The sequence below is a fragment of the Acidithiobacillus thiooxidans ATCC 19377 genome, assembly GCF_009662475.1.
Classification (GTDB): Bacteria; Pseudomonadota; Gammaproteobacteria; order Acidithiobacillales; family Acidithiobacillaceae; genus Acidithiobacillus; species Acidithiobacillus thiooxidans.
The window spans coordinates 771,682-1,694,427 of the sequence record NZ_CP045571.1 but is presented as its reverse complement, the minus strand read 5'-3'; the positions used below and the strand labels follow the sequence as shown (position 1 = coordinate 1,694,427).

The 922,746-nt window shown below is 52.3% G+C and carries 918 protein-coding genes, 36 tRNA genes, 2 other RNA genes, 17 pseudogenes and 1 riboswitch (2 of these 974 cut by a window edge); of the genes and pseudogenes, 440 read left to right on the top strand and 533 right to left on the bottom strand.

Going from position 1 to position 922,746, the window contains the following annotated elements:
- The 3 genes in view from GCD22_RS08940 to GCD22_RS08930 are tightly spaced (at most 9 nt apart) and all read right to left on the bottom strand, a layout consistent with a single transcriptional unit that may run on beyond the window.
- Positions 1-826 carry the 5' portion of a TrbI/VirB10 family protein gene (locus GCD22_RS08940; protein ID WP_153940714.1) on the bottom strand. Its footprint begins 581 nt before the window's first position, so the window shows 826 of its 1,407 coding nt (coding positions 1-826); it begins with the start codon at positions 824-826; its stop codon lies off the left edge, out of view.
- A 9-nt stretch (positions 827-835) separates the two neighbouring features.
- A complete protein-coding gene (locus GCD22_RS08935; RefSeq protein ID WP_153940713.1) occupies positions 836-1,684 on the bottom strand; it encodes a TrbG/VirB9 family P-type conjugative transfer protein in 849 nt (282 codons plus the stop codon).
- 9 nt (positions 1,685-1,693) lie between these two features.
- Positions 1,694-2,377, bottom strand: coding sequence for a VirB8 family type IV secretion system protein (locus tag GCD22_RS08930; protein WP_142086204.1), 684 nt, complete (start codon positions 2,375-2,377; stop codon positions 1,694-1,696).
- 388 nt (positions 2,378-2,765) lie between these two features.
- Here GCD22_RS08930 and GCD22_RS08925 point away from each other — a divergent pair, with 388 nt between their 5' ends.
- On the top strand, positions 2,766-3,161 hold the full coding sequence (locus GCD22_RS08925; protein WP_153940712.1) for a hypothetical protein: 396 nt from the start codon (positions 2,766-2,768) through the stop codon (positions 3,159-3,161).
- A gap of 227 nt (positions 3,162-3,388) precedes the next feature.
- Here the strand turns inward: GCD22_RS08925 and GCD22_RS08920 are convergent, their stop codons facing one another.
- Positions 3,389-3,895 (bottom strand): hypothetical protein, encoded by a 507-nt coding sequence (locus tag GCD22_RS08920; RefSeq protein WP_031572289.1) that lies wholly within the window; start codon positions 3,893-3,895, stop codon positions 3,389-3,391.
- Between the two features lie 249 nt (positions 3,896-4,144).
- Between GCD22_RS08920 and GCD22_RS08915 the strand changes: the two genes are divergently transcribed.
- Positions 4,145-4,648: a hypothetical protein gene (locus GCD22_RS08915; RefSeq protein WP_031572290.1), complete on the top strand. Its 504-nt coding sequence runs from the start codon at positions 4,145-4,147 to the stop codon at positions 4,646-4,648.
- Positions 4,649-4,973: 325 nt separating this feature from the next.
- Here the strand turns inward: GCD22_RS08915 and GCD22_RS08910 are convergent, their stop codons facing one another.
- From GCD22_RS08910 to GCD22_RS08890, 5 genes are read right to left on the bottom strand one after another with little or no spacing between them, the layout of a single operon-like run.
- On the bottom strand, positions 4,974-6,146 hold the full coding sequence (locus GCD22_RS08910; protein ID WP_153940711.1) for a type IV secretion system protein: 1,173 nt from the start codon (positions 6,144-6,146) through the stop codon (positions 4,974-4,976).
- Positions 6,147-6,159: 13 nt separating this feature from the next.
- The gene (locus GCD22_RS08905; protein WP_031572293.1) at positions 6,160-7,065 is read right to left on the bottom strand and encodes a hypothetical protein; all 906 of its coding nucleotides are present in this window, start codon (positions 7,063-7,065) and stop codon (positions 6,160-6,162) included.
- The gene (locus tag GCD22_RS08900; RefSeq protein WP_031572294.1) at positions 7,037-9,541 is read right to left on the bottom strand and encodes a VirB4 family type IV secretion system protein; all 2,505 of its coding nucleotides are present in this window, start codon (positions 9,539-9,541) and stop codon (positions 7,037-7,039) included. Before GCD22_RS08900 ends, GCD22_RS08905 begins: the two co-directional genes overlap by 29 nt.
- The gene (locus GCD22_RS08895) at positions 9,535-9,870 is read right to left on the bottom strand and encodes a VirB3 family type IV secretion system protein (protein WP_031572295.1); all 336 of its coding nucleotides are present in this window, start codon (positions 9,868-9,870) and stop codon (positions 9,535-9,537) included. The genes GCD22_RS08900 and GCD22_RS08895 overlap by 7 nt, the downstream gene beginning before the upstream one ends.
- A gap of 3 nt (positions 9,871-9,873) precedes the next feature.
- On the bottom strand, positions 9,874-10,920 hold the full coding sequence (locus GCD22_RS08890) for a M48 family metalloprotease (protein WP_080707810.1): 1,047 nt from the start codon (positions 10,918-10,920) through the stop codon (positions 9,874-9,876).
- A gap of 51 nt (positions 10,921-10,971) precedes the next feature.
- Between GCD22_RS08890 and GCD22_RS08885 the strand changes: the two genes are divergently transcribed.
- On the top strand, positions 10,972-11,142 hold the full coding sequence (locus GCD22_RS08885) for a hypothetical protein (protein ID WP_153940710.1): 171 nt from the start codon (positions 10,972-10,974) through the stop codon (positions 11,140-11,142).
- Between the two features lie 455 nt (positions 11,143-11,597).
- Here the strand turns inward: GCD22_RS08885 and GCD22_RS08880 are convergent, their stop codons facing one another.
- Positions 11,598-12,653, bottom strand: coding sequence for a TadA family conjugal transfer-associated ATPase (locus GCD22_RS08880; RefSeq protein ID WP_170286726.1), 1,056 nt, complete (start codon positions 12,651-12,653; stop codon positions 11,598-11,600).
- A 322-nt stretch (positions 12,654-12,975) separates the two neighbouring features.
- Here GCD22_RS08880 and GCD22_RS08875 point away from each other — a divergent pair, with 322 nt between their 5' ends.
- From GCD22_RS08875 to GCD22_RS08860, 4 genes are all read left to right on the top strand, one after another.
- Positions 12,976-13,695, top strand: a complete 720-nt coding sequence (locus tag GCD22_RS08875) for a hypothetical protein (protein ID WP_081576732.1) — start codon at positions 12,976-12,978, stop codon at positions 13,693-13,695.
- A complete protein-coding gene (locus GCD22_RS08870) occupies positions 13,682-13,990 on the top strand; it encodes a helicase associated domain-containing protein (RefSeq protein WP_031572299.1) in 309 nt (102 codons plus the stop codon). Before GCD22_RS08875 ends, GCD22_RS08870 begins: the two co-directional genes overlap by 14 nt.
- A gap of 424 nt (positions 13,991-14,414) precedes the next feature.
- Complete coding sequence (locus GCD22_RS08865; RefSeq protein WP_170286725.1) at positions 14,415-15,131, top strand: MT-A70 family methyltransferase; 717 nt, start codon at positions 14,415-14,417, stop codon at positions 15,129-15,131.
- A gap of 12 nt (positions 15,132-15,143) precedes the next feature.
- Positions 15,144-16,028 (top strand): hypothetical protein, encoded by an 885-nt coding sequence (locus tag GCD22_RS08860; protein WP_031570763.1) that lies wholly within the window; start codon positions 15,144-15,146, stop codon positions 16,026-16,028.
- A gap of 165 nt (positions 16,029-16,193) precedes the next feature.
- On the opposite strand, the gene GCD22_RS08855 is transcribed toward GCD22_RS08860, so the two are convergent.
- The 5 genes from GCD22_RS08855 to mobH all read right to left on the bottom strand — a co-directional run bounded on the left by GCD22_RS08855 (position 16,194) and on the right by mobH (position 23,179).
- Positions 16,194-17,009 (bottom strand): hypothetical protein, encoded by an 816-nt coding sequence (locus tag GCD22_RS08855; RefSeq protein ID WP_153940709.1) that lies wholly within the window; start codon positions 17,007-17,009, stop codon positions 16,194-16,196.
- A 797-nt stretch (positions 17,010-17,806) separates the two neighbouring features.
- Positions 17,807-18,442 (bottom strand): IncC plasmid conjugative DNA transfer DtrJ family protein, encoded by a 636-nt coding sequence (locus GCD22_RS08850; RefSeq protein ID WP_031570760.1) that lies wholly within the window; start codon positions 18,440-18,442, stop codon positions 17,807-17,809.
- On the bottom strand, positions 18,443-18,925 hold the full coding sequence (locus GCD22_RS08845; protein ID WP_031570759.1) for a hypothetical protein: 483 nt from the start codon (positions 18,923-18,925) through the stop codon (positions 18,443-18,445). It abuts the gene before it with no gap.
- A 10-nt stretch (positions 18,926-18,935) separates the two neighbouring features.
- A complete protein-coding gene (traD, locus tag GCD22_RS08840; protein WP_081576730.1) occupies positions 18,936-20,810 on the bottom strand; it encodes a conjugative transfer system coupling protein TraD in 1,875 nt (624 codons plus the stop codon).
- A gap of 14 nt (positions 20,811-20,824) precedes the next feature.
- Positions 20,825-23,179 (bottom strand): MobH family relaxase, encoded by a 2,355-nt coding sequence (gene mobH / locus GCD22_RS08835; protein ID WP_153940708.1) that lies wholly within the window; start codon positions 23,177-23,179, stop codon positions 20,825-20,827.
- 189 nt (positions 23,180-23,368) lie between these two features.
- Between mobH and GCD22_RS08830 the strand changes: the two genes are divergently transcribed.
- Together GCD22_RS08830 and GCD22_RS08825 are read left to right on the top strand one after the other, a co-directional pair.
- Positions 23,369-24,385: a ParM/StbA family protein gene (locus tag GCD22_RS08830; RefSeq protein WP_142086185.1), complete on the top strand. Its 1,017-nt coding sequence runs from the start codon at positions 23,369-23,371 to the stop codon at positions 24,383-24,385.
- Positions 24,378-24,755 (top strand): hypothetical protein, encoded by a 378-nt coding sequence (locus tag GCD22_RS08825; protein ID WP_142086184.1) that lies wholly within the window; start codon positions 24,378-24,380, stop codon positions 24,753-24,755. The genes GCD22_RS08830 and GCD22_RS08825 overlap by 8 nt, the downstream gene beginning before the upstream one ends.
- Before the next feature lie 80 nt (positions 24,756-24,835).
- Here the strand turns inward: GCD22_RS08825 and GCD22_RS08820 are convergent, their stop codons facing one another.
- The 4 genes from GCD22_RS08820 to GCD22_RS08805 all read right to left on the bottom strand — a co-directional run bounded on the left by GCD22_RS08820 (position 24,836) and on the right by GCD22_RS08805 (position 27,674).
- The gene (locus GCD22_RS08820; RefSeq protein ID WP_142086183.1) at positions 24,836-26,002 is read right to left on the bottom strand and encodes a hypothetical protein; all 1,167 of its coding nucleotides are present in this window, start codon (positions 26,000-26,002) and stop codon (positions 24,836-24,838) included.
- A gap of 361 nt (positions 26,003-26,363) precedes the next feature.
- Complete coding sequence (locus tag GCD22_RS08815; protein WP_153940707.1) at positions 26,364-26,645, bottom strand: integration host factor subunit alpha; 282 nt, start codon at positions 26,643-26,645, stop codon at positions 26,364-26,366.
- Positions 26,642-27,310 carry a hypothetical protein gene (locus GCD22_RS08810; RefSeq protein ID WP_153940706.1) on the bottom strand — a complete coding sequence of 223 codons (669 nt, stop codon included), beginning with the start codon at positions 27,308-27,310 and terminating at the stop codon, positions 26,642-26,644. The genes GCD22_RS08815 and GCD22_RS08810 overlap by 4 nt, the downstream gene beginning before the upstream one ends.
- Positions 27,311-27,446: 136 nt before the next feature.
- Entirely contained in the window at positions 27,447-27,674 is a 228-nt protein-coding gene (locus GCD22_RS08805) for a hypothetical protein (protein WP_081576723.1), read from the bottom strand.
- Between the two features lie 250 nt (positions 27,675-27,924).
- Between GCD22_RS08805 and parS the strand changes: the two genes are divergently transcribed.
- Together parS and GCD22_RS08795 are read left to right on the top strand one after the other, a co-directional pair.
- The gene (gene parS, locus GCD22_RS08800) at positions 27,925-28,359 is read left to right on the top strand and encodes an Xre family toxin-antitoxin system antitoxin (RefSeq protein WP_081576721.1); all 435 of its coding nucleotides are present in this window, start codon (positions 27,925-27,927) and stop codon (positions 28,357-28,359) included.
- A complete protein-coding gene (locus tag GCD22_RS08795) occupies positions 28,359-28,823 on the top strand; it encodes an RES family NAD+ phosphorylase (protein WP_153940705.1) in 465 nt (154 codons plus the stop codon). The genes parS and GCD22_RS08795 overlap by 1 nt, the downstream gene beginning before the upstream one ends.
- A 44-nt stretch (positions 28,824-28,867) precedes the next feature.
- Here GCD22_RS08795 and GCD22_RS08790 read toward each other — a convergent pair whose 3' ends face one another.
- On the bottom strand, positions 28,868-29,299 hold the full coding sequence (locus GCD22_RS08790; protein WP_081576719.1) for a hypothetical protein: 432 nt from the start codon (positions 29,297-29,299) through the stop codon (positions 28,868-28,870).
- Between the two features lie 451 nt (positions 29,300-29,750).
- On the opposite strand from GCD22_RS08790, the gene GCD22_RS08785 reads away from it, so the two are divergent.
- From GCD22_RS08785 to GCD22_RS08750, 9 genes are all read left to right on the top strand, one after another.
- The gene (locus GCD22_RS08785) at positions 29,751-30,281 is read left to right on the top strand and encodes a DedA family protein (protein WP_031573513.1); all 531 of its coding nucleotides are present in this window, start codon (positions 29,751-29,753) and stop codon (positions 30,279-30,281) included.
- A gap of 198 nt (positions 30,282-30,479) precedes the next feature.
- Complete coding sequence (locus GCD22_RS08780) at positions 30,480-30,857, top strand: type II toxin-antitoxin system TacA family antitoxin (RefSeq protein WP_080707845.1); 378 nt, start codon at positions 30,480-30,482, stop codon at positions 30,855-30,857.
- A gap of 109 nt (positions 30,858-30,966) precedes the next feature.
- The gene (locus GCD22_RS08775; RefSeq protein ID WP_031573509.1) at positions 30,967-32,181 is read left to right on the top strand and encodes an ISAzo13 family transposase; all 1,215 of its coding nucleotides are present in this window, start codon (positions 30,967-30,969) and stop codon (positions 32,179-32,181) included.
- Between the two features lie 208 nt (positions 32,182-32,389).
- The gene (locus tag GCD22_RS08770) at positions 32,390-32,650 is read left to right on the top strand and encodes a helix-turn-helix domain-containing protein (RefSeq protein ID WP_031573506.1); all 261 of its coding nucleotides are present in this window, start codon (positions 32,390-32,392) and stop codon (positions 32,648-32,650) included.
- 258 nt (positions 32,651-32,908) lie between these two features.
- Positions 32,909-33,172 (top strand): type II toxin-antitoxin system prevent-host-death family antitoxin, encoded by a 264-nt coding sequence (locus GCD22_RS08765; protein ID WP_031573503.1) that lies wholly within the window; start codon positions 32,909-32,911, stop codon positions 33,170-33,172.
- Between the two features lie 86 nt (positions 33,173-33,258).
- Positions 33,259-33,609 (top strand): hypothetical protein, encoded by a 351-nt coding sequence (locus GCD22_RS08760; protein WP_211371708.1) that lies wholly within the window; start codon positions 33,259-33,261, stop codon positions 33,607-33,609.
- A gap of 352 nt (positions 33,610-33,961) precedes the next feature.
- Positions 33,962-34,165, top strand: a complete 204-nt coding sequence (locus GCD22_RS17970) for a hypothetical protein (RefSeq protein ID WP_158627749.1) — start codon at positions 33,962-33,964, stop codon at positions 34,163-34,165.
- Positions 34,128-34,508: a hypothetical protein gene (locus GCD22_RS08755; RefSeq protein WP_051690679.1), complete on the top strand. Its 381-nt coding sequence runs from the start codon at positions 34,128-34,130 to the stop codon at positions 34,506-34,508. The genes GCD22_RS17970 and GCD22_RS08755 overlap by 38 nt, the downstream gene beginning before the upstream one ends.
- A 135-nt stretch (positions 34,509-34,643) precedes the next feature.
- A complete protein-coding gene (locus GCD22_RS08750) occupies positions 34,644-35,246 on the top strand; it encodes a YajG family lipoprotein (RefSeq protein WP_153940704.1) in 603 nt (200 codons plus the stop codon).
- Positions 35,247-35,339: 93 nt separating this feature from the next.
- Here GCD22_RS08750 and GCD22_RS08745 read toward each other — a convergent pair whose 3' ends face one another.
- Positions 35,340-36,917, bottom strand: a complete 1,578-nt coding sequence (locus GCD22_RS08745) for a hypothetical protein (protein ID WP_153940703.1) — start codon at positions 36,915-36,917, stop codon at positions 35,340-35,342.
- A 286-nt stretch (positions 36,918-37,203) separates the two neighbouring features.
- On the opposite strand from GCD22_RS08745, the gene GCD22_RS08740 reads away from it, so the two are divergent.
- Genes GCD22_RS08740 through GCD22_RS08730 form a run of 3 tightly spaced genes read left to right on the top strand, consistent with a single transcriptional unit; the run spans position 37,204 to position 40,208 of the window.
- Positions 37,204-37,983, top strand: a complete 780-nt coding sequence (locus GCD22_RS08740) for a restriction endonuclease subunit S (protein WP_031573489.1) — start codon at positions 37,204-37,206, stop codon at positions 37,981-37,983.
- Complete coding sequence (locus GCD22_RS08735; protein ID WP_153940702.1) at positions 37,973-39,892, top strand: type I restriction-modification system subunit M; 1,920 nt, start codon at positions 37,973-37,975, stop codon at positions 39,890-39,892. The genes GCD22_RS08740 and GCD22_RS08735 overlap by 11 nt, the downstream gene beginning before the upstream one ends.
- Positions 39,893-39,911: 19 nt before the next feature.
- Positions 39,912-40,208: a hypothetical protein gene (locus GCD22_RS08730; RefSeq protein ID WP_153940701.1), complete on the top strand. Its 297-nt coding sequence runs from the start codon at positions 39,912-39,914 to the stop codon at positions 40,206-40,208.
- A gap of 494 nt (positions 40,209-40,702) precedes the next feature.
- Here the strand turns inward: GCD22_RS08730 and GCD22_RS08725 are convergent, their stop codons facing one another.
- Positions 40,703-41,479, bottom strand: coding sequence for a hypothetical protein (locus GCD22_RS08725; RefSeq protein WP_153940700.1), 777 nt, complete (start codon positions 41,477-41,479; stop codon positions 40,703-40,705).
- Positions 41,480-41,840: 361 nt separating this feature from the next.
- On the opposite strand from GCD22_RS08725, the gene GCD22_RS08720 reads away from it, so the two are divergent.
- A complete protein-coding gene (locus tag GCD22_RS08720) occupies positions 41,841-42,317 on the top strand; it encodes a hypothetical protein (RefSeq protein ID WP_153940699.1) in 477 nt (158 codons plus the stop codon).
- A gap of 145 nt (positions 42,318-42,462) precedes the next feature.
- On the opposite strand, the gene GCD22_RS18955 is transcribed toward GCD22_RS08720, so the two are convergent.
- The 4 genes from GCD22_RS18955 to GCD22_RS18170 form a co-directional block, all read right to left on the bottom strand.
- Positions 42,463-42,855: a hypothetical protein gene (locus GCD22_RS18955; protein ID WP_368233151.1), complete on the bottom strand. Its 393-nt coding sequence runs from the start codon at positions 42,853-42,855 to the stop codon at positions 42,463-42,465.
- 43 nt (positions 42,856-42,898) lie between these two features.
- Positions 42,899-44,218: an ISAs1 family transposase gene (locus GCD22_RS08710; RefSeq protein ID WP_153940698.1), complete on the bottom strand. Its 1,320-nt coding sequence runs from the start codon at positions 44,216-44,218 to the stop codon at positions 42,899-42,901.
- 159 nt (positions 44,219-44,377) lie between these two features.
- Positions 44,378-45,130 carry an ISAs1 family transposase gene (locus tag GCD22_RS18175; protein ID WP_280527722.1) on the bottom strand — a complete coding sequence of 251 codons (753 nt, stop codon included), beginning with the start codon at positions 45,128-45,130 and terminating at the stop codon, positions 44,378-44,380.
- Complete coding sequence (locus GCD22_RS18170) at positions 45,109-46,188, bottom strand: Druantia anti-phage system protein DruA (protein WP_153940696.1); 1,080 nt, start codon at positions 46,186-46,188, stop codon at positions 45,109-45,111. Before GCD22_RS18170 ends, GCD22_RS18175 begins: the two co-directional genes overlap by 22 nt.
- 780 nt (positions 46,189-46,968) lie before the next feature.
- Between GCD22_RS18170 and GCD22_RS08695 the strand changes: the two genes are divergently transcribed.
- The 5 genes from GCD22_RS08695 (at position 46,969) to GCD22_RS08675 (ending at position 51,356) form a co-directional block, all read left to right on the top strand.
- Entirely contained in the window at positions 46,969-47,460 is a 492-nt protein-coding gene (locus GCD22_RS08695; protein ID WP_153940695.1) for a hypothetical protein, read from the top strand.
- The gene (locus tag GCD22_RS08690; protein ID WP_153940694.1) at positions 47,460-48,776 is read left to right on the top strand and encodes an ImmA/IrrE family metallo-endopeptidase; all 1,317 of its coding nucleotides are present in this window, start codon (positions 47,460-47,462) and stop codon (positions 48,774-48,776) included. Before GCD22_RS08695 ends, GCD22_RS08690 begins: the two co-directional genes overlap by 1 nt.
- A 275-nt stretch (positions 48,777-49,051) precedes the next feature.
- Positions 49,052-50,350: a DUF2863 family protein gene (locus GCD22_RS08685; RefSeq protein ID WP_153940693.1), complete on the top strand. Its 1,299-nt coding sequence runs from the start codon at positions 49,052-49,054 to the stop codon at positions 50,348-50,350.
- A 149-nt stretch (positions 50,351-50,499) separates the two neighbouring features.
- Positions 50,500-50,940 carry a Panacea domain-containing protein gene (locus GCD22_RS08680; protein WP_153940692.1) on the top strand — a complete coding sequence of 147 codons (441 nt, stop codon included), beginning with the start codon at positions 50,500-50,502 and terminating at the stop codon, positions 50,938-50,940.
- Between the two features lie 2 nt (positions 50,941-50,942).
- A complete protein-coding gene (locus tag GCD22_RS08675; RefSeq protein WP_153940691.1) occupies positions 50,943-51,356 on the top strand; it encodes a hypothetical protein in 414 nt (137 codons plus the stop codon).
- A 300-nt stretch (positions 51,357-51,656) separates the two neighbouring features.
- On the opposite strand, the gene GCD22_RS08670 is transcribed toward GCD22_RS08675, so the two are convergent.
- The gene (locus tag GCD22_RS08670; protein ID WP_153940690.1) at positions 51,657-52,865 is read right to left on the bottom strand and encodes an RNA-guided endonuclease InsQ/TnpB family protein; all 1,209 of its coding nucleotides are present in this window, start codon (positions 52,863-52,865) and stop codon (positions 51,657-51,659) included.
- Between the two features lie 23 nt (positions 52,866-52,888).
- On the bottom strand, positions 52,889-53,239 hold the full coding sequence (locus GCD22_RS08665; RefSeq protein ID WP_153940689.1) for a hypothetical protein: 351 nt from the start codon (positions 53,237-53,239) through the stop codon (positions 52,889-52,891).
- A gap of 379 nt (positions 53,240-53,618) precedes the next feature.
- Between GCD22_RS08665 and GCD22_RS08660 the strand changes: the two genes are divergently transcribed.
- The 12 genes from GCD22_RS08660 to GCD22_RS08605 all read left to right on the top strand — a co-directional run bounded on the left by GCD22_RS08660 (position 53,619) and on the right by GCD22_RS08605 (position 62,353).
- A complete protein-coding gene (locus GCD22_RS08660) occupies positions 53,619-55,811 on the top strand; it encodes an LvrA C-terminal domain-related protein (protein ID WP_153940688.1) in 2,193 nt (730 codons plus the stop codon).
- 122 nt (positions 55,812-55,933) lie between these two features.
- Complete coding sequence (locus GCD22_RS08655; protein ID WP_081576936.1) at positions 55,934-56,659, top strand: DUF6475 domain-containing protein; 726 nt, start codon at positions 55,934-55,936, stop codon at positions 56,657-56,659.
- Positions 56,646-57,365 (top strand): hypothetical protein, encoded by a 720-nt coding sequence (locus tag GCD22_RS08650; protein WP_153940687.1) that lies wholly within the window; start codon positions 56,646-56,648, stop codon positions 57,363-57,365. Before GCD22_RS08655 ends, GCD22_RS08650 begins: the two co-directional genes overlap by 14 nt.
- A complete protein-coding gene (locus tag GCD22_RS08645) occupies positions 57,358-57,783 on the top strand; it encodes a hypothetical protein (protein WP_153940686.1) in 426 nt (141 codons plus the stop codon). The genes GCD22_RS08650 and GCD22_RS08645 overlap by 8 nt, the downstream gene beginning before the upstream one ends.
- A 149-nt stretch (positions 57,784-57,932) precedes the next feature.
- Positions 57,933-58,454, top strand: a complete 522-nt coding sequence (locus tag GCD22_RS08640) for a metal-dependent hydrolase (protein WP_153940685.1) — start codon at positions 57,933-57,935, stop codon at positions 58,452-58,454.
- 142 nt (positions 58,455-58,596) lie between these two features.
- Complete coding sequence (locus tag GCD22_RS08635; protein WP_153940684.1) at positions 58,597-59,382, top strand: hypothetical protein; 786 nt, start codon at positions 58,597-58,599, stop codon at positions 59,380-59,382.
- Positions 59,383-59,548: 166 nt separating this feature from the next.
- Positions 59,549-59,923: a hypothetical protein gene (locus GCD22_RS08630; protein ID WP_153940683.1), complete on the top strand. Its 375-nt coding sequence runs from the start codon at positions 59,549-59,551 to the stop codon at positions 59,921-59,923.
- A gap of 287 nt (positions 59,924-60,210) precedes the next feature.
- Positions 60,211-60,534, top strand: coding sequence for an antA/AntB antirepressor family protein (locus tag GCD22_RS08625; protein WP_211371707.1), 324 nt, complete (start codon positions 60,211-60,213; stop codon positions 60,532-60,534).
- A 24-nt stretch (positions 60,535-60,558) separates the two neighbouring features.
- Positions 60,559-61,074 carry a hypothetical protein gene (locus GCD22_RS08620; protein ID WP_153940682.1) on the top strand — a complete coding sequence of 172 codons (516 nt, stop codon included), beginning with the start codon at positions 60,559-60,561 and terminating at the stop codon, positions 61,072-61,074.
- Positions 61,075-61,283: 209 nt separating this feature from the next.
- Complete coding sequence (locus GCD22_RS08615; RefSeq protein ID WP_153940681.1) at positions 61,284-61,829, top strand: hypothetical protein; 546 nt, start codon at positions 61,284-61,286, stop codon at positions 61,827-61,829.
- Between the two features lie 9 nt (positions 61,830-61,838).
- Positions 61,839-62,024, top strand: a complete 186-nt coding sequence (locus tag GCD22_RS08610) for a hypothetical protein (RefSeq protein ID WP_031573425.1) — start codon at positions 61,839-61,841, stop codon at positions 62,022-62,024.
- Between the two features lie 14 nt (positions 62,025-62,038).
- Entirely contained in the window at positions 62,039-62,353 is a 315-nt protein-coding gene (locus tag GCD22_RS08605; protein WP_153940680.1) for a phospholipase D-like domain-containing protein, read from the top strand.
- Positions 62,354-62,646: 293 nt separating this feature from the next.
- On the opposite strand, the gene GCD22_RS08600 is transcribed toward GCD22_RS08605, so the two are convergent.
- The 19 genes from GCD22_RS08600 to GCD22_RS08510 all read right to left on the bottom strand — a co-directional run bounded on the left by GCD22_RS08600 (position 62,647) and on the right by GCD22_RS08510 (position 78,784).
- Positions 62,647-64,056 carry an APC family permease gene (locus GCD22_RS08600; protein ID WP_153940679.1) on the bottom strand — a complete coding sequence of 470 codons (1,410 nt, stop codon included), beginning with the start codon at positions 64,054-64,056 and terminating at the stop codon, positions 62,647-62,649.
- Between the two features lie 26 nt (positions 64,057-64,082).
- Positions 64,083-64,985 (bottom strand): hydrogenase nickel incorporation protein HypB, encoded by a 903-nt coding sequence (gene hypB / locus GCD22_RS08595; RefSeq protein WP_170286722.1) that lies wholly within the window; start codon positions 64,983-64,985, stop codon positions 64,083-64,085.
- Positions 64,985-65,314, bottom strand: a complete 330-nt coding sequence (locus GCD22_RS08590) for a hydrogenase maturation nickel metallochaperone HypA/HybF (RefSeq protein WP_153940678.1) — start codon at positions 65,312-65,314, stop codon at positions 64,985-64,987. The genes hypB and GCD22_RS08590 overlap by 1 nt, the downstream gene beginning before the upstream one ends.
- 13 nt (positions 65,315-65,327) lie before the next feature.
- On the bottom strand, positions 65,328-66,386 hold the full coding sequence (hypE, locus tag GCD22_RS08585) for a hydrogenase expression/formation protein HypE (RefSeq protein ID WP_153940677.1): 1,059 nt from the start codon (positions 66,384-66,386) through the stop codon (positions 65,328-65,330).
- Positions 66,386-67,531 carry a hydrogenase formation protein HypD gene (gene hypD, locus GCD22_RS08580; protein WP_153940676.1) on the bottom strand — a complete coding sequence of 382 codons (1,146 nt, stop codon included), beginning with the start codon at positions 67,529-67,531 and terminating at the stop codon, positions 66,386-66,388. Before hypD ends, hypE begins: the two co-directional genes overlap by 1 nt.
- On the bottom strand, positions 67,515-68,213 hold the full coding sequence (locus tag GCD22_RS08575) for a D-sedoheptulose-7-phosphate isomerase (protein WP_153940675.1): 699 nt from the start codon (positions 68,211-68,213) through the stop codon (positions 67,515-67,517). The genes hypD and GCD22_RS08575 overlap by 17 nt, the downstream gene beginning before the upstream one ends.
- Before the next feature lie 15 nt (positions 68,214-68,228).
- Positions 68,229-68,522 (bottom strand): HypC/HybG/HupF family hydrogenase formation chaperone, encoded by a 294-nt coding sequence (locus GCD22_RS08570; RefSeq protein WP_081577133.1) that lies wholly within the window; start codon positions 68,520-68,522, stop codon positions 68,229-68,231.
- The gene (hypF, locus tag GCD22_RS08565) at positions 68,513-70,924 is read right to left on the bottom strand and encodes a carbamoyltransferase HypF (RefSeq protein WP_153940674.1); all 2,412 of its coding nucleotides are present in this window, start codon (positions 70,922-70,924) and stop codon (positions 68,513-68,515) included. Before hypF ends, GCD22_RS08570 begins: the two co-directional genes overlap by 10 nt.
- Positions 70,921-72,117: an NHL repeat-containing protein gene (locus GCD22_RS08560; RefSeq protein ID WP_153940673.1), complete on the bottom strand. Its 1,197-nt coding sequence runs from the start codon at positions 72,115-72,117 to the stop codon at positions 70,921-70,923. Before GCD22_RS08560 ends, hypF begins: the two co-directional genes overlap by 4 nt.
- Entirely contained in the window at positions 72,110-73,000 is an 891-nt protein-coding gene (locus GCD22_RS08555; protein ID WP_244947613.1) for a NifU family protein, read from the bottom strand. The genes GCD22_RS08560 and GCD22_RS08555 overlap by 8 nt, the downstream gene beginning before the upstream one ends.
- A 16-nt stretch (positions 73,001-73,016) precedes the next feature.
- Positions 73,017-73,241: a hypothetical protein gene (locus GCD22_RS08550; RefSeq protein ID WP_081577129.1), complete on the bottom strand. Its 225-nt coding sequence runs from the start codon at positions 73,239-73,241 to the stop codon at positions 73,017-73,019.
- 30 nt (positions 73,242-73,271) lie between these two features.
- Positions 73,272-73,499 (bottom strand): hypothetical protein, encoded by a 228-nt coding sequence (locus GCD22_RS08545; RefSeq protein ID WP_153940671.1) that lies wholly within the window; start codon positions 73,497-73,499, stop codon positions 73,272-73,274.
- 24 nt (positions 73,500-73,523) lie between these two features.
- Positions 73,524-74,504 (bottom strand): tetratricopeptide repeat protein, encoded by a 981-nt coding sequence (locus GCD22_RS08540; RefSeq protein ID WP_153940670.1) that lies wholly within the window; start codon positions 74,502-74,504, stop codon positions 73,524-73,526.
- A gap of 111 nt (positions 74,505-74,615) precedes the next feature.
- Positions 74,616-74,933 carry a hypothetical protein gene (locus GCD22_RS08535; protein WP_153940669.1) on the bottom strand — a complete coding sequence of 106 codons (318 nt, stop codon included), beginning with the start codon at positions 74,931-74,933 and terminating at the stop codon, positions 74,616-74,618.
- A complete protein-coding gene (locus tag GCD22_RS08530; protein ID WP_153940668.1) occupies positions 74,930-75,403 on the bottom strand; it encodes a hydrogenase maturation protease in 474 nt (157 codons plus the stop codon). The genes GCD22_RS08535 and GCD22_RS08530 overlap by 4 nt, the downstream gene beginning before the upstream one ends.
- 2 nt (positions 75,404-75,405) lie before the next feature.
- Complete coding sequence (locus tag GCD22_RS08525; protein ID WP_153940667.1) at positions 75,406-75,738, bottom strand: hypothetical protein; 333 nt, start codon at positions 75,736-75,738, stop codon at positions 75,406-75,408.
- 15 nt (positions 75,739-75,753) lie between these two features.
- Positions 75,754-76,080, bottom strand: coding sequence for a hypothetical protein (locus GCD22_RS08520; protein WP_153940666.1), 327 nt, complete (start codon positions 76,078-76,080; stop codon positions 75,754-75,756).
- A 91-nt stretch (positions 76,081-76,171) separates the two neighbouring features.
- Positions 76,172-77,770, bottom strand: a complete 1,599-nt coding sequence (locus GCD22_RS08515) for a nickel-dependent hydrogenase large subunit (protein ID WP_153940665.1) — start codon at positions 77,768-77,770, stop codon at positions 76,172-76,174.
- 51 nt (positions 77,771-77,821) lie between these two features.
- Positions 77,822-78,784, bottom strand: a complete 963-nt coding sequence (locus GCD22_RS08510; RefSeq protein ID WP_126605065.1) for an NADH-quinone oxidoreductase subunit B family protein — start codon at positions 78,782-78,784, stop codon at positions 77,822-77,824.
- A gap of 184 nt (positions 78,785-78,968) precedes the next feature.
- Here GCD22_RS08510 and GCD22_RS08505 point away from each other — a divergent pair, with 184 nt between their 5' ends.
- Entirely contained in the window at positions 78,969-80,420 is a 1,452-nt protein-coding gene (locus GCD22_RS08505) for a sigma-54-dependent transcriptional regulator (protein ID WP_153940664.1), read from the top strand.
- Positions 80,421-80,654: 234 nt separating this feature from the next.
- Here GCD22_RS08505 and GCD22_RS08500 read toward each other — a convergent pair whose 3' ends face one another.
- From GCD22_RS08500 to GCD22_RS08485, 4 genes are read right to left on the bottom strand one after another with little or no spacing between them, the layout of a single operon-like run.
- Complete coding sequence (locus GCD22_RS08500) at positions 80,655-81,167, bottom strand: hypothetical protein (RefSeq protein ID WP_193354170.1); 513 nt, start codon at positions 81,165-81,167, stop codon at positions 80,655-80,657.
- A gap of 2 nt (positions 81,168-81,169) precedes the next feature.
- A complete protein-coding gene (locus GCD22_RS08495) occupies positions 81,170-83,086 on the bottom strand; it encodes a site-specific integrase (RefSeq protein ID WP_211371706.1) in 1,917 nt (638 codons plus the stop codon).
- Positions 83,087-84,703: a tyrosine-type recombinase/integrase gene (locus GCD22_RS08490; RefSeq protein WP_211371705.1), complete on the bottom strand. Its 1,617-nt coding sequence runs from the start codon at positions 84,701-84,703 to the stop codon at positions 83,087-83,089. It abuts the gene before it with no gap.
- 22 nt (positions 84,704-84,725) lie between these two features.
- Positions 84,726-85,856: a tyrosine-type recombinase/integrase gene (locus GCD22_RS08485; protein ID WP_153940662.1), complete on the bottom strand. Its 1,131-nt coding sequence runs from the start codon at positions 85,854-85,856 to the stop codon at positions 84,726-84,728.
- 211 nt (positions 85,857-86,067) lie between these two features.
- On the opposite strand from GCD22_RS08485, the gene GCD22_RS08480 reads away from it, so the two are divergent.
- The 11 genes from GCD22_RS08480 to GCD22_RS18165 all read left to right on the top strand — a co-directional run bounded on the left by GCD22_RS08480 (position 86,068) and on the right by GCD22_RS18165 (position 95,980).
- Positions 86,068-86,643: a phospholipase D-like domain-containing protein gene (locus GCD22_RS08480; protein WP_342353877.1), complete on the top strand. Its 576-nt coding sequence runs from the start codon at positions 86,068-86,070 to the stop codon at positions 86,641-86,643.
- 20 nt (positions 86,644-86,663) lie between these two features.
- The gene (locus tag GCD22_RS08475) at positions 86,664-86,852 is read left to right on the top strand and encodes a hypothetical protein (protein WP_153940660.1); all 189 of its coding nucleotides are present in this window, start codon (positions 86,664-86,666) and stop codon (positions 86,850-86,852) included.
- Between the two features lie 63 nt (positions 86,853-86,915).
- Positions 86,916-87,497, top strand: a complete 582-nt coding sequence (locus tag GCD22_RS08470) for a nucleoside 2-deoxyribosyltransferase (RefSeq protein ID WP_051690672.1) — start codon at positions 86,916-86,918, stop codon at positions 87,495-87,497.
- A 32-nt stretch (positions 87,498-87,529) separates the two neighbouring features.
- Positions 87,530-88,108: a hypothetical protein gene (locus GCD22_RS08465; RefSeq protein WP_153940659.1), complete on the top strand. Its 579-nt coding sequence runs from the start codon at positions 87,530-87,532 to the stop codon at positions 88,106-88,108.
- 21 nt (positions 88,109-88,129) lie between these two features.
- Positions 88,130-90,226, top strand: a complete 2,097-nt coding sequence (locus GCD22_RS08460; RefSeq protein WP_153940658.1) for an ATP-dependent helicase — start codon at positions 88,130-88,132, stop codon at positions 90,224-90,226.
- 222 nt (positions 90,227-90,448) lie between these two features.
- Positions 90,449-91,609 (top strand): site-specific DNA-methyltransferase, encoded by a 1,161-nt coding sequence (locus tag GCD22_RS08455; protein ID WP_153940657.1) that lies wholly within the window; start codon positions 90,449-90,451, stop codon positions 91,607-91,609.
- Positions 91,609-92,349, top strand: a complete 741-nt coding sequence (locus GCD22_RS08450) for a hypothetical protein (protein ID WP_153940656.1) — start codon at positions 91,609-91,611, stop codon at positions 92,347-92,349. The genes GCD22_RS08455 and GCD22_RS08450 overlap by 1 nt, the downstream gene beginning before the upstream one ends.
- A 3-nt stretch (positions 92,350-92,352) precedes the next feature.
- On the top strand, positions 92,353-93,684 hold the full coding sequence (locus tag GCD22_RS08445; protein ID WP_153940655.1) for an ISL3 family transposase: 1,332 nt from the start codon (positions 92,353-92,355) through the stop codon (positions 93,682-93,684).
- 13 nt (positions 93,685-93,697) lie between these two features.
- Positions 93,698-94,435 (top strand): hypothetical protein, encoded by a 738-nt coding sequence (locus GCD22_RS08440; RefSeq protein WP_153940654.1) that lies wholly within the window; start codon positions 93,698-93,700, stop codon positions 94,433-94,435.
- A 228-nt stretch (positions 94,436-94,663) separates the two neighbouring features.
- Positions 94,664-95,035 (top strand): type IV secretion system DNA-binding domain-containing protein, encoded by a 372-nt coding sequence (locus tag GCD22_RS08435; protein WP_170286721.1) that lies wholly within the window; start codon positions 94,664-94,666, stop codon positions 95,033-95,035.
- A 408-nt stretch (positions 95,036-95,443) separates the two neighbouring features.
- Positions 95,444-95,980 (top strand): endonuclease domain-containing protein, encoded by a 537-nt coding sequence (locus GCD22_RS18165; RefSeq protein WP_153940652.1) that lies wholly within the window; start codon positions 95,444-95,446, stop codon positions 95,978-95,980.
- A 262-nt stretch (positions 95,981-96,242) separates the two neighbouring features.
- Here GCD22_RS18165 and GCD22_RS08425 read toward each other — a convergent pair whose 3' ends face one another.
- The 8 genes and pseudogenes from GCD22_RS08425 to GCD22_RS18500 all read right to left on the bottom strand — a co-directional run.
- Positions 96,243-99,290, bottom strand: coding sequence for an Eco57I restriction-modification methylase domain-containing protein (locus GCD22_RS08425; RefSeq protein ID WP_153940651.1), 3,048 nt, complete (start codon positions 99,288-99,290; stop codon positions 96,243-96,245).
- A gap of 70 nt (positions 99,291-99,360) precedes the next feature.
- Complete coding sequence (locus GCD22_RS08420) at positions 99,361-100,689, bottom strand: RNA-guided endonuclease InsQ/TnpB family protein (RefSeq protein ID WP_153940650.1); 1,329 nt, start codon at positions 100,687-100,689, stop codon at positions 99,361-99,363.
- A gap of 229 nt (positions 100,690-100,918) precedes the next feature.
- On the bottom strand, positions 100,919-103,342 hold the full coding sequence (locus tag GCD22_RS08415; RefSeq protein ID WP_170286718.1) for a DEAD/DEAH box helicase: 2,424 nt from the start codon (positions 103,340-103,342) through the stop codon (positions 100,919-100,921).
- 436 nt (positions 103,343-103,778) lie between these two features.
- Positions 103,779-103,973 carry a helix-turn-helix domain-containing protein gene (locus tag GCD22_RS08410; RefSeq protein ID WP_280527717.1) on the bottom strand — a complete coding sequence of 65 codons (195 nt, stop codon included), beginning with the start codon at positions 103,971-103,973 and terminating at the stop codon, positions 103,779-103,781.
- 286 nt (positions 103,974-104,259) lie between these two features.
- Entirely contained in the window at positions 104,260-105,144 is an 885-nt protein-coding gene (locus tag GCD22_RS08405; protein WP_153940648.1) for a LysR family transcriptional regulator, read from the bottom strand.
- Between the two features lie 151 nt (positions 105,145-105,295).
- Positions 105,296-105,578 (bottom strand): annotated as a pseudogene (locus GCD22_RS08400) (integrase core domain-containing protein); the annotation flags it as partial.
- Positions 105,559-105,705 (bottom strand): hypothetical protein, encoded by a 147-nt coding sequence (locus GCD22_RS18950; RefSeq protein WP_425321090.1) that lies wholly within the window; start codon positions 105,703-105,705, stop codon positions 105,559-105,561. The pseudogene GCD22_RS08400 and the gene GCD22_RS18950, both read right to left, overlap by 20 nt.
- A 283-nt stretch (positions 105,706-105,988) precedes the next feature.
- Positions 105,989-106,152 (bottom strand): annotated as a pseudogene (locus GCD22_RS18500) (ISL3 family transposase); the annotation flags it as partial.
- 254 nt (positions 106,153-106,406) lie between these two features.
- Here GCD22_RS18500 and GCD22_RS08395 point away from each other — a divergent pair.
- The 5 genes from GCD22_RS08395 to GCD22_RS08375 all read left to right on the top strand — a co-directional run bounded on the left by GCD22_RS08395 (position 106,407) and on the right by GCD22_RS08375 (position 111,896).
- Positions 106,407-107,840 (top strand): bifunctional 2-methylcitrate dehydratase/aconitate hydratase, encoded by a 1,434-nt coding sequence (locus GCD22_RS08395; protein ID WP_153940647.1) that lies wholly within the window; start codon positions 106,407-106,409, stop codon positions 107,838-107,840.
- A 41-nt stretch (positions 107,841-107,881) separates the two neighbouring features.
- Positions 107,882-108,694 carry a hypothetical protein gene (locus GCD22_RS08390; protein ID WP_211371704.1) on the top strand — a complete coding sequence of 271 codons (813 nt, stop codon included), beginning with the start codon at positions 107,882-107,884 and terminating at the stop codon, positions 108,692-108,694.
- Complete coding sequence (locus tag GCD22_RS08385) at positions 108,678-110,060, top strand: MFS transporter (protein WP_153940646.1); 1,383 nt, start codon at positions 108,678-108,680, stop codon at positions 110,058-110,060. The genes GCD22_RS08390 and GCD22_RS08385 overlap by 17 nt, the downstream gene beginning before the upstream one ends.
- A gap of 307 nt (positions 110,061-110,367) precedes the next feature.
- Complete coding sequence (locus GCD22_RS08380) at positions 110,368-111,087, top strand: hypothetical protein (protein WP_153940645.1); 720 nt, start codon at positions 110,368-110,370, stop codon at positions 111,085-111,087.
- The gene (locus GCD22_RS08375; protein WP_153940644.1) at positions 111,084-111,896 is read left to right on the top strand and encodes a hypothetical protein; all 813 of its coding nucleotides are present in this window, start codon (positions 111,084-111,086) and stop codon (positions 111,894-111,896) included. Before GCD22_RS08380 ends, GCD22_RS08375 begins: the two co-directional genes overlap by 4 nt.
- A 21-nt stretch (positions 111,897-111,917) precedes the next feature.
- Here the strand turns inward: GCD22_RS08375 and GCD22_RS08370 are convergent, their stop codons facing one another.
- The 6 genes from GCD22_RS08370 to GCD22_RS08345 all read right to left on the bottom strand — a co-directional run bounded on the left by GCD22_RS08370 (position 111,918) and on the right by GCD22_RS08345 (position 116,566).
- Complete coding sequence (locus GCD22_RS08370; RefSeq protein ID WP_153940643.1) at positions 111,918-112,493, bottom strand: hypothetical protein; 576 nt, start codon at positions 112,491-112,493, stop codon at positions 111,918-111,920.
- Positions 112,494-112,496: 3 nt separating this feature from the next.
- Positions 112,497-112,676, bottom strand: coding sequence for a hypothetical protein (locus tag GCD22_RS08365; RefSeq protein ID WP_153940642.1), 180 nt, complete (start codon positions 112,674-112,676; stop codon positions 112,497-112,499).
- 281 nt (positions 112,677-112,957) lie between these two features.
- A complete protein-coding gene (locus GCD22_RS08360) occupies positions 112,958-113,227 on the bottom strand; it encodes a GIY-YIG nuclease family protein (protein WP_153940641.1) in 270 nt (89 codons plus the stop codon).
- Positions 113,214-115,022 carry a site-specific integrase gene (locus tag GCD22_RS08355; protein WP_153940640.1) on the bottom strand — a complete coding sequence of 603 codons (1,809 nt, stop codon included), beginning with the start codon at positions 115,020-115,022 and terminating at the stop codon, positions 113,214-113,216. Before GCD22_RS08355 ends, GCD22_RS08360 begins: the two co-directional genes overlap by 14 nt.
- 9 nt (positions 115,023-115,031) lie before the next feature.
- Entirely contained in the window at positions 115,032-115,469 is a 438-nt protein-coding gene (locus tag GCD22_RS08350; protein WP_153940639.1) for a helix-turn-helix domain-containing protein, read from the bottom strand.
- A complete protein-coding gene (locus GCD22_RS08345; protein ID WP_153940638.1) occupies positions 115,466-116,566 on the bottom strand; it encodes a tyrosine-type recombinase/integrase in 1,101 nt (366 codons plus the stop codon). The genes GCD22_RS08350 and GCD22_RS08345 overlap by 4 nt, the downstream gene beginning before the upstream one ends.
- Positions 116,567-116,614: 48 nt before the next feature.
- On the opposite strand from GCD22_RS08345, the gene GCD22_RS08340 reads away from it, so the two are divergent.
- The 4 genes from GCD22_RS08340 (at position 116,615) to GCD22_RS08325 (ending at position 120,123) form a co-directional block, all read left to right on the top strand.
- Positions 116,615-117,934: an ISAs1 family transposase gene (locus GCD22_RS08340; RefSeq protein WP_153940637.1), complete on the top strand. Its 1,320-nt coding sequence runs from the start codon at positions 116,615-116,617 to the stop codon at positions 117,932-117,934.
- Positions 117,915-118,370, top strand: coding sequence for an ISAs1 family transposase (locus tag GCD22_RS18945; RefSeq protein ID WP_140391020.1), 456 nt, complete (start codon positions 117,915-117,917; stop codon positions 118,368-118,370). Before GCD22_RS08340 ends, GCD22_RS18945 begins: the two co-directional genes overlap by 20 nt.
- 645 nt (positions 118,371-119,015) lie before the next feature.
- Entirely contained in the window at positions 119,016-119,300 is a 285-nt protein-coding gene (locus tag GCD22_RS08330; protein ID WP_153940636.1) for a hypothetical protein, read from the top strand.
- A gap of 43 nt (positions 119,301-119,343) precedes the next feature.
- Positions 119,344-120,123, top strand: coding sequence for a GNAT family N-acetyltransferase (locus tag GCD22_RS08325; protein WP_153940635.1), 780 nt, complete (start codon positions 119,344-119,346; stop codon positions 120,121-120,123).
- 253 nt (positions 120,124-120,376) lie between these two features.
- Here the strand turns inward: GCD22_RS08325 and istB are convergent, their stop codons facing one another.
- From istB to istA, 3 genes are read right to left on the bottom strand one after another with little or no spacing between them, the layout of a single operon-like run.
- Positions 120,377-121,111 (bottom strand): IS21-like element helper ATPase IstB, encoded by a 735-nt coding sequence (gene istB / locus GCD22_RS08320; RefSeq protein WP_024893614.1) that lies wholly within the window; start codon positions 121,109-121,111, stop codon positions 120,377-120,379.
- Positions 121,101-121,847, bottom strand: a complete 747-nt coding sequence (locus GCD22_RS18160; RefSeq protein WP_211371703.1) for a Mu transposase domain-containing protein — start codon at positions 121,845-121,847, stop codon at positions 121,101-121,103. Before GCD22_RS18160 ends, istB begins: the two co-directional genes overlap by 11 nt.
- On the bottom strand, positions 121,802-122,608 hold the full coding sequence (istA, locus tag GCD22_RS18155; RefSeq protein ID WP_211371702.1) for an IS21 family transposase: 807 nt from the start codon (positions 122,606-122,608) through the stop codon (positions 121,802-121,804). Before istA ends, GCD22_RS18160 begins: the two co-directional genes overlap by 46 nt.
- A 261-nt stretch (positions 122,609-122,869) precedes the next feature.
- Between istA and GCD22_RS08310 the strand changes: the two genes are divergently transcribed.
- The 14 genes from GCD22_RS08310 to GCD22_RS08245 all read left to right on the top strand — a co-directional run bounded on the left by GCD22_RS08310 (position 122,870) and on the right by GCD22_RS08245 (position 133,197).
- Positions 122,870-123,685, top strand: a complete 816-nt coding sequence (locus tag GCD22_RS08310; RefSeq protein ID WP_153940634.1) for a hypothetical protein — start codon at positions 122,870-122,872, stop codon at positions 123,683-123,685.
- A 75-nt stretch (positions 123,686-123,760) separates the two neighbouring features.
- On the top strand, positions 123,761-124,228 hold the full coding sequence (locus tag GCD22_RS08305; protein ID WP_153940633.1) for a hypothetical protein: 468 nt from the start codon (positions 123,761-123,763) through the stop codon (positions 124,226-124,228).
- Positions 124,221-124,448, top strand: coding sequence for a hypothetical protein (locus GCD22_RS08300; RefSeq protein WP_081576925.1), 228 nt, complete (start codon positions 124,221-124,223; stop codon positions 124,446-124,448). The genes GCD22_RS08305 and GCD22_RS08300 overlap by 8 nt, the downstream gene beginning before the upstream one ends.
- Positions 124,449-124,471: 23 nt before the next feature.
- Positions 124,472-125,314 (top strand): thioredoxin fold domain-containing protein, encoded by an 843-nt coding sequence (locus GCD22_RS08295; protein ID WP_153940632.1) that lies wholly within the window; start codon positions 124,472-124,474, stop codon positions 125,312-125,314.
- 3 nt (positions 125,315-125,317) lie between these two features.
- Entirely contained in the window at positions 125,318-125,506 is a 189-nt protein-coding gene (locus GCD22_RS08290) for a hypothetical protein (protein WP_153940631.1), read from the top strand.
- A gap of 179 nt (positions 125,507-125,685) precedes the next feature.
- Positions 125,686-126,282 carry a 5' nucleotidase, NT5C type gene (locus GCD22_RS08285; protein ID WP_153940630.1) on the top strand — a complete coding sequence of 199 codons (597 nt, stop codon included), beginning with the start codon at positions 125,686-125,688 and terminating at the stop codon, positions 126,280-126,282.
- Positions 126,279-126,428: a hypothetical protein gene (locus GCD22_RS08280; RefSeq protein ID WP_153940629.1), complete on the top strand. Its 150-nt coding sequence runs from the start codon at positions 126,279-126,281 to the stop codon at positions 126,426-126,428. Before GCD22_RS08285 ends, GCD22_RS08280 begins: the two co-directional genes overlap by 4 nt.
- 1 nt (position 126,429) lies before the next feature.
- Entirely contained in the window at positions 126,430-126,717 is a 288-nt protein-coding gene (locus tag GCD22_RS08275; protein ID WP_153940628.1) for a hypothetical protein, read from the top strand.
- 39 nt (positions 126,718-126,756) lie between these two features.
- Entirely contained in the window at positions 126,757-126,921 is a 165-nt protein-coding gene (locus tag GCD22_RS08270; RefSeq protein WP_153940627.1) for a hypothetical protein, read from the top strand.
- A gap of 9 nt (positions 126,922-126,930) precedes the next feature.
- On the top strand, positions 126,931-127,185 hold the full coding sequence (locus GCD22_RS08265) for a hypothetical protein (protein ID WP_153940626.1): 255 nt from the start codon (positions 126,931-126,933) through the stop codon (positions 127,183-127,185).
- Positions 127,186-127,352: 167 nt separating this feature from the next.
- Positions 127,353-128,585, top strand: coding sequence for a tyrosine-type recombinase/integrase (locus GCD22_RS08260; RefSeq protein WP_153940625.1), 1,233 nt, complete (start codon positions 127,353-127,355; stop codon positions 128,583-128,585).
- Positions 128,586-128,589: 4 nt separating this feature from the next.
- Positions 128,590-130,575, top strand: a complete 1,986-nt coding sequence (locus tag GCD22_RS08255) for a site-specific integrase (RefSeq protein WP_153940624.1) — start codon at positions 128,590-128,592, stop codon at positions 130,573-130,575.
- Positions 130,575-132,737: a hypothetical protein gene (locus tag GCD22_RS08250; RefSeq protein WP_153940623.1), complete on the top strand. Its 2,163-nt coding sequence runs from the start codon at positions 130,575-130,577 to the stop codon at positions 132,735-132,737. The genes GCD22_RS08255 and GCD22_RS08250 overlap by 1 nt, the downstream gene beginning before the upstream one ends.
- Positions 132,724-133,197, top strand: a complete 474-nt coding sequence (locus tag GCD22_RS08245; protein WP_153940622.1) for a hypothetical protein — start codon at positions 132,724-132,726, stop codon at positions 133,195-133,197. Before GCD22_RS08250 ends, GCD22_RS08245 begins: the two co-directional genes overlap by 14 nt.
- A gap of 567 nt (positions 133,198-133,764) precedes the next feature.
- On the opposite strand, the gene GCD22_RS18490 is transcribed toward GCD22_RS08245, so the two are convergent.
- Genes GCD22_RS18490 through GCD22_RS18840 form a run of 3 tightly spaced genes read right to left on the bottom strand, consistent with a single transcriptional unit; the run spans position 133,765 to position 135,620 of the window.
- The gene (locus tag GCD22_RS18490) at positions 133,765-134,301 is read right to left on the bottom strand and encodes an apolipoprotein N-acyltransferase (RefSeq protein WP_244947611.1); all 537 of its coding nucleotides are present in this window, start codon (positions 134,299-134,301) and stop codon (positions 133,765-133,767) included.
- Positions 134,301-135,263, bottom strand: a complete 963-nt coding sequence (gene lnt, locus GCD22_RS18485) for an apolipoprotein N-acyltransferase (protein WP_244947610.1) — start codon at positions 135,261-135,263, stop codon at positions 134,301-134,303. Before lnt (GCD22_RS18485) ends, GCD22_RS18490 begins: the two co-directional genes overlap by 1 nt.
- A gap of 6 nt (positions 135,264-135,269) precedes the next feature.
- A complete protein-coding gene (locus GCD22_RS18840; protein ID WP_342353875.1) occupies positions 135,270-135,620 on the bottom strand; it encodes a hypothetical protein in 351 nt (116 codons plus the stop codon).
- A 398-nt stretch (positions 135,621-136,018) separates the two neighbouring features.
- Between GCD22_RS18840 and GCD22_RS08230 the strand changes: the two genes are divergently transcribed.
- Positions 136,019-137,275: a DDE-type integrase/transposase/recombinase gene (locus GCD22_RS08230; protein WP_153940621.1), complete on the top strand. Its 1,257-nt coding sequence runs from the start codon at positions 136,019-136,021 to the stop codon at positions 137,273-137,275.
- A 92-nt stretch (positions 137,276-137,367) separates the two neighbouring features.
- Here GCD22_RS08230 and GCD22_RS08225 read toward each other — a convergent pair whose 3' ends face one another.
- The 16 genes from GCD22_RS08225 to GCD22_RS08150 all read right to left on the bottom strand — a co-directional run bounded on the left by GCD22_RS08225 (position 137,368) and on the right by GCD22_RS08150 (position 148,753).
- Positions 137,368-138,153, bottom strand: coding sequence for an HvfC/BufC N-terminal domain-containing protein (locus tag GCD22_RS08225; RefSeq protein WP_170286714.1), 786 nt, complete (start codon positions 138,151-138,153; stop codon positions 137,368-137,370).
- Positions 138,154-138,167: 14 nt separating this feature from the next.
- Positions 138,168-138,992 carry an MbnB/TglH/ChrH family RiPP precursor modification enzyme gene (locus tag GCD22_RS08220; protein ID WP_153940497.1) on the bottom strand — a complete coding sequence of 275 codons (825 nt, stop codon included), beginning with the start codon at positions 138,990-138,992 and terminating at the stop codon, positions 138,168-138,170.
- Positions 138,993-139,048: 56 nt separating this feature from the next.
- Positions 139,049-139,315: a hypothetical protein gene (locus GCD22_RS08215; protein ID WP_153940619.1), complete on the bottom strand. Its 267-nt coding sequence runs from the start codon at positions 139,313-139,315 to the stop codon at positions 139,049-139,051.
- 66 nt (positions 139,316-139,381) lie between these two features.
- Positions 139,382-139,999 (bottom strand): thioredoxin fold domain-containing protein, encoded by a 618-nt coding sequence (locus tag GCD22_RS08210; protein ID WP_153940499.1) that lies wholly within the window; start codon positions 139,997-139,999, stop codon positions 139,382-139,384.
- Positions 140,000-140,024: 25 nt separating this feature from the next.
- Complete coding sequence (locus tag GCD22_RS08205) at positions 140,025-140,561, bottom strand: thioredoxin fold domain-containing protein (RefSeq protein WP_153940618.1); 537 nt, start codon at positions 140,559-140,561, stop codon at positions 140,025-140,027.
- Between the two features lie 110 nt (positions 140,562-140,671).
- Positions 140,672-142,516 (bottom strand): protein-disulfide reductase DsbD, encoded by a 1,845-nt coding sequence (gene dsbD, locus GCD22_RS08200; RefSeq protein ID WP_153940617.1) that lies wholly within the window; start codon positions 142,514-142,516, stop codon positions 140,672-140,674.
- Between the two features lie 210 nt (positions 142,517-142,726).
- A complete protein-coding gene (locus GCD22_RS08195) occupies positions 142,727-143,290 on the bottom strand; it encodes an OsmC family protein (RefSeq protein ID WP_153940502.1) in 564 nt (187 codons plus the stop codon).
- A gap of 74 nt (positions 143,291-143,364) precedes the next feature.
- Positions 143,365-143,703 carry a DsrE family protein gene (locus GCD22_RS08190; RefSeq protein WP_153940503.1) on the bottom strand — a complete coding sequence of 113 codons (339 nt, stop codon included), beginning with the start codon at positions 143,701-143,703 and terminating at the stop codon, positions 143,365-143,367.
- Positions 143,704-143,718: 15 nt separating this feature from the next.
- Positions 143,719-144,990, bottom strand: coding sequence for an MFS transporter (locus GCD22_RS08185; protein WP_153940504.1), 1,272 nt, complete (start codon positions 144,988-144,990; stop codon positions 143,719-143,721).
- Positions 144,987-145,346, bottom strand: coding sequence for an ArsR/SmtB family transcription factor (locus GCD22_RS08180; RefSeq protein ID WP_153940505.1), 360 nt, complete (start codon positions 145,344-145,346; stop codon positions 144,987-144,989). Before GCD22_RS08180 ends, GCD22_RS08185 begins: the two co-directional genes overlap by 4 nt.
- Entirely contained in the window at positions 145,343-146,080 is a 738-nt protein-coding gene (locus GCD22_RS08175) for an MBL fold metallo-hydrolase (protein ID WP_153940506.1), read from the bottom strand. The genes GCD22_RS08180 and GCD22_RS08175 overlap by 4 nt, the downstream gene beginning before the upstream one ends.
- A 244-nt stretch (positions 146,081-146,324) precedes the next feature.
- Positions 146,325-146,858 (bottom strand): TlpA disulfide reductase family protein, encoded by a 534-nt coding sequence (locus GCD22_RS08170; protein WP_170286700.1) that lies wholly within the window; start codon positions 146,856-146,858, stop codon positions 146,325-146,327.
- Positions 146,859-146,966: 108 nt separating this feature from the next.
- Positions 146,967-147,458: a cyclic nucleotide-binding domain-containing protein gene (locus GCD22_RS08165; protein WP_226832889.1), complete on the bottom strand. Its 492-nt coding sequence runs from the start codon at positions 147,456-147,458 to the stop codon at positions 146,967-146,969.
- A 68-nt stretch (positions 147,459-147,526) separates the two neighbouring features.
- On the bottom strand, positions 147,527-148,015 hold the full coding sequence (locus tag GCD22_RS08160; protein ID WP_244947621.1) for a class I SAM-dependent methyltransferase: 489 nt from the start codon (positions 148,013-148,015) through the stop codon (positions 147,527-147,529).
- Positions 148,016-148,148: 133 nt separating this feature from the next.
- On the bottom strand, positions 148,149-148,370 hold the full coding sequence (locus tag GCD22_RS08155; RefSeq protein ID WP_004872732.1) for an SHOCT domain-containing protein: 222 nt from the start codon (positions 148,368-148,370) through the stop codon (positions 148,149-148,151).
- 17 nt (positions 148,371-148,387) lie between these two features.
- The gene (locus GCD22_RS08150) at positions 148,388-148,753 is read right to left on the bottom strand and encodes an ArsR/SmtB family transcription factor (RefSeq protein WP_226832890.1); all 366 of its coding nucleotides are present in this window, start codon (positions 148,751-148,753) and stop codon (positions 148,388-148,390) included.
- A gap of 112 nt (positions 148,754-148,865) precedes the next feature.
- Between GCD22_RS08150 and GCD22_RS08145 the strand changes: the two genes are divergently transcribed.
- The 3 genes from GCD22_RS08145 (at position 148,866) to GCD22_RS08135 (ending at position 151,009) form a co-directional block, all read left to right on the top strand.
- On the top strand, positions 148,866-149,531 hold the full coding sequence (locus tag GCD22_RS08145) for a glutathione S-transferase (RefSeq protein WP_153940616.1): 666 nt from the start codon (positions 148,866-148,868) through the stop codon (positions 149,529-149,531).
- A 126-nt stretch (positions 149,532-149,657) separates the two neighbouring features.
- The gene (locus tag GCD22_RS08140; RefSeq protein ID WP_153940615.1) at positions 149,658-150,032 is read left to right on the top strand and encodes an ArsR/SmtB family transcription factor; all 375 of its coding nucleotides are present in this window, start codon (positions 149,658-149,660) and stop codon (positions 150,030-150,032) included.
- Between the two features lie 23 nt (positions 150,033-150,055).
- Positions 150,056-151,009, top strand: a complete 954-nt coding sequence (locus tag GCD22_RS08135) for a permease (protein ID WP_153940614.1) — start codon at positions 150,056-150,058, stop codon at positions 151,007-151,009.
- Positions 151,010-151,087: 78 nt separating this feature from the next.
- On the opposite strand, the gene GCD22_RS08130 is transcribed toward GCD22_RS08135, so the two are convergent.
- A complete protein-coding gene (locus GCD22_RS08130; protein WP_077273497.1) occupies positions 151,088-152,401 on the bottom strand; it encodes an IS701 family transposase in 1,314 nt (437 codons plus the stop codon).
- Between the two features lie 476 nt (positions 152,402-152,877).
- Between GCD22_RS08130 and recJ the strand changes: the two genes are divergently transcribed.
- The 17 genes from recJ (at position 152,878) to GCD22_RS08045 (ending at position 167,914) form a co-directional block, all read left to right on the top strand.
- Positions 152,878-154,440: a single-stranded-DNA-specific exonuclease RecJ gene (gene recJ / locus GCD22_RS08125; protein ID WP_153940613.1), complete on the top strand. Its 1,563-nt coding sequence runs from the start codon at positions 152,878-152,880 to the stop codon at positions 154,438-154,440.
- A 406-nt stretch (positions 154,441-154,846) separates the two neighbouring features.
- Positions 154,847-155,530 carry a type II secretion system protein gene (locus GCD22_RS08120; protein WP_153940612.1) on the top strand — a complete coding sequence of 228 codons (684 nt, stop codon included), beginning with the start codon at positions 154,847-154,849 and terminating at the stop codon, positions 155,528-155,530.
- 14 nt (positions 155,531-155,544) lie between these two features.
- Positions 155,545-156,228 (top strand): type II secretion system protein, encoded by a 684-nt coding sequence (locus GCD22_RS08115; RefSeq protein WP_211371701.1) that lies wholly within the window; start codon positions 155,545-155,547, stop codon positions 156,226-156,228.
- Complete coding sequence (locus GCD22_RS08110; RefSeq protein ID WP_153940610.1) at positions 156,218-157,231, top strand: hypothetical protein; 1,014 nt, start codon at positions 156,218-156,220, stop codon at positions 157,229-157,231. The genes GCD22_RS08115 and GCD22_RS08110 overlap by 11 nt, the downstream gene beginning before the upstream one ends.
- A gap of 13 nt (positions 157,232-157,244) precedes the next feature.
- Complete coding sequence (locus GCD22_RS08105) at positions 157,245-158,339, top strand: type IV pilus twitching motility protein PilT (protein WP_081576921.1); 1,095 nt, start codon at positions 157,245-157,247, stop codon at positions 158,337-158,339.
- Positions 158,340-158,534: 195 nt separating this feature from the next.
- On the top strand, positions 158,535-159,746 hold the full coding sequence (locus tag GCD22_RS08100) for a type II secretion system protein (protein ID WP_170286712.1): 1,212 nt from the start codon (positions 158,535-158,537) through the stop codon (positions 159,744-159,746).
- A 9-nt stretch (positions 159,747-159,755) separates the two neighbouring features.
- Positions 159,756-160,871, top strand: a complete 1,116-nt coding sequence (locus tag GCD22_RS08095) for a hypothetical protein (protein ID WP_153940608.1) — start codon at positions 159,756-159,758, stop codon at positions 160,869-160,871.
- Positions 160,872-160,886: 15 nt separating this feature from the next.
- Entirely contained in the window at positions 160,887-162,119 is a 1,233-nt protein-coding gene (locus GCD22_RS08090) for a hypothetical protein (RefSeq protein ID WP_081576918.1), read from the top strand.
- Positions 162,116-163,084 (top strand): lytic transglycosylase domain-containing protein, encoded by a 969-nt coding sequence (locus GCD22_RS08085; protein ID WP_081576917.1) that lies wholly within the window; start codon positions 162,116-162,118, stop codon positions 163,082-163,084. The genes GCD22_RS08090 and GCD22_RS08085 overlap by 4 nt, the downstream gene beginning before the upstream one ends.
- On the top strand, positions 163,084-163,392 hold the full coding sequence (locus GCD22_RS08080) for a hypothetical protein (RefSeq protein ID WP_226842604.1): 309 nt from the start codon (positions 163,084-163,086) through the stop codon (positions 163,390-163,392). Before GCD22_RS08085 ends, GCD22_RS08080 begins: the two co-directional genes overlap by 1 nt.
- Positions 163,371-164,138, top strand: a complete 768-nt coding sequence (locus GCD22_RS08075) for a hypothetical protein (RefSeq protein ID WP_140390952.1) — start codon at positions 163,371-163,373, stop codon at positions 164,136-164,138. The genes GCD22_RS08080 and GCD22_RS08075 overlap by 22 nt, the downstream gene beginning before the upstream one ends.
- Positions 164,139-164,152: 14 nt before the next feature.
- The gene (locus tag GCD22_RS08070) at positions 164,153-164,449 is read left to right on the top strand and encodes a membrane lipoprotein lipid attachment site-containing protein (RefSeq protein ID WP_142086132.1); all 297 of its coding nucleotides are present in this window, start codon (positions 164,153-164,155) and stop codon (positions 164,447-164,449) included.
- A 34-nt stretch (positions 164,450-164,483) separates the two neighbouring features.
- Entirely contained in the window at positions 164,484-165,155 is a 672-nt protein-coding gene (locus GCD22_RS08065) for an EAL domain-containing protein (RefSeq protein WP_211371700.1), read from the top strand.
- 68 nt (positions 165,156-165,223) lie between these two features.
- A complete protein-coding gene (locus GCD22_RS08060) occupies positions 165,224-165,469 on the top strand; it encodes a hypothetical protein (protein WP_153940606.1) in 246 nt (81 codons plus the stop codon).
- Between the two features lie 2 nt (positions 165,470-165,471).
- On the top strand, positions 165,472-166,716 hold the full coding sequence (locus tag GCD22_RS08055) for a type IV pilus assembly protein FimV (RefSeq protein WP_153940605.1): 1,245 nt from the start codon (positions 165,472-165,474) through the stop codon (positions 166,714-166,716).
- Position 166,717: 1 nt separating this feature from the next.
- On the top strand, positions 166,718-167,392 hold the full coding sequence (locus GCD22_RS08050) for a hypothetical protein (RefSeq protein WP_035211301.1): 675 nt from the start codon (positions 166,718-166,720) through the stop codon (positions 167,390-167,392).
- A 102-nt stretch (positions 167,393-167,494) separates the two neighbouring features.
- The gene (locus GCD22_RS08045; RefSeq protein ID WP_031574854.1) at positions 167,495-167,914 is read left to right on the top strand and encodes a ClpXP protease specificity-enhancing factor; all 420 of its coding nucleotides are present in this window, start codon (positions 167,495-167,497) and stop codon (positions 167,912-167,914) included.
- A gap of 15 nt (positions 167,915-167,929) precedes the next feature.
- Here GCD22_RS08045 and GCD22_RS08040 read toward each other — a convergent pair whose 3' ends face one another.
- The gene (locus GCD22_RS08040) at positions 167,930-168,190 is read right to left on the bottom strand and encodes a hypothetical protein (protein ID WP_031574851.1); all 261 of its coding nucleotides are present in this window, start codon (positions 168,188-168,190) and stop codon (positions 167,930-167,932) included.
- 630 nt (positions 168,191-168,820) lie between these two features.
- Between GCD22_RS08040 and GCD22_RS08035 the strand changes: the two genes are divergently transcribed.
- From GCD22_RS08035 to GCD22_RS08000, 7 genes are all read left to right on the top strand, one after another.
- Positions 168,821-169,558, top strand: a complete 738-nt coding sequence (locus GCD22_RS08035; protein ID WP_153940604.1) for an AAA family ATPase — start codon at positions 168,821-168,823, stop codon at positions 169,556-169,558.
- Between the two features lie 312 nt (positions 169,559-169,870).
- Positions 169,871-171,238 (top strand): PcfJ domain-containing protein, encoded by a 1,368-nt coding sequence (locus GCD22_RS08030; RefSeq protein ID WP_142086127.1) that lies wholly within the window; start codon positions 169,871-169,873, stop codon positions 171,236-171,238.
- Between the two features lie 404 nt (positions 171,239-171,642).
- On the top strand, positions 171,643-172,494 hold the full coding sequence (locus GCD22_RS08025) for a L,D-transpeptidase family protein (RefSeq protein ID WP_140390944.1): 852 nt from the start codon (positions 171,643-171,645) through the stop codon (positions 172,492-172,494).
- 70 nt (positions 172,495-172,564) lie between these two features.
- Positions 172,565-173,128 (top strand): transglycosylase SLT domain-containing protein, encoded by a 564-nt coding sequence (locus GCD22_RS08020; RefSeq protein ID WP_140390942.1) that lies wholly within the window; start codon positions 172,565-172,567, stop codon positions 173,126-173,128.
- On the top strand, positions 173,125-173,622 hold the full coding sequence (locus GCD22_RS08015; protein ID WP_051690729.1) for a 1-acyl-sn-glycerol-3-phosphate acyltransferase: 498 nt from the start codon (positions 173,125-173,127) through the stop codon (positions 173,620-173,622). The genes GCD22_RS08020 and GCD22_RS08015 overlap by 4 nt, the downstream gene beginning before the upstream one ends.
- Positions 173,619-174,629 carry a hypothetical protein gene (locus GCD22_RS18475; protein WP_051690728.1) on the top strand — a complete coding sequence of 337 codons (1,011 nt, stop codon included), beginning with the start codon at positions 173,619-173,621 and terminating at the stop codon, positions 174,627-174,629. The genes GCD22_RS08015 and GCD22_RS18475 overlap by 4 nt, the downstream gene beginning before the upstream one ends.
- A 71-nt stretch (positions 174,630-174,700) precedes the next feature.
- Positions 174,701-175,018: an acyl carrier protein gene (locus GCD22_RS08000; RefSeq protein ID WP_031574832.1), complete on the top strand. Its 318-nt coding sequence runs from the start codon at positions 174,701-174,703 to the stop codon at positions 175,016-175,018.
- 73 nt (positions 175,019-175,091) lie between these two features.
- Here GCD22_RS08000 and GCD22_RS07995 read toward each other — a convergent pair whose 3' ends face one another.
- Genes GCD22_RS07995 through GCD22_RS18730 form a run of 9 tightly spaced genes read right to left on the bottom strand, consistent with a single transcriptional unit; the run spans position 175,092 to position 184,635 of the window.
- A complete protein-coding gene (locus tag GCD22_RS07995; RefSeq protein WP_170286711.1) occupies positions 175,092-178,679 on the bottom strand; it encodes a pilus assembly protein in 3,588 nt (1,195 codons plus the stop codon).
- Between the two features lie 49 nt (positions 178,680-178,728).
- Entirely contained in the window at positions 178,729-179,322 is a 594-nt protein-coding gene (locus GCD22_RS07990) for a pilus assembly PilX family protein (RefSeq protein WP_031574822.1), read from the bottom strand.
- Between the two features lie 13 nt (positions 179,323-179,335).
- Positions 179,336-180,436, bottom strand: coding sequence for a PilW family protein (locus GCD22_RS07985; protein WP_031574820.1), 1,101 nt, complete (start codon positions 180,434-180,436; stop codon positions 179,336-179,338).
- The gene (locus GCD22_RS07980; RefSeq protein ID WP_081576906.1) at positions 180,423-180,908 is read right to left on the bottom strand and encodes a type IV pilus modification PilV family protein; all 486 of its coding nucleotides are present in this window, start codon (positions 180,906-180,908) and stop codon (positions 180,423-180,425) included. Before GCD22_RS07980 ends, GCD22_RS07985 begins: the two co-directional genes overlap by 14 nt.
- A gap of 6 nt (positions 180,909-180,914) precedes the next feature.
- On the bottom strand, positions 180,915-181,214 hold the full coding sequence (locus GCD22_RS07975; RefSeq protein WP_031574815.1) for a hypothetical protein: 300 nt from the start codon (positions 181,212-181,214) through the stop codon (positions 180,915-180,917).
- Complete coding sequence (locus GCD22_RS07970; protein WP_153940603.1) at positions 181,207-182,127, bottom strand: hypothetical protein; 921 nt, start codon at positions 182,125-182,127, stop codon at positions 181,207-181,209. The genes GCD22_RS07975 and GCD22_RS07970 overlap by 8 nt, the downstream gene beginning before the upstream one ends.
- Positions 182,127-183,401: a type II secretion system F family protein gene (locus GCD22_RS07965; RefSeq protein ID WP_153940602.1), complete on the bottom strand. Its 1,275-nt coding sequence runs from the start codon at positions 183,399-183,401 to the stop codon at positions 182,127-182,129. Before GCD22_RS07965 ends, GCD22_RS07970 begins: the two co-directional genes overlap by 1 nt.
- Before the next feature lie 16 nt (positions 183,402-183,417).
- Positions 183,418-184,068 carry a hypothetical protein gene (locus tag GCD22_RS07960; RefSeq protein ID WP_031574805.1) on the bottom strand — a complete coding sequence of 217 codons (651 nt, stop codon included), beginning with the start codon at positions 184,066-184,068 and terminating at the stop codon, positions 183,418-183,420.
- 9 nt (positions 184,069-184,077) lie between these two features.
- Positions 184,078-184,635 (bottom strand): prepilin-type N-terminal cleavage/methylation domain-containing protein, encoded by a 558-nt coding sequence (locus GCD22_RS18730; RefSeq protein WP_081576904.1) that lies wholly within the window; start codon positions 184,633-184,635, stop codon positions 184,078-184,080.
- Positions 184,636-184,959: 324 nt separating this feature from the next.
- Here GCD22_RS18730 and GCD22_RS07950 point away from each other — a divergent pair, with 324 nt between their 5' ends.
- The 11 genes from GCD22_RS07950 to pilB all read left to right on the top strand — a co-directional run bounded on the left by GCD22_RS07950 (position 184,960) and on the right by pilB (position 194,806).
- Complete coding sequence (locus GCD22_RS07950; protein WP_153940601.1) at positions 184,960-185,634, top strand: hypothetical protein; 675 nt, start codon at positions 184,960-184,962, stop codon at positions 185,632-185,634.
- A gap of 117 nt (positions 185,635-185,751) precedes the next feature.
- Positions 185,752-186,105, top strand: coding sequence for a hypothetical protein (locus tag GCD22_RS07945; protein WP_153940600.1), 354 nt, complete (start codon positions 185,752-185,754; stop codon positions 186,103-186,105).
- 357 nt (positions 186,106-186,462) lie between these two features.
- The gene (locus tag GCD22_RS07940; RefSeq protein WP_211371699.1) at positions 186,463-186,678 is read left to right on the top strand and encodes an antitoxin MazE family protein; all 216 of its coding nucleotides are present in this window, start codon (positions 186,463-186,465) and stop codon (positions 186,676-186,678) included.
- A complete protein-coding gene (locus GCD22_RS07935) occupies positions 186,669-186,998 on the top strand; it encodes a type II toxin-antitoxin system PemK/MazF family toxin (RefSeq protein WP_244947609.1) in 330 nt (109 codons plus the stop codon). The genes GCD22_RS07940 and GCD22_RS07935 overlap by 10 nt, the downstream gene beginning before the upstream one ends.
- Positions 186,999-187,193: 195 nt before the next feature.
- Positions 187,194-187,838, top strand: a complete 645-nt coding sequence (locus tag GCD22_RS07930) for a hypothetical protein (RefSeq protein ID WP_153940598.1) — start codon at positions 187,194-187,196, stop codon at positions 187,836-187,838.
- The gene (pilM, locus tag GCD22_RS07925) at positions 187,835-188,950 is read left to right on the top strand and encodes a type IV pilus assembly protein PilM (protein ID WP_244947608.1); all 1,116 of its coding nucleotides are present in this window, start codon (positions 187,835-187,837) and stop codon (positions 188,948-188,950) included. Before GCD22_RS07930 ends, pilM begins: the two co-directional genes overlap by 4 nt.
- Positions 188,943-189,518 carry a PilN domain-containing protein gene (locus GCD22_RS07920; RefSeq protein WP_244947607.1) on the top strand — a complete coding sequence of 192 codons (576 nt, stop codon included), beginning with the start codon at positions 188,943-188,945 and terminating at the stop codon, positions 189,516-189,518. The genes pilM and GCD22_RS07920 overlap by 8 nt, the downstream gene beginning before the upstream one ends.
- A 3-nt stretch (positions 189,519-189,521) precedes the next feature.
- Positions 189,522-190,154: a type IV pilus inner membrane component PilO gene (locus tag GCD22_RS07915; protein ID WP_153940596.1), complete on the top strand. Its 633-nt coding sequence runs from the start codon at positions 189,522-189,524 to the stop codon at positions 190,152-190,154.
- Positions 190,147-190,737, top strand: coding sequence for a pilus assembly protein PilP (locus GCD22_RS07910; RefSeq protein ID WP_153940595.1), 591 nt, complete (start codon positions 190,147-190,149; stop codon positions 190,735-190,737). Before GCD22_RS07915 ends, GCD22_RS07910 begins: the two co-directional genes overlap by 8 nt.
- 33 nt (positions 190,738-190,770) lie before the next feature.
- Complete coding sequence (locus tag GCD22_RS07905) at positions 190,771-193,083, top strand: type IV pilus secretin PilQ (protein ID WP_153940594.1); 2,313 nt, start codon at positions 190,771-190,773, stop codon at positions 193,081-193,083.
- Positions 193,076-194,806, top strand: a complete 1,731-nt coding sequence (gene pilB, locus GCD22_RS07900) for a type IV-A pilus assembly ATPase PilB (protein WP_153940593.1) — start codon at positions 193,076-193,078, stop codon at positions 194,804-194,806. Before GCD22_RS07905 ends, pilB begins: the two co-directional genes overlap by 8 nt.
- 38 nt (positions 194,807-194,844) lie before the next feature.
- On the opposite strand, the gene GCD22_RS07895 is transcribed toward pilB, so the two are convergent.
- Positions 194,845-195,051: a cold-shock protein gene (locus GCD22_RS07895; protein WP_081576899.1), complete on the bottom strand. Its 207-nt coding sequence runs from the start codon at positions 195,049-195,051 to the stop codon at positions 194,845-194,847.
- A gap of 245 nt (positions 195,052-195,296) precedes the next feature.
- Here GCD22_RS07895 and GCD22_RS07890 point away from each other — a divergent pair, with 245 nt between their 5' ends.
- The 5 genes from GCD22_RS07890 to GCD22_RS07870 all read left to right on the top strand — a co-directional run bounded on the left by GCD22_RS07890 (position 195,297) and on the right by GCD22_RS07870 (position 197,675).
- A complete protein-coding gene (locus tag GCD22_RS07890; RefSeq protein ID WP_153940592.1) occupies positions 195,297-196,238 on the top strand; it encodes a sigma-70 family RNA polymerase sigma factor in 942 nt (313 codons plus the stop codon).
- Between the two features lie 173 nt (positions 196,239-196,411).
- Positions 196,412-196,687, top strand: a complete 276-nt coding sequence (locus tag GCD22_RS07885; protein ID WP_065975308.1) for an XkdD/Y8K6 family phage-associated protein — start codon at positions 196,412-196,414, stop codon at positions 196,685-196,687.
- A 46-nt stretch (positions 196,688-196,733) separates the two neighbouring features.
- Positions 196,734-196,961, top strand: coding sequence for a hypothetical protein (locus GCD22_RS07880; protein WP_065975310.1), 228 nt, complete (start codon positions 196,734-196,736; stop codon positions 196,959-196,961).
- Positions 196,958-197,167 (top strand): hypothetical protein, encoded by a 210-nt coding sequence (locus GCD22_RS07875; RefSeq protein ID WP_065975312.1) that lies wholly within the window; start codon positions 196,958-196,960, stop codon positions 197,165-197,167. Before GCD22_RS07880 ends, GCD22_RS07875 begins: the two co-directional genes overlap by 4 nt.
- Before the next feature lie 109 nt (positions 197,168-197,276).
- Positions 197,277-197,675 carry a hypothetical protein gene (locus GCD22_RS07870; protein ID WP_065975313.1) on the top strand — a complete coding sequence of 133 codons (399 nt, stop codon included), beginning with the start codon at positions 197,277-197,279 and terminating at the stop codon, positions 197,673-197,675.
- A gap of 251 nt (positions 197,676-197,926) precedes the next feature.
- On the opposite strand, the gene GCD22_RS07865 is transcribed toward GCD22_RS07870, so the two are convergent.
- Positions 197,927-198,940, bottom strand: coding sequence for an IS30-like element ISCARN114 family transposase (locus GCD22_RS07865; RefSeq protein WP_153940591.1), 1,014 nt, complete (start codon positions 198,938-198,940; stop codon positions 197,927-197,929).
- Between the two features lie 238 nt (positions 198,941-199,178).
- On the opposite strand from GCD22_RS07865, the gene GCD22_RS07860 reads away from it, so the two are divergent.
- The 15 genes and pseudogenes from GCD22_RS07860 (at position 199,179) to GCD22_RS07790 (ending at position 207,623) form a co-directional block, all read left to right on the top strand.
- Positions 199,179-199,400: a hypothetical protein gene (locus tag GCD22_RS07860; RefSeq protein WP_065975316.1), complete on the top strand. Its 222-nt coding sequence runs from the start codon at positions 199,179-199,181 to the stop codon at positions 199,398-199,400.
- The gene (locus GCD22_RS07855; RefSeq protein ID WP_153940590.1) at positions 199,397-200,626 is read left to right on the top strand and encodes a site-specific DNA-methyltransferase; all 1,230 of its coding nucleotides are present in this window, start codon (positions 199,397-199,399) and stop codon (positions 200,624-200,626) included. Before GCD22_RS07860 ends, GCD22_RS07855 begins: the two co-directional genes overlap by 4 nt.
- A 47-nt stretch (positions 200,627-200,673) precedes the next feature.
- On the top strand, positions 200,674-201,762 hold the full coding sequence (locus GCD22_RS07850) for a DUF5131 family protein (protein ID WP_065980294.1): 1,089 nt from the start codon (positions 200,674-200,676) through the stop codon (positions 201,760-201,762).
- 18 nt (positions 201,763-201,780) lie between these two features.
- On the top strand, positions 201,781-201,975 hold the full coding sequence (locus tag GCD22_RS18940) for a DUF1828 domain-containing protein (RefSeq protein WP_153940589.1): 195 nt from the start codon (positions 201,781-201,783) through the stop codon (positions 201,973-201,975).
- A 47-nt stretch (positions 201,976-202,022) separates the two neighbouring features.
- Positions 202,023-203,237 carry an ISL3-like element ISAtc1 family transposase gene (locus tag GCD22_RS07840; RefSeq protein ID WP_012387019.1) on the top strand — a complete coding sequence of 405 codons (1,215 nt, stop codon included), beginning with the start codon at positions 202,023-202,025 and terminating at the stop codon, positions 203,235-203,237.
- A gap of 39 nt (positions 203,238-203,276) precedes the next feature.
- Positions 203,277-203,426: pseudogene (locus tag GCD22_RS18935) on the top strand (hypothetical protein); the annotation flags it as partial.
- Positions 203,427-203,522: 96 nt separating this feature from the next.
- A complete protein-coding gene (locus GCD22_RS07830; RefSeq protein ID WP_065974891.1) occupies positions 203,523-203,873 on the top strand; it encodes a hypothetical protein in 351 nt (116 codons plus the stop codon).
- Between the two features lie 22 nt (positions 203,874-203,895).
- The gene (locus GCD22_RS07825; RefSeq protein WP_065974890.1) at positions 203,896-204,138 is read left to right on the top strand and encodes a hypothetical protein; all 243 of its coding nucleotides are present in this window, start codon (positions 203,896-203,898) and stop codon (positions 204,136-204,138) included.
- Positions 204,128-204,289 (top strand): hypothetical protein, encoded by a 162-nt coding sequence (locus tag GCD22_RS07820; protein WP_153940587.1) that lies wholly within the window; start codon positions 204,128-204,130, stop codon positions 204,287-204,289. The genes GCD22_RS07825 and GCD22_RS07820 overlap by 11 nt, the downstream gene beginning before the upstream one ends.
- Entirely contained in the window at positions 204,267-205,037 is a 771-nt protein-coding gene (locus tag GCD22_RS07815; protein ID WP_139112115.1) for a hypothetical protein, read from the top strand. The genes GCD22_RS07820 and GCD22_RS07815 overlap by 23 nt, the downstream gene beginning before the upstream one ends.
- Complete coding sequence (locus tag GCD22_RS07810; RefSeq protein WP_065974888.1) at positions 204,989-205,336, top strand: hypothetical protein; 348 nt, start codon at positions 204,989-204,991, stop codon at positions 205,334-205,336. Before GCD22_RS07815 ends, GCD22_RS07810 begins: the two co-directional genes overlap by 49 nt.
- A gap of 19 nt (positions 205,337-205,355) precedes the next feature.
- Positions 205,356-205,640 carry a hypothetical protein gene (locus GCD22_RS07805; RefSeq protein ID WP_153940586.1) on the top strand — a complete coding sequence of 95 codons (285 nt, stop codon included), beginning with the start codon at positions 205,356-205,358 and terminating at the stop codon, positions 205,638-205,640.
- The gene (locus tag GCD22_RS07800; protein WP_170286708.1) at positions 205,637-206,170 is read left to right on the top strand and encodes a YgjV family protein; all 534 of its coding nucleotides are present in this window, start codon (positions 205,637-205,639) and stop codon (positions 206,168-206,170) included. The genes GCD22_RS07805 and GCD22_RS07800 overlap by 4 nt, the downstream gene beginning before the upstream one ends.
- A 138-nt stretch (positions 206,171-206,308) precedes the next feature.
- Positions 206,309-206,689 (top strand): hypothetical protein, encoded by a 381-nt coding sequence (locus GCD22_RS07795; RefSeq protein ID WP_153940584.1) that lies wholly within the window; start codon positions 206,309-206,311, stop codon positions 206,687-206,689.
- A gap of 64 nt (positions 206,690-206,753) precedes the next feature.
- The gene (locus tag GCD22_RS07790; protein WP_153940583.1) at positions 206,754-207,623 is read left to right on the top strand and encodes a metallophosphoesterase; all 870 of its coding nucleotides are present in this window, start codon (positions 206,754-206,756) and stop codon (positions 207,621-207,623) included.
- Between the two features lie 451 nt (positions 207,624-208,074).
- Here the strand turns inward: GCD22_RS07790 and GCD22_RS07785 are convergent, their stop codons facing one another.
- From GCD22_RS07785 to GCD22_RS07775, 3 genes are read right to left on the bottom strand one after another with little or no spacing between them, the layout of a single operon-like run.
- Positions 208,075-208,449, bottom strand: a complete 375-nt coding sequence (locus GCD22_RS07785) for a hypothetical protein (RefSeq protein ID WP_031574444.1) — start codon at positions 208,447-208,449, stop codon at positions 208,075-208,077.
- A gap of 11 nt (positions 208,450-208,460) precedes the next feature.
- Positions 208,461-210,362: a BRCT domain-containing protein gene (locus tag GCD22_RS07780; RefSeq protein WP_170286707.1), complete on the bottom strand. Its 1,902-nt coding sequence runs from the start codon at positions 210,360-210,362 to the stop codon at positions 208,461-208,463.
- Positions 210,363-210,372: 10 nt separating this feature from the next.
- On the bottom strand, positions 210,373-210,708 hold the full coding sequence (locus GCD22_RS07775; protein WP_031574438.1) for a hypothetical protein: 336 nt from the start codon (positions 210,706-210,708) through the stop codon (positions 210,373-210,375).
- Positions 210,709-211,526: 818 nt separating this feature from the next.
- Here GCD22_RS07775 and GCD22_RS07770 point away from each other — a divergent pair.
- From GCD22_RS07770 to GCD22_RS07740, 7 genes are all read left to right on the top strand, one after another.
- A complete protein-coding gene (locus tag GCD22_RS07770) occupies positions 211,527-211,805 on the top strand; it encodes a hypothetical protein (protein ID WP_031574436.1) in 279 nt (92 codons plus the stop codon).
- Positions 211,806-211,856: 51 nt separating this feature from the next.
- On the top strand, positions 211,857-212,054 hold the full coding sequence (locus GCD22_RS07765) for a helix-turn-helix transcriptional regulator (RefSeq protein ID WP_031574433.1): 198 nt from the start codon (positions 211,857-211,859) through the stop codon (positions 212,052-212,054).
- Positions 212,055-212,306: 252 nt separating this feature from the next.
- Positions 212,307-214,724 carry a helicase-related protein gene (locus GCD22_RS07760; RefSeq protein ID WP_065974883.1) on the top strand — a complete coding sequence of 806 codons (2,418 nt, stop codon included), beginning with the start codon at positions 212,307-212,309 and terminating at the stop codon, positions 214,722-214,724.
- 166 nt (positions 214,725-214,890) lie between these two features.
- Entirely contained in the window at positions 214,891-215,358 is a 468-nt protein-coding gene (locus GCD22_RS07755) for a hypothetical protein (protein ID WP_139112117.1), read from the top strand.
- The gene (locus GCD22_RS07750; RefSeq protein ID WP_031574406.1) at positions 215,351-215,965 is read left to right on the top strand and encodes a uracil-DNA glycosylase; all 615 of its coding nucleotides are present in this window, start codon (positions 215,351-215,353) and stop codon (positions 215,963-215,965) included. Before GCD22_RS07755 ends, GCD22_RS07750 begins: the two co-directional genes overlap by 8 nt.
- 223 nt (positions 215,966-216,188) lie before the next feature.
- The gene (locus tag GCD22_RS07745) at positions 216,189-217,073 is read left to right on the top strand and encodes an ATP-binding protein (protein WP_031574404.1); all 885 of its coding nucleotides are present in this window, start codon (positions 216,189-216,191) and stop codon (positions 217,071-217,073) included.
- Positions 217,048-217,356 (top strand): STAS-like domain-containing protein, encoded by a 309-nt coding sequence (locus GCD22_RS07740; protein ID WP_031574401.1) that lies wholly within the window; start codon positions 217,048-217,050, stop codon positions 217,354-217,356. The genes GCD22_RS07745 and GCD22_RS07740 overlap by 26 nt, the downstream gene beginning before the upstream one ends.
- Positions 217,357-217,417: 61 nt before the next feature.
- On the opposite strand, the gene GCD22_RS07735 is transcribed toward GCD22_RS07740, so the two are convergent.
- A complete protein-coding gene (locus tag GCD22_RS07735) occupies positions 217,418-217,648 on the bottom strand; it encodes a hypothetical protein (RefSeq protein WP_031574398.1) in 231 nt (76 codons plus the stop codon).
- A 177-nt stretch (positions 217,649-217,825) separates the two neighbouring features.
- Here GCD22_RS07735 and GCD22_RS07730 point away from each other — a divergent pair, with 177 nt between their 5' ends.
- The 4 genes from GCD22_RS07730 to GCD22_RS07715 all read left to right on the top strand — a co-directional run bounded on the left by GCD22_RS07730 (position 217,826) and on the right by GCD22_RS07715 (position 219,586).
- Positions 217,826-218,227, top strand: a complete 402-nt coding sequence (locus GCD22_RS07730; RefSeq protein WP_031574395.1) for an MbcA/ParS/Xre antitoxin family protein — start codon at positions 217,826-217,828, stop codon at positions 218,225-218,227.
- 2 nt (positions 218,228-218,229) lie between these two features.
- Complete coding sequence (locus GCD22_RS07725; RefSeq protein ID WP_237747501.1) at positions 218,230-218,970, top strand: RES family NAD+ phosphorylase; 741 nt, start codon at positions 218,230-218,232, stop codon at positions 218,968-218,970.
- A gap of 91 nt (positions 218,971-219,061) precedes the next feature.
- The gene (locus GCD22_RS07720) at positions 219,062-219,337 is read left to right on the top strand and encodes a hypothetical protein (RefSeq protein WP_031574390.1); all 276 of its coding nucleotides are present in this window, start codon (positions 219,062-219,064) and stop codon (positions 219,335-219,337) included.
- A gap of 57 nt (positions 219,338-219,394) precedes the next feature.
- A complete protein-coding gene (locus tag GCD22_RS07715; protein WP_031574387.1) occupies positions 219,395-219,586 on the top strand; it encodes a hypothetical protein in 192 nt (63 codons plus the stop codon).
- A gap of 320 nt (positions 219,587-219,906) precedes the next feature.
- On the opposite strand, the pseudogene GCD22_RS07705 reads toward GCD22_RS07715, so the two are convergent.
- Positions 219,907-220,895: pseudogene (locus tag GCD22_RS07705) on the bottom strand (adenine-specific methyltransferase EcoRI family protein).
- 314 nt (positions 220,896-221,209) lie between these two features.
- Between GCD22_RS07705 and GCD22_RS07700 the strand changes: the two are divergent.
- The 11 genes from GCD22_RS07700 to GCD22_RS07645 all read left to right on the top strand — a co-directional run bounded on the left by GCD22_RS07700 (position 221,210) and on the right by GCD22_RS07645 (position 230,096).
- Positions 221,210-221,626, top strand: coding sequence for a hypothetical protein (locus GCD22_RS07700; protein WP_065973870.1), 417 nt, complete (start codon positions 221,210-221,212; stop codon positions 221,624-221,626).
- Entirely contained in the window at positions 221,553-221,918 is a 366-nt protein-coding gene (locus tag GCD22_RS18725; RefSeq protein ID WP_337588884.1) for a DUF1289 domain-containing protein, read from the top strand. Before GCD22_RS07700 ends, GCD22_RS18725 begins: the two co-directional genes overlap by 74 nt.
- Positions 221,919-222,143: 225 nt before the next feature.
- Positions 222,144-222,986 (top strand): DUF4326 domain-containing protein, encoded by an 843-nt coding sequence (locus GCD22_RS07690; protein ID WP_244947625.1) that lies wholly within the window; start codon positions 222,144-222,146, stop codon positions 222,984-222,986.
- Positions 222,980-223,552, top strand: a complete 573-nt coding sequence (locus GCD22_RS07685; RefSeq protein WP_153940580.1) for a hypothetical protein — start codon at positions 222,980-222,982, stop codon at positions 223,550-223,552. Before GCD22_RS07690 ends, GCD22_RS07685 begins: the two co-directional genes overlap by 7 nt.
- Positions 223,553-223,653: 101 nt before the next feature.
- Positions 223,654-223,836: a hypothetical protein gene (locus GCD22_RS07680; protein ID WP_153940579.1), complete on the top strand. Its 183-nt coding sequence runs from the start codon at positions 223,654-223,656 to the stop codon at positions 223,834-223,836.
- 51 nt (positions 223,837-223,887) lie between these two features.
- Entirely contained in the window at positions 223,888-224,334 is a 447-nt protein-coding gene (locus GCD22_RS07675) for a 5' nucleotidase, NT5C type (protein WP_051690708.1), read from the top strand.
- Positions 224,335-224,362: 28 nt separating this feature from the next.
- Positions 224,363-224,710, top strand: coding sequence for a hypothetical protein (locus tag GCD22_RS07670; protein WP_153940578.1), 348 nt, complete (start codon positions 224,363-224,365; stop codon positions 224,708-224,710).
- Complete coding sequence (locus GCD22_RS07665) at positions 224,710-225,480, top strand: hypothetical protein (protein WP_153940577.1); 771 nt, start codon at positions 224,710-224,712, stop codon at positions 225,478-225,480. The genes GCD22_RS07670 and GCD22_RS07665 overlap by 1 nt, the downstream gene beginning before the upstream one ends.
- Before the next feature lie 396 nt (positions 225,481-225,876).
- The gene (locus tag GCD22_RS07655; protein WP_153940575.1) at positions 225,877-227,583 is read left to right on the top strand and encodes an IS200/IS605 family accessory protein TnpB-related protein; all 1,707 of its coding nucleotides are present in this window, start codon (positions 225,877-225,879) and stop codon (positions 227,581-227,583) included.
- A 115-nt stretch (positions 227,584-227,698) separates the two neighbouring features.
- A complete protein-coding gene (locus tag GCD22_RS07650) occupies positions 227,699-228,073 on the top strand; it encodes a P-loop NTPase family protein (RefSeq protein WP_139112156.1) in 375 nt (124 codons plus the stop codon).
- Between the two features lie 43 nt (positions 228,074-228,116).
- Positions 228,117-230,096 (top strand): DNA topoisomerase IV subunit B, encoded by a 1,980-nt coding sequence (locus tag GCD22_RS07645; protein WP_065974094.1) that lies wholly within the window; start codon positions 228,117-228,119, stop codon positions 230,094-230,096.
- On the opposite strand, the gene GCD22_RS07640 is transcribed toward GCD22_RS07645, so the two are convergent.
- Positions 230,093-230,476, bottom strand: coding sequence for a hypothetical protein (locus GCD22_RS07640; protein ID WP_139112155.1), 384 nt, complete (start codon positions 230,474-230,476; stop codon positions 230,093-230,095). The two genes, GCD22_RS07645 and GCD22_RS07640, sit on opposite strands and share 4 nt — an antisense overlap.
- A gap of 448 nt (positions 230,477-230,924) precedes the next feature.
- Here GCD22_RS07640 and GCD22_RS07635 point away from each other — a divergent pair, with 448 nt between their 5' ends.
- On the top strand, positions 230,925-232,382 hold the full coding sequence (locus tag GCD22_RS07635; protein WP_244947624.1) for a putative porin: 1,458 nt from the start codon (positions 230,925-230,927) through the stop codon (positions 232,380-232,382).
- 580 nt (positions 232,383-232,962) lie between these two features.
- Here the strand turns inward: GCD22_RS07635 and GCD22_RS18455 are convergent.
- From GCD22_RS18455 to GCD22_RS07625, 3 genes are all read right to left on the bottom strand, one after another.
- Positions 232,963-233,646, bottom strand: coding sequence for an RNA-guided endonuclease InsQ/TnpB family protein (locus tag GCD22_RS18455; RefSeq protein WP_280527720.1), 684 nt, complete (start codon positions 233,644-233,646; stop codon positions 232,963-232,965).
- A gap of 9 nt (positions 233,647-233,655) precedes the next feature.
- The gene (locus GCD22_RS18450) at positions 233,656-234,171 is read right to left on the bottom strand and encodes an RNA-guided endonuclease InsQ/TnpB family protein (RefSeq protein ID WP_244947605.1); all 516 of its coding nucleotides are present in this window, start codon (positions 234,169-234,171) and stop codon (positions 233,656-233,658) included.
- Between the two features lie 250 nt (positions 234,172-234,421).
- Positions 234,422-234,697: a hypothetical protein gene (locus tag GCD22_RS07625; RefSeq protein WP_081576759.1), complete on the bottom strand. Its 276-nt coding sequence runs from the start codon at positions 234,695-234,697 to the stop codon at positions 234,422-234,424.
- 592 nt (positions 234,698-235,289) lie between these two features.
- Between GCD22_RS07625 and GCD22_RS07620 the strand changes: the two genes are divergently transcribed.
- Positions 235,290-236,504 carry an ISAzo13 family transposase gene (locus tag GCD22_RS07620; RefSeq protein WP_065973799.1) on the top strand — a complete coding sequence of 405 codons (1,215 nt, stop codon included), beginning with the start codon at positions 235,290-235,292 and terminating at the stop codon, positions 236,502-236,504.
- A gap of 96 nt (positions 236,505-236,600) precedes the next feature.
- On the opposite strand, the gene pgi is transcribed toward GCD22_RS07620, so the two are convergent.
- The 3 genes from pgi to GCD22_RS07605 form a co-directional block, all read right to left on the bottom strand.
- Positions 236,601-238,220: a glucose-6-phosphate isomerase gene (gene pgi, locus GCD22_RS07615; protein WP_153940574.1), complete on the bottom strand. Its 1,620-nt coding sequence runs from the start codon at positions 238,218-238,220 to the stop codon at positions 236,601-236,603.
- A 263-nt stretch (positions 238,221-238,483) separates the two neighbouring features.
- Positions 238,484-239,698, bottom strand: coding sequence for an ISL3-like element ISAtc1 family transposase (locus GCD22_RS07610; protein ID WP_012387019.1), 1,215 nt, complete (start codon positions 239,696-239,698; stop codon positions 238,484-238,486).
- Positions 239,699-239,918: 220 nt separating this feature from the next.
- The gene (locus tag GCD22_RS07605) at positions 239,919-240,815 is read right to left on the bottom strand and encodes a LysR family transcriptional regulator (protein WP_153940573.1); all 897 of its coding nucleotides are present in this window, start codon (positions 240,813-240,815) and stop codon (positions 239,919-239,921) included.
- 306 nt (positions 240,816-241,121) lie between these two features.
- Between GCD22_RS07605 and GCD22_RS07600 the strand changes: the two genes are divergently transcribed.
- The 3 genes from GCD22_RS07600 to GCD22_RS07590 all read left to right on the top strand — a co-directional run bounded on the left by GCD22_RS07600 (position 241,122) and on the right by GCD22_RS07590 (position 243,530).
- The gene (locus tag GCD22_RS07600; RefSeq protein ID WP_153940572.1) at positions 241,122-241,982 is read left to right on the top strand and encodes a sigma-70 family RNA polymerase sigma factor; all 861 of its coding nucleotides are present in this window, start codon (positions 241,122-241,124) and stop codon (positions 241,980-241,982) included.
- Positions 241,983-242,025: 43 nt separating this feature from the next.
- Entirely contained in the window at positions 242,026-243,099 is a 1,074-nt protein-coding gene (locus GCD22_RS07595) for a tellurite resistance/C4-dicarboxylate transporter family protein (RefSeq protein WP_153940571.1), read from the top strand.
- Between the two features lie 155 nt (positions 243,100-243,254).
- The gene (locus GCD22_RS07590; RefSeq protein ID WP_153940570.1) at positions 243,255-243,530 is read left to right on the top strand and encodes a hypothetical protein; all 276 of its coding nucleotides are present in this window, start codon (positions 243,255-243,257) and stop codon (positions 243,528-243,530) included.
- 19 nt (positions 243,531-243,549) lie between these two features.
- On the opposite strand, the gene GCD22_RS07585 is transcribed toward GCD22_RS07590, so the two are convergent.
- The 3 genes and pseudogenes from GCD22_RS07585 to GCD22_RS07580 form a co-directional block, all read right to left on the bottom strand.
- Positions 243,550-243,963 (bottom strand): IS66 family transposase, encoded by a 414-nt coding sequence (locus GCD22_RS07585; RefSeq protein WP_244947623.1) that lies wholly within the window; start codon positions 243,961-243,963, stop codon positions 243,550-243,552.
- Positions 243,964-244,043: 80 nt separating this feature from the next.
- A pseudogene (locus GCD22_RS18445) lies at positions 244,044-244,298 on the bottom strand (hypothetical protein); the annotation flags it as partial.
- A 585-nt stretch (positions 244,299-244,883) separates the two neighbouring features.
- Positions 244,884-245,915: an IS110 family RNA-guided transposase gene (locus GCD22_RS07580; protein WP_153940568.1), complete on the bottom strand. Its 1,032-nt coding sequence runs from the start codon at positions 245,913-245,915 to the stop codon at positions 244,884-244,886.
- Between the two features lie 121 nt (positions 245,916-246,036).
- Here GCD22_RS07580 and GCD22_RS07575 point away from each other — a divergent pair, with 121 nt between their 5' ends.
- The 4 genes from GCD22_RS07575 to GCD22_RS07560 are packed head-to-tail and all read left to right on the top strand — an operon-like array spanning position 246,037 to position 247,838.
- Entirely contained in the window at positions 246,037-246,198 is a 162-nt protein-coding gene (locus GCD22_RS07575; RefSeq protein ID WP_153940567.1) for a hypothetical protein, read from the top strand.
- Positions 246,195-246,815 carry a ferredoxin FdxA gene (gene fdxA / locus GCD22_RS18925; protein ID WP_153940566.1) on the top strand — a complete coding sequence of 207 codons (621 nt, stop codon included), beginning with the start codon at positions 246,195-246,197 and terminating at the stop codon, positions 246,813-246,815. Before GCD22_RS07575 ends, fdxA (GCD22_RS18925) begins: the two co-directional genes overlap by 4 nt.
- Positions 246,816-246,824: 9 nt before the next feature.
- On the top strand, positions 246,825-247,064 hold the full coding sequence (locus GCD22_RS07565) for a hypervirulence associated TUDOR domain-containing protein (protein ID WP_153940565.1): 240 nt from the start codon (positions 246,825-246,827) through the stop codon (positions 247,062-247,064).
- A 45-nt stretch (positions 247,065-247,109) separates the two neighbouring features.
- Positions 247,110-247,838 carry a hypothetical protein gene (locus GCD22_RS07560; protein WP_153940564.1) on the top strand — a complete coding sequence of 243 codons (729 nt, stop codon included), beginning with the start codon at positions 247,110-247,112 and terminating at the stop codon, positions 247,836-247,838.
- Here the strand turns inward: GCD22_RS07560 and GCD22_RS07555 are convergent.
- The 8 genes from GCD22_RS07555 to GCD22_RS17940 all read right to left on the bottom strand — a co-directional run bounded on the left by GCD22_RS07555 (position 247,820) and on the right by GCD22_RS17940 (position 255,090).
- A complete protein-coding gene (locus tag GCD22_RS07555) occupies positions 247,820-248,788 on the bottom strand; it encodes a DNA-3-methyladenine glycosylase family protein (RefSeq protein WP_153940563.1) in 969 nt (322 codons plus the stop codon). The genes GCD22_RS07560 and GCD22_RS07555 overlap by 19 nt on opposite strands.
- Positions 248,789-249,250, bottom strand: coding sequence for a carboxymuconolactone decarboxylase family protein (locus tag GCD22_RS07550; RefSeq protein ID WP_198926000.1), 462 nt, complete (start codon positions 249,248-249,250; stop codon positions 248,789-248,791).
- Positions 249,247-249,867 carry a DUF488 domain-containing protein gene (locus tag GCD22_RS07545; RefSeq protein ID WP_211371697.1) on the bottom strand — a complete coding sequence of 207 codons (621 nt, stop codon included), beginning with the start codon at positions 249,865-249,867 and terminating at the stop codon, positions 249,247-249,249. The genes GCD22_RS07550 and GCD22_RS07545 overlap by 4 nt, the downstream gene beginning before the upstream one ends.
- Before the next feature lie 125 nt (positions 249,868-249,992).
- Positions 249,993-251,333 carry a heterodisulfide reductase-related iron-sulfur binding cluster gene (locus GCD22_RS07540; RefSeq protein ID WP_139110701.1) on the bottom strand — a complete coding sequence of 447 codons (1,341 nt, stop codon included), beginning with the start codon at positions 251,331-251,333 and terminating at the stop codon, positions 249,993-249,995.
- Positions 251,334-251,649: 316 nt separating this feature from the next.
- Positions 251,650-251,997 carry a DUF2934 domain-containing protein gene (locus GCD22_RS07535; protein WP_244947604.1) on the bottom strand — a complete coding sequence of 116 codons (348 nt, stop codon included), beginning with the start codon at positions 251,995-251,997 and terminating at the stop codon, positions 251,650-251,652.
- Between the two features lie 308 nt (positions 251,998-252,305).
- Positions 252,306-253,085, bottom strand: coding sequence for a 2OG-Fe(II) oxygenase (locus GCD22_RS07525; RefSeq protein ID WP_065980278.1), 780 nt, complete (start codon positions 253,083-253,085; stop codon positions 252,306-252,308).
- 21 nt (positions 253,086-253,106) lie between these two features.
- Positions 253,107-254,063, bottom strand: coding sequence for a sigma-70 family RNA polymerase sigma factor (locus GCD22_RS07520; RefSeq protein WP_065973930.1), 957 nt, complete (start codon positions 254,061-254,063; stop codon positions 253,107-253,109).
- 760 nt (positions 254,064-254,823) lie between these two features.
- Positions 254,824-255,090 carry a hypothetical protein gene (locus tag GCD22_RS17940; RefSeq protein WP_065973928.1) on the bottom strand — a complete coding sequence of 89 codons (267 nt, stop codon included), beginning with the start codon at positions 255,088-255,090 and terminating at the stop codon, positions 254,824-254,826.
- Between the two features lie 198 nt (positions 255,091-255,288).
- On the opposite strand from GCD22_RS17940, the gene GCD22_RS07510 reads away from it, so the two are divergent.
- The 4 genes and pseudogenes from GCD22_RS07510 to GCD22_RS07490 all read left to right on the top strand — a co-directional run.
- On the top strand, positions 255,289-255,621 hold the full coding sequence (locus tag GCD22_RS07510) for a DUF302 domain-containing protein (protein ID WP_153940562.1): 333 nt from the start codon (positions 255,289-255,291) through the stop codon (positions 255,619-255,621).
- A gap of 291 nt (positions 255,622-255,912) precedes the next feature.
- Positions 255,913-256,167, top strand: a complete 255-nt coding sequence (locus tag GCD22_RS18430) for an MFS transporter (protein WP_065973927.1) — start codon at positions 255,913-255,915, stop codon at positions 256,165-256,167.
- A 110-nt stretch (positions 256,168-256,277) separates the two neighbouring features.
- Positions 256,278-256,835, top strand: a pseudogene (locus tag GCD22_RS07500) (IS630 family transposase); the annotation flags it as partial.
- Positions 256,836-257,000: 165 nt separating this feature from the next.
- Positions 257,001-257,135: pseudogene (locus GCD22_RS07490) on the top strand (ATP-binding protein); the annotation flags it as partial.
- A 98-nt stretch (positions 257,136-257,233) separates the two neighbouring features.
- Here GCD22_RS07490 and GCD22_RS07485 read toward each other — a convergent pair.
- The 31 genes and pseudogenes from GCD22_RS07485 to GCD22_RS07340 form a co-directional block, all read right to left on the bottom strand.
- The gene (locus GCD22_RS07485; RefSeq protein ID WP_153940561.1) at positions 257,234-257,617 is read right to left on the bottom strand and encodes a DUF488 domain-containing protein; all 384 of its coding nucleotides are present in this window, start codon (positions 257,615-257,617) and stop codon (positions 257,234-257,236) included.
- Positions 257,614-258,540: a DNA-3-methyladenine glycosylase 2 gene (locus GCD22_RS07480; RefSeq protein WP_153940560.1), complete on the bottom strand. Its 927-nt coding sequence runs from the start codon at positions 258,538-258,540 to the stop codon at positions 257,614-257,616. Before GCD22_RS07480 ends, GCD22_RS07485 begins: the two co-directional genes overlap by 4 nt.
- A gap of 3 nt (positions 258,541-258,543) precedes the next feature.
- A complete protein-coding gene (locus GCD22_RS07475; protein ID WP_153940559.1) occupies positions 258,544-258,990 on the bottom strand; it encodes a biotin/lipoyl attachment domain-containing protein in 447 nt (148 codons plus the stop codon).
- Positions 258,987-259,445 (bottom strand): hemerythrin domain-containing protein, encoded by a 459-nt coding sequence (locus GCD22_RS07470; RefSeq protein WP_153940558.1) that lies wholly within the window; start codon positions 259,443-259,445, stop codon positions 258,987-258,989. The genes GCD22_RS07475 and GCD22_RS07470 overlap by 4 nt, the downstream gene beginning before the upstream one ends.
- A gap of 85 nt (positions 259,446-259,530) precedes the next feature.
- Positions 259,531-259,776 (bottom strand): thioredoxin family protein, encoded by a 246-nt coding sequence (locus tag GCD22_RS07465; protein WP_142087284.1) that lies wholly within the window; start codon positions 259,774-259,776, stop codon positions 259,531-259,533.
- A gap of 20 nt (positions 259,777-259,796) precedes the next feature.
- Entirely contained in the window at positions 259,797-260,777 is a 981-nt protein-coding gene (locus GCD22_RS07460) for a 2Fe-2S iron-sulfur cluster-binding protein (protein ID WP_153940557.1), read from the bottom strand.
- 59 nt (positions 260,778-260,836) lie between these two features.
- Positions 260,837-261,298: a globin domain-containing protein gene (locus tag GCD22_RS07455; protein WP_010642122.1), complete on the bottom strand. Its 462-nt coding sequence runs from the start codon at positions 261,296-261,298 to the stop codon at positions 260,837-260,839.
- A 161-nt stretch (positions 261,299-261,459) separates the two neighbouring features.
- The gene (locus GCD22_RS07450) at positions 261,460-261,978 is read right to left on the bottom strand and encodes a hemerythrin domain-containing protein (protein WP_065973792.1); all 519 of its coding nucleotides are present in this window, start codon (positions 261,976-261,978) and stop codon (positions 261,460-261,462) included.
- 129 nt (positions 261,979-262,107) lie between these two features.
- Positions 262,108-262,665, bottom strand: a complete 558-nt coding sequence (locus GCD22_RS07445) for a DsrE family protein (RefSeq protein WP_077273039.1) — start codon at positions 262,663-262,665, stop codon at positions 262,108-262,110.
- A gap of 186 nt (positions 262,666-262,851) precedes the next feature.
- Positions 262,852-264,159, bottom strand: coding sequence for an MFS transporter (locus GCD22_RS07440; RefSeq protein ID WP_153940556.1), 1,308 nt, complete (start codon positions 264,157-264,159; stop codon positions 262,852-262,854).
- Positions 264,160-264,236: 77 nt separating this feature from the next.
- Complete coding sequence (gene narI, locus GCD22_RS07435; RefSeq protein WP_024895362.1) at positions 264,237-264,935, bottom strand: respiratory nitrate reductase subunit gamma; 699 nt, start codon at positions 264,933-264,935, stop codon at positions 264,237-264,239.
- Positions 264,932-265,483, bottom strand: coding sequence for a nitrate reductase molybdenum cofactor assembly chaperone (narJ, locus tag GCD22_RS07430; protein ID WP_035219302.1), 552 nt, complete (start codon positions 265,481-265,483; stop codon positions 264,932-264,934). Before narJ ends, narI begins: the two co-directional genes overlap by 4 nt.
- Positions 265,480-267,042: a nitrate reductase subunit beta gene (gene narH, locus GCD22_RS07425; RefSeq protein WP_153940555.1), complete on the bottom strand. Its 1,563-nt coding sequence runs from the start codon at positions 267,040-267,042 to the stop codon at positions 265,480-265,482. The genes narJ and narH overlap by 4 nt, the downstream gene beginning before the upstream one ends.
- Positions 267,039-270,794 (bottom strand): nitrate reductase subunit alpha, encoded by a 3,756-nt coding sequence (locus GCD22_RS07420; RefSeq protein WP_153940554.1) that lies wholly within the window; start codon positions 270,792-270,794, stop codon positions 267,039-267,041. The genes narH and GCD22_RS07420 overlap by 4 nt, the downstream gene beginning before the upstream one ends.
- A 667-nt stretch (positions 270,795-271,461) precedes the next feature.
- The gene (locus GCD22_RS07415) at positions 271,462-272,547 is read right to left on the bottom strand and encodes an IS630 family transposase (protein ID WP_065972780.1); all 1,086 of its coding nucleotides are present in this window, start codon (positions 272,545-272,547) and stop codon (positions 271,462-271,464) included.
- Between the two features lie 81 nt (positions 272,548-272,628).
- Positions 272,629-273,174 (bottom strand): annotated as a pseudogene (locus tag GCD22_RS07410) (IS630 family transposase); the annotation flags it as partial.
- A gap of 30 nt (positions 273,175-273,204) precedes the next feature.
- Positions 273,205-274,173 carry an IS110 family RNA-guided transposase gene (locus tag GCD22_RS07405; protein WP_211371696.1) on the bottom strand — a complete coding sequence of 323 codons (969 nt, stop codon included), beginning with the start codon at positions 274,171-274,173 and terminating at the stop codon, positions 273,205-273,207.
- A gap of 277 nt (positions 274,174-274,450) precedes the next feature.
- Positions 274,451-275,308, bottom strand: a complete 858-nt coding sequence (locus tag GCD22_RS07400; protein WP_153940553.1) for a sigma-70 family RNA polymerase sigma factor — start codon at positions 275,306-275,308, stop codon at positions 274,451-274,453.
- 777 nt (positions 275,309-276,085) lie between these two features.
- A complete protein-coding gene (locus GCD22_RS07395) occupies positions 276,086-277,678 on the bottom strand; it encodes a Tn7-like element transposition protein TnsE (RefSeq protein ID WP_153940552.1) in 1,593 nt (530 codons plus the stop codon).
- Positions 277,653-278,738 (bottom strand): TnsD family Tn7-like transposition protein, encoded by a 1,086-nt coding sequence (locus GCD22_RS07390; protein WP_244947603.1) that lies wholly within the window; start codon positions 278,736-278,738, stop codon positions 277,653-277,655. Before GCD22_RS07390 ends, GCD22_RS07395 begins: the two co-directional genes overlap by 26 nt.
- A 9-nt stretch (positions 278,739-278,747) precedes the next feature.
- Positions 278,748-278,930, bottom strand: a pseudogene (locus GCD22_RS18920) (TniQ family protein); the annotation flags it as partial.
- 69 nt (positions 278,931-278,999) lie between these two features.
- Entirely contained in the window at positions 279,000-280,232 is a 1,233-nt protein-coding gene (locus GCD22_RS07385) for an IS256 family transposase (RefSeq protein WP_425321089.1), read from the bottom strand.
- Between the two features lie 89 nt (positions 280,233-280,321).
- Positions 280,322-280,624, bottom strand: a complete 303-nt coding sequence (locus GCD22_RS07380; RefSeq protein ID WP_211371695.1) for a TniQ family protein — start codon at positions 280,622-280,624, stop codon at positions 280,322-280,324.
- A gap of 5 nt (positions 280,625-280,629) precedes the next feature.
- Positions 280,630-282,285, bottom strand: coding sequence for an AAA family ATPase (locus GCD22_RS07375; protein ID WP_153940549.1), 1,656 nt, complete (start codon positions 282,283-282,285; stop codon positions 280,630-280,632).
- Positions 282,282-284,357: a TnsB C-terminal domain-containing protein gene (locus tag GCD22_RS07370; protein WP_153940548.1), complete on the bottom strand. Its 2,076-nt coding sequence runs from the start codon at positions 284,355-284,357 to the stop codon at positions 282,282-282,284. Before GCD22_RS07370 ends, GCD22_RS07375 begins: the two co-directional genes overlap by 4 nt.
- Positions 284,341-285,159, bottom strand: a complete 819-nt coding sequence (locus GCD22_RS07365; RefSeq protein WP_153940547.1) for a TnsA endonuclease N-terminal domain-containing protein — start codon at positions 285,157-285,159, stop codon at positions 284,341-284,343. Before GCD22_RS07365 ends, GCD22_RS07370 begins: the two co-directional genes overlap by 17 nt.
- Positions 285,160-285,271: 112 nt before the next feature.
- Positions 285,272-285,826: an HNH endonuclease gene (locus tag GCD22_RS07360; RefSeq protein WP_024894871.1), complete on the bottom strand. Its 555-nt coding sequence runs from the start codon at positions 285,824-285,826 to the stop codon at positions 285,272-285,274.
- Positions 285,827-285,917: 91 nt separating this feature from the next.
- Positions 285,918-285,994, bottom strand: a tRNA-Arg gene (locus GCD22_RS07355).
- 4 nt (positions 285,995-285,998) lie between these two features.
- Positions 285,999-286,075 (bottom strand) — tRNA-Arg (locus tag GCD22_RS07350).
- 1 nt (position 286,076) lies between these two features.
- Positions 286,077-286,153: transfer RNA gene (locus tag GCD22_RS07345), tRNA-Arg, on the bottom strand.
- A gap of 289 nt (positions 286,154-286,442) precedes the next feature.
- A tRNA-Arg gene (locus GCD22_RS07340) sits at positions 286,443-286,512 on the bottom strand.
- A gap of 1 nt (position 286,513) precedes the next feature.
- Between GCD22_RS07340 and GCD22_RS07335 the strand changes: the two genes are divergently transcribed.
- Both GCD22_RS07335 and GCD22_RS07330 read left to right on the top strand, forming a co-directional pair.
- The gene (locus GCD22_RS07335) at positions 286,514-286,852 is read left to right on the top strand and encodes a hypothetical protein (protein ID WP_024894872.1); all 339 of its coding nucleotides are present in this window, start codon (positions 286,514-286,516) and stop codon (positions 286,850-286,852) included.
- Positions 286,842-287,063 (top strand): hypothetical protein, encoded by a 222-nt coding sequence (locus tag GCD22_RS07330; RefSeq protein ID WP_024894873.1) that lies wholly within the window; start codon positions 286,842-286,844, stop codon positions 287,061-287,063. The genes GCD22_RS07335 and GCD22_RS07330 overlap by 11 nt, the downstream gene beginning before the upstream one ends.
- A gap of 124 nt (positions 287,064-287,187) precedes the next feature.
- Here the strand turns inward: GCD22_RS07330 and GCD22_RS07325 are convergent.
- From GCD22_RS07325 to GCD22_RS07230, 20 genes are all read right to left on the bottom strand, one after another.
- Positions 287,188-287,263: transfer RNA gene (locus tag GCD22_RS07325), tRNA-Phe, on the bottom strand.
- 6 nt (positions 287,264-287,269) lie between these two features.
- A tRNA-Leu gene (locus GCD22_RS07320) sits at positions 287,270-287,353 on the bottom strand.
- Positions 287,354-287,365: 12 nt separating this feature from the next.
- Positions 287,366-287,442: transfer RNA gene (locus GCD22_RS07315), tRNA-Glu, on the bottom strand.
- Positions 287,443-287,448: 6 nt separating this feature from the next.
- Positions 287,449-287,523 (bottom strand) — tRNA-Glu (locus GCD22_RS07310).
- A gap of 4 nt (positions 287,524-287,527) precedes the next feature.
- Positions 287,528-287,604, bottom strand: a tRNA-Arg gene (locus tag GCD22_RS07305).
- A gap of 1 nt (position 287,605) precedes the next feature.
- Positions 287,606-287,680, bottom strand: a tRNA-Gly gene (locus GCD22_RS07300).
- Between the two features lie 5 nt (positions 287,681-287,685).
- A tRNA-Val gene (locus GCD22_RS07295) sits at positions 287,686-287,760 on the bottom strand.
- Between the two features lie 2 nt (positions 287,761-287,762).
- Positions 287,763-287,835 (bottom strand) — tRNA-Met (locus GCD22_RS07290).
- A 1-nt stretch (position 287,836) separates the two neighbouring features.
- A tRNA-Ile gene (locus tag GCD22_RS07285) sits at positions 287,837-287,911 on the bottom strand.
- Between the two features lie 34 nt (positions 287,912-287,945).
- Positions 287,946-288,021, bottom strand: a tRNA-Ile gene (locus GCD22_RS07280).
- Positions 288,022-288,025: 4 nt separating this feature from the next.
- Positions 288,026-288,100 (bottom strand) — tRNA-Phe (locus GCD22_RS07275).
- 6 nt (positions 288,101-288,106) lie between these two features.
- Positions 288,107-288,196 (bottom strand) — tRNA-Ser (locus GCD22_RS07270).
- 15 nt (positions 288,197-288,211) lie between these two features.
- A tRNA-Gln gene (locus GCD22_RS07265) sits at positions 288,212-288,285 on the bottom strand.
- 25 nt (positions 288,286-288,310) lie between these two features.
- A tRNA-Thr gene (locus GCD22_RS07260) sits at positions 288,311-288,386 on the bottom strand.
- 233 nt (positions 288,387-288,619) lie between these two features.
- Positions 288,620-288,708 (bottom strand) — tRNA-Leu (locus GCD22_RS07255).
- 1 nt (position 288,709) lies between these two features.
- Positions 288,710-288,785: transfer RNA gene (locus GCD22_RS07250), tRNA-Thr, on the bottom strand.
- A gap of 4 nt (positions 288,786-288,789) precedes the next feature.
- A tRNA-Asp gene (locus GCD22_RS07245) sits at positions 288,790-288,866 on the bottom strand.
- A gap of 17 nt (positions 288,867-288,883) precedes the next feature.
- Positions 288,884-288,959 (bottom strand) — tRNA-His (locus GCD22_RS07240).
- A 21-nt stretch (positions 288,960-288,980) separates the two neighbouring features.
- A tRNA-Gly gene (locus GCD22_RS07235) sits at positions 288,981-289,054 on the bottom strand.
- Between the two features lie 186 nt (positions 289,055-289,240).
- Positions 289,241-289,333: transfer RNA gene (locus GCD22_RS07230), tRNA-Pro, on the bottom strand.
- 192 nt (positions 289,334-289,525) lie between these two features.
- Between GCD22_RS07230 and GCD22_RS07225 the strand changes: the two genes are divergently transcribed.
- Positions 289,526-290,734 carry an RNA-guided endonuclease InsQ/TnpB family protein gene (locus GCD22_RS07225; RefSeq protein WP_153940546.1) on the top strand — a complete coding sequence of 403 codons (1,209 nt, stop codon included), beginning with the start codon at positions 289,526-289,528 and terminating at the stop codon, positions 290,732-290,734.
- Between the two features lie 117 nt (positions 290,735-290,851).
- Here the strand turns inward: GCD22_RS07225 and GCD22_RS07220 are convergent.
- From GCD22_RS07220 to GCD22_RS07205, 4 genes are all read right to left on the bottom strand, one after another.
- Positions 290,852-290,941 (bottom strand) — tRNA-Ser (locus tag GCD22_RS07220).
- Between the two features lie 6 nt (positions 290,942-290,947).
- Positions 290,948-291,024: transfer RNA gene (locus GCD22_RS07215), tRNA-Pro, on the bottom strand.
- 158 nt (positions 291,025-291,182) lie between these two features.
- Positions 291,183-291,257: transfer RNA gene (locus tag GCD22_RS07210), tRNA-Asn, on the bottom strand.
- A gap of 265 nt (positions 291,258-291,522) precedes the next feature.
- Positions 291,523-291,598, bottom strand: a tRNA-Trp gene (locus GCD22_RS07205).
- 587 nt (positions 291,599-292,185) lie between these two features.
- Here GCD22_RS07205 and GCD22_RS07200 point away from each other — a divergent pair.
- From GCD22_RS07200 to GCD22_RS07170, 7 genes are all read left to right on the top strand, one after another.
- Positions 292,186-292,461, top strand: coding sequence for a DUF6900 domain-containing protein (locus GCD22_RS07200; protein ID WP_153940545.1), 276 nt, complete (start codon positions 292,186-292,188; stop codon positions 292,459-292,461).
- Positions 292,445-292,681, top strand: coding sequence for a hypothetical protein (locus GCD22_RS07195; protein WP_153940544.1), 237 nt, complete (start codon positions 292,445-292,447; stop codon positions 292,679-292,681). The genes GCD22_RS07200 and GCD22_RS07195 overlap by 17 nt, the downstream gene beginning before the upstream one ends.
- A 25-nt stretch (positions 292,682-292,706) precedes the next feature.
- Positions 292,707-294,011 (top strand): YeaH/YhbH family protein, encoded by a 1,305-nt coding sequence (locus GCD22_RS07190; protein ID WP_153940543.1) that lies wholly within the window; start codon positions 292,707-292,709, stop codon positions 294,009-294,011.
- Between the two features lie 85 nt (positions 294,012-294,096).
- Positions 294,097-294,333 carry an AbrB/MazE/SpoVT family DNA-binding domain-containing protein gene (locus GCD22_RS07185; protein ID WP_153940542.1) on the top strand — a complete coding sequence of 79 codons (237 nt, stop codon included), beginning with the start codon at positions 294,097-294,099 and terminating at the stop codon, positions 294,331-294,333.
- The gene (locus GCD22_RS07180) at positions 294,327-294,635 is read left to right on the top strand and encodes a type II toxin-antitoxin system PemK/MazF family toxin (RefSeq protein WP_153940541.1); all 309 of its coding nucleotides are present in this window, start codon (positions 294,327-294,329) and stop codon (positions 294,633-294,635) included. Before GCD22_RS07185 ends, GCD22_RS07180 begins: the two co-directional genes overlap by 7 nt.
- A 109-nt stretch (positions 294,636-294,744) precedes the next feature.
- Positions 294,745-295,386 (top strand): hypothetical protein, encoded by a 642-nt coding sequence (locus GCD22_RS07175; RefSeq protein ID WP_153940540.1) that lies wholly within the window; start codon positions 294,745-294,747, stop codon positions 295,384-295,386.
- Positions 295,387-295,499: 113 nt separating this feature from the next.
- On the top strand, positions 295,500-295,796 hold the full coding sequence (locus GCD22_RS07170) for a hypothetical protein (protein ID WP_153940539.1): 297 nt from the start codon (positions 295,500-295,502) through the stop codon (positions 295,794-295,796).
- A gap of 71 nt (positions 295,797-295,867) precedes the next feature.
- On the opposite strand, the gene GCD22_RS07165 is transcribed toward GCD22_RS07170, so the two are convergent.
- Positions 295,868-296,221: a hypothetical protein gene (locus tag GCD22_RS07165; RefSeq protein WP_153940538.1), complete on the bottom strand. Its 354-nt coding sequence runs from the start codon at positions 296,219-296,221 to the stop codon at positions 295,868-295,870.
- Between the two features lie 223 nt (positions 296,222-296,444).
- Between GCD22_RS07165 and GCD22_RS07160 the strand changes: the two genes are divergently transcribed.
- Positions 296,445-296,798, top strand: coding sequence for a hypothetical protein (locus GCD22_RS07160; protein ID WP_153940537.1), 354 nt, complete (start codon positions 296,445-296,447; stop codon positions 296,796-296,798).
- Between the two features lie 325 nt (positions 296,799-297,123).
- Here the strand turns inward: GCD22_RS07160 and GCD22_RS07155 are convergent, their stop codons facing one another.
- A complete protein-coding gene (locus GCD22_RS07155) occupies positions 297,124-298,407 on the bottom strand; it encodes a porin (protein WP_244947601.1) in 1,284 nt (427 codons plus the stop codon).
- A 492-nt stretch (positions 298,408-298,899) separates the two neighbouring features.
- Here GCD22_RS07155 and GCD22_RS07150 point away from each other — a divergent pair, with 492 nt between their 5' ends.
- The 14 genes from GCD22_RS07150 (at position 298,900) to GCD22_RS07085 (ending at position 310,386) form a co-directional block, all read left to right on the top strand.
- Positions 298,900-299,208 carry a hypothetical protein gene (locus GCD22_RS07150; protein WP_153940536.1) on the top strand — a complete coding sequence of 103 codons (309 nt, stop codon included), beginning with the start codon at positions 298,900-298,902 and terminating at the stop codon, positions 299,206-299,208.
- A gap of 83 nt (positions 299,209-299,291) precedes the next feature.
- Positions 299,292-299,558 carry a hypothetical protein gene (locus GCD22_RS07145; protein ID WP_153940535.1) on the top strand — a complete coding sequence of 89 codons (267 nt, stop codon included), beginning with the start codon at positions 299,292-299,294 and terminating at the stop codon, positions 299,556-299,558.
- A gap of 344 nt (positions 299,559-299,902) precedes the next feature.
- Complete coding sequence (locus GCD22_RS07140) at positions 299,903-300,220, top strand: DUF202 domain-containing protein (RefSeq protein ID WP_153940534.1); 318 nt, start codon at positions 299,903-299,905, stop codon at positions 300,218-300,220.
- A 94-nt stretch (positions 300,221-300,314) separates the two neighbouring features.
- Positions 300,315-303,188 (top strand): molybdopterin oxidoreductase family protein, encoded by a 2,874-nt coding sequence (locus tag GCD22_RS07135; protein ID WP_244947600.1) that lies wholly within the window; start codon positions 300,315-300,317, stop codon positions 303,186-303,188.
- Positions 303,189-303,199: 11 nt separating this feature from the next.
- Positions 303,200-303,892, top strand: coding sequence for a 4Fe-4S dicluster domain-containing protein (locus GCD22_RS07130; protein WP_024894887.1), 693 nt, complete (start codon positions 303,200-303,202; stop codon positions 303,890-303,892).
- 12 nt (positions 303,893-303,904) lie between these two features.
- On the top strand, positions 303,905-304,846 hold the full coding sequence (locus GCD22_RS07125; protein ID WP_031573011.1) for a dimethyl sulfoxide reductase anchor subunit family protein: 942 nt from the start codon (positions 303,905-303,907) through the stop codon (positions 304,844-304,846).
- Between the two features lie 14 nt (positions 304,847-304,860).
- Entirely contained in the window at positions 304,861-305,562 is a 702-nt protein-coding gene (locus GCD22_RS07120) for an NAD-dependent epimerase/dehydratase family protein (RefSeq protein WP_031573013.1), read from the top strand.
- A gap of 9 nt (positions 305,563-305,571) precedes the next feature.
- On the top strand, positions 305,572-305,886 hold the full coding sequence (locus GCD22_RS07115) for a hypothetical protein (protein ID WP_031573015.1): 315 nt from the start codon (positions 305,572-305,574) through the stop codon (positions 305,884-305,886).
- Positions 305,879-306,265 (top strand): DUF202 domain-containing protein, encoded by a 387-nt coding sequence (locus tag GCD22_RS07110; protein WP_080707830.1) that lies wholly within the window; start codon positions 305,879-305,881, stop codon positions 306,263-306,265. Before GCD22_RS07115 ends, GCD22_RS07110 begins: the two co-directional genes overlap by 8 nt.
- A gap of 36 nt (positions 306,266-306,301) precedes the next feature.
- Positions 306,302-306,646 (top strand): hypothetical protein, encoded by a 345-nt coding sequence (locus tag GCD22_RS07105; protein ID WP_031573020.1) that lies wholly within the window; start codon positions 306,302-306,304, stop codon positions 306,644-306,646.
- Between the two features lie 151 nt (positions 306,647-306,797).
- Positions 306,798-307,805, top strand: a complete 1,008-nt coding sequence (moaA, locus tag GCD22_RS07100; RefSeq protein ID WP_031573023.1) for a GTP 3',8-cyclase MoaA — start codon at positions 306,798-306,800, stop codon at positions 307,803-307,805.
- Between the two features lie 27 nt (positions 307,806-307,832).
- Entirely contained in the window at positions 307,833-308,723 is an 891-nt protein-coding gene (locus GCD22_RS07095) for a LysR family transcriptional regulator (protein WP_153940533.1), read from the top strand.
- Between the two features lie 137 nt (positions 308,724-308,860).
- On the top strand, positions 308,861-309,439 hold the full coding sequence (locus GCD22_RS07090; RefSeq protein WP_081576664.1) for an acyloxyacyl hydrolase: 579 nt from the start codon (positions 308,861-308,863) through the stop codon (positions 309,437-309,439).
- Between the two features lie 29 nt (positions 309,440-309,468).
- Positions 309,469-310,386, top strand: coding sequence for a LysR substrate-binding domain-containing protein (locus GCD22_RS07085; protein ID WP_081576663.1), 918 nt, complete (start codon positions 309,469-309,471; stop codon positions 310,384-310,386).
- A 245-nt stretch (positions 310,387-310,631) separates the two neighbouring features.
- On the opposite strand, the gene GCD22_RS07080 is transcribed toward GCD22_RS07085, so the two are convergent.
- Both GCD22_RS07080 and GCD22_RS07075 read right to left on the bottom strand, forming a co-directional pair.
- Complete coding sequence (locus tag GCD22_RS07080) at positions 310,632-311,414, bottom strand: sulfite exporter TauE/SafE family protein (protein WP_065980270.1); 783 nt, start codon at positions 311,412-311,414, stop codon at positions 310,632-310,634.
- A gap of 520 nt (positions 311,415-311,934) precedes the next feature.
- Positions 311,935-312,444, bottom strand: coding sequence for a rhodanese-like domain-containing protein (locus tag GCD22_RS07075; protein ID WP_153940532.1), 510 nt, complete (start codon positions 312,442-312,444; stop codon positions 311,935-311,937).
- Positions 312,445-312,517: 73 nt separating this feature from the next.
- Between GCD22_RS07075 and GCD22_RS07070 the strand changes: the two genes are divergently transcribed.
- Both GCD22_RS07070 and GCD22_RS07065 read left to right on the top strand, forming a co-directional pair.
- A complete protein-coding gene (locus GCD22_RS07070) occupies positions 312,518-313,078 on the top strand; it encodes an HdeD family acid-resistance protein (RefSeq protein WP_153940531.1) in 561 nt (186 codons plus the stop codon).
- Between the two features lie 31 nt (positions 313,079-313,109).
- On the top strand, positions 313,110-314,831 hold the full coding sequence (locus tag GCD22_RS07065) for a chloride channel protein (protein ID WP_153940530.1): 1,722 nt from the start codon (positions 313,110-313,112) through the stop codon (positions 314,829-314,831).
- Between the two features lie 193 nt (positions 314,832-315,024).
- On the opposite strand, the gene GCD22_RS07060 is transcribed toward GCD22_RS07065, so the two are convergent.
- The 12 genes and pseudogenes from GCD22_RS07060 to GCD22_RS07000 all read right to left on the bottom strand — a co-directional run bounded on the left by GCD22_RS07060 (position 315,025) and on the right by GCD22_RS07000 (position 325,771).
- Positions 315,025-315,471, bottom strand: coding sequence for a biotin/lipoyl attachment domain-containing protein (locus GCD22_RS07060; RefSeq protein ID WP_031571045.1), 447 nt, complete (start codon positions 315,469-315,471; stop codon positions 315,025-315,027).
- Positions 315,468-315,926, bottom strand: a complete 459-nt coding sequence (locus GCD22_RS07055) for a hemerythrin domain-containing protein (RefSeq protein ID WP_153940529.1) — start codon at positions 315,924-315,926, stop codon at positions 315,468-315,470. Before GCD22_RS07055 ends, GCD22_RS07060 begins: the two co-directional genes overlap by 4 nt.
- Before the next feature lie 85 nt (positions 315,927-316,011).
- Positions 316,012-316,257 (bottom strand): thioredoxin family protein, encoded by a 246-nt coding sequence (locus GCD22_RS07050; protein ID WP_142087284.1) that lies wholly within the window; start codon positions 316,255-316,257, stop codon positions 316,012-316,014.
- 241 nt (positions 316,258-316,498) lie between these two features.
- A complete protein-coding gene (locus GCD22_RS07040) occupies positions 316,499-316,801 on the bottom strand; it encodes a hypothetical protein (RefSeq protein ID WP_065973832.1) in 303 nt (100 codons plus the stop codon).
- Positions 316,802-316,884: 83 nt separating this feature from the next.
- Positions 316,885-317,970 (bottom strand): cytochrome d ubiquinol oxidase subunit II, encoded by a 1,086-nt coding sequence (locus tag GCD22_RS07035; RefSeq protein WP_153940528.1) that lies wholly within the window; start codon positions 317,968-317,970, stop codon positions 316,885-316,887.
- Positions 317,971-317,991: 21 nt separating this feature from the next.
- Positions 317,992-319,395, bottom strand: coding sequence for a cytochrome ubiquinol oxidase subunit I (locus GCD22_RS07030; protein ID WP_153940527.1), 1,404 nt, complete (start codon positions 319,393-319,395; stop codon positions 317,992-317,994).
- 15 nt (positions 319,396-319,410) lie between these two features.
- On the bottom strand, positions 319,411-320,625 hold the full coding sequence (locus GCD22_RS07025) for an ISL3-like element ISAtc1 family transposase (protein ID WP_012387019.1): 1,215 nt from the start codon (positions 320,623-320,625) through the stop codon (positions 319,411-319,413).
- Positions 320,626-321,114: 489 nt separating this feature from the next.
- Positions 321,115-321,344, bottom strand: a pseudogene (locus GCD22_RS07020) (integrase core domain-containing protein); the annotation flags it as partial.
- 318 nt (positions 321,345-321,662) lie between these two features.
- Complete coding sequence (locus GCD22_RS07015; protein WP_153940526.1) at positions 321,663-323,162, bottom strand: MFS transporter; 1,500 nt, start codon at positions 323,160-323,162, stop codon at positions 321,663-321,665.
- Positions 323,159-323,737, bottom strand: a complete 579-nt coding sequence (locus GCD22_RS07010; RefSeq protein ID WP_065974448.1) for a PqiC family protein — start codon at positions 323,735-323,737, stop codon at positions 323,159-323,161. The genes GCD22_RS07015 and GCD22_RS07010 overlap by 4 nt, the downstream gene beginning before the upstream one ends.
- Positions 323,734-325,395 (bottom strand): PqiB family protein, encoded by a 1,662-nt coding sequence (locus tag GCD22_RS07005; RefSeq protein ID WP_153940525.1) that lies wholly within the window; start codon positions 325,393-325,395, stop codon positions 323,734-323,736. The genes GCD22_RS07010 and GCD22_RS07005 overlap by 4 nt, the downstream gene beginning before the upstream one ends.
- On the bottom strand, positions 325,388-325,771 hold the full coding sequence (locus GCD22_RS07000; RefSeq protein ID WP_280527719.1) for a paraquat-inducible protein A: 384 nt from the start codon (positions 325,769-325,771) through the stop codon (positions 325,388-325,390). The genes GCD22_RS07005 and GCD22_RS07000 overlap by 8 nt, the downstream gene beginning before the upstream one ends.
- Positions 325,772-325,844: 73 nt before the next feature.
- On the opposite strand from GCD22_RS07000, the gene GCD22_RS06995 reads away from it, so the two are divergent.
- Positions 325,845-326,744, top strand: coding sequence for an IS1595 family transposase (locus GCD22_RS06995; protein WP_153940908.1), 900 nt, complete (start codon positions 325,845-325,847; stop codon positions 326,742-326,744).
- Positions 326,745-326,776: 32 nt separating this feature from the next.
- On the opposite strand, the gene GCD22_RS06990 is transcribed toward GCD22_RS06995, so the two are convergent.
- The 6 genes from GCD22_RS06990 to GCD22_RS06965 all read right to left on the bottom strand — a co-directional run bounded on the left by GCD22_RS06990 (position 326,777) and on the right by GCD22_RS06965 (position 332,981).
- The gene (locus GCD22_RS06990) at positions 326,777-327,640 is read right to left on the bottom strand and encodes a paraquat-inducible protein A (RefSeq protein ID WP_244947597.1); all 864 of its coding nucleotides are present in this window, start codon (positions 327,638-327,640) and stop codon (positions 326,777-326,779) included.
- A 63-nt stretch (positions 327,641-327,703) separates the two neighbouring features.
- Complete coding sequence (locus tag GCD22_RS06985; RefSeq protein WP_081577569.1) at positions 327,704-328,339, bottom strand: ABC transporter substrate-binding protein; 636 nt, start codon at positions 328,337-328,339, stop codon at positions 327,704-327,706.
- 356 nt (positions 328,340-328,695) lie between these two features.
- Positions 328,696-330,048, bottom strand: a complete 1,353-nt coding sequence (locus tag GCD22_RS06980) for an IS1182 family transposase (protein WP_153940524.1) — start codon at positions 330,046-330,048, stop codon at positions 328,696-328,698.
- A gap of 172 nt (positions 330,049-330,220) precedes the next feature.
- Positions 330,221-330,502 carry a superinfection immunity protein gene (locus GCD22_RS06975; RefSeq protein ID WP_153940523.1) on the bottom strand — a complete coding sequence of 94 codons (282 nt, stop codon included), beginning with the start codon at positions 330,500-330,502 and terminating at the stop codon, positions 330,221-330,223.
- A gap of 167 nt (positions 330,503-330,669) precedes the next feature.
- The gene (locus GCD22_RS06970) at positions 330,670-332,394 is read right to left on the bottom strand and encodes an IS200/IS605 family accessory protein TnpB-related protein (RefSeq protein ID WP_081577567.1); all 1,725 of its coding nucleotides are present in this window, start codon (positions 332,392-332,394) and stop codon (positions 330,670-330,672) included.
- Positions 332,391-332,981 carry an IS607 family transposase gene (locus GCD22_RS06965; protein ID WP_081577566.1) on the bottom strand — a complete coding sequence of 197 codons (591 nt, stop codon included), beginning with the start codon at positions 332,979-332,981 and terminating at the stop codon, positions 332,391-332,393. Before GCD22_RS06965 ends, GCD22_RS06970 begins: the two co-directional genes overlap by 4 nt.
- A gap of 541 nt (positions 332,982-333,522) precedes the next feature.
- Between GCD22_RS06965 and GCD22_RS06960 the strand changes: the two genes are divergently transcribed.
- The 12 genes from GCD22_RS06960 (at position 333,523) to GCD22_RS06905 (ending at position 341,527) form a co-directional block, all read left to right on the top strand.
- On the top strand, positions 333,523-334,830 hold the full coding sequence (locus GCD22_RS06960; RefSeq protein WP_153940522.1) for an RNA-guided endonuclease InsQ/TnpB family protein: 1,308 nt from the start codon (positions 333,523-333,525) through the stop codon (positions 334,828-334,830).
- Between the two features lie 1,240 nt (positions 334,831-336,070).
- A complete protein-coding gene (locus tag GCD22_RS06955; RefSeq protein ID WP_153940521.1) occupies positions 336,071-337,111 on the top strand; it encodes a ParB N-terminal domain-containing protein in 1,041 nt (346 codons plus the stop codon).
- A gap of 2 nt (positions 337,112-337,113) precedes the next feature.
- Positions 337,114-337,473: a flagellar transcriptional regulator FlhD gene (locus GCD22_RS06950; RefSeq protein ID WP_153940520.1), complete on the top strand. Its 360-nt coding sequence runs from the start codon at positions 337,114-337,116 to the stop codon at positions 337,471-337,473.
- Entirely contained in the window at positions 337,470-338,045 is a 576-nt protein-coding gene (locus GCD22_RS06945) for a FlhC family transcriptional regulator (RefSeq protein WP_024895299.1), read from the top strand. Before GCD22_RS06950 ends, GCD22_RS06945 begins: the two co-directional genes overlap by 4 nt.
- Positions 338,046-338,077: 32 nt before the next feature.
- Entirely contained in the window at positions 338,078-338,266 is a 189-nt protein-coding gene (locus GCD22_RS06940) for a hypothetical protein (RefSeq protein WP_024895300.1), read from the top strand.
- Positions 338,267-338,282: 16 nt separating this feature from the next.
- Positions 338,283-338,633 (top strand): hypothetical protein, encoded by a 351-nt coding sequence (locus GCD22_RS06935; protein ID WP_153940519.1) that lies wholly within the window; start codon positions 338,283-338,285, stop codon positions 338,631-338,633.
- Positions 338,634-338,637: 4 nt separating this feature from the next.
- Complete coding sequence (locus GCD22_RS06930; RefSeq protein WP_153940518.1) at positions 338,638-339,495, top strand: HlyD family secretion protein; 858 nt, start codon at positions 338,638-338,640, stop codon at positions 339,493-339,495.
- Positions 339,496-339,506: 11 nt separating this feature from the next.
- Entirely contained in the window at positions 339,507-340,160 is a 654-nt protein-coding gene (locus GCD22_RS06925; protein ID WP_153940517.1) for a hypothetical protein, read from the top strand.
- A 36-nt stretch (positions 340,161-340,196) separates the two neighbouring features.
- Positions 340,197-340,412, top strand: a complete 216-nt coding sequence (locus GCD22_RS06920) for a helix-turn-helix domain-containing protein (RefSeq protein WP_153940516.1) — start codon at positions 340,197-340,199, stop codon at positions 340,410-340,412.
- 1 nt (position 340,413) lies between these two features.
- On the top strand, positions 340,414-340,755 hold the full coding sequence (locus GCD22_RS06915) for a YbjQ family protein (RefSeq protein ID WP_153940515.1): 342 nt from the start codon (positions 340,414-340,416) through the stop codon (positions 340,753-340,755).
- Between the two features lie 95 nt (positions 340,756-340,850).
- Complete coding sequence (locus GCD22_RS06910; RefSeq protein ID WP_153940514.1) at positions 340,851-341,051, top strand: hypothetical protein; 201 nt, start codon at positions 340,851-340,853, stop codon at positions 341,049-341,051.
- A gap of 8 nt (positions 341,052-341,059) precedes the next feature.
- Positions 341,060-341,527, top strand: coding sequence for an isochorismatase family protein (locus tag GCD22_RS06905; RefSeq protein ID WP_153940513.1), 468 nt, complete (start codon positions 341,060-341,062; stop codon positions 341,525-341,527).
- A 202-nt stretch (positions 341,528-341,729) separates the two neighbouring features.
- On the opposite strand, the gene GCD22_RS06900 is transcribed toward GCD22_RS06905, so the two are convergent.
- The 3 genes from GCD22_RS06900 to GCD22_RS06890 form a co-directional block, all read right to left on the bottom strand.
- On the bottom strand, positions 341,730-342,683 hold the full coding sequence (locus GCD22_RS06900) for a permease (RefSeq protein WP_153940512.1): 954 nt from the start codon (positions 342,681-342,683) through the stop codon (positions 341,730-341,732).
- A gap of 8 nt (positions 342,684-342,691) precedes the next feature.
- Positions 342,692-343,081, bottom strand: a complete 390-nt coding sequence (locus tag GCD22_RS06895; RefSeq protein WP_153940511.1) for an ArsR/SmtB family transcription factor — start codon at positions 343,079-343,081, stop codon at positions 342,692-342,694.
- A gap of 126 nt (positions 343,082-343,207) precedes the next feature.
- Complete coding sequence (locus GCD22_RS06890) at positions 343,208-343,873, bottom strand: glutathione S-transferase (protein ID WP_153940510.1); 666 nt, start codon at positions 343,871-343,873, stop codon at positions 343,208-343,210.
- 112 nt (positions 343,874-343,985) lie between these two features.
- Between GCD22_RS06890 and GCD22_RS06885 the strand changes: the two genes are divergently transcribed.
- The 18 genes from GCD22_RS06885 to lnt (GCD22_RS06800) all read left to right on the top strand — a co-directional run bounded on the left by GCD22_RS06885 (position 343,986) and on the right by lnt (GCD22_RS06800) (position 357,552).
- Positions 343,986-344,351 (top strand): ArsR/SmtB family transcription factor, encoded by a 366-nt coding sequence (locus GCD22_RS06885; RefSeq protein WP_226832890.1) that lies wholly within the window; start codon positions 343,986-343,988, stop codon positions 344,349-344,351.
- 17 nt (positions 344,352-344,368) lie between these two features.
- Positions 344,369-344,590 (top strand): SHOCT domain-containing protein, encoded by a 222-nt coding sequence (locus GCD22_RS06880; protein WP_004872732.1) that lies wholly within the window; start codon positions 344,369-344,371, stop codon positions 344,588-344,590.
- A complete protein-coding gene (locus tag GCD22_RS06875; protein WP_342353876.1) occupies positions 344,529-345,212 on the top strand; it encodes a class I SAM-dependent methyltransferase in 684 nt (227 codons plus the stop codon). Before GCD22_RS06880 ends, GCD22_RS06875 begins: the two co-directional genes overlap by 62 nt.
- Positions 345,213-345,280: 68 nt before the next feature.
- A complete protein-coding gene (locus GCD22_RS06870) occupies positions 345,281-345,766 on the top strand; it encodes a cyclic nucleotide-binding domain-containing protein (protein ID WP_244947596.1) in 486 nt (161 codons plus the stop codon).
- A gap of 108 nt (positions 345,767-345,874) precedes the next feature.
- A complete protein-coding gene (locus GCD22_RS06865) occupies positions 345,875-346,408 on the top strand; it encodes a TlpA disulfide reductase family protein (protein ID WP_170286700.1) in 534 nt (177 codons plus the stop codon).
- A 244-nt stretch (positions 346,409-346,652) separates the two neighbouring features.
- Positions 346,653-347,390: an MBL fold metallo-hydrolase gene (locus tag GCD22_RS06860; RefSeq protein ID WP_153940506.1), complete on the top strand. Its 738-nt coding sequence runs from the start codon at positions 346,653-346,655 to the stop codon at positions 347,388-347,390.
- A complete protein-coding gene (locus GCD22_RS06855) occupies positions 347,387-347,746 on the top strand; it encodes an ArsR/SmtB family transcription factor (RefSeq protein WP_153940505.1) in 360 nt (119 codons plus the stop codon). Before GCD22_RS06860 ends, GCD22_RS06855 begins: the two co-directional genes overlap by 4 nt.
- Positions 347,743-349,014: an MFS transporter gene (locus tag GCD22_RS06850; RefSeq protein ID WP_153940504.1), complete on the top strand. Its 1,272-nt coding sequence runs from the start codon at positions 347,743-347,745 to the stop codon at positions 349,012-349,014. The genes GCD22_RS06855 and GCD22_RS06850 overlap by 4 nt, the downstream gene beginning before the upstream one ends.
- 15 nt (positions 349,015-349,029) lie before the next feature.
- Positions 349,030-349,368, top strand: a complete 339-nt coding sequence (locus GCD22_RS06845; RefSeq protein WP_153940503.1) for a DsrE family protein — start codon at positions 349,030-349,032, stop codon at positions 349,366-349,368.
- A 74-nt stretch (positions 349,369-349,442) separates the two neighbouring features.
- On the top strand, positions 349,443-350,006 hold the full coding sequence (locus tag GCD22_RS06840; RefSeq protein ID WP_153940502.1) for an OsmC family protein: 564 nt from the start codon (positions 349,443-349,445) through the stop codon (positions 350,004-350,006).
- A gap of 210 nt (positions 350,007-350,216) precedes the next feature.
- A complete protein-coding gene (gene dsbD, locus GCD22_RS06835) occupies positions 350,217-352,061 on the top strand; it encodes a protein-disulfide reductase DsbD (RefSeq protein WP_153940501.1) in 1,845 nt (614 codons plus the stop codon).
- Positions 352,062-352,171: 110 nt separating this feature from the next.
- Positions 352,172-352,708, top strand: a complete 537-nt coding sequence (locus GCD22_RS06830) for a thioredoxin fold domain-containing protein (protein WP_153940500.1) — start codon at positions 352,172-352,174, stop codon at positions 352,706-352,708.
- A 25-nt stretch (positions 352,709-352,733) separates the two neighbouring features.
- Positions 352,734-353,351: a thioredoxin fold domain-containing protein gene (locus GCD22_RS06825; protein ID WP_153940499.1), complete on the top strand. Its 618-nt coding sequence runs from the start codon at positions 352,734-352,736 to the stop codon at positions 353,349-353,351.
- 66 nt (positions 353,352-353,417) lie between these two features.
- Entirely contained in the window at positions 353,418-353,684 is a 267-nt protein-coding gene (locus GCD22_RS06820) for a hypothetical protein (protein ID WP_153940498.1), read from the top strand.
- A gap of 56 nt (positions 353,685-353,740) precedes the next feature.
- The gene (locus GCD22_RS06815; RefSeq protein WP_153940497.1) at positions 353,741-354,565 is read left to right on the top strand and encodes an MbnB/TglH/ChrH family RiPP precursor modification enzyme; all 825 of its coding nucleotides are present in this window, start codon (positions 353,741-353,743) and stop codon (positions 354,563-354,565) included.
- 14 nt (positions 354,566-354,579) lie between these two features.
- Complete coding sequence (locus GCD22_RS06810; RefSeq protein ID WP_170286699.1) at positions 354,580-355,365, top strand: HvfC/BufC N-terminal domain-containing protein; 786 nt, start codon at positions 354,580-354,582, stop codon at positions 355,363-355,365.
- A 327-nt stretch (positions 355,366-355,692) separates the two neighbouring features.
- Positions 355,693-356,043 carry a hypothetical protein gene (locus GCD22_RS18835; RefSeq protein WP_342353875.1) on the top strand — a complete coding sequence of 117 codons (351 nt, stop codon included), beginning with the start codon at positions 355,693-355,695 and terminating at the stop codon, positions 356,041-356,043.
- Positions 356,044-356,067: 24 nt separating this feature from the next.
- The gene (gene lnt, locus GCD22_RS06800) at positions 356,068-357,552 is read left to right on the top strand and encodes an apolipoprotein N-acyltransferase (protein WP_244947620.1); all 1,485 of its coding nucleotides are present in this window, start codon (positions 356,068-356,070) and stop codon (positions 357,550-357,552) included.
- Between the two features lie 539 nt (positions 357,553-358,091).
- On the opposite strand, the gene GCD22_RS06795 is transcribed toward lnt (GCD22_RS06800), so the two are convergent.
- From GCD22_RS06795 to GCD22_RS06745, 11 genes are all read right to left on the bottom strand, one after another.
- Positions 358,092-359,405 carry a tyrosine-type recombinase/integrase gene (locus GCD22_RS06795; RefSeq protein WP_170286698.1) on the bottom strand — a complete coding sequence of 438 codons (1,314 nt, stop codon included), beginning with the start codon at positions 359,403-359,405 and terminating at the stop codon, positions 358,092-358,094.
- 248 nt (positions 359,406-359,653) lie between these two features.
- Positions 359,654-360,079: a Fur family transcriptional regulator gene (locus GCD22_RS06790; RefSeq protein ID WP_010639029.1), complete on the bottom strand. Its 426-nt coding sequence runs from the start codon at positions 360,077-360,079 to the stop codon at positions 359,654-359,656.
- A gap of 69 nt (positions 360,080-360,148) precedes the next feature.
- Positions 360,149-361,240 (bottom strand): NAD(P)/FAD-dependent oxidoreductase, encoded by a 1,092-nt coding sequence (locus tag GCD22_RS06785; RefSeq protein WP_031572815.1) that lies wholly within the window; start codon positions 361,238-361,240, stop codon positions 360,149-360,151.
- Positions 361,241-361,260: 20 nt separating this feature from the next.
- Positions 361,261-364,812, bottom strand: a complete 3,552-nt coding sequence (locus tag GCD22_RS06780) for a translocation/assembly module TamB domain-containing protein (protein ID WP_153940906.1) — start codon at positions 364,810-364,812, stop codon at positions 361,261-361,263.
- Complete coding sequence (locus tag GCD22_RS06775; RefSeq protein WP_031572821.1) at positions 364,812-366,464, bottom strand: autotransporter assembly complex protein TamA; 1,653 nt, start codon at positions 366,462-366,464, stop codon at positions 364,812-364,814. The genes GCD22_RS06780 and GCD22_RS06775 overlap by 1 nt, the downstream gene beginning before the upstream one ends.
- Positions 366,465-366,724: 260 nt before the next feature.
- Positions 366,725-366,985: a hypothetical protein gene (locus GCD22_RS06770; RefSeq protein ID WP_024895310.1), complete on the bottom strand. Its 261-nt coding sequence runs from the start codon at positions 366,983-366,985 to the stop codon at positions 366,725-366,727.
- A 101-nt stretch (positions 366,986-367,086) separates the two neighbouring features.
- Positions 367,087-367,434: a DUF3293 domain-containing protein gene (locus tag GCD22_RS17930; protein ID WP_031572830.1), complete on the bottom strand. Its 348-nt coding sequence runs from the start codon at positions 367,432-367,434 to the stop codon at positions 367,087-367,089.
- A gap of 16 nt (positions 367,435-367,450) precedes the next feature.
- Positions 367,451-368,929 carry a D-alanyl-D-alanine carboxypeptidase/D-alanyl-D-alanine endopeptidase gene (gene dacB / locus GCD22_RS06760; RefSeq protein WP_158006045.1) on the bottom strand — a complete coding sequence of 493 codons (1,479 nt, stop codon included), beginning with the start codon at positions 368,927-368,929 and terminating at the stop codon, positions 367,451-367,453.
- 72 nt (positions 368,930-369,001) lie between these two features.
- Positions 369,002-370,213: an MFS transporter gene (locus GCD22_RS06755; protein ID WP_235180042.1), complete on the bottom strand. Its 1,212-nt coding sequence runs from the start codon at positions 370,211-370,213 to the stop codon at positions 369,002-369,004.
- 58 nt (positions 370,214-370,271) lie between these two features.
- Positions 370,272-370,826 carry a c-type cytochrome gene (locus GCD22_RS18420; protein ID WP_010642850.1) on the bottom strand — a complete coding sequence of 185 codons (555 nt, stop codon included), beginning with the start codon at positions 370,824-370,826 and terminating at the stop codon, positions 370,272-370,274.
- A gap of 47 nt (positions 370,827-370,873) precedes the next feature.
- Positions 370,874-371,164 carry a hypothetical protein gene (locus tag GCD22_RS06745; RefSeq protein ID WP_010642852.1) on the bottom strand — a complete coding sequence of 97 codons (291 nt, stop codon included), beginning with the start codon at positions 371,162-371,164 and terminating at the stop codon, positions 370,874-370,876.
- A 233-nt stretch (positions 371,165-371,397) separates the two neighbouring features.
- Between GCD22_RS06745 and GCD22_RS06740 the strand changes: the two genes are divergently transcribed.
- On the top strand, positions 371,398-372,510 hold the full coding sequence (locus GCD22_RS06740) for a fatty acid desaturase (protein ID WP_024893768.1): 1,113 nt from the start codon (positions 371,398-371,400) through the stop codon (positions 372,508-372,510).
- Here the strand turns inward: GCD22_RS06740 and GCD22_RS06735 are convergent, their stop codons facing one another.
- From GCD22_RS06735 to rfaD, 3 genes are read right to left on the bottom strand one after another with little or no spacing between them, the layout of a single operon-like run.
- A complete protein-coding gene (locus GCD22_RS06735; RefSeq protein ID WP_024893767.1) occupies positions 372,511-372,924 on the bottom strand; it encodes a hypothetical protein in 414 nt (137 codons plus the stop codon). It abuts the gene before it with no gap.
- Positions 372,914-373,924, bottom strand: a complete 1,011-nt coding sequence (locus GCD22_RS06730) for an NAD-dependent epimerase (RefSeq protein ID WP_024893766.1) — start codon at positions 373,922-373,924, stop codon at positions 372,914-372,916. Before GCD22_RS06730 ends, GCD22_RS06735 begins: the two co-directional genes overlap by 11 nt.
- Positions 373,924-374,913, bottom strand: coding sequence for an ADP-glyceromanno-heptose 6-epimerase (gene rfaD, locus GCD22_RS06725; protein ID WP_024893765.1), 990 nt, complete (start codon positions 374,911-374,913; stop codon positions 373,924-373,926). The genes GCD22_RS06730 and rfaD overlap by 1 nt, the downstream gene beginning before the upstream one ends.
- A 157-nt stretch (positions 374,914-375,070) precedes the next feature.
- On the opposite strand from rfaD, the gene GCD22_RS06720 reads away from it, so the two are divergent.
- Positions 375,071-377,059: a monovalent cation:proton antiporter family protein gene (locus tag GCD22_RS06720; protein WP_024893764.1), complete on the top strand. Its 1,989-nt coding sequence runs from the start codon at positions 375,071-375,073 to the stop codon at positions 377,057-377,059.
- Positions 377,060-377,165: 106 nt separating this feature from the next.
- Entirely contained in the window at positions 377,166-379,136 is a 1,971-nt protein-coding gene (gene acs / locus GCD22_RS06715; RefSeq protein WP_024893763.1) for an acetate--CoA ligase, read from the top strand.
- A gap of 215 nt (positions 379,137-379,351) precedes the next feature.
- Here the strand turns inward: acs and clpB are convergent, their stop codons facing one another.
- The 7 genes from clpB to xseB are packed head-to-tail and all read right to left on the bottom strand — an operon-like array spanning position 379,352 to position 388,121.
- Complete coding sequence (gene clpB / locus GCD22_RS06710; protein ID WP_024893762.1) at positions 379,352-381,949, bottom strand: ATP-dependent chaperone ClpB; 2,598 nt, start codon at positions 381,947-381,949, stop codon at positions 379,352-379,354.
- A gap of 40 nt (positions 381,950-381,989) precedes the next feature.
- Positions 381,990-383,156: an MFS transporter gene (locus tag GCD22_RS06705; RefSeq protein WP_024893761.1), complete on the bottom strand. Its 1,167-nt coding sequence runs from the start codon at positions 383,154-383,156 to the stop codon at positions 381,990-381,992.
- A gap of 3 nt (positions 383,157-383,159) precedes the next feature.
- Complete coding sequence (gene aroC, locus GCD22_RS06700; protein ID WP_024893760.1) at positions 383,160-384,251, bottom strand: chorismate synthase; 1,092 nt, start codon at positions 384,249-384,251, stop codon at positions 383,160-383,162.
- Positions 384,252-384,254: 3 nt separating this feature from the next.
- Complete coding sequence (folE2, locus tag GCD22_RS06695; RefSeq protein WP_024893759.1) at positions 384,255-385,049, bottom strand: GTP cyclohydrolase FolE2; 795 nt, start codon at positions 385,047-385,049, stop codon at positions 384,255-384,257.
- Positions 385,050-385,089: 40 nt separating this feature from the next.
- The gene (gene dxs, locus GCD22_RS06690) at positions 385,090-386,964 is read right to left on the bottom strand and encodes a 1-deoxy-D-xylulose-5-phosphate synthase (RefSeq protein ID WP_031572838.1); all 1,875 of its coding nucleotides are present in this window, start codon (positions 386,962-386,964) and stop codon (positions 385,090-385,092) included.
- Positions 386,961-387,881, bottom strand: coding sequence for a polyprenyl synthetase family protein (locus GCD22_RS06685; RefSeq protein ID WP_010639049.1), 921 nt, complete (start codon positions 387,879-387,881; stop codon positions 386,961-386,963). Before GCD22_RS06685 ends, dxs begins: the two co-directional genes overlap by 4 nt.
- Before the next feature lie 3 nt (positions 387,882-387,884).
- Positions 387,885-388,121: an exodeoxyribonuclease VII small subunit gene (gene xseB, locus GCD22_RS06680; protein WP_024893757.1), complete on the bottom strand. Its 237-nt coding sequence runs from the start codon at positions 388,119-388,121 to the stop codon at positions 387,885-387,887.
- A 138-nt stretch (positions 388,122-388,259) separates the two neighbouring features.
- On the opposite strand from xseB, the gene GCD22_RS06675 reads away from it, so the two are divergent.
- The 4 genes from GCD22_RS06675 (at position 388,260) to GCD22_RS06665 (ending at position 391,037) form a co-directional block, all read left to right on the top strand.
- Positions 388,260-389,480 carry an MFS transporter gene (locus GCD22_RS06675; RefSeq protein WP_010639052.1) on the top strand — a complete coding sequence of 407 codons (1,221 nt, stop codon included), beginning with the start codon at positions 388,260-388,262 and terminating at the stop codon, positions 389,478-389,480.
- Positions 389,481-389,548: 68 nt separating this feature from the next.
- Entirely contained in the window at positions 389,549-390,415 is an 867-nt protein-coding gene (locus tag GCD22_RS06670; protein WP_226852523.1) for an energy transducer TonB family protein, read from the top strand.
- A 21-nt stretch (positions 390,416-390,436) separates the two neighbouring features.
- The gene (locus GCD22_RS17925; RefSeq protein WP_010639056.1) at positions 390,437-390,610 is read left to right on the top strand and encodes a hypothetical protein; all 174 of its coding nucleotides are present in this window, start codon (positions 390,437-390,439) and stop codon (positions 390,608-390,610) included.
- Positions 390,603-391,037, top strand: a complete 435-nt coding sequence (locus GCD22_RS06665; protein WP_175438512.1) for a DUF3429 domain-containing protein — start codon at positions 390,603-390,605, stop codon at positions 391,035-391,037. The genes GCD22_RS17925 and GCD22_RS06665 overlap by 8 nt, the downstream gene beginning before the upstream one ends.
- 15 nt (positions 391,038-391,052) lie before the next feature.
- Here GCD22_RS06665 and trxA read toward each other — a convergent pair whose 3' ends face one another.
- Positions 391,053-391,430, bottom strand: coding sequence for a thioredoxin (gene trxA / locus GCD22_RS06660; RefSeq protein ID WP_010639060.1), 378 nt, complete (start codon positions 391,428-391,430; stop codon positions 391,053-391,055).
- A 130-nt stretch (positions 391,431-391,560) separates the two neighbouring features.
- On the opposite strand from trxA, the gene xseA reads away from it, so the two are divergent.
- The 7 genes from xseA to GCD22_RS06625 all read left to right on the top strand — a co-directional run bounded on the left by xseA (position 391,561) and on the right by GCD22_RS06625 (position 398,734).
- Complete coding sequence (gene xseA / locus GCD22_RS06655) at positions 391,561-392,910, top strand: exodeoxyribonuclease VII large subunit (RefSeq protein ID WP_024893753.1); 1,350 nt, start codon at positions 391,561-391,563, stop codon at positions 392,908-392,910.
- Positions 392,911-393,043: 133 nt separating this feature from the next.
- Complete coding sequence (locus GCD22_RS06650) at positions 393,044-393,556, top strand: peptidylprolyl isomerase (RefSeq protein WP_024893752.1); 513 nt, start codon at positions 393,044-393,046, stop codon at positions 393,554-393,556.
- An 81-nt stretch (positions 393,557-393,637) separates the two neighbouring features.
- Positions 393,638-394,333: a UDP-2,3-diacylglucosamine diphosphatase gene (locus tag GCD22_RS06645; RefSeq protein WP_244947619.1), complete on the top strand. Its 696-nt coding sequence runs from the start codon at positions 393,638-393,640 to the stop codon at positions 394,331-394,333.
- Between the two features lie 33 nt (positions 394,334-394,366).
- The gene (locus tag GCD22_RS06640; protein ID WP_024893750.1) at positions 394,367-396,826 is read left to right on the top strand and encodes a cation-translocating P-type ATPase; all 2,460 of its coding nucleotides are present in this window, start codon (positions 394,367-394,369) and stop codon (positions 396,824-396,826) included.
- 65 nt (positions 396,827-396,891) lie between these two features.
- Complete coding sequence (locus tag GCD22_RS06635) at positions 396,892-397,110, top strand: hypothetical protein (RefSeq protein WP_024893749.1); 219 nt, start codon at positions 396,892-396,894, stop codon at positions 397,108-397,110.
- A complete protein-coding gene (locus tag GCD22_RS06630) occupies positions 397,094-397,927 on the top strand; it encodes a hypothetical protein (RefSeq protein ID WP_010639075.1) in 834 nt (277 codons plus the stop codon). The genes GCD22_RS06635 and GCD22_RS06630 overlap by 17 nt, the downstream gene beginning before the upstream one ends.
- Before the next feature lie 33 nt (positions 397,928-397,960).
- Complete coding sequence (locus GCD22_RS06625; protein ID WP_031572846.1) at positions 397,961-398,734, top strand: sulfite exporter TauE/SafE family protein; 774 nt, start codon at positions 397,961-397,963, stop codon at positions 398,732-398,734.
- Between the two features lie 26 nt (positions 398,735-398,760).
- Here the strand turns inward: GCD22_RS06625 and GCD22_RS06620 are convergent, their stop codons facing one another.
- Entirely contained in the window at positions 398,761-400,461 is a 1,701-nt protein-coding gene (locus GCD22_RS06620; protein ID WP_024893747.1) for a 2-isopropylmalate synthase, read from the bottom strand.
- Positions 400,462-400,602: 141 nt separating this feature from the next.
- On the opposite strand from GCD22_RS06620, the gene GCD22_RS06615 reads away from it, so the two are divergent.
- Complete coding sequence (locus GCD22_RS06615; protein ID WP_010639082.1) at positions 400,603-401,088, top strand: Lrp/AsnC family transcriptional regulator; 486 nt, start codon at positions 400,603-400,605, stop codon at positions 401,086-401,088.
- Here GCD22_RS06615 and GCD22_RS06610 read toward each other — a convergent pair.
- Genes GCD22_RS06610 through GCD22_RS06595 form a run of 4 tightly spaced genes read right to left on the bottom strand, consistent with a single transcriptional unit; the run spans position 401,082 to position 406,579 of the window.
- On the bottom strand, positions 401,082-401,957 hold the full coding sequence (locus GCD22_RS06610) for an HAD-IIB family hydrolase (protein ID WP_024893746.1): 876 nt from the start codon (positions 401,955-401,957) through the stop codon (positions 401,082-401,084). The two genes, GCD22_RS06615 and GCD22_RS06610, sit on opposite strands and share 7 nt — an antisense overlap.
- A gap of 44 nt (positions 401,958-402,001) precedes the next feature.
- A complete protein-coding gene (locus tag GCD22_RS06605) occupies positions 402,002-404,146 on the bottom strand; it encodes an HAD family hydrolase (RefSeq protein WP_031572849.1) in 2,145 nt (714 codons plus the stop codon).
- A 37-nt stretch (positions 404,147-404,183) separates the two neighbouring features.
- Complete coding sequence (locus tag GCD22_RS06600) at positions 404,184-405,617, bottom strand: glycoside hydrolase 100 family protein (protein WP_024893745.1); 1,434 nt, start codon at positions 405,615-405,617, stop codon at positions 404,184-404,186.
- Positions 405,618-405,655: 38 nt separating this feature from the next.
- A complete protein-coding gene (locus GCD22_RS06595; RefSeq protein ID WP_031572853.1) occupies positions 405,656-406,579 on the bottom strand; it encodes a PfkB family carbohydrate kinase in 924 nt (307 codons plus the stop codon).
- A gap of 353 nt (positions 406,580-406,932) precedes the next feature.
- Between GCD22_RS06595 and GCD22_RS06590 the strand changes: the two genes are divergently transcribed.
- Positions 406,933-408,360 (top strand): MFS transporter, encoded by a 1,428-nt coding sequence (locus GCD22_RS06590; protein ID WP_024893743.1) that lies wholly within the window; start codon positions 406,933-406,935, stop codon positions 408,358-408,360.
- 67 nt (positions 408,361-408,427) lie between these two features.
- Here GCD22_RS06590 and GCD22_RS06585 read toward each other — a convergent pair whose 3' ends face one another.
- Positions 408,428-408,985 (bottom strand): mechanosensitive ion channel domain-containing protein, encoded by a 558-nt coding sequence (locus tag GCD22_RS06585; RefSeq protein ID WP_031569502.1) that lies wholly within the window; start codon positions 408,983-408,985, stop codon positions 408,428-408,430.
- Between the two features lie 82 nt (positions 408,986-409,067).
- Here GCD22_RS06585 and GCD22_RS06580 point away from each other — a divergent pair, with 82 nt between their 5' ends.
- Positions 409,068-409,928 (top strand): fumarylacetoacetate hydrolase family protein, encoded by an 861-nt coding sequence (locus GCD22_RS06580; protein ID WP_153940493.1) that lies wholly within the window; start codon positions 409,068-409,070, stop codon positions 409,926-409,928.
- A 13-nt stretch (positions 409,929-409,941) separates the two neighbouring features.
- On the opposite strand, the gene GCD22_RS06575 is transcribed toward GCD22_RS06580, so the two are convergent.
- The 6 genes from GCD22_RS06575 to GCD22_RS06550 form a co-directional block, all read right to left on the bottom strand.
- Positions 409,942-410,166, bottom strand: coding sequence for a globin domain-containing protein (locus tag GCD22_RS06575; RefSeq protein ID WP_244947594.1), 225 nt, complete (start codon positions 410,164-410,166; stop codon positions 409,942-409,944).
- Between the two features lie 23 nt (positions 410,167-410,189).
- Positions 410,190-411,404: an ISL3 family transposase gene (locus GCD22_RS06570; protein ID WP_065973572.1), complete on the bottom strand. Its 1,215-nt coding sequence runs from the start codon at positions 411,402-411,404 to the stop codon at positions 410,190-410,192.
- Positions 411,405-411,407: 3 nt separating this feature from the next.
- A complete protein-coding gene (locus GCD22_RS06565; RefSeq protein WP_244947593.1) occupies positions 411,408-411,644 on the bottom strand; it encodes a globin domain-containing protein in 237 nt (78 codons plus the stop codon).
- Positions 411,645-411,647: 3 nt separating this feature from the next.
- Positions 411,648-413,534: a biosynthetic arginine decarboxylase gene (speA, locus tag GCD22_RS06560; RefSeq protein WP_081577561.1), complete on the bottom strand. Its 1,887-nt coding sequence runs from the start codon at positions 413,532-413,534 to the stop codon at positions 411,648-411,650.
- 66 nt (positions 413,535-413,600) lie between these two features.
- On the bottom strand, positions 413,601-415,010 hold the full coding sequence (locus GCD22_RS06555; RefSeq protein ID WP_031569481.1) for a PhoH family protein: 1,410 nt from the start codon (positions 415,008-415,010) through the stop codon (positions 413,601-413,603).
- Complete coding sequence (locus GCD22_RS06550; protein WP_031569480.1) at positions 415,007-415,486, bottom strand: peroxiredoxin; 480 nt, start codon at positions 415,484-415,486, stop codon at positions 415,007-415,009. Before GCD22_RS06550 ends, GCD22_RS06555 begins: the two co-directional genes overlap by 4 nt.
- 117 nt (positions 415,487-415,603) lie before the next feature.
- On the opposite strand from GCD22_RS06550, the gene GCD22_RS06545 reads away from it, so the two are divergent.
- From GCD22_RS06545 to GCD22_RS06535, 3 genes are all read left to right on the top strand, one after another.
- Entirely contained in the window at positions 415,604-416,074 is a 471-nt protein-coding gene (locus GCD22_RS06545; RefSeq protein WP_024893737.1) for a Fur family transcriptional regulator, read from the top strand.
- A 144-nt stretch (positions 416,075-416,218) separates the two neighbouring features.
- Positions 416,219-416,416, top strand: a complete 198-nt coding sequence (locus tag GCD22_RS06540; protein WP_081577560.1) for a type II toxin-antitoxin system HicA family toxin — start codon at positions 416,219-416,221, stop codon at positions 416,414-416,416.
- Positions 416,413-416,820, top strand: a complete 408-nt coding sequence (locus GCD22_RS06535) for a type II toxin-antitoxin system HicB family antitoxin (RefSeq protein WP_010639110.1) — start codon at positions 416,413-416,415, stop codon at positions 416,818-416,820. The genes GCD22_RS06540 and GCD22_RS06535 overlap by 4 nt, the downstream gene beginning before the upstream one ends.
- A 102-nt stretch (positions 416,821-416,922) precedes the next feature.
- Here the strand turns inward: GCD22_RS06535 and GCD22_RS06530 are convergent, their stop codons facing one another.
- A complete protein-coding gene (locus GCD22_RS06530; protein ID WP_080707738.1) occupies positions 416,923-418,830 on the bottom strand; it encodes a penicillin-binding transpeptidase domain-containing protein in 1,908 nt (635 codons plus the stop codon).
- Positions 418,831-419,032: 202 nt separating this feature from the next.
- On the opposite strand from GCD22_RS06530, the gene GCD22_RS06525 reads away from it, so the two are divergent.
- Positions 419,033-420,724, top strand: coding sequence for an ArnT family glycosyltransferase (locus GCD22_RS06525; protein ID WP_051690456.1), 1,692 nt, complete (start codon positions 419,033-419,035; stop codon positions 420,722-420,724).
- On the opposite strand, the gene GCD22_RS06520 is transcribed toward GCD22_RS06525, so the two are convergent.
- Genes GCD22_RS06520 through ligA form a run of 4 tightly spaced genes read right to left on the bottom strand, consistent with a single transcriptional unit; the run spans position 420,675 to position 425,470 of the window.
- Positions 420,675-422,072 carry an MFS transporter gene (locus GCD22_RS06520; protein ID WP_051690455.1) on the bottom strand — a complete coding sequence of 466 codons (1,398 nt, stop codon included), beginning with the start codon at positions 422,070-422,072 and terminating at the stop codon, positions 420,675-420,677. The two genes, GCD22_RS06525 and GCD22_RS06520, sit on opposite strands and share 50 nt — an antisense overlap.
- Positions 422,073-422,105: 33 nt before the next feature.
- Positions 422,106-422,732, bottom strand: coding sequence for a DUF2459 domain-containing protein (locus GCD22_RS06515; RefSeq protein ID WP_010639115.1), 627 nt, complete (start codon positions 422,730-422,732; stop codon positions 422,106-422,108).
- 52 nt (positions 422,733-422,784) lie between these two features.
- Positions 422,785-423,384, bottom strand: a complete 600-nt coding sequence (locus GCD22_RS06510) for an OmpA family protein (protein WP_031569471.1) — start codon at positions 423,382-423,384, stop codon at positions 422,785-422,787.
- A gap of 52 nt (positions 423,385-423,436) precedes the next feature.
- Positions 423,437-425,470 carry an NAD-dependent DNA ligase LigA gene (gene ligA, locus GCD22_RS06505; protein ID WP_031569469.1) on the bottom strand — a complete coding sequence of 678 codons (2,034 nt, stop codon included), beginning with the start codon at positions 425,468-425,470 and terminating at the stop codon, positions 423,437-423,439.
- 113 nt (positions 425,471-425,583) lie between these two features.
- Between ligA and GCD22_RS06500 the strand changes: the two genes are divergently transcribed.
- From GCD22_RS06500 to GCD22_RS06485, 4 genes are all read left to right on the top strand, one after another.
- On the top strand, positions 425,584-426,258 hold the full coding sequence (locus GCD22_RS06500) for a histidinol-phosphatase (protein WP_031569468.1): 675 nt from the start codon (positions 425,584-425,586) through the stop codon (positions 426,256-426,258).
- A 169-nt stretch (positions 426,259-426,427) separates the two neighbouring features.
- Entirely contained in the window at positions 426,428-427,150 is a 723-nt protein-coding gene (locus GCD22_RS06495; RefSeq protein WP_010639124.1) for an ABC transporter ATP-binding protein, read from the top strand.
- Positions 427,150-429,375, top strand: coding sequence for a CPBP family intramembrane glutamic endopeptidase (locus tag GCD22_RS06490; RefSeq protein WP_031569466.1), 2,226 nt, complete (start codon positions 427,150-427,152; stop codon positions 429,373-429,375). Before GCD22_RS06495 ends, GCD22_RS06490 begins: the two co-directional genes overlap by 1 nt.
- A 15-nt stretch (positions 429,376-429,390) precedes the next feature.
- The gene (locus tag GCD22_RS06485; protein ID WP_153940491.1) at positions 429,391-430,227 is read left to right on the top strand and encodes a hypothetical protein; all 837 of its coding nucleotides are present in this window, start codon (positions 429,391-429,393) and stop codon (positions 430,225-430,227) included.
- 234 nt (positions 430,228-430,461) lie between these two features.
- Here the strand turns inward: GCD22_RS06485 and smc are convergent, their stop codons facing one another.
- Complete coding sequence (smc, locus tag GCD22_RS06480) at positions 430,462-433,917, bottom strand: chromosome segregation protein SMC (protein WP_031569462.1); 3,456 nt, start codon at positions 433,915-433,917, stop codon at positions 430,462-430,464.
- A gap of 60 nt (positions 433,918-433,977) precedes the next feature.
- On the opposite strand from smc, the gene queF reads away from it, so the two are divergent.
- The gene (gene queF / locus GCD22_RS06475) at positions 433,978-434,403 is read left to right on the top strand and encodes a preQ(1) synthase (protein WP_031569460.1); all 426 of its coding nucleotides are present in this window, start codon (positions 433,978-433,980) and stop codon (positions 434,401-434,403) included.
- 12 nt (positions 434,404-434,415) lie between these two features.
- A complete protein-coding gene (locus GCD22_RS06470; protein ID WP_081577559.1) occupies positions 434,416-435,822 on the top strand; it encodes an FGGY-family carbohydrate kinase in 1,407 nt (468 codons plus the stop codon).
- Here GCD22_RS06470 and GCD22_RS06465 read toward each other — a convergent pair.
- Together GCD22_RS06465 and GCD22_RS06460 are read right to left on the bottom strand one after the other, a co-directional pair.
- Positions 435,819-436,592, bottom strand: coding sequence for a DUF481 domain-containing protein (locus GCD22_RS06465; RefSeq protein ID WP_031569454.1), 774 nt, complete (start codon positions 436,590-436,592; stop codon positions 435,819-435,821). The two genes, GCD22_RS06470 and GCD22_RS06465, sit on opposite strands and share 4 nt — an antisense overlap.
- A gap of 25 nt (positions 436,593-436,617) precedes the next feature.
- Entirely contained in the window at positions 436,618-436,905 is a 288-nt protein-coding gene (locus tag GCD22_RS06460) for a tetratricopeptide repeat protein (RefSeq protein WP_051690453.1), read from the bottom strand.
- Between the two features lie 257 nt (positions 436,906-437,162).
- Here GCD22_RS06460 and GCD22_RS06455 point away from each other — a divergent pair, with 257 nt between their 5' ends.
- On the top strand, positions 437,163-438,143 hold the full coding sequence (locus GCD22_RS06455; protein WP_081577573.1) for a cation diffusion facilitator family transporter: 981 nt from the start codon (positions 437,163-437,165) through the stop codon (positions 438,141-438,143).
- A 10-nt stretch (positions 438,144-438,153) separates the two neighbouring features.
- Here GCD22_RS06455 and GCD22_RS06450 read toward each other — a convergent pair whose 3' ends face one another.
- Together GCD22_RS06450 and GCD22_RS06445 are read right to left on the bottom strand one after the other, a co-directional pair.
- Positions 438,154-438,702 carry an AAA family ATPase gene (locus GCD22_RS06450; RefSeq protein WP_010639133.1) on the bottom strand — a complete coding sequence of 183 codons (549 nt, stop codon included), beginning with the start codon at positions 438,700-438,702 and terminating at the stop codon, positions 438,154-438,156.
- A gap of 52 nt (positions 438,703-438,754) precedes the next feature.
- Complete coding sequence (locus GCD22_RS06445) at positions 438,755-439,021, bottom strand: superinfection immunity protein (protein ID WP_031569449.1); 267 nt, start codon at positions 439,019-439,021, stop codon at positions 438,755-438,757.
- A 493-nt stretch (positions 439,022-439,514) separates the two neighbouring features.
- On the opposite strand from GCD22_RS06445, the gene GCD22_RS06440 reads away from it, so the two are divergent.
- The 7 genes from GCD22_RS06440 to GCD22_RS06410 all read left to right on the top strand — a co-directional run bounded on the left by GCD22_RS06440 (position 439,515) and on the right by GCD22_RS06410 (position 451,758).
- The gene (locus tag GCD22_RS06440) at positions 439,515-442,385 is read left to right on the top strand and encodes an alkaline phosphatase family protein (RefSeq protein WP_031569445.1); all 2,871 of its coding nucleotides are present in this window, start codon (positions 439,515-439,517) and stop codon (positions 442,383-442,385) included.
- A 597-nt stretch (positions 442,386-442,982) separates the two neighbouring features.
- Positions 442,983-443,666 carry a MotA/TolQ/ExbB proton channel family protein gene (locus GCD22_RS06435; protein WP_010639137.1) on the top strand — a complete coding sequence of 228 codons (684 nt, stop codon included), beginning with the start codon at positions 442,983-442,985 and terminating at the stop codon, positions 443,664-443,666.
- Entirely contained in the window at positions 443,666-444,064 is a 399-nt protein-coding gene (locus GCD22_RS06430) for an ExbD/TolR family protein (RefSeq protein WP_031569616.1), read from the top strand. The genes GCD22_RS06435 and GCD22_RS06430 overlap by 1 nt, the downstream gene beginning before the upstream one ends.
- A 216-nt stretch (positions 444,065-444,280) precedes the next feature.
- Entirely contained in the window at positions 444,281-446,434 is a 2,154-nt protein-coding gene (locus GCD22_RS06425) for a TonB-dependent receptor (protein ID WP_244947592.1), read from the top strand.
- A 26-nt stretch (positions 446,435-446,460) separates the two neighbouring features.
- A complete protein-coding gene (locus GCD22_RS06420; protein WP_139112191.1) occupies positions 446,461-447,264 on the top strand; it encodes a tetratricopeptide repeat protein in 804 nt (267 codons plus the stop codon).
- Entirely contained in the window at positions 447,257-449,326 is a 2,070-nt protein-coding gene (locus GCD22_RS06415) for a phosphocholine-specific phospholipase C (RefSeq protein WP_065974414.1), read from the top strand. The genes GCD22_RS06420 and GCD22_RS06415 overlap by 8 nt, the downstream gene beginning before the upstream one ends.
- Positions 449,327-449,418: 92 nt before the next feature.
- Positions 449,419-451,758, top strand: a complete 2,340-nt coding sequence (locus tag GCD22_RS06410; RefSeq protein ID WP_031569622.1) for a TonB-dependent receptor — start codon at positions 449,419-449,421, stop codon at positions 451,756-451,758.
- Between the two features lie 68 nt (positions 451,759-451,826).
- On the opposite strand, the gene GCD22_RS06405 is transcribed toward GCD22_RS06410, so the two are convergent.
- Positions 451,827-453,041, bottom strand: coding sequence for an ISL3 family transposase (locus tag GCD22_RS06405; RefSeq protein WP_065973572.1), 1,215 nt, complete (start codon positions 453,039-453,041; stop codon positions 451,827-451,829).
- 136 nt (positions 453,042-453,177) lie between these two features.
- Between GCD22_RS06405 and GCD22_RS06400 the strand changes: the two genes are divergently transcribed.
- Genes GCD22_RS06400 through GCD22_RS06350 form a run of 11 tightly spaced genes read left to right on the top strand, consistent with a single transcriptional unit; the run spans position 453,178 to position 462,180 of the window.
- A complete protein-coding gene (locus GCD22_RS06400) occupies positions 453,178-454,566 on the top strand; it encodes an MFS transporter (protein ID WP_024894987.1) in 1,389 nt (462 codons plus the stop codon).
- A 55-nt stretch (positions 454,567-454,621) separates the two neighbouring features.
- Positions 454,622-455,098, top strand: coding sequence for a phosphonate C-P lyase system protein PhnG (phnG, locus tag GCD22_RS06395; RefSeq protein ID WP_024894988.1), 477 nt, complete (start codon positions 454,622-454,624; stop codon positions 455,096-455,098).
- Positions 455,095-455,667 (top strand): phosphonate C-P lyase system protein PhnH, encoded by a 573-nt coding sequence (gene phnH, locus GCD22_RS06390; protein ID WP_031569626.1) that lies wholly within the window; start codon positions 455,095-455,097, stop codon positions 455,665-455,667. The genes phnG and phnH overlap by 4 nt, the downstream gene beginning before the upstream one ends.
- Positions 455,668-455,670: 3 nt before the next feature.
- The gene (locus GCD22_RS06385) at positions 455,671-456,777 is read left to right on the top strand and encodes a carbon-phosphorus lyase complex subunit (RefSeq protein WP_031569629.1); all 1,107 of its coding nucleotides are present in this window, start codon (positions 455,671-455,673) and stop codon (positions 456,775-456,777) included.
- Entirely contained in the window at positions 456,764-457,591 is an 828-nt protein-coding gene (locus GCD22_RS06380; protein ID WP_031569631.1) for an alpha-D-ribose 1-methylphosphonate 5-phosphate C-P-lyase PhnJ, read from the top strand. The genes GCD22_RS06385 and GCD22_RS06380 overlap by 14 nt, the downstream gene beginning before the upstream one ends.
- Positions 457,582-458,364: an ATP-binding cassette domain-containing protein gene (locus GCD22_RS06375; RefSeq protein ID WP_031569634.1), complete on the top strand. Its 783-nt coding sequence runs from the start codon at positions 457,582-457,584 to the stop codon at positions 458,362-458,364. The genes GCD22_RS06380 and GCD22_RS06375 overlap by 10 nt, the downstream gene beginning before the upstream one ends.
- Positions 458,361-459,059, top strand: coding sequence for a phosphonate C-P lyase system protein PhnL (phnL, locus tag GCD22_RS06370; protein ID WP_031569636.1), 699 nt, complete (start codon positions 458,361-458,363; stop codon positions 459,057-459,059). The genes GCD22_RS06375 and phnL overlap by 4 nt, the downstream gene beginning before the upstream one ends.
- Positions 459,056-460,195: an alpha-D-ribose 1-methylphosphonate 5-triphosphate diphosphatase gene (locus tag GCD22_RS06365; protein ID WP_031569638.1), complete on the top strand. Its 1,140-nt coding sequence runs from the start codon at positions 459,056-459,058 to the stop codon at positions 460,193-460,195. The genes phnL and GCD22_RS06365 overlap by 4 nt, the downstream gene beginning before the upstream one ends.
- Complete coding sequence (locus GCD22_RS06360; protein ID WP_237747382.1) at positions 460,179-460,886, top strand: DUF1045 domain-containing protein; 708 nt, start codon at positions 460,179-460,181, stop codon at positions 460,884-460,886. Before GCD22_RS06365 ends, GCD22_RS06360 begins: the two co-directional genes overlap by 17 nt.
- A complete protein-coding gene (locus GCD22_RS06355; protein ID WP_010639151.1) occupies positions 460,883-461,431 on the top strand; it encodes a ribose 1,5-bisphosphate phosphokinase PhnN in 549 nt (182 codons plus the stop codon). Before GCD22_RS06360 ends, GCD22_RS06355 begins: the two co-directional genes overlap by 4 nt.
- Positions 461,428-462,180: a GntR family transcriptional regulator gene (locus GCD22_RS06350; protein ID WP_010639152.1), complete on the top strand. Its 753-nt coding sequence runs from the start codon at positions 461,428-461,430 to the stop codon at positions 462,178-462,180. Before GCD22_RS06355 ends, GCD22_RS06350 begins: the two co-directional genes overlap by 4 nt.
- Here GCD22_RS06350 and GCD22_RS06345 read toward each other — a convergent pair.
- Together GCD22_RS06345 and hda are read right to left on the bottom strand one after the other, a co-directional pair.
- Positions 462,134-463,066: a YihY/virulence factor BrkB family protein gene (locus tag GCD22_RS06345; RefSeq protein WP_081577556.1), complete on the bottom strand. Its 933-nt coding sequence runs from the start codon at positions 463,064-463,066 to the stop codon at positions 462,134-462,136. The genes GCD22_RS06350 and GCD22_RS06345 overlap by 47 nt on opposite strands.
- A complete protein-coding gene (gene hda, locus GCD22_RS06340) occupies positions 463,063-463,782 on the bottom strand; it encodes a DnaA regulatory inactivator Hda (RefSeq protein WP_031569647.1) in 720 nt (239 codons plus the stop codon). Before hda ends, GCD22_RS06345 begins: the two co-directional genes overlap by 4 nt.
- Before the next feature lie 256 nt (positions 463,783-464,038).
- On the opposite strand from hda, the gene GCD22_RS06335 reads away from it, so the two are divergent.
- The 3 genes from GCD22_RS06335 (at position 464,039) to purN (ending at position 466,477) form a co-directional block, all read left to right on the top strand.
- Positions 464,039-464,656 (top strand): superoxide dismutase, encoded by a 618-nt coding sequence (locus GCD22_RS06335; protein WP_031569650.1) that lies wholly within the window; start codon positions 464,039-464,041, stop codon positions 464,654-464,656.
- Between the two features lie 131 nt (positions 464,657-464,787).
- Entirely contained in the window at positions 464,788-465,825 is a 1,038-nt protein-coding gene (gene purM / locus GCD22_RS06330) for a phosphoribosylformylglycinamidine cyclo-ligase (protein ID WP_031569652.1), read from the top strand.
- A complete protein-coding gene (gene purN / locus GCD22_RS06325; protein WP_031569654.1) occupies positions 465,818-466,477 on the top strand; it encodes a phosphoribosylglycinamide formyltransferase in 660 nt (219 codons plus the stop codon). Before purM ends, purN begins: the two co-directional genes overlap by 8 nt.
- 19 nt (positions 466,478-466,496) lie before the next feature.
- Here purN and GCD22_RS06320 read toward each other — a convergent pair whose 3' ends face one another.
- Both GCD22_RS06320 and GCD22_RS06315 read right to left on the bottom strand, forming a co-directional pair.
- Entirely contained in the window at positions 466,497-467,153 is a 657-nt protein-coding gene (locus GCD22_RS06320) for an SIMPL domain-containing protein (RefSeq protein ID WP_162175873.1), read from the bottom strand.
- 69 nt (positions 467,154-467,222) lie between these two features.
- Positions 467,223-467,825, bottom strand: a complete 603-nt coding sequence (locus GCD22_RS06315) for a cytochrome b/b6 domain-containing protein (RefSeq protein ID WP_031569658.1) — start codon at positions 467,823-467,825, stop codon at positions 467,223-467,225.
- Positions 467,826-468,014: 189 nt separating this feature from the next.
- Between GCD22_RS06315 and ppsA the strand changes: the two genes are divergently transcribed.
- From ppsA to GCD22_RS06300, 3 genes are read left to right on the top strand one after another with little or no spacing between them, the layout of a single operon-like run.
- Complete coding sequence (ppsA, locus tag GCD22_RS06310; RefSeq protein ID WP_031569660.1) at positions 468,015-470,420, top strand: phosphoenolpyruvate synthase; 2,406 nt, start codon at positions 468,015-468,017, stop codon at positions 470,418-470,420.
- Positions 470,417-471,940 (top strand): 2,3-bisphosphoglycerate-independent phosphoglycerate mutase, encoded by a 1,524-nt coding sequence (gene gpmI, locus GCD22_RS06305; RefSeq protein ID WP_031569662.1) that lies wholly within the window; start codon positions 470,417-470,419, stop codon positions 471,938-471,940. Before ppsA ends, gpmI begins: the two co-directional genes overlap by 4 nt.
- Complete coding sequence (locus tag GCD22_RS06300; RefSeq protein ID WP_031569665.1) at positions 471,937-473,478, top strand: MFS transporter; 1,542 nt, start codon at positions 471,937-471,939, stop codon at positions 473,476-473,478. Before gpmI ends, GCD22_RS06300 begins: the two co-directional genes overlap by 4 nt.
- A gap of 75 nt (positions 473,479-473,553) precedes the next feature.
- Here the strand turns inward: GCD22_RS06300 and GCD22_RS06295 are convergent, their stop codons facing one another.
- Together GCD22_RS06295 and GCD22_RS06290 are read right to left on the bottom strand one after the other, a co-directional pair.
- Positions 473,554-473,943 carry a hypothetical protein gene (locus GCD22_RS06295; RefSeq protein WP_031569667.1) on the bottom strand — a complete coding sequence of 130 codons (390 nt, stop codon included), beginning with the start codon at positions 473,941-473,943 and terminating at the stop codon, positions 473,554-473,556.
- Positions 473,944-473,946: 3 nt separating this feature from the next.
- Complete coding sequence (locus GCD22_RS06290; RefSeq protein ID WP_031569668.1) at positions 473,947-474,369, bottom strand: DUF423 domain-containing protein; 423 nt, start codon at positions 474,367-474,369, stop codon at positions 473,947-473,949.
- 177 nt (positions 474,370-474,546) lie between these two features.
- Here GCD22_RS06290 and GCD22_RS06285 point away from each other — a divergent pair, with 177 nt between their 5' ends.
- Positions 474,547-475,590, top strand: a complete 1,044-nt coding sequence (locus GCD22_RS06285; protein WP_031569671.1) for a complex I NDUFA9 subunit family protein — start codon at positions 474,547-474,549, stop codon at positions 475,588-475,590.
- A gap of 126 nt (positions 475,591-475,716) precedes the next feature.
- Here GCD22_RS06285 and GCD22_RS06280 read toward each other — a convergent pair whose 3' ends face one another.
- The 4 genes from GCD22_RS06280 to GCD22_RS06265 are packed head-to-tail and all read right to left on the bottom strand — an operon-like array spanning position 475,717 to position 480,163.
- Positions 475,717-476,136 carry a tetratricopeptide repeat protein gene (locus tag GCD22_RS06280; protein WP_024894278.1) on the bottom strand — a complete coding sequence of 140 codons (420 nt, stop codon included), beginning with the start codon at positions 476,134-476,136 and terminating at the stop codon, positions 475,717-475,719.
- Between the two features lie 4 nt (positions 476,137-476,140).
- Positions 476,141-478,225: a glucans biosynthesis glucosyltransferase MdoH gene (gene mdoH / locus GCD22_RS06275; RefSeq protein WP_035209658.1), complete on the bottom strand. Its 2,085-nt coding sequence runs from the start codon at positions 478,223-478,225 to the stop codon at positions 476,141-476,143.
- Position 478,226: 1 nt separating this feature from the next.
- Entirely contained in the window at positions 478,227-478,730 is a 504-nt protein-coding gene (locus GCD22_RS06270) for a hypothetical protein (RefSeq protein WP_031569675.1), read from the bottom strand.
- A 5-nt stretch (positions 478,731-478,735) separates the two neighbouring features.
- Positions 478,736-480,163 (bottom strand): OpgD/OpgG family glucan biosynthesis protein, encoded by a 1,428-nt coding sequence (locus GCD22_RS06265; protein ID WP_237747383.1) that lies wholly within the window; start codon positions 480,161-480,163, stop codon positions 478,736-478,738.
- A 464-nt stretch (positions 480,164-480,627) separates the two neighbouring features.
- On the opposite strand from GCD22_RS06265, the gene GCD22_RS06260 reads away from it, so the two are divergent.
- Positions 480,628-482,055, top strand: coding sequence for a dihydrolipoyl dehydrogenase family protein (locus tag GCD22_RS06260; protein WP_010639170.1), 1,428 nt, complete (start codon positions 480,628-480,630; stop codon positions 482,053-482,055).
- A gap of 20 nt (positions 482,056-482,075) precedes the next feature.
- Here GCD22_RS06260 and GCD22_RS06255 read toward each other — a convergent pair whose 3' ends face one another.
- From GCD22_RS06255 to GCD22_RS06245, 3 genes are read right to left on the bottom strand one after another with little or no spacing between them, the layout of a single operon-like run.
- Positions 482,076-482,552 (bottom strand): CopD family protein, encoded by a 477-nt coding sequence (locus tag GCD22_RS06255; protein WP_010639171.1) that lies wholly within the window; start codon positions 482,550-482,552, stop codon positions 482,076-482,078.
- Positions 482,549-483,232: an alpha/beta hydrolase gene (locus GCD22_RS06250; protein ID WP_010639173.1), complete on the bottom strand. Its 684-nt coding sequence runs from the start codon at positions 483,230-483,232 to the stop codon at positions 482,549-482,551. Before GCD22_RS06250 ends, GCD22_RS06255 begins: the two co-directional genes overlap by 4 nt.
- The gene (locus tag GCD22_RS06245; RefSeq protein WP_081577554.1) at positions 483,219-484,550 is read right to left on the bottom strand and encodes a sigma-54 interaction domain-containing protein; all 1,332 of its coding nucleotides are present in this window, start codon (positions 484,548-484,550) and stop codon (positions 483,219-483,221) included. Before GCD22_RS06245 ends, GCD22_RS06250 begins: the two co-directional genes overlap by 14 nt.
- 254 nt (positions 484,551-484,804) lie before the next feature.
- On the opposite strand from GCD22_RS06245, the gene GCD22_RS17920 reads away from it, so the two are divergent.
- The 4 genes from GCD22_RS17920 to GCD22_RS06225 are packed head-to-tail and all read left to right on the top strand — an operon-like array spanning position 484,805 to position 488,540.
- Positions 484,805-485,530 carry an MBL fold metallo-hydrolase gene (locus GCD22_RS17920; RefSeq protein ID WP_031569680.1) on the top strand — a complete coding sequence of 242 codons (726 nt, stop codon included), beginning with the start codon at positions 484,805-484,807 and terminating at the stop codon, positions 485,528-485,530.
- Between the two features lie 10 nt (positions 485,531-485,540).
- Positions 485,541-487,175 (top strand): cytochrome ubiquinol oxidase subunit I, encoded by a 1,635-nt coding sequence (locus tag GCD22_RS06235; RefSeq protein ID WP_010639179.1) that lies wholly within the window; start codon positions 485,541-485,543, stop codon positions 487,173-487,175.
- Positions 487,176-487,187: 12 nt separating this feature from the next.
- On the top strand, positions 487,188-488,321 hold the full coding sequence (gene cydB / locus GCD22_RS06230; protein WP_031569682.1) for a cytochrome d ubiquinol oxidase subunit II: 1,134 nt from the start codon (positions 487,188-487,190) through the stop codon (positions 488,319-488,321).
- 15 nt (positions 488,322-488,336) lie between these two features.
- Positions 488,337-488,540, top strand: a complete 204-nt coding sequence (locus tag GCD22_RS06225) for a cytochrome bd oxidase small subunit, CydX/CbdX family (RefSeq protein WP_010639184.1) — start codon at positions 488,337-488,339, stop codon at positions 488,538-488,540.
- Between the two features lie 386 nt (positions 488,541-488,926).
- On the opposite strand, the gene thiC is transcribed toward GCD22_RS06225, so the two are convergent.
- Complete coding sequence (thiC, locus tag GCD22_RS06220) at positions 488,927-490,813, bottom strand: phosphomethylpyrimidine synthase ThiC (RefSeq protein ID WP_031569689.1); 1,887 nt, start codon at positions 490,811-490,813, stop codon at positions 488,927-488,929.
- Positions 490,814-490,880: 67 nt separating this feature from the next.
- Positions 490,881-490,977, bottom strand: a riboswitch (TPP riboswitch).
- A gap of 56 nt (positions 490,978-491,033) precedes the next feature.
- Between thiC and GCD22_RS06210 the strand changes: the two genes are divergently transcribed.
- The gene (locus GCD22_RS06210; RefSeq protein ID WP_226859343.1) at positions 491,034-492,737 is read left to right on the top strand and encodes an ABC-F family ATPase; all 1,704 of its coding nucleotides are present in this window, start codon (positions 491,034-491,036) and stop codon (positions 492,735-492,737) included.
- On the opposite strand, the gene GCD22_RS06205 is transcribed toward GCD22_RS06210, so the two are convergent.
- A complete protein-coding gene (locus GCD22_RS06205; RefSeq protein WP_024894268.1) occupies positions 492,700-492,999 on the bottom strand; it encodes a hypothetical protein in 300 nt (99 codons plus the stop codon). The two genes, GCD22_RS06210 and GCD22_RS06205, sit on opposite strands and share 38 nt — an antisense overlap.
- Complete coding sequence (locus GCD22_RS06200) at positions 492,983-494,434, bottom strand: phosphomannomutase (RefSeq protein ID WP_031569693.1); 1,452 nt, start codon at positions 494,432-494,434, stop codon at positions 492,983-492,985. The genes GCD22_RS06205 and GCD22_RS06200 overlap by 17 nt, the downstream gene beginning before the upstream one ends.
- A 156-nt stretch (positions 494,435-494,590) precedes the next feature.
- Between GCD22_RS06200 and GCD22_RS06195 the strand changes: the two genes are divergently transcribed.
- The 5 genes from GCD22_RS06195 to GCD22_RS06175 all read left to right on the top strand — a co-directional run bounded on the left by GCD22_RS06195 (position 494,591) and on the right by GCD22_RS06175 (position 501,541).
- The gene (locus GCD22_RS06195) at positions 494,591-497,926 is read left to right on the top strand and encodes a DEAD/DEAH box helicase (protein ID WP_081577553.1); all 3,336 of its coding nucleotides are present in this window, start codon (positions 494,591-494,593) and stop codon (positions 497,924-497,926) included.
- Positions 497,927-498,053: 127 nt separating this feature from the next.
- Entirely contained in the window at positions 498,054-498,425 is a 372-nt protein-coding gene (locus tag GCD22_RS06190; RefSeq protein WP_024894265.1) for a hypothetical protein, read from the top strand.
- Positions 498,422-499,690, top strand: a complete 1,269-nt coding sequence (locus GCD22_RS06185) for an outer membrane protein assembly factor BamD (RefSeq protein WP_211371693.1) — start codon at positions 498,422-498,424, stop codon at positions 499,688-499,690. The genes GCD22_RS06190 and GCD22_RS06185 overlap by 4 nt, the downstream gene beginning before the upstream one ends.
- Before the next feature lie 76 nt (positions 499,691-499,766).
- Complete coding sequence (locus tag GCD22_RS06180; protein ID WP_065972780.1) at positions 499,767-500,852, top strand: IS630 family transposase; 1,086 nt, start codon at positions 499,767-499,769, stop codon at positions 500,850-500,852.
- A 17-nt stretch (positions 500,853-500,869) separates the two neighbouring features.
- Entirely contained in the window at positions 500,870-501,541 is a 672-nt protein-coding gene (locus GCD22_RS06175) for a lytic transglycosylase domain-containing protein (protein ID WP_244947591.1), read from the top strand.
- 9 nt (positions 501,542-501,550) lie between these two features.
- Here the strand turns inward: GCD22_RS06175 and GCD22_RS06170 are convergent, their stop codons facing one another.
- Positions 501,551-503,965 (bottom strand): putative bifunctional diguanylate cyclase/phosphodiesterase, encoded by a 2,415-nt coding sequence (locus tag GCD22_RS06170; RefSeq protein ID WP_244947590.1) that lies wholly within the window; start codon positions 503,963-503,965, stop codon positions 501,551-501,553.
- A gap of 278 nt (positions 503,966-504,243) precedes the next feature.
- Here GCD22_RS06170 and GCD22_RS06165 point away from each other — a divergent pair, with 278 nt between their 5' ends.
- Positions 504,244-505,458, top strand: a complete 1,215-nt coding sequence (locus GCD22_RS06165; protein WP_065973572.1) for an ISL3 family transposase — start codon at positions 504,244-504,246, stop codon at positions 505,456-505,458.
- A gap of 219 nt (positions 505,459-505,677) precedes the next feature.
- On the opposite strand, the gene GCD22_RS06160 is transcribed toward GCD22_RS06165, so the two are convergent.
- From GCD22_RS06160 to GCD22_RS06150, 3 genes are all read right to left on the bottom strand, one after another.
- Entirely contained in the window at positions 505,678-506,292 is a 615-nt protein-coding gene (locus GCD22_RS06160) for a ferritin-like domain-containing protein (RefSeq protein WP_010639208.1), read from the bottom strand.
- A gap of 94 nt (positions 506,293-506,386) precedes the next feature.
- Positions 506,387-507,088 carry an anti-sigma factor gene (locus GCD22_RS06155; protein WP_024894451.1) on the bottom strand — a complete coding sequence of 234 codons (702 nt, stop codon included), beginning with the start codon at positions 507,086-507,088 and terminating at the stop codon, positions 506,387-506,389.
- Positions 507,075-507,626, bottom strand: a complete 552-nt coding sequence (locus GCD22_RS06150) for a sigma-70 family RNA polymerase sigma factor (RefSeq protein ID WP_024894450.1) — start codon at positions 507,624-507,626, stop codon at positions 507,075-507,077. The genes GCD22_RS06155 and GCD22_RS06150 overlap by 14 nt, the downstream gene beginning before the upstream one ends.
- 161 nt (positions 507,627-507,787) lie before the next feature.
- Between GCD22_RS06150 and GCD22_RS06145 the strand changes: the two genes are divergently transcribed.
- A complete protein-coding gene (locus tag GCD22_RS06145; protein WP_031569702.1) occupies positions 507,788-508,444 on the top strand; it encodes a hypothetical protein in 657 nt (218 codons plus the stop codon).
- Here the strand turns inward: GCD22_RS06145 and alaS are convergent.
- The 6 genes from alaS to thiL form a co-directional block, all read right to left on the bottom strand.
- The gene (gene alaS, locus GCD22_RS06140; RefSeq protein ID WP_153940490.1) at positions 508,441-511,074 is read right to left on the bottom strand and encodes an alanine--tRNA ligase; all 2,634 of its coding nucleotides are present in this window, start codon (positions 511,072-511,074) and stop codon (positions 508,441-508,443) included. The genes GCD22_RS06145 and alaS overlap by 4 nt on opposite strands.
- 25 nt (positions 511,075-511,099) lie before the next feature.
- On the bottom strand, positions 511,100-511,546 hold the full coding sequence (locus GCD22_RS06135; RefSeq protein WP_031569706.1) for a regulatory protein RecX: 447 nt from the start codon (positions 511,544-511,546) through the stop codon (positions 511,100-511,102).
- A gap of 27 nt (positions 511,547-511,573) precedes the next feature.
- Positions 511,574-512,611 (bottom strand): recombinase RecA, encoded by a 1,038-nt coding sequence (gene recA / locus GCD22_RS06130; RefSeq protein WP_010639879.1) that lies wholly within the window; start codon positions 512,609-512,611, stop codon positions 511,574-511,576.
- Between the two features lie 169 nt (positions 512,612-512,780).
- Positions 512,781-513,626, bottom strand: a complete 846-nt coding sequence (locus GCD22_RS06125; RefSeq protein WP_031569709.1) for a CinA family protein — start codon at positions 513,624-513,626, stop codon at positions 512,781-512,783.
- A complete protein-coding gene (locus tag GCD22_RS06120; protein ID WP_010639881.1) occupies positions 513,623-514,111 on the bottom strand; it encodes a phosphatidylglycerophosphatase A family protein in 489 nt (162 codons plus the stop codon). Before GCD22_RS06120 ends, GCD22_RS06125 begins: the two co-directional genes overlap by 4 nt.
- The gene (gene thiL / locus GCD22_RS06115) at positions 514,101-515,123 is read right to left on the bottom strand and encodes a thiamine-phosphate kinase (RefSeq protein WP_031569711.1); all 1,023 of its coding nucleotides are present in this window, start codon (positions 515,121-515,123) and stop codon (positions 514,101-514,103) included. Before thiL ends, GCD22_RS06120 begins: the two co-directional genes overlap by 11 nt.
- Positions 515,124-515,253: 130 nt before the next feature.
- Here thiL and gluQRS point away from each other — a divergent pair, with 130 nt between their 5' ends.
- The 5 genes from gluQRS to hflD all read left to right on the top strand — a co-directional run bounded on the left by gluQRS (position 515,254) and on the right by hflD (position 521,109).
- Positions 515,254-516,204 (top strand): tRNA glutamyl-Q(34) synthetase GluQRS, encoded by a 951-nt coding sequence (gluQRS, locus tag GCD22_RS06110; protein ID WP_031569713.1) that lies wholly within the window; start codon positions 515,254-515,256, stop codon positions 516,202-516,204.
- A 76-nt stretch (positions 516,205-516,280) separates the two neighbouring features.
- A complete protein-coding gene (sfsA, locus tag GCD22_RS06105; RefSeq protein ID WP_153940904.1) occupies positions 516,281-516,979 on the top strand; it encodes a DNA/RNA nuclease SfsA in 699 nt (232 codons plus the stop codon).
- Positions 516,980-517,007: 28 nt separating this feature from the next.
- Positions 517,008-517,817, top strand: a complete 810-nt coding sequence (gene map / locus GCD22_RS06100) for a type I methionyl aminopeptidase (protein ID WP_010639892.1) — start codon at positions 517,008-517,010, stop codon at positions 517,815-517,817.
- A gap of 2 nt (positions 517,818-517,819) precedes the next feature.
- Entirely contained in the window at positions 517,820-520,417 is a 2,598-nt protein-coding gene (gene glnD / locus GCD22_RS06095; RefSeq protein ID WP_031569717.1) for a [protein-PII] uridylyltransferase, read from the top strand.
- A 32-nt stretch (positions 520,418-520,449) separates the two neighbouring features.
- Positions 520,450-521,109, top strand: coding sequence for a high frequency lysogenization protein HflD (gene hflD, locus GCD22_RS06090; protein ID WP_031569719.1), 660 nt, complete (start codon positions 520,450-520,452; stop codon positions 521,107-521,109).
- 11 nt (positions 521,110-521,120) lie between these two features.
- Here hflD and GCD22_RS06085 read toward each other — a convergent pair whose 3' ends face one another.
- The 7 genes from GCD22_RS06085 to GCD22_RS06055 all read right to left on the bottom strand — a co-directional run bounded on the left by GCD22_RS06085 (position 521,121) and on the right by GCD22_RS06055 (position 529,567).
- Positions 521,121-523,250: an acyltransferase family protein gene (locus GCD22_RS06085; RefSeq protein WP_031569721.1), complete on the bottom strand. Its 2,130-nt coding sequence runs from the start codon at positions 523,248-523,250 to the stop codon at positions 521,121-521,123.
- A 26-nt stretch (positions 523,251-523,276) separates the two neighbouring features.
- Positions 523,277-524,077: an SGNH/GDSL hydrolase family protein gene (locus GCD22_RS06080; protein WP_031569723.1), complete on the bottom strand. Its 801-nt coding sequence runs from the start codon at positions 524,075-524,077 to the stop codon at positions 523,277-523,279.
- 53 nt (positions 524,078-524,130) lie between these two features.
- On the bottom strand, positions 524,131-524,388 hold the full coding sequence (locus GCD22_RS06075; protein WP_010639902.1) for an EscU/YscU/HrcU family type III secretion system export apparatus switch protein: 258 nt from the start codon (positions 524,386-524,388) through the stop codon (positions 524,131-524,133).
- On the bottom strand, positions 524,381-525,529 hold the full coding sequence (fliK, locus tag GCD22_RS06070; RefSeq protein ID WP_031569725.1) for a flagellar hook-length control protein FliK: 1,149 nt from the start codon (positions 525,527-525,529) through the stop codon (positions 524,381-524,383). Before fliK ends, GCD22_RS06075 begins: the two co-directional genes overlap by 8 nt.
- Before the next feature lie 28 nt (positions 525,530-525,557).
- On the bottom strand, positions 525,558-526,352 hold the full coding sequence (locus tag GCD22_RS06065; RefSeq protein WP_031569727.1) for a flagellar brake protein: 795 nt from the start codon (positions 526,350-526,352) through the stop codon (positions 525,558-525,560).
- A gap of 69 nt (positions 526,353-526,421) precedes the next feature.
- Positions 526,422-529,229 (bottom strand): putative bifunctional diguanylate cyclase/phosphodiesterase, encoded by a 2,808-nt coding sequence (locus tag GCD22_RS06060; RefSeq protein ID WP_031569729.1) that lies wholly within the window; start codon positions 529,227-529,229, stop codon positions 526,422-526,424.
- Complete coding sequence (locus GCD22_RS06055) at positions 529,229-529,567, bottom strand: chemotaxis protein CheB (protein WP_051690459.1); 339 nt, start codon at positions 529,565-529,567, stop codon at positions 529,229-529,231. Before GCD22_RS06055 ends, GCD22_RS06060 begins: the two co-directional genes overlap by 1 nt.
- Before the next feature lie 275 nt (positions 529,568-529,842).
- Between GCD22_RS06055 and GCD22_RS06050 the strand changes: the two genes are divergently transcribed.
- Positions 529,843-531,099 (top strand): EAL and HDOD domain-containing protein, encoded by a 1,257-nt coding sequence (locus tag GCD22_RS06050; RefSeq protein WP_031569733.1) that lies wholly within the window; start codon positions 529,843-529,845, stop codon positions 531,097-531,099.
- 90 nt (positions 531,100-531,189) lie between these two features.
- On the opposite strand, the gene GCD22_RS06045 is transcribed toward GCD22_RS06050, so the two are convergent.
- On the bottom strand, positions 531,190-532,404 hold the full coding sequence (locus tag GCD22_RS06045) for an ISL3 family transposase (protein ID WP_065973572.1): 1,215 nt from the start codon (positions 532,402-532,404) through the stop codon (positions 531,190-531,192).
- A 95-nt stretch (positions 532,405-532,499) separates the two neighbouring features.
- On the opposite strand from GCD22_RS06045, the pseudogene GCD22_RS18720 reads away from it, so the two are divergent.
- Both GCD22_RS18720 and GCD22_RS18715 read left to right on the top strand, forming a co-directional pair.
- A pseudogene (locus GCD22_RS18720) lies at positions 532,500-533,042 on the top strand (HDOD domain-containing protein); the annotation flags it as partial.
- Entirely contained in the window at positions 533,034-534,320 is a 1,287-nt protein-coding gene (locus tag GCD22_RS18715; RefSeq protein ID WP_342353879.1) for a GGDEF domain-containing protein, read from the top strand. The pseudogene GCD22_RS18720 and the gene GCD22_RS18715, both read left to right, overlap by 9 nt.
- Positions 534,321-534,419: 99 nt before the next feature.
- Here the strand turns inward: GCD22_RS18715 and motB are convergent, their stop codons facing one another.
- Genes motB through GCD22_RS06020 form a run of 4 tightly spaced genes read right to left on the bottom strand, consistent with a single transcriptional unit; the run spans position 534,420 to position 537,297 of the window.
- A complete protein-coding gene (gene motB, locus GCD22_RS06035) occupies positions 534,420-535,433 on the bottom strand; it encodes a flagellar motor protein MotB (RefSeq protein WP_010639913.1) in 1,014 nt (337 codons plus the stop codon).
- Between the two features lie 6 nt (positions 535,434-535,439).
- The gene (motA, locus tag GCD22_RS06030; protein ID WP_024892718.1) at positions 535,440-536,300 is read right to left on the bottom strand and encodes a flagellar motor stator protein MotA; all 861 of its coding nucleotides are present in this window, start codon (positions 536,298-536,300) and stop codon (positions 535,440-535,442) included.
- Between the two features lie 13 nt (positions 536,301-536,313).
- Entirely contained in the window at positions 536,314-536,823 is a 510-nt protein-coding gene (locus GCD22_RS06025) for a flagellar basal body-associated FliL family protein (protein ID WP_031569740.1), read from the bottom strand.
- A 39-nt stretch (positions 536,824-536,862) separates the two neighbouring features.
- Entirely contained in the window at positions 536,863-537,297 is a 435-nt protein-coding gene (locus GCD22_RS06020; protein WP_010639921.1) for a flagellar protein FliS, read from the bottom strand.
- A gap of 143 nt (positions 537,298-537,440) precedes the next feature.
- On the opposite strand from GCD22_RS06020, the gene GCD22_RS06015 reads away from it, so the two are divergent.
- Both GCD22_RS06015 and GCD22_RS06010 read left to right on the top strand, forming a co-directional pair.
- Complete coding sequence (locus GCD22_RS06015) at positions 537,441-538,322, top strand: GGDEF domain-containing protein (protein WP_051690460.1); 882 nt, start codon at positions 537,441-537,443, stop codon at positions 538,320-538,322.
- A 69-nt stretch (positions 538,323-538,391) separates the two neighbouring features.
- A complete protein-coding gene (locus GCD22_RS06010; RefSeq protein WP_024892715.1) occupies positions 538,392-539,954 on the top strand; it encodes a GGDEF domain-containing protein in 1,563 nt (520 codons plus the stop codon).
- On the opposite strand, the gene GCD22_RS06005 is transcribed toward GCD22_RS06010, so the two are convergent.
- The 32 genes from GCD22_RS06005 to GCD22_RS05850 all read right to left on the bottom strand — a co-directional run bounded on the left by GCD22_RS06005 (position 539,933) and on the right by GCD22_RS05850 (position 570,539).
- The gene (locus GCD22_RS06005; protein ID WP_153940488.1) at positions 539,933-540,088 is read right to left on the bottom strand and encodes a hypothetical protein; all 156 of its coding nucleotides are present in this window, start codon (positions 540,086-540,088) and stop codon (positions 539,933-539,935) included. The two genes, GCD22_RS06010 and GCD22_RS06005, sit on opposite strands and share 22 nt — an antisense overlap.
- Before the next feature lie 11 nt (positions 540,089-540,099).
- On the bottom strand, positions 540,100-540,843 hold the full coding sequence (locus GCD22_RS06000) for a flagellar motor protein (protein WP_010639927.1): 744 nt from the start codon (positions 540,841-540,843) through the stop codon (positions 540,100-540,102).
- A gap of 12 nt (positions 540,844-540,855) precedes the next feature.
- Positions 540,856-541,545 carry an RNA polymerase sigma factor FliA gene (fliA, locus tag GCD22_RS05995; protein WP_031569746.1) on the bottom strand — a complete coding sequence of 230 codons (690 nt, stop codon included), beginning with the start codon at positions 541,543-541,545 and terminating at the stop codon, positions 540,856-540,858.
- A 35-nt stretch (positions 541,546-541,580) separates the two neighbouring features.
- Positions 541,581-542,459, bottom strand: coding sequence for a MinD/ParA family protein (locus GCD22_RS05990; RefSeq protein ID WP_031569748.1), 879 nt, complete (start codon positions 542,457-542,459; stop codon positions 541,581-541,583).
- Positions 542,460-542,479: 20 nt separating this feature from the next.
- A complete protein-coding gene (flhF, locus tag GCD22_RS05985) occupies positions 542,480-543,667 on the bottom strand; it encodes a flagellar biosynthesis GTPase FlhF (RefSeq protein WP_051690461.1) in 1,188 nt (395 codons plus the stop codon).
- Between the two features lie 43 nt (positions 543,668-543,710).
- A complete protein-coding gene (gene flhA / locus GCD22_RS05980; protein ID WP_024892711.1) occupies positions 543,711-545,765 on the bottom strand; it encodes a flagellar biosynthesis protein FlhA in 2,055 nt (684 codons plus the stop codon).
- Positions 545,766-545,768: 3 nt separating this feature from the next.
- On the bottom strand, positions 545,769-546,896 hold the full coding sequence (gene flhB / locus GCD22_RS05975; RefSeq protein WP_024892710.1) for a flagellar biosynthesis protein FlhB: 1,128 nt from the start codon (positions 546,894-546,896) through the stop codon (positions 545,769-545,771).
- A 34-nt stretch (positions 546,897-546,930) separates the two neighbouring features.
- Complete coding sequence (locus tag GCD22_RS05970; RefSeq protein WP_244947589.1) at positions 546,931-547,161, bottom strand: flagellar biosynthetic protein FliR; 231 nt, start codon at positions 547,159-547,161, stop codon at positions 546,931-546,933.
- A gap of 63 nt (positions 547,162-547,224) precedes the next feature.
- A complete protein-coding gene (locus GCD22_RS05965; protein ID WP_077273497.1) occupies positions 547,225-548,538 on the bottom strand; it encodes an IS701 family transposase in 1,314 nt (437 codons plus the stop codon).
- The gene (locus GCD22_RS05960; RefSeq protein WP_244947588.1) at positions 548,424-549,275 is read right to left on the bottom strand and encodes a flagellar biosynthetic protein FliR; all 852 of its coding nucleotides are present in this window, start codon (positions 549,273-549,275) and stop codon (positions 548,424-548,426) included. The genes GCD22_RS05965 and GCD22_RS05960 overlap by 115 nt, the downstream gene beginning before the upstream one ends.
- On the bottom strand, positions 549,272-549,544 hold the full coding sequence (gene fliQ / locus GCD22_RS05955; protein WP_031569752.1) for a flagellar biosynthesis protein FliQ: 273 nt from the start codon (positions 549,542-549,544) through the stop codon (positions 549,272-549,274). Before fliQ ends, GCD22_RS05960 begins: the two co-directional genes overlap by 4 nt.
- Positions 549,545-549,556: 12 nt before the next feature.
- The gene (gene fliP, locus GCD22_RS05950) at positions 549,557-550,267 is read right to left on the bottom strand and encodes a flagellar type III secretion system pore protein FliP (protein ID WP_010639944.1); all 711 of its coding nucleotides are present in this window, start codon (positions 550,265-550,267) and stop codon (positions 549,557-549,559) included.
- Positions 550,267-550,794 carry a flagellar biosynthetic protein FliO gene (gene fliO / locus GCD22_RS05945; RefSeq protein ID WP_051488019.1) on the bottom strand — a complete coding sequence of 176 codons (528 nt, stop codon included), beginning with the start codon at positions 550,792-550,794 and terminating at the stop codon, positions 550,267-550,269. Before fliO ends, fliP begins: the two co-directional genes overlap by 1 nt.
- Positions 550,791-551,315 carry a flagellar motor switch protein FliN gene (gene fliN, locus GCD22_RS18830; RefSeq protein WP_024892707.1) on the bottom strand — a complete coding sequence of 175 codons (525 nt, stop codon included), beginning with the start codon at positions 551,313-551,315 and terminating at the stop codon, positions 550,791-550,793. Before fliN ends, fliO begins: the two co-directional genes overlap by 4 nt.
- Before the next feature lie 3 nt (positions 551,316-551,318).
- A complete protein-coding gene (fliM, locus tag GCD22_RS05935; RefSeq protein WP_024892706.1) occupies positions 551,319-552,332 on the bottom strand; it encodes a flagellar motor switch protein FliM in 1,014 nt (337 codons plus the stop codon).
- Between the two features lie 38 nt (positions 552,333-552,370).
- The gene (locus tag GCD22_RS05930; protein ID WP_024892705.1) at positions 552,371-553,684 is read right to left on the bottom strand and encodes a flagellar hook-length control protein FliK; all 1,314 of its coding nucleotides are present in this window, start codon (positions 553,682-553,684) and stop codon (positions 552,371-552,373) included.
- A 58-nt stretch (positions 553,685-553,742) separates the two neighbouring features.
- Positions 553,743-554,183 (bottom strand): flagellar export protein FliJ, encoded by a 441-nt coding sequence (gene fliJ / locus GCD22_RS05925; RefSeq protein ID WP_031569757.1) that lies wholly within the window; start codon positions 554,181-554,183, stop codon positions 553,743-553,745.
- A 6-nt stretch (positions 554,184-554,189) separates the two neighbouring features.
- Positions 554,190-555,557 carry a flagellar protein export ATPase FliI gene (gene fliI / locus GCD22_RS05920; RefSeq protein ID WP_024892703.1) on the bottom strand — a complete coding sequence of 456 codons (1,368 nt, stop codon included), beginning with the start codon at positions 555,555-555,557 and terminating at the stop codon, positions 554,190-554,192.
- Positions 555,554-556,306: a flagellar assembly protein FliH gene (locus GCD22_RS05915; RefSeq protein WP_024892702.1), complete on the bottom strand. Its 753-nt coding sequence runs from the start codon at positions 556,304-556,306 to the stop codon at positions 555,554-555,556. The genes fliI and GCD22_RS05915 overlap by 4 nt, the downstream gene beginning before the upstream one ends.
- A gap of 13 nt (positions 556,307-556,319) precedes the next feature.
- Positions 556,320-557,330 carry a flagellar motor switch protein FliG gene (gene fliG / locus GCD22_RS05910; protein ID WP_024892701.1) on the bottom strand — a complete coding sequence of 337 codons (1,011 nt, stop codon included), beginning with the start codon at positions 557,328-557,330 and terminating at the stop codon, positions 556,320-556,322.
- Positions 557,317-559,023 (bottom strand): flagellar basal-body MS-ring/collar protein FliF, encoded by a 1,707-nt coding sequence (gene fliF / locus GCD22_RS05905; RefSeq protein WP_031569759.1) that lies wholly within the window; start codon positions 559,021-559,023, stop codon positions 557,317-557,319. Before fliF ends, fliG begins: the two co-directional genes overlap by 14 nt.
- 36 nt (positions 559,024-559,059) lie before the next feature.
- Positions 559,060-559,383 carry a flagellar hook-basal body complex protein FliE gene (gene fliE / locus GCD22_RS05900; RefSeq protein WP_024892699.1) on the bottom strand — a complete coding sequence of 108 codons (324 nt, stop codon included), beginning with the start codon at positions 559,381-559,383 and terminating at the stop codon, positions 559,060-559,062.
- A 55-nt stretch (positions 559,384-559,438) separates the two neighbouring features.
- Complete coding sequence (locus GCD22_RS05895; RefSeq protein WP_024892698.1) at positions 559,439-560,803, bottom strand: sigma-54-dependent transcriptional regulator; 1,365 nt, start codon at positions 560,801-560,803, stop codon at positions 559,439-559,441.
- Positions 560,804-560,808: 5 nt separating this feature from the next.
- Positions 560,809-562,014, bottom strand: a complete 1,206-nt coding sequence (locus GCD22_RS05890; protein WP_024892697.1) for a sensor histidine kinase — start codon at positions 562,012-562,014, stop codon at positions 560,809-560,811.
- Positions 562,014-563,084, bottom strand: a complete 1,071-nt coding sequence (locus tag GCD22_RS05885) for a sigma-54 interaction domain-containing protein (RefSeq protein ID WP_024892696.1) — start codon at positions 563,082-563,084, stop codon at positions 562,014-562,016. Before GCD22_RS05885 ends, GCD22_RS05890 begins: the two co-directional genes overlap by 1 nt.
- A 12-nt stretch (positions 563,085-563,096) precedes the next feature.
- Complete coding sequence (locus tag GCD22_RS05880; RefSeq protein WP_051690464.1) at positions 563,097-563,657, bottom strand: PilZ domain-containing protein; 561 nt, start codon at positions 563,655-563,657, stop codon at positions 563,097-563,099.
- Positions 563,658-563,689: 32 nt separating this feature from the next.
- Entirely contained in the window at positions 563,690-564,070 is a 381-nt protein-coding gene (gene fliS, locus GCD22_RS05875) for a flagellar export chaperone FliS (protein ID WP_024892694.1), read from the bottom strand.
- A 15-nt stretch (positions 564,071-564,085) separates the two neighbouring features.
- Positions 564,086-566,041: a flagellar filament capping protein FliD gene (fliD, locus tag GCD22_RS05870; protein WP_024892693.1), complete on the bottom strand. Its 1,956-nt coding sequence runs from the start codon at positions 566,039-566,041 to the stop codon at positions 564,086-564,088.
- 33 nt (positions 566,042-566,074) lie between these two features.
- Positions 566,075-566,482, bottom strand: a complete 408-nt coding sequence (locus GCD22_RS18410; RefSeq protein WP_024892692.1) for a hypothetical protein — start codon at positions 566,480-566,482, stop codon at positions 566,075-566,077.
- A gap of 71 nt (positions 566,483-566,553) precedes the next feature.
- Positions 566,554-568,137 (bottom strand): flagellin N-terminal helical domain-containing protein, encoded by a 1,584-nt coding sequence (locus GCD22_RS05860; RefSeq protein ID WP_031569765.1) that lies wholly within the window; start codon positions 568,135-568,137, stop codon positions 566,554-566,556.
- A 143-nt stretch (positions 568,138-568,280) separates the two neighbouring features.
- Positions 568,281-568,688 carry a flagellin gene (locus GCD22_RS05855; RefSeq protein ID WP_035209673.1) on the bottom strand — a complete coding sequence of 136 codons (408 nt, stop codon included), beginning with the start codon at positions 568,686-568,688 and terminating at the stop codon, positions 568,281-568,283.
- Positions 568,689-568,715: 27 nt separating this feature from the next.
- Positions 568,716-570,539 carry a flagellin N-terminal helical domain-containing protein gene (locus GCD22_RS05850; RefSeq protein ID WP_051690465.1) on the bottom strand — a complete coding sequence of 608 codons (1,824 nt, stop codon included), beginning with the start codon at positions 570,537-570,539 and terminating at the stop codon, positions 568,716-568,718.
- Between the two features lie 268 nt (positions 570,540-570,807).
- Between GCD22_RS05850 and GCD22_RS05845 the strand changes: the two genes are divergently transcribed.
- Positions 570,808-571,371, top strand: a complete 564-nt coding sequence (locus GCD22_RS05845) for a Uma2 family endonuclease (RefSeq protein ID WP_024892689.1) — start codon at positions 570,808-570,810, stop codon at positions 571,369-571,371.
- Positions 571,372-571,374: 3 nt separating this feature from the next.
- Here GCD22_RS05845 and GCD22_RS05840 read toward each other — a convergent pair whose 3' ends face one another.
- The 13 genes from GCD22_RS05840 to flgB all read right to left on the bottom strand — a co-directional run bounded on the left by GCD22_RS05840 (position 571,375) and on the right by flgB (position 586,742).
- Positions 571,375-575,514, bottom strand: coding sequence for a rhamnan synthesis F family protein (locus tag GCD22_RS05840; RefSeq protein WP_244947618.1), 4,140 nt, complete (start codon positions 575,512-575,514; stop codon positions 571,375-571,377).
- A gap of 218 nt (positions 575,515-575,732) precedes the next feature.
- Positions 575,733-577,058 carry a flagellar hook-associated protein FlgL gene (gene flgL, locus GCD22_RS05835; protein ID WP_024892687.1) on the bottom strand — a complete coding sequence of 442 codons (1,326 nt, stop codon included), beginning with the start codon at positions 577,056-577,058 and terminating at the stop codon, positions 575,733-575,735.
- A gap of 10 nt (positions 577,059-577,068) precedes the next feature.
- Positions 577,069-579,093 (bottom strand): flagellar hook-associated protein FlgK, encoded by a 2,025-nt coding sequence (gene flgK / locus GCD22_RS05830; protein ID WP_031569769.1) that lies wholly within the window; start codon positions 579,091-579,093, stop codon positions 577,069-577,071.
- A gap of 2 nt (positions 579,094-579,095) precedes the next feature.
- Positions 579,096-579,452: a hypothetical protein gene (locus tag GCD22_RS05825; protein ID WP_031569772.1), complete on the bottom strand. Its 357-nt coding sequence runs from the start codon at positions 579,450-579,452 to the stop codon at positions 579,096-579,098.
- Between the two features lie 60 nt (positions 579,453-579,512).
- Entirely contained in the window at positions 579,513-580,475 is a 963-nt protein-coding gene (gene flgJ / locus GCD22_RS05820) for a flagellar assembly peptidoglycan hydrolase FlgJ (RefSeq protein ID WP_031569775.1), read from the bottom strand.
- Positions 580,472-581,599 (bottom strand): flagellar basal body P-ring protein FlgI, encoded by a 1,128-nt coding sequence (locus GCD22_RS05815; RefSeq protein ID WP_024892683.1) that lies wholly within the window; start codon positions 581,597-581,599, stop codon positions 580,472-580,474. The genes flgJ and GCD22_RS05815 overlap by 4 nt, the downstream gene beginning before the upstream one ends.
- Positions 581,600-581,610: 11 nt before the next feature.
- Positions 581,611-582,372, bottom strand: a complete 762-nt coding sequence (locus GCD22_RS05810; protein ID WP_175438569.1) for a flagellar basal body L-ring protein FlgH — start codon at positions 582,370-582,372, stop codon at positions 581,611-581,613.
- 10 nt (positions 582,373-582,382) lie between these two features.
- Positions 582,383-583,168, bottom strand: a complete 786-nt coding sequence (gene flgG, locus GCD22_RS05805; RefSeq protein WP_024892681.1) for a flagellar basal-body rod protein FlgG — start codon at positions 583,166-583,168, stop codon at positions 582,383-582,385.
- A 20-nt stretch (positions 583,169-583,188) separates the two neighbouring features.
- On the bottom strand, positions 583,189-583,929 hold the full coding sequence (gene flgF, locus GCD22_RS05800; protein ID WP_031569779.1) for a flagellar basal-body rod protein FlgF: 741 nt from the start codon (positions 583,927-583,929) through the stop codon (positions 583,189-583,191).
- Positions 583,930-583,940: 11 nt separating this feature from the next.
- Positions 583,941-585,182: a flagellar hook protein FlgE gene (gene flgE / locus GCD22_RS05795; RefSeq protein WP_010640015.1), complete on the bottom strand. Its 1,242-nt coding sequence runs from the start codon at positions 585,180-585,182 to the stop codon at positions 583,941-583,943.
- 12 nt (positions 585,183-585,194) lie between these two features.
- Positions 585,195-585,890, bottom strand: a complete 696-nt coding sequence (locus GCD22_RS05790; RefSeq protein WP_010640017.1) for a flagellar hook assembly protein FlgD — start codon at positions 585,888-585,890, stop codon at positions 585,195-585,197.
- Positions 585,891-585,892: 2 nt separating this feature from the next.
- On the bottom strand, positions 585,893-586,309 hold the full coding sequence (flgC, locus tag GCD22_RS05785) for a flagellar basal body rod protein FlgC (RefSeq protein ID WP_010640019.1): 417 nt from the start codon (positions 586,307-586,309) through the stop codon (positions 585,893-585,895).
- 19 nt (positions 586,310-586,328) lie between these two features.
- On the bottom strand, positions 586,329-586,742 hold the full coding sequence (gene flgB / locus GCD22_RS05780) for a flagellar basal body rod protein FlgB (RefSeq protein WP_031569781.1): 414 nt from the start codon (positions 586,740-586,742) through the stop codon (positions 586,329-586,331).
- Between the two features lie 307 nt (positions 586,743-587,049).
- Between flgB and flgA the strand changes: the two genes are divergently transcribed.
- The 5 genes from flgA to fliW all read left to right on the top strand — a co-directional run bounded on the left by flgA (position 587,050) and on the right by fliW (position 589,318).
- Positions 587,050-587,739, top strand: a complete 690-nt coding sequence (gene flgA / locus GCD22_RS05775; protein WP_035209695.1) for a flagellar basal body P-ring formation chaperone FlgA — start codon at positions 587,050-587,052, stop codon at positions 587,737-587,739.
- A 97-nt stretch (positions 587,740-587,836) separates the two neighbouring features.
- Complete coding sequence (gene flgM / locus GCD22_RS05770; protein WP_024892677.1) at positions 587,837-588,181, top strand: flagellar biosynthesis anti-sigma factor FlgM; 345 nt, start codon at positions 587,837-587,839, stop codon at positions 588,179-588,181.
- Between the two features lie 7 nt (positions 588,182-588,188).
- Positions 588,189-588,578, top strand: coding sequence for a flagellar protein FlgN (locus GCD22_RS05765; protein ID WP_031569786.1), 390 nt, complete (start codon positions 588,189-588,191; stop codon positions 588,576-588,578).
- A 3-nt stretch (positions 588,579-588,581) separates the two neighbouring features.
- The gene (locus tag GCD22_RS05760; protein WP_010640030.1) at positions 588,582-588,845 is read left to right on the top strand and encodes a carbon storage regulator; all 264 of its coding nucleotides are present in this window, start codon (positions 588,582-588,584) and stop codon (positions 588,843-588,845) included.
- Positions 588,845-589,318: a flagellar assembly protein FliW gene (gene fliW / locus GCD22_RS05755; RefSeq protein WP_024892675.1), complete on the top strand. Its 474-nt coding sequence runs from the start codon at positions 588,845-588,847 to the stop codon at positions 589,316-589,318. The genes GCD22_RS05760 and fliW overlap by 1 nt, the downstream gene beginning before the upstream one ends.
- Here the strand turns inward: fliW and GCD22_RS05750 are convergent.
- Positions 589,298-590,041: a flagellar brake protein gene (locus GCD22_RS05750; RefSeq protein WP_024892674.1), complete on the bottom strand. Its 744-nt coding sequence runs from the start codon at positions 590,039-590,041 to the stop codon at positions 589,298-589,300. The genes fliW and GCD22_RS05750 overlap by 21 nt on opposite strands.
- 211 nt (positions 590,042-590,252) lie before the next feature.
- Between GCD22_RS05750 and motD the strand changes: the two genes are divergently transcribed.
- The 12 genes and pseudogenes from motD to GCD22_RS05700 all read left to right on the top strand — a co-directional run bounded on the left by motD (position 590,253) and on the right by GCD22_RS05700 (position 599,352).
- The gene (motD, locus tag GCD22_RS05745) at positions 590,253-591,098 is read left to right on the top strand and encodes a flagellar motor protein MotD (protein ID WP_031569790.1); all 846 of its coding nucleotides are present in this window, start codon (positions 590,253-590,255) and stop codon (positions 591,096-591,098) included.
- Between the two features lie 372 nt (positions 591,099-591,470).
- Entirely contained in the window at positions 591,471-591,887 is a 417-nt protein-coding gene (cheY, locus tag GCD22_RS05740) for a chemotaxis response regulator CheY (RefSeq protein ID WP_010640349.1), read from the top strand.
- Complete coding sequence (locus GCD22_RS05735) at positions 591,887-592,378, top strand: protein phosphatase CheZ (RefSeq protein ID WP_031569802.1); 492 nt, start codon at positions 591,887-591,889, stop codon at positions 592,376-592,378. The genes cheY and GCD22_RS05735 overlap by 1 nt, the downstream gene beginning before the upstream one ends.
- Positions 592,379-592,383: 5 nt before the next feature.
- Positions 592,384-594,480, top strand: a complete 2,097-nt coding sequence (locus GCD22_RS05730) for a chemotaxis protein CheA (protein ID WP_081577548.1) — start codon at positions 592,384-592,386, stop codon at positions 594,478-594,480.
- Positions 594,480-595,100, top strand: a complete 621-nt coding sequence (locus GCD22_RS05725) for a hypothetical protein (protein ID WP_031569810.1) — start codon at positions 594,480-594,482, stop codon at positions 595,098-595,100. The genes GCD22_RS05730 and GCD22_RS05725 overlap by 1 nt, the downstream gene beginning before the upstream one ends.
- Positions 595,078-595,596 (top strand): oxygen-binding di-iron domain-containing protein, encoded by a 519-nt coding sequence (locus GCD22_RS05720; RefSeq protein ID WP_244947587.1) that lies wholly within the window; start codon positions 595,078-595,080, stop codon positions 595,594-595,596. Before GCD22_RS05725 ends, GCD22_RS05720 begins: the two co-directional genes overlap by 23 nt.
- Positions 595,597-595,667: 71 nt before the next feature.
- Complete coding sequence (locus tag GCD22_RS18405; RefSeq protein WP_244947586.1) at positions 595,668-595,826, top strand: oxygen-binding di-iron domain-containing protein; 159 nt, start codon at positions 595,668-595,670, stop codon at positions 595,824-595,826.
- A 22-nt stretch (positions 595,827-595,848) separates the two neighbouring features.
- Positions 595,849-596,271 (top strand): annotated as a pseudogene (locus GCD22_RS18915) (methyl-accepting chemotaxis protein); the annotation flags it as partial.
- Between the two features lie 12 nt (positions 596,272-596,283).
- Positions 596,284-596,697, top strand: coding sequence for a CZB domain-containing protein (locus GCD22_RS18910; RefSeq protein ID WP_404812155.1), 414 nt, complete (start codon positions 596,284-596,286; stop codon positions 596,695-596,697).
- 10 nt (positions 596,698-596,707) lie between these two features.
- Positions 596,708-597,664: a chemotaxis protein gene (locus GCD22_RS05710; RefSeq protein WP_010640337.1), complete on the top strand. Its 957-nt coding sequence runs from the start codon at positions 596,708-596,710 to the stop codon at positions 597,662-597,664.
- A 25-nt stretch (positions 597,665-597,689) separates the two neighbouring features.
- Positions 597,690-599,033 carry a methyl-accepting chemotaxis protein gene (locus tag GCD22_RS18705; protein WP_031569817.1) on the top strand — a complete coding sequence of 448 codons (1,344 nt, stop codon included), beginning with the start codon at positions 597,690-597,692 and terminating at the stop codon, positions 599,031-599,033.
- Between the two features lie 19 nt (positions 599,034-599,052).
- The gene (locus GCD22_RS05700) at positions 599,053-599,352 is read left to right on the top strand and encodes a hypothetical protein (protein ID WP_031569819.1); all 300 of its coding nucleotides are present in this window, start codon (positions 599,053-599,055) and stop codon (positions 599,350-599,352) included.
- A gap of 265 nt (positions 599,353-599,617) precedes the next feature.
- On the opposite strand, the gene rluB is transcribed toward GCD22_RS05700, so the two are convergent.
- The 7 genes from rluB to GCD22_RS05665 all read right to left on the bottom strand — a co-directional run bounded on the left by rluB (position 599,618) and on the right by GCD22_RS05665 (position 605,934).
- Positions 599,618-600,469 (bottom strand): 23S rRNA pseudouridine(2605) synthase RluB, encoded by an 852-nt coding sequence (rluB, locus tag GCD22_RS05695; protein WP_031569821.1) that lies wholly within the window; start codon positions 600,467-600,469, stop codon positions 599,618-599,620.
- 91 nt (positions 600,470-600,560) lie between these two features.
- Complete coding sequence (locus tag GCD22_RS05690) at positions 600,561-601,868, bottom strand: sulfide:quinone oxidoreductase (RefSeq protein ID WP_031569823.1); 1,308 nt, start codon at positions 601,866-601,868, stop codon at positions 600,561-600,563.
- A gap of 150 nt (positions 601,869-602,018) precedes the next feature.
- Positions 602,019-602,516 carry an SMC-Scp complex subunit ScpB gene (gene scpB, locus GCD22_RS05685; protein WP_031569825.1) on the bottom strand — a complete coding sequence of 166 codons (498 nt, stop codon included), beginning with the start codon at positions 602,514-602,516 and terminating at the stop codon, positions 602,019-602,021.
- Entirely contained in the window at positions 602,509-603,336 is an 828-nt protein-coding gene (locus GCD22_RS05680) for a segregation and condensation protein A (protein ID WP_139112107.1), read from the bottom strand. Before GCD22_RS05680 ends, scpB begins: the two co-directional genes overlap by 8 nt.
- A complete protein-coding gene (locus GCD22_RS05675; protein ID WP_010640321.1) occupies positions 603,333-604,544 on the bottom strand; it encodes a tryptophan--tRNA ligase in 1,212 nt (403 codons plus the stop codon). The genes GCD22_RS05680 and GCD22_RS05675 overlap by 4 nt, the downstream gene beginning before the upstream one ends.
- A complete protein-coding gene (locus GCD22_RS05670) occupies positions 604,544-605,203 on the bottom strand; it encodes a site-2 protease family protein (protein ID WP_024892661.1) in 660 nt (219 codons plus the stop codon). Before GCD22_RS05670 ends, GCD22_RS05675 begins: the two co-directional genes overlap by 1 nt.
- Positions 605,204-605,289: 86 nt before the next feature.
- Complete coding sequence (locus tag GCD22_RS05665; protein WP_244947585.1) at positions 605,290-605,934, bottom strand: L-threonylcarbamoyladenylate synthase; 645 nt, start codon at positions 605,932-605,934, stop codon at positions 605,290-605,292.
- On the opposite strand from GCD22_RS05665, the gene GCD22_RS05660 reads away from it, so the two are divergent.
- Together GCD22_RS05660 and GCD22_RS05655 are read left to right on the top strand one after the other, a co-directional pair.
- A complete protein-coding gene (locus GCD22_RS05660) occupies positions 605,933-606,631 on the top strand; it encodes a 7-cyano-7-deazaguanine synthase (protein WP_158006057.1) in 699 nt (232 codons plus the stop codon). The genes GCD22_RS05665 and GCD22_RS05660 overlap by 2 nt on opposite strands.
- Before the next feature lie 37 nt (positions 606,632-606,668).
- Positions 606,669-607,505: a ferritin-like domain-containing protein gene (locus tag GCD22_RS05655; RefSeq protein WP_024892658.1), complete on the top strand. Its 837-nt coding sequence runs from the start codon at positions 606,669-606,671 to the stop codon at positions 607,503-607,505.
- Here GCD22_RS05655 and GCD22_RS05650 read toward each other — a convergent pair.
- Positions 607,502-607,750: a hypothetical protein gene (locus GCD22_RS05650; protein WP_051690468.1), complete on the bottom strand. Its 249-nt coding sequence runs from the start codon at positions 607,748-607,750 to the stop codon at positions 607,502-607,504. The genes GCD22_RS05655 and GCD22_RS05650 overlap by 4 nt on opposite strands.
- Positions 607,751-608,328: 578 nt before the next feature.
- Between GCD22_RS05650 and GCD22_RS05645 the strand changes: the two genes are divergently transcribed.
- Positions 608,329-610,494, top strand: a complete 2,166-nt coding sequence (locus tag GCD22_RS05645) for a mechanosensitive ion channel family protein (protein WP_226831511.1) — start codon at positions 608,329-608,331, stop codon at positions 610,492-610,494.
- Here the strand turns inward: GCD22_RS05645 and proB are convergent.
- The 3 genes from proB to guaB form a co-directional block, all read right to left on the bottom strand.
- On the bottom strand, positions 610,488-611,648 hold the full coding sequence (gene proB / locus GCD22_RS05640; RefSeq protein ID WP_024892656.1) for a glutamate 5-kinase: 1,161 nt from the start codon (positions 611,646-611,648) through the stop codon (positions 610,488-610,490). The two genes, GCD22_RS05645 and proB, sit on opposite strands and share 7 nt — an antisense overlap.
- Positions 611,649-611,961: 313 nt before the next feature.
- Positions 611,962-613,506 carry a glutamine-hydrolyzing GMP synthase gene (gene guaA / locus GCD22_RS05635; RefSeq protein WP_031569833.1) on the bottom strand — a complete coding sequence of 515 codons (1,545 nt, stop codon included), beginning with the start codon at positions 613,504-613,506 and terminating at the stop codon, positions 611,962-611,964.
- Between the two features lie 3 nt (positions 613,507-613,509).
- Positions 613,510-614,970: an IMP dehydrogenase gene (guaB, locus tag GCD22_RS05630; protein WP_024892654.1), complete on the bottom strand. Its 1,461-nt coding sequence runs from the start codon at positions 614,968-614,970 to the stop codon at positions 613,510-613,512.
- A gap of 195 nt (positions 614,971-615,165) precedes the next feature.
- Between guaB and GCD22_RS05625 the strand changes: the two genes are divergently transcribed.
- The 13 genes from GCD22_RS05625 (at position 615,166) to GCD22_RS05565 (ending at position 629,772) form a co-directional block, all read left to right on the top strand.
- Entirely contained in the window at positions 615,166-616,113 is a 948-nt protein-coding gene (locus GCD22_RS05625; protein ID WP_024892653.1) for a glycosyltransferase family 2 protein, read from the top strand.
- A complete protein-coding gene (locus GCD22_RS05620; RefSeq protein ID WP_153940484.1) occupies positions 616,106-616,786 on the top strand; it encodes a hypothetical protein in 681 nt (226 codons plus the stop codon). The genes GCD22_RS05625 and GCD22_RS05620 overlap by 8 nt, the downstream gene beginning before the upstream one ends.
- Positions 616,787-616,823: 37 nt before the next feature.
- On the top strand, positions 616,824-617,873 hold the full coding sequence (locus tag GCD22_RS05615; protein ID WP_153940414.1) for an IS5-like element ISCARN8 family transposase: 1,050 nt from the start codon (positions 616,824-616,826) through the stop codon (positions 617,871-617,873).
- A 194-nt stretch (positions 617,874-618,067) separates the two neighbouring features.
- The gene (locus GCD22_RS05610) at positions 618,068-619,057 is read left to right on the top strand and encodes a hypothetical protein (RefSeq protein WP_153940483.1); all 990 of its coding nucleotides are present in this window, start codon (positions 618,068-618,070) and stop codon (positions 619,055-619,057) included.
- Between the two features lie 262 nt (positions 619,058-619,319).
- A complete protein-coding gene (gene pcnB / locus GCD22_RS05605) occupies positions 619,320-620,804 on the top strand; it encodes a polynucleotide adenylyltransferase PcnB (protein WP_031575037.1) in 1,485 nt (494 codons plus the stop codon).
- Positions 620,805-620,828: 24 nt separating this feature from the next.
- Positions 620,829-622,133: a CCA tRNA nucleotidyltransferase gene (locus GCD22_RS05600; protein ID WP_065974667.1), complete on the top strand. Its 1,305-nt coding sequence runs from the start codon at positions 620,829-620,831 to the stop codon at positions 622,131-622,133.
- Positions 622,091-622,660: a 2-amino-4-hydroxy-6-hydroxymethyldihydropteridine diphosphokinase gene (gene folK, locus GCD22_RS05595; protein WP_051690739.1), complete on the top strand. Its 570-nt coding sequence runs from the start codon at positions 622,091-622,093 to the stop codon at positions 622,658-622,660. Before GCD22_RS05600 ends, folK begins: the two co-directional genes overlap by 43 nt.
- Positions 622,657-623,256 carry a deoxynucleoside kinase gene (locus GCD22_RS05590; RefSeq protein ID WP_031575029.1) on the top strand — a complete coding sequence of 200 codons (600 nt, stop codon included), beginning with the start codon at positions 622,657-622,659 and terminating at the stop codon, positions 623,254-623,256. Before folK ends, GCD22_RS05590 begins: the two co-directional genes overlap by 4 nt.
- Positions 623,257-623,264: 8 nt before the next feature.
- Positions 623,265-624,050 carry a 3-methyl-2-oxobutanoate hydroxymethyltransferase gene (gene panB, locus GCD22_RS05585; protein WP_031575026.1) on the top strand — a complete coding sequence of 262 codons (786 nt, stop codon included), beginning with the start codon at positions 623,265-623,267 and terminating at the stop codon, positions 624,048-624,050.
- Between the two features lies 1 nt (position 624,051).
- On the top strand, positions 624,052-624,891 hold the full coding sequence (panC, locus tag GCD22_RS05580) for a pantoate--beta-alanine ligase (RefSeq protein WP_031575022.1): 840 nt from the start codon (positions 624,052-624,054) through the stop codon (positions 624,889-624,891).
- Positions 624,888-628,721 (top strand): DUF3683 domain-containing protein, encoded by a 3,834-nt coding sequence (locus GCD22_RS05575; RefSeq protein ID WP_031575020.1) that lies wholly within the window; start codon positions 624,888-624,890, stop codon positions 628,719-628,721. The genes panC and GCD22_RS05575 overlap by 4 nt, the downstream gene beginning before the upstream one ends.
- A complete protein-coding gene (locus GCD22_RS05570; protein ID WP_031575017.1) occupies positions 628,718-629,125 on the top strand; it encodes a Smr/MutS family protein in 408 nt (135 codons plus the stop codon). The genes GCD22_RS05575 and GCD22_RS05570 overlap by 4 nt, the downstream gene beginning before the upstream one ends.
- A 5-nt stretch (positions 629,126-629,130) precedes the next feature.
- Positions 629,131-629,772, top strand: a complete 642-nt coding sequence (locus GCD22_RS05565; protein WP_031575014.1) for a class II aldolase/adducin family protein — start codon at positions 629,131-629,133, stop codon at positions 629,770-629,772.
- Here the strand turns inward: GCD22_RS05565 and GCD22_RS05560 are convergent.
- Positions 629,745-630,407, bottom strand: a complete 663-nt coding sequence (locus GCD22_RS05560; protein WP_024892642.1) for a putative quorum-sensing-regulated virulence factor — start codon at positions 630,405-630,407, stop codon at positions 629,745-629,747. The genes GCD22_RS05565 and GCD22_RS05560 overlap by 28 nt on opposite strands.
- A gap of 222 nt (positions 630,408-630,629) precedes the next feature.
- On the opposite strand from GCD22_RS05560, the gene GCD22_RS05555 reads away from it, so the two are divergent.
- Positions 630,630-631,325 carry a Bax inhibitor-1/YccA family protein gene (locus tag GCD22_RS05555; RefSeq protein ID WP_010640069.1) on the top strand — a complete coding sequence of 232 codons (696 nt, stop codon included), beginning with the start codon at positions 630,630-630,632 and terminating at the stop codon, positions 631,323-631,325.
- A gap of 157 nt (positions 631,326-631,482) precedes the next feature.
- Positions 631,483-634,008, top strand: a complete 2,526-nt coding sequence (gene mutS / locus GCD22_RS05550; RefSeq protein ID WP_226859272.1) for a DNA mismatch repair protein MutS — start codon at positions 631,483-631,485, stop codon at positions 634,006-634,008.
- A gap of 106 nt (positions 634,009-634,114) precedes the next feature.
- Here the strand turns inward: mutS and GCD22_RS18905 are convergent.
- A pseudogene (locus tag GCD22_RS18905) lies at positions 634,115-634,288 on the bottom strand (type II toxin-antitoxin system RelE/ParE family toxin); the annotation flags it as partial.
- A gap of 328 nt (positions 634,289-634,616) precedes the next feature.
- On the opposite strand from GCD22_RS18905, the gene GCD22_RS05540 reads away from it, so the two are divergent.
- From GCD22_RS05540 to pyrC, 4 genes are read left to right on the top strand one after another with little or no spacing between them, the layout of a single operon-like run.
- Positions 634,617-635,231, top strand: a complete 615-nt coding sequence (locus tag GCD22_RS05540) for a hypothetical protein (protein WP_051690738.1) — start codon at positions 634,617-634,619, stop codon at positions 635,229-635,231.
- A gap of 12 nt (positions 635,232-635,243) precedes the next feature.
- Positions 635,244-635,858: a nucleotide-binding protein gene (locus GCD22_RS05535; protein WP_031575006.1), complete on the top strand. Its 615-nt coding sequence runs from the start codon at positions 635,244-635,246 to the stop codon at positions 635,856-635,858.
- A gap of 34 nt (positions 635,859-635,892) precedes the next feature.
- Entirely contained in the window at positions 635,893-636,588 is a 696-nt protein-coding gene (locus tag GCD22_RS05530) for a tetratricopeptide repeat protein (RefSeq protein ID WP_077218245.1), read from the top strand.
- A gap of 59 nt (positions 636,589-636,647) precedes the next feature.
- On the top strand, positions 636,648-637,682 hold the full coding sequence (gene pyrC, locus GCD22_RS05525; protein WP_065974709.1) for a dihydroorotase: 1,035 nt from the start codon (positions 636,648-636,650) through the stop codon (positions 637,680-637,682).
- Positions 637,683-637,716: 34 nt separating this feature from the next.
- On the opposite strand, the gene GCD22_RS05520 is transcribed toward pyrC, so the two are convergent.
- The gene (locus tag GCD22_RS05520) at positions 637,717-638,802 is read right to left on the bottom strand and encodes an alkene reductase (protein ID WP_031574998.1); all 1,086 of its coding nucleotides are present in this window, start codon (positions 638,800-638,802) and stop codon (positions 637,717-637,719) included.
- 374 nt (positions 638,803-639,176) lie between these two features.
- On the opposite strand from GCD22_RS05520, the gene GCD22_RS05515 reads away from it, so the two are divergent.
- Positions 639,177-639,261 (top strand) — tRNA-Leu (locus GCD22_RS05515).
- A gap of 255 nt (positions 639,262-639,516) precedes the next feature.
- Here GCD22_RS05515 and GCD22_RS18380 read toward each other — a convergent pair.
- Entirely contained in the window at positions 639,517-639,705 is a 189-nt protein-coding gene (locus GCD22_RS18380) for a hypothetical protein (protein ID WP_244947584.1), read from the bottom strand.
- Positions 639,706-639,758: 53 nt separating this feature from the next.
- Here GCD22_RS18380 and GCD22_RS18375 point away from each other — a divergent pair, with 53 nt between their 5' ends.
- Positions 639,759-640,034 carry a hypothetical protein gene (locus GCD22_RS18375; protein ID WP_244947583.1) on the top strand — a complete coding sequence of 92 codons (276 nt, stop codon included), beginning with the start codon at positions 639,759-639,761 and terminating at the stop codon, positions 640,032-640,034.
- A 13-nt stretch (positions 640,035-640,047) separates the two neighbouring features.
- On the opposite strand, the gene pstA is transcribed toward GCD22_RS18375, so the two are convergent.
- The 30 genes from pstA to ffs all read right to left on the bottom strand — a co-directional run bounded on the left by pstA (position 640,048) and on the right by ffs (position 668,416).
- On the bottom strand, positions 640,048-640,875 hold the full coding sequence (gene pstA, locus GCD22_RS05505) for a phosphate ABC transporter permease PstA (RefSeq protein WP_226856022.1): 828 nt from the start codon (positions 640,873-640,875) through the stop codon (positions 640,048-640,050).
- Positions 640,876-640,958: 83 nt separating this feature from the next.
- Positions 640,959-641,915, bottom strand: coding sequence for a phosphate ABC transporter permease subunit PstC (gene pstC / locus GCD22_RS05500; protein ID WP_031574990.1), 957 nt, complete (start codon positions 641,913-641,915; stop codon positions 640,959-640,961).
- Between the two features lie 103 nt (positions 641,916-642,018).
- Positions 642,019-643,104 (bottom strand): phosphate ABC transporter substrate-binding protein PstS, encoded by a 1,086-nt coding sequence (gene pstS, locus GCD22_RS05495; RefSeq protein WP_031574987.1) that lies wholly within the window; start codon positions 643,102-643,104, stop codon positions 642,019-642,021.
- A 207-nt stretch (positions 643,105-643,311) separates the two neighbouring features.
- On the bottom strand, positions 643,312-643,683 hold the full coding sequence (locus GCD22_RS05490) for a DsrE family protein (protein WP_010640087.1): 372 nt from the start codon (positions 643,681-643,683) through the stop codon (positions 643,312-643,314).
- A 78-nt stretch (positions 643,684-643,761) separates the two neighbouring features.
- Complete coding sequence (locus tag GCD22_RS05485) at positions 643,762-644,253, bottom strand: SixA phosphatase family protein (protein ID WP_031574983.1); 492 nt, start codon at positions 644,251-644,253, stop codon at positions 643,762-643,764.
- Positions 644,225-644,641 carry a hypothetical protein gene (locus tag GCD22_RS05480; RefSeq protein WP_024892630.1) on the bottom strand — a complete coding sequence of 139 codons (417 nt, stop codon included), beginning with the start codon at positions 644,639-644,641 and terminating at the stop codon, positions 644,225-644,227. The genes GCD22_RS05485 and GCD22_RS05480 overlap by 29 nt, the downstream gene beginning before the upstream one ends.
- Positions 644,642-645,979: a ribosome biogenesis GTPase Der gene (der, locus tag GCD22_RS05475; protein ID WP_031574980.1), complete on the bottom strand. Its 1,338-nt coding sequence runs from the start codon at positions 645,977-645,979 to the stop codon at positions 644,642-644,644. It lies immediately after the preceding gene.
- Between the two features lie 9 nt (positions 645,980-645,988).
- A complete protein-coding gene (gene bamB / locus GCD22_RS05470; RefSeq protein ID WP_024892628.1) occupies positions 645,989-647,173 on the bottom strand; it encodes an outer membrane protein assembly factor BamB in 1,185 nt (394 codons plus the stop codon).
- Positions 647,173-647,784, bottom strand: a complete 612-nt coding sequence (locus GCD22_RS05465; protein WP_031574977.1) for a YfgM family protein — start codon at positions 647,782-647,784, stop codon at positions 647,173-647,175. Before GCD22_RS05465 ends, bamB begins: the two co-directional genes overlap by 1 nt.
- Complete coding sequence (gene hisS / locus GCD22_RS05460; RefSeq protein WP_031574974.1) at positions 647,781-649,100, bottom strand: histidine--tRNA ligase; 1,320 nt, start codon at positions 649,098-649,100, stop codon at positions 647,781-647,783. Before hisS ends, GCD22_RS05465 begins: the two co-directional genes overlap by 4 nt.
- A 41-nt stretch (positions 649,101-649,141) precedes the next feature.
- Complete coding sequence (gene ispG / locus GCD22_RS05455; protein ID WP_031574972.1) at positions 649,142-650,242, bottom strand: flavodoxin-dependent (E)-4-hydroxy-3-methylbut-2-enyl-diphosphate synthase; 1,101 nt, start codon at positions 650,240-650,242, stop codon at positions 649,142-649,144.
- Positions 650,232-651,251 carry a RodZ domain-containing protein gene (locus GCD22_RS05450; RefSeq protein ID WP_035211339.1) on the bottom strand — a complete coding sequence of 340 codons (1,020 nt, stop codon included), beginning with the start codon at positions 651,249-651,251 and terminating at the stop codon, positions 650,232-650,234. The genes ispG and GCD22_RS05450 overlap by 11 nt, the downstream gene beginning before the upstream one ends.
- A 16-nt stretch (positions 651,252-651,267) precedes the next feature.
- Positions 651,268-652,137 (bottom strand): type IV pilus biogenesis/stability protein PilW, encoded by an 870-nt coding sequence (gene pilW / locus GCD22_RS05445; RefSeq protein ID WP_010640106.1) that lies wholly within the window; start codon positions 652,135-652,137, stop codon positions 651,268-651,270.
- Entirely contained in the window at positions 652,134-653,225 is a 1,092-nt protein-coding gene (gene rlmN, locus GCD22_RS05440; RefSeq protein WP_031574967.1) for a dual-specificity RNA methyltransferase RlmN, read from the bottom strand. Before rlmN ends, pilW begins: the two co-directional genes overlap by 4 nt.
- Entirely contained in the window at positions 653,226-653,651 is a 426-nt protein-coding gene (gene ndk, locus GCD22_RS05435) for a nucleoside-diphosphate kinase (protein ID WP_031574965.1), read from the bottom strand.
- Positions 653,652-653,775: 124 nt separating this feature from the next.
- Positions 653,776-654,642 carry an efflux RND transporter periplasmic adaptor subunit gene (locus tag GCD22_RS05430; RefSeq protein WP_031574963.1) on the bottom strand — a complete coding sequence of 289 codons (867 nt, stop codon included), beginning with the start codon at positions 654,640-654,642 and terminating at the stop codon, positions 653,776-653,778.
- Positions 654,639-654,839 (bottom strand): DUF1656 domain-containing protein, encoded by a 201-nt coding sequence (locus tag GCD22_RS05425; RefSeq protein WP_031574962.1) that lies wholly within the window; start codon positions 654,837-654,839, stop codon positions 654,639-654,641. The genes GCD22_RS05430 and GCD22_RS05425 overlap by 4 nt, the downstream gene beginning before the upstream one ends.
- The gene (locus GCD22_RS05420; protein ID WP_031574958.1) at positions 654,829-657,012 is read right to left on the bottom strand and encodes an FUSC family protein; all 2,184 of its coding nucleotides are present in this window, start codon (positions 657,010-657,012) and stop codon (positions 654,829-654,831) included. Before GCD22_RS05420 ends, GCD22_RS05425 begins: the two co-directional genes overlap by 11 nt.
- The gene (locus GCD22_RS05415) at positions 657,009-658,454 is read right to left on the bottom strand and encodes an efflux transporter outer membrane subunit (protein WP_031574955.1); all 1,446 of its coding nucleotides are present in this window, start codon (positions 658,452-658,454) and stop codon (positions 657,009-657,011) included. Before GCD22_RS05415 ends, GCD22_RS05420 begins: the two co-directional genes overlap by 4 nt.
- An 83-nt stretch (positions 658,455-658,537) precedes the next feature.
- The gene (miaA, locus tag GCD22_RS05410) at positions 658,538-659,452 is read right to left on the bottom strand and encodes a tRNA (adenosine(37)-N6)-dimethylallyltransferase MiaA (RefSeq protein ID WP_035211331.1); all 915 of its coding nucleotides are present in this window, start codon (positions 659,450-659,452) and stop codon (positions 658,538-658,540) included.
- Positions 659,449-661,296, bottom strand: a complete 1,848-nt coding sequence (gene mutL / locus GCD22_RS05405) for a DNA mismatch repair endonuclease MutL (RefSeq protein ID WP_051690736.1) — start codon at positions 661,294-661,296, stop codon at positions 659,449-659,451. The genes miaA and mutL overlap by 4 nt, the downstream gene beginning before the upstream one ends.
- The gene (gene tsaE / locus GCD22_RS05400) at positions 661,293-661,766 is read right to left on the bottom strand and encodes a tRNA (adenosine(37)-N6)-threonylcarbamoyltransferase complex ATPase subunit type 1 TsaE (protein ID WP_031574943.1); all 474 of its coding nucleotides are present in this window, start codon (positions 661,764-661,766) and stop codon (positions 661,293-661,295) included. Before tsaE ends, mutL begins: the two co-directional genes overlap by 4 nt.
- An 8-nt stretch (positions 661,767-661,774) precedes the next feature.
- Positions 661,775-662,230, bottom strand: coding sequence for a CBS domain-containing protein (locus tag GCD22_RS05395; RefSeq protein WP_010640137.1), 456 nt, complete (start codon positions 662,228-662,230; stop codon positions 661,775-661,777).
- Positions 662,227-663,579 (bottom strand): adenosylmethionine--8-amino-7-oxononanoate transaminase, encoded by a 1,353-nt coding sequence (gene bioA, locus GCD22_RS05390; protein ID WP_031574940.1) that lies wholly within the window; start codon positions 663,577-663,579, stop codon positions 662,227-662,229. The genes GCD22_RS05395 and bioA overlap by 4 nt, the downstream gene beginning before the upstream one ends.
- Entirely contained in the window at positions 663,572-664,417 is an 846-nt protein-coding gene (locus GCD22_RS05385) for an NAD(P)H-hydrate dehydratase (protein ID WP_031574937.1), read from the bottom strand. Before GCD22_RS05385 ends, bioA begins: the two co-directional genes overlap by 8 nt.
- Before the next feature lie 2 nt (positions 664,418-664,419).
- Positions 664,420-665,637 carry an ammonium transporter gene (locus tag GCD22_RS05380; protein WP_010640142.1) on the bottom strand — a complete coding sequence of 406 codons (1,218 nt, stop codon included), beginning with the start codon at positions 665,635-665,637 and terminating at the stop codon, positions 664,420-664,422.
- A 34-nt stretch (positions 665,638-665,671) separates the two neighbouring features.
- On the bottom strand, positions 665,672-666,271 hold the full coding sequence (recR, locus tag GCD22_RS05375) for a recombination mediator RecR (protein WP_031574935.1): 600 nt from the start codon (positions 666,269-666,271) through the stop codon (positions 665,672-665,674).
- 1 nt (position 666,272) lies between these two features.
- Positions 666,273-666,599 carry a YbaB/EbfC family nucleoid-associated protein gene (locus tag GCD22_RS05370; protein ID WP_010640145.1) on the bottom strand — a complete coding sequence of 109 codons (327 nt, stop codon included), beginning with the start codon at positions 666,597-666,599 and terminating at the stop codon, positions 666,273-666,275.
- The gene (dnaX, locus tag GCD22_RS05365; protein WP_010640147.1) at positions 666,596-668,293 is read right to left on the bottom strand and encodes a DNA polymerase III subunit gamma/tau; all 1,698 of its coding nucleotides are present in this window, start codon (positions 668,291-668,293) and stop codon (positions 666,596-666,598) included. Before dnaX ends, GCD22_RS05370 begins: the two co-directional genes overlap by 4 nt.
- A 26-nt stretch (positions 668,294-668,319) precedes the next feature.
- Positions 668,320-668,416: signal recognition particle sRNA small type (gene ffs, locus GCD22_RS05360), an RNA gene on the bottom strand.
- Positions 668,417-669,171: 755 nt separating this feature from the next.
- Between ffs and GCD22_RS05355 the strand changes: the two genes are divergently transcribed.
- Together GCD22_RS05355 and GCD22_RS05350 are read left to right on the top strand one after the other, a co-directional pair.
- Positions 669,172-670,386, top strand: coding sequence for an ISL3 family transposase (locus GCD22_RS05355; protein WP_065973572.1), 1,215 nt, complete (start codon positions 669,172-669,174; stop codon positions 670,384-670,386).
- A gap of 107 nt (positions 670,387-670,493) precedes the next feature.
- Positions 670,494-671,714: a DHA2 family efflux MFS transporter permease subunit gene (locus GCD22_RS05350; RefSeq protein WP_244947582.1), complete on the top strand. Its 1,221-nt coding sequence runs from the start codon at positions 670,494-670,496 to the stop codon at positions 671,712-671,714.
- Between the two features lie 134 nt (positions 671,715-671,848).
- Here GCD22_RS05350 and GCD22_RS18370 read toward each other — a convergent pair whose 3' ends face one another.
- On the bottom strand, positions 671,849-672,067 hold the full coding sequence (locus GCD22_RS18370; protein ID WP_244947581.1) for a hypothetical protein: 219 nt from the start codon (positions 672,065-672,067) through the stop codon (positions 671,849-671,851).
- On the opposite strand from GCD22_RS18370, the gene GCD22_RS05345 reads away from it, so the two are divergent.
- The 4 genes from GCD22_RS05345 (at position 672,037) to GCD22_RS05330 (ending at position 676,076) form a co-directional block, all read left to right on the top strand.
- Positions 672,037-673,470, top strand: coding sequence for an efflux transporter outer membrane subunit (locus GCD22_RS05345; RefSeq protein WP_153940482.1), 1,434 nt, complete (start codon positions 672,037-672,039; stop codon positions 673,468-673,470). The genes GCD22_RS18370 and GCD22_RS05345 overlap by 31 nt on opposite strands.
- Positions 673,467-674,639 carry an HlyD family secretion protein gene (locus GCD22_RS05340; protein ID WP_153940481.1) on the top strand — a complete coding sequence of 391 codons (1,173 nt, stop codon included), beginning with the start codon at positions 673,467-673,469 and terminating at the stop codon, positions 674,637-674,639. The genes GCD22_RS05345 and GCD22_RS05340 overlap by 4 nt, the downstream gene beginning before the upstream one ends.
- A 447-nt stretch (positions 674,640-675,086) precedes the next feature.
- Positions 675,087-675,293, top strand: a complete 207-nt coding sequence (locus GCD22_RS05335; RefSeq protein ID WP_051690548.1) for a hypothetical protein — start codon at positions 675,087-675,089, stop codon at positions 675,291-675,293.
- The gene (locus GCD22_RS05330) at positions 675,294-676,076 is read left to right on the top strand and encodes a tyrosine-type recombinase/integrase (RefSeq protein ID WP_404813590.1); all 783 of its coding nucleotides are present in this window, start codon (positions 675,294-675,296) and stop codon (positions 676,074-676,076) included.
- 38 nt (positions 676,077-676,114) lie between these two features.
- Here GCD22_RS05330 and GCD22_RS18900 read toward each other — a convergent pair whose 3' ends face one another.
- Positions 676,115-676,345, bottom strand: coding sequence for an AlpA family phage regulatory protein (locus tag GCD22_RS18900; RefSeq protein ID WP_226856029.1), 231 nt, complete (start codon positions 676,343-676,345; stop codon positions 676,115-676,117).
- A 708-nt stretch (positions 676,346-677,053) separates the two neighbouring features.
- On the opposite strand from GCD22_RS18900, the gene GCD22_RS18365 reads away from it, so the two are divergent.
- On the top strand, positions 677,054-677,275 hold the full coding sequence (locus GCD22_RS18365; protein ID WP_010640157.1) for a hypothetical protein: 222 nt from the start codon (positions 677,054-677,056) through the stop codon (positions 677,273-677,275).
- 755 nt (positions 677,276-678,030) lie between these two features.
- Here the strand turns inward: GCD22_RS18365 and GCD22_RS05315 are convergent.
- Positions 678,031-678,168, bottom strand: a complete 138-nt coding sequence (locus GCD22_RS05315) for a hypothetical protein (RefSeq protein WP_153940480.1) — start codon at positions 678,166-678,168, stop codon at positions 678,031-678,033.
- A 440-nt stretch (positions 678,169-678,608) separates the two neighbouring features.
- Positions 678,609-679,178: pseudogene (locus GCD22_RS05310) on the bottom strand (IS630 family transposase); the annotation flags it as partial.
- A 187-nt stretch (positions 679,179-679,365) separates the two neighbouring features.
- On the opposite strand from GCD22_RS05310, the gene GCD22_RS05305 reads away from it, so the two are divergent.
- The 8 genes from GCD22_RS05305 (at position 679,366) to GCD22_RS05270 (ending at position 686,483) form a co-directional block, all read left to right on the top strand.
- On the top strand, positions 679,366-680,451 hold the full coding sequence (locus tag GCD22_RS05305) for an IS630 family transposase (RefSeq protein WP_153940443.1): 1,086 nt from the start codon (positions 679,366-679,368) through the stop codon (positions 680,449-680,451).
- 455 nt (positions 680,452-680,906) lie between these two features.
- Positions 680,907-682,454: an OpgD/OpgG family glucan biosynthesis protein gene (locus tag GCD22_RS05300; protein ID WP_031573962.1), complete on the top strand. Its 1,548-nt coding sequence runs from the start codon at positions 680,907-680,909 to the stop codon at positions 682,452-682,454.
- Entirely contained in the window at positions 682,454-683,122 is a 669-nt protein-coding gene (locus GCD22_RS05295) for a hypothetical protein (protein WP_031573965.1), read from the top strand. Before GCD22_RS05300 ends, GCD22_RS05295 begins: the two co-directional genes overlap by 1 nt.
- Entirely contained in the window at positions 683,119-683,385 is a 267-nt protein-coding gene (locus tag GCD22_RS05290; RefSeq protein ID WP_051690691.1) for a hypothetical protein, read from the top strand. Before GCD22_RS05295 ends, GCD22_RS05290 begins: the two co-directional genes overlap by 4 nt.
- Before the next feature lie 81 nt (positions 683,386-683,466).
- Positions 683,467-684,066 (top strand): hypothetical protein, encoded by a 600-nt coding sequence (locus tag GCD22_RS05285; protein ID WP_010636694.1) that lies wholly within the window; start codon positions 683,467-683,469, stop codon positions 684,064-684,066.
- A 37-nt stretch (positions 684,067-684,103) separates the two neighbouring features.
- Positions 684,104-684,694 carry a cytochrome b gene (locus GCD22_RS05280; protein ID WP_031573973.1) on the top strand — a complete coding sequence of 197 codons (591 nt, stop codon included), beginning with the start codon at positions 684,104-684,106 and terminating at the stop codon, positions 684,692-684,694.
- Positions 684,694-685,221, top strand: a complete 528-nt coding sequence (locus GCD22_RS05275) for a DedA family protein (protein ID WP_010636697.1) — start codon at positions 684,694-684,696, stop codon at positions 685,219-685,221. Before GCD22_RS05280 ends, GCD22_RS05275 begins: the two co-directional genes overlap by 1 nt.
- A gap of 155 nt (positions 685,222-685,376) precedes the next feature.
- Positions 685,377-686,483 (top strand): hypothetical protein, encoded by a 1,107-nt coding sequence (locus GCD22_RS05270; RefSeq protein ID WP_031573976.1) that lies wholly within the window; start codon positions 685,377-685,379, stop codon positions 686,481-686,483.
- 171 nt (positions 686,484-686,654) lie between these two features.
- On the opposite strand, the gene tnpA is transcribed toward GCD22_RS05270, so the two are convergent.
- The gene (gene tnpA / locus GCD22_RS05265) at positions 686,655-687,086 is read right to left on the bottom strand and encodes an IS200/IS605 family transposase (protein WP_153940479.1); all 432 of its coding nucleotides are present in this window, start codon (positions 687,084-687,086) and stop codon (positions 686,655-686,657) included.
- 484 nt (positions 687,087-687,570) lie between these two features.
- Positions 687,571-687,816 (bottom strand): hypothetical protein, encoded by a 246-nt coding sequence (locus tag GCD22_RS18145; RefSeq protein ID WP_029315939.1) that lies wholly within the window; start codon positions 687,814-687,816, stop codon positions 687,571-687,573.
- A gap of 529 nt (positions 687,817-688,345) precedes the next feature.
- Between GCD22_RS18145 and GCD22_RS05255 the strand changes: the two genes are divergently transcribed.
- Positions 688,346-688,594 (top strand): YMGG-like glycine zipper-containing protein, encoded by a 249-nt coding sequence (locus GCD22_RS05255; protein WP_010636705.1) that lies wholly within the window; start codon positions 688,346-688,348, stop codon positions 688,592-688,594.
- A gap of 115 nt (positions 688,595-688,709) precedes the next feature.
- On the opposite strand, the gene GCD22_RS05250 is transcribed toward GCD22_RS05255, so the two are convergent.
- The gene (locus GCD22_RS05250; protein ID WP_077218551.1) at positions 688,710-688,958 is read right to left on the bottom strand and encodes a hypothetical protein; all 249 of its coding nucleotides are present in this window, start codon (positions 688,956-688,958) and stop codon (positions 688,710-688,712) included.
- 536 nt (positions 688,959-689,494) lie between these two features.
- Here GCD22_RS05250 and GCD22_RS05245 point away from each other — a divergent pair.
- Together GCD22_RS05245 and GCD22_RS05240 are read left to right on the top strand one after the other, a co-directional pair.
- Positions 689,495-690,166: a hypothetical protein gene (locus tag GCD22_RS05245; RefSeq protein WP_153940478.1), complete on the top strand. Its 672-nt coding sequence runs from the start codon at positions 689,495-689,497 to the stop codon at positions 690,164-690,166.
- Positions 690,167-690,458: 292 nt separating this feature from the next.
- Entirely contained in the window at positions 690,459-690,689 is a 231-nt protein-coding gene (locus GCD22_RS05240) for a hypothetical protein (protein WP_153940477.1), read from the top strand.
- 53 nt (positions 690,690-690,742) lie between these two features.
- On the opposite strand, the gene GCD22_RS05235 is transcribed toward GCD22_RS05240, so the two are convergent.
- The 3 genes from GCD22_RS05235 to GCD22_RS05225 form a co-directional block, all read right to left on the bottom strand.
- Entirely contained in the window at positions 690,743-692,005 is a 1,263-nt protein-coding gene (locus tag GCD22_RS05235; RefSeq protein ID WP_226856210.1) for a cellulase family glycosylhydrolase, read from the bottom strand.
- Positions 692,002-692,928: an IS630 family transposase gene (locus GCD22_RS05230; RefSeq protein WP_244947580.1), complete on the bottom strand. Its 927-nt coding sequence runs from the start codon at positions 692,926-692,928 to the stop codon at positions 692,002-692,004. The genes GCD22_RS05235 and GCD22_RS05230 overlap by 4 nt, the downstream gene beginning before the upstream one ends.
- A 92-nt stretch (positions 692,929-693,020) precedes the next feature.
- Positions 693,021-693,389, bottom strand: a complete 369-nt coding sequence (locus tag GCD22_RS05225; protein WP_226856174.1) for a 2OG-Fe(II) oxygenase — start codon at positions 693,387-693,389, stop codon at positions 693,021-693,023.
- Positions 693,390-693,628: 239 nt separating this feature from the next.
- Between GCD22_RS05225 and GCD22_RS05220 the strand changes: the two genes are divergently transcribed.
- The 4 genes from GCD22_RS05220 (at position 693,629) to GCD22_RS18825 (ending at position 696,219) form a co-directional block, all read left to right on the top strand.
- Positions 693,629-694,195, top strand: a complete 567-nt coding sequence (locus GCD22_RS05220) for a hypothetical protein (RefSeq protein ID WP_051690717.1) — start codon at positions 693,629-693,631, stop codon at positions 694,193-694,195.
- A 175-nt stretch (positions 694,196-694,370) separates the two neighbouring features.
- The gene (locus tag GCD22_RS05215; protein ID WP_080707857.1) at positions 694,371-694,784 is read left to right on the top strand and encodes a tetratricopeptide repeat protein; all 414 of its coding nucleotides are present in this window, start codon (positions 694,371-694,373) and stop codon (positions 694,782-694,784) included.
- A gap of 627 nt (positions 694,785-695,411) precedes the next feature.
- Entirely contained in the window at positions 695,412-695,858 is a 447-nt protein-coding gene (locus tag GCD22_RS05210; protein WP_024894748.1) for an Hsp20/alpha crystallin family protein, read from the top strand.
- 226 nt (positions 695,859-696,084) lie between these two features.
- Complete coding sequence (locus tag GCD22_RS18825) at positions 696,085-696,219, top strand: helix-hairpin-helix domain-containing protein (protein WP_337588886.1); 135 nt, start codon at positions 696,085-696,087, stop codon at positions 696,217-696,219.
- A gap of 224 nt (positions 696,220-696,443) precedes the next feature.
- Here the strand turns inward: GCD22_RS18825 and GCD22_RS05195 are convergent, their stop codons facing one another.
- The 3 genes from GCD22_RS05195 to GCD22_RS05185 all read right to left on the bottom strand — a co-directional run bounded on the left by GCD22_RS05195 (position 696,444) and on the right by GCD22_RS05185 (position 699,041).
- Positions 696,444-697,493: a phospholipase D-like domain-containing protein gene (locus GCD22_RS05195; RefSeq protein WP_226859382.1), complete on the bottom strand. Its 1,050-nt coding sequence runs from the start codon at positions 697,491-697,493 to the stop codon at positions 696,444-696,446.
- A 125-nt stretch (positions 697,494-697,618) separates the two neighbouring features.
- Positions 697,619-698,704, bottom strand: a complete 1,086-nt coding sequence (locus tag GCD22_RS05190) for an IS630 family transposase (protein WP_153940443.1) — start codon at positions 698,702-698,704, stop codon at positions 697,619-697,621.
- A gap of 76 nt (positions 698,705-698,780) precedes the next feature.
- Positions 698,781-699,041 (bottom strand): PLDc N-terminal domain-containing protein, encoded by a 261-nt coding sequence (locus GCD22_RS05185; protein WP_031572307.1) that lies wholly within the window; start codon positions 699,039-699,041, stop codon positions 698,781-698,783.
- Positions 699,042-699,884: 843 nt separating this feature from the next.
- On the opposite strand from GCD22_RS05185, the pseudogene GCD22_RS05180 reads away from it, so the two are divergent.
- A pseudogene (locus GCD22_RS05180) lies at positions 699,885-700,124 on the top strand (transposase); the annotation flags it as partial.
- Positions 700,125-700,248: 124 nt separating this feature from the next.
- Positions 700,249-700,430 (top strand): annotated as a pseudogene (locus GCD22_RS18360) (hypothetical protein); the annotation flags it as partial.
- Positions 700,431-700,501: 71 nt separating this feature from the next.
- Here GCD22_RS18360 and GCD22_RS05175 read toward each other — a convergent pair.
- From GCD22_RS05175 to rpoE, 35 genes are all read right to left on the bottom strand, one after another.
- Positions 700,502-700,592 (bottom strand) — tRNA-Ser (locus tag GCD22_RS05175).
- Between the two features lie 104 nt (positions 700,593-700,696).
- Positions 700,697-701,059 carry a PilZ domain-containing protein gene (locus tag GCD22_RS05170; protein ID WP_081577520.1) on the bottom strand — a complete coding sequence of 121 codons (363 nt, stop codon included), beginning with the start codon at positions 701,057-701,059 and terminating at the stop codon, positions 700,697-700,699.
- Positions 701,043-702,044: a DNA polymerase III subunit delta' gene (locus GCD22_RS05165; RefSeq protein ID WP_031572309.1), complete on the bottom strand. Its 1,002-nt coding sequence runs from the start codon at positions 702,042-702,044 to the stop codon at positions 701,043-701,045. Before GCD22_RS05165 ends, GCD22_RS05170 begins: the two co-directional genes overlap by 17 nt.
- Entirely contained in the window at positions 702,041-702,691 is a 651-nt protein-coding gene (gene tmk, locus GCD22_RS05160) for a dTMP kinase (RefSeq protein WP_031572310.1), read from the bottom strand. Before tmk ends, GCD22_RS05165 begins: the two co-directional genes overlap by 4 nt.
- Positions 702,688-703,695, bottom strand: coding sequence for an endolytic transglycosylase MltG (gene mltG / locus GCD22_RS05155; RefSeq protein ID WP_031572311.1), 1,008 nt, complete (start codon positions 703,693-703,695; stop codon positions 702,688-702,690). The genes tmk and mltG overlap by 4 nt, the downstream gene beginning before the upstream one ends.
- Complete coding sequence (pabC, locus tag GCD22_RS05150) at positions 703,695-704,528, bottom strand: aminodeoxychorismate lyase (RefSeq protein ID WP_226825869.1); 834 nt, start codon at positions 704,526-704,528, stop codon at positions 703,695-703,697. The genes mltG and pabC overlap by 1 nt, the downstream gene beginning before the upstream one ends.
- Before the next feature lie 26 nt (positions 704,529-704,554).
- Positions 704,555-705,796, bottom strand: a complete 1,242-nt coding sequence (fabF, locus tag GCD22_RS05145; protein ID WP_031572313.1) for a beta-ketoacyl-ACP synthase II — start codon at positions 705,794-705,796, stop codon at positions 704,555-704,557.
- 38 nt (positions 705,797-705,834) lie between these two features.
- Entirely contained in the window at positions 705,835-706,083 is a 249-nt protein-coding gene (gene acpP, locus GCD22_RS05140; RefSeq protein ID WP_031572314.1) for an acyl carrier protein, read from the bottom strand.
- An 84-nt stretch (positions 706,084-706,167) separates the two neighbouring features.
- The gene (gene fabG / locus GCD22_RS05135) at positions 706,168-706,917 is read right to left on the bottom strand and encodes a 3-oxoacyl-ACP reductase FabG (protein WP_031572315.1); all 750 of its coding nucleotides are present in this window, start codon (positions 706,915-706,917) and stop codon (positions 706,168-706,170) included.
- Entirely contained in the window at positions 706,917-707,852 is a 936-nt protein-coding gene (gene fabD / locus GCD22_RS05130; protein WP_031572316.1) for an ACP S-malonyltransferase, read from the bottom strand. Before fabD ends, fabG begins: the two co-directional genes overlap by 1 nt.
- A 54-nt stretch (positions 707,853-707,906) precedes the next feature.
- Positions 707,907-708,851, bottom strand: a complete 945-nt coding sequence (locus GCD22_RS05125) for a beta-ketoacyl-ACP synthase III (protein ID WP_031572317.1) — start codon at positions 708,849-708,851, stop codon at positions 707,907-707,909.
- Positions 708,848-709,873: a phosphate acyltransferase PlsX gene (gene plsX / locus GCD22_RS05120; protein ID WP_010639782.1), complete on the bottom strand. Its 1,026-nt coding sequence runs from the start codon at positions 709,871-709,873 to the stop codon at positions 708,848-708,850. The genes GCD22_RS05125 and plsX overlap by 4 nt, the downstream gene beginning before the upstream one ends.
- 37 nt (positions 709,874-709,910) lie before the next feature.
- On the bottom strand, positions 709,911-710,096 hold the full coding sequence (gene rpmF, locus GCD22_RS05115) for a 50S ribosomal protein L32 (RefSeq protein WP_010639780.1): 186 nt from the start codon (positions 710,094-710,096) through the stop codon (positions 709,911-709,913).
- 14 nt (positions 710,097-710,110) lie between these two features.
- Positions 710,111-710,572, bottom strand: a complete 462-nt coding sequence (locus GCD22_RS05110) for a YceD family protein (protein ID WP_031572318.1) — start codon at positions 710,570-710,572, stop codon at positions 710,111-710,113.
- A gap of 84 nt (positions 710,573-710,656) precedes the next feature.
- Positions 710,657-710,893, bottom strand: coding sequence for a hypothetical protein (locus GCD22_RS18140; protein WP_202806226.1), 237 nt, complete (start codon positions 710,891-710,893; stop codon positions 710,657-710,659).
- Positions 710,894-710,916: 23 nt separating this feature from the next.
- A complete protein-coding gene (locus tag GCD22_RS18135; protein WP_202806227.1) occupies positions 710,917-711,216 on the bottom strand; it encodes a HipA N-terminal domain-containing protein in 300 nt (99 codons plus the stop codon).
- Positions 711,206-711,466: a helix-turn-helix transcriptional regulator gene (locus GCD22_RS05100; protein ID WP_031572319.1), complete on the bottom strand. Its 261-nt coding sequence runs from the start codon at positions 711,464-711,466 to the stop codon at positions 711,206-711,208. Before GCD22_RS05100 ends, GCD22_RS18135 begins: the two co-directional genes overlap by 11 nt.
- Before the next feature lie 212 nt (positions 711,467-711,678).
- The gene (locus GCD22_RS05095; RefSeq protein ID WP_031572320.1) at positions 711,679-711,915 is read right to left on the bottom strand and encodes a hypothetical protein; all 237 of its coding nucleotides are present in this window, start codon (positions 711,913-711,915) and stop codon (positions 711,679-711,681) included.
- Between the two features lie 183 nt (positions 711,916-712,098).
- On the bottom strand, positions 712,099-713,247 hold the full coding sequence (locus GCD22_RS05090; RefSeq protein WP_031572321.1) for a Fic family protein: 1,149 nt from the start codon (positions 713,245-713,247) through the stop codon (positions 712,099-712,101).
- Positions 713,248-713,395: 148 nt separating this feature from the next.
- Positions 713,396-713,759: a transfer-messenger RNA gene (ssrA, locus tag GCD22_RS05085) on the bottom strand.
- 128 nt (positions 713,760-713,887) lie between these two features.
- The gene (hslO, locus tag GCD22_RS05080) at positions 713,888-714,730 is read right to left on the bottom strand and encodes an Hsp33 family molecular chaperone HslO (protein ID WP_010640244.1); all 843 of its coding nucleotides are present in this window, start codon (positions 714,728-714,730) and stop codon (positions 713,888-713,890) included.
- The gene (locus GCD22_RS05075; RefSeq protein ID WP_024893890.1) at positions 714,723-715,508 is read right to left on the bottom strand and encodes a PP-loop family protein; all 786 of its coding nucleotides are present in this window, start codon (positions 715,506-715,508) and stop codon (positions 714,723-714,725) included. The genes hslO and GCD22_RS05075 overlap by 8 nt, the downstream gene beginning before the upstream one ends.
- Positions 715,505-716,446, bottom strand: coding sequence for a D-glycero-beta-D-manno-heptose-7-phosphate kinase (gene rfaE1, locus GCD22_RS05070; protein ID WP_031572322.1), 942 nt, complete (start codon positions 716,444-716,446; stop codon positions 715,505-715,507). The genes GCD22_RS05075 and rfaE1 overlap by 4 nt, the downstream gene beginning before the upstream one ends.
- Before the next feature lies 1 nt (position 716,447).
- Positions 716,448-717,770: a UDP-glucose dehydrogenase family protein gene (locus tag GCD22_RS05065; protein ID WP_031572323.1), complete on the bottom strand. Its 1,323-nt coding sequence runs from the start codon at positions 717,768-717,770 to the stop codon at positions 716,448-716,450.
- 3 nt (positions 717,771-717,773) lie between these two features.
- Entirely contained in the window at positions 717,774-718,163 is a 390-nt protein-coding gene (acpS, locus tag GCD22_RS05060) for a holo-ACP synthase (RefSeq protein WP_031572324.1), read from the bottom strand.
- On the bottom strand, positions 718,160-718,885 hold the full coding sequence (gene pdxJ, locus GCD22_RS05055) for a pyridoxine 5'-phosphate synthase (protein WP_024893893.1): 726 nt from the start codon (positions 718,883-718,885) through the stop codon (positions 718,160-718,162). The genes acpS and pdxJ overlap by 4 nt, the downstream gene beginning before the upstream one ends.
- 19 nt (positions 718,886-718,904) lie before the next feature.
- Complete coding sequence (gene recO / locus GCD22_RS05050) at positions 718,905-719,645, bottom strand: DNA repair protein RecO (RefSeq protein WP_010640233.1); 741 nt, start codon at positions 719,643-719,645, stop codon at positions 718,905-718,907.
- Positions 719,635-720,549 carry a GTPase Era gene (gene era, locus GCD22_RS05045; protein ID WP_024893895.1) on the bottom strand — a complete coding sequence of 305 codons (915 nt, stop codon included), beginning with the start codon at positions 720,547-720,549 and terminating at the stop codon, positions 719,635-719,637. Before era ends, recO begins: the two co-directional genes overlap by 11 nt.
- Positions 720,542-721,222 carry a ribonuclease III gene (gene rnc / locus GCD22_RS05040; RefSeq protein WP_010640229.1) on the bottom strand — a complete coding sequence of 227 codons (681 nt, stop codon included), beginning with the start codon at positions 721,220-721,222 and terminating at the stop codon, positions 720,542-720,544. Before rnc ends, era begins: the two co-directional genes overlap by 8 nt.
- Before the next feature lie 327 nt (positions 721,223-721,549).
- Positions 721,550-721,966 carry a DUF4845 domain-containing protein gene (locus GCD22_RS05035; RefSeq protein ID WP_031572325.1) on the bottom strand — a complete coding sequence of 139 codons (417 nt, stop codon included), beginning with the start codon at positions 721,964-721,966 and terminating at the stop codon, positions 721,550-721,552.
- 85 nt (positions 721,967-722,051) lie between these two features.
- Positions 722,052-722,843 (bottom strand): signal peptidase I, encoded by a 792-nt coding sequence (gene lepB / locus GCD22_RS05030; RefSeq protein ID WP_024893897.1) that lies wholly within the window; start codon positions 722,841-722,843, stop codon positions 722,052-722,054.
- Between the two features lie 19 nt (positions 722,844-722,862).
- Complete coding sequence (gene lepA / locus GCD22_RS05025; protein ID WP_031572326.1) at positions 722,863-724,665, bottom strand: translation elongation factor 4; 1,803 nt, start codon at positions 724,663-724,665, stop codon at positions 722,863-722,865.
- Positions 724,666-724,768: 103 nt separating this feature from the next.
- Entirely contained in the window at positions 724,769-726,223 is a 1,455-nt protein-coding gene (locus tag GCD22_RS05020) for a DegQ family serine endoprotease (protein WP_051690612.1), read from the bottom strand.
- Between the two features lie 130 nt (positions 726,224-726,353).
- The gene (locus GCD22_RS05015; RefSeq protein ID WP_031572328.1) at positions 726,354-727,016 is read right to left on the bottom strand and encodes a sigma-E factor negative regulatory protein; all 663 of its coding nucleotides are present in this window, start codon (positions 727,014-727,016) and stop codon (positions 726,354-726,356) included.
- Entirely contained in the window at positions 727,013-727,639 is a 627-nt protein-coding gene (gene rpoE, locus GCD22_RS05010) for an RNA polymerase sigma factor RpoE (RefSeq protein WP_010636733.1), read from the bottom strand. The genes GCD22_RS05015 and rpoE overlap by 4 nt, the downstream gene beginning before the upstream one ends.
- A gap of 113 nt (positions 727,640-727,752) precedes the next feature.
- Here rpoE and nadB point away from each other — a divergent pair, with 113 nt between their 5' ends.
- Positions 727,753-729,378 (top strand): L-aspartate oxidase, encoded by a 1,626-nt coding sequence (gene nadB, locus GCD22_RS05005; protein ID WP_031572329.1) that lies wholly within the window; start codon positions 727,753-727,755, stop codon positions 729,376-729,378.
- Here nadB and GCD22_RS05000 read toward each other — a convergent pair.
- Complete coding sequence (locus GCD22_RS05000) at positions 729,293-729,823, bottom strand: hypothetical protein (protein WP_153940475.1); 531 nt, start codon at positions 729,821-729,823, stop codon at positions 729,293-729,295. The genes nadB and GCD22_RS05000 overlap by 86 nt on opposite strands.
- Between GCD22_RS05000 and ygfZ the strand changes: the two genes are divergently transcribed.
- Positions 729,807-730,775, top strand: coding sequence for a CAF17-like 4Fe-4S cluster assembly/insertion protein YgfZ (ygfZ, locus tag GCD22_RS04995; RefSeq protein ID WP_031572331.1), 969 nt, complete (start codon positions 729,807-729,809; stop codon positions 730,773-730,775). The two genes, GCD22_RS05000 and ygfZ, sit on opposite strands and share 17 nt — an antisense overlap.
- A 2-nt stretch (positions 730,776-730,777) precedes the next feature.
- The gene (locus GCD22_RS04990; RefSeq protein ID WP_010636741.1) at positions 730,778-731,125 is read left to right on the top strand and encodes a hypothetical protein; all 348 of its coding nucleotides are present in this window, start codon (positions 730,778-730,780) and stop codon (positions 731,123-731,125) included.
- A 21-nt stretch (positions 731,126-731,146) separates the two neighbouring features.
- Here GCD22_RS04990 and cydC read toward each other — a convergent pair whose 3' ends face one another.
- The 11 genes from cydC to GCD22_RS04935 form a co-directional block, all read right to left on the bottom strand.
- Entirely contained in the window at positions 731,147-732,898 is a 1,752-nt protein-coding gene (gene cydC, locus GCD22_RS04985; RefSeq protein WP_031572332.1) for a thiol reductant ABC exporter subunit CydC, read from the bottom strand.
- Positions 732,891-734,645 carry a thiol reductant ABC exporter subunit CydD gene (cydD, locus tag GCD22_RS04980; protein ID WP_024893905.1) on the bottom strand — a complete coding sequence of 585 codons (1,755 nt, stop codon included), beginning with the start codon at positions 734,643-734,645 and terminating at the stop codon, positions 732,891-732,893. The genes cydC and cydD overlap by 8 nt, the downstream gene beginning before the upstream one ends.
- Before the next feature lie 76 nt (positions 734,646-734,721).
- Positions 734,722-735,849, bottom strand: a complete 1,128-nt coding sequence (locus GCD22_RS04975; protein WP_024893906.1) for an FIST signal transduction protein — start codon at positions 735,847-735,849, stop codon at positions 734,722-734,724.
- 74 nt (positions 735,850-735,923) lie between these two features.
- Positions 735,924-735,999 (bottom strand) — tRNA-Ala (locus GCD22_RS04970).
- 46 nt (positions 736,000-736,045) lie between these two features.
- Positions 736,046-736,816, bottom strand: a complete 771-nt coding sequence (locus GCD22_RS04965) for an MBL fold metallo-hydrolase (RefSeq protein WP_024893907.1) — start codon at positions 736,814-736,816, stop codon at positions 736,046-736,048.
- Positions 736,813-737,586 (bottom strand): TatD family hydrolase, encoded by a 774-nt coding sequence (locus tag GCD22_RS04960; RefSeq protein ID WP_031572333.1) that lies wholly within the window; start codon positions 737,584-737,586, stop codon positions 736,813-736,815. Before GCD22_RS04960 ends, GCD22_RS04965 begins: the two co-directional genes overlap by 4 nt.
- 140 nt (positions 737,587-737,726) lie before the next feature.
- Positions 737,727-738,476: a 23S rRNA (guanosine(2251)-2'-O)-methyltransferase RlmB gene (gene rlmB, locus GCD22_RS04955; RefSeq protein ID WP_031572334.1), complete on the bottom strand. Its 750-nt coding sequence runs from the start codon at positions 738,474-738,476 to the stop codon at positions 737,727-737,729.
- A gap of 3 nt (positions 738,477-738,479) precedes the next feature.
- Positions 738,480-738,941: a hypothetical protein gene (locus GCD22_RS04950; RefSeq protein WP_237747449.1), complete on the bottom strand. Its 462-nt coding sequence runs from the start codon at positions 738,939-738,941 to the stop codon at positions 738,480-738,482.
- A 7-nt stretch (positions 738,942-738,948) separates the two neighbouring features.
- On the bottom strand, positions 738,949-739,368 hold the full coding sequence (locus GCD22_RS04945) for a hypothetical protein (protein WP_031572335.1): 420 nt from the start codon (positions 739,366-739,368) through the stop codon (positions 738,949-738,951).
- A gap of 92 nt (positions 739,369-739,460) precedes the next feature.
- Entirely contained in the window at positions 739,461-740,498 is a 1,038-nt protein-coding gene (locus GCD22_RS04940; protein ID WP_010640204.1) for an AI-2E family transporter, read from the bottom strand.
- A gap of 34 nt (positions 740,499-740,532) precedes the next feature.
- Positions 740,533-741,393 carry a PHP domain-containing protein gene (locus GCD22_RS04935; protein WP_024893911.1) on the bottom strand — a complete coding sequence of 287 codons (861 nt, stop codon included), beginning with the start codon at positions 741,391-741,393 and terminating at the stop codon, positions 740,533-740,535.
- Positions 741,394-741,496: 103 nt separating this feature from the next.
- On the opposite strand from GCD22_RS04935, the gene GCD22_RS04930 reads away from it, so the two are divergent.
- Positions 741,497-742,222 carry a hypothetical protein gene (locus GCD22_RS04930; RefSeq protein WP_024893912.1) on the top strand — a complete coding sequence of 242 codons (726 nt, stop codon included), beginning with the start codon at positions 741,497-741,499 and terminating at the stop codon, positions 742,220-742,222.
- Positions 742,223-742,484: 262 nt separating this feature from the next.
- On the opposite strand, the gene GCD22_RS04925 is transcribed toward GCD22_RS04930, so the two are convergent.
- A complete protein-coding gene (locus tag GCD22_RS04925; RefSeq protein ID WP_010639765.1) occupies positions 742,485-743,087 on the bottom strand; it encodes a peroxiredoxin in 603 nt (200 codons plus the stop codon).
- A gap of 200 nt (positions 743,088-743,287) precedes the next feature.
- Between GCD22_RS04925 and fdxA (GCD22_RS04920) the strand changes: the two genes are divergently transcribed.
- Positions 743,288-743,611: a ferredoxin FdxA gene (gene fdxA, locus GCD22_RS04920; RefSeq protein WP_010639763.1), complete on the top strand. Its 324-nt coding sequence runs from the start codon at positions 743,288-743,290 to the stop codon at positions 743,609-743,611.
- Positions 743,608-745,272 carry an ABC transporter ATP-binding protein gene (locus GCD22_RS04915; protein WP_031572336.1) on the top strand — a complete coding sequence of 555 codons (1,665 nt, stop codon included), beginning with the start codon at positions 743,608-743,610 and terminating at the stop codon, positions 745,270-745,272. The genes fdxA (GCD22_RS04920) and GCD22_RS04915 overlap by 4 nt, the downstream gene beginning before the upstream one ends.
- Before the next feature lie 218 nt (positions 745,273-745,490).
- Here GCD22_RS04915 and GCD22_RS04910 read toward each other — a convergent pair whose 3' ends face one another.
- Genes GCD22_RS04910 through GCD22_RS04865 form a run of 10 tightly spaced genes read right to left on the bottom strand, consistent with a single transcriptional unit; the run spans position 745,491 to position 755,057 of the window.
- Positions 745,491-747,545 carry a transglutaminase TgpA family protein gene (locus GCD22_RS04910; protein WP_244947579.1) on the bottom strand — a complete coding sequence of 685 codons (2,055 nt, stop codon included), beginning with the start codon at positions 747,543-747,545 and terminating at the stop codon, positions 745,491-745,493.
- Positions 747,546-747,559: 14 nt separating this feature from the next.
- Positions 747,560-748,525 (bottom strand): hypothetical protein, encoded by a 966-nt coding sequence (locus tag GCD22_RS04905; RefSeq protein ID WP_031572338.1) that lies wholly within the window; start codon positions 748,523-748,525, stop codon positions 747,560-747,562.
- 7 nt (positions 748,526-748,532) lie between these two features.
- Positions 748,533-749,477 carry an AAA family ATPase gene (locus GCD22_RS04900; protein ID WP_051488084.1) on the bottom strand — a complete coding sequence of 315 codons (945 nt, stop codon included), beginning with the start codon at positions 749,475-749,477 and terminating at the stop codon, positions 748,533-748,535.
- Positions 749,474-750,931 carry an aminomethyl-transferring glycine dehydrogenase subunit GcvPB gene (gene gcvPB, locus GCD22_RS04895; RefSeq protein ID WP_202806228.1) on the bottom strand — a complete coding sequence of 486 codons (1,458 nt, stop codon included), beginning with the start codon at positions 750,929-750,931 and terminating at the stop codon, positions 749,474-749,476. Before gcvPB ends, GCD22_RS04900 begins: the two co-directional genes overlap by 4 nt.
- Positions 750,928-752,271, bottom strand: coding sequence for an aminomethyl-transferring glycine dehydrogenase subunit GcvPA (gcvPA, locus tag GCD22_RS04890; protein ID WP_031572341.1), 1,344 nt, complete (start codon positions 752,269-752,271; stop codon positions 750,928-750,930). The genes gcvPB and gcvPA overlap by 4 nt, the downstream gene beginning before the upstream one ends.
- 6 nt (positions 752,272-752,277) lie before the next feature.
- Complete coding sequence (gene gcvH, locus GCD22_RS04885) at positions 752,278-752,661, bottom strand: glycine cleavage system protein GcvH (RefSeq protein WP_010639751.1); 384 nt, start codon at positions 752,659-752,661, stop codon at positions 752,278-752,280.
- A 4-nt stretch (positions 752,662-752,665) separates the two neighbouring features.
- On the bottom strand, positions 752,666-753,775 hold the full coding sequence (gene gcvT / locus GCD22_RS04880) for a glycine cleavage system aminomethyltransferase GcvT (RefSeq protein WP_031572342.1): 1,110 nt from the start codon (positions 753,773-753,775) through the stop codon (positions 752,666-752,668).
- Between the two features lie 18 nt (positions 753,776-753,793).
- The gene (locus GCD22_RS04875) at positions 753,794-754,279 is read right to left on the bottom strand and encodes a YajQ family cyclic di-GMP-binding protein (protein WP_031572343.1); all 486 of its coding nucleotides are present in this window, start codon (positions 754,277-754,279) and stop codon (positions 753,794-753,796) included.
- A 37-nt stretch (positions 754,280-754,316) separates the two neighbouring features.
- Entirely contained in the window at positions 754,317-754,811 is a 495-nt protein-coding gene (locus GCD22_RS04870) for a molybdenum cofactor biosynthesis protein MoaE (RefSeq protein ID WP_031572344.1), read from the bottom strand.
- Positions 754,812-754,814: 3 nt separating this feature from the next.
- Positions 754,815-755,057, bottom strand: a complete 243-nt coding sequence (locus tag GCD22_RS04865) for a MoaD/ThiS family protein (protein WP_031572345.1) — start codon at positions 755,055-755,057, stop codon at positions 754,815-754,817.
- Between the two features lie 126 nt (positions 755,058-755,183).
- On the opposite strand from GCD22_RS04865, the gene sohB reads away from it, so the two are divergent.
- The 8 genes from sohB to GCD22_RS04825 all read left to right on the top strand — a co-directional run bounded on the left by sohB (position 755,184) and on the right by GCD22_RS04825 (position 767,213).
- Positions 755,184-756,167 (top strand): protease SohB, encoded by a 984-nt coding sequence (gene sohB, locus GCD22_RS04860; protein ID WP_031572346.1) that lies wholly within the window; start codon positions 755,184-755,186, stop codon positions 756,165-756,167.
- Between the two features lie 81 nt (positions 756,168-756,248).
- On the top strand, positions 756,249-758,144 hold the full coding sequence (locus tag GCD22_RS04855) for a putative bifunctional diguanylate cyclase/phosphodiesterase (protein ID WP_153940474.1): 1,896 nt from the start codon (positions 756,249-756,251) through the stop codon (positions 758,142-758,144).
- Between the two features lie 46 nt (positions 758,145-758,190).
- The gene (locus GCD22_RS04850) at positions 758,191-758,355 is read left to right on the top strand and encodes a hypothetical protein (RefSeq protein ID WP_153940473.1); all 165 of its coding nucleotides are present in this window, start codon (positions 758,191-758,193) and stop codon (positions 758,353-758,355) included.
- Positions 758,352-762,068: an EAL domain-containing protein gene (locus GCD22_RS04845; protein WP_051690607.1), complete on the top strand. Its 3,717-nt coding sequence runs from the start codon at positions 758,352-758,354 to the stop codon at positions 762,066-762,068. The genes GCD22_RS04850 and GCD22_RS04845 overlap by 4 nt, the downstream gene beginning before the upstream one ends.
- Positions 762,069-762,195: 127 nt before the next feature.
- Positions 762,196-763,464 (top strand): paraquat-inducible protein A, encoded by a 1,269-nt coding sequence (locus GCD22_RS04840; RefSeq protein ID WP_010636768.1) that lies wholly within the window; start codon positions 762,196-762,198, stop codon positions 763,462-763,464.
- A complete protein-coding gene (locus GCD22_RS04835; protein WP_031572349.1) occupies positions 763,457-765,118 on the top strand; it encodes a PqiB family protein in 1,662 nt (553 codons plus the stop codon). The genes GCD22_RS04840 and GCD22_RS04835 overlap by 8 nt, the downstream gene beginning before the upstream one ends.
- Positions 765,115-765,693 carry a PqiC family protein gene (locus GCD22_RS04830; protein ID WP_031572350.1) on the top strand — a complete coding sequence of 193 codons (579 nt, stop codon included), beginning with the start codon at positions 765,115-765,117 and terminating at the stop codon, positions 765,691-765,693. The genes GCD22_RS04835 and GCD22_RS04830 overlap by 4 nt, the downstream gene beginning before the upstream one ends.
- Positions 765,690-767,213: an MFS transporter gene (locus GCD22_RS04825; protein ID WP_153940472.1), complete on the top strand. Its 1,524-nt coding sequence runs from the start codon at positions 765,690-765,692 to the stop codon at positions 767,211-767,213. The genes GCD22_RS04830 and GCD22_RS04825 overlap by 4 nt, the downstream gene beginning before the upstream one ends.
- Positions 767,214-767,365: 152 nt before the next feature.
- Here the strand turns inward: GCD22_RS04825 and rnr are convergent, their stop codons facing one another.
- A complete protein-coding gene (gene rnr / locus GCD22_RS04820; RefSeq protein WP_031572352.1) occupies positions 767,366-769,609 on the bottom strand; it encodes a ribonuclease R in 2,244 nt (747 codons plus the stop codon).
- 37 nt (positions 769,610-769,646) lie between these two features.
- Between rnr and GCD22_RS04815 the strand changes: the two genes are divergently transcribed.
- Positions 769,647-769,733: transfer RNA gene (locus GCD22_RS04815), tRNA-Leu, on the top strand.
- Between the two features lie 47 nt (positions 769,734-769,780).
- Here the strand turns inward: GCD22_RS04815 and GCD22_RS04810 are convergent.
- From GCD22_RS04810 to hfq, 6 genes are read right to left on the bottom strand one after another with little or no spacing between them, the layout of a single operon-like run.
- Positions 769,781-771,076, bottom strand: coding sequence for an adenylosuccinate synthase (locus GCD22_RS04810; protein ID WP_031572353.1), 1,296 nt, complete (start codon positions 771,074-771,076; stop codon positions 769,781-769,783).
- 32 nt (positions 771,077-771,108) lie between these two features.
- Positions 771,109-772,311, bottom strand: a complete 1,203-nt coding sequence (locus GCD22_RS04805) for an ATP phosphoribosyltransferase regulatory subunit (RefSeq protein WP_031572354.1) — start codon at positions 772,309-772,311, stop codon at positions 771,109-771,111.
- Positions 772,311-773,183 carry a protease modulator HflC gene (hflC, locus tag GCD22_RS04800; RefSeq protein WP_010636780.1) on the bottom strand — a complete coding sequence of 291 codons (873 nt, stop codon included), beginning with the start codon at positions 773,181-773,183 and terminating at the stop codon, positions 772,311-772,313. The genes GCD22_RS04805 and hflC overlap by 1 nt, the downstream gene beginning before the upstream one ends.
- Positions 773,180-774,385 (bottom strand): FtsH protease activity modulator HflK, encoded by a 1,206-nt coding sequence (gene hflK / locus GCD22_RS04795; RefSeq protein WP_031572355.1) that lies wholly within the window; start codon positions 774,383-774,385, stop codon positions 773,180-773,182. Before hflK ends, hflC begins: the two co-directional genes overlap by 4 nt.
- Positions 774,372-775,718 (bottom strand): ribosome rescue GTPase HflX, encoded by a 1,347-nt coding sequence (gene hflX / locus GCD22_RS04790; protein ID WP_051690609.1) that lies wholly within the window; start codon positions 775,716-775,718, stop codon positions 774,372-774,374. The genes hflK and hflX overlap by 14 nt, the downstream gene beginning before the upstream one ends.
- A 2-nt stretch (positions 775,719-775,720) precedes the next feature.
- Positions 775,721-775,990 (bottom strand): RNA chaperone Hfq, encoded by a 270-nt coding sequence (gene hfq / locus GCD22_RS04785; RefSeq protein WP_010636787.1) that lies wholly within the window; start codon positions 775,988-775,990, stop codon positions 775,721-775,723.
- Positions 775,991-776,278: 288 nt separating this feature from the next.
- Here hfq and ppc point away from each other — a divergent pair, with 288 nt between their 5' ends.
- Complete coding sequence (ppc, locus tag GCD22_RS04780; RefSeq protein ID WP_031572357.1) at positions 776,279-779,068, top strand: phosphoenolpyruvate carboxylase; 2,790 nt, start codon at positions 776,279-776,281, stop codon at positions 779,066-779,068.
- 11 nt (positions 779,069-779,079) lie between these two features.
- Positions 779,080-779,658 (top strand): Maf family protein, encoded by a 579-nt coding sequence (locus GCD22_RS04775; protein ID WP_031572358.1) that lies wholly within the window; start codon positions 779,080-779,082, stop codon positions 779,656-779,658.
- 110 nt (positions 779,659-779,768) lie between these two features.
- Here the strand turns inward: GCD22_RS04775 and GCD22_RS04770 are convergent, their stop codons facing one another.
- Positions 779,769-780,575 carry a tetratricopeptide repeat protein gene (locus tag GCD22_RS04770; protein WP_031572359.1) on the bottom strand — a complete coding sequence of 269 codons (807 nt, stop codon included), beginning with the start codon at positions 780,573-780,575 and terminating at the stop codon, positions 779,769-779,771.
- A 245-nt stretch (positions 780,576-780,820) separates the two neighbouring features.
- On the opposite strand from GCD22_RS04770, the gene GCD22_RS04765 reads away from it, so the two are divergent.
- The 7 genes from GCD22_RS04765 (at position 780,821) to GCD22_RS04735 (ending at position 791,830) form a co-directional block, all read left to right on the top strand.
- Positions 780,821-782,320 (top strand): efflux transporter outer membrane subunit, encoded by a 1,500-nt coding sequence (locus GCD22_RS04765; protein ID WP_010636795.1) that lies wholly within the window; start codon positions 780,821-780,823, stop codon positions 782,318-782,320.
- A gap of 42 nt (positions 782,321-782,362) precedes the next feature.
- Positions 782,363-783,448, top strand: coding sequence for an efflux RND transporter periplasmic adaptor subunit (locus tag GCD22_RS04760; protein WP_024893791.1), 1,086 nt, complete (start codon positions 782,363-782,365; stop codon positions 783,446-783,448).
- A 9-nt stretch (positions 783,449-783,457) separates the two neighbouring features.
- Positions 783,458-786,544 carry an efflux RND transporter permease subunit gene (locus tag GCD22_RS04755; RefSeq protein WP_024893790.1) on the top strand — a complete coding sequence of 1,029 codons (3,087 nt, stop codon included), beginning with the start codon at positions 783,458-783,460 and terminating at the stop codon, positions 786,542-786,544.
- Positions 786,545-786,758: 214 nt separating this feature from the next.
- Positions 786,759-787,625 carry a bifunctional methylenetetrahydrofolate dehydrogenase/methenyltetrahydrofolate cyclohydrolase FolD gene (gene folD, locus GCD22_RS04750; RefSeq protein ID WP_031572360.1) on the top strand — a complete coding sequence of 289 codons (867 nt, stop codon included), beginning with the start codon at positions 786,759-786,761 and terminating at the stop codon, positions 787,623-787,625.
- On the top strand, positions 787,618-789,723 hold the full coding sequence (ppk1, locus tag GCD22_RS04745; protein WP_031572361.1) for a polyphosphate kinase 1: 2,106 nt from the start codon (positions 787,618-787,620) through the stop codon (positions 789,721-789,723). Before folD ends, ppk1 begins: the two co-directional genes overlap by 8 nt.
- 15 nt (positions 789,724-789,738) lie before the next feature.
- Positions 789,739-790,377 (top strand): nucleotide-binding protein, encoded by a 639-nt coding sequence (locus tag GCD22_RS04740; protein WP_010636811.1) that lies wholly within the window; start codon positions 789,739-789,741, stop codon positions 790,375-790,377.
- A complete protein-coding gene (locus tag GCD22_RS04735) occupies positions 790,355-791,830 on the top strand; it encodes a CYTH and CHAD domain-containing protein (protein WP_176212044.1) in 1,476 nt (491 codons plus the stop codon). Before GCD22_RS04740 ends, GCD22_RS04735 begins: the two co-directional genes overlap by 23 nt.
- Before the next feature lie 31 nt (positions 791,831-791,861).
- On the opposite strand, the gene GCD22_RS04730 is transcribed toward GCD22_RS04735, so the two are convergent.
- From GCD22_RS04730 to rpsU, 10 genes are all read right to left on the bottom strand, one after another.
- Positions 791,862-792,725, bottom strand: a complete 864-nt coding sequence (locus GCD22_RS04730) for a hypothetical protein (protein ID WP_051690610.1) — start codon at positions 792,723-792,725, stop codon at positions 791,862-791,864.
- A 165-nt stretch (positions 792,726-792,890) separates the two neighbouring features.
- Positions 792,891-795,530, bottom strand: a complete 2,640-nt coding sequence (gene pepN, locus GCD22_RS04725) for an aminopeptidase N (RefSeq protein ID WP_031572364.1) — start codon at positions 795,528-795,530, stop codon at positions 792,891-792,893.
- Entirely contained in the window at positions 795,530-796,387 is an 858-nt protein-coding gene (gene dsbG, locus GCD22_RS04720; protein ID WP_024893785.1) for a thiol:disulfide interchange protein DsbG, read from the bottom strand. The genes pepN and dsbG overlap by 1 nt, the downstream gene beginning before the upstream one ends.
- 166 nt (positions 796,388-796,553) lie before the next feature.
- Positions 796,554-797,174 (bottom strand): transcriptional repressor LexA, encoded by a 621-nt coding sequence (gene lexA, locus GCD22_RS04715; RefSeq protein WP_031572365.1) that lies wholly within the window; start codon positions 797,172-797,174, stop codon positions 796,554-796,556.
- Between the two features lie 245 nt (positions 797,175-797,419).
- A tRNA-Ile gene (locus GCD22_RS04710) sits at positions 797,420-797,496 on the bottom strand.
- A gap of 54 nt (positions 797,497-797,550) precedes the next feature.
- Complete coding sequence (gene rpoD / locus GCD22_RS04705) at positions 797,551-799,443, bottom strand: RNA polymerase sigma factor RpoD (RefSeq protein WP_031572366.1); 1,893 nt, start codon at positions 799,441-799,443, stop codon at positions 797,551-797,553.
- 105 nt (positions 799,444-799,548) lie between these two features.
- On the bottom strand, positions 799,549-801,309 hold the full coding sequence (gene dnaG, locus GCD22_RS04700) for a DNA primase (protein ID WP_031572367.1): 1,761 nt from the start codon (positions 801,307-801,309) through the stop codon (positions 799,549-799,551).
- A 3-nt stretch (positions 801,310-801,312) separates the two neighbouring features.
- Entirely contained in the window at positions 801,313-803,643 is a 2,331-nt protein-coding gene (locus GCD22_RS04695) for an endonuclease MutS2 (protein WP_031572368.1), read from the bottom strand.
- Positions 803,640-804,089, bottom strand: coding sequence for a GatB/YqeY domain-containing protein (locus tag GCD22_RS04690; protein WP_031572369.1), 450 nt, complete (start codon positions 804,087-804,089; stop codon positions 803,640-803,642). The genes GCD22_RS04695 and GCD22_RS04690 overlap by 4 nt, the downstream gene beginning before the upstream one ends.
- A 3-nt stretch (positions 804,090-804,092) precedes the next feature.
- On the bottom strand, positions 804,093-804,308 hold the full coding sequence (rpsU, locus tag GCD22_RS04685) for a 30S ribosomal protein S21 (RefSeq protein ID WP_010636820.1): 216 nt from the start codon (positions 804,306-804,308) through the stop codon (positions 804,093-804,095).
- A gap of 250 nt (positions 804,309-804,558) precedes the next feature.
- Between rpsU and GCD22_RS04680 the strand changes: the two genes are divergently transcribed.
- Positions 804,559-805,416, top strand: a complete 858-nt coding sequence (locus GCD22_RS04680; protein WP_031572370.1) for a sigma-70 family RNA polymerase sigma factor — start codon at positions 804,559-804,561, stop codon at positions 805,414-805,416.
- Here the strand turns inward: GCD22_RS04680 and rdgB are convergent.
- Positions 805,383-806,006, bottom strand: coding sequence for an RdgB/HAM1 family non-canonical purine NTP pyrophosphatase (gene rdgB / locus GCD22_RS04675; RefSeq protein WP_031572371.1), 624 nt, complete (start codon positions 806,004-806,006; stop codon positions 805,383-805,385). The genes GCD22_RS04680 and rdgB overlap by 34 nt on opposite strands.
- Complete coding sequence (rph, locus tag GCD22_RS04670; RefSeq protein ID WP_031572372.1) at positions 806,003-806,731, bottom strand: ribonuclease PH; 729 nt, start codon at positions 806,729-806,731, stop codon at positions 806,003-806,005. Before rph ends, rdgB begins: the two co-directional genes overlap by 4 nt.
- A 105-nt stretch (positions 806,732-806,836) precedes the next feature.
- On the opposite strand from rph, the gene GCD22_RS04665 reads away from it, so the two are divergent.
- A complete protein-coding gene (locus GCD22_RS04665) occupies positions 806,837-807,331 on the top strand; it encodes a Crp/Fnr family transcriptional regulator (RefSeq protein WP_024894218.1) in 495 nt (164 codons plus the stop codon).
- Here GCD22_RS04665 and GCD22_RS04660 read toward each other — a convergent pair.
- Positions 807,328-807,885, bottom strand: coding sequence for an LON peptidase substrate-binding domain-containing protein (locus GCD22_RS04660; protein ID WP_031572373.1), 558 nt, complete (start codon positions 807,883-807,885; stop codon positions 807,328-807,330). The genes GCD22_RS04665 and GCD22_RS04660 overlap by 4 nt on opposite strands.
- A gap of 25 nt (positions 807,886-807,910) precedes the next feature.
- Here GCD22_RS04660 and hemW point away from each other — a divergent pair, with 25 nt between their 5' ends.
- The gene (gene hemW, locus GCD22_RS04655; RefSeq protein WP_031572374.1) at positions 807,911-809,068 is read left to right on the top strand and encodes a radical SAM family heme chaperone HemW; all 1,158 of its coding nucleotides are present in this window, start codon (positions 807,911-807,913) and stop codon (positions 809,066-809,068) included.
- Positions 809,069-809,078: 10 nt separating this feature from the next.
- On the opposite strand, the gene GCD22_RS04650 is transcribed toward hemW, so the two are convergent.
- The gene (locus GCD22_RS04650; RefSeq protein ID WP_010642997.1) at positions 809,079-809,390 is read right to left on the bottom strand and encodes an encapsulin-associated ferritin-like protein; all 312 of its coding nucleotides are present in this window, start codon (positions 809,388-809,390) and stop codon (positions 809,079-809,081) included.
- Positions 809,391-809,407: 17 nt separating this feature from the next.
- On the opposite strand from GCD22_RS04650, the gene GCD22_RS04645 reads away from it, so the two are divergent.
- The 3 genes from GCD22_RS04645 (at position 809,408) to GCD22_RS04640 (ending at position 812,163) form a co-directional block, all read left to right on the top strand.
- Complete coding sequence (locus GCD22_RS04645) at positions 809,408-810,178, top strand: pseudouridine synthase (RefSeq protein WP_031572375.1); 771 nt, start codon at positions 809,408-809,410, stop codon at positions 810,176-810,178.
- Positions 810,179-810,265: 87 nt separating this feature from the next.
- The gene (locus tag GCD22_RS17910) at positions 810,266-810,418 is read left to right on the top strand and encodes a hypothetical protein (RefSeq protein ID WP_010643000.1); all 153 of its coding nucleotides are present in this window, start codon (positions 810,266-810,268) and stop codon (positions 810,416-810,418) included.
- 212 nt (positions 810,419-810,630) lie between these two features.
- Entirely contained in the window at positions 810,631-812,163 is a 1,533-nt protein-coding gene (locus tag GCD22_RS04640) for a DHA2 family efflux MFS transporter permease subunit (protein WP_031572376.1), read from the top strand.
- A gap of 193 nt (positions 812,164-812,356) precedes the next feature.
- Here the strand turns inward: GCD22_RS04640 and GCD22_RS04635 are convergent, their stop codons facing one another.
- Positions 812,357-813,304: a D-alanyl-D-alanine carboxypeptidase family protein gene (locus GCD22_RS04635; RefSeq protein WP_031572377.1), complete on the bottom strand. Its 948-nt coding sequence runs from the start codon at positions 813,302-813,304 to the stop codon at positions 812,357-812,359.
- Positions 813,305-813,467: 163 nt separating this feature from the next.
- Here GCD22_RS04635 and GCD22_RS04630 point away from each other — a divergent pair, with 163 nt between their 5' ends.
- From GCD22_RS04630 to GCD22_RS18895, 5 genes are all read left to right on the top strand, one after another.
- Positions 813,468-814,229, top strand: coding sequence for a sulfite exporter TauE/SafE family protein (locus tag GCD22_RS04630; RefSeq protein ID WP_031572378.1), 762 nt, complete (start codon positions 813,468-813,470; stop codon positions 814,227-814,229).
- 24 nt (positions 814,230-814,253) lie between these two features.
- Positions 814,254-815,261 carry a class I SAM-dependent methyltransferase gene (locus GCD22_RS04625; RefSeq protein WP_031572379.1) on the top strand — a complete coding sequence of 336 codons (1,008 nt, stop codon included), beginning with the start codon at positions 814,254-814,256 and terminating at the stop codon, positions 815,259-815,261.
- Between the two features lie 82 nt (positions 815,262-815,343).
- Positions 815,344-815,419 (top strand) — tRNA-Ala (locus tag GCD22_RS04620).
- A 174-nt stretch (positions 815,420-815,593) separates the two neighbouring features.
- The gene (locus GCD22_RS04615) at positions 815,594-816,787 is read left to right on the top strand and encodes a tyrosine-type recombinase/integrase (protein ID WP_142089655.1); all 1,194 of its coding nucleotides are present in this window, start codon (positions 815,594-815,596) and stop codon (positions 816,785-816,787) included.
- Positions 816,788-816,866: 79 nt separating this feature from the next.
- Entirely contained in the window at positions 816,867-817,094 is a 228-nt protein-coding gene (locus tag GCD22_RS18895; protein ID WP_081577528.1) for an AlpA family phage regulatory protein, read from the top strand.
- Between the two features lie 244 nt (positions 817,095-817,338).
- On the opposite strand, the pseudogene GCD22_RS04605 reads toward GCD22_RS18895, so the two are convergent.
- The 4 genes and pseudogenes from GCD22_RS04605 to GCD22_RS04590 all read right to left on the bottom strand — a co-directional run bounded on the left by GCD22_RS04605 (position 817,339) and on the right by GCD22_RS04590 (position 820,078).
- A pseudogene (locus GCD22_RS04605) lies at positions 817,339-818,423 on the bottom strand (IS630 family transposase).
- Positions 818,424-818,560: 137 nt separating this feature from the next.
- Positions 818,561-818,866, bottom strand: coding sequence for a helix-turn-helix domain-containing protein (locus tag GCD22_RS04600; RefSeq protein WP_226831495.1), 306 nt, complete (start codon positions 818,864-818,866; stop codon positions 818,561-818,563).
- Positions 818,859-818,993, bottom strand: a complete 135-nt coding sequence (locus GCD22_RS18700; protein WP_254892772.1) for a hypothetical protein — start codon at positions 818,991-818,993, stop codon at positions 818,859-818,861. Before GCD22_RS18700 ends, GCD22_RS04600 begins: the two co-directional genes overlap by 8 nt.
- A 173-nt stretch (positions 818,994-819,166) precedes the next feature.
- The gene (locus tag GCD22_RS04590; RefSeq protein ID WP_081577529.1) at positions 819,167-820,078 is read right to left on the bottom strand and encodes a hypothetical protein; all 912 of its coding nucleotides are present in this window, start codon (positions 820,076-820,078) and stop codon (positions 819,167-819,169) included.
- Between the two features lie 182 nt (positions 820,079-820,260).
- On the opposite strand from GCD22_RS04590, the gene GCD22_RS04585 reads away from it, so the two are divergent.
- On the top strand, positions 820,261-821,310 hold the full coding sequence (locus GCD22_RS04585) for a Fic family protein (protein ID WP_031574719.1): 1,050 nt from the start codon (positions 820,261-820,263) through the stop codon (positions 821,308-821,310).
- A gap of 168 nt (positions 821,311-821,478) precedes the next feature.
- Positions 821,479-821,790 carry a hypothetical protein gene (locus tag GCD22_RS04580; protein WP_081577530.1) on the top strand — a complete coding sequence of 104 codons (312 nt, stop codon included), beginning with the start codon at positions 821,479-821,481 and terminating at the stop codon, positions 821,788-821,790.
- A 108-nt stretch (positions 821,791-821,898) separates the two neighbouring features.
- Here the strand turns inward: GCD22_RS04580 and GCD22_RS04575 are convergent, their stop codons facing one another.
- The 5 genes from GCD22_RS04575 to GCD22_RS04555 form a co-directional block, all read right to left on the bottom strand.
- Positions 821,899-823,251 (bottom strand): IS1182 family transposase, encoded by a 1,353-nt coding sequence (locus tag GCD22_RS04575; RefSeq protein ID WP_153940471.1) that lies wholly within the window; start codon positions 823,249-823,251, stop codon positions 821,899-821,901.
- Positions 823,252-823,537: 286 nt separating this feature from the next.
- Positions 823,538-824,707, bottom strand: coding sequence for a GIY-YIG nuclease family protein (locus GCD22_RS04570; protein ID WP_081577531.1), 1,170 nt, complete (start codon positions 824,705-824,707; stop codon positions 823,538-823,540).
- Positions 824,700-826,784, bottom strand: a complete 2,085-nt coding sequence (locus GCD22_RS04565) for a DEAD/DEAH box helicase (protein WP_081577532.1) — start codon at positions 826,782-826,784, stop codon at positions 824,700-824,702. Before GCD22_RS04565 ends, GCD22_RS04570 begins: the two co-directional genes overlap by 8 nt.
- Positions 826,781-827,557, bottom strand: a complete 777-nt coding sequence (locus GCD22_RS04560; RefSeq protein ID WP_081577533.1) for a hypothetical protein — start codon at positions 827,555-827,557, stop codon at positions 826,781-826,783. The genes GCD22_RS04565 and GCD22_RS04560 overlap by 4 nt, the downstream gene beginning before the upstream one ends.
- Positions 827,554-830,328, bottom strand: coding sequence for a class I SAM-dependent DNA methyltransferase (locus GCD22_RS04555; RefSeq protein WP_081577534.1), 2,775 nt, complete (start codon positions 830,326-830,328; stop codon positions 827,554-827,556). The genes GCD22_RS04560 and GCD22_RS04555 overlap by 4 nt, the downstream gene beginning before the upstream one ends.
- Positions 830,329-830,646: 318 nt before the next feature.
- Here GCD22_RS04555 and GCD22_RS04550 point away from each other — a divergent pair, with 318 nt between their 5' ends.
- On the top strand, positions 830,647-832,392 hold the full coding sequence (locus tag GCD22_RS04550; protein ID WP_081577535.1) for a DNA primase family protein: 1,746 nt from the start codon (positions 830,647-830,649) through the stop codon (positions 832,390-832,392).
- A gap of 774 nt (positions 832,393-833,166) precedes the next feature.
- Here GCD22_RS04550 and GCD22_RS04545 read toward each other — a convergent pair.
- From GCD22_RS04545 to GCD22_RS04530, 4 genes are all read right to left on the bottom strand, one after another.
- Positions 833,167-833,427, bottom strand: a complete 261-nt coding sequence (locus tag GCD22_RS04545) for a Txe/YoeB family addiction module toxin (protein ID WP_065974078.1) — start codon at positions 833,425-833,427, stop codon at positions 833,167-833,169.
- Positions 833,420-833,674 (bottom strand): type II toxin-antitoxin system Phd/YefM family antitoxin, encoded by a 255-nt coding sequence (locus GCD22_RS04540; RefSeq protein WP_065974079.1) that lies wholly within the window; start codon positions 833,672-833,674, stop codon positions 833,420-833,422. Before GCD22_RS04540 ends, GCD22_RS04545 begins: the two co-directional genes overlap by 8 nt.
- Before the next feature lie 128 nt (positions 833,675-833,802).
- Entirely contained in the window at positions 833,803-834,039 is a 237-nt protein-coding gene (locus tag GCD22_RS04535; RefSeq protein ID WP_153940470.1) for a DprA-like winged helix domain-containing protein, read from the bottom strand.
- Positions 834,040-835,516: 1,477 nt separating this feature from the next.
- Positions 835,517-835,762 (bottom strand): hypothetical protein, encoded by a 246-nt coding sequence (locus GCD22_RS04530; RefSeq protein ID WP_065974022.1) that lies wholly within the window; start codon positions 835,760-835,762, stop codon positions 835,517-835,519.
- Here GCD22_RS04530 and GCD22_RS04525 point away from each other — a divergent pair.
- Both GCD22_RS04525 and GCD22_RS04520 read left to right on the top strand, forming a co-directional pair.
- A complete protein-coding gene (locus GCD22_RS04525) occupies positions 835,751-836,359 on the top strand; it encodes a DUF4124 domain-containing protein (protein WP_081577537.1) in 609 nt (202 codons plus the stop codon). The genes GCD22_RS04530 and GCD22_RS04525 overlap by 12 nt on opposite strands.
- A gap of 21 nt (positions 836,360-836,380) precedes the next feature.
- Positions 836,381-836,746: a surface-adhesin E family protein gene (locus tag GCD22_RS04520; protein ID WP_139112093.1), complete on the top strand. Its 366-nt coding sequence runs from the start codon at positions 836,381-836,383 to the stop codon at positions 836,744-836,746.
- 96 nt (positions 836,747-836,842) lie between these two features.
- On the opposite strand, the gene GCD22_RS04515 is transcribed toward GCD22_RS04520, so the two are convergent.
- Positions 836,843-837,061 carry a hypothetical protein gene (locus GCD22_RS04515; RefSeq protein ID WP_065974025.1) on the bottom strand — a complete coding sequence of 73 codons (219 nt, stop codon included), beginning with the start codon at positions 837,059-837,061 and terminating at the stop codon, positions 836,843-836,845.
- A gap of 799 nt (positions 837,062-837,860) precedes the next feature.
- On the opposite strand from GCD22_RS04515, the gene GCD22_RS18130 reads away from it, so the two are divergent.
- The gene (locus tag GCD22_RS18130; RefSeq protein ID WP_211371692.1) at positions 837,861-838,325 is read left to right on the top strand and encodes a hypothetical protein; all 465 of its coding nucleotides are present in this window, start codon (positions 837,861-837,863) and stop codon (positions 838,323-838,325) included.
- A 216-nt stretch (positions 838,326-838,541) separates the two neighbouring features.
- Here the strand turns inward: GCD22_RS18130 and GCD22_RS04505 are convergent, their stop codons facing one another.
- On the bottom strand, positions 838,542-839,276 hold the full coding sequence (locus GCD22_RS04505) for a glycoside hydrolase family 16 protein (RefSeq protein ID WP_153940469.1): 735 nt from the start codon (positions 839,274-839,276) through the stop codon (positions 838,542-838,544).
- A gap of 192 nt (positions 839,277-839,468) precedes the next feature.
- On the opposite strand from GCD22_RS04505, the gene GCD22_RS04500 reads away from it, so the two are divergent.
- Entirely contained in the window at positions 839,469-840,701 is a 1,233-nt protein-coding gene (locus GCD22_RS04500; RefSeq protein ID WP_306670500.1) for an IS256 family transposase, read from the top strand.
- Between the two features lie 17 nt (positions 840,702-840,718).
- Here GCD22_RS04500 and GCD22_RS04495 read toward each other — a convergent pair whose 3' ends face one another.
- A complete protein-coding gene (locus GCD22_RS04495) occupies positions 840,719-842,134 on the bottom strand; it encodes a glycosyltransferase family 25 protein (RefSeq protein WP_244947617.1) in 1,416 nt (471 codons plus the stop codon).
- Positions 842,135-842,165: 31 nt separating this feature from the next.
- Positions 842,166-843,005, bottom strand: a complete 840-nt coding sequence (locus GCD22_RS04490; RefSeq protein ID WP_081577540.1) for a glycosyltransferase family 32 protein — start codon at positions 843,003-843,005, stop codon at positions 842,166-842,168.
- 412 nt (positions 843,006-843,417) lie between these two features.
- Here GCD22_RS04490 and GCD22_RS04485 point away from each other — a divergent pair, with 412 nt between their 5' ends.
- Together GCD22_RS04485 and GCD22_RS04480 are read left to right on the top strand one after the other, a co-directional pair.
- Positions 843,418-844,650, top strand: coding sequence for an IS256 family transposase (locus GCD22_RS04485; protein WP_425321088.1), 1,233 nt, complete (start codon positions 843,418-843,420; stop codon positions 844,648-844,650).
- 436 nt (positions 844,651-845,086) lie between these two features.
- Positions 845,087-845,815, top strand: coding sequence for a hypothetical protein (locus tag GCD22_RS04480; protein ID WP_065975078.1), 729 nt, complete (start codon positions 845,087-845,089; stop codon positions 845,813-845,815).
- Positions 845,816-845,931: 116 nt separating this feature from the next.
- On the opposite strand, the gene GCD22_RS04475 is transcribed toward GCD22_RS04480, so the two are convergent.
- Positions 845,932-846,474, bottom strand: coding sequence for a hypothetical protein (locus GCD22_RS04475; protein ID WP_065975079.1), 543 nt, complete (start codon positions 846,472-846,474; stop codon positions 845,932-845,934).
- A 279-nt stretch (positions 846,475-846,753) separates the two neighbouring features.
- Between GCD22_RS04475 and GCD22_RS04470 the strand changes: the two genes are divergently transcribed.
- Positions 846,754-848,436 (top strand): recombinase family protein, encoded by a 1,683-nt coding sequence (locus tag GCD22_RS04470; protein WP_170286693.1) that lies wholly within the window; start codon positions 846,754-846,756, stop codon positions 848,434-848,436.
- 89 nt (positions 848,437-848,525) lie between these two features.
- Here the strand turns inward: GCD22_RS04470 and GCD22_RS04465 are convergent, their stop codons facing one another.
- Complete coding sequence (locus tag GCD22_RS04465) at positions 848,526-848,957, bottom strand: hypothetical protein (RefSeq protein ID WP_153940465.1); 432 nt, start codon at positions 848,955-848,957, stop codon at positions 848,526-848,528.
- A gap of 59 nt (positions 848,958-849,016) precedes the next feature.
- On the bottom strand, positions 849,017-850,249 hold the full coding sequence (locus tag GCD22_RS04460) for an IS256 family transposase (RefSeq protein WP_425321085.1): 1,233 nt from the start codon (positions 850,247-850,249) through the stop codon (positions 849,017-849,019).
- Between the two features lie 599 nt (positions 850,250-850,848).
- Here GCD22_RS04460 and GCD22_RS04455 point away from each other — a divergent pair.
- Positions 850,849-852,582, top strand: a complete 1,734-nt coding sequence (locus GCD22_RS04455; RefSeq protein ID WP_153940464.1) for a recombinase family protein — start codon at positions 850,849-850,851, stop codon at positions 852,580-852,582.
- A 225-nt stretch (positions 852,583-852,807) separates the two neighbouring features.
- Entirely contained in the window at positions 852,808-853,047 is a 240-nt protein-coding gene (locus GCD22_RS04450; RefSeq protein WP_153940463.1) for a DUF4113 domain-containing protein, read from the top strand.
- 222 nt (positions 853,048-853,269) lie between these two features.
- Here the strand turns inward: GCD22_RS04450 and GCD22_RS04445 are convergent, their stop codons facing one another.
- Positions 853,270-854,526, bottom strand: a complete 1,257-nt coding sequence (locus GCD22_RS04445) for a DDE-type integrase/transposase/recombinase (RefSeq protein WP_153940462.1) — start codon at positions 854,524-854,526, stop codon at positions 853,270-853,272.
- Between the two features lie 331 nt (positions 854,527-854,857).
- On the opposite strand from GCD22_RS04445, the gene GCD22_RS04440 reads away from it, so the two are divergent.
- The 12 genes from GCD22_RS04440 to GCD22_RS04385 all read left to right on the top strand — a co-directional run bounded on the left by GCD22_RS04440 (position 854,858) and on the right by GCD22_RS04385 (position 872,869).
- Positions 854,858-856,954: a hypothetical protein gene (locus GCD22_RS04440; protein ID WP_081577140.1), complete on the top strand. Its 2,097-nt coding sequence runs from the start codon at positions 854,858-854,860 to the stop codon at positions 856,952-856,954.
- Between the two features lie 163 nt (positions 856,955-857,117).
- A complete protein-coding gene (locus GCD22_RS04435) occupies positions 857,118-858,350 on the top strand; it encodes an IS256 family transposase (protein ID WP_425321087.1) in 1,233 nt (410 codons plus the stop codon).
- A 1,588-nt stretch (positions 858,351-859,938) separates the two neighbouring features.
- Positions 859,939-861,171 carry an IS256 family transposase gene (locus GCD22_RS04430; RefSeq protein ID WP_425321085.1) on the top strand — a complete coding sequence of 411 codons (1,233 nt, stop codon included), beginning with the start codon at positions 859,939-859,941 and terminating at the stop codon, positions 861,169-861,171.
- Between the two features lie 370 nt (positions 861,172-861,541).
- Positions 861,542-861,778, top strand: a complete 237-nt coding sequence (locus tag GCD22_RS04425; protein ID WP_010636975.1) for an AbrB/MazE/SpoVT family DNA-binding domain-containing protein — start codon at positions 861,542-861,544, stop codon at positions 861,776-861,778.
- A gap of 3 nt (positions 861,779-861,781) precedes the next feature.
- Positions 861,782-862,213, top strand: a complete 432-nt coding sequence (locus tag GCD22_RS04420; RefSeq protein ID WP_031572906.1) for a type II toxin-antitoxin system VapC family toxin — start codon at positions 861,782-861,784, stop codon at positions 862,211-862,213.
- Between the two features lie 42 nt (positions 862,214-862,255).
- On the top strand, positions 862,256-863,719 hold the full coding sequence (locus GCD22_RS04415; protein WP_031572908.1) for a DUF3375 domain-containing protein: 1,464 nt from the start codon (positions 862,256-862,258) through the stop codon (positions 863,717-863,719).
- Positions 863,720-863,753: 34 nt separating this feature from the next.
- Complete coding sequence (locus GCD22_RS04410; protein WP_244947578.1) at positions 863,754-864,410, top strand: DUF4194 domain-containing protein; 657 nt, start codon at positions 863,754-863,756, stop codon at positions 864,408-864,410.
- Entirely contained in the window at positions 864,403-867,795 is a 3,393-nt protein-coding gene (locus tag GCD22_RS04405) for an ATP-binding protein (RefSeq protein WP_031572913.1), read from the top strand. The genes GCD22_RS04410 and GCD22_RS04405 overlap by 8 nt, the downstream gene beginning before the upstream one ends.
- Positions 867,792-869,009: a DUF3322 domain-containing protein gene (locus tag GCD22_RS04400; RefSeq protein WP_031572916.1), complete on the top strand. Its 1,218-nt coding sequence runs from the start codon at positions 867,792-867,794 to the stop codon at positions 869,007-869,009. The genes GCD22_RS04405 and GCD22_RS04400 overlap by 4 nt, the downstream gene beginning before the upstream one ends.
- Positions 869,010-869,074: 65 nt before the next feature.
- Entirely contained in the window at positions 869,075-869,644 is a 570-nt protein-coding gene (locus tag GCD22_RS04395) for a phosphoribosyltransferase family protein (RefSeq protein ID WP_031572919.1), read from the top strand.
- A 10-nt stretch (positions 869,645-869,654) separates the two neighbouring features.
- Positions 869,655-871,310 (top strand): sulfate adenylyltransferase, encoded by a 1,656-nt coding sequence (gene sat, locus GCD22_RS04390; protein WP_031572922.1) that lies wholly within the window; start codon positions 869,655-869,657, stop codon positions 871,308-871,310.
- 11 nt (positions 871,311-871,321) lie between these two features.
- A complete protein-coding gene (locus GCD22_RS04385) occupies positions 871,322-872,869 on the top strand; it encodes an NFACT RNA binding domain-containing protein (RefSeq protein ID WP_031572923.1) in 1,548 nt (515 codons plus the stop codon).
- A gap of 230 nt (positions 872,870-873,099) precedes the next feature.
- Here GCD22_RS04385 and GCD22_RS04380 read toward each other — a convergent pair whose 3' ends face one another.
- The 18 genes from GCD22_RS04380 to GCD22_RS04295 form a co-directional block, all read right to left on the bottom strand.
- Positions 873,100-873,525 (bottom strand): RrF2 family transcriptional regulator, encoded by a 426-nt coding sequence (locus GCD22_RS04380; RefSeq protein WP_010636822.1) that lies wholly within the window; start codon positions 873,523-873,525, stop codon positions 873,100-873,102.
- Between the two features lie 118 nt (positions 873,526-873,643).
- The gene (locus GCD22_RS04375; protein WP_010636824.1) at positions 873,644-874,261 is read right to left on the bottom strand and encodes a hypothetical protein; all 618 of its coding nucleotides are present in this window, start codon (positions 874,259-874,261) and stop codon (positions 873,644-873,646) included.
- A gap of 294 nt (positions 874,262-874,555) precedes the next feature.
- Positions 874,556-875,737: a c-type cytochrome biogenesis protein CcsB gene (gene ccsB, locus GCD22_RS04370; protein WP_024895119.1), complete on the bottom strand. Its 1,182-nt coding sequence runs from the start codon at positions 875,735-875,737 to the stop codon at positions 874,556-874,558.
- Positions 875,738-875,805: 68 nt separating this feature from the next.
- Complete coding sequence (gene soxA, locus GCD22_RS04365) at positions 875,806-876,669, bottom strand: sulfur oxidation c-type cytochrome SoxA (protein WP_031569886.1); 864 nt, start codon at positions 876,667-876,669, stop codon at positions 875,806-875,808.
- Between the two features lie 28 nt (positions 876,670-876,697).
- A complete protein-coding gene (gene soxX, locus GCD22_RS04360) occupies positions 876,698-877,081 on the bottom strand; it encodes a sulfur oxidation c-type cytochrome SoxX (protein WP_010636830.1) in 384 nt (127 codons plus the stop codon).
- A 47-nt stretch (positions 877,082-877,128) separates the two neighbouring features.
- Positions 877,129-878,871, bottom strand: a complete 1,743-nt coding sequence (locus GCD22_RS04355; RefSeq protein WP_244947616.1) for a cytochrome c biogenesis protein ResB — start codon at positions 878,869-878,871, stop codon at positions 877,129-877,131.
- An 82-nt stretch (positions 878,872-878,953) separates the two neighbouring features.
- Complete coding sequence (locus tag GCD22_RS04350; RefSeq protein ID WP_024895115.1) at positions 878,954-879,685, bottom strand: Aq_1264-related membrane protein; 732 nt, start codon at positions 879,683-879,685, stop codon at positions 878,954-878,956.
- Positions 879,686-879,727: 42 nt separating this feature from the next.
- Positions 879,728-881,461, bottom strand: coding sequence for a thiosulfohydrolase SoxB (soxB, locus tag GCD22_RS04345; RefSeq protein WP_024895114.1), 1,734 nt, complete (start codon positions 881,459-881,461; stop codon positions 879,728-879,730).
- Positions 881,462-881,502: 41 nt separating this feature from the next.
- A complete protein-coding gene (soxZ, locus tag GCD22_RS04340) occupies positions 881,503-881,832 on the bottom strand; it encodes a thiosulfate oxidation carrier complex protein SoxZ (RefSeq protein WP_010636837.1) in 330 nt (109 codons plus the stop codon).
- 46 nt (positions 881,833-881,878) lie between these two features.
- Positions 881,879-882,382, bottom strand: a complete 504-nt coding sequence (soxY, locus tag GCD22_RS04335; protein WP_010636838.1) for a thiosulfate oxidation carrier protein SoxY — start codon at positions 882,380-882,382, stop codon at positions 881,879-881,881.
- A 35-nt stretch (positions 882,383-882,417) separates the two neighbouring features.
- On the bottom strand, positions 882,418-882,828 hold the full coding sequence (locus GCD22_RS04330) for a DUF302 domain-containing protein (protein WP_241781385.1): 411 nt from the start codon (positions 882,826-882,828) through the stop codon (positions 882,418-882,420).
- A 492-nt stretch (positions 882,829-883,320) separates the two neighbouring features.
- On the bottom strand, positions 883,321-883,746 hold the full coding sequence (locus tag GCD22_RS04325) for an RrF2 family transcriptional regulator (protein WP_010636841.1): 426 nt from the start codon (positions 883,744-883,746) through the stop codon (positions 883,321-883,323).
- Between the two features lie 14 nt (positions 883,747-883,760).
- Entirely contained in the window at positions 883,761-884,729 is a 969-nt protein-coding gene (locus GCD22_RS04320; protein ID WP_153940460.1) for a heme o synthase, read from the bottom strand.
- 21 nt (positions 884,730-884,750) lie between these two features.
- A complete protein-coding gene (locus tag GCD22_RS04315) occupies positions 884,751-885,686 on the bottom strand; it encodes a cytochrome C oxidase assembly protein (RefSeq protein WP_153940459.1) in 936 nt (311 codons plus the stop codon).
- A 26-nt stretch (positions 885,687-885,712) separates the two neighbouring features.
- Positions 885,713-886,078: a cytochrome o ubiquinol oxidase subunit IV gene (locus GCD22_RS04310; RefSeq protein WP_010643010.1), complete on the bottom strand. Its 366-nt coding sequence runs from the start codon at positions 886,076-886,078 to the stop codon at positions 885,713-885,715.
- Positions 886,075-886,713, bottom strand: coding sequence for a cytochrome c oxidase subunit 3 (locus tag GCD22_RS04305; RefSeq protein ID WP_010643012.1), 639 nt, complete (start codon positions 886,711-886,713; stop codon positions 886,075-886,077). The genes GCD22_RS04310 and GCD22_RS04305 overlap by 4 nt, the downstream gene beginning before the upstream one ends.
- 69 nt (positions 886,714-886,782) lie before the next feature.
- On the bottom strand, positions 886,783-888,933 hold the full coding sequence (locus GCD22_RS04300) for a cbb3-type cytochrome c oxidase subunit I (RefSeq protein ID WP_031569195.1): 2,151 nt from the start codon (positions 888,931-888,933) through the stop codon (positions 886,783-886,785).
- A 29-nt stretch (positions 888,934-888,962) separates the two neighbouring features.
- A complete protein-coding gene (locus GCD22_RS04295) occupies positions 888,963-889,931 on the bottom strand; it encodes a ubiquinol oxidase subunit II (RefSeq protein ID WP_031569193.1) in 969 nt (322 codons plus the stop codon).
- A gap of 405 nt (positions 889,932-890,336) precedes the next feature.
- On the opposite strand from GCD22_RS04295, the gene GCD22_RS04290 reads away from it, so the two are divergent.
- Positions 890,337-890,999 (top strand): PilZ domain-containing protein, encoded by a 663-nt coding sequence (locus GCD22_RS04290; RefSeq protein ID WP_139110705.1) that lies wholly within the window; start codon positions 890,337-890,339, stop codon positions 890,997-890,999.
- 51 nt (positions 891,000-891,050) lie between these two features.
- On the top strand, positions 891,051-891,539 hold the full coding sequence (locus tag GCD22_RS04285) for a glutathione peroxidase (RefSeq protein ID WP_024894156.1): 489 nt from the start codon (positions 891,051-891,053) through the stop codon (positions 891,537-891,539).
- Between the two features lie 20 nt (positions 891,540-891,559).
- Here GCD22_RS04285 and GCD22_RS04280 read toward each other — a convergent pair.
- Positions 891,560-891,649 (bottom strand) — tRNA-Ser (locus tag GCD22_RS04280).
- Positions 891,650-891,869: 220 nt separating this feature from the next.
- Here GCD22_RS04280 and GCD22_RS04275 point away from each other — a divergent pair.
- Positions 891,870-892,427 (top strand): SCP2 sterol-binding domain-containing protein, encoded by a 558-nt coding sequence (locus GCD22_RS04275; protein ID WP_226825926.1) that lies wholly within the window; start codon positions 891,870-891,872, stop codon positions 892,425-892,427.
- 96 nt (positions 892,428-892,523) lie between these two features.
- On the opposite strand, the gene gatB is transcribed toward GCD22_RS04275, so the two are convergent.
- The 22 genes from gatB to secB all read right to left on the bottom strand — a co-directional run bounded on the left by gatB (position 892,524) and on the right by secB (position 916,427).
- Positions 892,524-893,963 carry an Asp-tRNA(Asn)/Glu-tRNA(Gln) amidotransferase subunit GatB gene (gatB, locus tag GCD22_RS04270; RefSeq protein ID WP_244947577.1) on the bottom strand — a complete coding sequence of 480 codons (1,440 nt, stop codon included), beginning with the start codon at positions 893,961-893,963 and terminating at the stop codon, positions 892,524-892,526.
- The gene (gatA, locus tag GCD22_RS04265) at positions 893,960-895,432 is read right to left on the bottom strand and encodes an Asp-tRNA(Asn)/Glu-tRNA(Gln) amidotransferase subunit GatA (RefSeq protein ID WP_024894153.1); all 1,473 of its coding nucleotides are present in this window, start codon (positions 895,430-895,432) and stop codon (positions 893,960-893,962) included. Before gatA ends, gatB begins: the two co-directional genes overlap by 4 nt.
- 12 nt (positions 895,433-895,444) lie before the next feature.
- Positions 895,445-895,732 carry an Asp-tRNA(Asn)/Glu-tRNA(Gln) amidotransferase subunit GatC gene (gene gatC / locus GCD22_RS04260; protein WP_010636853.1) on the bottom strand — a complete coding sequence of 96 codons (288 nt, stop codon included), beginning with the start codon at positions 895,730-895,732 and terminating at the stop codon, positions 895,445-895,447.
- A 1-nt stretch (position 895,733) separates the two neighbouring features.
- Entirely contained in the window at positions 895,734-896,537 is an 804-nt protein-coding gene (locus GCD22_RS04255) for an MlaA family lipoprotein (protein WP_024894151.1), read from the bottom strand.
- A complete protein-coding gene (locus tag GCD22_RS04250; protein ID WP_153940458.1) occupies positions 896,537-897,190 on the bottom strand; it encodes an ABC transporter substrate-binding protein in 654 nt (217 codons plus the stop codon). The genes GCD22_RS04255 and GCD22_RS04250 overlap by 1 nt, the downstream gene beginning before the upstream one ends.
- Before the next feature lie 41 nt (positions 897,191-897,231).
- The gene (gene hpnH / locus GCD22_RS04245; RefSeq protein WP_010636860.1) at positions 897,232-898,335 is read right to left on the bottom strand and encodes an adenosyl-hopene transferase HpnH; all 1,104 of its coding nucleotides are present in this window, start codon (positions 898,333-898,335) and stop codon (positions 897,232-897,234) included.
- Between the two features lie 107 nt (positions 898,336-898,442).
- Positions 898,443-899,285 (bottom strand): ferritin-like domain-containing protein, encoded by an 843-nt coding sequence (locus tag GCD22_RS04240; RefSeq protein ID WP_010636861.1) that lies wholly within the window; start codon positions 899,283-899,285, stop codon positions 898,443-898,445.
- On the bottom strand, positions 899,282-900,295 hold the full coding sequence (locus GCD22_RS04235; protein WP_140391009.1) for a lysylphosphatidylglycerol synthase domain-containing protein: 1,014 nt from the start codon (positions 900,293-900,295) through the stop codon (positions 899,282-899,284). The genes GCD22_RS04240 and GCD22_RS04235 overlap by 4 nt, the downstream gene beginning before the upstream one ends.
- Before the next feature lie 3 nt (positions 900,296-900,298).
- Positions 900,299-903,004 carry an MMPL family transporter gene (locus GCD22_RS04230; protein WP_081577142.1) on the bottom strand — a complete coding sequence of 902 codons (2,706 nt, stop codon included), beginning with the start codon at positions 903,002-903,004 and terminating at the stop codon, positions 900,299-900,301.
- Positions 902,985-903,899, bottom strand: a complete 915-nt coding sequence (gene hpnK, locus GCD22_RS04225) for a hopanoid biosynthesis-associated protein HpnK (protein WP_244947576.1) — start codon at positions 903,897-903,899, stop codon at positions 902,985-902,987. The genes GCD22_RS04230 and hpnK overlap by 20 nt, the downstream gene beginning before the upstream one ends.
- The gene (hpnJ, locus tag GCD22_RS04220; RefSeq protein WP_029315945.1) at positions 903,862-905,292 is read right to left on the bottom strand and encodes a hopanoid biosynthesis associated radical SAM protein HpnJ; all 1,431 of its coding nucleotides are present in this window, start codon (positions 905,290-905,292) and stop codon (positions 903,862-903,864) included. Before hpnJ ends, hpnK begins: the two co-directional genes overlap by 38 nt.
- Positions 905,292-906,467, bottom strand: coding sequence for a bacteriohopanetetrol glucosamine biosynthesis glycosyltransferase HpnI (hpnI, locus tag GCD22_RS04215; RefSeq protein ID WP_031569181.1), 1,176 nt, complete (start codon positions 906,465-906,467; stop codon positions 905,292-905,294). Before hpnI ends, hpnJ begins: the two co-directional genes overlap by 1 nt.
- A gap of 38 nt (positions 906,468-906,505) precedes the next feature.
- Positions 906,506-907,495: a hopanoid-associated sugar epimerase gene (gene hpnA / locus GCD22_RS04210; RefSeq protein ID WP_081577144.1), complete on the bottom strand. Its 990-nt coding sequence runs from the start codon at positions 907,493-907,495 to the stop codon at positions 906,506-906,508.
- Positions 907,492-908,214 (bottom strand): phosphorylase family protein, encoded by a 723-nt coding sequence (locus GCD22_RS04205; protein ID WP_081577145.1) that lies wholly within the window; start codon positions 908,212-908,214, stop codon positions 907,492-907,494. The genes hpnA and GCD22_RS04205 overlap by 4 nt, the downstream gene beginning before the upstream one ends.
- A complete protein-coding gene (shc, locus tag GCD22_RS04200) occupies positions 908,196-910,163 on the bottom strand; it encodes a squalene--hopene cyclase (RefSeq protein ID WP_153940457.1) in 1,968 nt (655 codons plus the stop codon). The genes GCD22_RS04205 and shc overlap by 19 nt, the downstream gene beginning before the upstream one ends.
- A complete protein-coding gene (locus tag GCD22_RS04195; RefSeq protein ID WP_170286692.1) occupies positions 910,160-911,200 on the bottom strand; it encodes a phytoene/squalene synthase family protein in 1,041 nt (346 codons plus the stop codon). Before GCD22_RS04195 ends, shc begins: the two co-directional genes overlap by 4 nt.
- A gap of 151 nt (positions 911,201-911,351) precedes the next feature.
- Positions 911,352-911,765 carry a type II toxin-antitoxin system VapC family toxin gene (locus GCD22_RS04190; protein WP_081577147.1) on the bottom strand — a complete coding sequence of 138 codons (414 nt, stop codon included), beginning with the start codon at positions 911,763-911,765 and terminating at the stop codon, positions 911,352-911,354.
- Positions 911,765-912,007: a type II toxin-antitoxin system Phd/YefM family antitoxin gene (locus tag GCD22_RS04185; RefSeq protein WP_081577148.1), complete on the bottom strand. Its 243-nt coding sequence runs from the start codon at positions 912,005-912,007 to the stop codon at positions 911,765-911,767. The genes GCD22_RS04190 and GCD22_RS04185 overlap by 1 nt, the downstream gene beginning before the upstream one ends.
- 57 nt (positions 912,008-912,064) lie before the next feature.
- A complete protein-coding gene (locus GCD22_RS04180) occupies positions 912,065-913,471 on the bottom strand; it encodes a sigma-54-dependent transcriptional regulator (protein WP_081577149.1) in 1,407 nt (468 codons plus the stop codon).
- Positions 913,472-913,477: 6 nt separating this feature from the next.
- Entirely contained in the window at positions 913,478-914,929 is a 1,452-nt protein-coding gene (locus tag GCD22_RS04175; protein ID WP_081577150.1) for a sensor histidine kinase, read from the bottom strand.
- A gap of 4 nt (positions 914,930-914,933) precedes the next feature.
- Positions 914,934-915,974, bottom strand: coding sequence for an NAD(P)H-dependent glycerol-3-phosphate dehydrogenase (locus GCD22_RS04170; RefSeq protein WP_081577151.1), 1,041 nt, complete (start codon positions 915,972-915,974; stop codon positions 914,934-914,936).
- A gap of 3 nt (positions 915,975-915,977) precedes the next feature.
- A complete protein-coding gene (gene secB / locus GCD22_RS04165; RefSeq protein ID WP_081577152.1) occupies positions 915,978-916,427 on the bottom strand; it encodes a protein-export chaperone SecB in 450 nt (149 codons plus the stop codon).
- A gap of 141 nt (positions 916,428-916,568) precedes the next feature.
- Between secB and GCD22_RS04160 the strand changes: the two genes are divergently transcribed.
- The 8 genes from GCD22_RS04160 to GCD22_RS04125 form a co-directional block, all read left to right on the top strand.
- Positions 916,569-916,644, top strand: a tRNA-Glu gene (locus GCD22_RS04160).
- A gap of 598 nt (positions 916,645-917,242) precedes the next feature.
- A complete protein-coding gene (locus GCD22_RS04155) occupies positions 917,243-917,563 on the top strand; it encodes a BrnT family toxin (protein ID WP_211371691.1) in 321 nt (106 codons plus the stop codon).
- Entirely contained in the window at positions 917,532-917,804 is a 273-nt protein-coding gene (locus tag GCD22_RS04150) for a BrnA antitoxin family protein (protein ID WP_081577155.1), read from the top strand. The genes GCD22_RS04155 and GCD22_RS04150 overlap by 32 nt, the downstream gene beginning before the upstream one ends.
- Before the next feature lie 250 nt (positions 917,805-918,054).
- Positions 918,055-918,216: an AbrB/MazE/SpoVT family DNA-binding domain-containing protein gene (locus tag GCD22_RS04145; RefSeq protein ID WP_211371690.1), complete on the top strand. Its 162-nt coding sequence runs from the start codon at positions 918,055-918,057 to the stop codon at positions 918,214-918,216.
- Positions 918,217-918,278: 62 nt separating this feature from the next.
- On the top strand, positions 918,279-919,067 hold the full coding sequence (locus tag GCD22_RS04140; RefSeq protein WP_081577156.1) for an ABC transporter permease: 789 nt from the start codon (positions 918,279-918,281) through the stop codon (positions 919,065-919,067).
- Positions 919,067-919,813, top strand: a complete 747-nt coding sequence (locus GCD22_RS04135) for an ABC transporter ATP-binding protein (RefSeq protein WP_081577157.1) — start codon at positions 919,067-919,069, stop codon at positions 919,811-919,813. The genes GCD22_RS04140 and GCD22_RS04135 overlap by 1 nt, the downstream gene beginning before the upstream one ends.
- Before the next feature lie 64 nt (positions 919,814-919,877).
- Positions 919,878-921,455 (top strand): class I SAM-dependent methyltransferase, encoded by a 1,578-nt coding sequence (locus GCD22_RS04130; protein WP_153940456.1) that lies wholly within the window; start codon positions 919,878-919,880, stop codon positions 921,453-921,455.
- On the top strand, positions 921,455-922,746 hold the 5' end (the start) of the coding sequence (locus tag GCD22_RS04125) for a glycosyltransferase (RefSeq protein ID WP_153940455.1). Its footprint extends 2,455 nt past the window's final position; the window shows 1,292 of its 3,747 coding nt (coding positions 1-1,292); it begins with the start codon at positions 921,455-921,457; the stop codon falls past the right edge of the window. Before GCD22_RS04130 ends, GCD22_RS04125 begins: the two co-directional genes overlap by 1 nt.

The window sequence follows — 922,746 nt, the reverse complement described above, 5'->3', positions numbered from 1 at the left end:
GCAGCGTCGGGATGACTGAGCCATATCCGGCGCTTCCCGCATTTTGTTTTTCCCAGTCCGTGTCGGTTCCAGAATCGCTTTGTGCGGCTGAGGCCTGTCCATGCAATCCCGCAGCATCCATGGCCAGCTTTTCCATTTTGGTAATGCCCAGATTGTTATCGGATAAGCTTTTGTAGGCCGCCTGTTTTTCGGCCTGCAGTTGCTGGATCTTTTTTTCTATGGCTTCAGGCGAATTGGGCGCGTAACCAGAGGTACTTGAACGAGTTTGGGGCGGAGGAATCGTGCCGCGCAGGGAAACGAGTGGACTGTCGGCAATTTCTACGGCTTTCACTTGGGCGGCTGCCGCATTGGCATTGGTCGCATTGCCCGGAATACCCGGCCCTAAGGTGGGGCCTGCAGGTTGTTGCGCATGCGTATGATGGGTATGGTGCGGCTGTGCCGTTGACGGTTTTTCCTCCTGTTCTTCTCGCAACATTCTTTTAATGCTGTTGATTTCATTTTGTTGCTCATGCGCATAAGACAGCCGTTTCTGCTTCGCTGCCTGGGAGGAGGGACTTTGTATGGCCTGATGAATACCGGCGCTGACCATGCCTTTGACGATAAAGAGCATGAAAATAATCGCTATCACCAGAAAAAGCAGGATGAAAGGCAGGCGCTTGTACAGGCGGCGATGGGTACTTTCGCCGCCTGTAGCCGGCTTGCCCGCAATCTTTCGTGAAGCCGGCCCTTTTTGGGATGGTGCTCCCCCGGTGTTCGCGCTGCCGGAGGATCCCGAATCCGGCGTTTCCGGACCCAGGCTTAAGATGTCGTCATTATTGTCCGCCATGATTGCTCCTTACTGCCGGGTGATGGTGACAACGCGGTCGCCAATGCGTAGCTTGGCTTTATGGAAAAGCTGCTGCACGATGAGATAGCGGCCTTTTACGGTGTAATTGGTAATCACGTATTCGCCATGTTCCCGCACAAATACAACCGGCATGGCCCCGTTCCCTCTATCGGGGATTTTGATCCAGGTGAAGGTCCCGTTGTCGAAAACTTCACTGGGCCGGAAACTGGCGTGGCCGGAAATGCGGTAATCGAAATGCAGATTACTGACCGCCTTGATGCTGGCTGACTGTCCAGGATGCACAGCAGGCTTTGGGGTGGGGAGGTGCGGTAGTGTAGGGATTTTCTGTAGATCAGTCAGGGCCGCCATATTGCTGACTGCATGATTCTGTAAGGCAATCATGGTTCCGGTGTTCCAGGAGACTTGTTGATACCAGTTCTGGTTATTGGAAGACGTAATGAGCAGTTGGTAGGTACGCAGATTGGTGACCAGGGTACCGGATGTCGTCAGCCCGGGTTGGGTGGGTTTCAGAAAAACATTCCCCGGTGCATCGGCGGAAATCCATTGTTTGGTATTTCCCAGGATAAGCATTTCCATGACCTCACCAGGGCTCAGCCGCAAGTCGGTGACCATGTGCGGTTGTGTTTTGATATGGAACACATCCTGCGGACTGTAATCGAAATGCACGACATGGCGGCTGTCGGGTGAAAAGATAGGAATAGCCCCTTGTGCGTAGGCGATGGGTATGGTGCCCAGTGACAGCGCTGTCAGTACCAGTAAACGGGTACCGATTCTGCTCGGTTTCCGCGCGGCGGCAGGGGTTTTGCGAGAAGCGAAAAGAGAATGGCGCATAATCATGTTTTCCTCTTACGACGGGTTTTGAAGGCTGCGGGTGCAGACAAATTCATCGACATAAAAGCCGATAGGATCCTGATAGGCTTGCGAAACCGTAGTTGGCGGAATCAGCGTGTAGGAAAGGGTGCAATTCCAGAGTCGTACCGTATTATTGCCGCTGTGGTGATGGAGGTTTTGCTGGACACGAATAAACAGGTTGCCGTTACCCATGAAGCTGGTACTGAGAATGGAGGCCGTCGCGTAGAATCCGGGATGGGCTTCCATGCGGGCGATGGGCTGATGGACATGCTCCCATTGTTTGATTTCTTTAGTGCCATCGTGCGTGGTTTGCAAATAATCATGGGTGATGTATTTCATGGTCAGGGCAGGGTTGATGGTAAAAAGATCCCGCAACCATTTCGCCGCGAAATACTGAATCTGCAGTTGGGATGGGGTGTAGGCTCGGGTAATTTCAATCGGGCGGCTGATGGGTTCGCCGGTTTTGGGATTGACAGGCACTGTCCAGGGCACATCCACATGTCGGGGAATCAGTAAGATGATGGTCCAACTGAGGGAGATAAAAGCCAGCAGAATCAGTAAAAAGAGCACGAACATGCGATTTCTTTCTACGATGGGTTTGCCATAGGCTTCATACCATAAGCCTTTAACCGCTTCGGTGCGGTGTGTCGCTGGGATGTTCTCCGGTTCTTTCGCCAAAATCGGCCCCTGTATTGGATGAAAATTGCTGATGAGCCAATATAGGGGGATGTCCAGTCAAATGGTGTGTAATAAAGCGGGTATTTTTCGCGTTATTTCTGATGCAGTAGGGTATTTGCAGTGAATAGCCGCGTTTTGCGGGATCAATTTGATCTCTTGATCGGTTTTTTGTATATAACCGATATCGTTTTGTCCATGCTGGTGACGGCGTGAATGCAGAGTGTGCTCTGGGCGCGCTTTGTTTGCTACAGATCCAGGAGCCAACAAGAGGTCGTTTCTAAGCATGGTAGAATGATCGCATAATGACCAGCCAAAGCAGAGAAGTTATTGTCATGTACGGCTATTGTTTGGGGTTCATCAAGGCACGAAACAAGGAGATTGAATCAACATGAATGTGAAAATTGCTCATATCGCCGCCATCTTTACGGTTCTGGCTCTTGCCGGATGTGCCAACAACGGACCGTACGGCGGGCACAGTGAAAAATGGTACGAGAAGCATACAGCGGACATGCGCGCAGAAAACAAATGGTGTGCAGGCCAATCCCTTGACACCCAAATGCATAGTAAGTCTTGTACGCAAGCTGAAAGGGCAGCATCCAATATCATTAGCCAAAAAGAACATCAATCATATCTGAATACAATCAAATCCATAGATAAAGGAATGGCAGCCTTGCCGAAAGAGGCACAGCAAGGCGAAGCACAGATGCGTGCATATAATAATTGCCTTGAAAATGGTGGTAATTTTGCTAGCTGCGATAAAACTGGAGATAAAAAATCAGGATAATTCCCTATTGCTCAAAGGCTATCCACTAATGCTGCGTTTGGATGTGATAAAGCGCAATGGACCTGTGCTTTTTGACGTTAACAAAATGCTGTGTGAAGACTGCTTGCTGCTTGAAGAATGCGGCTGCATGCGAGGGCGGATTGGTAATCGCGGGATCAATTTGATCTCTTGATCGTTTTTGCGGGACAAAAAAAAGGGGCCGAAGCCCCTTTCCCTCATACAACTGCTTAGTGCAGCGTATGGCGAGAATCGCGTTGTTCTGCGAGGTTGATGACCTTACCAGCGCGCATAAATGCGGGGGTTTCGGTCATGGTTTTTTCCTGTTCAGGCGTCAACACATTGCCGCCAGAGGCAGGGGTTTCGGCAGGCTGCACAGGGGCTTTCGCCGCTGCTTTGGCCTTTTTCCATTCGCTCACTTGAACGATGGTTGCTTTGGCTCCCTTGACGGAGGCCTTGCTAACGACTGCAGTCCCAGCAACGATGCGTGGAGCAGTCCAGGCGGCAGCCTTACCTACTGCTTTCGCAGCGGTGGCAGCCTTTGACGGACCTACCTTGGGAGCAGGGGCTGGTGCGGCCGGCTGAACTACGCCGGCTTGTTCCGCCTTGAGGCGAGCGATTTCCGCCTGCGCCTTGGCGATAGTGGCCTCATGGCCGGTTTTGCGGGACACAATGGCCGTTCTAATGGCCCAAATAACAGCTGCCCAGAAAAATAACGAAATAAACAACAGTTCCATGGTTTCTCTCCTACGTAGGAGGGGATCATGGCCTTGAGGGCACATGACCCCCAAGGGACAAAAGGCAAACAGGAGCGACCTGTCTGCGGAAATTTCCAGTGTAACGCCCTGGACGGTCGCCCTCGAAGAAAGTCGAGAGAGCTTGGAGTGCATAGCTTGGCACGGGTCAACGCTCTTTTTGGTTTTATTAAGTGCCTTTTTTCCGTGTTATTCTGTATGCGTGAATGTTAGAGCAGAGGAGTACTATTTATGGCACTGACTTGCCCTGGATGCGGCACAGAGGATATTCGCAAGGTGTCGTTAATTTATGAAAATGGCGTACAGAAAACGCGGAGTAAAACACTTTTTGGTGGAGGGCTGCTGGGGTTATTGGGTCCCATGCTGGGCTTAGGCGCTGCAGTCACGCGCGGAACCAATAAAACTTTGACGGCAGAGCGTCTTGGCCCGCCACAAAAGATGCGCCCTGTACTTTCTGCGGTTATCGTGTTTTTGGGGATGTTGTTTTTTGCCTTCCCTGTGGTCATATTGATTGGTGCATCTATTAGCAGGGCTGTTGAAGGTATATTTGGCATGATATTTACGGTTACGCTTTTTGGGTTGCCTATATGGATCTTCATTCATGGAGTGCATTACAACAGTCAATATCCAGAGCTCCTAGAAAAATGGAATGGACTATTTATGTGCGAAAGATGCGGCGACATATTCAGTAGGGATGAAGCCATAAAAGCTGAAAAAGCGTCGGTTAAAAAATAGCCCGGATGAGATACAGAATCGGTACAGACAAGAACACGAAACCGCAGACAATAAATGCATTAGGGTAGTCTTGAATTAAAGTTCCCGTATTCCACAGAATGATACCTATCCATGTTTTCCCGGCATCCTGGTCCATAGCCATGGATAACCTTTCTGGATAGGGTTCATAAACTCTTCTTTTGAGGACGGAAAGAACCGCCCGCACATCGGCACGTTCCTCTAATAATCGTATTATCTTTATCAATCTGTTCTCCTGTGAACAATACCACCCAAGCCTCACGGATATGGGTGGAGTGCTACGGACATTCTGATAGGAGCATTATGATTAACCTCCTTTTATGGCTCCTGTACCCATCTTGACGAGAGCGCTACCCGCATTCATCCCGCCGATACTCACACTACCACCAATGGCATGGGCGAACTCATGGGATTTCAGTAATGCCAAAATGCCTACAATTTCGAAGATCACTAATTCCAAATAAGCACCATAGTTAATCATAACACCACTTGTTGAAGGACCCATTTGAGCCGTAATACTCACTAAAGCGGTGCCTACCAGACCAACGATGACGGTGCTGGTCATTAAATAGATACCGCCCATAATCAGCATTTTCATCCATCCTTCAAAAAGACCTCGAGTAACCGGTAATATCAGGAATGGAATAAAAACAGGGCCTACCGCAATAGCAACCGCAATGACCATTTGATAGGTGAGGTAAAGGGCAATGAATAACACGAACAAAATCAATGAGATTAAAGATGTGACACCGATCGCCATCGTATCAATGAAAAAATTAAAAATATTACTAAAAAATTCGCCAGCCATACTCCATAAAGATCCGGAAAAATGGCCTTCGTTAATAGTTTTTGTTAATATATGAATCATCAGGAAAAAATTGCTTTGAAATTTATCAATTGTTTCCACTATAACACTTTTTGATGAGTTTCCGCCAATAAGTACTTTTGCAGTAAAAATGAATCCATCCACCACGGAAGAGGTGAAAAAATTATATTTCCACAATAAAAAGTAAGTAAAACCTGTGACAAAGATTAAGGAAAAGAGGGGACGTAATCCCATGTGCCATATATCGGCTTGAGAAAGCATAATCATGATGCCGAGCCAGACGAAGGCAATCCCTGCTAAAAGTCCGGCAATTCCTTCCGCATATTTGATGAAATGCGAGGCCATCCCATCTGCAGTAACCATCACAGTGGTGACAATGCCTATCAGTTTCCCGCCGTGTATTTTTGTCGCAACTCCACCTAAGACGTCTTGTATTTTTTGGCTGACCGAATTGTTTTTCTGATACTCATGATTTAACGCGGCCCATGCGATCTTGCAGGAGTGTGAATAATCATTATTCGCGCAGGAAGGATCGTACTGCTGCATCTTTTCACCATCTGTCGGAGCCGCTGTTGGGGGTGTTCCACCAAAAGCTGTGATGCTGAATAAACCAAGAAACATAACCATCAGAATATATGCCATCGTTTTTAACATGAATTATTGCTCCTCATTGTTTATTCTTACTGGCGCAATAGAGATAAGTTTCACCATTGGCTACGCAATCCATGAATGTTGTTTCTGCATCGGCAAAACCCTTGGCGGTTGATTCTGAATCTTTTATCTCTTTTTTCGTGTTTTTTACGGCTTCTTCATTAGATTTTTGGAGCGCTTGGAGGGAAGCTGTTGAGTTCATCGTGCTATATTCGACTTCTCTGGTTGCGCGCCGTTTGCTGGCCGCCATCTGCGCACTATTAATATCCTGCAACAAAATCTGATTTTGCTGCTCGATGGTATTCAGCTCCTTCGCCATTTCCATCTGCCCGCTGGTGTTCCCGTCAATTCTGCTGGCCATGTGAGATTGCGCCTCAATCTCTGGCGCGAGTTTATCCACAGCCCGCATGGAGTTGGCGGCTTCCTGAAGCGTCGCACGGGTTTGCGCCGCTGTGTTGGTTTGTGCGGTTTCCACCGTGTTCAGATAGTCTTCCGGTGTGAGGGAAGAGTTCAGTATATCTAGATTCTGCTGCTCGACGGTTTGCTGGATATTGGCGAGGTTCCCATAGAGATCTTCGTATTCATTTTTGAGTCCCATCACCTCATCATAATTGTATTCCATTTGCTGGATAGGCGTGGTTATTTTGGAGATCTCCCGAGACGGTAATGTGGCCAGATTCTGCAAATCGGTCATGTATCCGTTGAGCGTATTGATCTGCGTTTGCACCGAAGATAAGGCGGTAGTGACATCCTTGGCATAGGTCTGCAATTGGGTCACTTCCTGGACGATCTGTTCCGGAAGGGTTGCGCCGATGATGGATGTCGCATTCGCTGTGCCCGGGATCAAATTGATCCCAACAAACCCAGCCGCCCATAAGGCCCGACGTAGTGATTTAGCCAAGACGTTGCGCTTCTTGAACATATCGTGCTCTCCACTCCGGGTCTCCGGATTTTTGCCACCGTTTAAAAATATCCCTGGCCGCCGAATCTGAACGCAAATAAGCCAGTGTTTCCCGATCGAAAGTAGATTGTATCACCTTGGGAATACCGTTTTGGATGACATAATAGTCCCTTTTTGGCGTTAATTTCTGAAGCTCTTCTACCTGGTAAGGGTCAATCTGAAAATTCTTCCGATAAAAGTCCTTGAACGCAGAAGCTTTGGGATGTGGTAAGAGAATCAGCGTCGGAACATTATCAATAATGGACGAAAAAGAAGCGCTGTCCTGGCTCTCGAATGCAGACTGTGTAGCCATGACGACAATAACGTTTTTCTTTGCCAATCGTTTCAGCCACTGTTTTAAGCGGTCTGAGAAAACAGGGTCTTCAAAAGCAAACCAGGCTTCCTCCAAATATATCAGCGTGGGGCTGCCATCCAGTGACTTTTCGATGCGGTGAAACATATAGCTCAAAAAAGCCCGCGCGGGCGCTTTGAGCTCCATATTCGTGACCTCATCCATCGCAATGGTCGTGTATCGGGAAAGCTGGAATTTGTCCTCTTTCGCGGAAAAGAACTTGGCCCATATCCCCGTTGTCCAGATAGCCAGTCGGTTGCGCAGGGCAGGGGCCTGGGGGCCGGTAAAGTGTTCCCCCAATACGCTCAAGCGTCGGAATTCTTCGGGTACGGCCATCATGCGTTGTACGCAGGCCGCCAGTTCAATACTTTCCTCACTGTTGAGGGGTTCTTTGGTGGACAGTAATTGCTCCAGCCATTGGCCCAACCATTCTACATCGCTGGCGGTTTCGAGATTCTGGATGGGGTTAAGGGGCATCCCGTCCTCGCTGGCATAATCCATGTACACCCCACCATTTTTCAGGCAGGTGATCAGGTTGCTTTGATCTTTGTCAAAGACAAAAACCCGGGACCGTGGGTAACGCATCCACTGACTAATCAGGAAATTGACGAAGGCAGATTTACCGGAGCGGCTGGGTCCGGCGACTAAGGTATGCCCCAGATCCGCGACATGGAAATTAAAATCAAAGGTGGCTTGTTCTTTGGTTTCAAATTTGGCCAGTGCCGGGATTGGGGTGTTGAGTTGCTCGCTAAGATAATCGTTTTGCGGGCGCCCGGTATAAATGCCGTGGACAGGAATCAAATCGGCGATGGGGCTGCCGGTCAAAAATATCCAGCGTACCGGAAGCGCCCATTGCCCGGGGAGGGTTCCGGCCCAGGCCGAAAGGGCGTGGATGTGTTCGCGTAAGGGCGTGAATTCCTTCTCGGTGAGGGCCTTGTAGACCTCATCCACCTGTTCGTTGAGCGGAGACGTTTTATCGCCGTACACCAAAATGGAGATATTGGTATAGGCAGCAAGGGCGTTGCCGGTGGCAAAGCTCTTAATGGCCTGACTGGTTTGCCCGGAGCGCACATCCGCATCGTCGTTAATATTCTCCGTCTCTTGTTCGGTGATGGCCTCACCGGCAGCAGAGAGAATGTTTTTTCGGGTGTTGTTGTAAAAACTGCGGAATTTTTTCATGTAATTTTTCGCCGCATTGACGTCCGTCATACGCAAGGCAAAACTGAGTGTCCATTCTGCATCCACCTGATATAGCACATCCAGCATGCCCGGCTGGGTATGTTCCGGGTAAGCCTCGGGTTCGCCCTTAATGGAGAACACCGCTACATCCTTGGTCTGTGTCGGGCCGGAAAAATGCAGGGCATCTTCCGTGACCTGTAAGGTATCCATCCCCAAATAACTATCCAGCAAGGCATATCGAGGTAAAGCGATAGGGCGGGGATCGGGTTCTGTGGGCGTGACCATCTGATTGAGAAAACCCCACAAGTCCTTTTCCTGCAAGCGTTTGAAGCTTCCCATAGCGGTGACGCTGTTCTCAATGAGATGCACGATTTTTTCCAGTTGCATGGACTGGTTTTCCAAATGCTCACCCAAAGCGGCATCCATCGCTTTAAAACCCAGGCTGGTCTTGAAGGTGGTGGCCATGCTGGCGATGACGCTGGGATGCTTTTGATAGGCCGCTTTAAAGGTTTCCACAAATTTTCCCGGACCAGAGGGTGGCAGGACCAGAACCGACAGAAAATGGCGATGACGGTAATGATTTTTGCTTGTGAAATGTTCGTAGTAGCTATGAGCAATAGCATCGGCCACAGTCTCTCCGGTTTCTGGAACCGGGATGCTTTCTTTGCGTCGGGTGTGAGTAAACCAAAGATAAATATCATCGCGCCGGAGCTTCATGAGCATGCGCTCCATGGCCTCCGCATTGACATTGACCTCTTCAGGTGAAATGCCGTCGTAGTCCTTGGGGAAATACTCCACAACCGCGAGCAACCCCCGATCTTTGCACAGCACCGTTTGATGGTCCCACGGGGCCAGCCAGGGGATAATCTCTGCCAGTGAATGAGCATGCTCGATTTCTTTGCGGGCATTATCGACGGCAATTACCATGCTTTTCCATGTCCTATAAGGTCTTTAGGGCGCTGATCCTGAAAGCTGGCATGCGGCCAGGGTTCGTAACGCTCATGTTGGCGGATATACCGGAAATACACCTCGACAAAATAAGGTTCGTCTTTGTAGATGTACCGCAAGCCGGCGAACAAAATAAAAGGCAGCAACGCAAGGGGCCATTGTTGCGTGACCCACGCGAAGGAAAAACTGCCAGAAAAGAGCATGACCGTGTAATTGAAAGGCACGCCCATCACGCGCTTTTTACCAATGACGGCACGATGCACGGGGCTTTTTCGCAGTCGTTCTGCGCGACTTTCTCCGGTTTGCATGGGTTATTCCCGGTTAACGGCGACTGCCGCTGTGTGCGTTTTGCCGTAGCCCAATCTCAACAATCGTTTTTGGCGCAAAGCAGAACGGTCCTGGCCGTGCTCCGCCATCCAGAGAGAGCCTTCAATGGCCTCCTGGGTACTGTTGACGGCTACTGCATAGCGATCCGCCTGATATTCCCGGCGGTTTGGGAACCAGAGCAGGGCGCTTTTGGGTACCAGCAAAGCGAGCAGAATAAAGGCCGCGATGGTTTTGGTTTCCGGGACGGTACTGTCCAGAAACACGCCCATGGCGGTCAGGAACAGGACCGAAGTGACGGGATACATATAGTTCAGCGCCGTATGCCCGAAGCGGATATGTCCGAGCTCATGCCCGAGTACATACCGGCGCACGGAAGGCGGGGCATCCTTGGCCAGTTTTCCGGAAATGAGGATATACCGCATGTAACTCCAGGCCCCATAACCCTGCCAGGGCCACCAAGCGGGGAGCATCATCAATTTGGGGTGGATGTGCCGAAAAACCCGACGCCAGCCTTTCAGTTCCGTCAGGGACACATCGGAACGGACCATTTTGTCCAGGTCGTTTTTCCATTCGGCAAATGTAGCCTGGTTTTCGGTGGAGTGGCTTGAGGTCAGGGCAAACCGCATGGCCCGACTGCCTACCCCAAACATATACACAATGCCGCCAACGACGAAAGCAATGCCGCCGACAACAATGACGACATAATCTTCCAGGTCCTTAAAAATCTCATCCAAGATCCCATCCCATGGCATGCCATTACCAGAAGAAGAGGGGATTGGCGCGCTCAATCCGGAACTGCTGGTGTAGTCGGACATTCCTGTTACACCGGATAGGGAGACCTGCCGACCAGAAGCGATATAAGCGATAATATCGACCGCGAATGCGCCAATACAAAAACCCATAATCAATTTGGCGAAAAACGAGAAATGGCCTTTGATTTCACATCGGCTATCCACCATCGCGGTGAAGAGATACACCAGAGCGAGTAGCGGTAACACGATCATTTGTGTAGATGGGCTAAATAGTTCCATGATGGCCTTCCTGAACAGTAAGTATGGATTGCTGATTCAGGAGAATAATGGGTGCAGCGTGATTATGGTGTGGCATTAAACGGCTTTTTTCTGGTTTTTTCTGAAAGTAGAAATTCCAAAACCGATCAAGAGATCAAATTGATCCCCGTTCTTGCGGGAACGCATGCGTTTTTTGGGTATCTAAATGTTGTGCTGGATATATCCACGCGGCACGCGCCTTAAAAGTTTAGATTCGTGGTTGACGCCCGTATCTGTAGCACTGGCGACAGATCAGCTACTTGATGCGCGCTACCGATTTGTGGTTACCGTTTTATGGTTTTCATATGTCACTATATGCGAGACGGACGATTGACATCTTTTATTTAAGGTTTTGAGTTCATACACAGAACCAGCGATAAAGCCGCTAAAAATTGCCACTATGATGAGCATCATTATTAATGCTATCTTCATTGAATTTCTCCTTGTTGGAATCATCATTACGCAAATTTTCCTAGAAAAGTGAAGGGTCCGATTCAGGAGAATAGGGGGTAAATCCGGCGGTCTGTTCGTCAATAACGGGTTTTTTTTCTGGCTTTTCCTGAAAGTAGTACGTCGAAAAACGATCAAGAGATCAAATTGATCCCCGCTTGCGCAACGAAACGCCAATCCCTGGAGACACGTTTTGGCCCGCAAATCCTTCAGGCTTCGGGAATGGCAATGCTTTGATATCGGTAGGTCTGGCTTTGCGGATCCATGCCCTGAATTTCCATAATGGCGCTGATGGCTCTTTTGCCCTCGGCGTTCAGACGCATTTGGATGACGTAATGAATGGCTTGGGAAACCGTTTGCCGGATAGCGCTGTGTGGCCAGGGAACGCCGGAGCGCAAGACCAGCGTTTCCAGCCGTTCCAATGCCTCGATGGGGCTGTTGGCATGAATGGAGGTCATGGAGCCATCGTGTCCGGTATTGCAGGCGTCCAGCATATCAAGGGCTTCGGCTCCACGCACTTCACCGACCACGATACGGTCAGGTCGGTAGCGCAGACATTGCTTAATGAGCATCTTGGCATCAATGCCGAGTGATTCACTGGTTATGAAGCGCACACAGTTATCGGTGGTGGGTTCCAGTTCTGGGGAATCTTCAATGGTGATTAACCGTTCATGCGGCGGAATACAGGAAAGGAGGGCATTCAGGAACGTGGTTTTTCCGCTGGAGGTACCGCCGGCCACCAAAATGGTTTTGCGTTGTTCAACAATGGTACGCAGAAACTGGAGGAGTTCCGCTCGCGTTCGCGGAGCCGGGATAACCAGTTCCTCTCTGGGGCTGGCCGATTGGGCATATTCCTCCAGAGGCACATGGATGCGCACCTTGCGGCGGATGGACAGACTGATGCCCTTCATGGACGTGGGCGGCAGTGTGGCGGCAATGCGCAGGCCCCAGTGATACACGGTTAAAATAGCCCCTTCACCACCGATGTTACGGGCCATGGCCGCGAGACGTACCGTGAGGTTTTCGAGTTTTTCCGGTGGAGTGATCCGCAGGTCCAAGCGTTGCATTTTCCCATACTGTTCCATCCAGATATCGTCCGGTGTGTTAATCATGATTTCTGCTACACCATCGACGGGGGGTTCCCCGTGCAATCCGGGTAATCCCAGGTAGGGTAATAGCTCGCCTAAATAGATGCGCAAAAGTGCCTCGCGGTCTTCTGCTTCGCTTTGTGATGCTGAACTGCTGGAAAAGGGCGTGAGACTCAAAAATCTATCCTCGCTGCATGGCATTTATAAAGCATGCGCCCGATCTAGGGTGTTTAGGTAAGAAAAAAACCGGCTTTTTGGCGTTTTGTTGGGAAGTTATCGGTCCGGTGTCCTGCCCGCTGAGCGATGATGAGGACGATCCACTTTTCGAATAAACGCTAAAAAAGCGGTTTATTGTGCGCAAAAACCGATCATCCATGTGCCAGTCTATTGCGCAGAGAGTTCAGGCCAGAGGATTTACGACGGAATATGACCAAAAAATTTTGTGTCAAAAAGGGCGTGGTAATCTGTTTATAAGGTCATTGGAACAAGGAATCGAACCATGTTAACCGGAAGATCAATACAACGCTGGATATGCGCCGCGTTAAAGTTCGAGGGAGCACCGACCACCGTCGAACGATTAAGCCGGCTCATTCCTGCCCACCCAGAACCCCATCATGTTTCACAGCAGGTTTATGTGCTCAAGCGTAGAGGAATTGTCGAAAAGTTAGGAACAGGTGCACGTGGAAAACCGGTTTGGAAGCTGGTGGACCATGCTTTTGTCGCTTCAGATGATTTGTTGGCAATGGTTCAGCAGATTGAACATACCGCGCGTGAACCGGTTGCGCTTTATTCCGATCGGGATGCGGTGCGTACGGAAATCCTGGCGTGTTTAAAGCCACCCGTTTTTGAGACGGATACCAAACCTGTACGCAGTAAGCAGGATATTTTGCGAGCCTGCCCCAGTGCCCGTTCTGAACATGAGGTGTCGCAAATCCTTGCGGAAATGGTCGCCCATGGCCGTGTGATTGGAGAGGGTAGTGGACGAAAGCGCCGCTACTGGATAGGCAAGGAAACGCAAATGGACCTCTTTCACTTGTGTGAGGACGTGTCCCAGGCGGAAATCGAGCAGACCGAAAAAATGTTGCGCATTGTTTTTCGCAAAGGCGTGGTCGCCAAACGCCGGCAGGCTTTTAACGGAGCAGTTCTGGCGAATTACGATCATCGCGGTGGTTTTTTGGAGTTGATTGTCAATAAGGAGGCGTTAAATGTCACGGCATAACCTGCGGTTTGAAGAACGACTGGAACAGGTGAAACAGTACTGTGCGGAGAATGGTACAGGCTGGATTCCGGTGCGTTATGACACGGAACCCAGAACCCGTATGGGATATTGGGCGAATGATGTGCGCTACAAATACAAAAAAGGCGAACTAGCCAAAAACCACGAAGAACAGCTGCGTGCGGTGGGCTTTCGCTTTGAGCGTGCCGGGATGGGTTTTTCCGTGCGGGTCAAAAATCTGAAAACGATTCGGAAATCGCAGGGCGGCAATACTTCTGCGGGTGACGCCGCCCGGTAATGTGCGGCTGCGCTATTTGGTCTTGTTAAAGGATTGGTTATTAAAAATGATGTCAACGGAAGAATGCTCAAGTGGGGTGGATAAGAGGGCACCAAGCCTACCTAAAAAAAACCAAAAAAGATCCTATATCCGGTTTGAAAAACGGTTGGATCAAATTCGGCGATTTTGTGTGGAAAACGGGCATGGCTGGATTCCTGCCCGATATGACACTGAACCAAAAACTGGATTGGGGCATTGGGCGAATTTGATGCGGCACCAAATCAAGCAAGGGAAGTGTGACGCGGAAAGGGATGCCCTGATAGTGGCTGGTTTCTTGTTGGAGCCCCCTCCAGGGGCACCTATTCGCAGCAAAAAACTGGTGAAATTGCGTGAAAAGCCACGAAACAGTTCTGGCAACAACGCCGGCCTATCCAAGCAGTCGTCAATGGATGCGGTGCATACATCGGTACCCGCCGTCTATGGCGGCGAATCAACAGCCGATGGGCTGGTTTTAGTGCCGACGGCTTATGGTGAGGAATTGGCTCAAAGTATTCGCCCTCCTGCAGTGCGACCCGAAGGCTATCCTATAGCTACGGATAGTCTGGATACCCTCATAAAGAATGAATGCCGATTCGGCGCTATTCTGGCAGATCCGCCGTGGAGATACAGCAATACCGTTTCCAACGGGGCTGCAGATCGTCATTACCCCACCATGAGCATGGATGAATTGCGGGGCTTGCCGGTTCCGCAACTGGCTTTGCCCGATGCCTACCTGTTTTTATGGGCCACGGCTCCGCTCTTGCGGGAAGCGTTGGATTTGATGCAGGCATGGGGTTTTGATTACAAGACGCATATGGTCTGGAACAAACCGCGCTTCGGCATGGGCAATTACTGGCGTTCGGCGCATGAACTCTTGTGTCTTGGGATTCGCGGTAAACCTGCGGGCTGGTGTCGCCATGATATTAGTAGCTGGGCGGTCTTTCCGGCTACACGGCACTCTGCCAAGCCGTCTTATTTCCGCGAGATGATTGCTTCCGTAGTCGATGGACCCTATCTGGAAATGTTCGGGCGGGAACAGAACAGTGGTTGGACGACTTTTGGGAATCAGGTACAGCCAACGCTGTTTGCCTGCTTTAACGAAGAGAACACGCACGTTTATTAAAAGGGGGCGAGCATGTCCGAAAAACCCCATCAAATGGCTGGCTTGTCTTACTGGTTCTTTCTGTATTTGATATTGATCGGTATTGAGAATGCCTGGAATGCATCCTGGGTGGCCGATCTGTTTTTAGCTGCCTTATTCGCCCTGTTTTTTATCGAAAAATTTAATCGATTCTGGACCGAGTTTTGGGATCATGCACTTTCTGCATTACTGGCACCCATATGGGATTCTGCCTTGTTGGACCCTGTCCTGGGCAAGGCTGTGCCAGACGAAGCGTTCTGGGCCGTAACCGCCAGAAAATATTGGCAGGCGCATTATATGGTCCGCGAAGACCGCAGGAATAGGTTGTGGGCTATCTGGTTGTGCGCTCTGATTATTGGGCCGTTGCTGATTTTTTCCATTCTTGCGGGAAATATTCCCCTCACACAGATAGCCATAATATCTTACATGCTGAGCGTTTTTGCGGGATGGCTTTTGATGCACACCAAGAGCCTACCCAACCAGGCACAAGCCCTCAGCAATGCGTCCGGTCGTTCATCAGCGGCATTCCGCGCCATCATGACGTCTGCAAACCTATCGCCTGTTTTGCCCATACCCGATTTTGTGCATCCCAAACGACGCGGAAAATTTTTCCTGGAGTTTGTGTATTTTATCGGCGCTTCGGTGCCTGTTGTTTTCTTGTTTTTTTGGCTGGTGGAAGACGTTCCGGTCAGTTGGAACATCGGCTCCATCGCCTTGTTAGTTCTCCAATTTGTCGGGTGCTTATTACTGATTTTTTCCTGGTTAGTCGTTATTATCCGTATGGGATTGCCGTTGGCGAGGTACCAACGAGGCATTGACAGTCCCGAACATCCCTGTGTTTTGGTGTGGCTTGCCGATATGCAAGACGCTATCCACTGAGAGGATAAAAGCAGTAGTGGTCTCAGACTAAAATCAGCGCGCCTGGTTATCCTTTCTGCAGCCTGTGACGTTAGGCGTGCATTCGTTTCTTTATCATGGCGGATTATCCAAAGAAAAGCCCCTGCATCCGTAGATCAGGGGCTTTCGAATTTTAGCAGCGATAGTTTAAGCCGCCTGTTGAGACATATCCGATGTTCCTATTTCAGATGACTGAAAAGACATCTTTCTGAGTTTGCTAAGAATACTGTTATCATCTCGAACAGGACGGAACACATTTTTTTTGCCTACACGCACCAAAGTAAACAGTGCGTGATGTGTCCATTCATGACTTACGGGTTTACCAACATCAGATGCAAGCCAAGCATCTAAGGTGCGAGGAGCGGCCACTACAACTTGTGATTGTTCCTGAAAATATTGAGATCGAAAAAGCCCAAAGTTTGTTTTGCTTAATTGATCGGTATAAGCCACCTCAATTTGAGTAGCGTCCGATTTTTCAGGATCAACGCCCATGATAAGCATTGGCCTTTTTAGAACGAATATAGGCAGTAACCGAATCGCTTGCGTTTGTAATGCCCAAAGCCACGCCAGATGTATCATGGGGTATCTGGCAGACATGGTAATTACAATAATGGATTTATCGGCGCCATTTGCGTGAATTCCTAGAGTGATACCAGCATCGAAAGTGACCCCTGGGTCTGTGTTCTTCCAAGGCCACGATGACTTGCCGATAGTGCTCATTCCTGGGCAGGTGTTATGAGTAATCCCCAAAAGTTCTTCTCGTGAGAAACCGGCCAAAGGATCCATACGATCAGAAGCAAATTCGGGGAACTCTGTGATCGCTTTGCGATGATAACGATGCAGCAATAGTGCAGTTTCCATGTCGATTCGCTCTTCTTCTTCCTGGAAGATGAAGGTACGAAGAGCCGGAAGAGTCGCTGGATTTTTCGTCAATCGCTCCATACAACCGGGGCCGTCACTCATCACCCACCCCAATGGTGCTCTAGATGTATCCGGATTACCCACGACGAAACCCTCTCTGGTTAATTTCATAGTCCACTTCTGAGAAAAACACGCTTGCTACAGTCAAGTAATCACAGGGCGAGTAACTTACGCATGTTTCACAGAAATGACGATGGCAGCCTCCATAAGTTTCCCTATGGTAATCATCATGCGCCGTATCGTAACCTAAAAAACGATTTGTTTTGCGATTGTCACATGCGCCATAAAGAATAAGTGACAACGCATATTTTGTTACAATACCCTCGTCTTCAGCATCCACACACGCCACAATACGTCCCTCAGGATTTCTTTTGTGTGTCGATTTCTTAGCCGAATAAATGCGTTGGCATACCGCAAGTTGCAAACCAGATTCGCATCGGCACCCATCAGTACCCATTAAAACCCCATTCGATCAATCTCAAAGGTAATATGCTATAAGTATAGTCACGGTGACTTGCCTAGGCAATTCCGCTTTCCCAGCCATAGTTTAGTGTTTCGTTTGGTTATGGCGGTCATACGGGCATCACAGCGGATTGCAGACCGCCGGTTTCGCTGCCTCGATGCCCCGCATGGCATAGTCGCCGATCAGCACCTGCCCAGGAATAGCCCCATAAAATCAGGTGAGTGAGGGAAATTAGGCCGATACAGGCCACCTGGTCAGGGCAATGGCCAACCATCGCTGTTGGCGCAGTTCCTGGAAAATGGTCACCGCGCTTCCCCTGAGTAGCGATGTTGGTCCGCCAGTCTGGAAAGGGCGGGGATCAATTTGATCCCGCCGTTCATATCCGCTTCGGCATGTTGCGCATCCAAAGATAACTGAACAGGCCTAGAAAAACGGCCCAGAAAATAATCGCGATGGGTGGAATGGGGATAGGCAGGAAAAATATCAGCAATAACCCATAGGTGATGATTTTACTGGCCCGGTTGCCGATGAAATGTTTTTGCCCACTCTGATACACAAACCGGAACTGGGCCACTTTGCGTTGCACCCAACCATCGTAAGCAGCGGCGATAACCAGCGGGATCAGGGCAATGGCCCAGGTGAAAAAGACCAGCACCCGAAAAATGGCAATATAAAAAATCGCCAGTATGGTGAGTATCCGGCCCCGAGCGGCCCAGGACAGTTTTTCAGTCAGGCTGAGGTCCGCGACCTGATGCGTTGGCGGCGGCGCGGGTGTCATGGCATGGGCCAGTCCGGTTTGAATGAAAACCATGGAGTAAAGGTGGCTGGTCAAGTGAAGTAGGGTTTGCAGCGCGGCTATCCCCATCTCCTGGCGCACCAACAGTTGCTGCAAGTTCTGATAGTAAGCAATGGGTAAACCGGTGCCAAAAATCAGGGCCATAGCAAATTCAAAGCCGATGATGGCAATCATGAATTTGACCGCAGAACGTTCTTCGCTGATAAAGCTCGACATTTATGGATACCCGGGTTGCTGCATGAGGAGTTGCTGGATGAAGGCATGTATCTGTGCAGATCCTTGGTCCGCATTCTTCTCTGTCGTGTCGGGTCCGCGAAGAAAACCGCCAGGACAGGTCCCTCGCCATTCCGGAAAAGGGGTGTGCATCCAATCCCAAATGTTATCGCGGGATGCGGCACAAATGATGGGCTGTTGTTGCAGCCTTCTGGCGGTGTCCTCTATTTCGGACAGAACCGCTTCACGTAACTGTCCATTCCCCAGTCGTGTCCCATGCTCAGAGCAGCGTTCCAGCAGGCAGTAAATTTCCTCTGTTTGCGGGTGCTCCGCATGCAGGCAAGGTAAACCTTCCAGCCGGTTTTGCAGGCGCATGAACCACCACCAGGTATCCGGCCAGACCGCCAGCAGAAATCGGAAGCTCTCCCGATGCGGTAATTTCCGGATGTTTTTGTGCAGGGCCGTAGCGGTACTGGTATGTAGCATGGGTGTTGACTCAATCGGTGACAATGGGAATCCGTCCTTTGATAATGGCGCCGCCCGAAAAATGGGCCATATATTGCAAAGCGGGCAGGCTGGCAAATTCACTTGGCGGGAAAACCTCGGTATCGGTGACCGTCAATCCTTCACTATAACTGCCATTATTCATGTCCATGGGATGGGGACTGATGCCACTACCCATGGTGCTGGTCATGCGCTCCATAGGGATTTTCCCCATTCTTTTCGAGACTTCTTCCTTGGTGTTTTGATCAATAATGCGCAGCACTATGATGTTGTTGGTGTTACCGATGACCATGTTGGCCCGGTCCTTGGAACCATTGAGGCGGGTGGCGATATCGGAAATGGTTTGCGTGGCGAGGAACACACGGAACAAGGCCCCGCCCCCTTTGTTGAGGATCTGGATAACCGGCTGGTTAAGCACTTCGGCCCCTTCATCAATGAATATATTGACGGGTTTGGGGTCCTGATAGTTGTAAATATCCCCTGCAGTCGAAGCCAAATCCGCCAGAATAATGGACCCGATGGCCTGACCTACAGCGGTATCCGAGAGGGTGTCCAATCCAATATACAGAGCCAGCTTCTGGTCTATGGCGCGCTGTGCGGTGAGGATGCGCCCATGGAAGTTCTTGGGATCCGGCGAGAGCAGGGTATCCAGGGGACGGCTGGTGAGCATCGCCAATAACGGGGTGAGCGACAAAATCATCTTACTGAAATGCTCTTTGTCGTGCTCCTGATCCGCAATCAATCCTTCCAGTTCCGGTGATGGGGCCGTCTTGGCGAGCACTTCCCGATAAAACTTTTTGTAGGCCGTCAACTGGCCGGGAATATCCTCAGCTACCTTGCCGGTTTTGCCGGTGAGGTAGGAATGCAGAATTTCCGGTTTGACATTGTTCTGCTGGACGTATTCTTTCAGTACAAGCAGGACAAATTCCGTCGGGTCGGATTCTACCAGAGTGCGCAAAGCTTTAATGGAGGGTCTTTTCCCCAGGATGAGCAGGCCATGAACGAAGTTGTTTATGACGCGCCAACCGAAGCTGATAAAAGGGTCAGAATTGGAGTCCCCTCCGGCAGAGATTAACGCCGCAATGCGAGAGGCGAGACCCGTAGCCCGATTCCAGGACCCCATCACATCTATGGCACAAGAGTCTTCTGGATGGGCGGGATGGAAATAGGCAAAACGTTCTGGCGCGCCAATGCGTTCACAGGCTTTTTGCGCGTTTTCCTTGAGTTCTTTGTCTCCTTTGGGATCGATGATAATGACGGGCTCATCCCGTTCGATGGCCTGACTGATGAGCAGATCGTAAAGACGGGTTTTGCCGGCGCGCGTGGTACCGAGAATCAGGGTTTGACCTTTCAAGGCATCCAGAGGCAGAAAGATGTCTCTTTCCTGACCCAGCGCGTGTATCCAGGCTTTCCCCAGAAATTCGCCTTGATCGTCGGTCTCATAGGCTTTGAGCGGTTCAATCAGCGGGGCGCCGGGTCCCAATAAGTAATACATGCTTTCGGCGGCTTTTTTATTCCAGCGAAAACCGCGCCCGTACCAGACCGCTTGATGCTCGCGGGCGTACTGATAGACCGTATTGGCGCTTTCACGGTCCATGAACCAGAGACCGCCGTTTTGCCGGATATTGAGCAGTTTTTGACGATAGACCTGACCGATTTTATAGCGATTCCAGGAGAAATAACCGGCAACGCCCGCGCTGATGAATAGGGGCGATAAAGGAATCCCTGTCAGCAAACCCAGGGATAGACCACTCAGGCCGGCCGCCGCCCAGGCCGCCGACGCATGCAGTTCATAGGCCGGACGGAAAGGGATTTCGTAAGGAGCGACCTTGGATTGATATTGGGTTTTGCGCTGCAGTAGGGCCATGACAGAATCTCCTTTTAGCTGGGTAAGTCGCTATCCAGCCGCAACAACAGACCGCCGCCCTCAGAGCCGCCCGGTCCAATGGTGCATTCCCGCAAAAACCGCTCTGGACAGGGATCATCCGGGAATTGTCTGGACAGGGTTTCCACGACCCATTCCAGGGGGATAAACCAGTAGCCTTTTTGGGTGTCCTTGTTGGCGGAAAACTGGGCGGCTGAATAGTCCCGGGCCTGTTCGATCAGGTAGCGATGGTAGGTCCTGCGCTGTTCTTTCGGGAAAAGACTCAACGGCATTTTCAGGCAAGGCAATTTTTTCAGGGCCGTGGGAGAGAGCACTACCACTGTCCGTTCCTTGCTTTGGCCGGGCAGGGTCTTTTTTTGCGTGAGTTTTTCCGGGCTGTCAGGTGAGGGTATCAACAGGTGTTCATCGTTCAGGATGCCGAGCATTTCAATGGGTTTCATACCCATATCCCGAAATGCCTCTGGAAACTGGAGATAGGCGGCTTCCTCTCCGCCGGGAATAAGGATCGCGGCATCCCGGCGCTGTATCAGAATTTCCCGAATGATGGTACGCAGTATGCGTAAGCCCAGACTGATTTGACGGTCATCCCGTGCAGAGGGGGGTGCCGTGCGGTCGGCGGTGTGTACATCCTGTACGGCCTTGTCCGCTTGGCGGCCCGCTTCTGGAGAGGCGGTTGCGGCTTGCGTGTGTGGGGTGGACGTCTTCGCTGTCGTCTGGGGTTCTGCCACGGGAGGCGGTGCTACGGGGTGACTGGCCGTTTTCCGTTGTGGTTGTGGCGAAGCGGGCACAGGCTGAGAAGCGGTCGGGGTCACAGAGGCTGATGACCGTGCGGTCGTATTTTTTTCTGCGGGTCTGGCGGCGGGTGTGACAGTTGCAGAAGATGCAGAAGGGGCAGGAGATGCGGGAGAGACGGATGTGGCTGCCGGGGCATCGGCCTTGCGGACGCTGTACAGACTGCGTGCAGAAAGGGGGGGGACAATATCGAGCAGGTATTCGGGATGGCGCAGTACCAGGACGCGTTGCCCGAGTGTTTCCCGGTTTCCTGTGCCATCCTGGTTTTCCGGAGAAAGAAACCAGAAAGGAATCCGCTGCTGACCGTCGCTTTCATCCCGACTGGGTACGGCCAACTCCCGGTCGAGCAGCATATCCGCGATGACTTGCGGATCCTTGGGTATCCCGGGCGTACCCTGTTGATGGAGCCAGCCGGCCACATCGGTAGCGGCTTTCGGCCAGACCAGTGCGATAACCGGTGTTTCAGCGGCAATTTCCCGTTCTACCTCTTCTTTGGGGATACGCGTCGTCCACAGTACGGCGCCACTTTCATTGACTTTCCATATCTGTTCCCGCACCAGGGTACGCATGGCATCCAGCAGATAGCGTTCCACCGGAATCCCGATATCATTTCCTTCACCGCCCTGATTTTTGAGGTCATAACGGACGGATTCACGATCGCCATAGGTGGCAAAGTCGCGGACTTTGTTGATACCCATTTCATCACCGGAAATGGCGCGTAAAACCGTTTCCACCCAATAGGCGTCCACATCCGTCAAGAACGCGAGAATGTCCCGGGTCATGAGATGCGGAGCAGTGGCCATCCCCAGATTTTTATGGCGGTCCATACGCCCCGAACGCCAGCGCAGGTTGTAGAACTGCACATGGGTCTCTTGCCCCCACCGATAGAGGGAAGGATATAGGGCCGGGTTCCAGATGTGGCCCTGTTGCTGGTCGTACACCTGCATATCGACCATGGGCTTGCCAATATCATGAAACAGGGCGGCGCAAAATGTGGCCAGGCGCAGGGCGTCTTCGTGCCGACGCCGTTCCGTGGGGTGCAGCAGATGGGCGGATTTTTCAAGGCTGTCCTGACCATCGGTGAGCCGCACGGCATACAGGCAGGCCTCTAACCCATGACGAAAAAGCCCGCCTGCACCGCGATGGTGATTGCCTTCACTGGCCGGCAATAAATGGACATAGTGGGCATAGTTGTGAATGGCAGGCAGATAAATCCGTTTCCAGAATTCCGGAGTAACCCCTACGGCAGCATACACTTCCCGAATGAGCCGTGCCTGTGACTGGATAATATCGGTCACAGGCAGCAGGGGCAGCCCCTGCCGGAAAGGGGGATAAACGGGCACATCGGTGAGTACCTGTTGTTTCCAGTCTTCGGGGATGGGGGAGGCTTTGGCGGGTTTGGGTGCTTTTCGACCCGGCGGGGTAGAAGCCTGCCCCGCGTCTGCCGCGTGGGCGTCAGGGGCACCCCATGGGAAGCGACGATGACCTGTCCACCGATCCCATTGTGCGGCGAATTTTTCCGAGATGCGTTCTGACCAGAGTTTTTCCATGTCGGTCATGGTGGCGCATTCGGGCGGCTTTTAGCGCGGGATAAAGCGGCTAAATTTGCGTTTTTTCGTACCATCCTTTTCTTCGGGCGGAAGAATCGTGCATGAAAAAAGGCTTTTTTGGCGGTTTTATGAAAATTTTGTCAAAAATGGGTGCGGTATAATGCCCTTAATGGCAAATAGATCGGTTAGGAGATACGCATGGCTTTTGTGACAGGTATGGATATTGGGTACGGCAATCTGAAAATTGCCTTTGGGGAAGCACTGGACCCTGCGCCAGTCTGCGAAATTTATCCGGCCTGTGCGGTGCCCGCCGAATTGGTGGCGACTTCCCTGTTTGGGGCCGATACGGAAAACGAAACCGGCATCCGTGTCCAGGTGCACGGAAAATCATGGATGGCGGGTGTGCCCGGGGATGCGGTACAGCGCCATGCGCCGCGACAACTCCATGAGGGCTATGTCGGGAGTGATGCGTGGACTGCGCTGGCCTATGCGGGGATTTTGATGACCGGCCAGACGGTCATCGATAGGCTGGTTGTCGGACTGCCGGTTCAGCATTATGAAGACCCCGAACGCCGTCAGGCGCTCAAAGAGGTTCTGCAGGGGGTGCATGCGGTCCTGCCCAAAAGAAGTATTGAAGTCCGGCAGGTTCAGGTGGTTCCGCAGCCTGTCGGCGCCTATGTGGATGCCATCAATGGCAGCTGGTGCCCAGAGCCGGTGCAGGATCGGTTGGCAGAAGAAACCAGTCTGGTGGTGGACCCGGGATTTTTCTCGCTGGATTGGACGTTGGTTCGGGCCGGTGGTCGGTATGCCGCTCTGGCGTCTGGCAGCAGTCTGTTTGCCGTTTCCCAAGTGTTGAGTGAAGCACGGAAGATCATTGCAGACACCTATGGCAAGGCCCCGACGGTCGCGCAATTGGAAAACTGTCTGCAAAACGGACGGGAACACTTGTACATTTTCAATCAGGATGTCGTGTTGCCGCCGGTTTTTGAGCAGGCGGCCCAGATGGTCGGGCGGGAGGCGCTGAGCGAAATGCGCGGCATGCTCCGGCAGGTGGACGACCCCATCAACTTTATCATTCTTGCAGGTGGCGGCGCGCGTCTATATACCCCCATGGCTCAGGAGGTATATCCGGACAGTCAAATTTTAATGGCAGATCATCCAGAACTGGCGAATGCGCAAGGCTTCTGGCATTTGGGAGCACAAAGCTTTGTCTGATTTTGTACGGATAGATGTGACTATCAGTACCAGGCAACCGGAATTACTGAAAGATATACAGGCTGTTTCCGAACCCCGGTTGCGTCCTGAGCGTTTGCGGTTTTTGGCGCAACTGGGTTTGCTGGTCTTGCAGGGGCGCGGTTCCCTGGCGGCGGTTCAGGCCAGCAACCTGGATGCCGAAAACGGTCATGAAAAGCCGGACGCGGGCGAAGCAGGGGCTACATCTGTTGCCGCCCATGGCGCTGCCGAGACGGGTGCTTCCCATGACCCAAAGCGGGCGCTGAGTCCGGCGCGACGAAAGGCTATGGCGCAGTTGGGGCAGTCTTTGGGTGAGCCTTCGCAAAAAACGCAAAAAACGCACAAAAGCTGAAAAACGATCAAGAGATCAATTTGATCCCACGGATATTCGAGAATTGCAGGTTGCCAAGACTTCCGTTGTCTTGGCGTGCATCACCCCCCGTACATCCGGCGAATGGTGTCAGCAAAATAGCGAAACACCCAGATATTGGCAGGGAATTGCTGAATATTGACCTGACGGTACAGGGAAATTTTATGTAGCAGAAAAAAGAAAAAGGCGGCAATCAGACTCATAGCAGCGGCACCCAATGGCAAAGCCACGGACCATCGTCCGGTTATCATCGGTACCAGATTGGCAGCCCATGTGGCTAAGGGCAAAAAAAGAAAAATAGTCGTGATAATCGGAGGAAGCCGAAACAGGCTGGAAATTCTGGCGGCGGCATCCCCGTTTTCCCGAACTTTTTCCAAAAAGGCATAAGGGCCACCAAATGGTTGGGTGAGTAACAGGATCAAGCGTTTTTGGAGGATGCGCTGCGAAATCCAAAAAAGGGGCGTTTTGTAGCAACCCAGCATTCGGGCGCGCATGTTGGTAGCCAGCGTTTGAATCCAGATCCAGCGTAAGATTTGGGCTACAGTGGCAACCAATATGCCAATGGGAAGCCAGCGCCAGGGAGTGGTGCCCAACCAAAATAGGGACAGGTTCGCCGCAGAGGCCAACAGTAGCATGCGAATCAGCCAGACATCCGCTTGCTGTACATGCCGCGCCAGATTGGGCGGCAGAATTTCCGTGCCGCTGTATATTCTGTGGAACAACAGCGAAGTGGCCAGCATATCATTCAGGTATTTTGGGTAGGGCAGCTCTTTCCAGGTCATTAGTGTGTTCGGTATTAAGGAAGATTGCGCGAGATCCAGCTCGGATTGTATCGAAAAGTGGGATAGCCAGGCCTCATCGGAAACCCATAGATGTGGTGCCGACTCTAGCGATGTGGAACCTTGCTTGGCACCGCCTTCTTCCCAGGTTGCGAGCGATTCATTTACGGCTAAAACGATATCCATGAGCGCTTTTAGCAGCAAGTATACCCCTTTCGTCAACTGGTACAGGCCCATGGGAAGATTCGTTACGCTGGCTATCAGAATAACCAAGGTGCCTTGGACGAAACTCCCCGCATGCTGGGCGGCGAAATGGTAGCAGTAGATCAGAGAGGCAAATGCCACGCCAGATAACAGTAAACGGAAAAGGCCCTCGAACAGCCACACGGATGCGTCCACGCTGATGATGGATGCATGGGGTTTCCCGTTTGGTATGGTCGCTGTCGGCATGCTGGTCATCACTCCTTTGCTTTTTCGCAGAAGGGAGGGGTCGCCCTATGGACCGCCAGAACGTTTCTGGCTCGGCGCTACAATGGGCGCCGCCCTAAAACGAATGGTACCAGTAGTGCGACCGTGATCTTGTGTGCATAAAACGGACAAAAAGGCTTTTATTCTTTACGGTGAAGTTTGAGTGGTGATGTTATGGGGTTGCCTCGTATGGGCCGGGGCTGGCTGATGATGGTTGCTTCGAAAAATCAGATTAGATGGTAGGTGCTGCAAGGTGCGGGATCAAATTGATCCCGCGATGGCATGGTTAATCCTGGCGGGAAGTCGCTGGCTGGACGGGCTAGCGAAGCCTTTGCGTTACAAATTAGTTGTCTATTTTTTTCCGCAAAATCAGGCTGGGCTTGAATGTCACCACCCGCCGAGCCTTAATCTCGCAGGATACACCCGTCTTGGGATTCCGGCCGGGTCTGGCTACCTTGTCCCGCAGGGTGAAATTTCCGAAGCTGGATAATTTGACGTTCTCACCAGACGCCAGCGTTTCCCGTATCGTATCAAACAGGCTATTCACCAGATCCAGGCTTTCTCTGTGCGTAAAGCCCATTGCATCGGTCAATGCATGGGCTATTTCTGCTTTTGTAACGGTCATAGTTCTTTCATCACCTTATTCAATGCGCGTTGTGTTGTTTTCAGTGTTTTCATCAGGTGTTGGTGGGCGTCCAAACGTGCGCGGCCATCCTGAATCGTCTCCCGGTACGCATCCCGAAAGTCCATCATCATGGTTTTGCGCTGATCCTTCTTGGTCTGAATAAATCGCGCATCATAATAGTCCAGAAGGCCCACTGCAAAACGACTAACAACGAGCATGGCGGTGTTGGTGGCATATTCCGCTATCAGGTCCGGGCCGAAACTATCTGAAGAAAGAATGAACGCATCCTCTGGCAGCATATCGTCCAGCTTGCGAATCAGCTTTTGCGTGGCCTTGGCTTGTTGAATCAGTTCGTCGATGGATTCCTGGTCCCTCCGTTTCGGGTGTTCCCGTGCTGCATAGATCAGCACATTGGTCGCGTCTATCAGGGCATCCATTCCGTGGATGGTCCGGAGAAACTGGGCGCCGGGCGAATCCTCAAGTGCTTCCTGGATTGGAGAGAGATATAGGCTGCCTGCCTGGATAATGTGGTCGAGCACGTCTACGGCGTGGCCGTCGATGTTGGGTAATAACAGAGCCGGACCATAGGCGGTCAGGCGTTTGCGTTTTTTGCGGATAGGGTTAGCTGATTGGCCGCCTGTAGGGAATGGATGCACGTTGTTCATGGCGGAAATCTAGCACGATGGAGCGCTTTGGAGAATATGGGGCCTCATTTTAGACAGGATGACCTACAGCAGCAGCGCTCCGCCCATAATCTGAGGTGAGGAGGCGGAGCGTGTAGGCTTTTGTGAGGTTGCGGATTCAGGCAGTAGGATTGGTCACGTCAATCGGGCATTCGGCGATGGATCTGGCAGCCAATAACTGCAGGTGCATGTTTCGCAACCAACATTTAAATTCGTCGTAGTCAATTTCCTTGTTTTCCAACCATTCCGCGAAAACATCCTGGTGTTCCTCAATGAATGCTGCAGCGATGATCGGTGCATGTGTCGTAGTAAAATCATGATGCTTGCGTACTTCGTTTGCTTCCATTTTAACCTCCAAATTACGAATGTGCGTCAAGAAGATTACGCCGGAGCATTCAGGTGTTGTTGAACATAAACGCGCTATTTTCGCTTTATTCTCTTTTGTTGAGCGTCAATGTCGTTTGCCGGGATCAAATTGATCCCGGGGTAAAAGGTTTTTTTGCTGATTACGTGGGCATGGTGCGCTTGACCGAAAAACATTTGAGTGCCATTTTTACTCTGTATCGTGCCATGTGGCATGATTTGGAGAGGGCGTTATGACGGAATGCATTTCGATAGGTCAGCTGCTGGGCGGCAATGAAGTGCTGCTCGTTTTACCAGAGAGCCCCTTGCAGTGGGTTGATGTGATTCGCCATGGAATTTCTTCTGCGTCCCTGGTTTCTCTCTCCAGTACCTTGCACATTTCGCAGGCGGAATTGGCGGCGGTATTGGGTATTTCCTACCGCACCTTGGCCAGGCGCAAGCGGGAAGCGATGCTGAACAGTGAGGAATCGGCCAAAGTGATTCGTTTGGCGAGAATTATAGAACGGGCGGAGAATGTCTTTGATAGCTTGGATAAGGCTATTGACTGGTTGAAAAATCGGAATGCGTCTTTATCTGGCTTAACCCCGCTTTCTCTGGTCGATACGGATGTGGGTGCCGAAAGCGTGTTGGATACTCTCGGGCGGATAGAGCATGGCGTATTTGCCTAATGTACACCGTTTGGCGGATGGTGATGGATCGGTTTGCCGAGACGGCTTTTAGCGGTGATGGTGCCCGCCGCTATAGCGGCCGATGGAATAGGAAAGGCGTACCGGTTGTCTATACGGCAGAAAGCCAATCGCTAGCCATGCTGGAAATGCTGGTCCAGGATGACCCATTGCGGGCGCGTTATGTGGTGATTCCGGCAGTGTTGCCAGATCATCTCAAGATGGAGACGATTTCGGTTGAACAGCTACCGGCTGACTGGCGTAATGCACAACCTAATCGAGCATTGCGGGAGATGGGCATGAGATGGCTGGAGGAACGCCGGAGTGCTGTGCTTATCGTACCCAGTGCCGTTATTCCTGCAGAACAGAATTATCTTTTAAACCCAATGCACCCAGAGTTTTCAAGCATCACTATCGGGGAGCCATTAAAAATCGATACCGATAGCCGACTCATCCCGGCGAAATAGCTCTTAAAAGCAAAGCGTTATTATGCGTTTTCGGGATGCCATGACTACATCACATCGCTTAGCTGGTGCAGGAAGAATTGGCCGGATTGCCAGAAAGATTGTTTCCAATCTGTGCTATACACTTCAGCCCTTATATCATTCGGCCCCGCCGACCAGGTATTTACTGTTATCGTTTTGTCGAAAAATGGCCGACTATCCTTGCCGTTCTGCCTATACTTTGCCTCTACAAGATAGTTTCTTTTGTCTTTGAAAGCATAAGCAATAATGGTTTTACCCTTTATGGTTGACGTGAAGAAACCGCCATCTACGGGCATTTCTCCGTTAATCATCCAACGGGCGTTTTGCTGATGGCCTGCTTTGATGATCAAAAAGTTGCCAAAGTAATGGAGATTGATTGCCTCTACTGTGATGGCTGTAGCAACCATCATGGAAAGACTTAGCGCACCGACTTTCAACACATTTGATAGTTTTGACATGGGTTTTCCTTTTGCTTTCTATGCACGTTTACCCGCCCAAAGAGGCGTCACGAGAGGATGGTACCCGAAAGAAACGCGGCTTATCGCACTCATAAGGCGGCTGTTTTGGCGTTTTTTGTGCGTTCGCGTCCAGGGTGCGGGATCAATTTGATCCCGGCCCGATGTGAAAATCGTTTTTTGACGGTTTATTTTTGCGTAGCCCTGGAAATGGCAAACTAGCAGCGTTTTCGGCTTCTGCTGGAAGATATTTCTGGTGGATTCCTGCCGTGCCATAAGTCCTCTTCCAATGGTGGATCTACTCAAGACCCTGGAATGCATATCGGACTTTGCTGTGCATTGCAGTACAATAGCTGAATCGGGGTCGAAGTGACCGTGCCTGACCGTTTCTCTATCACTTCGCCGTCCTTGTTTTTAAGGGGTGACGACGCAGTCATTCTTAGGAACTCCGCTAATGCTACATTGGTTTCTTTCCACGCTGGTCGTTTTGATTCATACCGCAAGCCCAATCCTCAAGACCTATGGAATGCTGGCGTTATTTGTCCTGCTTTTCATTGAGAGTGCAGGGGTGATATTTGCACCCGGTGAGGCAACCATCGTGGCTGCCGGATTCCTCTCTGCAAAAGGGATGTTTTCGATATGGGCTGTTCTGCCCGTAGCAATGATTGCAGCCACCTTGGGCGGTTATTTGGCTTATTGGTTAGGTGACCGGTTCGGTCACAGGGTCTTATTGCGCTATGGTCGCTATGTGGGCATTAAACCGATCATGGTGGGCAAGGCGCATAGGTTCTTCTTGCGCTTTGGTGCGCCTGTCGTCCTCGGCGGGCGTTTTATTGTGCCCTTGCGCCAATTACAGGGTTATATAGCGGGCACATCGGAAATGGGTTTTTTTGCCTTTGCCCTTTGGAGTGCCATAGGAGCCATATTGTGGGTAACCGTCTGGGGCGGCGGAGCGTACCTGCTGTCTGGAATGATAAGTGGTTAGAGATGCGAAACTGACGCTGCCGGTTCTTCCGTGACTTGAAGTGTCAGACAATATCGACGTGCATAACGATGACGTGACCCGCTTGCGTTGTTGCTCGCTCCAGACGCATTTCATATTGGACAAGGCTCGGACTTGCCGGTGATGTGATGTTGTGACAATGTAAGAACTCCTTACAAACTTTAATCGGCAGGATTTTTTATGCTGGCGAAACTTACTTCCAAGAATCAGTTGACGCTTCCCAAATCTGTGGTGGATTCAGTTTCTAAGCCTGAATACTTTGATGTTCAGGTCCGCGCCGGCCAGATTGTCTTGACCCCCGTTCGCGTGCAGAGAGGCGATGCGGTTCGTTCCAAGCTGGCGGAACTCGGGATTGATGATTCTGATGTTGCGGAAGCCGTTAGCTGGGCAAGAAAACCTGAATCCACTCTGGCTGCTGAGGATGCCTTACACGAGCAAACTGTCATCTATGCTAGCCAGGAAGCATATGCAGAATTTCTAGCCATACTGGAACGGCCTGCTGCTCCAAGTGTGCGTTTGCAAAAAACCATGCGGGCAACTGCTCCCTGGCGGTCATAGAATCACTTTCTGCTCCGGTTCTATAGAGGGGCAGCACGATGCTTCAATAGACTAAGTATTCATAAATAAATAACTTGTACTCACTATATAGCGGGTATAGTCTTGCGGCATGGAAGCAGACGCACTGATAGCCGCTCGACACCAAGCGCTCGAAGGGATACTGGATGAGCGGCAGAGACGGCTATATGCGGCAGTAGAAGCGAAGGTGCTGGGTCATGGCGGTGTCAAGCGGGTGAGTGAGGCTACCGGAGTCGCGCGGGGGTCCATCATGGCGGGTCTCAAAGAGCTCAAGGATCCGGAGAACAGGCTCCCGCAAGGCAGAGTTCGTCGATCGGGTGGCGGGAGAAAAAGGCTGGTGGATCGCGATCCGGACTTGCTGGTGGCCTTGGAGGGTTTGGTAGATCCTGCGGCACGCGGTGATCCCCAGTCACCGCTGCGCTGGACTTGCAAGAGCCTCAAGCAATTGGCACGGGAACTGGGCGAACAGGGGCACCGCATCAGCCATGTTTCTGTGGGCATTCTGCTCAAGGAATTAGGGTACAGCTTGCAAGGCAATCGCAAGACCTTGGAAGGCACCGATCACCCAGACCGAGATGCCCAATTCCGGTATATACAGGAGAAGACGCAGCAGGCACTGGACGCAGTGCAGCCCGTCATTTCGGTGGACACCAAGAAAAAAGAATTGGTTGGCAACTACAAAAATGCGGGTCAGGAGTGGCGGCCGCAGGGCGAACCGGAAGTCGTCCAGGTGCATGACTTTGTGGATAAGGAACTGGGGCGGGCCAACCCCTATGGGGTTTACGATCTCGCCCAAAACGCGGGGTGGGTGAGCGTGGGCACGGATCATGATACCGCCAGCTTTGCGGTGGCCACTATCCGGCGCTGGTGGTTAGGCATGGGTCAGCCCCTTTATCCCGACGCCAAGGAGTTGATGATCACGGCCGATGGGGGCGGGAGCAATGGTTCTCGGGTGCGCCTCTGGAAGCTGGAATTACAAGGGCTTGCCGATGAACTCAATCTGCCGATTCGGGTGTGCCACTTTCCTCCGGGCACCAGCAAATGGAACAAAATCGAGCACCGTCTGTTTTCCTATATCAGCATGAATTGGCGGGGGCGACCTTTGGTGAGTCACGAAGTCATTGTCAATTTGATCGCGGCTACAACCACCAGCAAAGGCTTGAAAGTGTACGCCGCCATTGATCCTACACCCTACCCCAGGGGTATCAAAGTCACTGACGCTGAATTCGCTACCATCCAAATTGATCGCGATAACTTCCATGGGGAATGGAATTACGTCATCTCACCAAACAAAAAGTCCATGTAGTTTATTTATGATTCCTAAAGATGTAATATTTCTGCGATAACAAACCGAAAGAGTACCTACATACGGAACTCGATTTAGTTGCAGACCACTCCAGACTCATTTTACCTTGGACAAGGCCCAATATTGCGCACTCCTGATTACGAGTATATGCTACATACTCGTAATTTGTAGTATTTGTTGTGTACTCTTCTTTGCGAGTGCTCTGCCCATGGATACACCCATTTCGACAATTGCTGATTTCTCGTCTGTGTTAAAGCGCTTACGGCTGGAGCGCGGCTTCACGCAAAAGAGGCTTGGCGAGAAGTTGGGCCTGTCTCAAAAGCGCATTTCCGCCATCGAGGCTCATCCAGAGCAGGTCTCCTTGGATCAGATTTTGACCGTGCTCATGGCGCTAGGAGCCAAGCTCCATGTGCACACCCTGGACGCAGAATGGGACGCCATCGTGGACACAGGAGAGGCTTCATGGTGAATCCGTGCCGCCCATCCAAAACCAAAGTTCTCGACCTATGGGTCAAGTAGCCCCCAAGTAATCCTCCGATCTGACGGAATCTACCGTACGCTTCGGAGGGTTAGTTGCTGCGCCACACGCTACGCTGCAAACGCCACTTTCATCCTCCGGGAGACCTGCCTAACTGATGCTGTTTTTGGACCAGGGCAGGCCTGTTGCCCTTGCAAGAAAGTACAAATTATACATACAATATGCGTTGTACTTATTGGAGATACTATCATGCGTGTAACTACTGCTGACTTTATAAGGCGCTATGGGACATTGGCTGATCAGGCTCTGTCAGAGCCGCTAACCATTACGAAAAATGGCCGTGATCGTTTGGTATTGGTATCCGCTGAGGAATTTTTTCGGCTGAAAAGTCGAGAGCGACGGGCCATTTTGCCGGAGCATCTGAGTAATGCTGAACTGGATCTCATAGCTCAATCTGAAGTGCCCGTGGAACATGAAGTGCTGGATGCCGAGATGGAAGGATACGCTCTTTGAGCCATTGGCCAGACCCTGCTCCAGGTCTGGTCATCCGTTACAGCTATTTGTGGCGACGCGAAGCAGATCAAGGCAGGGAGGAGGGCGTGAAAGACCGTTCGTGCGCCATTGTTGCCGCCGCCAGAAACGAATCTGGCGGGCAGGCAGTGTATGTGTTGCCCATAACACATTCCTCTCCTATCGACCATTCAGAGGCTGTTGAGTTACCGCAGCAAACCATCTTACGCCTTGGCTTGGATGGGTTATGCTCGTGGGTGGTTATTAGTGAGGCCAACCGGTTTTCATGGCCGGGGCCTGATCTGCGTCCGCTTTCCGGTATGTGGCTGGACAGCGCAGCATACGGTTTTCTGCCGCCACGATTTTTCAAAATAATTCGCGATAAATTTGTCGAGAAAGGCCGTCATGGTGAACTTGGATTTGTGACCCGTACTGAGTAATGTGCAATCCAAGGCAGCGGAGATGTTTTGTGTGAGTCGTGCAGCGTTCATTAGCGCGGCAGGGCAAAGGGGCATACCGATTAATCGGAGAAGCGCTACGGAGGCACTGGAGGAAAGGTGTCGTGAATGAACCTCTACCTGGCGGACTCTAATCCAAGCGAAGTGACGAAATCTACAACCCGAAGGCCGTGCGGATGTGGTCGGCAAGCTAGGACGTGTATCGGCTGGTCGTTACACCGTAACGAGCCATCCATCAGATTTTGAGTAAGTCGAGGTGGTTTGTAGGCAGGTCACAGATGAACTAAACTGGCTGTGAATAGCTGTTTTCCATAGCATGAAAGGAGAGAATGCCATGAAAACATTTAGTTACTTCGTAGAAGGCGCTGGTCGCGTACTCGTTTTGGATACTGGAACATCTTACCGCAAGCCTGATCGTCATGAGCTATCTCGTGACAGACGCGCGCTGCGTGGGGACGTTGTTCATGTGTCTAAAGACATGCACAAATCTGTGGAGCGTTATGAGCACAAAACAAACAGCCGCGCGCTTAAAACATAAGGAAGGAGAACTTTCTGTTGCACAAAATGTGACAGATACTCCGTTCCTTCCTGTAGATGATTTTGAACGATTAAATGCTTTCAAACCTGAAGCTATTGACTGGGTACTTAAAGAAACATCGTCAGAAGCTGATCATAGAAGAAGAGAAACTCATAGGATTAATACTCTTGTGTTCATTGAACGTATTATCGGGCAAATATTCGCCTTTCTGATCGGGGTATCGGGTGTAGTCGGCGGAGCCTGGGTTGCAACTCGCGGTCAGCCATGGGCTGGTGTTTCTATATCTACGGCAGCGCTAACCGGATTGGCTGTTGTGTTCATTAAAGGTCACTCAAGCAAATAGTAACAATGGTCACTTGCGTCTGGCCTTGGTCAATGTGTTCAAGATGCAAGATGCATCAGCCTGGGTAGCGAAATAACTAGCACCACACCCATGATACAATAACCCCATGATGACCAACTAAGGAGAGATTTCATCATGAATACGAACATCAAAACCGCCGCCAAGCTCGCCGCATTCGCCGGAGCCTTCGCGCTGACTGGGTGCGCCTTTGTGCCGGATACCGTGCATCCTACCTACACGCCGCCGGCCAATGTCACTAAGGTGCCCGGTGCCGATAAGGTGGTGGTGGATGTGATTGTTAAGAATGAGAAGAAGCATAAGGATGGTCAAGTAAGCTGGATTAAAAATGGCTATGACATGGATGCTGCAGGTGTCTATATGCATGTCTCAAAGAATTTTAAAGATGCCTTTGACAAAGCACTATCAGCGCATGGCTTCAGAATTGGGACTAACGGAGATAGGACTGTTGATGTTGTGGTCCACAAGTTTTTTATCAAAGAAACAAACGATTTTTCAGGAATGTTCTATTCTGGAGAATCGGTAATATCAATAGTGGTAAAAAATAAAGAATCAAATCCTTTGTTCATGAAAAAATTTGTTGTTGATATGAAAAAAATAAAATTGGGATCGAGTTGGTCATTCTCTGGGCATCACCGTGAAGCTGCCACAATATTTTTAGATGATGTTGTGAACAGGATAACTTCGGATAACACCATGATTAAAAGTCTTATTGGCTAATAATCATGGGTAATCGGTAACTATAAAACGTGTTTACGTTTTTGTTGTATACTGAACGGTAAAGTTAGCCAATTATGTTTGGCTTGGTATGTTTTATCCAGGCGATCCACTTGGTAGCCCTGAGATATTACTCTGCCCGAAGTTGTAGTAGCCGCTACTGTTTTTTGTGCCCTGACTGCCAAGCTGCTCCAGGGTTTCGCCCTTGGCGGCTTCGTCGGGCTTGATAGTGTCTTCGCTATATCCCTGACCAAATCCGCCTTGTACTGTGCCAGGGGATTGCTCAATTTCCTGGGAAGATTGTGGAACATAGTCCCACTGGCCGGTTTGCTGTGTGGGGTTTGTGTCCTGATTGACATAGCCCTCCTGCATCCCGTCAAATGCTTGCGCTGCCGTATAAGCGGCGTTCATTGTGGTGGGCGCGCCGCTGATGCAAGCATGGTTATGCGCGCCGCAGTTTCCGCCGATGAGGTGCTCCTGAATGGTGGTGAAACCGAGTGTGCCTTGGCTAGCGACATCGTAAAGCATGCCGGTGACGAAGCCTGCAGCGGCACCTACGGCTGCAGAAGCGCTAGCCCCTAACCCAGCTAATTCCGGTCCTAATACCCCACTGGTAACCGCCGTAACCGCTGCCATAATCAAATCAAAAACAATCCCATTGATACCCGTCTTGCTGGTGGAGTGAAAGAACGATTGGAAAGCGCCAACGGGTAGGGTGGAGCCTTGACCAGCAGGGACATACACGTAACCGCCGCTGACACCCAACTGACCGACATAGCCATCATTCATTTGTGCCACGGCACTCGTGACCTGTCCGACATTATGGGCGTCATCCTGCGCCCCGACTTCCAGCGAAGCCACGGCGGCCTGCGGGGATCCTTCCAGCGTGCTCGGCACCGGCAGGAGATAACCGGCCTGTTCGCCTGGCGCCGCGCCTTCCGGTAAAACCGCTGTCCATACCGGCTTCGTATGGGCCGTTTCCTTGTGGGTGACGGTGCTGGTGAAAAAGTCGCTGGAGGAGGATGTGCTCATGTGGGAGGTGGTATCCGCCGCCGCAATCCAGCCGATGCCGCTTTGGGCATGCTGCATGACCAGGCCGACCGCCGTGTTGAAAGCGGCGGGGGTGATGGACACAAAGGAACCGGCATTCGGGCCAGCGCCATTTCCATTCTGCCCGGGAATGAACTGCCAGAAAGGATTCGTTCCCTCAAAATCCGCCTTGTAGATATTGCCCATGGCCGGTGTGAATTGCGCCATTTCAATGAGGCCCTGGCCACTCGGTAAGCGAATGAGGCGTACCACAAAGATGGTGCCGGTATAGCTCTGCGGGTCATAATTGGCGAACACGACCGGGCTGTTCCAGCTCATGTCAAAGGCATCCCCGCCTTTCTGTAACATAGCGACCTGTTTAGCGCTCAGTTTAATCAGGGCCACGGCGCCGCCGAGATTGTTATTGACGTAGATCTTGTCGGCATCCAGGGATTTATACAATTCATGGACGGGTTCGGAGAGCTTGAATGAACCATTATTAACCGTCTGCCAATTCATGCCCGCAGAGGTTATGCCCACAGAGGCGGCATAGGCCTGTTCCATGGGTAACAGCGCGCCCATACCGATGAGAATGGCGCTGGCAATGGCGGTGCGGAGCTTGTTTTTGCGGTGATGGTAGAGCATGGCGGGCATCCTTTGTGAAAGCGTATTTAGAAAGGCTACCGGAATGCAAAGGGCATCAGGCAATAATTAACGGGCTTTTTTCGCGTTTTTTCAAGATTTGCCAGGTTTGTGCGTCTGAATAAGATCGCTTTCTTGGGATCAAATTGATCCCGGTGGTGTTGGTGCCTGATGATTTTCGCGCGGTTCATTGCATTGAGCGATTCGGTGCTTTGTTGATACACTTTGTGCAAAGCATTTCAAAAAAATAGAAACAGGTTGATTAAAAACTAAAAAGGAGAAAAATTTGATGGATACTATGCATAAATTCGACATCGCAGGCCAAGATCTGTCAGTGATGTCGGATCATGCTGGATTGATAAGGCTTCTAACAACGCCTCCTGGTTGGGGAGTATCGGTGCATGATATTGCAACACAGCCGGGAAAGCGTATGGATGCAGAGCACTATGATCCTGTGGTGATGGGAAACAATATGCGGTTGAAAGCCCTTGGCGTTACGCTCGTACCACTCTCCGACCTGGCCGATGTTCATCTACCCGGCATTTTCACACGCATATGGGCGCAAGATACTGAGTATGGGGTGCCGTACATCAATGCCACGGATCTGATGAGTTATTTTGTTTTCGGTGTACCGGCCCAAGAGCGCTATCTTTCGCGGGCATCCAATGTGAAAATGAATTCACTCATTATCAGAAAGGAAATGATTCTGATCACATGCTCAGGCACCATTGGCAGAGTGTTTGATGTGCCAACCGCCTTGGATGGTTGGGCTGGTACGCATGATATGGTGCGCATTATACCACACCAACCTGAACTAAAGGGCTTTTTGCGCGCGTATCTTGCTTCAGATTTTGCGCAAGTGCAGATATTGAGTCATACCCATGGTGGTCAAATCGACCACGTTACTGGTGACCAAGTGGCATCCTGTCTTGTGCCACAGTTCGATGCAGAGAGCATTTTGCGAATCTCGAAATTGGCAGACCAAGCTGATCAAATGCGCAGCGGCAGTGTGTTGTTTATGAATGATGCCTTGTCTGAGTTATCGGAGATAATTGATCATGGTGGTTGAAAAACATCCGCTTCTACACCCTGAAGGACGCGATTTTTCGCGTAAGTTGGAAAAAATTGTACCGTTAATTCCGCCAGGGAAAATCTTGTGTTTTATTACGGGCGTTTTAAGGCCAGATACACCCGAAGAAAATGTACGCCAGAGATGGGCGCGGGCGTTGGTTGATGACTATGGATATCCTAAATCTGATATCGGTGTGGAAACCCGCATCAAGATGGGTAGGGCTACCAAGTCCTGCGATCTTACAGTCTATCGGCGGGGGAAAGACCATAAACAGGAAAATATTGCAATATGCATTGAAGTAAAAAGAGACGACGTTAAACCGTCTGATGCCAAAGACGGTGATGGCCAGCTTATTAGTTACTTAGCGGCTTGCCCAGCAAAATTTGGTCTTTGGGTTGGCCAAGAAATGAGAGGATATCAGAAAAATGAGGACGCATCCGTTGAACGGGTGGCTGATATTCCTAGAGCCGGTGATGACGCACCACGTAGGCCACTTCGTGCAGATTTGCGGGTTGTGCATGAGCTCACGTCCGTGTTTAGGCGGTGTCACAACTATATTCACACAAATACTGGCTTGCAAAAAGCAGAGGCATTTCACGAAATGCTAAAGCTCATTTTTTGTAAGAGCTATGACGAACAAGATGGCGGACTCGAATTAGACTTCTCGGTATCTCCTGCAGAGCAGAAATCAATAGGCGGTCAGCGTAAATTGGTAGAGGATCGTCTGAAACCGTTATTTGAACAGGTAAAGAAAGCTTATCCGTTTATTTTTCTAGAAGACGAAACTATCAAGTTAGAGCCGTCTGTTGCAGCCTATGTGGTAGGAGAGTTGCAATTCATATCGATACTAAATAGTGCAACTGACGTAAAAGGAGAGGCTTACGAAACGCTGGTTGGCGCAAACTTACGCGGTGACAGGGGAGAATATTTCACGCCAAGAAATGTCTGCGATATGACGGTACAGATGATTATGAAGCACTTTAAGGATACTGCATTGAGTACCATCAAGGTGATGGATTGTTGCTGCGGAACAGGTGGGTTTCTCGTTTCCTGGATCGATAACTTGCGCAGTAAACTGACTGAACAGGAGTGTGCACGCGGAAATTCTGAACCTGCGGCCCGGGTACGTGAACGCATTAAACAGATCTGCGGACAGAACTTATACGGATTGGACATTAATCCGTTTCTAGTGCGAACAGCTCAGATGAACCTAGTTATGCATGGTGACGGATCGACGAACGTCTACCGTGCGAATACGCTGTTGAGGCCAGGTGAGTGGCCCGAAAAGGCTAGGCAAAACGTACCTTTTGGCTCTATGGATGTGGTGATTACTAATCCTCCATTTGGTGATGAGGTAAAAGTGGATGATGCGCATGTTCTTTCTCAATATCAAATCGCTGAATGGGGATCCGAAAGTAGACGTTCTATGATGCCTGCGGAACAGATATTTGTAGAAACGGGCATGAATTTTCTGAAGCCTGGTGGTTTGTTAGGTATTGTGATTCCCGATAGCATATTAAACAATCCTGGGTTACTTTTTCTTCGGGGATGGTTGCTTCGTCGATCAAATATTGTGGCTTCTATAGCGCTTCCGAAAGAGACATTTGGCCGCAATAAAGGAGTTAACAATCCAAGCGTACTTATTGTGCAAAAGTTTTCCCATCAGGAATATTTAGATGCTGAAAAAAACATCATTGACACGCGTCGAGAGGTGTTTATGTGTGCTCCCGCTACATCAGGTATCGACAAAAGAGGAAACACTATTTTTCTGCGTCATCCAAATGGTGAGTATATTCTTGATCAAGATGGTGCACGTGTTCCTGATGACCAGATATCGATGGTTCCCGCAGCTTACCAAAACTGGTTAATGTCGAACGAGTCCATCATTCGTCCTGATTGTGGATGATGCTTTGGAGAAAGAGGATATGACATCGCCAGAAATTATGAACATTTTTGAAAAAACAGGTCTACACGAAGAAGAGTTACAGTCTGCGATGCGGATTTTTAAAGACGTTTTGAATCAACGTGGAATTCGTTCTTATCAGCTGAATATCACTTCGTCAGATGACGATGAGCTACCGCCACTGGTTTATGACATGATTTGTTCTGCGGACGTGAGTGTTGTGCGGGATGCGCAGAAAGCATGTCTACAAGCGCTTGCTCGCGGAGCTTCTGATGCTGTGCTGGGTACAATAATGTTTCGGGTTTCACCGATCGGTTAAAAAAATTATGGCGGTTCACGAGGATTTTTCATCGCTTGGCTAAGCTGTACTTGATTTTTAACCGATATGCATTTCTCTTAGGGGTGAAAACATGGACCATAGACGACTCATGGAAGCGTTAGAAACCAGCATTAAAGCCTCTGAACCATCCTGCGAAGCACTACGTTTGGCTGTATTGTCCATCGCCAAAGAACTCACGCAACGCGATTCACTGTTAAACCAAAAGAGAGAGAGGGCTCTGAAGCAATTGAAGCTTGGGGCCTGGGTTTGCAAGACAAGAGGACGTCACCAGTTTCTTGGTCCTGGCTCAGGATGGCGTTCTCCAGCATAGTGATTCCTAATGGATAGGTTTGGCGATGCGCAGATCAAGGACATGTCAGGCTGTCATGCTTCCTTCTGCGGTTAATTTCGATGACATTTTGATGACCAATTTTTTTGAGGAAACACGCTGAATACGGGGCGTTGTGAGGTGCGGGATCAAATTGATCCCGGCCTTAGGGTTTGCAGGTAGCGCTGTTTTCTCTTGAGTCGAGTGCCAGATTTATCTTCACGAGCTTGCTCTGCTTCTCGAGCATCCGGATATCCCGCAAAAAAACAGACACTGGGTAGGCCATCAATTCTTGCCGTTTTTGGTTCCATCCGCCGAAGGCAGTGAGTACGCCGTGAAATACGACCGGCACAAAGTAGAGGCAAAACGCCAAAAATAAGGTCTCCCCAAATCGAGAAGCGGTGTGTGCAACATATAATGAAGAGAGCGCAATGGCGGCATAGGCATACAAAAACGGCTTTCCAACCTCAAAGGCGGCATAGTCCGGGTGGATGGGGAAGGCCCAGGTAGTTGGCGTATCGGATGCGTTGGGATATTGGTTCCGTAATCCATCGGCCACGTCCGCCGCTCGGTCCAGATTGCCAAAGATCCTGCGGACAGCCCCGAGTCGCCGCTGGCTGATGGTTTTCTGCCATTTCCCAAAAACCATCACGCCAATAGGCAGAAAGACGCCGATAAGCATGCCCAATGCCATCATATCGAGCCAATACGGCGAGAGAGCGGCTGGCGCGAAGTAGAGTGAACAGAGCCCATTGGCCAGAAATATGAAAGCCGCCAAACAACCGAGTATCCCGAAGCCCGCCAGTAGGCGGTTCACCCATGGCAAATAGATTCCCGAGCCATACACTTCAGCCAGGTAGCGCAAAGCACGCTCTTCGGCACTGTCCGGACGCCTTACCACGCCCATGCTGAACCAGTAACGCGCAGCACGAAAAAAATCCATGGTCTTTCGCTTCCTGAACATGGACAGGTAAACCGCGTACATCAATACAATGAATACAAAAAATCCAACCTTGTCCATCCGCCAACCCCAATGAATTCGTGGATAGGCCTACTGTATCTGGGGAAGCGCGTTTTTTGGTCGTCATAAAGTGGGGCAATTGGGCTTTATTCCAATCGCCGGCGGGATCAATTTGATCTCTTGATCGTTTTTCGAGAGACCTAACCGAATGCGGGGTGTCCGGTTACAGCGTCGGTCACAGATCGAAAAACGCTCAAAATCCCCCGGTTATGCACCACCAAAATCGGTCTTTTCCGCGTAGTACTCTGTATTAGGTGTAGCGCTTGGAGGAGAGGACATGAGGATGGAAACGGAAAATCATCGCCTATTTCCCATCGCGACCAGTCCGGATGTCTGGATGTACGCGACGGAAGCAGCCCTGCGTGGGCTGTTGGCGGGCATTGCCTGGATTTCTTTGATCTACTGCTATCGGTATGGATTCCATCATCAGTCCAGCTTTCAGGGGCCGTTGGCGATACTGATTGCCAGTTTGACCAATTTGCCTTTTGCTGTGTACCAGACGGGGAAGGGAATATATTTGATTTTTCGGTCACTACAGACCGTTTTGCGGAGCCAAACCTGTTCGGCCCAGGGGCGCCTCAGCGCTTTGCAGGCCGCGCCGCAATGGTTTTTGGCGGATGCAGACTGGATGGAACATTTCTCCGGCCAGGTGAGTGTGGTCACCCAAATTGATGGTTCTCTGGTCAACATCTATGAGGGGCAGACGGCCAGGGCCCCGTCAAGCTCGTCAGATATAGTGGCAGAGGCTTCCTGCCACTGACTTTAGTGGTGGCTTGAGGGAATCGTGTTGGTGGAAATGCGGCATTTTCAGGCGATTTTGGGTGCAGAATCGTGAATGGGGTGGCTGGCGGACGCAGCTCGCCCTCCGGAGCTATTCTCGGATAGGTAAACCCCGTGGTGGCGCCTCAGTATCCGAGTTGGCGGAGCGTTTTGTGCGCGCTGGCGGCGAAATCCCGACACGCTTTGGCGATATTCTTGACGCCAGTGAGACGCATAATGCTCATGGCCAGTTCGCGCAAGGTCGCCATCATATGGGGACCGTTCTGGGTACGGACTTGGGAGAGGTCCTCGTGGAAAGTCACATCGCGGACATGATGGTTCCGGTTTTCAATTTCCCAGTGACCACGGGCCAAGCCCAACAGATTTTCGGGCGTGGCACGATCCGGGGTCAGGCTGGTGAGTCCGAAGGCATAATCATCCCGAATCGTGCCCTCTTTGCTGTTGATAGTGGAGCGTTGGATCAGGAAAGCTTGTCCGACATGCGGAAAATGGAGGCCGGTTGCCCGGGTGGCGACAATGATTTTGCGGTATTCAAAGCGGCCATGCCCGACCTCTGTGGTTTCAGCGTTGAGGGGGAAAATCGCCCCAAGGGAGGCACGTCAGACGGTCGCGGAGTTTTCGTTGATTGCCTTTGACGGCGGTGAAGAGATAATCGGCTTTCTTGTCTTCGACGAGGAAGCGGGCGGTCTCCCGCTGGGTATGCAGGGCATCGGCGGTGACGACCTTGCCCGCGATGTTGACGTCCTGGAGCAGGTTGCGCAGTTCTGGAATTTCGTTGGTTTTCCGGGCGATTTGTTTTTGCGCGATGGGGACCCCCTGTCCATGCAGGAACGCGCTGAGCAGATGTACCTGAGCGCCCTCTGCGCGTACGGCCCCTTTGAGGACTTTGCCATCGACGGCCACCGCTTCAAAGCCCGCCGTACCCAGTAGCCAGGCGCCGATCGCCGCATCCAGCGCCTCCACATCGGCCCCTTGCAAGACGCGCCGGATGGTCGGTTCGGAGGGGGCGACGTAGCGTTTGGTTTTGGGATCGAATCGGGCGCGGATGCGCTTCAGTTGGGCCTGGGTCAGCCGACCGGCCCACTCGGCGATGGCGGCATAACTTTCGGCCTGCGTCAGGACGGCGGCCACGGCCACCGTCAGGATGGCCGGGAGGGGATGCTGCTTGCCCAGTTTGCTGCGGGTATCGGGAAGGCGGAAAAAGATTTGGCGCAAGCCTTCCATTTGCGCGTCGCTCAACGTCACGGTTTGCATGGGGGTATGGGTCCATTCGAGTTGGGGCTGCGGCTGGGCCAACCAGGCCCGCGCCTGTGGATGGAGAGGAAAGAGCAGAAGACGTTTGGGTTGGCCGTGGTGGACATAGCCACCACCGGGACGGCGGGCGAAGCCCTTGGTTCCGCCGACATCCACCCAGTTGGCGGCCCGGTAGCAGGCACCGGTAAAACGGGGGGATTCCACAAAGGTCTCGGCCAGCACGATGGGATGCCCATAGACGGATTGCCAGTCCGCAGAGAGCCTGTGCAGGTTCAGCGCCAGAATACGGGACGCCAGATTCGGGAAGGATTCTCCGGACAGGATCAGAAAACGGGCATTATTGGCGATGAGATGCAAGCGCTGGCGGCGCAAGATCCAGGACCAGCCGATCCACCGATCCCGCGCCTGGCATTGAAAAGCGGCGGCATGCCAGCCCAGTAACGCCACCCAGCGACCATCGAGCGTAGCCACATAGCGCAGGTTACGGCCCGCCAAGGTGCGAAAGCCCCGGTAGTGATACGTTTGCATCAGCGTATTCCAGCGTTCCCGCTCCGTGGGCAGGATGGGTCGCACCTGAACACGGTGCAGGCTGGCTTGCTGCTTTTCGGTGAGAGTTGGGACTTCCATGCGGCAAAAGTTACCGCATTCATCCTGAGAAGTCCAGAAAAACCCTTTGTGCTACTTCATCAGTAGCTTAGATGGAAGGTTGACAGGGCCCTGAACTGCTTCCCGTGCGTGTTAATCAAAGTCATTTGTTAGCCATCTGTCAGCACGGTAAATTTGTTCTCAGCCAGCCCCGGGTATTGCAGGTGCTGAGTTTTTTGTCATGCGCAGATAATCGAAGACGAGACGGGTGCGGAAGCAGAGGGTGCGCATCATTTCTGCGATAGACTGAGAGGGTTTCTGGAAGGATTTTAGGATGCCGATGGCGAAGCGGCGCAGCCGAGTGAGATTTTCCGGGCCGAAGCCGGTGCGGACACGACTGCGGTCCTCGTTGAAGTTCCAGTCAATGAGATAATGCACGCTCTCTATGGCCCAGTGTCCACGGTTCACTTCCAGCAGACGCTGCGGTGAAGCCTCCTGCGGAGTACGACTGGTGATCCCCAATGCCACTTCCAGAGAGCGCTTGCCGGTTTTCTTCTGGATACATTCCCGCTCTATCCGGAAAGTCTGGCCGACATGGGGGAAGTCGACGTAGTCATTGAGGGTTGTACTGCACCAGATCCGGCGGGTTTCAATGCGACCGTGATCGGCTGGCGAGACCTCCACGAAGTCAGGGGCCCCACAATGGGCAAACTGTGCCGCGATATCCTGTTCCAGGGTCGGCTGATTTCCCTTCACGGTAAAGTGGTAATGGGCCTGCTGTTCTATCAGGTAGGTAGCCAGCGCCCGTTGGGTCAGCAGGGCATCTGCCGTCACATCTTTGCCCGCGATATCGCAGTCTTCCAGTACGGGAATCGCCATCCCGATCTCATTGGTGCGTTTGACCGCATCGCTATGGGCTACGGGTAAGGTGCCTACTTTTTTTGAGCGTAACAGGTGCGCGACGTATGGCCCACCGCACTGAGGATATGGGTCTGGGCACCGTTGGCGTCGACGGCGTTTTTCATGGTTTTGCCATCCATGGCCAAGGCGCTGTCCGCCGTCTGTCCCCAAGACTGATTCCAGAGACTGAGTGCCCGATCCAAGGTTCCCGGTTCCACCCGCACCAGGCAATCGCGGATCACAAATTCACTGGGAACGACATAACGTTTGTTCTCGCGCCGGCAGCCGAAACGCTCTCGGGCGGCTTGCCCCAGTCCTTGGGCCCAGTCCGCCATGGACTTGTAACCGGACATGCCGCAGAGCGTGGCTCCCGCCGCGATCCCCAGCACGACCGATAAACGATGCCGTCTCCCTTGTGGCCGACGGGGGTCTTTGATATCCGAGAAGCAGAGCGGTAACGCGCGCATTTCTTCAGCATTGAGCATGCGATTGGGGTCTCCAGTGAGTTGCAGGTGGGTGTAGTCCGGATGGGTCAGGCGGGCTTGAGGGTCGCGTACCAGGGGCCGGATAAAGACCCATTTGGGGGACACAGCAGTGGCGCTGTAGCCGCTTGGGGTGCGTCGATAGCCTTGGGTCAATCCTAACTCTATCCAGTTGGCGGCGCGATACACGCCTCCGTAAAAGCGCTCTGGATCAACGAAGGTTTCCAGGAGGAACAAGGGATGTCTGAAGCGGGCCTGCCAATCACCCGCAATACGCCGCTCGAGCAGCGACAGTACGCGCGATCCGACATTGGGGCGATGCCAGTCCGGCAAAATCAGAAAGCGACTGTTATTGGCGATGAGCCGGAGGCGCCCATACTGGGAACGAAAGTCCCAGCCAATCCAGCGATCGCGCACACCGCATTTTAGTGCGGCCCCGGACATGCTGATCTGCGCCACCCACTGATCCTGCCACATGGCGACGTACAACAGCGTCTCGCCGATCTTGGGCAACGCACCCAGATAATGATGCTCCGTCATCAGGGCCTGATAGCGCGCTTCCTCGCCGCGTTCGATCGGGCGAACCCGGATATCTGCGAGTATTTGATTGAAGGATTTTGTCGATTCCATACCGCCCGTTATACCGAAAATCCGGGCCGGAGTCCAGTATCGCGGGTTACGGGCTTGGTTTATATCCAGGTTTTAGGGAGGACAAATCTACCGTGCATCTGTCAGCAGTAGGCTTTGCCCCATATTGCAGAATATGAAATATTGGCTCATTGAATGTTTTGTGTGTTAAAAAATGCTGATGTTTTCAAGAAGGTGGCCAATCCAGACGGCATCTTATTTCTGCTGAATATCGGACAATCACCACCGCTCTTCGACCCCTATAAATCACAAGATAGTGAGGCTAATGGTCAGAAACTTAAAATTTACATTTTCTCATTGGATCCTGTCAATGGACTGTATTATGTAACCTTAAGTGGCGATAATGGTGCCGGATAACCCGTGCAAAATAATTATAACATGCTGATTAATATTTATTAATGTATATTGAAGCAGATCAATGCTGACTATAGTATATGCCCTCCGAAGCTCCTGTTTTTCTGGGATGACAAAACCTCGACTTATTTTTTCGTGGACATTCCACAATATCCCGCGAATGTGTGGGCTTTCCGTTATTTTTCTGATGTGATTCGTCGTCTATATGCGGATTAGACGCTTGGGTGCGTCTGGTTTTTTCTGATAGAACGCATACTACAGGTCGCGCCATGGGCAGGATACGACGAGATGCGGCCGGCGTTTGCAGCGGCCTGGATGCTGGAAAATTTTGGGAGATTCCCGGACTAGGCTGGGCGGACTCTTCGCTTATCCTTACTGCGGGACAAAAATGTTCCCCGAGAGGAATGGTTGATTGACTTTAAATGTACGCCTATTGATAATTTCGCGATGATACGCAGAAGAATGCATAGTGGATCAAGGGTAAAGGTTCGCAAGGCGGCGCCTGATGAAATCCTCGGCGTTTTTGCAAAAGAACCTGGTTATGTGGGCAATCCTGTGCATAAGCGTTATCCAGAGGATGACAACCTGAAACCACCGGTGTGTCCTCGCCAGGATAAAACGCTTTGCGATTTGGATCCACGAGACCCGATAAAGAGCACCAGGAGGCTACCCAAAACAGCAGCTTTGCGGCTTTTCAAGGATGGCGTTCGGAGGGGCTTGTACAGCGATACATCAGAAAATGGATTCCCCAGAAGAATTTGGGCCGTGGATGGAGAAGGCATAGTGTTTGAGGCAAAACTGGATAACCCAGATCAGGGTACTTATCACGGTTATCCCCTCGCCTCGAAACAGCGGAATTTGATTGACCGTATTAGCTATCTGTGGGGGGACGACGACTAATGGAAGAACTGTTCGGGGTGTCCTGGATAGATGCGCGTGGTCTTGCAGAGTATGAGGGAGGGCCTTGTGAAGCCACATCAGCCGACTTCACCATTCAAGGTAACGGGGTTTGCCTGACCCGTAATGATGTTCTTGAAGCGGACGGTCACTGGCAATTTCGTGAGCATGCTCGACTCTGCCTACACCCTCTTGCCCTTTGGCTCGCCTGGAATTTTTATCGTCTCTCTTACGAGCCTATCCCGGAAACGCGAAGCCGTTCATTACCTCTGGAGTGGGCGTTAGCCCATGACATGGCCAACGTGGGTGATGGGTATATTTGGCCCCCCTTGACGATCTACTCAGATGGCGCGAGGTCTGTTTTTCGACCGGGTATTACGGAAGTAGAAAGTCTTGATCCTGTTCGTTATACGAGTACGGTGCCGCTCGTTTTGCCGGTCACCGACTTGCAAGAAGCCATTTTGCGGTTTTTAAGATTATGCCAATCTCGGCTGAGCGAGCAGGGTATAAGTGACGCCCCTTTCCAACAGGTTTATGCGGAACTACAGGAAGAGCTTCAGGACGATAGAGCACGTCTTTGGAGAAAAACGGAGGCCATGCTGGGGTTTGACCCTGACGGGGCGCCGCAAGGTTTTCAGGATGTATTCCCGGCCCTTATGGATTACCTGGGAGAAGAAAACGTCTCGGAACTCGCAGCGAATGGAGAGCGCACCTTTGTATCCGCAACAGATTTCAAATCCTGGATGCATGCACAGGGCATTGCTAGACAACCGCAAGCACTCGGTCTGGATCCCGTCGATCTGAAAGTGAACAGTCCTGCATGGATGACGGCAATGGAGTCCGCCCAAAGTTTGCGTCGCCATTTGGGGATACAGGGACAGGTTACGGATCGGCGCCTTGCGGAAATTTGCGGAGTGAAACCAGAGGCTATCCTGCATGATGGGTTGCCTGGGTCATTGGACCAATTGACCGTATACAGCGCAGACGAAAAACGCCTTGTCTTAGGTGCAGGTCGGCGGCCAGAGAGTCGTCGCTTTGCACTGGCAAGACTTCTTGGTGAAGAATTATTGGAGAAAAAAGACAAACAGTTTAGTTTGATCACGCGTAGCAAAACGTATCGACAAAAGTTTCAACGGGCCTTTGCTGCGGAATTTCTTTGTCCAAGAGAGGAAGTCCAGAATCGGCTGGACTGTGACAGCGCTGATGAAGAAGTCATCGCTGACATTGCCGAATCTTTTCGTGTATCGACTTACGTTGTCGAGCATGCGCTGGAAAATGGTAGTCGGATAAAGGATCCGTTAGACATCTCGGCTGCATAGGCGGGTCCAAAATGTTCCCGCGATCATTTTCGTTTTTTGGGTTGATTTTCAGCGCTACGGACGGATAACCGCCAATCGTCCGTCCTCAAGTACGTGATTTGCGGTGGAACGATTGCCGGTGTTGTTGAATTTTCTGGCTGGGCGCGCCATCCTTTCTGCGGGTCAAAAATGTTCCCCGCGATCATTTTTAATCCCGGTTAGTTGCTCTCGCAGCGAACGGCCCATCTTAAAATGCTGCGTTATCATGGGTACGGGTATTTTTTAGGAGGAGCATCATGAGTAAAAAGCGTCACTTGGCCAACAAACGGCGCAAGCGTTCGAAAACCGCTACCAGTTGGACCCATCGTATTTTTGTTGCAGCGCGGTTGGCCGACAAAACATCGGGGCAGGATGAGGATGCCCATATAGCCGCTGAAGCACGTTTGTCGGACCTGGTTGCCGATGCCCTGGATGCCGGCGCCGAAAAACAGGTGCTTCGTGCCATTGAGGATCTGGATGAGGCGGGTCTCGAAGAAGCGGCTGGAAACGTGGCTTTTCATGCCGACAATGCGGCGTCCTGCATGCCGGTTATTTTTGAGGGTAAGGACGGTGCGGTTTTTGGGGAAGTCGAGCTTTTGCTGGTGCCGATGTTTTTAATTTCCGAACCGGGACAGCCACTCCCGGACAAGATACCGGGTGCCATGGATGACGCTCAATCCGTGCTCAGTGACTTGGCGGCCAGTTTGCACCAGCATGACCTTATCGGACCGGCAACCTCCGTTTTCCTGTGTCCGTGGCTGTATGCCTATGCGGATTTACCGGACACTCTATCCGGGCAACGTGCGGTGGTGCGGCAAATGGCGGATGGATTTCAGAGCCAGGAAAACCGCATGGTGCGCCCAGCCCATACCTCAGAAACCGTTCTGGGCGAAGACGAAGTGACCACGGCGATACGCTTTGCTATGGTCGGTGTTTTCTCCCCGTTTGGCAGCGATATTCGCGAAAGCCCGTTGCTGAGTGGGTTTTTTGGGGAGGATGATTTTGATGATGACGACAGCGATGCGCTGGTATTGTCGGAAGTCCATCCTTCATTGTTGGCCTGGCAGGAAGAAGTGGAGCACATCCTGACGCAGCATTTGCCCGGGGTGATGGCCGCCCGCATAGGCAAGCCTGACTGGTGGCAGGAAGCGATTCATGCGGGCTTTGACCTGCGCAACATGACCGGGTTGATAATGACCGTCGTGGCAGACCATACGCCAGAGAATATACGGGAGAAATTGTTGGCGACTCAGGCCTCTGTGGGGTGTTATCTGGTGGATGGCGTTTCTGAATTGCGCATTGGCATCGTCCAGGACGGCGAATTTGTGGATGGCTTTGTATGGAATAACCGCCAGGATATCGATATGGAAATACAAACAGTGCGGGATGTTTTGCTGCAAATAGGCGTGCCGCCAGATCAGATCCGCATCTCTGAAATGCTATTGGGTGATGAGCAGTGCTCGGACTGTGGGGAGCCATATTTCCCGAACCTTTTTGAGGAGGATGAGGGCCTGGCGCATACCCACAATGGTTCTGGTGGTCAGCCCTTACACTGAAGGTTTGTTTTGCGCGAGCGAGTCAGGGCAACATGCGGCACCACCAGTAGAGGCTTGTGATTTACAGTCAAAGTACGGCCCTGTACTATCCGTCTATTAGTCAGGCCCTAATGATGGCTATAGTATCTTGAATAAGCGGAGGTTTTGTAATGACACCAGTGCTTGAGGTTGCCAAGTATTTCCTCTCTCTCGATGATGAGGAAGCGGGAGATACCATGTCAAATCTGAAGCTGCAAAAGCTTCTGTATTATGCACAGGGATTCCATCTGGCTGTTTTCGGGGTGCCCTTATTCGAGGATGAAATTGAGGCTTGGACGCATGGACCTGTGGTGCCAAACGTCTATCATGAATTCAAAAACTATGGGGGAAGCGCTATTCCTGGTCAATCAGGATTTGATCCTACTGACTTCTCTGAAGAAACGCGGGACTTTTTGAACGAGGTTTATAATGTCTATGGCCAATTTTCTGCGTGGAAGCTTCGCAATATGACGCACGAGGAGGATCCTTGGAAAAATGCCTATGACTCTACACCTGGGACTACTATCTCCAACGATTCCTTGAAGACATACTTTTCCACACGCATATCGTAACCATGCAAAAACGCATCAAACGCCCTCAGAGTAACGAGGGGGACAGAATCAGAGCGCCAAGATCCTCAAAGGGCTCAAGACAGTCTCTTCATCCCAAATCTTCTTTTGAAAAGATGTCATCATCCCATAGCGTGTTTGAATGCGAGACCGAAGAGAAGGCAGCACTTGCGGATACGCTTTATAAGCTTGGACAAATGACATGGGCACAAATAATGCAGACAGATCGGCATAAATCCGGGTGCGAAACAATCAGCTTAGAGGAAATCAAGGCGCCCGGAAAAGACGCAATCACGCCTGACAGTAAGGTATTGGCTTTCCGTTTTTCCGGAATGAAACCAATGATTGGTTACCGGCTTGATGAAACATTCTATGTTGTGTGGCTTGACCGTGCGTTTAAAATCTATGGTCACTCATAACCGGATCTTCCTGTTGATAAAGCCGATGCCTGGCACGTACGCACAATGATTCTGGTGGCCACATCCTGCATTAGGGCTGGTTGACAAAAAAAAGGGTTTAATCGGATTTGGTTGCTCGGCAGCTTTGGCAACCAAAAGGCTCAGAAAAAAAGCCGATGAATGGTCATCGGCTTGGCTTGTTTCTTGTCTCAGATTATTTTACCAAACCCAGCGATTGGTAGATATTTGACTTCCTCCTCGTCCTGAAGGACGAGGATTCCTTCCTGCCAGCAGCGGCCCTACCTCAGCCGCTTCTCTCCGCTACTTTGGAGAACAGGCTACCCCGGCGTGCCCCGCCGTTGACTGCAACCCTCTTGCGAGGATGTTCTGTGCCGCATTCACGTCGGCATGTGCTTCATGCCCACAGTGCAGGCAATGGAATACCGCCTGATGGGGGCGATTCCCGGCATCCACCACCCCGCAAACCGAACAGGTTTGCGAGGTGTAAGCCGGATTCACCAAAAATAGCATGCCACCGGCCCATTGGAGCTTGTAGTCCAGTATCCGTTTGAGTAGGCCCCATCCCTGATCAAGGATGGATTTGTTCAATCCTGATTTCTGCCGGATATTGCGTCCGGGTTTATCCACGGTACCCTTTGCGGATGCCGTCATGTTCCGCACTTTCAGGTCTTCCAGCACCACGACCGCGTGGTTTTTGCTGATGGTGGTGCTGACCTGATGGAGCACGTTTTTCCGTATTTCCGCGATACGCTGGTGCAAGCGCGTGATTTTGGCCTTCTGTTTCTTCCAGTTGGCCGAAAACTTCACTTTGTGCGCGAGCTTTCTTTGCTCCCGCGCTAGTTTCTTCTCCAAATCCCGATAGGCGGTTACTGGCAGAAACATGGTGCCATCGGACAATGTAAGCAGGTTTGCTACTCCCCGGTCGCCACCGACCGCTGTAGTGGAGGGATGCACGGGGTCCGGCACTTCTTTTTCGGTCTGTATGGCGACATACCAGTGACCACCAGCCCTGCTGACGGTGACATTGCGGATTTCGCCGCCAATGATGCAGGATTTGCGAAATTTCACCCAGCCAATACGCGGCAGGAAGATTTTGGGGAGCACCTTGCGGCCATCCCGATCAACGGGATTCAGATCAAAGTGAATATGGCCCGGTTCCGGGTAGCGCATGCTGTCGTGGACGAACTTCTTTTTGAAATTTGGGAAGTTTTTAGCTGAGTTCTTATTGAATGCCTCTTTCAACGCCTGCGTCAGATATCTGAGCGTCTGCTGTTGCGGCATCGACGGGGATTCTGCGAGAAACCCAAAGGCTTCCGAATTGCGCCAAGACGTGAGTAGTTCGCACAGGCCGGCATAATTCAGGGTGCCGCAATGATGATCGAGATAGCTCTTCTGCACGGCCAGCGCCCGGTTCCAGACGAAGCGCACGCAGCCGACCGCACGGGCCATAAGATTTTCCTGCTCCGGAGTGGTTTCGAGACGGTAGCGCACGGCTTTGCGAATCAGCATGGTGTATAATTATACAGCTTCAGTCATTGGCTGGCAAAATTTATCGCTAGGCAGACGGCTTCGACGGCGTTAAGCCGTCTCGCCGCCGCGCTATCCATCCCCGGCCTGAACGCCGGGGCTTTTCGCGCTTTTTGGTAAATCCAGAATTGCTGGATTTTCAATTTCGCGTTCAGCTTGGTTTCCAGATTTTTAAACCCAGCGTCCATCTTGGTTTCCAAGAGCGTTACGCGTGTGTCAACGGTACCAATTATGGTTTTCACATCGTTGATATCGTCGTGTGTGGCGACACTCTGGTGAAGAGCTACGCCCACCGCTTTAGCAATGGCTTTAGCCTGGGTTTCAGTCACATTTACTTCGGAACGTAAGGTATCCATGCTCTCTGTAGTTTCCTCCGCGCACATCCACGTCCGGGATGGCGCAATGCCAGATGCCCGGTACGGGGGTTGGGAGCGGCGATGGTTCCAGGTAGCCCCTGGTGGCAATCGCAACTGGCTGACAGCTTAAGAAAGAAACGATTTGTAGGCAACATTGCAAAGACTCAGCCGCTGTGTGGTCGATGTTTTCCTTCCAAAGCCTCCAACTTCTGAATGGCGAGATTGGTCCGCTCCCCCACAAAGCGGCCGTCTACCACCCTGGCGAAAAATCCACTTTTTAAATAAACGCGAAATTAGATCGTTTATGACGACAAACGCATCCTGAAAAAATGGCAGTGTATTCTATTCTTAGCCCGAAATTTTTTCAGGAGAGTATTTTATGCCTATTGTCAAAAGCAAACCCGCCCTGACGGGAGATTGCGGGGAGCCTTTGCTCCCCGATACGGTAGACTTACGCAGTCTGTGCTGGATGAAGCTGGACATGTGCCGACTTCAAGGCAGTGACTTTCGCCATTTGGCGGATAATGAAGAGTTTGGTGCAGCCGTGAAGTTATGGATGGCTTCCATGCAACAGGTGCCAGCCGGCAGCTTGCCCAACAATGACCGGATTATTGCTTCTCTGGCAGGCTATGCCAATGTACCGCGCCGCTGGAACAAGGTGCGGGACATGGCCTTGTATGGCTGGATACCCTGCAATAATGATCGCCTGTATCACCCGGTCATTTCGGAAATGGTGCTGGAAGTGCAGGGGAGTAAAGGGGGTGTCCAACATGCCCTCCGGGACGGGAAAGAGGATGCCGCCGCCGAGCGGCGCCGGAAGAATCGTGAACGGGTCAAGCGCTGGCGCAAGGCCCGGGCGGAAGCCGCCGAGCAAGCGACAGCCTCTGGGCAGGCGGCGGGGGTAGATGCCCAATCCAAGCAATCTGTCCCTGCAGTACGGCCCACGGTAACACCTGGAGTAAGGTCAGATGTAATGCGTGTAATGCCTGATGTAACGCCCGATGTAACGCGTTACAGCGTTACAAATGGCGTTACCGTAATGCGTTACAGTAATGCTGTAATATCAGATAAGATACAGATAAAGATAGAGAGAGAGAATATATATAACCAAGCTGTAACGCCTAAAGGCGTTACAGCGTTACAGCGTAATGCCGCTGTAACGCGTGATGTAATGCGTAACGAAGCACCGGATGTAACGCGTTACACCGATACGGCAGATACCCCAAACTTACCAGGGGATGCGGTACAGTCTTCAACAAAGGTGCCTGAAAACAAGCCCTTGCCGCCTGAAACGGATTTGCCTTTCCAGGATGGCTACGCTCAGGATGGTGCCATTACCGACTGTGAACCCGTCTCGGAAATCCCATGGAATGAAACCGAGTCCTGCACGGCATTGATGCCACCCGAATCGGTTTTGGAAAATCATCATGACGCGGTTGGTGAACCATCCGTGCAGGTTGATGAAAAAAACTTTTTTCAAAGTGAAAAATTTTTTGAAAATTCGGCGCGCGAATCTGCGCAAGAAGTCGTGCAGGAAACAGTGCCCGAAAATCTCCCAGAGCCGATGGGTGACACAGGGTTACCATCCAGTGATGTTGAGCCTTCCGACGAACAGGACTCCCTGTGGGATCTTTTTATAAAGGATGGGCAGACTGTTGCGCTCGATGATGGTGCTGTTGCCTTGGCCGGTTCGAGCGACCATGAACCGCTTGAGGGTGCCGCCACTGATTCCATTCCTGCTGCAGAGGATGCGGTAGCCCCGAATGATCCGGTGCCCCCTTTGGATGGTGATGCCCAGGAATCATATGAGGCGCCCTGGGGAAGGGAAGATAATGAAGAGATGTCCCCTGGAGACGAAGAAGCGGCGCGGGCTTTATTCGAGTCCATGAAAAGGGCGGGTCTGTCGATAGACCAGGATGAGGTCGATGACGCCGCTGCTGAAGTACCGGTGGACGTGCAGGACCCCGAAACCGATGCCGCACCCACCCCGAATACTCGCCTGGAGCGTGCTGTGCACGAAGCGCTGGGGGATGGGACGGAGAAAAAAGTCTTGGCGCAGGAGACGGTTCCAGAAGCCTCCACGTCTGGCGAGGCGGCTGCCGATGCCGACCAGTCTGCTTTACCGGCGCGGGCTGCCAAAAATGGCGCTCGTTTTGCGGAGTTCTGGGCAGCCTATCCCAAAAGGGTTGCTAGAAAGGTCTGTGAAAAAAAGTGGAAGGCGCGGAAGCTGGACGAGAAAGCAGATGTGATATTGGCCGATATTGCGGAACGTCTCAAAAAAGATTATCGGTGGTTAGATGGCTATATCCCCAACCCGGAAACCTATCTGAACGGGAACCGATGGGAGGACGATATTCTTCCCGAGTCCGAAAGGCCGGGCCATAAAAATGGCTCTTCAAGTGCCTCAATTGATGCACAGCGTCAGAAAGAAGACGCGGCGTTAAGGCAGATATATGGTAAGGATGCAGATCCCGCGTTCTTGAATGGTCTGAGTAAAGTCAGCAGGCGAAACGCGGTCAACATGGTGGAATGGATGCGATCCAAAGGCGCAAAAACCCCTGTTGATGGCTGATGCGGATTTTTAACATCGACACGCTTTCCCCGGGGTTTTTCCACAGGAAGATAATGTGCGGTCTGGCCACACAACCGGGATGGTAAAATAGCTATTATTGGATATGGAAAAGGAGAGGCCTTATGGAACCCTCTGAAGAAATCGGGTACGAAGAAAATTTTGCGCAATTTACCAAAATGCTGATGGCCTTGGGTGAATATTATCATCGAGGCATCAGCCCCATGGTGGTGGATTTTTACTGGCAAGCCTTACGGGGCTATCCACTGAGTGAAATTAAAAGGGTCATCGGTGTGCATTTGACACATACGGAGTCCGGGGTTTATTTACCGAAAGTGGCAGATTTTATCCGGCTGCTGGACGGTGGTCATAAGGATAATGCGGCTTTGGCCTGGACCAAACTGGAAGAGGCCTTGAAGCATGTGGGGACCTATCAGGATATTGTGTTTGACGACCCCTATCTGCATGCCGTGATTCGGGATATGGGGGGATGGATTCACTTTGGGGAAATCACGCTGGATAAATGGCCATTCGTGGGGAATGATTTTCGGGCGCGATATACCGCTTATCGCTCACGCGGCCTCACGGGGTTGTATCCGGCCAGCTTGCGCGGGCGCTCCAATGGAGAGAACTGGAGCGCCAGTTTTCCACTGGATCCGCCGGTACTTTGGGGGGACCGCGCACTGTGCCTGCAGGTGATTACACATGGGGAAAAAGCGGAGCAGGTTTTTGCGCTGTTGAATGCTCAGAGTGTGCCCTCGGTCACCCAAAAGAAGGTGGATAAAATAGCCTGGATGGATTCTAACGAAAAATCGCAGAAGGAAAAGGAGGACGAATATGTTGTCTCGTGATTTTAATGTACGCAGTTTGTATGCGCCCTTTGCGCTGATTGGGCGCTGCAGCCCCTGTTTTTTGCTGATGACCCTGACCTTATTGGCCGTCACTTTTTTACCGGGGATAGCGCTCTTTGGGATTTTGTTTCTATGGATTCCCGCGTTATGGGTGCTGTATGCCAAGGTGTATTTTCACTGGTCGTTTGCGGAAACCTGGGGACGGGTCCGGCGTCATGTGCGCCCCATACTCATTCTCTTGGCCTTTTATTCTGCTCCGGTCATCCTGCTAACAGGACTAATTCAAATGGACAGTCTGCAGAGCTATCAGGCCTGGATGTATCCTGGGGCGGGTGCAGTACATAGTCTATGGTTACGGTTTTGCGATAATTTCCCTCTGGTATTGGGGCTGATTATTGTGGGCTTTTTCCTGTTCTGGCCGGCCATATCCGCGATTATGTTTTCGGCTCAAAAGATTGCCGTCATGGATATGATTCTGTGGACTTCGGAGATGCTGGAACGGCTGACTTTTCGCGTGTGGTTGTCAATAGGGATCATTGTAGGGGGAGGGTATTGGTTTTGGGTCAGTGATATGCCGAGCCTTTTTAAGTCCTGGGAATCACTGGCTATGATCGTTGTATTGGCAATATTGACCGTGCTATCTTCTGGATGGGCCTTTGTTTATGGACTGACTTTGGATAAGGATATGGGTGTTTCGGATGAGTAAGATTAACAAATGGCATTTTTATAAGCATGAATCCACTGCCCAAAAACCGTCATACCAGGGGAAGCCTTTGGTGATTTCCGGGGCTGGATTTCATTCGGGCAATAAACTCATTAATGAAATGATCTATGCTGCGCACAAGTCCTGGCGTTATCAAAAGGCACCTGAGAAGGAGTCTATCAATGCAGTGGTTATTGTGACGATTCCGCGCAATGATGAAGAAGCGCTGGTGTCTGTGCTGTTCAATCCAAAAATAGAATTCAACGAAAACAGCCATCCGGCTCTGGAAATGGATGCTTATGTGAAGGCGGTCGAATACGTGAAAGCGGTGTCAGCCAACAAAATGCACAGTAATGTCCTTTCCAAACAGGCCGTCAACTACATTGCCCAGGAAAAAGCCAAAGAAATCACCTGGAATTAGACAACAGACGCCTGACCTTCCCTTGCTCAAGGCGTCTCGCCCAAAGATGTTCCAATCGATGGGCTTTTAAAAAATCCTACAAATAACCGCTTTTACAAAAAAATAACGCCAAAAAGTGCGTGGTAATCTGGATATGGAGGTATTTCGCCATGTCCAAAATCGATCATCAAATTGTAGGTATTTCTGTAGGGCTCTTGATATTTCTCTATCTGGAGAGCCTGGGTTACGGTGTTTTTTCCAGAGTAGGTGCGGCCTTTTTAGCCTTTTGGGGCGCGACCGCTCCAGACTGGCTGGAAATTGCCCATGCCGAAAAAGGGTATAACGGCAAATGGCAGCGGGTCTCGGTCATTCCGCATCGAACCTTTACCCATTGGTTACCCCTCTGGACGCTTCCGGCTATAGCGGTTTTGTATTTTCTTCCCGTCCATGGGCAAATTTTCTTGCATCCCTATCGGGCAGACGCCTTGGCCTTGTTACTCGGCTTTTTGACCGGCGGTTTGTCCCATCTGATTTGCGATATTCCCAATCCAACCGGGGTTCCTGTCCTTTTGCCCACGGCCAAACATCGTATCAGTTTGCGTTTGTGGAAGTCCGGTTCGGGGTTTGAATGGCTGGAGATTCTCTTGTTTTGGGGGGTGACGGCGGGGGCCTGGTTGTTACTCCCGGGGTAGAGCGCGGGATCAATTTGATCCCGGGCCTAGCTCATACCAGAAAGATTCGCTTGTGGTTGGATATTGGAGGAAAAGCATCATGCGACCCACATATTGGCATCAGTTTAAAGCGCACGGCAAACTGCATATCCTGGAATTTGTTTTGTCCACCGTGCTTTTTGGGTTCTTCGGGGAACTGGTTACCCTGTTTCAGTACAGCACGATTACGCTTCCATTTGCTGTGGTAGCTGGATGTATTACCGTTCTGTTCTTTGTTTTTCAAGAATACGAACGTAGCAGCCGAATTTTTGATTATGAGCAGGGCCGTAGAACGGGATGGTCACAAATTTTACGGGTAGACGGGAAAAGTTACGGTTCCTACACCGCTACTCAGATCAAGCAAACTGAATTGGCTGTGCTCACGGACTACGGCTATGTGATTCATCTGTTTTTTGCGAAAATGTGGTGGACGCTGACCAAGCTGTTTCGGTTTCTCGGCGTGATCGCCATCGTTATGTTGGTTATGGCCGCATACACCTGGCAAGTCTATCCCGCCTTGGTGCATAGCGATATAACCACTTGGTTGCATACGGGCGATGCGTACCCTATGGATATTCTTCTCCGCCAGTGGGCTGCTGACGGCCTCATACCCGCATATATCCTGCTTTGGCCGACCACGTTTTCTCCTTCCTTGGAACCGCTCGGGGAATCACTTATGCGCAAGGAAGTCGCCGAGCGATTACAAGGAGAGCGGTGTTACAAGGTGCGCAACATGGTTGACCATGAAAAGCTGAATATCAAAATTCGGTACATGCCGGAGACGTTTAGCGCGTGGGACCTGCAACACCTTTCTGACCAGACCGCCGCCGAACTCGAAAAGTGGCATCCAGGGATCAGGCAAAAACTGCTGGCGCAAAGGGCCACGGCAAGCCACGAATCCCCGTATTAAAAAGAAAATACACACGCTGCTTTGTGCAGGTCGCGGGCGGTTTAGGTTTTTGCCAATTTTTGCAAGTGGGAAAAATCAAGAGCTTAGCGGTATGCAGCTGCGGGATCAATTTGATCCCCGCGCCATTCCTTAACAGATATCTGGAACTATGCCAGGAGCGTTTTTTATGCGTTATCATCACAGACATCACCATAGTTATGTCAGCGCCAGAAGTTATGCCTGGGCCAACAATGCTCAGACGCGGAAAGGTGTGACAGAGGCTTATTTCGCTCGCAGAGAAGCCGAAGCGGAAAAAGGGCGGGCTATTTGCCGGAATCTTCATGTGGGGGATTGTGTAGAATATTGCCACGAGGATGGATTTGATCTACATCTTACCATAGTGGAAATTACGCCATTGAAGATTGTTACGCGTGAAAGGATGCATCCTGAACGCCAGTGGATTTTTGGCGGACCCGAATCTTTGTATCCTGCCAAATTTGGGTCGTGCCATGTAACCTGGCCGGCCATGCTCACTTTGGAGGATCCTGGAGATGCAACATAGTGGGTTAGTGGGGTTTTTGCCCATTTTGGCGAAAACCTGGGGATCAAATTGTTGTGGAATGGCCTTAATACGCGTTGCCTGAGAGGGGCAAGGATTTTTCGAACGGGATCAAGGGCCGCAAACAAGTAAGATTTTATTGAAAACGTAGACTATGTTCCCCATTTGCCAATTTGGGCAAGTGGGAAATCAATAAGTTACGGTATATAGGTGTGGGGATCAATTTGATCCCGGCACCATTCAGTAACAGATATCTGTGGCCATTACACGTTGCATAAGAGGATTTTTTAATGAACGAGATGATGGAAATGCAAACCAGCAGTAACTTGCCATTGGCTACCATGCAAATGGATGGGGACCACGTACAGACCGTCAATGCCCGCGACCTGCACACCTTTCTGAAAGTGGGTAAGGACTTCTCCAACTGGATCAAAGACCGTATCAATAAGTACCATTTTATTGAAAATCAGGACTTTTTAGTTTTCGCCAATTTTGGCGAAAACCCTCAAGGCGGTCGCCATGGCGGTCGTCCAAGCAAGGAATATCATCTGACTCTGGACATGGCGAAAGAGTTATCCATGGTCGAGCGGAATGCCCAAGGCAAAATAGCCTGACAATATTTCATCCAGTGCGAAAAAATGGCAAAAGAGGCGGCTCATGCCGCGCCTGGGATCATAGAGTGGGATAACCCACTTCAGGTTGCTGGTATTTTGCAGCAGGCCATGCAGCGTGTGATTAGCCTGCAGGACCAACTGGACAATAGTACCCCCAGACTAGATGCTTCATATTTTCCGGATGGGCAGCGCCCGCCCATGATGACAACGGAAGAAAGAGTAATTTTGCTGTACCAAGAAATCCAGAGGGTCGAACAAGAAATTGTGACGCGCGGCTATCAGGGGAGGCTCAGGGACGTTGTTTCCAGTGAACTGGGGAAATCCGCAGGAAGCATCCAAAGAGCAAGACGCTTTGGGGAAGCGTTTTTTCGACTGCACAAAATCGATCCAGAAGCTGCAGGCAAGATTTTGATAGGGCACTTGCGCGGGGCGATAGGTTCATTGCATCAAATTAATGGCATGAAAAATTCCGATGCCAAAAAAATTGGGAAGAAGATCCTTTTTGCTGATAAGTCCACACTGATTTCCGAACTCTTTTAATTTCGATGACAATTTTTATGGCACGTAAATGCCTGGAATATGATGCGTAATAGGGACGTTGCAGGTGCGGGATCAAATTGATCCCGCAACCTTGGCCCTCTGTGGAAAAATCACCTTACAAAAAAAACCGGATTTTGGGCCTTTATTGCGCCACTAAAGCCTCCAATGCTTCCGTATCATGGCCTCAATGGTTATTGGTTGAGGGTTTTATGGGACTTATGGATACAACAGCATCGGCACGGCCTTTGGGCGTGGACATGGCACATCGGGGTGAGTACAAGCCTCCGAAGGTTCTCAGACGGGGAGATATCCCTCCGCCCAAAGAAACCGTGCGTGACCTGTTAATCAAGGCGCTGAAAACCGGCAACCAAGATTGGGAGAGTTTATGCCAGGCGGCCAAGGCCTATCCACATAAACAGGTTTCAGCCGTATTGACCCAACTCTTGAAAGAAGAACTGGCCGCTTTGACGCCAGAGGGGAAATTTGTCTTTGCGCCGCCCGTTGCCCAGACAAAAACACCGGCTGCCCAGGCGGAAAAGGCACAGCATGATACAATAACGACCAGACAGAAAGTGGCGAGCAAAAGCGCTCTGGATGGGTTAAAGCTTTTGATTATGGTGTTGGCTAACCGATCTTTTGAAGCAGAAGAACGGTATCAACGCCTTTTGCAAGACACGCATTCTGAACTCCAAGCGGAGCGGCAGGCGCGATTGATTTTGCAAAATAAAATACTCGCCACGTTCGAAAGTAAATAGGAGGTTATTTTGGGACAAAAAAAGAACTTGTTGCGCGAGTTGATGAATGGAGCCATTCCCTGTGATGGCTGCGCGCATCGTGCCCGTTGCCAGACGGAAAGCCTTTCTTGTGCGGATTTTAGCTATTGGGTGAACACAGGGAAAATTCACGTGAGTGAAAAGCGCGTGCCCAAGAAAATACGGAATATTGCTTAACAAAGGAGAATATTTTGCACGTTTATACCGAACCCTACGCAGGCACTGCCCCGATTGTCCAGTTGATTCAATCGGCCCGAAAGGAAGTCAATCTTGAGGTTTACTTTTTGAGTGATCGGAAAATTCTCAATGCGCTCAAAGCCGCCAATGAGCGGGGCGTAAAAGTCCGTATCATTCTGGAGAAAAAACCCTATAAGATGCCCGCCTGGAAAATCTCTCGGGAAATGCGGGAAGCACAGGCCACGGGTGCGGCCGTACAATGGGCGCCGTATCGTTTTACTTCCCATGGTTCTTACTGGGCCTTCGACCATGCATTATGTCATCTTTAGATCGCGTTGCGTACGATTAGTGTTGTTATAAAACAATCATATAAAATCTCTAGCAACAGATTCAGTGTAGCGCCCGTGGTCTCATCATGCAAGATTCAGCCTGTTAAACAGCGCTGGTCATAAGTCAGTTTTCAGCAAAAATCAGCGTTTGGATTGTTGGCCTTTGAGAACCTCAGTGTTTCGCTAATGCGCATAATATTTCAACGGACTAATGATTCATATTCCGCGATATGGGGTGGTAAACACCTGGTGCTGACAGATGGCAAACGAATGACGCTGATTTACATTCCTGGTCAATCTTCCTGCGACTCCAACCCATCGAAGACGTAAATGCCTTGCCCCGCCTTCCGCCAGCGCAGCCAAAGCACATAAAAGATACCCAACAGCAAAAACACTCCAACAGTCTGATCAATACCGGCCGCAATATATTTCGGGCCATAGATGAAGAACAGCACCTCCACAGCAGAAAGACTAATGATCACGACCAACGATCCGAGCAGGAGACCGGCGTGGTGATGCGTCTTATAATGGTGCCGGACAGAGTGGTGCTGAATCAATAAAAAACGCATCATGTTGATCCCATCCAGTAAGAATTCCGCAACCAGAAAGAACCCCGCTGCGCTCAGTGCCAGGTTGAAGAGGTTCCGCATATTGGGGAAGAAAACCTGCATGAGGACGACCGCCATCGCCAGCAGGATAGGCAGGATGATGGACCAGTGCGGTACGTGCCCACGATTCAGTCGACCCAGCCACCCTGGCATCACCTTATCCCGAGACATGGCGAAAAGGGCACGAGACAGGATGAAGGTGGTGAGCCAGAGGCTACCGGCGGTTGACGCAACAATCGCCACGCGCATCCATGGGAGGAATTGCGGGGAAACCGTTGCCGCCCAGAGACTCAGGGTATCACTGGTGTTTTGCAACCGTTCGAGCGGCACTTGATGTAGGAGCAAGGGCCAGATCAGCAGGTAGTAAAGCACCACGCTCACGGCTCCGATAATTCCTCCCCATCCCGGGGTGATACGCGGTTTTCTGGATTCTTCTGAGGCGTAAGAGTCGATTTCCCATCCGTCCACGATGGTGGCGGCCACTACCATGCAGACAATGACGCCGGCCCAGTGAATATGGCTGAGGGAAAATGAGCCAGCCCCCACTGCGGGCGGTCCCCAATGGGAATACCCAACAATCGCCATGAAGGCGACGGATACGATTTCGATGTACAGAAATATCTGCGTAACCCTGGCGGTGATGTGCGCCCCGAATAACAAAACTCCCGCCGCAAACAATGCCCAGAACGTGGCCCCAACAATTTGCAGTCCGGTGCCGGGGTGCGGTACTCCCAGTGCGCCCAGCGTGAACTGCGCTGCCGGAATCAGTATTGGTGGGATCGACCAGAAATAGGCCATGATCACGATCCATGCCTGAAAATTCGAGTAATCGATGCCCATTATCTGCCGGGACCAGTGATAGGAGGCTCCGGCATTGGGAAAATGTTGATTCAGCGACAGGAATATCCAGGAACACAGAATGAAGGGTATGGCAATCAGCACGATCGCCAAAGGCACCTCTGCGCCTGCTGCCTGGACCATGGCCGACCCCGCCGCCGCCACGCTGAAGATAGGGGCCACGCTGGAGATGGACAGACTGGACAAATCAACAAACTGAAATGTCTTGTGTAGCGTCTGACGGGCATCCGCAGGCATGACAGCCTCCTTAGACACAAGGCAGATCAGGAACCCGACAACAGTTTTCCTGCCTCCGACAAAGCCTGGTTTCGGCGCGCACGCAACCAGGCAAACCATGGTTCCAGCCCTGTTCCCGTGGTGGCGGAAATCTGCAGCACCTCGGCATGATGCGCTACTTCGTGCAAGTAACCGAGGCAACGTTCCAGGTCGAAGGAGAGATAGGGCAATAGATCGATCTTATTGATCAGAATTAAGTCCGCGCCGTGAAACATGTGGGGGTATTTTGCTGGTTTGTCTTCGCCCTCGGTGACCGCCAGAATGACCACCCGTGCGGCTTCACCGAGATCAAAGAGAGCCGGACACACCAAGTTTCCGACGTTTTCGATGAAGACGACGGAACCGGTAGCCGGGTCAATCTCCCGCAGTCCCTGCGCTACCATATCCGCTTCCAGATGACAGCCTTGGCCGGTATTGATCTGCACCACATTGCAACCCGCCTGGCGTATGCGTTCTGCATCGTGGGTGGTTTCCTGATCGCCCTCCACGACCGCCAAGAGAAACTCGTCCGCCAGCTCTGCCAAGGTTTTTTCCAGCAGGGTCGTCTTCCCGGCGCCAGGTGAACTCATGAGATTCAGGGAAAACACGCCCCGTCCTGCCAGCCAGCCACGATTGCGTTCCGCAAGGCGATCATTTTTGTCCAGAATACGGGCCTCCAGAGATACCAGGTGGCCATCCTCGTCCTTCGGTACATGGGGATGAGAGTGAGAGTGGGAGCCTGTACTACCGTGGGTATGCGCATGCTCCATTTCATCATCATGCCGGTGCTCTTGGATATATCCGGGCATATCACCCGATGATTCCAGAGTATCCGGATCCGCCCGCCCCGCAACATCCAGGCGCGTTATCCGCGTTTGCGCTCCATCGGAGCAACCACAGGTTTTACACATCACTGCACCTCCATATCCTTGATGTTGAGTTCCTTGCCGGCCACACAGATCAGGTCGCCTGCACCACACGAACAACGTCCAAATACTTGCCGCAGAGGGACACGTTTGCCACAGGACCGGCATTCGCCCTCACCGGGAATCTCCAGCACTTCAAGATCCGCCCCCTCCAGCGCTGTGCCCTGACTGCACACATCGAAGCAAAAGCGGATGGACTCCGGCACTACCCCCGATAACAACCCCACTTCCAGCCGTACCCGGATCACCTTGCGACCACGGGCCTGCTCGCTGCAGATGGAGACAATGTTGCGGGTGATCCCAAGTTCGTGCATCTCGGTTCCTCATCTAACAGATTCGTGGCAACTGTTCGCCCACCAACATGTCAACGATGCGCTCACCGCCGAAATGGCTGCTCAGCACGACCCTTCCGGGGGGCCCCGCGAGCACCTCGCCGATCACTCCGGCGTAGGTGCCTTCCGGGCAGGAGCGTAGCGCATCCAGAGCAGCCCCGGCCTCTTCCTTTGGCACGACTGCAAGGAGTTTGCCTTCGTTGGCCAGATAGAGTGGGTCCAGGCCGAGCACTTCGCAGATACCTCTGACCACAGGGCGGACGGGAATGCTATCCTCCACAATGCGCATGCCTACGCCAGCCCCCGCAGCAAATTCGTTGAGCACTGTGGCCAAGCCACCGCGAGTTACGTCGCGGATGCAGCGGGTGCCTGGTGCTGCCATCAGCAGCGCGGCGATGATCCCATTCAGAGGCTGGCAATCGCTTTCCACATCGGCGTCCAGGGACAGATCGCCGCGCGCCTTCAAAATGGCAGCGCCATGATCCCCCAGGTGACCATTCAACAGCAGTTGGTCACCCGGTCGGATCCGTGCGATCTCCAGATGAACACCTGTTGGAATGATTCCAATGCCAGCGGTATTAATAAACATCTTGTCCGCGCTGCCCCGGGGCACCACTTTGGTGTCCCCTGTGACAATCCTGACCCGCGCTGCCTGTGCTGCCTGTGCCATGCTGCACATCATTTTCTCCAGAATAGTGAAGGGCAGCCCCTCTTCGAGAATCAACGAGCAACTCAACACAATGGGCCGTGCGCCGCCCACCGCCAGATCGTTTACGGTACCATTGACGGCCAGCGTGCCGATGTCGCCGCCCGGAAAGCTGAGGGGATCGACAACATATGAATCCGTGGTGAAAGCGATCTGGCCACCTGTTCCAAGGGTTTCCAGCACATCAATGCGGGCTTGATCCTCCAGAGGCGTGGCACTGGAGGCACCCAGGGCGGGCAAAATCAATCCTTCGATCAGATCTCGCATGGCCTTGCCACCACTGCCATGGGAAAGGTTGACTACATTACCATGAGGTCTTTTGACGCGTGGTTGCAGATTTGCAGCCATCAGGACACCTCCTCTGACTTAGTGTGAATATTTCCCGGCATCTTTCCATAATTGAAGTAGGCGGCACATGCTCCTTCCGAGGAAACCATCAAGGAGCCCAGTGGCGTTTCCGGGGTGCATGCGGCACCAAAGACCTTGCATTCCCAAGGTTTTATGACCCCTTTGAGCACCTCTCCGCATTGACACGCCTTAGGATCGGCAATGGACAGATTGGGTACGGTAAAGCCGCGCTCGGCGTCAAAGGCGGCAAAGCGATCGCGGATTCTTACCCCGGAATGGTCGATGGAGCCGAGTCCCCGCCACTCGAAGTATTCGCGAATTTCGAACACTTGCTGGATGGCGTCGAGAGCCTGGGTGTTGCCCGCTTCGGGTACGATCCGTGCGTACTGGTTTTCCACTACACAGCGCCCCTCGGCCAATTGTTTCAGCAGCATCCATAGGGACTGCAGGATGTCCAGAGGCTCGAATCCTGCGATCACCACGGGTTTGTGATAATGCCCGGCGATAAAGTGATAGGGATGGGTGCCAATCACCATGCTGACATGACCAGGGCCGAGGAAACCGTCCAGCTCCATATCGGATGAGTCAAGAATAGCTTTGATGGTGGGCAACGTCGTAATGTGATTGCAGAATACGGAAAAATTGGATACCTGCTGGCGTTCTGCGGCAAGAATAGTCAGCGCCGTCGCCGGCATGGTCGTTTCAAAACCGAGACCAAAGAATACCACTTCCCGGTCCGGGTTATCTCTGGCGAGGGCCAGCGCATCCAGCGGCGAATAGACCATCCGCACATCCGCACCCGTGGCCTTGGCCTGCAACAGGCTCTTGCGCGAGCCGGGAACCCGCATGGCGTCACCAAAGGTAGTGAATATCACTTCTGGACACTCGGCAATCGCCACGCAATCGTCCACCCGGCCCATGGGTAGCACGCAAACCGGACAACCTGGCCCATGCACCAGTTCCACCGAGGACGGCAGCATCTGCTCAATACCGTATTTGAAAATGGTATGGGTGTGGCCACCGCAAAACTCCATAAGTTGTAAGGGTCGGTTCGCGGTAGCCGGGATCAACGCTGCCAGCCTTTGAATATCCTTGACCAAATAGCGGGCCTTTTCAGGATCCCGGAACTCATCCACGTAACGCATCTTCGGTTACCTCCGCCTGTAAGTCTCCGCGCCGGTCTGCCAGGATGGTATGCACCAGATCCCAGAGTATGTGAAAGGCCGTGACGTGGCATTCCTGGATACGGTGGATACTGTCCGTCTCCACCACCAAGAGGTAGTCCACCAGGCCGCTTGTCTGCATCTCACCTCCCTGCATGCCAGCAAGGCCGAAAGTTACCATGCCGATTTCCCGGGCCTTGCGGTAGGCGGCCATGAGATTGGTGGAGTTGCCACTGGTCGAAAAGCCGAACAGCGCATCCCCCTGCCTGGCCAAGGCTGTCAATTGCCGTAAAAACACATGCTGAAAACCCACGTCATTACCGACGGCGGTCAGCATGGCCCGGTCACTCACCAGACTGTGCGCAGCCAAAGCCGGACGGCCCGTGGTAACAGGGTGCATGAACTCGACCGCCAAGTGGTCCGCATCACAGGAAGAGCCACCGTTCCCCATGGTGTAGAGTACGCCGCCAATCTGATAAACCGCTGCCAGGGCTGCCGCCATGGAAACCAGTGCCTCTGCGTGCACCGCAAAAAACTGTGCCTTGACGTTCCGGCTTTCGGCGGATTTCTGCCGCACAGACTCCAGCAGCGTCATTTTTTCCCGCTGCGAATTTTTGGCTTGGCCATGCAGAAAAGGATAGAGCTCCTGTAGAGGATCCATCATTGCACCTCCTGGCGATTACGCCATGGGACCTGTTGACGCGGACTCCCGCATACGATCCATTTCCAGTTGGGCTTCGCCCAGTTGCGTCAACACATCCAGCGTCAGGGCTGCTTCTTCTGCGCTGATGCGACTCATGGCAAAACCCACATGTACCAGCACCCAGTCACCGACACAGGACTCTGGGGAGTGCTCCGCATCGGTAATGCAGGCGATATTGACCTCCCGTCGTACCCCATTGATGGCTACCTCCGCCCGCCGTTCTCGCGCGCTGATGACTCTGGTGATCTGACCTGGAATACCTAGACACATGGCTCATGCCCTCCTGCAATATGATGTTGACCAGTAACGATTTGCGCGGCCGCCACCACAGCCTGCCCAAAAGCGAGGCCGCCGTCGTTGGCGGGGATCAGATGCGGAACCAGAACCTCCAGCCCCAAGGATTCCAGAGCCTCCCGGGTTGCCCGCAGCAGGGTCAGATTCTGAAAAACGCCCCCTGACAAAGCGACGGTAGTGGTCCAGGGGGTGGCACCCAAGGTCCTCCTGATTAATTGCACCAGGCTGGCGGCGAGGCCTTTGTGGAAGCGCGCAGCAATCGTTTCTACCGGAATTCCGCCCTGGAGGTCGTCCAGCAACGGCGACCACAAGGTTCGCGGATCCATCTGAATGAAGTGTTTTTCGCTTTCAGCGATCTCGAAAGGATAGCCAGGTTCCGAGGCATTTCCCATGACAGACAGATCGACGCTGGCCTCCAGCAGCATGGCCGCCTGCCCTTCATAGCTCACCCGGTCCATACACAGGCCACAGACTGCGCTGACGGCGTCGAAAAGCCGTCCGGCAGAGCTACAGAGCGGTGTGCAGACGTTTCTGTCCCGCATATGTAACAACTGCTCCACCGGCTTTTTGCCAAGGTATTCCATGATGGACAGATTAGTGAATCGTTGGCGTGCAACAGGCCAACCGAAGGCATCCGCAAACTGCACAAGGGCGTTACGCCACGGTTCACGCATCGCGAGATTGCCCCCCGGTAAAGCGGACGGGCGCAACCCACCCAGGTGACGAATTTCGCAGTAACTCACCTGCAAACACTCACAACCCCACAAAGCGCCCGCATCGCCCAGACCCATACCGTCCAGCGCTAAGGCGATGATCGGCGGATGGTCCAGCGGCAGGCGGTGTTCTGCCATGACGGCCGCAATATGGGCGTGATGGTGTTGTACGGAAATCAGGGGGAGGTCGCTTTTTTCCGATATCTCCACTCCCCACTTGCGCGACAGATATTCGGGGTGACGGTCCACTACGACGGCTTTGGGTACATGCTGAAAAATCCGGGCGTAGAGGGCATGATTCCGGACAGTGTCATCCCAGACCGCTGCCTGTTCAAGATCGCCCATGTGCTGGGAAAGGATTGCTTGCCCGTCCTTGATCAGGCAGAAAGTGTTCTTGAGCTCCCCACCTAACGCCAGCAAGTCCGGAGACGCATCGAACCCCTCGGGCAGCGGCAATGACTCCGGCGCGTAGCCACGCCCCCGGCGCAGCATCATGGTGTCGTCTCCCGCCATCTGTATCACAGAATCATCGACGCGGTTGATGATTGCCCGATCATGGGTCAGCATCCAGTCGGTCACTCCCCGCAGTGCCCGGACGGCAGCCGCATCGTCAACAACCTGCGGAGCATCCGAGAGATTTCCACTTGTCAGTACAATCGGTCGGTCCATCCGGCGCATCAGGAGATGGTGCAGGGGGGTATAGGGCAGCATAAACCCGAGCCGCTGCATCCCCGGCGCAATATCGAACGCCAGGGAGTCGGTGTTCAAACGGTTCAGCAGCACGATGGGCGCCTGATGAGACTGCAGCAAATTCTCTTCTGCGTGGCTCACGTGCGCATAGCGACGCACGATCTCCAGATCCCTGGCCATTAACGCCAAAGGCTTATGGGGACGGTGTTTGCGCAGGCGCAAAGCGGACACTGCATGGTCATTCGTGGCATCGCAGGCGAGATGAAAACCGCCAAGCCCTTTGATGAGGACGATTTCCCCGCGTTTGAGAAGATTGGTCGCCGCGTCCACCGCGTCCAGTTGGGTATACCGGTCGGCACTGACCGCGTGGCCATCGAGCCGGACGAGCCGGGCCTTCGGGCCGCAGGCATGGCAGGCCACCGGTTGCGCGTGGAAGCGCCGGTCTTCCGGATTTTCGTACTCCGCACGGCAATCCTTGCAGAGGGGAAAGATGTTCATGGAAGTATGGGCGCGGTCATAAGGAATGTCTTCGAGGATCGAAAAACGCGGACCACAGTGCGTACAATTGGTGAAAGGATAACGATAACGCCGATTGAAGGGATCGAAAATCTCCTGTAGGCAGGCAGGACAGGTAGCGGCATCGGGCACCGCCCCCGTATGTACCTCTCCAGAGCGGCTGGTACTGATGCTGAAAGTTCCCTCAGGCGGATCTTCGCACAAATATCCGCGCACCACCTCGTCAATGCGTGCGAGGGGAGGTGGTTCGTCGCGCAGCCGGATCAGAAATCGATCCCGCTCTGATGCAGGCCCCCAGATCCGGATCAGCACGCCTTTCCCATCGTTGCATACATCGCCAGAGAGTCCACAGTCGCGGGCAAGGCGCCAAACCGCAGGACGGAACCCAACGCCCTGAACCAGTCCGCGCACCCGGACTTCCTCGCCCAGGGTTGCGGTCTGGTCTGGGGAGAAACTCATGACCGTCTGTCCCAAAGCAGGACACGGTTGTTACCCGAGTCGGCGATGATCACGCTCTTTCCCGCAGGAGAAATCCCATAGGGCCAGCACAGCGTATTGCGCCCCACCACGCCCCAGCGGTTATCCCCCTTGTGCTGAAAACCATCCTGACCGGCAAGGGTACGTGCTGGAGCATCCGTCAACAGATCGTCCGCCTGCCAACCCAACAGCCGGCTGTTGGCCGTATCCGCCACAATTAGCCAGTTTTCCGTGGCGGTCACCCCATAGGGCATATTGAAGCAGGCCGCATTGGGAAAATAACTACCACGATTGTGGGCGTTCTGAGTAAAATCGGGCTGCCCGAGGACCATATCGGCCATCTGACCATGATGTTGTGGTGCCCCACGCCAGAGTAACACCCGGTTGTTCCCCGCATCTCCAATAACCAGCCAATCCTTGAAACGGGTTACCGCATGGGGCCAGCGCATACTCATGGCGTCCGCTTCATGACCACCGTTCTCGTCCCGGCAATGAAAATCTGCTTGGCCCAGGACGCCGTCCGCAGGTTGTCCATTTCCCGTGGGAATCCCTTCCCACCAGAGAACGCGACGGTTGCCCGAATCCGCGACATAAAGCCTGACCCCGTCCCAAAAGACCCCATAGGGCCAGTACAGGGTAGACGCGGATGGTTGCGACGCACCGCAATTGATTTCCATCGACACAAAATCGGTTTGGCCGAGAACCAGATCCGCCGGAGTATGGCTTTCATTCGGTACTTTATGCCAGATCAACACCCGGTGGTTCCAGACATCTGCCACCGCCATCCCGTCGCCAACCGGACAGATTCCGGTGGGAACATTCAGCGATGCCGCGCCCACAGGGCCGTGAGCATTGCGTCCCCCGTCCCGCTTGAAGTCCGGCTGACCAATGAGCCAAGTGGCAGGCTGACCATCCGCTTCGGGTAACATCGGCCACCCCAGCAAGCGATGATGGCCGGTATCCGCCACCCAAAAAGATCCGTCAGTCATGAGACTGGCCCCGCGAGGACCGAAAAGCGTCTGCGAGGAAGGAGCCACAGGAACGACGACCCCCTTGGGCTGTACCTGCTCCCCCAGGATGACCCGTGCTCCGGTCTCTACCAGTAACTGCTCTGAAGGGCTGGCGGCTGGCCGGTTCCGGTTGGTGGCACTCAGGGGAAGGGTATATTCAGTCATGATTCCTCCTCACCTGGATCTCGCCATCGACCATCCGCACCGCCCAGGGCTCCAACTGGATTTCGGGTATCGTCAGACATTCTCCGCTCTCCAACGCAAACTGGAATCCGTGATGCGGACAAGTCAGAACACCAGCTGGATCTATCTCTCCCTCATCAAGAGGCATACCCAGATGGGCGCAGGCATTACGGTAACAGTGCACATCCCCATCCGGACCGCGCCAAAACAGCAAGGCATCGGAAAGAACATCCCGGGCGAGCAGGCTGTTTCGCGGCAGATCCTCCAGCCGCAGTGCCGGCAGCCAGGGATGACGCCCGCCAATAGCAAAGGGGCTGATACGCTGTTCAGTCCCTTCACCGTTCGGCACGGTGGCTGCATGTTGACGACCTACCGTTTCAATATGGCATATTTCCGGGCAGGCCTCGCGGATTGCTTTCTCCACCCCTTCCGACAGGGTCAGTGAGGAAGATGGGCAACCGTGACAAGACCCCAGCAAGCGCAAAACTACCGTATCGGGCGGACGCAATTCGACCAGTTCGACATTGCCGCCATGGCCTTCCAGACCTGGGCGCACACTATCCAGTGCCGCTTCGATGCGTTCCTGCAGGGAGGGCCGAACCAGACCCAGGGTCCGCAGCACCGCATAGACATACGGATCTGCTGCAGCTTCCCGCAAGCCGGTGGCCCCCTGTGGAGCATTCTGCACGGTACGAATAAGACGCCGCAAACATTCCCTGTAAATCGCCTCCCAGCCATTGCGCAGTGCCAGCACCGTTCTTAGCTGTGTTTCATCCCATCCCTGTATGATTTTTTCGAGGCTGCCCAACCGGGCAATATCTTCTGTCAGGGTATCAGCTTCCCTGCTTTCAATGTCCTCAGGCACGGGTGACGTCGCCATGTCATGCGTACTTCAAATTCAGAAAAAGGATGGGTTGCAGGGCGCCACACAGGAGGCCAGCAACCAGACAATCCACCAGATACGGAATGCCGGCTAAATGTCCGGCAACGACGACCACAGCAGCCAAGATGATGTTGGCCGCCAGCAGCATCAGAACCAGCCGGGTATCTTTGAACAGCTTTCCGCGCAGGAATAATCCTGCCGAGTTCCATATCATGTCCCACATATTATCCTCCTCCTTTGGGTATCCTCGACTTCAGATCAGTACAAGGATAATCGTACCCAAGACCACGCCGGGAATGACGGGCATCGCCGCATACATGCCCCCCATCATTGCCGCCAGTTTGTAATCACCCAGATTTTTGCCGCCGATCAGCATCCCCGACACGGCACCCGCCAACACCCCAACCAATCCACCCAGCAAAATCCATAGAATGACGATCGCCTGTATCTGTTGACCGTCGAACGCGTTCAGTGCCGACATAGGTGCTCTCCAATATTTTCCCGGTTAATGTACAGATCCATGTTCGCTTAACAGTGCCAGGGTTTCGTCCAGAGCTACGCGGACTAACCTTGACTTATCCATTTCCCCCATTTCCATGAAGATCTTTTCTGCGGTCTCATATAGCCTGGCTGCTTCACCCAGATTACGAATATTGCCGAGTTCCGGGTTCTCTGGGTCGTCAGGCAGGTTCCTCAGCGCGTTGGCCATATTGCTGATGGTGTTTGCATATTCCTCCGGTCGCTCTTTGGGGGTTCGTACCCGCAAGGCCTCCCGATAGGCTTCCAGGGCGCGCAGGTTATTTTCGACCGGATGCGCACTGCTGCTGTACTGCAGGGCATTACCGAGGTTGTTTTGCAGCATGGCGTATTCCGTCGGATGAGCGTCAAGGGTGACAGCACGCAATGCAGACTCATAGGATTGGACGGCCAGTGCCTCGCGCATTTTGGAAGCCTCATCACCCATGGTCATGGACAGATAGGCGGTAGCCAGATTGTTATGGATGATCGCATATTCGCGCGGGAATTTATCCGCAGTAAAAATGCGTAAGGCGCTGTGATACTTCGTTACGGCGTCTGGAAACGACACCTTCCCCGCCACAGCGAGTCCTTGTAGGGCCAGTCCCTCGTTCATCTCGGTTTCGGCAACCTCTTCGGCGCTCCCCAAGGTCTGCAGTACTGGTAACGCACTACGCAGACAAGCAACAGCTTCTTCAAGCACCCGCGTATCGCCAGGCGTTGCCAGCAAGGCAGTTGCCTGTCCAGCCAATAGCCGTGCCCGTAGCAAGACGTCCCCATCCGGACAAACCTGTAAACCTTCTTTATATAGGTTGTTGACCTGCTCGAGATCCTCTGGTCGGCGCGGGTGCCGCTGTAGACCCAGCGCGATCTCCATGAGCATTTCCGCACGCTCTCCAGCCGGAATACTGTCATCCCGAGCGGTTCTCAAGGCGACCTGATATTCCGTTTCTGCCAAAGTACTGGACATGAAAGACCTCCGAGTGGAACACGGTTTGTAATGTTTATTTACAAACTTAGTATAGCGCAGAAAGCAGTGCTGTCAAGTACAATTACATATATGATAAGTTTCTTATCAATATCACTCTGGACACAGCTGACTCGTCTGCCACGCTCCCTGTTCTGGTATCCACAGAAAGGAAAGAACCCCCTCGTAGTTCTCCTGCAGTTCATGCTCCCTCAGGAAGATGCGGAGATCGATCACCCGATCGCCAGCAAGATTGCGACGCTTCAGCAAAAAGCCACCAACACTACCAGGATGTAAGGGGATCAAATGCAAACATGCCGATCGCCAGAGCACGGCAACCGCCCGGAGATCGGCCATGGCATCGCGATAGACGGACGCGGGAATAAAAAGGTACCCGTCCTTCAACAGAAGATTAACAACATTCTCAGTCATGATACCGTTTCCAGCTCGACCAGCGCTGCTTTCACCTGGGCTAATACTGCGGGGATCGCTCTCTCCACGGGTGGTGTGAGCCCGTCGCCAAAACCGAAATCAGTACCCTCTACCAAAAAGACGGTTACCCGCTCGGGAAATCGCTCCCCAAACATGCGCTTTCCGGCATAAAGCGCATGTTCCCAGCGAAAGTCGTGCAATGTGAGGGTTGGGGTATGAGGCAATTCCAGTTCGCTGCCAGGCAACCTGAACACCGCTCCCGGTTCACTGCCCGTCCGGCACGCATCCACAATGATAAGTTGTCGACAATCGCGGGCCCTGAAAATCACATCCATGCCGGAGGTGCCCGCATCATGGAGAGCGATATCTGCGGGCAAAGGATCCATCGCGCCTCGCAGCCGCTGAATAACCGTGACTCCCACTCCGTCATCGCGTCGGTACAAGTTACCGCATCCCAGCACCACACGCATGACTAAATTCGCCACAACCGACAGGACCATTCGGGCCTGACCGGTAACATCAATTCAGGAAGCGCACAGAACTGCCGGTGCGATAGGAAATACATGCACGTTTCGCACGCTTCCTCAATCCCCTCAGCTGCATAAGGATGCAGCGTGAATCCGGCTATCCCGATACGTTCAGCGATCTCTTCCGCCGGCACCTTTTGCAAACGCGTCAGCACCGATTGTTGCATCTCCAGGTCGTACGCACGCGGCTCCGCTTCGGTACGCAACCCAGTACGCAGCAATTTTTCCAGCCGCGCGCGTATTGGCGCGTCCTCCGGGAATTCTTCCATGTCCTGCATATCCAGATACCCCCTCTATATACGCCACAGGCGGCACCACCAGTCCGGCTCTACCGGGACGTCCAGCTCCGGCAGATCACACCAGCGGCGGTGGTTGAGATAATACATGCACTCCTGACAGCGCTGCTGGTCTTCCCCCATGGGATAGTCCGTAAAGCCGCCAATCACCAGTTTCTTTTCCAGATCCGATCCCGCTTCTTCGCGGATACGCTGCAATAGTTGCGCGAAAGCATTGCTGTCTTCGGGAAACGGAGTGATTTCTGTCTTCAGTCCCGCTTTAAGCATGCTGGCAATTTGTGCCCGTAATGCGTCCTCTTCATGTTCATGTGCCATGTGATTCATGATGCCCCTGCCTTTCTCGATTCAAGTGGCTGAATTTTTGGGGCCGGACCCTGCACTCCGGTATCCGCCCCCTTTTTTTAGATTATACGACTCAGGCAGTGCGGAAACGGGCGAGCTCCTTTCCGGACTTGGCATCATGGGCATGCACCGTACAAACCAGACAGGAATCGAACGAACGGGCCACATGCCCGACTTCCACCGGGTCCGCTGGATTCGCGATAGGGGTTCCAATCAACGCCTCCTCGATGGGACCACGGCCACCCTGCGCGTCGTGGGGACCTACATTCCAGGTGGTAGGTGCAATGATCTGGTAATTACTGATCTTGCCACCCTTTACTTCAATCCAGTGTGCCAGTGCGCCACGTATGGCCTCCGTGGCACCCCACCCTTGCCCATCCCGTTCGCGGGGCTTGATGTAGAATGGTTCGTTCAGGCGGAACTCACGCAGGCAATGTTCGGCCTGGCGATAAAGCTTCACCGCCTCATGCATCCGCGCAAAATGCCGCAACCATAGACTGGGGCCCATTTTCTTGTAGACGTCCAGAATGAAGGGGTCGGAATGCTGCCAGGATTCGCCATGGTCGCCGCCGGCGATCAATTGCCGGGATAAGGGACCGGCTTCCATGCGCCCCAACTGCTCATGGGCAACTTCGGTACACCAAGTGTAGGCCCCATTGAAGTCTCGATCATTGGATTGCATCGGCCTCGTGTTCCGGTTGAAGGGATGGACAGGGCTGTTTCCTTCGTCATACCAGCCGTGGGTCGTCGATTCTCGGGTGAAGGACTGATCCATGGGATGAAACTTGTCGGCCTTCGCATCGTAAACCCCGCCCTTCATGAAGACTGACTGTTGCCGTGTGTCAATGGTCGGATGCTGGTAACGGTCCTCATGGGGAAGATAGCCCCACGAAACGTACTTGCCCAACCCCTCACCAAACTTCATCAGCCCAATATCCTCGCCGATCCGATAATACATTCCCAGGTCGGAATTAGCGTGTTCCGGGCGCTCGTCTAGCCACGCCATGAAATCATCATAGGACTTAATTTGCTCATAACGCTCCATCGAACACCCCAACCATACCCGTTCCAGCCAGTTGGTACGGTAATACTCCAGTATGGACCAGGAACGGGTAACATCAGCCAAGGTGGGTGCGCACATAACGCCGCCGGGAACCATGTAGCTGGAATGCGGCCACTGCCCCCCGAAGAGCGCATAGATTTCTACGGGCTTGCCGGATATCGTCACGCCGATTTCGTAATTGGTACCCGTAAACGGGGCGTACCGCCTGACCGCCTCGTCATAGAATTTGCCATGCCGATAGTTCTCATTCACCATATCAATCATGAACAATCCATAATGATGACGCGGCAAGCTTTGCAGACTTTCCGCAAGCTGACCGATATTTCTGGCCAGGATGGCGTTGCGTGGCACTTCCGTCTGCCATGCCGTGTCCAGTGCCCAAGCGGCACAGGTCAGGTGCGAGGCGCCGCAAATACCACAGGCACGCGGTGTTACCACCAACCCCGCCTGCGGGTCCTTATCTCTTAAAATGACCTCGAAGCCACGGAACAATTCAGCCTGCGTGTAGGCTTCGACTACCACGCCGTCCCGAATGTCCACGCGTACATCCAGATCCCCCTCCACTCGGCCAACTGGACTGATATCCAGTGTCTGTACGGATGTTGCCATGTCAATATCTCCTCCAAAATGCAATAAAAAGTAAAAGCGTCGCTCCGCGTCTCAAACTACAAAGATGTCTTTTTCAGCCCAGGCTGGCGAAGCACTCTTGGCGGCTGACGTAAGCTTGATATAAGCGGACTTGTCCACACCCTCTGGCAGGTCTTTCGGCACCCCCATCACAGTCTGGGTTTTGAATACACTGCCTGGTGCCAGATCGAAGAAAGGGAACTCCGGCTCGGTACAACCCAAGCAGGGCATCCCCGCACGGGTCTTCGAGGACTGCCGGTTCCACAGAATGCGGTTACAGGGTGAATGCGTCATCGGGCCACGGCAGCCCAGGTCATAAAAGAGACAGCCTTTTCTCTGCCCAAATTCCGTGGCGGAAACCTTGTAAGCAAAGTGCATGTTGCGGGTACATCCCGTCTGGGTGAAACTTTTGAAAAACGTCTTTGGACGCTGCAGATCATCCAGCTCCAGTTCTCCGGCGCGCCCTGTCGCCACTGCCACCAGTACCTGGGTGATCCAGTCCGGATGGGCAGGACAACCGGGGATATTGATGACAGGAAGCCCAGCTTTGCTTTTGAAGCCCGCCCCCAGGAAACCGCCGTGCTGCTTTTTGAGGAACTGAAGCCCCTGAGAATCACTGGGGTTCGGGGCCGTTGCCGGGATGCCTCCCCATGTCGCACAATCTCCCAACGCCACTACGTACTGGGCAGCACCTGTTAACTCCTTCACCCAGTCTTTCATCGGACGACCGGCAAAACGATTCCAGGTCCCAGTACCATTGGGGGCGTTAACCACGGTACCCTCGAAAACGAATATATCCAGGGGAATTGCCCCAGACACACAATCCCGAAGTAACTTCTGAACATTGTCCCCCAGTTCCACTCCGAGAGAGGGCTGCCAGAGCACCTTGATGCCAAAATCCGTCACCAGATCGCAAGCACTCGGCTCCTCTGCATTAAGAAAAGACATGGTATTTCCAGAACAGGCTCCTCCTTGGAGCCAAAGCACGTTCGCCATCGTCGTAACCTCCTCATAATAAAATAGTCAATGGATACTACGAGAATCGCGAAGCAAAAGAGGTGCCAAACAATAACATTGCTGTTAAACAATAAGATATATAAAAACCTACCCAAACAACTTGCATAATTGCAAAGAAAGTTAATATACTGCGTGCATACTTTCTTTTCATTCTGAGGTACAGATGACGGCAAATCAGCGCGCGGTCCCCGCTACTATTTTGTTAGTCCTAACGGATGAGCAGGAAGCCCGCAACCTGAGCTGGGCGTTGTCCACACAGTATGAATGCATCATCGTCTCCAGCGCCGCAGAGGCGCTGGCCCTCGTCGGCACACATCCTGTGGATGTCATCATCTGCGACGCAAGACTGGAGGATATGTCAGGCACCCAGTGCCTCTTTGACTTCCGCACCCGACAACCATATGCGATAAGATTTCTATGTGGCCTGGGTACGGACTCCAGCGAGTTTGCCGACGCCCTGCATGTCGCCGCCGTTTACGAATATCTGCGGAAACCTCTATTTCCGGAACTGGTGACCCTGAGCCTGAAACGGGCGCTGGAATACCGTGAAATTTCCCGCGAACATCGCCAACTTACCCATGATTTATCCAGACATCAGAAATCCAAGGCAGTCGCTGCCGCTTCGAATCCAAATCAACCGTCACTCCAATTCGATGGATTATTCTTCTGTAGTCAGGCCATGCATAAAATATGCGAACTGGCAAAACGTGCCGCAACCACGGATTTACCCATACTAATTTATGGAGAGACAGGCACCGGGAAGGAATTGCTTGCACGCGGCATCCATTACCACAGCCATCGCCGTGAACAGATATTTCTCGCGCAAAACTGTGGCGGCGTTCCTGCAGAATTACTCCAGTCGGAACTGTTTGGCCATCATCGCGGGGCTTATACTGGGGCGCTGAGCGATCGTCTCGGCCTGTTCTCTGCGGCGGATGGTGGCACGGTCCTGTTGGACGAAATAGAAGACATGTCCGTCTCTTTGCAGGCCAACTTGCTCCGTTTCCTGCAATCCGGCGAAGTGAAACCACTCGGCAGCGATAAAACGCATTATTCCGATGTGCGGATCATCGCCGTCACCAATGTGCCGCTCGACCAACTGGTGGAGCAGGGCAACTTTCGGCAGGATTTGTATTATCGTTTGAAGGGACTCGAAATCAGCATTCCACCACTGCGAGACCGGCCGGAAGACATCCAATTACTTGCGGAACATTTTGCCAAACAATTCTCCACGAGTCTGGGTAAATCCTATGCCGGCATCGGTCATGAGGCATTGAACATCTTGCAACAGTATCCTTTCCCAGGAAACGTTCGGGAACTGGAAAATGAAATTCGCCGGACCGTGGCACTCGCCCCATCCGGGCAACCGATCACTGCGGATCGCCTTTCCGATACGATCATTAACTACCGGATCAAAGAGCCTAAACAGCCCATTCCGACGGGAGAAAGCGGTACATTGAAGGAACTGACGGAAAATCTGGAACGTAGCATGGTCATCTCTGCGCTGAAACGTTGCCACGGCAATCAAAGTCGCGCCGCCGAAGCACTTGGCCTTTCCAGGGTGGGACTGGCCAACAAAATTAAGCGGTACGCCATCGATATAGAGATATCATGATGCAACTAACGCAGTCCTCCGCGTTGGATTGTGTCAGCGGGTTGATCAGATTAAAAATAAAGGCCCTCCCGTTTCCTAAGAAAACCCGTAATCAGTTAAAAGTCTCTTGGCTGGTGAGCGACTGGGGCGAACTATTGTTGCACTTGAGTAAAGAAAAGTGGATATACCTGTAGAAAATATCGCGCATCATCTTGTACGCATTTTGGGAATTGGCCATTCTCCGGCGCAAAACCGTCAGGATAGAGTCTCTCCATCCCCGGCATTGGGTAAGGTGACCACTTTCTGTAAGGTTGCGGGCGCTCGCATCTGTTTCTGATAGTCCGCGATACGGGCATCACGAACCTGCAGTTGCGTTTCCAGTTCATGAATACGGAGATCCAGTCGGTAATTGATTCGGGCCAGGGCGGCGACTTCCGCTTGCGCTTCTTCTACCAGTTTCCGATATTCCTTGAGTTTCGCTTCGGCCTCTGCCAATTCGGAACGATGGGCCTTGAGTTGTGTACGAGGGGCCGTGTCGTTGATTTTACGAATCTGTACCAGGATCGGTTCATGAAAACGGTATAGCGTCGCCCGATCCACGTCTGCTTCTACAGCCACGGCGGCGGCCGTGATTTTGCTCCCTTTTTTCACCCGGCGCGGATTACCATGCACCAAACGGCTCAGTGCCGCTTCCAGCTTGCGGCGGGTCGCCTTGAGCGAGTTTTGACCGTGCTGCGTCAAGGCTGCGAGGCTTTTGTCCGAACCCATGATTATTGATCCTTTGATGCTTCAAGTCTGCGTAGAACGGTTTCGGCTTTGTCCAGGATCAGCTGCGCCCGGGCGCGACCCGATTCTCCCATATCATCCAAAGCCAACGCCTCCTTTTGTTGGTCACGAATACCCTCCCAGACCGGCCGATGTTCAGGACCAATAATGCCATACTGGCAATCCACACACATTTGCGCTTCGAAAATGCACAAGCCCCCACATCCCGTTCCCCGGGCGTTTCCCACGCACCAGGAATGACCGGTTCCATTCAGGGTGATGGATCCTGAATACTCCGCAATCAGCTTTTCTTTGTTTTCCGCCGTGCGGACTGAGGATCGCCAGGCTTTCAGCCATTCACCACCCTTGGCCAAAGGGGCCTCTGAATCCAACAACCCAGTCATAATCTCGGATTGCCGGGTTTGCTTTTCCTGCGTGACCATAGCCATCAATTCGATGTCCGATTCATACTCATCTGCACCCCCATCCGCATAATAAGTGGTCATATCCAGGCTCCAATGACCGAAATGTTCGCGCAGTGCCAGTAAATCACCCAATTCCGAGCGGGCGATGAATCGCGCATACGTTCGTCGAAACTGATGAGGATGTAGATGAAATGGGCTTTCAGAGCTACCAGAACTCAATAATTGCTCACAGAAATGCTGTATATTATGATTTATGGTTGAACCATTTATTACGGATATAGATTTACCATATTTCCTATTCAAAGCAATAAATAGCTTATTTTTTTGTTTTTTTATAGTATTAATTCTTTTGTTGTGTTCGATATTTATTATTCCTTGGTTTTCAATTGATTGATCTTTTATATATTTCTCTTCCTGTTCGAATATGTAACGCAATGGCTCCGATAAACGAGTCAAAACATCAATTGCTGTTTCTACAATAGGCGGTACCTGCCATAACTTTTGACGCAGACCAGTTTTATAAATCATTCCTTTTATCCAGATCGTATCTACTAGTCCATCTTTGCTTGGTCTATGAATCACACAATCAGTTTCAAGAGATTTTATTTCAGAATCGCGTATTCCTGAAAACATTGCAATGATGATATAACAAGCAGTGCGCAATAATATTTTTTCTTTATTGAGAATGGTTTTAGTGCTTATAATGTATGGCTCGGATATATTTGCTGTTAATGACTCCAACTGGTCTGACGGGCTGATTTTCCCGTAAGGATCAAAGAATTCTTCTATTTTCAATATATAATCAGATTTATTGACAACATAATCAATCGCTTTTTGAGCAATTAGAGCGGCAAAATCGTCGGGAATAAACTCTGTCGAAGGTATTCGGTAGTTTTTTGATGATTGAAGTATGCCGGATAAAGAATAAGTCGTTTCCAATGGCCATGGATGAGCTCTTATCGCATCACTCAGTTTATCTTGTTGTTTATATAAATCTTCAACAACACCCAAATACATTAGCAGAGTTCCCGGCTTCAGTGGTTTATTGTTTTTGTTCTTCAGATAATTACAATATTCAATGCTGCGGCCAGTCAACTCTGAGAATGAACGAATCTTATTTTTCGTCATCCAGTACAATAAATGCCTTAAATAAGCGTGCTTGTGAATTATTGTAAGCAATGAAGGACGCTTTTTCCCTTCTACCGGTTCAGCATAAAGTGACCATATAAACTCCTTGGAGGCCATTAGTAGTGATAAAAATTCAGCATCAGTCAACCTTTTCCCATCCGGCAAGGCTACATCCCATAATATTCTCTTTACGGATTCGCTTAAATTATCTTGTGGAATTAACGGATAAAAGTCCCATATAATATCGCCAAATCGGCTGACCACTACTGAAGAACCGTCTCGAGCGACATCCATAGAGACAGGTATTTTCATCTTTTCAATCAGGCTCAATGCGCGAAATTCACGAAACGATAAATTTCCTGCTGCCATCTAAGCGCTCCGCCAGGTAGGGTGTGGATCTTTTTGGGCTTTTTCCTTCGCTAAGGCGACGACAGAACTGGAGAAGTTTGGAAGAATATCTATATCTATGCGTCGAATAATGGGCGCATAGGTTTTGGCCCAATGGTTGGGGTTGATTTTGCTACGTTCAGCTAAAAGCCTATAGTAAAAGCTTAATAGTCGCCAAAGATCATCCTCAAAAACACACATATTGGGGCAACGAAAACAAGTGAGAAACTTCTTGCACACCGATTCGTTTTCGCGAAACGGATTTTGACACCGCGCTATCCCTGTATTGTATCCACCACTCATTAGATTTTTTATATTCTCCAGTGGCACGGAACCATCTGCTGCCAGCATGACTTTACCCTCTACCTCCGTCTTTGAGAACTGATTCACCATGCTATTAATTATAAAAGCATAATCTCTTTCTGATTCTAAGGGTTGTGTGACGTAGTATCGAAGCGTGGTATCGGCCTGCGCATGCCCTAGCGCCATCTGCACACGACGCACGTCTCGTGTACGCCGGTATAGATCCGTGGCCATAGTGGGTCGCAGGCGCGATATATTGAGTTTCAGTAATTTTCCTTCGTCGTCCAGAAGTCGGTGTCGCTTTGAAAACGTTTTCACGAATCTCCCTACGGACGAATCTTGCAACTTGATGAGCAACCCTTTTCTTTCGTCACGCGCTATACGCCAAAGGAATAAATATCCCTGTAATCCTTCTGGAGCATCGCCATAGGTGGATCTGCTCCAATTTCGAAAGAAGTTGAAGTGCTCACTAATATTTGAAGGAATTGTATCCATATTTTTTTGTTCATTTTTCACATATTTTTTACTCAGAGATGTTGCCAATGTTGTATAACCTCGACGTTTTTTAGTTATCAGGACGTCGCGGCCATCCATTGGATGTGATCGCATGCTATCGTGCCGTAAATCCAATAAACAGCTAAGGTTTCTTCCAGTTGCAAGCCCTAATATCAGCAAGTGGACGGCTATTATTTGGGAATCTGATATTTTTTTAGCGTCTTCACTATGGATTATTTTTAGATCTGCATTAAGTGCATTGATAATCTGTTTTTGTTCATTTTGTGAATAGGGTTTACGGTGCAATGCACTACGATTAGAGTTTGGAAAAGGATTTGCAGGAAATGTTAACTTCTTATTCGCGACATTAAAATCTAATTTCTTGCAGTTAAGTAATATATTTTTAACAAAATAAAATGTTTTTTGTTGGGAATTTATAGGAAAACTATTTCCTTTGTTCTTTCCCTTTGTAGATATTTTATGACCTAACCATACCAAGAAATCATCAACGACCTGGCGATCAATTTGGCTAAAATTTGTAATGTAATTTTGTTCGTAATCATCTAAAAAAAGCCAAAAGCGTCTTAAGCCAATATTTTCATATGTCTGAATGCTTTTTGCAGACAAGGAATGGCGCAGCATCCAGAAAACATCCCGTATTTGTTCAGCAAGCTCTTCCCTCCCATTCGTCCGATAACGGTTAAAATCCAGATGGACTTCGCCCATATGGGGACACTGGATTGTGAAAGCCCAACCGGGTGGCAGATCAATCAGCTCGCCGTCCTTTTCTGTCAGGGACACCTTCCGGTCTAATTTCGTCCGCCTAATGGCCATGGCTCAACGACCTGCAGACATCGGCTATGTAACCGTCAATATCATCATGCTGAATCAGATCGGCAGCATGAATGTATTGTTCAGTTGTGGTAATGGAACTGTGCCCCATACGATCCTTGACCCAAAGCAATGCCTGACTTTCTCCCTTGGTTCGGAGCATGCGCAAAAGTTCATAGGTCCCATAGGTATGCCGCAGGAGATGTGGATGACAGGGTATACCTGTTTTCATACTGACTTTGGCAAAAGCATTATTGACGCCCTTAATGGAGAGCGGATCCCCCTTTCTGGATAGAAAAAAACGCGTGGTTTCAGTTTTGTATTTTTTTCTATGAAGGGCCAACAGCTTGGGCCATACGAATGTAAAATATTCATGGAGGGCGACTGCGAGATCATAAGGCAACATCACGGTTCGCGTTTTGTTGCCTTTCGTCGGTGTCATGCTCGCATCCAGGACCATCGGGATCTGTTTTCCTGGATCCCGCCCTGCGGGATTGGGGACTACCCGATAGTCCAGAGCGGTGACTTCTTCCCGTCTCATCCCCGTCAACAGCATGAGATAGCCCATCAATTGCAGCCGTCGTGGGCGGGTCTCTTCCAGAAAACGGATGGCCTTTTCCAATAATAGAAATTGGGGTCTACAATCGTAGGTCTTGAGGGTTAGTGCGTTTACCTCAAGACGGCCCCCTTTGGCGTCCACATGGGCCAGAAATCCTCGCGGTTTGGCCACCCAAATATCCTGTTTGGAAAAGGGTACTACCGTGGCTGTTCCCGATTTGACGGACCAGTCATAAAAAGCGTGCACACTCCGCAATCTTTGATTGACTGTGCTCCGTGCACACCCCCTTTCCAGCATGGCATCCCTCCATGCTGCGATTTGTCCCTGACTGACAGCATTCCAGTCCAGTCCGTTTGCTTCCAGAAAGGCAAAATATTCCAGCAGGTTCGACCCGTAAGTTTGCCAGGTTTTCGCCGACCGCGTTCTGCCTCTGACTGTCGCTATGTAGCGCAGATAATGATTGGGTGGACTCACCAACTCCATCTGGGCATCGCACAGAAAAGGAATATTGGGGCGCTCAACACCCTCAATGCTACATGTAGAATCGGTAAAGAAAAGTTTCATGCAATGTGCCCAACAAAGATAATCTCCTTACCTTGGCTCTCTTTCCAAGGGGTTTTTCTAACTGGATGCCAACCTACGTCTACACCTGAATTGGGTCTTGCCCAATCCTCTCTCTAAGGGTTACTATTTCATATTTGTAATTTATTGTAAATATTTTATCTTTGTTGTCAACAAATATAGGGTGACATACCATGCCAAGTTTGAATGCGACTTGCATGCGTGTGAAATCGGGTCGGCGAATTATGGATGGGATGATTTTCACCGGAACCGGGATTATCTCGTCACCACCAAAAACCCTCGCATAGTCTCTGCCGCCAATGCCGTTTTTAACGCCGACTGGCATAATCGGCATGCACCCGCCTATGCGCATCAGGTCCTGGTGTTGTCTCCAGGCACTTCCGCTGCGCAATTATTGAAAGTGATTAACCAGCCTGGACCGATTGATATCGAAAGCGAAGAAATGGGGCCTTACCGTCCCACTTTGGATGCCATTGCCGCAAAAGGGCATTTAGCGCGAGTAATTCTTCCGGCAAGCATCAGCTGGGAAGATAAAAAGGATGTAGACTATTTGCGTCGGCATGGGGTGCAGGTGCGCTTAATGCCCGTGCGTCCTACATACATCCACGCCAAGATGCTCTGTGGATCGCAATTAGGCTTTGTGGGCTCCGAAAATTTTTCCCAGACCAGCCTTGAGAACAATCGGGAAATGGGCCTGATGATACGCAATGCGGCTAATTTGCAAAAATTGCGAGCGCAATTTAATCGGGACTGGCAAGCGGCTGGATAGCCATGCGTTTAGAGCTAGTCATGCTGCACCGCTTGCTGCGCATGATGGCATGCATGACTATCGTCAGCCTGAGCCTTGGAGTTGGGGTTAGTGATGCCATTCATGGCAACATGGTCCTATTTGACGTGTGTTTGATTTATGTAGCCTTTGCTTTTTTTGTGCTGCGATATGATCACCATCGGATGATTTTGGACTTGGAAACCGAGTAGTTTTTGCGGCGATTGCCCGTCGATTTGGCGGGCTTTTTTATTTTTTGATGGGATGAGGGAAATATGACTCAGAAAAAACCGAACAATGTTTCAAAGAGAAAGCAAATATACATTGCTGGACCCGACGTATTCCGCCTGGATTGGCCGGACTTTGCCCGGCGAGTCTCTGCTGCTTGTGAACGCTTGAATTTCGAACCGCTTTTCCCGATTCCACCTGAACAGAATCTGGACCAAATGGATATGCCCGGCAGTACCCGCATGGGATCTCTCAGCGATGCTGATAAGATCTATCGCCAATGCGTCGCACAGATCAAAAAGTCCGATGCGGTAGTGGCCAATATCACCCCATTTCGTGGGTTAGAACCGGACGCTGGCACCGTTTTTGAAATTGCGTTGGCGGTCGCTCATGGGAAACCGGTTGTAGCTTATTCCCGCGATGTGAAAGCGCCCAGCGAGCGGCTGGCGGAAAAAGCCACCCGCACAGAAAATGGCGCACTATTGTGTGCAGATGGATTCATCATTGAGCGTTTCAACTTGCCCTGCAATCTCATGATCGCGCAAGCTTGCATGTATAATATGCAAGGTGAGGATGTGGAAAAGGCCCTCGAAACCGTGCAGCAAATTTTTGATGGGCTTTTTTTATAACCGTTTTCTTGTCAGCTTTAGGAGAACCTATTTTGGGGAACGTCCAAAAAATCCATAACGGTAATATCCGTCAGGTCTTTCATCAGGCGGGCCTGATTCCATGCATTATTCCTCGCGCTGATGTGGAGTCAGGGGACATTCAACCGGCATGGCAATTCCTGAAAAAGATCAATCAGAAAAAACATCTTTGGACCAACCGGGATGCGCTGGTTTTGTATTTCGCTGGATACGAAGAAGACACGCGGGCTTACTTCCAGATACCGGAATTTGTGCGTTATTTTCGTAATTTGTCTCAGTCGTGGATTTACTGGCTGTGGTTTTTGAATGCGAAGAATCCGGAAAACATTCGTATGGTGTTAAGTTGCCATCTCCCAAATCACCTGCTTTCTGATGCGGCCCAGACGCCGGAAGACCAATACGCGGTGCCTGTTCAGGATGATCTCTCTAATCAGGTTTCCAGCATTATGAATCGACTCTGTGCGGATACCGAAACCCTGCTCTGTAAGGCTGGGCGTGATCCTAAAATAGCCCATAAGCTCACACTAAACCGCCTGGATCTCTGGTTGCCGATTTTGGGCTTGTCTTTGCCTGCAAAAGAGCGGACCTCTTGAGGGACGCAAAGGAGTATTTTAATGCCGGATAATCCAGGCGCTCAGGCCACCTTCTACGAAGAACCTGCGTGGCTGGCACATTTAAATCCCGCTCAACGCGAAGCGGTTACTTTGCCTATGGACAGTCACGGAGCCATTCTTGCAGGTGCGGGCACTGGAAAAACCAACGTGTTGACACATCGAATTGCTTATGCGATTCGCGGCGGAATGGAACCGTATGCGATTGTAGCCGTGACGTTTACCAACAAAGCCGCTAAGGAAATCAAAGAGCGCATTGCCCGCCTGGTCGGTGAGGAAGCCGCCGGGAAAATTCGGTTGGGGACATTTCATAGCCTGGGCCTCAAGTTCCTGCGGAAATTCGGGCATCACATAGGTCTGGAACGTTGCGAAACAGCGGCCCCCATGGATGAAGACGAGGCCGTGGCTTTGCTGCGCCGCGTGATGAAAGACCGGTTTCCAGATACCGATTTAAAAGTCGAGAAGCCCAAAGATCATTACTTTGTGATTTCGCAATGGAAAGAACAGGGTCTGTACGTCAACGATGTTCCTGTCCAAAAAACAGCAAGCGCCAATTTTACCCGGATGCTATATGCCGCGTATGAAGCGGAAAAGAAACGCAGCCAGGCGCTGGATTTTGCGGATTTGGTTTTGCAAAGCAATTTTGTGTTGCGCCATCATCCCGAAGTGGCCGCAGTGTTTCACCAGCATTTACGCATGGTCCTGGTCGATGAATTTCAGGATACCAACCCTATCCAGGTGGAGTTTATCGGGCATCTAACCGGTACCGGGCATTCTGTCCCGACGTTTGTGGTCGGGGACGATGACCAGAGCATCTACGGCTGGCGTGGCGCGGATGCGGGCATTATGCAAAGCTTTTTGAAAAGGTACACGCCCAACCACCTGGTTCGGCTCGAACAGAATTATCGGTGTACGTCCACGATTTTAGATGCCGCTAACGCCGTGATTGCGAATAATCCCAATCGTATCGGTAAGCGGCTTTGGACCGAGCGCCAGGATGTCGGGTCGTTTCAGTTGGATATTTTTGCCGATGCAGAAGCCGAAGCCGGCGCCATTGCCGATCGGATCCGCAATCTCCTGGCTGATGGGATTCCTCCGGCGGATATCGTCGTGCTCTATCGAAAAAACATGCTTTCTCGCGGTATCGAAAAAGCCCTGGTGTTCCGGGATATTCCTTACCGGATCTATGGCGGCCTGAATTTCTTCCAGCGACGCGAGATAAAAGATGCCCTGGCGTGGTTGCGACTGGTGCAAAACCCGCTGGATGAAATGGCGCTTTTCCGAGCCATCGCCGCCCCACGGCGCGGCGTAGGCGCCAAGACCATAGAGCAATGGAAAACGATGGCACAAAAGCAGGGGGTCGCGCTGTGGGATGTTTTGCACTCGGATAAAAAGGCATCTATTCAGTCATTTGTGCAAATAGTCCATCGCCTCCGCCAGGTTTACGAGGCGGAGGGTCTGGTGGTTCTGGTCAAAAAAATGTTGGCGCTCACGAAACTCGAACAATATTACATTACGGCTGCGAAAGAACGCGGCGAAGAATGCGCGGAAAACCTTCAAGAACTGGTCATTGCGGCGGGTGTGTTTCATCACGAAATGCGCGCGACGGGATTGCATATGGAAAGCCTGGCCAGAACGCCGGGGGATTTGTTGAGCGAGTTTCTGGCAGATGCCGTACTGAATTCGGATCAGGGCGGTCAAAAGAAAAAAGAGGGCGAAACGGTCAGTCTGATGACCGTGCATAAAGCCAAGGGCCTAGAGTTTCCGTATGTTTTTTTGTTGGGGTTAGAAGATGGGGAATTCCCAAAAATCACGCAAAGCGGATTTTGCAATCTGGAGGAAGAACGGCGGCTGTTTTATGTGGCTGTGACGCGTTCCAAGTTTTCTTTATTTTTGTCGTGCGTAAGAAACCGCCAGAGCTTCGGGTACACGCAAGATGCCGGGGATGACGAGGCCGAAGATGGTCTGGATAGCCATTTTGTTTCCCGGTTTGTGCAGGAAATCCCGGCGCATTTGTTGGGGGATGCTGCACGATTGGTGCAGGCGTCAAGTCGCAAGCTGGTTGGGTCAGAGACGGGAAGTGATGGCGATTGGTGGTAACGGAGTTGGACCATAGGATCGAACAATGATACACAATGCTCTCGGATATTTACCATTACTGATATTTTTGCTTTGGATTTTTTGGGTCAGTAAATTTCGTGATGGATCTGCTCGCCATAGACCCACCCGGCACAGTGGTTAAAAATTAAGATTCGTGGTTGACAGCCCGCCTTGTGTAGTCTACCTTAAAATTCAGTTTCGTGATGGATTGAGGCGACCGTAATGCGTAACGACAACAAGCTCTACCTTGGCGACAACCTGCAAGTCATACGCAACCACATAGCAGATCGAAGTATCGACCTGATCTATCTGGACCCGCCATTTGCCTCTGATGCCGACTATAGCTATGTGTCCGCTGATTCAATTCCTGGCCGGGCATGCAATAGCGTCACTGCGTTCGTGGACACCTGGGAGTGGACCAGTGAGTCCAAGCGAATACTGGATGATCTCAGGACTCGTAATGCAACCTTGGCAGATCTACTCGGTGCATTGGCCAACGGGCTGCGCAACAATGGCCTAGCGGCATACCTGGTCATGATGGGTGTGCGACTGCTGGAGCTCCGTCGTGTGTTGAAGACCAGCGGGAGCTTGTACTTACACTGTGATGCTTCCGCTAGTAGTTATCTGAGAGTCATTATGGATGCTATTTTGGGCGCCGAGAATTTTCGTAACGAAATTGTATGGAAGCGCACCAGCAGCCATAACGACAGCAAGAAGTGGGCACACATCCATGACACATTACTGTTCTACGCAGGCCGTGGTTTTACGTGGAATCCCGTATATTTGGCGCACGACCCAGAATATGTGCGCAAGTTTTACCGGTTTGAGGATGCCCGTGGGCGCTATCGGCTCCATGAAATCATCCGAACCGCGTCCATGGGGCCACGCCCGAACTTGGCGTATGAATATAAAGGATACCGCCCGGAATGGGGTTGGCGAATGGTCCGCGATAAGGTTGAGAGACTGGACGCTGAAGATCGGCTTACCTGGAGCTCTACGGGGCGGCCTTATCTAAAGCGTTATCTCCACGAGCAGAAAGGTACCCCGTGTCCAGGACTTTGGTTGGATATTCCACCGCTATGCCATACCGCAGCAGAACGCCTTGGCTATCCAACACAGAAGCCATTAGCGCTCCTGGAGCGCATTATCGCCGCCAGCAGTCGGATGGGTGATGTGGTGCTGGATCCGTTCGCAGGATGTGGCACGTCCACACATGCTGCGCAAAAGATGGGGCGAAAGTGGATTGCCATTGATCAGTCTGCTCTTGCCGTGGGTCTTTTACGAAAACGTCTTGAGGCCCATTTCCCGGACTGTTCGTATGAAATCAACATCAAAAGCACTCCTGTTCGAAGCAATAAGCAACCCGTTCTGGCGATTGCTTAATGAAGTTCAGCGATCCCAATTGGGGGTGTACGGGACGACCAAAATACGTTGTCGTCAAAGTGGATTTTGATGCAGACGACATCAATGCGGCTCAGGCTATTGCTGATAGCAAGATGCACTACATCAATATTCATAGCCCCGGCGGGGTAAAACGATCACCAGAGATAATCAGAAACCGTATAATTGCCGGAAAGCTAGCCGATGCAGCAGTATTCCAGTTGATCCAAAGGGCGATAAGGAAATACAAGTTATCCTCACGTTACACTGTTCATGAATACGATAGCGACCGAACAGATGGATTCCAGCATCCTGATCCGTATGATTTAACGCTCGAAACCGCGTCAGGCATAGAAGAAATAGAAGTACGCTCTTCATTTTCCTATAGATTAGGGAAACCAAATAAGATCATCCAGAAAATGTCGATTTATGGGTGGTATGTTTCCGCTAATAAACCAGCCGAAACTCCCCGCGACTGGTATTGGCAGGTCATGTACCATTTGCGTCCCAAAGACTTGGCCCGTGAAGACAATTGGCCAGATGTCGCCGTGTTTGAAAATCAGTTAGATGTCAACGAGGTTGCCGGATATATTGTCGGCGGATCTAGCCGCGAAGCTCTGCAACACAATGGGAGCATCCGCAGCGATCAAGACGGCGCATTGTATCAGGCTATCACGCCCATTTGCGGGGGAATGGATGCTTGGGAAATGATAAGTACTATGTTGGACATCCCAAAGCCATAATCCATGCTCCCCAACATCCTGAACCTTCCCGAATACCGCGTCCTGCAAGTCGATGATTCCGGTCCGGACTACCACATCCGGGCGGAAACCATCGCGCCTCCCGCCGCCTGCATACACTGCTGCGGCGCAGATATGGTCCGGTACGGCCACCGTGAGCAACTGATCCATGACCTGCCTATTCACGGTAAACGTGTGGGCATCAGTATCGACACGCGCCGTTACCGCTGCAAGGACTGCCGCAAGACGTTCTACGAGCCCTTGCCCGCCGTGGATGAAAAGCGGCGCATGACCACCCGCCTGGTGAACTGGCTGGGCGAGCATTCCGCCCGCAAGACGTTTGCCCAACTCGCCGAAGAAACCGGGGTCAGCAACATGACGGTCAAGGCCGTCTTTAATGACCATTCAGCGAAACTGGGTGCGGCCCTGAAGATCGAGACGCCGCAGTTCATGGGCATTGACGAAATCCACCTCATCCGCAGGCCACGAGCGGTATTTACTAATACAAAAGGCTGCTTGGTCATCGAGATGCTGGATAACCGCGACAAGAAAAGCGTCGTCCGGTATCTCTCTGGTCTGCCGGACCGTGAGCGCATCCGGTGTGTCACGATAGACATGTGGCGGCCGTACCGGGACGCCGTGCGTGAAGTGCTACCGGATGCCGGTGTCGTCGTGGATAAGTTCCACGTCCTCAAAATGGCGAATGCCGCGCTGGACCAGATGCGGAAAAGTCTCGGGGCGGCCATGACCGCCAGGCAGCGCCGCACCCTGATGAAAGACCGCAAGCTGCTGCTCATGCGCCCAAAAGACCTGAGACCTGAAGCCGCTCTCATGCTGTCCGGTTGGCTCAGGAATCTGCCGGAATTGGAAGCGGCCTACAACATCAAGGAAGCCTTCTATGCCCTCTATGACGCAGGAAGCAAGGAAGAGGCACTGCATCTTCAGGGGCAATGGGAAAATAGCCTGGCGCCGGAGACGAAAACCGCGTACCAGCCGCTGATCACTGCATTCCACAACTGGCGGGATGAGATTCTGGCCTACTTCGATTGGGGATTGACCAACGCCTGTGCGGAGTCAGCCAATAATCTGATCCGCGTCGCCAACCGCATGGGCCGGGGCTACAGCTTCGAGGTGCTGCGGTCGCGGATATTCCTGACCAATCATGCCGGGCACAAGAAGAAGAGACTTTATGCCCGTCCGAAGCCTGTGGAGATGGATAACCGCTACTCGCTTGCAGTGTGCGAACCGTCCAGATCAACGGAAGAGGCTGTCGGCGAAATCAGCGTAGGCGTGGACATATCCACTTTGCTGAGGCTGGCTGAGGACGGGCTGCTGTGATGGCAGATCCATCATGGAATTTACTTACCCGATTTTTTGGAGACGCGGATTTGCGAATATCGGCGTAACAGACGTTTTGGCCTACTGGATACAGCACAGAGATTCTCAGGACATGCGTGGGCAACGTGTTTTGCGTTATTTGCGTGAGGTCTACGGCTCTGGACTGTACTTGCCGTGGCTGGACACGCTGATCCTGATCGTTGGGGTATGCGGCAATTTGTTGGCAGGGATCATCGTTCTAACCGCTGCTTGGTTTGGTGCGCATGGAGAGCGGATTCCGATAAGTCTTAATGGGTATATTTTGCCGGCAGTTATGGGTAGCTTGTTTCCGCTGTTGGTCTTGTATTTGGGGAAATGGCGATCTCTATTGGCTCGCCGAAGATCGGCAGCCATAGAACGCCTCTTTGGCGACAAGGCCCAGGCCGCAGCCTATGGCAGTGCATTGTCTGCATCACTTAGGAAACGTGGTAGTCCTTCATTGTGGGCATTCCCCATGGGATCGGACGGTTTTCTGACACGATTCGATAGTGAGTCACGCTGGGCCATATTTGCGGCATTCCTGTTAATCTTCTATCAGGGTAATAATGTTCCAGAGCTTTTGATGGGCGCAATCATACTCGTTGTCATTTTTTTCTTGTCCTTCAATATCATCGGTATTTACATGGCCTTCGGGCCGTGGAAAACGGCGCCAAATATGACCTATCCGGTATCGGTTTTTTTAGAAGATATGCGGTCATTTGGCTTCCGTTAACTTCCTCCCGCCCTGAACGCCGGGGTTTTCCGCACATTCAGGTAAGTGCAGCTGCGTCATGGCACAAAGGCGCGGGCCGCATCACTACTTGGAAAAAAACGAGAAAAGAAGCGGTTATTTCAAACCATTCCTCCTTTGTTGTGTGTGAATCTGTACAGGCTTCCGTGGACTGCTGATTTATCCGGTCCTGACTGCCCAATGACGTATGCACACTGCACAGGAGTTTTTATGGAGAACATCAATCAATCCACACAACATCATGCTGAGAGCTTGGCACGGCAACTCATTCCAAACAATGGCGAAGATCCATTTTGGGTGATTGGGGCGCGCCGATTAACGGCAGCGATCATTTCTGACATGGACAAAAAACAGGGCGAAACTTGGGGATTTCCGCAACTGCAAGAACGTGCGAATGCGGTACTTGCAGATGCGGATACACTGAAACGCATTGTCCAATCAGAGGATCCGGAGGCTATCACATTGATTTCTGGATATCCGGATTCATTAACGGCAAAAAGCATTTGCGTTACCATGCTTGCGCATCTCAATCGGCGCTTCAATTCCGTAGGTTACCGTGGGACAGCCCGACACGCTGATTAAAAATTAAGGTGTGTGATGGATGGCGTTTCCGTAATGCCTGTTAGCAACTGACTGGGTAGGCCATGATATATTGAATATATTGATCCAGTTAGTTGACCAAAAATGTTAATTTCCTATTGGAGGTGAGTTATGGATGATGTTTCGGACACGTCTACATCTGGTAAAAGTGGTGACTTGCGTTTCTTCTTGTCATGCTGCCTGTCATTCTTGCGTGGATCGGTGCTATTGCTTTTGGTATTTTCGCGTTCTATTACATTTTTCCTGCATCCCATGCGGCAAAGCACTCTGTATCTTCACCGGTCGCTACTTCCCGGATGTATTCGCCATCTCCCCAAGTTGATAATGCTATTCTGGCCAAGGCGCTCATGGGGCATCGTCCGAAGTAGACATTAACACGCAGTCTGTCCCGTGGGTTGTTTAAAAAGAATTCTAAAAAAACACGAAAAAAGGCGGTTATTCTTCACCGACTGCGTTAAAGCGCATGCCATATTAAGCTCAATTCACATTGGAAAATGGATACGCATGCTCAGAGTCCGCAGTCCCCGGCAGTTACCAACATCATGTCAACGCGCTATCAATGCACAATCTATACAGCCTCCGCGCCGTGCGCGAGCATCGAAAAAATCTTGTTCAGTAGAATGTTCCCCGATTGAAGCCATTCTGTGGCCGGTGATTTATCGACGATGGCCCAATGCTCGCCGGGAGTACAAGCCACTGGCAAATCGCAAGTTTCTCATCGACATTGCTTTTCCATCTCATCTTTTGGGGATTGAAGCAGACGGCTGGCAGTATCACGGTAAGTTTTTGCGGGATCACCAGAGCGATAGAGAACGGCGTAATCTGCTGGTTCTGAACGGTTGGCGTATCCTGCACTACACGGCGAAAGATATCCGCAAAGATATGGACAAAATTATCGAGCAGATTGAGCAGGCGCTGCAGATGTAGAATGGGGTCAACTACCCCGCCCTGAAGGGCGGAGCTTGCAAGGCAGTACGCAGGCTCGGTTGACCAGGGAAAGCGGTAATCAACCCGCTACGTTTGTAACAGGTCTTGAAAAACGCCCATGTTTTTAATGGATAACCGCATCATAATCCTAAAAAGGCATAAAAAGAGAATCGTCGCATCGCAAAATCGGCTACATCAAACGGTAGAGCGCATTATAACACGCTGTTTATTAAAGGCAATTATATTTTCGGTCAGGAACAATCTAATTATTGATTAGATCAATGTCAGACTGAGTCAGTTTGTAGTAATTGTAAACGGCCTCTTGAATTTTGGCATCCGTCTGGTCGATGATTTGTTGATACCGGTCACGATGAGAATCCAGGACTTCGATATGCCGCTTCTGGGACGCCTGCAAAATCAGATCAACAAGCCTGGCAATACGCTGCTGCTCTGCACTTGTCGGCGCGACGAGTGGAATAGCAAGTAGTGGCTCCTTATCCACTTGAAATTGTTTGCCTTGCATCTTCCCCTTGTGCTGCAACCAATATCGTACCACTTTGGAGTTTAGTAACGCCGCTAAATACTTTTGGTTGATTCGGGCGGTTTTGATGACATTAAAGGTTTGAGAAACGTAGCAATCACCATCCGTGTATGTGAATGTTGGTTGAGCGCACTTACGGGCAGAGATGATTTTTTCGCCTTTGAAAAACCTTTCGTCGCGTGCGCGATGCAGGCCATACGGCTTGTTATCGGATGTGATAATTTTCCTGAACTGATCCAGGTGCGCCTTAAGATTGGGGTACGACTTCAGAGATGCAGGGTTTTTGAACGATGAATCCGTATAAATAATCCATAATTGATTTTCAGGATCTTCCCAATATCGACCGAGTTCTCGTGTTGTGTAAAACGGCTTGATTAATCGCTTTTCCTCCGCTGAAAGCATCAGCGCGTCCACTTCGCTTTGAGTGAGATTAAAAATGCCCTGTCCAACTGAAAATTTAGAGCCCAACACGGCTTGCGACTTTTTATTCACAAAGTCTTGAGGCGACACTATTCCCTGAGCGACTTCATCATCGCCGTTTAATGTAAAATTTGAACAATGTGCTATTTTCAATAAGAGTTTTTCGGTTGCGGCGTCAGAAAAAGTGTACGTTGAGTCGCCAAGCCTAGCGCGATTGAATTCCGGCGATAGGTAGGTGACATTGGCAATATCCGATTTCTCCAATAAGCCCTGTGCGTCTGCCAAAGTGCGTTTCTCGCCGCCCAAAATTCGGTAATCAAAACCATAAGAATCGGGCTTGCTCGACCGCTTGGCGATCAGAATCATGGTCTGGATCCCTGCTTCCTTGAAAACCTTAAAGTCTCCAAAATCAATTAGCTGTTCAATACGTGCATCCTTGCTTACTTTTCCACGCAACCGTTTCGCGCCGAAATTGGTCGTCCAGTTGTTGGTCGCAATAAATGCCAAAGTGCCGGTTTCTGGCTTCAGAATATCCAGCGCGCGGCAGGCAAACATGTACCAAATGTCCATCTTACCCTGGTAATAGGGCGAGTTGCGGATGTTGTCAAAGGCTTCGCGGTTAGTGTATTCCTTGATGTACGGAGGGTTTCCGATAACGAGATCGAATCCGCCATCACGCTGCATGACCTGTGGAAAAGTTCTATGGATATCAATAGCCTTGAGTGTGTCATAGAGATCGATGGTGGACAGGTCATCATCAATGGGTGAAATCAATGCGTTGCCAACGATGATGTTTTGATTGAGCGACGGCAGCAGTGCGGCTGCCAATTCCAACTGCTGGGTCTGTGCGCTGTCGGTTGTCTCGTCTTCCAATAGCTTGAGATATAGCGACAACTGGGTCACTTCTATCGCCTGCGCGTCAATGTCAATCCCGAATATGCACTTGATCAGAATTTCACGTTTTTTGTGGATTGAGAGATGCACGATGCCATCGCGCATAACAATATCGTTCTTTTTGGCCCGCCTGGGGTTGTCCGCATAAGTGCGGGCAAGCTCTGTCAATATGTATCCATAGGCCCCAATAAGAAATGACCCGCTTCCACATGACGTATCAATAACCCTGATGGAAAGAATCTCCTCGGGAGATTTGCCTTTAACTTTGGGGCCGATGGACTGATCCACCATGTGAGCAACGATGTAATCAGGCGTGTAAAAGACACCCCCAGCTTTGCGGACGTCTGGTTTTTCCTCCACCCTTACTCGCTTGGCGGTGGCGACAATGATCTTGCCCAGAAAACGTTCGTAAATTCTTCCGAGAATTTCAACCGGGATGGCATTGAAGTCATAGGGAGATGCGGGGTCTGTTAGATCGTCGCAGATTCCCAAGAATGCGGCATCATCAACAACCAATTTCGGTGAATCGAGAATTGCATGGTGCTTGTAAACGACTCCGTTGTACTGCTTGTCCAGCCTGTCGCATTCACTGATGAACTGTTTCCATGCCGATTTCTTGGTGCCAAGTTGACTGATGATTGGATTCGGCTCAATGAGCTTATCTTCAAGAAATCGAGTGAATACCAAACGATCCAAGAGGCGCTGGACTACTTCGGTTAACTGTTCGCTGTCTAATTGAGGATTGTGCCGCTTGAATGATCGAGCAAGTTCCTCGCGGTATTGGTCAAGCTGTTCCAAAAAGGCATCGTCGATGTTTTGGTATCCACCAGAGAACAAACCCAATTGCTTGTTAGTAGATGTTGTTTTTTCGAGCGTATCTCCATACTTTCTGATCGCATCCCCAAGAGCTGCCTCTCTTGAGAACAGCCAATAAATCTTGGCAAACACTTCCGGATCGCGGTATTCGCGGTAGCTGTATACCGCCAACTTTCGGAGCAATGCCGTTTTGATGTCGGGGCGATACCGACTGTCAATGATGTGGAAGCTATGGAAGTCGGTCAAAACCACCAGCGGTAATTGATGGCTCCAGCTATAACGAATGGACTGGAAGTAGTTGTCTGGCGTCGCAATATCCTGTTGTGGCCGCTTGGCCTCAACAAAAAATCGGGGACGATTGGTGAATTGAGGAGGCAAAGAAAAAGAGTAATCGGCTCTGCGTTTCGCAGAGCCAGTTGTTACGCTCTTTTCAATCTTGACCTCTTGTTCATAGGGATTGGTCTGTGTCTCATGATTGACATCCCAACCAAGCGCCATGAAAAACTTGTCCAGGAAATCTTTTCTGACTTCCTGTTCATTGTAGTTTGAGCTTAAATAGTGTTGCAGGTTTTTTTCAAACTGCTCGACGAGGCCGATGACGGCAGCGTGGGCACCCTGGAAGTTATTGTGGACGGACATGAAGTAAGCCTATCTGTTAAAATTCGCTTATGAAACTTCTGCAAAACCACAACCCGTCAACAGATCCGACCTAAAGGACGGAACTTGCACTCAGGCTCCACCTCAGTTCCGCATACCTTTGCAGGTCTGCAGCTTTGGTTTCGTTGCCCGATGCTTCAGGGACGGCTGACAATCGCCCCGTCCTTGCCCAGACCTGCCGGACAAGAAGCGTTCTCATATTGATATTCCTGCTTGCCACTAAATCGGCATGAAGTGTATGACCACATTTTGCACAGATAAAGAGTAAGCCGTTATTTGGCCTATTCTCTCGTCCAATATGTCCGCATATTGGACATGTCTGACTCGTGTAATCTGCATCGACCCAAATCGGTACGCCACCCGACAAACGGGTTTTGTACGCGGTTTTGGCCTGCACCTCCGCAAAACTCCAACTGCTGACTCTGCGGTTGGCCTTACGCCGTTTCACCGAAGTCTTCTTTGAGTGACGACGCTCGGTACGATCACGGATGTCTTTCAACCACTCCAAACCGACCATCGCGTGTGGCTCAGCGATGGCCTTACTGACGTAGTGCGCTGTATCTGCATTCAGCCGTCTTTCTCGCAGGGCCAGTTTCCTCAAAACCGCATTGGCTCCGCGAGTGCCCTTCGTTTGCAACGCACTCCGTGTGCTGGCGGCACGTTCGGCCAGATGCCTCTGGTGCCCACCAGGATAAAAACGACATTTTCCCCGTGTGCTGGATTCGACTGCGATGTTTCGACGGTTCAAATCCACACCCTTGACGGTGGTGATACTATCCATAGCTTTACTGTCCAGCGCCTTTTCTACGGAAACCAGCAGGTACCATGCTTTGGTTCCGGGATCTTGCCAGAGCTTGGCGGCACCTAGAGTGATTCCGTGGGCCAGCGTGTATTCCAACCACTCCAGGTGACGGCTCCATCCTTCGTATCGGCACCGGATGCGGCCCTGCAAAGTACCGATGCTGACCGTTTGTTCTTTCCCCAAAGCCCAATCCCGGCGATGGTTCAAGGTCACGGTCATGGCGGTGAACTTCGGGGCCTTGTCGAGCCCTTTGTAGCGCCGTTTTGTACCGCCTTTTGTCTTATTGGCAGCATTGGATTTGGCACGCTCCCAGAGGGTTTTGTACGCCGCTGCTACCTGCCTGGGCGCGTTACAGGCCATTTGAGAAGGCAGTCCGAATTTCTCCCGCAAATCTTGGTACACCAGCGTCTGCAGTTTCATACCCTGCGACATTTTGCCGTTGGCAAAAGCCACGACGGATGCGTGATTCAGGGCAGCACGGTAAGCCAACGCCGTGCTGCGCACCACTTCCGCTTGCTCTTTAGTTAACAGCAATTTCAGCTTGCAGGTTAGTGCCTGGGTAATTGGTAATTCATCCATATTCACAATGATACAGAACCATTGATCAGTTGTGAATATTCGTCCGATGTTTTGTCAATGCTGCAGGGTTGATTCTGCAATATTTCGTGAGGATAAACCAGCGTGAAGAATCCCAGCACAGCCGATCTCTATCGGGACATTTCACTGAACCTTTGGGTCCCGGGTCAACCAATAAATTGGGCACCAATACACCGGCGCTCGCCAAAGACAAAGCGCCATCCAATAGCTATTAGGCTTGGGTAGCGTTGTTCACGGATGCACGGATTTGCGCGACTTTCAAAAATAAACGGGCGTCTCTGGGCAGACGGAACAGGCGCGCGGCATTCCCGGATTGGGCCTGGCCGGCACTTCCGAAACCGCGTTCGAGAAAATCCTGAATAGCCAGATGCTCATCATTCTCTTCGCGGGCAATTTTTTCGAGCCGTTGCATGGCGTCACGATCTCGTGCAGAACCCAAAAAGAAACAGTAACCCGGTTCTCCGTGGCGGCCTACGCGCCCACGAATTTGCACGAGACTGGCGACCCCCATGCGGTCAGCATCGGCCACCACCACGGTTTCCGCGCCGGGCACGTCGATACCGACCTCGACAATATTGCTTGCAATCAGCAGGGGCGTTTGGCCTGAGCGAAACCCTTCCAGGGCGGCGGCCTTTTCACTATCCGTCATTTGTCCATGCAGAAAAGCCGTTTTTCCAGGGAATTTCTGTTCCCAAAAGGTTCGGGAAGATTCCAGGCTTTTCCCCTGCAGCAACTGCGCCCCGCGTAAAACCGGCATGGCGGGCAAGGCCTCTTGCTGGCAGGCCGATAGAATGGCTTTGGTACTGAGCGCACCATTTTTGCCTTTGCGTAACCAGCTGATGGGTGCGAGGAAGAAACGGTCGGGCTGGTCTTTGTCGTAGAGCAGGAGGTCTTGTTCTATCAGTTCCAGTTGGTCCGCACCCTCGAGAATTTTCTTGGCGGAAAAGGTTTTGTTCAGCCGGTAAAACCGCTCGATAACCTGCGGGTTTTGGCGCGCCAAGTTTTCACTATAGGGCAGTAATACCCGGGCCAGCTTACCCGTTTCGATGGGTTGCTGTGGGTCGAGATCCGGATGGATGTGACGGGCTTCAATGCGAATCGCCTGATCGCCCGGTAGTTGCGGATGCAGAAAGTAAAACTGTTCCGGCAGGGTGAGACTTTCCCGCTCCTGGACGGCCGCATACACCACGATGGCCTTCCGCTGGCGCAGCAGGGTTTTCTGGACCTGTTCCATCGCTGCCTGTGGCGCATTGCGGGGTAAGACCGTACTGTGTACGGATCTTTGATGATGGTCATTGCGGATGCGGAACAGTTGCATGGCACCGAAGCGTTGTTGCGCCAGAGTGTTCGGGATAGGAGTTGCGGACATGAGGATACGATGCACATGCGCGGGCAGATTTTTGATTTCCTTGCCAAAGCGGTGCTCTTCGTCCATGACCACGAGCCCTATGTCATCCCAGTTGTTCACCGTCGTGAGTAACCCATGAGTACCGACCCATAGGCGGGTATGAGTAAGGGTATCGGATGCATACTTGTCCCGACCATAGAGCCCCACGCCCAATCCGAGTGTGGCGGCGATACCAAGCAGATTTTCATAAAGTTGGCTGGCGAGAATGACCGTTGGCGCAATCAACAGTACCTGGTTCGGTCCGGTAGCTGCGGTAGCCTGAGCCAGGGCAGCCAGAAAAGCCAGCGCACTTTTCCCCGAGCCGACGCCGCCCAGAATGAGCAGGTCCTGGGCGCGGGGCTGGCTGAGGCATTGCTGTATACCTGCCCAAGCTTTTTGTTGGGAAGCGGAAAGCGGGAAGGGCAACGCTTCTAGCAGGCGTTGTTGCTGGGCTTGGGAAAATTGCAGGACCGGACGGATAGCCGTGACCCGACTGGCGGGGTGCTGCGTCATGGTTTCCATATGCCAGAGCATTTCTGCGACTTTCAGACTGTTATGGGCCAGATAGGCGCTTTCCAGGTCGCTCGGCCAGTGGGTGTCACGCAGCGCCGTTTCCAGAGCCGGGAGATCCAGCAACTGCAGTACCTGATTCAAATACGCCGGAAACAGTGCGGGAATAAATGTCGCACTTTCCTTAATCAGGAGACGAATCCGTTTTTTGACCTGTTCCGAATGTTCTTTGCCTTCCTTGCGGTAGATAGGTTGAATACTGCCCATATCGGCGGCAGACAGCACTTCCGGATTGAATAAGGTCCACAAGGCGTTTTTCCTTTTGGGCTTTCCCGCAAAGATATGCTGATTGCCGGTTTGCAGGATTTTTTCCTGATAGGCGCGAAAATTAAACCAGAGGATTTGAAACTCGTGCCCCAGTGTGTCTTTGAGACGGACATCCAGAAACGGACCCTTTTTGCTGTGGACCGTCCGCTTACTGATGACCGTTCCTTTGACATAGACTTTGGTGTCTTCTTCAAATTCCGGGATGTTCCAGAGCGTGCGGCGGTCCGCGTAACGCATGGGTAAGGTAAACACGGCCCGCAATAAACTGTCACGCCATTGATCATTGCGCTTTTGCAGCGGGTGGTCCGATACCGCCAAGCCGTTTACAGAATAAGAGGTGGTTCCCGCTTGGAATAAACCGGAAAATGACCCGTTTATCGGAATCTTTTGTACCTGCTTTTCAGATAGCATGTTACCCCGTCCTGTGGAACTTTCCTTTATCATATGATCTGTTACGGGATAAGACAATTATTTTGCGGGTTATTTCCATGCAACGTGATGATTATTTTTTTCTTTAATGCGCCGTTATGGGATGGATGTTATGTGGATATCGAAAAAAAGGGTAGCTATTCTCCTCGTCGGTATACTTGTCGGAGGCTTTTCTTTCCCTTCCATGGCTTCCGTGTCCGGCGATTTTGTAACACCCCAAAGCATGGAACTGGTCAGTGAGACCGGTTTTTCGTGGTGGCAAAAATGGTCGAGAGAGCGATATGCTGGTCAAAATACTGGGAAATTACAATATTGGGCGGAATCTTCCAATATTACCTCCGGGGGCAGAGGGGCAAACAGGACAAAAACACAGAAGGAGATTGGGGTGCTTGTAGTTGCGCAGTGTCACAGGTCGGAATCACAGAAGACCCAGCATAGAGGCTTGGAGAACTGCTGCGGTTTTGTTGTTCACCTGCAGCTTGGTGATGGCTTTGCTGGTATGAAAATTTACCGTGCGCTCTGAGATTTGCAGGATGTTGGCGATCTCGCCGGAGGTTTTACCGTCACCGGTCCAGCGCAGCACCTCGGGGGGAAGATAAAAAACGTGGGTCACAGTTGCGGAGTCGCCACCATATGAGACATCGTCTGTGGACCGATTACGCCAACCAGAGAATGCGACTGGGAGCGGTGTGTGAGCGAGTCCCCCATCATGAGAGAATAGGGGGTTCATGATGCGAATGGAAGAGATAATTTCTTCGAACTCGCTAACCGCAAAGCTAAACTGCTGGTATATGCATCCCTCCCAGATACTTCTAGACTACGACTATTTTTCATGCTCATGATCAGTTCATAAGGTTCCTCGGTTGATGAATGGAGTAACTGAGCCGCTTTTATTGCAATCAATATCCTATGTGTGTCAGCCGTTTATCCTGAAAAATAGATACGATCAGTTTGCGAAGCTTCGGGACGTCTAGATATGGGAGATTTTTACGATACAGAAGCTCGATCTGGAATTTGCTAAATCTGCCATGAAGATTATGGATCTTGATTTGGTCATGCGTCGCTCGGCTGATAGAGCAGCGTAGGACCAAGGAAACACCTTTCCCTGAGGCAATATTGGAAAAAAGTATGGGGTATGATCCACACTCGACAATTTGCCTAGGCGCGATCCCCGTTTCTTCAAATAAAATGTTAAAATTCCTCAACGACGCTGCTTTCCTGCTGCTTATTAAAAATATTCTTTTATCAAGATCACAAAATTCATCAATCGGTTGAGCTGATTTTTCGGTTACGACGACAAGGTCGTCAGAGAACAGTGGTACTCGACAACCATGATCTGTATGTGAAAAACCAGAACCAACAATAACCATATCTAATTCATTCTTGTTATACGCTTCAAGTAGGTTGATCGTATTGCCGACAGAGATGTCTATCCGGTGACCATAAGTGTATATTAGGTCTATAAGGGAATTGACGATGTATGGTGGAAGACACTCAATTAGACCAAGCCTAATACTTTCGTAATCTCTTTGGGAAATGATTTTGTTCTGGCAGTCCTGCACAAGGTTCAATATCTGTATTGCATAGTCATATAAAACTTTTCCTTGTGCCGTTGGGATAATTCCATCTATCTGTCGATCCAAAAGGCTAACGCCAAGGCTGTTTTCTAAGTTCTTTATCCTATGAGAGATGCTCGATTGAACCCGATTTAGACGAATCGCCGCCTGGGTTATGCTCCGAGTTTCTACGACCGCTATAAATGCCTTGATTTCATTTATGTTCATCCCAGTCCTCTCGCATCTACTAACTGTCCGTTCCCTTGGGGAAGTGCTGACGCAGCGGCCACAACGCTCCGGCAAAGCCCATAATAACTCATTGATTCACCGTATGACCAACTGAACCGCCCCCTATATCGTGGAAGGTGTTTTTTGTTCCTCAAGCCGCCTTGGTGGCTTGCTGCAGCAACTGCGCCTGATAGTTTGCCTCAGCTTCTGCGGGAGGGGTATACCCTAATGGTCCGAGGAGACGATGGTGATTGTACCAATGCACCCATTCCAGAGTGGCCATCTCCACGGCCGCACGACTTTTCCAAGGCCCCAGATGATGGATCACTTCCACTTTGTAGAGCCCGTTGATGGTCTGCCAGGGCATTGTCGTAGCTGTCCCCGGCGCTTCCGACAGAGGCAGCAATGCCCGCATCAGCCAGTCGTTCCATATGCAACCGATAAGCCAGGGACGTACTTGCCAGGCGGCCTGTTTGTCTCGGAGGGCGCCCCCGCCAGCAATACACGCCAGCGGAAGAAACTCCCCGTGCTCACCTGCTCGCGCCGGCAAAACTCAGCCACGCACAGCCCGCTCGCCGCCTGCCGCCAAACCACCTCGCTCAGTCCATCCCATTGCTTACCCTACGCTTCCTGCCCGTTTCCGCTGCCATGTCTCGCCCCCAGATCAGAATCTGTAAGCGTTTCACCCCCGCCCGCCCGACCCGGAAAAATACTCCGCTCAGTTAGCGGTTACTTCCGTATAGCGAATGCTCAGATATTGCGAATGCTCAGATATTGCGAACCACGGCCCGAATGGTGAATTAGAGTGTGTGTAGGCTGGCGGGCATGGAGCGCACTTGCTCCAGATGGGACACTCCTGACCGCAGACGGAGCAAGGGAACCGGTTGCCGCGAGAAAAAAGTCGACGTGCAGGTCCAGCCGCTTTCACTGCACCGAAAAAGTCACTCGGTCTACCAGCCACGGTGGCACAAACCCCAGGGCAAGAGAGAGCAAATGTTCTTGGTTCATCTCAGTCTCTTGTCAACACATCGTCATGACCACAGTTCTACCTTTTAGCTACTCAAAATAGCGAGGAACCTACAAAACCCCTTCTGCCATCGATTATTTCGATGATCATGCCAACATTATTCGTTAGCACTATGCTGTGCCACAGTATAGAGTTTAATCTTACTCATTGATCACAACCATTAGCGTGAGGTCGGCCTCCGTTTTTTTTATTTCTGAACTTTTCAAACTGTGGCTTTGATTTATCAAGGATTAGCATGACGGATACAAAATTTGATGAAGTTATGGGCGCATTAATTGATTACGCTTATAGCCAGTCAAGCTTTAATGAAGATACTCTTGGCATGGCGCGCTTCTGTCTAATGGACTCAATTGGCTGTGCGATCGCCGCATCAGAGGATCGTGACTGTATGAAGCTACTTGGTAGCGCGCAGTTAAGCAAAAACGACCAAGGAGTTCCAGTCATAGGTACATCGATCCAACTAGGCCCAATAGAAGCCTCTTTCCACATAGGTTCCATGGTCCGCTGGCTGGAGTTCAATGATACTTGGCTCGCTCAAGAATGGGGTCACCCATCAGATAACTTGGGTGCGATCCTAGCCGCTGCCGCTTGGCAGAATCTCCAAAGGGATGATGTCAACCCGATCAACATGGCCGATGTACTGAATATGATTGTGCGAGCTTATGAGATTCATGGAATCCTGTGCTTAGAAAACTGTTTCAATGCACTTGGAATCGATCATGTTGTTCTGGTGAAGATTGCATCGACAATTGCGGCATCGAAACTCCTGAATCTTCCGAAGGAGCAAGCGCTAAGCGCACTTTCTAATGCTGTCATAGATGGCCATCCCCTCCGAACGTATCGCCATGCACCCAATGCCGGTACCCGCAAGTCTTGGGCAGCGGGGGACGCAACGGCACGAGGCATTCAACTGGCGCTATTCGCGCAAACAGGCGAAATGGGCTATCCGACAGCGCTGACCACGAAACGCTGGGGGTTTAACGATGCAGTTCTTAGGGGCAACGCACTTACTCTCCCGCGTGATCTGTCAGATTTTGTTATCAGGAACATCCTTTTCAAGGTACCAAACCCTGCAGAGTACCATGCACAGACGGCAGTAGAAGCGGCAATACGGCTTCGAGAGAGGATAGAAGCTGTCGGCTCATCGATAGCGCAAATCGAATATATCCGCGTTGAAACGACGCGCCCAGCAATTCAGATCATTGACAAGTCGGGCACGCTTAACAATTCAGCTGATCGTGATCATTGCCTTCAGTATATGATTGCTGTTGCTCTCTGCACAGGCGATTTAACCATTAACGATTTTCATGAACCTATGGCTTCTGACCCTCAGATTCACTCTCTGCGTGACAAAATTAACTGTATCGAGCGGATCAGCTTCACTGAGAGTTATTACGACCCTGAGAAACGAGCGATTCCGAACGCCCTTCACTTGAAGTGTACGGGAATGGCGGAAGAGATTTCTGAGGTTATCGAATACCCACTCGGACACGTCAGGCGGCGTAATGACTGCTTTCCAGCCCTAATCAAAAAGTTCCGCAAGAATGTTTCAGGAAGTTCGGTTAATGTCAAATCTGATGAGTTGGTGGATATAATGACCACAGCGACAAAACTCGACGATATGTCAATCATTGACTTTCTTCATCTGTTCTCCATCAGAAATATCTAATATATATAGCAGGATTCGTTTTTCTATCTAGGATTAATTATATGAAAACAGCAATTCTTGTTGGTTGTGGTGCTGAGATAGGGTCCAACCTTCTCATAGACAACATCCCAGAAAAGGATGGCTTCGAAATTACTGCTGTTATTACCAATGCGCCTCCGACCGATAAACATTATGCTAGCCTACGTCCGATTGATGGCATCGTCGCACGACTGGCTATAGCACGTCCCGGCATACAATCCCAGATCGAGGTCATGAATGACAACATGTTGAGAATTCAAGGTCGGGGCATCCGTTTTTATTTTTATGACCTCCGAATGGACAATCCGGATATATCAGAACATTTCGATATCGCTTTTCTAGCAACCAACAAGACCGATATTGCAGAGAAAAGCCCCGTTGCGCTCAAGTTGAATGGGTTGGCGGGCACCATTTTAGGGGTTGCTGAGGCAAATGATTTGCCGAGCATCTACGGTTGTCTGGCTGATCTTTCAGAGAATGACATCCCTACAATTAATCGCAAAGTTGTTGGCGTAGGCACATACTGCCTTGGTTCTTGCCAAACGACTGGAATGCACGCCTCTCTGCGCGTGATAATCGAAGCTCTTCAGTCCATTGATCTCAACGCCAAAAATATTGTGTCGATAGAAACGGACATCGTGCATCCTGACACGCCCAACGGAGTACTCGGCACCCGCTCTTTCGAAGGCCGCATGCAAGATGTCCGGGATAACCTACGCCCGAGTTTTTCCCAAATCACTCAGAGCCAACACAAGGTGATGCCTTGGGCGCCGTTGGTAAATACCGTATCTCTTACAGACATTACAACGGAATCACAATATGTCGTTAAATGCTGATTCAGATGAACTTGGTTTTGAACTTCCTCGGCGTTATTTTGCAGCGACGGCTGTTTTGATAGGCGTATTGATGTCGGCTATAGATAGCTCTATTGTCAATATCGCTTTGCCATCCATTTCTCATGCATTGCAGGTGGATCCCGCATCCATAATTTGGGTTGCTAACGGGTATCTAGTGGCTAGCGCAGCAACAATGCTGATTAGTGCGTCACTAGGGTCGAGGGTAGGGGAACGACGTTTCTATACAGTAGGAATGGTCTTGTTTACTCTCTCATCGCTAGGCTGCGGCCTATCGTCAACTTTCACCATGCTAGTCGCCATGAGGGTCATTCAGGGGATCAGCTATGCGGTGATGATAAGTGTCGGTCTTGGTATGTATCGCGTGATATTTCCACCCAGTTCGTTAGGAACCATATTCGGGCTCAATGCTTTGGCGTTCGCTGTTGGCACGGCTATTGGGCCAGCATTGGGCGGCTTGATCATTTCATATCTCTCCTGGCCGTGGCTATTCTACATCAATATCCCTCTTGGGGTGGTTGCCATTACCTTGTCATTTACAGCCTTGGGAACTGACTCACGGACTGAAAAGGGCTTTGACTGGCTAGGCGCCATCACCTCTGCGACTGCATTTGGTTTGATGGTGGTTACTGTCGATCGAATAGGTCGGTGGAACAGTAGTATCGTCCTATTATCATTGATCACCTCTGTTGTGCTGCTGGGCGCGTTCGTTTTCATACAGGTAAAGACAAAAAATCCACTTCTGCCTCTGGACATCTTCTGGTCCCGCCGATATTCATTTGCAGTTATCTCATCTGTCACGATGTTCGTATCTCAAGGGATAGCCCTGGTTGCCCTGCCGTTTGTATTGCAACACACATACTCGTATAGCGTCCTGAAGTCAGCTTTCATTATTACGCCGTGGCCTATTGCTGTAGCCATATGTGCCCCAATAGCTGGAAGGCTTTCTAATCGGTTTAACCCAACGAAAATATCTACAGCAGGTATAGTAGTCTTCTGTCTGGCGCTAGGATCATTTGTTTTGCTTCCAAAGAATGCCGAAGTCGGAAACTTTCTTTGGCGCATAACGGCTTGTGGGATTGGGTACGGCTTTTTTCTTCCGCCAAACAACAAAGAAATGTTCTTGAATGTAACGAAGAATCGAGCAGTCACAGCTTCTGGCGTTCTATCGACCGCCAGAACTGCTGGACAGTCTATTGGTGCCGCGATAGTCGCTATGGTTATTGTTCTTTTAAACGGTCGCCTAGCCGATAGTTCGGGTATGCATTTCATTATCTATGTGTTTGGTCTTGCCTGCGCCATATCTGCAATCTCATCCTTCGCAAGTATGCTCCGTCTTCACCGATAGACAGAGTGGCATCTATGTCTGGGATACTCATTGGCTTTATAATTCTACAAAATCCTCTGGCGGGCGGGTCTAGTAGACTGGGAAACTCTCTTGGCATGCGGGCGCTTTAGGTGTGGCCTAGTTGGTAGAGATGGTAGAGATGGTAGAGATGGTAGAGATGGTAGAGATGGATATGTTTCCAGTAGCAGAATTAGTGCCGGAATTCAGTGTCGTATCGCGGTACTGCTGCTCGGCGGTTTAGTTTGTTGGCGGTTATATTCACGCATAAGCAAAGTACGGGATTGGAGGTGTGGGGCAAGATGCCGTGATGGAAACATATAAAATTCGCCGTATCTCCAGTACCCGCAAATCGGGTATTACCGCGCCGGCCCTCTGTACCCTGGGCGCCACTCTTAAATTCGACGGAGAAGAAGCCCCACACTGCGTCTACAACGAGTATGTGGCCTTGCGGCTGGCTCAGACGCTGCATGTGCCGGTGGCCGATGGCGTGCTCACCAGCACCGGCGACGGTCCCACCTACGCGAGCCTGATGCTGCACTCGCCCGGCATCAATCTGCCCGATGTGCTGGAAAACCAGCTGGATTCTGTGGCGCAACGCTATCCTCAGCGGGTAGCGGCCCTGCTGGCCTACGACCTCTTCATTGGTAATGGCGACCGCGCCCGCAATCTGAAGGCGGCCCTGGTCACTCCTCATGTGCGGTTCTTCGCCGCTTTCGATCACAGCCATGCCCTGCTTGGGGTCGAAAGCAATCCGACGAATAGCATCCGTAAATTGGCCGAGGGGGAACTCATCGTGCGTCGCCATCCCTTTTATGGGCGTGTCCAGGCTGTTTTCCTGGAAGGCTGGATCAGCCGCATCGTGGCATTGCCTGATGGCTATATCCGGGAGTGCTGCGGGATGGGTAAACCCTTCCGTGCTGTGTCCGAAGAGTTGCAACAATTCCTCGCTGACGCAATGATTAAGCGGAAAGCAGCACTTCCCGCCATCGTGCAGGGGTATGCCAGTTTCATCAGGAGTCGCCCATGATCGTGGAATACCGCCTCTTGCAGTATCGAGAGCATCCAGAGCGCCAGGAGGGCCGCAACTTCGCGCTGTTGGCTAGGGCCGCGGGCCAGACCCATGTGCGCGCCATCGGAATGAAGCGGAATGGTTTCATTGATCTGAATTATTATCGGGCGATCGCGCCTCGCCAGATTCAGGAGCACTGGGTGTTCGGGGAGTGGTTGCAGTGGTTACAAGACCTCGCCACCTGGGACGGCGCCTGGAGCTCCGAAAGCCCCCTCGTTGATACGTTGTTTGCCAGCCTTGCTGCACAGGAACGACAAATTGTGGCAACCGCACCGCGCACCGAGGAATGGCCGGAATTCCACGATGTGAAGATTATGCTGGATAGCCTTGAAGATCGACTGATCGGCACGATGACTAAGCCGCCAGAGAAACCCTTCTCTGAATGGATTGAGGATGCCTTACTCACGTCGGAACTGGTGTATCGCAAGGGCTTCTCCCGAGAGGTTGAAGTGTCCTTTGATTTGCCAGGGGCCAAGCCGTTTATCACTACCTTTCCGTACGCCATCACGGAAGAACCGCGCATGGGATTCAAAACCATTGCGTTTCATGGAGCGAAGAAAGACATCCAGCAAAAGGTCAATGATGCCCTGCTCAGTTTCCAGCGGGCCGTAGAGTCTGGGTTTCTGGTAAAAGAACGATGTATCGTATTCACCCAGACCATCCCCAAGGTCAATAAAATCTATGCTGAGGAGTTGGAGGAGTTGGCGCAATTGGTGAACATCACATCCAGCGGCGCCTCGCAGAAGTTACGGGAACTCGCTGCCTAGCTGTTGTAGCCTGAGCGGTTGTCACTCGGTCAAACTGCCTATAATGGCTTCGAACTTATCGGACATCAGGTGCCTGATATGCTGCGCTGGCATTTTGAGCTTCAGCGCAATTCCATATTCATCTATATGCCCGTTTAAAAGGTCATTTTTTAACTTTAGTCGATTTTCTTCTGGGCAAAAGCAAGCAATTGCCATCCAGACTGCCTTTATTTCGGAGAGATAAATGGGGGAGCGTTCCTCTAACGAAGACGGCGAGGAAAATGAATCTAATAGCGGTTCAAAAACTACGCTTGTTGTTTTCTCTTCTTCCTTATCAAAGAAATGCATCAGTTCCTTGATAAAAATAAAGCGCTCCCAGCAATAATTTAATCCTCTGGCGAGGACTATGTAAGGCACCCCGGAATTTTCAACGTAGGGATGCCCTGATTTCGGCCCTAAAAACGCGCCCCTCATTATAGCTGTATTCATGGTGGTTATTATTACACGAACGCTTCTTTGATCGCAAATATCTAACACCTTGTTTTTTATGTCGTTACGCCGTATATCTGGCGTTAGTTCTTGGCAGAATTCGTACAGCTTTTTATAGTCCGAAGGCATGAGTTACTCCAAATGCATTTCCTCAAAGTCTTCCGCATCTATCTGAGATAACATCTTGTTAATCTCCTCTGCGAATTTGTCCGGGGTTACATCACGACTTGTCCCAGGATAAATCTTGAAATTCGATAGGTCTAAAGCGCTGTGGTCGAAAAGTCTCCTTTTTGCTAATTCAATGTTCGTCATGATATATATACCTCTCCTAAATAGAAAAACGACTAGTCGATGAGTTAAATTAACTGCCAATAACCCAACATAAACAGAGGACAGTATAACACAAAAAACAATTAAGATCAATACAGTATACCGCCCAAAATTTCCCTTGGAGAATATATCGTTTTTTTGGCAGTAATTTTGTAATCCTAACACGCATTGCGACTCATGCTGCATAGGGAAAGAAAGCTGATGCAGCATTGCTGACAGAGATTACGGGGCTCGCTGTCTAATTCTGATTTGCCCAATAGAGGTCATCCGTGATTGTGCAAGGCGATGGCCAATTGTCTTTTTTCCAGCGGTGCTAACTGCTTGATTTGCCGTTCTGCTTGCGCCGCACTCCGATGGTCAGGATAGGCTCGGCGGGCGAGCAGTCGTACCGGTGGATTCATGCGCGTATATCTGGCCCCCTTGCCGGTCACATGCTGCTGATAGCGTTTTTCGACATCCAGCGCGATGCCGGTGTATATGCCGCCACCCCGGCACTCGATCAGATACAGCCACCACGTCCTATCGGCTGGCAACTCTGGCCTCCACCTCGGCAGTCAGACGCGGATCAATCATCTCCAGATATTTAACGGCCGTGTAGTCGGTGATCCCAAATGCCTTGACCAACACCTTGGGGTGGCGCAGCCCGCCGAGATAGGCGTAGTAGATGGCGGTCGTAAAGAGACTATCCGCCGTCACCCCCTGTTTTTTGAGGTAATAGCTGACAATGGCTTCATGCAGGTGGCCACCATGCCGACGTCCCGGAAAGAGCCAGTCGGTGGCATCGGTCTCTTCCATGGTCGCCAGCGCGCGACGCCGCTCCAAATAGCGGGCCAGGAGATGGCCCACGCGCGGGTCCAGGGTAATCTCGGTGTGCCCGAAAATCACCCGATACATCCCATCCGTGGCACCCTGCGCAAGATCGGTTAAGCGCAACCGGACGAGACGTTTGGCGGGTTGTGCATACAGCAGCATGAGCGTGCTGATCAAGGAGGCCTTGAGTACATCGTCTGCGGGGTTGAACCAGGTGCGGAGCAGGCTGGCATAGCGATCCCGATCCAGAATGAGGCCTTTGGGCAGATTGCGTTGCACCGACTCGATCTTGAGTTTGCGGAAGAGTTTTTCCTTGCGATTCAGAAAACGCACGAAGGCGCGGATATTATCCCGATAACCGGGGTGCTCCACCAAAAAACGGTCCAGTTGCATCTGCTGAATCTGTTGTACCCCCGCCGCCGGGCCGACCTCCAGAAAATCCAGAAATATTTTCGCCGCCCGTAGCGCAGTGGTCACAGTGCGCGGTACAAAACGCTGTTGCTTGCCTTGCCACCCCCGGGTCCGGTAGCGGGCGTTGATTTCTGCAAGGTGCGCGTGAAAACGCCGTAGCAACCCCGAATACCACTGACCTTCGGATGCAGTCAGTAATGCGATCTGCGCGGCTTCGGCGCTGGCCGCCTGCAGGGTTTCATCGCTAAAGGCGGGTACGATGCCATGGCGTATCAGATAACTCTGTGGCACCGCGTAACGGCGCAATCCTTCCCGCCCCAGAGCCATAATGAGCTTTTCGGCGGTGATGTCGCCGGGGGCGGTGAACAGTGTATCGAGCTTCGCGAAGTACAAAAAATACTTTTCCAGGCGTATAGCCGCTGGCTGGGCACCGACGCGTTCCCGCAATTCCAGCGTAAACCCTGAGAAGGCTTCTTTGGCCCAGGGACGGGACAAGAGTGCTACGATACTATGCATGCGCTTGTCGACGGCATCTTTCCAGTAGCACGCCTCGCAGCGGGTTTTGCTGTGGGCACGACCTTCGTGACCGCATTGCGGGCAGATGAAGGGGCCTGCGCGTTCCAGGCATTGCTTGCAGACAATGCGCCCCTGTCCATCCGGCCCGACCGGACGCCGATGTTTGCCACAGGAAGGACAGGTAATATAACTTTTGCACCGACAATGGTTGCAGACGGGCTCCGTGAACCCCTCCTGAAAATCCCGAGAGAGCCGCAGGCTTTTCTGTCCACAGACCGCGCAAGGCTGGGGTTCTTTGTAATAACGTACACACGAGGGGCACACCACCCCTTCCTCTACTGTTAGGCCGGCGCGGGGCACGGGTTTACCACAACGGACACAGTGCCGATCCTGGGCCTTGCAGGAACGACAGGTCGCCGGTGTTTTACCGCCCAGCGAACGCATGGTTTTTCCGCACTTGGCGCAAGGCACTTTTTTGAACTCGCGGGCATAGCAGGTCGCGCAATAGGCCACGCCGTCCGTTACGGCGACGGCCTTGGCCATCGACCGACCACAACAGCCGCAGGTTTTATGCGCTTTGCCGGGAGTCATGGTTGGTGCTCAACGTTTGGGCCGCTCAGGGATGGGGAGGGCCGTGACTTTTGGTCCTGTGACATTCGCGCTTATCGGTTCCCGCGTCCGGCGTATCCCTCGTTTGGGCGATGAATCCGGTGTCGCGTCGTCGGTGGAGCGCGCGTTGGAAACGGTGTCAGAAGGGTGACGGTCATCAGCGTCCTGTTCCGTGGGCGGTGGACGGCGCCGGGCTACCCGTATCAGATCGCCGATATCACAACGCAAAACCGTCGTCAGTCCCGCCAGGACTTCCGAGCTGAGGCGGGTCGGAAGGGCATCCACTATCCGACTGAGTTGTGTCGTGGAAATCTCGACCCCCACCTCCTCCAATTGCTTGCGCAGTTCGGTAATGGTTTTGATGTGGCGTTCGGCCATCATCACGCGCACGCGCCATTCCAGTGCATTGAGTGTCGCCAATCTACTCATTCCTTATCCTTATCCTTGCCCAGTAAAGCGTCCAGTTGTGAGCCTATCGCTCGGGTGATTTCCTCGTTTACGAATTCATCGGGGTGGTGCATATATCCCTGGGTTGTCGCCTGATAGGTGTGCCCGTGCTTGCGGCGTACCATTTCCCCACTGAAGCGCAGATCCTCATGCGTGACCGAAGAGTGCCGGAGGCAATGCGGCGTAAACCCCCGATCCTCCAGTCCGGCCAGGGCGATTCCATGCTGAAAACGCGCCTCAAAGGTCGATAAGGCGATGCGGCGGCCACGCTCCGAGAAAAAAAGCGCCTGGTCATTGGCATCTGACATGTCCATAAACAGCGGGCGTATTTCCTGAATGTACCACGCCAGCAAGGCAGAAACGGGTAAATGTGTGACCGGTACCATCCGATGCTTCGGGCCACTGCCCCGGCTGCCCTTACCCCAGGCAGAAATAAACCCGTATTCCCCTAATTCGGGGATGTTCGGATTGGGCTGGAAGGAAGAGACATTCAACCCGATGATTTCGGAAGCCCGCAGCCCCGCCGCATAGGTCAGATAAAACATCGCCTTGTCCCGCTGCAGGGGGCGCAGGTCCTTAGTCTTAAAGCGGGCGGCTTCCGTAATGGCAGTATCATAAGCGTTAAAAAACTGGTTGATCTCCGCATGGGTTAGTGCCGGCCGTTCGCGGGTCAGTTCCCGCTCGGAAATATGGGGGATGCAGTTCTCTGGATGGCAGATCTGCACCAGATCGACGCCGTATTCCCGGCGTACGACATTGCGGAATTTGACGTTCTCTATAAGGTAGGCGAGAAAACCCCGGATTGCACCCTGGTAGTGCCGCTGGGAACTCACGGCCAGGGTGCGTACCACGCCGATCTCATAACTCCACTTTTCAAAGCCTTCTTCGGTCCAGTACCACGGCGCCTTGCCACTGAACTGAAGGAACTCCAGGATGATGCGGGTATCTCGATCCACGCTCTTGTGCTGATGCCGCAGCGCACCCCGGCGTCTGGTGACGTAGGCTTCCAGCATTTCCCGAAACAGCACCTCGTCCAGGGCCCTGTCAACCTTCCATCTAAGCTGCTGATGAAGTAGCACAAAGGGTTTTTCTGGACTTCTCAGGATGAATGCGGTAGCTTTTGCCGCATGGAAGTCCCAACTCTCACCGAAAAGCAGCAAGCCAGCCTGCACCGTGTTCAGGTGCGACCCATCCTGCCCACGGAGCGGGAACGCTGGAATACGCTGATGCAAACGTATCACTACCGGGGCTTTCGCACGTTGGCGGGCCGTAACCTGCGCTATGTGGCTACGCTCGATGGTCGCTGGGTGGCGTTACTGGGCTGGCATGCCGCCGCTTTTCAATGCCAGGCGCGGGATCGGTGGATCGGCTGGTCCTGGATCTTGCGCCGCCAGCGCTTGCATCTCATCGCCAACAATGCCCGTTTTCTGATCCTGCCCGGAGAATCCTTCCCGAATCTGGCGTCCCGTATTATGGCGCTGAACCTGCACAGGCTCTCTGCGGACTGGCAATCCGTCTATGGGCATCCCATCGTGCTGGCCGAGACCTTTGTGGAATCCCCCCGTTTTACCGGTGCCTGCTACCGGGCCGCCAACTGGGTGGATGTCGGCGGAACCAAGGGCTTCGCCCGCCGTCCCGGTGGTGGCTATGTCCACCACGGCCAACCTAAACGTCTTCTGCTCTTTCCTCTCCATCCACAGGCGCGGGCCTGGTTGGCCCAGCCGCAGCCCCAACTCGAATGGACCCATACCCCCATGCAAACCGTGACGTTGAGCGACGCGCAAATGGAAGGCTTGCGCCAAATCTTTTTCCGCCTTCCCGATACCCGCAGCAAACTGGGCAAGCAGCATCCCCTCCCGGCCATCCTGACGGTGGCCGTGGCCTCCGTCCTGACGCAGGCCGAAAGTTATGCCGCCATCGCCGAGTGGGCCGGTCGGCTGACCCAGGCCCAACTGAAGCGCATCCGCGCCCGATTCGATCCCAAAACCAAACGCTACGTCGCCCCCTCCGAACCGACCATCCGGCGCGTCTTGCAAGGGGCCGATGTGGAGGCGCTGGATGCGGCGATCGGCGCCTGGCTACTGGGTACGGCTGGCTTTGAAGCGGTGGCCGTCGATGGCAAAGTCCTCAAAGGGGCCGTACGCGCAGAGGGCGCTCAAGTGCATCTGCTCAGCGCCTTCCTGCATGGACAGGGGGTCACCATCGCGCAAAAACAAACCGCCCGGAAAACCAACGAAATTCCAGAACTGCGCAACCTGCTCCAGGACGTCAACATCGCGGGCAAGGTCGTCACCGCCGATGCCCTGCATACCCAGCGGGAGACCGCCCGCTTCCTCGTCGAAGACAAGAAAGCCGATTATCTCTTCACCGCCGTCAAAGGCAATCAACGCAAACTCCGCGACCGTCTGACGTGCCTCCCTTGGGGCGATTTTCCCCCTCAACGCTGAAACCACAGAGGTCGGGCATGGCCGCTTTGAATACCGCAAAATCATTGTCGCCACCCGGGCAACCGGCCTCCATTTTCCGCATGTCGGACAAGCTTTCCTGATCCAACGCTCCACCATCAACAGCAAAGAGGGCACGATTCGGGATGATTATGCCTTCGGACTCACCAGCCTGACCCCGGATCGTGCCACGCCCGAAAATCTGTTGGGCTTGGCCCGTGGTCACTGGGAAATTGAAAACCGGAACCATCATGTCCGCGATGTGACTTTCCACGAGGACCTCTCCCAAGTCCGTACCCAGAACGGTCCCCATATGATGGCGACCTTGCGCGAACTGGCCATGAGCATTATGCGTCTCACTGGCGTCAAGAATATCGCCAAAGCGTGCCGGGATTTCGCCGCCAGCGCGCACAAAACGCTCCGCCAACTCGGATACTGAGGCGCCACCACGGGGTTTACCTATCCGAGAATAGCTCCGGAGGGCGAGCTGCGTCCGCCAGCCACCCCATTCACGATTCTGCACCCAAAATCGCCTGAAAATGCCGCATTTCCACCAACTATAGTCCCTTCAAACCACCATTAAAATCAGTGGCGAAAACCTCTGCTACTATATCTGGCGAGCTTGACGGAGCCCTGGCACCTCGTCCTTGTCGGGCAGACGAAAGACTGGCGGTACCGCAGTCGCGCCCTGGTGCGACTCGGGGATGGATCTCAGCTTGCGGGTGACCATGATGCGTTTGCAATCTCCGGAAAGTGGAAATGCCCATATCGATACTGTACACCATGAAGATATGTTTCGTAAAGAGAGTGTAAACATCATTAAATGAAAAAAACATGCACAAAGCCATCAAATCAACCTGTAAACATGAGAATCTTCCAACTCCTTGAACCTATGGGTGATACTCGGATTGGTGAGAATTTCCAATATGGGAATGACGAACGCGGGAAACCTGCATTTGATGCAGGAAACGCAAAAGGTTGAACGCTATTTTATTTTTATAAACAAGATGTTGAAAATGTATCGCCAGATATTGTAAAAATTATTGGCAATATTGTAAGGAAATCCGCTGCGCATTGTATGGGGATGCACGCCGCCCAAAGTGCGGCCTGCTGGTCTGCGCTGGCCAATACGGTCCGGATATATGCTGATGATGCAGAACGGGATGGCGCAGAACCTTATGCCTGCCAAAGTGTGGCCCGTTCCATGAAAATCTACTGGTTAATTTTGGCGCAATTAGCAGAGAAAGCCGGGCAAGAGCAGGGCGCAACCGCTTTCGTGAAATCGCAAGTGTTGGCAGTGCGCAAAGATTTACGTCGCACGCGAAACGCATTGCGGGAGATGGCAGATACGGGGGGTTGCCCAGGCTGAAAAGCGGGTGATTGGGTGCTTATGTTGTATAGGGGTTGGTGATATGTCTAGTGAAGAATCTGTTACCGATGCGTTTGCGGTTATTCGGCCTTTTTTCTCGATTCCGCCAGAGAAGCGTTGGCAATCCTATATTCACTGTGGGGAGGAATGTCCCTCTGCATCACAGCTGAGAGCTTTTGCCGGGCGCTCTACATGGGAAAAGTTTCGGCAATCAGTTTTTCAGGATCATCAGACCTTGGGGAAAAGCCACAAAAAATATGCGCATCTCCTGACGGAAACCTGGTCGGTTATTAATCAAAAGAAGGCCCCTGGTGGCTGGTCTGCCGTACAAAAGCCGGATGTTTATCGTGAAGATGATGATGTGGTTGGCATTTTTGATGAATGCATGGTGGTGCGTGAGGGCGGCATAAACGGGCAAATTGTGGGCTTTGTGGATTACTGGCTGGCTATTCGTTTCCATGATTTTTACGCGGAAAAGAAAAAGGACCGTTGTCCCGCTTTTGATGGTTCGCTGAGGGTGACCATCGATCTTATCTATGTTTTACCGAGCTATCGGGGAAAAGGATTCGGGGCGGCATTGGGTGTGCGTGTATTCCATCGGTTGACATCCCTGCTCAAACACTTGCTGGTTACCCGAATGGATGGGCGGGGCGTTTGTTTGTCATCCATTTGTGTGGATGGGGATTGCGATTCTGAGGAAGGCTGTTATTGGCTGGGTTATTTGACTTCAGAACTCAAGAATTGGCACGAATGCGAACGCCGTGATGGACCGCATGCTGCCGCCTTGAAGCGCACTCAAGTCATCGGAGATTATGGATTCTGATCGTTTTCTAAAAAAGGCTGCCCGTGCCTAACGGCATTTTTGGAGATGGCATCATTTTTAGCGGAAATCAGTCATCCACGAAAAAGATAGCGCTTCCATAAGCGACAAAGACAAATATATACATACGGGATAATTAGTTACAAAAATAGATCGTTTTTTTGTAGTTTGGACAGAACCGTGCTATCGCCATTGGCTTGTCATGTCAAACAGCGTTTAAAAATGACCAGGTAACAGCGTCTATTTTTGACCAGTTTTAGAGGGGGTGGCTGCGACGTTTTTTGAACCGGTAAGAATCGTTTCCGGTCTCCAGAATATCGCAGTGGTGGGTCAGTCGATCGAGAAGCGCCGTGGTCATTTTGGCGTCTCCGAAGATCTTCACCCATTCTCCGAAGGAGAGGTTGGTGGTGATAATCAGCGCGGTCTGTTCGTAGAGTTTGCTGATCAGATGGAAGAGCAAGGCGCCTCCCGACTCCGAGAAGGGCAAGTAGCCCAATTCGTCGAGGATGACGAGGTCCAGGCTCTGCAGGGTTCTGACGAGGCGGCCGCCCTGGCCACGGGTTTTCTCCTGTTCCAGAGAGTTGACGAGATCGACTACGTTATACCAGCGTACCCGCTTGCTCTGGTCGATGGCGGCATGACCTAACGCCAGGGCCAGATGGGTTTTCCCGGTCCCTGTACCACCCACAAGAATGAGATTATGGGCAGACTCCAGGTATCCCCCTTGGGCCAGCGTGCGCAGGTGTTCTTCGGCCAAGGGGCTTTCCGTGAAGTCAAACTCATCCAGACTGCGCTGCAGGGGGAACCGGGCTATACGTCTTTGGTAACGCAGACTGCGGTAATGGCGGTCCTGTTTTTCGGCATCAATCAGGCTGGTCAGCCAGGAAACCGGCTCTGTGACCGGCCCGGGTTGCGCGACCCATTCCTGGTAGGCGGTCGCCATGCCATACAGATGCAGATCCTTGAGAGAGAGGGTCAGTTCAGTGGACATAAGGCTTCCCCCGCAAGGTATCGTAGCGACTGCAATCCGCCGTTGGCTCTTCTTTGAGATGCAGGGCTTCTGGAGTCTGCTGCGGGGATGGTGGCAGCGGGTGCGTCAGACGGTGTACCAGATTGAGGATTACCGTGACGGTAACGGTTTTCTGCTCCAGGGCCATGGCGCAGGCAGTCTCCAGTATGTCCATGCCATGGTCTCTGGCCGCCAGTAAGACTTCCACAAAGGCCTTATCTCCACCGGCTTTAGCCTGGAGATGCTCCTGCACCAGGGTGATGGCACGCGGTAGCTTCTGGAAGGGCAAGCCATTACGTAAAGCCCCCGGCTTACGCTCCAGAACCTGCAGGTAGTGCTGCGGGTCCGTGATGGTCTTGTCCCGCCCCATGCGCCGTGCATGGGTGGCAATCACCGCACTTTCCATCAATACCACGATACGATCCACATAGCGCCGTGCCCGCACCCATTCTCCTGCCCATTCTGCGGGTACGCTGTAGTGATTACGGTCCACCGATATCAGGCAGGTCGATTTGACCCGCACCCGGTCCTCCACATAGCCATCGAAGGTGGCTTGAAAGGGGCGCAGCAGCGCTTTCTCTTCCTGGAAGACCGCCCAGATCGTCCGCGTCTTCTGCTCGGGGTGTGCATGATTCTGTGCCCGCTCCTGACAGCGTTCCCAGAGCCAGGCGTTCAGCTGATCCAGTGTTTCAAAGCGCGGAAGCGGGGTAAAAACCATTCGCGGATATTGCCGACCTGATTCTCGACCTGTCCCTTCTCCCATCCGGCAGCGACCGTGCAGGCGGTGGGCCGAATCAGATAATGGTTCATGAGGGCCAGGAAGCGCCGATTGAAATCCCGTTCCTGACCTTTGTGGGAACGATGATAAACCACGTCCACAATGGTCTTGGGGTTATCGTAAATACCCCGCTCAGGGACCCCTTCAAAGGCCAGAAAAGCTTCCTGATGGGCGGCGAAGACCATCTCCTGGGTTTCTCTGGGATAGGCCCGGACAAAGGACATCCGGCTGTAAGTCAGGCGAAAGTGGGCGACCTTGATCGCCATGGCCACCCCATCCAGAATCACCGTCTCGCTGCTCCAGTCAAACTGATACGCTTCACCGGGACGGAAACTCAGGGGAACAAAGGCTTGGTGCAGACCAGGGCGAACGTTCGCCTTCCATGCCTTCACCCAGCGTTGAATGCTGTCATAGGCCCCCTGGTATCCTGCCTTCTGCAAACCCTCGAACAGTCTGCGTGCGGTCCGCTTCTGCTTGCGCGGTAAGTGCGCATCCGTCTCCAGCCATTGCTGCAGGATCGCCTCAAAAGCTCCCAATTGCGGCCGTGGTCGGGATTTCCGCTGGGGGTACTTCGGTTCATCTCCGACATGATCCAGATACTTGCGCACCGTAGCACGCGATAAATTCATTTTTCGAGAAATATGACTGACCGTCTCTTTGTCCAGATGATACAGACGGCGCACTTTGGCTATGGTTTCCATGCAAATCACTCCAGGTTCCTCCCGGCAAATCCGGCAGGTTATCAGGTGGTCAAATTAAACGCTGTTTTCCACCCAATTCTGGCAACTTTTGCACGCTGTTTAACAGCTTGTCAGAATAAACGCGAAAAAAGCCACTTTTCAAAAATAATAACGCGCAAAAATCGTGTGATAATCTGAAAGCTCATCTACGATAAACACGAGGATTTGAAGATGTCGATCAAAAAAAACAGGTTAAGTTTACCCATAGCAACAGCAGCATTCTTGGCCATTTCGTTGTCTGGGGTCGCCGTAGCCGATGCCGGCGTTTGGGGACTCAATAAGCATCCGGCACCGTCCATGGGTTCGCATTCATCGATTTTTGCGCTCAATAACAGTGTTTCCATCGCAGCGGATGGCACGCTGATGAACTACCAGGAACACATCAATCCGGGTCCTTCGGATACTGAGTCCGGTTGGATGCCGGGGTTCAAGGTGGCCGGTAGTTATATGGACCACCAGAATATCTACCTGCATTTGGGCTATGCCTACAATTCCGGTGGTATTCATTATGACGGGGCCAATCTGGAAACGGGCGCCCCTGCTTATACGACCGACCGGGCCACGACGCAGCGTTTGTTGGGCAAGATTGGTTACGGATTCTGGTTATCTCCCCACATGGCCATCACCCCGTATGTCGCAGCGGGTTTCCAGTCGTGGCATCGCAATCTGCTGATTACGGGCGGACAGGAAATCGAAGATTACAGCTCGCCCTTGGCGGGTGTCGGTGCCTTGTTCCAGTACCAGATGACGCCACGCATGGTGTTGTCTGCGGATGCGGAAGTGCTGGCGGTTACCGGGGGTGGCATGACGCCGCATATTACCGGCATTTCGGCACCCAGCGCGAAGTTTGGAACCAGTGGTGAAGAAAAGCTGGGGCTGTCTGCCAATTATCGCATTGATGGTCCGTTTAGTGTCTTTGGTGGTTTGAGCTTCACCCACTTTACCTATACCGGCGGGGCAATGGGTAAATACTTCATGGAACCTGCGAGCTCCACCAACCGTTTCGGTATGGATGCGGGTATCCGTTACAACTTTTAAGCGTCGTACCGCCTATAAACCGATCACCGGTGGTGGTGGTCGGCTATTTCCTGCCGAGTATAGAGGAGGTATTAGATGGGGCATTGGAATCGTTTAACCCCTTTAACGCCAGAATTGGCTAAAACCATCGGAAAGGATCCGGTGCTTATTTTCATAGATACCTTGGGTGTGATAGAGGCCTGTTTACGCCAAAGTTCGGATTATCCGGAAGATGGCGAATGGATTTGGTTTGGTAGCATGAATATCGAGCACTGGCCTTTTGATATGGCCTCGTACTGGATGCCACTACCGGCTCAACCACACAAAACATCCTCACAAGAGCGTCCAAAGGACCAGGAAACGGTCCTGATATGGGTCAAAAATCTTTATGGTAAATTCCCCGCGCCAGAATTCGGCTGGCTGCAGGCCCGGTATCATGCCGAAGATTGCAGTTGGCGCGCTGCCAATGCTTCGGATACCTACTGGATTCATGATTCTGAAGTGATGGGTTGGATACCCTTCCCGGAAAAAAAGCGGAATCCAACAGGGTTCATGCATGGCTGATATCAGCACGGATAATCAGCAATTCATCGACGCTACCGAAGCGAGGGGTGAAGAAACGTTTATGTACAAGGACCCGAGAAGTGGGGAATTCTTGCTGGTCTCAGGGAGTCCAGAAAGCATTCGGCTGCTCGTCGATATTATCGATGACTACGAGTTAGTCAGTGAAGTGGCGGCGGATATCGCCACAGAATTGGAGCGTCTGCATCTGGATGTTAAATAATCGGTTAAATTGTGAGGTACATAATGTCACATAAAGAAATTCGTAAAGCTTTTTTGGGCGCATTATCTACGGCGTTGGTTATGGGCGGTGTAGTGGCTGTTTCTGCACAGGCGGCCGTGCCTGATTATGGTCCGCTCATCCAAAAGCTGTCCCATCAGCGATTGCATTTGGTCAAAACCCTGCCGACGGGTGTCCATGGGTTGACGGCAATCCTGGCAGAAACAGCTACCGGGCAGAAAAGTTTAGCTTTTGGCCTGGATGGAAAATACTTGATACCCGGGCCGGTGATTGCCGCCAACGGGAAAATGCTGAATACCGAAATGGCAGAAAAGCTCGGTTTGGTGCCCAAGCCTTTACCCGTTGCGCAAGTGTTAAATCAGGCCGTCGCCGCACCGGGCTTTGTGTTGGGTCATGGTGGTCCCATGGTGGCTGCTTTCATGGATCCGAATTGCATTTTTTGCCACAAGTTCTATGAAGCAGTTTTGCCGGAATTGAAAGCGGGCAAGCTCCGTATCAAAGTCGTACCGGTAGCCTTTTTGAAGCCGTCCAGTCTGCTCAAAGCCGTTGCTATTCTATCGGCCAAGGACCCGGCCAAGGCCTGGGCATTTGATGAAGCACATTTTAATGTCCATACGGAAGAAGGCGGTATCACGCCGGCGAAGAACCTGAAAGTACCGGCAACGGCACGCATAGAAGCCAATACCCATCTTTTGGCGCGAACGGGTGAAATCGCCACGCCGACGGTGATGGTTTGTCGGAAAGATGGAAAACCCGTCTTGTGGCATGGGGTCGCGCCAGACCACCTGAAGCAGATTCAGGATGGATCTATCGGCGATTTGTTGCCGACGGGAAGCTGCCGGGGGTAAATCATGCGCTTTGAAAGACACGATGGTGAAAAAAACTACGGATTTGTCTGCGTCAAAGATAGCCAAACCGTGACCTTAAAGGGCGAGTTTGATATCGAATTTGATGTGAATATGCAGACCTTGCTTCAGAACTATCGTCCGATTTTGGAAGAGGGAGAACTCTGGCCGGAAGATCTTCCGCGTGTGGATTAATCCAAAACAAACTCCGCTTTGACATCTCCATATTCAGGGGTGATTGGACTTGGGAGAGGCTTCAGCTCTTCCAGGCCGTTTCGCTCGGGGGATGTCGGGTGCGGATTGAAATATCAGGCATAAGAACTGGATTTAAGCGCCAGATTTTCTTAAGAATGTAAAAACAAGGATGGTTAGCCATGATAATTTCGCGGCAACATAAGCCGCCGGTTGTGTTAGATGTGGACGGGGTTCTGCTCAACTTCGAGCAAGCCTGGAAACAGTGTGCCGAAGAAACGCTGCAACATGCGGTGATCCGAAAGAAAAATACCTGGGATTTAGCTACACGATTTGGCTTGTCGCCGGAGAATGTTCGGCAGGTCTGGGACGCCTTTCATGCCGATGGCTGGTTTGGACGGGTTGACCCGTATCCCAACGCCTGGGAGTTGGTGGGTACCCTAAAAGCGATGGGTTGCGAGGTCTTTGCCATTACCAATGTGGACCCCGCCTTTTTTCGGGAACGGGCATTGACCCTGGGGGACCTGATTCCTGAAAAGAATCTGCGATTGCTCGGGGCGAAAGCCTCACCAGAGCAGCGCTTGTCGGTACTGCGCGCACTCGGGGCGCGGGCCTTTCTTGATGATCGTGTCGGCAATGTCAATCTGGCGGCTTTCCATGTTCCGGTGAGTGCCTGGCTCTGCCAGGGCTATCAGGATGCGGATGCGCCCGCCGATGGGGTGACCGTGCTGGATGCCGCTTTGGATTTTCCCTTGTTATTGGAATCCATGTTGCCATGATCTGGTTCATTTTGCTGCTGTTGATGGGCATGACCTTGCTCGTGGCCAGCTATATTTCCTTGTCCATCTTTGTGCTCAGCGAAGCTTATCGCATCGAACAGGAAGAAATGCAGGGCGTTTGGGAAACAGAAAAAAAGGAGGACTGAATTGGCGGATATCCAAAAAATCGCCGAACGAATTTTTGCGCATGTGGAAAATGGGGATTTGCCCTCGGGCTATGCAGTCGCCATGGGCGCGCTGATTGAGATTTACGCCCACGATGAGCAGGTGCATGCGTGGGTATTGGCGGCGTTGCCTGCCGCTGTCGATAAGTTGCTGGCCTGCATGGTTCGGCATGGTCCATTGCTAAATGATCACTGGATACATGCCTATCTGCGACAGAGCGAAGAAGAAAGCGCCGTAGATGCTTCACTCGGGGAGCCTATTGGGCTGTGATAACATGATTATTATCAATCACACAAGGAATAATGCATCATGGAAAAAGACAACAGGACCCAACAACCACTCTCTTTCGAAGCGGCTAAAAAAGACCGCGACGCAGAGTTCGCCTTACTCGAAAAATTATTAGGTGAGGAATATGTCCGCGCGCTTCAGCCGGCCCGCTCAGAAAAACCGGCGCCCGTCATTCCTTTACGCTAATCACCGAAAATGCCCATTATTCAGTATCGGCGTCCGGATGCAGAGGCCGTTCAGCGGCTGATACAATCCGGTATCCACCCCGTTATTGCCCGCATACTGGCGGGTCGCGGGGTGGCTGAACCGGAATCGGTGGCCCTTTTGCTGCGTGCCTTGGAACAACCGGGGAGCATGCGCGATTTGGAAAAAGCCGCCCATCTGGTCGCGGAATGTGTTCTGAAACAAAAAACCCTCTTTGTGATAGGCGATTACGACGTCGCAATATGAACATTCAAAACTGACCTGGCCTGCTCGTCCAGACGGGTAATCTTCATCCGCGTAGAATGAAGGGAACGGACGCAGAAATGCGTTCACTTTATAATAATAATATGATTGATATTAGTGTGTTATTGGCGTATAAAGATGTACTGACCAAATAAATTGGGGCTTGGATAATGAACGGTGGCGTGGCGGTTCACATCACTCGGGACTTCGGAGGCCTGAAGGTGGGGCAGCCGAGTTTGTTCTGGGAGCCAGAACAACTACTGTTCGAGGAAGCGACCGCGTTCCTTAACGACGAGTACTGCCAATCGGGATCCCGGTCGTCGCCGCGAACCTGGAAAAATGTTGCTAGCGCATTGATGTTTTGGTTTAACTGGTGTTTGGAGGCTAACGTTGATTGGCGGACTGCATCTCAGGATGATTTGATTGATTTCCGAGATGGCTTGTCCACGGCTATCAGTCCCGTGACGGGCGACACCTACAGCAGCGGGACGATCATCGCTTACATGCAGCCGGTTATTGCTTTCTACGATTACGCCCGGCGGCACAAAGCGTACTTCGGGGATATTTGCAGCGCTGATGGGTTGAAATCAAAATCAGCCTCGGAAGAATCGCTCGGTACTCTATCGGACGCCTCGCGGTTGGTGCCCTCTCGACGCGCTAAGAAAAATGCAATCCGACCGTTCCAGACCGGAGAACTAAGGAAGTTCCTGGCGGTGCTTGGTCCCTCTGCAACGGAGCGGGAAGTAGGGGACCTGCGCCCAAGCAGAGACAGACTTATGGCGGATTGGGGTTGGGCGGTTGGCCTCCGCCTTTCGGAGATCATGACCCTCAATCCGTATCAGTTCCTTGCGATGCATCCTGATGGGGAATCCCCCTTCTCCCAGCAAGCCGTTGAAGTGATTGGCAAAGGCAATGTGGCGCGAAATGTCGCCGTGCCGAACTGGTTGATCGCAGATACGCTCCAATACATGCAAGGAGAGCGGGCACGAACGCTGGAACTGGGGCGCAAGAAAGGAAGGCGGGCGCCCAAAGTCCTATTTCTGGCAGGTACGCGTTCACCAGATCCAGGATCACCTTTCACCCCGCGGCGGTTCGAGACGATCGTCGGAGATGCCTGCATTTTCGCAGGCTTGATGCGGTTGAAGCAACGCATTGATCCAGACACCGGCATAACGACGCAGGTTTCGGTTGCCAATCACTGCGTGCACGATCTCCGGCACACCTATGCCGTTTACACCTATTGGATCGAGGTGGGGAATGGGAATTCGGAACCATGGAAGGTGATCCAGGCGCAACTTGGTCATGAGCAGATGGAAACGACTATTCGGACTTACCTGAAGTTTGTCCAGTTGTTTGGCCCTCGTGGCCAACAGGACATTAGATCTCTTGTAGGCTTGGAATAGGGCAATGGCCAAGAATAAGAAGCGATCCCCTGCAAGCACTGTTGCCAAAGCCTCGATGCTAGCAAAGTCAGCCACCATCGCACACGACGACCGACCAGGATCTAATGCCACTCTTCCGCGACGCGCAGAGGTCAAGCGTAAGCCAACTTCGGCTGCTTCTGTCGCTGCTCAGATCCGTAGGAAGTCGGAAGAGACCGCGAACGTTGTAGATCTAGGGGCGGCTCGTCTAAAGCAAACCAAACTCCATTTCAGTAATGACTTTCACGATATCCGCGTTGAGTTTCCGGGTCCTGATCGTGAGCCCTACGTTTTAGACCTTTCGTTTCTGGGACTGGCACCCCACCTAGCCAAGCCGCTAGCTGAGGGTTTCCGGATTTATGGTGTTGGTAAGCGCCAGAAGACGATCATAGGGCGTAGATCCGAGCTTCAGGTTGGATTTTTAGTCTTCTTGCAGGAAAACGATCTGTTACACATCACTCTCGAAGAAATGGATCGTCCTTTATGGAATCAGTTCAAGCAGTGGCTTGACACGAAGATTGATCAGAGACATGGAAAGGCTATTCATCCGAAAACCAGGGCGACGACCTTCGGGGCATTGGTTGTTGTGATGGAAGCATTGAAGTCGGTTCCAGAATTCAGTCGATTGGCACGAGTTGCCTTTGATGCAAGACCGAACGTCACTTGGGATAATGTTGAAACGCGAACCACACCACGAGAAAGATTGTCGTATGAAGCATTGCAGGCAATCGATAACGCGGTGGCCAAGGATGTTGATGCGCTTCGCGCAAGAATAGAGAAGTCAGAGCAGTTGTTGCGGGAGGGGCGCGCAAGGCTTGCTGCAGAGGATTTCGATCTTTTCGATCTGGCCACGTGCGCGGCTTATATCGCTCAGAATTACCCCGAAGGCCTCCCGTCTTTGAGCGTATTGAAAGAACGTAATCCAGATTTGTATCGCTACTTTCACTGTAGCAGGAAAGCGCATAGGATCGTGCAGCTTAAGGAAATCCTCTATCCAGATGCCCGCGACCTCGTGCCACTGGTTGTTTTCCTAGCTATCGAGTCCGCTATGAATCCGACGACATTGTTTGAGTTGGAGTGGTCAGATATCAATCCTGGAGACCTGCTCGGTCAGCCAGTGATTCGATTGAGTGGGACCAAGTGGCGAGCAAGCGAAGATCCGCTGGTCCCGATTCCGGCGGCTCGCATTGAGCCGGTCTTAGATCTTCTTAAACGCTTAACGAAGCTGGTGCGCACGACTGTCAGCCATTCCCTGAAGGACCGGGTGTTCCTTTTTAACCGGTTTCATGGAACCAATACTGCGGGCCGGGGATTTGGTGGGAATGACAGAGGAATATCTTACTCCGATTGCATGTGGCGACGCGGTCTGGTGGAGTTCTGCGAGGATTATGGACTCCCGCCGTTTAAGCTCAGCCAGATCAGGGCAACAATCGGCGACGAAGTTGCCTTCCGTAAGGGCATCGTGGTGTCAAGTCAGGTTCTTGGACACAAGGATGTTCGGACTACGGATATGCATTATGTTAGTAATGGAACACGGTGGCGGGAAGCCGAGTGGCTTGGGCACGCCATGCTCTTCATGGAACGATGGTTCAGATCGGACGGGAAGATCGATCCGCGTCGACGCCGGCTCACACCGCGCATGGATCGTGGCGCTGCCACACCGGGGTTCCATTGTTTCGATCCCTACGATTCGCCATGGCCGATGCAGCGCAAGAATCGGTTGTGCGCTGCTTACGGTCAATGCCCCTCCTGTCCATTGGCGGCAGCTGACATCCATGATCCCGGAGCTGTCGCGTTGTACCTGTCTTTGCGGACGGCGATTTTTGATGCACAAGGTCGGATCGCCGGTGAGGCTTGGGTAGAGCGTTACGTCCGTGTGCTCGTTGATCTCGATGCACTACTGAAGCATGTACCAGCCGACGTCATGGACTCGGCCAAGCGCTTCCATGTGATTCTGCCGGCGGTGGAGTGATGAATATGTTGACTGCAGAAATCATTCGTACAAGCTCGAGTGCTCCGTTCCACCTCCGCCCGGAAGTTGAACTGGATGGGGTCTGGGTGTCCTCGAGGAGTTGCTGGAGGGATCCGATCTGGTGGCTGGATAATCCGAGCATCGGCCAGCGCCCCTTGGCAGCTAAAGTGACTTGGGATATGGAGTTGCCAGATGGGCGAAACCTCCTTAACTCGGAGCATTCTCAATTACTTGGATGGCTACGAAGATTTGTCTGGAGTCTGTTTGTTGATCCCCGAGACAAGGCAAAGGCATATAAAACTGGGAATGGCGGTCTGTTGACGCAGGGTCTTCGGGTAGTCGTGCCGTGGATGGTCGAACGTGGGCAGATTTGGCCAAAAAATGTGGACAAGGAGTTCGTTGCCGCGTTCATAGATGATCTGCCGTCGATTATCGCCGTAAACGTAGATGACGAAGAGGTTATCGGGGAAGGAGCAGCCTATAGGCCTCTGAAAATCATTGACCTGCTCTGGCGGCAGCGCCAAGCTCTGGAAGAAGCGGGCATTTCACCGATGCCGGAACGGCCTTGGATTGACGAGAAAGGTGCCAACTCGATTGTCAGGCGGATCATCACCGAGGCGCGGGGTTGGATCCGGCCTTTGCCAGACGAAGTGGCCATTCCACTGGTGAACAAGGCGGCATGGTTTCTTGGAGCCCCTGCTGAAGTTGTCTTGGAGGCGCGTGAAAAAATCGAGGAGGCCTACCACCGAATCGGAACCCACCCTAAAGGACCTGGGCAGTCTCAGGGTACTCACCTAATGCGCATTAACGCTGCTCTACATGACTATGAATTATCTGTCCTTGATGGTGAGTCTGGGGCGTGGTATGCCCCTTTGAGCAAATGCAAGATTAAAAAAAATAGAGAGTCGGGTGCGATATTACGGGTCCGACAGTTGGTTGTTGCTATTACGGGGGCTGCGTGTATCACAATCCAATCCTCAACTGGCATGCGTGCAAGCGAGATATGTGCTTTGCGCGCAGGCGTTGATCCGGAAACCGGTCTACCGCATGGGGTCCGTATCGTCGAGACATCGTCGGGGCTCAATGAAGCATTCGTGCTTCGATCCGAGCTGAGCAAGGAGGAAGAGGTTCCGCGTGATGTAGACTGGTTGCTCGGAATGCGGCCGAAAGGCGGCGACGAAATCCCCCTTCCGGTCCGTGCCATGCTCGTGCTTGACAGGCTGTACGCACATGAACGCAAACTTGCCGAAATAGATCGACTGTTGATCACCATCAATTCCGGGATGTCCTTTGCCTGGAAGAAAACGGGAGTCACCCTCTTCAACACCGCCCGGCTGAACGCTTTTGTCAAGAAGTTCATTGAGCGGTGGGTAGATCTGTCCGGCTTGCCGGACGAATCTGCACACCGAATTTCCGAGAATGACCTCATACCTTGGCGCGAGTCGAAGGGTCGCATCATCCGGCCACACCAGTTTCGCAAGACCTATGCGCAGTTCGCGTTGTCCATTGATCCGCGTCTGCTGCCGGCCGTTCAGCGCCAATACCACCACGTGGCCATGGCTATCACGGAAGGTGGCTACTGGGGGAGCAATCGAATCCAGATCGAACCGATCAATGCCATGGCATCCCAACTTACGGCCATGCAAATGTATGAAATGGCGACCGGCCGGACAAAGGTCGCCGGAAAGATGGGCGCCCAACTTGAGGAAGGGATCGATGAGGTGCGCAAGTTGGTCGAGGGTGCGGGTTTGGAAGTAGGTTGGCGGCGCGTGATGCGCTTCGTTCGGGATAACAGCTTGCACATGTGGTTTGCCCCGCCTGGTAATTGCTTCCCGATGAACCCGGAGAAGATGGGTTGCCATAAGGCAGCGGGGACACACCCAATTGGACTACCCATCCCTAACTTCACTACGCGAGAACCGTCACTCTGTGCGGGTTGCGACTGCTTCATTCTGGACTTGCGCCACGTTGGGTTCTGGCAGGAACGGTATGTCACTAATGCCGTGGCACATCAGCAAGCCGAGGCGCGAGGGCAGGGCAGCATGTTCCGCGTGGCGGCTATGCGGGCTTCAGTGGCAAAAAAGCTCCTGGAGCGCCTGGGGATCAATACCGCTTCGTTGGATCTGCGCGTGGAACAGGAACTCGTCGATGTCAGGCACTAGAAAACGGCCTCCCAAGGCAGTCATCGAAAAGGATTTTGACGATGCGATCGACCGTCTGGAAAAGAAGAAACCAAAGGACCCTCTGCTGAAGCGACTTGCTGCAGAGGGGCGCCTGCAAATCAACTTTTCGACGGTTGCCAAAGAGGCTAAACACTCGCGGACTTTGATCGCACACGCAAAGTGTCAATATCAGTCACAAAGGGTCAGAGTGTTGCAGTTGATGCGCCCTGGTGAGGTTGCTGCGCCAAGGACCGCGAGTGAGGTGATCTCTCGTCTTCGGGAAGACGTGGCGGACCTGAAGATCAAGCTGCATGCTGCTCTGAGTGGTCAGGCAGCTCATTTTCTGGCACGTCAACGAGCAGAACGTGAGGCGGAGCGATGGCGAAAGGAAGCTCAGCGGCGAGAGAATCTGCTGAAGGAGCGCGATAAGTTGCACATGGTCAACCAGGATAGCGAGTGATGAGGTACCCTGATTATTGTGGACACTCCCGATTGGATATAATGGATTGGGGACGATTTTATGGGGAAAAGTTCAGAGCTATACGGCAGAGTTTCGGGCCTAAGCCGTCAAATTGGTTTTGGCGCAGGGGATCACGTTGCAGGAAGCTTCACAGCGGATTTCGGTGCCCAAAGGCACCTTGCGGGTGCTCCTGGAGCGCGTGCTGTGGCAGAGATGGAAGTAGAGAATAAACGGCTATTTGCAAAATCTAGTTGGGAGCACCTGGTCTCCTAGGATGCGAAAGCTCGATTGATCGGGTAGCCCTTGGTTGAAAAGTGGGCACAACGTTCCTGAAATGTAGGTGCGGGCTGGTTGGACTGGGATAATTCCACAACTTGCGGATCCCTTCTTCTACCAACTGCGCTAAGACTGGTATAGACTGAAAGCGGACGTTGAATTTAACTCGAATTTTGCATTACTCTTAATCCTGCGAAGGTTGCCTGTTCCCCCAATCGCGCCTAAAAGAATCCGGTCCCCAGTCAACATACATGGTGGTAGTCTATCCGCTGGCTCATCTGTTGTGTGAGTTTATTGCACGTCATTCTCCACGCCTGTCCGCTGGATCGGACGAAAGGCCTGAATAATCAGAGCAAAAAGGCAGATAATTAAGAATGGCAAGTCACCTAACATTCCAAATGGTGTTTTTCCTTTTCTCGGGTTTATTTTCCCATTCAAGGCTCCGCTAACAAACTCCGGAAGCTTCGCTTGCACTCTCCCGTTTGGCGAAATGATTGCAGTCACTCCGGTATTTGTAGCGCGAATATCCGGTTTCTCCTCTTCCCGTGCTTGCATGGCAGCCATTTGAAGACTCTGCGGTAACGCAGTGCTATGCCCAAACCAGGAGTAATCACTAATATTCGTTAGAAATGTTGCCCCTTCCACTACTCCTTTCCGGACATCTCGTGAAAAGGATTCCTCATAGCAAATCGTCATACCATCCCGCAGACCATCCACATGCAATGTAGAGGACCCATTTCCAGGTGTAAAACTACCCAAGCCAGGGAGAAAATGATGTACCAAAGGACCTAGCAAGTGCGGAAAGGGGATATATTCACCAAAAGGCACTAAATGCTGTTTGCGATACCACTAGGAGACGTACCATCAATGTCCAAAGCCGCGTTGTAATAGCGCCGACGCGCATATTGAACGATACCCAGAATAATCTGCGTATGATGATGCGCAGACCACACCTGTAAGCCATGAAGTAAATCCGGGATCTGCGTTTGAAAAACGGGAAACGCCGTCTCCGGCAAGACATCCAGCATGGTACCTCTCGGTGTGGCGAGAATGAGTTTCACATACCGATTCAGCACGGCATCAAGTTGATGGGTATTCCATTTTTCCGTGACTGGAATATCCCCTTGAATTAGCCGAACCGAAAGAGGATGGGGCATGGGCCGGGTCCATTGAATCTCCGCACTGACGGCACCCCCCGCGTACAGAAGCGTTATTGCACCGACCGTACTCATGACCATGCGGCGCTCGGACCGATGGCGGTAGAGCAATAGGATCAGAGAGGCTACGCAGGCCGTAGCCAGTCCGACACCATACTGACCTAGTAACGGAGCCCACCCCCCTAGAATACTCCAGGTCTGGCTATACCCGGTGGCCAACCAGGGAAATCCCGTAAAAAGATGTGCGCGTAGCCATTCGGAAAGCACCCAGACAAATGGAAGTGCAAACAGACCCTTTCGTGGCCACCATTTCCTCGCAATCCATAGAGCGAGCGCTGGATATAATGCGCAATAAAACGCCAGCAATAAGACTGCTGTGCCGGATAGTACCCAGTCCATATGGGCAAAATTGTGCAGCGGAATTGCGAGCCAATATATGCCCACAGCAAAGGCAGATAAGCCGAAGGTGAATCCTGTCCACGCAGCAAGGCGCGGTGATGCGCGATCCGCTATCGCAAATAAACCCACCAGTAAAATGATCGCCAGATACGATTGGTCAAAGGGGGCAAATGCCAGTGGCCAACAGGCACCAAGAACCAAACCGGCAATCCACACCAATCGGGAGAACGCCATACCCACTCAGGAAATCGTCGCCATGATTTCCTGGAGACCATGGGGCCCCAAACCATGCTGGATGACCCACTGTTTCTGTCTGGTCCGATACAGCAGTGTGGGGGTAGCCTCTTCTCCCGTGCGAATCAGCAATTGGGTGTTGCGGTGTACCGCCCGACGAATGGACACTGGGGCGTTGACTGCGGGATGTATTCCGCCTTCTTCAGTGATCACATTAAAATGAGACTCATCAAAAGCCATGGCTTGCGTTGGGTGTTTTGCCATGAGGACTGCTTCTGCCTTAGCCGCACTGCTGGGCTTCAGGAAACCCACTAACACCACGCGCAAATGGAGTTTTCCAGTATGAATCAGCGGCAATGCCTTTTCATAGAACCTATGGCACCAGATACAATTGGGGTCCATAAAGGCGATCAATTCTGGACCGTGGTGTCCAATCCAAAACGTATCCGCGCGTTTCAGGGCGATCGCGATAGCACTTGGAGACCATGGTCTAGGTAATTTCCTAAATGCCCGGACACTGTGTGTGAATGCCGCTCGGGTCTGCGCCGGGGCATGTGCAGCAGAGTTTATTGCTGCCATGGACGGCACTGGCAAGGCTGCAAGGAGGAGCATGCAAAGCATACCAAGAAAATTCTGTTTCCGCATTTTATAGCCTTGTCCAATATGAAATGAGTCTGAAGGGTGGAACGTGTTTCTAACATGAAATGCGTCTGGAGTGAGCTGCAACGGAATTGGGTTCCGTTCATGATGGAGGGATGAAAGCCATCATGAAACTTGAAGAGTTAAAAACGATTGAACAACTCGAGACCTTTCTGTCCGGTACCCAGGCGGTGGCCTTTTCGGTCATGGGCGACAAGGACACTTGCTACCGCTGGATTCAGGGGGAACTGGTCAAGTTCCGGTATGTGACGTTGCCCCGCCCCGCCAGAGGGGTGGTGATCCGCTATCTGATGAAGGTCAGTGGTTACTCCCGTCAGCAGATCACCCGGCTGATTGCCCAGTATCGCCAACACGGTCGGTTACAGCGCCGCCAGCGCACGGTGGCTGGTTTCCAGCACCAGTACACCGCCGAGGATATCCGCCTGCTGGCGGCGATGGATGAGCGCCACGACACGCCCTGCGGTCAGGCCATCAAGAAGCTGTGTGAACGGGCCTGCACGGTCTTCGGTCAGGCCGAGTACGAGCGGCTGGCCGCGATCTCCGTGAGCCACCTGTATAACCTGAGAAAATCCACCACCTATACCCGCCAGCGCTGCCACTTTGCAAAGACCCGACCCAAAGCATCAACCATCGGCGAGCGGCGCAAACCCCAGCCCAACGGCCAGCCCGGCTATATCCGCATCGATACGGTCCATCAAGGCGACCTGGACAAACAGAAAGGCGTTTATCACATCAACGCGGTGGATGAACACACCCAGTTCGAGATCGTCGTGAGCGTCGAGAAAATTAGCGAGCACCACCTTATTCCGGCTCTGGAGCAGCTGTTGGACAGTTTCCCGTTTACCTTGCTCGGCTTCCACTCCGACAACGGCTCGGAATACATCAACAGACGGGTCGCTGGGCTGCTGGAGAAACTGCGCATCGAGTTCACTAAGTCCCGCTCACGTCATTCCAATGACAACGCCCTGGCCGAAAGCAAAAACGGCACTGTGGTGAGAAAGCTGTTCGGGTACAGCCATATTCCTCAACGCTGGGCGGCACTGATCAACGCCTTCAACCAACAGCACCTCAATCCCTATATCAACTTCCACCGTCCCTGCTTCTTCCCGGAAACCCACACTGATGCCAAAGGCAAACAACGTAAACTCTACCCCTATGAGAACATGATGACGCCCTATGACAAGCTCAAATCATTGCCCCAGGCAGAAAGCTATTTGAAACCCGGCGTAACCTTTGAAATACTCGACCAGCTCGCTTACCAGATCAGCGACAATCAGGCGGCGGACCAGCTCCAGAAGGCCCGTCAAAGACTATTCAAAACGATCCATGGACGGCCCCCAAAAACCGGTTGACAGGGCATTCTCTACAACCACTTCCCAGACTCATTTATGGATTGGAAAATACTTTTATCTCCTTTTAAAAAGCGTGGGTAAAGAATCAGAGCTTATTCAGATGGCCGGATACTCAGGATTCCTCCGTTTTGAAAGCCCTGAAGGATGAGATTAAATCTTCCATCTGGCTGGCTATACAGCCCCCACAACAGCGCATCTTCCAGCGAATTGCCAACACGCGTGAGCAGTCGAATGAACGCATATTCACCTGCCGACAGGGCCAAGAAACGGGGCCATCCAGGATGGTTCACCGCACAAATTCCAAATATAGTGGGTGCGTCATTGGCATCCTCACCCAGAGATTCTAACTCCACATCATGATGTAAGATCACAGACATTATGATTGGTTTGCTTGTACGTAACAGCGGGGGTTGTTGATCCAGATAGAGGGTTTTCCCTGACAGGTTCCCTAGAGGAATAGGCGCACCAGATTCATACAGATCAAAAGGATGCTCATAGACAAAGGCGCTCATATGGAAAAACCACTCCAGGCGCGCGAGACCTGCAAAGTCATGCTGGATTCTGTCGTAGTGGACTCCGCCCTGGACGGTCAGAAAGGATGCCAAGTGCTCACCATACCGCATGAGATCCGGATCAGTGGGTAGATCTGCGGCGATAAAGGTACTGACCAGTTCAGCGAATAACTCCTCACCCATCGCTGTGAGCAGGGCGGGATAAATAAACGCCAGAGATTCGGTAAGACGCTGTTGAATATTGTTTTGATAGATGCGAAAAGCTGACTGATGTTGGGCCATCAAGGAGTCTTCAGGCAGCGCTCCAACCGACGGGCCCACCTTCTGTAGTCGCGCTATCCATTGACGCTGCCATTGACGCAGCATGAGGCTATCGTCCTTCATTGGATCATACCGGAGACACAGCATTGGGCTGTCGCTAACAAGATCGGTAATGCCGGCAGGTCAGCATCCCACTCCAATATGCGGAGCGCGTTGGGAAAGCGATCACTGGCTTGGCGGAACAGGCTCTGGGTCGCAGGGCTGGGTTCGCGGCTGTGCGTGTCGACATGTACAGTGGATCCATTCAGAGTAACCTGTTCGCCGCCGGCCAAATGAATTTCTGTCACGGCATTCCGGGGTAAACTTTCGATAAAGGTAGCTGGATCCCCACCATGATTCAGAACATTGATGGATAGGTTCTCAACATCCAGCAGCAGCTCGCACCCCGCTTGTTCTACCAACTCGATCAGAAAATCCGTTTCCGAATATTCGTCCGCCCAATCAGGTTTCAGATAGGTGGCAATATTTTCCAATAAAATTGGTCGTCTCAGAAAATCCTGGACCTTATGCACACGCGATACCAGATGTCTTAAAACAAAGCGCCGCCGTGGAACGGGATACTGATCACTGAAATAGCGATTATTCAGGGAACACCAAGCGAGATGATCCGATACTCGTAATGGCTCATATCGATCGATCAGGGCGCGCAGCCTGCGCAGATAATTCATATTCAGGCTGTCTGCAGAAGCAATGGACAGACCAACGCCATGAAGACTTAGGGGATAAGCAGAGCGAATGTGATCCAGCGCATTAAGCCAGGAAACTCCCGCACTCATGTAATCTTCGCTATACACCTCACATGCCCCGATATCCGGTTTGGTATCGAGGACTTCATCCACGTGCGGGGCACGTAGACCAATCCCCATGGGGAGGTTCGCGGTCATGTCTTTTCTACCCGGGAGGTACCGGATCTCTTCTAGAGACCCGGAGGACCGATTGGTTACATGCCGGACTTGTGCGTTTGGGTCTTGCTACTACACCCATGACCCATCATGGAGTCCTTTTTCTTTTGTGTATGGCTTTTGCCACTGCAGCCATTACGCATCATTCCTCCACCGGCTTTGGCATTGGACTGGGTTTTCGCCGCGGGTGGGTTCATCATGGTCTCTGCATGAGCGACTGTTACCATGGTGCCGCCGGCCAGACAACTGGCCAGAAAGGCTCCAGCAATAGTTTTTGCTACGTTACGCTGATCTTGGTTATACATCTTCAATCTCCTTGTCATCAGACATGATATAACGACTTCTTTGCATGGCGATCAGCCACGCAAATTTTATTGCAAATGCGGCAACAATTCGGTGAGCTGCTTTTCTGAAATCATTCCTGGAATGCGACCCAGTTGCCCGTTTTTAACCCGATAAAGGATGGCTGGAGTCCCCTCAAAGCCCAGAGCACTCATCATGTCGAGGTTCTGTTTTAATTCTGCTGTCGTTTTGGCCGTGGGGGTGGCCTTGGGCAGCTGGCGGTAGCTACCACTGCGAAGTGCAGGACCCACAATAGTCTCGAAGTGTTTTAACGCCCTCAAGGGATGGGGTGACTGGAGCCAGGCGGCCGCTTCTGCGGGACTCTGGGGTGTCAGGAACGCAACGGGAACATAGCGCACTGTGAGCTTTCCCGCTTTGATCAGGGGTGCTTCATGCTCATACATGACATGACAGTAGGGGCAATTGGGGTCTTGAAAATCATAGATCACGGGACCGCTATGCCCTTCTTGAATGTAGGTGATGTGATGGGCCAGAATTTGGTTCCAGAGAATGGCTGCCGTCATTTTCTTGGGTGGTGCGGTCGGAGTCTGCGCAATGGCGAAAGGCATACCAGATAGCAACAAGCTACAACCCAGTATTCCGGTAAATAGCCATTTCTGGGCTTTTGTTCTGAAGCGGTTTTTCATGCCTACGGATTCTCCTGTACGTCGTTCATTTCAGATTCGGGAGCATAGTCAGCAGTTCCCCATGGGAGACCATGCCCGGAATTAATCCTGTGCTGCCATTTTTGTGCTCATACAGTATGGCTGGTACGCCCATGGAATGGGTGGTCTGCAGTATAGCCATATTGGTCTTCAGAGCCTGAATCGTGGGGGCTGTTGCTTTGGCCTGAGGTAAGCCAACCGGGCCGCTGGCCGTCATCGGTGCTGCGAAACTTTTTCCCGCCAGCGCTTCAAAATGCTGCAGTGTGGCGACGCGATCCGAAGACTGCAGTAGAGCAGCGGCCTCGGGCGTGCTGCTGGGCATCAGGTAAGCGACTGGAACATACCTTACGGTAAGTTGGCCTGCCTTGATCAGTGACTGCTCTTCGTCATACATGCTGTGACAATAGGGACAATTTGGATCAAAAAAATCATAAATGACAGGACCTTTGTGTCCCTCCTGGATATAGGTCAGGCGCTGACCTATATCCTTCCAATAACTGTTTTGAGACATTTTGGGTAAAGGCGGAAGTGCAGTCGTTGCCATGGCCGCTCCTGCCCACAGGACACCGACTAAAATACCGAATACCTTTGTTCGTTTTACAATGTGGTGCATAGGAATTTCCTCATCAGGTTCTTAGGGATAATGATCCGTCATCAATTGACCAGCTTTTGTTGCAGATGCTGTAGCAACGTTTCTGGTCCTTCATAACCTTCATATTGCGCAACCATGCGCCCATCTGGATTGACCAGCAAAACGGCCGGCGGTCCGAAAAGCTGAAAATGATGCAACAGTTCTCTGGACGCAGCATTACTGGCGGTGACATCCACCCGAATCAGGGTTAGAGGCTGCAAGGCGTGCTCAACGCGTGGATTATCGTAGGTTTCGACGTCCATACGCTGGCACTCAACGCACCACTTTGCCCAAAAGTCCACCAACACCGGATGCCCTTTTGCAGCGGTCAGTGCGGCTTGTAATTGAGACAGGCTGCGAACCATTGTGAAGTGGGGGGTTGCGTTCTGCGGAGTGGTTGCTGTCACGTCCCGATCGACAAAAGGCGCCAAAGGTTCAAGCACCAGAGTACCGCCAGCCAATGCCCCTATGCCCAGTGCGATGCCATACGCAAAGACCAGCAATCCGAATCCCTGCGCAAAGTGTTTCCAGCCGCCATGCTCACGGTTTTGCGCGTTGGAAGCAGAATGGAATGCCCCCATGTACACACTGGAAATGATAGCCAGAGCTGCCCACAATGCGAGCGTAAGCGGACCGGGTAGGATTCGGGATAGAAACCAGATGGCCACCCCAAGCAAGACGACCCCAAAAATGGCTTTAACGCCATTCATCCAGGCACCGGCCTTCGGTAGAAAATGTCCGGCCGAGGTGCCAATAACCAGTAACGGAACGCCCATCCCCAGTGCCAGAAGGAACAAGGCTATCCCGCCCAGGAGCAGGTTGCCGGTGTGGGCAATGAATAGCAAAGCGCCGGCCAGCGGTGCTGCCACGCAGGGGCCAACAATCAGGGCAGACAGGATGCCCATAATAAAGGCGCTGGAAAAGTGTCCCCCTTTCCCATACCGGGAGAGGCGCGATTGTATGGCCGTTGGCATCTGCAATTCATAAAAGCCAAACATGGAAAGTGCCAGCAGCACAAACAGCGCACTGAATCCGCTCAACACCCAGGGATTTTGGAAAAATGCCTGCAGGTAGGAGCCTGTTACGGCAGCGGCCACGCCGGCCACCGCATAGGTGAGTGCCATACCGAGCACATAGGCCAATGAAATCCAGAATGCGTGCCTACGCGATTGTCGAGTCGTCATCTGTGCGTCCCCATGACCAACCACGAGCGACGACAAAATTGGAATCATCGGGAAAATGCAGGGTGTGAAGGCCAAGCCCAATCCGGCGATAAAAAACAACAAGAGCGTGAGGGGAATCTCTGAACCATTTAATCCAGCAGCGAACTGGCTGTATTGACCGGATGCGCGTGCCGGATGGATTTGCATCGCTGGCGATGCGGTTGGGTGTGGAGGCGTACTGGATGTCGTGGCCATTGTGGCCGTGTTGCGAGTGACGGCTGTCGGTATGAGCGTATAGGCCTTGGTCTCCAATGGGTAACACACTCCGGCATTGGCACAACCCTGAAAACTGCTGGTCACCTGGATATGTTTTGGCGGACTGCCGGTGAAATGCACGGGTACCCGAATGGTGGTGGTGTCTCCTTCATACACAGCCAGTGTGCCCACTCCTGGAATGTGCATGGGTTTGCCCGGTGGCAAGGTATAAGGTCCTAGCTGCGCGGATGACGGTGTAAGGTGTACCGTGATGCGGTTACGGTAGAGGTGGTACTTCGGCGCCGCGATCCATTGAAGAACCACAATATTGTTGGGCGCCATGTGCGCTTTGAAGCGAAAGGCCTTGGCCGGCGCCAGAAACGGTGAAGCACTCGCCATCGGGGACAAAAAAGGCGCATTGGCCCATGCCGGCTGAGATGGGAGCAACATAGCGGCCAGTAACGGCCAGAACCATAAAAGAAGGGGGAGGGATCGCTGTCTGGTTTTCCGCATACGCTGCGGTCGTTTCTGAAAAGGACCACCTAAAAACTCAAGCAACATCTGCACTCCAAATCACCACAGTAAATTTATCAAACCGCCCACTGCGGCTTGAATTCTCATTGTAAAGGCAGAAAACATGCCAGAAGGTGCGACACGCGTTCAGATTTCGCGCACAAACTTCACATGCACGGGCGTGGGATGACGCACCATGTCCGTGACCGGCGATGTTTTTTGAACGTGGTCGAGCAGATCTGCGATGGCTGAATCCGATGCGTCGCTTTTCATGTGACAGGCAATGTTGATGTCGTGGCATCCCGCTCGAATCGTTTCCGACAGACCCAAAAAGCCGTGCAAGTCGATGTCACCGGTGACATCCAGCCTCATCGCTTCGATGGCAATACCCCGTGCGGCAGCATTGTAGGCGATCCCCACCGAAAGGCAGGCTGTTAGACCAGCGAGTAATAATTCAACCGCATTGGCCCCCTGATTACTGCCGAGCAATACGGGCGGCTCATCACCTTCCAACACAAAGGGCTGTTGTCGCGATTGATCTTCCTGTTTGACACCGTGGAAGCTCTGAATATGAGTTTGTACATGGGCTCCAGAGTGCCATTCTGTGCGGGCACGGAACTGAAATGCGGCCAAGGCAGGATCATTTTTTACGGCCTCAATGGTGGCCACGAGCTTCTGTACGTCCACTCCGTTGGGATGCTGTTGCGTCATGATCGTTCCTCCAGATTTTGTTGGTTTAGGAAGTTGTTAATTTTTGGAGTTAGAAATCCTTGAATGGTTCCCCGTCAGAAACACACGATTTCGTCTGCCGCGCTGATCCAGGTAGAGAGACCTTTCATGGAGCTTTTGTGGACTCCAGGCGGCAATGTTTCCATGGCTTGCGCTTTTAAAGAGCTTCCGCAGCACTGGACCTCCAGGCCCAATTCCAGCAATTCCCCCAGCAACGCGCGGGTGCTGTCGTTGGCCATAGGACTGGGTCGCAGAAGTTGTACCCCTTGTCCCGCAAGAAACAATCGGACGTCCTTATTGTCTGCCAACATGGCCCCGGCGAGTCGTACCGCCGTATCGGCGCGGGGGTTTTCCAAGTCTGGACCCGCATGCAGGATAATTAAAGCTTGGGTCATGAGTATGCTCCCATTCTAGAGGCTGCGAGGGTGGGTTTCCTGGACGGCAAAAGCAATCCATATACCCGATATGGCAACAATGGCTGCTGTCAGCCAGATTGCCGGCAGAATTTTATCGCTCCACTGGGCGACCAGACCGAGAATCAGTCCGCCAATGGCGTAGCCCGTATCGCGCCAGTACCGATAGGTGCCAAGGATCCGGCCGCGTTCCAGAGGGGGTGCCACATCGGACATGGCGGCGATCAGGTTGGGATAGAGAAGGGCCATGCCCAGGCCCATGACCGCCGCCGTAGCAATCCACGCGGTGAAGTGGCCGACCAGCGCAGTGCCTGCAAGCCCCGCAGCCAGCAGGGCGAAGCCTGCCAGGATGGGCGGTCTGCGACCGATGCGATCCGCTAGATGTCCGGTCCCAAATTGACCGAGCCCCCAGACCATCGCATAGATACCGGTGATCCAGCCGATTTGCACGACGCTCAAGCCGTGAAAACGGAAAAAGACCGGGAAGAGGACCCAAACTAGGGTATCGGCAATCTTGTTGGCGACCCCACCCTGGCAGAGGGCCCGATAGGTGGCGTCCCGAAAAGAAACGTGCAGGAAAGTCGCCCAGGTGCTGGCCTGAGAAGCCGTCTTTGAGGTTTCGGTCGATGGCTGACGCTGTGCATGCTCTGCGCGAACCCAATGGATAGTATCCTGGATCCCCAATAGCAGGAGTAGCGCAAGCGCAATGACCACGAGTCCGAAAGCCAACAGTGTCCAACGGGGACCGTAGACGACGGCAAGATAGCCCGTTGCGAGGCCCGCCAAACCTACCGCGATATACCCCACTGCCTCATTGATGCCGACCGCAAGGCCGCGCTGGTGGTTATCGGCTAGATCGATTTGGCTCGTGACGGTCATGGTCCAGGTAAAGGCCTGGTTTACCCCCAAAAAGACATTGGCGGCGATGATCCACCACCAGTTGGGAGCAAAAAAGATCATTAGCGGAATAGGAATCCCCGCCAACCAGCCCAGGAATAACACCCGCCTGCGACCGATTCGATCGGATAGCCCGCCGGCGACAAAGTTTAGAGCCCCTTTTACCAGGCCAAAGGAAATCACAAAGGAGGCGAGAAAAAGGAAGGCGTGGCTATCTACGCCAAAACGGTGACTCATGGCGGGAAGGACATTTCTCTCCATGCCGATGATCAAGCCTACGAAAAAGACCTGAACCGTTTGCAGGAGGAACTGACCTCGATTGACGCCAATTCCTCGAGTATAGGTCGCGGTCTCCTGAGACCCGGAGTTCATCCCTGATGCTCCTTGCGTAGAGGCACCACCGTCGCTAATGCCTCTTGAAGCTGGGTAGTGGTCTGCATTTGGTCCAGGATGAGATCGCGGACGATCTCGCACGTTTCCAAAACCTTGGGGCTGGTTAGACGATAGTGACAGAAGGTCCCGCACTTTTCGCAATGCACCAAGCCCCGAGCTTTCAGTACGCTCAGGTGCTGGGAAAGGTTGGCTTTGGAGAGGCTGATGAGTTCTGCCAATTCACCGGCATTTTTCTGTCCCTCGCCCAGATAATGGATGATTTCCAGGCGTTTTGGGTGCGCCAGGGCGGCAAATACCTCAGAAAATAGCGCATACCGAACCGTATCGTTCTTCATGCTGCTTTCCCCAGATTGATGGCAACCATGCGCGCCATATCGGCGGGCTTTTCGGGAATGTCCGCGGTAAGCGAACGAACGAAAGCCTCGCGCTTCATGGTGAGGTAAGGGTCCCAACGTTTTTCAAAACCCAGAGTCGAAGAGGGCTTCCCGGACAGGCCCGCACCGCAGACGCTCCCGGCCGCGTGCCCCGGGAAAATCTCCAAGTCATCGGGCAGGGTGAGCAGTTTTTGGTGAAGGCTGTCGAAGAGTTTTCCCGCCATTTCCTCCGGCGTTCCACCCAGATCGGGGCGTCCCACTCCGCCAACAAAGAGCGTGTCACCGGTTAGGGCAAACCAGGGGTCGGCACTTCTCCGCCGATCGCTGACCAGAAGACAGAGGCTGTCCAGGGTATGGCCGGGGGTGTAGAGCACTTGCGTTACGACATTTCCAGTTTTCAGGACTTCGCCGTCGTGAAGGCCGCGAATCGCAAACTGCACCAAGTCTACATCGCTTTCGTGCATGCAGTACGGTGCGCCAACCCGTTCCGCCAAGGCCCGCCCGCCAGATAGGTGATCCGCGTGAATGTGGGTGTCGATGACGAAGCTAATGGCAACTGCAGCCTTCTGTGCCTCTTCGAGGAACCAGTCCTCGTCGCCCGCTACCACATCCACGGCTACTGCGAAGCCCTTGCCTCCACATCCGTAGAAGTAGGACAAGGTACCGTCGGCGCTTGCGCGTTGTTTGAAGAACATGGTTCACCTCCAGCATTCAGAAGTTAAGAAATATTGCAACTAAAAGGTAGATAAGAACTTCTCCCCTGTCAAGATCGCGCCCTATGCTGCCAGTGGTGCTATAGGTGGCCGCCGATATCCAAACAGAGATGGAGCGCTGTCCCGGTGAGGACTACAGGGCAGCGAACGGTAGAGTGCAATCGACAATGCCGTCGCGCCAGACATCCCTATCAGGAACATGCGCACGTTGCTTGATGGATACTCTCTAAACCCAAGTCCACAACAACTTCCAAACAATCACGGGTAGCGCTATGGCCCCGACATAGCGTCCCACGATTCGCCCCTTCCCATTGACGAGTATACTGGTGGGAGTCAGGACCACGCCGCCTAGCGCCTGGCTGACACCCTGGCCGGCGGCCAGATACTCTGGATAGTTGATGCCCAACTCGCGCATCCTCGCACGTACGGCTTTCGCTGTACTTCCATTTACGCCAATTCCAATAATGCTAAAGGACTTCCCGCCGAACCACTGCTGCAGTTGCACCAACGCTGGGGTCTCGGCCAGGCAAGCCGGACAGTCTGGTGCCCAGAAGTTGATAAGGATCATTCTCTTCGGCACCGCTGGCAGTTCAATAGGCCGACCACTCAGGCTTCGGACAATTAAACTCGGTAGTTGTTGGGGGGCTTTTACCGCCATAGGGCTGCCTCGCCACTGCGTAAACGCATAGACTCCAATCAGCAGCCCGATCCAGATAACAAACTCTATCCAAAACTTTCTTTTTTTCAGTAAAGAAAGCATGGTGGATATCCTCGCCAAGAGGCGCCTGGGCAAATATCAAGAGTCAGTACCCATTTCCCCGGGATATCCACCAAGTAGTTGAACCGACACATACGTCCACCTGAGAAATCAAGATGCCCTGACACTCTCCGCTTTGAGATGGATCTTTCCCTGGTTTTGTAGGCGAGCCAGTAATACCGTCACACTTGCCGAACTCAGGGAAAGCATCCCCGCCAGGGCGTCTGGATCCTGGCTACCGGCTTGTTCAATCCGATGGAGAACTTCATCCTCTCGGGCCGCGAGCCATTCTTCAAAAAGTTGGTGCAGCTCCGGCTGGGCATAGGCCGCGAGCGCGGTGGTGCGCTGCATGGTTTCCAGCATTTCCGAGCACATCGCCATGCACGATCCCATCATTTGTTGCATGGGATTGCCACCTTCCGCGCCTTCCCCGTGCTGGTTCATCATCTTCTGCATCATCGCCATGGGACTCCCACCGCCTTGTCCCATCATTTTTTTCATCATTCCCATGCCCATCTCCATGGGGTTTCCACTCCCGGACTTTGCAGAATCGCCTTTTTCCTTGCCACTTTTTTCCGGTTCATCGGGTTTTGATGATTCCATGACCACTCTCCTAAATTACTCAGATTTGTCACTGCCAACAGAATTCCTGGGCAGTTCCGGTTTCTCCGTTATCCACGAAGTCGAAAAAGGCTACCGTAGTGATAGGGGGGCAACGTAATCACGTCTACCTGTCGGAAGCCAGCGGGTTCTACCACAGTTCGCACCTGCTCCGGCGTCATGCGCAGTTCCGTGCGCGGTCCGCGTGCCTGTCCCAGCACCGGTGTTTCTTCCCGCGGGCGGGCATGCCAGTTGACGACGGCGAAAAGACCACCTGGTTTCAGGACGCGGGCGATCTCCCGGGCCAGGGCCGTCTGCTCGGGCACGCCGTGAAAGGTATTGGCCATGAGGCAATAATCTACCGGCTTCGGGAGCAGTTGATGCAGATCCATGGCGTCGCCTTGCAAAAAAGAACAGTTCCGCAACCCGGCGCACGCCGATTCCGCGGCAGCAAGCATTTGCTCGTCGAGATCAAGACCGAAGACTTCACCGTTTTCCACCTGTTTGGCGAGGGCAGCAGTGAAATAACCATCGCCGCAGCAAAGGTCCAAGACCGACATTCCTGTTGTTACGCCAAGATCCTGAACGACCCTCAAGGGATCGGGCCACAGCGCTTGCCACCAGTCTGGGTCAGGCATGATTGTCGCTGGGAATAAAGCCTCTTGCTTATCAACGTTCATGTAATCTTCCTCCTTACCCTTCCAGATCCTTGCGCATTTGCTGGTACTCTTCTCGAGTGATCTCCCCCCGGGCATAGCGCCGGTCCAGGGTTTCTCGCGGCGTTTCTGCGGATCCGGACGTTTTGTGGGAACCACCGCACATGGGGCCGCCGCCCATGCCACCGCGCATCATGAAAACCATAAAAACCACCATCAGCACCAAAAAAATCAGCGGAAAGATCCACCCCCATGGCATCCAGCCCCACCCTCCATTCATCCACATGACCTTGTCCTCCGGTCTAATGGGGAAGTACTGCCGTCAACATCCTCATCGGGGCTGAGCAACGGAGTATGAGCCCCTACCCAAGCCTGCAACGACTCCAGAATCCCTAACAATTCTGGGTCGGGAAGGCAGTAGTATACGAAGCTCCCGCGCCGTTCGGCGCGCACCAGTCCAGCCTCCCGTAGAATGCGCAAGTGGAAGGAGACATTGGTTTGGGGTAGCTCGGTGGCACGGATGATGTCGGTGACTGGTCGGCATTCCGTCCCCAACGCACAAAGGATGGACAGCCGGTTCGGTTCGGCCAGGACTTTGAAAATCGGGCTGAGCAATCGAGCGGGGCAGGACGCTTCCGGCATAACATTCTCCTTGATATGAGCACGCTCATACATGTATAGTTGCTTATATTGATGATAACGCATGCGGTTGTCAATAGGTTCGACTTTCGTGCTGCCATCTGGGAGGATTTTCATGCTGACGCTCATTCATTTTGACTTCTGCCCTTTCTGCCAGCGGGTGCGTTTGGCACTGGGTTACAAGGGAATCGTTTTTAATGAGCAGCCAGCACGCTTTTATGGTCCAGAGCACTTCCAATCGATTAGCGGTTTTGATCGACTACCTGTTGTCGAGTACCCCGATGGAAGTCGCCAGGGCGAATCTCTGGAGATCATCGCAGAACTGGATCGCCGTTTTCCGGAGACACCGCCGCTCTGGCGCGGAGCCATTAGCGACAAGGAGTGGGAAGGGGTGCAGGCATGGCGCGCGCGCATCAGTGGCCTGCTATTTCGACTGATCGCGCCCACATTGCCGCAATATGCCAGTCTCGGACAGGATTCCCGCGCAATGACTTATTACCGGGACCGTATGGAGAGTTGGCTGGGAGATACGCTGGAGGGGCTGCAGGAGCGTCGTAAGGAGTGGTATGCCGGAATGGAGGCCGATCTCCAGGAAGTTACCGAGCGCGTCGCCCACCATGGCTTCTATAATCCCGTGTTTTCTGTGGCCGACACGCTCATTACCGGGGATTTGACCGGCTTACGTCTTCTGGAGGATATCCAGTTGCCTCCGGAACTGACTGCTTATTTCGCACGCGTAGAAGCGGCTGCCCATATCTCGCTTCTGCCCACCGGGGGATAGCAACGGCGCCCCTGGCTTTGTTCGTGAATCATCGGCAGTCGTTGAAACAGCCCGCGGGCGCCCTGTAAGTACGAGGGTGCCATCCTCATCTTGACAAGCGATCTAGTCATTACTACATTAGATCAAATGAACTCCAAAGATAATGATCCGCGTTGTCTCATCCGCTGCTTCGAGCCGGCCAAAGTCGCAGCCGTGCGCATGCGTCTGGAACAAGACGAATCCGATATCAAAGCCGTTGTGCGCATTTTTGATGTCCTGGGAAATCGAACGCGTCTACGCATCCTGCTCGCTTTGGCTTCCGAAGAACTTTGCGTCTGTGACATTGCGCACGTGCTTAACCTCAGTATCAGCGCAGCTTCCCATCAATTACGTGCGTTACACGACCGGGAATGGTTGCACATGCGCAACGATGGAAAGATGGTCTATTACCGCACTGATCCTCAGAAAATAAAACATCTGCTCAGCGTTACAAATGCCTTTCTGGAGGAGCGTATCGCTTAATAGAGGGCAGGCTAGGGGGTTGCATGGATTGGCTACGTACAGCGCTCAATTATTCCAAAGAATTCGCCGAAGTCGCGGTTTTTGGCTTTTTGTTCGCAGGGTTTTTGCAGGCCGTGGTGAGACCTACGGTGGTGGCCAGGTATTTGTCGGGATATTCTGTGTGGCGCGCCAACGCAATCGGCGCTACGGTTGGATTTTTTACCCCCTTGTGCTGTTGTACCGCGATTCCTACTGCACTGGCACTTTGGCGTGGAGGTAGTCGCCCCGGGCCTGCCTGCGCCTTCTTAATTGCGACCCCTTGGTTCAATTGGTACGGACTGGTCGCGCTATGGATATTTCTGGGATGGCAAATGGCATTAGTCGTCGCTGGATCGGGAGTGTTCATCGCTTTTCTCACGGGAATGATCATCGATTGGCAGTCTCCCAATGAGCGTGCTCCTCGACCCTTGCCAACAGATGTGCCAGAAACGGTCTGTACGACAACATCCTGTTCCGTCAAAAGTGGTTCCGCCTGTTGTTCTACGGTGGATACTGATGGGAGTGGGGAGTTCTTCGATTTCTCTCACCTGTGGCAAAAACTACAGATGGCCGGGACTAACGCCTGGGCCTTGGCACGGGAGCTTTTACCCTGGATTGCTGCGGGAATATTAATTGGTGCTACGGTCAAGACCTGGCTTCCCACTGCGTGGATCAGCGCCCTGGAGATCCGTGGCTGGCTGACCCCCGTGCTGGCTCTGGTGCTCGCAACGCTCCTCTATGCAGATAGCCTGGGATCGTTACCGCTGGTCAACGCGCTGTTGCAAAAAGGATTGGGGCCTGGGAATGGTATGATTCTGCTCATTGCCGGCGTGGGCTCAAACATCGCCACGCTCGGCCCCATTTATCGCGAAATGGGGACCCGTGTTGCCATTCTATACGCCTGCTGTGTCATGACCCTGGCGCTTCTATTGGGGATATTGTGGAATCTCTTTCTGTAGCTGAAGTTTAGACATTCCGCTTCCTCGCCTGTCCCAGTGGGTGGCGATATGATGCAGTAAATTTGGGGTAGAAGCGTGTCAGGCAGCCTTTTTGCGGGGTGGGTCATCGGTATCGGCCCAAAAGTCGGAATTGGGGCACTGGAATTTCCCGGACTTTGGGTCATAGCCCCTCCAGAAAGGAACCCGCAGAAAATGCAGATGGAGCCATTGAGCCATGAGTCCTGCAGTGACGGGTGTAGCGATACGCCAAGGCGCTACGGCGGTCATGGGAAAGTCCTCGGTGACTGTTTCCGCGAGGAGCTGCACCATGGACCAGGCAATGCAACGAATTTGCATCCAGCGTTCGAGAACCGCGCGCCTTTGCTGCCAGAGGTTATTAATGCCCCACCAGCGTTTCAGGTTATGGAAGAGGGGTTCGATCTGCCAACGGTTGCCATAGAGGGTGACGATTTCAGAGGCGGTCAGATCGGTTTCGGAAGCGAGATAAAGGCGTGTGGGCGACCATCGATGGTGTTTTGCATCGTAGATAGCGCTCCAGACTGCCCGGACGGGATGGCCGTTGAGGAAGCGTGCCTGGGCGACGATGGATTGAAGACGGACCTTCTGCCATTTCCCATAGACAAACAGGGTGAGGATCTCTGTGGGGAGTGAGGTCAGGGCTTCCGGGGTCAGTTTGTCCCCATATTTCCGGGGCCGACCCCGTTGCGCTTTGGCGGGTTTGGGCGGGGGCTGCCGATACAGTGCGGTATCCTGGCGCACCTGGCCGATGAACTGGCCACGCTGACGCAGCAGGGGCAAGAGCAGGCGGCGACGCATGAACCAGGCATCGGTGAGCAAGCGGACGGGTACGGGGATGTGGGGTATAAAGGCCCGCAGTAATGCCCCGGCGATTTTCAGCTTGTGGGTATTACCGGTGCGGGGCACGAGGCGCAAGCGAATGGGAAAGGAAAGGGCTTTGCCGGAGCGGCTCCGCAGGGTCAACGCCAGCCCTACCCAGTTCTGGGCGAGGACATAACGGGGGCGGTTGTGTTTATGGCTGTGATCGAAGTGGATGGTCGCGCCTGGGGCCTTGGTAGAGTGTCGCAGGACCAGCGTATCGTCGATGATCAACTCGACGATCGGCAGCGGCGGCAAAATGGATAGGAGCCATCGGACTTGGGCAATGGCCAGAACCTGGGTCCGCAAGGATTCACGCTCCAGGAGTTTGTAATAAGTGGTCCAATGGCAGCGCAGCGAAATATGGCTGAGGGCACGGGTGACCCAGCCATCAGGAGAGATCAGGCACCCGCACAGCAGTTCGATGAAGCTGCGCCGCGAGCGCGGCGGCACGGCGGCGAGAAAGTAGGAAATCCACTCTGAAAGGCGGAGGGTAACGAGACGCTGAAAGGACATGGCAGTGATTCCGAGAAGCCTAAAACGCTTCTCATTGGCCGACCCTTTTTTCCAAAGGGTCGGCCGCACGGCACTATCTCCGTGTCAAGCACTTTCGTAGCAAAAATAGAAAATAAAAACCCGGCGGAGCCGGGCTGAATGTCTAAACTAGAGTTTCTGTAGTTTAAAAGCGAATAAATAAAGGACACTCTGATTTAGCTTCCTGATATAATGTAAGTACTCCTGAGTCGATAATGTGGATCTCGTGAACGACTGCTTTCGCTGCCCTGCCGCTGTTAGGGTCTGTGGGCTGCAGAAGGCTGATGGAAGAACCTGCAGCGATATTTCGTCATGCTTGACCAGACGATGAATGCTTGTGCTTTATGGGAGGCTCGATTCGCTTACTTCATATTAGTGTTCATAAACACGTGTTATAACCTATATTAACGTATCACTATGATTTAATTATTATAAATAAAATATTGTGAACAAAACAAATACATATTGACGTCGATGGCGGAACGGCAACGGCGTTGCTGATAGACTTTCTGACCCAATGCGGTGCGCGTGTGGATTTTCTGATTCCCAATCGGGTGACCGAAGGCTATGGCCTTTCCCCCGCGTTAGTGGAACGGGCTGCGGCGCATCAGGCGGATTGCCTGATTACGGTCGATAACGGCATCAGTGCCTTTGCGGGCGTTGAAGCGGCCAAGGCGCGGGGCATGACGGTGGTTGTGACTGACCATCATTTGCCCGGACATGGAATTCCGCCTGCCGACGCCGTGGTAAATCCCAATCAGCCCGGTTGCCGGTTCCCCTGGAAAAGCACCTGTGGCGTAGGCGTGGCTTTTTATCTGGCCGCTGCCATCAAAAAAGTGCTCATAGCCGCCGGGCATCCTCCGGTGCATGGCTTGGATCTGGGGCAATTCCTGGATTTGGTGGCCTTGGGTACCGTGGCCGATGTGGTGCCTCTGGAAAAAAATAATCGCATTTTCATTCGTGCTGGGCTCAAGCGCTTACGCCAGGGCACTGCGCGTACCGGCTTGCGGGCTTTGATGCGGGTGTCGGGCATCTCTCCAGCCACGGTGCAGGCGGAAGATCTGGGTTTTCGGTTGGGTCCCAGAATTAACGCTGCCGGTCGTCTGGAGGATATGCGGGTAGGGGTGCGGTTATTGCTGACCCGTGATGCAGAGGAAGCCGATACCCTGGCGAAAAAACTGCACAGTCTGAATGGGGAAAGGCAACAGATCGAAGCGGAAATGCTGGAACAGGCTTTGGAGCGGGCGCAGCAGTTATTGCCGGAATCCCCAGAAGCCATTCCACTGACCGATGAAGACACCCAGGCGGTGCAGGCTCCCCGTATCTTGTGTTTGCAGGATCCGCAGGGGCATGAGGGTGTAGTTGGTCTGGTAGCGGGCCGCATCAAGGAACGTACCGGATTGCCGACGCTGGTTTTTGCGCCGGGCGCTGATACGGGCGTACTCAAAGGTTCGGCACGGTCCATTCCCAATGTGCATATTCGGGATTTTCTGGCCGAAATGGATGCGCAGCACCCGGGCCTGATTCTCGGGTTTGGTGGGCATGCCATGGCGGCAGGGCTAACCGTGCGCACCCAGGACTTTGACCGTTTTGCGCAAATTGCCCAGGCGCTGGCCTTACAACGGATTCCTTTCGATGCCTTGGCCCATCGCGTCTGGGTCGATGGCGAAATTGAACCGGATTATTGTACGCTGGATTTGGCGCAGGAAATTGAAGCCTTTGGCCCGTATGGTAATCAATTCCCCGCTCCGTTGTTCATTGGCACGTTTCGGCTGCTGAAAAGCCAGCGTATCGGCAAGGATGGGCAAACCCTCAAGATGTCCGTGGCGCTTGATGGGGCAGGGCGCACAGGTCAGCCGCTACAGGCCATTCAGTTTAAGCGCGGAGAGGTACCCGACCCGGAACCCGGTGATATCTGCCGGTTTTTGTATACCTTATCGGTCAACCGCTTTCGCGGGGAAGAATCCCTGCAGTGTATTGTGCAACAGGTGATGGAGCCGATCAGTGCGGCTGTGGTTTAAAAAAAGCCAAAACTAACCGTTTAATTTTTAAAAACCGCAAAATCCGTCGGATATACTGGAACCAGTGCAGTACACAAAGATCACGAAACAAGGTCCCCCGCCGGCGGTGGGGAAAAAACACCGGCAGCCAAGACACGTGAACGGGCCTGAGAGGTCCTTATCAGCGCCTCTCAAAACTCCGGGCCGACAGCACAGTGGGCGAGGTCGCAATCAGGTCGAGCGTTATCGGCCTATTTTTTTGTCTGGCGTGTGGTGGATTTCGGGGATCAATTTGATCCCTTGATCGTTTTTAACGTACCGCTTTTTAAAAAAACCAGAAAAAAGCCGTTTATTAATCACCTGGACGCCTTCTTGACGCATTAATCTCCTGAATCGGATCCTTTACTTTTTTCAGGAAAATTTCATCATGATGATTTCAAAGTGTTCTCGTTTGATTGATCGTGCGCGTAATGCTTTACAGCGCATCCCCTTTTTCGCTGCCAGTGCAGCATCAACCGAAGTAAAAAATAACCCGGATGAATCTGGTTTCAGTTTGATCGGTATTCTGGCCGCCGGGTTGATTATGACCATTCTTGGGGTCGCCACGTATGGCTTTCTAAGTCTGAGCGGCTCCAAAAGCAAGGCGCTATTTGCCACCTTTACGTCCGTGGCTGCTGCGGCTGAGCATTACAACATGAGTGTGGGGGCCTACCCGACCGTATACGGGGCCATGGTGGATACCAATTTTGAAAATGACAACTCCACCAATACCAATGTTTCGACCACCTGGAATGGTCCGTATGCCAAGGATAAGGACATGAATACCAGTGGCGTGTTGCTGCTGAACAGTATTGCTACGGGTGCGACGCTCACTTTTGAGCCATTGACGTCAGATTCTACCGGGGCCTTACCGAATGGCCTGCCGTATCAGTATGCGTTGGTCGCTAACAATATCCCTGCCAGTATCGCCCATAAAACGACCAATATCTGCAATGGTGCGCACGGTAACAGTAGCGGTGCCGATGGCGGTCAGTGTGTGTTGATTGAAGGGACAGGCGGGCTAGATCAAGTCTATTACATCTTCGCCCAGAACCAGTACGGCGCTTACTAAGGTCTGTTTGTCAGATGGGACAGTCTGCGTGTAGCGATGGGGTTGCGGCTTTCGGGTTATTCCGCAAGAACCGTTCTCCCTATACTGCACGCCCTTTATTTTTGCGGTCGCGATGGCCTGTTTCAGCGGCTGCTGAGTCCGGATTTTCACTCATAGGCATGCTTGCGGCTCTGGTGATTGCGGTCATTGTAACGGCGGCTGCCGTGTATTACCTGAATCTTTCCAATACACGGGGTGAGGCTATTTATCAAACGATGAACTCTATCGTGCGGGCGAGCCAGAACTTTGCTCAGGATACGGGTTGTTATCCCGCCAATGTGGCGGCTCTGGGAACACCGGGGGCCAATGGACAGGCGGCAGGTCTTAATGACTGTACGCCGAATGACCAGCAATGGGATGGGCCTTATCTTACCCAAACCAATATTTTTCCAGGAGGCAATCTGACTATTCCGGATTCGGATAGCGGGATGCCGGGGACCACGGTGACCTTAACGACGGGTGATTGGCTCAGTCAAAACCCGGAGATGGCGGGGCGCGGAAAGGTAGAGGTCGCCGTCCTGATAGGGCCTGTATCCGCTTCTACACAGGCGGAGTTCTGCAAGCGTTGCAATGGATGCGCTGAACAGGGTAACAACCTCCCCAGCACCTGTTTTATCACGGGTGACGCCGTGGGAAAGGTGTTTGCCAGTGTGGATTAAACAGCAGCTATCCAAAAGGCTTGCAGCCGGCAGGCGTGCAGCCGGGTCCTGCGGACGGCAGCCCTGCAGATGGCAAGACGGATTTGCAGGAAAGGGGTTCGTACCTTGCGAAGGTGCTGGCGTCCTGCATGGTTTCCGCTCCCCGCAAGGGGGTGCGCCCCTGCAAGAGGTTGCGCCCCAGCCAGGGGCAGAGGCGGGCGTCGCGGCGATTCTGTATGTCCTGGTCCTGATGATTTTCCTTGCCGCCGTCGTTTCGGTTATTTCGGCACGGTTGGATGATTTCAGCCATCAACGGCTTAAACAGACGCAGACGATATGGCTCGACCATGCTCAACAACAATTGCAGGGGTGGTACGCCCAAAACGCGGCCTGGCTGGATGCCGGTGGGAATGGTTCGGCGCCCCCCATCAGCGCGTCCGGAATACTCAGCGCGGCGGGAGTGCAACCTCTGTGGAATGCGCAGTTGTTTGTTTCTGATGCCACCTGCCAGTCTGCTGCACAGGGGAGTTTGTGTTATCGCTCCCTTTGGCTGGCGATACCGTCTATGGCGGGTACCGCACCTACCTTACAGAACGGCGTATTTGTTCCCAATGGCGCCCGCTATGTTTCGGTTTCCGGCCAGGCCATCGAAACCCGCTTGTACAACGCGGCACTGCATCAGGTGAAGCGCATGGGTACGTTGCTGGAATCGGGCTTTGCCGCATCGGAATCGTCGGGTGCGTTGCATAACGATGACCTGGACTGGTTTGCCCCTGAAGGGTGTACGAACGGGAACGGGGACGGCCCGTTTGCCTGCAGTAATGGGGGATGGATTTCCTGGGCTGATTATACGCAAGGCAGCGGATTGGCGGGTACGCAAAACAAAAATCCGTGGGGATACGCGGTCGAGGTCAATAATTCTGGCGGTGAGGCTAGTGATACCGCGACCCCGTATTCCGTAGAACTCTCCAGTCCCTTGCCATGGGGCGGGGCCATAACTTCTTTGGTAGCACAACCTTTTTAATGAGGAGCAAACGATGACAGCTTTTGTGGAATGGTTTGAAAAGGGTAAAGCGGATTTGGCCGGTAACTGGTCGGACCTTTTTCTGAAAGAGGGACGTATTCCGAAATTCGCGGATGCTTCTGGGCACGTCGTTCCTATCCCGGGTGCCCCTGTGGTGGAACGCGCCGATTTTGAGCAGATTCTGGCCGCACAAACGCGCAAGGATTTCCGCTTTGTCATGGAGGATATGCATGGTTCGGAAGGCCCGCGCGAACTGGATTATGCGGCCAGTCTTTTCGGACTACGTTTTCGCTGCAATCAGTTCCATTACTCGGGCGGCGTGAATGCACTGGTGATGCGCAAGCTGAATGAGCAGATACCCGAGTTTTCGACGCTGGGTTTACCTATGGAAGTCGCACTGCCGTTTTTCTCCCGGTCTGCCGGAATCATCATTTTTGCCGGCGCAACCGGCTCTGGAAAGAGCACCAGTCAGGCTTCCGGATTGATCGCACAGCTGCATCGTCCCATTCATATTCTCACCATTGAGGATCCCGTCGAATATCTCATCCCGGTTGACCAGAATGCGGAGGTGACGCAGCGCGAAGTCGGCGTCGATAGCCTGTCTTTCAGTATGGCGATTCGCGCCGCCCTGCGCGAAAAACCGAACATTATTATGGTCGGCGAATTGCGGGATGCGGAAACCATTGAGGCGGCTACCATCGCCGCCAACTCGGGTCACCTGGTTCTGGCTACCACCCATGCTTCTACGGCTTCAGAGGCCATTCGCCGGATTCTGGAAAGTGTTCCCTCGGAAAACCGGGCGGGATTACAAAACATTCTGGCGGATTCTCTGGTAGCGGTCATTGCACAGAAGTTACTCCCCCGCGCTGACCGACCGGGAAAAGTGCTGGCCTATGAAATCATGACCGCGACCAGCGCCGTGCGGGCCGATATTGTGACGGGCCGCTACGCCAATTTGCCGACACAAATTCAACAGGGGCGCGAGGAGGGCATGAACTTGATGGAAGAGTGCATCAAGGACCTGTATCGGGCCTCCAGAATCACGGAAGAAACGGCTTATGCATTTGCGCCGAGTCCCGACCGGTTACGGAAAATCATGGAGTATTGATTAATGACGGCGCCAGACAGACACCTGCAGCACCGCCCTATGTGGTTATCCATAGGGGCTCTTTGCTCAAAAGCAGACCCCTTGGCAGGGTGCAAGCCCTTTGCAGGGTGCGAGCCTTGCAGGCGGCAGCCCTTCGCAGGGCGCAGCGCAAAACGGATGGAGTCCGGTGCGTCGGTACGTCTGGTAGCGTCTCAAATGGACAGACGAGCGCAGGGCTTTACGCTCATCGAGATGCTCTTTGCCATCTTTATTTTTACGCTATTGCTGGGTGTCCTGGCTCCCGTATTTATGCAGGCGCTCCATGCGTCCCAGGAAACCGCCACAGAAGCCCGCATGCAGGAGCTCGCCAAAGGTACCAAGACCGCCTATGCCAAGGATGCCATGGTGGTGGATACCACCGGTGCCAATGGTGCCCTGGTGTTTACCGCTGGTCACTCCCAGTGGATTGGGAATGGCCTCAATGGGATTAATACCGATGTTTTGACGGATGGTACGGAGACTGTCACGCCTGCCCGGGCTTTTACACCTGGGCAGCCGCAGAGTATTCAACCGGGTTTTTATGCCATAGCCGGCGCTGCAGGTAATTCTCCCCTGCATCTGGCTACAGACGGTTTTGGTCAGCCGGTATGGGTGTATGTCAGCCCGGAGATGGAAGCCCAGTATGATGGGTACCCCCTGTACTTCCATGATGTCGGTTTTCTTTCTACCAATGGATTACCTGCCGGCATCACCCCACAAAGCCAAGGGGTGACGTATACCTGCACGGTAGATCCAGCCAATGATCAGTATGGCTGCGCTTTTGATTTGGGGACCCAAAAAGGCGCACAGCATGATTTGGTAACCCAGGTCTCGGGTTATGCCATTGAAGCGCATCTCTACAAAGTGACCCTGCAGCGCATGCATAAAGTGGCACAGGCCTATAGCAGTTATTTTACGACGCAATATCTGGCGAACCCAGGACGTAATGCGGATATTGATTATTTTGCTTCTGCCGACCCCAATGATGGGACCAATGCCAGTTATTGGGATACCGCATCGGTAATTACGAATTCGGGGAATGGTAACGGCCCTGGATGGGCATTTCCCGGTCAAAATCCAGATGGCTCGACCGTCAGTTATTACTACGGTTCAGGCGCGCTCTGCGATGTTCAACCGGCTACCTGGAATAACAATGATTTTGTGACGTCATTGGGTTTATCCGATGCGTCGGTGACCTCTGCCTGGGGTTTTCTGTTCGGCGTGGGGAATGGGCCGAACTCCGGTTCAGCGGCGGGGACCTGTAATGGAAATGACAGGGATCCCTCTTCAAGTAACGGTAATCTGCAATCTCCCCCTTATACCGCTTTTATCTATGCCTGGGCACCTTCTGGTGTGCTTCTGGCGGACCCTGTTATTGGTAACTACTGAGGATTGAATATGAAAAATTCACGAATGATACATAGTCTTTTATGGGGTGCGGTGGTTTCCGCCATGACGGTTCTGCCCGCTTATGCCAATACGGCGGGGGTGAACGCCATTCTGGAAGCGGCGGCCGGTAAAGCGACGGTGCCTGCACCTGCCATCCCCTCCGCCAAGACCCCCGTGTCCAAGGAATCGGTTCCATCCACGCCGACTCCCGCAGCCAAGGCACAGCAGCATGTGTTGATAGGCCCCGTTCATGTGGCGCCATCGGCGCATCACCCCGCCGTGACGGTTCCGGCAAAGCCGATCACCCCTCATCCCACTACGGTAAAACCCACGGTGCCTGCGCCGCATCCGGTTTCCCCCGCTGCCGTGCAAGCCCCATCGCATCCAGTAACGCCGTTGACCATGCCCACGCCATCGCGCCGCATGTCCGCGCCAGAAATGCCGCAGGCTGCCAGTCATGCCGTGACCGCCGGTTATATCAATCCGTTTATGGGCACGCCGGGGACTGTGCAAAAACTGTCCAATAAACTGAGTATTCTGCAGCTCCAGACCAAAATCGCCAAAGCCCGGGCCAGCTATGCCAAGTACGATAGCGAGGCGAGTTCCATGGCGCTGGACCATTCTCCGCAGTTGCGGTCACTGGAACAAGCCGTGGCTGAACTGCGCGGCAAAATGCAGGCTTTGACTGCGGCTTCCGCCCGGGCACAACAGGTGGCCCATCAGGTGCAGAAAGCGACCCAGGCCAAGCGGGCACATCTCGCCGTGGTCGCCATTATGGACGATCAGGGGCAGCGCGGTGCCGTGATTCAGGTAGGGAAAAACACCTATACGGTGAAGGCCGGAAGCACGCTGGATGGGCATTTGGTGCAGGCCGTGGACCCGCATCAGGTGATACTGGGCGATGGCACGATCCTGAAGCTCTCGTCGCAAATCGGACATTATCAGTCCACCAGCTGGAAAGGCCATCAAAATAGTGGTCAGATTGATTCTCCACAGCAGTCCAATATCCTCACGCGCCTGGCCAGTGAGGCGAAAAAGGACGGGATCCGTTTTAATGCGCCCCCATCCGGCGGCGTCAGTCCCGACGGTATGCCGATTTTGCGCCCGGGCATGGTACCGGGTTAAACGGTGGGCGATACAATGTCTTCCAGTTCTGTGAAGACGGCGCCCCATATCGTGCAGCAGCGTCCAAAAACCGGTATGGGGTTTGCCTTTGATGCGGTGGATTTTCCGGTTTCTGCCAATTTCGCTATTTTCCTCGATAGCGTGACCCAGGGCGGTGTGTATCACGATGTAGAGCGGGATTGGGGCGATCAGGTCACGGAACACATGTCGCCGTCCTTGAGAAAGGCGGATATGGCGGCCTTTCGGCAGACCGTACAACGGGCAGCGGATAAGGCTTTTCTGACGCCCTTGGGCAGGAATCTGGTGTTGCGCGCCTATCATGTGCTGGCCGCATTGATGGCGGGAAACCGGGATTTTATGGCGGACCTGCAAGGCCGGAATCGTTTTATCTTTGTGGTGAGTGCCCCACGGCATGGCGGCAGTTACCTGACCAAAGAATTACTGCGGGCATTGGGCAAGGATTATCGGGACTATCCCGCCTGGTTTATGCATGACGGATTCCCGGATATCCGGCAGGCCTGGTTGAGTCATGATGGCATGGAATGGCTGCCCATGACCCGCAGAGCGATGCAGCAGACTGCCGAGTGGATAGTCATGGCGGACTGGTTCTTTCGGGATGACCCACAGCGGACCGATCGGGATGCCGACGCGGTGGATGGTGTGGTGGACTCTCCGCGTCCCGCCTTGCGGACCATTCCGAAAAAGGCTACGAAGGCCATCTACGAAGCGCGGTTCTTTCGGGATGTTTTCGGGATGCATGCTGAATATGTGGTCCCGGTTCGGCATCCCGCCGCCGCTTGTCTTTCCTTGGTAGAAAAAGCCGGCGGTATGCCCGAAAACGGTCTCTTTCCCCAGTATCCGCGCAGCGCGATTGAAGGATGGGTATTGGAAACCTGGGCGCAGGAAGGGGTGGTAGCTGAAGCTGTGGCGAAAATGCCCTATTTTACGGCCTACCTGCACTACTGGTTGCGGTATCACGAGATCATGGCGACCAATGGATTGTTCCTGAACAATCGCAAACTAACCATACTGCCGTACACCCGAACCGCCTTTGAAGGGTATCTGCAGCGCCAGCATGACCGTTTCCGCTCGGGTTGCCGGGTGGAACCCATGCACATTCACAGCAAGGTGACGGCTCAGTACCCGCAGTGGTTGCGCCAGAGCGAAAGCACCCTGGATTACATGGAGTCGGTGTGGGCCAGTTTTGGGGTGCGGTTTCCGCGCGATGCCGTGGCTGAGGCCCTATGATGATACCACCCTGTCTGGAAGCGGCCGCCCAACACTGGCAGGTGCGCCGTGCGGCGCTGGTGAGCCAATATGATGCGCAGGCAGGCCGTTCGCACGCGGGCGTGGGCGTGATGGGCATTCCGGCGGTATGGCTGCCGATACTGGAGAAAAATGGGTTTAGCCTTCGGCGACTCAAAACCGATGCCTGCACCAACATCGCGGCGGCGGCCTTGATTCTGGCGGTTGAACAGGTGCAGAAAAACCATGCCAAAGTCACCGCTCAGCCCGTACCGGCCTGTTTGCGTCAGGCGGCCCAGACTTATGCCGTTTCCTGGCCTGTGGTGCAGCGCTACTACACCGCACAGCAAAATGTTTCCGTGAGCGCGCGTCGCTATGGTCCCATACACATCCCTGCTGGATGGTTGCCACTGTTGCGCTATGCCGGGTTCCCGGAATGGCGCGTTAAGCATGATTCCTGCTGGAATATGGCCGCTGGTGTCTGGATTCTCGCTGCAGAGCATGCCGGGGACAGGGTTCCAGGCACAGGCTGGAAAGGCACGCCCATAAACGGGATACCCGCTATCCCTGCCCGTATTGTTCAGGATGCGACCTATGCCAGTGCCCAGACAGGGGTGCCGAAGGCCCTCCTGATGGCCGTGGCCTGGCAGGAATCCGGATTCAATCCGCAGGCGGTCTCTTCTGCCGGGGCGCAGGGGTTGATGCAGTTTATTCCGTCCACATGGGCGCGATATGGGCAAGGGAGCCCTTTTAATCCCCGCAACGCCATGCTGGCCGGTGCCCGCTATTTGCGGCATCTCGCCTTGGAATTTCACTCCTGGCCTCTGGCGTTGGCAGGGTATAACGCCGGAGGCCAAGCGGTCGTCGAAGCGGGCGACCATATTCCGGATTTTACGCAAACCCAGCATTACGTGCCGGCGGTATTGGGGCGCTATCGGGTGCTGGCCAGCCAGTCGGGGACGCCGTGATGGCCGCTGAAAAATCGCCTTCAACCGCTTGGTACAAAAGCCGTGTGCCCCTTTGGGTGTGGGCCGGCCGGGCTGGCAGCACTTTTACGATTGGTGCCGCCTTGATTCTGGCCCTCTTTCATGATCCTTCCATGCGTGGGCTTTTTGTCGCGTGGACCCTCTCCAATGCCTTGTGGCTGTGGTACGGCCTCAAAATAAATTCGGGTTCGCTGGTGTCGGCGCAGGTGGTTTTTTTGGTGATTGATGTCGTCGGGATAACGCATTACTGGATTTTGGGGAACAGCGTATGGCTCAAACTCTTTGGATAACCCACAACAAGATGCTGGAACAGTTATTTACAGCACTGGATCGCCGGATTGGCGGATTGCATGGCGCGTCTTATCAAAGCGGTTTTTGGCGATCCGGATTAACGGGCAGCCTGATACCCGATGTGACGGAAGCGGCGCTGAAGGTCCGTTCCAGGGGCTTTTGGAAAGCCAGCGCCGCCTTCGCATCGCCGGCTGCGTCCAACGAACCGGAAAAGCAGGTATCCCATCGTGTGGATCTGCTGGCCCTGGTCTTGGGGGGAAATGTCCGTGTGGGTCTGTATTTGCCCGATAGTCTGCTCGAAGCCGGCATACGCGATATGGTGTCCCGCCTTTACGATGGGAAGCCTGCCCCAATAGAGCGCCGAATTGGTGGAGACACCTTTTTTGACTGGATTTTTACCGGGGATCCTTTTTCTGCCGCATGGATGCTGCGTTGTACGCAAGACCAGATGGCGTACGACATTCTGGAAAATCACTTTTTATGGGTGGTCATTCATATTTGGGAAGGGCTGTCCCGAACGCTGATGACCAATCATGGTGTGGTGTTTCCCATCGTTGCAGACCACTTTCTGTCGCCGGAGCTCGCGGAAAATCTGGGTCTGGCGATTGTGGAACACATGGAACGCCCCAGGGAAGGCGGCGGGACCGAGAAAGTGACCTTGGTGACTTCGGATACGGGTTACCCCGATGACGCTATCCAGGAAGCATTGCGGGCAGTGATACCACACTGTCGGTTTTTTTATTAGCGAGGGCTTTTATCATGAAAAAAATTATTCAGGCTATTGCGCTAGGTCTTGTTTTGGGCCTGGCAGGATGTGCTGCGCAAGCCCATGACGGACCGTACGGCGGCCACACGAGTAAATGCTATGCAAACCATCCGAAACAAGATGCGGCTGAGGCCAAGTGGTGCGATGCAGGCAGTACGCATAGAGAAGACACCAAGACCTACAATGCTGCGTATCAAGGCATCAATGAACAGTTAACTCACGCATTTTATGGATCCAAGTCTAGCAATAAGCGCCAATCCACGTCGGACATAGTCCACTTTACAGCATGAAACCCATTCCACTGCCATGAAGAGAATCAATCAAATGAATACCACAGAAACAGACCGCCACGTATTGGACTTTCATTACCGCCTGGAACCGTTGCTGCGTTTGTCTGATCATAGCGTTATCGGTCATGAGTTATTGGCGGGCGCTAACGCTTGTCCCGCTTTCAATAGCCCGGATTGGTATCGCTTTTATGCTTTTATGGTGCAGGAAATTCCGCGTATATTGGCGCAATATCCGGGGTTACTGTTCATCAATATAAGCGGCGAGCAGTTCATCGATCCGGTTATTTTTGACCTGTTGCGCCAGTATCCCGCTGATTCTGGTCGTCTGGTTTTGGAATGGACCGAGCAGAGTTTCCATCATGCGCAGATGCCGGATGTTCTGGCCGCCATTGCGAAAGCCAAGCGGTTAGGCTACCAGATTGCGGTTGATGATATTGGGGCAGGCGTGGATGGCATGGGGCGCGCCATTGCCTGTAATCCACACTTCGGGAAAATCGACGGACAGATTCTGATACATGCCCGTGAACAAGCCGAAAATCCCCATCTTTTCATGCGCGGTATGGCCGATTCCTTGCGCGCTCATGGCATTACCGTGATAGCAGAATTTATCGAAACCGAAGCAGACCGGCATATTGCTGTAGCTGCGGGTGTGGATATTGGGCAGGGCTATTTATGGACACAATCAAAAGTCACCGTCGGCGTCTGATAAAATCAGTAAAGGGCTGCCGAAAGCAAGGCTTGCGCACTGCAAGGGACTGCCGCCTGCAAGAAGGCATGCATCCTGTCAAAGGTTTGCGGTCAGCAGGCTTTTCGCCAGAAGCAGCAGCGCAACAGCAGGCCGCTTTGCGGGAAACCGTGGCGGCGCTGGAGGAGGTGATGGCCTTGTATGGCCGGTTGCGGTTAGTGCCATATCCTTATGAGCACATGGTCTGGAGAACGGCGAGAAAGGCCTTGCTCGAAGGAAAGAAAGCGCTGGTCGTAGCCAAAAAGCCTGATAACCCTTTTGGAAAACGGAGGTAATCATGCGTCAATCTACGTTCATCCAGGTGTCAATCGCCAGTGTTCTAGGCCTATTGCCTTCGACCGCTTTGGCCCTGGGACTGGGGAACATGCAGGTTCTTTCGGAACCTGGTCATCCATTTAAGGCGATTATTCCCGTCCAGTCCGTCACCCATGCTGAGGGGGGTTCCCTCTTGGCAGGTTTCCCCGAACATCAAGACACTTACACTTTGGCGGGTATACAAGCCCCCGCCCCGGGCTGGAAAGCGGTACTGGTCCGCAAGCCGACCTGGCACCTTCTGGTCACGGCGCCTACGCCGGTCACCCAAGCCACGTCTTTGCTGGTGCAGGCGCAGTGGTCCGGCGGGCAGGTGATGCGGGAATATGCGTTACCCAGAGGGGCGGCGGCATCGGCTGTTGAGGCCCCTGTGCATCCTCCTGTTTCGCCGGTGAAGGCTGTTGCCGAAAAGCACATCGCCCAGCAAGCGCCATCATCAACCCCTTTGCAGGGCGCAAGCCTTGCAGGCGGCAGCCCTTCGCAGGGTGCAACCCCTTCGCAGGGTGCAGCCCCTCTGTATCATGGCTGGTCGCGGATGGCGCAATATCGGGTGCGTGCCGGGCAATGCTTGTCCGAGATTGCGGTGGCTTTGCGCGGTAATGAGACCGTAACGCCGGACCAGATCATGGCGGCGCTGGTGCGCGCGAATCCTGCCGCTTTTGTGGCGGGCGATCCGAATCAATTGCGGTCTGGGGTTGTGTTGACTCTGCCCAATATGCGGCAGGTGCAGGCAATGACGCCTACACAGGCGTTTGCCTGGATGCGTGGTCAGGCGCATTCGGCACCGTCGGTAGCGTCGCTCTTGCGAAAAAAATCACCCGCAGCGACTCCCCCAAAAACGGCTCCTGCCACAAAACTGATTTTAACCAGCGCCCCATCCACCATCCACCCCGTCGTGAAAAAGGTCGTATCGCCTGCGGAGCGTCTTGAGGAGCATCGTCTGCTGATGTCCGATCAGGTCTTGCAAAAGAAGATGCAGAGCATGGATGCACTGACCAACACCATGCAAGACGATTTGGTCAAAGAGAATGGCGTTATCCAGAACTTACGTCATACCACTCCAGGCGATTTGCAGCAGATGCTTCCCTGGGCGTCTATCGGCGGCAATGTCCTGTTGCTGATGCTGTTTGTCTGGATGTGGCGGCGGCAGGAAAAAATGGCGGGCGGAAGTGCCGAATATCCAGAAGCTGAGGCTGAGAATGGCGCTTGATATGCAAAAGGCAACGCAGGAGGCTTTGCAGGAGCTGGAACAGGAGATCAGTAATTGGACGCATTACTGGCTGCGCAAATCGGTTTCGCGGTTTGCTGATTTTTTGTTGCCCGCGACGGCCAAGCCGAAAACGGATCTGGTGGAGCCGGCCTGGTTGCACACGTTGCCGGATCCCCTGGGCGCGCTCATCAGTTTTTTGGTGCCGACTCAGGATGGTGTGCTGATTATTTCGATGATCAATAACCTTTGCCAGCACGGGGCCTGGTTGGCTTCATGGCCGGTCAAGCCCAATGGGGAAGCCCATGGAGAACATCGTGGGCTGTGGCAACCGATGTTTTTGCGGATTCTTGTGGATCTGGAAAATCGGACGATCATTATGCAACAGGAGTGGAAAAATCCGCATTTTATCAGTAATTTTTTGATTGGCGTTTGGGCTGAGGATGCGCCGGAATGGCAGTTGGTTTTGAATACTATCCAGCGAAATGGTCGCTTTACAGTGATGGTGCCAGCGCTCAAAGCCAGCTACGCTCAATTGAAGAACATACCGTCTGCAGCGACCAGGTTGGACAAAGATATGCTCGTGGCTTCGGTGATCTGGAAGGTGAATTTTGTTGGAGTGAAGAAGGCGCCAGCCATGGACGACACGGTGGATGCTGCACCTAGAGTTTTGCACTAATGCCTAAAGTTTCTTTTGGCGTAAGTTTAAAATTCGGCTATAAAGAGCGGCATGTTGTCTGGAGGATGATTGTCCAGACCCGGAGTGAAAGGAGAATGCAACGTGTTGCCTGAAAGTGCCAAGCCTTATTTGCTGAATGGCATCCATCAATGGTGTGTTGACCAGGGCTATACACCGCATATTCTGGTGCTGGTTGATTATCCTGGGGTGGCCGTCCCCAGCGGTTATGAGAAAGATGGGCGCATGACGCTGAATATTTCCCCGAATGCGTGCCGCAACCTGAACATGGCCGATGGTTGGATCCGCTTTAATGCCCGCTTTAGTGGCGTAGCGCGGACAGTGGACGTTCCTATGGCCGCCGTGATAGCTATTTATGCGGCAGAAACACAGGAGGGTATGGGCTTTGCGGAGCCGGTGCTGCCTGATGCGCCGCCGCCGGCTTCTGGCCCTGCAGAACGCTCAGGGCGCAGCGCTGTTTCTCAGGAAAAGCCGGAGAGACCCTCTTTGCGGGTCATCAAATGAAAATTCAGGCGGGCATCATGCGGCGTTTTGTGTCTGTCGGTTCCTGATGTATTCCGCCAACCACGCCTCACTCCGCCAGGCGCATTCCCGCACCATGACGCTCAGCATTTTGTGTACCCTGCTGGGCGGAACGCTTTTGATCCATCGACGAAACTGGGCGTTTTTTGCGTAAAACCTGACGATGGTACTAATACCAATCGCATAGGCTGGGCTTAAGATATGCATATCTACATGATGTAACACGTTTTTAGCAATGACATGAATGTCTGTCTTCATGACGTTCCTCCAAAATATCCATTAGATTACGCCAAATAAACGTGCGCCTTATCCATAAGTAGGCGCGACTCTCACACCAAATGCGATGATGTTTTGTGTCCGGTATTCGGCTGTAGGCGCTCCAAAAAGCGTCAAGATAACCCCTCGCCAGAAGGCGAGATGCACAGCCGGTTACTGGGTATAAAGATATATAGCACAGCCCTTTGTTCCTTGCAAGATTCTGATTAAATACCTCAAAAGGCCTTATGCCTGGTTCCGCCAATGGTCGCGCTTTCTCTACGCAGGGGGTTATCCCTGTAGGACGCAGGAGCCAGCGGCCTGCAGGTTCGCAGAAGAGGCCTGTCGCGGGATCAAATTGATCCCGTCCCAGGGCTTATTGCCCCCCACAAATAGCGGCCCTACTAAAAAACGACTTTTAGAATAAAGCCGAATTTCGCCATTTTTTAACGACCAAAATATCGCTTATCCTCGATACAGTTTGCCTATCCCCCATGGGTCCGTAAGGTTTTTGGAATTCGGTTCATTCTTATGCCGCACACCCGCATCCCTTCCGGATTGAATTTTTTTAAAAAGGGCCTTGATGCATGGGGCGTATAATTGGAGTCATTATCCATTTGAGGCGGAGGCAATATGGCACTCATTAGAGCGCGCGATATGATAAGGGCTCCCAGGCATTGGGCGCTGATTGGACCTCGGCTTGTCGGAAAGAGCACGTTTCTCACGGCCATGGCCAAGACGATTCTTGTGGTGGACACAGAAGGTCGTGGACGTGAAATCGATGGGGTGAATAACTGCGAAGTGTTTCTGCCGGACGTGTTGGACCGTCAGGACCCGCTCGCCATTTCGCAAGCACTGCGCCGTGATGCACGGGATATTCAGGAAGCAGGCATCCAGTTAATCGCCATTGATTCACTCACGCCCATCTATAAGCGTATGGCGGCTGAAGCCCTTGCGAAGAACGAGCGCAGGCTGAACAAAAACAAATCTTCTGCATTCGTTGACAAGGCCAACGCCATTCGTCTTTTCCAGGACGCGGCGGTTTCTCTGGGCACCGATGTGGCGATGATCTGGCACTACGAAACCGGACGTGATGGAAACGGCAAGGAAATTCGGAACCAGACCATTTCCGAGATGGAACGGCAGAAGCTGGCCCGGTCTCTGAATGGCATGATCGAACTGAAACGGGAGAAAAATCGACGCGTTGCGCGGATTGTCTGGTCCCGGGCCGGCGGCAGGGCTTTGCAGGGAGTGGAAATTGTCGATGAGCAAGGCTTCTGGAAGGGGGTGCCCGAGCAGATTGACGCCCTATTCGCGGAGGCGGGCAAACGTCGCCAGGAACGGATTCCCGCCGAAGCGCAAGCCTCATAGTGAATGGTACGGATGGTCTAACCGCAGGTTCTTGGTAGGCCAAATCGTTTGTGTTGTGGGGAGTTCGTAGTGGCCACAGAATCCTATCTCATCGCGCAGCAGGTTGTTCACAGGGTCAAAGAACGCTGCCCGCGTCTTATCGTTCCTGAGGATACTCAGAACGGGCAGCATTGTTTCACCTTTTTTCCAAATACTGCCCAGGCAAGGTGCTTGGACCTCAAACGCACGCTAGATCACGGCGGGACTTATTGGGCGCACTTGGACCGCGAACTGACTTTGCGGAAATGGCATGATCCTGTCAATGAAAAGTGGATGGCTCAAACCTGTAGAAGCCTTTTGCTGGATGAAATCTACACGGCGATGGGAATCCCAAATCGGGGGGATCCGCAAGACGCCCTGGTGCATGAGGATGATGAGACGGTTGGCATCATCGAGAAGGCTTTGCGTGTGGCCAAGCTGCATCTGTGGGGCATTCCGGTCAATCTGCTGACTGAGATGCCGTTTTTCCATTTTATGCTGACTGGTTATGCGAAAAAGGCCGTTCAGGAACCAGCCTGGAAACTCGCCTGCAGAAACGCCGGTAATATCTACAACGTGAACGACACGGTGCTGGCGGATGCCGTCCATGAGCGGGAGGCTTACCAATCTCTTTACGCTATTCATCCTTTGTTGGGGCGTGCTTGGGTACCATGGATTCGGACGTTCGTAGAAAACACCCTCCAGAGTGATGCACAGTCTGCGCATTATGCACAGCAATTCAAGGCGGCCATGCAGGCGCAAGGGGTGAGCCGCGCAGGGATGAGAACATTACATCGCCTTGCTGAGTTGAGCCCTAACACCTTCAGACGCGTTATGTATTATCTCATCCGACATAAAGGGGAGGATCGGGTGGCGCTTGTGGGGATGCTGCATTTTCTGAATGGCAAAAAACCCCCATCAGGGGCCACTTTCGGGCAGCTTGTGGGCAAAGTGCTGGATCCTTATGCGTCACCTGACAGACTCCCCAACGAACTGGATTTGGTACTCAAAATAAGCCGATGGCTCGATGCTGACCCGCGCTTCGACCGGGATTTGGTGTATGACTGGTTGCACTTCATGGTCAATCAGCGCCCTGGCGCATTGTCACGTGGTTACCAAAACATTCTCCGGCAACTCCCTGTAGCCAACAAACGAAAAGAGGCGGTACTTGAATGGGCCAATCGTGCTCAAGAACAATGGCACAGACATTTACCCCGAGTGGGTTGGATTTGTACTGAGACAGAGGCCCCGTTCAATTTTTGTTGGGAACCGCTTCTGTCCAGTTTGGGCATTCAGCGCAATGCGCAGGGCCAGTTCGCTTATACCTTGCCGCCGGGGGATTGGCTGTTCGTGGAACTGGTGTGTACTAAGGACCTGTGGGAAGAGGGGGAGATTATGGATCATTGCGTGGACCAGTACGACGAGGATTGCCGTTCTGGCCGCTCGCGTCTGTTTTCTGTGCGCAACCACCAAGGTGCGCGCGTCTCCACTTTGGAACTTCGCCCCGGTCGGGGTTCTTTTGTGCGTGTAAATGGTGAGAAAAAGCCAAAATTCTCACATTACTGGATTGCCCAGCATCGCGGATTTCGTAATACGAAGGTGTCTGAGCCTTGCCAAAAAGCGGCGGAACAATTTTTGACCGTGATTAATGCCAAGCATTAATCCCTGCCATATCCTGAAGCGCGAGGCCCTTCGCGTCATTGAATAAAACGCCAAAATAGCCGGTTATTAACAAAGTATTCCAGAAAACAATCCTTATCATGGAGTTTGGTAGGTTTTCCGGGAAAGGGGCTATGCGGCGTTTAAAAACTGTTCAGTTGCTTAATCGATCGAATCATCCAAGGCCCTTAAAATGGCTGTTTTTGCCGCTGGCGATACTCTTATCCGGGTGTAACCTGCATCATCCACATCCTCCACATAGCCAAGCAAAACCGCTAGCACCCGTCGTCAATACCTCTGTTTTGGCTTACCATCGCGCCGTAGCCCGCATCAATAGGTCCATTGCGGCTACAGCCCCTGGTCACAAGCAGCAGCCTCACGACCAAAACGCGTCTTTTCAGAAGGTGGTGACCCGTTTGCAGGTTTTGGGTTATCTCCCTTTAACCCATGCTTTTATCCATGGTCAGGATGGTGCACGGATTCGCCACGATGCCTTTTTGTGGCGCGTGCCGCGTCCCCTGCAACGGGCCGTCGATGCATACGCCTGGAACAAACACAATCCGTTCATTCGGGGCGCGGTCATCCAGTTCGAAAGACAGAACGGGATTCTTGGACCGGGCGGGGTATCCGAAGGTCATCTACACAAAGCGGTTATTCGTGCCCTTTTTTCCAAGGATGCGAAAAAGAATGCCTGGGATTACGAGTGGGTCTATGTGACAAAAGCCGATGGCACACCGATTCCTGAATCCCTGCATGTCTGGGAGCGCGGTGTGCATTTTGTGCCGGCATCATGGTGCGATGAGCTTAAGGGTTTCGCCGTACGCAATGGCTGGATCTGGGGCACTGTCGTGAATACCGGCGTTCTAGGCTCCACCCCAAACGGGACCTGGCCGATTTATCAACGTTTACCAAAGACCACCATGCGCGGGGCTTTTCCCGTACCTATTTCCTGGGCCGCCTATCGGACCCTGGCAGGAAAACAGGTGCCGCAATGGGCAGGCTCATCGCTTATGCAGTCTGCACGAGGCGTGGTCAATGGTCACCCGGTACGCTGGCAGCCTTATGATGACCCAGGCATTTTGTGGGTCAATTATTTCGATGCTGGACGCGGGATCCACTATTATCCCAGAGCGTCTTATGGCTTCCCGCAAAGTGCCGGTTGTGTGGAGCAGCCTTATAACAGCGCGCCCATTACTTACAAAATTTTGCACTACGGCGTGCCTGTTACCATTAGTAGACAATCCTTCCATTTTAATTGACTGAACGGAGAAAAGCGGTTGCGTTTGCAGCCATAAAAAATCGAATGAGTCTCGGCTGAAAGGTAAAAAAATGATACGAACACTTTCTCTGGCCGCAGTTATAGCGTCCATGTTTAGCTTTCCGGGTGCATCTCCTGCAGTGGACTTCGCCAAACACGCGCAACAGGCCATCCCGATCAAAACGGTAACGTCCAAAAAGAATCGGAATTCCGCACTGTTATTGAAAAGGCGTGTAAAGAAACTCGCTGGCCCCTATGCGGCGTTGGTCCGTCATGCGGCAAAGAATGCGCATATTTCGCCGGTGCTGGTCGCCGCCGTTGTCTATGTGGAAAACGGCGGCAATTTCCAGGGTTCGGCAACCCGTGTATCCAGCGCCGGAGCCATTGGCGTCATGCAGCTGGAGCCGGTTACGGCCTGGGATGTCTTGCGGGTCAATCCCTGGCAGGCACCATCCAATATTGAGGGTGGCGCCCGTTTTCTTTCCATGCTGATACAACGCTTCGATGGTAATCGACGTTTGGCGCTCATGGCCTACAACGCAGGGCCGACCCTGATTGCGAATGGTGGCAGACCCGCTATGGCCGTTCGGTATGCGAACGAAGTTCTACAGCTTACGCGAGAGGTTTCTTTATGAACCAGATTCCGTCCAATATCGCTGCTGTTTACTCCCAAACGGGAACGCTCTTTGTTGTGCGGCCGCACACGTCTTATCTGGATGGCCCGGCGGTGGCCCGTTGGCTCACCAAAAGTCGCGGCATTCGCCATGCGGTTTTTGCCGTGGATCCGGATTTTGCGCGGCATCCTTTCTGGCGCATGGCCCTCAATGTGTATGGGCGACTGGTCGGCGGTCATCGCATGATTGCGTTGGATGCCAGCCGACCTTTTGGGATTCGCGCTTTGATTGCCACACTCAAAGCAGGCGGGACTGTGGTGATTTTTCCCCAGGGGACCGGGATCCGTTCGGGTCCCAAACGTCCAGACCAGTCCGGTTTCCAGTGGCTGATGGCAAAAACGAGCGCGCATCTGGTCCACTGCCATATCTGGCACAACAAGAAATGGCCGGTGGTTGGGATTCCGAAGTATGTGGGGGATGCGCAGCGGCTCAAAGCCAAGACGGATGCTGGATGACTGCGGAAAACCGCTCCGCGCCCGTGCCCATTGATCGCGGTGTCCTGCCTCTGGTGGTGGCCCTGAACGCCAATGGACGCTTCAGGACTATCGCGTCCTGCCAAGGGCATCTGCGCCGTTCGCAGCCGCCGTATGTCATGTTCGCCGGTAGTCTGGATGCGGCGCGGGACCTGGAGGACGTGTTGCGTCAGGCGTGGGCGATGGGGGTTTTGCATTATGAATGGGAAGTGGCGGGCAGCTTTGACGGTTTTCATCGACTGGTATTTTTCCTCCAGCTTTTTGCCCTGCAGAGCGACACATATCGACCCAGGCTTTCTTCGCACAAGATTCAGGCGGACTTGCAATCACTCGTAGGGGTGGTGAAGCGTGTTCCAGAACGCGCCGATGGCACCGTGCCGCAGGTTCCACCACAAGAAAACCAGTCCGCCGACCCCAAAGGCGAGGCCAACCAGGATTCGGAGAAGGCGTTTGCGTCTTTGGCGGAAATGCTCGCGAACGGCCCCAGGACCTGGGGTGTGCCCACAATAAGGACACACCTTAGCCGTCTCCGAAATTGGCTTCTTGCATTCGACACACGCTACAAGCCCCATGGGATTCCCTATTCTTTGCAAGCGACAATCCGCTCCGAAGATTTGATCGCTCTGTCTGCCTGGTGTCAATCCATTCAAACGCATGATCCGCTGGGAATGCGTGAAAACGTCAGCGCACTGACTTGTCTGGGTTATGCCGGAGCCGATGGATGGCCTCCGCTATGTTCCGTATATCAGCGTTGGTTTCTTTTTCGTAGTACCCCTCTTGCCATGGTTCAAGTCGCAGCGAATGTGCGCCGCCTGATGTGGGCCGAGCCTTCGCCGCTTCTGGGCAGTTGGGACGCCTCTCTGCGCTTCGACGCGAGTCTTCGGGAGATCTTGGTTATCTGGGGTCATTCGCCGTGGGATGCGGAAACCCCCGATGCGCTGGATAGGGACACGGTGCTGGTAGCGAAAGCGGAAAAGTCTTCTGGATGAAATGCCGCGCAAATTTCAGTCACTTTGCCCATGTTATTCTTTTATCTATATGGTTTTGCTAAGGAAAACGTATGTCTTACCCAAAAACATCTAAACTGCCCGTCGTACCGAAAGCCGGAAACAGTATTCGGCGCCGAATCGGACACATGCTGGCCGGCTTTGGCTTTCAAGATGCTCCTGACTGGCCGGAAGCCCATCCTGTTGACCTGGAGGCTTTGCAGCTGGTCGAGTTGTCTCTGAACATTGAGGCGGAGTTTGACGTGGACTTTAGGGACGACCTGATTCCACCACATCCCAATCTGGGGGATTTTGTGGATATGGTGGAGGCGGCGTTACGGCAAACTACCGTGGACCGGCAGGATAAGCGGCGAGATATGCGCAGTTATTAGTTTCTGAATATGGCTTGTGCTCGCTGCCCAATATATCCCAGGCTGCACGGTTTTGATTTTAGCGCGCAAAGTTTCAAAGCAGACTCCTCCACCCAAACGGTGCCACGGACGGGCTGGGCAAGCTCAGGCTTTTAATACGACCATTTCCTAAAGGAACCAACAAGTGATTCCCCGTTTGTGTCGGTGACCCCGCATATTGATGGCCCAGAGAGGCGCCCATGGCGTTTTTGCCGTTACTGGTGAGAGGATCGGTAAAGTGGCTTCCGGCATAAAATTGTGGCTGACCAAATGACCTCCCCTGCAAGTAATTCAGTATCATGAGATAGCTCTGACCCGAACCCCCGCAAGTGGCGACATTGGGCGCGTATATCGAAAAAATCAACCGGTTGAGATTCAGATCAAGATGCGTGATGACCCGCAATCCCACGGGTAATCCACTGCCTGTCAATGGCATGTACCATCCATCTTGATCCGCCCAGTCGATATCGGTTGCCTGATTACTGGAGGCCACGATGATGTTCTGTCCAGAAGCGGTTGTGGCCCCCATGATTCCGCGTTTCTGTAATTGGCTTTGGGTGATCGTCTTGCCCGTTCCGGTATCCAGAATGCCATAAACGGATTGCACATTGGTGTTGGTCAGATTTTGTGTAGTGAGTAATTCCCCTGTCCCGAAAAAGACCATATTCCCGGCGGGCGCGCCCGATGGTGCGGGAGTCACCAGGGGTTGCGTCGTGATCGGTGCGGGAACTACCGTGCCGCTGCTGTTGGTCGTCGTGGCGTGGTACAGCACGGAAACCGTGGGCGGGGTACCCGTTCCACTATCGGAAGCGGGGTTGGTACCCTGCGAAGGGTTCAAAAGTTGTTGCAGATTGATGCGCCACAAATTCCCCTGCAGATCGCCGACATAGACGGTACTGGCGATCAATCCGGAGCCATTGGTGGCGAGGGCGGGTGTAGAAAGTCCGTCTGGATAGCGTGTATTGCAATCCTGCGCCGCTTCATCGGCAGGGATACTGGCACATAAGTTCACGGATTGAATGAGGTCGCCCGTTGCCGCATTGACAATGAATAAGTAAGGATACCCGGCGGGACTGTTATATCCCGACCCAAAAAGGGCGACCCAGGTGGGGGTGCCGTTGACATCCACTTCAGTGATCTGTGGCTGGCTGTATGTGTCACCCAAATCGGGGCTGGTAAAGTTCCACAACACATCGCTGGCCGTGAAGGCCGTCGGGTTGGTGACATTGAGGGCATAAATGCTCTGTCCGCCGCTATCCAACCCGCCCGCCAGCACGCTTTCCCATTGTCCGCTACTGGTCTGGATGCTGGCTTCACTGGGACTGCCATTGACATAAAATTGATGGGTATAACCGATTTGTGGCAGGGCCGAGAGCCGCGCATAAATGCCGCCACTCGGTACAAAACTGAATACCGGCGTACCCGTATCCGCGTTAAAGCCGTAGAGCATCCCACCATTCGCACCCACATACACCATTGGGGTACGACCCGCATGATCGGTGGCAAAAGCCTGGTAAGAAGGGGATAAGTTGCCTGAATCGGGCGCACCGACATACAAGGGCGTGCTATTGACAATATCCGCTAACAGACTGGCCGGACTGCGAAAAATTCCACCGCTGGTATTGCCATTCAGCATCCATTGCATAATCGCCTGTCCATAGGCTGCGGAGCTCCCAAAAACTTGCTGCTGCGCCTCGGGAAGCGCAGTGTAACCGGTTTCCAGTTCGTTTTGTTGCGTCGGGGATAAATCCGCCCAGACGAAGGGCTCCCCTAGCCCATTACCGTTACTGGTTCCCGTGCTGGAAGCGCTGGGATTCCAGGTGAAGACGTTCGGCGTAGCCCCATTCTGTAAGCTGTTTGCCGTTAACGTGCCGGCAGGCAGACTACCGGAGGCCTGCCATTGAACCGTCGGTGAGGCTGATCCGCTCAAAATACTGCTGAGGCTTTCTGCCTTGAGGTTGCCTGTCCATAATTTGGTGATATAACTGGCTTGATAGACCAGATTGGCTCCGGTTTCACTGGATGAATTCAACGATACGCCGGTAGTGCTTTGCTGTGCTTCAATGGCTTGCAGAATGGTGGTTAAAGCCTGCGACAAGGCGGCTGGTGTCTTGGCTGGAATGTAATCCTGTGTGCCGCCCGCTACGGCCATGGCTTTCAAGGTGGCGGCTGCGGCGGGATCCTTGCTGGGGTCAACGCCTGCCCCCAGACCTACCACGTAGGTTTTTATGCCCTGATTGGCCAGATCGGTGATGGCCGTGATCGTGTCCGTCAACGCATGGTCATTGGTGGATTTGACCGAGCCATTCTTATGGAAAGTCGCCGTGACGCCATATCCTGCTGCCGCTGCACTGCCTAAAGGCGGCCATAAGGTCCCATTGATGCCCACGGTGGGGAGTCCGTCGGTGACCAGGATGACATATTTTTTCCCATTACAGCTGCTGACGGGCAATGTGGGGTAGCGGTTGCCGTTCGAGCCTAGGGAGACGCCGGTCAAATAATCATAGGCACTTTGCAAGGTGCCCGCCATGGTCGCATTCACGGCATCCGCTTTGATTTCCCCCGAAGCGGGATTATTGGTTTCTGGTGCCAGTGCGGTCGCAAAATCGCTGGCATCGGCATTTGAGGTCGCTATGGGCACGACCAGATGGCCCGCATTGGTGACATTGTTGTCGTACCCGAATCCTCTTTCGGAGTACCACACCTGCGGGGAATAGGGGACATAACCGGCATTGGTCGGACTGGTGGAGAAACCACCGTAACCGCTGGTACTGCTGCTGTAACTCTCGGAAATGTTCCCGTTATTGTAATCCTGCAGGTTATAGCTCGTGTAGGGATCGGCTGGAGAGGGTCCGTTATAGGTGATGAAATTGGTAGATAGTCCACCAGACGCATACAACACATCATTGATGTCGGGCGCATCGCTACTCGCCTGAATATACAGGTAGGGATCGGAAAAGCTGCCACTGACCCCCTGATTTTCAAAAAACGTGTGAATTTGGCCGCACGCGTTGGTGCTTTGGGTGTTAGCGTAATAGCAGGGATTCGGCAAGGCCTCCAGGCCATTGGGTGCGGTGCTGCTGTCGCCAAACGTAAACCCATCGGGTCCGCTCATGTCATAGACCCAAGTGGTATAAAGGCTGGGCGTGCCTTGCACCCCATAATCCATGAGCCCGAAGTCCATGACCCCGTTCCATTGGCGATATGCCTGTTCAATGGCGGCCTTTGCCACATTCAAACGACTGGGTGAGTTATCCACCAGAGTGCCATTGCTATCGGATGTGTACGGTTCACGGGTTCCGGGAGATCCGCCTGTGACCGGCGGTACAAAGCCACTGGGTACCGTAAAATCGGAAGGACTGGAGGTGTGTGCATTGACGGATTTTGTGGTGGTATTTTGGCATCCCCACCAGCCGTCGGGTTCTGTGCAGACAGAAGTGCTCACGGTACCCGAACCCGTCATGATGGCCCCCGCCAGATTCCCGTCCATGGATTGGGAATTGTCCAGCACAAACAGAATTTGCGGTGCGCCATACTGCACACTGATGAGCGGGATGGTGGCGAGGGGGAGCGTAGGGAAAGGGGAAGTGGATGCGCTGGCCCAGGTGGCGCTCAGGAGCCATAATACAGTCCCTAGCATCATTATCAGCACGTTTCTTTGACTGGACAGGCATTGCATAGGACGCTCCGGACTATCTCGGTTGAGGAATCTTGAAAAGGGTTTGTGTAACCGCAGAAATGCCCGCATTGGGATGGTTGGGGTCATTGGTGGCCAGTGCGGTTATCCGGTAATAGTAACAACGGCAAATATTGGTCGGCGCCTTATCGCTGGAGCATCCGGATACCGTACATAAACCGCTGCCATAGTATTCCATGATCCACTTGACGGTAGCGCCCGGTAAGCTGGAGGCCAGCGGCGTGACTACCTGACTACTCACGGTGGCTGCGGTGTCCCAGATAGGAGACGACGCAGCAACTTGACTGGCCGAAAACGGCGTCGAACAGTCGATCCCTCCGTTACTGCAGGATTGATTGTAAAAGTAGCTCGGTTTTGTGGCGGGTATGCCCGGGGGAAAGGTAATGTGGGTATTCCCCCACTGAATCGCGTCCTGCACGGCTAATGAGCTCAGCTGGTTGGCGGTATCCCGCGCGGATTGTTGGAAGGTCATGCGCGCAGAGCTTCCCCCATACGCTATCGCCAAATAGCCCAAAAAAGACAGAATGAGCAGGACAATGATGGTCATCAAAAGGACTTGACCAGATTCGTTCGGGGAATGGACACGCATGCTGGTTCTCCTGTTACCAAATCTGATTCATGACGGGCACCGTGGCGCGCATGACATTTATCGGCTGATGGGTCGTGCCTGCCGGTGGACGGTAATACAGGGCCGGTAACGCGTGACCGGTGATGCTTTCGTCAGCTGGTATCGCGGGGAAAAGCGGAATCTTCGTGGGCGCTACAATGCTGGCGATTTTTATCCGGCTGCTGGCGACCAGTGCAATGCTGGCGGTGCGAATATCCTGGGCGTACTGCGGCGCGTAATACCCATACCGGGTGACGGTTTTGCCGCCAGAGGGGTTATAGCCAAACAGGATTTGCATATCATCAATATGGTGCGCGAATAGGGATGGCTGACCGCTATTGGTGCTGATTTGCAGGGTTCCCGGTTGCGCAGCCGTTCTCGCCGTGACGGAAAAAGTGGTGGTGGTCAAGGCAGGTTTACCCATGACATAAACAGCGGCATCTTCCATCTCCGCCGACGTCAGGTTCGGCAGTAAGGTCGATAAGGTGCCGCCCCCGTTTTTGCCCGTACTATAGGGTACCGTGCAGGACCCTTGACCGTTCAGGACGGGCGCGCTGGTGGCCGTGATCAGGGCGCATTGATTTTGCGGAAAAGCCGCAATCAGGGTATTGCCGCCCTGAATCATGCTGGGACAGGTTGCCTGATTGCCCGAAGTATTGGCGCTGATATGGAAGGATGCGCTTGCCGGTTGGGGGCCTTGCACCATTTGTCCGACCGGTATGCCGGCATAATCCGAACGGCTCCGGATGATGGTCAGTGAAACGGGTGGTGGTGTACTGCTGGTGGGGGTACCGCTGGGTGATACGGTAATGGCAGAAACTGCGCGGACAGACCCTTGTTCATAGGCGCTTAAGTTTTGACAACCAATATCGCTGAAACCGTAGCCCGCATTAGTCAGATAACTGGAGATCACCTGCAAGGCATAGCGATCACTGTTCACGATATTGTCCGTTGTCTGGTCCTGTAAAAAGTTCCATTCCCCGAAAATAAACCCTTCGGAAACAGCCAGGGCAATGATGGATGCAATCGCTAAAGTCACGAGCAACTCAATCAGGGTTAATCCCTGTTCCTGCGAATTCTGGTCACGGTTCAACAAGGTATTCACTGCCTGTATGAGTTTGTGTGCCGGAAATGCTGGACCATGTGACCGTCACCGTTGCCGTGCAAGGGAGTTGGGTGCAAGCATTCCCGGCTGCATTACGGATCTCAACGGAGCCTTTACCGTCAGGCAGCGTTTTTTGTAATTGATTGGCCCAGCGAGACACGTCCAGAGCGGGGATACCCGATGTGGGCCATGTGGAAGGGGTGGATGTCTTAACCGCGTTGAATTCGCGGACACTCTGGTTTCCAGCGCCCCAAAGTTCTGCCAGCATAGCACTGGTAATCAATGCTGCACGGCTATTGATGGCGGATTGACGCACATATTGGGCCGCATTGATTTGCATATAGCCGATTGCCAGAAATCCTATCGACAGAATCACCATCGCAATCAGCACTTCGATTAGGGTCATGCCGCTTTCCGGGTAAATCGGCTCTTTGGGATGGGTGGACATAATTGGCATATGCATAGGGCGTCACTCCGCCATCTGTAGGTGACGAAAAGCGGCATAAGCCAGCGCGGATGATCCGATGAATGCGACCATCATCCATAACACTGCTAAGGGGTTCATCACCCCTTTTCCGCCATGCAAGACGTGCTGTAGCAAAAACGGAATGGGAAACATCGCTGTAGCCGCCCAGGCAGAAACAGCGCAGGACAGAGAAAACATGGCATCCCAGAGGGATTCCGTGAGGCGGTGTCGCCACAAAAATATCCCGCTCAGGACCAGGAGCGCTCCGGTGATTTCGATGATCTGTATCAGGCTGTCAGTCATAGCAGCGAACCCTTTGCAGGGTGCCAGCCCTTTGCAGGGAGCAAACCCCTTGCAGGGCGCCAACCATGGACGCAACCGTTAAAGGAGCGTCTTCTTTTACGGTGCTGGACGATTTGAGGGTAGCGGGCGCATTTTCTGTCGTGCCCTCAAACATCTCCCGACTCCATAAATAATCGACCGTGATAAGGACCTGCAGCAGGCCAATGGTCAGGATTTCCAGCAAAATGCCAGTCATGGTGTGTCCCAACAGGGGTAAAAGCACCAGCGATAAGCTGCCCACCAATGGGCCAATCAGAATATTGAGACATAACAGGGCGATGGTGATTTTTCGGTTGAGAAAAGCGCCCTGAAAGGCGGTGTATAGATGCATGCGTAGTGCGTGGCCCAGCAGCAAGGTCAGGAACAGAAGTGGGCCACTGACCGGACTGGCCAGCAGACTGGCCCAACCGACACCGGAGAAGAGGGCATTGCCCAACCAGGGCAACAGGTTTTGGGTCAATTGCTGTAGCGGCGATAAAACGGCAGCGGTATGCGCAACGTTTGCGCCAGCGTGGACCACATCGCTACTCAGAAACAGGAGCAGTACGATGAAAAACAGAAAAACAAAAGCGTCGCGGGTCAGATACGCAATGTCTTTGAGATTACCCTGGAATAAGGTCCAGATCGTTGCCCAATCTCCCCGGCCACCCTGGTCCAGCGCCCGCAACTCCACAAAAAACAGGGCAGACAGGGGGATTTCCAGGAGCAGAGGAACCCCTAAAATGCGCCGCGGTACCAGCGCCGACACCCCAAAAATCACGAGGGCATTGAGCAGGAGCAGCCCGGGACGGCGTTGCCATAGATCGCGACCATTCCGCGTCCAACGCCGCAGGCATCCAGGCTCTATTTTTCTGGGACGCAATATGCCCGCCATCAGGACACCCCCGAACCGTGCAGGATGGCCTTCCCCATATCCAGCATGGGCAGAAACATGGCGATGACCAGGGTACCGACAATGCCCCCGAGCATGATCATGATAAAGGGTTCTAAAAGGGTGGACATACGCGCCACCATTTCTTCCACTTCTCTGGCGTAATGTTCTCCGGTTTTCCTCGCCATGAGTTCCACATTGCCGGAAGACTCGCCGATGGAGAGCATACGGACGGAAAGATCCGGTAAATAGGTTTCTTTCAGTCCATCCGCAATCCGACCGCCAGCGAGTACACTTTCGCGCGCTTTGGCGACCCCGGCATCAATGACCGTGTTACCAGAAACTTTCGCCAGGGTGTTCATGGACTCCTGGATAGGGACTCCGGCGGAATACAGTAAGGCCAGGGTCTGCATGAAGCGGGCCGTGGCGCCGTACAACAGCAGTTTGCCAATCACCGGTATATGCAGGGTGATGCGGTCTACCTGCCAGCGGACCTTGTACGAACGCCGGTAGGCCCAGATGAGCGCGGCAATCAATAACGCCGGAACAAATATGAGGAAAACGACATGATCCTTCAGCCAGTAGGAGAGATTGACGACGATTTGGGTGAGGGCGGGTAATTGGGCATTGAAGCTGTGAAACAGTTTGGCGAAGACCGGAATGACCTTCACCATCAGGATGATGACGACCACAATCATGACCGCCACCGTAATGCCTGGATACATTAATGCGGAACGGATTTTTTTCTTGAGGCTGTAATCTTTTTCCCGGTACTCGGCGATGTTCCGTAATACCGTATCCAATACACCGCCTTGTTCGCCGGCGCGTACCAAGGCGACGCTGGTTGCATCAAAGAATTTTGGGAACAGGGCCAGGGCATCGGAAAGCTGGTTGCCTTCCTGCAGATTGCGCATCATTTTTTGAATCATGCTGCGCATGGCCGTTTTTTTGGCGGTCAAGCGGAGCATTTGCATAGATTCTACAAGGCTGACGCCGGCATTTTGCAAAGTGGATAATTGTTGGAGAAACCCTACGATATCGGCAGATTTGATACCGCCGAGCAGGGATTCTTTCTGCTTGGTGAGGGTGAGGTAGCGGTCTCTGAACCCGCGTTGGCGTAAAGCCACCTTGGCAGTCGTCACCGAAACCGCTTCAATTTCACCACTCTGCACCGCCCCTTTTTTCTCGGGGTCTTTATAGGTCCAAAGGAACACGGATTTTTTGGGTGCTTTGCCAATTTGGGGGTCATTGTCCTTGGATGATCTGACGGTAGCCATGCCATGTCCTTATGGGTCAAAGTGCAGAATGCGGTTCTTCGGGGTTGGTCTCTCTCTGGGGCTCCGAAGAAAACAGGCCTTCCCGCCGTCCTAATGCGCCCAATCCTTTTAACAACACAGCGAGGGTTAACGCGGTGATAGGCCCGATAAACAGCCCGTCATGGAATCCGGCACCGCCCACGCCAAACCAGTAAGTGCCTGCCCAGTGCCCCTGCTGGCCCGCTGCAAACACGTCATCGATCAGCATGCCAAAAAAGGTCAGGGGATAGGTCAGCAGGACCGGAAACTCGCCATCGAGCAGGGCCAGCATGGGCCAGAAAATGAGACCGGCATCAAAAAAATGGTATCCGATCTGGGTCCAATAACCGCTGTAATGGCCGATAACCACGCAGGTCAGGAAAAATCCACTGAGGATAGGCAGATTCAGGGATATGGGGGATGACTGTCTTGTGGTCCGGTATATCCAGAGCCACTTCGGTAGATATGTCCACACTCTTTGCTGGAATCTCTCGGCGCCCGAAAAAATCCACCAAAGAATGAGCAGGCTCACCGCAAAGGGAATGCCTGCCCCGTAAAGGCCTGGACCGTCGAGATACACGACCAATGGCTGTTCCTGAAAGACCAGCCATAGATAATGCACCGTACTCCAGAAGGCCCAGGGGTTCATTGGGAGAAATTAGCTGCCGCTAGTGGTGCTGGTACTGGTGCTGCTCGATGCGCTGCTGCCGTTGTAGGACACTGAACCATTGGCCGTTATCTTGGCTGTACCTGCACCGCCCGTGAATCCGGTCGTGCCGGTCTGGGAGTTCAGCATGCTGTCCAAGTCTTTCTGGACGCCGGTGGATTTCGGTGCCCCCAGTGTTACGGTCACATCACCCGTACTGGATGAAATGGTTGTGGCCGAAACCTTCAGCGTCGCTCCGTCCGTGCCCGGCAAGGTCGTTGCCGTTGTGCTGTAATTTGGTAGGGTGGCACTGACACCCGTCTGGGCCTGCGCCTGGGCAGAGGCTACTGAAGTCACCGCTTGATGGAAGTCCGTGGCTGCCGTAGTGGCTTCTGCCGTGCGGACATACGCGGCATATTGCGGAATCGCAATGGCCGCCAGAATGCCGATAATGGCAATGACAATCATCAGTTCGATGAGGGTGAAACCTTGCTCGACGAGGCCTTTTTCAGCCGTCGAATCCTGGTCCATAGAGGCGCTGGCCAGCGCCTGATTATTCAATATATCCATTTTGGAATCCTCGAGGATAGATAAAACGAGGGAATAGATTGCGGCTTTTGCGCAGGAGTTAGGTCTGGAATAAACGGGTTTTTTCGCGTTTATTTATTTTTGATGGGGTTCATGGAGGGCAAAACCGATCAAGAGATCAAATTGATCCCGGCCGGATGCAGACGTTTCATGCATCCAGTCACGCGATAGTGCGGAGAAGAACGCACTAGGCTGCGGGATATTTGCTCTGCCTTTTAGAAAGAACGCGAAAAAAGCCGTTTTATCCAGCCGTTTCCGGATCAAAAAAGAAATAGCCTACCCATATTCTTGGACTGAGGGTATGACGTGGACAAAACCGATCCTTTTTTGCGTGCATTCTTCTGGGTGCCTGTTTTGCTGGCATCGTTTTTTTACTCCGGGGAAGCCCTTGCGGGACCGGATACTGCATCACCAGCTTCGGTGTCTGTTTTTGCCACTTATGGCGAAAAAGCCGATTTGCCTTTCCGCGCGGGCTTTGGATTGGCTGCTGCCTATCACTTCAGCCGACGCGCCGTGTTATCCGCCAGTTATCATTACCAGTCTGGTTACGGAAAACGAACCGGTTATGCCTACCTGGATAACCTTCCCGTCTTGCAAAATGTCCTCAATGTCCGTGCAGGATATACGGTGTACCGCAATGGTTGGATGGCTGTGACGCCTTTTGCGGCCTACAACTACCTGGCCTATGGGGATCTGCACAACAACGCGGCCGGGATCGGTTTTAACGTCCTGCTTAAGCCTTGTTCCTGGTTAAGACTCAAAGGCCAGGCGGAGGCCTTGGCCGGGTTTGACGGGAATATTGCCGGGCGCAATTTAACGAGGCCCGCCAATCTCTACCAGTTCAAAGGGACAGCTGAGGTGCCGGTTGGTTGGAAAACCGATGTGTTTTCTGCGGTGGAATTTTCACGCTACATCGGTGAAAGCAACACCCTGACCGGTTACACCGCTTATTTCGGGGTAACCCGGCATTTTGCGTTTTGAAAACGCGCGAAATCTCTGTGTTAAATTAGATAGAGCAATTTTGTCAGTCACAATATCCCCTACGCGAGCAGGGGTGAATGTTGGTTTTGTTAATTTTAACCAGCCATTGGAGGCGTTATGGAACGTAATAGTCGTGTTTCGACTTCCATCAAGATTTTTTTAATTTTTGTGGCAGCTTATCTCGCGCTTACAGCTTGGTTTATTATTCATCTAAATGAACAGGATCACATGGATGAACAACGGGCCGCCCAAGCAAAAGCCTATCTCGCCAAAGATCCGATTTTCCCGTCATTGAGCGCCTTGTCACATTTTGTGAAAACACATTTTGGAGAAGACTCAAACCGCGCCAGTCACTTCATCTACCGACTCAATATCTACGGGAAAACGGAGTGCGTACAAGCCATCTGGCATACGGGATTTTTATCGGTGGATCATTATGCGTATCGGTTGTTTTCTTGTGGTGGAAATTAAAATGACTATTTTTGATGACATCTTTGTTTGCCCTGTGCGAGCAGGGATGTCTCTCTTTGACCCAGTTTGCATTAACCATTCCAGAACCTCATACAAGGCGTAACCCTGATACAGGCAGTCGTGTCAGTCGGTACTTTTGTTATTCAAAACTTCTGGGGTAACCATGTAGAATGCAGGGCAGGGCGCATTGATGGTGGTTAGTGCCATCCAAACATTCTTGACGGCCATGGCAAAAATCCTCAGCAGAGGTTATTCCAGCGATGGTCCTGCAACATCAGGAATCACCACCGCCTGGCTATTGAAGGGGATATGATTATTTCCTATAATGTTTCATGTAACCTAGAAAGGAGGCGGTTTGTGACCACTGTACATGCGAATACGCGCGTTAAAAAGCATCGGGACGCCTTACGTGCCGCAGGTTTACGGCCTATTCAAATTTGGGTACCAGATACCCGCCGTCCAGGATTTGTAGAAGAATGTCGTCGTCAGTGCCTGGTCTTGCGAAATGACCCGCAGGAAAAGGAGATCATGAATTGGCTTGAAGCAGCAGCGGATACGGATGGGTGGGTGTGAAAAGAGGTGCGGTAGTCGTTGTTGCTTTGCATGGCGACTATGGTAAGCCCCGCCCCGCGCTCGTTGTCCAATCCGAAGCCTTTTCAGCATTGTCTTCCGTGACGGTTCTCCCGATTACCAGTGACCTCAGAGACGCGCCACTTTACCGCATTAATGTTGAGGCATCTCCTGAAACCGGTTTGCACAAGCCCTCACAAATCATGGTGGATAAGTCGCAAACGGTCCCTCGTGAAAAAATAGGCCAGGTAGTTGGATATCTGGATTACAGGAAAATGGTTGCGGTGAATCGGGCGATGGCGCTGTTTCTTGGTTTTGCCTAAATTTAAGAATAGATATCCGACTTGCGTAGCAATCATCCTGAAGAGCGCGGGATCAATTTGATCTCTTGATCGTTTTTATCCCTTCAGTAGCATCCTCAAAATTAAATAAACGCGAATTTTCGGCCTTTTTAAAAAAATACGGCCCAACCCGGCAGCCTATCATGGGGCTTATTTCGATTTTTAGGGCAGCCTCCCATGATCTCTATCCAAAAGCGGTTTGTTGCGACCCTCGCGTTCTCACTCCTGCTGGCGCCCTGGTGTGCTGAGGCAGCCCCATCCCCATTTTCTTTGTTCGGCGGGGTAGGGACTACTGGGGTTTATGTCGGTGGACAGTACCGGGAATCGCCGGATTTCACTACCCAGGCACAGATGAGTGGGCTCATGCTGGATCCGGGATTTTCGTCGGGCGGTGAACGGTACCATTTGGGCGTGCGTCTGTTAAATGGCCTGATTTCCCAGCAATGGTATCCGTGGCAGCAGGGCATTTATCTCTCCGCAGGGATTTTTCTCAACGGCAACCGTCTGTCTTTACAGCCATCCTCTGCCAACGGCGGTCACTACACGCTCGCCACGCCTGCCAAGGTTACTTTTCGTCCCATTTCTCCCTACCTGGGGGTGGGCTATTCACAGCGATTTTCCCGTCATTCGCATTGGTCTTTTAACGTGTCTGCGGGCGCGGCTTATCAAGGATCTCCAACTATTCGTGTGACCCACGGTATAGGGCCACATCCACAATGGGAACAACATGCGTATGCTTCAGAGGTGTCCAATCTGCGCCAATCCTTGGGCGGCTTCCGCTGGTATCCCGTTGTAGAAATAAACGTGAGGTATCGCTGGTGATACTAAAACCCCCATTACTCGGTCTGGATATGCGCGCGGATGCGGTCAGCATGGTTTCCCTGTCAAAACGCAAGCAGCAATTTTGCCTGGACTATGTGGACCGGGAAGTTTTGCCGTCTCGCGCCGAATCCGAGAATGCCCCTGCACCGGAAGCAGAGACCTTATCCGAAGCGATTCGTACCATGCTGGCCCGGTCCAAAATGCGCAGCAAGTCTGTAGCGACCGCATTGCCCGCTGAAAAAACCATAGTCAAAGTCATTACCCTGCCAGAGAGCATGAGCACGCAGGAAATTGACGAACAGATTCATTTTCAGGGCAATCAGTATATTCCTTTCAGTATGGATGCCGTGCATTTTGATTTTTCCATTCTGCCGGGTGCCGCACGTCCCGGATATCAGGATGTTTTGCTGGTGGCGTGCAAAAAAGAATCTCTGGAAGAGCACGTAGCCATCCTGGAAGAGGCGGGGTTGAAACCCAAAATTGTCGATACCCGTACCTTTGCCCTCTGGTTTTTATACACGCATCTCAAGAACCGGCATCTTCTGGGAAATGCGATAGCGGAAGAGAAGGATAAGGGGGTGGTCCTTATCGAAACAGGCTATGCGAACTTCCATCTGTATGTATTCGAGAATGGCCGTCCGGTCTATGAAAAAGAGCACCGCTTTGGGTATCGGGAACTGTTAAAGACCCTCCAGTCACATTATGCACTCGGCCCGGATGATGTCTTGCGCATGGCGCGGTTCGGCGGATTGCCGTCCGAATATGAACCGGAAATCCTCGCCCCATTCACGCAAAAAGCCAGCGCCGAAATGCCTTTTGCACTGGATTTTTTTCAGAACAGCATGCCCGATGTACCCATCACGTTGGTCTGCCTGTTTGGAGAATGGATTGGTTTGCCGCCGGAAGCGGCGCGGCAACCCGAAGCCTCCCCCCGATCCGGACTGGCGGATTTGAGCCGCGTTCTGCAACAAAAGCTTGCTTTTCCGGTTTTGGCACCCGATCCCTTTGCCGGCATGGATATCTCCTCGCATGTCCACACCCGTTTTCTGGATGCCGACCGCTCGGCGTTTGCCGTGGCCTGTGGCCTGGCTTTACGGAGATTCTATGCATGACCTGATCCGCATTAATTTATTGCCCTACCGGGAAGCCTTGCGCGCGGAGAAAAATCGTCAGGCGGTCGTGGTCCTGGTCGGTATCCTGCTGATAGCCGCCATGATTTATTATGGCATTTTCCAGATTTTCAGTGCGCAAGTAGCCGCCAAAGATCAGCAGATCCAATATCTGCAGACGGTCAGCCGGCAATTAAAAGCGGAAATGACCACTATTGTGGACCTGCGCAAAAAACGTGCGGCACTCATTGCCCGTGAGGGTTTGATTGCGCATCTGCAGGACCAGCGCAATCAGGCCGTCCAGGTGTTCAATGAAATGGTCCAACTGACCCCGCCCGGCGTTTTCCTGACCACGCTACGGACTTCCCAACAAGGCCTTACGGTGAATGGCTATGCCGAAGGCAATGCCGATGTGGCGGCATTCATGCGTCATATACAGAAATCCGCTGTTTTCTCTCATCCCGTTTTAAACATCATCAGTCGGTTCCAGTTAGGGCATGAACCGGTCAACCGTTTCACCCTGCATATGCGCTGGCGAAGCCCCTCTATTACCGGAAAAAAAGGACTATAAGCCATGACCCTAGACGATATCCGGCATCTTCAATGGGAAGATATTCTCCAGTGGCCTATCCAAACCAAGGCGATAGCCCTGGCTGTACTGATTGCGGTAATGGGTGTGGTGTTTTGGCTGGAATTTGTCCTGCCCGAAATGCACCAGATACATGACCTGACGGTCCAGACGCAGCACCTGAAAACCCAAATTCGTCAGGAACAGCGTGTGGCGCTGGTGTTGCCCGCCTATCAGGCGCAAATAAAGGTCATGGATCACCGTTTTCAACGGTTTCTGACACAGCTTCCCGATCGGACACAAATCCCCTCGCTGTTAGACAACATCACTTTGGCGGGACGCAGCCGGGGTCTGAATTTTGAGTTGTTTCAGCCGCTTCACCGCATCAATCAGCGTTTCTACCAGGAAATTCCGGTCAAGCTCACCGTAACCGGCACCTATGGACAGTTGGGCCGCTTTGTGGCGGCGGTAAACGCCCTGTCACGCATCGTCGTTTTCCATGACCTGGACATTACGCGGGTTCCCTATACGGGAAAATCCCTGGCGGCGCGGGCGTTATCCAAACAAAAGCTGACCATGCAATGCACTGCAACGACTTATCGGTATTTGAAGCACAAAGGGAACACGAAAAATGGATAAACGGGGCACCGCTGTTTATGTATGGATACCTACCGCGCTGGTATGGGCGAGTGTGTGTCTCTTGTCGGGTTGTTCCCAGCAAACGGAAACCATGCAGTCCCTGCATCAATTTGTGCAGCATGTGCCGAAAACCACCGTGTCGATTCCACCTTTGCCAAAGACACCCCTCTGGAAACCCTTGGCGTATCAAAATCCGGCGCATCTGGATCCGTTTACCAGTTTTTCCGAAGCGTTGCTCCGGGCAGAAGCGGAGCAGAAGGGGGTTCATCCCGCGCCCATGCAGCATGGCCCTGTTCAGCCCCTGGAAAAGTACCCCCTGTCCAGTCTGCATCTCACCGGCATGGTGCGTACCCTTAGCAGGGTGCAACCCGCCCAGGGCCACTTGTGGGCGATTTTGCAAACTCCTAAACATCGGGTCTATCGCGCCACATTGGGCAGTGCGGTAGGGACCCACGATGGCCGGATAACGGCTATGCATCATCAAAACGGCCATTCCATCATCACGGTCACGCAATATGTGCGCAATATTTTCGGGAAGTACCAGCGCCGGGTCACGGTTCTGCGCATGCAGGGCGGTGGATAAGTGCGGATGGCGCCTTATAAGGAGTTTTTGAGCATGATTAATCCAGTATCCCGTTCTGTTCTACCCAACTCGTGCTGTCTATCTGGTCGCCGTCTCTCTGTCGCTGTGTTGGGCGCTTTGTTGTGCTTCGGTACCGGTTCCGCCTGGGCGCAGACCGATCTGCGCAGCGTGACGCCCACGCATGATGCACAGGGTACGGCTTTCCTGATTCACGGAAATGCCCGGCCTGCCTACAATGTGCAGGTCCTGAATGGCGGGTATCTCGTGAAAATCGATTTTAAGGACGCGCATTTTTCGCCTTCCCTGGGTACAGTCATGGGGCATGGCGTCGTCGAAAATGTGCTGGCCGAAAATCATGGCCACAATGCCCGTCTGGACCTGCTGTTAAAATCCCCGGAACCGATTAGGGTGGAACCGGTGATGGGCGGGTATCGGTTGGCGTTTGTCGGTCATACCACACCGCCAGCGGCTCCTGCCCCAATGGCCAGTTCAGGGCCAACGACAGTATCCACTCCTGCGGTTACTACAGGTCCTGTCGCAGCGCCTGCTCCGGTCACGGCTGTCGGGACAGCAATTAATAACCTGCATTTCCATCGCGGCAAACAGGGCGGCGGCATTCTGGCCTTATCCCTTTCCGGTCCCCAGCCGGCGATGAATGTCACCCGGGAAGCTGGTCATCTCATTGTGATCCTCAAGCATACGGCCGTGCCTGCCAGCTACCGGCATCTTTTTGGTGTCACCCAATTCGGCACCCCCGTACAATCGGTGGAAGTCTATCCGCTGGGTCGGAACACCCGTCTGGTCTTCACCGTGCATGGACCCTATACCTACTCGGCCTATCAGTTGGGGCACCAGACCCGTATTGTCGTGCGACACAAAACCGCAGAATCTGTCCAAAACCCCGAAGACAGCCCGCGCCTGAGCATGGATTTTCAGGATATTAGCGTGCGCGATGTGCTGCAGGTCATTGCCGATTTCACCCATCAGAATATCGTGGTTTCCAATAATGTTACCGGCAACCTGACCATCCGCCTGAAAAACGAACCCTGGAAAGAGGCTTTTAAGGTCATTCTTGAGTCGCAGGGATTGGCCGTCAAACCTATCGGCAATATTCTTTGGGTGGCGCCAGCCAATCAGATTGCCAGCCAGGAAGAAGCGACGCTCAAAACCGAAGCCAGCGAACGCAAAATGGAGCCCCTGGAAACCGAACTGATTCAAATCAAGTATGCCAAAGCGGCCAGCATTGCCGCCTTGCTGAAAGGCTTTGACCAGAATAGTTCTTCTGGACGCACTGGCCAGCCCATGAATCCTTATCAGCAACAGTCTTTAGCGAGCGCCCTGGGCTTGCCTAAATCCAGCATTATCGGCAATTCGCTGTTAGGTCCACGCGGATCCGTAGCTGTGGTTACCCGTACCAACAGTCTGCTGGTGCGGGATACGCCGCAGGACATTGAAAACATCAAAAAACTGATTGCCAAAATCGACAAGCCCGTGCCCCAGGTGCTGATTAAAGCGCGTATTGTCCAGATTACCACCAGTGCGGCCCATTCTCTGGGCGTGAACTGGGGCGGGACATACACTTCGAATGGCGCCGGTGGCATTATCAATCTTTCCGGAACCGGCGCTACGGGTGTCACAGAAACCCAGGGTGGCGCGTACCCCATACAGGGCGGCGGTAGCGCCACATCGGGTACTGGTTTTACCGTTCCCGCGCTCGCCAATCTGAGTGCCTCTGATGCCGGTACGGCCCTGGCCAGTGCTACGCCCGCGTCTTTAGGTTTCGCTTTAGGCACGGCGACGGGTAATCGGATCCTTGATCTGCAACTGCAGGCCTTGCAGGTGGATAATAGGGCAAAAATCATTTCCAGCCCCAAGGTGTTGACTGAAGACAACGAAAAAGCGGTTATTTCCCAGGGGCAGGAAATTCCTTACCAGCAATCTACCAGCAGCGGGGCCACTTCGGTCTCCTTCAAAAAAGCCGAACTGAGCCTGGACGTCACGCCCCACATTGCGCCCAATGGCAAAATCACCCTGAAGGTGGATGCCCAAAATAACCAGCCGGATTATGCCGACGCACTGCCGTCCGGGATTCCCATCACGACCCAGGAAGTCCAAAGCAAATTGCTGGTCAATAACGGTCAGACCGTTGTTATCGGTGGCATCTACACCGATACTTCCACGCATAACCAGTCTGGGGTTCCGGTTTTGAAAAACATCCCCTTGCTGGGATGGCTGTTCAAGAGCGAAGTGCATAGTGTTGCCAAAACCGAATTACTGGTGTTCATCACGCCGGAAGTGATTGGCGGGGTTTCGAACGCAGCAAAGGATGATGTTCTGAGTGGCTGATGCTGCGGTCACGCCGATCAGGAGCCATCCTGTTCTGCGCGGGCTTTCGCAGGATGGGCTATGCGCGCTCGACGAAAATCAGTGGATGGCGGTTGAGCAGGAAGCCCGACTGGCGCATGTGCCGGTATTGTTCCATGCCATCAAGAAAGATCTGATAACTGCGGCCCGTCTGATGGCCTATCTGTCCCGGCGTTACCGGATGCCCATGCTGGATCTGGATGCGGTGCAGCTGGATACGGTTTTGATGGATCGCATCGATAAAAAAATGATGCGCAGTTATCTCGTTCTGCCCTTGTCCAAACGCGGTGAGACGCTGTATCTGGCGATGGCCGACCCGACTGACTTCAAAGCGGTGGAAGATATCAAGTTCAATACCGGTTGGCAGGTGGTGCCGATACTCGTGGAAGCCGACAAGCTGATGCGCGCGGTTCAGCTTATTACAGATGCCGGAACGGGGATTGATGATGTCTTTTTGGAAAAAGCCCCTGATGGGGAAGCCGATGCAGAGGATGAACAGAAGACCTTTGACTTGTCCGTGGGTGACAAAACAGAGGCTGAGGATGCACCCGTTGTGCGTTTTGTCCAGCAACTGCTTTTGGATGCTATTCACAAAGGCGTGTCGGATATCCATTTGGAACCCTACGAAAAGGATTTCCGGGTGCGGTATCGGCTGGATGGTGTTTTAAGTAATGCAGCCAATCCCTCGAAGGATCTCCAGGATGGCGTAACGTCCCGATTGAAAATCATGTGCGGACTGGATGTTTCCGAGCGACGTTTGCCCCAGGATGGGCGTTTGCGGGTGCGGGTGCCGCCGGCTCGGGTCATTGATTTTCGGGTGTCTTTCCTGCCGACCAGTTTCGGGGAAACCATCGTCCTGCGGTTGCTGGATCCGGCCAGTTCCAGGGTACCCATCGAGCAACTGGGTTTTTTCCCGGAACAACGCAAAGCTTTTGAAGAGGCGATCCACCGTCCCTATGGCATGATTCTGGTGACTGGGCCGACCGGCTCCGGTAAAACCACGACACTCTATACCGCATTGAACATGCTCAATACCGGCGACTGTAATATCAGCACGGCGGAGGACCCGGTAGAAATTCCGGTGTATGGAATCAACCAGGTGAATATCAATGAGCGGATTGGCTTGAATTTTGCGGCTGCGCTGCGTTCCTTTTTGCGGCAGGACCCCGATATTATTATGGTCGGTGAGGTCCGCGATCTGGAAACCGCAGAAACGGCTATCAAGGCCGCCCAGACCGGACATTTGGTGCTGGCCACCTTGCACACCAATGATGCACCTCAGAGCTTGACCCGTCTGGAGAACATGGGGATTCCGACCTACAACATTGCCGGCGGGGTGCATCTGGTCCTGGCCCAACGGCTGGCCCGCAAACTGTGCGCACACTGCAAAGAGCCAGTAAAAATTCCCGACCAGGCGTTAGTAGAAGCCGGATTCGCTGTGGAAGCTCTGCCAGGCTGGCACCCCATGGGTCCTGTCGGTTGCGATGAATGCAATAAAACGGGCTATAAAGGGCGCATCGGGCTCTATCAGGTCATGCCCGTCAGCGAAGCGATGCGGGAACTCATCATGCAGGGCGGCACCGCCATCGACCTGGCGCGCCAAGCGGCCCGCGAGGGGGTGCTCACCATGCGACAGACGGGCTTGCGTCGTGTCAAAGAGGGCGTTACCAGTCTGGATGAAGTGTTACGCGTGACGAATTTGTGAGTGATTTGTGCCGCGTTGCCGACTATCGCTTGGTGAGCTTAGCTTATGCTGCGGACATCCTCTGCCTGCAGTCCTTTCGGCCCGCGAACCACAGAGTAAGTAACGCGCTCCCCTTCAGCGAGGGATTTGAAACCCATCCCCTGGATGGCCGAATGATGCACAAATACATCATCCTTCCCGTCATCCTGCACAATGAAACCGAAACCTTTGCTGTCGTTAAACCACTTTACCGTACCTGTTGCCATGATATTGCCTTTGTTTTTTCAATAATAACGCGGAATTAATATTAGTCGATTTCGGAAAAGTTGCAAAGTGTATGCCGGAAAGCGGTTTGTGATTCCCGGGATCAAATTGATCCCGCTGTGTTGGATGATAACGATCTTTTTAAGGGCGCTTTCCAAATAACCGCGTATTTTGGCGCTTTATTTCCCAAAAACAACCACCATCATCGGGTACCCTGAGCCTTTAACGCGATGGTTGGAAATGTTTCATGTTGGATGCTGTGATTGATTATGATTTGGAAGAGGAAATGGCCTGGAGTGTGCCCCCGGCGCAGGGCTTGCACCCCGCAAGAAGGTTGTCCCGTGCAACGGACGTCAGCCCACTGCCACTTACGGGTTTAGAGGCCGAAGAAACGGCACTGGCGCCTGAATCCCCTCCGGCCAATGACCCTGCCCTATGTCCTGATAACCCAACACGACGTATGGGGCTGAGCGAAGAACGCGACCTGATACAACGCATGCTGGACGGTGATGCAAAGGCCCGGGATAGGCTGGTGCAGAAAAATATGTGGTTAGTACATTACTTGTCGAATAACTATCAAAGCGCGTTCATCACGCGGGAAGATGTTATCCAGGAAGGGTATTTGGGCCTGCTGCATGCAGCAGATCGCTTTCGCCTGGATGCCGGTTGCCGTTTTGCCTCTTACGCCAGCTTCTGGGTGCGCAGCTATATGCAAAAGGCACTTTTTCATGCCCACCTGATTCGTCTGCCGGATTATCTGAGTAAAGCGATTCGTGGTTGCGAAAGTCGTGGTGAGCAGATTGGCGACACACGTGTCTTGCGCGAGCAAACAAAGCAGGCCATTGAGACCTTTAATCCCTACATGCTTTCGACCCATGCGCCGGATGCGGACGAAAGTCCGGCGGCGTGTTTTGAACCCGTTGAAGATACGCTGTATGCACCGGAAAACGTATCGCATCAGCACCACATGAAAAAGGTATTGGCGCAGCATTTAAATGCGCTTCCACTCAAACAGCGGCAGGTCCTGTTCCTGCGTTTTGGTTTTGGGGAAAGGCCTGCCATGGGGCTGGAAGAGGTCGGCGGCTTTATGGGTATTTGCCGCGAAGCGGTACGTCAGCTGCAGAATCGCGGTTTGGCGACCTTGAATGCGTGTTTGGAAGCCGAAAACCTGAGTTTTGATGATTGTTAGTGTGATGATTTTAAAAAGGTGCATGAAAGGGCATGTTATTCTGTGACTAAAGGATGTTTTTGGCAGTTTGAAGTGTTGTAGAGCGGTTGTTTTGCGGCTATTGCCCGTCCGATGGGCGGGCTTTTTTGATGGAATGGATGGCGATGGACGACTTATTTAAGAACTCTTGCTGCATGAACATCACAAAAGGCCCCTGGCAGGCCAAAAAGCTATGTTTTGCAGAGCACGATGCCTGGGTGATTCTCTGGCCGGATAAGGGCGGTAGTCACATGCGGCGGCTGGATGACAAGGGGCAGTTTACAGCATCAGATGCCGCCCTGATTGCTGCGGCCCCTGAACTCTTGGTGGCGGCCATAAAGGTCAGTGCGCTCAGTATCCAAACCGAGGCGCATAAGGAATTGCGTAAAGCGATTCACAAAGCGATGGATAAGAATCAAAGCAATACATAAAAAGAAAGCTGCTTTATGGGCCATTAAGCTTTTAGAGGAAACACGCGTGCAAAAAAACAAAGTATATAAGGTGGTTGCTCGTAAATTTGAATTATCGGCTGCTGCGGTAAAGCGTGATGTAATTGTTATAAAAGGTGCAGAATGGTTATCAGCACGAGATGAAATGATGATAAAAACGTACCGTCCTCAATATGCTGCGGAGAATGGACGCAGTGGAAGCCTGTGTCGTCAGTTGGACAAGCATTTACGAAATATTATACAGGAGGATTTATGATCTGGTTACTCGGTGTTATTGGCATCCCGATTCTGGTAGTGGCTTTGCTGTTCTTCTCTGCAGCGGAGGATTTTATGCAGATTATTCGGCTGCAAATCGACTTCTCCCGGCTGTTTGGGGATCTCGTGCATGTGCTGGTCATTCTGGCTTTGGGCACGCTCGCGGAGTTGATCTTTTTGTACCAGCTTGTCGTGCATGTTTTGTAATGGTGATTGAAACGCTTCATCGACAATTCATGCTGAGGTGGATCTTCATGAGGAAGATTGTTGTATATCTGAGTAATGTCGGAACAGGTCCGATACGAAGGTTAGCTGAATGATTGCAAACGAAACACCATCTGATCCTGTACAAAAACTGTTCGAAGCGAGTGATACAGGTAGCTTTTACGTCATGAGCCGTGCGTGGCAAGAATTTAAGAAAGATTGTGACAGAGGAATCAAGAAGCAGGCCTTTTCCAAGACACTAAAAGCCGTGTTCCATGCGTCTGGCATCTATGTCATTTTTTCGTTTTTATTCTGTGTTGCATTTGCCATTCTCTTGTTGCACTTTCACCTGACGGTGTTGGAATCTGGTTTGTTTTCATTGATTTTTTCGTCTGTGTTAACGCCAGTGCTGTTGTTGGATGCGTTCATGGATGCTTGGAGCGATATGCTTCTCTTGTTGGCTGTCGAAAGGTTTAACGAGATAAAAGGCAATGCGCATGGCACAAGTTAAAACCAATTTGCAACAAAGGATCATTGATGTGCTATCACGTCATGGTGGAACATTGGAATACGAGGGGTTGCTGTATTTTGTTTTTCCGCCTGCGCAATATCCTCGCGCCTATCGACATAGCTCTAGAGGCGGCCCGCCTGGATGCGCCATGGCGCTAGGTCGAGCCCTACGTGTTATGCATGATAAGGGGATGATACGCGATGTGTTGCATGAGACGGGTCGAACAATTCATATCGGGAAACAGGGCGGTTTCAAGTTTGAAGTGCAACACCGCTGTTTAACTGCCTGATTTGCTGTGCCATCACTTCGGCTGGAGTTCGGAATCCCAAGGATTTCCTGGGCCGATTATTGAGTTCCTCCGCTACCTGAGTCAAACGCCGTTGTGAATATTCGGATAAGTCCGTGCCCTTGGGGAAATACTGACGCAGTAGGCCATTCGTATTTTCATTGGTCGGACGCTGCCAGGGGCTATGTGGGTCAGCGAAATAAACACGTATGCCCGTATTTCGCTCCAGTTCCTGATGCCGAGCCATTTCGCGGCCCTGATCATAGGTGAGCGTTTGCCGGAAGCTCTTGGGCAGCGTACGCAAACGCCGCGTAAAGCTTTCCAGGATCGCCTCTGCCGTAGAATCCTCCACCCGCGCAAGGATGACGAAGCGACTGCTACGATCCACTAACGTGCCAATAGCACTGGCATTGAATGCCCCCTTGATCAGGTCGCCTTCCCAGTGACCGGGTACTTCGCGAGCTTGTGCTTCCTCCGGGCGCTCACGGATCGAGCGCATGTTCGTGATCCCGCCACGACGGTCTTTACCTCGTGTGCGGGGCTTGCGTTTGCTGTGCCCTCTGCGCAGCCCTGCAATCAATGCCTTGCGCAGTTCACCCGCCGGGTGAGCATAGATAAACTGGTAAATAGTCTCATGAGAGACGTGCCACTGTTTGTCTTCGGGATAGTCCATCCGCAACCTCCCCGCTATCTGCTCCGGTGACCACTTCCTTTGCAGAATAGCGTGCGTCACCGCGAGGGTTAAAGGCGAACCTTCAGTCAACTTCCTGACTCCCTTGCGTCGGCGCCTCTGCGCTTCTTCACGACCGCATACGGCGTCATAGGTCTCTTCCACACGACCTCGCTGAATCTCCCGACTGATCGTGCTAGGGCTTCGGCCCAACTGCCTGGCAATGCCACGAATACTCAGCCCCTGATTCAATCCACGCTGTATCTGGTTTCGCTGATCGGGCATCAATTGCCTGTACTTTCTGGCCATCTCTCACCTCCGTCTGCCTTCGACCAGAGGTGTTGCACTTTATTTTAGAGCGCGCCCAGGTTCATTAACGTGGCCTTCGCTTGATGAAAACTAGCGGTGCCCTGATAGCTTCTGTCGTGATGGGAGAATGTTAGCGCCAGCGTGTAAAAATTCCAAACAATTCATGATTAATGCTGTGTTATGCTGATTACATATCGCGTTGTTATTCCTTTATTTTCAAAACCAGGATATATTCATCATGGACCACATCATTGCCATTTTTCGTCATTTAGACCTTGTTCCGGTTATTTGTGCGGTTCTGGCCTTGTTGCTCTTTTGGTTTTTTCTCAGAAAACTTTTAGTGCTTTTGGTTGTTATTCTGGTGGCCTTTGTGATTCTTTCATTGGTGGACCCTACGATCACGTCTGAGTTGCAATCCATGGTGCAACCCATACTGCCGTCCTGGTTGAGGGTCGAATGAACACACCCCTTCGACAAATCAACCTGTTTGCTGATATTGCCAATGCCTACGCGGAAGCTCCGGGAGGCGTCCTGGACAATGCTTCGCTGTACGCGGTCGTGGCGGAAGGCATGGGCACGACAAAAGAAGCCTTGGACGCCAGGATCCCTATTGGCCGCGCCGGCGTCCCACGCTCCACCATCAAGCGCAAAATCCGCTGGTACCAGCAAACGCTTAAACAATTGGGAATTCTTGAGCATGTGCCCGGTGCGCGGGGTGTCTGGCAGTTGTCTGAAAAAGCCGGAAAGGATTTACACAGGGCCGCCACTGGCGTCACGCTGGTGGCCTTCAACACTGACCTGGGCGTCGCCATTTGGGGCGCACATCAAGATGTCTTCAGACGCTTCGACGAACCGATAGCCCTGTGCATCAGTTCGCCGCCCTATCCGCTCCGGAAAGCGCGTGATTATGGGGGGCCAAATGAACGGCGATATGTGGATTTTATCTGTGCAGCGTTAGAGCCCATCGTCCGCAGCCTCCTCCCTGGCGGGAGCATCGTGCTCAATTTAAGCGGGGATATTTTTGAGTCCAAGAAACCGAGCCGGTCACTCTATCTGGAGCGTCTGGTCTTGGCCCTGAACGATCGGTTAGGCCTTGCGCTGATGGACCGTATTCCCTGGGTCAATTACAGCAAACCGCCAGCGCCGACCTATTGGGCCTGCGTGAATCGGGTGCAGCTCGCCACGGCTTATGAACCGCTGTATTGGTTCACCAATGATCCAGACCATGTGCGGGCGGATAATCGCCGGGTTCTGGAGGCGCATTCAGCCCAACATCAACGGCTCATGGCGTTGGGCGGCGAAGGGCGGTCTGTCACTTATGGCAATGGCGCCTATCGCATTCGCCCGGATAGTTTCGGACGGGTAACGGCGGGACGGATTCCGCGCAATGTGTTGGAACGTGGGCATGCCTGCAGCGACACCAAAGCCTATCGGCGGCAGGCCCAAGCACTAGGCTTGCCGAAGCATGGCGCCATTCAGCCGACCAGTATTCCGGATTTCTTTATTCGGTTTCTCACCGAGCCCGGAGAACTCGTGGTGGATCCGTTCGGCGGTACGGTGAAAACCGGATTGGCGGCGGAACGATTGGGGCGGCGGTGGTTGGTGACCGAATGGATGTATGAGTATTTACGCGGGGCTGCTGAAATGTTCACGCATTTTGCGGGATTTCAATCGGCGTTCGGTTAACCATTGGGCAGTATAATGGAGACTGATGCTTAAAAAGGAGAAATGGCATGGCTGACAAAACCGGCATTGCCTGGACAAACGCCACCTGGAACCCTGTCACCGGCTGTGCCAAGGTTTCACAAGGCTGCAAGCACTGCTACGCGGAACGGGAGTGGGCACGGCTTTCGGCCAACCCCAAAGCCGTGAGCTACTACGGCAGAGCCTTTACGGACGTGGCCTGTCATGAAGATCGTCTGGACCAGCCCTTGCGCTGGAAAAAGCCCCGGATGATCTTTGTGAACTCCATGTCGGACCTCTTCCACGAGGCCGTGCCGGACGACTTCATCGACAGGGTATTCGCAGTCATGGCCATGGCAGAACAGCATGTTTTCCAGGTGTTGACCAAGCGACCGGAGCGCATGATGGAATGGTTTGCGGCGGGCTACGACAACCGAGAGCATGCGGTTGGGCAAGCCATGCGTGAAATAGCCGCTGCGCGTGGTCTTGATATTGCCGGCATACCGGAATGGCCGCTTCCAAATGTCTGGCTGGGCGTATCCGCCGAAGATCAGGAAACCGCCGATGCGCGGATACCGCTGTTGTTGCAGACTCCCGCTGCATTGCGATGGGTCAGTGCAGAACCACTTCTTGGTCCCATAGATTTCGAGGCAGTGCCGGTAGGCATGTTCGGTCCATTGCGTCCCTATCAGGCTTCCGTAACCACATTTAACCAGCGCATTAAATGGGTCGTCGCCGGCGGGGAGTCTGGGTTTGGATCGAACGTAAGACCCATGCACCCCGATTGGGTAGCGTCCATTCAGGAACAATGCGAGCAGGCTAAAGTCCCATTTTTCTTCAAGCAATGGGGTGAGTGGCTTCCGCTGAATCAGATGACACCGGAATATGCCGCCCGTCTCTACCGCTCCAACCGGCCCGCTAAAGACGGTGAGGACCAAAATGAGCTAGATGACGAATATGGTACACACTGCATTGTCCCGCAAAAAGTCATTATCCATAACGGGCAGGTTTTCTCTGTGGAGGATCCCCGTTCCTTCGAGCAGGATTTTTTCGGCACTCGATCTATTTTTCGCGTAGGCAAGAAAGCGGCTGGATGCCTTTTAAATGGTCGGGAATGGCAGACATGGCCTACTGTTTGAAAAAAGGAGTCTGTTCTCATGGATGTAAAGATATTTGCCCATAATGGGCGGATGCTCATTAAATCCTCATTTTCTTTTGCAGACGGGGATCCCTTGCTACTGTACGTGGAAAAATGCCCGGGCGGTATGGTGCGATTGACGGACGCTGGCCAAACGAGGATGCACTTGCGGGATGAACCCGATTCATGGCTCTTCGTCAGATTGAGTGGGTAGGGGGTAGAATGCTGTGGAGCGGTCGTGCCCTGAATAGGAGTTAGCTGATGGTCCCTGAAGAGCTGTTTTCTCTCGCGTTAGGATTGGTTCCGCCGTGGTTGGTGGATCATGTGACTTTCACGGTGGAGGAGAAACGCCTGGATCTGCACATCAACTTTCCCAAAGGTAGTCGCTTTGCTTGCTCCGTCTGTGGTGAGGAGTGTCCGGTACATGATACCCGTGACCATACCTGGCGGCACATGGATTTCTTCCAGCATGAAGCCTATCTCCATGCCCGTGTACCTCGTGTGAAGTGCCAGGAGCATGGAGTGCATCAGATATCTGTTCCCTGGGCGCGGGAAGGCTCGCGTTTCACCCTGCTCTTTGAAGCGCTGATCATGACCCTGGTGCGGGAGATGCCGGTATTGACGGCAGCTCGCATGGTCGGTGAGACCGACAAGCTCCTGTGGCGAGTGATTGACCATTATGTGCCCGAAGCTCGTGCTGCGGTGGATATGGCCAATGTCCATGCCGTCGGCGTCGATGAAACCAGCAGTCGGCATGGACATGACTACATCACGCTCTTCGTGGATCTGAATGCCCGGCGACTCTTGTTCGCTACTCCCGGCAAGGATGCCAAGACCTTTGAGAAATTCTCCGCAGATCTACAGGCCCATGGTGGTAGCGCGGAAGCGATCACCGATGTGAGCATGGACCTCTCGCCGGCCTTCCAGAAAGGGGCTGCCGAGCACCTGCCCAATGCGGAGATCACTTTCGATCGTTTTCACCTCATGAAGCTCGTCAACGAGGCCGTAGACGACGTGCGCAAGGGGGAAGTCCTCACCCAGCCAAATCTCAAAAAGACCCGCTGGCTTTGGCTCAAGAACGATTGCAACCTCAAAATGAAGCAGAAAGAAAAGCTGCAGGAATTGCTCAAAGACCAGAACCTCAAGACGGCGCAGGCCTACCAGTTCCGCCTGACCTTTCAGGACATCTTCACGATCAAGAATCGCCACCAGGGGGCTACCCTCTTGAAAGCCTGGTTGGAAAACGCCAGAACCAGCGATCTGCCGCCTATCGTCAGGGTCGCCTACACCATCATGAATCACTGGGATGGCGTGCTCCGATGGTTCGAGAGCCAGATCACCAATGGAATTCTGGAAGGTTTCAACAGCCTCATTCAATCCGCCAAGGCCAAGGCTCGGGGTTACCGCACGCACAAGAACTTTATCAACATGGCCTACCTGATCCTGGGCAAGCTGGATCTCAGGCTACCCACTTGAAATGACGAGGAACCCGATTCATTTTGTGCGGGTGAACGTGAGAAGCTATTCCGGCAGATGATGGCAAAGGCGGGCGTAGAAGAAAATGACGGCCAGATTTTTTTAGATACCCCCAAGGATCAAATCCGTGCTGCGGTTTTGCAGCTTTCTGAAGCTATTAGGCTTTTGGTAGAGTCCCTGGAACCGTAATGTGATTTCTTTGCGGCTCGTTCGCTTTCGAGTTGATATAATGGCTTTGAAAAAAGTTCGCGTATAGGCCAAAGGCTGATATCTGATGAGGTTTCTATGACTGTTATCACGGATGATGAGTACAAAAAATTGTTGGCTGACCATCAGGATTATCTCGCTCGTAGTGAAAAACGTGCAGCAAGAATACGCAAGCCCGTCGTTGAAGTGTCCTACGAAGACATGTGGAATTACAAATTTCAGGCAAAACGCTATGTAAATGATCGGGTAGTCGAGATAATAGCCAGTAATTCACTGACGAATCTTAAAAATGGCGTCAAAGATAGAGGATGGAACATAGGGTGGCTTACCACGACGCGAGGATGTTTTAGCTTTGGTCAAGATGTAGTGGATGAGTACCCATATTGTCCAAAATATAGATACCTGAAAAGCAGAAGACGAACGGGTTAAAAAGACTACGACAGAGAGAGCGATGGAAAAACAGGATTTTGTAGTGCGTTGGCGGATTGGCGGCATGAAAGGCTTGATCGAACAGTGGAGCCGTTGGCATGCGGCAAGTGGGGATGGGATAAAAACCGAGTGTGGACTAATAGTGCCCGTGATAGCGCATGGACAGCTACCAGAAGCCTACGAACTGGATGACTACAAGAACAAAATCACCTGCAAAAAGTGTCAAAAAGTTATTCCTGCCAAGGAAGGAATAAATGCCCGCTGACCTTTCGTTTCTCGCCTGGCTCTGGCTGGTCATTCCTACTGCAATAGGATTGCTGTTGGTGTGGGTGGTCGCGTTGGAAGTGCAACAGGTGTATTGCAATTTTCTTGTTTGGATTCGGGGATTAAAAGATGAAAATAAAAATAAAATCTGATTTCAGAGATTACTACGACCACGCTTTTTGCGGGTCGTATGAAACGCCCGATGCCGTTTTTCAACGACAAAGCACAGGCGGAATGTTACGCTCTGCCATGTTTACTGCCTTTGAGCTTGCCGGATTATTGACGCCCCGGCATGGGCTGGTGCGCGACCTGGTGCCCGTATTAAGGGCTGAGTATGTCAATTATCCGGAAGAACTCTGGCAAATGATGCAGGTGGTGGTGCATATTGATGGACAGGCGCATGCCGGAGAAGGCAAGCTGGCGCTGTCTTATGCAGAAGCTCTAGCCGAATATCCGAAACAGTTTGTTGTTGAATTCCTGCCGACTGCCAATATAGGGTCTGTTTCCTATCGGTACTTGCGAATCGGTTTGCGGACCTTTTTTCTGCGCTCCAATAGCCTGGATGACTGGCGCTCGAACTGTGGAGACACACGAATCGAATACCTGGGCAGCACCGGAAGCATCAACCCGGAAACCACGCTATTCTTTGACCTTTCGCCCATGATCGCCATAGATTATGTGCAGTTGGGCAAGACATTCTTGGCCCTGGACCTGAATATCGCACCGGGCCTGGAAGGAACAGGGGTCGATAAGGCGATGCCGCCTGTCGCCATTTTTGAAACCGTCGCTGAGTGGTTCAGTGTTAAACGGCCCAGTTTCAGCAATCTTTCATCCGAAAAAAGGAGTGTGTCATGCAACAAAACGAACAAAACGAACAAAACGAATTGGATACCATCGTAAAGGCTGGCAGCATTCTTTTGAACAAGCTGATCAATAACCTCAAGACTGAAGCGGAAATTGCCAAAGACGCCATTTTTGGTGGCCCGGTGAATGACGCGGCGAACCGCGCCGCCGACGCCGCCGACAAAGCCGAAGCCAGTCCTGCGCGCCAGTCCGTTATTTTCCAGAAGTTTGTCAATGAACTCATGAGAACCTTGTTGAAAAATCAGAGCACACTGATGGCGATGCCGGATCAGAAAGGAGCCGCCATGATCAACGAGATTTTGCAGTTAATCAAAAAATATGAGGGAGAAGCATGAATGATGAACCGTTTAGAACATGGCCGAAAAGAGAACTGCCGTCCACGATAACGCGCCGGTTGAAGGCATGCCCTTTCTGATATTCCCGCGATGTTGCCTGATCGACCTGTGCGCCTGGGAAGTGCAATGCAAGACCTGTTTAGCCGAATGGCCGAAAGAAGCGAGTATGGATGCCGCCATAGCCGCCTGGAATGTTCGGACAGAGGGTGGTTACTGGATCGCCCGTTATTTTCAGGTGAAAAAGCATGACCAGAAATTTTTACAGGATTCGCCCAAGCCCAAAGCGTTGCATCCTGCCCCGTGATTCCAGCATTTTGGCTGTCTCAAGCATTTGGCGGGCTGGCGCTGGTTTTAGACGTTGTTAAGTTCACGCGAACAAAACGCAGCGCCCTCATTCTTTGGGGGATTCCTGCAGGATGGTCCATGGTCGCTTCACAATATTTCCTCGGGCAAGATCAAGGTGCAGTGTTTCAGGCGATGGCGAGTCTGGAAAGTTTGTTACAAAGCCTTACCGGAAAGGATAACCGGGAGCACCGGCTAAGACGCATGGGTATTGCACTGGTTTTTGGAGGGATGGGGTTCTGGATTTACGCGCCGACCGCGATCTGGTGGACATGGCTTCCGGTCGGGACGTATATTTTCGCCAGTTTAGGGAAACTCTTTTATCGACCCTGGCTGATACGGTTGGTCTGGCTGGCAAGTTCCAGTTTCATTATGACTTATTCGATAATTTGCGGGAACTGGGCCATTGTCTTGCAACAATTTGTGGTTATGAATTTGACGCTATTATTTCTATGGAAAGCTTATCAGAACTATCGGACAACAAGGCTTTAGTTTGGCGTTATACATTACTTCGTCATGCTGACATAACCAATTCTCTTTCATACCTGTGCTCTGCCCCTTTCCTCTTGTTCTGATGGGTGTGTTACGCTATCCATTGAAGAAATAGATGTTGCTTAAAAAGGAGCTATTATGAATGTCGAACAAATCAATACCGAATTTGACAGTCTGAAATCCTGCAATGCCGCCTTCGCACAGCAGTTGCATGATTTTGCTGTCAAGCTGCACGATGCGGCACAAAGTGGAGATGCGCAACTTGTTGGACTGTATAACGACCTGAAAAGCATTTCCCAGAGCTATCGAGCCGAACAGCAGCAAATCCTGGTTCTCTTGCAAACGATTCACGAAGGCATCCAACGCCATTCCCCTGACACAGATCATCCGCATGGGAATCCATCGGGTGGTAATTATCAAAATTTCGCGCATTCCCTCCATCATTCTGGTTTTGGCCAAGCTATTGTTCGGGGCATCGGTTTTGGAATCGGTGATGATCTGATTCGCCATATTCTTTAAGCGTTGTGCTGCAAGTGGTGGTCGCCTTGTTTGTTACTATGGCCAGATAGCTGATGGAGGGCTGATGCGGTTTCTTGAAAATAATCCGGCCATATCCCGGCATTCAGCCAATCCTGTCGGACGTGATTTTATTGTAGGTGATCTCCATGGTTGCCGGGCCATGCTGGATGACGCACTGGCACAGGTGTCTTTTGAACCGGGAAATGACCGCCTGTTCAGTGTCGGCGATCTGGTGGACCGTGGCCCGGATTCAGCAGGATGCCTGGCCCTCCTGGAAGAACCCTGGTTTTATCCGGTTCTTGGCAACCATGACGCCATGCTGATGGCGTGGATTGACGGAAAAACTAAAGACCGTCGGCAACGGGATTACGCATATGCTTTTACTTGCATTAAGGGTTGGCAATGGGTCAAGCGATTTAACCGGGTAGCGCAATATATGCCTTTATTGGAGCGGGTGCCTTTGGTGCGGGTTGTCGGGAGCGTAAAAGGTCGGTTCCATGTTGCCCATGCGGAACTCACCAATGCACTTTCGAATGATTCCTGGACAGATGCTTTGCTGGATGCGGGAGAATCCGCGATTTGGGACCTGAAACATTTTATCGTCGGCTTTGACGATATGGGGACATGGAAGGATCATGTTTTGTGGGGTCGAAGTTTGATCGTGGATTTCAGGAATCGTGTGCGGAAAAGCCAGCTTTTGCCGTCGAGGCATCAAGAATCACTCTCCCGGACCTATGTCGGCCACACCATCATTCCGCCTGTATCCGGCCAAGGCCCGCTGGAAATACGCAGTCATGTTTTTCTGGATAGTGGGGCTTATCAGGCGGTTTCCAAAGAACGGGATGATATGGGGCTGACACTCTGGAATCACACGGAAAATTGCGGGGTTTTTATGGACGCTAAAGGATATGTCAGCCATTTTTCGAGTGAATAGGCGTCACGTAATCCGCACAAAAATTTCCACTCCGTCAGAAACATATGGCATCAAATCTGGTCAAAGTTATTTGTTGGGGAAGCTGATGCTCACAAACTTTTGCGGGATTAATTGATTGTTTATTTAACCGCCAAAAATAGATCGGTGTCGATTCGTGCGTTTTTTAGGCTCTCCAAAGGCCGGCAGGCGGTGTCTTTGGAGACTGGCTATAGCCAGAAAATAACACCTGCAGTTTGCCACGGTTCTCCTATATCTCCGCCGGGGACAAGCAGGCCGACCTTTTTCTGGGTCGGCTTTTTATTTTTGTGCGGTAGCATAAAAACGATCAAGAGATCAAATTGATCCCGGCCATGTTTTTTTTGAGAAACCAATTAATGGTCCGTGATGCACTCCCGCAGTCTTCCCGCAGATTCCGGACAAAAAAAGAGGGGCGTGAGCCCCTCCGTATGGATTAGTTTGACAGGAGATATTCCCCGCAAATGCTGCAAGGAACTTGCTGCATTGTCGTGGGACCAAAGGTTTCATGCCCTTTATGACACTGTAACCAACGTGTTACTTTCCCTGTCGGGAATCTCTGCGACCCGTGTTCAGCGTGAGAGCGATCCGGATTGGCCTTTTCCAATTCGGCCGTCAAAGTGTCATAGTAGAGGTCCTGTAGTTCCGGAGCCAAGTCGCTCGGGCTATCGTCCCCAGGCATACCCGCTGTCAATTCAATGCGCGCGGCAATGACCAGAATTTTGTCAATATGTCTTTGCGCTTTTTGGCGATCCATTTCTCCCTTTTTGAGCATGCGAAGAAAGGCATTCGCTTCCTTAAAATAGGACATATCAATCCTCCTTAAAAAAGGGACTCTGGAGCGGACTTATGGATTGCAGGTTTGCTGGTGAGAGGTACGCTTTTTATCCAATCCAGATAGGTCCCTTCGTCCATGGTCTGAATGCCAAGGGATTCTGCAGCCGTGGTTTTCTTGGCACCGGGTTTGTCGCCGATGACCAGCAACGTCGTCCCGGCATTAACGCCAGATTGCACCGTGGCCCCCAGATCCTCCGCTGTTTTTTCCAAAGTTTTCCGGTCCGCCGATTGAAATGTTCCGGTAAACACCATCTTTTCTCCCTGCAGTGGCTTTTGGCCGGCATCATCCATGCTGTGGACGATGTGCAGATGCCTAACTACCCGATGGATTTCATCCTGGTTTGATTGGAGGTCTCCGGCAATTTGGCCGGAGGTGATTGGCCCAAAGCCTTCTATGCCACGAATGAACTCCGTCGTAATGCCGTTCAAGCCGTCTATCCGGATGTGCCGCAGCAGATTTTTCGCGTCGCCACGACCCAGATTGCGGATACCGAAGGCCGCCAAAACGCGCCAATCATCGATAGGCGTTTTCTTGCGGTTATCGACCACTTTGGCGAGGTTTTTGGCCACCCCAGGGCTGATGCCCAGGGCGATGCATTCCTCCAGTCCCAATGTGAAAACATCGCTGAAGTACCGGATGCCATTTTCTGCGACCAGTTTTTCAACGATCTTGGGTCCGAAGCCCTCAATTTCCAGGGTCTGGCAGAAGTGTTCCATCGCGCCTTCTACCTGGTCTTGGCACAATACACCTGCCGAGCAGATCAAATTTTCTCCTTCCCACTGTAACGGTCCGCTACAACATGGGCACAGGTCTGGAATTTTCACTTGTCCGGAAGGCTTGATGATCGTATCCATGGTGGGAATCACTTCACCCGCCCGAATGAGGCGGATAATTGTGCATGGTGCGATGCCTTTGGCTTTTACCGTGGCAGCGTTATGGGCCGTTACCCGTTGTATGACGGCCCCAGAGAGTTCCACCGGGTCTAGTTCTATGACCGGCGTGATGCGCCCTGTGCGTCCCACTTGCCAGGTGACTTCCCTGACCATGACATCCGCCGTTTCTCCCTTGGTCTTATAGGCAATCTGCCAACGGTGGTAACTATCGGTCGCGCCTAAAAAAGCCTTGATTTGCGGATCCTCCGCTTCAATGACGATGCCGTCAGTTCGATAGGCGCAGTCATTTCTCAATGTGCGTGAAATTTCTTCCAGGTTTTCCAGCAGGGATAGGCTGTCACCCGTTACCTGGTTAATCTCCGTATAAGGGACGAATCGGGCGGCTTGGGCGGCGACCGCCAGACGGTGGTGTTCCCCCAGAGTGTCCGCACCAATGAATCCCACCATGAAATTGCGTGGGTGCTTCAGTGGACGGCCATTGAACGTTTTGCCATATAGGTGTTCCTGGAAAAATTGCTCGTCTACCACAATTTCCCCATCTCCGGGGTTCCCAGTGCCGTCGATAATAAGTCCCTTGGCCAGGGCGTTAGAAATGTCCTGGCCTTCCGTACCGTTGCCGCGTGTGTAGAGATGTCCGGCACCGTCGTAGCGACCCGATAGGCCGTCTAATTTGGGTGTCGCTCTAAACCGCACATCATCGAGCGGAATACCCAACGCCTGGGCGGCCTGTAAGACGCTTCGGATGAATGTGTCTATTTCTTCCGCGCTGTAGGCTTTCTTGGTAGAGAGCATGGGGGTTTTATGGCGTACCTTTTCACCGGAAAAAACGCCTTCCGGTTCTGGTTCCACCTGATTCAGAAAAGGATGCGCCGGATATATTTTCCGTAGCTTTTCCACCTTCTGGTCGTATTCATGATCCGTAATGCGGGGATTGCCGGCCCGATAAGCCCGATTGTCTTCTGCCAGCTCGGCAGCTAGTGCTTCGATGTTCATAAGTGCTCCTTCAGAATCCATCATTGCATTCAATAGTTGGCGTGATGACACGTATGCAGGCATACGTTTTTTTATCTGCCAAATTTTCAGAAATCATTGTTGACTTTGCCACCAGATCGCCAGCGAAACGCGCATTGATCATGCTGATCAATTCCTCGTAATATTCATCAGGCCACCACCAGGCTTCTTCAAAACAGCGATTCTCCACGATATCGATTACCGCCTCGTGGAAATTTTCCGCTGTCATGTGTGGCTTCAACGGGATGGCGATTACCGGTTTCAAGCTGCCTGGAAAATCATCCTCTGTGCAGACTGCCACGAGTTCCAGATTGTCTATATGTTTCATGGACTATTCCTTGATGTGCTTCATTATTGGTGCTCCTTGAATAATGGGCATGCTGCCCGTAAAAGAGGGACATCATCGGCACAGGCGCGCCGGATGTTCTGAAAAAAGACAACAGATTTTTCTGGACCCTTCCAGAATGGCAGGGCCAGTAGGTTGTGCGCCTATATGAAACGGCTCTTGCGCAAGACACAAACCCCGAGCCAGAAAAGGGGGTCGTGCGTTTGGAGTTCGGGGTGTCGCCCGTACCTATAAACGGCACCATTCTACCGCGAGATAGGGGCACACGCGGCTGCATTAACGGGCTTTTTTCGCGTTTTTTCATGGATGTTTCAGAATAATAGTTAAGCGATTTTTCGCGTTAGCCCGCACGGCATCAGCGCGCTAAGTTGCGCCAACCAGAAACATCCTGCGTTATCTGTGGTCCAAAAATGTGGCCTGAATATCTGGCGCACCAACATCTTTTTCTGGTTTATTCGATCGCTTATTCAAATTGCCCATTTAGGCAAGCGTTGTTTTTCATGGACCCCAATGACCAGCAGGCGGTGTCTTTGGGGCCTGGCTCAGCCTAAGCATTCTCCTCATTTCTAAGCCAGGGGCTTGCGCGGCAGGTTGGGTCAGAATATAACACCTGCAGTTTGCCACGGGTTTCTTCCTTTATCGGGGGCAAGCAGGCCGCCTTTTTTGGGCGGCTTTTTTGTTTTTGCACGGTGGCAAAAGAGATCAAATTGATCCCAGGCCCGCTATTTTATTATCGAAATAAACGCGAAAAATCACTTGGTATAATACTACATATACCACTTGATACAGGGAGTTACCACATGAACGACGATTATCTGGACTTTCAACATTGCGCCCAAAGGAAAGCGCTCCTAATAGCTTTACATCATGGGGCCACTATCAGCCGGTCCCGGAATGTCAAAGATGCGCCCTTCATTGTGCGGGTTAAAAACGAACAGGGCATTGTGCCGGCGGGACTTGTACATGAGCTATCCCAAGAGGGGGTTTTGCGAAAACAAGATTATCCGCATCAATTCTTTTACACGCTGTCCGCTCGTGGCGCGCAGGTTGCGCGAGAGGCGAATAGCGTTATGGCGTAGTTATAGAAAGTTGATTGTATTTCACCTTCCTTGTTATCACATGAGGTTTTTATGAAAGAAATTGAAAAACTCTTGACGATTGATGATCTTGCGGAAATTCTAAGTGTGAAGCGCAGCACCATCATCTGGCATGTTTCGCACTCACCAAAATGCCGCCTGCCGCGCGTCACGCGCTTACCTGGCACTCGAGGCCCGCGTTGGCGGAGAGCAGATGTGCAGGCGTGGATTGATCAACACGTCGAACATTGATTTTGTTTCTATTCTGAGGACCTGATTTGACTAAAAAACATCCAGAAGGAATGCGTCATAAACCCCGTTTCTGGTACCCGCGCGATTTGAATATTCCTGATTATACACATGGAGAACAGGCTATCTACCAAGAACGGGATGATAATATCAAGGTAGATTCCGAAACCGAACGGAGACAGCGACGAAAAAGGCGTTACCCAGGTTAGCATTATATGCTGAATGCTAATTGCCTCGAGAATTAGGAGCATTTTTATGGGCAGCAAATCCCGTCGTCGTAAGCAACGCGGTCAACCTAAGCAAGGGCCGACAACATCATGGAATGGTGCCATTTCCATTGCACTTGCCCAATTGGGCTTTGCAGCGCAGTCCGGCGATGCAAAGCGTGTCGCTGATGCGCTCATTCAGCGCGGCATTCTGGCAGCGGAAGGGCCATTCCTGGAGAAGAACATCCCTCTTTGCGATCTGATTCATACCGCTTGGGATATGCGACTGCGAAACAACTCACATGGACCGTGCCAGCAATATCGAATGTTGTTGTCTCATCATCCGCAAAGCGATCTAGCTCTGGAATGGATAGCTTCACTGGCAGAGCAAATTTTAAATGAGGAATCGGTCGTCGAACAGATCGCGGAAGATGTGATTAATTGGGCGGTGGATGAGGAATACGATCTTTCGCGCTATGGCACATTAGGCGAGTTTATGAATGAGCCCGTGTCTGATTCCATCGAAGAATTGGCTTCCATCGAAGAATCGGCGCGACATATTGTTTATGACGCATTGCGGTCTGCGGCAGAAAGAGCCGTGGTTGATGCGCCCAATGCGTGTCCTGAATGCCGTGATTTTTTCAAATTGGCCGTAGGGAACGCGGAGGCTTACGATGAGTTTATCATGGATGCGGGATACGAGCCCTTATCCCGGCGGGATTGTGACCAGATGGATATTATGCGGACGGTAGCATATCTGGATTTTCGCAGAACCTTGGCACAGTACCGTCCTGACGCTCTGGAAAGGTTGCGTCGTGATGGCCTCAACCGGATAGACACGGAAGCTCTATTGCAGGAAGCCTCTATGCCCAGTGCCCCATTGTCCTGCAAACCACCGTATCCGCCTATTGTTGGTCAACAAGCGTTCGCGCCCATACTGAATATCGCTGCTGGCCGCCATTGGGACCACCTTTTCCCGAATCCGCAACTGGGTGCCCGACAACTGGAAGCCTATTTGGGGCCAACCAATTCCGGTAAAACCTACCAGGCGTTGCAAGCCCTGAAAGCTCTCAAACCCGGCGAGCATGGCGTCTACCTCGCACCGTTGCGTCTGCTGGCCATCGAAGTTTGCGAAGAACTGCGCAGCCAAGGGGTGGCGGTTTCTTTGGTGACCGGAGAAGAGCGCGATCTGGACCCGCAGGCCCGGGTGGTTTGTTCCACGATTGAGATGTTGGACAGTGACCAGCATTACGCCGTGGCAGTCATTGACGAAATGCAGATGGTCGCGGATGAGCAACGGGGATGGGCCTGGACGCAAGCGCTGTTCGAATTGTCTGCTGACCGTCTTTTTGTACTCGGCAGTCCGGCCGTGGAACCGCTGCTGACGGCGTTTGCGAAAATCACCGGTGATACGCTGACCGTTCATCACACCAAGCGTTTCACGCAACTGGCGATGACGCCGCAGGCCATCTCACCCAAGGCCTTAAAGCCCGGCAGTATTTTTGTGGTGTTCTCCCGCAATTCGGTCATTCGCTGGGGCGAATATTTCCGTCAAAGCGGGCATTCGGTCGCGCAGATTTACGGGGCTATGCCGCCGGAAGTCCGCCGTGAAGAAGCCCGTCGCTTCCGTGCGGGGGAGGCCGCTATCCTGGTCGCTACGGATGCTGTGGCTATGGGCCTGAATTTGCCGGCGCATACGGTCGTTATTGGCGAAGGCGAAAAGTACAATGGCCGCATCAGCGCCGCCGTACCCAAGCCGTTAATTCGGCAGATTGCTGGACGGGCAGGGCGGTACGGGCATCACGATGTGGGTCATGCCGCTGGCGCTGATGCCGCCATTCACCGGCAAATCCAGAAAGCGCTCAACAAAACGGATAGCGCCATTAACTTTCCCACCATTTTTGCCGCGCCCACCCGGACCTGGATCGACCGCGCCATGGATGCGGCGCCCGACATTGGCGTGCATGACTTGCTGGTTGCCTGGCAGAAAACGCTTAAAGGTTCTGACTGGTTCACCTGCATGGATCTCACTGAAACGTTGGATAAAGCCCATATTCTGGACACGCTGGCTGGTTCTCATCGCTTGTCCATGGCGGAGCGTCTGCAAATCCTGACGGCACCCGTCGATGTGCGGGCCGGCCAGATGCAACATTTCCGGAGGATGGTTGCCGCCATTCTGGAACAGCGGCCCCATCATTCTCCTGCATGCAGTGGAACGCGGGCGCAGACGGAAGAACTGGAATCTGACTACAAGCATCTCTCGCTGTATTGCTGGTTTCACTATCGTTATCCGCAATTTTTTCCCGAAATACACCGGGCTACGGCGGAAAGGGAACGTTGCGTCCAGCAGCTGATTGTCCAGATCCGCCAGGGTCTGAAACGTCACTGCAGAAGTTGCGGAAAGGCGCTTCCCGCCCAAAGTGCTTACGGAATTTGCGAAAGATGTTACCGATCGCAGCGGGAATGATGACGGTGGCTAACAAGACGCAGTTTTGGAAAATCTGGTGTGATGCAGTGCGAGCGCGCCGGGAACGTGCAAAAACCAATGCGCCGTCTGCAGCTGGTTGCGCCACAAAAAACGCTTTCATGTTACGATGCGGAATCCTTGGATCTATGAATTCGGTAGCCACTTTATGCCCATTCCTACATTAAAAAAGCGTCCTCTTTCCGAAGAGGTCCTTTCACAACACCCTCTGGTCATCATCCCCATTGGGGTCACGGCTTCCGGGAAAAGCACCTGGGCTCAGCAGATGCAAAAGAAGTACAGCACACTGAATATGGCGATTATTCCTACACCTGAAGCGTCCGTCCGGAATCAGGCGGAATGGCTCAGCGCCCTGAAAGCCGCCAGACATCACGCCGTCATGATACTGGACGGCAAAAACCTGGAGGATGCCCAGCTCCGCGAGGACCTCCAGACACTCAAAGGCTTGGGTATTCTGGATGTGGTCATCCAATACTTTCCCCCTGAAAGCCTGTTTGTGCTGCTTACCAGAAATAAGGGAATAGGTGGCGAACAAATCCGCCATGAACTGCAGATGATCCATAGTCAGGCGCATTATCTGGACCTGCTGGAAAGCGCGGGATATGCGGATGCCTGAAAGATCCACCCATTGCCAAAAATGCCCGGCGCTTTGTCAGTCCCGTACCCAGATAGTGGCGCCGGATTTGCCGGAGTTTGGACGGCCTTGTCGTGTTCTGGTGGTCGGTGAGGCCCCAGGCGCCGACGAAGACGCCCAAGGGAAAGGCTTTGTGGGGCGCGCTGGGCGGACATTGCACACGCTCCTGGAAGCGCATGGTTTGCGTCGTGGGCTGGACTACGGTTGCGCGAATATCGTTCGTTGCCGACCGCCGGAAAATCGCAAGCCCACAACGATAGAAATCGGGCATTGCCTGCCTTATCTGGCGGAGACTATGGAACGGGCACAACCGCAAGCTGTGCTGACCGTGGGCGAAACCGCCACCCGGGCGATTACCGGAATTCGGGGTTTGTCGGAGAATATGCGGTTTCTGGCGGAATATGGGCAGGACCCGAAGCTGGCGGAGATGCTCTATCCACTGGAAATTCGCCGCGTATGGCCGGAGGGCACGCGGTTGTTTCCCATGCCGCACACCTCGCCTTTAGCCTGGAACCGCAACGCCCCGGATGGGCGCAAATGGGCGGCAGTCGGTGTCGAACAGGTGCAGCGCATGGTGGATGTGCTTTAGAATCTTTTGGGTACCTCTTTAGACGGATTGCCGCACCGACCAATCCATCGGAAGTGTCTTGGGGCAACTCTTCGGGCCACTGGTAAACGGCTTGGCGACCGATCCCAAGCGCATCGCCAACGGCTTTCATAGTGCAGCCGAAGATTGCTTCCTGTTTGGTTAGGATGGTGCTCATGATGAACAGTAAAGCAATCTTCACCATTTTTGTTAAGGATACCTTTCCATGGAAACCACGAGCATTAGCGAACTCATTTCATGGCATCGCCAAACAGATGATCTGATCAGACAAGGCAGTTGCACAAATCCTGCCTTCATCAAGCCTTATCATTTGGCCGTTCTGGCAGCAAAGATGAACGCTGCCACAGACCGGACCGTTCATATGCCAAAGGGAGATTTGGAGCATTATGCGGCACGGATGCATCTTTGGCAGGTTCTGGGACAGGAACCCCCGGTTCTTATGAATGAGTATCGAGAAACGGGTCGTTTCCAGCCTTTGACATCCATTCAGTCAGACGATGACGTGTCTCAAATTGCTGACCAAATTATTGAGTTGTTCCAGCCTATTTGTACTGACGACGTGACCAAGTACAGCATCTACAGTCTAGTGGTGGAGATTTTAGGTAACTGTGTTGCTCATGCTGGAGGAATGGAGTCCGAGCCATATGGTTTTGTCTGTGGACAAGTATGGAAGCGGGCTCGGCGTGCGCAGATCGCGGTCATCGACAGTGGAATAGGTATTCGTCAGACACTAGAGTGCTGTGGACAATATGGGGATCGCCTGGCTACGGAAAACGCCTGTACTCTGGCAACGGAATATAGTGTGACCAGCAAAGCGGGTAATGGGCATTCAGGCTACGGGCTCACCCTCGCCCGGGATCTTATGATGCAAAATGGCGGGGCTTTGCATATACTTTCCGTGGACGAATGGTTCTCCAGTAGCGGGGTGGGTGGGCTCCACGCAGGCACAATCGCAGATCTCAACTTGTATGGTACACTGATTGTACTGGAATGGGACACCAGCAGGCCGCTAAATAGTGGGGCGGTATACGCGCGGTGGCCCAATGAACAGAAGGAGGATGAGGATGACGACTTCAACTGGGATTTTTAGGGTCAGGATGCGCTCTCAGTTTCCGATGGCGACTCGGCTAAACGGAATGGACGCCCGTGAGTATCTGCTCTCCATGTTGCGGGAGCACGATGTGGTGGTGTTGGACTTTGAAAATTCTGCGCCAACCCCCTCTTTTGCGGATGAATGCGTGGGCCGGTTGGCTCAAACTCTAGGATTTGGGAGTTTCAAATCCAGGATTCGTATGGCCAATGTGCCGAGTCCCGCCAAGCCATTGATCAAACATGTGGTAATGCGGCGCACCAGAGAAGTGGCCGTGCCATAACTTAGGACTGGGCACCTCGAAAAATCCCAATTTCACGATATGCGCGTCTGTAACTCGTTGTTTATATGCTCTGGAATTTGGAGCGCAGGGACATGGGCTTGAAGACGTTCTGTTCGGCGATGCCCACCAAGCTGTAGAGATTGATATCGGATTCCTTGTTGTTGTTCTGGACCGTAGATTCGTTGTCGCCGCCGGACTGGAGGCGGAATACGAGCTTTTTGCCCAGCACGTTCAGCTGTGAGTATGCCCGTACTGCGTAAGGGCTGGAATATGCCGAAACGTCTGGCATCATCCAAATACGGTCCCGGAACGCCCGGACTGGCTGGTGGCGTTCGCTGTTACGCACGGTTTAACGTTATAAGAGCTTACTGCACTGCTGTAGCTGACGTGTGGGCCTCCTAAGAAGACCAAGGTGGTTGCAGATGCACCATTATTTGTTATAGTTGTTTCATGATGTAGGAGGCCACTCATGACGCAAACTGCAGTCATCTCAGACAGGGAAAACAAAATCCACGATCGCATAGTCTTGGCAAAGATGCTCATGAAGGCCTTTGAGCTCTGGATGGTGGACAATGAAGGGCAACTTGCCTTACTGGGCTTGGCGGCCGAGAACCGCGCAGCCCTCAGTCGGTATCGCAAAGGGGAACCCTTAGGCGCAAATAGGGATCTGCTTGAACGTGCGGGCCATTTACTTGCTATCCATAAAAATCTGCGATTACTGTTTCCACATGACCGGGATTTGGCTTATCAGTGGATGACCACCCGTAACCGTGCGTTCGATTATCGGACTCCCGTAGAAGTGGTCCGCGAGTGGGGATTTACCGGATTGTTGATGGTGCGAGCCTATCTGGATCATGCCAGGGGCGAATGATTGTGGCGGAGTCATTTTATGACGGTCTTACCCTGTCGGACACGCACCAAACCTTGATTCGCAATATCATCAGTTTGCGGGTATCGGAAGACCTGTTTAACGATCTGTCGGTTAGCCCAGAAGACTGGACTGTGGCACAGCGGCACGAAGCCGCTGCCAAGCCGCCCCACTATACTTCCCAGACACCGGCCATTAACCGACCCTTCGAGGAAGCGGAATGGTTCGCTGCTATCTGGTTTCCATTTAAAAACTGGACGGTGAGCCGATACAGCGATGGTTCCTTTGGCGTTTGGTATGGTGCGGATACGGTGGAAACCTCCGTCTACGAAACGGTACACCACTGGAGGTCACGGCTGTTGCGCGATGCAGGCTTTGAGCAGATGGTGATTTCTGGTGGTCGGGAAAGCATTACCGTGGATCGTTTATTATATGGGGTCCGTTGTGACGCTGCTTTGGTGGACCTGCGCCCACGTGTCGCAGAGTATCCCGCGCTGGTAGATGCAGAGAGCTACCATTTTTCGCAGCCGATAGGAATCCGATTGAAGACTGAGGGACACCCGGGGTTGGTTACCATCTCCGCACGATGTATTGGGGACGTGTATGCTGTGCTGAATCCGGACGTGTTATCTCATCCCAAAATTCAGTCCTATCTGACGTATCGACTGACTCAACATGGGGTGCAGGTGAATCAGGAAGCTGGCAATTCGAAAGGGGCGGATGCGGCGTGGATGTGTGTTCCCTAGCGAGATCACGAAAATCGCAAAAAATGTTACAACGCGGCAAGATGTCTTACCCTCCAAAACCTATTCGCTGCCGGCTGTAAGGACTTAAATTATGCAACTGTTTCTGACCAAAGAAGAACTCCGCAAAACCGGCAAAGTCTTTTGTGAGGACTGCCAGCATTTTGAACCTGGCTCTACCCCGAGTGGTCTGGGTTTTTGCGCGCACACCAAAAACCGGCAGGTGAGGGTGGAAGAAACGGGCAAAACCGTCCCCGACCGCCAGGGCTTGCCGCCGGATACCAACCCGGATCATGGCTATGCGGCGTGCTTTCCTATGGCACCCAGAGTGTGCGGCAAATTTCAGGAAAAGCCGGCTGCCATCACGTGATAAGGTATGAACATGGGTTGGAATGGTTCTGTCCACTATTTGATAAGGAGGTAAAAAATGCTGAACGCAATGGATACAGAAAGGCTCGTGAAGGCTTCCCAATCGGCTAATTTGTTTGTACAGGACCTGCAGGAACTGGGAAAGGCGGATAACTTTCTGCTGGCGAATATTGGGGAGGAATTGCTCAAAAAGGCGGCTCAGCTTGAGCAAAGATTGCTTCGGATTGAGCGCGTCACCCATACAGAGTGAGATTCGGTGTAAACCATCGAATAGGATGATCGTTACCTGTTTTCTACTCGACCATATCCAAGCCTTGCTATTTGTTTTTTGGTTATCGTTCAATTTGGTTATCCGCATTGGCCGACCAATAGATGACGTTCAACGGGAACCCTTTGCGTACCGTATCAATGACCGCGTTACGCTGTTTGTCTTTATAGATAAACTCGCGCTGCTAGGGTGGACGGATGTTTAGTTTACCGGAGAAGCCAAAGACGCCATTTTCGCCACGGTCGGCGTAGTCTTTGGTGATTTCACGGACTTTGATTAGTTTGAGTTCGATTTGCATGCGATTAACTCCTTTGTTTTGTTTTTATCAAAATTCTTGCATAAACTATCAAGAATTTTGAATCTGCATTGTCAGCGGTATAATAAGTCCCAGACGGTGTTCTATAAATAAGTATGGTTGATCGTGTGTTTGCTTTACTTCCGTTCGATGTTGACCCGTTTGCGTTGTGTTGAACTGGATTTTTATATCTTTTTGATGGTCTGCATTCAAATTCATCTCGTCCTGCCGTTATACCAAGAATTTCAAACTGATCAGGACAACATTTTTCCAGAAAAGTAATAGGTACACCCATAGCACCATCATAATCACAAGGTATATCTTTGACCTTGCTCACTTCAATGGCATCATAGTTATCATACCTTGGATAATTTTCTTCGTGACCACGATAGGTATGGTAAAGCTCAATGGGTTGATTACGTTTTGAATGGGTAATGTTTGTAAACCAGCAGGTATTACCCAATACCGTACAACGCTTTCCATCAATAATTTTATCCGTGGATTTTTCTGGTGCATTTTTTGGCAAAATAAAGGCTCGCGCACCAGTCGTCACTCCAAGCCATAATGCGTTGTGTTTGATTAATGGGAAGATTTCTTTATAGGATATGGCGTTCATACTGCCTATTACCAACAAATCTTTCTTGTACTCCATCAACTGCGCAATGTATTCACGAAACAAAGAAAATGGCGGATTCGTGACTACAATATCGGATTCCAACAAAATACTGATGGCTTCATCACTACGGAAATCGCCATTACAGCGCAATGGTGTGATTTTTGCGTAGAGATCAGCTTTTTCAGGCCGAAGTGGTTAAAATTCAGGCTGAAAAACGCCCAGAAGTTGCTCCAACCGGGATCGTCGCAATTGCAAAAAACCATTTTTCCTTTGAACTGATCCTTATAGTGTTTAAGTTCTTTCTCAATGTCCGTCAACTGAGTATAAAACTCGTCGTTCTTTTCGCTTTTTGCTTTGTGAAGATTGCCGTTTTTCACCATCGATCATTTCTCGTGCTTGTGTATTACAATCACGAGTAGGATGTGGTTTTTGTCTGCTTATAATGTCTTTATAAAGCGGCTTTTTTCGCGCTTTTTCTAACGATGATGGACATCACGGGTGAACACTGATACAACGCACGCGTCTTGCGTTTTTACTATGCTGCAGGAAGTGGACCAAACACGATTCCTTGATATGATAAGGAGGAAGTGTCGTTTTGTTATCTGTTAAAATAAACCTTTCAGCCCCAGAAAGGAGAAATTCTGCATGAACAGACCCGACTTATCATGTCAAAAACCTGAAAATCTTTCGTGGCATGGAAGGCCAAGGATTCAACGCTACGCTCTATTTGGGCAAACAGCGTTTGGGTACCGTAATAGATGACGCCAGCGGTGGTCCTGTAATGTTCAATCTCTCTCCTGAAGACCGCAGCGCGTTGGATGAATATGTTCAGTCCTTGCCAGATATTACCTGCACTTTCAATGACCCCGACACAGGCAAGCCGGCCACCTTGAAGCCATCGGCGGATTGGTTTGTGAGTAACCTGGTCAATCGAACGGACAAGCTCAAACAGATTAAAAAGATTCTTAAGAAACCTACCATGCTGGTCGTGCTGGAAAAGGGAGAGGTTTTCAAAATCGAATACACGCGGGAAGTGGATGCGAAGACGCTCACCGATTACCAGAAAACTTATCCCGATCATTTTGTTTTCAATGGGCTTACTGATGATTAAATTATTGACGCTCTCGAATCTCATGGTCTCTGCTAAAGGTTCTGCGGATTGCTTTACCGCCCAAGGGGAGAATGGCCTACAGCCGGACTCTCCATGTTTGGGTTATTGCACTACCGCGTTGGGGGATGACGTGTGTAAGGCTTGTGGGAGAACTTTTGAAGAAGTGAGCAGATGGATTGTCATGACCCCTGAAGAAAAGGCGGCAGTTTGGTTGCGGCTTAATCAGAACGGTTTTTGGGAAAAACAGCGTATCCGCTTGCAAAAAACTGACCGCGAGGAGGATTTGTCATGAGCGAGCCCACTTGCTGCTATCGTTGCGCTGAGTCTTGGAAAGATGCGCATTGCGATAAGGAGACGCCGTTTTTTCGCTTAACGATGACCAGAATGTTTGTCTGCCCGACCTGCGGAAACAAACGCTGCCCGAAAGCCACGGATCACCACCTGGATTGCACAGGCAGTAATGCGCCGGGACAAAAAGGCTCGCGGTATGCCTAGGATGCCGCATGCCATTTTGAACGTGGAAACGCACGATTGTCGGCAGGCCTTCTATGTGGGTCGGTCCTCTTCTGGCCGCCTATCCCCCCTGGGCAATCCGTATGCCATCGGTCCTGATGGCGAGCGGGAAGCGGTCATTGAGCGGTACCGTGCTTGGCTTGCCGCCCGCATTGCCGAGCGTGATCCGGTGGTTGCTACGGCCCTGCTGAGTATTCAGCCCGGCCAGGCGCTTGCCTGTCATTGTGCGCCCGCTCCCTGCCATGCAGAAGTGATAGCCGCCGCACTGGATGCCGGTGTGCAGGCGCAGCTTCGCCATCGGACCGCGAGGACCTTGCGTTACGCAGGAATTGGTTCCCGCCATACGCCGAAACACGTGTTGGCCCAAATGCAGAAAATCGCACACCGGCTTTCCGAATTGGGATATACGCTGCTTTCCGGCGGAGCAGAAGGGGCCGATTCCGCGTTTGAGCAGGGATGCTTCGGTAGAAAGGAAATCTATCTCCCCTGGCCGGGATTCCGCCAGTTGCAAGGTCGCCATTGTGTGACCTTGCCGAGCAGTGAGGCTTTTCGCGTGGCAGAAGTCGGGCATCCGGCCTGGGGTAAACTCAAAGCCTCCGCGCAATCCCTGATGGCGCGGAATAGCCATCAAGTGCTGGGTGCCGATTTGCGTTCTCCGGTGGATTTTGTGGTGTGCTGGACGCCTGATGGTTGCGAAAATGCAGCGACCCGTTCACGCGCTACCGGCGGTACCGGACAAGCGATTGCGTTGGCGGACCTTTGGGGCATCCCTGTTATCAATTTGGCCCATGCGAAAAAGGCTATGGCGAAATTAGCAGAACAGGTATCGCGGGAGGTCATATGCTGACCACGACCACCAAGCGCCTCAACGGACTTCTCGGGCGCCGTTCCACTTTGATGATTCTTTTGCTGGAAGGCCTAAACAAAAAGAAGCTGGATAGCGAGCCGTTACCTTTTGCCACCATTCTCGAAATTTTGGGGCTGGATGATACACTTTTTTGTTGCCGGGCCGAACCACGATATGAGCGGGAATGGCGGCTCTTTGCCGTCTGGTCGGCCCGGCGTGTGTTACAGGATCCGGAATATCTCGAACTGCTGGATGTTGCCGAGTGGAACGCCTGTGGACAGATCTCCCTAAAAGCCCTTAGGCAGGCTTATCAGACGGCATTGCGTCTTCGTGATGAAAAGGACCAGGGCGACAGCACCCTTATTTTTCCTGCAGATATTGCTATTCGGGCGTTATTGGATTATGGCGCTGAAGCGGCATTTTGGACGTCCCGTGCGGTTATAGAATATCTAACCGTACAGGCCACATTGAGGGGTGAACCATTGAACAGATTTGTGTACGAGGCAGAAAGGCGTGTCCAAGTAAGGCAGTTCCGACGCGTGGTTACGGGTGTTTATCCGCCGTGAACTAAGGCTTTCTGGCGTAAAAGGTGTGCGCCGATAGTGATGTGGTGGTCATGTTAATATGAGTCTGTTAATACGCCGAATGCTGATAAAGAGGAATTATCATGGTTAACTTAAAAGAGCCGTTATGGTCTATAGAAACGCATCAGCGGGTAACTTATGTGGGAAGGACATTCAGCGGTGCTTTGGTCGTGAAGATGGTCGATGACCCGAATGATCTTTGTGTTTTGTGTCGGGAAGAGGATCTGGAAAACATTCCATCTGACCGGCCTGTTCTGGCAGATTAGCGCCCGGTTTTTTATCGGCGCCATGGCGGTTGATGTCCTGAAGGAGGGTGTATGGCTCGACGTGTTTTTGTGGATATGGATGGGGTGATTGTCGATTTTGCGGCCTATATGCAGTCCTCCGGTTTGACGGCGGCAGAAATTAAACGCCAGCCTGGGGCCTATCTGGCTATGCCGCCTATCGATGGGGCTCTGGAAGCCGTGCGGAGTGTCATCGACCTGGGTTTTGAGGTCTGGATTGCCACCAAGCCACCTACCGGCATTGCGTTTGCCTATGCCGACAAAGCGGCATGGATTTTTCAGCATCTTCCTGAATTGGAACGCCGCCTCATCATTACGCATGATAAAGGCCTACTTGGCGATGCAGGAGATTATTTGTGCGACGACCGACCGCACAGAGCAAATTGCGCAAATTTTCCGGGGACGTTGCTCGCTTTTGTCGATGGTTTTCATTGGCCCCAGGCCCTCGCCGTCTTGCGTGGCGTGAAACAGGCAGAATAGGTAAATAAAACAGGTAATTATACAGAATATGCAGAAAATCGTTCAGATTATTGAATCCTTGCGCCTGGATCTTTCGGATGAAAAACGGCTGCAAAGCGATCTCGAAACCGCGCTCCGGAAGGCCGGGTTGTCCTTTGCCCGTGAGCAGGCATTGTCTGCCCGGGATATCCCCGACTTTTTGCTGCAGGACGGGATAGTGATTGAGTGCAAATTGCGGCCAGCGCAAAAGATGGCGGTGTTTCGGCAGCTTGACCGTTATGCCCATCATCCGGAAGTGCGCGGCATTGTACTGGCCACCAACCTCTCCATGACGTTGCCGGAAACTATACGGGAGAAACCAGCTGTCATGGCTTCGCTGGGCAAAGGCTGGCTCTAATGGCTGAGGCCTCCCGGACCTATGGCGTTTGCCGGTATGTTTCTGATGGGACACGGCATCAGTGGTCCCTGGAAGGGATAGAACCCCATGTCGCCATTCGTCTGAAGCAGCTCTTTCCCAAAATCCCTAAACAGTCCGCTGGTCCCTTTCTGCTACCTGCCGACCTGATAACCGCTGCGGACCTCGATTGGTTCATGTCCCGTTATCCGCTGCGTATCAGCGCGGCCGACAGGCGCCGGCTTGAGGTCGATAAGACAGGCTTTGTGGAACGCCAGGACCATTTGGAAAGCATTCTGCTGCCCACGTTCAAAGCCGGCGCCATTACCGGATTGCGCGATGGCCAACAGTTGCGCAACTATCAGGCCCAGGCCGTGGAAGTGCTCCGCTACCGAAAATCCCTGTTGCTGGGCGATGAAGGGGGGCTGGGCAAAACCTTCGTGGCGGCCGCCTTCCTCTGTTCAGTGCCCGGGACGTTGCCGGCTGCCGTGGTCTGTGATGCGCATATGCAAATCCAGTGGCTCGAAAAGGTTACCGGCTTCACCCATTTGCGCGTGCATTGCATCAAAAAGACCAGTCCTTACGCGCTGCCGCCCGCCGATGTGTATGTCTTCCGTATTTCCCAAATCATGGGGTGGGCCGATATTTTTGCGACCGACTTTTTCAGGACGGTGGTGTATGACGAACCGCAATCCCTGCGCACCGGTGCCAGCACGGCCATGTCGCTGCCGCGAAGGTGCTTACGCAACATACCGAGTACCATCTCGGGCTGACAGCTACGCCTATCTACAACTACGGCGTGGAAATGTGGAATGTGATGCGTTTCATTGACGAGACCGTCTTGGGAGAATACGACGACTTCATGCGCGAATGGGCCGATAGCTACGGACGCATCGCCCATCCCAAGGCGCTGGGTTAACAACTGTTGCCGATAATACGGAACTTTATGTATAAATATACAGTCACATATGAAATATGAAATTAAGCGCATGGGCAAAAAGTTAGGGGGTGTCTTATCGCACCGCATGGGAGTGGTTCAAAACCGGGACCTGGTCCGTGCCAGCCCGTCAGTCGGCGACAGGCACTATTTTGTATGGGCGGCGCTCTGCAAAACATCGGGCAGAAAAGGCGATGGCAGCGGGCGGCATAGCCCCCGTAATGAGGGCTGAATGATTACGCTGCACACCCGTATCCGAAACCTTACCCCGGAGCAGGATGCCGCCTTATCCACCTATGCAGAACACTTCAATCACGTCGCCCATCATCTTGTGACGGATATGGTCCACGAAAAACGGACCGGTGCATCATTCAAAAAGGACTATCTACGCCGTTTTGCTTTGACCGCCAGACAATTCAATGCGATATGTCTGTCTGTGGAGGGTCTCGCTAGTAACCGCCTGGAGAACTTGAAAAACCAGGAAAATATGCTGAGTGATAAAATCCTCGCACTCCAAAAACTGTTGCCCAAGATAGTGTTGCAAATACAAAAAGCCGTGATGGAACAACAGCCGGTTGCGGTCATACAGCGGCTGAAAAATCGTTTGCACCAAAAGAAGCGAAAGCTCGCAAACCTGTTGGAAAGACAATCTCAGGTCATTAATGAACAGAAACGGCCGCTCGGATCCGGACTCTGCTTCGGCGGGAGGAAACTGTTTCATGCACAACATCATTTGCAGGAAAATGGTTACCAAAACCACGCGGAATGGCTGGCGGACTGGAAATTGGCGCGGTCTCGCCAGTTTTTCGTGCTGGGATCCAATGATGAAGCGGCAGGATGTCAGGGCTGTGTCGCCCGAATACAGAGCGACGGGACTTTCCTGCTGGACCTGCGGCTGCCGGGAACAGGAGAAAAGCGGGTGACAATCGGGCCGCTCCAGTTCCCCTACGAAGCAGAAAAACTCCGTAATGTCGTAGCGCTGCATGCCCAATTATCCAAAGAGAACCTGCCACGAATCACAAACCGGTCCAAGGCCGGTAAACCGTATTCCCGTATTGTGTATCCCGAAGCACTCAGCGCGTTGTCCTGGCGTTTTCAGCGGGACAAGGATCAAAAAGGCTGGCGGGTGATGGTGAGTTTTCATCAACCCGCTGCTGCCGTTCAAACCCATGTTCAGGCCGGAGCCATTGGCGTTGACCTGAATGCGGACCATTTGGCCTGGGCGGAACTGGACCGTTTTGGTAATCCCATGGAAACAGGGAACATTCCTTGTGTGACTTATGGGAAAACCGCAACGCAGGCAGAAGCGCTCATTGAGGCGTCGGCCATCGCGCTCACCCAACGGGCCAAACAGACGGGTAAACCACTGGTTCTGGAAAAGCTGGATTTCTCCCAAAAGAAAACGCAACTTAGTGAAGTGGACGGCCCGCGTTACGCACGCATGTTATCCAGTCTGTCTTATCGAAAGATTCATGATGCCATTGCTGCACGTGCCGCCAAAGACGGGGTGGAAGTAAAAACCGTCAGCCCGAAATTCACTTCTGTGTTGGGACGCATCAACTATGCGGCGCGTTATGGACTGACCGTGCATCAGGGCGCAGCGGTGGTCATTGGGCGCAGGGCTTTCGGCCGGTTTGCGAAGAACCCGCATACCGGGAAAAATTTCAAGGAATTCGGACTTCGGGAAATGCCGATAGGCCGAACAGGGCGTGATGGCCGCAAGACCATCACCGCACCGGATGGACGTGGTGCGCAGGTCACCTTCTCTTATCCCGCGTGGAATGAGCAGAAGCATGTGTGGACTCTGTTGGGCAAAGTTTCCCGGAAGATGAAAGCGGCGCTTGCAGCGCAGCGTGTGGCGGGGCAATCCGACCCTCCGGAACGTATGGTGAAGTCCGCAAGGAGGAAGCCAGAGGTTCTGGTTGTGGCGGCGGTTTAGGCCGCCCTATACGCTTACCGGTGGGAGTCCGGTACGTGAGCCGACAATATCGTTCGGTCGGCGGGATTTCGGTCCTTTGGGTCCGTGGAATATTTTTCTATGGATTGAGCAACGGTTGCAACATCGCTGCTCCGTCGTGGTGTTCGGGGAACTGGACTGGTCGTCAGGCACGCATCAGCAAGTGATTTGGCGCGTGGACCGGGAAGGGCAGCAATCCCCAGTTACGGTCTTTTTCCTGGTCGTGGAAGATGGCTCCGATGGGCCGATTATGGAGATTCTGGGCCTCAAAGCCAGTGAAGCGCATCAGATTGTGGATCCGTTCACCGGGCCAGAAAGGACGGACCGCGATATGGCCCGTTTCCAGGCTTTGGTGCAACGCTATTTGACGCGTGCCTCTGGCGCTCAAAAAAACGTGCAGAAAAAAGCAGGTGTTGCACCGCATGTCACGAAACCGGAACAACAGGATTTGCGGAAACTGCTGGACGGATAAGGGCTGATGCCCGAACATCCTGCATCTCGAAACAAGGAGCGATATGGCATCCAAAAATTACAGCGCTGATCAATTTACCGTTCTTAAAGGCCTGGAGCCCGTGCGATTGCGCCCGGGCATGTACACGCGTACCACTTGTCCCACCCATATCGTGCAGGAACTGATAGATAATTCTGCGGATGAAGCCCTGGCTGGACAGGCTACCCAGATTGATGTGACGGTTTGCCCGGATGGCTCGGTCATAGTGGAAGATAACGGGCGGGGTATTCCCGTTGGCATCCCGCCCGGTGAGTCCCGTCCGGCTGCAGAACTCGCTTTCACAACACTGCATGCCGGTGGCAAATTCGATAAGACAGACCAAGCTTCCGCGTATCGTTTTTCGGGCGGATTGCACGGCGTCGGTGTCGCTGTTACGAACGCCCTGTCAAAGCGGGTTGTGGTGGATATTCACACCCGAGATCCGGAAGGTTCAGGCTATGGCCATTACCGCCTGGGCTTCGCTGACAGCGCCATTGAAGCGCCTCTGGTGCGCATTGAAAACAGCACTTCCCGCAAACACGGTACGCGGGTTCAGGTCTGGCCGGATGCCCGCTATTTTGATTCAAATCGGGTCAATATTCGTGAACTCACCCATCTTCTCCGTTCAAAGGCGATTCTTTTGCCCGGGTTGCGGGTCACGCTCTCCCTGCCCGAACAGGAGCCCATCCTCTGGCAATACGATGCTGGACTTTCCGGCTATCTGGAAGAACTGCTGGCTGATACCGAAACCATCACCCCTATTTTCACGCAGTCCGTTTACCAGAATGATGACAGCCATGGCTTTGCTGAGGGGGAGGGGGCGAATTGGGCCATCTGCTGGGCGGCGCAGGGCTGTCCGAAACCCGAAACCTACGTGAATCTTATCCCTACCCTGGATGGGGGAACCCATGAGTCGGGGTTCCGCGCCGGCGTTTTTGAAGCTGTGCGCAGCTTTATGGAACATCACAGTCTGATGCCGGCCAAGGTGAAGCTGGTACAGGAGGACGTCACCGGCAAAATGGCCTTGGTGCTTTCCGCACGGATTCTTGACCCTCAGTTTCAGGGGCAGACCAAGGATAAACTCACCAGTCGTGAGGCTTACAAGCTCATGGTGCAGACCATTCGTGACCCTCTGGAACTGTGGCTGAACAGTCATCCCGAGGCGGGCAGGGCCATTGTCGAACAGGCCATTCAGAGCGCACAGCTACGCAGTCGTGCGGCGAAAAAAGTGGAACGCAAAAAGGGGTCGGGGCTGGCGACCTTACCGGGTAAGCTGACCGATTGCGAAAGCACAGATATTCAGCGTAATGAATTGTTTCTGGTAGAAGGGGATTCGGCGGGCGGCTCCGCCAAGGCGGCGCGTGATAAAGAATATCAGGCGCTTTTACCGCTGCGGGGCAAGGTGCTGAATACCTGGGAGGTGGATGCCGATCTGATTTTCAAAAATCAGGAAGTCCACAATATGGCGGTGGCCCTGGGGATAGAGCCGCATGGCGTTGATGCCGATCCCGAACAGGTGCTGGCGGGATTGCGCTACGGCAAAATCATGATTCTTTCGGATGCCGATGTGGATGGTAGCCATATTCAGGTGCTAATTCTAACGCTGTTTCTGCGCCATTTTCCGGCACTCCTCCGGCGTGGGCATGTATTTGTGGTGAAGCCGCCCCTGTATCGGGTAGATACTACCTGGCGTGGCAAAGCCCGCAAAATCTATTGTGAAGCCGAAACAGAGCGGGATGCGGCCATAGAGCGTCTTCGCGCTGAAGGCGTCAAGGAATCCGCTATTTCGGTTCAGCGTTTCAAGGGCCTGGGCGAGATGAATCCAGATCAACTCTGGGAAACGGCTTTGTGTCCAGATACCCGGTCATTGGTCCCCCTCACCATGACACTTACCGAACAAGCCTTTTTGCAGGAACGCTTCAATCTGCTCATGGGCAAACAGTCGGCGGGTGAGCGCCGGGCATGGATGGAAAGGGATGGCTGGACGGCCGATCTGGATGTTTAGGTGGAAGCTGACGACGCCATAATGTCGGCGGCCATCAATTTCATGAAAGGGAATGCGGCCTGGTTAAGCCGTTCTTCCTTGCTCTGTACCTCCATCAGCGCCTGCTCCAGTTGCTGTACGCGCGTTTCCACAAACTCCACCGCTTTGGCGATCTGTTGCAGGGCCTGTAATTCTTCTTCCGTCTGCGCTTCGAAACGCTGGAGTTGCTGGTCCATGACGGTCATGATTCTGTCCACCCAGCTTTCCGCATCCCGACGCGTTTCCATCACGAAGTCTCGTGTGCGCATCGCCACGGTCAGAAACATTTTGCGGACCACCGCACCTTGCGTGTTCACGGCAATTTCCATGGTCTTTCCGAAACGCTCATAGGTTTCCGCCATTGCCAGCAGCTCCGCTCTTCGCGGCATCATCGCGTAAGGCACCGTTTTGAGATCCTGCAGGGCATATTGCGCCTGCAACTGCTGACGGACAAAATAATGTCACCTCAGGACAATAAAGTATCATCCTGGAGTACAGCAAAAACGTGATAGAAAGTGTGTGTCGGACAAAGAAACAACGAGTTAAGTTACTATAAGGATGTCACTTTATTGTTCTGCGCCCCTGTCAGTGGCGTGTTTGATGGGCAACTCAGGATGATTCTTATTCCAATAGACTAACAAAAACGGCGACGCATAATCAATAAGTTGCGTGCCAATCAGGATGATACTTTTTCGTCACTGAACAGCAACGCCTGATATTCCGCAGCGAAACACTCCGATTCATTGTGTATTGTAAGTACAGGTCTTTGTGCTTTTTTGACCGCTTAAGCAGTCCAGATCCAACAAATTGATGGATTTTATTTTTGGCATGTATTTTGCTTTATTCTATTTTCAAGTACAGGTTAGTCACGCACCATCGGGCTGGCTCACACTTGTTTTAAAAAGTATTAATATTCTGCCAAAATATCACGAGGTGATGAACATGTATCACGATTATAAAATTTCCAAAAATACGCTTATTGTTACAGCAGCCATGCTTGGTTTGTCGCCACTGGCTCATGCTGCTAACTGGTTTAAGTTGCAGGGAGTTTCTCCGGCGAAGGCTCCGATGTTTAGCGTTTCTGGTTTTATTGAGCCGAGTATTTATGCACAACCCGGTAATGAAGACAACCTTGAAAAGAATCATATCCCGAACACCGATCTTATAGCGCCCGGGCTTTCGCAAAGTACTACCGCCAATATCCTGAGGGCGAGAATCGAGTTGCGTGGAAATCTGAACCCTAATATTTCTTACTTTTTTGGCGGTGAGTTTGGAGATAATGGTTTCACGCATGTGTGCAGGAGATACCAGCCGGGTCTCATTGATGGGCATTTTACCTTCAGTTATATTCCGGGCGCCAGAATTGAGGCAGGCCTCATTCGTGCACCCAGCGCCGAAGGAGCCATGCAGGGATTCATGAGCAACAACTTCGTGTTGCCATCGACAGTTATTGGGCAGTTGATGCAACAACCGATGTATAACTCTAACGACCCCTACAAAATCAATCAACAGACAAACGCATACCTGATAAATGGCCAACAATCTTTGGGAGATAACGCTTTCCGCTATCCAGGCATCATGGCCTTTGACTGGTTCCGTAACGGTCATTGGGAATTTACCTATGGTACCATGATCGGAATGTTTGGAACTGTTGCAGCCGGTAACCAATCTAGCAGTCCCATTTATGCTGCGCGTCTACAGGAAGCTTATATATTCGGAGGGAAAGGACCCTTCCGTAGCGATGTGCAGGCGGGTATCTGGTATCAGCATGCCAGTCCTGAATTGAATGACACCAGTTACAGTATGAATCGCTACGGCGTGGATGTGCAGTACTTGCAAGGCTATATGCACCAATGGGGCAGGCAATTCCGCTTCCAGTACATGCGTGGTACCGGCTGGATATCGGCAGCTTCGGCATTCAGCAGCGCCCCTGGTCTGCCTGCAACGCTGACCAACACCCAACTTTACCCCGGCAGTCAGAACACGGCCAATGGTTACATGCTGGAAGGCGGCTTGTTTTTGACCAAGCATATTGAAGCGAATTTACGTTATGACTATTACGACCGTTTGCCGAATGATCCAGCACAGCAACGCATATTCAGAACCTGGGCTATAGGTCTGCAGTATCACTTCACGCCACTGACCAAAATCATGGCCGGTTACTACTTCCGGACACTGGATGTACCGCATCAGCCTAATCCTGTTGCGAATAGTATTTCTGATGCCGTGGATAATGAGTTTGCCATGCAGGCGATGATTGCCTTTTGATGAAAATAGCGGAAAAATAGTTAGTTAATTGATGAGTTTTTTGAAATTCACGAGCGTTACCGCAACTAAAAGTGCCACGGCTGCGGCGACGTCTGCAGCTGCAAAGGCAGCATTGAAGGCTGGTTGATGGAAGTACTTCGTTTCCCGGTGTTGGATGACCGCCGACTGCATGCGCTCGCAGACTAACGTGCAGTGCTGTCGTTCGGGAAGCGCAATCTAATCGACAGGCTGGAAAAGTCAGAGTACTTAGCGGCCCCAGAGCGCAAAGCGGAACGACCAGGCAGAGCGTTTCGCTTTTGTTTGATCCTGAAAATAGCAATTACCCCTGCTGAAATGAGATTATCCATTTGATATTATTGTGTTTTCCATGTGTATGGAGGCTCACCCAATGGGTGAAGAAGAATATCCGCAAAAGGCCATTCCGGAGGCGGTAAAGACCATGATCGTCGACACCTTGGGGGGGGTAGGTGTCCTGTGACAAGGAAGCCGCAGCTACGCCCTTTGGTTGACTTCCTCCTCGTCCTGAAGGACGAGGATTCCTTCCTGCCAGCAGCGGCCCTACATCAGCCGCTTCTCTCCGCTACTTTGGAGAACAGGCTACCCCGGCGTGCCCCGCCGTTGACTGCAATCCTCTTGCGAGGATGTTCTGTGCCGCATTCACGTCGGCATGTGCTTCATGCCCACAGTGCAGGCAGCGAAACACCGCCTGATTGGGGCGATTCCCGGCATCCACCACACCGCAAACCGAACAGGTCTGCGAGGTATAGGCCGGATTCACCCAAAATAGCATGCCACCGGCCCACTGGAGCTTATAGTCCAGTATCCGTTTGAGCAGTCCCCATCCCTGATCGAGGATGGATTTGTTCAATCCTGATTTCTGCCGGATATTGCGTCCGGGTTTATCCACGGTACCCTTTGCGGATGCCGTCATGTTCCGCACTTTCAGGTCTTCCAGCACCACGACCGCGTGGTTTTTGCTGATGGTGGTGCGGACCTGATGAAGCACGTTTTTCCGTATTTCCGCGATACGCTGGTGCAATCGCGTGATTTTGGCCTTCTGTTTCTTCCAGTTGGCCGAAAACTTCACTTTGTGCGCGAGCTTTCTTTGCTCCCGCGCTAGTTTCTTCTGCAAATCCCGATAGGCGGTTACTGGCAGAAACATGGTGCCATCGGACAATGTAAGCAGGTTTGCTACTCCCCGGTCGCCACCGACCGCTGTAGTGGAGGGATGCACGGGGTCCGGCACTTCTTTTTCGGTCTGTATGGCGACATACTAGTGACCACCAGCCCTGCTGACGGTGACATTGCGGATTTCGCCGCCAATGATGCAGGATTTGCGAAATTTCACCCAGCCAATACATGGCAGGAAGATTTTGGGGAGCACCTTGCGGCCATCCCGATCAACGGGATTCAGATCAAAGTGAATATGGCCCGGTTCCGGGTAGCGCATGCTGTCGTGGACGAACTTCTTTTTGAAATTTGGGAAGTTTTTAGCTGAGTTCTTATTGAATGCCTCTTTCAACGCCTGCGTCAGATATCTGAGCGTCTGCTGTTGCGGCATCGACGGGGATTCTGCGAGAAACCCAAAGGCTTCCGAATTGCGCCAAGACGTGAGTAGTTCGCACAGGCCGGCATAATTCAGGGTGCCGCAATGATGATCGAGATAGCTCTTCTGCACGGCCAGCGCTCGGTTCCAGACGAAGCGCACGCAGCCGACCGCACGGGCCAGAAGATTTTCCTGCTCCGGAGTGGTTTCGAGACGGTAGCGCACGGCCATGCGAATCAGCATGGTGTATAATTATACAGTTAAAGGCATTGGCTGGCAAAATTTATCGCTAGGCAGACGGCTTCGACGGCGTTGAGCCGTCTCGCCGCCGCGCTATCCATCCCCGGCCTGAACGCCTGGGCTTTTCGCGCTTTTTGGTAAAATCGAGAATCAGAATTAAGGTGACGGTTGAAAGCGGTGTCTGTTTTCGTCCAATTCCAGGGCAGGTGCCTCAATGGGACCCAACCATCTGGTGATCAAGCGGTAAACCGGCTTAGCATCGGGGATGCCCTTCAAGGCGTATTCGTTTATGCGGACCCGTGACCCCATTGCTCTGTTTTTTCATTCTGTTGGACTGGGGTTGATGGTGCTGAAATACGACCCGTCGGGCGATGCCTCTTCTCGGGGGAGGGTGCACGACACTGCTCAGTCGAAACAGCAGGCGTGTATTCGTGACGAGGGCGTGCTTCCAGAATGCGTAACTATAAAACCCTCCGTCGGCGGTCACCAGCATGCTGGAATCCGCATGCGCCATGACCGAGAAGGCCATGGCTCACTCCCCTTGGTCCGTAAGTGCCGGGTTCTGTATAGCACAAGGTGGGTCCCACATTCGGCCATAGCGATATATCGGAGCTTGGGAAAATCCGACGCACCTCTAGGACAAAATAAATCAGGACGTCTTGGGACAATTGTAGGATACAAATAAAGATGGTAACTTTTATCTGGCCTAAGCCAGTAAAATTGGCACATCGAAATTTTCAAAAATAAATAAAGTTGGTAACTTTATGTCTGATCGAGCCCAAGACCCGCTAAATTTTGTGCAAATAAAGTTGGTAACCTACACCACGCCCAACAGAACCCTCCTCAACCTCGCGGGTCATCCGTTCGCAATCCTTTGACTACAGTATGCCAATCCAAAGGCGTTTTGGGTCTCTCCAGCATTCATGATGTCAAACAGCGCCAGTGATTGGCCAGTTTTCAGCAGAAATTAGCGTCTGGATTGTTCACCATTGAAAATATCAGTATTTTATAATATAAAGAATATTTTAATGCACTAATCATTTATATTTCGCAATATGAGGTGGTAAGTGTTCATAAATAAATAACTTGTACTTACTATGTAGCGGGTATAGTCTTGCGGCATGGAAGCAGACGCACTGATAGCCGCTCGACACCAAGCGCTCGAAGGGATACTGGATGAGCGGCAGAGACGGCTATATGCGGCAGTAGAAGCGAAGGTGCTGGGTCATGGCGGTGTCAAGCGGGTGAGTGAGGCTACCGGAGTCGCGCGGGGGTCCATCATGGCGGGTCTCAAAGAGCTCAAGGATCCGGAGAACAGGCTCCCGCAAGGCAGAGTTCGTCGATCGGGTGGCGGGAGAAAAAGGCTGGTGGATCGCGATCCGGACTTGCTGGTGGCCTTGGAGGGTTTGGTAGATCCTGCGGCACGCGGTGATCCCCAGTCACCGCTGCGCTGGACTTGCAAGAGCCTCAAGCAATTGGCACGGGAACTGAGCGAACAGGGGCACCGCATCAGCCATGTTTCTGTGGGCATTCTGCTCAAGGAATTAGGGTACAGCTTGCAAGGCAATCGCAAGACCTTGGAAGGCACTGATCACCCAGACCGAGATGCCCAATTCCGGTATATACAGGAGAAGACGCAGCAGGCACTGGACGCAGTGCAGCCCGTCATTTCGGTGGACACCAAGAAAAAAGAGTTGGTTGGCAACTACAAAAATGCGGGTCAGGAGTGGCGGCCGCAGGGTGAACCGGAAGTCGTCCAGGTGCATGACTTTGTGGATAAGGAACTGGGGCGGGCCAACCCCTATGGGGTTTACGATCTCGCCCAAAACGCGGGTTGGGTGAGTGTGGGCACGGATCATGATACCGCCAGCTTTGCGGTAGCCACTATCCGGCGCTGGTGGTTAGGCATGGGTCAGCCTCTTTATCCCGACGCCAAGGAGTTGATGATCACGGCCGATGGGGGCGGGAGCAATGGGTCTCGGGTGCGCCTCTGGAAGCTGGAATTACAAGGGCTTGCCGATGAATTCAATCTGCCGATTCGGGTGTGCCACTTTCCTCCGGGCACCAGCAAATGGAACAAAATCGAGCACCGTCTGTTTTCCTATATCAGCATGAATTGGCGGGGGCGACCTTTGGTGAGTCACGAAGTCATTGTCAATTTGATCGCGGCTACAACCACCAGCAAAGGCTTGAAAGTGTACGCCGCCATTGATCCTACACCCTACCCCAAGGGTATCAAAGTCACTAACGCTGAATTCGCTACCATCCAAATTGACCGCGATAACTTCCATGGGGAATGGAATTACGTCATCTCACCAAACAAAAAGTTCATGTAGTTTATTTATGATTCCTAAAAACCTGATGCTGAAAGATGGTTAATGAATGACGCTGATTAACATCCATTCAACCACAGGTAAACCGCAATACAAAAATCAGTGCCCACGTCGCCGCAAATAGCGTTCCAGCAGGGTCGATGTGGACCCATCATGGGGGTGTTGGGTTTTACCCTGCATATCAGAAACAATGCGCTGAGCCAGCACCTTACCCAATTCCACGCCCCACTGATCAAAAGAGTCAATGCCCCAGATGAGTCCCTGGGTGAATACGCTGTGCTCATACAGAGCAACCAGTGTACCCAGACTGTGCGGACTCAGGGCATCCACGAGAAGCACGCTACTCGGACGGTTTCCGGCAAACGTGCGGAAGGGAACTTGCGCTTCGGAAACACCCTCAGCACGCAATTCCTCCGCCGTTTTGCCAAAAGCCAAAGCCTCTGCCTGGGCAATCAGATTCGCCATCAACAATTCATGCGGTTCTGCTGAAGCACTGAGGGGATGACAAAAGCCAATGAAATCGCAGGGAATCAATCGCGTACCCTGATGAATCAGCTGATAAAAAGAATGTTGTCCATCGGTTCCCGGCTCGCCCCAGATAATGGGACCACTATCTACGGACAGCAGTTGCCCGGCTTCATCGACACTTTTACCATTACTTTCCATTTGTAGCTGCTGTAAATAGGCCGGGAAACGCGCCAGATCATAAGCATAGGGTAAAATGGCCTGGGTTTGCGCTCCCCAGAAATTGTTGTACCAGATGGACATCAAACCCAGCAGCACCGGCAGATTCTGTTCCAGCGGCGCGTTCTGGAAATGCATATCCATGGCATGAAAACCGGCGAGCATTTCCTGAAAATGCTGCACCCCCACGCCGAGCATGGTGGACAAGCCAATAGCCGAATCCATGGAATAGCGCCCCCCCACCCAGTCCCGGAAACCGAACATATGTTCAGTATCCATACCAAAGGCCTTGACGGCTTCAGCATTGGTAGAAACCGCCACAAAATGCCGGGAGACTGCGTCTTCGCCCAAAGCAGAGGTAATCCAGTGCCGGGCGGCATGGGCATTGGTCATGGTTTCCAGCGTAGTAAACGTCTTGGATGAAATAATGAACAGGGTTTCTGCAGGATCCAGATTCGCCGTCACATCGCTGAGCGTCGCGCCATCCACGTTAGCCACAAAATGCAGATGAACATCAGTATGACGGTAGGCACGCAGGGCTTTCCAGGCCATTTCCGGACCCAGGTAAGAACCGCCAATACCAATATTCACAATCTGCCGAATCGGCTGACCGGTGGCACCCCGCCAGGACTGTTCATGAATGGACTGGGTAAAACGGGCCATATGTTCCAGCACCTGATGCACTTCAGGGACAACGTCCACCCCCCCGGTGCGCATAACCATACCCCTGGGCGCTCGCAAAGCCGCATGAAATGCGGCCCTACCCTCGGTATGGTTGATTTTTTCCCCGGCAAACATGGCGTCGCGGCGCGCTTCCAGATCACGACTGTGGGCAAGATCAAAAAGCAGATTCAGGGTTTCCCGACGCAGCAAATGCTTGGAGTAATCCAGATAAATCCCGCAGGCTTCTGCCGAAAAATGCCCGGCGCGATGGGGGTCTTCCTGAAAAAGCTGACGCAGAGTGACATGTTCCAAAGACTGGCGATGCTCTTGTAAGCGTCGCCAGGCAGGTAGATTACAGAGTACAGCCGACATGGACAACCTCTTGAAAGTAACAATTAAACAATGAACAATTTAATTGTAGTACAGTTTGCCGAAGGCACATGATAAATAAATAGATCATGAAGTTATGGCATTGCACAATGCTCGCAAGCTGTAGCTGGCTCAGAAAACCCAAGGCTATTTACGTGCTAACTATGTCAGTGTGAAATGATTGTGTGAGTTATAATATTTTCCGGAGGGACGTATTTGTCCAAATATAAAGCCGTAAAAATAGTAAAAAAAGGTTCCTCGTCATTTCAAGTGGGTAGCCTGAGATCCAGCTTGCCCAGGATCAGGTAGGCCATGTTGATAAAGTTCTTGTGCGTGCGGTAACCCCGAGCCTTGGCCTTGGCGGATTGAATGAGGCTGTTGAAACCTTCCAGAATTCCATTGGTGATCTGGCTCTCGAACCATCGGAGCACGCCATCCCAGTGATTCATGATGGTGTAGGCGACCCTGACGATAGGCGGCAGATCGCTGGTTCTGGCGTTTTCCAACCAGGCTTTCAAGAGGGTAGCCCCCTGGTGGCGATTCTTGATCGTGAAGATGTCCTGAAAGGTCAGGCGGAACTGGTAGGCCTGCGCCGTCTTGAGGTTCTGGTCTTTGAGCAATTCCTGCAGCTTTTCTTTCTGCTTCATTTTGAGGTTGCAATCGTTCTTGAGCCAAAGCCAGCGGGTCTTTTTGAGATTTGGCTGGGTGAGGACTTCCCCCTTGCGCACGTCGTCTACGGCCTCGTTGACGAGCTTCATGAGGTGAAAACGATCGAAAGTGATCTCCGCATTGGGCAGGTGCTCGGCAGCCCCTTTCTGGAAGGCCGGCGAGAGGTCCATGCTCACATCGGTGATCGCTTCCGCGCTACCACCATGGGCCTGTAGATCTGCGGAGAATTTCTCAAAGGTCTTGGCATCCTTGCCGGGAGTAGCGAACAAGAGTCGCCGGGCATTCAGATCCACGAAGAGCGTGATGTAGTCATGTCCATGCCGACTGCTGGTTTCATCGACGCCGACGGCATGGACATTGGCCATATCCACCGCAGCACGAGCTTCGGGCACATAATGGTCAATCACTCGCCACAGGAGCTTGTCGGTCTCACCGACCATGCGAGCTGCCGTCAATACCGGCATCTCCCGCACCAGGGTCATGATCAGCGCTTCAAAGAGCAGGGTGAAACGCGAGCCTTCCCGCGCCCAGGGAACAGATATCTGATGCACTCCATGCTCCTGGCACTTCACACGAGGTACACGGGCATGGAGATAGGCTTCATGCTGGAAGAAATCCATGTGCCGCCAGGTATGGTCACGGGTATCATGTACCGGACACTCCTCACCACAGACGGAGCAAGCAAAGCGACTACCTTTGGGAAAGTTGATGTGCAGATCCAGGCGTTTCTCCTCCACCGTGAAAGTCACATGATCCACCAACCACGGCGGAACCAATCCTAACGCGAGAGAAAACAGCTCTTCAGGGACCATCAGCTAACTCCTATTCAGGGCACGACCGCTCCACAGCATTCTACCCCCTACCCACTCAATCTGACGAAGAGCCTAAAAAAAACTGTTTTTTGCTATCAGTAAGCAAAAAATCCCACACAAATACTAAATTCATTTAACAAAAAAATATCTAATCGGTAAAATCAAACTGACAAGAGCACATGAAGAAATGTCAACTACAAGATGAAGGGCACGAGCAGATTCAGGTTGTTTTTGCTGGATCTTGAATCCATTCCAGGAACTTATCCAGAACCCTCGAACGTCTACCGGGTGATGGTGCAGCCATAAAATTGAGACAAATCATCTCGTGAGTTTCCAGCGTGGCCGTGGATACTTTCCAATCTGAGCGTAGCGTCAGTACTTTTTTACTCATGAAACCCACACCCAGATTGGCACTAACCAAAGAACCGACTGACTCAATATCAGCAACTTCAATATATCGCTCTAAAATGATATTACGTTTCTTGAACTCCTTTTCCACAGCATTACGAACGCCAGAGCCAGGTTCTCGCCAGATAATAGAGTAGTCTTTTATTTCTTCAAATGTGAGATCCGTTCTTTGCGCTAAAGAATGGTTCAGAGGAGTAACCAGAACTATTTCATTATCCTGCCAGGGAATGCTATCAAAATAATCAGGCAATTCCGGAATATCGCTATTTCCTTCATAAAAAAATAAATCCACATCACCAGCTGCAACATCATGCATATATCTTTCACCACTTTTTATATGCAAATTAATGTGTGGATATTCAAGTCGAAACCGTGAGAGGTAAGGAATCAAAAAATAATTGGTGATAAGGCTGGTCGAAACAATATTAAGATTGCCTTCAGCAAGCGTTTTGCGACGTTTGATGACACTATCGATGTCACGCAAAACTCTGCGGAGCCTTTCAATATCAGGGATCAAGCTAGCACCCGCCGGGGTTAACTTTACTCCATTGACTTCGCGGGTATATAACGGCTCGCCGACCTGATCCGTCAATTTTCGAAGACGCTCCGAAATGGCGGACTGCCCACGGTTGAGGTGTTCAGCAGCAGCACTGATGCTTCCGTACTGTGCGACCGCCAAGAGAGAAAGTAGCTGTTCATCGTCTACCATTATCGATTTCTCCGGTAAGGATCACAAAAAAACACGTTTGCTGACATGCCGACAATATCAGTAAAGTCGAAAGTAATCCACAGCTACTCCGTTTGAGAAGGAAAAAACAGATGCTGTATTGAAAACGGCTTCACATATGGTATCTCTTAACAACAAAGGACTTCCCGCAAATGAAAGACAAAAAATAAAATCATACATATAATCAAAACACTATTCACATCAACCTGCAAAAATTAGGAATATCATGATGTGGCTCGAAAGAAGGAGTCTCCTTGCAATCAACTGGAGTTCAAAACGGTGAACGAAATGAATATCGATACAACTCCAGAAGTGACAAAAACCAGGCGGAACAATGTAAATCCAGAAAATAAGTTGGAAGCTTTTGTGTCTCAAAGTTCGATACAAACTTATCTCAAGGAAATATCTTGCCATGTTCTTTTAACTAAAACGCAAGAAATTCAGCTAGGCCGGCTTATCCAACAAGGAGCACATGAGGCATGGAAGCAGCTTGTCGAGTCGAATTTACGCTTGGTCGTGCAGATAGCACGCAGATATGGGCAAAAGAACAGTTTGACTCTGTCAGATTTGATCGAGGAAGGGAATCTAGGATTAATGCACGCAGCTGAAAAGTTCGATCCAGACTTGGGTTACCGATTTTCAACGTATGCGACTATATGGATACGTGAATACATAGAGCGCGCAATCATGAATCAGTCGCGCATGATACGTCTGCCCATTCCTGTCATTAAAAAGCTACGAGCCACTCTAAATTCAAGTAGTGATTCAGAGCAAACAAAGAACGAAGCCCAGAATCATCTTAATGAACGGATCCTTTCTTTAAATAACGCAAAGGATGCGGACGACAAGACAAATCTTGGGGATGTGATAGCTGATCAGGGAGCCATATCCATTGAAGATCAATATGAATGTAAAGAGTTTGAAAATATAGTCCATAAATGGGTAAATGATTTACCGTCACCTCAACGGGAGATTGTGGAGCTTTTCTATGGAATTAATCCCTTAGGGCCACTGAATAATATGCAAATTGGAACAATTTTTGGTTTTAGTGCGCAGCGTGCAAGCAATATCAGGCTAACGGCAATGGATGAATTAAGACAAATGGCATCACAACTTGATAATTCCTATTTAAACGATGTTTCCGTTTGATTCTAAGCATTATTTTCAGCATGCCCTTGGAAAAGAAGCATAAATGAAGCCAGCTACAGAAAATACATTAAATCACTGGTTGAATCGTACTACTCAGAATCTTGCGCCAGGCTCGTTCGCTGTTGTCATGGCAACAGGGGCTATCGCTTTGTCTGCAAAAATATTGGGGTTTATTCCACTGTCCAACGTATTGCTCTGGGTCAATATTGTAATTTATATTTTTTTATGGATAGTGCTTATCATGCGTGCCTATAAATTCCCACGAAATTTGAGTGATGATTTCAGAGATCTTGGGCGCGGCACGGGATTTCTGACCATCGTCGCTGGTTCTGCAATACTGGGCAGTCAATTTGTTCTTCTTGATCATCAGGCTATTATTGGAATAATTTTTCTGGGTGTTTCCGGAATACTGTGGTTGCTATTAAACTACGGATTATTTTTTTCTTTCATCACCAAAATTAACAAGTCTTCTTTTGAAACTGAAATAAGTGGGACGTGGCTACTCATTACAGTTGCTATTCAGTCTATCTCTGCATTACTCTCTGTTCTACAAGCACAAAATATTCTACCATATTGCTCTTGTTTTAATTTCATAAGCTTTTCATTATGGCTTTTGGGTGATGTATTTTATATCGTGATTATATTGCTCATTCTCTACCGAATGATTTTCTTTAAACTATCAGCACAGGATCTCATGCCACCCTATTGGATTAATATGGGTGCGGCATCTATCTCAACCCTTGCCGGAGCGTTGCTTGTGTCTTGCACCAAGGATTCTCTCTTTTTACATGATCTGATTCCCTTTATAAAAGGCTTTACATTATTATTCTGGACCACGGCGACCTGGTGGATTCCTCTACTATTTATTTTGGGCTGGTGGCGCTTTATTGTGCATAAAATCAATTTTTCTTACGATTCATCCTATTGGGGCATGGTTTTCCCTCTTGGCATGTATTCCCTTTGTACGTTACATTTAGAAAAATCGTTTAGCCTGTCATTTTTGTTTCTTTTGGCCTATATCTTCTTTTTTATTGCATTAACTGCATGGACGGTTACCATGTTAGCTTTTCTCCACAAAACATATGTTAATTTTCTTCAAATTGAATATATAGGATGAAGAACGCGAATTCATGCTTTATGGTTCTCATTAAATATGTTGTGATAAGGATAGTTTTGCTGATTTTATTCATCTTGTGATTTTACAACACTACTTCAGATTTACTGATTTACCAAGATCGTCATAGTTCATCCATCCTACTTACTGGAGATTGTATGCTAGCCTCTATTTTGTCAAAGAAAGCACGTTTAATCTTTGCTTGCACACTTGTTTTTTTGTTTGGTAATAGTGCTGCATGGGCGGACAAAATAAGTGCGCCAGAAATGGTTATTATCCATCTTAATAATGCACTCATTGCCACAATGAAACTAGGTCCGCATAGCAGCTTTCAACAACGCTACAGAAAACTATATGGGACCGTTAGTAAAAGTTTTAATTTTACTGAAATTGCACGTTATAGTCTTGGTCGTTCCTGGTATAAATTATCGTAACTGTTCACCAGGGGTACAGTTACCCCATGGCGGGCTGCGGGGTTTCCCCCTGAAAAGACTGAACCAACGCGTGCAGCAGATCGACGCCCTGCTTGCGTAAGGTTTCCAGATAGGATCGGATTGTGCAGAAGGCGGCTGCCCCATCAAAGGTCCGGAAACAGCCGGAGATCTTCTGTTTAACCTTGGGCATCCGCACTGCCTGTTCTGCGATGTTGTTGGTGAAGGGCACCTCCGGATCCGAGAGGAAACGCAGGACATCCTCACGATATTCACGCAGTCGTCGCAACAGATTGGTCGGATAGGATTGCTTCCGATGCGCGGAGCCATCCTTGCGCCTCTTGATCGGGTGGATCGTGTCGCCTTTGGCCAGTATCGTGGTGTAGTCCGCGTTGATTTGAGCCATCCGGTCATCGCTGAGCGGTCCATCGGCCACATCCCGATGAGCGGCAACGAGCAGGTCGATCCGTACCAGCGTCGTGGTGCTATGCAAGAAGGCAAACGGGAACAGGTTTGCCCGCAGCTGGAGCAAAAGTAACGGGGAATCGGCACCGGATTCTCCTGCCCGGACGTCGTCCGGTCAGCTTTGCGGGTGTAGTGACCATGATGCCAGGGATGGCTCCGGCCACAGTTTGCACAACAGGCGGGCCGATAGCGCTCAGGATCTCGGGCCAGGGTGACACGGTGATGCTTCAGGGTATAAATACCCGCTACAATACGATGCAAGGGCGGACCTCCTATGGGTTTGGTTATCGTGAAAGTCTGATTCACTTCCCACGATAGCAAAGGAGATTCCGCCCTTTCTATGTTCTTTTATACCCTCTGCGTCCCACCCTCTACGAGAAGCCGTTCTCCAAATCCTTCTGAATGACCATGGGATAAATCGCCAGCCCCCTACTCAAATAACGAAAGACGTAACACCCGTGGGTACTTTTATGGCAGCTTCACACGCTAGCATTACTGCTTGTGCGCATGTGCCATACGGGCACTGGTGGACGAACACCAGGTTCTCTTTTTCAAGAGAGAACAGTCTAAAAAAATAACTTACGCGACTTCACGTCGCACTGCCTCCATGTTCGCAAGATGATTTTGATGTCTGGCATATTGAGGTCGGGTTGCTGTCTTATATCCGGCCTTTGATGCAGGATAATAAGCCTGTCTTATATCCGGCCTTTGATGCAGGATAATAAGCCTGCTGGCCCCGATGGAATCCGCCAGAAAAGTCCTTATCTATCACACGTCCTCGAAGGACAAGTAACCACCAGGTTCTCTCTTCCGTGGTCTGACCTGTTTTGCCATCAATCGTTTATCAGCCTGCGCAACGCCTTTTGTTGAACTTCAACAATTCTGTAACCATTACGATATAGAAGCCGCATTTATTGTGTGACTTGCCACATATTCTGTATTTTTCACCAGTAGTGCCCAGATAGTTCGGGCCATCTTGTTGGCCTGTGCCACGACAACCACGTTGTGGGGCCGTCGGCAGAGTAGCTTGTCGATCCAGAGATTCCGGTTCTTGATCTGGCAATTCACGACTGCCCGCGCTCCGTGGGTGAGCAGCTTTCGCAGATAGCTGTCTCCGCGTTTACTGATGCCCAGCAACCGGACCTTACCGCCGGTTCCACTCTGGCGGGGAACCAGCCCCAGAAACGCCGCAAACTCCCGCCCTGACCGAAAGGATTTTATATCGCCCACGGTGGCGATGATGGCGGTAGCTGTCAGTAACCCCACGCCAGGAATCGCCATCAATCGCGTCACCGCTTCCTGATCTTTCTTCCACAGCGCCAAACACTTTTCGATATCCGCAATATCCTTGTCCATCTGTTCAAGCCGTTTTAATTGCTGGCGAACGGTGTCCAGGAACATGGGCGATAGAGATTCTTCCAGATCGGCCAAAGCATCCGGCACTTCTTTCAGGCCCTTCTGGCGACCTTGCGGCAGATCAGCACCAAATTCATAGAGCAAGCCCCGGATCTGGTTCACCTGCATCGTCCGGACCTTGATGAGTTGCTCCCGGATACGGTGGAGCGACAGGACGGATTGCTGCTCTTCACTCTTGACCGCCACAAAGCGCATATCGGGCCGCTGTACGGTTTCCCAGATGGCTGCTGCATCCGCTGCATCGTTTTTGTTGGTCTTCACGAAAGGCCGCACAAATTGCGCCGCCACCAGACGGACCTCATGACCGAGTTTGCGTAATTCCCGGCCCCAATAATGCGCACTCCCACAGGCTTCCATGGCCACGATGCCCGGTTGCCGATTGGCAAAGAACTCCAGAAGTGCCCGACGCTTCATCTGTTTGCGATGAATCTCACCGGTCTCCATGTCTACCCAGTGCAGCTGCATAACCTTTTTTGCCAAATCCAGTCCATAAGTTGTAATCTGCATGACGAGTCCTCCTTGTCCTTACCGTGGATAAATTTCCACCTTGGCACCTTGATGCCGTCCGGATCAAGCGGGGACTCCTTTCTGAAGCACCCCGCTGCCGGTCCTGTAGGGGGAGGCATCCATGCCATCTATAACGCGGGCGAGTCGCGGGACAGATAAAGTCTATCTGTTTATCGACATGATGATCAGTTTTGATGGATTTTCGGAAATGGGGCGAGCGCAATCCCGCAGATCTGGTGTTGAGGGCATTTTCGGGGCATACGTTAAGGGGAATATTCAATGACTCATGTGGTTACAGAAGCCTGTATTCGCTGCAAGTATACCGATTGCGTCACAGTATGCCCAGTGGATTGCTTCCACGAAGGCCCTAACTTTTTGGCCATCGATCCGGACGAATGCATCGATTGCACCCTCTGTGTGCCCGAGTGTCCGGTAGACGCCATCTTCCGCGACGTGGATTTGCCGGACGGCATGGAAAAATATCCGGAACTCAACGCGCGCCTGGCACGCCGCTGGCCCGTCATCATTCAAAAAAAGCCAGCCCTACCCGATGCCGAGCAGTGGCGGCATATGCGGGATAAACGCCAATATCTGGACACCGGGGAAGATGGGGCGGAATTGCCCCTGCCCGAGCCGCCCGTGCCCTTGATGGAATACCAGCGCACACCGGAGTTCACCGACGACGACGCCCCCGCCGGCCTGCTCCATGATCATCGCACCAAAGCCGGGGTCTGGGGGCGCATCGTGCTCCTGGAAGGGAACTTGCGATATTGCCTGGAAGACGGCAGCGCCCGCGCCTGGATCCTGAGTCCGGCACGGCCAGCCTGGATACCGCCCGATCTGCCGCACCGGGTGGAGTTCCTGGGCCCAGCACGTTTCTACGTAAGCTTTTGGCGCTGAGGAGGCCTCATGAAAAAGCCGCCGACACCACGCTTTGCCGTGGGCGATCACGTTACCTGGAATTCGGAGGCAGGCAGGGTGACGGGACGGATCGTTGCCATCCACGACCAGGATTTTCCGGTCCACGGCTATATCCACCATGCGAGCCCGGAAGACCCGCAATATGCCATTCAAAGCGACAAAAGCCGCCATGTGGCCTACCACAGGGGCAGCGTCCTGCGTCTCGCTGAGGAAGGATCGCGGGACTGATCATCTAGGCCTTGCGGAGGAGGCAGCCGTCATCATGGAGGGGTAATGGTGCACACGAAACGCCTGCTCAATTTGGAATGGGATGCCATCGCAGGCGTTATCGCGGCGGTCGCGGCCATCGTCATGGAACTCTTGCACCTAATTCAGGGTGAGGTATTGCTTACCCTGACTGTTGCGCTCATCGCTCTGCTCTTTCTACGCGATATGCGCCGGGAAAGGGCCATGGAGCGTTTGGAGGGCCGACTTGCGGCCGTCCAGGTAAGCCTGCGTGAAATCGAAGTGGGCCTCCTGCCTCCCGATGCCGTACTCATCGGGCCGAACCGGATCCGCAAGGTCAGCACGGAGTTCTTGGCCCACGCCAGCGGCGAAATGATCTGGTTCAATGTCTGCCTTTCCATGTACAAGCCCCCGGCATTGTTTGATGCCTTGCTCCGGCCGGCCCTGGAGAATCCACGCATAACGACCATGCGCTTCATTCTGGACAAAGATCAGCGCCGTCTGTGGGAAGAAATCCTGCCCACTATCCGCGCCTGCCCAGGCGCGGATAAAGTTCAGGAACCCACCTGGATCGATAATCAGGAAAGCATCTCCCTGATCGTGGCGGATTCGGCGGCGACGGGGCGGACGGAGGCTCTCCTGAGCTTTTGGGGAGAGCCCTTCATGGCTCGCAGTACGGAACGGAGTGTGCCGCGTTATATCTTCCACATTCAGGGGCATTCGGAGCTGATCAGCCGCTTTCTGGAAATCCTGCGCAATTACCGCCTGTCCGCCTGATCCGCTTGGGACAGCGGCAGTTCATCGCTGGGGTTCCACATACGTCCCTCTCCTTCCAGTCGCCGCATCAACAATAGAAAATATACCATGCCGGCGTAGGGCTGCCATGGCCGGAGCCGATGGGCGACCTGGGCATAATCCAAGCTGCTGTTTTTCTCCAGCCAGCGGGCCAGGGCCTTGCGCGCCCCCACGTCGTCACCGGGAAAAACGTCCAGACGCCCCAGGGCGCGCAGCAGGACGTACTCTGCCGACCAGCGGCCGATGCCGCGCAAACGCAGCAGACGCTGTAAGGCTGCGGCGTTGGGCAGGCCCTGCCAGTCTTCACGCTCTAGTCCGCCGGCCGCCGCTTCTTCCGCCAGGGCGCGCAAGGCGGTCACCTTCTGGCGGCTGAAACCTAGATCACGCAGGGCCGTCACCTCCTGTCGCAGCAGAGAGCGGGGATCCGGGAAAGGATACACCCAGTCCATTTCTCCCACCCCCTCCCTGCAGAGCTCCGAGAGGCGATTGAGGAGGGTGATACCCAGATGCAGACTCAGTTGCTGGCAGGCGACGGCATTGACCAGTCCTTCGAAGAGGGAGGGGAAACGAGGTGGCCGGAGACCCCGGTAGCGCGCCGCCAGGGACGCAAGACGAGGATCGGCAGCGGCCACCGCGTAAAAGGGGCCGAGATCCCGATCCAGGCTCAGCATCCAGGTGAGTTGCGCACGGACCCAAGAGACAGTCCGCTCGTCCTGGGGGCCTTCGTAGATTTCTCCTTCCAGAAACGGATCGGGATCGCCCTGCGTCTGCCAGAGCCGGACTTTCAGCCATCCGTCCCCATAGCGCCAGACCCGCCGATAGGTTTCGCTCTCCCAGCCATCCATCCGGTTGTGGGCTTGACGGCGCAGCGCCCAGACCGTGAGGTCCAGGCGAAAGGGCGGTCGCGGGCTGAGGCGGAAGTAGTATCCCATCTATCGGTCCAGATCCGGCCGATAACTGCCGGCGGGGGTGCGGAAGGCAATGGCCAGGCGGTTCCAGGCGTTGATGGCCACGACGGCCAGGGTCAAATCCACCAGTTCCTTCTCCTCGAAATAACGGCGGACGTTTGCATAGAGCGCGTCCGAGACGCCTTCGTCGATGCGGGTGATGGCGTCGGTCCAGGCCAGCACCGCGCATTTGCGCTCGCTGAAAAAGGGCGTTTCCCGCCAAGCGGCGAGGCCATAAAGACGCTGCTCCATCTCGCCCCGAGCGCGGGCTTCCTTACTGTGCATGTCAATGCAAAAGGCGCAGCCGTTGAGGATGGATGCGCGCAGCTTCACCAGTTCCAGCAGCGCTGGTTTCAAGTCGCTTCCATGGAGATAAGTCTCCAGATCCCGCAGGCTGCGGATGCCGTTGGGGGATACCAAGCCATAGTCGAGGCGTATTTCCATCATGGACTCCTGTGGGAACCTTCTTGGAGCGGAAGGGGATCAGGGGCCGGATACCAGATCCCGCCATCGGGACGCCGCCGCGCCCAAGGGCTCAAACAATGCCTCTGGTCATGCCCTGGCGTCAGCAGGTGATCCACGGTAAAACCCTGGGCGGTAAGGACGTCAGCAATGAGAAAGCGATGACAGCGCCACGGGAGGGTCTCGGCGCACAGGAGGACCGTCCTGCGCCTACGCGCCAAGGTCTCCAAGGCCTCCAATCCTTTCTGGAAAGGCGCCGTCTGCATATAATCGGCATAGGCGCGGAAACTCGCATTGCGCCAGGCGCCGTTGGGGGAATCGACACACCCCCGGCGCAACCCGCCCAGGGCCTCCGCATGGCGATAACCGATCCCCAAGGGCGCAAGGGCCGTCGGCAGGGTGTCGCCATTGAACTGGGGATTGTGTCGGGAGCGCGGCATCTTGCGCACATCCACCAATTCCTGCACGCCGTCGGCCCGGAGCATGTCGATAAATTCTTCCAGGGAACGCGCGCCGTGGCCGATGGTCCAGATTCGCGGCGCCGGCCCTTCAGCCGGAACAGCGCCAACATTGCACATCACGGCCAAATACCCTGGCGACATTGGCCTCCCCAGACTCCCATGACCCCAACCCCTCGAACCGCCCGGTGCGAACTCGCATACTGGGTGGTGTGGCAGGGTGCGGCTTATGCCGTCCCCTATGCCGATCTAAACTGCACCAAGAAACATCAATCGGCATTCATGTTGATGTGCTGATCAATGGCGAGCTCGGGGTTGTAGAGGTATTCCACATTCCCCTGCTCGACCTGTTTGAGGTATTCCTGGAAGTCGGCTTTGGCCTTGTCCCAGCTGATGCCCATTTTTTCCACCAGATCTTCACAGGGCGAAGCATGCCACTGGAGCTGGACGATCTTGAAAGGATCAGCGCCACAGGCCAGGGCAGCCAGTTGCACGTCAGCTATGACGGGTACACTATAGTTCATATCGTGCGCCTTGCCGATCCACTGGTTCTTGTCCATAGTGGTGACACAGCCCGTATCGTGAGTAATCAACACGTCAGCCTTAGCTTCCTCTTTTACTACCTTTATCTTTCGGTTCATAGTAAAACTACGAGTGAATTCACGCTCCGATATGATATGACGGAAGCCGAAACCGCAGCAGTCATACCAGGTGGAATAATCTATCACCTGCGCACCCAAGGCCATGGCTACTGATGTAGTAACAGCGACCCGGTTACCACCAAGAATTTCAGGATCGTAGATTGCATCCTCTGGCACCATCTTATAGACGTGGCAGGCAGGATGTACAGCAACCCGAATGTGCGAAACGTCTATGGTTTGTAATTCGCTGGCAATTCGCTGGCGCATGACGTGCAGCCATTCGCTGTAGTGGACCACCTCCTCAGGGATAACGATCTTACCATCCACCAAGCGTCCCAGCTTGCCGAGAATCTTTTTAACTTTCTCCCGTAGCTCAGCGGACTCAATGAGATATTTGCGGACCTCTTTATAGTTGCCGAAGGAGGTGCCGCAGTGCACTAAGGGATAGAAGTAGCCATTCTCGAAGCCGTGCTGCTTGCCGGAGACGTAGGCCTGATGGAAGTTACGCAGGAAGACAGCAGCCAAAGACTCCACGTTGCCGATACCAGAGCCGTGGTAGTTCCAGGCAGTGCAGGAAGTCTGGTCGGTCTCATCAAGGTAGTCGATGCCCAGCTTGTTCATGAACCACATGAGGCTGGTGGGATAGCCGGGGATGTTGCCACACTGTCCGCAGCTCTTGTGGTGCCAGAGACGATTGGTGGGGATCTTCTTGTCCCAACCATAGAGGGTTTTTACCACTTTCGCTTGGTGTCCGGGATTGATGCGGTGGACGATGATCTCACCTTCCTTCTCCAGTTCCCACATGTGATCACGTATATCATCCATCCGCTCGCCCAGGTCCATGGTGCGCCGGTCAACGTGGCTGCGTACCCATGCCGTGGCCGCTTCCGCCTCGTTGGCCGATAAGTTCGTGTCCTGGAAAAAAGCTCCGTGCCCTGCTAACCCTTGTTGCGTGCTATTGTCGTTCATGTGAAAGCTCCTTGGCCTAGTGGCCGACGATGAGAAAATGCGATCAACCAACAGCCTCTATTATAGTCGGTGATTCAGGTCAACAATCTTTGCCAAACCGTATAAACAAATAAATATTGTCCGGATGATCAATGTGCTATGTACGCAGGTTCTGTATAGGTAGCCACGAAGCTCGGACCCAAATCCCAGTGACTTTTTGTTAATCAGCGTCATTCATTAACCATCTTTCAGCATCAGGTTTTTACCACCTCATATTGCGAAATATAAATCATTAGTGCATTGAAATATTTTGTATATTAGAAGAATGCTGATGCTTTCAAGGGCGAACGATCCAGACGCCAATTTTTGCTGAAAACTGGCCAATCACTGGCGCTGTTTGACACTCATCTACTTTTTTGACCTTCCTCTTCCATCCGGAAATTTGCTTATCCCATTCCTTGAGTTGTGTTTCGAGATGATCCTCAAAGATTTCTTTTGCGGTTTTTTCCTTGGTCGGAATGGGGGTACGACATAGCATGGCATCTACCTCTTTTTCTGCCTCTACCCAGTCCGCAATCGGGTCGCTCTCCTGGAAACCGCGACGTTCGGCATGATAGTAGGCCGCCTCTGCAATCATTAAATGACGCTGCTCAGGGGAAACCGCCTTGCTGTCAGGGTTGGTCATGGTAATACTCCTTTTTAAATGGAATCTCGGAACTATTCTTAGCCTTTGCTGCGAACACAATTTTCATTGTCCTTACCATCACTGTAGTCATCCAGCCGGAGTCTGGTTGTAGCCGTCATCATCGACCGCACCGACGAGATTGAAAGCGCCGGCACCCACGCTCAAATAGGGGACCCCGCTGGACATCAGGGTAACCGCCCAGGTCGAAGGTGCCATGAAAACAAGAGGACCAATCCGAATAACCGTAACCATTGTTGAGTTAAAAATGGGGAGCGCATGAACCTTCTCCTTTTGCCATATATCTGTTATTAGCGTTCATTGAAACTTGGTTTTTCTTGAACACCACCAGACAGACGGTAGCCATCGGCGTCTTTGCCCCGTATGCGCCGCCAGATGACCTGCGGGGTGAGGCGGTTGGCGACCACAATAAAAACCTTGCGGAAATGGCCGGGCGGACACTGCACGGCTTTGACGGCGTGCCAGGAATGATCAGTTTGCGCAAAGAGAAAACTGCGATTCCCCAGTACCTCTGAAGCCCCGGCCTCGCGCAAATCGCTGTAGTCCGGCGCCGAATGACGTGACCATTTGTCACCATCATCCAGAACCAGCGTCTGTCCGCCCCAGGCTTCTTCCCAGTCTTCGGGCGTATTGAAATAGAAAATATGCGAACCTATTTTGCGCCGGGCATCCGTATGGGGTGAAATGGAGGCGCCGGATGGCGCATAACGCCAGTGCATGGTCAGAATAACCGGTGTCCTAGATGTTAACCCGAGCATCTTGCGCCAGAAATTCTTGTAAGCATCGCTGTGTAATTCGTGAATAAAATTCCTCCAGCTGGGCGTCAGGACTTTCTCCAGCGCTGGTCGATACTGTAGTGCAAGACGATCATGGCTTGCTTGCCCAAGCGCCCTTTTATAGTCGATTTGCAATCCAAAAAGCGCGGGATCAGGAAGATCCTTGCAAAGTTGCTCAAACTTTTCTGGATACAGAAAATCCGTAATGCGGATCCATGGGTAAGGCCGGGTATGCTGAAACTCTTGGGCCTGGGCACTCAGCCTGTCCAGGGCAGACACATCAATGATTTCCATATAAAAGGGCTCCTGAATGATTTATTGCAACGCTTCATGCTGACGCAGCAGATTGAATGCCTCCTCCTGTAGTTGTCTGATCCGTTCGCGGCTGACGCCCAACTCTTTGCCGATGGCGGTTAATGTTTCTGCTTCCTGACCATCCAGACCAAAGCGTCGGATCAGAACAGTACGATGCCGTATATCCAGACTTAGGAGGATTCTAGAAATCTGCCTCAGAATCTCCTGTTCCTCCAGAGAGGCCTCCAGACTCGACGGTTCAGTATCTGCCAGAGACTGAGCCAAAGAGGGGCCATCCGCTTCCTGATAGACGGGGGCATCCAGACTGACTGCATGACGGTCCTGCTGCAGACAATCTTTTACATAGGCGACGGACTTGCCCATAGCCTGCGCTACTTCTTCTATGCGCGGTTTACCCTGTAGGGTTTGTGTAAGTTCCCGGATACTGCGCAGCACCGCACTGAGATTTTTGATGACATGGATCGGCAACCGCACCTCCCGCGCCTGGTTCATAATGCCCCGGTCTATGCTTTGACGGATCCACCAGGTGGCGTAGGTAGAAAACCGAATTCTCCGTCCCGGATCAAACAATTCCGCCGCACGAATCAATCCGAGATTCCCCTCTTCGATGAGATCAAGAAGTGGCAGGGTGTGATGCTGCCGCGAATGGCGGCGCGCGATGTTCACGACGAGCCGGAGATTGCATTCCACCAGACGATTGCGTGCCGAGAGATCGCCCTGCTGTACCCGGAGTCCCAGGGCGACTTCTTCTTGCGCGGTAAGGAGCGGGTTGCGGCTGATTTCCTGTAAATAAAGCGTGGTAGCATCAACGGGTTCATCTGACTCAGCTTCCCAAACAGGCTCGGCGATAGATTCAGGTTCCGAGGTTTCCGACCAGAGGCAGGCCGCTTCTGCTCCAACTTCGTGTAATGCTTCAGGGGAACCGGAGACATCCCTGTCGGCATCCCCGGTTAACATGCGTCAGTCTCTGGCCGTCCCGTTGGGGATGATACCGTGATATGCGCCATATTCTGACCACGTTCCAGACCGAGTTTGTCATGGGCCATAATGTTCACATAGCGTTCGATACATGGATGTGAAAGGGTATCCACTTCTCTACAGCGCGCGGCAAACCAGCATCCCGCCTTATAGGCATTACCCAATCGTATACAGAACGCATCAAAAAGGGACCGAGGCACGTGGAGCATCAGATGAGATCCAGCATGGGTAGTGAAATTCAGCGTGACGCCTTCTGGGGGTGTGACAGCGGTAGAAAGCGTTCTCTGATTCACCTCGGGAAGCGTATAATCAAGCTGATGCGGTGGAATAACCGTGGAATCCATGACACTTCCTTATTAATGCAATAAGTCCCTGTTAGATAGCCTAGTTCCTAAGCCCTAGCTAGCCAAGAACCACCCGAGTGAGTACGGATTAGTTATCGCACTCCGGTGTTCGCACAACTTTGACACGGACTACTGCTTGAAGTAAATCTGTCCATTATTACCAATACGCCTCATCATAGATCAGCGCTTTTCAGATGAATGTTAATCAGCGGCATCTTTTTGCCATATGTCAGCATCATGCATTTACCATGCAACGTTGTTAAAAATGAGTATTTAACCACTTGATAGATTGAGATATTCTGCGGAATACGTGTCAGGCCAAGGACAAACCATTTCGACGCTTTTTTCCGCTAAAAACTGATAAATCTCAGGCGCTGTTTAACAGGCGGTGGATGTTATGAGAACGGATGGTAAGGGGGTAGCCATACAAATTGAAGGCAAGTTGTACTAGGTACCCTTGATGAGATCAGATAGCGGATTTCCATCCTTCTGGCAGGACGGGACGAAGTCAAATACTGGAACTTGATCAGTTTTCCCTGAATCCAACGATAGCAGGCATCCTTGACATCTATGACCGAAAAGGCCACCACATGGATGCGGGACAGAAAAGTGTCCAGTTGATCAATCGTCTTTAACCCTTCAAGTTTCATGATGGTTTTCATCCCTCCATCATGAGCGGAATCCGATTGTGTTGCAGTTCACTCCAGACCCATTTCATATTGGATAAAGCTTGGCTTGCGTGGACTCTTTTTTATCTATAACCTTCATTAATCAATATACTATGTCAGTGCAATAGCATTGATGTCTCTGGTAGGTGCAAGGTGGACGCTGCAGACGGGCTTTTCCCAAGGAGGAAACGGTTGGATAACTCATTGCTGGCAGGTCTTTTCCATTGGTACTCGCCTTACGACGTAGCCCAAACAGCACGGCAATTGGAAGACGCTCTCAAGGTTCAAGGCTTTACCATCTTCACTCATTTCGATCATAGCCGCGCGGCACAAGAGGTCGGGTATCAGATGCTACCGACGGTAGTCCTAGTTTTTGGCAACCCCAAAGGCGGCACGCCGCTAATGCTTGCCGCTCCCACGCTAGCCATTGACCTCCCCAGCAAAATTCTGATCCGCCAGGATAAGAACCTCACTGTTGAGGTTTTTTTAATACTATGGCGTATCTCAAGGAGCGGCACCACTTGATCAATATGGATAAGGAGGTGATCGACTTTGATCAAAAGGTAAGGGAGATCATCCGTTCATCCCTAAGACCGCATCATCGGTGCGTTTAATTCACCAGCATATAAGCGATTTCCTGTTCATGGCTTTTTCACATAATGCTTCGGCAGTTTCTCCACTCAGCACCGGCATGGTACTGCTGTTGAATCTGGTGATCGGGCTCGGATATTTTCTGGTATTATTAAACACCGGTGCCTATCTGCCCATGATACCCCATGTTGCCGGGAGTCTGGGCGTCAACCCGGACTTTGCGATTTGGACCCAGTCAGACTTTTTCTCGCCATGGCCCTGGCCTTTCCGACTTCTCCCTGGTTTTTGCAGCGCTGGGGGGAAATGCGGGTTTTGGCAGGGGCTTTTATCGTATTCGCCCTGGCTTCAGCCATCTGTGCCCAATCGAATGATTATGACATCTTTCTGATTGCCCGTATTGTTCAGGGGTTCCCGAGTGGATTGACCATTCCGGGATCTTTGCAGATTATCCTGCGCCACTATCCAAGTACATCGCCGTAACATCGGTCTGAGCTTGTGGGGGATCGCTGCGCTCACGCCCTTTACCCTGGGTCCATTTATCGGTGGCTGGATCACCGACAGCACCGGTTGGCGCTGGCCGTTTTATGTGTCTCCCCCTCAAAAAGGGCCGCGCAGAAACGATGACCCACGACTACAAACGTAATGGCACTACGACCTTGTTTGCCGCACTCAACGTGCTGGATGGTCAGGTCATCGGACAGTGTCAACAGCGCCATACCCATGTGGAATGGCTGAAGTTCCTGAAGAAAATTGATCGGCAGACGCCCAAGGACAAGGCTCTGCATCTGATTGCCGACAACTATGCGACCCATAAACACCCGGTAGTACAGGCGTGGCTCGACAAGCACCCGCGTATTCACATGCACTTTACGCCCACTTCAGCATCCTGGCTCAACATGGTCGAGCGTTTCTTTCGGGATATCACGACCCAGCGGTTACGTCGTGGGGTGTTCACCAGTGTGCCTGAACTCATCCAGGCCATTGAGGGGTACATCGACCACCACAACACCCATCCCAAACCCTTCATCTGGACCAAAACCGCCCGCGACATCCTGCAAAAGGTCATTCGCGCCAACAGCCACTTAAGCAGCAAAAAGGATGCAACACTACACAACCGGAACACCCCTTGCGTCCGGGGCTTTCCATGATTGCAGAATTGCACTGGAAACCCGGACAAAAACATTCGGCACTCCAGCCCCTGACCACCACTCCGACCCAAGGTTATGAAAGCACGGTATAAGCCTGTCTGCCGCTGACCGGTTGCTTCTACCATCAACGCCTCTCTCTTTCTCAGATAACGAAAGACGTAACACTTGCTCTTCCATCTGATCAGCAAACTCTACGAACAGACCGCGCTGATTATCACCACCAACCCCTCCTTCGGAGAACTAGTGAAGATCTTCGGAGATGCCAAAATGACCACGACGCTTCTCGATCAACTGACTCATTCACTCAGATGCTCATGCGTATGGTAGCGTAACATTCAGTGATCAGTAACTCATGAAAATCGGTGAAACTTCAGAAGGGTTCAGAGGCATGTAACGGGCTAGCAGGACTGTGATAGCAAAAACTCCCGAAGTACCACGGCACCATTATGGATTTTATCGTGGGCGGCATAGAGCAGAATGACCGGCCGACCTTCCGCATTATCCAGTAAACGACAGGCTTCTTCCTGGTGTTCGGCGAGTTCGTTCAGATAACGCTCACGAAACTCGGTCCAGCGATCTTCTACATGCCCGAACCACTGACGCAAAGCGGTGCTGGGTGTGAGTTCCTTGGGCCAGTTGTCCAGGGGAAGATCCTCCTTGCGCACCCCGCGCGGCCAGAGACGTTCAGCGAGCACGTGGTAGCCTGCTGGCAGAGGGCGCTCATAGACGCGCCAGGTAATGATCTCAGGGGGCTGAGATCGTAACGGCGAATGGGATGTCATGATATATGTCCCTCTTTCTCCAGGCGGTTTAAGAGCAGAAGAAAATACAGCATGCCGGCATAGGGCTGCCAAGACTGCAACCTTTTGGCTACCTGCATATAGTCCGGAGCAGACTTTTCTTCCAGCCACTGATACAAGGCCTTGCGGGCGCCTACATCATCACCTGGGAACACGTCCAGACGCCCCAGCCCGCGCAGCAACACATATTCTGTAGACCAACGGCCGATACCGCGCAACTGATGCAGGCGCTGTGCGGCTTCAGAATTGCTCAGGTCTTGCCAGTTTTCACGCGCCAACTGACCTGCTGCAGCGCTTTCTGCAATTCCAAGCAAAAACTTGGCCTTCTGGATGCTGAACCCCAGGCTGCGCAGGCTGGCTGCTTCCTGCTGCAGTAAGGCGGCAGGGTTCGGGAAAGGCACAAGCAGGTCCGTTACTTCGGGATCGTTACCGCACAGCCTTGCCATGCGGTTGAGCAGGAGAATGCCGACATGCAGGCTCAATTGCTGGCAGGCAATGGCATTACTCAGCGCTTCGAAAAGGGAGGAAAAACGCGGCGGCCTGAATCCCTGAAAGCGATCCGCCAGAGCTGCCAGCCGCAAGTCGCTGGCGGCCATCGCGTAGAAGGGGCGAAGATCCTGGTCCAGACCCAGCATCCACGAAAGTTGCCTGCTGACCCAGGCAACGCTTGACGCATCAACGCAGTTCCCCTGGACTTCTCCTTCCAGCAGTGGCGTCCTGCCTGCCTGACTTTGCCAAAGCCGGACCTCCAGTCTGTTTCCTGCATATTGCCAGGCCCGCCGGTAGATTTCGCCATCCCAGGCATCGATCTGATTATGGGCCTGACGACGGAGCACCCAGACGGTCAGGTCCAGGCGAAAGGGCGCGGGCGGGCTGAGCGTAAAACGGCTTGCGGCCTGTTTCATGGATCATTCCGAACAGCGCATACACTGCACCCCATAGCGTTTGATCCAGGCCTCCAGTGCTTCAATAGCCTCACTGCCGGTTTTCACGTTGTCCAGGGCATGTTGGGGATCATCCGGTTTGACGCGGGCAATCCAGGCGTCCTTGTAAGGATCAATATTGATCAGGTGCGGGTCTTCCAACAATTGCTCGTTGCGGGCAATGACTTCACCGGCAAAGGGCACGGGTACGCCGCCTGCCCACTTGCCACTTTCCAGCGTAGCCACATGCCGTCCGGCCTCCAGATGTGTGCCGGTTTTTTTAATGCGGGCTTTTTGCAGGCGGCCCGACATGGTCTGCGCAGGGTCTGTGACGCCAATTGTCAGCGTACCGTCTTCTTCCGGGCGCACCCAGACATAATCGAGATCATAAAACAGGTCTTCAGGCAGTTCACAACCATTATATTCACTCATGATGTGGCCTCCGCCTCAAAGTCGAGAATACGTTTTCCCGCAGCTTCACCCTGATCCGCCAACGCGCTAGCCAGATAGGGATAAAGTTCGGTTTCTTCCTTGGCATCGTGTTGTTTGAGAATGGTTTGGACGGTACTCAGCAGATCGTCAAAGGTCTCGGCGTCTTGGTCTGCAATGGCCTCCGCCATTTCTTCAAAAAACACCCGCAGATCCTGATGCCCCTTGCGGAGTAGCGCAGTCAGAGGATGATCTTCGCTACCTTCCTGTAGCTCGAAGGCAGGGAATAAGGTGCCTTCTTCCACGACCATATGACCATCAACAATGCCGTGGCGTAAGGCTTCCAGGAACTGCGCAGCTTCCTGCCATGCGCCTTGGCGGACAGCCTGGGCACTTTGCTCCAAAAGTTGATCCAGGCGTTCATGGTCCTGTTGCATGATCTGATCTATGGGTGTCATGGCATTCTCCAAAAAGGTTGTGGTGTGTTTCTACGGGACATGAACGTGGCCGAAGCTTTGTTCAGGCGCATTCAGGAGCTTGTATTCATTGGGCGCCGAGCATTTTCAGCACTTCGCCCAGAGGCTGTGCGCCTACTGTCTTCAGGGCACCGTCCACGACAATGGCCGGGACCGTTTTAATGCGCAGATTGCTGACGATTTCGCGCCCTTCGCGATCCGCCACATCCAGTACCTGCAGTTCCATCGGCACCTTTTCCGCAGCTTGTTTCCATACTGCTTCAGCCTGCGGGCAAACCGGGCACCATTTCGAGACCAGAATTTGTACTTTCATCTTCATCTCCTCCAATCGCGCTAACCGTTGGGCGCAAAAGAGTCAAAGTGTATGTGCGCATGAGGCACGTCATGAGAACGCAGGAGATCGATGGCCGCTTCTATCATGCCGGGTCCGCCACACAGATACACTTCATGATCCTGCCAGTGGCCGTTGGCTGCCACCGTGGGCAGAAGACGGCGGGCACCTTTCCACTGCGTATCTTCGCCATCGGAAATGGTGGGTGTAAAAGTGAAATGGGCATACTGTCCGGCCCATTGCTGCAGTGTTTCCAGATGATAAAAATCCCGCTTTTTTTTGGCGCCGTAAAAAAGATGAATCGGGCGGGTTTGCCCTGTGTGCATACTTTCCTGAATGATGGCTTCAATGGGTGCCAATCCCGTTCCTGCGGCAATACAAAGCAGGGGCCGCGTATTATCCTGGAGGGCGAAGTCTCCTTGTGGCGGTCCGAGCGTGATTACTTCGCCGGGCTGTGCCCGGTAAAAAAGCCAGCGACTGAACAGACCACCCGGAAGTTCACGAATATGAAAAACCAACTCGCCCCAGTCCTGCGGAGGGGTGGCCATGGAGTAGGAACGCCATTGATTTTCCTGTCCCGGCACGGCCATCCGTGCATATTGCCCGCTTCGGTATGGATAGGGTTTTTCCGGCCGTAACCGCAGTTCCAGCACATTCCAGGCCAGTTTGCTCAACCCCACAATTTCAGTATTCCAGATGTCCCCGGAAATCACTTCAGCTTGCAGCCGCAGATTACTGCGCGGATATAGCTTGCACAAAATGGCCATGCCCGCAGCGCGCTCGGTTGGCAATAAAAGCAGGGGCATGAAGGGTCCTTGCTCACTTTCTCCGGACAGGATGGTGCCCTTGCAATCTCCGCAGGAACCGCTGGCGCATCCATGTTTAATGGCCACATGATGGGCTTTTGCCGCTTCGACAATATTCTGGTTTTCATCCGCCTTGAAGCGGACACCGGAGGGCTCCAGACAAATTTCGTATTCCATGGCGTCACCTCATCAGCGTGGCGCAGCGGAAATATCCTTGCGCCACCGGTATGCTCGAATCACACAGCAGGCGGAACGTCGTCGATGGTGACCGGGACAAAACGGGAAGGGGCCATTGCCTCATAGGCGGCCTCAATACATACCGTGGAAGCGAGGTTATAGGCCTCAATCCAGGATTCTGCCATTTCCTGAGTCCAGGCAGCTCCCAGAAAATGTTTCAGGGTATTGAGCAGGCTTTTACCGACGATGGGATAATGTTCCGGACGCGTATCATATTTGATGTGTGAAATGCCCAGTTCTTTCAGATAGGGGACCAACACTTCCAGATTGTCGATAGTGGTCGCAATCAGAATGACCGAATTAAAAAGCCGAATACGTTGTTCGGTCATGTCTCCCGGAAACATTTTCCGGACTTCCGGAAAATGCGTAAACATATAATTATAAAAGTGCTCGGCAACCTGAACACCCAGGTCTTTCACAGCTGCACCACTGGACTGGATCAGTTGAATATTAATGCTCATTTATTGGTTACTCCTTCTATATGAAACAAATGAAGACAGATGCCTACTTGTGTGCTACGGCCCCAGTGTAACGAACTATCATTGGACATTCCTTGACTTTGGTCAAGTTCGCATTCCTTACCTTGTTGTGTTGATAGAGATGATTTCTCGTTAAACATGGATTATGTGAGTGGCCCGACATGACGTGCTCGCATGGCCGCACCAATTTCGACCAGGGTATCCCTCGACAACAATTGTAGGGCTACGGGAAAGATTTCATTGTTTTCGAGGATAATGTGGGCGCGATTCATAGCGATGAAAGCGGTTGGAGAAAGATGAACTTCTTTCCCGGCCACTATCGCTTCCAGATCTTGAGAAAGTTTTGACCATGCTTTTTCTAGATCACGATGCTGTAGGCTCAGATTGTGTAAGGGGGCGCGTAGGTTTTCTGGAAAATCGGGGTAAGCAGTGAGTAAAGGGAAAAGATTTTGTTCTTCATCGTCATGATGAAGGCGTTCAGCCTGACAGAAATATTTGAGGACACGCCCAGCAGCCTGCCTGGCTTCCTCATCTGGTCCGTGACTGACCAGATGTGCAGGCAACTGTTCCAGTGTTTCGCAATGGCTCAAAATTTTGTTATGACAGGCCAGCAGTAGACCAATAGGATCATCAAAGTCAGGAGCAGTAACAAAAAGTGACATGATAAAGGTACTCCTTTGCGTCGGGAAAGAAGGAAGACGTCTGTGTTTCTCCCTGCGTCACGATTCTTAATCGTGCTAGCGGCAGGGGGGTGGTGATTACGTAGGTTTTGGGAACATTGCAACCAGGCTCTACATTTTGACTTCGGCCCAACCTTCATTATGACGTTTCATCAGCTCTGCCATGCCTCCAGCCACTACATTCACTCCGGGAGCTAATTGACGCGCCGTAATATGCAGCCGACGCATGGATGTTTGACAGGCTACGAAACGAACTCCACGCATCTGTAAAATGGTAATTTCCATGGCATCCGGAGCATTCTTTAAGAGCATTTGCAGGCCAGGCCCCCAGGCCAACACTTCCAACCGGGCAGGTGGAATGCCGACCTTGTGGACGATGTGAGTGACTGCACCAAGAGTCATCGTCCACGCTGATGGTTTTGCTGAGTCGACTTCAAAGAGCATTCGGTAAGGTCCGTGGCCCCAAGCAGGCTCATTGGCGGCCCACGCCACCCCATAACTGAGCAATAGTGAATAACAAAGCAGAATGGTTATAAGCCATTTCGTAGGCTTTTCTTTTGCGGCTTTGATTGTCGTTGCAGATCTGCTTCTACGTGTGAACGCTTGATTCAATACCTCAAAAGTACAAACTCTGTGCAGGCTGTTTAGTAAGTAATTATTCCATATCATCTTAAGGCTCCATTGTTAATGGGCAGTTTCGGTAAGAGATTAATCAAATACATCAATAGTAAGCGTCGTTTTGGCTCTTCTGTACCAGGAAACCCATGGCTCAACGAGAGAGAAAATTTTCATTTTGTTCTTTAGCGGTAGTGGGCAGACAGAATGATAGCAAAGAATACTCAATCACGAGAAATATCAGCGACTGAGATGTGCCGTGAGATTTGCTCTGGTTCTATACAGCAACCAAACCAATAACAAACATAAGATGGATAATATAATATATATACCGAAACCTAAGGCGTAGCCGTTGATACCCACTAATGCAACGATATCTCCTAGTATCGGAGGAATTGCGAAACCACCAAGACACCCCAATCCTCCGACCCAACCCGCAGTACCACCTACAGCATCTGGCACGTAATGTGGAACCAGTTTAAACACCGCAGCATTATTCACCCCCATACCCGCACCAACCAATATTTCCCCAATGATGGTTAACCATAACAAGCTGGAAAAAGTCATAATTACAGATCCAACTAGCAATACAATCAGCGAAATAACTGCGGTCTTTTCGCCACCCATCTCGTCAGACAATTTTCCACCATAAACACGAATAAATGCTGCAATTAATGAAAATACCGCAGTAAGCACTACGGAATGAAATGCACCCACATGAAAATACGTTTGCCAGAAAATAGGCAACCATGCAGTTAATGCAAGAAATCCGCCAAAATTTGTAAAATACAGAATAACTAGAGGCCAGGTCCGCCAATGCTTTGCCGATAAAAGGAGCGTATGCCAGGTTCCGCCAGTAGGAAAAAGCTCTTGACCGTACTTTTTGGCTTCCTCAGTAGCACGAGCAGTATCATGGTTTCGTTTATAGAATTGGTAATATGGTGCATTCAATCCCATGAGGTAATAAATTATTATTCCAACGATAATAATTGCCAAGGAAAATAAATACCCACCCCAAAGGCCGACGGTCATAATAACAGCCGGCAATATCAAGACAACAAATCCTGGTGATGAATCACCGAGTCCACCAAAAACGGCGAGCGCCCATCCTTGCTTCTTTTTTGAGTACCAATACGATACCTGTCCAATACCAACAGAGAATGTGGCAATTCCACACCCTGCTAGTGCACCAAAGGTTAATAGCATCGGATAGTATTTTTCCGTAAGATGATTCGGATATAGCGTCAGAAGCATCCAATAAAGCCCGGCAATACCAATAACGGATGCAATTAGCAATACAAGAAAGGGTAATCGACCACCATTCCTGTCAACAGATGCACCAAAGGGTATGCGCAGCAGGGATCCAGTGAGCATAGGCATAGCTACCAATAGTCCCACTTGTTGGGGAGACAGGTGCATAGCTTTCAGAAAGATGTGTGCGGTTGGCCCAAACAGGGAAACAGACCCTGCACCAATAAAAAATCCTATGGTTGCGCCAATTAATGCGCGGTTGGCCGATCCGGTTACTGTGGGTTGGGTGGCTCCCACGTTACCTCCATTCTATAATAATGATTAATCGAATTTTCCCAAACGATTCCGCTTTAATAGAAGATGTATTCTCTCTATTAAACGACGGAACGAATCTTTGAGCGTACCAACTGATAAGGCCTGACAACATAATTTAATGGTACGGTCCATATATGCACAAGCCTACTGAAAGGAAAAAGGAGAAATACAGTAAATCCACAAAACATGTGCACCTTATAGATCAATGGAATGTTTATAATGAGTTGCGGATTGGCTTGAAACTCGGCAATACTTCGAACATAATGAATAAGTATTTCCATATTTTGGACATGATCATGAATCACTTCGGGCACACTGATGAATTGGGTGCTCAAACCAAAGCAAAGTGTGATCAATAACCATACTAATATAATAATATCCATAGGGCGACTAGCGTAACGTACTTTTGGATCAAGCACTCTGCGTAATAAAAGCATAACTCCACCAACCATTGCCACCACTCCGGCTGTGATACCTGCGCTAGCAGCAAGCCATTGATGCTCGACAGGATCTAAACCTAGCCATTCCAGGATGTCGGTCAGAAATCCCGTAAAATGTCCGAGAAAAAGCGTCAGTATGCCTATATGCCAGAGATTACTCGCCCACATCATATAGCGTTTCGATGCTAAAATCTGGCTGGAATAGCTAGTCCAGCCAGCTTGCTCACGTTCATAGCGAATAATTGAACCCAACAAGAATATTGTTCCGGCTATGTAAGGATAGATGCCAAACAAGAAGGTATTCCAAGACCAGATCATACAGAAACTCCTGATGAAATAGGTGAAAGAAAATGACTGCGATACAGTACTGGTTCTAATAAACGGGCATAGGGACTCTGTATTTCTGAAAGATTGTTTCGCAATATCTGAATACTTTCGTCTGCGCTGCTCAGAAAGATGTAAGACTCCTCTATCTCTAAGGTTGCCGCGAAATCCAAAACAACAGGTAGGAAGTCTGGCAACGCCCGAGCACCTGGAGCCCATCCATAAGTAGAGTAGTATTCAAGAAGTCGGACGAGAACGTCGCCTCGGCCACGATCATCCTCAGGAAGGATGTGATTACTCAGATGCAGGTCGCAACTGGGATTCCAGTCAAATGTATTCACATATAAAGCTTCTAATTGCAAAGGGGCCAGACTTTGCATCCACTTTATATGATCGTGCAACATAATAACTTCTTTCTTGTGCGCATTGTCTAGTGATTCTAGTGCGAAGGCGATCTCTGGTAGGTTCTGTAGGAGTTCGTCGTCTGGATAATCCAGTAGCAGTGCCACAACGTGCAAAATGGGTTGATGAAAGATACTCATACGTTTCCCCGGTGCCGAACGAAATGGAGCGGCTGCACGTTCGCCGCTGGTGTTTCTTTGCGACGCCTTGGGAATAGCTCTCCAGCGCTGATACCCACACTACTTTCGTTACCAAACACAAAGCCATTTTGTCCTTGAAAATCGTATGGATCATCCATCATGGTTTCCTGATGGCTGGTAGGGATCACAAACCGATCTTCATAATTGGCTATGGCCAGATACCGATACATATCCTGAGCGGTGGCCTCGTCCAAATCGGCTCCGTCTAAAACCTCTGTATTAGGCACGCCTTGAACATGTAGACTGCGCTGATAGGCTCGCAAAGCAATGAGTTTTTTCAACGATGCGATTACTGGCTTATGGTTCCCCGCCGTAAAAAGACTGGCTAGATAGTCGATTGGTATACGCAATGATTCCAAGCGTGGAATTATGTCCTCTGCCTTACTGGGAATATTTCGTGGTGATATTTCGCGCCCCATAGGTGATAAAGGTGGGATATACCAGACCATGGGGAGGGTTCGGAATTCAGGATGCAAAGGTAGTGCTATTTTCCAGTCCATCGCCATTTTGTAAATAGGCGAGCGCTGTGCTGCATCAATCCATGAATCAGGAACGTCATCGAGGCGTGCTTGTGCGATTACCTCTGGATCGTGCGGGTTAAGAAAAATGTTCATTTGTGCTTCATAAAGATCCTGTTCTTCAGTCGTGCCGGCCAGTTCAGCAATGCGGTCCGCATCGTACAACATAATGCCATTGTAACGGATACGCCCCACACAGGTGTCTGAGCAGATAGTTGGCAATCCTGATTCAACTCGGGGATAGCAAGCAATACATTTTTCCGATTTACCGGAGTCCCAATTGAAATATACCTTTTTATATGGGCACGCAGAGATACACATACGCCAACCGCGACAGCGATCCTGATCAATGAGAACAATGCCATCCTCTTCTCGTTTATAAATGGCCCCAGAAGGGCACGCAGCAACGCAGGCCGGATTTAAGCAATGGTTACACATGCGTGGTAAATAAAAAAGAAAGGTTTTCTCGAATTCCCCCAAAAGGTCTTTGCCTGGGACATCTCTAAGATTGTAATCGACAGATCGCGTTTGATAAGTACCACCCAATTGATCTTCCCAGTTCGCACTCCATTCAATTTTTTCCATAACCTGACCGCTCACCAGTGAAACTGGGCGTGCGACCGGTGCTGTTTCTGATAATTGTGCATTGAGGAGATGTGCATAGTCGTACGTAAAAGGTTCGTAGTAGTCCAAAATCTCGGGTAAATGTGGATTGGCAAAAATAGTCATCAGCTCCCAGAAACGACCACCTTGTTTTAAGGATAACTTACCATTCTTCAATATCCACCCGCCATGCCATTGGTCCTGATTTTCCCAGTTTTTGGGATAACCTATTCCTGGTTTGGTTTCGACATTATTGAACCAGATATATTCCGTTCCTCGACGGTTGGTCCAGGTATTTTTGCAGGTCACCGAGCATGTATGACAACCGATGCACTTATCTAGATTAAAAACGAGAGCAAATTGTGCACGTACTTTCATTGACTTTCCTCCACTGCTTGACGCAGTTCTGTCTCTAGATCCGGGCCTAACTGCTTTTCCATCCACGAGATTTGCGCATCGTCTACCTTGCGAATCAGTACTTCAGCATCGCGCTGACTTCCGACAGGTCCATAATAATTCAGTGTCCAGGCAAGTTGTGCATAGCCACCGATCATATGGGTCGGTTTGACAATCACCCGAGTAGCACTGTTATTGATGCCACCACGTTTACCTGTGCTTGGCGCACCTGGAACATTCAGTGTTTTTTCCTGTTGGTGATACATGATGGCCACCCCTTCTGGAATGCGTTGGCTCACCACCGCACGTGCCATAAGGGCACCATTTTCATTAACTGCTTCTAACCAGTCGTTATCAGATATTTTAAGCTGATCGGCATCTTTCTCGCTGAGCCAGATATGTGGACCCCCTCGGGAAAGGTGCATCATGCGCAAATCGTCATGATAGGTGCTATGAATACCCCATTTGTCGTGTGGCGTAAGAAACCGTAATACGATGCCACCCTGTTGGGCGATGGCCTCAGGCAAGCCTGCGACGGCGTGTGTGGTTAAAGGCGGGCGATAGGTACAAAGACCTTCACCAAAATCCAACATCCATTCATGATCCAGATAAAACTGACCACGTCCGGTGAGTGTTCTATAGGGCGTGGCATAGTGCACATTTACATATCCAGCATTGTAACTGACTTCTTCCGACATCAGACCACTCCATGAAGGAGATGAAATCACCTTTCGGGGTTGTACTTGCAAGTCATGAAAGCTAAATTTCTCACCCCGGCGATCGTTGGCAAGTTTGGTTAGAGAAAGTCCAGTTTTGGTGCTCAACGACAGCCATCCTTTATGCGCCACTTCTCCGTTAGTCTCCGGGGAGAGATGAAGAACCATATTGCATGCGTTGATATCACTCTCAAGGGAGGGACGAGCGTCTTCTTTACCCTTTCCTGAAGAAGGGAATGTTCCGTTAATCGCCAGCAATTCCGAAATTTCTTGCCCGGTCTCCCAATGCTCGCCCTTTGCACCATTGCCGTGAGTGGCCAGCAGCGGTCCAATGCTGCTGTACTGTTCATAAATATGCGGATAATCACGTTCCACAATTTCAAAATTTGGACAAGTACGTCCAGGCTCTGGAATTTTTCCTTCACGTTTCCAATCGCTGACTCCCACAGCTTGTCCCAGCTCATTAGGGGTATCGTGAAGTAGTGAAATAGCAAGCAAATCCTTTCTTTTCCCGAGATGTTTTTCAGCAAGTGTTGAAAAGCTTTTGGCTAAATGCCGAAAAATCTGCCAATCGCTGCGACTTTCCCAACCTGGATCCACTGCAGCACCAAGAGGGTGGATGAAGGGATGCATGTCTGTGGTGTTCAGGTCGTCCTTTTCGTACCATGTAGCCGTTGGCAGGATAATATCCGCATAGGCCCCAGTGCTATTTAACCTAAAGTTGATATCTATCATTAAGTCCAGCTTGCCAACGGGGGCTTTCTCGTGCCACTGGATTTCTTGCGAAGCTCTGCCCGAGCCATCTTCTCCCAGCACGGCATTTTCGGCCCCGAGAAGATGCTTGAGAAAGTATTCATGACCTTTCGCGTTGGTACCGATCAGGTTACTGCGCCAGACGAACAGATTGCGCGGCCAATTCTCTTGGTGGTCAATATCTTCACTGGCAAAAGTGAGGTGTCCGTTATGAAGTTCATGAGCAACATAATCCGCAACACCTTTTGAATCCTGGCTGGCGGCTTCGGCGATATCTAATGGGTTACTTTGAAAGTGGGGTGCGGCGGGAAGCCATCCCAAACGCTCGGCCACAATATTGTAATCTGCCAATGTGTGGCCTTTGTAGCTGGCTTTTGCGGCAGGATGCATGAGGCTATCAGCGGTGACGCGCTCATAGCGCCATTGGTCCGTATGTAAATACCAGTAACTAGTCCCCGCTGCTTGGCGCGAGTGTAGATGCCAGTCGCCAGCAAAAGCCAAAGGTAACCACCCAGCCTGGGGTCGAAGTGCTTCCTGACCAACATAATGTGCCCAGCCTCCGCCACTTTGACCAACACATCCACAAAGATGCACAAGATTAATAATTGACCGATAATTCATATCGTTATGGTACCAATGATTGGTTCCGGCACCGACAATCACCATGGACTTCCCTTGTGTAAGCACGGCGTTTTCCGCAAACTCTTGCGCGATTCTTATGCAATTCTCTTGTGGAATACCGGTAATGCCTTGCTGCCAAGCTGGAGTGAAAAGCTGATTGCTATCTGTATAGTTTGCATCGGTCGTGCCTTCGATTTCGGCACGGTTGACGCCATATTGTGCAAGCAACAGATCAAAGACGGAACAAACAAATTGTTCACCATGCGTAGTTTGTAAACGGCGCGCCGGGATCTTGCGTTCAACCAGCTTTGCTTGGCCGTCACTATTGCCATAATCAGGAAAAACCACTTGGAGCACGATATCTTGTAAACCTAAGCAGGATAATTCTGCCTCAATGTATTCGTTCGTTGTCGCATCTTCTTGTAGCAGGTTCCAGTTACCCTCAGTTTGACTCCACCGAAAACCTATGGATCCTTTGGGGCATCGATAACTCTCGCTTTTCGTATCATAAACGATAGTTTTCCATTCGGGATTTTCATTTTGACCCAGCTGATTATCAAAATCAGAGGCCCGTAAAAAACGATCGCTGGTGTATCGGGTATCATCCAACGGTCTTAATAGTATTTGCATCGGCAGGTCAGTGAATTGTCTTGCATAATCTTGAAAATAGGATGTCCTTTTTTGCAAAAAGAATTCCTGTAATACCACATGACCCATTGCTAGAAATAACGCAGCATCGGTGCCCGCTCGTACAGGTAACCACTCATCGGCAAATTTTACGTATTCCGCATAATCTGGGGCTATCGCGACGACTTTGGTACCTTTATATCTGACCTCAGAATAAAAATGGGCATCAGGGGTACGTGTCGCCGGAATATTGGTTCCAGCTACGATGATATAGGTAGAATTATACCAATCGGCTGATTCTGGTACGTCGGTCTGCTCTCCCCAGACTTGAGGTGAAGATGGTGGGAGGTCGCAATACCAATCATAGAAACTCAGTGGTACGCCCCCAATCAATGAAAGATACCGTGTTCCAGCAGCGTAGCTGATCATCGACATTGCAGGAATGACAGAGAATCCAGCGATACGATCAGGTCCGTAACGTAATATGGTATAAATATTCGCAGCCGCAATGATTTCGTTGATTTCATCCCAGCCACTGCGGACGAAACCACCCAATCCACGCACTGCGATGTAACTACTGCGTTTTTTTGGGTCTTCCTGAATGGCTCTCCAAGCTTCTACTGGATCTTTCCCCGTGGCTCTTTCATGGCGATATAGTTCCAGCAACCGTCCACGGATCATGGGGTATTTGATACGATGAGGACTATATAAATACCAGGAAAAACTGGCACCTCGTTGACAACCGCGAGGTTCGTGGTTGGGTAGGTCTGGGCGCGTTTGCGGGTAATCATGCGCCTGCATCTCAAAAACAACCAGCCCGTTTTTGACATGGACATTCCAACTGCAACCGCCTGTACAGTTTACACCATGAGTCGTGCGTACTACCTTGTCATACCGCCAGCGATGCCGATATGCGTCTTCCCAGAGGCGATCATCCTGCAATTTGACACCATGTCCATCCGAGAAGGATTCGTGGTAACGAACTAAGTACTTCAGGCGATCCAGCAAATGACTCATAAAGAACTCCTTCGATAATGTTTCAGCCGCCTCAGCCTGTAGGATAGGCTTATAAACTTAATTCATGCGCACAACATGCTTTCTGACCACGTCTGAGTCTGCTTTGAATGTTTTTTATTCTTTTCGGTAGTCGAAACCTGTTCCTTAGATAATTTTCCTGTAGACACCAACTGAGCATGTAGCATTGATTCTCCCTCGCAATAACGCAGAGTTACAGACCGCCAGCATGAGAGCAGCCCAAAGAATGAGCATGTTGCGCATTCAGACCAATGCAGAGGCTGAATACACAAAGTCTCTACTTGAATTTGAGTTAATTCTGGTAAAGAAACCGCTTCGGCGCCACAGGCGCAGCATATTGCTTTGATAATCATAGACCTTATATCTTTAGGTGGACGTCAAAAACCACTAAACACCCCAGATTATAGCAAAGTTTTGTTATGGTGTGGGGTTTAGAGATTGAGTTTGCCCGGCGCGGAGTTGAAGATTGGGCCGAAATCCGCTCCTTTACTTCGATGCCGACAACGTTTCTGCCACGATCATTGAAGCCTCCAGTTCAGGCATGAAGGACCCGACGCCAGAACAAAAACTTCATCGGGGTCCCAAAAAAGTTACCATCTAGCTCATCTTCTGGTAGTTATGTGATCGTCAAATATGAGCTTCCGGCCATCTAGTGTAGTGTTGCATTCTGTTTGCTGCTTAAATGGCTGTTGGCGCGAATGACTTTTTGCAGGATGTCGCGGGCGGTTTTGGTCCAGATGAAAGGTTTGGGATGGGTGTTGTGGTGGTCGATGTACCCCTCAATGGCCTGGATGAGTTCAGGCACACTGGTGAACACCCCACGACGTAACCGCTGGGTCGTGATATCCCGAAAGAAACGCTCGACCATGTTGAGCCAGGATGCCGAAGTGGGCGTGAAGTGCATGTGAATACGCGGGTGCTTGTCGAGCCACGCCTGTACTACCGGGTGTTTATGGGTCGCATAGTTGTCGGCAATCAGATGCAGAGCCTTGTCCCTGGGCGTCTGCCGATCAATTTTCTTCAGGAACTTCAGCCATTCCACATGGGTATGGCGCTGTTGACACTGTCCGATGACCTGACCATCCAGCACGTTGAGGGCGGCAAACAAGGTCGTAGTGCCATTACGTTTGTAGTCGTGGGTCATCGTTTCTGCGCGGCCCTTTTTGAGGGGGAGTCCCGGTTGGGTCCGGTCCAGGGCCTGTACCTGACTTTTTTCATCCACGCAGAGCACCAAGGCATGCTCCGGGGGAGACATATACAACCCCACAATATCTTCCAGCTTTTCCACAAAATGCGGGTCACGTGACACCTTGAAACCACGCAGCAGATGAGGCTTGAGGCCATGCTTGCGCCAATGCCGTGACACACTGGCGGCACTGACACCCAGTTCTGCCGCCATCCTACGCGTACTCCAATGCGTCATCGCTTCCGGCTTACTCTGCGTGGTCAATTCTACCAGACGGGCCACATCCACTTTCACCGGAGGGGCGCCGCGCGGTAAATCGCGTTCAATGCCCGACAAGCGGTGTTCCAGATAACGCTTGCGCCAACGTGCGACTTGCAGGCGATCCACCCCCAGGCGCTCCGCAATTTCTTTGTTCTGCAAGCCCTCTGCCGCCAGCAATATCATCCGTGCCCGTAATGACAAGCGGACACTGCTTAATCGGGAGGCGACTATACGGGACAACTCGGACCGCTCTTCGCTGGTTAAAGTGACTGTGGGCGCAACTCGCAAGGCTCGACTCCATTCATACCCTCAACATGGAGCTATTTTATCATCATTAACCTTAAGGTTCACCAAGAATGCAACACTACACTAGTGTAGTGTTGCATTCTGTTTGCTGCTTAAGTGGCTGTTGGCGCGAATGACCTTTTGCAGGATGTCGCGGGCGGTTTTGGTCCAGATGAAGGGTTTGGGATGGGTGTTGTGGTGGTCGATGTACCCCTCAATGGCCTGGATGAGTTCAGGCACACTGGTGAACACCCCACGACGTAACCGCTGGGTCGTGATATCCCGAAAGAAACGCTCGACCATATTGAGCCAGGATGCCGAAGTGGGCGTGAAGTGCATGTGAATACGCGGGTGCTTGTCGAGCCACGCCTGTACTACTGGGTGTTTATGAGTCGCATAGTTGTCGGCGATCAGATGCAGAGCCTTGTCCCTGGGCGTCTGCCGATCAATTTTCTTCAGGAACTTCAGCCATTCCACATGGGTATGGCGCTGTTGACACTGCCCGATGACCTGACCATCCAGCACGTTGAGGGCGGCAAACAAGGTCGTAGTGCCATTACGTTTGTAGTCGTGGGTCATCGTTTCTGCGCGGCCCTTTTTGAGGGGAAGTCCCGGTTGGGTCCGGTCCAGGGTGTTAAACAGATACCGTCTTGATGACGTCTATGCAAGAGCTTTTTCAGGGTCGAACGGCTGACCGGATTTGAGGACGCCATAGGCGATATGCAGGAGCTTGCGCATGGCGGCAATGATCACCTGCATAGGGCATTTACCCCGTGACAGTAACCGATCGCAAAAGGCGGCGATCGCTGGATTGTAACGCTTGGCCACTACGGCTGGCAGGTACAGCGCTTTGCGTAGAAGAACATTGCCTGCCTTGGCAATATGGCTTTTACCGGCCCACTGGCCCGACTCACGAATACGCGGGTTGAGTCCCGCATAGGCGACGACCTGTTTGGCGGAATGAAAGCGCGTGAGTGGACTGAGGAAAGCCAGCAGCATAGCTGCGGTAGCCTCGCCGATGCCGGGAATACTCAGCAGGAGCGCCTTTTGGGATTTCAGGTCCGGGTGATCATCCATATGATCCTGGATTTGTCGGCGGACGACGTCAATTTGCTGATGGATGGTAAGCAAAAGGGCTTCAATGGACGCGCGAGCGGCAGGCTCTGCCATTTCGAGGCGATTGTTTTCCATATTCTGCATACCCAGAAGGTCATCCAGACGCTGTACCAAAGCCTGGAGAGTCACAATGGCTTCTGCCGGTGGCACCCAAGGGGCAGGTTGGTGCATCTGGCAATAGCGGGCAATGAGCCGGGCATCCGCTTTGTCTGTTTTAGCCCGGGAAAGCTCGGTTTTACCAAAGGCGTGAATCAAGGCAGGATTCATCACACTGATCAGTAACTGTTGTTGCGCCAGAAAGCGCGCCAGGCTTCGGCCATAGGCGCCAGTGGTTTCCATGCAGAGGTGAGCCTTGAGGGCCTCCTGCTTTTCCAACCAATCCAGGAATTGCCGGAACCCCTCAGGATTATTGGAAAAGACCTTGCTGCGATATTTACCATCGGGTTTCAGCAGGGCAACATCGAATTTGGCTTTCGCTACGTCAATACCAACACAGGAAACTGGATTCATCATAAACCTCCTTGACTAGCATCATGGCGATCTACGGACCATGCCGGTTCATCCTTATCTGTGCAGGCTCATGCGCAATGCAGGCCTCGGATACCGTCCGAACTGGGTGGCAAAGTTGAGGCAGTCGATTAATCTGTTTAACGGAGTCATGCCCCAAGCGTGTAAACAATCTGATCTGCCTCACTCCGGGGATCAGCCGAAGGGTACCAGTACATACTGACTGGCTCCAAGACATAAGATACCGTTGTTCAAGCCTAGGGGATTCTGCATCTCCCAAAACTCATTCGAACAGCATCTCTGTAGTCAGCCCCTCCGCTTTGATGCGGACTCGTAATATTTCCAAAGCTTCTGATTGGATCTGGCGAACGCGATCTCGCGAAACGCCCATGCGGTCCCCAATTTCTTGGAGGCTGTTTTCGTCTGTCCCATCAAGACCAAAACGCCAGAAAATCACTTGCCGATGCTTTTCTGGCATGAGACCGACCCATTGATGAACGTGTGATGACAAATCACGCGCAGTTAAAGCCACTTCTGTACTGCTACTAGGGTCAGGGATGATGTCGGCCAGAGAACTGCCCCTGTCGTCATGACTAATCGGCGTATCGAGGGACGTCACTAGCACGTCTTTTTTGAGGTACTCGTGAATTTCACTTACCGGCCATTTTATAGATTCTGCTATTTCTTCAGGCGTAGGTGTACGCTGTAAAATAGTCTCTAATTCCCGAGTAGTGCGTAAGATCGCGCTGATTTTTTTCATAACGTGAACAGGGATACGGATCGTGCGTGCCTGATCCATTATGGCTCTCTCGATACTCTGACGAATCCACCAGGTAGCGTAGGTCGAGAAACGAAAGCCTTTTTCGGGATCAAATTTTTCAACCGCACGCATCAGCCCCAGATTGCCTTCTTCAATCAAATCCAGAAGAGGGAGATCATGGCGGAGATAACGCTTGGCCAAATTGATCACCAGACGGAGATTACTGACGATCATCGTGTTTCTTGCGTCCATGTCTCCGGCCTGGACCTGCCGGCCAAGAGCAACCTCTTCTTCTGCAGTCATTAACCCTTGCTGACGGATTTCTCTCAGGTAGCAGTGGATTGAATCTGTATTGGATGATTCTTCGATATATTCTTTCATCTTTCCTGTTGAGTTCACAGATAGTTTTTCTTTGTCACTACTTTCTGATTTCCTTCCAGATCCAGAAGAGGCTAACTTATTGCTTATCGCTATACATCAAATTGTTGAGCATCACGCGCAAATAACTTCTTTGTGCTTCACGACTTAAAGTGCACACTTCTTGCAATCGAGACTCTATCCAGGCGAATGCCTTCGTTTTGTTACCCCTATGATCAATGAGATTCTTCCAGTCTGTTTCGCTGATCCCAAAGTCGAGCAACACCTGACTACTTTGAAGCGATGGCTCAACGTATGTTGAAAAGGACCTACCGGTTGTTTTGTGACTTTGCAAATTCACGGGTGTCCTCCTCGTGGTGGCAATCAAAAACCCTAGTGCTGTATGTGATTGTAATGTTACTGCCTGCAAAGACATAACGATAGTTATTGATAGGGCAATCTATTACGTTGAGGTTACCGACGGATTGCAAAGGCACTCAAAAAAGGTCAATCCGAAGGGCAGGTCCGCTCGGACATGACTCCCGAAGATATTGCACTTTATCTTGTCGCTTCCATTGAGGGTTGTGTCGGACTGGGAAAAAATACCCAATCAGTCGACGCTTACCAACGCTGCCTACGGCAACTGCAAGTATATATTCAATCTTTGGCTGTCTGACCCTGAAACACTTTCTCTTCCCACAAAAATAGCGGGGCAACAAGTCTTTTCTATAAACTGAATATTATCATAATTTTTTACTCATACAGACTTTTACCCCGGAAAAACGGCATTGAGACTTCAGATTATTCCATATCCAAGTAAACTCTCTCTGCCCAACGCAGTATGGCGTCTTGATCCAAAAGCGATTTGTTTTCAGCCGAGGATATTGGATGAGTAACGCGCTTTCCTCCATTACCAAAGATTTTTTTTATAAATTTGCTTGGCCAGACTAAAGAACCCTTTATTAATCGTATTTCTAATTCTCGAATAGTCCGCTCCCAGTCAAACTGCATATCCTGCTGCCTCAAGAGCAGCGTTGATAAACTGTTTTTATTATCGGAAGTATCAACCTCCATCAATGCGTACACCTGGTCATCTTTTCTGATTATATGGAAGGTAAGATAACGCGGATTACCATCCGCAAGCATGTGTTTCGAGTATCCGTCAATAGCGGGAAGTTTTCTGGTCTCCCTATGGATATGGTGGCAATTTGACTTACTAACCAGTTGCAATATCATTGTATTAAAGGCTTTAAACTTGCCTACGTAGAAACCCGTGTCATCGCTCCTATCCCTGAGACCATCATAGTCTGCTGACGGTAGAATACCTTGTGTACTGGCTTCGTCAGTGCTCACCTGTAATCTCTTATTTTCTGGAAAGGCTGACTGAGTTCCTCCTTGTCCTCGGCCAGTGGCCTGACCTTTACCCTTGGCTATACGCGTGGTCTGAATGGGATTAACAAACTCAAATGTAACAGCGGGTGTTTCAATCCGGAATTCAGTTTTATCCGTTTTGGGTTCTTGTTCGTCATCGATTTCCAATTCCGGGCCTGATTGTAGGCCGGATAGAACAGCTCGGCCCTGGCCTGGTCGCTTCACGGCAAATCGGGGATCAACAAAATCGACGCTGGCGGGGCAATGACAAGTTAAATTGGAAACACCATGAATTTCATACACAAAAAAAGATTCCAGTTCCTGACGGTAGTGACCTCGAAGTGTCAGTGCAACACCGGCGAGTGGCGGCGGTTCAAACTGAAATTTCCACAGACGATACTTGTCTGTATCGTATCCGTTCTGCAGTTGGTAACGGGCAATACTTTCAAATGATTGCCGTGCATCATCATCCAGCAATATCCAGGCTAACGCCCGCCTTAACTCATGGTCTCCTCTGACATACAGTGGCAGAGTGCAGTTTGGCAAAATATTGATAAGCGCTCTGCTCAAGTTATCGATGCGCTGAACATCGAACTCATGCGAGAGTCCGCCGGGAATTAATGCTAAACGTGTTATATAGGCATGATGAAAAAACAATGCTCGCGCCAATTCAAGCTGGGGAAGATAATACCGTGTTCCGCCAAATTCAAAATTAAAACACCATTGCCGCCCATCCCCCTGCCGACTCACCACGGGAATCGGACAGGCATCGATAGGTTCCGTAAGCCAAAGGCGCGTATTTTCTATCACTACACGTTTCAGGAATCCGGCAGGCAGTGGTTGTTCGGTTGCATTCACCACTCTGCGTCTAGCTAAAGTCGGAATTTGAGAAACACCCACATGTTGTTTCTTCTGCCCAGGCTCCAGTTTAACATTGATATGCCAACCAGAATCGTCATGACGGCGGAATAAAGAACCAATCTCCCGAATAACGCTATTATTTTCTACCCCTTTTAACTTCATATTCTGTACTCCGACACACTAAAACTTCCAAATATTGTCTGGCAGGTCCTGTCATTCGTTCTTCACTTAATCCCGCGTTTCGCAGCAATCGCCACCTCGGTGGTGACTCAAACAGATTTCGCAACTCCGCATAGGCATTTTGCAAACGTCGGATCTGGTACTGCGAGATGCTTTCCGAATTAACTGCCAGAAACGCCGAAGTACGTGGCATTTGATGAAGGTTCTTTTCAAGAGTCGAAAAATTGCCGAGAAGCCGAAGATAGCAGGTTTTTGAGCGTCTGGGCCCTTGTTCGTTTGCCTTCAAAAAGGTAGCCAGTTGTCGAAGTGCTTGCAGATATTCCCGGTCCCGTTTGTCCCAATCGATGCGTGGTACGTTAGTATTTGTCTTACCTTCTGCATGACGATAATTTATGTCCAATAGCCAGTCACGATGATTTCGATAAAGCCGGGCATACAGGGCTGATGCAGTTTTTCTGGCTTTCTGGGGTGGATGGGAGGACAACAATTCGCGCCAGACCTCCTGATCTGGCGTTTGGCTGCTGGACTTTTGTATAGCCACCTGAACTTGCGAGGACTTTTCGCAGATTGGCGTCCTGCTTACCTCATTGAGCACGTCATCTATCCGCCAGTGACGACCCAACAGCGCCTGGTGAACCACAATATGCTGAAGATAATTGAAACTTTTCCGATGCTTGCGGAAGATTGCTTTCAGCCAGTCTGATTCATCGGCAAACGAAGAACGTGGCATCAGACGATTTCTGGTTAACCAAGTAGCGGGCCAAGCCATTAGTACCCTATCTCTTATCGACGCGTGGTCAATTTGCGCTTTTCCTCGGGAGAGGCACAGACGGCAAGCAAGGTTACGGTAGTACGCTGCCCATTGCTCTAAACTTGGGGACACTTGGGTAGGTCGGGCCAACAACTGACGCACCTGAGTTGCTACCCAGTCAGAATTCCTCATTCCCTTTTGCTGTTTAATAAAATGACAATATTCAGGTGCGGCAGCGATAAAACGATGCCTTTCAATCAGTGGGCGAGCTATCTGCGTATCCTTCAACATGCCATGTTCGGGGCACGATTCCACACCGGCGACCTGCCATTCTCTCAGCCAAAAATACTCACCATATTGTTCACGCTGAGCGGTTACGCAACCTGGACAGTATCGGATAAAACGTGGTGACTTAATGCGAGAGGCAACAACCCCCAATACCAGATGTACGGCTCCCTGAGTTCCTTGATGCAACCTCCTCATGCACTGACGCCGTCGATCCTCTGAAAGAGCTATAGTCAAATCTGGTGTATAAGCATTTTCTGACATAGATCAGGCGGCGGTCTGTTGATCATCCGGCAGGGTTAGGTTAGCCGGTATGCCATCGATAAATTTCACCCCTGCAAAAAGCTGCAGGACTTTCTCTGGAGCATAAATCCCAATCCAGCGTTTTTCAGCCTGCTGCAGCATCTTGAAACCCAATCCCAGAAAGCTGCTGCGTGATACACAGTTCTTCGTCCGGGTAGTCCGGTGGCGTACCGTAGCGAAGGTGGACTCAATGGCATTGGTGGTCCGGATATGCCGCCAGTGTTCGGCCGGAAAATCATAGAAAGCGAGTAATTCAGCCCGATCTTTTTCCAGTTTAGCCACAGCCTTGGGATACTTTGCCTGGTAATTGCGCACAAACACGTCCAGTGCTTTTTCCGCAGCCTGGCGATTGGCGGCCATCCAGATTTCCTGCAACGCTGCCTTGGCTTTGCTCTGTTGGGCTTTGGGAAGTTCGTTGAGAATGTTGGCGGTCTTATGCACCCAGCAGCGTTGCTGACCCGTTTCGGGATAGGCTTCATCCAGTGCGGCCCAAAACCCCATGGCACCATCCCCAATGGCGAGCAAAGGGGCCGTCTCCAGACCGCGCGCCTGCAGGTCACGCAGGATCTCCAGCCAGGAAGCTTTGGATTCGCGCAGGCCGTCACTGACACTGACCAGCTCTTTCTTGCCCTCTGCCGTCACGCCGATAATCACCAGCAGGCAGATACGCGGATCCTCCTCCGCACGGAGGTTCGTATAAATACCGTCTACCCACCAGTAAGCATAGCGCTTTCCCTGTAGGGAGCGGTGTTGCCAATGGGCATACTCTTGCGCCCACTCCGCCTTGAGACGTCCCAACACCGCAGGTGAAAGTCCCTTGGCCTCATCACCCAGCAAAATGGAAAGGGCTTCCTGCATGTGGCCGGAAGACACCCCATGCAGATAGAGCCAAGGTACTGTAGCGGCTACCGTTCGTGATTTGCGTACATACGGAGGCGCCAGTACCGAATTGAATTTGATCCCCGATCCTGAGCGGTCCCGCACCTTGGGTACTTTGACGGGTACCGGACCCAGAGCGGTCATGATCTCGCGCTCCGGCAGATGCCCATTACGCACGACCGCCTGACGCCCATCAACCATCCGCACCGTCGCAAATTCTTCCAGCAATACCGCCACCTCTGCCTCTATGGCCTGCTCAATCAGAGCGCGTGCCGCGCGTCGAAGTATCCCTTCAATGCCCAGACCCAACTCTCCCATCCCACCTGCTATTACGGTATTCTTTTCCACGGCGTACTCCTTATGTTGCTCTTTGAGTCGGAAACCCTTTGTAGCAACAGTACGCCACCTCATTCAAGCCAGTTGTAATGCGCCCGTACACCACTTTCGAGCATAGCTCCCTCTGAAATAAAAGGGGCATAAAGCGGAAATAAGGTATGGCTATAGATGAGTTTCTCAGGCGTATATTCACCAGGAAGCCAGCGTGAGACCGTTGCGAGATGGCTCGGTAAGTCTATCGTTGCAATAACACTACGAGATTCGAAGACTTCATCCAACAGTTGCTTGGGGCTAGTATGACCTAGCCGAACACCCGCTCTTGCGACGGTGCTATACAGCAATTCCTCTGCATAAGGTATAGGAAAATTCAACACAACCATCACCCAAAGGAATTGATCCAGTTCTCGGCATCGAAAAGCAAACCTTCGCGACTCAGTGATTCTAGGAAGGCTTCCTCATTGGCGGACTGCGAAAATAAAAAACGCAAATCGTTTGAGTCCAGGGTATGCCAATCAGCTTTTTTCATCGCCTTCATTTTCGGCTTTGATGATGCTGTCTTTTCTATCTCTGCGCTCTGATACCAAGAGAGAATCAGCGGCATAAGATCCTTCATCACAAGTCCCGGGTGATTTTCAAAAGCCCTATTGATCAGAGGTTCAAGCAACTCAGAGACATACCCCATATCGACCAGCATATTGTGTAATCGAATGGCTTGTTCATTTCCCCCATACTTGACGGCAGTATCAATGCGTTCCTGATTGGAACGCAGCAGATGGCCCAGTTCGAGTATTTTTCTATCCACGTCGGGAATGGTCAGGTCGGAGTAACGGGCTATTTTTGTGACATCACCGGACCGCAATGCATCAATCATAGGATGGATGGGCTTTAGCTCATCCTGATAAACTTTTCTCATCAAGCTCTGGGTAATGCGTTCAACGCCTGTGACAACAGCCCGGATTTGTGACAGAACAAATAGCTTGATGACGACATCCATAATGCCTTGAGAAAGATCATACCAGGTATCACGAATTTCATCGGTCACATCGGGTGATGCTTTGGTCAGCCACTGATATTTCCACAAACGGTTGGTGAAGGCTCCCCATTCGGTCCGTGATATTACCTGATCGCCTGAAGGCTTGCTCAATGGCTCCCACAGAATTGCACCAAAACCTGCACCGCGACGCGCGGATCGCAGGTCCAGCTCAAAGACAGATCTGGCTTTTGGTGTCCCCACCATGACAACCGGGACTGAAATTTCATTCACCAGAGTGACGAAAAAATTGAGCATACGCTCTGCACCACCGGAATGCTTAACACTCAAATGCTGGATTTCATCAATCACCAACAGGCCAATCGCGTGCGTATTAGCAATATGCGCCATTACCGCAATCAGGGTTTCCACACTGTGCCGTTTTTCTACATAGCGGCGTACGTAATTGGTGGCGAGCACCGCGTCGATTTCACGAAAAAAATTATGACAAAGGCTTTTCAGGGAACCGTCATGCGGGCAGTCAATTTTGAGGAAAACAATCTGAGTGAAGTTGTACGTTTCGTGATAGATCAATTGCGGATAGGTGGCCAAAATACGATTCAACGAACTTGTCTTGCCTGACCCGGAACAGCCAATGAAAGCCAGGCTCTTAGCCGTGGACTCCACATGCTCGAACCGGAAAACGGCTAAATCACCCTGCATGACACGCTCATAACCATTCTGGATGTGAGCATTCAGCTCGCCAGTCGCCAGATTTCTGCCAACATACCCTTGCCGAAGCATGACCGATAATTTCGACTCCAGCTCGATGTGACGGGATAGCGGCTGGAAAAAATTATCGAGTAATTGGGAGATAACATGAATGCGGGTCGGACCATCAAGATAAATATCCGTTGGTCGAAACGCAATTTGGCCTGATAACCCCTCCTTTAACTGACGCCTGTCCAAGATCGGCGGCAGCGCTTCAATGAGTGGATTTCCTTGGTATTGACTGATCCCGGTATCCTTGTAAATCGCCTGAACCATACCTTTGGGTAGTGTCATATATCATCTCCAAACAGATCATCCAGAAAATCTGGGAAAGCAACATTTTCGGGTTGTTCAGTCAAATACCTGACCTCTGCTTTGGGTTTCGGCTTTGTTGATTGGCTATCCACACGTCGTTGCTGGCGTTCCTGCTCACGGGCATCCCGGCGGTTTTGGTTGATGCCAGCCAAAGTTTCTGTTTTCGATTCGCCAAAGGAAGAAGGACGTAATTTTTCCGCTCGTTGGATCGTTTCCTGAATCACGTTTTCCAGCACTCTTTTACTTTCTGCCTCCTCTAATTTAGCTGTCGCTGTTGATTTTCGTTGTTGCTGCTGACTATCCCAGAGCTCCCACATCGTTCGCCCCCTGAATTCCCTTGAGCGATCGGTGAGCGAGCATTCCCAATAATCCGATTTGGATACATCAGGGAAGACATAAATGATATCGGCTACTGAAGGATCGTAAGCGGCCACAAATGAGCCGGGCCGCTGTCGCCCGCTTCTATGTAACCAACCGGATGCCAGCAACTCATTACAGGTGTAATAGGCACCAAAGCACCGAATACCAAAATCGGAAAGCGTCGCCTTTTGACGCGGCAGCATTGCCAGCCTCAACGCCGCCTCAGACGTGTTACGCAGTCGTCCACTGCGATTTTGAATACCCCAGCGCCAGATATTGAGGGGCACCGGAGCGAGGGTGTCGGGCATATCCGGATCGCGATCATATTTGACCAATACCGAACTCTGGTTGCGATGCAGAATGGAGCCGATAATGATTTTAGTGAAATCTGCCAAGGTGAGTGTTGCGTCCAATCGATAATCTTTCCCGCCCCGCTTCTTAATGATGGTGCCCGCAACTACTCCTGGCGCAAATGGTTTGAAGTCCGCTTGAATGGTCCGGAAGTGCCGTTCAACGATACCCTTCGCATCCCCACGATACGGCGGCGTATTCTCAATTCGGACTCCAAAGGACTGCTCCAGGTATTCAATCTGATGACCAAGCAGTTCTCCACGATCTGCCAAAATGGCGTCCGGTAGCCCCATGGATGGCCAATCTTCTGGTTCTATGTCATAGCCGAAAGAATGGCATAGCTGAGACTTATCAGTCATGGCCGTCACCAGTGCCAACATGGCGGTAACATAAGAGGGATTTTCAAGCCCCACATAAAAACCGGCGATCAATCTGCTGTAAACATCGACAACTACATACAAGGTTGGTCGGCCAATGATCTTTTGTCGGTCAGCGGAGAGCAGATAAATATCTGCAATAGTAGCGTCGATTTCGTATCGCGCACCAGGACCGTGAACTTCGGCTGTAGCTGTTCCCTGTAACGGCCTGATGTCCTTCTGATACTCGATCTTATTGACCCTCAGACGGATACGTTCAGGCTGGACATATTCACGTTCATAGAAATATCGCAGTTGGGCGACGGTCGGGAAATTCTCTTTCGATATATCCGGGTGAGCTGTTTCGAACATATCCTCGAAGCGCCGATGAGCATAAGGCAGAGAATGGCTTTTTTCAGTCAGATAATGCCGATCAAGCACAATGCGAAACATGCGTTCAATGCTGTCATCTATTATTGCCCCCGTACCGTGCGCTATACGTCTCGGACGCCCTAATTTTTTCTTCGTGGCTGTTCTTTTTTTTCCGCGCCCACCTGACTTATAATAATCTGGCAAGAGTGCGTTTGGTATGCAACCTCGCTGCCAATATTGGCGAAGATAGGCATATATTGTTTTTTTAGCCGTCCCGGAGTCATTTGCGATCTGCTGAACCAGTGCGCCTCGGCCACTTCGAAAACAGATGTCCGGCTGATGTATTAAAGGCTCGATAATCGCGAAACGTTTGTCGCGGGTTTGCTGTGCTCCCGAGCCATGCTCCGGAAGCTGAACTGCAAGATGCGAAAAGGGATCGTCAATTTTTTTTAGTGCCTCAGCATGGATAAGCTCATCTACTTCCGCCAGTGAAATCCGTTCCGGCAAAGACTTATCGGAGTCGATCTTAATCCAAGTGTATCGAATTTTCGATACATCAAGAATGCGATACCGGGTTCCTTCGAATGTTACGACATCATTGATTCGCAACATAAGAGTTCCTCAGTGAATCGAGATCTGAAGATGCTTGTAGATCTCCAACAGCCAGCTTTGACCAAGGTTTTCTGAGGTCGAACAAGAAAACTCTCAGAGCTAAAAGCGAGCGGATCCTTTGCAAGGACTCTCCTGGAGACAGTGCATAAGCTTGATCAAGCATCATTGCAGCCTGAGAAATCTGTAACATCGGATGCTTTGTAAAGAAGCCTAAATAAATTGGTGTCATATTCAGAGTATTTTCGATCTCATCCAGAACCAGTTGGGCGGGATACAGCCAGGCAATGTTCTTGGTGACGGTCTTGGGTATTTGTTTTTCCGTCAGCAGATACCACGGAACTCCCTTTAATTCCCAATATTGTCGTTCAAGTTCCAGTTTTTCTATGGTTCTAGGGTTGCAAAGATCTGAAGAGGTTTTTACCTGAATAGCCATTCTTGGAAGTTCTGGTTTATTGGTATCCACTAGAAAATCCGTGGACATGATCTGAACTTGTCCTCGTACTTCCGGATGGCGAATCTGTGCTTGCGTGGCAAGCTCACTGGTATCCTCTAAGCGGAGAGGATATTGCTCGCGGATATCAGCGACAGATGGATTCCAGTCAAATAGAAAAAAAGCCGCCAGTTCGAGATCCGACAGCAGATGGTGGGTCCGTTGAGTCTGGACTCCCCAGATTCTATGAGACCGTCCTGCAGAAGGCAGGTCTCTGACAGTCAACCAGGGTTGGTAATCTTTTCCTGAGCCCCTTCCCCGACCTTGTTTAATCCATTTCTGCGAACGGTGGTCAAGGGGTAAGCAGGTCAAGATCCGTACCTCCAACTCTGAACATAAGTATACGGAGGAAAGTTACCATCTTTATTTGTAAGTTACCAACTTTATTTCGTTGTTACCAACTTTATTTGCATCCTACACTTTTTTAAGCCTGCAGCTTGTTGAATCCAGACCGTAAAAAATCCATTTGATCGGCCAGAATGTTTCGACCTGTCAGATACAGATATTCGTACGGATTGGGCGTGTAGGGCACTGCCAGCAACTTCATCCCGGCCTGCTCGGGAGTTCTGGCTCCCTTGTGATTGTTGCAACGCTTGCAGGCGGATACGACATTGGTCCAGGTGTCCTTGCCCCCTCTGGACGATGGGATAACGTGGTCACGGGTCAGGTGATGGTCGCTGAAAGGTTTGCCGCAGTACAGGCACAGGTGCCCATCGCGCCGGAACAGGGACGGATTGGTGAGCGATGGGGCTCGCCACTGATTGCGTGTGGCATGCTGTACGCCATGAATAGCAATGACGGGATGGATATCCATGTACGAAAGCAACCCAGTGAGGCGGTTGCGGCCACCATGCAAAATTCGGAATGGTTCACCGATGGTCCAGGCCACCATGCCCTTGGCGTAATAACAGGCCGCTTCTTCGTGGTGAATCCAATGCAGAGGGTTACCAGCGCTGTCCAATCGAAGTATGGCTGCCACGTTTCACCTCCTTAGCAAGAGGGGATGCCGTCGTGACAGGCGGGCATCCCGTTGTGTAATTCCTTTGAGTAACCTGATGAAAAATGAAAATTGGTGCCCTTGGCCGGAGTCGAACCGACAACCCTTCGCATAGGAGGCGAACGCTCTATCCCGTTGAGCTACAGGGGCGAATTGGCGCGGTGGGCAGGACTCGAACCTGCGACACTTCGCTTAGAAGGCGAATGCTCTATCCAGCTGAGCTACAACCGCATGGTGCCTCTTGGAAGGTTCGAACTCCCGACCATCCGGTTCGAAGCCGGATGCTCTGGTCCACTGAGCTAAAGGGGCAAGGGGAGATTGATGTGTCATTTGCAAGCATTTTAGATTTAAATGGTTTAATAAACAATCGATTACCTAGCATTGGCCCCTAAAGCCCCGTTTTGGGGCATTATTTTCTGTAATTCATATCGCAATCAACGTGTTGCATGTTGGCCCCTCGCGGTATTTCAGTATGATGGAGCAGGACGTGCGAGTCGAACGCTGATCGGGCTTATGCGCCATCACCCAACACCTCTCCCGAGCTTTCACGCCCGGACGCTTTCCGTAAGCTATTCCTGCAAAACTGGTCAATGATGGGGACCCGCAGCCGGACTCGAACCAGCAACTGCTTACGCAAACATCGTGTCTTCCCATTCCACCATGCGGGTCATGAAAAAATTCAAAACGGATTCGCACACAACCAAGATGCGGACAATGGCATTGGGCCTCAACCGGTCAGAACGCCATTCAGGTTTTGTGGTCTACATCAATGTGTATTCGATTCTGGAGGTTCTGATGAAATTGGAAAAACAGTCCAACGGTGGTTTTCGGCTCATTATGAGCAAATCTGAGGCTGATAAGGTTTCAGATGTCTTACTCAAAAAAGCGGGGGAGTTGAATCGCTCCACACTGGATTTAGCCTATCTCACTGCGGAAGCGGTGCTTTCCATGGAGAATACATTCCGCCAACCGAAGTCCTTTTATCAAGGAGCATCCCATGCAGGTTAACGTCAAAGATCAAACCGTTGTGGCGACGATGACGGAACGGGAAGCTGGAAAAATCATCGAATCACTCTCCAGTATTGCCTCCCTGCCGAAAGAACTTGCACCACTTAAAGACCTGTTTGATGGCATTTCTGTACCGGCTGCACGTCGTGGTGAACTGCGGCATGAGTGGGGTGATCCCCTGGACATGGATCCCGATATTGGTCCTGCATGATTGGGTTGGGCCGTGGACTTGAACCATCCTGGCCCAGGCCTGGGTCTTGCGGCTTCGCACGCGGCGACACCCAAGGCCGCCAGCAACTCCCACGGGCTTTCATGGAGTACGCATAGAAAAAAATTGGCGCAGCGAGCAAGAATCGAACTTGCGACACCCGGCTCTTCAGACCGGTGCTCTACCAACTGAGCTATCGCTGCATGATTTGGTACCCTGGGCCGGATTTGAACCGGCACACCTTTCGGCATCTGGTTCTGAACCAGGTGTGTCTGCCATTCCACCATCAGGGCTATATACAGAATTGGTGCTCCCAGCGGGATTTGAACCCGCGTTTCCGGCTTGAAAGGCCGGCCGCCTAGACCGCTAGCTGGATGAGAGCATGGTTTGGTGCTCCCAGCGGGAGTCGAACCCGCCTCACAAGGTTGAGAACCTTGGGGCCTGACCGATAGCCGATAGAAGCGTGTTGGTGCCCATAGCAGGAGTCGAACCCGCGACCTCACAGTTCGTAGCCGTGCGCTCTGTCCAACTGAGCTATATGGGCGTGGAGCGGGAAACGAGGCTCGAACTCGCGACCCCAACCTTGGCAAGGTTGTGCTCTACCACTGAGCTATTCCCGCAAAAATGGTGCGTTCTGTAGGGATCGAACCTACGACATTCGCCGTGTAAAGACGACGCTCTACCGCTGAGCTAAGAACGCGGAGGACAATGCCAGAATCGAACTGGCGACCTGCGGATTATGACCCCGCCGCTCTCCCAACTGAGCTAATTGTCCTTGGTGCATCGGGGTGGAATCGAACCACCGACCTTTCGATTATCGGTCGAATGCTCTACCGCTGAGCTAACGATGCGTTAAAAATGGCCTTATTATCGTTACCTAAATTATGGTGGAACCGGAAGGACTCGAACCTTCGACCACCTGGTTATGAGCCAGACGCTCTACACTCTGAGCTACAGTTCCAAAATGGAGCACGATGCCGGAATCGAACCGACCTAAGCAGGTTTTTAACCTACCACCTCACCACATCAGACTATCGTGCAAAAATTGGCGGAAAAGGTGAGATTCGAACTCACGGACCGTTAAGACGACCTTCCGGGTTCAGGCCGGACGCATTAAACCACTCTGCCACTTTTCCGAAGCCTTTCAAAATTGGTTCAGGGTCGTGGACTCGAACCACGGTTCGCGGCGTCAAAGGCCGCTGTCCTACCATTAGACGAACCCTGAATAATCAAAAAAATCTCTCAAATTTTGGTGCCGGATCGCAGAATCGAACTGCGGACCTGACGCTTACGGGGCGTCTGCTCTTCCGTCTGAGCTAATCCGGCCTTGACTACAAAAGCGACTCGGAAAAAGATCCGCAAAATTCTTTCCGTGTCGCTCTCCAGTATGGGTTTCACGACCGCGATGTTTCACCTTGCGCGTGTACTTCGTGCGGTCCCGCTGCGCGTAGGTCGGCATTACCCCTATTCGCCGCTTGTGCTTTTCCGGTCGAATGACCAGCGTTTCCTTTTTCATGGTGAATCTCCTTGAGTGCTTGCTGATTGTGCATCAACTGAAATGGTCCCCCTCATAGGGCTCGAACCTATATGCCAATTATGCGGCGCCTGGTTCTTAACCAGGTGTGTCTACCACTTCCACCAGTGGGGGTTGGAGCCGATTGTCGGAGTCGAACCGACGACCCTCCGCTTACAAAGCGGACGCTCTGACCTCTGAGCTAAACCGGCAAATTGGCGATCCATGCCGGGCTTGAACCGGCGACCTCCCGCGTGACAGGCGGGAGGTCTGATCAACTGAGCTCATGGACCTGAAATTAAAAAGGCTTTGGGGTGGCTGACGAGGCTCGAACTCGCGACAACTGGAATCACAATCCAGGGCTCTGCCAACTGAGCTACAACCACCACAAAACATTCTTTTTTAAGTGGAGCGGAATACGAGAATCGAACTCGTTTGGCTGGCTTGGGAAGCCAGTGCGCAACCAATGTGCCAATCCCGCGTAGTGGTCAATTATCGATGAAGCTGTTTGTCCCATTGTTTCAATATGGGTTCAGCTACGCTTCTCGCCTGGCGAATCAATGCTCGCATGGCGCTTAAAGTCTCGCGCAATTCTTGATCTGTATAGGAACGGGACGGAAAAACACGGTTGATCTTCACGATAATCTCCTCTCAAGAAAAGTGAAATTGGTCGGGACGGCGGGATTTGAACCCTTGCAGTGCGCAACCCGCGACAACTCGGTTCCGAACCGAGTACGCTACCAGGCTGCGCTACGCCCCTTAAATGGTGGAGTTGGCAAGGATTTGAACCTGCGTGTTCCAGAGGAAATCCGATTTACCAAAAAGCGCGAAAAGCCCCGGCGTTCAGGCCGGGGATGGATAGCGCGGCGGCGAGACGGCTCAACGCCGTTGAAGCCGTCTGCCTACCGATAAATTTTGCCAGTCAATGACTATCACTGTATAATTATACACCATGCTGATTCGCAAAGCCGTGCGCTACCGTCTCGAAACCACTCCGGAGCAGGAAAATCTTCTGGCCCGTGCGGTCGGCTGCGTGCGCTTCGTCTGGAACCGAGCGCTGGCCGTGCAGAAGAGCTATCTCGATCATCATTGCGGCACCCTGAATTATGCCGGCCTGTGCGAACTACTCACGTCTTGGCGCAATTCGGAAGCCTTTGGGTTTCTCGCAGAATCCCCGTCGATGCCGCAACAGCAGACGCTCAGATATCTGACGCAGGCGTTGAAAGAGGCATTCAATAAGAACTCAGCTAAAAACTTCCCAAATTTCAAAAAGAAGTTCGTCCACGACAGCATGCGCTACCCGGAACCGGGCCATATTCACTTTGATCTGAATCCCGTTGATCGGGATGGCCGCAAGGTGCTCCCCAAAATCTTCCTGCCATGTATTGGCTGGGTGAAATTTCGCAAATCCTGCATCATTGGCGGCGAAATCCGCAATGTCACCGTCAGCAGGGCTGGTGGTCACTGGTATGTCGCCATACAGACCGAGAAAGAAGTGCCGGACCCCGTGCATCCCTCCACTACAGCGGTCGGTGGCGACCGGGGAGTAGCAAACCTGCTTACATTGTCCGATGGCACCATGTTTCTGCCAGTAACCGCCTATCGGGATTTGCAGAAGAAACTAGCGCGGGAGCAAAGAAAGCTCGCGCACAAAGTGAAGTATTCGGCCAACTGGAAGAAACAGAAGGCCAAAATCACGCGATTGCACCAGCGTATCGCGGAAATGCGGAAAAACGTGCTCCATCAGGTCAGCACCACCATCAGCAAAAACCACGCGGTCGTGGTGCTGGAAGACCTGAAAGTGCGGAACATGACGGCATCCGCAAAGGGTACCGTGGATAAACCCGGACGCAATATCCGGCAGAAATCAGGATTGAACAAATCCATCCTTGATCAGGGATGGGGCCTACTCAAACGGATACTGGACTACAAGCTCCAATGGGCCGGTGGCATGCTATTTTTGGTGAATCCGGCCTATACCTCGCAAACCTGTTCGGTTTGCGGGGTGGTGGATGCCGGGAATCGCCCCCATCAGGCGGTATTCCATTGCCTGCACTGTGGGCATGAAGCACATGCCGACGTAAATGCGGCACAGAACATCCTCGCAAGAGGATTGCAGTCAACGGCGGGGCACGCCGGGGTAGCCTGTTCTCCAAAGTAGCGGAGAGAAGCGGCTGATGTAGGGCCGCTGCTGGCAGGAAGGAATCCTCGTCCTTCAGGGCGAGGAGGAAGTCAAAGTCGGATGGTTTCGGCCACTCACCCACAACTCCATAGAAAATGGCGGAAGATGCAGGACTCGAACCTGCAAAACCCCTTTCGGGATCGCCGGATTAGCAGTCCGGTTCCTTACCAATTCGGTCAATCTTCCAAAAAATGGTCGGAATAGCAGGATTCGAACCTGCGATCTCATGGCCCCAAACCAAGCGCCTTACCAGACTAGGCTATATTCCGAAGTGCCGGTTTTTCGGGCGAAACCGGCAAAACGCAAGGTTTAAGCGCGGGCGGTACTCCCCCAAAGACCTTCCTCCCGCATGTCTCTGGTTTGGCTGAGGGGTTCGGCGGGACTGGCCGAAATGAACCCATCTACCCTGATGGCAACCTCAAGCGATTGGCTGGGGCAGCAGGGCTCGAACCTGCGACGAACCGATTAACAGTCGGTCATTCTACCGCTGAATTACACCCCAAAATGCCCGGTAGGTGTTTTCCATGAAAAACACCACGGCGGGACCACCGATATTCGAATACCGCCCGGCAATATGGTCCGTTCGCGTGTATCCAGAATGGGCGCCGTTGCAGAATTCCGTGGATGGACGATTTTTTAGAAGGCCCTACCAGTCGGGGCAACGGCATTGAATGGGTAGCGGAATTCCGGCTCGAACGGCGTCTCCTGGCGTATGAAGCCAAGCTAAGCGTAAGACCAGTCTATTTTCCCGCTCAAAAATAAAAAAATGGCACCGGCACAGGGATTTGAACCCCGATATCTGGTTTTGGAGACCAGCGCTCTACCAGATTGAGCTATACCGGCAAAGTGTATCGCACACAAAAATCTGTGCGATATCTGCACACCATAGCCCTGCAGGTTCTCTCCACAGGGTTATGGTGTGCATCCGCCTGAACACAGACGGACACACAAGTATGTCTTCAATTTTCAAAGAGCGTGGCTGACTTAAAACAAAACCGGCAGCCTGTTTTCCACGAGGCTGCCGGTTCTTGTTGCTTCCGGTGGAGCCCCTTTGTTCGTGGGACTCCGTTATGAGGTCCCGGTTATCTGTTAAAGCCTGATTGCATGGTGGATGGATTTTTCGATGTCACAGACAATAGCCAATAGCCTGCACAGCTTTCCACGCAGTATCCCGTATGGCTGCATGTCTGCTGGCTGCAAGCCTGCCGGCTGCAAGCCTGTTGTCCTGCTATGAAACCGCTTTGCTGTCCGTTCATCGAAAAACCTCAAAAAAGTGATGCTCCGTAGTCTAAGAATGCTTTTTCATCCTGTCAATGGTTTTTGCGCCTGTTTTTTACTGAACCTTAACGAGCGCATTTAAACGTGTCGGATTTTGCGTATGGTATCCTCATAGAGTGTGTATTTTCTCATGTTCTTTTCAGGATGGACTTATGGAACAGATTGCCGAAAAAGTGATTACACAGATCAAAAAGCATCCGCAGATTGAACCTCTGCTGACCACCATTGCCCAAAAATATCTGCGGGTCGAAACCTTGCAAACGCAGCATTCCGATAGTGCTGATTTCCATAACGTGTCGGTGTGGGAGCTTCGGGCAGCGCTGGAGGCGGCTTTCCAGGCAGGTACCCAACTCGGGGCCTCCGTTACCGCACACATGGATAATTTTGTCGCCACTGAAACAGATCGATTAAATGCGCATTCAGATTAATCACTGTTATCTGTTGGCCCATACCCTGCATCCCGATAATCGGGATTATGACCGAAAAGTGATCGTTACTGGCCTTGACCGAAAATCGGTGTTTTTTGACCAAAAAGATGGGCCAGATATGCCAACGATTGGCGCGTTTATGTTGTCGCGGGCGAGTTTTCGCAGGCTGGCGACTGAATGCAATCCGCCGACACCTGAAGTAATCAAACCATCTCCATGAGGCTTCATTCACAGGGAGGTTTATCATGAGCACCATTATCGACCGTAGCAGCGCCGGAACCCGGTCCACCGCGAATCAGGAGCGCCTCAAAAGAAGAGTGCGTGCCCGTCTGAAAGAAACCGTGGAAAATATGGCGCGCTCCGGCTCCATAGAAGACCTGGCCAAAGGCCAGCATACCATTCCTGTGCCGACCCGCGATTTGCAGGAACACAGCTTCCGTCCGGATATGACTAACACCTCCTGGGAAAGAGTCTTGCCGGGTAACAAGGAATATCAGCGCGGAGACGCTATCCAGAAGCCACAAAGCGGACAGGGTGAGGGCGGGCGCGAAGGTTCTCCCGATGGTCTGGGCAATGACGAAATCGCCGTCGTCCTGTCCGCCGATGAGTTCCTGGACGTGCTTTTTGACGGATTGGCCTTGCCGCGCTTGCGCAAAACCGCCCAGGGCGATGTCCAGGCGGAACAATGGCGGCGCGCCGGATTCATCAAGGACGGCAGCCCCTCTCGCATGCATGTCGGCCGCACCATGCGTGCTGCCCGAGCCCGCCGTCTGGCGCTACGGGCCGGCAAACGCCGCGAGCTTCAAGAGCTTGAAGAAGCCCGCAGCCAACTGCAGGCGGAAATCAGCACACGCATTGCCCGCAAGAAAGGCGTTTCACGGGAACAGGAACGTCTAAAAAAACTGGAGGAACAGATTTCCATCCTGGCGCGCAAAATCAAGGCCGTCCCCTTTATTGATGAAACCGACCTGCGCTTTGCCCATATCGATCAGCAACCCCATCCTATCACCCAGGCGGTCATGTTTTGTGTCATGGATGTTTCGGGCAGCATGGGCGAAACGGAAAAAGACTTGGCCAAGCGGTTTTTCCTGCTGCTCTACCTTTTTCTGCAGCGCCATTATCAGGCCGTACACATCGTGTTCATCAAACATCACAGCATCGCTACAGAATGTACGGAAGAAGCTTTTTTTGGGGCAGGGGAGGGCGGCGGTACCCTGGTTTCTCCGGCAATTATTCTGGTGGAAGATATCATCCAGCAACGTTTTCCGCCCGACCGTTGGAATGTCTACGTCGCCCAGGCCTCAGACGGGGATAATTACTACGCGGATAACGCGGTAGTGGCGGAACACCTGCACCAGCTACTCCCGCGTCTGCGCCGTTTCTTTTATCTGGAGGTGAACCGCGAATACGAAACCCATCTTTTCCAGGCCTACAAAGATATTGCGGAAAATCATCCCGAGATGGTTGCCGCCAAGGCCCGGGTACGGGAAGATATTTATCCGCTGTTCCGCGCTCTGTTTTCTCAAGAAATGGTGTCCGCTCAGGCTTAATCGGTGGTGCTGGCAACGATTACACTTGCCCCATCACAATACCTTGTTATAACATTGTTGCAATACTTCATTAGGAGTAAAACACATGCGAACCAGTATTCGGAAAATTGGTAATTCACGAGGTATCCTCATTCCATCTGTGTTTCTAACCGACAGCGGAATTGGCGATCAAGTTGACATTCTGATGGAGGGCAACGCCCTGCTCATAAGACCAGTGCAAGATCTGCGTGCTGGATGGTTTGAGGGTTATGATTCGAGCGTGGAAGTGGATCCATTGGGCGACTTGCCCGTGGATGACGACGCCCAAGACTGGACATGGTAAAGCGTGGCGAGGTGTATTGGGTGAACCTTGATCCCACTGTCGGCACGGAAATTAAAAAGACACGCCCGGCGCTCATTGTCTCACCAGACGATCTCAACGCCGCTTTGCCTCGTGTTATTGTTGCGCCCCTCACCAGTGGTGGGCTGCGGTTGGGATGTCGCCCAGAGTTGGAATTTGCGGGCAAGCAGGCCAGGGTATTGCTGGATCAGATCAGGACGGTCGATAAGCGTCGGCTATCCGGAAAAATCGGGGAAATACCGATGGCAGTGTGGCACCCCATTCTTATCGAAATGCTCACTTAAGCAAGCAAGCAAAAAGATCTGATCATATCAGAGACCATCGAAAATCTCTTCATGGAAGTATTCTGGCGGTTCGCTCGGATCAGGTTGCGACGTTAGGCGAGAGGGTGAAATGTTGGAACAGGCGGAAGAATTTAATGATTTGGCTTGGCTAAAGTTGGGGATATTGTGGCGCTCGACTGATTTTGCTGTACGCCATTATCTCTCTCCGCAGCACCCCAAGTTTTTTGGTAATACGGGGGCACTATGCCGTGCCGTAAGGCGGGAAAGCCAGAACGGTTCACGTTCAGAGCGACAGAAAAGAACCAAGGAACTGCAGGATGTTGAACAAAATTACTCCATAACTCAGGACACACAAACCCCCAAAATCATTCTTTCCGGGGAACGTCGCTTCCTGAACGCTTTGTGTGAACTGGAAGAATCAAAGCTCGCTTCCCTATTACTGGACATGGGCGGTTGCGTTTGTCGTGATTTGGGTGAGGAATACGATTTCTGGTTAAAGGAACACGGATTTCAGAAAAACCCTCAATTCACCGAAGAAAATGATGAGCCGTTATTTTTGCCCGTGAACTTGTCGGAGGTTCTCAGCGAGTTGATCCAAGGCAAAGCCAGACATGCTACTGCAGAAAGCTGGGCTTCAGATGCCTGGGCATTGTTTTTTCCAGAAGAACCGTTGTCTGGTTACTCACAGGTGTGTTTGCACTATGCGGACCTTGCCGAGAGAATAGTGATGTTCTCTGGAAATGCTTTTTAACAGGACCACTAATTTTGTTACAGTCTTTGTTTAGATTGGGTTTATCGTTGACGTACCCCTGAACAAAATGGCAGCCTTGTATGGCTACAAATGCAAACATCAAGGAGAGTTCTATGTCGAATACCAGCAATATTGTTCTTACTTTTGCTTTTGCTTCTCTCGCTTTTTGTGCCATAAGCGTACCCGCGATGGCGGATACAAGTGTGCCGACACCGGCCAAGGTGGTGACAAAAGCGCATACGCATGTATCGACGAAGGCACCAACGGCTGCGCCTACACATCCAAAATTAGCAAAACCCACTCTCGGTGAAACCATGAGCCAGTACGCACCTTCCTGCGTGAATAATCAGTACTCGCAAAAATGCAAAGCGGCCTGGGCTGCCCTGCATGCTGAAGCTCAAAAAAGTTAGTCCGCAAGTAGTTAAGCTATCCACACAAAAAAGCGCCTATAAACAGAAAGGCGCTTTTCCTATTTTTCCTATTACCTCTTCGCCTTTCTCGGACGCCGCCCAGGCCGACCCTTGCCATGTTCTTCCAATAAAACCTCACCGCGTTTTTTCAACCCTTCAGCATCTTCATGCAAAGCCTTTTCTAGGGCCGCTATATAATGCCGTACATCCCAATCCGGTGCCATCACCGCTGCAGCCCGTTTGAAGCGCTTTTCTCTTTCCAAGGCCTCTTTATGGCTCGCCGGCGACTGCAACAGCCTTTTCTTTGCCTCCTCTATCTTTGCTATTGCCGTCCGTTGACGCTCCAGGATCTCCGCCTGCTTCTTTTCAAGATCTGCCAGACGTTGTTCAGCAGTACGACGAATACGCTTTTTGACTTCGGCCATGTTTTTATGCCTCCTGAAATTGTGAAATACCTCAAATAATTTGGCCTTCTTTGCCTCTTTGGAAACCTCTTTGCAAAAAAAAGCATTGCCCACGTTTATCTAAAAAACGCTCATGGGCAATGTACAGGATACTCCGGAAATAATGCAAGAACGATCGACTATTGGACGCACTCGAAACAGCGGGTAGTATCAGATGGATAGGGCCTATTATTGGATAGAGCTTATGACTCGGGTTGAGGTTGTTCACGGAGAAATGATGTTTTTTGGGGTTTTATTTTTGACATTCCTGTTCAGTACAATGGCCGGACTCTCTTTGTTTCTTCTCGATGGACATCGTCATAGTCTCGCTGCATGGCTACTGGTTGTGGCACTTATCCTCATGGCAGCGCAGCAATGGTCACAGGTGTTTTCGGTTACCGCGATAAAAGCGATGAGTCACTCAGGTATCTGGCTTTCATACTGGCCCGGCCTCCTGGGCGTTGCATCGGCAGCTATTCTGGATATCCGCTGGTGGGCGCGATGGCTATTCATGAGTGTAGGGTTGTTGGGAATTGCCTTGGCCCTTCTTAGGGTATGAAAGCCACGAAAAAACCCTTGCGCTGCAAAGCGGAGAAGTCTATCCATGACTTCCGAACCGGGAATGTGGCACCGATTACCTATCTCGGCTTCATGAAAGTCCACTTGCGGCCCCGCTGGGGGAACATAACCAGGTATGATATGTATTTCCTGAAGCCCCTAAAAATAGTAAAAAACTATTCACCATGATGGGCTGAAAAAAAGCTCTATATAAAATAGAGCTAAGCCCTCATGGACGAGGAGGAGAAAGTCACCAGAAATTATCAGCCAATAGCATTAATGAGACCGGCGCACAGGCCGGCCTCTACATCCTTTTGCGGAGGAGATCAGAAACCCGCCTGGAACTGCAACATTAAGGTGTTGTAGGCCGCACCGTTGATGGGCGCGTCATTTGCTCCAAACACGCCGCCCATGGTTCCGGCACCAAAATTGCCCTGACGAGCCGTAGGAATGATGTAGTTCAACTGCACCTCTGCAGCGTGTGGATTGTTGGGATTGACAAAGTAGTTCAGGCCCACTGTCGTGTTATCGATCTTGACGTCATAACCGTTGTGGTCGTTGATACTGAAAGAGTCGAAACGTACCGCAGGCTCAATGTCCAACCAGGAAGGCGTCAAGGTCATCTGATGCAGATTGACGCCTAAGCCCACGTTCCAGTCAGTAGCCAGCATGCCCTTATTGCTGTAACCGCCCACGCCAAAGCTACGTCCAGAGGTCATGTTAGTGTAGGAGGCTGCATAGTGAACTCCCATCAGTCCGCCATGTATCCCGGCATTCCAGGTGTATACAGCAGTTTTGGAAAGCCCTGCAGACGGTACAGCGCCCAGACTCATTCGGGATCCGCTCACTTCAGCCTTGAGCAGGGGTCCCATGAAGTCGTACCCCAGACGAGCAAAGGCTATGTAGTTGCCGCTGCCGTTAAGGAACCCACCCTGACCACCTCCGGTGTAATATGCGGCATTATTGCCGGAGTAATAGGCATTGTAAGGGTCCAGGGAAGTGTCATCGGCAAAACCTACGGCATAACTCGCTCCCGTTCCCATCACGTCATCGGCATGAATCATTGCGCCCAAAGAACGGCCTGGAAGCAGGGACTGAGCCATGCTTCGGAAGACAAAAGGCAACGTGTTGCCAGCCTTACTCACATACTCATTACCCACCGGTAACTTGAACTTGCCAACCTTCAGCTGAGCAAAAGGCACAGGTGCATAGTTCATCCAGGCATTAATGATGGAAGCGTTTCCGTTATTGCCAAGGCCGTTGTTCAACAGATTTCCCTTGGGCGTGGACGGATTTCCACTGATACCACTGAGTGCAGCATTGTCCCAACCTGCCTCAATGTTGTACGTGACACCTGGAACAGCCTGGCCCTTGACACCCAGGCGAATACGGTTGGCACCAACAATCCAACCATTGGGGCCTGTAGGCGATCCATTGGTCGATGTTCCCCACTGCTGGCCGCCGGTGATTTGGGCATATCCGTATAAGATGGGGCCACTGTCGTTTTTATTGTTTGCCGGTGCGAACACGTTGTTCGTAGACGCGAACGCCGCACCGGGAAGAATAAAAGCCGCCGCAACTGCCAGCATGATTACATTTTTTCTCATCATTTCGTACTCCTCCGCACCAAGATCATGAACAGGATTCAACGAACACCACGGCGCTTTTGGTAACAAAACACTGCCATAGAATAGACCGCACCATATGCGTCAAATGGAAAATATCGCATATATATCTTCATGATGTTTCCGCTCGTTGTGTCGTGAGTAAAACCTATTTATTACGCACAACGGATAATAAAAACCTGTAAAGACGAACGCCAATTCTATTATCTAATCAGCTTATTCATGGGAAGAATATTTTGTCTGCTCTCGTAGATCTCAGGGTAACCTATTCTTCTTTGTAGCCTGTTTTCACCCAAACGATCCGACTGCATCTTTTACGTTACTGATGCCGGTATTATTGGCGTTGATCGATGCGCACACAAAATCGTGATACCGCATTATTCTTGATGTGAATAACAGGATTCGATCTTATCATTGGCCCGTTGCGCTGACAGGGCTTATAAACGTACGAAGTAAAGGGAGATGTGAGGAAACGCAATGTGTGCCGGACAAAAACCACATAAAACCATTCAGGGGGCGCGGGAAGAATCGGTATCGGTGCAGCGCGATATGTCTCATGCCGGATGGCGTGGGTTTTTATGTTGGTGTGTCTGGTATCATGTGCTTTTCATCTTATTGATTCTGGGTATATTGGGTGCATTGGTTTTGCGGTATGCCCATTCCTGGGTCTGGATTGGTCTACATTTCTACGCGGCACCCATTGCCGGTGTAGGCGTCGTTCTCATAGGCCTGTTTGTTGTTGCGGTTATTGGCGTGTTAACCCACGCTCTGACGCAGAATATTTAGTTTGTAAATGGTTGTATAAGCGTCTGTTGGACGTGAAAGTCAGATGTGCGGCGCTTGTTATGTCGACGATGAGGGAGTTAATCATGAAAAAAAGTTCGGTAGCGTTAGCTGTTATTACTATTCTTTTTGGTAATTTCTCGTACGCAGATATTATTACCCATACGGGTGTTCCTTTTCCGACTGCTTATCAAAAGCAGAATGACTGCGGGTATTGTCAACCGGTTCAGCCATACAAAAAGGGCAGATCGATTGAAAAGAAATCGGTGACTCCGAAAGATGCGGGCTCAAAAGCATCGAAATCTTCAAAGGAGAGCGATACAACAATAAATCCGCACCACAAAGCGTCTTGATATGTTCACTGAGTGCGGCCATTCCGAGGCGGACTGCGAAGCGCTTTGAAATATCTGGAAGCCGTTATGTGAGGTACCTATCGAGAGATGGCCAAAGAATAGAACGTCTTTGTGATATTCTATAAGCGAATAATGACATCTAAAATCTGCATGGGTAAAGGCTGATGGGTTTGTCTACAATGAGTTATTGGTATTCCGACGTTTCCAATGGGCAGTAAAATTATCCGGACGGACGGGAATAAGTGCTCCAACGCTTAAAATCGACTGGATACTTTGACAGGCTTAATTGGGCGGGCTTAGATGGCTTGCGCATGATTGGATAGGATTCGGCAAAAGGAGAAGCATTGTTACCTTATGAGAAATTTTTATCGCGGGATTTCATTCTACGGGACTGGCTTGCCGTGGATCGGACGATTCTGGCGAATGAACGGACTCTTTTGTCCTACACCCGCACGGCTTTGACGCTGATTCTGGCGGGTCTGACCTTTATCCGCTTTTTTGGACCGCAACTGTGGGCGGCACTGGGATACGTCAGCCTGGCCACCGGTTTGATAATTTGGGGAATCGGATTGCAACGCTATCTGGGCAAGCTTCAGCATTATCAGGCTTATGTGCATGAAGAACGCGGCGAGCGCTCGGAACAGAAGGTGCAAACGCACTGATATTCTCTGCATGAATATCAATATCCAAAACCTGCATTGGTAAAGGCGGCAGGATTCTTTTATGGTGAACTTCAATGATGGCGAGAGGTAAAGGATGATGACGGATCAAGTGACGGTCTTTGAAGACCATAAAAATCAGCGGATCGAGTATTCTACCTGCTATATGTGTGCCTGTCGTTGTGGCATTAAAGTGACCGTTGAAAATGACAACGTCCGCTTCATTCAGGGGAATCGTAATCATCCCACCAATCAGGGGGTGCTCTGTGCCAAGGGTTCCGCCGGCATCATGAAGCAGAATTCCCCGGCGAAACTTCGTCAGCCGTTGCTGCGCAAGCCGGGAACGGCCCGGGGCGCGGGGGAGTTCGTCCCCATCTCCTGGGAAAAAGCCTTGGATATGTTGACGGCGCGTCTTCAGAATATCCGCTCCACCAATCCGGACAAGTTGGCTTTTTTTACCGGTCGCGATCAAATGCAGGCGCTGACAGGCATGTGGGCGCAGCAGTTTGGCACGTTGAACTGGGCTGCGCATGGTGGGTTTTGTTCAGTCAATATGGCCGCCGGCGGGCTTTACATGATGCCCTTCGCCTTTTGGGAGTTTGGCGATCCCGACTGGGATCGTACCAAGTATTTCATGCTCTGGGGTGTCGCCGAGGATCATGCATCCAATCCCATTAAAATTGCATTGGAGAAGCTGAAACGCAGAGGGGCCAAGTTTGTGGCTATCAATCCCGCACGCACGGGCTATCAGGCGATTGCCGACGAGTGGGTAGCCATCAAACCGGGAACCGATGGACTATTGGCCTTATCCATGGTGCATGTCCTGCTGGAAAGAGAACTCTTCGACTGGGATTTTCTGATCCGCTACACCAATGCGCCTTTTCTGATTATTGATGCACCGGGAAGTAGTGATCATGGCCTGTTTTGGCGCAATGCCGCCGGTCATCCACAAGTGTGGGATATGTGTACCCAGAATTTCGCGGATGGCATGGAAGCAGGCTCCAATCCTTCCCTATTGTTGCTGGATAAACAGGTCACCCCGGCCGGACGTACCGTTCGTACCGTGATGTCTTTGCTGATCGAAAAATATCTGGATGAGGCCTATGCTCCGGAACAGGTGAGCAAAATCACCGGTGTGCCGGCGGAAACCATTGAACGTCTCGCCCTGGAGATGGCCCAGGTGGCTTTTGAAGAAACCATTGAAATAGACTGTGAATGGACGGATTGGACGGGGCGGAAACACGACAAGTTCATCGGCCGTCCGGTCTCCATGTATGCAATGCGCGGAGTTTCTGCGCATTCCAACGGGTTTCAGTCGGCCCGTGCCATTCATCTGCTGCAAATTCTGCTCGGCACCATTGATTGTCCCGGCGGTTTTTGCGCGAAGCCGCCCTATCCGAAGCCGGTGCCACCGCCCGTCAAGCCGGCGCAACACAGCGCGCCCAACCAGCCGCTTTCCTCATCTCCCCTGGGCTACCCGACCGGTCCTGAAGATCTGGTGATTGATGAGCAAGGGAATCCCAAACGGATTGACAAGGCATTCTCCTGGGAAACGCCCCTTTCCATTCAGGGCTTGCTGCATATGGTGATTACCAATGCCCACAACTATGATCCTTACCGCATTGATACGCTGATTTTGTTTATGGCCAATATGGCCTGGAACAGCAGCATGAACACTGCAGAAATTCAGAAGATGTTAGTGGCAAAGGATTCAGAGGATGGCGAGTATCGCATCCCGTTTATCGTGGTGTCGGACGCCTATCATTCGGAAATGGTCAATTTTGCCGATCTGATTTTGCCCGATACCACCTATCTGGAGCGTTACGATACCTTGTCCATGCTGGATCGTCCGATTTCTGAGACAGATGCCGTATGCGATTCGATTCGCCACCCCATCCTCAAAACGAATCGTGATGTGCGCGCCTGGCAGGAAGTGCTGGTGGATCTTGCGGGAAGACTCCAGTTTCCCGCCTTTGTGCACGAAAACGGCGATAAGCGCTACCAGGATTACAAGGATTTCATTGTCAATTACCAGAAAGAGCCCGGCATAGGCTTTCTTTCCGGCTGGCGGGGCAAAAATGGGGATCAGCATCTGCGCGGTGAACCCAACCCGCGTCAGTGGGAAGCTTACATCGATCACCAAAGCTTTTTTCAACACCATCTGCCCCTGAATATCCGGTATTTCCGGTTCGTCAATCAGGCCTACCTGGATTTTGCGGTGGAAGCGGCCTACATTCCGAAGGCCGAGCCGATGTTTATCGAGATTTATTCGGAACCCTTGCAACGTTTCCGCCTGGCCGGAGAAGGGGTCTATGACGGGCCTCGGCCCTCACAGCCCGCAGACCGGGAGCGGCTGGCCAAATATTTTGATCCGCTGCCTTTCTGGTACGAACCCCTGGAACAACAACGGGTCAGTGCGGAAGAATATCCCTTCTTCGCGGTCAATCAACGGCCCATGATGATGTACCATTCCTGGGATAGCCAGAATGCCTGGTTGCGGCAAATCATTGCGCAGAATTTTCTGTATATGAATCGCCAGCGTGGCGAGCATCTCGGCATTGCCGATCAGAGTTGGGTATGGGTGGAGAGCCATAATGGTAAAATTCGGGTTCAGGTCAAACTGATCGAAGGCTGTCAGGAAGACACGGTGTGGACCTGGAATGCCATTGGCAAACAGTCCGGGGCCTGGGCACTCTCGCCCGATGCCCCGGAAGCCACGCGCGGATTTTTGATGAACCATCTGATCTCAGAGCTCTTGCCGGAGAAGACGGGTGAAAGGCGTTTGACCAACTCCGATCCGATCACCGGTCAGGCGGCCTGGTATGATTTACGGGTGCGCATTTATCCGGCCGCCCCTGGTGAAGAAGGCACCTGGCCGACCTTCCCCACCATCAAGCCGTTAGCGGATGAACCGCGACCGGTGGATCGCTTGCGCTATCACACGCACCCGCCCGTCAACCTGAAATCTTAAGGAGGCCTCGGATGAGACTAGGATTGGTTATCGATTTGGACACATGCGTAGGTTGCCATGCCTGCGCGGTTGCCTGTAAGGAATGGAACACCAGTGGGACCACGGGCGCTTTGACCGACTATCACCCCTATGGCGCGGAACCTTCCGGGGTGTGGTTCAACCGCATACGGCATTTTGAGCTGGGGGATTATCCGCACAACAAAACCATCAATTTTCCCATGTCCTGCATGCATTGTGAAAATGCGGAGTGTGTGACGGTTTGTCCGACCGGCGCCTCCTATAAAAGAGCGGAAGACGGGATTGTCCTGGTGGATCAAAATAAATGCATGGGCTGCAATTACTGTTCCTGGGCCTGTCCTTACGGAGCCCGGGAACTGGATAGGGCCTCTGGAACCATGAAGAAATGCACGCTTTGCGTGGATCGCATCTATGACATGGAAATTCCGGAAGAAGAGCGACAACCGGCCTGTGTTTTGACCTGTCCGGCCCACGCACGCATGTTTGGTGATTTTGATGATCCGGAGAGCCCGGTCAGTCGCGCTGTCCGGGAAAGAGGCGGGTATGAGCTGATGCCGGAGCTGAATTATCAGCCGAGTAACAAGTATCTGCCGCCCCGTCCAACCCGGCCCATTCCCATAGAAAATCTCAAAAAACGGGGAATCCGTCAGGTCAAAGACTGGATTCATCAGGCCGTTACCCGGTAAAGGAGAAGCCATATGCATCCCGCATTAGCAGTGATATTTCTGACCCTTTTTTCAGGGGGTGGTTTTGGCCTCATGGCCTTGACGGCGCTGGTCAATGATTTCCAGATTGACGGTGGACTCAATCCACTGCAGACCATGATAGCGCTGATTATTTCCATGGCCTTTGTTTCCATCGGGCTGCTGTCATCCACCGCCCATCTGGCGAATCCGAAAAATGCCTGGAGAGCGTTTACCCGATGGAGAACCTCGTGGCTGGCGCGCGAGGGCGTTTTCGCGGTGATGTACTATCCCTTTGCTTTTTTATACCTGGTCTGGGTCTTCTTCACGGGCGGTACCCACGACGCCATCGGATTGATTCTCGCCAACCTGGCGGCGCTTATCGGTTTGATCACGATTTTCTGTCAGGGCATGATTTATGCGGTGCTCAGGACGATGCGGCAATGGAATACGCCACTGGTTCCCGCTAACTTTTACGCGATGGGACTGGCCATAGGGGCCACCTGGTTAGCCGCGATTCAGCAGATCACGACGGGCCAGCCGGACCCCGTGCTGATCGGTATTGCGGCGGCCCTACTCGTGGCTACGGGCGTGCTCAAGGGGATTTATTACTTCTGGATCAGTCGCCCTGGCGGACCGACCATTCGCACGGCTACCGGGTTCAATCGTTTTTCCGTGCGGATTCTGGATCAGGGACACACTTTTGGTACCTTCCTGACGGAAGAATTTGGACATCGGCTGCCGCCCGCCAAAGCCAAAAGCATCAAGATACTGATGTATCTCATTGCCATCATCCTGCCGCTGGCTTTGCTGGCCATCGCGCTCTGGGGGCAGGTGGCCACCCTCGCGGTACTGGCGGCTTTATTGGTACTGACCGGATTTGGTGTCGAGCGCTGGCTGTTCTTTATTGAGGCGCAGCATGTGGTGAACCTCTATCACGGTCGGCAGCAATGTTGAAGGAGCTTACGCAGATGACACAGGAAGTGAGACCCTACGATGTGCTGGTCATGGGCGGGAGCGGTTTTCTCGGGCAAAAGCTGGTCCAGCAGCTGGCAAAAAAAGAACGCCGGGTACTGGTGAGTACGCGGAAAGCCGGGGCACTGAAACCCGCATTTGCGGCACTCAACGATGTCCATGTCCATCAGATCAGGGAATATGATGCCAACACGCTGGACACCCTGCTGTCGCAGGCGGATGCGGTCATCAACCTGGTGAGCATTCATCATGAGGAGCGACGCAGCCGCATCGATCTGCCCCCCGCCAGGCGGGGGGACTTTGAGGAAGTGCATATTGAAATCCCCCGGCGCATGATCCACAGCGCGGTGAAAATCGGCGGGTGCCGAATCGTTCACGTCAGTTGTTATGGAGCCAGTCCCTTGTCCTCCGATGCGCGTCTGCGCAGCAAAGGCCTGGGGGAAATCATTGTCCGCGAAGCCAGCGAGGACAGTGCCGCTCAGGGCTACTTCACTTATCTCAATGGCCCCAAGTTTGGATGGGGTTCCAGGCTCGCATCGACCGTTCTTCGGCTGCCCAAGCTGCGCAGTGCCGATCTGGATCACTGGGCACGAATTATCATCGAAACGCTGGACGATCACGAGAGTATCGGCAAGATTCAGGAGGCCTGGACGGACAAGGCGCGGGTCACCATCTATCCCGGCAAGATCTACGCGTAAGGGGGCATTTTGCGGCAACTCCCCTATGATGATTATTCCCGAAAAGAAATGATTCTTCGGGATTGGTTGGCGATGGACCGAACCCTTTTTGCCGGGTCACGCACCTTCATGGACTACATAAAGACTTTCATGACGCTGGTGATTGCGACGATTGTCTTTCTGGCGGTTTTCAGAGGGCGTGTTTGGGACACGCTGCTCTATTTGGGTTTTATGGTAGCGTTTGTCCTGTTGGTAACGGGGGTGCTGCAGTTCATGCGCATCCGCCAGCATCGTCGGGATTTGGATCACATAGAACGCTGTGCCAAATGGGATGCGCATGATTAAAGGGCAGCCCCGTGCCACCTCTGCAAAGCGCTGGCATTTCCGGTTTCTGGATGCGCATCGTCATCATTTTCATCGCTATCCGAAAAGTAAGCTGGTGTTGAGGGATTGGCTCGCGTTGGACCGGACAGCGGCAGCGAATCGCCGGACTTTCTATTCTTTTTTACGGACGACGCTGGATTTTAATATTTCGGGACTGGTGTTGATTCGGTTCTTTGGGTATTCATGGGTCATCGCTATTGGTGCCCTGTTTATCCTGATTTCCGGGTTCACCGGTGGCTATGCGCTGTATCGGTTCATGTCGGTCCGACAACATTACCGGCAGTTTCTGTTGGCCTCGGAAAATTTCAAACCTTCGGCGCTGACGCGGGTCGAGAGATAGTCTGGATGGGATATATCTTGAACAGGAGAAGACACTATGAAGAAAATTGATCATCAGCAAGCCATACAACGGGCCTTGGCGTTGCGTTTACACAGCGCCTTGGATGCGGCTTTCCTGGCGGTGTCAGAGCAGCTGTGCGGATGCGATTCCGTTACTCTGGATGACGCAGTAAAAGTCATTGATAACGATCAGGTATTGGATTATGCCGCCTTTTTATACCAAAGCCAGACCCGGCAAAATTTATCAGGCTCCTGCGCAGAGCATCCTGTGTCGCTGGAGAGTGAACGCGAATGGGAATTGACGGAATCCGAAGCGTGTCTGGCCCGTAGCATTGCCCAGGTGGCTGCGGAAGTGGATGCGCAAATGCATCCCCGTTCGTAAAATGACGGTGGTAGCCGCATAGTGAAAGGATTAAAAGAACCTGCCAGTTATCTGTGCACGGGAGCGTGGATCACGACAAGGCCAGCTGTTGGTATGCAGTCCATTTCTGAAAAAGTGCCTGCAGATGCGGGATATCGGGAGGGGCTAAACCATGCAGGATAAGCCCCAGACACTGGAGGATTCCTGGCAACGAAGCATTCGCTATGTGCGTATTTCGGTGACCGACCACTGTAATTTCCGATGCCAGTATTGTACGCCGGAAAGCGGTGCACCCTGGTTTCCGAAACCGGAACAGCTGACGGCAAATGAATATAAACGGCTCATCCGTATTTTTGCCGGGTTGGGTGTTTCCCATATCCGATTTACCGGGGGAGAACCCTTGTTGTTTCCGGCGTTGCCGGAGCTCATTGCCGAAGCCAAAGCGGCGGGTGTGGCGAAAAGAAGTGTCAGCACCAATGGCGTTCTCCTGGCCCGGAAGGGTGCATCCTTGCTGCGTGCAGGACTCAGTAAAGTGAATATCAGCCTGGACTCCCTCAACAAGGAACGCTTCTCAGCCATTACCCGGGGTGGGGATTTGGACGCCGTGCTGGAAGGGATCGAGGTGGCCAGACAAATAGGCGTGCCGCAAATCGCGCTCAATGTCGTCCTGCATCAATCTAGCACCCGCGAAGATTTGCTGCGTCTTGCAGAGTTTGCCCTGGTCGGGAATCTCGACATCCGTTTCATTGAGTTGATGCCCCTGGGTTCTGCTGGAAGCACGCTTTATCAGCGTGATTTTTATTCCGCCCAAAAGGCGAAGGCGCTGATAGAAACCGTATTTGGTCCGCTACAGCCCGAGCAGGATTCCCCCACGGACGGTCCGGCGAGTCTCTATCGCGTACCGGGCTTTGCATCGCGGGTCGGATTCATTACGCCCTGGAGTCACAATTTTTGCGCGGCCTGCAATCGGGTGCGCGTGAACGCTGCGGGACGATTACTCTATTGTCTTGGGCAGGAAGCCGGGCTCGAACTGCGTGAGGCATTACGGGAAGGCCTTGCGGACCGTCACATTGCGCAGAAGATTCAGCAGGGTGTCTGGCATGACAAGCCGGAACGCCATTATTTTGAGGACGTGCCCGACCGCTCCGCACCGGTTTTTATGATGCGGGTGGGGGGATAACGTCTCAGTGCGTGGTTATACCGTTTTATGCAAAAAATAGAGCCATCGTTGTTGCTGGTTTGGGCGCGTGTAGCGCAGCTGAGAAATCTGCAGGCCGCAGGCAAGAGCCTGTTTTTGAGTCAGCCGGCCATCTCCCACCAGCTCAAACGGCTGCAAGACTGGTTGGGAGAACCCCTGTACCACCGGACGGCCCGGGGTATTGAACCCACCGAGATAGGCCGGATTCTCCAGAGAACAGGGGAGAATATGGAAGCGGTCCTGCAGGAAGCCCAGGCCGTACGTGACAAAACCAAAGATTTGTTGCGCGGGACCTTACGCTTATCTGCCAGTCACACGAATGCCGAGTATCTGTTACCCCTCTTGGTGGGCGAATACTGCCGGAAGTATCCCGCAGTCAATGTGCGAACCGCGACCATGAACAGTCAACAGGCCTGGCTCCACCGCGATGAGGTGGATCTGATATTGATTGAAAGCGCAGAAGACCTGGTGCGGGAGCCGGTTGAGTGGACACGGACGACCTTGATAGAAACCGAGATTTCGGCACTGGTTCCGGTCTCCCATCCGCTGGCGGCGTTGACCGCCATCCCCCTTGAAGATCTGGCATCGGAAAAGTTGATCTGGCGTGAGGAGGGTTCCGGCATCCGGGAGGATGTGATCCACGCCTTTCGACAAGCGGGAATCTATCCGTATATCCATTATGAATTCAGCGGATTGGCGGCGGTGCGCAGCGCTGTCAGAAACGGGATTGGTATCGGTTTCTCCTCGACATTACTGTCGCCCGAGCAGCTGGTCGGTGTGCGCCTCATTCCGGTGGTTCCCAGTATTCCCCATACATTAAGTGTGTTGCATCGCACGCATTACGGGCATCTGGTGGCGTCCTTTCTGGAAGTTATCCGGTTATCGGTATTTGAGCATTGAAAGGACCCGGATTCCGACGGATGCTCCTGTAGGACCCGTTTCTTCAAGCAACAAGCGCGCTCATGCACAGGCCTGTGGAGAGGGTTTATCCGTCAGGGCACGATGTCGGTGGCAACTAAGATTACGAAGGAGTATTCATGAAAGATTGGCAAGGTGTTTGTAAAGGAATGGTAACGGGCATGGTGCTGGGCGGGTTCATCGCACTGCCTGCTCAGGCCCAGGCTGAGGATGCGGGGATACGGGTTATTCAGGGTGGCCCTGCGTACTTCAATATGGGGCTCGGTGCGTTTAATGCGGCAGGGGTCAGTCCCGGTGTCGGCAAAAATAACGCGACGCTTCCGGAAATGGATCTGGAATACCAATCCGGCGCCAAGTTATTTGGGATAGGATCTGTTTACGGGATAGTTGCCAACACCGATGGCGGTTTCATGGGTTATACCGGGTTTTACACGGATATTGCCTGGCATCACTGGATACTGACCCCGGTACTGGCAATGGGGGGATACCATCAGGGGCGTGGGAAGCAGTTGTATGGGACCTTCCAGTTTCGCCTGGAGCTCAGCCTGGACTATCAGTTTGCCAATCAATCCCGTTTCGGCCTGAAAATTGCGCATATTTCCAACGCCTTTATCAAAAAACAGGACCCGGGTGAGGATGAAATCCTCCTGAATTACTCCATGCCGATTTCTTGGGGAGAACACCAGCAGGGGGGTTGATTGCTCCTGGTGCGTAGGAGGAACGGGTGATGTTGCATGAACGATTGGATCCCGCGTTATTACTGGTCTGGGCGCAGGCTGCGCGCCACAAGAATCTGCATGCGGCAGCGCAAGCGCTCTTCATGACCCAGCCTGCCGTTTCCCAGCGACTCCGGCAATTACAGGACGTTGTTGGCGAGCCGCTCTATCAACGCAATCCGCAGGGCATTACGCCGACCAGCACTGGCATGGCTTTATTGCGTATCTCCGAGCAAATTGAAAGCGCGCTGGAAAGTGCTCGCGTCCTTTGCCAGGACAGAAAAGACCTGCTGCGGGGTTCTTTGTCGATTCTTGCCAGTCATAGCAACGCTGAAACGCTCCTCCCGCAGGTGATCGCGCGATTCCGGCAGCGTTATCCGGGTGTATTCCTGCGTCTGGTGGCGACCAATAGCCGGGCGGCCCGGGAAATGCGCGATCAGGCTGATCTGGTGTTCGTGGAAGATAGCCCGGCATTGTCCACAGGTTCCGGATGGAAAGAAGAAATGCTGGTGGACAGCACTATTATCCTGCTGGCTCCCGAAACGCCACGCTGGCTTCAGTTAGCCCCAAAACTCGTGCCTCTGCTGTCATTAGAAACAGAGGTGTTGGTGTGGCGGGAAGAAGGTTCAGGCATTCGTGAACAGGCTTTACAGGCCTTGAAAGCGGCGGGCGTTCACCCGGAAATTCGTTATGAGCTCAGCGGTCTTGCGGCTATCCGGGCTGCCGTGCGTTGCGGATTAGGGGTCAGTTTTGTTTCTGCGCTCAGTGATGGTGGTGATCTGCGGCCAGGTCTGGTGACTTTGAAAACGGTGCCCCGAATTCCACACCACCTCTCTGTTTTGTATCGCAAGGAAAGCAGTCACAGTACCCGGGCACTCCTGGATGTACTTCGGCAATCTTTGGGGAAGTCTAATAAAGAATCAGGGTAGCAATGGAGCAGTCAGCCGACTTAGGAATCATAAATGTTAACCAGCGTTATTGGTTAACCACCCGTCAGCGTCAGGATTTTACCGCACTATGTCGTGAAAGGCTGCTCTATAACTCTTCGAATAATAACAAGAAATGCCAGAATATTGATCTGGTCTTGGATGAACAATATTGACGCTGATCCCTGCTGAAAACTGACCAATCGCAAGCGCCAATTGACATCGAGATGCCCGTTGATTAATAAGCCTCATTGAAAATATCCTATTTCTTTATATAACATATAAATAGCGACCAAAACTATGACCCCAATAAAAATATCATTCAACGCAGCTTTACGCCGTCCCAGTTTGTTGGCACTCAGTGCCCCCAACCATCCTCCCAAGATTCCACCAGCTATGTATTCTGCAGCAATACGCCAGTCTACGAGGCCGTTCAGCGAATAACTGATGGCAGTCGCTGTACCAAGGGCCCCCACAGCTAACAATGATGAAGCGACGGCATTCAAAATAGGCAACCGCCCAGAACGCATCAGTGCAGGAACAATAAGGAAACCACCGCCAATGCCAAAAAATCCAGACAAAATGCCAGTACCACCACCGTAAAAATAAACACAAGCATGCCGCTCGCATGTTTTATGCGCAACAGGCTGCTTATCTCGTGTTCGATACATAGTTAAGGCAATCCAAAGCATGAGCAGCGCAAAGAGAATCAATAGATATTTTCCATTGATAGCCTTCCCTAGTTCAGCACCGGCAAAAGCTCCAATAACACCCGCGATAGTAAAACGAATAGCGATTGCCCAGCGAACATTACCAGCACGCGCATGTGGAATCAGATTGATGAAAGCATTGATACCCACAGCCAGTGCCGTGGTACCGATAACCAGATGAGGATTGTGTACACCGACCCAATAGAGCAACAACGGAACCGCCAGAATGGAGCCACCGCCACCTATCAGTCCCAAGGAAAACCCTACGATCACACCAGCCAGGATGCAATCAAGATTTTGGCCTAATGTCAATGCAATCATAAAGTTTCACCATGGTTAACAATTGAATAACTTTTTTTTCTAATAGAAAGTAGAGCTCCCTCGTCATCTTAGGCGATGGATCTGAGAATAAGCTTGAGCAGAATCAGGTAAGCCATACATAGTGGAGCGTTGACCATGTCTCCCATATATTTGAAGTTTATGGTTTTAATTACCGCATGTCCATGCTTCCTAATCATCTGTCTAACCCCAATCAATCAGCGGCTGCAATTCACAATTGCTGATCCCTAGCCGTGCAAAATCAAAAACATTTCCCGACTACGCCTCAATAGCAAACTCTTTAAGAATCATATAATCGTTATTATTCTTCAATATCATGCCTGTCAAACAGCGGCTATGGTTGGTCCCAATTCCGTAGAAGCCAGCATCAGAACTCTCCACCTTTGACTGCATCAATAATATTGTCTTTTTAATCTACCAGTAATTTAAATTTCTTTATTCCACGACATGGTGTAGCAGAACTGAAGCTGATAGTTGGCTTATAATTCATCAATTAAAATAATCATCTCCTTTTAACGCTAAAAATATCAGTCTGGATTTTATTTAGGTTATATCCGTCTGCCACCCAAAGAGGAATCCCTCCCTTTAAATAGCTGACATCGACAAATTCCATTTCTTTGAGCGCCAACGCTGCCAATGAAGATCTACCTGCAGATGGACAGTCACAGATGCAACCGATTTTCATCTGCCGTGCAGATGCAAGCAATTTGTGGTGACCTCTGAATTTTAGATCAGCGGCCATCTCTAGGATACCTCGGGGAATTGCTATAGCACCCGGAATACTCCCATGAGATAGTTCATCCGCTTCTCTGACATCTACCACGATTATGGCGTTGCAGCGGATCAGGTGATGCAGCTCGTTGGGCATCATCCCATGGATTGCTTCATGTGCCTCGTATATAAGGCTTTTCATCGTAGACATATCATCACATAGGTAGTAGGATTCATTTGTAAATAGTACAGGAAATAGAAAAATTTTTCGAGATGGTTGAATATCAAATTTAAGCATCATAATTTCGGTTGCTTACATACACTAGTTGCTCCTTATTTAGGAATTGTTCATTAATTTAGAAAAGGATGGCATCATGAACACAACACCACCAGATTTAACGACGATTATCAAGTCAGAACAACATTATCTCGGAAAATATACTTTAGTGGTAGGTTTAATCTTGATTGTAATCGGCATTTTCGGCTTGCTCAGTCCCGTGATTCTTTCCGCAGCAACTGATGGCATCCTGGCGGGGATTCTTATTCTTGGTGGCGCAGTATGGATAGCTCATAGCTACCAACTGCATGCGCATGGGCTTGGGGATTGGCTCAGGCCGCTTCTTTTGCTGATAACCGGAGCTATTATGGTAGCCCTTCCGGCCGCTGGCATCGCCAGCATTGGCTTGCTTTTTATTCTGTATTTCTTTATTGACGCTTACCGTAATTTTACGCGGCCCAAGGTGTTGAGTGGAGTCGGACGTGGCTGGTTTTTTTTCAGCGGTATTATCGATGTGTTGATTGCGTTGCTTTTTATCGTCACCTGGCCGCAAGGTTCACTGATACTGGTCGGTATTTTTGTCGGGGTGAACCTTATTTTTGATGGAATAATCTTGATAATAGTGCGCAATGGTATCATCGGACTAACGAAGTCCTGAAGAATAACCAACCATTGTTGCATCTGGGCCAATGAATAAACTTGTTCGTATGTTGCGGCAACTTTTTTATCCGCACGTTCACACCCTCGATTCAACCGGCCTTAGTTTCAGTCCAAAATTTTGGCTGCTTATTGTTTTTACCGGTATCGGTGCTGGGTTGGGTGCGGATTTTTTGATGTTCCTACTCTCCACGGTTCAACATCTCAGCTACCACTACGCACATGGATATTTTCAGGTGGCGGCAGAGCATGTCTCCGGCTTACATCGCTTGGGCGTATTAATTTCTGCCGGAGTATTAGCTACCTTTGCAGTCTGGCTGTTACGCAGATTGTCGCATGGGGCCAATAGCGATGTAGTTCACGCTATATGGTTTCAATCTGGAAGCGTGAATTTTTGGCATACCATCGCTCAGGCGATACTTTCTATGACCATCGTCGGCATGGGCGCTTCCCTGGGGAGGGAAGGAGCACCCAAACAGGTAGGAATGGCAATCGCTAGCCTGCTTTCACGGTGGGGAAGGCTCTCATCGACAGAGACGCGTTTCCTCGCCGCCTGTGGAGCCGGCGCAGGGATGGGAGCGGTTTATAATGTTCCACTCGGTGGCGCGCTTTTTGCGCTGGAAGTCCTGCTGGGTTCAGTGACTTTACCTCTTCTGTTGCCCGCCATTACCACGGCATTGATTGCTACTGCAGTATCCTGGATCACTCTTCCTGACCAGCCCACGTACACACTTCCAATTTATACGTTTCATATCGGAGAACTGTGCTGGTCGCTCCTATTTGGACCATTAGCCGGCGTTATGTCTGTTTTGTTTGTTCGTCTCATCATATGGGTGGATATCCATAAGCCTCAGTCGGGATGGTCTATGTGGGCGCCCCTGCTTATGTTTACCCTGCTTGGGATATTAGCCATTCCTTATCCACAACTTTTAGGAAATGGAAAGGATGTCACTGAGTTTGCTTTTAATAGTCAACTTCCTTTACTTCTAATGCTTACTCTTGTTGTGTTAAAACCCTTGGTGACGGCAGGGTGTCTTGGAAGTGGTGCCCCGGGTGGCCTTTTCACACCCAGTATTACCTATGGAGCGGTGTTAGGAGGATCAATGGGTGATTTGTGGTCTTTGATCTGGCCTGGAGCGGCTATTGGAAGTTACGCCGTAATTGGCGCAGGTGCTTTACTCGCTGCCACGATGCAAGCGCCTCTGGCCGCCATAGTTTTGCTGCTGGAGCTCACGCACAATACTATGGGCATTATGATTCCTGTTCTGTTAGCCATAGTATCCGCTGTTTTCACTGCTCGCCTGTTAGATAAGCGGTCTATTTATTCTGGCCCTGCCGGTATTGAGCCATTCATTGAGCAAGTCTCTACGCACCCAGTACATACTGCATTTGATGACCTGATCACGCCGTCATTTCAGAATATCGTGCCGATCTCTGCCAGCTACAGCCACCTTGTAAAGTTGATGGGTACTGACGATCCCCCGCACAATTTCTATGTGGTGGATCACAGCGGTCAACTCGCCGGTATGATTTTTTCGAAAAATCTAAGAACTGCGGACTTGCTAACGCGTACCTTGAATGTTGCAGCGGCCGATGATTTGAAAACACCAATTACCGCTATTCGATCCGATCAAAGCCGTAAAGAGGTCATCGATCTTATTGATCAACCTTATTTTTCCGAGATGCCAGTGATTGATTGTGTCAGCAAACGATATATAGGTGTTGTCAGGTCATCTTCGGTAATCTGTAAATAGCTATTCATCGTAATCCATCTGGCCGGCCGCACCGGAGTGAACGTCAGTCAGTTTGTAGCGCGAGGAGATTCGACCGCTATCATCATTCGCGACTACGTCTGCATACACATCCCACCACCTGAGCGCCCCAGTCAATCAGGTCCAGTCCAGAAGGACGCAGGCGGGCTGAGCATAAAGCGGCCTGATTCATGGCTCATTCCGAACAGCGCATACACTGCACCCCATACCGTTTGATCCAGGCCTCCAGTGCTTCAATAGCTTCACTACCGGTTTTGACGTTGTCCAGGGCATGTTGGGGATCATCCGGTTTGATGCGGGCAATCCAGGCGTCCTTGTAAGGATCAATATTGATCAGGTGCGGGTCTTCCAACAATTGCTCGTTGCGGGCAATGACTTCACCGGCAAAGGGCACGGGTACGCCGCCCGCCCATTTGCCACTTTCCAGCGTAGCCACATGCCGTCCGGCCTCCAGATGTGTACCGATCTTTTTAATACGGGCTTTTTGCAGGCGGCCCGACATGGTCTGCGCAGGGTCTGTGACGCCAATCGTCAGCGTACCGTCTTCTTCCGGACGCACCCAGACATAATCAAGATCATAAAACAGGTCTTCAGGCAGTTCACAACCATTATATTCACTCATGATGTGGCCTCCGCCTCAAAGTCGAGAATACGCTTTCCCGCAGCTTCACCCTGATCCGCCAATGCGGCAGCCAGATAGGGATAAAGTTCAGTTTCTTCCTTGGCATCGTGTTGCTTGAGTATGGTTTGGACGGTACTCAGCAGATCGTCAAAGGTCTCGGCATCCTGATCCGCAATGGCTTCCGCCATTTCTTCAAAAAACACCCGCAGATCCTGATGCCCCTTGCGAAGTAGCGCGGTCAGAGGATGATCTTCGCCACCTTCCTGTAGCTCGAAGGCAGGGAATAGGGTGCTTTCCTCCACGACCATATGACCATCGACAATCCCATGGCGAAAGGCTTCCAGGAACTGCGCAGCCTCCTGCCACGCATCTTTGCCGACAGCCTGGGCACTCTGCTCCAAAAGTTGATCCAGGCGTTCATGGTCCTGTTGCATGATCTGATCTATGGGTGTCATGACATTCTCCAAAAAGGTTGCGGTGTGTTTCTACGGGACCTGAACGTGGCCGAAGCTTTATTCAAGCGTATTCAGGAGTTTGTGTTCATTGGGCGCCGAGCATTTTCAGCACTTCGCCCAGGGGCTGTGCGCCCACTGTCTTCAGGGCACCGTCCACGACAATGGCCGGGACCGTTTTAATGCGCAGATTGCTGACGATTTCGCGCCCTTCGCGATCCGCCACATCCAGTACCTGCAGTTCCATCGGCACCTTTTCCGCAGCTTGTTTCCATACTGCTTCAGCCTGCGGGCAAACCGGGCACCATTTCGAGACCAGAATTTGTACTTTCATCTTTATCTCCTCCAATCGCGCTAACCGTTGGGTGCAAAAGAATCAAAATGTATGTGCGCATGAGGCACGCCGTGAGAACGCAGGAGGTCAATGGCCGCTTCTATCATGCCGGGTCCGCCACACTCATGAGGTAGGTCTCGTCTATTTGCATCCAATCAAAGTCGGTGTGTTTATTATATGTTGCATAAACATAGATCCCAAGACCCTGTTGTGATTAGCGGCCTTGAAGATCGCTTATTCATCAACAAGCCACAGTGGCATAGCCTGCATTTTTGCTATGCTTTAGGCTCTGACGGAGAATCTGAAAAAAGCGTTGATAGCGTGACAGCTCCTGCTCCATAAGCAGACCCTGATCAGCCATTCGCTTCTGATTGGTATCATTGGGGGGCCGTTCTTCATTGAGCGACTCAATCTCGACTCTCAGTGCATGCCATTGTTCATTAACTAGATCGTGACGCAATTCCAATACATTCAGAATATCCAAAATTGTCTGATCGTCGAACATAGGTTCCTCTTTAACCGATAATACCTGTTTGGGTTTCATATGTACCTCCGTGACCTTTTGTCTAGTGACATCTTTCCGGGATAGTTGGGAATGCTTTTAAAAAAACATCCCCAACTGTTGAATCAATGACCGCTATAAGCAGCCATTTTTGTGGTACGACCACGGAATACCCAGATTTGGTATGCGTTGTAACCTATCATGATAGGGAAGAAACCCGTCATGAACAAAGTAAACACGGCGATAGAGTCGGTCGGATTTGCCGCCTGCGCTATCGTCCATGTTTCCGGTACGATGTAGGGGAACATCGTTGCCCACATGGCAAACCACATCAGGGCGACTACACCTTCACCCCAGAGCAACGCCGCGAAATCCTGACGACTGGAATGCGCCATCATGGACTTATAAGCGAAGAACAAGATGAATAAAATCCAGATGAGCCACACCCACCAGTAGGGACCCGTCCACTTGGCACTTACCCAAGGGAAGATGGCATATGACCATATCAAGGTGATGACAATGGCCCCCAACGCGAGCAAAGAAAACAGATTGGTCCATTTTACGGCGCGTTTATAAATGGGATCCTCATGATCAAAGCGCGCGCAAAGATAGAGCCCGCCAGCTAAACCTCCAGCAATGACTGCTCCAATGCCTGTCCAGATACTGAATGGGCTGAGAAAACTGAAAGGACCTCCGGAAAAGTGCGGTATGGCATCAAAAGCCGACGCATGCGCAGCAGCAACCCCCTCAAGCGCAATACCATGTTGCATGGGAAAGCCTTGCAAAGTCGCTCCCAATGCGACACCTGCCCCAAAAGGTGCTAATAGACTGCCCAACGCGAATGCCAAACCCCAGGATTTTTTAGAGCGGGTAGCATGCCCATGAAACTCAAAGGCGATAGCGCGAGATATAATACCCCATAGGGCGAAAGCCAAGGGAATCAAAAGATAATTGAACGTTGACCCGTAAACCAGGGGAAAGGCTCCAAAGATCACGCCACCAGCTACCACCAGCCAGGTTTCGTTGGCGTCCCAAACACCCGCCATAGAGGCCATGATTGCGGCCCTTTCCTGTTCATCTTTAGCAAACAAGGCAAACACGCCAGCACCAAGATCTGCACCATCAAGACCTATATAAAACAAGAAAGACAAACAGAGGAGCAGCCACCACCAAGTAGACAGTGTGGTGGCGATTCTTGCAAGATCAAACATTGATTTTCTCCTTTAGCGGGCTCATACGTTTTTGTCTAACGTAGGTTTGGCAAAAGTCGGTTTAACAAGACCTCCGCCGGCTTTTTCTCCACCGTCTTTTCCGCCTGTGTCTTGATGGAAAAGCGTATCTGAATGCGGGATACCGTCGGTGCCTTTGGCGATGACGCGACTGAAGAAATACCAAGAGCCGCTCCAAACGGTCAGTTCAAAAATGATATAGCCGACCCACCAGAAAACCTCCTGACCAACCGTCATATGACTGACGCCTTGGTATGTGCGCATGAGACCGTTCACCAACCATGGCTGCCGTCCCACTTCACGCGTCCACCAGCCGCACCAGACGGCCAGATAGGGTAGAAACGCGGAAAACACAACCGTTCTCAGGAACCAGGGGCGTTTACGCAGATCTGTTGCATTGAGCTTACCGGTCAAACGTAACCAGTTCCCCCACAGCGCCACAAAGAAGAGGAAGAAACCAATAGTTACCATGATCCGGAAAGAGTAAAATGGAACCCATACGTCCGGTCGATCCTTGGCTGGAAACTGGTCCATACCAGGAACGACGCCGTTCATAGTGTGGGTTTCGAGCATACTCAAAACATGTGGAATAGTAATGGCGAACACGTTGCCCGTATTCTGAGCATTCGGGAAGGCGATGATATGCCATCCAGTATCTACCTTCCCGTCAGGCAGGTAAGTCCGATAATGTCCTTCCATAGCTGCCAAAGAAGTTGGTTGTGTTTGGGCTACAGTTCTTCCCAATCCGTCTCCCAACCAGATTTGCGCGGGAGTAACAATCAAAAGCGCCAATAAAGCAGGCCTGAGAATCTTCGTAAAAAGATCGGCATTACGGTTTTTGAGGATGAACCAGGCGCTAGCGCCTACAGTAACAAATAATGCCAACTCAATCGTGGCTACCCACATATGGGGAAATCCCCAGATGCAGTTCTCGTTGAAAATGGCACTCCACCAATTCTTCACCTCAAATAGCCCATGTTTCAGAAAGATGCCGTCTGGCGTTTGCATCCACGAATTGGCCACCAAAATCCAGAAAGCGGAAAGAGTTGATGAAAGTCCAACATTAAAAGTGGAAAAGAGATGCATACCTTTCCCGATCTTGCCCCAGCCAAAGATCATAAGGCCGATGAATCCGGCTTCATACATAAAGGCGGTGATGGTTTCAAAACCCAGGATATTGCCGAAGAATGGACCGACGGCTTGGGAGAAAGGACCGTAAAGAATGCCGAAAGCCATTTCCATGGTGACGCCGGTAGCGACGCCGGCACCGAAATTGATGATAAAGATTTTTTCGAAGAAACGTTCCAGACGATACCAACGCTCGTTGCCCGTTCGTAGCCACGCTACCTCAAGAGCGAAGAGTATCCAGGCCATTCCGATCGTAAGAGGCGTGTAGAGTATATGCAGGGGTTCCTCGTCATTTCAAGTGGGTAGCCTGAGATCCAGCTTGCCCAGGATCAGGTAGGCCATGTTGATAAAGTTCTTGTGCGTGCGGTAACCCCGAGCCTTGGCCTTGGCGGATTGAATGAGGCTGTTGAAACCTTCCAGAATTCCATTGGTGATCTGGCTCTCGAACCATCGGAGCACGCCATCCCAGTGATTCATGATGGTGTAGGCGACCCTGACGATAGGCGGCAGATCGCTGGTTCTGGCGTTTTCCAACCAGGCTTTCAAGAGGGTAGCCCCCTGGTGGCGATTCTTGATCGTGAAGATGTCCTGAAAGGTCAGGCGGAACTGGTAGGCCTGCGCCGTCTTGAGGTTCTGGTCTTTGAGCAATTCCTGCAGCTTTTCTTTCTGCTTCATTTTGAGGTTGCAATCGTTCTTGAGCCAAAGCCAGCGGGTCTTTTTGAGATTTGGCTGGGTGAGGACTTCCCCCTTGCGCACGTCGTCTACGGCCTCGTTGACGAGCTTCATGAGGTGAAAACGATCGAAAGTGATCTCCGCATTGGGCAGGTGCTCGGCAGCCCCTTTCTGGAAGGCCGGCGAGAGGTCCATGCTCACATCGGTGATCGCTTCCGCGCTACCACCATGGGCCTGTAGATCTGCGGAGAATTTCTCAAAGGTCTTGGCATCCTTGCCGGGAGTAGCGAACAAGAGTCGCCGGGCATTCAGATCCACGAAGAGCGTGATGTAGTCATGTCCATGCCGACTGCTGGTTTCATCGACGCCGACGGCATGGACATTGGCCATATCCACCGCAGCACGAGCTTCGGGCACATAATGGTCAATCACTCGCCACAGGAGCTTGTCGGTCTCACCGACCATGCGAGCTGCCGTCAATACCGGCATCTCCCGCACCAGGGTCATGATCAGCGCTTCAAAGAGCAGGGTGAAACGCGAGCCTTCCCGCGCCCAGGGAACAGATATCTGATGCACTCCATGCTCCTGGCACTTCACACGAGGTACACGGGCATGGAGATAGGCTTCATGCTGGAAGAAATCCATGTGCCGCCAGGTATGGTCACGGGTATCATGTACCGGACACTCCTCACCACAGACGGAGCAAGCAAAGCGACTACCTTTGGGAAAGTTGATGTGCAGATCCAGGCGTTTCTCCTCCACCGTGAAAGTCACATGATCCACCAACCACGGCGGAACCAATCCTAACGCGAGAGAAAACAGCTCTTCAGGGACCATCAGCTAACTCCTATTCAGGGCACGACCGCTCCACAGCATTCTACCCCCTACCCACTCAATCTGACGAAGAGCCTATGCAGGGACGTGATCCATGCAAAATCCAAACGACTCAAAAGCACCGGCCAAGTGTTTTCCAGTAGCATAATGAAATCTCCATGATAGTTGATTTGCTAACATCGAATCTATGCAGATTCTGGTTAACTATAGACAATAATCATGCCTCAATAGGTTAATATATTAACCTATTGATCTAAAAATGCTTTTCTTCAGTGGGTTTTTACGATTTAAAGAAAATGGTTTATATAAACCGCAATGGCTGGTTTATATAAACCATAGCGGTTGATATGAACCATTTTGTTGCTGGTAGGTTTGACGGTTATGATGGACCCATGAATCAAGATAAAAAGCGCGGGAGTTTAAGGTTTAAGGTAGTCTGGTTTCTAACATTGCAGCAGGATGGCGCTGCCCCAAATCGTCCCTGAGTAATGGTTATGCTGCAACCTTCGGATAGCGGTCCACAATGCAGGCGCCGCCCCCTTGCCCTGTCAGGTATACCTGATCTGGTGTCAGATAGCCGAGAGACTGATGAGGCGGCAACTATTGTAAAATTCAAAGTAGGCAGCCAGCTCAACCATCAGTTCCGGTACATGGCCATAACCCCGCAGGTAAATATCCTGGTACTTCACACTGCGCCAAAGCTGCTCCACGAAGATGTTATGTGTGCTTTGCGAAGGCACGATTATTCCGTCGGAATTTAATCCGACCCGGCAACTCTCGGTCCAGTCGGAAGCACATGGGGCGGTCCAGGAGATAATAAATGGGCTGAAGCACTCTGAGAAAAGGCCTCTCCAGGAGGTCGGTGGACGCTGCGAGCCGCAATGTGAGTGAATACCGGGCAGACCTGAAAATATCATTGCAGAAGTCGACTCGCCATTATAACGGGGAAGGTCGTGGTTCTTTGGGAAGCGAGCGAGATACGCACCAAGGGTCGAGAGTTGTCTTTGCCTGGCCGGCCAGCGGATGGAGTCAAAAGATTCTCAGGAATTCTCTGATGTTTTCCGTGCCTGTTGAGAAAACAGCGCGGTTGCCACATCGCGTGGATAGGTGAAAACGGCAGAAAGCATGAGAATAGTGGCCACCAATAGCAAAATCGTGAAAATTCCAAAAGTAATGCGCAGGCCATAGCCATTTCCACAATGTTGGAGTTGGCAATGGCTTTCAGAAAAGTGGGTGGATACCCAACCAAAGGCAAAGGGTGCGGCGGCTTCAAGAATATACCGCAAGGATATTCGAATCCCTTCTGCACGCCCCCAGAGCCGTGAGTGCATAATATCCAGTCGCGCGGCATCCAGCGTGGGATTGGTGGCACCCAGTGCTGCAGACCCCCCAAACAACCAGATAAATTCGAGAACCTGATGGTTGGTATTCAGGGCCAGCAGAAAAAACGGAATGGTGAGCAGGAAGGCTATTCCAGTAACCCATACTCTTGCAGTAATCAGTCCTTTGCGTAGTAACCAGTCAGCTATCCAACCGCTGGCGATCACCCCGCCAATGCCGCCTAAACCCGCACCGACAAAAAGACTGCTGGCTGCCATGGTATTAATGTGAAAGCGTTGGGTGAGATAAAGAATGCCGAAAGCCAGCAGTCCGGTAAAATAAAAATACCCGGCGGAGGACGCGGAAATCAGTATCACATTGCTGGGAATGCTGAGAATGGTTTTTGCGGCCCGAAACCAGTGCCATTGGGTGGGGTCTTCCGGCAATATCCTTTTGCTGAACGGTTGAATCGATTTTTTGCGAATATCTTCGAGCAAATAGCGCCTGTTCTTTTGGGGTGTTTCTTGGGTCAGTTCTAAAGCGAGTTTATCCATATTGTTGCGTTGGGGTTCGCGCATGCCTTTCCATAATAAATAGGCAAGGAGGATCGCCATAATGGCCAGTACAAAAAATACCGTGCGCCAGTTGCTGAGTGTGTTGACGGTGCCAGCCAGAATCATGCCGATACCTGCTCCCAATAATTCACCGCCGACAATCAACCCGAAGGCTCGTCCACGCCATGAGGGTGGAAATAAATCCCCCGAAAGAGAAGCAATGACGGGACCAACGGAAACTCCGGCCGCTCCAGCCAGCATTTGCGTCAGCAGGAACCAGTTATAGCCGGGACTGATCCCACTCAGGAGCATGGCTATTGCCCATAAAACAATCAGTTTTATGAGTAATGGAACACGGCGTTGGCGGTCACCGAGAATACCCACGGGCAGAGCTGCTGCAGCGCCGGTGAGTATGGAAGCGGTAGATAGCAGACCATAATCAATGTTGCCGATATGCATGCTGCTTTCCAATGCCGGCGCCACTGTACCCAGAGCGGCCAGATTGAGACTGGCGAGGCCCTGAGTAAGCGCCAGCAAAATGATGGCCCGCAGTCTGGGTATGGCATTCAGCCAGCTTTTTTCCTGTTGAAGCAGTGCTTCAACAAGTTTAAGGGGATTTAAATATGTATGCTGGGTGAAAGTATGCCCGTTTTTGTGGATGTTCATCCCAAATGATGCGCCAATTCCCCAGAGAGCCTTTCCAGTAACTGGCTCATGGCAGCAGCTTGCGCGGTGGGGCTGGAAGGGATATTGCCCCGATAAAAATGACTGCGTCCCTGAGTTTGGAGATGACCATCGGGCATGCGGCTGATAAACCAGTCGGCCTGCAAAAAGACCTTGCCATCATTACTGGGGATGAAACTCTGGACGTTGATTTTGACCAGAAGATAAGGGCCATTCGGTATGGGATCCCCGGGCATGAGCACGGTTTTATCCGGCAATTCGCTGGCCAGATCCTGGGCCAGTACTTTTTGCGCCATACCGCCCAGAGGCGCCGCCCAGCGGACATGACCGGCAACGTCCAGGCGATGTTTACCCTGGAGCGTGGTGAGGTAAAGACGGTCAATATCTGCGGGCATCTGCACATGCGCAACGACTATGGGCAGTCCTTGGCCCTGCAAGGATTGTCTGGCCGGAACAGGAGATGGGGAGGATAGGGTCAGGTACTGGGTGGGTACGGAAGCGCAGCCAGCGAGTGCCGCCGCCATTCCCAACAAGAAAAGTTTTCTGTGCAATGTCATGGTCTTTTTCCAAAAATCAGGGCATTGGGGTGACTGTTCAAATAATCGGTCAATTCCCGCAATGACTGGGCGGTTCGTGATAATTCATACAAAGCGCGTGGGAGGGTCGTGGATTCTGGCGCATTGGCGGCGCTTCCCTGGCTATGGAGCAGGGCATTGCCTGCCTGCAAGGCGGCATGCGCCTCCTGGCTGGCCCCTTTCAGTGATTTCAGGATGGCCGGTAATTGCTGGTTGGCCGTGCGCGTCAACGTATCCAGATGGGCCATGATCTGTTGCACATGTTGCAAGGTCTCGCGGGTTTGTGGAGAGCTGCTTAAGGTCGCCAGATTCTGGCTGAGTTGATCCAGATTGGCGGCAATTTTCTGGAGAGGAAGCGCATGGATTTTGGTCAGTATGCCATTCAGCTGACGAACACTGTTTTGAATGCCTGCTTCGTGGACCATGGGAATGATGGGCGGCTGACCCGGCAACAAACGGGCAGCTTTTGCACCTGGAACCAGACTGAGATCTATGACCCTGGAACCCAGCATCGGAACAGTGCTCCCCAGTTGCGCCCGTAAGCCCTGGGCAATCAGGTGGCGAAGAATCCCGTTCATTTGTGCGGAAGGCTGGGCCATGTCCCATGGCTGTCCATGACGAAGGGGAATCGCCTCGGGATTGATCTGGATGTGGATGTCCGTCAAGAGCACCTGCCGCTGAGTATCAAAAAACATGTGTACGGCCGTGACGCTACCCACACGGGTCCCTTCCAGCATGACGGCGGCACCGGATTTCAATCCCTGTGGACCACCAGGCATTTGCATTTGATAGGCCACAGCATTTTCGAGAGGAGCATTTTTTGCCGCAGCAGCATTGCCATAAAGGCGAAAATGCTCATTATTAACCACGGGGTTGCCAGTTTTGGGGGTGGAAAAACTGATGGCGCCGCTTAATAGTGCAGAAATAGCGGGTATATGAACGCCAGGGTGCTCACCAAACAGGCTGACAGCGATATTGCCTGAACTCCAGAAACGACTATGCTTATTGACCAAGTGTAAGCTTTTTTCGGGAATGAAAGCGTAAATTTCGAAGCCATCGCCATTTTTTTGCAAGGTTTCCCCACGTATTTCACCGACTTGTTCACCTCTGTAGAGAATGGGTGCACCGCGTGAAATATTCCCTTTCTCCGGAGCGTGCAAAATCAGGGTAATGCCTTGGGATTCACTTTTCAGAACGGGTTCTTCATTCAGTCCGATGACATGATGGAGTGTGGGGCCACTATGCGGATCAATGCCTATGTAGGGGCCGGCAATAATGGATTTGAGGGAGCTGAGGTCGGAAAAACTGACTTTTTCACCGGCAACCCAGTAGCGTGTACCTTTGCCCAGATGATGCGCCATGTAATTATCAAAACGCATGGAAACTGAAATTTCTCCAAGGGATTTCGACAGCTTGACAGCGGTGACGTGACCAACGGTAACACCACGATATTTCACTACCGTATGGTCGGCTTTGATGCCGCCCATAGTCGCAAATTGCACGGTTACAGAAGGTCCCTGGTCCATGTAGGTGCGTAAGGCCAACCAGGCCACAATGGCGAGGGCCGCGACAGGCACGGCCCAGATCAAACCGGGCCAGCGGGAGCGTCGAATTTTTGCAGTTGGCAAAGGATTATTCATGAGGTTCCATTAGATAAGCGGCCCAGAGTGCGCGGGGATCAAAGATTTCTGTCGCGATCATAGTCAGCACGACGACTGCGAGAAATGCGGGAAGTGCATCGCCCACATAAACCGCCAGTAATCCGGATAAGTGCATCAAAGGCAGAAAGACAGTAACGGTAAATACATCTACATGTGACCAGCGGCCAATGGTTTTTATTAAGCGATAGGTTTCTGTTTTTAATTTTAGTCGCTTAACAGAGTGGAAGTGCACGGATATAAAAAACCAGCTCAAGGAAAAAAGCTTCAAAAGCGGAATTAAAATGCTGGCGACGAAAATAATGGCGGCAAATAGTAAAAAATGCGCATCAATCAGTTTCATGACCCCGGTCATAATGGAGCATGCCTCTGAACCTTTCTCATCATTAATTGCCTAATTCCATATAAGTCATATGGTTGGAGGTGCATAGATGAAAGCAGAAGCCATGAATTTGCTGCAATGGCAGGCGCGGTTTGGTACGGAAGAGAAATGTGCCGAAGCGCTGAAACAACAGCGCTGGCCCAATGGCTTTCAATGCCCACATTGTGGGCACGATCAAGGCCACTGGGTAGTGTCTCGCAAGGTCTGCCAGTGCAATCATTGCCGACGCCAGACCTCTGTAACGGCTGGCACCCTCTTTCATTCCACCAATCTGCCCTTGGTGCAGTGGTTTCTGGCCATCTATCTGATGGTCTGCGACAAAGGTGGCTTGTCGGCCCTGCGCCTCTCCAAGCAGATCGGGGTCTCCTGGATTACTGCGCACCGGATGCTGCGCAAGATGCGCCACGCCATGGCGGACCGGGACAGTATCTACCGCCTGGGTGGATTGGTTGAGTTGGATGATGCTTTCGTGGGCGGACGTCGATCCGGAGGCAAAAGCGGACGCGGTGCAGAAGGGAAAACACCGATCCTGGTAGCTATTGAAAGCCGGGATAAGAAGGCGGGTTTCATGGCTATGGAAACCATCCCTTCGGTATCTGCTGGAAATATCCGACAGTTCGTTCAGCGTCATTTGCTCCCCTGGCAGACTACCCGCACGGATGGCTTGATGGCATTGCGCGTTCTGGGAGAAACCCAGCACCATGAAGGCCGTGTTACACCGCCAGAACAGGTAGATGAATGGCTGCCCTGGGTACACATCGCTATTGGCAACCTTAAAGCGTTCTTGCTGGGAACTTACCATGGAGTCACCGGCAAATATCTGCAGGAATACCTGGATGAGTTCGTCTATCGCTTCAACCGACGCTTTTGGGAGCCTGAGTTGCCATTGCGCCTGCTCAATGCCTGTATGGACCATATCCCTGTCCGATTGGTAGCTGAAAAAGGTTAAGAGGCATGTAATGGAGTAACCTTCCATTTTCCCTATCTGATAGTTATATTCCATAGGGTAAGCATACGCGAAGGGATAACAAAAAAACCCGCCAAGGTAAAGGCCAGGGTACGCATGGTCGATTGTGGTTTATAGCGCCAGACTTTTGCCGCGCAACGTGGGCAGGCTTGCCCTTCCTGATGGGTGGCGACGGGCATGCCGCAATGACTACAACCCATATATTCCTGGTCCGGATCCAGAGATTCCACATTAGGACCAATGCGCCGCCATATTTCCCGTCTTTCCAGAGTCGCCCGCGTGAGCATGCTGAGAAAGGCCAGCCCCACCACGCACCAGCCTCCGGTACCTACTTCGATGGGTAAAAAGGGCGCGACCCGTTCATAGCCGATGCCAAAACCAATCAGAAAAACATCCAGCATGGCCCATTGGTCCAGCCATTCAGACCAGCGAAACATCCTGCCCAGCCAGCTCGGGTAGTGCCCGGTATCCAGTTGGAGCAATACCACGGCCAGGGTGCTGAAGCGTAAAAAGGGGAGGATGAGCAATTCCAGGGCCAGAATCACCGCCACCACGGGCCAACCTTGGGCAGCCACTCCCCAGATGCCTGACGCAAGTACACTTTGATGATGCACGCCAAATATATCAACGGACAGCAATGGTAGAAAATTGGCTGGGATCAGCAGGAACAGGGCCGATAAGGTCATGGCCATGGCCGCGTTAATACTGCGACCGGAGGTGCGTTCCAGAATATGACCACAGCGCGGGCAGACGAGCTTGCCCCGGCCTTGTAGAGGCTGCAAACGCTGAATCAGTCCACAATCCGGACAGACCTCCACCCCGTGAGGCGGGTCCAGAGTGGCATCAGGTGCCCCAATCAGGGTAGTAGTCCACTTCATATCATTAAGATGTCCATTAGATAATCTCAATAGAGTCAAATAATGCGGCTAAAATTCAAGCGGTTAATGCGTCTTATGTGAAGCGTTTACAGAGTAAGAGCTTAGCTTATCTAAAAGTGCTTTAAAACCTTCCCGTTTTAAGAGGGCGGTCAATTCAGCCTTTTGCATCGCCAGGGTACTCACTCCATCCGTAACCACATTAACAATCTGCCAATGTCCATTGCTGTGACGTAGAAGATACGAAAAAGAGTTTTTCTGTCCAGAAGCAGGTGATAATAAGATCGTCTTAACGATGGCCTGATGATTAGTCGTACTGCTGGCAGTGGGTAGGGTAAACCGTTGTCCAGCATAATGATCGAAATGAACAGCATAATTCGCAACTGTATAATCTTTCAACGTGTGTAAAAATTGATGCCGTTCTTGTGTGGATAGTTTATACCATGAGCTGCCAAGACTATAGCGTGCAATCTCGGTAAAATTAAAACTTTTACTAATGGTCCCATATAGCTCTCTATGGCGTTTTTGAAAACTGCTATCAGGGCCGAGCTTCATTGTGGCAAGGAGTGTATTATTAAAATGAATAATAACCCTTTCTGGCGCACTGATTTTATCGGCCCATGCAGTACCATCACCAGACAGAAAAATGAAGGCGCAAGCTACCGTTAAACGGGTTTTGCTCACAAAAATAGAAGGAAACATAAAAAACCTCCAGCAAACAAGGTGGATGAACCATGATGATCATGGTGAGTTGGAATACTCGTTGTTGCGTTATAAAATAAGAAAGGGCACACATGGGCATTTGTTTCCAGCTTTAATTCGGCTGCAATGCGAAAAGAAATGGTTTGCGATGAGTACTCTGATACCATAGCGAACATCTCCTTAGATAAACACGGTTGGGGTTTTTTGCAAGTTTCAGCGGGTTGATACTAGCAGCCCGTCGGTTTTAACTTCGGACTACTGCCAAATTTCGCCCCGATTTTTTTGAAATCGCTCGTTTTGAGTCTTTTTTGGTCATTATTGCCCTTTTTTTTGCGGTTTATCTGCATTTTCCTGTCCTACAGACGCAATACGGCCATGCGTTTTATGTTCCACGCCAGGCAGACCAGACTCCATTCTCCTTGAACCTGACGCAGGCCGCGCAAGGAGAACTGCCGGAATCCCATCACGGATTTGATAATCCCGAAGACCGGTTCTACCGTTTGTTTGCGCAGACGGTAAACGCTTCGGCCTGCCTGCGTCTTCAGACGATGTATCATCGCCTGCATGCGGGTTGCATTTTCAGGGAGGTCTTCCGGTTCTGTATGCCGTTGTCGCCAGTCGGGATGGTGTTCTTCTCGGGCCACGGCAATGAATGGGGTAATCCCCAGCGCTTCGCAGGCCTCCACATTCTTTTCGCTGCAGTAACCCGTATCGGCCACCAGCGCTTCTATAGGTCCCAGTTGTGCCGTTTGTGCCTGGAGGATCTCCAGCATGGGGATGACCTGTTCCTTGTCATTGGGGGCCTGACTGACTCCGGTGGCTACCACCAGCATTGTCTGGTCATCCACGGCGGCCTGGGCATTATAGGTTTGTTCAAAGCCACCGCCTGAGACCGGCATGATGCGGGATTCTTCATCGGTGAGATTGATCTGGTCCTGCGCTTTAGGCGCAGGGTCCGGTGCCTGGGGGGCTTTGCCTCGGGGCTTTTGTCCCAGGGCTTCCCGTTCTGCACGGCGTGCCATTTGCGTGTCGTACTGCGCTTTCTCTTTGGCATAACGGGCCTGTGCCCGCTCGGCAATCTTCGCTTTGGCCGCTGCCATCACGGCCAGCCGGTCTGTGCGGCGCTGGATCTCTTCGGGCAGATTCACGCCTTCGGGAATCCCGGACTGATCCGCCTGTTCTGCCAGTGCAAAGAGTTCCTGTACTTCGGCCTGGAGATGACGCTCCATCTGTTCGATATGCCCATGGGACAGGGCTTGATGTTTGGAAGCGTTGGCGTGGATCTTGGTGCCATCCAGACACACCCGGCCGATCTTCAGCAGTTTCATCTCCTGCGCCAGTTCCAATACCTGCACAAACAATCCTTGCAGTTCGCCCAGAAAACGGCGACGGAAGGTGGCCAGGGTATCGTGATCCGGATGGCTGCCGGCCGCGAGGTAACGGAAAGCCACGGAATCATAGGTGGCTTGTTCCAGTTTGCGGCTGGAAAAGACCCCGTTGGCATAGCCGTAGACCAGAATCGCCAGGAGGGTGGCCGGGTGATAGGCCTTATGGCCACGCCCCGCATATTGTTGGACCAGCAGCGAGAGATCGAGCTGATCAATGACTTCCACAATAAAACGGGCCAGGTGCCCTTCCGGGAGCCAGTCGTCCATGGAGGGGGGCAGAAGATAATCGGTCTTGCGGTTAGCATCGAGGAAGCGGGCCATGAAATCACTCATCACATTGAATTATAAGTAATTATATGATAATTTTAGGCAAAATGAAAGTCCGACAAGCTGCTAGGGTCAGATTTTCATCACACGGGCAAGGGGATCCTGAATAATGATGAATTACGCCGAAATCATGGTTTGCACCGGATACGCGGCCAGCAACAGAAAACTAGAACCGGGAATGCGAATGCCGGTCTGCATTTACTGCGTCATCAGCTTCTTCATCAAAAGCCACATCTCTGCCCGACGCCATCGCCCATACCAACGCCGCTATCCAGCCAATGACCGTCCAGCCGAGCAGTAAACACAGCAAGGTTATTCCTAAAAAGTAAGGACTCCCCAGGCTCCAGGCCAGTAACACCGGTAGAGCATAAATCGCCAAACCGACGAGAATACCTGCAACCAGCAAAAACACAAAACCTGTCGGCGTCCCAAAAAGCCAATGCAACATTGCGCCTGTTCTCCGTTGTGAATGGAACCGCTTACATCCTGTCCCTATATTACCGTTGCTCAATCCATAGAAAAATATTCCACGGACCCAAAGGACCGAAATCCCGCCGACCGAACGATGTTGTCGGCTCACGTACCGGACTCCCACCGGTAAGCGTATAGGGCGGCCTAAACCGCCGCCGCAACCGGGACCTCTGGCTTCCTCCTTGCGGACTTCACCATACGTTCCGGATGGTCGGATTGCCCCGCCACACGCTGCGCTGCAAGCGCCGCTTTCATCTTCCGGGAAACTTTGCCTAACAGGGTCCACACATGCTTCTGCTCATTCCACGCGGGATAAGAGAAGGTGACCTGCGCACCACGTCCATCCGGTGCGGTGATGGTCTTGCGGCCATCACGCCCTGTTCGACCTATCGGCATTTCCCGAAGTCCGAATTCCTTGAAATTTTTCCCGGTATGCGGGTTCTTCGCAAACCGGTCGAAAGCCCTGCGCCCGATGACCACGGCTGCGCCCTGATGCACGGTCAGTCCATAACGCGCCGCATAGTTGATGCGTCCCAACACAGAAGTGAATTTGGGATTGACGGTTTTTATTTCCACCCCGTCTTTGGCGGCACGTGCAGCAATGGCATCATGAATCTTTCGATAAGACAGACTGGACAGCATGCGTGCGTAACGCGGGCCGTCCACTTCACTGAGTTGCGTTTTCTTTTGGGAGAAGTCCAGCTTTTCCAAAACCAGCTGCTTGCCTGTCTGTTTGGCCCGTTGGGTGAGCGCGATGGCCGCCGCCTCAATGAGCGCTTCTGCCTGCGTTGCGGTTTTCCCATAAGTCACACAAGGGATATTGCCTGTTTCCAGGGGGTTACCAAAACGGTCCAGTTCCGCCCAGGCCAAATGGTCCGCATTCAGGTCAACACCAATGGCTCCGGCCTGAATATGGGTTTGAACGGCAGCAGCGGGGTTCGCACCCTGCAAGGGTTGTTGAAAACTCACCATCACCCGCCAGCCTTTTTGATCCTTGCCCCGCTGAAAACGCCAGGACAACGCGCTGAGTGCTTCGGGATACACAATACGGGAATACGGTTTACCGGCCTTGGACTGTTTCGTGATTCGAGGCAGGTTCTCTTTGGATAATTGGGCATGTAGCGCTACGACATTACGGAGTTTTTCTGCTTCGTAGGGGAACTGGAGCGGCCCGATGGTCACCCGCTTTTCTTCTGTTCCCGGCAGCCGCAGGTCCAGCAGAAAAGTCCCGTCGCTCTGTATTCGGGCGACACATCCCTGACATCCTGCCGTTTCATCATTGGATCCCAGCACGAAAAACTGGCGAGACCGCGCCAATTTCCAGTCCGCCAGCCATTCCGCGTGGTTTTGGTAACCATTTTCCTGCAAATGATGTTGTGCATGAAACAGCTTCCTCCCGCCGAAGCAGAGCCCGGATCCGAGTGGCCGTTGCTGTTCATGAATGACCTGAGATTGTCTCTCCAACAGATTTACGAGCTTTCGTTTCTTTTGGTGCAAACGATTTTTCAGCCGCTGTATGACCGTATCCGGCTTTTGTTCCGCTCCGGCTTTTTGTATTTGCAACACTATCTTGGGCAAGAGTTTTTGGAGCGCAAGGATTTTATCACTCAGCATATTTTCCTGGTTTTTCAAGTTTTCCAGGCGGTTACTAGCGAGACCCTCCACAGACAGACATATCGCATTGAATTGGCGGGCGGTCAACGTAAAACGGCGTAGATACGCCTTTTTGAACGATGCACCGGTACGTTTTTCCTTGGCCATATCCGTCGCAAGATGATGGGCTACGCGATTGAAGCGTTCTGCATAGGTGGATAAGGCCGCATCCTGCTCCGGCGTGAGGTTGCGAATACGGGTGTGCAGCGTAATCATTCAGCCCTCATTACTGGGGCTATGCCGCCCGCTGCCATCACTGCCATCGCCTTTTCCGCCCGATGTTTTGCGGAGCGCCGCCCATACAATCGGGCACAGAAAGAGGTCTGGACGGAAATCATATCCTGAACCAGATCGTCTTTGAGTTCTGATGCCTCCACGACCAGCAAGGTTCCGCCTCGTGCAGCCAGGGCCGCTTCTACATATTCCGCGCCAAAGCGCATCAGTCGGTCACGGTGTTCCACGACAATGCGCTCCACGGTCTGATCTCCGAGCAAACGCAACAACTTTTTTCGGTGCCCATTCATGCCGGACCCTACTTCGGTGATGGTTTCGCTCACAGAGAACCCGCGCGCGTTTGCAAAGGTCACACAGCGTGCCACCTGCCCATCCAGTTGCGGTTTCTGGTCATGACTGGAAACCCGCGCATACACGACGGTCTTGCCTATGGATACTTCTGACACGTCCACCAGAATAGTCCCTGTCGCCAACTGGCGGGCAGGTACGGGCAATGCCCCGTTTTTGAACCACTCACATGCGGTGCGATACGACACACCCTGACTTTTTGCCCATGCGCTTAATTTCATACCACAATATGACTGTATATTTATTCATAAAGTTCCGTATTATCGGCAACAGTTGTTAACCCCATCACTGAAGGTTGCTGTAAGCCCAAGCACATCCTGAAGGCTTGCTCCCAGCATGGGTTACTCCCGGCATGGGTTGCTCCCGGCATGGGTTGCTCCCGGCATGGGCGATTCCAAACCTTTTCATCAGGGCAAGAGCCACTTGCTTTCAGGAATGCCCCATATTTGCCCTGCACGTCATTTTGTTGCTCTGTTGGTGCTTGGGTAGCTCTCTTCATCAATTTGCCTTCTGTAGCCTCTCTATGCCGTCCTGTATGCGATGTTCAGCATGGACATTGCCTCTGTTTCTTGCAGATGCCTTTTTATGCCCCATGTTTGCCCTGTAACCGCCTTAGATACCTGAAGTGCATGGTTGCATCACCTCAGCCCTTGGTTCAACCATTTTGCGCGGGAATCCCCGCCGTTCAGGGCGGGGAGGGATAGCGCCGCCGCGTAGCGGCTATGCTTCACAAATAGCAAGTGATAGCGTATTGATGTGAATATGGATAAATTGCCAACCACCCAGGCACTGACGTGCAAGTTAAAACTGCTGCTGACCAAAGAACAGGCAGAAGCGGTGCATAGCACGGCGTTGGCTTACCGTAATGCTTTGAACCATGCATCCGCCGTGGCTTTTGCCAATGGAAAGATGTCGCAAGGCATGAAACTGCAGACGTTGGTGTACCAGGATTTGCGAGAGAAATTCGGACTGCCTTCTCAAATGGCCTGCAACGCGCCACGGCAGGTGGCGGCGGCGTACAAAACCCTCTGGGAGCGTGACAAATCCAATGCCGCACACAAGGCGAAAGGCTGGACGAAGCGGCGCTACAAAGGGCTCGACAAGGCCCCGAAGTTCACCGCCATGACCGTGACCTTGAACCATCGCCGGGATTGGGCTTTGGGGAAAGAACAAACGGTCAGCATCGGTACTTTGCAGGGCCGCATCCGGTGCCGATACGAAGGATGGAATCGCCATTTGGAATGGCTAGAACACACACTGGATCATGGGATCACTTTGGGTGCCGCCAAACTCTGGCAGGACCCGGTATCCAAAGCATGGTATCTGCTGGTTTCTGTCGAAAAAGCGTTGAACACCAAAGCGACGGATAACATTACCACCGTCAAGGGTGTAGATTTGAACCGTAGGAATATCGCAGTTGAATCTAACACGTTAGGCAAATGTCGTTTTTATCATGGTGGGCATCAAAGGCATTTAGCCGAACGTGCCGCCAGTACACGGAGTGCGCTGCAAGCAAAGGGCACTCGCGGAGCCAAAGCCGTTTTAAGAAAACTGGCCCTGCGAGAAAGACGGCTAAATGCAGATACAGCACACTGCGTCGGTAAGGCCATCGCGGAGCCACACGCGATGGTCGGTTTGGAGTGGTTAAAAGACATCCGTGATCGTACCGAGCGTCGTCACTCAAAGAAGGCTTCGGTGAAACGGCGTAAGGCCAACCGCAAAGTCAGCAGTTGGAGTTTTGCGGAGGTGCAGGCCAAAACCGCGTACAAAACCCGTTTGTCGGGTGGCGTACCGATTTGGGTCGATGCAGATTACACGAGTAAGACATGCCCAATATGTGGACATATTGGACGAGAGAATAGGCCAAATAACGGCTTACTCTTTGTCTGTGCAAAATGTGGTCATACACTTCATGCCGATTTAGTGGCAAGCAGGAATATCAGTATGAGAACGCTTCTTGTCCGGCAGGTCTGGGCAAGGACGGGGCGATTGTCAGCCGTCCCTGAAACATCAGGCAACGAAGCCAAAGCTGCACGCTTGCAAAAGTATGCAGAGTTGCGGTGGAGCTAGATGCAAGCTCCGTCCTTTATTAGGGCGGAGTTGTTGACTGCTAGAACCCCATTACCCGTCTGCTGATGATGTTCCACAGCGTGCTTGTTGTCCCTATTCCCTATCCCTGTTCGTGACATGGCCTTCGACAGGTTTCTCTGCATGAGCCTCTGGGCTTGGCTGTATTTCTCGCCTTTCCTTGCCCTATGTGCCCACCTTTGGCGTAGCTTCGTCGCGGTTTTTTACCTCGATGGCAAGAATCGCAATTGTGGCTCTACATATAGTATTTAGAGATCAAAACAGGTTTTGTTCTCTAATAGATCACATTCGCGTTTTTTGTCCCTTTATATATACATAGTATTTAGAGATCACAGGTGCGATGTTAGAACAGATCGTTTTGGGGTGTCGCGCCGTCTAATGGCTTGAAAATCCAGCCGGACACCAAAATGCAGAGCGCCGTTTGCTTAAGCAAAAAAGGAGCGGGTAACCACGTGAAGATGCGCATGGGATGGGGAACATTCTGGGTGAGTAACCAGGTTTTGATGACCGCAGGATAGGGGTCGGAGAGGGAGAATGCCGACAACCCCGATTCCAGAGAAATCTAAACGTCTGAAGGGCGGATTTCGCCGATAACCATAAAATGCGGGGAAAAGCGGGTGCCTACGCTGGGGAAAGGCGGTCTTGCCCTATTTGTCTGCAGCAATTTTTTATCCGTGCGGATAAACGAGGAATAAAAGAGGAATAAACGAGGTATCACTAAGGGTTATGAAGCGTTAGCTATAGCTTGTGCGCGAATACGAGGGATAAACGAGGAATAAAAGAGGTATCACTAATGTTTATGCTGCAATAGCTGCAGCTTGTGCCAGAATACGAGGAATAAAAGAGGTATCCACGTTTTCTATCTTGGTTTTGGTTATGTTTGTGGAAAAAGCAGGGTAGAGAAGCGGTGGAACGGTTTAAAAGGAGTCTTGCTGTGATCCATTTTGGCTATCGCGTCCAAAAAACAGATGGAACTCTCAGGGTGGATGGTACGACACCGCTTAGTCGATCGTTTTATGCAAAGTGTCAATAAAAGTTATTTCGTAACAGAATAGATTGAAGATATATATAACCGTTTTTATAATAGATATCATCGTTTTTACGATTATTTATAATCGTTTTCATGCTTAAATTAACCGTAATTAAACGCATTAAAAAAATAGTTTGACAAGACATAAAAGCGCATATAGTTTTTCAGGCATGATTCGCTCATGGAGAAAGCTTGATGGATTCGACGGGCCTGATCATCTTGCCGGAAATAGAAGATCTGCTGTATCCCCTCAAACCAGAAGAACTCGCCAACCTGGAAGCCAGCATCCTTAATGAAGGGGTTCGTGATGCGCTGATGGTATGGGAAAGAGAGCATGAAAAAATACTCGTTGATGGTCACCATAGATATGCCATTACCCAAAAACATCATCTGGAATTCAAAACGATCAGTAGGCATTTTGATAGTCTGGATGCCGTATTAGATTGGGTCGATAAAAACCAGTTAGGACGACGTAACCTGACGGATGAAGAAAGAGCTTTAACACTAGGACGCATTTATCAACGCGTTCGTGACCATAGATCATCCATCAGGGCCAACTCAGAAAATACAGAAGAAAAGGAGCAAGGAAGAACAGCAGATAAAGTGGCAGAAGAATGGAATCTCAGTTCTGGTACGGTCAAACGGTCCAGTGATTTTGCCTCAGCCATAGCGCTCCTGAAGACCTGCGGCGAATCGGGGGAAGTGGCCGCGACACGGGTTCTGAAAGGAGAGATTAAGGATGCCATGACCGAGCTTCCGGCGGTATATAAATCGCACCCAGAAAACTTCCAGGCATTGGCTGATGGGTTGGCGGATGGTGCTAGAAAAGTGCGTGAAGTGTTCCCGAAGCCCAAACCCAAAATACACACCATCACTCCTTCTGTGGGCGTAGAATCGGTGAATAATCAACCCACTGAATCCACAGAGGAGATGTCTGCTTACCGGCAGGTCATGGCCGGGACCGGGATTGGCGGGGAATACGATGATGCGTTTTTCGACTCCGTAGAAAAAGCAGCGGCGGCTACCCAGGAACTGCGCAATTCAGAACCCTCTCCGATTGAGATTCAGTCCAATATCTTGCAATGCTTTGTGTGCTTCGACCTGCTGAAAAATGTCGAACCGGACACCCTTTGGGAAACTTTGCCGAAATATATCAAGGAGCAGGTTCAGCCATCCATTACAGAGGCGGCAGAATGGTTTGCCAAGCTCTCCCATCATATCAACGGAGCGTAACCATGGCCCGCGCACAGGATATAGATGCCAAGCCGGTAACATTGCCGCCCTCCATCAAACATATTCGCAGAAACCTGAACAACCTGAATCTCGGTTATCTGATGCTCCTAAAAAGTGTTGGCGAGGTCGATATGAATATGGCTATGGGCATGTTCAAACTGCCGCGACCGGTCATTGAAAAAATAGCAGCAGCGCCCTATCAAACTCTCGCAGAAATAGCCAAGGTGCTGACCGTTATGCCCGTACTTAGATCGGACATGCCGGATACCGCCTGGACACTGATGGAAGGGGTTATCTCCGGTGAAATTCAGGCGGAAGAATTGGGCAGCTATGTCATCAGCATCGCAGGTGGTAGTCGATGAAAACCCGGATGCAGCTAACAGAATTGCCATTGGGTATTAAATGCCTGGAAGGTAGCCGCTTACATGGATGGCAAATAGCGCATTTCCTCATTGCCGGAGGGGTTCGTCCTATCAATGTGGAAGCGGTAACGCGGATTAACCGCGCCCAACTCAACGCACTTTGGAAAAATGTACATGGTTTCCCCGCCAAGGGCCAGACGCCTATTTATTCCTCTGTGTATTTGCGGTCCCACCGGGCGGTCAGAGAAGGTATCGCTTTTGTCAAAATCCTCCAGATGTACGAATTGAGCGAGGATATTAAGAGCCCTGAGATTTTCCTGATGGCGTACCAACGATTCAGAGAGTTGGTGCCCTGGGTGGAAGATCTGCAAATGGAAAAAGCTTTTTACCTGTGGCGGGATTATCACCGCAAATTGGTCGTCTTGAATCACTGTAGCCAGTGTAAAGGGAGTTATCTTTATACGATGCAGCCGGACGCCAGCGACACGATGCGCAACTGTACTTTTTGCCGATTACTTAAACAGTCCAGCACTTTTGCGAAAAAAAATGCGAAAACCTCACTGATACAATAAAAGTCTCCAGGATAAATAGTGAGGAAATGAAGATGAAGGATTATGTAGGGGATAGTAAGAAGCGGTTATTAAATGCTTGCCACGAGGCTGTGGAAGCTGAGTTACGCAATGATATCGGTAGTTTTTGGGTGACGAATTATCGGCGCCTGATGCGCGGTAATTTTCGGATGGTTGGGTTATCTGTGAGGGGATGGTTTGGTCAACGGTTTAAACGTGGATAAACAAGGGGTGTGCAATATGAAAAAAGCGATGTGTGTATCGGCAGTCATGGCGGTGATGTTTGCGATGGCGCCTGCCAGTTGGGCAGGCACGGTTCCCTTTCAAGTGGTGAAAGTCAACAGTGGTGGTACGGCGGTGACATTCAAAGGGAAGATCGCGCAAGCCGACGTTGTGGATGTGGGAAACCATTATCACGCGAAGCTTTTGGGGGATCGTACCGTGTTGATACTGCATACCGGCCATAATCTGTATAAAAAAGCGGTGTTGTATGTGCTTAAAAAGGGCGCATCCCATCCAGACGTCATGCTGTTGAAACCCGTGCGTGGTTCCGTACCTCATGTCTATGATGGGCTCAAAAAAGGTGCATGAGAGCATGTTGACCGAACATTTACCGGGAAGGCCCATAACGCCATCCCCTGCAAAAAATGAAAGGTCACCATCAGCCCCAGAATCCAGGCAAGGCCATTCCGGGGCTCGCTCCTGGCGAGGGCGCGCCGTGGTGGTTCTAGGCGTGGTGTCTATGATGGGCTGCATGGTGCTGGCCTATGAGTACCTCGTTTGGCAGGGGCCGATCTGGTTTGCTTCGCAAGGGGTACACCGAAGCAGTGGGAAGACCGATTCAGCAGCACTGGCAAAAAAGGAGAGGGCGTCGGTGCAGCAACTGCCCAAATGGATGGAATTGGGCATAGTGCATACCACAAAGCAATTGGCGTCGTCCCAGAGCCAGTTGGAACAGGTGCGTAAAAAACTGGCATCTGCCCAGGCCTCTATCACCAGCCTGGATAAGGGGAGGGCGCGGCTTCAAAAAACCGTGGGGAATCTGACAGCGGAAAACATGCAACTGAAAGTGCAGATCCGTCAGGCGGAACAATCTGCGGCCGATGCAAGACTGGCGCTGCGTGAACGTGCCGTGCCAGCACCTGTACAGAGTGGTTTAGCCGCAATGAAGGCCACTTCGGCAACGGGACCCAACGGAATTGTAGCCCTGGCGAGAAAGGCCGTTCCGCCATCGAAAGGCAAGGAAGTTACCCCGCCCGCGCCCGCCGTTACGGCAAAAGGCTGGCTCACGATTGCGGTACATGGAACCCATGCCGTCGTACAAACGCCAGCAGGGCAGGTGGCCTTGGTGCATGTCGGCAGTCGATTGGATGGCGCCCTGATTACACGGATTGATGCCCGTAACAAGGCGGTGGTTCTGAATCATCAGCATTGGGTGTATCCCCCGAAATAAAGGAGAGGAATATGGCAGCGGTCATGGATTTTGAGCAAACAGAGGTGTCAATGGATACCGGCAATATGTTGGATAAACTCATTCTCGAGCAGGAACAGCAACTTGAAAATGCCCAACATCGGTTAGTCGTGGAACTGGCGCAGAACCGATTGAATATATTGCGTGAAATGCAAAGAAGAATTTTGGTGGACCACAGCTTGATGCGCTGCATTCCATCAGATGCGGCGCGGGTGGCGGTGGATGACGTGTTCCATGATTTTGAGGTCCGTGTGCAGGGTATTTTTAGTGGGATGGACGAACTGACACAAAAACTCATCGCGGCGCATGCGGACCGTGAAGACTATGAGGAAGCTTACGATCACGCCGTGCATCTGGGCATGGAATTAGAGCGTAAATGGTTTTCCGGAAAAAAGGCGGTGGAACAGTACAAGGCGGCCGCTGAGGCAGCAAGAGGGATGGCGGAGTCAGCGGATCGGGTGTTGCAGTTGCGTAAGGATCTACGTGCCAAAGAGCAGGCATTAAAACAGGGGCAGCAAAAGATTCTGGGATTGATCGAGGAGTTTATCGACCGGTACCAGGAAAAGCCGACGAAAACCCTGTCTGGTCCTGGTGAGGAGCAACCGCACTCCGTGGAAACGGAACCGCATGTGGCTACTACTTCATAAGATAAGCGATTCAGTGAATGTAAGTGAGGTGAGGCGATGAGCGAAGCGTACCAGACGGATGGATGGCCGGTATTTATGCGACCTAAGACGGCCGCTAAATACCTGGGAATTTCAGAAGCGACTTTATATCGATGGGTGAAAGAAGGAAAGTTGGCGAAGCCCATGCAGGTCTCTGCAGGCATTCGTGGCTGGACGCAGCCGGAGTTGAAACGCTTTGCGGATCGATATTTTGTGAGACAACAGGAGGTGTGACATGCACATTTTTACGACAGATAGTGTTGAAGGGATGACCATTGAGAAAAACTTCGGGACGGTGTTTGGTACGGTTATTCGCTCACGTAACATGATTGGACGCAGCCTGGGTAATATCGCGTCGGCTTTTGGCGGCAAGCAGCGGGGCGATACGAACATGGCGAATCAGACCCGGGAAGATGCCCTGCAGGAACTGGGAAATAATGCCGAAGCCTTGAGTGCAAATGCTGTCCTGGCTATGCGGTTTGATTCTGGCGAGTTTGACTCGGGCAATGGGAATATCATGCAAGAAGTGGTCGCGTATGGAACGGCGGTGTATTTAGTGAAGAAAGGCGAAGGGTAACGATCATGTCCTCTGTGCAAAGAAATCCTGTGGAGCCATATCAATCATTGAATCAGCCTGGCCAGCGAAAAGAAGTTGGAGGTATGGTCACTTCCATGCCCGTTATTGGATTGCATTGGAATCAGGATTCTGATTATGAGCAGGAACCTGATTTAAAGATGCTCATGGATTACTGGCGTTCTTTGCTCGACCCGCAACTCCGCACGTTACCGCCCCCATTTTTGGCGAACCAGTTAGAGGAAGTGCAGGTGGCCTTGCGGGATGCGCTGTATTATCTGAAGCGTTACCAGTCATAGGGTATAAAATGCATGAATTCAAATATGGAGTTGATTCTTCTGTACTACTCCTAATTGTGGATGTGCAGCAAGCATTTATCTCTTTTGAAACACAACATATATTGCCAAAAATACAGGAGTTGCTACCTGGTTATGCGCACGTTGCGGCCACTCAGTTTTTCAATCCAACTACATCAAATTACCGCAAGCTTCTCCATTGGAAAGATTGCGGAAAGCATGAGCCTGGTTTTTCGCTGGCTCTAGACTTGCCAGATAGGAGCATGATTTTCCAAAAGTCTAGCTACAGTTGTTTGACCCCTGGGCTTAAGAAAACTTTTTTAGATTTGAAAATTCAGGATGTCCATTTCTGCGGCTTGGACACGGATGCATGCGTTCTGATGTTAACGGTCAATAGAGTATCATCTTGGATCAGCCGTATCCCATTGATTCTACGTTTTGAACAATTTCCACGTTTCACGAAGTATCATCCTGAGTAGCCCCACCGCCTTTGCCGACCCGGTGATGGTGGACAATAAAGTTTCATCCTGGCGCCTACTGACATCACTTGTGTTTGCGCTACACCCAATGACACATAAGCAGCGAAAGCAGTCGTTCACGAGATCCACATTATCGACTCAGGAGTACTTACATTATATCAGGAAGCTAAATCAGAGTGTCCTTTATTTATTCGCTTTTAAACTACAGAAAGAGATTCCACAATATCCCCAATAGAAGCGCCAGGGTCATGACACAGCAGGCGTATAGAATGGCAACACGGGTCCCCATTTCGCGATAAATGGGGCCGAGCGTGGCGATGTTTGAGCCCACGCCGGCAATGAGCAGAATCATACCATTCCCAGGCCCCAATCCTTTTTGCAACAGCGCGTTGACCAGCGGTAACGATCCCAGGCTATCTGCATAGAGGAGCGTTGCGAGCACCAGAGCCAGCACGGGGGTCAGCCAGCCACGGATCTCCAGGGCGCTGATCCACGCAGTGGGAAGCCAGGTCTTGACCGTAGCACCAATTAATATTCCCGCAGCAATCCAGGGTAAAAGCTCCCGTGCCAAGGCCCAGGCGTTAGTCCCGGCCATCTGTAGTTTTTGCCACAGGTGAGAGAAATCGAAGAACTCCCCACTCCCATCAGTATCCACCGTAGAACAACAGGCGGAACCACTTTTGACGGAACAGGATGTTGTCGTACAGACCGTTTCTGGCACATCTGTTGGCAAGGGTCGAGGAGCACGCTCATTGGGAGACTGCCAATCGATGATCATTCCCGTGAGAAAAGCGATGAACACTCCCGATCCAGCGACGACTAATGCCATTTGCCATCCCAGAAATATCCATAGCGCGACCAGTCCGTACCAATTGAACCAAGGGGTCGCAATTAAGAAGGCGCAGGCAGGCCCGGGGCGACTACCTCCACGCCAAAGTGCCAGTGCGGTAGGAATCGCCGTGCAACAACACAAGGGGGTAAAAAATCCAACCGTAGCGCCGATCGCATTGGCGCGCCACAAAGAGTATCCCGATAGGTACCTGGCCACCACCGTAGGTCTTGCCACAGCCTGCAAAAAACCTGCAAACAAGAATCCAAAAACCGCGACTTCTCCGAACTCTTTGGAATAATCGAGTACTGTACCCAACCAATCCATGCAGCCCCCTATCCTGCTTTCTGCTGCGCAATCCGGGCTTCCAGGAAGGCGTTTGTCATGCTGAGCAGTTGTTTTACTTTCTGAGGATCGGTGCGGTAGTAGACCATCTTTCCATCATTACGCATGCGCAACCAGTCCCGGTCGTGTAATGCACGTAATTGATGAGAAGCTGCACTGATACTGAGGTTGAGCACGTGCGCAATGTCACAGACACAAAGCTCTTCGGACGCCAAAGCAAGCAGGATGCGCAGACGCGTTCGATTTCCCAGCACATCAAATATGCGCACAACGGCTTTGATATCGGATTCATCTTGTTCCAGACGCATGCGCACGGCAGCGACTTTGGCTGGTTCGAAGCAGCTGACGAGACAACGCGGATCATTATCTTCTATGTTCATTTGAAGCAATGTAGTAATGATAGGATCACTTGTCAACCTGCGGGCAGCACCCCCTTACTTACCGGGCGCCTGAGGTCCGTTTTGACGACTACCGATGATTCACGAACAAAGCCAGGGCGGTCGTTGCTATCCCCCGGTGGGCAGAAGCGTGGTCTGGGCAGCCGCTTCCACGCGTGCGAAGTATGTGGTGAGTTCCGGTGGCAACAGGATGTCCTCCAATAGGCGTAAGCCGGTCAAATCCCCGGTAATGAGCGTGTCGGCCACAGAAAACACGGGATTATAGAAGCCATGGTGGGCGACGCGCTCGGTAACTTCCTGGAGATCGGCCTCCATTCCGGCATACCACTCCTTACGACGCTCCTGCAGCCCCTCCAGCGTATCTCCCAGCCAACTCTCCATACGGTCCCGGTAATAGGTCATTGCGCGGGAATCCTGTCCGAGACTGGCATATTGCGGCAATGTGGGCGCGATCAGTCGAAATAGCAGGCCACTGATGCGCGCGCGCCATGCCTGCACCCCTTCCCACTCCTTGTCGCTAATGGCTCCGCGCCAGAGCGGCGGTGTCTCCGGAAAACGGCGATCCAGTTCTGCGATGATCTCCAGAGATTCGCCCTGGCGACTTCCATCGGGGTACTCGACAACAGGTAGTCGATCAAAACCGCTAATCGATTGGAAGTGCTCTGGACCATAAAAGCGTGCTGGCTGCTCATTAAAAACGATTCCCTTGTAACCCAGTGCCAAACGCACCCGCTGGCAGAAAGGGCAGAAGTCAAAATGAATGAGCGTCAGCATGAAAATCCTCCCAGATGGCAGCACGAAAGTCGAACCTATTGACAACCGCATGCGTTATCATCAATATAAGCAACTATACATGTATGAGCGTGCTCATATCAAGGAGAATGTTATGCCGGAAGCGTCCTGCCCCGCTCGATTGCTCAGCCCGATTTTCAAAGTCCTGGCCGAACCGAACCGGCTGTCCATCCTTTGTGCGTTGGGGACGGAATGCCGACCAGTCACCGACATCATCCGTGCCACCGAGCTACCCCAAACCAATGTCTCCTTCCACTTGCGCATTCTACGGGAGGCTGGACTGGTGCGCGCCGAACGGCGCGGGAGCTTCGTATACTACTGCCTTCCCGACCCAGAATTGTTAGGGATTCTGGAGTCGTTGCAGGCTTGGGTAGGGGCTCATACTCCGTTGCTCAGCCCCGATGAGGATGTTGACGGCAGTACTTCCCCATTAGACCGGAGGACAAGGTCATGTGGATGAATGGAGGGTGGGGCTGGATGCCATGGGGGTGGATCTTTCCGCTGATTTTTTTGGTGCTGATGGTGGTTTTTATGGTTTTCATGATGCGCGGTGGCATGGGCGGCGGCCCCATGTGCGGTGGTTCCCACAAAACGTCCGGATCCGCAGAAACGCCGCGAGAAACCCTGGACCGGCGCTATGCCCGGGGGGAGATCACTCGAGAAGAGTACCAGCAAATGCGCAAGGATCTGGAAGGGTAAGGAGGAAGATTACATGAACGTTGATAAGCAAGAGGCTTTATTCCCAGCGACAATCATGCCTGACCCAGACTGGTGGCAAGCGCTGTGGCCCGATCCCTTGAGGGTCGTTCAGGATCTTGGCGTAACAACAGGAATGTCGGTCTTGGACCTTTGCTGCGGCGATGGTTATTTCACTGCTGCCCTCGCCAAACAGGTGGAAAACGGTGAAGTCTTCGGTCTTGATCTCGACGAGCAAATGCTTGCTGCCGCGGAATCGGCGTGCGCCGGGTTGCGGAACTGTTCTTTTTTGCAAGGCGACGCCATGGATCTGCATCAACTGCTCCCGAAGCCGGTAGATTATTGCCTCATGGCCAATACCTTTCACGGCGTGCCCGAGCAGACGGCCCTGGCCCGGGAGATCGCCCGCGTCCTGAAACCAGGTGGTCTTTTCGCCGTCGTCAACTGGCATGCCCGCCCGCGGGAAGAAACACCGGTGCTGGGACAGGCACGCGGACCGCGCACGGAACTGCGCATGACGCCGGAGCAGGTGCGAACTGTGGTAGAACCCGCTGGCTTCCGACAGGTAGACGTGATTACGTTGCCCCCCTATCACTACGGTAGCCTTTTTCGACTTCGTGGATAACGGAGAAACCGGAACTGCCCAGGAATTCTGTTGGCAGTGACAAATCTGAGTAATTTAGGAGAGTAATCATGGAATCAGCAAAACCCGATGAACCGGAAAAAAGTGGCAACGAAAAAGGCGATTCTGCAAAGTCCAGGGGTGGAAACTCCATGGGTATGGGAATGATGAAAAAAATGATGGGACAAGGCGGTGGGAGTCCCATGGCGATGATGCAGAAGATGATGAACCAGCACGGGGAAGGCGCGGAAGGTGGCAATCCCATGCAACAAATGATGGGATCGTGCATGGCGATGTGCTCGGAAATGCTGGAAACCATGCAGCGCACCACCGCGCTCGCGGCCTATGCCCAGCCGGAGCTGCACCAACTTTTTGAAGAATGGCTCGCGGCCCGAGAGGATGAAGTTCTCCATCGGATTGAACAAGCCGGTAGCCAGGATCCAGACGCCCTGGCGGGGATGCTTTCCCTGAGTTCGGCAAGTGTGACGGTATTACTGGCTCGCCTACAAAACCAGGGAAAGATCCATCTCAAAGCGGAGAGTGTCAGGGCATCTTGATTTCTCAGGTGGACGTATGTGTCGGTTCAACTACTTGGTGGATATCCCGGGGAAATGGGTACTGACTCTTGATATTTGCCCAGGCGCCTCTTGGCGAGGATATCCACCATGCTTTCTTTACTGAAAAAAAGAAAGTTTTGGATAGAGTTTGTTATCTGGATCGGGCTGCTGATTGGAGTCTATGCGTTTACGCAGTGGCGAGGCAGCCCTATGGCGGTAAAAGCCCCCCAACAACTACCGAGTTTAATTGTCCGAAGCCTGAGTGGTCGGCCTATTGAACTGCCAGCGGTGCCGAAGAGAATGATCCTTATCAACTTCTGGGCACCAGACTGTCCGGCTTGCCTGGCCGAGACCCCAGCGTTGGTGCAACTGCAGCAGTGGTTCGGCGGGAAGTCCTTTAGCATTATTGGAATTGGCGTAAATGGAAGTACAGCGAAAGCCGTACGTGCGAGGATGCGCGAGTTGGGCATCAACTATCCAGAGTATCTGGCCGCCGGCCAGGGTGTCAGCCAGGCGCTAGGCGGCGTGGTCCTGACTCCCACCAGTATACTCGTCAATGGGAAGGGGCGAATCGTGGGACGCTATGTCGGGGCCATAGCGCTACCCGTGATTGTTTGGAAGTTGTTGTGGACTTGGGTTTAGAGAGTATCCATCAAGCAACGTGCGCATGTTCCTGATAGGGATGTCTGGCGCGACGGCATTGTCGATTGCACTCTACCGTTCGCTGCCCTGTAGTCCTCACCGGGACAGCGCTCCATCTCTGTTTGGATATCGGCGGCCACCTATAGCACCACTGGCAGCATAGGGCGCGATCTTGACAGGGGAGAAGTTCTTATCTACCTTTTAGTTGCAATATTTCTTAACTTCTGAATGCTGGAGGTGAACCATGTTCTTCAAACAACGCGCAAGCGCCGACGGTACCTTGTCCTACTTCTACGGATGTGGAGGCAAGGGCTTCGCAGTAGCCGTGGATGTGGTAGCGGGCGACGAGGACTGGTTCCTCGAAGAGGCACAGAAGGCTGCAGTTGCCATTAGCTTCGTCATCGACACCCACATTCACGCGGATCACCTATCTGGCGGGCGGGCCTTGGCGGAACGGGTTGGCGCACCGTACTGCATGCACGAAAGCGATGTAGACTTGGTGCAGTTTGCGATTCGCGGCCTTCACGACGGCGAAGTCCTGAAAACTGGAAATGTCGTAACGCAAGTGCTCTACACCCCCGGCCATACCCTGGACAGCCTCTGTCTTCTGGTCAGCGATCGGCGGAGAAGTGCCGACCCCTGGTTTGCCCTAACCGGTGACACGCTCTTTGTTGGCGGAGTGGGACGCCCCGATCTGGGTGGAACGCCGGAGGAAATGGCGGGAAAACTCTTCGACAGCCTTCACCAAAAACTGCTCACCCTGCCCGATGACTTGGAGATTTTCCCGGGGCACGCGGCCGGGAGCGTCTGCGGTGCGGGCCTGTCCGGGAAGCCCTCTTCGACTCTGGGTTTTGAAAAACGTTGGGACCCTTACCTCACCATGAAGCGCGAGGCTTTCGTTCGTTCGCTTACCGCGGACATTCCCGAAAAGCCCGCCGATATGGCGCGCATGGTTGCCATCAATCTGGGGAAAGCAGCATGAAGAACGATACGGTTCGGTATGCGCTATTTTCTGAGGTATTTGCCGCCCTGGCGCACCCAAAACGCCTGGAAATCATCCATTATCTGGGCGAGGGACAGAAAAATGCCGGTGAATTGGCAGAACTCATCAGCCTCTCCAAAGCCAACCTTTCCCAGCACCTGAGCGTACTGAAAGCTCGGGGCTTGGTGCATTGCGAAAAGTGCGGGACCTTCTGTCACTATCGTCTAACCAGCCCCAAGGTTTTGGAAACGTGCGAGATCGTCCGCGATCTCATCCTGGACCAAATGCAGACCACTACCCAGCTTCAAGAGGCATTAGCGACGGTGGTGCCTCTACGCAAGGAGCATCAGGGATGAACTCCGGGTCTCAGGAGACCGCGACCTATACTCGAGGAATTGGCGTCAATCGAGGTCAGTTCCTCCTGCAAACGGTTCAGGTCTTTTTCGTAGGCTTGATCATCGGCATGGAGAGAAATGTCCTTCCCGCCATGAGTCACCGTTTTGGCGTAGATAGCCACGCCTTCCTTTTTCTCGCCTCCTTTGTGATTTCCTTTGGCCTGGTAAAAGGGGCTCTAAACTTTGTCGCCGGCGGGCTATCCGATCGAATCGGTCGCAGGCGGGTGTTATTCCTGGGCTGGTTGGCGGGGATTCCTATTCCGCTAATGATCTTTTTTGCTCCCAACTGGTGGTGGATCATCGCCGCCAATGTCTTTTTGGGGGTAAACCAGGCCTTTACCTGGACCATGACCGTCACGAGCCAAATCGATCTAGCCGATAACCACCAGCGCGGCCTTGCGGTCGGCATCAATGAGGCAGTGGGGTATATCGCGGTAGGTTTGGCGGGCCTCGCAACGGGCTATCTTGCCGTCGTCTACGGTCCCCGTTGGACACTGTTGGCTTTCGGACTCGTGGTCATTGCGCTTGCGCTACTCCTGCTATTGGGGATCCAGGATACTATCCATTGGGTTCGCGCAGAGCATGCACAGCGTCAGCCATCGACCGAAACCTCAAAGACGGCTTCTCAGGCCAGCACCTGGGCGACTTTCCTGCACGTTTCTTTTCGGGACGCCACCTATCGGGCCCTCTGCCAGGGTGGGGTCGCCAACAAGATTGCCGATACCCTAGTTTGGGTCCTCTTCCCGGTCTTTTTCCGTTTTCACGGCTTGAGCGTCGTGCAAATCGGCTGGATCACCGGTATCTATGCGATGGTCTGGGGGCTCGGTCAATTTGGGACCGGACATCTAGCGGATCGCATCGGTCGCAGACCGCCCATCCTGGCAGGCTTCGCCCTGCTGGCTGCGGGGCTTGCAGGCACTGCGCTGGTCGGCCACTTCACCGCGTGGATTGCTACGGCGGCGGTCATGGGCCTGGGCATGGCCCTTCTCTATCCCAACCTGATCGCCGCCATGTCCGATGTGGCACCCCCTCTGGAACGCGGCCGGATCCTTGGCACCTATCGGTACTGGCGCGATACGGGCTACGCCATTGGCGGACTGATTCTCGGTCTGGTCGCCCAGTGGAGCGATAAAATTCTGCCGGCAATCTGGCTGACAGCAGCCATTGTTGCCATATCGGGTATATGGATTGCTTTTGCCGTCCAGGAAACCCACCCTCGCAGCCTCTAGAATGGGAGCATACTCATGACCCAAGCTTTAATTATCCTGCATGCGGGTCCAGACTTGGAAAACCCCCGCGCCGATACGGCGGTACGACTCGCCGGGGCCATGTTGGCAGACAATAAGGACGTCCGATTGTTTCTTGCGGGACAAGGGGTACAACTTCTGCGACCCAGTCCTATGGCCAACGACAGCACCCGCGCGTTGCTGGGGGAATTGCTGGAATTGGGCCTGGAGGTCCAGTGCTGCGGAAGCTCTTTAAAAGCGCAAGCCATGGAAACATTGCCGCCTGGAGTCCACAAAAGCTCCATGAAAGGTCTCTCTACCTGGATCAGCGCGGCAGACGAAATCGTGTGTTTCTGACGGGGAACCATTCAAGGATTTCTAACTCCAAAAATTAACAACTTCCTAAACCAACAAAATCTGGAGGAACGATCATGACGCAACAGCATCCCAACGGAGTGGACGTACAGAAGCTCGTGGCCACCATTGAGGCCGTAAAAAATGATCCTGCCTTGGCCGCATTTCAGTTCCGTGCCCGCACAGAATGGCACTCTGGAGCCCATGTACAAACTCATATTCAGAGCTTCCACGGTGTCAAACAGGAAGATCAATCGCGACAACAGCCCTTTGTGTTGGAAGGTGATGAGCCGCCCGTATTGCTCGGCAGTAATCAGGGGGCCAATGCGGTTGAATTATTACTCGCTGGTCTAACAGCCTGCCTTTCGGTGGGGATCGCCTACAATGCTGCCGCACGGGGTATTGCCATCGAAGCGATGAGGCTGGATGTCACCGGTGACATCGACTTGCACGGCTTTTTGGGTCTGTCGGAAACGATTCGAGCGGGATGCCACGACATCAACATTGCCTGTCACATGAAAAGCGACGCATCGGATTCAGCCATCGCAGATCTGCTCGACCACGTTCAAAAAACATCGCCGGTCACGGACATGGTGCGTCATCCCACGCCCGTGCATGTGAAGTTTGTGCGCGAAATCTGAACGCGTGTCGCACCTTCTGGCATGTTTTCTGCCTTTACAATGAGAATTCAAGCCGCAGTGGGCGGTTTGATAAATTTACTGTGGTGATTTGGAGTGCAGATGTTGCTTGAGTTTTTAGGTGGTCCTTTTCAGAAACGACCGCAGCGTATGCGGAAAACCAGACAGCGATCCCTCCCCCTTCTTTTATGGTTCTGGCCGTTACTGGCCGCTATGTTGCTCCCATCTCAGCCGGCATGGGCCAATGCGCCTTTTTTGTCCCCGATGGCGAGTGCTTCACCGTTTCTGGCGCCGGCCAAGGCCTTTCGCTTCAAAGCGCACATGGCGCCCAACAATATTGTGGTTCTTCAATGGATCGCGGCGCCGAAGTACCACCTCTACCGTAACCGCATCACGGTACACCTTACACCGTCATCCGCGCAGCTAGGACCTTATACCTTGCCACCGGGCAAACCCATGCACATTCCAGGAGTGGGCACACTGGCTGTGTATGAAGGAGACACCACCACCATTCGGGTACCCGTGCATTTCACCGGCAGTCCGCCAAAACATATCCAGGTGACCAGCAGTTTTCAGGGTTGTGCCAATGCCGGAGTGTGTTACCCATTGGAGACCAAGGCCTATACGCTCATACCGACAGCCGTCACTCGCAACACGGCCACAATGGCCACGACATCCAGTACGCCTCCACACCCAACCGCATCGCCAGCGATGCAAATCCATCCGGCACGCGCATCCGGTCAATACAGCCAGTTCGCTGCTGGATTAAATGGTTCAGAGATTCCCCTCACGCTCTTGTTGTTTTTTATCGCCGGATTGGGCTTGGCCTTCACACCCTGCATTTTCCCGATGATTCCAATTTTGTCGTCGCTCGTGGTTGGTCATGGGGACGCACAGATGACGACTCGACAATCGCGTAGGCACGCATTCTGGATTTCATTGGCCTATGTGCTCGGTATGGCACTCACCTATGCGGTGGCCGGCGTGGCCGCTGCCGTAACAGGCTCCTACCTGCAGGCATTTTTCCAAAATCCCTGGGTGTTGAGCGGATTCAGTGCGCTGTTTGTGCTGCTGGCACTTTCCATGTTTGGCTTTTATGAATTGCAGATGCCAACGGCCATACAATCGCGCCTCTCCCGGTATGGGAAAGGGGGACACTTTTCCAGCGCCTTTATTATGGGCATCCTGTCTGCCCTGATTGTTGGCCCCTGCGTGGCAGCACCGCTGGCCGGCGCTTTGCTATTCATTGCCCACACCGGCAACCTGCTCCTGGGCGGGATAGCCTTGTTCCTTCTGGCACTGGGGATGGGCGTTCCTTTACTGGTTATTGGCACCTCTGCCGGACATTTTCTACCGAAGGCCGGTTCCTGGATGAATGGCGTTAAGGCCATTTTTGGGGTCGTCTTGCTTGGGGTGGCCATCTGGTTTCTATCCCGAATCCTACCCGGTCCGCTTACGCTCGCATTGTGGGCAGCTCTGGCTATCATTTCCAGTGTGTACATGGGGGCATTCCATTCTGCTTCCAACGCGCAAAACCGTGAGCATGGCGGCTGGAAACACTTTGCGCAGGGATTCGGATTGCTGGTCTTTGCGTATGGCATCGCACTGGGCATAGGGGCATTGGCTGGCGGTACTCTGGTGCTTGAACCTTTGGCGCCTTTTGTCGATCGGGACGTGACAGCAACCACTCCGCAGAACGCAACCCCCCACTTCACAATGGTTCGCAGCCTGCCTCAATTACAAGCCGCACTGACCGCTGCAAAAGGGCATCCGGTGTTGGTGGACTTTTGGGCAAAGTGGTGCGTTGAGTGCCAGCGTATGGACGTCGAAACCTACGATAATCCACGCGTTGAGCACGCCTTGCAGCCTCTAACCCTGATTCGGGTGGATGTCACCGCCAGTAATGCTGCGTCCAGAGAACTGTTGCATCATTTTCAGCTTTTCGGACCGCCGGCCGTTTTGCTGGTCAATCCAGATGGGCGCATGGTTGCGCAATATGAAGGTTATGAAGGACCAGAAACGTTGCTACAGCATCTGCAACAAAAGCTGGTCAATTGATGACGGATCATTATCCCTAAGAACCTGATGAGGAAATTCCTATGCACCACATTGTAAAACGAACAAAGGTATTCGGTATTTTAGTCGGTGTCCTGTGGGCAGGAGCGGCCATGGCAACGACTGCACTTCCGCCTTTACCCAAAATGTCTCAAAACAGTTATTGGAAGGATATAGGTCAGCGCCTGACCTATATCCAGGAGGGACACAAAGGTCCTGTCATTTATGATTTTTTTGATCCAAATTGTCCCTATTGTCACAGCATGTATGACGAAGAGCAGTCACTGATCAAGGCAGGCCAACTTACCGTAAGGTATGTTCCAGTCGCTTACCTGATGCCCAGCAGCACGCCCGAGGCCGCTGCTCTAATGCAGTCTTCGGATCGCGTCGCCACACTGCAGCATTTTGAAGCGCTGGCGGGAAAAAGTTTCGCAGCACCGATGACGGCCAGCGGCCCGGTTGGCTTACCTCAGGCCAAAGCAACAGCCCCCACGATTCAGGCTCTGAAGACCAATATGGCTATACTGCAGACCACCCATTCCATGGGCGTACCAGCCATACTGTATGAGCACAAAAATGGCAGCACAGGATTAATTCCGGGCATGGTCTCCCATGGGGAACTGCTGACTATGCTCCCGAATCTGAAATGAACGACGTACAGGAGAATCCGTAGGCATGAAAAACCGCTTCAGAACAAAAGCCCAGAAATGGCTATTTACCGGAATACTGGGTTGTAGCTTGTTGCTATCTGGTATGCCTTTCGCCATTGCGCAGACTCCGACCGCACCACCCAAGAAAATGACGGCAGCCATTCTCTGGAACCAAATTCTGGCCCATCACATCACCTACATTCAAGAAGGGCATAGCGGTCCCGTGATCTATGATTTTCAAGACCCCAATTGCCCCTACTGTCATGTCATGTATGAGCATGAAGCACCCCTGATCAAAGCGGGAAAGCTCACAGTGCGCTATGTTCCCGTTGCGTTCCTGACACCCCAGAGTCCCGCAGAAGCGGCCGCCTGGCTCCAGTCACCCCATCCCTTGAGGGCGTTAAAACACTTCGAGACTATTGTGGGTCCTGCACTTCGCAGTGGTAGCTACCGCCAGCTGCCCAAGGCCACCCCCACGGCCAAAACGACAGCAGAATTAAAACAGAACCTCGACATGATGAGTGCTCTGGGCTTTGAGGGGACTCCAGCCATCCTTTATCGGGTTAAAAACGGGCAACTGGGTCGCATTCCAGGAATGATTTCAGAAAAGCAGCTCACCGAATTGTTGCCGCATTTGCAATAAAATTTGCGTGGCTGATCGCCATGCAAAGAAGTCGTTATATCATGTCTGATGACAAGGAGATTGAAGATGTATAACCAAGATCAGCGTAACGTAGCAAAAGCTATTGCTGGAGCCTTTCTGGCCAGTTGTCTGGCCGGCGGCACCATGATAACAGTCGCTCATGCAGAGACCATGATGAACCCACCCGCGGCGAAAACCCAGTCCAATGCCAAAGCCGGTGGAGGAATGATGCGTCATGGCTGCAGTGGCAAAAGCCATACACAAAAGAAAAAGGACTCCATGATGGGTCATGGGTGTAGTAGCAAGACCCAAACGCACAAGTCCGGCATGTAACCAATCGGTCCTCCGGGTCTCTAGAAGAGATCCGGTACCTCCCGGGTAGAAAAGACATGACCGCGAACCTCCCCATGGGGATTGGTCTACGTGCCCCGCACGTGGATGAAGTCCTCGATACCAAACCGGATATCGGGGCATGTGAGGTGTATAGCGAAGATTACATGAGTGCGGGAGTTTCCTGGCTTAATGCGCTGGATCACATTCGCTCTGCTTATCCCCTAAGTCTTCATGGCGTTGGTCTGTCCATTGCTTCTGCGGACAGCCTGAATATGAATTATCTGCGCAGGCTGCGCGCCCTGATCGATCGATATGAGCCATTACGAGTATCGGATCATCTCGCTTGGTGTTCCCTGAATAATCGCTATTTCAGTGATCAGTATCCCGTTCCACGGCGGCGCTTTGTTTTAAGACATCTGGTATCGCGTGTGCATAAGGTCCAGGATTTTCTGAGACGACCAATTTTATTGGAAAATATTGCCACCTATCTGAAACCTGATTGGGCGGACGAATATTCGGAAACGGATTTTCTGATCGAGTTGGTAGAACAAGCGGGGTGCGAGCTGCTGCTGGATGTTGAGAACCTATCCATCAATGTTCTGAATCATGGTGGGGATCCAGCTACCTTTATCGAAAGTTTACCCCGGAATGCCGTGACAGAAATTCATTTGGCCGGCGGCGAACAGGTTACTCTGAATGGATCCACTGTACATGTCGACACGCACAGCCGCGAACCCAGCCCTGCGACCCAGAGCCTGTTCCGCCAAGCCAGTGATCGCTTTCCCAACGCGCTCCGCATATTGGAGTGGGATGCTGACCTGCCGGCATTACCGATCTTGTTAGCGACAGCCCAATGCTGTGTCTCCGGTATGATCCAATGAAGGACGATAGCCTCATGCTGCGTCAATGGCAGCGTCAATGGATAGCGCGACTACAGAAGGTGGGCCCGTCGGTTGGAGCGCTGCCTGAAGACTCCTTGATGGCCCAACATCAGTCAGCTTTTCGCATCTATCAAAACAATATTCAACAGCATCTTACCGAATCTCTGGCGTTTATTTATCCCGCCCTGCTCACAGCGATGGGTGAGGAGTTATTCGCTGAACTGGTCAGTACCTTTATCGCCGCAGATCTACCCACTGATCCGGATCTCATGCGGTATGGTGAGCACTTGGCATCCTTTCTGACCGTCCAGGGCGGAGTCCACTACGACAGAATCCAGCATGACTTTGCAGGTCTCGCGCGCCTGGAGTGGTTTTTCCATATGAGCGCCTTTGTCTATGAGCATCCTTTTGATCTGTATGAATCTGGTGCGCCTATTCCTCTAGGGAACCTGTCAGGGAAAACCCTCTATCTGGATCAACAACCCCCGCTGTTACGTACAAGCAAACCAATCATAATGTCTGTGATCTTACATCATGATGTGGAGTTAGAATCTCTGGGTGAGGATGCCAATGACGCACCCACTATATTTGGAATTTGTGCGGTGAACCATCCTGGATGGCCCCGTTTCTTGGCCCTGTCGGCAGGTGAATATGCGTTCATTCGACTGCTCACGCGTGTTGGCAATTCGCTGGAAGATGCGCTGTTGTGGGGGCTGTATAGCCAGCCAGATGGAAGATTTAATCTCATCCTTCAGGGCTTTCAAAACGGAGGAATCCTGAGTATCCGGCCATCTGAATAAGCTCTGATTCTTTACCCACGCTTTTTAAAAGGAGATAAAATGCGGAAACAGAATTTTCTTGGTATGCTTTGCATGCTCCTCCTTGCAGCCTTGCCAGTGCCGTCCATGGCAGCAATAAACTCTGCTGCACATGCCCCGGCGCAGACCCGAGCGGCATTCACACACAGTGTCCGGGCATTTAGGAAATTACCTAGACCATGGTCTCCAAGTGCTATCGCGATCGCCCTGAAACGCGCGGATACGTTTTGGATTGGATACCACGGTCCAGAATTGATCGCCTTTATGGACCCCAATTGTATCTGGTGCCATAGGTTCTATGAAAAGGCATTGCCGCTGATTCATACTGGAAAACTCCATTTGCGCGTGGTGTTAGTGGGTTTCCTGAAGCCCAGCAGTGCGGCTAAGGCAGAAGCAGTCCTCATGGCAAAACACCCAACGCAAGCCATGGCTTTTGATGAGTCTCATTTTAATGTGATCACTGAAGAAGGCGGAATACATCCCGCAGTCAACGCCCCAGTGTCCATTCGTCGGGCGGTACACCGCAACACCCAATTGCTGATTCGCACGGGAGAAGAGGCTACCCCCACACTGCTGTATCGGACCAGACAGAAACAGTGGGTCATCCAGCATGGTTTGGGGCCCCATGGTCTCCAGGAAATCATGGCGACGATTTCCTGAGTGGGTATGGCGTTCTCCCGATTGGTGTGGATTGCCGGTTTGGTTCTTGGTGCCTGTTGGCCACTGGCATTTGCCCCCTTTGACCAATCGTATCTGGCGATCATTTTACTGGTGGGTTTATTTGCGATAGCGGATCGCGCATCACCGCGCCTTGCTGCGTGGACAGGATTCACCTTCGGCTTATCTGCCTTTGCTGTGGGCATATATTGGCTCGCAATTCCGCTGCACAATTTTGCCCATATGGACTGGGTACTATCCGGCACAGCAGTCTTATTGCTGGCGTTTTATTGCGCATTATATCCAGCGCTCGCTCTATGGATTGCGAGGAAATGGTGGCCACGAAAGGGTCTATTTGCACTTCCATTTGTCTGGGTGCTTTCCGAATGGCTACGCGCACATCTTTTTACGGGATTTCCCTGGCTGGCCACCGGGTATAGCCAGACCTGGAGTATTCTAGGGGGGTGGGCTCCGTTACTAGGTCAGTATGGTGTCGGACTGGCTACGGCCTGCGTAGCCTCTCTGATCCTATTGCTCTACCGCCATCGGTCCGAGCGCCGCATGGTCATGAGTACGGTCGGTGCAATAATGCTTCTTTACGCAGGAGCTGCCGTCAGTGCGGAGATTAACTGGACCCAGCCCATTCGCCATCTGCTTTCGGTACGACTTATTCAGGGGGATATTCCCGTCACAGAAAAATGGAATACCCATCAACTGGATTCTGTGCTGAATCGTTATGTGAAACTCATTCTTGCCACCCCCAAGGGTACCATGCTGGATGTTTTGCCGGAGACGGCTTTTCCTGTTTTTCAAACCCAGATTCCAGAGTTACTTCAGGGTTTACGAGTGTGGTCCGCACATCATCACACGCAAATTATTTTGGGTATCGTTCAATATGCACATCAGCACTATTATAATGCGGCTTTGGATATTGATGGTACATCTCCCCGGCAGTGGTATCGCAAACAACATTTAGTCCCTTTTGGTGAATACATCCCCTTTCCGCACTTATTAGGTCCTTTAGTACATCATTTTCTCCCGGGCTTGGGTAGCTTCACACCTGGGGATGGGTCATCGACCCTGCAAGTGGATGGGCTGCGAGATGGCATGACGATTTGCTATGAGGAATCTTTTTCCCGAGATGTCAGGAAAGGAGTAGTGGAAGGGGCAACATTTCTAACGAATATTAGTGATTACTCCTGGTTTGGGCATAGCACTGCGTTACCGCAGAGTCTTCAAATGGCTGCCATGCAAGCACGGGAAGAGGAGAAACCGGATATTCGCGCTACAAATACCGGAGTGACTGCAATCATTTCGCCAAACGGGAGAGTGCAAGCGAAGCTTCCGGAGTTTGTTAGCGGAGCCTTGAATGGGAAAATAAACCCGAGAAAAGGAAAAACACCATTTGGAATGTTAGGTGACTTGCCATTCTTAATTATCTGCCTTTTTGCTCTGATTATTCAGGCCTTTCGTCCGATCCAGCGGACAGGCGTGGAGAATGACGTGCAATAAGCTCACACAGCAGATGAGCCAGCGGATAGACTACCACCATGTATGTTGACTGGGGACCGGATTCTTTTAGGCGCGATTGGGGGAACAGGCAACCTTCGCAGGATTAAGATTAATGCAAAATTCGAGTTAAATTCAACGTCCGCTTTCAGTCTTTACCAGCCATCAGATCATAGAGAATACTATGGCAACCAGTCGTCCGTTAGCAATGGCTTCGCCGAGTACCGCCACCCCAGATCATGCCTGCATTATTCGCGGTAGAGTCGGGTCGACGCCTGTCAAGCAGATCCAGCCCCCCTAATTCAGGGCGACGCTACGATGAAACTTTATTGTCCGTGAACATCTGAGTACAGCCATGGAAATTTTTGACGCCAATCTCAGGCCGGTGGTGATTTCATCGGCCTGTGACAGTTTAGGTAGTATTACGCAGCATAATAATGCCATTACGATACTAAAGAGAAACATAGGCGCAAAACAGGTGCTTTGATTGCCGCCGTGATTTTCATTTTACCAGAGAAATAGGTCCCGATTTTGCGTATACATCAGGCCTGTTTGTTGTGGTAAGGTTCCATGAGTTCCAAAAGGTATTTTTCCCACTTTTCCAAGGCTTCTCTTTTTTCGTCAATACGGTCGTAGCGGTCGTAGTGACGATCCTGGATTCCGCCGAGTCCGTGAGAGAGGAGATGGGCACGAAGATCTTTGGAAAAACCAAGGCGGGCCATTTCGGTTTCAACGGTGCGACGGATGTCGCGCATTTCGAATGGTTCCAAGCCAAAAGTTTTTTGAATGCGCTTGCATTGATGAGACAGGCTCGTAGACTCCATCACTGTGTCGCCATCTACACTGAACCAGATGGGGTTTTTCAACAAGGATCCTGGCATATGCCATTGCGCTATAAGCTGAGTGGCGAAATTTCCCAAGGGTAAGTAATGTAATCGGGGTTTACTGCGTTTTCCTTTGGGGTCCTTAATAAGCAGGATACTTTCGTTTTTGGAATAATCTTCCTCTCGGATTCTGGAGACTTGCGTTGGTCGTTGCCCACCGGCAAAAAGGGACAAGGCAAGACAGTAATAAGTGATACCAGTACCAGCTAGGACAGCAGACGCATATTGACCTAATTCCGCTTGTGTCAGTACGTGTTCGCGTGGCTCTGTATGGATGGCCGGAATAGCCAATACTGGGTTGGATTTTACATTGAACCCTAGCAAGTTTTTTGGAATAGCCGGATGGTAGGGAGCCTGCAGTGCGGTTTGAAATGCGGCGGAGAGTATACTGCGTAATTTCCCTGTCGTGCGCAATTTGCCCCTTTCGTGGATAGGGCGGAGTAGGGCGGCAATATCCTCTGAGGTGCATTCGCTGGCAGGCTTAATAGCGAGGTCCGGGGCGTTTTCCTTAAGGTAGAGGCGAGTGTTGTTGCGCACATCATGGGCATACGCAGGCTTGCCGCTTTCTTCCTTCCACTGTGCATAGGCCAGCATAAGATCAATAAGCCTATGGGTTGGTTCAGGAAAACCATCTGCATTCGCAGCTTCGGCTTGCCTGGGGGATGGAGAATTATTCAGTGGTGCAGCATGCTTCACGACCTTGGTTTTGATTTCATCGGCCGGATCTTGCCCTATTGAAAGAAACTTGCGGGCATCTTGGGCACGTAAACGAGCCTCCCGTAGAGAGCATACAGCGTAATCGCCGAAGGTTAGGACTCGGCGTTTCCCAGAGAACGTATATCGGAATTGCCAGACTTTTTTACCAGAAGGAAGGACGCGCAACTCCAGACCGTCGCCATCACGCAAGTAAATATCTTTTTTGGAAGAGTCAGGCCGGGCTGCTTCAATAGCGCGAGTGGTTAGTTTTTGCATGGGCGCTCCTGAAAGTACGTTTACTTTTACGTTTACTATTGAGGTTGCGCTTGCATGATGCCTCATGATAGAGCATGAGAGCAAATCCTATATTTTTCAGCAGACAAAGAATTTAATGAGAGAACATAAAAGGCTATGATTGAGATTTTATGTGATTAAGAGTCAGCTGCTCTACCAACTGAGCTAACAACCCAAGGAAAACGCATTATAAGGATTTAGAAAAGGAAGGCAAGAGGCGGCTAATCAATCTAATGGGCCACGCGTTGACGGAGACGGATGACGACCTCGACATTTTCCACTTCGGTTTCAGCGGGTATATCAGGAAGCTTACTGATTTGCAAGGAGCTTGCAGGAATATCCTGTAATTGGCCGGTATCCACATGATAGAAGTGGTGGTGCATGGACACATTGGGATCGTAGAAGACCTTACCTGGTTCTACAATGACTTCACGAACCAAGGAGTGGTCTGCAAATAAACCTAATGTATTGTATACTGTAGCCTTGGAGACCACGGGATAATCTGCGTTGACCCGCTGCATGATTTCTTCAGCAGAAAGATGGGCACAAGAAGAGAAGAGGGCATAGCCAATCTCCACACGCTGGCTGGTGGGATTAACACCTGCATCTCGTAACGTTTCCAAAACACGCTGCTTATTCCAATCCTGATTATCCATGTATGGTCCCTCTATAATTCTAAACTGGGTATAATTGTAGCTTTATCTAGTTACCAGGGGAAGACCTGATCAAGTCCCTTTCTGATAATGTGTTGCTGGAGCATAAGGGGTGGCATCAATGGGAGGGGCCTTGTCGGTGAGCAGGCAAGTAAGTATTTCTGCTGTTGCCGGTGCATTGGTGAGGCCATAACGAAAATGACCCGCAGCAACATACAGGCCGTTCCAGCCGGGTAGGGGGCCTATATAGGGAACACTCTCAGGGCTGCCGGGTCGCAGTCCCGACCATTGTCTGATGATGCTGGAACTAGTTAGGCCAGAAAGCTGGTCACGCGCAAAATTCCACAAGGTTTGCCGTGCTAGCGGCGTAACAGACTTGTCAAATTGCACGTTCTCACTGGTGCTGCCAGCCAGAATGAGACCATCCTGTCTTTGTACCAGGTAGTGATTATCTTGCATCAACATGGAATCAAGCATGCCTGGAGACCCCTGCAGCAACAGCATTTGGCCACGTACCGGATAAATTTGCAGATGAATATCAATTTGTTCAAGTAATTTTCCGGTCCATGCTCCAGCTGTCACTATAGCCTTGTCTGAAGCGATAAATCCCTGATTGCTTTCCACGCCGAGTAGTTGTTCATTTTTGCGTTTAAAGCCCGTAATTTCAGTTTGTTCAATGAGTTGGATATCAAGCTGTCGACAGCGTTCAGCCAGGGCAGATAGCAGGCGAGGATTCCGAACCTGTGCCACCTCAGGGCACCAGAGGTTTTTTTTGGTTGTAGCTTTGCCGCCAGAGACTTGCCAGTTCAGGCCCCAATTTTGTCCCCAGTGGCTGACATCATCTCGAAAAACTTCATTTTCTCCCTCAATAATGCGTAACCCGGACAAGGCCCACTGCGGATCAATATTGGTGAAAGAAGCCAACTCCGAAGAAAGAGCACGATGAAGTGACATACTATAAAATGACAGTCGAAGAAGTTCCGGGGGATAATGCCAAGGATAAAGAGGACTGAGAATGCCACCGCCAGCCCAGGATGCCTCCCTGCCAGTTTGTCCCTGATCCACAATGGTTATGGCAAAACCTTCCTCAGCAAGCCGAACGGCGGCAAGCATGCCAATGACTCCAGCCCCGATCAGGACGATGCTTTCTCGTTTTTTCAGCACCAAAAAGGCTCCATGGTGAGTTAAAAATCTATCCGATAAAATATGTTTGCACCATTCTGGGTGCCATTTTCAGTTTGTAACTCTATATGCTTACTTACACGATAACGCAACCTGGCAACTGTTCCGTTTCCCATCACCGATTGTCCTACGCTCAAATATAAATCTGGCGTCAAATAATGGCCCAAGGTAACCATGGCTCCAGACAAACCTTGTTGTCCATTAGAGGTTACGCCAACATCAATACCAGTATTACTCAGACTATTTCCGAAAAGCGCCGCACGACTGGCAGAAAAGAGAGTGCCTGCCGCAGCCGAAAGTAATTCATCCTGATTACCCAGACCACTTGAAGGCGTGCCGAGAAGTAGATAAGACAAAATATCGGCCTGAGACATGGATGGATTGGAATAGAGATTCACTTGTGGTACCTGCAAAGTCCCCGTTACCTGAACACCAGCTTTTACCGGCGTATTATCCACGGCAAAGCTGTCAGAGTTTTTGATGGTGCGTACTACGAGTACATCGAGATTAGCCTGACTGGCGGCCCCATGAAAGTTGATTGAGCCTCTTTCAAAATCAAGGCTATGGCCATAAATATCATAATGACCATTGACCATACGCAATATTCCTTTTACAGCAGGACTATGTCCATCCTGCATCCTGACATCCAGGGCCCCAACCAAATCGGCACGTAAGCCACTAATGAAGACTTTGGCATCGTTACCCAGAGTGACCTGCAAATTCACACTTAGAGCAGGACCTGCATTATTTTTCTTGATATTTTTAACAAAAACAACATCACTGGACGGTTTTGGTCCGTTAAAATCTGTGCCGAGAATACGCAGGCGATTCGTATGAATGGCACCCCCAATATTTATTTTTTGTAAGGTGCCATCAATATGAAGATCGGGACTGACGGCCGCCTGTACTTGAGGAAGATTCAAAGCCGTAAATGCATGGCCAGCTATGTGTAGGGCAAAATGTGTTTCGGGTCGCAGGTAGATGGTACCGTTTCCGGAAATACGACCTGTTCCCGAAGTTGCGTGCATGTCACTGATTTGCAACTCTTGACCATTGCCTAGCAGTTTGGCCCCGACATCTTGTAAATCGAGCCCGGCTTGAGGAACATACAAACCAAGACCTTGTAACTCAGCAGTGCCGTGCCATTTGGGATCTGCCCAGGTTCCGGTGATATCTCCTTCTATATTACCACCACCTTGGGCTCGCATTTTCAGGGCTCCGATAGGCAAAGCCGCAAAAAGAGGAGCCCCCAGTTTTGCCTGAACAGTCGCTTGAATTGCTGCTTGCTCATTCCATCGCCAGGGCAGGGCGAGGGTAACTGGACTATGCAGGTGTATTTGCGCAGAGCCCCAATTTTTTGGCAATTCCAGATATGACGTTAAGTTTAGATTTTTGGGTTGCCAACGCACCTGGCCGCTGAACTTCTGCAAATCAATGGATTGAGATACGTTATCAGATAACCAATGCAACTGGGTTTTCTCAAAATTCCAATTACCATCAGCATGACAAATACCATCACATTGTGCCTGTAAATGGGTATTTAAATATCCATCAAGAGATATATCATTATTTTTTTGTTTAAAATCAAGAGGAAGAGATAAAATATTCAAATTTAAACTGGCCAGGTTTTGCGCCGGGTTATAAAACCCTTGAGCGCCGATCTTTGATCCATGAGAATCATTGAATACGAGTGGAGTGATTCGAATGACACCGGAATTCCAGGATAATGTCGAAGGATGCTCCAGTTGCCAAAATCCGAGGCGCTTGCTTTGAAAATGGCTTTGATTTAATAAGAGATTCCAAGTTGAATGAGAATGTTGGACTAAACTATGCAGAGTAAATTGATTACCCGTTGATTGTGCTTCAACATCCATTCCAAAGTGCCCCAGAGTACCATGAGCTTGTGATTGTAGGTTGATCAGATACTGTTTGTATTCTGCGCCTTCGATATGCAGATTGGCTAGCAGCTTATTGTTAGTAAGAAGAGAGGCCTGGGCATCAAGTTTTCGGATTGCAATGCCTGCATAGAGCACTTTATGGGCATGTGCTTTTATACTACCCACCCAGTTCTGATTGGCCTGCGCAATCCAGCCATGAGCACTTGTTGAACCACGGGCATCAGGAGTCAACATTTGCCAATTGTCAACATTCAAAGAAAATGACAAATGTTTCTGCAAGTTACCAGAAGCAGTGACGGTTAACCCTGACCCACGAATATTCGCCTCTTGCAAATCCCACTGATTTCCAGAGAATTTCAGATCAGCATTACCCACCAGATTGGTTTTATATATTTGACTAGGTAACACCTGCAATTGGATACGCCCATTGATGTTTTTTGCTGCTTGCGCAGCATTTATGATCATATTACAGGACAACTGGCCGGGAACAGTAGAAAAAAAACGTTGATTTTGTAAACCTCTAAGCCGCAATTCACCCTGTACATTCATCAACGGTTGCCAATCTATTTTTAACTTTGCAGGTAGCAGTTTGGCACCGAGCATATTTCCCGTATAATCATATTGTAGGCCGGTACTGCTTCCTTCAATATTCCCTTGAATGCCACCAAAACCTGGCGATCCATTCATCGCAAATGCACCAATATAATGATTAAAATTCCCATGCAGGTGCAATTTAAATGATAAAGGACCGGCCGGTACAGACTTCGGGATATCTTTAACAACGATGTTGTTCAGTTTTCCATATATGGTGAAGTCACCAGCGCTATTCTCTGGAAGGTCTATTTTCCAGAATCCGGTGGTGGTTGTACTGAGAGATGGATTTTTTAACTCCATAGAATTCAATAAAATTTGGTGCGGAGCTATCCGAATCAGGCTGCTGATGCTACTCAGTGAATTTTTCTGATTAAATAGTAGCTTAATTGGCCCACCAAATGTATTGTCGCTTAAACCATGCCACGCCGCACTCCAACGGAGGCTAGTATGCGCAGGAGAGGACTCAATCCAGTCCCCCGTGGTGGTGAGACTTCGTTTTTCCATTTGGACTTGCGCAGAAAATTTCAACTGGCCAGTGGAAAGATCTGATAAAAGTTCGTTAATATGGATATTCCCATGATTCCATGAGATATTTTTAAGAGTGCCACTCCTTAATCTAAACGCATTTTTCTGTCCTTGCCACACCTGTAATTTTTCAATAGTAGTTGGCCCAACATGTATTGAGATGAATCGTGACCACAGCGGTACAGCTGGCCAAGCAAGATTCAGGTTATTTGGTTTTGAGGAGGATTTTGGTAAATATAGTTGACCATTAATAATTTTAAGGTCTACAACGTCAAGCTCTCCCCATAATAAATGACTAGGATGCAATACCCATTGCAAGTTCTGAGCAGTAAAGCGGGAAGATCTACTGGACCAGTTCAACTCTGATATTTTTAAACCATCCATTAAAGTTCCACTGATTTTTTTTGCACTTAAATGCGGAACTTGGGCCAATGCCCAGCGTGCACCGTTGTTGGTATTCAATAACCAAAATAGTCCAGAAAAAATAATCCCTAAAGTACAGATAAAAATCAAAATAGCCAGGTTTCTGAAGCGCATCACAGGCTAAATCCCACTGAAAAAGCAATTCGTACAGCCGGAGCCTTAGGATTCACTAAAGGATGTGCCAAATCAAAACGAATAGGCCCGACTGGAGAATACCAGCGGAACCCAATTCCTACATCCTGAAGTACGTGCACATTCGAGAAGCTGTTAAAAGCATTACCCGCATCATAAAAAGCAACAACTGCCCAATTTTTACTGACAAAGCGTTGAATATTGAAGCCAGCGACAGCCAGTAATCTGCCACCTTCCACTGCTCCATCGCTATCTACCGGACCCTGTGACTGAAAGGCGTAACCAGGAAGACTGTTTTGTCCACCTGCAAAAAAACGCAAGTTGGGCGGTAAATCACTAATGGGGCCATTCAACCACATCGCACCCACTTTGGCTCTTGTACCTATGACCCATTGCCGATTAATTCGTACATTCCAGCTGCCACGGGCACTGAATCTTACAAAATTAGCGGTGCTCCCCCATACTTTACTGGCGCCCTCGGCGCGAGCCGTCAGCGAGTAACCGGATATAGGCCGTAATATATTGCGGAAATCCTGGATCGTATATTGTAGGGAAGGGTAAATATAAAAACTGTTATTCACTTCATCTGCGACCGTATAATTAGCTTGCTCAAAATTAACCAGAGCTTCCAGGGAGGTGGTTTTATTGCGGCTATTATCATCGCGCAATGACCACTGTCGCCCAACACTTGCCAGCATCTCATTACTATCGTAAGCAGTGAGCGTTTGATTCTGATAACTGGCTTGTGCCATATATTCGGATCCTATATTTTTTCCGATAGGCCACTTATAAAGTATGCTGACGTTTCGGTTAAGCTGCGCCGCCAAAATAGAGACACGCACATGCTGAGCTTCATCAAAAGCATTGTAATTATCATAAATCAATGCTGCATTAGGGCCAATATCTGTACTATAACCAGCACCAACCTTAATATGTTGTGCTGGCATACTTTTCAAATTAATGCTGACAGGAACGAGATCATTTTTTTCTGCGTTCAAGTCACCCTGAACTGAGATATCTGAAAAACGATCCGCGTTACGCAAATTACTTTGAGTAACCGCCAAGGCTGCCGGTGCGTACCAGTCCCCTTCTTTGAAAGAAACATAACGCTCAACAAACCATCGAGGATAATGCTCTGCACCATGGACAGTGATAGAACCAAAACGAAAACGAGGTCCGGTATTTAACCATAAATAAATATCCGACCAAAATTCTTTTTTATCGATTAATATTTCATGGCGAGTATATTCTGCCTTGGCGTAGCCTTGTCTATTTAACGCTTCCAGTGCTTTACCTTTCCACTCCTCATAATCGACTTGATTAAGCACAGCCCCATCTTTTATTGGAAAAGCTTTGTAAAGATGGATTATGGATGGGATATTACTGCCTGTTCCGGATTTTTGGAGGTCAATTTTACGAACAATAATTGGCTTACCCAGTGAAATTGAGAATTGCAACAGATAATTTTTTGGACTGATAATTTTTTTACTGATTTTCCATGTTGCGTCGTAGTATCCATAGGCCTGTAATGCATCTTTGAGCCGAAGGTTGGCAGACATTTCTGTTTCTTCAAGACGGTCCGCCTTGTCGTCAATGGTCACGGTGGGTAAGGCTTTGTTCAGCTTTTCTGCCATGGAAGTAGGAACATCCTCAAAGCCAAAATGAACCACGTCCGCCAGAGCCGGGAACGAAAAAAATCCCAGCAACAAGACAATTGCCCCCCTGGATCTTGACGAGGCACGATTTTTAGCTTTTGAATAACGCTTTGTTCTTGAATTTGTTTTTTTCAGAAGCCCCCCTGCATCTCCATGTGCTGAACTTACCTTGTCGATCTTAATGATTCTAACATGATTTTCGGCAAATGCAGGGGAGCGCGAACAAGCTTTGAAGGAAACTATTTCTCTCTATCGAAAGGAGAGGTATTTTGGTGGATTTCCCGATACTGGGTGACCACAATGTCCTGATTGGTGCTTTTGCGCATTTTCCGTCTTTGCCACCAGAGGAAAATCATGCCGCTTGCACCTAAGATCGCCACCGCAATAAATGCGAAAATGGCGAAAAAAAACAAACCAATCAATAAGACCATACCGACCATGGCGGTCAGCAAACGCACCCACCAAGGTGCCCGATTGCCGGAAAAAGAGTAGTGTGTCATCGCGCTCCCTCTGAAATTACTGTGTTACTTTGTGTGACCATGATCCCCGTTTGAAGTTCATTTCATTATTTAACATAATAAACATTATGCGAACCAAACTATCAGACATACACCAGCCATACACGTCTTCCATCCAGATAGACAAAAGCCTTTTGTCCAAATTGACGAGCAAGCTTGACTGCCGCTGACTCATTCATAGTAAACACCATCAGACTTTCCTCCCACCACGCATCAACACCGCAACAGGATCGTAAAAATCGATAGCCGTTTGCATCCAACAACCTGACCAAACGACGTTGTCTTATTCTGTTTTGCCATGGACTCAATGGCTCTGACTGGGGATTCCAGGCCGTAATAATTGCGGCACGCACTCCATAAGCCGGGCCACCGATATGGAGGTTAAGCTGACCGGGAATCAGATAATGACTGTTTCGGTAGACCGAATCCAAAGCATCTGCGGCGAGTTTATGAGTCTCTTGAAGGCGATAATTGGCTTTTCCCCAGAATGATGTCCCGCACGACTTGGTCCACCCGGGCTCTGGCCTCAGCGTCCGTGCCCTGGAAATGATCGACCATAATCGCAAAGACATAAGCTTCCCCTGACTTATTGCGGAGTAATCCGGCGAGCGTGACTGCATTGCGTAAAGTTCCTGTCTTGGCTCTTATGGTGCCTTTTGGCAGATCAAGAAAACGATGCCTTAAGGTGCCATCTACTGCCGCAACGGGCAAAGAATCACGCCAGATCTTGCCCCAGGATTGCTGATAAGAATACGCCAATGCTGACACTAACTCTTTGGCACTAAGGCGATCTAGCCGCGATAAACCGGAACCATCCACGAGTTGAGAAGACCCATTGTTCAGTATGCCTGATTGTAGTAACCAGTTATGTAATCCCTGCATGGCAGAGGCACGACTGCCATCACCTCCTCGACGCAAATCCGCATCTCTCAGTAAAACCTCTACATGCGTATTTTCACTGACTTTGTTGGCTACTGTTATCTCTTCTGCAAGGGATGGTGACACTCTTTCGGCAAGAACCGTAGTGCTTGGATATCTGCTACGCCAAGCACCTGGAGACCTTGGGCGACGATCAACGCTGATTGTCGGTCCAACCACTATCCCCTCCTCTTCTGCAGCTTGCCGCAGGGCTAAAGCTGCAAAATAAGGTGGATCGGGTTGAGCCAACAATGCAGAAAAATTTCCAGTGTTGGCACGTACGCTACCAATAAGCTGATATTGGTTTCCGGATTGAATGAGCTGGACAGGTCGTTCTTCTCCGTGTTGACCAACGGTTTGCACCTTGTTAATGATGACATTCAGTGGATCAGGCGTAATTTTTACGGTGGCGAGTCTACCCGCCCGGCGTGCGGGAAGCAGCTCAACACTGACCATGGCGTCGTTGAACATCAATGCGCTGACCGGTGCTCCAAACCAGAAACGCTGATCATCTGCTGTCCAACCTGGTATATGGTGATCTTCTGGAAACTTTCCAGCATCCACGACCATACCGTCGGGAGCATAACGAACGCCCCGTGCGTAGAGACTTTTGGCGATGCTCCGCATCGGCAGCATAGGATCACCGCGCTCGGTTTTTTTGACAAACGGAAAATGACGACTGGAAATGTCAGGATCTCCATCACCCAGCACAATCAGTGGTCCAATTACTGTGCCGGTCGATTCAACTGTTCCTAAAACCAGAGTATGTTGTCTGGCCTCCGCCCCTAATACCTGCAAAATATAGGCTGTGGTCAACAACTTGGCCGTCGATGCAGGCAATTGACTATGCGTAGCTTCCTGATTCAGCAAAAGGTGGGCATCATGAATGCTGCGCAGTGCAATACTCCAATGCTCGCCATTGGCGCTGGACTCATTATTTCCATTAGTTTCCGCCTGACTGACTCCGCACAGTCCCAGCATCCCCAAAAATAAACCCAAACTAATCATGTCTAACAACCAGTCTGATGTTTTTTCCTTCAACCCATTAAGCAACATGTCTAACGCTTCTTTTTGATTATTTTATATTGGGGATTTCTTGTCCTGATAGAGCTTGTCCGGCATCCCTATTGCCAGTAAAAGGCTGGGGATCGCGGCCACAAATGCCAAAAGAAAAAATTCGACGAATCCAACTTTTGCTGCAAGAAAACCACTAAAACCTCCTACTACGGTGGCCGCCACAGACATCAAAGCCGAACCGATGGCAAAATGGGTGGCTTGATAATTTTCCTGACAGCGTTGCATTAAAAAAACCATAAGTACAGCCGTACCCAATCCGGCTGAACCTTGTTCAAAGGCAATGGTGACGCCCACCCACCAGATAGATGGATCTGCCCAGGCCAGCCAGGCATAGGCTGGTATGGCCAGAGACTGAATTAAGGTAAGCGGAAAAAGGGCCCTTTTTAAACCCCAACGCGAAATAATGAGACCACCCAGTAATGCCCCTCCAATACCAGTCACCGTACCGACACTGCCAGTGAGAATTCCGCGCGCAATTAATCCGTAACCCAGATGGTTCAGGAAAGGGGTAACCATGGCGAACATCATGGCATCCCCGGCTCTAAACAAGAGAATGAAGGCCAAAGCCCAAACAATGCCAGGCTGCGCCAAATAGGTTTGAAAAGCTTCACGTACTGCTGCCCAACGATGACCTTGATGTTGCGTATTGGCGGGAGGCGGCTCTGGCAGTATCCATTTATGAAAAGCAGCCAGTCCCCACATCATGAATGCAGCAGTCAAAAAACAGACTGTCCATGATATCCATCCCGCTAAAATGACGAGTGCGCCATTTCCTACGAGCATCGCCACCCGATAAGCGGCCACCCTAAGCCCGGAAAAACCTGCCTGATCAGCCGTATCAAGGGTCTGAATATAATAACCATCGACGGACATATCATGTGTTGCTGACATAAAAGCCATCAGAATAAAAATTTTTGCGGCCAGATCCAGATTAAGATGCTGTGCGGGCCATATCAGCAAGGCGGCTACAGCCCCTAAAATCAACTCCATGACTACCAGCCAGCGTTTTTTATTCCCGAATAAATCAATGACCGGACTCCAGAATAGTTTCAGATTCCAGGGCAGTCCAAAAAATGAGAGCAAGCCAATAACCTGAAGACTGGCACCAGCATAAGTAAAAAACTGCACAGAAACCTGTTGCACCAAAGAATAGGGCAGTCCTTCGGCATAGTAAGTACTGGCAATCCAGGATAGTTTTTTAAATTTTATAGCCACAGCATTTTCCATATAAAAAACCCCCGCTGGGCGGGGGTTTTAACGGGCCTGAAAAATGTCAGGCTGATTTCGGCGGAGCAATAGGCTTTTGCGCCAGTACCCAGGCAGCCAACTCTTTAGCCTGAGCCGGTGTCACGCTTTGTGCTGGCATCGGCATTCCACCCCATACACCCGATACACCGTGTTCAATGGCATGACTCAGGGTGTCAACCGCCTTGGGATTACCCTTGTATTTATAGGCAACCCAAGCAAAAGCCGGCCCAACAACCTTGGCTTCCACCTGATGACAGGCAAAACAGCCCTTGGCTTCTGCCAAGGATTTTGCTTTAGCCATCTGATCCGTATTCATAGTAGCCGCTGATGCAGCCACTTTCACAAAGTGCCCGCTCCCTCCCTGCACATCAAAACTGGATGGCGAGGTGGTAGATCCAGTGCTGTCATCACTTTGGGTAGATCCAGAACCCTGGTCACTACTCATGGCCGAACTGGTAGCAGAGCTATCACTGGGCGCGGTGGTGGACTCTTCCTTCTTGGCACAGGCAGCAGCGAGAGTTACCACGCTGGCGAGTACCAGAAGACGCATGACTGGGTTGATATTACGTACGTTCATCATAAATACGCCTCCTCCATTTTCTGGTTATGGACTACCCTTGTAACAACTTAGTCTGTAGAGGCTCCGGAGCTGTCGCTGGCAGCCGTATCCGAAGAATCGGCACTGCTGGTGTCAGCCGCAGCACTGCTGTCGGGCGCAGCTGATTCCATAGGCGCAGCGGCAGCACTGGTGTCAGTGCTGGTCGTGCTTGCCGGAGCAGCAGATTCCGTCGTGGTGGTCGCACTACTATCCGCTGCAGCAGTGGTGTCTTCTTTCTTGGCGCAGGCAGATGCCAGAGCAATGGCGCCAGCAACCAGAACAATACGGGCAATAGGTTTGATCTTAGCGATATCCAACATTTCTTTCACTCTCCTAATAGTTAATACAGGATGACAGCTTCAGTTACACATCATTTATAGCGCAAATGACCGCACCATGTTAGCACTAATTTTTCCCATGCCAAATACCGGTACCGCCCGCTGGGCGGGTAGCGAGATCCAAGACTGGCTCGCCCGGATACTCAAAAACACTTGGTGATCGCGGTTTATTATGTATAATGATGTACTATTATATTTATATAGGAGCGACTCCAATGGAAGCAGATCCGAAAAAGCTATATGATGCATTGAAATCGCTGAAAATTCAGACAGTTCGTCAAGCTATTCGGCCGGAATGCTATCAGCGTGATATCAGTAAGGCTTTGTTCAGTTATGCTTTTGACGCTGTGCTTTATCTAGCGGCGATTACCGGCATATTGCTGATTCATCATTGGTGGGCTCAGTTGCTGCTCGGTCTGGTGGCGGGATCTGCGGTTGCCTTCATGTTTGTCTGGGCCCACGATGCCGCACATGGCGCCTTGTTCGAAAATCGGCACCTGGCCGAAGTCTTGGGCACGCTGTTCATGTTGCCTTCCTTCAACATGTATCGCCTATGGGCTTTTGGACATAATCGCGTGCATCATGGGTTTACCAGTCTGAGCCCCATTGACTGGATCTGGAAACCATTAACCCCCCAGGAATATCGCCAAAAAAGCATCTTTCAAAAATGGATATATCGTCTGGAGCGGAGCCCCTATACCTGTGCCTTGCATTATCTGCTGCGCGTATGGTGGCCCGGAATGGTGCGTTTCAAGGCAGACCAGAAAAACAGACGCGCTTTTACCTTAAGTAAAATCATTACTGCACTGTTTTTCCTGGCATTTTCGGCATTCTCCTGGTGGGCGGCAGGTCCGCTGGGTTTTATCGCAGCGGTGCTGCTCCCCTTTCTGGTTTTCAATTACTACATTGCCCTTTTTGTTTATCTGCATCACACGCATCCTGACATTCCTTTTTTTATGGAAAAAGAAGAATGGAGTCAGAGTATTGGGCAACTATATTGCAGTACGGTCGTGCGTTGTTCAAAAATCAGCGAGATGCTTATTCATAACATCCTGATTCATGCGCCGCATCATGTAGATCCGCGTATCCCCTATTATCATCTTGAAGCAGCTTATGAAGACCTGCGCTCGGCCTATGGTATCTACCTACATGAAATGCGTTTTAGTTTTAGATCCGTGCGCCGGATATTCAGCACCTGCAAACTCTATGATTATGACGCAAAGCAATGGATGAGCTTCCGTTCCGGACGCAGCTGGATTGAACAAAAAGCCACTGAGAGGAGTGTTTCGAGAGATGCCAGCGTTTACCCCGGAAAAACGGCTTATTGATTATTCGTCATCTGCATAGACGTTCTGCTTTGCATGCAAATTATCCGAAGCGGTGTTCAGAGCCTGAAGATGTAAAATCTTCAGGAGCCGCATGACGATCGGGTAAAGAAGAACAGCAGATACCGCCAGATAGACAATGCCCGAGTACAAAGCGAAGGCGCTTGCAAAAAGCTTGGCGACAGTCCCATGCAGACTGGACACCGGCCCCATGCCACTGAGAATCATGCTGGCATTGAGCAGGCTGTTGATCCAATTGATTTTCCCCAGAAAATGGTAACCCAGGATACCGACCCCCAAAGAGATGGTCATAAAACCCAAACCAATGGCGGTGTAGCGGAGCTGGTGCCAAATAAACTCCGTTCGACTGCGCAGACGGATGCTTTGCAGATGAAGTGGTTTATACCTATTGGGCATTGCCATAATACCGACGGTACCAGTCCACAAATTGCTGCAATCCTGCACGCAAGGGCGTGTCCGGAGCGAAAGCGACGGCCTCCTGAAGAGCAGAGACATCCGCGTAAGTAGCCACCACATCGCCATCCTGCATGGGCAGCCATTCGATTTCTGCTTTTTTATCCAGACACTCTTCCAGCGTTTGAATAAAGTCCGTCAGGGCTACTGGTGTATGATTACCGATATTGTGTATCTGAAAAGGCGCGGCACTTGATGCCGGATCCGCAGGCCAGTTTGCCTGTGGACCGGGGATTTTCGGAACAAGACGGGTGATCCCTTCTATAATATCGTCAATATACGTAAAATCCCGCTGCATTTTTCCATGATTGAATACCGGAATTTTTTCACCGGCAAGAATTTTGCGGGTGAAGCTGAAATACGCCATATCCGGCCTTCCCCAGGGACCATAAACGGTAAAAAAACGCAGACCCGTACAGGGAATGCCATACAGGTGCGCATAACTGTGAGCCATCAACTCCCCTGCCCGCTTGGTGGCCGCATAGAGGCTGACTGGATGATCCACCGGATCGTGAACACTGTAAGGGAGTTGACTATTGGCTCCATATACAGAGCTGGAAGACGCAAAAAGCAGATGCCCGACTTTTTGTGCCCGACATCCCTCAAGGATGTGCAAGAAACCGGTCACATTACTGTCCACATAACTGTGTGGAGCCTGCAATGAATAACGCACACCAGCCTGAGCGGCCAGATGGATTACCACATCAAAATGCGATCCCGCAAAAAGTGTTTCCATAGCGGAGCGATCTGCCAGATCGATTTTTTTAAACTGAAAAGCTGGATGACCTTCCAGTTGCGCGAGACGATCTTTTTTGAGGTTAGGATCATAATAGTCGTTAAGATTATCAATCCCCTGCACAATCCATCCATCGGCCAGCAAACGCCGCGCCAGGTGAAACCCAATGAATCCGGCAACGCCGGTGATAAGTACCCGCGTTTCCATCATTGGTCCCGTTCAGCCAGCCAGTCGATGTATCGTTCCACTCCCTGTTCTACAGAGAGAAAGGTTTTGCTATAACCGGCAGCGCGTAATTGGCGAATATCTGCCTGTGTGAAACTTTGATATTTACCATGCAGTGCTTCTGGCATGCTGATATAGCGAATGGTTTGAGATTTTTGCAGGCCGGGTAAATCGTGAGTTTCCTCACCGGCCATGCGCCGCATACTGTTGACTACGGTGACAGCCACATCATTGAAGCTTTGAGCCTGCCCTGTACCCACGTTATAAATACCGCTGCGTGGATGATCCAGAAAGTGCATATTGACGGACACCACGTCATCTACGTGAATAAAATCTCGCCGTTGCTCACCATCCGCATAACCGGCACTACCTGCGAACAGGTGCACGTGCCCATCCAGCCGATATTGCCTGTAAAAATGCATAGCCACAGAAGCCATACGGCCCTTATGAAACTCCCGGGGACCATAGACATTGAAGTAGCGAAATCCATGTACCGGGGCTTTCAACTCATTCCACATACGCCGTAAATACTGGTCAAACTGAAACTTGCTGAAACCATAAATATTCAGGGGGGATTCGGCCTGGCGTTCTTCCGTAAAACTCCCGGTCATACCGTAAACAGAAGCACTGGATGCATACAGAAAAGGAATATTGTGCCGTTGACACCAATGCAATAATGCTTTGCTGAAAGCATAATTGTTTTCCATGACATAACGACCATCCGTGGCCATGGTATCGGAACAGGCGCCTTCATGGAAAACGGCTTCAACGCCTTGCAGCTGATCATTCTGAATCAACTCCAGAAGACGCTCAGCTTCCATGTAGTCGGCAATTTCCAGATCGGTGAGGTTAAGAAACTTGTCAGCGCGAGTCAGGTGGTCGACCACGAGAATGTCTGAAATACCCTGTTGATTCAGTGAATGAACAATATTGGCGCCGATGAATCCAGCTCCACCCGTGACAATATACATGCGCGATTCTCCTTTTCCGGTTATGATAACAGAAAGTGGGCAGCTGCCGAACATAAGCCCATATCCCTTTCGGGGAGTGAAAATACTCAGTCGACCCTACCTATGAAAACCACGCAAGCGCCATGACCAGAATCTGGCGTGTTTGCTGAGGAGACCTATGCACGATCAGGGACTGCTAATCATCATCTTGCTACTCGCTACAGGCGTGATCCTGGTGGGGGTGCTGCGCTTTTTGCAGTTGCCCGCAGTATTTGCTTATCTGCTGACCGGAGTCATTCTCGGGCCGCATGCCCTTGCTGTCGTGCCCGATCTGGCCAGCACCCGTCAACTGGCAGCATTTGGTGTGGTGTTTCTGATGTTCAGCATTGGGCTGGAATTCAGTCTTTCACAATTCATGAGCATGCGACGACTGATTTTTGGTATGGGCGCTGCCCAGGTTTTGCTTACCAGTGTTATTTTTGTGGGTATTGCTCTGATTATTCCGCTTTCCTGGAAAACCGGCGTGATTCTCGGGGGCATTCTGGCCATGTCATCTACGGCCATGGTAATCCGTGCCCTGGCCGAGAAAATGGAAATGCAGTCCCGTCATGGCCGCATAGCGGTCAGTGTGTTGCTGTTTCAGGATTTGGCCGTGGTTCCCCTGCTGATTCTGATTCCGGCACTGGCAGGGTCCGCCAAAGAGCTTCCTCATGATCTTGCCATGGCTGGTCTTAAAGCGGTGGTGGTGTTATTGGTGTTGCTGGTCATTGGCCGGCCGATAATGCGGCCCTGGTTCCAGTTGATTGCCAACCGCAAATCTACTGAGTTGTTCATGCTCAATGTGTTACTGGTGACCCTGGCACTGGCGTGGATTACGGAACAAGCCGGGCTTTCTTTGGCTTTGGGCGCATTTGTAGCGGGCATGCTGATTTCCGAAACCGCCTATCGCTATCAGGTGGAAGCTGATATTGCGCCCTTTCGCGATATTCTCCTGGGGCTGTTTTTTGTCACCATCGGGATGTTGGTGGATTTGCCCGCCTGGTGGGCGAATATTGCCTGGGTGCTCATCGTTTTATTGCTGATTGTGTTTCTAAAAGGCTTTCTGGTGTGGGGGCTGAGCCGGTTATTCGGTTATGAACCCGGAGTGGCATTACGCTCTGCCATTGTCCTTGCACAAGCGGGAGAATTTGGTTTTGTATTGCTGGCACTGGCCAATCAATACCAATTGTTACCCGCGCATGTGTTGCAGCCGGTGTTGGGCGGTATGTTGTTATCCATGATCTTGGCACCCATTCTGGTAGAACGTAATGGCTGGATTGCGCGCAAATTGGTGGGAAGTTACCGCAATCATCGCGATCAGCAACTCACTGAAATACGCGCCGCTGATCTCAAGGCCCACGTGGTGCTTTGTGGATATGGCCGGGTTGGTCAAAGTGTAGGCCGGGTACTTGAAGAAGAAGCTATTCCTTTTATTGCCCTGGATCTGGATCCGGTGCGGGTCCGTCAAGCGCAGTCTGCAGGAGAGTCCATATTTTATGGGGATGCCAGTCGACGTGACGTTTTGCAGGCGGCGGGGATTTTCTCGGCGCGGGCGGTGGTGATCACCTATGCCAATGTGGCGTCGAGTCAGCGGGTTCTTTCCATAATCAAAGAGCTAAGACCAGAATTACCGGTGGTGGTCCGTGCTCATGACGACAGCCAACTGGAAAAATTGGAAGCCGCCGGAGCCGATGAAGTAGTGCCGGAGGTAAACGAAGGAGCATTGATGCTCGCTTCTCAGACCTTATTACTCATCGGTTTCCCTATCAGCACCGTATTACGTCGGGTCCGACGTTTTCGTCAGGAGCGCTACCAGTTCTTCCGGGGTGCGTTCTGGGGCGGTTCTGAACCCGGCGAAGATCAGGCTTCGGCGCGACTGGCTTCTATCCCTTTGGGTGAAACCGCTTTTGGCTTGCGCCTTAGCCTTCGCGAGCTGAATTTGACCAGTTTTGGCGTGTCTGTGGTGGCCGTGCGGCGGCACGGTATTCGCGGGCGTGATCCAGCTCCGGATACCGTATTGAAATCTGGAGATGTACTGGTTTTATTTGGTAGCCCCGCAGCACTGACCAAAGCCGAACTATATGTTCTTGAGGGTAACACTGCACAGGAAACTGCAGTCAGCGCATAAGTTTTCAAGCTGGCCAGTAGCCGAATAGTCCAAGAACGCTTTTCTCTATGCTATGTTAAAGTATTATCTGAATATGCGGACCACACAAAAAATTTGAGAGTGATTTATGAATAATGCCATTGATTCCAGTCTGACCGAAAACCGCCTTTTCGCAGTACCCGCAGATTTTGCTGCCCAGGCAAACCTGACCGCAAATGAGTTTGCAGAACTCCAGCAAAAAGCAGCACACGATCCTCAACAATTTTGGGCTGATCTGGCGCACCAGCATCTGGACTGGGACACGGAGTTCAAAACGGTACTGGACTCAAGTGACGCGCCGTTTTATCGCTGGTTCAGCGACGGCAAGCTCAATGTGACCCATAACTGCCTGGATCGTCATCTGCATGACGCACAGCGCCATAAGGCTGCTCTGATTTGGGAAGGCGAAGCCGGAGAAGTCCGCACCCTCACCTACGCGCAATTGCACCGGGAAGTCAGCATTTTTGCCAATGCGCTCATCCATCAGGGTGTCAAAAAAGGCGATCGGGTCGCCATTTACATGCCCATGGTCTCGGAGGCCGTTGTGGCCATGCTAGCCTGCGCCCGTCTTGGTGCCATTCATACGGTAGTATTTGGCGGTTTTTCTGCCGAGGCGCTTAAAGATCGCCTTGAAGATACGTCTGCTGTGATGCTCATTACTGCGGACGGAGCTTGGCGTGGCGGCAAAAAAGTGCCTCTCAAGCAGCACGCCGATCAGGCATTACTGCGTGAACACGAACATTCCGTGAAACGGGTCATTGTCCTGCGCCGAACCGGTGCGGATATCGACATGCAGGAAGGGCGCGACATCTGGTGGGAGGAAGCTGTTTCCGGACAAAGCGCCGTCTGCCCCGCCCCGCCCATGGCTGCAGAAGACCCGCTATTTATTCTCTATACCTCCGGCAGTACCGGCAAACCCAAGGGCGTGTTTCACAGCAGCGCCGGTTATTTGCTCTGGACTATGCTGACCACCCGCTGGGCTTTTGATCTGAAGCCTGAAGATGTGTACTGGTGCACGGCAGATGTCGGCTGGATTACCGGACACAGTTATGTGGTGTATGGCCCTCTCGCTAATGGTGCAACCATTTTCATGTACGAAGGCGCGCCCATGTATCCCCAGCCCGACCGTTTCTGGGAAATGATAGCCCGCCATGGAATCAGCGTCCTTTACACGGCGCCTACGGCTGTCCGGGCTTTCATGAAAATGGGCGATGAATGGCCGGCCAGACATGATTTGTCGAGCTTGCGCCTGCTGGGTACCGTCGGCGAACCGATGAACCCTGAAGCGTGGATGTGGTACTTCCAGCAAATTGGGGGGGGACGCTGCCCCATTGTGGATACCTGGTGGCAAACCGAAACCGGTGGCCACATGATCGCGCCACTTCCTGGCGTCACCGCCAGCAAACCCGGCTCCTGCGCCCTCCCCTTACCCGGTATCAGTGCCCGGATTGTGGATGACCAGGGAGATCCTGTTGGCGCTCCCGACGCTGGGGGTTATCTGGTGATTGAGCAGCCCTGGCCGGGCATGTTGCGTGGGGTCTGGGGGAATCCGGAGCGTTACATTGAAAGTTATTGGGCCAAATTCAATAACCGCTACTATGTAGCCGGTGACAGCGCCCGTAGGGATCAGGACGGTTATTATTGGGTCATGGGCCGCATTGACGATGTGCTCAATGTTTCTGGACATCGCCTGGGCACGGCCGAAATAGAATCGGCCCTGGTCGCCCATCCGGCGGTAGCAGAAGCTGCTGTGGTAGGGATTCCCCATGAAATCAAGGGAGAAGCTGTTTGTGCTTTTGTTATACTGAAGCATCAACATCAAGGGGATGATCGGGATGAACTCGGTGCAGCATTACGGGTGCAGGTCACTGAACTGATTGGCGCCATAGCCCGGCCGGATGATATTCGTTTTACAGACGCCCTGCCCAAGACCCGCTCGGGCAAAATCATGCGCCGCTTGTTACGCTCTATCGCCCGGGGCGAGGATGTAACGCAGGACATCAGCACCCTGGAAGATGCCGGTACCCTGCAGCAACTGGGTGCTCAGGACAAACGCTGAGTTCTGCGTAAGCCTGAACACGTCGGATGGCTTGGAAGCTTTTTGCTCCAACGTCCCTTGCCTGTTGTTCTAAGGCTCATCCTGCTGTCAGGAGAGAACTCGCCCTTTGGGCTCAAACAGCTCTCCTGACGGGCGCAGGATTTCACCAAGAACAACAACGGCGCGGGCCAAAGTCGCGGCAAAGCTTCCAAGCCATCCGCCGTATTCAGAATAAATCAGTGCAGACGACGCGGGGTGAAGGTAAAATTGTCACCTTCAAGCATCACTTCAATGATTTCACCCGGACTGAAATCCCCGCGCAGTAAACGCTGGGCAAGCGGGTTTTCAATTTCCCGCTGAATGACCCGTTTCAGGGGACGTGCTCCATAAACCGGGTCATATCCCACTTCAGCAAGACGGTCCAATGCCCCCTCACTTAACAACAAATCCATATCCCGCTCTTTCAGGCGCGCCCGCAATCCGCCCATCTGGAGACTGGTGATTTCCCGCAGTTGCACGGCTGTCAGCGGATGGAAAATGACCATCTCATCAATACGATTCAGGAATTCCGGACGGAAATGATCCTGAACCACGTCCATGACGGCGACGCGCATAGCGTCATAATTGCCGCTACGGCTGAACTCCTGAATCCGGTCCGAACCGAGATTGGAAGTCATGACAATGACCGTATTCCGAAAATCTACTGTGCGACCCTGCCCATCCGTCAAGCGACCATCATCGAGCACCTGCAAAAGGACGTTGAACACATCGGCATGGGCTTTTTCCACTTCATCCAGCAGAACAACAGAGTAGGGTTTACGCCGCACCGCTTCGGTCAAATAGCCGCCTTCTTCATAGCCGACATATCCGGGCGGGGCACCAATCAAGCGCGCTACCGAGTGCTTCTCCATAAATTCACTCATATCAATGCGGACCAGTAGGTCTTCACTGTCGAACAGGAATTCTGCCAATGCCTTGGTCAATTCGGTTTTACCCACCCCAGTAGGCCCAAGAAATAAAAATGAGCCATTGGGTCGACGTGGATCAGAAAGTCCTGCACGAGAACGGCGAATGGCATTGGCAACTGCAGCCACTGCCTCGCTTTGTCCCACTACCCGCGCCTGCAGGCGTTCTTCCATTTTCAACAACTTTTCTTTTTCGCCTTCAAGCATTTTCGAAACGGGAATACCTGTCCAGCGGGCCACGACCTCGGCGATTTCTTCTTCACCGACTTCAGTGCGCAGCAGAGTCAGTTTTGTCTGCTTTGTGCCTTCGCCTTGAGTTTCAGCCGTTTTGATCTGGGCTTCGAGGGCAGGAATGACGCTGTATTGTAATTCTGCCATGCGTTCCAGATCATTGGCGCGACGCGCTGTATCCAGATCCACGCGTTTGCGGTCCAGTTCTTTCTGAATTTGCGAAGTGCCTTCAATGGTCAGTTTTTCACCTTTCCAGACTTCTTCCAGATCCTGATATTTTTTATCCAGATCTTTGATTTGCGACTGTAAAACATCCAGTCGCTTCAGACTTGCTTCATCTTTTTCTTTTTCCAGCGCGACCCGCTCAATATTCAACTGGATGATTCGGCGTTCCAGTTCATCCAGTTCCTGAGGTTTGGAATCAATTTCCATTTTGATACGCGATGCTGCTTCATCCATCAGATCAATAGCTTTATCGGGAAGGTTTCGATCTGGAATATAGCGGTGCGATAACTGGGCAGCCGCCACCAACGCCGGATCGGTAATGCGTACCCCATGATGGGCCTCATAACGCTCCTTGAGGCCCCGCAAAATGGCAATACTGTCTTCGACACTGGGCTCATCCACCAGCACCCGCTGGAAGCGGCGTTCCAGCGCCGCATCTTTTTCGATGTATTTGCGATATTCATCCAGGGTAGTGGCGCCAATACAGTGCAGTTCACCCCGCGCCAACGCCGGTTTGAGCATATTGCCCGCATCCATGGAACCTTCCGCCTTACCAGCCCCTACCAGAGTATGAATTTCATCAATGAAAAGAATGATTTTCCCTTCACTTTTTTCAAGATCTGTTAAAAGGGCCTTCAGACGTTCTTCAAATTCACCCCGAAACTTGGCGCCGGCAATCAAGGCTCCCAGATCCAGGCCCAAAAGGCGCTTGTCGCGCAGGGATTCCGGTACTTCGCCATTGACCATACGCAAAGCCAGACCCTCAACAATGGCTGTTTTGCCGACGCCCGGCTCACCAATCAACACCGGATTATTCTTGCTGCGTCGCAACAATACCTGAATGGTGCGGCGGATTTCATCGTCGCGCCCAATGACCGGATCCAGCTTGCCCTGTCTAGCTCTTTCGGTGTAATCAGTGGTGTATTTTTCCAGCGCCTGACGTTGTTCTTCAGCATTGGCATCGTTGATTTTTTCGCCACCATGAAGATCATGGACGGCCTGTTCAAGATCCTTGCTGGTGGCTCCTGCAGCTTTGAGCAAGCGTCCGGCCTCGCCCTTGTCGTCCAGCAGGGCGAGCAGAAAATGCTCGGTAGAAATGAAGCTGTCTCCGCGTTTCTGACTGATTTTATCGGCCAGATTGAACATATTGTTCAAGTCACGACTCACCTGTACTTCGCCGGGCTGACCATGTACTTTGGGCATGCCTTCCAATGCGCGACTCAGCTGATTGCGCAGGGCATCCACCTGCACACCAGCTTTGGCAAGTACCGGACGGGCAATTCCCCCCTCCTGATCCAGAAAAGCGATCAAAAAATGAATGGGTTCAATTTGTTGATGATCCTGAGCGAGAGCAAGGCTTTGGGCATCCTGAAAGGCCTGTTGAAATTTGGTGGTCAATTTATCGGTGCGCATGGTAAATCTCCATGGAATAAACGTTGACCATCACATGGGATCAGCTGGTCTTTTTTTCAAGGGTAGGGGATCCCCGCAATCCTTTAATCAGAAAAACACTGGCCAGCAAGGCCACCAGACCGGCCCCGGCAAAAGTCAGCTGCCCACCCCATTGGGCCCAGGACCAGCCTGCGGCAAGGGCACCCAAGCCGCCGCCCAGTCCATAAACCATACTGGCATAAAGCGCCATGCCCCGGGCCCGCAAGGCTCCGGGAAAACGCTCAGATACCCAGTGTACAGCGGCCAGATGAAAAGCTGCATAACTGGCTGCATGCAGACTCTGGACAAGCACTATCCAGAGTAAGCCCGGCCACCAGGCAATTACTCCCCAGCGCAGCGCAGTCAGAAAAAAGGAGGCGGTAAAAACCAGTGGCACACCAAAGCGACGGATAAAACGATCTCCCCACCAGAAAAAGGCTACTTCGCAAAGCACGGCAAAACTCCAGAGCATGCCGACACTACTACTGCTAAGCCCATGCGCCTCGGCATAAATCGAATAAAATGCATAATATACGCCGTGACTGGCCTGTTCGAGCAGGCCCGCCAACAAAAAAAACCAGAGCCCGGCATCCTGCAAGACCGGACTCATACGCGGACGCAGCTGATGTGACGGATGGGTCGGGATTCCGTAGGGCAAATGACGGCTTACCCACCAGGCAAGCACTAAAAACACGAGGATACCGGGTAAAAATGCGCGCATTCCCCAGTTGCTGATGAACACCCCCATTCCCAGGGACAGGGCAATAAAGCCTAATGAACCCCACAAGCGGATGCGACCATAAGCGGCCGAGCGACGCTGCGCCCAGTCCATCGTGGCCGCATCCACCAATGGCAACGTTGCGGCCCAGAAAAAAGAAAATGCCAGGGTGATAAGCAGAATGACCAGGAAGTGACCGTCGCTGAATTCCAGTGCCAGAAACCCGGCAGCGGTGAGCAGAGTCCCCAGCATCACAATCCGGCGGCTCCCCCAGAAGTGGGATAACCACCCCCAGAGATTAGGCGCCAGAACTTTACTGAATTGCACGGCAGCAGTGAGGATGCCAATGGCCAGCGGCGTTTGGCCCTGCGCATGCAACCAGGGTCCCCAGTAGGGCATGAACGCACCCAAGGCGCAGAAATAAACAAAATAGAAGGCGGCCAGCCAGCCCCCTTCCCGTTCAATGCCCATTATTTATGCAGAAATAGGGGGAAGTGGAGACTGTACGTCTCCATTCTGGGCGCGCTGGCGCATCCAGTGATCCATCAAAGTCAAAGCCAGCATGGCTTCAACAATGGGTACCGCACGAATACCTACACAGGGGTCATGGCGACCGGTGGTTACCACTTCCTGTGGCAGACCATGAATATCAATACTTTGACGAGGAATACGAATACTGGAGGTAGGTTTGATGGCCACCGAAAGCGTCAGATTCTGACCGGAAGATATTCCGCCCAGCACTCCGCCGGCATGATTACTCAGAAAACCGTCCGGGGTCAGCGCATCGCCGTGCTGACTGCCGCGCTGCTCGACTACATCAAAACCATCCCCCATGGCCACGGCCTTCACCGCGTTAATGCTCATCATGGCCTTGGCAATATCAGCTTCCAGGCGATCAAAAACAGGTTCTCCCAGTCCTGTCGGCATACCTGTAACCCGGGCATCGACGCGGGCACCGATGGAATCACCTTCCTTGCGCAACGCATCCAGAAATTCTGCCATTTGTTCTGCAGCGCTGGCATCTGGACAAAAAAAGTCATTTTTGGAAATTTCAGCAGCATCAAACGACTGGGCCTTCACAGTTCCCATCTGCGCCATCCAGGCAAGGATTTCCATGCCCAGTCGATCTTTGAGAAATTTACGGGCGACGGCACCCGCAGCAACGCGCGTCGCGGTTTCGCGAGCCGATGAGCGCCCCCCGCCCCGATAATCCCGTAATCCGTATTTTTGCAAATACGTATAATCTGCATGACCCGGGCGAAACAGATCCTTGATTTTACTGTAATCTTGGGAGCGTTGGTCGGTATTGCGAATCAGCAGGCCGATGGGTGTTCCCGTGGTCACTCCTTCGAATACGCCCGAGAGAATTTCTACCTGATCTTTTTCCTGACGTTGAGTGGTATGGCGCGATTGCCCCGGACGGCGCCGATCCAGATCACCCTGGATATCTTCCGGTGCCAGGGGCATTCCCGGCGGGCAACCATCAATAATACAGCCAATGGCCGGTCCATGACTTTCGCCAAAGGTGCTCACCCGGAAACACTCCCCAAAACTGCTGCCAGCCATGAATTATTTTTCCATTTCGATCATGGCGTAAGCCGAATGGTTATGAATGGATTCAAAGTTTTCCGATGACACCGAAAACCAGCGCACTCGCGGATCTTCCTGCAGACGCAGAGCCACATCCCGAACCATATCTTCGACGAATTTGGGATGATCATAAGCATATTCCGTCACATGCTTTTCATCGGGACGCTTCAGTAAACCATACAATTCACACGAAGCTTCAGCCTCAATTAAATCAATAAGATCCCGAACCCAGATAGTCTCCTGGCTGCGGACATGCACCCAAACATGGGCACGCTGGTTGTGCGCCCCGTATTCTGAAATGCTTTTTGAACAGGGACAGAGGCTGGTTACCGGCACCATGACTCCCAAGGTTAATTGATAGCCTTTCGGGGTAATTTCGCCAATCAATTCCACCTCGTAATCCAGCATGCTTTTGACACCGGAAACGGGTGCCGCTTTTTGCACGAAAAATGGCAGACGCATTTCGAGTCGTGCCGAATCCGCTTCGAGGCGTGTGCACATTTGCTCAACAATGCCCCGAAAAGCTTCGACACTGATCGGCGCTTCCTGGTTATTGAGTATTTCCATGAAACGCGACATGTGGGTACCCTTGAGATGAGCAGGCAGACTGACATACATGTTACACAAGGCAACACTGGGTTGGACTGCTGCATCTCTGTCCGCAATCTGCAGAGGGTGCCTGACGGCACGAATACCTACCTGCTGAATGGGAATGGCACGGGGATCTACCCGACCCTGAACATCTTCAAGAATCTCTGTAGCGCAATTCCTCACGCGCACCTCACTTTGAATAGTGGACCAATTTAGTCAGATATTACGCGTGACCCGGCTTCCGGGCAAGAGAATCCAGCAAAGTACGACCTGCTGCTGTGATTCCAGAAGCATCCAGCCCCAGTTCAGCAAGCCACTGATTGGCATCTCCCTGCTCAATAAACTGGTCGGGAAGCCCGAGAATGCGCATGGGAACAATTTGCCCCTGGTTCAACAGGTATTCCGCCACAGCAGAACCCGCGCCACCGGCAATCACTCCCTCCTCTACGGTGAGCAAAGCCTGATGGGTCTGAGTCAACTCCTGGAGCAACTCTTGATCTAATGGTTTGACGAAGCGCATGTTAATAACTGTGGCATCTAACGCTTCTCCAGCCTGCAAAGCTGCTGCAGCCCGTGTACCAAATGCCAATATGGCCAGTTTGTTTCCGGAGCGGATTACCTCAGCCTTGCCTAGTGCTACGGTCCGCTCCAGATTTTTATCCAGTTCCAGCCCTACGCCAGTCCCACGCGGATAGCGAACCAACGCCGGACCGGGATAAGCAAACCCGGTATTGAGCATGTCGCGCAGTTCCTGCTCATCCTTGGGTGCCATGACCACCAGATTGGGAATGCAGCGTGCATAGGCCATATCAAAGGCACCCTGATGGGTAGCCCCATCGGCGCCCACCAAACCGGCCCGATCAATGGCAAACAATACGGGCAGATTCTGAATGGCGACATCATGCAACAATTGATCATAGGCGCGCTGCAAAAAGGTCGAATAAATGGCCACGACCGGATGGATGCCATCACAAGCCATGCCTGCAGCAAAAGTCACGGCATGCTGTTCGGCTATGCCTACATCATAGTAACGTTCCGGATAAAGCTGCTCAAAACGCACCAAGCCCGAACCTTCGCGCATGGCCGGAGTAATGGCGACCAGACTGGATTCTGCAGCCCCTTTGTCACAGAGCCAATCGCCAAAAACTTTGGTGTAGCTGGGCGGGCCACCCGCCTTTTTGGCCATTTGCCCGTCACTCTGATTGAAAGGGGTGACACCATGATAGCCGCAGGGATCCTCTTCGGCTGGTCCGTAGCCTTTGCCTTTTTTGGTCATCACATGCAAAAGACGTGGCCCTTCAATTTTTTTAAGATTTTCCAGGGTAGGAATGAGGGCGTCCAGATCATGACCGTCTATAGGTCCAAAATAATTGAAGCCCATTTCCTCAAAAAGAGTTCCCGGAGTAACCAACCCCTTGACACCTTCCTCAGCTTTTTTGGCCAGCTCGCGCAGCGGTGGCAACAGACTTAGTGCCTGCCCGGCACCATCACGCACGGTATTGTACAAACGCCCGGAAAGGATACGGGTGAGATACTGGGAAACCGCACCGACGTTGGGAGAAATGGACATTTCATTATCATTCAGGACCACCAGCAGGTTGGCGTCCAGTACGCCCCCATTATTGAGGGCTTCATAAGCCATTCCGGCGGTCATAGCACCATCGCCGATAATAGCAACCACTTCGCGATCATTTTTTTTCAGTTTCGCGGCTACCGCCATGCCCAGTCCGGCGCTGATTGAGGTACTGGAATGACCAGCCCCAAAACTGTCGTAAGGGCTTTCATCACGTTTAAGAAACCCGGAAAGCCCGTTTTTCATGCGCAGTTGGCCAAAGCGGGGTCCCCGCCCGGTCAGAATTTTATGGGGATAGGCTTGATGACCTACGTCCCAGACCAAGCGATCATCGGGTGTGTTGAAAACCGTATGCAAGGCAACCGCCAGCTCTACTGTACCCAGACAGGAAGACAAATGCCCGCCGGTCTGACTCACGGTTTCCAGGAGAAATTGGCGCAACGTCTTGGCGACACCCTTTAACTCAGTGCGAGACATTCTCCGCAATTCTTCGGGCATGGGAATGCCCTTCAACAAGTCCGTCATTTATTCCGCTCTACAATAAGGCGCGCCAGTGCGCGCAGATGATCCGCCTCATGCTGCCAGGACTGCAAGGCAGCAAGAGCCTCTTCCAGAAGCCGTTGGGCGTAATTCTGGGCTTCTTTCAAGCCCAGCAAGGTGATAAAACTGGGTTTGTTACGACTACGATCTGCGCCTTGCTGGGCTTTGCCGGTTTGTTGCAGATCACCGATTTCATCCAGAATGTCGTCCTGAACCTGAAAGGCCAGCCCAACCCGATCCGCATATTGTAGCAGCATGCCGCCCTGCTCCGAATTTTCTTCAACGCCTGCGGCACAAAGAGCCAGTTGAATAGCGCAACGAATCAGCATTCCTGTTTTATGCAGATGCATTTGCTCAAGAGCTGGCAAAGCCAGCTCATGGCCAACCGCCGCAAGATCAATGGCCTGACCGCCAACCATACCCCGAGAACCGGCTGCCAGGGCCAATGCCGCCAGCATGCGAACTTGCCATTGAGGATCAACGCCCCAATCCGGCTCGGACAGGGCGACAAAAGCCTGGGCCTGCAAACCATCACCCACCAAAATGGCCGTGGCTTCATCATAAGCTTTGTGGCAGGTCGGTAACCCCCGCCGCAAATCATCATTGTCCATGGCCGGGAGATCATCATGGACCAGCGAATAGGCATGAATCATTTCCAGGGCGGCAGCAGGGCGATCGAGTTTTTCCGGGGCAAGGTCCAGACACAGTCCGGTAGCATATACCAGAAGCGGCCGTATGCGCTTGCCGCCACCCAAGGTGCTGTAACGCATAGCGCCGTGCAGACGGGCTGGTAAAATATGTTCGTCGGGCAGCAAGCTTTGTAAAACAGCTTCTATGCGTCGCACAGCATGCTGACGAAATAACGCAAAATTCTGAGTGGTCTCCAGGGCTTCCAGGGTCATTGATTATTCATCCTGAGTCATTGGGGTGGCGTTCTCTCCCAGCAGTATTTCCACGGTCTGGCGCGCCTGCAGTAGTTGTGATTCAGCACGTTTGGCAAGATCCATACCCTGCTTGAACAGAGCTACCGAATCTTCAAGGCCCAGCTGACCACCTTCCAGACGGCGAACCGTAGCTTCGAGGGCATCAAGGGTGCTGGCGAAATCTGCGGGCGTGTCTGCAGAAGAGGGTTCGTTATTCATGTCTTTTTCCATGTTTGCCAATTAAACACTAGGCCCCATCCTCGGGGCAAGCGCAAAAATTTAATTTCATACTGGACGGTCGGTTAATTGGACACTAATATTTCGTCTGGTTTTCCATTCCGAAAGGCTCTTCTCTCCATGTCCATACAAAAGACAGCGCAGATAAACACCCTGTCAAAGCAGGAAGGCACCCGCTTTGACGTGCTTGGTGCCATCAGCGTGTCACATTTCCTCAATGATAGCATTCAATCGTTGATGTTGGCGGTATACCCATTATTCAAAAGCAATTTCGACTTGAGTTTTGCCCAGATCGGGTTGATTACCCTGGCTTACCAGCTGACGGCCTCCATTATTCAACCACTGGTCGGGCGTTATACAGATGGACATCCTCTGCCTTTTTCGTTGCCTATTGGAATGGTATCCACCTTTGCGGGTTTATTGTTACTCTCCATTGCACCCAATTATCTGATACTCCTGCTTGCAGCCGCACTGGTGGGTCTGGGTTCGTCGGTGTTTCACCCGGAATCCTCGCGGGTGGCGCGAATGGCTTCGGGTGGTCGTCATGGCCTCGCCCAGTCCATTTTTCAGGTGGGGGGTAATGTTGGCACCGCCGTTGGTCCGCTGTTAGCGGCATTTATTGTCATGCCCAATGGCCAGCACAGCTTGTCCTGGTTTTCCCTGGCCGCCCTGTTGGCCATTGTGATTCTGACTTTTGTGGGGCGTTGGTACCAACATCAGCATCGCCATCCGAAAAAGCACAGTACCGAAGTGCGCGAAGCGCTGCTTACGGCAAAACTGGTCAAACGCAGCATTATCATTCTGGTTGCTCTGATGTTTTCCAAATTTCTTTACCTGACCAGTATCAGCAGCTATCTGATTTTTTATCTGATGCAGCGTTTTCACATTGCCACCCAGGAAGCCCAGTTGCATTTATTTATTTTTCTGGCGGCGGTTGCCGCTGGAACCTTGATGGGTGGACCTATTGGTGACCGCATTGGTCGCAAGAAGGTCATCTGGGTTTCCCTTTTGGGAATCGCGCCTTTTACCCTGGCCCTGCCCTACGTCGGCCTCACCATGAGTGCACTATTAACAGTGGTCATTGGTTTTCTGCTGGCTTCGGCCTTTCCGGCCATGGTGGTTTACGCCCAGGAGCTGGTTCCCGGTAAGGTTGGTACCATTTCAGGATTGTTTTTTGGCCTGGCTTTCGGTCTGGGTGGGGTGGGTGCTGCGGTTCTGGGTGAGCTCGCGGATGTCTGGGGTATCCAGGTGGTTTACCAGATTTGTGCGTTCCTGCCGCTGCTGGGCTTGCTTGCAGCATTGCTTCCGCATATTCCAGCACCGCACAAAAGCGCGCATTAACCGGCTTTACTCGTGGCGGTTGATAGGACAAGCTAAGTACTGCCGCCCGCCTTGCGCGGGCATATTTCATGAGCGGCACTGCCGCGAGGTTAGGACGATTGGCCTTCGCTGAACAAAAGTTTTACTTTTTGATTCCTGATGAAAAACCCCATTGGAGTGAAAGTCTGGCTCCGTGGTTGGTGGTTTCAGCAATCTTGGTGGCCCTCGCCCTGTTTTTACTGATTCATGTCCAGAAGCCCAAAATGCAGGCATTGCACAACCAGACTGAAGTCAATAAAACTTTTCATATTATGCCGTTACCCAATAAGGCCGTGACACCCAGTCCGGTAAAACCGCAGGTAATACCTCATCCCCGGCCGGTGGTGAAACCACACCCGGTAAAGCCGCAGCTGCGACCAGTACCAGTACCCCGACCGGTGCCACGCCCCGTACCACACCCGGTATTTCATCCTCGTGCGCTGCCGCAAAAACCGCAACCTGCTGTTTCTCAGGCGCCATCCACCCTGCAAAGCATCCAGCCCTCAGGTCCACCCCATATCAATTTGGGAAGGCTGCAGGAACAAATGGACCAAGCCGCGCGTGAAGCTACCGCCAGCCCGCCTTTACCCAAATTCGAGAACCCCAAAGGACCGGTAGCCGATTTTTACATCGCCGGCTGGATTCAGAAGCTGGAACGCATTGGCGATCTCAATTATCCCGGCTCTATGGTGGGTCAGTTGAAAGTTAAGGTGGTGCTCAACCCCCAGGGCGGACTGGAGCGCATCATCATGGTCGATCCTTCCGGCAACAAGGAACTGGATGCAGCGGCTGAGCGCATTATTCGACTTTCATTTCCCTATATGCCTTTTTCCAAGCAACTGGCAGCCCAAACCCGGAAAATTGAAATTCCGCTGAATATGCATTTCATGGGTGTGCGCCGGGTCAATGCCTGGTGATTTACTGATGAGGAGAATTCTTTGAAAAAACGTAAAGTGGGTCCACTGTTGTTCGCGCTGTTTCTGGTGCTCTGGGCAGCTGCCATGATTGCGCTTGTAGTCATTGGTTTTACCAATATTCAGCCGAAGGGTATTGGTAGCGCAGCTTCTGCTCCCAACGCCTCATCTGCACTCAAGGACGGTCATCATGGATAGCATGCGTATGGCGAAAATACTCGGTTGGGCAGGAATTATTCCCCTTATTCTTGCCAATCTGGGATTCTGGAAAGGTTACGGTGTGGTGGCTTTGACTTTGGGTAATATGTACGCCGCTATTATTCTCAGTTTTCTTGGTGCCATTCACTGGGGCCTGGCCATGAACCGTGAACACAGCGATGACGCACCCATGTTGATGATGTGGAGTGTTATTCCGGCATTATGGGGGTTTTTTGCTTTATGGTGGTCAGCACCCGTAGCGCTGGCCCTGCTGATTCTGGGCTTTATCGCACAGTGGTTCGCCGATTATCGTATAAATAAGCGCTTGAACTTGCCAAATTGGTTTTTGCCGTTGCGCAGCGGCTTGACTGCGGCAGTTATTAGCCTGCTGGGATTACTGCTACTGCAGTTATACGCCGGTTTTTAGGCCGGCGTGAACGTCTCAATGACTGGTATTTTCGCCCTGTTGACTGGCGATTTCCTCACGGACTTTATCCATATCAAGTGCGAGTGCCTGCTGGATAACTTCTTCCAGCGCGCTGGCAGGTAGCGAACCAGCCTGGGAAAAAATACCAATCTGCTGACGAAAAATGGTCAATGTGGGAATGGAACGAATCTGGAAGGAAGCACCCAGTTCCTGTTCCACATCCGTATTTACCTTGCCAAAAACAATATCCGGGTATTTTTCGGCTGCAGCCTCAAAAGTTGGGGCAAAAGCCTTGCAAGGCGCACACCAAGGGGCCCAGAAATCGACAATAACCATGTCATTTCCGGTAACTATTTGTTCAAAGTTTTCCTGGGTAAGTTCCACTACAGCCATGCTATGTCCTCTCGTAAACAGGATTGCGCAGAATCGCGCGCGGCAGACGGGACCATCCCGAATGACAGTAAAGTGTTATATGCTGACCTTAAAGCGCAGGGCAGATGGGGTCAAGGGATGAGGTCAAGACATGCGTATTTCTGAAGAATCTATGCCGGTACTGTCAGTCAGTGCACTGAACAGTACGGCCCGGGAAATTATTGAAGGCAATTTTCCGCTGTTACGCGTCGAGGGTGAAATTTCCAATTTCAGTGCGCCGGGCTCTGGCCATTGGTATTTTTCTCTCAAGGACAGTCGCGCCCAGGTACGTTGCGCCATGTTTCGGCAACGAAATTTATATAGCCGGGTGCAACCACGAAACGGCTTGCAAATTCAGGTGCTGGCACAACCTACGCTCTATGAGGGTCGGGGTGAATTTCAGCTGATTATTGAGCAATTGCAAGAATCCGGCGAAGGTGACTTGCAGGCGCGTTTTCTGGCATTAAAAGAAAAACTTGCAGCCGAAGGGCTTTTTGAAGCACATCTAAAGCGTCCACTGCCCACATGGCCACAACGGGTGGCCGTGATCACTTCGGCAACCGGTGCAGCCCTGCACGATATCCGGGCAACCCTGGCCAGACGCTGGCCATTACTCAGCGTACTGGTTTATCCGGTACTGGTTCAGGGGGATCAGGCTGCCGGCCAGATTGTCGAAGCCTTGGGGCGCGCCAATGCGCGCAGCACCGAAGATGTGCTGATTCTTGCCCGTGGTGGTGGCAGCACGGAAGATCTCTGGTGCTTCAATGAAGAAATGGTGGCCCGTGCCATTCGCGCCTCGCGCATTCCGGTAGTCACCGGAATTGGTCACGAAATTGATTTTACCATTGCGGACTTTGCCAGTGATCTGCGCGCGGCCACTCCCACCGCCGCTGCCGAAGCAGTCAGCCCTGATCGGAACGAGTGGTTGCCCAAAGTACAGGCGCAACATTATCAACTTGAAAAGCTCATGCTCAGAAAGATGCAGGATGAATCCCAGCGCCTCGATTTTTTGCAAATACGCCTGCGCCATCCTGGAGAAGGTTTGGATGCGGCCCAGCGACGCCTGCAACTCGCTCGTGAGAACTTGACTCGAGCCATGGCCTTGCAACTGTCATCCCAGGCGCAGCAACTAGCCTATCTCCAGGAGCGACGGGCGCGTCAGGATCCAGGACAACGCCTGCAAATTCTGGAAAAGCAACTGCGCCAAAGCCAGAAAAATCTGGGAACAGTCATGCTGAATATTTTGCAGCGTGCGGACCTGCGCCAGCAACAATCTACGTCTGCACTGCGCTTGCTGGATCCTCTGGCAGTATTGCAAAGAGGCTTTGCGGTAATACGGGATACATCCGGAAGAGTTATTTTCGAAAGTCAGAGCACCCATCCCGGTGAACAACTGGTAGCTACTTTAGCTAGAGGCCGCATTCACTGTGAAGTGACCCGTTCTGACCCGGAGAATCCATGAATACCCTGCGTCAGGATGCTTGCGCCTATCGACAAAAGCTAGGCTGACGCTTTACTCTTCCCACTCGCTGCCGCTGACCCAGTGGTGAATTTATTCTGAACAGGGTGGATCCCTGCAATTCCGAGGAGTCTTCATGACCAATCCACAAGTCGTACTGCATAGCAACAAGGGCGATATTGTCATCGAACTGGATGCCGAAAAGGCCCCCAACACGGTCGAAAACTTTTTGAGCTATGTTGATGAAGGTTTTTTTGATGAAACCATTTTTCATCGGGTCATTCCCGGTTTCATGGTTCAGGGCGGCGGTTTTACGGCAGATATGCAGCAGAAAAAAACCCATGCGCCCATCCAAAATGAGGCGGAAAACGGTCTGAAAAATCTGCGCGGAACCTTGGCCATGGCCCGCACCAATGATCCACATTCAGCCACTGCCCAGTTTTTCATCAATCTGACTGATAATGATTTCCTGAACTTCAAAGCCGCTTCTGGCACAGGTTGGGGTTACGCGGTCTTTGGAAAAGTCGTCAGCGGCATGGAAGTAGTGGACGAAATCGCCAAAGTGCCTACCGGCAATAAAGGCATGCACCAGGATGTGCCCAAAGATACCGTCACCATTGAAAAGGGCGAGCGTATCGCTACGGCCTGACATGCCCTATCTGGATGTGGATTTTGAAGACGGACCGATCTGGTTCATTTCTGATCTGCACCTGAGCCCCCGCAGCCTGCCCTGACCCGGCTTTTTCAGCAGTTTTGCGAAACCCGGGCTAAAGAAGGGCAGGCTGTTTTTATTCTCGGGGACTTGTTTGATTACTGGGTCCATGTCGATCAATCCCGGGAAAGCGCCTACGCCGAAGTGTTTGCGCACCTGCAGCAATTGGTTGCAGCAGGTATTCGGGTCTATGTGATGGTTGGCAACCGGGATTTTGCCTTGAGCAAAAACTTGCTCGCGTCCTTTGGCCTTATTCCTATTCCCGACCCGATGGCCTTGCGCCTGGGTACCCAGAATATCCTGCTCACCCATGGTGATCTGCTTTGTACGGATGACCGTCGTTATCAGATTTTTCGGCGGGTGATTCGTCATCCCTTGATTCGCCTCAGCGTCGGTAATCTCTCCTACTCCTGCTTGCAAAAATTGGCGACCGGTCTGCGGCGCGGAAGCACCCTCGCAGTCCAGAAAAAATCCCTGAATATTACCGACGCTCATCCTCTGGCCATTCAGACGGCACTGCGGTTCGGAATTGCTGGTCAGCACCTGGAGCAGGGTTTTGATGTGCTCGTACATGGGCATACGCATCGTCCCGTCTGGGAACACCGGGACGGCGGCTGGCGAATGGTGCTGGGTGCCTGGAGCCCGGATGCAGCCTGCATTGGACGTTGGGCGGCTGGTCAGTGGTCGCTGGAAAAAATAACGCGCATCCCTTAGGCTTCAGTAACACTGGATGAGAGCAGAAATGCCATGGAAAAACGCGGACTCAGTACTGAAGAAGCGGTTTTACTGCAGCAGCAGTTTGGTCTCAATCAATTACCTGCTCCAAGCCCAACGCCCTGGTGGCGAAGACTTCTACAACAATTTAACAACTCTCTGATTTTCATACTCAGCATTGCCGCTATTTTTTCAGCAGCCCTTGGTCACTGGGTGGATAGTGGCATCATCGTCGCTGTGATTCTGATCAATACTATGCTGGGCTTTATTCAGGAAAACCGCGCAGAGCAGGCTGTTGCTGCCCTGCAGTCGTACCTGATGGAATATTCGCTGGTACTTCGCGATGGTCATTGGCAAAAACTGCCCTCCGCAAATCTGCTGCCTGGCGATTGGGTACGGATTGAAAACGGAGAGAGAATAGCGGCAGACCTGCATATTCGTGAAGCACATCAGCTTCAGGTCGATGAATCCTTGCTGACAGGCGAATCGGTTCCTGTGGATAAACAGCCGATCAACGACAATGAACTAGGTGTGTTGCATGCCGGAACCATGGTCTCGCGGGGTTCCGGTGTGGGTGAAGTCTTTGCAATTGGTGGCGCAACGTCCATCGGTCATATTCAGAAGTTGCTGGCGCAAACCAAGGCTGGTAAATCGCCATTACTGATAGGCATCAATCAGTTATCCCGATGGCTGGGGCTGGGCGTATTCCTCCTGGCTATTATCGCTTCCCTTATCGCCTGGACGCATGGTGACAGTCTCGAATTTGCAATCCTTGCGGCCATCAGTCTGGCTGTGGCTATTATTCCGGAAGGTCTTCCCGCAGTTATCAGTATCAGTCTGGCCCTCGGTGTCCAGCGTATGGCGCAAAGGGGCTCCATCATCCGCCAATTACCCGCAGTAGAAACTCTCGGAGCCGTGACGGTCATTTGTACGGATAAAACCGGCACTCTGACCGAAAACCGCATGGCCGTAGAGGACTTGCGCCTGACCCAGAATGATCCCGAGAGCTTGCACAGGGCGCTGGAAAACATGCTGCTCTGTAATGACGCAGAAATATCTGACGTCGGACAGGGTAGCGGCGACCCGTTGGAACAGGCGCTTATACGCTATGCACACGGCGAGGATGGCGCATTAATCCATTATCAAAAACGCAATCCCCGCCTGGATACACGTCCTTTTGACCATGAAAGCCCTTACATGGCGACCTTGCATGCTGATCGCATCGCCATCAAGGGTGCACCGGAATTCGTGTTGCAGCACTGCTTTCAAGAGTTGGATCAGACGGTCGGTTTCTGGGAGGGGGTTATTTCGGAGATGGCGAATCTGGGCCTGCGTACTATTGCTCTTGCCGAAGCGGATATATCTCGCTGGTCTTCTCTGGATCAGGGGGGCTGGCGCTGGTTGGGCGTCGTTGCTCTGCTCGATCCACCGCGACAGGCAGTACCGGCGGCAATTGCAGCCTGTCGGGGAGCCGGTATCCGGGTGATTATGGTTACTGGTGATCATCCCCGCACCGCAGCGACTATTGCCCGCCAGATAGGTCTTGTGGATGCTGGTTCTGTTCGGGTAGTTGATCATGGGCAATGGTTGGCCGCTTCGCCTGCAGAACGTCAACAATTGGCGCGTGAGGTGAATGTATTTGCCAGGGTACAGCCCACTGACAAGCTGGAGCTGGTAAAAACGTTGCAAGACGAAGGGGAAATCGTCGCGATGACGGGAGATGGCGTTAATGATGCTCCGGCATTGCGTCGTGCCCAGATTGGGGTGGCCATGGGGCTTTCAGGTAGTACCGTTGCTCGCGAAGCCGCCGCCATGATTCTTGCCGATGATGATTTTGCGCATATTGCCTGCGCTGTGGCAGAAGGCCGTCATATTTATAACAACATCCAGCATACCGCACTGTTCATGCTGCCCACCAATTTTGCCCAGGGCATGGTGATTTTTCTGGCGGTTATTTTCAGAATGATTTTACCCATTACGCCCTTGCAAATTTTGTGGATCAATACGGTGACTGCCATTACTTTGGCGCTTGTTTTTGCTTTCATGGGCGCTGATAAGGCCTTGATGCAGCAATTGCCAAGACCCATTGCTCAGCCCCTGCTTCCTGGAACTCTCTGGATCCGCATTACGTTAATGACCCTTTTTTTGGTGATGATGGTATTTGCGATTTTTAAAACAGGCATTGCTTTTTATGATGTTGTGCATGCCCGCACATTGGCCGTGAATGGATTAATGGCCATGGAAGGGGCTGTACTTCTGGCGATGTATGGATCCTGGCGGAATGATCGCGGTGACTGGATATTGATTATCAGCCTCGTAGTCATGATCCTGCTCCAGGCTCTATTTTCGCAGTTACCATTTTTACAGCTTGTTTTTCAGACTACATCCCTGTCGTTAAACGATATCGGTATTATTTTTCTCACAGCCCTGCTGGCCTGGCTGGCAGCACGCCTGATCTTGCACCCGCTGCAAACTTTCACTTTGAAAAGCTGAAATCTTCATCCATGCCCGGATCATGCTAGACTAGGTCCAGTTTCTGGAGAATTCAGGAGATATTGATGAAAATAGAAAAAATACATGGCCAGGCCAAACGGCCAAAACCGCGTCTGGGTGTTCACCCTACCCGTATCGAGAAAGACCAGACGGTTTACAACCGCAAGGTCAAACATCGTGGCAATAATGGTCATCAGGGAGAGGGGCATACCGTGACGATGCGTCATCGTCAGCGTATGCCCCTTTCTGCTTCCACACTATGGAATAATGGCTGCATCGCTTAAACCACAGCCCGTTGAATCCGGCTGGCTGCTGCGCTGGTGGCGGGATTCCCTGATTCTGCTGCGTGCTTCGCCCCGGTCTTTTGCGCTGCTTTATCTGGTGCTGTTGCTACTGAATATAGCCTGGCAACCACTTGTACTAAGTATTCCCATCTCCTGCATTGTCATGGCAATTATATTTGCCGTCGCCATGGCGATTCATCAGGGCAGTACACAGTTGACCGACGTAGGCCGCAGCATTCGCGACGTACCCTGGTGGCCCCTCTTGCGGCTCATCCTGGAAATAGCCCTGCTGGTTGCGGCATTGCTGATGCTGATGCTGATATTCCGGCATTATCTGCAGGGTATATTCAGTCAGGATCATATTTCCTCAGCGGCGACTTTGCACAATCTGAAATCTGCCGACTGGCAAAAGCTGCCGGACTGGTTGCGTTCGCTCATCACCAATGCCCTTGGTACCGCACAGACCATGCTGGGTAATGCATTTTTGCTGCTGTCTGTTGGCGTCATTGTCACGGGTATCACCCAGAGAGGTTATCTGGCCCTGCTGGCAGGATTCCAGGCTGTGCTGGCCAATGTGCGGGTATGGCTGGCTTTCTTGCTGGCAAGCCTGCTGCTACAGGGGGTCATCACCTTCATTTCGGCGCGCCTGCATACTTATGCTGCGGCACTGCTGGTATCCCTGGTTGGGGTTGCCTTATTGATACTGGTTGGGCTGTACGGCTGGTGTTTTGTGCGCGAGACTTTCGGTCTGCCTGGCGCTCAGGTAGCCAAACAGGCAACAGCCCTCGCCCGAAAAAATGCGGCAGCGCATGCCTGAAATTTTTTTGCTGATCCTATAAAAATCATCCCCATGATGTTTCTGAACTTTGCCGATATGGGCCTTGGACTAGCCGCAGGACTTGCAGGCTTTGTCGATGCCGTTGTGGGTGGAGGTGGACTGATCCTGCTGCCCGCTCTTTTTGCAAGCTTTCCGCAAGCTGCACCGGCAACACTGCTCGGTACCAACAAGGCGGGCGCCATCTGGGGTACTGGGGCCGCCTTCTTGTCTTATGTCCGGCGCGTGCGCATCCCCTGGAAAACCGTTATCCCGACTGCGCTGGCGTCTTTGACAGGTTCATTGATCGGGGCGGATATGGTCACTCGTATCAATGGCGACGACTTTCGCCGCGCCCTGCCCTTTGTGCTTGCTGGCGTATTGATATACACCCTAATGAACCGACAGCTGGGTCAGGTGCATGAACCCCGCTTTACCCAAAAGACCGCCACCTTTCTGGGCATAGCTGGTGGATTGCTCATCGGCTTTTATGACGGCTTTCTGGGTCCTGGAACCGGTAATTTTCTGGTTTTTGTATTTATTCTCGTATTTGGTTTTGATTTTTTACATGCCAGCGCCAGTGCCAAAATGGTCAATTTCTCGTCAAATTTTGCGGCACTGGTTCTGTTTGCCAGCAAAAATCATGTGCTCTGGCATCTCGCCCTGTTTCTGGCTATGTGCAACATGCTGGGCAGTCTCATGGGTACCCGCATGGCAATGACGCATGGAACTACTTTTGTACGCCGCCTGTTCATTGTTGTCGTGCTGCTCCTGATTGCGAGAACGGCCTGGGAGGCCTTTGGCGGATAGTAGATCCATTTAGCCTCCCTCCTTGCTCATCCCCGTTTCTGCGCATCGTTCTGATGAAGACGAACCACCGCTCCCGCCTTACCAATGGCACTCAGCACAGACTGCAAGGCGGCTTCGGTGGTGTCTTCACCAAAAGATACTGCTGAAGCGGTTCCAGCGGATTCCACACTGACCCGGGCGCAGGCCATGGCGCGGGCACCAGTCCCGGCTCCCAGGGCGTGCTGATCAAATTGCTCCACTTCGGCGTAAATCCCAGCACCCTGAATCAAGGCATCTACCAGCGCCCCTACGGCCCCACTCCCCTTCCCTTGCAAAATGCGGGGATGCGCCTCTGTGCCCATGACCACCGAGGCAATGACCTTTTCACCTTCACGCTGCAAGCGGTAGCGTTGCATCTGCCAGTCGCCATTGCGCTTCACAAAATGACTTTCAAACAAGGCATATATTTGCTTCGCCGTGATCTCGCCGGATTGCTCTTCAGTCGCTTTCTGGACAACGGCACTGAATTCCTGAGCCAACCAGCGCGGCAGGGAAATACCATAATCCCTTTCCAATACATGGCTGACTCCGCCTTTGCCGGATTGACTGTTGATGCGCACCACCGCTTCATAGTTGCGGCCCAAATCGGCAGGGTCGATGGGCAGATAAGGCACCTCCCAAACAGCCGCATCCTGTCCCTGGCGGTGATTGATGCCCTTGCGAATGGCATCCTGATGGCTGCCGGAAAATGCGGTATACACCAGTTCACCAAACCACGGATGGCGGGGAGAAACCGCCATTCCCGTGCAACGGGTGTAAATTTCGCTGATGGCCTCCCCCATGGACAGGTCCAGCTTCGGATCAAGCCCTTGAGAATACAAATTCATGGCCATGGTAAGAATGTCCATATTCCCGGTACGTTCACCATTCCCGAAGAGGGTTCCCTCAACCCGGTCAGCACCCGCCAACACCGCCAATTCTGCGGCAGCCACCGCACAACCCCGATCATTGTGGGTATGCACACTGATTTTAACGTGCTCCCGTCCCCGCAAATGGTCGCAAAACCATTCAATCTGATCTGCAAACACGTTGGGCATGGCGGATTCTACTGTAGCCGGCAAATTCAAAATAACCGGCTGACCCTCTTCAGGATGCCAGACGGACATCACGGCTTCGCAGATTTCAACGGCATAGTCCAATTCCGTATTGCTGAAACTTTCGGGGGAATACTGAAATGTCCACCGGGTCTCCGGGAAACGGGCCGCTCCGGCTTTTACCCACTCGGCACCGCGCACGGCAATAGCCTTGACGCCCTCTTTATCCAGACCAAACACCTGTTCACGCTGCGCCGGACTGGTCGAGTTGTATACATGCACAATGGCGCGCTGCACACCTTGCAGGGCCGCATAACTCCGCTCAACCAGATTTTCTCGGGCCTGGGTCAAAACCTGGATGGTCACATCCTCAGGAATCCGTTTTTCCTCAATGATTTTGCGGACAAAGTCAAAGTCGGGCTGCGAGGCGGCGGGAAAACCCACTTCGATTTCCTTGAACCCCATCCGTACCAGCAAATCGAACATTTCCATTTTCTGGGCCACACTCATGGGCGACACCAAGGCCTGATTGCCATCGCGCAAATCCACGCTGGTCCAGGTGGGTGCATGATGCATGCGCCGGTTGGGCCAGCGCCGATCCGGCTTGTGAACCGCCGGGAAAGCCCGATAACGACGATGATTAAAGCTGTTCATGATGATTCTCCTGCCTGCTCAAGACGATGGGAGAACTATACGTGGCATTATCCGGCAGGTGCTTGCGAATTTTGACTTTACTGCGGCTGTTCACGCATTATTATTGCTATAATAGTCTTTTTTTAGATTGGATATTGCGCCATGAAAAATGGAGAACCCAAAATGCCCCTGGACCGGTATGATCGCCGCATCCTTGAAGCCTTACAAAAGGATTCCAGCCTGAGCAATCAGCGCCTCGCTGAAAAAATTGGCCTCTCCCCTTCCCCCTGCCTGCGTCGGGTGCAGGCACTGGAAGAAGCAGGCATCATTCGCAAACAGGTGGCCTTGTTACAGCCGGAAAAAATCGGGCTGGAACTCATGGTGCTGATGCACATCAGCATGGACCGCCATACCCCCGAACGCTTTGAGCATTTTGAAGCAGAGATTAAAAAATCCGACGAAGTTCTGGAATGTCATCTGATCACCGGGCACGATGCCGATTATCAGTTGAAAGTGGTCCTGCGCGACATGGCCCACTTTCAGGATTTCTTACTGAATCGCCTGACCAGAATCGAAGGCGTGACGGGCGTACATTCCAGCTTTGTGTTGCGGAAAATGATCGATAAAACCGAATTTCCGGTTTATTGAGAAGCAGGCAACTTCATCCACGCCGCCGTTTCGGGCAGATAATGCGCGAGTCCCTCCAATACGCCGGCGCTGTAGTTCCCGTTCATGCCCAGAAATCCTCCATGGGCCATATAAAGGGTGTCCGCCAGATCCGACGCTGCAGCCATACGTATGGCCTCTTTCTGGACCTCCTGATGGGCGTTGGCTACCAGCACGGAGTGAATATGGCTGCCTAACACCTCCAGATCGTTACCCGAATCACCGGCAAAAACCGTGCGCTCCTGGGGATACGCGCACTGTTGACCGAGAAATTCTATAGCATGGAGCTTGCTGGCGCTGCTGGGCAGAATATCCAGCAAACCCGTATCGGTCATTTCATCGAAAGACAAGACCAATCGCGCATTAACCCCGATGCCCCAAAGGCGGCGGAGCAGTTCGGCCTCGAGGATGTCGCGATTAATACCCATATCCACCTGGTAACTGACCTTGAATATTCCCTGCTGTTCAGCTGGCTGCAAGGTGATGGCGGAAATATCGGCAAGCTCCGTAGTAATGTCGTGATGCGTCATTCCTCCCCAGTCAGGGCCAATTTCTGCTGACCAATGATCCCAATGACGCCAATGTCCTTCTTCGCGGGTGTAAATGCTTGTACCGACATCACCGATGATAAAGTTGGGAACAGGTAGTTGCCATTGCTCAATGGCTGCGGTAACCAGTTGCAGATGGCGGCCGCTAACCAACGCCAGGTGTACAGCAGGATGGGCGCAAAGCTCCCGAAACAAAGGACGGGCCTGTGCGGATTCAGGCTGACTGCCGTTTGGTATCAGGGTTCGATCCAGATCACAGCAGAGTAATACTGTCGGAATGTTTGCCTCTGTTGCGTTCATCATGCTTGTCTCCTGCTTCCTTTAAGACAGATCACCATTTCCCTTGCTTAGATCGCTGCATTATTGCTCAGGAAATCATAATGCGTGATAGCCTCCATCGCTCCTGGTAGCCCACTTGCCTGAGATTGATAAATATCCTCATGTTGCTGCAGATCTTTTTCTCCGCCCACCTGGGCAGCCAGAATATTCCCTCCCAGCAAATCCAGATCCGCATAAGCGCTGCCAATGACCAGTATGTGATTGAGGGCGATGTCATGGCGATCCGCCACATAACGAATGGCAAAACCAAAGGAGGCGCGCTGAGGGACCACCAGAAATTCCTGCGGATTGAGCGCTATCAGGCGGCCGGGTATATCGTTATTGCGGAGTTGATCATTCAGCGCTGCCAATCCCGCAAATTCGGCGTTGTCATGGATGAAACCATGCACGGCATAAAAACCCTGGCCGCTGCGGCCTACAATCTGCACGCCAGGGGTTTCGGCAAGCAGGTCGTATACCCGATCGCCTTGCCAATCTACCCCAATGTGGCGGCTCCAACCCTGATCGCGAGAGAGACTGGCACCATAATGAATCTGGGTCCCTCCACGGGTTATGAGGATATCAGGAACATTCATGCGGCGCTGCTTAAGCAGGGTTAACAATTCATGGAGAGGACGAAAACTGACCAAACCAAAGGCCATTTTTCGCCGCTGGCGATGCAGCAGAGCGACCAATTCTTCCTGTTGCTCAGGAATGGGTGCTGGATCAAGCAAACGGGCACCAAGAAATAACAGCCGATCGGCAGTAATACGTTTGCCCGTTGGGATGCTTTCTTGTTGCTGAGGAACGGCGTGGGGCAATTCATCCAGAGCGGTCAGGTAATGGTCAACGTGGGTCTGCCAGGAATAATAGCGACGTACCCCAGCAATACCGTTCTTGGCATAACTTTGCCAGATAGTCTTATCGCTCAGCATGCTGAGCAGCTTCTCGCCAATTTCTTCAGTACTCAGAGGATCAATCAACACGCCGTTTTGGCAATTGGCAATAATATCTTTGGGCCCACCGTTTTCAGTCGCCAGAATCGGTAAGCCACAAGCCGCCGCCTCAATGAGTGTCAGACCAAATGGCTCGGTCAGGGCCGGATTGATGAAAACACCCCCCAGGCCTGCCGCCCAGCGATAAAGATCAGGAACGTCCTCGGGACGATGGTGGCGGGGATAGGCGGCTCTTCCGTAAAGATCATAACGATCAATCAACAGCAGAATTTCCGTCAATACCCGCCGTGGACCGGCAGTCATGTCACGAATGTCTTCGCGTGTTCCGGCCACAATCACCAGATTGGCGCGCGCCTGCAAATCTGGATTTTGGCCGTAGGCATGAATCAGACCGGCAATATTTTTTCGTTCGTCGGGACGGGACAGGGCAAGAATAGGTGGCTTTTGTGGTGCTCGTAAAAAACGGCGCAATTCTGTGCTGATGGGCGGCGAGGGTTGAGGGCCGGGTTCAAAACGGGAAACATTAACCCCTGGCGGAATCACCCGCATCCGCTCAGCATTAGCCCAATCATACATCCCGTATTGTCTATCGATCTCGTCCTGGGTACTGGTGATGATCAGGGAGGCAGTAGCCAGAATTTCTTCCTCAACACGGATACGCTGGGACAGGCGATATTTTTTTTCCAGGGTGCGCTCTGACTCTCCAGAGGCCAAAAGACTCTGGCGTTTGCTGCGTCCGAGGGAATGTCCGGTATGCACCAGAGGCACACCGAGCTGTAAGGCCAGGCGCATGCCCACATAGCCTGCGTCGGCGTAGTGAGAATGGATAAGACTCGGAGATTGCTGGCGCAGATACTCCATGGCGTGATCACTAAAGCCATCCAGATAAGGCCACAGGGCTTCTTTGGGCAGGTATTCGTCAGGTCCAGCCGGAAAACGAATAATATGCGCCTTCGGCAAGTCAGGCAGAGTCTCGTCTTGCCGGGCGTAATCATCAGCCACGTTAGAATCGTGAATCCTCCGGGTGAGCAGATCGACCCTCCCGACCCGAGGATCTGCGGCAAGCGCGCGCAGCAATTCGACGACATAAAGAATCTGACCGCCCGTATCCGCATCGCGGCCCAGTTCCAGATTCTGGCCGCGAATCAGTCCGTGAAGGCTGATAAGAACCAGATGGAGCTGGGCTGAGTCCGGCTTGTTTTCCGGGCGATTGTCCATTATCTAACCCTCACTGTATGCTCCCGAAACATATTACCTACTCCTCTGCACTCTCCGTGGCTTCGTCCAGTGTTTCATCGAACCCCAGCCGCTCCAGAAGACCCGGCTCATCCAGGAAATAGCGCGCAAGTAATAGTCCTGCAGCGCTCCACACCTGTCCGATATTGGCCCGACGACCTACCAGACGTCCAAGACGGCCGTCGTAATATTCTGGCCAACGGTCTGCAAACAGGCGTGGCTCAACCATTTGCCAGGCCCGCTCTGCCAGATCCATGCGTCCCGCCTTGATAGTTGCCGCCACCAGGGGCCAAATCATGACCGGCCAATTGCCACCATTGTGGTAAGACCAGGGGATATTTTTAGGGTCGGACCCCGTGATCAGCCGCCATTCATCCCCCTCAACGGCGGGATAAACGAGTTTCATGGGGACTCGTCCAAGCAGGTCGTTCCAGCGCTGCTCAATCAAGCTGGTCAACGCCTGTGCCTGAGCAGTCGTGGCCATGCCCGTAGCCAGCATCAACAGATTTCCCTGGGCAAAAAAGCGAAAATCCATCCGCCCTGGACCCAGATTTCCTACGAAAAAGCCGGCCCCGTCGGGAAGCCAGTCCTGGACCCAAAGAGGAATGGATTCGGGGTGGATATTGAATAGATTTTCAATATTGACTCCGAGCATTTCCGTTTCAAAGCGATAAATCCGGTTAAGGACGTCCATATCCAGCCAGTAATACTGCTGTACATAAGAACGCAATACATTTCTGCGGCGCTGTGCCAAATCTACCAACCATTGACTGCCCTGCTCTGGAAGCAAAAGGGAAGCGCAGCGCAGGGTAGCATTGAACAGCGCCTGAATTTCGATGGGATGACCATTGACGCCCATACGTCGATCAATCATGAAGGAGGCATCAGGAACCAGCAGGGTCGGAAAAACCTCAAAGCGACTCTGCAAACACAGGCTCAGAATCATCCGCAACATGCGCTGGATTTCTGGGCTGCGGGCAAAATCCAGGTCCCCTGTATACAGCACGTAGGCATGCAGGAGCATGGACCACCACATCATCGAGTCCACCGGGGCTACCCGGCCAATGGCCCGGTCGCCAAAGTCCGCCAGCACCTCCTCTTCTCCATGGTCATTGCGCTGCACGCGAAACGAGGCAGGCATAACCCCGGGAGCAATCTGCTGCCCTTCAAGTTCTTCCTGCTGTCCTCTGAGCTGCATAATCAGATGCAGGAAGGAGCGGACGACGTCAGCCCGATTTTCCAGCAGCAGAATCAATCCGACGGGGAAAAAATCCCGTACGAAGCAATCCGCATAATTTTCTGCAGGGGCCTTGGGGTCGACGCTGGCTGCCGTACCCACCAGTTGCCCTCCATAGAAGACACCAGCAGCCTCAATCAGTCGATAGGCATCATCCAGAGCTGGACTAACGCCATGGTACCGGGGTTTATTGAAACAAGGTTCATTCTCGGCCAAAGGCTTTTCTCCTCACAGCTGATGCTGGGCTAGCGCCTTCACATTGGTTTAGACAGACTTTTGCCTTGGGTCCAGCGACTCATGAACGATTCATAAAAATCCAGGGAATCCGGCGTCGCACCTTGCAGAGCGCAAACTGCAGCCGCCAATTCCCCGCCCCGGCGCAGGCGTAATTCCGGGCTTTCCCCCCGCAGCAGACTCCATAACCAGGCGGCAGAAAAGGCATCACCCGCTCCTACCGTATTCACCAGATTATTTACTGGTTCAGCAGCGGCTTCATAAAAGTCGTTATGATCCCAGTAGGCAGAGCCTTCCGGTCCACAAGTCAGCAACATCGACTCCAATGAAAAACGGTCTGCAAAAACCCGCATCTTATCGCGTAACACAGGCCCGGAACGTAGCGAAAAAACGGCCAGCAAAGTTTCTAATTCATCAACGTTACATTTCAGTATAGATGAATCGGTCAGTAACGGGGCAAGCCTATCAGGCGTCCACCAGGGTGCCCGTAAATTGATATCCAGAAATCGCTTGTTACTGATGGAAGCTAATTTCTGCAAGGTTTGCCGGGATGTACCGATTTCCCGCAAGGCAAGAGAACCGTGATAAAGCCAGGAAACAGGTTCAGGTAATTTTTCAGGGAATGGAATGTAGTCATAAGCCTGATGGGGTAGAATTTCGAAGCGATGACCTTCTACCGGGTCAGGTAGCACCTCCACACGCCCGGTTGGCAAAGTCTTGCTGACTGCCACCCCTGACAAGGGCATCTGCCATTGCCGCATATGATCCAGGATATTCCTGCCATTGATGTCATCGCCCACCTGGCTGATAAAAATGGCGGGCACTCCCAAGCCGTTTAAATGACGCGCCACATTAAAGGGCGCGCCCCCAAGGCGCTGGCTGTCGCCGAAGTCATCGACCAGACATTCGCCGAAAATCACTCCAAAACGCTTAAAATCATGCATGCATCTCACCATATCGAAAGCATAGGTCACTGACAAGCAATCCCATTTTTTGGCGACATTGAACCTAAAAACGGCAGGTGCCGTGGGTGCTTTGCCGCGACTTTTGTTTCGAGCCGTTGTTGTTCTTGGCGAAATCCTGCGTCCGTCAGGAGAGCTGTTTGAGCCCGCAGGGCGAGTTCTCTCCTGACAGCAGGATGAGCCCTAGAACAACAGGCGAGGAACAACGGAGCAAAAAACACCCACGGCAACTGCCGTTTTTAGGTTGAACTATTTACCCAGATAGTCATCAATATTTTATATACCCATGATTTTTACGCCAATGCAATTTATCACTCAACGTGAGGGGTCTTGCCATGCCTGTAAAAACAACAGCCGAACAGCATCAACCCGGAAACCCGATATTTTCCAAGGAGCGCAGACGTCTGGCCCATGCACGCTTCGCCACTGTGCTGAAAATTCTGAATGAACCAAGGCGCTGGATATCGGTCTGGTTTCTGTCCTACGCGCTTCTCGGCGCCATTTCATCTGGCCTCCTCCCCATCCTGTTACCGTTGATGATTGTTGGTTTAACCCATCATCTCAGTTGGGTCGCCTATGTAATGGGGGGATTTAATTTAGGACTTCTGAGTTCACCCCTCTGGGGCTTTCTGGCAGACAGCAAACAATGGCATCGACCGGTCTTTTTTACCGGGTTTTTGATGCTGATCATCGCCCTTGCGCTCATGCCTTTTCTTCCGGGGCTTTTGCCCTGGAGTCTGCTGGCACTACTGGCAGGGGCTGGTACCTCGGCCGTGGCAACCGTGGCCAGCTTATTCATTGTCGAATTTGATCCCAAAGACCACTGGGAGTCTCGTCTTGGCTGGTTGCAGACTTTTAATGGCGCCGGACAGGTGGTCGGCCTACTGGTTGCCAGTGCTTTTGTGGCCAATTTCAAGATGGGTTTAATCTGCTCGGCCCTGGTATTAATTCCAGCCATATGGCTGGGCGCCAAAGGTCTGCCCGCTGCTGCAAAACGTTTTGACTGGTCTGCAGAAATTGGCAACCAGATGCGTCGAGAAATAGATTGGCGACTGCTGGCCAATTTTGGGCGTCCCGAACTGTTGGGAGGTGGGGTAATGCGCTTTTCCCATCATTTATCTCTGCGGGGTGGCAAACGCTTTAAGGAAGTCTTGTCCACCCGTTTCGGACGTTTTTTGTTCTCCTGGTTTGCCGTGGCTTTCGGCGTTGCCGCCTTTTTTGCCTATTTCCCCGTAGCCATGCAAAAAGCCTACAGCGTGGCCCCCGCCTTGACTTCCAGTGTCTATGCAGTGACGGCTGCCGTTGCCCTGATTCTCTATTCTGTGGGTGGACAACTCTCTGGAAAATTCGGCGCCGGTCGGGTATATCGCTGGTCGCTCATCGGACGACTGCTCGGCTTTGCCGTGCTGTTGGCTGTCTTTTTTACGCCCATTCCCAAAACCTTCGTGGCCCTGTTGGGTTTTGCCCTGATTATTGCCGTATGGCCTTTACAAAGTATCTCGGGCACCACCCTCACAGCCCGTCTGACGCCGTTCAGCCAGGGTGCCGCCATGGGTTTATTTAATGCCAGTGGCGCTGTAGCTACCGTGCTGGGTACTTTTCTGGGCGGACCGCTGGTGCAGTTCATCGGTTACCCCGCACTATCTGCCATGGCCATTGTGGGGATTATTCTCGGTTGGTTAAGCGGACATAATCTGCAGGCAGAAAATGTGCCACTCGCAACAGAGGCGTCAGCCAACGCAACTGCGGGATCTACCATATAAAAATGGAAGACTGTTACAAGAAGTCTGACTGAACATCTAAACGAAAAATATGCAATTCCGGAGAAAATTATTCACTTTCTTTCTTGTCGCCCACATCCGGTAAACGGCGGATCACACGCTGAAAGAAAAAATTATTGGGGATGACGACCACCGCGCCATCGTCCTGTTTGAGCTCGGTAAACATCAGGTTTTCTTCAACCACTTCACCGATGAGTGCTTCAGGGAAAATTTCGATACGCTGACCTAAACGTAAGGGCTGCCAGAACCAGATAAAAAACCGCGCGGTAATATTGCTGACCATCGCCCACAAAGCCAGCATACCCACACCGATTACCGCCAGCAGACTGACAAAAGTCGTACATATGGCAGTCACATCCACCGCCCAGACGCGCAACACCACTACCCAAACCAGAAGCCATAAAAACCAGGTAGTTATGCGTTTAAAAACGATGCCATAACCATGGGAAATGGTGCGCCGTGATCCCAGAAAAGACAGCAGGTGATTGATGGCTTTACCGTACCAATGCAAAATGACATAGCTGCCCAGTATAATCAGTACCGTATAAATCGCTCTATGCAATAGCCATTCGGGATCTACATCAATCCCGTATACTGTCATTACCATGTCCTATCCTTGCCGGGTATTTTATAGGCGCACCTTAGCCGAGGTGCTAGTATATGGCAACAAACAAGGCAAGGAGTAAGCATTGAAACTCAGTAAAATCAGTAGTAACAGCACCATCGAATTGGCGCTCTGGCGCGGTTGCGACTTGCTGTCCCTGCGGAATATCGCCCCGCGATTGACCCTGATGGATTTGCTCGGCGCGAGTGCCAGCCTGCGCAATGATCTGGAACAACGACTTAATCGTGCGCATGCCCAGGACCTGCTTGATCCCACGCAACTGAATTTTCTGCCTCCCTTACCCGAAAACTGCAAAATCCTCTGCGCAGGGCTGAATTATCAAAGTCATGCCACGGAAGTCTCTGCTCCACCAGCGGAATATCCCAACTTTTTTATGCGTTACGAAGATACTCTGGTGGGACACGGTCAAGCCCTGCGTATCCCTTCCAGCTCCCGGGAACTGGATTACGAAGGAGAACTCGCTGTGGTTATTGGCAAGCCCTGCTTCGGGTCCATGAACGATGCACAAGCACTGGATTGTGTGTCAGGTTACACCATTTTCAACGATGCCAGCGTCAGGGATTTCCAGTTTCGCGCCAGTCAGTGGACCCTGGGCAAAAACTTTCCTGCTACGGGCGGATGTGGGCCTGTGGTAGTCAGTGCCGATGAACTTCCCATGGGAGCCAAAGGCCTGGCCTTGCAGACGTTGATTGATGGTACGGTCATGCAGACCGGCAATACGGCCGACTTGATTTTCGACGTTGCGGCGCTAATTCGTGCCCTGGCGGCAGTCACGCCCCTGCGTAGTGGAGACCTGATCATTACCGGAACACCGGCTGGTGTAGGATTCACCCGCAATCCGCCGCGTTTTTTACAGGCCGGTGAACACTGCGAAGTTCGTATTGAAGGCATCGGGTCGCTCATCAATCCGGTCTCGGCAAATTAACCAGGCATGCAGCCTAACGATTGCGCATAAAATCCGCCGTGCGCTGCAAGGCGGTCTGTAAATGCGTATACACTTCGGGTGGCATGTCCTGTTCCTGCATGGAGCGCAACATGCAGGCCATCCACTGATCCCGCGCCTGATCATCTACCGGAAAGCTGGCATGGCGCGCCCGCAGGCGGGGATGTCCAAACTTTTCGACGTACAAATCCGGTCCACCCAGCCAGCCTGAAAGAAACAAAAACAGTTTGGTTCCTCGTCATTTCAAGTGGGTAGCCTGAGATCCAGCTTACCCAAGATCAGGTAGGCCATATTGATAAAGTTCTTGTGGGTACGGTAACCCCGAGCTTTCGCCTTGGCGGATTGAATGAGGCTGTTAAAACCTTCCAGAATTCCATTGGTGATCTGGCTCTCAAACCAGTGGAGCACACCATCCCAATGATTCATGATGGTGTAGGCAACCTTGACGATAGGCGGCAGATCGCTGGTCTTGGCGTTTTCCAACCAGGCTTTCAAGAGGGTAGCACCCTGATGGCGATTCTTGATCGTGAAGATGTCCTGAAAGGTCAGGCGGAATTGGTAGGCCTGCGCCGTCTTGAGGTTCTGGTCTTTGAGTAATGCCTGCAGCTTTTCTTTCTGCTTCACCTTGAGTTTCCGTTCATTCTTGAGCCAGAGCCAGCGGGTCTTTTTGAGGTCTGGCTGGGTAAATGCTTCGCTCCTGCGTACCGCGTCCACGGCCTCGTTGACGAGCTTCATGAGGTGGAAACGATCAAAGGTCACCTGGGCGTTGGGAAGATGCTCTTTAGCCCCTTTCTGGAAGGCGGGAGACAAGTCCATGCTGACGTCCGTGACAGCTTCTGCGCTGCCCCCATGGGCTTCAAGGTCTGTGGCAAATCGCGCAAAAGTGGAGACGTCCTTACCGGGGGTGGCAAACAGCAGTCGCCTAGCTTCCAGATCTACGAAGAGCGTGATGTAGTCATGGCCGCGCCGACTGCTGGTTTCATCGACGCCGACGGCATGGACATGGGCCATATCCACTCTGGTACGGGCTTCGGGCACATAGTGGTCAATCACCCGCCACAGGAGCGTGTCGGTCTCGCCGATCAGGCGGGCTACTGTCAATACCGGCATCTCCCGCACCAGGGTCATGATCAGCGCTTCAAAGAGCAGGGTGAAACGCGAGCCTTCCCGCGCCCAGGGAACAGGGATCTGATGCACCCCATGTTCCGGGCACATCACACGGGGTACGCGGGCGTGGAGATAGGCTTCATGCTGAAAGAAATCCATGTGCCGCCAAGTATGTTCACGGGTGTCATGTACCGGACACTCCTCACCACAGACGGGGCAAGCAAAGCGACTGCCCTTGGGAAAGTTGATGTGCAGATCCAGGCGCTTCTCCTCCACTTGGAAGGTCACATCGTCCACCAACCACGGCGGTACCAACCCTAACGCGAGAGAAAACAGCTCTTCTGGGACCATCAGCTAACTCCTATTCGGGACACAACTGCTCCGCTGCATTGTAAACCCTACCCACTCGATCTGACGAAGAGCCAACAGTTTCTCCTTGGATTCGCTCAAGTCGGCCGGATGCATTTCCCGCAAAGGACTGCGCCATTGGGCTTCACTGTCCATCAAGTCATAAAAACGATTGACCAATGCCCGGATCGCGCTTTCGCCGCCCAACAGAATATAAGGAGAAGTTTCAGGTTCAAGAATCACAAATCACTCCAAATAAGTATAACCATGCAGACCATCGGCAAATTGTTGCAGGAAAATGTGCCGTTGCTCAGGGTTGAGATGGGTACAATGATCGACTTTTTTCTGGTAACGCGCCAGTAAATCCGGAGCAGAAAACTGCACGTAATTCAATACCGATTCTACGGTATCCCCGGCCACAGGCTGCTCCAGAAGAACCTGACCCTGCGCATTACAAAGCACATTCACCGAATCCGTATCGCCGAAAAGATTGTGCATATCACCAAGAATTTCCTGATAGGCACCCACCATAAATATACCCAATATATAGGGCTTGTCATTTTGCACGGCATGCACCGGCAAGGCCGGTGTCAGGCCTTCTGCGGTCACATAGGCGTCAATCCGACCATCGGAATCACAGGTAATATCTTCAATCCGGGCGCGACGTTTTGGTTCTTCATTTAAGCGCTGAATGGGCATAATGGGGAAAATCTGATCTATCGCCCAGACATCCGGCAAGGATTGAAATAATGAAAAATTCACGAAATATTTATCGACAATTTTTTCATCCAGTTCATCCAGAATATCCCGATGCGCCCGATTATGGGGGTCCAGAAAGCGACGCACCTGCCAGATAACGCGCGCGTAAATTTCTTCCGCCTGCGCTCTTTGTTCAATATGCAGCAGACCAAGATTAAATTGTTGATGTACTTCACCCAGCAGGTAAATGGCTTCCTGATAAACCTCCAGGGCATCTGATGACTGGGCATTCTCCAGGCGTTGGAGCAGACGTTGCCATTCCTCGGTGATTCCCTGCGCGGCGGTTGGAGACAAGGGCAGCTCTCCTGCTGCCATTTCCACATCTGTCACATTCGTCAACAAAATGGCATGGTGAGCGGTCAGAGCCCGGCCCGATTCCGAAACCACATGGGGCTCCGGCAAATTTTCCTGGCGGGACACCTCAGCCAGGGCACTGACAATGGCATGTGCATAATCGCTGACATGATAGTTGGTCGAGCAATAGGCACGCGAATGGGTTCCTTCGTAATCCACCCCCAGACCGCCGCCTACATCCACGACTTCCAGGGCCGCGCCCAGACGCCGCAACTCGGCATACAGTCGCGCGCACTCGCGCATACCACCTTTAATAAACTGAATATTGGGAATTTGCGAACCCAGATGAAAATGCAGTAACTGCAGACTTTGCAGAGCGTTCTCCCGGCGTAGATGTTCAAGCAAATCGAGAATATGCGCGGTGGACAAACCAAACTTGGATTTTTCCCCACCCGTGTTTTGCCATTTACCCGCCCCTGCCGAAGCCAGCCGGGCACGAACGCCAATGCGGGGTTGCACACCAATATCCCGGGATTCACTGAGGATGAGCGGTAATTCCGATATTTTTTCCACCACCAGGTAAACCCGCAAGCCCAGCTTTTCGCCGCTCAAGGCCAAACGAATATACTCGCGATCCTTATAGCCATTGCAAATGACGGTACCGCCCGCTGGCATAAGGCCCAGCACGGCCAGCAATTCCGGCTTGCTGCCCGCTTCAAGGCCCACATTGCCTGAGCCCGCCCGCAGAATTTCTTCCACAACCCGACGTTGCTGATTGACCTTGATAGGATAAACCGGGGTATAGCCCCCCTGATAGTGCGTATCCTGCATGGCGGCCGTAAAGGCGCCACGCAGTTTTTCTACCCGGTGACCGAGAATTTGTGGAAAACGCAGCAGACAGGGCAGCCCCAGGGAGTGTTCTCCCAATTCGCTGGCCACATCAGCCAGTCCAATCGCCGGACTGTCCGCACGCGCATCTGGCCGCACCAGCATTTGCCCGTCTTCGGCGATGTCAAAATAACCTTCGCCCCATTGCTGCAGATTGTACAGATGACGACTATCGGCCACAGTCCAGGTCATGCCCGCTCTCCCCCCCTCAAAAGCCCAGCGCAGTCTAAGGGTTCTGCAGGCCACCCGACAAGTCATCTATAGAGCTTCGTTGGCAAAATCCGCCAGTCTTGAGCGTTCGCCACGGCGCAGGGTAATGTGGCCGCTATGTGCCCAATTCTTGAAACGATCCACCACATAGGTCAGACCCGAAGTGGTCTCCGTCAGATAGGGCGTATCAATCTGGGCAATATTGCCCAGGCAGACAATTTTGGTGCCGGGGCCTGCCCGGGTAATCAGGGTTTTCATTTCCTTGGAGGTGAGATTCTGGGCCTCGTCGATAATGACAAATTTCTCCAGAAAAGTGCGCCCCCGCATGAAACTCATGGATTTCACGCGAATGCGTTTGTTTAGCAAGTCCTGGGTCGCACTGCGCCCCCAACTCCCGGCTTCATCGCTGCTGCGCGCCAGAATTTCCAGATTGTCTTCCAGCGCACCCATCCATGGCTGCATTTTTTCTTCTTCAGTCCCCGGCAAAAAACCAATTTCTTCGCCTACTGGTACCGTTGCCCGGGTAATAATGACTTCCGAATAGCGTTTATGTTCAAAAACCTGATCCAGAGCGGCCGCCAGGGTCAGCAGGGTTTTTCCGGTGCCGGCATGACCCAGCAGGGTGACAAAATCAATGTCCGGATCCATCAGCAGATTCAAGGCAAAATTCTGCTCAGGATTACGGGCGACAATTCCCCAAACGGCATGACGATCATGACGATAATCCGTGATTCGCTCGATGATGGCATGTTCAGGATGCACTTCGCGGACAATAGCCGCGAATTCATCGGCATCCGCCTCCCCCTGATGCAGGGCAATAAACTCATTGGCATGCCAGTGCTGAATGGCAGGACCACTGATTTTATAGAAACTGCGCCCGCTTTCCTGCCAGGCATCCAGATCGCGACTGTGCTGATCCCAGAAATTTGCACTGAGAATTTCCGAGCCAGTGTACAATAAGTCCGCATCTTCCAGGGCACGGTCATTTTCGTAGTCTTCCACGCGGATACCCAGGGTCCGGCCCTTGATGCGCAGATTGATGTCCTTGCTGACCAGAATGACATCTTTTTCAGGGTGGCGATTTTGCAAGGCCAAAGTGACCGCAAGAATTTCATTATCAGCCTTACCACCCGCCAGATCTTCCGGCAAAGCCTGCTGGTAGGCCGCCGTCTGAAAAAACAGCCGTCCCTGGGCGTAGGGTAAAGGCAGGCCCTGATCCAGATCCGCCGTATCCGTCAGCAGTTCGTCGAGCCTGCGGCTGACCTGTCGGACGTTACGGGCCTGCTCGCTGAGTCCTTTTTTATGCTGATCCAGCTCTTCCAGAACAATCATGGGAAGCAGAATGTCGTGTTCCTGAAAGCGGAACAGCGACGCTGGATCGTGCATCAGGACATTGGTGTCGAGAATATAAAGCCGTGGTTTTTGGGGATCGTTGGCAACAGCTTTGCCGGCACTCATGGGAGTTTTTTGACAATATCAAGTATCGCCGCCGCATGACCTGCCGCTTTGACCTTGCGCTCCACATAGGCAATTTTACCTTGCCGGTCAATAACAAAGGTGCTGCGCTCTACACCAATACTGACTTTGCCGTACATGTTTTTTTCCTTGAGCACATCAAAAGCGGTGCAGAGGGCTTCGTCCGTATCTGCCAGAAGCGGAAAAGGGAAATTGAACTTGCAGGCGAATTTTTCATGGCTGGCCAGACTGTCGCGGGAAACGCCCAAAACTTCTGCGCCAGCCGCCTGAAAATCAGGATAAAGGGCAGTAAATTCCTGGCCTTCTGTGGTGCAGCCGGGAGTATCATCCTTGGGATAAAAATAAAGGACGACAATTTTGCCGTGGAGATCGCGCAAACGGATTTCTGAATCCTTGCCATAAGCAGCAGCGTGAAATTGCGGGGCATCTTGACCAACGGCGATTTTTTCTGAGGACATGGAAGACTCCTGAGTGAACCTGTTGAAAATCTAGCGCGGCTGATGCCCAGATGTCCAGCCATTCCCCGGATCACGGTCGGACTTGCACCCATGCAGGGGCTGCTCTAGCATGAACCCATGAAAAATCATGTTCATGATACGCCCTCCCCCACGCACAGCGATGCAGAAGTGACTCAGCTATTGCGGGACGCGGGACAACGCGTCACCAAGTTACGCGTTGCTGTTTACAGGACGCTCCTGGACGCCGAGCAACCCCTGAGCCATCCCGAGGTCCAGCAACGTCTGGAATCAAGCATCGCGAGCCCGGTAGATCGGGTCAGCTTATATCGCAATCTGGAGTGGTTAGTGGATATCGGCCTGGCCCACCGCATTACCGCAGATGATAGGGTCTGGCGTTTCAGTGCCCGACGCCTGGAACAATCCAATCAGCATCCCCATTTTCACTGTGTTTCCTGTGGACAGGTTTTTTGTCTTCCGGAAAGCCCGGTCTCCACGCCCACTCTTCCCAAGGATTATTCGGTCATCGAAATGGAACTGGTGGTGAACGGTGTCTGTGCCCATTGTGGTAAAAACAAAACCCCCGATTGATCGTAATACGAGGGCTAATATCAGTCTGATTTTCATCTGTCGATCCTCCATGAATACTCCCTTTGCACAAAGCGAGGGAAATGGGAGGATGGCCGTTAGTCTCCCGGCAATGACTTGCAGAAATCCGTGTGTATAATACACACCATGACGAGCTCAGAACTGATCAAATCCCTGGAGTCGGCGGGATGGTTGCATCGAAGTACAAAAGGTTCGCATCACGTCTATGTGCATCCCGATCGCCCAGGGCATCTTTCGATCCCGCATCCACGTAAAGACCTGGGCACAGGATTACTCCACAAACTTTTGAAGCAGGCAGGACTTAAAGAGGGCAACTGCAAATGAGATACCCAATCGCTATTGAATCCGGGGATGAGACCCATGCCTTCGGGGTAGTAGTTCCCGACTTGCCGGGCTGCTTCTCTGCCGGGGATACCCTGGACGAAGCCATCCAAATGGCCAAGGAAGCCATCGAACTGTGGCTGGAGGTGCAGATTGATGAGAGTGGAGACATTCCAGAACCTAAAGCCATCACGGAGCATCAGGCTAATCCGGAGTTTGCTCACTGGATCTGGGCGCTGGTGGATGTGGACCCGGCGCTCATCTCTGACAAGGCGGAACGAGTCAATATTACTTTGCCTGCACGAGTGCTGCGACGTGTAGACGAGGCTGCTAAAAGCCGTCACGAGAGCCGTTCTGGTTTTCTAGCTCGCGCCGCACTGGCGACATTGCGGCGCGAGGCCTCTTAAATCTGCCACAAATTGGGCGACAAAATGGGGTATTCGTAATTTGTTGTGTATGGCGCCTCAGCTGGATCATAGCTCATTCAGGTCGTGTTTGTGTGATTACACCTATGCCCCACCCCCGCCCTCACTCCAGATTTCTGCCTGAGCTCTGGAAACTAGTGGTGCCTGAAAACGGCAAATATGCTTACCCCCCTTGGGAGTGGGCACCATAAGTAATGCGCCCGAGTCGATATCTTCCGGATTAGTCATCTGATTAATCTGCATGAGATGGGCAACAGAACTGTGATACTGCTGGGCAATTTCTGCCAGATTCTGGCCAGGCCTGATGGTGATGCGCATGGTCGGGCCATGATGGCAGGCAGGAGCCACATCCAGCTCCTGCAAGGCATGACGCATGGTCACCCGAAATACGGGTGCCGCTTCTATGCCCCCAAAATTCCATTTGAAATGACTACCGCGCAGGGAAACGGCCATCACCAGTTGTGGATGATTGCCGGGAGCAAAGCCGACAAAGGTGGCATTGGTGGTATGTCCATAAAAGCCGCCATGACCATTGGCCATATTGGCTGTACCCGTCTTGCCCGCTACATGATAGCCCTCAATGGCCGCCAAGATACCTGTTCCTCCCGGCTCCGCCACACTCTGCAGCCAGACTCGCAATTTTTTGGCCACCCAGGCAGGCATAATTCTCTTGGCGACTGGTGCCTGCCCCATGACCAATTCCGGTCGCATATGGTAGCCCCCGTTGGCAAAGGCGGCATAAGCATCCGCCAATTGCAGGGTGGTAACACTAACCCCATAACCCAAGGCAATGGTGGCATGGCGCGCCAGACTCCAGCTATGCCAGTTGGGCAGTACCCCTGAAGTCGCATCTACGAAACCGAGATCAGGTTTGCGCCCAAAACCGGCGCTACGGTACATATTGTAAATAATCTGCTCGGGGGTTTTGAGTGCAATTTTGGAGGCCCCAATACAACTGGAATATTTGAGAATATGTTCAATATTCAGGATGTGATGGCGCACATCATCCGTGATGGCATAACCGTCTACTATCAGCGGATGAAAAACATTGAATCGGGCATCAGGCTGAACACTGTGGCTCGCCAGGGCTGCCGCTACAACAAAGGGTTTCATCACTGAACCCGGTTCAAAGGCCTGATGCACGGCATTATTGGTATAGTCGGCAGGATCCATGCAGGAACCCTCTGCATTGGGATTGCAACTGGGTGCACTGACCATGGCCAGAATCTGTCCGGTATGCACATTCATCACCACCGCAGATCCATCTTTGGCGTGAAAATGATGCAGTGAGCGGGTCAGGGTAATATAGGCCCAATATTGAATCTGGGGATTAATGGTGAGCTGCAGTGGATGACCAAAATGCGCGAGTTTTTGCACTTTGGCCACATGCACTATCTGACCATGTCCATCCACCAGTGCCAATTCCTTTCCGGGATGCGCCCTGAGCCAGGTGTTGTAACCACGCTCCAAACCTGCAGAACCCTGGTGTGCCTCATCCACCAACCCCAGCAGGGGGGTTGTCACCGCGCCCATAGGATAATAACTGCGGCTGGTATCCTGCACATAAATGCCCGGCACCTGCAGCTTTTGTAGAGCCGTTCCGAACTCCGGAGCAACCTGACGTTCAATATAAGCATAATCTGCTCCTCCGCTGGCCACTCGACGGGCAAAACTGGCTTCGGAGAGATGCAGGGCATGACTGAGTTCTGCCCATTGGTCGTGGTGTTTATCCAGAATGGCAGGATCCGCCCAGATGGTAACCGCATGCACATTTACCGCCAGAGGTTCACCATTACGGGCTGTGATGATTCCCCGACTGGCTGGCAAAGGAATAGTCCGTAGATAGCGCATCTGGCCCTGCTGACGCAGAGTGGACTGGTCCAGAATCTGCAGATAAATATCGCGAATCAACATAACTGCAAAAGTCAGTAACAGGAAGATGATGACCAGACGCGCCCGTCCTGCGGGCAGGAATTTTACGGGTCTATCCATTGACAATACGGTTCAATAACAACAAATAGTTCTACCTGAAAGCATTGGAGCAGTTAGTCGGCGTATAAGCTTAATATGATATGTAGACAATGCAAAAGTTCCCGGCAACCCGCTTGGCAGTAAGCTATGGAGGATCAGCACCATATTTTTGATATGATAAGCGCCGCAATGCTGACCCCTACCATGGAGACCGCCTGCTGATATGGCCTTCAACAAAACGCTTAGTCTGTCCCGTTTTTATTTTTTATGCGGCCTGTTGTTTCTGGGTGCTTTTATCCTCTTTGCCTACCATAGTGGCAGCGGCAGCCTCTGGGATATTGATGAGCCCAATAATGCCCAGGCGCTCAAGGAAATGTTTGCGCAGCATAATTTTGTGCTTCCCCTGTTCAACGGGACCCTGCGCGTTGCCAAACCCGCTCTGAATTACTGGCTCATGTGGGGTGGCGTGGAAGTGTTCGGGATGAACAGCTGGGGTTTGCGTATGGGTTCGGTGTTGGTGGGAGCGCTGTTTGTCCTGTACCTGACTGTCTCCACACGGCGTCTGATAGGCAGCGGTCCCGCTTTGCTGACGGGCCTGGTGGCTGCCACTATCTTGCATAGCCAGATCATTTTCCGGGCGGCGGTACCAGACCCTTTATTGATTTTATTTGTCAGCATGAGTCTGATCAGCTATTTGCACGCCTATCAATTCCCGGAGACACGCAGCTTCAATATTTTACTCAGTTATGCCGCCATGGCCCTGGCCACTGTGGATGAAGGACCGATAGGCTTCCTGATTCCGGGGCTGATTATTGTGGTTTTTTTATTGTTGCGCGGTAATCTCCCCTATTTATGGAAAGAAGGGCGCCTGCAATGGGGCTTACCTTTGTTTTTGCTGATCGGCCTGCCCTGGTATGTTGCCGTAGGGGTAGAAAGCCACTGGAGATGGGATCTGGGCTTTCTTTTGCGGGCCAATATCAGCCGGTACAATGCTGAAATGCAGGGGCATCAGGGCCCGTTTTTTTATTACCTGCTGACCATTCCCCTCGCCCTGCTCCCCTGGTCCGTATTTCTCCCTCAGGCACTGCGACCTCTGTGGCGCAAACGCAAGCAACTGATCCGGCAATATCCTGTAGATACCTTTTTGCTCAGCTGGTTATTGGTGTGGGTCATTTTTTTCAGTATTTCCGCCACCAAACTGCCCAATTATGTCTGGGAAGCCTACCCGCCCCTGTTTATTTTTCTCGGAAGACGCTTTTACCAGGCCCTGTCCGGGGAAATACCCTTTCGCAGCTGGGGATTATATATGTCCTTGTCCGTACTTTTCAGCGTCGGGGCGGCTCTGGTCTATGCCGGCGCTATAATCGTGCCGGCAAAAATTCCTCCCCTGGGCTCGCTTTATTACCTGGGCTTACCCTATGCCGTGTCTGCCGTCCTTGCCGCGCTTTGGGTATGGAAAGACCAAGTTGGACGCTGGTTGATCACTCTGACCGCCGGGGCCGCCGCCTTGACTTTCGCGCTGATGACCTACACCGAGCCAGCATTGAATATTTTGAAGCCTTCTTACTTCATGGGAGAAAAAATCCGTCAGTACCAAGGTGATAAACCCTATAGCATTGCCGCCTGGCATTGGTTTCAGCCCAATTTTCTGTTTTATGCCGGACGTGGCAACATGATTTTGCACCGGCCCAGGCATATGGCGGAATTACAGAACATTCTGCGTCATAACCCCAGTCCCCTTTATCTGGTCTTGCCCAGTCGGGATGTTTCTGACATGCGCAGAAGCCTGCCGGATCATCTCCATATCCAAAGCATTTATGTCAGTTATGAGTTATATAATCACGAAAATTTGACCTTGTTACGCATCAGCCCGCAATCTGCTGTTTCCCTTCAGCACCAGGCCCCTCCGGGTTAATCTCGGGATTGGGTCCGGCGGAAGTGGAAAACGCCTGCTCTGTCAGATTTTCCTCGCCAGCCACCTGTTCCAAATTTTGGCGGGCAGGTTCAGGCAATAAAAAAGTCAGTGCCAATCCCGTCATACTGAATAAAAAAGTAAGCAGAAGGGTGTTTTCTATGCCCATCGCCTGGAGCAGAATGGGAAATAAAAACACCCCGATAAATGCGCCTACCTTGGCTGTCCCTGCGGAAATACCAGCGGCTGTAGTCCGTAAATGAGCAGGATAAATTTCTGAGGCCAGGACAAATGTAGTGGTATTCGGGCCAAATTCTGCAAAAAAATAACTGATGGCATACAAGGCAATAAACAGAGCAAATGCCCCGGCTATATCAGGAATCACGCCAATGGCGAGAAAAGCCATGCCCATGCAAAAAAAACCGATCAATTGCAGACGGCGATGACCAATACGGTCCAGAGTGAATGCCGCAAGAAAATATCCCGGCACTGCAGCAATTGCAAAAACAATCCAGCTCCAGGCAATATTGGCCATTAGCCCACCATGTGGGGCCAGCGCATGCATAATCATGGGCGTCGAAATAGTATTACCATAATAGGCATAATCAAAAGCAAACCAGGCCCCAGCCGTACCCAACAAATATCGCCAGTAATGTCTCAGTGGCTTTGGAGAGGTAACCGATGAATCCGCGTTGTTGGGAGCTTTTGTGGCCCGATTCAGCCAACGCGGTGATTCCGGCATGCTGCGTCGCATCCAGTATGCACCAAGCGCAGGAAACGCCCCCAGCCCCAGCATGATGCGCCAGGCCAGATCATGGTCAATTTGTGCGGCCAACAATGCCAGGGCAATACCAGGGCCAATCAAAACGCCCAAAGCCTGAAAGGAAAAGGTCAGACCCACCAGCAATCCGCGATTATCCCGATTGGCATATTCGCTCATGATCACTGAAGACAAAGGATAATCTCCACCTACCCCCAGCCCCAGAATAAAACGAAAGATAATCAATGTGGTGATATCATTGGCGCAGGCAGATCCGAGTGCGCCGAGCACCATCAACAGGGCTTCAATACCGTATATTTTGCGCCGCCCATAAATATCCGCAATTCTACCAAACAGATACGCCCCAAATAGTACGGCGAGCAAAGAAACGGAGCCAATCAGGCCCATCATCAGGGCATCAGGATGCCATTCCTGACGAATCAGTGCCAAAGCGTATCCAATGATAAATAAATCGTAGGCTGCCGAAAAAAATCCCAGCCCGGCAGTCAACATGGTTTTTAAGTGAAAAAGCCCGAGAGTGGCGTCATTCAGCGCGGCAATGGACGAAACAGATGTATTTGCTGATTTCATATACCCCGACGGACGTATTTGGGCAGAACAGCGCTATTTACAGACCGGCAATGTTTTCAGCTGGCTGAGCACCTGCCCCGCGAAAATTACCCCCGCCGGATGCACCGGATAACCCGCCGTTTTCAGAGCGGTTACGGTCCAGGTATTGCAGGTATGAAAAGCATCATACGTACCCGGCGAGGCAAAAAATTTGCTGCGAGGATAAGGCCCGGCCCCAACAACTGTCAACCCGTCTGTATGGTTTACAGTCAGAAAGGCAGCTATATAATTATCCAGTCTGTGCAGATTTTCCGGAGTGACCGGTAACCACCGGACTTTAACACCCGGCAGATCGCTTGCTGCACTCAGATTTTCCACGGCTCTGATCAGCATCACGCTATGGGAAGGCAACAGGGCGCTGATTCCCTCCCAGACACTGGGGTTTTCGGCCATATAGTAGCGCCGGTTACCCCATCCAAAAATCCAGTCATGAGGCTTGACCCGAAAATACTGCGGTACAAACTTTAAGTCACCCTGCATTTCATCAGCAGGAATGATCAATCCGGTATGCCAGCCTATATCAATAACACCGATCTCAGATCTGTCGCGGGCACAAGCTGCTGTAGCCGCATGGCTGGAAACCGGCGGTAAGGCTGCACAACCGGCCAGGAAGGCCATCATGCCGATCTCCAGAAAAACTGGTCGCCAAGCGCTCACGCGTCTGCCGGTACCACTATTGGGAGTCTGATAACATGGCATGATAGACAAAATCCACGCGCCGGTTGCGCTTCCAGCACTTGGGATCATTGGCGTAACACAGCAGATTGTCCTTACCAAAGGAAACCATCTGAATTCTGCTGGCAGATACCCCGTCGGCTTCCAGCAGGCGCGCCACGGCTTCTGCCCGGCGATTACCCAGAGCCAGATTGTATTCCTGGGTACCGCGTTGGTCACAATTACCTTCCAGACGTACATCTACATGGGGGAATTTTAATAAAAACCGGGCATTATCCAGGGCAATACGACGACCGTGGACATTGACCTGACTACTGTTCGTAGCAAAATGAACGCGCAGATGCGAGGGTAAGGCGGCCAGTTCAGCGTCAGACAAATACCTGTTCCGCCCCCCGAGGGGACCATTAATATCCTCACTCTGTACGCCTGGAGCCGCATAACGCTGGGTAGGTGGCTGGGTTATAACATGGGAAGGCACAGGTATGTGGGCGACCGGATGGGGTGAGACTTCCTGCGCGCATCCAGTCAAAAGCAAGGAAGCAGGCAATAGCATCCATAGCATATGCATAATGGGCAGGCGGACACGGAAACGTGGCATTTTTTCTCTCCTTGTGGCAATAGCCTTGTGACCGCCGCCGCGCCGCTAAGTTTCAATCCATATGTAGGGTTGTGTATGACTCCTTTAACAGTTCCAGCAACTGCGCTTCATCCACAACCGTAATGCCCAGCTTGGCTGCCTTCTCTGCCTTACTGCCCGCATCCGCACCCAACACCACATAATCGGTTTTCGCGGAGACGGAACTACTGACCTTGGCCCCGGTTGCCTCAATGGCCGCCTTGGCTTCTTCCCGACTCATCTGCGGGAGAGTTCCTGTCAGGACAAATATGCGCCCAGCCAAATGTCCAGAGCTTTTGGGCGCGACCTTCTCCCAGTGCAGGCCGGCAGTGCGCAAGGCCGTAATCACTTCCCGATTATGGGATTGCGCAAAAAAATGCTGGACGGACTCGGCGACAATAGGCCCTACATCCGGAATATTCTGCAGTTGTGCCTCATCTGCCGTCATCAGCGGATCAAGATCGCCAAAGTGCTCAGCCAGTGATTTGGCTGTCGTTTCACCGACCTGACGAATACCCAGGGCATACAAAAAGCGCCAAAGTTGTGTTTGCCGCGAAGCTGCAATTTCGGCGAGCAGATTTTGTGCCGATTTACGGGCCATACGCTCCAGACCACACAACACGTCTTCATTGAGGGAGTAAATATCAGCCACCGTTTTGACCAGTTCACGATCTACCAGTTGGGTAATCAGTTTTTCGCCCAGACCACGAATATCCATGGCCTTGCGTGAAGCGAAATGACTGATTGCACCCACTCTTTGCGCCGGACAATAAATACCCCCCATGCAACGATGCGCGGCTTCGTTGCTGAGACGCAACACTTCCGATCCACAGATCGGGCAATGATCAGGTATCTGCCAGGGCTGGGTATGCTCCGGTCTGGCTTCAAGGATGACCATGACCACTTCAGGAATCACATCACCCGCCCGCCGCACCAATACCGTATCGCCTACCCGGATATCCTTGCGATCTACTTCATCCTGATTATGCAAGCTGGCACGACTGACGGTCACTCCACCCACCTGCACGGGACGCAATTGGGCAACAGGGGTAATCACGCCCGTACGTCCCACCGAAGCCAGAATGTCCTCAACCACTGTTTTTTCCTCGTGCGCCGGAAATTTATAGGCAATAGCCCAGCGTGGCGCGCGCGCTGTGAAGCCCAGGCGCTCCCGTTCATGCAAATCATTCACCTTAAACACCAGGCCATCTATTTCAAAGGGCATTTGTTCACGTAAATTCTGCATTTTTAAATAATATTCTCTACAATCATCAAGATGATCGATCTTACTAAGGTAAGAAGTTACTTCAAATCCCCAGCCGGCCAGTTGCTGTAACACTTCAAGATGGGTTTCTGCCAAGGGGGCATTCACTTCTCCCCAGCCCCAGGGGAAAAAAGCGAGGGGCCTTTGCGCCGTGACCTGTGAATCCAGTTGCCGCAAGCTTCCCGCTGCCGCATTGCGGGGATTGGCAAACGGGTTTTCATGATTCCGTAAACGTTCATCATTTAAACGCTCAAAAGCCGCGACCGGAATGACTACCTCGCCACGAACCTCAAGAATGTTCGGCCAATTCTTACCCTTTAGTTGCAAAGGCACATTGCGAATACTCCGCACATTACTGGTGACGTCTTCTCCGGTACTGCCATCTCCCCGGGTACCTGCCTGCAGTAATCGTCCGTTTTCATAGCGGATGTTGACCGAAAGACCATCAAATTTGGGCTCCGCGCTCATGCTGACCTGCTCATGTCCCAGCCCTTTGTAGACTCGCACCAACCAGTCTGCAAAACCCGCATCGTCAAACACATTGTCCAAAGAGGTCATGGGCACACGATAATGTATTTCGGCAAAATGATTGAGGGGGGCTGCACCTACCCTTTGCGTCGGCGAATCGGCACTGTGCCACTGTGGATAGCGATTTTCGAGTGCCTGAAGTTCCCGCAGGAGCACGTCATATTCTGGATCGCTGAGCGTCGGCGCATCTTTCTGATAGTAGGCGGCATTGGCTTCGCTCAGTTGCGCGCGTAATTGCATAATTCGCTGCAGATCCCTGTCATTGGCTGATGCCACTCATTGCTCCTTTGCTGAAATTCAAGCGTGGGTAATTTTTGGGCGGCGTATCCCGAATGCCCTTTCTGGTATATTTTTGCAGATAATTGAACTACCAACCAGAAGGAGAATGTATGGCTTTGGCCCTGTTTGACCTCGATAACACCCTGCTGACAGGGGATTCCGACCACGCATGGATGGAGTTTTTGGGCAGTCGTGGCATTGTCGATGCGGAAGAATTCAATCACCGCAATGATCAGTTTTACGCCGATTATGTGGCCGGGCGCCTGGACATCCATGCTTTTCTGGACTTTCAGCTCACGCCATTAGCCGCCCATCCCCGCGCCCAACTGGATGTCTGGCATCGTGATTATCTTCAGGAAAGGGTTTTGCCCATGATCTCCAACCGGGCACGGGCCTTGGTGGAAGACCACCGCCAGCAGGGCGATGTGCTGGTCATTATTACCGCTACCAATCGCTTCGTGACCGCACCCATCGCCACTGAATTTGGGATTGGAAACCTCCTGGCTACCGAACCCGAAGTAAACACAGACGGCGAATTTACGGGCAAAACGGTCGGCACCCCCTGCTTCCAGGCGGGAAAGATCGAACGCCTGCGTCACTGGTTGCAAGAGCAGCAACTGGATTGGCAGCGAAGCTTGCAAGGCAGCACCTTTTACAGTGATTCCTACAATGATTTGCCGCTTTTGGAAACCGTCGATTTCCCTGTTGCCGTGAACCCCGATGAACGCCTGCGTGCCCATGCCACAAGCAAAGGATGGCCGATTCTTTCTTTACATGATCAATAGACGTTCATCAAATTGTCATATTATGGTGCTAGCATTAGTCCATTATTAAACTGTTAACCGGTAAAAACCGGATCAGGAGCCGCAATGCCCTATTTCCGATCAGCGCCCCATATCGGTAAAACGGGAGAACTTTCGCAACTCCCGAAACTAATCGGGTGAGTGTACGCCTATGAATCCTTCCGGGCAGGACACAGCCTTATTACGCTGCAGAACTGTTGGCAAATTTTATGGAGAAGCACGAATACTCAGGGAGATTTCTCTGGACTTATATCCTGGGGAAATCGTGGCGTTACTGGGTCCCAATGGTGCCGGCAAAAGTACCCTGCTGACCTGTCTTATCGGGCTCATTCTCGCCAATACTGGTGACATTGAGTTATTCGGTCAGGATATCCAGCAACTGGATACCCAAAACCGCATTCAGACTGGCTTTGTTCCCCAGGAATTCAGTGGTTTTTCCTGGATGCGGGTCAAGCAACTTCTTGAGTTGATTGCGGGCTTCTATCCTGCTTCCGGTCGCCACTGGAAAAAACTCGAAGACTGGGCTGATCTGGACTCCAGCAAAAAAGTCCAGGAACTTTCGGGTGGACAAAGACAACGTCTGGCTATTGTCCTAGCCATGCGCCACCGCCCGCGTTTACTAATTCTTGATGAACCTGTGTCTCAACTGGATCCACAGGCACGTCAGGATTTCCTGTCCCTGCTGCAGGAGCACGCCCTGGAGCATGAAGCTGCCGTACTGCTCTCATCTCACATTGTTTCTGATCTTGAACGCATTTGTTCGCGTTTTCTGGTACTCCACCACGGCCGGATAATTGCAGAGTGGCCCCGCGAAACCTTACAGCCCGGAGAAGCGGAAAGCCGATTCCTGGCAATGACCAGAGACAGCAACTGATGGGTATCTGGCGCTGTCTCCACCCGCGCCTGCTGTTTCAGGAAAACCTGACCCTGATACTGGGTAGCCTCCTATTTTTAATGGGGATGGGTATAACAATCGGCTTTGCACTTTCCACCCAGGCTAAGCCACAGGCGTCGCAAGCGGTTTTTACAATGATATTACTGCCCGCATTTTTTATCGTAGCCGGCTTTCTCATCCATTACTGGCGGATAATTTCTGAAGACCTTTTGAGAATTTTACCCGGTTTTCGCAGGCAGGCCATTGGTATATTTGTTTTTATTCTTATTCTCTTGCTGGTCATCATTGCCGGAGAAATGCGGTTTTCAAACATTCCCTTGGCAGGGGCCTTTATTTTAACGGTTTACGTGGCATTTTGGGCTGCTTTTTATGCGATTTTGCTCAATACCGGCGGAAGCCGCAGGAAAGACCGAAAATATTGGCAGGGATTCCCCCTGCTTCCAGTGTATCCCCTCATATTTTTCCCACCTGCCAGAGATGTTTTTTTAGCGATTCCCGCACCAGTGGATTCGGTTCTGGGAATTCTACTGCTTTTACTCATCGTCCTGCTGATGCGAAAAACGCCACGACAGTGGCAAGAATTTTTATCCGAATACCTGCACAGGCCCCAGGATATTCGCATCCAGAACATCTCGTGGAGCGCACCCTGGCGCTGGATGCCCGGCAACTGGCACAATCCCATCCTGGATACGGCGCGACGGCCGCAGGGAATTCTGGCGGTTCTTTTTATTCAACCCTTGTTCCCGGCTGCTCTTATTGCATTACAATTTTTGCGGGTTGGCACATCGCATTGGCCACAGGTTCTACCTTTTCTTCCGGTCATTTTTCTCCTACCTGTCTTATCATGGGGTAACTGGTCGGCACGGGCATTTGACTGGCAATATCTGACGCTTACCGGTTATTTTGGTGGCAATCACCAGCAGGCAAGTACGCACATTGTAAAAAGTTACGCTGCGCATACCAGCCTGCTGGCCCTGGTATTACTGTTTTGGCCGGCCCTTATTTTGATTCTTCTGGGATATCCTATTCTGCAAATCAGCATGATTTTGTTGATTTTGTATATGGGCATTCTGGTGCTGGCCTGGGCACCCATGGGTATAATCGGTCTGGGTTTTACCGGTATCCTGCAGCAAATCATCCTGCTTCTTTCTTTTGGGTTGGATGCTGTTCTGGTGTTGCGCAGCGCGCACTACTGGTTTTATCGCCACCTGATTCATGTGCCCTTTCACCTGCGCGGAACACTGGTTTTAATGTTTATGGCCCTTGTCAGTGTGGGGTTTGCCGCCTATCTTGTCCGACAACGTCTGAGTCGCAGTGACTGGAATTTATCCCAATTTTCTGCCCAAAAAATCCGGCAGACAGGACAAAAGTACACTTTATCGGCAGAAAACAACAAGCAACGGACTACCAGAAAATCTCTTAACACGCATTGGGGGCCCTGGGCAGCGATAATCCTCTTTCTGAGCTTTTTCTTCGGTCAGGCCATCATTGTCATTATTATGGTCATGCTGCGGGATTTCGTCGTCGGCGCGCAGTTGGGTATGCATTATGCCTTACTCCATGAAAAAATGCCGCCGCTTGTCCTGGAAAAGTCCTTACACCAAATCAGTACTACGTTCCGTATCTGGCTGGGCATCCTGAGCTATACGCTTTGTGCATTGGCGATCCTGATTTTTTTACTGATGAAATTTCCTCGGGAGGTCTGGCGCAAAGCTGAAGGTTTTGCCTGGCGCAAACCCAGTCGTCCAAATGCCTATCTGCTGGCCTTGATACTGGTCATTCTCATCGGTCTCATTGCTCATGGTCTTTTCCAGGTATTTCCTCCACCCAGCCATCTGAACCCGCGCGCATTAGGTCTCTTTGAGGGACTGAAAGGCTCAGGATTGAGGCACTACGTGGTCCTTTTGTTGCTGATTGTCATTGCGCCCTTTACCGAAGAAATTATTTTTCGGGGAGCCATATATGCCGGGCTGCGCCGGCGGTTTTCATCAGGCTGGTCGGCCCTGTTCGTCAGTTTGCTTTTTGTGTTAGCCCATGTACCCAGCAAAATCGAACAGTTTCATTACCCTCCGGCATTGATTATCATCGTCCTATTGGCAGCCGCATTAATATTTTTGCGCATCCGCTATCGTTCACTCTGGCCTGGAATCCTGCTTCATATGGTATGGAATGGCAGTGGCTTTCTGTTACTACTTTGGCATTGAAAAAAGGAACAAATCATGGACAGCTTTACCCCGATGCAGGCGGATAATACCACTTATAGCGGCGCCATCCGTGGTGGCTGGGATCTACTTAAAAACCAATTTAAAACGCTATGGCCGGCTTTACTCATTTTTATCCTCTTATTGGGAATAGGCTTTGCCATAAATTCACTACTCAATTTCAGCGCACCAACATACGTCCAGTTATGGCGATTCCCATTATTCTTGTGGATCACCTTGCTGGATATGGGATTATTCTACCTGTTAGCTAAAAGTCTCACCGCTCAGCCATGGCATATCGGAAACTTGTTTTGGGCATTCAAACGTGGTGAAGCCTGGTTACTTGCCTTGATCTACGCCACTATTGGCAGCGTCCTGGAGGCCTATTCGGGAATGCCTATAGTTCAGCCGGGGCAAAAGTTGCCTGCAGACTGGTTCATGCATCAGCAGATTTGGATAATGTTTATTCCACTCATGTTATTGGGCGCACTCTTTGGATATGTATTTATGCTGTATTCTGCCTATGGATTGAATGCCAAAATGTCCATAGGCAGCAGCTTAGGTATTTTTGGGGGAAAATTGAAATGGCTGTTTTTTCCATTTATTCTGGGCGCAATCCTGATCCTGGTATTCATCGGTGTTGGCATTTTTTTTGCTATATTTTTTGGCATTCTGTTTTTTCTGGTAAAATATCTGGGCTTTATGCTTGTAGGTAAAATCGTTCTCGCCCTATTGGGCGTGGTACTACTGATCGCATTAGAGGTGGCCATTCTTATCTGGACATTTGGTAGTATGCTGATTGCCACCGGTGCCTTGATGGATATGGGGTCGAGGCATAATAGATTGGTCCCCTAAGGCTTCCAAAAGCTGACCCAAAAAGGTTAATCCTAAAAACGGCAGTTGCCGTGGGTGCTTTTTGCTCCATTGTTCCTTGCCTGTTGTTCTACGGCTCATCCTGCTGTCAGGAGAGAACTCGCCCTGCGGGCTCAAACAGCTCTCCTGACGGGCGCAGGATTTCGCCAAGAACAACAACGGCGCGAAACAAAAGTCGCTGCAAAGCACCCACAGCAACTGCCGTTTTTAGGTTAATCAATTTGCTGCGTAGGATTCAGAATCGGCGGCGGCGGCCAACGTTTCCGCTACCGAGACCGGTACAATGCGAGAGACGCCGGGTTCGGTCATGGTAACGCCGATAAGTTGTTCGCCCACCTGCATGGTCAAGTTACGGTGGGTAACAATCAAAAACTGGGTTTGCACGGCCATTTCCTGGACTAAATGGCAGAAACGGCCCACATTGGCGTCATCCAGAGGGGCATCTACCTCGTCGAGCACACAAAATGGGGCTGGATTCAGCCGAAATAGCGCAAAAACCAGGGCAATCGCGGTCAGAGCCTTTTCTCCACCAGATAATTGCTGCAAACTGGCATTGCGTTTGCCGGGGGGTTGCGCGCGTAAAACCAGACCGGCATCAAGCAAGTCGTCACCCAGCAGACTCAGGGCTGCCTGACCACCTCCGAACAAAATGGCGAACAGGTTCTGCAATTCCTGATTCACCTGATGGAGGGTTTCGGAAAAGCGCGAGATAGTTTCCTGATCCATGGCGGCCATGGCCTCTTCCAGGCTATTCAGAGCCGTTTCCACGTCTTCCACCTGACTTAACAAATTTCCGCGCCGCTCCTCCAGCTCTTTTAATTCTTCTTCTGCCGCGAGGTTCACATTGCCCAGACGTTGTATGGCGGCAGCTATACGCGCCAGTTGTTCTTCCATAGAGCGGGAATCCGGGCAAGGCCCGGGGTTTTCCCCCAGATTTTCAGCCAGTTCTGCAGCTCGCAGACCATTTTCTTCCAGACGGACCTGCAAGGCAGCCATTTCCTGTTCGGTCTGCGCCAGGTTTTTTTGCAGATTGCGCAACTGGGTTTCCAGCGGATGACGCTGCTGCTCCAGAGTGCGTATTTGTAGATCTATGGCCTGTGCGGATTCCTGATGCTTTTGGACAATGGCTTGTTGTTCTCCAAGCCGATCCTGAAGGGTTTTCTGTTTGTCCTGCAAATCAGGAAGGGCTTGCTGTAGTGCCTCCAGATTCTGGCAGCTGAGCGCAATGGACTGCATCAGTTGCAGATCCTGCTGCTGGAGATCATCACCGCGCTGTTGCGCTGCTGCCGATTCTGTCTGCAGTTTTTGCACCTGTAATTCCAGTTGCTGACGTTCTTCCCGCAAGCGCCCGTAGGTATTGCGCAATTCCTGAACACGGCGTTTGTCCTTATCCGCTTTTTGTTGCGCCTCGCGCAGTTGTTTTTCCTGTACAGCCCAGTTTTCTTCTTCGTCGGCAAAAGCCTTGCGCAGCCCGCTCAGGCGTTCCGAGCTGGCGGTTTTTTCCGATTCCAGACGCTGGGCTTCCATTTGCCGCTCGGTCCGTTGCTGATCTTCCGATTCCACCCGACTGCGTAAACGGGCGACAGACTCCCGTTCCTGTGCTAGTTCCCGGCCAAGTTTCTGCACTTGTGCTTCAGCTTCGCGCAGGGGTATTTGCAAAACGCGAAGAGCCTCTTGGGCTTCATTCAGCGCTGTTTGCGTGGCAACGGCCTGCGCCTCGGCGGCCGTCATAAGCTGCTGGTTATCTTCCAGTTCCCGCCGACATTGCAGCAGGCTGGCTGCGTCTTCCTGTTCGGGAAAAGTCACACCCATCGCATGCACAATGACTCCCAGCGGAGTTATCCAGGCTTCCCCCGCTCCCAGCTCATGCCGCTTGGCCATGGCACTGGCCAGGTCGGGCGCGGTTCGCAAGCCCCAGAGCCAGTCCTGCATGCCTTTTCGTAACCTATCAGGAATCTTCAGCATCCTCAGCAAGGCATCTTCAGAAAGGCTCGTCAGTTCTTCGGCAGATTCCCATAAAGTGCTGTGCTTCACGCTCTGCTCAGGCGCAGCAAGCACCCGGGCATGAAGGCGATCACCGAGCACCCGTTCAATGGCCGCCTCCCAGCCCTTGCGAACCTGCAAACAATCCATCAACAACCCTTGCCCGGATACCCCCGCAGGACTGGATTTTTGCAGGCGTTGCAATAGGCTTTCGAGTGCCTTGTGGCGGGCCTTGCACTCTTGCAACTGGCCCTGGGCACTTTCACGGGGCTCGCGCAGGTTCTCAATCTGTTTTTGTTGTTGGGCCAATTCCTCACGCAAAGTTGCAAGATGCTGGGTTGCCGTATTCAGGTTCTCTTCCAGCGTTTGCACACGCAGTTCGGCCGCATCGAGAGCAGGGCGTTCTGATGGTATTTCCTGAACAAAACGCCCCAGGCGCCTATCCATATCCTGTAAACGCGGCTCCAGCTCGCGGATCTGAGCCAGCAGCACATCACGTTTGCGGCGCAAATCAGCAACCTTTTGCACGCCCAACTGTCGTGCCTGTTCCTGCTCTTCAGCCTGACGCTCTGCGGCCTGACGGGCTTGGCGAGTTGACTCCTCCTCTGTGCTTAAGGCTTCACGACGATCCAGCAAAACCAGAAGGCGTTCTTGTCGTTGTTTTTCACTATCCAGTTGGCGTTGTATTTCGTCCTGGATTTTTTGCTGTTGGTTCTGAAATTGCGCCATTCCCGACTGAACACGCTGAATCTGAGCATGATGTTCTTTCAGTTGATGATCGGCTTCACTGAGATCCGCCTGAACAGCATACAGACCGGCCTGGGCGGCGCTCAGGCTGTCCTGACCGACCCGCGCTTCCTGTCGCAAGCGCTCCAGACCCTGCTCGGTCAACTGGCGGCTTTCTTCCAATGTCCGGTTTTTGGACTGTAATTCATCGCGGCGCTGATTCAGGACTTGTGCTTCCGTCTCCAGCATCTGCAGGCGTTCAGAAACCGTCCACCATTGCCATTGACGTTCTTCAATGCGCAAGGCCCGCATTTTCCGGGCAGCTTCGGCCTGACGTTGCAAACGCTGCCACTGACCATCCATTTCACCGTGAATATCATGCAGGCGTTGCAAATGTTCCCGGGTTTCGGCAATGCGCTGGGCGGTTTCCCGACGCCTTTCCTTATAGCGGCTGATTCCCCCCGCCTCTTCCAGCATGGCGCGCAGATCATCAGGACGCGCTTCAATAATCCGACCAATGGTTCCCTGTTCGACAATGGCATAGGTACTGCTGCCCAAACCTGTACCCAAAAACAGATCACTGACATCCCGCCGCCGGCAACGCGCGCCGTTAATCCGGTAAAGACTGTCGCCCTTGCGGTCCAGACTGCGTTTGACACTGATTTCGGCCACTTCGGCAAATGCACCGGGCGCAGTGCCATCACTATTGTCAAAACGCAATTCCACACTGGCCTGGGAAGTTGCCGGACGACTGCCCCCCCCATTGGAAATGACATCGCTCAGGGTGCCGCCTCTTAATTGCCGGGCGGAAGACTCACCAAGCACCCAGCGCAGGGCGTCCACAGTATTGGACTTGCCACAACCATTGGGTCCGACAATCACTACCGGATTGGCGCTGATCTGGATGCGGGTGTTTTCGCGAAAGGACTTGAAGCCTTGAAGAATAATAGCCGAGAGGCGCATGAACAGTGGTTTTTAGGTATGATATCAGACTATTGAAACTTTCATGATGAGGATTAAGCCATGCCCAGTCAACCCAGCAAAAGTCTGGAACGATTTCCCAACCCCCATCCCGAGCGGGATTATGTGGTGCATATGGATATGCCGGAGTTTACCTGCCTCTGTCCACTGACCGGACAGCCCGATTTTGCGCACTTTATGCTCGATTTCATTCCTGACCAGCATAATGTTGAACTTAAATCCCTGAAGCTGTATCTCTGGAGTTTTCGCGATGAAGGCGCTTTTCACGAGGCCATGAGTAACCGGATTGCTGACGATATTATTCAACTGATTCAGCCGCGTTATCTGCGCCTTCTGGGCCGCTGGTATGTGCGTGGAGGCATCAGCACCGATTTGCTCATCGAACATCGCCAGCCCGGCTGGGATAACCCGGATATCCTCGGGCAGTTGCCCGGTGTGCAATGGACCCGGCAGCAGCCCGGTTACTGATCGGCGCCGGACATGCCCACTTATCTGGGAATAGATTTTGGAACGTCCGGCTTGCGCGGCGTAATTATTGATGAAAATCTCAACAAGATAGCCAGTGCCGCCCTTCCCTACCCGGGCTGTCCGTCTGAAAGTTTGACCGATAGCCAGGGATGGTTGCAGGGACTGGAAATGCTGGCGCAACAATTGCGATCCATTCATACCCGGGCCTGGTCTGCCATCAAGGCCATGAGTCTGGATGGGACCTCTGGAACCCTCCTGCTCAGTGACCGACGGGGTAATGTTCTGGGTCCAGTATTGGCCTATTCAGATCAACGGGCTGCAGCACAGGCACAACAGTTGAAACAGCAATGGCCAGAAGGGGGAATTTGTCTATCCCCTGCCAGCTCCCTGAGTAAACTCCTGTGGTTACGCTGTCATCTCCATAATTTTTCGGAGGCGCATTACGTACATCATCAGGCGGACTGGGTGGCTGCGCATCTCACCAATCACTGGGGGATTTCGGATCGGGGCAATGTTCTGAAAATGGGTCTGGATGCTCAACAGATGAAATATCCGGAGAAAATGCTCAATATCCTGAAAACTGCAGATATTGATCCGGCAATATTACCGAAAGTGGTGCATGAAGGGATCAGCATCGGCACGCTGGATAAATCATGGGCTCAAAGGCTGGGCTTGTCCACAGCAGTCCAGATTCGCGCCGGTTGTACAGACAGCGTTGCAGCGGCCACTGCGGCTGGTTTATATATGCCCGGCACAGCCCTGAGCAGCCTTGGTTCATCCCTGGCTTTCAAGGTCGTGCATGGCAAACCAATAAATACAATGGGTCTTTATAGCCATTATCTGGGTGATTTTTGCCTGGTTGGCGCGGCATCCAATGCCGGAGCAAGTATCCTGCTGCAGCATTTTCAGCGAGAACAAATGCGGGCGCTGGAATCCTCCCTTCATCCGGCATATCCCAGCGCTGCCTTATTGTATCCTCTGGCCAGCAGCGGAGAACGCTTCCCGATCCAGGCGCCTACATGGCCGGGAAGTACCATTCCCAGCGGACAAAATGCCGAGACTTTTCAGATGTTGCTGGAAGGACTCAGCTATATTGAAGCCTGGGGCTATGACGTCATGGAAAAAGCGGAGGTGAGCATTCAGGGGCCCATAAAAACGGTGGGGGGTGGCAGTATGAATGCTGCCTGGATGCAAATGCGTGCCCACATTTTGAATCGGCCTGTAGAAATCACAGTGGACACTGAGGCGGCAAAAGGATCTGCTCTCATTGCTGCGGCTGCCGATTTGGGGGGCTTAAAAATATTGGGGCAGACACCCGTCCAACCGGGAAGAATATTTTATCCTGCAGCAGATGCCGTAGAGCGTTATGCACCTTATGTTCAAAAATTTCAGGAAAAATTTTCCCGACTTTCTGATTAAAAGTTATAGGCCAGATTGATAGTAGTCAAGGTATTCATCGGCCTAAAACCAGGTTGAACTTTCGCATTGTACGTTGCAATAAAGGCAAGACGCAGATTCAACGGTCCATATAACGGACTGACCACAGTAAAAATCGAATTATAGGTATTCGCTCCATTATCCGCCAAAATGGCATCTACGGCCTCTGATAAATGTGCATGTGGACTGAATTTCCAGAGATATTTTCCATAGAGACGGGCAATGGGATGCGTGCTATACACTCCACCAATGGGGTGGGATTGACGCACACCGGCACCCGCTTCAAGACGCAGATGAGAAACCTGATTCAGAACAAAAAAGTGTCCATAACCCAGGGTTTCATCAGCACGATAATAGTACCCGTCAAAATGGTTGCGATGATAATTGAGATTCGCAAACAAATATTGCTGCAGGGCAATGTCATAGCGGGTCTGGTTGCTGACATCCAGGCGATCGGCGCTGACTTCTCCTTGAGAAGTCGCATAGTTATACAGAAGCCGACTCTGGTTCGACCACAAACCGCGATGCCAGAGTAACGCGTCGTCCGTATTGAGATTCAGCGCCTGACTGGTTCCTGTACTACTGCTTAAACCTAAACCCACAGAGCCAGACCACTCTGGTTTTTTTGCAAATTCACTTTTGGATATAACCAAAGGACTTACCGCCGGTTCATCGGCCATGGCCTGCACTGTAACGCTGGAAAACGCCATCATAACCATCCAGACAGACCATTTATTGAACAGAAAACGCATGCAAATTCCTAGTTAACTGGCTGAATTATAATGCTGAATCCAACAGGAGTTGGGCGCGGCTGGCTACTTCTGGCGGGCCATAGCGCGCGGCAGCTTTCCACCAGTGAATAGCCTTGTCTATATCGCGGGGTACTCCCCAGCCATGAGCATAGGCTTCACCCAACATGAGTTCCGCCTGAGGATTGATGTTGTAGGCACCTTTACGCCACCAGTGTGCGGCCTCACTGAAATTCTGAGCGACACCATCCCCCGCAGCATAAGCCAGTCCCAGACGATATTGATCCGGTCCATAACCATGCTCGGCCCCGGACATCCATTTCGCCAACACAGCAGGTGTAACTGCCTCAGTCGCGCTTGAAGCCAGCGGCTTAGTGCCAGGGGCTGCCGTTGCAGCTAATGGCAAAAAAAGCAGAGAGGCACTTAAAATTAAAACTTTTCCAGGCATTCCCGATATCAACTCTGACCTCCGGTCTAATGGAGAGTTGTCCAGACTAAGCTTTTTCCCTATACTTGTGAAGGGTAAAAATCCATCCAGAGCATAATCCCTTGAGCGAAGCAAAATTCCCTTTGATACACCAGCATGATACGTCAGCGCGCTGCGAATCCCGACAAGATGGGCATGATCACCAGCATCCTCATTCCGGGCATCACCACGGCCATCACCATCATGCGCCCAAAAGTTTCGGGCGGGCCTTTTCCATTGGCATTTTCCTGAATGTGGTCTTTGTGCTCGCAGAAGCCGTATTTGGCGTGCTGGGTCATTCACTGGCTTTGCTCGCCGATGCTGGCCACAACCTGAGTGACGTACTGGGCCTGGTGATGGCCTGGGGTGCCAGCGCCTTGGCCTTGCGGCCTCCATCACAGCGCTACACTTATGGCTTGCGTAGTAGCTCCATTCTGGCAGCACTCTCGAATTCTCTGTTTCTGCTGGTTGTGACTGGTGGCATTGCCTGGGAGGCCATAGAACGCCTGCTTCATCCCAGCCCGGTAGACAGCCGGGTAGTCATTGCCGTTGCTGCCCTGGGAGTACTGATCAACACCGGTACGGCCCTGCTGTTTTTGTCCGGGCGCAAGGGTGACCTGAATATCAAAGCGGCCTTCTTGCACATGGCCGGGGATGCGTTTATTTCTCTGGGTGTCGTGCTGGCAGGAATCGTCATGCTGTTTATGCACAGGTACTGGCTGGATTCAACCGTCAGTCTCATTATCAGCGCCCTGATTATTCTGGCCACCTGGTCTTTGCTGAAAGAAGCTGCCCGCCTCGTTTTGCACGGGGTCCCGGACAATATTGATACTGATGCCGTGCGCCGCTATTTGCGCGGCCTTCCAGATGTGGCGGCCGTACATGATTTGCATATCTGGGCCATGAGCACCACCGAAACTGCCCTGACAGCACACCTGGTTATGCCTCAAGGTTTTCCCGGCGATGGGTTTTTATCGGACATTGCTACGACACTCCGGGAACAGTTCGCCATCGTTCATCCTACCCTGCAAGTAGAAACCGGAGATACCGAACACCCCTGCGCTCTGGAACCAGAACAGCAGGTCTAAACAGACCCCCTCAAATCCCTTCAATAGCAGCCCAGTAGCGATCTTCCGCAACAATTTTTTTAAGATGTTCGCGCAGAGCTTCACCACCCACAGGATGGGTTCTGCCTTGATCCCGGCGCAGGAGATCCGTTAACGGCAAAGCCTGAAAGTACTTCAGGGTGAAATCCGTGACGCCCAACTCCCGTAACCAGGTGGCCTTTTTTTGTAGTTCCACGGCGTCCAGATGGGTATCTGCCATAATCAACACATCACATTGTTTGACTGCATCGTGAACCCGTTGCTCCCAAAGCCATTGTACCTTGCTTTCCCAGGCCGGATTCCATTCGCCCCAGGAAAAGGGTTGACCGGTCTCAGCCTCTTGCAAGGCCACCCGAATCATGTCCCGTTCCAGGATGATAATACGCAAGGCAGGATGCTTTGCCTGCATGGAAATTGCCCACGAGCTTTTGCCCGAAGCGGCGGTTCCGACCGTAAAAATGACCAGGGGGAATTTTTCCTGATCGACGGATGGGGCCGTGGCGTCCACTTTAGTTTTTCCCTTTTGCTTAAGCTCGCTCATTTTTTTCCTGAATAATCTGATAATACATTGAGAATTTTTTCATTATTGACAGCTAGCGCAACCAGGGTTCCTTTCTGACAACCGGATCTTCGTCAAAACGCTCAGCTTTGCCAGAAGCCAAAGCCCAAACCAGTACCGCTATCCAGACAATCACAGTCCAACCTAGAAAAACATTCAGCAATGAAATAGTCATCCGCTGCGGACAGGCCATTATCCAGGCCAGCAGAGCCGGTAACAAATACACACCCAGCATTACAATAAAGGCAACAACAAGCAGTGCAACAAAACCTGCAGGGCTTTCGGTCATCCACTGTAGCATGATGTAGGCCTCCTGGCAGAGACAATAGAATTGTACCGGAATTTTGCTCAGAAAGGGAGTGATTAGAACAACATACTATAATAATAAATTATATTGGAATAGAAAATATTATTTAAATTCCATCCGATTGATTAATATTATTTTTTTGAAAATTTCCACGATCATTATCTTTTGTAAGGAAAAAGTCATGAAATTGACGCAATAGTGTCACATTTCGTTGCTATCGTATCTGCGACAGTGAGGTAAAGATGACATAAGGCATGGAGATAGCCACATGAACGTCGTAAAACATAATCTGACGCATAGCCAGCCGTGGTTGTCTGCCCATAGCGGAGTGATGATTTCAGACACGATGAAGCAAATTCCTATGCAGCGATCTTCTCTGCTAAGGAGCATCTTGCGCGCGTTGTATTGGCAACGCTCCCCGCAGGCTACACAAGAACATTCGCAGGCATACAACTCATTGAAAAGGGTACCGAGAAATTTTGTCCGGATGAGTGTTATCAGTAGTATCTTCGCAGGGCTGCTCTACAACTTGCCATCCGCCTTGGCTAACCCACTTGATCGACAAGTATTGAGTGCGGTTCAGCTTGACGCACAAAACAAAGCAAATTATACCGCCATCTTACCCACCGGACGCAGCGCAACACCGGTTGGTACTATCAACGGCACACCAAATTTCCCTACGATGGTAGCCGCTTATGGGGATGATGTTGCTGTGCTGGCTAATGGTGCAACACCTTTTCAAACTATTACATTTTATGACGGAAAGACGCTTCAGCGGATTGATCGTCTGGCCGCTTTTTCTAAAGTCGCACCGGCTCAAGCAATGGCTTTTGCAACTCCCGGCGGTAGTGGAATCGCTATCAATCCACAACATGCGGGTGCGGCAGGGGTGGTTTATGTGCCCGAGGAAGACGCTTCATTGAAAACTGCCCAAGCCAAAGCTTCACTTGCTGCTGAAAGCAATCCGAAAGTGATTTCCACATCCGTTCTCTCGCACAGCGACTTTTTCCAGGGATTGGCTGCAGGTCCGGATGGTACTTTCTACGCTACCGGGGGGAATTCTGATCAAGTAGTGGCTTTGCGCAACATTCAGGGAAAAATTACGGTTATTCATCAGTATTCCTTACAGTGGCAGGCTTTTCCAAAGGATCAGTATCCCTATCAGTATCAGGGCAACCACCAGAAGAAATATCTGTTTTATCCGGACTCTGTGGTGGTTGGTCCTGAAAATAAGCACCTCTATGTCACGGGCATGCTCGCCAATAGCCTGGCACGTATCAATATCGCTACCGGCAAAACCGAATATGTCAATGTCGGCGCTTATCCCTTTGCGGTGACCCTGGCCGACAGTGGTCAGCACTTGGTAGTCAGCGACTGGGCGGGTAACGGCGTTGTCGTTCTCAACCGGCAAAGCATGCAGGTTCTGGGCGAAATCCCCACCGGTCCGGCGGTCGGCTCCTCGACAGTGGCGGCGGGTGTGCATCCCACCGCAATGGTTGCCGTACCGAATAGTCCCAACGTTTTTGTCGCCGACGCAAATATTGACAAGGTGGTAGAAGTGGACACTAAAAATTTGCGGCCATTACAGGTAATAGATGACAGCCCTTATCCTGACGCTCCTCCGGGCAGCTATCCGGACGGGCTTGCCGTTGCCGATGGCAGACTTTATGTTGCCAATGCAGGTAACAACGATGTAGCGGTGTATGACATCCACACCGGGAAGCGTCTGGGACTGATTCCTACAGCCTGGTACCCGACCAGTCTGAGCATAGCGAACGATGCGCTGTATATCAGTTGCGCCAAAGGCCTGGGCTCCGGACCCAATCTGCAAAGCCAGTGGATTGGCAACATGATGCACGGCGTGATCCAGAAAGTGGCTCTCAAGGACATCCCGGCCCACCTTGCTGAATGGACAAAGACGGCTTTGCACAATGATGGTTTTACTTTGGAGCAGCGCAACGTCCGCAATAAGGAAAATGTCAAAACTACCGCCTATCTGCGTAAGCATATTCACTACGTTGTATTTATTCTCCGTGAAAACAAGACATTTGATGAGGATTTAGGAGATTATAAACCGGCTGGGAAATGGGCAGATCCGCATTTTGATTTATATAATCAGAAAGAATTACCGAACTTGTATAATTTGGCCGGACATTATGCCTTGCTGGCCAATTTCATGGCCGACGGGGAAGTCACCGCGCAAGGCCACCAATGGACTGATGGTGCCTCGGATTCAGATGTTGTTCAACGCCTGTGGCCAGAATATTATTCCAATCGTGGTTTGCTCTGGAATGCAGGTCCCGGCGGCACATCTTCTCTAAAACCCAAAGCAGCGGGCGCACACAATCCCTATGTTATTTATCAACCGTTGGGCGATCACACTAATCCATGGATCAGCTATCCTGAAAAGCTTTATTTATTTAATGATCTTTTACAGCATCATGTCAGTTTTGAGGATTTTGGCGAAAACGTGACACGTCGCCGGGATGGTGTCATTCGTGCTGGCTTGCTGCAGCACATGGATGTTCGCTATCCCTATTGGAACAGGATGATCCTGGATACAGACCGAGAGAAACTGGCAGAACAATGGCTCAAATCACATCCGGGCGCGAAATTTCCGCATTTCATTTATATCTGGTTGCCGGATGATCATACTGCCGGTTTGTCCCCCTGCTATTACACGCCAGACTATTATGTGGCCAACAACGACTACGCCACGGCCAAATTTGTCCATTATCTGTCTACGACCCCGCAATGGAAACATATGGCAATTTTTTTGAGTGAGGATGACGCACAGTCCGGTGCTGATCATATTAATGGCCATCGGACATTGGCGCTGGTTATCAGCCCCTGGGTCAGAAAGGGCATGTTGAACACGCAACTGGACTCCCAGGTGAACATAGTCAAAACCATTGAAGCGACTCTGGATCTGCCGCCCATGTCCCAATGGGATGCCAATGCTTCGGTCATTGGAGATATCTGGACTGACCATCCGGATTTCGCGCCGACACCAGCGGTACTTCCCATACAGGTGCCAGTCTCTTTTAATGCCGGTAAATGCAGCAATCGAACATTATTGCGTAGAGAGGCCGGAGCCACGGGTCATATTCTGACTGCCAAATGGTTGAAGGCACATACCGATCCACACGGGCAACATCTGGCGCCGGTAAGTACGGAGAGTGCCTACACCCCTACTTCGCTACTCAAGGTCAGCGGGCCGGAGCAGTTGAAGCAGGAGTGGATCGCCAGTAAGGGTGTCAAGAGCTATGAACATTTTATGGCTTACCTTCATCATTATGCGCAAGTTCATGGAACGACCATTGCCAGCTATGAGGCCAACGAAGGCAAACTCCATTAAACAAACCGCACTATATTCGGTTGCCGCAATCATTCACTTTAAGTGCTTTGTTGCGCAACCGAATCAACTATCCAGCAAAAGCGGCATGATGGCCGGATGAAACGTCATACCCCACTGATTTATTCCTAAAATAAACTTTATTAATTGCTGTAAATAAATATCCTGAAGGAAGGAATGATGAATCAATCATAATATTTTATAGATACATTTAAAATATTATTATTTTATCAACTTTTTTGATTTTTATTGTTTTTTATCAGGAAAAACAAAAAAATGCCATTTGTAAGGAAAATGTCATCAAATTGTCGCAATAGTGTCACATTCCGTTGTTATGCTACTCACCACTAAAGGTATAGAACTCTACGAATGATTCTTGCAGCGAGCGTATGCAAGAACGGATAGAGGGCTGCATATGCAACACGCGTCAATCAGACACACTGCCGTATGTGATTACCAGTATCTTTGCGCTCCAGCCAGACAGTGCCGGTCGGCAGGCTTTTCGCGCCCTATCCAATGTATCCCTCTGTTGACCCATTTTGGGGTTAATCACCCAGCATTTCGTTGTCAGCCTCTAATTGCTATGGAGCCTGTAATCCTATGAATCTTCATTATTTCATTCACCTCGCCAACTACTCGGACGGGGTTCTATACATTCTGGGCCTGATGCTGCTGGTGGAACTGGCCGTGATGGTGGACCGCTTCTGGTACCTGCGGCGGACTATTCTGCGTGGTCTGGTATTCGTGCAAGAACTGGGACGGCATGGGCGTCTCGACCGCGAAGCCCTCAGTACCCTGGCAGAAGATGCGGGCGACCTGCCCGAGGCTGCTCTGCTGCGCACTGCTGCCGCCCATAGTGGTCAGGTGAAAGGCGAAGCCCTCGCCAGCCGCCTGGAAGAAAGTGTGCTGGTCATTGCGCCGAAACTGGACCGTCGCCTGTGGTTGCTGGACACCATTATTACCCTGGCCCCGCTGCTGGGTCTGTTCGGGACCATCATCGGTATGTTTCATGCGTTTTCAGTGCTGGCCCAGCCGGGGCACGCGCCCATGCAGGTCACGGGGGGTGTTGCCGATGCGCTGGTATCTACCGCCTCCGGCCTGTTCATCGCCATGCTCGGCTTGTTGACCTTCAATGCCTTCAACAATCAGGTGCGCATGATTCTGCTGCAACTGGACTCGGTGAAAACCATGCTCATCAACCGCATGGATGGTCAGCCGGTCGTGACCTTTGACACTGAAGGCCGCCCCAATGCCGAAGCGGTGGCCGTGGCGAGGGCGGGATAATGGAAAGACGCTATTTCGAGCAGAAAAAGGGTCGGGTCGAAATCATTCCAATGATTGACATCATGCTCTTCCTGCTGGTGTTTTTCATCATGATCACCCTGCAGATGATTCCCGACAAGGGGCTCAATCTGCAGTTGCCCACTTCCAGTGAAGCCCAGAGTCTGCCGCGTCCGCATTTCACCATCAACATTCAGAAAGACGGGTCGGTGAACGTCAAGGGTCATCATTACGACCTGGATGGTCTGGAGAAAATGCTCGCCAGCGACGGCGACCCCGGCAAGACCCAGATCACCATCGCCGCTGACAAGGGCGTGCCCTTTCAGGATTTCATTCATGTCATGGACCGCTGCCAGAAGGCGGGGGTGAGTGATATTGGCATTGCGGCGAAGAGTAAATAAAGTGCGGAAACATTACATCTCACCCATCCTATCAAGGAAAAATCAAAATGTTCAACAAATCAATTAAACCATTATATTTCGCCATGGTAATAGCTGGGTTTATTATTAGCACACCCTTGCAGGCAATAGCAGATTCAAATACACCGATAAATGTAGGCGAAGTAAGTGGGTCAGCAAACGTAAAACAAACACCTACTCAAAAAAAATCTTAAAAAATTGGACACTAAATATACCAACAAACATATTTTCAAAGAAACTCAATCAGCCATTGTTCTTGGCACAGAAAATAAAAAAATGATAAGCCCAAATGCAGGCGCAGCAGAACTTTTAGCAACTGCACCAGGCGTTCATATTATGAGTGAAAATCCACAAAATGGCTCGGGCCGATATAACATCACTATAAATGGAATGGGTATTGGATGGTGGAGCGGGAATACCTATAGAAATCAGATAAGCATTTTATTTGATGGAATTCCAATGAATAATCAAATTACTAATGATGGTCAATGGAATTCAAGTCAAATTCCAATTTTATCAATGATTCATGGAGTCAATGTAATTTACGGACCTGGAAATCCGAAGGATCGATGGTACGATAGCCTGGGCGGAACAATTAACTTTGTTCCATTACAACCAACCGCAAAGGCAAATGCCAAAGCAAATTTATCATTTGGCAGCTATGGTAGCAAAACTGCCAGCTTTTCATTGAATACTGGTGATTTTTATGGATGGTCAACAGTATTGGCTGGTGGCTATACAAGTGCAGATTCTTTTTATCAAGGTCCAAGCAATTGGCCACAGCACTCTTGGTCAGTTTATATGAAAACAGCACATCCATTTTCAAATGGCATGCTAACATTTGGCTTTTATAACGAAAAATCAGATGCAACACATAGTCTCACTGTACCAGTAACACCGATAGCTGGATATACTGTTAATGGATACGGAAAACCTGGTCAATTATTAAGCCAGCAAACAAGTGGTTACTATTACGTACCATCATCAGATTTATGGTACAAAGATGACATAGTTGATTCTTACATATTGTATTCACAGCAGATATTTAATTTGGGTGAGGGATGGACTATCAAAAATACACCTTGGTATCGTCATGCATATCGACTGCATCAGGCTTACTTTAATTACGGAGCAACTACCTTTAATCCAGAAGCAGCAGAACACTATGCTCCGACTAGTAACTCTTTCGGCGATCGATTAGGTGTTAACCTTCATTCTCATTACAATGATATCAACCTCGGTGGTTGGTTATCATATCAACAATATAATACGAATGAAGATCTCTGGAATCCATTACTGGGCACATCACAAGATAACCCTTATGTATACAATAACGTAGAATTTAATACATTATTCAGCAATCTTTATGCGCAGGATACCATCAAGTTATTAGATGATCATTTGCGTATAACACCAGGACTTGCTCTAGCAGGTTTCTATACATCCATGAATGATTTAATTAACCCTGAAAGCAAATCACTATACCTAACTGAAACACCGGGTGCGAAAACAAACTTCACACGATTAGAACCATCATTAGGAATTAATTACAAATTCCTGAAGAACTTTTCTGTATATGCAAATTACAGCGAAACTTATCAGAATGAAACAGACTTGGCATATGGAGCTTACTTACAAAAGATTGAAATTAATCCCGCCGATATACCTGTAACAAAAGCTGTAGATTACGAAACTGGTATAAGATTTCATGATAAAAGCACAAACATAGGAATCAATTATTATCATGATTATTTGACCAACCTTTTGAATGGTGTTTCTGGGTCTATAACACAATTCAATGCATCATGTTACAATTTGGGTAATGCCATATACCAAGGTGTCAATATTTATGCAAAATGGCGTCCAATCTGGCAACTATATGTGTATGGGTCTGCAAATGTTCAACATTCTTATTATACTCAAGATTACAATAACTCCGGAACATCATTTAACGGAATGAGATTAACAGGGATACCTCACTATTCTTTTAATGTCTCAGTTTCCTATAAATTCAGGATGCCATACGGAGTTCTAGAACCTGTTCTGACGGATCAGTATTCAGGAGGGCAAACACTATATAACAATGTCGCTGGTGGACCAACAAACCAAACTATAAATGCATATAACATAGTGAACCTTTCTGCCAGCTACAAAACATTTGCATTGAATCATATTATACCCGGTGTTAAAGAAACAGATTTCAATTTCGGAGTATATAATTTACTAAATAGAAAATATGAATCAGATATCTATCTTGCAACTGGCGGATACAATCCACAGGAAGAGCCCTCGTTATTTGCTTATGCGGGAGCACCTCTACAGGTCTTTGGAGGATTGACAGTTAAATTCTAATTCTTAGTCATTTGGGAATTAACGAAATGAAAAAAAGATTTCTTATTGAGAGTTCAGTCTCTCAATCAATAATTGCTTTGATAGCATTTTTCAGTCTGACAGCATCTAGCCAGGCAACCCAATACTATCATGGCCCACTCGTCCAAGCATCCAGGGGATGTTTTGATAAGGACTCTCACGCAATCCAGGTGTTGTCCCAAGGCGCAGCCAAAGGGAATTACGAAGATATCCAAGCTTATGCAGCATATTGGGTCTGCAAAACGCAACCTGAAAAGGCCATCCCATGGTTAAAAAAATCTAGCAACATGGGAAACGGATGGTCAAGTCAGATGCTTGCTCATTATGCATTAAAAAAAATGCACATTGATGGTACAGAAGCGCTCAAATATCTGAATCGTTCTGCTTTGCAGGGAAACGCTTGGGCTGCAAGAGAATTGGCTAATATTTACCTCAACGGTTTATATGGTATAGGTGTAGATCTCCACAAGGCGTCCTACTGGGCGCTTTATGCTGAAAATGTTAAAGAGATTGTTCCCAATACATTTTATTTAGCAGCAAGTTATCGAAATGGCTGGGGCGTACCCAAAAACTTTAAAAAAGCAAAACAACTCTATGCTGAAACTATGCATGTTCTCAAGGAAGCAGCAGATGGTGGTGATCCTTATGCCGACATGCTTTTCTTTGAGTTTTACACAAAATATAGTCAGGATGTGGGTATGAAAAAAAATATGCATCAAGCTAGCTATTGGTTGAATCAAGCTGCAGCAAAAGGCTATCCACCTGCAATAGCCATTTTAAGTGCCAAAAAGGAGCATATTACTCATGAATAATTATAGTCGCAGAGAATTTATGAAAACAATGCTTGCCGCCAGTGCAGCAACCGCAACTTTACCGTGGTCTATTCAGCGTGCTCTGGCTACACCGGCAAACTCGATCAGTGGCAGCATCGAAGATGTTGAACACATTGTGATCTTCATGCAGGAAAATCGCTCATTTGATCATTACTTTGGTCATATATCAGGTGTGAGAGGCTATAATGATCGCTTTCCTCTGCCTTTACCTGGTAGTAAATCAGTATGGGAACAACCACGTCTTGCTGATGCCAATGAAACGATCCTACCTTATCATTTAAATACCCTTACCACTTCAGCCCAGGTTATTGGCGATTTGGACCATAGTTGGTACAGCACCCATGCTGCTATTTCCGGCGGACTATATAATGCCTGGCCGCTATCAAAAACAGATAGAACTATGGGCTATTACCTCCGGCAAGACATACCTTATCACTACGCACTTGCTGATTCTTTTACGGTATGTGATCACTATTTCTCATCAGTGGCTGGTCCGACGCACCCAAACCGATGTTATTTGTGGACTGGAATGGTTGATCCCACAGGCGAAGGTGGTGGCCCCTTAATCAATAACAACGATTATGTTACTGAGCCTAAAGCTTACCCCCCAGTATTCTGGACCACTTACCCAGAAAGACTACAAAAGGCCGGTATCAGCTGGCAAGTTTATCAGGAAGGCACCGAAATAAGTTTGGAAAAGCCTTTCGAAGGCAACTATGGGGATAATCCCTTGGCCATGTTCCGCCAATATGTAGATGCTCCAAACGATTCTCCTTTACGGAAACGCGGTATTTCAGTACGGACTCTGAAACAGTTTCATGAAGATGTTGTACGTGATCGTCTTCCTCAAGTTACCTGGATTGTCGCTCCAGCAGGTTATACTGAACATCCCTCTTACGCACCAGCTTATGGAGCTGTATATATTGCACGCGTGTTGGCAGCATTGACGTCAAATCCCAAAGTTTGGTCTAAAACCGCACTGTTTTTGAATTACGATGAAAATGATGGACTTTTTGATCATGTTATGCCCCCACAACCCCCCACCCCAGTCCGTCCAGGTAAAAGTACGGTGAGTACTGAAGGCGAGATTCATAACGTAATTAATCCACAACAAGCCCCGCTTTATGTTCCTGATGATCTTCCCTATGGTCTAGGCGCAAGAACGCCGATGATTGTGATTTCTCCATGGTCTCAGGGTGGTGCTGTCTGTTCCCAGGTATTCGATCACACGTCTGTTATTCGTTTTGTGGAAAAAAGATTCGGTGTTAGTGAACCCAACATCACTCCATGGCGGCGCTCCATCTGTGGTGATCTTACTTCGGCTTTTGATTTTAGCCGACAGGATTTGCGCAAATATTTATTACCCAGTACAGCCAATAATTTCTCTCTAGTTAAACAAGCAGTAGAACGGCTACCCATGCCTAAAGTTCCAGAACCAGGTTCACAGCAAACTATTATTCCGCAAGAATCCGGTCAGCGAACGAGCCTCCCGATTCCTTACCAGCAAACGTTAAACCTGACTGCAGATGACAGTGGATATCATATACACTGCAAAAATCCCTCAACTGTTGGGGTTTGTTGCTATGCCTATTGGGATGGCAGCACGAAGTTGCCACAACGTTATACAATTGGCGCAGGTCACCATCTAGACGATCATATTCCTTATCCAGAGGGTGAAGCAATAATGACCGTATATGGTCCAAACGGGTTTATTCGTAAATTGCATGGGAAGGGTAAATCTTTATTAGAAGTCTTTGAAATATATTTGCCCTCTGGGGATCTGAGGTTGAGAATCAGAAATCTAGCTACAGAATCACGATCATTGTCAATTAAGGATATTTCCTATGGAAGCCATGACAAACAATTACGCCTTGATGCAAATGAAACAAAAGAAATTGATTTTGCTCTACAATCTAGTCATCACTGGTATGACCTCGCGATCAGCGATGACACCCACCAATGGCGAATAGCTGGGCATGTCGAAAATGGGCGTCCATCTTTAACCGATCCGGCTAATACCAAGCCTGTCTTATCTGTGTAGATCGATTATCAGCTACAAAGGCCATATCCTAGATTAGGCATTAAACAGATAAAACTTTTTTTGCAATCCAACCAACACCTAACGAGGAATTTATGAGTCATTTGCTTCTATCAAAGAAATCTTTATATATAGCCATAATGGCCACCGGTATGATCTGTACCTACAACATATCAATGGCGTATGCAGATCAATCGGAGAATAAACCAGCGATAAACATTGGTGAAGTTAATGGCCAATCAAGTACCGCAGAAAAAAATAAAAAAGACAATAAAAAAGTAGACTTAAAATCCCCTGTACAGACAGTGCATATTACCCAAAGAGATATTGAAGACAATACGCCTTCTGGTTGTAGCATGGTAGAGGCAATTGCTGCGACTACTCCTGGATTCCAGGCTCGTCGTACAGGTACTGCGAGCGGTGCGAATCGCTACCAAATCCGTCTGAATGGCATTCAGATAGGCTTCGACGAAACCGGGCAGGCCGAGATGAATGGCAACCAGATTTTGATGGATGGTATACCGTTAAATAACCCTTTGGCATCCTACCACGGATTCTCAACCGCAGAGCTTCCCATTTCTTCCATGTTTTCTGGTATTAATGTAGTCTACGGTCCAGGTACAGCCAAGCAACACTGGTTTGACTCCATGGGTGGCACCATTGACTTTCGCACCAAATCTTCCGGCGAAAATCCTTCTGCCTTTGTTGATATAGGTGCTGGAAGTTTCAATGCCTATAATGCTAGTACAGGCATTTCTACTGGTGCGATAGATGGCTGGAAAACTTATATAGCTGGGGGCTACACCAGAACCGGACAGGCACGGATCAGTCCTTCACTTACAGGGCCATCCGAAAGCTCCGCCATCTTTGTCAAGACGCAAAAGAAATACCAGAGCGGGAAGTTTTCAGCGGGTTTTTATTTTAATCATACAGAAGAAAATCGCCCTCATTTGATTCCAGTTTATCCATTTGCAGGCGGATCTGTGAATGGTAATGGTGTGGAAGGTCCGGCCTTAAGTCAGGTTACTTCGGGTTTTTACTATACACCATCGAGCAATCTCTGGCGTAAACATGAGAAATATCTCACCTATCTCGGCTATCTGAAACTGACTACCGACCTGTCAAGTAATGTCAAATTTCATAACGCAGTATGGTATCGCGCCGGAAACAGGCTTAAGGTCCGTGTTGACAGCTATGTGATGGCTCCAAAACTAGATACTGAATATTATCCTACCTCATCTGGAAATTTTGGTTATCGGGGTGACTTCACTATAAATCTTCCATGGAACAAAATTGATGTAGGCGGGTATTATCAGCAAACCACCTATGACTCTTCGTTTGCAGGCTATGCTTCATTTATTCCCGGACATAAACTAGGGAGTAATAGTCCTGTCTATTATCGAGATGATCACGATCATTGGAGTGCGGCAAGCGCATTTTTGCAAGACAAAATAACACCGGTTTCTTTTCTGACCATAACACCAGGATTGAATCTTATAAATTATCATATTTCTATTAATAATGTCACATCAGTCTCTTCCGCCGATTTATTTCCTAATGACACAATCGGTGACTTTCCCACTGTGGCTGGCGATACTGCCAATTTCACTAAAATCGCACCTAGCGTGGCCGTTAATGCCACAATTACTCCTGCATTACACGCTTTTGCTACATGGTCACAAAACTATCAGACTCAAATCGATAGTGCCTACGGTGAAGGCGCTTCACATCCAGTTATTGCACCTACTCAACCAGCAAAAATTAATTTTTATATGGCAGGATTGAAATATGCGCAAGGTCCATTGGAAGGTCAAGTTTCATTTGTTCACCAGAAACTCAGTAATCTGGCAGTTCAAATCACTCAAGCAGAATCACAAAATATCATTGTTGAACCTGCGAATGAAACAATCAACGGACTAAACTTTTTATTAGCTTATGGTCATAATCTAGGCTTCAACGCGCGATTATTGGGAAGCATTCTCCATGGCACAGAAAATACAGTTGATGCCGCCGGACAGGCAGTAAATGGTGCTATGGTAACGGGTCTTCCTACATATAACATCAACTTTGGACTAGGTTATCGCATGTATGCTGATCAAACCTTATGGAGCATCAGAGCGTTGGACAATTATCAGTCTGCCACATATCTCTCCAGTGATATTACTGCCTCTCCAACCACACTGCAGTTACCATTTTCAGCTGTCAATCTTGTGAATTTATCTTTATCCGCGAGAACAACCATGTTTGATCATGACATTCCTGGACTAAAACTCATGCGGATTTCGTTAATGTTGGATAATCTACTCAATCGCAAATACAACGTACAGGGATATGTTTCTGCCGGCGGTAATTATGGTGCAGGCAGCGCGGGTAGTATCCTTGCCAGCCCGGGAACCCCACGTGCAGTTTACGCTTCCATTACGGCATCTTTTTAGATTAAACATTATTAAATAATTGCTGTAGACATGCCATCGACCTTGCATCCTGCAGGTTCCTCGTCATTTCAAGTGGGTAGCCTGAGATCCAGCTTACCCAAGATCAGGTAGGCCATATTGATAAAGTTCTTGTGGGTACGGTAACCCCGAGCTTTCGCCTTGGCGGATTGAATGAGGCTGTTAAAACCTTCCAGAATTCCATTGGTGATCTGGCTCTCAAACCAGTGGAGCACACCATCCCAATGATTCATGATGGTGTAGGCAACCTTGACGATAGGCGGCAGATCGCTGGTCTTGGCGTTTTCCAACCAGGCTTTCAAGAGGGTAGCACCCTGATGGCGATTCTTGATCGTGAAGATGTCCTGAAAGGTCAGGCGGAATTGGTAGGCCTGCGCCGTCTTGAGGTTCTGGTCTTTGAGTAATGCCTGCAGCTTTTCTTTCTGCTTCACCTTGAGTTTCCGTTCATTCTTGAGCCAGAGCCAGCGGGTCTTTTTGAGGTCTGGCTGGGTAAATGCTTCGCTCCTGCGTACCGCGTCCACGGCCTCGTTGACGAGCTTCATGAGGTGGAAACGATCAAAGGTCACCTGGGCGTTGGGAAGATGCTCTTTAGCCCCTTTCTGGAAGGCGGGAGACAAGTCCATGCTGACGTCCGTGACAGCTTCTGCGCTGCCCCCATGGGCTTCAAGGTCTGTGGCAAATCGCGCAAAAGTGGAGACGTCCTTACCGGGGGTGGCAAACAGCAGTCGCCTAGCTTCCAGATCTACGAAGAGCGTGATGTAGTCATGGCCGCGCCGACTGCTGGTTTCATCGACGCCGACGGCATGGACATGGGCCATATCCACTCTGGTACGGGCTTCGGGCACATAGTGGTCAATCACCCGCCACAGGAGCGTGTCGGTCTCGCCGATCAGGCGGGCTACTGTCAATACCGGCATCTCCCGCACCAGGGTCATGATCAGCGCTTCAAAGAGCAGGGTGAAACGCGAGCCTTCCCGCGCCCAGGGAACAGGGATCTGATGCACCCCATGTTCCGGGCACATCACACGGGGTACGCGGGCGTGGAGATAGGCTTCATGCTGAAAGAAATCCATGTGCCGCCAAGTATGTTCACGGGTGTCATGTACCGGACACTCCTCACCACAGACGGGGCAAGCAAAGCGACTGCCCTTGGGAAAGTTGATGTGCAGATCCAGGCGCTTCTCCTCCACTTGGAAGGTCACATCGTCCACCAACCACGGCGGTACCAACCCTAACGCGAGAGAAAACAGCTCTTCTGGGACCATCAGCTAACTCCTATTCGGGACACAACTGCTCCGCTGCATTGTAAACCCTACCCACTCGATCTGACGAAGAGCCATCCTGCATTAATAAAGCAGGGCCGATGGATTTGTCCACATCCTATGGAAACGGAGTTTCTCCATGCAACTCATCCACACCCACTTCGATAACCTCAAAATCAATTCCCAGCATCGGCGCATTGTCATAGCGGCGGGGCTCGGAATTTTTCTGGATGGTTATGATCTTTCCATCATTGCCGTGGCCTTGTTGCTCCTCAAACCGCAATGGCATCTGGGGGCCGTTCAGACCGGTCTGTTGGGCGCCGCCACTCTCGCGGGGGCGGCTCTGGGCGGGCTGATTGGCGGCCGTATTGCCGACCGCTATGGTCGCAAAATCCTTTATTTGATCGATGTAGCGACATTTTTTATTGCCGCCATTCTTTCCGGCTTCGCCTGGGATGTCAGCTCCCTTATCATATTGCGCTTCATATTGGGTATTGGCGTCGGTATGGATTACCCTTTGAGCTCCAGCTACATCGCCGAATTCATGCCTAAAATGCAACGGGGCAGTGGCCTTTCCTGGGCTTTTACCCTATGGATGATTGGGGCGGCTGTTTCCGCTGTTATCGGATTGCTGCTTTTGCAAACCGGCCCTGAAGCCTGGCGCTGGATGTTCATCAGTGGTGCCTTACCTGCCCTTGCTGTCCTCTGGTTACGCCGCAATCTCCCGGAAACCCCGCGCTGGTATATGGCCCACAACCGTCCACAGGACGCCTTACGGGTTCTGCGCCAAATTTCTCCGGAAGCCGACAGTCAGGCACTGCATGCGGCAATTGCTGCCCAGAAACAGGATGAGCAACCCATTCGCGCCTGGGCAACCCTGTTTCAACCCGCCTGGATGCGCCGGACCTTATTGATATTGATTCCCTGGATGATGATGGATATCAGTGGATATGGTCTGATTATTTATCTGCCTACCCTGCTGGGCAGTTTTGGCGTGCATTCGCATACCGCAGCCCTCCTGTGGAACGTCATTTTTGATCTGGTTGCGCTGGGTGGAATTGCACTTCTGGCCTTGACCACCCGCAAAATTGGTCGTCTTTTGCCCCAGAATATTGGCTTTGCTCTGGATGTGCTGTTTTTAGGCACGCTTGGGCTGGTGGCGCTGGTCGCACAACCGCCCCTCTGGTTACTGGCCATCACCTTGTTTGGTTATACCTTCTTCAATAATTTTGGGCCTGGATCCACCACCTGGTTTTTACCGGTGGAATTGTTTCCCACCGATTTGCGTGCTTCGGCACATGGTCTGGCTACCGCATGCTCACGCGTTGCTGCAGCTACTTCTGTTTTCCTTCTGCCGTCGGTACATGCCGCAGTCGGTGATGGCTGGCTTATGTTGATACTGGCTTTTACAGCGCTCATCGGGTTGATCGTAACCATGATCCTAGGTCGTAACCTGGAACCCGGAAATCGTAGCCTGGAGGAAATCAGCGAAACAGACCCTGAAGCTGCTCTGCAACCTGCAGCATAGTCATTGCCGGCCAAGCTTATGCCTGTTATGATCCAGTCATCTATACAAGATCAAGATGGATATGCCCAACAGCCCCACACCCCTCACGCATTCAGTAGCACAACGCCCAGACTGGATGCGGGAACTGGCGGTAGCCAGCCTGGAGGATATCCAGATGATTTCAGCCATGGTTAAAAGCTGGCCAAATTATCAGATATTGGCAGGCCCGGAACTTGGCAGCATCATGATTTACGGACGCATTGCCGGAAACGGGTCACCTTTTCCGGTGGGAGAATGCAGCATCACCCGCTGTATGGTGGAGGATACCCAAGGCCATACCGGATATTCCTGGATATTGGGGCAGGAAACTGAAAGAGCATTGTGGGCCGCCCGTTGGGATGCCTTGCTGCAAGATTCCGCCCGTTTTCAAGATCTGTGGCATCGGGCAATCCAGCCCTTGCAACAAAAACGCCTACGCAATGAACAGGCAGTCGTGGATAAAATGCAGCGTACCCAGGTTCAGTTTTTCAGCATGGAAAACATGCGCGCATGAACAGCGGGCAAAATCAGCAGGTTTTCAGAACCCTGTTAAATGCCATGTCCGCACCCGGTAAAACTTTTGCGTTCGACACAGCAGAATGGTCTGACAGACTGTCTTCAGCCCCCTTATCTCCTGCCTGTGCGGCTATTTGCCTGAGCCTGCTGGATGGTGCCAGTCCGATCAGCGTTTTCCAGATGCCGGAATCTGTAGCGCCCTGGCTACTCAGGCACTGTCGGGTCCCCATCAGTTCACCAGAACAAGCTGTATTTGCCCTTGGCACGGGTAAGCACTGGGATTGGGATCAAAACTTGCTGAATATTGGCAGTGAAGAAGAACCGGAAAAAGGCGCCACCCTGATTCTGGAGCTGGACAGCCTGAGCGATGGAGCGCCTCTGCAGTTGACTGGTCCCGGCATTGCCAGCAGCCGGACAGCCGCCCCCCGGCTCGCACCCGGATTCGTGAACTTCTGGCATAAGCAGCAGGGCCTTTATCCTCGCGGGATAGATCTGATTTTATGCTGCAGGAATGAATGTCTTTGCCTGCCCCGCTCCATCAGCATTCATGCAGACAGGGAGAATTAAGTCATGTCCTATGTAGCCGCCAAAGGAGGTGCCCAGGCCATTCACGCCGCCCATCAGATGGTTGCCGAAAGAAATGCAGCAAATCCTGACGACCTGCAGGCACAAATCGCCCGGCACCTGCATCTGAGCATTGATCGCATCATGGCCGAAGCCTCGCTGTACGACCGGGATATTGCCGCAAAAGCCCTTCTGCAAGCGCAGGGCGACAGTATCGAGGCGGTATTTATCGTCCGCGCCTACCGCGCCACATTAAGTCGTTTTCTGGATTCGCTTCCTCTTAATCTCGGCCAAGCCCATTTGCAAAGACATATATCTGCTGCCTTCAAGGACGTTCCCGGCGGCCAGCAACTCGGAGCCACCTATGATTACTCCCATCGTCTGCTCGGTTATTTTCAGAACCTGCCCGCGCAGGAAGAAGCAGAAGCTGCCTCCGCCACCTCCGGCATCCCTCCAAAAGCCACTCTGAACAAAACCAGCGTCATGGAACTTCTCGAAACAGAAGGTCTGATTGAAAAGAGCTCTACCGAAGCAGCAGATGCCGAAAATCGGGACATCACCCAAATCCCGCCCGGTTTTCCTGCCAGTCGTGCCCAGCGCCTGCAAACATTGGCGCGGGCGGATGAAGGTTTTGTGCTCGGCATGGCCTACTCTACCCAACGCGGCTATGGGCAAAACCATCCCTTTATTGCCGAATTAAGCCATGGCTCCGTCAATGTCGAAATCTGCCCGCCAGAACTGGGCTTCAGCCTCTGCATCGGCAGCATAGAAATGACAGAATGCCAGATGATCAACCAGTTTCAGGGAGACTCACCGGACACGGCCACCTTTACCCGAGGCTACGGACTGGTTTTCGGACACAATGAACGCAAGGCCATCGCTATGGCATTGCTCGATCGTGCCTTGCGCGCTCAGGAACTTGGCGAAAAGGTGGACGCGCTCGCACAGGATGAAGAATTTGTGCTCAGTCATTGTGATAATGTGGAAGCCACCGGTTTTGTGGAACATCTGAAACTTCCCCACCATGTGGATTTTCAGAGTGAAATTTCGACATTACGGGCTCTGCGCGCCCAATCGCCCGGCACAACGGTAAAACACGATGATGCCCTATAACTTTGCCTATCTCGATGAAAACAGTAAACGGGCCATCCGCCGCAGTCTGCTCAAAGCCGTTGCCATTCCCGGTCACCAGATTGCCTTTGCCAGCCGGGAAATGCCTCTGCCCTATGGTTGGGGAACCGGAGGTATCCAGGTAACTGCCGCCATTATCGGGAAGGATGATATTCTCAAAGTCATTGATCAGGGCGCCGATGACACCACCAATGCCGTTTCCATCCGGCATTTTTTCCAAAGCGTAGCCGGAATCGCCACGACGACCGACACCCGGCAGGCCAGCATCATCCAGACCCGCCACCGGATCCCGGAAACAGCACTGCGTGCCGACCAGATCATCGTCTATCAGGTCCCCATGCCTGAGCCGCTCTTCAAGCTGGAACCACGCCGCACGGAAACCCGGATTTTGCACGCCATGGCCGATTACAGCCTGATGTACTTACAGCTTTATGATCACATTACCCGCTATGGCCGCGTGGCTATCGGCTATGATTACCCGGTCATGGTGCATGACCGGTACCTGATGTCGCCCTCTCCCATTCCGGCTTTTGATGTCCCGAAAATGCACATGAACCCTGCCCTGCAACTATTCGGAGCCGGGCGCGAAAAACGCCTCTACGCCGTTCCTCCTTATACCCGCGTCGTGCCTCTGGCCTTTGAAGATTACCCCTTTACTCCGCTGCAGGCGCAAGCCCCCTGCGCGCTGTGTGGATCGACCAGCTCCTACAAGGACGAAATCATTCTCGATGACAGCGGTAAAAGACAGTTTGTCTGTTCCGACACCGACTATTGCGGGCGACCATCATGCCAGTAAACATCCAACCTGCACTGGTCGCCCGAAACCTGTATTTTCACTTTGGCAAGCAGCCAGTGATTCGTCAGGTGTCTCTGGAATTATATCCCGGCGAAGTCCTGGCCATTGTTGGCGAAAGTGGTTCGGGCAAATCCACCTTGCTGAACCTCTTTTACGGCACCTTGTCGCCCACTCAGGGTGCAATACAGGCCAGCACTCCGGATCTGGGCTTGCGTCCTGTCTCTGCACTCAGCAGACAGACACTCCGGCATCTGCAACGCACGGCCTGGGGCTTTGTCTGCCAGAATCCCCGCGATGCCCTGCGCATGGAAATCAGCGCCGGCGGCAATATCGTCGAAAGACGCATGATCATGGGCCTGCGCCATTATGGCCAATTGCGCGAGGAAGCCCTGTACTGGCTGCAAAAAGTGGAAGTTGATCCGACCCGCCTGGATGATTTACCCGAAACTTTTTCCGGCGGCATGTTGCAGCGCCTGCAGATTGCCCGCACACTCATCAGCCAGCCCGCCCTGCTTTATCTGGACGAACCCACCAGCGGTCTGGATGTTTCCGTACAGGCCGCCTTGCTGGACCTGCTCCGCAAACTGGTTATTGCGGAAAATATGGCGGTAGTGCTGGTTACCCATGATCTGGCAGTAGCCCGCCTCCTCGCCCAGCGCATTGCGGTCATGCGTCAGGGCGAAATCATCGAAGAAGGGCTGGCCGATCAGGTGCTGGATGATCCGCAACATCCTTACACCCAACTTTTGGTCAGTTCGGTGCTCCCGGCATGAATATTCTGGAAATTGAAAAACTCAGCAAAAAATTTGTGTTGCATCTGCGTGGTGGTTTGAATCTGCCTATTTTGCGCCATATACAATTGAGCGTTGCTGCCGGTGAATGCGTCGCGCTGGTCGGCGCCTCAGGTAGTGGAAAATCATCCCTGCTGAGAACAATATATGGGAATTATCGGGCAGAATCCGGTGCCATCCGCCTGCGCAACGGGCTGAGTATGGTGGATATTTTGCAAAGCAGCCCCCGCGAAATCATCGCGTTGCGGCGACAGGTCATGGCTTATGCCAGTCAGTTTCTGCGGGTCATTCCCAGAGTCTCCACCCTGGATCTGGTCGCGCAACCCCTGGCCGATCAGGGCATTGATACGCAAACGGCCATGGAACGCGCCACTGAGATATTGCTGGAATTGAATCTGCCGCAACACCTGCACGCCCTGCCTCCCGCCACCTTTTCCGGGGGCGAACAGCAACGGGTGAATCTGGCCAGAGCTTTTGTCGGTCAACACCCCCTGATTCTGCTCGATGAACCGACCGCTTCCCTGGATGGTCGCAATGCTACAGCGGTCAAAAACAAGATTCTTCAAGCCAAAAAAACCGGTCGGGCGGTGCTGGCGGCATTTCACGACCCCGACTTTATCGCTCAGGTGGCTGATCGCCAATATTCCATCCCATCCTTTTCGGAGCCTGTCCCATGAAAACCCTGACCTTCAGTAATTTCCGTATGGTTCTGGAAGATCGCATTGTTCATGGCGCTCTGACCCTGGATGAAAACGGCAAAATCATAGCGCTGGAACAAGACCCGCATCCCCGACCCGGCAGTGAAGACGGACAGGGCGACTGGTTGTTGCCCGGACTGGTGGATGTGCACACCGACAATCTCGAACGCCAGGTACAGCCGCGCAGCAACGTGCGCTGGCCTTCCCGTTCCGCTTTTCTGGCCCATGACAGCCAGTGTGCGGCCGCAGGCATCACCACTGTGGCAGATGCCCTCTGTGTCGGAGATGCCGGCTTTGAAAGCCAGCGTATCCAGACCCTTCGCGATGCGGTCGTAGATCTTACTTTTCTGGATGAACAAGGGTTATTACGTTCCGACCATGTGCTGCATCTGCGCTGTGAACTCCCGACACCCAACATGCAGCAATTGTTTGAAACAGCAATGGCTCAGGCCCCGGTTCACATGATCAGCATCATGGACCACACCCCCGGCGTCGGCCAGCATGCCAATCTCGACAAATTCCGCGAAGGACGGCGTGGTGATGGATACAGCGAGGCCGAACTGGACCAGATGATTGTGGAAGCCCAGCAGCGTCGGGAAATGCATAGTGAGATCAATCGGCATTATCTTCTCGAAAAATTGCACGGGATGGGTTTGCAAATCGCCAGCCATGACGACCGCACCGCCGAAGAAGTTCGCCGAAACGCCGCAGAGGGTATTCGCATTGCCGAATTCCCGGTGACCCTGGAAGCGGCACAGGAAGCCAGAAAACTGGGGATGGCCACCGTCGCAGGTGCCCCCAACGTGGTGCGCGGTGGCTCCCATTCCGGCAATGTCGCCGTACGCGATCTGGTTGCCGCCGGACTGGTGGATGTGCTCGCCTCGGACTACGTCCCCCACGCCATGCTGGAAGCGGCCTTTGCTCTGACCCGCATGAGCCTGATCAAGCTCCCTGAAGCGGTGCAGATGGTCAGCCTCGCCCCGGCGCGCATGCTCGGGCTGGAAGATCGTGGCGCGCTGCAAATCGGCATGCGCGGCGACCTGCTCCGGGTGCGCGATTTCGACAACCATCCTTTATTGCGTGCAGTCTGGAAAGCCGGTGAAAGAATTGCCTGAATCCATGCGTGTCGCCATTTATTATGTACCAGAAGCCGATGATCCCCTGTGGATAGCAGGTAGCCATTGGTTGGGTTGGGATTCCGAAACTGCGCAGGCAAGACAAAGACCCCCGATTCATGGCCTCGCAGAGGCTTCACGACGCGCCAGTCGTTATGGCTTCCATGCCACCATCAAAGCGCCCATGCCCTTGCAGGGTAACCTGGATAAGCTGATCGCAAAGCTGGAGCAACAGCTCGCAGATACCCCGGCTTTTTTCCTGCCTCCCCTGCAATTGGTTCAGGATGAAGGCTTTGTTGCTCTGCGTCTTAGCCAGCCCTGTCCTGAACTGCACGCATTGGCAGATGCCTGCGTGCGCAACCTGGAACCCTGGCGGCGGCCCTACACTGACGAGGAAATTTCGGCAAGAAGCCAGAAGTTAAAGCTTCCCCAGCACCGAGAATACCTGGAACGATGGGGCTATCCATATGTATTTGAAGAGTTTGTTTTTCACATGACGCTCAGTGACCAGCAACCGGACACGCGTTTGCTGACAATCGCCAAAGAGTATTTTGGTGACATCCCCTGGCGGCCACGCCGCTTGCAGAGCCTCGCATTAGCCTGTGAAACAGACCCGAACGCACCCTTCACCCTTTTGCGTCGCCTGCCCCTCGCTCCGGCGATACCCGCCCCCCGCCAAAATAAATCATGAAGCCCCTGCTGGTTCTGGTAGTGGGTCCTTCCGGTGCGGGCAAGGATTCAGTTATTCGCGGCGCAGAAGCCACACTGAAAAATGACCCACGTTTTTATTTCGCCCGGCGAATGGTTACCCGCAATACTCCACAGGCTGGAGAAATCAACATCAGTGCCGAAGCATTCAGACAGCACACTGAATCCGGTTATTTTGCCAAAACCTGGGACGCGCACCAGCTATCCTACGGTCTGCCCCGGTCGGAATTGCAGCCCCAAAACGCCGCTGTGCAGATCATCATTGCCAATGTTTCGCGCACGGTATTGAATGACCTGCTTGCGGAACATGGTGGACATGTTTTATATATCACCGCTTCGCCCTCGGAAATTCGCCGCCGCCTGGAAAAACGCCATCGTGAAAGTGCTGCATCCATCAACGACCGCCTGCGTCGTCACATTCCCCTGCCGGAGCAGTTGCCCATGACCACCATCCGTAATGATGGATTGCTGGAAGAGGCCATCAAACAATGTGTGCACAGCCTCATCGGTTTGGTGGAACGCCCATGATCAGCACCAGCAAAGTGCAGTTCGTCCCCGGAATCACCATCTGGAAACAAATTGTCGATGATCTGCAGGCCCGCATAGATTCCGGTGAACTTGTCGAAAACCAGAAACTGCCCGGCGAGGCGGATCTGGCCAAGGCTTACGGAGTCAATCGCCACACCATGCGCCGCGCCCTGCAGGAACTCGCGGCCGTGGGCAAAGTGCGCATACAGCATGGTCGCGGCAGTTTTGTTGCCAAGCATGTGTTTGACTATGAACTGGTCGAAAGGCCGCGCTTTTCGGAATGGGTCAAAAAGTACAATAAACCCGGCAAAAATGACATTCTCGAAGCGGCCATACTGAATCTGGCCGAGCTGCCTGAATTGGCGCGCATTCAGCAATATGGCGTCTTCCCGGAATATTCCCAGGTTGCCATGATCAAAACCCTTGGCCGGGTCGGTGAAGAGCCCATTTCCATTGCCAGACATCTTTTTTTCGGGGAAGCCCTGCTGGCCCTGGTGGATGATCTGCACGCCGGACGCGGTATCACTGAATCCCTGCGCCAGCATGGCATACAGGATTATACCCGCATGCGCTCCACCATTTCGGCCGCCATGTCCGGCCCCCAGGAGCGGGAGCTGCTGCAAGTCGAAAAAGGTGAAATCGTTTTTGTCTGCGAAAACGTCAACGTCGACACGAGCGGCGTCGGCATAGAATTCTCAACGGTCATTTATCCGTCTTCACGGGTGCGGCTGGTTTATGAGCCGGGTTGAGCGCGTTCTGGTTAGAATAAACACCCGCTTCAGCCATCTCCGCGCCGAATAAAATGCTGGCCCAGGCCATATACAACCAGAGCAGAAACACCGGAAAAGCGCCCAGAGCCCCGTAAACTGTTTCAAAAGTCGAGAAGCGCAAATAGGCGGATAGCCCGAATTTGTCCAGCTCAAACAAAAAGGCTACCGTCATACCCCCCAGCAGCGCATCACGCCAGCGCGGCGCTGCCGCCGGCAGAATCTTGTAGAGCAGCAGCATCATCACCGTCACCACCAAAAAAGTCAGAATATGACTGAAAAACGGCGGCAGCACGGGAATATGCCCCAGATATTTTAACAAGGGTTGTAAAGGCCCCAGCAGGGGCAGGAGCAAGGCCACACTCAGGGGCGCCACGACCAGCATGGCGAGATAACGCAAAACCCGGCACCACCAGCAATGGGGTGCAACCCCCCAGATGGCGTTCAGATGCCGCTCTACCGCGTGCAGCAGAAACACAGCCGTCAACGACAAACCGATTACCCCCAGCAACCCCAGTTGGGCACCCTTGGCGGCCAGTAAATTCACTTCATGAAGAATGGTATAACCCGTCTGCGGAACAAAGCTGCGCAATATCAGACGATCCACCTGTGTGCGATGCATCACGCTGAAACCCACCAGATTCCACATACTGAATACCAGCACTGCCAGCGGAATCAAACCGAATAAAGTCGTATAGGACAGCAGACCAGCCCGATCAATGCAGTCATCTTTCCAGAAGCCATGCCAGGCCCGATACCAGCGAAAGCCAAAACGAAGCACAAATCCCCTACGGGCATGAGGCAGCGGGCGCGGACCATCTTCCTTTTTACCAAAACACTGCTGGCCCTCTTTCTGATCGGTGCTCACGAAGACGCCTCCCTGTCCAGACAATGACGAATAAATGGAATGGTCAGTTGGCGTTGCTGCTCCCAGCTACGTGCATCCAGCATCTCCAGCAAGGACTCCAGCACGACCATATCCCGCGACTGATGGCGTAGCACATACCGGGCAACGTCCCGGTCCATGCGTAAGCCGCGACGCCGGGCCATGGTCTGTAAAATATGCTGCCGCTGTAGATCATCGGGTAATTGCAGAGCCATTGGCACACAGGCACTGAACCGGCTCGCCCAATCCGGCAGCGTCCAGACGAGTTGCCGGGATGCTTCCCGACCCGCCAGCAGCAAAGGCCGGGCTCGATGAAAACGTTCATTGTAAAGGTCATACAAAAATTTTTCTTGATCCACCTGACCGGCCCAGGCGTCCACATTATCCAGACAGACCAAAGGCGCATCCACCAGACTGGAAAAAGTTTCCGGGAGCGCCAGGTCTACAAAGGACTGCATCATTTCGGCGCATTCAATATAAGGTATCCAACCTGCATCGCTTTGGGCAGCACCCTGTAATAAATGGCTTTTACCAACCCCTCCCGGGCCATACAAATAAAGAACAAACATGGGTGCAGGCCGTACCAGCAGACTCCGCACGGCATTCAATGCCGCAGTGTTGGGTTCTGGACAAAAATCATCAAGCGTTGCGCCACTTCGCAACCCCAAAGGCAAGCGCATCTGGCCATTAGCGAGCATCAGCAGCGCCTGAACGACAAAAATCGGAAGCCTTCAGGGCTTACCCAGGGGAAACTATCATGGCTTGGCATGACTCCAGAAGCTAGGCAAGGGACCCTTGGCTGTCAAGCAGATTCTTATCTACCTTCCTGCTCTATAAAACCTTGCAAATAGGCTTCAGCACCGTCAGACGACCAGCAGGTCGTTTGCAGCCATCCCTGCCACTGACTACAATCACAGGGATTCATTCCCAACCGACCAGCAGGAGAGTAAAGCAATGTCTGAATATAAAGTACGTGAAGAATTGAAGCCCAGCGGTCTTGACGGCATTTCCGACGCCCAGATCAACGATCACTGGGGCTTGTACACCGGCTATGTCAACCAGAGTAATGCCCTGCACAAAGAACTGGAAGAAATGCGTGCAGCTGGCAAAACCGCCTCCCTGACCTATGCCGACCGTCGTCGTCGTTTTGGTTTTGAATACAATGGCATGGTTTTGCATGAATACTACTTCGCCCAGATGAAACCCGGCGTCAGTATGGATCAGGCCCCCGGTTTCAAGGCTGCAGTCACCGAACAGTTCGGCAGCGCCGAAGCCTGGCACGAAGACCTCATGGCTGCAGCCAAAAGCCGCAGCATTGGTTGGGCGATTGCCTATTACGATGGGACTACCGGCCAGATCAACAACCATTTCGTCCAGTTACACGAAGATGGCAACATTGGTGGCTTTGTCCCCCTGGTTATTGTAGACGTGTTTGAACATGCCTACATGGTTGACTGGAAAGCCCTGGGGCGTGGCGATTACCTGGCAGCACTCCACAAAAACATGAACTGGAGTGTCATTGAAGCACGCTTCCAGGCAGCCAGAAGCGGACAGATTTTCAAGCGCTTCTGATCGGTTAGCGGGGTAACCCTGACGCCCCATGACTTGTGGCGTCTGAGTGAAGAGCGGCCTGGCCGCTCTTTTCTTTTGACAGCAGCCAGCCCCCCTCATAACATGACCCGAAATTGACGGAGGAACTTGCTGTGGACAGCCCCAAACCGCTTAGCTATCGCAGTGCAGGAGTCAACATTGACGCAGGAAATGCGCTGGTTGACCGGATCAAGCCCCTCGCCCGCAGTACCCACCGCCCCGGAGTGCTTGGCGGTATTGGCGGCTTTGGTGGACTTTTTGAATTGCCCACCGGTTATCGCGAACCGGTACTGGTATCAGGAACCGATGGCGTCGGCACCAAATTGCTGCTGGCCCTGGAAGCCCAGCAGCATGATGGGATTGGCATTGATCTGGTAGCCATGTGTGTCAACGACATCCTGGTTTCCGGCGCTGAACCCCTCTGGTTTTTGGATTACTACGCCTGCGGACAACTGGACACGGCGGTAGCCGAAGCCGTCATCACCGGAATTGCCGAAGGCTGCCGTCAGGCGGGCTGTGCCCTACTGGGCGGCGAAACCGCCGAAATGCCCGGTATGTACCCCGGCGGTCATTATGACCTGGCGGGCTTCGCGGTCGGCATCGTCGAAAAAAACGAAATATTGAGCAGTGATGCCTGTCAGGAAGGGGATGCCCTTATCGGCATCGCCTCATCCGGCGCCCACAGTAATGGCTACTCCCTCATTCGTGAAATTCTGGTCCGCAGTGGTGCTCATGCGCATATTCAGTTAAATGGCGAAGCCCTGGTCGAACTCCTGCTACGTCCCACCCGGATTTACGTGCAGGCAATCCAGAATCTGCGTAAGGTCGTCAGCGTTCATGCTCTCGCTCACATTACTGGCGGAGGACTCAACGAAAATCTGCCCCGCTCCCTGCCCGCCCAGCTGAGCGCCCACATCAACCCCCAAAGTTGGCAAATCCCTACGCTGTTTCAGTGGTTGCAGGAGCAAGGTCAAGTCAGTACCGAAGAAATGCGGCGGGTATTCAACCTCGGCATTGGCATGGTCGCCATCGTCCCCTGGGAATCCCGGCAAAACGCTCTGGAATCCCTGCAGGCCAGCGGGGAGCAAGCGTATGTCATTGGTCAGCTTGCCCTCCGTCAGACCGATAACGGGGTAGTTTTTCTTGACTAAAAAACTGGTGCTGCTGATTTCCGGTCGCGGCAGCAATTTACAAAGCATCCTGCGGGCCTGTCAGACCGGACAAATAGCCGATGCGGAAATCGCCGCAGTCATCAGCAATCGGGCCGAAGCCCCAGGACTGATGATGGCTCAGGCAGCAGGTATCCCCACCGAAGTCACAGACCATCGTGACTTTCCCAGTCGCGCCGAGTTTGATACTGCGCTGCAGCAGCAGGTTGACCGCTACGCTCCGGATCTGGTGGTACTTGCCGGTTTCATGCGGCAACTGACAGATACTTTTGTAGAACACTATCTGGGACGGCTGGTCAACATTCACCCTTCCCTGCTGCCCGCCTTTCCCGGTCTGCATACCCATGCCCGCGCCATCGCTCAGGGTGTCTGCTGGCACGGTGCCAGCGTCCATTTTGTCATCCCGGAACTGGACGCCGGCCCGGTCATCATTCAGGCTGCCGTACCTGTCCATACGGATGACGACCCGGCCAGGCTGGCGGCAAGAGTTCTTGCTGCCGAACACGAAATTTATCCCCGGGCATTGAACGCCGTTCTGAGCGGCTGGTGCAGCCTGAAGGAAGGCAGGGTGATTTGGTCAACACCTGTTCCTTCCTGCGCAGATACGGCCATCAATCCGGTTATTACAAGATAGTCATCGCCTAAAAAGCCCGTCACTGTCCATTCAGACAACACACTGAACCGGAAACTTCCACAGACATCGCCGATTCACCGGGCGCACTGGCCACGGGAGCACGCGCCGCCATCATCAGCACTGGCCCGGGAGAACTGCGTAACGTATTAATCTGTACAGAATTCAGCACGCTTTGCGCATAACCAAAATCCTTGCAAAAGTTATTCGCACGCTGCTTAAAGCGCTGAATAGCCTGATGGGCTGCTGCTGTTGCAGCGCTTTCACGGGCACTTTCAGTAGGGGCAGCCTGCATGGAAACCAGCTCCAGACGGGATTGTAAATCTCCCAGGAGCTGATCCAGCCGGGAGGATTGTGGAGCGCTGACCTGCAAAGTCTGCTGTACGGTCCAGCCATCGGGCTTACCATCCACATAATCACGTTGCGTGTGATAATTCATCGTCTGCGCCTGGACATGATCAGCTTTCCCCGTCTGCTGTAAGGCCCAACGCATTTTTGCGTTCACTTTTTGCCCCAGATCTGCAGCATTTGGCCCGGTGGCACTGGCCTGCAACTGCGCAACCATGAGCGTATTGGGCACATGGTAAGCTTGTTGCACGCTGAGATTTATTTCCTGGGCAGCCGTACCCGCTGAAGCCGCCAGTGAAACAGGGAATAATCCCCACAGTAAAATTTTCATTGCATTTTTCATTTAGTTTCTCGCTCCATTCAGTGACTGATGCATGCACCCGTTCGCCAGTGTTAACAACTAACTACCCAGACGGAAAATATCAAGAATGCGATCGCGGCGCAGCAAATGCACACTAAACATCCCCACATGCCCAATCCAGTAAGCCCATACCAGATTGGACAAAGCTTTATGCAAAGGGATCAGAGTTTGCAGCACCGCTCCAGGGGGCGTACCTCCCTGGGGTAGAAAGAAAAAAATTATCGTACCGGTAAGGGCCATCCAACTGACCAGAAGCAGACCAAGCCCATGGATCAGGGCAGCAAGTCTAGAAGCTGGGCCGGGAGATTGAAGTTTTCCGTGCAAAAGTAACCGAAGGTCATTAAAAACCGGTTGCCAGGGACCCGTTAATGGAAAAAATTGCTGGCGTACCCTTGCGGAAGTGGCAATCCAGAGCCACTGCCAGAGCAGGAAAAGTGCAGTAGTCAAACCCACCCAGGCATGAAAGCTGAACAGTAACTGCGTGAAACTGGCATAATCTGCGTGTTGCCAATCGGGTGTCATCCATAAGGAGGAAAACAGTTGAATGGTTACACCGACAGCAATACCGGCGTGAAGCCAGCGTGCCTCCGGTGGCCACAGATTTTCCCTACCAGCACCAGAGTCTGGGCTATTTCTTTTCAAAGATATAATTCCATAATTTGCCATGCGTCAGACATGAAAACATAGCCCACATCCATTTTAAGGACCTTCGCCATTGCTCCGGCAATCATACCAGAGTGCCTCCAATAAAAAGCAACAGCTTGTCCACAGCCATTTCCTTGACTATCTTTTATTCAGAGTGTTTACTCTGATTTATCTGGAGAAAATCTTATGACTGCGAAATACATACGTTTTTTTAATGAAATTCGCATAGAAGATGTGCCCTTGGTCGGTGGTAAAAACGCTTCTCTGGGAGAGATGTATCGCCAACTCACGCCGCAGGGAGTGAAAGTACCCAACGGCTTTGCCATTACCGGCGACGCCTATCACTATCTGCTGGATCAGGCCGGTGCCTGGTCAAAGCTGCATGAGGCACTGGACGGCCTCGACCCCGATAATGTTCGCGATCTGGCCAAACGGGGTGCCAAGGCTCGGGAAATTGTCTATAGCGCGCCCCTTCCCGAAGATTTGCAAACCGAAATTTTGGCCGCTTACGCCCAATTACGTCAGGAATACGGAGATACGCTGTCTTTGGCCGTGCGTTCTTCTGCCACCGCAGAAGACCTGCCTACGGCCAGTTTCGCTGGACAGCAGGATACTTATCTGAACATTTCCGGTGCGGCCGCTTTGCTGGATGCCTGTCGTCGCTGCTTTGCCAGCCTGTTTACCGACCGGGCCATTCATTATCGCGTTGATCAGGGCTTTGATCATTTCAAGGTGGCCCTATCGATTGTCATCATGAAAATGGTGCGCTCCGATCTCGCCACCAGCGGCGTCATGTTTTCACTGGACACTGAAACTGGTTTTAGAGATGCCGTCTTTATTACGGCATCCTGGGGTCTGGGTGAAAATGTTGTCCAGGGAACCGTCAATCCCGATGAATATTATGCCTTCAAACCCGCCTTCCAGAAGGGAAAAAAGGCAGTTTTGCGCAGGGTTCTCGGCAGCAAAAAAATCAAGATGATTTATACCGAGGGAGACACCCGCCATGGGACCCGCAATGTACCGACACATCTCGATGAACAGGAACGCTTTTGTTTGAAGGATGAGGATATATTCATTCTCGCCGATTACGCCATCAAAATTGAAAATCACTACAGCCAGAAAATGGGCGAAAGCCGACCCATGGACATGGAGTGGGCAAAAGACGGACTGGATGGGGCTATTTACATGGTGCAGGCCCGACCGGAAACCGTTGCCTCGCAAAAGAAGGGACAAATTCTGGAGGAGTATATTCTGGGTGAACACGGAAAACGTCTTGGCAGCGGCCGGGCCGTGGGCAGTAAAATTGCTGCCGGACCCGTCCGGATTATTCGTAGTCTTGAACATCTCGCCGAGTTTCGCCCCGGTGAAATACTGGTAGCAGACACCACCACGCCCGATTGGGAGCCGGTCATGAAAAATGCAGCGGCGGTGATCACCAATCGCGGCGGACGAACCTGCCACGCTGCCATCATTGCCCGTGAACTGGGGATACCGGCGGTAGTCGGCGCAGAAACAGCCACCGAAATACTGCACGACGGTGAGCCGGTCACAGTTTCCTGTGCGGAAGGCGATATGGGAAATATTTATGCGGGTCAATTGCCATTTACCGTTCAGCATACCGATCTGGCCGCACTTCCCCGACCCAAAACCAAAATCATGATCAATCTGGGCAACCCGGAAATTGCTTTCCAGACGGCTAATCTCCCCAGCGATGGTATTGGTCTGGCGCGGATGGAATTCATCATCAGCAATACCATCAAGGCGCACCCCATGGCTTTGCTCTACCCGGAAAAGGTCAAAGACCCGCAGGAGCGTCTGGCCCTGGCGAAGCTCACCCAAGGCTACACGCAGCCCCAGGATTTTTTTGTGGAACGGCTATCAGAGGGCGTCGGCACCCTGGCTGCCGCTTTTTATCCCAAACCGGTAGTGGTCCGTATGTCTGATTTCAAAAGCAACGAGTATGCCTCATTGCTTGGAGGTCGCGGCTTCGAACCCAAAGAAGACAACCCCATGCTGGGCTTTCGCGGTGCTTCCCGCTATGCACATCCAGCGTACAAAGAAGGTTTTCATCTGGAATGCCTGGCCATGAAAAGAGTGCGAGAAACCATGGGCCTGGATAATGTCATTTTGATGCTGCCTTTTGTACGCCGCGTGCAGGAAGCCGACGGCGTTCTTGCGCAAATGGCAGAATTTGGCCTGAAGCGCGGCGAAAATGGCCTGAAAATTTATGCCATGTGCGAAGTCCCCAACAATGTGCTTTTAATTGATGCGTTTGCCCAGCGCTTTGACGGATTCTCCATTGGCAGTAATGATCTCACCCAACTCACTCTCGGGGTTGATCGGGATTCGGAAATTGTCGCCTTTGACTACGACGAGCGCGACGAAGGCGTGAAAACCATGATCCGCCTCGCTGTGGATGGCTGTAAACGGCATGGTATCCACTCTGGTATTTGTGGTCAGGCGCCTTCAGACTATCCGGAAATGGCTGAGTTTCTTGTCGATATTGGCATTGAATCCATGAGCCTCAACCCGGATTCCGTACTGAAAACCACCCTGCATGTTCTAGAACTGGAAAAGCGAGAAGCCTCTTGAATATTCAACCCGTGCTGTTAGTCATTTTTGATGGTTTCGGCCTGAACCCCAATCGGGCCTACAACGGCTGGGCACAGGCCCACACGCCGCATCTGGATCATTATTTTGCCAGTCACCCCCATACCGCCCTGCAGGCATCCGGGCGGGCTGTGGGTCTGCCCGACGGACAATTTGGAAATTCAGAGGTCGGTCATTTGACTTTGGGTTCAGGGCGCATTCTGCTTCAGGACATGGTCCGCATATCGGACAGTCTGGCTGATGGCAGTTTTTCCAGCATTCAGAATTGGCAAAATATTTTGCAAAATACCCGGCGCCTGCATCTGGTCGGGATGGTCTCCGATGGCGGTGTGCATTCTCATATTGACCATTTGCTGGAGATTCTCCCTCTGGTGGTACAGGCAGGTGTAGAACCGATTATCCACATGATTACGGATGGGCGGGACACCGCCCCGCAATGTGCAGATGTTTTCGTCCAGATTCTGGAAAAGCGCCTGCAAGAACTGGGCAGCGGCAAAATTGCCAGCATCTGTGGCCGCTATACCGCCATGGATCGTGCCAGTCATTGGGATCGCACCCAAAAAGCCTGGGCCGCCTTGCTGAAAGGTGAGGGACTTCAGTCAGCAAACGCCCTATCGGCTGTTCAGGAAGCCTGGCGACGCGGGGAAGGAGATGAATTTATTCAACCCACCGTCATCGGCAAACCCCAGGAAAACCGGATTGCCGCCGATGAACCCGTATTCTTTTTCAACTTTCGCTCTGACCGCATGCGGCAACTGAGCGCCGCCGTGGCCATGCCCGAATTTGAACATTTTGATCGCGGTTCAGAACAGGCCAGAACCGCCCTTTGCATGACTTCCTACAATGACGCCTATCCCTTTCCGGTCCTGTTCCCGCCGGAAATCCCGACAAAAGTTTTGGCGGAAGTCATCAGTGACGCCGGCCTGCAACAATTCCACTGCGCAGAAACAGAAAAATATGCGCATGTCACCTATTTTTTTAACGGTGGCCGCGAAGAACCCTTTTCGGGGGAGGATCGCGAGATCATCCCATCGCCACAGGTAGCCACCTATGATCTCCAGCCCGAAATGAGTGCGGCAAAAGTCGCAGATCGTATCATTGCAGCACTGGAAAGCGACCAATATCACTTTGTTATTGTCAATTTTGCCAATGGTGACATGGTCGGTCATACCGCCAAAATCCCGGCCATTCTCCGTGCGGTAGAAACGCTTGATCTCCAATTTCATCGGATTACCCAGGTAGCTCTTCAGCACGGTTTCAAAATCATCCTCACGGCTGATCACGGCAATTGCGATGAAATGGTGGATCCAGTGACCGGTGAGCCTCATACCCAGCACACGGTCTATCCCGTCCCCATGCTCCTGATTGGCCACGAATGTGTAAAATTGGGAATTGGCCGGGGCACCGCCGATATTGCGCCAACGATTCTTGATCTCATGGGACTTTCCCAGCCGTCCGAAATGACGGGGAAAAGCCTGATTCTCCGGGACAAGCCGCGTTGAATCCAGACCCAAGCGCCGACATTCACGCAAGTACTGCCAATGCCACTGGATTAAAAAACCCTACTGCGTCACCTGTGGATTCTTCGCACCTTATTCATCCCGATCATGCCGCAATGACCGCCATACTCGACAACAGCCCGATGTTGCTGATCCACTATCGGATTTGGGCCTTGTCCACAGGGGGCACTTTATTGAGTGGGGTTTCCATGTTTTTGCTGGGTGTCACCCTGCCACTGGTAATTCCCCGCCTGCACATGCCTGCCAGCAGTGTCGGCATGGTGGCTGCCATGCTCATGGGGGGAACCGTCATCGGTGCCCTGTTGGGCGGACATATTGCCGATCGTTGGGGGCGCAAACCGGTCATGATCAGCGATATGATTTTGTTGATCATTGCCGCCACATTAGCGGCACTTGCACCCAATGCCACCATTCTGACCCAGGCGGAACTGTTGCTGGGTATCGGTGTCGGCATGGACTTTCCAGTCGCCAGCAGCTATCTGGCAGAATTCATGCCTCAGGGACGCCGGGGCAGAATGATGGCTGCTTCCATCGCTATTCAGTCCGTCGGCATGTTGGCGGGCGTCGCCTTGGCCATTCTCCTGCTGCAAAATGCCCGGACTGGCGATGATACCTGGCGTTGGTTACTGGCCGCAGAAATTCTGGTGGTGCTTCCCTATCTAATCGGCCGCCTGAGCCTGCCGGAAAGCGTACGCTGGTGCATGGGACATGGCCGCAATGCCCAGGCCGCCAAAATTCTCACCCGCTTTGCACCCGACCAGAAAAAACAACTGCTGCAGATTGCCCAACGCCTGGGTAGAAAACATCATCATGTTGCCAAAATTCTGCCAGGTCATCGCCTGGGTATCGCGACGTTATTTGCCCCGGAATATCGTCGGCGGACCCTGCTGGTGACCCTTCCCTGGTTTTTTATGGACATCGCTACTTATGGTATTGGCCTGTTTACCACGATTCTGCTCGGCAGTATGCGCAGCGATCTGCCCGCATTAAGCTCTTCCTTGGGACGGGATCTCAGCAACGCATTGGATAGTGGCAAAGTGGACCTGTTCCTGCTACTGGGTTCGCTGCTGTCGCTCTGGGCAGTTCCCAAACTGGGACGCATTCATATGCAACTCATCGGGTTTTTCGGCATGATCCTGGGAATGACTCTTCTGCTGATTGCTGCACATCAGCATGCAGAAAATGTCATTCAAAAATATTACATGATCCTCGGCGGCTTTATGCTTTTCAATTTATTCATGACGATGGGTCCCAATGCCACCACCTTCATTTTACCAACCGAAATGTATCCTACCCAGGTACGCGCCTTTGGTGCCGGATTTGCCGCTGCAATTGCCAAAATAGGCGCCACCATCAGTGTGTTTTTATTGCCACTCATTCAGGCAAACTGGGGCCTTTCAGCCGTGTTGCTGCTCATGATTCTGGTGAGCCTGCTTGGCCTGGGAATGACCTGGATCTTCCGGGTCCAGGGCCATGGCAAAACCCTCGAAGAACATCATGGCCCGGAGGTACCACAATAGCCTCTGCACCCAAACCTGAATACGGCAGTTGGTCTGGAAGCTTTGCAGCAACTTTGGTCCGCGCCCTGCTAATGCCTATTCCCGTCGCATTTCCACGCGGCGCTGCCATGCCAGAACGGCGTCAACCACTTCCTGATCAAAGTCACGGCTTTCATGCTCCTTGATCAATTTGCGAACCCATTCTACCTGACTACTGATTTCAAAGGTTTTCTGTATATCTGCAAAATACGGATCATTTTCGAGGTAACAGTTTTCCTGCAAAGTACTCCGCTTTATTTTCATCGGCTTAGCCAATTCTGATTGACAAATAACCAGTTTGGAGCGAATTTCAGTGACTGTATATTTTTGAACCCCTTTAATCGTGCCACTATAAGGTACATGTTCGACGACCCAGAATACGTCACCGATTTCAGCGTCCGCAAAATCCAGTTGTTTATGATAAGCGTCATTTTTGGCAATAAGCATACATTATTCCTTCACTTGCATGGATGCCCGCCAGAGGCCGACAGCGAGGAGCAACCAGGCGACAATCCACGCTGTGCCACCCAAAGGGGCAAAAATTGCCCAGAATGACTGGCCGGTAATGACCAGCAAATAAAGTCCCCCGCTGAAAAAAAGCACACCAAGAGCCATCAACAATGCCGAAGCACAAAGTAGCCTTCCTTTACCCCATAATCGAATCAAAATACCCAGCAGAACCAGGCCTAATGCATTATAAATCTGAAAACGCACGGCAATATCGTACACATGCAAACTTTGCCTGCTCACCTGCCCAGCAACCAGATGGTCACCAGCCGCACCGGCAATAATAGCCAGCCCCACCAGCAAAGCACCTAACGCAGAAATTTGTCCTCCCCTGCGGGCACCGTTTTGAATACCACATTCCGCCATTCCTTTCTCCTGGTTCTGTACCTCGCAGTTTCCGGGCATATCCCGCCCAACAGCCATGTGCAGCCAAATCTATTCTCTTATAGCCTACCTTCATGCCCTGATTCAAACTTTCTGCAGCATCGGGGCAGGCTAGCTGTGCTATGCTCTGGCTGATAATTTGCGGAGGAGTATAAGCTCATGGCAACACATAAAATCTGTATTCTTGGTGGCACGGGTTTTGTCGGCCGACATCTGGCGGAGCACCTCAGTCAGGATGGGCACCAGATTCGCATTCTGACCCGCAATCGGGAGCGGAACCGCGAAAACCTGCTGGTTCTGCCACAGGTCGAGGTTGTTGAATGTAATGTGCATAACCCTATTGCGCTGGAGCAACAACTGAAAGGACGGGATGTAGTCATCAATCTGGTGGGCATCCTTAACGAAAACCGTCCGGGGCGCACCGATTATCCGCCCGAACGCCATGGTGATTTTGAAAAAAACCATATTGAGCTTCCCCGTCTGGTCGCTAATCTTTGTGGACATCTGGGCATTCCCCGGCTCCTGCATATGAGCGCCCTCGGTGCCAACCCCATTGCCCCCAGTGCCTACCTGCGCTCCAAAGGTATCGGTGAAGAAATCATCCGTCAGTCTGGCGAAAACAGCGCCAAAAACGGCTATTTCAATTATCTGAATGGTCCGAAATTACTCTGGGGACGCGGTCTTAAAGTGACTTCATTTCGTCCTTCGATCATATTTGGTGAAGGGGACAGCTTCTTCAATCGCTTTGCTCAACTGCTGCGCAATATTCCTTTCTTTTTACCCATGGCCGGCACTGAGGCCAAAATGCAGCCGGTGTGGATTGAAGATGTAGTGAGTGCATTTGTGCAGTCCATAGACGACGAAAAAACGTATGGCAAGGCTTTTGATCTCTGCGGTCCCAAGGTCTATACCCTGGGTGAGTTGATTGCTTATACCCAAAGCCTGATTGGCACGCATCGCAGGGTGATTGCGCTCTGTCCTTTATTGGGCAACCTGCAAGCGGGACTGATGGAAAAACTGCCGGGCAAGGTGCTGACGCGTGACAATTTGAAGTCATTGTCCGTAGATAACATTTCCAGCAAAAAGGATTTGCAGGAAGTGTTTGGTATTCAGGCTACAGCCATTGAAAGTATCGTACCGACTTATCTGGGCGGCAAAGGTCAGCATACCGAACGCTTATCAGCAATCCGTAACCGCCGATAAAACTGCAGCAAACAACCCTTGCCTGGCGGGCTCGGATACTTCCTGATGGGTAATAGGCCTTGTCAGGGGCAATCAGGCTGCCCGCTTAAGCCACTAAAAGCTCTTGGTAGATTTGCCATTTTCAGCTTAGTGGGTAGCGGCACCCTGGTCGCCCTGCCCAAAGTTTTTAATGAGCTCCTCAGCGAGTTCAGTGGGGACTTCACCGAGAATCGCCGTCATCCCGGCCTGGGCACGCGTATCACCCTGCGCTGCGGCGAGACTGAATAACTCGTAAGCGCAGGATAAATCCTTGCGCAGCCCCTGGCCTTGATAAAACAGCAAGCCCAGATTGAATTGCGCGGGTGCATCATTCTGGTCTGCCGCTGCACTATACCAGCGCGCAGCTTCCTGATAATCCTGAGGGACCTCAGACCCTTCGGCGTATTTCACGCCCATATTGAACTGGGCTACGGGATCTCCTGCCTGGGCACGGGCGCGGAGATCATCCAGATCATTGCGGATGCCAGCCAAAGCCATGAGATCAAGGGTTTCACCATTTTTTGCCATAGGGTTATTGTCCTGCCTGATTGATCAGATCCTGATCGTCACTCTCCACGCCCCAGGCCGTCAAGCGTTCCCGGTCATTCATGGACCAGACAGCCCGGTGTAGAGACAGCATGGAGTTGCGATCACTCAAGAGGATATTACGCTCGCGATTACTGAGTTGCTGGGGGCCTTCTTCCAGAGCCTTGTGGCAAAGACTGGCAGCACGCGGCCATAATCCGGTGCGATTGCGCTGCAAGGCGCTGTGAATGGCATTAAAGCGAGGATCAACTACGACCTGCACAAAAGCATCTCCCTCAATGTGCGGAAGATAGGCCACACTGTCACTATCCAATGACTGCAATTCTTCGGGGACGATGACCTCCTCGGGAATCACAAACAGGCGATGCTGGCGTGCCCAGCGTCCCAGCCCAGGGCGACTGGTCCATGCGCCCAAAGGCACGGCGGCGACCAGACCACCCAAAATTGGAACCAACCAGACAAAATGCCAGAAACCCAAAAAGGGGTACAGAGCAACTGCCAGCACCAGCCCCAGTGCCGAACACCAACCAAAAAAACGCAGGGCTACTGACCAGCTGGTTTCCTGGTCACCACGCACCTGAGCCCCCCAACGTACGCCCTTCCCCATGAGGGTTTGAATGACAAACTGACTATGAAAAGCCATCCGGATAGGGGCCATCAAAACCGAAAACAAACTCTCGATCAGCATGCTCAGAATAAGATGAGACAATCCCCCAAACTGCTGGCGGCGACCAGGCTGACGGGCCACCCAAAGAACGGCCATCCACTTGGGTGAAAGCAGTAAAACAGCCGTCACTCCAAACAACCAGAACGGTAAGGGATCAATGCCACTTCCCCAATGAAAAGGGGTGACCGTATCATCATTCCCTCCACCAGCCCAATGCAGGGAACCCAACGCGCCAAGAATCAAAAACAGTCCCCAGAGCGGTGCCGCCAGAAAAGACATGGCCCCGTTGATGAAAAGGAAGCGGTGGGCAGAACGCAAGCCCTCCCCGGCCAGTAAACGCAGATGTTGCAGATTGCCCTGCGCCCAGCGTCTATCCCGTTTCAAATCATCAATCAGGGTGGGAGGAACTTCCTCATAACTACCTGACAGACTGGGTACAAACCACACTTCCCAGCCATTTCTGGCCATCAGTGCCGCTTCGACAAAATCATGACTGAGCAAGGGTCCACCCAGAGGAGGCCGACCGGGTAATACGGGTAAGGCGCAAAATTCGGTGAACGGGGCAGTTCGCAAAATGGCATTATGACCAATGTAATGCCCGTCACCCAACTGCCAGAAACGCAATCCGGCGCTGAAAATCGGGCCATACAGATGCTGCGCAAATTGTTGCAGACGGGCATATAAGGTTTCCCGATTGACGGCCACCGGCTGGGTCTGAATGATACCGACCTGCGGATTTCCTTCCATCATTTCCAGCATGCGATAGAGGGTTTCACCGTTCATGACACTATCAGCGTCCAGCACTACCATATATTCGTAAGCGCGGCCCCAGCGTCTGCAAAAATCAGCGACATTGCCACTTTTGGCTTTATTATTAACTGGTCGCCTTCGATAATGAATTTTGCCAAAAGCATCCAGCGACTCACAAAGCGCCGACCAGACCAGTTCTTCACGTAACCAGACATCAGGATTGCGGGTATCACTGAGCAGAAAAAACTCAAAATGGGCCAAGGCCCCAGCCCGCTGCAAGGATTTGAAAGTGGCCTGTAGCCCGGCAGCCACCCGCTCCACTTCTTCATTATAAATGGGCATGAGAATCGCCACTTTATTCTGTGGGAGGGGCTCAGCCAGGCGGAGTTCGGGGCTACCGGGGGCGGTATCAGTGCGCCCGCTCATCAGCAGAATAAAGCCAACCAGTGCTGTCCAGAAGCCTGCAGAAATCCAGGCAAACAGCATGGAAAATATGATGAGAGTAGGTATTTCCAACCAGAGCGGCAAGCGATCGGCAAGAACCTGATCCAGCATCAGGCCTGCACTACAGGCCGGCAAAATAATAAAAGCACTTAACCAATAACGTCGGTACCGGCTGATGGTTTCCCACTGCCGGGCCATAGCCCGTGCCAATTCAGACTTCTCCGGTCAGAATACGGCGGCTCGTCAATACCTTACCGCGGCCAAACAATGTCTGCCACAGGCGCGATGCGGCAGCCAGCCAGGAACGATTCATGGGAAGAGAGGCCATATTGCTGCGCTGAATGGCAGGCGCTACCTGCTGCTGTAGCCAACGGCATGACCGGGCATCCTGGGCCGCATTTGCAGTCATGCGCAGGGAAAGATCGAGGCGGGCATCCAGCTCATCCCCATTTCCCAGAGTCGCCAGTGCCTGATGCAGGCTGGCAAAAGCCCGGGCATAAAGCGCATCCTGATGGGTTTCCACGCCTTGCAATTGGCTGATCACCTGACCACGTATCCATAAACGCTGGGCATCGGTTAACGCCAGATACGCCATATACCGCTCCATACGAGCAAGAACGGGTGCGCTATTTGCGACGACCAGGGCCTCTGCTGTACAACCTGCCAGCCACTCACCCGCAGGATTGACGCTGTAGCTTGATTCATCTTTAAACATTACACCTACTCCTTTGCCGCATGAAGAAGATAAGTCCAGGTATTGGTCATAACCTGCTTATCGAGGGTTAAATAACAACGCACATTACTGGGTGAAGCCGTTTGCGGCTGTATGACTGCAATCACCCGCCAAAAATGATCCTTAGCATCCCATTCCAGCTTTTGGCTCAAAATCTGAGCCCCGTTTTCAGCCGTGAGATGGGCTTTAACAGGCATATTCCCGGGTAATTTCGTCAGAGCACCACCGCCAAAATCAATAACGACCGTACGCGCTCCGGCGGTTTTCGGGTCATCGCCAAGATAGGTTCCGACGGGATGGGCCAAAGGAATCAGGCCATGGTTATCCAGAAAGAAACGCAAGTTGTAGGCAAAATGCAGGGGCTTTTTCGGAGCGGGTTCCTGATCCGGAACCCAGAAAACATCAATATTGTCCATGTCCCGGTTATTGGTAGGCAGCTCAACGAGACGTACCTGACCCTTTCCCCAGTCTCCTACCGGTTGTACCCAAACACTGGGACGGCGCTGGTATTGGGTTTCAATACCCTGATAGGCGGAAAAATCACGATCTTCCTGAATCAGACCGAAGCCTACCGGGTGATCCATGCTGTAGGTCGTAGCCTGAATTTGCAGGGGATTATCAATAGGACGGGTCAACCACTCGCCATTACCATTGGCCATGACCAGATCGCTGGAATCATGCTGTGCAGGATGCCAGTCGCCGGCGATAATCCCACGACCATGACCGTGCCAGTACATGCTGGTCAAAGGCGCCAGTTCAAGCACCTGTACGGGTTTACGCAAATATATGGTGGCCTGCACCTGTACCTTCGTACTGTCACCGGTCTGGATGGTGAAGCGGTAAGCACCTGTGGCTACTGGACTGTCCATAAGCGCATAAACCACCATATCCTGCGCACCGGCTTGCGGCTTTTCCAGCCAGATCTCTTTGAAGTAAGGGAATATTTCTCCAGACGGTTGGGCCGTATCAATACCCAGACCGCGTGCTGAAGTGCCATAAACGGCATGTTTACCCACCGCACGAAAGTAGGTTGCGCCCAAAAAGGAAATAAATTCGTTATAGTTCGGCGGCGTATTCAGGGGCGCTAACAAGCGGAATCCGGCATAACCCAGGTCACTCGGCAGATCAGCGGGAACCTTTAAATTACCAAAACTGAAGTCTCCGAGATTAAAAGGGATGGGTCGCACCTTGCCATTGACCACTTCGCGGATGACTTCAGGCTGATGAAACCAGGAACCGGGCAGGTAAAATTGTGCCTGAAAAGGCGTATTCTCGTTCTGCCACAAAGGTCTCGTGTCCTGAATCTGACTGTACTGTTCAGGGCTTAGATTTTTGAGAAAAGCAGGAATCGGCAAAGGCTTGGGATTATAATGCGTGTCTACCAGTGCCTGGGCCTTGGACTCTACGTTCTGCATGTTAAAATCATTCGCCGACGCCGCAATGCTGAAGGCCCAGCCTGACAGACTGAGCGCAATAGCAGAAGCAAGCTTCAAGGAGGAATAATTATGAGATAAATAGTTCATGGTGATTGTTAAGCAATTCTTGTACCAAAATATTAACTATATGTTTATAATTTACTTTTTTTGAATGCCCTGATATTTTTGTCGCCTCTGCCCGACGCAGAATGCCGAAATCAGCCATAAAAAATGCTATGGATAATGCCGTCATTCATCAATAATTTTGCGGACAAGATCTAACCCGCTGAAAGTATTAATTTATCTAAATTTCCTGTTAAACTGATGCAACTTTGCGCGACACCAAACCGTAACCGTAACAAAAACCTTCTCGTCGCCGAAAAACAACAGGAAATTTTATTACCGCAAAATACTTCATAAACTACTTTTTAAATATTTTTCAACCGAATGATAAGGATGGACTTATGAGCAATTATCAAGTAGATATCACCATTATTGGTAGTGGACCAGGCGGATATCGTGCTGCAGTTTTGGCGGCTTTACGTGGCCAAAAAGTGGCCATTATTGAAAGTGCTACCTGGGGCGGAACCTGCCTCAACCGTGGTTGTGTTCCCAAAAAAGATTGGCACGAAACGGCCAAATGGATTGAACAAAGCCGGCATTTTGCCAAACGCGGTGTCATCGGCACTGACCTGAAAGGAGACATGGCTCAAGCCTGGGAACACCAGCACCAGGTAGTCGAGTCCGTTCGCAACAGTTACGTGGATTACCTCAAACGTCTGGGGGTGCAACTGTTGGAAGGAACCGGCAGCTTTGTAGATGCCCGGCATATTAGCGTTGACGGCCCAACTGGCAGCAGCCAGATACAAACGCGGTACACAATTATTGCTACGGGATCCACCCCTGCCCTTCCCGAGGGCATCCAGACCATTCCTGGAAAAGTGCTCACCAGCGACATGCTTTATGACGACGGAGCTCCGGCGGGCAAGCGCGTTATACTGATTGGCGGCGGCGTAATCGGCACAGAGTTTGCGTATATTTTTGATCAGCTGGATAAAGACGTGCAATGGCTGGTGAACTCCGCCTCACTGGCCCATACCCAATTTTCACCACAAGCCAAGGATACCCTGAAAGCCGCCCTCAACGCCTTGGATATTAAGGCCGTAGAGCATTTTCGCGTAGCACGCATTGCCGAGGATGATCAGGGCGTGACGGTTTTTGCAGAAGACGGGCAATCCGTACAGGGCGACTGGGTACTATTGGCAACCGGGCGTAAGGCTTTCACCCAGGGCCTGGGTCTGGAAAATACGGCTGTGGAACTTGATGAAAAAGGCTTTGTACAAGCAGATGAACACCTGGAAACCGCAGAACCGGGTATTTTTGCCCTTGGGGATGTAGTGGGCCCGATCATGAATGCCAATCAGGCTCTGAGCGACGCCCAAATCATCATTCACAACCTGCTCAGTGAAGAAAAACTGGAGCGGAATCCAGCCTGGGTACCGGAACTGGTTTATTCAGCGGTAGAGCTGGCGCGCATTGGCCTGGATGATGACACAGCAGAAGACCAAGGTTATGAACCAGCCGTAGGCTTCGCGGCGTTTGAAACCTCGCCAAGGGCATTGGGTCAGGATGACACGGCAGGTTTCGTGCGACTGCTCGCTGATATGGATAGTGGTGAGTTATTGGGCGGCGAAATTATTGGCCGGGATGCCGGAGAACTGATTCATCTGCTCGCCAACAGTGGCGATCGCCAAGAAGCGCTGCGCCGTATTGCCGAAATACGTGTCAATCATCCATCCCGCGCCGAAGAACTGGTCAACGCCACCGAAACACTGGCAGCCCGCTGGGGACTGGAAGAACAGATTTTTGGATCTGCGGAATCATCTGATTAGGCATCAAAACTCAGCCACTATCACCAGGGCGTGCCAAACACGCCCCATATCCCCACCAGAATGACAATAAAAGATAGCACAAGATTGGTGCTGGCCAGCATTCGCACCTGACCCAGGGCTTTCGAACCCGCCTGCCAGTCCTCATCACGTACCGCCCGGCGCAGCCGTTTGAGTGGTGCAAAATAAGTATGCAGAACAATCATCACCATGATCGTGCCTAATACCACCATAATCCATTCGGGGATGGTCAGAGCGGCAAATCCCCCGTAGAAAACGAACACCATGCTATAACCCGTGAGCAATAACAGGAAAGCCGCGAGCAACATCCAGAAAAAGAAACGGCGCAGCAACACATGCATCAAGGCAATACGCGTACTGTTCTGCGTGATTTCTTTTTTCAGGGTCGGGGCCAGCACCATCGTCACAAAAAACAGGCCGCCAATCCAGACAATCACCGCGAGTATATGTACAAACTGCTCAATCCAGAGGGTATTCATGATTTTTTCAAATTTCCTTGCATGACTATGCTGTCCAAAAATTTCCGTGCGTCCACAAGCTCTACCGCACAAATACTATGATCCATGGGATAAATATGGGTACTGAGAGCGTACCCCAGGGATTCCATGATGTCGCGGGCAATTTCCATATATTCCAAAGGCAGAACGGTATCGGAACGACCATGCCCCCAGAAAATCGGAGTCACCTGAGCGGACTGAGGAAGCGTCTGGCGAAGCGGTAAATAGGCGCTGAAAGCCAGCACAGCTGCCGCCGGACAAGCATGATGAAAAGCCAAATAAAGCGCCATCGCCCCGCCCTGGGAAAACCCGCCCAGTATCAAGGGTTGAGTACCTGCCTGCTGCTGTTCATGCTCCATCAGCGCAGCGAGGCGAGTCGCCATGTGTTCCATTCCCGCTGCATCTTCGCCAGAATCCCGACCCAGCCCATAAATATCATACCAGGCCCGCATTGGCCGCCCGCCATTGAGAGTGACCGGACGTACTGGAGCATCGGGGAGAACCCATCGAAACTGTTTTTCCGGATCGACAAAGTCTGCGAGGGGAGCAAGGTCTTCTTTGGATGCGCCCAGGCCATGCATCAACATAATGCAGGGGGCCTCTTGCTGCGCTGCGGCTCGGATCCACAAGCCTTCGGGCCAGATATTTTCATTCAAGACCATGTGCTTCCTTCAAGGCATCCAGCTTACGATAAAGGGTGCGCTCACTGACACCCAGCCGGGCGGCCAGACTGCGTCGATCCCCGCCAAAAGCACTCCGCGCCCATCGTAAATACTGGGCCTCCAGATCAGCCAAGGGAACAATGGCATCCAAGCCGGAAATTTTGGCATGATTATCCTGTTTGGGCGGCGTGCCTTGCTCTTGCAGGGCCAGGGGCAGATGCTGGGGGAGTATCCAATGTTCATCGGCCATCAGCGCCGCGCGTTCAAGAATGTTGCGCAACTCGCGGATGTTGCCCGGAAAAGTGTATTGACCCAGCAACTGTAGAGTATCAGCGTGCAGTTGCAGCCCCTTGGCTGCCGGGATGCGCTGCAAAATGGCTGCGGCCAGCAAGGGAATATCATCCAGACGATCCCGCAACGCCGGTAAAGCAATGGGGAACGTGTTGATACGATAATAAAGATCCTGACGGAAACGCTCCTCTGCGACCATTTTTTCCAGATGACGGTGCGTTGCTGAAATCAGTCGAAACCGGGAACGAATCGGTTCAACCCCCCCTACCCTGCGAAACGTGCCGGTTTCCAGAAGCCGCAACAATTTCACCTGAAGGTTAAGAGGAATGTCACCCACTTCGTCCAGAAACAAGGTTCCCCCATTGGCGGCTTCAACCAAACCGGTTTTTCGGGACTGGGCACCCGTAAATGCGCCTTTTTCATGACCAAACAATTCGCTTTCAAAAAGTGTTTCCGGCAAACCGGAGCAATCGACGGTGATGAAGGGTCCGTGACTGAGATGACTGGCCTGATGTACCGCCGCTGCAGCCAGTTCCTTGCCGGTTCCGGATTCCCCCAGAAGGAGCACTGCCGCATCACCGGGAGCTACCCGTCGAATGAGGCGCACTACCTCCCGCCAGGCCTCCGATTGGCCGACCATAGCCGGTGTCCCATGCGTTGCGTCTGCGGGGGTCACATTCAGCAATTCAAGAAAATAAACGACTTCGGCGCGTTCATTACGAATAGGGTACAAATCAATTTGGGTATTTCCCGAGGTATGGGAATGGACTACATGCTGATCCACGCCCGTCTGCTGACAGTTGTCCAGAGGACAGTGATTACCACTTTGCTGACAGGCAAACCCCGCCTCGGCCATAATTTCCGCACAACGTCGACCCTGCAGGGGTTTGCCATCGCCAAAAGCGCGCCGGTAGGCCTGATTGGCGGCCAATACTGTATAGTCGGCGCACAAAAGTACTGCCGGAGTACTAAAACAATCCAGTAATGAAGTCATTTCAGGTCGCAATTGTTTCAGTAAATCAGTCATAAACCTCCCGCCGCAGCACCTGCGCACTGACAATTGTAGCAGTCTCTGCCAAATCGTCTATGTCATTTTTGACAGTTTACGGGTGTGCGGCTGCAGGGGCACTAGGCCTTCAGAAAAATATACCGCCCAAATTTCAAATATTACATTGAAATAATGATGTTTTTTCATAAAAAGGATATCCGCATACAAACTCCTGAAAATGGCACAGAGTTTGCTGATGCTCTGACGTCCGGTGGCAACTGACGGTGGAGCAGATGATTTTTAGACAACTATGTGATTCCCAAAAAGGCGCACTCAGCTATTTGCTGGGTGATCCCGTCACTCGGGAAGCCGTCATTATTGATCCGGTGCCTGCGCTTTTGGAAAGTTTCGCACTATTTATTCAGGAGCGGGGCCTCATCCTGACGTACATATTGCAGACCCACCATGAGGTCGAACAGATGAGTGCGGCAGAAGAGCTGAAGACGGCCACTGGGGCGCGGGTGCTGGCTCATGAGAGTAATACAAACAGTCAGATTGATCTGCGTTTGCGCCATGGCGATCGCCTTTATTTTGGCGAAGAAAGCCTGCAGGTTTTGCATACTCCCGGACAAAGTCCCTGCGCCCTCACTTACCATTGGGAGGATCGCCTGTTTACTGGAAAAACCTTATTGGTCAATAGCACCCTGCCCTGCCCCAGCACAGATGATACGCGAGTACTTTATCAAAGTATTACTCAACAATTAATGACATTTCCAGGAGAAACCCTGGTATACCCCGGTCTCGAAACCAAGGAAAGACGCCTGACGAGCATTGAAGAAGTCCGCCGCAAAGACAACTGGTTCCATAACCAAAATGGACATCGGGAAATTTTTCAAAAGTATTCCCGCCTGTTCACCAATAGCACCAGTAAAAGCAGTAACGCAGTAAAAAAACCCGGATCACCTGATGAAGAGGTGCACCGTTACACGCCGGACCGGAACAACCCGGTTTCTTTGTAGGAGGATGTTCATGGATATGTTAATTAATCCCACGGTGGTCGAGCTGTCGCGTCTGCAGTTTGCGCTGACAGCCCTGTATCACTTTCTGTTTGTACCCCTGACTCTGGGCCTGTCATTTCTGCTGGCCACCATGGAGTCGGTTTATGTCATCACGGGGAAACCCATTTACAAGGAAATGACCCAGTTCTGGGGCAAGCTTTTCGCCATCAATTTTGCATTGGGTGTGGCCACGGGCCTGACCATGGAATTTGAGTTTGGTACCAACTGGTCCATGTACTCCCATTTCGTCGGAGATATTTTTGGTACGCCTCTGGCTATTGAAGGCCTGATGGCGTTTTTCATGGAATCCACCTTTGTGGGCATCATGTTTTTTGGCTGGGACCGGATCAGTGCCAAGGCCCATCTGGTCGTTACCTATCTGGTAGCGCTGGGCTCCAACCTTTCCGCATTGTGGATTCTGATCGCCAATGGCTTCATGCAGGACCCCAGAGGCGGAACCTTTGATCCCAATACCATGCGCTTGGAATTCAGCAGCTTTGTCCAGTTGATTTTTAATGAAGACGCTCAGGCAAAATTTGTCCATACCTCCATCGCCGGTTTTGTGACCGGATCCATGTTTGTCATGGGGATCAGTGCCTTCTATCTGCTCACCAACAAGCGCAAGGATATTGCCCTGCGTTCATTTCGTATTGCTGCCGTTTTCGGAGTGATTTCCACCATTGGTGTGGTGACTCTGGGCGATGCACTGGGCTTCATTGACGCCAAGGCTCAACCCATGAAAGTGGCGGCCATGGAAGCCATCTGGAATACAGACTACAACACGGCATCTGCACCCTGGAATCTGATTGCTTTCCCGGATAAGGCTGCAGGTAAAAACCTTTTTGAAATTGGTGTTCCCTATGTGCTGACGCCTCTGCTTACCCACTCGGAGGACACCGTCATCCCCGGTATTCATCAATTGGTGGATGAAGCCAAGCCCAAAGTAGTTAATGGCATCAAGGCCATGGTTGCCCTGAAAGAATATAATCATGACCACAGTAACGTGCAGGCTTTGGCGACCTTCAAACAGTATCAGACAGACATGGGCTATGGCTTTCTGGCCATGCAGTACGCCCCTGATCAGGACCTGAAAAAGGTGGATGCCAGCAATCTCGCCAGCGTCGTGGACAAAACGGCTCACGAAACGGTTCCCAATGTCTGGGTAGAATTTTGGGCATTCCGTATCATGGTGGCTTTCGGCTTTATCATGCTCGCCATTTTTGCATTTGCCGCCTATTTCAGCCTCAAAAATGAGGTGGAAAAGCATCCCCTGCTCCTGAAAGTCGCCTTATGGAGTATTCCATTACCCTGGTTTGCCTGTGAATTTGGATGGATTACGGCAGAAAATGGTCGGCAACCCTGGACGGTTTACAATATGTTGCCCACCTTTGTGTCAGCTTCCAGTCACAGCGTCGGCTACATGATTTTCTCCCTGATCGGTTTTGTACTGCTTTACAGCTCGTTCATCGCTGCAGAAATGTACCTGATGTTCAAATACGCGCGTCTTGGCCCACAAGCCAGCCATCATGGTCATGACAAGGCTCCTGCCGGGGGCGGTATGGCCGGTCAGCCCGTTTTTGCCAAGCCCAGTCTGGCCAAGAAATAAGGAGGCAACACAATGGATCTCTATATTGGACTTAAACTATTGTGGTGGGTGCTGCTGGGCGTCCTGCTCATGGGCCTTGCCATCATGGTGGGCATGGACATGGGTGTTGGTACCCTGCTGCGCTTCGTCGGCAAAAATGACGGCGAGCGCCGTCAGGCCCTGAATGTGGTGGGTCCCCATTGGGACGGTAATCAGGTCTGGTTTATTCTGGGCGGCGGGGCCATTTTTGCGGCCTGGCCAACCCTTTACGCCACTTCTTTTTCAGTTTTTTACATTGTCATGATCCTGCTGCTGTTCAGTATGATTTTACGTCCGGTGGCTTTTGAATATCGCTCCAAAGTGGCGGCCAGCAAGTGGCGGGATTCCTGGGACTGGGTTTTCCTGGTCTCCGGCTTTTTGCCCATGTTTGTTTATGGAGCAGCCATCGGTAATATTCTCGAAGGCGTCGGCTTTCATTTTGGTTGGGATGGTCAGTATTATCAGACGGAGTCCTTCATCTGGTATTTGTTGAACCCCTTTGCCATTCTGAGCGGCTTATTGGCGGTCAGCATGTCGGTATATCAGGGCGGGGCCATGTTGATGCTGCGCGGTACCGACCCCATTGCTTCCCGCGCCCGGAATTACGCCAGCACTGCAGGGATCATTGCCATTGTGCTGTTTATCATTGGTGGCTTCATGATTTCCGGCATGACGGGGTATAGCCTCATCAGCGGTGATCCGGGAATGCCCGCCAACGCCGTCAGTGGTCAGGTGGTGCATGCGGTTTCTGGTGCATGGCTGGATAATTATGCAGCACAACCCATTTTGTGGATTATCCCGTTGCTGGCCATTGCCGGGATGCTGTTCGGTGCATTGATGTTGCGTGCCAACAAACCCATCCTCGGCTGGTGGTTGGGAGCCATTGCCTGGATTGGCATTTTAGGCACGGTAGCAACTTCCATGTTCCCTTTCCTGATGCCTTCGTCTGAGAATCTCAACCAAAGTCTGACTATCTGGAATGCTTCGGGAAGTCGTTACAACCTGATCTGGATGACCATTTTCACCGCCATTTTCGTACCCACGATTTTGGCTTATACCACCTGGTGTTTTCGGGTCATGCGCGGCAAGGTCAACCCGCCCAACCCCGCCGATGACCATGCTTATTAAGGGAGCAACCCAGTCATGAAAAATCTTTTCACTTTTGTCGGGATGGCTCTCATCATGGCGTTATCCCTGTTTCTGGCAGTCATCACTGGTGACTATGGCCCCTGGTATTTCGCCTGGTTGGTGGGTACGACCATGATTGTGCTGATCGCCGTCGCCGGTGCGGTTATGTATGAAAAACAGGATGCGGAAAGTCAGGACAAAACCGGACACTCACACTAAGGGAGTTAGACCATGCATCTGGAAGACTATATTTTCTTTTTGCCCATTGTGTATTTTTTCATCACCGTCATCGCGTATTTTTATACACGCAAGCGGTTCTGAGTCGAGTCAGTGATCGGGACTTTGTCCCGGTCAAAAAAGCCCGGTTTATCCGGGCTTTTTTATTGTAGAAAATCAGATCACCACCTAAAAAGGGCAGTTGCCATAGGTACTTTTTGCTCCGTTGTCCCTCGCCTGTTGTTCTAAGGCTCATCCTGCTGTCAGGAGAGAACTCGCCCTGCGGGCTCAAACAGCTCTCCTGACGGGCGCAGGATTTCGCCAAGAACAACAACGGCGCAGGCCAAAAGTCGCTGCAAAGTACCTATGGCAACTGCCCTTTTTAGAACTCAACGCAAATAAATGTTTTTACCTAAACGCCGGAAGTCCTCGGCTTTTTCCTGCAAGCCCCGGGCGCGCGCCGCCTCCAGATCTTCTGCGCCTTGATTCTGGGCGTATTCCTGCAAATCCTGGGAAATTTTCATGGAGCAGAAATGCGGTCCACACATGGAACAGAAATGCGCGGCCTTGGCCCCTTCCTGGGGAAGGGTTTCATCGTGATATTCCCGGGCTTTTTCCGGGTCCAGACCCAGGTGAAACTGATCTTCCCAGCGAAATTCAAAGCGCGCCTTGGACAAGGCATTATCCCGCACCTGGGCACCCGGATGGCCCTTGGCCAGATCCGCAGCATGGGCAGCAATCTTGTAGGTAATAGCCCCTTCCCGGACATCATTTTTATCGGGTAAGCCCAGATGTTCCTTGGGGGTCACATAGCAGAGCATGGCAGTACCATACCAGCCGATCTGTGCTGCACCGATGGCACTGGTGATATGGTCATAGCCTGGAGCAATATCTGTGGTCAAGGGTCCCAAAGTATAAAACGGGGCTTCAAAACAGTGCTGCAACTCTTCGTCCATATTGGCGCGAATCATCTGCATGGGCACATGGCCGGGACCTTCAATCATCACCTGCACGTCATGCTTCCAGGCAATCTGGGTGAGCTCACCCAAAGTATGCAACTCGGCAAACTGCGCTTCATCGTTGGCATCTGCCAGACAACCGGGACGCAGGCCATCGCCCAGTGAAAAGCTGACATCATAGGTTTTCATGATTTCACAGATTTCCTCAAAATGAGTGTAGAGGAAACTTTCCTGATGATGCGCCAGACACCATTTGGCCATGATGGAACCACCCCGGGAAACAATACCCGTAAGCCGCCGGGCAGTAAGAGGCACATAACGCAGCAATACTCCGGCATGAATGGTGAAGTAATCCACGCCCTGTTCAGCTTGCTCAATCAGCGTATCGCGGTATAAGTCCCAGGTCAGATCTTCAGCTTTGCCATCGACTTTTTCGAGGGCCTGATAAATGGGTACGGTACCAATGGGAACGGGGCTGTTGCGAATAATCCATTCGCGGGTTTCATGAATATGCTTGCCGGTGGATAAATCCATCACGGTGTCGGCACCCCAACGGATGGACCAGACCATTTTTTCGACTTCTTCGGCAATGGAAGAAGTGACCGCTGAATTACCGATGTTCGCATTGATCTTTACCAGAAAATTGCGGCCGATGATCATCGGTTCCAGTTCGGGATGGTTGATATTGGCAGGGATGATGGCACGACCACGGGCAATCTCTTCACGGACGAATTCCGGGGTGACCACATCCGGAATCTGCGCTCCGAAGGATTCGCCACGATGCGCGCGAAACAGTTCGGGATGGGTGGCGCGCAATTTTTCCAGGCCCTGATTTTCACGAATAGCCACATATTCCATTTCTGGGGTGATGATTCCACGTCGTGCATAATGCATTTGGGAGACATTTGCGCCTTCTGCGGCCCGCCGGATTTCGCGGCGCTGTTGAAAACGCAAATCAGCCGTCCTGACATCAGCGAGGCGGGCCCGACCATAAGCCGAACTCGGTTCAGGACGATGCTCCAGCGGCGTCTCCATGGCAGTCCACTGCCAACGGGTAGCAGGGAGTCCCGCATGAATATCAATCTGGGTATTAGGATCAGTGAAGGGACCACTACAGTCATACACGGGAATATTCGGATTATGCTCCACCGAACCATCGCGGTTGCGGGAGTCGGTCTGCTGGATTTCACGAAGAGGAATACGTAATTCAGGATACATTTCACCGCTGAGGTAGGCCTTGCGGGAACCCGGTATGGATCCTGTGGTGACCGTGGCTTCCTGCATGTTATGGGTAATATCGGTGGGACGTGTCGCCATTGTGCTTCCTCCAAATTCCAGTGCATTGCGAAAAACATGATCGGGACACGGAAGAAGGACGCAGACAGTTGATCCTGTAGCGCTTCCCTACGCCGGCATGACCCGGATCAGGTTCCAAGGGTTCCTCTCAGCCTGCCCCCTGGCAGACGCCCCCAGCGTTGTTCAACTTGTAAAGCTAAGGTATAGGCTTGATTGCTGTCAAGCGGACCATTTGTTCAGCATGCCCACAGGCAAGGACACTTATATCCCGATCAGTGCTATCATTGCTCCCATTCATTATTGCGTATTGGAGTATGCCGTGCTCAGTACCCATCAACTGACCATGCAGTTTGGTTCAAAACCATTGTTCGAGAACGTGTCCGTGGACTTCGGGGACGGCAACCGCTACGGTCTGATTGGAGCTAACGGTAGTGGCAAGACCACTCTCATGAAAATCCTGGGTGGCGACCTCGAACCCAGCGCCGGAAATGTCAGCTTGAGTAGTGGCGAACGGCTGGGCAAATTGCGCCAGGATCAGTTTGCCTTTGAAGAATATACGGTACTGGATACGGTCATGATGGGTCATGGCGAATTCTGGAAGGTGAAAATGGAGCGCGATCGCCTCTATTCCCTGACGGAAATGAATGAAGAAGATGGCATGGCGGTAGCCCATATTGAAAGTGACTTTGCCGAACTGGGCGGTTATTCCGCTGAAGCTCGCGCCGGGGAACTCCTTATTGGCGTGGGCATTCCTCTGGAGCAGCACGACGGCCTGATGTCGGAGGTGGCGCCGGGCTGGAAACTGCGCGTGCTTTTGGCCCAGGCTTTATTTGCCGATCCTGATATCCTCCTCCTGGATGAACCTACCAACAATCTGGATATTCATACCATTCAGTGGCTGGAAGAATTGCTGAGCACCATCAAAAGTACCATCATCATCATTTCCCATGACCGGCATTTTTTAAATAGTGTTTGCACCCACATGGCCGACCTGGATTACGGCGAACTGCGTGTTTATCCCGGTAATTATGATGACTACATGCGCGCATCCACGCTGGTCAAGGATCAATTACTGGCCGATAACGACAAGAAAAAGGAAAAAATGGCAGAACTGCAAAGTTTTGTCAGCCGTTTTTCGGCGAATGCCTCCAAAGCCAAACAGGCCACTTCCCGCGCCCGTCAGCTTGAAAAAATCCAGTTGGAAGAAGTCAAACCTTCCAGCCGCCAGAATCCCTATCTGGTTTTTCAGCAGGAGCGCAAGTTGTATCGTTATGCCCTGGATGCCAAAGATTTATCAAAGTCTTTCGGTGAGTTGCGCCTTTATCAGAAGCTGCGGCTGCATATTGAAGCAGGTGAACGTATTGCGATTATCGGTGCCAATGGTCTGGGGAAAACGACTTTATTGCGCTGCCTGATAGGTGAAACGGAACCGGATGCCGGGGTGATCAAATGGGCGGAAAATGTCAAAATCGGTTATTTCGCCCAGGATTATGCGCCGGAATTTGCGGAGGACATGACTCTTTTCGACTGGATGTGCCAATGGCGCAGCGAAAAAGACGATGATCAGGCTATTCGTGGGGTTCTCGGCCGTCTGCTCTTCGGTCAGGATCAGGTCGGGCGCTCCGTCAAGGTGCTGTCGGGTGGCGAAAAAGGCCGGATGTTATTTGGCAAGCTTACCCTGCAAAAACCGAATGTCCTGATTCTGGATGAACCCACCAACCATCTGGATATGGAATCCATCGAATCATTGAACAACGGGCTGGAAAAGTTCGATGGAACCCTGATTTTTGTCAGCCATGATCGCGAGTTTGTCTCTTCCCTGGCGACCCGCATTATTGAATTCACCGCTCAGGGCATTGAAGATTTCAAAGGCAGTTATGAGGATTATCTACTCAGCCAGATCAGCGTCAGCGACGCCGGGAAAAAGAGCGCCAAAAACCGATAAGCAGGAAGAGGAAACCCAGTACCAAAATCCCTCCGATCCATTTCCAGCGCACCATGTTCAGAATATTGGCCAGATGCAGGAGGCTCCCGGCTTGCGCATCCACCCCATGATGGACCGCCAGCACCGCTACGGCATTGGTTTTGAAAACCACCCCCAGATATCGCAGCACCATCAGGAGCAGGTCGAGAATGATCAGTCCGGTTCCTGCATAGATCCACCATGCCCGGGAAAGACGTGGCAACAAGTTAATGCCGCCAGCCATGCATAATTTGCAAAGCAGCACGCAACATGCGCTCGGCTTCTTCAGGCGAATCCGCTTCGCTGTAACATCGCAATTCCGGCGCATTTCCCGAAGGACGCAAGTGAATGATGGTGCCATTTTCCAGAGTCACACGCACCCCGTCGGTATAATCCAGACTGCCTGCCGGGCCTGCCACTTTTCCAAAAGTCTGGCTGAATGCTGCCAGACTCAGGACATTGTCGGTTCCCCTGAAAGCATCCAGATGCTGCTGACTCAACCGGGTTGGAAAATCCTGCAGCCGGTCACTGGCGGTAAAACGCGGGGGTAAATGGTCCAACAGTGTCGCAAGAGCAATACCTTGCTGTTTTGCCGCTGTCAGAACAGTGAGCATGGGGAGAATGGCATCACGGGTTGGGAGCGGCTGCAAGGTCTGTCCATGCTGCTGCAGGGGACTGCCCAGCAGGAATCCGCCGTTGGCTTCATAACCCACTACGGGCCCCTCACCGGCAGCGAGAGCAGCCTGCATGGCTTCAATGACATAAGGCGAACCAATGCGGGTACGGTGGATCCGCGTGAACAATCCCGATAACTCCAGCGCAGTATTACTGCTGACCGGGGTCACCACAGTTTGTGCGCCCAGGGCCCGGGCTGTAAGCACACCCAGCACATCGCCGCGCCACCAGCGCCCCGTAGTGTCCGCAATCATGGGGCGATCAGCGTCTCCATCTGTCGTCAGTAAGGCATCCAGCTGATGCTCGGCCACGGCCTGTTGGGCAAACACGGTATCTTCAGGGCGCAACGCTTCCGTATCCAATGAAACAAATTCTGCAGAACGGCCCAGTGGCAATACTTCCGCACCCATAGCGACCAAAATATCGACCAGCAGATCCCGGGCCACTCCAGAATGCTGATACACACCGAGCCGCAAGCCTGCCAGACTTTCCTTGCCAAAAAAATCCAGATATCTATTCTGGTAGTTTTGCAGATAATGCAGGTCGGCATCCGGCACCAGCGGCGGGTGCAACAAGGCACCCTGTTCGGTAAATAAACCCGCTGCAACTTGCATGTCCTGGGCGAGAATACCAGCTTCGTCGGTCTTCATCAGTTCGCCGTGCGGACGATTGAATTTGATGCCGTTACGATCGAAGGGAATATGACTGCCGGTTACCATCAACGAAGGGATTCCTGCCGAGATTCCGGCAAAAGCCAGTGCCGGCGAGGGCAGATAACCGGCAAATTGGGGTTTGCCCTCCTCTGCCAGCACCGCAGCCCAACTGGCAGTCAATATGCGTGGGGTACTGGGTCTTAAATCGCCGCCGAGAATCACTTTCTCACCGCTCTGATATTCGCCGATGTCGCGGAGATAACGAAGAAATGCCCGCACATGGATAAAAACCAGCTGATCGGTTAAATCGCTGACCAGGCCTCTTAACCCACTGGTTCCAAATGCTGCCATCTTCCTACTCCTCCGATCCTGTTCAGTGTTTACGTCATGATAACCAGATAAATGCCAAAAAGGCAGTTAGCATGGATAATTTGCACACTTTCCCAGAGGGCTACAGGCTGTGTATCATGGTCCATTAGTATTCACAACGGATATCCAAGCAAGGCAATGCCCAATAATGACGACTGGATGAACTGGCATCGCGGCAACCAAACGCTACCCAGTCTGGACACCTATGACTACGACATCCTCCGCCAGTGGCTGGGTGACCTGGAAATCCGCAAGGCCCAGCCTTATCGACAGGCGGTCAGTCATCTCGAACGACCAACCGACACGGAGCTCAGTGCATGGGTGCAAGGTAGCATCCGCAATCCTTATCATGTGGATATTCATCTTAGTCAGGGACATCTTATCAGTTTGTGCACCTGCCCCGTTGGCAGTCGCTGCAAACATGTCGCCGCCGTGTTACTGGCTTATCTGGCCCAACGTGGTAGCCCACAGCCGGTCAACAGCCCCAGGCCGCATGTGATGCAATGGCTGGGTGAACTGCGCTCACATCTGAATCCGCCACCACGCAGAATCCCCACTACCACCTATCGACTCCACTGGATTCTGGAAATTCGTGGTCATCAGCAACGTGTGCCCACCCTGCATTGTCTCAAAGCACGCCTGAACAAGCAGGGTATTTGCAGCGAACTCACGCCCTGGAGCAATTTTGAAGCGGCCCTGCGCCGTCCACCCGGTTTTCTGGATGCAGCGGATCAGATGGTCATCCGCCGTTTGCTCATTGAAGATGTTTACGCCCCCCGAAGCGGATATTTTACGCTGGGCCCACGCCATGGTAGTGCCGCTCTGGGCATACTGGCTGCCAGTGAACGCCTGTTTATGAACAAACCCGGTTCCTCCCCATTGCGGATGGGCGATATTCGTGCGGGTAAATTACTCTGGAAAACCCTCAAGGGTACGGAACAACATCCCATTCTGGAAACCGAACCGCCCACCCAAACCTTGCTGACCCTGGACGTGCCCTGGTATCTGGATGCGGAAAATCTCGAAATCGGTCCGATTGACATCCCTATCAAACCTTCGCTGTTGAAGGACCTTCTCCAGGCACCACCTCTCAACATTCAGGAGGCCGCACTGTTAAGAAATATTCTGGAAGAATCGGCCCCCGACCTGCCTGCGCCGGTGGCCGATCCGGTGAAGGATCTTCGGGTCATTGCCGAGCCACTCCAGCCTTCTCTTTGGTGCGACACCCTGGCATTGATGGGGATGCAGGCCTACCGGGATTATCCCGGCCAATGGAGTCCCAATTGCCGGTTTGATTACGGGCAGCCGAGTTTTATCTATGGGCCCGCGCATATTGCCATTGATGATGACAGCGAAACACAGACTCTCGCCAATGGCGAAACTGTGCAGGTCCAACGCGATCGCAAGGCAGAAAAAAAAGCGCTGAAAATTTTGGCGGATACCGGCATGAAAGTCGCCAAAGCCAGTCTTTTTCATAGCCTCTCCTTGCTGCCACAGCCCATTTATGGACTGGCCAGTGAAAAAGACTGGAATACCTTCATGAATGAAGGTGTGGAGGCTTTGCGCGCCGCAGGTTGGGAAGTCCACTGGCCGGATGGCTTCCGCCATCATTTTTTGCATATTGATGCCTGGGATATGCAGGTGGACGGTGAGGAAGAAGGCTGGCTCGGCCTGGATGTAGGCATCGTCGTCGAAGGCGAAAGGCTGGCGCTGGCTCCACTTTTGGGTGCGCTATTTGCCCGTGACCCACGCTGGCTGAGTCCCGGAGGCTTAACTGGCATTCCCGATGAAGAAGCTATCCATTTGCACACCCCGTCGGGAATTCCCATTCAAACCGCTGCACACCGACTCAAACCACTGGTAGGTACACTTATTGACTTGTTCAGTCTTGGCGCTTCGGGACCCATGCGTGTTTCTGCCTATGACGTCACGCGACTGGCCGAAATTACCGATAGTCAGCAATGGCGGAGTGAGGGGATGGAAGCCATTCGCAGGCTCAGTAAACGCCTCCCACAAAGTGGCGAAATACCCCCTGTAGAACCTCCCCGGGGTTTTGCCTTGCCGCTGCGCCCCTATCAGCAGGAAGGTTTAGCCTGGCTGCAGTTTCTGCGGGAGCATGATTTGGGTGGCATTCTGGCTGATGACATGGGGCTCGGCAAAACCGCCCAGACCCTCGCGCACCTATTGCTGGAAAAAGAAAACGGACGCCTGCAGAACCCCGCTCTGATTATTATGCCGACGTCGCTGATTCATAACTGGCGGGAGGAAGCGGAACGCTTTGCGCCCGATTTACGGGTGTTGTCACTGCACGGTAAGGAGCGACTGGACCTGTTTTCGGAAATACCCCGTCATGACCTGGTGCTGACCACTTACCCGCTGGTCTGGAGAGACATTGAACTACTCAAAATCCAGCAGTTCCATTTACTGATTCTGGATGAAGCACAGATGGTTAAAAATGCCCAAAGTCGCGCTGCCGAGGCGATTCGGGAAATACCTACCACCCATCGCCTGGCGCTCACTGGAACCCCTCTGGAAAATCATCTGGGTGAACTCTGGGCGCAGTTTGATTTTCTCCTGCCCGGTTTTATGGGTGATTTGCGCACGTTTCAAAAAATCTGGCGGGGCCCTATCGAACGCCATGGTGATGTGGAGCGTCTGAACCTGCTGGCCAAACGCGTCCGTCCCTTCATTCTGCGGCGCAAAAAAGAAGAAGTAGCACAAGAACTTCCGGAAAAAACCATCATTATTCGTTCGGTGGATATTGAAGGGGCGCAACGTGATCTGTATGAAACCGTACGTAGTGCCATGGACGAAAGAATTCGCCAGGAAATTGCCGCCAAGGGCTTTCAGCGCAGTCAGATTGTGATTCTTGACGCCATGCTCAAATTACGTCAGGTTTGCTGCGATCCACGCCTGTTGAAAAGTGAAAAGGCCCGCAAGGTTCAGGAAAGCGCCAAACTCGCCATGCTGATGGAGATGATCCCCGAACTCCTTGCCGAAGGTCGCCAGATTCTGCTGTTCTCCCAGTTCACGGAAATGCTGGCCTTGATCAGTACACGCCTGGATAAAATGCATATTCCCTACGTACAGCTCACCGGAAATACCCAGGACCGCAAAACGCCGATTGATCGTTTTCAAAGGGGTGAGGTTTCATTATTTCTGATCAGCCTCAAGGCTGGCGGTGTTGGCCTGAACCTCACAGCAGCCGATACAGTCATTCATTACGACCCGTGGTGGAATCCCGCTGCCGAGAATCAGGCCACGGACCGTGCCCATCGCATTGGTCAGCAGCGGCGCGTATTTGTCTACAAAATGATTGTAGCGGGCAGTATTGAAGAAAAAATCCTGGCGCTGCAGGAGAGAAAAGCCATATTAGCTTCCGGGGTGCTCGATAAGGCGCGTAAGGACAAGCTGCAATTTGGCCCGGATGATCTGGCTTCCCTGCTCGCCCCGCTTCCAGAGATTCGGCGCTGAGGCTATGCTGCCGGATCCCGGTTAAAAGCTTTCCGACAAAACCGCCAGATGGCACTATAATGGGGTGCATGTAGATTATTTCCGGGACATTCATGCTGAATGGTCTCTAACATAGCAGGAAAAAAGCATGAAACAGCAAGAAGAACAGCGTCGCGACCGCTTCATCATCAGTGGGGCCCTGCATGGGGTGACCGACTCGGCATTGGCAGAACTTAAAGTCTTTGAAGAAATGGGCGGGCATGTAGAAGTACTACCGGAGAAACACCTCGTCCTGATCCAGTATGATGGTCGCTGTGGAGCAGAAGCAGAGGCTAAAATGGTGCAGATTTTGAAAAAAGCCGGTGAAAACTGTGATTCCCATGGGGTTATCTGCCACGGCAAGGATCACTGCGAACCACTGAATTTGCATGTTGGTCCGCTGGCGAAAGATCATCCGCAACGTTCACACTCTCTTGCAAAACACCTCGGCCGATGGCTTCACCTCAAAAAACAATCGTGAAGAAAAAATTATTGCTGTGGGCGGCCTGCATTTTTGCCGTAGCAGGCAGTGCATATGCAGACAATATTCCCCTTAGTTCGGCGCAGGAATCCCTGTTGCAAACGGCCGCAACGGCTTTTTCACAAGGTAATTACAGGCCGGCTGCAGAGGCCCTTCCCGCACTGGAAAATACGTATATGGGTTCCTGGGTAGGCTACTGGTCTTTACAACCCCGCCTTAAAACCTTGACCCAGGAGCAGTATCTCCAATATTCCGCGCGTTTTCCCGATGGTGTTGCCCACCATCTGCTGCGTCGGCAATGGTTGATCCAACTGGCGCATCGACAGGACTGGAATAACTTCACCCGCGTTTACCAATCCGGGCAAAAGCCGGATCTCATCCAGTTACGCTGTGACGCCCTGCGTGATCCCGCCTTACAAAATGAAAATGTGGTTTCTCCCTTCTTTCTGTGGAGCAGCGCGCCGGCCAGTAATCATTCCTGTAATGCCATGGCCCGCGACGGCCTGCAGCAAGGTCTGATTACCCAGGATCAACTCTGGCAGCGACTGCAGCAGATGTTTGAAGCATCGGCTTTTTCTGAAGCGCGCCATTTTGCGCCTTACCTGAATGGTCAGGCTGGAACAGAGCTGACTGCCACCATTGATCATCCCGATATCTGGATACAAACGCATATCCAGCAAAACGGCACGGGATCATGGTCCGGGACGCAAACCCGTCTTCTTGAACTTGCCCTGTTGCGCCTGGCAACCATTCACCCCCTGCAGACTGTAAAATTTGTGCAGCAAATCCATACCCTCAATGCGGCACAAAAAGCACGGGTACTGTATAACTGCGCTTTTCAAGCTACCCAGACTTTTCGTCCCGAATCCGGAAGCTGGTATCAGTTGGCCTATAACACCGACCCACAGTTTCATCCTCAGCCGGAAATGCTGGCCTGGATGGTACGGACTGCTATTCGGGTGGGACGCTGGACCATGGTGAACGATGCCGTCACCCTCATGAATCCTCCGCAAAGCCAGCAACGGCAGTGGCAGTTCTGGAAGGCCGTAGCCATGCTGCAACTGGGGCATACGGTGCAGGCGAAAGCAGAACTCGGCACCCTCGCTTCCCCCTGGACTTATTATGGGCAGTTAGCCATGGCAGCGTTGGGACAGTCCCTGGATCTCAATACGAATTCCGCTGCTGAACCAGAAGATGTTGCCCTACCCGTGTTGCAAGAAACTGCGCCTGAGCGGGCGGCCATCAAGCTCTATCAGCTAGTGTAGTGTTGCATTCTTGGTGAACCTTAAGGTTAATGATGATAAAATAGCTCCATGTTGAGGGTATGAATGGAGTCGAGCCTTGCGAGTTGCGCCCACAGTCACTTTAACCAGCGAAGAGCGGTCCGAGTTGTCCCGTATAGTCGCCTCCCGATTAAGCAGTGTCCGCTTGTCATTACGGGCACGGATGATATTGCTGGCGGCAGAGGGCTTGCAGAACAAAGAAATTGCGGAGCGCCTGGGGGTGGATCGCCTGCAAGTCGCACGTTGGCGCAAGCGTTATCTGGAACACCGCTTGTCGGGCATTGAACGCGATTTACCGCGCGGCGCCCCTCCGGTGAAAGTGGATGTGGCCCGTCTGGTAGAATTGACCACGCAGAGTAAGCCGGAAGCGATGACGCATTGGAGTACGCGTAGGATGGCGGCAGAACTGGGTGTCAGTGCCGCCAGTGTGTCACGGCATTGGCGCAAGCATGGCCTCAAGCCTCATCTGCTGCGTGGTTTCAAGGTGTCACGTGACCCGCATTTTGTGGAAAAGCTGGAAGATATTGTGGGGTTGTATATGTCTCCCCCGGAGCATGCCTTGGTGCTCTGCGTGGATGAAAAAAGTCAGGTACAGGCCCTGGACCGGACCCAACCGGGACTCCCCCTCAAAAAGGGCCGCGCAGAAACGATGACCCACGACTACAAACGTAATGGCACTACGACCTTGTTTGCCGCCCTCAACGTGCTGGATGGTCAGGTCATCGGACAGTGTCAACAGCGCCATACCCATGTGGAATGGCTGAAGTTCCTGAAGAAAATTGATCGGCAGACGCCCAGGGACAAGGCTCTGCATCTGATTGCCGACAACTATGCGACCCATAAACACCCGGTAGTACAGGCGTGGCTCGACAAGCACCCGCGTATTCACATGCACTTCACGCCCACTTCGGCATCCTGGCTCAACATGGTCGAGCGTTTCTTTCGGGATATCACGACCCAGCGGTTACGTCGTGGGGTGTTCACCAGTGTGCCTGAACTCATCCAGGCCATTGAGGGGTACATCGACCACCACAACACCCATCCCAAACCTTTCATCTGGACCAAAACCGCCCGCGACATCCTGCAAAAAGTCATTCGCGCCAACAGCCATTTAAGCAGCAAACAGAATGCAACACTACACTAGGCTTGTATTATGATGCCTTGAGTGAGTGGGATCATGACCTGAGTACCCTCTCCACTCCCGGCCAGATCAAGGCGACAGCCCGTATGGCTTTTCAGCAACAGGCCTGGTTACTGGGCATTCACGCCAGCAGCCTGATCCCCCATGGCGGTGACTGGCGTCAGGGCTATGTCCTCCCTTATGCTGATGAAATCAGCGGTGCCGCCAACCAGACAGGATTGCGCCGGGCCTTTCTGGCGGGTCTCATCCGCCAGGAATCGGGCTTTGCTTTTGGAATCCGTTCGGATGTTGGTGCGCAAGGGCTGATGCAGGTCATGCCTGCCACTGCTGAATGGTTGCAATCACACATTCCCGCCGCCGCCGATGCCGATCTGCACAGCATCCGGGGAAATCTGGTGCTGGGTTCCAATTATCTCAGCCTGCAACAGCAAAGTTTTGGCGGATCAGAGTTACTCGCGGCAGCCGCTTACAACGCCGGCCCGGGAGCACCCAAGCGCTGGCTGGGTCGTTGGGATGGTCCCACGCAAGGACCCTGGGCGGGTCCCATTTTTACTGCCAATATTCCTTACCGCCAAACACGCCATTATGTCCAGAGCGTACTGACCAATACCATTATTTATGCAGCCATACTGGATCGCCAGGCTCAGACAATCTGGCCGCAATGGCAGTTAAAAGCGACGACGCCCGGCTAACACGGATAATCAATCCTCACGAAGAATGGGTTTATAATGCGCTACCCAATTCAGAACATCCTCAGCCGGCATAGGCTGTGCTATGGCAAAACCCTGTAATACATTTACGCCCAGATCTGCGAGCTTGCGCGCATGCCCCAGGCTTTCTACACCTTCGGCCACAATTTCCAGGCCCAATGCCTGCGCAGTGGAAGCAACTCCGGCAACAATGGTCAAATCTTTGTTATCAACAAGGATATCGCGCACAAAACTCTGATCGATTTTAATGGTTTGTGCTGGCAATCGCTGAAGATAGGTTAGTGACGCATTCCCGGTGCCAAAATCATCCAGGGCAATGTGAATTCCCAACGCATTAATCGCCTGCAACGTAGTAATGGCTGAGGGAAAATCAAGCATCGGCGCACTTTCTGTTACTTCCAGTTCAATCAGGTCCCGAGGAAAATCGGGATACCGGGCTAAAATAGCATGAATATCCTGCATAAAATCCGAGTCCAGAAGATGCCGGGCACTAATATTGATACCGACCCGCAGGAAAAAGCCTTGCTTACGCCAAAGCATTCCTTGATGCACTGCCGCATCCAGCACAAAACGCCCGATTTTTCGCGCCAGCAAGGGATGATCCAATGCGCTGGAAAAATGACTGGGATTGAGCAGACCTTCTCCTCTACCCGTGTCCAAACGTAACAGGGCCTCCACACCCAGTACATGCCCATGTAAAGCAACCAGCGGTTGATACCAAAGAACAAAACGATTTTCCGCTAGCGCCTGCTCAGCCATATGTATTCCTTCGGCGATAAGCTGCTGTTTCGCTTCTAATGCTTCATTGTAAAACACATAACCATTTCGTCCTGCGGTCTTGGCGGCGTACATCGCTAGGTCTGCCAAGCGTAATAACTGTCCTGGATCATCAGCATCCGAAGGGAAAGAAGAGATACCAATAGTTGCCGAAACCGTCACAAGACTACCCAGCACTTCAACCGGCTCACTAATTTTCCCCAAGGCTTGCGTGAGCAAAACATCAATTTCTTTGATTTTCTGAGGCTTATACAGGATCAGACCAAATTCATCGCCACCCAAACGCGCGATAATATTTTGCTTGCCAAAAATGAGCTCCATACGTTTCGCCAGAGCGCAAAGCAGCACATCACCACTATCATGACCAAACAGATCATTGATTTGTTTAAACCCATCCAGATCCAAAATAGCCACAAAAAAGGAATTTACTCCCTGACCCACTTGACAGGCAGCTTCCAGATGTTGCTGAAACAGGCGTCTATTCGGCAATTGTGTGAGAGCATCATGCCCGGCCTGATGGGCAAGCTGATCGGCTAACTGCCGCCGTTGAGAAACGTCATGAAAAACCAGAACCACACCCAGTATTTGCCCGGTACGAGAACGAATAGGGGCTGCCGAATCTTCAATGGCATATTCGTGACCATCTGCGCTGATCAGCGTGGTATGATTGGCAAGTCCCATGATTCGCCCTTCATCAAGCACCCGATGAACAGGGTTGGCAACGGTTTCTCGGGTCGTTTCATTGATGATTTTAAATACATTATCTAGCGGCTCGCCGCGAATATCGGAAATCTTCTTCCCCAGTAAATTTTCAGCCACTGAATTGGCACCCGTCACACGGGCCTGAGTATCCGTGGTAATCACTGCATCACCAATAGAAGATAAAGTAACCTCAGCACGCTCCTTGGCCTCCCAGATGGCCATTTCAGCATCACTGCGAAGCTTTTCCTGGAGTTCCGTGTAATACCTTAGGTAACGATAAACCAGCAATCCCAATAAAGCCAAGAAGGCAATTACCAATGAAGGACCAATCATACTGCGCGCCCACATATCCCATAATGTGCTGCGCAAGATACTGGCTCCGGCCACTAACGGATAATTCGGTACGTCTTCAACCGCCCCGAGGCGCCATTGGCCTACTGCTGTTGAATAACCCATATAAACGCCACCCGCCGAATGCGTATGAGCAGCTACGTAGCGAGCAGCAATTCCGGTTTGGCGTATAGTAAAAGAAGTCTTGTCCGGTGGCGGATTACGCGCCTCCAGATAACCATCTCGCCTGAGTAAAAACAGCCCGGTATGTGCCTGCAAAGGGTAGCCCATCCAGCACTTGAAGGTCCCATCAACCAAAGGCAACAATACAACTACAGTTACCTCCTGATGATTTTTTAATTGTACGAGACGTTTGAATGGAATATACCAGAGCCTTTTCTGGATATCCGGAAACAAAGACCCGATATAAAAATCGCTTTTTAGAAAAAAATAATGGACATTTTGCATGGCCAACGAGTTCGTACCGGGATAATCTTTGCGGAACGCTTCAGAAAGAACCCGTCCCTTGTCATCCATCACGGTAATATTCTGGATTGCAGGCTGTGCCTGCAGATAATTTTTTAACCGGTGAGACAAATTCAAATCTCGACCAGCCGACATATTGCGAAGACTGTCCGCAAGCAAATCCAGGGAGGACTGAACATTAAAAACACTTTGCGATGTACTATGGGCAAGAGCAACTGACAATATTCGTAGGTTAGCAATTTCCTGAGCCCTGACTTTCTCCCAAGTATAAAAACCAACCAACACCCAGGAAAGAGCCATCAGCAAGAAAAAAACCGGCTCTTCGTCAGATCGAGTGGGTAGGGTTTACAATGCAGCGGAGCAGTTGTGTCCCGAATAGGAGTTAGCTGATGGTCCCAGAAGAGCTGTTTTCTCTCGCGTTAGGGTTGGTACCGCCGTGGTTGGTGGACGATGTGACCTTCCAAGTGGAGGAGAAGCGCCTGGATCTGCACATCAACTTTCCCAAGGGCAGTCGCTTTGCTTGCCCCGTCTGTGGTGAGGAGTGTCCGGTACATGACACCCGTGAACATACTTGGCGGCACATGGATTTCTTTCAGCATGAAGCCTATCTCCACGCCCGCGTACCCCGTGTGATGTGCCCGGAACATGGGGTGCATCAGATCCCTGTTCCCTGGGCGCGGGAAGGCTCGCGTTTCACCCTGCTCTTTGAAGCGCTGATCATGACCCTGGTGCGGGAGATGCCGGTATTGACAGTAGCCCGCCTGATCGGCGAGACCGACACGCTCCTGTGGCGGGTGATTGACCACTATGTGCCCGAAGCCCGTACCAGAGTGGATATGGCCCATGTCCATGCCGTCGGCGTCGATGAAACCAGCAGTCGGCGCGGCCATGACTACATCACGCTCTTCGTAGATCTGGAAGCTAGGCGACTGCTGTTTGCCACCCCCGGTAAGGACGTCTCCACTTTTGCGCGATTTGCCACAGACCTTGAAGCCCATGGGGGCAGCGCAGAAGCTGTCACGGACGTCAGCATGGACTTGTCTCCCGCCTTCCAGAAAGGGGCTAAAGAGCATCTTCCCAACGCCCAGGTGACCTTTGATCGTTTCCACCTCATGAAGCTCGTCAACGAGGCCGTGGACGCGGTACGCAGGAGCGAAGCATTTACCCAGCCAGACCTCAAAAAGACCCGCTGGCTCTGGCTCAAGAATGAACGGAAACTCAAGGTGAAGCAGAAAGAAAAGCTGCAGGCATTACTCAAAGACCAGAACCTCAAGACGGCGCAGGCCTACCAATTCCGCCTGACCTTTCAGGACATCTTCACGATCAAGAATCGCCATCAGGGTGCTACCCTCTTGAAAGCCTGGTTGGAAAACGCCAAGACCAGCGATCTGCCGCCTATCGTCAAGGTTGCCTACACCATCATGAATCATTGGGATGGTGTGCTCCACTGGTTTGAGAGCCAGATCACCAATGGAATTCTGGAAGGTTTTAACAGCCTCATTCAATCCGCCAAGGCGAAAGCTCGGGGTTACCGTACCCACAAGAACTTTATCAATATGGCCTACCTGATCTTGGGTAAGCTGGATCTCAGGCTACCCACTTGAAATGACGAGGAACCAAAAAACCCAAACAGAGAATCCTAATAATCTTCTGCTGTAATTTTTCGATACATCAACTATTTTTCCGTGATGCGGCATAGGATGATTGTGAACCGTTAGAATGGTTCAATACTTTTAGCCAACTTTCAGCTTAATTTCAAGGCGTTTAAAAAACCTGCATCACTAGGCAAGGGATGCAGGCTGCTGCGATAAAGTTATGAAACGTTAACTGGGCATGGCGGAGATGAAAGCTGCTGGCACCGGGAATTCTCCCAGGGCACTACGCAACACCGCAAAATGCATGGCTTCATCTCCTTCAATATTGGCTGCTGCATGGGCCAGTTCCGGATTACTGAACTCAGGCACCGTTCCCAGATAGGCCTTGGCAGCACCAACCTCCAGACCGGCCGCAAAATGCAGAACATCATTCTGGTTTTTCAGCTTATCCAGAGGAAATCCCCACTTACTGGCCAATTCGGTCATCGGCGCTTTCAGAGAGACTTTCGGAGTAACCGGAGTCCCACCCAGCTTTTTGATGGTTTCGGCAAGAATAGCCGCATGGGCTTCATGATCTGCCTGAAATGACAGAGCTACTTTAAGCAATGCCGGGTCCAGCAGCTTGCTTTCGGCCCCGACCTGATAAGCAGCAATGGCCTGATGTTCCGCATTCAGGGCAAAGTTCAGCAAATATAAATCATGCTTCGGGCCTTTGGGCATGGCCGCCGCTTCTGCCAAAGCGGGCATGGTTAAACTACCGACCGCAGCCAGTCCCAACCCGAACAATGCACTTTTTTTGAAAAAATCCCGACGATCCAAACCTTGATTTTCCATTTCTTTCATGACGTTCTCCTGAGTACGTGACAGCAATATTGCCATCCCCAACTAAATACGCATTCGCTCCATGCTTGGATGCAACAAGATGATTATTACAGACTCAACTACTTAAATGCGTCGATAAAATATCTGCCTTGTATAATATGGCCGTGGTCGGCTGGCCCGTTGGCGAACCGCCTTCTGGCTCCATGGTCACCGCAATCAGGGCAACCGAGCGCATATCCAGATGGTCTGGAGTGATCAATATCGGTGTGCGTCCTGGATGGGTCGGCAATAACCCCATGGATATGGGCTTTTTACCCGGAACAATGGCCCAGAGCTGCAAGGATTTATCGGCAGGCAAAGACATGCTGCGCATGGTCACCAAGGCCATGTGATGATCATTGGCCCGCAGCATCCACACCGCCTGACCTGATGTATTGTTCAACACCGCCATATAAGGCATACGCGGCGGTGCTGGCCAGAGCAGCAGAAGAACCAGTGCCAGCGCCAGGCCAGCCGACATGGCGCGCCACAGCCCGAGTTTCTGCCACCAGGAAACATGGCTGGCTATATCTGCGTTAACGGCACGCGCTGGCAATTCTGCTACAACCCCTTGCCAGACCGAATGCGGGGGCGCGATGGGTGGCTCCTGCAGACTGTAAGGCATCAGGGTGTCCTCCCACTCTGCCACCCGAGCAGCCAACCAGGGACGAGAGCGCAGCATGTGGGCAAAACGCAGCCTTGCCCGCCCGCGCAAGGTTCCCAGTACGTAGGAACCTGCGAGCAGGTCCGCAAGCTTTGGCCACTTATTCAGATTCATGATGCAAACAGTCTCTCAAACTTAAAAGTCCCCGACGAATCCAGCTTTTGACCGTACCCAAAGCTTCACCAGCAAAGCGCGCCACTTCGTCGTAACTGGCTGCGCGATAAAAAGCCTGGGAAATAGCCTGCCTTTGATCGCTGGGAAGTTGTTCAAGGCAATCCAATAAAAGTTGCTTTTCCGAAGCCATCCGGGGGTCAGCAGGAAATTCCCGTTCCCCCCACTGCTCCCAGTTTTCGTCTTCCCAACCTGGCTGGTCTTTCGGAAGCCGTCTTAATTCATCAATAGCCTGATAGCGGACAATTGCCGCTGCCCAAGCCATGGGAGCGCCCCGACCCGCTTGATATTCTCCCGCCTTTAACCAGATTTTCACAAACGCATCCTGTAAACAATCGGCCGCACGGCCCTGCTCTCTTAAAATACGCAAAGCAACGGGAAACAGATGCGCAGCCGTAGCATCGTAAAAATCACGAAAGGCTTGCTGATCAGCAAGCGCTACTTTCTGCAGGAGTTTTTCCAGTTCGGCGACTTCAGGCACCGGTTATCACCGTAACCTGATAAACAAAAATTTACATTTTACATCTCGATTCATGGGACAACACACCTTAATCTGTATTTCACAGGCAAAAGCATAGCGCAAAAATCTTGTCCTGTACCATGTAGTCGCATTTTGAAGATTTTTCGGAGAGGATGATAATCATGAAAAAATTGTGGATAAAAAGTCTTTTGACCAGCGCCGTGCTGGCGGGACTGGGATTGAGTAGTGCGGCCTTTGCTGGCCCCGTAGATATACAACTCAATGTAGGAACCCAGCCAGTGTATGCGGCACCTGGATACCCCCCAGCCATTCTTACGGCGCCGCCCTTGATGGTCTGGCTGAGCAATCTGGGTGTTTATGCGGCCTATGGCGCTTCGCAACCCATTTTTTATCAGGGCTCCAACTACTATTATTATTACGGCAACCGCTGGTGGTCGGGTCCGGGCTATCGTGGTCCGTGGCGCCCCATAGCGGCTCCGCCGCCCGCATTGCGGCGCTGGAATCATCGCGATTGGCAGCGCGTCCAAAGAGATGCTGGCCGCTATTCCCGAGACCCGCATTGGCGGCATTTCCGTCCGGCAGAAAGGCCCATGCCAGGGCCGCAGCAGCGGCCGCAACCGGGGCGTCCCGGTGGTCCACAGTTTCAGCATCCCCATCGTCCGCAGATGCAACAGCGCCCGCAACCCATTCAGCGTCCAGCCCCCGGACATGGTCGTCCCGATAATGGTCCGGGGCGGGGTCGCGGGCAGCCAGGTTCAAAACCGGACCGTGGACATCAGAATCAGGGCAACGGCCAGCCCTGGCAGGGCAACCACTAGGCCAGCTTGTTTCTGACCCAATCGCGGGCGGCCTGGAGCGCATCATCCAGTGCCGCCGGATTACCGGCACCAGCCTGGGCCATGTCGGGTCGGCCGCCACCTTTACCACCCAGCGGCAAAGCTACCACATTCACCAGATCACCCGCGTGAATCCGGCCAGCCAGGGTTTTCGCAACAGCAGCAATCAAGGCCACTTTTTCCCCTTCAACTCCAGCCAGGACAATCACGGCTTCGGGAAGCTGACTGCGCAGACGATCCAGCGCATCACGCAAGGCCTTACCATCCATACCCTCCAGACGGCTGATGAGAACCGGCACACCAGCCACCTCTTCACTTCGGGCAGCGAGATCTGCGCCAGCCCGTGCTGCTTCATCCCGCTTGATTTTTTCCAGTTCTTTTTCGAGTTGACGCAGACGCTCAAGGGTCTGAGCCAGACGCTGATCCAGATCTGCTGGTGCCACTTTGAGCAAGCTGGCTGCGGCCTGCAGACGTTGTTCATCGCGCTGGATAAGCTCCAGAGCCGCCGCTCCGGCTACGGCTTCAATACGACGAATACCCGCCGCTACGCCACTTTCGCTGAGAATCTTGAAAACCCCCATATCCCCGAGCGCCTGCACATGCGTGCCACCACAAAGTTCCAGTGAAAAGTCGCCCATGCGCACGACGCGGACTTCATCACCGTACTTTTCACCGAACAGCGCCATGGCGCCCAGAGCCTGGGCTTCGGCAATGGGCAGAACTTGCGTATCAGCAGCGTAATTTTCACGAATCACCGCATTAACGCTGCGCTCTATCTCCTGCAACTGCGCCGAAGTCAGGGGTTCAGGATGGCTGAAATCAAAGCGCAGCCGCTCCGGATTGACCAGCGAACCTTTCTGCTGGACATGAGAACCGAGAATGTTGCGCAAAGCGGCATGCAGCAGATGGGTGGCAGAATGATGTGCAGCGGTCGCCCGCCGGGCCAACTCATCCACGCTGGACAGCAGGATATCTCCTGTCTGGAGGCGACCCGACTGCAGCACACCCACATGCACATGCAAACTGCCCATGGGCTTTTGGGTATCATTCACCAGAAATACGGCATTTTCGGACTGTAATTCGCCGCGATCACCCGACTGCCCGCCCGATTCTCCATAAAAAGGGGTCTGATCGAGAATCACGATGCCCTTGTCCCCGGCGTCAAGAAAAGCTACTTCTTCGCCATCACGCAACAGCGCCAGCACTTTTCCCTCACCCACACATTGGGAATAACCCGTAAATTGAGTAGCGGCAAGACGCATGGCGAGGTCGTGATAAATCCGCTCGGTTTTGACTTCGCCACTGCCGCTCCAGGCGGCGCGGGAACGATTACGCTGTTCACTCATGGCTACTTCATAGCCTTCCATGTCCATGCGCAGGTTTCTTTCGCGGGCGATGTCGGCAGTTAAATCGACAGGGAAACCATAGGTATCGGCCAATCGGAAGATAATCTCACCAGGGATGGCCGCATCAGCGGGCAATCCGGAAATGGCGTCTTCCAGCAGACTCAGGCCACGTTCCAAAGTTTCCCGGAAACGGGTTTCCTCACGCTCCAAAGCACGTTCTACATCACGCTGTGCCTGAGCCAGTTCAGGAAAGGCCGTCCCCATTTCGCGTACCAGTGGCGCAACCAGTTTATGAAAAAACACGTTTTCCATGCCCAACTTGCGACCATGCCGGACCGCCCGCCGAATGATGCGCCGCAGAACATAACCTCGCCCTTCATTAGCCGGCAGTACACCGTCCGTAATCAGAAAACTGCAGGCACGAATATGATCGGCGAGTACCCGCAGACTGGTATCCGTTGTGGCATCCTGACCATAGGTTGTGCCGGAAATTGCGGCCGCTGCCGCAATCAAGGGCTTGAATAGATCCGTGTCGTAATTATTGTGGACACCCTGCAGAACGGCCGCGAGACGTTCCAGACCCATGCCGGTATCCACGGAAGGTTTGGGGAGCGGGGTCAGTTTCCCACTGCTGTCGCGGTCGTACTGCATGAAAACCAGATTCCAGATTTCAATATAACGATCCCCGTCTTCTTCAGGGCTACCGGGAGGGCCTCCCGGAACATCCGGGCCGTGGTCATAAAAAATTTCCGAGCAAGGACCGCAAGGACCGGTATCTCCCATACTCCAGAAATTGTCTTTCGCGCCACAACGGGAAATGCGCGCTGGATCAATACCCATTTCATTGATCCAGATCTGAGCGGCTTCGTCGTCTTCTTCATAAACCGTAATCCAGAGCTTAGCCGCCGGAAGCCTCAGTTTTTCTGTCAGAAATCGCCAAGCGAAGCCAATGACTTCGCGCTTGAAATAATCCCCGAAGGAAAAATTGCCGAGCATTTCGAAAAAGGTATGATGGCGAGCCGTATAACCCACGTTTTCCAGGTCATTATGTTTTCCGCCCGCCCGCATGCAGCGCTGGGAAGAAACAGCGCGCTGGTAGGGACGTTGCTCCAGACCCAGGAACACGTCCTTGAAAGGAACCATACCGGCATTGGTAAACAGTAAGGTCGGATCATTGCGGGGAATCAGCGAACTGGAGGGCACAATCTGATGACCCTGTTCCACAAAATAATCCAGAAAAGCTTGGCGAATGGCTTGCGCTTGCATCGGTCTTCCGTCATCCATAAAAAATCTAGTCGTTAAAATCATCCGCATTTTTGCCCGGATCCGCCAGTACGCGTCGTATCTGTTCGGGCAAAAATCCCCTTCCCGCCAAAAACCGTGCGCGTCGCGCATATTCACGGGCATCTTCGGGTGCCGTATCGCCAAAGCGCTTGCGGTAGGCGGCCTGCGCCTGTACCTGCCAGTTGACACTTTGCACTGCCGCAGCATCCTGCTCTTTAACATCAACCCCTGCCCGCTGTAAATCCTGACGCAGGCGTAAGGGACCATGTCCCTGGCGCAGCCGGGTGCGGGTCAACATTTCCAAGTAACGCTGGTCATCCTGATAACCGGATGCCTTGAGGCTGTCGAGGACCATATGTACCTGCAAGTTATCAAAGCCCGCGTGCAGCAGTTTGTCCTGCAACTCCTTGCGACTGTACTCCCTGCGCGCCAGCAGGCGCAGGGCAACGGTCATGGGATCGACAGGAGAACGACCGGCCAATTATTCGACTGCCGCAGGCTCCACCACATCATCCGTAAAGGCCAGCGGATTACCGGCCGCAGCAGCACGGACCTGTTGCTCGATTCTCGTGGCCAATTCCTGGTGCTCCTTGAGATATTGGCGGGCATTATCCTTACCCTGACCAATGCGTTCGCCCTGATAGGAGTACCAGGCTCCGCTTTTTTCAACAATTTCAAACTTGACACCCAGGTCCACCAACTCCGAAAGACGGGAAATACCCTCCCCGTAATAAATGGCAAACTCGGCTTCGCGAAAAGGCGGAGCCACCTTGTTTTTGACGACTTTGACCCGGGTATCATTGCCCATGACCTCGTCACCTTTTTTGATGGCACCAATCCGGCGAATATCGAGGCGTACGGAAGCATAGAACTTCAGGGCATTCCCACCGGTCGTGGTTTCCGGACTGCCATACATGACCCCGATCTTCATGCGGATCTGATTGATGAAAATCACCAGAGTATTGGTTCGGGAAATATTGGCGGTGAGCTTGCGCAGGGCCTGACTCATCAAACGCGCCTGGAGGCCAACGTGCGAGTCGCCCATATCGCCTTCAATTTCCGCCTTGGGCGTCAGGGCAGCTACCGAGTCCACCACAATCAGGTCCACGGCGCCGGAACGCACCAGCATGTCGGCGATTTCCAGGGCCTGTTCGCCGGTATCCGGCTGGGAAACCAGCAGATTTTCGAGATCAACCCCAAGCTTGTGGGCATAGCCGGGATCCAGAGCATGTTCGGCATCAATAAAAGCGGCAGTGCCTCCAGCTTGCTGACAACTGGCAATGGCATGCAGGGTCAGTGTGGTTTTACCGGAAGATTCGGGTCCATAAATTTCAACCACCCGACCTCTTGGCAGACCGCCAACCCCCAAAGCCAAATCCAGACCCAAGGAGCCGGTGGAGTAAACGGCAATGTCCTTGATGGCGTTGTGGTCACCCAGGCGCATCACTGCACCTTTTCCAAACTGCTTGTCAATCTGGGACAAAGCGGCCGAGAGGGCCTTGCTGCGTTGATCATCCATCATGTTGTCCTTTTCTGAATTGAGAAGAGTATTCCACTCGGGCATAACCCGTTTTTGCAGCGGCCTGCTCCGGGCATCCGGGCATCGACCGACCCGGGTTATCCAATCTATATTTCCGGGCATTCTACCTGAGCAACCGGAATGGGCAAAGACGCCCGGGATAAAACTTTCATCCACACAGCAAACCCAGCAGACCACCCAATGCCAACGATCCGGATGCATACTGTACGTTCCAGCGATCACCGCGAAAATGGCAGGTACGAACCTGTTGTTGACCATTGCGCTGTCCCCAGGCAATACAGACCGTGCCAACCGGCTTGCCCGGCACCGCCCCGCCCGGACCGGCGATACCCGTAATCGCCACGCCCAGATCGGCTTCGCGCAGGAGACCATTGAGCATTTCCAGAGCCGTCTCTTCGGATACCGCCCCATAGCGCATCAGGGTTTTTGCCTGTACACCAAGAAAGTGGCGCTTGGCAGTATTGCTATATGTCACTATACCGTGCTGCAAAAGCGCCGATGATCCCGATAAAGCGGTAATCCGGGCTGCGAGGCCGCCACCGGTGCAGGATTCGGCCAGGGCCAAACGCGGCCCACCTGCTTTGGAGCAATGTTGCAACAGTGCCCATTCTGGTGGCGCCATGGACAAATCAAAAGCGTCCGATGTTTTTTCCTGAAGCCAGAATTCACCGGGTAAAATTTCTGTGCCCTGACTCTGATCGCTAAAGTGACTGAAACTTTGTGGACAAGGTGGTAAATAATGCTCAGCCCAATCGCGCAGACCCTGCCAGTCGCCAGCCGGGACCAAGGCACGCTGCGGAATGACTTTCCAGGCAGCGGCGTTGGCAAAAGCGCCGATGCCCAGTGCCGCGCCCTCTATATCGGGCAGGACAGCGGTCAGCTCGATGCGCGCACGCACTCCACTCCTTAAGGCCCAGGCTTCCAGGCGCTGAGCATCGGGCAACACCGCTGGCCGCATGGGCAAAAAAATATGCAGTAATTCGCCGCTGTTCATAACCAACCCATCGCTCGCAGCCCCTGTAAAATCAGCCAAGCCGGAATCGCTGCCGCCATGTCATCCAGCATAATGCCCGTTCCACCATGAATATGTCGATCCAACCAGGAAATGGGCCAGGGTTTGAGCATATCGAAAAAACGGAACAGCAAAAAACCGATGCCCAAGGCTGCCCAACTGAACGGTATCCAGTACAGGGTCATCAACAGACCCACCCATTCATCCCAGACAATGGCGGGTGGGTCAAGGGCACGCTTGCCGGCTGCACCGTGACGCAGGTCTTCGGCAGTCTGACCACAAAGCCGGGGACCCACAGCGATCATGAGCAAAAGGACAGCAGCATATATCCACAGATTGTGCAGCAGTAAAACCAGCAGCAAGTAAAAAGGAACAGCCGCAATGGTACCCATGGTTCCCGGCAGAATGGGCGATAGGCCACTGCCTCCACCAAAAGCCAGCCAGTGATACCAGGGCCTAGAAAACATGTTGGTGACCCCGTATGCCCGGCAGTGCCAAAGGCCGCTCCTGCCAGTAAATATCTACAGACTCAGTGGGTTGCGAGTCTGCTGGCAAAATCTGCCCCACTGCGGTTATTGGCAGAGCACAGCTATGCGCGATATTCAGCAATGCCGGGGTCAGCGACGGTGGCGCACAAAAAATCAGTTCATAATCATCTCCACCAGTCAGAGGCCAGCGTTGCCAGCGTACCAAGTCCTGATCAATGCAATCACGCAAAGCCGGACTAAGGGGCAGATGCTCAAGATCAACCCGGGCCCGCAGCCCGGAGGCCTTGAGGATATGATCGAGATCAGCCAGAAAACCATCAGAACAGTCCAGAGCGCAGGCCACTCCGGCAGCCTGTGCCGCCCGGCCGAAGTCCAGGCGCGGGAGCGGACGCAAGCGCCGGGCTTCCAGTGCTTGGGCCTGCGTCGCCGGACCGGCAAAATCATAGCCCGGCAGGCCACGTGCCACAAAAGCCAGATCCAGGGCGGCTGCCGCATCTCCCAGTGTCCCGGTCACCCAGATCAGATCACCGGGACGGGCGGCATCGCGCCGCATGATACCCTGCTCCGCTACGCCCAATACGGTAACAGTCAAAGTCAGCGGACCATCTGTTGCGACCGTGTCTCCACCGACCAGCGCCACGCCAGTGCTCTCAGCCAGAGTATGCCAACCCTCGGCAAATGCTTCCAACCAGGGCGAATAGCCTTCCGCACGCATCGGCAAAGCCAGACTGAGCAGGCACCAACGCGGCTGCGCCCCCATGGCGGCCAGATCGCTGAGATTCACGGCCAGGGCTTTCCAGCCCAGATCGGCAGGATCCACATCGGCGAAAAAATGGCGGCCAGCAACCAGTGTATCCATGCTGGTCACCAGCGACTGTCCCGCCGGATCCAGCCAAGCTGCATCATCTCCCATTCCCAGGAGCACCCCCTTCCCGCCGCCACCCAGCCTGCCTTGCAACTGCTCAATGAGTGCAAATTCTCCAACCGCCATGAATGCTCCGTTTTTAAACTGGTCCACGCCTAAGCAGCACTTTCATGATGCCGGGTCTGATCTCCAAGTACCGGCCTGATTGTACAGCAAACCGAAATAAACCATAGTCAACGGAAATGTTTTACACCTTTTGGAATCAGCGCGCATTCATCAAGCCATGTCCAGTCTTTCGCCACCAATAATGCCCCAAGCACAGGCCCGGAAAAAGCCGGTCGTGGGGCGCTTTGCGCCCTCCCCCAGTGGTCCCCTGCATGCCGGTTCGCTGATTGCAGCCATTGGCAGCTATCTCAGCGCGCGCAGTCAGAGTGGGCTTTGGCTGCTGCGTATGGAAGATGTGGACGGGGACCGGGTGCGGCCCGGAGCTGCGGACACGATTTTGCGTCAGCTGGAAGCACTCGGCCTTGATTGGGATGGCCCAATCTGCTGGCAGTCTCAACGTCATGATTATTATCAACAAGCCTTGGACCATTTGATAAAGGAAGGTGATGCCTACCCCTGCGCCTGTACGCGACAAGAAATCCGCCAGCACGGCGGCAATTATCCCGGCACCTGCCGCCATGGACTGGCAGCAGGTCGAACAGCACGCTCCTGGCGACTGCGCGTTCCCCAACAGTTTCCCGTCTGGAAAGATCGTTTTCACGGCCTTCAGAACACGCCTCCCGAACAGGGAGATCCAGTTCTGCTCCGCGCCGATAATTATTTTGCTTATCTACTGGCTTGCGTGGTCGATGACGGCGCACAGGGCGTGAGCGAGGTCATCCGTGGAGGCGACTTACGCACGTTTACTGGAGTCCAGCGCTATTTGCAAAGCCTCCTGCACCTGCCCCGGACAGAATATGGGCACCTGCCACTCCTCTGCAATGCCGATGGCAGCAAGCTTTCCAAAAGCAGTCAGAGCCCGGCCTGGACAGGAAGCCCCGGACAAGGCTGGGAAACAACCCTGGGCCTGCTGGGTTGGGACACCCCCGCCGAACTCCACGGCGCATCCGCTGAACAGTGGCGCAACTGGGCGCTGGCGGAGGCACGGGGCAAGACACCATTCTGGCATCCACCGGCTACAAGCGTTACGCTGCCCCTATGAATATTGACCCGATAGTTGTTCTGGAGGCTTTTCTGCGACTTTGGCCTGCGCCGTCAGGACGGCTGTCGGCACAACGATGAATTTACCGGAACTGGTCCCCGCCACCCTGATTCGTCGCTACAAACGTTTCCTGGCGGACTGCGAACTCGAAACCGGCGAGCAAATCACCATACATTGCCCCAACTCGGGAAGCATGCGCAGTTGCGCAGAACCCGGGCAAGCCATTCTCATTTCCCACAGTGACAACATCAAACGCAAACTGACCTGGACCTGGGAGCTTTACTGGAGTGGCAGCAGCTGGGTATGCATCAATACCCAGCGCCCCAATCACATTGTGGCCGAAGCCATTGTCAACGGGCAGATTCCCGCCCTGCAGAATTATGACGAACTGCGGCGCGAAGTGCCCTATGGCAGCCATGAACGGGTAGATATCCTCTTGCAGAATCCCCAGCGTCCACCCTGCTATGTCGAAGTCAAATCCTGCACCCTGCTCGATCCTGATGGCGTCATCCGTTTTCCCGATGCGGTCAGCACCCGCGCCCTGCGCCACCTGCATGCACTCCGCGAGGTCGTAGCCAACGGTGGACGCGCCGTCATGTTTTTTTTGATTGGCCGCGAAGATGGTCAGGGTTTTGCCCCGGCCGACCAAGTGGACCCGGCTTATGGACAGGCGCTCCGGGAAGCGCGCAGGGCGGGTGTGGAAGTACTGGCCTACCGAACCCGGGTCAGTCCTGATAAAATAGTCATTGATGCGGCAGAGCAGCTACTTTTTTAGCCGCTTTGAGTCGCCCCAGGAGAATCTCATGTTACAACGTCGAAAAAATCCCCCTCAGGGCAACATCAAAACCCCTGAAGAAGTCGTAAAAATGCGTACTGCCGGGCATTTGACCGCCATGGTGCTCAACATGATTCGGCCTCATGTCAAAGCCGGAATCACTACCGGAGAATTGGACCGGATTTGTCACGATTATATTGTCAACGATTTACAGGGAATTCCTGCCCCGCTGAATTATCAGCCCAGTCCGGAATATCCACCCTTCCCCAAATCGGTCTGTATTTCCCTCAACCACGTCATCTGCCACGGTATTCCTGGCGACCGGGTTTTAAAAGATGGAGATATGCTGAACATTGATGTGACGGTCATCAAGGATGGCTACCACGGCGATAGCAGTAAAATGTTTACGGTTGGCGAAGTGCCCTTGCGTTCCAGAAGAGTAATGGAAGTTGCCCACGAGGCCATGGTGCGGGGCATTGAGCAAGTCCGACCGGGCGCCACCCTGGGCGATGTCGGCCATGCAATTCAGATCTATGCTGAAGCCCAGCACTGCTCGGTGGTGCGGGAATTCTGCGGGCATGGCATCGGCCGGGTATTTCACGATGAACCACAGGTGCTGCATTACGGCAACCCCGGCGAAGGCGTGGAGTTGGTGGCAGGGATGACGTTTACCATTGAACCCATGATCAATGCCGGCAAACGTCACATCAAGGCTTTACCCGACGGCTGGACCATTGTCACCAAGGATCACAGTGCCTCGGCGCAATGGGAACATACCATTCTGGTCACCGACGACAGCTACGAGGTATTGACCCAACTCCCCGGCGATCCCATCTGAACATGCCCGAATTGATGGCAGGCGAGAACCTGTCAGGCGTACCGGAAACCCTGCGTCAGGAACGGTCTGTTTTACGGAGCCGTTTCTCTCCACGGCAGAGTAGTCGCTCGCTCTTGCGCCAGCACTGTGCTCTACTGGACAAATCCTTGCGCAAAATCTGGCGTCAGACTGCAGCAGAGCATGAACAGAGCGTAACCAGACTCAGCCTGATTGCCGTAGGAGGTTATGGGCGCGGGGCCCTGTTTCCCGGCTCGGACCTTGACCTGCTGATTCTCACTCCACCCGCACTTTCGGAAGACGAAGAGCAATTCATTCATTTTTTTCTGACGGCGCTGTGGAATTTGCAAATGGAAGTAGGCTCCAGTGTGCGGTCGGTTCAGGAATGTCTGGAAAAGGCGCGAGAAGATCTCAGCATTGCCAGCACGTTTCTGGAAGCCCGTTATCTTTACGGATCGCGGGAATTATTGGCGCAACTGAAAGAAACCCTCCGCGCCAATCCGCCCTGGAAACCGGAAGTTTTTTTTGCTGCCAAACTCGCCGAACAGGAAAACCGCCACGCCCGCTGTAGCGATACGGCTTTTCATCTGGAACCCAACCTGAAAGAGGGTCCCGGCGGGCTTCGCGATATTCATCAGCTGCAATGGCTGACTGGTAGCATTTTCGGAGACAGCAGCCTGCTGTGCCTGCGCCAGAAAAACCTGGTCACCCCGGAAGAATATCGGCAACTTCTCCGGGCTCAGTCTTTTCTGACGCGCCTGCGCATCACCCTGCACTATGCCAGCGGCCGCCATGAAGACCGCTTGCGTCTGGAGCAGCAACGCCAACTCGCCGAGGTACTGGGTTACCAGGAGCGTCCCGGCCGCAGTCCGGTTGAACAGCTCATGCAAAAGCTTTATCGCGCTTTTGCCGACATTATGCGCATTGCTGCCATTGCTCAGGAAAATATTGCCCTATACCTGGCTGATCAGGGCAGCCTGGGCGAAGATTCAGCACAACCTGTGCGGAACACAGTGCCCCTTCCCCAGGCAGACAATCCGCAATTATTGCAGAAAATATTACGCCTGTTTCGCGAGCTGGCCGAAAACCCGCAGAGCATTTCTCTGGACGCATTGACCCAACGCGCGCTTTATAAGTTGCGCAGTAAAATCCAGCCCCGCAATCTTGAACAGGATCCCATCGCCAGAAATGAATTCCTGGCGCTGCTGGCGCAAGCAGATGGCGCTTATGACAGCCTGAAAATCATGCACCAATGTGGCATCCTCGGGCGGCTGATTCCCGCTTTTGAACGCATTACCGGCCGTATTCAGCATGATCTGTTTCACGTCTATACCGTCGATCAGCACACTCTGTTTCTGCTGCGGAATATTGGACTGCTTCATAAGCAGGAAGAAACCCGGATGTCCGTACTCAAACAGGCCTGGGCACAAGTGGATAAGCCGGAACTGCTGGTTCTGGCCGGGTTATTTCATGATATCGGCAAGGGCCGGGGCGGCGATCATTCCCAAATTGGTGCACAGGAAGTACGGCGTTTTGCCCGACGCCTGCAGCTGTCCGCCAGAGACACGGAACTGATGATCTGGCTGGTGGAGCAGCACCTGCAGATGAGTACGGTCTCCCAACGCCGTGACCTGGAAGATCCTCAGGTCATCCAGGATTTTGCCAGAATGGTCGGCGATGAACGGCATCTGGCCTACTTGCTGTTACTGACCGTAGCAGACATGCGTGCCACCAACCCGGACCTCTGGAACGACTGGAAAGGCTTGTTGCTCAGCACCTTGTATCGCGCTACGGCTACCGAATTGCAGCAGGAAGATCGCAGCCGTCAAGACCTGCCGCACATTGTCCGGGATCGTCAGGAAAACGCGTTGCAATGCCTGACGCAGGAAGAGCAAATCCGCGCCAGGGTATTCTGGCAGCATTTATCGGGAGCCTATTTTTCACGTTACAGCGAAAATGAACTGCTGTGGCACATTCAACAGATTCTCGCTCATAAAAGTCGTAAAACCCTGGTAGCTGTGCGCGCCCACCAGCCTGAGGGCAGCGAAATCCTGATTTATGGTCCTGACCGCCCCGGTCTGTTTCAGCAAATTACCGGCGCCCTGGATCGCCAGGCCCTCAACATCATCGACGCGCGCATTGATACCAGTGAAGATGGTCGAGCCATTGACACCTTCCTGGTCATTGACAACAGTCACGCCTTTGCGCGAACCGAGCAGGCCGACCAGGATCTGGCAGCGCGGCTGCGCGGCATTATCGAAGGAGAAACCGAAAGCAAACCACATTTTGGTCTGCGCCACCGCGACCCACGCCATCGCTTTTTCGCCCAGCGTCCCGCAGAAATCCGTGTGGATAACCACGCCCTCTCCCGCTATACCCTGCTTGAAGTGCGTGCGGCCGATCATCTTGGACTGCTTTATCGGGTGGGTGAGGTATTACGCACCTTACAGCTGAATATTCATGGCGCCAAGGTGTCTACATTTGGTGAGCGGGTTGAAGATACCTTTTTTATTCTCAATGAAAGGGGTAGACAATTAACGGAAACCCAAAGCAAAAAACTTACTGGCACGCTGGATGAAATGCTCAACGGGCAATCACAATAAATGATTTTTTCAAATAATAAAGGCAGATTTACATGTGGGGTTTTCTGATTCCCAAAGCAGACCGCCGCCGTGATCGTACTTTGGCGTTGGCCGGTATTATCCGTAGCGCCCTGCTGGTACAGAACATTGCCCGCAATGGTGAACAACCGGGGCCACTATTGGCCACCTGTATTCACAGTATTCTGTCCCTGGACAGTGCCAGCACCCGTCAGGCATTGGGAGACATCCAGAGTTTACGACAGGCACTGGCCCTGCTCTGCCCGCTCCTGCAACGCGGCCCCGCCAATGCCCAGGAAGCCGAACTGCTGCGCTACGCCATGGCGATGAGCAGCCTGAGTAAACGCCTGTTAAAAAATCAAAGCGCTACCCAGCGCGTGCATGAAGGTATTCAGCAGGCCCAGCGGCAAATCCAGCATTTTGGTGACCCACTGCAGAGCAGCGTCATTGCCGGTCTGGCGCAAACCTACACGGAAGCTATCGGCACCTTGCGCCCGCGTATTATCGTCAGCGGTGACAGCCGCTATTTAAGTGACGCTGACGATGCCGCCCGTATCCGCACGCTCCTGCTCAGCGGTATTCGCGCTGCCGTACTCTGGCGGCAGGCCGGTGGTCACATTCCCGGAAGCCTGCTCGAACGTCGGGGCATTTGTCAGGAAGCGGAAGAGTTGCTTTCTACGAACAATTCATGCTGAAAATGGCCGAATTAATTTTGGAAACCGTCAAGGCCCGAAGCATCAGTGTTTTGCCTTTGTACCGGCACCGCATTGCTAAAGACAGATGCCGTAGACGCGGTGCTCAGCGGCGCGATGGTAAAGGATTTGATGCGGGTGGTAGGTAGCGGAGATTGGGTCTGAGGTTGAACTGAGACTGAGCGCGCGGGAGCCGTCGCCGACTGCGTACTTGCTGTACTGAATTTAAGTGGCTTGGTGGCAACCAGATGCGCTTGACCTGATTGAACAGACTGCGCATGAGCAACCGGCTGAGGTTGTTGATAACCCATGGTGTACAACTTTCCAAGCATTGCATTCACCAGGGCCTGGGCACCGTCCCAGGTCAAGTGGACCTGATCAGGATCAAAGTAATTATATTGATCATGGCTGATACGATTCCAATGCAACAAATAAACATTGGGATATTGTGCCTTGGCGCGGAGATACTGTGCTTTAACTTCGTTTTCCCAGACTCTGGGAACATTGGGAATAATCAGCATGACTTTGCGATTTCCGGCTTCGCGCATGACCCGATCCAGATCCTGGGTAAAGACATCGCCATTACTGCCCAGCTCCAGGACAATATAACGAATATCTGCATTTTGAGGTTGCGTCAACTCTGCCTGCAGGACGGATGGGGCCCGCGAAAACTGTCGACCCACTTTACCGTCCAGTATGGCATTGGGAACCTGATGAATCACAAAGCCTGACCATCCCAGAAGAATGGAATCCGTAACAACCAATACCTGTTTGTCTGGATAGGCACGATTTTGGCGGATTTCCTGTCCGTTATAGAGATACCCCGGTTGTGGATTGGGCTGCCAGGTCATGGAGCCAGCCGCCGGCGCAGACGTTGCGCCTCTGGCACTGAGGGCATTTCCCGCCGGTTCCGCCAGGACCGCATTACCTGATTGACGGATTGCCAGTAACTGCTTCTGCAACTGGGCAATTTTGAGCGCCTGGTAATGCTTGTATAACAGCAGATGGAGATTTTTTTCGCGTTCATGAATAAATTGCTGATTAACCACCACCGAATCGTACCAACCGGCAATGCCCAAACCCAGAATCAAAGCCACAGTAAAAGCTGTTTGCAGGGAAAAATGATGCCGCGCTTTCTTGCCAAAAGCATTCTGTATACTGACTTCAACCAAGGCATAGGTAAGCACCGACAACAACAGGATAATCAACACAGAAAGTATCACTAAAACGTAATCAGTCGCGCCATGATAAAAATAATAGAGGAAAGAAATAACTGGAACATTCCATAAATACAAGGAGTATGACATCTCTCCCAAAGCCCCACCCAACTGCCATTTCATCTGTGCAAAGACAGTAGATCGTTCCGCAGCATAAATATAAATTGCAGTAAGCAATAATACTGGTAAAGAATATATGACATAATTCTGATAAGGAGCCAGCAGTAACAGGACAATAATACCCAGCACTGCCATGACCACCAGCAGATCAAAAACGACGGGAATTTTTTTAGCCTCACGACCACTCAGAACCATGAAACCCAGAATCCCGGCAATATAGGAAAAACCATGCCAAGGTAAAACATAAGCAGCATTAAGCTGATGATGTACACCCAACCAGCATGCTCCCCCGGCCGTAACCATCAGCAATAGCAACATCAGCACAAAATAAAAATACTGGTTGCGAATTATTTTACGCAGCAAAAAATGCAAAACATACAACTGCACCAATAATGAAATAAACCACATTCCAATAAAGGGGTGCGGCATCGCAAAGGTCTGAAAATAAGGTATATGATGAAATATCAGATAAAAGTTATAGACAAAAAGCGATGAATAAACAGCTGGTTGCCAACTGGTCAGATGAAAGTAATAACCAAACAGAGTAACTACCCAGGTTACCACCAGCATGGGAATGACAATACGAGAAAGGCGTCTTCTGAAGAAAGTGCGCACACTGTTCAGAAAGCCAGCATCCGGCGCATGGCGCATGGATCTCTCTATTAAGTATCCGGAAACAAAGAGAAATACATCAACACCCAGATAACCACCAGAAAACCATGCGCTGCCAAAAGTAATGGTTTCATGCACATGAAACCCAATGACGCCGACCATGGCGAGAAATTTCAGATAATCCAGATAGAGCATACCGTCATCCCGCAAAATTTTATGGATTAGTTTTTGTCTTCAGTTTTTTTAATATCACGAGCAATGGCATGTACCATGACCTGAATTCCCTGCCAATTGGGATGAACCAGGTCCGTCCAGAAATATTGCGGATGATTTTTGCTGAGCAGATCCCAACGTACCAGATGCACATTCGGGTGTGTGGCGGCGGTTTGCAGATAAAGCTGTTGTACTTCATGTTCCCAAGATCGGGGCATTTCCGGCATCACCAGAAATACCTGGCGGTGGCCAAGCATTTTGAGTAGTTGCTGCATGTCCTCAGGATACACTTCACCATTCGTACCCAATTCGATGACGACATCACCAACCCCTTGGGTCATCCCGGTTTGTTGCATGGTCTTCCAGATGGGCAGCGCGCTGGAAAACTGTCTACCCACCCGCCCACTGATAAGCGCATTGGGAAACACATGCGCAAAATATCCCGACCAGCCGGTCAAAATACTGTCACCAATGATAATGACGCCGACTGGATAAGTTTTAGGAAAACGCAGCACCGAACGAGCATCCAATACATAGCCCGGATCGGGTGATTCGGAAAAGTCCTTATGCGCATCAATAATCGCCATCTGATCCAGATAACGTTCGGATTTCTGCGGGGCGGGTGCCTTACGCGCCACAACGGGGGCAGGCAGAGTCTCGTGGATGGGCTTCACCGCATAGGAAGTGTTTTCATCCATGCAGGCCGCGAGGCCCAGACAGACCCCGATCATCAAGCTGAAGCGCGCCAGACGGATAGGTTTTACTCCCGTAAAACGACTGGAAAGGTTGCGAAACACCTGATGCGACATGACTATCCTTGATGTCTTTATTTTTTGCTGGACGACTTTAACAATAAAACGAATTACATGCCACGCTCAATTTTATAAACCCAGGCCAACACCTCGGCTACAGCCTGATAGAGCTGAGGTGGTATTTGTTGATCCAGGTCCAGCTGCATGAGCAGACTAACCAGCTCCTTGGACTCATGGACAAATATACCGGCCTCTCGCGCTCTGGCAATAATTTGCTCAGCTACCAGACCCTGCCCCTTGGCAATCAGAGTAGGTGCTGCATCTTCTGCCTGATAACGCAGAGCCACTGCACTTTTAGGTTTATCCATGTACGGAATCATCCACCTGACGAATCTGCTGCGTCGAAACCTGTAGACCCAAATTCTGCAAGGATTGGGTCAGCTCGCCTCCGTGCGCCCGTAGTAAAGCGGCCTGATCTGCAGTGAGAACTAGATGCAAGGTAGATTTGTCTAGTTGCAGACGGGCTTCCACGTGCCCAAGCTTGGGCAGATCCAGAATCAGGGTACTATCCCAGCGCCGGGAGGGAACATCTTCACCCGCTTGAGAAGGCTCTTCACCATCTCCATCACGACGCCTCACCAACCAGCTCACGTTCTGACCCGGCCAAAGAGGCCCCGCCCAGACAAATTGCTGCTGATTCAACACCTGGATTTGTTGACCCAAAATCTGCATGGAAGCGGCATTTGCGTTGCTGGATAAAAATAACGCGCCCGATTTATTCAAGTCGGCAATTTGTGCATAAGTTGCAGCCCCTTGATTTGGGGCCTTGCTGGTGTCACCTGCAGAAAAAGGAAGAGATGACAATGTGGCTCGCGACGCATTTTCATTCGCTGGTGCTAATTCGGTTGCGCCCTTTTGAGTGGAAGTCAGGACAGGATTATGGATGGAATGGGCTGCGGTGTCAGTCATGGGTCTGCCCGCATTTTGTGGTTCGGCCAACAAGTTTTGTGTAGTCCATTGACCCTGATTCCACGCGGCCAGATGGCTTTCGTAAAAAATACCACTCTGCTGCAAGCTGCTCTGTAAAAAATTCGCAATATTGGCCGGAGACGTCTCATTCGGCGCCAACATAGCCGCAGTATGAACGATTTGCGCAGCCGGTTTCCCGGTCTGGACCAGATCGCGTAAGGACTGCGCAGTATCCGATAAAGCCACCTGGTCACTACGCACTGCTGCCAAATGACTCATCAGCAAAAACTTGGGATTATTACTGCCACCCAGGTAGGTCAACTGTACTTCCTGCCCTGCTGACCAGTGGCCCGGCAATTCAAAGGCCAGCGTCTTTCCGGCTACCGCAAGCATGGTTTGCTGATCGCCCGATTGTAAGACTTTTGCACTCAGCGTATTTCCCGGCAGCAGGCTATGAGATAGCGATATTGCCGTGGCATGATTCAGAGCTGTTTCCACCACTCTGATCGTGTATGCCGTTTCCAGAGTCGTGGAATTCATGCGCGCATTTCTTCAGGCATCTCAACCGTCAGCTTTTCCACCAGCTTTTTATTTTACCGCCCCAAGAAGAAGGTTGCTGTTTTCCTGAACTGCGCAGTCCAATACCCAGCATCCTCAATATTTCCCGATCACGGGTTTGCACATATTGGGCCACTTTTTCCTGATCAGCGGCTGGTGGATTTTGAAACTCCACACCCAGAATGACGCCGGTAGCACCCGCAACATGATTGTCCACGAAACGAATAACTGCCGGCATGTGCAAAGGATCACTATCGCGAATTTTAAATACCAACTGAGATAAAATTTCGCTGGGCTGAAAAGGCAGATCCTTGGGACAGCGACTCATAATCCGGATTCCTCCGGCACTGATATCCTGCATACGTCCAGAAACCATCAAGGCACCCTGACGATAAATTTCCACCTCATCGGGATCCTGTACGGTGGGAGGTACCCGAAAAAGCTGACGACGCTGTAACTGATAAATCGCATCGGGATAATGCAGAACAATGTCAGATTCTTCTTGACGCAATATTTGGCTCCGAAAACCACTGATCACCCCATCTACCCGGGAAAGTACCGTGACTTGCAAGCCAGCTTCAATCTGTTTCGGAAAATTCAAAGGCACATCAATGTGTAATTCACTTTCCGACTTTATGTTCAGCAACAGTGTGTTATAACTCTGAGACTGGTCATCCAGCCACAAGGTACAGAAAATATGTTCCCGCCATACATTTTCCAGGATACCTGACGCTTTTACCGAGGCGGTAACACGAAAACGTTCGGAAAACAGATGGCGACGCATGTCATGAATTTGTTCCGTCATAAAAACCCGCTCTGATCCAGAATATGCATTATCTTATCAGCACCCATGATAGCTGTCGTCAGTTCTGAGCTATGCATGAATTTCCTGCCAGAGACCAGCCATATCCTGAAGACCTACCGTTCGTACCGAACGGAGCACCGGCGGAATCAGGCAATCTCGCCAGGTAAAAAAGGCATTTTCCGGCAGCGGAGGAGAAAGAAGGTATCCCTGAATATAGCGACCACCAAGTTGTAGCCACAAATGAAGCTCATCTGGAGTGGATATACCCTCTGCAACCAAATCGCAGTCCGTCAGCTGGCTGAGCAGGTGACTGGCTCCCGCCACACCAAAACTGGCGATATCCTCACGGAATGCCCGAATAAAACTCTGATCCAGCTTCAACTCATCGAAGCGTAAACGGGCAACAGAAAGCAGTGAAGAGTATCCGGTCCCAAAATCATCCATGGATAACTTGAATCCGCGCATTTGGCACCATTCCATAACTGGACGCGCAGATTTACGCCCGATAACAGAAGCTGTTTCGGTAATTTCCAAGGTAAAACCCTTACCATCAGGACACAACTGTTCAATATCCTGCATAAATGCGGGATCAAGAAAATGTTTGGCCCCTATATTCAGCGAAATCTGCAACTCCAGACCTTCTGAGCGCATGCGCTTGCCTAAGCGCGCGGCTTCTTCCAGGGCCCAACAGCCTAACATTCTAACCAGGTGGGCATTTTCTTCGACATAAGGCATAAATTTGCCGGGTCCAATCCAGTGAGCATGTGCTGGACACCAGCGCGCCAGCATTTCCACGCCGGTCAAACAGCCTTTCAGCATATCGGCTTTGGGCTGCAGGAAAAAATGTACATCCCCCTTCTGCAAAGCACATGGAAAATCCCGTCGTACCCACAGTCTTTGCTTCGCACGGCGAGAGACTTCTCCTGCAAAAAACTTAAAAGCATTTCCGCCCTGGCGCTTGGCTTCGGCCAGCGCTTCATCGGCCTGGGCTATCAGCGTATAAACATCTTGTCCATCTGCCGGAAACATCGCCCAGCCAATAGACGTAGATAAAGTCGAGTCCAATATTTTGCGTGCCGAATTCTGAACAGCTTTCAGAATCTCTTCTCCGATTGAAATAGCGTGATCTGCATCGTTTAATTTAATGAAAAGCCCGAACTCATCACCACCGACACGCGCCAGGATATCATCAGTTTGGGGCAGCACTCCCTGTAATTGACAGGCAATTTCCTGTAAACATTGATCCGCTTCCAGTGAACTGAAAGAAGTATTGATCTCATTAAACATATCCATATCCAGCAAGGCCAAACCAAATAATGACTGAGCTTCACTGACAGTGTTCAGACTATTTGTAACGAGCGTGGTAAAATGGGACCGGTTCGGTAATCCGGTTAATGCATCCGTCTGCAGCAGGCGCTCCTTCTCTTTTATCGCTTGTATTTTTTCCTTATAGCTTTCGAGATCGTGCAACAAGGATTCCCAATGCACAATTAAACTTCGGCCAAAAAGCCAGCGGGTCAGACGGGTTATTTCCAGCACAAAAATGGCTACTGGAAAAGGCGATCTTGCCGCCATGACCGGCCAGGCGATAACCTCCCGAAAACCCCGCAATTGTGGATAAGCAACCATCGCCTTGGTCATCATGCCGGAAATATGAGGGGTTCGCGGAGTCACCCGGCATTGTAGACGATACGCCAGAGAGGGCAGGAGTTGCCCCCAAGGTAAATTCTCCGGATCGAGACTCAGGGGAAGATGCCGGAGCGTCCCAGCAAGCCCTGGTTTACGGGCCGAAGCCGCCACCACGGATAAAATGCCCTGTTTTTCATCAGGCACAGCCACATAGGCCGCTAACGCCCCTGTACCTAACACACTAAGCTGCACCAGGCCCTGATAGATTTCATCAACATCTTGCGCCTCATTTACCATTTCATGTAAGGCTTGATGCGCCCGCTGATAACGGCTTTCCACAAAACGCCGATACATCCAGATCAAGGCGACCAAAGCCAGTCCAGATTCAGCAGCTAGTAGCAATACTGTCCAGATATCCAGACGATCCAGTAAATGCTGAAGATCAGGGAGTGGTTGAGAATCCCAGCGCACCTGCATCGTCCACGGTGTACTGCGAACCGGGATCTCCAGATGGGTGGCCCAGGCCTCAGGAATATCGCCTGCCTGTTGCCAGTGTCCATTCATCCATTGAGCGAGGACATGGTGTTGACCGTCCAGAAGCAGCAGCATGTACGCATGCTCCGGGCTGGCACTGGCATGCTGGTTGCCAAAAAACAAGTCCGCCTGACAAATTCTATAAAAATGCTTGCCGGTTGGCTGGGCAGATAACGCAAAAATACGCAGAGGAATATGCAGCAGCCCCTTCTTGTCCACAAAGGAGCGGTCTACTCCGCCTTTCCAGGTATTGACGCCATCTGATAGCAACATATTGAAATCCAGCGGATAATCTACCGCCAGCGGGGATTTATGCGAAGCATCAGCCGAACGGCAGGCCACTCCCGAAAGCCAGGGGTGCATATTGTTAAAACGACGCAGCAGATCGGGGCTTAGCTCCCCGGTCGGCAAACTCGTCATAAACTGTAAGTCACGCATATGCATCTGAATCATGGCAGCGAGATTGCTGGAAAAGCTTTCGGCCAGGCGCATGGCTGCTTCCTGAGTGCGCAGCCGGGAACGATCCAGCAAGTGCTGTTGCCAGCTCTCTATGCTGAAAACCGTCAGGCCAACCAGACTCGAAAAAACCAGCAAAATTGACAGGATAAAAATATGCTGCCGTTTTTGAATGCGCCGCGACATCAGTATGAGCTTTTTCAACGGTTCCGGCATGACGGAATTTTCATCAGCCAAGCCCTGAGAAGTTGTTATCATCAGCGCGCCTCTTCTATGGATCGCGGCAAGCGGCTGGCAATATGGGTCAGGGCTACCACTTCATCAACCCCACCGAGTTTTATCGCTTCCTTGGGCATCCCGAAAACCACGCAACTGGATTCATTCTGGGCAATGGTGCGCGCTCCCGCCTGATGCATCTCCAGCAATCCCTGGGCACCGTCATCTCCCATTCCGGTCATGATCACGCCCCAGGCATTCCGGCCAGCTACCTGAGCCACCGAACGAAACAGCACATCCACTGAAGGCCGATGATGTTTGACTAAAGGTCCACCAAAAACCTGAACGGCAAATTGTGCACCACTTCGGATCAGGCGCATGTGATTTTTCACAACTGATAATTCAAAACTTGAACAGCCCGTCCAAAGGCATTAACAAGAGCTTTCGATACCATTTATTTATCCATCCTGGAGCGTTGTATCAAATTTAAAGCAGTCAAAGTTCTTACGGCACGAAGTAGATAAAACTTTAGGACTTCTTGATTCTGCTCGTGCAGCTATCGGTATTGCGCCATAATGATTATCCACAGGGTTGCTAGATTCCAGAAAATTGCCTAATTGCCGTAACATTAAAGTGTCGAGGATGTGTTAACAAAATGAGCCTAAACTCCCAAAACTCAATTTCCCCTGAAGAAAGTCAAGAACTGGTGGCCCGGCAAGCCATCCTCGGACGCCAAGATGAAATCATCGGCTATGAGCTTTTTGCGCGCAATGAAAGTAGCGGCCCAATGGAAGATCCCTTTCTTTGCTCTGCCCGAGTTCTGATCAAAACTTTCAGCGTTTACAATCTTGAAAGCCTGCTCGGCGGAAAGCCGGCCTTCATCAATTTCACCAACAGCAATTTTGACGAGAAAAGCCTGGAATTGTTTCCCGCCCGACAAGTCATACCCGAGTTCACCATTACCGAAGCACCCAGCCGTGAGTTCCTCAGCCACCTGCTGCAGTTACAAAAACTGGGTTTTCGCCTGGCCCTGGATCGTTTCGAAGGCTCCCCTTGGCATCTGGCATTACTCAAAATTGTGGACTTCATCAAAATCGACTGTTTGAACAACACGCCGGAACAATGGGAAGCTTGGATCAGGCAAATCAAAAACTCCAAGCTCCCTCGACATCCTGCAATAGTTGCCACGCGCGTGGAAACGGCCGTTTTGGCTCGACGCTGCTTTGAGGCAGGCGTCGATTACAGTCAGGGCTTCTACTACATGGAGCCGGAAATCGTTAAAGGGAAAACCCTGACCTCCAATCAACATACCATTTTCAATTTGCTCAATCTGCTCCTCGAAGAAAACCCCGTCAGTGACATAGAAGAAGCTTTCCGTCGTGATCCCGGCCTTTCTTATCAACTTTTACGCTATTTGAACTCTGCTGGAATGACACGTGGTCAAGAAATAGAAAGCATTCGCCAGGCCCTTATTTTGCTTGGACGTCACCCCCTGCAACGCTGGCTGACTTTGCTGCTGTTTGCCAGTCGGGGTACACAAAAATCATCCATTCTCACTATGGCCGCAACCCGCGCCAAATTTGCTGAAATTCTCAGAGAAAAATCTCCAGTCCTCGATGATCAGCCAGCCACTATCCATCGCAGCTTTCTCGCGGGTATGTTGTCGCTGCTGGATGTCTATCTAAAGCAGCCACTGCCAGATCTGTTGAATGAATTAAAAATTTCCGATGAAATGCGCAAGGCGCTTATTTATCATGAGGGCGAAGACGGTGCCGTACTTGGACTTATTGAAGCAGCAGAGCATGGAGATCTTGACACTGTTAAAGAAATGGGAAAAAAACTGGGACTTCCACTTGCAGAAATCACGACCGCTTCACTGGATGCAATGAACTGGGCATCCAGTTTAAAATAAGCCAATTTAGACCATGGAAAGGGACGCATCATAATGCTTATTGAAGCTTTTTTGCCGCAGCTAGAAAAAGGTAATTGGTTCCTCGTCATTTCAAGTGGGTAGCCTGAGATCCAGCTTACCCAAGATCAGGTAGGCCATATTGATAAAGTTCTTGTGGGTACGGTAACCCCGAGCTTTCGCCTTGGCGGATTGAATGAGGCTGTTAAAACCTTCCAGAATTCCATTGGTGATCTGGCTCTCAAACCAGTGGAGCACACCATCCCAATGATTCATGATGGTGTAGGCAACCTTGACGATAGGCGGCAGATCGCTGGTCTTGGCGTTTTCCAACCAGGCTTTCAAGAGGGTAGCACCCTGATGGCGATTCTTGATCGTGAAGATGTCCTGAAAGGTCAGGCGGAATTGGTAGGCCTGCGCCGTCTTGAGGTTCTGGTCTTTGAGTAATGCCTGCAGCTTTTCTTTCTGCTTCACCTTGAGTTTCCGTTCATTCTTGAGCCAGAGCCAGCGGGTCTTTTTGAGGTCTGGCTGGGTAAATGCTTCGCTCCTGCGTACCGCGTCCACGGCCTCGTTGACGAGCTTCATGAGGTGGAAACGATCAAAGGTCACCTGGGCGTTGGGAAGATGCTCTTTAGCCCCTTTCTGGAAGGCGGGAGACAAGTCCATGCTGACGTCCGTGACAGCTTCTGCGCTGCCCCCATGGGCTTCAAGGTCTGTGGCAAATCGCGCAAAAGTGGAGACGTCCTTACCGGGGGTGGCAAACAGCAGTCGCCTAGCTTCCAGATCTACGAAGAGCGTGATGTAGTCATGGCCGCGCCGACTGCTGGTTTCATCGACGCCGACGGCATGGACATGGGCCATATCCACTCTGGTACGGGCTTCGGGCACATAGTGGTCAATCACCCGCCACAGGAGCGTGTCGGTCTCGCCGATCAGGCGGGCTACTGTCAATACCGGCATCTCCCGCACCAGGGTCATGATCAGCGCTTCAAAGAGCAGGGTGAAACGCGAGCCTTCCCGCGCCCAGGGAACAGGGATCTGATGCACCCCATGTTCCGGGCACATCACACGGGGTACGCGGGCGTGGAGATAGGCTTCATGCTGAAAGAAATCCATGTGCCGCCAAGTATGTTCACGGGTGTCATGTACCGGACACTCCTCACCACAGACGGGGCAAGCAAAGCGACTGCCCTTGGGAAAGTTGATGTGCAGATCCAGGCGCTTCTCCTCCACTTGGAAGGTCACATCGTCCACCAACCACGGCGGTACCAACCCTAACGCGAGAGAAAACAGCTCTTCTGGGACCATCAGCTAACTCCTATTCGGGACACAACTGCTCCGCTGCATTGTAAACCCTACCCACTCGATCTGACGAAGAGCCAGGTAATTGTCCTTCTCCTTCGCAAAGCACGTTAGCGCTCATGGACTTGCTGCAAAAAGAAGATGCAAGCCTGGACGAAGCTGCGCGGCTCATTCGGCTTGATCCGATTTTGGTAGCCAAAACCATCAAGCTCGCCAATTCCCCCATATATCGTCCTTCGCGCCCGATTGTATCTTTAGATGAAGCTTTGATGCGAATCGGTCTGCAGGTGGTAGTTCGCATGGCGCTGGGCCTTACCCTGATCACTGAAAAACTTCCTGACGCTCCTGATTTTGATTTGAATCGTTTCTGGTCAGCCAGCTTGTTACGGGCGATTGCTATGCAGGCCCTGGCAAAAGAAATCGGGAACTGGCCCGCCGGTGAGATTTTTATTTTTGGCTTATTAAGTGAAATCGGCAGTTTGATGATGGTCTGTACTGCTCCAGAAAAAAGCATCATATTTAACAATAAAGGCCTAAGTTTTGCTGAGCAGAAAATTCTGGAAAAAAATGAATTCGGATTTAGTCGTCATGATTTGACTGCCGCTCTGATGCGGCAGTGGCGACTCCCGGAAACCATGGTTATGGCTATTGAAAACTGCAGTTCCGGCACTGATTTCGAACTTGAGCACGCATCCAATAGCGCGCCAGATCGACTGCAAACCCTTATTCGCATTCTCGGTGCCGGACGTAGTATCACTGAATGGGCCATGTCTCCAGCGTCTGATCGCAGCCTGGAAGTCCTGCAGGAAAACATCCAAAGCTGGTGGATGAATACGCCGCACTTCGTAACCATGATTCACCATATACTCGCTGAGTGGAGAGATATCGCCGAAATTTTTGAATTGCCGCATTCTCCCCCGGGACTTGAAAACCTGGAGTCCATACGTAATACGTTGATGCGTTTACGAGAGGATCACCAAGATATTCGCAACAAACCACTACTTCTAGTAGATGACCAGGCCGGAGACCGGGCATTGTTACAGCGCACTCTCGAGCCTGCCGGTTATCAAACCCTTCAGGCTTCCACTGCAGACGAAGCCTTCACCATTATTTATAAAAATTCTCCTCGGATTATTCTGTTGGATTGGGTGATGCCCGAAATCGACGGTCTGGATTTATGTCGTCGGCTGCGCCGCGAGTTTGGCCCCCGACTGTACATTATTATTTTGACGGCTCATTACGATCAGAGCTATGCCGTGGAAGCTTTGCAAGCCGGTGCCAACGATTATTTGAGCAAGACTATATCCCGGAGTGTTCTATTAGCTAAACTTGCTGTAGCCCAACAGATAGTAGAATTCATTTCTTCACTTGAAAGTAACTGCGAAAAACTCATTCATCAAAATAACTCGTTACAATCCATGGCTATGAAAGATGCATTAACCGGTCTTGCCAATCGTCGCGGAGCGGATGAGTTTCTGAAGCAGCACTGGTCGAATGCCCTGCGCAGTCAAAGCATTTTAAGCTGTATCATGATAGATATTGATTATTTCAAACAAATCAATGATCAACATGGCCATGATCAAGGAGACCTGGTACTGGAAGCCATGGGAAAACTACTTCTGGAAACGTCACGAGTGGGTGATCTTACGGCACGGGTGGGAGGAGAAGAATTCATGATTGTCTGCCTCCAATGCCAATTGACAGACGCAGCCGCCTTGGCCGAACGTATCCGTCGCAAAGCCATGAGTCTGTCTGACAAGCTGCCGCCCATTACCATTAGTGCCGGTGTTGCCGAATTAACTGAAGACATAACTGACAGCGAGACATTAATGCGTGCTGCGGATCAGGCTTTGCTTGAAGCCAAGCGAAATGGTCGAAATCAGGTGATTTGTGCGCCCAAAGCTACTGGGAGTGCTGCATAATGATCGGCCTGATTCAAAAACTGGTTTTGCAGAGGGTCGAGGGACCATAGCCCTATTGGCAGGTCTTCAAGTTGCGGATCATTGGCAATTAGGTGGTTTTCACCCAGGGCTTTTAGCGGGCGCGGCCAATGGCAATGGAAGCACTCCTGGAGTGGCTGCGGGCATACTCCCGGCAATAGTTGGCTTTTCGGCGGCGGCCCCACCGATGATTTGTTGAGCAGCACTGCTATTATCCACACTTTTTTCCATTTTCTGATTATTAACAATCCGCAATGCCGCTTTTTGACTTAATACTACGATGCTTACCCGTCTATTCAAGGGAGAGTCCGGCTCTTTAGGCACGTACAACACCGCCGATCCCATGCCGACTACTCTCAGTATTTTACTTTCATCCAGACCATTCTGAACCAGCACCTGGCGAACAGCGTTGGCACGTCCCGCCGACAGATTGAAATTACTGTAGCCTTTGCCGCCATTCGCATAACGTACGGCATCCGTATGCCCGGTAATACTGATCTGATTGGGTAATTGATTCAAGGTTGGTGCAATAGCCTTGAAAATCGTCTGAGCATAAGGCTCCAGAACAGTGCTGCCATTCGGGAACATGGAACGTTTGGCGCTATCCACCACCTGGATTCGCAATCCTTCCGGAGTAATATTGATCAATAACTGGTGACGAAAAGCCGCCAGCGCAGGGTTGCTGGCAATTTGTGCTTCCAGGGCTTTTTTCAAATGGTCCAGATTCTTACGATCCACTGCTTCTACAGCCGCAGTGAGGGTCGGATTACTGGCAAGATTTTGCCGCTTTTCGCCGCGCTGAATTTCGCCAACAGTTTTCGTCAGATTCTTGCCACCGCCGGGCAAAATGGAATTGGAAGATCCACTACCGGGTCCCCCCATCAATGAAACCCTCTCAGGATTTTTAAACCACTGGGCAATCCCTTGTAATTGTGCTTTGGTAGTGGACCCCAGTAACCACATCAACAAAAAGAAGGCCATCATGGCGGTGATGAAATCCGCATAAGCGATTTTCCAGGCACCACCGTGGCCTCCGCCGCCTCCTTTTTTGATGCGTTTTATGACAATAGGCTTATTTTTTCCCTCTTCAGCCATGATCTGTCATTTCCCCTTGAGCTCCCGCAAATGATTGTCCAACTCTTGAAAGCTTGGACGTTCTGTCGAATATAAAACCTTACGGCCAAATTCCACAGCCACCTGGGGCGGATAAGCATTCATAGTCGCCAGTAACGCCACTTTGATACATTCAAAAATTTTACTTCCTTCTGCTGCCCGATCTTCCATTCGCGAAGCCAAGGGCGACAAAACGGCATAACCCAGAAGAATACCCAGAAAAGTCCCTACCAAGGCTGCAGCAATCAACTCACCCAGCACGGAAGGCGGCTTATCTACGGAACCCATGGTATTTACCACGCCCATTACCGCAGCAACAATACCGAAGGCAGGCATTCCGTCGGCGGTACGAACCAAGGCATGAATGGGAATTTCCATCTCCCGATGATGGGTATCAATATCCACATCCATGAGATTTTCCATTTCGAATGCGCCAAGATTTCCGCCAATCATCAGGCGTAAGTAGTCGGTCAAGAACTCCATCACATGATGATCCGCAACAATACGTGGATATTTTTTAAATAATTCACTAGCCGTTGGATCATCAACATCGCCCTCGATAGACATGAGCCCACCCTGGCGAATCTTAATAAAAAGCTCATTAAGCAAACTGAGTAGTTCCATATAAACGGCTTTGTTGTACTTTGACCCTTTGAAGGCGAGTGGAAGGGCTTTAATGACGGCCTTGAAGGTTCGGGGAAATGTCGCAGCAAAAAAAGCACCGAAAGCACCGCCGCCAATCATGAGCAGTTCATAGGGTTGGATCAGTGCAGTGATGGCACCACCTTCCAGCATGAAACCACCAAAAATGGCACCCAGTGCAACCACATAGCCGATGATCAGAAACATGTGCTAAATCCCACTATTGTACAACAAAACTGGCAAAATACACGGCCGCTATAGGCGGGCTTTTCTCTGGTGTCGGTTTAGCCAGGGCGCCGCCATCTGTTTCCAGCACCTTGTTAACCAACTCTTTGATTTTTTGCAGGAGCTGATCACGCACTGTTGGCTGGCTGACCGTATCGGCATTCTGGGCACTCAATAATAGCAAAATGCCATTGCGAATTTCCGGCATATACGATTTGACTGAGGCTTCCACCGAAGGGTCATAAGTTTTCAGCTGAATCTGAACCTGTATGTAGTGGGTATTGCCATCGGTACTCTGCAAATTGGTTACCAGGGAGCCAAGATCAATGAACTTGGTGTTCTGGAGTTTTTGTTTAGCCTGTTGTTGGGCGATTTGTGCAGGGGTCGGAGCGACAGTGGATCGCATCATAAACCACCAGACAGCAGCACCACCAACAATCACCAGAAATACAATGACTGCAATCAAGATAATAATCAGTTTACTTTTTCCTGCTTTTTCTGCCATGGCGTCCTTGCCTATACGTATTATTTCAAGAATGTAAATTTACCCAGCAAGCATATCATCAAAGTCTATTAATCTGGAAAACCGGACATTTTCATCTCTCTGATCACCGTGCACAATAGACCACTCCAGTCGCAAATCCGCAATGATCGGCTCACAACCGTAAAGTGCCTCCAGATCATTGAACATATTACAGTGGGCCAATTTGAGCAGCAGGTAACGATACAAGCGGTCCAGGCGCAGAATCACTGCTTTTTGGGTTTCTTCTCCTAAATGCAGAAGCAGATGTTGTACGAGTTGCTCGGCGCGTTCTACTGCCACACGTTTGGCCGTATAATCACGGTGCTCGAGGGCGTTCTGGATGCGCAATAAATAGGCTACAACGCCTTCCAGACCGAGCTGCACCAGTGAAAAATCGGTTTGCTCAATGGAATCCAGACGCTGGTCACGCGCAGATCGCTTTGATGTATGGTGCATAATGGATCTCCCCACCCCCGTAATAAACAGGATAACGGCACATCGCGGGGAAAACTTAAGGATGCCTCTTCCACAAAGACCAGAACTGGAAAAGTCGAAAAGTGGCATGGCTTTTGCGTTTAAATCTCCAACGGAGGTGAGTCATGACAGCACAATCACAAACTGAAACATACGCGCATCAAAATGATGCTTCTCAAGTTGACACCAGCCCCTATTTGGCTGACCTCGTTAATTTTTATGAAGCATGGAAATCATTCTGGCAGCTTTGGCTACGCGAGCACCTGCAAGGACGCCCATTACCTCGACAAGCTGAGCAGGACGTACTGCAATCCTTACATACACCGGAATCGCGGATCCCGGAAGGACGTCGAGTGTTTTGGCAGGACCTCCAGAAAATCTACCACAACATTCTGCAAAAACTGCAAGATCTCAATTTAAATGAGGAACCTGCCAGTGATTTATTTGCGGTGATGAATGCTGCAGAGGTCCTTGAGCGCCAATGTTTTGACGAAATCGTGGCTTTTAGTAGAAACCTGGGGGAAGTGGATCCACTCACTGGCCTGCTTAATCGTCGTCGTATGGAGGAAGACCTCTGTCGCGAACAGGCTTTGGTTGACCGTGGTGCTTCTGCATTTATTGCCATGCTGGATGTGGATCATTTCAAGACATTCAATGATCGCTTTGGGCATGTGAATGGCGACCTTGTTCTGAAGGAGCTTTCCCGCCGTTTGTACTCTGCTCTGCGCCCTTACGATGGATTGTATCGCTACGGTGGCGAAGAGTTTTTGACTATATTTCCGCAAATGCATAAAAGCTGCGCCCTACTAACTGCGCAGAGATTGTGTCAAAAAATCGCCTCCGCTCCCTTTCCGCTGGAACAACACGCCCCTGTTCAGGTAACCATTTCCATCGGGATAACCTCCTTGCTGCCTAATGTGCCATCCCATGAACGGATTGCCATTGCCGATGCCGCACTGTATCAGGCCAAACATGAAGGGCGAAACCAGGCGCGCCTGCTGCCTTGATCTTTCCTTTTTTCTGTTAAGTCATTACGATATTCGGCGAGCGTAGCAAGCATCAAAGGCACTATCAGCATGACCCACAAAACTCCCACAGAAATTGCCCGGGAAGCCCTTAAACGCCTTATGGAGCTTGGTTTATCACCGATCCCCGAAAATTATACGCAGTACTATCATGAAATTTCTGGAGCACACAGCACCCCCGAAATAAATTGGCAACATCTTATGCGCCGCTTCTGTACGGAATGGGAAAGATCGCAAGCGGGTTTATCGCATCTTCAAAAAATATTAGCTAAAAATCAGCTTCTGGACGAAAAAAATACCGGCACTTTAGCCATAAAAATGGAACAACTTCTCCAAAAATGGGAAAAACTTCCCACACGTCAGGTAAAAACCAGTCTCGAAGAAACCAATCATGGTGCTTCTGAAGAGGTGAATTGTGAAGGCTGGCAGAAATTATTCAAAACGGTTATCCGCCATTCTATACGGGACCAAGACCCGCCTGGCGCACTTCTTCTGGAGCAACTGGATGGGCTTCTCAACGAAAAAGAAATCCAAGCGGATGCTCTGTTTCCTTTAGCCAGAGATATTTTACAACACCAGCAGGAGCTGGATGAAAAAGAAATAAAAATACGCAAAGGATTACAGGAACTTTTGCAATTACTGCTGAGAAACGTTGCCGACCTACTTGATAATGATGCATTTTTGTCCGGGCAAATGGATGTGGTGCGCCAGGCCGTGCAATTGGCTGATAATCATGAAGAGCTGGATTTGGCAATCCATCGGGTAAAAGAAGTCATTTTTCAGCAAGGAAAACTCAAATCTGAAGTCAGAGAAGCCCGCGAGGCCATTCGTGATCTCGTGAATCTGGTGCTGATGTCTGTCGAAAGCATGGCCGGTGAAAACGGACGCAATCACCAGCAACTGGAGAGCCTGGTCAATGAACTGGACAGCACGACAGATTGGCAGCAAATACGAAAAATTGTCAGTAAGGTCTTGGATACCAGCAAGAACATCACCAAACAATCCATTGAAGCAAGAAACACCTTGATCCAGGCAAAAAATCGTCTGAGCGCTGCCCAGGAAAAAATTCGCAAGTTGGAAGAAGAAATGGAATCCATCAGCCAGCTCGTCCACGTGGATCCCTTGACGGGAACAATGAATCGAAGGGGGCTGAATGCGGCCTTCTTGCGGGAATCCGCTCGAGCCCAACGTCTCAATCAGCCACTGACCGTCGCCATTGTCGATATTGATCACTTCAAAAAAGTCAATGATCAGTATGGACACGATCTGGGTGATCAGGTGTTACGGGGAATGGCCAAGGTTTTACAGGACACCTTGCGCGCCAATGACGTCATCACCCGTTACGGAGGTGAAGAATTTGTCATTTTGATGCCCGATACAACGCCGGAAAATGCATTGGATATTCTGGAGCGTGTGCAACTCCAACTGGGGCGGCAGTTATTTCAAGCTCAAGACCAACCACTGAAAATCAGTTTCAGCGGAGGAATCAGTGTCTGGCAAAATTCCTGTAGTCAGGAACAAAGTATAGCTGCCGCTGACAAGGCCATGTATCGCGCTAAAAAAGATGGGCGCAAGCGTATTTACCTGGCTGATCAGGCAAACTCATCCACTTGATGCCCAGGCTCGCCCTTCTTGCGCTTCGGACTTTCGGGCGACTTTGGATTTTGCTTTTGATCCTGACTGACAGGACGCAAAGGTTGGACGGGTTGAGTGCCGGTTTCTACTGGACGAAAAGGAATATCAGCCATTTGGGTGCTCCTTATTCCGCATAAAAGCTTTGAAGTCGTCCTTCAATAAGTTTCGGATTTTCTCCTTCCGCAATGCCGACCAGACCTTCAATGATCATCTCCCGCAAATAATTCTGCTGGTGAACAATACCCTTAAGCTTGTTGGAAATGGGCAGAAACAGCAAATTGGCAGAGCCCACCCCATATATCGTGGCAACGAAGGCTGTGGCGATACCCGCTCCCAACTTAGCCGGATCGGCAAGGTTTTCCATCACGTGTATCAAACCCAGAACCGCACCGAGGATACCTATGGTCGGTGAGTATCCGCCCGCTGACTCAAACACCCGCGCCGCCTGACGTTCAATTTCCGAGCGGGAATCCATATCCACTTCGAGGGTGGCACGGATTTTGGCAGGCTCTGAACCATCTACCAGCATCTGCAGCCCTTTACGCATAAATGGATCGGTGACGCTCTCTAATAATCCTTCCAAAGCCAGCAGGCCATTTTTGCGCGCTGTATTACTCCATTCCAGAAGCTCTTGAATAATCGGTTGAGGATCTGTTTTGGGGGGCAAAATAATCCACGGCACCATTTTCAAAGAACGTACAAAAACCGGGAGCCGATACTGCACCATCACGGCACCCATAGTGCCGCCAATGACTATGATAAAAGCCGTAAGCTGCAAAACAGAACTCAGCTTACCGCCCTCCAGCAATTGCCCTAAAAATATCCCGCCAAAGGCCACCACCAGCCCTATTATTGTCAAAAAATCCATGTAGCACCCATTTTACGGAGCATCATTCCAATCACCAAGATTACTGCGCAAACGCAAAATCGCCTGACGCATAATCTGGCTAACCCGGGACTCCGTGACTTCAAGCACGATGCCGATTTCTTTCAGGGTCAACTCTTCCTGATAGTACAGGGCTAATACCTGCTGCTCCCGCTCGGGGAGGCATTTTATGCTACCTTGAAGATCTCGAGAAAATTCCGCAGAACCCAATATGGTGGTCATGTCAGGGGTTTTGTCGCGCAAATAACGTCCCGCAAAAACATCCTGATCCGCGCTTAAATCTTCCAGATAAACAATTTGTCCACCCGTATCCTGCAAAGCCGATTGATAGGTTTTGAGATTCCACCCCAACGCAGCGGCAATTTCTTCTTCTTCAGGCGCGCGCCCCAGTTGCTGTTCAAGGCGCGTAATGGCTTTGCGTATAGATTGCTCCTTGGCCCGCGCACGCCGGGGAAGCCAATCCTGATTACGCAGCTCATCCATGATACTGCCACGAATACGCAAGCTCGCATAAGCTACAAAAGCTTCACCTGTACTATTTTCCTGACTGGAAAGCGCATCCATCAAACCAATCAATCCCGCCTGAACCAGATCCGCCAATTCAATATTGGCCGGCAATCGGGCCCACACCCGCTGGGCAATGCGCTGCACCAGTGGCGTGAAACGCGCCACCTCTGCACTCATTGCAACGGATGGTTCCACGGCCCGCCGAGCGCTCATCAGATGGATATCTCAGGATGTTTCATCAGTAGACGCTCCATGAAAAAAGCCATATGTCCTGAAGCATTATAGGCGTGTGGCCAACGTTCAACCGCCATAGCCAAATCCTGCAGTGCGCGCGAAACCGGGGCATCCGGATACATTTCCACCACCGCTTTCTGGGAACGAACCGCCGCGCGTAGGGCAGGATCCAGCGGAACACTGCCAATCTGTTCCAAGGTCACATCCAGAAATCCGTCGGCTACTTTGGCAATACGCTGGAACAAGGCATCCCCTTCTCTTCGATCCCTGACCATGTTGGGCAACACCTTGAAACGACGCACTCCGTGATTACGGCTAAGCACCTTGATCAACGCATAGGCATCTGTAATGGAAGCAGGCTCATTGGACAGCACTACCAGAACCTCCTGTGCTGCCTGACTGAATGTCAGCACATCACCGGCGATACCGGCTGGCAGGTCTATCAACAGATAATCCATATCCAGACTCAGATCACCAATACCCTGAATCAAATTGGCCTGAGACTGTGTATCCAGATTGGCCATCTGTGCCACTCCACTGGCAGCGGGCAGGATGCGGATATTCCAGGGGCCGGTAATGAGCACTTCTTCCATGCTTTTTTCGCCGGAAATGACATGCGACAGGTTATAGCGTGGACTGAGCCCCAACAGCACATCGACATTGCCGAGACCAAGGTCCGCATCAAAAAGCAGGGGCTTGGCCCCCTGCTGCGCCAAAGCCACCGCCAGATTAACGGCGATATTGGTTTTGCCCACCCCGCCCTTGCCACTGGCAATGGCGATCACCTTGATTGGTTTTCTTGCCCGCATTCGGCGCAAGCCTTCTGCCTGATCTATTCTGTATTCGTCCTGAACCATTGGATTTAATCCGGATTCATTCATAACTGGGTGCCATGGTAACGGCTCCCCGGATCATCTGCCAGTCTCTCCTTATGTAGCGCGCTATTCATTTTGAGCAAGTTCATTATTTGCTCCCACGGCGCCTCATGCATATCTTCCGGGACTTTCTGGCCGTCGCTATACCAGGCAACGGGCAAATGCTGTGCGGCAAGCCATTCCAGCACTGCCGCAAAGGCTGGAGTTTCATCGATCTTGGAAATGATGGCTCCACTGAGAGGAATATCCGTATAAGGTTGCAGGACAGTAGCCAGATTTCGCCCACTGAGACTGGCAGGAATCAGTAAAAATCTTTGCGCATCAGCGCCCAGCGCCGCAAACCACTGGAGTTGTTCATTCAGGCGGGGATCCCTGGGTCCCATGCCGATGGTATCAATGAATATCCATGAGCGGTCACGATGCTTTTCCAGGGATTTCAACAGATCCTCGGGACCTTTGATCACATCAAGGGGAACACCGAGAATCCGCGCATAGATTTCGAGCTGTTCAACACCGGCAATCCGGTAAGTATCGGTAGTCAGAAGGGCTACCGAATGCGGACCATGACGGAGAACCTGAGCAGCAGCCAACTTGGCGATGCTGGTGGTTTTACCCGAGCCCGTTGGTCCCAACAAAACAAACAAGCCTGGTTTTTCCAGAGATGTCTGGCTAATCCCGACTTTTTCCTGGAGAGTGTTGAGCAATTTCAGCTCCCACTCCCGGCATTCGCCCTGCTCCAGAAACTCCGAAATCCATTCCTCCGAAAAGCCCATCTCCCTCAAGGCTTCCTGAGCAGATTGCTGCACGGGTTGCGGCCCCCAACGTCTTTCCACCAGCTGTTTGAGGGCTTGCAGTTCATCTCGCAATGGTGCGGATGCCAGTGGCTGAGACATGTCACGTGGCGAGGGATTTGTCGAAGATTGTGACGGTGCTATTGTAGCCCCTTGCGCCGGTAGCTGTGCTGGCTGGAATGCTTCCGTTTTTTCCGGATGGGTACGCAAAGGCTCCGGCCAGGCCGGGATGGATTGGGTTTCATTCCATTGTTTTTCATCAAAATCAATGGCGGCAACTATTTCTACCGCTCCGTCAGACTCGCGATTGGAGAGTATTACGGCTTCAGGACCCAAAGTGCCCCGAATCTGCTGGAGAACTTCTCGGGTGTTGGCACCACTAAATCGTTTGATTTTCATAAAAACTGACTCCTGTTAGACGTTCAGGCACCATCCTGAAAAATCAGGCACCCAGGGTAGCCACCACCCTGATTTTTTTACTTTCGGGTATTTCCGCATAAGAAAGAACCCGCATCCGGGGCGCACTGCGCGCCAGAAAACGCGCCAAAAACGTGCGCATGGGGGCCATGGCCAACAATACCGGCTGCATCCCCCCTGCCTCCATTTGCTGCATCAAGTCCCCTGCCTTTTCCAGTACGCGTTGAGCCAAACCCGGCTCCAAAGCTTCGCCGTTACTATTGCGCAGACTCTCTTGCAATAAGTGTTCCAACTGCCCGTCCAGCACGGCAACAGGTAGTTCGGACTGCCCGGGAAACAGCCCCTGAACAATGTAGGGACCCAGAGCTGTGCGCACGGCTGCCGTCAATTCGTCAACATCCTGGCTTTGGGGTGCATGCTCCGCCAAAATTTCGACGATAGTGCGCATATCGCGAATCGGGACGCCCTCATTCAGGAGGTTCTGCAAGACCTTTTTCAGCTTGTCCGGGGAAAGCATTTTGGGAATGACATCTTCTACCAGTTTGGGAGAACGGCTGGCCAAATGAGAAAGCAAGCCTTCCACTTCTTCCCGACCCAGCAAGTCCGCACCATGGCTTTGGAGAATCTGGTGCAACTGGGTGGCAATGACGGTGGCCGGGTCCACTACGGTATAACCCAAAGCCACGCTTTTATCGCGTTCATCCTTATCAATCCAAACAGCGGGCAATCCAAAAGAGGGATCAGTGGTCGGGGTGCCCGCGATTTTTCCGAGAACATTTCCGGGATCAATCGCCAGCAGCAAATCCGGAAACACCTCCCCACCCCCCACCTCCACGCCTTTGACGTTAATACGGTAGGCCGTCGGCCTCAATTCCAGATTGTCCCGAACATGGACTGCCGGTACCAGAAATCCAAAATCCTGGGCAAATTTTTTGCGAACGCCGCGAATACGTGCCAGCAATTCACCACCCTGACCTTTGTCCACCAGCGGAATCAAACGGTACCCGACCTCCAGTCCCAAAGGATCCAACGGCTCCACACTCGCCCAGGTCACCTCCTCCGGCTCTGTAGCACCAACAGGAGGTTCAACAACTTTTTCCGGCGCTTTAACTTGTTTGCCATACCAGACGATTGCGCCCAGCAAGGCCGCCGCCCCTAGGAATGGCAAATGAGGCATCCCTGGAATCAGACCCAGAATGGCCAAAATAACAGCCACAATAGTCATCACTTCTCTATTTTGAAATACCTGGCCGATCAGCTGCTTGCCCAAATCCTGACCGGTATTGACGGTGCTGACCACAATACCGGCCGCTATGGAAATGACCAAAGCCGGAATCTGTGCAACCAGGGCATCACCAATACTCAACAAGGTATAATCGTGGACGGCTGTACTCAAACTCAGACCATGCTGCCAAATGCCAATAATCAGACCACCAATCAGGTTGATAAACAGAATCAAAATGGCCGCTACCGCATCACCGCGTACAAATTTGCTGGCACCATCCATCGATCCGAAAAAGTCGGCTTCCTGAGCAATTTCGCTGCGCCGCCGATGAGCCTCTTCCTGATCGATAATTCCTGCATTTAAATCGGCATCAATGGCCATTTGTTTGCCGGGCATGGCATCCAGGGTAAAACGGGCACTGACTTCGGCAATTCGACCAGCCCCTTTGGTAATCACCACAAAATTGATGATCACCAGAATGGCGAAAACAATAATGCCAACGACGTAATCTCCACCCACCACAAACTGACCGAAAGATTCAATCACCTGCCCTGCGGCGCCCGGACCATTCTGTCCATGCAGGAGAATAATTCGCGCAGCAGCCACGTTCAGAGACAAGCGCAGCAGAGTCGTCAGCAACAAGGCCGTAGGAAAGGCGGCAAATTCGAGGGGCCGCTTCATGTAAAGGCTGACCAACAGAATAATCAACCCCAGGGTAATATTGAACGTAAACAAAATATCCAGCAGAAAAGTGGGTAGCGGGATAATCAGCATGGCCAGCACCATAATCACCAGTATGGGCGCGGCCAGGGTATGCCAGTTGAGTTTTTGCAAGAGACGGCTGATAAAATTCATCGCTTAATCCCGTTTGTCCAGTTCTGCCGGAACAGACCAGGTCTCCGGCAATGGCGGATACTGCTGCGGAGCAGCCACCCGTAATTGATATAAATAGGCGAGAAGTTCTGCCACTGCCCGATACAAGCTCACAGGAATTTCCTGCTCCAGTTCGACATGATGAAACAAGGCGCGCGCCAATGGTGGTGCTTCGACAATAGGAATGTGGTGTTCGGCGGCAATTTCACGAATCTTAGCAGCCACCAGATCGGCACCTTTGGCGAGTAACATGGGGGCACGTTGTTCCCCTTCTTTATAACGCAGGGCAACGGCATAGTGGGTTGGGTTGGTCACAATGACATCGGCTTTAGGAATGGCTGCCATCATCCGCCGGCGCGCCATTTCCCGCTGCATGGCGCGCACTTTGGATTTGATTTCAGGATTACCATCCGACTCTTTCATTTCATCCTTGATTTCCTGACGGGACATTTTCAACTTCTGATTCAGGGTCCAGATCTGGAAAGGTACGTCAAAAAGCACGATCAACAGTGTGGTGGCGGAGAGGATCAAAAAAACCAGTCCGCTCATTCGCATCAGATGTAAAAGAGCATGATCGGGGGTTTGCGCTACCAGGCCGAACAGTGCGTGACGCTGCGCCCAAAGCAAGGTCACGCCGAAGCCACCGATCACCAGGGTTTTCAAAACTGCTTTCACCAGTTCCAGAGCACCATGTTTCGAGATGATTTTCTGGGCACCACTGATTGGGTCCAGCTTGGTAAAATCCGGTATTAAGGATTGGGTACTGAAAACCCAACCGCCGACCATCAGTCCCGACGCAATAACTGCCACCAGCAAAATCAGGAAGTAAGGCAAGGTCATCCAGGTAGCCATCATTAACATACGTGCAAAATGTCTGAGCAAATCACCAGAATCCGTCATTTCGGGAGTAGACAAATGCAGACCGGCATACAAAAAAGCCGCAAGACTCTGATAAATGTGGTCCGCAAACACATAAAACAGGCTGGCAGAAACCAGTAACAGAGCACTGGTAGACAGCTCCCGGGAGCGCGCCACCTGCCCTTTTTTGCGGGCGTCCTCCTGACGTTTCGGCGTTGCAGCTTCAGTGCGTTCCTGCGCGTTTTCTTCCGCCATCAGAAGGCCTCTCCAATGAGGTGTGGCTGAATAGTCATGGCTGTGCCGCCGTCAACATGGTTTTACCGGCAAAGCTCATGGACATGCTCAGCAAATGTTCAACCAGCATCTGCATGGCGGGCATGAATATATAAATGGCCAGCAGCCCAAGTCCCAACAATAGCGGAAAGCCAATCACGAAGATGTTCAGTTGAGGTGCCAGCTTTCCCAATATCCCCAAGGCAATATTGACCAGTATTAACGTACCCAACTGAAGTTTAGACATTCCGCTTCCTCGCCTGTCCCAGTGGGTGGCGATATGATGCAGTAAATTTGGGGTAGAAGCGTGTCAGGCAGCCTTTTTGCGGGGTGGGTCATCGGTATCGGCCCAAAAGTCGGAATTGGGGCACTGGAATTTCCCGGACTTTGGGTCATAGCCCCTCCAGAAAGGAACCCGCAGAAAATGCAGATGGAGCCATTGAGCCATGAGTCCTGCAGTGACGGGTGTAGCGATACGCCAAGGCGCTACGGCGGTCATGGGAAAGTCCTCGGTGACTGTTTCCGCGAGGAGCTGCACCATGGACCAGGCAATGCAACGAATTTGCATCCAGCGTTCGAGAACCGCGCGCCTTTGCTGCCAGAGGTTATTAATGCCCCACCAGCGTTTCAGGTTATGGAAGAGGGGTTCGATCTGCCAACGGTTGCCATAGAGGGTGACGATTTCAGAGGCGGTCAGATCGGTTTCGGAAGCGAGATAAAGGCGTGTGGGCGACCATCGATGGTGTTTTGCATCGTAGATAGCGCTCCAGACTGCCCGGACGGGATGGCCGTTGAGGAAGCGTGCCTGGGCGACGATGGATTGAAGACGGACCTTCTGCCATTTCCCATAGACAAACAGGGTGAGGATCTCTGTGGGGAGTGAGGTCAGGGCTTCCGGGGTCAGTTTGTCCCCATATTTCCGGGGCCGACCCCGTTGCGCTTTGGCGGGTTTGGGCGGGGGCTGCCGATACAGTGCGGTATCCTGGCGCACCTGGCCGATGAACTGGCCACGCTGACGCAGCAGGGGCAAGAGCAGGCGGCGACGCATGAACCAGGCATCGGTGAGCAAGCGGACGGGTACGGGGATGTGGGGTATAAAGGCCCGCAGTAATGCCCCGGCGATTTTCAGCTTGTGGGTATTACCGGTGCGGGGCACGAGGCGCAAGCGAATGGGAAAGGAAAGGGCTTTGCCGGAGCGGCTCCGCAGGGTCAACGCCAGCCCTACCCAGTTCTGGGCGAGGACATAACGGGGGCGGTTGTGTTTATGGCTGTGATCGAAGTGGATGGTCGCGCCTGGGGCCTTGGTAGAGTGTCGCAGGACCAGCGTATCGTCGATGATCAACTCGACGATCGGCAGCGGCGGCAAAATGGATAGGAGCCATCGGACTTGGGCAATGGCCAGAACCTGGGTCCGCAAGGATTCACGCTCCAGGAGTTTGTAATAAGTGGTCCAATGGCAGCGCAGCGAAATATGGCTGAGGGCACGGGTGACCCAGCCATCAGGAGAGATCAGGCACCCGCACAGCAGTTCGATGAAGCTGCGCCGCGAGCGCGGCGGCACGGCGGCGAGAAAGTAGGAAATCCACTCTGAAAGGCGGAGGGTAACGAGACGCTGAAAGGACATGGCAGTGATTCCGAGAAGCCTAAAACGCTTCTCATTGGCCGACCCTTTTTTCCAAAGGGTCGGCCGCACGGCACTATCTCCGTGTCAAGCACTTTCGTAGCAAAAATAGAAAATAAAAACCCGGCGGAGCCGGGCTGAATGTCTAAACTAGAGGTACCCAATACCGGCGTGGAAATGGCCAGACCCAGGGAAAATATCACGGCACCTTCGCTGACCAGCAAATGCCAGGTTGAGGGGTTGAGGCTGAGACTGGCGCTGACCGGCAACAAGGTAAAGCTGCGCATCAAGGTCGCGAGCACCAGCAATTGTCCATTCATCCCCATGAAAAGCAGTAGCACCAGCAAATTCAGAAAATTGGACAAGGTCGGGACTTGCACACCGGTAGTAGGGTCAAAAAAGCTGCTGAACCCTAGCCCCATCTGCAAACTGATCACCGAGCCCGAAAACTGGATCACACTGAAAATCAGGGTAATGGCAAAACCCAGTCCAAAACCAATCAACAATTGCTGAATCAGGAGAACCACCCCTTCGCCACTCAGGAAATGCACGGCAGGCATGGCGGGCAATGCCGGGGCAATTGCCACGCTGATAAGTAGAGCCAGGCCTACCCGAACCTGGACAGGCACTTGCGTCGCACTGAATACCGGGGCAGTGGAAAGTAACGCCAATACCCGTACGAAAGGCCAGAAGACCAGACCGATCCAGTGCTCTAATTGCAGACTGGTAAAGTGAATCATTGATCAATAAGATGAGGAATATTATGAAAAAGCTGGATGGTATAATCCATCATCAAATGCAACATCCAGGGTCCGAGAATAACCATGACCAAGCCCATGGCGATCACCTTGGGCACAAAACTCAGGGTCATTTCGTTTATTTGTGTAGCCGCCTGGAAAATGCTGACCAGCACCCCGACCACCAGAGCAATACCCAAGAGCGGAGCAGAAAGCAGAAGCGTCGTCCAGATGGCCTGTTGCCCCACATCAATAACACTTACAGGAGTCATAATAGTTTCTCCTCAATGCACGAAACTTTGTACCAGCGAACCAATCACCAGATCCCAGCCATTGACCAGCACAAAAAGCATCAGCTTGAAAGGAAAAGAGATGGTGACGGGTGACAACATCATCATGCCCATGGACATCAGCACCGCTGCCACGACCAGATCAATGATGACAAAAGGAATAAATATCAGAAAACCGATCTGAAACCCGGTTTTCAGTTCGGAAGTCACAAAAGCTGGAACAAGCAAAGTCATGGGCGTATCGGCAGGGGCCTGCAACTGCTTATGTCCGGATAATTTGACAAAAAGCGCCAGGTCATCCGGTCTGGTCTGGGAAAGCATAAATGTTCGCAGGGGCCCTTCGGCACGAGACATGGCCTCAGTGAGGTTGATCTGGTTTTTGGTTAATGGCTGCAGGGCCTGAGTATTGAGCTGCTGAAAAACTGGAGCCATCACAAAAAACGTCAAAAACAGGGAAAGTCCGACAATAATTTGACTCGGAGGCATCTGGGTAGAACCAAGAGCTTGTTTGAGCAGGGATAACACAATGATGATGCGGGTAAATGCGGTCATCATCAGTAACATGGCTGGCAGGAAAACCAGCACGGTCATGAAAATCAGGGTTTGGATGCTGAGGCTGTACTCGGTAGCACCTCCAGCCTGTGGCGTTGCGGTCAGGGCCGGGAGTCCTCCTGCCAGCGCAATCCCCGGCAGGAAAAAAACCATCAGTCCGGTGAAGAATCTCCTGAAGGCGGATGTTGATCGCCGGTTTTTATATTTCCCTTGGGGACTGGGGTGTTTGGGCTCCATGTTCCTTGCTTACGCCTCTCCATCGCAGTACGTAACCAGCTGGCAAAAGCCGTTGCTGAATTACTGGTCGTATCGGGCAGCGCTGTCTCCAGGGTATGCAACAGATGAATGCCTGTTGGTGTTACCCCAAGTAGCAATTGCTGCTCTCCGACCTGTACTAGCAAAAGACGTTCCCGCGTACCCAAAGGCAGGGATGTCACTACTTTGAGCCCGGCAACCGGGTTATTCATTGCGCCCGGCTGGAAATGTTTGAGCATCCAGATCACCACAAAAAATACAGCCAATACAAACAACAAAGCGGCAAACAACTGCAATATGGACATCCAGGAAAAGGGACTACCCGTGTCCATCACGGCGGGAGTACTGGCTTGGGCCAAGGGACTGAACCCGGACAATACCCAGAAGATCAGCCAAAATTTTGGCGCTTCAAAAAGACGTTTCATCGCAATTTTTTGGCGCGCTCTGCCGGGCTGACAATATCGGTCAAGCGGATACCAAATTTGTCATTCACCAGCACAACCTCGCCCTGGGCGATCAGATAACCGTTGACCAACACATCCATGGGTTCACCGGCAAGCCGCTCCAACTCGACCACAGAACCTTGGGCAAGCTGCAACAAATTACGAATCTGAATTTTGGTTTTCCCCAATTCCACCGAAAGGGTTACTGGAATATCCAGTATCATATCGAGATTTTGTGCCTGGGTTCCGGTCGATCGGGAAGCTTGTAATTCCGGCATGGGCACGGGTGTTGCTGTTTTTGCAGATGCGGCAGAAGAAGGAACACTCTGCTCTGCAGTGGCCCCTGCCTCTCCGGAAACAGATCTGGAAGGATTCTCAGCAGTTGTTTCTGCAGCCTCCTGTTCGCTCATTGCTGCCGCCCAATCAGCCATAATATCGTCAGCCTGAGCATTGTCAGCAGACTCTGTTGCAGACGCCGCCGGGGTATTCTGTTCTTCAGCCATCTTTTAGTTCTCCATAGCGGCCATAGCTGCCTGCCCGGCAATCATTTCCGGACATAAATGTTTTTCCAACTGCACAGCAATTTTTCCGTTAGAAACCCCATAACGCCCGGAAAAAATCGGGATTCCATCCACCTGAGCAAAAACCTCCTCGGGCATTTCTACAGGAATAATGTCTCCATCACGGAGCGCCAATAATTGCCGAAGAGTCAGTTGCGTTTGCAGAAAGTGTACTTCCAGTTCCAGAGAGGCCTCCTGCATTTCGTCCTGCATGGATTGTACCCAGCGTCGGTCAATTTCCGAGCGGTCGGCCGTCGTTCCGGCGGTCAACTGATCGCGGACGGGTTCTACCATGCCATAAGGCAGACAGATCTCAAACGTACCACTCCCCGACTCCAGCTCAACATTGAACGTACTGACAATCACTACTTCCGTGGGTGTGGCAATGCTGACAAATTGCGGGTTCACCTCGGAACGGGTTAGTTCCGGATTCAGTTCAGTCACCGGAGTCCAGGCATTTTTAAAGTCCTTAAATGCCAGATCCAGCAACCGTTTAATGATTCTTTGTTCCAGAGGCGTGAATTCACGGCCTTCAATACGCGCATGAAAACGTCCATCACCGCCGAAATAATTATCTACCACGGCGAAAATCAGGCGCGGATCAAAAACAAACAATGCCGAACCCCGCAAGGGTTTGATTTGCACAATATTGATATTACTGGGAACGACCAGTCTGCGTATAAATTCACTGTATTTAATTAAGCGCACCGGACCCACAGAAATTTCAGCGGTACGGCGGAGAAAATTAAACAGACTGACCCGCCATAGTCGTGCAAAGCGTTCGTTGACCACCTCCAAAGTGGGCATGCGGCCACGCACAATCCGATCCTGATTCGCCAGATCATAGGGACGGATACCGCCCGGATCAGGCTCAGGTTCAGCGTGTATTTCGACATCACCATCTGACATGCCCTTAAATAGGGCATCCACTTCATCCTGAGAAAGAATATCCTGTACCATGGCGTCACCGTATATGGAGTGTCAGGACATTGCAAGATTCATGCAAAAGCATTGATCAGACCCAAATGCACTTTAAGAACAGTGGAAGGCGTCGTACTCTCCAGCGGCTCTGTCATGGATTTGACAGTGTCCGCCGGGGTTGATCTGTTTTTAGAAAAAAACCGTCCACCGCTATCTGCACCTACATTGGCTTGACCAAGACTCATCCCCGCAGCGGCAAAGCTTTGTTGTAACTGCGGGATGGCCGTACTAATGGCCTGCAGAACCTCCGGATGGGGCGATATAAAAGTCGCATTTGCCTGTCCATTGGCCTGAATATCCAAATGCACTTCCAGAGGACCTAAATGCGGCGGATTGAGTTGTAATGTTGCCTGCTGAATCCCCTGCCCCAACAGGAACTGAACCTGCTGCCCCAGAGCTTCGCCCCACTGCGGATTCGCACCGACCGGGGCGGCCACAACCTGCGCAGTAGGCGTAGATGCAGCGGGTGGTAACATAATCGTGCTGGCAAGTAACGGCGCTGCGCTATTACCCACAAGACCGACTCCCGAATCAGAAACGGTCTTCAATAATTGCGTGGAAGGATCGACCCAGGAATTGCTGAAAGCACTTGATGCGATAGATTGTGGGCCGGTAGTGGAACTCGCAGCGAATGCCTGGGCGAGATTCTGCAGAAAATGTCCGACAATTTGTGATGCTGACCCATCTTGGATGGCCGAACGCGCTACTGAAGCAGTCAATTTTCCGTCCGTAACCGGGTGATCAGCATCTGCCACCTGTAAAAGACCCGGTTGCGAAGACCGGGGCAAGACAGACTTTTCTGATACTTGTGCTGACTGATTCCCGCTACCACCCATATGGGTGGCAGCGTTATCCTCTCCAGAAAAGTCAACAGACGAAAGCGTCTGACTGGAATCCGGCGGTATGACGACAGGTAATGGCAGCAACCCGCTTGGCAAATTTTCTGTCATTACAATAGATGAATTGGCTGGTTGATCTTTCGATTTTTTAGGGTCACTGTCTTTGCTAACCGTCCCATTTTGAGCTCTAATATTTGACTGTGGCTGCGGCAAACTTTTGCCGCTTACAGGTTGCAGTGAATTTGCCGCGTCCGCCTGTGTTGTTTCAGCAGAGGATTGAGAATGTCCACTCGGGTTCGCACCGATATCGTGCTGAGGGTGCTCTGTTGACTTTTGCGGCGGCGGCGTTTCCCGTGATTGCTGTTTTGCCATGACCGCAGCAAATTTTGTACTGTCAGACTTTTCCTTGCCTGCTGGCGCGCTGCCCTTACCCACGGGGTTTGAGGCAAGACTTGATGAAGACACGAGGTTGACGATGCTTACGGCTGCCATCCGGATAAATCCTCAGCTTAAAATTATCAGACAGTACCCAAGCAAATTTCACACCAGCTCATTGACAGCCAGGGCGACGATTCGCCCACTCATCCAGTTCTTTCTGAATTGTGCGTAATTCCAGCTCATGTTGTTCAATCTCGATACGGCGTGCCAAAGCGGCAAAGCCTTTTTCCTGGACACGGGCAGAAGCCCATTCAGACTGGATTTGCGCCACGCTTTGCTGTTGACGTAGAGCATTTTCCTTCTGAATCTGCAGGACCTGCTCCAGTTGATGAATAAAATTGCGGGTATCCAGAGCCTGCGCACCGAGGATTCCTGAAGTCTCAGCTGCAATCGCCTGATTTCGATACTGCTGCAGATAATTTTCCAGGAGTTGCAACTTCTGCTGCACTTCACTCAGTAAACTTCGCTGCTTTCCTAGACGAACAGCTATTTCTTTCTGTCTTTTATCAGCATCCTCCCGCAAAAATAACAAGACGTTCTGGCGACTCATCATCTATAACTAACCCTCTTCCAGATATGTTGCCATGATCTGCGCCAATTGCTCCTGACTGCTCTGCAAAGACACGGACTGCTGCTGATTCTGGCGGAGAAATCCCAGAATGGCCGGATAAGCACGTACTGCCTGATCCAGCAATGGATCCATGCCCGGCGTATACGCACCCACCGCAATCAGATCCTGATGTTCCCGATAACGGCTATAGAGACGTTTTAGACGGTGCAACTGATTGATCTGAGCAGAAGACACGATGTTGGGCATGACCCGACTGATGGATGCTTCCAGATCAATGGCCGGATAATGGCCCTGCTCCGCCAGACTGCGTGACAAAACCAGATGCCCGTCAAGAACTGCCCGGGCATTATCAGCAATAGGGTCTTGTTGATCATCCCCTTCCATCAAAACGGTATAAAAAGCCGTAATACTCCCGCCGCCCACCGGACCGTTGCCCGCCCGTTCCACCAGCGCTGGCAGCCGCGCAAAAACCGAAGGTGGATAACCCCGAACAGCAGGTGGTTCGCCCACGGCCAGGGCGATTTCTCTTTGGGCCATGGCATAGCGGGTGAGTGAATCCATGAGCAGCAAAACATGCTTACCCTGGCTACGATAATATTCGGCGATGGCTGTGGCCAGATGGGCCCCACGAATCCGGGTCAAAGCCGGAACGTCAGCAGGGGCTGCGACTACGACAGCGCGACGCAGCCCCTGCGCACCAAGAATATCTTCTATAAATTCCTTGACTTCACGACCACGTTCACCAATCAGCCCCACCACAATCACGTCAGCATCGGTGTTTCGCGCCATCATACCCAATAAAACACTTTTGCCGACGCCACTCCCGGCAAAAAGCCCCATGCGCGCGCCGCGACCAATGGTAAACAAGGCATTGATGGCGCGCACCCCAACATCCAGGGGGCGCTTAACCGGGGCACGCTGCATGGGATTGATGTTGACACCCAACAGAGGCACGCGGATGAGTCCTGACACCGGGCCAAGACCATCCAGAAACTGACCCTGTCCATCCATTACGCGACCCAGAAGACGTTCGCTGACACTCGCCTGTGCTTCCCCGGACAAGGGCTGTACCCGGGCACCGGGCCTGACTCCGTGCAAATCACCGGCAGCCATCAACTGCAGTTTTTCGTTGTGAAAACCGACCACTTCGGCATCAATACCGCGTTGATTGCCGGCTTCCACCCGGCAGCGGGTGCCGACACTCACATCAAACCCTTCGGCTTCCAGAACCAACCCCACCATGCGCACCAGGCGGCCGCTGGGCAGCAAGGCGGGGAATGTTTCAGGTAATCTTTGCGTATAATGATTCAGGGTATCTCCCCACAATTTTTGCCGATCAGCAAAGCGCAACATCATACCGAAAGCTCACCAAACAAGCGTTCGAGAACGGCACGCCAGCGATTTTCCAGGCGCAAATCAAGCTGAGTGGCCGCATGATCAATATCCCGATCCTGCCAACGGCGGTCGGGTCTGGCCGCATTATCATCCAGACCCGCAGAAACCAGGACGCCTCCCCGTTCGATTTGGGGATCAGCAAGCAAATCCACTCCCTGGTCGGCAAGCTCAGGCATAAGACGCTGCAGCATATCCACATCATCAGGATGCAAACGAATAACCGGGTTCACACTCCGCAGAGGTACCGCGCGCAATGCTTCCTTCAACAAGGGCAGCAAGACTTGCGGGCGGAGCCGCAATTCGTGACGAATAACCTGGCGGGCGATTTCCAGAGACAGCGCCAGCAAAGATTGCTCAACACTGGCATCCAGGGCTTGTAAGGGCGAAAAAAGACCGGAAAGAATATCCTGCAAAGAACGTCTTTCAGCTTCTGCGCGGGCCAGCCCCTCTTGATAGCCTTCGGCCTGCCCTTCTTTAAAACCTTGCTGATAACCCTGCTCATGCCCTTTCTGCTCACTTTCCGCATAAATGGCCTGGAGTTGTTCAGCGGTTGGTAAAGCGACGGCGGCAGCAGAAAGGGTTTCGCCCTCTTCCAGTGACGAGCCCGTGGCACCTTGGGAATCAGGTGAAAAATTTTTGACCTCCGGCAATTGCCAGCGCTGTACCTGAGCACTGCTGTCTCTGGAGATGATCTCCGCACCCTTGTTCACAGGGGCTGCCCAATCACAACATGGCCTCGCTGCTGCCACCACCCAGACTGAGCTGACCGGCGGCATCCAGTCGCGTAGCTATCTGCAAAATCGCCTTCTGACTGCTTTCCACCTCACTGACCCGTACCGGACCTTTGGCCTCAAGATCATCGCGCATCATTTCTGCCGCACGTTTGGACATGTTGGCAAAGAATTTTTCGCGCAGTGCGGCATTGGCACCCTTCAGCGCCGTCACAAAACCATCCGAGGGTATTTCACGCAGTAACACCTGCATGCTGCGGTCATCCAGCTTGATCAGGTCGTCAAAGACAAACATTTTTTCCTGAACCTTGTCGGCCAACTCATCGTCGGTCTCACGCATGTTGTCGAGAATGCTGGATGAAAGACTGGTTTCCAGGCGGTTCAGAACATCAGCGGCGGCTTTTGGTCCGCCCAGGCTGGCAACCTGCAGGCTTTGCGCTTCACCGGAAATTTGTTCCTCCAGAATTTCATTCAACTCGCGAATGGCCGCAGGCTGCACCGTTTCCAGGCTGGCCAGACGCATCATGGCTTCACTGACCAGGCGATCAGGAAGATGATGAATGACCTCTCCCGCCTGCTCCGGCTCCATATAGGCAAAAATCATGGCAACCACCTGGGGATGCTCCAGTTTGATCAAGTCGGCTATGGAACGGGCGTCCATCCATTTCAGATTCTCCAGACCACTGGCATCACCACCATGAAGAATCCGATCAATCAGATTACCCGCTTTATCCGCGCCCAGAGCCTTGGTCAACATGGCCCGAATATACTGGTCGCTGCCCACGCCCAGAGAAGTCTGGCGCTCCAGTCGGGAGCGAAAATCCGAAAGAACCACCTGTACCTGGTCCGTGGAGATATGCGACATCCGGGCCATTGCCGCACCAAGCTTCTGCACTTCTCGCGGTCCCAGGTGGCGCATGACTTCAGCAGCTTCATCCTCACCGAGACTCAACAAAAGAATGGCACTACGATCCATGCCACTGAGATCTTCACTCGTGCTCATTAGACAACCATTCTTTGACAACCTGGGCTGCTCTGGCCGGGTCTTGCATGACCAGCTGCCGGGAGACATACAAATCGGTTTCCAGGGGATTACCGGGAATGTTGACCTGCTCGCGAATGGCTTCAGCATTAGCCATTGCTGCTGCTGATTCTGGAGAGGCAGCCCGCGCCTCATTCACGGATTTTTCTCCAGATTCTATATCCGCACTCTCCATGCCGGGTTCCTGGCGCGCACGACGTTTTAAAAGCGGGCGGACAACACCAAAATAGAGGAGCAAAGCCACAAAAAGAATGACCAGATAACGCAGCCCGCTGTTCAGGAGATTCAGGAACCAGGACTGCTGCCACCAGGGCAATGCGCTTGCTGCTGACTGGGTAGTGAAAGGCATATTGACGACCTTGACCGTATCGCCCCGCTTGGCATTATAGCCAATGGCATCTTCCACCAGCTGCTGGATTTGCGCCAATTGCGCCGTCGATAAAGGTTTTGCCTTGACGGCACCCAGAGAACTTTCGGAAACCTGGTCATCGACGAGCACGGCCACTGACAGGCGCTTGACGGTTCCTACCGGCTGAACCGTGTGCACAATGGTCTTGTCCACATCGTAGTTGGTGGTTGAATCCGCACTGCTTTCAGTAGGCGCCAGCATTTTCAGCGTGGGGGCCAGAGCAATAAGCGCTCCAGGTGACAAATCGGAAGCCACCGGCGCAACCAGGGGAGCTACCGCCACTCCGGGAGGCGTGTTGGAGAGTGCTCCAGGAACCCCGTAAGGCCCGGAACCACCGGTTCCAGAAGTGCTATGGGTCTGCTGGCTGAGAATCTGACCTTTACCATAACTCACCGAACTGCTTTCACTTTTGGCGAAATCAATATCTGCCGATACGGCTACGCGCACGCCTTTGGCACCGACAATAGGGGTCAGAATAGCCTGAATACGTTTTTCGTATTGCTGGTCCACGCTACGCTGGTAAGCCAGCTGGGAAGGTTGTAATCCATTATCCGCATTGCCACGGGTGCTCAGTATATTGCCATGCTGATCCACTACCGTAACATTTTTGTCCATCAGCCCCGGCACGCTGGCAGCAACCAGATGAACAATGCCTGCCACCTGGGCACCGCTGAGTTCGCGACCGGGATACAGGTTCAGCATCACCGAAGCCGTGGGTTTTTCCTGCTCGCTCAGGAATACCGAGGGCTTGGGCATGGCCAGATGTACTTTGGCTCCCTCCACAGAACTAAGGGAGGCGATGGTTCTCTCCAGAGAACCTTCCAAAGCACGCTGGTAATTCACGTGCTCCACAAAATCACTGGTCCCCATGGGTTCATGGTCAAGAATGGCAAAACCCACACCGGCACCTTTGGGTAACCCGTCTGCGGCCAATTTCATGCGGGTCGCATAAACCTGATTGGCGGGTACGGAAATCACTGCACCGCCATCACCGATTTGGTAGGGCACATTCAGCTTCTGTAACTCGGCAATAACCTGCCCACCATCACGATCCGAAAGATTGGTGTACAAAACCTTGTAGGAAGGACTTCCGTTCATGAAAATCACGGCAATCAGAACGGCAAGCACGGCAGCCAGAGCCACCAATACGCCCAGACGGCGATTCGGCGGCAGCTCCTGCCAGCGTCGCTGCACTTGTGCAGCTCCGCCCGCCAGGTTGAGATTCGTCGCGGCTTCAGTCGCCATCAGCAGAATCTACGCAAGTGCCCGAAACGCAAGGAATCATGCCTGGATGTTCATGATGTCCTGATACGCAGAAACCAGCTTGTTGCGCACCTGAAGCATGGTCTGAAAGGAAAGATCCGCTTTTTGCGAAGCAACCATCACCTGACTGAGACTGACCGACTTGTCGCCACTGGAAAAATCCGACTGCAGTGCATTCGCCTGACTTTGTTGATGATTGACCGACCCAACCATGCTTTTCAGGGTGTTGGCAAAGTCGTCGGGACCGGTAGTGGATTTATCCGGCACTTTGACACCCTGTGCCTGATCGGCCAGAGCGCGCAACTGCGTCATCAAGGAATCCAGGGAATCTACACTACTCATGGTCGCACCTATCGTTTATTTTTCCTGAAACTTACAAGCAATATCCGAGCCAGTTTTATCCCAACTCATAACCGGCTTCCCGAAAGCGCTGGATTTTGTGACGCAAAGTCCTGGGACTAATGCCCAAACGCTCTGCGGCCTGAGCCCTTGAACCGCGACTTTGGCTCAAGGCCAAGGCGATGGCTTCACGTTCATGGTGGGCACGCAGATCATCCAGGGCCACAACGGGGTCTGCAGTTTCTACCGCCAATGTAGGACTCACCCCAGGTAAAGGTATGCTTGCAGACGATCCCTGTAAACCCAGATCATCTACCTGAATGTCATTTTCTACCGAGAGAATGAGCGCACGTTGCAGGGCATTTTCCAGTTCGCGCACGTTGCCGGGCCATTCATAAAAGTAGAGCTGCTGTTTTGCTGCCATACTGAGCCCTTTTACGGAAAGCCCCATCTGCTGACAGTGCCGCCTCAACAAGTGCTCGGAAAGCGGCAAAATATCCGCCTGGCGTTCGCGCAATGGCGGAATCTGTATAGGAAAAACCTGTAAACGATAATACAGATCTTCCCGCAGAACTCCTTCCGCTACGGCCTGACGCAAATCCCGATTACTGGTGGCAATCAGCCGAATATCGAGGGTAATGGTCTGCTTGCCGCCGACCCGCTCCAGCTCACGTTCCTGCAGCACCCGCAGTAACTTGGCCTGTAATTGAACAGGCATTTCTGTCACTTCATCCAGCAGCAGCGTACCGCCTTGAGCCTGCTCGAACTTTCCAGCACTACTTTGCGCCGCACCCGTAAATGCCCCTTTTTCATGCCCAAACAAAGTGGCTTCGAGAAGGGTTTCAGGAATGGCCGCACAATTAACAGCAATAAATGGCCCCGCCTGACGGCGGCTTTGCTGGTGGATATAACGTGCCAACACTTCTTTCCCCACACCACTTTCGCCCATCAGCAATACGGTGGCATCCGTGGAAGCTACCTTTTTGGCCATTTCCAGCATCGCCAACATGGCCGGAGACTGCGCTACAGGTCCTTGGCTATCGGCTGGCAAATGTGGAAGCGCGAACTTGCGCAACTTTTCCAGCAGAACATCCACCGTAAAAGGTTTCACCACATAATCTACCGCACCATTTTGCAAAGCCTGCACCGCCTCGGAAATCGTACCCCAGGCGGTCATCATCAATACCGGCGGTGCGTCATGTTGTACGCTCAAGGTTTTCAAAAGGGTATAACCATCCATAGGACGCATCTGCACATCACTGACCACCAGATCAAAAGACTTAGCCGCCAACAGGCGTAATGCCGCCGTTCCATCTTCGGCCCATTGCACGCGATAGCCCTGATCCTCCAGCGCCTCCTGCAAGGCTTCAGCCAGATATTCATCATCTTCGACCAGTAAAATACGGGCCTGGTATTGCTCCATGCTTCCTACTCCTGACTCATTGAACCGCTGGGCAATGGCTGAGCAACCTGCCATAACGGCAGAAGCAGCACCAAGCAGGTACCAGGAGATACCTTTTCCAGCTCCATACTCCCCCCCATGGCTACCACAAAATTACGGGTAATAGCCAAACCCAATCCGGTGCCATCCCGGCGAGTGGTATAAAATGGGATGAAAATCTTTTCCTGATCCGCTTCAGCAATACCCGGGCCAAAATCCCGAATGCTCAAGCGCAGGGTGCCTTGAGTAACTTCTTCAAGCCTGATGCTGACTGACTGTCCAGCGTTGCTGAAAAGCAGCGCATTATGCAGGACATTGGCCAAGACGCTGACCCAGGCAGCCAGGGTTCCCGTCAAAAACCAGTCATCCCGTGCATCGCCAATTTCCAGAGTGACATTTTTTTGACGAAATTGTGCTTCCCATTCCCGCTGCAAGGCTTGAAGAATTTCGATCAATGCCACAGAGCCACTTTCCTGCTCCGCACCGCGCAAAAAACGCAGCATGGCATCAATGGTCGCATCCAGATGATGCAATCTTTCCAGCGCGCGCTGCTGTTGCCGAGCAAAATGTTCGGGACCACGTTCAAATTGCAGGTGTGAAACAGAGAGCAGCGCCGTGGCCAAAGGGGTACGCAATTGATGCGCCAGTCCTGCCATCGTTTCTCCCATGGCAGCCAGACGTTCCCGTCGCTGGGCAGCCTCCTCACGAGCGCGCGCCGCTGTCACATCCTGCAATAAAATCACCTGTCCACCCTCGCCCGGCAACGCATTGACAGCAAGTGTCACCTGTACGGACTGATCCCTGGAAGGCCCGCGCAGCAACAACCATTCATTCCCGGAACCTGACATGGGTCTGGGTTGCAAGGCCTGCCAGTCCGAACCTCGCAAATCCGCTCCCAGCAAACGAATTGCTTCCGGATTCATTTCCACAATCAGCGCCGCATGATCCACCACCAATACCGCGCCGGGGAGTATTTCCAGAAGGAGGGCAAGGCGTTCGCGCATTTGTTCCTTGGCTTGCAGTTCGGCGCGAAGACGCACGTTCGCCTCTGCCAGTTCTGCGGAAAGGCGTTGGACTTCCTGCTGCAGGGCTCCGTAGGCTTCCGTCAGTTCTTGTGAAGTTTGGTTGAAGAGTTTGAACGCTTCGATAAGACTCGAAGCATCAGGCAAGGGCGGAGAGCCTGCATCAGACATTAATGATCCATGTCCCTGATCGTGCTCAGTCCGTATTTTTTCAGTTTCTCGACCATGGTCGTCCGGCGCAGTCCCAAACGTTCTGCAGCACGGGCAACCACCTGATCGCACTTAGCCAGCGCTTGCAGCAGGAATTCCTTTTCTATTTCTTCCAGATGCAATTTGAGATCAAAGGGCGGCTCCGGCAATCTCACCGAAGGCTCTGCCCACACGGCGGCAAGACTTTGCCGTTCATCCTGCAACTCCAAATTTTCCACACTGCGCATGCGGGCGGGCAGGTCTGCACAGGAAAGTGTCTCACCACCATGCAAAATTACCAGCCTTTCTGCCAGATTGCGGAGTTCCCGGACATTCCCGGGCCAGTGGTAGGCATCCATGGCCCGCAGGGAATCCCCCTCAAGCTTAACGGCTAAATGACCTTCCGTGATCAACTTATCCATAAAATAAGCAAACAACAAATGAATATCGCCCGGGCGATCGCGCAGGGGGGGCACGTGCACCGGAAAAACATTCAGACGATAATACAGGTCCTCTCTGAAGCTGCCTTCCTGAATCCGTTCCTCCAGATTACGATGCGTAGCGGCCAGTATCCGCACATGGCTCTCCATCACCCGCGCACCGCCCACCCGTTCAAATTGTTTTTCCTGAAGCACACGCAGCAGTTTCACCTGCATTTGCGGACTCATTTCGGCAATTTCATCCAGAAAAAGGGTGCCGCCCTCGGCCAGCTCAAAACGGCCTTTACGCGCGGCCAAAGCACCCGTAAAAGCCCCTTTCTCATGCCCGAAAAGCTCGCTTTCCATCAATTCTTCTGGAATAGCTCCACAATTAACTGCCACAAAAGGTCCCTGACTACGTAAGGAGTGCTGATGCAGACAGCGGGCTATCACTTCCTTGCCCGTACCCGATTCACCCAGAATCAAGACGGTACTGTCCGTTTTCGCCACCTTGGCCAGCATCGCCGTCATGCGCTGAATAGGCACACTGTTTCCAACCAGTCCGCAACTTTCGCGCGACAGGCTGCGCCTCTCCAGAGTTGATCCGTTTTCCGTGCTTACTTCAGTGTACATAACAAACGCCTGTCATTCTGCGGACAAATGATGATCCTTTTGCCGCGCTATGGAACGCCGATGGTGACGGAATATTAGTCGATCCAGTGATTCTTGCACGCGCGCGTCTAGCTGAAAGTGCAAATGATAACGAGATAGCGTTTCTGCGCTACCCTCCGGCTGAGTCACTGACATCTGGAGGGTACCCGGAAGAAACAGCGGCATGGCAATCCTGGGGCGCAAAAAAAGGGCCACGCAGACCGGGCCATGCTCATGGGGAAACTCTGCCGAAGATGTAGTCTCCCAATACAGATCTTCTGCACCCAGCGCGCAGGAATAAGATGTTGGCAAAGGTTCCAGCCCTTGTATGCCCTTACCTACCAACAGCAGCAGCAAATCAATTTTGGTTTCCAGGCTGCTGATGGCTTCCCGGTTGTCATCCTCCATCAGCAAGTGATCATCCATCACCAGCAATGCCTTGAGAAGCGCCAAATTATCCAACATCAGACGACCGCGTCGCGCAGGATCTACTTGACCCTTCTCCAGGCTCAGGGGAAGCACATCTTCCAGTACCACGGCATGCTGCTCCAGCATCAGTCACTCCTTCAGATGCGGAAAGTTATGCCTCAGGAATGACCCAGCAGTCCCCTCCACGCGTCGCGCAGATCCACCAGCACCGGCTGGCAGGCATCCAGCGCCTGCAAATCATCAAAAATATTGGCTTGTGCCAACTGATTTAACAGGAAACGATAAAGACTGTCGAGATTTTTGGCAATTTCACCGCCCTGCTCGAAGTTCACACTGGCCAAAAGGTGGGCGGTCAGCTGGTAGGCTTTGTCCATGGAATCCGCCTTGACGCTCAGGTCCTTAGTCTGAATCGCCAGACGGGCACGCCGGATATATTCCAGAATTCCTTCCAGCCCCAGCAACACCAGACGATCACTGGAAATCCCCTGATTGCCGACCTGCTTATAAGCCTGCATGGCCGCCGCTGTCGCTACACTCATAGCTTAAAACCTCCCTTAACTACTGGAGCTCGAACTGGAACTGGACGAGCTGGAACTATTGGAAGAATAAAATGCATTCAGATACTGACTGGTAGACTGCAGAGAAGACAGTTGTGACTGCATGGCAGCAAACTGCTGGGTAAGCAACGCGGTCTGATTGGAGGCTGACTGCTGCAATGTTGTAATCTGCGCCCCCAAGCCATTGATGGAAGAAGTGATACCGTTCTGGGCGGCGCTCACAAAACCACTTTGGGTGTTCAGCGCCGAGCTCAGAAGCGCACTCATCTGTTGATACAAACCCTGACTGAGGGTTACCGAACCAAGATTGCCGGTGCTGTTTCCGGTAATGCTGACCTGCAAACCCGAAGCATTCCCCGGTCCGGTGACGGTCATGGTTTGACCGGAACCGCTGGTACTTTGGCCATTAATCGTCCCCGCTACATCGGTTCCGGTAGCTGTCAACAAGCTCGTACCAATTCCGGTACCGCCGGAACCTGCCGCCACGTTGGATTTTACGGTGAAAGACTGGGCGCTCCCGTAAGCATTGGACTGCAATTCGAGATAACCATTATTGGCGCTGGCGGTAATCCCCGTCATACCCGACTGCTGCAAGGTATCATTAATAGTACTCACAATATCATTGAGGGTGCTGCCCGAACTCAAGGACACCACCACCGAACTGGCCCCCGACCCAAAAGTCAGGCTTTCGCTCTGAAGAATGCCACCGGAAGGAATGGCGGCACTCCCCGAAGTGCTGGCCTGGGTCGCGGCCTGACTCACATTAATGGCATAAGTCCCTGCCTGCGTTGCGCTGGTCGCGTTCAGATACTGAACATTGGCGTTGCTGGTACTACCCGCCTGCCCGAAGAGGCCCGCTACCGTATTGAAATCAGCAGAGAGCGCCGTAGTCAAAGTGCCGGTATTCAAACTGATCGTACCACTGCTGGTGAGTCCCAAACCCACACTGCCCAGGGAGTTATACGAACTACCCGAAGAGATCCCGATGCCCTGTCCGGAAATCATATCCAGCAACTGGGTCCGCAAACCCTGCACCGAAGCATCACCCAACAGAGGACCACCGGAACCAGCCTGAGCATTATAAGCGGTCAACTGGTTGATAGTGCCCATGGTCTTATTGAAAGCACTCACAAAGCTCTGCACACCCGTCACAAAACCGCTATTGCTGCTGGAAACCTGCAAGGTTGCACTACCGCTGGCCTGCAGCAAATTGAGCGTTACTCCGGGAATAGCTCCGGAAATCGTATTGGTCGTACTGGTAACCGGCAAACCGTTAATGCTGACACCGGCATTTTGAGCCTGTTGGCTCAAGGTCATGGAACCAGATGCGCCATTACCATTACTGTAGCTGAGCGAAGATAAGCTGCCCGTTGCACCACTGGTACTGACCGAGAAAGCACTATTCACCCCTGTACCCTTTCCGGTCAAAGTCAGGCGATAGCCGGTGCCATCATAGACAACGGCGGCATTCACTCCGGTGTTGGCCTGATTAATGGCACTGGCAATGCCATCCAGACTGTCATTGGAAGCATTGATAGCCACATTCTGGACAGCACCACTACCCACCTGAATTTGCAGGGTACCGGTACCCACTGAATTATTGGTGGCGCTGGTAAAATTGCTGGAATAAATACTCTGGGACTGCGCCAGAACCATATTACTCAGACTGTAACTTCCCTGCGGCGCATTGGCAGAAGCCGTAGCCGAGGCCGCATTATCATTGGAAAGAGTCACGCTGCGATTATTGGTATTACCCAGATTCTGCAAACTGCTCATGGCCGACTGCAAACCGGATAGACTACTCTGCAGGGTACCCCAGGCACTTAAAGTCGTTTGATAAGATTGTTGCTGATTTTGCAGGATAGTAATAGGGGCCTGATAAGCCGCACTTAAATTCGTAATAAGTGACTGGACATCAATGCCACTGACCAAACCAGATAGTGAAGCGGTCATAATCTTTACTCCTGCATAATAAATTTAAAAAATTCAGGCCTTGGTATTCATCAGGCTGCCGGGTTGCAATGCGTCTCCGGTTTCAGCACTTTTCACGACCTGTTCGGCCGGGACGTAATATTCAAAAAATGTTTGTTTGGTGACTTTATCACTGAGTTTCACCAGAACCTGTCCGGGATGCGTTCCGTCCGGGTCCAGACCAGCTTGTAAGGTAACAGAAGCACTTGCTGGTAAATTATTTTGTAATTTCTGAATAGCCTGTTGCACTTTTTCAGGATGCAATGTTTTGTTTTTGGGTGTTGTTGAAGTGCTTTCTAAAGTATTTGGCTGCGCTGTTGGCGGCCGGGTTGGAGGAACATTCGCCTCACTCCCTTGCTGCGTATCAGACGCTGCACTTCCGGGTATAGATAACGAACTCGTTGCCATAGAGAGAGCATCCATATTGATTCTCCGCTGATAAAACCCTCCCACCCTGCAGAAGTGGGAGAGAAACTGATTAAAGCATCATTACCTTAGGGCAGAAGCTTGAGGTAGCTCTGCTGCAAGGAGTTTTCCTGCGCCAGGGTAGAAATACCTGCCTGCTGCAGAATCTGATACTTGGTCAACTGCGAAGTCGCCTGCGCGATATTCGCATCCTGAACCACCGATTGCGCAGACTGCAGGTTGGTAGCCGTAGTCTGATCATTGGAAACCGAAGCCTGAATCCGGTTCTGGATAGCACCAAGACTACCGTTTTGCTGGTTCAGATAGTTGATGGCCTGATCAACAATACCGATGGCCTGCTGGGCACCGGCGGCGGTGGTAACATTGATGTTTGACACCTCTGATCCACTCAAGCTGGTTGCCTGAGCGCTAAACCCAATATTACCCCCATTGCCAATGGCGTAGGAGCTAGCAGACTCAAATTGCACCGCCCCCTGAATCAGGGCGTTTGCAGAACCAGAAGTAATGGCTGAACCGACAGTAGATGGTGTACTTCCGCTAACAGCGGTTAATGAACCTGTTGACCCAGAAGCAAGTCCGGATCCAATCAAAGCCCCGCCAGATGTAATACCAGCCGAAATGTTGATGTTATTACCGTTCGCATTGGTCAGCACTAATTCCGTTGAACCATTGACGGTCTGAGTACTTGCCGATACCCCAGTAACAGCCGCTTGATTATTGATGGCCGTGACCAGCGAACTAATATTAGCCTGACCATTGGAACCCTCAGTGACATCGGCAGATACATTAACTGCATTAGTCGCAGCACCACTGCTACCGTTACTAAGAGTAAAGGTGTACGTACCTGTTGTAGCTGTGAAAGCCACACTGGTATAAGCCTTAGCCGTAACCCCTGTCTGAGCAGAAACACCGTTCACCGCAGCGGCAAGATTGGCTGCGGACTCAGTCGAAGAATTCACACTCACTGAAGCGTTACCGACGCTCCCCTGGATGATCAAACCACTTGCCCCTGAACCGGCATTAAAATTACCCGTGCCACTGGCACTGATCGTAAATGATCCACCAGGGGTATAACCACCATTCTGAAAAGATCCACTGCTCGTATATGTACTCCCAGAAGCAGTCGCTGAATAATTTCCCATCGCATTCGTTTTGGTATCGCCAACCGCAACGTTAATGATTTGGTTAGAGTTGGCACCTACCTGAAACGACGCACCCGCAAAAGTGCCATCCAGCAGGTTTTGACCATTGAACTGGGTCTGGGTGGCAATGGTTTGTACCTGCGCCAACAATTGGCTGACCACACCCTGCAGAGCCTGGCGGTCTGATGTGGTGTTGGAAGCGTTAGCTGCCTGGACCGCTGTAGTCCGAATCTGCTGCAAAAGGCTGGTCTGGTTCTGAATGGCACCTGTAGCAGTCTGCACCAGAGAAACGCCCTGGTTACCGTTGGAAACCGCCTGATTCAACCCGTTGATCTGGGTCTGAAAACGCTGGGCGATGGCGTAACCCGCAGGGTTATCCGCCGGGCCATTGATACTCTTGCCCGTGGACAACTGCTGAAGGTATGTATTGAGACTTCCTTGCGTACCATTTAATGCATTCAGCGTACTCAATGCTGAGGTATTGGTATTGATAATTCCTGAAATTGCCATGATCGTGCTCCTTTCTTAGGGTTGAAATGGCATCCTTGCCAAGCTGTACTTACTTCGTACATTCCTTATAACGACACTCCAGCGAAAAAACTTGAATCGACTCAGTTAGTGGGGAAGCGATGATGTTTATCGCTTTGAACATCTCAGCCTGATGGCAGAAGCTTGAGATAGGCCTGCTGAAGTGCGTTTTCCTGAGCCAGGGTCGAGATGCCTGCCTGTTGTAAAATCTGGTATTTGGTCAACTGTGAGGTTGCCTGGGCAATACTGGCATCCTGGACAGTCGATTGGGCCGACTGCATATTGGTGGCCGAGCTCTGGTCATTGACTACTGAAACCTGAATCCGGGTTTGGGTGGCACCCAGCTCACTGGCTTGCTGGTTCAAATAGTTCAAGGCTTGATCCACAATGGTAATGGTCCGTTGCGCCCCCTCTTGGGTGCTCACATCAATATCGGCCAGAGCCGAACCACTCTGCAGTCTGCTGACCTGGCTGCTGAATCCGATCATATCGCCATTATTGATCCGATAGGCGCTGGCCGAAGCAAATTGCACCGCCCCCTGGATTAACGCGGCATGAGATCAACTGTTGATGGGGTAACCGATAAGGGCCTGAGTGCTGCCACTTACGGCTTGCAAACTGCCGGTGGAGCCTGCGGCAAGGGCCGTGGATGCCAACTGACCATTGGCTAACCCAGCTGAAATATTGATATTCTCGCCATTGGCATTGGTGAGAATCAGCTCGGGTTTACCATTGATTACCCGGCTACTGGCAGCAATGCCGGTTACTGCCGTGTGCTGGTTGACGGCCGTCAACAAGGCATTCAAATTGGGCTGGCCGTTGGCTGCATTGTTCACACTGGCAGAGATGTTCACGGCATTTCTGGGTAAACCACTACTCCCATTACTGAGGGTAAAAGTATAGCTTCCCGTAGCCACCAGAAAAGAGGCACTGGTATAGGCCCGGGCCTTGACCCCCGTCTGCTGGGATACGGCATTGACCGCCGTAGTGATGCTTGCTGCTGATTCTGTCTCGGTGTTGACATCCACTTGCGCGCTACCGAATGGACCTTGGATGCTCAGTCCGCTACTCCCCGTTCCGGAACTGAAGGAGCCATAATAGGTGTTGGGGGGGATAATCGCCTCTGAGGCAGGCGTATTACTGGTGATCAGCGTTCCTCTGGAACTGAAGGCATCATTCTCTATGTGAACCTCCTGAAACATTCCGGTTGAGTCTGGAGCCATAGCCGACCCGCCATTATTCTGGGTGTACGTTATACTGCCGCTGCTACTATTTATAATTGGCGGATTCTGGGTAATGTTAGAATCTTCTATGAAAGCATATCGTTGCCCACTGGCAGGATATGTCAGCTGTGTAGATGAACCGGTTTTAGTTACGGAAACCACATTTTGGTTCACGGCGCTGAGCAGTGAATTCAGATGCGGCGCGCTATCAGGCAATGTTACGGTGATTTCATTTGTTTGACTGTTATAATCATAACTTCCACTGGTTACATAGGGTGGGCCGCTAAAGGAAATGTCCTTGTCGTTGGCAGGATAGGTCAATTTCAGTACAGGTGTGCCATTAACCAATTGCGTTGTGCCAGATATTTTGATTCCTGCGCTACTGATGGCTGCAGCCATTTTATTCAGTTCCTGCGTATCCGGCGGGTTTCCCGTCAATGTCACTTTGATTTTGCTACCGATTTCTCCACCATTCTGCAGACCGCGAAATATGTAGAAATCATAAGAACCACCGCTAAAAGTAAAGTAAGCACTGGTCTGGGCAGGAGTGATGGTAAAGGCACCTCCGGGCGCAAAACCGCCGCTCACAAAGGAGCCATTACATCCGTAGCTATCGCTGTACGGAGAAACTGCGGGTATATGATCGCCCATGGCTGAAGTCTGCGCATTTCCCACCGCCGCATTGATTATCTGGTTGGAGTTGGCACCCACCTGAAAGGCAGTACCCGCAAAAGTGCCATCCAGCAAGTTCTGACCGTTGAACTGGGTCTGGGTCGCAATGGTCTGCACCTGGGCCAGCAACTGACTGACCACGCCCTGCAGAGCCTGGCGATCTGAAGTGGTATTGGAAGCATTGGCAGCCTGCACTGCCGTGGTCCGAATCTGCTGCAATAAATTGATCTGATTCTGGACGGCTCCAGTAGCGGTCTGTACCAGGGAAACGCCTTGATTGCCTTTGGCAATCGCCTGGTTCAGCCCATTGATTTGGGTTTGAAAACGCTGGGCGATGGCGTAGTCTGCCGGATTATCAGCCGGGCTATTGATACGCTTACCCGTAGATAGCTGTTGCAAATAAGTATCAAGGCCACCCTGGGTGCCATTGAGTGCGTCCAGCGTGTTCAAAGTCGAAGTATTTGTATTGATCACACCTGATATAGCCATTGCCTGTCCGTCTGTTTGCAGCACCAACACTCAAGACTGGAAGCAAAATCAGTACCATATTTATTTAATACCGGAATATCAGCAGGATAAAGCTGATCAAGGCATATTTGATGGTAGTTGCGCCAAGATATGACATTAAGCCGACTCAAAAGTGGCAATATGTTGCCGCTCTTCTTTCCGGGCAAACCGGCCATTTCCAGAGCTTGAGGATCCAGTCCCTACAAGCTACATTCATCGCCAATGGCCCCCTTCATCACCGAGGTAACCCATGAGCGCCTGTACCGAGCATCGAAGCCTGAGCGAAACAGAGTACCTTGATGCCGAAGCACTGGCTGATGTTAAAAGCGAGTATCTGGCTGGCGAAGTGTTTGCCATGGCCGGTGCCAGCGAGCGACACAACCGTATTGCGGGTAATATTTTTTTTCATCTACGCGCAGTCAGCCGTGGTCACCCATGCCGTGCCTTCATGGCGGACTTGAAGCTGCGCATCTCCACCCATCAGGCCTATTATTATCCTGATGCCATGCTGGTCTGTGATCCAGAAGACAATTATCCCTTGTACAAAAGCGCGCCCTGCTTTCTGGCCGAGGTCTTATCTCCGGCTACCGCCGCCATCGACCAGCGGGAAAAATGGCTCGCCTACCGGGATACCCATGCTTTACGGTACTATCTTCTGGTAGATTCTGAGCGGGTTTACGCCCGCCTGTTCAGTCGCGAAGGGAGCACTTGGGGCGAGCAGATTCTCGACCCCGGCGATATCCTCCAGTTGGACTGTGGAGGGTTATCCATCAGCCTATCTCTGGATGATCTTTATGAAGATAGCGGGCTTTGAGCCTCAGGGCAGCCAAGCCGCCAGCCAGTCGTCCAGATGCTCCTCCAGTAGCCAGTGGGCGCGCACATGTTCCCGCAAGCAGTCGCCCGCCGCTTCCAGCGCCTGCCGATCGGCAATCTGCTCACGGATGGCCCGTACCCAGTCGCGATAGCGGTTGGCAACCCGGGTGACGGGGAAATCTCCCTGATAGGGGAAAATGTCTGAACAAATCACCGGATAGCCGAGAATCCCGTATTCCAGAATCCGCAGGTGGCTTTTGGCTTCATTGAACGAATTATTCTCTAAGGGCGCCAAAGCCAGATCCAGGTCCAGACTAGCCAATTTGTTGGGATACTGGGGTAAGGGTACCCCAGTATGAAACTCGCGGACATAAGGACGCAGGGCATCGGGACAGAGGCCGAAAAACACCCAGTCCACTTCGTCGGCCAGATCGCGCACCACATCGGCGATCATTTCCAGATCACCCGTGTGCCCTACACCACCGGCCCAGCCTACTCTGGGCTTGGCCTCAGCACGTCGGCGGGGCTGCAAGGACCCCCAAATGGCGCCTTCAATACAGTTGGGTTGAACGCGCAGCTCATCGGCGAATCCTTTATAGGCTTTGGCGAGGGGCTCCGTCGCGACCACCAGACGGTTACACAAACCCGCTGCCTTGCGGAACCGCTTGGCGATATCCTTGTGTATCTGGGCCTTGTGCAGGCTTTTCACCGGCAAATTGGTGATTAAGTCATCAATTTCAAATACCCGGAAGGTTTTCAGCAGTTTTTTATGCCGTTCCAGGGCATCGATTTGCGGCCATTCCATCTGCCGCTGCAACACAATACTTTCCGGAGAAAAACGTTCCATTTCTGCCGGTTCAAATATCCGCATGGTTTCCCAGCCCTGTGCCCTCCCCGCCTTTTGCAGGGCGCGCATAGGGGAGATGATCCGGTACTCTCCACAACCCTCCCGGTCCGCCGGATGCACCAGAATGCGCGGACGCGGACGCCATTCCGGGTCCCAGGTCAGGGCGGCCTGATCTTCAAGCAAGAAATCCGTACTCGCCAGACTCAAATGGCGATTATAGGCGGGATCAAAAGCCAGTTGCGGCAGCCATTTCTGATAAAAAGCCATTTTTTCGCCGGCAAAGCGTTTTTCTTTTTCGGGGCTGGGTTTTTTCTCGACTTCACCGCGCTGACTGGCGGAACCTTCATGGAGGAGCATCGCCCAAGGGGTGAACACAATTTTATGTCCGGCTTCGCGTGCTTTCAGGCAGAGATCAATGTCGTTGTAGGAAACCTGAAACTGTTTTTCATCCAGCCCACCCAACTCTTGATAGAGGGACTTCCCGATCAACAGACAGGCTCCTGTTACTGCCGATAAATTCTGGGTCAGCATGGCCCGGCCGAAATAGCCCCGATATTCGGGTGGCTGAGCAATGAAGGGATGTTCTGCCGGCCCGCGCATTCCCAGAATCACGCCGGCATGCTGAATTTTGCCATCGGGAAAGAGCAACTTTGCGCCAACTATACCCACCTCCGGACGCAAAATCTGGCTGACCATTTCATCCAGCCAGTCGTCATGCAGTGCAGCCGTGTCGTTATTGAGCAAAAGGACGTAATCGCCCCGCGCCTGTTCAACTGCCCGGTTATTCATGGCTGAAAAATTGAATGGACCGGGATGCCTGAGTACGCGCAACCGACCACCCAGTTGCTCCTCCTGGGCCGCAAGCATATCCAGATAAGTGCGCGCCTCGGCATCATCGCTGTCATTATCGACAATGAGCATTTCATAATGCGCATACCTGGTTTTTTCGATCAGAGATTCCACGCAGCGCTGCAAATAGCCCAGTTGATTGCGTGTGGGGATAATGATGGAAACCAGAGGCGTGCCAGTCAGGGGATAACGCACCCGAGTGGCTGGCGGGAAAGGTCCGGGCAATACTTCCGCCGCAATATTCAGGCGCTGTAAATGCCTCTGCAAAGCAGCCTGACTGACCTGGAGGATTTCCTCAACGGACTTGTTGCAGTGCCCACCACCCTGCAAGCGATGATAAAGCACTTCAGGAATATGACCGATACCAGCGTCGCCGATTTTTTCCCAGGCTCGCAGGACGAAATCATAGTCTTCTGCACCATCAGCTTGCAGATCAAAACCGCCCAGCGTCTCAAAAAGTTCTTTTTTGATGACCAGCAAGCCACCTATGTAGGGGAGGCTTCGCAGGTAGTCGATGTTGAAATCGGGCTTGCAGTGAGGATTGAGGTGCTGGCCATCGGCCGTGAGAGAGTCCTCGTCGGTATAGATGAGTTGCCATTCGGGATGATTCTGGATAGCCATCTGAATGCGGAATATGGCATCGGGGGCTAGTTGGTCGCCGGCGTCCATGAAGGCGAGCCAACCTGCATTCATCTCAGCAAAGGTAGTGTTTATAGTAATCACCGGGTCATTCCCGGCAATTCCAGTCCCTACTCGCGCCAGCGACCATTGCTGCGACAGGCTGGCTTGCGTGGCCTGCAAGTAATACTCCCGACCATTTTCTATCATTAGCACAGAAACAACCAAAGACGAAATTCCATTCACCAGCGCTTGTTGAGCCCACAAGCTTTCTTGCGGGGAACAGCGCTGTGCGGCCAACCACGGCAGCAGCGGACCCAACGGCCTGAGACATTCATGGCCTGTCGTATCTTCCACCACAAAACCAGCACGCTCCGCAACCACCGCGAATATTCTCTCTATGGCATGGGCCAGCGTGCCATCAACCTGGCCGCATTCTTCCTCAAAATCGTCAGGCTTCAGATCCAGGGCCAGCAGTGGTGCAAGCGCTTGTGCACGTGCCCAGAACATACTACCCGCGAAAAAACCGTAGCGACGTGGATCTATCATAATCCCCAAACTGTCCAACAGCGGGCCGACTTGCGGACGATTCGCATCCACCCCCATATCCAAGGGTAACCAGAATCCTGATGGCCCGATCATCCCAACCCACTGCGCACGGTTGAACCGTTCGCGAACGTGGTCCACCACCGAAGGTGACAATAAATTATCCAACAATTCGCGACGCCAGCGATCACCATCTCCATGGGACAGGAAGTCAACATGAATCTGCTCCGGCTTCATTTTCTGCAAATGCGGGGACTTTTTGCTATGAATAAACAGCAAGAATTCGTGTCCAGCAGCTACTGCTGCCTTGGCCAGCGCCAGTCTCGGCGCGATGTCGCGGCCCCGGTTAGGATGGCGAATCACTACCGCGTCCGGGCGATCTTGAAGTATCTTAGCAAGCCCATCCTCACGCCCCTCGCTTAATGATATGTAGAGAGCGCACGAACTGGGAATACGGGCGATGGCTTCCCGAAACTCCGGCCAAAGATCAGGATAATACAAGTGCAGAAGGACGGCGTAACTCGTACGCTGAGGATCACCTGCGTGCAGAAGGGACTTTCCGACCAGAGATTGATGTAAATGTCCCTGAAATGGGCTTTGTGGCGAGACTTTCGAATCTGCCATAGGCCGCAGAGCGGCTGACTTAATCGGAGTAGCACGATAGAAGATTTGCAGACTAATCAGTTGTTGGTAGCTGTCATAGTCGATATTTTTGAATACAAGATGTTCCATCTCGATATTGGCTGGAAATTTCTTTGGATGCGGGGTATTAATGAAACGACTATCGGCTCCATAGCCTATGGCTTCAACCGAATAGCCCGTTTCTTCAAGCATACGTAACCCTTCTTCTTGGGTAAAGAATCGGAGATGGGTAATATCGAGAATACCAGAAGACTCATAGGTAAAACGGCCGGCTGAAAGCTCATTAATGAGCCAGAGATTCCGCGCATTTGGCAAACTCACAAGCACCTGAGCATCGGAGGTCAACAACGACCTGAGACGCACCAAAGTTCGCCATGGATTAAAAACATGTTCTAATACGTCAGCTAAAACTAGCGTATCAAAACTTTCATTCCTAAGCCCACATTCGGAAAAATCAACTTCCTGTATATCTCCAACAATAACATTCTCATAAACAGCATGTGCAACTTGCGCCACTTTTTTATTGGATTCGATACCCCATAATTCAACTTCCGGATATATGCTTTTCATCCAAGCCCCCAGGGCACCGGATGCGCAGCCCACATCCAGAAACCGACGCGGCGACCGACTAAGTAACGCCATCAGATCGGAACGAGGATTGCTGTGGTAAGCTCCTATTTCTGAATCATTATCCACAGTATCAAGGGATTCCCATACGTAAGAATTCCGAGTCATATAGGATTAGCCTCGCTCCCAGTTTTCATGCCAGAAAGCTCAGCGTCATTAAAGTCCCTAAGCCGTTTTTTACAGTACCAGCGGTTTCTATCATTCTCTACCCTATTAGCATGATTATTTCAAACTCACGAAATATAATTAAACAAACTCAACCCCTGCACCTGCACAAAGGCCTTCTGTGCAGCCTGCAACGCCGTTGAGCTTTCCTGAAACTGGGTAATCACCTGAGGATAACTCACATCGGCAATATTACCCCGGTCGGTCTGGAATTGCTGGGTCAGGTTAGCATTCAGCGATTGCACACTTTGGGCCTGCTGGATGTTCGAACCAATTTGCGCCTGGGTACTCAGGAGCGTGGTCTGGAACTGGTTGAGATTTGCCAGAGCATTGCTAATGTCTTGCGAACGACGTGTGTTAGCGCCGGGAGATCCAGAACCGCCGGTAAAGGCGGCAATCAGATCACTGAACGTCTGAAAAATGCTTTGGGGCTTTGCAGCAGCCAGAGTAAATTGGGCGGTATGTCCCGATACCGGCTGCCCATTGGTCGAGACCGTCATAAAGGGGCTGCCGCCCAAGGTGCTGGGTATGTTAATACTTTGCCCGGGCGTATAAGTGCCGCTGACAACGGTTCCGGAGCTGGCTGACCATCCTGTACTGTCAACCGCACCTGTGCCACTGCTGACCGTATATGTCAGGCCGCTGGAAGTATTACTGATACTGACTTCGTATTGAGCATTATCGGCCACAAACTGGCTATCCGCCGTCGCCTGATTCAGCACACTGCCCGGCCCTAAAGTGGTATTGCCTACATCCGTGGCCGTTGCTCCGGAAGTTGCCGGTATCAAATAATTACTGCCGGACGCCGTTACCGTAAAAGTGCCATTTCCTGCCGGAACATTCATGAAAATCGCATTACCCGCCTGAGAAACAGGCGTTGTCAGTCCCGGGCCGATTTGCAGGGTTTTCTGACTGGAATCGCCCATGTATTGAACAGTGCCATCACTCTGTAGCTGAAACGGCGGCGTCTGGGCATTGGACCCACCATAGATGTAAGTACCATTGGCATCCTGCGTATTGGCCAGTTGCACCAGTTGCTGCAGGTTTCCCTGCATGGTCGTTACAGCATTTTGCAGGTCATTGGAATTGACTGTGGCATTATTCATCTGCACCGCCAGTTGCTGTACCTGATTCATCAGGGTACCGACACTTTGCAAGGTACTGGAACTCATACTGAGTCCCTGTTGAGCATAAGTATTACTTTGTTGATAGCTACCCAGATTGGCAATTTTGGTATTGAGATCCAAAACCTGAGCATTACCCACAGGATCGTTGGTAGGGTTGATCAGCGCATTGCCGGTGGACAGCTGCTGCGAAAGATTATTCAGCGTACTTTGTTGGTTCAACAAGGAATACAGGCTGCTTTGGTAAAATTCCTGGGTACTGACGCGCATGCTGTTCTCCTTATAGAGCCTGTATCAATGACTGAAACAAAGTGCTGCCGACCGAAATGGCTTTTGCCGCCGCCTGATAGGCCTGCTGATACTGAATCAGACTGGCTGCTTCCTGATCCAGATTCACCCCGGAAACCGCTTGCTGCGAGGCTTGGGCCGACTGCAAAACCGTGAGCTGGGCCTGAGCATTATTCTGGGCCTGAGCGGCCTGATTGGTCACCTGAGTCAGTAATTGCGCGGCATTATCATTAAAAGTTGCCGTTCCATTGTTCAAAACCTTGCTGGTGGCCAACGCGGCCATCGCCTGGGCATTGCCGTTACTCCCCGCCCCGCCGGGACTCAAGGTAAACGCATCGCCGGAAGCCGCCAGGGTGCCACTGAGATTCACTTGCCAATATCCTCCTGGTGGATTGGGATACGGGATGTCGATGAGCGTACCGGAACCACCCAGGCTGACAGTTCCAGTAGTTATCACCGAGGCCGTAGTACCTGAACCAGAAGTAATCTGGAAAGTCGCCGAACCTCCCTGACTAGCACCGCTGGTCATGGTGATCTGCAAATTAGTCGGAAATGACGATATGTCGCTAGGGGAGACTGCCACGCCGGCGGCACCGCTGACATATTGTCCGGCAGAAAGGGTCATATTACCCAGATTATTATTCTGCAGACTGCCGCTGACTAACACGCCGGGGCTGCTTACAAAAGGACTGGCAGCGGCGATGCCCGCAGGATCAGTCAGCACCGTTTGCATACCTACGGCACCCTGACGCGTCGGCTCTACCAGAAAGCTGTCCCCTGCTGCCGCAGTTCCGGACACCTGCAACTGGAATCCTACCCCGGAAAAATTCAGGCTCGTCGTACTCGCACCCGAAGATACAGAACCAGAAGTGCTTGCCACCGTTGCTCCCGTACTACGGTCCTGCAAAGTCCATACGGAACCTGAGCTTTTGGTCAAAATATAATCATTGCCACTCAGATTTCCGACGTTGGTAATAGTGCCCAGCACCGAAGCAGCGCCACTACTGTTATGTGTATTTGCGAATACCTGCACCGCACCTGTGCTGAACAAGGCTGAACCGCTGCTACCGTTCAAATTCAAGCCCTGCGCCTGCTGGGCATTCAAGGCAGAGGCAATACCATCTGCCAAAAGTCCCAAGCCATTTTCGGCAGGGTTCAACGATTGACTGCGAAATTGCAATAATCCGCCCAGGGTTCCACCAGTGAGGCTTTTGGAGATGTCCGCGCCGTTGTTGGCATAACCTACATCCAGAGTTTGCTGGTTATATGGGCTACTCTGGGTCTGCAGGGCAAACGATTGACCACCCGCCACCAACACCTGTCCATTACTCAGAAAAACACTGAGCTGGGAATTCTGCTGTTTAAGAACCTGCACACCCACCTGACCATTTAATTCGGTAATCAGATGATCTCGCTGATCCAGCAAATCATTGGGTGACCCGTTGGGATTACCCTGCGCGGCAGAAATCTGAACATTCAATTGTGCAATCTGCTTGCTGATGCTGTTGATCTGGTCAACGGACTGGGTAATCTGCTGATTAACCCCGCTGCCAACACTGGCCAACTGCTGACCCAATGACTGAAATGTCTGGCTGAGGGTCTGTGCATTACTGAGCATACTCTGGCGGGCGGGAATGTCATCCGGGTTGGCAGCCACTTGCGCGACCCCGGAAAAAAACTGGCTGACCTGGGAGCTGACGCCGCCATTATTGAGCATACCCAGAATATTCTGGAGGGAACTGGATAAACTGGCCTGCCCGCTGGCGCTGGCACTGGCCGTCCAGACCTGACCCTGCAAAAAGCTGCTGTAACTGCGTTGCACGGAATCGATCTGAGTGCCGTTTCCGTAATAAAGGCCGCCAATGGCGGTAGGGATAGCCGTTGACTGCAAAGCACTTTGTTGACTGTATCCGGGCGTATTTACATTGGCAATATTGTCCCCAACCACCTGCAAGGCGGATTGGGCAGCCTGCAAACCGGTCAACGCATTATTCACCAACCCACTGATTCCAGACATGATTATGCACTCCCCAATGAACGACCCGTATATTCCCCGCTACCATAAACAATGCCGGCTTGTTGACGCAGCACAACCAGAGCCTCCCCTAAACCTGAACCGGCAACCCGCAAAGCATGATCCAAGGCGCTGTAACTTTCCTGAAGTGCCAATACCGCCTCACTAAGCTCTACTGAAGTCACAACCTTTTGATTACTGGCGCGAAGCGCCAATAGACGCTTTCCCAAACGTTCGGGGGCATCGGCCTTGGGCATGGGCCGGGTCCAGTCACCTCGGACAAGCCACTGTCTTTGCTCTTCAAAGACCATCGTCAGCTGGATAACGGTTTCCAATTCTTGCCCCAACGATTGACTATCCATTTTCTGACCCGGTCCCCGCACTATTCCATATTCTTGTAACGACACAAAAAGGCATAAAGTTTAGCCACCGGCCTTAGCCAGCGACACGTCTCCCATCACTTCTTGCATGAGCGGGCTGCCTGCCACTGCCACCAGCTTGTTCGCATATTGCGGATCGGTCGCATAACCGCCCTGCTGCAAGGCTTCGGCAAATCCGGCAATATTGTCACCCTGCCCTAATGCCCCGCGATAACGGGGATTATTCATCAACAAGCTGGCGTAATTGCGCACACTGTCCCCGACCGACTGGTAAGCGCGGAAAGCAGCATTTTCCACTTCATTCACGCCGTTTTCGAATTCATGCGTCAGACTATCCACCGAACTGCCCAGCCAGGAACCGCCCCCCTTGATGCCGAAAAGATTGTTACCGGCCACATGACTCCCCCAACCGGTTTCCAGGGCAGCCTGGGCAATAATGGCAGTAGGTGCCACGCCCAACTTCTGTGCCGCAGCCTGCACGGCAGGCATTATGGATTGCACAAAGGACTTGGCCTGTTCCAGGAGCGTCTGTGAAGGTTTGGCCCAGCTTGCCGAAGTCATGACCGGAGCCGATAAGGCCGCATTACGGGCGGGCATAGTCATCGCCTTGTCCCCGGCCGGTGATGCGTTCTGCTTACCCCAATGGAGGTTGTAACGCGTAGCAATTTCCTTGGCCAGGGTCTGGGCAATACCTATGCCCTGCCCCTGACTGACGGTTTGCGCAATCTGCTGGTTAAACAGAGACTTCAGCATCGGCCCGGAATTTTTTCCAGTTAAATCCGAACCGAAGGAAGTGGCCGACATGGAAGAGAGCATCTCCTGCAGCAAAACGGCCTCAAACTGTTTGGCGACGGCCAGAATGGTTTGGGGATTGTGGGCTTGGGCCTCACTACGCAACTGGTTCAGTCCGGAAAAGTTGAGGGCGTCACTGGCAGTAGCTGCCGCAGCCTGTGGACCAACCTCCGCAGAGCGCGTTGTAGCGGTCAGATTGATGGCAGCACTCATATGACTTCCAGTTGCGCGTGCAAGGCACCCGCCGCTTTCATGGCCTGCAAAATGGCAATCAAGTCTGTAGGCGTTGCTCCCACTGCATTCAGGGCACGTACCACAGCTTCCAGACTGACTCCCGGTTCAAACATCAACAACTTCGCCTGGGGCTGCTGAACTTTCACATTGGCCTGCGGCGCCACCACTGTCTGCCCCGCGCCCAGGGGATTGGGCTGACTGACCAGATACTTTTGGGAAATGGTCACCGATAAATTGCCATGTGCAACCGCACAGGCACCCAGCGTGACATTTTGTCCTAACACGACCGTACCGCTGCGGGCATCAATAACTACCTTGGCCAGTGGTGTTTCGGGACTGACATCCAGATTTTCAATCTGTGAAAGAAAATTGACCCGCGCTCCGGGCGAACCGGGTGCATTGACCCGAACATCTCCGGCGTTCAGTGCTTCTGCCACCCCATATCCCAGCTGCTGATTGATGACATTGGCAATACGTGCCGCCGTCGTAAAACTCGGATTATGCAATTCGAGCATCATCGGCCCCGCCTGATCAAAACCCGACGAAACAGACCGCTCCACATTGGCCCCGTTGGGAATAGTTCCAGCCGTCGTGATATTTACCTGTGCCGAGGAGCCGTTACTGCTGGCCCCAAAACCGCTGACAATCAGGTTTCCCTGAGCTACTGCATAGGTTTGGCCATCGGCGCCCTTCAATGGCGTCATCAGCAAGGTACCACCCGCCAGACTGCTGGCATTACCCACAGCAGAAACTGTTACGTTAATAGTTTGTCCCGGTTGCGCAAAAGGCGGCAGATGTGCGGTCACAATCACTGCAGCCACATCTTTGGGTTGCAGGTTGGTGGCAACAGAGGCGGGTAAATTGATCCCCAAACGCTGAAACATATTGAGCAGGGACTGGGTGGTGTAGGGCACCTGCGTAGCCTGATCACCCGTTCCATTCAGCCCGACTACCAAACCATAACCGACCAGCTGGTTGCTGCGCACCCCGCCTACCGAAACCAGATTGCGGATTGTTTCGGCCTGGGCGGAAAACAATCCGGTAAATGTCATCAGTACCAGCATCAGGATGATTGCAGAAGATGATCGCAAGAGCTTGGGCATCTGTTTTTTCCTCAGAAAGGCCATAGCGACAGGAAAAAGCGCGCCAGCCAGGGCATCCGTGCGGCTGAGTAAATGCTGCCATTGCCGCTATATTCCACACGCGCATCGGCAATTTGCGTGGATAAAATGGTATTTTGTGGCGTCACATCAGCCGGCCGCACCACTCCCGCGACCCGGATATACTCATGCCCACCATTGAGCAGCACTTCTTTGGAACCCTCAATGACCAGATTCCCATTGCCCTGCACCCTCACTACCGTTACTTCCAGAGTGGCGGTAAAAGTATTGCTTTGGGTAGTTGCACCGGAGCCCCCAAATTTCTGGGCACTGTTTGCCCCCATACTGGGACTGAAGGCCTTACCAGCCACGCTACCAAAAGCAGGGGTGATCCCAAAAAAGTTGGTAAGCGCTGCACTCAAGGAATCTGAAGAGTTAATGGCGGTGTTGGTGTTGTTGCTGGCACTGGAGTTTTCCTGAATCAACACGGTAATCAGGTCGCCCACCCGATTGGCCCGGTTATCACTGAATAAAGATACATTGGTACCCGCCTGCCAGATGGACCCGTTGGGGGCATGGGCCGCCAGTGATTCCGGTTCTGCGGGAATGGGTAAAGGTTTGAGCGGCTTGAGATCATGATGCCCCTGCAAGGTGGCACAAGCCGTCAAGCCCAACACCAGCATCATCAAGAAACCCAGACGCAGCAAAACCATCCAGACTTTTCCGAAGGATACTGGAAAATGCATGGGAACCTTGTGGATGGCTTGCGCAGTCATGTTATCAGCCTCACAAATTCTGGGTGAGATACCCGAGCATGGAATCCGAAGTGGATACCGCCTTGCTGTTGATTTCGTAGGCACGCTGCGTGGCGATCATATCCACCAATTCCGACACCACATTGACATTGGAAGATTCCAGGTAGCCCTGCTGCACAGAACCCAAACCATTGAGGGTGGGCTGTCCCGTTTGCGGCGCGCCGGAAGATCCCGTCTGCAAATACAGGTTGTCGCCAATACTTTGCAGGCCGGTGGGATTGATAAAATTGGCGAGCTGGATGCTACCCACCTGCTGAGGTTGGGCCTGCCCCGGCAGCACCACCGAAACAGTCCCGTCACTACCAATCGTAATGCTTTGGGCATTGGGTGGAATGGTTACCGGTGGCTGCAACAGATAACCGTTGGAGGTGACCAGTTGCCCCTGATTATTCATCTGAAAAGTACCATCCCTGCTGTAAGCAATGGTCCCGTTGGGCTGCATGATCTGGAAAAAGCCCTGGCCATTGATCCCCACATCCAGCGCATTGCCGGTCTGGGTCAAGTTGCCCTGGGTCATCAGGCGTTCCGTGGAAACGACGCGCACCCCGGTGCCAAGCTGAAGTCCTGAGGGATATTGGGTAGTCTGCGAAGACTGCGCACCCGGTTGCCGCAGATTCTGGTAGAGCAAATCCTGAAAAACTGCGCGGGACTGCTTGAATCCGGTGGTGTTGACGTTCGCCAGATTGTTGGCAATAACGTCCATTTTGGTCTGTTCACCTTCCAGGCCAGTCGCTGCTACATAAAGAGAACGCATCATGATTTATTGCTCCTGATTGTTCATGACAACACCAGCAATTGATTGGCACTTTGCCGATCCTGGGAAATGGTTTGCATCAACTTGGTCTGCATATCAAACTGGCGGGTATCTTCGAGCATCTGAATCATCGCATTGACCGGATTCACATTACTGCCTTCCAACGCTCCAGGCTCAAGCACCACATTGCCATCTTCAGCTGCCGGTTTGCCATCACTATTCTGAAATAGTCCATCGGGATTTTTCTGCAAGCCTTTTTCCGAAGGATTCACCAGCTTGATCTGGTTGATTGTGACAACAGCATTGGGTTGACTGCCTACCGGCACCCCGGAAATCACCCCGTCACTGCCAATGACCAGAGACTGCATCGGCGGCAGGGAAATAGGCGAGCCATTCACACCCAGCATCGGATGCCCGGTCGCGGTCATGAGGATACCCTGGCCGTTGAGTTGCAGATTCCCGTCCCGGGTGTAAGCTTCCTTGCCATCAGGCCCCTGAACAGTCAGCCAGCCCTGGCCATTCACCGCCACGTCCAGAGGCCGTCCGGTGCGTACTACGGGGCCTGACTGAAAATTCACACTGGGGGTTTCCGTAGCCGTATAGGCGCGGGTCGGTAAACCTTGCCCATACACCGGCAAGGCACTGAACTGGGCTTCATCCGCACGATATCCGGTGGTATTGGCATTAGCCAGATTATTCGCCGTAACCGTCTGCTTTTGCAGAATGGCATTGGCGCCACTCATGGCAATGTAAAGGGTATCCATGACTTATCCTCTTACAAACTCAAGAGCGTCTGTACTACCGTATTCTGGGTTTTAATAGTCTGGGCATTGGCCTGATAAGCCTGCTGCGCCACAATCAGATTCACCAGATCCTTGGAAATATCCACATTGGACTGTTCCACCGCCCCGGCCTGTAAAACGCCCAGATTGGAACTGCCAGGGCCACCGGAAAGGGGTTGTCCCGAAACATAGGTTTCTGCCCAATAGTTATTGCCGAGATTTTGCAAACCATTATTATCGGGGAATCGGGTCAGGCTGATTTGTCCCATGAGTTGGGATTCACCATTGCTATAACGCCCGAAAATATTGCCCCCAGAGTCAATGGAAAGTCCGGATAATTGCCCGGCACTATAACCGTTACTGTTGTTGGTGATCACGGAATTGGGAGAATTATAATTGGTGCTGCCACTGAAATTGACAGCAATGCTACTCGGAGCTGCGCCATCAGCCCAAGAAATAGAAATAGGTGTAGAAGTTGAGCTGGTTTCCTGACCATAAGCATTAAATTGCAAGGTTCCAACGCCACTAGTAGTAATGCCACTGGCACCAGTAGTTCCCGTTACCGAGTAATCCACATTCCAGGTTTGCCCGGATGTTGTCGTACCTGAACCGCTTTGCAATTGATAATAAGTGGTCAACAACTGCGGAGTACCCAGACTATCGTAAACCGTCGTTGTGGTCGAATAATTATAGGTACTTGGATCATTAATATTGATATTACCGCTGATGGGGGTATTGGTTGAATCCAGGTTCAAGCCCAAGCTCAAGGTAGATGTTGCCTGTGGGGCTATGGCATTCTGATTGATGGTCAAGGGGCCGCTGGCACCGGTCAGTTTACCATTTTGCGCCTGAATCCCGATCAGTTCTCCACCGTTGGCGTCCACAATAACGCCGTTTTTATTCAGTTGAAACTGTCCATTACGGCCATAAACTGTTGAACCATTATAGTTGAACTGAAAAAAACCATTGCCGTTAATGGCAACATCCAGAGGATTACTGGTTGTTTCAATATTACCCTGAGTAAACTGTTGGGCGATGGTTTGCACGGTAGTACCAATACCTACCTGCCCGTCAGTTGGTGCTGTATTGGCCATGGCTGAAGCATAGGCATCAGCAAACTCGGCATTGGAGCTTTTAAATCCTACCGTATTGGCATTGGATATGTTATTACCCAGAGTCTGCAAATCCGTATTAGCTGCCTGTAATCCACTTAACGCTGTATTGAATGCACCCATTTTGCAAACTCCTTAAATAATATTCTGTACAGAGCTGAACGGCACCGAGCCTTGTTGCCCCTGTAACTGCAGGGTAGGACCGGAACTTCCCAAAGTAACGCCATTCACCACGCCAAACATGTAGGGTGTAGTCGTGACTGCATCCCCATTGGCATCGGCGGCCTGTACCGAAAACTGATAATTTCCTGACGGCAAAGCGCTCCCATTGGCGCCTTCTCCATTCCAGCTAAAAGTCTGCATTCCCGAAGACTGTGCACCCTGAGGTAAAACCGCCAGCGTCTGACCGGCGCTGTTTTGTACCAGCACGTCCACTGCACTGGCGGCGCTGCCCAGATTATAAGCCCCATTGGCACTGCCGCTGCTCAAGGTCAACTGATTCCCTGAAGTAGTGACCGACTTGCCAATCAGGGAAGCAGCCTGCAATCCCTGGTTCTGATTGATTTGATCCATGAGAGAACTCAGCGAACCCTGAATGGCCTGGACGCCATTGGCCATGCTGAATTGTGCCAGCTGTGAAGATAAATCCTGATTACTGAGTGGGTTCAGGGGGTCCTGATTGGTGAGCTGGGTAACCAGAAGATTGTAAAAGGTGCTTTCGCTGGCAAGGCCACTGGCTCCGCTGCTGGCTGTACCTGAGCTACTTGCCGAACTGGTCTGCAACGACTGATAAAAAGGATTGACGCTGGATGTCAGAGAATTGACGCTCATGTTCAGGCTCCAAGGCTAAGGGTTTTCTGCAAAAGGGATTTCGTGGTGTTCATCACATTCACATTGGCCTGATAGGCCCGCGAAGCCGAAATCATGTTGACCATTTCATCGACGGGATTCACGTTGGGCATTTTGACGTAGCCTTCTTTATCCGCCAGCGGATTCCCCGGTTGATAGACCATTTTGAATGGCCCGGGTTTACTGATGACCCCGGCCACCCGTACGCCATTGACTCCGGCGGGAGCGCCAGCATTGGCAAAAGGTTGCGCGGCAAAAACCACTTCCCGGGCCCGGTAGGGTTGACCATCTGAACTGGTTGCCGAATTGGCATTGGCCATATTACTGGCGACCACATTAAGCCGATAACTTTGGGCAGTCAGGGCCGAGCTCGCTACATCCAAAACTGAAAACAATGACATAAGTCTTACTCCTGCATGTTTAAGCGGTTGTTCCCGTAATGGCCGAGGTCAAGGTTTTAATTTTTCCGGTCAAAAAGGTCAGGTCGGCCTGGTAACGCACGCTGTTTTGCAAAAAATCTGCCTGTTCTCGATTCATATCCACCGAATTATTATCCAGTCCTACCTGGCTGCCACGTTGATATTGCACAAAAGCAGCCATGCTCGCGTTATTGCCGGTTTCAGAAAATTGCCGGTTACTGTCAGTCGTCAATGGTAAACTGCCTTTATCACCCGCCTGAACGGCTTGCATCACCTGAGCAAACGGAATATCTACGGCCCGATAATTGGGCGTGTTGGCATTGGCGATATTGGCTGACACCAGTTGCTGCCGGTAACCCGTAACCTTAAGCGCCGCAGCCAAAGGATCCAGAGCCTGATCTAACAATCCCGACATTGTCGTGAGCCCCTTAAAATTATTCACAATCACCTTAAAGCAACATACATGCCAAAAATTATCCCGTGATTACCCCTTCATTACGCATGCTACACGGCAGAATAAAGCCGCCCCGCTTCAGTCCTCAGGACACAACCGGCAAAAAAATGCCGCTCAACCATTCCCGCTGCGCGCATTCAGAAACCACTGGACGAAATAACCTCCTTAAAAGTCTGGCGCATTATTTGCTTTGCTTGTTGACTAACACCCTATTTACACGAGGTGCCCCGGGGTTATGAAGCTCAGTTTCACAAACAGCATAAAATCTATGGTTGCCAGCTTGCTGCTCGCGGCGATATCCGCCATGGTCAGCCCCTGCGCTCAGGCTGCCGTAGAAAACCCCGCAACCATTCGTGAGGTGGTTCGGAATTTTGTGCGGGCGCATTTACCTGATCAATCAGCGGATGTTCATATTCAATTGGACGGACCGGCCCCGGGTATTCATTTTCCAGCCTGCAGCAAGTTGAAAGTGGCATATTTTGGTTATAGCAACCCCTATGGCAACCAAACCGTACAAGTCCACTGTCAGTCGCCCTCCCCCTGGCAGTTATATTTACCCGTACAAATCCAAATGGATCAGAGTGTCGTCATTGCCTCCCGGCCACTATCTGCCGGATCCATTCTGCAGGCTGGAGATCTGGCTGTCGTACGCAGGGATACCAGTGGTTTGGGGGGCAACACCTTAAATTCGCCCCAGGAAGCCATCGGTAAAATTCTGCGATTCGGAACATTAGCCGGACAACCTATTACTACGAGCATGCTGAATGCCCCTGATGTGGTCCATGCAGGGGAGCAGGTAACTCTTTATGCCGAAGGCAATGGGATTCGTATTGCCACCATCGCCGACGCCATTGAAAGCGGTCGCCCCGGACAAAGCATCATGGTCAGAAACCTGCAGTCAGGTCGCGTAATCCGGGGGACAGTAACCGCACAAGGGCATGTCGTGGTAGACTTTTAGGCCAATTCAGAGTAGTTCATTGACTGTTTCGCTTTAGTTTTTAATCTGATGTGTCGTAGTAGTGACTATGGCAGCAGATACGTTAGGAGATAAGCGCATGAATCCCATCAATCCATATTCTGGATCACTTGCAGGAATACCGACTGCAGACACGCGGAGTAACACCGACAAAGCAGTGAGTGGGTCCACCCCAGACTCCGGTAAATCTTCCGGACAAGCTCTTGCCCCGAGCACTGTTGCACAGGATCATCTCACGCTTTCACCGCAGGCGCGGCAATTGATGGCTGCTCAGGATACGCACATTGGTCATACGGATCAGCTCGCTCACATCAAGGCCGCCATATCCAACGGAACCTATCAGATTTCTCCCCTCAAAATTGGCCAGGGCCTGACCCAGGATAATCAGCAGTTCATGCCTGCAAGTACCAACAAGTCAGCCTGAGCCGATCATGGATCTCAAAGATTCGACTGATTCTCAGGAAAGCATGCTGCTCGAACAATTGCAGGCCTTACTGGATGACGAGACTGAGTGCCTGAAATCAGGTCAGATGGCAGAACTCCAGCGAATTGCCACTGAAAAAATGCGCTGTTTTGCCGACATTCAGAGTTGCATGACAGCAGCAAGCCAACCTTCAAAAAATTCATCCGCTGATGCGCATTTACGCAATTTATTAAACGAAATCATGCGTAAAAACCAACTAAATGGTCAGATTATCAGCGCATTGCAACGCTTTAATCAGGGCGCCTGGGAAATTTTTTTCGGTGCACAGCCCGCCACATACTCAGGCCTGGGTACTGCAAAATCATCAGCTGAACGCCATTTGATCGGGAGCGCCTGAATCGTGCTGGTTCTTACCAGACGACGCGGTCAGGCCATATGTATTGGTGACAATATTCGTATTGTAGTGACCCGTATTGAGGACGGGCAGGTCCGCCTGGGCATAGAAAGCAGTGACAATGTCACCATTTTACGTGAAGAATTACTGGAAACCGTCAAACAGGCCAACCAGTCCGCTCTAAGCTCGGCCCCGGAAGCATTCAATCACTGGCTGAATCAACAGCCCAAAGCCGTTGATGATATTGGCAATACAAAGGACAAAGCCTGATGAAAACCTATGATACCCGATTCGGCCCATTTTCTATTGCCGACGAGGAAGTATGGCACTGTATTGCGCCCATGCCAGGCTTTACCGACTTGCAACGCTTTGCTTTACTACATCTTCCCAGTCAAGGGCCATTTGTCTGGTTACAGTCACTGGATGAAGCGTTGATCACTTTTTTACTGGTTGCTCCCGAACACTTCAATATACGGTATTCCCAGGTTCCGCATTTTGCCAAAACGTCAGGGGTACCCATGGTAATGGTGATACTACCCCATACGGAAAACGGCACACTCCAAAGTAACTCGCTGGCCCCGCTTTATTTTCTCCCGGAAACCAGACAGTTTGGACAATGGATTGTAGAACATCATGAAGTGCCTAGTGGACCATTAAGTGATGTACACCTACCACCGGCTGAACTTCAAGCTCAGATTATTGTTCCCATTCAGGATCAATCCCTAGCGACTGGCACGGCGTAGGCATTCCCGATCATAACGTAGCGTGTACTGAATGATTTTATCCTCCAGCGCAACGGGCAAATGAATAAACGCCAAACCTAACTGCTGAACCCCGCCTTGGGTGTAAATTCCTGGCCCCAGATGACAGACCTTAGCCTCCACTGAACAGGCTTGCCCCTGAAACTTAAACTGAACCTGGGCCAGGAGTTCACCCTGAGTCACCGGATAGTCCTGTGGAGCGGTGATGGCGATACGCATACCACCGGCACCAATATCCACACATTCACCCTCTACAGCCCTTGCTCCATAACGTTTTAATAATACAGAAGTTTTATTGGACGAATCGACTACTGCACGCAATGTACTGCGCCTTTGCCATTGAAAAACCATTTCGGGTCGCTGGATACGAATGGCCGCAAACCGCTGCCAGATAAGTTGCTCTACAACCACCGTCTGAAAACCAAGGGGCAAGGCATCGTCAGTCCACAGCAGCAGGTCTTCGCCGGCGAGCGCATAAGCATTAGCCGCATCCGGCGTCAGAGCATCCAGAATCAGGCTCTCATGAAGCGCATCATCATACAGCAGAGCGGCGTGCCCCATGAAAGTGCCGGGTTGACCTACCAGGACCTGCATGTTTTGCTGATTTTTCACCAGGAACTGGAGTGCGCGATCGCACGCTGCTTTTAACGTCAAACGATTGGCATCTACAAACAGTTTATCCAACCGGGTTTCACCATTGACCATGACTGCTTCCTTCTCACATCTATCCATATGTCAAAAATTTGACAAATCCAGTAAGGTTGGCCCTGTATTGACGACCTTTCAGCAGAATTCATGCCGCTTCACAGCCAGCCTGATCAGGCATAAATCTCGCTTATTTTTCGAGCGGACGCTGTAAACGCAAAAAACCGACTATTTAATGGCTGAGTGTATAGAGAACACAGGAGAATATGGGATGGCACGCAAAAAGAAAGCAGAAGAGGAATGGGAAAACCACGAACGATGGTTGGTCTCCTACGCCGACTTCATTACCCTGCTTTTCGCATTTTTTGTGGTCATGTATGCCATTTCTTCAGTAAATGAAGGAAAATACAAGGTATTATCAAAAACTCTGGTATCCGCCTTTAGTGGTCAACCCTGGTCACCCGTCCCGATACGATCGGATACCAATAGCCTGACCCAAACCCCGGTAGCCCTGCCGGCATTACCGAAAGTAGCCACCCTGGACCCGGTTCCCCATGTGCAGCAAGGTCAGGTATCACCCCGAGCGCATGAACCCAAACCCCAGGCAAATCCGGAAATGCAAAAAATTGAGGCGCAAATGAAGGCCTTACTCAAGCCATTGATTGATCAGGGTAGCGTGGCCATCCATCGCAGCAATTTGGGAGTAGTCATTGACTTGAATGCGAAGATTCTCTTTCCATCAGCGCAGGCACAACTCAGCGGTAATGCGCGCAGCACCTTAGGTAATATCGCCAAAGTTCTGGCGCAGGTACCTTATCAAATCCAGGTGAACGGCTTCACGAACGACCTGCCCATCCGTACCCCACAATTTGCCTCCAACTGGGCACTATCTGCAGCGCGGGCCGTATCCGTCGTCGAACTTTTTATTGAGCATGGGGTCAACCCGCATCATCTGGTTGCTGCCGGATATGGCAAGTACCACCCTGTAGCATCCAATAATACCGCCAAGGGTCTGGTCATGAATCGTCGTGTGAGTATCGTGGTGGTCGCTCCTCAAAACCCCAGCAAGGCAGGAACAGACCCGATCATGGCAGGCAACATCAGCCAGCGCGGCTGATTGCCTATGTAAGCATTCTTTAACCTAAAAACGGCAGTTGCCGTGGGTGCTTTTTGCTCCCTTGTTCTTCGCCTGTTGTTCTACGGCTCATCCTGCTGTCAGGAGAGAACTCGCCCTGCGGGCTCAAACAGCTCTCCTGACGGACGCAGGATTTCGCCAAGAACAACAACGGCTCGAAACAAAAGTCGCTACAAAGCACCCACGGCAACTGCCGTTTTTAGATTTGGATTTAACCAACCGGCTTTAGTTTTCCTGGAGATGTGCCGTATTGAAAAGCAGAACATCTGCACTACTCCATCCAGACAGGTGGTACAGGAATTGCTTTTCCGTATGCAACGGATGGAGTACGACTCAAGGAGGAGATCAGCATTTATGGGTATTGATCAGGTCGACAAGGGCATCCACATTTTAGTGGTGGATGACTTCTCTACGATGCGGCGCATTGTACGCAATTTGTTACGCGAACTCGGTTTCAGCAATTTTGATGAAGCTGAGGACGGCGTTCAGGCACTACAGAAACTGCACAGCAGACCCTTTGATTTCGTTGTTTCCGACTGGAACATGCCCAATATGCAGGGAATTGATCTGCTGCGTGCCATCCGTTCAGATCCACAACTCAAACATATTCCGGTACTCATGGTCACCGCTGAAGCCAAACGCGAAAACATCCTGGAAGCAGCCCAAGCCGGAGTCAACGGTTACATCGTCAAGCCTTTTACGGCCGACACCCTGAAAGAAAAGCTGGATAGCGTGTTCAAGCGTCTTCAGGCGGCTCAGGGAGGCCAGTGATGACCACACAAAATCCGCTGGATCCTAATCGTCTGCTCAGTGAGGCCGAGTTACTGCTGCGTGAAGGCCTGAAGCGAATCGCCAATACTGCCGAAGAAAATTTGTCCGGTGCACAAAACCCTCTGGAAGAAGCACTGCGCTTAACCGAAGAGCAGACTATGGCCACTCTTGCCGCTGTCGAAAGAGCGCAAGATGCGGTAACCATCATTCGCAACACGCACAATAGTTATATCGATGAGCCCCTAAAGCATATTGAAAGCGCCCTGCTCGTTATTCTGGCCAGCCAACAGGGGCAGGATCTTGCCGGTCAACGGCTGAAAAAAGCCATCACCCTGCTTCAGGCCGTTGAAGAACGTATCCGCCTTACTCTGGCAGAAGCGGGTATGGAATCAGCCAGTGATATCACAGAGGAAAACGCCGCAACTGCCGAGGCTAATCCCAGCATCAATCAGGAAGAAGTGGATAGCTTGCTGGCAGAACTGGGGATCTAAAAAGCATGGATATGGAAATTCTGCAGGATTACTTGCCGGAAGCTCGGGAACTCCTCGAAAAAGCTCAGGACGACACCCTGCGTCTGGAATCCGATCCGAACAATGATGAGGTGCTCGCCTCCGTCTTCCGGGCTTTTCATACCCTCAAAGGGGGTGCCGGATTTCTCGAAGCCGATCATCTCGTCAGTTGGACCCATCATCTGGAAGATCTGCTGGACAAGCTGCGTTCCCATACCCTGGTCGTTAATGGAGCGATGATTGATGCCATCCTGCGCGGCCTTGACGTGATTGATGACATGCTGCAACAGCTTGCCTGTGGAGAATATCCCGGGCCAGGACCAGAAGAACTCGGCCAGCTTATTCAGGAACTGGCAGCAGGAAAACGCGCAGAGCAAGTTTCTGTAAATGGACCGATCGAAAGTGACGCAACACCTTCCAACCCCTTTCCTCCGGAAGCCACGCTATTGGTCAGCCAGCGACCCACAGCTGCTGGTGAATCTGGACTGTTCCTGGAACGCACGGAATCCGCATCTTCCAGCGAGACTGCAGCGGATGAAATTACCGACGCAGAATTTGAGGCCACTCTGGACGCTCTTTATGGAAACAAGGCCCCAGGGGTTACCAGTGCGTCCGATTCCGGCCAATTGAACAGTGACGAAATTTCGCCGGAAGAGTTTGAGCAGGTGCTGGATCAACTTTACGGCCAGCAAGCTCCAGGATATGAACAACCCGCCCTTACCGCAACCGTTTCTGCAAGTTCGATAGATTCAGAAAAAGCCACTGCCGAGATTGCTCCGCCAACACAATCAGTCAGCACAACGACCAATCCATCCTCGGAAGCAACCAATGCAAGCAAAGCAGCCCCCCCCGCACGCAGCGCCGCCGCTGCGCAAGAAGCAGCCGATACTACATTGCGCGTCGATGCCGCCCGTCTGGACGCCGTAATGAATCAGGTGGGTGAACTGGTTTTGCTCCGTAACCGACTGAGTTCTGCCATCGGCAGCCTGGGCGAAGAAAATGAAGACATGCTGCGCATCGCACGCGAAGTGGACATCACCGTCAACGACATTCAAAGCACCGTCATGCGTCTGCGTATGCAACCCTGCAAGCGTCTGTTTCAGCAGTTGCCCAGAGTAGTCCGGGACACTTCCCGGCAACTCGGCAAAGAAGTTGCGCTCGAAATTGTGGGCGAAGACGTTGAAATCGACAAAGCTGTGGTCGATGCACTATCTGGTCCTATGACCCATTTGCTCCGTAACAGTCTCGACCATGGCGTTGAGTTACCTGCAGATCGCCAGGCCGCAGGGAAGGCGCGCAGTGCCAAAATCAGAGTTGCTGCTATTCATTTGGGCGATAAGGTGCGTATTGAAGTCTCCGATGACGGGCGCGGCATTGACAGTCAGTTTGTTACCCGGAAAGCCGTGGATAAAGGAGTCATCACTGCAGAGCAGGCGGCGCGCCTCTCGGAACAGGAAGCGGTTGAACTGATTTTCCGCCCCGGATTTTCTACCAATGATCAGGTTACCGACATTTCCGGACGAGGTGTCGGCATGGATGTGGTCAAGGAAACTGTTCGCAAGCTGCGTGGGCGCCTGGATATTCAGACCAAACCGGGTTTAGGCACAAGTATTTCCATGGAGTTTCCTTTGACCATGGCGGTACTACCCGTGCTTTACCTGCGTTTGCGGCGGGAAATCTACGCGCTTCCGGTATCCAGCATCGAAAGTCTGCTGGACATCCAGGAAAGCCGGATTCATCGCATGAGTGGTCGCAGTGTCTATCGGGTAGACGGTACTGAAGTCATCCCCATGGTCGATCTCGGCAGACTTCTTCATGATCGCCCCCTCCGTTTAGGATCAGAACCGATAGAGGGGATATTGACAGAGCGGGGTTTGATTATGGTTTCTGAAGTGCTTGGAAACGAGGACTCTGTGGTCAAACCCATTGATTTCCTCGCTGAGCAGAACTGGTACCAGGGCGCTACCATTTCCGGAAAAGGTAATGTCGTGCTGATTCTCGATGCCGGCGCCCTGGCTAACCATGTTATTGATCATGGTGGAGATTCGACCATAATCAATGTTTCCTGTAAGGGAGCTGCCTGATGGATATTCAGCACATCATGAGGGTCGTAGACGCGTCCTTTGCAGCACGGCAAAGTATCGAAAAGGCATTGCGTGAAATTGACCGGCGCGCACTTAATGCCATGGTGCTGGTCAAGCGTCATGGTAACGCCTTGGCCGGTTATGGCGTGGTAGCCCAGGCCTTCCGGGAAAGAGCAGCCATTTTAAAGACATCAGCCTCCCATCTTCAGGAAAGTATCGCGCCACTCATTGAAGCTTATATGCGCATTTTGCAGCATCAGCGCTTTGCTCAATCATTCCAGGAAATGCTGAGTGACAGCCCGATCCATGGCAAGGCTTGTCCCAACCTGATCAGCACCCAGAACACCTGGCAAAAAGTTATTCAGCAGGAAGAAGTCGAAGCTGTCAAAATTTTGGGCCATCTCCTGGAAACCGTTCAGCAACTTCAAGAAGGTATTGAAGAACAAGAATATGTAGTCACCAACGGCCGGATCGAAGCGGCACTTGCAGAAAGAACCGGAGCTCCGCTGATGCGGGTTTCCAGAGACATGGGCGAAGCCGTCCGCACCGTCGCGCAGGCGATTCGCAGCTATCGCCATCAATTGGAGAGTCTGGAACATGAAAGCAGCACCCGTCTTTGAAGCAGGCAGCCATCGCTGGTGGATCATTTACGATCAGGACGAACATCGGGTCATTGATTCCAATGTTTACGTCATCGAATCGAACGGACAAAGCATCATTCTGGATCCAGGCGGATTTGAGATTTTTCCCCAGGTCTTTGCAGCCATGGTGGAAGTCATTCCGCCTTCCAGCCTGAAAGCAGCCTTTGTTTCACATCAGGACCCCGATATTGCTTCCAGCTTGCCGCTATGGCATGCCTGTAACGATAAAATGGAATGGCACGTTCCCAAGCTATGGGAAGGTTTTATACGTCATTATGGTGCGCTCGATGCCCCACTGCAAAACATTCCTGATGAGGGCGGAGATGTGATGATTGGAGGGCGGCGCCTGGAGTTTATACCGGCTCACTACCTGCATTCTTCAGCTAATTTTCATGTTTATGATCCAGAGGCAAAAATTTTGTTTTCCGGTGATGTGGGTGCCGCATTATTACCCCCGGTCATGACGCATGGGTAGACCGACGCGATAAAACCGGGCGCGCTTTTGAAGAACATATCAAAAAAGCCAAATATTTTCATGAACGCTGGATGCCTTCCAATGCCGCCAAGAAAAACTGGATAGAGCGGGTGAGTCAATTAGATATACAACATCTCTGCCCACAGCATGGGGCTATTTATAGTGGCGATAATGTTAAGCGCTTTCTGGACTGGTTCGACAAAATCAATGTCGGTACCGGGATCAATTAACCATTAAAGGGAATAGAGTACTATGGATGAATTTTCGGAAAGTAGCTCCAGAAATGCGACCCAAAATGCGCGTATACTCACCCATACATCCGCCGAAGCTGCTTCGGCCATGGAAACAGTCAATAAAAACCTGACGTTACTTACAAAAGCCATTGATGATAACCATCAAGCCTCGCAGTCCCTCATGAATCAGGTAGTTGCAATCAGCCGCATCGCCCAGACTATCCGCGAAATTGCTTATCAAACCAACCTGCTGGCATTAAATGCCGCCATTGAGGCCGCTCGTGCCGGAGAACATGGTCGAGGTTTTGCCGTAGTAGCTGATGAAGTCCGGAATTTATCCAAACGTGTCCAGGATGCCACAGACGAAGTGCAAAACAATATAACAGCCGTCAATTTAACGGCAAAAAATATTGATAGTGCCGCACAGAACAATCAGCAACAGGCGCAGCAATCCATGGATGTGACGCGCAATCTGCAAAAAGAAATAAAAAATTTACGCACGCTAGCGGTATCCATGACCCTGGATGCCGCCCGTCAAAGTCATGAAGCATTGGTTCACCGCCTGCAAAATGCCGTGAGTGATAATGGGTCACCAATGAGTCCGGATGATCTGCAGGACCAACATCAGTGTGCTCTGGGCTCATGGTATGAAGGAACAGGGAGGCAGCTTCTGGGCAATGAAGCTGAATTTGTCGCCCTGGCCGAGCCGCATCGGCAATTCCATCAACGCGCGCGGGAACTACTGGCTGCACATCAAGCCGGTGATCAGGAAAGTACTGGCAAATTACTGCGGCAGGTCCTGGATAGTCGGGATAATATTTTCCAGCATATGGACGCGCTAAGCGCGATCATTCAAAAAACCTATTGAGGATTGGATCATGAATCAGTTACTGCGGGAAGTTGATGAACGCGCCCAGCTTGCGGGCACCAACAAGTTTGAGCTGCTGGTATTCCGTCTCGGCACGGATCCCAAAATCAATAGCCGCGAACTTTTTGGGATCAATGTGTTCAAGGTCCGTGAAGCACTGGTCATGCCCAAAATCACGCCCATGCCCGGTGCGCCTGAGCATGTGATGGGCGTCGCCAACATACGTGGACAAATCATTCCCGTGATTAATTTACCAGAGGTGGTCGGCTGCAAAACAGACGGATTAAATATTCTGCTGGTTACAGAATATGAGCGTTCTGTGCAAGGATTTGCCGTTGAAGATGTCGAAGAAATTGTCCGACTGGAGTGGAGTCGCGTACTTTCTGCGGAGGGTGCCTCAGTAGGCGGCCTGGTCACCAGTCTGGCACGGCTTGATGAGGACGAAGAAACCGCACGCCTGGCTCTGGTGCTGGATGTGGAACACATTCTTCGTCAGGTATTACCTTCGCGTTTCAAAGCCGGAGATGAACTCGTACAACAACATGCCATAGAAATTCCCAAAGGTGCCGTCATTCTTTATGCCGATGATTCTGGTGTCGCGCGCAATCAGATCGAAAAAACCCTGAAAAGTTTGGGCTTGGCTTTTATAGGAACCAAAACCGGCAAGGAAGCACTTGAACGTTTAAAACAGCTCGCGCAAGATGCCAAAGCGTCAGGCACCCCACTTCGTGACAAGGTCGCACTGGTTTTGACGGATCTTGAAATGCCCGAAATGGATGGATTTACATTGACCCGTCATATTAAAGAAAATGAAGCCCTCCGCGATGTACCGGTCGTCATTCACTCATCGCTATCTGGTACCGCCAATGAAGCCCATGCGCGCAGTGTCAACGCGGATGGCTACGTAGCAAAATTTTTACCGGATGATCTGGCTCGCGCTATTACGAGCGTTATTCATTCTCACTAAAATCTCACCATGACGAGGCTACGCCATGTCCACTGAAAACCATACTCTGCTTTCCCTGTTTTCTGCCTGCCTGGATGGTGACGCAGAAACGGCACAGTTAATTCGAGATGATCCTGAACTCGGAAAAACCATTACGCCGATTTGTGACTGGCAAAAAGCACGTCTTTGGCAAAGCTGTAAAGTTCTGGATCATCAAGTTACAGCCCTGGAGCAAACTGCTGAAAGTCACTTGCTGGGTATGGACTTAGAGCAGGATTTACGTACTGCACAGCTGGATAGCCAATCCCTGTATGATCAGGCCGATGCGGTCATAAAAGCGGTGCGCAGCACGGCAGACAGTATTGGCTCCAACCAGTCGCTGGCCGAAGCGACCTTACATGATGTGCAGATGGGAAACGAACGGCTTTCCGTGTTAATTGGCGAAATGGATCTCGTCGAGCAAACCGTCACATCCATGGGGGAAACTGTACAGGCTTTTCTGCAGCAAACCCGTACTATTACCACATTGGCAGGCAAAGTGCAGGAAATTGCCAAGCAAACCAACCTGCTGGCTCTCAATGCGGCTATTGAGGCTGCACGCGCCGGGGAACATGGGCGCGGTTTTGCGGTAGTTGCCGATGAAGTCAAAAAACTGGCGCAAAGTTCTGCTCGTGCTGCTGCTGATATACGTAGTTCTGCAACCACCATAAACAAAGGAGCCATACAAGTTGAAACGGGCGTCAGCGCCAGTGTGGAACATTTGCGTCGTGGCGGAGATGCTCTCGAAACCGTTGCCGAGGTCCTGGGTATGGCCAACCAGTCTGCACAAAAAACCCGTGGAAACATTGAAAACATTGTCAGTGGGAGTGCCCGGGAAGTTGTCGCCGCAGAAAGCATGGGTACACACATGAATGCATTGCAGCAGTCCATGGGACAATTTGCTCAGCAATTCCAGGCTATCCGCCAGTGTCTCGACCATGTTCGTGATGAACTGGCGCACGCCAGTGAAGCGGCCATGCAGGGTGATCCGGCACTGGCCACTCGACTGACCGTGGTTAAGGCAGACCATGTTTTATGGGTCAGCCGAATTCTGGAAGCGATTACTGATAAAGCCAGCCAAATTGATATCAACAACATTAAAGACCACCACCAGTGCCGTTTAGGGCAATGGATGGACAGCATGCTGGAAACTCCCATCGCTCAATCCGAAGCCTTTATTGCTGTACAGCAGGTTCATCCGCAAGTACATAAGTTGGGAATCGCCATTATTAATGCCTTAAAAAAAGGAGATAATGCCGCCGTTCATACTGGTGCCGATCAGCTGAAAAGTCTCAGCACCATGGTGCAACAACAACTGGACAAACTGCGCGACCATGTCATGGGTCACTAAAAAATAACTACGAGATATCATGGCAAAGGACAAGAAAGAAGAACCAATAGTTGATCAGAAATTCAAGCCCAAGCGCCGCAGTAGCCCTACTGCCAGCGTAAAAAGTTGGGCGATCACCTGGTTATTGGCCATTATTGCTGCTGAATGGGGATTGCTACCCCAGCCCTTGGGATTCGGTGGGGAGTTCCCTTTCTGGATACCTATAATAATGGATGTATTACGTTTTTTTGTTATATGGTTCGCAGCACATATCATCACTCGGATAATTTTTGCTGCTTGGGAAATTATCGGTGAATATTATCAAGCTTCAACGAAATAGTTTGACAAAAAAACCTATGACCTCTGAAAGAATAATAAACAAAACTGTTGTCATCCATGAAATATTCGCATCATCCTTCTCCGGATCAAGGCACTGTGCCCGCGTAACTTCTTGAATCTTGTTTTCCGGTACCAATAAATAAGTCCGCACCTCGTTAACGGGGCTTCTGGATTGGGTCGTGAGTTCCATATGAACACTCTCTCAGCATGCTTACACGAGCAAAGTAACACAAATATTACATATGAATCAATTATAATACATTCGTTCAAAATTTGTACCTCGATGAACGAGATGCCCCTGGATGCCGCTCCGATGATGATCTGTTTGAGTTGTGCGATTTGGAATCTGCCACTCCATGCTCGGTCATCGGCCTTGCCGGATTCACCCATTTGACGCTAGCCAGCAGATTATCTCGTTCTTCATCGGGTAATTCATCAAAATAACCATTTTTGAGTAAACGTGGCATTTCCACCACGCCATAGCGCACTCGAATCAAACGACTGACTGCCAGACCCAAGGCTTCAAACAGACGGCGCACTTCCCGGTTGCGACCTTCAGCAAGAGTGACGTGATACCAGTGATTGGCTCCCTCACCACCAGCCTCTTCAATTTTGAGAAATCGCGCTTCCCCATCTTCCAGCGTCACACCTTTCAAAAGCTGGATTTGCTGTTCGTTACTCAAAACACCCAATATGCGGACCGCGTATTCTCTTTCAATGCCCGCACGGGGATGCATCAAGGCATTGGCCAGATCCCCATCATTGGTGAGAAGGAGGAGTCCTTCCGTGTTATAGTCTAAACGGCCAACGGCCACCCAACGACTGCCACGCAACTTGGGCAAGCGATCAAAAACAGTTGGACGACCATCGGGATCATTCCGGGTAGTCAGCTCCCCTGCTGGCTTGTGGTAACGCAGCACCCGCAGTCGCGGGCGAACCCAGGAAGGAATCCGCAAGGCTTCTCCATCTACCGATATTTTGTCCTGCGGTGTAACCCGATCCCCCAGTTTGGCGACCTGACCATTCACCTGAATACGACCGGCAGTAATCCATTGTTCCATAAGTCTTCTGGATCCCAGACCAAAGCGTGCCAAAACTTTTTGTAATTTTTCATCCATTGTTCAAAAATCTCCGGGCATGCCTCATGGTAGTTTTCAGGATAAAAAACCCCGCGCGAGGCGGGGTCTGATGTTTTGCTGCGGGTGATGCTCAGGAAGCTTTACGATGTGGCGGTACTTCTTCCTTGAGGCGGGTGATGCCCATCATCTTGAACAGCACTTTTTCATAGAAAGGTTCGGAAACACCCATTTTCATCTTGCGAATGAAATATTTTTCAAAGGCCACCTTGGCCAGATGCACCCAGCGACCATAGGCAAATACGTCAACCTTGCGGGGACGCAACTGCGGCAGAGCTACGAAAGCTGCGCCGCGATCACCCATGTCAGCAAAACAGACGGCATTCCAGGTACCCATGGTCTGCTCACCTTTACGACCTTCCAGGTCCGCTTTGATATTGTGCACCGCAGCAGAAACCATGGATTCGATCATGTAGCCGGTTTTCGGGGCCCCAGTAGGCACCGGTGTGGCTTCCACCGGAGGAATCGCAATGGCAATGCCAGCAGCGAAAATGTTGGCGTACTTTTTGCTGCGCTGGTGTTCGTCTACCAGCACAAAGCCGCCCGGATTACACAAGCCTTCAACACCCGCTACGGCAGGAACCCCCTTGAAAGCAGGAATCATCATGCCGAACTTGACTGGCAAGGTGAATTCCTTGGCTACTTCACCCTTGTCATTGACCTGGGTGACAAACATTTTGCCACCTTCTACTTTGGTGACCTTACAATTGGTGTAGGCTTCAATACCTTCTTCCTTGAGCCCCTTGCTCAGGATTCCGGTAGAATCACCAACGCCCTGAATACCCAGGTGACCCAAATAGGGCTCACTGGTCACAAAAGTAAAGGAAGGGATTTTGTCACGCATGCCGCGCTTTTTAAGGTCAGAAGCTAAAACCATAGCATATTCGTAAGCTGGCCCGAAACAACTGGCACCGCCCATGGCACCGATCACAATGGGACCGGGTTCGGCCAGAAGCGCCTGATAGTCCTGATAGGCTTTTTCCGCATGATCCACCGTACAAATAGACTGAATGGGGCCTTCGTGCGGATCGGAGCCCGGTACATTTTCAAAAGCCAGTTTGGGTCCGGTGGTAATCAGCAGATAGTCATAACGCACCTTACTTCCGTCAGCCAGGGTAATTTCCTGGCCTTCAGCATCAATTTTTTCCGCTGCCTTGGGAATAAAATGAATGCCCTTGCGTTCTACATAAGGTTTGATGGGGAAAGCAATGTCATCCCGTTTGGTCCAGCCCACGCCCACCCAGGGATTTGATGGTACAAACTGGAAATAATCATTGGCGCTGATGAGCGTCACTTCATGCCCGGAACCCAAGGCTTCCTTCATTTCATAAGCTGCGGGCATGCCACCTGTACCTGCCCCTAAAATCACTACATGTGCCATTGGTCTGCTCCTCGTCACATTATTGACCACATCTAACCCAATGCGGATGCCGGCCTCTTTTTATTAACCGCCATCAACAAATTCCACAAAAATATGCGACCATATTATCAAGCCGTCAAATAAGTTTTTTCTAATATTAAAATAATCTTTCTATTTATCGGTCCTTACTACGGGCAAATCTCCCAAGGAAGCCAAAGCAAAATGCTGCATAAATTCAGAAGTAGTTGCCCAAAGCGCCGGACGACCAGGGCTTTCGCGGTGACCTACCACAGCAATCCAGCCAAGCTCCTGTAACTGCTGCATGATACTCGCACCTACCGATACTCCCCGCCAGTGTTCAATTTCCGGACGGGTAACAGGCTGTTGATAGGCAATAACCGCCAATGTTTCCAGCACCGCTTTGCTCAATGGGCGGGGAGCCTCTACATGCAAGCGCGCTAACAGCCCATGGTGGCGAGGATGAATCTGCAGACGATATCCACCTGCAACGGCGATCAGCTGCATGGGGCCTTCACCAGCGGCCAGTAAAATCTCCAGTGCCGCTTCCCAACCCGCATATTCCGGGTCGTCGGCGAAAATGCCAGCGAGCTGTTCCCGCGACAGTGGTTCTGCACTGGACAAAAACAAAGCCAGCAAGGCCTCACGCATGCTGCGGAACCTCCATGCCCGCGATACTTACCTGCCAGCCACCGGCGCCATCATCATGCAGTTGCAAGGCTTCCTGGCGCAATAACTCCAGAATGGCCAACAAGGATATAGCCAAGGCCTGCCGACTTAACTCAGGCAACAACTCAAGCAGTTGCCAGGGACGCTGATCCCGACGACAGCAAAGCAGCACTTCCACCATGCGCTGCCGCAAACCCATGGCCGGGTTGGAAAGATGATGGACAGTTTGATCACGTCGCTCGGGGCGCCGCTGTATACGCAACCAGGCCGCAGCAATATCACCCAGTTCGATCAGAGGCAGAGACGGAGGCAAGTCATCATAGGAGACCGGGTTGGCCATCCAGAAATCGCGCCCTGACTGCGGCAAGGATTGGAGGATTTCTGACTGGCTTTGCACCAGCGCCAAGGCCTCAAGACGACGCACCAGCTCCAGTCGAGGGTCCATTTCTTCGTCTTCACAGGCGGGTGGTACCGGAAGCAGCATTCTTGCCTTGATTTCCGCCAACCAGGCGGCCATCAGCAGATATTCTGCTGCCAGCTCCAGATTCCGCCGCCGGGCTTCCTGGAGGTACTGCAAATACTGACGGGTGACTTCCGCCACCGGAATATCGCGAATATCCATACGGTTACGACGAATCAGCCAAAGCAGTAATTCAAGAGGTCCGGAAAAGCTGTCCAGAAGCAACTCCAGGGCATCGGGAGGAATAAACAAGCCCTCTGGTAAGCTGTCCAAGGGCTGACCATTGACCTGTACGGCCTGCCCCATGCCAGCATTCACCACCGTCACGTGAATATCACTCAACCAATACCCAGTTCGTGAGCCAAGCCCATGGCGGAGCGCACTTTTTCCATAGTCTGCCCGGCCCTGTTACGGGCACGTTGCGCACCAGCATGGGCAATTTCCCGCAATTGTTCCGGACGCGCTGCCCAGTATTCGGCGCGTTCGCGAATCGGTGCCAGCTCCACGAGCACTGCTTCAATCACAGGCTGTTTGCAATCGAGACAACCAATACCGGCGCTGGTACAGCCTTGTCGCACCCAGTTTCGCGTCTCCTCACTGGAATATACCTGATGAAATCCCCATACCGGACATTTTTCCGGAGTACCCGGATCAGTACGCATGACGCGCGCCGGATCAGTAGGCATGGTACGAATTTTCTTGCGAATATGTTCCGGGTCTTCCTGTAAGGGAATGGTGTTCCCATAGGATTTACTCATTTTTTGGCCATCGAGGCCGGGCAATTTGGAAGCGGCAGTCAGTAACGCCTGAGGTTCGCGAAGAATTTCACGGCCCTTCCCTTCCAGATGCGCCAATAACTGCGCCTGCATCAGCGGACTCAATCCTGCCTGCTGCCGGAGAAATTCAGCCGCTTCGGTGACGGCCAACAAATCCCCATTTTGCTGAAAACGCTGTTGCAACTGAGCAAAAGTTTTGGCAGCACGCTTGCCCATGGCCTGCAACCCTCTTTCAATCTGCTGCCGGGTTTCCGCATCACGGCCATAAAAGCTGTTGAAACGTCGAGCCAGCTCCCGGCTGATTTCCAGATGTGCCACCTGATCGGCCCCTACGGGCACCTGTTGGGCCTCATACAGCAGAATATCCGCCGTCATCAGCAGCGGATAACCGAGGAAACCGAAGGTCGCCAGATCCCGTTCCCGCAGTTTTTCCTGCTGGTCCTTGAAAGTCGGCACGCGCTCCAGCCACGACAAAGGCGTCAGCATCCCCAGCAGCAGGGCCAATTCGGCATGTTGGGGAACATGCGACTGAATAAATAGAACTGCTTTATCCGGATCAATTCCCACCGCCAGCCACTCAACCAGCATATCCCAAACGGCGGTACTGATGCCCTCAACGCTTTCATAATGGGTGGTCAGCGCATGCCAGTCTGCCACAAAAAAATAGCACTCGCCCTGATCCTGCAAGCGTACCCAGTTTTTCAGTACGCCATGATAATGACCAATATGCAAACGCCCGGTCGGGCGCATTCCAGAGACAATAATTTCTTTCATTATCCAGCACCTACTGCCAGGAAAAAATGATAAACCCATAAAAACAATGGGCCCAGTACGTTCCACAAAATGCCGGTAAAAAGCAGCACAATGAGAATAATAAACCCATAAGGTTCAACCCGGCTGAGGGCGATGCTGGCAGAAGCCGGCAACAAGCCTACGGCAACCCGGCCGCCGTCCAGTGGCGGAATCGGTATCAGGTTGAAAATGATCAGGATGACATTGATGATAATGCCCGCCTCGCCCATCAACTGCATGGGTGTAGCGACATAAGCCAGGGTGCCGGGAAGGTGTCCACCCAACCACAATATGGCTGTCCAGAAAATGGCCATCAGCAGATTGGCTGCGGGTCCGGCGATAGCTACCCAGACCATGTCCGTTTTCGGCTTTTTCAGGCCACTAAAATTCACCGGCACTGGTTTGGCATATCCAAATAAAAAGGGGGAATGAAACAGCAACAAGATACCCGGCAGGATAATCGTTCCAAAAGGATCAATATGTTTCACCGGATTCAGGGTCAGACGACCCATGAGCATCGCCGTGGGGTCGCCTCGCTTCCAGGCCACCCAGCCGTGGGCGACCTCATGCACGGTGATGGCAAACAGCACCGGAATCGCCCAGATCGCAAGGGTACGAACAAAATGTGTGATATCAAACATGGTCACTAGTATATCAGCAGGAACTACCGGCACCTAATGCAGCCCATTTGCGGAACCGTTGACCCGGTAACAGCCGTTGGCCAGAATTATTCCAACCCCAGAGCAGCCGGGTCTCCGGCCCCCTTGCGCAGCAATTGCGGGGGCCACTGCAACAAATCAATAACGGTCGAGCATTGGGCCCGCCCCTGTTCGGCGAGGATCACCTTATCCACCTGGTTACCGAGCAGCGTGCAAATTTCTTCTGGATCAATCAGCGGAATATCAGCTTCAGGCAATTGCAGTGTCGAACTCATCAAGGGTTCACCCAACTCTGCCAGGAGCATTTCACAAATGGGATGAGCTGGAATACGCACCCCGATGCTCCGCTTTTTCGGGTCCGCCAAACGCCGAGGAACGTCTTTGGTGGCTGGCAAAATAAAAGTATAAGGTCCAGGCAAGGCTTTACGCAGCAAAGCAAAAGCGCGGTCATCCAACTTGGCATATTCTGCGAGTTGGGCAATTCCCGGAAACAGGAGGGAAAGATCATGCTGCAAATCCAGCTGCCGGATACGCCGCAGCCGTTCCTGGGCGGCGCGGGCGCCAACCATGCAACCCAAGGCATAACAGGTGTCTGTCGGGAAAACAATTAACCCGCCAGCCCGTAACACATCCAGTACCGGCCCCAGCAGGCGCCATTGAGGATTGACCGGATGCACACTGACGCATGAACTCATGTTATCTTCAATCTCCATGAATACTCATACCGAAACCGCAGCGATCATACGCCAGCCCGACCCAATGTCGCCAGACCCGATGTCTCTGGAAGTGGCCCGGCCCAAAACCGCAAATTGCCTGCTGCTGATGAGCGGCGGCATAGAAAGCAGCACGCTGTTATTTCAGCTTGCCCAAACTGAGTGCCCCCAACCGGTTTTTCTGGACTATGCGCAACGCGCTGCCCAACAGGAGTGGGAAGCCGTGCAAAGGCTGAGTGAAAATCAGCAAGTCCAAGCACAACGCTATGATCTGTCCGCTTTTGGAAATGCCGTTGGAGCATTGCGCGCTGAACGGTACCATGTCCCCCTGCCCCATCGTAATTTTTTCGCTATTGCTGCCATTGCGACGATTGCCAGCAATTTGAATATTCAACGCATTGTGATAGGTCTCAGCGCTGATGATGCGCAGGTAGATACCTGCTCACGTCCCGCTTTTCAGAATGCCATCACAAACACCCTTGGCACTTTGAATTTGCAACTGGAAACGCCTCTGATTCAACTCAGTAAGGCTAGCATCATACTTGAGGGGAATCGTTTGCACGTTCCCTGGAAAAAAACCTATAGTTGCCTTCTGGGGCGCGAAAAACACTGTGGTTTTTGTCCCCAGTGCAAGAAAAGACGGGAAGCTTTTGCACAGGCTGGCGCCAATGACCAAGATCTGGGCTATAATCCTTGACCCGATTTCATCCACCCCAAAGGAGACGGCTCAATCCATGCCCGTTGCCATCCCCACTATGAGAAAGCATCCAACTTGGACTCTGGCAGATATACCCTATGCAAGCATAGAAAAAACCAGAATAGTTGATCAGACAGACTGGTTTTATCTGCTGGCAGGAGCCTCCTTTGTGGAAACGCTTTCTGACCTCTATGCCCGCAATCTGGTGGAATACTTTCAGGAGAATGCTGCGGCTACTGCATGGCTCAGCAGAGAATGGGAGCAGGAAGAAGTTCAGCATGGATTGGCCCTGAAGGCCTATGTCCTGCAGATCTGGCCAGACTTCGACTGGGAGCGCGCCTATAAAGGCTTTGTGCAAGCTTACATGCCCTACTGCCAGACAGATTTGCTGGGTCCTAGCCAGGCGCTGGAAATGGCGTCTCGCTGCGTCGTAGAGACAGGTACCGCCAGTTTTTACACCATGATTCAGTCCGCCAGCCCGGAACCGGTTCTCCGTTTACTGGCTGGGCGCATTCGTGCTGATGAAGTCCACCACTACAAATACTTTTATAAATTCTTTCAGGCTTATCAGCAGCAGGAAAAAAATTCACGCTGGCGAATTGGCCGGGAACTCTGGAAAAGAGTGTCGGAAGTCGATCAGGAAGATAGCTATTTAGCCATCAAAAATGCTTTTGAAGTAAAAAATCCTGGGCAAACTTTTTCAGGTAAGGACTTTGCGGCATTCCGGGAACGGATGGGAGACTGGGTCAGCCGCCACTACCCCTTTGAAATGGCAATTAAAATGTTGCTAAAACCGGTATCCCTACCACCCACCTTACAAAAAATGGCACTGCCCCTGTTGAAGCGCAGTGCCCGAAAGGCCTTGGCCAGTTAGGGTGACCAGGTGCGAACTTTTAACTTGTCCGGATGCAACTGCAGCCAGCCAGCGGATTCAAGATGCGCGGCAGTTTTACCCATAACGCGTACTGCCTGATATTCACCGTGAACAATAGGGTGAGGCAAAGACCCTTGCGCCAGTTGGTTATGTAAAGGGGTGACGGCATGCACAAAGCTCCCCAAGGCCATAAAAGGCGTGGCAAGCAGCAGAACAAAAACCATATTGCTGAGTGACTTTTTCATGAGAGGTCCTTTTTCGATTCAGGGAGAATGGTATGCTTAAGCAAACTGCATGCCAGTTATTAAAAACTCTCATTCCTTTAGCCGGATCAGAAGTAAAATCTTTTCTCTACCGGTAGTTACGTCATCTTCATGAATAGGATCAAATTCTGACAAAATGATTATCTTAGCCATGCACGCCCTACATACTCGCCCAGCCTGTCTCCATACCCCGACAAGCAGACGCCCCTTTTCGTTCACAGACCGGTTTTTAATGATCTGACCATACTGCGGTCATTTGGCTACAGCCTAGGGATTAGGTCTTTAATGCCAGATTATGTTATATTTATTCATCCTGATGTTTTTTGAATATTATCTTACTGCCATAAATAGGAGTTATTGTGACAGAACGAAAATCTTCTTTTTCGATACGGCACGGCTCACACTTTAAAAATAATTCCATGTACACTGTTATCATTAATATTCTTATATTTATAACATTGGTTTTTTCTTTTTCTGCTGATGCATCTACCAGCACAAAAATTGATCAGGACAGCAAAATTCTGCAGGAAATACATACACAATTAGAACAACCAGTTGATATGCAGCAGCTTCTTAATTGGCATAAAAGCACCAGCATCATCAAAGACCATGCACAGAAGTGCATCAGCGACAAGAATAATCAGCTTAAACAGACTGATAGTGGCTTGGGAATTCTCGGGCCTGCGGTCACCGGTGAACCAGAAAATCTGACGGCATTAAGAACAAAACTACTTACTCGACAAAAAGATCTGCAGGGAGAAATTGCTACCTGCAAAATTATTGCGGTAGCCAGCACTGACTTGGAACAAGAAATTGAGAAAAAGCGTGACAATCTGCATGCGCAAATACTATTACGTAAGGATCAAAATATATGGGCACAGATTAATACTTTTTGGGCTGTAAGCTCAAGTACCTGGACGCAGGAGAGAAACTACTGGTTTCATCGCAATCATCGCTTCATTTTTGCCCAGAAAAACCTTCAGGTATCCATAGCCATTGGTCTATTTGTTTTTTTATTACTGCTGATTGTACGTAAATCACTTCCCGAGAGCACAAAGCTTGGAACGCAACTATCGGCAGCGCAAAAAAGTCTCTATCACTACTTACCCATTGTTGCCGGCGTTTCCGCAACGGCACTAGCAGCGCACTTTACAGGGGTCCTTTCTCCATTTGTAGATATTGTGCTGATAACCTGGGGAGGCTATGCCTTGCTGGCGATTCTGGTCACTTGGGCATTACGTCCCAGTGGAGTCGTTTTTCATCATTTCGCCTGGGGTCCGGAAACCTTACGTTCCACATTGCGTACCCTGCGTTTTATTGCTTTTTTGGCCGCCTTTGCGGTGAGCTGGATTATTATCGCTCCACAGGATTTCCTGAACAGGCAACAACAGGCTTTATTATGGTCGATTTATCATCTTTTGGTGATCAGCGCGGTAATCCGACTGGTCATGGAAGCCGGAGGTAAAAGGCCCTTTAAAGCTTACCCTTTTTTGCGGATTATTATACTGATTGCGCTGCTGGCAACAGCTGTATTTACATTACTGGGTTATCGCAATCTAACCAACTATCTGTTTTTTGGCCTGCTGATGTCCTTGTTAGCACTGGGTATTGGCCTGTTTATTTCCTGGGGGCTCAGTGATTTCTGGAATTACACTGCGCGTAAAGATGGTCGCTGGCAACATGTGCTGAAGCTACGTCTGGGACTCAAGGATGATCAAGCACTACCTTGGCTTGGCTGGTTCAGTGCGCTGAGTCATATTGCCGTCTGGTTGGGAATTGGCGCCTTCATTCTTTACGCCTGGGGGCTCACCCATACCGGCTTCTCATTAATATGGAAGTATTTCATTACCGGGTTTACCGTTGGAACCTTTCATCTTCAACCTTTCCGCTGGATTATTGCCATTGGACTATTGATCCTGCTGATTAATATCAATACATTTGTGCAACGCTATCTTTCTGATAATTCCCGTATTATTGGTCATATGGAAAGCGGTGCACGTCATTCAATTCTGTCTATTGTACGTTATACAGGTTTTATTATTGCCATACTTATTGCCCTTTCAACAGCCGGTGTAGCCCTCCATAATCTCGCCATTATTGCGGGCGCACTGTCAGTGGGCATTGGTTTTGGATTGCAAAATATTGTCAATAATTTTGTCTCTGGGTTGATTCTGTTACTCGAACGACCGATTCGGGTGGGTGACTGGATTCAGGTCGGCAGCACTCAGGGTTATGTAGAAAAAATGAGTATTCGTTACACACTGATCCTGACTTTTGATCGTACCGAAGTCTTTGTACCCAACTCCGAGCTCATTTCTGGTCAGGTGACCAACTGGATGTATACCAACAGTGTGCTGCGCCTGATGATTCCATTTAATGTTGCCCATAGCGCGGATATTAAACTGGTCAAAGAATTATTGGTCAAGGAAGGACAAAATCATCCGGATGTTCTGCAGGATGACCCGCGTGGAATTCCTCCGACTGCCTTGTTGCTGGATGTCAGTGAAAATGCCTTGCAGTTTTACTTGCGTGTTTATCTTGATGACTGCAATAAAAGTTTTAACGTCCAAACCGATTTGCGGGCATCGGTCGTGGAGAGTTTGTTACGTCACAATATTCGTCTGGCCCACCAGCAACAGGATGTGCACTTTATCCCCAGTCAAATTCTTCCTGTAGATAAGGCTACCGGGACCATTCATGATCCACTAGAACCAGGCAATCAGTGAATTAATAAATTATCGCGATGAATCATGACCCCTTCTGCCACATCGGGGTCATCTGCAATTTCCGGACTTTTTTTACCCAGACAGCGTTGCACCACGTTAGCGTCCCAATTGACCAGGCCTCGGGCAAACACATTACCATCGGGATCCTTGCAGAGCACCAGATCACCGCGATGAAAATTACCTTCCAGAGCCGTTACCCCAACCGGTAACAAACTCCCGCCATCCTGCTTTAACGCGTGGACCGCGCCAGCATCCAGGTGCAGCGTTCCTCTTGCCCGCAAATGTCCGGCCAGCCAGCGTTTACGCGCATCCAGCTTGGGAAGTCGGGCATGAATGAAAGTACCCAGAGCTTCGCCATCGCGAATGCGCAGTAAGACATTGTCGCAGCGACCATTGGCAATAATGGTGGATGTCCCGGAACGGGCAGCACGAGTTGCTGCACGCACCTTGGCGAGCATACCACCGGTGCCGACACCCGAACCGCCACTACCGGCAATCCGTTCCAGCATGGCGGCACCAGCATTAACTTCTGTAAGTAGCTGCGCGTCCGGATTGCTGCGCGGATCGGCATTAAACACCCCATCCTGATCCGTCAGAATGACCAGCAAATCCGCATCCAGCAAATTGCTGACCACAGCGGCAAGCGTATCATTATCACCAAGATTGATGGCATTGTAAGAAACTGTGTCATTTTCGTTGATGATTGGCAAAACATTCATTTCGAGTAAGGTCAACAAGGCAGAACGGGCATTCAGATAGCGGCGTCGGCTGCGCAGATCATCGTGTGTCAATAAAACCTGACCACAATGAATGGGCATTTCATTGGGTTCATCGCACTCTCGAAGAAGTTTTTCATAGGTGTGAATCAAAGCGGATTGACCAACACTAGCGGCCGCCTGACGTTCCTTAAGATTCGCTGGTCGTTGCGACCAACCTAAACGTTGCACTCCGGCACTGACTGACCCTGATGAAACCAGAATGACTTCAATGCCGGAACGGCGAAGTGCAATAATTTGTCGGACCCAGCCGCCTATGGACTTTCGATCGAGGCCTCTTCCCTCATCTGTGAGAAGGCTGCTGCCTATTTTTACAACCCAACGTTGTGCTTTCGTTTGCAATAAATTCCGCGATTTATCCGGTGATTTATTTCTCATGTCCGCCTAAATTTCATCAAATATATTTTAATTATAACATATTATTATAAAAAAATAAACATAATATGGCAATTGCAAACTATCCACATAATTAATCCATTATTTAATCGACTATACTAATAATCCAGTCCAATATGGATGAACTATTTTTTTACCAGGAATTGATAATACCCACTCCAGCAGCTTGAAATGACGCAGTATCGCGCGATGCCATAATAAAGCCCCGCGATAAGGCAATTGTCACGATATATCCGTCTATACCAGATAACTCCAAAAAAGCCTGCATGAATGCAGGCTGGGAAATATTTTCAGATCACTCCCACTCAATGGTGGCCGGTGGCTTGGAAGAAATATCGTAAACCACCCGATTGATACCCGATACTTCATTGATGATTCGGGTGGAAATGCGGCCGAGAACTGCGTAGGGCAAATGCGCCCAGTCCGCCGTCATCCCGTCGGACGACTCTACCGCACGCAGGGCAATGGTTTCATCATAAGTGCGGGCATCGCCCATGACCCCCACACTCCTCACGGGCAGCAAGACGGCAAAGGCCTGCCAAAGCTGATCATATAATCCAGCCTCGCGAACTTCTTCCATGACAATACGATCTGCACGCCGCAATATTTCCAGGCGTGCTGCATCAATGGCGCCCAGACAACGAATCGCCAGACCAGGGCCAGGAAAGGGTTGTCGACGAATGACTTCTTCGGGCATGCCCAATTCCCGACCCAGCTCCCGGACTTCATCCTTGAATAATTCCCGGAGAGGTTCCACCAGCTTCAGATGCATGCGTTCCGGCAACCCGCCAACATTATGATGGGATTTGATGGTGGCACTGGGACCCTTGAATGAAACTGACTCAATGACATCGGGATATAAGGTGCCCTGCGCCAGAAAATCGGCACCTTCCACCTTTTTGGCTTCTTCCTCAAAAATCTCGATGAACAAATTGCCAATAGCCTTGCGCTTTTTTTCAGGGTCCGTAACCTGATCCAACACCTCCAGAAAACGTTGCCGGGCATCTATGACCTGTAATGGAATCTGAAAATAATTGCGAAAAACCGTCTGGACCTTTTCGGACTCACCGAAACGCAATAAACCATTATCCACAAAAATACAGGTCAACTGATCGCCTATGGCGCGATGAATCAAAACCGCCGCCACCGCCGAATCAACGCCTCCAGACAGAGCTGCAATGACTTTACCCTTGCCGACCTGAGCGCGGATGGTAGCTACGGCGCTGTCCACATAGGAATGCATGGTCCATTGACCGTGACAACCGCAAACACCACGCACAAAGGCCGTGAGCATTTCTGCCCCGCGCGGCGTATGGACTACTTCCAGATGAAATTGCACGCCATAAAAATGTCGCACCGGATCGCCAATAGCCGCCAAAGGGGAATTGGCGCTACTGGCCAGAATCCGAAATCCGTCTGGCATTTTTTCAATGCGATCACCATGACTCATCCAGACTTCTTCGGTGGCATCCGCGCTTTTAAAAGGCAACAAAGGCCCCGAAGCTTCCTGAATCTGCAGCTGGGCGCGCCCATATTCCCGATGTTCGGCTTTGGCGACTGCGCCACCCAGCACATGCGCCATTAATTGCAGACCATAACAAATACCAAGAATCGGCAGACCCAGCGCAAATATACCCGGATCCACCATGGGTGCATCCTGATCGTGAACAGAAGCAGGCCCTCCCGACAGAATAATGCCCTGGGGTTCCCAATTCTGTATATCCGTCAGCGACATATGATGCGGATGTATTTCGCAATAAACATGCGTTTCACGCACCCGCCGGGCGATCAACTGGGTGAACTGGGAACCGAAATCGAGAATCAGGATGCGTTCTTGCATGAGTCACTCCACCCGGTAGTTAGGGGCTTCTTTGGTAATATTGACGTCGTGAACATGACTTTCACGAACGCCAGCCTGGGTGATCTTGATGAAACGGGCGCGATTGCGTAAGGCGGTCAAGTCTTCGGCTCCTAGGTAGCCCATGCTGGAACGTAATCCACCCAGCAATTGATGAATCACCTGTCCAGCCGGCCCCTTGTAGGGAACCCGACCCTCCACACCCTCCGGAACTAGCTTGGGTGCTTCCGGGCTGGCGTCCTGAAAATACCGATCGGCCGATCCCTGTTGCATAGCGCCCAAAGAACCCATCCCGCGATAAGCTTTATAAGAGCGGCCCTGATAAAGTTCAATTTCTCCAGGCGCTTCATCCGTACCCGCCAGCAAACCACCAACCATCACCGAGTGGGCTCCGGCGGCCAGCGCCTTGGCAAAATCACCCGAAAAACGAATGCCACCATCGGCAATCAGAGGTACACCAGTATTGGCCAGGGCATCTGCCACATTACTGATGGCCGTCACCTGCGGCACGCCGACACCGGCCACAATCCGGGTGGTACAAATAGAGCCCGGCCCAATACCGACCTTCACCCCGTCCGCGCCCGCTTCCACCAGGGCCAGAGCCGCTTCACCGGTGGCGATATTGCCGCCAATGACATCCACGTCCGGGTAACGTTCCTTGATCCAGCGTACCCGATCCAGAACGCCCTGGCTGTGGCCATGAGCCGTATCCACAATGATGACATCAACCCCGGCCTCAGCCAGTGCCTGCACCCGGGCATCGGTGCCCTCCCCCACACCCACGGCCGCGCCAACCAACAAACGGCCTTGGGCGTCACGACAAGCCAGTGGATGCTCCGTGGCCTTGCGAATGTCTTTGACCGTAATCAGACCGCGTAACTCAAAGTCTTCATTAACGACCAGAATTTTTTCAATTCGATGCTGATGCAATAGGGCTTTGGTTGCATCCAGACTGGTACCTTCCGGAACAGTAACCAACCTTTCCCTGGGCGTCATCACACTACTTACGGGCGCATCCATGCGCGTTTCAAAACGCAGATCACGGTGGGTCACAATCCCTTCCAGATGTTCTCCATCCACCACCGGCACACCAGAAATACCATGCAGAGCCATAATCTGTAGCACCTCACGGATGCTGACGTTGGCACGCGTAGTGATGGGATCCTTGATGACTCCGGCCTCAAATTTTTTGACCCGTCGCACCAAAGCGGCCTGCTGATCCGGTGACATGTTTTTATGGACGATACCAATACCACCTTCCTGCGCCAGCCCGATGGCCATGGCGGCCTCCGTCACCGTATCCATGGCAGCCGACAACAAGGGAATATTGAGGCGGATGCGTCGACTCAACTGTGTTGAAATCTGGACGTTGCGGGGGAGCACTGCAGAGTGGGCAGGTACGAGCAGGACATCATCAAAGGTCAGAGCTTCGCCGATCAGTTGCATAATGGATCACCTATAACAAGAAAGGGGCCGGGTGTACGCATCCCAGCCCCGTGATAAAAGGCATCCCGAACTATAGCCAATGAGCAGCCATTTTTCCAGTATGGAGGATTGATTCGGAATTGACCGAAGCGGTCTGAGCCTGCTAACTTTCGCAATTAACGCCGCAGGCTACCTATATCATAACGAAAACATGCAATGACCGTTTCCATCATCGTTCCCTGCCATAATGAATCGGGCAACCTGAAAATCCTTCATGAGCGGGTGAGGGGCATCATGGATGCCTGTGGTGAACCTTGGGAAATGGTCTGTGTGAACGATGGCAGCACCGATGACACCCTCCTGCAGCTGATCGCCCTGCACCAGCACGACCCTCGGATTCAGGTCATAGATTTGTCCCGCAACTTTGGGAAAGAAGCCGCTTTAACGGCTGGTCTGGACGCTGCCCAGGGCGATGCCGCCATTCCCCTGGATGCAGACCTGCAGGACCCTCCAGAGCTCATCCCTGAACTGATTGCCCAATGGCACGATGGTTATGATGTGGTCAACGCCGTACGTCTCTCCCGGGAGGGAGAGTCCTGGCTCAAACGCGCTTCAGCCCACTTTTTCTACCGGGCGATCAACCGGATGAGCGTCGTAGATATTCCCGCTGATACGGGTGACTTCCGGCTTTTGTCGCGTCCGGTACTGGATGCCTTGCAAAGCCTTCCAGAACGCCGACGCTTCATGAAAGGACTGTTTGCCTGGGTGGGTTTCCGCAGCACCAATGTTTACTACCATCGTGCGCCCCGACATAGCGGCAAAACCACCTGGAATTACTGGAAACTATGGAATTTTGCCGTTGAAGGCATTACTTCATTCAGCCAGGTGCCACTACAATTAGCGGCTTATCTGGGTTTTATCGTCTCCGGCCTGGCTTTCCTTTATGCCTTGTGGCTGATTATCAGCACCCTGGTTTATGGAAACCCTGTCAAGGGATATCCTTCCATGATGGTCACCCTGCTGTTTTTAGGCGGAGTGCAATTGATGGCGCTTGGTGTCATTGGTGAATATCTTGGAAGGATTTACGAAGAAAGCAAGCATCGCCCAGTTTATTTAATCAGGAAGGCTTGGAGCAGAAATATGGACAAAAATAAAAATGATTAAACGTTGGGTAATCTGGGGACTGTTTGCGTTACTTTCGGTTGCTGTACTCATCAGTAGCCTGGGGACGGCGTTTCAGACGCTTCCGTTGAATCCCGACATGGCGGAGATGGCCTTGATCTATCAAGGCGTTATTCATCATGGATGGCGTTTTCCATTTACCTGGAGATTCACCCAGGACAATCAAATACTGAGCTTGCTACCGTTCACACTTATTTATTATGCCTTAGCAAGTGTATCAGGAGCCTCAATCATCATCCAGGGATGGCTTATTTTCGTTGTGAATGCCCTATTAGCTGGTTTACTCGTTAAAACGGTAACCCATTCCTGGAGGTGGGCTGCGTTGTCATGGTTACTAAGCTTATTGGCTAGTCCTATGGCCATAGGTCAGCCTGGCATCCTGGCGTATCCAGTAACACATAATAGTGTATGGGCGTTTGGTTTACTTGGCATAATAGGACTCATTCGTTATTTGAGTGATCGCCCTAACTGGGCGCTTCCATTGATCTTAATGTGTGTGGCGGTGGGCACGATTTCAGATCCTTGGTTTGAAGCCGCTTTCACGGTACCTGTCTTACTGATTGCGTGGAAAGCACCACGGTGGTTTCAGACGGACAAGACAACGCGCAGAACATTAGGGCGCCTCGAAAAACCTTCCCATTTCGGCTGTATATGATAAAATATAACCAGTTGAATATTATGGGGTATTCCGGATGACACCACGAAAGAGCGCAATCAAAACCGACCTGTTTGCAGCGGATTTCCACCAGCAGAAACTGGATCAGTTGGGTGATCCATTGCTGCGCATCGCTTCCTGCATCGACTTTCCTGCCCTGGCGGCAGAGGTTGATCGTGTGGCCCCTCGTCCGACCAGTCCCCAGGGCGGTCGCCCTCCTTATCCCACGGAAACCATGGTGCGGATATTGGTGTTAAAGCGCCTTTACAATCTTTCAGACGAGCAGATGGAGTATCAGCTGCTGGATCGCCATAGCTATCAGCGTTTTTGCGGTCTGGTGGATGCTGCACGTCTTCCGGATCGCACGACCATCTGGCACTTTGAAAACCGTATTGGCGTAGCCGGTGCCGAAGCGCTGTTCGCGGCAGTCGAGCAGCAAATCCTGCAGCACGGCTATGTGGCCCGGGGGGGCCAGATCATTGATGCCACGCTGGTACCGGCACCCAAGCAACATTTCTCCAGAGATGACAAGGAACAGATCAAAAAAAACGCTATGCCTGCCGACTGGAGCCCAGCGAAACGCCGTCAGAAAGATCTGGATGCGACCTGGACGAAGAAGCATGGCAAAAGCACCTATGGCTTCAAGCTCTCTATCGGAGTAGATCGCAAACACAAACTGATCCGCAAGCTGGTGACCGACACGGCCTCTGTCCATGACAGCCGACACTTTGAAGTCGTACTGGATGACTGGAATACCAGTGCGGAAGTGTATGCGGATAGAGGCTACCCCAGTCAGGAGCGGGAAGAACAACTCAAGGCCCAAGGCTACCGGAGTCGTATCCAACGGAAAGGCAGCCGCAACCACCCACTGTCCGAATGCCAACAGCGGCGCAACCATAAAATCGCCAAAGTGCGGGCGCGCGTAGAACATGTATTCGGCGCCATGGAGCAGATGGGCGGCAAGTGTATCCGGACCATAGGCCAGGCGCGGGCCGACTTTGCGCTGACCATGATGGCGGTTACCTACAACATCAAGCGACTGGTGTTTCTCGAAGTAGGTCCTATGAGGGCGGTGGCTTGCCCGTAATGCGGCAAATTATGGAAAAACAGCCGTAAAGAACAGCATTCGGCATCAAAACAGCAGGAAAATAACCTGAATTCTGATTTTTCAGATTATTCTTCGTTCTGAGCGCCGGTTTTTAGAGGTGCCCATTAGTAAAATCGTTAATTATAACGTACATAGCAGGACGCATTACTTACTTCGGTCTTGAGCTTTTGCACATGGTTCCAGGCCAAGGCTTGGGTATTGCCTCATTCCCAGAAATGTTTCAACACATAAAGTTACTAGCTCAGGGTGTTGGCGTACTCGTACAGTTGTATCCACTACCAAAAAACAATTATATATGGTCAATCTGGGTGATATATTTTATAAGCCTGTGTAGCATAATTATCTTTTCATGGTTATCAATAAAAAATGTCAACACAAGAACTAAAATTCTAGTTAGTTTCTCTGGTATTTCAATCGGTATTATTGTGTCAGCATTTATAATAACAAATTTCGCAGGTGGGTTATGGGCTTCTCGCTTCTTGATCAACTTATTTTACTTAATAATTGTAATTATTACATCCATAACAGCTAGTTTTTGGTTAAAAAAAGACAATAAAATAAAAATTTTATATTGGCTGACTTTACTGGGATACACCTTGCTTGCCATGCATGCAATTAACCATGCTAACTGGCGCTATAAATCCAATTGGAACGGAACGGACTCTTTATCAAGATGGCTAATTAAGCACGATTTTTATAATGGATACGGGCAATACTTCGATGTAAACTCGCCACTCCTTAATATTGTTTCAAGTGGCAAAATTACAGCACGACCACTAAGTTGCAATATGGGATACCTTATACCAAGACTTTCAAGTAGTGACGATCAGTTTTGGTTTGGTCAAAAACCACTAGCACAATATAATAAATTAGAATTTATTGCTTTCAATAAAACAAGTCAGAGATGGAATAAATGCGCAATCAAAACATTCGGCAAACCCTATCAAGTTTTATTTTATAGATCTTTAAAAATATTTATATACAATCGAAATTTATCGTCACAACTAAATAAAGGTTATCGCTCATTCCAATCGCATTGGAAACTAATTAATATCGCAAACAATAGAACAGCGATAAATAAAGTCGGAAAAACGCTGGGAGTGAATTCAGAATGGGCCCAATATACATATACATGGTTATTAAAAAATGGTATTGCCAAGTGATTTTTTTGAAGAGCGATCATATATGCTTTTTCATTTAAACATCTTCATTGATCGTTGCAGAACTTATAAAACTAAATTAATACTATAATTTATTAAAATCTTGCTCCTTCATTGTTAGCAATTTCCTTTGTAGGCGAATACAGAGTAATTTATATCTATTGGAACTTGGCCTTCGTCCTTGGACATTTCCACGCTGCTTTTCCCCGATTTTTCAGGTACACTGTCGCCCAGAATGACAGACCACCCTCGCTAGGGATCAGCCTTGGTATCTTTAAAGTCTTTTATAACCAGTCAGTTAAATATTGCAGAGACCAGTACGGACAGCTCTGCCGATGCGCCGACCCCGCTCTCCGTGCAGATTCCCGGCGCGCAGGTAACGCCGCGAGCAGAGCATAATATCTCCCGAAGGGATATTAGCGACGGCGCCTTGCAGGTGCTAAACGGCTTGCATCGGGCGGGTTTTCAGGCCTACATGGTCGGTGGGGGGGTGCGTGATCTGCTTTTGGGTCGCGAACCCAAGGATTTTGATGTGGCCACGGATGCGCTTCCGGAGCAGGTTCGTAAATTGTTTCGGCGTAATGCCCGCCTGATCGGGCGGCGCTTTATTCTGGTGCATGTGCAGTTTGGCAGCGAAATCATTGAGGTGGCGACATTCCGGGGCGGCGCCGATGGCAAAAAGAAGGAAGCCAGTGAGCGCAGTGAAAGTGGACGGATTCTGGCCGACAATGTTTACGGGTCGCTGGAAGAAGATGCCCGGCGCCGGGATTTCACGGCCAATGCCTTGTATTACAACATTGCTGATCGCGGCATTCTGGATTTCTCCACAGGCATGGAAGATTTGCGGGCTGGCCTTTTACGTATTATTGGGGATCCCGAACAACGCTATCGCGAAGATCCGGTACGCATGTTGCGGGCAGTGCGCTTTGCCGCAAAACTGGGGTTCACACTCGACGAAGCCGCTCGTGCGCCCATCAGCACCTGTCGGGACTGCTTGCAGGAAGTGCCCTCTGCGCGACTTTTTGAGGAAACCCTCAAGCTGTTTTTGAATGGCAACGCCCGTTCCAGCTTTGAATTACTCCGCCAACATGGCCTGTTCGCTGCTTTATTTCCACAAGTTGACGCCCTCCTCGATACGGACAGCGCCGAACCTGCCCGGATTTTATTACAGGGCGCCCTGGAAGGGACCGATCAGCGGGTTCACGATGGCAAATCCGTCACGCCGGCCTTCTTGTTTGCAGCCCTGTTCTGGCCGGTATTGCAACAACAAAGCCAGGTACTGGAGCAGCAAGGAAAACCTGCAGCCATTGCCTTGCAGCAGGCGGCCAGCGATATTCTCCAGGATTGCATGGGCCGGGTAGCTGTACCACGGCGCTTTTCCCTGCCCATGCGCGAAATCTGGGATCTCCAGGCGCGTTTTTTGCGCAGAGGCGGAAGACGTCCCCATGCGCTACTCGCCCATCCCCGCTTCCGTGCGGCCTTTGACTTCTTATTACTACGGATCCAAGCCGGAGAGATCGCTGCCGAATTAGGAAACTGGTGGGAACAATTTCAGACTGCCGATCATGAAGGTCGCCGCATCCTGATCGAAGCCGCCCGCTTAGAGGAAAACGGACAGGAAACGGCTCTCGGTCCGCTGCCCGCGACCCGCAGTCGCCGTCCCAAACGACGGCGTCGCCGTCATCCCCGTTCTGATTCTGTGGCTGCAAAAAATACAGCAGACACTGAAGAAGTGACAGACAACGACTGACGAGGTCGTACGTCTATCCGCCCCATGGAAGCAGACTCCGCAAATCTCCTCCCCTTGCTGGAAAAGCAGTGGGGAACTGCAAGGCTGGACCATCTGCGGCAAATTGGCCGTATTGCCCAACAACTGGGCACCCCTGCCTATCTGGTTGGTGGTGCGGTCCGTGACCTGTTTTTAAAGCGCTATGCGCCCGATCTGGATGTGGCCGTAGAAGGAGATACGCGCATGCTGGCGGAAGCCTGCAAAGCGCAGATTCATGGCGCGCACTATCAGTTTCATGCCCAGTTCGGCACGGCTATTCTGGAAGACAGCCAGGGAGTTGCTCTGGATCTTGCCCAGTGCCGACTGGAGCATTACCCCGCCCCGGCTGCCCTGCCGGAAGTTCACCCCGGAAATATTCATGCCGACCTGGCGCGCCGGGACTTCACCGTCAATGCCATGGCTATCCGGCTGGATCCCCAACATTTCGGAATCCTGCTTGATCCTTATGATGGACAGGCTGATTTACAGGCCGGTTTACTCAGAACCCTGCATTCCCGCTCGTTTCTGGATGATCCTACCCGCATATTGCGGGGATTACGCTTTGCAACACGTTTTCAGATGGATTTGGCCCCGGAATGTCATCAGCAACTCAAACAAGCCCTGCAAGCAGACATTTTTACCCAACTGAGTGGCGCAAGATTGTGGCGGGAACTCCGCTACCTGTTGGAATTGGAAGCACTACCCGTTGCATTATCCCTGCTGACTGCCTGGAAACTCTGGTTTTTGCTGCGCCCAACGCCACCCGCAAGCAACACCATGCCAACTTTGCTGCAGCGTGGTCAGGAACAGATTCAGTGGCTGAGTGCACAGTTTCCTGAGGAGCCGCTGGCCATTTTTATCCCCATGCTGACTCTCATCTGGCAGGATGTAACCCTACGCGATATTCAACACTATCTCGACCGGTGGCCGGTTCCAGACCGGAGTCAACTGCTGGCGGATCTCCGGGTCTTGCCCGGCTTGCCGGACACCCTGCTTAAGGCGAAGCGTCCCAGTCAAAAGGCAAACATCTGGCAAGGCGTCTCGGTCGCGGGCATACTGGCGGCTATGGCGATATATGCCGATAACCCAACACTGGTGGACAGCGCCCGTCTTTACTTGCAGGTACAGAGACGTCTCCCGTCGCCATTCAACGGACAGGAACTGCAAACGCTGGGGCTAAAGGCCGGACCGTCTCTGGGAAAAACATTGAAATTATTGCGGGAAGCCCAACTGGATGGCGAAATTTCGAACAAGGAAAACGCGCAACAATGGTTGATCAAACAGGGCATTCTGCCTCCGAACCCGCTGTAATTGCCTGGATCAGTATTGGCAGCAATCTTGCGCAGCCCGTGCAACAGGTGCAGAAGGCCATCCAGGCTTTGGGAGAATTGCCGGATTCAAAGCTGCTCTGGCGTTCGCATCTCTATCGCACGGAGCCGGTTGGCGGGGTCGAACAACCGGCGTTCATCAATGCGGTTGCCCGTTTGCAAACCCATTTGCCGGCCCAGGACCTGATGCAAGCCCTGCAAAATCTGGAAGCCCTGGCGGGCCGACAACGCAGTGCCGAAATATTCTGGGGTCCGCGCATTCTCGATCTGGATTTATTGAGTTATGGCTATCTGATTTCCCGTGATCCTAGCCTGCGCATACCGCATCCACGCATGAGCGAGAGAGCCTTTGTCCTGATTCCACTCGCGGAATTTGATCCTGCGCTGAACCTACCAGGATGTGGATGTATTGCCGATTATCTGCCCGCCGTTGCTGACCAGTCTGTCACGCGCCTGCCTGAATCGGCCATACCCAAGGAAACTTTACGCCAGCACAGAGCCAGCGCGTGAATCATCCGCGCATCATCAGCATTGAGGGACCCATAGGGGCCGGTAAAACGAGCTTGGCCCGTCTTCTCGCAGATCATTTTCAAGGTGAAATAATTCTTGAAAAGCCTGAAGAAAACCCCTTCCTGCCCGGATTTTATCGGCAACCCGGTGGCGAACTGGCCACTGAACTGCAGTTTTTACTTCAGCGTCAGGCGCAGTGGCAAACAGCGGCGCTGACCAATGCCTACATCATCAGTGACTACAGCGCCCGCAAAGACGAAATATTTACGCCCCTGACACTCAATGCGGCTGAATTCCAATTATTTCAGCAAATCAAAATGCAACTGCATTATCAAGCCACGCCCGCCGCTTTGCTGATTTTTCTGGATGCCCCCCTCGCCACACTCAAAGAGCGTATCCTGTCCCGGGCCAGAGCCTATGAACAAAATCTGAATGCGGATTATCTGGCCAAAGTCCAACAGGCTTATCGGCACTGGCGCAGCAACTACACCGCGCCGTGCCTGGAAATCAATACCGCAGAACTGGATTTTGTCCATGAAGAGCGGCACAATGAGAACTTGATCAAAATGGTCAAGTATCACCTGCAAGACATTTGAGGAGCACAATGCACAAGAAAATTTCCCGCTGGGTTAAAGACAAACAACAGGGCGTCAAACGGGCGCTGGTAACCGCCTACGATTACCCCACGGCGCGCTTTGCAGCGGCAGCGGGTATGCACGGTGTTCTGGTCGGAGACTCTCTGGGGATGGTCGTCTGTGGGGATCATGACACGCTCAACGTCACGCTGGAGCAGATGTGCTACCACACCCGCATGGTGCGCCGTGGCGCTGGCGGATGCCTGGTATTTGCTGATCTTCCCTTTGGTACTTATGAGAAAAGCCCGGAACAGGCCTGGGAGTCGGCGGGTGAATTACTGCGTGCCGGGGCCGATGTCATCAAACTGGAAGGCGGTGCGGAAATGGCAGCGACGGTAGCTTTCTGCACAGAACGCGGCATCAATATTTGTGCGCATATTGGCCTGACACCACAGCGCGTTCGCCAGTGGGGCAGTTTCCAGCGCCAGGGAAACACCGATGCCGAGGCTCAGCGTCTGCATCATGAAGCCGCAGCACTCAGCACAGCCGGGGCGCGCTTTGTGGTTATGGAAGCCGTCCCTGATCAAGTCGCTGCCAGAATCAGCAGAGCCATTGATGCCGTCACCATTGGCATTGGTGCGGGGCCTGACACCGACGCTCAGGTGCTGGTAGCCCATGATGTATTGGGTTTGGAGGCAGAAAGCCCACCCTTCGCACGCCGCTATCTGGAAGCCGGAAACCTGCAGCAGAAAGCCTTTGTCCAATATGTTCAGGACGTGGTCAGCGGCAATTTTCCGCCCCGACGCCCACACTGACATGCCGGTATTCAAGGATATTGCCAGCCTGCGTCAGTGGCGCCAAAGCCTGCGCGGCACCCTCGCGTTTGTCCCCACCATGGGAAACCTGCACGAAGGGCATATGGCTCTGGTCCGTCTGGCTGCCGCCCGCGCCGAACAGGTGCTGGTCAGTATTTACGTCAACCCGCTGCAGTTCGGGCCAAATGAAGATTTCGCACAGTATCCCCGCAGTCTCGACAAGGATTTACAGCAACTCCACGCAGCGGGATGCTCCACAGTTTTCACCCCGGACGATGCATTGATGTATCCGCATGGCAGAAAGGATCTTTCCATCATCATCCCGCCCCACAGCCTGACCAAAGTCCTTTGTGGGGCCAGTCGTCCGGGACATTTTGCCGGGGTCTGCACTGTAGTCAACAAACTCCTGCAAATGGTTCAGCCCGAAATTCTGATTCTTGGCGAAAAAGACTATCAGCAGCTGCGGATTGTTCAGCAAATGGTGGCCGACATGAACATGACCACACAGATTCTTCCCGGCCCTGTTCAAAGAGAAGCGGACGGGTTGGCCTACAGCTCACGCAATGCACGGCTCAGCCCTAGCGAGCGGCAAATGGCCCCTCTGTTGGCTGCTACACTGTTCGATCTGGTTCAGCGCAGCACCCCTCAGGCATCTATCGCAGAGTTGGCCCAAGCCGGTCGAGACAGTCTCGAACAGGTCGGATTTGTCGTGGATTATCTCGAATTACGGGATAGCGACACGCTACAGGCCGTGAATGTCGCCCGGCCCGGTGCGCGTTGGTTTACGGCCGCGCATCTGGGGCAGACCCGGCTCATTGACAATGTTATGATTCCCTTATGAACTCACGTCTCCGCGAAATCCCCTACAATTACACCTCTTTTTCCGATGGCGAAATTGTCTCGCGCCTGATTGGCCAGGAAGCCTGGCGTATTCTCGAAGACCTGCGCGAACAACGCGTCACCGGGCGTTCAGCGCGCATGCTTTTTGAGGTATTGGGTGATCTCTGGGTGGTGGAGCGGAATCCTTATATTCAGGATGACCTCGCCCGTGATAAGCACAGGCGCGAAGCCCTGTGGAATGCGCTGGACCATCGGCTCAACGACATCAGCGCGCGAGCCGAGGGCAATGCGCTGGTATTACGACTATTGGATAACACCCGGGAAGCCGTACGAACCTTCACCCGGCAGTTTGATGAAGATCTGCAACTGCGCAAAAAATCGGAAAAACGTCTCCTGAAAATTACGGCACGGGACAATGTCGATTTCAGCGCCTATGCGCGTATAGCCCATATCACCGATGCTTCCGACTGGCGGGTGGAAATTCCTTTTGTAGTGCTCTATCCCGCCGATGAATCCGAAGTGCAACGCATGGTAGCCGCCTGCCGCGAACTGGGTCTCGCCATCATTCCGCGCGGCGGCGGCACCGGCTATACCGGCGGCGCCATCCCGCTCCGGCGACACACTGCCGTCATCAACACCGAAAAACTGGAGCAGACCTCGGCTATTGAAATGATTACGCCGACGGGACTGAACTCCGCAGTACCCAGCATGGTCGCGGGTGCCGGCGTTGTCACCAAAGTGGTCGCCGATGCTGCCGATGCCGCTGGTCTGGTGTTCGCGGTAGATCCCACCTCCATGGATGCTTCCACCATCGGCGGCAATATCGCCATGAATGCCGGCGGCAAAAAAGCGGTACTCTGGGGTACAGCCCTGGATAATTTAATCTCCTGGCGCATGGTCACCCCCGACGGTAACTGGCTGGAAGTGGAACGTCTGAACCATAACCTCGGCAAAATTCATGATCAGCCGCAGGTGGATTTCCTGCTCAAACGCTTTGCTGCCGATGGCAAATCGCCATTGGGTGAGCCAGAAAAACTCACCCTGCCGGGCGCCAGCTTCCGCAAGCCGGGACTGGGCAAGGATGTGACCGACAAATTCCTCGGCGGACTACCGGGCATCCAGAAAGAAGGCTGCGATGGCATCATCACCTCCGGACGTTTTCTACTGCATCGCATGCCCGCCCATATCCGCACGGTTTGCCTGGAATTTTACGGGAGCGATCTGAATACCGCAGTGCCTGCTATCGTCGAAGTGAAATCCTTCGTGGAAAGCCAGAACAATGTTCTGCTGACCGGACTGGAGCATCTCGACGACCGCTATCTGAAAGCCATCAAATACAGTAACAAGGCTCCCCGCCACGAGCGCCCGAAAATGCTCCTGCTGGCCGATATTGCCAGCGATGATCCTGATGCGGCCGGAGCCACGGCGGCCGCAGTCGTGCGCATTGCCAATGCCCGGGGCGGCGAAGGCTTCGTAGCCACCACGCCCGAATCGCGACGGCGCTTCTGGGCCGACCGCAGCCGCACTGCCGCCATATCCGCCCATACCAACGCCTTCAAAATCAATGAAGACGTGGTGATTCCTCTGGAACAACTGGGTGCGTATACGCGCGCTGTGGAACGCATCAATATTGAACAGTCCATCAGCAGCAAATTGCGCAGCCTCGCGGCGTTGGAAGCCTATTTCAACGGCGACATGGCCGAAATCCGCAAAGCCAAAGATTACGAAGATTCCAGCGAAGATCAGGCCATTGTTGCCGCCAAAAGAGCGGCGGCCCTCGCCCTGATTGAGGATACCCGACAACGTTGGGAATCCCTGCTCAGGCTGCTCGATGACGACGCAGCCTTGCATCCCGAACTGCTGGACGCTCCGGCGGCTGCGGCGCTGCAGCCGGAAGAAACCCTCATTGACCTGCTCCTGCGCGGGGCTTTGCGGGTCAGCTATCGGGAGCGGGTAGGAAGGCCACTGGAGGCGCTATTTGCGGGAGATGCCTTTAATGCCCTGCGCGAACGGATCCGGGAAATTCACGCAGAGCACAAACGCGCCCGCTTGTTCGTCGCGCTGCACATGCATGCGGGTGATGGCAATATCCACACCAACATTCCGGTTTTATCCAGTAATCACCGCATGCTCCATGAGGCCGACGGCGTAGTGGACCGGATCATGGCCATCGCCCTGGAACTGGGCGGTGTCATTTCCGGCGAACACGGCATTGGCATTACTAAAATGCGCTGGCTGGAACCGGAAAAAATAGCCGCCTTCGCCCGCTACAAGGCCGAAGTGGACCCCGGTAATGTCTTCAATCCGGGCAAGCTGCTGGCAGGCTCAGGTCTGGACAACGCCTACACCCCCTCCCTGCAACTGGTGGAGCAGGAAGCCCTGCTCCTCGAAGCCAGCGAACTGGGCGAACTCAACCGCGAAATCAAGGATTGCCTGCGTTGTGGCAAGTGCAAACCGGTTTGCATGACCCACATTCCCCGGGCCAATCTGCTCTATTCGCCGCGCAACAAAATTCTGGCTACCGGCTTGCTCATTGAGGCCTTTTTGTACGAGGAACAAACCCGGCGCGGTGTTTCGCGGCAGCATTTTGAAGCGATGAATGATGTCGCCGATCACTGTACTACCTGTCACAAATGCTTGACGCCCTGTCCGGTGGATATTGATTTCGGCAAGGTTTCCATTCATATGCGCAACATTCTCCGGGCGCGTGGTGAAAAGTCCTTCAACATGGGGACCCGCCTGGCCATGAACTACCTGAATGCCACGGAACCCGGCAAGGTACACTTCATGCGTCAGGGGGTTCTGCAGACCATGTTCAAGGCCCAGGCACTGGCCCATGACATCGTCAAGCCCTTGCTGCCCAAGGGCCCGCCGCCGGCGACTACCGGCAAGGCCAGCATGCGTACGGAAGTCATTCATTTTTTACGCAAACCCCTACCCACCAAAATGGGTGCCCAGACCATGCGCCAGTTACTGGCCATTGTCGATGACAAAACCGTGCCCATTATTCGTGATAGCGCCAAAGTCACGGACGACAGTGACGCCGTGTTTTATTTTCCGGGATGCGGCAGCGAACGGCTGTTCAGCGACATTGGTCTGGCGACACTCGCCATGCTCCATCATGTCGGTGCGCAAACTGTCCTGCCACCCGGTTATCTCTGCTGCGGTTATCCCCAGACAGCGGGCGGACAGGAAGACAAAGGGCAGGAAATTTCCGTGCGTAATCAGGTGCTTTTTCACCGGGTCGCCAACACCCTCAACTATCTGGATATAAAAACGGTCATCCTCTCCTGTGGCACTTGCATGGATCAGTTGCTGCAATATCAATTCCAGCAAATATTCCCCGGTTGCCGTCTGCTGGATATTCATGAATATCTGATGGAAAAAGGGATTGCTCTGGAAGGCGTCGCGGGCGTGCAATATTTGTATCACGACCCCTGCCATAGCCCCATGAAAACCCACAAACCCCAGGCAGTTGCCAGTCGCCTGCTGGGTCAGGAAGTGCTGGAATCGGCCCGCTGCTGTGGCGAAGCCGGAACGCTGGCCAGCAGTCGTCCCGACATTGCCACTCAGTTACGCTTCCGCAAGGAAGAAGTGCTCAAAGAAGGCGTTTTCCAGCTCACCGGCAGTGACAAAGCCGTAGACAACAATGTCCGTCTTCTGACCAGTTGCCCGGCTTGTCAGCAGGGTCTGGAACGCTACCGGGAAGATACCGGTCTGGATACCGACTACATTGTCGTGGAGCTGGCCCGTAAAATTCTCGGCAGCCAGTGGCAACAGGGCTTTATTGACGCCACCCGACAGGGAGGCATTGAGAGGGTTCTGCTTTGACGCAAGGGCCGGATCCGGTTTTCAAAAGCGCAATAGATGGCGTTCTTGATCTCCATGCCTTCCGTCCCAAGGAAGTACCTGATCTGGTTCGGGAATATTTACGCAGTTGCCGCGCTGCCGGCATTACTGAAATCCGCATCATCCACGGCAAAGGTAAAGGCGTGCTCCGTGAAACCGTACATGCCTTGCTGCGCCGGGAACCCATGGTCAAAAACTTTCGTCTGGCCAATGACCGCAGCAGTTGGGGAGCCACCCTGGTAGATATTTACCCGCCGGATGTAGCCCTGCCCGAGCACCCGACCAGTCCCGGCAAAACAGTGGCCAGATTCCATGCAGCCCAATCCGGCCCGGTCACCCTCCCCGGCTGGTACCGAATCCTCCAGAAAATATTTGTCCGGCGCTAAAACTCATGAACACTGCCAACACATCCGAAGAAGGCGTCACCAAATTCCTGTTGCACTGGACGCCAGCCGCAGCTCCTGATCAGCGCGAAATTACTACCTTACAGGACTGGCGTGATGTTTTTTTTACCCGCCAGCTGATCGGTGCGGATCCACAGCGCTATGGCGGCATCGGTTTTGGTAATGTGAGTTGCCGCAGCCCGCAGGGCTTTCTGGTCAGCGCCACCCAAACCGGAGGGCTCCCGACCTTGAGCGCGCATAATTTCTGCACTGTGACAGGCTGGGATATCCAGCGCAATGAAATCCGCGCCAGGGGGCCGCAGCCGCCCTCTTCCGAAGCCCTGAGCCATGCGGCCTGTTACGCCGCCCGCTCTGACATTCATTGGGTATTTCATGTGCACAGCCCGGTACTCTGGCAGGCTGCAGCCCAACTGGGCATGGCGGCCACCCCTCTGGATGCGGAGTATGGGACCCCCGCCATGGCCGAGGCCATCAGCAGTATTATCCGCAATGCGCATCTGCCGGTGTTACTGCAAATGGCGGGGCATGAAGACGGCATCATCGCCGCTGGCAATAGTGCCGCCCAGTGCGGAGCACTACTACTGGAGGCAGTACTGCGTGCTCAACTTTCCAGTGCCTTGCGTAAATAAAAGTCCATATCGGTAAGATTATTCAGTGCCCATTTACGGTAGTCATCGGGCAAATCAATAATTTTGACGCCCTTATGCTTACCAAAAGGCATGGTCTCTGGAATACGGGCACGCTCACTAAATTCCCACAGGTCTTCCCAGGAAGAAGGACGCACCGCCAGAATCACCTTGTTGAGCAAAATCCGGCAGAATTTCACATCGGCCAGGGCGGAGTGGGCATTTTTAAGATTATCCCGCGTTTTTTTGCGGTCCTTGCTGAAATGAAACATAAGTGCCGACTGGGAGTGACTATCCACTTCCGGCCACAGTTTGCGGGTCATGGCATAAGTGCAAATGCGTTTGACATCGGGTTTACCGATCACACCCCAGTCATAATCAATACTATGCCCTACCAGATAACCCGTATCTTCCGGCAAAGTAAAAGTCCGCGCCGAAGGACAATCCAGCAGTTCTTCTTCAAGAATATGGTGTACCGCCATGGCCCCCATCTCAATGGGCTTATCCGGGCGATAACGCTGCACAAACTGTTCTTCTACTTCCAGGGTCTTGAGATCACTGACTGCCAGCCAGGCCGCTTCGATCAGATCGGGCTCCACCCGCCCCGTGGTTTCCGTGTCAAAAATCAGTGCGCGCATGCTGGCTCCATCATCAATCCGAGAAAAGAATTGCAGGGTAATGATGTGTTCAGCAATGGGCAAGTCACAAATCGCCGATAACTACCGGAACTTTTCGCCGCTGCCAGACTCTTAGCCCCGATCTGCTTTGTTGAAAGTTCAGCAGGACCATTGATTTATCGAACAGAAACCCCCATTCTTGAGATATACCCAAGCACGTTGCTTGTTTGAAGGAGTCCGTAAATGAATCAGGATCAGAACCCCTATCAGTTTCCCGACAGCATGAACCCCCAGGGAAGCCGTACTGGCACGTCCATTGGCGCATTGCTGGGGAAGACCTACGCGCTGCTGGCTGCGACTCTGGTCGTTTCGGCCATTGCTGCGGTTTATGGAATGAGCTCTCCGTTTGCCTATGAACATCCCTTCATCCTGATGATTGGCTCTTTTGCCCTGCTGTTTGCCGTGCAGTATACCGGCGCTCACCGCAGTCCTTTTGCCATACCCCTGGTTTTCCTCTTTGCCGCCGGCATGGGCATGATGATGGGACCCGCGATTGAAATGTATTTGCGGATGCCCAACGGAGCCACCGTCATTGCCGAAGCGCTGGGCACCACGGCAGCCATGTTTATCGGCCTGTCTGCTTACGCCATGACCACCCGCCGGGATTTCAGTAACATCGGTGGATTCCTCATCACCGGACTGATTCTGGCCATTGTCGTGTCTTTGCTGAATATGTTCCTGCTGCATCTGCCAGCCCTGCAACTGGCTATTGCCGGGGTTCTGGTACTGGTGTTCAGCGGTCTGATTCTGTTTGACACCCAGCGCATGGTGCGCGGCGGCATTCAGGAGCCCGTTCTGCTGGTAGTCGGCCTGTACCTGGACATCATCAACCTGTTCATGGCCCTGCTGGAAATTTTTGGCGGCGGCAACCGAAGCTGAATTCATTCGTACCACTTTCCGTCCGTCACCTGCAAGGGGTGACGGACGTAGCCGCAACTACTTGTCCTGCGCTATCCTCCGCGCAATATGAATATTGATTCGCACAGGCAACCCTCTCACCATGCGCTCCACTGAACCAAGCGCGAAGCACACCCCCATGATGCAACAATATTTCGGACTGAAAGCTGAATGTCCGGATGCGCTGCTGTTTTACCGCATGGGTGATTTTTACGAACTGTTTTACGAAGATGCGCAAAAAGCATCGACCTTGCTGGGTATTACCCTCACCAGCCGGGGGCACAGCGCAGGAGAACCCATCCCCATGGCCGGGGTTCCGGTGCATAGCGTCGATGGTTATTTAGGAAAACTGGTCGCACTCGGTGAAAAAATCGCCATCGGCGAACAAATTGGTGACCCCGCCACCAGCAAAGGACCTGTCGAAAGAGCCATTGTCCGGGTATTGACCCCCGGTACCATTGTCGATGGGGCCTTGCTGGATAGTCACCAGGAGCCCCTGCTGCTGGCCATCTGCCCGGAAGGCCCAAGCTGTGGCCTCGCCTGGCTGGATGCAGCCGGAGGGCGACTGATGCTCAGGGAAATCCCCCAGACCGGCTTGACCGACCTGCTGGCCCGGCGTCCTGTAGCTGAAATCATTCTTCCCGAAGATGCGCCCCTTAAAACCAGCCTGAACAACAAGCATGCCCAGGGGCTGGATAAAACCCTGTTCCAGACCCGTCGCAGTCAGGCCGTGCTGGAGCGCTATTTTGGCGAGCGCCTGGACAGTTTTGGCTGCAATGACTGGCCACTGGCTCTGCGCGCCGCTGGAGCGCTTCTCCATTATGCCGAATCCCAACTACGGGGCAGTCTGGCTCAGATCCAGCACCTGGAGCCTGAGCGTGCTGAAGATGAGCTGTATCTGGATGCCACCGCTTATCGTGCGCTGGAAGTTGTTGAAAGTCTGCATGAACAGGGCCCTACCCTGCTGTCTCTGCTGCAAAAGACCCGCACGCCCATGGGTAACCGGCTGCTGAGGCGCTGGTTGTTACGTCCTTTGCGTCAGGGACCCGATTTGCTGCAGCGCCAGCAGCATGTCAGCGCACTGGTAGCCGGCCAGGGTCCGGAGCCGTTGCAAAAGGCCCTGCAGGGCATCGCCGATGCCGAGCGCATTCTCACCCGTATTGCCTTGCGCAGCGCCAATCCTCGTGATCTGGCGCAATTGCGCAGCACCCTCCAGGCCCTGCCCGCCCTGCACGAAAGCCTGCAGCGCTTCGCACAAAGTCCGCTTCATGATTATCGGGAACGCATCGGGTTATTCGCAGAAACCCGCCTGCTGCTGGAAAACGCCATTGTCGATCAGCCCCCCATGACCCAAAGGGACGGGGGTTATATCCAAACCGGCTATGACACTGAACTGGATCGTTTGCAGGCCCTGAGTCACAACCTTCAGGATGTCCTGCGCAATCTGGAGCAGGAAGAACGCCAGCGCACCGGCATCAGCCAGCTCAAAATTCAGTACAATCGGGTTCACGGCTTTTATATTGAAATCAGCCGCAGTTATCAGGGACCTATTCCCGACGATTACCGCCGCCGCCAGACCACCAAAAATGCCGAACGCTACATCAATGACGCCCTCAAGCTTATCGAAGATCAGGCGCTTTCTGCCGAAAGTCTGGCTCTCAGCCGGGAACGTCTGCTCTTCACAACGCTTCTGGACGCCCTGATACCGGAAGTTGCAGCCCTGCAGAACACCATGACCGCAGTGGCAGAACTGGATGTCCTGAGCACCCTGGCTGAACGCGCCATCTCGCTGAATTGGTCCGCACCGCAACTGGTGGCGGAAAACAGCCTGCACATTCTTGATGGCAGACACCCGGTCGTCGAAGCGCAAATGGGTAGTCAGTTTGTGCCCAACGACCTTCATTTTGATGGGCAACAGCGGATGCATCTGATTACCGGCCCCAACATGGGCGGTAAATCTACCTACATGCGCCAGAGCGCACTGATTGTACTGCTCGCTCATATCGGCAGTTGGGTGCCCGCTCGCGAAGCCATTATCGGGCCTGTCGACCAGATATTCACCCGCATTGGTGCTGCCGACGATCTGGCGGGCGGACGCTCGACCTTCATGGTGGAAATGAGCGAAACCGCACGCATACTGCATCTGGCCACCGCCCGGAGTCTGGTCATTCTCGATGAAATCGGGCGCGGCACCGCCACCTATGACGGCCTCGCCATTGCCTGGGCCACCGCCGAAGCCCTGCTCGAACGCGGGGCATTTACCCTTTTTGCCACCCACTATTTTGAACTGACCGAACTGGAAAACCCGAAGCTCAGCAACCTGCATCTGGATGCCTTCGCCCAGAACGATCAGGTTATTTTTCTGCATCGTGTCGAAGAAGGGCCAGCCGCCCAGAGTTACGGCCTGGCCGTGGCCAGCCTGGCCGGCATTCCAGAAAAAGTAGTCAGCACCGCCAGGGTACGACTGCAGTTACTTGAAAATTCGAGCTCTGCACGACCAAGCATCTTACCCAATCCGGCACCCGCACAAAATCCACCGGCGCAAATTCCCCTATTTGCAGCAACACCCCACCCCGCGCTGGAACTCCTGGAGCAAATGGACCCCAACAATATCAGCCCCAGGGAAGCATTGGCCGTTTTATACCAATTGAAAGAGTTGCTGTAGGCTTCTTGTAACGGGACGTATCCGGACAACCCGCCAGCAAAGCATCGAAAGCCAAGAAATCGCCTCGCTCTTGGTGTTCACGTTATGCGCTGTTTTTATCGTGACCCTACCACCTACGCGGATTTTTTTGCCTGCTGTGAAATACCTGTATTATTTCCACGGCATCATACCGCACGCAATAAGGGAGAATGTACGGGTGATCCGTTATCACTAATTCCCTGGTTACAAAAACCCGCCCAGGTCTGCCCATGGCCGGATAGGCGCATAACAAGCCGGTGCCCTGGTGTAGGGTTGTTTGTCACATCCAGATTCGGGAGATCACTTGATTTCCCTTTTTTATCTGAATCCCACGTTGCAAGAACTGTTGTATGAACCGTTGCATTCTTTTACGCTGCAACATTTATAATATTTATTATATATCAATATATTGGCTTAATTTTCTGTTGCAAAAAGATAAATTTCTTAAACCCATAATCCCCAATAAAACAAGAGATTAACTTCTGGCACGTTGTTTGCTGATAAAGCTTACTGAATTAGCCGATGGCGTGGCGGGTTCTGGAAACCAACATTATCAAGGGTTTTTTATAACGAACATGGAGGCAAATGTGATGAAATCATTGAAAAAAACACCAATGGGCCGGAAACTGCGGTCTTTGGCTTTGATGGCGGGTGTCGGTATGGCAGGCTTCATGATTGCAGCCCCGGCGTATGCCTGGGGTCCTTGGGGTGGCGACATGCCCTGGAGCGGTGGTGGTGGAGGGATGCCCTGGAGTGGTGGTGGCATGCCCTGGTCCGGTTATAGCGGCCCCATGAATGGCAACAGCGGGCCTTTTAGCGGCTATGGTGGCCCCATGCAGGGATCAGAAGGCCCTTGGGATATGGGTGGCATGAATTTCAATGGGCCGCATGGTGGACCCATGAACATGAACAGCGGTAACTACGGCGGTTATGGGCAGCCTTATCAGGGCGAATATCAGGGCGGTGGTAGTAATGGTTATCCGCAATCCTACGGACAACAATCCTACAACGGACCCAGTCAAGGTTATGCCCGTTATCCGGCACAACAAAACTACGCTTATCCTAATCAGGGGCAATATCCACAACAATACGCACAACAATATCGCCAACCCTATCCGCAGCAGATGCGTCCCAGCATGCCGCCTCCGCCCATGGGTCCTTATCAGTCTCCTTATGGTTATTCGCCCTACGGATATGGCCGCTAACCCGAGGATCCCATGCGTTTGGTAGTGGCCTCCATGAAGGGTGGGTCTGGTAAAAGCACGGTGAGTTTCAATCTCGCCGTGTGGTTGGCGTATCGGGCTCCCGTGCAACTTTACGACCTCGATCCCCAAGGGACCTTACGCGATGTCTGCAGCGATCGCACAGAACAGCACATTCTGCCCGCTCTTTCTGTAGCTACAGAGATGGATGATGCCCTGCCCCAGGCTGAATACGTAGTGATTGACTGTAGTTATTCCGAATTGACCGCCTTTCGAGGAGCCTTGAGCGTCGCCGATGCGATCCTGATGCCCGTCGGCCCCAGTCAGGCCGATATCTGGTCTGCACAACGTTTTCTGGAGGATTGCGGCCAATGGGCAGCCCCTCCGGTCTGGGCATTTATCAATCGCGCCGATACCCACCACGCAGTCCGTGAAAGCGATGAAGCCGAGGCCATGCTGGCCGAACTTCCACAGGTCAAATCCTTGGGATTACGACTCGGACAACGCACGGCCTTTCGCCGCTCACTGAGTGAAGCCCGTGCCGTTTTTGAATTGGATACCAGCAGCAAAGCCAGCCAGGAACTGGAAAAACTGGCCAGCACTTTGTATCCGGAATTATCTATGTTCTAGCACCCAACCCATTTAATATTGAGGCGAATAACTTATGCGTGTTTTCTCCCTACCCCTAGTGCCAAGACACCCCCTTTTCAAGGTCGGGATGCTTTTCACCTCACTTTTAGTGGGTGCCAGCCTGCAATTCGTCTCAGGCGACCTGAATCCTGAATTTTCGCCTTTCAGCTGTATTGCCAGTGCCGCAGCCGCAGAATCTGCCTTACCTGCAAAAACTGTCCCCGCAGCCAAACATCCCGTCGCGCCCAAAAAAACTGGACAAAGTGGCGCTGCCAAAGCGCATTCTGCCCACAAAAATATCAAGGCTCCGCCCACCTTATCCATGCCTATGCCGGCTTCGACAAAAAGCCTGAGCAAAGCCGAAGTCAAACTGCTCTTGCAGGCTCGGGCGGCCTACTGGCAGCGCAATGCGCCGAAAGCCATTGCCGACTACCAAAAACTGCTTCACGAAGCGCCTGATCATCCGGGTATTTATGGTGAATTGGGCAATGTGTATTACATGACCGGCAAATATCCGGAAGCCGCCATTGCCTATGGAAGTGCAGCCCGAACCATGATTCGGATGCAGCGCTTTGCAGAAGCCTACAGCCTTTTGCCGTTGATAGGCTCCCTGAATCCTCAGGAAGCTACCGCCATTGACCATAGCCTGCAGGTTCACAGTGCTGCGGCCGCCAAAAAAGCCAGAGCAGCCGCCCAGCAAAAATCTGAGCAGTCCGCAGTGCCCGATTGAAAAACATTGCGCCAGCAACATATCATCCAGTCTGATCTCAATAAGCTGAGGATGTTGCTGTGCAAGAACTCAACCTGATTTGTCCCGACGACTGGCATCTGCATCTGCGTGACGGGGCCAATATGGCCTCAGTGCTTCCTGACAGTGCCCGACGTTTTGGTCGAGCCATCGTCATGCCCAACCTGAAACCGCCCGTGACCACGGTGGACCTTGCCGCTGCTTATCGTGACCGGATTGTTGCTGCACTGGAACCGAGCTCAGCATTTCAACCCCTCATGACTCTTTATCTCACCGATAACACCACTGTGAGTGAAATCGAAAAAGCCAAAAGCAGCGGTTTTGTACAGGCAGTGAAATACTATCCGGCGGGAGCAACCACCCACTCGGAAAACGGTGTCACCGACCTCAAACGCGTATACAACGTGCTGGAAGCCATGGAAAAAATGGATCTGCCCCTGCTCCTGCATGGAGAAGTAACCGATCCGGATATTGATATTTTTGATCGGGAAGCAGTATTCATAGAACGTCATCTGCTACCCCTGACTCGCAATTTTCCGGGTCTGCGCATGGTTCTCGAACATATCACCACCCGCACCGCCACCCAATTTGTGGCCGATGCCGGAAAGCAGATAGCGGCCACTATCACCGCTCATCACCTGCTCCTCAATCGCAATGCCCTGTTTGTCGGTGGGGTTCGTCCCCACCATTACTGCCTGCCGATTCTCAAACGGGAAACCCACCGCCAGGCACTGATTCAAGCCGCTACCAGTGGTAATCCCAAATATTTTCTCGGTACGGACAGCGCCCCCCATCCCCGTCAGGACAAGGAGTCGGCCTGCGGCTGTGCCGGAATTTACACCGCCCATGCAGCCATTGAACTTTATGCAGAAGTTTTTGAAGCAGCAGGCGCTCTGGACCGGCTGGAAGCTTTTGCCAGTTTTCATGGACCGGATTTCTACCAGCTCCCTCGTAATCAGGGGCACATTACTCTGGAAAAACGGAGTTGGACAGTTCCCGAAAGCTATCCCTGTGGAGTGGACACATTAATTCCTCTCCGGACCGGAGAGGAATTATCATGGAAATTGAGAGAATAACTAAAGGAATAATAGGTATTCATCCCGTCCTGTATTATTTACTAAAACTAGATTTTTTATACGCCGGATAGTCAGTATATCCTTTTGGCCCAGGAGAATAAAAAGTGGATTGGTCAGGAGCATTCAAGGAATAGCCTGCACGAATCCGATCTGGCAAATCTGGATTTGCCAGGAAAGCCGTTCCAAAAGCAATGGCATCAACAACACCAGAGGCTAAAGCTTCTTTGGCTTCTTCAGGCGAGTAGCCCATGTTGGCAATCAGAGATCCACGGTAATGTTTCCGCGCTGGAGACAAAATATCGCCTGATTGATGGCCGTAAAAGTCTCCGCGCATTAAATGTAAATAAGCCAAGCCAAAATCATTCAAGCGATCAGCAAGCCAGGTCAACAAGGCCACGGGATTACTATCACGCATATCGTTGAAGCTATTGAGGGGAGATAAACGCACCCCGACCAGATCGGCACCAATGGCATTTGAAACAGCCGTCAATGTTTCGAATAGCAGTCGCGCACGGTTTTCCATGCTACCACCATATATTCCAGACCGAACATTGCTTCCGTCCCGCAGAAATTCATCCAGTAAATATCCGTTTGCCGCATGGACTTCTACCATATCAAATCCGGCAGAACGGGCATTCAGGGCAGCCTGGGCAAACCCTTGGACAATAGCGGGTATTTCATCATCCTTTAAGGCTCTCGGTTCAGTATATTTTTGCTTTCCATTTGGGGTATGTACCTCTTCACCCTTAATGGCAAGGGCACTGGGAGCCACAGGAACGACCCCATCATTCAAATCAGGATGGCACGCTCTACCACCATGCCAGAGTTGCAGGGCAATTTTACCTCCAGCCGAATGCACGGCGTCGGTCACTAAGCGCCAACCATCAATCTGTGCAGCGGAATAAATACCCGGTTCATGCCAAAAGGCAGAATTACCCGGCAAAATCATGGTTGCCTCAGCGATGATCAGCCCCGCACTGGCTCTTTGAGCGTAATATTCTGCCATAAGCGGCGTTGGTACATGTTCGTCCTCTGCGCGGCAGCGCGTCAAAGGGGCCATAAAAATGCGATTAGCTGTTTGGATGCTGCCCAGTTGCAATGGTGAGAACAAGTCGGCCATGGTTTCTCCTAGTCAGGGTTTGTTCAAGGTCATAGATACGATAATGGTACCGACCAGTCAGTCTGTTTACAAGTATCCATATTCTTGTCCGATATACCATGCGCGCAAATCTTCAAAGCAATCGCTGTTTAAATAAGTCGTTGACCAATTGGCTACCAACTTACTGTTCAAAAATGATGATTCGGGGAAAGATGTCGACAAAAATAACAACTGCGAGGCCCAAAATTGCTGCAAAGCCTTCCCGCAATCTGCGCCTTTTATTCGAATAACTTGATCATCTGGTTTGTGACGGTTGATCTTGTTATGATGCAGGCACTGTTGATCAGACTCTCGCCACGATAACAGCGTACGATGAAAAGATCAGCCTGTACCTTGCCCAGGTGGCGAAATCGGTAGACGCAAGGGACTTAAAATCCCTCGGTTTATACCGTGCCGGTTCGAGTCCGGCCCTGGGCACCATTTCGTAACATAAGGATGCCCCTCATGTCGATTGAATCCATAAACCCTTCCGCTGTGACCCCTTTGAGTAACATCATTGATGTGCGCGGGATGACTTATACTGAAGCACAACCCGTTGTTTATGCAGCCAGTATTCGACTGTCCGTCGGGCAAAAAATACAGGTGCTTACAGATTCAGATCCTGCCGCCATGATGCGCGCCGTAGCTTTTCAACTGCGTGATGCCATCTCCTGGCACATGGAAAGCGATGGCAAACTATGGCAGGTCGAAGTTCAGCCCCGAGCCGAGGCAGAAGCCAAAGATGTGGTTGACCTGTTGACTTGGGACCATTATCGCCTGGATCACCAGTTTGCCCAGGTTCTTGCTGCAGCCAACGAAAACAGAATTGCCGACGCTGAAAGTATTTTCCAGGATTACTGGATTGGTCTCCGTCGTCACGTTCATCTGGAAAACAATCTGCTGGGTCCGGTTCTTGGGGGGGCGAAGAGCAGGGACCCTTGGCAGATATGCTTTTTGAACATGACAGTATTATTGTGCAATCGCGCTTGCTCGAAGAAACTTTTGACGAAAAAGACTATGGTATGTTGCCGGCCATCTGCGCCATGCTTTCCGGCTCACTTGCGAAGCATGAAAACCGTGAAGAAACCACTTTGTTTCCCATTTGGCAGACGACAGATAATAGTGATCGTGGCCGTGCCACTGAACATCTTGCCAGAGCAAAAGAGCTTCTATCGGGTTCAGAAGATAGCCAGGTACTGAAGGTTTTTTCCTGAACAACCTGACAGCTTAGCGGTATGCTCCCATCCGGCGCTGGGCTCGCACCATATACCAGCGCCCCGCAAGAATGAGCATCAACACTCCGGCGGTAATCAGGAAAGCTGCAGCAAATGCCAACATATGTGATTCTGCAAAGGGCTCGTTGATGAATGTCCAGATGACATAGGTCAAGTAGCCGATTGGCTCATTGGTCAGTTTTCCGGTCCACATATAGTTAGACCAGCCAGCGGTATACAAAAGTGGAGCCGTTTCACCCATGGATAAAGCCACCGCGTAAAAAAGTCCGGTCATAATCGCCGGTGCGGCACCAGGTAGTAATATTTTGAAAACAATCCGCCCCTCCCCTGCCCCTAATCCATATCCCGCTTCGCGAACAGATAAAGGGATGTTGCTCAGCGCCAATTCGGTGGAACGGGCAATATAGGGAAGGAGCATAACGGTCAGGGTGATGATTCCTGCAGCCACTGAAAACTGCCAGCCCAAATAAATGACCATCGTAATATAACCGACGTAACCCAGCACTATGGAGGGTACCCCAACCAGAACGTCTGAGAGAAAGCGCAGCAGCTTGCCAGCATTCCCATGACCATGTTCGCTCAAATAAATGCCTGCAGATATCCCGATGGGCGCAGCTAACAGCAAGCTACCAAGAGACATGATAATGGAACCTTCAATGGCATTTTTCAGACCACCACCAATACCATTGGTAATTTCTGTCAACAATTTGATATTGAGCGCTGGCCAGGCATGTATGAGCACATCAATAATGATGGAAAGAAACATGGCCGCCAAAAAAACAAAGGACCCTGTGACAATGACGGTAGCAAAAACAGTCATCAGCCTGCGCCATAAGGATACTTTAAATTTCCTGGGTGTACTCATTTTCGGTAATACCTGCTCTTCCAACACATTAATAGCCATCAGCGCACCTTTGCCATCCACAACATCATTCTGGCAGCTATATTGACAACCACCGTAATCAGCAATAACACCAGAGCTATTTCAGATAATGCTTCAACAGCCATATTGGTTGGGTCTTGCAGTGCACTATCCAGCTGCGAGGCAATAAATGCCGCCATAGTCGAAATGGGCGCATAAATATTATTGGGTAAGTAGTTCAGGGCATTACCACTGACCATCAATACCGCCATGGTTTCACCCAAAGCCCGCCCTAATGCCAAAATTCCTACGCCGATCAAAACGGTTCTTAGCTTGGGCAAAACAATATGCCAAAAAACTTCAAGGCGATTCAAGCCAAGACTCAAACCAGCCTCTTTCAAGGCAGGTTCCGTCATCAGTATAGATTCACGCAACGTCGCCGAAATCAGGGGGATGATCATGACTGCCAAGACAAAAGCAGAGGTCAATAGCCCATAACCGCTTCCCGCTTCGCCATTCAGGAAAGGAATAAAAGAAAAAGTCTTTGCCAAAAAAGGAAAAATGCTGTGACCAAATAGCGGCACCAGCAAAGCATATCCCCATAAACCATATACTACACTGGGAATAGCAGCGAGCAGATCAACAAATAGGGATAAAGGTCCTGCCCAGGTTTTGCGAATGCCTTCACTGAGAAAATAGGCTGCACCAACAGCGATAGGCATAGCAATAAGCATCGCCAGTACCGAACTGGCAATCGTCCCAACGACCAGAAACCAGATGCCATACTTGGCACCAGGCATGATTTGGTGCCCATTTACTGAAACTGGGTTACCATAAAGATTGCCAAGGTTCCAATCATTCGTCCATAAAAAATGAAATTGATTATACTGAATCGCTGGCCATGAATACACGGCCAAAAAAATTATCAGAAGGAGTAATGAAATCGGCAAAAAACTTGCGGTAGCCACTAATGCCGTTCTGAATACAGGAATTTTCATTACAATGATTCCACTTCCAAAAGTAAGTAAAGTTATCTAAACAGTAATAAATGCGTATTAAAAAATTACGGTGCCGGGTTATTACCCCGGCACCGTTCAGATCTTAGTGAATTTCTGCGATCTGTTTACGTGACAGCTCAGCTGCGCTGTCGGGTAGCGGTACGAAGTTTACCGCAGTGATAAAGTGTGGTGCATTACCGCCCTTAGGATCAATGGCCCAGTTCAGGAATTTCTTCATGGCTGCAGCCACTTCCGGCTTGGCCTGGGTCTTGCTGACGATGGCATACTCATAATTGATGATGGGGTAGGACTTGGCACCAGGAGCGAATACCAGACTGATCCGTTCATCAGCAGGGGTCTTGCTGACCATTTCACCAGCTGCAGCCTTGGCATTTTCCACTGTAGGCAATACGAAATTGCCTGCGCGGTTTTGCAGCATGGCCAGGCCCAATTTGGCTTCTTCAACTGGTTTCTTCCAGCTGATACCGATGTATGCCACACCATAAGGCGTTGTCTTCAGAGCCTGGACCATGCCGGGGTTGCCTTCGGCACCGATACCACCCGGAACGGCCGGCCAACTTACCGTCGTACTGTAGCCAACGCTTTTGCTCCATGCTGGAGTGGTGTCAGCCAGGTAGGTGGTAAAAATAAAAGTGTCGCCAGAACCATCGGTGCGGTGGATAGGGACAATCTTGTGGTTGGGCAGTTTCACACCAGGATTCAGCTTGGCAATGGCCGCATCGTCCCAATTGGTGATTTTGCCGGAATAAATACCGGCAAGCACAGGACCGGAAAGCTTCAGATGCTTGTTGTTCAGACCGGGCAGATTGTAATTGATCATCTGAATGGAGATGGCCAAAGGAATGTTGAGGATGTTCGGGTGCTGTTTGATCTGGGCATCACTCATGTATGCATCAGAAGCGCCAATCTGGGCGACGCCGGAAATGGCTTCGGCAATACCCGTACCACTTCCTGTACCCTGGGTGGTTATCTGCACGCCGGGATTCATTTTGGTGTACGCAGGTACCCACAAATTGAAAAGTGGATACAACAGGGTGGAACCGGTTTCCAACAAAGAAATCGTGGCAGCATTGGCAGGCATAGCATACATGCCGACAAGACCCAATGCAGAAACCATTACGGCACCCTTTACACTGCGAGAAAGCTCTTTCTTCAAACGATACAGCATAAGACCTCCAAAGATGGCGAATACGTTGATTTACGGCTTATTCCCAAACACACACCGTACGTCATCAATGCTTGCGAGCAGTCCTGACGCGACGTAATTAGCAATCTAGCACAGTTATATGACAGTATGATGACAAAACTTCTGTTACAAACAGAGCCCGACCAAAAGGACGGGCTCTTCAAGACAATGAAGGTTTTTAAGCGCCGATTACCAGGTCAGAATCCGACCTGCAGCGGCCAATGAAGGCAGCGCAGCACTGGGATTCATCATGGGAATGGGTTTGGCCAGATCATCTTTGGTCATACCATTCAATTCCAGTGACTGCAGGCACCCAATAATCTGAACTTCATTATCCTCAGCCAGCTTCATGAAGTCGGCGACACTTTTGCCACCTTCCATCGGAAATATACTTTCGGCCTTACCTTTGGCAAGCAACTCCGTGGCCGGTCCGGTGAAATACATGACGACTTTCTGCTCGGCGGCGGCGGCAGTGGCAGCCAGGAAAAAGGCGGAAGGAAGACGCTTGGGGTTTTCCGCGCCAGTAATAAGAATGATAACAAGATCCGCTGCTTCGGACATCTAACACCTCCTGATTGAACGTGTGAAGTGACTTGTGGACTATACACCAATTTGCGCTGCTGACTAAAACAGTTGTACTTATGCTTTGTTCTCAGTCGCAACGGCGCGCAGCATTTCCGGCAAAGCATACCACTGAAGTTCACCTTCCATTTGATCAACAGCTTTCAGATGAATACCAATCACGCTGGCTTTTTTGACGGGGACACTGACCCGGGTTAGCCGCGTAGTCCAAATTCCGAGATGGGGTTGATGACCCACCACAATCAGCGTTTCGGGCTGTTTGCTCAGGTTCTGCCAATCCCGACTGAGCGTGTTCAGATCGCCGGCCGGAATCGCTTCATGATAACTTTCCACTTCAATACCAAAGGCTTGGGCAATATATGCGGCAGTTTCGCGGGTACGGAGCAAGGGGCTGCTCCACAATAGAACCGAGCCATGAATACAGTGGCGTAAACCCCGGGCGACAGCGGCTGCGGTTTCATGTCCATGGCGGGTGAGTTGCCGCGCAAAATCCGAGCCGGAAACCGTTTCGTCTTCTGCCTCAGCGTGGCGTACGAGTAAAAGGTTCACGCTTTTGCACCTCCTGCCCAAACCAGATGACGGTGATTGCACGGGGTAACACGCGGGCAAGAATCGTGATTACGGCAATGCCAATCAGAGCAGTCATCCATTCGTCCACGCGGGTTTTAGTATCGGGACCCGAACCAATGAAAATCTCCAGCCCGGATAAAACAGCCCCCACAAAAATAGTCACCGGACGCCAGCCATAAGGACCAAGCACCGGATAAAAGCGCGCTAAAGCACCCAGGGTTACGGTGGCCCAGAGTGCGTACTCCCCGGCACGAATCCATAAACCCTGGGGACTGACCGGCAGCATCGCCCCACTCCATAAAATACCGAGATAAATAAGGAGCGCGATAATGGCCCAACGCCACCATCCGGACAGACTGCCTTTCATTTAATGCTTTCCTCTTTGTGGATCATAGGGGTTTTCGCCCTGACGAAATAACAGGCGCAAAGGAATGGAGTCCAGATGTAAGGCTTTCCGGAAGGCGCTTTCCAGATAGCGCTTGTAACTACCCGGCAAGCGCGTTAATTGATTCCCGTGAAATACCAGAGTCACCGGATTTTCACCACCCTGATGACAATAACGTAACTTGATTCGGCGTCCACCAACCATGGGTGGCTGATGGGTTTCAATAATCTCGCCCAAAGCCCTATTCAGCTCTCCTGTTGAAAAATGTTTGCGGGAATCCTGCCAAAGGCGATCAATACTTTTGTACAAATCGCCAACACCGGTACCATGCAAGGCGGAAATGGTGTAGACCGGCGCATACTGAATAAAACTCAGGCGGCGCTCGAGCTCCTGCTTGACCGCCTTACGCTCGTGAGGACTCATCCCGTCCCATTTATTGATCACGACGACAATCGGGCGTCCCAACTCTACAGCGACCCCCACCAGATGAGAATCCTGTTCAGCAATACCGACCCTGGCATCGAGCACCAGCAACACGACATCGGCTTCCCGCAATGCACCCAATGTTTTCAAAACACTGAGCTTTTCCAGGCCTTCGCCGACTCGGGCACGCCGCCGCATTCCGGCCGTATCAATCATGACATAGGGCTTGCCATCCCGTTCATAAGGAATGCGGATGCTGTCCCGGGTAGTCCCCGGCTCATCAAATACCAACACTCTTTTTTCACCAAGCATGGCGTTTACCAGTGTCGATTTTCCTACATTGGGACGGCCGAGCATGGCTATGCGGGGGCCTTTTCCGGCATCCTGCTGCGCAATTTCCTCACTGGGCAGATCCGAGAAAACGGCTTCCAGCAGGGTTTCAACCCCATGCCCATGAGCAGCAGAAATCGTATAGGGCATTCCCAGACCCAGGCGATGGAATTCCGGGAGTTCGCTGACGGCTCCTTTGGCATCCATCTTGTTCACAACCAGATAAATCGGTTTGCCACCACGGCGCAATTCCATGGCGATTTCTTCATCCTGGGCAGACAAACCTTCTTTGGCATCGACCAGAAAACAGATGGCATCGGCTTCCTGAATAGCCAGTCTGGTCTGAATGGCCATGGCTGCAACCAGGCCCTCGCGTTCTTCAGGTTCAAAGCCGCCGGTATCAATGACCAGATACTGACGCCCTTCAAACTGCGCGGTTCCATAGTGACGATCACGCGTCAGCCCGGGGAAATCGGCAACCAGAGCCTCACGCGTACGGGTGAGGCGATTAAAAAAAGTGGATTTACCGACATTGGGTCGCCCCACCAGGGCAATAACTGCAGTCATGATACAGCCTTAGCGCTTTTCGAGCTTGATCCGATACAAAGTGCCCGCATCACTGAGAGCAAGAATCTGGTTATTATCCAGACATACAGGACTACTTTGAATTCCACTGGAGGAAAGGCGTGTCTGACCAATCCGATGCCCGGATTCGGGATTGAAGGCGTAGAGATAGCCACCATTATCGGTTGCCAGCAAATCATTTCCACAACTACTCAGACCGGTCATGGCATGGCCTTTGAGTTTATCGTTTTTCCACAAGATGCTGCCGGAACCAGGATCTATTTCAGAAATTACTCCATCTGAATCGGCCACATACAAATGTCCTTTGAACCAGACTGGAGTTAAATACACCGACATGGGGACACTCCAGTTCTGGGTGCCTCCCTGCTGTGTATAGGCAGCCAGATTACCCTGATAGGCTGCCGCAAAAACCTGATCATCAGCAACTATCGGACGCGCTGCCACATCCACCATCCGCGCCAGCTCGTTGCTGCCATGGGCAATAGCTACACGGGCATGCCACAACTCAGCACCCGTGGAAAGACTTAATGCTGTCAAGGTTCCATCAGCAAAACCGGCATAGACCACACCATCATGCACAGTCGGGGTAGAAACTGCGCGCAAGATGAGGGAGGGCTGGTTCATGGAGAAGGTCCACTGAATTTTGCCATCCTTGGGGTTTAGCGACCAAAGATGGCCATTTACGGTTTGCATCAGTAAGTGATCGTCGGCATAGACTACCGGTGTCAACACTTCGGAGCTGAGTTGTACCGACCAGAGTTTATGACCATTTTTAGCATCAAACGCAAATACCTTGCCGGCATTGGTTCCCGCATAGACGACGCCATGGGCGATGGTGGCACCGCGCGCACTTTTGCCATCCAGACTGCGCATCCATTGCTGACTGCCCGATTCATTCATGCTGACCAGATGCCCGGAAGCATTAGCCACCACAATCTGATGCGCAGAGTGGGCAATTTCTGTTCCCTGGTAGGGGTTGATAGGCCATAGTCCATAAAGCCGGGCCTGCCATTGCGTCGAAAAAGAAACTTTATTATGACCTTTACTGATGGGTGGAGGCGTTTTGGGACTGGGTGAGGATTTAAACCAGGACATGATTCCGCAGCCATTCAGCAGGGCAGCAACTATTCCCAGAACGGCTAAACGCCATATGCTTTTGAAAAAATCATTCCGCATCACGGCGCAACTCCAATATTGGCGATTTTCATTTGCAGATAAGTACGATAAGGGTCAACCGCCGGCAAGGCGGACATGGCCGAATGGTAGGCCTGTTCTGCCTGACTGATCTGATTCAGAGAGGCATAGGCGTCCCCTTTGATTTCATCAGCTAAGGTAACATAGGCAGGCTGTGGATTTTGCAGGATATCCAGGGCCTTATGTGCCTGATGCTGATCCACATACAGGCGTGCCAGATTCAAGCGAGCAAGGCTGCGCATGCCACGCGGTGCGCTGGTATTCTTTATCACGCTCATGAGCGTTTTTTCTGCGGCAGGAACTTGTTTGCCCTCCATATCCATACGCGCCAGAAAAAAATGCGCCATGGTTGCATAAGGGGTGTGGGCGTACTGATGAATCAGCGTGCCCGCACTGGCACGGGCCGTGCTGGTCTGCCCCTGAACCATGGTGTCTAACAGCTCACTATACAGCACTGCCGCTTTTTCGGTTTGATGGCGTTGATATTTTTCGTAGCCAAAAAACCCCATGGCGGCAAAAAGAATCACGAGAATACCCACAATCAGGGTAATACGATGGCGGGAGAGCAATGCGGAAAGTTCTTGACCGGTCACTTTGATCTTCTGGCAGTGGCAAAATTTTGCCCAGTATGGGGTGCATGCTTGGGGAAATCAACGCCGAGGCTTTGCAGACCAGTGATCACTGCCTCCAGACTGCCTTCCCAACGCCCTTCCCCGCACTGTTCCTTGATGATTACTGGTTCTCCTTGCAATTGTCCCAACCCGATGACCAGCTGGAACAGCGCCCGGGAACGTTCTGCCTGCTTCAGCAGAGCTTTGAAACCCGCAGGGCCGCCACTGACCACACTGATACCCAGATCACGGAGAGCTTCAGCGAGTTGCCAGGAACGAGCGAGACTATCGTCCTCCATGGCCCCGATAAAAAGTACAGGTTTGTCGGCGCAGGCCTGGTTTCCCTGAATTTCCTGCAAGGCGAGTAAGCGTTCCAACCCTACAGCGAAACCAATGGCGGGAGTATCCTGACCACCCAGCTGGGCAACCAGTCCATCATAACGACCTCCGGCCAGCACGGTTCCCTGGGCACCCAAGGCATCCGTAACCCATTCAAAAACCGTCCGGTTATAGTAATCCAGCCCGCGTACCAGGCTGTGATTCAATTGATAGGGAATATCAAGAGCCGTCAGCAGTTTTTGCAGGCTGGCAAAATGCAGGGCCGATTCGGTATCGAGATGATCCACCAGATGTGGTGCGCTGCTGGCAATCTGCCGACAGCCAGGCACTTTACAATCCAGAATCCGTAATGGATTGAGCTCCATACGGGTCTGACAATCAGCACATAAGGCTTCCTGTTGCGGTCGCAAATACTCCAGAAGTCGCTCACGGTAAGCTGCCCGCGCCTGTGGACTGCCCAATGAGTTGATTTGTAAAGAGGCCTGCACCCCGGCCTGCTTCAGAATACGCGCAGACAGGGCGATGATTTCGGCATCTGTACCGGCTCCGGCCTGACCGAAAACCTCAACGCCCAGTTGGTGAAATTGCCGATAGCGGCCTTTCTGGGGACGTTCATGGCGAAACATGGGGCCCATGTAATAATAACGCGGAGTCTGCCCGCGCATGGTCTGATTCTGGATCGCGGCTCGTACACAACCAGCAGTCCCTTCCGGACGCAGAGTAAGACTGTCGCCATTACGATCGGCAAAGGTGTACATTTCTTTCTGGACAATGTCGGTGACGTCACCAATGGCACGGGCGAAAAGTTCTGTCGATTCCAGCAACGGGAGACGGACTTCGCCGTAATCATACAACTTGAGCAAGCCCCGCAAATCCATTTCCAGAGCCTGCCAGGCTGCTGCTTCTGCGGGGAAAATATCGTTCATTCCCCGCACCGCCTGTAATCCCTTAACAGCCATACGAATAACTCACTTTCCCCAAACGAACCATTACCAGGCGCTCAGGCATCATTACGGGCTGCCTGACGCTCCGCAATTTCGGCACGAATCCGTTTTTCCAGAACATCAACTATATTCACGTTTTCTACCCGGTCTACCTGCTTGCCGCGATAATAGAGAATGCTACGCTTGTCTCCGCCCGCCAGACCAATGTCCGCTTCCTTGGCTTCGCCAATACCATTGACCACGCAGCCAATCACCGACACATCCATGGGCTCAAGAATATCTTCAAGCCGCGCCTCGAGGGCATTGATGGTGTTGATGACATCAAACTCCTGACGGGAGCAGGAAGGACAGGCAATCAGGTTAATACCCTTCTGGCGCAGGTGCAGGCTCTTGAGAATATCAAAGCCAACCCGGATTTCTTCCACGGGATCAGCGGCTAGGGAAATACGGATGGTATCGCCAATACCATCACGCAGCAGCAGACCCAGACCAATGGCGGATTTGACCGTACCCGAACGCAGACCGCCGGCTTCGGTAATGCCCAGATGCAGGGGATAATCCACTTTTTCCGAAAGCAGTCGGTATGCCCCTACTGCGAGAAACACGTCGGAAGCTTTCACGCTGATTTTGACATCGTGGAAATTCAGCTCGTCGAGAATGCTGACATGTCGCAAGGCGGACTCTACCAAGGCTTCAGGCGTGGGTTCGCCATATTTTTCCTGAATATCTTTTTCCAGGGAACCGGCATTCACACCGATACGAATGGGAATGCCTTTATCCTTGGCCATCTCCACGACCAGACGGGTTTTGTCCAGTGAACCGATATTACCGGGATTGATACGCAGACCATCAACACCATCAGTCATGACCTGCAAAGCGATGCGATGATCAAAATGAATATCGGCGACCAGAGGCGTTTCCACCTGCGCGCGGATGGCCTTGAAAGCCTCAGCAGCATCCATACTGGGTACAGAAACCCGAACAATGTCTGCTCCCACCGCTTCCAGACGGCGAATTTGCGCCACAGTGGCTGCTACGTCCCGGGTTTCGGTATTGGTCATGCTTTGCACGCTGATCGGCGCATCTCCACCGATGGCGACTTTTCCAACGTGAATTTGCCGGGTTTTACGACGCTGAATAGGAGATTCATGGTGCATGGGATGCCTCGCTAGTAACAGATGCGCTTACGGAAAGCGCTGCGGAAGTGATTGGGGCAACAACGTCGGGTTGTGCACTATGGTTTAGCACAGCACGGTGCCGGTTAACAGGGCTGTGAATATCTGCCGAACCGTGTACTGGCGCTGTAATCGCAGCAGATTGCGTGCTTGCGGTGGGGGCGGTTCCCAGTTGCAGACGGGCTACACCCATGGCGTTCGCAGGAAGCGCAATAGCTTTACCCTGATAATGAATGGTCACGCCCTGGGCATTGCCAACCAGAACCTGATAAGGCGGTTTTCCTGAGTTCACTTTGAGCAGATCACCCGGACGACCAAGGACCGCCAACAAGGTTTTACCGGCAGCGTCCCTGACCTGTACCCAGCAGTTGGCATGAAACTGGAAAGCGATTCCCGCAGTCGTATTGCTGGTCACTGTAGAGCTGGTCGCAGCCGATTGCGCTGTGGCTGTCACTGGACTGGAGCTGCCCACAGCCTGACTGCGAGTGGCTACGACTACACTTTGAACAGAAGCAGTGGGCGCCGTATTGGAAATTGCCGGCTCAGCCAGGGTCGCCGGCATGGAGGAAACACTGTGGCTGTTATTTTCAGGTAGTACGGTCGAAGCGTTCTCGCTCCGCCCCCAGAACCACCAGACAGCCACTATAACGGCAATCAATATCAAGAAAGAAATCAGCAGGGTGCGTTTACTGTAATCCAGCAGGGGGCTCTCGCCATCAGGAAGCAATTGGCGCGTCGGAGAAATTCCCGACCCCGCGTTGGCGGCGTCATAATTGCGCAGCAACGGTTCCGGATCCAGATCCAGAATGCGTGCATAATTCTTGAGGAATCCACGCGCAAAAGTGGCGCCGGGAAGCACGGCATAATTCCCTTCTTCGAGCCCTTGAACCTGAATTTCAGTAATATGTAAGCGTTCCGCTACCTGCTTTAGAGTCCAGCCACGTGCTTCACGGGCATTTCGCAAATCCGGATTGCTGAGGCTTTCATCCATGGAGTCCATCTCTTGATCAACCATGTTGCAGCAACAATTGCTGCGCTTTTTTTCCCGCATCGGAATATGGTGCGGCATTGACGCAGCGCTGCCACAGAGCCGCAGCCTGTTCCGGGCGTCCTTGCCGGGCGGCAATCTGTCCGGCCAACAGTAACGCACTGGCGTTATCTGGTTCCTGAGCAAGTACCACCTGCAAATGTCCATAGGCGGCTTGCACATTACCTTCTTTAAAGTCCATTTCGGCCAGTATTTGCAAGGCAGGTGGATAGTTGGGAAGAAGATAGAGCGCACGATTCAGCGCATTGCGCGCGGCAACCGGATCTTTGAGGCCCGCATAGGCCTGGGCCAGATTGGTCCAGGCAAATTGTGGCGTGCTGTATAAAGGATCGGCGGTAGCTTGCTTGAGTTGCACAATCGCTTGCTGGTAGTCACCCGTATTCACCAAAAACGCACCATAATTATTGCGGTATTCCGGATTTTTGGCGTCCAGTGACAGGGCCTGTTCAAAAGCCTGGCGTGCCAGAGTTTTCTGTCCTAGCTGCTCATAGGCCAGACCCATCACATTGTAGGCATCTGCATAGCTGTCATCCGCCTGATTGGCCATTTGCAGTTCGCGAATGGCTTGCCGGGGGTGTCCATCCTGCAAATAAGCCGTGCCCAGTGAAGTATAAATACCCGCTTTGGCTTTACCATCATCAGCAGGAGCCTGAAGACCCTGGTCAGTAGCACGGGTTTTGTGTTCATGAGCAATAAAGGCGGCCATTTGTTGATCCGAAGTCATGGGCGAACTTTTACTGCCAAATAGCCCACAACCACTCAATGCCGACACGACAAGCAAGCCAGGAATCCAGATTACTTTATGGAAGCGCATTCCATCTGTTTTCATGCTTGAACCCTCAAAGGAATGCTGCGTCGACCATCGCGCACCTGTCCCGCAAGCTGTCCACAGGCAGCGGCGATGTCATCGCCACGCGGGCGACGGGTGACGGTCATCACATCGCCGCGCAGAATAATATCCCGAAAGGCATCAATGCGTTTTTGCGGTGAACGCTGGTAATCAGAACCCGGAAAGCTGTTAAACGGTATGAGGTTCACCATGGCTGGAATACCCGATAATATGCGCAACAGAGCCCGGGCATCGGCATCGCTATCATTGACGCCATCCAGCATGACATATTCAAAAGTAATGCGGCGACGCGGGAGCAGCGGATAGCGACGACAGGCATCGAGCAATTCAGCCAGAGGGTAATGACGATTGACCGGCACCAAAACGTCACGGACTTCGTCCCGGCTGGCATGTAAACTGATTGCCAGATTGACCGGACTTTCCGCACCCAGTCGATCAAGACCCGGAACCACACCAGCGGTGCTGACTGTGATGCGCTTGGGCCCAAAACCATAGGCAAAATCGTCGCGCAACAAATCCAGGGCCGGCAAGACCTGGCGTAAATTCAGCAGCGGTTCGCCCATACCCATAAAGACAATATTGGTAATGGCATCCAAGCCCTGTATTTGCCGGGCCGTTCTGATCTGGGCAATAATTTCATGGGTGTCGAGGTTACGGTTGAGTCCCTGAGCGCCCGTCGCACAGAAGCTGCAAGCCAGCGAACAGCCTACCTGCGAGGAGACACAGAGAGTTCCCCGATCTTCCTCGGGAATAAAAACCGTTTCAATCGCATTGCCGTCGGGCAAACCCAACAACCACTTTCGGGTACCGTCAGCAGCCAGTTGATCAGCGAGAATTTCCGGCTCCGCATATTGGGTTTCTTCGCTCAGCCGCGCACGTAACGCCTTGCTGATGTTGCTCATTTCCGCAAAGTCAGTGATCTGTCGGCCATGAATCCATTGCAGAATTTGCTTGGCCCGAAAAGGCGATTCTCCCCAACCGGCCAACAGGAACTCCAGGGACTGGCGATCCAGCCCCAGAAGCTGCGGCTTTTGAGCCGGCATCACAGCACAAGCCTCGGCACTCATTTAGCGCGAAAAAATCTCCCGTTGACTAAAGAAATAGCTGATTTCCCAGGCAGCTGTTTCGGCACTGTCCGAACCGTGGACGGCGTTAGCATCAATACTGTCAGCGAAATCCGCACGAATAGTTCCAGGTGCAGAATCTTTGGGGTTGGTCGCACCCATGAGATCACGGTTTTTCAGAATCGCGCCCTCGCCTTCCAGAACGCTGACCAGCACCGGGCCGCTGCTCATGAAAGCACAGAGTTCACCGTAAAAGGGGCGGGCCTTGTGCACCGCATAAAAACCACCCGCATCTTCCTGACTGAGATGCAGCATTTTACTGGCTACCACCCGCAGACCCGCTGCTTCAAAACGGCCCAGAATAGCACCTACTGCATTTTTCTGGACGGCATCGGGTTTAATAATGGACAAAGTGCGCTCAACAGCCATAAGTTCCTCAATAGGGATAGATTAAAAGTCGCCATAGGCTAGCATTACACCGGTTTACTGGCAATCGATAGTCCTGTTCCAGATGTGCTTACCCATGACGTTCAGTTCCCGTAAAAACCTGGCGTCATGAGTGCTTTCGTTCAATGACTACGGAACAAAGCATCCCGGCAGTCAGCGGGAAATCCTTGGGTTTTCTTAAAATCCTGATATGCACGGGAATGCGGGCAGGTAGACGCACCCAATTGAAGCTCGCCCGGACATTTGCCTCGAGACGTGCTCCGGTGTGGCTTTCGCGATCAGTAATAGCTGGTGCGATACTCTCCACCAACCCCGGAAAAGTATGTGCAGATCCCAGCAGGCGCAGATGCGCATGATCTCCTACATGCACACACTGTAGCCGGGTTTGTTCAAAGTAACCGTCAATCCAGTAGCTGCCCGTCTCCACCAAGGCCAGAAGCGGCTTACCGGTTGCTGCGTAATCCCCTACGCGCAGACGCAGATGGGAAATAATACCCGCCACCGGAGCCCGCACCTCGGTATGGGCAAGATCATATTGCGCCAGATGGACGCGCGCACTTGCAGCGTCAGCCTGCGCCCGGGCTACGCGCACTTGCAGCAGGGCATCAGAGCGAGCCTCAGCCGAAACAACGTCGTCAGGCAAATGCGCCCGACGTGCCGACTGCTCCTGCCGCAACGCCAATTGCGCATTGGCATCCGCCAGTGCGGCCCGCGCATTGGCGAGAGCCAGACGATAGCGCTGTGGATCAATGCGGAAAAGTACCGTTCCGGCTGCTACTTTCTGATTATCCTTGACATAAAGATCAATCACTCGACCGCCGACGTCGGCGTTGATTTGGGCAATTTGCGCCTGTACCACCGCATCTCTTGTCCAAGGCTGATCCATATAGGCCTGCCAAAGTCGCCAACCCAGCCAGGCAGCAAGGAGCACGACCAGAATGGTAACCAAAACCCGCAATACGCGTGCAATCATTTATAAACCTCAAGGCCCAACAGTGCAAAAACGCACACGAACAGGGCCAGACGAAACAGTGCCGGATGCCATACCCAGCGATCCAGATCCCAACAACCGGTCCATTTGTCCACGATCAGATACAGAATGACGCTCAGCCCAAAAATAGGCAAAAGCGTAGGCAGCACAGCACCAAAAAGGACTATTTCAACGGGCATGCTCAGCCTCGCTTGCTACCGAGAACCGTCGTGAAACGCTGGCAATGACGTGAACATAAACACGAAACAGGGCATCAGGCGGCAAAATAGGGTGTAAAGCCGTATCGACGGTTTCTACTGGTAAATTGGCCGCAGCGTCCATGACCGCGCATAGACGATTTTCATAATTTGCCGACATGGGTACCTCATATTTTTTGGGAAACGCTTCAAGTAAGGGAGTAACATATTGCGCTTCGTAGCGCGACAAAGGTTGCTCACCTGCCATTTCTGCTTGTGCATGCAGCAAAATACGCAGCTGCAGGATCCCTTCGGCGAGTTCATTAAGACGCATTACCTCGCGCAGAATTTTCAGGTCACTGGCCTGCTGAGGTGACAAATCTGCGGCCAATAAACGCAAATATTCACGACTTTCCGCTTCAAACTGGTTACGCAAGTTGGGTAGTGGAGCCTGCGCCGCAACCCGGACAAGTTCGCGAAAGCGTTGCAGAAGTCGCCGTCGCTCCCAGTTATTACCTACCGGAAAAATGAGATAAAAAGCAATTCCTACTAAAAATACTGCCAGCAATTGTGCGGTCCCATTATTCAGCAATGCGCTATAGGATATTTCCTGCCCCTCTCCCGGAATGGCAAACAGGGGAAAAAATATCCCGAAACCAGCCGCTGTTCCTGACCACCGGGTACGCGTCAACAACCAAGGAGAGATTAACAAAAACGGCAACAGTGCAAGAGCCAGCATGGGGAAACCGGATATTCGCGGTAAAAACTCCAGACTGAAAAGGAGAGCCGCGAGGAAGGCAGTGAGTACACCAAACCCCATCTGCCGCACCGAAGCCAGCGGATTGGGAAAGGTGGAAAATAACGCGCTGAGGACTACGGCAATAATGACGGCTTCGGGACCAGAAGGCCACGCCGTTTTTAACCAGAAAAGCGAAACCACCGCAACAACAACCATACTGCGCAAGGCCGCGCTCAAGGGCTGGGCTATTTCTGTAGGCGGACGGTCAAAAGAGGCGTGCCAATGTTTCTCTTGTACTCTGGCAATTGCCAGCGGTAAGGGGGGAGCCGCCTTGATTGCCTCGGGACAAAGCAATTGCCCATAACTGACCATATAGCGCCGGAGTTCAGCCAGAAAGCGGATGAGTAACAGTATCAGGCTATCGAGAGCCAGTCGTTGATCAGCATTCAGGTCATCCAGCAAAGAGATCCGTAATTCATCTAATTGCTGCACGGTCCTGTTTTGCAGACTCTGCAACTGATTTTCTGCGGTAATTATTTCGCCATTCTGGATTTGTTGTTGTATCTCCTGAAAATCCAGACGTATCGAATTGATCAAATTTTCAGTTTTGATACGCACCGGTGCGAGCGTATCACGTTGCAATCTGCGAATATGACTATTCAGTAAATGCAGCGAACCCGAAGCAAACATCATGTCGGCAATCATCTGCCGAACGCGCATATTTTTACGGCGTCCGCGACTACTTTCAAAAAACGCCCCGGAACGATAACTATCCAGCTGCAAAATCTCCTGAATCGCTTCAAGATGCAGGGCGATCCAGTCAGCCCTCGGCACCCCTCCCTGCAGTACGCGCAAGGTATTGCGCAAAAAATGCTGCAGGCGCGTTTGTGCCGTCTGCTGCAGCAGATCTTCCAGCGGTTGTGGAAATACAATGGCACTCATGACCGAGGCCACAATGATCCCAAGCATCACATCGCTCAGGCGCGCAACGCCGATATAAAAGGCATGTTCAGGATCCAATGCCGCAGGCAGCCCGACCAGAGCAGCAGTATAGCCAGCCAGCACAAAGGCATAGGCCTGAAAATTACGGAAATAACGCGCCCCGGCAGTGCAAAATCCCACCCAGAGGGCCAAGCCGGCAAGGAATCCCAGTCGTTCATCCGGAAATGTCGCTACCAGCAACATGGCGACAATACTGCCTGCAATAGTACCAATCGCCCGGTAAAAACTCTTGGCCAGAACCATCCCGTTACGCGACTGCATCACAATAAACACGGTGATTACGACCGTACTGGGAGAGTCCAGCTGGAATCTATAAGCCAACCAAAGACCAATCAGCGCTGCAGCGGCTGTCTTGGCCCAGAAAATCCAGGTTTGCAGATCGTGCTGGTAGAAACTCTGCCAATATTGGCGACTGGCAAGATTCAGGGTACTCATGATGGTGAATGCGGTCCCGTCCAGGTTTTTGGAATCACCCTACCCCCCAGAGCGGCATAGAGTTTGATCAGATTCTGCCGGGCATAAGTATCCAGGCGAATTTGCTGCATCTGATTGTCGATGATAGGCAGTTGCGCCGTCATGACTGGCAGGGCATTACTGAGACCCGCTTGATATCTTTGTTGTTGTAAAGCCGCGCTGCGCGACAAGGCTTGCGCACGCCGCTGTAAGATTTCCCGCTCCTGACTGGCAGACTGCAATTGTCTCAGACTGAAAGCCACTTGCTGCAAAGCCTGTAACAAGCTTTTTTGATATGCGGCGCGAGCCAGCTGATATTTCGCCTGACTGGCATCAAAGTGGCCCCGCAGTCGCCCCCCGGTAAACAATGGCAAACTGATAGCTGGTCCCACACCTGCTTGTAAGGACCCCGGATGCAAAAAAGTAAACAAGCCGCCTGCCGCTGCCAAACCACCCGCAAAAGCCACCAGATTGATATCGGGATAATAGGCATCGCGGGCAATATGCACCGCTGCAGCAGCCGCCTTGATGGTCATCCGCTGGGCGACAATATCCGGCCGCTCGGCAATCCATTCAGCCGGAACAGTGCTGGGTTGCTGCCAATGGGTCTGCAACAGATTGGGCTGATAATGACGCAGCACCAAGGGGAGTTGGACACCCACACCGCACAGTGTTGCCAAGGCCTGACGATTGCTGTCGTACTTGGCTTTTTGTGCGGCTATTTCTTGCTCCAAACCCGCAAGACGGGCGACACTTGCCAGACTGAGCAAGGAATCACTGAGGCCATGCTGCTGTCTTTCTTTTTCGATTTGTTCAAGCCGCTGCAAGATGTGTTGCTCGGCCTGTAAACGCTGCAGAATGGCAGCACTGGCATCTATTGCAAGAAGCTGTTGCAACACGGCATTTTCAAGAATCAACCTGGCAGCACGCCGTTGCTGTTCGGCTGCCTGCAAGCGCAGGCGCGCCTCCTTGACCTGCTCCTGCTCCTTGCCCCAAAGATCAAGATGAAAAGAAAAATCAAACTTTAACGAATTGTTCCAGGAGGTTTCTCCGGCATAAGGTGGCAAATAAAATTGATTTTTGGTCCAACGGCTTACCCCAATCTGACCGGTGCCCTGGAGTTGTGGTTCGCGCTGCGCTCCCGCTTCGCGCAAGGCAGATAAAGCCAGGGCTATCCTGGCTTTCGCAGCAAGCATGTCCGGATTTTTTTCAAGAGCCAGTTGCATGATGTTTTGCTCTGGCTGATTGAGTAAAGGACGCCACCAGTCCGCAACAGCAGCTACAGACGATTTTTTTTGTGTCAAGTCACTGCCAAGCTGTAAATCCTGCAATGGGGTAGGTTTTGCCAGATGCGGCATGGGCGGTGCACAGCCAGCCAGCATCAACGCTGGCAGCAAGCAGCCCAGGAAATGCCAGGATTTCAATCATGTTCTCCCGTAGAAGATTTTGGAGCGTGGCCCGGAACCGGTAATTGTCGGCAGAGCCGATAGAGCAAAATGAAAGTGTATTACAGCATTTGCTGTCTGATCCAGTTCGGCAAGGACTTCCATGCTTGATCTTCTGCCGGATCCAGCACCAGATTCGCACGCTCTCTTTTAAACCAGGTGTCCTGGCGCTTGGCCAGCTGACGCGTTGCCGCCAGGGCTGCCGCATAAGCTTCTGCCGCTGTAAACTCGCCATTCAGGCGGGCAAAATATTGGCGGTAACCCACTGCCCGCATGGCTGGAAGATCAGGAGCGTAGTGACGTTTCTGTAAAGCCGCCACTTCTTCCAGGAAGCCCTCCTGGAGCATCATATCCAGTCGTTGCTGAATACGATCATGCAGCCAGGCGCGAGGCGGACGTAACAGGATTTTCAGTAGTGGTCCGGGGAAAGCGCCCTGCCACTGCCGCAATTGACTTAACGGTGCCCCGGTTTGCTGAATGATTTCCAGCGCACGCTGAATACGTTGCTGATCATATGGCTGAATGCCTGCCGCCGTTTGCGGATCAAGAGCAGCCAGCCGCTCATGTAATGCCGGCCAGCCCTCTTGCGCGGCTTCTTCCAGTAGTTTTCCCCGTATTTGCGGATCGGCAGGAGGCAGATCGTCAATACCACGTTCCAGCGCCCGGAAGTACAGGCCGGTGCCCCCCACCAGCAGGGGGATGCGTTCACGGGCGCGTGCCCGGGTGATGCAAGCCAGGGCATCTTCCCGAAAAAGTCCGGCGGAATAGGGTTGATCCGGTTCACGAATATCCACCAGAGCATGGGGATATTGCTGCCTTAGTGAGCAATCCGGCTTGGCGCTGCCAATATCAAAATGACGATAAACCAGCAGGGAATCGACGCTGATAATGTCTACCGGCAGCTGGTTGGCAATATGCATGGCCAGTGCTGTTTTGCCACTCGCCGTAGGCCCCATCAGGAACAGGGCGGGAATCATCGGCCACGCAAAAACAGGCGGTCAAGATCCGCCAGAGAAAATTGCACAACCGTAGGCCGACCGTGATTACACTGTCCAAACCGTGGCGTCGCTTCCAACTGACGCAGGAGACTGTTCATTTCATCAAGGTTCAGACGCCGACTGGTCTTGATGGCCGCCCGACAGGCCATTTCAGCCAATGCCGGATTACCCTCCACGTCGCCCTGCCCCCAGGGTTTTTCCATATCCAGAAGTTCCGCGACCAGTTGCGCAAAATTGCGCGCATCCAGGGAACGCAAAGCACCATGAATAGCCAATGTGCCCGGCCCGGCTACGCTGATATCCAGACCAGCAGCTCGCAATGCCTCCTGCTGCTCTTCAAAACAGGTCATTTGTGCGGCGGTAACATGCACGTATTCGGGAATAACAAATTGTTGTTTATCATCCAGTTGACAGTCTTTTTTCATTTTCTCGTAAAGGATGCGCTCATGCGCCGCATGTTGATCCACCAGAATCATGCCTTCCTGATTCTGCGCCACGATAAAGCGGGCATGAATTTGCGCTACGGCTTGCCCCAGCGGATATTCCGGCGCCAGGGATTGTTCCTGCGGAGAGTGATCGAGGTAACTTTCTACCGGACGCGACGTACCGGCTGCAACCATCTGCTCCCAATAAGCGGCTGTCCGGGCCTCTGCGACACCACTCAAGTCCTGCTGGAAGGAAGGTACATAAGCAGAAGATGGACCCGAAGGCGGACGGACAGCACCAGCAGCGGGGATATCCAAAGCAAGGCCGAGGGGGCGCATTGCCGGCTGTACCGGAACGGAAATTTGCGGTTTATCCCCACCCTGCTCGGCAATAATCCGGCGCAGGGTATGAAAAAGGAAATCATGTACCGCGCGACTATCCCGAAAACGGACTTCAGCCTTGGCTGGATGCACATTCACATCCACTTGCTCGGCAGGCATATCCAGATATAAAACAAACAGCGGGTGACGATCCTGAAACAATACATCCTGATAGGCAGCGCGCAAGGCATGGGTCAGCACCGGATCACGCACCGGACGACCATTGACGAAAAAGTATTGTTCGTCGCCCCGGGCACTATTATAGGTAGGCAAGCCCAGCCAGCCCCTCAGCGACATACCCTGATCACTTTGCTCGAGGTACAGCGCATTTGCCAAAAAACCTTCGCCCAGGATGCTTGCGACTCTGGCAGAACAGGCTTCAGCATCAGTGGCTGCCGGATACTGCACCAGGCTGCGACGATTTTGCAGCAGTTGAAAAGCCACCGGGAAATTGGCCAGAGCTATCTGTCGGAGCACCTTCTGAATGCGCGTCAATTCGGCGGCAGCCGAACGCAGAAATTTGCGGCGCGCCGGGACATTGTAAAACAGGTCGGCAACCTGCACCGTCGTTCCGGGGGCGCGGGCAGCAGGTTCCGAGGCCAGGACCTCACCACCATGCACCTGGAGCCGGGCACCCTGCCCCGCGTCGTGCGTTCTGCTCAGAATTTCGATCCGCGCCACCGAGGCAATAGCGGGCAGTGCTTCACCACGAAAGCCCATGGTCTGGATAGCCTGCAAATCTTCCCAGCTTGCCACCTTACTGGTGGCATGACGCTCCAGTGCCAGCGGCAGATCTTCGGGTAATATGCCGGTGCCATTGTCTTCCACACTCAGCAAATCCATACCACCACCCTGTAATTGAATGGTAATCCGGGTAGCCTGTGCATCCAGACTATTTTCCAGCAGTTCCTTAAGGATCGAGGCGGGCCTTTCCACCACCTCCCCCGCTGCAATCTGATTGGCGAGGGTGGCGTCCAGGCGGCGCACGCGTGGCGGGCTGGTCACTGACTTGTTCATGTAATACTCGCCAGATCAACCGGTAAAGCCTGCACCCAGGCTTCGGCGCGCACATGCTGCGCCGTTGCGGACAAATGATGCCGGGCATCAGCTTGAATATGCAAATGCAGTTTGAGATCAGCGCCCGGCAAATGCCCCTTGCCTCTTTCCGGCCATTCAATCAGCCATAGGGCAGGTGTCGCCAGATAATCACGTATACCGATAAATTCCAGCTCTTCGGGATCATTCAAACGATACAAATCCAGATGATGTGCCAGTCCGGATTTTGTTTCATAGGTTTCGAGCAAAGTATAGGTGGGACTTTTGATGGATTGGGTGACGCCCAGTGCCCGCAAAATACCCTGGGCAAGCGTTGTTTTACCGACTCCCAGGTCGCCTTCCAGATAAATGACTGCCGGTGCTCGCAATGTTTGCGCCAGGGCCGCCCCCCAGGACTGGCAAATATCGGCACTGGGAAAGTCCCAATCCATCCGCAAACTCAGGGTTTTAACAAATGCTGGAGAATATCGGAACGGGTGATAATACCCAACAGCTTTCCATCTGTATCCACAACAGGCAAGGCATGCACTTCCTTACGCAAGAGTTTTTCGGCGACCGCATCGGTGTTTTCGTCGGGTCCTGCGGTCACGACCTTGGTAGTGGCCAACTGGCCTGCAGTAACAGCCGTGACTTTACGTAACTCTTCTTCATATTCATGCATGCCACCCAACGGAATCAATCCATCGAGAATGGTCAACATAGTGGGCAAATGCACCTCGCGATTGGCATCAATCAGGTCGCGCTCACCGATCATGCCGATCAGATGCCCGGAGGCACTGACTACGGGAATACTGTGGTGCCCCGTCTGCAGCAAGATTTTGCCGACATTCTTGACCGAATCATCTTCCTGCACCGTGCTGGGCGCACGGGTCATGATTTCCTGGGCCGTTGTCATTGGGTTCTTCCTTCCGCCATGGCGTCAAATAATGTGTGGAGAATAGTGTCTATTTCCTGCTCTGTCACCGACAGAGGGGGCACAATGGTGAGCAGATCACCAAGGGGTCGGCTATACACACCCATTTCCCGGGCACGTTTGCAGACCATGTATTCGACACGTTCGCCATAAGGGTAAGCCGCTCCGGTAGCCGGGTCACGCAAGGGAATGGCCGCCATCAAGCCAAATTGCCGGGGCTCACCTGCCCAGGGTTGATGGTGAAATACTTCCAGACCTGCGCGCAGTTTTTCGATTTTATTGGGGATTTCGGACAACAAATAGCCTTCGGCAAAAATGCTCAGATTTTCCAGAGCCACCGCAGCGGCCAAAGGGTTGGCCGTAAAGGTATGTCCGTAATAAAACTGTTTGGCTTCGCCAAAGGGGGCCAGAAAAGCCTGATAGATTGCTTCTGAAGTCAGCGTTGCGGCAATGGGTAAATAACCGCCACTCAGTCCTTTGCCGAGCGCCAGCAAGTCAGGTTCGACCTGTTCTTTTTGGCAGGAGAACAATTGGCCGCTGCGACCAAAGCCAGTGGCCACTTCGTCAACAACAAGCAGGACCTCATGGGTATTACAGAGCTTTTGTGCGCCCGACAAGACCCCGGGTGGAAAAGGCAATATACCGGCTGCACCCTGCACGCCGCCTTCCAGAATCAAAGCGGCTATATGGTCTTTTTCTGCCAGTAAAACGACTTCCAGAGTATTCAGCCAGAGCTTGGCTGCCTGCGCGGCATCCCCCTGGCATTGTTCCCATTGCAGCACATAAGGGCTGGGCAACCTGCGCGTCGGGAACAGCAAATGACCATACACTTCGTGAAAAAGCGGAAATCCACCCACCGAAACAGCTCCCACCGTATCGCCGTGATAAGCGTTATCGAGGGTCAAAAAAAGATGCTTTTGCGGACGTCCTATGTTGGCCCAGTACTGCGCAGCCATTTTAATAGCCACTTCTACCGCCTCAGAACCATCTTCACTGAAAAAACAATGTTGCAGAGATTCTGGAGTGCACTCAACCAGCTTTTTGGCGAGACGGATAGCCGGTGGATTGCTGGCGCCCAGGGCTGTCGTATGCGCGACCTTTCCCAACTGCTCCAGAAGGGCAGCATCAAGGCGCGGATGGCGATGACCATGCACATTACACCAAAGGCTCGCGACCGCATCCAGACAACGCGCGCCATCCACATCATACAAATAATGGCCTTCCGCCCTCTCGATAATCCAGGGATCATCGTCACCATAACATTGCATCTGGGTGAAGGGATGCCAAAAATAACGGCGATCCCAGGCTTTCAGCATTTCGGTTTCAGACATGGATGGCATTCAACTCCTGTATGACAAAAGGTAGTTCTTCGAGAATATTGCTGGCCAACAGGCTTTCTTCTCCCAACCGTCGGGCCGCACGATCGCCGGCGAGGGCATGAATGGCAACCCCCAGAATCAAGGCATCATCGGCCGATAAACCCTGGGCCAGTAATCCTGCCAACACTCCAGTGAGCACATCGCCGCTGCCGCCAGTGGCCATTCCCGGATTTCCCCAAGGGCAATAACAGCGCGCTGTTTCACCCAACATAAGACTGTGCTGCCCCTTCAAAACCCAATGCCCGCCATAGCGGGATTGCAGCGCATGTATTACCCCTATCCGGTCCAGCTGAACGTCAGGAAGCGGCATTGCCAGCAGACGGGCCGCTTCCCCTGGATGCGGGGTAAACAGCCGAACAGCCTTAGCACTGAGCAATGGCGCACCAAAACGCGCAAGAATATTGAGGGCATCCGCATCCCAGACCTGGGGAATGGGCAAACTCCCGACCTCGGACAGCATATCATGCGCTGCCAGCCCCTGCCCCAGACCGGGTCCCACGGCGAGTACCGCATTGTCCGGTAAGGCAGAGAAACTTGGGGGCCAGTCCCACCAGGTCGCTTCCGGAAGCGCGGAAGTCAGATAAGGAACTGCGGAAGGATGACCCACGGCGGTCACCAACCCTGCCCCAATCCGGTAGGCAGCCGCAGCAGCCAAAGCCAGTGCTCCGCCCATTCCTGGCGCGCCGCCCAGTACAAAAACATGTCCAAAACGACCTTTATGTGCATCAGGAGACCTTTTCGGTATTTTTGGCAGACGCTCCCAAGTCAATGCAACAAAGTCATCATCCACGTTCAGGCCCTCTCAATATCCTCCTCAGGATACGCGCTGACATGGTGAATACTCAAATCGGGACCGGCATATTCCGCCTCGGCATCCAGGCGAATCCCAATGAAGGCCTTGATGGTGCCGTACACCACTCCGCTACCCAGCAGCGCAATCAAAACCCCCAAACTGGTGCCCAGCAGTTGCGACCAGAAACTGACTCCCCCAGCACCGCCCAGCATTTTCAGGCCGAAAATTCCCACGGCCAGACCACCCCAGACACCGCAAACGCCATGCAAAGGCCAGACCCCGAGCACATCGTCCAGGCGCAGGCGATGTTGTACAAAGGTAAATAAATACACAAAAATAATCCCGGCTATGGCACCAATGGCCAGAGCCCCGATGGGCTGGACCACATCCGATCCGGCACAAATAGCCACCAGCCCTGCCAATGCTCCGTTATGCACAAAACCCGGATCGCCCTTGCCAACGGCCAGAGCGGCGAGCATGCCACCCACCAGGGCCATGAGAGAATTCAGGGCCACCAGACCCTGAACCTGAGCCAACTGCTGGGCGCTCATCACATTAAATCCAAACCAGCCGATGATCAGAATCCAGGAGCCCAAGGCCAGAAAAGGAATATTGGAAGGCGGCATGGCATGCACCGTACCATCCTTACCATAGCGCCCCCGGCGCGGTCCCAATAACCAGACGGCCATCAGGGCCATCCAGCCACCCATGGCATGGACCACTACCGAACCGGCGAAATCATGAAAAGGCGCACCAAATGTCTGCGTAAACCAGGCCTGAATGCCGTAATTGTTATCCCAGACGATGCCTTCATAAAAGGGATACACCAGGCCCACCAGAAAAGCCGTAGCCAGCAATTGCGGATAAAAACGGGCGCGCTCGGCAATGCCTCCGGAAATGATGGCGGGTACGGCTGCCGCAAAGGTCAGCAGAAAGAAAAAACGCACCATTTCAAAACCATGATCGCCGGCAGTCAGGGTTTGCACGTTTCCGAAAAAACTGATGCCGTAAGCAATATGATAACCGATAAAAAAATACACAATGGTCGAAATGCCAAAGTCACTGAGGATTTTGACCAAAGCATTGACCTGACTGCGCCGGCGCACGGTCCCCAGCTCCAGAAAGGCAAAGCCGGCATGCATGGCAAAAACCAGAATGGCGCCCATCAACAAAAAGAATACATTACCGCCCGGAGGCGTCACACCCGTAGCCAGCATACGACTTCTTCCTCTCTCTAATGTTTTGTTTTAACTATTCATCCAGCAGGCGGCGTCCATGCAGCGCCCGTCCGAGTGTGCCGCGATCTACATATTCCAGTTCACCGCCCACCGGAACGCCGTGGGCAATACGACTGATGGTAATGCCTGCAGGCACCAGATCTGCCAGAAACTGGGCAGTGGCTTCACCTTCCAGAGTGGGGTTGGTGGCAAATATCACCTCCTGCAGATCCGCTTCTGCCAAACGCTCACTGAGACGATCCAGATGCAGGGCTTCCGGACCGACTCCATCCAGAGGTGACAAATGGCCCATCAGCACAAAATAGTCGCCGCTGAACATGCCTGTATCTTCAATGGCGCGCAAATCTGCGGGTGATTCCACAATGCACAACAGCGAATGATCCCGGTGCAAACCCTTACAGACAGCGCACAAAGGGGCTTCGCTAAGATTATTGCAGCGTTCGCAAAAACGCACTGCAGCATGCGCGCGTTCCAGCGCGGTGGCCAATTGGGGAAGAAGATTGCGTTTACGCACCAGCAGATCGTAGCAGATGCGCTGCGCAGAACGCGGTCCAATACCGGGAAGGCGCCTTAACAGCGCCTCCAGAGCCTCCATACTCGGAACATCAGCCATATCAGAAAGGCAGGTTCATGCCTGGAATATTCATTCCACCCGTGACTTCCGACATCCGTTCAGCACTGACCTTTTCAGCATTGCGTACCGCATCGTTAATGGCCGCAGCTACCAAGTCTTCCAGCATTTCCTGATCATTATCCGCCAGCAACGAGGGATCAATTCGCACTTTGCGCACATCATGGCGACAGGTCATGGTGACCTCTACCAGATTACCGCCGGCATGTCCCTGGACTTCAATATGGGCCAGTTCTTCCTGGGTTTTTTGCAGGCGATCCTGGAGTTGCTGCGCCTGTTTCATGATATTTCCCAAACCACCTTTCATCATCGACTACCTCCCTGTTGATTCGTTAAAGTCATCAAGGTAATGGATTCTACCTGAGTACCCAGTATTTCCGTAAATTGTTTGATCAGAGGATCATTGGCCACCCTGACCTGTGCTTCTTCCTGTCGCGCGGAGGCCTGAGATTCTGCTTCAGCATTTACACTGCGTACGCCGCTTGCCTCGGTCAATTCACTGATGACGAGTTGCGGCGTCTGACCAAAGTGGTCACTGAGCGCTTTCAGAATTCGCGCTTTTTCCTTGATAATAAAGGGCAGGTAGCGAGGCTCTACGAGCAGATCCACCTTTTGCGCATCACACTGCAGGGCTTGACCGTGACGCAGCTGTTCCTGCAGCAGCGGTGAAAGTGATAATGTGGCAATCAGTTCCTGCCAGGAAAGACTCATATGGACCGCTTGCGGCGGTATGAATACATTTTCTCTGAGAATTTCAGGAGCGGGCTCGCGGACCACATCCGCAAATGTGCGTGATTCTGGAATCAGTTCTGGCAGGACGGGTTGAACAGTTTCAACGGTTGTGATCGCAGTCTCTGTAGAGGTTTGAGAGATTGAACTGGGCTTTTTCCCCGGTTCGGGCGACAGCGCCGATGGTGGAATATTCCCCGTAGAGAAACTGAGCACCCGCAAAAATGCCATTTCCAGTGCCATGCGTTGATCTGGATAGAGCTGAAAATCCCGGCGCGCTGACAGCAACAGGGCATACCAGGACTGTAAAACCAGTGGATTGATTTTGTTTCGTAACTGACTGATCAGTTCCGCATCATCACCCTCTGCAACGCCCGGCACAAACTGAGCAAGACTCAATCGATGCGTCCCCTCGATAATCAGGTCCAGTAGCCCGGCAGCATCCAGACCCCGCGCCAGGTGTTCGTTGACCAGCGCAAATACCCGTTCCGCATCTTGGGCAATCAGCGCTGCAATCATCAGCATAACAGTATCGTCGCCACTGCGTCCCAGCATGCCAAGCACACCCTCACGGCGCACTTCGCCACCACCATGGACAATAGCCTGATCCAAAAGGCTGAGGGCATCGCGTAAACTGCCATCGGCAGCTTTGGACAATATGTGCAGTGCGGCATCTTCTGCGGAAATTTTCTCTGCCAGCATGATCTGCTGCAGGCGCCCCTGAATCTGGCCGATTTCCAGCCTGCGTAAGTTGAACTGCAAACAGCGGGATAAAACGGTGACGGGAAGCTTCTGAGGATCAGTAGTTGCCAGCAAAAACTTGACATGTTCAGGCGGCTCTTCAAGGGTTTTCAGGAGTGCATTGAAACTATGAGTGGACAGCATGTGCACTTCATCGATGAGGTAGATTTTATAGCGCCCGGCCACCGGCGCATATTGGACGTTATCAAGCAGTTCACGGGTTTCATCCACGCGCGTGCGGCTGGCAGCATCCACTTCCAGCAAGTCGACAAAATTTCCGGCGCTGATACTCAGACAGGCGCTGCAGGTTCCGCAGGGTTGGCTGCTGATACCTTTTTCGCAGTTCAAACATTTGGCAAGCAGCCTTGCCAAAGTGGTTTTACCTACGCCTCGCGTTCCCGTAAACAAAAACGCATGGTGGATTCGGCCGGAGTCCAGGGCATGACGTAAGGCGGCTACAACGGCCTCCTGCCCAACAAAATCTTCAAAATGCTGGGGCCGCCAACGTCGGGCAAGGGCTAAATATCCCGTCATGGAAAAACACTAAATTGGGAGGCGACGCGAATCAGCCGCACCCCGGCACCTGGATCGCCGGCTGCCGCTGCTCCCTTCCGGGCCTGACGGGGTTCACCAGCTACCACTGCGAGGGGACCGATTGTTGTCGCCATAGAAAACCTGAAATTGTCCACGCAAGGACGAGAACAGACGAAAAGTGCAACACCACTATTGCACTCACAAGTTGCGAAGGTATCAGAACCCCGATCTGCGATCAATATTGACCCCGCAAATCGTCAGGGTTAAAACTGCTCTATCATCACGAAAGCAGCGCGGGTCAGTATAACGGAGGTGAAACCTTCTTAGGACATAGCGCCAGAACCCCAAGATGAACAGTAACAGAATCCACCAACTCCCTCCTGCCAGAGTGGAAATAGCCATGGCGTCCACATTCTTCCAGCAGGAAGAAAGAAGATATTCGGGTAAAAAACCCAAAAAATCATTCGTTAAAATATCAGCACGATAACCCAGATATATAAAATTCCACCCAATAGCCAGAGACTGAGTGCCATGAAGTCAAATTCCGTACTGGACATGAAAAACCATTGGATATCTGGCAATAAGATCAAAATGGCAATAAAGTATGAGATGATGATGTGCAAGAGCCAGTCACCTTAAATACTATTTATTATTTATATTTTATTTTTTAATCATTAAGATAGTTTCCTATAATTAATAATTAATATGCAATAAATCATCTTTATCTTCCTCAGATAATGAGCGACGTAGCAAGCATCAAGCTTTTTGCGTATGACCTGGTAACGCTCAAATTGGAGTTGTTTTGGGCTCTTCGTCAGATCGAGTGGGTAGGGTTTACAATGCAGCGGAGCAGTTGTGTCCCGAATAGGAGTTAGCTGATGGTCCCAGAAGAGCTGTTTTCTCTCGCGTTAGGGTTGGTACCGCCGTGGTTGGTGGACGATGTGACCTTCCAAGTGGAGGAGAAGCGCCTGGATCTGCACATCAACTTTCCCAAGGGCAGTCGCTTTGCTTGCCCCGTCTGTGGTGAGGAGTGTCCGGTACATGACACCCGTGAACATACTTGGCGGCACATGGATTTCTTTCAGCATGAAGCCTATCTCCACGCCCGCGTACCCCGTGTGATGTGCCCGGAACATGGGGTGCATCAGATCCCTGTTCCCTGGGCGCGGGAAGGCTCGCGTTTCACCCTGCTCTTTGAAGCGCTGATCATGACCCTGGTGCGGGAGATGCCGGTATTGACAGTAGCCCGCCTGATCGGCGAGACCGACACGCTCCTGTGGCGGGTGATTGACCACTATGTGCCCGAAGCCCGTACCAGAGTGGATATGGCCCATGTCCATGCCGTCGGCGTCGATGAAACCAGCAGTCGGCGCGGCCATGACTACATCACGCTCTTCGTAGATCTGGAAGCTAGGCGACTGCTGTTTGCCACCCCCGGTAAGGACGTCTCCACTTTTGCGCGATTTGCCACAGACCTTGAAGCCCATGGGGGCAGCGCAGAAGCTGTCACGGACGTCAGCATGGACTTGTCTCCCGCCTTCCAGAAAGGGGCTAAAGAGCATCTTCCCAACGCCCAGGTGACCTTTGATCGTTTCCACCTCATGAAGCTCGTCAACGAGGCCGTGGACGCGGTACGCAGGAGCGAAGCATTTACCCAGCCAGACCTCAAAAAGACCCGCTGGCTCTGGCTCAAGAATGAACGGAAACTCAAGGTGAAGCAGAAAGAAAAGCTGCAGGCATTACTCAAAGACCAGAACCTCAAGACGGCGCAGGCCTACCAATTCCGCCTGACCTTTCAGGACATCTTCACGATCAAGAATCGCCATCAGGGTGCTACCCTCTTGAAAGCCTGGTTGGAAAACGCCAAGACCAGCGATCTGCCGCCTATCGTCAAGGTTGCCTACACCATCATGAATCATTGGGATGGTGTGCTCCACTGGTTTGAGAGCCAGATCACCAATGGAATTCTGGAAGGTTTTAACAGCCTCATTCAATCCGCCAAGGCGAAAGCTCGGGGTTACCGTACCCACAAGAACTTTATCAATATGGCCTACCTGATCTTGGGTAAGCTGGATCTCAGGCTACCCACTTGAAATGACGAGGAACCTTGTTTTGAGAATCCACTACGGTTGACATATATATGCATGACCCACATGATCGGGACGTTTGCTCAAATCAGCACGGAAATGGTTTCCTGTTCATGGCTTTTTCACAAAATGCTCCGGCAGTTTCCCCGCTCAGCACCGGCATGGTATCGCTGCTGAACCTGGTGATCGGACTCGGACATTTTCTGGTATTATTAAACACCGGTGCCTATCTGCCCATGATACCCCATGTTGCCGGGAGTCTGGGCGTCAACCCGGACTTTGCGATTTGGACCCAGTCAGATTTTTTTCTCGCCATGGCCCTGGCCTTTCCGACTTCTCCCTGGTTTTTGCAGCGCTGGGGGGAAATGTGGGTTTTGGCAGGGGCTTTTATCGTATTCGCCCTGGCTTCAGCCATCTGTGCCCAATCGAATGATTATGACATCTTTCTGATTGCCCGTATTGTTCAGGGGTTCTCGAGTGGATTGACCATTCCGGGATCTTTGCAGATTATCCTGCGCCACTATCAAGTGCATCGCCGTAACATCGGTCTGAGCTTGTGGGGGATCGCTGCGCTCACGCCCTTTACCCTGGGTCCATTTATCGGTGGATGGATCACCGACAGCATCGGTTGGCGCTGGCTGTTTTATGTAAACATTCCTATTGCCCTCAGCGTGGCTGCCTTTATTGCGATTCTACTGTTCGGTAGAGAGATGGAACACCATCATCCTCCCCTGGATTGGCCGGGGCTACTTTTTCTGCTGATTGCTCTGGCTACTCTGGAGTCAGCACTCGATAGGGGAGAAATCATCAGTTGGTGGCGCTCATCCCCCATTATTTTCCTTGGTATGATCAGTCTGCTTGCTCTGATGGTATTTGCGATTTGGGAATGGTATGGCAGGCATCCTTTGCTGGAGCTGCATCTTCTGAAACGTCGTAATTTCTTGATCGGTGGCATGGTTCTTTTTTTTACTATTCTGCTTTTTCAAGGCAGCATTGCCCTTTATGTTGTGGGATTTCAGTTGGTCATGGGCTACAGCGCCTGGCTGGTCGGCCTGTTGATATTACCCATGGCGATTTTTTCGAAAATCAGTTTTATCTTGACCCAGCGCCTGCTCAATCATCTGGATGCACGTATCCTGGCTATTTTCTCCTTATTGGGATTTGCGGCCGCCAGTTTTTGGGTTTCCTCCTACAATCATCCGGCCTCTTTCAGCGAATTACTGTGGCCACAAGCTTTTGTAGGAATATTTCTGGGCAGCCTGTTTCCATCCATTAATACCGTTGCCTTGTCCGGATTATCCGGCCCCGCCGAAATGCGTGGTACTGCTTTTTGAATGTATTGCGGCTCTGTGGACAGGCTATGGGCATTCCCCTTATTGCCACACTTTTTGACCGGAGAACAATTCTGCATGCACATTTTCTTGCTGAGGGTAACAGCACCGTGATGGCTCATACGCCCACAATTTCGTCAAGCAATATCCACATCGTCCACTACATTGCGCATCAGGCAGCCATGCTCGCCTTCAACGAAATATTTTATATAGCCGCATGGGGATTCCTGCTCGGCGCGGGTCTCCTGCTGTTCAGTAAACGTGTGCCTTGAGTGACGCCGGATATATGGATGCGCCGCGCCATAGAAGAACTGGTGGATCTCTGATGAAAAAATCCATTCTTCTACTGCTGCCATTGTTGCTGCTTGCGGCCTGCGCGCGTCTGCCTGAGCATCTTCCCGGCGCGCATCTCGCCCATACCACCCAGATTCAACAGACCCTGGCTCGTGCCGATCATCACTATGGAATCACAGCGGGTCCATGGCCTGCACAGCAGTGGTGGAAAGCGGCGCAAATGCCTGCTCTTGACCATCTGATTCAGGTTGCCCTTCGCCAAAACCCATCGCTGCAGCTTGCCAGCACCCGTATTCTGGCCGCCAAAGCCATGACTGCAGAGCAGCAGGCCGCCCTCCTCCCGCAGTTTTCGGCGGGAGCCGCCCTTACTCAGGAGTATTTTTCACAGAATGGTTTGCACCTTCAGGCCAATGGCAAAAGCTTCACCTATACCGCAATCAACCCGCTGGAACTCCGTTATCATCTGGACTTGTGGGGACGCGACAGCGATCAGGTTCGTGCAGCTTTGGGGCAAGTACGCGTTCATCAGGCGGATTATGCCGAGGCAAAATTACAGTTGGAGAAACAACTGGCTTGGCATTATTTTCTGCTGGCGGGTGAAACACGGCAACTGCATCTGGCGGAGCGTCTGGAAAACCTGCAAAAATCCTTGTTGCAACTGGAAAAACAACGTTGGCAGGATGGTCTGAACAATGCCCGGCCGGTGTATGCGCAGACAGAAACTTATGGCAGTGCGCGGCAGTCAGTCGCCCAACTGCGGGCCGCCATTGCGCAACAGCGCTATGTGCTGGCCGCCTTGGCCGGGCATGGACCCGATTGGGGACGGAGTATTGGCGTAGAACCGTTACCGGATTTCTCCACCATAAATATCCCCCGTCAATTACCTCTGCGTCTGATCAGCCACCGTCCTGATATGGTCGCTGCACGCTGGGAAATCGAAGTCGCTGCGCAACAGGTCGGGGCCGCCCGCGCGGCTTTTTATCCCGATGTCAATATTGCCCTGTTTGCCGGTTGGAACAGTATTGATCTGGGTGATTTATTCAGTCCCGGAAATCTGGCCCATGCCATTGGTCCGGTGGTATCCCTGCCCATTTTTGAAGGCGGAAAGCTCCGTGCCCGTCTCAAAGCGCAAAATGCCTTGTATCTGGCCGCACAAGATCATTATCGCCATACCATTCTCAGCGCGGTGCGTGAAATTGCCGGGCATTTGGCCAGCTGGCAAAAATATCGTCAGCAACTACAGGAACAGACACGGATGAGCAAGGCCGCCAGCCAGGATAGCGCACTGACTACAGCCGCTTTTCATTCGGGTACCACCAATAAGATAAGTGTTTATCGCAGCCGGATTCGGGAAATCAATCTGCAAAACCAGCAGATCACCTTGCAAATACATAACGCACAATCCTGGGTGCTGCTCAATGTTGCCCTGGGGGGCGGATATACGGTGGAGAAAAAACCAGCATGAGTACAACAGCATCCTCCTCAGCCCCTGACTACAGCTCGCGGGAAAAACAGCGGCGCAGACTGTTGCTGCTGCTTGCCGTTATTGTGCTTATTGCTGCTGGATTGGGAGTCCTCTGGTGGTTGTTGCGGGGCCAGTACTGGATTGAAACCAATGATGCTTACGTCACCGGCAACATCACCCCGGTGGATAGTTTGTCGGCAGGCACCGTCAAGCAGGTGCGGGTGGAGAATACGGAATATGTTCATGCCGGTCAGATTCTGGCAGCCCTCCAGGGTTCGCAGACCCGACTGGCCATGGAACAGGCCGGTGCCCATCTGGCGGCAACAGTCAGACAGGTCCGCCAGGATTTCGCCCGGGTCCAGGCGTTGCAACAGAGCGTTCAGGCCCAACTGGCTGAACGGCAAAAACTGGAAATGGATTTGAACCGCTACCAACAGTCGCTGCCCAGCGGGGCGGTTTCCAGGATTCGCATTGAAAATACGCAAAATGAAATCACTTCCGCAGCAGCACAAGTCGCAGAGGCCCAAGCCAAGTTGCGAGGGGCACGAGCCATTGTCGCGGGCACCACGGTATCTGATAATCCGCTGGTTCAGCAGGCTGCCACGGCTTTTGAAAAAGCCGACATCAACTGGCAACGGCGACTCATCCGTGCCCCCATATCGGGTTATATCGCGCAACGCTCTGCCTACCCCGGTTTAAAAGTGGCTGCAGGCCAGCACCTGTTTTCGGTGGTGCCGCTCAATGACTTATGGGTGGTGGCCAATATCAAGGAAACGGCCATGCGCCATGTCCGTCCCGGACAGGCCGTTCAGTTGACCAGCTATTACTACGGCCATCAGGTACGCTATCACGGCACCGTTCTGGGTTTGCTTCCCGGTGCCGGCAGTGCATTCAGCATTCTGCCCCCCGAGAATGCTACCGGAAATTACATTCATATTGTGGAACGCGTGCCGGTACGTATTGCCATACCTGCCAGGGAACTCGCGGAACACCCCTTGCGTCCGGGGCTTTCCATGATTGCACAACTGCACTGGAAATCCGGGCAAAAACATTCGGTACTCCAGCCCCTGACCACCACCCCGACCCAAGGTTATGCAACCACGGTATACCGCACTGAACTGCTGCAGGCTCAACAGCGGGCGGAGGTCATCATTCGCCAAAACCTGTGAGCACGGCAACTGGAAATCTGATCAAAATTAAAGGAACGCCCATCAACGAACCCTTAGTTTACATACAACTGTTTTCACACTTATTCCCAGTCGACTTTGAATTCCGACGGTTTTAGAAGGTCAATATTAATGCGGATTGAGGGTTCCGATACCTTCGCAGCTGGCGTGCGCAAATTATGAGGCGCTTGACGAAATCAAGACCAGGATTTCACATAAAAATGCAGGCAGCATCAAACAGCTATGCCCGTTGTTTGGCGGAGAGGGTGAAGTCCAACCCCATGTCTACCAGTGTTCAAGATTGCCCATATTAATATTTGTATTCATCATGTTATCGAAATACCTATCCACTAAAGTCCGACGAAATTCGCTGTAAGCCATGTCGTCGGACAAGATAAAAGGCAAGACAGACACGTTTGGCGAAGTGTCACTTTATCAAAGGATAACACAATGGCGACGACCATTCGTAAGCTAAAAGATGTTCGCGTTCTGGCGGAGGGTATGCGCAAGACCCAAGCCGACGGCCATAATCCCGGCAAATTACTGAGTGTTAATGCCTCCATGGAGACGGTCTCCATGACCTTCGAGCAATGCGCCCAAGATTTGCTCGAGGCCAAGCGGTCCGGTTGGAAAAATGCCAAACACGCGCAACAATGAATTAACACCCTGCGTGACTATGCCTTCCCGGTTATCGGGGCCAAATCCCCAGCAGAGGTGACGCTGGCGGATGTGAAATCAATCCTACTGCCTATCTGGACGACCAAAACAGAAACGGCAAGCAAAGTGCGTCAGCGGATTGAGGCGGTTTTGGATTATGCCGCTGTACATGACTGGTGTGATGGCACCCGAAATCCGGCACGATGGAAAGGCATATTGAACAAGATGTTACCAGAACCTGACAAGGTGAGTAAGCGCCAGCATCACGCAGCTTCAGCTTACACCGATATTTCCCGTATCATGGGAGCATTGCGGGATAAATCGCATATCTCTGCCTATTGTTTGCAGTTTACCATTCTGACGGCCGCCCGTTCTGGGGAGTCCCGTGGTGCCACCCGGGAAGAGTTCGATCTAGACACAATAATCTGGACGATACCCGGCATGCGCATGAAGGCCGCAAAACCGCACCGGGTGCCCCTGTCGGATGCCGCCATGGCTATTTTGAACCAGATGCAGGCCTGGAGAATGGACAACACTCCCAGGATCTTCCCCGGCGCCCGTGGCGGATCGCTGTCAGATGTGGCCGTGAACAAGGTGCTTCACAGCGTGATCACCGATGTGACCGTACATGGATTTCGCAGCTCTTTTCGAGACTGGGGCGCTGAGCAAACCCATTTCCCGGCCGCAGCATTGGAGCAAGCGCTTGCCCACACCAACCCGAACAAGATTGAGGCAGCGTACCAACGTTCGGACCTATTCGACTTGCGCCGGAAGCTGATGTAGATGTGGTCAGAGTTTGCGACTGAGGCCGGTTCTTCGATCTACCCCTCAGGGAGAACTTGATCAATTCTACCCTTTTCCTCTGGCACGCATTGCTGGTCACTCGCCTCTTTGACTTGCAAGAAATCCTCAATCCATTGTTGGGCTTCGGCTGATGACCAAACGCTAGCACGTCCGATTTTTCGTGGAGCGGGGAATGGCCCTTTCCCAATGAGCCCGTAAATGGACGAGCGTCGCAGCGCGACCATGGACATGACTTCGGGAAGTCGCATCAATCGTGGGTTGTTATGATCGTTTGTGTTCACTATATTTCCCTCTTCTTGCTCTGTCAGGATGCAAGTTTGTTGAAATCCAGGAACACTGACAAGGCGCAACTTTATGCATATTTTCCGTTTCATATACGCGGATCAGTGATAAGTGCAACTGAATACGATGAAGGTGCCAATAGGAGGGGCGACAATAATGCGAAATATGCGCAGAAAACTCGCTGACTACTGTCGCGCCTGGCGGGAGTTTTTGAAAGATACCTTTCGTGGATATGAGCACTGGCCTGACGGCGAGGCGCGCTACAAAAAGCGGTGGGAGCGTCTGGATGCGGTGTTAGCGGATTTTCAGCGCGCGCCGACTAATTTTGATTCACGGTTCGAAGTGGGGACCCATGAAGGGGCAGGATTTGCAGTTTTTATATCCGTTCCAGACATCGTAACCTCCTGTTCAAGGATTTCTCTATCAGACAATAGTCCGTAGAAATTTGCTCATTCGAGGTTATAGCCAACATCTAAGGCTTTCATCTGGCTATGATTCTCGTAGATCCAGGCTGTAAAAACCAAAGATGATGCGAACTGGTAGGCCATAAGGCGTCAACTGTACAGTCTTCCATAGTTTTCCATCCGCAAAATTGATCGTACCTGTCAGGCTTATGGATTACGTTTGCGGTTCAAGAACCGCATCCCCGAAGTATCCGAACAGGCGTAACTCCCATGAGCCAAGCATTAGTCATTCTGCATGCAAGCCCTGATGAGGAAAATCCTCGCGCCGATACGGCCGTTCGTCCCACCGGTGCCATGTTGGCAGATAACAAAGACGTTCGCTTGTTTCTTGCCGGAAGAGATAATCCCCTTAACGACAGGAAGAATTATTATTCCTCACTCTTGACCGCCACAAAGCGCATATCAGGCTGCTGTAGTGTTTCCCTGATATAGAAAACCCCGCCCTTAGTCGGTGTCTGGTCTGGAATATTTGTTGATAACTTCCTCATGACGCCCCATATTCATGGATGGTAAAAACACGGGAGAATAAGCTATGCCTATTTCAACTAGAAAAATCGCTGCAGTTACCTTGGGTATTTTGGCGCTCTCAGGCTGTGCTTATGGCCCCTACGGCCGATATGGACATCCAGGGTATAACCAGCCACCTCCACCTGGTCGGTATAACAACGGCTACGGTCATCCACCGCCGCCACCGTCGCCTCCTCCTCCCGGCCAGGGACCTGGTCAGTACAACTATGGCTACAGGTAGGTAATCCACCGCCATCCCTTCCATAAGCAACAGTCCGGGAACAAGTTCGGCTTCATCCACTAAACCAGTAAGAGAGGATTTGCTATGCCGCGTAAACCCATTGTACTCAGTATCGCCATAGGCCTTGCCGGATTAGGGGTTTTATCCCTCTCTACGCCGGCGTCCGCTGCGCCGTTTGATATCAGTGTCATACTGGGCGATCTCGGGATCAATCTAGGTAACACGGGCTGGCCCCAGCAATACGGCTACTTTGAGCCGCCCTCAGCGTATACCAGCTATTACAGTCAGCCACTCTATGCGCAGTACATGATGTGGTATTACTACCCGCAGACATACTACCAGTATTATCCTGCACCGCCCCCGCCCCTGCCGGCAGGAGCGCCTCCGCCTCCGCCTCCGCCGGCAGGAGCACCGCCGCCACCACTACCTGGCACTTATTTTAATTATCTGGGGGTTCAACCACCGCCACCGACTCCGCCTGGCGCACCACAACCGCCTCCGCCTGGGCCTCCTCCCGGTGGACAGGGCTTTGGGCTTCCGGGGAGACCACAACCCGGTGGGCCGGAGTTCGGTCCACAACCAGGTCCACCACCCGGAAGACCAGGTCCTGGCCATGGAGGGCCTCGGTTCCAGCCAGAACCAGCAGGAGGACCCCCGCAAGGGCCTCAATCTGGCCCGAGAGGAGGGCCGCCACAGGGGGGGCCTGGAGGACCTGGACCTCAACAGCCACCCCACCAAGGACCTATGGGTGGACCGCCTTCACCGGGTGGGCCAGGCGGACCGCCCCCTGGAGGGCCTGGCGCATCTTAACAGCCAAAACAAAACGAGCCGCTTGTCATGGGGCTCGTTGTTTGGAACCGTTATTAATGTCCTCTATTAACAAGACAACAGATCCACTAGGCATGGTGAATCTTTCTTAATAATCTTGCTGTTAGATTTACTAATTGTAAGTTTTTGGTCTTTTTGTCATCCACACGACATATAACACCGGGGCCAACCATAAGGTCATCACTGTTCCTAGTGTAGTGTTGCATTCTGTTTGCTGCTTAAGTGGCTGTTGGCGCGAATGACCTTTTGCAGGATGTCGCGGGCGGTTTTGGTCAAGATGAAGGATTTGGGATGGGTGTTGTGGTGGTCGATGTACCCCTCAATGGCCTGGATGAGTTCAGGCACACTGGTGAACACCCCACGACGTAATCGCTGGGTCGTGATATCCCGAAAGAAACGCTCGACCATGTTGAGCCAGGATGCTGAAGTGGGCGTAAAGTGCATGTGAATACGCGGGTGCTTGTCGAGCCACGCCTGTACTACCGGGTGTTTATGGGTCGCATAGTTGTCGGCGATCAGATGCAGAGCCTTGTCCTTGGGCGTCTGCCGATCAATTTTCTTCAGGAACTTCAGCCATTCCACATGGGTATGTCGCTGTTGACACTGCCCGATGACCTGGCCATCCAGCACGTTGAGTGCGGCAAACAAGGTCGTAGTGCCATTACGTTTGTAGTCGTGGGTCATCGTTTCTGCGCGGCCCTTTTTGAGGGGAAGTCCCGGTTGGGTCCGGTCCAGGGCCTGTACCTGACTTTTTTCATCTCCGGCTTACTCTGCGTGGTCAATTCTACCAGACGGGCCACATCCACATGGAGCTGTTTTATCATCATAAACCTTAAGTTTCACCAAGAGTGCAACACCACACTAGTGTAGTGTTGCATTCTTGGTGAAACTTAAGGTTTATGATGATAAAATAGCTCCATGTTGAGGGTATGAATGGAGTCGAGCCTTGCGAGTTGCGCCCACAGTCACTTTAACCAGCGAAGAGCGGTCCGAGTTGTCCCGTATAGTCGCCTCCCGATTAAGCAGTGTCCGCTTGTCATTACGGGCACGGATGATATTGCTGGCGGCAGAGGGCTTGCAGAACAAAGAAATTGCGGAGCGCCTGGGGGTGGATCGCCTGCAAGTCGCACGTTGGCGCAAGCGTTATCTGGAACACCGCTTGTCGGGCATTGAACGCGATTTACCGCGCGGCGCCCCTCCGGTGAAAGTGGATGTGGCCCGTCTGGTAGAATTGACCACGCAGAGTAAGCCGGAAGCGATGACGCATTGGAGTACGCGTAGGATGGCGGCAGAACTGGGTGTCAGTGCCGCCAGTGTGTCACGGCATTGGCGCAAGCATGGCCTCAAGCCTCATCTGCTGCGTGGTTTCAAGGTGTCACGTGACCCGCATTTTGTGGAAAAGCTGGAAGATATTGTGGGGTTGTATATGTCTCCCCCGGAGCATGCCTTGGTGCTCTGCGCGGATGAAAAAAGTCAGGTGCAGGCCCTGGACCGGACCCAACCGGGACTTCCCCTCAAAAAGGGCCGCGCAGAAACGATGACCCACGACTACAAACGTAATGGTACCACGACCTTGTTTGCCGCCCTCAACGTGCTGGATGGTCAGGTCATCGGACAGTGTCAACAGCGCCATACCCATGTGGAATGGCTGAAGTTCCTGAAGAAAATTGATCGGCAGACGCCCAAGGACAAGGCTCTGCATTTGATCGCCGACAACTATGCGACCCATAAACACCCGGTAGTACAGGCGTGGCTCGACAAGCACCCGCGTATTCACATGCACTTTACGCCCACTTCGGCATCCTGGCTCAACATGGTCGAGCGTTTCTTTCGGGATATCACGACCCAGCGGTTACGTCGTGGGGTGTTCACCAGTGTGCCTGAACTCATCCAGGCCATTGAGGGGTACATCGACCACCACAACACCCATCCCAAACCTTTCATCTGGACCAAAACCGCCCGCGACATCCTGCAAAAAGTCATTCGCGCCAACAGCCATTTAAGCAGCAAACAGAATGCAACACTACACTAGCGTTGCTCGTCTCTGGCCTATATGACCCCCTTATTTATAAAATTCCGTAAATATGGGATTGGCTCCAATGCCGTCCTGTATTCAGATCATTGGTGAGTTATACCACTATTGCATGAAATTTTTATCATGCGATTTTCTTATGTCCTATAGCGTATAGAATATATTGCAGGTTTATTTCTCTGCCAGTTATAACAGCTTCGCACAGACAGGATTAAATGGTTAAATGTCGCTTATTGGCGACATTTTTATGTTTTTATAAAATAACCTATTATCACAATCAACTAGATGATTTTATTTTATATTTTTTTAATATAAGAAAAAACTGTGATCAAAAATTGAAAATATGACCGTAGCCATACAGCGACATAAGCCGCAGTAAATATTTTGTGCTCAACATTTACAGCATGGTAATCATGTGATTATATATTTGGCATAGAATTTGCTGAAGTTCTATTATGTTTATTTTTGTCTCAAAAAATAAAAACCCGCTTTTCTCTTATGCTGTGCTGGGATTAGGTGCGATATTTGCGCTTTCAGGCGTTTCTACTGCATTTGCAGATCCTTTTTCCTTTGCAAATGTCCAGAAATCTGCACAAAAGTTGTCCCGCAGAGCTTGGAAACCGCGCCCCATTTCCGCTGGCCAATATCTGCGCAGGCTGAGCCCACAGGCATATGGTCGGATTCTGGACGTACACCCCCTCTGGAAGGGGCAGGATTTACCGTTTGAAGTCGTGTTTTATCCACTGGGGCATACCTTTGTCCATCCCGTACAAATGAATGTTATTCAGCACGGACAGTCCTTTCCGCTGCCCTACAGTGCCAGGCTGTTTGCTACCCATGGGGTAGTTAGTCAATCGCAACTCCCGCGTAAAGGAGGATACGCAGGATTTTCTTTGCTTTACCCACTGGATACTCCTCCTTACCACAACGAGTTTGTGTCTTTCCTCGGTGCCAGTTATTTCCGTGCTGTCGGCAAGGGCGCCGTCTATGGAACTTCAGCCAGAGGCCTTGGAATAGATACGGCCTTACCTTCCGGTGAAATTTTTCCTTATTTCCAGGAGTTCTGGTTGCAACGACCCAAGCTCGGAGCGCGGCACATGATCATTTATGCCCTGCTGAATAGCCCTGTAATAACCGGGGCCTACCGGTTTACGGTAATCCCTGGAAAAAGTACACGCATTCGCGTACGGGCCGTTTTGTACCCGCGCAAAAAAATCAAACAGCTTGAAATTGCACCGCTTTCAAGCATGTACTGGCATGGTCGTGGTCGAGGTATTAGAGCCGGGGACTGGCACCCTCAACAACATGATTCCAGCGATCTGATCATGGCGGCCCGTGATGGTCAATGGATCACAAGACCGTTGAATAACCCTCTGCACATCCAGGTGACTCGTTATCTTCTCAATAACCCCATTGGTTTCGGATTCTTTCAACAGGATCGCCGCTTTTCTAACTACGAAGGATTAATTACACAGTATCAAAAAAGGCCCAGCGTCTGGATTCACCCGCTTAATCACTGGGGGAAAGGACAGGTGGAGCTGGTAGAATTGCCGACAAACAACCGTAATACGGATAACATGGTGACCTTTTGGGTCCCCGCGAAACCCCTGCGACCGGGTGAATCACTGCGGGTGCATTACCAGATCCGGTTTTTCCGGAACGACAAACAGCTCCCATCTGGCGGGCATCCAGTCGCTACCTTTCTGGGTAACGATCCGCACATGAAGGGCGCCAAGACATTGGTGGTGGATTTCGCCGGAGATGGATTGGGTCATCTCCCCGCACAAACCCCTATGCACGCCCATTTTACGGTCGGAGCAGGGGTACATATTCTCCATTCGTCAGTACGATTCAATCCCTTGAAGCACCAATGGCAGGTGAACGCCCAGATTCTCCCAGCCAGACATCAACCCCGTAACATCAGCCTATTTCTGGCTTCAAAAGGGAAAGTGCTTAGTGATACCTGGTTATATTTATTACCCCCTCAAAAGGAGGCAGCATAATGTATAGAAGCCCGGATAATTTCGATATTCTGCATCCAGTTCGACCCAGTAACGACCCGTCTACCGACACTGTCAGACTACCCATTGCTGCGACACATTACCTGGACAAACTCGGACTGTCTTCCGCCCAACGGAATTGGGTAGAAAGCCAGGTCATAACAGGTCTACACGCACAGGCTGGTCGTATCAATGGAATCAGTCCAACTTGGTTTGCACTGATGCAAACCGCTATTGGCGCGTTGGCTGAGGATGGCGATGAACTCAACGCTCGTCTGGCCACTGCATCACCGGCAGCTCGTGCGCAAAATCATCCAGCACGCTGGTTTGAACAGCAACAATCTCCGGCAATATTGCGTTCTTCTATGGCGTCAAAACGATTCGTCCGGAAGATTCGGGAATATTTAGAGGAAGAATGCATGCCTGTATGGGCATTCAGGACACCATCCAGTATGAGAAATCTGGGAAGGCGTCCCATTGGGCAAAAGAATGTGCAGCGGATTCCACAATACTCAAAAAGGTGGTCATTTTCACACACCTATTTTCCATCACAACAGTCGCACAAGACTTATGAGATCAGCCAGAACTATTGGGAGCTGAGGCGGCCCGTACGGCTCTCCCGAAGGGATTCATCTCTGGTTAAATCGATTAGCACAGGGGGATTCTCATGAGCTTAAAGACAAACTGGAAAACGATAATTCAGATAGTAACCGCAAGTGTTTTGTGTTTCAGCTCGGTTGATGCCGTGGCCCATGAGGATCATGCTCCGCAAAATCCTCACTATGAAACAAAAATACTGAAAAACAAGGCGGAACGACTGGGATATGACGCTATTTTAGCTGTAAAAGCGCATCATTTCAAAGCAGCTCTACATGATGCCCGATCTATGAAAAAAACCCTTCATAAAATCTGGTATATTCATCAGCATTGCTAGGGATGGAATAACCAATAAATGGTCACGGCCCGAAATCAATGTCATTACGACATCCTAAACACTCTGTGCAAGTTGCTATATATGCTTGCCCTGATTGGTGGCCCCTTGGTGGCTCAACCCGCTGCTGGACATGTTTTTTTGCATTCCACAGCGGCTTGCGACTATCTCAAGGAGCATGCCATCACAAATCGTGACATGCAGACTTCGGCTCACACTGCAGAATCATGGTCCAGGCAAAAGGTTGCCCTGTATATAGACCAGCCGCAGTCAATTAGGCATGTCGCCCATATTCCAGAGGCGCCTTACCTTACAGCCATTGTTGGCAAAAAGGCAGAATGTGTTGCCGCTGCACCTGCCTGGTTCAAGAATTTAACTTCAGCAGAGCAATCCTGGTTATGGTTGGTAGGCATTGCCGGTTTACGCCACCCGCACATCTATCATCTCATGCTTCATGCTGCGGAACATCCACCACAAGGACTTTTTGCCGGTGTTGAAAAATGGTATGGACACCACGTTGCGAATCGCAGCATTCTGAAATCGGAAAAGCAGGCGACTCTCTGGTTGCCAAATCAGAATCATCGCGTAGCCCTGAAAACCCTGGAGAAGCTCGCACAAGATCGTAGTTTTTCGGAAAATTCCTGGCTACCCAACATAAAGCTACAACTGCATGCCGTAGATTAGTTTTTTATAAGCATAGAAATATTTAAAAGGAGTCTGAATGGCAAAAAATGGGCTTGAAAAAGTTACAGGATCTTCGGTGACTGAGGAGAGTGCTCTGTTCAAAGTATTGCATTGGTTGATCGCCGTGCTGATTGTTTTTCAGGGCCTATTGGGTGCTGCCAACTTACGTATAGCCTGGCTGCAAGACCATCTGGCAAGTGCCATTGTGGTGCATGAAGAGATTGGGCTGCTTATTTTATTGCTCACGCTGTCGTTATTTATTGTACGGGTCATTACTGGACGCAGATCAGGCGCAGGCGCACAACCAAGTCACCAGCTATGGGCCAAGATGGTCCATGGTGCGTTTTATGGGCTCATTTTCGTTGAATGCGCCATCGGTATCTGGATAATGGGGCTTCTGGGTAAGGGCTTGACGATTCTGGCATGGCATATGCCGCTTCCCATTACCGCCGATCCCCACTTTGCTTTTTCTACTGTATTGCAATGGCATGCAGCAGTAGCGTTGACGCTGGCGTTTTTAATCGTTATTCATAGCCTGGCAGCACTTTATCATCATTACGTGCTTCGCGATCATACGCTGACCAGAATGTTACCCGTTTGCTTATCACGTACGAACCCCAAATCCTGATGTCAGTTTCCAGCTATTTTTTGAGCTATCTCCATGCCGCAGTCGTTTCAGCTTCGGGTGTGGTGGATCAATATGGGTTGGCCATAGTCGTGGCTGGATTGTTCCTGGAAAGCGCCGGTGTCATTTTTTTACCTGGGGAGACCTTGTTGATTGGTGCAGGTTTTGTAGCCAGCCAAGGTGCCTTTAATCCGCTAGTATTATTTGCCCTCGGCATAATAGGTACCAGTGCCGGTTGGTTCACCGCCTATTACATAGGTTACAAAGTCGGTATCAAATGGGTCAAAAAACATGGTCGATGGATAGGGATTACAGCAGAACGCCTTAATAAGACGCATACTTTCATGAATAAATATGGCTCCATAGTGGTGCTATTTGGCCGATTCATTGTTCCGTTGCGACAGCTTCAAGGCTACATCTCTGGATCCGCAGAAACAACACTACAGGATTTTTATCTCTGGAATATATTAGGTGCAGTCATATGGGTTGCGTTTTGGGGCGGCGCTGGATATTTTTTGGGAATGTTATAGATGTTTGTGATTTAATGTTCATAAAGTTACCTGTAAACGTGAAATGGAGGGCTACAATCATTTCTATTGATAGAATTAAATTTACATGGTGGTTATCATCATTCTTATTGTGTATAGCCACATTTTATGTGAGTCCTGCTTATGGAAAGCAAGTGATGACATTAAGCCAAATAGAAAATATTGCGCAGCAGTCACCGGCAATGCGCGAGAAAGAAAATGACGTACGTGCAGCCCGGCAGGAGATCAAAATTTTACACGCAGAAAGCTCGCCCATTCTCCAAGGGAGAATAAAGGCTGGTCATTATACCCACTTCAACTATGACGGTATTCCACGCGCCTACATTATGAAACCAAAACTCGGATTTAAATATTATTTATTTGGTGGAAATAAATATTTACGTCACATTACCGCAGAAGCCGAGCCCGCATACTACAAAAATCTTTCTAAATATGACTCAGAGTCAAGAAATATCAGAATGCATATTCAGAAGTCATATGTGACCTACTGGGAGAATTATAAGATAGCACGAGAGTTAAAAAAGATTTTAATAATTTTTAAACATGATAAACATATTCCAGAAAGTGTGCATGGAATTCTTGAAAGGTTGCGTCTAACGACTTATCTTTCACGCATGCGTACAGAAATATCTTTACATAAGTTGATCGAAACTATAGGACACAAGCTTCATTCATTTATTCCTAAGCGACCAAATGAAAAACAAAATGCGCACAGAATTACACCAAGCGTGCTCCGCCGGCATCCTGCTATTGAAGGTTTAATACGCTATTATCATGGGCAGCGCAAACTCGGTTGGTTACGATTTCTTGATGTAAAGTTAAAGCTTTTTGTGAGACCCTCCTACTACCCTGCAGCGGGAAGAACGAAAATGGCAATCATCGGTGGTTTGTACCTGAACATGCCGATCGACATCATGGGTGCAGTACATCATGCGAATCAGCAGCTCGATATTGATCGGGAAAACATCCTTCTGAAGCTCAAGCAAGATGCTTTAAAAAGTCAGCAAGAACATAAAATTACTAAAATAAAGTTACCCATTTATCATAAAAAGGAACGGTTCTGGAAAAACCGCACTCAGTATTGGTATAACTTTTTAAAACGGGTACTATCACGAGATAATGGCGATATAAAGGCAAAAAATGCTGTGAACAAGGTGCCTCATGCCTTGAGGGCTTATCGAGAAGCGACACTTAAGTGGATTCATGCTGAAGCGGCTTTGACTTTAATGCAGTATCGCTCTTGATCATATTACCTGCTGTATAATTTATTCATCACGTAGACACTCCGTAATTCATGATTAGTAAGTATCTCCCGGCAAAGCCGGGAGCTTTAGTTCATGAGCCGCTCAAAGCGGCTTAAAACGGGGACGCTAACGCAGCCCCTCAGTTTTGGCGCCACCACTGGGTGGCCCGGATCAGCTCCATATGTTCAACTGATCTACTCCTTCATCCTCTTTCTCCTGATGGCGAATATAATACCGAATCATCGCTTCATCTCTGCCCACCGTCGATACAAAATACCCGCGCGCCCAAAAATGCTGACCCACGGACTTACGCTTCCGTTCACCGTAAGTCCGTGCTAAATGGATCGCGCTCTTGCCCTTGATGTAACCCACCACACTGGATACTGCGTACTTCGGCGGTATCGAAATCAGCATATGCCCATGGTCAACCATCAGATGTCCTTCTTCTATCCGGCTTTCCTTATGCCGGGACAAAGCCCGAAATACCTCACCAAGATCATTCCGTAACTGACCATACAACACCCTACGTCGGCACTTCGGAATAAATACTATGTGATATTTACACTCCCACTTGCTGTGCCTTAGGCTCAATCTCTCGTCCATCGGTTTCTACTTCGTCGTGTGCTTGGCGGCTCACAGCGTCGGTTCTCCGATGGACGCCACTATATGTCAAACATCTACTGTCACCCCGGCAGAGCTGGGGGATTTCCTATTTTTGGTTAAGCGTATTGTCTGACGCCCATTCCCAGTTGCCCTGCTGTGCGGCACATGCGGCCAATGATCGCCTGACAGTGGCTATTATTCCGGGTAGATTCTCAACCTGACTGAAGAGCGACAACACAAATGCTTAAAAATTAACCAGATGGAATAAGTCAGCGTTCCACTGTAGTGGACTGACTACAGTACAGTAGGGCTCGACCGAATGAAAACCGGCTGAAATCTTGTAGGAATGCTTTTTGCTGGTACGCCTTTGGTCTTTTTTATGGGAGCATCATTATGAAATCCATTCCCTCCCCCTCAACAGCTCGACGAAAATCGGTGCTATGGGTGGTGGCTACCACCCTCGTCCTTTCATCGGCCGTTGGGATCACTCCAGCACTCGCCGATAATCTTTCATTAGGCCTGGCCGTTCCGGGGCTGAGTGTTTCAGTAGGCGGAGCACCGGCCTATTATCCCGTATCCCCACCAGTAGTTTATGTGCCACCCCCACAACCCGTGTATTATTATGCGGCTCCGCCACCCCCGCCACCTCCACCGCCACCGGGACCGCCTCCACCAGGCCCGCCTCCACCGGGACCCGGGCCTTGGGGAGGGCCGCCACCACCGCCCCCACCCGGGCCTCCATCCGGCTATTACGCGGCTCCCACGCCTGTAGTGGGTTATGTATCTACTCCCTGGTAGGAATGTTGCTTGTATTTGCAAAACAGGATAAGAGAAAGGCCGTATTATTGGCTGATTGCGGGCACTTTATTGTTGAGCGGCTGCGCCTCAACGATAGCTGCCCCACCCCCAACACCTGCGTCGACGCACTATCGGCCTGAACAGATCTTACCTTATCCACCCGCCTCAACCATCTTGGCGCCCACGCATCCAATCCAGAGAACATCAGGACTACAGCGCGATTGCCAGCAATACCAGGCGCAGGTGCGTCTATTGCAACAAAAGCTGACAAAACGGCCGCACGCAGAAGGTCAAAGCGACGACCTTGACCAAATTCAGGCGGTCGTACAGCCGTTATGCACCAAACCGCTTTCTGGAACGTCCTATCGGATTGCCCGACAAGAAATTCTTCAGGCAACCCGGGATGTGGAACAACTATCCGGATCCCCTTCCACTACTACACCATAAGGAGCCTAATCCCCATGCAATATCCCCTTCGATTAAAATTCGGTCATCACCGGTACGGGTTAAAAGTTCTGGCGTTGGGTTTTTGTCTGATCGCCATGACTGGCTGCGCCAATATGAGCCCCACAGGACAACGCGCACTGAGTGGTGGGGCTATCGGTGCTGCGGGCGGTGCAGTGCTGGGTGCTGTTGTGGGTGGCAATCCGGCCGTAGGGGCCGCAGTGGGCGGTGCAGCAGGAGCAGCAACCGGCGCTTTGATGCACTGAAATCCTGATTCATGACCGGAGGAAAAGCCCCATTTCAGAAAAATGGGGCTTTTTTTAGACCTGTTTACAGAAAAATTGTCTGACTTTTACAAGACATACGCGCCCATAAAATCCTTCACGGAGGGGGTGGCGGGGGCGGCGGCCCCGGTTGCTGGTAATACGCCCCGGGACCCGCTGGCCCTCCGGGCGGCGGTGGGGGTGGGGGCGGTGCAGGATGCGCATAATATCCGCCAGGGCCCGGAGGCGGTCCAGGGGGATAGGCATAACATCCCGCCAACGCCATCAAGGTGCCGAACAAGGTCGCTACACGTAAAGCTGGCTGCCAGACTTTACGGCGCTTCAGTGACTCCATTTCATGGAACATACGGTTCTCCTGTAGGAAGATCGGTTTTTTATCTTTCCCCGAACAAATGGCTCAGGGGTTACGGTATAAAAATGTGCATACCTCCTTTCCGCTTTGCGGTCACGCTTTTCGGACTTGTGTAGCGCTTTCCAATATTGAGAAAGCAATAAGCGTTCCAGCACAGCGGAAGGATCTTGCGACAGAAGCGACATACTGAGCCGTGCCCGATTCCAGAAGAGAAGAGATCCGTTTTTATGGTAAGGGCATACAACAGGGACGCTATAGAGTCATATTGTCGCTAAAGTACAACAGACCTGCTGAAGAAAGGGCCATCTAGTCGCACCATTTCGTGAGCAGACGGCGCAGGCCACTGATTACATGAAAAATCTATCCCACGGGAACCTTTGGCATAAATTCTGCTGTCTTAGTCTCTGGACTCGACAGGGAGATTGCCTACTTCTTGTCTATCCCGAGTGGCTTGATCGTAACGGTGTGACTTCGAAAGTCCTGCCATCACTTTCCGGCTGTTTTTTGACTCAACCAACAGGAGTGTTCCGATGATTCAGAAAAAAATATGGCTTACCGCATTGACCCTCGCACTGGCATTACCCCTGGGCGCAGAAGCGTCCGTATATGGCGTCATGAATCAGGTTGGTGTTTCCGGCAATGTACAAGGGGCCACCAATCGGTATGGGAACACCAACGGTGGACTCGGTCTACGGGCCAGCCTTTACAATGGTGGATTGTTCGGCACGGCGAAATACCGCCATGAGTTCGGGGCTACTTACCAGGGTTACACCGGTGGCAATACCAACACCATTGGGCTCAAGCTCGGCTATCTTTTCAACGCCAGCAATATCCTGGCTGTCGGGCCTTATGTCGGCTATGAGTATAACCGCTTTGCACAGTCCAATGCCTATTATGACTCTCACTCTTCGCTGAGCACCAACGGTCTGGGTGGTGGTCTTTATGCGGCAGCATCTCTGCCAGGCGTCAATTTCACCGGATATGTCGGATACCTTGGCGGTATTTCGGAAACCCAGCATCTCTCTGGATTCGCACCAACCACTTTCAATCGCACTTCAGACCTTCTACAAATGGGGGTGAACGCCTATTATCCCCTAATGGCCAATGTCTCCCTGTACGTCGGATTACATGATGATGATTTTACACAGCGAGGCGCGCCCAATATTCTTCGCGGCGATGTGGGCTTGGGTATGCAGTTTTAAGGCACCATGCAGGCAGGATGGTCTGAAGCATACATCAACCCAGAGACAGCGAACCGTGCTCTGGGTTGATGCCTTCATGATTCAGTGATTTTACTGAAAAGTAACGAAGCGTCTTTTAATTTCAGAAAATGCCCATGCACCGTAATAGACCATGACTCTCAAGTCATACATACATGAAAAGACCAAACCACAATGAATTTCAGGACTATATCTCGGCGGAAATCAATACCTACTTGAAAAGTCGAGCAAAAGGAGTGCTTATTTCAGCAGAGGTATAAGTAAGGCGTGCTTGTTGATTGCTTGTGTGATCTGGATATTTGCGGGCATTCCGGCCGAGGCTTACGGGAGTTATTTTCGACCTGGGCCGAAAGGAAAGGACGTCACCATTTCGAACGGCGGCCTTTCGATAACTTTGAATATTCCTTGGGACGGAGTGGTGGTTTCGGTGTCGAATCGACACGTAGCCCATGGGATGAACATTGTCGACACCCATGATCCGGGGCGTGAATTACAGGTGGACTAGTTTTGATTATTATCGGATGGAACGTCATCTGTTCTGCTTTTCATTGGAAATCATCACTGGACAGCTTCAGCCCGGAATGTCTTTTGTAGGATCCTCCCTGCGTCATGGCCACATCCATCAGAATTAGGATCTACAAATTGATACGTGGCCGTATTTCCGGGGTAGTTGTAGCTGTTGATGATATAACCAGCCGCTTGAACGGGAGCATCCCACCCGTAAACGGTTATCCCAATAGCATGCGCTGGGAGATATCGCTGAATAAAGTATCGGGTGATGGTCTGATTCGGATCATTCGGACAATGTTTGAGGCCCTCGTCCCATTCTGTAGCGATGACGGCATGACCGGTGGCTGCCAGATTTCCAAACCGTGTATTCCATACATGGATACTGTCGGTTAGATTTCCGCGCACCACATACTGATAGGGATGCACGCTGTAGGCTGAGTTAGGCGGCATTCCATGCGGCACAGTGAAGCCGGAGAAACCAAAATCCACACCGTCACCCATGAAAAGAAGGACATTTTCTGGAGCTTGCTGACGAAGCCATCTCCCTACCGTGAGCATGCCCTGATCGGGCTCTCTGCCACAGCCACGCGCCCAGGATTTCCAGTCAGGATGCCTGAAGGTACCGTCATCGCATGCGCGAGTCGTTGAAGGCTCGTTAAAGACTTCCAGTATCACGCCCTTATCATGCGTCAAACGCGAATCCAGGAGTTGTTTCCAGGCTTGTTCGGTCCGGAGATCGGGCAGCTTCTGGAGTCCTCCATCCTCATAAGGCGTACAACTGTATCGCTCGGTTTGCATGCACAAGATAACGATAAGGCCGGCGCTTCGCGCCTGTTCAATCACGTTGCGCACCATGTCGGTGTAGGCAGAAAGCCCGTGAGTATATTCGTACTGCAGTGCTCCCTGGCTGAGATTGAAACGTACCGTATTGGCGTGCCAGTCCTTTACCATCGCTTCCAAGGACGGGTTATAACCGAAACCAGGCATTGCGGTCGCCGTCATGGCGGCCTGTGCTTCCTGAAGATTGGCTGCTGCGGGAGAGGCACGAAAATGCCTGCTACATAAAGTGGCAGCGTACTGCGTGGGATAGGCCAAGGAAACCGAGGTGAATCCTCGCGGTATAAATAATTGATTGGTTCCAGCCACGACTAACCGTCCGTCCACGACGGCCACTCCTGAAGTCGCAGCAGACGGAGCGGGGGTTTGCGCAGGGGTAGTATTGGCCAGAGCCTGATTGCTCACGCACGCGATACACGCAAGAACTACCGCCGGGAGTGCAGCAGCAAGGGCGATACGCAGCGATTGTTTCATTTGAGTTCAGTTGCCTCCGACATGGGTACATATGCGAGTGTCGTCTCTCGTCCCCGCATTTTTGCTATAGAGTTTTTGTCCGTACTGACTGCACCTTTGCGCAGAGCAGTTTTGAAATCCCGATTCAGGTATTCGTCGGGGTTGGATTCTGGCGCGTAGGGCGGCAGAAAGGCCAGTTCAATGCGGTCTTTTTTATCTGCCAGCCAGGCCGTTACCACTTTGGCATGATGCACCCGCAGATTATCGACGACCAGATAGGTTTTCTGGGGCGCGTCCTGAATCAAGGCAGTGAGAAAGGTGATGAAACGCTCCGCATCAATGCTGCCTTCGACAATCTGGAAAGCGACTTTGCCCTGCGGAGAAATCGCCGAGATCATGGAGAGCGTGGCCCATCGGGCGGGAACCGCCAATACCGGCGTTTGTCCCCGAGGCGCATACCCGCGCACCCAATGGGCATCTTCCTTGACGGCCGTCTCGTCCCCCCAATAAATCTCCGCTCCCTCTTGGGCCGCTTGCGCGCGCAGGCGGGGATAATCCTGTTCCAACCACTGACGGACTACTTCTGGATTCTGCTCCAATGCCCTTTTGACAGGGCGTTGTGGAGTGAAGCCCCAACGCTTGAGATACTTACCCATCAGACGCTCCTGTAGATCCGCCCCAAAATGATCTCGAATCAGCGCGCGTATCGCCGGTCGCGTCCAGAGCGCAAAAGGCAACTTTATTTGCTGAGGGTTACCCTTGACGATCTGATCGCGTATCCAGGCCTCGGCGGCCAGGGTCAGTTTGCGACAGGCACCTCTACCGGCCGACCTCGGCGCTTCTCTCCCAGCCCTTTTTCTCCTTCTGTACGGCGCCCGCGCCAACCAGCCTTTAATGGTCGTAGGATGTGCGCCAGATACCTTGGCCAACTCTTTCACGCTCATCCCGGATTGCTTGCGCAGACGAACCACCACCTGTGGCGAAGCATCTGCCTCCCTTCCATCGTCAAGCGGCGCACGTCGATCCTTTCCATGCTCTATATAATATCAAAGGATGTTCGGGTATTTAAGGTCCGTATTAATAAACCGAGCATCTCGCGCCAGAAATTCTTGTAAGCCTCACTGTGCAATTCGTGAATAAAATCCCTCCAGCTGGGCGTCAGGACTTTCTCCAGCGCTGGTCGATATTGCAGTGCGAGACGATCATGGCTTGCTTGCCCGTGCGCTCTTTTGTAACCCATTTGGGATTCAAAAAGAACGGGATCAGGAAGATCCTTGCAGAGCTGGTCAAACTTTTCCGGATAAAGAAAATCCGAAATACGGATCCATGGGTAAGGCTGCGTATGTCGAAATTCTTGAGATTGGGCGCCCAGCCTGTCCATAACCGATTTGTTGATTACATCCATAAATGCCATCCGAAATGATCTGCTATTGCTCACCCGCCTAAGACCATTATATCGCTAGCAAATTCCAGGTGATTCTGCAGTGAAAGGCTTCAAACAAAACCGTGAACAATCATCGCCTCGTCAAGTTCGACCCCGACTGGCAGGGAACTTTCTGATAGGAACTCCGGTCTTTTCGGATGGAAGAACACTTCCATCCGATTGTTTTGGTCCCAGGGTTTTTTACAGCAAGGAGGATAGCCATGAAAAGAAACCCTCTCTCGAAAACAAAACGCCAGTGGCTTGCCTTGGCGAGCTTGCCCCTTCTCGGTGCGACTATGGCCTTACCCCTCGCCCATGCGGCGACAGCTTATGTTTCAGTGGATGGCCATTCGATTCCCGTTTCTGCGGAAAACAAAACCATTCATATTCCCGGTGGTGTCATCCGAATACAAACGGTCACTTGGGGGGCACAAGGTCATCCCGGACATTTGCAGGTGACTGCCAGCCATCTCTCTCCGGTACAGGCGCAAGCGCTGATCAATCGGAGTTTGTGGCAGATGCGCTCCATGCAGGTGGCAATGGATCGACAGATCGCTCAAATGAATCAGCTCATGCGGGTATCTTTTGGTCCTTTCATCGGTCCAGCCTTCAACTTCCCTGAACCGGTCATGATGACCCGATTGTTTTTGCCTGGAACGGAGATGAGGACGCCCATTCAGACATCCCATGTACTGGCAGCCCCCATAAATCCCTTGGCCAGTCACGAGATCCTGTCAGTACGCTGGAAGCATCCTGAGAAAATAGATCATCCTAAATTGCCTATTTGATAGCATTACGAGATATACCCCAAAGACCAGCTCGCGGTGTCTGAACACGAGCAGCAGATGATGTCGGCGAATACTCCAAGGACATCTTGGAATCAGGCATCTGCCGTGAATTCGTTGCTGTTTTGACGGATTCAGCCCCACGTCACGGGGCATTTTCCGATACCAGGAAGGTGCTATGTCCACGCTCTTATGTCGCCAGTGCATTTGCTACGTTGCTTTTGGTCTCACCGTAATTCCCGTTGCAGCAACGGCTGGTGAGTTAGTGGTTCATCACGTCCCCGAATTTCGAGTGCATGTAACGGAGATGCCAAAATCAGTGGCAGGAATGTCTGTGAATAAACTTGTAAAATGGGCGCATGCTGGAGATCCTGCAGCAGAAAATGCCTTAGGTGTGCACTATTTTTATGGGAGAGGGATTCCAAAAAACCAGCAAAAAGCAGATATCTGGTTTCGTAAGTCGGCAGAATCCGGAAACGCCAATGGGGCTTTTCATCTGGCCTTCGCCTACAACTTCGGCGAGGGTGTACCAACCAACACGCATAAAGCCGTTTATTGGTGGCAACAATCTGCAAAAGATCGCAAGAAATGAGCCAATTTTGTGCTCAAGCGTATCTTGAAGATCCTTGCGTTAGTTTTATTCGCGGCCTTCTGGGGATTCTGGATTGGTCATCAAGGCCACACCCATATAGAACGGCTTTTTGAGTCCAACAAGAGTCGCCCCCTCTTCGTTGGCACGCCATCAAACACACTCTCAACAATGCAAAAGACAAACAAAGCAATGTAAGCTCTCTAGAGCGAAAATGATCATGCATCCTGAAATACTTCCACCTCAGGTAGTTGGGCAAAAAGGCTGCGTCTACCTCTTGTATGGGGTATCTATTCCATTACTTACAGCAGCATGTCAATGAAGTAACTTGGAGGTAACAAGACATCCTCTTCTCATGATTGGTTCCTGAACATCCCCCTTTTCCCCAGCATTTCACGACTCTTTTTAACACAGGCGTTTTCGGCTCCTGTGGTACACTTTCCCGGCTTTTATTGGCTTCAAGCATTTATCTAGAAAGCTGTCGAGGCTTCTGGAGGAAACGGATTCCATTCGCTTAGATGCTATTGTGCAGCCCCTTGAAATTTTAGTGGAGCGTACCCATAAATCTTTCAGCCTGAGAGCAGGCTATGATTGTTAAAAGGTTATTGTCATAAGATGGAGGTATACACCATGGCTAAAGAAGTATCCCGTCCCACGGTTATGGATGTGCGTCCGACTGATCCACTGGAAGGCGTACTTGACACGTTTATGCCCGGATTCTTTTCCCCGGCATCTTTACGTAGACAATCCTATCCACAGGTTGCCAATATAGATGTTATTGACCGGGATGACGCCTTTATTCTCAAAGCTGAAATACCCGGTGTTGAAAAGAACGATCTGGATATCCAGGTGCATGGTAACCAAGTTTATCTTGGTGGTGTGAAACAAGAGGAGAAAACGGAAAAAGACGCGAACTATGTATATCGTGAACGGCATTACGGCGAGTTTTCCCGGACGATTCAACTTCCGGTGGATATCAATAGTGATCAGGTAAAGGCGACCTTTAAAGATGGTGTACTTGAATTGGTACTGCCAAAAACGGAATCCGCCAAGCGGAAGAGGATCACCATTTCCTGAGCGATCTGGAATGGCTTCTGGTTTACCGGAAGCCATTCCGACTTGTTTGTCTGCTGAGAAAGGAGATTCACATGGCTATACCAATGAGAGTATTCAGTACCGGAATTGATTCTGATGACTGGATCCCTCGCCGGTTTACGCAACAGCAACCCCGCCTATTTTCTGGCAACACGCGCCAGAAGGAACCAAAAGTCTGATAGGGATCGGACCCATTCGCCGGGAACAGATGGTTACCACCTGGGCAGACCAGAAAGTAATCAGGGAGATCATGCTGTTCCTGCATACCCATGGTGTTGGGACCGCCCGCGCTGTGCGGATTTTTAAAACTTATGGCATTGCTGCTGTTCGGATAATGTCATAAGAACCCTAAAGGCTGGCTCGGGACATACACGAAAGAGGCTTCAAAACGGCCGATACCATCGCCATCAAACGGGTATCGCACAAAATGCACCCATACGGATATGGGCAGGTATTTCCTATGCACTGATGATAGAAGCCGGGGTTGCTACCTGATATTCGGCCTGTGATGCATGGCGATAAGCTTAATAGTGGAAGGAGATGTTCATCTCATTGTAATAAACTGCATCATAAAAATGGGGAAAATATGCGTGTGCAACCATCAAATAGCCGATGGTGAAATGGCCGTTTCAAGTATTCGGCATAAGTAAACTGTGTTGCGGAATTTTGATGCGTGCGGAATAACGTATTTATTTTATTGACGAGCAGCGCATTATAGCATTCAACATTGAATTCAAAATTAAGCCGAAGACTGCGTTCATCCCAGTTACCAGAACCCATTAATAACCATTGATCATCCACTATCATCAGCTTAGAATGGTTAAAAGGTGGAGGACATAACCATAGGCGTGCGCCATGCCCAAGGATCTCGTTGATGGTTCCCATAGTGGCTGCTAGTAATATTTTACTGTTGTTTCTGGGGATAAAAATGTCCACTTCAACCTGACGATTAATAGCATCACCAATCGCTGCAATCAACACCTCATCAGGGATGAAATACGGTGACATGATTTTGACCGATTTTTGTGCCACGTTCAGCGCGGTGAGATAGGAACCTCGCAAGCGTTCCTGCTGTTCATTCGGTCCAGCAGCAATGCCACGCGCCAGCACTCTACCTTCATGCGGGATTTCATCTTCCTCTAAAAACCATGGTTCGCCACGCAAAGTCTCCCCGGAGCTGTAAAGCCACTCATTCACAAACACCGTTGACAGTTGCGCCACTATTGGTCCAGTAACCCGAAAATGCGTGTCCTGGTGCACCGCTTCATCCGGGTTGGACGACCAATAATCGCGATGTATATTGAATCCTCCAGTAAATCCGATGCGACCATCTACAACACAGATCTTCCTGTGACTCCGTAAATTTAGGAAAATAAACTGGCGAGCCAACAATGGTGAGTTGAATAACGCAAAAGGAATGCCTGCATTACGGAGTGCATGAACTACAGATGGACGTGTAAGATGTGCCATCACTCCATCCAGTAGCACGCGAATTACAACGCCACGAGCGTGGGCTTGACGCAATTCAGAAATAAATTTCACTCCAATGCCATCAGCATGAAAAATATATGTCATTAGCACGATAGATTTTTTTGAATTAGCAATAGCTTCTAACATGGCATTATAGGCCGTATTACCAGTAAATAATGGCTCAATCTCGTTTCCATCAATCAGGCTTTGTTCTGCAAGCCTATGAATGGATTTTGCTAAAGGAATGTAATACGAAGAGATTTCATGAACATCTAGTGTAGTGTTGCATTCTGTTTGCTGCTTAAATGGCTGTTGGCGCGAATGACTTTTTGCAGGATGTCGCGGGCGGTTTTGGTCCAGATGAAAGGTTTGGGATGGGTGTTGTGGTGGTCGATGTACCCCTCAATGGCCTGGATGAGTTCAGGCACACTGGTGAACACCCCACGACGTAACCGCTGGGTCGTGATATCCCGAAAGAAACGCTCGACCATGTTGAGCCAGGATGCCGAAGTGGGCGTAAAGTGCATGTGAATACGCGGGTGCTTGTCGAGCCACGCCTGTACTACCGGGTGTTTATGGGTCGCATAGTTGTCGGCGATCAAATGCAGAGCCTTGTCCTTGGGCGTCTGCCGATCAATTTTCTTCAGGAACTTCAGCCATTCCACATGGGTATGGCGCTGTTGACACTGTCCGATGACCTGACCATCCAGCACGTTGAGGGCGGCAAACAAGGTCGTGGTACCATTACGTTTGTAGTCGTGGGTCATCGTTTCTGCGCGGCCCTTTTTGAGGGGAAGTCCCGGTTGGGTCCGGTCCAGGGCCTGCACCTGACTTTTTTCATCCGCGCAGAGCACCAAGGCATGCTCCGGGGGAGACATATACAACCCCACAATATCTTCCAGCTTTTCCACAAAATGCGGGTCACGTGACACCTTGAAACCACGCAGCAGATGAGGCTTGAGGCCATGCTTGCGCCAATGCCGTGACACACTGGCGGCACTGACACCCAGTTCTGCCGCCATCCTACGCGTACTCCAATGCGTCATCGCTTCCGGCTTACTCTGCGTGGTCAATTCTACCAGACGGGCCACATCCACTTTCACCGGAGGGGCGCCGCGCGGTAAATCGCGTTCAATGCCCGACAAGCGGTGTTCCAGATAACGCTTGCGCCAACGTGCGACTTGCAGGCGATCCACCCCCAGGCGCTCCGCAATTTCTTTGTTCTGCAAGCCCTCTGCCGCCAGCAATATCATCCGTGCCCGTAATGACAAGCGGACACTGCTTAATCGGGAGGCGACTATACGGGACAACTCGGACCGCTCTTCGCTGGTTAAAGTGACTGTGGGCGCAACTCGCAAGGCTCGACTCCATTCATACCCTCAACATGGAGCTATTTTATCATCATTAACCTTAAGGTTCACCAAGAATGCAACACTACACTAGTTTGCCTTCGGTTACAATGAACTTTTCCAAAGTAGGATGGTTGTACCGGTGCAATCCCTTCCGCATTCCAACCGCTTTGCGTTTGACGCGATTGATCCCTAACATAAAATAAAAGGAAACCCCTAAATAGGGAGCCAGCCATATAATGACCAACCATAATGCAGCGGCCAATGGGTTACGCTTGTTCAGAACAACTTTTATTGAAGTAATTATGGAAAGCACAACATAAGTTAGCCATAGAAATATAAGCATATAAATATTTTCCTAACCATGGTTTCATTGGAGAAAGCTCCGCCAGCAGACAATACCAGAAATATGTTTTTATAAATTTAAAATATTTCTCCTTATGCTCATTTGTAAACATTGAACATATTTTATAGTGGTTTTAGGTGGCGGTTCATCAGAGCGCAGTTACTCTCGGAAGGACGGCGGAATTTCGCTCAGAAAAAGAATGAACTAATACAGGCAACAGATCAACCATTACCTACTTAAAGTTTCCATATCGGATCAGTTTGAGCGAAAGATGTCGGCCCCGTCAACCCAAATTGGGTGCCCACCTCCGCTGAACTGACATTATTCATTCGATAGAATTTGGTTTTCTTCGCTGATGGAGGTTTACTCTACGGTTGAAACACAAAAATACCAGTAATATTCCTCTCGGAGACGCTAAAGACCATGATCGACATAAATGAGCGACTACGCCACTGAATATCGATGCACGAAGATTAAGCGACGCGGCAGGTAATTGCGGCTCCGCCTAACCACAACCACTTTTCAGTTTTACATTAATCTAGAAAAAGCAGTTACGGCCCGCCAAGGGCTGGAAAGGCCCCCGGTGGGGTCCATAGTTTTTGGGTAATTTGGGCGGTAATGTAGCTGACGAGAAGCGTCCAATGTGAGCGCCCAATGTACTGTTCCGCAGTCTGCCGAACCATCCGTAACCTTCTGCGAATATTCTCGATTCCGCGTTCTACCTTTTTGTGTGCGGCATGCATGGGCGTCAGGTAAATCTGAGTCTGACCTGCATGTTTCGTGCTCCGGTATATGGCGGACAACAGCAACGGGGGCTGGTGATGGCTTCTTTGCGGATACCCGGGAAGCCGTAACCATCCTCTCTCTGAATGCCAGCAGCGGCGAAACCACAACATCGCCAAAGTACGGGCGCGGGTAGAACACGTCTTTGCAGACATGGAGCAAATGGGTGGCAAGCGTATTCGGGCCATCGGCCAGGTACGTGCAAGCCTCGCCGCGATGACCATGATGGTCGTGAACTACAACATCAAACACCTAGCCTTTCTCGAAAAGGGGCCAATCAGGGCAGCAGTATGCCCGTAATTCAGAAAATCATGGAAATATGGCCATAAAAAATACCGCTTACTACAAAATCCGTAGGAAAATGTCCTGAATCCTGATTCTTGAAGCTAATATCCGTCAGGAAAGCAAGTTTTTCGAACCTCCCAATGGAGTCAACGGCAATTCCCCTCAGGAATACCGGGATGAGTTGCCTATCGCTTCAACCGATGCTTCTGAGAGTCTGAGTTGCCATTGCGCCCGCTCAATGCCTGTATGGACCACACGTCTGTCCGGCTGAAAGCTGAAAAGGTTAATAGGAATGTACGAAGAAGAATTTTCACCGAGTAAGATCAGAGGCAAGATCAACTAACTTTGAAAAAATTATTTTTTATATAAATCAGTTTCTTATATTATTTTATTGGCGGAGAGGGTGGGATTCGAACCCACGGTACCCTTTTGGAGTACACAGCATTTCCAGTGCTGCACCTTCGGCCGCTCGGTCACCTCTCCTGAGGCTGCGAAGTGTAACCCAGACCTTGCTCAAAGAGCAATGACCGGAAACCTTGGCACCCGCAACTGCAAATCCTGATACTGAAAAGCTGAAGAAAATCCCGTCAAAAACTCAGCACCGCATCACCATGGGTAGGCAATCCGGACAGCGTATTCTGAATGCGCGTGAGCACCCCTGAGCGATCATTCTGAAACTGGACCCCAATGGCCGGTGGCCGGCCATCGCGGTTTTCCACAGGAGTGACCCAGATAACCTTACCCATCACCGGGGCGCGGGGTTGGCTGTCGGGCAGGGTAATCATCAGCAGCACTTCAGTACCCATGGGAAGAAGATTAGGTGTTTCCACCAGTAATCCGCCGCCCTTGATGGCAGACATAAAGCAACGCTGTACGGCCTGGGGATCACGCAATACTACAGACAACGCGGTAGCCGCGCCTCCCGGTTTGGGCTCAGTTTTGAATTCCATGGGTTTTCCTCCTTGGCCACAATTTCAGCCAGTCCAAAAGCAACTTTTCCATGACCATCATCCCGTTACTGTTTTGGGACAGGGTCAATGGCAGTTGCAACCAGCCATCCAGGTTGGACTGCAGCGCTTCCGCCGAAATATCCGGAGCTTTCAGTCGCAACTCTTCTAGATAGTCCAGGTCAGCGATTCTGTCCAGCAGCCCCTGTCGCAAACGCATAAAATCGGCGAGGACATTCAGTACCATCTCCCGGATCAGAAATAGATCCGAACTTTTGCTCCATTGCTCCGCAAGTTTCAGGGTCGCCACAACCCCCTGCTCTGACAAATCCAGCAAACTGCGCATCCATTGCTGGCGCTGCTCCAGCCAACCGGCCTCCCAAAGCTCCAGGGCGCGCAAGGGCCGATTGCCTAATTGACGGAGCAAAGCGCCGCTATTTTCTGCATCCACTCCCTGCTGTTGCAGCCAGTGCATGGACTGCACCATCTGCATTTCCGGCAGGGGAATGCGCTGCAGGCGGGAGCGAATGGTAGGCAACAGACGGGAAGCCTGTTCACTATGCAAAACAACGTGCGCACGGGTGGGGGGTTCTTCCAGGGTCTTTAGAATGGCGTTGGCGGCTGCCACCGTCATGGCTTCGGCATTATCTATGCGCAACCAGCGCGAGTTGCTGACCTGCGGCGTGTACTGAATCCATTCCATGGCCAGACGCAAGGTATCAATGGCTATCTGCTTACCCGGCTCAGGGGCTGCTACCCATAAATCCGGATGGGAGCCTTCCGCCAGCAGTTTGCACGAACGGCATTGTTCACAGGCAAACCCTTCGTCAGTCGGCTTGAAACACAACGTGGCGGCCTGCAGCGCATCGAGATGCAGACGCAGCAGAGAACCGGAATCACCGACTGCCAGCATGGCCTGCGGTAATCCGGAGGCCAATAAGGCCTGGATGGGTTTCCAGGATTGGGGATCTGGCTGAAACGTTTTCATGAAAAATGCTTACGCAAACGGGGAGCTAGGGCCTGCTCCAGCGCGGCATGCACCTGATCCATGGGGGCTGAGGCATCAATGCGGATGATCCGCTGGGGTTCGGCCGCCCGACGTTGGGCAAACACGGCCCGCGCTTTGGTAAAAAATGGGGTCTGTTCCTGTTCCAGACGATCTGGCCGCCGGGCACGAATACGGGCGGCGCCGAGTTCCGGGCTAACATCAAACCAGAAAGTCAAATCCGGTGCCCGGGTAATGCCAGCCCAGCGCGCCAGTTCGGCAATACGCTCTTGAGGAAATCCCCTGCCCCCACTTTGATAAGCATAGGTGGAATCTTCATAACGGTCGCAAAGGACGATCTTACCGTCCGTCAGCGCCGGCTGAATTCGGTTCAACCAATGGTCGCGTCGCCCTGCATAAAGCAGAAGTAACTCCGCTTCCACATCCAGGGCCAATTCCGGATTCAAAAATATGCTGCGCAAGGCTTCACCCAAATGACCACCACCCGGCTCGCGCGTACGCTCCACGCTCAATCCCTGAGCTTCACAAAAAGCCGCCAGTACTGGTATGGCAGAGCTTTTGCCAGCGCCTTCAATACCTTCCAGGGTGATGAACATTCCCGGTGTGATAGTGGATTCCTGGGCTGTCATGAAAACGTCCTCGCTGTGGGTTGCAGATAGCGTTTTATCTGCTCGATATGTTGCTTGTAGCTGGTCGAATAATGGTAGGCATTCCCCTGAGCAATAAAATACAGGTCGTGGCTGTCACTCGGATGCAATACTGCCTGTAAACTACTTAATCCGGGCATGGCTATAGGCGTTGGCGGGAGTCCTACATGCAGATAAGTATTATACGCACTGGGCACGTGCATTTCCTGCGGCGTCAAATGCCCCTGATAGTGCTTGCCCAGCGCATAAATCACCGTCGGATCTGACTGCAGTGGCATTCCCTGGCGTAATCGATTCAAAAACACGGCTGCTATATGCGCCTGTTGTGCGGGAGGCGCTCCTTCCTTTTGCACCACAGAGGCCAGAATGAGCGCCTGATAGGGGTTTTTCAAGGGTAATCCGGGGGCACGTTGTGACCATAAATGCTGTAAATTGTCATTCATTCGATGATAGGCGCGCTTTAGAATACTCAGGGCTGAAGTCCCGGGAACATAGCGATAACTGTCGGGGAAAAGCCAACCTTCGGCACTGTCCTGGGCGCCGATTCCTGCGGCAGCCAGTTGTTGCGCGGCCTGATCGCCCGTCGGAAGTCCATGCAGGTTCACATAGGGAGACTTTAAACGCAACTCCTGAAGAATCAGCGACAAATTCCAACCGGGGATAATGACCACATTGAGTGGCCGGGATTGTCCATGTATCAGACGTTGCAGAATATTCTCCTGCGAAACATGACCCTGAAAATCATATAGACCCGCCTGCAGCACTGGACGACCGGCCAATATCCAGGCCATACGAAACATCTGCGGATAAGGCAGAACACCCGCCTTGTGCAAAATCTGAATACTTTCTAATGTGCCACTACCGAGCCGGATAGGGACCTGCTTTCCCGGCTTGGGAAAAGATTGCGGCAAGTACATGGTCACACCGTAATAGCCCAGCGGAGCGAGAATAATAACCAGCAGCAAAGTCAGGATTATGCGCCGCATCAGGTTGGACCCAGCCCGAGTGTTGCCTGCCATTGCAGTATTTTGGCACTGATTTTACCTTGGCTACCCTCCAGGTTACGATCCTGAAAACGCCTGACCGGCCAGATACCAATCAGACTGTTACTGAAAAAAATTTCCTCGGCCTCGATCAGGTTTTCTGCCCGATAATCCCCGATTTGGCAGGGAATGCTCGATGTCTGCAGCCAATTTAAAATCGCCTGACGCTGGATTCCGGCAATACCCCCCTCCTCCAGTGAGGGTGTATGGACAATGCCCGCAGCAACCCAGAATAAATTGGACATAATCCCTTCGCGCAAAAAGCCCTGCTGATCGAGGACGATGCCCTCGGCGTATTCCTGCGGTAAGGCATTACGGGCCATGACCTGATTCAGACGATTCAGGGTTTTCGCTGTCAGATAAGGGGCTCCGGTCAACAGGGGGACCGAGCAAATATCTGCAAGAATCCCCGGATGCCAATAAGCTGCACTACGCTCGGGCCAGTCCGAAGCAAACAGATAACGGGCGACGGAGACATTGCGGGGAATACCATAACCCCCTCCCGGACCACGACTTAAAATCAATTTGAGAACGTAGCGATCGGGTAAAGAAACATGCGCTTGCAAGCGCTGAAAATCTTCAAGCCACGGCAATGAGCCGGGTAGATTCATCTGCAATAATTGCGCGCCTGCTTGAAGGCGTTGGAGATGCTCATCCCAGAACAAGGGTTTACCCTGAATGATGGGGATGGTCTCAAACAGACCATCCCCATAATGAAAAGCGCGATCAATAGCAGCCGGACAGGCTCCCGATTGTTGCGGGACCCCATTCATCATCACGGCCTGCACGCGCACTGAACGGATTAGTCGCTATGGCGGCGAAATACGAGAGTGCTGTTGGTACCACCAAAACCGAAAGAATTGCTCAAAGCGACATCTACGCTTTGCTGGCGGGCTTGCAAGGGGACGTAGTCCAGATCGCAGTCTTCATCGGCTGTATCCAGATTGATGGTCGGCGGCAATATGCCATGATAAAGGGCAAGCGTAGTAAATACGGCTTCTACTCCCCCCGCTGCACCCAGCAAATGACCAGTCATGGATTTGGTGGAACTCATGGCTAAAGATCGCGCATGCTCTCCAAATACGGCATGCACAGCTTCCGTCTCGGCACGATCGCCCAAAGGGGTGGAAGTGCCGTGGGCATTGATATAACCCACCTGTTCCGGCTGGAAACCGGCATTATGCAGTGCGACACGCATACACCGGGCTGCCCCCTCCCCGCCAGCTGCGGGCTGGGTCATGTGATAGGCGTCGGAACTCATACCATAGCCAGCCAGCTCCCCATAAATACGGGCACCACGCCGCATGGCAAACTCATATTCTTCAAGGACCAAGATACCGGCACCTTCACCTAAGATAAAACCATCACGATCCTTATCCCAGGGCCGACTCGCCTTTTCGGGCTCATCATTGCGGGTCGAAAGAGCGCGAGATGCTGAAAAACCACCCAAGCCCAGTGGGCTGATGGCGGCTTCGGCACCGCCGGCGATCATGACGTCCGCGTCCCCATATTCGATGAGCCGAGCGGCATCACCGATGGAATGGGTACCCGTGGAGCAGGCCGTAGCCATAGCAATATTCGGGCCTTTGGCACCATACATAATGGAAATATGTCCCGCGACCATGTTCACAATACAACGCGGGATGAAAAACGGTGAAATACGTCTGGGGCCGCTATCCGTAACAATTTGGTGTTCGGACTCAATACCAGGCAAGCCACCAATGCCGCTGCCAATCGAAACACCTACCCGTTCAGCAATATCCGGACTGATTTTCAGGCCGGAATCTGCAATGGCTTCCATCGCTGCCACAATGCCGTAATGAATGAACAAATCCATTTTTTTTGCATCTTTGCTGGGAATGTATTGGGTGACATCAAAACCGCGTACTTCTCCGGCGATTTGCGAACTGTAAGGGGCAGGATCAAAACGTGTGACGCGACCGATACCACTACGTCCCCGCACAATGGCATCCCAAGCCGCAGATATACCGATCCCCACAGGGGAAACTATACCCAGCCCTGTAATGACAACGCGTCTTTTCAACGGTCGGTTCTCCTCATGTTCCTGAAATAGACGATGTCTCAGGCATCATTGGCGGGCATGTGAGAGGATACATAATCAATAGCCTGCTGCACGGTAGCAATTTTTTCAGCTTCTTCATCAGGAATTTCACAGTCGAATTCTTCTTCGAGGGCCATGACCAGTTCCACGGTGTCCAAAGAATCGGCGCCCAGGTCATCCACAAAGGAAGCCTCATTGGTCACTTCATCTTCATTGACACCCAACTGCTCGACTACTACTTTCTTTACTCGTTCTGCCACATTTTCCATTTGGGAGAAACTCCTTTGCTGGTTAAAAATTATTGTCGGCGAGATTGGACCACAGGGGTGCAGTCCTGTAAAGCCAACGTTACCTTATCCCATCCACATGCCACCATTGACATGAAGAATTTGTCCGGTGATATAACCGGCCTGCGGGCTGGCCAGATAAGCCACAGCCCCCGCCACATCGTCGACGCTACCCAGGCGACCTACAGGAATTTGCTGTAAAAGCGCTTCCTTATGGGCCTCACTTAAACCTTCGGTCATATCGGTAGTGATAAAACCGGGAGCCACACAATTGACTGTCACCTGACGGCCAGCCACTTCTCTGGCCAGGGCACGCGTAAAACCTGCTACGCCCGCTTTGGCCGCCGCATAATTACTTTGTCCGGCGTTACCCATGCTGCCCACCACCGAAGTTATGTTGATTATACGGCCAAAACGCGCCTTTAGCATATCGCGCAAACAAATTTTGCTGAGGCGATAAACGGCGCGCAAATTGGTTGCCATCACCGCATCCCAGTCTTCATCTTTCATGCGCAACAGTAACTGGTCCCGAGTGATTCCTGCATTGTTAATCAGAATGCTGGGCGCGGCATGCTCACTTTGAATTTTTTTCAGGCAGGCATCCATCGCCGCATCATCCGTGACATCCAGAACAACCCCGTGCCCTTGGATGCCGCTGGCCTGAAAATTTGCAGAAATGGCCTCAGCCCCCTTGCTGGTGGTTGCTGTAGCAATGACCAGGGCGCCTTCATTGCCGAGCACCCGGGCTACTTCCTGACCAATACCGCGACGGCCTCCGGTAACCAGCGCGACCTGATTTTCCAGTGTGCTTCCCATCAAACCAGCTCCAGAGCAGCCTTGAGGCTTTTACCATCTTCTACATGCAGCATGGTCAAAGAAGGTTCAATCCGCTTGCCAAGACCGGATAAAACCCGTCCTGGTCCCATTTCCACAAAGGTCAGGGCACCCTGGCGCGCCAGATAACGAATGGTCTCGGTCCAGCGTACCGGACTGTATAATTGCTTGGCCAGAACGGCACGAATACTATCGGGCGTGGTATGACTCAGCACGTCAGCATTGTGGATCAGCATGGCCTTCGGGGCGCGGAAAGTGACCGACTCCAGCACTGTGGCAAATTGTTGAGCCGCTTCAGTCATCAAACTGCAGTGACTGGGGACACTGACCGGCAACAGAACGACCCGTTTGGCACCGGCAGATCGGGCCGCTTCAACCAGTCTTTCCACTGCGGCGGTTTCGCCAGCCACCACGACCTGTCCGGGCGCGTTAAAGTTCGCGGCAGAGAGGACATTATCCTGAGATTCCTGGGCACAGAGCCGCTTGAGATCATCATCCGCCAGACCAATGACCGCAGCCATTGCACCGGCCCCCTCCGGTACCGCTTCCTGCATCAAACGACCACGTTCGGCCACCAGGCGAACCGCATCGGCATAATCCAGCGCGTCGGCGACTACCAGCGCCGTATATTCACCCAGGGAATGCCCGGCGACAAAATCAGGATAAGCACCGCCCTCTTCCTCCCACACCCGGTACACCGCATATCCGGCAGCCAGCATCAGGGGCTGCGTCCAGCGGGTCTGGTTGAGTTTTTCGACGGGACCATTCTGACTGAGAGCCCAGAGATCTTCTCCCAATACGTCAGAGGCTTCTGCAAAAACCTCCTGGACCAGAGGATGGGTAGAAGCCAGATCGGCAAGCATTTGAACAGACTGGGAACCCTGACCGGGAAACACAAAGGCGATAGAGCCGTGCAATCGAAACTCCTCCTAAAGCAAACTGTCAGTTGATGCCCGTGGGCAACATACACTTCAAGCCCAACGCAACAACGCCGAACCCCAGGTAAAACCACCGCCGAAGGCTTCCAGCAGAAGATTTTGCCCAGCCTTGAAGCATCCCCGCCTGGCTGCATCATCCAGTGCCAAAGGCACCGATGCTGCAGAAGTATTACCATGATGTTCCACCGTCGTCACTACCCGATCCATGGGCATATTCAATTTATCGGCCGTCGCCTGGATGATGCGGATGTTGGCTTGATGGGGTACCAACCAGTCAATATCCTCTGCACCCATTTGGTTTTCTGCCAGAGTTTCCTGAACAATATCCCCCAGCGTGCGCACGGCCATACGGAAAACAGCATTACCCTGCATGGTCAATTGATCGCGGCCTTCCGGAACCTGCAGCAATTCGGCATAGGCTCCATCGGCATGAATATGCGTAGAAATGATACCGGGTGTCGAATCTGCACGTAAGACCACCGCGCCCGCTCCGTCTCCAAACAAAATGCAGGTCGAACGATCGGTCCAGTCGACAATGCGGGACATGCTTTCCACCCCGACTACCAGGGCCGTTTTTACCGTACCACTGCGAATAAATTGATCAGCCGTAGCCAGAGCATAAATAAAACCGGTACATACTGCCTGCACGTCAAAGGCCGGCGCGCCACGATTACCCAGTCGGGCTTGCAACAGACAGGCCGTACTGGGAAAAATCTGATCGGGCGTGGTAGTCGCGACCAGTATGAGATCCAGGTCTTCTGCCTGAATATCCGCATCCCGTAAGGCTTGCCGGGCGGCGTGCTCGGCCATGTCAACGGTTTTTTCGTTTTCTGCAGCAATATGCCGCGAACGAATACCGGTACGCTCAAAAATCCAGGCATCACTGGTGTCTACCATCTGTTCGAGATCGGCATTATGCATGACGCGCTCGGGCAGATATCCGCCAGTAGCGGCAATACGACTATAAATGGGATTCACGCGCTGTTTCGCACCACAGGGTTGAGGTTTTCCTGAATGACTTCGGCAATATGCAAGGTTAAGCGGTGCTTGGCTTCGGCAATTCCGACTTCCACCGCCCGCGCAAAGGCGTAGCGATCGGCATTACCATGACTTTTAATGACAATCCCATTCAGGCCCAGCAAGGTAGCCCCATTATACTGCCGGGAATCCAGACGCTTTCTGAGTCGCTGCAAGATGGGCCGATTGACCAGATAAGCCAGTTTTCCATAAATCCCTTGCGTATAGCTGGCGCGCAACTCGTGACTGATCATGCTGGCCAGTCCTTCTGAAGTTTTCAGCGCGACATTCCCCACAAAACCATCACAAACGACCACATCTGCAACGCCGCGATAAATGTCTGAACCTTCGACATTACCAATGAAGTTGAGTCGTGCCGCACGCAGCAGCAAAGAAGCTTCCTTGACCTGCTCATTACCCTTGATTTCTTCGGACCCGATATTGAGCAGGCCGACACGTGGTTTGGCCACACCCATCACCCGTTCGGCGAGAATCGAGCCCATGACCGCGAACTGAAGCAGATGTTCAGGGTGACAATCCACATTGGCACCTAAATCCAGGGCCAAAAACCGTCCTGTGGTAGTCGGCAGGAAGGCGGCAATCGCCGGACGATCAATACCCGGAATAGTCCGCAAAAATACTTTACCCATAGCCATCAAGGCACCAGTGTTACCCGCACTGACCACTGCATCGGCATGCCCGTCGCGAACCAGGGCAATGGCTATGTGCATGGATGAATCGCGTTTACCCCGCAATGCCTGGGAAGGTGCCTCATCCATACCTATCACCTGACTGGCATGGTGGATTTTCACCTGCTCCGAATCCTGAAGGTGCATGCGTTGCAATTCACTTTTCAGGATATGACTGTCCCCGACCAGATGAAAAGTGACATCGGGATAATTTTGCAGCAGATCCTTGATGGCAGGGATTACCGTCGAGGGGCCACTGTCTCCGCTCATGGCGTCCACCGCTATATGCGGCATGAGAACAAGCTCGCGTTGTGCCGGTTCAGCAAGTCACTCAGGCTTCCACAGACTTCTTGACCATTTCACGGCCCTTGTAGAATCCGCACTCGGGGCAAACGTGATGAGGTAACTTGGCAGCGCCACAATTCGCACAGACCGAACGGTTGACGGTTACCAGAAAATCATGGGCACGACGCATATTACGACGTGAATGGGAAGTTTTACTTTGTGGTACGGCCATGTCTCAAATCTCCATTAATCAACAATAATAAATGCTTCCAGTCCGGATACCGGACAAGTGCCGGATTGCCACTCCGCACAACGCGGAATCATGGGCAAAGCCAGCAGAACCTCGTCTTCCAACCACACCTGCAGTGCCACAACACCCCTATCGGCCAACACGATGTCCAGATCCGGATCCAACGTGCTGACCATCTCTTCGGTTTCAGCCAGACCGCTATGCACGGGCACCTTTAAAGATAAAGGCATGTTTCCCAGGCAACGCTCACAGCGAATTTGTCCAGAAACCTCTATAAATCCGTCTGCCAATACGACTGAACCATTTCGCTGCAAATCCAGATCTGCCTGCACCGATTTCACTTCTGCCATCGCCGCCGCCAGACGACTCCAAGCAGCAAGATCAACCGGACCTTCCAGGCGATCACCAGGGCCGGTCACTTTGGTAAGATGCAGACTGTTGGTTTTAGCGGAAAACATAAGCGCGGCATGTTAGCGATGACTGCGGATTAAGTAAAGTATTTCATGAGATGAAGGTCAACTACCCTGTCTTGAATCTGCGTATCATTCAACACGAATTGATGACGATTTCAGGATGTGGGAACTAGGCGTGCCATTGAGGGGCAGCCCGATGCACGCACCACCAAACACCACCGGAAGTTTGTCTTGAGCACCAGCCAAAGAAAGCCGCAAGCCATCTTTTCCTGCCAACATGGGGTGACGCGGTAATTCATCCAGGATGACCACGACTTCCGCGTCGCTCAGCCATTGAACGTCATCGCCGCCTGTCGAAACAGGCATAGTCTGCCCCGGCTCAAGGAAGGTCACAGCCCCGGCACATTCGCCACCGATGTGGTCCAGCAGCGCAAAGTCGTTCTGGTCAGACACCTGAACTGCTGCGCAATCAAGCGGCGCATTTGCCCTTCGGGTAGAAGACCCGCAAAAAAGGGGCGCGTTTTGCGGTCGTCTAACGGCTCCGTTTGCAGGGGCAGCGAGGCGGACAAGGCAATGGCGTCTTTGTGAGTCAGCCAACTGGGAGTGTAGCAAAAGCTTAGCCGCCCATCGACCAGCGCCAACGTGCCGACACGATCGGCGAAAAGCCAGACTTCCAGTTCATGCGCCATGGCCGTCATCCTCTCGTTGAGCGTCGGAAGCAGCGGATGGCAATCCACTCAACTGAAGCTCACCACCCAGAGCATCAATGACCCTCAGCACATTTTCCAGCCGCAAGGTGGGCTTGCCTGCTTCAAGGTCGACAATGAAGCGCACGCCCACCCCAGCTGCCAGCGCCAACTGGGGCTGGGTCAGCCCGAGTTGTTTGCGAGCTCCACGCAGTGCATCGCCGAGTTGTTGAGGTGATCGAATGAATGGCATGGCTGACTCAGTTTCCTGTTCGGGAAATTGTCAGTCAAAACCGGACTAAGTGCAAGCGATATTTCCCGATCGGGAATGTTTAGTGCGGTTAGGGCATGATTCGGTCTGCTATTTCCTGATCGGGAAATTTGGAAGGAGACCAAAATGGAAGTCGTTCACCGCAATCAGAAACAACTGGCCGCGCGTGAGTACGGTCAGGGATATTGATGGTTTTAGAGGCGCTGATGGTCACGTAGCGTGAGGGGCTGGGGGGGTAAACCCCATACCGGGAGCATCCAGGCTGGACCGCCCAATTGCACTACAACAACCTGCAGGCCGCCCTGCGGGGGCAGGTTGTGACGCTGCCGTCCTACCCGACAATCCGCCGCTATTTTCAGGGGCAGGGCCTGTTCCAGCCAATGTGGAAGTCCGCCCCAGCGAATTTGTAGAGTTAGTGAAGCTGCTGACACCGCTACGCGGTTAGTGGCAGTGGACTCCTCAAACGAGGGGTATATGGCTGAGCCTCATAAACGCAAGTGGCACCTGGAGTAGCCGCACACCCGTTAAAATTGACTTGGCTTGCAGTGGACAGCGCCAGCGTCAACCGAAAACCAAAGGTAGGACGCGGCCAGCTGCGGGCCTGCGGGTGTTTCTCACCGAGAGAGCAGTTCAACGTAGGCCTGGTAGCTGTAACTCCGGTTCTTTTTCTGCCCGGTCATCTCCGTCACGACGCCCAGATCTTCCAGAAGTTTTACGGCCGCCGTTGCTGTGGGAAAGCTGGTGTCCAGCTGCTTTCTGACGCGTTCAATGGTGAAGCGCGGCATCATCGGCAACATCTCGAACAGCCGGTAGCTGGCCGGGCCTGCCTTGGCGGATTGCAGCAAGCGCCTGCGATCTGTAGCCACCAGACTGGCGACCTCGATGATGTTTTTTTCCGCATCGCCAGCGGCTGTAGCGACACCTTCCAGAAAGAAGATCACCCAAGACTCCCAATCCCCATCTGTGCGGATAGCCGATAGGCGACGGTAATACTCCGTCTGGTGTTGCTTTAGGTAGCCGCTGAGGTACATCAAAGGCTCGGACAGCAACCCCCAGTGTTCAAACAGCGCCGCGATCAGGAGGCGGCCAATGCGCCCGTTGCCGTCAAGAAACGGATGGATGGTTTCAAACTGCGCGTGGATGAGCGCCACCTTGACCATCGGTGGCAGGTCCTTCGCTTCGTCATGGATGAAGCGCTCCATGTCGGCCAGCAGGGTTGATATGTGCTCCGGCGGCGGCGGTACGAAAACCGCATTGCCGGGCCGTGTTCCACCAATCCAGTTTTGCGACCGACGCAACTCCCCGGGTTGTTTACCTGCGCCGCGCGCTCCATCCAGCAGGCGTCGATGCACCTCGCACAACAGCCGTACGCTGATGGGCAGCCCTTTCGGATCGCGCAGTTGCTCCTGTGTCCAGCGGAATGCACGCAGGTAGTTGGTCACTTCTTCCACGTCGTCGGTGTTGCTGACTTTGAAGCCTGCTTCTTCATCGAACAAGTCGGTCAGCGTGGCCTGCGTGCCCTCGATCTGTGACGTAAGCAGGGCTTCTTTGCGGATGGCGCTGTACAGCAACCAATCTGCCGACGGCACCAACCCTGACACACCCGCTAAACGCGCAAGCGCCAGTTCTGCCTGCCGATTGAGGTCAGTGAACACCTCGGGCGACAGGGCTGGCTCAGCTGGCGGCAAGGCGTGGGGCACGAAGGCGCGCACCGACTCGCCCAGTGTCGTGGAAATTGAGTAGGTCCCAGTGATGCGTGTCATTGAAAGCTGTCTTTAGTTGAATGCGATCACATTAAAGCATTCCTTAGTGTGAATGGCAACGATTAAAGACCGCTTTCATATTGTGAAAGAAATGCGGCCAAGATAAAAAAATAAAGCCCCATAATATCAGGGGCTTACTTAACTTCATTGGTGGAGGCGGCGGGAATTGAACCCGCGTCCGCAGTACCTAGACCACCGGATCTACATGCGTAGTTTGTCTATTGGCTTTAACCGCGCCACCCTCCGACAAACAGGATGATGCTACGGCGATTCTGCTTTAGTTTAGGATCGGTTCCACAGACTAGAACAGACCCGATTCCGTGTTTTATGACCCTCCGCGCGTCTTTCGACTCCGGATCCACGAACAAATCCGGGCAGAGGGCTCACTGCTTAAGCAGCGAGGGCGTAATTGCTGTCGTTGGCAATTATGAATCTGCGACCAGTTTTAAGAGCAAACCGCAGCTCTGCATGCACCGAAGGCTTCGCGACCTGCGTCGAAGCCGGTCGCCCCCTACACCCTCTGTTAGACTGGATATGACAGACAAAGTTTCTGTCAGTCAGTCGTCACTGAGGATTGGCAATCATAACGTAGAAGCAGCCAGAGCACCAATCAGGAAATTCTCCTCAGGGGACACAAAAATCAGTGCAGAGGATGTTCCGGCGCAAACATCAAGGCCACGTCTTCTTCACCAAAACGATATACTTCCTGGCAATATTCGCAGGTCACCACTATCTCTCCCTCACTTTGAAGAGTCTCTTCCGCTTCTGTTTGCCCCAACGAAATCAGCATGCGTTCCACTTTTTCGGGGGAACAGGAACAGGAGAAAAACAGGGCTTGTGGCGTATGCAGTCGTACCGCCGAATCGGGGAAGATTTCCGGCAGGAATTGTTCCGGTTTTGCCTGTAGCAGTGACTGATCTGAGCCAATGGCTATGAATTGGGTCGCCAGTTCCCAGTCTTCCGCAGCCAGCACGCCAGGCAGGCGTTGGAGAAAATAGCCGCCCGCCTGCTGCCGTTGGGGATCAGCGACTAGGCGAAAATACGCGGGGGACTGCACTGATTCAGCAAAATAGGCATTCAGGGAAAGGGTGAGACTTTCGCGCAGCTCAACCAGTCCCTGATAACGCTCCCGATCCATGCCCATATCCACGGTAATAGCCAGCAGGGCATCAGGCAAATGTGACAAGTCCACCGAGACGCCCTCCTCCCAATTACCATAGGCACGCATACCTCCGGCAGCCGTCATCTCCGCGACCAGAAGTTTGAGCGGACCTTTGCTTTGGGCCTGAATAATCAGACGTTCATAATTTTTCTGGGTGGTAGCCAGTAAGGCCAGACCAACCAGCGCTTCGCCCAATAATTGAGCCATGTCATCCTGTCCTTTGAAATCCCGTAATACCCGGGCATAAATCTCGTCAAGGCGGCAGCGCGCGCCACGTAATGGTAGGGTTTCCCAGTAAAAGACTTGTGAAAAATCAGTCATGCTCATCCTCAAAATGCAAATCTTCCAGGCCCGTTCCCATCAGCGGCTGCAAGGCGCGCTGAAGCTGCTTGAACAAGCGCGGATCATGGGCTTCCTGTTGCGCCAGCAGTTCTTTCATGTGTTGGCGTTCTGTGGGCTTGCCAAAACAGGCCGGACAGTTCTCATAAATGACGGGTAATTTTTGTTCTTCAGCATGCTGGCGCATCTGTCGTTCGCGACAATACACCAGCGGACGAATGACCCGTAAATCCCCTTCCCTGACGCGATAATGGGCTTTCATGGTCCGCATCTCGCCATTATAAAACATGGACATGAAAAAGCTTTCGGCAAAATCATCCAGATGCTGCCCCAAAGCGAGAACATTGTAACCTTCGCGGCGGGCGCAGCGATAAAGGACTCCCCGGCGCATGCGCGCACAAAAGCTGCAGTAAGAGGGACGCAACAGATGCTTTTTGGCCCGCTCGTAAATATCCTGTCGCTCCAGAAAATAAGGAATACCCAAGGATTCAATGTAAGGCAGCAGCACTTGCGGATCATAGTCGGGGCTCATAGGGTCAACGGTCGCCACCCCCAACTCAAAGGTTACCGAAAATTGCCGCTGCATGGCACGGAGCATGTGCAGCAACGTGAGCGAGTCCTTACCCCCCGAAAGCGCCAACAGTATGCGGTCACCGGGCTGGATCATGCGAAAATCAGCCACCGCACGGCCAATGCGCCGCTGCAGCAACTTGGGTACAGGCAGACGTGGCACGACAGAAGAATCGGGGTCTTGCTTCATTCGCCGCCCTGGGCAGCCAGTTCTTCGCAACTGACGACGGCCGCACCCAATTTGCCGACCACAATGCCTGCCGCCCGATTAGCCAGCTCTACCGACTGATCCATGGGCCATCCGGCGGCCAGGGCCGTCGCCAGGGTGGCAATGACCGTATCCCCGGCACCGGTCACATCAAATACTTCACGCGCCTGGGCGGAATGATGATGAATGGCATTTTCGGTGAACAGGGTCATCCCCTCCTCGCCGCGTGTGACCAGGAGCGCTTCCAGCTGCAATTTCTGGCGCCATTCCCGGCCCAGCGCCAGAAATTGTTCTTCACTGGTCCAGGTCCCTGCCACCGCCTGAAATTCATTCAGATTGGGCGTAATAATGGTTGCTCCGGCATAGGGACGATAATCCCGCCCTTTGGGATCAATCAGCACCGGCAGGCCTGCCGCCCGCCCGGACGCAATCAGGGATTCGACCGCCTGCAAGGCTCCTTTTCCATAATCGGAAAGCAGCAAGGCACCCGCACCCGTCAATATTTCATGGGCCGTGGCGCGCATATTTTCCCCATGCTCGGGGCTGGGTTGTGATTCAAAATCCATGCGCAGCAACTGCTGTTGATGGCCAATAACCCTTAATTTCACCGTGGTCGGGTAACTGGCATCAGCGATGAGCCGGGTTTTGACACCAGCCTGCTCAAGAAGGCGGGTCAGCTGAGCCCCCGCAGCATCCTGGCCGACTGGCGCCAGCAAATGCGCCTCGGCCCCCAAGGAAAGCACGTTCAGCGCCACGTTGGCGGCACCTCCCGGTCGCTCTTCTTCACGACGAACCTGTACTACGGGCACCGGCGCTTCCGGCGAAATACGATCGACCTTGCCAAACCAGTAACGATCCAGCATCACGTCGCCAATGATGGCGACCCGGGCCTGAGCGAGATTATCCAGTGCATTCAACATATCAAGGCCGTCCAATGGCAGAATAGACGAAGCCCTCTGCCCGCAGTACCGTCGGTTCATAAATATTGCGGCCGTCGACAATGACCGCCTGACGGAGAAGCCGACGCATTTCAGCAAAATCCGGACTGCGAAACTCCTGCCATTCCGTACAGATAACCAGGGCATCCGCGCCCTCGCAGGCCGCATAAGGATCGACGCAAAGGGTCAGTGCTGACTCCCCGGCGTACACCCGCCCAACCTCATCCATGGCTACAGGATCATAGGCCTGCACTGTGCCACCTCTTTTCAGGATACCCGCAATCAGTGCCCGGCTGGGGGCTTCGCGCAAATCGTCGGTATTGGGTTTGAAGGCCAGGCCCCATATGGCAATTTTTTTTCCTTTCAGGTCTTCGCCGAGGACTGCTACCAGTTTTTTTTCCAGAATCTGTTTCTGGCGATTATTGACGGCTTCTACTGCCGTAAGCAGCGGGGCGTCAAAATCATGTTGCCTGGCGCTGTACTCCAGGGCGCGTACATCCTTGGGAAAACAGGACCCCCCATAACCACAGCCTGGATAAATAAACGAATAACCAATGCGGGGGTCCGCACCAATGCCCCGACGTACCTGCTCAATATCCGCACCTACACATTCGGCCAGTCCTGCCAGTTCGTTCATCAACGAAATTTTGGTGGCCAACATGACATTGGCAGCATATTTGGTCAGTTCGGCGGAAGGTGGGTCCATGATAATGAGACGGTCATGATTACGATTAAAGGGTGCATAAAGAGCGCGCATTTTTTCGGCAGCAACGGGGTCATCGGTACCCACCACAATCCGGTCTGGTTTCATGAAATCCCCTACCGCCGCACCTTCTTTCAAAAACTCCGGGTTGGAGACCACCACGAAGGGGATATCCACCCCGCGCTTTGTCAGGGCGGCCGCAATATGATCCTGTACTTTGCGCGCTGTTCCCACCGGGACCGTGGATTTGTTGATGACAATCACCGGATTCTGAAGATGCTGACCAATTTCACCCGCGACAGCCAGAACATGACGCAGGTCCGCAGAGCCGTCTTCTTCGGGTGGAGTGCCTACCGCAATGAATACAAAATCGCCATGCGCAACACCTGCAGCAATATCCGTTGTGAACTGCAGTCTTCCACTTTTGACCCCATCCTGCACAATGCCCGGCAAGTCGGGTTCGTATATGGGGACTTCAGCCTGACGCAAACGCGCTACCTTATCCGCATCAATATCCACGCAAAGTACCTGATTACCGACCTGGGCAAGGCAGGCTCCAGTGACCAGACCCACATATCCGGTTCCAACAACCGTTACTTTCATGCGTTAAGCTCCTAATTCCAGAATGACCACCGCAGTGGCATAACGCCGTTCATCACTGATGGAAAGCCAGGTACGCACCTCCCTTCCCCATTGCGCCAGCAATTCTCCGGATTTCCCCTGCATCAGCAATTGCGGGCGGCCGGCAGCGTCGTGGGTGACCTGGACGTCCGACCAGCGCATACCTTCACCCAGACCGCTTCCCAGCGCCTTATAGGCCGCTTCCTTCGCGGCAAAACGACGTGCCAGAAAAGCCGCCGCAGCGGCCGCTTCACCAGGCAGATCAGTACGCTCCAGAGGGCCCAGAATGCGTTCATTCAGACGCAGACCATAGCGGGCGTGCAGACGGGCCATACGCTCCACAGCCACAATATCGGTGCCCATTCCGACAATCATCCACGGGCCTCAAGCATCAATCGCTTCATTTCCGTAACAGCAGCCCCAAGACCGCTAAATACTGCATGGGAAACAATGGCATGACCAATATTCAACTCACGAATACCCGGAATGGCAGCAATCGCCTGGACATTATGGTAATCCAGCCCATGCCCGGCATTCACCTGCAGCCCCAGGCTTTCTGCAAAATTGACCGCACTGCCAATCAAACCCAGTTCTTCAAGACGTTTTGCCGTATCGGACGCATTGGCATAGCGACCAGTGTGCAATTCCACCACCGGAGCACCCGTTTCCGCCGCTGCTTCCAGCTGAAAAGGGTCCGGATCAACAAACAAAGACACTCTCACCCCGGCCTGGGCCAGGCGCTGGCAGGCTTCCTTGATGCGTGGTATTTGTCCGGCAACATCCAGTCCGCCTTCGGTGCTGAGTTCGGCGCGCCGTTCCGGCACCAGACAGCAATCACTGGGAGACAGTCGCTCGGCAATGCGCAGTACCCCTTCTTCCACGGCCATTTCCAGATTGAGACGGGTCTGCAGGATCTGGCTGAGAATCTCGATGTCCCGTTCCTGAATATGACGACGATCTTCGCGCAGGTGCGCAGTAATGGCATCGGCTCCGGCGCGTTCTGCGACAAAAGCCGCTTCGATTGGGTCGGGATATCGGGTACCCCGCGCCTGGCGCAGGGTGGCCACATGATCAATATTAACACCCAAGGCAATCATGGATGATGCTCCTCATGGTTCAGGTTGATGCGCTACGCTTATGGCGTTGCAAGTATGCCGCAAGGAGGCGTCGACTCTCCAGTGCCTTGCTGCCGAGATGGACCTGCAGTTCACGTTCCAGGTAATTTCTCAAGTGCGCATTATAGCCTGAAGCCGGCGCGCTGTTCATCGGGCCAGCAAGCCATTGCAAGGCTTCTGCAGGAATGGTTACAGACCCTTGTTCTGGTACATGGCGAGGACAGAATACCCCTGCTTGAGTCAGGTAAGACCATTTGCTGTCGGGTGTCAGCGTGATACCACATTGTCCACAATGGTTCAGATCTGCCGCCCAGCCCAAGGCTTCGAGCAGATGCCGTTCGTAGCGTCGCAGATTCCAGGCGATTGCTGCGACATCTTTCAAGCCCTTGATAGTGGTTTCGTACTGGTCAAAAAACTCGGGAAATGGATCAGCACGCTGAGTGAGGCGCAACAGTAACTCGTTCATATAAAACAAGCTCAGGTTTTGCAAGGTATTCAGGGGATGTACGGCAGCCAGTTCTTCGGCCTGGATCAATAAGGGGAGATCCCCTTTCCCTTGCCAGCGAATCCACAGCGGTCGCCCCGCTTCAATTCTGGCAAGTGGCGAGCGGGGACGTCGTGCGCCCTTGGCCAGCAGCCCCAGACGTCCTTGTTTTCGGCTGAAAAACTCTACCACCAGGCTCGAGTCCCCATAAGCATAGCGGTGCAATACCCAGGCCCGATCACCGGACTCAGTCGTCATACCCCAGCTCACGCAAAATATGGGGATCGTCCGTCCATTGCTCTTTTTGTTTGACCCAAAGGCCCAGCCAGACACGTTCTTCGGTCAACTGCTGCAATGCTTCCCGGGCACGACTACCAATAACCCGCAAGCGACTGCCACCCTCACCAAGAATGATGGCTTTTTGACCTGAGCGCCGACAGTAAATGGTCGCCTCAATACGCTGTTGTCCATTTTCAACCTGATAACTATCAATGGCAACAGCCGTGTCGTAAGGTAATTCTGCGCCTAACTGCCGGAAAATCTGTTCACGAATAATTTCCGCTGCCATGAAACGCATATTCCGATCCGTGACCTGATCTTCAGGAAACACCGCTTCCGAAAGGGGTAATAACGGAATCAGTACATCAGCCAATCGTTCCACATCCCCGGTTTTACGCGCTGACAGAGGAATGACTGCGGCGAAATCAGCGCGTTCGGACAAACTCTGCAAGTAAGGAAACAGACGCTCTTTGGTCTTGATTTTGTCTATTTTATTGACCACAGCCAGTATCGGAATGCCACTACGCTGCAACCAGCGCAGGGCTTCTCCATCATCAGCTGTCCAGGCTAGGGCCTCCACCACCAATACACCCAGATCTGCCGACTCCAGGGCGCCTCGCGTTGCTCTTAGCAGGTGCCTGTTCAGGCTACGGTAACCACTATGAACACCCGGGGTATCCAAAAACAGGGCCTGACCATCAGATCGGGTTAAAATGCCCAGAATCTGATCACGGGTAGTTTGTGGACGGGGGGCCGTAATACTGATTTTTTGCCCCACCAGATGATTGAGCAGGGTAGATTTCCCCACATTGGGGCGGCCCAGCAGGGCTACATAACCACTCCGGTAGGTTTCGACGCGGTCCTGATCAGTATTTTCAGCCACGCGGCGTGTTCTGCAGTTGCGTAAGCATCAATGTAGCCGCCTGCTGCTCGGCTTTGCGCCGACTGCCATCTTCTGCTTCCGTCGGCTCAATCCCGGGAACGCTACAGCGCGCCACAAACCGCCTTTCGTGGGCCTGCCCTTTTTCTTCAATGAGCGTATAAATCGGCAGGGGTCGTCCTCGACCCTGCAAAAACTCCTGCAAACGGGTTTTGGGGTCGCGTAATTCAGCATCACCCAACTGATCGGTAATACGCGGTTCCAGCAACTTGAGGACAATGCCTTCAGCAGCACTGAAGCCTCCATCCAGAAAGGCCGCACCGATGACGGCCTCCAGGGCGTCGGCGCGAATGGAATCGCGCCGCGCGCCACCACTGCGCACTTCGCCCGGACCCAAAATCAGATAATCCGCCAGGGCAATTTCACCGGCAATTTCCGCCAGAGTTTCTTCGCGCACCAGCCGTGCGCGCATACGGGACAAATCCCCTTCGCTCACCTTGGGGAAACGACCAAACAATCGGGCCGCCACCACAAAATTAAGGGCAGCATCACCCAGAAATTCCAGTCGTTCATTATGTGCAGATCCAGCACTACGATGCGTCAATGCCTGGGTGAGCAAACCCATTTCGGCAAAGCGGTATCCCAGCCTTTTTTGCAGTATATCCAGCGAACCCATAACCCCATTCTCAGTTATTTTGAAACAAAAAAAGCGCTATCATACACGGAAAGAACAGGTCGCGAATACTCCAAAAGAAACTACAGAGGCTGGTGATGCGCTGAGCTGATCTTGAATATTCCTGAAAGCGGTCTTGGTCCGGGAGGCTTTGCAGCGACTTTTGTTCTGAGCCGTTGTTGTTCTTGGCGAAATCCAGCCCCCGTCAGGAGAGCTGTTTGAGCCCGTAGGGCGAGTTCTCTCCTGACAGCAGGATGAGTCTTAGAACAACAGGCAAGGAACAATGGAGCAAAAAGTTTCCCGGACCACGACTGCTTTCAGACAAAGGCTTCAGTGACCGCCCTTTGCCTGGAAATGCAGAAGCAGGCTCATATTTCCTGCCAAAGGCACTATTTTGTCATAGGTAACAGTAATCAAAACCGGTCCAGAGCCCGCTTTTTCAATAACAATGTCTTTTTGTGGAATATGGATCATGGCGACACCCAGTCTTCCGTTCAGATTGTAGAGTATTTGTCCGGCGGATTCTTCGGGTCCGGCCTCTTGCGCCTGTTGCTTGACGATGTTTTGTAAGGACCAGTAATCATAGTAGCTGGGCATCACTTTCACGACAAAAGCAATGGCCAGTACCAGCATCAAAATCCAGAAAATCACCCCGATAAGACCGATGCCAGCCTCCGGTGATAGTCGCTCAGCAGTGTTTTGGGGCAGACTGCCGAACTTGCGGACGAATGGATTATAAACTTGCATTGAAGGAATCTCCCGAAATTCTGGATGGACTTATGCCCGCTAGTTAGACGCCAACGATGCTTTATGCAAGTGTATTCAACAAGAATTAATGCTGTCCATCCAGCGAACGGCCAATCTGCTTCCAACGAATAGACCAGTCTTCTGCATCCCAGGAAAACCAGACGAACATGGCTTTACCGACAATATTGCGCTCTGGCACTACACCCCAGAAACGACTGTCATTACTGTTGTCACGGTCATCTCCCATCATGAAATAGGAATGGGGGGGGACTTTATAGGGTCCAAAATCCATCTGGGCTTCCGGCGTATCAAACTCGATAATGTGAAAATGGTGGCCACCCAATTCCTGGGCATATTCCTTGGTGGGAATGACCATGCCCTCGGCACCCTGTCCTTCTGGACGGTAATTAAAATTCCCGATAAATTTTTGCGGAACCAGTTTGCCGTTGATGTAGAGGTCATTACCCTTCACTTCGATTGTATCGCCAGGAAGACCAATCACCCGTTTGATATAATCAATACGGGGATTTTTGGGATAACGAAACACCATGATATCTCCGGCTTCTACCGGGCTGCCCCGGGTTAAGGGGGTATGAATCAGGGGTAGTCGCAAACCCCACTGAAATTTGTTGACCAGAACAAAGTCACCGACCCGAAGGGTTGGAATCATTGAGCCCGATGGGATCTGGAACGGTTCAAACAGAAAGGAACGAATTAAAAAGACAACGAGCAGCACCGGAAAAAAACTGCGCGCATATTCTACAATGAGAGACTCACGGGTTTCCTTGTCGCGCCTGCGCCGCAGAAAAACAATATCTACCAGCCAGATCAGACCAGATAACAGCACCGCCAGAAACAAACCCAAAGTAAAATCCATTGACGTTTTTCCTTCCTTTTTAGCGTTTATCGCTCTTGAGTACCGCCAGAAAAGCTTCTTGCGGAATTTCCACGTGTCCAACCTGTTTCATACGCTTTTTGCCCTCTTTCTGCTTCTCCAGCAATTTTCGTTTGCGGGAAATATCTCCACCATAGCATTTGGCAAGGACGTTTTTACGCATTGCCTTGACGGATTCACGGGCAATAATTCGGGCACCAATCGCCGCTTGTATGGCCACTTCGAACATTTGTCGGGGAATAAGTTCACGTAAACGGGTAACCAGCTCACGCCCGCGACGCTCGGAAACATCGCGATGGACAATCCAGGACAGGGCGTCCAGCTTTTCGCCATTAATCAAAATATCCATTTTAACCAGTGGGCCGCTTTCAAAACGGGCAAACTCGTAATCCATGGAGGCGTAACCGCGACTAACCGATTTCAAACGATCAAAAAAGTCCAGGACCACCTCATTATGGGGCAAGTCATAGCGCAACATCACCTGCCCACCGGTAAATTGCATGTTTTTCTGCTGGCCACGCCGTTCTTCGCACAAGGCAATCACCGGCCCCAGATAGGTTTCCGGTACCAGAATATTGGCGCTGATGACCGGCTCCTGAAAATCGGCGATTTTCTGAACAGGGGGTAATTCTGCGGGATTGGAGATTTTCAGAGTCTGCCCATCGGTGGTAATCACCTGATAAACCACGGTGGGTGCGGTGCTGATGAGTTCGAGCTGATATTCCCGTTCCAGGCGTTCCTGAACAATTTCCATATGGAGTAAGCCGAGAAACCCACAACGGAAGCCAAAGCCCAAAGCCTGCGAAGTTTCGGGTTCAAATTGCAGGGCCGCATCATTCAGACGCAATTTCTGCAAAGCTTCACGAAAATCCTCATAATCGGATGAATCAACTGGATACAAGCCGGTAAACACTTGCGGTTGCACCTCGCGAAATCCCGGCAAGGCCTGAGACGCTGGCCGATCCTGTTCAGTCAGGGTATCGCCTACCCGCGCGCCTTCAATACTTTTGACTCCGGCGATAACAAACCCCACGGCCCCTGTTTCCAGTGCCGGCACGATGAGCGACTTTGGAGTAAAAACCCCTACCTTTTCAACCACATAATTTTTCTGGCCAACCATGGTCACAATCCGCTGACCGGGCCGGATGGATCCGTTCATGACCCGCACCAGCACCACGGTACCCAGATAATTGTCAAACCAGGAGTCGATGATGAGCGCCTGCAAAGGGGCGTTGGCATCGCCTTGAGGAGCCGGAATCCGTTCAACCACTTTTTCGAGGATCTCGCGAATACCGATGCCTTCCTTGGCGCTGGCTTCAATGGCGTCATCAGCGGGGAGTCCGACAATTTCCTCAATTTCCGTACGCACCCGGGCCGGATCTGCCGCTGGAAGATCAATTTTATTGAGCACCGGAACAATTTCGAGATCATGCTCCAAAGCCGTGTAGCAATTAGCCACACTTTGGGCTTCCACCCCCTGGGAGGCATCTACCACCAGCAAAGCCCCTTCACAGGCTGCCAGGGAACGGCTCACTTCATAGGAAAAATCCACATGACCTGGCGTATCAATCAAATTGAACTGATATTCCTGTCCATCTTTGGCCTTGAATTGCAGACGCACACTTTGCGCCTTGATAGTAATGCCCCGTTCTTTTTCAATATCCATGGTATCCAGTACCTGACTGGACATTTCCCGCTCGGTCAGGGCACCGCACAAGCGGATAAACTGATCAGCAAGCGTGGATTTACCGTGGTCCACATGGGCAATGATGGAAAAGTTACGAATATGTTGCTGCTCAGTCATATACCCTTAAATCCCTGACAACCTGACAGGTCTCACTGTCTTGATCGACACCATAACAAAAAGGGCTGGTACATACACCAGCCCCGGACGATTTCTCTATGCTTCAGTGCGGAAGTGAAAGCACTATATAGAAGCTACCGTCACCACGACGCACCAGTACGGGAACTGGCTGCCCGGCAGGCAGGGAAGCTACCAGCTTTTGCAATGTACTGACGTTATTGACGGGCTGTTGCGCCACCTGAAGAATGACGTCTCCCGGGCGAATGCCTGCTTCCGCCGCAACCCCCGGTGCGACGCCCAAAACCAGCACGCCAGTATTGACGTTCAGTTGCTTGCGGGCTTCTGCCGTCAACGGGCCCACTTCAATATGCAGCCGCTTGATTTCACCTTTCTGGGTTTGAACATCAGGAGCAGCTGTCTTGTCCGCCGCTTTGTCCATATCCCCGGGCAGGCTTTCAACGACAATATTCAGGATCATGGGCTTACCATCCCGAATAATTCCCAGTTTTGCCTTGTAACCAGCAGGCAGGGCTCCAACCATGGGCGGCAACTGGCCCGAGTTATAGATGGCATGTCCGTCAAAGGAAACAATCACGTCACCGGGCCGCAACCCTGCCTTGGCAGCGGGGCCATCGGGCACTACCTGGGATACCAGGGCCCCTATCGGTTCTTTCATGTGAAAGGATTTGGCGAGATCCATGCTGACATCCTGAATCATTACGCCCAGCCAGCCGAAATGTACCTTCTGATGCAGCTTGAGTTGTTTGACCGCATCCATGGCTACATTGATGGGGATCGAAAAAGATAAACCCATGTAACCGCCACTGTTGGTATAAATCTGGTCATTAATCCCAATGACCTGACCGCGCATGTTAAACAACGGACCACCGGAATTACCCGGATTGATGGGTACATCGGTCTGGATGAAGGGAATATAGGGGTCATCCGGCAATGGCCGGGCAGTAGCACTGACGACTCCCTGAGTCACGCTGTTCTCAAAACCAAAAGGAGAACCTACTGCCAGTACCCACTGCCCTACTTCGAGCTTGCCGGAATCACCAATCTGAACCGTCGGCAGATTATTGGCATCAATTTTAAGCAGGGCCACATCCATACGGGTAGACAGGCCCACCAGATGGGCCGTGTACTGGTGATGATTGGTGAGGCTGACGATGATTTTCTGGGCACCCTTGACCACGTGCGCAGCAGTGACAATGTAACCGTCCGGGCTGACAATAAAGCCGGAACCCAGCGATTGGACCTGATACTTATGACCGGGAGCCGCACCTTCTCCCTGATCACTACCCGGTTGTCCCGGCGCACCGAAAAAAGGGGCAAAAAACTGGTTGAGCGGTGAATTGGGCGGAAATGGCGAACCAGCACTGCGGGCCACCTTGGTTTCCGTGGTACTGATGTTCACAACCGCAGGACCATATTGCTTCACAATAGGCGTAAAGTCAGGAAGCGCAACCATTGACGCCTGCGTTGGGGCCGCAACAGCCGCAACCGGAAGCATTCCACCCACACCCAAAGCCAATCCCACACATAGCGCCACCATTGGGCGCTGTCTAAGCAGCACACGATTATTCAAAGTACACTCCCTCCCAACCACGATTTATCACTTATTCGGATACCCTGCATATCATCTCGGTATCCGGGCATGTTGGCAACAATTTGACGTCGATATTTTAGGGATAGCCGCCAGCAGGATTATAATTGGAAAAATTACTGATGCCCGTTGCCGGGCTATAAACCGTATTTTGCAGCCCGGCAGCGTTTGGATAATAAACTGATTCTGAAGCCGGCAGATAGTTACTGTGTCCTGGAATCCAGAGCCGCTTGATATCGCGTTGAATCACCAGATCCGGACCCGACGCCTGAACATTGAAATCGGCAACGGGGCGGAGATGAAACACCTCAGGACTACTCTGTGTGCCGCTTAACAATGCCGTTCGCTGATAATGCGCGAGATTTGCATGATCACCTTGACCTTCAGTCAACGTATTGCGTGGTAACAAGCCCACCAAGGTAACCGACACTACCAGCACGGCTGCTACTGAACCGGCTTTCATCCAGAAAGGACTGATGGGACTCCGTGACACTGTGGCACGAGGAGCCAGGATACTGGGCTCCTCGGCTATTTGTGCGGCCACGCGGTCGGCAAATCCGGCAGAAGCCCATTGCGTCCCGGCGCGATCATTTTGCAGCAAAAAAGAAACCCGGTACTGGTTTTCCCAGGCATCACGAAGGCCCTGCTCACCTTGCAATCGGGCAGCCATACGATTCGCCTGCAAGGGACCCATTTCGCCTTCCATGAAGGCCATCAGCTCTTTTTTTGTTTGTTCGTTCATGACTGTTCCTGATCTAACAAAGGTGCCAAAACTTTGGCAATGGCCTCACGAGCCCTGAAAATACGGGACCTCACAGTACCCACCGGACACTCCATAACCTGCGCAATTTCGTCATAACTGAGCCCTTCAAATTCCCTCAGGGTGACTGCTGTTCGCAAATCCTCCGGTAATTCCGACAAAGCACCATCAATATGTTCAGCTAATTCCTTACTGAGCAAAACACCTTCAGGTGTATCGTACTCTCTTAGTCCATCGGCACCGGCAAATTGTTCCGCATCTTCAGTTTCGGCATCCACAATAGCTACCTGCCGACCCTGGGCGACCAGGTGATTTTTCGCAGTATTGACGGCAATACGATATAACCAGGTATAAAATGCGCTATCCCCGCGAAAATTCTTCAGTGCCCGATAGGCTTTGACGAAGGCTTCCTGGGCCACATCTTCCGCTTCTTCCGGAGTGCGCACAAAACGACCCACCAGGGCGACCACCTTGTGCTGATATTTGCGAACCAGAAGATCAAATGCCCCTTTCTCGCCTTTTTGCACCCGCTGAACGAGGAGCAGGTCACTGGACGCACCACTTTCCAGCGCACCACTTGTGCCGCGTCCACTTGTTTTACTCATTCGGCCTTCCTTTATGGTTCCGGTGCCGTTCTTCACCTTGTTAGCGCGTCATCGTATCATGAGCAGCGCGTTTTCTTGCAACGACTTCATACTAATTTCCTACAGGACGATGAATGCCCGCTTTCGATTTTTTAATTATAGGCTCCGGCGCCGCTGGCTTGAGCACAGCATTGGGGCTTGCCCGCCTGGGTAGCGTAGGTATTCTCAGCAAGGATCTGGCGGCAATTTCGGCCAGCGACTGGGCCCAGGGGGGGATGGCTGCCGTCATGGACTTCAACCAGGACAGCATCACCATGCATGTTGAAGACACCTTGGGTGCCGGTGCGGGTCTCTGTCACCCGGCGGCGGTGTCACGGATTATTCGTGCCGGACCAGCGGCGGCACAACAGCTCATCAACTGGGGTGTGCCATTTGATCAGCAGGCGCATGGTGAATGGCATTTGACTCGCGAAGGGGGGCATCGGGTGCGCCGGGTTCTGCACCGGGCGGATACCACCGGCCATGCCATTGAAAGCACCCTTTTGGCGCAGCTGCGTCAGCATCCTGAAATCAGCCTGATGGAAAATCACTTTGTTACTGATTTATGGCTACAGGACGGATCCTGTCAGGGAGCCTGGGTCCTTGGAAACGGGTCCAGCTTGCCGGAATTATGGACTGCCCGCGCTGTCATACTGACCAGCGGTGGAGCGGGTCAACTTTACCTGCATACCAGTAACCCACTGGTAGCTACAGGGGACGGATTGGCCCTGGCTTACCGGGCCGGGGCTGAAATCGCCAACCTTGAATTTATCCAGTTTCATCCAACCACCCTTTATGATCCGGATAATACGCCCTTTTTACTTTCGGAAGCCTTACGTGGTGAAGGTGCCCTGCTCCGTCTTCCCGATGGCCGGACTTTTTTGGAGCAGTACGACCCTCGTGCCGAACTGGCTCCCAGAGATATTGTGGCCCGCGCCATTGATGCCGAAATGAAAAAAAATCAACTTGCCTATGTCACTCTGGACATCAGTGCGCAGCCCAGTGAAAGGATACGTCAACATTTTCCGGCGATATACGCCCATTGTCTTGAACACGGCCACGATTTGACGCATGAACCCATTCCGGTAGTGCCCGCCGCTCACTACACCTGTGGTGGGATTGTTGTAGATCAGTCAGGACGCAGCACGGTGCCCGGGTTATATGCTGCCGGTGAAGTCAGTTCCACGGGCCTGCACGGTGCCAACCGCCTGGCCAGCAATTCCCTGCTGGAATGTGTGGTCGGCGCGGCAAGTATTGTCGAAGCTCTGGAAGGTTTGGCGCAACTTCCAGATAAGCCGGATGGCAACCTGCATGCCTGCCCACTTTCAACGACTCATGACCGCACTATTTACAAGGACCATATCCAGATCCTGCGCCACGACATTCAGAAACTGATGTGGCAAAGCGGCGGCATCATTCGCAACGATCGGGATATTCAACAGGCCATTGAGCGACTGGAAAGCATGCGAACCCGGATTGGCGACGTTGCGGGCATATCCAGGGCGTATCAGGAGTTGCGCAATATGCGCCAAAACGCGGAAATTCTGCTGCGTTCTGCGTTGTTTCGGCGTGAATCCCGAGGCTGTCACTATAATAGCGATCATCCCGACACCCACAACAATCCCCAGGATATGCTCAGCCAGCGCGACCATGAACAGCCTTACGCTCGGCCCATACCTGCCGCAGATGCAGACGCCACAAGCGCCAGACCGCATCCCTGACCGGGAAAACACCAATCAGCGTGTATTTTTGCTTGTGGATGCCGCGCAGCGTCAGCACGCCCAGCCGGAGATGCAGAAAGGGCCATGCCCGCAGCTGCACCTGTACCTGTTCGCCATTGCCCAACTGCAGCAGATACTGATTCTCGGGTCCCGACATCAAGACGATCGGTAGCGCCATCCGCCTTTGTATTGACCAGGGGCAAAACCACAATGTCCAGATAATAACCAGCAATAACAGAGCCATCCCAAAACGGAAATTATCCAGCATGCTCAAAAATGCACAGAGTCCCGCCAAGCAGCAGGACAGACTGTGTAGCAGTGCCTGCTGCTGAACGCTCCCACAGGAAAGGGGAGGAAGTACTTTGTCCCCGGCAGCCATCGCGCTATCATCGGGGCCTGCTTGTAATAGCCATCGGGAGTTTTTATTCATGTCATCAGCCGCCATCCAATTTTCCCTCCTGAGTAGCGAACTGGGGCTTATTCATGCCTATGGCGCGGAGGCCGAAAAATTTCTGCAGGGCCAATTCTCCAATGATCTGCGCAGCCTGACCAGTGCCGGCCAGGGACAGTGGAGCAGTTACAGTACGGCCAAAGGGCGGATGATTGCTAATTTTTACGTGCAACGCGCCGGGGACCATATTTGGTTAAGCCTCTCCAGCAGCCTGGTAGATGTGGTTGCAGAACGCCTGCGCAAATTTCGGATGATGGCCAAGCTGGACATTGAAAATGCCGAACCCGATTACGCAATAATGGCTATTTATGGGGCCGGCACTGGAGACCTTCTGACCAAGGCTTTGGGATGTGCAACGCCTGAACTTGAAAATGAGGGTGCCGCCCGGGATGATTGGCTCCTGACCCGCCTGCCCTGGGCAAATCTGGAAATATTTCAGCTGATCGCCCCACGCGAAAAACTGGCTGATCTGACGCATCTCCTGACCCAATCGGGTGGACTGGAAGCGCCTGTTGCTCAATGGCGTTTAGCCGCCATCCAGGCGGGAGTGGCTTACATCAGCCTGGGTACCACCGAAAAAATAATCCCGCAAGAACTGAATCTGGAGGTGCTGGGCGGAATCAATTTCAAGAAGGGTTGCTATCCGGGTCAGGAAATTGTTGCGCGTTCTCATTATCTGGGCAAACTTAAAAACCAGATGTATGGAGTCAGTGCCCATCAGCCCTTGCAGGCGGGTGACGAAATATTTGCGGAAAGTATGGGTGAACAAAGCATCGGGCTGGTCATCAATGCCGCAGAATCCGGTTCCGGTCAGTACGCAGCACTGGCGGTCCTGCGTGCGGCCAACGCAGGAGAAATGCTCAGAGTCGGAGCCTTGGACGGCGCAGAAGTACATATGCAGAAACTGCCTTATACCCTTCCTCTGGATATGCCCAAAGAGGCCTGAATATGTGGGGGATTGTCGCGGGACTGGTCAGTTATCCGGTATTTTCCTGGTACAGTAAACGCTTTCTGGATGATCAGGGACTAGAATCGGGATTTACGCGTTTGCTGCTGGTATTTCTGGTCGCTACCATTTTGTCATCGGCATTGGGCTATGGGGTATCCTGGCTGACCACGCCTGCTCATACCCGAAGTACCCAGGCCGTTCTGGAAAAAAAGAGTACGGCCATTCTTGGCAAGGAAATCAGTTGCCTGCAGAACCCCAGCAGCTCGGCTTGCCAGTCCGCTGCCCAGCAAGGAAAGGCTCTGGAAAACAAACTACTGGGCAGTCTGAGCGGCGGCAGTCAGCACTAGCGAACCCGGCGGTATACCGCTTTACGCCGACACTCCTTGCCGAAAAGTGGCAAAATGACTGAGCTGTCCGCCTTGGTTCAGCAACTCGGCAAATGTCCCCGACTCCACTACCCGCCCTTCGTCCATGATAAATACCCGATCCATCTGCTCCAGACCAAGCAATCGGTGGGTAATATAAAGAACTGTGCGGCCTTGCATCAGAGGCTGCAAATCACGCAGAAATTCCATTTCAGTCAGCGGATCGAGGCCCTCAGTGGGTTCATCCAATACCAGCCAGGGAGCATTTTTGAGGATGGCACGGGCAATTGCCACCCGCCGCCCCTGCCCACCAGATAATTTCACACCACCTTCACCGACAATGGTATCCAGTCCATCCGGCTGACTCCGCACAAAATCATCCAGTTGTGCAGCCGCCAGCGCCGCCCAAAGTTCATCTTCTTCAGCGTCGCCCTTGGCCACCAGCAAATTATCGCGAATGGTGGTGTGAAACAAATAGGAGCGCTGCGAGACCACCGCAAAATATTCGCGCAGGTCATCGGCAGGGAAGTTTTTAAGTTCATGGCCGCCGAATTGGGCCGAACCACTTTGATAATCATAAAAACGCAGCAACATATTGGCGATACTGCTTTTTCCGGCACCCGTAGCCCCCAATATCGCCACCTTGCTGCCAGAAACAATATGGAGATCCAACCCTGCCAGGGCATCCTTTTGCCCGCCGGGATAGCGCAGATGCACATCCTTTAGCAGCAAATCAGGCTGTTGCACCTTGGGCGCCGGGCCACTGGCATCGGGAAAGGGCAAGGCGCTGTCTGCCACCGAGAAAATCCGTCGGGCTGCCTGCCGGGTCTGGCCCAGAAACTGAAAAGCCAGAGGCAAGGCGACAATGGCTTCAAAGGAACCCATTACCCCCAAGGCAAACATGGGTAAATCGGAAGGCCCGAGATGGCCGCCGTGGATCAGGGGGATGGCGAGAATCAAAATCACCCAGATCGCCAGATTGCCCATAAAACTCATGCCCGCAGTGCCCAGCCCGCTGATTTGCGCCATTTTCGCCTGTCTCTGCAAAATGGCATCATTGAGGGAATGACTGCGACGCAGAATTTCGGGACCGGCCCCGTAAGTGAGCAACTCGCCCATACCTTGCATGCCGTCTACAATCTGGACCCGATAATCAGATTGCAAATCCGTCATTTCCGCCCCACTGCGGGCACCCAGACGCTCAGCTACAAACGGCAGGACCAGGCCGGAAACAGCCAGGAACAAAAACAGGGCAATCGCCAGGCGCCAGGAGAAAAAAGCAAAAAAACCGGACATCAGCACAGTAGCCATTCCGGCTACCAGAAATGGCGTAAATACCCGCAAATAAAAGTTGTTCAGGGTGTCTATGTCGGCGACCAGACGGGACAGGATGTCTCCTGAGCGATAGCCCTGTAATCCGGCCGGGGCCAGAGGCTCCAGACGGCTGTAAAACCAGCTGCGCAGTTGGGCCAGCAGCCGGAAGGTGGCCTCGTGGGTAATCACCCGCTCCAGCCAGCGGGAAATCACCCGGGTCGTGGCAAAAGCCCGAACTCCGGCAGCGGGAAGAAAAAAATTATATAAATTGAGCGTGGCATAACCACCCAAGCCCGCCAGTGCCGCACTGGCCAGAAACCAACCGGAAAGCGCCAGCAACCCAAAATTGGACAATATGGTGAGCAGCGCCAGAAAAGCACCACCCAACATCCAGAACTTATAGGGGAAAAACAGTTTTAAAAGACGAATGTAATCAGACATGGGTTTCCCCCCGGTAGGCAGCAACCATACGGGCATACACCCCGCCCGCTGCAAGCAGCTCCTGGTGGCTTCCACTTTCGGCCACCCGGCCTGCATCCATGACAATAATATGATCAGCCCGTTCTGCCGTGGCCAGACGATGGGCGATGACTATCGCTGTGCGCCCTGTAATTAACTTTTGCATGGCATCCAGCACCAGTGATTCATTTTCCATATCGAGATTGGCAGTGGCTTCATCCAGTATGAAAAGTGGCGGGTTTTTAAGAAAAGCCCGCGCCAGAGCTATTCGCTGAATTTGCCCACCAGAAAGCCCCTGGCCTAAATCACCAATCATCGTCTCAAAACCATCAGGCAAGTTTTCAATGAACTCCAGTGCGTGGGCATTTTGCGCAGCTTCCCGAAGTGCAGCCAGATCAGCATCCGGGCGGCCGATCCGGATATTATCCCCGAGACTGCCATGAAAAAGACGAGGATTTTGCGGCACCCAAGCGAGCTGTTTCCACCAGAGTTCCGGCTCTATGGCATTCAGTGGCATCTGCCCATTGACGAGAATTTCGCCCTCACTCGCTTGTACAAAACCCAGCAACGCACTGGCCAGGGTGCTTTTTCCGGCACCGCTGGCACCCACCAAAGCGGTGACTTTACCCGCTGGAAACTCGGCATTTACGCCGTCCAGTGCGCTGCGTCCAGCTTCATAGGAAAAATGCAGATTGCGCACCGACAGACTGATTTGACCGGAAGGTACATAATCTGCGCCCTGCCGGGATTTTTCCGGCAATGGCATGTCCAGTATTTCGAAAATTCTTTTGGCAGCCGCTATGGCGCTCATGCGGGCATGATAGTGGGTCGATAACCCCCGCAGCGGATTAAAATACTCCGGCGCCAGGAGCAGAACGAAAAAGGCGGTAAAAAAAGTAACTGAGGCATGGACCTGCAGCAGTCTGGCGCCCAGAGAGACCGCCACCAGGGCAATGGAAAGACTGGCAAAAAACTCCAGCACGGCCGAGGTCAGAAAGGCAACGCGCAGACCCGCCATGGTGCTGCGTCGGTAGTCGTCAGAAATTCTGGCCACGATTTCGATTTCATCTTTGGCACGACCAAAAATCTTGAGCGTGGTCAGACCTTGCACCACATCCAGGAAATGCGCACTCATCAACAGCATTTTCCGCCACTGACGCTGGTTAACCGCTTCGGCCGCATAACCTACCAACACCATAAAAAAAGGAACCAAAGGACCGGTTATCAGCAATATCAAACCGCTGATCCAGTCTTCGGGAAATACCACAATCAAAATCGCCAGAGGTATCAGGCTCACCAGAGCCATTTGCGGTAAATAACGGGAAAAGTAAGGCTCCAAAGCCTCCACACCTTCGATCATGGTGCTGGCAATATCGGCGCTGCGTTCGCCGGCAATGGCCACCGGCCCCAGTTGCAAAAGGTGCTTCAGCAACTGTTCGCGCAAATAGGTTTTGATGCGGGCACTGGCCCGAAAAGCCACCAGCTCCCCCGCCCAGGATAAAGCGGCACGCAGGACAAAAAGCCCCAGCAGAGCCCAAAGTAGTGGCATTACGGCTGCGAGACTAAGTCCCTGAAACGATACCCCGTTGATGATATGGGCGAGAATAAAAGCCTGGAGGATAATCAGCAGACCAGCCGCCAGCCCCAAGCCTATGCCAAAATACAGGGCGCCTCGAGTCCGACGCCCTTCCTGCATTAATCTCTGATCAATTCGTTCCGCTTTCGCCATCATCAACCTCTAATATTCTGGATGCACTTTAGCACAGCGTCGTACTTTCCTCACCCTGCAGACCGGTATGCAGCCCTCAGTCACCCAGAAAAAGCGTCAGCACTCCGGTATAACCGTATATTTTATCATGAGAAATTTCGCCATTCGCAAAAAAACCAACCAGCGGAAAATGGCCTAGTTGCTCCTCAATCAGACGTAACTCCGCTGAATCGGGGCCAAACAGTCCTTCGCCTCTGCCCAGACAGGAAAAATATAAGCCGCCACGAATGTTTCGACCAGCCACCAGTTTCTTCAGGTCTGTCAGCATCCGCAACAAATCTTCCCGGGCCGTAGTACCATCGCGCTTGCAAAACATCAGCGATTGACCGGATTCCACATATTCACCAATCGCCATCAATTTACGATCCGTGTCCACACCAATCAGATTGCGGACGGTGTAATCGCCGCGATCATCATTGGCTACGGGCAAGGCGACAAAAATAAAACCGGCCGCCTTCTGTAAATCCCGGGCGAGAATCTCCCCAATTTCTTCGTATAACACATCGAGGGCAGGCCGCTTGTCGAGGGTGCCAATAATGTTGCTTTTAGCGTCACCGATTTCATGAAGGGGACCAATGGGGCTGCAACCCTGGGAAAGACGGGTGGCAATGGCCACTTTTTCGCTGAACAGCACACCACTTAAACCACCATGAACCGCTTTGTCGGCCAATTGCCCGCCCTTGCCGCGTGTACTGCTGAGTCCGCCAGTGATAAACCCGCTCCGGGTTTTACCGGCCAGATCCCGCACCAGATCGGGCAAGTCAGGCGTGGCGGTGTCACCATGCACAACGGCAAAATAAGGGGCTGCACCATTCACCTGGAGAGGCTGGTCACTCAGGTAGGGGGTCATTCCTGAAAAAATGGACAATTCCAACTCGGGAATATCCGTGACCATCAATGCCAGGGCGGGTGTATCCAAATATTCCTGACCTGTGGCACAAATTCCAATGCCTACACAACCCGTCCAATGTTTAACATCCAGCTGCTGATTCAGTTGCGCCAGTAACTCAGGCAGCTCTGCTTCGAACAGGTCGGATACATACAAAAAACCCAGGGTTCCGCTTTGGGCCTGGCTGCCCGCCATATCCAATGCAGCCGCCAAAGCCACCCGCCAATCAGGATCAGCAGCATGTCCATAGGCAAAAAGCGATTCCGGATGATGCATAAAATCCTCCCCGAGCGAGTAAAAATTTCCAATAAAAAAAGAGCCAGAGTAAAACTCTGACTCTTATTCGTATCTGGTGGAGCCAAGCGGGATCGAACCGCTGACCTCTTGAATGCCATTCAAGCGCTCTCCCAGCTGAGCTATGGCCCCGATGTCGCGTAATATATGGATTTGCCCCGGCACTGTCAAACACTATTTATGGCGCAGTTGATTGCTCAATCACCATACCGTCAAAAGCCGGTACGATATCTGCCGGGAGCTCCGCAGCGAACTGTGCATAATCAATATCATGGGTCATATGGGTGAAAATGGTTTGCTCAGCAGCAATGCGACGGGTCCAATACAAAGCTTCCTCGACATTGAGGTGCGTCGGATGAGCTTCGTAGCGCAGACAATCCAGAATCAGCAGTTTCAAATTCTTGAGCAGAGCCAGGCTTTCATCAGGAATCGATTTAAGATCGGTCAGATAGGCTACATCTCCGAAACGGAAGCCCAGGATGCACAATTTACCGTGCATGATAGGAATGGGCATCACCTTGAGATTGCCGAAAGTCTTTTCAGTATGGAAACGTTCCATGGATAAAGACGGTTTTGCCCAGGCCGCGTCGGGTGGCAAAAAACAGTAGCGAAAACGACTTTCCAGCTCGCTGGCCGTACGTTCGTCCGCATAACAGGGGATGACGATTTTCTGGGCAAAATTAAAGGCGCGCAGGTCGTCAATGCCGTTAATGTGATCTGCATGAAAATGGGTATAGAGCACGGCAGTCAGGCGTTGGACATGGGCATCCAGCATTTGCTGGCGCAGATCCGGCCCCGTATCCACCAACAACACCGTATCCTCATGTTCTACCAGAATACTGGCACGACGACGACGGTTGTGGGGGTCCGTACTTCGACATACCGGACAGTCGCAAGCAATCACCGGGGTGCCCGCACTGGACCCTGTTCCCAGAAAAGTGATTTTCATGCGGCCACCGTCCGGGTAAAAAGATGATGAAAGTTATCAGTTGTCTGTTGTGCCAGATCTGCAAACGACTCCGCCCTCAACTCAGCCAAAAATTGGGCGACATGACGAACATAAGCCGGTTCATTGCGTTTACCGCGCAGAGGCGTTGGTGCCAGGTAAGGCGAATCTGTCTCTACCAGCAGACGATCTGCTGGCAATTTCCGGGCAACAGCCTGTAAGTCCAGCGACTTTTTGAAGGTCACTATACCGGAAAGGGAAATATAAAATCCCATATCCAGAACAGCACGGGCAAATTCCCAGTTTTCCGTAAAACAGTGGATGACCCCCCCGGAAGCGCGGGCATCTTCGCTCCGCAGTAAACCCAGAGTATCTGCTGCGGCTTCACGGGTATGGACAATAACAGGCTTACCCGTCGCCTTGGAGGCGGCAATGTGCCGGGCAAAGCGCTCCTGCTGCCAGCGCAAATCTCCCTCACTGCGAAAATAGTCCAACCCGGTCTCACCCACAGCCACAACTTTTTCCGCAGATAAAGCGGCAAGCAGGTTATCCATACTCGGCGTTTCGGCTTCCGGCTCATTGGGGTGCACCCCGGCAGCGGCCCATATACCCGTATTTTCAGCCGCCAGAACCTGTACGCGCGGCCAATGTTTTTGCACAACGGCGGCGATCAGGATTTCCTGCACCCCGGCAGCCTGGGCACGTTCGAGAATGGCTGAGCGATCTTCTGCAAAATCTTCAAAATCGAGATGGCAATGGGAGTCTATCAGCATTATTGCACCTATTTAAGAGGGTTCTCAGTGTTTTCTGACCGGGTCAGTCTAACAAAGTCGAGTCTGCATTTCCCGTTATAGTAGCAACGGCAGAGAGCCTGAAGGCTTTGCCGCGACTTTGTCCCGCGCCGTTGTTGGGCTTAAACATTAGCCGCCGTTTTCAGACACTGACGCTGACGGCTGGCTTCAAAAAGACAAATGCCCGTAGCAACGGACACATTGAGACTTTCAATGGCTCCGGCCATGGGGATATGCGCCAGATAATCACAGTGTTCACGCGTCAGGCGGCGCAAGCCCTTTTGTTCTCCACCCATGACCATTACCAGCGGCATGTTCAAATCCAGCTCATAAATATTTTGCGGCGCGTCTCCGGACATACCGACCAGCCAGAAACCCGCTTCCTGCAGGGAAGCCAGAGTCCGGGACAAATTGGTTACCGTGCAGACCGGCAGTCGTGAAGCCGAGCCAGCCGCAGCCTTGCGGACGGTAGCATTTACCGGGCAGGCATTGTCCTTGGGGAGAATGACCGCACTGACTCCAGCAGCCTCAGCGCTGCGCAGGCAGGCACCGAGATTGTGGGGATCCAGCACACCATCCAGCACCAGCAGAAAACCCTGACCATTCAGATCAGCGAGAATATCTGTAAAATCCGGCTCCGGATGCTGTAAAAGCACACCGGCAATACCCTGATGCTTATCCGTATTGAATTTGCGGGCCAGAGCAGCATGGCGCAACTCATGAATGGATAAATTCAGAGCCCGGGCCTTTTCCAGAAGAGGTACGATTCTCTCATCTGTGTGCCGCTCCGTAGCTACCCAGATTTCCTCTAACTCACCGGCATCCAGAGCAGCATGCACCGCATGAATCCCATAAAGTTGTTCCTTAGGCAAAAGTCACTCCGTCTTTATTCCCGACAAAATATCCGGCCGACGTTCAGAGGGAGGAATAGTTGCGAGCCCGATACGCGCAAAAGCCGCCGACTCGGTTTCTGCCGGCAACACATCCCAACCCGGTAAATCCCGACAACAAGTTACCCAGTCGGCGGGACCGGAATGGGCAATTTGCGCAAAACCCCAGGCGGTTTTTTCGACCTGATAAAACTTGACTGGAATGCCTTCGCTACTGATGGCCTCCCGACGTCCGGGTTCATAAGAGACGAAAAGCGCACACGAACCCAGAAGCAGATCCCAGCTTTCGGGCAGCAAAACGCCCTCCCTGAGAAACTCCAACCTGGGTACGGGCCAGACGTTGCGGCGCAGAGGACCCGTTCGCTCCAGACGCCAGCCTGAAGCCTTGGCCCAGCTGAGCACCTCGGCTTCAAATGCCAACCAGTCGTCACGTCCGCAAACTGGCACGCGCTACTCAGAAACTGTCGAAAATGTCATCGACAATATTGTCTGCCACCGCGAATCCGGCACCCAGCCCCAATCCGGTCATGACATTTCCCAAAAAGCCGCTACCCATGCCCGGCTGTCCCTGCACGGGCGCATTCCATGGTCGTTGCTGCATATTGGGGTTCATACCCTGCTGGTTCATGCCCTGCATTTGCATTTCCATCTGCTGAATACGCTGAGCCATCTGCTGCATCATCATGCCGACATTCTGCTGTTGTTGCTGAAGACTCATGGCCAGGCTCCGCAGTTCCATGTTGATTTCCCGGGCGGTGATGTTATCCGGAGCCAGGCTGTTCACCCGCCCGGCAACCTGCTGCAGAGCCTGCAGATTATTCTGGGTTTGTTGCTGCAATTGGTTGTACTGTTGATCCAGCATTGTGTAGTCCATGATACGCTCCTGCTTCACGAGAAAACCTGATCATTAGATGGTCAAAATGAGTATATGTTCCTGCCGCATGTATTGCCGACACAAGCGAAAATTCATTCCTGGAGTCTTATGCGGCGCTCCCAGGCTCGCCACACACCGCGCGCCAGCAGCACCAGAATAGGGCCGATAATCAACCCGATCAAGCCAAAGGCTTCGGCTCCACCGAGGATACTGAAAAATACCAGAAAAAAAGGCGCCTGCGTCTGAGACCCGGTCAGTAACGGTCGAACAACCAGATCAGCCACCGTGATCACGAAAAACCCCCAACCCAGCACGGCCAGTCCGGCTATCCAATGGCCGGTAAAAGCCAGCCAGATGGTGGCAGCACCCACTACGGCAGTGGCCCCAAACGGTAAAGGTGAAATGAGCGCAGTAGCCACCAGCCACAGGGGCCAAAGTGCCAAACCCGCCAGAGCATAGGCAATACCGATAAACATGCCTTCAATGACTCCAACCCCAATCAGGCCAATCAATACGGAACGTGCCGCATCCCGGCAGGCCGCCAAAAAACGGTCACCCCGATCCCGTCCCCAAAGCTGGGTGGTTCCCAGTCGCAGGGCTTCGGTAATCCGCTCACCATGCAAGGCCAGCGCGAATACCGTCAGGGCTGCGAAAAAGGTGTGCAGGGTAAATATCCAGAGTTGACTGAGAGAATCCGTAATAATGCTGGCATGAGCACTGATAAATGAAGACAAATAGGCTCCATTCAGAGTACTCAGATGATAGCGCAGCCAATGCCCGATATAGGGAATCTGCATCACTTCAGGGGGAACCATCACCAGTGAATCCCCGGACTGCCAGCGGGCAATCAGCAAGGCCACCTTGGGCAAAATGGTATCCACAATAATGACCGAAGGAATAATAATGATGGCCACCCAGGCGATGGCATGCAGCAATGATCCCAACCAGCGCGGCAAATGGAAAGCCCGCTCCAGACGCAGTTGCCAGGGCCAACCCACCGTGGTCAATACCGCCCCCATCAACAAAGGTCCGGCAAATGGACTCAGGGTATAGGCAGCTCCGGCATAAATCAGCAGCAGCAAGCCCAGGCCCCAAAGCGCGTAGCGAGAATTTTCCTGTTCTTTAGGCACCGGCTTCCTCGGGGCAGCTACTGCGAATAGTCGATCAGTGGAAGTGAATACCCGCTCTGGCCCAGACCGGCTCTACCCCGTCAGGCAGCGGGAGCAATTGCCCAATAGCCGCATGACCGACATCCGGTCCATGAAAATCAGACCCCAGGGAACCCAGCATGTTAAGCTCCTTGGCAAGACGTCCCAAATGCTCGCGATCACCGGCAGCCTGACTGCCGGAACACACTTCGAGACCTGCACCACCGGCCTCACGGAATGCCGTCAGCAAATGGCGCAAGCGGGTAGCACTGAGCTTGTAACGACCGGGATGAGCAACAATGGCAGAACCGCCCGCACTGTTGATCCACTGCACGGCTTCAGTCATGGGAATCCAGTCGCTCGGGACATAGGCCTTGCATCCACGTCCCAGATATTTGCCAAAAGCTTCGCTGGCATCCGCACAATGTCCCTGTCGAACCAGCCAGCGACAAAAATGACTCCGACCTACCATGCGACTACCCGCCATGGCCCGAGCACCCTCTTCCGCGCCGGGAATTCCGACTTGGTCCAGCAAGCGACTGATTTCAGCCGCGCGCCAATCACGAAAGGCCATGATCCGGGCCAGCCCTTCCTGCAAAACCCTATTTTCGGGATCCACAAAAAGGCCCACGATATGAATTCCCTGGGTTTCCCACTCACTGGAAACCTCTACTCCGGGAATCAGTTGAATGCCCAGTTCGGCCGCCTTGAGGCCGGCTTCCACCAATCCGGCGGTGTTGTCATGATCCGTCAAAGCCATAACCTGAACGCCGGAATCATGAACCCTCTGAACCAGATCATGGGGTGTCATGGTGCCATCCGATGCCAGCGAATGCATGTGCAAATCAATGGGTGAAAACATTTTGCTCTGTTGCATAAAAACCATTCCCGAAGTTGGCGGACACCTTCTGCTGCAGCATCCAGACTAATCCGTGCTAGCATAACACGCAGAACTTCTTTGGGCATATCAGGAGGAAACCTTGGCTCTTATTCTCGACATCTCCGCAGCGCAAAAACGCTTTGAGCAATACACCCAACCGGTTCTGGCAGCCTTTGCCAGCAGCGGAATAGCCACTGGAGAACAAATCACCCCCCCCATGATTGTCGATGCCCTGAAACAACTATTCACGGTGTTAAGTAATGACGTATCGGGATGGGACCCCAGCCTGCCCGAGGACGAACCGGAGCGCATTGCCGACCTGAGTATCGGGCTGCTCATGGATCTGTCCACCTGGGCGGACCGACTGGGTGAAAAGCAAGCCAAAATTGCTCTAGAAATGATTACGGTCAGTATTGCCGCCTGGATTTGTGCGCAACATGGAGCCATTCACACCCTGGAGCCGGTCGTCAATGGCCTGGCGGTGCTGGCTAACAGCCACAATGAAACAGAAGAGCTCAAAACTTTGGCCCAGCTCATGGGAGAAGTGGTAACCGCCGCATCGGCCGATTATGCCGCAGACCTGGATAGCGCCGACCCGCAACGGCCCTGGCGTATTTTACTGCTGAACTGGGGTATTACCGCGACTCGCGCCCAGGATACGGCAGAAATGCGCAAGGCTTTCGCAGCGCTCATCCATCACTTACCTGCCGATGCGAACACTTTTTTTCAGGAAGGCCTGCAACAGGTCACTCGGGGAGACTATCCCGAAGCCGTGAAAACCGTCATGGCCGAAGCTGCGCAAAATGCTGGACACAGCTTGCATTGATCATAAAAAAGCCCGGAGCAATCGTGCAGCCGGGTTTTTAAGAAATCCTGAAAACGGCGGGTGGTAGCCGGGAGGCTTTGCCGCGACTTTGGCCCGCGCCGTCGTTGTTCTTGGCGAAAGCCTGCGCCCGTCAGGAGAGCTATTTGAGCCCAAAGGGCGAGTTCTCTCCTGACAGCAGGATGAGCCTTAGAAAAACAGGCAAGGGACGTTGGAGCAAAAAGCCTCCCGGCTACTACCCGCCGTTTTCAAATCAGATACAGTTTTAGAGATCCTTACCGTGCTTGGCCAGGAAATCTGCCACGCCTTCACCGGTGGGAGTCATGCCCGCCTTGCCTTTTTCCCACTGGGCCGGACAGACTTCGCCGTGCTCTTCGGAGAACTGCAGGGCATCCACCATACGGATCATTTCATCAATATTACGTCCCAGTGGCAAATCATTGACCACTTCATGACGCACAACACCCTGACGGTCAATCAGGAACGAGCCGCGCAGTGCCACTTCATCATTGAGCAGCACGTCATAATTGCGGGCAATGCTCTTGGATAAATCGGCTACCATGGGCAACTGAATCTGACCGATACCACCCTTTTCTTCGGGCGTATTCTTCCAGGCCAGATGGGTAAAATGAGAGTCCACACTACAGGCAATCACTTCGGTGTTACGGCTTTTGAATTCATGCAGACGATGATTGAAAGCGAGAATTTCCGAAGGGCAGACAAAGGTAAAGTCCAGGGGGTAAAAGAAGAGAACCGCATACTTACCTTTGATGTGCTGAGAAAACTGGAATTTCTCATTGATGCTGTTGTCGGGCATGACTGCTGGGGCCACAAAGTCGGGGGCGTTTTTACCTACCAATACTGCCATGGGATTCTCCTCTTTGATCGATGATGGGATAAAGTCCAGATTTGAACTATAGCGAATTACGGTCAGGCTTGCCATCCGGGGCATCAAAACGCCCCTATATAGACAGTGGGCAGGCGCGCAGCCTTGGGCTAGAATAGGCCCCCAGTTCGCCGGGTCAGCCCGGCCACCCTTAAACCGAAAAGCCAAGGAGCCCGGCCCCCATGACCTACGTGGTGACTGAATCTTGTATCAAATGTAAATACACGGACTGTGTGGATGTGTGTCCGGTAGACTGTTTTCGTGAAGGTCCCAATTTTCTGGTGATTGACCCTGACGAATGTATTGACTGCACACTTTGTGAGCCAGAATGTCCGGCCGGAGCCATTTTCCGCGACGATGACCTGCCCGAAGGCCAGGAAGAATATGAAGAAATCAATGCACGTCTCGCCAAGGTCTGGCCGGCCATTATTCAGAAAAAACCGGCGCCGGAAGATGCCGATGCCTGGCTGGAAGTGAAAGACAAACGAGGCCTGCTCGAAGAGTGAGCGCGGATAGCGCTTCTGCTGCACTGCGTTCGCAAAGCTTTCACCGTCTTCTCGGTCTGGTGCGCCCCCACCGGGGACGTGTCGCCGTAGCCATGTTCTTTATGGTGATATCTGGTGCGGCCATGGGTGCCATGGCTTACATCATCAAACCCGTGCTGGATCGGATATTCATTGATCACCAGGTCAGCATGCTGGTCTGGCTGCCCTTAGGGGTCATCCTGATCTACGCGGTCAAGGGTATTGCCGATTATCTCCAGGCCATCAATCTGGCCCGGGTGGAGGAAGAGGTTTTACGCGGTCTGCGGGAAAACCTCTTCGGCCACACCCTGCGTCTTCCCCTGGAAGTCCTCATTGATCACAGTCATGGCAGCACCCTGTCACGGATGAGTCTGGATCTGACCCTGCTCCAGCAGGGTCTCTCGGTGCTGGCGCGCTTTTTTCTTTCCAGCTTCCAGATTGTCGCCCTGCTTTTCGTGGTGTTTTACATGAGCTGGAAGCTGGCGCTCATCAGTCTCATAACTCTGCCCATCGCCTTTTATCCCCTGATTCGCTTTGGTCAGAAACTGCGCCAGAGAGGCAACTCCCAGCAGGAACAGATGGGTGAAATCATGGATCAATTTTCGCAGAGCCTGCGCGGTGTGGAAGTCATTAAAAGCCAGGGGGGTGAGCCTTTCGAGGCCAGACGCTTTGGTCAGCAGGCCCGGCACTATTTCGAATTGATGATGCAAATCGCCCGGATTCAGAAAGCCACCGTGCCGGTCATGGAAATGATCGCCGCTTTGGGGATTGCCGCCATCATCTACCTGGGCGGCAGTCAGGTCGTCAATGGCAACATGAGCACCGGCGCCTTTTTCAGTTTTTTTACGGCCTTGGGTCTGATTTACGAACCTCTGCGGCAACTCTCTTCCGCCAACAATCAGTTACAGCAAGGGTTGTCAGCCGCAGACCGGCTTTTTGCCTGGCTGGATCAACCTTCGGAACAGACTGTCAGCACCACTGAACCACGTCCCTGGGGGACCTGGCAATGTCACGACCTACGCCTGCAACTGGGCCAGGAATCCATCCTTCAGGGACTGGATATTTGCATTCCACCGCTCAGCACCACCGCCTTTGTGGGCCCCAGTGGCAGCGGCAAAACCAGCCTGATACGGGTGATTCTGGGCCTGCTACCGGCCAGCAGTGGCCGCATTACAGTGGCGGGAATGGATAAAAACCAGATCCCTGCGGGAGACTATCGGAGTTATTTCAGCTTTGTAGCGCAAGAGCCGGTTTTGTTCAGTGGCAGCGCCCTCAGCAATATTGCTTACGGTGAGGACACTCCCGATCCTCATCGCGCCGAAATTGCTGCCCGGCAGGCGCATGCCTGGGATTTTCTGGCCCTGAGTGGCGGACTGGACAGTCCCATCCAGGGGAATGGCGCGAATTTTTCCGGAGGTCAGCGGCAGCGTCTGGCCATTGCCCGCGCACTGTATCTGGATCGCCCCGTGCTGGTACTGGATGAGGCGACCAGCAATCTCGACAGCGAAAGCGAAGAACGCATTGCCGAAACCCTCGCAGAACTGCACGGCAAAAAAACCATTCTCATTGTCGCCCATCGACCCCGCACCACCCGTATGGCTGATCAGGTCATTCGGCTGGAACGGGGGAAAGTGATTTCCTAGGTTAATCCGTCTGGAATCTGTGGTGAAGGGTGCATACTTTCTGCGACTTTTGGCCTGAGCCGTTGTTGTTCTTGGCGAAATCCAGCGCCCGTCAGGAGAGCTGTTTGAGCCCAAAGGGCGAGTTCTCTCCTGACAGCAGGATGAGCCTTAGAACAACAGGCAAGGGACAAGGGAGCAGAAAGTATGCACCCTTCACCACAGATTTCTGCTTCGCTCGTTCAATCACATCCCGTACTGCTGTTATGACGCATTTGCACAATAATGGCCTGCAGCTTGGCATCCCCATCCGCATCAGGATGTGGTCCATAGCGCTGCAGGGAATAGTGCTGCAACAACTGATTACGGAGCGTCGAATCAAACGGTAATGTCCCACAAAAAACGCTTTCCTGGCCAGGACGAGCATCTTTCAAACCGAGACCATGCAGTGCTTCTATGGCCCGGTGGCGCCAGTAATCATGGGCATTTGTATTTCGCGTTGCCTGTCTACGCCGATACCAGACCCATAGCAGGACCAGGCCAAGCAGCGCGAAAATTCCCACTATCACGCGCCAGGCAGGTTGCTGCGCACTAAATCCGGACCAATGTCGTGGAGAATGCAGGATTTTCTGACTGGAAGTCTGGCTGCTTTGGAAAAAATGCAAAAACTGCAACCCGGCAGAAGTCCAGAGTGATCGTTGTTTGGCCGGGGTCAAATCAATGACGGTGTTAATCCATTCCCACTGCAGCCAGTCCCATACCCGCTGTGCTGCCGGAACTTCATCGGCGGCAAAGGCCCCGCTATTCCCGTTACTATTTAGTCCAGTTGCCGCAGCCGCTGGCGTGGCATCCAGGCGTACCCAGCCTTTTCCGGCAATCCAGGCCTGTACCCAGGCGTGGGCCATACTCTGGCGCACCAGCCAGTAATGACCGACAGGATTATATTCGCCACCATGATAACCGGTAACCACACGTGCAGGGACACCATCCAGACGCAATAAAAGCGCGAGGCCTCCCGCATAATATTCACAAAAGCCGGTATGAGAATGCAGCAGAAAATCCGCCATCGTCTGCCCGTGCGGATAAGCGGCTGGCGCCTTCAGGCTATAATGAAAGGATGGCCCCCGAAACCAATGCATTAAATGTTCAATAGTTTGATTAGGAGTATGACCTGCCAGACTTTTTGCCAAAGTCACAATAGCCGATGGCGTAGTTGCCGGCACCTGCAGAGCGGCTTGATGCACGCCAGATCTGAGGCTTAGAACACGGCTGGCACCTGACCAGACCACGTAGCGCAGTGGCAGAGAGGGAGGCTTCTGCAACTGCATGACGCCATCCCATAGTTCGTGATGCGCCAAAGGAATTTGCCAGCGCCGTGGGGATGACAAGGCGAAAAGATAAGAGCTATCTCCAGGGCTGATTACAATTTCCTGACGGGTGAGCGGCCCCGCTGGTAACTGGTCCGGATTGTCTGATTGCACATCTCTTGTAGAGAGTTTTTCAGCAGGTGGATCGGGCTCCCAGGTGGTCCCTTGGTCATGCCACAAAATCGCGCCCACCCAATATAATTGCTCAGGATTTTCCGGCCTGGGAGTGATCTGGGCACGAAAGGCCACTGCCGGATCCTCGGCCAGACGACTGATCTGATCTGGTGCCAAATCGGGACTGAATCCGGAACGCGCACTCCCCTGGGGCGGAGCCCAGGCCCAGAGCGGTGTCGGCGTACGCGGTAGGAGCAGAAAAAACAGCCCGGTCATGGGTAGTAAAAACACCATGAAAGCCAGACTGAATACCAGCATATAACGAAAATCACGGCCCTGCAGGGCGACACTACCCCTTGCGCTGGCCGCATCGGCCAAGGGCTGCCAAAGTAAACCCAACAGCGCCAGATAAAGGGTAATCAGCAGATAAATACCCAGTAGGACATCGACACGCAACCAGGCCGCCAGCCCCATACCCAGCAGCACCAGCGCTGCTACCTGATAAAAATCCCGCTGGGAACGCATTTCCAGGGCTTTCACAGCCAACAGTACCAATACCGACTGGCTGGCTATGGCCAACCAGTTACCCCAGCCGGAAAGTACAAAAGCCAACAGTAGAAACAACAAACCTCCAACCAGACGCAGACGACCGGAAAACCAAAGCGGGTGTTGTTTCCAGGAGCCATACAATCCCAGGCCTGTAGCGCTCAACCACAGCACAATGGCCCAGATGGCCACCTCGTGGCCCAGCGCGAGCAGAACCAGCAAGCCCATCAGTGCAGCCAGCAAGGGCCCGACGTTCTGCGCAGAAACCAATGAGGTGGCTTTCCTCATTGCCAGAATCGCCAGTGCCTGAGCCAGCCGCCTCGCTCCTCCGTGGCAGCGCTTGAAGGAGGCAGGGGTAGATGCTGGGCCAGCATGCGCAAGGCATCTTCTCGTTGGGCGGAGCCTTGACCACTTTTACTGCCCGCTGGCATGAGCAACTGCCATGACCAACCCAGATTCCAGGCTTTATCCAGTGCTGCCCGAAAAATTCGCAGGCGTTGCTCCGGTGGAAATGCCAGCCAAAAAGGGGATTCCCAATCCAGCAATACCTGTTCTTGTCCGGTTTTTTCCTGCTCTCGGCCGGGAAAATGCATGATCCCGGGAAGATTTCTGGACCAGTCTATGCGTCGCCAGATGATCTGATGCAAACTCTCTCCTGAACGCCAGTTACGGATCCAGAGAAAATCCCCCTGCCCGCCGGCTCGGTCTGAAGACGGGAGCTGTTCGCCCGAATTTTGAGTCATAGCCATGTCTTCTCCACCCGCAGGTGCAACCCAGGGCAGGTCTGCATCGGAAATGTTGACCTGCAGGCCCCGCCACACAAAAGAAAAAGGGAAGGCGGAACCCATCTGCAACAAGGGCAACGGCGGCTGGCCGCGTCGATCCGGACACCAGCGCAGTGCGACCAGTGCTTCCTGACGACCCCCTATGCGGGTTACGGTCTGCCGGGATGCACCCAGTCGCAGTTCCAGCAACCATAATGGCCAGGGTCGACCATTACGCACGCGCAGCAATACATCTCCGCTCTGTTCCGCTGTCAGAATCTGCTGCGGTTGCAGGACCACATCCACGCGCCAGATATTGGCCATAGCCACAAAACCCGACAGCACCATGAGGGACAACATCATCGAAACCAGCAGAAACAAAACATTATTGCCGGTATTGACGGCCGCAAAGCCCAGCGCCAGCGTCAAGCCGACAAACACTTTGCCTGGGCGGGAAAGACGCACCTCCCGGCGTTTACGCTTCATGACCCGCTTAAAAACGAATATCCAGACCCCAGGCTTCTTGTCCCAGTAACACGGCCAGATCATCACCGGCTAAATTCGCCGTGGAAATCAGACGATGTCCCAACACCGCCAGGGCGACAGAACGCAAATCATCGGGCGTCACATAATCCCGTCCCGCTATAAAAGCCCAAGCCTGGGCAGAGGCTTTAAGCGCCAGCAAAGCACGGGGTGAAAGCCCCATCCGCAGACGTTCGTCGTTGCGCGAGCACCGGGCCATATGCAAAAGCATATCTTCAATTTCCGCGCTGAGAAAAACGGCAGTAACCGCATGTCGCCAGGCTTGCAACACACTGCGTTCCGCAACAATCGGCAAATCTTCAGGGCGCTGGTTTTTCCCCTGAAGCAACAGGCGTTCCGCCTCGCGACCGGGATACCCCAGAGAAAACCGCAGGGTAAAACGGTCCAGCTGGCTTTCCGGTAAAGGGAAAACCCCGGCGTGTTCCTGGGGATTCTGGGTGGCTATGACAAAAAATGGATCAGGCAAAGCCATGCTTTGACCATCCGCAGAAACCTGCCCTTCAGCCATAGCCTCCAGCAAGGCCGATTGACTGCGCGGAGAGGCCCGATTGATTTCATCCATGAGCAGCACCCCATGGAAAACCGGGCCGGGATGGAAAACAAAAGTTTGCTGGCGCGGATCAAAAATACTGCTGCCGAGGATGTCTCCCGGCAACATATCAGCGGTCATCTGGACGCGCGCAAAATCCAGACCCAAAAGTCGCGCCAGACCCAAAGCCAGCGTGGTTTTACCCACGCCGGGTACATCCTCGACGAGAATGTGTCCACCCGCCAAAAAGCCCGTAAAGGCAAGGCGTATGGCTCTTTCCTTACCCAACAGAACCTTCGCCAAAGCGGTCAGCAATTGCTCTGGCTGGACTGCTGCCCGCAATACTTCACGGGGATGGGTTGTCATTCCGGTGCTGCCGATACGTCCAGCCTGCGGGCGGCCAGCGCCTCATCCAGTCGACCCACCGGCAAATGATGGGGGGCTTCCCGCAGCAATTCCGGCTGCTCCAGCGCTTCCTGACGAATCTGCGCCATCACCGCGACAAAACGATCCAGCGTCGCCTTGCTTTCGGTTTCGGTCGGCTCTATGAGCAAACATTCGGGCACCAATTGTGGAAAATAAATGGTCGGAGCATGTATCCCAAAGTCCAGCAGCCGTTTTGCCACATCCAGCGCACGAATCCCTGTGGCTTTGTGCAAATCACTCACTGACAGGATAAATTCATGACTGGCACGACGCTCCGGGAAAGCCGCCTGATAACCCAGGCGCTGCAGTTCTTTAAGCAGGTAGTTGGCATTGAGGGCAGCATAGGCGGATACCCGCCCTACACCGCTACGGCCCAGTCGCCGAAGATACGCATGAGCACGCAGCAATACGCCGATATTTCCACCATGTGCACTTAAATGACCAATACTTTGTGGGAGATCTTTGGCACCCATCCAGCGCAAGGCCCCATGCGGCTCTTTCAAAACCGTGGGCAGTGGCAAAAAGGGCTTGAGGCGTTCCTGCACAGCCACAGCACCGGCCCCCGGTCCACCCCCACCATGGGGAGTGGCAAAGGTTTTGTGCAGGTTCAGATGCATCACATCAAAACCCATCTGACCGGGCTGAACCCGGCCAAGAATGGCATTGAGGTTGGCACCATCATAGTAAAGCAGGCCCCCGGCGGCATGCACATGGTGGGCAATTTCTGCAATACGTCTTTCAAAAACCCCCAAAGTCGAGGGATTGGTAAGCATGATTCCCGCGACATCCGGACCCAGGTGAGCATCCAAGGCGGCCATATCCAGATCACCATCGGGCAGGTTGGGGATTTCGATAACCTCAAATCCGGCCATTTGCGCACTGGCTGGATTGGTACCATGGGCCGCCGTAGGAATCAGCATCTTGTTGCGCCCGGCATCGCCCCGTGCTCGATGATAAGCGCGAATCATGGCCACGCCAGCCAGCTCACCCTGGGCGCCTGCCGCCGGAGTCAGACTCACCGCAGCCATGCCCGTTGCCGCAGCCAGCCATTCCTGCAACTCCCAGAGAACCTGCAGCAAACCCTGCATGGCGGGGGCCGGAGTATCAGGATGCAGACGGGCAAAACCAGGTAATGAAGCCATGGCATGGGCAATACGCGGATTATATTTCATGGTACAGGAACCCAGTGGGTAAAACTGGGTATCAATAGAAAAATTTTTCTGCGACAAGCGGGTGTAATGCCGCAAAACATCCAGTTCGGAAGCATTGGGCAAATTCAGCGGTGTTTTGCGGAGTAAATCTTCGGGTATATCAGCGGGCATTTTGGGTACCGGCATATGATGATCATGGGCAAAAATGCTGTCATTCACGGTTTCTGTCACAGCTGGATTCATTGGGCCTCCAGAACGCTTTTCAGCGCATCCCGATAAGTCAACAGGTCGGCTTCTTCCAGTAATTCCGTCGTACACACCAGCAAATCGCCCGGTTCACCCATTTCCCATTCACGCAAAGGAATACCCGCGAGCAGCCCATGGCCCAGCAGAGCATCGCGAACCACCGTGGCGGGCAGCGGCAGGCGCACGACCCATTCATGGAAAAAAGCACCCGCATAGGGGAAACTCACCCCCGGCAGTGCGGCCAACAGCTCGCGTAATTGCCGGGCGCGGGTATGGCAGAGGCTGGCGATTTCCTGAAGACCATGACTGCCGAGCGTCGCCATATGAATGGTGGCAGCAGTGACCATCAAGCCCTGATTGGTGCAGATATTACTGGTAGCCCTACCCCGCCGGATGTGCTGTTCACGCGCCTGCAGCGTCAGACAATATCCTGTACGACCCTGGGCATCGACAGTTTTGGCGACCAGACGACCCGGTAATTGCCGGACATGGGCTTTGCGGCAGGCAAGAAATCCAAAATAGGGCCCCCCTCCAGTCAGCGGAATCCCCATGGGTTGGCCCTCACCCACAGCCATATCAGCGCCCTTCCCGCCCCAGTCGCCGGGAGCCTTCAACATGGCCAAGGCCAGCGGATTGACTACTGCAATGGTTAACAATCCCCGGGCATGTGCCCAGTCTGTCAGCTTGTCCACCGGCTCCAGCATGCCAAAGGCGTTAATCTGCGGAACAATCAAAGCCGCTGCATCGCTCGCATCGCCGGGAATCTGCAACGTGCCGCTGATGGGATCATAAGGCACTGATTGCAGAAGGATATTCTGCATGCCTAGCACCGTATCCAGCACGCTGCGCCAGCCGGGCAGAAGATTCTCCGGCACCAGAATGCTTTTTTCGCTCCCTTGAATGCGTAGGGCCATCAGACAGGCTTCTGCCAAACCGGAGGCGCCGTCGTACAAGGACGCATTACTGACTTCCAGGCCAGTCAGGCGAGTAATGAAACTCTGGTACTCATAAAGTACCTGCAAGGTACCCTGACTGGCTTCCGGCTGATAAGGCGTGTAAGCAGAGTAAAATTCGCCCCGAGCGGCAATTTCCCAGACAATCGCGGGAATATGATGCGCATAGGCACCGCCGCCAGCAAAGCACAATAATGGTGCATTCGCCCGGGCCCGGCCTTCAAGCTCCCGGCCCAGGGCCATTTCGGACAAGCCTTCCGGCAGCACCATGTCATGAACCTGCAAACTGGATGGAATTTCATCAAAAAGCGCATCCAGACTATTCACGCCAACGGCAGCCAACATCGCCGCCGTTTCTTCCGCATCATGGGGAATATAAGGCATTTCCGCTTACGCCTCCGCAATGGTGTCGTAAGCCGTTGCATCCATCAGTTCTGCAAACGCAGCGGATTCAGCAGCCACGACCATTATCCAGCCTGTTCCATAGGGATCTTCGTTGAGCAGTTGCGGACTGTCATTCAGTGCTTCATTACGCTCCAGAACCTTACCGGTAATGGGTGCATACAAATCCGCCGCCGCCTTGACCGACTCCAGAACGCCGCAAACCGTTCCAGATTGCAGGGCTTTTCCGACTTCGGGAACTTCGGCATAAACCAGATCGCCCAGCAGCGCCTGGGCATGATCGGTAATCCCAACCCGGTAACGTCCATCACCCAGATCCTCAACCCATTCGTGGGTGTCACTATAACGTAATGATTGCGGAATTTTGCTCATGCCTTCAACACTCCTTAGCAAAGGTAAAAGTTGCAGCGCCCTGACGCCAGAACGGCGGCTTGACCACCATGGCCGGTTTGCGGGCACCGCGAATGACTAATTGCAAAATGCTTCCTGCGGCAACCGGGGCATTGACTCTGGCCAGAGCAATACCACATTGCAGACTCGGAGAAAAAATACCACTGGTGACCACACCGCAAGGCGTCCCGGCAGCATCCTCCAGCACATAACCGTGCCGGGGAATGCCAGCAGACAGGGCAATTCCTACCAGGCTTCGACCATCGCCACGCGCCCGTTCCGCTTCCAACCCAGCGCGACCCATAAAGGCGCGATCAGAATCGCGCAAGTCCACGGTCCAGCCCAGATTGCTGGCATAGGGAGAAACCGAGGTATCCATGTCCTGACCGTACAAGTCCAGGCCAGCTTCCAGGCGCAAGCTATCGCGCGCAGCCAGTCCCGCTGGAGCAATTCCTGCTGTCAGCAAACGCTCGGCCAATTCCGGCAAAAGGGTATTTGCCGCGATGATTTCTACGCCATCTTCGCCGGTATATCCCGTCCGGCCAATAAAAAATCCATCCTGTTCCAGCGCAGTAAAAGGTGTCAGTGACTCCAGGGCGGGTATTTGCAGCAAATCGGCCACCCGCTCCCGTGCCCTCGGTCCTTGAACAGCAACAATACCCAGATCTGGGCGTTTGTTTAGCGTCACTTGCCAGGCATGCTGGTCGATGAGCTTTTGAAAATGGGCGGCATCTGCCTCTGCACCCGAAGCATTCAGGACTATCCGATAAGTATCGCCGCCCCGATAATACACAATCAGATCATCAATAATGCCGCCATCCATCTGCAACATGGTGCTGTACAGGGCTTTACCCGGGTGGACATCGAGCTTGGCCACGTCATTGGCCAGGGCATGACGGAGCAGGCTCCGGGCATCCCTGCCTTCAATATCCAAAGGGCGCATGTGGGAAACATCAAAAAAACCCGCTACTTCACGTACTGCCTTATGTTCGGCGAGCTGCGAGGCATATTGCAGGGGCATTTGCCATCCGGCAAAATCCACCATGCGCGCCCCTTGCGCCAGATGCCAGTCATACAGCGCCGTCTGTTTTGTCATTGCCTCAAAACCTTTCGATTAATCGCGGAAGTTATTGAATTGCAGAGGTAATCCAAAATCTTCAGAACGCAAGGCAGCAATGGCGGCCTGCAGTTCGTCGCGGCTTTTACCCGACACCCGCAGCTGGTCGCCCTGAATACCGCCCTGAGCCTTGAATTTACCATCCTTGAGATGTTTGATCATGCGCTTGGACACTTCAGTTTCCAGCCCGACTTTCAGGGTGAGCACCTGACGTTCCATGCCTCCCGCTGCAGCGGCTGTTTTCCCGACATCCAGAGCCTTCAGATCCACCCCGCGCTTTACCAGTCGGGTAGAAAATAAATCGATCATCTGTCCCAGTTTGTATTCATCTTCGGCCAGCAAAATGATTTCTTTATCTTTTCGGTCAATAGACGCCTTACTGCCCTTGAAATCATAGCGGGTAGAAATTTCTTTTTGCGTAGTATGCAGGGCGTTATCTACTTCCTGCATATCCACTTCAGAAACCACATCAAAACTTGGCATAACCTGTTTCCTTAACTTTTCTGCCGTTGGGCAGGTTTTAACTGGAGTGAAGCTGTTGATCCGGGTGGGCTGAAGGTACTGAATGACTGTGCCCCTCCCGACTCCCGGCCCGACAACCCGGGCAATCTGTGACCCAGCGAGATCCTTGCGGGGTGATTTCTTTTTTCCAGAAAGGCGCAGAGGTCTTGAGAACATCTATTAAAAAACGACAAGCATCAAAAGCCGCAGCCCGATGCCGGGACCAGACCGCCACCAGCACAATATTATCCTGAGGCTGCAACAAACCATAACGATGAATAATGAGGCTGTCGAGAATATCGTAAGCGTTTGCGGCCTGCATGCTGACGCGTTCCAGCTCTTTTTCCGTCATACCCGGATAATGCTCAATTTCCAGGGATAAAATGTTGCTGGCGTCGCTGTAGTCCCGCACCGTACCCACAAAAGTCACCAATGCCCCGGCTCCGTTTACCGTAGCCATTTCAGCACAGGCGGCAGACAGCTCGAAATCTTCTTTCTGAACTTTAACGATCATCCATCAACCTCCGGTTACCGGAGGAAAAAAAGCCACCTCATCTTCGTCTTTAACCGACGCGGTAAAGGAAACATGCTGCTGATTCAGAGAAGCCAGCAAATGAGCGTCACGCAATTCTGTCATGGCCTGCCCCTCGACCATGGTCAGGACTTCTTCTACCGTAAATCCACCGGGCGGACAGGCCAGCTGCATTTCAGCCGACCCGACACGCTCACGCACACTGGCAAAAAACTTCACATGAATCATTGACGGAATCCATTTTCAGGAAGATTGCAGATGATAACGCCCCCAAGCCCTGAGCTTCAACCAGAAGCCACAGCCAACCTGCATGAAGCACTTTGGGCCTGGATACATCTGGTATATAGTCGCTGAATGGAAAACTTCTTCAGTCACTACCTCACTTTTCTCGCCGAAACGGCTACCATCGTGGTCGCCATCCTGATTGTCGCCGGAGGCATTGCTGCCATCGCCCTCAGCAAGCGCAGACCCGCACCTGCAGGTCAGGTCCAGGTTACGGATTTACGTCAGCAAATTGAACAAGCGGCTGACCGTATTGAAGCGCTGCGCTTCGACAAGAAACTCCGCAAAGCGCATCAAAAAAACCTCAAGAAAGTGCATAAGGCCCGAAAAGATGAAAAATGTACTTATCTGCTGGACTTTAAAGGTGACATTCGCGCTTCGGCGGTGAGTGCTTTGCGCGAGGAAATTACCGCGATCATTCAGGTTGCCCAGCCTGATGATTCTGTGCTCATCCGCCTCGAAAGCGGCGGCGGCATGGTCAACACCTATGGTTTGGCAGCCGCCCAGCTGTTGCGCCTGCGTGCCGCCAAAATTCATAGCACCATATTGGTAGATGCTGTCGCTGCCAGCGGTGGATACATGATGGCCGTGACCGCTGACCGGATTGTGGCCAGCCCATTTGCGCTGCTCGGCTCTATTGGGGTTGTCGCACAAATTCCCAATTTTCATCGCTGGTTACAAGAACGCAATATCGATTTCGAGCAGTTTACTGCTGGTAAATACAAACGAACCGTCACGCTTTTCGGGGAAAATACCGATAGTGGTCGGGCCAAGCTGCGTGAAGAATTGGAAGAGACCCATGCCCAATTCCGTCACTTCGTGGAGCAGTTTCGCCCTCAGCTTGATCTGGAAAAAGTAGCCACCGGCGAGGCCTGGCTGGGTAATAAGGCCCTGCAACTGGGGCTGGTTGATCAGCTGGCCACCAGTGACGAGATTATTGTTGAAGCCGCCAAAAAAGGTAAGTTACTACAACTGAGTTATCAGCGGCCCAAAAGCCTGCCGCAAAAACTCGGGCTGGCTGCCCAGCAAAGTTGGGACAAGCTCTGGTTTCGCTGATGTTCATAACACAATACCTTGCCATATTCGCTTATTGTCCTATATAACATCATACTTATTTAAGTTATAACGGACACCCTAGTGCCCAACCCGATAAAAAATGCTGCAGCCATTGAGCGTGACCGCAGCGCCCTATTTTCGGCCATGCTCCAAGCCTTAAGTGCGGTTCCTGCCGACGCCGGTGCTTACGGATTTCTGAATGCGCTTTGTCAGAGCATTCTCGACAACAACAGCACCCTGAAATGGGCATGGTATGCCTTCCAGGCGCCTGGAAAGCCACTTAGACCCTACCATGAACTGGGTATTCAGCATCATCCTGACATTCTTGAGAACCCTCAGGATCCCTGCTATCAGGTTCTGAGCAGCAATACAGCAATGACTTATTCCCTGGATAATCCTGATTGCCCGAAATGGCTGCTGCCTCTGCGCAAGCAGCTCTCTGAAATCATCCTGGTCCCCTTTGGTATTGAAGGACAAAAAGCGCTGGGTGTGGTGGGCAGCAGTGAGTCGGGTTACTTTGAACAAGTCGGCACCGAGTTTTTTTCCGCCTTTGCCTATATGGGCGACATGATCATGAGCCTGCAACAACATGCACGCCATGATCCTCTGACCGGTCTATATAATCGCATGGAGCTGGATGACCGCCTGGAACAGGCGTTACATACGGCTGATCAGCATCAGCGGCTGCTGGCCGTGGCGATGCTTGACCTCGACAATTTCAAGGAAATCAACGAAAAGCTGGGGCGACTGGCAGGCGACCAGATTCTGGTTGAATTCAGCCAACTTATTCAAAAAGATTTGCGAAGTCATGACACGCTCTTCCGGATGGGTGGTGATGAATTTGTATTGTTGATTGAAGACCTGGAACGCTGGGCTGATCTCGAAGTGGTCATGGAACGCATACGGATGAACTTGGATCGTGCCTTTACAGTCAATCAGTCAGAACTGCGGATTCAAGCCAGCATAGGCGTGACCGTCTATCCCCTGGACGACGGCAAGGCTCGGGATATTATTCATCATGCCGATCTGGCCCTGCATCAGGCCAAAAGACATAAAACTGCGCAGTTTTATACGCTCTATGATCCCTCGTCCATTTATGACCCCAACACGCCGCAACTCATAGCTCGTCAGCAACGTTTTCAGGCACTGCTGGCCGAGCATGTTGTTACGCTTTATCAGCCCATTATCCATACTCCAAGTGGTCGTACCCATGAACTGGAAGCCCTCGCCCGCCTGGAGGAAAATGGCATCCTACTGGAAACCGGCGAGTTTTTACCCTGGTTGACTGCAGAAGATCGCCGCAAACTCAGTTGTGCGGTTTTGGAACAGGCCGCCCGGCAATGGCGCTTGTGGCAGGATGCCGGCCAAAGCGTTTCCATTGCGGTAAATTTCGAGCCGCAGGATCTGCTGCTTGAAGAGGTCATTCAGTTTATTGAAAGCACGCTGCTGTGCTTTCAGATGCCTGCCGGACAGTTGATCATTGAGGTGCTGGAAGGTGACGAATTTCTGGATTACGCCTCAGCCAAAGCACAACTGGGCCGCCTCAAGGAGTTGGGAGTACGCATTGCTCTCGACGATCTGGGCACTGCTTACGCCAGTCTGCTGCGCCTCAAGGATTATCCATTTGACGCCGTCAAACTGGACCAGGCGTTCAGCCGTCACCTGGAAAAACGTCCAAGAGATCTGCATTTTCTGGCGAGCATGTTGGAAATGGCCAATGGGCTGGGAGTTGAGCTCATCGTCGAAGGCATTGAAAACGCCGAAGTGTTTTCTGCCGTAACCGCTCTGGGTATTCGTCAGGTACAGGGTTATGCCATCAGTCGACCCATCTCCGCTGGTGAAATCAGTCAGCGCTTCCTGGGGCAGCAAATTTCAATGCAGTCGTCCAGCTCCAGTTTATTGGTCAGGCTTTGCCCGTTTTCTGGTACTCGCCAAGGGCTTGCGGGCCGTACTGCAAAGTATGCCGCAAAGCATTAATGTTCAGTTGACCTGTGATAATTTATCCTGTCCTCTTTACCCGCTCATGAACATCATACCTTCCCTGCGTGAACAACGCGCGCAATTACAGCAGGTCATTGCAGATATCGTCGGTAATCATTTATCCAGCGAATACAGCATGGAAATTTATGATCATTTAACGGCAAACATCCTCAACGCGATGGCAGCACATATCACGGCCCAGTCTTGAAATCATTTGCTGAAATTCAGTTACCCGCACTCTCCCGGCCCTCGTCCCTGCGGCAGGTTTTTTTACTGAATGTCGGCTTTTTCGGCGGGCACTTGCTGCTGACTGTTTTTGCGGCGCTGATTTTCAGCCATTCTCTCGCGGGCCATTTCTGGCCCATCTGGCCGGCGGCGGGAATTACCGCCTACGGGCTCCTGGTTTGGGGACCAAGAGTCATACCGGGGCTACTCATTGCGTCATTACTGGGCGGGCACTTTTTTATCGACCTCCGCTGGGGAATCAACATCTGGTTTACCTGCAGCGAGATCATGGGTGCCTGGCTGGGCAGCCTGCTGTTACGTCGATTCTGTCCAGGTTGGGCAGGATTACAAACAGTCCGCCACAGCATCGCCTATTTATTGCTTTTTGCGGGAATCCCCTCCCTGTTCACTGCCGGTCTGACGGGAGCTGGTGGCTGGTTATTTACGAAAGCTACCGGGAATATTCCTCACCTGATTTTGTTTTGGACGATGGCCAAAGCAGCGGCCATCATCAACATAAGTACTTTATTTCTTCTTTTCTTCCATGGGAAGCCTGCGCAAAAAACGTATCTGGACAAGCGTTTTCTCTTGTTGGGAACGGGTACTCTAGGCGCTATTATCCTGCTTTTTTTTCAGACCTATCCGTCAGGAAATCTGGCCGTAGGGGCTGTATTTTTGCTCATATTGCCCTTTCTCTGGATGCTGGCCAATTATCCTGCACGCCTTGTCTATCCTTTGGCTGCCGTAGGGTTTCTGCTTGCTCTGACAGGAACCAGCATGGGTTATGGACCATACGAGCACAGTCATAATTTGTATCCTGAAACCATGGCGCAAATGGTCGGTATTCTGCTGGAATCCATCGGTTTGATAGCTGCTGCCATGATGTATGAACGTAGTCATGCCGCCACTGCACTGGAAACCGCCAACCGTGAACTGGAACAACGCGTATTCGCCCGTTCACAGGATTTACAAATACGCAATCGTGAGCTGCAGATAAGGGATGCCTTTTTGCAATCAGTCACGGAAGTCAACCGACTGTTTGCCGCCATCGACCCGCTCGAATTATCGCTGATTCTCGTCCGCTTTTGTGAGATTCTGGTTACCAGAATGCATTTGGCGGCAGCCTGGATAGGCGTCGTGGACGAGCACACCGGCCAGATAAATATCCCTGCCAAAGCCGGCGAATTAGCCATTCCACTCAGTAAAATACAAATATTCTGCTGGGCTACTCCAGAACACACCCAGTCACCCTCAGGTCGTGCCATCACGGAAAATCGCACGCTACTATTTGGAGCCAGTGACCCGCTATTTGAGCCCTGGCAGGATGTTATCAAAAAACATCGCATGGGTGGCAGCATCTATACACCGTTTAGCTGGCCCGATGGTCGGCGTGGGGTCATTGCCTTATATCGTTATGATGACAGTGTTTTCCCCGGCGCCATTATTGAATTACTAGAGCGTCTTAGTGAAGATCTCACCGCCTTTATGCGGCAAAGAAAAGTGGCACAGCAACTGGATGATGCGCGTATTTTGCAGAAAACCATGCTCATCAGTGGTGATATTGCCCTGCAGGCAAGAGAAGCGCCGCAGATGCTGCAGCAAATATGTGAAGAACTCATTCATAGTGGCCTGTTCAATGCAGCATTTATCATCCGTCCTGACGAACATGGCGTTTTTCAGGCACTTGCCCTGGCTGGTCATCATGTCGAGTGGATCTTGCAACGGCGTTGGAGCATTCATCCTGATGAGGTTCCCGACGGCCAATCTCTGACATCGCGGGCTTGGCGCAACAGAGAAAAACTGATTGTTCAGGATTATCTGCGTGCCCTTGGCCCCGAAACTGACTGGTACGCAGAAGCCAGCCAGAATCAATGGCGATCCGCCGCAACTTTTCCCGTCTATCATCGCCAGGAATGCTGGGCCATGCTCAATGTGATCGGGCCCCGTCCCGATCTGTTCAACCAGGAAATAACGGAAGTATTACAGCAAATTGCCCTGCTGGTGGGCCATGCTCTCGATGAAATTCATCTGAAAAGTGAATTATTGGAAGAACGCCAGCGACAAAGTCATCTAGCTCGTCATGATGCGCTGACCGGGCTGGCCAATCGCCGGGGTTTCACCGAATTTCTGCATCCCGCCATGGCCAGGGCACGTCGCAATAACCGGCTGCTGGCGGTAGCCATGCTGGATCTGGATGACTTCAAGCCGGTCAATGATCAATATGGTCATGCAACGGGCGACTTATTACTGCAGGAAGTGGCGGCCCGACTGAGTCAGGCTCTGCGCCAAAGTGACCATCTTGCCCGACTCGGAGGGGATGAATTTGTCCTGGTCTGGGACAATTTGCAAAACCGTGACCAAATCCCGCCGATCCTGACAAAAATTGAAAAAACATTGGCAGAACCTTACTTTCTGGGTGGATTACCGGGCATTCATGTCGGCATCAGCGCTGGACTCACTTTTTATCCGCACACTGAAAATGACCAAAGTGATGCTGATCTCCTGCTGCGCCAGGCAGATCATGCGCTCTATCAGGCCAAACAGCATAAAGCCCGACGTAACCAGTTCTGGTCCCTATTTGCCGAAGCGCAAAATAATGAACATATTCGGATTCAAACGCTCCTGCATGAAGGGCAGATGGTTCTTCAGTATCAGCCCGTACTCGATTTGCGTCAGGAACGTATTGTGGGTGTCGAAGCGCTGGCCCGTCTCAACAACAAAGCGGAGGCTATCTCTCCAGGAGATTTTCTGCCCTACCTTGAACCAGAAGATCAATGGCGGCTGACCGAACTGGTGCTCAATCAAATTGCCGGAGACTGGCGAGCCTGGAAAGAGGCCGGCATTGATCTTTGGATCTCATTGAATATTCTGCCGGGATCCCTGATCAGTTCCGTCACCTTGGAACGCTTGCAGAATCTTCTGGATGGCTGTGCAATTCCTCCCCAGAGCCTGATTTTGGAAATTCTGGAAAGTGAAGAACTCCGCTCGCTGGAATCCAGTGCAGAGTCCATCCGCAGCTTGCAAAAACAAGGTTACCGCATTGGCCTGGATGATGTGGGAGCGGGCTATGCCTCTTTGCTTTATCTCAAGGAACTACCTGTCGATGAAATCAAAATTGATCAGGCCTTTGTGCGTAATCTGGGAGAAAACCCCAATGATCTGCACTTTCTCCGGGCCATACTCGATATAGGCATATCGCAAAATGTGGAAATTATCGTCGAAGGAGTAGAAAACCAGAGCATTTTGAACGTATTGCGATTGATGCAGGCACCCATGCTACAGGGTTATGCCGTGGCCCGTCCCATGTGGGCCAGTGAGCTGCCCGCATGGTTGAGCAGCAGCACTCAGGCAATGAACGCAAATCACGAGATAAAATTCGATCTTCTCCAGTTATATGCTGAAGTCATTGACTACCAGAAAACCATTACCAACTTGTTAACCAGTAATCCAGACTGGTTTTTGCAGCTTTCTCCATGGTCAAGTTGCCACTGCCCGATTCAACAGAGACTCAAGCAACTCAACGCCATGGACCTCAGCGATCTGGAAAAAGCCCATCGTGATTATCATGCAATCCTCGAAGCTCTGGTACCAACCCTTGAAAGCGGTTCCGTTGTGGATATTTACCCCCTGCAGCGTCAGGGCGAGGCGGTTTTGCAGCAAATCACTCTGGCTATGCGTTTACAGCCCAGAAACTGAATAAACCGGGCCGCACCTTGCCACGGGAGCCATGAGAACCTATCTGCCTTTTTTCTGCTAAAATGGGTGGATGACTCATTTACAGAAGTCGAATTACCGGGCTTTCTCAAAGAGAGATCCATAAAATATGTCACTGGATACCACTCTGATTGGGGTTCCCGATGCCGCCCTGGACCCGCCTCATGGGGTGGAGGTCTGTCCGGATTGTGGACTGATTCAGAGGTTGCCGCTTCTACAAGGTCGGGGCAAACTCGCCTGCCCGCGCTGTGGCCATATTATGGAACGCACCTCCGGTCGCAGTATTAACGCGGCCATGGCCATGACCTTATCGGCCCTGTTCCTGCTGATCCCAGCCAATTTTCTACCATTGCTGTCCGTTGATATATTTGGCGTGCATCATCAAAGTGTACTTGCGTCAGGCATCTGGGGAGTGGCTGCCCAAGGCTGGCCCGTGGTGGCGGTGATTCTGGCCCTGGAATTGCTCATCCTCCCCTTTTTACGCTTCAGCACTCTGGCCGTGGTATTGCTCCAACTGGATACCGGGCACTACCCAAGCTGGCTGGGCAGGATGTTTCGCTGGTCTGAATGGCTGGACCAATGGGCCATGCTGGATGTTTTTCTGATTGGTTTTGGCATCGGCTATGAACGGGTCGCGCCCTTTTTACCCATCGAAGTAGGTACCGGAGGCTGGTGCGTGGTGGGGCTGGCCTTTCTTAGCATGCTCACGCGGGCGACTCTGGAAAGACGGGAAATATGGCGGCGCATTGGTCCTAATGTGGAATCTCTGGATCTGGACCAGGAATATATAGGTTGTGGCCATTGCGGGATGCCCGTTGCCGCCCATCAGGAAGGGCAAGCCTGCCCACGCTGCGCAGCAAAAGTCTGGCGCTATAAACCACAATCGACAATGCGTACCATGGCCTTTGCCCTGGCAGGATTTTTTTGTTATCCCTTCGCCTATCTTTATCCTATGGAATATAACTATCAAATAGGAAAAATGGAGGGCTATACGATTATGACCGGCGTCATGAAACTGATTGATGCGCACTTCCTGCTTTTTGCCGCCATCATTTTTATGGCCAGCATTGTCATTCCTTTTTTGAAACTTTTTTCTTTGAGCTGGTTTTTTATTTCCGTACGGACCCACTCGGTCAAACAGCTCAGATTGAAAACCGCCATCTATCGTCTGATAAAAACCATTGGCCGCTGGTCCCATGTGGATGTATTTACCGTTACTGTCTTTCTGCCCTTGATGCACTTATCCGGATTACTGGCGGTTTATGTGGGCGATGCACTTCCCGCTTTTCTCGCGGTAGTCGTCCTGACCATGATTGCGACAGAAATCTTTGATCCCCGCGCACTCTGGGCCGCTTATCTAATGGAACCTCATGAATAATCCTTTGCCAACTGCAAAAATTCGACGCTCCCGCTGGCCCGGTCTGATCTGGGCCGTGCCTGTCGCGGCCCTTGCCATTGTCGCCTGGCTGGCTTTACGCAGCTATATGGAACAGGGTCCGACAGTGACCGTGCAATTTCCGACTATGGGTGGCATCAAAGCTAACCATACCGTAGTGAAATATAGGGGCGTTACGGTTGGACATGTTACCGCTGTCAAGCTGTCAAAATCCCTTGGAGAAATTTCAGTTTCCATGCGTTTTGATAATTACATGGCGCATCATCTGGGCAAAGGTACACGCTACTGGGTTGCCGGTGAAAAAGTCAGTTTTTCCGACCTCAGCTCCCTCAAATCCATTATTGCCGGACCCTATATAGGTATTGACCCGCATAGTGGCCCCACACTCCATCATGTCATCGGACTGGATGAAGAACCTGTACTGAAAAGCGAATCCAAAGGTATCACCCTCATTTTGCACGCCCCGGAAAAAGGCAATATTTCTCGTGGAGCACCCATTTTGTTCCGGGGCGAACAGGTCGGTGAAATTCGCGGCGAAACCTTGCAAAAAAATGGGGAAGGGTTCGATATTTATGCCTTTATTCCCGAAACAAACCAGCATCTGGTCAATGCGCGCAGCCGTTTCTGGAGTTCAGGTAACATCGCTGTCAGTCTGTTTGGCGAGCACCCCGGCGTGCATATACCTGCCATTCCGGCATTAATCAGCGGGGCCATCAGTTTTTCCACCCCCAAAACCGGCAGCAGCGTGGACAATAATGCGCAATTTCCCCTTTATGCCAGTGCTGCTGCGGCTAAAAATGCGCCGGTCGAAAATGCCGTGGCCTATCAAATGCGCATGCCCGGAGGTCCACAGGGCTTGAAAACCGGTGCCGCCGTCATGCTGGAAGGGGCCCGTGTGGGCAGCGTCACGGCTGTGCATATGTTTTTTGATACCAAGCGCCAGGCACTCCTGACGGATATCGATATTAAAATCAACCCCGAGGCGATTCCGCTCCAGGGTGGGCAAGCCTGGGACATGGCCCATCCTTCCGCACAAATGAACGGGATTCTCCGCCACCTGATTGCCCAGGGCTTACGGGCGCAACTGGGGAGCACTGTTCCGATGCTGGGTTCCAGGGTCATTGACCTCAGTCTGGTTCCAGGTGCAAAAGCTGCCCGTTTGCTGCCGGGTCAACCGCCCATCATTCCCATGGTCCATGAAGCAGGCATTCAAAACAGTGTTCGTCAGCTGAATGGCATACTGACCAAAATCCATGCACTTCCTCTGCAGAAAATTGCCGCCAATCTGGATCAACTCAGCCAGAATCTGGCGACCGTAAGCAGCTCTCCGCAAACCCGCGAGACCTTGCAACATGTGCAGCAGACCATGGCCCATCTGGATGCGTTAACGCGCACGGCTAACCAGCAATTACCGGCCATCCTGAAATCACTGAAAGGTGCCAGCCAGGAGGCGCATGCCGCCTTGCAGTCAGGCAATGCCCTGCTCCATAGCCAGGGAAGCGCCGCCAATGCGCCAGAATCCACGACGCTACCACGCGCCTTGTATGAATTATCACGTACTGCCCAGTCATTGCGGGAATTGACCGATTATTTGAACAGTCACCCCAATGCCCTGATTTTTGGAAAAAGACCATGACATTGCACAGAAAACTCCTCTTGTTGGGAATGGTGGCGGCGCTCGCTGGCTGCGCTTCCGTACCCACCCAGTATCTGACCCTATCCTCCCCATCTCCTGTTGCGGCCAGACAATCCTTGCAGGGCCATGGACTGCCCATAGTCGTTGCGCATGTGCAGATGCCCGCAGATATTGATCGTCTTTACCTGACCACGCTCCAGGGTAAACATCGTCTGGACGTTGCCGGTCATGTCCGCTGGGCGGCGCCGCTGGGCGGTATGGCGCAAAAAGTGCTAGCCCAGGATCTGGCAAGCGCATTGCCGGATAAAACCGTGCTCATGCCCGGGGATCCCATACCGAATGGCCCTTATCTTCTGGTCAAAATCAACGTCCAGAGTTTCATCCCCAGTGATGATGGCAAGGTCTTTTTGCAGGCCGACTGGTTTATCAGCCGTATGCCCGATGGGCACCTCCAAACCCAGGGACGCAGTCATTTTTATCGGGGCAATATCCCTTCCAGCCCAACCGCGCAAGCTGCTGCCATGAGCCAGTTACTGGAAAGGCTCTCTGGGGAATTGGCGCATCATTTGGGATGAACATCCACAAAAACGGGCATACTTCCACCCGGCATGCGTATTTAAATCCCCTGAAGCTCATTGAAGCACTGCTTCAACAGGAAAAAAACTGGCTGAATGCCATACCCAGACTGCGAGCCATCATTTTACTGGCCCTGACTCAGGGCCTCGCCAGTCTCAATCTGGCCGCTCTGGGTACAGTGGCGCCGGCATTGGAAAGCAGCATGCATATTGGCAACATTGGTTATGGCCTGCTGTCTACCGCCTCCATACTCACCGGCGCTACTGCAGCTCTGCCCGTGGGTATCCTCGGTGACCGCCAACGCCGTGTTCCATTACTCATAAAACTGATCGCCTTATGGGCAATAGCCATGCTCCTGAGTGGGATCAGTCCCGGCTATTACTGGTTCCTGCTGACGCAAATGCTGGCTGGAGCAGCCGGAGTTTCCGTTGGTCCAGTCATTGCTTCTCTTTCGGGCGATTTATTTCCACCCTCATGGCGTGGACGAGCCTTCGGATTGATTGTCGGTGGAGAATTATTGGGAGCAGGTATCGGCATGATTCTGGCTGGCACCGTCAACACACTCAGCAACTGGCGCACGGTTTTTTTTGTACTGGCCATTATGGCGATTCTGCTTGCCTATTTATTATGGAAAGGCATGCGCGAACCCCAACGCAACAACATGGAGAAACTCGCTTTAGAACTGACCCAAAAAAATCCCACCAGGCAGACCCACGCCCAAGTAACAACCAACAGGCGCTATTTGCTCGAAGATATTCGCAAAAAATCCATTCAACCGGTCAGCAAAAGGATATTGCAGGAAGACCCCACCCAATGGCACTGGTTTCGGGCCGCAAAAACCATTCTCAGTATTCCCAGCAATGTGGTACTGATTTCCGCATCCTCCGCCGGGTATTTTTATTTTACCGGACTGCTGGCTTTCGGCATTCTTTATCTGACTCAACGCTTCCATATTAATACGATGGCGGCCAGCAGCCTTTTTGTTGGTGCGGGTTTAGGCGGCATTGGCGGGGTTATCGCCAGCGGCTGGATAGCCGACTGGTTATTACGCAAAGGACTGATTACGGCAAGAGTATGGGTTACTGGAATAGCCTTCCTGCTCACCATTCCGTTTTTTCTGCTGGCCCTGAATACCAACAATCAGGTTCTCGAATTTATCTGGCTGTTTTGGGGGTCTACCGCATTGGGAGCCACCAACCCCACGCTGGATGCCGCGCGCCTGGATATTATGCACTCACGGCTCTGGGGGCGTGCAGAAGGGATTCGAATATCCTTGCGGTATATTCTTGAAGCCGCCGCACCCTTTGCCTTTGGTTGGGTATCCACCCACTTTTCTGAAAGCCATTGCCAACTCCAACATTGTGGAAATGGTTATGGCCTGCGCATTACTTTTGGACTTTTTACGATTTTGCTATTGGTAGCCACCATTCTCATGCTTTCTGCCATCTTCACCTATCCACGCGATGTGGCAACCGCGCTGTTTTCCCAACAGGCACGGAAAACACCAGAGAATTCCTGAAAACCACCTGACACTACCGATTCTCCAGCAATAGTCCCAAAAACGGCAGTTGCCGTGGGTGCTTTTCCGCAACTTTTGTTTCGAGCCTTAGAACAACAGGCGAGGAACAATGGAGCAAAAAGCACCCACAGCAACTGCCATTTTCAGGATAATCAGGAGGACTCTTTGCGTGAACGCCGGGGACGACGGGATTTACCACCCGTGGCCTGCCCTTCTGGCACTACTCGTTCAAAGTCAATTTTGCGATCATCCAGGTTGACATTCATCACCCGGATTTCAATGGCGTCGCCCAACTGGAATGTTTCCTTACTGCGATCACCAATAATACGGTAATGCTGCGCATCAAAATGGAAATAATCTTCACCCAGGGTGCTGATATGAATCAGACCTTCCACATAGACCTCGCGCAGGGCAACAAACAGGCCAAAACCAGTTACGCCGGTAATGATACCGGTAAATGTTTCGCCAATTTTATCCATCATGAATTCACATTTGAGCCAGTTCACGGCCTCACGACTGGCTTCATCTGCACGGCGCTCGGTCATGGAACAATGCTGCCCCAACTCCTGCAGTTCCTTTTTGGCCAACCAGCGTGGTTCCTGAGTACCCGCATCCAGCAATGCCTGGATGCCGCGATGAACCACCAGATCGGGATAGCGGCGAATGGGTGAGGTGAAGTGGGTATAGGCCGGAAAAGCCAAACCAAAATGCATTCCGGTATCCACTGTGTAAAATGCTTGCGACAGGCTCCGTAAAATTACGGTCTGAATCAGACTGGAATCACTACGGTCCCGGGTTTCTTCAATGATCTTCGCCAGATCGGCGCTACGCGGACGCTCCGGCAAGCGCAAGGGTACCCCAAGCTCTCCCAGAAAACGGCGCAAATCCTCCAGCTTGTCTGCGGAAGGCTCTGGATGCACCCGGTACAACATGGGCAGATCATGAATCCGGAAATACTGGGCAGCACACACATTGGCCGCGAGCATACATTCTTCGATAATACGATGCGCTACATTACGGGTAACGGCGACAATTTTTTCAATGCGTAACTGGTCATTGTAGATGATGCGCGTTTCCTGGGAATCGAACTCAATGGTCCCTCTTCGCTCCCTGGCCCCGGCAAAACTTTGATACAGGCGGTGTAACGCCTCCAGATGCGGCACCATAGCTGCATCCTGGGTACGCAACGCCTCATTCCCATCAAGAATGGCGGCCACTTCGTCGTAGGTAAAGCGGCGCTGGGAGCGCATGACCCCCCGGGCAAAACGAAAACGCTGAACCTCACCGGCCACATTCATTTCCATTTCGCAAAGCATACACAGCCGATCCACATGCGGATTCAGGGAGCACAAGCCGTTCGAAAGGATTTCCGGCAGCATCGGAATGACCCGACGCGGGAAATACACGGAATTACCCCGGGCAACCGCCTCTTTATCCAGAGCGGAGCCCGACTGAACATAACTGGCCACATCGGCAATGGCGACAATAAGGCGAAAACCGTCGGCAATTTCTTCCGCAAAAACCGCATCATCAAAGTCTTTGGCATCGGCACCATCAATGGTAACCAGAGGAAGATCACGCAAATCGCGGCGACCTATTTTCATATCCTCGGGTACCACTTCGGAAAAACGCGCAGCCTCGTCCAGAACCGCCTGCGACCATTGATAAGGAAGGCCGTAATTACGCACCGCAATTTCCACTTCCATACCGGGTGCCATGTGTTCGCCAAGAATTTCCACAACCGATCCCTGGGGCATATTGCGACCATCCGGATACTGGGTAATATTTAGCGTCACAATCTGCCCATGCACCGGCGCCAGTTCACCTCCCTCCACCACCCCGAATTCATGGGAAATACGCCGATCTTCAGGCACCACGTAATGGCTGCCACCATCGGCAAAATAACGGCCCACAATCTGTTTCAGAGCCCGCTCCAGGATGCGGACAACTGTACCTTCAATCCGTCCTCGCCGATCTTCGCCCACCGCCCGGCCAAGAATAGTATCGCCATGAAAAACTTTGCGCATTTCCCGGGGTGATAAAAAAAGATCTTTGCCCCCGGCTTCAGGAATCAAAAAGCCAAAACCATCGGGATGGGCGCTGACACTCCCCCGAATCAATTCCATGGCTTCGACAATGCCGTAGGCTCCGCGTCGGTTGCGGACCAACTGACCATCTCTTTCCATGGCACGCAGGCGGCGACGCAAGGCTTCCTGGTCTTCTTCCTCGATTTCGAGCTCGGCAAAAAAATCTTCCAGCGTCAGAGGCTGTCCCGCTTCTTCCAGATACTGAAGAATGTATTCCCGACTGACGATAGGGCGTTCATATTTTTCTTTTTCCCGCTCGAACATGGGATCACGTTCACTCAGTGCTGCGGGCTCCTGGTTTTCAGGCATTGACAACTACTCCTTAATCAAAGATCATTCCGTCCACGCCGAGGTGGCGGAATTGGTAGACGCGCTAGGTTCAGGTCCTAGTGAGCGAAAGCTTGTGCTGGTTCGAATCCAGTCCCCGGTACCAAAAGCAAAGGGCAGACTTCAGGGTCTGCCCTTTTTTATATTTCCTATTCACAACACCCCGGACAGGAGAATGGTATCCTCACGGTCAGGACCCGTTGAAATGATCGCCAGAGGCCGTCCGGCACGCTCAGCAATAGCCTCCAGATACTGACGTGCGGTCTGGGGCAGATCTTCCCAGCGTCGGACTCCAGCAGTAGATTCCTGCCAGCCGGGAAAAGTCTCGTAAACCGGTTCACAGGCCGCCAGTGCTTCAGCACCGGAAGGAAGTTCATCCTGAACCACGCCCTTAACCCGATAACCCACGGCGACCCGGATTTCCGCCAGACCGTCCAGCACATCCAGCTTGGTCATGCACAAGCCGGTCACTCCGTTGACGCGACAGGCAGCGCGCAAGGCCACCGCATCAAACCAGCCACAACGCCGGGCCCGCCCTGTGGTCGCGCCCACTTCCGCCCCTCGTTCCGCCAGAAACACCCCGGTTTCGTCGAACAGCTCGGTGGGAAAAGGACCCGCGCCTACGCGGGTGGTATAGGCCTTGGTAATACCCAGAACATAACCCAGTTCAGCCGGCCCGACGCCACTTCCGGCGGATGCCGCGCCCGCAATCGTATTGGAAGAAGTCACATAGGGATAAGTACCATGATCCACATCCAGCATGGTCCCCTGCGCACCTTCAAACAAAATTCTTGCGCCTTCTGACTGCAACTGTGCAAGACGCACGGATACATCAACTACCATGGGAGCCAGCCGCTCTGCCAGACTCAGATATTGATCGAGAATGGCATCAAAATTCTCTGCTTTCTGCTTGAAATAATGCTGAAGCACAAAATTATGGTAATCCAGCGCTTCACCCAGCTTTGCGGCAAAACGCTCGCGGTGAAAAAGATCACCCACCCGCAAGGCGCGACGCGCGACCTTATCTTCATACGCAGGACCAATCCCACGACCGGTCGTACCAATTTTTGCATCTCCTTTGGCATGCTCACGAGCCAGATCCAGGCTTTTGTGATAAGGCATAATCAACGGACAGGCATCCGAAACAAAAAGGCGCGCATGGGCATCGGGCATCACGGGCAGCAATTCATCTAGCTCGGCAAAAAGCGCCAGCGGATCCAGAACCACGCCATTACCAATAAAGCAGGACACACCCGGTCGCAAAATGCCTGAAGGAATAAGATGCAGCACGGTTTTGCGGTTGCCGATCACCAGCGTATGTCCGGCGTTATGCCCGCCCTGAAAACGCACAACCGCCTGGCAACGTTCTGTAAGCCAGTCCACAATTTTGCCTTTTCCTTCATCACCCCACTGCGTACCGATGATGACCACATTTGACTTATCAGACACGGAGCACTCCGCCAATAAAATGGAAAATAGTTTTAACGTGCATTCAGGGAGCGCAGCACCCAACCCGCAGAAGAATGCTCCAGGAGGGCATCAAAACCCCGGTTTTTCAACTGCACTTCATCCGGCAATTCACCCGCCAGAAAGTCTTGCGCCACCACATGCCCCTGCTGACGTTGCTCGGCAATAGCCTTCCATAAAGCCTGATCACTGCCGGCGGGCGCCCAGATACGTTGGTTCCTGCGCGATTCTGGAAGATCCCGCAGCAGAGGTTTCAGGTCCAGACTGAAACCGGTTGCCGGGCGACGCCGTCCAAATGCCGCACCGATATCATCATAGCGTCCACCACGAGCCAACGCTTCTCCACGTTGCGGCCCGAATAAAGAGAACAGCAGACCAGTATGGTAGAGATGACCGCGAATTTCCGAAAGATCACATTGAATGTCTAGATCCGGGTAGCGCAGGCGCAGTGCTTCCCAAACAAAATGGAGATCATCCAGGGCCTTGCAAATGGCCGGGTGATGACCCAACTGCTGTCGCGCACGACTCAATACATCATGATCCCCTTGCAAACGGGCCAGGGCATCAAAATCAGCACAAAGGCTTTGTCCTGCGCCATGAATTTGCAGCCAGTGTCGGACATCCGGCCAGGCCTTGCGTTCTACATGCCGCAACAAATCATTGCGCTGGGTAGTGGCAAGGCCGGCCGCATCTGCCAGGGCCCGGGGAATGCTGACATGACCAATATCCAGCAAGAGGTTGGGGACCTGGCAATGGCGTAAACTTTCCACCATCAGGGACAACACTTCGAGATCCCCTTCCGGTCCAGCGACGCCAAACAACTCAGCACCCACCTGAAAAGGTGCCCGACTACCACCCAGCAAGTCAGGACGCGCCCGCAATACGGTTCCGGCATAGGCCAGACGGCGGATTTCTCCGGAGGCTGAAGTCTGGGCGTCAATGCGCGCCATCTGCGGAGTCATATCCGAGCGCAGGCCTACCAGACGACCACTATCCTGATCCAACAGTTTCCAGGTTTGCAAGTCCAGGTCAGCGCCACTACCGGTAAGCAAACTTTCCAGATGCTCCACCAAAGGAGGCGTTACCTGACGATAGCCCCACAGCGCATAGCGATCCAGAAGACTGCGTCGACAATTTTCAAGAGCATCTGTCCGTGCGGGCAGAACATCCTCGAAGCCGCTAGGCAAAAGCCAGGTCGGATGGTTTTCGCTGCGCATTATTTTCCCGCCTCATTCAAGGAATGCCGAAAATATTTGAAAAATGGAGAATCCGGATTGAGTACCAGCACGGTTTTATCACTCAAAGCGTGACGATACGCTTCAAGACTGCGATAAAAGGCAAAAAATTTCGGATCCTTTCCATAAGCATCCCCGTAAATGGAGGCCGCTTCGGCATCACCCTGCCCCTTGATCTGCTCCTGTTGACGATAAGCATCAGCCAGAATGCTGGTTTTTTCTTTCTCGGCGCTGGCACGAATTTGCTCCGCATCAGCTTTACCTTGGGAATGGTAGGTATTGGCCTGCTGAGTTTGCTCCGCCTCCATGCGCTTGTAAGTTGCCTGCAGCAGTTCCGGGGGCAAGCCTACCTGCAAAATCCGCAAGTCCACAAGGCGAATGCCAAAAGTTGACAAGTGCTGGTCTGCCGCCTGCATGACCGGGCTGGAAATTTCCTGCTGCCGGGCAGCAATGAGTGCCTCCATGGACATCGTCGCAATCTGACTGCGCAAAGCCGCGCGCAGAACATCGCCAATTTGGGTCTGGGCATTCGCCTGATCATGCAACCGCGCATAATAAACTCCAGGATTCACCACCTGCCATTCAGCGAAATAACTCAGCAGTAAGGGCTTTTTGTCCTGGGTCAGAAAGGACTCCGGTTGCGGACTGTAATTTTGCAAGCGTTTATCCACATATTCCACATTTTGCAAAACCGGCCATTTCAAATAAAGACCGGGGGCCTTCTGCACACTGATTTGCTTGCCAAATTGCATGAGCAAGGCATTTTGTGACTGATTGACCGTATAAAAACTGGCAGAGGCCAGCAGCAGCACCGCGAGAAAAACAATCAGTACAGCCCATATCCAGTTTTTCATGAGCGCGCTCCTGAAACCGGCAGCACCGGTTGGCTGGCAGCACTGTCGGTATTAGCGACCGGAGCCGTACTGCGATCTGCAGCGGTGGCCGACGCTACCGAGCGTGTGCTCGCACTGGGCTGAGCGGCAGTTTTTTCGGGCATATGCAAATAAATCACTGCTTTTCCATGACTATCCATGATGACTTTTTGCGTGCTGCCAAGAATATCCTGCATGGTATGCAAATACATACGCTCACTCACCACCTGGGGGTTCTTCTGATAAGCCTGCAGCAAGTCCGTAAAGCGGGCAGCATCGCCCTTGGCACGACCTACCACCTGCAACTTGTAGGCTTCGGCCGCTGTCACCATAGTGGCGGCTTCACCCTTGGCCTTGGGAATAATGCTGCTGGCATAGGCTTCCGCCTCACGCCGGGATCGGGCCATATCCTCGCGGGCAGTCATCACGTCGGTGTAGGAAGCCTGCACCGGTTTGGGAAGATGAATGCTGAGAATCTGCACTGCGTTGATTGTCACGCCAGCATGTAATCCCGTCAGCAAATTCTGGCTACTTTGCTGGATCTGCTGGGCCATGGCGCTTTGATCCACATGCATCAAGGCTTTCAACTGGCTTTTCCCCACGGCATTGCGCATGGCAGACAAAGCCGCATAGCGAATCAACTGCTCTGGATTGGTGCTGGAAAACAGGTAATGACTGGCATTGCTGATACGGTAATCCACGGCAAAGTGAACATCCACCACGTCACCATTGGCCGTCAGCATCATTCCTGGATTCAGGGTATCCACGGCGCCACTGTAACCCAAAACAATCCGCTGATTCTCGGCGGTTCTGAGTAAGGAAACGCTTTCAAAAGGCACAGGCAAGTGATAATGAAGGCCCGGCTGGGTAGTGCCGACTTCCTTGCCAAAACGCAGCACCACGCCTTCGGCATTGGGTCCGACAATATAAATACCCGATGCAATCCAGAATAAAATCAGTATGCCGATAATAATGATGGGCAAACGGTGCAGCCAGCGCGGATCCCACTTGGGACCTCCAGAACCCCGACCTTTGCCGGAACCCAGCAAAGCACCCAGTTTTTTCAACTCCTGGGTAATTTTCTGAATGTCAAAAGCAGGCTTTTGTGGGTTGGGACGCCGTCCCCAGGGGTTGTTATTATTATTGTTGTTGTTTCCGTTTCCGCCCGGATCACTCCACGGCATACCAATCTCCTTCCTTGATTATTTCGGGTATTGTAGAGGTCGGGTCCTGCGCCTGACAACCATTGTCACGCATTTGCGCGCGCAGACGTCGCCATGCCAGATCATCAATATCAAAAACCATCCGGGTTTTACCTTCCTCGTCAAAATCTTCGTCAATGACACTGGCCAGACGATGCAAACAGGCACGCAAAGCGCCTTCCTCAGGACTCAGCAGCAGCTCGACGCGCAAAATAGAGCGACCAACCCGTTCGAGAATAGCTTGCAGCAACGCATCAAGACCTGCACCGCTCCGGGCACTGACATTCACCGCAATCAATGTTCCCGAAGCATCATACAGCCCTCCACTCGCTTCACCCGTCATGTCGACCTTGTTGAAAACCACCAGCACCGGCAGAGAATCCGCTGCAATTTCTTTAAGGACAGATTCGACTGCAGCCATTTGCGTATCACGATCCACTGCGCTGCCATCGACGACATGCAAGAGCAATTGCGCCTGATTCACCTCTTCCAGCGTTGCCCGAAATGCAGCAATCAGATCCGTCGGCAAGTCACGCATGAAGCCCACCGTATCCGCAAGCAACACCGCATCCTGCCCAGCAACCTGCAAACGGCCAATAGCCGGGTCCAGCGTCGCGAACAAACGATTTGCCGCATAATTACTGCGCTCGGTCAGGGCATTGAACAAAGTGGATTTACCCGCATTGGTATAGCCCACCAAAGCCACAGTTGGCAACGGAGCGCGCTGCCGGGCCCGGCGCTGGGTCGCCCGATGGGCAGCTACCTTGACCAGCTTGTGCCGCAGGGACTGAATACGATCTCCAATCAGGCGGCGGTCTGTCTCCAGCTGTGTTTCACCCGGACCACGCAAGCCAATGCCTCCGCGTTGCCTCTCCAGATGGGTCCAGCCGCGAATCAGGCGCGTCCGCAAGCGGGTCAATTGAGCAAGCTCGACCTGTAATTTACCCTCATGTGTACGGGCACGCCGCGCAAAAATATCCAGAATCAACCCGACCCGATCAATCACCCGGCACTGCAAGGCCCGTTCCAGGTTGCGCTCCTGCACCGGACTTAACGATCGGTCAAATAAAACCAGATCCGCTGCCACTTCCCGCACTTTTTCGGCCAGTTCCTGCACTTTGCCACTGCCAATAAAAGTTGCCGGATCAGGGCGATTGCGGGTCACAGGGATTAATTCGAGAACATCCGCGTCGCTGTCGGTAGCCAGATGAAAAAATTCGGCCCCGTCGTCAAGATCAACTTCGCCATGTAATATCACATGGACCAGAAGGACCCGCTCACGGGGCGCGTCTACTGCAACTGCACTATGGGTCAGGATCAGGCCTCTTCTTCCGTCGCCGTCACCTCACCTTCGCCCTCAGGCAAAGGCAAGCGTACATCACGACCGGGAACCACCGTAGATATGGCATGCTTGTAAATCATTTGGCTGACATTATTCCGCAACAAAACAACGAACTGGTCGAAGGATTCGACAAATCCCTGCAACTTGATCCCGTTGACCAGATAGATGGCGACGGGAACGTGTTCCTTACGCAGCAAATTAAGAAAAGGATCCTGAAGAATTTGTCCTTTTTGTTGACCGGCCATTTTTTATCTCCTTGACTATGCTTCATGGCGCTTTTAGGGTAGTGAAAAGCCTGCGGGACAGATTTCACTGCATGGAACTTAGACTAGCTCAAAATAGACGGGAAAGCCATGCTTATAAGGTCCACTAATTGAACCATATTTATGATGGACTGAAGCCACTGCGGCCAGCGATCCAGCCGTGAATGATTGACCTGCAGCCTGCTTGCCATTAGCTTAGAATCAACATCCGCCTGTCATCCAGATGGTCCTGACAGTGTAAGGTTCCTAAAATTCAAGGAGAAGCAATTAGTGGACAAAACGGCCATCGACGATAAGGCGCTCCGTAGCCGAGTGAAATTATTGGGCAATCTGCTCGGTGAAGTCTTACGCGAGCAGGCCGGAACCCGGGTTTTCAACGCCGTGGAACAGCTTCGCCAAGGCTATATCCGCCTCCATAAAAAAGAAGATACCCGCCTACGGGAAAAACTTGCCCGCTTCATAGACGCCTTGCCCCAGGATGATCTGGTACTGGTGATTCGTGCCTTCAACACCTATTTCAGCCTGGTCAACATTGCCGAAGAAGAATCCCAGCATCTGCAACGCCGTCGCCTTTTACAGAAGGGCTACGGACTGTGGACGGGATCCTTTGAAGAAACTTTCCGTTCCCTCCAGCAACAGGGCATCACCTCCGGCCAAATTCAGTACCTGCTCGATCAGACCCGCTATTTACCTGTCTTTACCGCACACCCTACTGAATCCAAACGGCGCACGGTGCTGCATGGACTGCGCCGCATTTTCGTGGTCAGCCAAACACTCGATGACCCCAGCCTGAACGATGAAGAAGAAAAAGAAGTCATCGACAATTTGCGGGCACAAATCCAGATCCTCTGGGAAACCGAAGAAGTCCGGACCAACAAACCCCAGGTTCAGGATGAAGTGGAGAACGGTTTATTCTTCTTTCGCGACAGCCTGTTCAAAGCCGTACCCATGACCTATCGCGCCGCCCGTCGGGCGGCGCGACGGGTATTTGCCAACGATGACATCGACATTCCCGCGTTTATTCGTTTTGGTTCATGGATTGGCGGAGATCGGGATGGCAATCCCAACGTCACCGCCGCCATTACCAGCTGGGCCTTGCGCACCCAGAGCGTCGAGGTCCTCAAGGAATATCAGCAACGGCTCAGCGGACTTTATCAACTGTTGGGTCATTCCAGCCGATTCTGTGGCATTTCGCCGGTTCTGCTCGCCTCCCTGGAACGCGACGCCGATGATTTTCCGGAACTGGCCGAGTGGGTGGATCAACGCTTTCCCAGTGAACCCTATCGCCGCAAGCTGCGCTACATGATGACCCGCCTGGATTTGCGCCTGAGACAACTGGAAAACGGCCAGATCATGAATGAATCCGCTGGCCCGGCTTATGGATCAGCCGAAGCCTTTCTGGATGACCTGCTCCTCGTGCGTGACTCCTTGCGCGGTCACAATGATGATTACATCGCTGATCATGATATTCAGGATATAGTCTGGCTGGTACAGACTTTCGGTTTTCATCTGGCCAATCTCGATATTCGCCAGGAATCTACCGTGCATTCCCGAACTATTTCAGAACTGTACGCAGATGTCCCGGGTTTTGCCGGTTACCTTGAAATGTCTGAAGAAGCCAGACTGATAACTCTGACGGAAGCCCTCAAACGTCCCGGCCCGTTAGTTGAACACCACCCTGAACTTTCGCCGCTGGCTGCCGAAACCTGCGCCATGTTTCGTTGTATCGCCCAGCTTCGCCGCGAGATCAGCGCTTCCGGATTTGGAAATTACGTGATTTCCATGACCCACGAAGCCAGTCATATCCTCGAAGTACTGGTGCTGGCCAAGGAATTCGGGCTGGCAGGCTGGTCTCGACAGGGACTTTACAGTGAAATTGCCGTCACCCCACTGTTTGAGACCATTCACGATCTGGAGCGTATGGATGCTGTCATGTCCACGCTGCTCGATAACCCGGTTTATACCGAAATCCTCAGCAGCCAGGAAAACACCCAGGAGGTCATGCTTGGATACTCCGATTCCTGCAAGGATGGCGGCATTTTATCGTCCAGTTGGTCGCTGTATCAGGCCCAGCTGCGCCTGGCTGCCATAGCTGACAAACGTAATATTCAAATTCGCGTGTTTCATGGCCGTGGCGGCAGCGTCGGTCGCGGTGGAGGTCCCACCTATGAAGCCATTCTGGCGCAACCGCCGGACACGGTTCGTGGACAAATCAAAATTACCGAACAGGGTGAAGTCCTGTCCTTCAAATATGCCAATCTCGAAACTGCCATATATGAGTTGACTGTCGGCACCGCCGGCCTCATCAAAGCCAGCATCGGTCTGGTCCGTCCGGTTACCCCCGACAACCCGGCTTATCTCAAGGTCATGACAGAGCTCACCCATTTGGGCGAAAAGGCCTATCGTGACCTTACGGAAAACACCCCGGGTTTTCTGGATTATTTCTATGAAGCAACCCCGCTGAATGAAATAGCGCACATGAACATTGGCTCACGCCCCTCACACCGGCAGCGCAGTGACCGTTCCATGAGCTCGATTCGGGCGATTCCCTGGATATTTGCCTGGGCACAGTCCCGCCATATTCTTCCGGCCTGGTTCGGGCTGGGTTCTGCTATTGCCCAATGGCGGGCGGAAAAACCCGAACGGCTGGAAATTCTTCAGAACATGTATCAGCACTGGCCTTTTTTCCATGCACTGATGGGCAACATCAGCATGGCTATGGCCAAAACCGACATGGCGCTGGCGGGAGAATATGCCGGCTTACCAATTGATCAGGAGCTCGCCAGGTCGGTTTTCCAGAAAATCCGCCAGGAGTTCGAACTGAGTCTTGGAGAAATGCTGGCCATGGCTGGAACCGAGCAGCTGCTTTCCGATAATCCTGGTCTCGCTTTTTCTTTGCAGCGTCGTAACGTATACATGGAACCCCTGAATCATATTCAGCTCGCCCTGCTCCGCCGTTACCGCAATGATGATGCACCGCCGGAATTCCGGGAAATATGGCTGGACCCCCTGCTGCGCACCATCAACGCCATCGCCGCCGGACAACGCAATACAGGCTGAAAAAACTTTTCATGTCGCTACCTGAACTGATTCTGGCCTCCACCAGCCCGTATCGAAAGGCATTGCTGCAGCGTCTGCAAATTCCCTTTCGCTGCGTAGCTTCCCAGGTTGATGAAAGCCCACTTCCGGAGGAAACCCCGGTACAGCTGGTGGCGCGTCTGGCTCTGGCCAAGGCGCGAGCCGTATTAGCCAGCCACCCCGAAGCATTGGTTATCGGCGCTGATCAAATGGCTTACTGTGCAGGTCGGGTTCTGGGAAAGCCAGAATCCGTTGCCAGGGCCGAAGAGCAACTGCAATGGATGCAAGGTCGTCGGGTCGAATATCTCAATGGTATTGCCATAGCGGATGCCAGCGGCGCGGAGCAGTTCATCGTACCCTACTCTCTAACCTTACGCGCACTAAGCCCGGAGGATATCCGTCGCTATATTGAAAAAGATCAGCCCCTCGACTGTGCCGGAAGTTTACGTTCTGAAGGTCTGGGGATCAGTCTGCTGGAAAAAATGGAAGGCGCAGACCCCAACGCCCTGATGGGAATGCCGCTGCTGACCATTTCCGAAGTGTTGCGCCGCCGGGGATATGCGCTCCCCTGAGATCAGGCATCGACAATCAGGATGGATGCATTACAGCAGGTCCGACCAGCCAGGAAGCAAAAAGGGCGACTTATCCATTCGCCCTTTCTTTTTAAGCAAATAACAAAAGGTCAGCCCCAGCCATCGCCGCCATCATCCATCCCGAAATCATCATTACTGGCTAGCTGGTCATTACCCCAGGAATCATCGGTCAGGCCTAGATCGTCATTGCCTGATGCATTGGCTTGTGTTCCGGCAGCTTCGTGACCACCGAACAAACTTCCGGCAAGCGCCTGTCCGGCAGCCAGCCCGGCACCCACTCCGACACCGGTAGCAATTCCCGATGCGAGATTAGAACCCAAGCCACCACCCTGTTGGGGCATTCCCCCCATCGGACCACCAGGATATCCCGGACCATTAGGTCCATAGCCACCATTCATACTGCCAAACGGCCCTGGGGTCGGCCCACCCCGATACATCAGTTGTGCACTCTGCCGGCGCCGCCGTAAAAACATGGAGATCGCCACAATCAACACAATCAGGCCCAGAAAAAAGACCAAAGCGGAGCCCCAGGGACTCTTTTTTTCAGCCGCCGGCCTGGTCACAGCCTTGCTATGACTCTGCACGGATTTTTTGAATTTCTGCAAGACTTCCGGCTTGACGAAAGGCATGGTCGGAGCCAGTTGTTCAGATTTCTGCAGGGCCGCTGCAGCTTCTGACCATTTGCCCTGACGTGCGAGAATTCTCGACTCCAGGTATTGCGCCTCCGCAGAATTAGGATGCGTAGTCAGCACTTCCTGCATCATGCTTTGTGCCTGGTCCAGATGACCACTGTGAATGGCTTGCGTCACCTGAGTGACAGAAGGTTCGGCCCATGCTAATGGTGCCGTGACTAAACTGACAAGCAGGATGCTTGTTCCCAAAAATTTTTTATTCATTCGCTCCCCCAATAAAAATTGTTGCACAGTTAATATGGGGTGAAATTCTACAAGAATCAAGCGTTCTGTAGCATTTTTTAACTCTATATATTCATGCGACAATTTAGCTTGAATGACTGGACAGGGGTGACCGTAGAGGATGCCCGTCATGGTTCTATAGCTTGAACAGGCCCGAGTTTGACAGAATTGCCAATAATAGCCATTATACTGACCGGTCGGTTCAGACCTCTGAGAGGTAATTTTTAGTGCACAAACCACTACCCAAACCCGTTGCGGCCCTCTTGGCCCTAGGTGTTGCCAGCAGTCTGGCAGCCTGTAGCTTTGAACCCAAGCTACGGGTGCCGCCCGCGCCTTCCGACAAAATGGCTTATACGGCGGGCAAAAGTCCGGTAAAAACCGTTACGCCCGGCGGTATGGCCGGAGCAGCACAGGAAATCCAGTATGGCACCGAGCTACATGAACAATGGTGGAAACTGTTCCACTCCAAAGCTCTGGATACCCTCATCAGCGTGGGCCTGAAAAACAGTCCGACCATTGCGGCTGCCCAGGCCCAAATGCGTGAAGCCCAAGCCACAGCGCGTGCCAATGCCAGCATTTTTTATCCGCAGGTAACTGGCACCCTGCAGGCCAATCGCAGCAAAAGCACGGCCGCCACTTTTGGTGGCAGTGGGGGTATCCATTACTCATTGATCAACGGGTCGCTGGGGGTGTCTTATTACCCTGACATTTTTGGTGTTAATCGCCTGGTGTATCGCAACAGCGAAGAGTTGGTGAAATACCAACAGTGGCAGTTGGAAGCCGCAAAACTGACCCTTACCGGCAACATTGTCACCACCGCCATTGATGAAGCGGCTACCGCAGAACAAATCCAGGCTACCAGGGCCATCATCGCCCACGAAAAAAAACTGCTGGAACTGACCGAAAATCAGTATCGTGCCGGTGCCATCGACTATAGCACCGTCATGACCCAAAAAAGTCAGATGGCCAGTGAAGCCGCCACCCTGCCGCCGCTGGAACAGCAGCTGGCCGTCTATCGCCATGAACTCGCCATTCTCGTTGGGGCATTTCCTGCGAATGCCAAACGCCAGAATTTTACGCTGACCGATCTGAAACTGCCGGAAAAACTGCCCGTCAGCTTACCGTCGCAACTCCTCCAGCAAAGACCGGATATCCGCGCCGTAATGGCCCAGATGAAAGCGGCAAATGCGCAGATAGGGGAAGCGCGCGCGCAGTTTTATCCGACCGTCAAGCTGACGGCCGCATTCGGCAATGCCGCCAGCAACCCCAACATATTTTTTGACCCCGTCAGCAGCATCTGGAGCCTGGTCGGGTCCATGTCCCAGCCTTTGTTTGAAGGTGGCAAACTGGAAGCCCAGAAAGCCGAGGCACATGCTGCCTATGACGCACTCTACGCCAACTACCGCAGCACCGTGCTCAATGCTTTTGATCAGGTGGCCAACGGGTTGCGGGCGGTGGAGCATGATGCCCAGGCCCTCGCCGCCCAGCGTGAGGCGCTGTCCGCTTCCCGGGAAGCACTTAAACTGGCGCAGGCCAGTTACCGCGCCGGTGCCAGTGATTATCTGACCCTGCTGACGGCTGAAGTCCAGTACAACACCGCCAAAATTGCCGAGATCAAGGCTCAATCCCAGCGTTATCAGGATAGTGCCGCATTACTCGTGGCTTTGGGGGGTGGCTGGTGGAACAAGCCGGATCAGAAGTCAACGACTACGCCTACCCATTCTTAAACCTTTTTATTGATCGCAGCCATCCTCTGCGGAGACTGAAATATGAAAAAAGCATTTGTGATTGTCATTATTGGCCTGCTGATTGTTTTTGGCGGAATTTTTGGGTTTAAAGCCTTCGTCAACAGCAAAATTGCCGAAGCGATGGCGCACATGCCCAAGCCGGTAGTCACCGTGAGTGCCGCAACAGCAGAAATTGCCCACTGGCACCCGCAACTGCGCGCCGTCGCCTCACTGGCGGCCGTTCAGGGTGTAGATGTTACACCCCAGATTGCTGGCAATGTGACCGCCATTCATTTTCGCTCCGGCCAGTATGTACAGGCAGGGACGCCGCTGGTGCAGATTGACAACTCTACGCAATTGGCCCAACTGGCCAGTGATCAGGCGCAACTGCGACTGGCTTCCAGCAATTTGCAGCGTACCAAAGAGTTAATCGCCACCAAGGCCGCCAGCCAGGCCCAGCTGGATTCAGCCCAGGCGACCTATCAGACGGATCAGGCTGCCATCAAGGATATTCAGGCGACGCTGAACAAACTGACCATTAGCGCGCCCTTCAGTGGTTATCTCGGCATCCGCCAGGTGAATGTGGGTCAGTATCTGACTCCCGGCACCAAAATAGTGGACCTGCAGTCCTGGAGCCCGCTCTACGCCAACTTCACGTTGCCGCAAAGCGATCTCCAGAATATTCAGGCCGGGACTCCGGTGCAGATCCAAACCGACGCTCTGCCCGGTCAAACCTTTTCCGGAAAAGTGACGGCTCTGGGTTCTGCCGTCAACAGCACTACCCGGCAGATAGAAGTACAAGCCACCATCGATAATCCCAAAAATCAGCTCCGGCCAGGACTGTTCGGGGAGTTGACGGTGGTGCGCGATACCACTGAAAAAGTCCTGGTCATTCCAGTATCTGCCATTTCCTATAACACCTTTGGCGATTATGTTTACGTCATTCATAAAGAGAAAAAGGATGGCAAAACCCAGGAAACCGCCGTGCAACAGGTCATCAAACCCGGCAAGCAGCGCGACGGCATGGTGGAAATACTCTCTGGATTGAAGCAAGGCGACAGAATCGTTACCGCCGGTCAGGTCAAACTGGTCAATGGCAGCCTTGTTACCATCAGCCACAACGCGTAAGGCTAGCTCATGAAATTTACGGATATTTTTGTTCGTCGCCCGGTACTCGCCACGGCGTTGAGTCTGGTAATTTTCCTGCTGGGTCTGCACGCCTACACCATGATGACCGTCCGCGAATATCCGGCCCTGGTCAACACCGTCGTCACCGTTACCACGGCTTACCCCGGTGCCAGTCCCAGCACCGTGCAGGGCTTTATTACCGCACGTCTTGAAAAGGTCATTGCCAGCGCTCCTGACATCAACTACATGACCTCCAACAGTGCGGAGGGGTCCTCCACCATTACGGTGTACATGAAGCTGAATTACAGCCCCAGTGCCGCAGTGGCCAACATTCAGTCTAAAGTCCAGCAGGTGACTGATCAGTTGCCCACGGGTAGCCAGTTGCCCGTGATCAACGTCACAGTGGGCGATACAACAGATTTGATGTATATCGCTTTTTACGGAAATCAACTCAGCCAGCAACAAATTACTGATTATTTGCTGCGCGTGGCGCAACCGCGTCTTGCCTCGGTACATGGTGTTGGTGAGGCCCAGATTTTGCCCCCTGGTGCTGGCAACGGGAATACCTATGCCATGCGCGTCTGGCTGAACCCGCAGAAAATGGCCGCACTTAATGTGACCGCTGCCCAGGTTTCTCAAGCGTTGACAGCCAATGACTTCATCTCGGCCGTGGGGCGGACCCGGGGCAAAACCGTACAAAACACCATTGTGGCCACTACCAGCCTGCACAATGTCAGTGAATTCCGTGACCTGGTCATCAAACAGTCGGGCAACACCCTGATTCGCCTGAAAGATGTCGCCCATGTTGAGCTTGGTGCCCAGAATTATGACTCCCAGGCATTTTTTGACGGCAAACCGGCAGCATTTATCGGCATTCAGGAATCTCCCTCTGCCAATTCTCTGGATGTAGCTGCAGGGGTAAAAAGCTCGCTGGCAAAGCTTGAAAAGAGCCTGCCACCCGGCATGCATGCGGCGATTCCTTATGACGCCAGCACCTTTATTCAGGCCTCCATTGATGAAGTAATGATGACTATTGGGATCACCCTGGCGGTGGTCGTGCTGGTTATCTTCCTCTTCCTGGGTTCGTTCCGGGCGGTGGTCATACCGGCTGTAGCCATACCCCTGTCCATTGTCGGTGCGGGCCTGATCATGTGGTCATTGGGCTTCACCATCAATCTGCTGACTCTGCTGGCAGTTGTGCTGGCCATTGGGCTGGTGGTGGATGATGCCATTATCGTTGTGGAAAACGTGCATCGACATATTGATGAAGGCAAAAGCCCTTTTGATGCCGCCTTGCTGACCGGGCGCGAACTGGGTGGTCCCATTATCGTCATGTCCACCACCTTGATTGCGGTGTTTGCGCCGATTGGCTTTATGGGTGGACTGACCGGCAGTCTGTTTGGAGAATTTGCCTTTACCCTGGTAGCAGCGGTACTTATCTCCATGATTGTGGCTTTGACGCTGTCGCCAATGCTCTCCAGCAAGGTCTTGAAGCCCACCAAGGAACACGGCTTTGAACACTTTATCGATCAGCGCTTTGTCGGTTTAAGAGGTTTTTATGATCGACTTCTGCACGGTGTCCTGAATTTTGTGCCCGTAGTCATGCTCTTTGCCATAGTCGTTTTCGGCAGCATTTACTTCCTGTTCGCCACTTCCAAATCGGAACTGGCGCCACAGGAAGATCAGGGCATTATTTTCAATGCCGGCACTGGTGGTCCAACTATCACCCCGGACCGGCTGGCTCACTACGGCAAGCAGATTTTGAAGGTGTTCAATAAGTATCCGGAAAAAAAGGCGACCTTCATGGTCACTGGAATTTCCGTCGGCAGTGGTGGTGGAACCAATAGCCTTTTTGCAGGCATGCGTTTAACCAACTGGTCTGATCGTTCGGTTACAGCCATGCAGATTCAGCCCAAATTGCAGCAGCAATTGCAAAGCGTGCCAGGGCTGCAGGTGGCCTCTTTCTTGCCGCCACCATTACCCGGATCTGCAGGCGGCCTGCCGGTACAATTTGTTCTGCAGAGTCCCGGCAGTTACGACAAAATCGATCAGGTAGCTGATCAGGTCATAGCCAAGGCTTACCAGAGTGGCATGTTCTTCTATGTGACCAAGGACCTGCGCATTGACAATCCGGAACTGGTGCTGAAAATCCATCGCAATATTGCCGCCAATCTGGGTTTGACCATGGCGGAAATTGCCCAGGATCTGCAACCTTTGCTGGGCGGCAACTATGTCAACCGCTTTGACATGGAGGGACGCAGCTACAAGGTTATTCCCCAGGTGCCGGACAAGTTCCGTACGGACCCGGAGGCCCTCAAGGACTATTATATTGCCACGGCAACGGGTCAAATGGTGCCCCTGTCAACTGTCGTATCCATCGAAACCAAGGTTGAACCGCAGTTCCTGCCGCAGTTTCAACAGCTTAACTCGGTCACCATTCAGGCGGTTCCCAAGCCGGGAGTAACCATGGGACAGTCTCTGAACTTCTTCCGGAGCACGGCTGAAAAAATCATGCCCAAGGACTTTTCGGTCAATTACGCCAGCCAGTCGCGCGAGTACATGCAGGAAAGTGGTGGATTGCTGACCACTTTTGCACTGGCTATCATCCTGATTTATCTGCTGTTGGCGGCTCAGTTTGAAAGTTTCCGGGACCCCTTGATTGTGCTGATCACCGTGCCCATGTCCATCAGTGGTGCGCTGATATTTGTCAGCCTGGGCCTAGCCTCCATCAATATTTACACGGAGGTGGGGCTGATCACCCTGATCGGTTTGATTGCCAAGCAGGGTATTCTGATTGTGCAGTTTGCCAATGAAATCCAGCGTCATGAAGGCTTGGGCAAACGCGATGCGGTGGAAAAGGCGTCGAGTATTCGTCTGCGTCCGATTCTGATGACCACCGGAGCCATGGTACTCGGGGTTCTCCCCCTGCTCCTCATGAATGGACCCGGTGCCGTCAGTCGTTTCCAGATGGGCCTGGTCATTTTCACCGGCTTGGGCATTGGCGCGCTATTCTCGCTATTCGTGGTACCCGCCATGTATATGGTGCTGGCCAAAGATTTGCGTGGGGGCGAAACCCCGTCTGTGCCTGCTTCCTGAAGCGGGTCTTCTAAGGGAGCAGACCGGATACTGGTCACCTGAGCACGGCGGGTGGCCGGGAGGGCCTGCGTCCGGTTTTTACTTGACAAAAAATCGAGGGAACAGAAGAATGTTGGGATATTAGAGTATTTAAAACGACGCAGCTTATTCATAAGGTTAATTTCATGATAAAGAGGGTTTCCCCAGGCCATTCAGCTTCTGCGCAGGGGAAGCAATGACTGCGCAACGTATTGATGGCAAGGCCATTGCCAAAAAACTGCAGGCAGAAACCGCCGAAAAAAGTAGGGCGTTTCTCAAAAACCATGGTCGGCCCCCAGGCCTGGCAGTGGTGCTGGTAGGCAACAATCCGGCCTCCGAAGTGTATGTCCAGAAAAAACGCGACGCCTGCAAAAGCGTGGGTATCCATTCTCTGGCGGTAAATCTCCCGGCCGCAAGCAGTCCTGAACAATTACTCCAGAAAATAGCCGGGTTAAATGCTGACGACAGCATCGATGGCATTCTCGTGCAATTACCCCTCCCCCCCCAGTTTGATCCTGAAGTCATCATTGAAGCCATAGCCGTTGAAAAAGATGTGGATGGCTTTCATCCCTACAACGTCGGGCGTCTCGCCCTCCGCGCGCCCCTGCTGCGTTCCTGCACACCAGCCGGGATCATGACCCTGCTTGATGAAATTGACCTGGATGTTCGCGGCAAGGAAGCGGTGATTGTTGGTGCGTCCAACATTGTCGGACGGCCCATGGCTATGGAGCTCTTACTGGCAGGAGCCACCGTCACGGTCTGTCATCGCTTTACCCGCAACCTTCAGGCCCATGTGGAGCGCGCAGAACTCCTGATTGCTGCCGCTGGCAAGCCGGGTTTGATTTCTGGTCAGTGGGTTCGCGACGGTGCTGTGGTCATTGATGTCGGGATCAATCGCTTACCTGATGGTCGCCTGACCGGCGATGTAGACTTTGCCGAAGCCGAAAAAAGGGCAACCTGGATTACCCCGGTTCCCGGCGGGGTCGGGCCCATGACCGTAGCCACCCTCCTGCAAAACACCATGACGGCCGCCGAACAAAGAGTGCGCCAACGCCATGACTGAAAGCGAGCAGTCAGAATCCGCAGAAAATCCGGTCTCTCTGGATAATGCAGAGCTCTACTTCAATCGTGATCTGAGTATTCTCGCTTTTAACCAACGTGTACTGGCGCTGGCCGATGATCCCCGCGTGCCCTTACTGGAGCGCTTGCGCTTTCTGACCATTGTTTCCAGCAATCTCGATGAATTTTTTGAAGTACGCATGGCCGGATTACTGCAAAGGCGCAAATTTGGTGCCGGACCCTTGGGGCCTGACATGCTGGGTCCGGATCGGGAAATTGCCGCCGTTGCACAAATGGCCCATGAAATCATTCAGGAACAATATCTCTGCCTGAACCAGCGTCTGCTCCCGGCTCTGGCCAAAGAAGGCATTAGGCTGCTGCGCCGTAAGGAATGGCGCGCTGCACAAAAGCGCTGGATCAGCAATTATTTTCAGACTGAAGTCATGCCCTTGTTGACCCCTCTCAGCCTGGACCCGGCACATCCCTTTCCGAAAGTGCAAAACAAAGGTCTGAATTTTGCCATTGTTCTGGAAGGACATGATGCTTATGGACGACGCAGTCCCATTGCCATCGTTCAGGCCCCCAGGATTCTTCCCCGAATCATCCAGATCCCTCCCCATCTGGCGGGTCCCAGTGATTTTGTGTTTCTTTCCTCCGTCATTCACGAACACGTCACCGCACTGTTTCCCGGCCTGAAAATTCTCGGTTTTTATCAGTTCAGGGTCACCCGTAACAGCGAACTGTTTGTGGATGAGGAAGAAGTGGATAACCTCCTGGACGCATTAGTGGACGAATTACCCATGCGCCCTTTCGGGGAAGCTGTACGCCTGGAAGTCGCCAATAATTGCCCCCGCGAAGTCGTCGATTATCTGCTCAAACACTTTGAACTGGTGGATGACAATCTCTATTCACTGGCCGGGCCGGTGAACCTGTCCAGGCTGGCGGCCATTATTGACATGGTGCCGCGCCAGGACCTGCTCTTTCCCCCTTTCGTACCGGGACTACCCAGCGTCTGTTCCCGGCCGGAAAATATTTTTGCGCGCCTGCGTGAAGCACCCATTTTGCTGCACCATCCTTACCAGAGCTTTAATCCGGTGCTTGATTTTCTGCGTCAGGCGGCGAGTGATCCCCAGGTCATTGGCATCAAACAGACCCTCTACCGCACGACTCCCGACTCCCCTCTGATTGATGCTCTGATTGAGGCGGCAATGGCGGGCAAACAGGTCACCGCCGTGGTTGAACTCAAGGCACGCTTTGATGAAGCCAACAACATCCGCATGGCCGAGCGTCTGGAAGAAGTGGGCGTACAGGTCGTGTACGGGGTCGTCAACCACAAAGTCCATGCCAAAATGATTCTGATATTGCGCCGCGAGGATGAAGGTATCCGCCTTTACGGACATCTCGGCACAGGCAACTACCACCCCCGCAACGCCCGGATTTATACAGACCTGAGCCTGTTGACCGCCGATTCAGACATTACCGCCGACATGAATGATCTGTTCATGCACATCACCGGCATGGGCAGGGTGCCTCAATTGCGGCGCCTGCTGCAAAGCCCCTTTACGCTGTTCAACGCGCTCATTGAAGCCATTGAAGCAGAAACCCGCAGGGGTAGCGAAGGACGTATTCTGGCACGGGTAAACGCGCTGGTGGAGCCGGAGTTGATTCGTGCCCTATACCGGGCCTCTCAGGCGGGCGTCGAAATTGATCTGGTAGTGCGCGGTGCCTGCGCCCTGCGCCCCGGCATCCCCGGCGTTTCCGAGCATATTCGGGTGCGCTCCATTGTCGGTCGTTTTCTGGAACACAGCCGGGTTTATTATTTTGGTAATGGACGACATCCCAAGTTGTGGATTTCCAGCGCGGACTGGATGGGGCGCAATCTGTTTAGACGCCTGGAGGTTGCCGTTCCAATACAGGACCCGGACCTGCGCGCCCGGGTTCTCGAGGAAACCCTGCAGCTTTATCTGCAGGATGACTGCAACGCCTGGCTCATGAAGGCGGACGGCAGCTATGAACAACTGCGCCGAAGCCCGGAAGATGACTGTCAATCCGCCCAGGAGATCCTGCTGCGGCACTATGATCGCAGCAGTCAACATGGCTAGATAGGAATACCAGGCATGATTAGAACGCTGGTCCTCAACAGCAAGGGAGGTGCAGGCAAAACCACTGTAGCCACCAATCTGGCCAGCCTTCTGGCGCTGCGTGGTACGGTTCTCCTTGCCGATCTGGACCCCCAACAGTCGTCTTCCCACTGGGTCAAGCGCCGCTCGCCCCTGCTCCCCAAGCTGAATGTGGTGGAAGATGCCGAACGCGACTTCCGTGATTATCCCACCAGTGACTATGTGGTCATGGATGCCCCTGCAGGGCTCAAAAAGAAACGCCTTGAAGACATGCTGGGTGAAGTAGAAGTTCTGCTGGTCCCCATCGGTCCCTCTCTTTTTGATCTGGATGCCAGCCAGCTTTTTCTGCAAAAACTTGAAGAAATCAAGCGCTACCGTAAAGGTAAAGTGCGGATGGGGGTGATTGCCAATCGGGTAAATGCACGTACCCGGGGTGCCCAGCATCTGCAAAGTGTCCTGAGTGAATGGAATCTGTCCGTGGTGGCGACCTTGCGGGATAGTCAGATTTACGTCCGTGCCGCCCAATGTGGTGCTGGAATTGCCGACCTGCGTGCCGCAGAAAATCGCAATGAATTACCGCAATGGGTACGCATACTGAATTTTGTCATGGAGGATGGTGGTGGAAGAGGAACTTAAATTACAAATCATGGACGATACGGCTCCAGTCTGGAAACGTATTGCCGAACATCCTCTACTGGCCATCAGCAAAGAACCTCCGCTTCAGCTTCATGCGTTTTATTTTGATAGTCGTGATGGCGCCCTGCAACGTGCGCGTCTGGCTTACCGCGTTCGCCGCGAAGAGGATACCTGGATAGCCACACTCAAGGCCGGCGGTCAATCAGCGGGCGGGCTGCACCAACGTCCGGAGTGGAATGTTCCGGTCGCCAGTAACCAGCCCGACCTGAGCGTCTTCACCGATAGTGAAGCGGCCGCCATGCTTGCACCCTTCACGGAACTGGACTTGCAGGTCATTCTGGAAACCCGTTTCGAACGCCACGAAAGCCGGGTTATCCACACCGATGGCAGTGAAATCATTGTAGCGCTTGATCGCGGGGAAATTCTGGCCAGAGGCCAGAGCGAACCCATCCGCGAGGTGGAGTTGGAACTCGCCAAAGGGAATGCAGCAGCAGTGCTCGAAATGGGCGCAGCCCTCTGTCAGGATCTTCCCCTGATTCCCGACCAGGAAAGCAAATTGTTTCGCGGTTTGCGCCTGGCCGGACTGGTTTCCGATGAAAAACCGCGCGACACGGCATGGCCCCTGCACCGCCGGGAAAATGCCGGCAACGCATTCAGCCAGATACTAACCTGGCAACTCCAGCAAATTATTCACGAGACACGCAAACACTGGGCTAAAACTTCTGCGGAGAGTTTTCACGACCTGCGCAAAAGCGTGCGCAGCCTCAGAGCAACCTTGCGCTTTTGCCGGGTGCTCGACCCGGACAATCTATTGCAACCCTTCCGCCTCGCGCTTCAGGAATGGTTTCACCAGCAAAATCAAAAACGTGATTATGAAGCCCTGCTGGGATACTGGACCGAAATTGCCGCGACCATGACCCTGGACCCCGCCCCCTTGCAGGGCATTTTATCCGCGCAAGCACCTCAGCAAGCCGAACAATTACCGCAGTTGGTCGCCATCCTGCTGAAACTCTGGGCCAGTTTAATGCGACATCCATTGACCCACGCCAAAAACCTGCAGGATTTCAGCGAAGCCCAATTACATCGCGAAGACCGCAAACTGATGGCTGCCGGCAAAATGCTGCTGGATCATCCCGGAGCCTTACACAGCCTGCGCATCCGTATCAAAAATATCCGTTATGTGATGATCACCCTGGCGCCGCTATGGCCCGGAAAAGATAGCAAAGCATTACTGAAATTACTGGCGACTCTGCAGGGTATTGCTGGAGAAATCCACGATGCGGACATGGCAGGCCAATATCTGAATCCCCTGACCAACAATCGTAAAGCCGGTGTGGCTTTTCAGGCAGGCGCGTTATTGGGGTTCCTGCAGGGCCGCGAGGCTCGACAGCGTAAAAAATTCCAGAAATTCTGGTTGAGACTGGAATCCACGGCCCGGCCGTGGGATCTTTAAGCAGGTCATTGAACGATTTAACGAATATCCATTAAAATTGATAAGCAAGACCAGCTTCCATATTAAAAAGGTTGGTACTACTAAGTGGCTCAGATGAAGCATTGATTAATCCACCAACGATATCTCCGCCCGTGTAATTAAAGTGGGTGTAACTAAGACCGCCGTAAAGATGCCAGTTCTGATAAACTCTATAATCAATATCAGCCGATATTTTTTCTTGCCCACTTGTTCCAAAATTTGCCGTTGTTCCAAGAAGTTCTTCCATAATCGGAGATTCATGAACCTTTATTCCACCACCAATCATGGCCAGACCTTCAATATTGACCCCCGACACCAAGCGAGGCGTGATGGCATACTGAAACATCAACCCTGCACCAACCAGGCTGGAATGGTAGTCCTCGGTATAACCATGGGGTCCAAGCAATTGTCGGTTCCAATCTTGGTATCCACCAGCAATATAAGGTGTCAACATCATCGTACTATTCAAGGTGAAGCCTTTGCCTAAACGCGCCAATACGCGGTTTGTAGTAGCGCTATCAGTACCATCGTAAGGCTGCCCATCTTGCAACGCACCCTGATATGAGATATTGCCCGAGTTAAATTGATAATTTACAGCAAAATAAAGGTTGCTCGGCATACTCTTGAAGTAATCACCCATCAGGCTATATTTCACAGAAAATCCGGGCATCCACCCCGATTCAATATCTGAAGGACCGGGAGTGATGTGTTCTTGATAATTCATCAAAGTTCCGACTGCAGCCAGACCAACTTCATTATTGGCAGCTACAATGGGATTTTGCGGAGACTGATAGACATCCCCCGCTAATGCCTGGCTGGCACAAAAAACAGCACCGGCAGTTGCCAACAGCGTAGCGGTAAATACTTTCTTCTTCATTACGATACTCCTATATGTAGACAAGTTTAAGCAGCATACATGACAACTTTATTAAATTCTCATCTCATATAGTACGGAATCCAGATAAGTTCAAGGTAGAAATTAAAATATAACAGGAACCACCTAATGAAGACTTTTCAGGAAACTTGCCGCAGAATACTCTGCTTACGCGCTACCGGGAGAGGCAGGATACGACCGCTGTATGACTTCGGCTAGGTCGCGAGACAGCTTGGCTTTGGCCGCTAACAGTTGCAGGGCATTCATCATGCCTTGCTGGCGGACCTTGTCATAGCGTTGCCAACGACTGAGGGGAGTGGCCAGACGGGCGGCGGTTTGCGGGTTGATATCATCCAGCCTACGGATTTGCTCGGCAAAAAAAGCATAACCTGATCCATCAGCGGCATGAAATAAGGTCGGATTCATGGAAAAAGCACCCAACACCGCACGCACCCGATTGGGCACCTTCCAGTCAAAGGCCGGATGCACCAAAAGATGCTGCACATGGCGCAAGGTATCGGGGCGCGGTGCCATGGCCTGAATAGCGAACCATTTGTCGATTACCAGCGGATAATCCTGCCATTTCTGATAAAAATCCAGAAGGATGTCTTCGGCATCATGTTTGGGATGCTGCACCAGCAGCTGAAAAGCCGCCAGACGGTCTGTCATGTTATCGGCCTGCACATATTGCTGACGCGCATGCAGGGTCATGTCCTCGTGACGACTGTGGTCACTATGAATCAGATAACTCAAGGCCATATTACGAAGACGGCGACGACCAATGGAAGCCCCATCCCGCTCATAAGCGCCCGCAAGATCCTGATACAACCCTAACCATTCATCATGAAAATGTGCGCCAATTTTATCGAGCAGGGTCTCTCGCGCTCGATGAATGGCATCTACCGCAATGACCGGCATCTGTTCACCGATATAATCCTCGCTGGGCAAAGTCAGTAACTCCGCGCGAAAGGCCGGGTCCATCTGACTTTGTTTCAATGTGGCAGACAGCGCCTGTTTCAGGGCCGCAGGCAACACTTCAAGTTCCTGATGATTTTTTACCCCGGACAACAAGGTTTTAAGGGCCAACTCCTGGGCGCTTTCCCAGCGATTAAAAGGATCATCATCCACACCGGCCAGAAAACTGCGGGCCTGATCATCAAGAGCAATATCCAGCCGCACTGGCGCGGAAAAACCTCGCAGCAAGGAAGGAATCACCGGATCGGGCAAGCCCTCAAAAGTCCAGCTTTGACTGGCCTGCTCCAATAAAATCACCTTTTCGACTGCACCAGTTTTATCGAGAACCGCTTTTTCTCCCTGAGTGTTCAGCAACGCCATGCGCACCGGAATAGGAACCGGCTCCTTGTTTGGCTGTCCGGGCGTGGCGGGGGTGGACTGCTGCAAAGTCAGCGTGTAGGAACGACTCGCGGGATCATAACTTCCCTCTGCCTTTACTTGTGGGGTTCCCGCCTGGGAATACCAGCACCGAAACCGGGAAAGATCATAGTGGTTGGCCTCTTCCATGGCCTCCACAAAATCTTCGATGGTCACCGCATGCCCATCATGTCGTTCAAAATACAAATCCGTGCCGCGCCGAAAGCCTTCCTTGCCCAGCAAGGTGTGGATCATGCGCACCAGTTCCGCGCCCTTTTCGTACACCGTCGCCGTGTAAAAATTATTGATTTCCGAATAGGCATCGGGACGCACCGGATGTGCCAGCGGACCCGCATCTTCAGGAAACTGGGCGGAGCGCAGGCGGCGCACATCGCCAATCCGTTGCACCCCACGCGAATTCATATCTGCACTGAATTCCTGATCACGAAATACCGTCAAACCTTCTTTGAGGCTCAGTTGAAACCAGTCCCGCAAGGTTACCCGGTTACCCGTCCAGTTATGAAAGTATTCATGGGCGATGACCGATTCAACGCCCTGATAATCCGTATCGGTGGCGGTTTCAGGGCTGGCCAGCACATATTTGGAGTTGAAAATGTTGAGGCCCTTGTTTTCCATCGCCCCCATATTGAAGCTATCGGTCGCCACAATCATGTAGCGATCCAGATCATATTCGCGCCCGTAACCCTCTTCATCCCAGCGCATGGCCCGCTTCAGGCTTTCCATGGCCTGATCGCAGGCTCCCAGGTCCCGTTCGGCCACATAAATTTCCAGCGTCACCGACCGTCCCGATTGCGTCACAAAAACATCGCGCTGTACGGCCAGATCACCGGCTACCATGGCAAATAAATAAGCAGGCTTGGGATAAGGATCTTCCCAACGCGCCCAATGCCAATCGTTGTCTTCATCCCCCTGGGCAATGCAGTTGCCATTGGCCAGCAGCACCGGACAGGTTTTTCGGGAAGCGTGCAAAGTCACCGTAAATTTGGCCAGACAATCCGGGCGGTCCAGATAATAGGTAATACGCCGGAAACCCTCTGCCTCACATTGCGTCAAAAACTGCCCACCCGCAAAATACAAACCGGACAGGGTCGAATTGGCAGCGGGATGAATCTTTACCCGGGTTTCCAATAAAAATTCCGGCTCAGGATTCAACAAGGTCAAACCCGTCGCATCAGAACGAAACAAATTTTCCGCCAAGGGCTGACCATCTCTCAAAATACTCAGCAATTCCAGAGATTCGCCGTCCAGATGCAACTCGGACTCCGGCCCCGCAGTCAGGCGCTGAAAATGCAGGCAGGCCTCCACTTCGGTATTTTCCGGGTCCAGATGAACATTCAGCGCGACCTCGGTAATCCGATAGAGGGGCGGCTGATAATCTTCGCGATGAATAACCGCGTTATTATCTTGAGCAATCATCAATGGCAAGCTCCATTTTCCAGGCTGCTGATATGATCAACAAAATCGGCCAGACTGGAGCGATCCAAACCATGTGCCAGAACGGCCTGATTCTGGGCATTACAGTAAATAAGGGTCGGGGTCGCCACTTCTCCGCTTTCACTCAGCAGCTTGGTATTGTTTTCTACCGCAGCCAGGGTCGCCGGATCAGGATTTTTAGCAGGAGTAATACCACCCTCTTCCGTTGCCTCATCAAAGCCTTTTTCATTTTCCGCCATGGCGGCAGCAGGGTCACTGGCCCCCAAAATAGCCGCCGCTTTACCGGCGCTGCTGGGCTTCAGGAAAGCCACGACCACATAGCGGACGCGTAGCTTACCTGCAGCAATGAGCGGTTTGGCTTCTTCGTAAAACTTGTGACAGTAAATGCAGTTAGGATCTACAAAAGCCGTGAGTTCCGGCCCTTTGCTTCCCAGCACAAAACTGTCTGCATGGGCGGCTTTTTCAGCCAAAACCGCAGCCGATGCCGGTTTGGGAATGAGCCCCAGCTTGATCATGTCAGCATGGGCGGCATCCTGACCTTGCTGATTGAGCACCGGTCCGGCCACCAGATATTGTCCATCTGCCGTCGCATAAGCAATGGTCGGATGACCTTCCATACTGACTTCAATACCCGTCAAACCACCAGGCCCAGGAAAAACCTTTTCAGCACTGGCCTGGCCATGGGTAACATCATTCAGCAGCTTCTTGGCGCCATTCAGACTCAACGGACTGCTGCTCGTGGCGGAATCAGGATTAATGGCAAAGCGTTCGATAACTGCCCCCGTTAAGCCGCCAATAATTAGAAGACCCACTGCCAGAGCGATAGATGATTTGTCCATGTATGAATGTTAATCCTGTAAATTCTGAAAAAAGTGATAACGTATGATTGTAAACCGCTGAGCGCATCAAGACCAGAAACGACAAGAACCGAAAAACCATTGATACACGCGGCAAGCTCTTGAAAGAAGACCTTCAACGCCGGAGATGGTTCCAGTAATGGATTTTTTAGAGGCGGTTACCAATCCGCAGCAGGCCTACAACCTGCCCTTCAACCAGCAAATCATCACGGGACAAGTCCACCTCAATAGGAGAAAAATCCGGATTTTCGGGTAACAGGCTGACTTTGCCCTGCTTTCGTTGCCAGCGCTTGACCGTAACCTCTCCGTTGACTCGAGCCACTACAATCTGGCCATTTTGTGGCGTAAAGCCAGCCTCATGGCGCACCGCCAGAATATCGCCATCCAGAATACCCGCATCGCGCATACTCATACCCTGCACCCTCAACAAATAATCAGCCCCCGGCGAAAATAGTTTAGGGTCCACCGGCAACTGCCCCTCGCGAAACTCCTCAGCCAGCATCGGTTGCCCGGCGGCTACCCGACCCACCAAAGGCAAGCCCATGGTCGCGCTCAAATCTTCGTGCAGGCGAATCCCCCGTGCGGTACCATTTTGCAGTTCCAGATAACCTTTGCGCGCCAACATGCGCAAATGGGTTTCCGCCGCATTGGGTGAACGAAAGTCAAAGGCTTTCATCAATTCCGCACGCGTGGGTGGCAAATTGTCTTCCAGCATCCGGGCGCGAATCCAGGCCAGAATCTCGGCCTGACGCGGCGTCAGTTTATCCATGCCATGCCTCCAGAAATCGGTACGTATGATTCTGTATTTTTATACAGCATGAAGAAAAGCGCAAGACCGCTGCAAACTCGACAAAATGCTGACAGCATCCGAATCACACCCCTCCAAGTTCCTGCCGGTTTTTTGACAACTGTAGTCGTAAGAATAAGACTTAGTTACAGATTCAGCATGGTACCGAATTTGCGTCTGATGAGTAGAGGATTGTCAATGACTAATTTATAACTGCTTGATTTAATTGGTGGGCCCGCACGGACTCGAACCGTGGACCAAGGGATTATGAGTCCCCTGCTCTAACCAACTGAGCTACAGGCCCTGAAGAGAGGGCGCGAAATCGCTCTCGCGCCCGCATTTTTACCACATTTACCCTTCAGGAAGGAATGGTGACTTCTCCGTCCACAAAACTCTTTAAACGCTCAGAGCGGGAAGGATGACGCAGCTTCCGCAGCGCCTTGGCTTCAATCTGACGGATACGCTCACGGGTCACATCAAACTGTTTACCCACTTCTTCAAGGGTGTGATCCGTGTTCATGCCGATTCCAAAGCGCATACGCAACACTTTGGCCTCTCGGGCTGTCAGACCATTGTCCAGAAGTTCTTCGACAACCTCGCGAATAGCCGCGTTGACTGCTGATTCGGCCGGCGCGGTGACATTACGATCTTCAATAAAGTCACCCAGATGGGAGTCTTCGTCGTCACCAATGGGAGTTTCCATGGAAATCGGTTCCTTGGCAATTTTCAGCACCTTGCGTATCTTGTCCTCGGGCATTTCCATGCGCTCTGCCAGCTCTTCCGGTGATGGCTCACGACCCATTTCCTGCAGCATTTGCCGACTAATCCGGTTCAGCTTGTTGATGGTTTCAATCATGTGCACCGGAATACGAATGGTGCGCGCCTGATCGGCAATACTGCGGGTAATGGCCTGTCTAATCCACCAGGTAGCGTAGGTAGAAAACTTGTAGCCACGCCGGTATTCAAATTTGTCCACCGCTTTCATCAAGCCGATATTGCCTTCCTGAATCAAATCCAGAAATTGCAGACCACGATTGGTGTACTTCTTGGCAATGGAGATGACCAGACGCAGGTTGGCTTCGACCATTTCCTTTTTGGCCCGCCGGGCTTTTGCCTCACCAATAGACATCAAACGGCTGGCTTCCTTGATTTCTGCAACCGGCAAGCCCGCCCGTTTTTCAATATCTGCCAGACGCTTCATGATGGCGAGAATATCATCCCGATATTCCACTAACCGTGCGCTATAAGTAAAGCCACCATTAATCTGTTGGTCTATCCAGCCCAGATCACTTTCATGACCCGGATAACTGCGCACAAATTCCTTCCGGGGAAAACGCGCCCGCTCAATACAAATCTCCATGAGCTCACGCTCACATTGGCGCACGCCGTCAGTTAAAGCCCGCAAGGCATCGGCCATCACATCAATCTGGCGACCATTCAGCTTGATTTCCAGAAAGCGTTCTGCCAGCTCGCGTCTTTTTTCCTGATAGCTTTCGTCATGCATTTCACCTTCGGCATGACTGGCAAGCAGATTCAGATAGGCTTCGCGAATGACGGCAAAGCGCTCCAGGGCTTCTTCCAGCTGGGGACCCTTATCCGCTTCAAGAGTGCCTTCTTCGCCTTCTTCATCTTCATCATCCGTGTCTTCAGGCTCTTCGCCTTCCAGCAAAACAGGCTCTTCGTCTTCACTGACAGCTTCTGCATCCAGAGCATTGGGATCAATAAATGCATCGACCACTTCATCCAGGCGCGTTTCTCCGCGCTCAACCCGATCAGCAGCATCCAGCAACAGCGAGATGGTGGTCGGGCAGGTGGAAACCGCACGCAAAACCTGCATCAGACCATCTTCAATGCGGCGGGCTATTTCAATTTCGCCTTCCCGGGTTAAAAGCTCAACCGTGCCCATCTCACGCATGTACATACGTACCGGGTCACTGGTACGGCCAATATCCGCTTCGACGACAGCCAGGGCTTCCTCAGCAGCTTCTTCGGCTTCCTGGGCAGCCACGCCGACATTACCTTCACCATCCAGAAGAGTATCGCCATCCGGTGCTTCTTCAAAAACTTCGATGCCCATGTCATTAATCATGGAAATGACATTTTCCATCTGCTCAGGATCAAAAACTTCTTCAGGCAGATGATCGTTAATCTCCCCGTAGGTCAGGTATCCCTGCTCTTTTCCGCGCGCGATCAGACGCTTCAGCTCAGACCGCTGAGACTCATTGTCCACTACACTCTCACCGTCTCTCATAACCATCCTGCACTCGCGGAAAGCCGCATATTATATAAGAAAAACCACCAGGATGAAAAGCTAAATTCATTGACCGCATTCATCCATCCTTTTTGTCTGGACCCTTCAGGATTCGGGACGCTTGTGGCGACCACGTCGCGTTGACAACACGATTTCGGTCCGCTCCTGCTCTGTCAGCGCGCCCAATCCCGAACGATCCGCCGTATGGCCCATATATTCCAACCTAGCGGCGCTCAGGCGCCGATTTACCCTGTGCACACATTCAGGTATTTCATTGCGCAACAATGCGCCCCCCTGGCTCTCATCCGCCTCGGACATGACCAAGGCATAACAAAACTCTGCCAGATCAGTACCAGCCAGTCTCGCCAAAAGCTCGTGAGAACTTAAATGGGTCATGTTTGCCAAAATATCAAGGGTAGCATCGAGTTTTTTTGCAATGGGGTCAGACGCAAAAGGGAGCAGATCCTTTTCCAGTTGCTGCCAGACAGGGTCATCAGGATGATTCAAGAGCAGGCGCATCGCGTTCTTGAAGAGGGAGGGCCCGTCTTTGCTCCGCGACGGTTGCGCTGACGCTGTAACTCGAGCATCCCGACGACGCGTTTTGGAAGGTATGGCAAAGGCCAGACCACATAACTCCTGGAGTTTATGGAGATAAACTTCCCGCAAAGTGGCATCATTTATACGCTGTAAAAATTCCCGCGCTTCCCGCAGAAACTGGGCTTTTTCATCTTCTGCGGCAATATTATGGCGACGCTGCAGTTCATCGAGAAAAAAGTCGATGGCCGGCCGAGCCGTCGGGAATAAAGCTTCCAGCGCTGCTGCGCCCTGCTCGCGCACCAGCGAATCCGGGTCCTGGCCATCCGGCAAAAACAGTACCCGCAGCAGACGCCCCTCGCGCAACAATTCAGGCGCCATTTGCACCGCCCGCCAGGCCGCCTTACGGCCGGCAGTATCCCCATCAAAGCACAGCAAAATCTCTGCAGCCGCACGAAACAGCATCTGTAGCTGACTTTCCCCGAGTGCCGTACCACTGGCGGCAACGGCATAATCCAGTCCGGCCTGATGCAGGGTGATGACATCCAGATAGCCTTCCACCAGCACGGCACGATTCATCCGACGCAGGCCATCCCGGGCCTGATGCAGGCCGTAAAGCACCTGCCCTTTGTGGTACAGCGGACCTTCGGGAGAGTTCAGATATTTGGGCTCCCGGCCATCGAGACTGCGTCCCCCCAATCCAACCAGATGGCCGCGACCATCACGAATCGGAAAAATAACCCTGTCCCGAAAACGATCATAAACCGAATGATCCTCGCGGCTACTCACCAACCCTGCACCAATCAGTGCGCGTCGGGTATTTTCATCCTTACCCAGTTGCTGACTCAGAAAATTCGCGGCGGGAGGAGCATAACCCAATTCAAAGCGGGTAATGATTTCCTGATGGAGACCTCGGCTCTGCCAGTACTGCTGGGCCGCCGGATTTTTTGCCAGTGCATCCCGGTACAGGCTGACCGCCTTGTCCAGAATCTGCCGAAAAGGGCGGAGATCTTCCTGAACAGACTGACCAACAGCCTCTTCAGGTAAGGCCACCCCGGCATCTTCCGCCAGCAACGCTACCGCCTCAGGAAAGGAAAGACGATCATGGGCCATCAGAAACCCAATGGCGTTACCGTGGGCATGACATCCAAAACAATAATAAATCTGTTTTTCCGGACTCACTGAAAATGAGGGACTTTTTTCCTGATGAAAAGGACAGCAGGCCCAAAAATCCTTGCCCTTTTTCTTCAGGGGAACACGACCTTCCACCAGACGGATCAAATCGGTCCGTTCGAGGAGAGCATCTATGAATGCGGGGGAAAATTTGACCATGTTTCAGCGTAGCTCCAACTCACTGACACCGCCACCCCCCTGCTCGGGACGGGCCATACGCCACTGGATGATGCGCGGATCCTGATGGGCAAATTCCCTGACCATTTCAGCCAGGACGCCATTGCCTTTACCATGCAGCACCTCAATGTGCTGGCGACCGGAAGCCATGGCGCCATCCACATGGCGGCACAAAGCCTGCCAGGCATCTTCGCGCAGCTGACCGCGCAGATCGAGACGCCATGGATGATTTTCTGGTGAAGCATACTGAGTACTCCCTTTTTCCTTGGGTATTTCCAGTGCGGAATCCGCGCGGAACTGCTCCAGGGGAATCCAAACCTGCTTGCCGCGCAACTGAATTTGCAGACGTTGCCGGGCAGCATCGACACGGACAATCTGGGTAACCTGGCGCAGGGGCAGAAACAAGCCTTTGCTGCCGACTGCAGGCAAATCCACCGACACGGTTTCGGCCATCTGAAAAGGCGTACCCAACTGTTCCAGTGCCGCACTGGCCGCCTGGGTATCCCGTCCAGATTTGAGCGCAGCGATGGTTTTCCGCACTTCACTGCGCGCATTCTGCAGCAATTGTGTCCACTCATTGCGAGCCTGTTCAGCGGCCCGCTCCCGATCCTGACGTGCCGCATCCAGTTCACGCTGCAAACGTTTCACCGATTTGTCAGCTTCCATGCGCGCCTGCGCCGCTTCATCCATTGCCTGTTGCGCGGCGCGCAACAGGCCTTCCCGTTGTGCTTCCCAGCGTTCCCAGTCCTCGCGATCATCCGCGTACAAGGCCTCGGCGCGCTGTACCAGCGCTTCAGGCATCCCGACACGTCGCGCGATAGTCAACCCTTGACTGGCACCACCTACTCCCCATTGCAGACGATAGGTCGGAGCAAGACGTTCTGCGTCAAAGCCCATACCGGCCAAAGCTACGCCAGCGCGGCTGAGGGCATAACGTTTCATGATTTCCTGATGACTGGTGAGCACCGCACAGGCTTGAACCGACAGGAGCGCCTCGGCCACGGCCTGGGCCAGGGCACCCCCTTCGCGGGGATCCGTACCATTTCCCAGCTCATCCAACAGTACCAGGCTGTGTTGATCAGCCTGCTCCAGCACCCTGCGCAAGCGACTCACCTGTGCCGAAAAAGTAGACAGGTCCGTATGAATATCCTGAGCGTCACCAATGACCGCAAAGCCTTGCCGAAAATACCCCAGACGACCTTCAGCAGCCACCGGCATGCCTAAATAAGCCATCAGATGGTTCAACCCCAGGGCCTTGAGCAGTGCCGTTTTGCCACCCGTATTGGGTCCGGTAATGACCAGTTGATGATTACTTTCGCCCAAAGCCAGAGGATTACCAACCACCTGACCCGGATGCTGCATACACAGCAGGGGATGACGTAAATTGTGCAGATCAAAGGCCGGGCGATTATCCACCTGAACCAGCGTACCCTGAAAATCCTTGCCCAGTTCCAGGGCGGCGCGAACTCCGTCCAGCCGTCCAATGTACTTTAAGGCGCGGCGCATGGACGGCACTTGCTGGCTTACGGCCGCACTTAAGGCCCGTAGTACCTTTTCCTGCTCCAGACGTTCGGCCTGGCGGTCCTGCACCAACTGGTTATTCAGGTCTACCGCCGTTAAGGGCTCCACAAAAAGGGTTTCACCACTCGCCGAACGATCATGGACAATAACCTTGATACGGCCTTTGTGGCTGGTTTTCAGGGGCAATACATAGCGGTCATTCCGCTGGACAATCAGCTGATCCTGCCAGTAATCCTGCCAATCGGGATTACGTAAAAATCCCTGCAAAAAGCGTTGTATTTCAGCGCGCCCCTGGCGCAACTGCCGGCGAATGGCGCTTAATTCAGCACTGGCAGCATCCAGAAGTTCGCCTTCATCATCCAGGGCCTGCTGCAGATGCCGCAGCAGCGATAGTGAAGGCTCCAGGTCTGTTGCCCATTCCGTCAGCGTGTCGTTGACTTCCCGCAAGGCCGAGGCATAGTGCTTCTGGCCATGCAAAACCCGGGTTATCTGCTGCAACTCGCAGCCGCTCAGAATGGCGCCGGGGCGCTCAAGCAGGTCCAGCAGGGAACGAACGTCCGGGAGAATGTGGATGGGCAGCGAAAAGCCAGCAGCAGATCGTTCCGCCAGCAAAAGCGCCATATTAAGGCGCTGCTGAATTTCAGCAAGGCCTACCCAGGGATGGAGGTTTTCCACATAATGCCGCCCATATTCATGGGCACATTTAGCCAGCCAGGCGGCACGAATATCTTCCAGATCGAGGGCTCTGGAAAAGCTGTCCTGCCAGGGAGCCGCCCCTGCCACAGCGTCTTTCATCCGTTATTCAGGCGCGCCTTTACTTTTTCCGCAACCAGCGCCATATCAGCCCGACCCAGCAATTGCGGTTTCAGGCTGTTCAACACCTTACCCATATCTTTGGGACCGCTGGCGGCGGTGTTTGAAACCGCTTCTGCAATCAGGGCATCAATGGCTTCCATACTCAGGGGCTCGGGGAGATAAGCGGAAAGGATGACAATTTCTGCTTCTTCCTTATCGGCAAGATCCGGGCGATTTCCCGCTCTGAACTGACTGGCAGAATCTTTTCTTTGCTTGATCAGTTTTTCGGCGATACTTAGAACCTCGGTATCATCCAACTCGCGGCGATCGTCCACCTCACGTTGCTTGATCGCTGCCTGGAGCATGCGAATAGTGGTAAGACGATCAGACTCACGAGCGCGCATCGCCGCCTTCATGTCCTCCTGAAGACGTTCGCGTAAAGACATGCTTCAGTACATCCGAACCAAACGCATGGACTGACGACGCATCCGCTTCAAAGCCCGCTTGCGCGCAGCAGCAGCCTTGCGCTTGCGCTCTTCGGTGGGCTTTTCATAAAACTCGCGACGACGTACTTCCGTCAGGACTCCGGCTTTTTCACAGGAGCGTTTGAAGCGCCGCAGCGCCACTTCGAAAGGTTCATTTTCTTTAACACGAACAGTTGGCATAGAAGGTTTCTGACCTCATCAAAAATAAAAGCTTAGCGAGAAAGGGGCAGAGTATAGGCAGATCAACGGCGCGAGTCAAAAAGAAACCACGCTCAGCAGTCGTTGTAAAAAACACAAAACTATAGTTGCATCTGCTTGACAGGATGATCAAAAAGAATGCTAATATAGGAAATGATAAAAACTCTTTTAGATATAGAATATTAGATTACAATGTTAGAGTGATTGTGGTCTTTGATTCTAGGGGATGCCCATGCGAACGGAAGTGAGAGAATTAAACGAAGCATTACCCGATGTCGCGCCGGCTATTGACCCGCCCCCTCTGACTGATTTTATAGAAGGCGATCAGAGCAGTCCCTTTCTCACTCAGGATCAGGAACTGCAACTCATCCGCCGTCTGCGTCAGGGAGATGACTGCGCCAGAGCCACCCTGATTTCTGCGCACATGCCTTTAGTCAGAGCGGTTGCCCGGGCCTATCGAAACAAAGGTCTCAGTCAGGAAGATTTGCTTCAGGAAGGCTACATGGGTTTACTGCGTGCCGCAGATCGCTTCCGTGAAGGTCTTGGTACCCGTTTTTCCAGCTATGCCACCTGGTGGATTCGGGAAGCCATGCAACGTGCGCTCATCCGTTCCCGCTTCATCCGACTGCCGGACTATCTGGCAAAATCGCTGCATGCTTACCTGCAGCGTGGTGAAGATGAAAGCGAATCAACAGAAGACGCCCGGCGCGAGCAACGCCGGGAAGCCCTGGGGGTGCGTGAAAGTACCATGCGCGCTCTGGATTTTGCCGACATTCGCGTCTGCTCGCTGGATGAGGAATTTACGGATGGCCCCAGTCGGGTTGAACAGGTACCAGGCGATACCGCCAGCCCCGACATGGACTACGACCGTGAGTCCATCTGCAAGGCACTCCGGGAGCATCTGGCGGAACTGAATGAAAAGCAACGGGAAGTGATGATCTTCCGCTACGGCATCCATGGAGATGCGCCCATGACGCTGGAAGCCGTGGCCGAACGTATGGGCGTCAGCCGTGAGGCCGTCCGCCAGTTGCAGGTCAGAGCCCTGACCCGACTGCGTCAATCACTTTCTGATAGCGGCTGGGGTGCCTGACGTTCCTGCAGCATAGCCAAAAGACGCCGCAGAGCATGGGCGCGATGACTCAACTGATTTTTTTCTGCCAGTGTCCATTCAGCCGCACTTCGCGCACCGCCTAGTGGCCAGAATAACGGATCGTAACCAAAACCCCCTTTCCCCTGAAGCGTTTTACCAATGGTTCCCATCCAGAATCCCTGAGCCACAATGGGGGCGGGATCGTCGGCTGACTCCATAAAGACCATGCAGGCAATATAATAGGCTGCACGCGATGCTCCGGTTAAAGCACGCATCTGCTCGAGCAAGCGCTGATTATTCTCGGCATCGGTTGCGCCGGGACCGGCGTAACGGGCCGAAAACAATCCCGGTACACCTTGCAGGGCGGGCACGCAAAGGCCTGAGTCTTCCGCAAGAGACGCCATCCCTGAGATGGCCGCAGCATGACGGGCCTTCAGCAAGGCATTCTCCACAAATGTGCTGCCACTTTCTTCAGCACCTTTAATACCTTGCTCGTCCTGCCCATAGACTGTGTAGCCGTGCGCGTTAAGCAGTGTCCGCATTTCCCGGATTTTGCCGGCATTACTGCTGGCCAGCAGGATGGGCTTCAAGGCAAAGCCTCAGGAATTTCCTCGCGTTGACGGGCAATCAGATCGCGAATGCCCTGACGCGCCAGCGCCAGCATGGCGGCCATTTCCTGATCACTGAAAACAGCGCCTTCAGCCGTACCCTGCACTTCTACAAAAGCGCCAGCACCCGTCATGACCACATTCATGTCCACTTCCGCGTGGCTATCTTCGGCATAGTCCAAATCCAGTACGGCCTGCCCCTGATACATCCCGACGGAAATGGCAGCTACCCAGTCGCGTAACGGATTACCCTGTACTTTTCCGTTTTTGCGCAGGGTCTGCAGAGCATCGGCTACCGCCAGACAGGCACCCGTGATGCTGGCCGTTCGGGTGCCGCCATCCGCCTGCAAAACATCGCAATCTACCCAGATAGTGCGCTCACCCAAGGCCTGCAAGTCAACGGCTGCACGCAGGCTACGCCCGATCAGCCGCTGAATTTCATGGGTCCGACCCGAGATTTTTCCCTTGGCCGATTCACGCTGCATCCGATCCTGAGTCGCTCTGGGCAACATACTGTACTCTGCAGTCACCCATCCCTTCCCCGCCCCACGCAAAAAAGGCGGAACCTTTTCTTCAATACTAGCGGTACATAACACCTTGGTATCCCCGCAGGCCATCAGTACGGAGCCTTCGGCGTGTTTGGTGAAATTGCGGGTAATTTCTATCGGGCGCAGAGCGTCTGCCATTCTTCCACTGGGTCGATTCATTTACGGATACTCATCATGATGGAGGATAGGCGCATTGTAGACCTGTCCTTCTTTCACCATAACCCCCTATAATGCAGTCGTACCCCAAGGAACGAGGAGCGCCTCATGTCTGCTACCGCGCATGTCGAAATCACCCAATTTCTGAAGCAGCACCATCTAGCTCAGTCACTCACCATTGCCGAAATTCAGACTCTGGCGGAATACGTCACCCATGCCCAGTTTCGCGCCGATCAGGTCATTGCCGAATGGGGCACCTTGGGTGAGGCATTATTTTTTTGCGTCAAAGGAGAAATGGCCATCATTCACCATACCGCCGATGGTGATGAAATGGAGGTCGTGCGGGTCAAGGAAGGAGAAATGGCTGGAGAAATGTCTTTTTTTGACCGGCAACCACGTAGCGCTCGCATTCTCGCCAAAAGCGAAGACACCCAGGTTCTGGTCCTGACTCGCGCCCGTTATCAGCGCCTGAAAGTAGAGAAACCTTATATCACGGTCAACATTCTGGAACAGGCTATCATCAGTCTGGATCACCTGTTTCGTAATCTTTCCCAGAATTATACGGATTTTTCTACCTACATTTACGGCAAGGGCAAGCACTAGGCTCCGCTACGCCGCTGCAGCAGGTGATGAATGCGCTGCAATCGTTCGAGGGGGTCCTGCAGCAGAAGCAGATCCTGCTTTTCCTCTGGAGAAGCCGGTAGTGCCTGAGCGAGCACCATACCTGCAGTACTGGCATCCAGGTCCCGGGCCGCTTCTTCACCCAGCAATTCCTTCAAAATGGCGCGCAGGGTATCGTCTTCCCGGCGCATGGGCACTACCGGCTCCTCCGCCCAGTAGTGCACCGAGGCCATAGCCAGAGCCCCCTCATAATGCCAGTCCTGAATGCTGAAGCGTCGCTGCCCCTCCACCTGAATTTCCAGAATCCCTGGCTCACCACCCCAATCCACTATCCGCGCCAGTGTTCCTACCCGTTCCGGCTCCGCATGACCATCTCCCCGAGAGTGCGTCAAACAAATTCCAAAACCATGATCATGGCGCAGGGAGCTGCTGACCATGTCCAGATAACGGGGTTCAAACACTCTCAATCCGACTAAGGCCTTGGGAAAAAGTACGGTTCGGAGTAAAAATAGGGGTATTGTATGCGTATCCGTCACTATGCTGTTCCTCTCACGAGTATTCATGAATCCCAGCCTGAAACCATCCTCCACGTTCTCACTATATGTACATCTGCCTTGGTGTAAAGCCAAGTGTCCTTATTGTGACTTCAATTCACATGCGGCAGACCATATTCCTGCAGAGCGTTATGCCCGCGCCCTGATTGCTGATCTGGATCGGGAACTGCCACGCATCTGGGGGCGACGTCTGCACAGTATTTTTATCGGTGGGGGCACTCCCAGCCTGTTTCCACCGGAAATCATCAACCAGCTGCTTTCCGACATCCGGGCCCGCCTGCAACCCCTGTCTGCCATGGAGGTGACCCTGGAGGCTAATCCCGGTGCCATTGAAGCCGCAGCATTTGCTGATTTTCGTGCGGCCGGGGTTACCCGTCTGTCTCTGGGAATCCAGTCTTTCAATAATGTGCACCTGCAACGCCTGGGACGCATTCATGATGCATCTGCCGCCCATCGGGCCGTAGAAAAAGCCATTGCTGCGCAATTTGCCAGCTTTAATCTGGATCTCATGTTTGCCCTGCCCGGCCAGAGCACGGCTGAAGCCCTGGCAGACCTGGACGCGGCCTTACAATATCAGCCTCCCCATTTATCCCTTTACCAGCTCACCCTGGAAGCGGGCACTCCCTTCGCCAGCCATCCTCCAGCCCATCTCCCTGACGAGGATACCGCGGCGGATATGGAAAATATTTTGCGCAGTGAACTGGACCATCACGGTTTGGCTCGCTACGAAATCTCCGCGCACGCCCGCCCCGGACAACAATGCCAGCATAACCGCAATTACTGGCTATATGGAGACTATCTGGGAATTGGCGCCGGGGCTCATGGCAAAATCACCCAGGCGGAAGGCATCTGGCGTAGCCGCAAACCCAGCCGACCCGAGAGCTACATGATCGACGCGCTCAGTAATATGGAAACCCTGGGAGAATACACCCCGGTTCCACCAGCAGAACGCCCCTTTGAATTCATGCTGAATGCCCTGCGGCTGACCGAAGGTTTTTCAAACCGTCTGTTTACTGAATGCACCGGCCTAGACAGTCTGCTGATTGAACCACAGATTCGCCGTGCCCGCCGCGAGGGTTTACTGTATGACGATACCGAAATAATCCAGCCCACCGCCCGGGGAATGAACTTTTACAATGAATTGTGTGCCCGCTTCATTCCCTGAATGGGCGATACTATTCCCGACCCATCGCCTCAGCTTCATGACCGGTAATGGAACCGTCCTTGAACAAATATTCACGCAACTCTTTATCCAGACGCGGCATTTTACGGCGCAACCACTCCAGAACCATGGCCGCGTGCTCAATTTCTTCATCCCGATTGTGTTCCAGCACTTTTTTGAGCTGGAGATCATTGCAGGCATCCGCGCGCTGCTGGTACCAGTCTACCGCCTCAAATTCTTCCATCAGCGAGGATATCGCCCGATGAATGTCCAGCGTATCACTGGACAGCGACTCCAAAGGCTCGTGCATTGTTTCATGTGCCATCTTGAGATCCTTTAACGATGAAATATCCTCATAAGCATAGCTCAAAGCTTTCACTAAACCCAAGTGACACCAGACCGGGAGAAATTCGCCATGAATTGGCAAGACTCCTGTCCAAAGCAGGACTGTGCTCGCGGAGCATGGCCGCCGATTGGATTCGGGCCGGCAAGGTAACCGTCAACGGGCAGATCATTTACGAGCCGGAAGCCCGTTTTTCACTTCGCGATGCCCGGATTTCCGTGGCGGGACAACGCCTGACCGGACAGGCTCGCAAGGTGCTGATGCTGAATAAACCCCGGGGCGTTGTCAGTACCCGCGCCGATGAAAGAGGACGGCCCACCGTTTATGATTTACTGCCCTCCGACCATTGGCTGGCACCCATAGGACGTCTGGATCAGGCCAGCTCCGGGTTATTGTTATTCAGTAACGATCCAGAATGGGCCCAGATTCTGCTGAATCCTGATCAGCACGTCAGCAAAACCTACCACGTGCAAATCCGCCCTCCTCTTCCTGCCGAAGTTTTTCGGCACATTGCCCAGCACTCCAGCCTGGACGGCAAGCCATGCCTACCCATGCAAATTCGTGAGCTGCGCTGCGGAGGAAAAACCCAATGGCTGGAAATTGTCCTTCAGGAAGGGCGTAACCGGCAGATTCGTCGCCTGCTGCAAGGCGCCGATGCAGAAGTGTTACGCCTGATTCGAGTAGCTGTAGGAGATCTGCTTTTGGGCAGTCTGTCCAGTGGACAGTGGCGCTGGCTGAGCCCGGACGAAGAAAGGCTTCTAAAACCCTGAACCGACTATATTAGATATTTATGATATTGACAGGCCCATAATATCTGTGTATGTTAGTTATACCTTATTTACTGATGGAGAACGGTCATGGAAATGGAACAGGAATTTGAATTGATTGCGCTGGTTTACCAACTGGAAGAAGCCGGTTACTGCTTTGCCAACGTTTCTGATGAAGAACTGCACCAGGCATTCATGAACAATCAGGATCTGCGGGATCTGGCGGTTCCCCGTGCCGCCTGATCATTTTTATCCTCCACAACCGGCCCTTTATGGCCGGTTTTTTTTGGTCTGAACAACGGCGTATATCAAAACAGCCCTGCGCCCGGTTTTGAGGTCTTCCCTGCTGCTTAACCGCTCTATCAGCTGCTCTTGCGAGCAAGCATGTTCCTCTCTATACTGACCGAACGGTCGGTATCTGACAGATTATCATTCCCCATCAAGGAGCCCAACTGGTGGCGCAAGAGCAGTCTACATCCCGTCTGGTCATCACCGTGGCGGTCATGCTTGCAGTAGTGATGCAGGTTCTGGATCTCACCATTGTCAATGTGGCACTGACCTATATGCGTGGCTCCCTGCAGGCTAATAGTGATCAGATCACCTGGGTGCTCACCGCTTATATGGTGGCCAACGTCATTGTACTCCCCCTTACCGGCCTTCTGGTGGAACGTTACGGACAACGCAACATCATGCTTTGGAGTGTGGTGGGATTCGTGATTTCTTCGGCACTATGCGGACAATCCCACAGTCTTACCGAGATTGTCCTCTGGCGCTTTCTTCAGGGCATTTTCGGGGCGTCCCTGGCACCTGTCGGGCAAACCATCATGCTCGGAGCCTATCCGGCCAATAAACGTGGTCAGGCCATGGCGATTCTCGGTATGGGCATCATGCTGGGACCGATTCTTGGACCGACTCTGGGTGGTTATCTGACGGACACGCTCAGTTGGCGCTGGGTGTTTTACGTCAACATTCCCTTTGGGATTCTCGCCTTTTTACTGATGCAAAGTGTGCCGGACGGCGGCAAAAGCGCAAACCCCCGGCCCGTGGACTGGACTGGATTTGCGCTGATGGCCCTGGGTTTGGGGTCTCTGCAAGGTATTCTCAGCCTCGGGGATCAGGATGACTGGTTCAGTTCACAAACCATCATCATCCTGACTTTGATTACCATCCTCGGGCTGCTCTTTTTTGTGTGGCGTTCCCTGAGTGTCAAGCATCCGGTTGTCGACTTGCGGCTCCTCAAAGACCGCAATCTGGCTATTGGCAGCATGGGAATCGGTATATTTGGACTAGCGTTGTTTGGCACCATGGTGATTTTGCCCATCATGCTGGAGACCTTGATGCACTATGAGGCCTTTACGGCCGGACTGGCTATGGCGCCTCAAGGAATCGGCGCAATGCTGGCGATGATGCTGGCCGGCCGTCTACTCGGCAAGGGCATCAATCCCCGCGATATTGTGCTGGTCGGTATTGTAATTGGCGCTTTTGGAACTTATCTCACCACATTGTACGACCTCAATATCAATATAGACTGGGTGATCTGGCCCAGCTTTATTCGCGGCATAGGTTTTGGTCTGGTGACCATTCCCCTGTTTACTCTGGCTTTTACAACCCTCAAGAAATCACAGCAGGCAGAGGGATCGGGAATTTTCAATTTGATGAGAACCCTCGGTGGCAGTGTCGGCATCGCCATCGTGTCTACCGTCATGAGCCAGGAAACTCAGGTGGGTTGGAACCAGATGAGCAAATTCATCAACCCCTTCAATCCGGCGTTTCACCAATATCTGGCAGCGGCTGGGATGACCCAGAATCCAACTACCTGGCAGGTTCTGGGTAATATTGTTCTGTATAATCAGGCCAACATGCGCGGCACCCTCGATGCATTTGTGCTGGTATTTTACGGTTTTCTGGTGATGATTCCGCTGATTTTATTTCTCAAGAAGCCAGCTCCAGAAAAGGGAGAAAATACTCCGCCACCCGTACAGGAGTAACCCTGAAACGGTGGTGGGCCGGGAAGCTTTTTGCGCCAACGTCCCTTGCCTGTTGTTCTACGGCTCATCCTGCTGTCAGGAGAGAACTCGCCCTGCGGGCTCAGACAGCTCTCCTGACGGGCGCAGGATTTCACCAAGAACAACAACGGCTCGAAACAAAAGTCGCGGCAAAGCTTCCCGGCCCACCGCCGTTTCAGGGTGCCGAGGTTTTTTCCAGATGGGGTACGGCAGGCAGCCAGAGCGTTCTGGCAAAACCCCAGTCGAGCAATTTGAGACTTTGCCAGGAGGCTTTCCAGAAACCACGGTTTTCATCGGTAAATGAAGGGACGCCCAGAATCACGGCAATGAGTTGCACCCCATTTTGGGTGCCCGTAGCCACCAGGCAATGACCAGCAGCGTCGGTATAACCGCTTTTCATGCCGGTGATGAAAGGCACACGACCTACCAGCAAGTTAGGATTGGGACTGGTAATGCCTGCGTAAGTGAAATTCTCATGATTGAAAAAATGCATGTACTGCGGAAAATCCGTCATGATTCGCCTGGTGAGAATAGCAATATCATAAGGACTGGCGGTGTTATTGGGATGGGGAAGGCCGTCCGGATCATAGTAGGTTGTCGATAACATACCGATTTTACGCGCCGTCTGGTTCATTTCACGCACGAAAGCCGGGACGCTGCCGGCCACCAGATGCGCAGCTTCCACAGCAGCGTCGTTTCCCGAAGGAACTGTCATCCCCAAAATCATCTGGGCTACTGAAAAGCGCAATCCGGGATGCATGAACATGCTGGAACCACCGGTTTCCAATGCTGCCTGGCAGGGTACAAACTCCTGGTGCAAATGCAATCCACCGGTGTGAATGTCCTTGAACAGCAGATACAAGGTCATGAGCTTGGTAATACTGGCAATTGCATATGGTTGGTAAGCATTTTTAGCGGCGATGATGGCACCGGTTTGCGCATTCATCAGAATATAGGCGCGGGCATCAATGGGCGGCAGGCCGCTGCTGTTGGTATCGGCGCGGGTAGTAGAAATACCCAAAATGAGCGTCCATCCCAGTATAAACAGGCCCAGGAACCCTAAATGAAGCCTGTAGGAACGATACGTGATCGGTGCAGTATTTGCAGAAGGATGCGGCAGCATGGGTTAGCCCTCCCCATTAACGGGATGCAAGGTTAAAGCAATTTCTCAGGATAGTTTCATATTAGGCTATTTTTTCTGAAATGCCTATATGTACGCAGTTGCTTGGAAGCGGAGCATTCCCAGCAACTGGAAGACACTCCTCAAAACTTATAGACTGGTCGGTATGAACTTACACGCGTCCCTTTCTTATGCCTCCCTCATCCACTTTCCCCTCCTCTGGGCCATCGCCGGATTCATTATTCTCCTGGCTTTTTACGTCCGGGCAGTGATCGGATTTGGTTCCGGGCTGATTTCCGTGGCCTTGCTCACGCTCATCTTTCCCATCAAGGAAGTCGTGCCAGTCGTATTGCTTCTGGATCTGCTCGGTTCAGTATTACTGGGTGCCTATGATTTTCGGGAAATGCGCTGGCCGGAGTTACGCTGGCTGATCCCCGGCAGCATCATTGGTCTGGCAATCGGTTCTTTTATACTGGCTGATACCAATGCCCAGAATCTGACCCGATTCCTCGGTGTATTCATTCTCGCCTACGTGGTGTACGCCCTTGCCATGAAGCCCGATCGTCTACCGCGCATCAGTCTGCCCTGGGGCACGCCGCTCGGAATATTTGGGGGAGTCGTGGGCAGCCTCTACGGTGGGGGTGGACCGCCTATCGTCGCCTACCTGCAAATGCGGCATCTGGACAAACGCGCTTTTCGCGCTACTTTTCAGGGGATTGCGCTCACAGACAATGTGTTGCGCGGGTTCATGTATGTAGCCCTGGCGCTGTTGACCTGGCAGCTGGCCATAGGTTTTTTAATGTTGATTCCGCCAGTTTTGCTGGGTCTCTGGGCGGGTAATCGTTTACACCTACGTATCAACCAACGCGCTTTTTTATTGGGAACACTGGGATTACTGACCGTAGTCGGCCTGAAATACCTTATTTAACGCATCGAGCGACAAGGAGAGCATATGACTTTACGCAGCATGGAAGAACTCAGGCAGCAGGCTCAGGGCGCACAATCCCTGAATATTGCTTTCATAGGTGTCGTCAATGGACTGTTCAGCACCCTGCACCAATTGCAGAAGGCCGATTCCCGACATCTCGCTCAGCAAGCGGGCATGGACGAAGGATACGTCACCCGCTGGTGCGATGCTGCTTATGCTTTTGGCTGGCTGGAACTGAATTCCGACGATCAGTGGCAACTCAGCGCAGATGGCGACAGCATGCGCCCCGAGGCTCCGGGTAGCCGCATGGCAACAGCTATTGGTTCGGTCCTGTCGGCACATATGGCTGAACGCGCCGCAGGACTGATGCGCACGGGCGAACGTCCGGGTGAAAAAGTACTGGCGGAACGGGAAACCATTCTGCCCTGGTTTGGGCTGATGCTGGAAAACAATTTCCGCAAGACTTTTGAAGAAAAAATCTGCCCGCAGGTTCCCATATTTGCCGAAGTAGATGCCCGGGGTGGTCTTGCTGTGGATCTCGGTTGCGGAAATGGCTGGTATTTACGGGCACTGGCACAGCGCTGCAACCATTTGCGGGGCCTTGGTCTGGATGGTTTTGCGGAAAATGTGCGGCAGGCGCAGGAAATAGCTCAACAGGAGGGCCTTAGTGACCGTCTGCACTTTTCGGAGGGCGATATCCATGCGTTTTCTCTGCCAGAACCGGCAGATCTGATTGCCATGAATCGTGCCCTTCACCATGTCTGGGAAAAACGTGGGGCCATTTTTGACAAACTGCGTAGCAATCTCAAAGCAGAAGGTGCCGTAGTCATTTGGGAACCCGCATGGCCAGATGATCATCGTCGCCTGCGCGAAGCACCCTTGCGGGGCATGGCTTACCAGAATCTCACCGAGCATGTCCAAGGGAATCATTTCCTGCATCCTGAGGAAATCGCCAGCGCCTTAAAAGAAGCCGGACTAAGGCCAGAAATCTTTCCGTTTGGTAGCGATGTAATGGTGGTGGGGCGCTGCTGAGCAGCAAAAACTGACACCTAGCCCTGCCAGCAGTTTACAAGCATTGCATTCCGCGAGGCTTCTCTTTATCCTTTGCGCTCATGGGGCGGTAGCTCAGCTGGGAGAGCGTCGCGTTCGCAATGCGAAGGTCGGGAGTTCGATCCTCCTCCGCTCCACCAATTAACTATCTCACTACGTCTCAGCTCGCATCAAACCACCATAAAAGCCACTGATTTATATGATTAGTGGCTTTTTCTTCGTCTCACAACATCTCAAGATATCGCTTGCCATCTCGGGGTGACTGGGGGCAACATTGGGGGCAACCAAGATAAGCCTATTCGGAGTTGCCCCCAATGTCCTTGACTGATACTAAAATCCGGCAGTCTAAGCCTAAGGAGAAGTCATACAAATTATCTGATGAAAAGGGGCTCTACCTAGAGATTGCCCCTGCCGGAGGGAAGTGGTGGCGACTGAAGTTTCGGGTAGACGGTAAAGAAAAACGGCTATCACTAGGTGTCTATCCAGATGTTACCCTAGCCATGGCCCGGGAGAGACGTGACGACGCTCGACGATTACTTGCAACGGGCGCAGACCCAAGCGCTCATCGTAAGGCCAGTAAACTGGCTCTAACGGAGGCAGGGCTGGGCAGCTTTGAAATCGTCGCCAGGGAATGGTTCGAGAAACAGCGTCTGGGCTGGGCTAAATCTCACTCCAATAAAATCATGCGGAGATTGGAGCGCGAGATTTTTCCGTGGTTAGGGACTCGGCCTATCTCCGAGATCCAGCCGGCCGAACTACTGACCGTACTCAGACGGACCGAAGCAAGGGCTATAGAAACTGCGCATCGCGTGCTGCAGAACTGCGGACAAGTATTCCGATATGCTGTAGCTACTGGGCGAGCAAACAGAGATATTACAGGCGACCTTAAAGGAGCGTTAACACCTTGGAAACCCGCACATTTTCCAAGCATCACCGATCCTAAGAAGATCGCCGTACTGCTCCGGGACCTATATTCGTACAAGGGATCGTTTGAGGTTCAAAGCGCCTTGAGGTTAGCTCCACACGTGTTCTTGCGCCCGTCCGAAATGCGTTTAGCCCAATGGAAGGAGTTTGACCTTGAGGCAAAAGTGTGGAACCTACCCGCTGAACGTATGAAGATGAAACAACCTCATATGGTACCTTTGTCGACTCAGTCTTTAGGCATTCTTACGGAATTAAAGCCTCTTACTGGCAAATGCGAATACGTCTTCCAAGGTCGAAATACCAATAAGCCAATTTCCAATAACACCATTAACCAAGCCTTACGCAGAATGGGCTACTCAACTAAGGAAGATATCACCGCACACGGTTTCCGGGCTATGGCCAGAACAGTACTAGACGAAGTCCTGAACTTTCGAGTTGACTGGATTGAACACCAGCTCGCGCACGCCGTAAAAGATCCGAACGGACGGGCCTACAACAGGACGTCGCACATGGAAGGAAGGCGGGTGATGATGCAAGCATGGTCAGATTATTTGGATCAACTTAGACATGATAAAGAAAAATAATTAGCAAATCGAAATATTTCATAACTATTTTGTGATTGTGGTTCCTATACGTTGTCCCTGCTTACAGAGACGACTTTCCATGTATACATCAGTGCAACCCGCTTTCTTTCGTGAAAAGCAACTAATCGGCGACTCCAAATGTGGATTACTTGGCCTTGTACCGTTCTCGCGGGCCACTCTTTGGCGTAAAGTCAGGGACGGCACATTCCCAGCCCCAGTCAAACTTTCCTCACGAACTACAGCATGGCACGCGACAGATATTTACAGGTGGATGGCTGACCCTGAAGGCTTCGCCGCCACTTCATAGTCTTGTACGAGTGCCACGGCAAACCGTTAGCCAGATTACGTCTCTACATTGTAATCGGCAACTGAGGAAATGATGGGTCCGGAGCCTGCCAAGGTAGGTCGTAATGCCCCGCCAGGGAGCGGACCATTCATCCCGGTTAGGACTGAGAAAGCGCAGTCCAGAGGGGTGTCTGGCCACCGAGAAGGAGACCTCAGCAAAGTGCTTGCAATGGGGGGCACCATAGGATCTCGTTAGCGACAACCACCTAGTGTAGTGTTGCATTCTTTTTGCTGCTTAAGTGGCTGTTGGCGCGAATGACCTTTTGCAGGATGTCGCGGGCGGTTTTGGTCCAGATGAAGGGTTTGGGACGGGTGTTGTGGTGGTCGATGTACCCCTCAATGGCCTGGATGAGTTCGGAGACCTGGTGAACACCCCACGACGTAACCGCTGGGTCGTCATATCCCGAAAGAAACGCTCGACCATGTTGAGCCAGGATGCCGAAGTGGGCGTGAAGTGCATGTGAATACGCGGGTGCTTGTCGAGCCACGCCTGTACTACCGGGTGTTTATGGGTCGCATAGTTGTCGGCAATCAGATGCAGAGCCTTGTCCCTGGGCGTCTGCCGATCAATTTTCTTCAGGAACTTCAGCCATTCCACATGGGTATGGCGCTGTTGACACTGTCCGATGACCTGACCATCCAGCACGTTGAGTGCGGCAAACAAGGTCGTAGTACCATTACGTTTGTAGTCGTGGGTCATCGTTTCTGCGCGGCCCTTTTTGAGGGGAAGTCCCGGTTGGGTCCGGTCCAGGGCCTGCACCTGACTTTTTTCATCCACGCAGAGCACCAAGGCATGCTCCGGGGGAGACATATACAACCCCACAATATCTTCCAGCTTTTCCACAAAATGCGGATCACGTGACACTTTGAAACCACGCAGCAGATGGGGCTTAAGGCCATGCTTGCGCCAATGCCGCGACACACTGGCGGCACTGACACCCAGTTCTGCCGCCATCCTGCGCGTACTCCAATGCGTCATCGCTTCCGGCTTACTCTGCGTGGTCAATTCTACCAGGCGGGCCACATCCACTTTCACCGGAGGGGCGCCGCGCGTTAAATCGCGTTCAATGCCCGACAAGCGGTGTTCCAGATAACGCTTGCGCCAACGTGCGACTTGCAGGCGATCCACCCCCAGGCGCTCCGCAATTTCTTTGTTCTGCAAGCCCTCTGCCGCCAGCAATATCATCCGTGCCCGTAATGACAAGCGGACACTGCTTAATCGGGAGGCGACTATACGGGACAACTCGGACAGCTCTTCGCTGGTTAAAATGACTGTGGGCGCAACTCGCAAGGCTCGACTCCATTCATACCCTCAACATGGAGCTATTTTATCATCATTAACCTTAAGGTTCACCAAGAATGCAACACTACACTAGGTTCATCACCGCGTAGGTGATTGAGAATGCGTTGACCCCGAGGCGGGGCAGCTTATGCCACCTGCACCTCCCGGATCACCTCCGGGTGCTTGGCTGCGATGCGTAGTAGCGTCATCGCTGCACCGGACGGATTACGCCGCCCCTGTTCCCAATCCTGAAGGGTGCGAACAGACACCCCCATCAGCGCGGCAAACTGGGATTGTGACAATCCTGCGCTGATACGGGCCTGCACAACCTGTGGCACGTCGATCTTATGGACAGCGCCTTTTTTCCCGGCCTTCATCTGCCGGACGGATTCCAGAAGTTCTGCGCCAATATCACGCTTGGCGTCCCGTTCCATGAGTTCCTTTTCAGTCATCGGCAGCATCAATCTCCTTGCCTAATTGCTGCAACGCCAGCCATGCACAGAACTGGCCACGTTCTTCTTCTGTCCAGTAATCCGGCCATAGGCTCGTAAACAGCGGTGTCTCGATCAAGATAAACATACAGGCAGCTCATACGGCATAGCCGGACCATTAGGAAGTGTGAAGATGCCCGTGATAGACATGACGAACTTCATGAACATTGCGTGCTTTCTGGATAAAGCTCGCAGGAATGACTAAAAACTGGACAGAGGTCTTATGCTCCGAAGACCGGGATTATCCGAACGAACCCTCACTTACCAGGACAATGAAACTGATCCATTCGTCTCAGTCGGAGATCCTCCGCCGGTAGTTTCAGTCACATTCGTCGCTTCAGGTGTCACATAGCTTGATCCCCCTCCTCCGCCACCACCTTCGTCGTAGTCTCCCCCGTCCGAGCCGTAGCCTCCGCCGTAGTAGCCGCCACCGCCTCCACCACCGCCACCGTTTCCATTATTACCCTCGGAAGCAGCAATGCCTCCGCTGTCATCGGAAAAGGTGCTGGACAGTGCTGCTGAACCCGCCGGGGCTACGGATATGTAGGTAGGAACCCCCGTATTGACCTCTGGGCATAGCTCCCCATCGGTTCCGGCCTGAAGATCCGTGGCCCCGGTTCCTTCGTCCTGACAGCTACCGTAGTCAACCGGTGCGATCTCACCGTTCATCCCCGGGTTGCCTCCGGATCCACCTTCGGAATAGGCAAGACCGCTTCCGCCGCCATTACCTGCTGCACCACCACCGCCTCCGGCCACACCCCAAATGGCATTACCTGAGGCCACTAAACTGTAACCGCCGCCATTCCCGCCTGAATATTCTGAAGAAGGGTAGGCGATCTGGCCGGCAGTCCCGACCACTACGGTTAGGGGAGATCCTGACGACACCAGGTTGAAAGAGACTGAACCGCCAGGACCGCCCCCTAAGTCGGCATCCGTAGGATTACCGCCACCTGCTCCGGCTAAGACTGCAGCTATCTCACAGCCGGCTGGAACGGTTACCTGATACACCCCAGGCGTGGTAAAGCTTTTACTCCCGGGCTCACTACAGGAAGGTACCGGATTACCGGGAAGGGTCTGCCGGAAAACATAAGTGGTAGCCGCCCCAGAATAACTGAGGCTGGCCAAGGCCGTGAGCAGGGCGAGCGTTAAACCGACGCGTTTGAAGGTTACCATGACATATCTCCAGGAAGTTTTCTAATATAGCGTTTCAAGGAGAAAAACAGGGATCAGGCTCAAACCGGAGCAATCTCTCCGCAGAGCTTTATTCCCAGCACTCCTTGCGGCAAATAGGCCCGTCATTCCCCAGAATCTCGCACCTACTTCAGAATGGGTGTAAATGGGTGTATTATTGGTTCATGTTGAAAATCGACACCATTCAGATCACCCCGGAGATCCTGAGGCTCATCGCCAGGATCGATGAGTTCAAAGGTGCCTGGCGCGCCTTGGGCACACTTGCGCCCGACCGCCTGTCGGCCCTGCGCCGGGTAGCCACCATCGAGAGCATCGGCTCGTCCACCCGCATCGAAGGCAGCAGACTGTCCGACCGGGAAGTGGAGCGGCTGCTGTCGAACCTGGAGATCCAGTCCTTCGCCTCACGCGACGAGCAGGAAGTGGCGGGCTACGCCGAGCTGATGGACCTGGTGTTCTCGTCGTGGCAGGACATACCATTCACCGAAAACCACATCAAACAGTTGCACCAGATCCTCTTGCGCTACAGTGAGAAGGACACCTGGCATCGGGGCCAGTACAAGACCAACCCGAACAGCGTCGCTGCCTTCGACGAAACCGGCGCGCAGATCGGCATCGTGTTCCAAACAGCGTCACCCTTCGATACACCTCGGCTGATGACGGAGCTAATGGTCTGGGTAAACCAGGAGCGGGAGTCTGCCAGTCTGCATCCACTGCTGATCATCGCCTTATACATCGTCGTGTTCCTGGCGATCCATCCATTCCAGGACGGCAACGGGCGACTCTCCCGGGTGTTGACCACGCTGCTGCTCCTGCAGGCCGGCTACGCCTATGTGCCGTACAGCTCGTTGGAGAGTGTGATCGAGCAGAGCAAGGAAGCGTACTACCTGGCCTTGCGGCAGACACAGGGCACGATCCGCACCGAGGCACCGAACTGGCAGCCGTGGCTGTTGTTCTTCCTGCGCTCCCTGGCCGAGCAGGTTCGGCGCCTGGAGAAAAAAGTCGAGCATGAGAAGATCGTGCTGGCGACCATGCCGGAACTGCAGCTACAGATCGTCGAGTTCACCCGCGAACACGGCCGCGTCACCATTGGCGAGGCCATCAAGCTGACCGGGGCCAGCCGCAACACGCTGAAGCAGCATTTCCGGGTGTTGGTGGAGCACGGCACGCTGAACCAGCACGGCAGTGGCCGAGGCGTCTGGTACGACCTGCGCTGAAGGCCTACCCCAACATACCTATTTTGGGTACGTAAATACCCATTCCGGGTATGACGCCTGCCCTAAAACCCGCATTGACTTTTGCAGGATCCATCTCGGCCGCACGACCCAGACCGGCTGGCCCCATGCCAGGCCTATACTTTCTAGGCCCTCACTCAAGGAGTACGCATGGAAATATATGACCGGCAGTTCCCGCCCTACCAGCATCATTGCCTGACAGGCCGGCGTTTAGCCCACGGCGATCTTGACCCCTACTGCAAGACGCCGTACCAGCGTGGTTGGTTTTTAGCCGTTGAACGGTACCACTATCAGCCGACTAAACTGGATCTGGAGATATTCGAAGAATCTGGTGAATTCGATCGGGCAATGACTGAATTCAACTTGGGCGCAGCCGAGGGTGAAGCCGAAGGTCTTCGAAGGTCTCGATTACCGCCGAAGTTCGATTTTGATCAGTTTGTTCTAGCAGCCCGTCGGTTTTAACTTCGGACTACTGCCAGATTTCGCCCCGAATTTTTTGAAATCACTCGTTTTGAGTCTTTTTTGGTCATTATTGCCCTGTTTTTTGCGGTTTATCTGCATTTTCCTGCCCTACAGACGCAATACGGCCATGCGTTTTATGTTCCACGCCAGGCAGACCAGACTCCATTCTCCTTGAACCTGACGCAGGCCGCGCAAGGAGAACTGCCGGAATCCCATCACCGATTTGATAATCCCGAAGACCGGTTCTACCGTTTGTTTGCGCAGACGGTAAACGCTTCGGCCTGCCTGCGTCTTCAGACGATGTATCATCGCCTGCATGCGGGTTGCATTTTCAGGGAGGTCTTCCGGTTCTGTATGCCGTTGCCGCCAGTCGGGATGGTGTTCTTCTCGGGCCACGGCAATGAATGGGGTAATCCCCAGCGCTTCGCAGGCCTCCACATTCTTTTCGCTGCAGTAACCCGTATCGGCTACCAGCGCTTCTATGGGCCCCAGTTGCGCTGTTTGTGCCTGGAGGGTTTTCAGCATGGGGATGACCTGTTCCTTGTCATTGGGGGCCTGACTGACTCCGGTGGCTACCACCAGCATTGTCTGGTCATCTACGGCGGCCTGGGCATTATAGGTTTGTTCAAAGCCACCGCCTGAGACCGGCATGATGCGGGATTCTTCATCGGTGAGATTGATCTGGTCTTGCGCTTTAGGCGCCGGGTCCGATGCCTGGGGGGCTTTGCCTCGGGGCTTTTGTCCCAGGGCTTCCCGTTCTGCACGGCGCGCCATTTGCGTGTCGTACTGCGCTTTCTCTTTGGCATAACGGGCCTGTGCCCGCTCGGCAATCTTCGCCTTGGCCGCTGCCATCACGGCCAACCGGTCTTCTCGGCGCTGGATCTCTTCGGGCAGATTCACGCCTTCGGGAAACCCGGACTGATCCGCCTGTTCTGCCAGTGCAAAGAGTTCCTGTACTTCGGCCTGGAGATGACGCTCCATCTGTTCGATATGCCCATGGGACAGGGCTTGATGTTTGGAAGCGTTGGCGTGGATCTTGGTGCCATCCAGACACACCCGGCCGATCTTCAGCAGTTTCATCTCCTGTGCCAGTTCCAGGACCTGCACGAACAATCCTTGCAGTTCGCCCAGAAAACGGCGACGGAAGGTGGCCAGGGTATCGTGATCCGGATGGCTGCCGGCCGCGAGGTAACGGAAAGCCACGGAATCATAGGTGGCTTGTTCCAGTTTACGGCTGGGAAAGACCCCGTTGGCATAGCCGTAGACCAGAATCGCCAGGAGGGTGGCCGGGTGATAGGCCTTATGGCCACGACCTGCATATTGTTGGACCAGTAACGAGAGATCAAGCTGATCAATGACTTCCACAATAAATCGCGCCAGGTGCCCTTCCGGGAGCCAGTCGTCCATGGAGGGGGGCAGAAGATAATCGGTCTTGCGGTTAGTATCGAGGAAGTGGGCCATGAAATCACTCATCACATTGAATTATAAGTAATTATATGATAATTCGACGCAAAGGGAAAGTCCGACAAGCTCCTAGTGCCCTTGGAATTATCCCCTATTGTTCCCCTCATTGCAGGGCTTGATGCCAAACAACGAGAAACTTTGAGTGTGGGGGCTTCCGTCAAAAACCAGCAGCAACTCACCATTTCGCTCAGATTTTACTTGACGGGACTTTTAAAAAACCTTCTTCCGTCAGGCGCTATTTTATAACCTACACGGTCAGGACTATTCGCGCACTTGAGCTGTCCTATCCTTTCACCAACTTCGCTGCGCTGGGATCGTAGAAGTAGCCGGTAATGCTGCCATCCTTGATGCGCACGACGGCCTCGTCGATGACGAACAGCGGGATAAGAAACCATTCCTCAGGCTGCACAGGATGACCGAAGCGGTCGTTGATGGTGATATTCAATCGTGCGGGTGCGAACAGCCTGTGGAACAGGTTCTCCATCCGGGTGCGGTTAATGCCCGCGAGCTTGTAGGTCGCCACCACCTCAACTTTAGCCAGCAGGTAGGTCGCATCGTTTTCCGCGTTGGCGATACGCGTCTCCACCTTGCCCCCCGTCACGCCGATCTTGTGGATCAGATCGCGGTGCTGTGCCACATAGGGATGGTCAGATTTAGAACGCAGAACATAGATCGTGCCGCTTTCAACATCATCGGCCTCAAGCTCGTCACCGAAAGAGAGTTGCCCACTTTCGGGCGAGGCTAGCCGCCGTGCAGCGGGATCGTCATAAAAGGCGCGCTGGAGCGAGCGCAGCAGCATATTGCTCTCGGTACCGTTGGAGTAGATGACGCGCAAGCGGCGATCCACTTCCCGGGCGGTGGTTTTCAGCGGTTCACCGACCTCTGCGACGAAGAGCGTGAGACCATCGAGCACGAAAAAGTCTCCAGCATCAATCGCGCGGCGGCCGGCTTTGATGAGCTGGGCCTGACGCAGGCCCGTCTTGAGGTCGGCTTGCACGCCCCCAAATAGTGGCTTGAAGGTCTCAAAGTCTTCGCATGGCTTGCGTTCGGCGATCGCCTCGGCGGCGCGCTTTTCGGCGCTGGTGCGGACATGACGTAGGACCGTAATATCGCCCCCGTCGGCTACGCCCGCCAGCTCGGAGGCCAGGTCGTCGATGTCGATAGTTTCCTCTGCCGGATCAGCAGATAGTAAGTTCTGATAGTCCAGCGGCTCCAGCAGGGTGCTGAAGTCCGGGAGCGCGCGCAAACGGTCCAGACGTACGGCGTAGAGACGCTCGAAGATATCGCGGTCTTCACCATGCTGCGGCGTATGGCCGTGCTTCTCGGTGAAGCGTTGGATATCCTTGAAGCCCGCGATGACGCGCTCCTCAATTGCCGACCGGCCGCCCTTCTTCTCGGGCGGTGCGAAATCAGCAAGCTCTGCAGCCAGATCGTTAAGATCAGAATTACTCATAGCGTCCTTCTGCCTTGAAACGCATGAAAGCCGTCGCGCCTTCTGCCATACGTCGTTCCCAGGCATCCTGAGAATTAAGCGCCGGAATGCGGCCGCGTTCCTTTTTGAACTGAACCGCCCGAACGGCCAGATCTTTGGCTTCCTCTGGCGTCAGACTCGTGCGTTTGGCGGTGATCGTCGCCGCGACTTGCTTCAAGCTGTCCTCACTCATAGCCTTGGCAAGGATGGCATAGGCTTCGCCGAAAGGATTGATGCGGTCGATCAGGTCAATGTCCAGGTCGCGAACGTCCATTGCGAAGCGGCGCACACCGTCGATCAGGCCAGTATTGGGCGATCCACCGCTGTCGCTCACGCTTTGGCCTTCGGTGACCACCCGCTTGGCCTGCTGCGTGAGATTGAGCGCGGCAATAGCGTGCTGGCGCACTGCCTCCTGATCTTCGGCGTCAAGCTCAGGATACTTGCCCTTAATGATCTTGCCCATGCGAACCAGCGTTAGCTCCTCGGGCACCAGTTCCTCGTCAAACAGACCGCGCTCGAGGGCGGGTTTGTCCTGCACAAAGGCCGCGATGACTTCGTTAAGGTCCTCATGACAGATTCTGGTCGCCTCCTTGCTCTTGGGCTCGGCGATCCCCTTGATTTCGATTTGGAACGTCCCTGTCTGCTCGTTGACACCGACATTGCAGCGGTCCGGGTCGTAGCCACCCTCGCCGTAGTTGAAACCCGGTGTGGGGGTATTGTCCGGATTCTTGGGCTTGAACTCAAAACGCGGCGCAAGCACCTGTTCCATCAGCAGACTGGCCGCGATGGCCTTCAAAGTATCGTTGACGGCCTCAGTGACCGCTTCCCCAGCCGCATCCGGTTCGGCGATCAGGTTGCTGAACCTTGCGCGGGTCTTGCCAGGTGCGTCGCGGGTCGCTCGGCCGATAATCTGCACGATCTCGGTCAGGCTGGCGCGGTAACCCACGGTCAGCGCGTGTTCGCACCAAATCCAATCGAAGCCTTCTTTCGCCATGCCCAGCGCGATGATGATGTCCACATGGTTGCGGTTATTCTTCTGCGCGGGGTCTTTGAGTGCGGCGGACACGCGGTCGCGCCTCGTGGCGTCGTCATCGACGAGATCAGCGATCCGCAGTACGCGGCCAGCATCTGGACCACCTGGGGGCCGCTTGACAAGCTGGAAGCCGGTCGCAGGGTCGATGCCTTGCCACTCCCCAAGCGCCTCGATGATGTGTTCCACCTCGCGTACCTTGTCCTTCGTGCTCTCGCGCGAATTGACGTTGGGAATGTGGATAATGGTCTTCTCGGCGGGATCGAGAACTTTGAGGATGTCATCGACATAAGCCCCACTGTAGAAGAAGTAGCCGATGTCGAGTTGCTTGAGGTATTGATAACCGTTGAGTTGCTCGTAGTAGGTATAGGTGACGGTATCGAATTTCGACTCGTCCTGCGGCGCCAGCACGGCCTCGGCATCGCCCCGGAAATAGGAGCCGGTCATGGCGAGGATGTGCGTTTTCCCCCGCGCGAAGAACTGCCCAAGGTGCAAGCCGAGCTTATTGTCCGGGTTGGCCGAAACATGGTGGAACTCATCGACCGCGATCAGGCGGTCGTCGAACGCCTCTACCCCATAGGTATCGACCGCGAAACGGAAGGTGGCGTGGGTGCAGACCAGCACCTTGTCGTCGCCTTTAAGGAATGCACCAAGAGACTTTACCTTGCCGCCATTGTCATTACCCGGAGCGTTGCACAGGTTCCACTTGGGTTCGACCTGCCAGTCCGCCCAGAAGCCGTATTTCGACAGCGGCTCATCGTTGAAGCTGGCCCCAATGGTCTTTTCCGGCACGACGATAATGGCCTGCTTCAAGCCTTGGTTCGCCAGCTTGTCGAGCGCGACGAACATCAGTGCACGGCTTTTGCCCGATGCGGGTGGCGACTTGATGAGCAGGTATTGCTCGCCACGCTTTTCAAAGGCCCTTTCCTGCATGGGCCGCATCCCCAGCGCATTGGCCTTGGTCGACGCGCCGTTACGGGCGTAGGTGACGGAGACGGAGGGGATGGATTTATGGGCGCTATGGGTCATTTCTTGCTCGTCTGTTGTAGTTCGGCTTGGTCCTTCAAAATGGCCCTGTCAAACCAGTCCGGCACATTGGTTACTTGAGATTTATCGGCATTTTCGGGAACTTCGCGCCAGAAAGCCAAGATCGCCGCCGAGAACGCCTGAAACTGATCGTCGCTCACTTTAAGATGAGTGTGATCACGATATTTTGTGTCCATCCAAGTTCTGCTGTAGCCTTTGAACGAATCGTCAAGATATTCAGGAAAGTTATCCCATAGATCACGGAGGGAGTTTCCTTTGCCATGTTTGTAGACATTAACCACAAGACGGCACGCATTAAGCGTACGGAAGTAATCTGTATTGCGAATATTCCAGCTTAAGCTTTCCAGCAAATCGACGATTTTGTCGAAATCGACCTTCCAGACCTCCGAAGCAGCTTTGTCGCCTTGATGCCAGTAGTGAATCTCACGCACCAGCCAGCCGCGAAGCTGCTTGTCCCACTCATGGAACATTCCGGCTACGACACTCAAACGTGTCTGCTCGCGCATATCGCTCAAGAGTCCGTAGAACTCAATGGCGACATCGTTGGTCGTTTCATAGAAACCTCCAGGATCATCCCGATCTGGATCAAAGTATTGAGCGCTTCGCTCTAGCCATTCATCGGCGGCACGATCAGCGTCAGCATCAATACTATCGAACTGCGAAAGCAAGCGTTTCCTCGCTTGTTCGACATAAAACAAATGAGTTTTAATCAGAGATTCCCGAAATGGCCCCCACATTTGGAACAATACGTTCACGGCCTAGCCACCGCCTTACACTTCTTGATCGTGGTCGCAGCGGTCATCTTGGCGTAGAGGTCAAACAGCTTTTCCAGCCGCTCGGTGTCGTTCTTGAAGCGGCGACCAATGTAGATACGCTCCAGCACTTCGTCGTTGCGGTCATGGGCGGCGCGCAGATCATCGGGCATCTTGTCGGGGGCGTACAGATCGGCGATGGTCGCCGGAAAGTGATGCTCCCGCGCCAGCAGGATGTCCTCGGCGCAGCGGGTGAGATCGGCCTTGTTTTTCTCGGTCAGCGTCGGCACCGGGAAGGTGTTCCAGCCGAGAGTGTTGGAGTAGCGGAAGTCGGTTTTCAGCTTGCCGCAGACGGTGGCGATCCAGACCAGGTGCAGGCGGCTGGCGATGAGCGCCATGTTCCAGAGGGGGGCATCGTAGAGGGCGAAAGCGAGGTTACTGACGATCGAATGGTTGTCGATAAGTCCAACAGGAAGATACTCGCGGCCTTCCGACGACACACCTGGAAGGATCAACGTGTGCTTTTCGCCGTGATACATCTCACGAAACTGATGAGCCCGCGATGCCATTTCATTCGTGCCCGCATCTTTACTTTTAAGCCGCATTTCCCGAACGCCATCAATGCAAGCTCGAATAGAGCCTATCTGCAAGGCCTGCGGCAATTTTTCATCGGGAATCCAGAGGCATTTGCGAACTACTCCGCGAATGAACTCGGCAGAGCCGTAGATGCGCCGAAGAAAGGTCTCTTCATCCTGCTTACTCAAACCGAGCGAGACCGCGTCATCCGCCGAAAACAAGAGGTTTCCTCCATCGACGGGCATGTTACCGAAAGACATATCGGGCAGACCCGAAACGCTCTTACGCTGACCCTCAACCACCACGTCCTCACCAACGGTCAGATACGGGGTGATGTTCGCCGCCTCGCGCACTGTTGTTTCGCCGGCGCGATTCAGATCATAGAGCTTGCGGCTTTTGCTCGCGTCCGTCGCAAGCCCGATGATTGCAACCGTGACACCCGCGTTGTGGCTTGCCAAGTTCGTCCACTTAAACGAGGTGTGCGCAAAACGAATGAAGGAGCCCAGTTTGAAAATCTCCGGCCATAAAATCGGAACAATACGGCCTTGGCAAATGGAGTTCGTGCTGACAAATGCCGATTCCGCTTGGGCCGTCTTGGCGTAGGCGGCAGCTTTAATGAACCAGCCACCCACGTAGTCAATCTGCTTGGACGAAATGCCGTAGGGGTCAAATACCGCAGCCAAGTCCGCTTTTTGTTCTTTGGTCTGCGTCTGGCTGCCTTTGTATGGCGGATTTCCGCAAATATATGTCTCTCCTCCCTCGTTCTCGAAGTCGATCTCAGCTTGATCGAGCGACGTATCAAACCAGTCATCGGCTAGCAATGTCACGCCCTTGCCCGTCGGTGGACAAATGCTCAACCAGTCCAGCCGCAGCGCATTGCCGCAAGTGATCCAATTTTCGTTACGCAGAGGGAGAAACTCGGCCAGTGCCAGCTCCTGCCCCCGGTACAGCACGTCGCACTGATACTCGGCAATAACCAGCGCAAGGCGGGCGATTTCCGCCGGGAAGTCGCGTAGCTCGATCCCGCGAAAGTTGGTGACTGGGATTTCTGATGCGCGATCCGGTTCTCTACGCCGCTTGTTGATCTCGGCCTCAATGGCGCGCATCTCCTTGTAGGCTATGACCAGGAAGTTCCCAGAGCCGCAGGCCGGGTCGAAGACCCTAATCCTCGTCATCCGCTTGCGCAGGTTTAGCAAGGTGCGGGAATTGTCTCCCGCCTCTACCAGCTTTGCCCGTAGGTCGTCTAGAAACAGTGGATTCAGCACCTTCAGGATGTTGGGAACACTGGTGTAGTGCATACCCAACTCGCCACGCTCCTCATCCTCGGCGATGGCTTGGATCATTGAGCCGAAAATATCCGGGTTGATCTTGGTCCAGTCCAGTTTGCCGACTTTCACTAGGTAGGAGCGAGCGATTTTGCTGAATTGAGGCACGTCCACTCTGCCAGAGAACAGTCCACCGTTCACATAGGGAAAGCCGTCGGCCCATCGGGGAATCCTGGCGGCGGTCCGTTCCTCACGCTTAGTGTTCATGGCAAGGAACAGCGTGCTGATCACCTCGTGCGTGTCGGACGAGTCCATAGCGCTCATCTGGGCGAGGGTTTCTTTAAAACGGCCATTTCCCCCGAAGATGTTCGTGTCATCGGCAAAGAAGCAGAAAATCAGTCGCGCCATGAAGTGGTTCACATCGTGGCGACGCTCCGACGTGCCCCATTCAGGGTTGTCGAGTAACAGCCTAACGTACAGGCGATTCAGTAGTTTGGTGGCGTTGATGTCAAAGACATTTTCGCTGATCTGGCGGACGGTACTGATGCCCGCCAACGGCCGGAAGAAGTCGAAATATTCAGGAAAGTCCTTGAAAGCGCAGACAACGGTATCGCCGCTAGTCAGGTCTTCGGCCTCGAAGTCTGCGCCGTCAGTGGCGAGAATGAACTTTACCTTGGCTTTGACTGTGGCCTTGCTAGCCTTGAGGGCGGTCAACGTTTGCTCCGCCCGCCCAGCGTCGCAAGTCAGGATGTGGATGTGCCTGGCCTGGAGCACTCCACCGAGGTCGGACTTGTTCGACATTCCCTCACGCAGGCGCTTAAGGGTCGTCGCATTGTTGTCAAAGGCTTCAAGAAAGGCGTAAGGAAACTCTGCGGGATCGAAGGACTGCTCCGCGAGGTCGGTGAGGGCCTGCGCGATCTCAACTGGCTTCAATGCCCCCCCTCAGGTCGCTCATAGGCTGCCCCACTGCAAATCGGGTTATGAGCGGAGATAAATGCATGCTTGAGGTCGGTAACAATATGTTCGCAGTGATCATAGCGCTATTTCATCAGAACTCATTGCGGCAACCTGCAACAGGGTACAATAAAGTCCAGCACATTAGAATATCTGGATAAAATCACCGGGCAAAGGGAATGCTTCGATCCCTTTTGGGACAGAGGGCAACACCCCCTACCAACCCGCAGGCTGTCGTGCTGAAAATGGGGCAGCCAGAGAAGCGGCAAGCCGCTTCAAGGGGAACTGCGGCTTCTGATGTACTTCGAAGATTTCAAACCCGCATCAACTCCAAAAATCATACAGCTTTTTGGCAGGGGCAACTTTGCGGGTTGGGTTCCTATATTGCGGGTCAACAACTCAAGGAATGCATCGATGACCCCCTACACCGTGATAACAAACCCACTACAACCCATATCTACACCGTTGTCAGCTCTGGTCTTACTCGCCCCTTCAACGGGACGCGAAGTTGGACCCAAGGATTCCCAGAAATGGATCCGCCCCTCTCCACCCGGCGACACTTTGTATGTTGAAGACTCATCAACTCGCAGGACTTTCCATCAGCATGGGTGTGATTTACGCCACCGGCTCGGCGTACCAACTCAAGTCGTATACCGACCTGCGGTGAAGCTTACGCCAGATCTCTTGAAGCAGTACATCGAGGATCGGATCGAACCTTTGCGGAGGTTGCAAGCCTTGCTCGCCGCTGATCCCATGTTTTCCGCGCTGACGGACCCGGATTTGCTTACTCTATCCACCAAAAGCATTTCCACTGAGGGCCTTTTTTTGGAAACGCTGGACCACCGAAACATCGGGCGATTTGAGAACGTATTATATGCTTGGACGGGGGCCGCATGGTCGGTCATCGATAAGTCACGGCTCGAGTCGGCAGCTGTTCAGTTTCTCACGATAGTTCAACCTTCAAAGCTGTCAGAGAAGATGGTCCGCTCCATTCTCGCTTGCGCTAGCTTATCGACTCGTGTTTTCTGCATCCCAGAGCCATCACAATCGGTTGTGCGCGTCGCTTTCAGCGACTGCACCGTCGAAATCACGGACCAAATAAAAGCGGTGAAGCCAGATAAAAAACATGGATTGCGGCACTCCGTCGTCGCGGCCTGGGGAGACAGAGAGCAACCGACTCCGATCTTCACCAGATTCATTAGTCGCATCTTGCCCGATCCCGCAGTACGTCAAGTAGTACTCGAATATGTAGGTTATACGCTTTTAGCCGACACGCGCTACCAGGTAGCGCAATTTTGGATCGGGAATGGAGCGAACGGCAAATCGGAACTCGCCAAAATCATCGCAGCACTACACCGCCAAGTAGTTTCGCTCAGGATCGCGGATCTACAGGGCTTTGGCAGTCAGGGACTGATCGGTGCTAGTCTGATCGACGTTGACGAAACACCAGCCAGGATTGATGAGCAGGCTCTTAAAAGTCTGATCTCAGGTGACCTGATCTGCCTGGACAGGAAATACCAAGCACCTATTTCCCTCAGGCCCACAGCAAAATGGATTATACGCGGAAACGCGCTCCCAGCCGTATCAGACCAGTCCGATGGATTTTGGCGACGGCTGCAGCTGGTCCGTTTCGGTGCCCATATCCCTCCGAGCGAACGCGACCCAATGATCGGTCAAAAAATCATTGACCGAGAGTTGGCCGGCGTGGCTTCGCTGGTTATCCACGCTCTGCACAGATTGTTGCAACGAGGACGTTTCAGCGTGCCGGCCGCGATGGTCGAAATCCAGCAGGAGCTGCGGGTCGGTGCTAACTCGGTTTTAGCTTGGGTAGATGACAGAGAGGTACAGATCGACAATACTGCAAAAAATGAGTCCTCAAGGGTGTACCAGGCTTACACATCCTGGTGCATAACGCATGGATACAAATCCGTGGCCGACTCCAAATTTTGGTCACAACTTCAAACCGCCCTGCCTGGTCTGGTGAAAACCAGGAACCGCACACCAAAGCGGCGACTCACCATCACTAATGTTAGGTTCTTTTGATTCCCAATTTCAATCGACCCTCACCCCAGATATGCCGTATAGCAAAGCGTGTTGCGCCGCATAGGTCGTCAGTTCGGGGGTGCTTGATAGCGCCCTAGGTGATAACGACTCGAGCAGTTGGATGTCGGTCAAGTTCGAGGCAGGGAATCACAGGAGAAGCCCCTGCGGGCTTCTCCCTGCATGCTGCGCGAGGCTTTAGCACAGACATCAGGAGGATCACGGGAAATCTGGTGAGTACTCAATCCCTTGTTTCTTCCAGCGGGCTGATTGGCATATACCGGTCAAGGTGGACAAGGGTAGAGTCATAGGCACCATGGCCAGATTACACGTTGATTATGTTGGGAATAATAAGCATGCCCAAAGTGGACAGGGTATATTTAAAAAAAGAGAAAAAAAAGGGTATCAGGATAAAACCGATAGATCAAAAAAGGTTTTCTTTTCTACCTTGGCCACCGTGGCCACACCTGTAAGACAATGATTACTGAGGACAACATCTGTCCTGAGACTTCCTGAAGCCCGCCTAACCAACCTTGTCCGCGCCCTGGATTTCTTGTCTTTGTTGCAATATTGAAAACGCGGGATGTTCAGGATTCGTCTAGACCTAAAATTCATCAGAAATTGAACCTTCAGGGGTCAATCAGATCTTGTGAACTTATATGAACCGCTCGAACAGCATCCCCTTGTGATGTGCGTCCTTGGCGAAGTGGTTTAATTCGTTCATCCATTCTTGAAAACTGTTAGGCATTTGCGGAATCTTCCTGTGAAGCGATTGCGTTAATAGTAATACCGAACTGAAATAATGATGAGTTCTTCTGACGTACTGCGATAAACGAGCCGGTTCACGTCATCAATGCGCCGTGACCAGTATCCGGAAAGGTTTTCCCTTAATGGTTCAGGCTTGCCAATGCCGGAATGCGGGTTCCGCAGGCAATCCTGGATCAGCATGTTTACTCTCCGCAGAGTTTTGCGGTCCTGTCTCTGCCAGTATTGGTAATCTTCCCATGCGGCCAGCGTCCAACAGATGCGCTCAGGCATCGGCTAAACGATGGGGCTCTCGGCTCCCTGCCTGATCCTGGGCAATGGATTGGGCCAGATGTGCGGCATTTGCTGGCGAGCGGAGCAGATGGACCGTTTCCATGAGGCTGTTGTAATGTTCCTGGGATAACAGAACCGCATTGGCGGATCCGCGTCGGGTGATGATCGTGACATCGGCATCTGCCGCTGTGCGGTCCATCACTTCCTTGAGATGGCTCCGGGCCTCTGAATAGCTGACTATGTGCATGGCTGTTTTTCCTCTCGTACAATTTAGAGTACAAGACTAGGTGGTTATGGGTTGTTCGTCCAGCATTTTGATTGGCGTATGGCGAAGTGATGCGATTTAATCACTGGCTACAATCCCAAATGTGGCTTTTATTGCGTGTGTTCCAGGGGGATGGTTTTCAGCGCCCAGAGATTGACAGGGTGTCCTCTGATGCTTTTGACACAGCGTAGCGCATGTACCTGGCTATGACGTTCCATGTCCAGGATGATGCTGTTGATGCGACTGGCGCTGAGATGCAGCTGTTTACTGATTTCAGCCACAGTCATGGGACCTGCGCGCAGGCAGGCGATAACGCGGTCCCGATCTTGGAGAGTCAGTCTATCCATGGACATCCTAATATTGAACGGTCCGCCTTTGATTACGGTTTCGGGGATAGTATCATGGCCGCCATCCTGAGGTGAAAAAAGCCCACATCGGTGTGGGCTAGTCAGAGGAACTACGCGCGACGTCATTCCCGGGCTGCTCGGCATTGTCCTTCCGGGCAAGGACCTGACGAAACGAACCCGCACAGGTTCGCTATGCCTCATTGCTTTCTACCGTACCGCTGTACATCGCCTGGCGCAAGCGAAAATCATCACATTTTTTAACACATTGACTATCTGTGGATGGACGAATTTGTGCTAGGCTGAGGGTAAACAATTCAGGAAAGGATCATTGCTATGCGCATGGATCAATACACAGAAATTCAACGCAGAAGTTTTCGGGTTCTGCGGCTGATCACCACCCTGGTTGCGGTAGCTATTCTTTCAGGATGCATCGTTGCTCCTGGCGGATATGGGTACGGCTACCGTGGGCATCCCCCCATTCACCGAGGATGGTGGCACCACAGGCGGTGGCGGTGATGCCATGGATGCTCATAGGAAAAAGTATCGTGACTACTTCATATCCAGTTTCCTGTCAGTCACGTTTTGGGGGCTACTGCTGTTCGCAACATGGGCGGCTTCGAGCCCAATGGCCGCCGCACAGATAAATTTCGCGTTCTCCGTCGGAGACGGGGTCAATGCGTATTACCTGCCTAACGTGTCAAACTTTGTGTACGCATATGATAATTACTACTACGACTGGACGGGCAATGGCTGGCTGTACAGCACGGACTACTATGGTCCTTGGTATCTATTACCGGCAACCAGCTTCTTGCCACTCCCGCTCGAATATGGGCCGCCACCACCGACTTATCCCTACCAACCCTATTTCTTCTGGTGGCGATCCAGAGTGGCGCCCTGGTATCAGGTGCACCATCCCCATTGGTGGTTTCGGCACCATGCGGACATGGCGCATTACCGGATATGGCGGTCCCGCGTGATCCCTTTATACCGGGGTAGGCCTTTTTATCGCGGACCCATGCACCCGGTATTTCACCACCCATATCCCGTTCGTCGGATTGCCGGGCCGGTGATGCGGGGCAGAGTAATTCACCCGGTGGTTCATCCGATATTCAGACCAGGATTTCGACAGGGCGCACGTCCCGTTTTTCACCCGCCTATGCACGGACCTATAGCGCGTCCGCACCCAATCTATCATCCCGGTCAACCACAACGGTTCCACCCAAGATTTCGCCATCCGCCGGTACATCGTGCCATGCACCCGGTTCAAAGAAATAGAGGGCGGAGAGGTCCTGGCGGGCAACATGACCATTGACCCGGATACTTAATTGCCACTTTTGCTCGTGTTGTTTGGACCCAGACCAGCGTATTAACAATCCGGGAGTCTCAAGCATGGACCGTTACAGTAACAAAATAACGTGACGGGTCACGGAATCTTAAAACCCGTTCTGCAGGACATTAAAACGTCAGGGCGTATCTCCTAGGCTTGTTCGACCTCCACGCGGGCAAGACCAAAGCCCGCCAATTGATCGTCGATTTTCATGAAGTTGCCATCGTCGACCCATGAATACGTGAGCTTTACTTGTTCATTTGACTCACTCACGATTTCTGGCTCTTTCACCCCTGAAATAGCGTTCAGAGCATTAATTACATCAGTTCCAATACGTTGCCTGGACAAAAACCCCTTCATCCCGTCCCGCTTCAGGGTCATCGTATGTTTATACATATTTTATTTCTCCTTCGTAAATTGATACATATAGATATTCCCCACGCCAATGTTAAACTACAAAACGATGAAGTGACGCCATTCTGGGGGGCTGTCTTGAAAAAACTGGGAGTGGCTATGCTGATGGCGGTAGTAGGGTATGCAGGGATGGCCCAAGCCACTATATATGAGTGGGTAGAAAACGGGATTGATACCTACAGCGACTCGCCACCTTCGGCAGAAAATGGTATGGGCGGTCACTTTCACGGCGCTTATACTGAGGGCGGTGTTGAAGTGTCTATTTCGAGGGCCAATCCAGAAATCCTGGCGGCCAACGCGGCTTCCAATGCGGAGTACAAAGCCAGACAAAAACAGAAGGCTCTTGCTGCAGAAGATGTCCGGCTTGTAAAACAAGAAGCGAAAGAGGATGCAAAGATGGCGAAGTATGGGGTCTATCCAAATACTGCCACTGCCCGTCATCATAGCAATCAGGGCCAAGCAATTCCCATTGTAAATGGAAACGGAGGCACCGTGGTTGGGATTGGTGGAGGCTTAGCAGTTGGGCAAAACGGCCACACTTATACAGATGTTGGCGGCGGTCTTTATCAAGAAAACTAATAGAGCTCTGGGATGTGTAAAATGAGAAAAATAAGTTTGGCGCTGGTGGCTCTGATGGGGCTGACTGGTGTGGCGTATGGAGCGAATTGGGTGCAGATTGGGCACGCAAGCGACAACGCTCTATTTATCGCGCCTGCTGAGCCCCACGATTGTGTGTGGGAGAAGATGCAATATTCCGTTCCACAAAGAAAAGCTGGGGAATATTTTGATAAAATAGTTTCCTTAACTAAAGTAAATTGCGCCGCCGCTTGGACTAAAGAACTTCAAATATCGATATATCTAGGCAACCATGTATTGGAAAGCGAGTCTGTCCATGAGCCCAAACAATACGCAGCCCCAGGAACAGCATCTGCGGTCTTACTAAATGCAGTCTGCTCCAAAAAGTAGCCTACGGCTGCACAGCAATCGGTGGCATCTGGTGCAGGCCGCGCCCACTGAACTACTGTCCTGGGGTTTGGTGTGAAACGCCAATTAGGCGGTAACTTAGAACTCTACAGCGAATGTCATCATTTCATTTTTCTTGAAGACCTCAAGCGCGAATGGTGTCGACAATGTGTATAGGTCGCGGATTGAATAGTCTTTACCTGGAGTTGCACCAGCTTCCATTAGCGAACGCTCCATATTTTTAGCCATGATGAGAAGAAGATCCTCGAGGGTGCTGGCGTCGGCTTTCCCGACTTGGCGAATAAGTGGTGTAGTCATGCATGCTCCTTAATGGCCTAACATAAATTGGACGGTACTATCGGTGCTAAATAATATGAGGCGATCCTCCTGTTGGTTGCGGACAGAATGTACCACATGGTCACGATATTAAGGACAGGTTACCATGCAGATGGTGGATGCAATGCCATTCTGGGGGGGGGAGTATGAAGAAATTGAGATTGGCGGTTTTGGCGCTGCTTCTGGCCGGAACCGCTGCAAACGCCTATGCGGCCCAGTGGGTAAAGCTGGCGTGGAGTAATGGCGAAACTGAATGGGCTATGCAGGCGACTTCACCTGGGGAGTTTTGGGTAAAGCTTAAATGTGACCACCGACAGGAAGTGGGCGCTCATTTTTATGACGAGATAGTGAGTCTCGATAAAATAAACTGCACTACAGGCTTGATCAGAGACATACAAGAGACTGACTACCTACACGGCACTGTCACGTACTCAGGAGGACGAGGGTCTAGGGAAGCCTTTTATGGAGCCCCCGGTACGTTTGGTGCGGCTCTCATAAAAGCCGTATGCGGGGCAAAATAGTCAATCTTCCTGTTGGTTTTAGATGGCTCATAGTCCCAAAAACCCCGCAACTCAGGTATTCGATCGCACGGCAACCTGAGCCACACGGGCGGGCAGGCGCACCCGCAAACACCGCAAGCCCTGACGCTGCCTGGGGGGGTCAGACACCCCCTGGGAACGACTTCTGATTATAACTATAATCAGAAATATTCAGGTCCCAAGTTGCCTCCCCTCTACCGGCGGCTTATGCTAATTATCGATTCTTTCAAGGGAGCGTGCTCATGGCGATGGCCGACGACGCTGAACAAGCCCTACCGGCTTTTCGGGTGCCTGAACTGGACGCGATCAAGGCGCAAATCGCCGAGGTCCGTGGCGTGCAAGGTCAGACGAGTAAACGGCTTGGTGAACAGGTGGCCCAGATCCTTGCGCAACGCCATGAGGCAACGGAAGCCTCAGCGCGCATGGAAACCCGGTTGGATGGCCGCATGAACCGTATTGAGGACCAAATCAGCAAGATGGGATCCGGTCTTGAGGCCCAAGTGAAGCAGCTGGAATCAGCCTTCGGCGTAAATATGGAGCACCTGGAGTCTACTCTTGGCGCTCGGATGGAGCATGCCGAATCGGCTGCCACGGCGAGAATGGATCGCTTCGAAGACAAGTTGGAACGCCAGACGGATAAACTGGATCAACTGATCCTCTTGTTTTCCCCGCAAATTGCTTTCCCCCAAAATCGCGCCACGGGTTAAACCCCGGATGAAGGTTGCGCCTAAACCCCATCCACCCCTCCGTCCGCTACTGGATGCCCGCCAGATTACGGACAATCCTGAGCGGGTTTCCCGGGTCAACACCCGCATTTTATGGAGAAGCAGGAAGACTGCAAAAGGTCATTCGCTCCAACAGCCGCTTAAGCAGTAAACAGATGCAACACTACACTTAGGTTAACTTCTGAGCTTTGTAGGTATTCAAATATCCTCTGGGACAGAAGCCAATTGCGGTCGCGTGTCAGCATTGAACGAGTCAACGGAGATTCGGCGTACTATAGCTGACGCCGGTAGCGCGCGGAGTGCCAACCGACCTGCAAGCTCATGAGAGCGGGTTGGCCACGTATTGACATGCAACGTCATGGGCAGGTGAGGAATTGGAGTCGGACCCCATGTGACGCGACAGTGAACTAATTCACCATCGACAAACCACCGCACGAAGCATGGATCCCATTCAATGGCAAACCGATGTAAGGTTTTTGATGCGTCAAACCCCAACGGAATGCTAACGGGGGTTCCCCGGTAACCGTAGTCGAACTTCGCCCCTTCTGAACCCGGGTTGTAGAATACGTTGACCAACAGCCGGTCAGGACGATTACCTGTGATCTCGACGTCAATTTCCTGTCGGGGCGACTCACGGTGAAGGAAAAATCCGGTCACCAAGCCTGGGACATTCGTCGCTTGCAGCGCAACTTCGAAGCGCCCAAACAAGAAATTACTTCTGCTGGAGACCGCTGCCGCACTAAGATTTCGAACGCCAAGCGGCTCCTTGATAACCGTCAGTGAAAGGCCACCGCTCAGTTGTGGGATAACATTGGCAGGGCGAAACAGTCCAAGATTCCCGGGAAATGTATCGTTTCGCAACAACCACCGTGCTGGCTGGATATCAGCCAGGTTGTCCTCAAAGATCACCCGTGATGAGAATGATGCTTCCATTTGATTGAATGCGCTCGCCCTGATTCCCTTCCAACTCGCACGCGGTTCCACAAGAGCTATGCTCGAAAGTGGTGTACGGGCGCGTTACAACTGGCTTGAATGAGGTGGCGTACTGTTGCTACAAAGGGTTTCCGACTCAAAGAGCAACATAAGGAGTACGCCGTGGAAAAGAATACCGTAATAGCAGGTGGGATGGGAGAGTTGGGTCTGGGCATTGAAGGGATACTTCGACGCGCGGCACGCTCTCTGATTGAGCAGGCCATAGAGGCAGAGGTGGCGGTATTGCTGGAAGAATTTGCGACAGTGCGGATGGTTGATGGGCGTCAGGCGGTCGTGCGTAATGGGCATCTGCCGGAGCGCGAGATCATGACCGCTCTGGGTCCGGTACCCGTCAAAGTACCCAAGGTGCGGGACCGCTCAGGATCGGGGATCAAATTCAATTCGGTACTGGCGCCTCCGTATGTACGCAAATCACGAACGGTAGCCGCTACAGTACCTTGGCTCTATCTGCATGGGGTGTCTTCCGGCCACATGCAGGAAGCCCTTTCCATTTTGCTGGGTGATGAGGCCAAGGGACTTTCACCTGCGGTGTTGGGACGTCTCAAGGCGGAGTGGGCGCAAGAGTATGCCCATTGGCAACACCGCTCCCTACAGGGAAAGCGCTATGCTTACTGGTGGGTAGACGGTATTTATACGAACCTCCGTGCGGAGGAGGATCCGCGTATCTGCCTGCTGGTGATTATCGGCGTGACGGCAGAGGGCAAGAAAGAGCTGGTCAGTGTCAGTGACGGCCTGCGCGAATCCAAAGCTTCCTGGCTGGAGATCCTGCGTGACCTGCAGGCGCGCGGTCTGGAGGCGGCCCCTTTGCTCGCCATTGGGGATGGTGCCATGGGGTTTTGGGCCGCACTGGATGAAGCCTATCCCGAAACTGGTCAGCAACGCTGCTGGGTGCATAAGACCGCCAACATTCTCAACGAACTTCCCAAAGCCCAACAGAGCAAAGCCAAGGCAGCGTTGCAGGAAATCTGGATGGCCGCCAATCGCCAGGCTGCGGAAAAAGCACTGGACGTGTTTGTGCGCAATTACCAGGCAAAGTATCCCAAGGCCGTGGCTAAACTGGAAAAAGATCGGGCTGAATTGCTCGCTTTCTATGATTTTCCAGCCGAACACTGGCGGCATATCCGGACCACCAATGCCATTGAGTCCACCTTCGCTACGGTACGCCACCGGACTACCCGGACGAAGAACTGTGTATCACGCAGCAGCTTTCTGGGATTGGGTTTCAAGATGCTGCAGCAGGCTGAAAAACGCTGGATTGGGATTTATGCTCCAGAGAAAGTCCTGCAGCTTTTTGCAGGGGTGAAATTTATCGATGGCTTACCGGCTAACCTCACCCTGCCGGATGATCAACAGACCGCCGCCTGATCTATGTCAGAAAATGCTCATACACCAGATTTGACTATAGCTCGTTCCACAATCCACGGCGACTGGTCGTGCCTAAGTTGTTTTGCTGGGCGGGTCGTTAGCTCGTCGACTGATGCGCTCCGATACCTTCGCTGCCCAAAATAACGAACAGATGGGTAAGGCGCGATCGGCGGTGCGACTTTCAGATGCTCGCAAAGCCCACGCCAAGTGTTGGGAGTTTCGCCATATAAACGAAGTACGTCCGCCCCTTCCAGCGCACCGCCATCTAGAGCTTCTGCGGCTCCTGCCACTTCGTCGATCACGATGAACTTGGCGTGCGGAAAGCGCTGCGTGAGCACCCTAGCATGCGGCACAAGCGATTCGATGTTTACGTAGGCGTCGAAAACACGATCGGTGCGGCCATTAAGAAGGCTGTCTAACTCACATTCCGGAATCCGGTCAAAATCGCTACAGCAACGATAACCAAGCATCAAGAGTGCCATAGCGAGCGATGACATTCGGAACCCAGAAGCTCCAAATGCGAACACAGGGGAGCAGGTCGGCCGCCGCTGAAAAAGTGCCGTGTTACCGCCGTCGATAATACCAATTCGGCTCAATGTCGGTAGGATTGAGTATGAGTTCGTCGAGCTGAGATCGAGACGCTGGCTGATCACTGAACGTCTCAAAGCCCGGACGTCCATTTCTCGGAACATGTGATTTATCCAGAGATCGACGGGACCGCGACAGGGAAGAAGCTCAAGTAGCAACAGAGCGCCTTTCTTCGACAGCACATACCCAGACAAATACCAAAGACCGCGTTCCGGGCGAAATACGGTCTTTGAAACGAATTCTTTTGGCGCGCCGTGGCGCACTTCCTGATAAGACAGGTACAGCATATCGAAGGCTGGTCTGGCGCAATTGGCTACTTTCATCTCAGACCAAGCCTGATCGACAAGCTGCCCAAAGTCATGCCCGAACCAGACGTCGTCCTCGAGCACAAGAGTGTAAGAGGCATCGGACGTTGCAATCGTTTTCCAGATATCGATATGGGAGCGCGCAATGGCGACTTCTGCGTCACTCATCCTAATCGGTCGCTCCAAGTCAAACGCGTCTGGGACAGCGTCAGGTTGCGGTTCAACGAATAGCTGATCGCCTAGCGTGTAATAAGGCGTAATGTCAGCAGTGCCAAACAATTCGTCAGGATTGGTCAACGCATCGCATGCCGAGTATCTAATGGCTCGCTCCGATAGCGGGTTACCAGCGGCATCCATGATGTGACCGAGCTCCCGATATATGGCAGTCCATCGGTCCGGCTGCCTGTCTAAGTTTATGACAAAAATCGGATCGATACCTGTTTGTCGAACGTCGGAATGTGAGACGAACGCTAGGCACTGTTGACGCTGCAGGTGGAGCCGGCCTTGCAGGAACAAGGAATACAGCAGGCGCGATACCATGCGCAGGGGCTTTGAAAGGTTCATTCGAAAACTAACCGCCGTTACGATAGAACTTTTGTTGATTGGAGAGCCGCCAATTCCTAGCATCGCTGCGGTAGCTCAATGGCCATTTTGATATAGCAAATGCATCCCAGTCACGTAACACCAGTAGTTCGCTTTCGACACATCCCAAGATGGTGTCAAACTCGAAAATCGCCTTCGAAAGGTTTCCAGGACCGGTCGTCGCCTGGATTTCCGGCAACTCGTTTTTACCAGCGAGTTCAAGAAGAATTGTCGCCCTGCTAAGCGCATTCTCAATAATCGGATGCCCCCGGCATGCAATGAGTGGATTGTTATTGAAGTAAAAAATCCAACTTGAATCGAAGGCGTCAACACTCAGAAAAACGGACGGGCTCACCATTGTTCCAGAATCGATGTCGTAACACAGAGGCTGAACCTTCAGCCGACTGCCGTTAAACAAACAGCCAATGTCCGCAGAAATGCAAACTTCGTCTGCATCGACATAGAGGCCTCCCTCGACTAACAGATAACAGAGCCTAAAGTAGTCGGCCTGCATGGCCGGATGATAGCAACACTCGAAAGCCTGCTTGTGGCGCACCCCAAAATTGTGATCAATAAACACCTTCGCGCTACACTCGTCAAATAGTCGATGCTTAAAACCTTTCGCCTCCCATCGCACCCAAGAGTCAATGCACTCTTTAACGTCATCCGGCATCTGTCGTTGGTTATGCCAAAACTGCACGACCGTTCTGGGCGTGGCTTGCAGCAGCCCATCGTCAAGCGGCTCCTGAACGAATTGCCTTTGAACCAAGTTTCTGATGAACTCTGATCGTTGTCGATGGTGCTCAGGGCTGTCTGGTTCAGGCTGCATCTAGAGAATTATTGGGTTGGTAACAACTGATGTTGTTAGTTGATAAGGCCGACATACACCTTCTGAAGTCATTAAACCATAGTCGTTGTGTTAGCACCCATACAAACTGGCTAAGCAACCGAGGACCCCCTTCCGACCAGAGTTCACAGAGCCTGATCAGTTTTGTTGAAGATGCAAAGAGCCATTTGGCGACATTTCTAGCCAATGGTGAGATAGCCAACCCAATCAGCCCCGTAGACAATCAGTTACAGCTTCGCCACCTGACAGCTAACTGAGCTATGCTCGAAAGTGGTGTACGGGCGCGTTACAACTGGCTTGAATGAGGTGGCGTACTGTTGCTACAAAGGGTTTCCGACTCAAAGAGCAACATAAGGAGTACGCCGTGGAAAAGAATACCGTAATAGCAGGTGGGATGGGAGAGTTGGGTCTGGGCATTGAAGGGATACTTCGACGCGCGGCACGCTCTCTGATTGAGCAGGCCATAGAGGCAGAGGTGGCGGTATTGCTGGAAGAATTTGCGACAGTGCGGATGGTTGATGGGCGTCAGGCGGTCGTGCGTAATGGGCATCTGCCGGAGCGCGAGATCATGACCGCTCTGGGTCCGGTACCCGTCAAAGTACCCAAGGTGCGGGACCGCTCAGGATCGGGGATCAAATTCAATTCGGTACTGGCGCCTCCGTATGTACGCAAATCACGAACGGTAGCCGCTACAGTACCTTGGCTCTATCTGCATGGGGTGTCTTCCGGCCACATGCAGGAAGCCCTTTCCATTTTGCTGGGTGATGAGGCCAAGGGACTTTCACCTGCGGTGTTGGGACGTCTCAAGGCGGAGTGGGCGCAAGAGTATGCCCATTGGCAACACCGCTCCCTACAGGGAAAGCGCTATGCTTACTGGTGGGTAGACGGTATTTATACGAACCTCCGTGCGGAGGAGGATCCGCGTATCTGCCTGCTGGTGATTATCGGCGTGACGGCAGAGGGCAAGAAAGAGCTGGTCAGTGTCAGTGACGGCCTGCGCGAATCCAAAGCTTCCTGGCTGGAGATCCTGCGTGACCTGCAGGCGCGCGGTCTGGAGACGGCCCCTTTGCTCGCCATTGGGGATGGTGCCATGGGGTTTTGGGCCGCACTGGATGAAGCCTATCCCGAAACTGGTCAGCAACGCTGCTGGGTGCATAAGACCGCCAACATTCTCAACGAACTTCCCAAAGCCCAACAGAGCAAAGCCAAGGCAGCGTTGCAGGAAATCTGGATGGCCGCCAATCGCCAGGCTGCGGAAAAAGCACTGGACGTGTTTGTGCGCAATTACCAGGCAAAGTATCCCAAGGCCGTGGCTAAACTGGAAAAAGATCGGGCTGAATTGCTCGCTTTCTATGATTTTCCGGCCGAACACTGGCGGCATATCCGGACCACCAATGCCATTGAGTCCACCTTCGCTACGGTACGCCACCGGACTACCCGGACGAAGAACTGTGTATCACGCAGCAGCTTTCTGGGATTGGGTTTCAAGATGCTGCAGCAGGCTGAAAAACGCTGGATTGGGATTTATGCTCCAGAGAAAGTCCTGCAGCTTTTTGCAGGGGTGAAATTTATCGATGGCTTACCGGCTAACCTCACCCTGCCGGATGATCAACAGACCGCCGCCTGATCTATGTCAGAAAATGCTCATACACCAGATTTGACTATAGCTCCAGCTAACTGCTTGTCAGGCTTGAATTATAACATTTACCTCTAGCAAATACCACTGAACCACCTCAATTTCTGCCGGCTCGCCAGCACCCTGACCTAGATCTACGCCGAACGTATCTCGTCAGCCCCAAACGCCTCCGCCTTCGGAATCATCAGTCTGACCCCAGATCGTGCTACTCCCGGAGGCTCCCGAAAATCTGTTGGATTTGGGGCCCGTGGCCATTGGGAAATTGAAAACAGAAACCATCAAGTCCCCGACGCCACTTTCCAAGCCTCTTCCAACTGGTCGCATTGAACATGCCGATCCCCTTACCCAGGGGATGTGCGATTAGGGTTCCTATACTCCTCACCCGCTTGAGAAGAGCGGGCCCACTTTGTCGACGAGGAGTAGCGAAATGAACAACTCAATTCAGTTGGTTAACAGCCAGAGTCTTCCCCAAGTAACCAGAGATGTATATGGTGCGATCAACGGGAATATACCTTCAGCCACCAAAGCCTTATACAAAAATGTTGTCGATTTGATGGGGTTTGAGAGCGGCATCCGTTCGCTCAACAGGCGTGGCGGGTTTGAGGCGCGGTCCATGAGCATTTATGGTTACGACGAATCCAGGCAACTGGTAGTCATACAGTTTCGCCGAGTTTATCTCAAGCGAGAGGGGTATTACCGAAATGTCCAGAAGTTGTATTACTTGGTTGGGAATGATGAAGGACAACTATTTTCACATCTGTTGCCAAGCAGCATACTCAAAATGAAAGGACTGCAGCAAAGCACCCCGCAAGACGTGGTCCGATGGTCGGAGTCCAAGATATTCGGGGTACCCCTTGGTAAACTGAGCGCGATCATTCGTCAGGGCGACATTGCCCTGATCCCCGTCAGATCCATCCCTACTGGGTCGGTGCAAAATAGAGATTTAGAGTTCCATCTCGGTGGCGGATCCCATCAAGTGATGGTGGACGGTGAACATTTTGTGAGCCCCGACGGCACGAATTACATCAAAGGGCTTGTCGAAATCGTACACATAAAAGCAGAACATCGAGCTGTCTGCGCAGAAGGCTGTTTCCGTATCGCAGAAGGCGCAAGGGGTATCACTCCGGACTGGGTTGACACCGAACTGGGTGACTGAACACCTGAAACGGACCGTTGTGCTGGAATCTGCGCCAACAGAAAAAGGGAGCCAACGCTCCCTTTTTAAAGCCAAATCCGCTCAAAAAAAGACTAACTAATAGTCGTTACCAAATTTTACGCCGTTAAAGCCAACAAATCGGTCAACCTCAATGGCCACGCTTCCTCATTTCTCTGCGGCAATATTTTTCGACCCGTTGCCTCTTCGTACAATTTAATGATAAACATCAACATATCTTCTTCAGGGTTTTCCAGATGGGCAGGCACCAACGGCCCCCACACAGGATCATGCCGGATAAAATCGACCCCCTGTCGTAAATAAATGCTGAGTATGTCTGGTTCCGGATAGCAGTCTTCAATCTTCACGATCCCAGACGCGAGCAGCACGGAAATCCTCGGAACGCCAAGAAATATCTTCATGTTCTCGATAATTTGACTGGATATCCCCGTCATAGGCTTGCGCCCGGTGCGAAGCTGATGCAGATAACCTGCTGTCACGCCCAACTTCGTGGCCAGCTCGCGCAATTGGAGCCCCTGTTCATTGGCTTTAGTCAGCAGCATCTGCATCAGCCGTGCCCCCGGTACTGAAGTTTCTTTTTCTGTCAGACCATCCGTCCAGCCAGTCCTTCTGTTGCACTTCCGCCTTACCACCTTGTTCATAAGCTTCTCCTTTTCATGCCCTAAAGCCAGAAACACATCGCCCTGGCAGTTAATATAGGCACCAGCTTGCGCAGAGCAGCCCGCAACAGAATGTGCGGGTACGGTTGCTATATTCTGTGTAGGACAAACAGAGAGATGGCAGTACGCCATATAATTCAATCAGTTGTTAATTTAATAGGACAAAACCATGAAACAGGCACTTCTCGACCTCGTCGACCTTCTGGCCGACGTAGCAGTAACAATCATCCACAACAACATCACGCTGGAGGAAGCAAACACATGTACAACATCGGCATTTACGCAAGGTATTCCACCGCTGACCAAGCAGCAACTTCGATCGAAGATCAAATCAGACGATGTCGTAACACCATCAAAAGCAAAGGACTTTTAGTCTCTAAAGAATACGTTTTCCAGGACAAAGCAATCTCTGGCTCTGCCAGTGTTCAGTCACAGCGCGCTGGGTATAACGACCTGATAAATGCTATTAAATCAAAAAAAATCAATCTACTAGTAGTGGATGAGATTTCTCGTTTGAGCAGGAACAGTTCTCAGGTATTCGGTCTGAAGGATCTGATCCGAGAACACCAGGTACGCCTCATAACTGTCGATGGGATCGATTCCCAAGCAGCAGAATGGGAAATCTTGGTTGGACTCGGCGGAATACTAGCGCAAGAGGAGATCGATAATGTGCGATTTTTGACTGTGCGTGGCATGGTCGGACAGCTAGAACGGGGCTACATGCTTGCAGCCCCGGCTTATGGTTATCGTCGAGTGAGAGTAGATGCTGCCGGACAACCTGCAAGAAACGAGGAAGAAGTCGCCGGGACGTTGTGGGAAGTAAGCCCTGTTGAAGCTGATGTTGTTAAAAATATTTATGGTCAAAGAGCGTCGGGAACAACGCTTTCCAAAATTGCACGAAAGCTGAATCAGCAGAAAGTATTGCCTCCGCGTCCCAGAGATGGAAGCAAATCTCTCTGGCTCGGCTCCACAGTAAGCAACATCATCAGGAATCCGATTTACCGGGGAGATTTTGTATACCGTGGCAGCGCCTCTTATCGATATTCCTCAAAGAAAGCAGGGTTGATTGCCGACAACAAAGCTCAAACATTCTCTCGACCGCACCTGCGGCTGGTTGATGACTCGCTGTGGCACCAATGCAACAAGGTTAAAGGGTACACAGGCCAAAAAACGCGATCGGACCACCTTCTCGCGGGCCTTGTCACTTGTGGGATCTGCGGGGGTAATTTATCGTTAACCTCTCCCAGCCATACATCCAGAGTGCTTTATTGCTCTGCTTGTGCGAGCCGCAAAGCCGTTAGCCCCGATCTTCCGGCACAAACAAGCGGTGCTGGAGTCGACGGGGTCCTGGAACTTTTGGGGGCGGTCATAAAGCAGGTCGTAGCTGACCCTGATGTATTAATAGCATACCGTGAAAGATTAGCGGATAAGTTAAAAACGGACGATATGCAGGCAGTGACCAGACTACGGAAAGAAATCCGCATTCAGGAAAAAGCTTATCAGGGAATATTGGCTCAATACATCAGCAGTGGGGACGACACGCTGGTAGATAGCATTTCCAGGCTTTTTACGTGCCTCACGACGATGAAAGAGGAGTGCCGCGCACTTGAACAACAGATCCTCGTGACGGATCCGGATAACATCCGCAAACAACAGGAAATCACCACGGAGGAAATTATCCATCAATTGCTGCAGGATACCCAGCACCTTGCCCGGTTACGGCCCATTTTGAAGAAGCTGTTTCCCGTGATTGAGTTTTGCGGTCGGACCCCCAAAAAGGCTTGTCTGTTTGAAATCCACATGGATATCGGAGTGGCTGTTGCTACAGCTACAAATTCCGAGGAGATAGAGGAGCATGTGATCACAGCCCAATATACTGTCCAAGCCAGCCATACAAGGCCCACGACCTGGAAGATAGACCGGCTGTGTGAGATCATCGCGTAATATCAGTAGTCAGTTTCAGCCCCGGATCTTCCGGGGTTTTTATGTGCAAAAAAAAAAGACCGCACAAAGGCGGTCTTGAAAACGATGTCTTATATTTGTTGACGATACGCTCTGGACTGGACCTGGAGAACTATCATCGCATCCAGAATTTCGTCCCAGTCTACCTCCTCTGGGATTAACTGCGTCCCCATTTCTTCTTGATACAGGCGCACAAAGCTTTCACGCACCCGTTCCTCAGCAAGGTATATCTCGACCGGCAGCAGCTTTCCGAGCACGGGATGCCGAGCGATTTTATCCAGGGCAAAATCGATGCACTGACTCTTTAAATGCTGATCATGTCGCGCATCAAAATCGCCAACTCCTGCTGCTGCGAGCGTGCCGACGATCGAGATTTGGAGCCAATCTGCCACCTGTGCGAATACAGTGGCTGACAGCGTCAGCGACTGCTCGGGACCGGAAATCAGTTTCTGGTAGTCCCCTTCTGAAATGTTTAGCGCCTTGGGAAGATCTTGTGCTTGCACCTTCGTACGCTGCGCTGAGCTATAGTCAAATCTGGTGTATGAGCATTTTCTGACATAGATCAGGCGGCGGTCTGTTGATCATCCGGCAGGGTGAGGTTAGCCGGTAAGCCATCGATAAATTTCACCCCTGCAAAAAGCTGCAGGACTTTCTCTGGAGCATAAATCCCAATCCAGCGTTTTTCAGCCTGCTGCAGCATCTTGAAACCCAATCCCAGAAAGCTGCTGCGTGATACACAGTTCTTCGTCCGGGTAGTCCGGTGGCGTACCGTAGCGAAGGTGGACTCAATGGCATTGGTGGTCCGGATATGCCGCCAGTGTTCGGCCGGAAAATCATAGAAAGCGAGCAATTCAGCCCGATCTTTTTCCAGTTTAGCCACGGCCTTGGGATACTTTGCCTGGTAATTGCGCACAAACACGTCCAGTGCTTTTTCCGCAGCCTGGCGATTGGCGGCCATCCAGATTTCCTGCAACGCTGCCTTGGCTTTGCTCTGTTGGGCTTTGGGAAGTTCGTTGAGAATGTTGGCGGTCTTATGCACCCAGCAGCGTTGCTGACCAGTTTCGGGATAGGCTTCATCCAGTGCGGCCCAAAACCCCATGGCACCATCCCCAATGGCGAGCAAAGGGGCCGTCTCCAGACCGCGCGCCTGCAGGTCACGCAGGATCTCCAGCCAGGAAGCTTTGGATTCGCGCAGGCCGTCACTGACACTGACCAGCTCTTTCTTGCCCTCTGCCGTCACGCCGATAATCACCAGCAGGCAGATACGCGGATCCTCCTCCGCACGGAGGTTCGTATAAATACCGTCTACCCACCAGTAAGCATAGCGCTTTCCCTGTAGGGAGCGGTGTTGCCAATGGGCATACTCTTGCGCCCACTCCGCCTTGAGACGTCCCAACACCGCAGGTGAAAGTCCCTTGGCCTCATCACCCAGCAAAATGGAAAGGGCTTCCTGCATGTGGCCGGAAGACACCCCATGCAGATAGAGCCAAGGTACTGTAGCGGCTACCGTTCGTGATTTGCGTACATACGGAGGCGCCAGTACCGAATTGAATTTGATCCCCGATCCTGAGCGGTCCCGCACCTTGGGTACTTTGACGGGTACCGGACCCAGAGCGGTCAGGATCTCGCGCTCCGGCAGATGCCCATTACGCACGACCGCCTGACGCCCATCAACCATCCGCACCGTCGCAAATTCTTCCAGCAATACCGCCACCTCTGCCTCTATGGCCTGCTCAATCAGAGAGCGTGCCGCGCGTCGAAGTATCCCTTCAATGCCCAGACCCAACTCTCCCATCCCACCTGCTATTACGGTATTCTTTTCCACGGCGTACTCCTTATGTTGCTCTTTGAGTCGGAAACCCTTTGTAGCAACAGTACGCCACCTCATTCAAGCCAGTTGTAACGCGCCCGTACACCACTTTCGAGCATAGCTCCGCTGCGCTTCGGAGCGCAGCCACCGGACCAATGTTTTTCCATTCCCGGCCGCGAGTTCGGCAAACAGATCTTTGAAACCCGGATACGCAAAGTCTGTTCCTTCTGCGCCAGGGCCGATGGCCTGGCCCCCCACATCGTTCTCTGAGATTGCTCGATCACCGTCATTACTTTTAATCCTCATTGCTTCCTCCGGAATTTGGTTAGGCCTATGCGCACGTTGGCCGCCTCAAGAGCTGTCCAAACTGCGCACATTAATATAGTCACCGTGATCGCAAAGACCTGGTCCGCGTAAAACGGTGGCCACCGTCGCTATATTGATCAGGACCTACAAAATCTTGGATCGATCACTTATCCATTTTGCGATTGCGGTTCCTATATTTCTTGGGTGGCAATAACAGGGGTGCCTCTTTGCATCCATCGCCCCCCGCATTCACTCACGACACAACATTTGGAGGCAACATGCCAACTGCAGCTATATATGCCCGTTACAGTACGGATAACCAGAGGGAAACCTCTATCGACGACCAGATTCGGCGCTGTAAAGAGTTTGCCGAACGTCACAATTATACTGTTCCTGACAACCTTATTTTTTCGGACTCCGCTATTTCTGGGAGTTCAGCTAAAACAGCACAAAGAGTCGGGTACGCACAATTGCTGGCGGCCTGGATGGCCGGGCAATTTCAATGTTTGATTGTAGACGAGTTAAGCCGGCTAAGCAGAAGCATAGCCGAAATCAGCCGACTCAATGACCGGATCACGAAAACGGGTGTGCGGCTTCTCACGGTCGACGGGAAAGACTCTCTGAATCCGAACTGGCGCTTCGGCGTTGAAATAACAGCGGTTATTGCTGAACATTTTCTCCGTGAAACAGCATTCCGGGTAAAAAGAGGAATGCGTGGGCAGCTTGAGCGGGGTTATGACGTTGCTTCACCGCCATATGGTTATAACACCATGAGAGTGGGGCAAGAGGGGCAACCCGCCATGCCTGGAGAACAGCATACGGGAATGCGTTGGATCATTGACCCGGAGCAGGCCAATGTAGTCAAGACCATATTTAATCTGCGAAAGTCAGGGCGCAGTCTAAACCAGATTTGCGCGACACTAAATCGCCAGCGGATCCCGCCTCCCCGCGCGGCAAAAAAACCGGACTCGATCGCGTTCTGGCGCCCCGGAACTGTCAACCGCTTATTATCAAATCAGATTTTCCGAGGGATTTTCGTCGGCAGGGATAGCGAACTTTCATCATCAGCAGCAACTGCTGGGAGAAATCAGGGTCCAGCGATTTTACTTTTTGATAGACCGAACCTGCGGATGGTCGACGATGAAACCTGGACGGCTTGCAATCGGAGCACAGGATCAAAAGCTATGTACGGGGGTGGTAATAATCCTTTTTCGGGACTGATTACCTGCTCGCAATGCGGGACGAAGCTGTCATTGTCTGGAAAAGGAAAAGACGGGAAATTTGTACAGGCATTTTATTGTGCGAGTTGCGCGCAGCGGGGAACAGTCGGACATCACCTCAAAAGCGTAGGTGTGGGACACACGGCGCGTGCGGGAATTGAGGCCATGCTCAAATTCGTCCTGAATCAGATCCTGGAAAATCCTCAGATACAGAAAGAGTTCCGGGATCGGCTGCGAGCAAAGTTGTCGGGCAACAGACTACAAGAGCTTAGTAAACTCAAGCAAGAGTGTGACCAAGCGGAGATAACTTATTCCAGGGCACTGGATTTGTTGAAAACCATTGGACACGAAGACAATCTTGAAAAACGCATTACCAGCTTGTATGGATCGTGGAAAATGCTTGAAATTCAGTACAAGAGAATCCGGGAGGAGGAGGACCAGATAGACAAGGTGGTAATCGCAAAACAATTGAATTTTAATCCGAGAAACGCGGCTACCCAGCTATTTGATAGCAGACTCGACCCCGCGCGAATTCGAGCAGTGCTTTCCAGGATATTCCCCAAGATCATAGCGCTGGGGAAAACAAGCAGATTTGTGTCTCTGTTTGAGGTCGAAATTTGTCCGGGGGCATTGGTTGCGACAGAAACTGGTTCAACGATAATTGACACAACGGCGGTGACCATACGAATTCGTCTGACGGCTTCTCCGGACCGAACCAAAGGATGGACCGTCGAACAAATCCAGCTCCCTGGGGCGGACGTGGAGGCTACAGGCAAAGTAGGTGCAGCTTAACTTTTGTACTTTTCTTAGGGGGCTTTGGCCCCCTTTTTTTACCTGTTGCAGCCCAGTCCTATCCAGAAAAAGATGGATGGATCATAGGACTAGAGGAATAGGTAAGCACATAATCGTTCAGAATAAGCTACACAGTCCCGAAACCACTGCACACAACGTGCTTCGCTGTCCATATAAGGCTCCGGATCTCAGTCTCGAACTGGTGCCAAAGCAGGGGTGCATCTCATGGCCATCCAGTCGGTAGAAAATGTACAGATCAATTTATTCCAGGATACAGCAGCCGAGAATCGTGCCAATCAGTTGATGGCAACCATGGACCAGATCAATGTCCGCTTTGGCAGAGGCAGCCTGCAGCCGGGCATAGCCGGAACCAAGGCACCCATGGAATGGGCCATGAAAAGGGAGAATAAATATCCTGCCTACACGACACGATGGGCGGAATTGGCTGCGGTAACGCTGGAATAAAGAAAGAAGAAATCTCTTCGGTTAGTGCTGAGGGACGGGTACACCATACATGAACTACTGGTAAGCAGCGGGAGTGGTCGTTCCTAGCCAGCTTGGGGAGGAGTAATATCAGTAGACTGCCGACCGTCAGGGCCGGGGCCCTACGGCATTAGGGTAGCGGGAGCAGACAAGTATTTTCCAATCCATAAATGAGTCTGGGAAGTGGTTGTAGAGAATGCCCTGTCAACCGGTTTTCGGTGGCCGTCCATGGATCGTTTTGAATAGTCTTTGACGGGCCTTCTGGAGCTGGTCCGCCGCCTGGTTGTCGCTGATCTGGTAAGCGAGCTGGTCGAGTATTTCAAAGGTTACGCCGGGTTTCAAATAGCTTTCTGCCTGGGGCAATGATTTGAGCTTGTCATAAGGCGTCATCATGTTCTCATAGGGGTAGAGTTTACGTTGTTTGCCTTTGGCATCAGTGTGGGTTTCCGGGAAGAAGCAGGGACGGTGGAAGTTGATATAGGGATTGAGGTGCTGTTGGTTGAAGGCGTTGATCAGTGCCGCCCAGCGTTGAGGAATATGGCTGTACCCGAACAGCTTTCTCACCACAGTGCCGTTTTTGCTTTCGGCCAGGGCGTTGTCATTGGAATGACGTGAGCGGGACTTAGTGAACTCGATGCGCAGTTTCTCCAGCAGCCCAGCGACCCGTCTGTTGATGTATTCCGAGCCGTTGTCGGAGTGGAAGCCGAGCACGGTAAAGGGGAAACTGTCCAACAGCTGCTCCAGAGCTGGAATAAGGTGGTGCTCGCTAATTTTCTCGACGCTCACGACGATCTCGAACTGGGTGTGTTCATCCACCGCGTTGATGTGATACACGCCTTTCTGTTTGTCCAGGTCGCCTTGATGGACCGTGTCGATGCGGATATAGCCGGGCTGGCCGTTGGGCTGGGGTTTGCGCCGCTCGCCGATGGTTGATGCTTTGGGTCGGGTCTTTGCAAAGTGGCAGCGCTGGCAGGTGTAGGTGGTGGATTTTCTCAGGTTATACAGGTGGCTCACGGAGATCGCGGCCAGCCGCTCGTACTCGGCCTGACCGAAGACCGTGCAGGCCCGTTCACACAGCTTCTTGATGGCCTGACCGCAGGGCGTGTCGTGGCGCTCATCCATCGCCGCCAGCAGGCGGATATCCTCGGCGGTGTACTGGTGCTGGAAACCAGCCACCGTGCGCTGGCGGCGCTGTAACCGACCGTGTTGGCGATACTGGGCAATCAGCCGGGTGATCTGCTGACGGGAGTAACCACTGACCTTCATCAGATAGCGGATCACCACCCCTCTGGCGGGGCGGGGCAACGTCACATACCGGAACTTGACCAGTTCCCCCTGAATCCAGCGGTAGCAAGTGTCCTTGTCGCCCATGACCGAAAAGGCCACCGCCTGGGTACCGGACAGAAAGGTCTCGAGTTGTTCAATCGTTTTTAACTCTTCAAGTTTCATGATGGCTTTCATCCCTCCATCATGAACGGAACCCAATTCCGTTGCAGCTCACTCCAGACGCATTTCATGTTAGAAACACGTTCCACCCTTCAGACTCATTTCATATTGGACAAGGCTGACATTCCCAGATAGCCTGGGAAAGACTATTATTGATCAGGGACGGTCGGTCGCTAATCATTCCCTTGGCTGCAACCATCCGAAGGACTGCTGCACATAGTAATCCGCCGGAAAGCCTTTGATACTGAGTAGCTGATTCAAAATGCTTTGCTATAGCCACTGTGGGGTGCCCGTTTAAATTTCTGGCACCGCCCATCATGAAACATCCCGCCTCAAGGAGACCCGCTTGCAGGACCTGGACGATCGGGCACAAAAGCTAAGAGAAATTTTTCAAGATTCCGTCACAGCCGTGCCAATGGCAGATGAAGCCGCCGCGAATGAGGCTTTGGAAGCCTATCAGAGCCTTCAACAAGCATCGGATCACCTCTTCGATTTATTGATCATATTGGACAATACGGGTCAAACGGTTGGCACCGTGCGCGCCCTAGCCAATCATTTTTTTTTGGCTAATGTGCTGGATATGGTGAGCATACCGATCGCCGAGGCACTCAACAACATTGCCGCTTGCCTGCCCGGGATAGCTCAGCCCGACGGAAAGAGGATTCCGTCCGGGCCCGTTCAACCAGGCGCACCCCCTTCTCCGCAAGTCACCGCCTTCGTGAGGACACTCGACCATGAGTCGGCCTGGCTGGAAGCCATGCTCATCGGACGCGCCTTCACGGTCCTCAAGCGATTTCCATTCCAGAATGCTCGCACGACAGCAGTTGCGGGCGCAGCGACTCGGATCAAACGGCTCGGCTACGACTTTTCAATTCGCTCAGGGCGATACCAGATCAGGGATGAGGTTACCGAGAACATCGTCGGCCAAATTCAGAAATGCCTCCGTGTCCTAGGCTGCCTCAATGCGCTCTCGAACATCATGCAGGTTGCCCTTAATGTCCACCCCTACGAGTACGAGCAAATTTTATTTGGCAGGAAATACGTCATAGGGTTTGGCGACCGACCGCCGGAGTTGCCGATTGGACTGCTCTATAACATTGCTGTCAAGCTACCGGCCCAAGGAACCAATGTCCACAATCCCAAGCGCTTCTGGGACAAGGCCGTCAGCCTGGCGCGTGATCTCGTGGCGATGCTCGATCTCGAACCCTATTCACAATTTGCTTTTCTGGGTTTGAATGCCCAAGCCTTGGAGGATGGACTGCGAGAGGTTGCTCACTACGACCACTGCTTCTCTCTTCGTCAGTGGCATCTCAGCTTCACGCCCGAGTTTCTCACCGTTTTTTTCGGCGAAAGCTTCGATGTCTGCATGAAACAACGGCTCGGCTGGAATGTTGCGGATGCGGTGCAGCTGGCTCGGGTTCTCAAAGCTCATGCCAGACCGGGCACTCAGGTCGTACCGATCGCCGCTTTGGTTGCAACCGGCTTCGACCTGGGGCTTTTCAAATCCATGTTACAGTTCTTCGCGTATAGAGAGGGAGAGGCCAACAAATACTATCGCTCTCCCTTTGGAGCTGCGGGTCCTGACGTAATCTTCAAGCCACTCATTTTGCTCAAGGAAGACAGCGTCGTTCTGCCGGCGGCCTCGGTATTGGGCCCAGCCCTGTTCGAAGCCACATTCACAGCTTGGAAAATCATCAAGACCGACCAGGAAATCGCTAGCCTGAGAGGCAATGCAGCAGAGCGGCTGACGAAATACCTATTCGCCAAACACGGCTTTCAACCGAGCTTCGAGAACGCGCTCTATGATCTGGGTGAACAAGGTGCCGGCGAGTGCGATCTCGTTTTCGAGGATGAGGAAAATATCATCCTTGTCGAGTGCAAAGCTAAGGCGCTGACCAGGGGCGCCATGACCGGCATGCAGGGCGATGCGTTACTCGATTTTGCGAGTGGTTTGTTTGCGCCTCAAGCGCAGGCTCTCAGGCATGAGCGGATTTTGCGGAGTGCGGGCTCGATACATTTCCACGATGGGACAAGGCTTGAGCTTCGAGACCGGCACATCACGCGCCTCACCGCGACCCTGTTGGATCACGGCGCGCTCCAAGATCGGTCGATGCTTAGGAACGTCTATAACGCATTGTTGTCGGCTCAATTCACCTGCGATCCCGGCTATACGAAAAAAAGGCAAGTCGCGGAATTCAACACAAATCTGCGCTTGTTTCAGGAGGAGACACGCCTGCTTGAGGCGGCAGGCCAACACATCAACGCCCATCCGCTCAATGCCGCTTCCGCGAGCGTGGCCCAGCTCGACGTCCTATTGGAAGGGGTGCAATCGCTTACTGAGGTGAGGACGAGGCTATCGATTCCCATGACGTTCTCGACCTTCAATGTGCTGCTGGAGCACTACCACCATCAGAAGATGCGCAGCCAAGGTCAGCCTTCTTAACGTCGGCAATGGCCGATGACTTGCGAGCTATGCTCGAAAGTGGTGTACGGGCGCGTTACAACTGGCTTGAATGAGGTGGCGTACTGTTGCTACAAAGGGTTTCCGACTCAAAGAGCAACATAAGGAGTACGCCGTGGAAAAGAATACCGTAATAGCAGGTGGGATGGGAGAGTTGGGTCTGGGCATTGAAGGGATACTTCGACGCGCGGCACGCTCTCTGATTGAGCAGGCCATAGAGGCAGAGGTGGCGGTATTGCTGGAAGAATTTGCGACAGTGCGGATGGTTGATGGGCGTCAGGCGGTCGTGCGTAATGGGCATCTGCCGGAGCGCGAGATCATGACCGCTCTGGGTCCGGTACCCGTCAAAGTACCCAAGGTGCGGGACCGCTCAGGATCGGGGATCAAATTCAATTCGGTACTGGCGCCTCCGTATGTACGCAAATCACGAACGGTAGCCGCTACAGTACCTTGGCTCTATCTGCATGGGGTGTCTTCCGGCCACATGCAGGAAGCCCTTTCCATTTTGCTGGGTGATGAGGCCAAGGGACTTTCACCTGCGGTGTTGGGACGTCTCAAGGCGGAGTGGGCGCAAGAGTATGCCCATTGGCAACACCGCTCCCTACAGGGAAAGCGCTATGCTTACTGGTGGGTAGACGGTATTTATACGAACCTCCGTGCGGAGGAGGATCCGCGTATCTGCCTGCTGGTGATTATCGGCGTGACGGCAGAGGGCAAGAAAGAGCTGGTCAGTGTCGGTGACGGCCTGCGCGAATCCAAAGCTTCCTGGCTGGAGATCCTGCGTGACCTGCAGGCGCGCGGTCTGGAGGCGGCCCCTTTGCTCGCCATTGGGGATGGTGCCATGGGGTTTTGGGCCGCACTGGATGAAGCCTATCCCGAAACTGGTCAGCAACGCTGCTGGGTGCATAAGACCGCCAACATTCTCAACGAACTTCCCAAAGCCCAACAGAGCAAAGCCAAGGCAGCGTTGCAGGAAATCTGGATGGCCGCCAATCGCCAGGCTGCGGAAAAAGCACTGGACGTGTTTGTGCGCAATTACCAGGCAAAGTATCCCAAGGCCGTGGCTAAACTGGAAAAAGATCGGGCTGAATTGCTCGCTTTCTATGATTTTCCAGCCGAACACTGGCGGCATATCCGGACCACCAATGCCATTGAGTCCACCTTCGCTACGGTACGCCACCGGACTACCCGGACGAAGAACTGTGTATCACGCAGCAGCTTTCTGGGATTGGGTTTCAAGATGCTGCAGCAGGCTGAAAAACGCTGGATTGGGATTTATGCTCCAGAGAAAGTCCTGCAGCTTTTTGCAGGGGTGAAATTTATCGATGGCTTACCGGCTAACCTCACCCTGCCGGATGATCAACAGACCGCCGCCTGATCTATGTCAGAAAATGCTCATACACCAGATTTGACTATAGCTCATGACTTGCCGGTGAGCAGTCGCCTGAAATGACCGTGGTACTATTGGGGTATAAGAAGAAAACGGCTATTTTGCCTAAGTCCAGCAGCAGCTTACCGTCAACGGTCCGCCACTTCACCGTCCGATAATCCAGAGCATACCCCGAATTGCGCGGCCATCGTCTGAAAACCAGCCCGTGTACTCTCCATTTACTCCCTTCCCGACCTTCCGGCACGCCGGAAGGTCGCCGCAGCTCACGGCACAGCGTCTTGTGGTCGGTTGTTTTGTCAGGCGAACAGACTCGTGGGCGTTGTCTGACTCTCAGGCAGGGGCGGGGCTTGTCTGCGTATGCCCTTTGCTTCAGGTGATAGAGAATCCTTCGGACATAGGCACAGTGTAGTCCGCCATGCGGCGCTTTGCGGTCGTGCGCGGAAATGGTGTATGTAGGTGGCACTGTCGATCGGAAGCTGTCCATTGATCATCGGCAATGAATGTCCCCATTCAGTCTGGACTGGTCCTTCACTAGCAAAGAAACTACCGTCTTCCAACCCACGGCTGTTATCCGCCATACAGGCGGCTTAGAAGCGTGATATCGGTGTGCCTATACTGATGCATGCTATCCGCCGGAAGATACAGTTTAGAGGTAACTGGGTCATATCCAGGCTCAGCGTTATCGGCCGTGTGGGCGGCTTAGTGAGTATGGTCAGCGATATTGATGGCTTTAGACGCGCTGATGGTCACGTTGTGTGAGGGGCGGTAGTCATAGCCCCTCGTTTATTCTGATCAATTTAACGGATCTGACTCGGACGCTTGAAAAAGGGGTTGAAAGAAAGTTATGGTCCGTCTTCAGCTCGGGAAGAGAAGGTCCATAACGGTGTTATATTTAACGCAGGATGAAAAATGGCGGGTCACGTGACAGCTGTGGATCTGCAACGGGCGGAAGAAAGAAAGTCGAAGGGGTTCCTATTGTGGCGACAAGCTCCTCACAGACATTCTTCTTCCAACCCATGGTACAGAAAGTATCGTCAGGGTTTTGGACACTAAGGACATAGATAACAGGGCAGGTAATTCCTCCTGCCAGTTCATCAGCCCCCATTTTCATAGCAACCAAACAAAAATCTGCCAAGATCACTAACTTAACCCTATGAAGATTATACAATCTATTTGTTTTTTATATAAATTAATCAATTACAGTTTTGTCTCATCAGGATCCCCTGATGAGACAATACTGTAATTGATGACGCACCATTTCTGCGTGCTCGGCAACCGCCTCGAAACCCCGGAGTAAGTCTGCCGCTCGTCTAAACCGTAGATGTAAGACCGGAAGGTGTTCTTCCTGCCTGACTGAGCTGAACCAAGCCGAGATAAGGGGCCCCCGAATACCTCTTTTTTTGCCTGTTCTTTTCTCGGTGTGCACCCGATTATGCAGAGCTATGCTCGAAAGTGGTGTACGGGCGCGTTACAACTGGCTTGAATGAGGTGGCGTACTGTTGCTACAAAGGGTTTCCGACTCAAAGAGCAACATAAGGAGTACGCCGTGGAAAAGAATACCGTAATAGCAGGTGGGATGGGAGAGTTGGGTCTGGGCATTGAAGGGATACTTCGACGCGCGGCACGCTCTCTGATTGAGCAGGCCATAGAGGCAGAGGTGGCGGTATTGCTGGAAGAATTTGCGACGGTGCGGATGGTTGATGGGCGTCAGGCGGTCGTGCGTAATGGGCATCTGCCGGAGCGCGAGATCCTGACCGCTCTGGGTCCGGTACCCGTCAAAGTACCCAAGGTGCGGGACCGCTCAGGATCGGGGATCAAATTCAATTCGGTACTGGCGCCTCCGTATGTACGCAAATCACGAACGGTAGCCGCTACAGTACCTTGGCTCTATCTGCATGGGGTGTCTTCCGGCCACATGCAGGAAGCCCTTTCCATTTTGCTGGGTGATGAGGCCAAGGGACTTTCACCTGCGGTGTTGGGACGTCTCAAGGCGGAGTGGGCGCAAGAGTATGCCCATTGGCAACACCGCTCCCTACAGGGAAAGCGCTATGCTTACTGGTGGGTAGACGGTATTTATACGAACCTCCGTGCGGAGGAGGATCCGCGTATCTGCCTGCTGGTGATTATCGGCGTGACGGCAGAGGGCAAGAAAGAGCTGGTCAGTGTCAGTGACGGCCTGCGCGAATCCAAAGCTTCCTGGCTGGAGATCCTGCGTGACCTGCAGGCGCGCGGTCTGGAGACGGCCCCTTTGCTCGCCATTGGGGATGGTGCCATGGGGTTTTGGGCCGCACTGGATGAAGCCTATCCCGAAACTGGTCAGCAACGCTGCTGGGTGCATAAGACCGCCAACATTCTCAACGAACTTCCCAAAGCCCAACAGAGCAAAGCCAAGGCAGCGTTGCAGGAAATCTGGATGGCCGCCAATCGCCAGGCTGCGGAAAAAGCACTGGACGTGTTTGTGCGCAATTACCAGGCAAAGTATCCCAAGGCCGTGGCTAAACTGGAAAAAGATCGGGCTGAATTGCTCGCTTTCTATGATTTTCCGGCCGAACACTGGCGGCATATCCGGACCACCAATGCCATTGAGTCCACCTTCGCTACGGTACGCCACCGGACTACCCGGACGAAGAACTGTGTATCACGCAGCAGCTTTCTGGGATTGGGTTTCAAGATGCTGCAGCAGGCTGAAAAACGCTGGATTGGGATTTATGCTCCAGAGAAAGTCCTGCAGCTTTTTGCAGGGGTGAAATTTATCGATGGCTTACCGGCTAACCTCACCCTGCCGGATGATCAACAGACCGCCGCCTGATCTATGTCAGAAAATGCTCATACACCAGATTTGACTATAGCTCGATTATGCATTAGCGTTTTTTTAAAGGTGCGCTGCCCGTCCAGGCTGCTGTGTTTTTTTTGGAGTAGGCTGTTTCTTAAGGGGGCAACTATGGGGGCAACTTAAAAGATGTCATTATTCATCATATTGTTTTAATTAAATATTATTATTAACTTTGATCCTCCTCCGCCCACCAACATTCCAAAGCCCGGACATGCTCCGGGCTTTTTTACGCCCGCGAAGGGCCAGCAGTGGCAGGGTTTCACGGGCGCTGCGAATTTTCGGAAATTGCCGTTGTGTCTTGGAAGTATTACAATTGCCGATACCGTAATACGTCAGGAGTCATCAAATGGCAACCACACTCACCAGCAAGGGACAGGTCACCATCCCCAAGCAGATTCGCGACGCACTGAATCTCGCGCCAGGCTGCTCTGTTGATTTCGCGGTCAATCGCGAAGGCGATGTCGTTATTCACAAGGTCGGTGCCCGGCCCAGCCGCAAGCCGGATCGCTTCGAGATAGCCCGTGGCAGGGCCGACGTAAAGTGGCGCACCGATGAATTGATGGCCCTGCTGCGCGGTGAATAACTGATGCTGCTGGTCGATACCAATGTGCTGGTCGACGTTCTGGAGGACGATCCGGAATGGGCGGACTGGTCCATCGGCCAGCTACGGGCGCAGTCCAAAATTCATCGCCTGGTCATCAATCCGATCATCTATGCCGAACTGTCGTTGACGTTCTCGACGGTCGAAGCCCTGGATCGCACTGTCGATGATCTAGGCCTGGCGGTAATCGAGATTCCCCGGCCCGCGCTGTTTCTGGCTGGCAAGGCATTCGTGCGCTACCGCCGGCAGGGAGGAAAGAAAAACAACGTGCCTGCCGACTTCTTCATCGGCGCCCATGCTGCCGTGGCTGGCTGCCCCGTGCTGACCCGTGACAGGCAGCGATACTCCACGTATTTCTCTGGGGTCAGTCTGGTAAGCCCGGCATCCGGGACGGGCAAGCAAAAAATTCTGAAATAACAGGGGGAACACGTTGTCAGCCATTCACGATCTGATCAGCCCATGAACCATGTAACTCTCGACTACGCCACCCTTGACGTCCTGCGTAACCATCACCCCGCATGGCGCCTGTTGCGTTCAGATCATGCACCGCTGATAGCAAGCTTTTTGCATCGGGTATTCGTAGTGCCCAATGAGCGGGTGATGGCAGCGGCGGATTTGGCCGAAGCACTGGAAGATGAGTTGTATGCCTTACGCCTGCATCTGGGTGAGGCTGCATTCCCCAAGCCTGCACTGGAATACCTGAACGACTGGGCAGAACCCGATAAGGGCTGGCTGCGCAAGTTCTACCGCATGGGCACGGACGAGGCGCAGTTTGATCTGACCCCCGCTACCGAAAAGGCTATTGCCTGGTTGACGCAACTCAGTGAACGGCAATTTGTCGGAACCGAATCGCGCTTGCTTACCCTCTTTGACCTGCTCAAGCAGATGAGCGAGGGCAGCGAAGCCGACCCTGCCAAACGCATTGCCGAGTTGCACAAAAAGCGTGACGCCATTGATGCCGAGATTGCAAAGGTGCTTGCGGGCGAGGTATCACTGCTGGATGACACAGCGGTGAAGGACCGTTTTCAGCAATTCATGCAGGGCGCACGCGAGTTACTCACCGATTTTCGCGAGGTGGAGCACAATTTCCGCCAGTTGGATCGCCGCGTGCGTGAGCGCATTGCGCTATGGGAAGGCAGCAAAGGGGCGTTGCTGGAAGACATCATGGGTGAGCGCGATGCTATTGGTGATTCCGACCAGGGCAAGAGTTTCCGTGCCCTTTGGGATTTTCTGTTATCCAGCCGTCGGCAGGAAGAATTGACCAATCTGCTGGATCAGGTACTGGCACTACCCGCTGTGGCGGAACTGAACCCGGACACCCGGACTCGCCGGGTACACTACGACTGGATGGAAGCTGGTGAACAGACCCAGCGTACCGTCGCCGCCTTGTCCCAGCAATTACGCCGCTTTCTGGATGACCAGGCCTGGCTGGAAAACCGCCGCATCATGGATATTTTGCATGGTATTGAAAGCAAGGCGCTGGCGCTGCGCAGCATCGCTCCGACCGGCACGGTGATGGAAATGGCTGCAGCCAGCGCGGATGTTGTGCTGGCGATGGAACGGCCACTGTTCACTCCGGCCAGCAAACCAATGATTACCGAAATCATCCTCCAGGCTGGCGATGAAAACATTGATCCCTCCAGACTTTTTGAACAGGTCGTCGTCGATAAGGCTCGGCTAACCCGCCATATTCGCAACACTTTGCAAGACCACACCCAGATCAGCTTGCGCGAACTGGTCACTAATCAGCCCTTGCAACAAGGGCTGGCTGAATTAATTGCCTACCTGCAATTGGGCAGTGAAGTGTTCAGCAGCGTAGTGGATGAAGACACGACTGAATCCATCCACTGGCAGACAGCGGATATGGAAGGGCAAACACTTATCCGCAGCGCGCGACTACCCCGCGTGATTTTCATGCGCTGAACAAGCATCGAGGCAAGAAATGGAAGTGGAATATTTGAACATAACCCAGGCTACACCGGCTGCTCCGCCTGCTGACTTGTCGGTGCTGTTGATTGGCCTGCTCAAAGGCGTGCTTTACCGTGAAAATGACGAGCGCCAATGGGCCGCACTGTTGCAGCTACAAGTGCGGGTGCGTGATTATGTGGCAGTGCTCAATCTCGACCTGGTACTGGATGAGGCTGAAGGCTATGCCTTCCTGAAAAGCCGCCCCGAACCCACTGAGGATGATCCCTCCCCGCGTTTACCACGTCTGGTGGCCCGTCGACCATTATCATTTGCCGTAAGTTTACTGCTTGCCTTGCTGCGCAAAAAACTGGCCGAATTTGATGCTGGTGGGGGTGATACGCGACTGGTCCTGTCCCGCGATGACATCGTGGATCTGGTGCGGGTATTTCTGCCCGATGGCCCGAATGAAGCCAGGCTGATTGACCAGATTGAAACCACCATCAACAAAGTCGTCGAACTGGGCTTTCTACAAAAACTCAAAACGGCTGGTGGCGCTACCGCTGGACCAGCCAATTATGAGGTGCGGCGCATTCTGAAGGCCTTTGTAGACGCCCAATGGCTGGCCGAACTGGATGAACGTCTGGCCAGTTACCAGGGGCAACTGGCTGGCAAGACCGGCAGCAGGGAAGAAATTGATCATGAATGATCCACAATTATTGAACCTCGACTTCTGTGCTGATGACACCCTGTCAGGATTCCGGCTGACCAGGCTGGAAGTGTTTAACTGGGGCACCTTTGACAGCCGGGTCTGGACGCTGCAACTGGATGGCAAAAACGGACTGCTGACCGGTGATATCGGTTCGGGTAAATCCACCTTGGTGGATGCCATTACTACCCTGCTGGTACCTGCCAACCGGGTCGCCTACAACAAGGCAGCCGGAGCAGACAACAAGGAGCGCACCCTGCGCTCTTATGTGCTTGGGCATTACAAATCCGAGCGCAATGAGATTACCGGAGCAGCCAAACCAGTGAGCCTGCGGGACCAAAATAGCTACTCCGTCATTCTCGGCGTATTCCAGAATGCCGGCTATGCCCAGACGGTGACACTGGCTCAGGTGTTCTGGATGAAAGACGCCCAGGGGCAGCCCGCACGGTTTTTTCTGGGCGCGGAAGGGGCGCTGTCCATTACCGCCGACTTCGCCCAATTCGGATCGGACATCGCTCAATTGCGCAGAAATCTGCGCGCCAAGGGCGCAGAATTACAGGACAGCTTTCCTCCCTATGCGGCATGGTTTCGTCGACGTTTCGGTATTGAAAACGATCAAGCGCTGGAATTGTTCCACCAGACCGTATCGATGAAATCGGTAGGTAACCTGACGGACTTCGTCCGTAGCCATATGCTGGAACCCTTTGCAGTTGACCAGCGCCTACAAGACTTGATCAGTCACTTTGATGATCTCAACCAGGCCCATCAGGCTGTACTGAAAACCCGCCAACAGGTGGAGCTACTCACGCCGCTGATCGCAGACTGCGTTCGCCACAAGGCCATGCAGGCTGAGGCTGACAGCTTGCGGGCCTGCCGGGAAGGTCTGCGCCCCCACTTTGCTGGTCTGAAACTCGGGCTGATCGACAAACGCCTGAGTTCACTGACAGAAGACTGGGATCGGGTGGATGCCCAGATACAAAAACTGAGCGCGTTACATGAAGCGCATGGTCAGCAAGTAGATGAACTGAAGCAGGCTATTAATGCCAATGGTGGTGATCGACTGGAATGGCTGTCCAGCGAAATCCACAAGAAAGAGAAGTCGCGGGATGTACGCAAAGCCAAGGCTGCCCGTTATGCGGAACTGACCGCCGTACTGGGCGAAGCACCCGCCAACGAGGCCGCCGACTTCGCCGTACAACGGGGCAAGTATCAAAGCTGGCGGGAGGAAACCCGCAACAGCGCTGCCGACCTGCAAAACACCCTCACTGAATATGGCGTAACCATGCGCCAGGGCAAGCAGGAGCATGCCCAACAAAGCCTGGAAATCGACAGCCTCAAACGGCGGCGCAGCAACATCGATGATCAACAGATCCAGATTCGTGATGCCCTAAGTGCGGCTTTGAATTTGAATGTGGATGACATGCCTTTCATCGGTGAGTTGATCCAGGTGCGTGACGATGAACGCGATTGGGAAGGCGCAGCCGAACGCTTGTTACGCGGCTTCGGTCTGGCGCTGCTGGTGCCGGATGTACATTACAAGGCAGTGGCAGAGTGGGTGGATGCGGCCCATCTGCGTGGCCGTCTGGTGTACTTTCAGGTGCGCGCACGCAAGACCGCTGAACTGCCGGACCTGCACCGGGACTCCCTGGTCCGCAAACTGACCATCAAGCCCGACTCGCCCTATTATGACTGGCTGGAACGCGAACTGGCCCATCGCTTTGATATGGCCTGTTGTAGTACGCAAGAACAGTTTCGCCGTGAAACACGTGCCATCACTCGCGCAGGTCATATCAAAGACCCAAGTGGCCGGCATGAAAAGGACGACCGTCACCGCATTGATGATCGCAGCCGCTACGTGCTGGGCTGGAGCAATACTGCGAAGATCGCCGCACTGGAAGCCAGACGTCGCCAGCTTGAGGCGCAACTGGCTGAAATTGGCAGTCAGATTGCGTCCATCCAGAAAGAGCGTGATGTGCTCAATGATCGTCTTGATGCCCTGACCCGTCTTGAGGAATTCACCATCTTTGATGAACTGGATTGGGCCAGCGTCGCCACCGAGATCGCCCAGCTGGTGGATGAGCGCCAGCGGCTGGAATCCGCGTCGGATGTGCTCAAACAACTCAACGACAACCTGCATACCCTGCTGAAAACGCAAAAAGAGATGGGGGAAGCGCTGCAGGCGGCCCGCGAAAAGCGCGCCAAAGTAGAGCAGCGGCGCGCCGACGCGCAAGCGTTGCGTCAGCAAACCGAAGCACTGCTTCATGATACGAGCATCGACGACAGCTTGCAGGCAAAACTCGAAGCCATGCGTTCTGAAGCGCTGGGTGAGCACCAACTCAGCATTGAGTCTTGTGATAATCGTGAGCAGGATCTACGCAAATGGCTGCAGGACCGACTCGATGCCGAGCAAAGGCGACTGGCAAACCTTGCTGAGAAAATCATCAAGGCCATGGTTTCCTTCAAAGAGCAGTTCAAGCTCGAAACCGCCGAGATTGATGCGAGTCTTGAGGCGGCTTTTGAATATGAAAACCTGCTGACCCAGTTGAATCGTGACGACCTGCCGCGTTTTGTGACGCGCTTCAAAGAACTGCTCAATGTCAACACCATCAACGAAATTGCCAATTTCAATGCCCAATTGGCCCGCGAGCGCGAAACCATCAAGGAACGTATTGCCCATATCAACCAATCGCTGAGTGAGATCGACTACAATCCCGGCCGTTACATCGTGCTTGAATCACAGCCCAGTCCCGATACAGAAATCCGAGATTTCCAGCAGGAATTACGCGCTTGCACCGAGGGTACCGTCACCGGTTCGGACGACAACCAGTATTCCGAGGCCAAGTTCCTGCAGGTCAAAACCATCATCGACCGCTTCCGGGGCCGAGAGGGTTTGTCGGAGCAGGATCGGCGCTGGACCAGCAAGGTTACCGATGTACGTAACTGGTTCCTCTTCGCTGCCAGTGAGCGCTGGCGGGAAGATAACAGCGAGCACGAGCATTACTCAGACTCCGGCGGTAAGTCAGGCGGGCAAAAGGAGAAACTGGCCTATACCATCCTGGCAGCCAGTTTGGCCTATCAGTTTGGCCTGGAATGGGGCGCAGTGCGTTCCCGTTCTTTCCGTTTTGTGGTCATTGATGAGGCCTTCGGGCGTGGTTCAGATGAATCTGCCCAATATGGCCTGAAATTATTCCAGCAACTCAACCTGCAACTATTGATCGTGACTCCGCTGCAGAAAATCCACATTATCGAACCCTTTGTTTCCAGTGTGGGATTCGTTCATAACGAGGGCGGGCGATCCTCGCAGCTCCGCAATCTCTCCATTGCAGAATATCGGGCGCAGAAAGCCGCCATGACCGCCCAATCTGTGCAGGTGTCAGTGCCGTGACCTGGACTGACCCGCAGCAATTGAAAAAGCAGTTGATGCGGCTCTGGGAACGCGGAGAACTACTGCGCGACGCAGTGACCGGCAGGGAGCGTTTTCCTTTACGCCTGGCTCTCAAAACCCCCAACTCAGCGGACATCACCAATCATTTTGAGGCAGTGCGCGCCTGGGCCACCGAATTGGCATCGACCAAATTCGTGCGGGTGGAGTGGCAGGCGCTTCGCCATCACGTTCAGGGCACGCAGAACTTGCCAGCTTGCGTGTGGGTCGAGACATTGGAAGATGCACTGAATTGCCTGGGCAAGCGCAAAGATTGGAACTGCTTTATTGAGCAGGTTTCCGTCACCCGGCAAACCCATCCCGCCTTGCTGCCCTGGCTGGAAAAACGCCCTCTCCAGGCGCTGGCGCTGTCCGCCGATTGGCCCCGTTTGTTGTCTGTGGTGACCTGGCTGGCCGAACATCCCCGCCCTGGCATCTACTTGCGGCAAGTGGATTTACCCAACGTACACAGCAAATTCATCGAAAATCATCGCGGAGTACTCACCGAGCTACTCGACCTGACCTTGCCAGTAAATGTGGTGGACGTCAGAAAAACCGGCATCAGCCAGTTTGCTGCCCGGTATGGCTTTCTGGAAAAACCAACGCGCATTCGCTTTCGCGTGCTGGACCCCAGGATTTGTATCTTGCCCGGTTTATCATCCCCCGACGTGACGCTGGATGCAGACAGCTTTAGTCGCCTGGATCTGGCTGTGCAGCGGATATTCATTACGGAAAATGAGACCAACTTCCTGGTCTTCCCACCAATGCATCATGCCATCGTGATTTTTGGTGCAGGTTATGGTTGGGATGCACTGGCTCGTAGTCATTGGCTAAACAATTGCGCAATCCATTACTGGGGAGATATTGATACCCATGGTTTTGGCATTCTGGATCAGCTTCGCGGCCACTTTGACCATGTGGATTCTTTCCTGATGGACAGGGCCACGCTGGATGCCCACGCTGCCTTGTGGGGCTGTGAGGACAAGCCCTTGCGGATTGACCTGCACCGACTCACAAGCGCAGAGCAATCCCTCTACGATGACCTGCGCGACGCGCACATTCGCCCTGGACTCAGATTGGAACAGGAACACATCGGTTTCCAGTGGCTGACTGATCACCTTCAACAACTGGATGAAATGACCACACCCAATCCTGGTATTTCCCCTGATCAATATTAGCCTGATCGCCCTGGCAACTACCCACCCCCCTCCCCCTGTGGCAAAATGTCGCAAAAGGAGCATTCATGAACCCCACAGATTCCCATTCCAACAGCCATCCTCTCAACATCAATGGGGTGCAGCGTCACCTTCCCCTGTTCAAGGTACAGCCGGATTTAGCCATTGCTGTCCTCAATATTCTTGGTGATACCGAGCTCACCGAAGCTGCGGCTGCCGCCCTTCAGCAGCGCATGGCGGATATTGATTTTGATGTGATTGTCACCGCCGAGGCCAAGAGCATTCCACTGGCTTATGCACTGTCCGTGCATAGCGGTCGCCCCTATGTGGTGCTTCGCAAAAATTACAAATCCTACATGGGTGAGGCGTTATCGACCGAGACACTGTCCATTACCACCGGCAAAACCCAGACCCTGTACCTGGATGCCAAGGACCGCGCGGCAATTCAGGGCAGGCAGGTAGCCCTGGTGGATGATGTGGTGAGTACCGGCTCTACTTTGGCAGCCATGCGCACGCTAATGGCTCAGGCTGAAGCCGAAGTCGCTGCCGTTGCCGCCATTTGCACCGAGGGCAATGCAGAGCAATGGGCAGAAGTCATCGCGCTGGCCCACCTGCCCGTTTTTCCACTAAGCGCCTGAACGCCTTCCCATGAAAAATAATGCCGTACATGTACTGACGCTGCGCCAGCGTTGTGATCTTGAGTTGCTGCTGACGGGCGCATTTGCGCCACTGACGGGCTTTTTGGATCAGGCCGACTGGCAATCCGTGGTGGAAAATATGCGCCTTCGGGATGGGACACTCTGGCCCATTCCCGTCGTGCTGGATGTTGATGATGCGCTGGGAAGCACTTTGCGCGCGGGTGACCATTTGCGCCTGGAACGCAGTGACGGCACGCCACTCGCCGCCTTGACAGTCTCGGAGTGTTATCAACCGGACAAAAAACTGGAGGCCGAGGCAGTTTATGGCAGCACGGACAGAAACCATCCCGGGGTAGCGGAGCTGTTTGACCGGGGTTCCTGGTATATGGGGGGTACGGTCACACCCTGGGATGCCCAGACACTCAGCCGGGCTGCAGCGGTGGAGTTTCCGCCTGAATATCAGACTCCCGCGCAACTCCGTGCCCAGTGGACGGGACAGCACCCGGTGGTTGCCTTCCAAACCCGTAATCCTCTACATCATGCCCACATTGCCGTCACCCAGGCGGGTCTGGAGCAGGCCGGAACGGGTGCCAAACTTTTGCTGCACCCCGCCATCGGGCCCACCAAACCCGGAGACATAGAGGCCGCCTATCGCATGCGGGTGTACCGCGCCGTACTAGATCATTATCCGCAGGGGCAGGCGCTGCTTTCTCCCCTGCCCTTGGCCATGCGCATGGCCGGGCCCCGCGAGGCTCTGTGGCACGCTCTGATCCGGCGCAATTTTGGTGCGACTCATTTTATTATCGGGCGGGGCCATGCAGACCCTGGTGCTTCTGCTGGTGGCCTGTTTTATCCCACTTTTGCTGCCCAGGAACTATTTGCCCGGCACGCACAGGAAATGGGTATTTCCGGCATATTCCTCCCGGAATTCGCCTACTCTCCCACCCGACGCCAATACGTTCCGGTCAGTGAAGCCAATGGTGAAGCCCTGGCAGGCATCTCGGGGACCGAATTGCGCCGCAAGCTCGCCAACCGCGAGGAAATTCCCGAATGGTTTTCTCCCCCGGAGGTGATCAGAATTTTGCGTCAGGCATATCGTGGCGCGGATCGACGCGGGCTGGTCATCTGGTTTACGGGCCTTTCCGCCAGTGGCAAAAGTACGCTGGCGGGGATGTTGGTGCGACAGCTCGAAGCGGAGGATGAACGTGCGGTAACCATGCTCGACGGCGACATTATCCGCCGTTTTCTGTCCAAGGGCTTAAGCTTCAGTCGCGACGATCGCGATGAAAATATCCGCCGTATTGGTTTTGTCGCCAGTCTGGTGGCACGCCACGGCGGCATTGCGGTGGTAGCAGCCATTTCTCCTTATCGACAGGCACGCGCTGAAGCCCGACGCCTGGTGGAAGAAGCGGGCGGGCTTTTTCTGGAGGTGCATGTAGCGACGCCCCTGGCGCTCTGTGCCGAACGTGACCCCAAGGGGCTTTACGCCAAAGCTTTGCGCGGAGAAATCAAAGGATTTACGGGCGTAGATGATCCCTACGAAGAACCCGAACACCCGGATTGCGTGGTGAATCACGCCCAGCAGGAGCCTGCAGCAGCCCTGGCAGCCCTGATGGATTTGCTGCATCGTTCCGGAGCCGTGAGCGACCACGTTGCCGGGCGCTGAATTCTCACCGCATGGATACCCTGCAACTGGCCGCCGCTGCGCAATTTTTCCAGCAACAGCTGGCAGGACAAAGCATCCATAAAATTAGTTCGGCAGCAGGTGGCCTCCACTTGCACACGGGCAAGCAGACCCTGGTCTGCATGGTTCAGCGTACACCACTGGGGCTCTGGCTGGCTCCAGAAAGTGCTACAACAGAGGAACAGGGCCATCATTGGAGTGCCCCCCTTCAGCAACAGCTTAAAGGCTTTCGGATAGAGCGGATTGCCGTTCCCTGGGCTGACCGGATTGTGCGCATGGACTTCAGTCGGATGCATATCAGCAAGCGGGTAGATCAGCTCAGCCTCATTGCCGAGTGTTTCGGAGGGCGCGGCAACCTGGCTCTGCTGGATGCCCAGGAACAAATTCGCTGGGCCTGGCGTTGGGATAGTCTTGACGGCCCGACCGCACCCCGTTTCCTCCCGGGAATTGTTTACCATCCACCAGAATCTGCTCGTCTGTTTGAAGAATCCCGGTCTGATCTGAGCATCTGGTTACAGTGTATGGCACCACGCTATCGCCCTGACGGTTCGACAGCACAAGCGTTCATGAAGGAGCAATGGGCTGAGCGTTCAGCTTCCAGTTCCTGGTGGCAAGCCAAAACCGAAGCAGGGCAAAATCTGCTTTATCCCTTATGCTTGCCGGACGGCCCGCCCATGCAGGCCAAGGCCCCGGAAATTGCCCTGCAACTCCCGGCATCCACTCTTACTCGGGCGCCATCGCCAGCGGAACACGCGCTCGCCACAGAGAAAAATCGCCTGCAGCAACGCATCCAGAAAATGCGCCACGATCTGCAGCAGTGGGAAGCCCCCGAATACTACAGGACATTGGCCTTTGCCCTGTTTGCCGTACCGGACTCCACCGCCCGAGCCGCCAGCATTCAGGCTATCGATCATACCCATGGGGATGGCAGGTTGCTGGAGATCGCTGTCACACCAGGCAAGTCGCTGCACCAGCAAGCCCAGAAATACATGAAGAAAGCTCTGCGCAGCCAACGTGCCGTTCAGAAAATTCAGCAGCGTCTGCAGGACAGTGAAAAGCTGCTCGACGAATTGCTGCCCAAGGGACAGGGCGCACTCCCGCTGGCGCACAGGCTTCCGCAAACGCAAAATGCACCCGTTCGACATAAATGCCAGGAGCGAACAACGCGCCGGTTGGCAGAGCCTTTTCACCACACGATGATTGCGGGATTCGACATTTTTTGGGGAAATAATGCCCGGGAAAATGATCGCCTCACCTTTCGTTTCGCCAAAAGCTGGGATATCTGGTTTCATGTGCAGGACCTGGGCGGAAGTCATGTGATTCTCCGCAGGGAAAATGCCAGTACCCTGGTCCCGGAACCGGTTATTGCAGCGGCTGCCCGTCTGGCCTTGCAACACAGCCAGTCACGGGCATTGAGTGCCGAAGTGGACTGGACAGAAGTCCGACATGTGCAACGTAAGCCCGGCGCCGGACCGGGTCAGGTTATTTACCGCCATTTTCAGACTATTCGGGTACGTCGCGACGCGCACGATGAGGGGTGATCTTAAAAACGGCAGTTGCCGTGGGTGCTTTGCAGCGACTTTTGTTTCGAGCCGTTGTTGTTCTTGGCAAAGTCCTGCGCCCGTCAGGAGAGCTGTTTGAGCCCGCAGGGCGAGTTCTCTCCTGACAGCAGGATAAGCCTTAGAACAACAGGCAAGGAACAACGGAGCAAAAAGCACCCACGGCAACTGCCGTTTTTAGGTTCATCTGCTCAAGCCGTTCCGATTCGGCATTAAGCCACCTGCATCTTGGAAAAGGTCATTTTTGCCAACTCACAAATGGTCTGGGTACGTAACCAGTCCACTTCCTGACGACGCAAGTCCGTCCACTGGCGGTGCAAAGGGCAGGCCGTTTCATCCGCGCACACCTTCAAACCCAACACACAATGTGGCGATAAAGGATGCCCCTCAACGGCCTCGACCACATCCATAATATTCAGGGATTCAGCTGCGGGAAGCAGCAAAAATCCCCCTCCCCGGCCTTTTACCGATCCCAGAAATCCGCGCTTGGCGAGGCTCCGCATGATTTTGGTAATACACTGAACGGGAACCCCGAGGTAATCGGCGATTTCACGACTCAGTACCGGCTCTCCGCGTTGTTGTGCGGCAATATATATCAGGCCGCGCAGGGCCTGTTCGGTGGCTTTGCTCAATACCATGGGTTTTCCCCTATTCTTGTACATATAACAAGAGCCGCACATCTTACAGTGCAGCTCTTGATGACAATCATCAAACTACTGCAGAAATGACGGATTGTTTTCTGCAGTGCAGGTTAATTCAGGCAGAATGCGCCTGTGCAGAAGCGGATGAGGTACCACCACCCATCTTCAGAAGATTGCGACGCATGGCCCAGGCCATACCGAACATGGCGGCTGCAAATGCAGCTGAGAACCCGATAATGATCCAGTTGTACACGGAAGGACCGGCATCCGGTGCCAGTGCAAAGATGAATTGCAGGGCAACGGCCAGGGCCAGATAAGCAGTAGAACCGATAATCATCACCGCTTCTTTATTGCGCACATTACGCAGTACCCATATGCCTTCAATCACCCCGACAATCGCCACCCAGGCAAAAATAGTCAGCAATGTGGGTAACAAACTGGCACCCTGTGAAAGAATAATGACCGCAATGCCTGCCGCAATGCCAATGACGGCCTTAATGGCAATCAACACTTTTGGACAGGCGCCACTCCCTTTCTGGGCAAGACGCATTGCCGAGTAACCTCCGTCAAAAAATACATAAATGGCAAAAAACCAAACCAGCAAAGTCATGGTTTCACCAAAAGCGATCAGTGATGCAATTACAAATAATAAGGCGGCAACACCCCTTGCGGCGAGCAACGGCCAGGAGAACAGGGTCAGGCGAGCATGCTGAGTTGATGCTTGTGAATTCATATCGACACCTCTTTTTATCAGATCTATTACACAGCATCATTACTATCGGAATGAAATATTATTCATTCACATGAGATACTGTTATCTAGTTTATAGCTTATGCATTCCCTGATAACAACAATAAATTTTTTAATAGGATTGTGAATATATGAATGTAGAATAAGCAGTATATATTATTATTATAATATAGTTATTTTTTAGAAGTGCTCTACTGCGGCATTTAGTCTTTTAAAATCATGAGCAAATCATTAGGCAACGCCGACCGGAGCGATGCCTAATATAAACAACAATACCTTACAGCTTGGCGTAAGAATGAAGCCCGCCCAGAAAAAGATCAACCCCAATAAAGCAGAACGTCACCGTGACCAGACTGATAGCCGCCCACCAAGCCAGTTTGCGTCCCTTGTTATGTTGCCCGAAGGACTTGTTGCTGCGCATATGCAAATAAGCCGCATAATTCAACCAGACAATCAAAGCCCAGGTTTCCTTGGGATCCCAGGACCAAAAACCGCCCCAGGCTTTGGCGGCCCACACTGCGCCGAGAATAGTACCTGCCGTGAAAAAGAGAAATCCGAACATCACCATAGAACCCATAATGCGTTCCAGCTTGTTCAAGTCCGGAAGACGACGCACCAAAGCACTTCCGGTACGTTCTGCCCGCTCTCTCAACAAATAAGCAACCCCGACCATGGCAGCGAGATAAAAATTGGCATAGGCAACAAATTCACAGGGAACATGCAGTTTTATCCAGAAGCTCTGCAAAGCAGGAATGACGGGCTGAATCTGATTCTGATGATAGGCGACACCCACCCAGACCAGAAAAATATCGGCAACAAGAATCATCGGCATGGCAAAAGCGCCTAGACCCCGATTTTTGCCTTGGCCTTCGTAATACAGGTAAAAAAGTACCGTAGTCGTGCACAAGAGAACCATGGCATCGTACATATTCGTTACCGGAATATGTCCCCAGGACGGATGACCGATGTAAGTTTGCTGCCAACGAATGGCGAGGCCTGCAAAACCCAGAGCTACAGTAATCCAGGCAAAACGATGCCCCCAGTCCCCAGCCGATTGATTACCGCTGAATAAATAACGATAATATCCTATGGCGCTGATCAGTATCGCCCCACTCATCCAGTAAAACATGGCGTTACTTTGGAGCACATAATACAGCAGCACATTATTTGCGGCCGTGTATCCTGACTGATAAAGCGCCACACCAATCGCCGCAATCCCTATAACGGTCAAAAACAGGATTCTGAAGGCCGGCCAGCGGATTCCAAACCACATCAGGCCCACATACCACAGACCCAAAACAATAAACTGCCACATCCAAAAATCGGCCCGAAACAAATACCAGACCAAAAAAGCACCGATGGTCAGAAAAGCTGCCCATAACTGAGCGGCAAGACGCCCTTCAGCACGCATACCACCAAAGGTCAGTAGGTGTCGGATTTCAGAGCTTTCGGTAGACATATATATACTCCTGCAGATGCTGACAGATTAACCTGATCGTTCAGCATCCATTCACATTAAATGAGTTATCAAGGGCGGTAACCAGGCACATTGATTTTGATGCCATTACTGATGTAGGACATAAAATATTCCAGATTGCGATAATTGACGCTTTCCAGTTTTTGCGGCATCGCACCCACTTTTTTGTCACAGCCCTGGAAACGTTTTTCAAAGGTATTGACTGCTCCCCAAGCGGCCCGATAAGTCGGATAATGCGCACTTTGGCCCAACAATGGAGAAATAATCTGGGCTCTCAGATACTTACCAGCATAAGCCACATGACAGGTCGCGCAACTGAAGTTGAGTTGTCCGCGTTTCATGAAGTAATTGGCCTTCCCTTCTTCAAAGGCTTTAACGGCGCCTTGCCCCTGTACTTTGATATCCACCGGCATACCGTTGGACAGCGAAGTAAAGTAGGTATCCAAAGCAATCATGGAGCCGCTCCCATACTTGAGAGGTTGAAGATGATTTTCAACCCGACAACTATTCAAACGCATCTGAGTCGTGACCACCTGACCGGTTTTGTTGTTAAAATACGGATAACTGGCGGCCACACCTTTGCCACCATCCTTAAAGCAGGACGCATAGGTTTTCCCGTCTGGAAATTTTTTCTGCCAGGCGGCCTTACCCTGACTGAGCGTCAGATCTCCCGGATTAAACTGGATGGCCTGCTGATATTGTTGATACATTTCCGGGCTGAAAGCATAACTGCCGAGCGCGTATTTCTGTAAGGACATTTTCGGAAACTGTTCCTTAAAATACTGGTGAAAATCCTTGAGGGTTTGTTCAGGACCCACTTTGGTATTACCCAGGTTCCACCAGTCGATCGCTTCTGCACTCCCTGAGATGCCTACCAGGCTGATCGCGGCAGCAACTATCAATAATTTTTTCATGATTGCACTCCTTTTTGGGATAACGACCTTAGCCCTTTAATGACCATAGGTAATCGGCTACCAACTCCATCTGGTGGTGCGTCAGCACCTTGTTTTTACCAAACTGGGGCATATTGATGTGCGGGATCACTTTTTCCGGGTCATACAAAAAATCTACAAGCTTTTCTTTTGTTTTAAATATGGCTTTAAGGGGCAGAACCGCCAGATCGGGACCTACATCACCCGCCATTTTACCGCCAGGCAACACATGGCAGGCCAAACAATTGCCCTGCGTGCGGTTAAATGCAATGGACTTTCCGGCTGCAATATTTTGCGCATTAGTCATGGGTGCTGCCACAGCGGTAGTTTCAAATCCTATAAAACCAGCAGCGCATGTTATTGCGGCTATGACAACTAATTTTGATGTTTTCATAACGACCTCCTGTTAAAATTCCCAACACTCGTTAAAAAGGTGTCCCTTCATAGTCTCTCCTGTAATTTATCATTCAGTTCCTCCATGTCTCGATGAAAATCTTCTTCATTTCTTGAACTATCCCCAAACAGCTTGAACCGACGCCCTTTATCATCATCCTCACTCATCTGAATCCAGATACGCCGACGTGGAACATAAAATAAAATGAATATTCCAAAGACCAGGGCGAAACAGGCCACATAAATAACTTTCATGCCAGGGTAACGGGTTATTTCCAGGCCTGCAGACCAATGCAAATCATAATCATGAAATACAGTCAGGAATGGTAATGGATAGGCGCGCAACTCCTGCATGGCTTTCAGGCTGGACTGTAAAAAATCGTCTCTCTCATGCGGCGTTAAGTAAACCTGAGTTTGTGCTTCGGCCTTTTTCAGATTACTGATAAAAACTGTTTTTGAAGCATTTTCACCATTTCTGGCAGCTTGCTCCAGGTCCCCGAGATACCTCATAAACAAGTGGATACCATCTTTTGGCCCCTGTGGAATTGTCAGATAGTGATAAGCACTCGATCCGTTCTCTCTAAACCCAATCAATCGATAGGCTTCACCATGCCGGGAAAAAGCTTTCATGTAGGATTTAAGAATAATCCGGGTATGATCACGATCATTATTCACCAGATAACTCACGGTCGGCCCCATATTGATCATTCCATGATCCGGTCCTGGAGAAAGACCTACAGCTTTACGGGGTATGACATTCTGGGTTTTGAAATCAGTGATGGAAATTGCATATTGTGAACCAAAGGTTTTCAGATGCTCGCCAACACTGGTGGAAATAGCAGCCGGTGGCAACGCTGGTGCAGACAACAGGTAATTGTGCAGGTTTAATTTTGAAGCACTGTCGGAATAACTGGACTGATAAATCTGCACACCATCCACCGACATGGGATGATTGACGCGGACAATACCGGTTTTGAACTTTTTCCCATCGTGATGGTAAAGAGAAATCGTCGAGACAAAATCCTTGGCGAGACCGTTGGAATAATGCGTGACCTTGAAAGCATCCAGTCGCAACATAAATGGAAGATGCTGAACCAAAAAACCATCACCTACCAGCTCAAACATGGCGTTGACGGTTTGTCCAACCGGGATGGTGATAATGCCGCGAAATGCCGAGCTTGTGGACGATAGCCAACTGGACTGCGGAATTTTTGAGAGGGGAAGATCAAAATTCTTTTCAGGATGTACGGTACCTGTCCATTCGGACCATTTCAGGGGAAGATTGGCGTTATATAACGCACCCGCACAAAACAAAATAATTCCCACATGGGTTAACAAATATCCGGTCCGATAAAATCTCCCCTTTTGAGCAAAAATGACCGAGTCTCCGGTGGAGGTCTTGAGCACCCGGGCTTGATAACCAAAATCGTCCAGGGTGGCTGTTGCCGATTGAGTAGACTCTATATCTGATTTTGATGAAAAAGATTCGAACTGCTCCGGCCTACTTTGTAAAAAACTTTCTGATGGGTTGGATTTAACATGACGCATTTCCCGTAGCATGGAAGGTGCATTACGAAATACGCAAACTGTCGTCGATACAATCAAAAAGGCGACAATCCCCATGTACCATCCACAGCGATAAACATCATACAAATCGAGATTGCCAAATACGTTAAACCAGAAGGTACCGAATTGATGCAGGTAATCTGTATACACTTCCTGCTGCGGCAGAATAGTGCCAATGATTGAGGCTATGGCGACAAATAGCAGTAAATGGACCGCCAGGCGCATGGAGCCCAGAACCCGAAAGATAATCCGGAAGCTCAAGGGCTCGGTAAAAACGCTGGCTTGGGTTTCTAGCATAAATTTTCTCTCACAAGGGTGGCACTTCCTCCTGGCGGGGAAATAACCAGATCTGATATAAACTGATGGCCATACCAACCAATACCAGTGGACAGGACAGTATCCCTCCAATTAATACCAACCAGACCCAATTAGGATCCTGCTTGGTCAGGAACCAACCTGCAAAATCCAGGAAAAAGGCGAAAAACGGTACGCCAATCATCAAATATTTAGGAACACGCGGAAAACGTGCCTTACTGAATATCCAGCCCGCAATCCAGAAAATGACACCCAATGTGGTCAAATGGATCATACCCATCATCAACATCTCTGAATAAGGCATCCCCATATCCACATGAGCCTTAGCTTTAAGCAGTTTGTATGTACCAATATTTGGCATACCCATGGTGTGACATTTCAAACAGGAGCCATTAATTAATGGCTTTACCTCCTGTTCATAATCATTGCGGGTTTCGCCATTGGCAATCCAATGGTTGACGGCCTGCACCATTTTAGGCCGCTCACTGACGGGCACATGCGCCATGGGCATCATGGCTGGTAACATTTCCTGCAACTTGCTGGACTTGCGATTTCCATAGTAAGACATAGCTACATCCTGAACAGATATACCCGGCTTACCATCCAGTCCTGCATGGGTGACATAGGTGTAGGCCTCCGCAACTAGGAGACCCAAACCAACCAGAAAAATGAAACCCGTATGCATGATTTTTTCAGCCATACTGAGATCTGCTAAGCTACGCATAATCGGCTCGACTCCCAATCAAACCCAAACTCATAAAATCTTTTAGAGATCGTATTCTTTGGGAAATGCAATTCCTGGATTACCGGCCATGTTTTTAGTGAGCACCGGTAAGTCACGCGGGTTGGCCGACACGGTCTTTTTAGACCGCAACCATTTGGCGAAAATTTCCCAGACCGGCGTCCCTTCCACCTTTTGCATGGCGCCCCAACCAGCCACTTTATAGCGCTTGTTGGCCTGAACCATTTTGCCACCTACCCGCAAATCGGTAATACGCTTGTCGATGGTTTCACCGGGGTTCATGGTGTATTGGATATTACCCACCCGAATCATATCCCCACCCTGAATATAATAGGGATTGGGATTAAACAAGTTATCGGCCACCTGCTCCATCACATTTTTCAGCTCGGCGCCGGTGTATTCAGTGACAGTCACCTGAGGATAGGTGATGGCCGTCTGCCCCATGACATCTTCCATGGTGATGGTCTCCCCCGGGAGTTTGCAATAACCCCAGCGGAATCCCGGAGAAAACGCCGCTTCACAATCCATTTCTTCACGCAACGCGTCACAGAGAATCTGATCAAAAGTTCCATTGAAATTATCCCGGCGATACAGGAGACTCTCGGTAACGGCCAAAGGCTCAGCCAGTTTCTTGGCATAGGGTGCACGTACTTTGGTAATATAATCAGCCATTTCCTGGTCTTCGGGAATCATGTTGGAAATGATGGGAAGATAATTGAAACGCCAGCCATTGAGTTTGCCTTTACCCACATCCAGATCAAAGCGGGCGAGGAACTTACCATTGGTACTGGTATTAATAATCAAGGTATTATTGATTTTCACCGGACGTGGTCCCATGATTTCATGGGTATGCCCACCAAGAATAATATCAATACCATTGACCTGAGATGCCATTTTTTTATCGACATCTGCGCCATTGTGGGAAAGTACTACAACAATATCGGCTTTATGCTTTTGCCGACATTCATCCACCATTTTCTGCATGTGTCCGGGATGAATGCCAAAAGACCATTTAGGAACAAAATAAGCGGGGTTGGCAATAGGTGTAAAAGGGAATGATTGGCCAATAATAGCCACTTTCCGTCCGCTCACTTCGCGAATGTCGTAGGGGTCGAACACAGGTTCATCCCATGGAATCGTAAACACATTCTGGGAAAGAAATTTCGCCTTGAGCTTATGCTTGAGCAGATACTCAACCCGGTCTGCACCATAGGTAAACTCCCAATGGCCGACAAAGTAGTCTTCTTTAAGCAGGTTCTGGGCGCCCACCATATCTTCGGCTTTGGTCCAAAGACTGGTTGCAGATCCTTGCCAGGCATCGCCGCCATCCAGCAGAATGGCTTTTTTGCCCACCTGCTCCCGATACCGTTTGACCAGGGTGGCAATGTGCGCATAACCGCCGATTTTTCCATATTTATGCGCCAGAGTATCAAAATCCATGCAGGATAAAGCATAACCTTCCGGAGTCCCGGCTTTGATCCCGTAATATTCGAGCTTCTTATCACCCACCATATGCGGTGTGACACCCCATTCCTTTTGTTCACGCGTGCCAATGTTGGTGCCCGGCTCACGCCACCAAACGGGCAGCAACTGTGCATGGGTATCCGTAATATGGAGTAACGTGACATTACCGTATTCGGGTATTTCATAGGGGTCCTTACCTGAACCCCAGGAAGAAGCAATGGCAGATGGCGATAAAAATCCTGTTGCTCCAGCAATACCCATCATCGCCATGAAATCTCTACGTGACAGATTCATACTCACCTCGCGGGTTATCTTTTGTGAAAACGCTGGTTCATTCAGGCAACAGTGATGGATGCCTTACTTGACCAGATACCATTCGTATTGTCTTTCCAGGTCATTTCCAGCGTACCGCTTTCAACGGCGCGCATTTTAAAAGCCAGATAGGGATTGGCGCTGATCGCTGTACTCCAATCTACATTACAGAGTGGCTTGTTGTTAAAAGTCACGGTGACTGTCTGAATAAAATGCGCAGGAATCAACTTGCCCGCTTTATTTTTGCTCAGCCCCGTAGTCATCGGATTCATGATCAACGAACGTACTTCAACAATTTGTCCTTTTTTGGCGTGTGAAGCCATCCGGATCATTGGATTACCAATTGCTGCCATAATAATTTCTCCTTAATCAATTTTGATGCTTGGAATTCTCTGATATTTATCCGCCACAACCGCCGATGGTTACTTTGATTTCCTGGGGCTTGGAAGACATCATCACGCCCTTATTGGTCCTGGCGACAGCTCTGACCATATCGGTTTTCGCCATCTTGATGCGTTCCTGAAAATAGGCATGACCACTATCCGGCGTAAAATGAAAGGCACTGGCCAATGGCGTAGGATTATGATCCACATACAAATATACAGATTCGATATAATCATCGGCGGTCATGGGATGATCTACATCCACGGTTACCGGAACTGCCGCGCCATTCTCCGCTATGGTTGGTGCGGTCAGGCGGACTTTCGCCGAAGTTTTTACCGAGGTTGTATCAATACTGTCCTTCATCGCCTCATCCAGCTTTTTGGCATCAAATTCCGCTGCAGGCCAACCTGCCACATTGGCGGCATTGGCAATGGCTGGCATCAACACCCCGGAACCGGCTACTGCCGCCATACCCACTGCTGACATTCCCAAAAATTTCCGTCTTTTCATCTGTTCCATTGATCTCTCCTTCTAGCCAAACGTGAACTTACAAATTATTTCCCTGAAAAGTCAGGGATTTTGGTAATCTGCCGAGACATGGGAATACCCTGCAGCACTTTAATCACGGCACTATCAAAAGATTGTGTGATTTTTTTGGAAGCCGGCGTATTCGCAAAGTCAGCCCGTAATCCGTAAACGATGTAACTGTTTTGTCCTTTTGAAAACACATCCAAAGTCAATGGACAACCTGCGGCAGCAGGCCAATCGGCATTCAGCAACTTACTGAAGTCATAGGGATTACAAAATACCAAAGCTTGTACATCGGTAAATTTATGCCGATTAAAATTGGGTATTTTCAGTTGCTTCTGCTGGGATTGAATCAGCTTCAAAATATTGAGATGAAGCACAATTTTATAACCACCATCATGCAAAACGTTTTTGACTTCTGACATGGCCGCTTTCATGGGCATATCGACTTTCTCGATATACACCGGGCTTGCTACCGCAGTGACGAATAAACTTGCACAAACACTCACACTCAGTGCTACCAATCCTCGAAATTTCATTCCGGGCGACCCCTTTCCAATTGTTCACGACAAAAACATCACGTACTGTTGATTTTTCACATCAGCAATCTGATCAAGCTCATCATGGGAGCCGCCAAATCTAAACTGATTAGTCTATAGCAAACTGTATGCCAAACCTTGAAATGCACCCATTGAGACCCACAAAAATCCCTGATGGCGCCATTTTTTTAATTATTTTATCAAATAGAACAAAAAGTTGATTGTGTATTTATGGTAAAGACATACGGCAGATGTTTCTCTGTAGCACCCCGCAGCACCCCATCCATTCGCCGCTGATTCTTGGTCCAGGACCAGACTGGTCCAGATGGCACAGAACCAGCTAATCTTGGTCCCGATATGTGCACAACCTCCCAATGAACGCATAGGGACCTATGCCAAATTCCCCGGGCTAGCAAACAACATCTGTGCCATGGCACCAATGCTTTGTTGACGCAGCACTTCCATTTCCTGCCCGCGCAGTTGCGCCCACTGACAATGAACCGGGCAGGCAGTTTCATCGGCACACACCTTCAAACCCAACAGACAATGCGGGGTCAGACGCCCTTCCACTGCTTCCACAACATCCAGAATATTCAAACTGTCCGCATTGCGCGTAAGTACAAAACCGCCACCACGCCCTTTCAAAGATTCCAGCAATCCCCGCTTGGCTAATCCACGCATGATTTTGGTTATGCACTGAATTGGCATTCCCAGATATTCAGCTACGTCGCGACTTAATACCGGCGTACCCGGCTTTCGGGCGGCAATATAAATCATGGCCCGCAAGGCGCATTCACTGCTTTTGCTGAACATCATTTGCCAATCCTCTTTTATCCTAAAAGCAATTTGCCCAGAATGAGTGCGGTATAAAGCAAAAACAGATAAGAGATGGAATAAGCGAACATGCTGCGGGCGTATTGATCCATTTCCTGGCCTTCGGGCAGGGCTTTCAGGCGTAAGGCCATGCCCACAAACCAGGCGCCCGAGAGCCAGGCAATGCCACCATAAATCCAGTCTCCGGTCAGAAACGCCGGGATCATGCTGACCACCCAGGTGAGGATGGCGTAGTTCAGGACTTCCTTGCGGGTCCGGTCGATGCCGTGGGTGCAGGGCAGCATGGGTATGCAGGCTTTGGCGTAGTCGCGCCGGCAGTTGATGGCCAGGGGCCAGAAGTGCGCGGGGGTCCAGACAAACACCAGCAGGACCAGAACCACCGGGAGGGCGGCGATGCTGCCGGTGATGGCGGTCCAGCCAATCAGGGGGGGCAAGGCACCCGCCAGTCCACCCCAGACAATGTTCCAGGGGGTGCTGGGTTTGAGGTAGAGGGTGTAGACCACGCCGTAGCCGACGGTGCCGGCCAGGGTCAGAATCAGGGTCAGGGGGTTGGTGCCCCAGGCGAGAATGGCAATGGCGGCGGTCATGAGCAGAGCGGCGTAGACGATGGCGCCCCGACGGCTGATGCGGCCTTCGGCCAGCGGCCGGTGCAGGGTGCGGCGCATGTGCTGGTCGAGGTCCGGTTCGACGATCTGGTTGAGCACGCCGCCCGCACCACCGGCCAGGGCAATGCCGAACAGTCCGGCGAGAGCGGACTGCCAGTGGATCAGGGCGTTGGGGGCGAGTATTTCGCCGACGGCGGCGGTGAAGACCAGCAGGGAGACGACCCGGGCTTTGGCCAGGACCCAGAGGTCATGGAGAAAGAGGCCGGGGCGAAAATTCTGGTGGCGGGCGGCTTCTGTTCCTGCGGCCGACAGAAGGCCGTCGGGGTCGCTGGGGGTAGCGGTGATCACGTGACTTTTCATGGGGGTTCCTGTAGCCGTGTCTCAGCGCCAGACCAGGACAATGGCCAGGGCCATGAGCAGTACCATGCTCTGGTGAAAGGCGACCATGATGCCGGGGTCTTTGGGTTTGAGGCTGACGGCGTGAAAAAGTAAAAATCCAACCGCGAACTGCCCGACAGCCAGATAGAAGGCAATCGGGTAGGCGGGCATCATGTAGCCCAGAGTGGCGACCAGAATGAGGCCCGCCGTGATGTGGGCGGCAATGGTCCACTGCGAGGCTTTCCGGGGTTGTACGAAGGCGCCGATCGCGGTGCCGAAGCCGCGTTGTCCGGTGGTCATGCCCCCCAGAAAGACCGCGAGCAGCAGGGCATGGAGCGCGCCCATGGCACCGAGATAAGTCCAGAAATTGAGACCGGGGTAGGCCAGCCCGGTGAGGTAAACCAGGAACACGCCATAAGCCAGCAGGCCATGGGTGCCATGCACAAAAGCCGGGGCCCGACCGGCGAGCACGTAGAGGGTGCCCATGCCAAACAGGGCGGTCACGACAATCAGAATCAGACCACTGATGGTGGTGACCGTGGGGGCGAGAATGACCAGTGCCAGGGCAACCAGTCCGACCAGGGTGGCGACGACCCGATGGGCGGCTTCCGGGTCACCCCGGACCATCAGCACAACAATATTGCGGGTGTAGGGCCACTTGGTCCCCAGAGACAGGCCATAACCGAAGCCTTCGACGATGCTGCCGAGCAGGATCAGGACCATGGCAAAGCCGACTTCGCTGGCCTTGAGGCCGTTGACCAGGCCATCCAGCAGTCCGTGACTGCTGAAGCCCTGCCACAGGCCTGCCGCCACTGCCAGCAGCAGACCAGCCGTGATGATCCGGCCAATCAGGCGCACCGCCGGCGTCATCTCCCCTTCTATGGCGTGGGGAAGCTGCCCCTCCCCGCCCGCCCCACCTAACTCAGCAGCTTGTCTCATGATTTTCTCACCCATATAGTCACCCTTCAGTGCATGCCTGGCATACCCGGAATCATCGGCATAGTGCGCAGGTATAACTGTGAGAACATCCACCAGGTCAGTCCGATCGTGATGACAAACAAGGGAATGAACATTACCAGGGCCACCGTATTCCAGATGTTGTGTTCAGAAATGTCGATATGCAGCAGGAAATAAATCTGGGCGATGGCCGCCAGACCCGCACAACCCATAATGGTCAGCAACAGGGGGAAAGGTGCCAGGACCTGACCACTGACCAGAATGGTAGCAGCCAGCATCAATAAAGATGCAATAATAAATCCTGTCAAATAACTCCCACGACTCGCCATCTGTACTTCCGGATGTTCAATCGGATTGCTATGACCATGACTCATGACATATACCCCCACAAATAAACAAACACATAAATAAAGACCCACATTACCGCCTGAAACTGCCAGAACATGCGCAAACTGATCAGACGTCCAACCACATCTTCCGTAAAGCCTTTCCTCAAGATTTGATACAACATCACCAGCATCCAGATCAGGCCTACAAAAATGTGGGCTGCGTGGACCTGGGTCAACGCGTAAAAGGCGGAAAGACCGCCACTGACTTCCGGCGTTACGCCGATGCTGATCATGCGCAACACGTCATGAATATCCAAGCCAACAAAGACGATACCCAAAACCATGGAGGCAATTATTCCATTGATAACGCCGGCCTTACTGCCGGTTTTCAGTGAAGCCATGGAAAACCCGTAAGCCAGCACACTCAGAAACAAGGCCATGGTCTGAATAAAGGTGTACCAGGGAGCAACAAATTGTGCCGGTGTCGGACCGGTATAATAACTATGAGAATAACTCAGCACGCCATAAGCTGCGAAAAGTGTCGCAAACAACATTCCGTCACTTAAAATATACATCCAGAACCCGAAGGTTCGGGTGGAAATTACATCATGCCCTTCGTAATCATCCGACCACAAAACCACCTGGTTGGGATCTACGGGCTTATCATGAGAAGAACTCATATCCAACTCCTTCATTAAATGCTGGGCAAAAGCGTGGCAGTATCAATCCTGCCACGCTATCCGGTGGAATTAAGACAACGGTCGGGAATTTCCAGGCGGAGTATCCTGAGGTCTTTGATCACTTGCTGCGGCGGAATAAGCCGTTACTGTTCCTCCGGTATAACCACCGCCTTTGGGGAGATGTTGTTGACCATCAGACATGTTCTGCCGGGATTGCCGATCCAGCTTTTCCATTTCTTCTGCAGAAATAACGTAACCAGGATCACCTTTACCGGAACGATAAATCATGATCAGTACCGTTAAAACCAGCGCCGCAACGGTCAACCACCAGATCCGCCAGGTCAGTCCAAAACCTATGACAAAGGTTAATGCACCAATATAAACGGCTACGCCTGTGTTATTGGGCATATGTATGGCAGCAAAGTGATCTGGCCGACTTTCTGAAAGGCCATGCTCCCGACGCCAGGCCGCTTCATCCCGGGCATTGATATGCGGAACCATAGCGTAATTATAAAAAGGCACAGGTGAATCGGCCAGCCATTCCAGACTCCGGGAAGTACCCCAGGCATCTGCACCCACACGATGATGCGCCCGATCCCGAATACTGACATAAATCATCCAAAGAAAGGCCAGTACCGACAGCACATAAACGACGATGCCGATTTCCTGAACATCAAACCATACTGCCCAATGCGGATCAAAAGGCCAATCCAGGCGCCGTGTTTCGCCCATAAAGCCCAGCATGAACATCGGGAAAAAGACCAGGAAGGTGCCGGCACTAAATAACCAGAACATGATTTTTCCCCAGGCTTCGTGGAGCTTGAAACCGAAAACCTTGGGAAACCAGAAAATCACTGCACCGAAAACCGCATAGACAATACAAAGCAGCATCATATGGAAATGCGCCACCACAAATACACTGTTGTGCACCATATAGTTAACCGCTGGAATAGAAAGCATCATTCCGGTCAGACCACCAATCAACAGCAGGAACAAAGCACCAATGGCCCAGAGCATGGCTGCGCTAAAAGTGAGTCTTCCCTTGTACATGGTTGCTGCCCAATTGAAGACTTTCACACCTGTGGGAATACCCACCAGCATGGTCGCAATACTAAACTCCGTACTGACATAAGGACCCATACCCATGGTAAAAAAGTGATGCAGCCAGACAATCCAGGATACGCCAGCAATGGCAAAAGTAGCTAATACCATGGCCGTATAACCGAAAATCGGCTTTTCGGAGAAAGCAGGAATAATTTCAGAAATCATGCCAAAAGCCGGAAGAATGACGAAATAAACTTCTGGATGGCCCCAGAGCCAGAACAGGTTGGTGTACAGCATCAAATTTCCACCAAATCCGGCGGTAAAAAAGTGAGTACCCAGATAGCGATCCGCACCCACCAGTGCCAAGGCCACCTGCAAACAGGGAAAGGAAGTTAACGCAATAATATTGGCCGAAACAGCAGACCAGGTAAAAATTGGCAGACGACTCCAGGTCATTCCAGGTGCCCGCATTTTAACCACTGTTGCGAGAAAATTGATACTTCCCAATGTCGTTCCAAGAGCCACCAACTCCAGAGTCCATATCCAGTAGTCCACACCTACACCAGGACTATAAGCCAGTTCAAATATAGGCGCGTAACCAAACCAGCCATTGTGCGAAAAGTCCCCTATAAATAGAGATATCATGATCAGAAACACAGCAGCGGCAGTAATCCATAAACCCAAAGCATTCAGATAGGGATAAGCCATATCCCGAGCACCAATTTGCAAAGGGACAATAATATTCATGATGCCGACCAATAGTGGCGTAGCCGCCAGAAGAATCATGATTAATCCATGCGCACTATATATTTGACCAAAATGAAAGGGGGTCAAATAGCCGTGAATTGCGCCCATGGCTTTCATACCATTATCACCAGGCCCCACCGCCAGCATTTGTTGGGTACGCATCATCAGGCCATCAATAAATCCTCGAAAAAGCATAACCAGACCAAGGATGATATACATGACACCCAACTTCTTGTGATCTACCGTGGTAAACCATTCTTTCCAGAGATAACCCCATTTTCCATAATAAGTGATAGCTGCCACCAACGCTATTCCGGCGAGAACGATCACCACAAAGAGCGGCGCAAGAATGGGATTGGTGTAAGGGATCTCGGACAAGGCGAGACGTCCCAGCAGAGGACTCCAAGGTCCAGGTACGTTAACCAGCATAGCGGTTCTCCATTGCGAGTCTGTTGTTATCAGGCGCGATGTTCTGCGGCTTGCAGTTTTAAGTAGTGAAACATGTTTTCAGTCATAAACATGGGTAAAGGCCATTTTTTGCCATCCATAACCTCCAGAAGCAGATGATTAAAAAGACCATGCTCAACATGCCCATAAACCGGGGTTTTATCCTTTACATTGATATAGGGTTCGGCAAAGCGGTTGAACTGCGCGTAATCCATGGTATTCGGGCTGTTTTCAACACCGTGCGCCCATTGTTTGAAATCGGCCATACTGACCACTTTGGTTTTGAAGAGCATCCACGAAGTTCCTGCTCCGCAATAATCTGCAGCAATACCTTGATAGGTCCCGAGATTGTTGCTTTCTAAGGCATCTTTAGTGCGCATGCCTGGCATCACATCAATCATGCCCAGCAACTGGGGTACAAAAAAGTCCGTAGTGACCGCCGTAGAGGTCAACTTGAAAAACACCGGCGTATGGGCTGGCACGACCAGTTCATTGGCGACGGCCATGTTGTGAAACTGGGGATAGATAAACAGCCATTGCCAATCCGTCGCGATGACATCGACCTGTATGGGATCGCCTTTCGGCTTCATGTGCTTGGTAATGATGGTAGGATTGTAGGGATTGACCGCGAAACTGCCATGTATGGCTACGGCCCAGGAAAGAAAAGCAACGGCAACGATTGGGATACCCCAAAAGGCCACCTCCAGTTTTCTGGAATGCTCCCATTTCCCATCATAGGTGCCACGATTCTTGCCTTTTTGGTACTTCCACATGAACCAGACAATCAAAATGGCCGTAACACCAACAATCGCCAGCATGACGGCCACATCAATCATCATGTATATGAAGCTGGCATGGGCACCTACTCCCTTGGGATTAAATATCCACCAGATGGAATGTTTTGCACAGCCATTCAATAACAGCAGTAACGGAATAATCGCCAAATAACGCAAGTGACTTAGCTTTGCTTTCTTCAACATATTCACCTCTCCTTCAATGAGGTATTTATTAGAAAAAGGTACTAAACCACTATTCAAATGTAAAAATTTATTATTATATTCATCAGGTTAAATAATTAGCTCTACTCTTTATACTCTCAACCCTGATTTATATTGGATAGTGTTATGCGATATATACATTACTACCATCTGTAGAACAACTATAAAAAATCTATGAGATCACCCTTCTTATTAAAAGTGGATAAAAGTAATATTATTTATATTTAATATAACGAAATAATGATGATTTGATTAGCGAATATCACGAACCATGATATGCTTACATACCCAACCAGAGCGGCTGCCATGATCAACAAACCTCTATACGAACACGCGCAAGAATTGTTTCTTTCCTGGAACACCGTAGATTCCGAAGACATTCCGGAATTGCTGATTGAACTGCGCCTACAACATAGATATCTGACCCTGTTCCGCGAACAGACTGCCCTCACCCAGCAAATTGCCATCACCAAAATGACAGCCACATCTATTCAGATAAATACGGACAACCCCTTGAGTCTTCTCGGACAAATCGGGGAAAAAGTACTCTGTGTGTACTATGGTACAGACCAGTCCCTAGGATTCCTCTCTACCATCAGGGCGATCGACGCCTCAGGAATGCATATCGATTATCCAAAACAGTTATGGCTTCGAAATACCAGAAAACATGAACGCTTCAGCCTAACGGTCAATATGACTGCCTACTGGAGTAACCCACAACTGAATGAACCCATATATGGACAGGTTATGGATGTGAGTTATGGTGGCTTTATGGGTGGAATGCATATGGCCACCTATGATGATGGCAAACTGAATATACATCTGCATGAACAAGGAGAAATTATTCTGCTCAAATCGGATCGTAGCAGTTGGAAAAGCCGGGCTGAGCTGCGGCGCTCTGCACTGGTGACACAAAACCTATCCGATTCTGATGACGTGACTATCGGACCTAACGGCTTTGCTCTTTTGGGTTTTGCCTTTATTTTTGAGGACAAGCAACAGTCAGAAACGCTTAAACAATTTCTTGAAGGTAGCATTGAACCGCTATAATAAAACGTTAAAAATTGAGCAAAAGCATAATTTGAGGTGGATTACGCTAAAATGAGCCCATTTTATAATATGCAGGCCCGCAGCATTACCGGAGAGGAAATAAGATTTGGCCACTTTCGGGGGCAGGTTGTCTTGATCGTCAACACTGCCAGCGCTTGCGGATTCACTCCGCAATGTGCCGGACTGAATGAATTATACACAACCTATGCTTCTCAAGGATTCACGGTTTTAGGTTTCCCCTGCAATCAGTTCGGGCATCAGGAACCAGGAGACAACCAAAGTATTCAACTATTCTGCTCTCAACATTTTGACATCCATTTTCCGTTGTTCGAGAAAATTGACGTCAACGGAGCACATGCATCCCCTCTTTATCAATGGTTAACTAAAAGTCTCCCGGGATTTTGGGGTCGTAAAGTACACTGGAATTTTACAAAATTCCTGTTGAATCGAAGCGGACAACCTATTGCCCGCTATGCACCCAACAAGAAACCTGAGAGATTATGTAAAGCTATTGAAAAAGCTCTACAAGAAAACTGCTGACCGATTTTTGCTATTGATAGTGGCGGAGGCGGTGAGATTCGAACTCACGAGGGGCGCAAACCCCTGCCGGTTTTCAAGACCGGTGCATTCAACCGCTCTGCCACACCTCCGTGACAGTGGAGTTTAACCAAAGCCCGGGCAAATGTGAATGCCAGACAACTTTAACTCATACAAAAATATATTCCTTCAGTACACCAGAAACTCATTATGTTCTTATTTTCTAATTGTTTATCACCAAATTAAAAATACCTTGGTTTCCGCAAGACCAAACCCGGTCTATACTCATGAGATGCTCAATGGGAGCATTCCATACATATGGCGGAGGAGAAAATGATGTTTAAAAAAATGATGATGGCGACGGTTTTGGGATTGGGTCTTGCCGGTTCTACGATGGCAATTGCAGCAGATACAAGCAGTTCCGCAACAGAGAGTAGTGCCATAACAGCAGCATCCACAACCCCCGCTTTCATGTCTCCTGCCTGGGCCAAGGAGCTTTGCACCGCATGGAACAATAATCCGACGCTGACCGAAAAACTCGCGGGATCCTGGATCAAAAATAATGGCGGTAAGGGTTACAAGATAATGGAGGTCTCTGACTCCAGCATGAAAACCACGCCGCCCATTCAGCTCGAAATTGCCGCTAAAGACGGTAAGGCTGAATGCACCTACGGTGGTGCGGTGAAGGTTGCCGACCTTAATTACAACTACGACTACAAAATGTGGGCAACGACCCATGACTGGCATCACATGGGTTCACCTGCAATGGCCATGATGTTTGGACGTCTCAACTTCAAGGGCCCGAAAATGGAAGCCATGGAAAACATGGGTCCGTTCTCCGAATTTCTGAAACTGGTTAAGGAAGTGCCCGCCACTGTTCCGGCTTCCTGAGCGCACCCAAAAGTTGTCATATAAAAAGGGTGCCTTCTGCTGGCACCCTTTTGAATGAACGGGCATTACCCACCCGCAAAACAACACTTCAAAATTTCATTCCGGCTTCTGGAGTCGTTCCAGCAACAGGGTATTCACCTGATCAGGATTGGCTTTACCCTGACTGGCTTTCATCACCTGGCCGACAAAAAAGCCCAGGAGCTTATCCTTACCCGCCCGAAAACCCGCAACCTGCTGGGGATTGGCAGCAATAATTTCATCTATCATAGCAGCAATGGCTGACGCATCGGTAATCTGACGCAGGCCACGACTATCAATAATGGCATCAATTTCACCACCCTGGTGAAAAATTTCCTCAAATATTTCCTTGGCAATTTTCCCGGAAATGGTTTTATCTTCAATACGCTGCACCAACAGGCGTAATTTTTCGGCAGACACCGGGCAATCCTGAATTTCGACCCCCGCTTTATTCAAAGCTCCGAGCAAATCACCCATGACCCAGTTGGCCGCCAGCTTACCTTCCACGCCATCAGCCACACTCTCGTAGTAGTCGGCAAGATCACGCCCGGCGGTCAACACACCGGCATCATAGGCCGAGAGCTGATAGGCCTGCATAAAGCGTTCACGCTTGGCATCCGGGAGTTCAGGCAGACTTTGCCGGACTTTTTCAATACGCGCCTCATCCAGAACCAGAGGCAACAAGTCAGGATCCGGAAAATAGCGATAATCGTTGGCCTCTTCCTTGCTGCGCATGGAGCGTGTCTCATCCCGGTTGGCATCATACAGGCGCGTTTCCTGAACAATGCTGCCACCACTCTCCAGAATATCTTTCTGGCGCAGGATTTCATATTCAATGGCTTTTTCCAGAAACCGGAAAGAATTCAGATTCTTGATCTCCGCCCGGGTACCAAAAGGGTCTCCAGGACGACGTAGGGAAACGTTGGCATCACAACGAAACGAACCTTCCTGCATATTTCCATCACAAATTTCCAGATAGCGCACCAGCGCATGCAGTTTCTTCAAGTAAGCCACCGCTTCCGCAGATGAACGCATATCCGGTTCGGAAACAATTTCCAGCAGTGGCGTCCCGGCGCGATTCAAATCAATACCGGTCTGGCCGACAAAAGCCTCATGCAGGGATTTACCCGCGTCTTCCTCCAGATGTGCGCGGGTGACGCCGATGACCTTTTCAGAACCATCCGCCATCTGTACCGTCAACTGCCCCTTGCCGACAACCGGCAACTCGTACTGACTGATTTGATAGCCCTTGGGCAAATCCGGATAAAAGTAATTTTTTCGCGCAAACACGCTATGCCGATTCAGCTCGGCACCAATCGCCAGACTCAAAGCAATGGCTTTATCGACGGCTGCCCCGTTCAAAACCGGCAATGCTCCCGGCATGGCCAGACAAACCGGACAGGTATGACTATTGGGTTCTGCACCAAAAGCAGTCGGGCAGCCGCAGAATATTTTGGTGGCGGTGTTGAGTTGCGCATGAACCTCCAGACCGATAACCACTTCCCAGTCCATACTCATGCCTCCCCCGCCTTCAAGTTTGGTCGTGCCAGATGCCAGTCAGTTTCCTGCTGATAGCGATGCGCCACATTCAACAATAAATCGTCCGCAAAATAATCGCCCATCAACTGCATGCCAATGGGCAGGCCGGATTGGGTGAAGCCACAGGGCAGACTGAGAGCCGGAATCCCCGCCAGATTCACAGCAATGGTATAAATATCGGCCAGATACATGGAAATTGGATCAGCGTTTTTTGCACCCAGTGCAAAGGCGGGTCCCGGGGTCGTAGGGCCGACAATGACATCCACCTCGGCAAAAGCGCGGCGGAAATCTTCGCGAATCAGACTTCGCACCTGCTGGGCCTTGAGATAGTAGGCATCATAATAGCCCGCAGAAAGGACATAAGTGCCGACCAGAATACGCCGCCGCACTTCGGCACCGAAACCTTCATAACGGCTCTGCCGATACAAGTCATCCAGGTTTTCTACGGCACTACTGCGATGGGTATAGCGTACTCCGTCAAAACGCGACAGATTGCTGGAAGCCTCAGCCGGTGCCAGGACGTAATAGGTACTGACCGCATGAGGGTTATTTGGCAGGCGAATGGATTGAATGGAAGCGCCCTGTTTGGCTAACTGATCTATCCCCGCCTGCACGGCGGCAGCCACTTCCGGATCCAGTCCCTCGCCAAAAAACTCTTCGGGCACGCCGACGCGCAATCCCTGCAGAGGACGATCCAGTCCACGCAGAAAATCACTGGCAGCCGCCGGGTGGCTGGTAGAATCCCGAGGATCATGGGCCACCATGGCATTCAGCAGCAAAGCACAATCCTCGGCGGAACGCGCCATCGCCCCCCCCTGATCGAGACTTGATGCGAACGCAATCATGCCATACCGGGAAACCCGTCCGTAAGTAGGTTTAATCCCGGTAATACCGCAAAGGGCAGCCGGCTGACGAATGGAGCCGCCGGTATCTGTGCCTGTGGCCACCGGCACCAGACCCGCTGCTACCGCCGCTGCCGAACCACCGGAAGAACCTCCGGGTACCATTTCCGTATTCCAGGGATTACGGACAGGTCCAAAATAACTGGTTTCGTTGGAAGAGCCCATGGCAAATTCATCCATGTTAAGCTTACCCAGCATGACCATGCCTTCTGCGTCCAGACGCTCCACGACAGTGGCACTATAAGGGGCGACAAAGTTTTTCAGCATTTTCGACCCACAAGTAGTCGGCACATCTGCCGTACAAAAAATATCCTTGTGGGCGATGGGCAAACCCAGCAGCGTTCCGCTTTCGCCTCTTGCCAAACGGTCATCAGCCCGAGCGGCAGATTCCAGGGCAGCAGCCTCGGTCACTGTTACAAAAGCGTTCAGTTCCGGGTTTAAGGTATGGATACGCTTGAGCAGGGTTTGCGTCAGCTCTTGTGCAGAGAAATCCCGTTTTTGCATACCCTCGCGGAGTTGCCGCAGAGAAAATTCGTGGAGGTCCAAATGCTGCTCCTGTTATTCGATGACTTTGGGGACAAGAAAAAGCCCGTGCTCGGTGGCCGGAGCACTGGCCATCAGGCGTTGGCGTTCATCATGATTGGAAACCTGATCCGGGCGCAGTGGCTGTTCCAGATCCAGAGGATGGGCCATGGGTAAAATCCCCTCTGTGGGTATGGCACTCAACTCCTCAACGAGCGACATGATTTTTTCCAGTTGACTGGCCACTGCCGGCACTTCTTCCTGGGGTAGGGCCAGACGGGCCAGATGAGCCGTACGGCGCACTGCATCCTGATCAAAAGCCATATTAATGCTTTCCTTTCGTGTTGACGCTGGATTCATTGCCGGCTGGGGTCGTTCCAGTAGGCGGAGGTAAAGACAGACCTTCAAGCAACTGGCTTTTACTGACTACCCCGCCACTGATCAAATACTGTTCATGCTGTTCCCAGGCATTGCGCATAAACTGATAAGGGTCCACCGCTTCCTGAACCATGCGGATTTTCGGACCATCCACATAGCCCGTATTAATCACCCCCATGCCACTCAAGGCATATTGGGCAGGGGTACTGGTGAGATAATATGCGGGGCCGGTAAACATGACCATGGCGAGACCCGGCAAACTCCGCAACGAACTGGGTCCATAAAAGGGTAATACCAGATAGGGTCCCTGTGGTACGCCCCAGACTCCAAGCGTCACCCCCAGACTATTGTCGTGCATGGGTAAATCCAGTTTGTCAGCCACATCAACCAAACCACCCACACCGAATAGGGAGTTGACCAGAAAACGGCTCAAATCTTCCATACCCTGTTGTACCCGACCTTGCAAAAAATCGTTGATAAAAATGTAAGGCATGCCCACGTTGGAAAACACGTTACTGACGCCCTCGCGGACAAAACCCGGTGTCACCGCTTTGTAACCCGTAGATACCGGCTCAAGCACATAATCGTAAAGTCCCATATTCACATGGAACATAGTATGGTTGAAGGTTTGCAAAGGCGGTCGACCGGATCCCGATGTGCCGGAGCCGGGACCATTCACTGTAGCGCAGCCTGATAGCGCCAGCACGGAACTGGCGAAGATGCCACCAAGCAACCAACGCCAGCGAAGCATCAATTTTTACCACTCGCATAATGAGCAGTTTGCGCTTTCAAATGCGCAATCAAGGCCGGGAACCCCTTGGTTTTAATGGTTTCATCATATTCAGAACGTTTCAGGGATAAATCACTGACCCCGTCGGCAACCACATTCACAATACGCCACTGTCCATCCTGTTGCTGGAGCAGGTAATCAAAACGATGGACCTTGCCATTGCGCATGGTCAAGGTGCTGAATACGCCCTCAGTTCCGGGCTGCATGGTTTCGCTGTTGACGACCGCAAAATGTTCGCCTTTATAATTATCAAAACGAGCCGCATATGTGGCTGCAGTATAGTCCGCCAACACGCTTACAAATTCTTTCTGTTGCGCAGTGGTCAGTTTGGACCAGTGGCTGCCCAGAGTCAGACTGGCAATCCGGTCAAAATCATAGACTTTCCGGACTACAGGAGACACCACGGCATATCGGCCCTGATAACCCATTTTGCTGCCACCCTGCATGGCTTTCAATAAGGCTGCATCGAGGGTGTCAATAGTGGCTTTTGGTGTCAGGACCTTGGCTTGCGCGGCAGCCGGAGCAGGTGCTGCGACAGCTGCTCCGGCTGAAATCATTGGCAACATGGACAAAGCCGCTGCGACAGCAAGCAACATGGCATTTCTCATAAGCATAAAATCTCCCTGTTAGCCCTTTTTGGACGGCCAATCGCTTACTAACGTTCAACCCGTAATGGAAAAACCGGATGGTCGGATCCCTGTGAAGGGGGAATGGTTGGCATATCCGGAGCCATAGGGCCTTCCGTACGCGGCCCACGCAAGGCTACTTTAAGCGCCCGCAGGGGGTGCGCAAACGTGTCATTGACCGCTGTCGGCTCAAAACCGGAATGGACCTGACACTGATCGCACTTGCGGTTAACCCCGACGCCGTACTGATCCCAAGGAGTCGTTTCCATCATTTCCTTGTAAGTCTGGGCGTAGCCTTCACTCACTAACAGGTAGCAGGGCTTCTGCCAGCCAAAAATATTGCGGGTAGGATTACCCCAAGGCGTACATTGATAATTCTGGTTACCCGCCAGAAAGTCCAGAAACAGACTGGACTGATTAAACGTCCATTTCGCCTTGCGTTCCTTACCAATACGGAAAATATCCCTGAACAACTGTCGGGATGCGCGCCTTTGAATGAATACTTCCTGCTGGGGGGCTCTCTCATAGTTGAAGCCGGGAGAAATAGTCACACCCTCAACACCCAGGGCCTTGCAGTCATCCAGGAAATTGGCTACTTCTTCCGCCCCTTCACCCTGAAAGAGGGTACAATTCACGGTCACCCGGAAGCCTTTTTCAACCGCCTCCTGAATAGCCAAAGCTGCCCGCTTGTAGGTCCCCGGTTGACAGACAGAATCATCATGGCGGTGTTCATTGCCATCCAGATGGACAGAAAATGTCAGATAAGGAGAAGGCGTATAATCATCCATACGCTTTTTCAGCAGGAGCGCATTGGTGCATAGGTAAACGAAGCGCTTGCGTTCCACCAAACCCTTCACCACTTCCGGCATATCCTTGTGAATCAGTGGCTCACCGCCGGCAATGGAAATGATGGGCGCACCACATTCTTCCGCTGCGCCAATACACTCTTCCACCGACAGGCGTTTATCCAGCACATCATCGGGGTAATCGATTTTCCCGCAACCCGCACAGGCCAGATTACAACGAAACAACGGCTCCAGCATCAGGACCAAAGGATAACGCTTACGCCCCCGCAGTTTTTGCGAAACAATGTAGCGACCCACCTTGTAGCTCTGAATTAAAGGAACACCCATAGTATCAACACCCCCACCTGGTGGCTAAACAGCCTGTGAACAAATAACAACCTTAATCGCTCAAGTATAACATACCAAAGCGTATGCAGGACAAGCGCAGCAAATAATCAGGCGCCTTTACCCCGGGACAGAAAGAAAAACAGTATATTGGCAATACGCGGTGCCAATTTCGGACGCAGCAAACGGGCATCATAAGCAGCAAAGCGTCTCTCGTTTTCCGTCCGACATAATGCGAGCAACTGTGTCAGGCTAATGTCGCTACTCACCTGTTCATGGCCGGTCATGGTAAAATTTTCCTCCTGATGATCATTCAGGCCCCTTGCCGTTTGAATCCGCGCCCAGGCCTGCATGCTGATGACCTGGATACGTTGAAACTCAAGGACGATTTTTTTCCAGAACGGCAGGCGCCGACGGTGCCATTTTAACCAGTTGATGAAAAAAATGATGTGGCGCGCTTCTTCCTGCATGACCGGCTCAAATATCTTGACCAGCTCAGGCGGGAAAAATCCCGAGTTTTTGGCCGCAGCAAACAGCCCGAAAGCAAAATAGGAATCCAGACATTCGCCATACCCCGTAAATAGAAACTCCCAGTAGGGATCCCGCAAGGGCGGCGGCGGCGGAGAGGGAGGTATCTGAATATGATAATGTTTTATCAAAGCCTGCAGTAATTCCGAATGCCTTTGTTCTTCCTGACCATCCAGGGCCACAGCAGCACGCACTACGGGATCGGTTTCCCGTGCCGCCATGCTCTGAACCATCCGCGCGGTGACACTCTCCGTCGCTACCGCCTCGCCCCAGAAAGGCAGGGATTTGACCCGTTGTTCCGTGGCAGCATCCAGTTCCGGCCAAGGCATATTTGCAGGATCAAAATGCACATGGGTATCGTGCATGAACTGGCAAAACAAATCCCGATGCTGCTCAGAACCCAGCTCTATGGCCATTGCCGTCATAAAACCCCCTCTTTCCCGGTTGAAGCCTGTAACCACCTTCGACGCATATAATGACTTTCTGATGCAACCCATGACAAGAGGACCGGGATACCCAGAAACAGTTCACGCAGACGACGGGCCAAAGCATAAGCCAGAGCCAGATCTGGACCGATACCGACAACTGTTCCGAACAGCATAAAACCGCCCTCCTGAATTCCAATACCTGCTGGCACCACAAATGCCACACTACGCAAAGCTTGCCCCAGACTTTCGAGGAGCAAGGCCGCCCAGAAAGGTACCGGATGGTGCAACAGCCAAAAAGTAAAAACGACCTCAAGAGTGCCCGCAAAAAGCCCGGCTAATTGCCAAAAATTGGCCACTAACAAAGCGCGCCCCTTGTCGTAAAAACTCCGGATTTCCGCATCCAGAAGACGCGGATCGCCGATAATCCCCAAAACATCATAACCGTCAAGCATTCGCTTACTGATGTTCTGCACCAGCGAGAACAAGCCTTTATGTTTTTGCAGCCAGAAAAAAATGACCATCACCGGAATCGACAGGAAAAGGAAACCCAGAACTTCGAAAACCAGGAGGTGATTGCTGACCGCAAACAGCAACACCACAACTCCCAGCAAAGCAAACAAGAACTGACTCACCAGAGTCAAAGTGATCTCGACCATGACACTGGCACCGGCCACGTAGGGCGAGACACCATATTGACTGAGCATTCGGATTCCCAGCAGTTCACCACCTATCCGTGCCACCGGCAATAAACCGTTCACCGATTCGCGAATCAGGGCCAGCCACAACAAAAAACCAAAGGGGGCGCGCGCCTTGGCACGTAACAGCCACTTCCAGCTCAAGGTATCCAGAGCCAGCGGCAGCAAATGAAACGGCAGCAACCAGAGCAACCCCCAGCCCGCCACGGCGAGCAGTGCCACAATTCCGGCAAAACCGGCATGCAGCACCAGATAAACACCTAAGGCCAGACCCAGTAATCCAGCGAGCAGAATGAGCATTTTCTGTTTCAAGGCTTAGCTGCCTTCATCCTGTGCGATTCCCTCTTCGCGGGGAGAAGACGTAAACAGCAGCATCAGGGTCGGCAAAATAATCAATATACACAAAAGTACAATGGCCAATGCCAGACTCAGCGCCTCGCCAAGACTCGCCATGCCCGGATCACGGGATACGGCCATACTGCCAAAAGCACTCAAGGTGGTCAGACCGCTGAAAAACACGGCCATCGGGGTTGAAGTTCCCAACAAATGGGCAACATCCACACCATTGCGCCAGCGCACCACAATATAGATGGCAAATGCCACACCCAGACCAATCAAAAGGGGTAGGACAATAATATTACCCAAATTGAAACTCAAGCCCAGCAGACTCATGGCCGCGACCGTAAACAGTGCCGCCAGCAGCAACGGAATCATGATCAGCAGCACATCCCGATAACGGCGCAAGGCTAAAAGCAACAACAGACTGATACTGGCCAGCGCAATGTAGGTAGCTTCCTGAAAGGCACCAAGAACAGCCTCTCCACCCTGCACCAGCATGACCGGGGTTCCAACCGCCCTGGGCTCGACCTTGAGCACGCTCTGAACAAATTGATACATGGCCTGGTTACTACTCAGATTGGCCTTGGGGAAAATCTCTACACGCGCCTGACCCGCCGCACCTACATAGCGATCCTTGAGCGCTGCCGGCAGGGTTTGCAAATTGACCGGTCCGGCGGACAAAGCCATGCCCAGCTGTTTCAGCTCCCCGGGCAGAGTACCCATCACACTATTCTGTAAAGCATTCATGGCGGCGGGCTGTTTTCCCTGCTTCTGTAAAAATGTCTGAAGATGATCAGCCAACTGCCCGGTTATTTTACCATCTGCAGACGTCTGACCATCCTTGACAGCCAGAGCACGCAGATCCTTGACCAGTTTATCCAGCTTCTTACGCGTATCTGCAGCCGGTGGGGTCAAGGCTGTCGGCATCATGAGTGAAAAAGGGGGCACCAGAATCTGCAGATTCTGCAAAATGGCCAATTTTTTGGACTGGTCCTTGGGAATATAACTGTCCACAGTCAATGCCCGTGCCACTGTTGGTAACTGCTCGACACGCCGGGCCACGGTCTGTGCATCGGCAATATTAGGCGTGAGTACTTCCATCCGGTAGGGAGCGGTATCAGGGTTAGCCAACAGCTTTTCAAAGACTTTTACCCCTTCGGCGTGACTATCAATCATGTGGAGTGGATTAAAGTCAAAACTTGCCCGCATCGCCAGGGGAATGGCGGCAACGGCGAGTATGGCCACCAAACCCAATACCCAGTAGGCATAGCGATGGATTGGATGTTTTGCCAGAGTAGGCACCATCGTAAAATGCGGATAATTAATGACCCGATGTTGCCCGTTTAAGGCAATGGGCCACAAGGTCAAATAAGCAGGCAAAAAAGTCAGGGTCAACAGCAGCGCAATAAGCATGCTGGTCCCGGAAATCAGCCCAAGATCCACAATTCCGGCATAGCTGGTAGGCACAAAGGCGTAAAAACTCAGTGCCGCCGCCACTGCAGCCAAACCTAGCGCTGTTCCCATACCCTGGGTCACCCGATGCATGGCTACCCGATGCACCGCACCGTTGAACAATTCCTCGCGATAGCGCAGACAGAATTGAATGCCGAAATCCACACCCAGACCAATGAACAAAATAGCAAAAGCCACAGAGATGAGATTAAAGGGGCCGACGAAAAACAAGGCCCAGGCCGTCGTCAGAATAATGCCCGATACCAGTCCAATCAGCACACCACTCACCAATTTCACCGAACGTAGGGCAATGCTGAGTAAAATGATTTCCAGCCCCAGAGTCAGCGCCAGGGATTCACCAGCACCATGACTGACGGTCTGGAGTTGCTCCGCATCCAGCACAGCCCCTCCGGTCACACCGACGCTGACGCCGTGGGCGGCATTTAACTGCAAACTCTGCAAACCTGCCTGCAAGGTCCGGATGGCAGCCTCGGCAGGCTGTAAGGAATGATAATTCATGGCTGGCTGAATGATGACGAAGCGCTGGGCAGGGCCCAGCTTGGCCAGGTCTCCGCCCATCATTTCACTCCAGGAAATCTGGTACGGCTTACCCTCCAGGCGGGCTTTCACGGCCTCATTCAACGCCGAGAATATGGCCGTCATGCCCGGCAACTGCACACCATTACTCAGTCTTTGGCTGATGGCCATACTCAACAAATCACTTAAACCACCAAGACTGGGATCGGCGGACAAACGGGCAATCAGGGGCTGGGCATTGGTAATGCGATCGGCAAAATCCTTTACTTTTTCCGGAGACAAATAGAGCAGACCATTCCGCTCAAAAAAACTGCCACCACCCGGCACGTAAACACTGTGAAACATCTTCGGGCGAGCGCGCAGCCAGGTCTCCAGACGGGTAACTGCTGCGTCGCTACTCTGAGGATTTTTTCCCTGCAGTACGACTACAATGGTGTTTTGGTCCTGGGAAAAAACATTGTGATAAGCCAGCTCACGCTTCTGAAAGGGCAGATCGCGAGACAGGGCATGGCTGGTATTGGTATCTACTGCAAAATGTGTAAACGCATAAAACAGGGCCAGCAAGGTACCAATCAACACCAACCCCATCACCCAAACAGCCCGTCGCACTGAAAAATCGACCACCTGCACCAAAAAATGCGCAATGGATTTGCCGATACTTTCCAGGAATCGTTCAGCCGCTGGTGAAATCACTGAATCTACCTCTCACAATTTGATGATCACGCAAATACTCCCCAACCCTGGGACTCAACAGGGCGGCATATTCTGCCTGGGGCTCATAATCAGGCATGAGCTTTCGCAGTAAAGGACTCTGGGTGGTGGCCGGATGAAAATAAATTTCCACCAGAGACTTTTCTGGCAGACAGTTCAGCAGACCCAGCAGGCGCGATTCGGTCATATGTCCGGTGGCATCCAGACCGCAAAGCAAATCATTATAAAGCAGTCCACGCTTATCTAGTTGTCGGCGCATTCTTGCCAACCAGGGGCGCAAAAAAAAAGCCCAGAAGGCAGGTGCGAAGCCCCGCGCACCACCACATCGCGCCACCGCCAGTGACTCCCGGGGGAGACGTACTGCCCGCAATCCAAATGCCTCCCCAATATCCAGCATCAGACTTAACACCGTAGGATGCAAATGCAGATGTTTGTGGGCGTTGGCATGATCGAGCACCAGACCGGCATCTGCAAAGGCGGCAAACTGCGCGCGAATTTCTGCCGCCAACTGCCTGCGCACCTTGGGCAGAAAAAAATAACGCACGCCGCGCAACCATAAATCCGCTGCAAAACGGCCCTGAACGTCCACCAGATCCGGCACCTGTTCCGCTGGCAACAGCGGCGCTCCATCCACCAGAGTCAGGTGCAAACCGACACCCAGTCCAGGCAGGCTTTTCGCCCGGCGTATGGCATCAGCCGCCGCAGGGGCCCCCACCATAAGACTGGCGGTGGTCAGCACACCCTTCTGATATGCTGATTCCACCGCCTCATTAACCGCGAGATCCAGTCCGAAATCGTCGGCGTTAACGACCAGCCGCCGGGTATGCCCCTGCCCCACTTCAGCCGTGGCGTTGCCGCAGGAAGCGCACGAACTCAACGCCTTCCCGCAAACGACGCTTCATCATCTGGGTGCTTTTCAGCATCTCACCAGTAATTTCAGCAATTTTCCCGGCGCGGAAATAGAAACGCTTGTACATGGTTTCCACCGAGTCAAAAATTTCCGTGTGATTCAGGTGCGGATAACTCATGGGGCTGATCTGCACACCGCGATCATTGACCATGTGGGCCTCGTCTTCCTCGGTCAACCAACCCTGTTCCTTGGCCTGATTGTACAAAAACGTGCCGGGATAAGGTGCCGCCAGTGAAACCTGGATAGTGTGAGGATTGATTTCCTTGGCAAATTCAATGGTTTTCTGGATGGTTTCCTTGGTTTCGCCAGGCAGACCAAGAATGAAAGTACCATGAATGACAATACCCAGCTTATGACAGTCCGCAGTAAACTTACGGGCCGACTCCACTTTGATGCCTTTCTTGATATTATTGAGAATCTGCTGATCGCCCGACTCATAACCCACCAGCAACAGACGCAGGCCGTTTTCACGCAGGACCTTGAGGGTCTCGTAAGGCACATTGGCTTTGGCATTGCAGGACCAGGTCACCCCCAGCTTGCCCAGACCCCGGGCGATTTCCTCAGCACGCGGGCGATCATCGGTAAACGTATCGTCATCAAAGAAAATTTCTTTCACCTGCGGGAAATTTTTCTGGATGTAACGCACTTCCTCAATCACATTGGCTGCACTGCGGGTCCGATAACGATGTCCGCCGACTGTCTGCGGCCAGAGGCAGAATGTACACTGAGACCGGCATCCCCGTCCCGTGTAAAAGGAAATGTAGGGATGCTTGAGGTAGCCAATAAAATAATCCTCAATGTGCAGATCCCGCTTGTAGACCTCAGAAACAAAAGGCAGGGAGTCCATATCTTCAATCATGGCCCGGTCGGGGTTGTGAATCAGCTGGCCATCTTCCGCACGATAATTGATGCCATCCACTTCACTCAGGGGCCGGCCTTCGGCAATTTCCTTGAGGGTGAAATCAAATTCTTCCCGAGCCACAAAATCGACGGCAAGACCTGCCTCCCGCAAAGACTCGTCGGGTTCTACCGCCACTTTGGCTCCGACCAGACCAATCATCATTTTCGGATAGTGCTCTTTGAGCAACTCTGCCATGCGCACATCCGATGCAAAAGAAGGGGTGCTGGTATGGATGATGCACAACTCGTATCCGGCAGCCACTTCCAGGGTTTCTTCCACGCTCACATCGGCGGGGGGTGCATCCAGCAGACGACTGCCGGGGATCATCGCAGCGGGCTGGGCCAGCCAGGTGGGAAACCAGAAAGAACGAATTTCCCGCTTGGCCTGATAACGGGAACCAGCACCGCCGTCAAAACCTTCAAAGGAAGGAGCCTGCAGGAAAAGGGTTTTCATCGTCATTATGTTACTCCATCGTGGCCGTTCAGTCGCCCGTCGGCGGTGACTGCATATTGTGACCCTCTCCAGGCAACGCGCCGCGCAAAGAGGGCATGAAACCAAATCCACAGCCCCAAAAAATCTGCCAGCAGGGCCGCACCCAAAGAATCTGTTGCACCGAGTTTGTGCATAATTTGCCTATGGTACACGAGGCGCAACAAGAGAACCATACCCAGCGGTATGATCCCCCAATAACCGGCCCCCCAAAACATCCAGGGCGTCAAAACCGCAACCAGCGGTAGTGGATAACTGAAAAAAGAAAAAAAGTGGCCTAGAGGCTGAACACTGCGTGTGGTCCGCGACCAGCGCAGGGCATGTTGGTAAAATGTCCGAAAACTGGCCTCATGGACCTGCGTATCCACCACATAATCCGACAGTATGGTGGCTTTTCCGAGCTGGCGGGCACGGGCTCCCAGCCAGTAATCGTCCGCCAGTTGATCAGCCAGGCTTTCCAGCCCGCCTATCGCCTCCAGGGTCGAACACTGCAAGGCCATGGTTGCCCCTCCACAAAATATATTGGGACCCAAGTGCGCAGAGACCCGTACAGAAGGCAGAAAAAGGCTGTTGATTTGGCTGGCAAGCAATCTGGAGCTGAAATGATGATCAGGAAGCCCGCGATATAAACAGGTCAGCACACCGGTCTGAGAATCCATCAGCGGCGTTAGCAGATGATGCAAATACTGCGGTCCCACCACGATGTCGGCATCGCTGATCAGCAGTAAATCGTGATTGCAGGCCGCCAAAATACCCGCAAGATTATTCACTTTGGGGTTACAACCCAATAGCTTGTCGCTCAGTATCCAGCGCAGGGGCAGAGCAGGAAATTCCTGTTGCAAGCGCTGGACCACGGCAACTGCCGGATCAGCGGCGTCCTGCACGCCGCAGACCATTTCGTAACGGGGATAATCCTGCAGACAAAAACTACGCAGGCAGGCATAGAGGTTGCCATCATCTCCATGCAGGGGCTTAAGCAGACTGAGAGCGGGCAAATCTTGAATGGTATGGGGTAAAAAAGTGGCATCCGTATTCGTCAGGACCGGTTGCCAGACACGCAGCACCCACATGGCCAGCAATTGATAACCCAAAGCCGCCAAAGCCAGCAGAAACGCCAAGCCCAACAGCCCTTCCTCAAAACCCATAAGCAGTTATATCCTGAACGGTGAGTTATTGAATCAGCCTAAAGATAATGATTTTCCGCAAACCACCTTACCGCATCGCGCAGGGCCTCTTCGGCGGGACGATGGACATAATGCAGCATTTCTTCAGCTTTCTGTGAGGAAAAATACATTTTGTGAGCGGCCATCCGCAACTCATCCATGGTCACCAAAGGAGTACCCCGGCCACGCGCACGGACCACATTTTCTGCGGCCCAAGCCAGGGGGAATAACATTTTGCGAGGAATACGGAATAGGGGTGAACGCTTTCCGGTAAGTCCGGCAATGCGGGTCAAAATAGCCTGCAAGGACAAATTATCACCGCCAAGAATGTAGCGTTGTCCCGGCTCTCCGTGCAAATAGGCCTGCCAGTGGCCCATGGCGACATCATCCACATGCACCACATTCAGTCCGGTATCCACATAGGCGGGCATTTTCCCGGCAGCAGCATCCCGCACCAGCCGCCCGGTCGGCGTCGGCTTGCGGTCTGCAGGCCCGACAGGTGTGGAGGGGTTCACAATCACAATGGGTGCAGACTCATTCTGACAAAGCTGTTGCAGAGCTTCCTCAGCCATAAATTTGGAGCGTTTATAATGCCCGATCATATCGGCAAGACGGGAAGGAGCCGCCTCATCCGCCACCCGGCCATCGGCATAATGACCCAGCACGGCAACGCTGCTGGTATAAACCATGCGCTCCACCCCGGCGTCCAAAGCCGCCCGGGCCAAACGCTCCGAGGCGCTGACGTTGGCCGCGTACATAGACTGTGGATCAGGCACCCAGAGACGATAATCCGCCGCCACATGAAAAACCAGCTGGCAACCCGCTACGACTTTATCCAAAGCCTGAGCATCAGCCAGGTCTCCCAGCACCGGCTCCACATCCAGACCTTCCCAATTGCTGGAATCCGCACCGCTGCGATGTAACACTCGTACTTCCAGTCCTTCAGCGAGCAGGCGGCGTAGCACCGCTCCGCCGACAAAACCCGAGGCACCCGTCAATAAGGCTTTCATACGCTGTTGGCTTCCCGCAAATGCGGCTGAACCAGGTGCGGCTGAACCAGACGCAGGGTGTTTACGGCGGCCTGCATCTGCCGGCCCAAACCCATGAGTGGCGGCAAATCGCCCGGATGAAGTAACAATCCCCGCAACAGGGGCAAAATTTGGGGACGACCATAACCATCAACACTGTGCATGGCTATAGCGGGAATGGACTGATGGGCAGGGTCCACCACGCTGCGAATCGCCAGAAAAGGAATCCCGGCTTGTGCTGCCCGTTGCGCCACGACTCCGCTTTCCATATCCACCGCTTGGGCTTCCGGATAATCTGCCCGGAGTTGGGCCTTGGCCGCCACCGAAGCACAGGCTTCACTGACCGAACAAAGCTCCCCAGCCAGCACTTTTTCGGAAAATTTTTGCAACAGCGCACTCCGCCAGCCCGCGTCGGCAGACCAACTACGTCCTGCCCAGAATATGTGCTCGGGAACCAGCAAATCCCCGGCCCGACAGGCAGGATTCAAGCCGCCGGCAGTGCCCCAGGACAAGAGTCTGCCTACTCCGGCTTGCAACAACTGTTCAGCCGCCTGATCAGCCCGTATTGGACCCATTCCCGAAACCACCATGCAAAGCTGCGGCGCAATTTCCATCACTGTCTGGTAGCGCAACTTCCCGGACAAAAGGATGCGCGCCTCGGCAGCCAGCGCCACAACGATACCTATCCGCTGCGGCTGCATCCCAAATTCCGGAAACGGGCCAGCGCCCAAAGCGGGAAATAAAAATTATAGCCATGATAAATAAGGTAAAATACTTTGGGGAAGCCAGGCGCATTAAAAAAAGGATCCTGCCAATCACCTTCACCATTCTGATGGGTCTGTAACCACTGAATACCCCGGCGCAGGGCGATGGAGCCGCGATCTCCCGCCGCCATCAAACCCAGGCAGGCCCAGGCAGTCTGGGCCGCCGTAGAAACCTGACCAGCTCCCGCCAGGCCGGGCTCTGCGTAGGAATCGTTATTTTCCCCCCAACCACCATCTTCCTGCTGCATGGCCCGCAACCAGTCAGCGGCCCGGTCCATGGCCGGTTGCAAGGAAGGATCCTGCAACTCTCCCAGAGCCATCAGTACCGACCAGGTTCCATAAATATAGTTGGTCCCCCAACGTCCAAACCAGGCCCCGGAAGACTCCTGCTCACGCAACAAATAAGCGACGGCCCGGCGCAGCACATCGCGATCACGGGGCCTGCCCAGGTAGCCAAGAAAGGCCACCACCCTGCCCGTCACATCCGCTGTCGGCGGATCCAGCAAGGCCTTATGATCAGCAAACGGGATTTCATTGAGATAATAGTGGGTATTATCCACATCATAGGCACCAAACCCACCATTGCGGGATTGCATTCCCGTCAGCCAGTTTGCCGCTTTTTCGATACTTTCCCGATCTTCAGGACGCCCGGCACGCGCCAGGGCCCAGGCCACTGCCGCCGTATCATCCAGATCGGGATAGTAGGGATTCGCATACTGAAAAGCCCAGCCACCGCCCGCCAGCTGCGGGCGCTGCACCTGCCAGTCTCCAGGATCACTGCAAATCTGCCGCTCCTTGAGCCAGGCAATGGCTTTTTCCTGTTCGCCGGTAATTCTGTCTGATCCACCGGATTCCTCAACAGCGTCAGCTTCCAGCAACGCATGAAGGGCCAGACAGGTGTCCCAGACCGGTGACATACAGGGCTGACAGTAGGCATCCTCAGCGCGCTCCACCACCAGCTTGCGCAGCGCCGCACCCGTGGCCTGACGGTAGGGATGCTCCGGCGCATAGCCCAACAAAGCCAGGGCTTCATGGGCATTGACCATGGCCGGAAAAATGCCATTCAGACCATCTTCGCCATTAATCCGGGCCGTAAACCACTGTTCGGCGCGACGTACCGCAATGCGGCGAATGGCTGCAGGAATCCAGTTTTCAATAAATCCCCAAAAACGATCCAGAGCCAGAAAACTGCGCGCCACCAAGCCCTGTCGCGATGCCGCAAAGTAGTCCTGAATTTGTTCCGGAGGGTGACGAAATAATTCGCGAATATGCACCTGCAAGGGATTTTTGGCCTGGGCCTTGAGGCTGCATAAAATAAAAAGAGGCACCATGACGGTCCGTGACCAGGACGCCACCTTGTAAATCTGAAAAGGAAACCAGCGCGGCAAAAGTATCACTTCCACCGGGATGGAAGGCACGGCACGCCAAGGCACCTGGGCAAACAGGGCCAAAGTGATTCGGGTGAACACATTGGCATGTTCGGCACCGCCATGGGCGAGGATGGCTTCTCTGGCGCGACGCATGTGGGGCAGATCCGGCGCATCTCCCGCCAGCTTCAGCGCGTAATAGGCCTTCACGGAAGCACTCAAATCAAAATGCCCCCCATAATACAGCGGCCAACCGCCGTGATCCGCCTGCTTGCTGCGCAAATACACCACCATTTTGGACTCCAGCGCCGCATCACGCTCATCCATATAATGTTGCATCAGAATAAATTCGGCCGGAATGGTGCAGTCCGCCTCAAATTCAAAACACCAGTGCCCATCAGGGGCCTGTTTCTCCAGGAGTACCGACTGGGCGTGCTCCAGCGCCCCGTCGAGGGTCTGCTCCAGCGTGCGACGCAAATATCCGCCCACCAGCGGTAACGGCTGCAGGACACGGTTCATGCGGTCGCTACCCGTGCCGTTTTGCGCAGGGGTTTAATGCCAGCCCGGAAACTGGCCAGCAACAACCCATCCGAACGATGCATGAGCTTGGATAACATGACTACCCACTGCACACTATTACGACTGATTTTCACCTCAGCACCCGATGCAAAAGCCGGATTCTCGGCAATACGCCGTAAAGTCAGCACGGCCATCGCCAGGGCCCAGAGGCAAAAATCACGCATGCCGGTCTGATCCGCAGGAATCATCAGGGTATATTGCAGCGCGTTTTCCAGATGTTCGGCGGCAATATCCAGCAGGTTTTGCAAGGCGGCCTGAAAGCCCGGGTCGTGACTGCCGGGCTGGACGGCGGCAATATCACAACCATACTGAGCAAACACGCTGGACGGCATCCAACTGACCCCGCGTGCCCAGTCATCCCAGATATCCTTGAGAATATTGGTCATTTGCAGGCCCTGACCAAAAGACACCGCCAGACCTTGCATTTCTGTTTCCTGAGCACGCAAACGCGGTTCGTACTCCACAAAAAGGCTGGTCAGCATTTCGCCGACCACGCCCGCCACCACATAGCAGTAATGATCCATAGCGGGCATGTCCACCAGCCCTTTCAGGGAGGCGTGCTGCTGAAACTCGGCCATGCCCGCCCCCATGATGCGCACACAGCGCGCCAGAGCCGCTTGCTGGCTGGCACTGAAACTGTGGGTAATCTGCACGACATCGGCCGTATGACGCACCAGGTCATGTTCGGCAGCAGGCATATCCGCAGACAGTTGAGCGCCAAAACCTCCGGCAAATACTGCCGGATCTTCGTGTCCCTCGACTACCTGCAAAAATACCTGCTGCCAGTGGGCTTTTTCTTCCCAGGGCATGGTCGGATCATCTTCAATGGTATCGGCAATGCGGCACAGCAAATAACCATTTCCCACCGCGACGCGCAAAGACTCAGGCAATTGCGGGATGGTCAGCGCAAAAGTGCGGGAAACAAGTTGCAGGCTATGTTGCTGCCAGGCTAAAGCCTGATCTAGCGCCGCAGTCATGCGGCGGTCCTGACTGGTGACATCCAAACTCCTTGTTCTATTTTGGTCCGGGCGCCAGTGCTGACCCGTTGCATCGCGGCAATGTAACGATCCCGCAACAATTCCGCAAGTATAGTAGGATCCTCAATGGAGTGTAATGAAAATCACCAAATCACTCTGGTACAAGTGCAACACCCACTGCTAGAGCCGCCGCAAGGAGCTGCTTATCCAGCGTCGCCAGTGGCAGTTTTTTCCGCAAAGCCAATTCCAGATAGGCCGCATCATAGATCGTCAAACCATGTTCATCCGCCAGGTCCAAGGTCGCGGACCACGCTGCGGCATCCGTCTGATGATCTATGGCTTCTGGCAGCAAACGCAGGTCGGGCAGCAGTTCACGCAATTCTGGCATGGTGATACGTCCGCGTCGCGCACCGGCCAGGAGTGCATTGCAGACCTCCAACGCCCAATGTGCGGGCACACAAAGTCCCTCTACCAGCAGCCGCTCACGCACCCGGTTTGGGAATTCGGCGGTTTCATCCCGAAAACACCAAGCCAGGGTCATGGAAGCATCGGCGATAAAAGTCATCAGTATTTGCGTCCCGCGTCAATCAACTCGCGCAAGGATACGCCCTGCAGGTCATGGCTGGCCTGGAACGCTTTCAGGCGCGCCACAGCCGCCCGCCGTTCCTCAGTTCCTTGGCCTTTGGGTGGCTGTAACTCGGCCACTGCCTGCCCGTGTTTCGTGATGATAAATCGTTCCCCTTGACGCACCCGATCCAGGATCTCGGACAAATGCGTCTTTGCCTCGTAGGCACCAATTTCAGGCATCGCTGACCTCTCCTTAAACCAGTCTAAGACCAGATTAATTGTACCTAGGCGGCCCTGTCAAGACTCCCCGTCATCTCCCAGGCCATGTTTGCGGACCCGATAGCGCAGCGTCTCGCGGGTAATCCCCAATACCCGCGCGGCCTTGGTGACATTACCCTCGGTCAGACTCAGCACCTGCTGGAGAATCTGCCGTTCCATAGCCTCCAGATCCATGCTGCCATCCATGGGCAGAATAATATGCTGGTCATCCACCGGACAGCCAGATGGGGCCGGACAGGCGTTATTCAGATTTCCGGGCAACTGCAGCCATTCCCTGGGCAGTTCTTCGGTTTCGGAAAACAGCACTGCCCGCTCAATCACATTACGCAGTTCCCGGACATTTCCAGGCCAGTCATAAGACTCCAGCGCAGCCCACACGGCCGGGCTGATATAATGCACGCGCTTGCCAGCCTGAGCATTGAATTCCGCCACAAAATGCGGTACCAGTTCATGGAGATCCGTCTTACGCTCGCGCAGGGAAGGCAAAGCCAGACGAAATACGCTCAGACGATGGAACAAATCGGCACGAAAAGCACCCTGAGCTACCTGCGCATCCAGATCCCGATTACTGGCGGCAATAAAACGCACATCCACGGCAATGGGGCGATCCCCTCCCAGTCGGCGCAGGCTGTGATCTTCAATGACTTTCAACAACTTGGCCTGGAGTTCGAGCTCCATTTCCGAAATTTCATCCAGAAACAGGGTGCCGCCGCTGGCCTGCTCCACCAGCCCCCGATGGCGCACGGCGGCCCCGGTAAATGCTCCGGGCTCATATCCAAACAACTCGGATTCCAGCAATTCCCGGGGCAAAGCCGCACAGTTGATTTCCACCATGGGGCCGCCAGCCTGAGCGCCACTATAATGCAAAATGCGCGCAGCCAGTCCTTTACCCGTGCCCGTTTCTCCTGAAATCACCAGGGCACTATAAGGAACCTGACTGAGGCGATCGAGCATGCTGCGCACGTTAGCGGCAGCCGGACTTTCTCCCAGATAGGTTTCGGGACGATAGCGGCGATGCTGGTTGGAGGTATCTTCCGCCACCCGACGCTGGGCGCGGGCACCCCGACCAGCCGAACGCACCACCATCTCCAGACGCTCCATTTCACAGGGCTTTTCCAGAAAATCGTAGGCGCCCAGCCGCAAAGCCCGCACCGAATCGGGCACGCTCCCGAAGGCTGTCAGAAAAATCCATTCTCCGGTACCGCCTTTAGCCCGCACCTTTTCCAACAAATCGAGACTGTTACCATCCGGAAGGTTGAGATCCGCCAGGGTCACCAGAGGGCTGAGATCCTGCCTCAACAAGAGCTCTTCGGCATCGGCAAAGCGTTCCGCCCAATGCACTTCCCAGCCTTCCTTTTCAAAAAAGCGGCACATTTCCCGGCCCAGAAAAATCTCGTCCTCAATAATCAGCAAAGCATCAGCCATGTTGGGTTACTCCTTACCAGCAATGTCAGGACAAGGTAACAACAAGCCTACTTCTGCCCCATGCGGATCCCGATTACGCAATTGCACCTCTCCCCCCAGACTGCGCACAAAACGTCGCACCATGGATAAACCCAGCCCTGTACCCTGTTCCTTGCTGCTGGCAAAGGGACGAATGCCCTCGCGCAACAAGGTATCGGGAAAACCCGGACCATTATCAGACACGGTCACTTGCAACTGTTTATCCACCTGGGCAATGGCGACGCTGATGGTTCCACCCTCGCTGGCCAGCGCCTGCATGCTGTTTAAAATGAGATTGAGCAATGCCTGACGAAACTGATCCAACGGTAACAGACAATCGCGGCAATCTCCCGGCAAAAGCTCCAGCACCACTTGGGCAGGCATCTGATAACGCAACAAATTCAGCAAAGTTTCCACCGTTTCGCGGGGCGCCACCCGGCGGCCTTTTTCATGAACCTGACGCGCACCGCGCAATTGCTGATCGAGCAAACGACTGACCCGACGCAGCTCCTCTTCCATCAACCCGAGTCTTTCAGCCAGCTCCGGATCACGGATTTCCCGACGGATATTTGCACAGCCCACCTGCAAGCCCGCCAGCGGATTACGCAATTCATGGGCAAAGGCGGCAGCGGCCTCTCCCACCGCCGCCAGGCGCTCCGAGCGGGCCACCGCCGCCTGTTGCGCCACCAGCGTATGGGCCGCTTCATTGACTTCCCGCTGCAAATCCTGCAAATACTGGCGCCGGGTTTTTTCCAGATCTTCCAAACGCCCAATCATGTGATTGTAATACTGCAGCAAAGGACTAATGCCAGGATCCGCATGGGCTTCCGTCACCCGCCGAAAAGCCCCGATTTCCAGGGAGCGCATGGCCCCCTGCAAACGCCGCAATGGGCCTAAAATCCGCAGACGGAAAAACGCCAACGTCACCAGCACAAAAATCATGAACGCAAACAATGCTACGGCGGTTCCAATCAGGGTATAGCGGGCATCATGCCCCGCCGCCAATACCAGCCTGCGACCACGCAGATGCTCTTCCATGCTGACATCCGAAAGCTGCAATAAAGCCTGAGGCAAGAGGGCCGGGTCCTGTTTGGCCATCAACGCCTGCAAACGCCCCCAGTGCGCATTGGTTTTGACCTGCTCCGGATGCGCCGCTGCAATCTGGGCCAGATTGCGCTGCAGCACGGGCAGCGCCGCCGCAGGACCCTCACTTTGCCAGGTACGCAGAGTTTCCTGGGAAGTCTGCGCCAAACTCGCCATGTAGGCCGTATAAGCATCCAGCGTATGCAAATCCTGGTTAGTGTGAACCAGCAGCACGCCGAGCAGCAGCAAAGCCAGCACCACAAACTGCACCAGCAAAAAACCAATGGTCCGGAAAGGCGCAAAAGGGATGCGCTTGCGGCTGTCTGACCCGCCACCGGGCAAACGCAAAATCGCCATGGACCTAGCGACTCCCCTTAACCGGGGAAGCGGTTATGGACTCCAGATCAGCAGGATGCTCGGCACGTGCAGCGCGGCGCATCAGTTGTTCACTGGCCTCGCGCGGGTCCGCACCGGCATAGAGCACCCGATAGACCTGCTCGGTAATGGGCATATCCACCCCCAGTCGCTGGGCCAGCAAAAACAAAGCCTGGGCACTGCGCACGCCTTCCGCCTCCTGGCCCAGATCACGCAATACTGCCTCCAACGACAAACCCCGCCCCAGGCCCATACCCACCCGGCGATTGCGGGACAAATCACTGCTGGCCGTCAAAATCAGATCCCCCGCGCCGGTCAATCCCATAAAGGTTTCCGTGCGCCCCCCCAATGCCGTCCCCAAACGGTGCAATTCGGCAATGCCACGGGTAATGAGCGCAGCGCGGGCACTATCACCATTGCCCAGCCCATCGGAAATGCCTGCCGCAATGGCCAGCACATTTTTGATTGCCCCCCCCAGACACACACCCGCCACATCATCACTGCGATACACGCGCATCTGGTCACTGGCAAACACTTCCACAACCCGCCGCGCATCATCCATATTTGCAGCAGCGGCGGTCATGGCCAGAGGCTTACCCAGAATCAGATCATGGGCAAAACTCGGCCCGGAAAGTACCACTTTAGGCAATGTCGGACAGCTTTCATCCAGCACCTGATCCAAACGCAAGGCGCCCGGCAGCTCCAGTCCTTTGGAAGCCAGCACCAGCAGCAGATTCGGGGGTAATAAAGCCTGGGGAATAGTCGCCAGAACCGTCCGCAAGGCATGGCTGGGCACTGCCAGCAGCACACCCTCAGCCCCTTCCAGCGTCGCCGCCAGATCAGAGCCTACGCCAAGACCGGACGGAAAGCGGATTTCTGGAAAAATCGGAGATAAACAGGTGGAATCCATAAAACCCGGCAGAGTTTCCGGGTGGCGCCCCCAGAGCCGCACCATATGGCCCTGGCGGCACAAATGCACCGCCAACGCGGTTCCCCAGTGCCCGGCTCCAAGAACAGCCCAGCGCATGGCTTATTGCGTCGTGTGACCCACTTGTTCTTGCTGCGCCTGCTGATATAGCGCCTCAAAATTGACGGGATGCAGATGCAAGGGCTGGAAGCCGCCGCGTCCCACCATATCCGCCACCACTTCGCGGGCATAAGGGAACAGAATGGTCGGACAATGCACAGCGATCAGCGCCGGCATATGTTCTTCGGGAATATTCTGAATCCGGAACAGCCCCGCCTGCTGCACTTCCACCGCAAAGTAGGTGCTCTCACCCGCCTTGGCCTTGACCGTCACCGTCAGAATCACTTCCGTCAAGCCATCCATGCCTTCTACCTGATTGCTGGCCGTATTCAGACCCACATCCACGGTGGGCGCCTCGGTCTGCACAAAACTCAAAGGGGCGTTGGGCGACTCGAAAGAACTGTCCTTCACATATACCCGTTCAATCATGAATACTGCTTCTGCTTCTTCCATAAGATCCTTCTTCCTACAGGTGGCTAAAAAGTACACTCCGCCCAGTCTAACCGAAGACCCCCCTGCGGGGCTATGGAGTGAAAGCCTGAAAAGACACTTGCCCTGAAGCGCGCTTCTGTGTACGATTGCCCCGCTGTCCAGGTCCCCATCGTCTAGCGGCCTAGGACACCGCCCTTTCACGGCGGTAACGGGGGTTCGAACCCCCCTGGGGACGCCAAAAAATTCCATAAGTTAGGAATAGCACCATCTTTGTTAAAGTGTCCTGACGCCCTTCGGTTTGGCAAAGTATTCTTTGGCTTCCACATTGCTGCAAGCCAGCGCATTGAGGCGATGCCGATCGAGGAGCCTTTCACCCCAACAGCATTTCTGGAGTGCGGTACGCGTGCGTCCGTCGATCAGAGGCACGTACCTTCTGGGACATTACAAAACGGCGTTTGCTTTTTCCCCGTTCCTATACCCGCATCCTCATGGACCTTCCTTATGGTCGGCTCGCCTAATATTCAGGGCGGGGATACGGGCTTACCCTGTTCCGCGTAAGTGACATCTGGACGGGTTAGGTCCTGCCTTTTCGCCGGGGGGCACATTGTCGTCGGATGGGTATAGACAAAACCTCATCTCCGACCCCCATACCTTTTTGGTTCAAGCCTGTCAGTCCATTTGGCTTGTTACACATCACGACGTTTATCAGCAGTTCACATTCGTACGCTGGAAATTATCCAGGGAGCGAAATGCTCAGATGGTCGCAGGTTTCGTTGTTGTGATGTCGCTAAAAAATTCATCCGCTACACGTAGTATAGTCCAGTTGTGACAGGGGCGTGACCCATGCGCAGATTGTGCGTACAATAAAGGCAATGGAAATCACCTATGATCCGGCTAAAAATGCCCGCAACGTTCAAGAGCGCGGCCTCAGTTTTGATCGGGCAATAGATTTTGACTTCCACACCGCGCTCTATCGCGTGGATGACCGTCGTGAGTATGGCGAGACCAGGATCCGGGCTATGGGAACCTTGAACGGACGATTACATGCGCTGGTTTTTGTGGAGCAGGCTACTGGTATTCGGGTGATCAGTTTTCGGAAAGCAAATCGCAGGGAGATCAAGCGTTATGAAAGCAGCAGACCTTCATCAGAAGTCTGAGAACGACAATCCCGAATGGACGACGGAGGATTTTGCCCGTGCCCAATCGTTTACCTCCCTGCCCAGTTCTTTGCAGGCCAAGTTGTCCACGCGAGGGCCGCAGAAGGCACCCGTTAAAGAGCGCGTTACCATGCGGCTCTCACCAGAGGTGGTTGCTCGTTTCCGGGCCTCCGGTCCAGGTTGGCAGACCCGCATTGACACAGCGCTGAAGGAATGGCTGGAAACACACCAGAGAGTATAACGGTGCGTCCTATGTTAAACAGCGATCAACGTCTGTAAAAAAAGTCGCTGATCAGTTGTTGTGCGTCTTTAAACTCATAAGGCACACACTGGTATTGAATAAAATCTGTGCAGGATATGCTATTCTGAAAAAAATCCTAGATGTGTGAAGAAAATATGACGGAATTTGTAGGTTATGAATTTTTACGCGAGCGCTGGCACCTCGGCTCCATGGGCGTGATAACGTCACGTTAGCACCTCTGGAGGTACTCATGCGCAAAGTTTTTCATACCCGCCAATTCATGGCTGGCAATTCACCTGCCGTCCGTATCCCGGTGAGTATGGCCTTCCCGAAACAGACCAAATTGGTTGTGATTCGAGAGGGAAACAGGCTCATCGGAGCGGGACTGATTATCGAGAACTGGGTGGATTGACCTACCCGACCATAAACGCTAAGGTTTCGCTCCAACCCAGTGCAGCCTGAGACAAGCAAAACGTGCCCAACCCGATTACCGCCACCCTGCGTCCCTACTGGCAATACCGCGACCTGGTACGCAATCTGGTCATCAAGGATCTGAAAGTCCGCTACCAGGGCGCCGTACTCGGTTTCTTCTGGTCTTTGGGCAACCCGCTGGCATTGATTCTGCTTTACGACTTCGTGTTTACCCACATTTTTCGCAGTAATCTGCCCAACTACATTTTGTATCTGGTCATCGGCGTCCTGCACTACAACCTGTTTGCCCAGGCAGTCAGCCAGAGCTGTGAAAGTCTGACCAGTGCCTCTGGCCTCATCCAGAAAATCTACTTCCCGCGCATTTTGGTGCCCACCTCCAGCCTGCTGTTTACCCTGGCCTTGTGGGTCATCGCCATATTCATTCTGGTGGTGCTTTACCCCTTTCTGGGCGGGGTTTATCACTGGGGTTTGCTGTTGTATCCCCTGGCACTGGGTCTGTATATAGCCTTCATCTGGGGAATTGTGCTGACTTTTTCGGTGTTACAGGTAGAACTCCGTGATCTGAAGCACATGGTGGATATTGCAGTAATGTTTTTATTCTGGTTAACACCCGTTGGCTATGACATCAACGTAATGAAACCCACAGCCCGCGAAATTATTTCCCTGAATCCACTGACCCAGTTCATGGACCTGTTTCACGCCCTGCTCTATTCAGGCACCCTCCCCGCCCTGAATCACGTCCTCATCGCGTGCGCTTGGGCCATCGGCACGGTGAGTATGGGTATGGTGCTCTTCCGCCGTAAAGCCCGCCATCTGGTGGAAGACCTCTGATGCCACCCGCCATTATTGTTGAGCACGTCAGCAAGGAGTTTATCCTGCGTCATAATCGGGCAATGGGGCTGAAAACCCGTTTTCTCGGACTATTTCACAAAAACAAGCGTGAGAAACGCGAGCATTTTCTGGCACTGGATGATGTCAGCTTCACGGTAGAACAAGGGGAGGCATTGGGCTTGCTGGGCCATAATGGTTCCGGCAAGAGCACCCTACTGCAAATTATCGCGGGGATATTGCAGCCAAACAAAGGGCGCGTCATCGCCAATGGGCGGGTGGCACCATTGATTCAATTGGGGGTAGGCTTTAATCCAGAATTGACGGGTTATGAAAATATTTTTCTGAACGCCAGTTTGTATGGGTTTCTGAATAAAGATACTAGGAAACGCGTCAAAGACATCATTGAATTTTCGGAATTAGAGCATTTTATTGACACACCACTAAAAAATTACTCGTCTGGCATGCAAATGCGTTTGGGGTTTGCGGTTGCAGTAAACTTGCAACCAGACATACTGTTGGCTGATGAGATATTGGCTGTGGGAGATCAGGCATTTCAGGATAAGTGTCTGGATAAAATTGCCGAGATGCGGAAAAATGGGATGTCTTTGATTCTTGTTTCTCATAGCCAGGATCAAGTTGAGAAGTTTTGTAATTACTACGTACGGCTTGACCGGGGAATAACTGTAGATCAGGGCCAGATTATGGAGAAAGAAACAGAAAAAATGATTTTCGTTCGTGATGAATAAGTTGATGCACTTAGCGCTTCAAACCGTCCATTATTATTCATACCTTGTAAAAGTGTGATCCAGTATGTTTTCCGATGAAGTAAGCCAAAAATCTTTTTACCGCGCATTTGAAGATAGACATCGCGGTTCGCGCGCCATAATTAGAAAACGTTTACAGGCATATATGCCATTCTTAACTTCTTTGCTCGAAATATACCCAAATTCCCCGGTGATTGATTTGGGCTGCGGTCGTGGTGAGTGGCTAGAATTAGTCACAGAGTGTGGATTTACAGCCTATGGTGTTGATGTGGATGATGGCATGCTGGCCTCGTGTCATGAATTAGGTTTGCACGCCGAAAATAAAGATCTGATCACCGCATTGCGGGAGCTGCCGGATGCAAGCCAAACGGTGGTTTCTGCTTTTCATGTGGTGGAACACATTCCCTTTGAAAGCCTGATGGATTTGGTGCGTGAGGCATTTCGGGTGCTTAAACCAGCTGGCCTGCTGATTCTTGAAACGCCTAATCCGGAAAACATCTCGGTAGGCACCGCGAATTTCTATGTTGACCCTACCCATCAGCGCCCCATACCTGCACCATTGCTTTCTTTTTTGCCGGAATACACGGGTTTTTATCGCACCAAAGTTGTACGGCTGCAGGAACCCGAATCGCTGAGAGAGAAAACGGATGTTGTTTTGATGGATGTCTTGGCTGGGGTCAGCCCGGATTATTCGGTTGTGGCCCAAAAACCGGGAAGGCAATCTGAACTAGATTTGTTTAACCCTGAATTTGAATTTGAATATGGCCTGAATCTTGACAATTTGGCCAGCCGCTATGATGTGTCGCTAGCAACACGATTCTCTGAAATTGAATCACTAAGCCGTTCTGTACTTGCGCAGGTTAATATTGCGATCGAGCAGGCTGCACAGGCTGTTGAGCGTGCCAACCATGCCGAGGCCCAAGCCGCTCAGGCCGATGTGTCGCTAGCAACACGATTCTCTGAAATTGAATCACTAAGCCGTTCTGTACTTGCGCAGGTTAATATTGCGATCGAGCAGGCTGCACAGGCTGTTGAGCGTGCCAACCATGCCGAGGCCCAAGCCGCTCAGGCCGATGTGTCGCTAGCAACACGATTCTCTGAAATTGAATCACTAAGCCGTTCTGTACTTGCGCAGGTTAATATTGCGATCGAGCAGGCTGCACAGGCTGTTGAGCGTGCCAACCATGCCGAGGCCCAAGCCGCTCAGGCCAACGAGCGCGCCAACCATGCCGAGGCGCAGTATCAAGCTGTTATTCATAGTCGTTCTTGGAAACTGACCAAGCCATTGCGGCTTGCAGGCAAATCTGCGCGATGGTTTGTGCAGGGAAGCATTGCTTGGTTGACTTTGAAACCGGGTAGCCGTCCGCGACGGATGATGCGCTCCACTCTGGTCGCGGCCATGACCGCAGTGCAATCGCGCCCTCGAATAAAAATATTTGCGTTAAAGATATTGAATCGGCATCCACGTCTAAAGCAGCGTTTACGGGACATGCGTCTCCAGCACGCTGCAGTATCGCCGCCTATTGCAATGCGTCCGCACGAAGCTAATTTGACGCCCCGCGCCCGACAAATCTACCTGGACCTTAAAACCGCGATTGAAAAGAGAAACAGGGAGGGTATGTGATGCGTATTGTTATTGACTTACAAGGCGCGCAAGCCATCAACCATAATCGTGGCATAGGTCGCTACAGTCTATCGCTTGCCCTCGCCATGGTACGCAATCGCGGCAACCATGATGTGCTTATTGCCCTTAACGGGCTTTTCCCGGACACAATTGAGCCCATCCGCAAGGCCTTCGATGGGTTGCTGCCGCAGGAAAATATTCGCATATGGCATGCAATCGGCCCCGTATCAGAAATGGATGAGCGCAACAGTGCACGTCGGAAGGCAGCAGAACTTGTCCGCAAGGTATTTCTTTCTAGCCTCAAGCCCGATGTCGTACATGTCACCAGCCTGTTCGAGGGATTGGGTGACGATGCCATCACCAGCATTGGTCTTTTTAACCAAGATATTCCAACCGCAGTCACGCTTTACGACCTGATCCCCTATATCCACCCCAAGCCGTATCTTGAAAACCCATCCGTGAATAAATGGTATAGGGGAAAAATCGAGCACCTTCGCCGCGCCCACCTTTGGCTTGCCATTTCAGATTCATCCCGGCGTGAAGGGGTAGAGCATCTCATCCTGCCAGAAGAATGGGTCATCAATATTTCCAGTGACGCGGATGCGCACTTCATACCGCTGGAAATTTCACCCAATGAAGAGCAAAGAATCAGGCAGAAATATGGTCTCAACCGGCCCTTCGTGATGTATACAGGCGGCATTGACTACCGCAAGAACATTGAGGGTTTGATTCGCGCCTACGCCAAGTTGCCACAACAACTTCGCAGAGATCATCAGCTGGCTATCGTGTGCTCCATTCAGCCAGAGCAGAAAGCCCTGCTGGAATCCCTAGCGATGGAGCAGGGTCTTGATAGTGGTGAACTGGTTCTCACAGGCTTTGTTCCCGAAGAGGACTTGCTTGCGCTCTACAACCTTTGTGCATTGTTTGTATTTCCCTCTTGGCACGAGGGCTTCGGCTTACCCGCGCTTGAAGCGATGCGCTGCGGTGCCCCAGTGATTGGCGCAAATACTTCCAGTATTCCGGAGGTCATTGGCTGGGAAGAGGCGCTTTTTGATCCTCATTCAGACGATGAAATGTCAGCAGCCATCCAGCGCGGCCTCACGGATAAAGATTTCCGCGACAAACTGATCCGCCACTGCAAAAAACAGGCTGAACACTTTTCCTGGGATGAAAGTGCACGGCGCGCCATAGAAGCCATGGAACGCCTTCACTCAGGCATGAATACTCAGAATGCCGAAATCAGCCAAAAATTCGCGCAGCCGCATCGACCAAAGCTGGCCTATATTTCGCC

Coding starts and splice junctions, on each gene's coding strand:
- GCD22_RS08935 (WP_153940713.1), bottom strand. CDS start 1,684: ATGATTATGCGCCATTCTCTTTTCGCTTCTCGCAAAACCCCTGCCGCC.
- GCD22_RS08925 (WP_153940712.1), top strand. CDS start 2,766: ATGAATGTGAAAATTGCTCATATCGCCGCCATCTTTACGGTTCTGGCT.
- GCD22_RS08920 (WP_031572289.1), bottom strand. CDS start 3,895: ATGGAACTGTTGTTTATTTCGTTATTTTTCTGGGCAGCTGTTATTTGG.
- GCD22_RS08915 (WP_031572290.1), top strand. CDS start 4,145: ATGGCACTGACTTGCCCTGGATGCGGCACAGAGGATATTCGCAAGGTG.
- GCD22_RS08910 (WP_153940711.1), bottom strand. CDS start 6,146: ATGTTAAAAACGATGGCATATATTCTGATGGTTATGTTTCTTGGTTTA.
- GCD22_RS08905 (WP_031572293.1), bottom strand. CDS start 7,065: ATGTTCAAGAAGCGCAACGTCTTGGCTAAATCACTACGTCGGGCCTTA.
- GCD22_RS08900 (WP_031572294.1), bottom strand. CDS start 9,541: ATGGTAATTGCCGTCGATAATGCCCGCAAAGAAATCGAGCATGCTCAT.
- GCD22_RS08895 (WP_031572295.1), bottom strand. CDS start 9,870: ATGCAAACCGGAGAAAGTCGCGCAGAACGACTGCGAAAAAGCCCCGTG.
- GCD22_RS08890 (WP_080707810.1), bottom strand. CDS start 10,920: ATGGAACTATTTAGCCCATCTACACAAATGATCGTGTTACCGCTACTC.
- GCD22_RS08875 (WP_081576732.1), top strand. CDS start 12,976: ATGTTAACCGGAAGATCAATACAACGCTGGATATGCGCCGCGTTAAAG.
- GCD22_RS08870 (WP_031572299.1), top strand. CDS start 13,682: ATGTCACGGCATAACCTGCGGTTTGAAGAACGACTGGAACAGGTGAAA.
- GCD22_RS08865 (WP_170286725.1), top strand. CDS start 14,415: ATGGATGCGGTGCATACATCGGTACCCGCCGTCTATGGCGGCGAATCA.
- GCD22_RS08860 (WP_031570763.1), top strand. CDS start 15,144: ATGTCCGAAAAACCCCATCAAATGGCTGGCTTGTCTTACTGGTTCTTT.
- GCD22_RS08855 (WP_153940709.1), bottom strand. CDS start 17,009: ATGAGTGACGGCCCCGGTTGTATGGAGCGATTGACGAAAAATCCAGCG.
- GCD22_RS08850 (WP_031570760.1), bottom strand. CDS start 18,442: ATGTCGAGCTTTATCAGCGAAGAACGTTCTGCGGTCAAATTCATGATT.
- GCD22_RS08845 (WP_031570759.1), bottom strand. CDS start 18,925: ATGCTACATACCAGTACCGCTACGGCCCTGCACAAAAACATCCGGAAA.
- traD (WP_081576730.1), bottom strand. CDS start 20,810: ATGGCCCTACTGCAGCGCAAAACCCAATATCAATCCAAGGTCGCTCCT.
- mobH (WP_153940708.1), bottom strand. CDS start 23,179: ATGACCGACATGGAAAAACTCTGGTCAGAACGCATCTCGGAAAAATTC.
- GCD22_RS08830 (WP_142086185.1), top strand. CDS start 23,369: ATGGCTTTTGTGACAGGTATGGATATTGGGTACGGCAATCTGAAAATT.
- GCD22_RS08820 (WP_142086183.1), bottom strand. CDS start 26,002: ATGCCGACAGCGACCATACCAAACGGGAAACCCCATGCATCCATCATC.
- GCD22_RS08815 (WP_153940707.1), bottom strand. CDS start 26,645: ATGACCGTTACAAAAGCAGAAATAGCCCATGCATTGACCGATGCAATG.
- GCD22_RS08810 (WP_153940706.1), bottom strand. CDS start 27,310: ATGAACAACGTGCATCCATTCCCTACAGGCGGCCAATCAGCTAACCCT.
- GCD22_RS08805 (WP_081576723.1), bottom strand. CDS start 27,674: ATGGAAGCAAACGAAGTACGCAAGCATCATGATTTTACTACGACACAT.
- parS (WP_081576721.1), top strand. CDS start 27,925: ATGACGGAATGCATTTCGATAGGTCAGCTGCTGGGCGGCAATGAAGTG.
- GCD22_RS08795 (WP_153940705.1), top strand. CDS start 28,359: ATGTACACCGTTTGGCGGATGGTGATGGATCGGTTTGCCGAGACGGCT.
- GCD22_RS08790 (WP_081576719.1), bottom strand. CDS start 29,299: ATGTCAAAACTATCAAATGTGTTGAAAGTCGGTGCGCTAAGTCTTTCC.
- GCD22_RS08785 (WP_031573513.1), top strand. CDS start 29,751: ATGCTACATTGGTTTCTTTCCACGCTGGTCGTTTTGATTCATACCGCA.
- GCD22_RS08780 (WP_080707845.1), top strand. CDS start 30,480: ATGCTGGCGAAACTTACTTCCAAGAATCAGTTGACGCTTCCCAAATCT.
- GCD22_RS08775 (WP_031573509.1), top strand. CDS start 30,967: ATGGAAGCAGACGCACTGATAGCCGCTCGACACCAAGCGCTCGAAGGG.
- GCD22_RS08770 (WP_031573506.1), top strand. CDS start 32,390: ATGGATACACCCATTTCGACAATTGCTGATTTCTCGTCTGTGTTAAAG.
- GCD22_RS08765 (WP_031573503.1), top strand. CDS start 32,909: ATGCGTGTAACTACTGCTGACTTTATAAGGCGCTATGGGACATTGGCT.
- GCD22_RS17970 (WP_158627749.1), top strand. CDS start 33,962: ATGAAAACATTTAGTTACTTCGTAGAAGGCGCTGGTCGCGTACTCGTT.
- GCD22_RS08755 (WP_051690679.1), top strand. CDS start 34,128: ATGAGCACAAAACAAACAGCCGCGCGCTTAAAACATAAGGAAGGAGAA.
- GCD22_RS08750 (WP_153940704.1), top strand. CDS start 34,644: ATGAATACGAACATCAAAACCGCCGCCAAGCTCGCCGCATTCGCCGGA.
- GCD22_RS08745 (WP_153940703.1), bottom strand. CDS start 36,917: ATGCTCTACCATCACCGCAAAAACAAGCTCCGCACCGCCATTGCCAGC.
- GCD22_RS08740 (WP_031573489.1), top strand. CDS start 37,204: ATGGATACTATGCATAAATTCGACATCGCAGGCCAAGATCTGTCAGTG.
- GCD22_RS08735 (WP_153940702.1), top strand. CDS start 37,973: ATGGTGGTTGAAAAACATCCGCTTCTACACCCTGAAGGACGCGATTTT.
- GCD22_RS08730 (WP_153940701.1), top strand. CDS start 39,912: ATGACATCGCCAGAAATTATGAACATTTTTGAAAAAACAGGTCTACAC.
- GCD22_RS08725 (WP_153940700.1), bottom strand. CDS start 41,479: ATGGATTTTTTTCGTGCTGCGCGTTACTGGTTCAGCATGGGCGTGGTA.
- GCD22_RS08720 (WP_153940699.1), top strand. CDS start 41,841: ATGGAAACGGAAAATCATCGCCTATTTCCCATCGCGACCAGTCCGGAT.
- GCD22_RS08710 (WP_153940698.1), bottom strand. CDS start 44,218: ATGGAAGTCCCAACTCTCACCGAAAAGCAGCAAGCCAGCCTGCACCGT.
- GCD22_RS18170 (WP_153940696.1), bottom strand. CDS start 46,188: ATGGAATCGACAAAATCCTTCAATCAAATACTCGCAGATATCCGGGTT.
- GCD22_RS08690 (WP_153940694.1), top strand. CDS start 47,460: ATGGAAGAACTGTTCGGGGTGTCCTGGATAGATGCGCGTGGTCTTGCA.
- GCD22_RS08685 (WP_153940693.1), top strand. CDS start 49,052: ATGAGTAAAAAGCGTCACTTGGCCAACAAACGGCGCAAGCGTTCGAAA.
- GCD22_RS08680 (WP_153940692.1), top strand. CDS start 50,500: ATGACACCAGTGCTTGAGGTTGCCAAGTATTTCCTCTCTCTCGATGAT.
- GCD22_RS08675 (WP_153940691.1), top strand. CDS start 50,943: ATGCAAAAACGCATCAAACGCCCTCAGAGTAACGAGGGGGACAGAATC.
- GCD22_RS08670 (WP_153940690.1), bottom strand. CDS start 52,865: ATGCTGATTCGCAAAGCCGTGCGCTACCGTCTCGAAACCACTCCGGAG.
- GCD22_RS08665 (WP_153940689.1), bottom strand. CDS start 53,239: ATGGATACCTTACGTTCCGAAGTAAATGTGACTGAAACCCAGGCTAAA.
- GCD22_RS08660 (WP_153940688.1), top strand. CDS start 53,619: ATGCCTATTGTCAAAAGCAAACCCGCCCTGACGGGAGATTGCGGGGAG.
- GCD22_RS08655 (WP_081576936.1), top strand. CDS start 55,934: ATGGAACCCTCTGAAGAAATCGGGTACGAAGAAAATTTTGCGCAATTT.
- GCD22_RS08650 (WP_153940687.1), top strand. CDS start 56,646: ATGTTGTCTCGTGATTTTAATGTACGCAGTTTGTATGCGCCCTTTGCG.
- GCD22_RS08645 (WP_153940686.1), top strand. CDS start 57,358: ATGAGTAAGATTAACAAATGGCATTTTTATAAGCATGAATCCACTGCC.
- GCD22_RS08640 (WP_153940685.1), top strand. CDS start 57,933: ATGTCCAAAATCGATCATCAAATTGTAGGTATTTCTGTAGGGCTCTTG.
- GCD22_RS08630 (WP_153940683.1), top strand. CDS start 59,549: ATGCGTTATCATCACAGACATCACCATAGTTATGTCAGCGCCAGAAGT.
- GCD22_RS08625 (WP_211371707.1), top strand. CDS start 60,211: ATGAACGAGATGATGGAAATGCAAACCAGCAGTAACTTGCCATTGGCT.
- GCD22_RS08620 (WP_153940682.1), top strand. CDS start 60,559: ATGGCAAAAGAGGCGGCTCATGCCGCGCCTGGGATCATAGAGTGGGAT.
- GCD22_RS08615 (WP_153940681.1), top strand. CDS start 61,284: ATGGGACTTATGGATACAACAGCATCGGCACGGCCTTTGGGCGTGGAC.
- GCD22_RS08600 (WP_153940679.1), bottom strand. CDS start 64,056: ATGCCTGCGGATGCCCGTCAGACGCTACACAAGACATTTCAGTTTGTT.
- hypB (WP_170286722.1), bottom strand. CDS start 64,985: ATGTGTAAAACCTGTGGTTGCTCCGATGGAGCGCAAACGCGGATAACG.
- GCD22_RS08590 (WP_153940678.1), bottom strand. CDS start 65,314: ATGCACGAACTTGGGATCACCCGCAACATTGTCTCCATCTGCAGCGAG.
- hypE (WP_153940677.1), bottom strand. CDS start 66,386: ATGGCTGCAAATCTGCAACCACGCGTCAAAAGACCTCATGGTAATGTA.
- hypD (WP_153940676.1), bottom strand. CDS start 67,531: ATGCGTTACGTGGATGAGTTCCGGGATCCTGAAAAGGCCCGCTATTTG.
- GCD22_RS08575 (WP_153940675.1), bottom strand. CDS start 68,213: ATGATGGATCCTCTACAGGAGCTCTATCCTTTTCTGCATGGCCAAGCC.
- GCD22_RS08570 (WP_081577133.1), bottom strand. CDS start 68,522: ATGTGTCTAGGTATTCCAGGTCAGATCACCAGAGTCATCAGCGCGCGA.
- hypF (WP_153940674.1), bottom strand. CDS start 70,924: ATGAGTTTCTCCCCAGACCAGACCGCAACCCTGGGCGAGGAAGTCCGG.
- GCD22_RS08560 (WP_153940673.1), bottom strand. CDS start 72,117: ATGACTGAATATACCCTTCCCCTGAGTGCCACCAACCGGAACCGGCCA.
- GCD22_RS08550 (WP_081577129.1), bottom strand. CDS start 73,241: ATGTGGGACATGATATGGAACTCGGCAGGATTATTCCTGCGCGGAAAG.
- GCD22_RS08545 (WP_153940671.1), bottom strand. CDS start 73,499: ATGTCGGCACTGAACGCGTTCGACGGTCAACAGATACAGGCGATCGTC.
- GCD22_RS08540 (WP_153940670.1), bottom strand. CDS start 74,504: ATGTCCAGTACTTTGGCAGAAACGGAATATCAGGTCGCCTTGAGAACC.
- GCD22_RS08535 (WP_153940669.1), bottom strand. CDS start 74,933: ATGACTGAGAATGTTGTTAATCTTCTGTTGAAGGACGGGTACCTTTTT.
- GCD22_RS08530 (WP_153940668.1), bottom strand. CDS start 75,403: ATGCGTGTGGTGCTGGGATGCGGTAACTTGTACCGACGCGATGACGGA.
- GCD22_RS08525 (WP_153940667.1), bottom strand. CDS start 75,738: ATGCAGGACATGGAAGAATTCCCGGAGGACGCGCCAATACGCGCGCGG.
- GCD22_RS08520 (WP_153940666.1), bottom strand. CDS start 76,080: ATGAATCACATGGCACATGAACATGAAGAGGACGCATTACGGGCACAA.
- GCD22_RS08515 (WP_153940665.1), bottom strand. CDS start 77,770: ATGGCAACATCCGTACAGACACTGGATATCAGTCCAGTTGGCCGAGTG.
- GCD22_RS08510 (WP_126605065.1), bottom strand. CDS start 78,784: ATGGCGAACGTGCTTTGGCTCCAAGGAGGAGCCTGTTCTGGAAATACC.
- GCD22_RS08505 (WP_153940664.1), top strand. CDS start 78,969: ATGACGGCAAATCAGCGCGCGGTCCCCGCTACTATTTTGTTAGTCCTA.
- GCD22_RS08500 (WP_193354170.1), bottom strand. CDS start 81,167: ATGGGTTCGGACAAAAGCCTCGCAGCCTTGACGCAGCACGGTCAAAAC.
- GCD22_RS08495 (WP_211371706.1), bottom strand. CDS start 83,086: ATGGCAGCAGGAAATTTATCGTTTCGTGAATTTCGCGCATTGAGCCTG.
- GCD22_RS08485 (WP_153940662.1), bottom strand. CDS start 85,856: ATGAAACTTTTCTTTACCGATTCTACATGTAGCATTGAGGGTGTTGAG.
- GCD22_RS08475 (WP_153940660.1), top strand. CDS start 86,664: ATGCTGCACCGCTTGCTGCGCATGATGGCATGCATGACTATCGTCAGC.
- GCD22_RS08470 (WP_051690672.1), top strand. CDS start 86,916: ATGACTCAGAAAAAACCGAACAATGTTTCAAAGAGAAAGCAAATATAC.
- GCD22_RS08460 (WP_153940658.1), top strand. CDS start 88,130: ATGCCGGATAATCCAGGCGCTCAGGCCACCTTCTACGAAGAACCTGCG.
- GCD22_RS08455 (WP_153940657.1), top strand. CDS start 90,449: ATGCGTAACGACAACAAGCTCTACCTTGGCGACAACCTGCAAGTCATA.
- GCD22_RS08450 (WP_153940656.1), top strand. CDS start 91,609: ATGAAGTTCAGCGATCCCAATTGGGGGTGTACGGGACGACCAAAATAC.
- GCD22_RS08445 (WP_153940655.1), top strand. CDS start 92,353: ATGCTCCCCAACATCCTGAACCTTCCCGAATACCGCGTCCTGCAAGTC.
- GCD22_RS08440 (WP_153940654.1), top strand. CDS start 93,698: ATGGAATTTACTTACCCGATTTTTTGGAGACGCGGATTTGCGAATATC.
- GCD22_RS08435 (WP_170286721.1), top strand. CDS start 94,664: ATGGAGAACATCAATCAATCCACACAACATCATGCTGAGAGCTTGGCA.
- GCD22_RS08425 (WP_153940651.1), bottom strand. CDS start 99,290: ATGTCCGTCCACAATAACTTCCAGGGTGCCCACGCTGCCGTCATCGGC.
- GCD22_RS08420 (WP_153940650.1), bottom strand. CDS start 100,689: ATGGATGAATTACCAATTACCCAGGCACTAACCTGCAAGCTGAAATTG.
- GCD22_RS08415 (WP_170286718.1), bottom strand. CDS start 103,342: ATGCTATCTGAAAAGCAGGTACAAAAGATTCCGATAAACGGGTCATTT.
- GCD22_RS08405 (WP_153940648.1), bottom strand. CDS start 105,144: ATGAACATAAATGAAATCAAGGCATTTATAGCGGTCGTAGAAACTCGG.
- GCD22_RS08395 (WP_153940647.1), top strand. CDS start 106,407: ATGACGGATACAAAATTTGATGAAGTTATGGGCGCATTAATTGATTAC.
- GCD22_RS08390 (WP_211371704.1), top strand. CDS start 107,882: ATGAAAACAGCAATTCTTGTTGGTTGTGGTGCTGAGATAGGGTCCAAC.
- GCD22_RS08385 (WP_153940646.1), top strand. CDS start 108,678: ATGTCGTTAAATGCTGATTCAGATGAACTTGGTTTTGAACTTCCTCGG.
- GCD22_RS08380 (WP_153940645.1), top strand. CDS start 110,368: ATGGAAACATATAAAATTCGCCGTATCTCCAGTACCCGCAAATCGGGT.
- GCD22_RS08375 (WP_153940644.1), top strand. CDS start 111,084: ATGATCGTGGAATACCGCCTCTTGCAGTATCGAGAGCATCCAGAGCGC.
- GCD22_RS08370 (WP_153940643.1), bottom strand. CDS start 112,493: ATGCCTTCGGACTATAAAAAGCTGTACGAATTCTGCCAAGAACTAACG.
- GCD22_RS08365 (WP_153940642.1), bottom strand. CDS start 112,676: ATGACGAACATTGAATTAGCAAAAAGGAGACTTTTCGACCACAGCGCT.
- GCD22_RS08355 (WP_153940640.1), bottom strand. CDS start 115,022: ATGACTCCCGGCAAAGCGCATAAAACCTGCGGCTGTTGTGGTCGGTCG.
- GCD22_RS08350 (WP_153940639.1), bottom strand. CDS start 115,469: ATGAGTAGATTGGCGACACTCAATGCACTGGAATGGCGCGTGCGCGTG.
- GCD22_RS08340 (WP_153940637.1), top strand. CDS start 116,615: ATGGAAGTCCCAACTCTCACCGAAAAGCAGCAAGCCAGCCTGCACCGT.
- GCD22_RS08330 (WP_153940636.1), top strand. CDS start 119,016: ATGCACGCCGCCCAAAGTGCGGCCTGCTGGTCTGCGCTGGCCAATACG.
- GCD22_RS08325 (WP_153940635.1), top strand. CDS start 119,344: ATGTCTAGTGAAGAATCTGTTACCGATGCGTTTGCGGTTATTCGGCCT.
- istB (WP_024893614.1), bottom strand. CDS start 121,111: ATGTCCACTGAACTGACCCTCTCTCTCAAGGATCTGCATCTGTATGGC.
- GCD22_RS18160 (WP_211371703.1), bottom strand. CDS start 121,847: ATGGTTTTTACCCCGCTTCCGCGCTTTGAAACACTGGATCAGCTGAAC.
- istA (WP_211371702.1), bottom strand. CDS start 122,608: ATGGAAACCATAGCCAAAGTGCGCCGTCTGTATCATCTGGACAAAGAG.
- GCD22_RS08305 (WP_153940633.1), top strand. CDS start 123,761: ATGGGGCATTGGAATCGTTTAACCCCTTTAACGCCAGAATTGGCTAAA.
- GCD22_RS08300 (WP_081576925.1), top strand. CDS start 124,221: ATGGCTGATATCAGCACGGATAATCAGCAATTCATCGACGCTACCGAA.
- GCD22_RS08295 (WP_153940632.1), top strand. CDS start 124,472: ATGTCACATAAAGAAATTCGTAAAGCTTTTTTGGGCGCATTATCTACG.
- GCD22_RS08290 (WP_153940631.1), top strand. CDS start 125,318: ATGCGCTTTGAAAGACACGATGGTGAAAAAAACTACGGATTTGTCTGC.
- GCD22_RS08285 (WP_153940630.1), top strand. CDS start 125,686: ATGATAATTTCGCGGCAACATAAGCCGCCGGTTGTGTTAGATGTGGAC.
- GCD22_RS08280 (WP_153940629.1), top strand. CDS start 126,279: ATGATCTGGTTCATTTTGCTGCTGTTGATGGGCATGACCTTGCTCGTG.
- GCD22_RS08270 (WP_153940627.1), top strand. CDS start 126,757: ATGGAAAAAGACAACAGGACCCAACAACCACTCTCTTTCGAAGCGGCT.
- GCD22_RS08265 (WP_153940626.1), top strand. CDS start 126,931: ATGCCCATTATTCAGTATCGGCGTCCGGATGCAGAGGCCGTTCAGCGG.
- GCD22_RS08260 (WP_153940625.1), top strand. CDS start 127,353: ATGAACGGTGGCGTGGCGGTTCACATCACTCGGGACTTCGGAGGCCTG.
- GCD22_RS08255 (WP_153940624.1), top strand. CDS start 128,590: ATGGCCAAGAATAAGAAGCGATCCCCTGCAAGCACTGTTGCCAAAGCC.
- GCD22_RS08250 (WP_153940623.1), top strand. CDS start 130,575: ATGAATATGTTGACTGCAGAAATCATTCGTACAAGCTCGAGTGCTCCG.
- GCD22_RS08245 (WP_153940622.1), top strand. CDS start 132,724: ATGTCAGGCACTAGAAAACGGCCTCCCAAGGCAGTCATCGAAAAGGAT.
- lnt (WP_244947610.1), bottom strand. CDS start 135,263: ATGGCGTTCTCCCGATTGGTGTGGATTGCCGGTTTGGTTCTTGGTGCC.
- GCD22_RS08230 (WP_153940621.1), top strand. CDS start 136,019: ATGAAAGCCATCATGAAACTTGAAGAGTTAAAAACGATTGAACAACTC.
- GCD22_RS08225 (WP_170286714.1), bottom strand. CDS start 138,153: ATGCTGCGTCAATGGCAGCGTCAATGGATAGCGCGACTACAGAAGGTG.
- GCD22_RS08220 (WP_153940497.1), bottom strand. CDS start 138,992: ATGACCGCGAACCTCCCCATGGGGATTGGTCTACGTGCCCCGCACGTG.
- GCD22_RS08215 (WP_153940619.1), bottom strand. CDS start 139,315: ATGTATAACCAAGATCAGCGTAACGTAGCAAAAACTATTGCTGGAGCC.
- GCD22_RS08210 (WP_153940499.1), bottom strand. CDS start 139,999: ATGAAAAACCGCTTCAGAACAAAAGCCCAGAAATGGCTATTTACCGGA.
- GCD22_RS08205 (WP_153940618.1), bottom strand. CDS start 140,561: ATGGCAACGACTGCACTTCCGCCTTTACCCAAAATGTCTCAAAACAGT.
- dsbD (WP_153940617.1), bottom strand. CDS start 142,516: ATGTTGCTCCCATCTCAGCCGGCATGGGCCAATGCGCCTTTTTTGTCC.
- GCD22_RS08195 (WP_153940502.1), bottom strand. CDS start 143,290: ATGACGCAACAGCATCCCAACGGAGTGGACGTACAGAAGCTCGTGGCC.
- GCD22_RS08190 (WP_153940503.1), bottom strand. CDS start 143,703: ATGACCCAAGCTTTAATTATCCTGCATGCGGGTCCAGACTTGGAAAAC.
- GCD22_RS08185 (WP_153940504.1), bottom strand. CDS start 144,990: ATGAACTCCGGGTCTCAGGAGACCGCGACCTATACTCGAGGAATTGGC.
- GCD22_RS08180 (WP_153940505.1), bottom strand. CDS start 145,346: ATGAAGAACGATACGGTTCGGTATGCGCTATTTTCTGAGGTATTTGCC.
- GCD22_RS08175 (WP_153940506.1), bottom strand. CDS start 146,080: ATGTTCTTCAAACAACGCGCAAGCGCCGACGGTACCTTGTCCTACTTC.
- GCD22_RS08170 (WP_170286700.1), bottom strand. CDS start 146,858: ATGCTTTCTTTACTGAAAAAAAGAAAGTTTTGGATAGAGTTTGTTATC.
- GCD22_RS08165 (WP_226832889.1), bottom strand. CDS start 147,458: ATGGAATCATCAAAACCCGATGAACCGGAAAAAAGTGGCAAGGAAAAA.
- GCD22_RS08160 (WP_244947621.1), bottom strand. CDS start 148,015: ATGTCGGTCTTGGACCTTTGCTGCGGCGATGGTTATTTCACTGCTGCC.
- GCD22_RS08155 (WP_004872732.1), bottom strand. CDS start 148,370: ATGCCATGGGGGTGGATCTTTCCGCTGATTTTTTTGGTGCTGATGGTG.
- GCD22_RS08150 (WP_226832890.1), bottom strand. CDS start 148,753: ATGCCGGAAGCGTCCTGCCCCGCTCGATTGCTCAGCCCGATTTTCAAA.
- GCD22_RS08145 (WP_153940616.1), top strand. CDS start 148,866: ATGCTGACGCTCATTCATTTTGACTTCTGCCCTTTCTGCCAGCGGGTG.
- GCD22_RS08140 (WP_153940615.1), top strand. CDS start 149,658: ATGAACTCCAAAGATAATGATCCGCGTTGTCTCATCCGCTGCTTCGAG.
- GCD22_RS08135 (WP_153940614.1), top strand. CDS start 150,056: ATGGATTGGCTACGTACAGCGCTCAATTATTCCAAAGAATTCGCCGAA.
- GCD22_RS08130 (WP_077273497.1), bottom strand. CDS start 152,401: ATGTCCTTTCAGCGTCTCGTTACCCTCCGCCTTTCAGAGTGGATTTCC.
- GCD22_RS08120 (WP_153940612.1), top strand. CDS start 154,847: ATGATGATTTCAAAGTGTTCTCGTTTGATTGATCGTGCGCGTAATGCT.
- GCD22_RS08115 (WP_211371701.1), top strand. CDS start 155,545: ATGGGACAGTCTGCGTGTAGCGATGGGGTTGCGGCTTTCGGGTTATTC.
- GCD22_RS08105 (WP_081576921.1), top strand. CDS start 157,245: ATGACAGCTTTTGTGGAATGGTTTGAAAAGGGTAAAGCGGATTTGGCC.
- GCD22_RS08100 (WP_170286712.1), top strand. CDS start 158,535: ATGGACAGACGAGCGCAGGGCTTTACGCTCATCGAGATGCTCTTTGCC.
- GCD22_RS08095 (WP_153940608.1), top strand. CDS start 159,756: ATGAAAAATTCACGAATGATACATAGTCTTTTATGGGGTGCGGTGGTT.
- GCD22_RS08090 (WP_081576918.1), top strand. CDS start 160,887: ATGTCTTCCAGTTCTGTGAAGACGGCGCCCCATATCGTGCAGCAGCGT.
- GCD22_RS08085 (WP_081576917.1), top strand. CDS start 162,116: ATGATGATACCACCCTGTCTGGAAGCGGCCGCCCAACACTGGCAGGTG.
- GCD22_RS08080 (WP_226842604.1), top strand. CDS start 163,084: ATGGCCGCTGAAAAATCGCCTTCAACCGCTTGGTACAAAAGCCGTGTG.
- GCD22_RS08075 (WP_140390952.1), top strand. CDS start 163,371: ATGGCTCAAACTCTTTGGATAACCCACAACAAGATGCTGGAACAGTTA.
- GCD22_RS08070 (WP_142086132.1), top strand. CDS start 164,153: ATGAAAAAAATTATTCAGGCTATTGCGCTAGGTCTTGTTTTGGGCCTG.
- GCD22_RS08065 (WP_211371700.1), top strand. CDS start 164,484: ATGAATACCACAGAAACAGACCGCCACGTATTGGACTTTCATTACCGC.
- GCD22_RS08060 (WP_153940606.1), top strand. CDS start 165,224: ATGCATCCTGTCAAAGGTTTGCGGTCAGCAGGCTTTTCGCCAGAAGCA.
- GCD22_RS08055 (WP_153940605.1), top strand. CDS start 165,472: ATGCGTCAATCTACGTTCATCCAGGTGTCAATCGCCAGTGTTCTAGGC.
- GCD22_RS08050 (WP_035211301.1), top strand. CDS start 166,718: ATGCAAAAGGCAACGCAGGAGGCTTTGCAGGAGCTGGAACAGGAGATC.
- GCD22_RS08040 (WP_031574851.1), bottom strand. CDS start 168,190: ATGAAGACAGACATTCATGTCATTGCTAAAAACGTGTTACATCATGTA.
- GCD22_RS08035 (WP_153940604.1), top strand. CDS start 168,821: ATGGCACTCATTAGAGCGCGCGATATGATAAGGGCTCCCAGGCATTGG.
- GCD22_RS08030 (WP_142086127.1), top strand. CDS start 169,871: ATGGCTCAAACCTGTAGAAGCCTTTTGCTGGATGAAATCTACACGGCG.
- GCD22_RS08020 (WP_140390942.1), top strand. CDS start 172,565: ATGATACGAACACTTTCTCTGGCCGCAGTTATAGCGTCCATGTTTAGC.
- GCD22_RS08015 (WP_051690729.1), top strand. CDS start 173,125: ATGAACCAGATTCCGTCCAATATCGCTGCTGTTTACTCCCAAACGGGA.
- GCD22_RS18475 (WP_051690728.1), top strand. CDS start 173,619: ATGACTGCGGAAAACCGCTCCGCGCCCGTGCCCATTGATCGCGGTGTC.
- GCD22_RS08000 (WP_031574832.1), top strand. CDS start 174,701: ATGTCTTACCCAAAAACATCTAAACTGCCCGTCGTACCGAAAGCCGGA.
- GCD22_RS07995 (WP_170286711.1), bottom strand. CDS start 178,679: ATGATGCTAGGGACTGTATTATGGCTCCTGAGCGCCACCTGGGCCAGC.
- GCD22_RS07990 (WP_031574822.1), bottom strand. CDS start 179,322: ATGCGTGTCCATTCCCCGAACGAATCTGGTCAAGTCCTTTTGATGACC.
- GCD22_RS07980 (WP_081576906.1), bottom strand. CDS start 180,908: ATGCATATGCCAATTATGTCCACCCATCCCAAAGAGCCGATTTACCCG.
- GCD22_RS07975 (WP_031574815.1), bottom strand. CDS start 181,214: ATGACTGACAGCCTGATACAGATCATCGAAATCACCGGAGCGCTCCTG.
- GCD22_RS07970 (WP_153940603.1), bottom strand. CDS start 182,127: ATGGCGGGCATATTGCGTCCCAGAAAAATAGAGCCTGGATGCCTGCGG.
- GCD22_RS07965 (WP_153940602.1), bottom strand. CDS start 183,401: ATGGCTACCGTCAGATCATCCAAGGACAATGACCCCCAAATTGGCAAA.
- GCD22_RS07960 (WP_031574805.1), bottom strand. CDS start 184,068: ATGAACCCCTGGGCCTTCTGGAGTACGGTGCATTATCTATGGCTGGTC.
- GCD22_RS18730 (WP_081576904.1), bottom strand. CDS start 184,635: ATGGATATATTGAATAATCAGGCGCTGGCCAGCGCCTCTATGGACCAG.
- GCD22_RS07945 (WP_153940600.1), top strand. CDS start 185,752: ATGGAACGTAATAGTCGTGTTTCGACTTCCATCAAGATTTTTTTAATT.
- GCD22_RS07930 (WP_153940598.1), top strand. CDS start 187,194: ATGATCTCTATCCAAAAGCGGTTTGTTGCGACCCTCGCGTTCTCACTC.
- GCD22_RS07920 (WP_244947607.1), top strand. CDS start 188,943: ATGCATGACCTGATCCGCATTAATTTATTGCCCTACCGGGAAGCCTTG.
- GCD22_RS07915 (WP_153940596.1), top strand. CDS start 189,522: ATGACCCTAGACGATATCCGGCATCTTCAATGGGAAGATATTCTCCAG.
- GCD22_RS07910 (WP_153940595.1), top strand. CDS start 190,147: ATGGATAAACGGGGCACCGCTGTTTATGTATGGATACCTACCGCGCTG.
- GCD22_RS07905 (WP_153940594.1), top strand. CDS start 190,771: ATGATTAATCCAGTATCCCGTTCTGTTCTACCCAACTCGTGCTGTCTA.
- GCD22_RS07895 (WP_081576899.1), bottom strand. CDS start 195,051: ATGGCAACAGGTACGGTAAAGTGGTTTAACGACAGCAAAGGTTTCGGT.
- GCD22_RS07890 (WP_153940592.1), top strand. CDS start 195,297: ATGTTGGATGCTGTGATTGATTATGATTTGGAAGAGGAAATGGCCTGG.
- GCD22_RS07885 (WP_065975308.1), top strand. CDS start 196,412: ATGAACATCACAAAAGGCCCCTGGCAGGCCAAAAAGCTATGTTTTGCA.
- GCD22_RS07875 (WP_065975312.1), top strand. CDS start 196,958: ATGATCTGGTTACTCGGTGTTATTGGCATCCCGATTCTGGTAGTGGCT.
- GCD22_RS07870 (WP_065975313.1), top strand. CDS start 197,277: ATGATTGCAAACGAAACACCATCTGATCCTGTACAAAAACTGTTCGAA.
- GCD22_RS07865 (WP_153940591.1), bottom strand. CDS start 198,940: ATGGCCAGAAAGTACAGGCAATTGATGCCCGATCAGCGAAACCAGATA.
- GCD22_RS07860 (WP_065975316.1), top strand. CDS start 199,179: ATGGACCACATCATTGCCATTTTTCGTCATTTAGACCTTGTTCCGGTT.
- GCD22_RS07855 (WP_153940590.1), top strand. CDS start 199,397: ATGAACACACCCCTTCGACAAATCAACCTGTTTGCTGATATTGCCAAT.
- GCD22_RS07850 (WP_065980294.1), top strand. CDS start 200,674: ATGGCTGACAAAACCGGCATTGCCTGGACAAACGCCACCTGGAACCCT.
- GCD22_RS18940 (WP_153940589.1), top strand. CDS start 201,781: ATGGATGTAAAGATATTTGCCCATAATGGGCGGATGCTCATTAAATCC.
- GCD22_RS07840 (WP_012387019.1), top strand. CDS start 202,023: ATGGTCCCTGAAGAGCTGTTTTCTCTCGCGTTAGGATTGGTTCCGCCG.
- GCD22_RS07830 (WP_065974891.1), top strand. CDS start 203,523: ATGACTGTTATCACGGATGATGAGTACAAAAAATTGTTGGCTGACCAT.
- GCD22_RS07825 (WP_065974890.1), top strand. CDS start 203,896: ATGGAAAAACAGGATTTTGTAGTGCGTTGGCGGATTGGCGGCATGAAA.
- GCD22_RS07820 (WP_153940587.1), top strand. CDS start 204,128: ATGCCCGCTGACCTTTCGTTTCTCGCCTGGCTCTGGCTGGTCATTCCT.
- GCD22_RS07815 (WP_139112115.1), top strand. CDS start 204,267: ATGAAAATAAAAATAAAATCTGATTTCAGAGATTACTACGACCACGCT.
- GCD22_RS07810 (WP_065974888.1), top strand. CDS start 204,989: ATGCAACAAAACGAACAAAACGAACAAAACGAATTGGATACCATCGTA.
- GCD22_RS07805 (WP_153940586.1), top strand. CDS start 205,356: ATGGCCGAAAAGAGAACTGCCGTCCACGATAACGCGCCGGTTGAAGGC.
- GCD22_RS07795 (WP_153940584.1), top strand. CDS start 206,309: ATGAATGTCGAACAAATCAATACCGAATTTGACAGTCTGAAATCCTGC.
- GCD22_RS07790 (WP_153940583.1), top strand. CDS start 206,754: ATGCGGTTTCTTGAAAATAATCCGGCCATATCCCGGCATTCAGCCAAT.
- GCD22_RS07785 (WP_031574444.1), bottom strand. CDS start 208,449: ATGTCCTATTTTAAGGAAGCGAATGCCTTTCTTCGCATGCTCAAAAAG.
- GCD22_RS07780 (WP_170286707.1), bottom strand. CDS start 210,362: ATGAACATCGAAGCACTAGCTGCCGAGCTGGCAGAAGACAATCGGGCT.
- GCD22_RS07775 (WP_031574438.1), bottom strand. CDS start 210,708: ATGAAACATATAGACAATCTGGAACTCGTGGCAGTCTGCACAGAGGAT.
- GCD22_RS07770 (WP_031574436.1), top strand. CDS start 211,527: ATGAACGACGATTATCTGGACTTTCAACATTGCGCCCAAAGGAAAGCG.
- GCD22_RS07765 (WP_031574433.1), top strand. CDS start 211,857: ATGAAAGAAATTGAAAAACTCTTGACGATTGATGATCTTGCGGAAATT.
- GCD22_RS07760 (WP_065974883.1), top strand. CDS start 212,307: ATGGGCAGCAAATCCCGTCGTCGTAAGCAACGCGGTCAACCTAAGCAA.
- GCD22_RS07755 (WP_139112117.1), top strand. CDS start 214,891: ATGCCCATTCCTACATTAAAAAAGCGTCCTCTTTCCGAAGAGGTCCTT.
- GCD22_RS07750 (WP_031574406.1), top strand. CDS start 215,351: ATGCCTGAAAGATCCACCCATTGCCAAAAATGCCCGGCGCTTTGTCAG.
- GCD22_RS07745 (WP_031574404.1), top strand. CDS start 216,189: ATGGAAACCACGAGCATTAGCGAACTCATTTCATGGCATCGCCAAACA.
- GCD22_RS07740 (WP_031574401.1), top strand. CDS start 217,048: ATGACGACTTCAACTGGGATTTTTAGGGTCAGGATGCGCTCTCAGTTT.
- GCD22_RS07735 (WP_031574398.1), bottom strand. CDS start 217,648: ATGATGCCAGACGTTTCGGCATATTCCAGCCCTTACGCAGTACGGGCA.
- GCD22_RS07730 (WP_031574395.1), top strand. CDS start 217,826: ATGACGCAAACTGCAGTCATCTCAGACAGGGAAAACAAAATCCACGAT.
- GCD22_RS07720 (WP_031574390.1), top strand. CDS start 219,062: ATGCAACTGTTTCTGACCAAAGAAGAACTCCGCAAAACCGGCAAAGTC.
- GCD22_RS07715 (WP_031574387.1), top strand. CDS start 219,395: ATGCTGAACGCAATGGATACAGAAAGGCTCGTGAAGGCTTCCCAATCG.
- GCD22_RS07700 (WP_065973870.1), top strand. CDS start 221,210: ATGGAAGGCCAAGGATTCAACGCTACGCTCTATTTGGGCAAACAGCGT.
- GCD22_RS18725 (WP_337588884.1), top strand. CDS start 221,553: ATGCGAAGACGCTCACCGATTACCAGAAAACTTATCCCGATCATTTTG.
- GCD22_RS07685 (WP_153940580.1), top strand. CDS start 222,980: ATGCTGACCACGACCACCAAGCGCCTCAACGGACTTCTCGGGCGCCGT.
- GCD22_RS07680 (WP_153940579.1), top strand. CDS start 223,654: ATGGTTAACTTAAAAGAGCCGTTATGGTCTATAGAAACGCATCAGCGG.
- GCD22_RS07675 (WP_051690708.1), top strand. CDS start 223,888: ATGGCTCGACGTGTTTTTGTGGATATGGATGGGGTGATTGTCGATTTT.
- GCD22_RS07670 (WP_153940578.1), top strand. CDS start 224,363: ATGCAGAAAATCGTTCAGATTATTGAATCCTTGCGCCTGGATCTTTCG.
- GCD22_RS07665 (WP_153940577.1), top strand. CDS start 224,710: ATGGCTGAGGCCTCCCGGACCTATGGCGTTTGCCGGTATGTTTCTGAT.
- GCD22_RS07655 (WP_153940575.1), top strand. CDS start 225,877: ATGATTACGCTGCACACCCGTATCCGAAACCTTACCCCGGAGCAGGAT.
- GCD22_RS07645 (WP_065974094.1), top strand. CDS start 228,117: ATGGCATCCAAAAATTACAGCGCTGATCAATTTACCGTTCTTAAAGGC.
- GCD22_RS07640 (WP_139112155.1), bottom strand. CDS start 230,476: ATGGCGGAAACCTATGAGCGTTTCGGAAAGACCATGGAAATTGCCGTG.
- GCD22_RS07635 (WP_244947624.1), top strand. CDS start 230,925: ATGGATTTTATTTTTGGCATGTATTTTGCTTTATTCTATTTTCAAGTA.
- GCD22_RS18450 (WP_244947605.1), bottom strand. CDS start 234,171: ATGCTGATTCGCATGGCCGTGCGCTACCGTCTCGAAACCACTCCGGAG.
- GCD22_RS07625 (WP_081576759.1), bottom strand. CDS start 234,697: ATGGCCTTCTCGGTCATGGCGCATGCGGATTCCAGCATGCTGGTGACC.
- GCD22_RS07620 (WP_065973799.1), top strand. CDS start 235,290: ATGGAAGCAGACGCACTGATAGCCGCTCGACACCAAGCGCTCGAAGGG.
- pgi (WP_153940574.1), bottom strand. CDS start 238,220: ATGTCGGCTGTACTCTGTAATCTACCTGCCTGGCGACGCTTACAAGAG.
- GCD22_RS07610 (WP_012387019.1), bottom strand. CDS start 239,698: ATGGTCCCTGAAGAGCTGTTTTCTCTCGCGTTAGGATTGGTTCCGCCG.
- GCD22_RS07605 (WP_153940573.1), bottom strand. CDS start 240,815: ATGGTAGACGATGAACAGCTACTTTCTCTCTTGGCGGTCGCACAGTAC.
- GCD22_RS07600 (WP_153940572.1), top strand. CDS start 241,122: ATGAATATCGATACAACTCCAGAAGTGACAAAAACCAGGCGGAACAAT.
- GCD22_RS07595 (WP_153940571.1), top strand. CDS start 242,026: ATGAAGCCAGCTACAGAAAATACATTAAATCACTGGTTGAATCGTACT.
- GCD22_RS07590 (WP_153940570.1), top strand. CDS start 243,255: ATGCTAGCCTCTATTTTGTCAAAGAAAGCACGTTTAATCTTTGCTTGC.
- GCD22_RS07580 (WP_153940568.1), bottom strand. CDS start 245,915: ATGCAGATTACAACTTATGGACTGGATTTGGCAAAAAAGGTTATGCAG.
- GCD22_RS07575 (WP_153940567.1), top strand. CDS start 246,037: ATGCCATCTATAACGCGGGCGAGTCGCGGGACAGATAAAGTCTATCTG.
- fdxA (WP_153940566.1), top strand. CDS start 246,195: ATGACTCATGTGGTTACAGAAGCCTGTATTCGCTGCAAGTATACCGAT.
- GCD22_RS07565 (WP_153940565.1), top strand. CDS start 246,825: ATGAAAAAGCCGCCGACACCACGCTTTGCCGTGGGCGATCACGTTACC.
- GCD22_RS07560 (WP_153940564.1), top strand. CDS start 247,110: ATGGTGCACACGAAACGCCTGCTCAATTTGGAATGGGATGCCATCGCA.
- GCD22_RS07555 (WP_153940563.1), bottom strand. CDS start 248,788: ATGGGATACTACTTCCGCCTCAGCCCGCGACCGCCCTTTCGCCTGGAC.
- GCD22_RS07550 (WP_198926000.1), bottom strand. CDS start 249,250: ATGATGGAAATACGCCTCGACTATGGCTTGGTATCCCCCAACGGCATC.
- GCD22_RS07545 (WP_211371697.1), bottom strand. CDS start 249,867: ATGTCGCCAGGGTATTTGGCCGTGATGTGCAATGTTGGCGCTGTTCCG.
- GCD22_RS07540 (WP_139110701.1), bottom strand. CDS start 251,333: ATGAACGACAATAGCACGCAACAAGGGTTAGCAGGGCACGGAGCTTTT.
- GCD22_RS07535 (WP_244947604.1), bottom strand. CDS start 251,997: ATGACCAACCCTGACAGCAAGGCGGTTTCCCCTGAGCAGCGTCATTTA.
- GCD22_RS07525 (WP_065980278.1), bottom strand. CDS start 253,085: ATGGAAATCATTGATGTGTCTGCCCTGGACAGGCTGAGTGCCCAGGCC.
- GCD22_RS07520 (WP_065973930.1), bottom strand. CDS start 254,063: ATGTTAACCGGGGATGCCGACAGGGATGTCTCCGGTTCCCCTGAAGCA.
- GCD22_RS17940 (WP_065973928.1), bottom strand. CDS start 255,090: ATGAAAACCATCATGAAACTTGAAGGGTTAAAGACGATTGATCAACTG.
- GCD22_RS07485 (WP_153940561.1), bottom strand. CDS start 257,617: ATGACATCCCATTCGCCGTTACGATCTCAGCCCCCTGAGATCATTACC.
- GCD22_RS07480 (WP_153940560.1), bottom strand. CDS start 258,540: ATGAAACAGGCCGCAAGCCGTTTTACGCTCAGCCCGCCCGCGCCCTTT.
- GCD22_RS07475 (WP_153940559.1), bottom strand. CDS start 258,990: ATGAGTGAATATAATGGTTGTGAACTGCCTGAAGACCTGTTTTATGAT.
- GCD22_RS07470 (WP_153940558.1), bottom strand. CDS start 259,445: ATGACACCCATAGATCAGATCATGCAACAGGACCATGAACGCCTGGAT.
- GCD22_RS07465 (WP_142087284.1), bottom strand. CDS start 259,776: ATGAAAGTACAAATTCTGGTCTCGAAATGGTGCCCGGTTTGCCCGCAG.
- GCD22_RS07460 (WP_153940557.1), bottom strand. CDS start 260,777: ATGGAATACGAAATTTGTCTGGAGCCCTCCGGTGTCCGCTTCAAGGCG.
- GCD22_RS07455 (WP_010642122.1), bottom strand. CDS start 261,298: ATGAGCATTAATATTCAACTGATCCAGTCCAGTGGTGCAGCTGTGAAA.
- GCD22_RS07450 (WP_065973792.1), bottom strand. CDS start 261,978: ATGTCACTTTTTGTTACTGCTCCTGACTTTGATGATCCTATTGGTCTA.
- GCD22_RS07445 (WP_077273039.1), bottom strand. CDS start 262,665: ATGATATGGAATAATTACTTACTAAACAGCCTGCACAGAGTTTGTACT.
- narI (WP_024895362.1), bottom strand. CDS start 264,935: ATGATCTGGTCTTGGAATACCTTCTTGTTTGGCATCTATCCTTACATA.
- narJ (WP_035219302.1), bottom strand. CDS start 265,483: ATGAGTATCTTTCATCAACCCATTTTGCACGTTGTGGCACTGCTACTG.
- narH (WP_153940555.1), bottom strand. CDS start 267,042: ATGAAAGTACGTGCACAATTTGCTCTCGTTTTTAATCTAGATAAGTGC.
- GCD22_RS07420 (WP_153940554.1), bottom strand. CDS start 270,794: ATGAGTCATTTGCTGGATCGCCTGAAGTACTTAGTTCGTTACCACGAA.
- GCD22_RS07405 (WP_211371696.1), bottom strand. CDS start 274,173: ATGATGAATCCAGTTTCCTGTGTTGGTATTGACGTAGCGAAAGCCAAA.
- GCD22_RS07400 (WP_153940553.1), bottom strand. CDS start 275,308: ATGAAAGAATATATCGAAGAATCATCCAATACAGATTCAATCCACTGC.
- GCD22_RS07395 (WP_153940552.1), bottom strand. CDS start 277,678: ATGAAGTTAAAAGGGGTAGAAAATAATAGCGTTATTCGGGAGATTGGT.
- GCD22_RS07390 (WP_244947603.1), bottom strand. CDS start 278,738: ATGTTGAAGGATACGCAGATAGCTCGCCCACTGATTGAAAGGCATCGT.
- GCD22_RS07385 (WP_425321089.1), bottom strand. CDS start 280,232: ATGGGAGAGTTGGGTCTGGGCATTGAAGGGATACTTCGACGCGCGGCA.
- GCD22_RS07375 (WP_153940549.1), bottom strand. CDS start 282,285: ATGACACTACCCAAAGGTATGGTTCAGGCGATTTACAAGGATACCGGG.
- GCD22_RS07370 (WP_153940548.1), bottom strand. CDS start 284,357: ATGTTGCGAATCAATGATGTCGTAACATTCGAAGGAACCCGGTATCGC.
- GCD22_RS07335 (WP_024894872.1), top strand. CDS start 286,514: ATGAAAAAATTCAAAACGGATTCGCACACAACCAAGATGCGGACAATG.
- GCD22_RS07330 (WP_024894873.1), top strand. CDS start 286,842: ATGCAGGTTAACGTCAAAGATCAAACCGTTGTGGCGACGATGACGGAA.
- GCD22_RS07225 (WP_153940546.1), top strand. CDS start 289,526: ATGCTGATTCGCAAAGCCGTGCGCTACCGTCTCGAAACCACTCCGGAG.
- GCD22_RS07200 (WP_153940545.1), top strand. CDS start 292,186: ATGGAACAGATTGCCGAAAAAGTGATTACACAGATCAAAAAGCATCCG.
- GCD22_RS07195 (WP_153940544.1), top strand. CDS start 292,445: ATGCGCATTCAGATTAATCACTGTTATCTGTTGGCCCATACCCTGCAT.
- GCD22_RS07190 (WP_153940543.1), top strand. CDS start 292,707: ATGAGCACCATTATCGACCGTAGCAGCGCCGGAACCCGGTCCACCGCG.
- GCD22_RS07185 (WP_153940542.1), top strand. CDS start 294,097: ATGCGAACCAGTATTCGGAAAATTGGTAATTCACGAGGTATCCTCATT.
- GCD22_RS07180 (WP_153940541.1), top strand. CDS start 294,327: ATGGTAAAGCGTGGCGAGGTGTATTGGGTGAACCTTGATCCCACTGTC.
- GCD22_RS07175 (WP_153940540.1), top strand. CDS start 294,745: ATGTTGGAACAGGCGGAAGAATTTAATGATTTGGCTTGGCTAAAGTTG.
- GCD22_RS07170 (WP_153940539.1), top strand. CDS start 295,500: ATGTCGAATACCAGCAATATTGTTCTTACTTTTGCTTTTGCTTCTCTC.
- GCD22_RS07165 (WP_153940538.1), bottom strand. CDS start 296,221: ATGGCCGAAGTCAAAAAGCGTATTCGTCGTACTGCTGAACAACGTCTG.
- GCD22_RS07160 (WP_153940537.1), top strand. CDS start 296,445: ATGACTCGGGTTGAGGTTGTTCACGGAGAAATGATGTTTTTTGGGGTT.
- GCD22_RS07155 (WP_244947601.1), bottom strand. CDS start 298,407: ATGATGAGAAAAAATGTAATCATGCTGGCAGTTGCGGCGGCTTTTATT.
- GCD22_RS07150 (WP_153940536.1), top strand. CDS start 298,900: ATGTGTGCCGGACAAAAACCACATAAAACCATTCAGGGGGCGCGGGAA.
- GCD22_RS07145 (WP_153940535.1), top strand. CDS start 299,292: ATGAAAAAAAGTTCGGTAGCGTTAGCTGTTATTACTATTCTTTTTGGT.
- GCD22_RS07135 (WP_244947600.1), top strand. CDS start 300,315: ATGATGACGGATCAAGTGACGGTCTTTGAAGACCATAAAAATCAGCGG.
- GCD22_RS07130 (WP_024894887.1), top strand. CDS start 303,200: ATGAGACTAGGATTGGTTATCGATTTGGACACATGCGTAGGTTGCCAT.
- GCD22_RS07125 (WP_031573011.1), top strand. CDS start 303,905: ATGCATCCCGCATTAGCAGTGATATTTCTGACCCTTTTTTCAGGGGGT.
- GCD22_RS07120 (WP_031573013.1), top strand. CDS start 304,861: ATGACACAGGAAGTGAGACCCTACGATGTGCTGGTCATGGGCGGGAGC.
- GCD22_RS07110 (WP_080707830.1), top strand. CDS start 305,879: ATGATTAAAGGGCAGCCCCGTGCCACCTCTGCAAAGCGCTGGCATTTC.
- GCD22_RS07105 (WP_031573020.1), top strand. CDS start 306,302: ATGAAGAAAATTGATCATCAGCAAGCCATACAACGGGCCTTGGCGTTG.
- moaA (WP_031573023.1), top strand. CDS start 306,798: ATGCAGGATAAGCCCCAGACACTGGAGGATTCCTGGCAACGAAGCATT.
- GCD22_RS07095 (WP_153940533.1), top strand. CDS start 307,833: ATGCAAAAAATAGAGCCATCGTTGTTGCTGGTTTGGGCGCGTGTAGCG.
- GCD22_RS07090 (WP_081576664.1), top strand. CDS start 308,861: ATGAAAGATTGGCAAGGTGTTTGTAAAGGAATGGTAACGGGCATGGTG.
- GCD22_RS07085 (WP_081576663.1), top strand. CDS start 309,469: ATGTTGCATGAACGATTGGATCCCGCGTTATTACTGGTCTGGGCGCAG.
- GCD22_RS07080 (WP_065980270.1), bottom strand. CDS start 311,414: ATGATTGCATTGACATTAGGCCAAAATCTTGATTGCATCCTGGCTGGT.
- GCD22_RS07075 (WP_153940532.1), bottom strand. CDS start 312,444: ATGATGCTTAAATTTGATATTCAACCATCTCGAAAAATTTTTCTATTT.
- GCD22_RS07070 (WP_153940531.1), top strand. CDS start 312,518: ATGAACACAACACCACCAGATTTAACGACGATTATCAAGTCAGAACAA.
- GCD22_RS07065 (WP_153940530.1), top strand. CDS start 313,110: ATGAATAAACTTGTTCGTATGTTGCGGCAACTTTTTTATCCGCACGTT.
- GCD22_RS07060 (WP_031571045.1), bottom strand. CDS start 315,471: ATGAGTGAATATAATGGTTGTGAACTGCCTGAAGACCTGTTTTATGAT.
- GCD22_RS07055 (WP_153940529.1), bottom strand. CDS start 315,926: ATGACACCCATAGATCAGATCATGCAACAGGACCATGAACGCCTGGAT.
- GCD22_RS07050 (WP_142087284.1), bottom strand. CDS start 316,257: ATGAAAGTACAAATTCTGGTCTCGAAATGGTGCCCGGTTTGCCCGCAG.
- GCD22_RS07040 (WP_065973832.1), bottom strand. CDS start 316,801: ATGAAACCCAAACAGGTATTATCGGTTAAAGAGGAACCTATGTTCGAC.
- GCD22_RS07035 (WP_153940528.1), bottom strand. CDS start 317,970: ATGTTTGATCTTGCAAGAATCGCCACCACACTGTCTACTTGGTGGTGG.
- GCD22_RS07025 (WP_012387019.1), bottom strand. CDS start 320,625: ATGGTCCCTGAAGAGCTGTTTTCTCTCGCGTTAGGATTGGTTCCGCCG.
- GCD22_RS07015 (WP_153940526.1), bottom strand. CDS start 323,162: ATGAACATCCACAAAAACGGGCATACTTTCACCCAGCATACATATTTA.
- GCD22_RS07010 (WP_065974448.1), bottom strand. CDS start 323,737: ATGACATTGCACAGAAAACTTTTCTTGTTGGGAATGGCGGCGGCACTC.
- GCD22_RS07005 (WP_153940525.1), bottom strand. CDS start 325,395: ATGAATAATCCTTTGCCAACTGCAAAAATTCGACGCTCCCGCTGGCCC.
- GCD22_RS06995 (WP_153940908.1), top strand. CDS start 325,845: ATGAAAGCAGAAGCCATGAATTTGCTGCAATGGCAGGCGCGGTTTGGT.
- GCD22_RS06990 (WP_244947597.1), bottom strand. CDS start 327,640: ATGAAGTGGACTACTACCCTGATTGGGGCACCTGATGCCACTCTGGAC.
- GCD22_RS06985 (WP_081577569.1), bottom strand. CDS start 328,339: ATGTTTCCTTCTATTTTTGTGAGCAAAACCCGTTTAACGGTAGCTTGC.
- GCD22_RS06980 (WP_153940524.1), bottom strand. CDS start 330,048: ATGGCCCGCTTCCTCGATGCTAACCGCAAGACCGATTATCTTCTGCCC.
- GCD22_RS06975 (WP_153940523.1), bottom strand. CDS start 330,502: ATGTTGCATTGGCTTTTTGGGACGCCGACAGGTTTTGTGTTTTTGCTG.
- GCD22_RS06970 (WP_081577567.1), bottom strand. CDS start 332,394: ATGATTACGCTGCACACCCGTATTCGCAACCTCACGCCGGAGCAGGAT.
- GCD22_RS06965 (WP_081577566.1), bottom strand. CDS start 332,981: ATGAAATTAAGCGCATGGGCAAAAAGTCAGGGTGTGTCGTATCGCACC.
- GCD22_RS06960 (WP_153940522.1), top strand. CDS start 333,523: ATGGATAAATTGCCAACCACCCAGGCACTGACGTGCAAGTTAAAACTG.
- GCD22_RS06950 (WP_153940520.1), top strand. CDS start 337,114: ATGGCCCGCGCACAGGATATAGATGCCAAGCCGGTAACATTGCCGCCC.
- GCD22_RS06945 (WP_024895299.1), top strand. CDS start 337,470: ATGAAAACCCGGATGCAGCTAACAGAATTGCCATTGGGTATTAAATGC.
- GCD22_RS06940 (WP_024895300.1), top strand. CDS start 338,078: ATGAAGGATTATGTAGGGGATAGTAAGAAGCGGTTATTAAATGCTTGC.
- GCD22_RS06935 (WP_153940519.1), top strand. CDS start 338,283: ATGAAAAAAGCGATGTGTGTATCGGCAGTCATGGCGGTGATGTTTGCG.
- GCD22_RS06930 (WP_153940518.1), top strand. CDS start 338,638: ATGTTGACCGAACATTTACCGGGAAGGCCCATAACGCCATCCCCTGCA.
- GCD22_RS06925 (WP_153940517.1), top strand. CDS start 339,507: ATGGCAGCGGTCATGGATTTTGAGCAAACAGAGGTGTCAATGGATACC.
- GCD22_RS06920 (WP_153940516.1), top strand. CDS start 340,197: ATGAGCGAAGCGTACCAGACGGATGGATGGCCGGTATTTATGCGACCT.
- GCD22_RS06915 (WP_153940515.1), top strand. CDS start 340,414: ATGCACATTTTTACGACAGATAGTGTTGAAGGGATGACCATTGAGAAA.
- GCD22_RS06910 (WP_153940514.1), top strand. CDS start 340,851: ATGCCCGTTATTGGATTGCATTGGAATCAGGATTCTGATTATGAGCAG.
- GCD22_RS06905 (WP_153940513.1), top strand. CDS start 341,060: ATGCATGAATTCAAATATGGAGTTGATTCTTCTGTACTACTCCTAATT.
- GCD22_RS06900 (WP_153940512.1), bottom strand. CDS start 342,683: ATGGATTGGTTGGGTACAGTACTCGATTATTCCAAAGAGTTCGGAGAA.
- GCD22_RS06895 (WP_153940511.1), bottom strand. CDS start 343,081: ATGAACATAGAAGATAATGATCCGCGTTGTCTCGTCAGCTGCTTCGAA.
- GCD22_RS06890 (WP_153940510.1), bottom strand. CDS start 343,873: ATGCTGACGCTCATTCATTTTGACTTCTGCCCTTTCTGCCAGCGGGTG.
- GCD22_RS06885 (WP_226832890.1), top strand. CDS start 343,986: ATGCCGGAAGCGTCCTGCCCCGCTCGATTGCTCAGCCCGATTTTCAAA.
- GCD22_RS06880 (WP_004872732.1), top strand. CDS start 344,369: ATGCCATGGGGGTGGATCTTTCCGCTGATTTTTTTGGTGCTGATGGTG.
- GCD22_RS06875 (WP_342353876.1), top strand. CDS start 344,529: ATGCCCGGGGGGAGATCACTCGAGAAGAGTACCAGCAAATGCGCAAGG.
- GCD22_RS06870 (WP_244947596.1), top strand. CDS start 345,281: ATGGAATCAGCAAAACCCGATGAACCGGAAAAAAGTGGCAACGAAAAA.
- GCD22_RS06865 (WP_170286700.1), top strand. CDS start 345,875: ATGCTTTCTTTACTGAAAAAAAGAAAGTTTTGGATAGAGTTTGTTATC.
- GCD22_RS06860 (WP_153940506.1), top strand. CDS start 346,653: ATGTTCTTCAAACAACGCGCAAGCGCCGACGGTACCTTGTCCTACTTC.
- GCD22_RS06855 (WP_153940505.1), top strand. CDS start 347,387: ATGAAGAACGATACGGTTCGGTATGCGCTATTTTCTGAGGTATTTGCC.
- GCD22_RS06850 (WP_153940504.1), top strand. CDS start 347,743: ATGAACTCCGGGTCTCAGGAGACCGCGACCTATACTCGAGGAATTGGC.
- GCD22_RS06845 (WP_153940503.1), top strand. CDS start 349,030: ATGACCCAAGCTTTAATTATCCTGCATGCGGGTCCAGACTTGGAAAAC.
- GCD22_RS06840 (WP_153940502.1), top strand. CDS start 349,443: ATGACGCAACAGCATCCCAACGGAGTGGACGTACAGAAGCTCGTGGCC.
- dsbD (WP_153940501.1), top strand. CDS start 350,217: ATGTTGCTCCCATCTCAGCCGGCATGGGCCAATGCGCCTTTTTTGTCC.
- GCD22_RS06830 (WP_153940500.1), top strand. CDS start 352,172: ATGGCAACGACTGCACTTCCGCCTTTACCCAAAATGTCTCAAAACAGT.
- GCD22_RS06825 (WP_153940499.1), top strand. CDS start 352,734: ATGAAAAACCGCTTCAGAACAAAAGCCCAGAAATGGCTATTTACCGGA.
- GCD22_RS06820 (WP_153940498.1), top strand. CDS start 353,418: ATGTATAACCAAGATCAGCGTAACGTAGCAAAAGCTATTGCTGGAGCC.
- GCD22_RS06815 (WP_153940497.1), top strand. CDS start 353,741: ATGACCGCGAACCTCCCCATGGGGATTGGTCTACGTGCCCCGCACGTG.
- GCD22_RS06810 (WP_170286699.1), top strand. CDS start 354,580: ATGCTGCGTCAATGGCAGCGTCAATGGATAGCGCGACTACAGAAGGTG.
- GCD22_RS06795 (WP_170286698.1), bottom strand. CDS start 359,405: ATGCAAAAACTAACCACTCGCGCTATTGAAGCAGCCCGGCCTGACTCT.
- GCD22_RS06790 (WP_010639029.1), bottom strand. CDS start 360,079: ATGGATAATCAGGATTGGAATAAGCAGCGTGTTTTGGAAACGTTACGA.
- GCD22_RS06780 (WP_153940906.1), bottom strand. CDS start 364,812: ATGCGCTTCAGAAACCTGGCTATTTTGATTTTTATCTGTACTTTAGGG.
- GCD22_RS06775 (WP_031572821.1), bottom strand. CDS start 366,464: ATGGCAGAAAAGCTGAACAAAGCCTTACCCACCGTGACCATTGACGAC.
- GCD22_RS06770 (WP_024895310.1), bottom strand. CDS start 366,985: ATGACACACTACTCTTTTTCCGGCAATCGGGCACCTTGGTGGGTGCGT.
- dacB (WP_158006045.1), bottom strand. CDS start 368,929: ATGATTAGTTTGGGTTTATTTTTGGGGATGCTGGGACTGTGCGGAGTC.
- GCD22_RS18420 (WP_010642850.1), bottom strand. CDS start 370,826: ATGATGAACGTACGTAATATCAACCCAGTCATGCGTCTTCTGGTACTC.
- GCD22_RS06745 (WP_010642852.1), bottom strand. CDS start 371,164: ATGTTGGATATCGCTAAGATCAAACCTATTGCCCGTATTGTTCTGGTT.
- GCD22_RS06740 (WP_024893768.1), top strand. CDS start 371,398: ATGGAAGCAGATCCGAAAAAGCTATATGATGCATTGAAATCGCTGAAA.
- GCD22_RS06735 (WP_024893767.1), bottom strand. CDS start 372,924: ATGCCCAATAGGTATAAACCACTTCATCTGCAAAGCATCCGTCTGCGC.
- GCD22_RS06730 (WP_024893766.1), bottom strand. CDS start 373,924: ATGGAAACGCGGGTACTTATCACCGGCGTTGCCGGATTCATTGGGTTT.
- rfaD (WP_024893765.1), bottom strand. CDS start 374,913: ATGTATATTGTCACGGGTGGAGCTGGATTCATCGGCGCCAATATTGTT.
- GCD22_RS06720 (WP_024893764.1), top strand. CDS start 375,071: ATGCACGATCAGGGACTGCTAATCATCATCTTGCTACTCGCTACAGGC.
- acs (WP_024893763.1), top strand. CDS start 377,166: ATGAATAATGCCATTGATTCCAGTCTGACCGAAAACCGCCTTTTCGCA.
- clpB (WP_024893762.1), bottom strand. CDS start 381,949: ATGCGCACCGATAAATTGACCACCAAATTTCAACAGGCCTTTCAGGAT.
- GCD22_RS06705 (WP_024893761.1), bottom strand. CDS start 383,156: ATGGGCATTGAACGGGAAGGGGGCTGGCTGGCCGCCTTCTATTTTGTT.
- aroC (WP_024893760.1), bottom strand. CDS start 384,251: ATGGCTGGCAGCAGTTTTGGGGAGTGTTTCCGGGTGAGCACCTTTGGC.
- dxs (WP_031572838.1), bottom strand. CDS start 386,964: ATGACGGACTTGTTGAAGGGCATTCCCATGCCCGAAGAATTGCGGAGA.
- GCD22_RS06685 (WP_010639049.1), bottom strand. CDS start 387,881: ATGACCCTGGAAGCCCTGGAGACCACTCAGAATTTTGCGTTATTTCGT.
- xseB (WP_024893757.1), bottom strand. CDS start 388,121: ATGAATAACGAACCCTCTTCTGCAGACACGCCCGCAGATTTCGCCAGC.
- GCD22_RS06675 (WP_010639052.1), top strand. CDS start 388,260: ATGTCCATACAAAAGACAGCGCAGATAAACACCCTGTCAAAGCAGGAA.
- GCD22_RS06670 (WP_226852523.1), top strand. CDS start 389,549: ATGAGCGGCACTGCCGCGAGGTTAGGACGATTGGCCTTCGCTGAACAA.
- GCD22_RS06665 (WP_175438512.1), top strand. CDS start 390,603: ATGGATAGCATGCGTATGGCGAAAATACTCGGTTGGGCAGGAATTATT.
- trxA (WP_010639060.1), bottom strand. CDS start 391,430: ATGGCTGTAGTGGAACTTACCCAGGAAAACTTTGAACAAATAGTTACC.
- xseA (WP_024893753.1), top strand. CDS start 391,561: ATGCGTATTTCTGAAGAATCTATGCCGGTACTGTCAGTCAGTGCACTG.
- GCD22_RS06650 (WP_024893752.1), top strand. CDS start 393,044: ATGACCAATCCACAAGTCGTACTGCATAGCAACAAGGGCGATATTGTC.
- GCD22_RS06640 (WP_024893750.1), top strand. CDS start 394,367: ATGGAAAAACGCGGACTCAGTACTGAAGAAGCGGTTTTACTGCAGCAG.
- GCD22_RS06635 (WP_024893749.1), top strand. CDS start 396,892: ATGAAAATAGAAAAAATACATGGCCAGGCCAAACGGCCAAAACCGCGT.
- GCD22_RS06630 (WP_010639075.1), top strand. CDS start 397,094: ATGGCTGCATCGCTTAAACCACAGCCCGTTGAATCCGGCTGGCTGCTG.
- GCD22_RS06625 (WP_031572846.1), top strand. CDS start 397,961: ATGATGTTTCTGAACTTTGCCGATATGGGCCTTGGACTAGCCGCAGGA.
- GCD22_RS06620 (WP_024893747.1), bottom strand. CDS start 400,461: ATGAACAGCTTTAATCATCGTCGTTATCGGGCTTTCCCGGCGGTTCAC.
- GCD22_RS06615 (WP_010639082.1), top strand. CDS start 400,603: ATGAAAAATGGAGAACCCAAAATGCCCCTGGACCGGTATGATCGCCGC.
- GCD22_RS06610 (WP_024893746.1), bottom strand. CDS start 401,957: ATGATGAACGCAACAGAGGCAAACATTCCGACAGTATTACTCTGCTGT.
- GCD22_RS06605 (WP_031572849.1), bottom strand. CDS start 404,146: ATGGACAATCGCCCGGAAAACAAGCCGGACTCAGCCCAGCTCCATCTG.
- GCD22_RS06595 (WP_031572853.1), bottom strand. CDS start 406,579: ATGCATGATTTTAAGCGTTTTGGAGTGATTTTCGGCGAATGTCTGGTC.
- GCD22_RS06590 (WP_024893743.1), top strand. CDS start 406,933: ATGCCTGTAAAAACAACAGCCGAACAGCATCAACCCGGAAACCCGATA.
- GCD22_RS06585 (WP_031569502.1), bottom strand. CDS start 408,985: ATGGTAATGACAGTATACGGGATTGATGTAGATCCCGAATGGCTATTG.
- GCD22_RS06570 (WP_065973572.1), bottom strand. CDS start 411,404: ATGGTCCCAGAAGAGCTGTTTTCTCTCGCGTTAGGGTTGGTACCGCCG.
- speA (WP_081577561.1), bottom strand. CDS start 413,534: ATGACCTGGACTGTGGCCGATAGTCGTCATCTGTACAATCTGCAGCAA.
- GCD22_RS06555 (WP_031569481.1), bottom strand. CDS start 415,010: ATGAGTGCCGGCAAAGCTGTTGCCAACGATCCCCAAAAACCACGGCTT.
- GCD22_RS06550 (WP_031569480.1), bottom strand. CDS start 415,486: ATGTCCTCAGAAAAAATCGCCGTTGGTCAAGATGCCCCGCAATTTCAC.
- GCD22_RS06545 (WP_024893737.1), top strand. CDS start 415,604: ATGAAAAATCATGTTCATGATACGCCCTCCCCCACGCACAGCGATGCA.
- GCD22_RS06540 (WP_081577560.1), top strand. CDS start 416,219: ATGACGAGCTCAGAACTGATCAAATCCCTGGAGTCGGCGGGATGGTTG.
- GCD22_RS06535 (WP_010639110.1), top strand. CDS start 416,413: ATGAGATACCCAATCGCTATTGAATCCGGGGATGAGACCCATGCCTTC.
- GCD22_RS06530 (WP_080707738.1), bottom strand. CDS start 418,830: ATGGATAGACCCGTAAAATTCCTGCCCGCAGGACGGGCGCGTCTGGTC.
- GCD22_RS06525 (WP_051690456.1), top strand. CDS start 419,033: ATGGCCTTCAACAAAACGCTTAGTCTGTCCCGTTTTTATTTTTTATGC.
- GCD22_RS06520 (WP_051690455.1), bottom strand. CDS start 422,072: ATGAAATCAGCAAATACATCTGTTTCGTCCATTGCCGCGCTGAATGAC.
- GCD22_RS06515 (WP_010639115.1), bottom strand. CDS start 422,732: ATGATGGCCTTCCTGGCCGGTTGTGCAGCCTTACCGCCGGTTTCCAGC.
- GCD22_RS06510 (WP_031569471.1), bottom strand. CDS start 423,384: ATGCCACGTTTCCGTGTCCGCCTGCCCATTATGCATATGCTATGGATG.
- GCD22_RS06500 (WP_031569468.1), top strand. CDS start 425,584: ATGGCTTTGGCCCTGTTTGACCTCGATAACACCCTGCTGACAGGGGAT.
- GCD22_RS06495 (WP_010639124.1), top strand. CDS start 426,428: ATGAATCCTTCCGGGCAGGACACAGCCTTATTACGCTGCAGAACTGTT.
- GCD22_RS06490 (WP_031569466.1), top strand. CDS start 427,150: ATGGGTATCTGGCGCTGTCTCCACCCGCGCCTGCTGTTTCAGGAAAAC.
- GCD22_RS06485 (WP_153940491.1), top strand. CDS start 429,391: ATGGACAGCTTTACCCCGATGCAGGCGGATAATACCACTTATAGCGGC.
- smc (WP_031569462.1), bottom strand. CDS start 433,917: ATGCGCCTCTCGGCTATTATTCTTCAAGGCTTCAAGTCCTTTCGCGAA.
- queF (WP_031569460.1), top strand. CDS start 433,978: ATGCCCAGTCAACCCAGCAAAAGTCTGGAACGATTTCCCAACCCCCAT.
- GCD22_RS06470 (WP_081577559.1), top strand. CDS start 434,416: ATGCCCACTTATCTGGGAATAGATTTTGGAACGTCCGGCTTGCGCGGC.
- GCD22_RS06465 (WP_031569454.1), bottom strand. CDS start 436,592: ATGCGTTTTCTGTTCAATAAATGGTCTGTCTGGATGGTTATGATGGCG.
- GCD22_RS06460 (WP_051690453.1), bottom strand. CDS start 436,905: ATGTCCGGGGCCGAGCATGGTTATGGACCGGATCAATATCGTCTGGGA.
- GCD22_RS06450 (WP_010639133.1), bottom strand. CDS start 438,702: ATGAGCGAGCTTAAGCAAAAGGGAAAAACTAAAGTGGACGCCACGGCC.
- GCD22_RS06445 (WP_031569449.1), bottom strand. CDS start 439,021: ATGCTACAGTGGATGACCGAAAGCCCTGCAGGTTTTGTTGCACTGCTT.
- GCD22_RS06440 (WP_031569445.1), top strand. CDS start 439,515: ATGAGTGTTATCAGTAGTATCTTCGCAGGGCTGCTCTACAACTTGCCA.
- GCD22_RS06435 (WP_010639137.1), top strand. CDS start 442,983: ATGAATCTTCATTATTTCATTCACCTCGCCAACTACTCGGACGGGGTT.
- GCD22_RS06430 (WP_031569616.1), top strand. CDS start 443,666: ATGGAAAGACGCTATTTCGAGCAGAAAAAGGGTCGGGTCGAAATCATT.
- GCD22_RS06420 (WP_139112191.1), top strand. CDS start 446,461: ATGAAAAAAAGATTTCTTATTGAGAGTTCAGTCTCTCAATCAATAATT.
- GCD22_RS06415 (WP_065974414.1), top strand. CDS start 447,257: ATGAATAATTATAGTCGCAGAGAATTTATGAAAACAATGCTTGCCGCC.
- GCD22_RS06410 (WP_031569622.1), top strand. CDS start 449,419: ATGAGTCATTTGCTTCTATCAAAGAAATCTTTATATATAGCCATAATG.
- GCD22_RS06405 (WP_065973572.1), bottom strand. CDS start 453,041: ATGGTCCCAGAAGAGCTGTTTTCTCTCGCGTTAGGGTTGGTACCGCCG.
- GCD22_RS06400 (WP_024894987.1), top strand. CDS start 453,178: ATGCAACTCATCCACACCCACTTCGATAACCTCAAAATCAATTCCCAG.
- phnG (WP_024894988.1), top strand. CDS start 454,622: ATGGATATGCCCAACAGCCCCACACCCCTCACGCATTCAGTAGCACAA.
- phnH (WP_031569626.1), top strand. CDS start 455,095: ATGAACAGCGGGCAAAATCAGCAGGTTTTCAGAACCCTGTTAAATGCC.
- GCD22_RS06385 (WP_031569629.1), top strand. CDS start 455,671: ATGTCCTATGTAGCCGCCAAAGGAGGTGCCCAGGCCATTCACGCCGCC.
- GCD22_RS06380 (WP_031569631.1), top strand. CDS start 456,764: ATGATGCCCTATAACTTTGCCTATCTCGATGAAAACAGTAAACGGGCC.
- GCD22_RS06375 (WP_031569634.1), top strand. CDS start 457,582: ATGCCAGTAAACATCCAACCTGCACTGGTCGCCCGAAACCTGTATTTT.
- phnL (WP_031569636.1), top strand. CDS start 458,361: ATGAATATTCTGGAAATTGAAAAACTCAGCAAAAAATTTGTGTTGCAT.
- GCD22_RS06365 (WP_031569638.1), top strand. CDS start 459,056: ATGAAAACCCTGACCTTCAGTAATTTCCGTATGGTTCTGGAAGATCGC.
- GCD22_RS06355 (WP_010639151.1), top strand. CDS start 460,883: ATGAAGCCCCTGCTGGTTCTGGTAGTGGGTCCTTCCGGTGCGGGCAAG.
- GCD22_RS06350 (WP_010639152.1), top strand. CDS start 461,428: ATGATCAGCACCAGCAAAGTGCAGTTCGTCCCCGGAATCACCATCTGG.
- hda (WP_031569647.1), bottom strand. CDS start 463,782: ATGCTCGCTAATGGCCAGATGCGCTTGCCTTTGGGGTTGCGAAGTGGC.
- GCD22_RS06335 (WP_031569650.1), top strand. CDS start 464,039: ATGTCTGAATATAAAGTACGTGAAGAATTGAAGCCCAGCGGTCTTGAC.
- GCD22_RS06320 (WP_162175873.1), bottom strand. CDS start 467,153: ATGAAAATTTTACTGTGGGGATTATTCCCTGTTTCACTGGCGGCTTCA.
- ppsA (WP_031569660.1), top strand. CDS start 468,015: ATGACTGCGAAATACATACGTTTTTTTAATGAAATTCGCATAGAAGAT.
- GCD22_RS06295 (WP_031569667.1), bottom strand. CDS start 473,943: ATGCTTATTGCCAAAAATGACGCTTATCATAAACAACTGGATTTTGCG.
- GCD22_RS06290 (WP_031569668.1), bottom strand. CDS start 474,369: ATGGCGGAATGTGGTATTCAAAACGGTGCCCGCAGGGGAGGACAAATT.
- GCD22_RS06285 (WP_031569671.1), top strand. CDS start 474,547: ATGGCAACACATAAAATCTGTATTCTTGGTGGCACGGGTTTTGTCGGC.
- GCD22_RS06280 (WP_024894278.1), bottom strand. CDS start 476,136: ATGGCAAAAAATGGTGAAACCCTTGATCTCATGGCTTTGGCTGGCATC.
- GCD22_RS06270 (WP_031569675.1), bottom strand. CDS start 478,730: ATGTTTAAAGATGAATCAAGCTACAGCGTCAATCCTGCGGGTGAGTGG.
- GCD22_RS06265 (WP_237747383.1), bottom strand. CDS start 480,163: ATGCAGAACGTAGAGTCCAAGGCCCAGGCACTGGTAGACACGCATTAT.
- GCD22_RS06260 (WP_010639170.1), top strand. CDS start 480,628: ATGAGCAATTATCAAGTAGATATCACCATTATTGGTAGTGGACCAGGC.
- GCD22_RS06255 (WP_010639171.1), bottom strand. CDS start 482,552: ATGAATACCCTCTGGATTGAGCAGTTTGTACATATACTCGCGGTGATT.
- GCD22_RS06250 (WP_010639173.1), bottom strand. CDS start 483,232: ATGGTCTTGAATGAAAATATCTGGCCCGAAGGCTTGTGGATCCGAGCC.
- GCD22_RS06245 (WP_081577554.1), bottom strand. CDS start 484,550: ATGACTGATTTACTGAAACAATTGCGACCTGAAATGACTTCATTACTG.
- GCD22_RS17920 (WP_031569680.1), top strand. CDS start 484,805: ATGATTTTTAGACAACTATGTGATTCCCAAAAAGGCGCACTCAGCTAT.
- GCD22_RS06235 (WP_010639179.1), top strand. CDS start 485,541: ATGGATATGTTAATTAATCCCACGGTGGTCGAGCTGTCGCGTCTGCAG.
- cydB (WP_031569682.1), top strand. CDS start 487,188: ATGGATCTCTATATTGGACTTAAACTATTGTGGTGGGTGCTGCTGGGC.
- GCD22_RS06225 (WP_010639184.1), top strand. CDS start 488,337: ATGAAAAATCTTTTCACTTTTGTCGGGATGGCTCTCATCATGGCGTTA.
- thiC (WP_031569689.1), bottom strand. CDS start 490,813: ATGGCGACACGTCCCACCGATATTACCCATAACATGCAGGAAGCCACG.
- GCD22_RS06210 (WP_226859343.1), top strand. CDS start 491,034: ATGCCCACAGGCAAGGACACTTATATCCCGATCAGTGCTATCATTGCT.
- GCD22_RS06205 (WP_024894268.1), bottom strand. CDS start 492,999: ATGGCTGGCGGCATTAACTTGTTGCCACGTCTTTCCCGGGCATGGTGG.
- GCD22_RS06200 (WP_031569693.1), bottom strand. CDS start 494,434: ATGGCAGCATTTGGAACCAGTGGGTTAAGAGGCCTGGTCAGCGATTTA.
- GCD22_RS06195 (WP_081577553.1), top strand. CDS start 494,591: ATGCCCAATAATGACGACTGGATGAACTGGCATCGCGGCAACCAAACG.
- GCD22_RS06190 (WP_024894265.1), top strand. CDS start 498,054: ATGAAACAGCAAGAAGAACAGCGTCGCGACCGCTTCATCATCAGTGGG.
- GCD22_RS06165 (WP_065973572.1), top strand. CDS start 504,244: ATGGTCCCAGAAGAGCTGTTTTCTCTCGCGTTAGGGTTGGTACCGCCG.
- GCD22_RS06160 (WP_010639208.1), bottom strand. CDS start 506,292: ATGAAAGAAATGGAAAATCAAGGTTTGGATCGTCGGGATTTTTTCAAA.
- GCD22_RS06155 (WP_024894451.1), bottom strand. CDS start 507,088: ATGAATCTGAATAAGTGGCCAAAGCTTGCGGACCTGCTCGCAGGTTCC.
- GCD22_RS06145 (WP_031569702.1), top strand. CDS start 507,788: ATGAAAAAATTGTGGATAAAAAGTCTTTTGACCAGCGCCGTGCTGGCG.
- alaS (WP_153940490.1), bottom strand. CDS start 511,074: ATGCAAGCGCAAGCCATTCGCCAAGCTTTTCTGGATTATTTTGTGGAA.
- GCD22_RS06135 (WP_031569706.1), bottom strand. CDS start 511,546: ATGACCGTTGCCCTGCGCCTGCTGGCGCGCAGGGAGTACAGTCGCAAG.
- recA (WP_010639879.1), bottom strand. CDS start 512,611: ATGGATGATCAACGCAGCAAGGCCCTCTCGGCCGCTTTGTCCCAGATT.
- GCD22_RS06125 (WP_031569709.1), bottom strand. CDS start 513,626: ATGAACAGCGGCGAATTACTGCATATTTTTTTGCCCATGCGGCCAGCG.
- GCD22_RS06120 (WP_010639881.1), bottom strand. CDS start 514,111: ATGTTTTCTAGGCCCTGGTATCACTGGCTGGCTTTTGGTGGAGGCAGT.
- thiL (WP_031569711.1), bottom strand. CDS start 515,123: ATGGCGGTTGGAGAATTTGCACTCATTGAGCAGTTGCAAGGCAGGCTG.
- sfsA (WP_153940904.1), top strand. CDS start 516,281: ATGAATTTACCGGAACTGGTCCCCGCCACCCTGATTCGTCGCTACAAA.
- map (WP_010639892.1), top strand. CDS start 517,008: ATGTTACAACGTCGAAAAAATCCCCCTCAGGGCAACATCAAAACCCCT.
- glnD (WP_031569717.1), top strand. CDS start 517,820: ATGCCCGAATTGATGGCAGGCGAGAACCTGTCAGGCGTACCGGAAACC.
- hflD (WP_031569719.1), top strand. CDS start 520,450: ATGTGGGGTTTTCTGATTCCCAAAGCAGACCGCCGCCGTGATCGTACT.
- GCD22_RS06085 (WP_031569721.1), bottom strand. CDS start 523,250: ATGCTCTATCTGGATTATCTGAAATTTCTCGCCATGGTCGGCGTCATT.
- GCD22_RS06080 (WP_031569723.1), bottom strand. CDS start 524,077: ATGTCGCATCAGGTGTTTCGCAACCTTTCCAGTCGTTTTACGGGAGTA.
- GCD22_RS06075 (WP_010639902.1), bottom strand. CDS start 524,388: ATGGATAAACCTAAAAGTGCAGTGGCTCTGCGTTATCAGGCAGAAGAT.
- fliK (WP_031569725.1), bottom strand. CDS start 525,529: ATGAATTCCACGACTCTGGAAACGGCATACACGATCAGAGTGGTGGAA.
- GCD22_RS06065 (WP_031569727.1), bottom strand. CDS start 526,352: ATGACGGAACAAATTCATGACATGCGTCGCCATCTGTTTTCCGAACGT.
- GCD22_RS06060 (WP_031569729.1), bottom strand. CDS start 529,229: ATGATAACAACTTCTCAGGGCTTGGCTGATGAAAATTCCGTCATGCCG.
- GCD22_RS06055 (WP_051690459.1), bottom strand. CDS start 529,567: ATGCGCCTGATCCGAAGTGGTGCACAATTTGCCGTTCAGGTTTTTGGT.
- GCD22_RS06050 (WP_031569733.1), top strand. CDS start 529,843: ATGAGCCTAAACTCCCAAAACTCAATTTCCCCTGAAGAAAGTCAAGAA.
- GCD22_RS06045 (WP_065973572.1), bottom strand. CDS start 532,404: ATGGTCCCAGAAGAGCTGTTTTCTCTCGCGTTAGGGTTGGTACCGCCG.
- GCD22_RS18715 (WP_342353879.1), top strand. CDS start 533,034: ATGGTTATGGCTATTGAAAACTGCAGTTCCGGCACTGATTTCGAACTT.
- motB (WP_010639913.1), bottom strand. CDS start 535,433: ATGGCTGAAGAGGGAAAAAATAAGCCTATTGTCATAAAACGCATCAAA.
- motA (WP_024892718.1), bottom strand. CDS start 536,300: ATGTTTCTGATCATCGGCTATGTGGTTGCACTGGGTGCCATTTTTGGT.
- GCD22_RS06025 (WP_031569740.1), bottom strand. CDS start 536,823: ATGGCAGAAAAAGCAGGAAAAAGTAAACTGATTATTATCTTGATTGCA.
- GCD22_RS06020 (WP_010639921.1), bottom strand. CDS start 537,297: ATGCACCATACATCAAAGCGATCTGCGCGTGACCAGCGTCTGGATTCC.
- GCD22_RS06015 (WP_051690460.1), top strand. CDS start 537,441: ATGACAGCACAATCACAAACTGAAACATACGCGCATCAAAATGATGCT.
- GCD22_RS06010 (WP_024892715.1), top strand. CDS start 538,392: ATGACCCACAAAACTCCCACAGAAATTGCCCGGGAAGCCCTTAAACGC.
- GCD22_RS06005 (WP_153940488.1), bottom strand. CDS start 540,088: ATGGCTGATATTCCTTTTCGTCCAGTAGAAACCGGCACTCAACCCGTC.
- GCD22_RS06000 (WP_010639927.1), bottom strand. CDS start 540,843: ATGGATTTTTTGACAATAATAGGGCTGGTGGTGGCCTTTGGCGGGATA.
- fliA (WP_031569746.1), bottom strand. CDS start 541,545: ATGAGTGCAGAGGTGGCGCGTTTCACGCCACTGGTGCAGCGCATTGCC.
- GCD22_RS05990 (WP_031569748.1), bottom strand. CDS start 542,459: ATGGTTCAGGACGAATACAGAATAGATCAGGCAGAAGGCTTGCGCCGA.
- flhF (WP_051690461.1), bottom strand. CDS start 543,667: ATGAAAATCAAACGATTTAGTGGTGCCAACACCCGAGAAGTTCTCCAG.
- flhA (WP_024892711.1), bottom strand. CDS start 545,765: ATGAATTTTATCAGCCGTCTCTTGCAAAAACTCAACTGGCATACCCTG.
- flhB (WP_024892710.1), bottom strand. CDS start 546,896: ATGGCGGAAGAAAACGCGCAGGAACGCACTGAAGCTGCAACGCCGAAA.
- GCD22_RS05970 (WP_244947589.1), bottom strand. CDS start 547,161: ATGTCTAAACTTCAGTTGGGTACGTTAATACTGGTCAATATTGCCTTG.
- GCD22_RS05965 (WP_077273497.1), bottom strand. CDS start 548,538: ATGTCCTTTCAGCGTCTCGTTACCCTCCGCCTTTCAGAGTGGATTTCC.
- GCD22_RS05960 (WP_244947588.1), bottom strand. CDS start 549,275: ATGATTCACTTTACCAGTCTGCAATTAGAGCACTGGATCGGTCTGGTC.
- fliQ (WP_031569752.1), bottom strand. CDS start 549,544: ATGACTCCTGTAAGTGTTATTGATGTGGGGCAACAGGCCATCTGGACG.
- fliP (WP_010639944.1), bottom strand. CDS start 550,267: ATGGTTTTTTTCCTGCCGGGGATTGCGCTGGCAGGAGGACTCCCGGCC.
- fliO (WP_051488019.1), bottom strand. CDS start 550,794: ATGAAACGTCTTTTTGAAGCGCCAAAATTTTGGCTGATCTTCTGGGTA.
- fliN (WP_024892707.1), bottom strand. CDS start 551,315: ATGGCTGAAGAACAGAATACCCCGGCGGCGTCTGCAACAGAGTCTGCT.
- fliM (WP_024892706.1), bottom strand. CDS start 552,332: ATGGTACAGGATATTCTTTCTCAGGATGAAGTGGATGCCCTATTTAAG.
- GCD22_RS05930 (WP_024892705.1), bottom strand. CDS start 553,684: ATGGCAGCCGTAAGCATCGTCAACCTCGTGTCTTCATCAAGTCTTGCC.
- fliJ (WP_031569757.1), bottom strand. CDS start 554,183: ATGATGAGTCGCCAGAACGTCTTGTTATTTTTGCGGGAGGATGCTGAT.
- fliI (WP_024892703.1), bottom strand. CDS start 555,557: ATGATGTTGCGCTTTGCTGATCGGCAAAAATTGTGGGGAGATACCCTG.
- fliG (WP_024892701.1), bottom strand. CDS start 557,330: ATGAGCACGAGTGAAGATCTCAGTGGCATGGATCGTAGTGCCATTCTT.
- fliF (WP_031569759.1), bottom strand. CDS start 559,023: ATGGCGACTGAAGCCGCGACGAATCTCAACCTGGCGGGCGGAGCTGCA.
- fliE (WP_024892699.1), bottom strand. CDS start 559,383: ATGAGTAGTGTAGATTCCCTGGATTCCTTGATGACGCAGTTGCGCGCT.
- GCD22_RS05895 (WP_024892698.1), bottom strand. CDS start 560,803: ATGGAGCAATACCAGGCCCGTATTTTACTGGTCGAAGATGATGAATAT.
- GCD22_RS05890 (WP_024892697.1), bottom strand. CDS start 562,014: ATGTCTGATGCAGGCTCTCCGCCCTTGCCTGATGCTTCGAGTCTTATC.
- GCD22_RS05885 (WP_024892696.1), bottom strand. CDS start 563,084: ATGTACACTGAAGTAAGCACGGAAAACGGATCAACTCTGGAGAGGCGC.
- GCD22_RS05880 (WP_051690464.1), bottom strand. CDS start 563,657: ATGCTGGAGCAGCATGCCGTGGTACTGGAAGATGTGCTTCCCCTGAGC.
- fliS (WP_024892694.1), bottom strand. CDS start 564,070: ATGAGTGTAGCGACAGCGGCGGCCATGCAGGCTTATAAGCAGGTCGGC.
- fliD (WP_024892693.1), bottom strand. CDS start 566,041: ATGACCGCTTCACTATCTGGTTTGGTCAGTGGCATTGATGTCCAGTCA.
- GCD22_RS18410 (WP_024892692.1), bottom strand. CDS start 566,482: ATGGATGCTCTCTCTATGGCAACGAGTTCGTTATCTATACCCGGAAGT.
- GCD22_RS05860 (WP_031569765.1), bottom strand. CDS start 568,137: ATGGCAATTTCAGGAATTATCAATACCAATACCTCAGCATTGAGTACG.
- GCD22_RS05850 (WP_051690465.1), bottom strand. CDS start 570,539: ATGGCTATATCAGGTGTGATCAATACAAATACTTCGACTTTGAACACG.
- GCD22_RS05845 (WP_024892689.1), top strand. CDS start 570,808: ATGAGCGCCTGTACCGAGCATCGAAGCCTGAGCGAAACAGAGTACCTT.
- GCD22_RS05840 (WP_244947618.1), bottom strand. CDS start 575,514: ATGGCGTTACTTAGTCGGTCGCCGCGTCGGTTTCTGGATGTGGGCTGC.
- flgL (WP_024892687.1), bottom strand. CDS start 577,058: ATGCGCGTCAGTACCCAGGAATTTTACCAAAGCAGCCTGTATTCCTTG.
- flgK (WP_031569769.1), bottom strand. CDS start 579,093: ATGTCTGGAATCAGTGGGTTGGTGAATAATGCGTTGACCGGTTTGCAG.
- GCD22_RS05825 (WP_031569772.1), bottom strand. CDS start 579,452: ATGGATAGTCAATCGTTGGGGCAAGAATTGGAAACCGTTATCCAGCTG.
- flgJ (WP_031569775.1), bottom strand. CDS start 580,475: ATGAGTGCTGCCATCAATCTGACCGCTACAACGCGCTCTGCGGAGGTT.
- GCD22_RS05815 (WP_024892683.1), bottom strand. CDS start 581,599: ATGCCCAAGCTCTTGCGATCATCTTCTGCAATCATCCTGATGCTGGTA.
- GCD22_RS05810 (WP_175438569.1), bottom strand. CDS start 582,372: ATGACTGCGCAAGCCATCCACAAGGTTCCCATGCATTTTCCAGTATCC.
- flgG (WP_024892681.1), bottom strand. CDS start 583,168: ATGATGCGTTCTCTTTATGTAGCAGCGACTGGCCTGGAAGGTGAACAG.
- flgF (WP_031569779.1), bottom strand. CDS start 583,929: ATGGATACCCTTTACATTGCCATGAGTGGCGCCAATGCCATTCTGCAA.
- flgE (WP_010640015.1), bottom strand. CDS start 585,182: ATGGGTGCATTCAATACAGCGTTAAGTGGATTACAGGCAGCTAATACG.
- GCD22_RS05790 (WP_010640017.1), bottom strand. CDS start 585,890: ATGAGCGTCAATTCTCTGACATCCAGCGTCAATCCTTTTTATCAGTCG.
- flgC (WP_010640019.1), bottom strand. CDS start 586,309: ATGTCATTGTTTTCAGTTTTGGATGTAGCGAGCTCGGCCCTGACTGCC.
- flgB (WP_031569781.1), bottom strand. CDS start 586,742: ATGTCGGGATTGTTAGATCAGGCTCTGGATCCTTTGGCTGCGGCGCTT.
- flgA (WP_035209695.1), top strand. CDS start 587,050: ATGGTTGCCAGCTTGCTGCTCGCGGCGATATCCGCCATGGTCAGCCCC.
- flgM (WP_024892677.1), top strand. CDS start 587,837: ATGAATCCCATCAATCCATATTCTGGATCACTTGCAGGAATACCGACT.
- GCD22_RS05765 (WP_031569786.1), top strand. CDS start 588,189: ATGGATCTCAAAGATTCGACTGATTCTCAGGAAAGCATGCTGCTCGAA.
- fliW (WP_024892675.1), top strand. CDS start 588,845: ATGAAAACCTATGATACCCGATTCGGCCCATTTTCTATTGCCGACGAG.
- GCD22_RS05750 (WP_024892674.1), bottom strand. CDS start 590,041: ATGGTCAATGGTGAAACCCGGTTGGATAAACTGTTTGTAGATGCCAAT.
- motD (WP_031569790.1), top strand. CDS start 590,253: ATGGCACGCAAAAAGAAAGCAGAAGAGGAATGGGAAAACCACGAACGA.
- cheY (WP_010640349.1), top strand. CDS start 591,471: ATGGGTATTGATCAGGTCGACAAGGGCATCCACATTTTAGTGGTGGAT.
- GCD22_RS05735 (WP_031569802.1), top strand. CDS start 591,887: ATGACCACACAAAATCCGCTGGATCCTAATCGTCTGCTCAGTGAGGCC.
- GCD22_RS05730 (WP_081577548.1), top strand. CDS start 592,384: ATGGATATGGAAATTCTGCAGGATTACTTGCCGGAAGCTCGGGAACTC.
- GCD22_RS05725 (WP_031569810.1), top strand. CDS start 594,480: ATGGATATTCAGCACATCATGAGGGTCGTAGACGCGTCCTTTGCAGCA.
- GCD22_RS05720 (WP_244947587.1), top strand. CDS start 595,078: ATGAAAGCAGCACCCGTCTTTGAAGCAGGCAGCCATCGCTGGTGGATC.
- GCD22_RS18405 (WP_244947586.1), top strand. CDS start 595,668: ATGCCTTCCAATGCCGCCAAGAAAAACTGGATAGAGCGGGTGAGTCAA.
- GCD22_RS18910 (WP_404812155.1), top strand. CDS start 596,284: ATGGATGTGACGCGCAATCTGCAAAAAGAAATAAAAAATTTACGCACG.
- GCD22_RS05710 (WP_010640337.1), top strand. CDS start 596,708: ATGAATCAGTTACTGCGGGAAGTTGATGAACGCGCCCAGCTTGCGGGC.
- GCD22_RS18705 (WP_031569817.1), top strand. CDS start 597,690: ATGTCCACTGAAAACCATACTCTGCTTTCCCTGTTTTCTGCCTGCCTG.
- GCD22_RS05700 (WP_031569819.1), top strand. CDS start 599,053: ATGGCAAAGGACAAGAAAGAAGAACCAATAGTTGATCAGAAATTCAAG.
- rluB (WP_031569821.1), bottom strand. CDS start 600,469: ATGGATGAAAAATTACAAAAAGTTTTGGCACGCTTTGGTCTGGGATCC.
- GCD22_RS05690 (WP_031569823.1), bottom strand. CDS start 601,868: ATGGCACATGTAGTGATTTTAGGGGCAGGTACAGGTGGCATGCCCGCA.
- scpB (WP_031569825.1), bottom strand. CDS start 602,516: ATGCGTGAGGCCTTGCTGGCTTTGTTTTTGTCCAGTGCAGAACCACTG.
- GCD22_RS05675 (WP_010640321.1), bottom strand. CDS start 604,544: ATGAAAGAAATTATTGTCTCTGGAATGCGCCCGACCGGGCGTTTGCAT.
- GCD22_RS05670 (WP_024892661.1), bottom strand. CDS start 605,203: ATGTTTGATATCACACATTTTGTTCGTACCCTTGCGATCTGGGCGATT.
- GCD22_RS05660 (WP_158006057.1), top strand. CDS start 605,933: ATGAATACTCATACCGAAACCGCAGCGATCATACGCCAGCCCGACCCA.
- GCD22_RS05665 (WP_244947585.1), bottom strand. CDS start 605,934: ATGGAGATTGAAGATAACATGAGTTCATGCGTCAGTGTGCATCCGGTC.
- GCD22_RS05655 (WP_024892658.1), top strand. CDS start 606,669: ATGCCCGTTGCCATCCCCACTATGAGAAAGCATCCAACTTGGACTCTG.
- GCD22_RS05650 (WP_051690468.1), bottom strand. CDS start 607,750: ATGAAAAAGTCACTCAGCAATATGGTTTTTGTTCTGCTGCTTGCCACG.
- GCD22_RS05645 (WP_226831511.1), top strand. CDS start 608,329: ATGCAGCAGCTTCTTAATTGGCATAAAAGCACCAGCATCATCAAAGAC.
- proB (WP_024892656.1), bottom strand. CDS start 611,648: ATGAGAAATAAATCACCGGATAAATCGCGGAATTTATTGCAAACGAAA.
- guaA (WP_031569833.1), bottom strand. CDS start 613,506: ATGCAAGAACGCATCCTGATTCTCGATTTCGGTTCCCAGTTCACCCAG.
- guaB (WP_024892654.1), bottom strand. CDS start 614,970: ATGCAACTGATCGGCGAAGCTCTGACCTTTGATGATGTCCTGCTCGTA.
- GCD22_RS05625 (WP_024892653.1), top strand. CDS start 615,166: ATGACCGTTTCCATCATCGTTCCCTGCCATAATGAATCGGGCAACCTG.
- GCD22_RS05620 (WP_153940484.1), top strand. CDS start 616,106: ATGATTAAACGTTGGGTAATCTGGGGACTGTTTGCGTTACTTTCGGTT.
- GCD22_RS05615 (WP_153940414.1), top strand. CDS start 616,824: ATGACACCACGAAAGAGCGCAATCAAAACCGACCTGTTTGCAGCGGAT.
- GCD22_RS05610 (WP_153940483.1), top strand. CDS start 618,068: ATGGTTCCAGGCCAAGGCTTGGGTATTGCCTCATTCCCAGAAATGTTT.
- GCD22_RS05600 (WP_065974667.1), top strand. CDS start 620,829: ATGGAAGCAGACTCCGCAAATCTCCTCCCCTTGCTGGAAAAGCAGTGG.
- folK (WP_051690739.1), top strand. CDS start 622,091: ATGGTTGATCAAACAGGGCATTCTGCCTCCGAACCCGCTGTAATTGCC.
- panB (WP_031575026.1), top strand. CDS start 623,265: ATGCACAAGAAAATTTCCCGCTGGGTTAAAGACAAACAACAGGGCGTC.
- panC (WP_031575022.1), top strand. CDS start 624,052: ATGCCGGTATTCAAGGATATTGCCAGCCTGCGTCAGTGGCGCCAAAGC.
- GCD22_RS05575 (WP_031575020.1), top strand. CDS start 624,888: ATGAACTCACGTCTCCGCGAAATCCCCTACAATTACACCTCTTTTTCC.
- GCD22_RS05565 (WP_031575014.1), top strand. CDS start 629,131: ATGAACACTGCCAACACATCCGAAGAAGGCGTCACCAAATTCCTGTTG.
- GCD22_RS05560 (WP_024892642.1), bottom strand. CDS start 630,407: ATGCGCGCACTGATTTTTGACACGGAAACCACGGGGCGGGTGGAGCCC.
- GCD22_RS05555 (WP_010640069.1), top strand. CDS start 630,630: ATGAATCAGGATCAGAACCCCTATCAGTTTCCCGACAGCATGAACCCC.
- mutS (WP_226859272.1), top strand. CDS start 631,483: ATGATGCAACAATATTTCGGACTGAAAGCTGAATGTCCGGATGCGCTG.
- GCD22_RS05540 (WP_051690738.1), top strand. CDS start 634,617: ATGAAATCATTGAAAAAAACACCAATGGGCCGGAAACTGCGGTCTTTG.
- GCD22_RS05535 (WP_031575006.1), top strand. CDS start 635,244: ATGCGTTTGGTAGTGGCCTCCATGAAGGGTGGGTCTGGTAAAAGCACG.
- GCD22_RS05530 (WP_077218245.1), top strand. CDS start 635,893: ATGCGTGTTTTCTCCCTACCCCTAGTGCCAAGACACCCCCTTTTCAAG.
- GCD22_RS05520 (WP_031574998.1), bottom strand. CDS start 638,802: ATGGCCGACTTGTTCTCACCATTGCAACTGGGCAGCATCCAAACAGCT.
- GCD22_RS18380 (WP_244947584.1), bottom strand. CDS start 639,705: ATGAACGTGACGACGGAGACCAATCCAGTAATCCTGGAAAATACTTTC.
- pstA (WP_226856022.1), bottom strand. CDS start 640,875: ATGACTGTTTTTGCTACCGTCATTGTCACAGGGTCCTTTGTTTTTTTG.
- pstC (WP_031574990.1), bottom strand. CDS start 641,915: ATGAAAATTCCTGTATTCAGAACGGCATTAGTGGCTACCGCAAGTTTT.
- pstS (WP_031574987.1), bottom strand. CDS start 643,104: ATGCTGTATCGTTTGAAGAAAGAGCTTTCTCGCAGTGTAAAGGGTGCC.
- GCD22_RS05490 (WP_010640087.1), bottom strand. CDS start 643,683: ATGTCCGAAGCAGCGGATCTTGTTATCATTCTTATTACTGGCGCGGAA.
- GCD22_RS05480 (WP_024892630.1), bottom strand. CDS start 644,641: ATGAAAGGCAGTCTGTCCGGATGGTGGCGTTGGGCCATTATCGCGCTC.
- der (WP_031574980.1), bottom strand. CDS start 645,979: ATGACTGCAGTTATTGCCCTGGTGGGGCGACCCAATGTCGGTAAATCC.
- bamB (WP_024892628.1), bottom strand. CDS start 647,173: ATGCGGAATGATTTTTTCAAAAGCATATGGCGTTTAGCCGTTCTGGGA.
- hisS (WP_031574974.1), bottom strand. CDS start 649,100: ATGGCTGTTAAGGGATTACAGGCGGTGCGGGGAATGAACGATATTTTC.
- ispG (WP_031574972.1), bottom strand. CDS start 650,242: ATGCACCATGAATCTCCTATTCAGCGTCGTAAAACCCGGCAAATTCAC.
- GCD22_RS05450 (WP_035211339.1), bottom strand. CDS start 651,251: ATGGATGAAAGCCTCAGCAATCCGGATTTGCGAAATGCCCGTGAAGCA.
- pilW (WP_010640106.1), bottom strand. CDS start 652,137: ATGAAAACAGATGGAATGCGCTTCCATAAAGTAATCTGGATTCCTGGC.
- rlmN (WP_031574967.1), bottom strand. CDS start 653,225: ATGAGTGCCGAGGCTTGTGCTGTGATGCCGGCTCAAAAGCCGCAGCTT.
- ndk (WP_031574965.1), bottom strand. CDS start 653,651: ATGGCTGTTGAGCGCACTTTGTCCATTATTAAACCCGATGCCGTCCAG.
- GCD22_RS05430 (WP_031574963.1), bottom strand. CDS start 654,642: ATGATTGCACGCGTATTGCGGGTTTTGGTTACCATTCTGGTCGTGCTC.
- GCD22_RS05425 (WP_031574962.1), bottom strand. CDS start 654,839: ATGCCCGTTGAAATAGTCCTTTTTGGTGCTGTGCTGCCTACGCTTTTG.
- GCD22_RS05420 (WP_031574958.1), bottom strand. CDS start 657,012: ATGAGTACCCTGAATCTTGCCAGTCGCCAATATTGGCAGAGTTTCTAC.
- miaA (WP_035211331.1), bottom strand. CDS start 659,452: ATGATTCCCGCCCTGTTCCTGATGGGGCCTACGGCGAGTGGCAAAACA.
- mutL (WP_051690736.1), bottom strand. CDS start 661,296: ATGAACAAGTCAGTGACCAGCCCGCCACGCGTGCGCCGCCTGGACGCC.
- tsaE (WP_031574943.1), bottom strand. CDS start 661,766: ATGGATTGGGACTTTCCCAGTGCCGATATTTGCCAGTCCTGGGGGGCG.
- GCD22_RS05395 (WP_010640137.1), bottom strand. CDS start 662,230: ATGACAACGGCCCAGGAAATCATGACCCGTGCGCCCAGCACGGTGCAG.
- bioA (WP_031574940.1), bottom strand. CDS start 663,579: ATGTCTGAAACCGAAATGCTGAAAGCCTGGGATCGCCGTTATTTTTGG.
- GCD22_RS05380 (WP_010640142.1), bottom strand. CDS start 665,637: ATGCTGGCTACGGGTGTGACGCCTCCGGGCGGTAATGTATTCTTTTTG.
- recR (WP_031574935.1), bottom strand. CDS start 666,271: ATGGCTGATGTTCCGAGTATGGAGGCTCTGGAGGCGCTGTTAAGGCGC.
- GCD22_RS05370 (WP_010640145.1), bottom strand. CDS start 666,599: ATGATGAAAGGTGGTTTGGGAAATATCATGAAACAGGCGCAGCAACTC.
- dnaX (WP_010640147.1), bottom strand. CDS start 668,293: ATGACGGGATATTTAGCCCTTGCCCGACGTTGGCGGCCCCAGCATTTT.
- GCD22_RS05355 (WP_065973572.1), top strand. CDS start 669,172: ATGGTCCCAGAAGAGCTGTTTTCTCTCGCGTTAGGGTTGGTACCGCCG.
- GCD22_RS05350 (WP_244947582.1), top strand. CDS start 670,494: ATGGCTTTTTCACAAAATGCTCCGGCAGTTTCCCCGCTCAGCACCGGC.
- GCD22_RS05345 (WP_153940482.1), top strand. CDS start 672,037: ATGAAAAAATCCATTCTTCTACTGCTGCCATTGTTGCTGCTTGCGGCC.
- GCD22_RS18370 (WP_244947581.1), bottom strand. CDS start 672,067: ATGGCAGCAGTAGAAGAATGGATTTTTTCATCAGAGATCCACCAGTTC.
- GCD22_RS05340 (WP_153940481.1), top strand. CDS start 673,467: ATGAGTACAACAGCATCCTCCTCAGCCCCTGACTACAGCTCGCGGGAA.
- GCD22_RS05335 (WP_051690548.1), top strand. CDS start 675,087: ATGGCGACGACCATTCGTAAGCTAAAAGATGTTCGCGTTCTGGCGGAG.
- GCD22_RS18900 (WP_226856029.1), bottom strand. CDS start 676,345: ATGCGACTTCCCGAAGTCATGTCCATGGTCGCGCTGCGACGCTCGTCC.
- GCD22_RS18365 (WP_010640157.1), top strand. CDS start 677,054: ATGAGCCAAGCATTAGTCATTCTGCATGCAAGCCCTGATGAGGAAAAT.
- GCD22_RS05300 (WP_031573962.1), top strand. CDS start 680,907: ATGTTTATTTTTGTCTCAAAAAATAAAAACCCGCTTTTCTCTTATGCT.
- GCD22_RS05295 (WP_031573965.1), top strand. CDS start 682,454: ATGTATAGAAGCCCGGATAATTTCGATATTCTGCATCCAGTTCGACCC.
- GCD22_RS05290 (WP_051690691.1), top strand. CDS start 683,119: ATGAGCTTAAAGACAAACTGGAAAACGATAATTCAGATAGTAACCGCA.
- GCD22_RS05285 (WP_010636694.1), top strand. CDS start 683,467: ATGCTTGCCCTGATTGGTGGCCCCTTGGTGGCTCAACCCGCTGCTGGA.
- GCD22_RS05280 (WP_031573973.1), top strand. CDS start 684,104: ATGGCAAAAAATGGGCTTGAAAAAGTTACAGGATCTTCGGTGACTGAG.
- GCD22_RS05275 (WP_010636697.1), top strand. CDS start 684,694: ATGTCAGTTTCCAGCTATTTTTTGAGCTATCTCCATGCCGCAGTCGTT.
- GCD22_RS05270 (WP_031573976.1), top strand. CDS start 685,377: ATGACATTAAGCCAAATAGAAAATATTGCGCAGCAGTCACCGGCAATG.
- tnpA (WP_153940479.1), bottom strand. CDS start 687,086: ATGGACGAGAGATTGAGCCTAAGGCACAGCAAGTGGGAGTGTAAATAT.
- GCD22_RS05255 (WP_010636705.1), top strand. CDS start 688,346: ATGCAATATCCCCTTCGATTAAAATTCGGTCATCACCGGTACGGGTTA.
- GCD22_RS05250 (WP_077218551.1), bottom strand. CDS start 688,958: ATGTTCCATGAAATGGAGTCACTGAAGCGCCGTAAAGTCTGGCAGCCA.
- GCD22_RS05245 (WP_153940478.1), top strand. CDS start 689,495: ATGATTCAGAAAAAAATATGGCTTACCGCATTGACCCTCGCACTGGCA.
- GCD22_RS05235 (WP_226856210.1), bottom strand. CDS start 692,005: ATGAAACAATCGCTGCGTATCGCCCTTGCTGCTGCACTCCCGGCGGTA.
- GCD22_RS05230 (WP_244947580.1), bottom strand. CDS start 692,928: ATGAGCGTGAAAGAGTTGGCCAAGGTATCTGGCGCACATCCTACGACC.
- GCD22_RS05225 (WP_226856174.1), bottom strand. CDS start 693,389: ATGGATGTAATCAACAAATCGGTTATGGACAGGCTGGGCGCCCAATCT.
- GCD22_RS05220 (WP_051690717.1), top strand. CDS start 693,629: ATGAAAAGAAACCCTCTCTCGAAAACAAAACGCCAGTGGCTTGCCTTG.
- GCD22_RS05215 (WP_080707857.1), top strand. CDS start 694,371: ATGTCCACGCTCTTATGTCGCCAGTGCATTTGCTACGTTGCTTTTGGT.
- GCD22_RS05210 (WP_024894748.1), top strand. CDS start 695,412: ATGGCTAAAGAAGTATCCCGTCCCACGGTTATGGATGTGCGTCCGACT.
- GCD22_RS18825 (WP_337588886.1), top strand. CDS start 696,085: ATGGTTACCACCTGGGCAGACCAGAAAGTAATCAGGGAGATCATGCTG.
- GCD22_RS05195 (WP_226859382.1), bottom strand. CDS start 697,493: ATGTTAGAAGCTATTGCTAATTCAAAAAAATCTATCGTGCTAATGACA.
- GCD22_RS05185 (WP_031572307.1), bottom strand. CDS start 699,041: ATGCTTATATTTCTATGGCTAACTTATGTTGTGCTTTCCATAATTACT.
- GCD22_RS05170 (WP_081577520.1), bottom strand. CDS start 701,059: ATGGAATTCAAAACTGAGCCCAAACCGGGAGGCGCGGCTACCGCGTTG.
- GCD22_RS05165 (WP_031572309.1), bottom strand. CDS start 702,044: ATGAAAACGTTTCAGCCAGATCCCCAATCCTGGAAACCCATCCAGGCC.
- tmk (WP_031572310.1), bottom strand. CDS start 702,691: ATGACAGCCCAGGAATCCACTATCACACCGGGAATGTTCATCACCCTG.
- mltG (WP_031572311.1), bottom strand. CDS start 703,695: ATGCGGCGCATAATCCTGACTTTGCTGCTGGTTATTATTCTCGCTCCG.
- pabC (WP_226825869.1), bottom strand. CDS start 704,528: ATGATGAATGGGGTCCCGCAACAATCGGGAGCCTGTCCGGCTGCTATT.
- acpP (WP_031572314.1), bottom strand. CDS start 706,083: ATGGAAAATGTGGCAGAACGAGTAAAGAAAGTAGTAGTCGAGCAGTTG.
- fabG (WP_031572315.1), bottom strand. CDS start 706,917: ATGGGAAGCACACTGGAAAATCAGGTCGCGCTGGTTACCGGAGGCCGT.
- plsX (WP_010639782.1), bottom strand. CDS start 709,873: ATGCCGCATATAGCGGTGGACGCCATGAGCGGAGACAGTGGCCCCTCG.
- rpmF (WP_010639780.1), bottom strand. CDS start 710,096: ATGGCCGTACCACAAAGTAAAACTTCCCATTCACGTCGTAATATGCGT.
- GCD22_RS05110 (WP_031572318.1), bottom strand. CDS start 710,572: ATGTTTTCCGCTAAAACCAACAGTCTGCATCTTACCAAAGTGACCGGC.
- GCD22_RS18140 (WP_202806226.1), bottom strand. CDS start 710,893: ATGCCTGTTTCGACAGGCGGCGATGACGTTCAATGGCTGAGCGACGCG.
- GCD22_RS18135 (WP_202806227.1), bottom strand. CDS start 711,216: ATGGCGCATGAACTGGAAGTCTGGCTTTTCGCCGATCGTGTCGGCACG.
- GCD22_RS05100 (WP_031572319.1), bottom strand. CDS start 711,466: ATGCCATTCATTCGATCACCTCAACAACTCGGCGATGCACTGCGTGGA.
- GCD22_RS05090 (WP_031572321.1), bottom strand. CDS start 713,247: ATGACACGCATCACTGGGACCTACTCAATTTCCACGACACTGGGCGAG.
- hslO (WP_010640244.1), bottom strand. CDS start 714,730: ATGACTGATTTTTCACAAGTCTTTTACTGGGAAACCCTACCATTACGT.
- GCD22_RS05075 (WP_024893890.1), bottom strand. CDS start 715,508: ATGAAGCAAGACCCCGATTCTTCTGTCGTGCCACGTCTGCCTGTACCC.
- rfaE1 (WP_031572322.1), bottom strand. CDS start 716,446: ATGTTGAATGCACTGGATAATCTCGCTCAGGCCCGGGTCGCCATCATT.
- GCD22_RS05065 (WP_031572323.1), bottom strand. CDS start 717,770: ATGAAAGTAACGGTTGTTGGAACCGGATATGTGGGTCTGGTCACTGGA.
- acpS (WP_031572324.1), bottom strand. CDS start 718,163: ATGATTGTCGGAATGGGCACCGATATTGTGGCTGTGGAGCGTATGGCC.
- pdxJ (WP_024893893.1), bottom strand. CDS start 718,885: ATGATTGCCTTGGGTGTTAATATTGATCATGTGGCCACCCTGCGCCAG.
- recO (WP_010640233.1), bottom strand. CDS start 719,645: ATGACGACTGAGTCCGGTGATCGGGCCTGGGTATTGCACCGCTATGCT.
- rnc (WP_010640229.1), bottom strand. CDS start 721,222: ATGGGTTCGCTGGATATACTGCAAAAAAGGCTGGGATACCGCTTTGCC.
- GCD22_RS05035 (WP_031572325.1), bottom strand. CDS start 721,966: ATGCAAGTTTATAATCCATTCGTCCGCAAGTTCGGCAGTCTGCCCCAA.
- lepB (WP_024893897.1), bottom strand. CDS start 722,843: ATGGATTTTACTTTGGGTTTGTTTCTGGCGGTGCTGTTATCTGGTCTG.
- lepA (WP_031572326.1), bottom strand. CDS start 724,665: ATGACTGAGCAGCAACATATTCGTAACTTTTCCATCATTGCCCATGTG.
- GCD22_RS05020 (WP_051690612.1), bottom strand. CDS start 726,223: ATGGTGGCGCTATGTGTGGGATTGGCTTTGGGTGTGGGTGGAATGCTT.
- GCD22_RS05015 (WP_031572328.1), bottom strand. CDS start 727,016: ATGAACGAACAAACAAAAAAAGAGCTGATGGCCTTCATGGAAGGCGAA.
- rpoE (WP_010636733.1), bottom strand. CDS start 727,639: ATGAGTAAAACAAGTGGACGCGGCACAAGTGGTGCGCTGGAAAGTGGT.
- nadB (WP_031572329.1), top strand. CDS start 727,753: ATGCCCGCTTTCGATTTTTTAATTATAGGCTCCGGCGCCGCTGGCTTG.
- ygfZ (WP_031572331.1), top strand. CDS start 729,807: ATGTCATCAGCCGCCATCCAATTTTCCCTCCTGAGTAGCGAACTGGGG.
- GCD22_RS05000 (WP_153940475.1), bottom strand. CDS start 729,823: ATGGCGGCTGATGACATGAATAAAAACTCCCGATGGCTATTACAAGCA.
- GCD22_RS04990 (WP_010636741.1), top strand. CDS start 730,778: ATGTGGGGGATTGTCGCGGGACTGGTCAGTTATCCGGTATTTTCCTGG.
- cydC (WP_031572332.1), bottom strand. CDS start 732,898: ATGTCTGATTACATTCGTCTTTTAAAACTGTTTTTCCCCTATAAGTTC.
- cydD (WP_024893905.1), bottom strand. CDS start 734,645: ATGGCGAAAGCGGAACGAATTGATCAGAGATTAATGCAGGAAGGGCGT.
- GCD22_RS04975 (WP_024893906.1), bottom strand. CDS start 735,849: ATGCATCATCCGGAATCGCTTTTTGCCTATGGACATGCTGCTGATCCT.
- GCD22_RS04965 (WP_024893907.1), bottom strand. CDS start 736,816: ATGAAAATCACTTTTCTGGGAACAGGGTCCAGTGCGGGCACCCCGGTG.
- GCD22_RS04960 (WP_031572333.1), bottom strand. CDS start 737,586: ATGCTGATAGACTCCCATTGCCATCTCGATTTTGAAGATTTTGCAGAA.
- GCD22_RS04945 (WP_031572335.1), bottom strand. CDS start 739,368: ATGGACTACACAATGCTGGATCAACAGTACAACCAATTGCAGCAACAA.
- GCD22_RS04935 (WP_024893911.1), bottom strand. CDS start 741,393: ATGCAACAGAGCAAAATGTTTTCACCCATTGATTTGCACATGCATTCG.
- GCD22_RS04925 (WP_010639765.1), bottom strand. CDS start 743,087: ATGGCAGTATTGGTAGGTAAAAACGCCCCCGACTTTGTGGCCCCAGCA.
- fdxA (WP_010639763.1), top strand. CDS start 743,288: ATGACCTACGTGGTGACTGAATCTTGTATCAAATGTAAATACACGGAC.
- GCD22_RS04905 (WP_031572338.1), bottom strand. CDS start 748,525: ATGAAGCGTAAACGCCGGGAGGTGCGTCTTTCCCGCCCAGGCAAAGTG.
- GCD22_RS04900 (WP_051488084.1), bottom strand. CDS start 749,477: ATGACAACCCATCCCCGTGAAGTATTGCGGGCAGCAGTCCAGCCAGAG.
- gcvPB (WP_202806228.1), bottom strand. CDS start 750,931: ATGAATCCAGCTGTGACAGAAACCGTGAATGACAGCATTTTTGCCCAT.
- gcvPA (WP_031572341.1), bottom strand. CDS start 752,271: ATGCCTTATATTCCCCATGATGCGGAAGAAACGGCGGCGATGTTGGCT.
- gcvH (WP_010639751.1), bottom strand. CDS start 752,661: ATGAGCAAAATTCCGCAATCATTACGTTATAGTGACACCCACGAATGG.
- gcvT (WP_031572342.1), bottom strand. CDS start 753,775: ATGACAAAACAGACGGCGCTGTATGACTGGCATCTGGCGCAAGGGGCG.
- GCD22_RS04875 (WP_031572343.1), bottom strand. CDS start 754,279: ATGCCAAGTTTTGATGTGGTTTCTGAAGTGGATATGCAGGAAGTAGAT.
- GCD22_RS04870 (WP_031572344.1), bottom strand. CDS start 754,811: ATGATCGTTAAAGTTCAGAAAGAAGATTTCGAGCTGTCTGCCGCCTGT.
- GCD22_RS04865 (WP_031572345.1), bottom strand. CDS start 755,057: ATGATTCATGTGAAGTTTTTTGCCAGTGTGCGTGAGCGTGTCGGGTCG.
- sohB (WP_031572346.1), top strand. CDS start 755,184: ATGGAAAACTTCTTCAGTCACTACCTCACTTTTCTCGCCGAAACGGCT.
- GCD22_RS04850 (WP_153940473.1), top strand. CDS start 758,191: ATGAACATCATACCTTCCCTGCGTGAACAACGCGCGCAATTACAGCAG.
- GCD22_RS04840 (WP_010636768.1), top strand. CDS start 762,196: ATGTCACTGGATACCACTCTGATTGGGGTTCCCGATGCCGCCCTGGAC.
- GCD22_RS04835 (WP_031572349.1), top strand. CDS start 763,457: ATGAATAATCCTTTGCCAACTGCAAAAATTCGACGCTCCCGCTGGCCC.
- GCD22_RS04830 (WP_031572350.1), top strand. CDS start 765,115: ATGACATTGCACAGAAAACTCCTCTTGTTGGGAATGGTGGCGGCGCTC.
- GCD22_RS04825 (WP_153940472.1), top strand. CDS start 765,690: ATGAACATCCACAAAAACGGGCATACTTCCACCCGGCATGCGTATTTA.
- rnr (WP_031572352.1), bottom strand. CDS start 769,609: ATGCCTGAAAACCAGGAGCCCGCAGCACTGAGTGAACGTGATCCCATG.
- GCD22_RS04805 (WP_031572354.1), bottom strand. CDS start 772,311: ATGCGCAGCGAAAACCATCCGACCTGGCTTTTGCCTAGCGGCTTCGAG.
- hflC (WP_010636780.1), bottom strand. CDS start 773,183: ATGAAAAACTGGATATGGGCTGTACTGATTGTTTTTCTCGCGGTGCTG.
- hflK (WP_031572355.1), bottom strand. CDS start 774,385: ATGCCGTGGAGTGATCCGGGCGGAAACGGAAACAACAACAATAATAAT.
- hfq (WP_010636787.1), bottom strand. CDS start 775,990: ATGGCCGGTCAACAAAAAGGACAAATTCTTCAGGATCCTTTTCTTAAT.
- GCD22_RS04775 (WP_031572358.1), top strand. CDS start 779,080: ATGTCGCTACCTGAACTGATTCTGGCCTCCACCAGCCCGTATCGAAAG.
- GCD22_RS04770 (WP_031572359.1), bottom strand. CDS start 780,575: ATGAATAAAAAATTTTTGGGAACAAGCATCCTGCTTGTCAGTTTAGTC.
- GCD22_RS04760 (WP_024893791.1), top strand. CDS start 782,363: ATGAAAAAAGCATTTGTGATTGTCATTATTGGCCTGCTGATTGTTTTT.
- GCD22_RS04755 (WP_024893790.1), top strand. CDS start 783,458: ATGAAATTTACGGATATTTTTGTTCGTCGCCCGGTACTCGCCACGGCG.
- folD (WP_031572360.1), top strand. CDS start 786,759: ATGACTGCGCAACGTATTGATGGCAAGGCCATTGCCAAAAAACTGCAG.
- ppk1 (WP_031572361.1), top strand. CDS start 787,618: ATGACTGAAAGCGAGCAGTCAGAATCCGCAGAAAATCCGGTCTCTCTG.
- GCD22_RS04740 (WP_010636811.1), top strand. CDS start 789,739: ATGATTAGAACGCTGGTCCTCAACAGCAAGGGAGGTGCAGGCAAAACC.
- GCD22_RS04735 (WP_176212044.1), top strand. CDS start 790,355: ATGGTGGTGGAAGAGGAACTTAAATTACAAATCATGGACGATACGGCT.
- GCD22_RS04730 (WP_051690610.1), bottom strand. CDS start 792,725: ATGAAGAAGAAAGTATTTACCGCTACGCTGTTGGCAACTGCCGGTGCT.
- pepN (WP_031572364.1), bottom strand. CDS start 795,530: ATGATTGCTCAAGATAATAACGCGGTTATTCATCGCGAAGATTATCAG.
- dsbG (WP_024893785.1), bottom strand. CDS start 796,387: ATGGACAAATCATCTATCGCTCTGGCAGTGGGTCTTCTAATTATTGGC.
- lexA (WP_031572365.1), bottom strand. CDS start 797,174: ATGGATAAACTGACGCCGCGTCAGGCCGAGATTCTGGCCTGGATTCGC.
- rpoD (WP_031572366.1), bottom strand. CDS start 799,443: ATGAGAGACGGTGAGAGTGTAGTGGACAATGAGTCTCAGCGGTCTGAG.
- dnaG (WP_031572367.1), bottom strand. CDS start 801,309: ATGGTCAAATTTTCCCCCGCATTCATAGATGCTCTCCTCGAACGGACC.
- GCD22_RS04695 (WP_031572368.1), bottom strand. CDS start 803,643: ATGAAAGACGCTGTGGCAGGGGCGGCTCCCTGGCAGGACAGCTTTTCC.
- GCD22_RS04690 (WP_031572369.1), bottom strand. CDS start 804,089: ATGTCTTTACGCGAACGTCTTCAGGAGGACATGAAGGCGGCGATGCGC.
- rpsU (WP_010636820.1), bottom strand. CDS start 804,308: ATGCCAACTGTTCGTGTTAAAGAAAATGAACCTTTCGAAGTGGCGCTG.
- GCD22_RS04680 (WP_031572370.1), top strand. CDS start 804,559: ATGCGAACGGAAGTGAGAGAATTAAACGAAGCATTACCCGATGTCGCG.
- rph (WP_031572372.1), bottom strand. CDS start 806,731: ATGAATCGACCCAGTGGAAGAATGGCAGACGCTCTGCGCCCGATAGAA.
- GCD22_RS04665 (WP_024894218.1), top strand. CDS start 806,837: ATGTCTGCTACCGCGCATGTCGAAATCACCCAATTTCTGAAGCAGCAC.
- hemW (WP_031572374.1), top strand. CDS start 807,911: ATGAATCCCAGCCTGAAACCATCCTCCACGTTCTCACTATATGTACAT.
- GCD22_RS04650 (WP_010642997.1), bottom strand. CDS start 809,390: ATGGCACATGAAACAATGCACGAGCCTTTGGAGTCGCTGTCCAGTGAT.
- GCD22_RS04645 (WP_031572375.1), top strand. CDS start 809,408: ATGAAATATCCTCATAAGCATAGCTCAAAGCTTTCACTAAACCCAAGT.
- GCD22_RS17910 (WP_010643000.1), top strand. CDS start 810,266: ATGGAAATGGAACAGGAATTTGAATTGATTGCGCTGGTTTACCAACTG.
- GCD22_RS04635 (WP_031572377.1), bottom strand. CDS start 813,304: ATGCTGCCGCATCCTTCTGCAAATACTGCACCGATCACGTATCGTTCC.
- GCD22_RS04630 (WP_031572378.1), top strand. CDS start 813,468: ATGAACTTACACGCGTCCCTTTCTTATGCCTCCCTCATCCACTTTCCC.
- GCD22_RS04625 (WP_031572379.1), top strand. CDS start 814,254: ATGACTTTACGCAGCATGGAAGAACTCAGGCAGCAGGCTCAGGGCGCA.
- GCD22_RS04615 (WP_142089655.1), top strand. CDS start 815,594: ATGTCCTTGACTGATACTAAAATCCGGCAGTCTAAGCCTAAGGAGAAG.
- GCD22_RS18895 (WP_081577528.1), top strand. CDS start 816,867: ATGTATACATCAGTGCAACCCGCTTTCTTTCGTGAAAAGCAACTAATC.
- GCD22_RS04600 (WP_226831495.1), bottom strand. CDS start 818,866: ATGACTGAAAAGGAACTCATGGAACGGGACGCCAAGCGTGATATTGGC.
- GCD22_RS18700 (WP_254892772.1), bottom strand. CDS start 818,993: ATGTTTATCTTGATCGAGACACCGCTGTTTACGAGCCTATGGCCGGAT.
- GCD22_RS04590 (WP_081577529.1), bottom strand. CDS start 820,078: ATGGTAACCTTCAAACGCGTCGGTTTAACGCTCGCCCTGCTCACGGCC.
- GCD22_RS04585 (WP_031574719.1), top strand. CDS start 820,261: ATGTTGAAAATCGACACCATTCAGATCACCCCGGAGATCCTGAGGCTC.
- GCD22_RS04580 (WP_081577530.1), top strand. CDS start 821,479: ATGGAAATATATGACCGGCAGTTCCCGCCCTACCAGCATCATTGCCTG.
- GCD22_RS04575 (WP_153940471.1), bottom strand. CDS start 823,251: ATGGCCCACTTCCTCGATACTAACCGCAAGACCGATTATCTTCTGCCC.
- GCD22_RS04570 (WP_081577531.1), bottom strand. CDS start 824,707: ATGAGTAATTCTGATCTTAACGATCTGGCTGCAGAGCTTGCTGATTTC.
- GCD22_RS04565 (WP_081577532.1), bottom strand. CDS start 826,784: ATGACCCATAGCGCCCATAAATCCATCCCCTCCGTCTCCGTCACCTAC.
- GCD22_RS04550 (WP_081577535.1), top strand. CDS start 830,647: ATGTACTTCGAAGATTTCAAACCCGCATCAACTCCAAAAATCATACAG.
- GCD22_RS04545 (WP_065974078.1), bottom strand. CDS start 833,427: ATGCCTGAGCGCATCTGTTGGACGCTGGCCGCATGGGAAGATTACCAA.
- GCD22_RS04540 (WP_065974079.1), bottom strand. CDS start 833,674: ATGCACATAGTCAGCTATTCAGAGGCCCGGAGCCATCTCAAGGAAGTG.
- GCD22_RS04535 (WP_153940470.1), bottom strand. CDS start 834,039: ATGGATAGACTGACTCTCCAAGATCGGGACCGCGTTATCGCCTGCCTG.
- GCD22_RS04525 (WP_081577537.1), top strand. CDS start 835,751: ATGTTTATACATATTTTATTTCTCCTTCGTAAATTGATACATATAGAT.
- GCD22_RS04530 (WP_065974022.1), bottom strand. CDS start 835,762: ATGTATAAACATACGATGACCCTGAAGCGGGACGGGATGAAGGGGTTT.
- GCD22_RS04520 (WP_139112093.1), top strand. CDS start 836,381: ATGAGAAAAATAAGTTTGGCGCTGGTGGCTCTGATGGGGCTGACTGGT.
- GCD22_RS04515 (WP_065974025.1), bottom strand. CDS start 837,061: ATGACTACACCACTTATTCGCCAAGTCGGGAAAGCCGACGCCAGCACC.
- GCD22_RS18130 (WP_211371692.1), top strand. CDS start 837,861: ATGGCGATGGCCGACGACGCTGAACAAGCCCTACCGGCTTTTCGGGTG.
- GCD22_RS04505 (WP_153940469.1), bottom strand. CDS start 839,276: ATGGAAGCATCATTCTCATCACGGGTGATCTTTGAGGACAACCTGGCT.
- GCD22_RS04500 (WP_306670500.1), top strand. CDS start 839,469: ATGGGAGAGTTGGGTCTGGGCATTGAAGGGATACTTCGACGCGCGGCA.
- GCD22_RS04495 (WP_244947617.1), bottom strand. CDS start 842,134: ATGGTATCGCGCCTGCTGTATTCCTTGTTCCTGCAAGGCCGGCTCCAC.
- GCD22_RS04490 (WP_081577540.1), bottom strand. CDS start 843,005: ATGCAGCCTGAACCAGACAGCCCTGAGCACCATCGACAACGATCAGAG.
- GCD22_RS04485 (WP_425321088.1), top strand. CDS start 843,418: ATGGGAGAGTTGGGTCTGGGCATTGAAGGGATACTTCGACGCGCGGCA.
- GCD22_RS04480 (WP_065975078.1), top strand. CDS start 845,087: ATGAACAACTCAATTCAGTTGGTTAACAGCCAGAGTCTTCCCCAAGTA.
- GCD22_RS04475 (WP_065975079.1), bottom strand. CDS start 846,474: ATGAACAAGGTGGTAAGGCGGAAGTGCAACAGAAGGACTGGCTGGACG.
- GCD22_RS04470 (WP_170286693.1), top strand. CDS start 846,754: ATGTACAACATCGGCATTTACGCAAGGTATTCCACCGCTGACCAAGCA.
- GCD22_RS04460 (WP_425321085.1), bottom strand. CDS start 850,249: ATGGGAGAGTTGGGTCTGGGCATTGAAGGGATACTTCGACGCGCGGCA.
- GCD22_RS04455 (WP_153940464.1), top strand. CDS start 850,849: ATGCCAACTGCAGCTATATATGCCCGTTACAGTACGGATAACCAGAGG.
- GCD22_RS04450 (WP_153940463.1), top strand. CDS start 852,808: ATGGCCATCCAGTCGGTAGAAAATGTACAGATCAATTTATTCCAGGAT.
- GCD22_RS04445 (WP_153940462.1), bottom strand. CDS start 854,526: ATGAAAGCCATCATGAAACTTGAAGAGTTAAAAACGATTGAACAACTC.
- GCD22_RS04435 (WP_425321087.1), top strand. CDS start 857,118: ATGGGAGAGTTGGGTCTGGGCATTGAAGGGATACTTCGACGCGCGGCA.
- GCD22_RS04430 (WP_425321085.1), top strand. CDS start 859,939: ATGGGAGAGTTGGGTCTGGGCATTGAAGGGATACTTCGACGCGCGGCA.
- GCD22_RS04425 (WP_010636975.1), top strand. CDS start 861,542: ATGGCAACCACACTCACCAGCAAGGGACAGGTCACCATCCCCAAGCAG.
- GCD22_RS04420 (WP_031572906.1), top strand. CDS start 861,782: ATGCTGCTGGTCGATACCAATGTGCTGGTCGACGTTCTGGAGGACGAT.
- GCD22_RS04415 (WP_031572908.1), top strand. CDS start 862,256: ATGAACCATGTAACTCTCGACTACGCCACCCTTGACGTCCTGCGTAAC.
- GCD22_RS04405 (WP_031572913.1), top strand. CDS start 864,403: ATGAATGATCCACAATTATTGAACCTCGACTTCTGTGCTGATGACACC.
- GCD22_RS04395 (WP_031572919.1), top strand. CDS start 869,075: ATGAACCCCACAGATTCCCATTCCAACAGCCATCCTCTCAACATCAAT.
- sat (WP_031572922.1), top strand. CDS start 869,655: ATGAAAAATAATGCCGTACATGTACTGACGCTGCGCCAGCGTTGTGAT.
- GCD22_RS04385 (WP_031572923.1), top strand. CDS start 871,322: ATGGATACCCTGCAACTGGCCGCCGCTGCGCAATTTTTCCAGCAACAG.
- GCD22_RS04380 (WP_010636822.1), bottom strand. CDS start 873,525: ATGGTATTGAGCAAAGCCACCGAACAGGCCCTGCGCGGCCTGATATAT.
- GCD22_RS04375 (WP_010636824.1), bottom strand. CDS start 874,261: ATGAATTCACAAGCATCAACTCAGCATGCTCGCCTGACCCTGTTCTCC.
- ccsB (WP_024895119.1), bottom strand. CDS start 875,737: ATGTCTACCGAAAGCTCTGAAATCCGACACCTACTGACCTTTGGTGGT.
- soxA (WP_031569886.1), bottom strand. CDS start 876,669: ATGAAAAAATTATTGATAGTTGCTGCCGCGATCAGCCTGGTAGGCATC.
- soxX (WP_010636830.1), bottom strand. CDS start 877,081: ATGAAAACATCAAAATTAGTTGTCATAGCCGCAATAACATGCGCTGCT.
- GCD22_RS04355 (WP_244947616.1), bottom strand. CDS start 878,871: ATGCGCCTGGCGGTCCATTTACTGCTATTTGTCGCCATAGCCTCAATC.
- GCD22_RS04350 (WP_024895115.1), bottom strand. CDS start 879,685: ATGCGTAGCTTAGCAGATCTCAGTATGGCTGAAAAAATCATGCATACG.
- soxB (WP_024895114.1), bottom strand. CDS start 881,461: ATGAATCTGTCACGTAGAGATTTCATGGCGATGATGGGTATTGCTGGA.
- soxZ (WP_010636837.1), bottom strand. CDS start 881,832: ATGGCAGCAATTGGTAATCCAATGATCCGGATGGCTTCACACGCCAAA.
- soxY (WP_010636838.1), bottom strand. CDS start 882,382: ATGGAACAGATGAAAAGACGGAAATTTTTGGGAATGTCAGCAGTGGGT.
- GCD22_RS04330 (WP_241781385.1), bottom strand. CDS start 882,828: ATGAAAGCGGCCATGTCAGAAGTCAAAAACGTTTTGCATGATGGTGGT.
- GCD22_RS04325 (WP_010636841.1), bottom strand. CDS start 883,746: ATGATGTTCAGCAAAAGCAGTGAATGCGCCTTGCGGGCCATGATTTAT.
- GCD22_RS04320 (WP_153940460.1), bottom strand. CDS start 884,729: ATGAAAAGTCACGTGATCACCGCTACCCCCAGCGACCCCGACGGCCTT.
- GCD22_RS04315 (WP_153940459.1), bottom strand. CDS start 885,686: ATGAGACAAGCTGCTGAGTTAGGTGGGGCGGGCGGGGAGGGGCAGCTT.
- GCD22_RS04310 (WP_010643010.1), bottom strand. CDS start 886,078: ATGAGTCATGGTCATAGCAATCCGATTGAACATCCGGAAGTACAGATG.
- GCD22_RS04305 (WP_010643012.1), bottom strand. CDS start 886,713: ATGAGTTCTTCTCATGATAAGCCCGTAGATCCCAACCAGGTGGTTTTG.
- GCD22_RS04300 (WP_031569195.1), bottom strand. CDS start 888,933: ATGCTGGTTAACGTACCTGGACCTTGGAGTCCTCTGCTGGGACGTCTC.
- GCD22_RS04295 (WP_031569193.1), bottom strand. CDS start 889,931: ATGTTGAAGAAAGCAAAGCTAAGTCACTTGCGTTATTTGGCGATTATT.
- GCD22_RS04285 (WP_024894156.1), top strand. CDS start 891,051: ATGAGCCCATTTTATAATATGCAGGCCCGCAGCATTACCGGAGAGGAA.
- GCD22_RS04275 (WP_226825926.1), top strand. CDS start 891,870: ATGATGTTTAAAAAAATGATGATGGCGACGGTTTTGGGATTGGGTCTT.
- gatB (WP_244947577.1), bottom strand. CDS start 893,963: ATGAGTATGGACTGGGAAGTGGTTATCGGTCTGGAGGTTCATGCGCAA.
- gatC (WP_010636853.1), bottom strand. CDS start 895,732: ATGGCTTTTGATCAGGATGCAGTGCGCCGTACGGCTCATCTGGCCCGT.
- GCD22_RS04255 (WP_024894151.1), bottom strand. CDS start 896,537: ATGCTTCGCTGGCGTTGGTTGCTTGGTGGCATCTTCGCCAGTTCCGTG.
- GCD22_RS04250 (WP_153940458.1), bottom strand. CDS start 897,190: ATGCTTATGAGAAATGCCATGTTGCTTGCTGTCGCAGCGGCTTTGTCC.
- hpnH (WP_010636860.1), bottom strand. CDS start 898,335: ATGGGTGTTCCTTTAATTCAGAGCTACAAGGTGGGTCGCTACATTGTT.
- GCD22_RS04240 (WP_010636861.1), bottom strand. CDS start 899,285: ATGACGGCAATGGCCATAGAGCTGGGTTCTGAGCAGCATCGGGATTTG.
- hpnJ (WP_029315945.1), bottom strand. CDS start 905,292: ATGACGATGAAAACCCTTTTCCTGCAGGCTCCTTCCTTTGAAGGTTTT.
- hpnI (WP_031569181.1), bottom strand. CDS start 906,467: ATGGGTTTTGAGGAAGGGCTGTTGGGCTTGGCGTTTCTGCTGGCTTTG.
- hpnA (WP_081577144.1), bottom strand. CDS start 907,495: ATGAAAGCCTTATTGACGGGTGCCTCGGGTTTTGTCGGCGGAGCGGTG.
- GCD22_RS04205 (WP_081577145.1), bottom strand. CDS start 908,214: ATGCAGCCGCAGCGGATAGGTATCGTTGTGGCGCTGGCTGCCGAGGCG.
- shc (WP_153940457.1), bottom strand. CDS start 910,163: ATGAACCGTGTCCTGCAGCCGTTACCGCTGGTGGGCGGATATTTGCGT.
- GCD22_RS04195 (WP_170286692.1), bottom strand. CDS start 911,200: ATGACTGCGGCGCTAGATCAGGCTTTAGCCTGGCAGCAACATAGCCTG.
- GCD22_RS04190 (WP_081577147.1), bottom strand. CDS start 911,765: ATGACTTTTATCGCCGATGCTTCCATGACCCTGGCTTGGTGTTTTCGG.
- GCD22_RS04185 (WP_081577148.1), bottom strand. CDS start 912,007: ATGCCTGAAATTGGTGCCTACGAGGCAAAGACGCATTTGTCCGAGATC.
- GCD22_RS04180 (WP_081577149.1), bottom strand. CDS start 913,471: ATGGCTGATGCTTTGCTGATTATTGAGGACGAGATTTTTCTGGGCCGG.
- GCD22_RS04175 (WP_081577150.1), bottom strand. CDS start 914,929: ATGGCGATTTTGCGTTTGCCCGGTGGCGGGTCAGACAGCCGCAAGCGC.
- GCD22_RS04170 (WP_081577151.1), bottom strand. CDS start 915,974: ATGCGCTGGGCTGTTCTTGGAGCCGGGCACTGGGGAACCGCGTTGGCG.
- secB (WP_081577152.1), bottom strand. CDS start 916,427: ATGGAAGAAGCAGAAGCAGTATTCATGATTGAACGGGTATATGTGAAG.
- GCD22_RS04150 (WP_081577155.1), top strand. CDS start 917,532: ATGAAAGCAGCAGACCTTCATCAGAAGTCTGAGAACGACAATCCCGAA.
- GCD22_RS04145 (WP_211371690.1), top strand. CDS start 918,055: ATGCGCAAAGTTTTTCATACCCGCCAATTCATGGCTGGCAATTCACCT.
- GCD22_RS04135 (WP_081577157.1), top strand. CDS start 919,067: ATGCCACCCGCCATTATTGTTGAGCACGTCAGCAAGGAGTTTATCCTG.
- GCD22_RS04130 (WP_153940456.1), top strand. CDS start 919,878: ATGTTTTCCGATGAAGTAAGCCAAAAATCTTTTTACCGCGCATTTGAA.